The following is a 646,331-nucleotide window of genomic DNA, read 5'->3' as shown; positions in this document are numbered from 1 at the left end:
TTGCCATTGATACGATTTTCGGAAATGGGCTTATTATACTATCTAATAAGTCTGAGGATCTTACAGGCCGAGGTAATATGCTGATGAGAATGATAAATACACAGTCGTGGAAGCAATAATTTTCATGCCTCCGTCCCCGTCGAGTCTCCTTTTCGGGACTCGCCTACAACCAAGGTACTATAGCTGAAGTGTAAACAACCGCCTAAATATGTCCATCAATTGGTTCGATAAACTTCCTGTCTGGGGCACTCAAGATTTCACGAAAACGCCTGTAAAATCAATATTTACAGGCGTTTTTGATTCTTATAAGTAACAATAGATCTACAAAAAGTGCAGTTATACTTGGTATATTACTGCGATTCTCTTTGATGTTTAATCCAAAAGTTCTCAACTTTTATAATGTGACGAGTTATTTCGTCTGATAATCCTTTTAACTCCTCGGTGTATTCATTTACTCCTGTATGAATCTCCAATTCACTTCGTAGAACTAAAGCTGAACGAGATAAGAAGTTAATTTGCTTTTGTAGCTCTTCAATTCTCTTTTTTGGAATTTGCTTGTCTTCGCCATTGATGAAAGAAATATCTGCACTCTCTTCGGTTATGACATAAGTAATATTTCCTTCTGCCTCGGCAACTTTATAAAATCCTGCTCTTAGTGCTACACTTTGCGATGCGTTATATCCTTTTTCTCCAAGTCTGCTTTTGTCTATTGTTATTCGTTGCTCTGATCTGTTGCGTAAAAGATGAGGTATAATTGATTGGGGCAAGGCCAAGGATAAATGACCTTGTTTACGAAAGTTAGGTAATACATAGGCATGTAAGTCGTACGTCATATCAAACACAGCAGCTACGTATATAGCGTCAGCGTTTTTTATAAAATAGAATGAATAGGGTTCAGGATTATCGTTATAACCTTCTAGTAGAAAGCACTACCTGTGAAATATTTGGTATATAAAAGGGTATTTTTCACGGTATGAAAAATTATAATAAATAAATTAACTTTTGTAAGTTTAAATCCTATCCCTTGTAAATATTATTCATTCACTATTTCAAAATCTAATCATATGCAAAAGCTCTTCTTCAAATACTTTGCAGTTATCTTACTATCTTTTGTTAGTTTCTTCGCGGAGGGGGCAGTACATGCAAGTTTCACTATTGATCATGTAGCGGGTTGCTCCCCATTAGTCGTCAGTTTTACCAATACATCTATTGGTGATACAACAGGATTCATTTGGGATCTAGGGGACGGAGCTGGCCTAATTACACAAACCGATGCGGCATGCACTTATACAACACCGGGAAACTATATAATAACTCTAACTGCGTATAATGGCTCATTAGACACGAGCCGCATTACCCATACGATTACAGTTTACCCACCTCCCTCAGTCAACTTTACTGTAACAGATTCAACAGTGTGCCTGGGAACTCCTATAACATTTGGAAATACGTCAACAGGCACGCATCCTCCTTTCACCTGTAAGTGGAGCTTCGGAAATGGTGATACAACTTCAGGTTCTTCACCAACCTACAATTACCCGTCTTCAGGTTCTTTCAATGTAACCCTGACTGTAATTGATACTATGGGATGTTCAAATTTTCTATCCTTATCCAGTAATTCCACCATTTGTCGTGCCGGATCATTTGTGTATTGGTGAGTCTGCCATGCTGAGCGATACACTCACTGGAGGAACATGGAGTAGCAGTGATACATCAATAGCAATAACCACTGGAGATTATGTTATCGGAGTATCAGCGGGAACAGTCGTAATTACTTATTCTTATACTAATCTCTGGGGATGCTCGGCTTTTATTGTCAGCGACCCGATAACTATATTGCCGTTGCCGGATGCCGGGATAATTACAGGATATGATACCATGTGCCTTGGAGGAGCTACACTACTTAGTGAAACGGTCTCCTCAGGTGTGTGGTCAAGCCTTGATCCGACAATAGCTGCGATCGACCCTTTTGGTTTAGTAACGGGGCTGGCATTAGGATCGGCTGTTATCCGTTACCATTTTGTGGATACCGCCTGTGCTAATGATGCTTATGACACCGTATATGTGATAACTGTGCCTTCCAGTCCTCCAATAATCGGGGCAGATACGGGATGTATCGGCACAATGTACACGATGACTGACTCCCTCACCGGTGGAACATGGTATATAATTGACGGAGCAACAGCTGGCACAATTGATCCGGTTACTGGCAAGTTCACGGCCGTACATTCGGGACGGGTAATAATCGGATATACTGTGTCTACTTATTGCGGGGATGTATCTACAACACATGAGATTTGGATTATACCTCCTGCACCACCAATAGATGGCATAAGAGCTGTCTGCTCAGGGTCAACAACTAATTTGTATAATTTTATTCCCGGCGGAGTATGGTCAAGTGAAAATCCGGCGATCGCAGTTGTAGATCCGACCACAGGAGTGGTTACTGGTATTGCTACCGGAACAACCACCATCACCTATACAGCTACCAGTATGTGCGGCACGTTTACCGTTACTGCGCTAGTTATGGTAAATATGGCTCCGTTCATTACGACTAATTTTATCGTCGCCTGCCAGGATCTGGGGAATGGAGAATTTGGCTCTGAACATATCATAACTGATTCCACTGGCTGCATACTTGTCTGTGATAGCAGTGTACTTAGGTACTATGCCCATGGAGTTTCAGGCAGTTCATACACATGGGTAATAACTGGTGGCAATGTAATTACCAATTACGGAGACAGTATCGATGTATTTTGGCCATCGGCCGGAACAACAGGAAGTGTAACCGTATATGATACTTTCAGTCATTGTATCGGTTCGGCTACGGCATGTATAAAAGTGATACATAAACCACATGCATTATTCTCTGCTAGTTCCATTTCAGTATGCCTAAATGGTTCAATTGTCTTTACGAATCTTTCAATCGGAGATTCTCTACTTCCGATAACAACATGCGTATGGGATTTTGGAGATGGAACAGGTTCAACGCTCACAAACCCGTCTCACACTTATACAGATCCGGGAACGCATCAAGTTACTCTTATTGTCAGAAATGCTTGTAATTGTACTGATACATTCAGGGTAAAAATTACTGTCGATAACATAAAGGGGCCAAACATATATTGTCCTTCTATCGTTTGCGAGAATGAAACCATAACTTATAATGTCTCCAATGATTGTGGTCCAATCTGGTCGATAAACGGAGGTACAATCTTGTCCGGCGACAGCACCAGTACGATCACAGTTAAATGGGATAACCTTGGTCCTGATAATTTCGGGTACGTAAGTATGTCTAATACCTGCGGAGCGTGTGCAGACACAACATCTATGAAGGTACCTGTAATAGAGCTAAACGCCCCTATTCATGGGCTTGATGTAGTATGTATCAATGAAATATACGAATATGAATTGCCGCTTTGGGGAGGTACGGAATATATGTGGGGCGTTTTAGGCTCTTCAGCATCTATAGTCGGGTTTAGAAATGACCATACCGTATTGGTGAGATTTACGACAGCTGGGACATATGTGATCCACGGTTGGTATCAGAACATCATTAAGCGATGTGGAGGGAATGTAGATAAAACCATTGTAGCTGTAGAGCCTGACTTTATTATGGGCGACAGTGTACTTTGTAGTGGCACTGAGGGGTATTATTTTGCACTATCAGGTGTCTTTGCCGACTGGACGATAACAGACCCATTAGGAGTAATAACAACAATTACACATGCAGCAACAATTTACCCTACATTCTCAACACCGGGGTACTATACACTTACGGCCAACACCGGTTTCTGCATTCAGCCTTTTACTGTATTTGTAGCAGATATACCGCCGATGATAGATACGGTAATGGGCAAAGATACTGTGTGCCTGAACCGGGTATATACTTACAGGGCGTTTGCCGATGCAGCAGGAACAATATATAACTGGCAGGCTATAGGAGGAGTTGTCTCCCCGGCATCTGGTAGCCCGGTTGTTAATGTAATTTGGTCAAGCAGCGGCACCAAACAGCTGATCGTAAACCGCATCAGCACAGTGCCACCATATTGTGTGGGACCAGCAGACACCATTGATATACTACAAGAGGTAGTTCCTACAGGTATTACGGGTGATACAACCCCATGCGTCAATTCAACCCGCACTTATTCAATCAACTATACGAGAGGTGAAGTATACGACTGGATGATCATGCCCGATAGTGCGGGAAGCGTAGTAAGCGGCAATCACGGAACTACATGCAATGTGATATGGAATAATCTGCTTGGCAACCCGACGGCTAAAGTGGTGTTGACAATCCGCAAATGCGACAGTGTATTTTCAGATACCGCTTTTGTCCACCTGCATGGAACCGCACTAGCACTAAGCTGTACGCCTAATCCTGCCTGCCCCAATACACCTATAGTATTTCATGCTACAGCGGGTGATTCCGCTTATGTATGGAACTTTGGTGACGGTTCACCTATATTGGTCACTGCATCCGATAGTGTTCAGCATTCGTTCCCAGATAACACCACGTCAGGAAATATCAATTACACGATACTGGTAACCTCTATTCCCGGTACATCAGGCAATTGTCCGCCAGTAGGGTCTGCCAGCATTATTGTCCCTGTTATTCCAGGGCCAGTAGCTTATGCCAGTTCGGGACATCCATGTGTCAATCTCCCTCCTGCGGCTGTAGCAGTGGGTACAGTTACCAATAACATAACAGTTACCAGCTACCAGTGGTACGGACCATCAGGTGTATTGGGTACAGCAACGACGCAGTCGGCTATTGATACAGGCTTCTATTATTTCGTAGTAGTGGCCGACAATGGCTGCCAGTCCACTTCCAACAGTGTGCTGTTTAGTAATTGTGGTAGCACAGGATGTGGTAGTAGTTATGATCCTACTATATCGTCCTCGGTATCATGCAATACAATAACAGTTGTTGGCGACGCAGGCGCACCTTCGCCCTACTGGAATGCCCCCGAGCCTCCTGTCAGCTCTACCACATCAGGAGTAAACGCTACTTATACTTACGATGTGCCGGGAATTTACCTGTTCCAGTTCGTTTATACTGGCTGCCATAGAGATATTTATGACACCATACCATTTGTGCCATCATTCGATTACCGATTTAAATGTGCAGTCGGAGGTATTGACAGCGTATTCATCTCAGATCGTACAGCTTATCTACCATGGGTTACACTCAGCACTATTTCATGGACTTTAAATGGCACACCAGTAGGTGTAGGTAATAACATTACCTTGTTATTATCTGCCCCCGGTGCAGATACTGTCGTAGAAACTGTAATCACTTCAGCAGGAACATGCACCCGAACAAAGATCATAACCCTGCCTGCACGACGACATGTATCTTTTACTGATACGGTAGTTCCTATTTGTAGCGGTGTGCCTGTACAGTTTATTGCCACAGATACAGCTGGCATCATTAGCTATCATTGGGATTTCGGAGACCTTTCGAATATTATTATGCGTGATCCACAGCGGACGTTTACTTATGCAGGAATTGGAGTTAGCCAAATTTTCCCTGTAACGCTAACAATTACTGATAGCTTTGGTTGCACTGCTGATACTACTCAAGGGGTACAAATCTTCAAAAACCAACTTAACGGTCGCTTGGATGACAGTGTTATCGTATGTAGCGGTGAGCCTGCGATTCTCGTGTTAAGTACACTATTACCTCCTTTTCCTTCTTCTTTACTTTGGTCTACTGGTACTACAACATATTATCCTGTTGTTACAGAAAGTGTACTGGAATCAGGCTCATATTGGGTAACCCTATTTGACAACCACAAATGTCAAATAACTACCGATGCAGAAATGGCGAAAATTTTACACACACCAACATCAGAGATAACAGGCAGGGAAAGTTATTGCCTTGGTGATGATGTTGTGCTGAATGGTTTTGCAGGGTTAAGCAATTCTTATCAATGGTATATAGATGGTTTCCCGCAGGCTACAACACCTTTTATAAGGCTGACTGGCCTGGCGGAGGGCAGTTATGCTTTTCAGCTTGTTGTAGGTACATTTGATTCGGTAAGCAATGTTCCGTGCTACGATACCTCTACTGTGCATATTATACAGATACATAGAGTGCCGGTACCGGTTATAGATACTATACTGGTAGATTGCAGTCAGTATCATATACAGCTAGAGGCAACAGATTCCATCGCAGGTACATTCAGATGGAGCAATGGCACAATGGGGGCTATAACTGACATTTATAACGGAGGACCATACAGGGTATGGTTTACAGATGAGCAGGGATGCGAGGTTTATGTAGATGCCTTCATTCCTAAGTCTCCTGAATACTATTTCCAGTATCTTCCCGCTGGCTGTTATACCATATGCCAGGAACAGTTGCCTATAACTCTTTACGGCCCTCCACATGTTCCATTCCCATATTGGGAGTGGTGGAAGGATGGATCACCGGTGGCTTCTGGTGGTGGTATGATGGATCCATTCACTATAGCTGGTGATGGTTCGTACCAGTGGCTATTAGATAATGGTTTGTGCGAACAAGTTTCTGATCCTATGGATATAAAAGTGGGCAAATGTGCTGATTGCGATAATTTTGTTAGGTATGTAGGCGTTACATTCACGTGCGATACAAGCGCAGCGTCGTACTCGGGTACAATTGATGTTATTGTTGGCGTGCCTGGTATCACATTTAATATTGGTACAGACAATGGCCCGATCACTCCATTCTCAGATACTTTAGTTCCGGGGTTAAATACACTTTCACTCACATATACCACATTTACTTATGCGCCATCCCCTTCATCTGTTGTTGTAGAAATTGAGTTCACTATGCCTAATGGTGATAAATGTTTTAGAAAGATCAAGGTAAAACTACCCGGTTGTACTTGGATTGAGGAAAAGGGGGTTAATACCGATTCCGTAAAAACAGGAGTTAAAAACCCTGTTGCAACGGCTATGATGGTGTTCCCTAACCCTGCTTCACAGGAAGTAAATATCTCGTATGACTACGGCGCTGCCGGTTATAGCGAGCGCAATATTTCTGTTTACGACCAGTATGGAAGAAAGACGCAGGAAACTGTGCCGGATGTCGATCACGGAAGCTGGAAACTGAACACAAGTAACTGGACACCAGGAATTTATATCATTCGTATGGAAGGTGACGGTAAAACGTTGCAGACGCAACGGCTGATCGTGTCTAATTGATAAGCGTGTAGAGCCGTTTTCTTTTCGGTGAACGGTTCTACATATTTTTTATAACTTTAATGAAAGTTTATCTATGAAGCATTTTTTTACAATAGTTCTGGTATTTATTGCGACATATGCGGGCAGCACGGTTTTGTATGGGCAGCAATACCAGTGGATAAAATCTGGAGGATCAAGTATCGCAACTTCAACAGGGTATACTAATGATGGTTCTTATTTTACGACAACAGACCCCAACGGGAATGTATATTCGGTAAATATTGTAAGCAATAACGGAATTAGTGCCGATACCTTTTATATGAGTACTGCATATGGTGCATATACAAGTGTATTACTGACAAGCTATAACTGCCTGGGAGTGATGCGTTGGGCAAAGTTAATCGGTACATACACCAGCCCTACTGTATTAGGGCTGACAGCAGATAGCCTTGGGCATATATACATAGCCGGTGGATTTCCTCACGGAGTATTACATATAGGCTACGATACCTCTATACCAAGCTCAACAAGTAACCAAGTTGCTGGGATAATTCAATTTGATACTTCAGGGCATCTTAATTGGATACGTTGGATCGGTCCTAACACACCAGCTAACTTACATGCCACCAACCCGACAGCCGGAGCATTAGCCTTGGACGGACAGCAGAATATACATTACCTGAAATTATTTCTGGCTGGTTCACAAATTACGCCAACTGTTATGAGTGTTTCAAGCAACTACGATCTGATGTATGATGCATCAGGGACATTGCTTAGTGCTATACAGATGCAACTAGATACTACATGGAAAATTCTGGGGGCAACTATTGATAAAAATTCTGGGAAACTATATGCCAGCGGGCTTTCTAGCGGTTATATTCCTTTCGCCAGCAGTAATTTTGTTGCTGGATTCGACTTAAACCGAAACAGAATTTGGATGGATTCAATGGTGGACATAACCTCCCTAGGTTCAGGTGGGTTTGTTGGAATTACAGGTGACAATGGTGGGCATTTATACCTGATCGGCACCGGTACAGGAGTTCTTGCATATAGAGGCGACACAGTGCGCAATCCATTGCTATCATTAGGTGCAACTTCTTTTGTCGTCAAAACAGATACCTTTGGAAATCCATCCTGGATAACTGGCTATGCTGCAAATACAGGTGTTAACTGGTTTAATGGAATTACACTTGTTCCTGGCAATAAAATAGCAATTGCCAGTGTAATGGGCGGTATAATAGTGAGCGGTCACGATACCATGACATCATATACAGGCGAAGGTCAAAATCCTTTCTTCACAATACTCGATACAGGCGGCTATATACACTCGATGCAACAGATACATGGCACTGGATTTTATGATGGAGGATGGACAATTTCTTCAGATCGGGTCGGCAACCTGTTTATCGGTGGGTATTTTGCAACCGATGTATGGGGTGGGTCTTTAACCCATGCAACCAGCGTTGGAGGCAATTCAGACTTTTTTATTGCCAAATATGGGGTTAGCTGCGGCTGTACGTCAATGCCATTGGTTACCTTTACTCATAGCGGCAATCCATTTGTTACGTTTACCTATGGGGGTACAGTTGCCGGTATAGACAGTGTTCGATGGTATTTTGGCGATGGAGGTACGGCTACAACATACAGTACTACCCATAACTACACCGTTCCCGGTACTTATGTAGTTAGTGTGAGCATTTACTCTGCATGTGGCAATGATATACGGTTTGCGACTATCGTTGTTCCATGTGTTGCTGCCCCTGTTACTGCCTTTACTTCATCCGGTACATCAGCTATCAGAAACTTTGCCTTTACCGGCACCACAGCAGGCATAGATAGTGTGACTTGGAATTTTGGTGATGGCGGCCATGCTGTAGGTCTTACACCTTCGCATACTTATCTTGCAACTGGAGCATTCAATGTCTGCGCAACGGCATATAATTCATGCGGTAACCACACTGTTTGTCACACAGTCAATATCACTTGCACAGCTGCAATTGCTCCGGCATTTACCTATACTGGTTTCGGCCCTGTTAATTTTACTTATACCGGCACAACCGCAGCTTTAGATAGTGTAGTTTGGCACTACGGAGACGGCGGACATGGTTCAGGACTTACCTCGGCTCATACATACATTACAGCAGGTGTGTACACAGCCTGTGCATTAACCTACAGCCAGTGTGGGGTAGATTCTGTTTGTAATACAATTACTCTTCCATGCGTTTCCGCACCTACAGCCTCATTCACCAGCAGCGGCTCACCTTCTATAACATTTGCCTATACAGGTGCAACTGCTGGAATAGATAGCATTACGTGGGATTTCGGAGATGGACATTCAGATACTGGCATGACACCGTCGCATACGTACACTACTACTGATACCTTTCATGTTTGTGTGATAGTTTATACTCCTTGCGGTTTAGATACGATATGTGCCGATGTTGTGGCTACAGGAGTTGGCGTGCCTTCAGTTAGTCTGGCGAATGTGATAATATATCCTAATCCTGCTGCTGATGAGGTGATAATAAACGGTTTGAACAGTCAGACTCGCTATCGGGTATTGAATGTTTCTGGAGTAGTAATGCTAAACGGAGTATTTGATAAAGGCGATAATGCTGTATCCCTAAGCAAGCTAGCTTCTGGCTTGTACATTTTAGAACTGATTAGCGCAGAAGGGCAAAAAGTCAATTTCAGATTGATAAAAAATTAGTGTGTGAGGTTCTCTTTCAAATATCTTACTGCGATACTTCCCTTGCTTCTTTTGTGTATCGTTTCAAGCCATGCCCAGCAATTTCAATAGGTAAAAGAAGGGGGAGGAACCAAACATCCGCTAATTTAAATACCAACCCAGAGGGCGTTAGATATATGAGTACTGACCCACATTAGGGTGCATATTACTAAAGAATAGGCCATGAAAATTAATTCACTAATTACGAAAGGATATTTTCCCGAAGAACTGCTTCCTCCTTTCACGTCAGAAGACCTAGAAATTGTATCCACGGAAGTCATAAAAAATCTTGACAATCTGGACCCTATTACTGGCAAAAAGAAAAAAGTTTTTAGCAAGTGTATTTCTTATTCAACCCCTAAGATTAAAGCGTATCGCAGAAATTTAAGTATCCCTAACCCCCTGCATTATATCCGTTTGTCAAATTCGATTGTTGAGAATTGGACAGAAATTGCAAATCATTGTAAGCAATCAAAAATTTCCCTATCAAGAATCAAAACAGGTATAAAATCAAATCGAGCACTTGTCAAACCAAGCTTTGAAGAAGCAAACAGGGAGCGCATTATATGGTCCACTGGATACAGATACTTATTGGAAATCGATATTGCCAAATGTTATAACTCAATTTATACTCATAGTATTCCCTGGGCATTACATACAAAAGCAGTTGCGAAAAGTAGCCGAAGCAGAAGTTCTAATTATGGTAATGCGCTTGATGAAGATTGTCGGAAAATGCAAGACGGTCAAACAATTGGAATTCCAATTGGTCCAGATAGTAGCAGAATAATCTCAGAAGTAATATTAAGCTCAATAGACTCAGAAATTGAAAAGCAAGTTAAATATCTAACCGGAATAAGAGTTATTGATGATTACCATTTATATTTTAGAAGTCAAGGTGACTTAGAAATAGGTCGTTCAATTATTCATAAGACTCTGAAAGATTTTGAGCTTGAACTTAATCAGAGTAAAGAACGATTGCTTGATTTGCCAGAAATTATGGAAAGTGAGTGGTTTAGTATACTACGTGATTTCCGATTTCGCAACAAATGGAGATACCAACGTACTGACGTTATTGCTTACTTCGACTTATCGCTAATTTATACCAATCGCTATCCCGATGATTTAGTTTTAACTTACGCTATGTCCAAATTAAAAGCGACAGTTTTTAGTCCTCAAAATTGGAGTATAGTCCAATCTTTAATGCTTAATGCTTTGATCAGAGAATCCAAGTAGTGGTCTCATCCGCATTTTTTCTTTTTCTCAGCTTTACACTCATAGCACTTGTTTTATATAATTGATATAATAACAATGCAAAGGTAAAGGAAATTGCTTTTACAAGTAACAACAGAGTAACAAAAAGTATGAAAAGAACGGAAAATGTATAAACACTAAAGGAATGAAAGTATTGATTTTACTGTATAAAATGGTTTTTTGTTGTCTGAATTTGTAGGGTTGTGTTCCCGTACATGCTACAAGATCCCATCAGACAATGTCTGGTGGGATTTTTTGTTTCAGCACTATTGTTTGGACATAGTGACTGTGTTCATACTAACAACAATATTCGGCAGGTATAGACGTTGTAGTCTAAAACTATTTAATGCGAAGAATACTGTTGCTGCTGCTCTGTTCATTAGCCGTTGGTAGCGTACATGCTCAGAACTGGGGAGCAGACATTGGGCTGGGACTGAGTTATGCACGGCTACTTCGATCTGCTGAGTCTACCAAGCAGACTGAAAACATCAGGTATTCATTTGGCCAGCCGGGCATATGTATCAGTCCGGAAATATTCCTGACCTTGAATGAGCATAGTAGGGTCATCTTCAGTTATCAGCTATCCGAGAATAAGACTGGTATACAGTTTAGAGCGGGTAGGGGAGCAGGTAGTCATGAATATAATTATGAGCAGTTTCAGTTGCACAATTTCAGTGTAGGATATTGTCATTTCCGGAATATTGCCCATGAAAAGGTAAGTATGGGCTTGTTGCTGAAAGTGGGCATAGCTAACGGACTGTTTATTGGTGGTGGCTATGGGGAATCGGGTAGTGGCAGCACGCAGGGATATGTGCAGACTCTGCCGGTATCAAGTGACAAAATCATGTCGTCGTTTTGGATGCCTGATGCAACAATCGGGATAACACTGTCGCCCCGATTTGAGTGGTCGCCACTTATCGAGAGGATAACGTTATCATCATCGCTCACCGCGGGGTTTAAAGATATCTATACGGACTACGCTAAGGTGGAGTACTCTATTTATACCGATAAGGGTATAGACAAGGGTACAGCACAGTACAAAGGATCACCATTGTTACTACAGTTTATGGTGTGCTACAGACTGTTTATGCGAGCGCATGAAAATTAACCAACAAATCCCACCTTTTTATGTGTGCCATCGCAATAGGGTTTGTTGCCCGACTGGCCACAGCGACAAAATGCGGTGACATTGTTTTTCTTCACTTCGCTGCCGTCTTTGTCTTTAATGGTAATGTTGCCAAATACCAATAGCGGTCCATCGGGCATTACTTCTACTATGCTTTCTGCCTCTACCTCGGCCATGCGTGGTTCGTCGGTATTCATTATATAGCTGAGTGCTCCGCTGGGGCATTTATTTACCTGCGCTATCATGTTTTCAGTGGTGTCGCCTTCAGGTTTTATCCAGGGTTTTACACGTGGATCAAACACCTGCGGCAAGCCGGTGGCTTCTTTCCAGCAAATAGTTGAGTGGATGCAAGCGGCGGGTTTCCATATAATGGTTACCTCGCCATTGGTGTATTTTTTGGTGATGTCTTTCATCAGCTTTCTGTATTTATTATGATCTGGTTAGTAAGTATTTTATGTACCGGGCAATTGTTGGCTATCGCCATCATCTTGGCCCGTTCTTCGTCTGTGAGGTTTCCGGTTATCTCAATTTTCCGGTTGATGTTGGTTCTGTTCAGTTCTTTATCCCTTATCATTACCACGTTTACATGTATTTCGTCTACATCATAACCTTTCCTATCGGCATACATACGGAGGGTAATGGAGGTACATGCTGAGAGTGATGCAGCCAGTAATTCTTCAGGGCTCATTCCTTCATCCGTGCCGCCGACGGACAATGGTTCATCGGCAGTAAGGCTATTGGTGGCGGTATTGATATGTGTGCGATAGTGGTCGCGGTGAATGACGGCATTTACTTCGGCCATGGGGTTGATTTAGTGGGAGAAAGTTAGGGATTTTTCATTGGATATTCGTACGAACTTCTGTGACATTAGGTTGCGATCCTGTCTAATGCCGTTTCGACTTTAAAAATACACCAAATGCAGTAACCACCTCCCCCAAAGCTTCGGCAGAAAAAGCCGAATCTTTGGGTACTCCTCCTTCAAAAGGAGGAGAGTGTGTAATTAGTAATGTCCAGGTGACTTGGTAATACAGTCATTTTGAAAGTATTACTCAAAATAATTTGCCCATATTGCCTTTGTCAACGATTGTTCGGGGTTGTCCTTTTCAAATTGCTCCAGTACCGGCTGAATATCGCCGTACTTTAGCCAGTACATAGAACTCCTGCCACGGAAGCTGCCGTCCTCTCCATACTCATCTCTAACCGGTGCTATACCAACAATTTTTATGTGGGTAGTGCCGGTCTCGGCATCGTAGGCCCATTCTTCTACCACCCTTATGAACAGTACATAACTGAAGTCGACCTGTGAAGTGACTACTTTGAAAAAGCGTTGACCGGTTACCGGGTCTTCTACTTCTATACTGTCGACGGGGTAAAAACGCTCTTTCAGTTGTTTGACCGTACGGTTTTCGGTAAACCGGCTATCGTAGGTGCCGTAGGCTTGTAGCTTACCATCAAGCACAAGTTTGTTCAGTACTTCGGCCAGGCAGATCTGTTGTTTCTTGCCAGCGGTAGTGCTGTCGCCCACGTATATAAGGCGCGATACACGGTTAGTGTAGGATGGGGCAGCTATCTGTGCTGTTGCAGCTATGCTACAGAGTAATGCCAAGATTATCAGTTGTATCTGTTTCATAGGAATTATTTTTTAGTGAGTGGTTGGGTGAAGTATTGGCTCCAGACCATGAGGGGCAGGTTGTTATTTGGGTGTTCTGCAGCATACATGGCCAGGTACGTTTTTACATCGGCATATTTTACCCAGAACATAGGCAGCTGGCTATGCGACCCAGTAAATGCCTCGTGCATGGGTGCTATAGCGGTTACTTGTATGTCGGTAGTGCCTTTTTGTTTGTCATATTTCCATTCTTCCAGTACGCTGAAGTAACGGATATCATCGAAACTGAAGTCATAAATGGATACTCTATTAACCTTTACTCCCGTTACTGGGTCGGTTACTTCAATGGTATCTGCATGTTTAAATAGATCTAACAGCTGTGTGATGGTCATTGGTATAAACCAGTTATTGTTCTTCTCATAGGCGGTGAGTTGCCCCCGTCTTATGCGCTGAAACAGAAACTCGGCCAGAGAGGTATCGCTGCCCTCAGGGCGTAGCCTGCGGGTAGAGTAGTTGGTAGTGTCGGCCACAAATACCTGCCGGGTAATGGTGCGTTTGAGGACATTGCCGGCGGGTAGGGGAGCCGGTGCAGGCTTTTTCTGTGCCCATGCCGCACTACACAATAAGCAAGCGGTTGCAGCCATGATAATTTGTTGTTTCATAGTTCCTGTTTTTTTGCTTTGACCAATGTACATATTTCTATTCTCTTTCTGTAAAATATCCCCGCCATAATTCTAACGGCAGGTTGCAGAGAGGGTGTTGCATGGTATAACGGTTAATGATGTTTTTTATGTCGGCGTATTTGAAAGAAAACATACTTTTCCGGCCAATAAAATTTTCAGCGTCATCATAATAATCCCTTTTTGGAGTGATGCCTTTAAGTAGCAGCGAGATAGCACCGGTAGAAGTATTGAATACAACTTCCTGTTGTAGTTGATAGTTAGTAACCCATTCATATTTAAATTCACGGATAATTACCTTCCAAGATCTTATGCCAGTTTCCGTATCTAGATCTATACTATCAGGCTTAACGTAGGTTGTTGTATCTACAACTAGCTTATTTAAAGGGATCAGATAAGATCGTGTATTGGTATCGTATATGCGTATTCCACCTGATCTGGCACCATCTATAAGTGACTGAGATAACAGCCGATCGTTGTATAACACTAATTTTCGATGGTAATAATAATCAGTTGTATCCGGCATAACTACAGTCCGTGATGTCACACCTGTTTGTATATTGCCATTATTAAATGGTACTGCATCACCATTACAGTAACTCCTCCAGATAAGTTTGTTTAAATTGTCTTTGGGGTGTTGGGTATTAAATTGTGCTATAGCGTCCTTTGCATCTTCATATTTCAACCAGTACATCCCCACGGAACCTCTGTAATTACCTTCATCGCCATAGACATCTACGACAGGGGCTATTCCGAGTATCTGTATGTCGATCTTTCCCTCGTCCACATTGTATTGCCATTCTTCTACCAGGCGGTAGGCACGTATGGTATTGTAGTTGAATTCGTGCATCACCACGCGTGTATTGGTACTGCCCGTAACGGGGTCTTCCTGTTGATTGGCGTTGTCGGCGTGGGAGGATATTTTTTCGAGTATTTGTTCGCTGCTTAGTTTTGTTGTAAAGCGGTTATCTATTGTGGAGTAAGGTGTGAGATTTTTATTGAGCACCAGTTTTGTAAGTACTTCGGCGAGGGTGGTATCTGCCATAGTGTGTTTAATGGTGGTGTCGAGGTAAACCGTTCGCTGCACCCGGTTGGTCCAGACTGTGCCTGGGCAGGGTGGTGGGTTCTTTTGTGCATGTGCTGATAGGGAGGTGAAACACAAATAAGCTACCATTATCAGCCTGCGTGCATTCATAGTGTTTGTTTTGTGTATGTAATTTATGGAAAAATGTTGGTTGGTTGGTGTCTGAACCAGGATTTAAAGGATTAATGGATTCTCTTGATGCTACATGCGATTTTTCTCAAAGAGAACCGACCTGATGGTCGTCGTGCTTCGGCGCGGCTCAGCATGACATTCGAAGGCTATGTTTCAATGCCTGATGGAAATTAAAATTTAATCGGGCATAGAGTTGGTGCAATGTGTTGTTTTTCATATGGTTGTGGTTTGGGGTTATGCCCGATTGTGCCCGATGGGTGTTTGGTTGTGCTCAGCTGCTTTGTCCAACCGCTTACTTACTTTTCTTTGTGCTGCCGTCCCGCAATAAGCGGGATAAACTCCGAAAGAAACAAACCTGCCTGCCGGCAGGCAGGGAAAGCGGGCACTTTTGCGAACTGCTCCGCACGCAAAAGGAGCCAGGCTGCGTGTTGTTGTGGTTGGCCAGACCGCTCTTCGCAAGCTCAGCCAGCGCTTGTTGCTCGGCCGCGGTTGTCTTGAAATTTGACGTAATGCCCGATGGAAATTAAATTTGAATCGGGCATGGGGTTGGTGTAATGTGTTGTTTTTCATGTGGTTGTGGTTTTGGGGATGCCCGATTGTGCCCGACGGGTGTTGTCTGAACTGTGATGGCAGTGATTGAATGATGGGCTATGAATTATTGTACTGTATTGTATTAGATTTTTTAAGGGTTGTCTGGTATTTTTGAGGGGTTTTCCGCCAATGGTGGTTTTTTGCGTTTCCGGCAGTTTTTTTTGGTGCGTTTCCTACCTGTTTCTTTGTTGTAGGGTGTTTCATCTGTTTTTAAAAACCGCCAGTTTCCGCAGTTTTCCGCAGTTTTTCTGCACTTTTCCGCCAGTTGTTGCTAAGTTGAGCAAATAGTTTTCAAGTGACGGGAACGGCTTGATGCCGGATGACAAGGATAAAGTGAATGTTAGAGAGCGGATGCAATTTACTATAGCATTTTAGGATGGAAAAGGACATTAACAAAATGTGGATATCTTTTGGTTTGGGAGTTTGCAGTACTGGGCATATTTTAAGCTTGTCTGTTTTCGGGAATCGGGAGATTCCCTACCTGTGGAACGAAGTCGTGAGACTTCGCTCAGCGTGGGCAGGCTGATGTTATCTATGAAAAGACAGGAGACTATCTGGGAAGGATAAGAGGTGCTAATATAATAGCCATAGCATACTATCGTCATATGGCCTATTGAGCGAATATTCTCAATCCATGTTTTAATTTTTAGTTACACATGCCATTTTATTTTTTTTTGTCTTGCAGCATCGGGTGATGTCAATCTCCGTATTATCATTGCGTTAATTATGAGTATATGGGGTGGTTTACTGATCAGAATAGTTGTTGGTTCATATTTCCACTGTCATTTTTTTGTTGTACTATAGTTAATGTTATATTTCGTAATGTATTATGTATTAACTAGTAGTTATTATGAAATTTGTAAGGTGATTTTTGTGAATGTTTTAGTTGATTGAGTTGCAACGGTTTAGGAATTGACAATTGTAAATTTATATTTAATCTTTAATTTAGCATAAATATTCAATATTTTTAGTATTATATATTTTGTTACTATTTTAAATCGTTGGATTATTTTAGCACATAAATTTGTTATAGAATAAGCTCTACGATATAATTCTACAAAAAATAGTAAAAAAATCTGTTTTTAACTATTAGTTAGTTATCAAACCGTCATTTTTATTTATTTTATATACATATCCTGAGTTTATAATTAATATTTTTTAAGTTAAAAAATAGTGTTATGAATAGGATATTGATGACCTTCCTCCTGGTATTCTCCGGGATCGCTGCAAATGCCCAGAGCCAAGTTTTTCTTGATGACTTTAACAGGAGTGTGTTGACAACGGGTGCTCCGGCAACATATACCGTTACAGCAAGGGGTGGGGCAACTACCGCCAACGCATCGATCTTGTCTAGCACCATGCTACAGTTTACCAGCTCAAGTGCAAATTCCAGCATTTACATAACGGGACCATTATCTGCATATTCCTCGCCATCAGCAGTTACGCTGTCCAGTAATACGACTGCCGTAACCTGGACCTTCAACATGCGAATAAGTGACGCGGCTGCCGGTATTGGCGGAGGGACCTATGGCCTGGCGACCGTACTTGCCGGTACCAACGCTACTGTTTATAATAATGGTAACGGTTATGCTGTTAAGATGAATGTAAATGGTTCAGTGTCTCTGGTGGCCTATACTACAGGCTTAAACGGAACGCTGACAACGATAGCGACCAGTTCAAATGCTATGTCATCTCCAACAAATTATGCCAGTGTCAAAGTAACTTACAATCCAACGGGAAATGTTTGGATGATCTGGCTAAGGGATGATGGTTCATCAGGTTTCGTTGATGCGGGGACAGGTATTTATACCGGTGTGTCAACTGCTACCAATTCAACTTATACCAGCTCAGCGACAAATACATTCGGCTTCTACTATAATTCATCAAATGTTACCGGAAGGTCGGGTTTATTTGATAATTACAAAGTTGTAAGGGCAACTACATGCTCCGGCAGCCCGATTCCGGGTGATGCAATCGCATCTGCATACAACAGCTGTGCTACAAGTTATACTACCACATTGTCGTTACCAATGCTGATTCCGGCAACCAACTATACTTACCAGTGGCAGTCAAGCACATCAGGTGCAGGCTTTACTGATATTCCGGGCGCAGTAAATGCTACATATGCAGCAAGTGTAAACTCATCTTCGAATGTATATTACCGTGCAAACGTAACATGTCCATCTGTTGCAACAGTTGCCTCTGGTGCGGTTTTTGTAAATATGTCCGGTGCATCAACACTAACTCCTCCTGCCCTGGAAAATTTCGATGCCGGAACTCCAACTCCGTGTGGATGGTCTATTGTAAATGTAAACGGAGGAAGCACCTGGGCAGTTACTGGTGCAACGCCTGCCAATGGTTCATCTCCCAATGTTATACAATATGGATATACATCAACTTTAACGGGTGATGACTGGGTGTTTACTAAAGGATATAGTTTAACAGCAGGTAAATCGTACGCATTAAACTTCAAGTTTGGTAATAATAGCTCTACTTATATAGAAAAACTGGAAGTGAAATATGGTGCAGCGCAATCTGTAGCGGGTATGACGTCTTCTGCAATTTTCAGCAATGCCAATATCACAACCAACTCGGTACTGTATTCGTCAAACGGTGTTACGATGACTGCTCCTACTTCCGGAGTGTATTATTTTGGCTTCCATGCATTCAGTGCAGCGAACCAATACAACTTGTATGTGGATGATATCAGCATAATACCAACTCAATTAATTACAGCTTCGCCAACTAACTATGATTTCGGATCATTGCCTGTTGGTACTCCATCGGCCCTGCAGAATATTGCCATCTCTGTATCCAACTTATCTTCCGGCGGATCTATCACAATAACAGCGCCTGCAAACTTCCAGGTATATAATGGATCTTCGTGGGTATCAACGTATAACTACACCTATTCGGGTACCAGCATAGTTGACTACAATATTCCTGTTAGATTCACTGCGCCATCAGTTAGTGTTTTTACAGGTACATTAACGATTGCGGGGGGGGGGCATGGCTACCTCAAGTTCTGTGTCGCTATCGGGTACCGGATTGCCTACCTGCTCGGCAATGCCTACACCAGGCACCGTATCTGCAACAGTAAGTAGCGGTTGCAGCAGTTACGGATCTGCATTATCTCTGGTTGGGGCATCAACGGATCTGGGTATTGCATACCAATGGCAGACATCGCCCAATAACAGCGCGCCATGGACCAATGCAACGGGCACCAGCACGAATGCAAGCTATGCAGCGACTATAGGTGCTAATGTATACTACAGGTGTATGCTTACCTGTACTGCGTTGTCGTTAACGGCAAGTACGCCGGGTACATTACTCACGTATGGACCTCAGCCAGCTTCTTTACCTTTCCTTGAAAGCTTTGAATCGACATGGCTATCTTGCGGGTCTACTAATGACATTCCAAATTTTGCCTGGGTAACAACACCGGTGTCGGGCAACAGATCATGGAGGAGAGAAGATGAAACTACTGCCAATAGTGGCTGGTCTAATACCAGTGGTGGCTTTTCGCCATCGGCTGTTTCCGGCGGCGGCTCGCATGCGGCAAGATTCCACTCATGGTCGGCGGCTAGCGGTAATCAAGGATCGCTTGATCTATATGTCAATTTCCCTGCGGGAACAAAATCTATCAGATATAATACCATTAATACAACAGGTACAGATGTGCTGAATTTACTGATCTCACTTGACAATGGCGCTACCTTTACATCACTGGATGGCCCAGTTGGCCTTAATGCGTCAGGTTGGGTGGGTAGAACTGTCACCACAACGGCCGTGCCCTCTGCAGGTACTACAGCTATTTTGAGGTGGCAGGCAACATCTGACAACGGAGCTACAGATATTGGCCTTGATAGCATTTATGTTTCTTTGTTGCCGACCGTTATCGCATCTCCTTCGTCACTGGCTTTTGGTAATGTTAATACAGGTGCCACTACTACATTATCTACAGTTTTATCGGCATCGGGTCTAAACCCGGCATCGGGCAATTTGACCATAACCGCACCAACAGGTTATTATATCTGGACGGGTTCGTCGGCTGTGACTACAACAACTGTAGCCTATTCCGGCTCCGGTGGCGTTATTACTACACCAACACTTGTTGTGCAATTTGCACCTACAGCAGTTGCAACATATAACGCAAGTATTACCATTACGGGCGGTGGGCTTGCCGGTGGGTACAATATACCACTAACCGGAAACGGCGCTAATCCTTGTACAGGTGTGCCGACTGCAGGCACTGCAAGTGCTACTGCTACCAGTGGTTGTACTGCTTATTCTACTACTTTATCTTTACCTACTGCTTCATTGGGTTCAGATCTTACTTATCAATGGTACTCTGGAACAGATGGTGTTACCTATGGCACTACAATTGCCGGTGCTACCAATTCGACCTATATTGGAACGGTAAGTTCAGGTATCTACTATAGGGCAACCGTTACTTGCCCGACCTATGGCACAACAACATCGGGTGGGGTATTTTGCCTGGCACCCGGTACTATTTTGCCACCCTATGCCGAAAATTTTGATGCAAGCAGTTCTTTGCCGTGCGGCTGGCTGATAGTAGATAATAATGGCAATACCACATGGTCGGTAGGTGCTGCGCTGGCAACAGGTGGAACTTTACCGAATGCTGTTTTCTACACTTACAATACGGTAGGACCAGCTGATGACTGGTTGTTTACGAAAGGCCTGAATTTGACAGCGGGTGTAACCTACAATATTGATTTCAAGTATGGTAGTAACTCTTCTACCACCTACTTCGAAAAACTTGAGGTTAAATATGGTACTACTCAATCAATTGCCGGCATGACATCGGCTGCTATTTTCAGCAATACAGCTATCCTGACCAGCTCTGCTATGGTTTCTGCGTCAACGATCTCTATTACACCGGTAGCGTCCGGTACTTATTATCTGGGCTTTCATGCTTTTAGTGCTACAGATCAAAACAAACTTTATGTGGATGATTTTAGTATTGTTAACGCACCAGCTACAGTTGTGCCAACACCTACTTCACTTGCGTTCGGCAATATTCTAACAGGTGCAGTGTCGGGGTCACAGACAATTACAATCAGCGGTGCAAATCTTACCAATAGCGGCAGCTTGACGATTACAGCTTCTTCAGGTTATGAAATTAACAATGGTTCCGGGTGGAGTTCTACCTATAACTATAATTACTCCGGAACATCATTTTCTTCCTATTCTATTCCTGTTCACTTTGCCCCTGTTTCAGGTACTTCATATCCCGGCAGTGTAACAATATCAGGTGGCGGACTAGCTACCCCGATAACCATTACTTTTTCGGGTACAGGTGTTTTGTCTTGTTCAGCATTGCCAGTGGCCGGAGCAGCAAGTGCAACAGCTACTATCGGTTGCGCACCCAATTACGCTACAACATTGTCCTTGTCGGGTGCTACCGCCGCGGCGGGTCTTACCTACCAATGGTATTCCGGGACTGACGGTGTAACCTATGGTACAACTATAGCCGGTGCTACCGATGCCACTTATTCGGTACCCTCAGTATCATCTGCTGTCTATTACAGAGCTGATATTACCTGTCCAACGTATGGCACAGCCACATCGAGCGGGGTGTTGTGTAATACGCCCGGAGCCGCCATTGCCGCTACATTACCATTTACTGAAATTTTTGAATCTACCTGGGTTTGCGGAACTACTCGTAACCTGCCTAATTTTTATTGGTCAGGCACACCTACAACAGGTAATGCATCATGGCGCCGAGAAGATGACGGTGCTTCTGCAGGCTGGTCGAGCACAAGCGGCGCATATAGCCCTGTATTTTCAGCGGGTGCACACTCTGCAAGATTCCATACATGGGATGCCGGTACCGCTACGGGATCAATTAGCTTATACGTAAACTTTCCTGCTGGCAATAAGCAGATAAAATACGATTATGTGAATACTGGCGGTGCAGATCAATTAAAGTTGCAACTTTCGTTAGACAATGGTGCGACATTCACTGATATTGATGTTCCTGCAATTATTGCTGCGTCTTTCACTACAAGAACCGTTACCACGTTTGCAGTACCATCTGTAGGCACCACAGCTATTCTCAGGTGGACAGTGACGGGTGATGCAGGTGCATCAGATGTAGGTTTGGACAATATCCAAATTACACAGCTGCCTTCAATAGTGTCAACTCCGTCGTCTTTGACATTCCCGACAACTGCTACCGGATCAACAACAACACTTAGTACAGTTTTATCTGGTGTTACACTTACCCCTGCAAGTGGTACGCTAACAGTTACTGCCCCTACTGGTTTCTATATATGGACCGGGTCGTCGGCAGTTACTTCTACTACTATCAGCTATTCGGGATCAGGGGCAACTATTACTCCGTCTACTTTTTCCGTGCAGTTTGCACCAACTGCAGCTACAACTTACACTGGTAATGTAACAATCACCGGTGGTGGTATTGCGTCTACTTATAGCATAGCGGTATCGGGTATTGGCAGTACGCCATGCTCTGCAATTCCTACCGCGGGCGCTACGGCGGCTACTACAACAGCCAGTTGCGCAGCCAGTTATCCAACTACATTATCTTTGCCCGGAGCAACAGTTGCTGCGGGGCTTACGTACCAATGGTATTCCGGAACAGATGGCATAACTTATGGTACTACTATTGCAGGTGCTACCAATTCCACTTATTCCGCAACCGTTACTTCAGGCATTTATTATAGAGCTACCGTAACTTGTCCAACCTTTGGTACAGCAACATCAACGGGAGTAGCTTGCAGCGCGGCAGGACATGCGATCGCAACAATTCCATTTAATGAGAGCTTTGAAACCACCTGGATTTCATGCGGTGCAACCAATGATATTCCTAACTATGTATGGACAAACAATCCCGCTACAGGCAATGCATCATGGCGCAGAGATGACGATGGTGCTTCTGCGGGATGGTCGAGCACAAGCGGTGCATATAGCCCGGTATTTTCAGCAGGTGCACACTCTGCGCGTTTTCATACCTGGGATGCCAGCACCAGTACGGCAACATTAAGTATGGGTATTACGTTCCCGGTGGGCCTGAAACAAATAAAATACGACTATGTTAATACAGGCGGGGCTGAGCAATTAAAACTGCAGATTTCACTAGACGGAACAACGTTTACCGATCTTGATGTTCCACCTATTATTGCAGCTACATTTACGACACGTACTGTAACAACAACTGCCATTCCTACAACAGGTACAACTGCCATTTTGAGGTGGACTGTGACCGGTGACGGTGGCGCTACGGATGTTGGTCTTGACAATATTCAAATTTCGTTACTGCCTTCAGTGATCGGTGCACCATCTTCATTGGCTTTTGGGGCTGTGAATACCGGCAGCAGTGTTACGTTGTCAACCTCACTTACAGGTGTTTCTTTAACCCCGGCTTCAGGTACCGTTACAGTAAATGGTCCTGGTGGGTATTTAATGTCGACAGGGGGAGCCTTTTCCAATCCATTGACAATAAATTATACCAGCGGAGCATTTTCGTCTCCACTTATTGTTCAGTTCAATCCTTCAGCTGTATTATCGTACGATGGTACTATCACTATTTCGGGAGGTGGATTAAGTACGCCGTCAGTAATTACATTGACGGGGTCGGGCGTAACACCGTGTGTGGGTACGCCAACACCCGGTACCGTTCTTGCAACGGTGAGTTCCGGCTGCGCACCATACAACACTACACTGTCACTTGGTGGTGGTGTAACTACGGGTTATTCAGGTCTTTCCTACCAGTGGAAATCCTCTGTGGATGGCATCAGCTATGGTAATGTTGGGGGTGCTACGTCGAGTACTTATGCTTTAAATAACAGTACAATAGGTACTACCTACTATAAATGTGAAATAACCTGTGCTTCATCTTCGGCGATACAGGCTAGTGGTCAGGCGCTGAGCTTTACCCCGGTGACTACATTCCCTTATCTTGAGAATTTTGATGCAGTCACTTCACCAGCTTTGCCGTGCGGATGGACTACAGCGGATGTAAACGGCGATGGCGACCCATCGATCTGGACCAACTTCGCAGGAACAGCTACAGGTAGTAGTGCACCCAATATGCTGTCTTACAGATATCATTTAACAAATACCGCTGACGACTGGGCATTTACTCCGGCTATATACTGCACGGCAGGTAATACCTACAAACTAACTTTTAACTACGGAAACAATGGAGGGACAACTTATGTTGAAAAACTGGAAGTGAAATATGGCTCTGCAAATACAGTAGCAGGCATGACTACCAGTTTGTATGCCAACACAGCGATCACTAATACAACGCTTGCGAGTCAGTCGGTAAGTTTTGTAGCCGCGTCTACCGGACTGGTATATTACGGGTTTCATTGTAACAGTGGTGCTGACATGAACAGGTTATTTATAGACGATATTAAGGTGGAACAATTCGTGCCATGTGCAGTGCCTGCCGGTTCGCCAACAGCATTGTCATGTGCACCTGCAGTAGGTATAACTACAGTTATTTCATTTACACCGCCATCACCGGTTGTAGACTCTTACCTTGTAGTTGCATCTACGTCAACTACTTTGTCATCGTCTCCGGTATCGGGTACTAACTATGCTATCGGCGCAGCTCTGGGTGGAGGTGTTGTTATAGCGAAAGTAGCTGCAGGCAGTTCTGTTACATTAACTACAAATCCTACTGCAGGGCTTGCTGCCGCTACTGCCTATAATGTGTTTATGTACTCTTACAATGGTATTTCTTGTATTGGTACGCAGCCGGTGTATAAGACAACCTTGCCAGGTGTAAGTACATTTACAACTTGCGTTACTCCTCCTGCTGCACCTACTACCAGCTCCACTTTACCTGCACAAGGAATAGTAAGTTGGGTAGGTGGTATTGCGGGTGCAACTAACTACACCGTTAATCTTTACACCAACAGCATAGGAACAGGTACCCCGGCATATAGCTGGACCTCGCCTGATGCATCGGCTACCAGCTATCTGTTCACCGGCATAGCTGGCGGGGCATACTTTGCTAATGTGGTAGCTAATACGCCTGCATGCGGTGCAAGCTCCCCACTTACTATTATGAACGTGCCATTTTCAGAACCTTATTTTGAAAGTTTTGAAACAATATCAACACAAAATGCAATTCCATTTGGTTGGGCTGCAACAGCCAATACAGGTACATATGTACCTAAGTACGGTAACGGTGCTTCTATAGTAGGTCCGGTAACCTCGCCTGCAACTATGCCTGCGGCCTATGGTTCATGGGATTATGTATTTGTAGGAAAGCATACCAGTACGCTCAATACCAATGATAACAACTGGCTGGTATCTCCGGGCGTCTATCTTACACCAGGTACTTATACACTCGGTTTTGATTACAGACAAGACTGGAACAGCTCCGGCGGCCCTCAAAGATGGAGTCTGGCGGCCTTTGTAACCAACAGCAATAGTGTTCCTGCGGCAACAACCGCAACTCCTACAGGAACGAGCTCCGGTACTTACACAAGCGGTGGTACACTTGCGGTAACCGGCTGGAACCGGGCAACAACCGGGGTTACTATTACCACAACCGGAATATATTATGTACAGATCGACGCCATACCAAATGCCAATGCATCATTACTGATGGTAGATAACATTTCCATCTGTAAGACACCATCGGCAGGAACCGTTACTGCTAATCCTACTGCGTTATGCGCAGGTAGCAATGTGTCGTTATCTGCATCACCGGTTACGGCTGGATATAATTACTACTCGTGGTCAGGTCCTGGTGGTTATTCGAGTACCGGTATTAATGGTACCAGTGCAGCTTATAACGCAACTGCAACATATACTGCAATACCATTGACCGCCAGCGGAATCTACACTGTAACCATCAAGAGTGATCCGTTGTCGACGCCTGTTTGTGCTATTACATCTACAGTTTCGGTTGCCGTTTTGCCAACCAGTCCTGCTGCAATGACCCCGATTGATACAACTATCTGTACATCGGGCTCTTACACCCTGGGCGGAGGTAACGTTGGTACTGCAAGTATGTGGTCTGTGGCACCGGCTGGATATGCTACGGTGTCGCTATCCGGTGTTGTATCGGGTATTTCAGAATCAGGCATGGCTACGCCGGTTACCATTACCTACAATAGTGGTTGTGGTGGGCCGGCCGTGTCTACTACGGTGAAAACGCTTAATTCGCTAAGTGGCACTTACAATATAGGAGTAGGACAACCGATCAAAACGTTGTCTCAGGCTGCGGCGTTATACAACTGCGCCACATCTCTGACAGGTCCGGTAGTATTCCAGCTTACTGACGCGACTTATCCGAGTGAGACGTTCCCGATAACTATCAGTAGTAATGCTGCGGCCAGTGCAACTAATACACTTACTATCAGGCCTGCATCAGGGATATCGCCGACAATAAGCGGTAGTGCATCATTTGCTATATTTGGTATCAACGGAAAATATATAACCCTTGAAGGATCAAATAACCCGGTAGCCAATACCATTTGTCCGTTGGTAACAGCTAGCAGAAATCTGACAATACAGAATACCAATACGTCAACTTCAAGTGCGGTGATATGGATGGGAGCCGGTTCTAATAATAATATTCAGGATTGTAATATAAACGGTAGCAGCTCAACACAAACGTTGGTTGGTATCGGTTCAGGCGGCGCAGCTATTGCGCTCAATAGCCTGGGAAATTCTAACAATAACAACTCGATTGTAAATAATGCTATATCTGCGGTGCAGAATGGTATTTACTCGATGGGAGCAAGCGCCGGTACTAAAAATACTGGTACAGTTATCAATCAGAATGTTGTGACCAATACCAGCAATAATGGTATAATGGTAGGATTTGAAAGTGGCATCAACATAAAGAAGAATGTTGTTACCGGTGTTTCCAGTGCTACATCAGGCAGAGACGTTGTGGGTATCAATGTTGGTTTTGCAAATAATAGTATTGTTGCGGGTACTACCTCTGTGACCGGCAATGAAGTGGCAGATGCCGTTATAGAGAAGAACATTGTAGGTAGCATTACTTCAACAGCATCAACCGGTGCACAATCAGCCGTGGGTATAGCGGTTGCCGGTAGTGCAAGTGGCACGGCTAATACAATAGTAAACAACTCTGTTTACAAAATGCTGAGCCTTTCAAGTGGCTCCGACATTACAGCAGGTTTATTCCTTAGTGGTATAACATCAGGTGTGAGCAGCAAGGTATGGTATAATACGGTAGCACTCACCGGTACGCCAGGAGTAGGCACCAACCCAAGCTTTGCGTTGGCGGTTTCAGGTATTGCCTCTCCAGTGGATATTAAGAACAATATTCTTGTCAATGCTATGTGGAATGGTACTGCCAATTCTGCAAGAGCTATGGGCTTTGCCTATAATACTTACAGTGGTCTTACCTCTAACTACAACGTACTGCGTGACAGTAGTGCTGCACCGGTATTTGTTGCGGTGGGATCGCTTACTGCGCCAACAAGCACGTATGCATCAATAAGTGCCTGGCAGACCGGGTCGGGTAGTACGCAGGATGCCAACTCTGTTTTGGCGATTCCGGTATTTAACGCGCCAACAGCGGCTATACCAAATCTTGGCCTTTCTTATGCAGTTGCCAATGTTGCTATCAACAATGCCGGTACGCCATTGACCTATACGTCGGATGCAAACTGTATAACGCGTGACGCATCAACACCAGATATAGGTATCAGTGAATTTAATGGTTCAGCACCACCGCCAGCGATAGCATATGTTAGTAATCCGAGCGGAAATTCATGTCCTACAAATCAAACGGTAGTAGCTGATATTACAATTAACGCAGCTGCCCCTGTAGGGTTGGACGATGGTTCTGTAACCGGCAATGGTCCGAAGATCTATTTTTCGAAGAATGGAACAACCTGGTTTTCCGGTGCAGGTACCTATGTGAGCGGTTCTACCGCAATAGGTGGAACAAGCAGGTGGAATTTTATCATTAATGCCACAACGTTGGGACTACTTCCCGGTGAAACAGTTTCTTATTATTTAGTAGCTCAGGATCTTTCAACACCTGTAGTAGTCGGATCTCTCCCTGTTGGCGTACTTGCTTCAAGCGTAGCAGCTATTACTACAGCACCTGTGCCAACTACCTACAGCACATATATTGCATCAGGTACGGTAGCGGTAGGTGTAGGTCAGACATTTACGTCACTCCCTGCTGCAGTTGCTAACTATTCGGCCAGTACTTGCATCACAGGTCCTGTTGTATTAAGTCTTACGGATGCATTGTATAGCATGGGATCTACCAGTCTAACCATTTCTGGTAACGCGAGTGCTACAGCAACTAATACGCTTACTATTCAACCTGCTGCCGGGGTATCTACTACTATTTCCAGCAGTAATTCAACAGGAACAGTATTCATAAATGGCGGTAAGTATATTATAATAGATGGTACCAATACTACTGTTACCAACAGTATCTGCCCTGCGGTTTCTGCTTCCCGAAACCTTACTATTACTAACTCATCAACAGGTGCAGTGGTGTGGATGGCTACAGGTACAAATAACAGTAAGGTACAAAACTGTAATATTACCGGGAATGGAATTGCCTCAACGCTTATAGGTATTGGTTCGGGTGGCGCAACACCGTCATTGACCAGTACCGGTAATGCTAATCATAATAACAGTATCATAAACAATAGAATTACAGCAGTTGGTACAGGTATTTACTCTATGGGATCTACTACCTTATCTAAAAATAGTGGTACGATCATAGATCAGAATGTAATGACTGCCGCCAATGGTATTGGTAGCAACTGCATACTTGTAGGAAATGAAAATGGTATAAATATTCGTGGCAATAATATCGGAGGAATTAATAGCAGTGCAAGTGCAGATGTGGGTGGTATCATTGCAGGTTTCGGTAATAGTGGTATCCTATTCACGAATACTACGGGCAGTGAAGTGTCTAATGCAACTATTACAAATAATATAGTAGACAACATTAACCAATCAAATACATGGTCGGCAGTGGGTATTGCTTTGGCGGCATCGTCTACAGGCACATCTACCATTGCCAATAATATGGTCACCCGCGTATTTGCCAAGGGTACATCATCAGATTTTAGCTCTGGTATATTTATTGGTGGTGGTTTGGCAGGTGCAGTTAATCTGTTCTACAATTCAGTGTATATAACCGGTAGTTACACTGGTGCGGGAGTTCCATCTTACGCCCTTGCTGTAAGTGGTACGAATCCTGTCATTACGATGAAGAATAACATTTTTGTTTACTCTGCTTCAAATGGTGTAACAGGGTATGCAGCAGGCTTCGCGTCCAGCACGTTTAGCAATGTTACTTCGTCTAATAATGACTTTTTCAGTAATGGAAATCTCATAGGTTCAGGCTCACTTTCGACATCAGCAACTTCTTCAAATTCGATTGCAGCCTGGTTTGCCACAAGTGGCAAAGATCAGAATTCACTAAATGTAAATCCTACGTTTACATCGGTATCTGACCTTCACCTTACAAGCGTTGTTGGTAATGCTCTGCTAAATGATACAGGTGCTGTTGTGGCCATAACTTCTGATCTTGATTGTAATACAAGAGATATTTTGTATCCCGACCTTGGTATCAGTGAGTTCACTCCTCCGGGTTGTAACACACTTACACCATTGGCTGGTACGGCTTCTCCGGCTACTCCTGCATTTTGTACTTCGGGTAGCTCTAATATCAGTGTGTCTGGTCAGACTATCGATCCTACATTTGGAACAGTCTATTACAAGTGGGCAAGTAGTTCTAGTCTTACAGGGCCATTTACTAACATAGGTTCTGCAGTAGCGGCTTCCTATTCTACGGCTGTATTGAGCAGTACTACATACTATCAGTTTACAGATTCGTGTGCTAATACAAGGCGTTCAGGCACTACAGTTACATCAGTCAGGATAGATCCATTGCCAACCGGTGGTACAATAGTAGCCACTCCTGCAACGCTTTGCCCGGGTAGTGGGGTTGTGGTAACACTATCTCAGTCTGGTGTGCCATCAGGTCCGGCGGGTGCTATTGCAACTACTTATAATTGGTCAGGCCCTAATGGTTACACTGCAACTACAGCAGCTACCAATGCCAGCTTTATACCTACTACCACTGCGGCAAGCGGTTTGTACAGCCTTACGGTGACGTATAATGAGCCGGGATGTATAAGTCCCGCGGTAACATATTCTGTATCGGTAAATTCTGTACCAACGGTGGCGTCGATTACAGCGCCGTCAGGTTACTGTCTGGGTTCTGGAAGTAGTATTACCTTAACAGGCGTTGGTGCGTCAGGAACAGGCCCTGTCACATCATATAACTGGAGTGGTCCTGCTGCATTCTCAACCACTACGGCATTATCTTCAGTATCATTTACGCCTTCATCCACAACTGCAAGTGGTGTGTACAGTCTTACCGTATCCTACACCGGTGCGGGCTGTGTAAGTGCGCCGGTTACAAGTAGTACAGTAACTGTGGCTGATTATCCTACAGTATTCAATCTTACAGGTGGTAGTGGTTGTTCTGCCGCAGGCATTACCATAGGTGTTGACGGTTCGCAGACGAGTGATTATACTTATGCGTTAAAGAGGGGAGCTACAACTGTAGCTACGCTGGCCGGTACTACAACGTCGCTCTCGTATTCATCTGTTACAGCGGCGGGCACATACTCCGTAGTGGCTACAGGGCCCGGCGGATGCCAGTCTAACATGACGGGTACATCTGTTGTAGCAACCACACCTTCTGCATCTGTAAGTGCGGCTATGCCGAATATCTGCCAGCCTACAACCTCTGCATCTATCGGATTAAGCAGTATTGTGGGAAGTCCTACAACATATTCCGTAAACTGGAACACGACAGCACTTAGCGACGGTGGCTTTAGCAATATCTTAGCTGCTACCTTATCCGGTTCTTCGGTCACGCTTATATACAATCCAACTGGTGGTGCCGGGTCATTTGATGGCACATTAACATTGTCAAATGGTGCTTGTGCCAGTACCCCTTACCCCGTGCATACGATCGTACATGCTGAACCGCACGTTTCTGTTGCAGCGGTAAATGTACCATGTGTAGGATATGCAGGTAGTATAGACTTTACCGGTACAGATAGCGCCACTGTATCTTATAGTAAGGATGGTGCAGTGGTTACCAGCTTCTCGTTTAATGGAACGACTCATAACCTGAGTACCGGTGTAATTACATTTGCACATAACTACCTGATCATTGATGCGCATAATGCAGTGTGTACCACAGCTGTGGGCACAACAATCACTATTGATCCTACGCCTATGGCATGGGTGGGTGGTACTGGTGGCGCTGGTCATGAATCTGAGTGGAACAGGAGTACGAACTGGAGTTGTGGATTTGTGCCTACAGTTTCGGATGATGTAGCTATTCAGGTAGCAGCATTCAATCCTGTAATTCCAAGCGCCTTTACCGCAACTACCAGAAATCTTACAGTAAGTAGTGGTGGCGTATTGGTGATAGATGGCAGCGGCGAGCTAGATGTAAAGGGTTCATTGAATAACAGCAATGTAATTCTTGGTAATGGCAAGGTTGTTTTGAACGGTTCGTCTGCCCAGGTAATTACAGGCATTGGTACTGCCAATAACCTTCAGTTGAACAATAGTATGGGTGCTACCATAAATACCGGCTCACGCCTGGTTATTGGAAATACACTGATTATTACATCAGGTACACTAACTACTAATGACAGCCTTGAGCTGGCATCATCTGATACTAATGCTACAGCACGTATAGCAGCCATACCATCGGTAGGTGCGGCAATATCCGGTAAGGTGAAAGCTGACCAGTATGTAATGGGCGGTTATCGCAGATTCCGCTTCTTCGCTCACCCGTTCAGCGATACTATGTCACTGAGCCAACTGCAACCGTATATTGATATCACAGGCCCAGGTGGTACTGCCAATGGTTTCAGGTACACTGCGTCTAATGCTCCATCTGCATTCAGGTTAGATCCATATACAAGTAACTCATCGCTTGGTTACGATCCGGGTTGGAAGCCATTCACAAAGATTAATGCAGGTGCGGCCGATACCAATAAGGTACATCCGGGTCAGGGTATCCGCGTATTCTTCAGAGGATCGAAGGGTGAAGGGTTAGGTTACTCGGGTTATATCGGTGGGTACACACCTTCTGCAACTACTTTCAAGATGATGGGTAATGTTAACCAGGGCAATGTGTCAGTTAGTCTTGCCCAGGGTACATCAGCTACACTTCAGAGCTACAACATGGTAGGTAATCCATACCCATCGCCAGTCGATATGGGTACCATTATCTGGAATGCAAGAAATTCCGGCCAGGCTATGGGTGGTGCATTCTTTGTCTTCGATCCTGCAATGGGTGCTGGTGGCCAGTTCGTATCAGTTAACCTTGGTGGTTCAGCAGTTCCTTACTATGTACAGGCTAACACTTGTATCCAGGTACAGGCTGATCATGATGGTGCTCATATCGAATTCACCGAAGCAGATAAATCACCAAACACATCAAACTACTTGTATAAGGCACCTGTGCAATACACCAGTTTGAATGTGTATGATGAAAAGTATCACTTGTGGGATATGTTGAAGATCAACTTCAATGAAAACGCTACTGACGAAAACGACAAGATGTTGGATGCGGCAAAACCAATGGGTGTTGCAGATTTCAACTTCTACAGTAAGTCTGCTGATAATCTGAAGCTTGCTGTTGACAGCCGTCCGTTTGCAGCAGAGAAGGTAATACCTCTGGGTCTAACAAGCGGATACCAACAAAACTTCATCATCCGCACAGACAACGTTGTTGTTCCTGCCGGTGGAAAATTGGTACTTCATGATAAGTTGCTGGGGAGGTATGTGGATATGAACCAGGGCACAGAATACGCATTCACTATCGGCAAGGACAAAGCCACACAGGGCGACCGTTTCGAACTGGCATTAAAATCTAATGTTCCAACTGCAATTAAGCCACTTGCAGTAACTATGACACCTAACCCAACAACTGACGATGTTAAGATCAGCTTTACATCAGGTAAGAAAGAAAAGGTTACGGTACGTGTTATGGACATCAGTGGTGTGAGCATCTACAACCAGGATCTGGGCGAGCAGAAGAATGGAACAATAAGCGTTCCGTTGAGCACATTTGCTGCAGGTATCTACATGGTAGAACTTACACAGGGCGAACAAAAAGTAACACAGAGATTGGTTAAGGAATAATCCATCATAAACAAAAAAGAAACAAAGGATACTCTCTATGGGGTATCCTTTGTTTTTTATAATTAGTATGTATATTAGGCCTTGAATATTTTAAACAACTCACTATATATCAATTCATGCCATTTACTTTTTCACATCCGGCAATTGTATTACCTCTGCTTAAAAAGAAATATGATCATCTTTTTTCAGCTACAGGATTGATAGTGGGTAGTATTGCGCCGGATTTTGAAGCATTTATAAGATTTGGTAAAGAGAAGACTTATGGTCATAATTGGGTAGGGGCATTCTGGTTCGATTTACCACTTGCGTTGTTTATTTCATTTGTATTTCATTTGTTTGTTAGGCAATCATTAATAGAAAATTTGCCAAGGGCCTGGCGGGAACGATTTGAGTTTGCCCGCACGTTTGATTGGATCGCTTATTTTCAAAAAAATATTATTGTTGTCATACTTTCATTACTTATTGGTGTCTTTTCTCATCTACTCTGGGATTCATTTACGCACCTTAATTTGCATAATCCCAATTCGTTTAAGTCAAACATCTGGTTTCACGGATTTAGGGTTTTTATATTGCTGCAATACATTTGCTCTGCCCTGGGTTTATTAGCAATCTTTGCTTTTTCTTATGAACTGCCCCGGATGAGAATAAAGCAAATAAAGTACAATAAGATCAAGTTCTGGTGTTATATCCTGCTCATTGCAGGTATCATTTTTTCCTATGTTTATACTGAAGCCAATGAAAATGACGCAATAGACAAGTTGTTCATCGTTAACGTGGCTATGGGTGCGGGGTTATCAGCTGTTCTTTTTGTGTCGATGGTTGAAAGATTATCTATATGGATAAAGGTCAAATAGTGAATTAATAATCTGTAGTTATACAATTATTGTATTATTTTAGCCCTTTAGTCAATAATCTACCAAGTCCAGTATCCTGATGCCGAAAATTGATTTATCCAGGTTCAACAACAAGCATTTTCTGGCTCTTGCCGGTAACGGTATCTTGTCTATGTTCGGACTGGGATTTATATATCTACTTTACGTTTCCTTAACCGTAGCAGATGTGGGTAAATGGTTCTACTTTTTCACTGTGCTGGGATTATGTGAGGCTGTAAGAAATGGGTTTTTGGGCACCGCCACTGTAAAGTTCTATGCGGGTAAAAAAGGAGAGGATGCTGTTTCTATTCTTGGTTCGATATGGTTGCTAGCGTTAGTGATAACTTTATTAATTTGGGCCATCAATCTTGCGTGTCTCCCGTTTATGTGTTATGTCGAAGATCCATCAATGCGTATGGTTATCAATTGGCTGGGTCTTACTTTCCTAAGTTCATTGCCCTTTTCAGTGGTCTTCTGGATACTACAGGCAGAAGAGGATTACGGCAGAATACTGAAGTTGCGCCTAGTGAATAGCGGATCAATGATCATTATCTTCGGCACATTGGTGCTATCTAAGCAGATGACCATAGAAAAAGCTTTTATGTACAACTTTATCACCAACTGCCTTACCAGTGCCGTTGCATTGGTATGGGGTGCAAAGATCTTTACGCTATTCAAATGCAGGAAAGAGAACATATTGGAGATCGTTCATTTCGGTAAGTACAGTTTGGCCACCACTTTAAGCTCGTCATTATTGCGGAGCACTGATACATTTATTATACAGAATATGCTGGGGTCTGCAGCACTGGCCATCTATGGGTTACCCGTAAGGCTAATGGAAATAGTGGAAATTCCGCTGAGAAGCTTTGTGGGAACAGGCATGTCGGGTATGGCAACTGCGTACAATAATAATGACATGGGGCAGGTTGCCCGTATATTAACGAAGTATTCCGGTATGCTTACAGTAGTGTTTATACCCATGGCCTTGCTGGTATTGTTGTTTGCAGATATTCCGATCAGTCTGCTCGGACATCATAAACTGGATGGAACTGCTGCAGCCAACATCTACAGGCTATTTATGGTATTTGCTGTCATGTATCCAATAGATAGGTTCAATGGTATCACGCTCGATGTGATCCATAAGCCACAGATCAATTTTCAGAAGGTACTGGTGATGCTGGCGGTCAATGCAGCTGCCGATTATGTGGGTATCATGTTGCTGGGTAATATTTATGGTGTAGCATTCGGCGCGTTCCTTACTACATTGGCCGGTATTATATTTGGCTACATTCATTTGCGTAAATATGTAGATTATACTATTGGAGGAATTTTACATGAGGGATATATAGAGACTAAGCTATTTATGGCTAAAAACATCCCTTTCTTAAGGCAACGTACATTATAACATCGTACTTTTGAGTATTAATATATCACACAGTTGGAAATAGCATTATACATTGTTTTAGCAATTAGCCAGGTTGGATTACTTGTTTATTATTTTCTTTACAACAGGCGTAAAAAGCAGAAAGAATCTGAAAGAAGATCCGCTCTCACTAAAGAATTTCCATACGAGACACTTAGAGGAATAGCGCTGAACACCAACCCCGGCGCCATGCTGGCTACGATACCACAAGGAGAAACGGCAGTATACAGTGCGGTAATGGATTGGGATATGGGCAATGATATTGTTACGCTCATTACTACAATTACAGGTGAAGCTACCTTGTATGTAAAATCTGGAGGGGGAATAATAGGCTCAGGCAAATACCCAAGTGTAAGTAGTGCTGCTCAACATTTTACATCGGCGACGCAGGCTCATCTCAGTCACGCCACTCCTGTAACAAATGCTCCTTTGCCACAGCGTAATTGCGTGCAATTCTTCTTGCTGACCAACAATGGTAAATTCTCCGGCACGGATCTTCTGACCAACATCGAGAACAAAACCTCGTTGTGGTTGCCGCTTTTTGAAGAGGCAAATAAGGTAATAGCGGAAATGCGGGCGACTGCTACAGTATGACCTTGTAGTTTAGTAACGCTATTTGTTTTACTCGTTTATATGCTTGCATGTGTTGCCTGGCGATAAAATCGACAATTGGTATGATTTTATTTAGGGTAGCTCCGTGATACAACATAGCCGCAAACGCGCTCTTAAAATAGTCAGAATATCCCTGCTTATTATACTGGTGGCATGTACTTGCTGTCTGTTATGGGCAGCGTCGTGTTACAAAGATTACTGTATAGCACATGTGGGAGAAGTGGTCAGGAAGGCCACGAAAGGGGAGTATAGTGCATCGATTCAAGATGTTTATGTGAATATTTTCACACGCAGATTAACCGTATCGGGTCTTGAATTCTGGCCCGATTCTACCAGAAAGGTAGCGCAACAAGAAACGGGTAAACACCATATAATAAGCGTAAAATTATCGGTTCCCCGATTTCAACTGGATGGTGTTGCACTATGGCAATTATGTTTGAGAAAGCGTTTGTCTGTTGATCACGCATCCATTTGGAACGGTAAACTGCTGATAGTTTCTACGGAACGAATTGTTGATTCTTCAAAGATTATTAAATCAGAAAAACAGTCGCCGACTTTGAAACAATTACTGGCGGGAACCATAGACATAGTTAGCCCCGATATTACCTTCAAATATGTGGGACTTGATGAAAAAGATAGGTTTACAACTTCTTTGAAAGGCGGTAAGGCCCAACTTACTGACTGGCTGCTGGATCCTGAAAAGGAAGATACTATGCATCTATTGCTTGCCCAAAAGGTGGTCATCGATTCTGCCTCGGTTGTCTTCGACAAACGGAGCATGCGCTACCTGATAAAGGCTCCTAATATTTGTTTTAATACCGAACAACATACACTAAAGGTAAATGGTCTGGGTGTTCATCCTTATGTAAACAGAGAAACATTCTACAAAGAAGTGGGGCACAGGGCTACTATATGGAACACCGACATTGAATACTTCGAATTACTCAATTTTAACTGGTTGCAAATGTTGCATAATCAGACCTTATGGGCTTCGCATCTTAATATGTCTGCACCGAAAATGGATCTGTTCTTTAGCTACCTTATCCCTTCACATCCTTCTAATATGATCGCAGAAGATCCGCCAAGGGTATTCCTGCAACTACCACTCAAAATTTGCCTCGGAAAAATTAATGTGGATAAAGGACATATAGGTTATACCGAAGTTAATGAAACAAGCCATAGGGAAGGAACAATATACTTTGACGGCATTAAAGCTACGGGAGATAATCTAACGAACATTGATACCGTGATCGAAGGTAAAAAGCAGTTTGTAGCCAGTGCTGAAGGCACTTTGCTTGGTCGCAGCAAAGTAAATGCTACGCTTACGTTGACACTTACCGACTTGCTGGGCAATTTTGAGCTAAAGGGACATGCCGTCAATATTAGCGGACAAGAACTACGGGACCCGGTAGAAGCACTGGCGCAGGTAAGAATAGACTCTTTGAATCTGAAAAGTATGGACCTTTCCATTAAGGGTAATCAGAACTATTCCGAGTCGAAATTGGGAATGAACTATACCGACCTGAAACTGGAGCTGGTGAGGGCTAAGGCACCACCTACCCTTAAAGCAAAGCCGGTGGTTTCAGAAGTAGCCAGTCTGTTGTTTCTGTATAAGCAAAATCCTGAACCGAGTATTGCGCCGCGCACCTCATCCGCATACATGACGCGCGATGAAATGGCGCCCTATCTATCTCTGATCATTAAGAACATGAGAATAGCAATCAAGGAAATGGTCGTCAAACATCCCGATCTCGTAGGCACAGTAACTAACGATAAAGACCTGAAAAGCCAGAAAAGAGGCTTTTTGAGGAGAGTATTTGGTAAGAGGAAAAGCAAGTAAGATTATCATCACAGTGGTATTACAATAACAAAGCAGCCCTAAGGCTGCCTGTTGTAGTTGTCTGTCAGATAATATCATTTAAATCCTTTCTTATGCCTGCCACCGCCGCACAGATAATAGATGAGGTATATAAGGAATACAGGTACCAATAAAGGGAGTGATTCTATAATTCCCAACGCCATACCTATATGAGCCAGTGCAGGCTGCGGGAAAATGCTCTTCTTGTCGATCTCAGCGCAACCTATAGCCGAGAACCCTAGCAAAGACCCTAATACGCCCAGTAAAATGAAACCCAGCAAAGAGGCAGGTAACACCAAAATAGCACCAACTACTGCACCCACGCCCAAAAGACTGAGGAAAAATGCGGTAGCACCGTACCCTTTCTTTTCTGTTTTACTCTCTTTTGATCGGTCAGTACTCAGAGCACTATTACTTTCATCAGCGGCCTTGTAGGTTGCTGCATCTGTACTGATATTGATTATGTTGTTATCTCCTGTTAGGGTTGTCTGCGCAACAGTATTTGCTTTTTTAATTATAAATGCTGCATGCGATGGAGCTGTACCGCACAGTAATAAGGATAGAGCTATTATAGCAGTTAGTTGTTTGTTCATTAGGTCGGATACTTATCGTATTGTATTTATGTTTAAAAAAAATAAATGTAAGGATTGTTTCGTGTAGAGAGCCTGATGCTATTACGGAAAGAAAAAGAGTTTAAGGGCAACCTGCCTTTCGTTACCTATTGCTTTTGTAATGAAATTGTGGTCTTCATCTTCTATATCGCCGTTCCTTTTTACGTAGCCTACAGCATCGCGCCGGGCATTTTCTATTCGGCCGTCTCTGCCTATTGATCCAAGTTTTTTATGGTTTTTGTCTTCTACTGTGCCGTTCACCAATAGGTAGCCTATGACTTCATTTTTGGCATTAATTATGGTTCCATCAGATTTTAAAAATTGGGCGTGAGTGAGTGAAGCTACCATGCAAGCGCACACAACCAAGAATAGTTTTTTCATAGTCATTTTTTATACGGTGCAAGATAATAATTGCCAATGAGTTAGTGATACCTCACAAAATAAAAAATACAGCCCGTTTGAGCTGTATTTCCCTTAATTCATATTCCTGTTATTTAAAGAAAAACTGTTTCAGTATAGCCTCGTTGGGATTACTGCCACTTACTTTGCCAATAGTACTATGGTGGCTATTTTCCATTGTACCGTCTTTTTTTACATACCCAATAGTGCTGTGGTGGCTATCTTCTATGGTGCCATCTTTCTTTATATAGCCAATTGTGCTGTGGTGACTGTCTTCCACTGTGCCATCGCTTTTCAGGTAGCCAATAGTACTATTGTGGCTGTCATTTACGGTGCCATCAGATTTTAAGGTCTGTGCCTGTGCAAATGCTGCTATCATGCAGGCAGTTGTTAATAAAACTAGTTTTTTCATTAGTTTTTGATTTTAAAGTGTGGGGTTAAAGGTAAAGAGATGCTTGCAGATGTCAATATCTACGTTTATTGAAGACCCATTTATCTCATTTTTTTGCTATTCGCTAATTTCTTTGGGCATCGAAATATGATTTCCATTGATTGTAGTAATCCTCTACAGTAGTCTCTGTAAAGGGATAAGTAGTTGGCGGAATATATGTTAAAATATTTTCATATATCTTTTTTACGTCGGCATTTTTATGAGCCTTTTGCAGCGGCCCAATAGCTCTCAACAATTCAATTCTTATGCCGTTGATCTCAAATTCTTCTGATGTACTGTTAGTATTTGCTAGCTTCAATATACCGAACGGAAATGCCAGAGCCGGTTTATATAATGATACATCATCTGCTGGTTTTATCTCTGTTGTGAGCATTTCTGCATAGAAAATACGTTTGAGATGATCGTTCAATCCCAACAGATTTGCAGGGTCCGATCCCAACTGATAACATACCGGGTTTACGAATTTGTTTTTTTGTAAAATATCAAGCATTACTACATCCGAATGATAAATATATCCGGAATCCCGATATGGAATTTTCCATTTTAGTGATTTTCCCTTAGTGATTGTTTCTATGGATACTATTTTGTTTTTATCCCATGTCTTGACCGGACTAGGCTCTAAAGCACTGCCATTTTTTGAAAAAAGGTTAGGGTGTCGTTTATATATAAAGGTGTCGAACCAGGGTAGCTGTAGCATAGATTGACTTAACGGGATAATATCCGGCCTCAAATGCTCTACTTCCTGTAGATACCAGATACTCATTGTGGCAATATCTCCAAATGTAAACAGGATTGTATTTGGCGGACAATTATTTAACATTAATCGGTGATAGGCGAGTGTGAATTCTTTAAAGCCACCGCGCTTTTTGCCTTCTGTAAAAGCCCAGAGAGCGGAGTCTTTCTGGTTATTTGCTGCATACTTGAACGCAAGGCAGGCCCATAAGCTCGATAGTTTTTCGTAAGGATCAATGGCCAGGATCTCGCCGCTGTACTTAGGTGATAATTTTATAACTGTCTCAAATTCTTTACTCACCTTTAACGCGATATCGGCAGTCATATTCAGCATGGTACTTGCATCAGGATTAGTATTGTAGTCAAGTGCACAACCCAGAAAATAGTGCGCTTCGGAATTTTCCGCGTTTAAACGTACTGCTTGGTCTAGTACCTGAATGGCATCAGAATAGTTTGCTGTATCCAGACCCACCTTATTACGTTCCTCCTGAACCATATTTTTGCCTTTTGCCAATATTTGTTCAAAAGACTGGCTGTAGCCATTAAAAAAAAGGACAAGAATAGTAATAGTGAATACAATTTGTTTCATAAACAGGTATTATAAAGTTAAATCTTAATGGAGTAAAACTAATTAATTTGTAAGACTGACACTAGAGAAATAGATTAGTGGGCTGGTTTGAGAATATTCACATTTTAATTAGGCCTTCCTCTCTTAAATTTGCTGTATGAGATATGCAAGGCTAACCCTGGCCATACTATTGTTGATATGTTCTTACAACACCGGCCATGCGCAGGAAGTGATCTATTCACCTTTAGATAAGTTCGACTTTCGTAATGGAGATTATTCGGTAGTGGGGATGACGGGAGGTATGTTGTACACCTATCGCAGTTCAACCGATGGTGCTATGCTGGAGGCATTTGATGACAGCATGAATAAGGCAGCTACCATTATTCTCGATTTCTTCCCTGACAAGATCTACCAGACACGCTTTATTTCCTATAACGACCGCATTGTAATTCTGTACCAGGCATTGGAAAGCAATAAGGTGGTGCAATACGCTGCGCTACTTGATGAAAAAGGAAGGCTAAAAGGCCGTCCTATAGAACTAGCCAAGGCCAAGACAGGCATATTCGGGGCCATGAAAAATTACTTTTATTCAGCGGTGTCGGAAGACAAAAAGAAGATATTTATCTACACACTCAACGATCGTGGAAATGGGGTCGAGGTAGAAGGTAAGTGGCTCGATGATAGCCTGAAAGTATTGAAGAAGGGCAAAGCCAGTTTCGACGATGGCAAAATACTCACCAAGGGTGAGGTGAACATTGCTAATGATGGTACCGTTTACATGGCCACTTATACCACTGTGGGTGCAGAGAACTATGCCGATGAATTTTGGATACTTGCGTTGAAAGAAGGTGACAATAAATTTACCCCCTGCGTTATGCATCTGGAAGACAAGTATGCCGGAGGCGGATATATGAAGATAGACAATGTAAATAACAGGATCTACTTCGGCGGCTTCTATGCCGGGCGGAAGAATGGCAGTTATGATGGGGTCATATTTGCGAAACTGGATGTGGCTACTGCCAGCTTTCAGAACCTGAAATTTATACCTTTTGATGATGAACTGACTGCAGCAGCCTCCATAAGGCAGCGAAAAAATCCGTTTGACAACTACCTGGCCCAGCAGTTGATAGTAAAGAATGATGGTGGTTTTGTGCTGATATCGGAAAATACGTTCATCACCACCCGAACTAACTACATGCCTGGGGTAGGGTACTACTCGGCCTTTTATAGCCCTATGAATACCACTCTGATCCGCGAATATCACTACAATGATATTATGGCACTATCTTATAATAAAGATGGTGTACGTGAGTGGAATTCATTTGTAGCGAAAGACCAGTATTCTCAGGAAGATGGTGGCGCATTTGCATCGTACCTGTTGCTCAATTCAGGTGGTTCACTGGCATTCCTGTTCAATGATTTTAACAATACCCGCTCACGTATTCAACTAGCCACTATGGACCCAGACGGCAAGACAGAAGTAAGCAGCTTTACCCCCGAGGGTAATAACTCCCCCGACTGGCTGCCACGCGCCGGCAAGCAGGTAGCCTCAAGGATACTGATCATTCCGTGCCTGCTGAAAAAGCAGATATGCTTTGCGAAGGTGGTGTTTTAGTGGATAGTGTTTTAGGCTAAAATGTATTTGTAAACAAGTCCTGAAAAGGCGACGACATATAATAGCAAGGGGTTTCAACCACTCGTAACCGAAATCCCTGGGCGTTAGCCCTACGTCGAAAGCACCCCCAAGAACAAAGCTCTGTAGGGGCGCTCTCCTAATGGGCTTAAAACAAAGTGCTTAGTGTAATGACATTGACATTACAGGGCTGTTTCATAGAGTTGAAGCAGCCCTTTTTCATGCTCTATCAGCTGTTTCGGATTACGATACCAACATCAGAATTACAAAATTCGTGATTTCGTTCCCTAAAAGCCATGGACTCATTCCCACCTGTTTCGATCGTGTAGTATAAAGGCAGACATTTACCTTTAAATACACAAATCATGAAACTGATTAATTTCTACTCTGCTACAAAATGCCTCATTCTCACATGGTTGCTGCTTGCTGTCGGAAACGTTAATGCACAGATCATTGTGAATGTTGCCGGTACGGGAACAAATGGCTATACCGGAGATGGTGGCCCTGCAACCGCAGCAACATTTTTTGACTGGGGCGTTACGCTCGATGCAGGAGGTAATGTCTATTTCGCCGACATTTCACATCATGTTATACGAAAAATCACAGCTGCCACCGGTATTATCAGCACTATAGCCGGTACCGGTGTTGGCGGGTTCAGCGGCGATGGCGGAGCCGCAACCGCGGCAAAGTTAAATAATCCTGCATTTTTGGTGGTTGATGGCGCAGGTAATCTGTACATAACTGACGGAGCTAATAATCGTATACGTAAAATAAATACATCTGGTATTATCAGTACAATTGCCGGAACTGGTGCCTACGGTTTTTCCGGTGATGGCGGACCTGCAACTGCGGCTTTGATAAACTATCCAAGAGGGTTGGCTATTGATGCATCTGGTACATTGTATTTTGTAGATGGCAATAATAACCGTGTCCGCAAAATTTCAGCGGCAGGTATTATATCCACAATTGGCGGAAATGGTGGTATAGGCACTTTTACAGGTGATGGTGGCCCTGCCACCGCGGCTGGTATGGATAATCCCTGGGGGTTGGCTATAAATGCCGCAAATGATGTATACTTTTCCGATGGAGGTAATAACAGGGTACGGAAAATAAGTAATGCTACAGGCATTATTACAACTTTTGCTGGAGATGGCTTTTCTGCTGGCGATACTACAGACGGAGGATCTGCTACGGCCGTGCATATATCACCTCAGGGCATTTGTTTTGATCCTGCCGGTAATCTTTACATAGTAGACCGTGGAAGCGCCGTTGTATTAAAAGTAAACACCGCTGGTAACTTTTATAAAATAGCCGGGGTGTTTGGAAGCGGTCCTTATAATGGAGATAGCCTTGCCGCGGGGAGCACCACTTTAAGTGGGCCTAATGGCATAGCATATGCGGCAAATGGATATATATATATTGCAGATGGATGGAACTATCGTATGCGCAAAATACTTTGCAAACCAATTGTGCCGGCCATAGCAGGTGCTTCGTCGGTATGCGTCAATGCTGCTACTACATTCACCAATGCAGCAACCGACGGAGTGGGTACCTGGAGCTCATCAGCGCCCGCGGTGGCTTCAATAAGTTCTACTGGAGTTGTTAGCGGTATAGCTGCCGGCACTGCAACCATAACTTATTCGGTCACTAACAGTTGCAATACAACCGCTGTTACCAAGACTATAACCGTAAATAGTGGCGTATCGGTAGCGCCCATATCTGGCTCGGCATCAATTTGTGTGGCTGCGTCGGCTACCCTTACCGATGCTACCACGGGTGGCACCTGGACCTCTTCAGCACCAACTATAGCAACTGTAAATGCTTCCGGTGTTGTTACTGGTGTGGCTACGGGCACAGCTGTTATCACTTACTCGGTTGTTAACCTTTGCGGTACCTATACTGCAACTAAAGTAATTCGCATTGGTACTCCTTTAGTTGCCGGTGTTGCTGGTACAAACGTTGGTTGTGCGGGGGCAGGGACGTTCACACATACTTGTTCTACTCCGGGTGGCATATGGAGTATCTCAGCGCCATCTGTTGCCACAATCAATGCATCAGGCGTTATTACAGGCTTATCTCAGGGTAATGCATATACTACATACACGGTGTCCAACTCCTGCGGAAGTGCCTACAGCCTGGGTGTAGCCGTTATCAATATACCTGTTTCTCCTATTGTAGGTGCATCTACGGCGTGCTTGGGGAGTACAATAACTTTTACTAATGCTACCAATTCAGGTAGTAGCTATACCTGGAGCTCAACTAACCCCACAGTGGGTACGGTAACTGTTATAGATCAAAACACAAGCAGATTTACAGGTGCAGCGGTGGGCACAACCACAATTTCTTATACAATAAACAATAGTTGCGGCGCAACTACTGCAACTAAAACAGTTACAGTAAGCGGGTCGCCAACCATCGCTGCCATATCCGGCGCCACATCTGTTTGTGTTGCTGCTACTACCACATTTACTAATGCTACTACAGGTGGCATATGGTCTTCCTCCGCGCCAACTATTGCTTCGGTAAGTGCTACTGGTGTAGTAAGGGGTAATGCGGTTGGCACTGCCATCATATCATATGCAGTGACCGGTAGTTGCGGCACAACTGTTGTTACGCAACCCGTTACAATAAACTCTACTGCTACAGTTGCAGCAATTAGCGGTGCTTCAACTGTATGCATCGGTTCTCCAATAAGTCTCACAGATACCACAACAGGTGGCACCTGGACCTCCTCAGCTCCAACTATTGCTACTGTCAGTGCTTCAGGCGTTGTAACAGGTATCACAGCCGGCAGTGCTACCATCACATATTCCGTAGCGGGTGGTTGCGGTGCAGGAACTGCTGTAAAGGCTATAACTGTCAGTGCATTACCGGTTGTAGCTGCTGTAGGTGGTGCGTCTTCAGCCTGCATTGCTGTGGCTACTTTTCTTACAGATGCTACTACAGGCGGTTCATGGACCTCCTCAGCACCTGCCATTGCTACAGTCAATGCTTCTGGGGTTGTAACAGGTAGTGCGCTGGGTAGCACTACAATTTCCTATTCTGTTACCAACACTTGCGGTACTTCATCTGCAACCAGGTCAATGACAATAACCGGCGCGCCGGTAGTTGCGGCCATTGGTGGGGCAGTGTCCGTTTGTCTGGCTGCAACAACATCGCTTTCAGATGCCACAACAGGTGGTACATGGAGTTCATCAACACCTTCCATTGCTTCAGTAAGCAGTACTGGTGCGGTAAGGGGCAATGCAATTGGCACCGCAATTATATCTTATGGTGTAACCAATACTTGCGGAACTACTTATGCAAGTCAGTCAGTTACGGTCAACACTACGCCGGTTGTAGCTGCTATATCAGGCGCTGCTACTGTTTGTGCTGCAGGCAGCACTTCATTGGCCAATGCTACTACAGGTGGCACTTGGACCACCTCTGCCGGCACTATAGCCTCTGTAAGTGCTTCAGGTATCGTTACCGGCATTGCAGCAGGTAGTGCAACTATTTCTTATTCTGTAACCAGTGCTTGCGGCACTGCTGTGGCTACTAAAGCTATCACCGTCACAGCAGCACCTGTTGTAGCACTTATATCAGGCACTACATCATTTTGTGCAGGCACTTCAACCAGCTTTACTGATGCTACCACAGGCGGCACCTGGAGTTCATCTACTCCGGCTGTTGCTACGATCAGTGCCGCGGGTATTGCTACCGGTGTAGCAGCAGGCAGCGCTGTTATTACATATGCTGTAACAAATACGTGCGGCACTACTACTATGGTAAAGGGTATTACAGTAAATGGTTTACCAACCGCAGCGCCTATAGCTGGTGCTACCACTGTGTGCCTTGCCGCCACTACATCTTTAACCGATGCTACTACAGGTGGTACATGGTCATCATCGGCCGCTTCTGTCGCTTCTGTAAGCACAGCAGGTGTCGTAAGGGGCAATACTGCCGGTTCAGCTACCATCAGTTACTCGGTAACAGGTACCTGCGGCACCTCTGTTGTAACCGCTCCAATTACTGTATTAACAACTGTAGTTCCGGCTATAGCAGGTATATCATCTGTAAATGTTGGTGCTGCCGTTACTATGACCAATACTACTACAGGCGGAACCTGGACAACCAGTGCTCCCGCCATCGCTACTATCAACAGTAGCGGCGTTGTTACTGGTATTGCTGCAGGTACGGCTACTATCACTTACACTGTTGCCAATAGCTGTGGTACCGGGTCAGCCACTTTTGCAGTTACCGTAACATCGGCCACCGGCCCCGTATACATCAGTAGTATAGCAGGTTCCGGCACAAGTGGTTACAGCGGAGACGGAGGAGCTGCATCCTCAGCGAATTTAAGTTATCCATACGCCGTAGCAGTAAGCACATCTGGTATTATTTATATTGCAGATCAGGTCAACAACCGTATCCGTAAGGTCACTGCCGCAGGCGTTATTACTACCTTTGCCGGCAATGGTGCCGCAGGTAATACAGGCGATGGCGGAGCAGCAACAACTGCAACCCTCAATAACCCTATTGGTGTAGCTGTAGATGCTTCTGGTAATGTTTATATAGCTGATTACGGTAATTCGCGTATTCGTAAAGTAAATGCTGCCGGTATTATCTCCAATTTTGCAGGCTCAGGTGTTGGCCTTGATGGCGGAGCCGCAACCGCTGCTGATCTTTATCATCCATCAGGTGTGGCAGTCGATCCTTCTGGTAATGTATATATTGCGGAAACAGGTAATAATCGTATCCGCAAGGTAAACACATCGGGTATCATCAGTTCAGTAGCGGGTAATGGTGTCTCAGGCTTCAGCGGAGACGGTGCCGCGGCTACATTGGCCAAATTATCAAGTCCTGTAGGTGTCTGTACAGATGCTTACGGCAACATATGTATAGCCGATATGGGTAATCACCGTATACGTAAAGTAAATGCTTCTGGCATTATCACCACAGTGGCAGGTACGGGTGCTTTAGGTTTCAGTGGAGATGGTGGCCTTGCTACCGCAGCAGCCATCAATACACCTTACGGTATGACAATAGATGGTTTTGGCAACATTTATATTTGCGATTATGGTAATTATCGTGTCCGCAAAGTAAGCACAACAGGCATTATGAGCACATTTGCAGGCAATGGTTCGGTAGGTTTTAGCGGAGATGGCGGTTTGGCTACTGCTGCAATGCTCAACAGACCTACAGGCATTGCTGTTGATGCTTCAGGCAACGTTTATGAGGCTGATATTAACAATCAGCGCATCCGTAAGTTTGCTGCTTGTATTTTGCCTGTTTCAGGTATTATATCCGGCCCTTCTACAGTCATTATAGGTAATAATATAACTCTTGCAACTACTGGCACAGGTGGTACATGGTCCAGCGTATTCACTGCCAAAGCTACAGTTGCCGCGTCGGGTATGGTACATGCCATAGCGTCTGGTATTGATACAATTAAGTACACTGTTACCAATACCTGCGGTACTACCAGCTCTGTATATGTAGTAAGCATAACATCATCTAAACCTGCGGAAAACACCGTTGCTGCCACAACTACACCAACTACGATCAGGGTCTATCCTAACCCTTCAACCGGGGTGCTCAATATTGAAACAGACCAGGATGATGCTATTAGCAATGTACTGGTATTCGACCTCTCAGGCAAAATGATGCAGCAGGTAAGTGCGTCAGGCAATAATTTACAAGTTGATATTAGCAACTATGCCGCCGGTGTCTATATATTCAGGGTGTTGCATACCAATGGCCAGGTAAGTCAGGTAAGGATTGTAAAGGAATAGTATGAAATAGAATTATACTGATAGTAATTGTTCCTGAATGTCAGGCAAAACATTTCAATCATGGAGGGTGTCTAAAAAGTCTTAGACATCCTCTTTTTATTTCTCGCCGTTATTGGTGTGCTCAGAAACAACCACCAGACGTATTCGTTTTCGGATGAATTCCGGCTGCTGGCATAATCTTCCCGACTACGCTCCACACGGTGAGCTGTCTCTGACCACAGTCCAAACCTGCAAAAATAAATGTTCTTATAGCTCACTTCAATTACCCTCACACAACTAATTGATTGTCCATTTATTACAATAAGATATCCACATTTTTGTGGATATCTTTATTTTCAAAACTCATTTTCCCGTATTAATTTACACCCAAATTCTGGTGTAAACTTGTTTGCTCTTTGACATTATGAACCCTTATCACAACCACCTACAGACATCATAGGGGCTGAACATTTTCAGCCCTAAAGAACCCCGGTAAACGAGGCTGTAGGGGCTGAAAATCTTCAGCCCTGCAAAAAGTGGAAGAAACCGGAAAAAAGTGGAAGAAAGTGGAAGTTTTTGGAAATTTGTTAAAACAGCCCCAAACCCTTACCCACACCGCATTTCAACCGACACCCCTCAAAGAAAACTTCCGTAAAAAATAAAAAACTTCCACTTTTGCCAACAGGCATCATGAGAATGTTTTAATCATATGAATCATGGTTCCGATAAATGCGTCGGTAAAGGGAGTTAAATAAATTCACGCATAACAAAGCCTGAGCAACGAAAGAGATCGCTTTACACGTGACTTTATAGTGCTGCAAGGTATATTTAGGATATTGGCTACTTCCAGCGTAGTGTATCCCTGGAAGTATACCATTTTCATAACCGTCTGGTGTTCCGGTTTTAGCTTCAGCAGCAGGCCTGATAGACCTATAGTTTCTGCTGGTTTTGACTGTTGCGAGGGTAATGCAGAAAGATGTTCATTCGACTTGCATTTGCGTTTCATCGTATCGCCCTTAGATCGTAATGTGTCTATGGCTGCATTTACTGCTATATTCATCATCCAGGTATACAAAGTGCCTTTTGACGCTTCGTACTGGTCTATTTTATTCCAGATTTTTACAAAAACATCTTGCAATGTATCTTCAGAAGTATGGTGATCTTTCACCATTTTGTATATGACAGAAAATATTGCAGCTGAGTAATTGTTGTAGAGATAATCAAATACAGCCCTGTCTTTTTGCTTCAAAAAGGTAACAAGCTCGGATTCGGTATATCTTGAATATTCAGTCCTTGGCATACATATTTTGTTAAAATAATCATGCCATAAACTAAACAAAAAGTATATTACTTGGGCGTCAACAGGTTATAGTTAAATAGTCCGTCTAAGTTGTATTAATGGGGTTGAGATCGGGCTATTTATTATAACTTGAACTACTGAATCATAGGGATATCATTGATCACTCCTTCACAAATTTCCTTACTACCATACCATTGATACGGGCAAAGTAAATGCCGGCTGGCAGTGAAGACACATCTATAGTGGCCTTGTTTTTAGCCGGAATTACAGAGACCATGATTTTGCCGATAAAATTGATGATTACTACCTGCTCCAGGCTAAAAGGAGATGTTATGGTAAGTACTCCGGTAACCGGGTTGGGGTATAATTCTAGATCGTTATTTCCGCTGCTTACAGAGGCAACATCAAGTGACGGGTAGTAAGTGCAGCTGGTAGTGTTATTCAGGTTGCCAATGTTGGGTGAAAGCGGAGGTGTAGTACCATTGTTATGGAAACAATATATCATGTCGGTATATGTCGGCATACCTATTGGCCTGAACATAGCGGTAGGGTGGTCTACATTTCCAATACCTTCCACCACCTTGCACCAATGCGCAAATGTGGTGCCGGGTATGAACCTCGCAAACTCCCAGGCTTTATGTCCTATGCCGTTTATCATGGTTATGATGGTATCTGTAACCACATAACTGGCATCATAGAATGGATGAATTATAAATGTGTCGCCCAAATGCAGGTTGTAGTTGAACAATACGATCTCCGAATCGTGAGGCACATACCTCAAAAACACCTTCTTTTGAGCAGTGTCTTCCCTTACCAGGCTGCCGCAATGGGAACAATCACCACCATCGAAATTATACCAATGATAAGTATGGCCGCCAACAACAGAATCTTTGACTACATGATAGTCGGCATAATTATGTACTAGAGTACCACCAATAAGTGAATCGCGGATAACTTTCCACGTATTTGACGTGTCTGTAAAATAGATCTTTTGGGCCTGCGCACCCAATGTGCCGCAAATGAGGACTATGGCAATAATGAGCTTTTTCATAGTTTTCTATGTTGAAAGGTTAACTGATATTTCTGATATTCTCGTACTAATATAGACGTATAATATTACTCTTATCTTAGGTATTTTGAAATGTTAACGTTTATATTTATCGTTAAATGTAAAAAGCCTTCAAACACAAATGTTTGAAGGCTTTGAGATAAAATATATTGTAATTACAGTGTAACCGTAACCGTGATTGTTGTAGACACACCACCATTACATACAGTAACAATAGCTGTGCCCGGACCAACTGGAATGATCTGGCCGTTACCACTATCTACTGTACATACAGCAATATTATCACTGCAAAGGTGAATAGTAGCACCTGAAACCGGGTTGTTGCTGGCATCTACCGCTGTTGCATTTATTGTTACAGGTCCGCCAATAAGTGATACGCTCAGCGTGCTGCCACCGGTAACATTAATGTGGTCTACGCCCGATGTAGTTGTACCGCAGTCACAGTCACTCACCATTATCAATGCCGCACCCGGATCTATTGTTGGTGAGCTTACATGCGCTACTACTACAGATGACAGTCCGATAGTTGCAGACGTATTCATGTTAACCAAGCCGGTACTGTTAACGGTTGCAATATCAAAAATGGCTACACCGGTTGTTGGTACTTCCCATGTAAGTCCGGCTGGCATGCTTATCGTACTGAGGGCATGGCTACTGTGGTTAACTGTGTACGCCTGGGCGGTAAACTGCTTGGTTCCACCCGGTGCTATACTGGCCATGATTGGTGTAACAATTATCAGGGAGTCCGGCAATACATCTACTTCTGCAGTTCCGCTGATGCCGCTGGCGGTAGCAGTAACAAAAGTTTTACCCAGGCTAACGGCCGTAACTCTACCGGTTGCATCAACAGTAGCTACAGTAGCGTCCTGTGATGTCCATGTAAATGTCTGGCCGCTTACTTCTGTGTTGGCAGTATTGAATGCTTTTGCGGTGAAATTGGCAGTTTCTCCACGGAACAGTTCTTTACCCGATGGGTTTACTGCTACACGGGCTACAGGCAATGATACTGTAGGCAGGCCAACAACCAATACAGGTACATAAACCTTATTGTTGTCAGACAGTCCGTTAGCGGTTACAGTGATCACACATTCGCCATTGGCCACGCAAGTTACGTTTCCGCTTGCGTCTACCGATGCGATACCGGAGTTGCTTGAAGAATAGCTGTATCCGCTAACTGTTCCTGTACCCAGGTATACTGGCAACAATGGAATAGCGCCGGCATTGGTAGTCCATACTATAGCAGATGGGAGAACAGTGAATACCGCAGGTAAGTAAACACCTACAGCCACTTTAGCAGTAAGCGTCTTACCATCTTTGGTAACCGATGCGGTGATGGTACCGCTACCACTACCTGATGGGGTGAAGGTACTTCCACTAAAACTACCGAGCGAATTGGTAACGCTCCAGCTAACACCTGTGGCAGGTGTTACATTGCCCTTTGTGTCTACAATAACAGCCTCGTAAGTTTGGGTGCTTCCCGGCTCTATTGTACGTGCACCTGTTTGGATAGACAGCACCATGTCTGAAGATCCGTTGGAATTTTTGTTTTCTTTTTTGCAACTCTGCCACAGCAGGGTAGAAGATGCAGTGAGCAGCATGAGTGCCGCGACGATCAGTTTTTTCATGTTTGTTGTTTTTTTTAAATTTGTTGATTAATGTGTTAGGTACCTGTAGATTCTGTTGCAAATTTACCTCCAGACTGCCCCGGAGCCCATTAAAAGATGTTGCGTAAACAGGTAATTTTGTTGCGTGGTATATATAATCAATTAGTTATAAATAATATTAAACGTTTATATGTTTGGTTTCTGGAAGATTCGTAAAAGTGCTTTTGACTAGCGGCCTAAACGTAATTTGCATACGTATGGGAAACGCAAGGGATTGCCCCAACGTTATATACCTGCGTCATATGTGATTTTATTTTTAGTTTATGCTGCCGGCCTGGCTAGGCGGATAGCCAAAATGGTCGGAGAAACACTTGGTGAAATAAGACTGGGAAGTGAAGCCGGTAGCATAGGCTATTTCTGTAATGTTGCCTTCTTTTTTCAGCAGCATTTTCAATGCCTTTTCCAGCCTTACTGTTTTGATAAGTTCAGAAGGGGAGTACCCCGACAGCGTTTTTATCTTACGCTGGAAATGGCTTCGGTTGATATTCATCAACCCGGCCAGCATTTCTACAGATAGTTGTGCATCATCCAAATGTTCTACTATGATTTCGAAACAACGCCTGGTGAAAGGGTCAGCATCCGCAAAACGCTCCTCAATAGAAATATCTGCTACAGGTGCAGTTGATGTATCGGGGACATGTAGTCTAAGTTTCTGTCGTTGTAACAACTCCAGCTGATTTTTTACCATAGTGGTCAGCTCAGTCGGAATAAATGGTTTAGCCAGATAAGCCTGTGCACCTTCTGTTATCCCATCCATTTTTGCCTGTGTAGAAGATTTGGCACTAAGCAGGATTACAGGTATATGGTCGGTAGCAATATTGTTCCTAAGCTCTTTGAGTAGTGTCAATCCATCTTTTTCAGGCATCATCACATCAGAAATAATGAGATCAGGTAGTTCTTCCAGTAATAATGTACTTGCTTCAATACCATTGCGGGCTGTCAGTACCCTATATCCGCTATTGAGCAATAACGTTTTGTTGAAATCGAGGATGTCGGCATCATCTTCTACCAGGAGAATAGTTGCACTATCTTCATTTGATGGTGTAGCAATCACATTTTCCGGTGTTCTAAGTGGAAGGGTAACAGTAAAAACGGCGCCTTTTCCAGGTTCACTATCCAGCTTTATGTAGCCGTTCATCAATAAAACCAGTTCCTTTACCAGTGCTAGTCCTATACCAATACCCTTGCTGCCATCATGTTGATGTTGCTCTGTACGATAAAAGCGACTGAATACTTTTTCCTGGTCCAATTGGCTAATTCCTGGGCCGGTGTCCCAGATGGTAAACGTCCATTCGGTGTTGCTTTTTTCTATCTCAACACCCACATTGCCGCCTTTGGGTGTGTACTTTATGGCATTGCTTAGTAAGTTGGTGATGATCTTTTCAACGGCGTCTTTGTCAAACAGTGCGTTTTCGTCAGGTCCAATTTCAAAATGAATAGTGATGCCCTTTTCTTTTGCCTGTAATTTGAAACTGTCAACAATACTTGCTACAAATACTGTGGGCGTGCCGAGACTTTCGGAGAGGGTGTATTGTGTAGCATCAATTTTGGATATGGCCAGCATCTGGTTTACCAAGTCATTGAGTCGGGTAGTGTTCCTGTCGGCCATATCCAGTTGGTAGCGCACTTCAGGATCAGTCGTCTTTTCCTGCAGCACTTTTATAGGGCCCTGTATCATACTGAGCGGCGTACGGATCTCATGTACAACGTTCGCAAAGAACTTTCCTTTGGCTTCATCTACCTGTTGTTGTAACCTGCGGCTAAAGGTGAAATACCCGAACAATACAATACTACCCAGCACAACTACAGTAAGTATGATAATAAAGATCAGGATCCTGTTATTCTGGCGCTGTAGCTCCAGCTGTTGTTTATGAATGGTCTCTTTGTTTTTCTCAGACTGGTACTGCTTATCCAATTTTGCCAGGTACGAGTTAAACTCATCGTGGGTTACAGAGTCGTTGACCATCACATAGTCAAACAGATATTTATAAGCGCTATCATACTTGCCAATAGCTGCATATGCTTCGGCTATTGTTCCCGCAACATGCGCTATTTCACTTTTTAACCCGAATTTCTTTACAGACTGTTCGGTGCGATGGTAGTATTCAATAGCCTTTCTATAGTCTTTTTGTTGCTCCGCAATATATCCCAGATTAAAGGTTGTCTTGTATATCTGCGACTCGTATCCAATGGCATACCATGCATCATAGGCTTTGTTATAGTAAATAGCGGCACTATCTAGTTTGTTGGTGTACAGGTATAATGTTCCTCGGTTCAGGTAGTAATAGCCGTGCTGCTGTAAGTTGTTGTTGTGTGCTACAATGCCGGCGACTACATTTAATGATAAAGCAGCACTATCAAATTCGCCAATGCCCTGCTGCATGGTGGCCAGGTTGATATAAGGGTCGGCCAGGCTATCTGATCCGTATAGTGATTTTAATATATCTATCTGCTTGTGGTAATACAGTTTTGATTCCGGGTAGTGTTTCTGGGCATAATAGGCATAACCAATTTCACCGTATAGGTAGGCTATATTCTTATTGTCTCGCGGAGCTTTACACAGCCGCAGTGCGTCGAACAAGATAGTTACAGACTCTGTGTTCTTCCCTTTTTGATATAAGGCTTTCGCCTTTATGTTCATAGCTCTTACCCTGTCATCGCTATATTCTGTACCAACTAACTGTAAGATGGAATCGGCAAGCTGCATTGCACTATCGGGTTCTTTTGCATTTATCTGTCGCCATCCTCTTTTGAGCATGGGTTTTATGTCAGGTCTTTGTGCAGATGTGTCAAGAGCAGATAATAAAAGAAAAGACAGCAATAAATAACAGAAATACTTCATCAGCAGCGGTTAGTGGCGCAAAGATAAAAGCAATAGGTGTGCCAAAAAACGCTTGATAGAATAATGCCTTTGGTTATTCTTTTACGAACTTCCTTACTTCTATCCCGTTGATCCTCGCAAAATAGAGGCCAGGTGGGATATTGGAAAGATCAAATACTAGGTTGCCGCCGTTGCATTTTTCGGATTTGATCACTTTACCCACAGCATCTGATATGATAACGCTCAGTGTATCAAACGGTGTAACTATTGTTAACGAGTTCAAGACCGGGTTCGGAAAGAGATGTATGGTCTGATCATTTGTTACTTGATTAATGCCAACGGGCCAAACGTTATGACCGCATTCTTCGCCTACCGTTTTGCAGTATATTAGCCAATCATCTTCATGCGTTGGGTTGCCATCAGTGTAATAATGAATTATAAGGCCGATTCCCAATTTATAAATATTAAATCCAAAGTGACCGCCAAGACCTTCCCATTGCTATGCCGGACCAACGACTTTATATAATGGTCCTTGCCTGCACCAGCTTGTATCTTTTGGGAAATAGAAAACATAATTATTGTTATAAAAACTGATCTTCGATTCTGGTATCACATTGCTATCTGCGATAATGAAATTCCCATCTGTACACGTGATGTTGCCTGCATGGAAAGTTTCGTAAACAGGTATTGTATAATTAAATGAAGATCCACGAATGGAGTAAATTGTGCTGTGTGGTAGAACTACCTTATTGACAACGGTATCTAATGTGTAATCGATAATATAAGGGGGGTAGGGGGACATCGTACCCGTTTCATTTTCTACTTCAAAAACATCACCAATATTCCAGCTATGTAATTGTTGATCATTTGGGTTCGTAAAGTCTGTAAGGTTAAAAATGGAGATGTTTTTGTTGGGTGCGTTTCCTCCAAAAGCATTAACGTCATAATAAGTATGCGTTGATCTGTCTAAAAAGAAGTCGAGCCCGGACCGATATACTGAATCTGGTTTATGATATGGAAAAGTATACAGATCAAATACCTGTACAAAACCGTGGTTTTTGCTGAGAATGATCTGGAAACTATCTAATGGATCAGACACCACTAATCCCGATGGATCATGCGCAGTGATCAATATTCTTTTCACTGAATCCAAGGCTCCTAATACAGACATAGTATCGGTATTCAACATCTGGGCCTGATAATATCGCGTGCTGGAATCGCTAAAGAACAGCCAGGTGGCGCCAGTTGAACCCCGAGATTTTATGGTGACACTATTGCCCCAATAGCTGTCGAATATAAAAGTCCCATCGGTCAGCCCCAGCACTTTGCCACCAACCCAACTGCCTCCGAGAGTATCTTGTGCTACATAAGGTATGCTGCTTATGTATGGTCCTCTGGGTGTATGAAACGGATAAAAGATGGTAGTGTCTGGGAGGGTAGTTACAGAATCTATCTTAATAGCCCTTAAATAACCATTGCCATTTATGAAGTAGTGTAAAACACCGTTTTGCAGGCATTGATAGTTTTGTGCACTACTAACTAATGAGCCGAATAGAAAAATAAGTAGCAATAGTTTTTTCATAACAAGGGTCTATATGATAAAGATAATGATTTATCATAAAAAAGCCTTCTGATGACTATCAGAAGGCTTTTTTATGATTTTCAATTTTTTAGATCAATGGAGGATCTACTGGCATATCTTCTGCTGCGATAGCGTCTTCATATGTACGTTTACCTATCAGGCGTTCCAGATCATCTTTAAAGAGTACTTCTTTCTTCAAAAGTTCTTCAGAGATAACTGTCACGTACTCCATCTTTTCGGTAAGCAATGCCTTTACTTTATCGTAAGCCTTCTGCACCAGTATGCGTACTTCTTCATCTATCATCTTACCTGTTTCTTCAGAGTAAGGTTTAGAGAAGCTGCCTTCACTTTGTGGATCGTAGAATGATACATTACCTACTTTCTCACTCATACCATACATAGATACCATAGCATACGCCGCACGGGTTACGTGCTGCAGATCGCTCAATGCACCGGTAGATATTTTACCAAATACCAACTCTTCTACCGCACGGCCACCAAGTGACATACACATATCATCCATCAGGTGATCGGTGGTGCGGATGTACATTTCCTTAGGCAGGTATTGTGCGTAACCTAATGCCGCAACACCACGTGGTACGATTGTTACCTTAACCAACGGATGTGCATGTTCCAGGAACCAACCCGATACTGCGTGACCAGCTTCGTGGTAGGCAATGATGCGTTTCTCTTCAGGAAGGATGATCTTGTTCTTCTTTTCCAATCCGCCTATCACACGATCAATGGCATCGTTAAAGTCGCTCATGTCTACTTCGCTCTTGCCTTTACGGGCAGCTATCAAAGCAGCTTCGTTACAAATGTTGGCGATATCTGCACCTGCAAAACCTGGGGTCTGCACTGCCAGCTTACGGATGTTCAGATCCTTGCTGCGCTTGATTGGCTTCAGGTGAACATCAAATATTTTCTCACGGCCTTTCACATCCGGAATATCTATAGATATCTGCCTGTCGAAACGACCCGGGCGGAGCAAAGCTGTATCCAATACATCAGGACGGTTAGTTGCTGCCAGAACGATAATACCGCTATCGCCGCTGAAACCATCCATCTCTACCAGTAACTGGTTCAATGTGTTTTCACGCTCATCGTTGCTCATTACAGCATTCTTACCTCTTGCACGACCTATAGCATCAATTTCATCTATAAATACAATACAAGGAGATTTTTCACGAGCCTGCTTAAACAAGTCACGTACGCGGCTTGCGCCCACACCTACAAAAAGTTCTACGAAATCTGAACCGGACATAGAGAAGAACGGAACCTGAGCCTCACCTGCCATGGCTTTTGCCAGCAAAGTTTTACCTGTTCCCGGAGGACCTACGAGTAGGGCTCCTTTCGGAATCTTACCGCCAAGTGCAGTATACTTTTTAGGATTTTTAAGGAAATCTACGATCTCCATTACTTCTACTTTAGCTTCATCAAGGCCGGCTACATCATTAAATGTAATGTTGACACGTGTACCTTTTTCAAACAACTGAGCTTTAGACTTGCCGATGTTGAAGATACCGCCTGCACCACCCGCACCACCACCTTGTCCCATCTTGCGAAACAAAAGAAACCATAGTGCTACTACAAAAATGATAGGCAGCACAAACTGGAATATCTTAGAATAATCTTGTTGTGTTTCGTAAATGATGTTTACATGATTAGGGCGGGCTTTCTCTGCCTCAGCCATATCGAGACCGAATTGCTCAACGCTACCTATCTTAAACTCGAAGGCCGGTGTTTTTTCGGTGCTTACGCCGGGAGACACTGTTTTGCCCTGGCTTGTAACTGGAGGCAATGGAACACCTTTTTTCAGATAAACCTCTACGTGATCGTTGTTGATGAGCTTAAGTTTCGCTACCTGATCTTTATCGTTGTACGTTTTGAAGTCCTGAAAGCCGTATTCGTTGCTCAATGTATTGAGGCTACCACCAAAGAACTGCACACCGATGATCACCATGATGATGATACCATAGATCCAATATATATTGAACTTCGGGCCTTTCTTTTGGTTAGGGTCGTTATTACCAGGTTTCATACCCGGTATTTGCTTATTATCTTCCATTATATCTAGTTGCTACTTGTATTGTTAAACTTAGTATTCAGTACGTTCAGCATCTGCCCACAAACTCTCCAGGCTATAAAATTCTCTGTGTTCGCGTTGGAAAACATGAACTACAATGTTCACATAGTCTACAAGTGTCCATTTTTCACCATGTTCAATATGATATGGTCTTTCTTCACACTCTTTTTCCACTTCATCTTTTACATTGTCTGCAATTGCTTTCACCTGTATGTGAGAACGGCCATCGCACAACACAAAAAAATCGGCTACGGCCTCTTCGATCTTTCTAAGATCAAGTACCACAATATTTTCTGCCTTCTTATCTTGTATGCTGCTGATGATCGTTTTGAATAACTTGCTGTTCTTCGCAAGTTTTGCCACTGGTTTCTTTCTTTCCTGTAATGTATTCAGTATATTCTCCAAACTTAAATTTCCTCGTTTTAATGATTGATAATATCTTTATCGTCTTACCAAAATTATAAATCTTTTTGCACTAAACCATATGTCATTACCAGAAGCTCCGATAATAGAACTTGATTTTACTGATAGCACCAATAACTATGCCATGCGATTGATAGATGGCAATAAGGCACAGGACGGCCTGACAATTGTTGCCAACGGGCAAACCGATGGTAAGGGGCAGCGGGGTAAGACATGGGTTGATGTGCCGGGCAACAGCCTGCTAATGAGCATAATTGTTACTCCCAGACATTCTTTAGCCGAACAATTTGTCTTTAATACAGCAGTTACTGTGGCAATAGCCAAAGTTTTGCAAAAGCTTGATGATCATTGGCGCGTAGCTGTGAAATGGCCTAATGACATTATTGTCAATGACAAAAAGGCAGGGGGTATTTTGATCGAAAATGTACTGCGTGGCAGTAACTGGACACATAGTGTCATAGGACTGGGGCTGAATGTAAACCAAGCTCGTTTTGCTGACGACCTGCCACATGCGATTTCTTTAAAAGTTGCTTCAGGCAGAGATATAGATAAATCACTTCTCCTTACAGAACTACGAGATGCGATTTTTAAGGCTACAAAATTTCCCGTGCCGGCAGCAATGCAAATGGAGGCATACAATCAGTTGTTGTATAGACAAGGTATGCCGCAGGGATTTATGAATGCCGATGCATCATGGAAAGCCAATATACTCCATGCAAATATTGATGGCACACTCGCAGTGCAGCTTGAAGACGGCAGTATTGTTAACTACCAGCACGGGCAGGTGATATGGGATTATGGGAGCAGCAGATAGACCTTAGAAACTAATTTGAGTGCGCGTTCTACTCAACGTTGACTCCACTCATTTTTTTTATCTTTTCCGCATCCCGTAGTAAAATTGCCGCCTGAAAATCATACTTCTTATTCGTTTCAGGAATTACCTTATTGTCTTTATTGATCCATTTTACCATTCGTCCATCATAGAAGTAATATCGGGTAGTGGTCATTTTAGTCTTTGAGTCATCATACCATACGCTGTCTCCGTCTTTTAGTGCTCTTTCTTCGGTCATATAGGTAGGCCTGTTGTAAACATAATCATCCTGAACTACGCAGATCAGTTCATTGTCGTCGAAAAAATATTGAGTATTACTTCTGTTGCTTTCGTCATAAGTAGCCACTGTTGCCAGCACAATTTTTTTATCCCTGTAATAAAAGTTAACGCCACTACTTTCAGCGCTATGCGCCGACATGCCAAGTGTTTTATGTTCGGTGGTGGGCAGGTTTGCCAATATTTCTTTGCACTTCTTTTGAGTGCCTGATATATCATCTTCACTACAGGAACTGAAAGCGATAACCATAAGTAATAGAAAGGCGGATAGTTTCATTTTTATTGATTCTTGATGTGCAAATTTAGAGTTTTATCTCTTGGAATTTTGTCTGATCATACTCACATGAAAATCTGTTCTGCGCCAGGGAGAAAGTACTTATCCGACGATTAGTTAATGATGCATTTGTTTGTATGAATAACATCTTATTAACGAATGAAAAGCCTACTAGGACTGGTTGTTCTACCGTTCATGAACTTTTTCGACCGTTCGTGAACTTTATTTGGCAGGAGTGGTAGCATGTGGATAGATTGCACTCAGTTTGATACCTAAACGAATGCTGAATAAAAATACAAGGGTGATTTTATTTAGGTGTCAAGTGTAAGTTTCGTTTTTGGCCCTTGTAAATAGATTAAACTCTTATTTATGCCTATGACGAAAAATAATACCCACCTTAATGCTCCGGTTCGCCCGGAGCATTTTTCGTTTTTAGCTTTATTTTTCATCTTAATTTTTGGTTAATGAAGAGTGCTGAGTATTTTACCTTAATAATTTTGAAAGAAGATGATAAACATCAGAGACTGGCATTTTCTTGAAAACAATATACTTGACCTCCCCGGGGAATATAACAATGTGAAAAACGAAATTGTTGCGCATATCAGCAATTCAACGGATGATCAATTGCTACTAGATAACTATGTATATGACAGAATTGAACAGCTAAGGCCTTTATGGAAAAGGAAACATGTCTTTTACCTGCTACGTGACCTGCTGGAGCACCATCGTGATAGCTATGAAAATTTTGATACTACTTTGTTGGAGATAGAGAGCTGTGTGACAGGTTTTTCTAATCCATCTTGCATAGAGCCATATGCAGACGAGGAGGGGCATTTATACGATCTAACCGGGTATGTAAGAACGTTTTCTATGTGGCTTCCAAGTGAATAGCCGTTGTTGATCCTAAGACCAACAACGGCTATGTCAACTTTTAGATTTTCACTTTTGAGTTTTGCCTTATCTCTAATACAACGGGTTCGCCACCAGATTAAACACCGACTTGATATTCATCTGTGCTCCGGGAGCGGGAACGGCATTTACGTGCATGTTGGTCCTGAAGTACATGGTGTCTTGTAAGAAGTAATCTTTAAGGTTTACATCACTATTCGTAGTCATCACAAAAATGGTTTGGCTCTTGGGTATGTTATAGCCATAAGCCACCAACACCTCAGGCTGAGAGGGAGCTGCAATGAATAATTGAACCGTATCCAAAAAGTCGAAATTCTGACTTGCCGGAGCTGTCAGCTGAATGGTGAGTCCTTTCAGGTCTACCTTGCGCACTTTGGCACTGGTAGTATGATATTGATCCAGGTAGCTTTTTGAATTGGTAGGTACAGCAAATGCCGGGAAAGGCAGGTTCACACCACCTGCAGGTAGGGGAAAGCCGAATGTATATCCATCTACCGGTGGTACAGTTACTTGTTGTGTATACGGAATATCCACACTTATATCTGCGAGGTCTTTTACTTTCTTACAACCAGCGGTTAGGGCAACCATTGCTACTGAGCACATTAATATTATCTTTTTCATATCGCTACATTTTATAAGTGTTCTAAGTTTGTTTTGCTGAACACTTGTTTTACACTGTCACAACCTACATAGAGGTAAAACTGTGCCATGGTCGGGGATATTTCGTTAATTTTGCCTTCTTTTTAAATATTTACATGAGCAGATCGGTAGCATTTCATACACTGGGTTGTAAACTCAACTATTCAGAGACCTCTACATTAAGTAGGTCTTTGGAGGCGGATGGGTTTGTGAAGAAAGATTTTAATGATCAGGCAGATGTGTATGTGATCAATACTTGCTCTGTTACCGACAATGCCGATAAAGAGTGTCGCTATATTGTTCGCGGTATTCAGCGTCGTGCGCCTGAGGCCTTTGTGGTCATAACCGGTTGCTACGCACAATTGAAGCCCAAAGAAATAGCGCAGATAGAAGGGGTAGATCTTGTGTTGGGCGCGGCTGAAAAGTTCAACCTGGTGCATCATCTCAGCGAATTGACTAAGAGTACTGCCAATAGCGGAGCGCAAATACGATCATGTGATATTGAAGATGTAGAAGGTTTTCACAGTTCCTATTCACAAAGCGATCGCACTCGTGCCTTTCTTAAGGTGCAGGATGGTTGCGATTATAACTGTAGTTTCTGCACCATACCACTGGCGCGCGGTCATAGCCGCAGCGATAGTATCGAAGGGGTGCTGGCCAACATGACCGAGCTGGCAGCAGGTGGTACAAAAGAAATAGTTTTGACGGGCATTAACCTGGGCGACTTTGGCAAGGGCTATGACGGTGGCAAGAAAAAAGAAACCAACTTCTACGACCTGATACAGGAAATGGATGCCCATGATGGGATAGACAGGATCCGCATATCCAGCATAGAACCGAATCTGCTTACCAATGAAGTAATTGAGTTTGTGGCGCAGTCTAAGAAGTTCATGCCGCATTTTCATGTGCCGCTGCAGAGTGGTAGTGATACTATACTGGCAGCCATGCGCAGGCGCTATCGCCGCGATCTGTATGCCGATAGGGTAGCTACGATAAAGAAGTTGATGCCGCATTGCTGTATAGGTGCCGATGTAATAGTGGGCTTCCCAGGCGAGACAGATGAGCATTTTAAAGAGACCTTCGATTTTCTGCATGATATAGATGTATCGTACCTGCATGTATTCACCTACTCTGAAAGGGATAACACATTGGCTGCTGATATGAAACCTGTCGTGCCGGTGCATATTCGTAACGAACGAAACAAAGCATTGCGCAACTTGTCTTACCAGAAGATGAGTTACTTCACTGAACAGCAACGCGGCGCCAAAAGGAATGTACTTTTTGAGATTGCACCTAAAAATGGAATAATGGAAGGCTATACCGATAACTACGTAAAGGTGCAGACACCTTACCGCCCCGAGTGGGTAAATAGTATTATAGAGTGGGAACTATAGTATAAATCAATTGCTTCACTATTATTGTTCCTCAAAAAAATCTTTATCTTGCCCGTCCTTTTGATGGCATAATTTTTAATACCCATCGAAGTTTATTAACCCCAAGTATACCGTATGAGTGCTATAAAAGAAAAATTATATCTTCTTTGCCACGACTATATTGCCAGCAGAGTGGCCATTATAAAACAAAATGCAGCAGAAGCGCAGGAAGCTGCTAATGATGATACCAAGAGTAGTGCCGGAGACAAGTTTGAAGTGGGACGCGAAATGATGCAGCAGGAAGTAGAGCTAAACCTTGCTCGACTTGGTGATATGTACAAACTAAAGGTGGCCCTCGAAAATGTTAGTCCATCCGTGAAAAGCGATACTGTTGCACCCGGTTCATTAGTGCTGACAAATGGTGGCAGCTATTATATAGCAATCGGTGCGGGTAAAATACCATTGGATGGTACAACCTACTATGCTATTTCTCCAGAAGCGCCCATTGCCATACAGATGATGGGCAAGGCCGCCGGCGATGAGTTTACATTGAATGGTAAAAATCTGAAGATAGAAAAGGTGTTGTAAGGGTCTTACTTCCGTAACAACAATTAGATTTGACGATCTTTCTCAAAAGTTGTCAAATCTCTTAGCGGCGATATGGTCTGCGTTCCGGAGACAAAAAATAGGTGCATCTATGATAAAACATGATGCACCTATTTTATATTTGACCGATACAGACTAGTATTTTGACTTATTGAATGAGCTGTAGTTATCTCCTTTACCCTTCCAGTCCCATGAGAAAGGATTGATGAGCAATGATACTGTGGCTGTGGTGCCGCCTGTTACTTTTATGTCCAGGTTGCCATAACCATCGCTGTGGCCGCTTGTAGCATCAAAGATATCGGCATAGCGGTTGTCGACCAGCACTATGTTACCGAAGTATACGGTGGTGCGTAGTTTCCAGGCAATACCGCCAAACACGCCAAACTCTGCCATTACATATTTGCGTGAACCCGCCATTAAAGAACTGAAGGCGATGATCTTTGAACCCGAAACATAGGGTGCAAAACCACAACCCATGGTAAAGAGGAACTTGCTTTTCTTGTTCAGGTTCACCTCGCCGCCATATTTGTACACCAGGCCAATAGGGAAGTAGAATTGCTCTGTAATACCTTCTTCTACTATACCTGTTGTTGACGAATAATCTATAGCACCTATGTTGTATTGTATAAGGTTTACTGTTGCAGATACATCGAGAGCAATCAATCCCTCTCTGCCTACTTTTTGCAGAGGAAAGAAGGTGCCTTCGGTATAACTGATAGCACTGGCAGCAGAATATTTAGTGTGGATAAATGTATCGGTAGATTTACCGTTGGTGCTATAATTAGTATTCGGATCAGGATCTACATAACGGATATCGGTATAATGTTGCTTTACATCAATGGCCATGAACGCTTTGCCATAACCCAGGTAATCGCGTTGGTAGAGTTTTTTGCCTTTAGAGCTGGCACGCATATAGCGGTTGTATGCTCTGAACATAGATTGACCGTAGCTGTCTGCTGACACAAAATACATAGCGAGGCATAGCAAAAGGATCTTTTTATACATAGGTTTCGGTTTTTTAGAAACACGAAAATAATAAAAAGAACTACAATCGCTAATGTATTTCGATATTTATTTTATATGTATCACTTACAGTGTGTCAGGGCCTAGGCGTTGAAAAGAGGTAGCACCTTTTCGGCGTAGTTGATGCCGATAGGTATTTCGGTAGCATCTATATAAACAGCCTTGTTTTTAGCACTGGTTATCTTTTTTACCGACACAATATAAGACCTGTGTACTCTTATAAAATCCTTTTCAGGCAATTTTTCAACTATGCCTTTCATGCTCATTCTTGCCAGTATAGGTTTCTTACCTGCTATGTGTAGTTTTATATAATTATCCATACCCTCTATATAGATAATATCGTCTATCAATATTTTCTGAGTGCTATAGTCTGCTCTTATGTAAAGGTATTGAGAGGCAGGGTCTACAGTATTTATATAATTTACCTGTTCTCTTGCTTTATCTACTGCCTGCATGAACCTGCTGAATTTGAATGGCTTTAAAAGGTAATCGGTTGCACTTATATTAAACCCTTCCACCGCATACTCGCTGTGGGCGGTAGTGAATATGACAAGGGCATTACCGCCTGCTGCTTTAAAGAAGTCTATACCGGTTATGCCTGGCATATTTATGTCCAGGAAAAGCAGGTCTATGGGGTTATCCTTAAGGTAATTCATTGCTTCGGTAGGCGATGTTGTCGCGTACTTCAGGTCCAGGAAGTCTATTCGTCCGCAATAGGCTTTCATTATTTCTAAAGCCAGTGGTTCGTCATCCAGTGCTAATGCTGTGATCATACGAGATCTATTTTAAGTAAAACACTAAAGTCGGTTTCCCGGTCGTGTATGGTAAGTACATGTTTGCCGGGGTAAAGCATTTGCAGCCTGGTGCGGGTATTAATAATTCCTGTACCGGTGCTGTTTTCCTCACTTTTGTATATTGTCACCTTTCTGTTCCACACCTGCATTTGCATGCTCGCCTCAGCAATTTCGATATTTATATTGATATTTGATTCTTGTTCCGCATTTACCCCATGTTTAAATGCATTTTCTATAAAAGGGATCAATACAAATGGTGCCAGCTTTTTGCCAAAGGCACTGCCCGTAATACTGTAATTAAAAATAATGTTTTTGTCCAGTCTTAGTTTTTGTAATTCTATATAGTTGAGTATGTAATCCAACTCTTTTTCAAGAGAAACATATCTGTTGCCGGTATCACTTACAGCGTAGCGCATCATACCAGATAGTTTCAAAACCGCCTCGGGAGCATCATCAGACTTTGTTATGGTAAGTGAGTAAATGCTGTTTAGCGTATTGAACAGGAAGTGCGGATTGATCTGCGCCTTAAGGAAGGAGATCTCCGCATTCAGTTTTTCCTCATAAACACTGCGCCAATTGGTATAGGTACGCATAGCAAAAGAGGAAATAAGGCAGATGATGAACATGAACAGATTGTACGATGGGCCAAGTATAGAACTCTGGTGATGGTGTGAGTGACTAAATGGCTTGAACAGATAATTGATCATCAAAAAGACGGTGAATGCGGTAAAGACATACACAGCCAGAAAAATGAATTTCCGGTAAACATAGTAGGAAGGTACCGCCTTAAAATAGCTGAAGTAAAACAGCGCTATAAAAAAAGTATTGTTAGCAACACGAGGAGGGTAAATGAAGTCTTCAGCTACACCAACTAAGCCAAACTCCGAAAGATGCTCGTTAAACAGTTCAGGTAAAAACAAAAAAGCAACCCAGCAGATCGTATGTATTCCAACGTTTTTTAAGATTTGCGTTATGTCGTTATTGTTGGTCAATGTTTACTTACAACTATATTAAATTGTGAGAGCAGTTACTCATACGTCAGATTAGACGTATAAGTACTACAAATCTTCTTATTATGAACCTTTAATACAACTAATTGACGTGTAGCGGTAAATAACTGGGGCGAATAAAGAATGAGGAAGATGGTATCTTCGCCTCATGTTTGCCCGTTTTTATACTATTTTCTGTTTTTGTGTTGCTTTGCTGGGTGGCGCTGTTGGCACTTATGGTCAGCCTAACACCGATACAATAAAAGATAAGCGAACGTTGAAAGAAGCGACAGTAAATGGCGAGCAAACCGGCAATAAAGATCTCAAAATAAAAGACTTTTCGCCGGGCCAGAAGCTAACAGCTATTGACACGGTTACATTGCAGCAATACCGTATGCAAAGCATTGGTAGCCTGCTGACACAGCAGGTGCCTGTATTTGTAAAGTCGTATGGGTTTAATGGTTTGGCCACATTGAGTTTCCGTGGGGCATCGGCTGCACAAAGTCAGGTGTTGTGGAATGGGGTGCCGATACAGAATGCCGCATTGGGCATTGCAGATGTATCTACATTGCCTGTTATGTTTATGAATACTGTAGATATCATTTATGGTGGATCATCGGCACTTACAGGTAGTGGCAATGTGGGAGGGGCGCTGCTGCTGGGTGATGAAAGTTTTTCGTACGCTAAGAAACCTTATTGCGTTCTCTCATTAAGCGGCAGTACAGGCAGTTTCGGCCAGTTGGCTACTGGCGGCGATATAGTGGCATCATGGAAAAAATGGAATGTATCTGCTAAAATTTTACTGCAGTCTGCCAGCAACAATTTTGGTTACAAAGATGAGAATGGCAAAAAAGTAACTGCAGACAATAGCCATTTGCAGGGATCGGCAGTAACCGTGCGGGTATCGCATCTGGTAAAGAAGGTGGGCAATATCAATTTTATGGCCTGGTGGCAACAGTATAACAGGGAAATACCACCTGCACTGTTTGAGCAGCATTCTTATAAAAAGCAGATAGATGGCTCGTTGAAGCTGCTAGCCAACTGGGCTACAACTTTTACCAATCGCAACCGGTTGTATGCACGTACTTCTTTTATAAGGGACAATATTGACTACAGCGATCAGGCATTGCTATTGAACAGTAATGCGGTTACTTACCAGTACTTTCATGAGGTAGGATGTGAGTGGCTGTTGGGCAAGCACGGTAGATTATTGCTATTCACTCCTCTGCAGATATCGTGGCTCACGGGCGCGCAAACCACCGGTGCAAAGCAACAGAACAAGATTGCGCTGGCAGGAGCTTATGATTTAAAGCTGCTCGACAACAAACTGAATGCAGCCGTCAATGTGCGGTTAGAGTCGGTTGATTCAACAGGATTCTCGTTGGGCAAAGCACAGCGCTTTTTGTTGCCGGGGGCAAGCGCATCTTACAAGTTAACCCAGTGGCTGTCGCTAAGAGCGAATGTGCAACGTACCTACAGACTGCCAACGCTGAATGAACTCTACTATTACCCTGGTGGCAATGCTGCGCTGAAACCGGAATATGGCTGGAATGAAGATGCGGGCTATACTGCGGCATTTACCTACAAGAACTTTAAAGTATATCATGATCTGTCTGTGTTCAACAGGAACATACATGACTGGATAATATGGTTGGGCGGCGCTATATGGACCCCACACAATATAGCCGAGGTGCATAGCAGGGGAGTGGAAACGGAGAACAGGGTGGAGTATACTACCGGCAAGTGGAAACTACACCTGAAGGTGAATACAGCCTATGTACTATCTACCACCGTAAGCAGCTACATCTATAACGATGGTAGTGTAGGTAAGCAAATACCTTATGCACCCCGTTACAATGGCCAACTGAATGTTGGGTTTACTTACAAGCAACTGTACTTTAATTATAACCATACCTATACCGGCTACAGGTTTACAGTTGCTGATGAATCTGTTTACTTACCACCGTTCCGGACCGGTAACGTACAACTGATGTATAACACGTCTATCAGGCGTCACCAGATACAGCTGACTGCCCAGTGCAATAATATTTGGAGCGAGCGGTATAACGTGGTCTTCTCACGGCCAATGCCGGGCGTGAATTTTTTGGCGGGGTTTAGGGTGGGGGTGCTGTAGCATTTTTGTGATTTCAGCACATGCTTATGGCATTGATTTTATACCATACTCTGTATAAAGCAATCGATCATGAACGAGAACACAAGAGGACTAAAAGCAATGCTGCAAAAACTGAAATGGTGGCAGATAGGTATTATAGCTGTTGGGGTATCTTTCCTTGGGAAACTGTCTGGCGGGAAAATGGATGATGACCAGAAGGTCTACACAAAAGAACTAAAGCAAGCACCATGGGCACCACCAGGATGGGTATTCGCCCCCGCATGGACCATAAATAACTTTTTTCTGCTGATGGGCCTGCAGCGCATGCTGAAAGATGAAGCTAGTTCTGAAAAGAACAAACTATTGGCAATGCAGGGAATGATATGGGCTATCTTCTTCTCCTTCAACTATGTATATTTCAGGAAGAAGAGTACCATTCTTGCAGCAGTATGGACTGTACTAGATGCCACTCTTGCAGTAAGTAGCCTTTGGCTGGCCCGCAAAGACAAAAAGACTGCAGGTACTTATGCGCCCCTTACCGCATGGACCGGCTTTGCAAGCAGTATAGCGATATATCAGGCATTAAAGAACAAGGATCAGGCATTGGGTGTGAAGGCGTTGTTGAATTGATAGCACTGACCCTACTTTGTTGTATCTGCGTAATTTACAATCAGTTTATACTCCTTAATGCCACACCCCGGCAGCAGAAGCGTATCTCCTGATTTGGAAATCACATAATATGATGTATCAGTCTGTCCATTACTTGTTTCATAATCTCTCATCATATTGATTATATCTCGGTGCAATATAGTTTTTGGTAGGGTATAGTATTGCTTGACATACACCTTTTCTTTGCTGATCAATACATAATTGGTTAGATCATAGACGAAAAATAGGAGCGATATACCTACAAGCGGTAAACTGAAACGGTGGTATGCTTTCCTGAAATCTATTTTACTCTCAAAACTAAAGAAATCTATTACTGCGGTGTATTCGTTGCCATATCTAGCTCTTAGAACCAATAGGGGAGCAATTACAAGGTTTATTCCAATTGAAAACATGAAACAGTATACAACCATAAAGACGTTTAGATCTTTTACTATATGGGCCTCACTATAATGGTGGCCGACAATGTATTCGCCCACCTTATTTATGAGGAGGCAAGCTATAAAGACGCAGATCAGCATGGAAAGAATGGAGCATAGCCAGAAAGGTATTACCAGCTTAGGTGCAATGCCTCCATATCTTTTGTATTGTTCTTCGCTATAACGGCCGTTAAGAATGTGGTAGGGGAAATGGAGCTCAATCATTTTCATGATCGAATGGCCATCGGGGGTGACAAACATAGATGTTAGGTTTAGAAAAGGGATTGCGGCTATGCCGCAATCCCTTTATAATAGTTGAATAGTTTTATTTACTCCTTCTCCGCAAAGAACTTATGGAAGTAAGGTATGGTTTCTATGCCTTTGAAATAGTTGGCTACATCATACTTCTCGTTAGGGGAGTGGATGTTGTCGTTGTCCAGTCCGAAGCCGAGGAGAACAGTTTTAAGACCTAATGTTTTTTCAAACAATGCTATGATAGGAATGCTGCCACCACCGCGTGTAGGGATTGGGTCTTTACCAAATGTAGTCTGTATCGCCTTTTCAGCTGCCTTGTATGCATGGCTGTTGGTAGGTGTTACAACAGGTTCGCCACCGTGGTGAGCTGTTACTTTTACCTGCACATTAGCCGGTGCTATTTTCTCAAAATGTGCTTTGAAGAGGTTAGAGATCTCGTCAGATGTCTGGTTAGGTACCAGGCGCATAGATATCTTGGCAAATGCCTTTGATGGCAATACCGTCTTAGCTCCTTCGCCTGTATAGCCGCCCCATATACCATTCACATCAAGCGTAGGACGTGTGCCTGTGCGCTCCAGGGTGCTGTAACCCTTTTCGCCCCATGTTTCTTTTACGCCCAACTCATCGGCATATTCCTTCAGGTCGAACGGTGCATTGTTGAGTGCCTTCTTTTCCGCATCGGTCAGTTCCTGTACTTTTTCGTAGAAGCCAGGGATTGTGATATGGTTATTCTCGTCGTGCATAGATGCGATCATCTTGCACAGTATGTTGATGGGGTTAGCCACCGCGCCACCATATACACCACTGTGCAGGTCGCGGTTAGGGCCTGTTACTTCCACTTCCATGTAAGCCAGTCCACGCAGGCCGCTTTCTATCGACGGGTGCTCCATGCTGATCATAGAAGTATCAGATACCAATACTATATCCGACTTCAGCTTTTCTTTATTGTCTTCCAGGAATTTGCCCAGGTTGCTGCTGCCTACTTCCTCTTCACCTTCTATCATTATCTTCACATTGCAAGGCAAGGTATTGGTCTTAGCCATTACTTCCAGGGCCTTTATGTGCATGAACATCTGTCCCTTGTCATCACATGCACCACGGGCAAATATCTTACCATCCCTTATCACCGGCTCAAACGGACCGCTTGTCCACAAGTTGATGGGATCTGCAGGCTGCACATCGTAGTGGCCATAAACCAATACAGTAGGCAGGCTTGGGTCAACTATCTTCTGACCAAATACAATAGGGTGGCCGGCAGTAGGGCATACCTCAGCACTATCACAACCCGCCTTCATCAAATGCTCTTTTACAGCATCGGCACAGCGCGCTACATCACCTTTGTACTTACTATCTGCACTTACCGATGGTATGCGCAACAGATCCAGCAATTCATCTAAAAAACGGTCTTTATTTTGGTCTTGATATTCTTTCCAGGCTTGCATGTTCGTGTTTCTGATTTAGAACTCAAATGTAGCGTATTAAGTCAAAAGTTAAAAGTGAAAACGTAAAAGTGGTTTGCTGACGTTTAGCAGAGGGCGCAAGCTGGGTATTATTCTGAGACCCGGTTATAGTTGGGTTATTTCAGGTACACATGCAGAGTGTCTGAGAAATGTGTGCTGTCGGCGAGCGTCATGGAGATCACAAAGTCTCTGGGACCGGCAACGTATTGTGTGCTCGACAAAATAAGAAACGCCGCATAGCGAAATGTATCCTGGTTAGATCTCTTATCAGCAAATTTAAAGGAAGCGTTGATGTTATAACCGGTAAAAGCGTTCAGTTGAACAGTCAGTGTATCGCTCAGCAAATTAAAGCAATCGGCAAGTGAAGTTCCTGCCGGGTGGGTTGAATTAAAGTCGGTAGGTGAGTAAACAGCAGTCGAGATAACTCGATTGGTCAAACTGTATTGCGTTTCGCCCTTTACATCAGTACCGCCATTGTCACCGGTTATCACTGCTGCAAAAGATAGCTTAATGGCGTATTTGCTTGCGTTGATACTATCTGCGTTTGTGGTAATGGGTACACGGCTGATCTTTTCGGCATTCTCGAATGTAGCGCTAATGATGGCAGTAGTATATTTACTTTCCTTCGTGCATGCCACAAGCAATAGACAGATTAACCACAATATATGCACGCGGCGATGTATCATTATCTATAGTATGAAGGATTAGTGAATGTAAAATTAAGTGTTTAAGTGTTGAAGTTGGTTTGTGTGCACGAGAGTACACTTTTTTACTAGCTTGGGGTACTTCTCCCTTTACTCACCAAACTTTCTACTCCCCACCTCTATCCCAAACCCCTCGGCACACTGCTTTAATTTGTCCTCATCTACCGTGTGTTTAGGAAAGCTAAACGTATCACCCCATGTGGTTATTTGGTAGTACCTGTTTTCGGTAGATATAGGGTGGGGTGATAGCAGATCTATTGTCCTGATTTGAGTGAAGGGGATCTTTACAGTTTTGGCACGTTTAAATTGAGATGTTGCATAGTACTTTATTGCTATCCCGTTTTTGTTCACTTTCACCTCATCTACATCTGTATGCAGCAGGGTAGTGACTAGTGGCGTTATACCATTATCAACACAGTACTGTGAAATGGTAGCGAATGGTATTTTATAAAATTCCAGTTGCCGTTGCAGGTCGTCGCCTGCTACATGTACCAATATAGCATCAGGTTTTTCTGGTTTCCCTTCTTTCCGGTAGACTACTCAAAGAGGGCAATATCAGCAACAGGTAGCCGTTGCACTTTTACTATCCCCTTTGTATACGAGATCCATTCTATGTATCCTTTACCCAACTCTACTGAGTCTTTCCGTCCTTTTCTGCGTATCTCCCAGAATATGAACGGTGAGCCTGATAGAAAAAACGTCAGCATTAAAAGGTACAACCGTTGCAGCGTAGATGGATCTACACCTGCGGCCGTAAACCCCACCAGCACAAAGTTGACCAATATCAAAGAAGCAATTGTTGCTAAAGTGAAATACAGCGGGTACGGTCGCGGCATGTAATATTTCATAGACAATTCCTTTTGTCGGTCAATTAGCGCTGTACAATAACTATTCAAATGTCAGCCAAACAATGTGCCCGGTAGTTTTTTTGCCATCCACAGAGCGTTCCAGTGTGGCTACGACGCCATCGCTGTTCACGTCGGCTGATCCTATGTAGCAGGTATGTTCTACACCCGGGGTTACGTTGCCAAATACAGGTGCTTTGGCCATATTGCCGTTCTTAAGCGTATAATAGCATGCCTCAATAGTTCCCTGATTAAAGTCTCTTCTCTTCAGGCTTTCTGCGTTGCCGGCCTGCATATACACATCAAGCTGGTTGATAAGGATATAGTTAGCTTTTTTGCCTGAAATAAACAGAAATTTCACCTCCTGGTTGTTAGTTGCATCATGCATACGGTCGGGAGAAATTACCCAGGCGCCCTTGCCATTGTCTTTCAGGAACATGAATGGCACTTCGCCTTCTATTTTCTTTTTACTTTCTATCAGGTATCCGGCGCTTTCTTCGGCATCGGCGTTCAGTTGGGTAATGCCAATATTGCCCAGGTAGCTTTTCGAAATCCCTTTGCCCGGCATTTTAGACACAACCTCGTAAGACATTTCTTCACTTAGTAAAAATGTCTCATTATTATTGGTTAGCACAAACCCATTACAAACCCCATCGAAATCCTTTTCTGCCGCCAATATTGTATGGCCAAATTCATTGATCTTCTTGTTTGTCAGTTCTTTCAGCGAGAGCACATTCAGGTTGTCTGAGTTTAACAGTGCCAGGCAAGACATGTAAAGGCTTTTATTGCTGAACAATTTAGACTTCACGCGGGTAGTGAACAATACCTCTACTTTATTGTCTGAATGGCGGAATTGCATTTGACATGTGCTGCTTTTGAAGTCAACGGCAAATTCCAGTGGTTTATAGTCAATTGTTTTGCTCTCTTTGGTTAATTTAGAGATGTACGTGCTGTTGACATCGCCCATGCCCCCTAATTCACCACTGGTCAAATACAGTGCTTTGTCTCCGTTTACTGCAATAGCCATTGGGCATAGTCCGCCATTGTCCTTTGTACTCTCAGTGACGCTCGAGATCAGGTTGTGGTTTCCGTCAAAATGCTGTACAAGGAAAGTGGCTTTACCAAATGTGGCATCGGCACTTATAACGCCGTAACAATCAGAATTGGGATCTTTCTGTACTATAAATGATTTTACGTATATAGAAAACGGGAACAGCCCCATTTTTCTGCCCGATGCGATCTCATCTTCTTTAATGATCTTGCCGGTTTCCTCATTCACACGTATGCGATGCAGGATGTTCTCTTTGCTATTGTTTTGCTGTAGCAAGAATATTACCAGCTCGTCGTGTATCTCATAAGTAGCACATATGGCAGTGCTTTTATAGTCATCTGCATCCCATTTGGTGCTTCTTATTTTTGTTGAGATGGTCGGTTTGTGCGCTGCATCAAATAGCTTGAACGTAATGCCGCCTTCTCCTACAAAATTGAGGTAGCAGGTTTTGCCGTTTTTAAACTGAACGACTTTCATAAATCCGTCCTCATCTGTTATTTCAAATGGGGCACTACGCTCAATATGAGGTTGTGAAAAAACAGCCGGTGTCTGGCATAGTAATAAGGCTAGCAATAAGCTTATTTTCTTTCGTAGCATAGGTTGTGTCTTTTGTTTTTGACAGTCACAAGGTAAAATTATTTTGCTTTGATAGGTAGCGTTTTAGCGCATTTTTCGAGTGCGATTTTGAGATTTCTCGCCACTTGTCAAAGCACCCGCTTGTTCTCGATCATGCAGGCGTCCCGCTTGCAAAACTACCTTCTCTTGCTCTTCTCCCATGCGGCACTCTGGCTGCCTTTTATATAGCGGAGCTGTCCTGCCAATACGGCATAGTTCATCATGCAGAAGTAGTAGGGTATAAAGAGAATTTTGATCTTTATCTGTCGTGTTTCCAGCAACCAACCCATTAGCGATGCGCCGTAAAACATGGTCTGGCAGCCCAGGAGCGCCAGGTATATTGGTGCACCGCCTTCGGTAACTATAAGCAGGTTCAGTATGTACGCCAGTATCATCAAAAATGGTGTTACTGTCCACCTCAGTACACGGTGACTGATGTATTGAAAGGTAAGTGTGAATTGCTTGAATGGGTTCATTAGCGCTTTTAGTCGCACTATAGATTGTATACCTCCTGCGGCTATTCTTACCTTACGTTTCAGTTCTTCTTTTACATTTTCAGAGCCTGTTTCTGTAGCATAGGCCATAGGCTCATATACTATGCGGTAGCCCTTTTCAGCTATCAGCATAGAGATCATAAAGTCATCAAGAATAGTGTCGGGCTCTACAGGTATATACAGGCTGGTCCGTACGCTGAACAACTCTCCCGCAGCGCCTACTACAGAATACAGTTCACTATCCCATGTCTTCAGTTTCGATTCATACTTCCAGTAAAAACCCTCGCCTGCGGTGGCATCTGCCACATCTTCTATACTCACCCGCTTCTCTCCCGATACCGCACCTACGCTAGGGTCGGCATAATGGCGGGCAATATTGAGCATAGAGTCTTTGTTCAAAAACGTATTGGCATCGGTGAAGATGGCTACTTCGCTTGTTACCTCCTTCATGGCGCGGTGCACTGCGGCTATCTTACCGCTGCGCTCGGGGCGGTGCATCAGCTTTATCTGTGGGTATGTGGCAATAAGATCTGGCGTTTTATCATTGCTGCCGTCAGTAACAAATATGAAGCTGATTCTGTCCTTTGGGTAGTTCAGCTGCAGCGTATTATTTATCTTGTCTATGATGTAGTCCTGCTCATTATATGCAGCTACAATCAGAGTCACGGTAGGCCAGTTGCCGCCATTGTCGGGTATCTTACGCTTTCCTTTTATGGCTACACGCAGCTTTACCAGTACGTACAAGACTATACCATATCCAAAGAAGGTATAGAATACCAGGAAGAGACTTATCCAGAATGCAATGATCATGTGCTATTTTTTAATTTCCCAACCCAGGTCTTTGCTATTTGTGCTATGGGTCATATTCCACCATATAGCTTTCAGCAGCACCTTTGCAAAGGGTTGTTTTTCCCTGATGTAAGATAGTATATTCCTTGGGGTAACAATACCCAAAAAGTAGAACCAGAAAAAAGCACGTACGCCAAACCCGCAGTTCCGCCTGATGAACAGCAGCCTGTTGCGGTTCATAAAGTACTCCTTCAGTGCGCTTTTGCTGCCCACCGATATCGACTCTTTATGATATATAAGCGCCTGCATGTTGATACGGATCGTATAGCCGGCCCGCTTTATCATCTCGCACCAATCCATTTCTTCGTAGTACAGGAAGTAGTTTTCTGGCATCAGTCCGGCCTTATCCATTGCTGAACGAGGCAGCATCATGGCTGCGCCATGTATGTAGCCCGTTTCGCCGGTAAGGTTATCATACTGGCCATAGTCTTTTTCAAACTGGCCAATACAATTGTTGCGTGCTGTGTAATAATTCATGGGTGTGAACCCCGCATACTGCAGCATATCGGGCTGGTCGTAGTAGCGTATCTTAGGCGAAATAATTCCGCATTCAGGGTGCGCTTCCAGTGTGGCTACCAGCGTTTCTATCAGCCCTTCGGTTATTTCCGTATCGTTGTTAATGAAGAACAGGTAGTCGCCTGTTGCCTGTTGTATACCCAGATTATTACCACCTGCAAAACCCAGGTTCTGTTCCGAACGAATGTATTTTACCGATGGGTATTTCTGTTGCCAGGCTGGTATGGGATCAACTGCACTGCCATTGTCAACCACTATTATCTCCAGAGGGTCGTACGTGTTTTTGGCAAACACAGAATCGAGCATGGCATCGGTGACATGGCTGTGATTAAAATTGACAGTAACAATGGAAACCTTCTTGGTCATGCAGAAAACGATGCTCAGGCCGTAAAGTTATCAATGTAATCCAATACTGCACTATCTGCTTCGCTATTAAATTTGCGGGCAAATAGTTTATCAGATGCCTTTAGGGCAGCGGCGTCTTCCATCGTCAGTAACTTCGGACTAGCCTTACCTTCACTCCAGTCTACATACAGCAGATTGTCATTTACCATATGCTCCTTAAACGGTGAATTGAACAGGATAGTCTGAAATATGAGCTCATCAGCTGCCCAGCTCATCTTAAAGAACCTGGACACCCACTGTTCCTTTTTTACATAATCAACTATGTAGGCTATGCTCTCTTTTGATGCGGTGAACCACTGCGATCGGCCCATGGCTACTATGCCTTCCGGCATTTTGCGTTTGGGTAGTATGGCATTTACCATCTGCTCCATTCTGTATGTACCTGCGGGTAGTTTCAGGTTGGCCAGGTGATAACGCTCTATCCTTGGTATTGCTTCCTGCCATTCATTCTTTACCGATAGTGAATGCATGAAGATCTTACCCTTATTCTCTGCGAGGAATTGGTGAATGTGATCTGTGCTCTTAATAGGGTAGTCTTGCCCGCTGAGCAGGTTGATATGGTCAAAGGCAATGCCGGTAGCCAATATCTCTTCAAAACTATTTATCGTGGCCTGCACAATGCTGTAACCTCCCCAATATACTTTTATCCTGTTACTGATAAATGATACACGGTCATTATCGGCAATAGGAAGAAACGGAGTGATTTCGGTCTTCTTATCCAGATGAATATAGATACGGCTGTCACTATGCGCCAATTTATCCACCAATCTTTTCAGTTGGTCGGGGTTGGAATGTGCGAGGATAAGATGTGCCAGTTTCACTTATGCAAATATAATATTAGTTAGTTAGAATTGATAGCCTCTGTGGTGGTATTGAATAAATTCGGGGTAAATGATAATTCACGCTTAATTATACGTTGTTTTGATGTTTTTGGTTTTTGTGGTTGACTGGTTGTTATGGAAATACTTAAAAATAATAAGGGCTGCCCCTGGGCAGCCCTTATTATTATATATTCTTATTTTTATTAGTTGTTCAGCGTAAAATGGATAACGGTTGATTCATTATCTCTTACCACCCTCAGCAAGTAGTTGCCAGGAGGTATATTATCTCCCAATTTGATCTCCTGTCGTATCCCTTCTCCGTTGGTCGATCCGTTATCAGAATAAACGATCCTGCCCATCATATCGATCACCTGGTAAGTAATGTCGCTGTTGGTAGATGAATTGGTCTTGCCTGTTACTATGAAGCTACCCTTGTTAGGATTAGGGTACATCGTCAGGTTGTTGATAGCTATTGCGTCGTTCACGCTCAGTACGCCCAATCTTATGATCCTGATATCGCTGGTATCGAACGGAGATGTTGCGCATTCTACGTCGCTGGTCATCACGCAATAAACGGTGTCATCAGAGTAGATCTCGGTAGCGTAGGTGGAGCTTGTTGCACCCGTCACCGGCACACCATTCAGGTACCACTGGTAGGTAGGAGCGCTACCGCCATAAGTTACGGTAGAGAAGAAGGTCACAATCTGCCCAAGGTATGAAATGATATCACCTGTTACCGATGATACGATAGTAATGGTAGGTGTTACTACCGGGCGTACCAACATACTGATGCCCGCAGATGTATCTGATGGAGGTACAGGGCATGGTGCACTGCTGATCATGATACAGGCCACATTATCAAAGTTGGCCGGAGCGTAAGTATAAGTACTGGCTGTATCTACCGGTGTTCCGAAAATGGTCCAGATGAAGGTAGGCGTAGGTCCGCCGTTCACTGCCGTTGGCGTAAAGGTCACCAATGTACCTGCGCAAACTGTATCATTTGGCGACAATGTAATAGTAACCGATGGCACAACTATCGGGTTGACCGTCATTGGGTGTGTGGTAAAGGCAACACCGCAGAAGTTGGTAACAGTGTATTTAATGCTTGCTGTGCCTGCTGCCACACCGCCAACTATACCGGTTGATGGTGTAACCGTAACGACAGCCGTATTCAGACTGCTCCATGTACCACCCAACACTGTGCTGGCTAGTGATATTGTTGCACCCGGACATACCAGTGAAGGACCCGAAATAGTACCCGCAACAGGGAAAGGTATTACCACGGCAGGGAATGTGGAAACATCTGTTCCGCAGACATTGGTATAAGAATAAGATATGGTAACTGAACCCGGTGATACGCCTCCAACCACGCCACCTGCTGTTACAGTGGCTATAGCTGTATTACCGCTGGACCATACACCACCTGCTGTTGTGCTAGACAGAGATGTCGTCGTGCCAGGACATAAGTTAGGTACGCCCGATAGAGTGCCGGCATGTGGCAGTGGATTAACTGTAAGCGGGAACGTAGCGAAAGCTGTGCCGCATGTGTTGGTTACCGTATATATGATATTCACAGAGCCTGCGGTTGCTCCACCTACGTTGCCCGCCGCATCTACGGTGGCCCTTGTGGTGTTGCTGCTGCTCCATACACCTCCGGGTGCTGCATTACTCAGCGATATCGTAGACGCTTCGCACACCGCAGTTGGACCTGTTATTGTACCTGCAAACGGCAGAGGTTTAACTGTTACCGCATGGGTAGCGGTAAGCGTACCGCAACTGAAGGTATACGATGAGTAAATAATATTGGTAGTTGCCAGTGTTGTGGTTACACCTGTTACCACACCTGCTACATCAACAGTTGCTATAGTGCTGGATGCGCTGCTCCAGGTACCGCCGGTTGCGGTAGGGTTGGTAAGCGTTATCTGTGAGCCTGAGCAAACACTATCCAGCCCAACTATTGCACCTGCAAATGGCAGTGGCTTTACTGTAACCTGGAAGGTGCTGCTGTTTGATCCGCAGCTGAATGTATTTGATGTGTAGTTAATGGTAGTAGTTGTCAGCACAGTTGCCAGACCGGTTACTACACCGCCCGATGTGATAGTAGCAACAGTGGGCGCGACACTTCCCCATACACCGCCCGGTGTACCCGATGTGTTCAGTGTAATCTGCGCTCCTGAACACACGCTATCCAAACCGGCGATAACACCCGAATTAGGCAACGGCTTAACTGTTACCGCGTGGGTGGTTGTTGCATTACCACAACTGAAAGTAGATGATGTATAAATGATGTTGGTAGTGGCCAGTGTAGTAGATACACCCGTTACCACACCGCCTGCAGCCGTTACAGTTGCAATGGGGTTCGAAGCACTGCTCCATGAACCGCTTATGCCTGTAGGGTTGGTCAGTGTTATCTGTGCACCTGAACACACGCTATCTAAACCAACAATAGCACCTGCAAATGGCAGACGTTTTACTGTCACTGCATGCGAGGTATTGTTAGATCCGCAGCTGAATGTATTAGATGTGTAGGTGATGTTAGTGGTTTGCAATGTTGTAGATACACCCGTTACTACACCTGCTGCCGTTACAGTAGCAATAGGGTTAGATGAGCTGCTCCAGGCACCACCCGGAGTACCCGATGTGGTGAGTGTTATCTGTGCACCCGAACAAACACTATCCAATCCTGATATTGTACCGGCATTTGGTAATGGCTTCACGGTTACAGCATGGTTGGTAGTCAATGTACCGCAACTGAATGTAGACGACGTATAGATAATATTGGTAGTTGCCAATGTTGTTGACACACCGGTTACCACACCCGCTGCTGTTACCGTGGCTATCAGGTTAGATGCACTGCTCCATGCACCACCGGTTGCGGTTGGGTTGGTAAGCGTTATTTGTGCACCTGAGCACACACTATCCAGGCCAACTATAGCACCTGCAAAAGGCAATGGTTTAACGGTTACTGATAATGTAGTGGTAGCCGATCCGCAGCTGAATGTTGCCGCTGTATATATAATGTTTGTAGTGGCCAATGTTGTAGATACACCCGTTACCACACCACCTGCGGCTGTAACAGTAGCTATCGGGTTAGAAGCACTGCTCCATGTACCACCCGGCGTGCCCGAGCTGGTCAATGTTATCTGCGCACCTGAGCAAACACTATCCAGGCCTGTTATCGTTCCTGCAAATGGCAATGGCTTCACTGTCACCGCATGGTTGGTAGTCAATGTACCGCAACTGAAAGTAGCAGAGGTATAGATGATATTAGTAGTAGCTAATGTTGTAGATACACCTGTTACCACACCGCCTGCTGCTGTTACAGTAGCTATGGGATTAGCAGCACTGCTCCATGCGCCACCGGTTGCGGTAGGGTTGGTAAGTGTGATCTGTGCACCCGAGCAAACACTATCCAGGCCAACAATAGCACCTGCAAAAGGCAATGGCTTAACAGTTACAGACAATGTAGTGGTAGCTGATCCGCAGCTGAATGTTGCAGCTGTGTATATAATATTAGTAGTGGCCAATGTAGTCGATACACCGGTTACCACACCGCCTGTGGCGGTAACGGTAGCTACAGGGTTTGAAGCGCTGCTCCATGTGCCACCCGGCGTGCCCGAGCTGGTCAGTGTTATCTGCGCGCCAGAGCACACACTATCAAGACCTGTTATTGTGCCTGCAAATGGCAATGGCTTCACGGTCACAGCATGGTTGGTAGTCAATGTACCGCAACTGAAAGTAGCAGAGGTGTAGATGATATTGGTAGTAGCTAATGTTGTAGATACACCTGTTACCACTCCCGCAGCTGTTACCGTAGCAATTGGGTTAGCAGCACTGCTCCATGTACCGCCTATCCCCGTAGGGTTGGTCAGTGTTATTTGTGCCCCCGAGCAAACACTATCCAGGCCTACTATAGTACCTGCATTAGGCAAACGCTTCACTGTTACCGACAGTGTTGTAGTAGCCGATCCACAGCTGAATGTTGCAGCAGTATATATAATATTAGTAGTTGCTAAAGTTGACGATACACCGGTTACCACACCACCTGCGGCTGTAACAGTAGCTATCGGGTTAGAAGCGCTGCTCCATGTGCCACCCGGTGTGCCCGAGCTTGTCAGTGTTATCTGCGCGCCAGAGCACACACTATCAAGACCTGTTATTGTTCCTGCAAATGGCAATGGCTTCACAGTCACAGCATGGTTGGTAGTCAATGTACCGCAACTGAATGAAGAAGAGGTGTAGATAATATTGGTAGTCGCCAATGTAGTAGAAACACCTGTTACCACACCTGCTACAGTTACGGTTGCAACTGCATTTGATGCACTGCTCCATACGCCACCTGCAGCAGCCGTAGGATTTGTGAGCGTGATCTGCGCGCCCGAACAAACACTATCCGCACCAACGATTGCTCCTGCATTAGGCAAAGCTTTCACTGTCACATCTTTGGTTGCTACCACTGGTCCACAGCCGTAGGCTACAGTATAAGTAATAGTTGTAGTACCAGTCGTTACACCAGTTACCACACCCGTTGAGGCGTCTACAGTAGCGATTGCGGTATTGTTGCTTACCCATGTACCACCGGTTGCGCCGTTTGATAACGTAATGGTTGCCGCACGGCATACACTGTCGGGTCCGGTAATAGGTAATGAAACACCTGTTGTCACTACACCAACGGCATGCACCGCTGTGTCATTACCACAAAGTGGGGTAGTAGCTACATATAATATTGTGTCAGCACCTACTACAAGTCCCGTCAATACATTGCTTGTGCCTGAAGGAACTGCAAGAGCAAGAGCTGGGTTTGTATTCACCCATGTTCCACCCGGCAATGAAGCTGTCAGCGTTATTTGAAAACCTGTGCATACGCCGTTAGCGCCGGTTATCACACCAGCATCCGGTAGTGCATTTACAGTTATTGCATGAGATGCACTCAATGGTCCGCAACTTAATGAACTCGTAGTATAGAAGATGGTGGCATTACCCGCCGCAACCCCCGTCACCACACCGGTAGCGCTTACGGTTGCAATGGCATTATTGCTGCTGCTCCATGTGCCGCCGATCACAGTCTCACTAAGACTGATCGTTGCGTTGACGCATACGGCAGATGGACCAGAGATGATACCGGTATCTGCAACAGGTAATATTCTTACCACAAAATGTACGTAGTTGGTATCAAAGAGTGATACCACGGCTAGTGTTACGGTATCAAATCCTGCGGTAACTCCGGTTAATACGGCATTACTATCCAGCGCACCCACACCACCTACAATGGTAGCATTGGCATTAGACACGCTCCAGTATGCGCTGCCATTGGTACAATGCTGGCTGGCTAAGGTCATTGCACTGGCCACGCACAAAGTATCTATACCCCTTATAGAATTGGTGTCGGGCATAGAAGTGTTCTTAAAGATGGAGACATTGTCTGTGCCAATGTTACCCACTACGAGATCAGGTTTGTGGTCGCCATCAATATCTCCGATTGTAACCCCCGCAGGGTTCGAACCAAGGCCTGTAGAAAGGGTAGCGTTTAGTGTGAAGCTCGACGCGGATATAGCGCCACCAGTATAGGCATTTTTATATATGGCTACAGTATTTACAAAGCCTAGGCTTACGGCCATATCAGTTTTGCCATCACCGTCAAAGTCGCCAAAATCAAGTGCTCCGGGGCCGCTGCCTGCTCCTGTGTTTATATTTATACTAGTCCCAAAAGATGTCGCGTTAAGCGGGGTAGTGCTTATATTATTAGGAAAGATGGCTACATTGTCTGATCCCTGGTCAGCAACTACAACTTCGGGTCTATTATCGCCGTTAATATCTATGAGCCTTATCTGGCGTAGCCCGGAACCAACACTGTAATCTACCGTAGGTTCAAACATAAAGTTGCCGGTAGTGGAAATATTTCTCAAAATTGAGAATGTTCCGTCGGTAGCATTACTGGTGATTATATCAGGCATGCCGTCTCCATCCATATCTGCTGCTGCCAAACTAGCTGGAGTATTACCTATTACGAAATCAGTATGGGTGGCACTGAAAGCGTTTGAAGGGAAGACGGTTGCAGGTATACTTGATATTTGGTTATAAAAAATTTCCACAAGACTTTCGAATGCAGCCGCTCCGGCCAGGTCTAATTTGCCATCTCCGTCAAAGTCGGCAATTGCAATGTCGGCAGATCCAGAGCTAAAAGCTCTAGTTGTCGAAGCAGTATAAAGAGCGAACGAAACAGTACCGGGAGTACTGGTATTCCTAATGTAGGCAACACGGCCAGATCCGGAGCTGGCTGTAATGATGTCAAGTCGACCATCGCCATCAAGATCCGCTAATTTTACCTGGTAGGCTCCTTTTGCTGTTGTACATTGTACAGGAGGAGCGTAAGCTATAGTACCCTGTTGCCCGATGTTTCTGTATATCAATACATATCCACTGCCAGGTATAACTTCGTCATACATACACACAACCAAATCTGGTTTTCCGTCTCCGTCAATATCACCAATTGCGGTGTGATATGGGTCTGGATTAGGAACACCGGAAGGTGCAATTGGCAGGTCTAGTCTCGGTTTAAAACTCTGGCTGTTGGCTATAAAGCAGCTGTTATCGTAGTCTGGTGCGAACATTGCCTGCGATTTGGCGCATAGCCTGGTAGTCAGGTTCAGTACAGTTATTTCGCTATATCTGGCACCAATCGGAATTGTTACATTCAGAGTTGTCGCAGTTGCACTATTAACTGTGCCCTGTATATTACCAAACCATACAATATTCCTTGCCGCCGTATCATTAAACCCCGTACCAGTAATTACTACTGTACCCGAAACCGGCAAGCCACTTACCGGAGTTATTGATGTAATGGTAGGCGCAGCGGCAAAGGCAATATTACCAACTACAGCCAGTAACAACGTAAGCGCAAATACAGGCAATAAATTCTTTACTCGGAAAATAAATGTTTTCTTCATGAAACAACTTCATTAATGGTTAGGCACGTAGAATTAATTCTAATGAGGGTAGTATTAGAATAAGGTGCTGTAAGGTAGAAAAAACTATTATGATTTTTTAGTAGAGTATGTGAATCGGTATAAATTTATTATTAAATATAAAGAAATACTGGTATTTCTTATAGGTGTTAACAAATAAGTGAAAAGTTTCAATAGTATGTTTAATATGCGTGTTGGTTTGTATTTATCCAATTTTTATCTCTCCCACCCGTAATATTTATTAGGATCTGAGTTAAAAGATCAATATTAGGATAACTCCTCTCTCCTGTCCTTCCTGAAAAAGAAGATATAATATACCAGTAACGTTGCCAACCCAATTCCGAATAATACAGCTGCGATCGGTCTAAATTCATGTTTGTAAAACTCTCCCAACATCCATATAGAGTTGGCTGTGATCCACATACATACAGCAATATTATGAAACAGATCTACCCTGCTGTTTCGAGATCGCCATAAAATGTACATGGCAACGCCAACCGTTGGTGTGATCATGAAAATAGCACCTGGCTTAAATTCCATAGACCAGCAGGTATCTTTTATCAGCCAGAGCAGGATATGCCCGTTCTCTATCCATCGGTACGACTGATAACTCTCCATTTTGTCTTTTGGATCTGGTTCAAGAGCGGCATTTTCATTTTCCATACCCGAAAAGTAACAAAAAAGTCGGGGAATTGGCATGGGGCCGCCGATGATATGTTGCCAGTGTGCTTATGCCACTCTTGCGCGCAGATATTGTATTATTTGTTTTTTGGTTTGTTCATGATCTATGAGCTTGTGATATTCGCCTGGATCCGGAATGAATCTGCGGGATTCCTCAGGCAGTGTATATTGGAGCAGGTTGTATTCCACACACTGTTTGTTGTAGATCTTTTCTCCTATCTGCACTTCTGAGTCTTTACTGCCATAGCGGTAATCTTCGAGCAGATGCTTGTTTTTTTCAAATTCCGGATAAATGGAGCGCTAAGGTTCAGCTTGAAGCGGTGATGCTTCAAAGGGATTAGTTTCGGCAATTACTGTTTCTTGAGTCGCTATGTCACTGTCTGTGCTGTCGAGGCCCATAAACTGTATAAACTTGCCTGCAATTTTTTGAGCCTGTTCTTTGTCTTCCTTACCCAGAAAGCGGCAAAATGTAGTCATGAATTTTGCAACATGGTCAGTAGCATTGAGCTTTTTGATCTTTATGATGTTTGACAAGAGCTTTGTCTGCATATTGATCTCCTGTTGTGTTGGGATCTGGTCTCCTGCGGGGCGGGCAAAGATAGCGTTCTGGAATGCCAGTAATTGTGTGCAGAAATTGTCGGCAATGATGGTAGGGATACCGGAGGGGTTAATTGATGATGATAGCATATAGATTACGTTTTTGAGTGTGTAAAACTACATTGGTAAAATAACATGTGCAAATTAAGAATCAATTGTTATCCACATTCTAAAGTACAAAAAGTGCCCTGGTACTTTGATATTCAGTGCTTAATGAAAATGCAAAAATTGTGGATAAGTTTTTTTGCCATCATGTTATTTGGCGCTCAGTGGAATTATATTATTGTTATTTTATTTGCGTTATTGTTGTTTTGCCGAAATGAAAGTATGGTTGTATAGGTAATCTCAGACCTATACCTGCATTTTCAGCAATTCTTACATAGGGCTATAATGAGCCATATAAACAAAGCCCTCCTGAAAGAGAGGGCTTTGTAAGTGTCTATTAACAGCTGTTATTAATTTCGGAATTCCTTAGGCTTTACCACTGTAAATACACGGGAGATATTGAAACCGAAGTGTATACCACCATCGCTCCAGCTATCGCCGGTCTGGCCCACAATTACACGCTCAGTGTTTGTAAATGAATTGCTGAACATCAGCTGAAATACGTGTCCGCCTGTTTCTATGTCCACGCCTATTGTAGCCGAGTTATACGTTTTGGCAGTACTGCCTATTATTGGCATGTCCTGATTGGTTAACCTCAGGTAGTATTCGCCTGTTATGGCCACGCGCCTGCTCAGCTTAATACGGCCACCTATGCCCAGGGCCACGGTGTTGTTGCTGTATTTAGAGCTGTCAACAAGGTTGTAGTGTACAAGGGTTGGCGTCAGTTGCAAAGAGAATGCATCTGTTATTTTGCGTGCTATCAACACCTGGTTTATGTAAGCCAGCTGGTTAGAAAAGTGCCATTCTGTACCTGTAGGAATAGGCAATGTACTTTTTCTTACTGCCGATACCGAGCCATAGTAGCTAAGTGTGACAGGCATGCCATGTTTCTGCTGTTTCAACAACTTTACTTTGGCAAAAACATCGTTCTCTTTGTTCAGCGTACTATGCTCCACACCTACCATCAGCCATTTTGTGATACCGTAATCAAGAGCCAACTTGGTGGTAGCATTGTCCAGCCCGAAAAAGTTTTCTGCACCCTGGTTCAGTTTGCCAAAACGGTGGCATATACGGAAGTCCAAAACGCCCGCGCCCAGATTTTCTACGCTGCTGGTATTGCAGATGCGGGTAGCCTTGAATGTAAAGTTGACATCTTCTTTTTTGTTCTTCTGCGTTGTATCATCATTCAGTTCATCCATAAGGCTGTCTGTAGACTGTGCAAAGCTCAATGTACTGCCACAAAGAAGGGCAGAAAGTAATAAAATTTTACGCATGTGTGTGTCGGTTTTTGCCTTCAATAAGGCCCGTTCTGTTTCTTAAATTATCCTTTATTTCTGGGTAAGTGTAGCATCTATGGTAATAGAAGCTTCCTTAGCTAGTTTGTCTGCCACCATTGATGCTACTGTGATCTTGTAGTCAGCAAGTTTCACAGCAAATTTTGCACTTGCAGTGATGGTGTTACCTTTTACAGTTATGGTGCCGGGTACGGTTACCGTTTGTGTTACACCATGTATGGTCATTGTACCTGTTACAGTTGCTTTATATGTACCATCTTTTGTGAAGGTGATATCTGCGGCATTGACGATCTTACCTTTAAATTCAGATTTCGGAAACTTATCACTTTCCATATAGTTCTCATTAAAGTGCTGCTGCATCAGCTCGCGCTCAAATTTGAAACTCTTTATCGGCATCTGGAATACAATGTCGCCGGTTTTAGCATCGATGATCGTAGCCACTTCATTGTTTACCGCTTCTATCTTTTCAGGAGATTTTGGTGCAGTAGCATTGAACGAAACTTTTGCTGTGCGGGTCATGTATTTCTGCGCGAACGATGGACCTGCAATGGCCAGCAGAAGGGTAGCGATGATTATCTTTTTCATATGGTTTGTTGTTTTTATGGTTTTAAAGATTAATTATTTTGTGCTCCGTGGTTTACCCAATAGGTAAGTTGCTTTATTTTACAATCAGACAGTTTTGGCAGGCTCTTGGGCATGCTACCACTATTTGTTGTGATCAGTAGTCTGCCGTTGTCAGCTATTTCTTTAACACCCGCATACGTAGAAAGATTATAACCACCAGCCATTTCATTTGCGTCGTGGCAACCTGCAGTTGCGCAATTCAGGCTAATAATTCCGCTCACATTACCTGAATAGGTAGCTGCATTTGTAGCAGTATCGCAAGGGTCTACGGTAACTACTGGTGCAGGGTAGAGTTTATCGTATTTGTCGTTGTAGCAGCTACCCAGAGAAACGGCAAGAACTGCAATAAGGAGTATCTTTTTCAAAAGTCAAAAATTAAAAGTTAAAACTTTAAAAGTGTTTAGTTCGTTGCTATCTTATTTGTTAATCACGCAGTCTGTCAGCGACACACCTGTAATGCCATTGCCAGAGCAAAATCCTTTGATGGTCAGGTTTTGGCCTTTGTTCACAGTTGCGGTTTTCTCTCTCATTGTACATTGCACACCTGCAGTAGGGTCTTCAGTTTGTAGTATTACCATAAGGCCACCATCCTGGTTCTTTTCTGTTTCGCCTACAGTTCCGGATACTTCTATCACCTTGTTCAGGTACTTAGCATCAGCTGCTTTTTCGTCGGCACCATATTCCTTAGCCAGCGCCACCGTAGTTATCGCAATCCCTTTCTGGTCTTCGGCTTTAGGGTGTGGCTTCGTCCACATCTTATAACCAACGCCTGCGCCAATAGCGCCAACTACAACAATGGCTATAAGTACTCTGATAATCAATTTCTTATTCATTTGTCATAGTTTTGTCTGAAAGCAAATGTACAACTATCTAAATAATAACAAGTTACGTGCCAGTTTAGAAATGTTAAGATTCTACCTTATTCAAGTACATTACGGCTTGTGCGGTAAGAAGTGCTTTTAAAGGTCGCTACTATTTCTTTCTGCTCATTAGTAATGGCAATATCAAAGAATGCGGTTTTATTACCTAAGTGTATCTCTTTACAATCTACATAGAGTGTTTCTCCCTCTTTTGCCGATCTGATAAAACTTATCTGCACATCAAGTGCCACGCTTAGCCGTCCGTGCGAATTGCAGGCAAATGCAAATGCACTGTCTGCGGCGGAAAACACAATTCCTCCGTGTACTATGCCAAAGCCATTCAGCATTTCCTGCCTTATTGTAAAGTGTAGCTTACAGAATCCCAGTCCGTAATCATCAATGATAAGCCCCAGCCACCGGCTGTAGTGGTCCTGATCTATAAGCGCTTTCAGTATTGGTGAGCTATGATCCATAAAACAAAAATAAGTGAATGTAGTGACATCAATTTTTACATTAAGGAAAAAAAGAGTAGATAAGCAGTTTTATATGGTTGGGATGTGCATAACGTTTGTTGTAAGTATAGGGTTTATTTACGTTTTTTGCAGTCTTCTGCCAGATCATATCTGGTTAATTAAATAAACGGTAAATGGATCTTAGCGATAGCGTATTAGTAAGAGTATCGGTGCACTACATTGGTAACAAGGGCAATGGAGACGAAATAGTGGTTTCACAGAAGCCATTGGATCTAAATGATCGGGACAAACTGATCATGAAAAATCCATTCCTGGAAAAGTTTACCGATGAACAAAACAAATACTCGTTCAGTCATAATACTTCCCTTGACTATCATGAGGTGTATAATTTCTGTTTGAATGCATTTGCAGATACAGAGACTTTTCATGTGAACTCTGCCAACATTGCCAAACATCTTTATGAAAATACATTGCACCCTAAAATTAAAGCAGGAGAGCTATATGTATGCCTTTATGATAATTGCCTGATCAATGGTGCATATGTAGAGGCAATAGGGATCTATAAAACAGAGACAAAGAGTAATTTTATAGACCTGGAGATGAATAACAACCAGTTTTCTATGACCATGCGGGAAGGGGTAGAGGTATCTAAGTTTGATAAGGGAGCACTTATCTTCCCAACGAATGCAGAATCGGGGTTTGATGTATTGATCTATGACAGCGCCAATAGGGGCGAAGAAGCGGTTTTCTGGAAAGAAGGCTTTTTGGGCATATTGCCACAGGCCAATGAATACTTTCAGACTAATCAGTTCCTCACCCTCACCAAGCAATTTATTGCTAAGCAGGTACCTCAGGAATTTGAGATGTCTAAGACAGAACAGATAGACCTGCTTAATAAATCGGTTGAATACTTCAGGGCAAATGAGAGTTTCGATAAGAAGTCATTCGAGGAAGAAGTGTTCACAGAACCGGGACTTATCAATTCTTTCCGCAATTTTGGGGAGAGCTATGCCGATAGCAATAATCTGGAGATGCCCGAACAGTTTGATATTTCCACACAAGCAGTTAAGAAACAAGCCCGTGTATTTAAGAGTGTATTAAAGCTGGATAAGAACTTCCATGTATACATACATGGAGATAAAGACCTGATAGAGAAGGGGTATGATGAAGCAACGGGTAAAAGCTTTTACAAGATTTACTTTGACCAGGAGTTTTAATGGCTCGGTGCTCTCTCGCCTGCTCTAAAAGCCTGAGGTCTATGGAAATTAAGGTTTATTCATATATGTATTTTAACTTCGACACAAAGAACTGAGATGAAAAAAACACTGACTCTATTAGCTTTACTGCCTTTTGCATCTGCCGCTTTCGGACAGATTACGATACTTGCTACCGATATGCCTATACCCACGGGTAGCTATAACATATCTGATATGTCAAACCCCTCATTACCTCCCAATCCTATCATTGGCACTAACATTATGTGGGATTATGGCGGTTTTAACGGAGCAACTTATACTGAAGATTATTATCCCGAAACAGATACTTTTTTCACTAATGGCGGGGTAGATGTTAACTATCCGACCGGCAAGACGATGGTGCCCGGCACTTTCTTCTATAACCTGAATAGCGAGATCGATTTTACCACTACTAATGTAAGAGAGACAGGGATCTATATTCCTTATCAGGGCTATGACCTGGCGGCAGCTACCGGCAATCCGGGTGATTCTATGGAGATTCCGGAACAAAGGTATTTCCTGGCAACTCCGGCAACGCTCATCAACTTTCCCCTTACAAATGGCAATGCATGGCACTCTGTATCTCGTTATGCTAATAATTTTACTTTAACATTGTCGCCTTTGTTTGATCACTCGCCATGGCAGCATGTGTATTACACTCATTCAGATGATACAGTTGTTGGATGGGGTAAAATGAGGGTGTATGCAATATCAGGACCAAGCATTTATTATGATGTACTCATGGAAAAGAGCAGCCAATACTCAGTGGATAGCTTTTATGCAAATGGCCTTCCAGCCGATGCTACAGTTTTGGGTTCATTCGGAATGACACAGGGGCAACATACTGATTCTCAGTATTCTTACAACTTCTACAGGAAAGGTTCATTCAACTATCTGGCAGAGTTTGACTACTTTAATGATGCTTCGTTTACTACGCTTGACGGTGCTTATTACCACACTGATAATATTGTCCCTTCCGGCATCAAGTCTTTGAATGGCGCACTTTACTCAACAGTTATTTTCCCTAACCCGGCTAAAAATGAGATCAATCTCAAAGTTGTAGGCGCTGATCTGAAGATGGCGACATATGTCATCAATGATGTTACAGGTAAGGCTGTAAAGACTGGTAATGTGGTAAAAGGTGCTGCGCAGTTACACGTTGATCTCAATGGTACATTGGTTACCGGAGTATATATACTGAATGTATTGAATGAAGCGGGAGAGGGAATAATTAAAGAGTCATTCGTTATTAATTGATTAGATTTTAGTGTTTAATTGATTGATTTTCAGTTGATATCAATTATTATTGTTTGCCAGTAACTCGTGTTGGTCACGCAATCTGCAATTCGTATCTTCGCACCTCTAAATTTTTTAGATGAGGATATATATACAACTAATTTCATTTGTATCACTGTTGGTTTTTGCGTCGTGCCACACCACGCAAAAGGCAACAGCTCATCGTTCGCGCCAGCCCCGCTTTATAGATGATATCTATATGGACGGGCATAATAAGAATTGCACAACTACAGAATGTATTGATAAGTCGGTAAAGTACCCTGATCAAAAGTATACTGCGAAAAGAAAGATTGCCAAGCCTGTTGTTGCCAATACAGGCAAAGCGCCCGCAGCTGGCAATACAAAGTTGAAGTCTAAATCAGAGACCGGCAATAGAGCCGGTGAAAATAGTCCCCTTACTGAAAAGTACGCGGGCATGATGGGCGTATCTAACAAGGATATTGACAACTATTCCCTATTCAAGTTTATTGATTCGTGGTATGGTGTCGATTATCGAATGGGCGGAACTGATAAGGATGGCATAGATTGTTCGGGGTTTGTTCAGAAGTTGTATATGGAAGTGTTTGGCCTTGATCTGGTACGCACATCCTACGAGCAGTTCAGCAATTGCGAACACCTACGCAAGGCGGATGAGGCGCATGAAGGAGATCTGGTATTCTTTAAGACAAGGGGGCGCCGTATCTCACATGTGGGTGTGTACCTTATGAACGACTACTTTGTTCATGCATCTACCACCCAGGGTATAATGATCAGCAGCCTGAAAGAAGAGTACTGGCACAGGCATTTTGCAGGTGTAGGCAGGATATCAAAATCATAGGTTACCAGCAACCGCTATAACTACAAAGATCCGGACGAGCCTGATCTTTTGTTTTTTGTGACTGATTACTTTTTTACTTGCTTCTTTACTTTTGTCCAGGTCTTGTTTGGGTTCCTGCCAAGGTTGTCCATGTCGGTGGCTATGTCTTTAAGGTACTGAGGGCCCCATTCTGCACTGTATATCTTTTGTACGCTGTCTTTGTACTGAATAAAATACTGAATGCCGGGTAGGTCTGGTATGCGGTTGTCATAGATCTTTCTGCAGGTGTCCACCTTATAGGCTATTAGTTGGTTAATGATAGCCATGGTTTTCGTAGTACCTATCTTTTTCTTGTAGGTGCCCAACATTTTCATATTCCTGGTACCTGTGTAGGTAGCATATCCGTTTGCATCTATCTTTATTGTGTACTCGGGGCATTTGCCATAGCAGGCTGTACGCTGTACGGTTACAGATAGAATAGAACTGTTGCTTGCCGATTTCTTTACTTTGCCGGTGGCAAATGCAGGTGCTAACGTTATGGTGGCCAGAATGGCTAATATGATCTTCTTCATGTTTATTGAGGTTAAGTACTACAAATGTGCAATATTTGATGGCTTAAAACAAATGCAGTATAGTGTTATTGGTCGAGTTTCGGGTATTGGTCTGCAATGTGAATAAATAAAGTAAGCCTGTAATCATGATAATTCCCTTTCAACTTTTATTTTTGTTTCCTTACTCATTTACTATCACCATTGGGCTGGTTTTGCTTTGTTATCCTGCCCTGTTATATACTATGCAAATATGCTGCCAAAAGAAGAGCATGAAGAACTATACTATCAACTAGCGTTAACAATGGTGCCCGGTATTGGCGCAAAAATGGGTCGTGCCCTGCTCGATCATTTTGGCTCTGCCAAAGATATATTTAAGTGTCCGCTTAAAGATTTAAAGAACGCAGAAGGAATTGGAGAGGTAAAGGCCAGGGCGGTAAGAGAGGCCGATGTGCAAAGGCAGGCAGAAAAGGAACTGGCATTTGTGTTGAAGAATAATGTACAGGTACTGTTGCTGAATAAGAACGCTCCTAAAAGACTATCTAATTGCAGTGATGCGCCACTGCTACTATTTTATAAAGGTAATGCCAACCTTGATGCAGAGCGGGTAGTAGCTATAGTTGGAACGCGGAAGAATACCGACTATGGGCAGCAATTAACAGAAGAGTTAATTGACGAACTAAGGGCCGTTGATAACTTGCTTGTGGTAAGCGGACTGGCGTTGGGTATAGATGCCATAGCTCATAAAAAGTCTGTAGCGGCGGGTATAGCCAATGTTGGGGTACTGGGGCATGGGTTGGATAGAGTATATCCCTATAGCCACCAGGCATTGGCGCGCCAAATGGTGGAACATGGCGGAGTGCTTACTGAGTTTCCTTCCGGGACGTTACCCGACAGGGGAAATTTCCCGATGAGAAATCGAATAGTTGGGGGCATGAGTGATGTAACTGTGGTTGTGGAAAGCAGCGTGTCCGGTGGGGCATTGATAACCGCTAAAATGGCGGCCAGCTATAACAGAGAGGTTATGGCCTACCCTGGTCGGGTGAATGATAGCCGCAGTGCAGGCTGTAATGACCTTATCCGCTGTAACATGGCGCACATGATCACTAAAGCTGATGATTTATTACAGTTGATGAACTGGACGGATAAAAAGAAAAAGAAGCCTGTTCAGAAGCAGCTATTTATCAATTTTACGCCAGAAGAACAGCAAATAGTAGACCTCTTGCAAACAAAAGATACGGTACATTCCGATGAATTGTTTCACCATACAGGGTTGCCAAGCTCTATGCTGGCAGCAACATTGCTGGGTTTAGAGATGCAGGGATTAATTAAAACCCTGCCGGGTAAGAATTACAGAATGGCGTGAGCTAATGTGAAAGAGTGAAAATGTTGAAAGTGGAAATGTTGAAACGAGAAAGTGTTGAAATGCATGATGCGTCAGAAAGCGGTTTTAAGGGAAGCGAGAAATTGCTGATTTTGTGGGTTGATAAATCATTTTTACAATAAGATATTTGTTATTGTGTGGTTAAGTAGCCGAAAATTTTCTATCTTTCGCCTTGATTTGCTTGATGTTATCCGCCTTCTGTACCCGGGCGGAAACTATCAAAATAAATGTAGCCATTCACGTCGTATAATATTTTTTACGGAGTGTGGATGCCTGATAAATGAGGATGAACTAAGAAAATCTGGGTACAACTATTATCACCGCTTATATGGAACAAGTAATTTCAATTCTTATTGTTGAGGATGAGGATATATGGGTACATAACCTTAGCCTGCTGCTCGAAAATTTTGGGTTCTCTGTTGTTAAGGCCGTCAGCACAGTAAAAGATGCTTTGGCTGCATTTTCTGCCTGCGATTATGACCTTGTATTGATGGATATTAACCTGGATAGCCGTGGCGGTGGTATAGAGCTTGGGAAGGTGCTGCATAAGATGTATAAAAAGCCATTTATTTTCGTAACATCAGGCGATTATCATGATGTTAAAGAGGCTTCGGTTGCCAATCCTTCGGCTTACCTTACTAAGCCTATCAATGCCAGTTCGCTGTTTGTAGCCATACAAAACGCTATTAATAATTTCAGTAATAATACTGGCGCTCCGGAAAAGGTAGCTGAAGAAAACTTTAGTTTCTTTTTTGTAAAGCATGGCAGCAGGTATAAAAAGATCGAATGGAAAGATGTAGTGTATATCACTTCTCAAAAGAATTATGTAAGTGTGTTTAATGCGTCTGATAAAGCCGAATACCTTATTAGAAGCTCATTACAGAAAACTATGCAGCATATTATTCCAAAGAGTATACATAATCAGTTTGTGCAGGTAAACAGAGCTGAGGTGGTTCAACTATCTTTTGTGAACGAAATAACCAGTGATGAAGTAAGGACCAATTACCGCAACTTCCCAATATCAGAGTCGGGTGGGAAGGAGTTGAAGAACATGCTGAAGGGAGTGATGTAGTTCTAATAAACATTAGAAGACATAAGGGCGATCCATTTGGGTTGCCTTTATTTTTTTTGCCCGTTAATAGAATTGATTTACATTTGCAATATACTTGACTAATCAAGTATATTGCAAATGTATGAGCGCACAAAATCGAACATTAAGTATTATACTCGCTTTAGCCAAATTACAGACAGTCGTCACTCGCAAGTTTGACGCTAACCTAAGCGTACATGGCCTCAGCTTTAATGATTTTATTATTCTTCATTACCTGTCTAATGCTCCCGGCAACAAACTGCGTCGCATAGACCTTGCCGAGCAAATGGGCATTACGGCATCGGGTATCACCCGTACATTGGCACCACTTGAAAAACGCGGGTTGGTTGGCCGGGAAGCTAACGAGCACGATGCAAGGGTGAGCTACGTTGTATTGGCCCCTGCCGGAGAGGAGCTATATAACGTATCGATGAAAGCAGCAATGTATGCAGCCAATGCGGTTTTGCCTGTATCTAAAACAAAGAAGATAGTTCAGCTGGAAGAGCTACTATTAGAAATATTATCCGTTTCATAAACAAAGCATGAAAACAAAACAGGAATTAAAAGAGTCATACAAACTACTGAAGTTTAAGATGGGGGTGTTTCAGATAAGAAATATCATAAATGGGAAAATATGGTTAAGCAATAGCGTGAACATTAAGGCTGCATTTAATAGAAACCGCACATCTCTGAAATTTGATAGCCATCAAAACCAATTGTTACAAAATGATTGGAATGAATATGGGGAAGACAAGTTTGTCTTTGAGATACTATCTGAATTAGAAGAGGAAGTGGACAAAGTGATGGATTATAAGAAAGAATTAAAGGTGTTGGAGGGTATGTATCTAGATACATTGGGACCCTCTGGGGAAGCGGGTTATAACATGTAGTGCTCATTCGGTATGCACACACAAAAATTAAGAGATAGCTTTTGCAGCTATCTCTTATAGAAAATAAAATGTGTTCTTATTAGTTATTTGCGGCCTCTGTAGGGGTATCTACCTGCTGTTTGAACTGTTCTTTGATCAAATCGGTAAGGTTAGAGCTAACTATTTTTTCGGCTACTTTTATCATGTTCTGGAAAGCAAGGGCGTGGCTTATGCCATGACCAATGATAACCGGAGCATTGATACCGAGAATAGGAGTACCGCCATATTTTTCGAAGTTAAAGTCTTCAAGGAATGGATCCTTAAAGCCTTTCTGAATAGCCAGGATGTCGTATAATGACTCTGCCATCTTCAGCATAACGTTACCAGCAAAACCTTCGCAAACAATTACTTCTGCTTTGTTGGTGAAAACATCACGACCTTCTGCATTACCTACGAAGTTGATACCCTGGCACTCTTTTAACAGAGGATAGGTGCTTTGCGCCAGCAGGTTGCCCTTGCCTTCTTCCTCGCCAATGTTGAGTAATGCCACACGAGGGTTTTCCATACCCAGTACGTGCTTTGAATACAGGCTACCCAATTGGGCAAACTGTACCAGGTGTTCCGGTTTGCAGTCGGCATTGATGCCTACATCGAGCAGCAAATTAAATTTGCCATCGAGACGAGGAATAGGAGAAGCAATAGTTGGACGTAAAACGCCTTCGATCGCTTTTACTGAATACATAGACCCTACCAGCATAGCACCGGTATTGCCTGCACTCATAAACACATCAACCTTACCCTTCAGGAGCATGCCAAAACCCATAGATATACTAGAGTTTGGTTTTTCCTTTAAAGCTTTGGTGGGGTGCTCATGCATGCCTATGATCTCAGGAGCATCTACCAAAGTAAATCTGCCCTGGAAAGGTTCCAGCTCAGACATAAATGGTTTTGCTGCATCCTTGTTGCCAATCAGCACGAGGTGTACATTAGAATCGTGCGATTGTTCTAAGAACAATCGCACACCCTTAATAGCTTCGGCAGGAGCGTAGTCTCCGCCCATGATATCCAGCCCTATTTTCATCAAGCGAAAATATGTTTATTGATTAGCTTCACCTTCAGCAGCAGCAGCAGGTGCATTGTCAATTACCAATTTTCCTTTGTAGAAAAGTTTACCTTCTACCCAGTGTGCGCGGTGGCGCAGGTGAGTTTCACCTGTTGTTCCGTCTGTGCTCCACGTTTCTGCGAAAGCTTTGTAGTGTGTCCTGCGTTTTGCACCCCTTTGTTGTGAGTGGCGTCTTTTAGGATTAGGCATCTTACTTTATTTATTGTTTGTTATTTATTACTATTTATATCACCCTGTTCAGAACAGGAAATTTACTACTATTTCTTTTCTTTTTTCGTTTTTGACGAAGAAGTTTTTTCAATTTTTATCGACTCCAGACCTTTCCACAACGGATTGGCTTTTGGCTCGTCGATCTCAGAAAGCTGGTCTAACAAATTGAGCGCCTGTGCGTTGCAACCTGATGTGCCGTCTGCATGATCGGGATGTATATGCTGCAAAGGTACACTAAGCAACAAGAATTCATACATCCAATTACTGATATCGATAACGGTTTCACTTCTGGGTATAAATACCACATCGTCTTCGTCTTCGATAGTGCCGGCTTCCTCGCTGGTGAGCTTAATGATGAGGTTAAATTCATCCCAAAGATCAAGTTCAAAATCGTCTCCGCAACGGTCGCACTGAACAGTCAGTTTTCCTCCTATGTCAAAGTGCAACATGAAAAAACTTTCATGTTTATCAAAAGTCAATTTCACCTGGGCTTTCCAGTTGGTGAAGCTATCATCAACTTCTCTTTCCTGCATAAAACGATCATCAATATCGTATATGTAAGTCTGAGGTCCTGGTTTTAACCCCTGCCAAGCTATTTCAAATTCCCGATTGTGTTTCATCACCTCTAATATTGGCAGCTAACAGTTCCCGGTTTGGAGGTTGTTGGCGAGTTAACTATTTTATTCTCAATTAATTGGATCGAACACCAATCCTAACCTCATGAAACTACAATGCACAACTCTTCTTCTCAACTCCCAAAAGGGTTGCAAAGGTAGGTAAAAATCTAATAATTACATTAATTTATTTCTCTTGACCAAAAAAGCATGTAAAACCTCGTCTACGGGTTGAGAAAGATCCACTTTTATCCTGTCTATCTGGTACTGGTGGCACTTGTTCTCTATCACCTGCTGAAATTCTTTCATTCGGTTTACGTACTGTTCCTTTATCTGCTGTGGCTGTAGTTTTATTCTGTCTCCGCTTTCCATATCTACAAACTCATAGGGCCTGTTCTCAAATTCAAAGTCGAGTTCCTGGCTGCCATCCATAACATGGAAAAGTATGACCTCATGTTTATTGTAGCGCAGGTGTTGAAGTGCAGAAAATAGTGCGTCGACATCATCGGCCTCGTCAATCATATCGCTAAAAATGACCACCAGTGATCTGCGGTGCATTTGCTCGGCTATGAGGTGGAGGGCTGCCGCGGTATTCGTCTTCTTATCTGCTGACTGATAAGAAAGGGTATTCTGCAGCTCGGTGGTCAGTTGCCTGTAATGGCTGTGAGCAGAGCGACATTGCGAAAAGTAATTGACCTTATCATCGAACAGTACCAGAGAAGCAGCATCCAATTGTCTCTTTAATAATTGTATAAGGCTGGCGGCAGCTATGCAGGAAAATTGTAGTTTATTTACCTTCTTCTCGTCTTGCGGAAACTGCATAGATGATGAGGTATCAATAACCAGGCAACAACGGAGGTTGGTCTCTTCCTCAAAACGCTTGATGAATAGCTTATCCGTCCGGCCAAAAACACGCCAGTCGATATAGCGCAGCGGGTCGCCAGGGTTATAGAGCCTGTGTTCGGCGAACTCTACCGAGAAACCATGAAATGGGCTTTTATGCAGCCCGATAATAAAGCCTTCCACCACCTGGCGGGCAATCAGTTCTAAATTATCGGCTATAGGGCGTTCCAGAATCATACTGTTTCAAAGTTAGGTGAATTTGCAATTTGACAATTCGGCAATTTGACAATTTGGCAATTAATTGGGTGATACCCGATTGAAACAAAATTTGAATCGGGCATTGGTTTGGTGTAATGTGTTGTTTTTCATGTGGTTGTGGTTTTGGGTTATGCCCGATTGTGACCGATGGGTGGGAGGGCGGCGAGCGAAAGAGCGGAGAGCGGAGAGCGGGTGTCTAAAAGACGACCCGCCCGATGGCTGTTGGTCGGAAGACACAACAGAGGCCAATAAGTTCAACTAATCGCTATCACTACTATCACCGTCGCTGTCAGAACTATCGTCGTCATTGTCGTCTCCCCAGTTGTTGTCGTTTTCTGGGTGATCATTATTATCGTTGCCAGAGCCGGAGTTATCGTCATTTGAATTGTTGAACAATAACATTGCCGCTGCGGCACCTGCAATGAGGGATGCGGTACCGTAATCGCTGCTATTGTCGCTGCCTGTGGTATTGTAGTTGGTGTGGTCTGCATGACCTGCCTGCCAGGTAATGTTGGTCAAAACCCAGTTGGTCTGCTTATCGACTACCGGCGCATCGCAATAGGTACATTTATCGTGGGTGGTGTCGGTAAATGGTGCACCGCAAGCACTGCACTCGTAGCTGAACACGGTTTCGCCAGTGGTGGCTTTGTGCTGTATGTTTTTGTTGCGGGACAGTTCTAATGAGCATCCATCGGTGACAAAATCTGGGTCTAACATTGTAATTGTATTCCCACTTAATCTTACTCTTCTGTACGTATAAGTGATATCAAATGAGAGCCGGATGAGTTCAGCGTCTACTGTATACCCTGCAAGTGTAACCGCATTGAGGTACATTCTGTCCCAAAGAAACAGGCCAAGGCTTTCTCTTTTTGCCAGGATAGCCTGTGCCATCTCGGGTTCTGAGAATCTTGTCAATCGTTTTTTATCCTTGCCTGCCAGTACCTCTGCCACCTGCATAAAGACATTTGAGGCTATATCTTCCATACGCTGAACAGCAAAGAAAGGATCGCCAGCCATGAGCTCCCTCAACTCATAACTATGGCTTAGGCCAGCGCCTCCTGTATAATCATCAGACTGCGTGATCTCGCTCAGCACCCAGTCGTAAGCGGCACTGTTGGTAAGTGTGTTACAATTGCTGCAACGACTTATTTCGCCCATCTTTACTTCGAACACTGCACCACAGTTGGGGCAATTGTTATTGTCATACAGATTCTTTTCTCCGGCACTATCTGCGCGCTTTATGAATGTCCAGTACTCGGTTGCCGTATCTCCCCTGAAAGATTCATTGAACTGAGGGTACTTATTGCTTACAAAGCTATCGTCAATGGAAAATGCGATAGCTACTTCTGCCGTACGATACTGACTATCTGAGCCGGAGTTCCCTGCTGATATGCCGTGGATGCGAATGTTGCTGAGTATATTGCTTTGGCCAAGCAACTCCATCATTCTGAATTGGGTGGTCAACCTTTGGTACATACCATCGGAAAGCCATTTTCTTACCTCTTTCAGATCCTGACGTTGCCATGCGTCCTGAATAGCCATAAAAGAATGGGCAACCTTGTTGGTGTCCAGACCATCGGGGAATGGTTTAGATGGTGGCAGGTCGCGGGTGGCGTTGGCGGCCTTTGGTTTAACATTCTTGATTATTAAAATAATGATCACCACCACAATGATCAAAATAATGAAACCAATGCCTCCGCCGCCACTACCACCATTTCCGTAATAGCTGCCACTTGAATGACCATAACCGCCTGAATAGCCACCGCTATGTCCTCCGCTGCTATGCCCGCCACCTCCGCCACCATGGCCACCAGCCCCGCCTACACGAGCAAGAGCTTGGTTAGTGAATAGAGCGGCCATGCATAATGAACTCAGCCTGGTAACACGGGAAGACAGCTTTGTGGTTAAGGACTTCATGAAACGGAGATAGTGGATGGTGTTAGTATTTAGTATTCTCGTTGTTAACTAGCTAACAGGCGTTGGCCTTTTGTGGAGCCTCACCCCGGCCCTTTCCAAAGGGAGAATGAGGCGTTACGTGATCGGTGCCGATTGGTTAGAGCTAGCCTAAAGGCGGTGGCACATTATTGAAATGGGTGCCTATATCGCTGATGCTTTCTGCTGTTGCCCATGCGGCCATGCCCGTTTTCCAGATCATTGTTTCGCGCCTGATGGTGCCATTCTGTATAATTTGTATGATCTGGTTGAAATCATAAGGACCTGCCTGCTTGCCATCGATACCTGTAAAATACTGCACCGGTGTAGGCAGTGGCGGAGGGGTAGAGCTTGACTGTGGTTGTGTTGCTGAAGATGCCTGACTCAGGGAATTGGCCATCATATTACCTACGCTAAGCCCCGCGCCAAAGCCGGCACCCATTCCTGCTATTCCTTCGTTGGCCGCAGCTATCTCAATGCTCTTGGCAGATTTCAACTGTGCCAATTGCTGCATATCTACCTTATTCAGGCGGGAGTATTCGAAGATCTCCTTCTTCAACTCCTCAGGCATAGACACGTTCTCCACCATAAATTTGGTGATCTTGAGTCCGTAGTCGTCGAAGTCTGCATTTAGTTTTTCAAGGATGATAGCCGAGAGGCTTTCCAGGTTTGACGCGAATTTTTCAATCGGAATATCATTTGCTGCCGCGGCTGTAAATCTGGTAGCGATGATGCTTTTCAGTTGTCCGCCTATTTCTTCGGTGGTGTATTCCTGCTCTATGCCTGCTATTTCTTTAATGAACTTGCCGGCATCGGTGACCCGGAACGCATAGGTTCCAAATGCACGCAGCTCTATCATGCCAAAGCGGTCGTCGGATAGGGTAATGGCATTTTTCGTTCCCCACTTCTGGTCTATAGCCTGGCGGGTGCTTACAAACAGCACATCGGCCTTAAAGGGACTGTCAAAGCCATACTTCCAGCCTTTGAGTGTAGCCAGGATAGGCATATTCTGCGTTTGCAACGTGTACATGCCCGGCTGAAATACATCGGCAATCTTACCTTCGTTAATGAACACGGCCTGCTGGGCTTCCCGCACAGTGAGTTTCGCATTCATCTTTATCTCATTCTGGTAACGGGGAAACTTCCACACAAGGGTCTCAGCATCCTGGTCGGGCCAGTCAATTATATCAATAAATTCATTTCTCAGTTTATCAAATATGCCCATGGCTAGTTGTTTTTTAGTGATGTAAATATATGGAATTTGCAATGCAGCTTTTTGCTATGATTGTGCTAATTTTTCGTGCAGATTTAAAGCAGTTAACATAGGTGAATATGTTTAGTGAGTAATAATAAGAATGAGGTTATGATCGAAAGCGCCGCAAAACATTTCGTACACCCCTTTCCATAGGTCTTTGTTTACTCCTTTTCTTATTTCCATCATATTCCGCGCAATTTCCAGTCCATAAAGAGCAGGGGCAAATTTTACTCTTCCAATTGGCTGCATGTCTATTGTCCATGGCTCTTCTTTGTAAGCGTTAGGTACAAATACCTGCACGCTGTCCAGCTTATCCCACATATCATAGTCTATTGATTGACGCTCATTACGCCATGCATTTATTCTGTTGGTATCGGGTATATTGAACGGAATGGGTCGCTCGTTTATGTTATTGCCGAACAAAGTAAATAATCTTGCATCTGCTATGACATCTCCGGCTTCATTACGGGCATCGATTATTTCATAAAAACCATCATTATAGCCCAACTTAAAAAAGCTTTTTAGAAAATCTGCTTTAATATTAAAAGAAGCGTCATAATCCAGCAATTTGGTAATGCCGTAACCTATAATGGCACTCATAAGTAGTACTGTTTTTGATAAAACTAGCCAATTAGCAGCCGCAACATCTTATATATGTACTGCCGTGCTGAAATAATTAACAGGTGTGTAAAACGAAGCCAGTATTTTAATCTCGTTTCAATACTCTACCTCGGCCAACACAGGGAAATGATCGGAAGGATACTTGCCATGATAGGTGTCTGACAAAATACCCCAACGTTTAATCTTAAAATGTTTGGTCGTGAAGATGTGGTCTATGATATCGCTGCCATCTATCTGCTTGCCAAATCCATTGAATGAGGGGTTATTGGTATAAGGATGATCTGCCTGTTCATAAGTATCTTTTAGTGTGCCTGAGGTGGCTATGATCTTGTAACAATCTGTGCTGTACCCACCATTAAGATCTCCGGTGAGTATGACTATATTATCTCCGGCTATTTCCTTTATCTTTTTTAGTATCAGCTTGCTGCTTTCTTCGCGGGCTATCTGGCCCTGGTGGTCATAGTGGGCATTAAATACCCACAGCATCTTGCCCGATTGTTTGTCTTTTAGCTGTACCCATGAACAGATACGCTTGCAGCATGTGGCATCCCAGCCAAGGGTTGGTTTGTCGGGTGTTTCAGATAGCCAAAAGTCGCCTTTGTCTTTCAATATAAAGCGATCTTTCTTAAAGAAAATGGCTGAGTGTTCACCGGCATCAATACCGTCATCGCGGCCCACACCATAGCGAGCATATATGGGTAGGGCAGTGCTGATGTCGTCGAGTTGGTTCTTTAAGCCTTCCTGTGTGCCGAGTATATCAAAGTCATAAAACTTAATGAGCGATGCGACTGTTGGTGCGCGATCTTTCCAAAGGTTACCAGCATCGGCGGGGTTGTCGTAGCGGAGATTGTAGGTGCCGATGGTTATGTGTTGGGCGCTTACCGCGGCCGACAGGAAAACGAAAATAGCTAAGATGGAGGTAATGCGTTGCATCATTGGTGTATTGGTTACCGCAAGATATAAAAGAGTGCATATGTTTCACTCTTTTACTTTTGCCCCAACACACCTACCTTTACCCTCCCAATTTTGTACTCATGACCAACAAACAAATAGCCGACCAATTTGAGCTTTTATCTAAGCTGATGGACCTGCATGGCGAAAATAGTTTTAAAACCAAAACCTATGCAGTGTCGGCCTATAACATAGATAAGCTAGGTGTGGAATTGTCTACACTTGATGAAGCGGAGCTGTTTAACATGAAGGGCATAGGGGAGTCGACTGGTAAGAAAATACTGGAACTTATACATACCGGCCGCATGACGGTACTGGAAGAGATCATTGCCAATACACCTCCCGGTATACTGGATATAATGGCCATCAAAGGATTGGGGCCCAAGAAGATATCGGTTATATGGAAGGAGCTGGGTATTGAGTCGGTAGGTGAACTGGAATATGCCTGTAATGAGAACAGGTTGGTAGCGCTAAAAGGGTTTGGGGCCAAAACGCAGGAAAGTATATTGCAGAGCATCAGCTACCTGAAGCAGAATGAAGGCTTCTTTCTGTGGTCTGATGCCGTAGCGGTAGGTGAGGGTATTGTGGCCGCATTGCGCACCAACTTCCCCAATAATCTGTTCTCAGTGTCTGGTGCCGCCAGAAGGCAGGTAGAAGTGTTAGATGCGGTGGATATCATAACTGACCTGGATAAAACAATTCTGAGGAAACAATTTGCCGAAAGCGAAGATGTGTTGGTGGAGGTGATAGCAGATGATGTATTGCACATAACTGTAACTATGCGCCCCAAGCTGGCATTCCGTTTTGTGACTAAAGAAACTTTTTATAGCAAGTTATTTACGACAACCGGTAGTGAAGCATTTATAGATGGTTTTATAGATGGTTTTAATGCAAAATATAAAGTGCCGGAAAATGTTGCTTCAGAAGAAGAGATCTTTTCAATGAATGGCTTACAATTCATTCCTCCGCCAATGCGGGAGGAAGCCGGGGTATTGAATAAGGCTGCTGCTAACGCCCTGCCAACGCTCATTACAAAGGCAGATATCAGGAGCATCATACACTCGCATTCTAATTACAGCGACGGGCAGAATACAATAGAGGAGATGGCCAAGGCCGCCATTAAAGATGGCTTTGAATACCTGGTGCTGAGTGACCACTCGCAGGCTGCTTTCTATGCTAATGGACTGACACCTGAACGCATAGCCCAACAGCATGCCGAGATAGATGCTATCAATGCAAAGCTGGCGCCATTTAAGATATTTAAGAGTATCGAAGCTGATATATTGAATGATGGCAGCCTCGATTATTCATCATCTGTACTCAACACTTTTGACCTGGTAATAGCCAGTGTGCATAGCAACCTGAAGATGAACGAAGAGAAGGCCATGACCAGGGTATTGAAAGCCATAGCCAATCCTTTTACTACTATACTGGGGCATCCTACAGGCAGACTGCTGTTGTCACGTAAGGGGTATCCGCTCGATCATAAGGTGATCATTGATGCATGTGCCGAATATAATGTGGTGTTAGAGGTCAATGCCCATCCGCGCAGGCTGGATCTTGACTGGCGCTGGATAGAATATGCTATTGAGAAGGGAGTATTGCTGTCAATTGACCCGGATGCGCACAGTATCAACGGTTACAAAGATGTTTATTATGGCGCTATGATCGGGCAGAAGGGTGGTCTTACTGCTAAGCATAACCTGAGTAGTTTTACGCTGCCACAATTTGAGGAGTTTTTAGTGAATGTGCGGAAAAAGAAAATGGGTTCAGTTATCGTTTGATATTTAGCTTGGGGCGTTGGCACAGTTTTGTTTATACCATAAGCATAACAAAATAAAAACAACGACCATGAAAACGAAATTGATAATGATCGCAGCCTTGATAGGCGTTATGGCCTTTGGGTCTTGCAAAAAAGATTATACATGTACATGTACAACTGTAATAGGTTCTGCTTCTACTACCGATGCACACCAGATCAATGATGTGACATTACCTGATGCTAAGAATACCTGCGACAATTATGAAACTCAGGCCAACAATTCATACCCGGGAGGAACTACCTGCCATCTGTAATTTAGAGCCACAGGTATAGTGTAAAGCCGCTTTTCTGCCAGACAGAAAGCGGCTTTATTATGATAATTGCAGGCTAGTTCTATAAAACACTATTTTTGCCGGTACATAACGAATAATGAACGCTACACGAAGGGCCTTATTGATCTTGCTGTCTGTTGCCACCGGAGGGTTGTTTGTGTATTCTGCCTATAGCAAGGCATTTCCCATCTACACATTTGAGGCGACCATGGTGGAATACCTGCATTTTCCGTGGTTATTATCTGCCATTGCTGCCCGTTTGTTTGTGGGGCTGGAGGCAGGTATGGGTTTGCTGATTGCTGCCAATATCTATGGAATGCGTAAATGGGTATTACAATGCGCATTCTGGTTGCTGATGGTATTTAACTTGTACCTTATTTACCTATGGGTAGCCTTTGGGAATAACGTAAACTGCGGGTGTTTTGGCGATGCTATATGGATGAACCCATCAACGTCTCTTATAAAAAATGTGTTGATACTGGGGGCGATTGGTATCTTATTGAAATTTAATAAAGGTATCAAAGGGCTTTGGGCTGGTATAGCCATAGGGTCTATATCTCTCACAATGCTCATTCTGCCATTTATATTGTTCGTTATTTCTATTGATACACCAACTAAGCTTGACCTGACACCCATGTATGTGGGAGGGAAAACACCAATACCCGCTGTAGAACTTAGAAAAGGTAAGTATGTTATTGCGTTTGTTAGTCCGTCATGCTCTCATTGCAGAAATGCTGCTTTGAAGATGCACCAGATGAAGCAAAAATACCCGGACCTGCCGTTTTTTATGATCATCGGAGGTACTACCAGCGACCTGACGGATTTCTGGAAGGCATCTAATGCACAGGACCTCCCGTATGTGCGCATGGATAAGGATCTTTTTATGAAATATACCGGAGGCGTATTTCCTGTTATACTTTGGGTTAATAATGGTAATGTGGAAACGAAGGTGAGTTACCGGGATATGAATGCACAGTCTATAAATAACTGGATAAAAAAGTAAATTGTGGATATTATTTTACAAATAATCCATCCATTTTTTATATTTTAGCCCCGCGATCGACTTCCTGCTGTTTGTGGGGGTGGATAGATATACCTATAAAACAAAGAAAACATGCAATATCAGCAAACCGGGCTAATAGTCGTTATACCGGTATATAATGAGCAGGAATGTATTGAAGAAGTGCTTACGTCGTGGGGTAATTTCCTGAACGGGTATCTCAAAAATGTTTCATTTAAAATAGTGGTTGTTAATGATGGATCGAGGGATAATACGCCTAAGATACTGGATGAAATAGCTACTAAATACCCCTATCTGCATATAGTACATCAACAAAATGGTGGTCATGGTGAAGCAGTGCTTAATGGTTATTCAATAGCACTTAAATTTGACCCTGACTGGGTATTCCAAGTAGATAGCGATAACCAGTTCCTTCCCGAAGATTTCCCGAAATTGTGGGAGAACCGCACCAAATCTAACTTCCTGCTGGGTTACCGCAAGAAGAGATATGATGAGTTCAACAGGTTGATCATTACCCGAATAGTACGTGTCATTATCTTTATGCTCTACAGGGTATTAGTTACCGATTCTAACATTCCATACAGGTTGATAAAAGGTAAATACCTGAAGATGCTGATCAATGACCTTCCGGGACGTCCGTTTGCACCAAATATCTTTCTTACTGTAATGGCTAAGAAAGATGGTAATGATCTTATGTTCATACCTGTTACCCACAAAGAGCGCGAGACAGGGCAGGTGTCTATCATTAAGCTGAAACTGTTGAAAGTATGTGTACGCTCTGCGAGGGAATTATTCAGCTTTGCATTTACTGTTAAGAAGCGCAATATGTCCGGTCTATAGGGTCCGGCATTTTACTATTAAAAAATTACATTTTACCGAATGTCTCATCATAAATACATCATTATTGGAGCAGGCCCTACGGGTCTGGGTGCAGCTTACAGGCTTAAGGAATTGGGCGTGGAAGATTTTACAGTGCTGGAAAAAGAACCGACAGCCGGTGGATTGTCCACCAGTTTTGTGGATGATATGGGCTTTACCTGGGATATTGGTGGCCATGTGCAGTTCTCGCATTACAAGTACTTTGATGACCTGATGATGAAGGCGCTTGGCGAAGACGGTTGGTTGAATCACCAGCGTGAATCGTGGGTATGGATCCGCGATCGTTTTGTACCCTATCCGTTCCAGAACAATATTCGCTGTCTACCTAAAGAAGAAATGTGGCAGTGCCTGCAGGGATTGATCAAGGAATATAAGAGTGCTAGTTACCCAAAGCCCGCTAACTTTCGTGAATGGATCATAGCTACCCTGGGGCAGGGTATAGCCGATGTGTTCATGATTCCCTACAACTTTAAGGTATGGGCATTTCCTCCGGAAATGATGAGTTATACGTGGATAGGTGAGCGCGTAGCAATAGCTGACCTTGAAAAAGTTTCAAAGAATATACTGTTCGATATCGAGGATGTGTCATGGGGGCCTAACAGTACATTCCAGTTCCCTAAATATGGTGGTACCGGTGCTATATGGTTGAGCGTGGCTAAGATGATCGGCCATGATAAATTCCGCTTCGGTAGTCATGTAGAAACGATCGACGAAAAGACAAAGACCATCTACTGTGCAGATGGCAGTACACATACTTACGATAAGCTGATCAACACTATGCCTATGGACATACTGGTGCATAAGCTGAAGCATGGTAATGATGCGCATAAGGAAGTAGTGAAGCTGCTGAAACATTCTACTACCCATATCATAGGTGTAGGATTGAAGGGCAAGCCAGCGCCAGATCTTGAAACCAAGTGCTGGATGTATTTCCCTGAGGATAATTGTCCATTCTACAGGGTTACGGTGTTCTCTAATTATAGTCCTAATAACGTACCGGATATCAACCAGCATTGGTCGCTGATGGCAGAAGTAAGCCAGAGCGAATGCAAGCCGGTAAATGCAGACACGATAGTTGAAGAGACCATACAGGGTATGCTGAACACCAAGTTGATCGAGAGCCGTGAGGACATTATCTCGGTTTGGTACAAGTCGCTAGATTATGGTTACCCAACACCTTCTACAGATAGGGATAAGGCGATCAATAAGGTTGTGCCTGAGTTGGATAAATTGGACATCTACAGCCGTGGCCGTTTTGGTGGCTGGAAGTATGAGGTAAGCAACCAGGATCATTCATTGATGCAGGGTGTGGAAATAGTAAACAAACTTGAACTAGGTATTAATGAGATCACTTTCCCATTCCCGGCTACTGCTAATGCAATGTGGGGTAAGTAAGGTGAGAGCGAGAAAGAGAGCGGAGTGCGGTGTTTTTCTACGATAAATATTTAATAGCAATGCCCTGCCGGAAGGCGGGGCATTGCTATTAGGTAGTGGACTGAAAGTGTCTTTATCTGGTCACTACGATCTTAGCTGAAAATGAATTACTGTTTGTGATGGCCGTGAGGAAGTAGATGCCCGGAGACTCGTTAAGGATAATTTCTGAGGGCGTGTTGGTGGCCAGGTTGTATGTTGCGATTTTTCTTCCTGTAATGTCGGTAATAGTAACGCTTACTGTTTCTTGCGAGGAAGAAGTTAAATTGAATATAAACAGGCCATTGTTGGGGTTCGGTGTTATTGTCATGGCTGCAGTAACTGCCGACGTTGATGCCACATTTGTATGACTGCAGTCGCTTACAATTATGGTATAGTTTGTAAATGATGAACAAAATGCATTTGACACGCTATAGTTGATAGTAGTTGTCCCTGCACTCATACCTCTCACATTTCCTGCACTATTTACGGTGGCAATACTTATGTTAGTCGAGCTCCAGCCACCGCCGGTCACAGTTTCAGATAATGCGATAATAGAGTCGGTACAAACTGTATGAGGTCCTGATATCATTCCTGCCAGTGGCATCGGGTTTATTGTTATGGTATCTGTGGTAATGCTAATGCCACATGTATTGGTAACTGTATAGCTGATGATTGCTATGCCGGCCGTATTGCCATGTACTACACCGGTGGTATTTACTGATGCTATTGTTGGCGCGCTGCTTGTCCATACTCCACCTGTAGTGGAAGCCGATAAAGTAACAGACTGATTTGCACATAGAGAAGATGCTCCCGTTATTACACCACTAACAGGTACCGTAACTACATTAATGACTTTGGTAACGTAGTCTGCACTACAGCTGTTGGTAATGGTATAGGTAATAGTAGCAGAGCCAAGCGCAAGCCCTGTTATTACACCAGTGCTATTTACAGCAACTATAGCCGGGTTACTGGAAGACCATGAACCATATGCTGCATACGCAGTGTCGTGCAAGGTAGCAGTAGTGCCCAGGCAAACCGTGCTGTTGCCCGTTATATAACCGGCAGCATGTGTGGTTATTTTGCGTACGCATTGTAAGTCCGATAGAATAATGTTATCCATTGCATCTACAGTTAAATCGAAAACGTCCGTAAATGTTGCGCCTGAAGCTGGTCCTCCATCACCTGAATATCCTGAGGCGCTACTACCTGCAATAGTAGATATAATGCCGGTACCCATATCCACCTTCCTTATCCTGAAATTTACATAATCGCTTATAAGTAGATTTCCGTCATGGTCAACAGCGATAGCTTCAGGATCGTTTAGCCTTGCAGCTGTTGCCGGCCCACCATCTCCTGAAAAACCGGTTGCTGCTGTGCCTGCGACTGTGGTTATAATACCAGATGGAGATACCTTGCGTATAACGTTGTGTGCCGGGAAGCTGGGGTTAACGGAGGCAATATAAAGATTTCCCGCCGCATCAATAGTAATATCTGTAACGATGCCCAATTCAGCTGCTGTAGCCATGCCTCCATCGCCTGAATAGCCAACACTACCAATGCCGGCAAAAAGAGATTGCACTCCTGATGGTGATATTTTCATTACATTATGAGCGGAGCCTCCGCCAATATAGCAGTTGCCCGCGGCATCGAAGCATATCCCCTTGTGACTCAATGGGCTACCTGGCCCCCATGTAGTAGCTATACCACCGGTAGTTACTTTCACTGTTGTTGCATTGCTCCTGGTGATGTATAAGTTTCCTGATGCGTCAAATGCCAGAGAGGATGGTTCTTCACCAGTTATAGTTCCTGCATGATAATATTCATCGATTATACCTGCTGTATTTATTTTTCTTATAGAAAAGTTATTCTGGTCTGCCAGGTATACATTTCCCGTATCATCTGTGGTAATGCCTGCTATAACATCAATATCAGCCGCCAGTGCCGGTCCGCCGTCTCCTGGTGAGCTTCCTGCAGTTGACATGTCTCCGGCTATCCTGTTTATTATATTGTTTGTAAATGTGGGTTGTATGGTCACAACTGCAGATACAACAGTGGTGCCACATGCATTGCTGACTGCATAGCTAAATGTATCTATACCGGATAGGATAGCAGAAATAATACCCGCACTGCTGATTGTTGCCAACGTGGTATTACTGCAGGTCCATGTGCCGCCTGGCGTGGCGTCTGTAAGCGTATAGCTGCTTCCCGGGCATACCGCCGATGGTCCCGCAATACCTGCCACTAGCGGTGCTGTTGCAGAAACCGTTATATTATGCATAGCGGTGTCGCTGCCGCAACTGTTAGTCAATGCGTAACTGATGGTTGCTGTTCCGACAGAAAGTGCTGTAACTGTGCCGGTACCATTTACCGATGCTATTGCGGGGGTAGCGCTACTCCATATTCCTCCCGTAATTGTACTGCTCAATGTAATGGATGTGGGTATGCAGATGCTTCCGGGGCCGGTAATTGTTCCTGCGTTGGGTAGTGGATTTACAGTTATTGATGTTGTTGCGGATGCCGGTCCGCAGCTATTTGTAACAGTATAGCTTATGGTAGCTGTGCCGGCACCTACGCCATACACATTGCCATTAATGTCAACGGTAGCAATGGAAGGAGCGTTGCTGCTCCAGGTGCCACCAACAGTAGTTTCGCTTAGAGATAAACCGGTTCCGGGACACAAGCCAGCTGCTCCGGTAATTGGATCAATAGTAGCAGTGCCTCCCGGGCATGGAATTTTCCGGATCACACTATTACCCGCATCTGCTATATAGATATTGTTGTAAGGTGCTATAGCTATGCCTTCAGTACGGCTTACTCTTGCTGCGGTTGCAGGTCCGCCATCACCTGAATAACCATCGATGCCGATGCCGGCTATTGTAGATATTATACCTCCTGATACTTTTCTTATCCTGTAATTGATCCAGTCAGGGATATAGATATTGCCCGATGCATCTACCGCCACTCCCGTTACCATGCTTAAAGGTGTAGCTGTTGCTGCTACACCGTCTGCGCCATAGCCAGTTGATGCATTTCCTGCCACAGTGCTTATAATACCGCTCGTATTTATTTTGCGAATGCGGAAGTTACCATTATCGGCAACATAAATATTGCCTGAAGCATCAACCGCTATTCCATTTGGTGTCTGAAATCTTGCGCTGGTGGCAGCCCCGCCATCACCGGCGAATCCTGTAAGGCCATTACCTGCAATGGTGGAGATGATGCCGGAAGTGTTTATTTTGCGTATACGTTGATTTCCGCCATCAGCAATGTATATGTTCCCGGTTGCGTCTATCGCAACTCCCTCGGGGCGAGCCAATTTTGATAAACCAGCAGCACCGCCATCGCCACTAAAGCCAAATGTGCTGCCTGCTATTGTAGATATGTAGCCCGATGTGTTTACCTTCCTTATTCTGTTGTTGTCGGCGTCGGCTATATAAAGGTTTCCAGCCGCATCGAATGCGATACCTGATGGCGTGTATAAATTGGCGGAAATGGCAAGTCCGCCATCGCCGCTAAACCCATAGGTGCTTGTAGAACCGGCATAGGTAGTTATTATGCCGGAAGAGTTTACCTTCCGTATAACATGGCCACTGATGATGTACACATTGCCTGACGGATCTAAGGCTACACCACGGCAATTAATTAGTCCGGCGGCAGTAGCGGCACCATAATCGCCGGTATTAGTTCCTCCCGAAGAAACGTTGCCCGCAAAGGTGGTCATTACCTGGCTGTTGGAATGAAAGGGCAACAGAAACAGTATCGCAATTAAAAGCGAATAGTGAAAAGGTTTAAACATAATTTGTATTTAAAATTGCTTAAATATATGATAATATAGTTGATGAAGGAATTTCCCCTTAATTTACTATCCCCATCTGCTTCATTAATATGGTGGCATTGTTGGATGTTGATACGCCACGCTTTAACTTGAAGTCAAAAGATAATCTGTTGGGTTCTACCTTGCTTTCGAAATGGTAGTTGCTTACCTTGTCTTTGTAGTGTGTTGCCATATCGCCGAGGCCGGTGTCGTGGGTGGCTACAATGCCTATGGCATGAAAGGTGAGGAGTGTCTCAACTATAGAGCGGGTACCTTGTTGTTTGTCGGTAGAATTGGTGCCGCGGAGGGGTTCGTCTAATAGTACCAGGTAAGGACGATCGGCTGTTCTTACCACGTCCATAATAGATTTAATCCTGTTTAGTTCGGCACGAAAATAAGATACATCGTCCTGCACGGAATCTGTAATACGCATAGATGTGTACATGTCTATAATAGGCATAGATAGCTCTTTAGCCGGCAATGGTACGCCCATATTGCATAGCACATTGGTGACACCTATAGTACGGATAAATGTACTCTTGCCTGTCATATTGGCTCCGGTAAGCAGGTAGAATTGCTCATCTTTGCCAATATTCACATCATTGCCAATTGCGGTAGCTGGTGGCAGTAGCGGGTGGCGCAAGTCTTTTGCGATAATGATGTTACCACTTTCGTGAAGTGTGGGGTAGATGTTGTCGGGATTGTTGAACGTGTATACTGCACAGCTTACATAAACATCAACAGTGGTTACTGTGTCGAGTGCGTTTAGCAAAGTGGCCTTGTGCTTTTTACGCCACATTTCCAGCCGCAGCATGCAGTACAGATCAAACAGGAAGAGGGAATTAAGGACCGGACCAAGGAATACATTGTCGCGACTGTCGAGCAGTCGTAACAAGCTTTTAAATTGTTTGATCCCTTTCAAAGATTGCTTTGCCTGTGCGCCGGCAGTTTGCAGCCACTGGCCTTTAAAGTCATTGGTGGCAAGCTGGGAGAGCAGGCGCTCGAATTTATCTATGAACGCTTCGCTGTTGCCTATCTGTGCTATTGCCTTCTTTATCTTCTTTTGATAGATACCCAGTATTACCCAGTTGAGTATGATGAACAGTGAAACAAATGAGGGTGGAGCGATTGATAAAGCTGTGCAGGCTATAAGTGCGATAGCAGATACTTGTATAGTAACGGTAATGGCTTTTATGCCGGTATTATTGATAAAGCCATCTTCTCCATTCAGCCAATCAGACAGGCGCTTCTGGTCATGATCGCCTTCTTTCTCAATGGCTCCTGCCACACGAAAATCCTGCAACAGATCGGGCAAGGTGCTTAGCTCATTTATGATTTCCTGGCGATCTGCTATGCCGGACTTAGACTGGAAAAGCGTAGCGAAATTTTCGGCTAATTGCCTGGCGCCACCACGGGTTGCTGAGCGACATAGTAATTGATAAACTGAACCTTTACCAAAAATGTCTAGGTCGTAAGTGTAGGGGTGGGCAACATTCGTGTACTCGGCTCCATCAGGAAAGGCGCTATGATCGCCTTGCAATGCTTTAAGCTCATTATCTATGAGTGTGAACTGTATGCGTAGTTCCTCTTGTTTTTCCGTTAGCTGTGTATGATATCTTACCAACGCCAGAAAACCCGCAACTGTTGCAGCAAATAACCACCACTGCCAGCTTTCGCCATTACGGAATGCATAGATAAAAGCACTTACTCCAGCTATCGCCATCCAAAGGCGCCCCATCGCCAGTCGGTCTCCCGTTTTTTTTATGCGGTCAAGAAGTGTATTTAGTTCTTTCTTCTTTTGTTGGTAATAATCGGCGGGTGATTGCATAGGTATGTGTTATCTACAGGCAATAAGGTAAAAAATCTACCACCGGTTGATACGTCGGTTGTAGGTGTTTTCGCAAGCTGGATACTTGTATTGATCAGGTCGAATCGAGCTGCCTCGACCAGTATAATTGCCGTGTTATTTTTTAAGCAGGCAGCTCCCAGTCTCCATTGAGCTTGAGTACCTTTTCTATTACATCGCGCACACAGCCTTTTCCGCCATTAAGTGGAGATATGTATTTTGATACGTGCTTAATCTCTGGTACAGCATCGGCAGGGCAGCAGGGAAGTGCGCATAGCTGCATTACAGCATAGTCGGGTATGTCATCGCCCATGTACAATACATGGCCATAGTCGGTGCCGTAAGTAAGCGCCATCTGGTGCAACACTTCTTTTTTGCTGTCAATACCTATATGTACATCTGTTACGCCCAATCCGTGCAAGCGCAGCTTTACGGCTTCAGACCTGGCACCTGAAATGATCCATACTTTGTAGCCTTTTTTAATGGCCAACTGCATGGCATAGCCATCTTTTATGTTCATACTGCGCAGCATATGCCCGTCTTCAGTAAGCAAAAGGTTGCCTTCTGTGAGCACGCCATCAACATCAAATACAAAAGTCTTTATCGGGGCAAAAAGTTCGAGGATGTTCATTTCGTTCAATTTGGCAATTATTCAATTCGGCAATTTGACAATGAGGTAATTCAGCAATCTGGTAAGTGGACTTTGATATGTCCCAAATTTTGATGTTCGTCTTTAGCGAGATGCATCACATCCCCCTTCATTGTCGAATTGTCAAATTACCGAATTGCCAAATTATTTCTGGTTATCTCTCCATTCGTATACCCAGCCACTCTGTATCATTTCCAGGTAGCTTTCGTTGCAGGCTTCGCGCTTGCCGGCGAAATTGGGTATTTCCATTACCCAGTCAAGCAGTTCTGTAAAGCGTACTCTGTATATTTTGCTTTCGCCGAAATCATCGCCAAAGCGCTCATAGAGTTTCATGGAAATGTCTTCAAAATCGGTCCAGTTTATTGGTGGTTCAAAATGAGCCATATAATTTTTTAAGTTAAAAGTTAGCAGTCAAAACCTAAAAGTGCACGGTCTTGTGAATACCGGCAAAAGTTATAGGTGGTAAAAAATAAATGTTATTTAATCGAAAGGTTTTTAATCCAGATACTAAAATATGTTGCATACAACACTTTGAGCTTTTTACTTTTACCTTTTGACTTGAATTAATCACCGTGAATCATGGACTGATCAGGTAGCGTTACTTCGATAAAGCCTTTTTCACATTCACCAAGAAAACACTGGCAACCCAGCCTTGAATTGATACGGGGATTGCGTGCGCGATCTATAAAGTCTTCTTCTTTATCGGTGATCTCCGGTACAAATTCATCACCTTTTTCCATGTACAGATGGCAGGTACTGCAGGCGCAAACCATACCACAGTTGTGGTGCAATTCTATATTGTTATCCAGTGCTACTTCAAGTAAACTTTGACCCGGGGCTACATTTTCGAGGATCACAGGCGTGAGTCCTTTTTGTTCAAAATTGAATTTTATAGTATACATTCTCTTGTTTTCGACGTGTTTGGCGGCAAAGTTAATGCATGCGGGGTAATCTTCCCTATTATCCGTCTATATAACTATAGGGTAGGGGTAAAAGAACTTAAGAAAAAAATAATTTTAGGGTACAAAATCCATTTTGCAATCTTAACTTTGCCGCCCATATGCAGCATATTGATTCTTCAGTAAAAATATTTTCGGGTACCGGATCTGGATATCTTGCCGAAAAGATAGTTGAGAGCTATGGCACAAGGCTTGGCCACATCAGCATTCAGAAATTCAGCGATGGTGAAATGCAGCCTGTAATACAGGAATCGGTGCGTGGCGCATACGTGTTCCTTATACAGTCGACATTTGCTCCTGCAGATAATCTTATGGAACTTTTGCTGATGATCGACGCTTGTAAAAGAGCATCTGCAGGGTATATCACAGCGGTAATTCCATATTATGGTTTTGCCCGTCAGGATAGAAAAGACAAGCCACGTGTGGCAATTGGCTCTAAACTGGTAGCTAATTTGCTCACCACAGCAGGTGCTAATCGTGTGATCACCATGGATTTACATGCTCCGCAGATACAGGGTTTCTTTGATATTCCGGTGGATCACATGGACTCATCTGCAGTTTTTATTCCCTATATTGAAAAACTAAAGCTGGAAAACTTTATCTTTGCGGCCCCTGACGTAGGAAGTACTAACCGAGTGCGTGAGGTAGCTAAGTACTTTGAGGTGGACATGGTTATCTGCGATAAGCAGCGTAAACGTGCCAATGAGATTGCCAGCATGACTGTAATTGGTGATGTAAAAGGCAAAAATGTAATACTGATAGATGATATCTGCGATACTGCCGGTACACTTTGTAAATCGGCCGCAATGCTTATGGAGAAGGGTGCACTATCTGTAAGGGCATGTTGCACACATCCTGTTTTGAGCGGAAATGCATACGAGAATATAGCTAATTCTGTTTTAGAAGAGTTAGTGGTTTGCGATACAATACCATTGAAGAAACAAACGCCTAAAATAAAAGTATTGTCGACAGCTGAGCTCTTTGCAGTAGCTATCAGGAATACTTTTGAAAATAAATCTATCAGCTCTTTGTTCATTCATAGCAATATGAAGTACTAAGAGAGGATAACATGTTAAAAGGGTAATAGGTTAAAAGGGCTGAGTATTGCCTTATTAACTATTTAACTAATTGACTATTTAACTAAAAAAATTAACGACTGTTTATACAACAAAACCTGTCCCCGCAACGGGAACCTTTATTATTAAAAATGATTTCAACGACCGGATGTTAGACAGGTATCCGACCGGCGGTGAAAGAAACAAAACACTAAAAATGAAGAGTGTAAAGATTGAAGGAACATTAAGAAGCGAATTGGGCAAGAAAGCTACACGCCAGATTCGTTCTGAAGAAAAAGTACCTGGCGTTATCTACGGCGGTAAAGAAACTATCCATTTCAGCGCGCCTGTTATGGCTTTCCGTACATTGGTATACACACCGGAATTCCAGATCGCTGAGATCAGCATTGAAGGAAAGACTTACCGTACTATCGTTAAGGACATCCAGTTCGACGTTGTTACAGACGCGTTGAACCACATGGACTTCCTGGAACTGGTAGAAGGTCAGAAGGTGATCGCTACATTACCTATTAAGTATGTTGGTCAGCCACAGGGTGTAAAAGATGGTGGACGTCTTGAAATGAAGTTGAAGTCATTGAACATCCGTACTTATCCTAAGTACCTGAAGGAAGCTATCGAAGTAAACATCGAGAACCTTCAGTTGCATGGTAACGTGCGTGTTGAAGAAGTAAAGGAAGAACACATGGAAATCCTTAACTCTCCACGTATCCCTATGGCATCTGTAGTTACAACCCGTGCTCTCCGCCAGGCTGAAACTGATGCTGCTGCTGCTGCTGCAAAGGGTGCTAAGAAATAGGTTTTTGATTATTCTAAAGCATATAAAAATGCCGTCTCATTTATTTGGGACGGCATTTTTTTGTGCTTCAATTGAGTGTTGTGGTTAAAGTGCGTCTATAAGTGTTTTGAAAGCTGATGGGGTAGTTGGCTGTAAGACTACATTGTAGGTGCTGCCGGTAACTGGTATGGCTGCGAGTATGCCACCGTAGAATCTTCCATCGACAATGGATGTAACTACAAAGTGTACAGGGATGTCGGGGACGTGATGTTCGTATATAATGCCATCTGATGACCATTTCATTCTCCATATACCGTTTAATCCGTCATACAGGCATCGTGCTTCAACAACATTATCAATATTGTTCCAGTCAGGAAGGGTAGATCCATCTGAAGTTGTAAGACTTAGCTGGAAGGTTTGATAATTAGGATTGGACATAAACTTATCAGCATTGCCATACTCAAGACTGTCGTTAAACATTTTAACAGTATCTCCATTATAAATTATACAGGTGAGAGGAGTAACCGGATATACAGGCCTCCATTTGACTTTTGCATTTAACTCAGTAGTAGCTACAGTATTAATTGTTCTTATTGAGTCGCCAGATACATGGAATACCGACATGCCTGGAATAACGGTACCTTTCTGTGGCAAATTCACAGCATAGGCAACACCATGCTGAAGAAATAATTCCTGCCCGTTCTGCGTTGCATGTACATATACTTCCCCGGCAGAAATCAACGACTCAGAGTCGGTAACAGGCAATAAATCAGAGAAGAACATGTCTGATTTTGTAAGGCATTCCCTCACTTCAATTTTTATAGTCCCGGCAACAGTTGCGCCTGACCTTGTTACAAAAGCATTAGCCGGAAACTCATATCGTGCGCCACTATTACCTCTGAAAGATCCGCCTGTTGCAGCGTCCATATCAACGGTCTTTGATGTTGGCGCAAAAGATGCAAAAGCATCGCTGATAGAGCTGTAGGTAGGATCTTTCCTGTCGTTTTTATAACACGAAGCAAATGCTATAAGAGTGCCGGCTACCGCCAAAGATGTTAGTACTTTTTTATTCATTGTAAAGAGTAATTATCAGTTATTTAATAGTGATCACATTGTAATATACGACTAATATTAAATTTGCTAAATGTTTATTTAAGTTATTTTGTAAGATGTTTTGATCCACAAAAAAAAAGGATACCTCCGTGGCATCCTTTGATAAGTAGGAGTAGTAGTAATAATTTACAACGCCTTCACCAATAGCTTAAAAGCTGCCGGAGTAGTTGGTTTCAACACTACATTGTAGGTCGAGTCGTTGGCTGGCGTTGCACCTTTGATGCCGCCGTAAAACCTGCCATTGATAAGACCAACAACCACAAAATGTACAGCTATATCAGGCACGTGCCCTTCGTTAAATTTTGTTGCGGTAGTCTGATGGTACATTGGCCAAACGCCATTATAATCGTCATATAAAGTATACCCTGACAAGTCACTCGAAACAACAGCACCATCGGATGTGGTTACAGTTACGTAAAAGGACTGATAGTTGGGGCTAGACAGGAAGCGATCTGCATTGCACATATCCATGCTGTCATTAGTGATAACGGTTGTGTCACCATTAAAGGAAATACCACCGCCTGATGCAGGGTCGTTCTGTGTCCATACCACATTGCCATTTGCATCTTTGTGACCTGTGAAAACATCCATTGCGGCTGTGTCGCCATTGTGAACCTGAGGCATGTTCGCCTGAAATGTAACGCCCGGAGCCATGGTCAGCGCCTGCCCGTTCTGTGTCGCATTTACAGATGTTTCACCGCCTGATATCAATGGTTGCGTTGTAGTTACCGGTAACACTCCCGAAAACATCATATCACTCTTATCAACAAATTCTTTTACTTCAATCTGCACATCACCGGTTACTACATCACCCACACTATTTCTGAATGCATTAGCGGGGAACACATAGCGGGTGCCACTGTTGCCTCTGAATGAGCCGCCTGTAGCCGCATTGATGGTTACGACCTTTGCTTTAGGAGCCTGGTCGGCGAACGCTTCTTTAATGGAAGAGTAGGTAGTTGTTGGTGCATTGTTGTAGTTCTTGTTGCACGCAAGAATGCCTGTTAAGGCTACCGCAAGGGCAGCTATCATTTTTTTTGACATCGCATAGAGTTTAGTTGGTTAAATTGTTTGGTAATCGTTAAATAACAATTAGCGTGCCAGAATTTAACTTTCTATTTTGCGATGGGAGTTAAAATATACTGCTAGTGGGTATTTTGGTCAGGGTGTACCAGTTTGGAATTAGGGTAGTGTTGCTGAGGATACAGATCCAGGTCAAGCTTTCTGCACAGGGGGATGGATGTTCTGATGTTGTAGTTGTTTTCAGGAACGATAGGCAGTGAGGGGACAAATGATTCGCGTCCATTGTCATAGAAAATGTAACCTCCTCTTTCGGTGTTGTAATAAGAATACTTGTTGTCTACTATACCTCTTGATGGATTAATAGTTACTGCTTTAACAGCCTTATGAGCAGGATTTTTATGTGCTTTGCCTTTTACTGCATGCTGTGCTGAAGAAGACAATGTCTGTAGTAGTAAGAGCGCGCTAACGACCAGTATCTTTTTCATGGCAGTGTGTTTGAATAATTATATAAAAACAATGCCGCCGAAGCACAAATAAATTACTTGTTGAACAGACCTGCGATAAGGAATGCTGCCGCCGCAGCAACGGAACCTATTATGGCTACCCGCACGGCACCCGCCCACGGATTTTGACCAGTAACTTTTGCCTTGAAGTAGCCGAATACCAGCAGGCAAAGGACGGTAATCACCGCCGAGTATTTCAACCCTTCTAACGGCGTATCTGTAAAGAAGTAAGGTGTAAGGGGGACGAGGCCGCCCACAATATATGAAACGCCAATATTGAAGGCGCTATTGCGTGCTCGCCGTACATCCGGCTTTTCAAGACCTAACTCGTAGCGCATCATAAAGTCTACCCACTTTGCTTTGTCCTTGCTCATCTCTTCTACAATAAGATGTTGAGTGGCCTCACTCATGCCCATATCTGCAAATATTTCTCGTACTTCTTCTTTCTCTTTTTCAGGCAGGTTATCTACTTCCCATACCTCGCGGGCATGTTCAGAGTTGTAGTGGTCTATCTCTGTTTTCCCTGCAAGGTAGCCGCCTAGTCCCATAGCAATAGATCCGGCTACTATCTCTGCAAAGCCTGCTGTAATGACCGTGTGCGTGCCAATACCGGCGCCGCTAAGACCTGCAGCCAGGGCAAAAGGTACCGTCAGTCCATCGCTCATGCCAATAACGATATCTGTGACCATCTCTGAGCTACGGAAGTGGTTTTCGGTATGTGGTATGTGCGGCATGACTAGTTATGTTTAGACAAAAGTAGTATTTAATAGAAAGCGGTTAAATGACTGGCATCATTTAACCGCTTTTTTAAGTTTTCACTTATTACTTTTAAGTTTTTAATGCACTTCATGCATCAGTTTCCTCACCAACGGCGAAATAGCAATAAGTACAATGCCTGCTATTAATGCGTAGAGCGCAAGATGTTTATAGCCCTCTGTGTAAGATGTTAGCTTTTCCATCAGCGGTGCCTTATCATTGGCTGTAGCCATACCAGCACCAAGTAGTCCCGCAGCGTACTGTCCATATGCACTGGCCAGGAACCACATACCCATCATTACACCATGCAAAGGCTTTGGTGATAAAGAGGTCATAATAGAAAGCCCTATTGGAGACAGGCACAATTCACCAATCGTAGTTACCAGGTAGGCGAGTGTAAAGATGTTCAACGATGTCTTGCCATCTGCATCTGCAAAGAAGCGGGTATAGTAAAATATGTAAAAGGAGGCACTTACAAACAGGAAGCCCAAACCAAATTTCACTACTGTATTAGGCTCTATCTTGCGCTTACTCAACCACAACCATAGCAGGCCAACTAGTGGGCTGAAAAGGATAACGAACACTGAGTTAGATGAGTTATTGACCTCGTTAGGGTCGAAAGTCATACCCAATATCTGGTGGTTAAGGTTGTAACGTGCAAACAGGCTCAGCGATCCTCCTGCCTGCTCAAAGAAGGCCCAGAAGAAGATGGAGAAGATTACGAATATCATAGCCGCCATTAATTTCTGGCGCTCTACTGTACCGTATTTGAACATCTCGTACACTATGTACAACAGGGTAAGTGGCCCTACAGTATACATAAAGTAGTCGGTGTACTGAGAGTTAGATACCAGGATCAGAATAAGAGGAATAGAAAGCAATGATCCTGCATACACCATGATGTCCTTTATGGTAACAGCGCCTATTTTTGTAATGCCATTAGCCTGTTGCTTTTCAGAAACCGGTGGCAATCCAATAGGGCTTAGTGTTCTCTTTGTAAACAAGAAGATGATCAGGCTTATAGTCATAACAATACCGGCAAGGGAGAAGGCTGCATTCCATGAATAGGTATTGGCTACGTGAATACAAGCCCAGCCACCTAGTACCGCACCTATGTTGATACCTGAATAGAACAATCCAAATCCGGCATCCTTTCGGGTATCGCCTGTTTTATATAAGCGCCCTACCATTGTGGAGATGTTGGGCTTAAAGAAGCCGGTACCTACAATTGTAAAACTGATACCCAGGTAGAATATGTTATGAGGAGCAACCTGCGGCATACACGCCAGGGTGAAGCTACCAATGATCATCAATATTCCACCCCAAAACACAGACTTCCGGAAGCCCAGAATTTTATCTGCAAACAGGCCGCCCACAAATGCCAGCGTATACACGAATGCCTGTGTAGCGCCATATTGTAGATTTGCATCCTTTTCACTCAGCAATAACTTCTCTACCATAAAAATGGTGAGCATACCGCGCATACCGTAAAACGCAAACCGCTCCCACATCTCAGACAGGAACAGATACCACAGTTGTTTAGGGTACTTGCCTTTAAAATTTTGTATCTCTTCTATGGTTTGGGCATCTGCTACTGATGGTACTACTTCCATGGGTTATTGGTTGTTTTATTTTGAGCTATGAAGGTCTAAAATAATCTTCACTTTTTTATCCCCATTTTCGTCCCCCGTTTTAAAATAAAACAGCAGGAACTTGAGGTTCCTGCTGTTTTGTATAACTGCAATAATAAACAGTACTTAAGAAATGCCATGCATCATCTTCTGCAGCTTGCGGCTCAATAGGAACAGCATTACTGCTGCTATACCTGAGAAACCTACGAACAACATGAAGTAGCTGTGCAGGTCGCTAATCTCAAAACCCAAAACATGCGGATGTACCGGGTTAGTTGGGTCAGGGTACAAAGACGCCATAGTGCCCGCAAGCTTATTGCCTGTAGCAATAGCCAGGAACCAGATACCCATCATCAATGATGTGAACCTTCCCGGAGTCAGTTTGTTAACCATAGAAAGTCCTATAGGGCTCAGGCAAAGTTCACCGATAGTATGGAGGAAGTAAAGACCAGTCAGGAAGAGAATGCTTGCGCCATCAGCAGGTATCACCTTACAGCCAAAAGCGATAAACAGGAAGCCCGCAGCAAGAAATGCAAGACCCAGCGACTGCTTGAAAGGTGCAGCAGGGCTAACTCCTTTTTTAGCAAGATATACCCATACTGCGCTTATTATTGGCGCAAGTATCAATATGAAGCCAGCGTTAAAACTCTGGAAATAAGCAGCCGGCATCAACATGCCAAATACATGCCTGTTGGTTTGCTCATCTGCAAAATAGGTAAGAGATGCACCTGCTTGTTCAAAGCACATCCAGAAGAAGATAACAAATATCATGATCAGGATGATTACCCAAAGTCTGTCTCTTTCAATCTTAGAAAGTGTTTTGTCGGTAATGATAACGATAGGTCCGATCAAGGTCATGCCATAAATAAGGGATCCCCAAACGTCTATTCCTGCTCCGAAGTAGAGCGCAGAGAACGCTACAATGATACCACCTATTAATATAGTAAGCTGCTGGCTGCTGAATGCTGGAGCACTCTTTGCAGGCGCACCACTTGCATCAGGAGGAGCAACATCATTCAGTTTGTTAGCACCAACACCTAACTGACGACCTTCAGGCGATACCAGGTATTTGTTCTTTGTAATGTAGAATATAACAAGACTTACTATCATACCCAAACCAGCACATAGGAAACCCCACTTAAAATCAGTGAAAGTACCGCAGATAAGCGGAGCTATAAGCGCACCCGCATTGATACCCATATAAAAGATTGTATATGCTGAGTCTTTACGCACATCACCTTCCTTATATAACTGGCCAACCATTGTTGAAATGTTTGGTTTGAAGAATCCGTTACCGAAAATTAGTGCTGTAAGACCGGTCCACATCAGTGTGATAGACAATCCCTTGTCTGCACCTGCTGCAAATGTTGCGGACATGAACATCATAAACTGTCCAAGAGCCATCAATGTTCCACCTACAAAAATCGATTTACGGTTACCCCAGTACCTGTCTGCCATGTAACCACCAATGAGTGGAGTAAGGTATACAAGACCCGTGTAGCTACCATAAATGTTTGCAGCCAGTGCTTTGTCAAGCAACAACATTTTGGTCATGTACAGGATAAATATGGCACGCATACCATAATAACTGAATCGTTCCCAGAATTCGGTCACAAACAATACATATAATCCTTTGGGGTGGCCTTTACCGGATGAAGCGTTATCGCCCGGTACGTCCAGCATTGAACCTGATTCCTGATTAGGTAGATTACTCATTTCTATAATTAAGTTTTAACTGAACTGCCAAAATAAAGAAAAATATTCACCGAAGTCCTGCAATTTTTAGTTTTTTTGCAGTGGAATGAAAAATATACTCCTGTTAGGGGGAGGTGGACGAGAGTGCACCCTTGCCTGGAAGATAAGACAGAGCCCTTTGTGCGGCGATTTTTACATTGCTCCGGGTAATGCCGGAACATCTGAATACGGCACTAATCTTCCTGTTGGTGTTACGGATTTTGAGGCTATTAAGAAGATCTGTACTGAAAAGAGTATTGATATAGTAATGGTAGGTCCTGAAGATCCTTTGGTTGCTGGGATCTATGATTTTTTCAAAAATGATGATTCATTAAAGCATATTGTTGTTGTAGGGCCAAGTAAAGATGGTGCACAACTTGAGGGTAGTAAGGCATTCTCCAAAAAGTTTATGGAGCGCCACAATATTCCTACTGCCGCATATCGTGAGTTTACGAAAGATAGTTTTGAAGAGGGTGTTGCTTATATAAGGCAGGCACAGCCTCCAATAGTTTTGAAGGCCGATGGACTGGCAGCAGGTAAGGGAGTAGTTATCACATCTGATATTGAAGAGGCGGTAGACGCGTTCAAGGCCATGGTTATGGATGCTCAGTTTGGCAAGAGTAGTGAAAAGGTGGTTATTGAGCAGTTTTTAGATGGTATAGAGTTGTCGGTATTTGCGCTTTGCGATGGCGATAATTATGTGCTACTGCCTGAAGCAAAGGATTATAAACGAATAGGAGAAGGTGACACAGGATTGAACACAGGCGGTATGGGAGCTATTTCACCCGTGCCGTTTGCCGATAAGACTTTCATGGATAAGGTGATTGCCCGTGTGGTTGAGCCAACCGTGAGAGGATTGAAAGCTGAAAATATTGTATATAAAGGCTTTGTTTTCTTTGGCTTAATAAAGGTAGGTGGTGAACCCTATGTTATAGAATATAATTGTCGCATGGGTGATCCTGAAACTGAGGTAGTGATACCAAGGTTGAAGAATGACATCATAGACTTGTTCCTGAAAATGGCTGAAGGCAAGCTAAGTGAAGTGACCATTGAACACGACAGTAGAGCTGCCGGTGCGGTTATGATGGTAGCCGGTGGTTACCCCGGTGATTATGCTAAAGGCAAAGTAATGACCGGCTTTGATAAAGTACAGGGAAGCATGTTTTTTCATGCAGGTACTACTACCAAAGATGGTGACGTGGTAACCAATGGCGGTAGGGTGTTGGCTATTACCTCCTATGGTTCGGATATTAAAGCCGCATTGGCGAAGTCATATGAGAACGCTGCCTTGTTACAATACGAGGATAAGTATTACAGGAAGGATATTGGGTGGGAGTTTTAAAAACTCAAAATTTAAAACTAAAAAGTAAAAAGTGGTTTATGGCAAGCGGGTTATTCTGTTTGCCATTTTTTATACTGGGTATTTTCCTATGGGATTTCTCTTGTTGTGAAATATAGAAGTGATAATGACCAAATGATTCTTTTCATCGATCTTGTATACTACCGTGAATGGAAAAACTCTAAGATTTGCTTCTCTGAATTTTTTCACTGTATTTCGATATAAGGTTGGATGCAGACATATTTCTCTTATCTTTTCATTCAACTCAAAATCAAAATTTCTGCCTGCTAAAATGCTCTTATCAATATACCAAAGCACGGCTTCCCGGTATTGAGTGGCAGCTCGTGGGGAGATAGTGAAATTATAAGTCATTTCAGTTTAGCCTTAGCAAAGATTTCTCCGATTGATTCTCGTAGTTCTTCAGGTGATACCATTTTACCCCCATTCAAATAATAATTATACTCATTTTCCATTTCAGCTACAAAACTCTCATCCTTCCATTTATCATATTCTTTACTTCCTTCTTCCGAAAAGCCATCAACAAAAGCAAGCACTTCCTGCTTCTGCTCATCATTAAGCTTGTTAATTGCCGCGAATAATTCTTTATCTATTCCCAGTGACATATACTTTAATTTATAAGCGAATTTACAGATTTCTGTCCTAACAAAACACTAACTTTTAACATCACGCCTTAGCTTTTTCCTCATTTTAAGGAATTATCTTTACTGGATATTTCACACACTTACTATTCAATCGTTTCTCATGAAGGTTATTAAGAAAATTCTGATAGGTCTCGGCATTTTTATCGGGTTGTTTCTGTTGGCAGCTATCCTGATCCCCATAATGTTCAAGGGTAAGATCCTGAATCTGGTGAAGACGCAGATGAATGAAAAACTGGTAGCCACAACCGATTTTAAAGATGTGAATATCTCTTTGTTCCATCATTTTCCGCATTTGTCAGTAGGTATAGAGGAAATAAGCATCGTGGGTAAAGAATCGTTTAAGAACGATACGTTGATATCGGCAAAAAGTATCGATGTGTCGCTGGACCTAATGAAGGCTATTGGCGGCACTTACGATGTATTGAATGTAGGACTGATATCTCCGCGTATACATGCCATAGTACATGACGATGGGGCGGCTAACTGGAACATCACCAAGCCGGATACTGCAGTTAAGACAAGTGAACCATCAGCTCCTTTTGCATTTAAGTTGCGTAAGTATGGCATTGAAAACGCTTATATAGAATATCGCGATGAGCAGGCAAAAATGAGTGCTGTATTAGATAACTTCACCCACGAAGGTTCTGGAGATTTCACCAGCGATGCATTTACGCTATCAACCAAAACTACTGCCGACGCCATTACGTTTGTTTATGGCGGTATTCCTTACCTGAGCAAAGTAAAGACTATACTGGATATGGACTTGCAGGTAGATAACAAAACCGGCAAGTATAGCTTTAATACCGAGAAGATACAGTTGAATGGTTTGAAGCTCTCTACCAAAGGATTTGTGCAGATGCCGGATACTACCAATATTGTGATGGATGTGCAGTTCAGCACACCATCAAATGATTTTAAGGATATTCTTTCGCTAGTTCCCGGTATCTATCAAAACAATTTTAAAGACATAAAGACAACAGGTAAGGCTACATTGAATGGTTATGTAAAGGGTACTTATAATGCTAAGCAGATGCCTGCTTATGCAATGAATCTGTTAATAGAAAACGGTTCATTCCAATATCCCGATCTGCCTCAGAAGGTGTCAGACATACAGGTAAAGATGGCTGTGAATAACCCTGATGGCATTACAGACCATACTGTGGTAAATATTGAGCGTGGTCATATTCAGTTTGGTGCCGATCCTTTTGATTTCAAATTGTTATTGAAGACACCTATCACCAACCAGTGGATAGATGCGACTATGAAGGGTAAATTAGACCTTGGCCAGATGCAGAAATTTGTGAAGCTGGAAGCCGGTACAAAATTGTCGGGTCTTGTTTCAGCCGACGCTAATGTAAGGGGTGCTATTGCGGCGGCTCAGAAAGGAAAGTACGATGAGTTGTACGCAGCAGGTACTATCTTCCTGAGCAATATCGCATATGCTTCTAAAGACTATCCCGATGGTGTTAACTTAAATAGTCTCTTGCTTACATTCAATCCTAAGAATGTAACCATGAGTGGATTGAAAGGCCAGTACATGCAGATCAACTTTACGGGCGATGGTATCATAGATAATCTGCTTGGCTACTACCTGCATAACGAACCGCTTGTAGCAGCTATGCATTTTACTGCAGATAAGATCGATGTAAATAGGTTTATGGGTGCTACATCGGCAAAACCTGCTACTCCTGCAGCACCAACTCCGGTGTTCCTTGTGCCGGATAACCTGGACGTTACGGTGAAGGTGGAAGTGGGATCAATAAAATATGATAAGATAGTATTGACTGATGTTAAAGGGGGGCTACAGGTGCGCAACCAGGTGGTGGCATTGCAGAATGTATCGGGTAAAGGCATGGATGGTTTGATAACCATGAATGGGTTTTATGGCACAAAAGCAGATAAAAAGAATCCCGACATCCAGTTTGACTACAGCCTTGAGAATATAGACGTGCAGAAGATCTACACATCTGTAGATATGGTAGAAAAGATGATGCCGGCTGCCAAGTATGTGTCGGGCAAGATGAATTCTCATCTGTCTATGACTGGTAAAATGGGCGCAGATATGTCTCCCGACATGAAGTCATTGACCGGCAAAGGCGACATATTTATGCTGAGCGGTATGCTGAGTGGTTTCCCTGTTACAGATCAGCTGGGTACTAAGTTGAATATGCCACAGCTTAAATCTATGTCTTTAAAAGATATGAAGCTGTTCTATACGTTTGCCAATGGTAGAGTAGTGGTAGAGCCTTATAAGTTTAAGGTAGCGGGTATGGATGCCGAAGTGGCTGGTAGTCATGGCTTCGATCAAACCATTCGGTATGGTGTGAATATGGCGGTGCCGACCTCAATGATGGGGTCACAGGGTACTGCTATGGTCAGCAATCTGGTGAGCCAGGCGGCCAGCAAAGGGGTGAATATAAAGGTGACCGACAAGGTAAATCTTACAGTGAACATAACAGGAACCGTAAAGGCGCCAAAGATCGAAACCAACCTGAAGAATGTAGCCGGTAGTGCTGTTGATGAAGTAAAGAAGCAACTACAAGAAGCTGCACAGAAAAAGATTGACAGCGTAAAACACGTAGTAAAAGACACCGTAAAGGCTATAAAGACACAGGTGATCAACGCTGCTAAAGATGAGTTGAAGAATCAGTTTTTGGGTAATAAGGGCGATACGTCAAAAAAGACCAATACAGGTGATGCTGTAAAGAATGCTGCAGACAAAGCCAAAGATGGTCTGAAAGATCTGTTTGGCAGGAAGAAGAAGTAATAATGAAGACAACTGAAAGCATTACACCGGATCTGAAACCTATATGGGTACTTCAGATCCGGTGTTGCTTTATAGACCAGTTGCGGTCAGGGCTATCAATCTCCCCTCACCGAGCCTGTTACCTTCTTTATTTTATGGGTAAACAACTCCATAAAAGAGTCGTAAAGATATTTATTACAAGCTTTTTTTAGCTTACGGTCATAGTTGGGTATATACCGCCAGTTATTGTTGACGTTAAACATCCACTTCAGCAAGCCAACAATGTTTTTGTTCATTATACACCTGTAAACGTCTTTTTTATACAGGCTTATTGTAATAGCTTTCTTTTTGAACTCGTCGGGTTGTTTAATTAGTGTAAGATCATTTTTGATTATTTTTCTTACTGCCTCTGAGAAATCGTTACCTATAAATTTACCATAGTACATCCATGTGTTTGGGCGCACATCTATTTCTATGAGGAAGTGTTCTTTTTTAACCTCATCATACATAAATACCACGTTCCCAAAACCGTTCAGTCCCAGCGATCGGCCGGCTTTAATAAGTTCCGCTTCAACTTCCGTATTATTGTAAAAAAGGCGCTGGGTTGAAACCCCGAATTCCTTCATTATCACAGTGGTCTTAGAGTAATTATACACGATCAGTTCTCCATTTTTGTAGAGCACCTCGGTATTAACATCATAACCTTTTATCATCTGCTGAATGACCAGGTTTTTCTTATTTTCTATTTGTTCCAGATGAGTAGTTACATCCTGTTCGTTTTCGCATTTGAATATACCATATCCTCCGGCGCTGCTATCTACCTTCATCAGTGCCGGGAATCCCACTTTTTTCCCTATTTCGCTTGCAGACATACCTTCTTCATAAACAAGATAGGCCGGGGTTTTTATGTTATATTTCGCACACAAGTTAGAGAAGCCGGCTTTCGATCCCAGTAACTCCCTGTTCTCTATCTTTGTAAGCGGCAGCATTTTATAAAACAGCTGTTCATCGGTGATTCGCGCATTAAGCAATTCCAGCACCGCGTCTTCGCCTGGTATTACCCAGTCATATTGTTTGTTGCCCGTGGTAACCAGTGTTAAAAGGTCATCAACAAATTCTGTTTCGTTTTCAGGTGCCTTTATCCAATTGTCATAAAAGCTGTTTTGTATGGCCCAGGAATCCGTAGCACAAAAAACATCAACTTCGCATCCACCCCTTTTTAGCAGGGCGGGTATTTCCATTAATGAATCCCAGTTTTTGTAGGAGATAAGTAAAGCTCGGTGCATTGTTTTCTATAGGTGATTTAGGTGAAACATCGGCAAGTTAGTGCCGTTTACTGTATTAACTGTCACTATTATGTATTATTTTTTTAGTGAAAATTCAATTAATTTCTATTTAAAATTAATTCATGTATTGCTGTTTGAACATTAGCATTTGCAGGGCTAAAAATTATTTTTTAGTTATTAGTCTATTGCATTGTTAAATTAAATGACAATGGTGTACATTGTGTAATATTTCAGTTTATTCCCCAAAATATAATTCCAGATAATGAATGCTGTCGACCCGGTTTTGCCTAAGGTTTTGGTAGTTGAGGATGACCCCACGATACAGTTGATCGTGAGAAGGTCTTTAGAAAAGAGATTCAGCGTTTCTGCATATACCAACGGCATTGATGCACTTTCCTTTTTGCAGGAAGGTAATTTACCAGACATTATAATTGCAGATCTTAATACACCAGAAATGGGCGGGTTGGAGCTGATAGAACAGTTGAAAGCCAGTGGTTATTTCAGTGCTATTCCGGTGCTGGTGTTATCTGGTGAGGAGAGCACCGAAAGCAGGATAAAATGTCTTGATTCAGGCGCTGATGACTATGTGGTTAAGCCATTCAATCCTCGTGAGCTGGAAGCGCGTATCAACGCGATCTTGAGAAGAACAGGGAAAATATTGTTAAACTAAAAGTGACTGTGAATAACAATATGCCAGTGAATGAAAACGGTATTATAGCGTTACTTAATGTTGATGAAGCCAACTACGAATTGATCGCTAAATGCGACTTCGGAGGGGCCAAATTGCTTGTGCTGAAGAATGGTATTGAACTCAGCCAGAGATGGGAGCGGGAGCACCTAAATCTTATAGCCATAATATCTCAGAGCGAAGTTATTGCACCGTCCGGTGTATATCTGCTCGAAACGTTGCAAAAGATCGCTAATTTCCCCGATATTCCTTTTTTTCTCTTAGCCAATAAGGTAACTGATAATACTAATAGAGTATGCCTTAAAACCGGTGTGGCTGATGTCTTTCGCTTACCACTACGACCTAACAGGCTGCAGATCAGAGCTAATTTCCTTATTCAGAACTGGAGGAAAATACGGGAAAGAAGTACAATAGAAAAGGTAGGTGAGTATAAAACGCCGCTGATAAAGCGCATATTTGATATTGTTTTTTCAGGCACAGTTTTACTTTGCCTTTCTCCTTTTCTGCTTATTCTTATCATTATCATGAAGCTGGAGTCTAAAGGGCCTATCTTCTATTATTCTTTGAGGGTTGGTACCGGTTATAAGGTGTTCAAGTTCTACAAGATCAGGTCTATGTATGTAAATGCAGACAAGAGATTGAAGGAGTTGAAACACCTCAACCAATACTCCGGCACAGAAGGGGAGACCAAGGCCGAGATAGATGTGAATATGCTTTGCGATCATTGTGTAAAAAATGGCACCAGTTGCCAGCGTTTGTTGTATGCCGATGACGTATCGTGGTGCGAGAAGAACTACATAAAGACCAGGAAGGCTATGAGTGAAAATGCATTCATTAAGCTGAAGAACGATCCGCGTGTAACCAAGGTTGGTAAGGTATTGCGTAACACAAGTATAGACGAATTGCCGCAGTTGTGGAATGTATTTATTGGAGACATGAGCATTGTAGGTAACAGACCACTGCCACTGTATGAAGCAGAAAAACTGACTACTGACAAATACGCTATGCGCTTTATGGCACCGGCCGGTATTACAGGTCTTTGGCAGGTAGAGAAGCGTGGCAAGGGTGAAATGTCATCTGAAGAACGTATGATGCTGGATAATTCCTATGCCGAAACGCATAGCTTTACCAACGACATCAAACTTATACTGAAGACTATCCCCGCCTTGTTCCAGAAAGAAAACGTATAGTATTAGCTTTTCTTTTTGTGTAATACAAACGGGTTTTGTTAGCTCCCTTGTTATTATCCTTTTATCTTACTTAAGCGAATACTTTTAAGTTCTTACTTTTTACTTTTTACTTAACATGAGGCCTGCTTCATTACCGACATATGTTGCCCGCATTCTGCAATACACTAATGCCGAGAAGTCGACATTGGCTACAGCTGCATACAGATCTCTGTTGAAGGGCAAGCCGCTTGTGTCTGTAGTAATACCGGCATACAATGAGGAACTGAATGTCTTGAACTCTATTCTCTCCATCAGTCAGAACATAACTGATTACTCGGTAGAGATAATAGTTGTCAACAACAATTCTACCGATAGCACTCAGCAGGTGGCCTCAGCTACGGGTGTTACTTGTATTCTCGAAACAAAGAAGGGTGTTACCAATGCCCGTACCACGGGACTTATGGCTGCGCAGGGTAAGTACATCATCAATGCCGATGCGGATTCAATATATCCTGTCGGCTGGATCAATGAGATGATTACACCGCTAGAAAATGATTCTAACGTGGCGTTATCGTATAGTCGCTTCGCTTTTATTCCGGGTGAAAGTACCTCTCGTTTTAGTTTCTTCCTATATGAAAATATGGCTGATTGCATGCGCTTTGTTCACCGCAATTTTAAAGAAGAGGCGGTGAATGTTTACGGTTGCAGCTCTGCCTTCAAAAAAGAACAATGTCTGCAGGTTGATGCTTATGACCATCCGCCCGGAACAGGTGAAGATGGTTGGCTTGCGTTGAAATTACGCAATAAAGGCTTTGGTAAGTTGCATTATGTGCCCACCATGAAAGCTTTGGTATGGACGGTGGACCGCCATATACAGGAAGATGGTGGCTTATGGAAAGCACTGTTCATGCGCGTAAAGGGTGCCATCTTCGGCCACGACCCTGAAAAATATCATGTAAAAGGATAGTTACTAATTTGGCAATTCGATAATGATAAAATATGTTGTATAGCGAGGTCTAATTGTTGACTGAATGTTTAGTTTGTCAACTAATGTTCTCCACAAATTCTATTGTTTTTGGCTTTAGAGTTTCGATATTAATTCATTACCGAATTGTCAAATTAATGAATTACCGTCATCTTACTATAATAACTCCTGGCGCCGCTATTCACTACACAAACATAAATGCCGGCAGGGAATGCAGCTACATTTACAGAGGCATGTTGCGCATTGGTGGGTAGGTTATCAGTATACACTATCTGGCCTGCCATATTGATAACCGACACCTGTACACTAGGCTGCATAATGCCGCTCCAGTTGATGTTTACATATCCTGAAACAGGATTAGGGAATACATGTATAATACCATTTTCGGGCACGTTTACTACCTCAGTATGGTCTTGTACTTTCCGCTTGTAAAAGTTCAGTCCGCCATATATTGTACCGGTGATCATTTCATAGTCGCCATCGCCATCTACATCACCTGCGGTTACCGAGCTACGTAGGTTGCCATATACTCCCAATGGGCTGCTGGGGTGGTTATACAGAAGATAAGTTGAATCGATAAATGAGTATTGCGACTCTAGTAAGGGGTAGGTGAGGGTGGTATCTCCGCTCGCTATACTGTCGAATCTATAGATATTACCTGAGTTGCTACCCAGTAGCAGATAATCTCTTCCACTACTGTCTATGCGGCCAATGAACGGTGTGCTGAAGCATCCGAACAGTTGGTTGGGGTCAGCCTTTATGTGCCCAAGCTTTGTATTGATTAGCTTGAGTTTTATTGTGCCAGGTGTGGTAGTTATGTTCTGATAATACTGAACTGTACCATATAGGTTGCCTATCACCAGGTCTTTTTTGCCGTCTTTGTCAATATCGTAAATAAAGGGAGTAGCACGACCGCCCACATTTATAACACCGCCGGTATCATCGGTAAGTGTTGTGACCATTGGTTGCCAGTTGGGTTGTATAGTGTCTGTGGCAGCCATATTCTTATAATAGGTTAGCGTGCCGTTTGTATGGCCAAGTATCATATCTGCTTTACCATCGTTATCTATATCTCCGAATGCAGGTGCAGCACCCTGAAAGTTAAATGTATCGATCTTGAGGAAATCAAGTGACTCCAGAGTAAATGAAGGACTACCCGCAATACTCGTATTGCGGTAGTAGGATATCCTGCTCCTCATCAACCCTGTCGATTGCATGTACCCTTCAGACCCCACGAAAAGATCGGGCTTGCCGTCTTTGTTGTAATCAAACAGCATAGGGTAGGCGGCAGTGCCAGCTTCGATCATCTTGTCTATCAGGAATGTGTCTGATTTAAATTGCCAGTCAGGGACACCCGCTGTCGACATGTTTTTATAAAACCATACGCACTTGTAGTTTTCTGATGTATTGCCGCCATTTGGTGCTATCAGCAGGTCTTTTTTGCCGTCCTGGTCTATGTCTACGTTAAAAGCTGCGGGCCATGTGGATAGAGATATCCTTTTGCCGCCCGTCTGCCACATAGTATCCTGAGAGATCATAGTGTCTACGGGATAGCCGGTTTCAAGTTTGCCGTTTTTGAGGAAGGTCATCTCGTTAAATGACACACTGCCGTCCAGATAATCGTAATCGCCATCCATATCCCAGTCGAACAAGCATGGGGTATTGCCAGAGTGTGTTTGTTTTCCAGCAGTATCTACCGGTTGTTTTAGGCCTGAATTGTTGCAAGACATACCCAGATAGTGCCCTCTGTAAAAGCCTTGATACACCTTTCCCCAGCATTTGTCTTTCAGAGCAGCCTTTATTGTATCGCAGGGCAGGCCCTCTTCAACACGCATATTCTTATATAGATTCATATACCCGCCGTTTATGTCGTAAGATATAAAGTCGAGATCGCCGTCATTATCTACGTCCAGTATTGCCGGTATATCCTGCGGATTGTTGAATGCGTTGACTGCGCCACTGCTGGCCACATTGGTATAGTATATGTCTTTATAGAAGGCAAAACACAACATGTTTGCCGAATTGTAATACCCTCTGTAAACCGAGAATCCTGTGCCTCCTTCGTGAAACAGATCGGGTATATTGTCGCAATTGTAGTCTGCAAGCACCAGGTAATTATATACAGGCGGGAATTTTAAAGCATACTCTGGTGCATAGGTATATATGGGACTACCCGCAACTCCTGAATTCGTAAATGTTTTAACCCCCTTACCCGGTTCGTATACTACAAGGTCTTGCTTACCATCGTTATTCAGATCTCCCATGGTAAACTGTGGGTTATTTAAGCCACCGCACCAAGCGAGCGTCAACTCTCTGGTGCCTGAAAATACTTTAACACTGTTGTCGGGGTAGTACATCCTTGTTTGTGCTATAGAATAGTAGCTTATCAATAGGGTGCAGATAGATAGTATGTACTTCATGTATTGTTATATAGACTATAAAGTTAGGCAATTTCACTATGTATTATTGTGTTGATCGTGGAGGTACGGCATTCTTTCATTATCTTTGTTGCGGTGCCAAACCTCGAGGTTGTAGTGGGAAGTCAAATTCCTTTACTGCAACACAAATCTAGCCCCTTCGTAAGTTGGGGCTATTTTTTTTGCTTTAGTAATTGACAATCAACCATCTATCTCCTTTATTGTATATTGTTATTATTTATAAATGAAAAACTCATTCCCGCCTGCGTTTTTGATAAATTATTAACATCTGTATTTGTTGTTTGTTTGTTATAATAGCTATACCTTTACATTATGATTGATTTGTCTCATCCGGCCAGTTTATTGTCTAAAGACTGGACCGACACCATAAGAACCGAAGCTGTGGGAGCCGAAAAGCATACTAGGCTTACTAAAAAACAATTAAACCTTATATATGAACAGGGCTGGTTTAAGATGCTGATCCCCTCTATGTATGGAGGTAAACAATTAAGTCTGCCTGAAGTTATTGCTATTGAAGAGGCATTGGCATATGCCGATGGTAGCCTTGGTTGGGTAGTTACTTTATGTGCAGGTGCAGGGTGGTTTGGTGGGTTTATGGAGTCATCATTGGCCGCCAATTTACTTTCGGGAGACCATGTTTGCCTCGCCGGAAGTGGTGCGCTGAAAGGAACTGCCGAGCTAACAGCAACCGGATACCTGATAAATGGCAAATGGCCATATGCCAGCGGTACGCCTGAAGCATCTTCTTTTACGGCTAACTGTATTATAACCCAGAATGGAAAGCCTGTTAAAGACGAGAAAGGTAATGATAAGGTAATTGCTATTGTCATGCTTAAAAATGAGGTTACTGTTACTGAAGAGTGGAATAGTTTTGGAATGCGTGCTACAGGTAGCCATGCGTATGAAGTAAAAAATCTGAAGATAAATAGCGACCGGGCTTTTGATATTAACGAACTACCTACAGTAAAGAGCCCATTATATTATTTCCCTTTTTACCAGTTGGCAGAAGCTACTCTTTGTGTAAATATGACAGGTATGGGAGTACATTTTATGGAGCTTTGTGGCAAAATACTTGAGGAGAAAAGTGATACAGGCAGCAATGGTACTGTGAACAGGGAGGCACTGAACGATAAATACAATATGCTGCTGCAAAAGCTGAATGTAGCCAGGCAGAAGTTGTTTTATGCGGTAGATATGAGTTGGCAGGTATGTTTGGCCAATAAAGAGATAAGCCCGTCATTGTTGTATAAAATAAGTGCGGCATCGTTTACTGCGGTTCATGTAGTAAGAGATTGTGTAAACACATTATTCCCTTATTGCGGATTAAAGGCTGCTGATAAAGACAGTGAAATAAACCGTGTGTGGCGCGATATACATACAGCAGGGCAACACGCTATGCTGGCGGGTGATGGTAATTAATGTTACAAAATAAAATGGTATTGGATAAATGGGATGTTTTTTGACATCCCGTTTTTTTGTTTAATATTGTCATATAGCTAAGTTTATAGATCATGCGTTACTCCATTCATTTACTTACGGCATCCATCGTCTTTGCCTCGTGCCACAGCATTGTTCACAAGGCCGAGGAGGTTACTTCTAATACAGCAACCGGAATAGGTGAGCAGGTAGGGAAGCGATCGAGCGAGTTTGTGAGTGGTGTAAAAGATGGGGTAGACAAGGCCTATGGCTGCACAGTAGATCTTTCGCCTGCACTGCAGCAGAAAGGAGTATCGTTGGGTAAGTTTGTTATTGATGCCGACACCGGAGGTCAGAACAAGAATAAACTGTCTGTATATATTATTACTACTAATCCAATCAACCAAACCGTTACTGCAAAAGTTACAGACTCAAAAGGGTTGGAATATGGGCGTATATCGGTAAAAGTGAATACCACCGCGGGTGCGGCTCGCTTCATAGACTTTATCTTCGACAGTCGCACTGATATTGAAGGGCGAAGTAAAATAGTGTTGGAATAGAAAACGCTGACCGGTTGGCAGGTAAATTATAGGGTGTTAACTGTTACTTACACCTGTTCTTTATCTGGTCTACGGCTTCCTCGCAGCCCAGTGCCTGAGCTTTTGCTAACAGCTCGCAGCCGGCAGTGGTCTGCCCCAGTTCTATTTTGGCTGCACCTTTGAAATAGTAGGCATTGGCATATTTGGCGTCTCTATCTATGACATTGTCCATATCAGTAATTGCCGCATCATACTGCTTTAAGTAAAATTTCATTTTACCGCATTCGTATACTGCATCAACATCCTTAGGGGCCAGTTCTTTGGCAATGGTGAAGTCTTTCAAAGCACCTGCTATATCCTCGCTCCAGTATTTGATGCAGGCGCGTTTGTAATAACTATCTGAGCTGTCGGGTGCCATACGAATAGCCTTGTCACAATCAGCCAGAGCTCCGGGAATGTCACTAATACCGTACTTTGCATAACCACGCTCCAGATAATAATTGAGATTTGTTGTGTCCAGTAAAATGGCCATATTATAGTCGATCAGTGCCCCGCTGTAGTCTTCGAGGTCGCGCTTAAGCAAGCCACGGTTATAATAGTACTCAGCATTCTGTGCATCAAGTACTACGGCTTTGTCATAGTCTATAATTGCGCCATTATAAACCTGCAGGTTTTCCTTAATTATAGCACGCTCGTTATAGAATCTTGCCTGTGTTGCATCCAGCTTTATAGCTTTGTCCAGATCGATCAATGCCTTCTTATGATCGTCCAACATTCTCTTCATCATACCTCTGCCATAATAGTAGTCGCCATCTTTACCATTTAGTTTTATAGCTTTTGTATAATCTTCAATAGCCCCTGTATAGTCTTGCAGGTTGTCTTCTTCACCAGCCCTGTTATAGAAGTAGTTGGCCACGGTAGGGTCTAGTTTTATAGCGGCGGTGTAATCGGCACAGGCATTTGCATATTCATGCAGTACGTCGCTTTTGGCAATGCCCCTGTAATTATAATACCGGGCATTTTGGGGTTCAAGCTCTATTGCTTTGGTAAGATCTGCAACAGCAGCCTTGCCATCATTAAGTGCTGTTTGCACCAGTCCGCGGTTGAAATAGTATTCGCCTTTATTGGGGTTAAGGGCAATAGCCTTATTGAACTCTATCAAAGCACCTGCAAAATCGGCCATGTCGTCCTTCTTCAACCCCACTTCGTTGTGCTTTTCAGCACTGTCGGTTTGGGCGTGGCAGATGGTGAATGTGAGTATTGTAATGAGAAACAGGAGTGCTTTTTTCATTGTTGTAGGTTTGCGTGTGTTTGTGTGTAAAGGTAGGGGATGTAAGTGTTTTTTGGAAGTATTCCCGATTGGGGGTGTCTGAACCATGATTCGCATGATGGGAGGATTTAAGGATGTCCATTGATGTTTTTCTCTGTGCCGTCCTAAAATAAGTTGACAGTTTTTAATGGTAGTCCTGCTACCGATTTACAAATTTAGATTAATCCTGAATACGGTTTACATTTGTTGCGTAGTGGTAAAGCGGAAACGGGCTCTGCTGGAGTGCAACCCGTCAGGAATTACCCTGCGGCAAGAAGTAAGTTACCGTAAATAAGCTCTTTTTAGCTAAGGCTGGCAATGGGGCTTATTTACTTTATGCCCAATGCCTAAGAAAACTCATCATGTCATGGTTACCTCCTCTTTTTTATAGTAGTAATTCTTCCAGTGCCGCTTTAGTTCGCCTGTCATGCTGTGGGCTTCATGCGGTGTAAGCATATCAATACTGCTGTGCCTGCGTTCATTATTGTAAATATTTATTGCCTCCTTTATTGCTGTGGCAGCTTGAGCAAAATTGTCGTAGCTGCTTGACAGAAATTCTTGTTTTATGATGCCGTTAACCCTTTCCGCTATAGCATTTTCCCGGGGATCTGAGTTCTGGGTCATGCTGACCGATACCTGGTTTGCCTTCAATATTTCAACATACTCATAGCAGCAATATTGGCTTCCCCTATCGGAATGGTGTATTACCTTGCTGTTTTCCGGCAGCCGCTTAATAGCTATTTTAAGTGCCTTTACGCACCCTTCTGCATGTAGTGTCTTGCTTAGGTAGTAACCTGTTATCAACCTCGAATATGCATCTGTAATCAAGCTCAGGTAAGCAAAATCATCCTTTAATGTGATATAAGTAATATCGCTTACCCACAACTTATCCGGTGCTGAAACAGCCATCCCTATTATCAGATTTGGGTATTTGTGCATCCAATGGTTAGAGAACGTCGTGCGCGGAACCCTGCTTTTCCTGGTACGCACCAACAGGTTATTTGCACCCAACAGGTCAAAAAGGCCATCGCGCCCTATCTGCAATTTGTGCTGCACCAGGAAGGGCTCCAGCATTAGCAGCAACTTACGGGTGCCTACTCTTTTTTGTCGCTCACGTATCCGCAAAACTTCCTGGATTATGAGTTCTTCTACTAAGCCTTTCTGCTCAGATGATTGAATATTCTGGTAAAACGCTTGCCGGCTGTAACCAAGCAGTGAGCAAAGAGCGCTAATCTTCCGGCCTCTCCTTTGCCCTACATTCATGACTGCCTGGGACCAAACTTTTTTCGCAGATCCAACCCTGTCTGAACCTCAGATAGACGCAACATCTCTTCTAAAAGTTCATTTTTCAATTGCGCATCTTCCAGCTGTTTTCTCAACTTCTTTACGTCTTCAATGCTATTCGAGGTCTGACCAACAGCAGGATTCTTATGCCTGAATGCCCTTACCCACGATTGGATCGTACGTGCAGCTACACCGTGCTTTTGCTCAAGTTGAAGGAACGTTGAGTCTCCGCTAAGGTATTCTGAGATGATTTGACTCTTAACAACTGATTTTTTTCTAATGATGATTTACAAAGTTCGTAAACCTATTTTAGGACAAGACACTCAAACAGGACCGGCCGGATGGTCGTCGGTCAGAGACCGACAACTGGCGATCTTAGAGGTGATGCCCGATGGAAGTGAAATTTTAATCAGGCATTGGTTTGGTGTAATGTGTTGTTTTTCATTTGGTTGTGGTTTTCGGTTATGCCCGATTATGCCCGATGGAATGAGTACGGGGAGCGAAAGAGAGGAGAGCGGTTTAGAGTTTCTCAAAGAGGACCGGCCGGATGGTCGTCGGTCAGAGACCGACAACGGGCGATCTTAGAGGCGATGCCCGATGGAAGTGAAATTTTAATCGGGCATTGGTTTGGTGTAAGGTGTTGTTTTTCATTTGGTTGTGATTTTAGGTTATGCCCGATCGTGCCCGATGAAATGAGGGCGAGGAGCGAAAGAGCGGAGAGCGGTTTAGTGGGCTATGAATTAATGTATTGGATTAGATTTTTTTATGGGCTGTATGGTGTTGTTGGGTGGTTTTCCGCCATTGGTGGATTTTTTGCGTTTCCGGCAGTTTTTTTTGGTGCGTTTCCTATCTGTGTCTTTGTGGTAGGGTGTTTCAGCTGTTTTGAAAAACCACCAGTTTCTTCACTTTTCCGCAGTTTTTCTGCACATTTCCGCCAGTTGTTGCTAATTTGAGCAAATAGTTTTCAAGAGAAAGGAACAAGGTGATGCCGGATGATCAACATAAAGTGAATGTGGGGGATCGGGTGCAATTTACAATGGCTTTGTAAGATGGAAAAGAACATTAACAAAATGTGGATATCTTTTGGTTGGGGAGTTTACAGGAGTGGGGCTTATTTTTATACTTGTCTGTTTTCGGGAATCGGGAGGTTCCATACCGGTGGAGCGAAGTCGGGAGACTACTCAGCGTGGGGAGTGCCCGTTCAGCCTGAGGGACTTTTCCTTTGTGTGTTAAAGACATCAATGACAAGTATCTCGTCATTTAGTATCTAGTATACAACTGTGTAGGGGAAGTTAGTTAGGGCAATATCCCGATACACATTTTGAGATTCTATGAAACTGTAATATTGAGGATGCTCAATGATTTTTTGATATGTGATTTCAAGTTCTGATAAAAATCTCAACCCCAAGCCAGATTGTTGCTCTTCGTAGTAGAGTCCCGCATCCAGTGCATGATTTTGTGCAGTTTTGAGTACGGTGAGTTTGTACACTATTTCTCAGCAATTTTTCTTTTTAGGAAATCTATAGATTGTTCCATTGGGATGCCTTGAATTTTGCCGGAACGGAAATCTTCACTGGCAGAACGGAATGAGGATAACGCAACCTCATCATAGACGATAGATCGGTCTTCCAGGTCATTTTCCACTAAAGCATACAATGTTTGTAGCTTTTTTTCGTCTATGTTCTCTATATACTCGTGCAATTTTCCTTTAACAGCTGTAATGGTCATAGCTGAATTTTATTTGTATAAAGGTACGAAATAATGAGATTGTGAAGGGATGTGAGCGGATATAATGGTCTCTGTTTTTTGGGGGAGTCGAGATATTTCTTACCGAAAGAACGATGTCATGATGTTTCCTGTTTCAAATATCTGGGTGGTGTCTCGTTGTCATTTGTTCTATTTGAAATATTGCAAGCAAGGCAAATGGAAGCACGATAGCCACAATTACAATTGCCAATAAGTTCCATAAGTCCATTTTGCCGTTTACGTGCAGGCATAATGCAATAACTGCGCAGATTATAAGCATCGTGTGCCCTATAAATGAGAAAGTTCGTATAAGCTGAATCAATTTGTCGCTTGATCCGAATTCTGATCTAATTATTACGCTTAAAATCAATGGCACAGTAAGTAGGAATGCGATAAGTGCTATTATATTAGTAATTCTGGTGATGAGCATGATTTGTATAACGGAGAAATAGTTGCAATATTTTGTTAGAGGTACATCCATAAATAATCTACTACCTTTACCCCACAAGGAACCGTGTGCAATTCACGGGCTGTCGCGCAACTGTAAGTTATATATTTATGTAACAAGCCAGATACTTGCCAATTTATACCAGACATATGCTTTCGCGAAAAAAGGCAGTAGTCATAAGATAGTGCGTTATCCCGCCCGGGTATAGTATGCATGTTTTATCCTACCTCCAATTTTCTGCAAAGCGTTTGTTGTTGACAATACAATACTGATGGAGAACAAACATTGCCCCCGTTGTAATACTGCATTTGAATGCAAGGCTGATGATATACTGAATTGTCAGTGTAACGGGATCGTGTTTAATGATTCTCAGAAAGAAGGCATTGCGATGGCGTTCAATGATTGTCTGTGTCGCAAGTGTCTGTTGGAATTGCAACATGAACCGGTAAAACCATGCGGCTATTAAATGACGTCACAGTTCTAATTGGGCGCGAACCTAAGGCTCGCGGTTGAACGTAGGGATTGCAATGCTACAAACCTTTTGCACCTATGGCGCAATAACATTTTTTGACAGCAGTATTTTGATGGCTAATACCATTTCGATTTTAAAAATACACCAACTGTAATAACCACCTTCCCCAAATTTTCGGCAGAAAAAGCCGAAAATTTGGGTACAGAGCTACGCTCGTGCCGTTACCGGCACCTTCAAAAGGAGGGGAGTGGTTGATACACTCAAAAGTGTAAAATAGATGTCTACCAGGTATAACCGGAATCAAACAATAACAGTAATTATTAACCCCTAATATACAACCATGACAGTAGCAGAAAGAAAAGCAGCATCTGAAACACGCATTTTTAAAGCGGTATTCCCTAATACTACCAATCATTACGACACCTTATTTGGCGGTACTGCCATGTTGCTGATGGATGAGGTGGCGTTTATAACTGCCACCAGGTTTGCCCGTAAGCGTATGGTGACAGTGAGTTCGGATAAGATAGACTTTAAAAAGCCTATCCCTGCCGGTACCATTATAGAGTTGGTGGGTACTGTAGAGCACGTAGGTAATACCAGCCTGAAGGTGCTGGTCGAGATATACATAGAGGAGATGTATTCTTTTGTAAGACAGAAGGCAATAACCGGTACGTTTACGTTTGTAGCCATTGATGAGCATAAACATCCTATAAAAGTTACTGAATAAAAAGGTTTTAACCGATGTAGTATTACCAGTTGCCACGACTTGAGGGTTTATGTCATTTAGTTAAGGGAAGTTTGCTTGTACAGACATACGATACCTACGGCATCGACCACTATTCTAGTATACTTACTATAGATATGTGATGCCTTCGGCATCGCACAAGACCAAATGTAAAGAGATATAGCATTACTTACTTTTACCTATTCTTACTTTAAATAGTTGATTTTGATTAATTTATAACAAGGGATACTCTCTGACACTGACTACCTTTATACAGGTTTACGCATTGTTAATCGACTAAAAATCGGCAAAATGTTATTACCTCTTAAAGCTGTAGTCAGCACAAAAGTACGGAAAGACGGGAAGTCCGTGATCTATTATCAGTATTGCTTCAGTTCTACCCACAGGGTGTTGCTGAACACCGATATCGCAATACCAAAAGCCTGCTGGAATTCTAAGCGCCAGTGTATCTCGAAGAGCCTGCCTACAGATCTCGGCGGCTTCGAGGACTTGAACGCAGAGTTGGGAAGGATCAGGAAGGTGATAGAGACCATAATAGAACATGGTTTGAGCAAAGGTGATCGCAATATCGGAGCGTACGTTAAGGAAGTGTTCAAGCCCGACTTTAAAGTGGATACGCTACAAAGCACACGCATTGCTACTTATGTAAGGAAAAAGGAGCCTGATTTCTTTAGCGAGATAGACGACTATATACTATCTAAAGAAAAGAAGGTATGCGAAGAAGGCGTAGCCAATTTCCGTACAATGAAGCACCGCCTGATGGCTTTTGAGGAATTCAGGAAGCGGAAGATCGCCTTCTCTTCACTCGACTATAATTTCTACCACCAATTCGTCGATTTTCTCACGCATGATTTCCTGCACAAACGGAAGCTCATACCCGAATACGGCCTCAAGATATCGACCATCGGCAGGACTATCAAGCAGCTGCGGATATTCGTCAAGGACAGGGTTCGCCGGAAAGCCGTTGCCCCTATAGATATGGACGATTTCAAGATCCTGGACGAGGAGACTGATGCTATCTACCTGACCTATGAGGAAATAGGGAAGATATATGCCCTCGACCTTGCAAATGATCCTGTGCTGGCGCTGCATCGGGATATGTTCGTACTGGGCTGTCTGACCGGGTTGCGTTTCTCCGACTATTCGACCTTGCGGGGTTCCGACCTGCGGAACGGGCTACTATACAAGAAGACCAGCAAGACCGACAGCTGGGTGGTGATACCGCTCCGTAGCGAAGCTATAGCAATATTTGAGCGGCACTACGCAACAGGGGTGCCTGCCATATCGAATTCGGTTTTCAATAAGTGCATCAAAGAGATTGGGGAATTAGCCGACATCAAGGATATGATCACCTTTAGCTACAAGAAGGGGAACAAGGATATATCGGTTGCCAAGCCGAAGGCTCAATGGATCACTTCCCATACGTGCCGGAGATCGTTTTGCACAAACGAGTATCTTTCGGGTGAGGTGGATATAAGCCTCATCATGAAGATATCCGGGCATAAGACGCACAAGGAGTTTTTCAAGTACATCAGGGTTACGCAAGAAGAGGCGGCATACAAAATCCAGGCTATCTGGCAGATGCGGAATAACATGGCCGCTTTTCCGTTGCCGAAGACAGCATAGCTATTGGGTGTCTTTTTCTATCAGCTTTTCGATATCGGTCCAGAGAAAAAACACTCTGGACTTTATCTTGTATGCCTTCAGGATGCCCTCCTTGACCCATGTATGGAGCGTCTGCCTCGAAATCTGCAGCATCGCGCACACTTCATGCGCCTTGAAGAGCGGCTTCTGGGTAAAGCCCTGTGTTTGGTACTCAACAGGCTTGTTCTCCCGGTTCATGGTCTGCAGTTCAGCCCGCACCAGTTCGCGCATTTTCTCCCACAGCTCATCGGCGGGGAAGGGGAATAATATCTGTGGCTCATTCGTATTCATAAGTGCTATCTATTTAAAAGGTAAGTCATTGTTCATCTTCTGTGCCGGTATCTTCCTGCTCTGCTTCATCGCTATCGGCATTCAAAGCGTCAGTGTCATCGGTATCTTCAACATCAGCTGCTATGGCTTTGTCAGGCGCTTCCTTCATAAGGTCATTATCGTCTTTCCTGTCATTTTCTTTTTCAACTGCCGCACTCCTGATCTCTGCCAATTCTTTCAGCGTACCTGTTAACTCTGATGTGTTTTCTTTGCTCTTTTGTGCCTCCTTCCCTCTGTTACGGATATTGCCCAATTCCTTAAGGGCGGCATCGCTCTTTGATTTCTTGGCATCCAGCTCCTGCAGCCGATCCAGGTCATACCCCAGCCGCGAGAACCTGAACTTGTAGCCTTCTGCCACTACTCCCGTCATCTTGCCGCCGCGTTCATATGGTTCAATATTCCTCTCCTTCAGCTGTGCAAGGAAATGGTTCAGAGAGGCTGCCTTGTTATACGATTCGTCGAGATACTGTAGCAAGGGACTTCTAACATTGTTTCGTTCGGCGGTTTTAATATTTTTATTTTCACTAATTCTGCTTTTCTTGCCGTGCTCTGGCAAGCTGTTCGATAACTCAGGAAAATGCTTTTCCTGAAACAGGGTCATCTCCTTTTTGATCCTCGCGAATTCCACCTTAGAGACCCGTGAGCTCATTCCATCGAGGCGTGTCCCTGACACCGCAAGGTGAATATGGGTATGCCCTTTATCATGGTGCGCTGTTCCGCAATAGAGCTTGTCCTCTCCATGCAGCCTGATGAACTCCCGTGCCATTGCCTTCAATTTGGCATCGGTCAGTTTTGCAGCATCAGCCTCGTGCCACGACAGGATGATATGCTGGGCTTCTACCATGTCCTTCGATTTATACATCCTCCGCTCGTTGCTCTGCTCGAACTCCCGTATGAATCCCTCGACGGTCTTGGTGCGGAGGTTTTTGGTAACAACAAAGGGCTGGCTCTTTTTATACATGTCGGCTACCGATCCTTTCGCCATCAGGTATTCCTTTATGAACTCCTCCCTGGTTCCTTTGTAGTTTTTGGCTGCCGCGTGTAGCTGCTTGTCATTTAACTCAGCAATGAGGTATTTAACATCCGACTTGCTCAGCAATTTCCCGGCTATGTATACCGGCATGTCCTTTTCTGCCTTGTATTTCAATTGCTCCCTGAACCTGCTGAAAGAACGCATGGGCAATGCCTTCTCCCTAAAAATATACTTGATCAGGTTGCCTGCTGACTTTGTCGATATGCTCTTTATGATCACGGGTCATGGTTTTGGATGAGCTGCTTCAATGTTTCAAAACAGACGGGGTCGCTCGATCTGACCTCTACCACCAGTTGCTCCAACATTTTTGGGTGGTGCAGCTCTGACAATACCTTTTGCTCCAACACCTCTATCCGCTCCAGAATAATCCTGCCGGCTTCTTGCGGGAGAAAGTTATCGTCGAACATGCCCCTCAACAGATCGTAATTCAGAGCCAATTCCTTCCTGATGGCATTGACGGCAAACACATCCGGCACCAGATAGCGCTTGCTTATGTATGCAATGCAAGATTCTTTGAGAAATCGGGTTATGCTTCGCCTGTGCTTTTGTGCAGCATCACCAACCCGTTTAGCCTCATCCAGGGTAAGGGTCACGTCGTACTGCTTGTTCTTCGATCTGTTATCATGCTTCCACTTCAGCTGGTACGCCTTGCGATAGGCTTGTTTTGCCATTTTAATAAGGGCATCGTCCATGGTGTTCAATACCCCGATCGAATCTAAATACTCATATAAGCCAGATCTCTTTTTCACGTGATCTTAGAATTGGAGAAACGATGGTTGTGTCAGTTGAACAGGATTCGGGATAGTATACACCGGCAATTCTGTAATCTCTTTCAATTTCTTATTTTCAAAATAGGGCTTGGCGGCTAACAGCATTGGTTTATTATTGCCATTCAGCAGCAAAATCTCACGTAACTGAAAAATTTCCTGGGCTGTAAGCAGCTCCCGCGTTTTCAACACACTGTTCTTGTCTTCATAGCTGTATTTTCCCAATAACTCTGAAAGCATCCTGCAGGTAGCGAGCGGTTGACCTGATGGCATAAAGACTTTCAGTCTCGAATTAGCCAGAATATTAGCAGCTTCATTTTTACCAAAGATGTGTTCGACCTGCCCGAAGTCCTGCCATAAAGTGGCTACCGATATTAAATACTTACGCCCAAGTTCCAGAATTTTTGGGAGGGATTGCAGGCGCATAGTTGCTGCTTCATCGATTATAAATGTGATTGGCAAGTCCGAGGTGCCTGGCAACCTCTGTAGTATATGGGCAAAAAACGATTCAAAGAAGCACGCACTCACCCCACGGCAGAATTGTACGGTTGAAGGGGAGCCACAGAGATAAAGTATTGTCTTTTGCTTTCTAAATTCATCAAATGCCAGCGTATCTCTTGATGTGATAGCTGCAATATTGGGATTATTATATACGGCAAGTGCATTGGTGGCGGTAGCAATGGATGACTGTAACGTCTTGTCAGGGGTGGCAACAATGCTCTTATAACGGTTTATGATCCGTTCGTTACCATTAGCTGCAATCCACTGATCAATTTTACCAGGAGCAAAACTGAAAACCTGGATCATGTTAAGGACGTTCGGCATATTCACGAATTCAGCCGAGGCATATGCGAAAAGTGAATACGCAAAAAAGCCAATGAGATTTTCCGCGCTTTGCGCCCAATAATCATAAGGAGCACCTTCAAGGGAATTTTTAAGCGTTACCTGCGCAAACTTGTATATATCGCTCTCCGATGTGCATTTGCTCAGCCAGTTAAAGCCTATGGATTGCTTATAGTCATCCAGGTCAAGCTTATAGACCGAATAGCCCGATCGGCTTTTATGGCTTGCCGTTCCGTTATAAAGTTCGCCGCTGCAATCGAAAACAACATAAGAGGAATTGTGCGATTGCAATAGAGTATTAAAGCAGACACAAGAACTTTTTTTGCTTCCAGAACCGCCAAATGTGATCATGTGCGAGTTGCTTTCCAGTAGGCTATTACCCCATTGGAAGCCGATGCGGAAGCCCCCTGGCTCTTTTTGCAACTGTGATCCGGGCGTGCCAAATTCCGCTGAATATTCGGTTGGCCGCTCCCTGAATAGAATCCCTTTAATGAAGTCAAATACACCTTCAATGGTAGCCGTGAGAATATTTTCTATAATGCTCATGTTATATCAATGGTTTTTATCATTACCAATGTACTTTTCAATGATCTCTGAGACCTTAGAGCATATCAGCGAAAAAAGCCGAAATGCAAGGGCGATGACCATCGCAAACGCTTTGAGCAACAAAACGACAAGGATCCTTATCGTTTTGCTGAGTGGATTCTGGTTCGTTTCCTTCATATTCCATATGTTTTTGCCGAGGACTGAATGGATACCTGCGCTCCTAAAGGAGTAAGGATATAACGATACACGTCTACCATCTGTAAGAAAAAACGTTCATCGTCTTCATCTATTGGAGCATAGACGAAGATCACCTTCACTCTGTTCAGCTTACCTATTTTTACCGCCGTTTCAAACCGCGCAGCTACTTCTTTGGGCGATGAATACAATAACCCGAGGTCTTCATCCGACGTGCAAGAAAAGAGGTCGGATTGCTCACGGAGGGAACTATGCACAAGCATTATCTGTTCGGTTGCCGTACCCGTTGAGAAGATATTAAGGTCATTGGCGATAGTGCGGAACACCTCGTTGTACTTATGTGGCTTGGCAGTCCCGGTTGATTCCAGGTGTTCCGCGAGGATGCCCGTTACATTGTTGAAGAAGCCCTCGATCTGCCTGAACCGTAAATCAAATAACCCATGCGCATTCTGCGCTATGCTCTCAGCCCCATTGCCAATTGCAGCTTCTTTCGGGCTTGTTATCCTGCTGCCGGTGATCACATTAAGGCGGAATACTGCCCTTTGCCCGAGGTCAAGATAGAAGCGGTAAAGAGCCAGCAATGCTTCTATATCAGTATGCATAGGTTGCTGCGAACTGTCCTCGATAACCATGATATCGATGAACTTGCCATCTTTTGCTTTATAGTCGCGGAATGCAAGAGCAATTGCTACGATTGCCATCGCCATGGATACTTCCGGCAAATGCAGCGCACGTCGATGAGAGGAAAAGCGACGTGCTGAACGCTTAGACCCACCTGACGTGTTGCGTATTTTCACCGTCACGTACAAGTTATGGATATTAGACAACGCTTTTGCGTTATTAACTGCTGTACGTACAGTGACGGTCTGACTCGCGTGCGGTGTAGATTCGGCCGCTTGTACATGCGGCATGCTCTGTCCTGTAAGACAGAGAACGAGGATAATTATGATCTGTTTCATTTGATTGTTTTTAGTCTGCTTTTTGAGGGTCGGATTATTTTCCGGCAATTGTCTTTTGCAGCGTAGCCGAAGAGCCACTGGTGTATTCCAGCAGTGTACCGCCGCACTTCTTGAAATAGAGCGCCCACAGGCCTTTGATGTATGTAAACTTCTCTGCCGGGATGTTGCCCTGGTTACCTGTAATGACTATTATTTTCATCCCTCTCAGGTCGCAGGTATCCATGCGCGACAGCAGGGACGCATAAGCTGTTGTTACCGCTGCTTTTTCCAGATCCACATGCCTGCTGTCTGTCTGCTGGAGCATGTCGCTGAAAATGACTATCACATTACCTGCGTGTTCGTCGCGGTAGCGGACAGCCTGCTGGAGTGCGCCTGTAATATCGGAGCCGTTTGAAAATTTCCTACGCGCAGCGATGGACTGCCGGTATGACTGAAGGAATGACTGGGCAGCCTTGTTAGCCGAATCCTTATGCAGCTTTACAGCAATTGTTGTTGACTGTAACCCTGCGTATTCATTCAAATACTTGTCGTTGCTGAAATCCCTGCTATAAATATCCTGTTCGTACGTAGTAGATGCATAATCGACAGGCAGAACTTTTATCCTGTCTTTGCTGCCGAGGTTGCTGATAATGTCCCTGGCAATAGCTTCTCCGTACCAGCCTGTTACCGTGCTGTCGCGGCTGGCGGAAAGATCGGTAAGGGCAATAACATTATTAATATTGGGTGGCGTTTTATCAGCGCACGAAGCTAAAAAAAGCGACATGACAGCAAGTGCAGTAACGACTTTTGTTTTAGCCCTGCCATTGCGCGGCTTTGTAACTATAGGGTCTTTCCTAACGATGGATTCCTTTACGCTCGGTGATAGATCGGGGGCATGTTCTGCCAGATGCTTCTTTGCATGTTCCATAGCCTCATTCGCCAGTGACAGCTTGGCGTTGATCTCATTATTGTTATAGAAGCCATACTTGTACAACTCCTCATGGGCGGATTGGATCGGAGAGAATTTGAGGTAAACGGAGTTGTCAACAAGAAAGCCGGCGGAAGATTTAAGGGCTGTATATTCTCCCTCTAGCTGCTCATACTTCGGATCATACCCAGTATCGGACTTAAAAAGTTCATACAACCGCAGATTGAGCTGCCAGTACTTTTCTATAAGCTGAGAAAGGTTAGAGTGGAGTGAACCCGCTTCCTTCAGCAGGCGGCGGTAATACTTGTTGGCCCGGACATTGGAAACATGCCACGCTCTATAGACACTGAAGGTGATACCCAGGTCACCTGACTCCTGCTTCATAACGCCCATAAGCAGCGCAGTAGAAATGGTTACCATCATGGTGAACACCGAGGTGAACTTGCCCGCCATCCTGAGGCTTTCAATGCGTTCGGCGGTAAGCCCGTCGGCAGGTATGTTTTCAAGGAAATAGACCCTGCCGAACCCGCTGGCAACCAGCCCCGCAAAAGTCAAGGTAATGAGGAAATAACCAATATTGGCACGGTCACGGTATTTGCTCACCATTGAGGTGGGTGCTGCCGGTATCTTCGACCGGATATCCTTGTGCTTGAAATGCCAGGTAAGGCCGTAATTAATGCAGCACATGCCCAGCAAGGCAAGCACTGCGGCAGTTACCAGATTCAGCCATTCTTCGGCTCCTGGCATGAGGATCGGAGTAATGAGCCATATCATGGCACCCTCGCCGATGCCGAATATGGCAATCAGCAGAAGGGAAAGGGGATACTTCTTCAGCTCAGCGATCTGATTTTCCGTGAGCACAGGGTTAGGGTTGATCGTGCGCTGGTCAAGGTAATCCGAGTGAATACGGGCACGGCTGTTCTGTATCGTTTTAATGCCGCACTTGTACAGCAAGCGCATGATGCGTGCATGCCTTGCTTGTGTTTCAATGGATGCCTGCAGCAGGCATTCGCTGCGAAGTATCTCTGCCTGCGTCCTGATCTTGATGGCGGTGTCTTGTTTCTTTGTTTGGGCGGCTCTAAGCCAGCTGAAGCCCCAGATGTACTTTGTCATTTTTATTTTGTTTGTTTGATTGGATGGTAAATGAATTTGTGATTTTTCAGATTCTTTGTTAAATCTCTGGCAAATGCATAGTGGGTTTGACCACAGTCTATAAGCCGCTGGTCTAAAATAAATGGAAGGATATTGTGTACTTACGTTCCAACTTGGCATCGGGAGGACCGCTGCCCTCATCTGAGTCAATTTTGGCTAGTTGCCCAGTGTAGCCATTTCATTGACTTAAAATGGATTACTGCCTTCCAATTGGCATTGTCATCATGTTGAATTGTCTCACATGGAATATGCACAGCAGGTTTGGATTGTAAAAATGTCTGTTGCTCTCCTATCGGTCTAAAATGGAACTCTAGCCTGGAATGTTATTTCCTGATACGGATTCGACATACGCATCAATATACTCATCTGCTTTTTCAAGCCATGCCGCATAGTCTGCGATATATACTTCGACAAGGGCGTTCACTTCGGGGTCTGCGAACTTGCCCCTGCAGGTAGAAATGTGACAGAGAATAAGCGCCTTTTCATTACGCTTTTGAAATTGGATACCCAACTGTGATTTTTCTGTAATCGCCACAAGCGGCTCTTTAAGATCGGCAGCCTTTGCGCCGGCCTCAATGAAATAGTCTATAAATAGCTTGTTCATTTTGGTTGCTTTTTAAACAACCGGTAGGAAATAAGGAGGGACACTTGCAATTAATGAAAATGTATGTATAATCCTAATTAACCCATCGGTTCTACGTTAACTGAAAGGGCCACCAAAGTTCAGGAGGTGAGATTCCTGTTCGGAGGGGCATTGTCAATAATTGGCAATGCTTTTTTTATTGTTGTACACCAATAGTTAGCAGAGCCGTTACTTTGAGATGTTCTTTATATAAGAAAAACTTTCTTATATTCATTCTTTCGGAATAAGGGTTAAGGGAATTACTACATCTATTATTACGTAGTTTTATCGCGATTAACTTAACTGTAGTATATCAATTCGAATACCAAAGACGGATGTTCCAAAATGTTTTCTGATGTTCCAAAATGTTTTTACTAATATGCAACAAATAGATGCAAATCAAATTTTTATACATGAGGAATTGCGAAATTCTATTCATTCAAAAATGCTTGAATTGACCAATGTCAAAGGAGGAAATGAATACGATAAAATTGCCTCGTGGATAAACAACCACATTAGTGAAAATAAAGGTGTGTTGAAGCCCGAATGGGGTAGGATTGGTAGAAGCGCCACCCCATACAGGACAGCGATGAAATTCGAGAATAGTTTCAGAAATAAGAACGTAAATTATCAATATCTGGATTTTCTCTGTTTTCTTTGCTTTGACGGCAAGACACTTATAGACTGTTGGGAAGACAAACAAAACCGTCAAGGTGAAATCCTTTATTCCGTTAGTGTTCCGCATCAATACAGGAACAATTTCAGAAAAGTATTGGAGCGAATTCAGCAGGCAGATACCAGGACCAAAAAAGACAGCGTGAAAGAGGATGTCATTGAACCTGTGCCAGAGATTATTGAAAATACATTTGATGACGCTTCTGCGAACCAGAACAAGAAAGAAACCGAAAGTAGACAGAGAAACAGTAGAGACATTAATTATTCTTTGGGAGTGCCTGTAGTAGAGTACAAAGAAAATACACTTTTAACTAAACTATATCAAAGAATAAAAGAAAAAGTGCTTGGAAATCGTATACCTTATTCCCTTAATTGCAGCATCGAATTAGTTACCCCAAATATTTATTCCTTTTCCAGAATTCGCGTAACAAGTGAGGGAAGTGCAGAAATCCACGCAGTGAACTGTTGGTTCAAATTTGATATTTCGAACAGCTCAAAAGAACCAACAACTCTTTATGGGGTTTATTACGGAGAAGTGGGTCTTAAAGAAAAGGGCCTTATCTACGTTCCGATTAAAACTCTTAGTATCGCCGAAGACGAAATAAGTTTGGGAGAACGTCAACCTCTGCCAACGACAGTACAAGGCAACAGTAAGATTTCATTCTATGCGTTCCTTGAGGTAGAGATAATTAAAGACTTACGCAAACCTCTTTTCGAGTTATACGACAATCGAATCAGGAGTATGAGTTCTTTTGCGACCGCATTAGCGACGGTACGGCCCTATCATGGTTTCAAAGAACACTGGGATAAAAGCCTGAATAAGAAATTCGTTAAAGAAACGTTCGGATTGGTTCAATCGTTAAAACACGACCCTCAGGTTGAATTAACCCTGCCTTTAAAGGAGGGAGAGGTGATACTCTCTTATTCAGATTTGCTGGGAGTTTTACCTCAAAACTTCCAGTTGGATTTATACAAATTTTTTAACGATAGCGTAAGGTGGGAGAATATACTAAGTCAGCGTATGCCCAAAAGGGTTTTATTTAGATTTCATTTCGAAAATAGAATAATTAAACAAGTGGTATTTACAAGGGCTGCTTCAGTTTTTTGGTTCTTCACCCAAACTTTGGAGGTGCTAGAAAAGAAAAATGAAATTATCCTAACTGAACGGCAGATAGAAGAGGCAGAAATAACGAAGCTAACGGAAGGACAAAGATACGAGGAGGCTTTTGTTAAGGTTGAGAGTTATAATAAGAAATATGGTTTGGATAGAACGCCGTCTCACCACTGCTGTCTTGGTGAATTAAAAAGAATGACTGGTGATTATAAGTCAGCATTAGGATATTTTCAAATTGCTGATAGACTGGAGTCGAACCAATTTGAAATTATATATCCACTAGCCTTGACTTTAATTAATATGGGCCGACACAAAGAAGCTACTGACAAATTGGAGCAGTATAAATTCCTTGAAAAAGATTATAATGATGTCAGCCGAATAGCATTGTTGAATTTATTAGTCGGGTGCTATTTCCTCTCAGGAAATAGTCTAAAGCAAATTGAGAAACTAGTTGAAGTCGAGCAAATTTTAATTGGCGACAACCCTGAATTTCGTCTTCATAAAATGGGCAACATCGCCAATTTAATAAGATGCTATTTAGAAACAAACCAGTATGAAAAAATAGAAAAATATCTTTCAGTAGAACAAGAAATCTATAACTCTCAAACGGAACTTCTCAAAGAAGAGGTATTAGTTTTTTATTTTCTTGGAGTATATTATTCAAAAATAAAAAGACACGAGTTTGCTATACAACTTTACAACTCATATATCGTCTTGATTGGCAATTTTGAAATGGGAAAGAGCGAACGCTCGCTTTGGTTGCAGTCGAAGATTAATTCTGCTGTCTGTTATGACCTAATAGGTCTGCCCAAAAAAGGTATACAAATTTTGATCGACACCGTTAATTCGTGTGAAAAAGAAAAAGATTCGCTGGCAATTTTGCATCACGCGCTTGCCTTATTTTATGACAGAAGCGATAGAAAGGACGAAACGATAATGCATATCAAAAAAGCATTAACTTACGGAGAAACAGCGTTTGGCAAAAAACACACGCATTATAAGAAGTTTCTTAATGACCATAGTTACATAAATACAAAATACAAAGTACAATGATATTATAAAGATCACTTTTAATGATTCTTGCGTCAGGAAATGTCACTGTTTGGTTGAAAAAACCACAAGGGTTGGAATTAAGCACTCTTGCTATTTCAAAGGTGTGCGCATGCTAATCTATGATGTCTGCTCCGCTTCACGCTCTACAGCCAGCCACGCACAGGTAAATAGGAATTCAGCTGTATCGCTTGGCAAAATTTGCGCCAGTCCTAAGGCAATCACTTGCCCTGAAAGAGCATTACCAAAGGATGCAGGGCAAGAAATAGCATTGTTCCGTAAAGAATGATACCCGCATGCGCCGGGAATCCATTCTTTCAGAACTCGGACTGTCACACTTTTTGCGCTTCACAATAAAGCCTCATGGATGCTCCCTGTCCTGCGCTCTATACCGTATAGTTCATTGCAAGCACACCAGAAGGCGAGCTCTTACTCCTATCCAATGATCGCAGTACATCCGCATCCCTTGTAAGTGCTCGCCTGCATTACCACCGTCTGCGTTTCAGATGTTTGCTGGCACGTGCCTACGCATATGGTTCATCCACACAAACATCCTGCTCTGTGCGCCTATACCACTGCGTTCCTTATATCCGCGCCATCCGGTGGCACTCGCAGGAAACCCGCAAGCTTGTTTCCTTTCTGGCGAGCTAACACAATGATCACAATGGAATATTGCAATCATTTCTGCCAAAGCGTAGCTGAAGGCTCTTTTACCTTGCCTGCATTTCAGGTGATATACGAATAAAATCTCCTTATATTTAAGCGCGTTCACTCAATTTTGGTGAATTTCAATTATACCGTATAATGGCAAAATCAAAAAAAGCAAAAGAGTTACCTGTCATATCGTCCTCACAAATCAAGGAGAATGATTCTAAATTAATATTTGCGACTGTAATGAAGCCGTGGCTTGTGCGCATGGATATACCTCAGGATTTCGGGATAGACGCAATTGTTGAGGTAACTACACCACTTTCAAATTCGGATCGTATTGTAACAGGAAAGCGATTTTCAGTTCAGTTAAAATCGTCTGATAAGGACAATCTCGATAAAAAAAAGTTCTCCTTAGTAATAGAAAAAAATAAGATCACATATTGGAATAATGCGATTGAGCCGGTACTATTAGTCTATATCAATCTTAATACAAAAGAATGTTTCTATAGGTGGATTGATGAGCACTTAGTCAACGAATTATTTGACTGTAATCCGAACTGGATAGCACAAGAAAGTGTTTCTATAAAATTTGCGCCAAAGGATATTATAACACCAGCAAACCTGATTGAAATTGAAAAATACGTACTGCGCTGGAAAATTGGCACAAAATCAATTTTGATGCCTAGGGCATACTTTAAATTTAATGACGAGGTTCGGGAAAGTATTGTTGAGTTTCAAGAGCAAATCAATAAAAACAAAATAGATTTTCTATCAAGTGAAATAAATGAATTAACTGATTCAATTTATAAGTCGATCTACACTATTGCGATAGTCGGACCAACAAAAGCCGGGAAAAGCACGTTAATTAATTGTCTTTTAAAACAAGAAATTTCCCCTGTAGGTGCGCTTCCGACAACTGGCATACCGATTACAATTTATCCAAGTGCTGAAAATAAAACTACAATTCTATTAAAAGACAATTCAGAAATTTATGGAGATATTGGCAGCGATTTTCTAAATCAGTACACAACACAACAATCATGACAACATAAAAAATGTAAAGCTTGTCTCTGTACACCTAGTAAATACGCTTCTTGAAAAAGGTTTTGCCTTCTGTGATGTACCAGGTCTTGACGATGCCGATAGTGAAATTCGAGGGATTACAAGAACGGCATTATATAATGTAAATGCAATAATCTACGTAATTAGTGCAGCTCCTTTTGCATACGGGGATTTTTCTATAACGAAATCAATCATTGAGGACTTGAATTTTCTTGGCGGCAGAATGGAGCGGGTCTTTTTGGCTTTTAATAAGATTGATGCTTTAAGTGAGCTGCAACTTAGTCAGTTAAAAGAATATATATTGAACACATTGAAAAAATACGATGTAGTAAAATATCTACCTACAGAACCAGCATATATAAGTTCAGAAAAATCTTTTGACAATAGAATTAGTAATAACGCAACAGCCGATACAGTAGGGGAACTGGAAAATGTTGTTTGGACTTATTTATTAAGTCAAAATAAAACTGGTTTACATCGGCTTATTGATAGTTGTAGTAAAAGTTTACAGCTATTTGAAAAATTTAGAAATATACTAAATGCAAGAGTGCTGAATGCCGAAAAAAGGCTGCAGACAGAAACTGAAATACAATATGTAAAAAAGGAATTAGACAGCTTCATTGAGATTGTATACGCCCACAGAAACAAAATATATCAAGCTGCAGATCAACATGTCCAAAACTCTTTTAATAACATTATTAAATATTTAGAGAATTCCTTAAGGGAAACCCCAATCGGTAACAAGCTGCCGGAAAATAAAAATATAGCAACCTGGCTTGAAAATAATGCCCAAAAAACAATTTCTGAAATTTACACATATCAGCAACAGGAGATATCAAAATTGCAAATGGAAATTAATCAATGGGTCAATGAAAAGCTTAAGCAAATTGGTCTTAAAATAGATGTTTCGAATAGTAAAATGTCTTTACAAGAAGGGCAAATTACGGCCACTCAATTACTGCAATATTTCGAAAATAACACGTCTCCTTACAGAGGCGTAATGGAAAATGTTTTTTACGGCGTTGGGATTGTAATTGTTTCTTTTTTTAGCGCTATTGAAGAATTATTTACTTCTAATAAGAAATTACGAAATAAGCAAATTGCCAGTATAGTTGCTAGGTCTAGTGACGGTTATAAAAATATTGAGACAAATTTTCTGTTAAACTTTCATCATCATCTTAATACTATTACGGAAGATATTAAGATAAAATCTTTAGACAGAACTGATGTATACCTAGGTGAATTGTCTTCGCAACTGGAGAAATTCGAAACCCCGATTTCAAATATTGAGAAGCTAAATTATGAAAGATTTTTAGCAGAAATTGGTCAGATTGAACTAAAAATAGGTAGCAATTTAAACCACTTAAAGGCCTATACTTACGGAATTGATTAGCAGGAAAAATTGCAATGACCTCAATAATTAGGCTATTAATGACATTTCTAAAACTTAATTTATCTATAGATACGCTATACCGTAGATACTACAGTGTAGAATTTATGTTCGCCTAAAGTATATAATTCTCGAATTTCTTTTTGGCCAGTGCCACAGCAAAGATATGCTCGTCCGTTCACTGCCGGCAAGGTCTGCGCTCCATTGCATTTTGCTGGCCATAGGTGAGCAAAAATAATCTCCACACCCGTACAACTTTTGACTACGATCTCTTTTGGGGTCGTATTTTTTTTGCTCCAACCTTGCCTTGCCATCTCCGTCCGCTCTTACTGTTGCTTATCACCGGTCAATAAGGCTTTTTAAGCCAAAACAGGCTTTGTCAGACGCACAAAAACAGCACAGCATATGGAACAGAACATCACACGGCTATCCCGCCTCATGCGTATCTCATGGCAGATACAGCGCACCAAGCGCAAGACACGCTCCGCAGCCCTCGTGGCTGCCTGGGCGATACTCACAAACGAAGACATTACCGTCCAATACCTCACAAGGAAACTGAACCACGACAGACCGCTCACCAAACGCGCAGAAGGCCAGTTCGTACTCTTCTCCAATTCGTAACCATTTTCTCAAACAATTAAAACCAAAAACGTATGGAAATCACAGGCAGGCTGACCGCAGATGCACAGGTCAGAAAGACAAAGGACAATAGGGAACTCGTAGCATTCACCATAGCCCTCAACAACCGTTACAAAACTAAAGCGGGAGAGGTAAAAGACGATGCAACATTCATCAGCTGTAGCTATTGGGTAAGTACCAAGATAGCTACGATCCTAAAGAAAGGAAGTATCGCCACAGTTGGCGGGTGCATTGGCTTGAATGCCTATAAGACCAATGATGGCGAATACCACGCCCAGCTCACATTCCATTGCGACCACATTAAGCTTATCGGTGCAGCAAAGAATACCATACCTGCAAGCGTAACAGCAGGGTCAGACAATCAGCAGAAGCCGGATGACGACCTGCCATTCTAACTACATCCATTTTGTAACCAAATAACATCAATGATATGTCACACAACATCAATTTCAATGACCAGACACAAAAACACAGCTTCTTTTCAGTTAAAGAAAAGGCATGGCACAAATTAGGTCAGATAGTAGAAAACTATCCGACAAGCAGGGAAGCATTACAATTCGCAGGGCTTGATTTCGAGGTACTGAAACGCCCTAACATTCACTTGCTCGACAATGGCGAAGTAATCACTTCAAACAATTCTTTCTACACGTACCGCCTGATACGAATGCTGTATTAGGCGACAAGCTGGGTGCTGATTATAAGGTTGTACAGAATGCAGATGCGTTTGCTTTCTTTGATGAAATAGTAGGCGGTGATGGTATCATGTATGAGACCGCAGGCGCACTTGGCAAGGGTGAGCGCATATTTATTACTGCCAAACTACCGGACTATATTAAGGTCGGAAAAGATGATCTGATTGAAAAATATTTGTTCCTTACTACTTCCCATGATGGCTATGGCAGTATCACCGCAGCCTTCACACCGATACGTGTGGTTTGTGCCAACACATTGAGCATAGCACTCAAAGATTGCAGCAATATGATAAAGATCCGGCACACGCAGAGCGCACAGGACAGGCTGAAAGAGGCGCATAAGGTCATGGGCATATCCAACAGGCTATCCAACCAGTTAGAGGATATATTCAACCAATGGGTAAAGGTAAATATAACTGATGCCGAAGTAAAGAAGCTAATACAGCTTGCATTGGTTCCGAACAAGGAGGTGCTGAAAAACGTAGTAGAAGGGAATGAGGATGAATTGTCCAGTTGCTTCATTAACATCTGCAACAATGCCTATGAATACGGCTTAAGTAGCCCAACGCAGCAGACAGACACTACAAGAGGTACATTGTTTGGGGCATATAATGCGATAACGGGGTACTTTCAGAACGTACGGAACTACAAAGATGATGAAGCCAAGTTCAAGTCCATTATGTATGGTACAGGATTGATACGGACGCAGTCTGCATTCAACTTGTGTACTGATTTCGCAAAGCACGGAGGACCAACATTGAACTAAGGATATGCATTGCCGGAAGCGAGCCACCCGAAACGGGCGGCTCGCTGTTTTTAATATAATAGTAATTTTTTCTAAAACAAAAAAATATTGTTGCTATTGTATGGCAAATAAATGCGCTATACATTTATCCCATCGTTAACTATTATGATATAAGCATGTAAGACAAAGAGATACACTAGAAAATAATACCCCACCAATGACCTACCTGAAGCTATACCTTATTGCCTTGATTGCAATTGTATTGCACCCTGCCGCAGGTATAGGTCAGCAGCAACATTCTCTGAAAATACATACCGATTACCCCTCTCTCAGCAAAGCGCGCACATTACACCAGTTAGTCTACATCTCTTCCGATTTTTCATTTAAGGGTATGCTACAGCTTCGTAGTGTAAAGTATAACAGTGGCAATGACAGCATAGTTGTACTAACTATAAAGAATCAGAAAGTACAAGTACACAGTGGGCTATCCAAATTCAAAGTGAAATATGAAGACGATGACACCAATGCAACCTTTTCAGTCCCATATCTTGAGATACTGAAGAGAACCGGAGGAATAGCACCGGGTTTATACAGGACAACAGTAACAATAACAGATGCAGTCACCCATAAAGAATACACTGCTGTTTTCCTCCAGGAAGCGGATAGCATATTAGGTGCAGGCTCTGGCCTCCGATCCGATGTGAATAAAAAGCTGACGCCTGCGTCAGGCCCGTTTGCCAGCCTGAAAAAGCGGGCAGAAAAGGTCAAGGCATATGGCTCAGGGAATGCAATACGCAATGCCAAAAAGAAGCTAAAAGATGTGTCAGCGAACAGGGGGCTTACGCATGTGCAATATGAAAAACGAGGAAAAGCGTACATAGATTTTTATTATGAAAATTGGTTCGCAGGAAGGTATGAAGTAAGTGATAAGAAGCCCCTATCAAACCAGTTGCTTGGGCAGCAAGATATAGCAGCGGCCACAAACATGAACAAGTTGGCAGGTAACGAACTCAATTCACCATCGCTATTTTCCCAGTTCAAGGCATTCAAGAAACAGAAAGACGACAACAAAGAAATTGAGGGTGAGACTGCAATGACAACTAACGTTGCCAGTAACCCAGATCCTGGCTCAGGGATAGATAATAACTACTTTGAGGTAAGGGGCATGGTCGAAATTCCGATATCCGGCTTGCCATTTGAATTGGAGGGAATGTACACTTCGCAGGATGCCCGCCGTTCTGTAAAGTCCAGCTACTTCAGGGTTCACTATGACGTGAGCAAGGTTAAGGATGAATTGCAGCAATTCATTGGTGCCTATAACCAGAAGTACGCTGAAACGAAATCAAAAGGCGTGGGGATGCAGCAGGTGTACCAGAAGATGATCAGTTCAATGGAGGGTCAAAAAACAAAGCTGACCAATGAACTGAAGAAAGAGAGCAGCCTCGAAGATGGCAAAAGCCTTACAACAATAGGAGCCGGCGACATTGTTGATACGGCAGCATTAAAGCAGCAAGCGATCAGCACCGTTGATTCAAACAACAAGGCTGGAAAACTGGCAGATGATGCTTCGGAAAAGAAAGCTAAAGCACTAAAGAAGAAGGAGCAGCTGGAGAAGAAATATAAGGAACTGGAAGCGCTGGATAAGAAAATAGAAAAGTACAAGGCATTGTTGGAGCAGAACAAGAATAATAACTATTTCGATTCGGCCGTGGCATACAGCAAGATACGCACGCAGGATTACAACAGCCCGGCATCCTACAAGCAGCTCGTCAAAAAAAGCAGTGATATATTGCCTGATGGAGCAGCGAAAAAATTTGTTTCCGGCCTGACGAATGTAGATGCCGGTATGTTCTCTAAATATTCCTCGAAATACACCATGTCGGGCCAGATGATGAAGGGACTGGACCTTGGATATGACTTAGGTTTTTGTGAAGTTGGAGGAACAGTCGGCAAGACAGAATATGTAGGCCGCGACGGTACACCCGACAAATACACCTGCTATTCGGGCAGGGCAATTTTCAATTTTTTAGAAACACAGAAAATAGGTTTTATCTATTACGGGTATACCATCGATAAGACAGCATTCGCAGGCGATGGCTTTTTCAAGAATGTAAATATCGCGACACCTACGTTTTCCAATCCGGTGCATATACTGTCTGTTAATTATGGCGGCACTGCATCGAAATACGTTACCATTGAGGCAGAGGGAGCGATGAGCATTAAAAAATATATGCCTGTTGAAGGTCGTAGCAGTACCACCTATGGAAAAGATAATATGGCCTGGCATATCAGCAGTGATGGCAATATACCCAACACTTCGGTGAGCCTCCTCGGGTCTTACGACAAGACAGGCAAACAATTTGAGAACAGCACATTGCCCTTGTCCCGAACCGGGACAGAGCAATATAAACTTGCAGGGAAAACCGACCTGTTCCATTCATTTGTAAGTGTTGGGATCGAATATAACTATCTGCTCCAAAGCAGCTTTTCTGGGACGGCTTCAAACACTAAATGGGGATTTGACATTAAGACGCATTCGAAGAGATACCCCACTGTATCTATTTCCTATAAGCCGTTTGCAACGTTCAGGTCTTATTCCGATACGCTCAATATTCCCCAGCGGCCTCTATTGGGCGCTGTATGGACCAGCAAGGCCAGCTACCAGTTAAAAGAAAACGGGCGGATATGGCGTTTCAATCTTTTGTACAACAAATGCATTACCGTGCTCGATACGACAGCATATGGCAATACACTGATGCAGCTGATGTGCATGTATACGAAAAAGCAGGTGTCGGTTGCAGCCATAGCTGGTTATACGAGCCAGACAGGGGGCAATACCACAACTGCAATTGTCACGGCGCCTGACCGTATGAGTTTTCTCAGCTTTACGGAAAGCTATACTATAAGCAAGCAATATAGCATAACAGGTAGCCAGGATATAGGACATGCAAAATTCGGGATGTGCAAGTATGGTTTGTCTGTTGGGGTAATGTGCTCGTTTAAAAAGAGCCCGATAACAGCAAGAATGAATTTAAGGTACAGCGACTACAAGCTGAACGAAGTAGAACAATGGAAACAGCTATATAGCGGCAATATGGAAGTAGCGTACAGATTCAAGGCAAAAAAGAAAGGAAACAATTTTAAATGAACGGACTATGAAACGAACAATCAATTCATTGGGGAACAATCTCCTGTTATTGCTGTGTTGCCTGCTGTTTACAGTATGCGCTAGTGCACAGCAGAACCTGGTCGTTGATCTGTCTCCTGTAGATGGCATCAATCTAACGCCCGAAAACATACTGAATTTCAGATTGCAGGCTTTAGGGACAAACGTAGGTAAAGTGCAGATAACGGGTACTGTCAGGTTCCGGAATTCTCCTCAGAATTTTAGTTATTCATTTAAATACGATCTCCACACCGGGATGAACACCATTGATGCCGGACAGGCGCATCCACAGTGGCAGTTTTCGTCATCTGCGCTGAAAGAGTTGTTCTTCAATTATAAAACCCTGCCCGAAGGAACGTATGAATACTGTGTGTCAGTTGCGCCAATTTCGGCGCATGGAGAAGTGTCAGAGCATCCATTTGACGAGTGCCTTTATCACAAGTCCGACGAAGTGTTCCTGATCAACTTATTAGAGCCCGAAAACAAGGCAAAAATACATGAGTACACGCCTATGTTGTCGTGGGTAGCTAACTACTCCTTTTCGAATGAGCTGACATACCGGCTTAGGGTTGCGGAAATAAAGCAGGGGCAGAATCCTGTTAACGCAGTGATGCGCAACCAACCCGTGTATGACGAAAAGAACCTGATGCAGAACAGCAAAGTCTACCCCATTTATGCCAGGCCATTGGTTAAGAACCAACCCTATGCATGGACAGTAGACGCTTATTACAAAGGCATACTACTAGGTGGCGCAGAAACATGGCAGTTTACCATAGTAGATGAAAGCCCAATCACTGGACCACCGGTAAGCAGGTCATACATTGATATAAGAAAAGAAAACGGTGCTGCTCAGTTATATGCAACTGGCGAAATAAAACTGAAATATGACCTGGATAAAGGCAGAAGGGATACGTTGATTCTAAAACTGGTAGATGAAAAAGGAAAAGAGCATACAATCAAGCCCAACAAGCTTCCTGCGCAGTATGGTGACAACCGCTACACGCTTGACTTAATGGAGAAAGGCAATTTAAAACACCAGCACCAATACAGGCTGCTGGTGGCAACGAAATCAGGTGAGCATTTTGCAATACCCTTTGAATATATAAATCCTGATTTTACACGATAAAACAAAACGATCCTGGGCATGGCTAAAATTTTCATAATCTCTTTTTTGATGAGTGCCCTAACAGGCACAGGTGTTTACTTAATGTTGAAGAATGACAACAAAAAGATAGGCGTAGTGGACGCGGTAAGGTTATTCGACCAATACAATATGAAGAAAGAACTGGAAGATAAGGCTAAGGTCAAGCTACAGATGCTAGGCAAGCAAATGGATAGCGTAGAGAACCTGCTTAACATGGCTAAAGCTGTTAAAAATGACGACGGGATAAAGAAGATGTCCTATGCCTATAGCTACGTACGCAGCTATGTTGAAAATGAATATAAACAAAGCAATAAAGAAATAAACGAGCAGGTATGGAAGCGGCTGAACAGCGCCATTGATGCATATGGCAAATCAAAGGGGCTTCACCTGATAATCGGGGCAAATGGTATGGGGTCAGTATTGTTCAATGACGATTATTACGACCTTACTTCAGAAGCAATAAAATATGTAAACAAAAAGTATGAAGAAGGTAATTAGTCTATATGGCTCACTGTTGGTTATCCTGTTTTTCATTGGCTGTAAAAAGTCTTTGAAAGGCCACGAATATGTGGGCTTTATCAAGGAAGAGAAGAACGGCCTTAAAAAGACTGTAGCTATTGATGGCTGGGAATACACTATACAGTACAGGCCGATTGAATACATTCTGTTGCAGGAAAATGATGATAAAGGAAGAGAAAAGAGAAAGCAAGAATTAAAAGGAACAGCCTGTTTTGCAATAAAAATAAAAAGAGCTGACAATAGCGTTTCTCCACTTCGGTACAATCTGGAATCCCGGGATGAATATGACAAGAGGTTAAATTATTTTCTGAATGGCGCAGCAAAGGATATCAAACTTTTATACAACCAGACAGACACGTTATATCCAATCGCGTATGAGTTTGAGAACAACTATAACCTAACCCCTGAAGAAACAATGTTAGTGGGATTTACGTTGCCTGGCAAAGAAGATGCTCCTAAAGAAGACATGCAATTGTCATTCAGTGATCAGATTTTTAAAAATGGCATTATTAAAGTAAAGATAAAAAAAGACGACCTGAACAATATTCCTAACCTGATCGATTAAAGCTGTCTATGAAAAAATATAAGAAGACCATAAAATGCACCGCATGGATGCTCTTGTTGATTTTGGGCACCGAGCTGATTCAGCCTGCGACTACGTTTGCATTGACTACGGGTCCTACACAACCGGAGGTGCTGTCATTTGAACCTATTGGCACTACCGATATGGTAGATATGTTCAGTGGAGACTTCGTTTATAATATCCCCCTGCTGGATGTTGAAGGGTATCCCATAAACATTGCCTACCACGGTGGCGTGAACATGGAGCAAGAAGCCAGCTGGGTAGGCCTTGGTTGGAACATAAATCCAGGGGAGATAAACAGAACAGTTAGGGGAATGCCAGATGATTTTAATGGTGATACTATTTCCAAGCAAATGCATATCAGGAGCGACACTACTATGAGGATTGGTATAGGTGCTGGACTCGAACTTTTTGGGAAGGGCGATCCTAATCCGTCGATAGCTACAATAGACCTCGGATTAACCTTCTCGGCAAATAATTACAGGGGGGCGAGCGCGGATATAAATCTGGGGGTCAGTCACACATTCAAGAAATTTATTTCAGTAGGGGTAAATATTGGTGTGGGGTCTCAGTCCGGTGCCGACGTAGATTATAGCGTTGGCGCTCAACGCCCCTTCACCGAAAAAGTTCTGCAGCACGACGCGGGTATGGGTATTGGTGTCAACCAGGGATACTCGTCGCGGACGGGTCTCAGCAATATCAATTTGTCCATCAGTGCTACATCGACAAATAATGGCCCCAAACACCCTCCCGCTGAGAAGAATCATCACGGAGGGAAAGGCAATACAAATTCCATACCTATTTCAGGAAGCATCCCGATCGGGCTTCAAAATTATGTTCCGGTCCAAACCAATATTGCAACAATGTATTCCATTATGGGTAGGGTTAAAATGGGGCTCGAATATGGATGGAACCTAGGATATTTAACCGGGAACGCGATGCAGTCTGTTGTGAGTTATGCTACCGATGGTTCCAGGCAGAGCTATGGCTACCTCTACATGCAAAACGCCCAGACACAGCATCCGGGACAGTACTCATCAATACTGGATTTTACAAGGGACAAAGATGGGATGTTCAACGAGACAATGAAGTACCTGCCGATGGCCAATATGACTTATGATATATACAGCGTTAGCGGCCAGGGAACCGGGGGGATGTTCCGCCCATTCAGGAATGATTATGGCTGTGTTTATGATGCTTATGCGCGTAGTGACAATGAATCTAATTCCTTCGGTCTGGAAGCGGGGCTTCCGGAATGGTTTGAAATTGGGGGTGATTATACAAATTCTAAGACAAGGATTACTTCAGGCCCTTGGGGGGATTATTACAGGGAATTTGCACAAAGAAAGTCCGGAAGTATTTATGAAAATGTTTATCTAAGAGAAGGTGGGGAACTGGCTCTTGTTGATCCTGATTACACCAGGCAGATAAATGGTTTTGACCTTATGGAACCCAATAGCGGGATAACCCATTTTCCGGCTGAAAAAATCAACTCAACCAGTAAGCGCGACGCCAGGGGTAACCTTGTTTATTATTTTACTGCGGAGGAGGCATCTATAACCGGAGTAGGTAGCAATCCTGACATTATCAATTATACCTCCACCGATGGCTTTAATTCAGGACCAGAGCCGACAAAAGAAACCATACACAGAATTGGCACGGGCAAATTGGGAAGAAAGAAGGACCAGCTTTCCGAGATAGTGCAATTACAGAAAGATGGGCGCAGGTATGTCTACGGCTTCCCTGCGATGAATAATATTCAAAAGCAAGCCACATTTAGTGTGAATGGTTCTGGCGATTCGCCAGATGGGTTGATAGCTTTCAGCGGAACCGATGATGGGGTAAATAATTCTAAGGGTAATGATCATTTTTATAATGGTAGTATTACGCCATCTTATGCACATAGCTTTTTATTGACGTCCGTACTGTCAACTGATTATGTTGATGTTTCCGGCAACGGGATATCTGACGACGATCTTGGTTCTTATACAAAGCTGAATTACTCGCTCAAAGAAAAAGATTATCGCTGGCGCGCACCCTATTTTAGTGGTGCCGCGCAGTACAATCCAGGCTACCGGATGGATAAAAATGATGACAAGGCCAGCTACATAATTGGCTCAAGAGAAGAGTGGCTCTTACATTCCATTGAAACAAGAAACTTTGTTGCGGAATTTTATACTTCTGTCCGCAATGATGCATGTGGCAGTTCTGATGCGATTACTTCTACGACGCCATATGGAATACATCCATATGATAGTGCTTCAGCCCATGCGCCCTCGTATAAGCTAGATTCAATAAAGCTATTTAATAAACATGACCGCTTTATCAATGCTACAAATGCGATTCCTATTAAAACAGTATTTTTCGTGTATTCCGACACGCTATGCCAAGGGATCGAGAATACTTTAAATGGAAGTGGTGGAAAGCTCACGCTGAATAAAATATATTTCAGGTATGGGAAATCCCAAAAAAGCATGATTAGTCCCTACCAGTTCGCATATGGGTATAATCCAGGCTATGATTTTCCCAATAAGGATAGATGGGGAAACTACAAGCCGCAAAATCATGCTCGCAACTATGAATACCCGTTTGTTGACCAAAATGATACTGCTAACAATTTATATGCGTCGGCATGGTCACTCACCCGCATTGGCCTTCCTTCCGGTGGTGTTATAGAAGCCAATTACGAAGCTGACGACTATGCCTATGTCCAGGACAAAGAAGCAAATGAGATGTTTCTTATTGACGGTATCGGGAATAGCTGGGAATTCGATGGCTCTGACCAACTATACCGCAATAAAAAATCACCTAATCTTTTCCTCTATTTTAAAAGGAGAATAGCTGATGAAATACCATCGCTGGGAATACGGAACTACTTTATTGATACGAACCTGCTTTACTACAATTTCAGAGTAAAGCTACGCGCAGACAAAGATGGATATGAGCAGGTAAAGGGGTATACCAGAGTAGATAGCTCAGGCTTCTGTAGCGATGGCATTCATGGATATATATTGCTAGAACCTGTGGATCCAGAAGGAGGATCCGAAGTACGGTTGAACCCTGTGACTTATACTGCGATAAATACCGGGAGATATAATATCCCACAAGTAATGTACCCGGGATCGGAGCCCGATTGGGATATGCTTCATGCCATTGGTCACATGTTCGGGAATTTTGCAGAATTGGCCAGTCTTGTTCAGAACCCTATAATTCCTTTTTTGAGAAAAAGGGCGGCGCAGGCTGCCTCGCTCAATCTTTCGTTTATCCGGTTGAAAAGTCCCGGCCTACATAAAAAAGGGGGCGGGCAAAGAGTAAAGTCCCTGCTCTTTTATGATTCCTGGAGTAAACTAAGCGGAGGAAATGAGCAGGATGCTACTTACGGTAAAAAATATAGCTATAAAATTGAAGATAACAGTGATGTCAGCAGTGGTGTTGCCAGTTATGAACCATTGATAGGCGGGGACGAAAACCCATTACGGCAGCCGGTGCCCTACCATGGGGCTGAAGGCCGCCATTGGCCGCCCATGGACCCTGTCGACTTATTCCAGGAACTTCCACTAGGGGAGTCGTTATTTCCAATGGGAAGCGTCGGGTATAGCAAGGTTACTGTTTCGAGCATACATTCTGATGTCGGCAAGTCGTCCCAGGGATTGGATATATACCGCTACTATACGGCCAAAGATTTCCCGATATATAGCAAGGCATCTAAGCTTGTGCCTTCCACCGAACGGCTATACCTCATCGTTAAGCAGGAGACCACAGTAAAAGCAGAACAAGGGTTTACACTTGTTATGAATGATATGCATGGTAAGCCAAAATCTATAGAGCATCACATTCGAAAACCAAAGACTGGAGAACTGCAATTGATCAGCTCGCAGGTCTATAACTATAAGCATTCGGCGATTGACAGATTGGAGAATAATGTGTCCTGTCTCATTTTTAATAAAGTCACTAACCAGTTAGAATTTGTAAACCGTCAGTTGGGTGTGGATGCCGATGTCACCATAGATACGAGGGAAAAACACGAACGGACCACCAATATTAGTTTTAATATCAACCTCAATGTGTCAGGCTATGCAACAGCGATCATCCCGATCCTGTTTGCTTATCCATGGTATGCGCGCTACCGTAATCTGTTTAGGTCAGCAACGGTAACGAAAGTGGTACAGCAATATGGCATTTTAGAAAGCGTTGAGACGTTTAATGAAGGTGCCAGCGTGACACAGCGAAATGAAGTGTACGACCCCGAAACGGGCCAGGTAGTCATCACCTCGGTCGACAACGAGTATGGGGAACGGGAATTTACAACGAACGTTCCAGCTTATTGGGCATATTCAGGTATGGCTCCTGCATATGAAAACATCAAGTATGAAGCGGACATAGCCCGTGTAAAGATTGACAGCAACCACATTGGGAAATTCTATTTTTCTGATTCCGGTTTAAGAGTTGGAGATGAGTTGCTCTTTGACTTTACAGATAGTGCTTCTCATACAAGTTACCGCACTACCACCTGGTTTATGGGTACCGTCTATTGCCTGGATTGCAGTCCTTCTCACAAAGAGGCTTGTGTAGGTTCTGTGTTGCCGAGATTTCCACTGAATACGGCAGGATGGGATACCGGCAATGTGCTAAAGGACGTTCATTTTAAGGTTGTCCGTTCAGGCAACAGGAATATGCTTATCAATACAATAGAGAACTACAGCCAGCTGACATTGCCTTTTGGAACAGGGACCTTAGACATCTATAACGGAGGACGTATCAATCTTACAGCGAGTACCTATTGTGATTCAAATACCGTAATGCCACATAACTACCTGGCTAATGCTGATAGCATTAATCCGTATGCAATTGGGCAAAGGGGAATATACAGACTGTTGAGTGACTACGTATATACAAAAGGAAGAAGCAATGGTGGCCCGGGAGAGGAAGGCCTATTTAAAGGATACAACTTGTACAGCCTCAATTTTTATGATGAATGCATACGGTTCCCTTACAACTACTTCCAGCCTGATATCAACTTTACTATTGACCAGAACTGGAAACTGGTACGAACTATTACCAAGTGGTCGCCATTTGGGGTAGAGATTGAAAACAGGGATGCTACTGGCAACTATTCAACCGCTGTTTTTGGTCACAATGAAGACCTGCCTGTAGCTATAGCCACCAATGCCAGGCAGGGGGAAGTTATTGCCGAAGGGTTTGAAGACTATAGCATGCTGCACCTGTTGTACAACCTGATGGGCTATAACCATTCGTTTATCCGTCCGTTATTTGGCACAACGTCGTTGGGTACTTCTACGCAATATGACCTGCTCCAGTTAAGCAACCCAAGCGCGTTGAGCATAAATAATAGCGCGGCGCATACAGGCTTATTTTCTTTAGAAGTCCCGACTACAGGAACAGGGTACTACAAGGTAACAGTACCGGTAAATAATACCTCTTATGCAGGCTTAAGGAGCATGTATAATTTGTATTATCCGCCTGGAGTATACACTTTCAGCGGTAACAATGAATATCTGCCTTTCCAGGTAACGCCCAACAAAAAGTTCATTTTATCATTCTGGGTAAAAGATGTTTCTAATCCTGCTAATGCCACCGACTATACACTTACGTTTAATACAGCGTGCGGAGTTTACACTGATCTTGGGACGTTCCCATTCACCAAGAAAACAAACATCATTGATGGATGGCAGCAGATAGAAGCCACATTTATCTGTTCTGCATCTGCGGATCTGTGGTTACCTGAAGCATTTTATATAGATGACATGAGAATGTTTCCAGCCGACGCTAACATAAAGTCTTTTGTGTACAATCCAATAAATGAAAAACTAATGGCTACGTTGGATGAAAATAATTTCGCTAAGATGTATGAGTATGACCTGGAAGGCAACCTTGTAAGAGTAAAAAAAGAGACGGAAAAAGGTGTAATGACGGTATCTGAATCAAGGAGCAATAATCCTGCAAACTAGCATATGAGACAACAATTGTGTAGAAGGTTTTTATTGGCACTTATCTGTTTGCCCTTGTTTGCATCATCACAAAGCAAGGACGGGAAAGACGTATTGAAAAATATACTAGCGGGATTGAAGGATGTCAGTCGGATCAAATATGACTATACAGTATCCTTCATTTTTCCCGATAACAGCAAGCAAAAACTGAATGGGCATGTGTATGTAGATAACAACAGACATGAATTGTACAACGACAATGACCTGCAGACCATTATTTACACCGACAAGTGGAGCTATCAGGCAGACCATACTGAGAAAGAGATAGCTATTAGAAATAATGAAAAGCATCTGAGCAAAGAGTACAGGCATGAGATGGAAAAACAAATGTTCCAGAACAATGCCCTAAGTGTTTTCCTTGACTCTGTTGTAATGAAGCGGGCTTTGATGAAAAGTTATAAAAAGAGTAATGATACCATAAATATTGAACTTTCATTTCCTGCCAATTATGCTATCAGGAGCATCCAGCTTGGCTATGATGAAGGGCATAAAAAACTATTCAGGTATAGCATGGTGACATTCTTTCCCGAGCAAGGATCAGCCCCGGGCAATAAACAGGGAACAACCAATACCATTGCTTGTTCGCATTTCAGTGATGCTGATGCCTCGGTTGAATATGGCATTGATAATTTCTTTGTTGTGAATAATAGTAAGCTGACATTAAAAAAATACAATAGTTACAAATTGAGTTCAAAACTATAAATATTTTTTATGGGTGCCCGACATATGAAACTGTTTTGTTCAGCAGCGTTCTTGCTGAATATTTTTATTTTGTCTTTTGCAGGGATCTCTGCAAAAGCGCAGACATTTAATTATAAGACCTCGGAGGCCTCGAGTATCGTTACCGGGAGGGACCTGGCTGTGTCAGGGTTACCTGTGACACTCACGACTTGGTGTAATGAGTGGCCGAAGCTTATAGGAGGGCCTACCACATGGGGGGACAGCCTCAAGTTCAAGAGCCTGCACTCTTTCCTAAAGTTCCAGGTCGACAATAAACATCCGATACAGCAGCTGGACTATACCTACCAGCTTACCTATGAGCTGCATGGCTATTATACGATGTCGGATACAACGCTGTATAATACCATCAATGATACTTTGACGATCAGCAATGTCAGCTATATGGATCCACTGAATGCCTACCAGGACATCAACCTGGCCAAGTTCAGCAACTATTATAAGACTGTTGTTATCCTTACTGGTATATATGCCTTTTCGATTGGGGGTACGCCTTCGCCCGCTGTATTAACCGATACGATGCGTTTCAATTATAATATTGAAAGTTCTATACTTAGCCAGAGGTATGACAAGATATCTGCAACATACGGTCCCTATTACGGGAATTCTTTTTCGCTGCAGATCACTCCCGACCCACATCCTGACAAAAATTACCTTTCTGTTTTTTTTAATTTTGCGGCATCTGATACTTCAGTCATACAATACACGCCACTAAATTATGAACTGGAATGGACATTTGTAGATGACTATAGTACTGATGTGCCTACTGAAACAAGATCAACTATTTCCTCTTCTGACCTCAGCTATGATTTTAGCCACAACTGTACGCGCGTCTGGCTCAATGACAACCGATACAAGATTCCGCTTGCATATCCCAGTGGCTATGTTATCTACAGGGTGCGCACGGTAAGGCCCGATTCTATTTTATTCAAGTACCCGATATATAGCGACTGGTCGTATTCCACGACGGATAATGGCACCCTGGCTTCGCTGAATGCAGATGCCCTCTACCATATCGGTACGCCTTACACGGGCGATAGCCTCAACTGGCAGTACACGATCAGTTTTGCGGAAGGGGGAAGGTATAAGCATGTGGTCAGTTTTTACGATGGCTTGTTGAAGAACAGGGAAAGCATCACCCGTTTCAACAGTACCCCTGACAGGCTGATTGTCACAAAGAATATTTATGATTTTGAGGGGCGGCCAGCCATTAAGATATTGCCTACCCCTGTTTCGTCTTACGCCTTTGGCTTTGTTCATGATGTCGACCTGAACTCGGCTACCTCGCTGCCATACAAGGCAGATGATTTTGATACCGCAATGCATACATGCCCTGTCGATGCCAGGCTATCCCCGCTGGCTACCGGCGCGCTGGCAAGCGTATATTATTCCAGCTTAAACAGTGATACCGCTGGCGTGCAAAAATTTGTTCCCGACGCAGAAGGCTATCCATTGGTGCATACACAGTTCAGCCCTGCAATAAATGACAGGGTGGAAAAACAGGGCGGTGCCGGCCCCAGGTTACAGATAGCCGACAGCAACATTATTTCCAACTATTATGTGGGTGCAGGGCAGAAGGAGCTAGACCGGTATTTCGGCGTTAATATTGGCTTCCATAGTTTTTATAATAAGGTACTGACAAGGGATCCTAATATGCAGATGTCCTTGTCTGTAAAGGACTACAAGGGGCACCAGGTCTTGTCGGCAATGTCCGGAAGGGGATGGAAGCCGGAAGACCATGCAATTATACCAGCAGATGCACCGGATTCCGTTTTCTATAATGAAGATGTACTAAGTGGGGCAAGGCAAACATGGACCGACCATACTAAAATATACAATGATTTTTTCCATAACGCCACAACGGGAACGGTCACATTTCAATACCTGTATGATTTTAAACCATTAAAAGTGTGTGACAGCTTATTCCTTGGTATCGGGGCGAAGTATAACTATTATGTTACTAACCAATGCGGAGACACCGTGGCTACTGACGACAGTGTGATCAGCCATTCAGGTATTTCTACCTCATATGCTCCCTATGTAGGTAATGTAATAAGCGCAACTCTTGATGAAGGTGATTATACCCTGCATAAAGAATTAACGGTAGAGGAGGATAGTATTAGATCGGTCATTGACCAGGCACTCAATAGTTCGTTTTCTTGTTTGCTTTCTGAGCCCTATTTTATAAAAAAGAGAGTAAAGGAAATGGATTTTCCATGTAAGGCGCCGGATGATTACTGTACTGTCAGGAGAAAAGAGCTGAAGTACGAATTGCATCCGTATGAAAAATACGGCGGTATGAGCGCACACTGGACCGGCCCTTTGGTGGTTGGCAATGGAAACTCGGTATTTACGATTATGGGCTATGACACGGTAAGCAATAATGGCCATCTGGAATACCATCCGAGGTATCGTTATCAGGATACTTGTACCTCTTTTTCATTGCCGGACACAATCACTGTAGCGGGTATCACTTACACTAACCTGCGCACAATGTCAGCTGATTCCTTTTTGCAGATTTACATTGCGTCTACTTTCGACCCTCTGGATCCTATTGCCGAGGCATTATTACCATTACACCCTGAGTATTGTAAGTTGGAGCGCTGCTTTACAGATACCTTTGGCGCCAGGTTGCTGGCAATTGATGATTTTCATATTGCGGAGCATTACAACTTACTTTACCTAGATAGCATTATCAGCCAGGATCCGGTGGTGCCTTTAATGATTTCCGCAGGTTATCTGCCCGATTCTCTTGCTTATTTTGTCGGCGGACATATCAGGCTTGATTCATTTTTATACTCTTCCGTTTATTGCAGTTGCGGAGACTCGGTCATGAACAAAGAATGTATCAATAACATTTACGGTTACGAGATACAGAACCGGTTGCTTATCAATGATTTCGTGAAAAAAGCATATTTCGATCAGCTGGTCGGAATGTACATGATCAACAGGCAGCGCTTTATTGACCTGGTCATTAATGGCGCTGGCGATAGCTGTGCACATTGCGCTGATGTTCGTATGATTCTTACGCCGACTCCTGTTTTCAACAATGCTGTGACATCAAGCGGCCTTACTCCTCCCATCCTACTTGACTCTTCGTGGACCGGGATGGCACATGCGCCATGGCTCATGTCTGCTTTTGCCACAATGCCGGGCTATGGCACTACCGCTATGGATACTTTCCTGCTGGTTATGCATGACAGTGCCACGGCCATATGTGCTGCTGCCGACTCCGTACTGTGCTTTGGCCGTGTAGATAACATTATGGCGCACCTGGTAAACTGTGCCAATAATGACACCATAACGCTTAGCATAATTAGGAACACGCTCGACAGTATGTGTTCGGCACATGCCGTAGCGTATGGAGGGTTTACGCCCGAGATAATAAGGTATGCCATATTAAGGAGCGGCGCCAGCCTTACCGACTTCTGTAATCCTTATCTCGTTGCTTGCGATTTTGCAGGCCCTTCATTCAGTTCAGGGCAGAATTGCCGTTCTGATTCATTCTACAGATCATTTAATGGATTTCTTAATAAAACTGCTGTCCTCAACTCACTTCGGAACATAAGTAGTATATATCCTCATACGCTTGACATTGCTGCCAGTGAGATGGAACTGGAACTATACAATGTAATAGGCCATGACCATGTAGAAATGTTTGCAGATTGGAGCATAACGGACACATTGTACAAACTCTACGTTTATAAAGACCATACGCTGGGTGTTTCCGATACTGTGAAATTATATTTTAGGGGAGTAGGTGGCTGCGGAAACGTGTTCAGCCTGGGGGATAGCATTTCTGTGTATGACGTATCCTGCATCAATACGCTTACATCGGCACCTGCACTCGGTCTGATAAAGCAATACAGCTTTGTTGCGGATGCTGTTTGGTACCAGCACACCATGAGTGGTATTACTGTAAATGTATGCTCTATGCTGGGTTGGAGCGATACGGTAAAGACGCTGAACACGGGTGACAATGTTATTGCCGAATGTGTGCCCTGCACACAGATGCGCTCCTTGTACAAAGAGTTCAACGATTCCATGCTGGCTATCCACGTATGGGGCCCCGGCCACCCGCTGTATGGCGATATGTTGCGGAACTTTATGAACCGCAAACTGGGCAAAGTATTTGGCACGCACCAGTATGAGAATTTTATAGAAAGTTGCGCATTGGCTGATAGTATTGCTATGCCTTTGTACCTGGGATATTCCGTGATAAGTTTTGCCAATAATGATGATGCGGATACTTTTACCGTGCGTTACAACCGCCTTGATACAAATTACGCATTTGACTACCTGTTGCGTTTTAAGGACGGGACAGGCAGCGTTTCTATTTTCGTTGATTTTGATATTGTCCCCTTTAACCTTTTATGGAAATACAAACTGTTTATTGATACATTCACCGGGCCTAATCTGACTAAACTCACTGATGTTTCAGTAGGGACAAGTGGCGGTTTATTAGGGTATGTTTTTGCTCCGCCGGGCACGGTTATTCCTTCTGCGGCAACGCTGTTTGGCAGCGGGGGTACTGTTTCTATTAATAGCAGTGGCACATATGGTTTATGGGTAGGTAATCACTATCTGGCGCAGGATGTGTATACTCTTCAATCTATACCCGGCACCACTCTCCCCTGGGAGATATCAAGAGATGTTTACGAACTGCAGCGCTATATCTATAACAACCCTAGCGCAGGAATCGCTTATTACAACACATATCAGAGCGCTATCAATGAAGATTTCTTCAGGCCTGAAAAAATTGACTATCTTAATTACGCGTATGGCTACCAGGGATTGCCTCCTTATGAGGTTCTGGATGCATTGCAGGCTGTATATCTTGATGCAAATATTCCTTCATACAGCGGTCGCCTCTCTACTTACAACAATATTCTTAACCCCAACCTGGTCACGAACTTATACATGGTCGATACTACTGTCGAGCGTATTGATATATTTCAGCAGACGATAGTTGGTGTAATGAATGATAACCCTGTTGGCGTTGGGCATTTGTTCTTCGACACCAGCGTGATGGATATTTATGGGGATTCGTCACTACTGGCAATACGTTGTGCCGACAATAGTTACTGGTATATGTATTTTGGCGCGGGCGACACTTTATGGAATACATATATTGCCATGCCTGCTTGGGTGCCGGTCTGGACATATCCGCAATACCTTTTGACAAGTGCTTATTTTGGCATGACAGATACCAATCTCAGGCATTTTACTATTGACCTGCAAAAACCAGGGGACACGCTCACTGTACATGCCAGGGGTATGACAACTTATGTACTCGCAAAATCGCTCCGGCTACGCGACGTGCTGTTGGGTAACCCGCTGACCAGCCATCCGGGGCTGTCAATGCCTGACACCTTTAATAATTGTGAACGGATCTTGCTGAGGGGAGCTGTGGCGCACGGCGAACTCGACTACCAGAGTTATATGGATTCAGCACGCGCAGCGTTATACGACTCTTTACTGGTTCAGCTTCGGGATTCATCTAAAGAGCAATTGTTGCATGGCTATCTTACCCAGCAGTTCGGGGTCACGCTTTATTATTATGACCGGGCGGGCAACCTGATCAAGACAGTATCGCCGGCAGGTGTTGTGCCACTTGATACAAGCCTGCTTAACAGTGTTAACTCTGCCAGGGAACACCGTGATTATTCCAGCGGGTCTGTATATGCCTACCATAACAAAATCAATGAGTATAATTATAATAGCCGTAACCAGCTTGTCCACCAGCATACACCAGATGGTGGAAATGTGGAACATTTTTATGACGCAGCTGGAAGACTTATTTTTTCTTTAAATGATAAGCAAACTTCTGCCTATAGCTCAGACACTCAACGCCTGACATATAATATATACGACAAACAAAACAGGATAATAGAAACAGGTGAAGAAGATACATACTGGCCTGACATGTTTGCACTGTTTGACGCAAATGATTTAGATGGTCTTTTCAATTATTATAAGCACATGGATCGCCGTGATGTGGTAGTGACAGTATATGATACCGAAGCTACCAACCTACAAACCATTGCAGGGCTGGAACAGCAGACTAACCTGCGCAAAAGGGTGGCAGTGGTGAAATACTTCGACAGCCTGTATATGGCCGACAGCGCCCTGCTCAACTATACCTATGCCACCCACTACAGCTATGATATAGAAGGCAGCGTAAAGACGCTTACCCAGGATTTTCCTGTGCTGGATGCCGTAAGGCAGCGCTACAAGCGCATAGACTATGACTATGACCTGATAAGCGGTAAGGTAAACATGCTCAGTTATAACCGCAGCTTTGCCGACCAGTATTACCAGCGGTATAACTATGACGATGATAACCGCCTTACCAAGGTAGAGACTAGCAGTGACGGCTACATATGGCGGCGCGATGCTGAATATATGTATTACCAGCATGGTCCGCTGGGCCGTGCAGAATTTGGGGACCTGAGGGTGCAGGGGCTTGACTATGCCTATACAATACAGGGGTGGCTGAAGGCGGTGAATGGCGATACAACCAATAAGACGCTGGACATGGGCCGCGATGGCGACCTCACCATCAATGCCAATGATGCGGTGGGCTTTACGCTCAACTATTTTAAGGACGACTACAAGGCCATAAACGGATCGGTAATAACAAGTGTAGAGCCGCAGATAAAGAACCTGTATAACGGCAATATAGCCCGGCAGACCATAGCGCATGCCAATGACAGCCTGCGCCACGCGTTCCCGCGTTATACCCGCAATTACCTGTATGACCAGATGAACCGCCTGCGAAATACTGCTTATGGAACTATAGATGCTGCAACCACTACCATAACGCCTACCGATGAATACAGGAACAACTACACCTTTGACCCGGATGGTAACCTGCTTACGCTCAACAGGTATGCCTTTACCAAGCCGCCTGCGCTTGGGCCGCAGCTGATGGATAGCTTTAATTACTACTACTTCTCTAGCGGCATGGACAACAGGTTGTCATCGCTTACCGACAATGCAGCCAATATAGGCTTCCAGGATGTAGTGTACCGTACCGACAGCACCATAGCCATGTACCAGTACGATCCTACGGGCAACACCACCAAAGACCTGGTGGCTGGGCAGGACAGCATAGAGTGGAACCTGTATAACAAGGTGACCCGTGCCCGCAATGTGGACGGAGTGCATACCCTTAGCTACAAATACGATGGCATGGGTAACAGGGTGTCAAAGACTGTGACTGCCGACAATGGCACCACATTAGAAAAGAAGACGGACTATTATGTACACGATGCGCAGGGCAACATACTCGCCACCTACCGCGATGTTATCACGCAAACACCATCTGCCAATACCGACACCCGTATGTTCTCGCTTTCGGGGCACGAAGTGTATGGCTCGGCACGGCTGGGGACAAAGGGCTACTGGCCACTACAGCTGGGCCAGGGATGGGACTACTATACCGGCATCTACGACACTGTTCGGCTCTGGGAGCGCAAGCCATGGTACAGCCTGGAATATCAGGATGTGATAAAGCATGATGAGCTGGAACCTTACGGACATACCCTTACCACCAAGCTGGTAACCGCCCATCTTACCGGGCAAAAGCAGTATGAGGTGACCGACCACCTGGGCAATGTGCTGGCAACAGTAAGCGATGCAAGGCAGAGCAATGGCGATACTACCCATACTGACAGCCTTGCCATACTGGACTACAGCCCTGCCGTCAAGTCTATGAATGACTACTATCCCTATGGCATGCTGATGCCCTCCCGCTACTTCGACGACAACAGCGGGCATACGACCACTGTTACGCAGACAGTGCTGGCACCGCAGCTGCATACTATAATAATACCTTGGGCAGATGGCGGAGCAACCCCCTTTGGAAGTGGGGTAACAGCAAGTTCAGGTTCCCCGCTGCTTTTGAATGACCCAAGCACGGGAGGTGGGCTCACCTATATCATTCATCCGGTAAGCAGCGGCCTTCATACTGGCTTTACTATTACTGTAACTGCAGTTACCTCCGGGGGCAACTGGGGGGCAACGCTAAAACAGGGAAGTAGTACTTTGGCAACATTCTCCATCAACACGGTAGGTGGCCATACCACAAGCTTCTACGCGCCATTATCGGGCACCGCTACCCTCACCATAAGGAATTTTGGCACCCACAGCCAGATATCTATATCTTCCATACAATTAGATACCTTTGCATTTATACCAACAATGGCTGTCTCTCAGATAAGCAGTGATAATGAGTATAAGTATGGCTTTAACGGTAAGATGAAAGATAACGAGTGGGCTGGCGTAGGGAATTATTTGGATTATGGTGCGAGGGGGCTTGATACGAGAATAGCAAGATTTGGAAGCGTCGACCCACTGAGTAAAAAATTCCCATTTTTCACTCCATATCAATTTTCTGGAAATAGTCCAATTAAGTTTACTGATTTAGATGGAAAGGAAATGTATATTTCCGGAACAGGTGCTGATCAATTTATTAATTTATTATCAATATTAACGGGTTTGAATATTACTAAAGATGTTAATGGCACTCTTAGTTATGCATATGAAATTCAATATGTAGATGGTAGTACATCGGCTCAAAAAACACCTGTTGTAAATGTATCTAGTGGTCCTACAAGTACACATCTGAGAAATATAGTAATGGAGACAATTGATGGGGGGGCCAATATTGAACCTGTAACATTAAACGTAAGTGCAACACAACTGCCCGCTGTACCTTATGATGACTATTGGACGAACAGTGTTGATATGGCTGATCTTAACAGCGCAATCTCCTACCCGGAATTCCAAGCCGCGCTGATTGGTCATTTTATTAAAGAAAGGAGTAATCCAGTTCGAACATCCACGATTTTAACGCCGGATCAAATAATGGATGTTGCACATAATCAAGGTAAAGATATTGAGAAAGACATAATGGCAGAAGCACATCCTGGCGCAACGGAGAGAATAGAAAAGGGAGATGCCTCTTTACTTGGGAAACCAGCAGGTAGAGGAATTGCAGGCCATTTGAATGATTATACTACAGCAAAATTTCTAAACATACTTCCAGCGGGAGTTCCTGGAGGGCCAAGCACACAAAGTGGAAATATAATAGATGTTCAACCAGTTAAATAATTTTCAAAATATGAAATGTTTATTCCTGATATTGTTCCCTTTCTCGTTATTTGCGCAAAACAAAGTTGACACGTTTAAAGGTGATTTTAAAATTATTTACATCGACAGTATACGTTTCGGAGAAGACATTCATTACAAGAATAAATATTTAATTCTAGGACTTTCAAATAATGATTCGATAAAAAGAATAGTATTTAATTTGAGAGGCAGAAGCTTATTAAATAAACTAAAGGTTGGGTCGTACAATAAAATAACATATATATCATACCCTGTGCCTAGTTCTGGGAATACATTTATGTTACACAGTGACCAATTTGAATACGCACTTAGAGAGTCTGATTTTATTCGTTACGAGATTATTAAAATTAGTAATTGGTAGGATTAGGTAAGTAAAAATAGTAGATGAGGTGTTTTGCAAACAATAAATATGAAGAGCAAACTGCTATATGGTATATCAGCACTAATAATAGGCATTATTATAGGTGTCATAAGTACGCGCTTTTATGAAAGGCGGGAGATAACAGAAATAAACAGTAGTCGGCTTGCCTTGTCTTCTATAGACAATTTGAAAAGTAAAGTATTGCATGGGGATATAGAAGCCTATACAAAACTCCGAGGCGAATATCGAGATTATCCGCCGGAGAACTTTCTTTTTTGGGCAATGTACATGGCAAACAAGTATGATTACGCTTATGCGTATGAAGACGTGTTTAGAACGATGGAAGAAAGTTACAACATTGATTCTGCCATTTTTAATATGGACGATAAGACCCGAAAATTTGCTTTTACATACTTAAAAATGGCCGCCCAAAAGGGTGACTCAAGTGCAATGGCAACTTTAAATGACATGCTGGCGAAACAAATCGCTACTGATTAATGCGATTGTAAGTGTCTTACTTTCTTAATTTTCTGTGTTTATTATTCATTTCAGAACACAAATATGAAACAACTCCTTTCAATACTGCTGCTGGTAACGATAACGGCTACAGCCTATGCAGAAAAAAACCACAAGGCTACTGCAAAAAGCACAGTCTTAAACCCTAAGCCGCAGCAATCAGCCCAACAAGTTGATACAACAAAACACGTGCAGTATAACGAGCGGGAACGTGACCCGCGTGTTGGTCGGTCTATGTATATTGCTCCCGCCCAGCCTGCAAAGCAGGGTAAGTAAAGCAAGTAACTGTGCCGATAAAACGAACGTTTAATCGGTACAGAAATGTACACTACTGCAATACTAATAATCGTTACAAATACTGTTGCATTTAACCCTGTAAATGGGTATAAGTGCAACAGTTTTATTTTGTAGCCTATCGCACCATGTTGTACGGATATGTCAGGGTATCAACAGACAAGCAAACAGTGGAAAATCAAAAGCTGTCCATCAGCAGTTATATTAAAACCTAAAGCCTGCCGGATAATATAGTGCGGGTATCAGAAACATAGAGCTGAACCAAAAGCTATAAGAGCAGGCAGCTGGGAGCATTGGTCGAGGATCTGCAAACGGGCGATGTTTTATTGATAAGCGAACTAAGCCGCTTAGGGCGTTCGTTGTTTGAGGTGATGGAAATATTGGGGCATCTTATGGCAAAGGATGTGCAGGTTATAAGTATCAAAGAAGGCTTTGAACTGTGAGAAAATATAAGCTCAAAAGTGTTGGCCTTTGCGTTCAGTTTGTCGGCAGAGATAGAACGCCAGCTGATAAGCCAACGCACCAAAGAAGGACTGGCAAGAGCCGGTAAGCAGGTATCTAATCAGTGCTGATAACGTATCTGTCAAAGAAAGTGAAAAGTATAAAACCCCATGTATGACGCATAGGGTTTTATATTTTACAATTGACTGAGTGTGCCTACAAATCTTGCATCAATAAAAATGCAACATCATTTATCACCCGTATTTTGCAGAACACATCCAGCATATTGCAGTATTTTGGTAGCAAATGCATCTTCCATCTCTTCCTCTAATACCGGATGATCTCTGCACCCAGGTTCTGTTATTCTGAATTTAGTTACTGATCCGGTAGATAACTGGGATAGCTCATCGTTGGTAATTTCAAAGAAAGTAAACCGTTCTTCACCGAGAGGTGTCTTTATGGTTTCCCCGTCTTTATAGTTATTCTTGATTATCACTTTCCCATCTTTGAATTTCAGAGCAATTGCTTCTATTGAGCACACGCACTGATCCGAATTCTCAGACATGGAGATGAAAACTTTTCCATTTTGTTCTATAAGCCGAAAATAGATCTTGTAGCGGCAATTGTCACCATAGGACTTAAGCAAACTCGGAGTTCCACCAGAAGTAATTTTCACTTTGTCTGTCCATACAGAGGTCTTGTTGGTAAAGTCATCAGTCTTTTTATGCAGGTCGCATTGGGCATCCGCACTCCATGTCATAAGAAAATACAGTGCAGTAGTTAATAATGTTTTCATTTGTCGGGTTTTAAAGGAGGAAGAGAATGGGAATGGTTGCGAACAGAACAAGCAGTGCGCCAAGTATAATTCCGATGTAACACAAAGCTTTGAGTAGCTTGTCATGCTTGTACATTTTTAAGCCTATTTTCCCGAACACCCCTGCACCCAATCCAAAAAGCATCATAAGGAGGGTCGCCTGTATGGGAAAGAAGAGCAAGCCGAGCACCCCTAGCCCAGCTGCAAAATATGCGGTGAAACCGTGCTTGAATGAACGGTCTTGACCAGTCGGAGAAGCAAGTAGTGCTGCCGGTTTATGCAAATGCCCGACTATGCTTTGATTGAGCGACGTTGAGTTCTGCGCACTGCTTGTTTCTACTATCGAATCCTTAACACTGCCACATGGAAAGGCAGCGTAAGAATTTACCGGTAAAATGCAGAATATAACGGACAAGGAAATAACGTAAATAAATGATGTTTTTGAACACATATGCGTGTTTGTTTAAAAATGAGCAATTGAATAAACTCCGTTACAGCTTTTTGGCGTCCTCTGTGTTAGACATTTTAAGGAAATTTACCAACGATGAGATTGCAAAACCTATCATTGCGAAAAACGCCCCAAACTTCAGTTCTATGCCGGCGATCTTGCTGTGGGCAATACTGTAAGCAATCAATAAGCTTACTAACCCTGCAATTCCGGTAATGGCGGCCACTAAGTACTTTCTGAGAAAGATGAGTACCAACCCCATGAGTACTGCAATGCCTATGAACAGCTTTATCTCACTGCTCACTTGATTTGACTTGAATATTCCCACTCCGGTGATCGTATCTCCTCCACAGCCTATTATCGGCAAGAACAGGATACTTACTATCGCTATTACGCCGCCCATTCCTGAGAAGAACCCTGTATTCACTTGCATTTTATTTGACTGATTGTTTGTTTCCACTTGTTTGAAGTTTTTATGTGAACAATACTAATATGCAAACGTAGATAAAAAATACAAATAATCACCTATAGGTGACTGTATATTTTTTCAGTGGTGCATAGTTTACACTCTAACTATGGTTTCTGAAATTGATCAGTACGTCATTGATAAGGTAAGAATGCTGAGGCAAGAGAGAGGATTTTCGCAGTCTCAGTTGGCTTTTGAGATGGACATGTCTACAGGTTTCATTGCGATGATTGAGAGCGGGAAATACGATAAGAAGTACAACATTTCGCATTTGAACAAGCTGGCAATAATATTACAGTGCAGTCCGCAAATATTACTTCCCGACAAACCGCTTACACAATAAAAGGCCCGACACAGATGTCGGACCTTGCTTGTTTGTTCTCATGGCGATCACTCACAAACGTTATTCTTCAACCTGATCCTTCTCTTCATCTTGAATGTTCATTATGAAGTCGATGGCTTTCTGCGCAAGGTTGCAAGCATTGAAGATGAAGTAACGGTCCTTCCTGAAGATTTCCAGCCATCCGTCTATGTATTCTTCGTCAGGCTCAAAAGGACAGGGGATTCCCGCAATGTTTTCAAGATAGTTGGTCACTATCTCTGCCACTAGTTCTTCGAGTGTATGCCTATCACAACCGTATTCAGACATCTGCACCAAACCCATCCTGTTGAGCCGTGTGTGATGGCCTGTACTATGCGCCAGTTGGTGGAACAACGCTGCATAGTAGCTTCCAGGGTTCGCAAAACTTTTCAGTTTTGGAATGTTGATGTAATCCTCGCACGGGTCATATAGCACATCCTGATCTTTTATGTTGCGAATGGCCGGCATGTGGACTATGCCCTCTACAATTTTTTCGCAGACGCCGAAAGGCTCCTGCTCCTTAACCACAGGAGAGACCATCACTTCAGGAATGCCTACGCACTGGACAATGTTGTACACGTTGTAGTACGCCAATTTCGCGACCTTCTTTTCTCCGCTGGCATCGCCTTGAGGCTCGCCATAAAATGTGAGGATGTGGGGCTTTTCACTCGGCCTGATGCTCCCGTCTATCGCCTCAAGCTGCTTAGGGGTAACGAATAGATTACGATCGTAGCCCAGAGTTGCAAGCAGCAACGTGTTGATGCCCCTGAACGGCCGCTTGGATACAAGGCTGGTAGGCACTCCACCATCTGCCCACATAGTCCGCCACGGAACTCTGCCTTGCTCCAGCTGTTCTATGAACTTGCTGGCAATAATTTCATGTACGTCCTTGCGTGCATCATTTTTAGCAATCGTTTCTTTTGCCATACGTTTACGTTTTTGTTGTTAATGAATATTTGTTCAATGACAGTGTATGACAGCCGTGGATAACAAGGGAGGCAGGAGAAATATATACAAGTGGATACGCTAAGTGTCAAAAGAGAAGGCCCGGCAATGATTGCCAGGCCTTGATCAAAACAGTTTTAATTGAGACCCGTCACCACTATGTCTTTCACTCGTTTGGGATGGCCATACTATTGGCTGCTTAGTGACCACCTTCTTTTCAGGGAAAGAGTTCCTGTACATATGCCATAGCTTGGATTGCTCCTTGTGCTGTATCCTGAATATCCCGAAGGGCAGGAAAGATATCCGATACGACATATGGAAATCGTCGGGAAGCAGCGCATCCGCCCACATCACCTCGGAATGGAACACCCCGTTGAGGAACAGGTTAATCGCAGCCATTTTCACGCAGGTATGGTCTACGTCTATGCCATAGTACTCATGATCTTTTCCCAAGCTCTTGGAGCCTGCCAGCAGCATCCTCCCGCTGCCGCAGGTGGGGTCAAGCACCCGCTGCCTTCGGCTGCTGTCCTTACTTCCGTCACGGAGGGTTTCGGCCATAAATGTGCAGATGTGGAACGGCGTGAAGAACTGGCCTGAGTTCTTGCGGCACAAGTGCTGCTCAAAATACGCTCCTAATATGTCGTTGCCTTGGCTGTCATCGACACGCTCTTCCATCTCGGCCACGAGCTGGGCGAACAGCTTGGGGAACTGGAATCTGAAGTCGCTAGTTTGATATTTGCCGACGGTAGCCATGTATAGGTCTTCATCGTGAAATTTGCCGGTCAGCGGATTGTAGCTCAGGGCGCAGAGCGACATTGTCAGGAGGTCGTCAAAGACGGAGCGGAGATCGTAATGATACGTTGAGGTCGCCATCATCTGCGCAAATGTTTCTTTTTTACTTTTCATGGAGCTTGTTTTATGAAAAGCATAGCAAAGGCATATTCTTCAGGCTGTATCCATAAATGGATACTATAAGGGCAAGAAAAAGCTTGGACGATGCCAGGCTCTCCCGCTCTCTATTCGTCATCCCTGCAACGCTCCGCCATTGCGATAGCCTCAAACATCTTAGTGTAGTATTCCGTGCGGTTGCCACGTTCCCGTAGCAGCTTGTACCTTAGTTTAGGGTGTCTGGCTGCAACCTCTTCGGAGAGCCGCCCTTTGGTTAGCCTGGCATTGCTTCTTTTATCATAATCGAGGTCGGATAACGAGTATTCTGCTATCGGAATGGCATTCCTTTCCGATAGCTTGGATATAGCCACTATCAGCCTATCCAGTTGCGGCGAACTCCTCTGCGCATCTATCTTCTTGATGGCGATCTTATGTATGTTGTAGTTCCCGCAGATATTATCTATGGCATCAAGTATCATTTTGCGTTTCTTGCTTGACCATGCCGCTTTGAAAGTCTTTACCTTCCATTTGACCAGTTCTCCTTCTTCAATCACTGCCAACCCAACTATACGGGTTCCGGGGCTAATCCCGAGAAGAGCCTTTGCCATAGTTCTGGTTGACGAGGTAAGTGAATAATGCGCCACGGGTCTTTCGTATCTGGTCCTCAGGAATGGAGAGCACCTTTTGCAGTGTCTTTCTAAGGAACGCTTCCGAAAACTTTTCACAGAAACCTATATGCACAGCGAGGGAATCATTGTCACCGAGCGCATCCGCAATCTCACGGGCAAGCTTTGTTTCTTTTGTGGTAGCCATAGAATGTATATATAAATGGATATTTCTGTTAATAACTTGCTATCTTTTCCACATCCCTTACTATCGTTCGCTTATCGTTATTTATTATTAAATAAATAAGTCGAGCGTAAGAGCGACGATACAGTAAAGAGGGAATACAGGAAGAAGGTACAAGAAAAAACCGTAAAAATTCGGACAGGTATTAGCTAGGGAGGCTTGTCGCTGCCAGTATGTATACCAAAATGGGTTTGGTGTTTCTGCACCGCCTTGTGCCGAAGTTCTACGCACAACTCGTCTATTAGGACACGATACACAACTGCAAGAATTGATATATTCTCAATGCTTGGCTTTCTCAAATTACGCTCCCATTGTGACAGCCGTATTGGCGCAATCTTTGCTTCCTTTGCTGCTTCACGGATGGAATAGCCCATAAGAGCACGGTGCTTGCGAAGCTGTTCTCCCAAAGATGGTATCCGTGAAGTCATGTATAAACGTTAGCAATTACGGAACGCGACCATAAGGCAGGTAAAATATACACTTATGGATATGTTGGAATCTGCTATAACAAATTGCCGGCAAGAGATAGGCATACACCAATAGTAAACACAAATGCTCTTAAAGGAAATCTCAACTCGAAAACATCGACTTGTGTATTTACTTGTCTATATTTTTCCTGTCTTACCCGCTTAACAGGAAAATGGAAAGATGGTAGTATGAGTGAGCTACACAAAGGATTATCTGGCATTGGTGCAAAAGTCGAACCCAAAGAAGGGGAGCGTTTACAGAAGCCTTTGTGTAGCAACAAAGCCAATGTACGCTCCCCTTCTTTGGATTTTATAAGTAATTCTCCATTGGTCACCGAAGACATGCAGATAGATTATCTGGCAAAGCTTCTCGTAGACATTTTCATGGAACTAAAATGTAATGGAAAACCCATCCCTAAAAAAGGCTGTGATATACTGCCGGGTATCAACTAAGGAACAGGTTGACGAAGGCGGGAGCCTGGCAACCCAAGAAAGAATTTGCAAGGATTACGCAATCAAAAATGGATTTCAGATTTCAGAAATATTTATCGAACAAGGAGAGAGCGCAAAAAATGCAGACAGGACCGAATTGAAGAAACTACTTAGCTACTGCGCAAACAAGAAAAATGGCGTTACGGCTATCATCGCCTATAAAATTGACCGCATTGCACGAAATATTGATGATTACAGACAAATTAGGCTTCTTCTAAAACAGTATAAGATAGAAATTAAGTCTACTACTGAATATTTTGAGGATAATCCCGCAGGGAGGTTTATGGAGAATATCATCGCCAATGTTGCGCAGTTTGATAACGATGTCCGTACCGAGCGCAGCATAAACGGGAGTCGTGACGCCATGCGTGAAGGCAGGTATGTTTGGGGTGCCCCATATGGTTATTCCAACGAAAAGGTGGCAGGGAAGTCAACGATTCTACCGAACGAAAAAGCGCCATTGATCAGGAAGATATTTGAAGAAATCGGTAGAGACGAAATAGCAGTTGACGCCGTTCGTAAGTTATTGTTCAAAGAAGGTCTTACTACCAAAACTGGAAAAAAATTCACTAAATCACATTACTACAGGCTGATCAATAACCCAGTATATGCGGGATGGATTGTAAAATTTGGTGAACGACATAAAGGTACTTTTGAGGCACTTATTTCGCAGCAGTTGTTTGATCAAGTGCAACGTATACTAAAGCGTCGTTCGCACCGTAGTAATGGTATTTACAGGAATGAACATCCTGATTTTCCTCTCAGGCGTTTTGTCTTCCATCCTACAGGCAAAAAAATAACAGGTGCCTGGTCACAGGGCAGACATAGCAAATACGCCTATTACCGCTTTATCGGCGTTGAAAATTCCAACTACCAAAAAGAATGGATGGAAAGTGAATATCTGTCCTTTCTTGATCAATATGTATTCGACAGAAACCAACTGGCTACATTTAAAAAAAGTCTCTCTAACGCATTGGATGGTGCATTGAAAGAGCAGTACAAAATTGCGGCTAAATTGAAAACATACATTTCAGAATTGGAGGAACGTCAGACAACGCTCATTGACAAAAATGTAAAAGGAATAATCAATGACACAGTCCTCCGCCGACAACTAGAAGACATTGAGGTGAAATTGTCGTCAACAACCTCCGAATTGCTTAGGCTTCCTGAAAGGGATACAAACTTAGAGGAAGCGTTTGCATTTGCAGAAGAGTACTTAGAAAACCCAAGTTATGTTTGGTCGCAAGCATCCTTAGAGAAACGGATAAAATTACAGTGGTTCGAATTCCCTAAAGGAATAACATTTGATGGCAAGAGGTTTCGAACCATCGAAGTAGCCAGTATTTTTAAGGCTAAAGAACTTTTTTTACCTCGTTTGTCCCTTACTGTGCCCTCTAAGGGACAGAATTACGAACAAGATAATAAAAGTGGGTGCGAGAATGATATTGTTGAGTGCCAACAATATGCTGAAGAAATAAAGCGATTATCAAATATTCTAAAGAATACAGATTAAAAAAACGGCACCTACATAGTTACAATAGCGACTTTATTGATCCGACAACAGCCCAGCAAACACAGTTGAGTGAAATTAAACCACAAACCATTTGGAGAACATCTCCCTTGTTCTCATTGGAATACAATATCTCATATACCCAGAATGTAAATGCCGATTTAGAAAACGATGAGTATACACTTGTCTATATTTCCCCTGTCTTATCTGACACATTTTAAAGCTATATGCTATCAATATGGACAGCGACGTCACCCCAATCGGGACCACAAACTATCGGAACACAAACCAGCTGTTCGGCATACGGGACAAAGACAGGCTACAGCATTTGTACATCATAGGAAAGAGCGGCACCGGCAAAAGCACATTGCTTAAGAACATGGCCATAAGCGACATTGACCGGGGTAACGGTCTGTGCATCATTGATCCGCATGGAGACATCGCAGCCGACCTGGTGCGGTACATTCCGGAGAGCAGAAAGCATGACCTTATCTATCTCAATGCAACCGACCTCGAACGCCCAATCGCATTCAATCCACTTAAAGCTGTTCATCCAAAATACCAGGACCTCGTAGCATCTGGGCTAATTTCCACATTCCGCAAAATATGGGGAGACAGCTGGGGGCCACGACTCGAATACATACTAAAATATACGCTTCTGACACTCCTTTGTGTCCCTGATGCTACGCTTCTAGATATCCAGCCATTGCTGACAGATGGCGATTTTCGTAAAAACGCATTGAGATATGTTAACGAAGACCACATCCTAAACTTCTGGCATAACGAGTTTGATAAATACACGCTTAGATTGAGGACAGAGGCAATTGCACCGATTCTCAATAAGACCGGCTTATTCGTTACCAGTAATGCACTTAGAAAGATAGTCGGTCAGAAAACCAATGGTTTCCGATTATCGCAGGTGCTCGACAAAGGAAAGATACTCATAGTTAATGTCTCTAAGGGGCAGATTGGAGAAGACGCTTCATCCCTCATTGGTGCCATGTTAATCAACGCCATGCAGCTTGCAGCACTCTACAGGGCATCTCAGCCGGAAGTACAGCGCAGGCCGTTTTACATGTATATTGATGAATGCCATTCCTTCGTGACGCTATCATTCGCCACTATCTTGGCTGAGGCGAGAAAGTATGGATTGTCATTGTTTTTAGCGCACCAATATCTTGAACAGATGGATGTACGGGTGCAGGCTGCGATATTCGGGAATGTAGGAACGATGATCTCATTTCGGATTGGGGCTAATGATGCTGAATACCTCGCCAAAGAGTTCTATCCTACCTTCACCCAGGATGATCTGGTTAACCTTCCGCGCTATGCGATGTATTTGAAATTGATGATAGATGGCACTGTATCGCAGCCATTTAGTGGCGTGTCTGTTAAGCGGATTTAGCATTATGAATCGATGTAACTGAGGGGTAAGGGGATACCTCCCCCATAAGATGTAAATCGCCACATAGTGGGGATTGGCATATGTCGCCGTGGCGACATGCAATCTTGCAAATCGTACAAATTAAAGTACAGTAGCATTTTCTTGTCAAGTTTTTCTCGCAGCAAATATGAGTGTTCCATCCGACGGGTTTGTTCAATATAAACCGCATTTTGCCCACATCCCAAATAAGCGATTAGATTCTAAACTCACGCATTTCTTTTTTTATTCTCTAATGAAAATACTTATATTTGATAATAAAAATAATTAATGATTATTATGGAAAAGAGACTTGAGACAGAGATAGTTTCAGACACAATCGATTTTTATTTAGCCAGATGCATAAAAAGCTTAGATGAAAAATTTGGAAATAATTATGCAAAAGAAAATCCAGCCCTGATAGGAATATATATTCAAAGTTGCGTAAATTTTGTTAGCAATGATAAAATTGATTTAAGAGATGAAGAGCTGATTCCTGCGCTTGAACGTTTGTCCCAATTACTTAGCAAATTAAAACTAGGTACTACTTCGCAGCACTCAACGTTACGAACACATGGAGAATAACCAACGGATTCGTAGCTAATAATATTTAATTCTATTTGCCATAAAAAGGTTTGCAAAAATGTGTTTCTATTGTACTATCTAATTTCATCACCATTTGTTAATTATTTATTTATGCAAGGAACATCGTTAAATTTTTCGCCAGTACTTGAAAGACCAGATTTAGTACCGGCTTCGTTAACAGAAGCCATTAAATCTTGGACAGGACCGCAAAAAGCATCAGACTTTTTAGTTGCTGAGATTGATCCTGAGTTTTCTGGCGGCGCTGAACTATGCGCTAAATACGGAGTTGACCCTAGGCATGGCGCTAATTGTTTAATTGTTGAGGGTAAGCGTGGTGGCATCTCAAGCATAGTAGTATGCCTAGTTCCTGTTGGATATAGATATGATATGTCCGGCGTAGTACGTAAAAAACTAAATGCTAGACAAGTTTCAGTTGCATCACTTGATCTTGTTATATCAAAAACACAAATGGAGTATGGTAGTATTACCCCCATTGGGTTGCCTAAGGATTGGCAGGTTTTTATTGACCCTCTAGTTATGACCTCAGAACGCATCATTATTGGAGGTGGTTTGAAGAAATCTAAATTATCAATTCCAAGTAATGCGCTTATGTATTTACCTGGAGCAGAGATCGTCGAAGGTCTGGCTAAAAAAATTGACCCTTAACCTATATGATAGTGACAGAAAGTAGCCACATTTTTACATATAATTTACATTTTATTATGCTCAAATTTTCAAATATTTATTTGTGAATTGCGATTTTTCGAAAATTCGAGGCCCTAAGCTATCAGCCCAAGAAAACTTTGAACTGCTTATCTGCCAACTGTTAGCTAGAGAAATTAACGCTATTAGCATAAATGGTAAAGGAGGTGATGATGGGATTGACTGCTTTATTGTTAATGAACTTGGTAATTTGGAAATATTCCAGATGAAATATTTTATACCAAGTTTGACTTCATCTCAAAAAAATCAGATAAAACAATCATTTAGAAATGCTCGTTTGCAAAAGAGATTATCAAAATGGATATTGTGTATACCTCATGATCATACTCCAGCAGAAAAACATTGGTTTGACTCAATTGATTTCTCAGATATTAAAGCGGAATGGTGGGGAGAAACAAAATTAAGAAATTTATTAGCTAAGCATCCAGAAATCGGGATGCAATTTTTTATTGAGGATGAAATCATACGAAAACTAGATGACCTTAAAACAGAAATTACAGGACTTTCTATAAAAAGAGAAAGTAATAATAAACGACCGAATACTCTACCAAGGGCCATTCCAAACTTCATTGGAAGAAAAGAACAAATTCTTGAATTAAGAAAGGCTATCGAAGATAATTTTCACAGTCCAACTCCTGCCGTTGTAATCTCTTCTATTGATGGTATGCCTGGAGTAGGGAAAACAGCCTTGGCTGTTCATCTTGCACATACACTTACGCCCGAATTTCCAGATGCTCAACTTTATATTGATTGCTACGGTTACACAGAGGGGCAGGAGCCTTTAACCTCCGAACAAATTCTTGATTCATTGTTGTTTGCACTTGGTGTGCCAATTCACAGTATCCCGAAAAATGTTAGCGAGAAGTCTGCTATATGGAAATCAGAGTTAGCAGGCAAACGAGCAATTATTTTGATTGACAACGTAAAAACACAAAAGCAAGTCGAACCAATTTTGCCAGGAACACCAGGGAAGCTTGTGTTGGTCACAAGTAGAAATAGATTGACTGGCTTGGTAGGTTCATACCCTTTACAATTGGATGTTCTAAATGAAGAAGATTCAATTGAACTTATTCAAAAAGTTCGGGGACATGTTCCCCATAAAGAAGCATTTGGACTATTATCCGATATTGTAAGGCAATGCGGCTATCTTCCTTTAGCGTTGAATATTGTCGCAGGACGTTGGCGCAGGCATAGTAGAGACATAATAAATAACGAGATTGAATTGCACAAAAGATCGGCTAAGTTGGCTGGTCTGCAAAGTTCTCATTTTGCCCTCGTTAATGAAGTTTTTGAATTGTCTTATGGTTCACTTTCGCAAAACGAACAAAAAATGTTTCAAATGATGGGGGTGTATCCGGGTTTGAATTTTACAGTTGGAGCCTGTGCAGCTATGTTATGTTTGCCAATCGAAACGGCGCAAGAATTAGTAGAGTATTTAGTTGAAGAGTCTTTGGTAGTAGAAACCAGTCTTGAACGATATCGACTACATGATTTATTAAGGGAGTTTTCACGTAATAAATATAGAGCTACAGGTGACAACGATGGAGAAAACAAAGCCATTTTACAATTAATAGATTATTATTTGCACCTTCTCCGTAATGCTAATAATATTTTATATCCTAATCAATTTAGAGTGAAAATTGAGCTTGGAGACGATATAAATAATAGAGAAGATCACCCTAGTATAGAGTTGGCATTAGCATGGTTTGAGGATGAAATTGACAATTTATTCGCGATACTTCAATTTGCATTTAAGAGAAAGTGGGACATCAAATATTGGCAGCTTTCACAAATGATGGCAGGCTATCTAAAAAGGAGTATTTCCAGTTTTCGTGTGATTGAAATCCATTCAAATGCGTTTAACTTCTCTGAAACGAGTAATGATTTAGAAATGAAGGCCTCCTCTCTTACAGAACTTGCATTTGCGTATCATGAGTCCGGTAATTTTAATAAAGCAATAGAGTTGTTTGAAAAAGCAGAGGTAATTTGGGGAGGTATTTCCAATGACGACGGACTCGCATACACGTTAAATGGTCATGGGTTTACATTAGAACGGTTAGGGCTATACGAAGATGCTCTCAATATATTGACAAAAGCCATAGCGGTACATGAGTTTTGTGAAAACGAGTACGGTCAAGCATTCACTTTGAATAACACTGGAGCTGTTTATTGGCGGATGGAGAAGTACGAAATAGCTCTTTCATTTTTTGAAAAAGCTCTTAAAATTAGAGAAAAATTAGAAGATTGGGTTGGCATTGGAAGCACAACGAATAACATGGCTTTTTCGCACTTACGTTTGGGAAATATTGAAAATGCATCTTCTGGTTTCTTTAAATCGTTACATCTATTTCGAACATATCATGATAGGCACGGCGAAGCTGTTGTTTTAAATAACCTTGGGTATTTAGAAATTGAATTTGAAAATTACCGCCTAGCAATTAACTACAGTCGGGATGCTAGAGATGTGGCAGCAAAAATTGGTGATGACTATCAAATTGGCCGTTCCTATGATGTAGAAGGAAAATCACTTTTGGAGCTTGGAGATGTTCAGCAATCTATGGACTCTTTTCAAGAGGCACTCAAAATATTTGAACGCCTAAATGTTCCCGAAGTCAGCGATGTAAGAAAACTCCTAATAATTTTAAAAAAAACATAATAGTTATTTCAATGAATTTTCGTATTATTTTAACACAAAATATATTAACCTATGATTCCGAATTCGAAGAGTATTGAGTTGAAATATAAGACCTGGGTACAAATTCAGACCTATTTGACAAAATCTGATTTGGTAATTGTTCCAATTGGAGCAATTGAACAGCACGGTATGTCCTGTCCACTATATACTGATGCATTGCTTGCAGAGTATTTTGCTCTAAAAGTTGGCTTTGATAATAATGTTTTGGTTTCACCAACCATCGCAGTTGGAGATTCTTTAATTCATTTGAATTTCCCTGGAACAATATCGTTAAAGCCTACAACTTTAATAACAGTTATCAAAGACTATATAAATTCTCTATACATTGGCGGTTTTCGTAGATTTTTAGTTGTAAATGGACACGGGGATAACTATGGTTGCATTCTGGCCGCATTTTCTGAACTCGGTAATGAATTGTCCGGCATGAGGTATTTTGTAAAAGATTTTTGGGATTTTCCTTCTTTTCGTGAAATAATGCAGACAGAGTTTGGTGATTCGAACGGCGGCCATGCCGATGCTACAGATGCTTCAATTCTCCTAGCAATAGATGATACTTTGGTAAATAAAGAGCTTCTCTCAAATGAGTTTGCCAAGGTTAGCTATTGGATTAGCCGGGATTTGGTGAATGAATTATATACAAAATCTGGAGTTATAAATGCGAATCAAAAGTTGGCAAGCGCAGTAATTGGCGATAAATTGATAACTGAAGCAGTCAATGGATATTCCAAATTACTTAACGAACTAACTAAATAATTATATGAAGATCGTAACTTTGACCAGCGATTTTGGAGTCCAATCTCAAGGGGTAGGAATCATGGAAGCAATGATAGCTTCAATCTCCCCTCACATTAAGGTTATCCACTTAATGCATGGATTACCATCTTTTGATATTCTAGCTGCTGCAAGGACTCTAGAAACAGTTAGATATGTTCCCCTAGGTTATCACGTGTGTATATGTGATCCGGGGGTAGGTACTTCCCGAAAGGCAATTATTATTAAAGTTAATCGCGGTGATTATTTAATAGGTCCTGATAATGGAGTCTTGATTCCAGCATCTCGGGTTCTTGGTGGTATTAGTTCTGTATATGAAATAACCAATGAAAATTATATGAATCTTCCTGTGTCTCCGATTTTTCACGGGAGAGATATCTTTTCGCCAGCAGCAGCACATCTTGCTAATGGGGTTGACTTGAAGAGTTTTGGCGCAAAATTGAAAAAAAATCATTTAGTAGAATCCCCATATGATGAGGCAGACAGAATAGCTGAAGTAATTACAGCTAAGGTGATTCATATAAATAAATTTGGGTCGGTACACTTAAATATTTTACACAAAGATTGGGATAACTGGGGGATCAAGTCTGCACAGACCGTTGTAATAAGTCTCCCAAATAAAAAAGATATAACCGTAATTGTATGTGATACATTTGGAGAAGTAGCTTTTGGTGAGAATTTAATTTTAAAGGATGACTACGGAAGAGTTGAAATTGCAGTGAATCAAGGTTCATTTGCCAACAGATACTCAATTAACATAGGTTCAATAATTAAGCTGACATTATCAAATTGACACTATGTTTAAAGGCAAATTTGCATATGAGAACATCAGGAATAAGCCTTAGACTCAATTGCTACAAACGACACAATTCATTTGAGAAAAGTAGTTACGCCTAAGTATGAATATACCCTTGTGTACATTATGCACACAATTTTATTCCCAATTTACTATATTTGTAATGATAGCTACATCTGCGTAAAGATAGGTTGAGTGAGAGAGAAAGTTCTTAAATTGATCGACTAAAAAATCGACCCTAAAAATAAGTAATTCATCTACAATCGATTGCAATCCAATGTCTGATGCCTTCGGCATCATGACATGCAATTAGCGCCTAAGTCAGATAGTATTGACCTAAAGGTCGTGGCAATTGAAATTTTTTAAATTACAGGGTAAAGAACAGCTACCACCATGCACGCTTTGCATGAACTGTCTGTAACATTCATTGTCTATTTCCCTGTTTTTAGTATTTTACACCTCACATGATAACAATAGGCAAGAAGGGTAACCTGATCAATATTTTCGAGCTTCGTAAGGCTGATACTTTCAGCAGGTTGCTGCCATACATAATGGCTGTATGCGTGTATACGGCCATTGTCTACTTTATAATGATCACCACGCTTCACTTGCACGATGTTCCTCCATTTAAGAGTATTCTTACTTTGCATACGTTGTTGGGGGCAATTATCAGTTTGTTGATGGTGTTTCGTACCAATACAGCCTATGACAGGTGGTGGGAAGGTCGCAAGTTGTGGGGCGGACTGGTTAATAACAGTCGCAACCTGGCTGTGAAAATGAATGCCATGCTGCCACGTGGCAATGAGAAAGACAGAGCTTTCTTTAAAAAGATCATCCCGATGTTTGCTCATGCCTTGTATCTACACCTGCGGGCTGAAACCACTCGACTGGAACTCGATAGTGATCCACACCCTGAGATTCCGGATCTTGACCATACCAAGCATGTACCTAATCAAATAGCATCTGTAATGGCGTCAAAGCTCAACCTTATGTATAATGAAGGGACGTTAACGGGCGATCAGACCATTATTTTAAATGCCGAGTTCCAGTCGTTTCTGGATGTATGTGGTGCCTGTGAGCGTATCAAGAATACACCAATACCATACTCGTACAGCACGTTCATTAAAAAGTTCATCTTCCTTTACATCATGACGCTCCCTTTCGGTTTGGTCTTTACATTAACTTACTTCAGCATTCCGATAGTGGGTATTGTGTTCTATGTACTAGCCAGTCTGGAGATGATCGCTGAAGAAATAGAAGACCCGTTTGGTACTGAATTTAATGACCTGCCACTGGAAAAGATAGCAGAGAACATTAAGAAGAATGTGGAGCATATATTGATGTAGTTTTTAGTCGTAAGTCATAAGTTGTAAGTTGAAAGAGTCGATTTGGTTACATAGTGATGCGGTGATGCTGTGTAGCTGTATGTTTTCGTCGTTATTTTCGCCGTTATTGGTCATAAGACCAACAACGGCGCTCCGTGCGAATTTCTATAGCTAAGCACTAACTCGCCAGTTTATTCCTGTACATACCAGGAGTAACTCCTTCGCTCTTTTTGAATAGTTTGATAAAGTTGTTGGTGTCTTCAAAGCCTGTTTCTATGCATATTTGCTGTATGCTCATTTTGGTGCCGGCTATGAGAACCTTGGCCATTTTCAGTCGCTCGCTGATGATGTACTGAGTAGGGGAGATGCCGTACTCCCGCTTGAAGTGGCGGAAGAAATTGGGGCGGCTCATATATACCTTGCGGCTAAGGGTATCCACATCTATCCTGTTGTGCAGATTCTCTTTGATGAACTGTGACAGAAACCCGAATGCACTACTGGTGGGTGGAATATGATCATGTATCTCGTAGAGGTTCTGTAGCTGCACCAGACGCACTACTAATTCCTTCATAGTGAGATCGGCCAGGATATCTTTTGTCAGATTTTGCTCGCTGCAGATGTTGACCATTTTATTGATCACGTCGGCCAGTACACTGCTGTTCTTTAGGTGAGTGAACCTGAAATTGATATCCCAAGATGCATTGGTGCCTTCGCGTGGAAAATTATGATTGAGGTAGTTTACAGTTTTGCTTACCGATTCTCTGTCTATCGTTAAAGCTATGCACTGCGTAGGGTTTTGCTCTTCGGCCTCGGGGAAATCGATGGCCATTTTAGTGCCTGCGGGAGCCAAAACCGTCTCGCCGGGTACATATTCAAAAGAGGGATTGGTAGGCAGGTGCATCACCTTTTTGCCGCGCACCATACTGGTAATGACCAGATCGTGAAAGGTCAGTTGCACCAACTCGGATGTGCGGTAAGTTTCAAAAACATTCAGCTCGCATTTGTCCAACGTGTAGATCTTCCTGTTCTCCACATCGGTGAGCAGGTTTTTCTGCGGGGTAAGCTGAATTTGTTGAATAAAACTCATACGGACTTTTTTCTACAGTACTAATTTAACCATTATAGAGTTAGCAGCAAGAAAAAGCAAATAATTGATACAATAGTATGATTGGGCTGATACGTTTTACCCGATTTGTCGGCAGATATAAAAATAGCTTTGGTTCATACTAAATCAAACACTTAATTATATGTCAACGCAAACAGCACCCAAGAGTACTATCCTTGCCGATAGTTTGTCAAAGAACAACTGGCCTGCAATAAAGAGCCGTTATGAAAATTATATAGGTGGAAAGTGGGCCGCACCGGTAGGTGGCGAGTATTTCGATAATATTTCTCCTGTGACCGGTGAAGTATTCACACAGGCTGCACGGTCTAAGAAAGAAGATGTGGAGCTGGCTGTAGATGCCGCACTGGAAGCTTTCAAAACATGGAGCAAAACAGCGGCTACTTACAGAAGCAATATATTACTTAAGATAGCACAGGTGATAGAAGATAATCTTGACTATCTGGCTACAGTAGAGACTATTGATAATGGTAAGCCCATCCGCGAGACCAAGGCTGCCGATCTGCCATTGGTAGTAGATCACTTCCGTTATTTTGCAGGTGTTATAAGGGCGGAAGAAGGCACAATTTCTGAGCACGATGAACATACAGTGAGCATTAACCTGCATGAGCCAATAGGTGTCGTAGGACAGATCATACCATGGAACTTCCCTTTGCTGATGGCTACGTGGAAAATGGCACCGGCATTGGCTGCAGGTTGCACAGTAGTATTGAAACCCGCTGAACAAACGCCAACCAGCATTATCGTGCTGATGGAACTGATAGGTGATCTGTTGCCTGCAGGTGTGCTGAATATTGTTACCGGATTTGGTCCTGAAGCTGGTAAGCCGTTGGCTACATCTTCAAGAATATCTAAGGTGTCATTTACAGGTGAGACCACTACGGGCCGCCTCATCATGCAGTATGCATCTGAGAACCTGATACCGGTTACAATGGAGTTGGGTGGCAAATCGCCAAACATTTTCTTCCCGTCGGTTGCAGAGGCTGATGATGATTTCTTTGATAAGGCTATTGAAGGTGCGGTGATGTTTGCGCTCAACCAGGGTGAAATATGCACATGCCCATCTCGTATCCTCGTTCACGAAAGCATTTACGATAAGTTTATGGAGCGTGTAGTAGCTCGTGTAAAGGCTATTAAAACAGGTAATCCGCTGGATGCTGCTACAATGATCGGTGCGCAGGCATCTAACGATCAGTATGAAAAGATTCTTTCTTACATAGATATAGGACTACAGGAAGGTGCTGAACTGCTGGTGGGTGGTGCGCCGGTAAAACAAGATACCGATATAGAAGGCGGCTACTACGTGCAGCCAACTATATTTAAGGGCAATAACAAGATGCGCATCTTCCAGGAAGAGATATTCGGACCGGTGGTTTGTGTCACAACCTTCAAAACTACGGAAGAGGCAATAGAAATTGCTAATGATTCATTGTACGGATTGGGTTCGGGCGTATGGACACGCGATGCACATGAGTTGTACCAGGTTCCTCGTGCTATACAGGCGGGTCGTGTTTGGGTGAACTGTTACCATGCATACCCTGCACATGCTCCATTTGGTGGTTATAAGAAGTCAGGCTTTGGTCGTGAGACACACAAGATGATGCTGGGCCACTACAGGCAGACCAAGAATATGCTGATCTCTTACAGCAAACAAAAACTAGGGTTCTTTTAATTCATAGGTTAACGGTAGTGATAGTCTATAGGGAGCCATTGCTGGAAATGGCTCCCTTTTTGGTTGTGTTTTGAGTGTGTTTAGTGACCATCGTCTCTTACTTTTCTTTTGCTTCGCCAAAAGAAAAGTAACAAAAGAAAAGGCGATCGGAAAAAACGCGCCACCGCACAAGCCTGCGCGAGCTGCCGTTTTCCGAAGGCTAAGCTTCTCCTCATGCGGTTACTAAGGGTGTAATAACGTGTCAACAAATTCATTAAAATGGGAAAAATTCATAGGGTTATAGCCACAGACAAAGCCAAAGAACTGATAGCGCAGCTAAAAGCCAGTCATGGTGAATTGATGTTTCACCAGAGTGGCGGATGTTGTGACGGGTCACAACCCATGTGCTATGAAAAGGGCGACTTCCGCACCGGCAGCAGTGATGTGCGCCTGGACATGGTAGAAGGCTGCGAATTCTGGATGGCCAAAGATCAGTTCCAATTCTGGCAGTACAGCGAACTGACCCTTGATGTAATTGCTGGGCGCGGCTCCAGTTTTTCTATAGAGATTCCTCTCGGTTTTCGGTTTCTTACCCGCTCACGGATTTTTACGGATGATGAGGTGGGGGATTTGGTGGAGGTGGTGGGTGGGGAGTAATCAACTATTCACTAAATTGCCACAATCATTATGAACCCAACATTAGGCCTACTTCGTAAGCACCTTAAAACTACCATTTTCTTTAGCTTGTACGTTTTAGTCTGGCTGCTTCCTGTGTTTTCTTCATTTAATAGCACAAGCAATCCAACAACATGTGGTGCAGGAAATGGTGGGCTATACGTGCTCTTAATGTTACTTACTTTTATTTATACTGTTGTTTTATTTGTGAAAATAGCATCCAGCCCCAATAAGCAATTCTTTGGGATAGTATTATTGTTTGCGTGGATGGTGCCTGTCTTGTGTCTTTTAGTGTCAGCTGCAATATCTCAATCATAGGGTTTTAACCGTGGTCTGTGTTCTCGCCAACAACCATGGGAAGTATCCGTTTTCGGAAAATTACGATGATTACTGCCATATGGCGGTACTGCGGAGGCTACAAACTTTACCATCAGGTTAGCAATCAACCTTCCTCTTTCTACTTTCTTTTAACTCAAATTTCCCTATCATCTCTTTCAATGCTCCATCTTCATCGTCAGTGATCACTCCTTCCTGTTGGTAGGGTACGATCACATCGGTTACAAAGTCATATTCTGTGCGGTTGTTTATCTTACCCCGCTTCAATATTTTCAATATCTTATTGTCGCGCTTGTAGTTCAGCTCTTGCTCCTTAATCTGCTGCCAGAAGTAGTCTACAGTCTTACCTGAGGCTTCCTGGAAATAAGTAAAGACATCAACAATATTATATTTTAAGCTTTTTAAATTGCGAAATTTGGGAGCAAGCGCATCGCCTTTGAACTTTCTATAAACATTAATGACGTGTGTTAATTGCTTGTCGTCAAAACCATCAGGGCGATATTTTTGAAAAGCATCGATAGCAATATCTATCGCTTTGCTCAATTCTTCAGCATGAATGTCGTAAGTGTCTTTCATAGTTTTAGTGGTCGAAATGCCGGTTTATCTTTTCAGTAGAAATTTATCTTTTATACTGCAATTTAAGAAAAATGTCATTGCGGATAGTAAAATCAACAACGGTGAGTTTGAGGTACTCACCGTTGTTGGGATTGAGGCATGCCATTAATCTTACCAGAGACTTATACCAGTCTCCGGGTTGTTGTCATCGCTGAAGAATGTACCTGTTGGGCCATCCGGGGCTAGGGTAGCGCCCTTCACCAGGCGGGCGGCGGCATCGTGTACAGTACCTGTTCCCCTGAAGTGATTAAACTCAGTTGCGGTATAGCCGGGATCAACTGCATTTACTTTGAAGGGGGTGTCGCGCAATTCATAAGCCAAAGTGATGGTATACATGTTCAATGCTGCTTTTGAGGGGGCGTAGATTGCACCTTTAACCGCAAAGTATTTCCATGATGTGTCGGTGTGCATGGTGAGGGAGCCGAGGCCTGAAGTTACATTTACAATCCGTGGTTCGGCTGATTGTTGTAGCAGATCCATAAACGCCTGTGTAGTGCGCACTACGCCATACAGATTGGTGTCAAATACTTCTTTAAAAGTGTCTATACTTGATGTTTGGGCTGTTTGCGGAAAACCGCCGCTGATGCCGGCATTGTTGATCAATACATCCAGTACATTGGTTTTTGTACCTAATTCCGTGCGGGCATTTTTTACCGACTCATCATTAGTCACATCCAGCGCTATAGCTTCCACTTCAGTCAGCCCTTCTGCTTTTAGTTTGTCTACTGCTTCCTGTCCGTTGGCCAATGTACGGCTGCCCAGGTACACGTAATATCCTTTCTTCAATAATTGGCGGGCTGCTTCAAAGCCTATGCTTCTGTTGGCGCCCGTGATCAGTGCTTTTTTCATGTTCTGTTTGTTTATTGCCATTTGGCACAGCACAAAAGTAGCACGGGGCAGAACGGTACAATTATACTTCTGCGGGTATTAATAGTACATTTCGCGGATGGTGCTGCGGTAGCTGAGTGGAGTGCCGGATGTAAGGCGCTTAAAGAACCTGTTGAAGTAGGATGCCTCTTCAAAACCCAACTGAAAGGCGATCTCTTTCACGGACGCCTCTGTATGAAAAAGCATACGCTTTGCTTCAAGCAGCAGGTGGTCGTGTATGTGCTCAATAGGTGTTCTGCCACTTTGTTTCTTTATCAGTTCGCTGAAATGGCCAGCAGACAGGTTGAGCATATCAGCATAAGCAGCCACATCGTGGTGCTCAGTAAAGTGGTTGCTTACCAAAGCTTTGAAGCGATTGAACAATTCACGTTCGGGCGACTTGTCGGGTGCGGTAAATTGCTCATTATAGAGGCGACTGAGATAAATGAGTAGTACCCGCAGGTAGGCGAGTAACATGTTCTTTTGCCAACCTTGTTTGTTGTGGAATTCTGCTAATAGTTTTAGAGATATATCATCTACGAAGGCAACATCAGCCGGCGAGAGATTGAGCTCATGGCCGTTGTATTGGTTTTGGATAATAGGTAACTTGCTTAGTAGCCCATCATCTTCAATATCCAGAAACTCTTCGGTAAAACAAATTGACGTGGCTTCAAATGGAATACCTGATGATATTTCTTCTTTTAAGATCACCTGATACGGTGAAGAGAAATAAAGCGTGTCCGGCTTTACAATATAGGGCACCATATCCACCCAATGCCGGCTTTTGCCTGACCTAAGGAAAACCAAAAGGTAGAACCTTTTTCTATGAGGCACAAAAAACAGCTCTTTTTGATAGTGCGTTAATCCGGCAGCCCGAACTATTTCAAATTCTTTACTGCCGTGCCTGCTCGTTTGTTCGAGTGTATAGATGGGAACGTTGTTTTCTGTGAGCTGGGGGAGCATGGAGCAAAGGTAGTTATTTGGATCTTCGTGGTTATTGGTTTGGTCACCAAAAAATTCGTTTCCCACAATTACATTAAGTATTTTTCTGCGTGGATAGCATTTGACCAATCAATACATTTAGCGTTTGTCAACCACATTAGCTTCAATTATCTTTACATTATGCCTGCACCTATGATCGCTTTATATCTCCTGGCCCTTTTAGTAATTGGTTTCTTTTTATGGCGGCGGTACAAAAAGCGGGAAAGAGTAAAGCGAAAATCGTGGAATGTAATTGATGATCTACATAATGGATCACTTTCACCTGCAGCATATGCTGCAACACTTTCGCACCTTATATATTATGTAGAGGTAGAACGGGAGCTGACTCCGGATTTTAGCTTGCTAGAGAAGATCAGAGATACAACAGTGAATGAGTATTATGTAGTGAAAGATATATTGGCAGTAGATGATAGGCAGTATATGGTAATTGCAGACACACTTACGTACAAATCATTTCCAGGAGCAGTTCAGCATGAATTGCAACAACAATTCACAAACATGTTATACACCAGCCACATTTTAATACGGCAGGATTCGTCAACCCGTATGTCTTGTTTTGCTGCTAAGCCCGATGATGATGTGCATGAATATCATATGCTCGATTTTAGTAAATATCTCATCAGGTTGGTGAATAATGTGGCGTATGATTTTGCTATTCCTCCGAGGTACTCATTGTAAATTATATTTTTCAATGATAAGCACCTCGTGACTTCCCATTAGATGAAAACACGTGTTTCACTCATACGATAGCATTTGCTCGTTTTCACGTCGCAGCATCATATTAAAAGAAATACCCCGCACAAGGTGCGGGGTGGGTATATTTCTACATTTTTTATTTTCACGCCAGGTACACTTCTCTTGCTTGTTCAGTGCTTTTTACAACAAGTAATATCTTCTCGTCCAGTTTTTGCACCACCTCATCCATCATTATCAGGTACTCTCTTGGCGCTTGATAGTCATCTTCTTTTATAAGATTCATGAATCCTATTAATGATGACAGCGGCCCTCTGAATTCATGTGCCTGGGTAAAGGCAATATCCCGGAGGGTTTTATTTTGTAGCGTTATGTGGTTGTTTTTCTGGTTTAGTAGCTTCAGGCACAGATCCAGTTCCATAAGGTGGATAGCCTGTTTTGCCAGAATGCCCAGCATGTGCTGCTTAGCCAGTGGCAAACTTTTGGGTTGTGCATCCAGCACGCATAGGGTGCCAATATTCTGCCCATCTTCTGTTGCCAAAGGTGCACCGGCGTAGAATCTGATATAAGGTTGGTTCGCAACCAATGGAATTGACGAAAACCGCTCATCCTTTAGCGGATCTTCTACCACCATCACGCCAGTGTCCATTATTGTGTGGGTACAAAATGAAGTATCTCTTGGCATCTGCACTACATCCATGCCTTTGCAAACTTTAAATTGTTGCGCGTCAGCATCTATAAGCGTAATAAATGCAACCGGCGTTTCACAGATCTCGGCTGTAAGGGTAAGTATATCTTCCAGACCCTTATTCAGGTTGAAATTGTAATTGTCAAAGCGCTTTACCGCATTCTGTCTTTGTTCTTCGTTGGTGATCATATTTCAGTTGTTTTTAGGAATTGATTGTACGGGTTGTACATAGTTGTACGTTCCGGTATGCACAATTTCCTGTTTATCAATATGTGGCTATCTTATTTACGGATAATTGGCAAGAACAGTTTTGCTGCTCCATCAAAATGTTTAATTATTTTAAATAAATATTAAACAAAGCATAAGCGGTATTGGAAATAGGTATATAGTTAAGTCGTACAATAGGCTGATTGTGACGTAACTTGCAGGTTCAAACTTGTGTTTTGGGATCTATTATTGAAACGCGGAATTTATCAAAGTCATTTAAGCACTTCAAGGCTGTAACCGATCTGTCATTTACAATAAACCATGGGGATATTTATGGTTTTCTTGGTCAGAATGGTGCTGGGAAAAGTACTACTATGCGTATGTTGCTTGGGCTTATCTTTCCGGATAGTGGCAGTATATATATAGATGGAGAGGAGTTTAATAATGGACGAAGGCATTTACTAAGTAAGATAGGTGCTATCATTGAGCGCCCTGATATGTATGGATATCTCTCGGGTTGGGATAATCTGAAGATGTTTGCTGCACTGAGTGATAGCACTATAAAAGCTGCAAGGTTACATGAGGTTCTGGAAATTGTGGGATTAAAGGGCCGCGAGCAAGATAAAGTAAAAGCTTATTCGCAAGGTATGAAGCAGCGCCTGGGCATAGCCATAGCGCTTGTACACAAGCCTGATCTGCTGATTTTGGATGAGCCTACCAATGGCCTTGACCCGCAGGGAATAGCAGAAATGCGTGCATTGATCCTTTCGCTCAGTCGCGATCATGGTAAGACGATATTGATTTCATCACACCTTTTGTACGAGATAGAGCAGGTAGCCACCAGTATGATCATCATCCATAAGGGTAAGAAGGTGGTTGAAGGCAAGGTGAATTCATTGCTCAACCCGGATGAGACATTTATTGAGATAGACATTTTGCCCGATGATGCAATACAACATAAAATTGAGGGTAGTGAATGGAAATCTATGCTCCGCACTGCAAAACATGGCTCGCTTACCTTTAAGATGAATCCTGAACGAACGCCGCAGTTGAATAGTTGGCTGGTGGGGCAGGGTATAGGTGTTACAGAGATCAGGTCAAAACATTCATTGGAAGCTTACTTTTTATCCCTTACAGATGATACAGTTATTACGAATAGAGCTATATAAAATTTTCAGGAGGCCAAGAACCTATATCAGTTTTGGTATAGTTACTGCTATCACTTTTGTTATTCAGCTGGCTATGCTGACTGATGGTAAGGGGTTTGTGAACTTTGCATTGTCGGGTGTTAACGAGCAGTTCGATATACAGGGGAACATCCTTAACGGGTACCTGATCACCTACATTATCCTGCAATCACTACTTATTCACATTCCACTGTTGGTGGCATTGGTGGCGGGCGATGCGCTGGCAGGTGAGGCTAATCTGGGGACATTAAGGCTGTTATTGACCAAGCCTATTTCCAGACCTAAAATAGTGATGGCCAAGTTCTTAAGTAGCTTTATCTACACTGTATTGTTAATTGTTTGGTTGGCGGTAGTTGCGCTGTTCTTCTCGCTATTGCTTTTTGGAAAGGGAGATATGATCAACCTGAAGAGTGATTCATTTATCATGATCTTGCAGAATGATGTGATGTGGCGCTATGGACTTGCCTTTGCTTTTGCGGTGCTAGCCATGACCACTATTGCATCTATGTCCTTACTCCTATCAGCATTTGCCGATAATTCAATCGGACCTATCATATCAACCATGGGTATAGTGGTGGTGTTAACCATACTCTCTAACTTGGAGTTGCCGCTATTTACCATCATAAAGCCTTATCTGCTTACCACGCACATGATAGGGTGGAAGGGCTTTTTTGATGATCCTGTACCATACGCGGCAATAGGTAAGAGTGCGGTAGTGCTGGTGTTATATACTGTTGGTTTTCTGTTACTTACAGTGTTTTATTTCAACAAGAAAGATATTAAGTCATGAGGAAGTATATATCAATATTGTTCGTTTTGCTTACGTTAGTTTCTTATAAGGTACGTGCAGATGATGCTACAAAACTTTTTTATACTTTACGTACTAAGATAGCAACTGTAAAGGATTACCGTGCCGATGTGAAAATGAAGATAGATGTGAGCTTTATGCGCATACCGCAACTAAAGGGAACATTACTATTTAAGGCACCGGATAAAATGCGGTTGGAAAGGAACGGAGGTTTGTCCATGCTGCCAAAGAAGAATATCAATCTGACGATAAGCAACCTGATACCGGTAGGTAATGTGACTGTGATAGACATAGGCAACGTAACCGTAAAGGGAAAGAAACTGCGATTGGTAAAAGTGATACCCGAAGATGATATGAACAACATTGTGCTGACCAAGCTGTGGATAGATGAGGCTAACCTGGTAGCAGTAAGGGCAGAAACTACCACCCGCAACGATGGTACTGTGATCATGGATCTTGACTTCAATAAATACATGTCATACGGCCTGCCAGATAAAGTGACCATATATATGGATGTAAAGGATTACAAGCTACCCAAGGGCGTGACCATGGACTATAATAATGAAGTGCCAACGGCGGCAAAGGACGCTACACCCAAAGCGCAGAAGGGAACGATAGAGATCAATTACCTGAGTTACGCTATTAATACAGGTCTTACCGATGAACAATTTAATAAGAAATAATATGCTTAAAGATCTTATAAATAACACGTCGTGATGATTGCTAATCTTATCTAAAATTTCGCTTTATGTAAATAGTTTTCAGCAATTTGTAGTATTGCTATGCTTTTAAAAAATTGATGATTATCTTTGTGCCACATTTTTCACTTTCTACACTAAATTCTGCCGGATTCGCATGAGCTGGAAAAATTACTTTAGCACTTCCATTGGGAAAAAGCTACAAATGTCATTAACGGGTTTGTTCCTCATTACGTTTTTGATCGTCCATTGTTACATTAACGCCCAGATCTTTTATAATGATGGTGGCGCTCGTTTTACGGAAGCTGCCCATTTTATGGGTACGAACTTCCTTATCCGCACTGTGGAGATAGGCCTGATGGGCTTCCTGCTGTTGCATGTTATTCAGGGCCTTGCTTTATGGTCTAAAAACAGGAGCCGCCGTACTAACCGTTATGCGGTAAATGCAGGTAGCGCTACTAGCCCCTGGTACAGCCGCAGCATGGCTTTGCTTGGTACGCTGATCTTGTTGTTCCTTATCATGCACCTGTCTAAGTTCTGGGCGCCTAACCGTTTCTCACAGATAACAGGTAATGGTGAAAAGGATCTTTATCACATGATGAAGGAAGAATTCCAGACTGCATGGGTAGTAGGTGTGTACATCTTTGGTTGTATCTCTCTGGGATGGCACCTGGTACATGGTTTCTACAGTGCTTTCCAGACACTGGGCCTGGGTACTTCAAGGTATAAAGGTTTGATCAAGACTACAGGTATCGCATTTTCTATCATCGTTCCGTTGATATTCATTGCTATGCCGGTTGCGTTCTTTATGAACTGGTTAGCCTGATCTATATCCACATAAGTTCTGCTACTGCTTCGGCGGTCAGCATTTAAGGTTTTTACTTTTAACTTTTGACTTCTTTTATATATGCCACTTATTTCTAAAATACCAGCAGGTCCGATAGATTCCAAATGGAAAACATACAAGGCGACTTGTAAGTTGGTTAACCCTGCCAATAAGCGTTCATTAGAGATCATAGTAGTAGGTACCGGTCTCGCCGGCGCTTCTGCAGCCGCATCTCTTGGTGAAATGGGCTATAAGGTAAAAGCATTCTGCTTTCAGGATAGTCCCCGCCGTGCGCACTCGATTGCTGCACAAGGTGGTATCAATGCCGCAAAAAATTACCAGAATGATGGTGATAGTACTTATCGCCTTTTCTACGATACAATTAAAGGTGGTGACTACCGTGCCCGTGAAGGCAATGTGCACCGTCTTGCAGAAGTGAGTGCCAACATCATTGACCAGTGCGTAGCCGCCGGAGTGCCGTTTGCACGTGAATATGGTGGCTTGCTAAGCAACCGTTCATTTGGTGGTACACAGGTACAGCGTACGTTCTATGCTGCAGGCCAGACAGGTCAGCAGTTATTGATAGGTGCTTACCAGGGTCTTGAGCGCCAGGTTTCTTTGGGTAATGTAGAAATGCATTCGCGACATGAAATGCTGGATGTGGTAATGGTAGACGGGGTAGCCCGTGGTATCATAGCCCGTAACCTGGTAACAGGTGAGCTGGAGCGCCATTTTGGTCATGCAGTTTTATTATGCACGGGTGGTTATGGTAACGTATTCTACTTGTCTACAAATGCAATGGGTAGCAATGTTACCGCAGCATGGAAGGCACACAAACAAGGTGCATTCTTTGGTAACCCTTGCTTTACACAGATCCACCCTACATGTATCCCTGTTAGTGGCGATCACCAGTCTAAGCTTACGCTGATGTCTGAGTCGTTGCGTAATGATGGTCGTATCTGGGTGCCAAAACAAAAGAACGATCAGCGCAAACCTTCTGAGATCAAGGAAGAAGAGCGCGACTACTACCTGGAGCGCAGGTATCCTGCCTTCGGTAACCTTGTACCACGTGACGTTGCCAGCCGTGCGGCTAAAGAGCGTTGCGATGCAGGTTATGGTGTAGGTTCATCTAAGATGGCGGTATATCTTGATTTCGGCGCAGCTATTGAGCGTTATGGCAAGATAGAAGCTAACAAACAAGGTAAGCCAAACACCAGCAAAGACGAAATTATTGCATTAGGTAAGGGCGTAGTAAAGGAGAAGTATGGTAACCTTTTCGACATGTACGAAAAGATCACCGGTGAAAATCCTTACGAAATGCCAATGCGTATATATCCTGCAGTACACTATACAATGGGTGGACTTTGGGTAGATTATGAGCTGATGACCACCGTCCCTGGCTTGTATGCTTTGGGCGAGGCTAACTTCAGTGATCATGGTGCTAACCGCCTGGGTGCATCTGCACTTATGCAGGGTCTTGCTGATGGTTACTTCGTTATCCCTTACACTTTGGGTAACCGTCTTGCAGATGATATCCGCACAAAGGCAATACCTACAGATCATCCTGCATTCGTAGCTGCAGAGAAAGAAGTAAGCGATCGTATCAATAAGCTCATGAGCATTAAGGGTACTGAAAGCGTGGAAAGTTTCCACAAACGCCTGGGTAAGATCATGTGGGAGAAGTGCGGTATGGCTCGTAATGAAAAAGGATTGAAAGAAGCTATTGCTGAGATAGGCGCATTGCGTAAAGAGTTCTGGAGTAACGTTCGTATCCCGGGTGATGTAGATGAGTTCAATCCTGAGCTGGATAAGGCCGGCCGCGTTGCTGACTTTATAGAGCTTGGCGAGCTGATGTGTATTGATGCATTGAACCGTAACGAAAGCTGTGGCGGTCACTTCCGCGAGGAGTACCAGACAGAAGATGGTGAAGCGCTTCGTGATGATGAAAAGTTTATGTACGTAGCTGCATGGGAATATAAGGGTGTTGGTCAGTTTGAACTACACAAAGAAGATCTTATTTATGAGGTTGTTCATCCTAGTTCTAGAAGTTACAAGTAATTGAAACTAAAAATTATTGCTACCCACAAACGGTAAATTGGCTCATTGCCAAATTGTCCAATTGTCAAATTGAAAAAGTATGCAACATTATAATATGAACCTCACCTTGAAGGTGTGGAAGCAGAAAAATGGTAAAACTAAGGGTGGTTTTGAAACTTACCCTGTAAGGAACGTTTCTTCTGAAATGTCTTTCCTGGAGATGTTCGACGTATTGAACGAACAACTGGTTTCTGAAGGAAAAGAGCCGATCGCTTTCGATCATGATTGTCGTGAAGGTATCTGCGGTATGTGCAGTATGGTCATCAATGGTCGTGCACACGGACCATGGTCACAGAACACTACTTGTCAGCTGCACATGCGTGCCTATGAAGATGGCGATACAATTACTGTAGAACCTTGGCGTGCCGATGCATTCCCTGTTATTAAAGATCTGGTTGTAGACCGTACCGGTTTCGACCGTATCATACAGGCTGGTGGCTTTATATCTGTAAATACAGGTAATGCACAAGATGCTAATGCCTTGCCAATTGACAAGCAGAAAGCAGATGAATCATTTGCCGCTGCATCTTGCATAGGTTGTGGTGCATGCGTTGCTGCATGTCCTAATGCCTCTGCTATGTTGTTCGTATCAGCTAAGGTTTCTCATCTGGCACTGTTGCCACAGGGCGAGCCTGAGCGTATGACACGTGCTTTCAACATGGTTAATCAGATGGATACTGAAGGTTTTGGTAGCTGTACCAACATTGGTGCATGTGAAGCTGAGTGCCCTAAGGGAATATCTCTGGAGAACATTGCCCGTCTGAACCGTGAGTACATAGGCAGCATGTTGTCTGGCTCTAAGGTAGAAGGAATGGCTTAATTGAGATTGTTGGCTACGAAGTAGCTTAATATATTTAGCGGGTATGAATGATGTATTGTCATTCATACCCGCTAATTGTTTTAGAACGCCATTCTATTGTTTGTAGATGTAATAGAGCACACCGTTCTTGTCGTCAGTAACAAAAAATGAACTAGCGTCATTCATCATTACATCGCATGGACGGCCTTTGCGGTCTTTATCTTCCTTACCTTCAAGAAAGCCGCTTACAATATCTTCGTACTTATTCTTGCCGGTAATTTTTACTACAGCATTACCTCTTTTGCGCCATACAGATGTAGAGCCGTGTAGTGCCACCAGAAAAGAGTTATTAAGTAGTGGGTCATTGAAATTCTGAAAATACTCCAGGCCAAGCGGAGCGGAGTGAGAGAGGAAGCCACAGTAAGCTACCGGTGGTTTGCCAGGTACTTTTATATGCTGTGCTTTGGCGCTGTCCATCATTGCTACATCAGGTAGTATCTGCTGCCTGTATTGCATATAAAACGGCCAGCCATAAAACTTCCCGTTTTCAATGGTTCCAAACAGATCTTCAACCTTTTCCGGCCCCAACAGATCGCGACCCATAAATGTTGCCTATAGGGTATTGTTCACCCATTTTATGCCCACAGCATTGCGTACGCCAGATGCAAATATGCGTTGCCCGGTTCCATCGGGGTTCATTTCCTGAATAGTGGCTCTTACACTTTCCTTTTCAATGCAGGCATTACAACTACTGCCTACGCTTACGTATATCTTGCCATTGTGCTGTGCAAGGCTGCGGGTGAGATGCCACCCGCCATATTTGTAGCTTAGGCCATAGTCGGGGTAATTGGCCAGGACTTGTTGCTTGCCGGTTAGGATCTTATCACCTTTGTGATATTCATACCTGCTTAGCTTATCTGTTTCGGCAATGTAGATGTAGTCTTTGCCTTTATCGGTATAAAATAGAACCTGATTAGGGTTATGCAGGTTTTCTGCAAATGTGCTGACTTTTGTGAATTGTTTGCTTGCATTATCCCATCCTTCAAACAAGTAGATCTTACCTTCCTTATTGTCGTCGAGGTTATGCATATCTGTTCCAAACAATCTGCCATCGGGGCTTTTAGCCAGAAAGCGAAGTCTGTGCAGTCCTTCAGCAGCCACTACTATGTTGTAGCCCTTAGGTACTGTGAGATTCAGCTCTACGCCTTTCTTCAGCGAGATGCGATGTGGATATAGTTTAGTCTGGGCATGGACGTGATACATTCCCGCGAGAAGGCAATACAATAGCACACATACTAATTTGCTTCTTTTCAAAATCAGGAATGACTTACAACTTATGACTTACTACCAATAACTAAACTATGCTTTCATGTTAATGAACTGCAGCGGCAGATCTATATTAGATGAACGGCATAGAGCGATCACATCCTGCAGGTCATCTATTTTCTTGGCGGTAACGCGAATCACGTCATCCATGATGGCAGCCTGTACTTTCAGTCCGCTATCCTTTATGATCTTAACTATTTTCTTTGCATAGTCCTTATCAATACCATTCTTTACCGGTATTGTCTTGCGGATATATTTGCCGTTGGCATTAGGTGTTTTAGTGAGGTCAAAGCAATTGGCTTCAAGGCCCTGACGCATAACTTTTGTCAACAACACATCTTCCAGTTGCTGCAATTTCATGTCACTTTCCACTTCCATAGAAATGTTCATTTCTTTTTTGTTGAGCTCGAAAGAAACGTGCGTACCCTTAAAGTCGAAACGATTGTCTATTTCCTTTTTGGCTATGTTTATGGCGTTGTCAAGTGTCTGAAGATCTACTTTGCTGGCAATGTCGAAAGAAGGCATAATTATGGAATTATTTAATTGTTGCGTTTATTATAGCAAAAGTAAAAAATGTTCGTTGTAAATACCATTAAACTTCTCAATACAACATTGAAATGTAAAAACGTTAAAATCTGACAGTAATAATTAGATTCGTTATGTCGTTTAACATCAATTATTGTAATTTTAATCAAAAGACACTCCACTGCGTATGATAGCTGCCCAACAACAGCCACCAACCATAAATATAAAAGCACTTTCGTGGACCATAGGTATCCATGCGCTTTTACTATTGCTATTTTTCCTGTGGCGTTATACTATACCGGCTGTCACAACCGAAATAGGTAATGGGCTTGAAGTGAACCTGGGGTCGAGCGAGAACGGTAGCGGCAATGATCAGCCAATGTCAAAAGAAGATCCGTCGTCTTACAGTGCATCTGTAGTATATAAAAATTCAGAAGTGAAGAGTCCGCTTCCAAAGGAGATGATGCATTCAGATGCTACAGACGCGCCTGTTGTGACTGATCCTAATAAGAAAGACGTAAAAGGACAACCCGGAACTAAGCCTACACCCGAACCGAAACCAGTACCTAAGTCGGTGTATGGAGGTGATAACAATGGTAAAGGAGGCAATGGCGCTAAAGACAATAGGCCAGGTACAAGCGAAGGTATAACACATGGCACGGGTGATCAGGGAGTAAATGGCGGAACACCGGGTGCATCCAATTATACCGGAGTACCAGGGTCAGGCGGTGGAGGAACATATCATACACTTACAGGAAGAGATATCACGCCGAAGAAGCTGGAAGCTGAATTTAGAGAAGGTGGAAAGGTAGTGATAAGCGTGACTGTAGACCGAGATGGTAATATTGTAAGTAAGTTTGTGAAATCGTCTTCTAACCCTGAGCTAACCCGCATTGCAATGGACAAGATCAGCAAGGCGAAGTTCAGCAAAAGCACCGGATCTGCACCACAACAATTCGGAGATGTAACCATTGTATTTAAAGCGCGTTAATTTCTACTGTGACTACCAGCACCTACCAGGATACACTCAATTATATTTTTGAAAAGCTGCCGATGTTTTCGCGCATTGGGAAAGCAGCATTAAAGCCTGACCTTACCAATACATTGAAGCTATGTGCTGCACTGGGCGATCCTCAGCATAAATTCAAGTCCATACATATAGCTGGTACCAATGGAAAGGGTAGTACCAGCCATTCTTTGGCGGCAATATTCCAGCAGGCAGGTTATAAAACCGGATTATATACATCGCCACATCTTATAGATTTTCGGGAGCGTATTCGCATTAATGGCGTGCCGGTTAGTGAACAATGGGTGGTAGATTTTGTAGGGAAGTGCAGGCATTTGATAGAAGAGATCAATCCGTCGTTTTTTGAAATTACTGTTGCCATGGCATTCCTTGCATTTGCCGAAGAAAGTGTTGATATAGCAATAGTAGAAACAGGGCTGGGTGGAAGATTGGATAGTACTAACATCATTACGCCCGTTTTATCTATTATCACTAACATCAGCTATGATCATAAAGATCTGTTGGGTAATACCCTCGCACAAATAGCATCGGAAAAGGCCGGGATCATTAAAGAAGACATACCTGTAGTAATAGGGGAGCAAGGCGATGAAACCGATAAAGTATTTTTTGAGCGTTCAGTAATACTGCATAGTCCTCTTTATTATGCCGAGTCTCACTGGGATATGGTAAGGGTAAAGCAAGATGCACGCTACCAGTATTATAAGGCTGTAAACAAAGCAAAACAAGAGCTTTGCGATATTCAGACAGACCTTACGGGCAACTACCAGCAGCACAATATTAAGACTGTCCTTACCGCGGTTGAAGTTCTTTCATTCCTGGGATTTAATTTGTCGGTATCAACTGCCATAGATGCGCTCAAAAATGTAAAAAAGTCCACCGGCCTTATGGGGCGTTGGGACTGGCTACAAGATCAACCCGCAGTAATATGCGATGTGGCACATAATACTGCAGGGCTAACAAATGTATTGCAGCAGTGGGCTCAGGTTAATGCCACCAATAAACATATAGTGCTGGGATTTGTAAAAGATAAAGACGTAGCAGAAGCGTTGGCTCTATTTCCTAAAGACGCAACATATTATTTTTGTAATGCACAGATACAAAGGGCATTGCCGGTAGCTGATCTGAGTGCAATGGGGCTTGCTGCGGGTCTCAATGGAGACACTTATGCATCGGTAGCGGATGCCGTAAATGCAGCAATGGCCAAAATGAACGGTGATGATGCTTTACTGATTACGGGCAGTTTCTTTATAGTAGGCGAGGCACTGGAGATGACGCACTGGAGCGAAAGAGCGTAATAAACAACTATACCTTATTATAAAAATATAATTGGTTGAGATAGGGCAAAATATTTGCTGCTGTCTCAACCAATTCCTTTATAATCAGAATGTCCCTGTGTTTAACTTCCACGTGTATACCAATAACGGCCACCGCCACGATTGCTATGTGCATTGAACCTTTTTCTGCGCCATGGTGTACGGCGGGGAGAAACGCAACTTGCGAGAAAAGAAAAGATCAGGAGTAGAGCTATTGCTTTTGCCAGTTTATACTTCATAGGCTTCAAAATTAATCAAATAATTTATTTTTCCTAGCCTTCTGCGAATGTTTGAAAATGAGTTTTTTCATCTTAGTACGCTGGCAGGGGTGATAAGTGCTTTTATATTTTCAGCAGTAAATCCGGATCTTAACTTTGATCGTAGATAATATTGTGAATTTGGTTGAACGATCAAAAGACTACTAAAAATGACAAAACCCTGATAAGTATATCAAGGTTCAATTGCCATTACATAAGGTAGGACTAACTGATAGGTCAGCTCATAGTAGAAGTATATTTTTTTTCATAGCAAAAAGATGGCCAGAGGGGCTGATTAACTGCGTTGTTAATTATGATGTAATTTACTTACGATCAGAGGGCTCCTTGAAAAAATATGACGAAATGCATGTTTTTACTCCCGAAATGCATTGAAAATCCGACGAGTTTATTTTTTGCGAAAATGAATTATGGTAAATTTTACTATAAAATTCACTGCTAAGCACGTGATTTGTCTAAAATTGACAAACCCCGGTAAGGAATTACCAGGGCTCATTTGCCAGACTTGTGGATCTAATTATTAACGGTGACGGGGCTTATAGGAGAGTTAACATCTTAATGAGCAACAAAGTAAATTCATTGTCTGACACAGCAGGAATAAAAATGATGAAATGCATGAATTATGCCTTGAAACGACCTAATTATCCGACAGGGTAATTCAATAAATTTATTTACTTATTGTTCAAGGTTGAACATCCGTAAAAAATCACTTTTGGCTGATCTGGAAATTGGTATTTCTTTTTTGTCAGTCATAATAATGAATCCCTTCGAATCGTAACGTAAAACATCTTTTATATTAATGATAAAAGAGCGGTGTATCTGGAAGAAATCGTGATTATCTATAAGATACTGAAAACGGCCTATATTGCTGGTGCTTAAGTAATCTTCTGTTGGGGTAGTTATTTTAGTACATTTATTGGTACTCTCCAGATATAATATGTCAGATATATTTATGTAGTCAATTCCATGCTTGCCGGGTACGGCAATTTTTCCGCCGGATTGTTGTGGTAGCGGCTTATTGCCGGGTAGTAATGTAGCTTGCTTTTTATGTAATATCCTTTCAATAGCCTTATCCACAGCCTGCGAGAGTTCCTGATCATCTATAGGTTTTAGAATATACCCGGTGGCGGAAAGTTCAAATGCTTCTATCGCATAATTGTCGTGAGCTGTTACAAAAATGATCTCACACTCTATACCAGGTATAAGTTTTAACAGATTGATGCCTGTCTTTCCGGGCATTGATATGTCCATCATCAATAAGTCGCATTGGCTGGTACGAAGTGCACTTAGCGCCTCTTGCCAGTTAGAATAGGTGGCAACAATAGTGATGTTGGTATATAATTTCAATAGCCTTGAGCTGAGTAATTCTATTGCATCCAGTTCGTCATCTACAATTATGCAGGTATGATTGTTTAGCATTATTTGTGATATTTAATGGTAATTATTACTGTTGTTCCGGTAAGCGGGAGTGGCTTGTCGATGTAGTCTATTTCAACATTTACACTTTCATATTTATTGAAAATATTTATAAGATCTTTTACCAGCAAATTGCCATAAGATTCTTCTTTGCTCACATTTTGCCCGCTTATTTTCTTCGATTCTTCCCGTCCTATTCCGTCATCATCAATAGTACATACCAGAGTACTATTGTTTGTCATATTGAATTTTACAAGAAGGTGACCTTTTTCATTTTTATTCAGCAATCCATGCTCTATAGCATTTTCAACAAACGGCTGTAGCAATAATGAAGGAATTTTTACAGATCGGCTTATGAGGTGCAGAGTATCAATTTCATAAGTAAATCTGTCTTTAAAACGTATTTGCTGTAGTTCAATGTAGTTCTGTAGATTAATTATTTCTTCTTCAGCAGTAATGAATTTATTTCTTGATGATTTTATGTAGCTCCTTAATAGTTTTGAGAATTTGGAAATATGGGTGTAGGCTTCATCCATTCTATTTTTACTAACAAGCAGTAAAGCAGAATTAAGGGAATTAAAAATAAAATGGGGGTTGATCTGTGAGTAGATAGCTTTAAGTTCCATTTCCATTCTCACATTGCGCTTCATTGATGCATTCAGTACAAGTCTCCGTGTTATTAATGTTGAAACGACAAATAGCAATATGACTATTAATGAGCCGGATATCCAGATAGCTATTTGCATATTTTTAGTTTGCCACCAGTAAGGAGTGATATAAACGATTAGATCAACCGGTTTACTGCGCCACACTTTGTCATATGCAGAAAGGGTAATTTTATAATAGTGTCCGGGTGATTGCTGTTGGGAAGATAGGCTTAACTCATTTTCATTAAGCTCGGTGGTCATTTTATCTTTCGAAATAAGAAATTTTATTTTCCCATTGCCAAATGGGTTGATCATATCGAATCGTATCCTAAGGTCATTTTGATCAACATTTAAGGTATCTCCATTAGCTATATTCCCTTGAATATTTTTGTAGGAGACTATGTAGTTGCTGATGACGGGTAGAGCAGGGGCTTTATCATATGAACTATCTTCAGTAGGAATATTAAGCGATACCAATCCCAGATCTGTATTCAATGAAAGTACATTCTCGTGGTAACCTATATTGGTGATGGTATTGAAATAGTAATTTTTTATGTTGGGATAATATATGGGCCTTGAAATTTTTTGTTGGCCAAGAATTTTACAGAACAACACACCAAATCTACCATATACTATCAATATGTCTTTGTATAGGTCAATGGATGCTTCCTTGAGGTTAAAGTCAGTGAATAAAAACGTATATGATTCATTGCGGCTATTGTACATTGTAACATTTTTGTCTCCTTTAAAGAAGATATTTTCATATGTATTATCAATGCATATTTTTTCTACTATGGGAACACCAAATTGTTGCAGTTGTTGTTTAATGAAAGTTTTGTTGATCTTTCTGTCATAGATTAAAATCTTATTGTGATTATAAACCCAATATGCATGCCGCGGAGAGTCGAAAGCAATGCCTTTACATCTGTCCTGATCAATATATTCGCCCACCTTGTAGCCTTCGTTTGGCACTGTTCTGAGAAAGCCAAAATTTGAATATCCGTACCAAACTTTAGGGGAGTCTGCTAATTTGAAGTAGTTAATAATGGCAAAATGTTTGTCTGGAAGTTGGTATATGCGGTCCGTTACTGTATCATAAAATAAATTTTTTATGCCCAGGTGAAACATGCTCTCCTTTACCTTGTTTGTTTCTGTAAGATTTGCTTCCTTTTCTACCTTAATAAAACTTGGCTCAAAGTTCCTGTTGACTTTACACAAAACAAGGCTTGTTGCATTCCACCATAAAGATCTACCCGAATTGGTTGTTCCTGAGTATGTATAATTATTCAAATTTACATTTGGATGCTTTGAATATGTATTCGCTGTAGTGTAGTTTATATATAAACCATTGGTTGAAGTGCTCAATAATTTCCCCCAGATTTTATCACTATTCAGCGTAGATACATGTTCTCCTTTTATCATTTCTGAACCTAAGTCACGTATGGTATACTTTTCAATATATTTAATCGAATCATTGATAAAGTACTTCATGATATATTTGTCGCTTATGACGTATATAGAACTGTCTTTGTTATTAGGCTCATGATTGATGGTTAGAATTTTGTCGTTTGATTTTTCAGGTTTATTTATGTATACTTTTTTTACATCACCAGTTGTGAGGTTTAACGTTGTGAAATAATTCCTAATTATGTCAATATGGCAATTTAATATGTAATTATTAACAATGCAGTTGCTCGTTGTAATCAACATTACATTATAGTCAGTATCGCTGATCTTCGCAGGCGACTTCACTTTTATATTGCCTTTTTCAAGAAGGAAATCATAAATACTATTTCGGTAAACGAGGACACACTTTCCATTAGAATTCAGGAACGGGACAATAACGTGCTCATTTTCATTTTTTTTAAAATAAGGAACTATTTTGGCTAACTCTGTGCCCAGGTGATAACTTCTTATTGTATCGTTGTCCGAAACACAATAAGAGGAATTGAGACTGTTTTTAAGATAAGAACTAAAAAAAACAATATGGTCTCCTACTGCACATAAATTTTGAGGATATATTGTATGGTATGAAGTATCGGAAAATATTGCAGAATGGTATTTTTCGTGATAAATGTATCCAATTCTGTCGGCAATACTACCCAACCAAATGCGTCCCCGGCTGTCTTCTGCAAGTTGCCAGACATCATCTGTTGGAAGTCCTTGCTCAGTAGTGAATATTTTCAATTCATATCCATTATACCTTACAACTCCATTATCTGTTGCTATCCATAAATAACCATATTTGTCTATCGCGGTACTATAAACGTGGTTTGTTGGTAGTCCGTTTGAACTATTTAAATTGAATTTGTTTTCACTTTGAGCTGCCAGCTGAGATGAAACTACTATCATCAGGCAAGTCAGTAGAAGCCCGTTTAGAAAGACTTTCATTGTGCAGTTTTTAGGTATCTAATAGTAATTGTCACAAGTGTGCCGGTTAACGGACTTATTTTGTCTTCATATTTTATGTCAACATGTACGTTTTCATATTTGTTGAAAATTGCAACAAGATCTTTTATCAAAAGATCGCCGTAAGATTCTTCTTTACTAATATTGAGTTGGCTTATTTTTCTTGACTCCAGCCTTCCTATTCCATCGTCATCAATAGAGCAGACCAGGGTAGCGTCGTTTGCCATTGAAAAATCAATTCTTAAATGCCCTACACCTTGCTTATTAAGCAATCCATGCTCAATGGCATTTTCAACAAAAGGCTGTAACAACAAAGAGGGTATGACGAGTTCTGAACGTCCCGCGATCTCGTTGTCGTTTATTTCGTATGTAAATTTCTCTTTAAATCTTACCTGTTGCAATTCTATATAGTTTCTTAAATTCAAGATCTCAGATTGAACAGGGATAAACTTGTTTCTTGAAGATTTTATATAGCTCCTTAGCAACCTCGAAAATTTGGATACATGGGTGTAGGCATCTTCCATTTTGTTTTTGCTTATTAAAAGAAGAGCTGAGTTGAGGGAATTGAAAATAAAGTGAGGGTTTATTTGCGAGTAGATAGCCTTTAGCTCCATTTCCATGCGGATGCTTTTTTTGTGGGAGGCATTGAGCACAAGCTTTCTCGTTACCAGTATTATTACTGCTATCAGTAATAACAATAGGATGAATATCCCTGCCCATATTAGTCTCATCATGATCTTTGTCTGATACCAATATGGCTTTACATAGAGTATTATTAATTTATTATTACTTTTCCAAATTTCATCAGTTGCATTTACAGTTAAGGCGTAATATCTATCTGGTTTTAAAGTTGGCAAACCCAATTCATTTGTTGTAAGTTGAGTAGGGAGATTATTTTCGAGTTGAGTAAAATACACAACTGACCCTTTGCCATTTGGATTGATAATATCGAATTGCAACTTAAGATCTTCCTGATCCAAAATCAGGGTGTCTCCGTAATTTATGTTTTGTGCAGCATTTCCATATTTACAAACGAAGCGATAATTGTCAATTACTTTTTTTAGGTTGTACGCAAATTTGTATCCGGTGTCGGAAATATCAACACTCATAAATCCCTTATCGGTGCTAAGAAGAATTTTATTGAAAGCGATCTGCGTATTATAGATATAGTAGTAATTGTTGCTATTTGGAAATATGACGGGTTCTGACAAGGAATCTTTTCCATAAATATCAAGACAAATAATACCGATCTTTCCTGTAATTATCAGTTTGTTTTTGTAGATATGAATGTCGCAATTTTTAATATTTATGTTGCTAACCTGTTTAAGCACCTTTGCGTGTCGGTTGTTAAATAATAGTAGCTGGCTATTGTCGAGTATGTACACATTGTTGAAACTATCTATGCATATTTTTTCTACTTTTTGAATGCCGGCAGCAATTAGTTTTTCTCTGGTATATTTTGTGAGCTGGTGCGTTTTATTGTTGTAGATGTCTATATGCAGGTTGTTGTAAGCCCAATACTCTTCACCTTTTGCATCTGCTACCAGGCCGGGAAGCCTGATATTATCAAGTATGAATACATTGGATGTGTCATGAGTAACAGGGGTGGCTATGTTGAATCCCCCGTTGCATGAATAAATGAATTTATTGTCTGGGGTTCTTGTCCATGAAAATATGCCCACAGACATGCAAGTAAGAGGTACAACAGACGCTTTCTTACTACTTTTCGACATATAGAAGTTATTGTGACCCACTATCAGCAGGGTATCTCTTCTATATGGGTGTATAGCATTAATTACAGATGTATTCTTTAGTTTGCTGTACTTTATTGAGTAATTTTTGTCCACCTCCCCCAAAGTTGATGTGCTTACGTTCCACCAATAACATTTTTCATCCGGAACACCCTGCACATAATTAAAACCTTGAAGTTTTATTGTGGGCTCAGGTTTGAAATAATTTTTGAGCGCTGACCTTATTGCGAGACCCCTGGATGTGGTTGCAAAGATGGTACCCCACATGCTATTGTTGTAGATACTCCTTATTTCATTGCCATCGAGTGTAGAATCGGTAGTAAAGTGTCTATAATTATCTATAAGCACTTTGCTGAAATTACTCAAAGTGCTGAAAAGCAGGATATGATTTGCTGTGAGTACATAAATATTTGAATCAGCATTACCGTTGTTGTGAATGAACTGAATATCTTCTTTGATACCATATTTTGCAAGGCTCACTTCATTGTATATACCGGTTTTTATGTTTACTACAATAAATGTATTTGACGGATAATTTGAATGGCAAATGATGTAGTTATTGACAGCGATTGCTCTGTACTCGTTAATGATCCGCTCCATATCCGGGTATAATATGGTCGTATAATCCTTGTAAACTAATTTATTTCCCCTGGCGACAAAACGAAAGACGTAATTTTTTATAAGAGATGTTACTAAGCTATCGTCAACAATATTTGTACGGGTAGCCCATAGAGAGGTGTCATCTTTTATAAAATTTAATGAATCTGTTTTTGTAAAGTGAAGGTCTTTAATGACTGGTGGTATAGGAATGGATAGGGTGCTGGCAGAAATACTGTCTATCCTATATAACTCTGCACCCTTTTGTCCGTTGATATAGGAAGTGGAGAATGTTATACCATTGCCGAAACGATATAATGAGTGGGGATAAACACTGCTCCTGTTTTGCCCGATGGTAATGCCATAGTACTTATCATTATAAATGTATCCCAATTCATCTGTGATGCAGCATAGCCATATTCTTCCCCTCTTGTCTTCCACAAGCCGCCATACATCTTCCTTTGGCAGGCCATCAGATGAATTAAAGATCCTGAAGGAATAGCCATTATATTTCACAACGCCTTTTGTGGTCGCAATCCACAAGTAACCATTTCTATCTATAATGCCATTGTAAATATGGTTGGTGGGCAAGCCGTTGTATATATTGAATGTCTGCGGTATTGCGTTTTGCCCCGCTGTACGATGGCCGGTGACTAAACACAGAAGCAGTAACAATAGTGATCGGTATAATTTTCCAGGCATTTTTTTGGCTAATTGTTGCTAAGGTATAATTTATCTTCAACCCAGTCAATTAAGATGGTATGATAAGATTATGTTACTACTTTATGATAGCAATATTTCCAGATATTTTTTACAATTATTTTCATACCTTTGCACCTCAATTTTTAAATTTTATCTCTTTAATATAAAATAAAAATGGCAGACTTACGCTTACAGCGCAACTTTGGTATAGCCGCTCACATTGATGCCGGTAAAACCACGATGACAGAACGTATCCTTTACTACACCGGTGTAAACCACAAAATAGGTGAAGTACATGATGGTGGAGCAACAATGGACTGGATGGCCCAGGAACAAGAGCGTGGTATCACGATCACTTCTGCGGCAACTACCTGCTTCTGGAACTTCCCAACTACACAGGGTAAGAAATTACCTGAATCAAAGAACTACAAGTTCAATATCATTGATACTCCGGGTCACGTGGATTTCACGATCGAAGTGGAGCGTTCTTTGCGTGTATTGGATGGTCTTGTTGCTTTGTTCTCTGCTGTAGATGGTGTTGAACCACAGTCTGAAACTGTATGGCGCCAGGCTAACCGTTACAAAGTACCACGTGTAGGTTTTGTAAACAAGATGGACCGTGTTGGTGCTGACTTCCTTATGGTAGTTAAGCAGGTAAAGGAAATGTTGGGTGCAAAGTCTGTTCCATTGCAGTTGCCTATTGGTGCTGAAGATGGCTTTAAGGGTATTGTGGATCTGATCACCATGGAAGCTATCATCTGGGATGATGCAAGCCAGGGTATGACATACACAGTAGTTCCTATCCCTGAGGATATGAAGGAAGACGTTGATTTCTGGAGGGCTCACCTTGTAGAATCAATAGCTGAATATGATGATCAGTTGATGGAGAAGTTCTTCGAAGATCCGAACAGCATCTCTGTTGATGAAATATATACTGCAGTTCGTAAGGCTTGTATCGATCTGAGCATTGTTCCAATGCTTTGCGGTTCAGCGTATAAGAATAAGGGTGTTCAGGTTGCTCTGGATGCGGTTATCCGTTACCTGCCTAGCCCTATGGACGTTGAGTCTATTGTTGGTACAGATCCTAACACAGGTGAAGAAATCGTTCGTCACCCTGATGCTAAGGAGCCATTCGCTGCTTTGGCGTTTAAGATCATGACCGATCCTTTCGTTGGTCGTCTGGCGTTCTTCCGGTGCTATTCAGGTCACCTGGATGCAGGTTCTTATGTATTGAACGTACGTTCAGGTAAGAATGAGCGTATCTCTCGTATCATGCAGATGCATGCTAACAAGCAGAATCCGATCGACTTCATCGAAGCAGGTGATATCGGAGCGGCTGTAGGTTTCAAGGAAATCAAGACGGGTGATACCCTTTGCGATGAAAAGCATCCTATTGTTTTGGAAAACATGTTCATACCAGAACCGGTTATCTCTATATCTGTAGAGCCTAAAACTCAGGCAGACGTTGATAAGATGGGTATGGCTATTGCTAAGCTTGTTGAAGAAGATCCTACGTTGCGTGTTAAGACCGACGAAGATACCGGCCAGACCATCCTGAGCGGTATGGGTGAACTACACCTTGAGATCATCGTTGACCGTATGCGTCGCGAGTTCAAGGTAGAGATCAACCAGGGTGCACCTCAGGTTGCTTATAAGGAAGCATTTACGCTCACAATTGAGCACCGTGAAATATACAAGAAACAGACTGGTGGTCGTGGTAAGTTCGCTGACATCCAGTTTGAGATAGGACCTGCAGACGAAGCTTTCCTTGCAGAAGGTAAAGGACGTTTCCAGTTCATCAACGAAATCTTCGGTGGATCTATTCCTCGTGAGTTTATCGCGCCAATACAGAAGGGTTTTGAAGCTTCAATGACCAACGGTCCTTTGGCTGGTTTCCCTGTAGAAAGTATGAGGGTTCGTATATTTGACGGTTCTTTCCACCAGGTGGATAGTGATGGTATGTCATTCGAACTTTGCGCTAAGTCTGGTTTCCGTGAAGCCGGTAAGAAAGCAAAGACTGTTATCCTTGAGCCGATCATGAAGGTAGAAGTAACTACTCCAGATCAGTACATGGGTGATGTAACAGGTGACCTTAACCGTCGTCGTGCTATGCTGGAAGGTATGGATAGCCGTAATAACCTGCAGGTGATCAAGGCTAAGGTGCCATTGAGCGAAATGTTTGGTTATGTAACTCAGCTGCGTTCATTGTCTTCTGGCCGTGCAACTTCTACAATGGAGTTCAGTCATTACTCTGCTGCTCCTCGTAACATTGAGGAAGAAGTAGTAGCTAAGGTAAAAGGCAGGTCTAACAATAACTAGTAGATCTTAAGTTTATAAAGAAAGCCTCTTCGTTTATTCGGAGAGGCTTTCTGCTTTTAGGTATGTATCTTTAGTGTAATACCCATACTTTATGAAAAAGGTGATAACAATATGCCTGCTATATTTTCATACCTGTTTATATGCCCAACCAACAAGTATCATTCTTGAGAATGGTTCTTACTTTAACGGAAAAGTGTTTGTTCCATTCAAGCAAATGGTGATTAATGGCGGTAAAATTGTCGGTATTAGTAGTGCTGCCACGCAACTGTCGGGCAATAGGATAAATTTGAAAGGTAAGTTCATTATTCCAGGCCTTGTTGATGGTCACGTACATATTGGTGGCAGCCCGGCTTACCCCTATGTGGGTGCCGAGCAGACAGACAACCTTAAAAGCTCTCTGCACTGTGGTGTTACTACTGTTATAGATCTGTTTTCTACTGAAAATAAGGTTATATCCACTAAGACAATTGCTGCTCGACAACCAGCCGTTTATTCAATTCCTATAATGGCCGGACCTATTCTTACATCACCAAAGGGTCATGGGACAGAATTTGGCATACCCACACGCACGCTTACAACGCTTACAGAAGCCCGCAATATTACTAACCAGGTAATCGATAATGGAGCAGATGTCATAAAGTTGGTTTATGATGCGTATAGCGACAAGTTTTATCTTAGCAAGGATATAATGCAGGAAATTGTGACGGCGGCACACGTCAGGCATAAGAAAGTGTTTGCCCACATAAATACTGCTAAGGAAGCTATGGATTGTATAGATGCCGGTGTAGATGTGCTGGCACATATGCCAGTAAACACGTTGACAGATGCACAGATAGAAAAGATAAAGAGGTCGGGAATTTTTATTATTCCGACGGTGACGGTTTATAATGTAATTATGAATGGTTATAGTAAGGAATATATTTCGAATCCTCTGTTGTGGAAAACGGCAAACCCTGATTATCTAAGAGGGGTAAAAAAAGAGGCAAAATATGTAGATACTGCAACAAAGATATGGGGAGTAGAGTATTATGGGTCGCTCGACGTTGAGAACAATCTTAAAAGATGTATTGCGGCTGGTATCCCTATTTTAGCGGGCACGGATGCTGGCTTTTTTGATGTATATTACGGTTATTCGCTACACAACGAACTAGAGCAATATGTGGCTGCAGGTATGACCAATGCCGCGGCAATTAATTCAGCCAGCACTATGTTAGCGAATATATTTCCCGATGTAGAAACGGGTAGAATAAAGGTAGGATATGACGCGGACCTTGTTGTGCTGAATACTGATCCGCTCATAGATATTACCAATACAAAAGACATAGATCTAATTATTCATAAAGGGAAATTAGTAATGGATACAGCTCTTTTTGATACTGTTGTAAGGTCTTTGGCTTTTGATGAATCGCTACTTGAAAATGGTTATTTATGTAATACTGGTGCAGCAAATGTGGGAACATATTCCGACAGCGTTATAGGTGGGAATTCTAAATCGGCGTACAATGTGGAAAAAGATGTTGATGGTAACACCTACCTGCATTTAACCGGTAAAGTGTTGCCTGCCGGTTATATAATGTTTGCAGGTTTGTGGGTTAGTTTGAGTAAGGATGCGAGTACAGAAAGTGTAGTTGACATAAGAGCATATAGCAGTATAAGCTTTGAAGTAAAGGGAAATGGAAAAGATTACTATTTTAGAATGTTGTCTGCCAATGTCAAAGATTATAATTACCATTCAGCAACTTTCAAGGCAAGTAATACATGGGCTACTGTTACCATTCCATTTAGTAAGCTGGAGCAAAGTCAGTTTTATGGTAGCCGTATACCACTAGACCTGAGCACAATAACCTCCCTGAGTTTTGAAGCTAATGTGGAAATGGATTTAGACTTCAGCATAAAGAATATAAGGATGAATAAGTAATTACTATCCCCTATATTCGCCAAATTACACCAATTATCAGCAATGCAAACCTTAGCGCAATTACGTAGCGGAGCACTTTCGGGTGCAACTTCATTGAAACTTTCCGAAGGACTAACTTATTTTCCCGAAGAGATATTTCAATTGGCAGAGACACTCGAGGTGCTTGATCTTTCGCGCAATAACCTAAAAGAATTACCTAAGGATTTTGGTAGGTTGAAGAAACTAAGAATATTATTTTGCTCAGATAACTTGTTTACGGTTATGCCTGAGGTACTTGCCGATTGCCGGGTGCTGGATATGGTAGGCTTTAAAGCTAATAAGATAGAGACTGTTCCTGCAAGATCAGTAAATCCTAATCTCCGGTGGCTAATATTGACCAACAATTGCATAAAAAATTTGCCGGCTGAGATAGGTGACTGCACCCGTATGCAAAAGCTGGCACTTGCAGGTAACCAACTGACAGAGCTACCCGAGGCGTTGAGCAAATGCCGCAACTTAGGACTGCTTCGTATATCCGCTAACAGGCTTACTGAATTACCTGAATGGTTGTTATCTATGCCAAAGTTATCATGGCTTGCTTTTTCCGGCAATCCGTTTTGTATTGAGCCGGTTATTGCCGAAGTACCTGTTATAGATTGGCATTTATTAGAGATCCATCAAATGCTTGGAGAAGGCGCATCGGGAATAATATCTAAAGCGACTTTAAGTACCAACACCGGGGAAAAAGAAGTGGCTGTCAAAGTGTTTAAAGGCGCAGTAACCAGCGATGGGCTTCCCGAAGATGAGATGAACACTTTTATCACTGCGGGTCTTCACCATGGATTGGTGCAATTGATAGGGCAGATAAGCGGGCATCCTGATGGCAAAAAAGGGTTGGTGATGGAATTGATTCCTGATAGTTTCTATAATCTTGGGTTGCCGCCATCATTTGCCAGTTGTACCCGCGATGTTTTTGAAGAGGGTAGTGCGTTGTCGATTAAACAGGTATTGAAGATCACCACTACAATCGCTTCTGTAGCCTGTAAGCTGCATAGTAAGGGTATTATGCATGGGGATATGTATGCTCACAACACGCTAATAGATGATGAGGGAAACACCTTATTTGGTGATTTTGGTGCAGCCTGCTTTTACGACAAATCAAACACAGAGGTTGCGCATGCATTAGAACGGCTGGAGGTAAGTGCATTTGGTTGCCTGCTCGATGATCTGCTTCCTTTGTGTACCGAAACCGATTCAGATGTTTTAAGTAGAATTGGCGAATTGCGGGATGCTTGTATGGCAACCAATGTAGCAATCCGCCCTGATTTTCAGTCAATAGAAAAAGAGTTGAGTGCACACAGCGTGTAGCGTACATCAATGATCTTTTACAATAGAAAAGCGGCGCGTAGATACGCGCCGCTACTACTTATTATACTGCTCCAAACTATTTTGCTGTTGTCTTTGAGTCGTACTCAGCCTGTGTTTTTACAAGCTCTATAAATTCTGCTCTATACTTATTTGTGTCCTTTCCTTTATGAGCGTTGGCCATAGCCAGTATAGTTTCATAGCCGGCGCTGCCTTTGTATTTATCGCTTTTCAGCGTCATGCCAAACATGGCTACTGCTGCAGCAAACCCTGCATTCTCACTTATTTTTTCCAATGGTACAATTGTACCTGTTACAGCATGAGTCATCTCTTTGCTTACGCTGTCTGCGGGCTTCTTATACCTCAGCTTTAAGTTTGCCAGTTCATTGTTGTAAGCCGATGCGGTGAACTGTCCGTTCTGATACTTCAGGTCATTTACCGGTCTTGCCTCGCCTGCCTTAGTATCTGCGGGTATGATCTCGTAAAGCACAGTAACGGTATGCCCTGATCCCATATCTCCTGCATCTTTCTTATCGTCTTTAAAATCCTCTGTGTTCAGCAACCTATTCTCATAGCCTATTAACCTGTAGCCCTGCACCAATGTAGGATTGAACTCTATCTGGCATTTTACGTCTTTGGCAATTGTAAAAATGGTTCCTCCAAACTCGCTTACCAGTGTTTTCTTCCCCTCATCAAGGTTATCTATATAATTATAGTTACCATTGCCCTTGTCTGCCAGCACTTCCATCTTGCTGTCTTTATAGTTACCCATGCCAAAGCCCAGGCAGGTAAGGAATACGCCACTTTCGCGCTCCTTTACAATAAGGTCTTCCAATTCATTATCGCTGCTTACGCCTACGTTAAAGTCGCCATCGGTACAGAGGATAACCCTGTTATTGCCACCTTTAATGAAGTTGCCCAGTGCCACATTATAAGCCAGTTTTATACCCGCACCACCGGCTGTTGACCCGCCCGCCTGAAGTGCGTCAATAGCATGCTTGATCGTATTTTTATTATTACCTGTGGTAGCCGGCAGCACCAGTCCGGCATTACCTGCATACACCACTATCGATACCTTATCGTTCTCTCTCAGTTTGTCTACCAGTAGTTTTAATGATTCCTGCAGCAATGGTAGTTTGTTGGCTTCCATCATTGAGCCTGATACATCTATTAGGAACACGAGGTTTGATGCGGGTAAATTATCCGTACTGATCGTTTTTGCCTGTAGGCCTATGTGTAACAGCAAATGGTCTTTCTGCCACGGACAAGTAGTAAGTTGTGTTTCCATTGCTACAGGGTCATTGCCGGTAGGTTGGGGGTAATTGTAATCAAAGTAATTGATCATCTCTTCAATCCTTACCGCATCTGCCGGTGGTTTTTGTTTGCTTTGAATGAACCTGCGGATATTGGTGTAAGAAGCTCTATCCACATCAACCGACATAGTAGATACAGGCGTGCTCTTTACCGTCATGAAATCATTGGCGGGCATCTTTTTATAGCTCTCGTTACTAGGATTGAAATATATTGGAGGGGGAGGAGGTGCAGAGAAATTTTCGCTTTTTGAATAAGAGGGTGCCGCTGAATAGCCATAGTCAAAAGACCTGACACTACTATGCTTATACTTGTCCACCAGAGGTTTTTTGTATGTTGTTATCATCACTTCTTTGAGTAATGTGGCAGATGTTAAAGTAATATTCAAGCCGGTTTTTTCATTAGGAGAAACGATCACCTTTGTTATTGTACTAGCCTTATAACCAATATAGGTTACCGTTACATCATAGTACCCGGGGTCAAGTGGTTTTATGCTATACTTACCGTCAAAGTCAGTCACCGTTGATCCTTTCAATACACCACCTTGTTTGGCCATTACCGTAGCGTTCACCAGCGGCTCCTTTTTATTGTCCGTTACTGTTCCCAGTATCTCCTGCGCAAAACTGCTGATTGAAAAGGTAACTAACAGCAGAAGCAATGTTATTGTAGTTTTCATATGCATGTGTTTAATAAGAAGACGTAATAACAACTACTCTCCATAGCGAATACTTTGTATTTAACATTTCTATAGCAATGATCCTGAATGCTATATGTTTTCATTAGATGCTGAATTAATAAAATTTCTCTTTTTGATTTTTCACTAACTCCGTGTCAGATGAATAAACACTAAATTGCACACAGGAGAAAACTATGTCAGCAACTAATGCGCCGCTTGCAGAGCGGGTAAGGCCACAAACACTTAATGATTTTATAGGGCAGGACCACCTGGTAGGTAAGGGTAAGGTGCTGGAACAGATTGTGCATGGTGGTAAGGGTCATTCTATTATTTTCTGGGGCCCGCCGGGAGTAGGGAAAACCACGCTGGCGCAGATCATCGCACATTCTCTAAACATGCCTTTCTTTACCCTTAGTGCTATAGATAGTGGTGTAAAAGACGTGCGCGCGGTCATAGAGCTGGCCCGCAAAGCCGGACATGCTTTATTGTTTATAGACGAGATACATCGCTTCAATAAAGCGCAGCAGGATTCACTGCTTGGCGCCGTTGAGAAAGGTATAATAACGCTCATTGGCGCCACTACCGAAAATCCATCCTTTGAGGTCATAGGTGCATTACTCAGTCGCTGCCAGGTATATGTGCTTAAAGCGCTGAACGAAGACAATATGATGGAGCTCGTTAATCAGGCCATGGTCAAAGATAAGTGGCTTGCAGATCAGCATATCAGGATCGATGAATGGGAAGCACTCATACAATTGAGCGGCGGTGATGCTCGCCGTTTGCTGAACCTCACTGAGCTTATTGCGGCGTCATTGCCCGATGGTGCCCGAGTGTTTACCAATGCCCGTGTGCAGGATATTGTGCAAAAGAAAATGGCACTTTACGACAAGTCGGGAGAGCAACATTATGATATTATTTCGGCCTTTATCAAGTCATTACGCGGCAGTGATCCCAATGCCGCGGTCTACTACCTTGCCCGTATGATAGAGGGTGGGGAAGACCCTAAATTCATCGCCCGCCGTATGATCATTTTAGCGAGTGAAGATATAGGCAATGCCAACCCCAATGCATTACTGCTGGCCACCAGTTGCTTTCAGGCTGTTGAGATGATCGGTTATCCTGAGTGTAGAATTATCTTGTCTCAATGCGCTACGTACCTGGCTTCATCGGCCAAGAGCAATGCCTCATACATGGCTATTAACAAGGCCCAGCAACTGGTCAGCCAGACCGGCGACCTGTCGGTGCCCCTGCACATCCGCAATGCACCTACCGGGTTGATGAAGAAACTTGACTACGGCAAGGGTTACGAATATGCTCACGACCATCCGGGCAATTTTGTGCAGCAGGAGTTTCTACCTGCTGAGATAGCCGGCGTAAAACTCTATGATCCTGCCGATAACGCCGCCGAAGCCCGCATGCGCGACTATCTCCGCAACTGCTGGAAGGAAAAGTATGGGTATTGAATGTTTAGAAAAATGCTGTTACATCACGTCGTTTTCCAAATGTCAGGATAAACCACAAGTTTATACTTACTTTATCAATAGTGCCGAACCACGACATTCGGCATCGGGCTGGTTCTCTTTGAGACACTTTTCCTCTATCTACCTACAATTCCCCTCCATCCACCGATAACCCTGATTTGCCGTCTACGTTTATTTCATTCCTTTGTATTCCAATTCTAACACATGTCCATATTACAGCCATCTAAGAAGGTAGGTAATACCTACCAGAATCCCATACCAACCATACAAACAGAAGGTGGTTTTCTGCCTATTCTCTGGAAGTACATTACCGCAAAAGAAGAACGCGTACCAAAGATACCTATAGGGCCTTTTCCGGTAGATGTCAATGATTACAATACAACATCATCAACGGGACTGCGCATTACATGGATGGGGCATTCATCATTGCTGATAGAGATAGACGGCCGCAGCTTTCTTACAGATCCTGTCATTGGGCGTGCATCCTTTTTACAATCGGTAGGGCCAAAGCGTTTCTTTCCATATCCTATAGCGCTACACCAGTTACCTAAGCTCGATGGTATTATCCTTTCTCACGATCATTATGACCACCTGGATGTTTTGGCCATAAAGCAACTGATCAATAATCCTGCACCTATATTTTGCTCATTAGGTGTTGGTGCTATACTGGAAAAGTGGGGTGTGAGCCCAGATAGGATCACAGAGACGGACTGGACACAAACAGTAAGTGTAGCGGTCGATTGCACCATCACTGCCTTACCTGCACGTCACTTCTCCGGTCGTGGTATTACTAATCGTAACCAAACCTTGTGGTCATCATTTGCTATAAAAGGAAGTAAACATAACATCTACTTTGGTGCCGATTCAGGCTGGCATCCGGGCTTTAAAGAGATAGGCGAGCAATATGGTCCATTCGATCTTACCATGCTGGAAGTAGGTGCTTCCAACCCTTCCTGGCCCGATATACATATGGGGCCCGATAAGGCTACAGATGCGCATCTTGCGCTTAATGGCAAGCTAATGATGCCTATTCACTGGGGTACTTTCAACCTTGCTTTGCATGCATGGAGAGAGCCGGTACAGACCACCATCAAGCATTCAGAAGAAAAAGGTATAAAGTTGTTCTTACCAAAGCCGGGTATCGTAACCGAGGTAGCCGAGTATAATAGTAAGTGGTGGATATAAAAGAAAAAGCACTTTTATAATTCTTTAACTTTTGCGAAATGCTTTTGGCATAGCACTTGCAGTGTTGTTCTTCAAAATCAAAAAAACAAGAACAACATGAAAAAAGTAGTACTATCTGCCGCGATCACCATCGCCTCTATCGCTGCCGCAACTGCGCAGCCAACGCTTATTGCAGCAACCAACACTCCTCTTGCCGGAGATGTAAATGTTGCCCATTATCTGGATTCTAACAGCATTGCTGTAGGCGCGTCCGGCGCTACAGTTACATGGAATTTTGGCTCGGTAGTCGATACAACTACTGATACCACAAGGTTCTTGTCTTGCGCGGCCACGCCTTACTGCGACTCATTTTCGGGCGCTAACCTTGCCAGTTTCGATGGTAGTGATTACACATACATTGTAACAAGTGCAGCTAAGATCACAGCCATTGGCGGTCACTCAGGTAGCGATTTTATCCATTTTACCGATCCAAAAGATTTTATTCGCTTCCCTTTTACTTACAACAATTCCTGGGTCGATACATCTTCAGTTCCATTCAGTGGGGCTTCTGTTAACTATGTAGACAGCAATACGGCAGATGCTTACGGGACACTGGTATTACCTTCAGGTACTTATCCAAATGCGCTGCGAATGCATACGGTAACTCATCAGACTGTTATATTCAGCGGTTTCCCGGTGAGTAGCTCCCGCACAGAGTCTTACAGTTGGTATGCACAAGGCATTCGTACGCCGCTTATGATAATTGATCTGGATACATCTGGTACAGGTGTACTTCATCTTGATCAGGCAAGGTATTACACTCATTCAGGTTCTACTACAGCCGTTAATGATGCTAAGCCAGTTGCATCAGGTCTCAACATTTTCCCTAACCCTGCTGCCAATCTGCTGCACATCGCATTCAACCTTGCCAATACAGCTGATGCATGTGTAACTATCTCAGATCTTACAGGCAGAACTATTGCTAACATCGCTGGTAACAGCCTTGTTAAGGGCGCAAATGAACTCTCTTATTCTGTATCTGAATTGCCTGCAGGCGTATATATCGTTCAGTTATATTCAGCAGAGGGCAACGCTACACAGAAATTTGTGGTAGGTAAATAATATAAATTATTATCTATAAAATGTTCCGGCTGCCAATGTAGTCGGAACATTTTTTATTTCATCACAGCTCATTTCTGTTCAGATGTTTTAACGTTTGCCTTTCAAGTTTTTACCTAACTCTCAGTCTCATTTTTATTATTTTTACACAAAATTCCGCAGTTGAGAATACACACCGAAAATTTAGTCAAGCAATACGGCAAGCGCACTGTTGTCAACAATGTGTCTTTCGAGGTAAGCCAGGGCGAAATAGTGGGCCTGTTAGGCCCTAACGGTGCCGGTAAAACAACGTCGTTCTACCAGGTGGTAGGATTGGTAAAGCCCGACAGCGGTCGTGTTTTTCTCGATGATGAGGACATTACCAAGTTGCCCATGTACAAAAGGGCTAATAAGGGTATTGGCTATCTTCCGCAGGAAGCATCTATTTTTCGTAAGCTATCGGTAGAGGACAATATTCTGGCTGTTCTGGAAATGACTAAGCTGTCACGAAAGGAACAGTTGCATAAGCTGGAGGAACTATTGGAAGAGTTCAGACTCGGACATGTGCGCAAGAGCAATGGTGATGTGTTGAGTGGGGGAGAACGCAGGCGTACTGAGATAGCCCGTGCATTAGCTGTTAATCCTAAATTTATATTGCTCGATGAACCATTTGCCGGTATCGATCCTATTGCGGTAGAAGATATTCAGAGCATAGTGGCCACTTTGAAGTTCAAAAATATTGGCATCCTTATTACCGATCACAATGTGCAGGAAACACTGTCTATCACAGATAGGGCCTACCTCTTATTTGAAGGTAAGATACTAAAAGCAGGCACTGCCGAAGAACTGGCAGAGGATGAACAAGTAAGAAAGGTTTACCTTGGGCAGAACTTTGTGCTAAGAAGGAAGAATTATACTAACCAGGGCGGAGGGAAAAGTATTCTGTCTACCGACACGTTAGATAAGCTCGATGATATTTTATAATATCCCTTCAGCCATTAATTAACTAATTTTAAAATAATCCATGAGTATCTTAATCAGTCCTGCATTCAAAGGTTTTATCAAATTGCGACAGAGTGCAATTGATAATTTCATGCATAATCCCATAGATACTCAGCAGCAGGTTTTTAATCATCTCATTGGCTCAGCTCAGTTTACGGAGTACGGTAAGAAGTTCGATTTTGAACATATCGACAGCATTGCCGATTTTCAGAAGAATGTGCCTATCAATGATTACGAAACCTTAAAGCCTTATATACAGCGCATTTTCGAAGGAACGCAAAATATACTCTGGCCTTCACCCATCACCTGGTTTGCAAAATCAAGTGGAACAACAAGTGACAAGAGCAAATTTATACCGGTAAGCAAAGAGTCGCTCGATGATAATCACTTCAGGGGCGGCAAAGATGTACTGGCATTATATCTTAAAGACAATCCTGATTCTAATATTACATCGGGTAAATGTCTTGTTTTGGGTGGTAGCCACCAGATCAATCAATTGAATGCTGCCTCTTTTTTTGGTGATATATCGGCTGTTACATTACAAAATATGCCGTTCGCTGGCAAGATGTTCCGCTTGCCCGAGATGTCTATCGCACTGATGGCTGAGTGGGAAGAGAAGATAGAGCGCATGGCACACAGCACCATTAAAGAAAACGTAACCTACATAGCAGGTGTGCCAACCTGGACCACAGTACTCATCAAGCGAATATTTGAAATAACAGGCACAAAAAATTTATTGGACATATGGCCTAACCTTGAATTGTATATACACGGTGGAGTGAACTTTACTCCATACCGCAGGCAGTTTGAGCAGTTCATCCCCAGTCCAAATATGCACTACAGGGAAACTTACAATGCTTCTGAGGGCTTTTTTGCTGCACAAGATAAAGAGGATGAAGACGGCATGTTGCTGTTCCTCAACCACGGCATATTTTATGAGTTCATGCCGTTGGAAGAGTATGGTAAAGACCACCCGCAAACACTCACATTGAAAGAGGTAGAGACCTACAAGCAGTATGCAATAGTCATTAGCACAAATGGCGGACTGTGGCGTTACCTGGTTGGCGATACCATACAATTTACGTCTCTCGCTCCATTCCGCATTAAAGTTACCGGTCGCTTAAAGCACTTCATCAATGCATTTGGCGAAGAAGTGATAGTAGACAATAGTGATAACGCAATAGCCATTGCATGTGCGGAAACCGGTGCTTCTGTTGTCGACTACTCTGCTGCCCCTCTTTATATGACCGGCGAAAGTAATGGTGGCCATGAGTGGATTATTGAGTTTGAACATTTGCCGGTATCATTAGAGTTATTTACAACGCTGCTTGATAAGTCATTGCAGGCAATAAATTCCGATTACGAAGCCAAGCGCCACAAGGATATTGCTTTGCGTATGCCCATAGTGCATCAGATGCCTAAAGATGGCTTTAAGAAATGGCTGAAAGATAAGGGTAAGTTGGGAGGGCAGCATAAGGTGCCACGCCTGAGCAATGAACGTACTCAACTGGAAGAAATGCTTAAGTATGTTTATCCGTTGGAAGCGTAAAGATTCTTTATGATTCTGTCAAACTCAAAATAGGGTATCCAAATGTTTGGCCCCGGAAGGTATACTTCGGTGGCCTGTTTATCCAGAAATAATTTATAATCAAAGACCGATAATCCTAATGCATAGTAGCCCGGATAATACAGTGGTATGTTCTGCTCAATACAATATTGGTATTTTAAGAGCATGATGTATTTTCCGGGGCTGTACTTTTTATATTCCGGCAAGTAGAAATTTACAATGCCTGCTATACTTGTCGTGCCCTTATCAAATATGCCTGCTGATATGAGTTTATTTCCGTCTCTCACTTCTATTACATAGCTATCAAACCTTCTTGCGGGTACTTCCATCAGCAGGTCTTCGAGCGTAGCTGCAGTGGTGAATGTTACACTGTCAATGTATGATCTGTGAAGTGTTCTAAGTTCATCGGTGATCGCAAACTTCTTTATGGTTACACTAAAGTGTTTATTTAGCTCAATTATCTTTTTGTTTTTGGTAGATAAAGCAACCTTTGATGTGATGTATCGTAGCCAATATACCGGATAAACTGCATCCTGCCCGGGAGATACGATCTTGGTAGTAAACACAAATTTCCCCGACCTATACCAGCCTTTACTCAGGTATTTATCCAGTATCTTACCATTAGCATCTTTCAATAGTAGTATATCGTTGGCCATAGCTTGGCCTGCTAAAGTAAGGATTTATCGGGGCATAGAAATGATGAAGTTGAATGACTAGCCCAAACGCAGAAATGAAAGGAGATCTTCTCGATAGGTTTTGCCGATCGGTATTTCTTTGCCATTGATAAATACGCTTTCTGTATTTATCTGGTCAATATGGCTGGTATTTATAGCAAAGCTTTTATGTACCCGCATAAAGTGCCTGGCGCCTATCAGGTCCAGGTAATTTTGTATACTTTGTCTTACCAGGTATTTAATGCCGCGGGTGTGTACATTTATATAAATGTTATCACTCTCTATATATAGTATATCCTCGGTCTTGATCTTATGAAAATTGGCGCCGTGCTTTATAAACAGGCAGTCTTTTATATGATAATTATCTTTTTCGGAGGTGTCTGTTTTGTTGTCTGCCACAGAAAAATTATGCTGACATATCTCAATGGCCGCAAACAGTTCGCTTTTGTTGAAGGGCTTTACAAGATAGGCTGGTGGGTTTAGTTCTTTTGCCCTGCTTACGGTTGCTGCATCGGCATTGGCGGTAAGAAATATAAAAGGGATATGGTATTCCTCCTTTATCTTCTTAGCAAGCTCTATTCCGTCTTTGTGTCCTTTCAGTTGTATGTCCAGTAATATCACATCAGGCCGTTCGCTCACTATCATGCCCAGTGCTTCAGTATAGCTTATCGCAGGTTCGGTAGTGTCATAGCCAAGTTCATGAAGAGCGTGAGCTATGCCTTGCGCTATGATCATTTCATCTTCAACTATGCCTACCTTTATTTTCGCCATACCCATGCAAAATACGCACTTTGCAGCACATTACTAGGCGTCCTTCTTCATGTCTGCCGCGTCTCTGAAGGTGATCAGGAATGTTTTTGTCTCAGCTGAATATGTAAAAGCCCCGCCTATTTGTTTAGTCAGGCTTTGCATGATCAGTATACCCAGGCTCTTTAATGATCTCAGGTCCATACCATCTGGTAGTCCCGGGCCGCTGTCTTTGTACTTTAGCATATAGCTGTCGCCTTCTTTTTCTATTCTCAGGTCTATGCTGCCGTTACTGCCTTTGAATGCATATTTGTAAGAGTTGGTCATCAGTTCATTCAGTATAAGGCCCAATGGCACTGCGGTGTCAATATCCAACATTATAGGTGGCATTTCATTGCGCAGCGTTACATACTGGCCGCTGTTAATGAAAATTGTACTCACCTGTGTGTGCAGGTCTGTAGTAAATTGCGAACATTCTACTGTAGCCAGGTAGGCATCCCTGTATAACTGCTGATGAATGAGGGATATGGCTTTAAGTCTTGTAGCACTTTCAGTAATGGCATCTCTGGCATAGCTATCTGTTATACTGGCCAGCTGCAACTCCAGCAATGTGCCTATTACCTGTAGATTATTTTTCACTCTGTGGTGTATCTCCCGCATTAGTATTTCCTTCTGAACGATCGATTCTTCTTTCTGTTGCAGTAATTCACTCTTCAGCATGCTGGCTTTACGTTGACTGCGGTAGGCCATTCTCACTACAAGCGCTGCTAACAATATTAGGGCACCTATACCTGTTGTGATCAGGTCTTTTTTGTCCTGCTGCTCTTTTATCTGCGCTTCTTTTTTATCAAAGTCATACTGCATTTGCTGTGTTACCAGGTTGCGGGTATTATCCCTGTTCAATACACTGTCTTGTAGCGTTTTGTATGCCTTATAGTATTGCAATGCTTTAATGTGGTCTCCTTTTTGTTCATAAATATCACTGAGGTTGCGGCTGGCATTGGTCATGCCTGAAAGTTCATTTTGTTTGGTAGTGATCTCAAGGCTTTGCAGGCAGTATTTTTCTGCAGTATCCAATTGCTTTCGCTTTATGTATACCGCTGCTATGTTGTTGTATGACCATGCCTTACCACTCTGGTCATTTAGGTTTTCCTGTATCTTAAGCGCCAATTGATAATATTTGAGTGCCTGGCTATAGTCGCCTTTCAGCATGTATACCTCTCCTATATTGTAGTAGGGCCAGGTCAATGATTTTTGATCTCCAGTTTCCTGTATTATTTTCAGAGCGGAAGTATAGTTACTCAGCGCTTCGTCATAATGTCCTTCATTTTCAAACACATCGCCAATGCTGTTATAGCAGCTTCCCAGTCCGTTTTTGTTATTGGTTTCCTTGAATATTTGAAGTGCTAACAAATCATATTTCAGTGCATCCTTATAGTTACGTTGACCTTTATTTATATCGCCGATTCTATTGTAACAGTATGCAGTAACTGTTTTGTCTCCCAACGCTTCTGATATCTTTAATGCTGCCAGGTAATTCTTTAATGCATGTGTGGGGTTGCTATGGTTAATGGCTATTTGTCCCATGGCCTGGTAACAATTGGCTATTCCTTTTCTATCGCCGTTATTTTGGTAAATAGTTATTGCAGCTCTTAGATACTTTAGTCCATTTAGGTCATCAGCATGCTGCATAAATTGAATCGCGCTATCATATTGCGCACCTGCTGCATACTGACTACTTTTTCCTTCCTGCGAAAATGAGGTGTAAAAATTGATAGTTAGTAAAAGCAGCAGTAATGTATATCTCATAAAATGTACGGGGAAGTAAATATATCACTTATTCATAAGCGGTTGGTATTTGTTCTATTGGTAAGGTTTATTTGAAAAACGGGGGGAGCCGCACCCTGCAGCTCCCCCCGGTTCATTGACGAAATAGGATTAAACATTTTGTTAGTTGATTATCATATGCTCAGGTGCGCTGATCACTCCAAGGTCCTTCATCTTTTGCTGAAGCTCAGGGCTGCTCATAAATGTTCCCAATACGGCTAAGTCTTTTACATCAAAAACCATATACACCATACCCGGGTCGCCATCTTTTTCTCCTACTGCCAGGGTAGTAATACCTGCTCCTTCTCTCATTACGTTATCACTGTCAAACCCTATCTTCCAGGTTGCAAAATTGTTTACTCTGTGATTTACAATTACTGTTGCCATGATTTTTTTGTTTTTTGTTATGACAAACTTATGTAGCATTTGTCCGCACTCGTTCATGAGAGTAGTGAACAGCCTCCGCGGTGATGCAAACAGCACAATATTGTATGTTTCCTTTTGATGAAGGCAGGCAAATATGCAGGCGAAAATCAAAAAAGCGGCCTATCAATAGATAGGCCGCTCTCCATTTATTTTATTCTTACAGATTATTTTGTCAATACTATCTTTTGAATGTACTGATCATGACTGTTGGATGCTGTTATAAAATAGATTCCCGCGGGCTGATCTTCCAAATGTATATTTACACTTGTGTTAGTAAAGGCGCTGAAACGCTTTACTTTCTCACCTACCAGGTTAGTGATCACAAACTGAGTCTCTTCCTTATCACCAGCCGCTACATTAACTGTAAACGAGCCATTATTAGGATTGGGAAATACACTCAGTGCTGCACTATTTTTATAAACATTAGGTGTAAACACTCCTGAGCAAAGTGCCGTATCTATTAGCCTTATCGGGAATATTGCCACTGTAACACCGCATGAGTTAGTAACTGTGTAACGGATGGTGTCTACCGCGCCAACAAACGAAAGGTTTTGTACTAGGCCTGTAGAACTTACTGTTGCCAATGTTGTATTGCTGCTGCTCCATATACCACCACCTATTACATTAGATAGTGTAGTCGTAAAGCCCTGACACAAGCTATCTACGCCGGTTATTACTCCTGCGTTTGGGTACACCACCACAGTAGTAGTATCATAAAATACACCGTCATATACCTGTACAGTGAAAGAGTCAACTCCCTCGTAGCCTGAAGCTGGAGTATAGGTAAGGCCGGATGTGGTCATTGTAGTTCCTGTAGACGGCGCCGAGTATGAAGCAGCTACGGTACCGAAAACCGGTGGAACTAATACAGACCATGTTTCTGTTTGTCCTACATCTATATCGTCAATGGCCAGTACTGTATCAAGGTCTCTTACAGCGCCGTTACAGGTGGTAATTATCTGGTGGCTACCAGCTGCAAAATATGGATAGTTGAAAGTGTTGATAACGCGGATCCTGTTGTTGTCATTGTCACAAATATAAAATTTGCCATGAGCTACATCAAGTGCGAAACCCGTAGGTGAGCTGATAGAAGCTGCAGCCGGGGCACCACCATCACCTGCAAATGCCGCTACTCCATTTCCTGCGTAAGTGTAAATATTGCCAAATATGTTTATTTTTCTGATGCGGTTGTTGTTCACATCCGTAATATAGATATTACCTGGTCCGTCGGCAGCAACGCCACGTGGATAATACAATCTTGCAGCTGTTGATGGCCCTCCATCTCCTGAAGATCCGTAAGTAGCAGACCCTGCAATAGTAGTTATGATGCCTGATGTATTTATCTTGCGGATTCGGTTATTGCCGTCATCAGCTATGTATAAATTGCCCGCATTATCTCTCGCTACACCGGTAGGGTATTGAATAGCCGCCGCAGTTGCCGGACCATTGTCTCCGCCAAATGCAACTACACCAATGCCACCTATTGTAGAGATAATTCCTGCTGCGGTTACCTTACGCACACGGCTGTTTTGGTTGTCTGCAATATAAAGATTGCCTGCCGGGTCATAAGTAACACCCCATGCAAATCCCAGGTGTGCATTAGTAGCTTGTCCGCCATCATCTGTTGCTACATAAGATGGTGAACCACCAACACCAGCGATAGTTGTAATGATGCCCGTTGTAGTATTGATCTTACGGATCCTGTTATTACCGTAATCAGAAAACACAACATTGCCTGACGGGTCAACAGTAATACCTCTTGGAAAATTGATCCTGGCATTAGTCGCCTGGCCGCCATCATCGCCTGCTACATAAGTTCCCACTCCCGTGCCTGCTATAGTAGTTATGATGCCTGTAGTGTATGCAACTTTTCTTATTCTATGATTGCCATAATCTGCTATATATACATTACCTGCAGCGTCGGTAGCTACACCATAAGGGTTGTTCAGTCCCGATGTTGATGCGGCTACGCCATCTGCGGTATAACCTGCAGTGCCTGTGCCGGCAAGGGTAGTTATTGTTTGCGCATTGATGTTCAGCGCACATCCCATGGCAAGCAGGGAAAAGGTAAACGAGTAAAATTTACTGATCATTTTAATTTTAGATATTTAGGACCACTAAGGTATCGAAAAAATGGCAAAAAATATTGTCTGATATAGCGCCCGTTTGATAATTGAAGGTTAGGATTTTATCTGTAAAAAATAATCTCGTGTTGAATTTTTATCGGATGTGTCAATCAAAAGAAAAGCTAAAACCACCGGTTTTAGCTTTTCTTTCAACTACTATATTATTGACTACTCAATAACTATTCTCTTCACTATTGGTGTGTAGTTCTCATTGTTGAAATGCACCTTAACCATGTACATTCCTGAGCTTAATGCATTTGTGTTCAAAACATAATTCTTGTTGTTGATCGCAGTATGTGTCAATACTACACGACCTGTTTGGTCATAAACAATTACGTCGTTAAGTAATTCAGAAGATCTGATGTTCACTTCGCTGCTTGCAGGATTAGGGAACAAACTTACTTCCGTAGCGGTAGAAACGTCATTCACATTAACTGCAGAACAGTTTACATTGTAGAGGAACTCAGTAACCATAGAGTCTACCTGTGCAAACTTCAAAGGATCGCTTGACCAAGGCACATGTCCGTCACCAGGGTACACCTTGCTCATATGATAGATGCTCTTAGCAACATATTCAGGCTCCATTGTACCCAATCCGCAGAGGTTTACATGCACACTTCCGCTCAGTGGATAAGCGCATACATATGGCACTGTATTATCAATGTCGCCTTGAACATTTACAGAGGGTATATCACCGGCGTTGATAAATGATACGTTATTTAATGCGCCAGCCAGGTTGATTACCGCTTTACCGTCAGAAGAGTAACCAGCGTTGCCACTGTTCCCATCTATACCACCATTAGCGGTCAATGCAGTTTGAATATAGCTTGGTGCTTCTCCCATAGTACGCATATAACCCGCATGCATAAACAATACTGCCCCTGCTGAGTTACCGCCATAGTAGATATTGTTCACATCAATTTTATAAGTATTAGTGGTAGCCGCATCTTGTCTGAAGAACCTTACCGCAGCTTTACCATCGCTTATGGCCTTAATTACCACATCTATGGCCACAGTGCTATCTAATACCATAGAGACCAGATTACCCAACCTGTAGTCTATAGATGCGGTAACGTACCCACGTTTAGCCAGATTTTTACAAAGGTCTACTACAGTAGCATCGTCGTGCCTGGTACCACCTACAAAGCTACCGCCATGTGCCAGTATTACCAGCGGCCTTGCCGCCAAAGCATCGCCTGCCGGCTGATAGATGTCCATCTTCAGGTTATACGGGGTAGAATACACTACAGAATCTACCGTGTAGGTAGGAAACATGAATGAATTATACCTGCCTGTAGGGCATTGTGCATTCGCTTTGCCTACAGAAAATGCAGCAATGGCAAGCATTGCTAATGAGTAAATTTTACGCTTCATAACTATCTAGGTTAATTTTAAATGAATAATTTCCTTACAAATTAATTCTTTTATTACAAATGCAATAGCTTATGAATAACTTTTTTTACAAATAAAGAAAAAGGGTAGCAAAAGTAATTCTGCCACCCTTTAACGTATATTATCAGATGCTTGTAAATATAAGATCACTTACAGGCTGTTCTCATTTTTCTAATCCTTTAATTTACTATGTTTCTTACTATAGCCGAAGTATATTACCAGGCCAATCACCAACCATCCACCAAGTCGTGCCCAGTTGGTCCAGCCGAGACCGGCTATCATAGCGCCGCAGACTAGTATACCCAAAACAGATACAACAGGTACGAAAGGTACCTTAAATTGCCTTGGCAATTCAGGATTGGTAATGCGCAATATCCACACACCGGCACAAACCAGCATAAAGGCGAATAGAGTACCGATACTGGTCATGTCACCTACAATATCTCCCGGCACAAATGCTGCAAACGCGCCTACCAGCACAAGGAATATCCAGTTTGATTTGTACGGTGTTTTGAATTTTGGGTGAAGGTCAGAGAATATTTTCGGCACGAGACCATCGCGGCTCATAGAGTAGAATACACGCGATTGGCCCATCAGCATCACTAGTATCACAGAACTAAAACCAAACAGAATGGCCACCGTAACTAGGTTAGCCAACCAGGTATAGCCATGCATATAGGTCTTAATAGCATAGGCAACAGATGCCTCTTTACCCTGAGTACGGAAGTCGTTTACACTGGCAACACCGGTCAGTACATGTGCAAACAGTATGTAAAGTATGGTACAAACAACCAGTGATCCGAGTATACCTATTGGCATATCCTTCTTAGGATTTTTAGCTTCCTGAGCGGCTGTAGATACTGCATCAAAGCCAATAAAGGCAAAGAACACTACTCCCGCAGCCCCTAGTATGCCCCATATGCCGCCATAATTATGTGCTACACCCTGTGTGTCAGTGTATGTGCTTGCTTCAGGAATGTAAGGTGTATGATTGGCCGGTACCATATAGCTCCAACCCAATACAATGAAAAGGATAACGATAGACACCTTTGATATTACTATGATACCATTTACCACTGCCGACTCTTTGGTTCCACGTATCAGCAACATGGTGATCATAAAGATGATGAACAGTGCCGGTATATTCATCATGCCATGGTGCAATACCTGGCCCGATGCGTCTTTGAGTGTTTCAAAAGGTGAGTGCGACCACTCATAGGGGACTCGCAGGCCAAACATCTCCAGTAGTTTATTCAGGTATTCACTCCAGGCTATACCCACAGTAGCAGCACCAACTGCATACTCCAGCACAAGGTCCCAACCTATTATCCACGCTACCAATTCACCCATTGTAGCATATGAGTAAGTATACGCACTACCTGCTATAGGTATCATAGATGCAAACTCGGCATAACACAGTCCAGCCAGTGCACAGCCTATCGCTGCAACTATAAAGCCTATGGTTACAGATGGACCCGCATTATTTGCTGCAGCTGCCGCAGTTCGCACAAACAGACCAGCACCTATAATGGCACCAATTCCCAATGCAACAAGATTAGCAGCACTTAACGTTCGCTTCAATCCCGATTCACCATCGGCAGAATCCAACATTAGCTTGCCGATCGGTTTCTTTGTAAATATTCCCATGTAATAATTTGATTATCCTCAAAGGGCTAAGATAGTAGTTAATTGTGTAAATACAATTGCATGCATTTTATTTTGGCAGCGTTTCAGTTTAGTTAATTTTTCAATTATAAATTTATCCTATTTTCTAATTGTTGAAAATTGCATTAGGTTTGAAAAATGATTTCATCTTCCATTAGGCGCAGGGTATTATTTCTCTTGTGCCTGGTGACCATCTCTTTCGCAGCATACGCACAGCCTACCTTGCCCGACATCATTGGTGATGAGGAGAATGGTATTGTGTTGCTTTCCTGGACCTGCCAGTACGATGGGGTGAAATCTATCTCGGTAATGCGCTCAGCCGATAGTTCATTCAATTATTCCACTATCGGCTATGTGAAGAAGTTATATAAAGGGGTACAGGCATTTGCCGATGGTCATCCTATGCCCGGCAAAAATTATTACAAACTGTCTATCGTCTTCAACTCAGGCCTTACCTGGGGTAGCTTGCATTATGGGGTCTATGTCGATTCTATTGCTGTAAGAAAAGGTAGGGGATTGCCATCGAATGAAGCGCTGCAAAAGTTAATTGTAACGGAGCAACCCAAACCCGAGAAACAAAGTGGCAAAGTAAAGAATGCGGTAAACCCTGCCGATAAAGACAGGTACATGGAAGTGTATAAAAAGGAACCCGCACCACAGCCTGTTGCTCAAACTCCCGCAGACACCCCGCAGCAAAAGTTGAAATTCCCCAAACATAATGATGATGAGGAGGAAGTTACTGTTGAAGATTATATAGAAACTCTGCCTGTTGAGAGCCGCAAGAAGATAGCCGTAACGTATACCGACGATACGGGGGACATAGACGCTGACGCATACATTGATACAAAGAAACCCACGGAGCCACAAAAGAAAGTGAATGTAACCTTTGATGATAAGACCGATGTGGCCGGCTTTGTAGCTACATTGCCTAAATCGGAAACGCGCAAATTTACAGTTTCGTATAATGCAGACTCCACCGAGCCCGATGCAAGTAAGTACATAGAAGATCCTAAAAAGCCCGAACACCATAAGCCTGTAGAAGAACCTAAAAAAGTAACTGTTACCCTTAAAGATGAAGCTGCTGTAAAGGCCTATGTAGATAGCCTGCCCACTTCCGCCAAAAGCAAGATAACAGTTTCATACAATGTAGATTCGACCAGCAATAATGCCCGAATAGTTGCCGAAGCAGTAAAGAAGGAGCCTGCCGCTCCAAGACAGAAAATATCCATCAAGTTCACCGACGATATGAACGTGAATGAGGCTGCTGACGTGAAGTCAAAATACATCTTTAATGATGCCGTTTCCGGCAATGTCACCTTCAATTTGCCCGACGATCTCGGTACGCACCACTATTCAATTAAGTTCTATGACAAAGACAATCACGTGGTCATAGAAATTCCAAGGATCAATACGGCTAAAGTAATATTAGATAAGAGAAACTTCCAGAAGAAAGGTCAGTATAGATTCGTATTACGCCGCGATGTTGTGGAACTAGAATCCGGCTATGTGACTATTTATTAGCCTTACTGCACGTCATCCATCTCATGCGTCTGCAACATCTCCTCCCATTCGGGGCCAAGGCGCAAATAGTTGCCCATATACATCTTCATCATCTGCACCATTTCTTCTGCATGCCATGAATAAACACCAAGGGCAAAATACAATCGTCCGTCATGCGTCTCGAAATACAGATTGCCATTGCGGTGTAATACCTGTATGATCTGTTCTTGTGTTTCAAAACCGAAATAGTCGAAAGTCTTACCCTTCAGCGGATGATCGGTTTTTTTAGCATGGCCCTCGTAATGCAGCGGACCTAGCAATCGCCAATCATACCTGCGTACTTTTTTCGAAAAAATGGTTTGTTTTTCAAAGGCTATATACTGGTCGTCAAGTACTATGCTCTCTTTTAAGAACATGCGCAGCAGGAAACGCCTTACAGCAAGGAAATATAAAAGTGACGCACCGGTAATATTGATCCAGAGGAAATAATGGTGATGTATGGGAAAGGATTTGAAAATAATAAGCGACGCTAAACCGAGTGTAAACAGCAATTCGAATACATACAGCACGCGCATACGTGTGTTTATCCTGCTGCCAAGGTTGATGAGCAAATGGTTGTCTCCCCAGTAATATGTAATTTCCTGCTTTGCCAATGTATATTGACTTTAACGCTAAAAAAATTATACCACTACATTTTCAACAGGCTTCTCTATGATCATTTCCGCCCCAAAAACCTGGCCGAACTCATAGACCAGCTTCTCTTTTACCTCCTGCTCATCTACCGGGCGACCCAGTTCTTTCTGCAGGGAGGTTACACTTTTATCAGTAATACCGCAAGGTACTATATAATTAAAATAATTAAGGTCTGTATTTACATTTAGTGCAAAACCATGTATGGTCACCCAGCGGCTGCACTTCACACCCATAGCACATATCTTGCGTGCTTTGCCCGGCACATCTGCATCCAGCCACACGCCGGTCGATCCAGGTAACCTGCCAGCCACGATCCCGTAAGTAGCTAATACGCGTATCATCACTTCTTCCAGATTACGCATATATCTGCCCAGATCAGTGAAAAAGCGCTCCAGGTCCAGAATAGGGTAGCCCACTATTTGGCCAGGTCCGTGGTAGGTAATATCGCCACCTCTGTTGGTTTTGAAAAAGGAAACATTAAGTTCTTTCAACATGGCATTATTCACCAGCAAGTTCTCCATATGCCCGCTCTTGCCTATAGTATACACATGCGGATGCTCGCAAAACAGTAGGTGATGCACGGTATCTGGCCCCTTTAATCGCTCCAATTCAGGGGTGTTGTACCACTGCGCTTTAGCGTCCAGGCTCACCTTCATCAATTGCTCCTGGTAATCCCAGGCTGTATCATACGCAACATTACCCAGGTCCTGAAATAAAATCGATTCCATAATCAATATGCAAGTTATTGATTAATTACCTCATTTTTAAAAATCGGTTTGCTGTACAAATAAATTAACACTTACGCCAGTTCCGCTTTCCTGTCTTTTCTAAAATAGAAGATATAATATATGAGTAATGTGGTTAATCCGATGGTAAATAAGACTGCGGCTATCGGTCTAAATTCATGTTTGTAAAACTCTCCCAACATCCATATAGAGTTAGCTGTTATCTATTTATCCCTTCGAATGATAGCTCTCCGGTATGTTTCTGGAGAAGGCAGTATCATTTTCCACCCGAAAAGCACCTACATGTTCATGAAATATTCACTATAAAGGAGGTTTATCTAGACAACTGCCGTCAGTCCACTTTCAATTTTTTCAATTGCCGAACCGGTAATTTGTTCATTCTGCGCATTTACTTTCTGCATATATAAGACCAGGAATACCAAGGCAACTGATGCAAATGCCGCAAGTACTATAATTGGGGCAACGCCTATATTTGTGCCATTTTTTATAAAAATGGTTAGTAAGGGCAAGCCTACGCCACCGCCAAAGAAAAAGGAGGTAGACGTAAGACTAGACCCAACACCATAGTGCATGGCCGGTATCTGCTGCATAGACATTACAGAAAATCCGGTAAAGCAAAGCGTAATACCAAATCCGGCTATGGAGGCGGCGCCACACAACAACAGAGAAAGTTGAGTAAAGTAAATAGCTGCCATCAGGAAAATGCTGCCTGTTAACATGCATGCCATTCCGATCATTGCAGTGGCGATAACAGGAATGCGTGGCATAATATGTGGGGCTACAAATCGTGCAACTAGTACCGAGAGCAGGCTAAACGGTACCAAAATGATGCCGGCCTTTGCTGCGGTGATGTGCAGGTTATACTGCAGCACCATAGATACAATGAACAGGTAGCCTGTAAAAAATGCCCCAAGGAGCAGAAATGACACATTGCCCGCCACCAGCGACGGAATGCGGAACAAGCAGAGATCTATCAACGGATTTTCTTTCTTGCCAAGTCTGGTCTTCAAAGTGGCTGCAAATAGAACAATAAGTACCACAAGTGAAGCTATATACCATATGTTGTCTGCCGGTGCCGCCAGTAGTTGGGTACATATTGTCACCATTACCAGCCCGGACACCAAGAAGAAACCGGAAAGCAGGTCTGGCCTCTCTCCTGTCCGGGATGGCGAATCTACATCTAGCAGTGCATAGCCGAACAATATTACTATGGCAAGGATGGGCACATTGATAATGAACACCCACTGCCACCCGCAATAACTGGTTATAACGCCGCCGAGTGATAATCCACTGCCGGAGCCTATGGCTGCAAAAGAACTAAAGATGCCCATGGCTCTGCCACGCTCACTAAGATCTGTAAATGTATGGCTGATGAGGGAGAAGGCTGCCGGCATCACCATTGCTGCTGCCAGTCCCTGTATGGCCCTGAATACAAGCAAGCTGCTGTATGTGGGCGATAAACCTGCACCAAGCGAAGTGAATAAAAATAACCCACTGCCCAGCAGGAACATCTTCTTAGTCCCGTACACATCAGATAACTTGCCACCAATAATTAGGAATCCGCCATAAAACAATATGTATAGCGACTGTAGCCACTGCACGCCGGCACCTGTGAGGGCAAATTCCTGCTGTATAGATGGCAGCGCCAGGTTGATGATCGCTATATCCAGCGCTTCGACCAGTATGCCCATAGAGCCTATGATAAGGATAATATTCTTTTTCTGCATTGTAGATTTGTATCTTTGTTCTTTCAAAGGTACTTTTACCTAATTTTATGAGCGCCATTTTGACTATTTTAAGAACATAGGCAATTTTTTCGGATTGATCAAAGAACAAGTGCGCAAAAAAAGTGGAATAGTAACATGATAACAGAACAAAACGAACGTCCATTTACAGGGATAGATAATAAAGACCTTGAAATACTGTCGCTGCTGCAACAAAACGCTAAGCTGACTGTGAGGGAAATTGCAGCCAGGGTACACCTTAGCCCCACACCTACCCATGATCGAATAAAGCGCATGGAGCAGGAGGGCGTAATAGTTCAATATGGTGCTTTGGTGGATAATAGGAAATTAGGGAAGGGTGTTATGGTCATCTGCCATGTATCGCTAAAAGATCATAATAAAAGTGCTGCTCAGGCATTTATTACCGGCGTAACCCAACTTAAAGAGGTGGTGGAATGCTACAACATATCGGGGGATTTTGATTTTATGCTCAAGATCATTTCCTCGTCTATGGAGAGCTTTTATAAGTTTTTTGTCAACGAACTAAGTGAAGTGCCCAATATTGGCCAGACCAAAAGCACATTTGTAATGGATGTTATTAAGCAAAGTAATTTGACCGTGTGAGTTGATTGGGTATATTCAAAACCTTTTCTTGCAGTGTTGGGCTTATGATCAACGACCTTCAGGCCCGTTTTCTTTCAGACTAACTCCAAAAGGCAGTAATCAAATGCAGGGGTTACCTAACAAACCTGTAGATATATTTAGCGACATGGCAACTGCCACTTTTATCATGCAGGCAGCAAAATCTCATTCACTGCCTTATAGATTTCCTTTACGTTATTCTCCCATGTATGAGTAGAAGCAAATTCGCGACGGGCATTTTGTAAGGGCATTGAGTCTTCTGCAAGGGCCTTAGCTATAAGTGTTACATATTCTTCCTTGTTGCTGGCCAGGTAGGTATGCTCTGCAAATATGCTCATAGCTTCTGTGGCAGTAGCAACCGTGGGTTTACCCATCGCCAGATACTCGTCTATCTTACGTGGATAGTTACCAATGGTAACCTGATTCACGATTTGCGGATTCAAACACACGTCAAATGCATTGATATAGGCAGGCAACACCGATGGGTCTTTCCCCCCCAGGAAGTGTACATTAGGTATGTTATGCAGGTTACTGGCTCTAAACTCATCATCCTCTGGTCCTACCAGCACTATGTTCCATTCAGGCTGTTGTTTGGCAATGTATTCCAATAGGGCAATATCCAGCCTTATGCTCTGCAGGGCGCCCACATAGCCAATTACAGGGTGGGGTAGCGCAGCCATATCGGCAGGTATATTCTTATCCTTGGGGTGGCTGAACATCTCCAGGTCACACCCCTGTCCTACATAGTACGACTTTGGATTGTACTTACGGCAATAATTGGCCAGGTAGGTAGAATTGGCTACGCAGAGGTCACTTTTACCTATCAGCTCAGGTTCCAGCTTTTCCCCATGAAATTTCCAGTAGTCTACGGCCAGCATATAGTCGCGGCTGTAGTAAATACTTACAGATGGTTTCAGCAGTTCTTTCAGATAAAACGACCGAAATATATCATTGTCATTAAACAAAATGATGTTCTTGAAGCCCAGTTCATGTATAGCTTTTTGTATAGATCGTGCGAATTTCTTATTATTTACCTTGTTAAGCGCATTAAAAATCGGCCTGCTCTTTATCCAGTTGATGGATTCTGTTAGCTCATCAGGGTAAAGATTCCACAAGTTATCTTGTATAGACACAATGCCTTTTTCCTTACCTCTTATCACTACCAGGCGTTTCTGCACCTTAGGGTCATCTCTATGTTTAAGTAGGGTTATCCTGTCCAGCGTGCTGTTTACATATAGCACGCGGTTATGTTTACTGAACTCAAGTGCAATGTTCTTACAGTTGCTGCCAATGCCGGTATCCCAGGGTTGCTGTCCAACCACTACAATATCTCTGTTATGTAGAGTGTCATTTACCGGCATCAAGGAGTTTATTTTGTTGTTTATCAAGGCGTAGTGTTACTCCTATTATAGCAATAACGAGATAAAAGTAAACATTGGAAGGGTATTGTACTATTGCCTCTTGTGGATAGTTACCAACATTTAGTGCAAAAACCACAAGCACCGCTGCCAGGCAATAAGAACGCAGCTTGGGGTCCTTAATAATAAAATAACTGTTGATGCCTGTTTTTAGTACGGTAAAAACCAACAGGCAGAAAAGAAACAGCCCTATCCACCCAAGCTCTACCGCAATTCTTACATAACCACTATCGGGTGGGAAATTTGCCAGATAGGAATATGGCGCGAAACGTTTACCCCATTCGCCCGTGGCACCTAATCCGCCGCCAAGCGGATGTGACAATATATAGGGCTGAATCCTCTTTTGGTTCATCTTTCTGAGGTTAAAAGAGGGGTCGTCATTAGGTTTAAAGGCGGTTTGAAAACGGTATAACGTATTATTGCTGGTGGGTACGAATATAATGCCCGTGGCCATAACAGCGCCAATGATCAATGCCAGCAATACTTTTTTATTATACTTTAGCACACATAATAATATTACCCCTGCTGGTAGCAACACGTAAGCGCCTCGTGTGCCGGAAGACAACATGGCCATTAAAAAAATTACTACAAGGCAGCCCAGTATGATACGCTTGGCTCGTGATACCGGTCCCGTCATTAACCCGATGCATACCAGGCTTGCCGTTACCATATTGTAAGAAAAGGCAACAGGATCTGAGAATATAGAAAATTTACGCCATACCCCGCCTATAAATAAGAGCAATTCAATGCCAGGGTCAGAGTGTAAATAAGCATCTTCAAAAGGGAAAAAACCAATATATTCTTGCTTTAACCCATATAGTGCGCCAAAAAGAGCCAGGCATATCCACAGCCTGAAGATTAATTTGATAATTAATTTTGTTGTAATGTAGTATAGGAAAATAAAGTACATGATCATCACCACAGCTACTGTCCTTACCGTATACACCCATGCCAGTCTCGACTCTGCTGTAGGGTTGGCTATCTGAAAAAAATTGTACCCTATCCATATAAGAATGACCGTACTCACCGGCCCCTTGAACATGCTCCAATCCTTATCTCTCTTTTGTTTGATAAACAGACTTAGAATGAACAAGGCCTCCATTCCGTCCATAACGGTACCCAACGGAAAGTTAACACCTATCTTTATGAACCACATAAGCAGGTATGCCATACTCAGGTATACGAAAATACCAAATTTAGGGTATGCAACGATGCCGTATACTATTGGTATGGCTATCATACCAATGATGATCATCATGCCTTCCTTTACCCCTATAAGAGATATAACGGCAGCTATGAGCATGCAAAAAAGTAGCAGCAGCCCAAACCCAAACTTATTGTTCAGTTTCTCCACAAGGAATAGCCTGCGGATTAATTCGCGCAGTGTCTCCTTTTTAGAGGTCAGTGGTATGATCAGCTCTTTATTCATCAAAGAAACAGCAACTTGATAAAGAAAAAGAAGGTGCTCAGAAAGGCCATTACTATTGCAAGGAAGCGTGTTATCTTAATGGTCATTTCCTTTCGGTAAGCCACGGCATCCGCATATTTATCTTCAGGATCTCTTCTCATGATTCTTTTTTTACTTCATCAATATCCTGCGCATGATAGTGTGTAGTGGCAACCGATATTTTATTGGCCTTCCGTATTTTCATTAAAGAAAGTACCTGGTAAAAGATGAATTTGGGAATGCCTACCAATGATGCCCACACTTTAGGGTCGGGTTTAGAATGGACAAGTGCCAGTAAGAACCCAACCACAAAACAAAGGAACGCCCCTGCCCATATTACTACAGCAGTCATACTGATGAAAATGTTTGCAGCTGCAAACATCAATGATAACAGCAGAAAGATAAACAATGGCGGCCTTAGCAATATGATGCCAAATAAAATTCTGTTCCAGCTAAATTTCACTATGCCACTCCCCATTATAGAGAAGCCAAATTTGAAATACCTGAACCATGTATTGATCCAGCGGGCGCGTTGCTTTACCAGTTGGTCTGAGTTAGATGTCTTCTCATCATAGACCACTGCCTTATTAGTAAAGGCTATCCTATATCCACGACCCACAATTTCATTTTGCAATACCTTATCAAATCCTGCACCCGTTATGTCCAGCTTTTCCAAACATTCTTTGTACAATTCAGTTGTAAATGCCATTCCCGATCCCGCAAGTGTTGCCGAAGACCCCAGGTCGAAAAGGGCCTCTCCATCGTAGAAGTGATAGTACATGTCGCGTGCGGCATCCAGGCAGGCTACGGTTGTATCCATGTTCTTAGCCTTGCGCAAACCTTGCACTGCTATGAAGCCCTCATCAAATAGCTTGTTCAGTTCTGTAAGGTATTGTGGATCTACAAGGTTATCGCTATCAATAATTGTTAACCTTTCGTGGTTGCGTTGAAAGCGGTTAATAGCGTAGAAATGCGATCGGGTATTACTGCCCAGTGTTTCTTCCGGCCTTAGAACGATAATGCGTTTATCATCAAATTTCAGGTTGGTTATGTCGCACTTATCAGCAACGATATAAACAAGGTAGTTGTCATACTTAAGCTTAACTATAGAATCAGTAACAGCTTTTAGCATGTAGGTCTGTTCATAGGCAGTTACGATAATCGCATAGTCAGCTTCTTCTTTGCTAACAGCTTTATTCTTAAACTTGTATTGACCGGAGATCAGGTGCAGCACATACAAAACCAACGGCAATACAAGATTGTAGCCGATAAGTACCTGTAGTACTATCCATACGTTCATTAGTATTGTGTGGTTCATTGATCAGCCTTTTTACGGAAGAAACGTCTCTTAGGTTTGGGGGCATCTTCATCTTCTGTCAGTCTGTTCATAACCCACCCTATATACTTGTTATTCAGCGACTTAAGATAGCCAACAAATATCTTCTTCTCTCCGCTTATTATCTTATTGGCCTCAAAAGATGCTATTACTTTATCGGTTACCGTTATCCATTCCTTAGCCTGATTCATGGTATTGAGAGAAGAAGACTCAACAATTATAATGTCAAATGCATCTTTCAACTGCTGTATCTTCTGTCTTATGACCGCTTCAGTATTAATCTCAAACAGAGATATGTCTTGCCCCTTGTTTCCAATAATAGTTATGTCCGTTTCTTCTCCCGGATATGGAATATTGGTGCGGCCGGTAAGAAAGTCTTCTATATAGTAAGCCGGATCTGTAAGAGTAGAGATAGTGTTATTGGTAAAGTTGCCGTCAATAAGCAACACTTTCTTATTGACCATTGTATAGGCGCTTGCCAGACACATAGACAGAAATGTTTTGCCTTCCCCTTCTGCCAGACTGGTGACAGTAAGCATGTGGTTACCTTCCATGCAATTCTCTGTTTCAAATCGCACAGATCGTAGCTGGTTACGGAATTCCTGATCTATCGGACTGTTGTTGTCAGGCGCCCAGAGCTCATTAAGATTTAGTAGCGAAGAATGAACAATGTAGGGGAGTGTACCTAATACCGGAAGGTTTGTTTTGTTAGACAGTTCATCTACATATTTAAGCGAATTGTCGAGGTAGAACAACATGAATATAACTGACAAACAAACCACAAGGCTGCCAATGCCACTCACTAAAACAAGCAGCATTTTTTTCGATGGCTGCTTATTGCCTGGCATGGCCATCTCTATTTGCTTTATTTGCGCGCTTGAGTTAAAAGCCATTGTGGCCTGGTTATACTTTTTCTGTATCTCCACATACTCCTGGCTTGCCACACTTATGTTGCCTTCGTAAGTATTAATTGTTGCCTCTTTCGGTACTAAAGTATCAAAGCGGTTGTTCAATCTCCTAAGCTCTTTTTGTAAAGACTTTATTCCGCTCTGAGCCATATCTCTGTTTACTTCCAGGCTTATACGCTGAGATACAAGATTGTCTTTGGTAGCATTCGGATTGGCAGTATACCTGTTGCTGGCTTGGGTAAGAACCAGTTTTTTGGCATTGACCAATGAGTCTATCTTCTTCAGATATCTGCTTTCAAACCCACTCTTAGTATATTCATCCTGTGCTATATTTATCTGCTCAGTAAGGCTTATAACCGATTGATTCATAGAAGACAATACCTTGTCTATATTACGCTGTTCTTCCGATGTGAATTTTTCATTCAGGTTTTCCAGCGCGCCCGTATTAGCGTCTATGGTCTTTTGTACTTCCTGTATTTTATTCTCAAACTCTGTGATCTGCGCATACAAGCTCTTACCCTGATCAGTAAGATTCAGCAGTCGGTTATCTATCTTAAATCGTTTCAAAGAGCCCATACTTGTGTCGAGGGCATTTCGCTTTTCATTTAATAGATCTCCTAAGAATTTAATGGTCCTTTCTTCACTTTCGTGATTAATGGATGTGTGGTAGGCAATAAACTCCGAAAACAATGTATTAACTGCAAAAGCAGATAATATAGGTGACTCCGATTCAAACTCAGCAGTTATAAAGTCACTATTGTCTATTCGGTAGACACGCATTTTCTTAGACAGTGACTCGTAATCATATCCCATAGATATGATAAGGTCGTTCAGCCCTTTCTGGTCCTGATCCCAAAGCGACAATGGTTGTCTTTTATTATATAGGTCTTTGTATACTGTTATAGCATGTTTACGGGCATTCTCATTCAATTCGCCCATCAGCTTGCTGGCTTTCCTGAATGGGTCTTCGCCTTCAAGATCATGAAGAATTAGCTTGTAAGACACCTGGTCATACACTTTCTTCATCTGCATGAGTTGTATCATGTTACCAAACTCCTGGCTCACTTTCGACTCCTGCAAGGGGTTGGCGTCCAATATAGACATTTGCGCAGAGGCTTTTACAATACCGGCTGCCAGGCTGCCTTTAGATGAATATACATTAGGCAACTTACGGGTAAGTATAAACGCAATGACCATTACCAATACCGGTATGGCCATTAAAGTGTACTTCTGTTTCTTTAATATATTTAAGAATCTCTTTCCTTCCATTAAGTCTAGTTGAATTCTTCCAGTTTTGCACCCAATATTTCTTCAAGCGATGCTTTAGCCCTTAGCACAGCGGCCTCGGCTTCAATTTTATTCTGAGAAGATACGGAATATAATACAAGTACTTTACTGTAGTTATCAAAGGTTTCAATACCCAGTTCATATTTGTATTTGATCTGCGTTTGAGAAATGTCTGCATCACTGGCAGATTTAGACCTCAGGTTAAGAATAGCCAATTTTTCAACATAGGCAAAATACCTGTCTTTTACTGTCTGCTCTATGTTTAAGGTAAACTCTGCTTTGTCTTCCTCCGCCACTTTTTTCTCCTCACGTGCCATTTTAATAGTGGCCGGGCGAGATAGTAAAGCACCAAAATTGAGGAACACTCCTGGAGAATAACCTGTTAAAGACTGGTTCTGTGACACCGGTGCATTGCTAACAGAGGCATTGTAGGTATAACTGAACGTAAGCCCGTCAAACCATCCCCATTTAGCTTTTGTTACTCCTAGCTTGGCTTCCCTTATTTTGTGCTCATACTTCTTCATTCTCGGATACCTTACTTTGGCAGTATCTATCATGCGTTGCAGCAGGTTATAGTCTACACTTGCCATCATAGATTGTTGGGCAGGTGCGGTGAAGGCAATGCAAACAAGAGAAAAAGCAATCAGTAACTTATATCTGGCGGTCATTTAGTATTGTCGGTAGATTTATGAAATCAAAAAACACTTAAAGTTGGTCACAATTAACCAGCTACACAAATAGAGCGAATTAAATTATAATTATAAAATAATCCTCATTGTTATAAATAGCTTCAAATTTAAGAAATAGACCTTAATTTTCACCTACTTATTTAATGTTTGAGCAAATGTATTTAGTTTTACAGGTAAGTAACATACGTTCGCTATCGAATTACGGTTTGTTTCACTAACCCAAAAGAAAATATGTCTATTGCAGATAAGATAAAAGGTAACCCGAAGCTAAAGAATATGGTTCATCGCATGTTGATCCCAAAGGGGGAGGCAAGGCCAAGGCTATGGGTGAAACTGTTTCTTAACCGGTTCATTCATAAGCGGGGGGCAGGTTCTACCATTCGCTTCAATACGCGTATAGACGTGGTACCTTTTAATAAATTCATGCTGGGTAAGGGATCTGTTATTGAAGATTTTTCTACCGTAAATAATGGCGTTGGAGATGTGATAATAGGTAGTAATACGCTTATTGGTATGAGCAACGTGCTGATAGGACCAATATCCATTGGTAACAATGTGATATTTGCCCAAAACATAGTTGCCAGTGGCCTTAACCATGAGTATAAAGATATTAACTTACCTATACACGAACAGAAGGTTACTGTAGCCCAGATAACGGTGGGTGATGACTGCTGGGTAGCAGCTAATGCTATACTGACAGCAGGAGTAACTATAGGAAAGCACTGCGTAATAGCGGCAGGGGCGGTAGTAACTAAAGATGTGCCCGATTATACAGTGGTAGCCGGCAATCCCGCCAAGGCTATCAAGCAGTATGACCATACCATGAAAGAGTGGGTGCGGGTAGACCAGATGGTTAAATCTAAGCCTAAGCCGGTGCAGTAACAAACATATAAATCAGATAATGTAGATTTTCTCGCAGTGGTTTGTGCGTTCTACCAGAGAGACACACAAAAAAATAGGGCACCTCGTTTGAGATGCCTTATTTGCTTATAAAGGAGTTGATAATTACAGTTCCAACAGCGCCTTAACGGGATCTTTACCGATAAGCATCAGCTCAGGGTTTTCCAACAATTCTTTAACTCTTACCAGGAAGCCTACAGACTCACGGCCATCGATGATGCGGTGGTCATAGCTAAGTGCCAGGTACATCATAGGGCGGATCTCTACTTTGCCGTTGATGGCCATTGGGCGATCCTGGATCTTATGCATACCGAGAATAGCAGACTGTGGGATATTGATGATAGGTGTAGACATCAGCGAGCCAAACACACCACCATTGGTGATCGTAAATGTACCACCAGCCATCTCATCGGGAGTTAATTTGTTGTCGCGTGCCTTCTTTGCCAGTTCTACAACTTTCTGCTCTATACCGGCCATACTCAGGCTTTCTGCATTCCTGATAACAGGAACTACGAGGCCCTTTGGCGCTGAAACAGCTATAGAAATATCGCAGTAGTCGTGGTAGATCAATGAATCGCCATCAATGTAGGCATTAACTGCAGGCCACTCTAACAGGGCCATGCTGCACGCTCTTGTGAAGAAAGACATAAAGCCCAGGTTCACACCGTGAGATTCTTTGAAAGAATCTTTATACAACTTACGTACTTCCATGATGCGGGTCATATCCACTTCATTGAAGGTAGTAAGCATTGCAGTGCTGTTCTTAGCTTCTACTAATCTGCGGCTGATGGTCTTGCGCAGGTTGCTCATTTTCTGAACCTTGTCCTCGCGGGTGAAAGCAGCAGCACCACCACGTTTGCCGGCATTGTTTATAGCTTCCAATACATCCTGCTTCATGATCCTGCCTTGTGCGCCTGATCCCTTAACGTCAGCAGCATTTACCTGCTTGTCGCTCATAATAGCATTAGCTACCGGTGAAGCTTTTACATCTGACTGCGGTGCGGCCTTAGGTGCTTCAGCAGCTTTTTCAGCTTTTGGAGCGGCAGGGGCAGCAGCTGGTGCCCCTGCCGCAGGAGCGCCTGCTGGTTTAGCAGCGGTCTCATCTATGGTGCAGGCAAGATCGCCAATTTTTAGAGTAGCGTTTTCTTCTGCAACAATATGCAGGGTGCCTGCTTGTTCTGCGGTCAGTTCGAAAGTAGCTTTCTCAGATTCCAGTTCACATAATACTTCATCTCTGTTTGCATAATCCCCTTCCTTTTTCAGCCATTTGACAAGGGTAACTTCACTTATTGATTCACCTACTGTAGGAACTTTAATTTCTATCATGAGAAAACTATTATTTACGAAATGCAAAATTAGCAAACCATTGCCTATTAATCAACAGGCATCTATCATCGTTTAGCAAGAAAAGCCAAATAATATGGACTATTATTGCATCATACTTTCTTTTTGCCGTATATGTAAGAGCTATTATTACGAAAATGTTATTTATGCTCCAGTATCCGCTGTTTGGCAGCTTCATAGAGGATCATACCCGTAGCTACTGAAACATTCAGAGAATCGAAGGCGGTAACCATGGGGATACGGATCAATACATCGGCACGTTTTAAAACGTCTTTACTGATACCAGTGTCTTCGGCACCCATAACGATACATGATGGTATAGTCATGTCGGCATCATAAACCGGTACACTTCCCTTCATCTGTGTTCCCAGTATCTGAATGCCGTTCAGCTTGAGTACATCAACAGCTTGTGGCACAGAAGGTATGCGGCACAATAGTATTTTGTGCAGTGCTCCTGCTGATGCCTTTACGGCCTCTTCGGTGAGTGATGCTGCATGTGAAGTAGGTAGTATCAACGCCTGTGCACCGCAGCATAATGCACTGCGGGCTATTGCACCCACATTACGTACGTCGGTAATGCCATCAAGCAAGACGAACAGAGGTGTCTGACCCTGCTCCACGATGTGTGATATGCCCGCCTGTAGGTCTATATAGTTAAGCAATGACGCCCATGCTACCACGCCCTGGTGTTGAGATTTAGTAAGGTTATCCAGCTTTTCTACCGGCACCTGGCTAACAGGTATATTGAGGTTACGAGCCAGGGTCTTGATCGTATTGATCTCGGGTCCGGTGGCGCTGCGGAGCATAAATATCTTCTCCATGGCTGCGCCTGATTCCAACGCTTCCATGATGGGTTTACGCCCTATAAGGAGGGGTAATGATTTTACGGCCGGTCTGTTTTTTCTTTCCATCTAATAAGCCAAAAGTGAAAAGCAGTTATCCTATTGTATAGCCGCTTTTCACTTTGGTGTGTTTTATTGTCAAATTAAATATTGTGTTCCTTATACCAACATGGTAACCGGATTCTCTAAATGTGATTTCAATGTCTGCATGAAACGTGCACCTACAGCGCCATCTACTACACGGTGGTCGCAGCTGAGGGTAAGTTTCAATATCTGCCTGATAACAACCTGGTTATTTTCTACAACCGGGGTAGGGGCAATCTTACCTACTGCCAATATACATGCATCAGGTGGATTGATGATGGCCGTGAATTCGTCCATATCCATCATTCCCAGGTTAGATATTGTAAAGGTATTGCCTGTAAATTCCTGCGGCTGTATCTTTTTGGTACGGGCCTTTTCGATTAGTACGTTGGCTTCTTCAGAGATCTGAGATAAAGTCTTCTGGTCTGCAAACTTAATAACCGGAACGATCAAACCTTCTTCTACTGCTACGGCTGTACCGATGTTGATATGGTGGTTCTGGCGGATGAAATCGCCCATCCATGAGCTGTTGACAGCCGGATGTTTGCGCAGTGCCATAGCACATGCTTTAATGATCAGGTCATTGAAAGACACTTTAACCGGAGACACATCGTTGATGGCTTTGCGGGCTTCGATAGCCTTATCCATAGTGATACTCATGCGCAGGTAGAAATGCGGCGCACTGAACTTGCTTTCTGCGAGGCGCTGTGCAATAATGCGGCGCATCTGAGACACCGGAGTGTCGGTATGGCCTTCTGTACCCTGAACTGCAGGAACAAATGGTGCTGCACTTGCTTTAGGCGCTTGCGCTGCCTGGGCGGGTTGAGCCTGGTTCGACGAGCTCGCCACGACAGGCTGGGCTTGCTGTGCAGCAGGTGCTTTAAATGTATCTATATCGCGCTTGATGATGCGGCCATTGTCGCCACTACCTACAAGCTGTTGAATATCTATTCCTTTATCTGATGCCAGTTTCTTAGCCAGCGGAGATGCTATTACACGTCCACCTGCATTATCGTGCTTCGACCCTTCGGCAGACTCAGGGTGAACTCCACTCGCCATGACAGGCTGGGCTGGTGCAGCAGGCTGAACTGCCGGAGCCGCAACGGGTGCAGCCGGCATGGCATTTTGTTGCGCTGGCTGGGCAGGTGTTTGTTGCTGTGGTGCAGCAGAAGGCGCACCACCTGGCTTATCGAGGTAAGGAGTTACATCTGTACCGGCCTTACCTACTATTGCTATAATATCGTTGATCTTAGCGGCGTCGCCTTCTTTTACACCTATGTATAAGAGAACACCATCGGCATAAGGCATTACTTCCATAGTCGCCTTGTCGGTTTCTACATCGGCAATGGCGTCATCGCCTTTTACAACATCGCCTACCTGTTTGTGCCAAGCTACTATCTTACCTTCTTTCATGGTATCACTCAGCAGTGGCATACGAACTACTGTTGCGTTAGCATCGCCTGGGTTTGGAGCTGCAGCAGGCGTAGCTTCTGCTACAGGTGCGGCCGGAGCAACATTGGCCTGTGGTGCAGCAGGTTGTTCCGCTACGGGAGCTGCAGGTGCTGCATTTGCTTGTGCTGGGGCAGCAGCCGGTGCAGGTTGTGCGGGCGCAGCAGCCGGTGTAGCTTTCTTTTCATTGTCAATGATAGACTGAAAATCTTCGCCCGGTTTGCCAATGATAGCCATAATGCCATTAATAGGTACACCCTGTCCTTTGTCTACAGCTATATATAACAGAGTACCGTCAACGTAAGGAGTTACTTCCATGGTGGCCTTGTCGGTCTCCACATTAGCTATTACATCATCGGCTTTTACTTCATCACCCACTTTTTTGTGCCACTCGGCTATAACGCCTTCCTTCATTGTATCACTCAGCAACGGCATACGTATTGCTTCCGCCATAATATTGTATTGTATTTTTAGAAGTCAAAAGTAATTAAACTCGGTCGATTAGTTATGTAATTTTCAGAGTTCGTGAAATCTGTGTATATTTTAATAGGTCGAATGTTTTTATTGTGTTATTTGAGGTGGTTTTGGTGTTATTAACCCAGTCGCAGTGGAGAAGCAAAATCTTGCGTCTCTACGAACATTCATTTTATTGTAATTGTATTGGCTTCTCTACGAACATTCATTTTTATTAGTACTCAATCTGCATATTCAGCGATTCTTTAAGCCGGGCAACGTAGGGGTTTTTCATTGCCATGGCTTCGTACATTTCCTGCTTGCTGAGTACTGTGTTCTTTCTCTGTTCTGCTTTTGCCGCATCGTCTTCCCTAAGTTCTGTAGTAATACGGACCAGAATTTTGGTCTTATCTCTATAGTAGTCGAGCAAGGCGCTGCGCGATTCTTTGGCATACATGTCGGCCAACTGCACCGGAGATACGATCTTGATCTCATCGGGAGGATAGAATTCCAGTTTCATTTGCATGAACTGGGCATGTACCGTTCCTTTACTTTCGGATAATAAGTATTGTTTATATTCTTCAAAAAGCTGGTTGCACTCGTCCAACGTTAGTGGGGTAGTGCGGGTCTCAATTTTGTCCAGCATGTCGTCCATGTCGTCGAGCAAGCTCATGCTCAACCTTTTGCCGCCACCGGAAGAAGGAGGCGAAGTGCGGGGAGCAGGAGCAGAAGGTGAGGGCGGAGTCTGGTGAGCGGGAGCAGAAGATGAGAGCGGAGTCTGGGGAGCGGGTGCGGTGTTTGGAATATTCGCTGACGGTTCCGGTACAATTTCGCTTACAACTTTTGCTGCCGCTGGCTGTTGGTATACTTGTGCAGGCTCGCTTACCATTACCTGCGCTGCATGGTTAGGCTGGCTCTCCATGAAAGGTGCAGGGACAGGTTTTGCAACTACAACAGGTGCCTGGTATGCGATATTGGGTACTGCAACCGAGGTTGCAGCTATTGGACTAGAGTTTTTTTTTACATCAGCGCTATCGGCCACCAGGTTTGCAGTCTGTCCATCTACAGCGTGGAGCACATAGCAGAGCCTTATCAGGCACATTTCTACATGCAGACGCTTGTTATTAGTGGTCTTATACTCCAGTTCGCACTGGTTGAGCACATTGAGTGATGATAATAAGAATGACGCAGGTGCCTGGTTGGCTTTTTCATAAAAGACAGGTTTGTGATCGTTAGGCACATCGAGCAACTTAGCCATGCGCATGTCTTTGCACAAGAGCAGATTGCGGAAATGTTCTGCCGTTCCGTTGATGACCACATCTCCTTCAAAACCTTTTTCCATGGCTCTATCCAGCATCAACAAAGTACCCGCTACATCCTGACTCAGGATATTATCGGTCAGTCCGAAGTAGAAGTCGGCATCGAGCAGGTTGAGGTGCTCCATGGTGCCATTGTAGGTGAGCATGCCATTGGTAAAGCTGGCTATACGATCGAGCATAGACAGGGCATCGCGCATGCAGCCTTCGCTTTTCTGGGCGATGATGTGCAACGCTGCTTCCTGCGCTACCATACTTTCCTTAACGGCTATGCCCTGCAGATGTACAACGATATCGGTAGTAGTGATACGTTTGAAATCGAAGATCTGGCAACGGCTGAGGATGGTAGGTAGTATCTTATGTTTTTCGGTAGTGGCCAGTATGAATATGGCATATGGTGGTGGTTCTTCCAATGTCTTCAGGAAGGCATTGAAGGCCGAAGCACTAAGCATATGTACCTCATCTATGATATAGATCTTATACTTGCCCTGCTGTGGTGCAAAGCGCACCTGATTCACCAATTCTCTTATATCATCGACCGAGTTATTACTGGCGGCATCGAGCTCGAATACATTGAACGTTGTATTGTTGCTGAAGCTGACGCAGGTATTGCACACGCCGCATGCTTCCATGTCGGGTGTGGGATTTTCGCAATTGATGGTTTTCGCCAATATACGCGCACAGGTGGTCTTGCCCACACCACGCGGTCCGCAAAACAGGTAGGCATGTGCCAGATGCTGATTGCGGATGGCATTTTTTAATGTGGTAGTAATATGTTCCTGTCCTACAACCGTATCGAAGGTTTGGGGACGGTATTTTCTGGCTGATACTATATAATCACTCATTCGTTGTCGTCTATGTCAAAGATAGGTTCAATTAGTCAATTTGGCAATTCGGTAATTTGACAATTTTAGAAATCTAAGATTCTCGTGGGGTAGGACACATAAGCAGTATTAGCCAGTTTCATTTGTAAAAGAAGAGGGGCATGCTCTGTTTCTTGTAAATTTTAATCGGGCATGGAATTTGTGTTATTTTTTGGTTTTGAATGGTTTATGAAATAGTTCTATGCCCGATCGTGCCCGAGGAAGTGAGTGTGGAGAGCGAAAGATATGGTCGGAATTTCGTGCGCATGTTTTGTGTCGGGTCAGAGACCCGTCAAATCATATCGTCACGAGAGCGCTACGCTAACTCTCGCGATAGTTGCCTCGGCCTTTCTGGGAAATGTCAAATTGATCTCACCAACTGTGCCCTGTTTGTTGTGAATTTTCATCGGGCATAGAATTTAGATTATTTGTTGATTTTGAGTGACTTATGTAATGAAGGAATGCCCGATTACGCCCGATCATATGATAACGGAGATGGAAATAGAGGTGATCAGGAGGCATAACAAGAGGTGGACGAGTGAAGAATGATGGAGTACTTTTTAAGACCTTTTTCGTGTTAGGGGGAGTCAATTGGGGATGTTCTGTTGTGTCTTGTTTGAGGTGCGTAAGTGTAGTATTGTTGGTTTGGGTTTCGTGGTTTGGTGTAAGCGGGATGATGATGGCTGTATTGGTTTCTGTTTTGTTTGCTTCATGATCTGCCAGAGGCGCTTCTGCCTGCTGTAGTTCTGCCATGTCTCTTTCCTCCTCTTGTTCCAGGGCTTCAAGGTTATCCTTGACATCACATACATTTTTGTATGCTGTGGGGTGGAACGGGCTAACCAGGCCTCTTATGTATTTGTCGGTGAGGGTGACTACAGCCTTGCCTAGCTCGCTGTCATGGTCGTTGATAAAGGAGGTCAGTTCGGTAAAGGCTTCGATATAGGTGCCGATGTTGAGCTTTTGAATATGCTTTGTTGATGAGAATAATTTACGCAGCATTTCCACTTCCTGGTAAGTGGGACAACGATCTTCGCGGGCTTTAATTTTTTTATTGATGGCCTCGATGTGGTCATACACATCCTGAAGCAGAGAAGCGGGTGTTTGGCGTGCTGCGGTCTTCATTTGTTCCCAGCGGCCGTGTTTGATCCAGAGGTAGAGTGTCTTGCTGTTGATGTCGATAAGATCTGCGATCTCGGCACGGGTTCTGTCGGAATGGAGAAAGAGATTGCGTGCGGCTTGTTTTTTGTCGTTGTTGTTTTCCATAGGATCATTGATTAAGTCAAAAGTTAAAACCTACCTGCCGGTAGGCAGGGTCAAAACCAAAAAGTGGCGGGATATGAGATTTGTACATGCCGCGATTTTGGGGAGGTAAAGTTGTCGAACAACGAATAAATGGAGGGAACGAAAATCTATGGTGGTACACTTTCCGTACCATGATGGTACGCTTTTCGTACCACCATAAAACTTTTTTGTGTGGATAACTGATATCAGATCTTTGAAAGTGTGGGTGGTGTGTATTAGTTTTTCGCAGTTATGAAAAAATGATTGCGTCTATGAGAAAATTTTAGGTATGATGGGGGAGATTGTCTGAACCAGGATTTATGGGATTAAAGGAAACATGATGCCCACGCTCCCTCCAACATTTCGGCTGAAAAAGCCGAAATGTTGGGTTACAGAGCTACGCTCGTGCCGTTACCGGCACCTTCAAAACCTGCCTGCCGGTAGGCAGGGGAGGAGAGTGGTTGATGTATTCAAAAGTGTAAAATAGACGTCTATTTTGTATAACTCTCGCAAAAGCGACAAAACAGAGTGTCACAATAAACGCAGCACAAAAGCAAAGGGCACCCCAATGGATGCCCTCTATAAATATCTTTAAATAAACCTGATTACTTTATAACACTCATCTGGCTGGCAATTGTATCGCCATTAGAAGTGATGATCGAGTAAATGTAGGTGCCCGAGATAAGTTCTGCGGTTGACAGATCAACAATATGCTCACCAATACTTTGTGCTTTATATTGTTGGCTCTTTATGGTCCGTCCCTGCATATCCATAACTGTGAGCGTCACATCGGCATTTTTGCTTAGCGAGAACCTTATGTTGGTATGGTCATTTGCAGGATTAGGGTAGTTGCCGAAGAAAGTAAGGCTATTACGGGTAATGCTATTGATGCCGGTTGGCTGGCCTATGATAACAATAGGGTAAATAGCCAGGTTGTTCTTTATAGAGTCATTCTGGGTAAAATTCTCGTGCCAGTTATTATCAGACCAAAGGGTAGCGTTCTGAACATTGATAACTGTATCGTATGTAGTATCATTGGTAAAGTCATCGATGTTCGTCTTAATTTCGTACCATGGACCTGTGCGTGCACCATTCTTTGTGCTGTACAATCCAAAGGTATCAGTCAATGTGCTGAAGCTGTAGTTCATATCATAGCCTACAAAGAATGCACCTTGAATAGTATCGGTAGGGCGGGTGAAGAAAAAAGACTTTACTGTATCTACGGTAGCTCCAATGCCCAATTGGGTAACGGGAACAGTTACAGTATCTAAGCCGGTAAGCGGGAAATTGTTATATGCCAAAGAAGCCGTAATAGCTATCTGCGGACCTAATCCCCAAATCTTAAAGTTGACTGTCTGCGTAGAGGAAGCACTAACACGACCACCAAAATGCGACATAACGCCGATGATCTTAACTGAACTATCATGCCCGTTTATATCGTAGCGCTCTGCGAAACCCCTGTCGCCATATACGTTTGGACCTGTTACATACCCGCTGTCCGCACCGTAAGAATAGATAGTCAACGTATCAGATGCATTGATATTAGTAAGCGATAATGTATCACCAACAGCAGTTGTTTTTGCGGCTATCGGGTTAATGGTATGTTGCGATCGTACAGCATGACGCTGGCCAAAGCCAAACAAATTCAGAGTTGCAGATAGTAAGAGTACAATAGTTTGTTCCATTCCTTAGATTAATATGATTTTCCTTATTGTCGGCAAGTTACAGCGTAAGTTGATGAAGATGCTATAATAGAAGCAAATAAGGTCTTTTTTAGATTATATTTAACTGTTATTGATATATGCAGTATTGTCTATTTGTATTATTAGCCCTTTGCCTGAAGTGTCATATCGGCCAGTACTATAGCTGTTACCGCTTCCACTACTACCGGCACCCGCAGGGCTATACAGAGATCGTGACGGCCTTTGACGGTAAATGGTTCCACCGCTCCTGTATTGTTATTCCAGGTTTGTTGTTCCTTCGGTGTGCTGCTGGTAGGCTTTACGGCCACCCTGAAAACAAGCTCATTACCATTGGTTATTCCTCCGTTTATTCCCCCGGCATTATTAGAAAGGGTAGTACCTAGCTCGTCTACAATAGCGTCATTGTGGGCACTTCCGGTCATCTTTGCAGCAGCAAACCCACTACCGAACTCTATTCCCTTAATGGCGGGTATAGCAAATACAGCATGGCTGATAACCGACTCAATGGAGTTAAAAAACGGCTCACCAAGACCAACAGGTATGCCGCCGGCCCTGCACTCAACAATACCACCTATGCTGTCCTGCTCCTCAACTGCTTTTGTTATTGCAGCTTCAATGTTGGCATTACCACCAGCTTCAACTAACCGAGCCTGCACTGTTATGTTACTAATAACCTTCATCGCCACCACGCCCGCAGCCACCAAAGCCACCGTTAATCGACCAGATGAATGGCCGCCGCCGCGATAATCATTATACCCACTAAACTTTTTATCCAGCACAAAGTCGGCATGGCCGGGGCGCGGAGTGGCTCTCAATGCTTCATAGTCGGCAGAGCGGGTGTTATTATTCTCAAAGATTATGGTCAATGGTGCACCGGTTGTATGGCCGTTAAATACGCCACTGGCAAAAGTGGGCAGGTCATCTTCCTTTCTTGGCGTTGTGCCCACTGCGCCTGCTTTTCTACGCTCCAGGTCCGGCAATAGATCCGTTTCACTAAGGGCAATTCCGGCAGGGCAGCCGTCAATTGTAACGCCCACCCATTTACCATGAGATTCACCAAATATGCTGATACGGAATAGCGTGCCGAACGTGTTCATTATTAATTGTCTTTAATTTCCACTTTAACCCCGCACAAAGATAGATGGTTAAAGAAATGAGGGTATGATTTATTTACCGATCCGGCCTCTGATATATCTACAGGACCATTGGCACACAGTGCGCCTATAGCTCCGGCCATAGCAATTCTGTGATCATTGTAAGAGTCAATAATGGTTCCCTGCAACTGCTGCACACCTTCTATACACAACACATCATCTTCTATTGAAAATGGCACATTAAAGCTTTGTAATAGTTCGGATATACTTTCGGCCCGGTTGCTCTCTTTGTTAAACAGCCTGTGAACCCCTGTTATGGTACTATCGCCCATGCAGCACGAAGCCAATACAGACAAGATAGGGAACAGGTCGGGCGAATGAGTAGCATCGAAACCGAAACCGGTCAGCTTTGCGGTTGCTATTGATACTTCGTTACCATCAGTACTGATCAAAGCACCTGCATCCCGCAGCACATCCAGTATGGCCCTATCTGCCTGGCGCGAGTGAATGTTCAGATTGCTAACAGTTATCGAGCCCGCAATAGCGCCAGCCACCAATAGGTTGGCTGCACCACTCCAGTCGCCTTCAATATTTATTTCCACGGTTTCGGTATGGGAAAACTGAGCCGGATCTATATAAAATTCCTTGTAGTTACTATGTGTTACAACCCTGCCAAATTGTTTCAATACATCCAGCGTAAGATCTATGTATGGCCTGCTGCTCAGGCTTTCCACCTTTATTACAATTGGCTCGGTAGCTGCATAACTTAGTGCAAAAAGCAAACCACTTAAGAACTGCGAACCCGCACCAGCATCTATGCTTATCGGCCGGGGGTGTATAGGCCCCTTAACTGTAATGGGTAGATTGCCTGAGAAATTACTAATAACGATACCTAGTGCCGTTAGCGTTTCTTCAAATCCATGCATCCGCCGGGCTGTTAGACTGCCTGCACCGGTTATGGTCAACTGCTTATCTGATAATACCGCAATTGGCGTAAACAACCTTGCTGCCAGTCCGCTCTCACCACAGTTAACTATATCTTCCGCCGGACATACTCCACTACTCTTTATAATTATGCGATCATCATTTCTTTCCACTATTTCAGCACCCAATGCAAGTGCCATATTTAATGCGGCTTGTTCATCGTCGCTATTGCCTGCATTATGTATAATGGTAGTGCCATTATGCAATAGTGCTGCGGCATAGGCACGCTGGGTCATGCTCTTTGAGGGCGGAGCAGCAACTTTGCCTGATATTTTACCTGGGTATACTATTGCGAGCATTGGGTGATTACTTTTTCAATCAGATCAAAAGGCAGGGGCATTATTACCGCCGTTCCGGGAGCTTTCAATAAAATATAGTCAATTGTATTTTGTTTGCGTTTCTTGTCCATTTTAAGCAACTTCATTGCCTCCGGCGCGTCAATGGCCATTTCAGTGGGCAGCCCGTATCTGGTAAGCATTTCCTTTAATGTCCCGGTGGTTTTTGGATCTAACCCGGTAACCTGTTCAGATAGGGTAGCGGCAATTACCATCCCTATTGCCACAGCTTCGCCGTGATGAATATGATAGAGATTTTCGATAGCATGCGCGGCAGTATGCCCGAAGTTGAGCAGTTTACGATCACCCTTTTCATGCTCATCTGCTGCCACCACCTTATTTTTCCACCCCGCACATCGAATTATCAGGCTGGAAAGGGCCTTACTGTCGGTCATGTAGTAGTTTAGATCATGTTGCTGTAACTCTTCAAACAAAGGCGCATCGAACAAACAAGCATACTTGATCACCTCTGCAAATCCGTTGCTCCACTCCTTTAGTGGTAGTGTCTGTAACAGTGAGGTGTCATAAAGTATAAAGGCAGGCTGCTGAATAGTGCCTGCAATATTCTTGAAGACCTCATCAATATTTACCCCGTTTTTACCACCGATAGCAGCATCCGTCATGCCCAATATGGTCGTGGGGACAAATCCAAAAGTAATACCACGCATGTATATAGAAGCGACAAAGCCTGTAATATCAGTGATCACTCCGCCGCCTACACCTATCAATATAGTAGACCGTGTAGCTTCCATAGCCAGCAGCTGCGATATTACAGAAGCGACTACTGTAAGGCTTTTCGATTCTTCACCGGCATTCAGAACGATTGTCTTTCTGTTTGCAAATAACGCTGAATGAAGTTCAAAGACATTGCTATCTGTTAGTAGCACCAGATCGCGATCAGGATATAAATTCCAAATGTCGCTAAATGCATGATCATAAAGATATTTCACTTGTCCTGATGGGAATGTAACGATCTGCTCCATATTGAATTTAGATGATCAAAATTACTGTTTATCGACCGGAAACTATGTGGCACGGTATTTTAATGACTAATAAAAAGAATCAACCATGAAAAAGCTAATCTTATTAGGCGCTGTAGTGTTGTTATCAACAGCGGTAGCCCTGGCACAGACCAAAACAAAGACCGAGAAAACAACTGTAGTAAAAGACGAGAAGACCACTAAAAAAACGTCTACCATCCCGCAAAAAGTGCATAATACCTTCAGCAAGAAGAAGCATTATAGCGGCAAAAAGACTACCCACGTGAAGGAAGTGAAGAAAGAGACGGAAACCAAGTAGTGGTTTGACTAAAACTTAAAAGACTGCAATGAATCATTGCAGTCTTTTTAAAGTTATAATAAATAACGACTATTTGCTTGAGCCGTACAATTTGCTTTTGATCAAACCCCACTTATGTAGTCTGTGAGTTATTGACACCCTCAATACACCACGACCATATTTCATACTACGCTTGAAATTGATACTAGATGCTTCAGGGAAATACTTGGTTGGACAAGTTACTTCAGCGATCTCGTTACCATTCATAAATATCTGAGAGATCATTTCATTATCGAAAACGAAATCGTCACTATTATGTGTAAAGTCTATAGCCCGGATAACATCAGCTGTAAATGCGCGATAACCGGTATGATATTCGCTCAATTTTGCGCCGATCATTATGTTTTCAAATAAAGTCAGACACCTGTTGAATACATACTTGTACATTGGCATGCCACCCTTTAGCGCGCCCATACCCAATATTCTCGAGGCCAATACAACGGGGTACAATTCATTAGCAATGATCGATGACATGGCCATGATCAACTTAGGAGTGTACTGATAATCGGGGTGCAGCATGATCACAATGTCAGCACCTATTTCAAGCGCCTTCTTGTAACAGCTCTTCTGATTTCCACCATAACCCTTATTGGTTTCATGCTTTATTATGTGCTTGATACCCAACTTCTTACCCATTTCCACAGTACCATCGGGACTGTTATCATCCACTAATACTACATCATCTACTATTTCAAAAGGTATCTCCTTGTAGGTGCGTTCCAGAGTCAGCTCCGCCTTATACGCGGGCAGTACAATAACTATTTTTTTACCGTTGAGCATAATTAAGGGTCAAATATAATCCTTACATGTTAAAACTTCATTTTTTTGTCTCCGATTATTGCATAATAGCCGGTTTTTATGATAATTTAATGATTTAAGCATAAAGATTTAAATCAATATAATCATCATTTTTGTGGAATTACTCTTCGATCAGTTTAACGCCGGTCTGTGTGAATTCTATGCGTCGTTTCTTGTATAATGCACCCAATGTCATCTTGAAGGTTTTTTTACTTACTCCAAAGAATGCATATATGGCTTCAGGATCAGATTTGTCGTTATATGGCAGGTAGCCGCTATTCTCTTTCAAAAGATCTAATATCCTGCTCTCTTCGGCATTTACCTTTTCATATCCTTTTGTACCCAGCGATACATCGATCTTACTATCGGGGCGAATGTGCTTAATATACCCCCTGGCCTTTGCGCCTATCTCCAGATCCTGAAACACTTCATTGAAGTGCAGCACGCCAAGGTGCTTACTATTTATGATTACCTTATAGCCAATGTCTGTTTTCAGGAACACTACCAGGTCTACTGTTTCATTTTCAGCAACAGTGAGGTCGTTATTACTTAAAAAACGATCTATCTTTTCAGTAGCAGTTACGCGCCCTGTCTTCTCATCTATAAATAAATACACAAAGTACTTATTGCCCACCTGCATTCTCGATACCATTTGAGACACAGGAAGGAAAACATCCTTCATAATGCCCCATTTCATGAATGCGCCATTGCTATTGATGTCTACAGTTTCCATCATCAGTATATCCCCAACCTCACCAACGGGTTTGGTGGTAGTAGCAGTAAGTCTTTGCTCATTATCATGATAAACGAATACAGTTATCTCGTCGTCTGGTTTCAGACCATCGGGTACGTATCTTTTAGGTAACAAAATTTCTTCACCTTCGCCACCATCCAGGTACATGCCAAAACTTACTTCTTTAACTACTTTAAGGGTATTATACTTACCTACGTTAACCATATTTACTGCTTATCGGTGCAAAATACGATAATTTGACTTATCGGTGAATATGTGGGATTCTTAATGAAGGCTGGTTTCGCTAACTTGCACTACATGGGTCGATCGTATGCAGATATGCCGTTGCACTATGGCCAGGTACCTGCATGGCTCTATACCCGCATGAGTACTCTGGGTGTTGCCATTACTGAGGCAATAGTAATGGAATATGGACGTGGAGCATTCCTGCAGCGATTAAGTGATCCTTTCTGGTTTCAGGCTTTGGGTTGTGTATTGGGTATGGACTGGCATTCTTCAGGCATCACCACATCTGTAATGGGCGCATTAAAGCGTTCGGTAAACGAGCGATCATCAGACCTGGGCATTTATATATGCGGTGGTAAGGGCAAATATTCGCGGGAAACACCCTCAGAATTAATGAACATAGCCAACAAAACCGGAATGGATGGCGACCTACTAGTACGTAGTAGTAAGCTATCGGCTAAGGTAGATAATACTGCAATTCAGGATGGATTTCAATTATACTTACATTCCTTTATACTTAGTAAAGATGGTGACTGGGCTGTGGTACAGCAGGGTATGAATGGCGCAGCCGGCACTGCGCGCAGGTATCATTGGTGTTCAACCGAATTTAATTCGTTTGTTGAAGAGCCACATACGTTTATCTATGGCCCCAATCAAGGGCAGATCATCAATGTGACTGATAAAAATGCTGCAGGCACACGTAAAGGTATGCTGGAGTTGGTAAAGGAATCGCCTGAGAAATTATTGACGGAGGTGAAGCGGCTTATAATGCCCGGCCACCATGATGTGCGTGCAGAAGATATAGACCTGAAGCGATTAGGTAGTGTGCTGGCAGTAGCGCATGAAAAAGAAAACCTGGATATGGAAAGCCTGCTGCTGTTAGAAGGGGTGGGGCCCCGCACGTTGCAGTCGTTGGTACTGGTTAGCGAGATCATACATGGCACATCATCCAGGTTTACAGACCCTGCCCGTTTCTCTTTTGCTCATGGTGGCAAGGATGGGCATCCGTTCCCTGTTCCCACAATGGTTTATGATGAATCGATAAAAGTGCTGGAGTCGGCAATTACAAAGGCGAAACTGGGCAACAGAGAAAAGAACGAAGCCATTAAAAACCTCTCTAAAGCAACCATGCGACTGGAGCAAGATTTTATTCCCAATGAGAATTTTAATAAGCTGATAGAGAAGGAAACAGATGAATGGTGGAGATATGGTGGTATGACCGTTATGGGGCCTGCAAAGCGACCTGCTGGCAACAAAAAATCAAAAGGAAATGACAACCAACTGTCGCTATTCTAAGTAGAGTAGGGGCATAAAAAAAGACGTGGGTTACACGTCTTACAATGAGTGGTGTGCTGTAAGTTATATTAAGCTAATCTAACGTTTACTGCATTTAAACCCTTCTTACCATTCTGGACTTCGAAAGAGACATTGTCTTTCTCGCGTATTTTGTCTAAAAGACCTGATACGTGTACAAAAATGTCCGGACCTCCGTTTGACGGTGTAATGAAACCAAATCCCTTAGTTTCATTAAAAAATTTTACTGTACCTTCTTGCATTGTAAATATGTATAAAAAATTAGCAATAACCAAAGCTACTAATTTTTTCAAAAAAAGATAACTTTATACACTTTTTTTTCTGACATATGGAATGACTTGTTAACAGACCGTTTAGGAAAGCTTTGTTGTTATCTGCGAATAAATTCTACTGTTATCTAATTTGTTAATTGACTATCTTTATTCAACAAATATGTCATATTTTTGAGGTGCTCCCTCAATGATACTTATTGCAGTTATTAGAAAAATTAGTTGTTGTGGCTTGTTAGATTCTTTCACCATGGAATTTTCAGAGCTTTCGGCTTACGAAAAGGAAATAATTAATAAAATCCTTCCGCTTTTTCATTCGGACGGGACAAGCATGCCGTTACACATTTGCATCGTTAATATTATTTACTCCGATAATGTTTCTTTGCTGGACAATAATAAACTGTCTCATAGGGCAGTTGGTGAAATTGTTGCCAATGTAACTCAAAATGTAATAGATTTCCTGAAAGAAAACCACTTTATCAGCAAGCGAGCAGATGGTAGTTATACAAAAGAGGAAAAAGGAGAAGATCTAGCTAAGGCAGGTAGTATTGAAGACTACCTTGGTTAGTTGTTTAAGCATTATTTACCATCCAGTCATTTACCACTAGGGCATACATATTCATATTCTGGTATTCACCATTCCATAGTACCCATTGCCTTAGAAGTCCCTCATGAGTAAAGCCATACTTTAGCAAAACCCGCTCCGATGGTATATTGCCCGGCCTTATTTCTGCATCGACCCTCCTCAATTCTAACTCTTTAAAACCAAATCTAAGCACCTCCTTCAATGCTTCAGAAACATAGCCCTTGTTCCAATATTCCGGTAGTATCGCATACGCCAACACGCCTCTGTGTTTATCGGTAATGTTATAGAAGCCAATAGTACCTATAATATTTGTTGCACCTTTTAGTTGAATAGCCCATCTTATGCCTGTTTTGTCTGCATACATTTTCCTGAATCGGTCGACTACCTTTTCCATATCGTTTACCTGTGTTGCAGGCATAACATTGAAGAACCTTGATACACGGGTATCGGTTACTAATTGAAAAAGATCGGGGGTGTGCGAAGAGGTTACTTCAATGAGGTCAAGGCGCTCGGTATGTAGTACGGGAAAGCTGTCAAAGGCATGAGGCATGGCATTCGTATTTTCGATAATCATAGAACGGTAATGCTTACTCTTACTCAAACTTTAATTACCCACTTTTTACTTTATTTGCCAGATCATTGAAAATCTCATTTATCCGTTCGGATTTAGGTGGCATTTCAAAAGTTAGAATGATTTCTATCAATACATTTTTTGCAATATTATCTTCTGAAAAGCCGTCAATTAATAGCTGTGGTAATTTATAAAATTCACTAATAATGCTATATGACCAACCTTTCATTAATTCTTTTATTTCCTGAAATTCCTTTGGTACTTTAATTGACTGAAGTTCTACCTCCCAAGATAATAGCTCCTTGCAAAGCACGTAAATCTTATCAACAACAGCTTTTATCTCAAAAATATTGCCCGGAACTCCTGGGTCTCCAAATGATCTCATTAACTCGATTTCATATAATTTGGTAGATATTTCAAAGATTCTTCCGAAATCAGCTAAAGACCTTAAAAACCAATCGTTGGATTCCTTTAAGTTATAAATTGTAATTTTTTTGAAAATATATTCTTTCATTACCTCATCATATCCACGCATAATTTCTTCCATACGAGATTGTAATAATGCTGCGCATAGATGCATTTCCCAACACGCTTTCTTTTCATATGCAATTTGCTTGGCTTTTTTGCTTTCATGTGCAAGGTCAACTAAATTTTGAAAAGTAAAATCTTTTAGCTTTTGACGTACTTGATTGCAAAAAGGTCCCAAAGCTGCAAGGAAATTACCATCTTCTCTATTGTTATCATATCTCCCTGGATTTACTCCGAGTAAATCCGTTGGGAGATGTAAGCTATCTACATCGCTTGGCAAGACAAAGAATACTCTCTCCTTACCTAATCTTCCGATAAATAAGCCTAATTCGAAAATTACATTATCTCTGACTATGTTATATTTTTCTCCTCTTATTTGTGCAAAATCATCTGGCTTAAAAACGAAAACACCAAAATCAAATTGGTCTAAAGAGTTTATCAAATCATGTAAAGAATTACCTGATAACTGAAAAACACCCTGAGTCCAAATTGTTGGTGTCGAATCATGTGAAAGATTTTCTTGTATTGCATGGGCAATATCTAAACCTTCGACAGATGATCCAATAAAAATTCGTGGTTTCATATTACTAATCTTGGTTCGAAGGTATAGTTTTATCATTATTTTCTTAAGGACAAAACCGCAAAGGGAGCTAAAATATAAGATACAAATTATACTAGTTGAATTTACGTGTCATTGTTATTTTTGGTGAATTATTTCTTACCATGAAATCATTTCTGCTATTTTTTATTTGTATAGTCGTTTTTCACCCCGCTCAAAGCCGCAACAACACCCGATTTGCAGATAGTATAAGGGTGGCTTATAATGTACCGGAACTGGCATATGCGGTTATTTCGTCGGATAGTATAATGGAGATGCATGTCTCTGGTGTTACTAAGATCAACACCTCTCGTGCTGCCGGTATCACTGACCGGTTCAGGATAGGGTCTAATACAAAAACTATTACGGCTTTTATTGCAGCGGAGCTGGTGAAGCAGGGAAAGATAAAATGGACAACGAAGTTCTTTGATCTCTATCCTGAGTTAAAGAATGTCAGTAAGAAGGAATATTACAATACGACCTTACTTCAGTTGTTATCATTCCGCTCATCGCTGATGAGCTGGACATACACAAATGATGCGCCGACATTGATCAACCTAGCCGACAATGAAGAACAACAACGCTACCAATTCATACAATGGGCACTACAACAGCCACCGATAAAGAGAGACAAGGGATTTGGATTCAGCAATCCCGGCTATGTGGCCGCGGGCCTTATGCTGGAAAGGGCATCAGGGAAGGGCTACAAACAAATTATCGCGGAACTGGGGAAAAAACTGGATATAGACTTTGGTTTTAGCGCACCGAATATGCTTGATACACTACAGCCATGGGGACACAACGCTCATCTGGAACCTGAAGCGCCGGCAGATAATTATAAACTCAACTGGTTATTGCCTGCTGGCAATATTAATGTTACATTACCGGACTATGCAAAGTTCATTCAGCTGCAATTGAAAGGCCTTAGGGGTCAATCTATATTACTATCAAAGAAGGAATTTGAATATCTGCATTTCGGGCTGCCGGAGTTTGCAGTGGGGTGGTTCTGGCGAGAAGAGGATGGCCATAAGCTGTCTTACCACACCGGTAATCCCGGAACATTTCTGTCGCAAGTGTTCATTGATAGAGATAAGAACAGAGCCTATATATTGTTTGCGAATGCACAAACTGATAAGACCAGTGAGGCATTTGAAATCCTGTTGAGCAGGCTAACCGGATCATGACGAAGCTCTATTGGGTGCCACTTGATAATTTACAACTCCTAACAAATTATAAACAAAAAGTTATGCAGATTGGTGGATAAGTATACTATTTTTTGTTTCATGCTATGTAATAATTTCACCCGAAACATATATCTCATTTTTTTATGAAAGTAATGATCATCATGGGGTCTCAGACCGACGACAGCGTAATGCAGGAATGCAGCAAATGGCTCAACTGGTTTGGTATTGAAAACACAATGGTTGTAGCATCTGCCCACCGTAACCCCGATAAAGTAAGGGAATTAATGGTAACTGCCCGTGAAAACGGTTTTGGTGCAATAGTAGCTGCAGCAGGTATGGCCGCTGCTTTGCCTGGTGTATGCGCAGCTTATACATCTTTACCGGTGTTGGGTGTGCCGTTGGAAGGTGGTTTGCCAGGTGGTATCGATGCTTTGTATAGCATTGTACAGATGCCTGCCGGCTTGCCTGTAGGCACGCTTGCAGTAGGTAAAGCAGGTGCACGTAATGCAGCAGTAATGTGTGCAAGAATGTTCGCACTTTCTAACGATACAATGGCAAAGAAACTGGAGGAATTCAAAGCCAATGAATACCGCATCTAACAGCTTTGTTAAAAGGTAACGTAGTGATAATAAACCCTGTTGGCACACGTTTCGTATATTTATTAACGAACTAAAAAAACTGCACCTTGACTGAAGCTATCATAAACCTCGAGACAGTTAATCCCATTGAATTTTTCGGGATCAACAACAGTAAGTTTGAAATATTGAAACGCAGATTCCCTCTGCTGAAACTCTTATCAAGAGGCACTCAGATCAAGATATCGGGTCAGCCGGATGAGGTTAATGCAGCACAAGCCAAAATAGGGCAGGTGATACAGTTTCTGGAACGCAATGGCCATATGTCAGAAAATTATTTTTCTAAGATACTGGGAGATGAAGAAAGCGAAGGTGGCCCGGCTGAAGAAGTTGTAGCTAATGACATTTTGGTTTTCGGCCCTAACGGTAAGGTAGTACGTGCCAAAACAGCCAATCAGAAGCTAATGGCTGCTGCCAGTGAAAAAAATGATATCATATTCGCTATTGGCCCGGCAGGTACCGGCAAGACATACACAGCGGTGGCATTGGCAGTGCGGGCGTTGAAGAATAAAGCGGTACGTAAGATCATTCTAACCCGTCCTGCGGTTGAGGCCGGTGAAAATCTAGGCTTTCTGCCCGGTGATCTGAAAGAAAAGATCGACCCTTACCTGCGTCCACTTTACGATGCTTTGGATGATATGATACCAAGCGATAAGCTGAACTATTATATGACCAACCGCATTATAGAGATAGCGCCACTGGCTTATATGCGCGGTCGTACGCTGGATAATGCGTTTATCATATTAGATGAAGCGCAGAATACTACCGACCTGCAGATAAAGATGTTCCTTACCCGTATAGGCCCATCGGCCAAGGCAGTAATAACAGGAGATATGACACAGGTGGATCTGCCGAAGAACCAAAAATCAGGTTTAATAAAAGCTTCTAAGATCCTCCGCAATATTGATGGTATAGCCTACATACAACTTGATGAAGCCGATGTGGTGCGTCATCGATTGGTTAAGGCAATTATACGCGCCTATGATAAGGCACAGGAACAGGAAGATGAAGCGGAGGAAAAGAGGAAGAATCACAAATTTGAGCCTACTCCGCAGCAGGATAAGCCATAAAAGGTTAATGTTATTATAACAGAAACAGCCTCTTGATTATCGTCAGGAGGCTGTTTCTATGTCGATTCAGTTCAAACTGGGATCCATATTGTTTTTTCTCCTTTCATTCGTACCTAATTTTCGCTAATAAATTACTTACAATCAATATTTTCGGTACAAGTACAAAACATGCAGATTATTATACGCCTATTTTTTGGGAAATGTGCTAGACCAATACATTCTCTCTAAGTGCATTAAAGCGACGCATATAGTTAATATTTACCTAAAATTAATGTAAAACGCAATTGAATATTAAGCTTTAAAACGCACGACTGTTATCTTACCGATTCATTTTTGACTACTATGGAAAATGTAATATTAGGTGCCAATGCAATTGAACTACATTATTGGTTCGATGATGAGACACATTCAATGGATGCACTGATACAGCATAAATGTGAAGCCCAAATTTTAAGTATTATAAAGACTATAAGCAAAACCTTTGAAGTAGATATAGCAATCGAAACAGAGCCCTTATCAAACGGAGGTTTAAAGTGTTGGTTCAAAGTAGTAAATAAGACAGAAGGGAAAAACGCAACAATAACAGTCGCTATAATTATTAGTTTACTTACTACTATAATAATAACGCCAGTAGGTAGTTCATTGACGAAAATTTTGGAGAAGTTAATAGAGGCAAAATTTGAAGATAAAGAATTGAAGGAATTAGAAAAGGAAAAAAATCGCCAAGAGATTGAAAACCTAAAAGCTGATACTAAGCAAAAAACGGAAAGGTTATCAAACAACACTGTCGTTGTAAAGAAGCGTTCAGATTTTTATGAAACACTGGAAAGCTACCCCAAAGTAATTAAAGTTTCGTTTGAAATACAAAATGATAAAAAAGAAAAAGTAGCACCAGAATATTTTATTACCAGGCAACAATTTTCAGGTTATGTACTTGCATCAGATGCCTTACCTGAAGTTTCTATTGATGATGCGACAATTGAAATTATTTCACCAGTCCTTAAAAAAGGAAATTATAAATGGCGCGGAATTTATAATGGTGAGGTTCATTCATTCAATATGAAATCAAATGAATTTAAATCATTAGTCCAAACGAGGCAGATAGAATTTAAAAATGGATCTGCAATCAAATGTGCCTTGGAACTTCAAATGGCTTTAAATAGCGAAGGTCATAAAGAAGTTAGGGAATATAGCATTATCAGAGTAAACGAATATTTTGAAAATGATGTGCCAGTTGAAACGCCCGAAGGCAGGTCGTATAAACAGAAAGTAGCTGCTGAAAAAAATCAGCTAAAACTATTTTAGGAACCTTTTTTAACTAAAGTCTCGCCTAATGCCCAAATTCTTTCTTTTGTAGCAATACTATGTTTTATTAAATAGTTGAAACGAATACTGAAAATAACAGAGCTACTTTAGAACGTGGTGAACTGCATCCATGGCGCAACTGGGATGTTATTTCTTAAACTTCTCGTCGTAGTAAGGACCGTAGTTGATAAAGATCTCTTCGCCCTTAGCGATAGGCCTTAGTGCGGTAATGCACAGTTCGTTATTGAACTCAGGCATGCCCTCATATTCTGCCAATTCATACATGGCATTAGGTACAATATTGTGGTTATAGATAGAGCCATAACCCAGTGCCAGCATTGACGCCCTGCCGGTGTAGTCAAAGATATAGTGCATGAGGAGGGTCTTGCTTATATGGGCATCATCCTTTTTATCAAAAATGAGAATAGGACAATTCTCTATTACTTCACCTTCTTTAATAGCAGCAGATGCGAATACACCTCTACCGGCACCCGGCAACCCTGATTGTCCTACATAAATTTTCATTGCCATACTAAACTATGATTCGTGTTTTTAAAGATTGTAATGATGCGGTTATAGCACCAAACGGAGCGCAAGATAAAATTTATTAATTTACATCAGCAATATTTTAGTAGAAAGTCTTAAGTAGAAGGTAGAATGCTGTTGTTACTCAATAGCGGATAGCGGATAGTGGATAGTGGATAGTAGATAGTAGATAGTAGATAGTAGATAGTAGATGGAACAGGAACCCGATATCAAACAGCGTAAGATCATCCACATTGATATGGATGCATTTTATGCGTCTGTTGAGCAGAGGGACAATGCTGATCTCAGGGGCAAGCCTATAGTTGTTGGTGGTTCGCCCGAAGGCAGGGGTGGGGTAGTAGCCACGGCAAGCTATGAAGCACGAAAATTCGGCATCCGCTCGGCAATGCCATCTAAGAGAGCTTTACAGTTATGTCCCCATGTGTTGTTTGTCAGGCCGAGGTTTGCAGCATACAAAGAAGTGTCGCAATGTATAAGGGAAATATTCAGCAGATACACTGATCTTATAGAACCGCTGTCGCTGGACGAAGCCTATCTTGACGTTTCTGAAGACAAGCAAAACATAGGATCGGCTATAGAAATAGCAAGAAGGATAAAACAGGCTATCAAAGATGAATTAAACCTCACAGCTTCAGCCGGCGTATCTATCAATAAGTTTGTAGCTAAAATAGCCTCAGACCTTAATAAGCCGGATGGACTAACTTTCATTAGTCCGGCCCAGATAGAACAATTTATGGAGGAGCTACCTGTAGAAAAGTTCTTTGGAGTAGGACAGGTAACCGCAGCCAAGATGAAGAACATGGGCTTGCATACCGGCGCCGATCTGAAGCGACTAACAGAACAGGAATTAACTCATCGGTTTGGGAAAGTGGGAGGGTTCTATTACAAGATAGTAAGAGGTATAGATAACCGGCAGGTGCAGCCGCACAGGGAGACAAAATCTATGGGGGCAGAAGATACATTTCCTTATGATCTTACTACTATAGACGAAATGAGTGCTGAGCTGCAGAAAATAGCCGGAAATTTAGCCAACAGCCTGTTGCGGCATCAGCTGAAAGGTAGAACCATAACGCTTAAAGTAAAGTACAGCGATTTCAAGCAAATAACCCGAAGCCTGTCTTTTGCCAGTCCCGTTGCTGATCACGAAACACTGTTCGATACTGCGGTCGACCTGCTGGTAAAGAGCGACATCACGGATAAGAAAGTAAGATTACTTGGGATATCAATGTCGAACTTTGGTGAGCATAAACCAGTAGTAATGAAGGGCAATAGTGTGCAGTTGGAGTTGTTCCCGTAACGTTAGTTTTTCTTTGCCTTTACAATATTATAACGGGTGCGGGTATGTAGGAGCTTGTACCTGTTATTTTCAAAATGGTACAATTTTGTGATACTAAAACCAAAGCTGTCAGCCGAACCTGTTCTGTGATAAACCTCATCAGGCACATCAACTGCGGTATCGAAACGGGATTCGCTGATAAAAACCTCGCGGCAAAAATTGCCCTCGGTTATTGTCTTCAGGTCGCTGAATGGGAGTTGGTCTTTCTGCCTTTCCACTGCTGTTTCCCAATTATTGCACGGAGAACTCATATATCTAGATGAAGATGTATTGAGTACTTCTTTGAACTGTCCTTCAACGGGCGCATATATGATCAGGTTTCCCCACCCGGGGCCACCGGGGTTGTAACACTCTGTACGAATCTCGACACCATAGTTGTTCACTCCCAGCTTTATAGGAGCAATATCATGTGGGAGGTGCTGATAGGTGCCCAGGCAACCCGCAAACAGGGTAAAGTGGGTAAGCCTCCATTTGTTGTCGTATAGCTTAAATAACGCAAGGCTCATGTCTGCGCCTTTGCAGTTACCCATGTACATTTCGTTCAGGTAGCTGATGTCATTCGTCTGGAAGGCTATCAGCACGTTGCGTCGCCCACTGTCGTCTTTAAAGTACTTAACCTTAAATACTTCAGTAAGGTTACCTTCTTTACGGGGAAATAAGTGTGGGTACTCGTCATCTGCTTTACTAACAGGACAATCTTTACACCGCCAGATAGCTATGCCTTCACCAACGTATGGATGCTTCTCATCGTCATGAACGTCATAGTGATTGCCCGGAAATAGCTTGAATAAAGCTTCCTCGTCATTAAAGGGGTTTTTACACTCCAATCCCAGCACTCCAAATTTATCAGCTGTAGCACGGGGTACAAAATAATTGGGGGCGGTCCATATCGAGTCAACGGTATTAAACTCATTAAAGCTTCGCCTGCTGGAATGGTCAAACTGATATGTCTTTTTCTTTCGTGTCTGCGCGGTAGAGTCTGCCAGAAACAGTAGCAGGGTGGTTAAAACAATTGCACCTATGGGGTACCTCATAAAAGAAGCTTATGCACATAAAGTTATGTGGTTATTCCTTCAAATGTTGAATGAATAACCACACTAAACAATAACATGTACTGTACATACCTAAACGCCCCAAACCTCAATTATCTGCTGAGCATGCTCCTTGCTTTTTACCTTTTCTATTACGTGAGCGATCTTCCCTTTTTCATTGATAAGAAAAGTTGTACGCAATACGCCCATATAAGTAACGCCGAACATTTTTTTCTGTGCCCAAACACCGTAGGCCTCAATTATTTTCTTATCGGCATCTACCAGAAGAGGGAAGGTGAGTGAATGCTTGGTCTCAAACTTTTTATGGCTTTTAGCATCATCAGGACTAACTCCCAGAATTGCAATTCCTTTTTCTTTCAATACTGCAAAATTATCTCTCAGGTTACATGCCTCAACGGTACACGTTGGAGTACTGTCTTGCGGATAAAAGTAAAGTGCTACCTTCTGCCCCTTAAAATCCTTTAGTGAAACCTTATTGCCGTCCTGATCTATTGTAGTGAATGCTGGTGCGGTATCTCCCGGTTGTAGTGTCATAAATTATCTTGTAAATGTTAGTTTGTACGAGCTTGAATTGCCATTCTCATCATCGGCCTTAAGCACAAACGTATGCTTGCCTTTGCTGCAATGCTCATCAAATTTATAGAAGAAAGCGCTACCGTGCTGCTCTACGCATACCCACTTATCGTCTATATAGCCATTAAATGTTTTTACCGATGTTGTTGCATCTTTTACAGTAAATAATATCTGTTTGGCCTTACTCATTATCGCGCCCTCTTTCTGTGCGCTCTTGATTACCGGCGGCACAGTATCTATAGCCAGCCAATAGGTACCAAAGTTGCGCACCGCAGCCTTATACCAGCCGTTATCATCTGTCTTTGCAGCTCTGCCATCTTCATCTTTACCATCTGTATACATGAGCACCACTTTACTCCTAAGCGCAAATGGGATAAGCTTGTTAGGCTTTATCATCAAGTCGAAGTTGTGATGAAGGGGTACGTAAGAATAGTGGATCGCAAACTTGTCAGATAACCCATCTCCTGATTTTCTATTGAGCACAAAATGTATGTCGTCATACAGTTGTCTTTCATCAAGGGTAAATGATATATCGTTGTCCTTGTAGCTGTTTACTTTATTTACCGCAAACAAGGTGCCGGCAGTATTTACAGACTGTGCTGCAGTAGGCCTGGTCGATCTTATATAAAACGGCACTCTTGTTTCATTATTCCTGTCATCAGCCAACACTATTTCAATCTTGTGGGCTTTACCATCACTTATGTCGAGCCTTCCTTTACTCCCGTTCAGGTTACTAAAGATCCCATTCAACTGATTGCCCGGTAATTGAAACAGACTTTGCACCCATTTCTTATAGAGTTCTTTTGTTCTATAGTCGGCATAAGCGTTTATATAACGTGTCTCATCGTAGCCAATATCATCAAGGGTTACCTGCACCTGTAGTTTGTCATCCATATAAAGTTTTGCAGTGTAGAAGGTAAGGCTATTGTCACTGCCATTCATAAAGTCGTCGGCATTGATACCAATACCTATCATGCCGGGCAGCGGACCTGTAAATGTGTCCAGCAAGCCTTTTACAGGCCTGGCCACAATATTGTTGTTGGTAACTTTAATGAAGAGGGGAGTCGACTCATAAATATTGCCGGTGTCTATAGCTATTTCTCTTATTATGGGGGCAATGTTGTCAACTATGGTCAACCCGAACAACTCGGGGTTCAGCGGATGTTCAGTTTTGCTATTCCTTATCTCAAAATGCAGGTGTGGCGCAGTTGATGCACCTGTATTGCCCGACCAGGCTATCTGATCTCCTTTTTTTACCGGGAACTGTGATGGAGTCAATTGCAGGTCCACATCCCACCGTTGCTTTTCATACTGCTTATCTTTTACGTACTTCTGTATGGCAGGACTGAAGTTATTCAGATGCGCGTACAGGGTAGTGTAGCCATTTGGATGTGTAATGTAGAGTCCGTGACCAAACCCACCTTTTTCCATTTTTATTCTTGATACATAACCGTCGCCGGCTGCGTGGACGGGCTCATTTTCTTCACCTTTTGTTTTTATGTCTATTCCGCTATGAAAGTGACCAGGCCTGCATTCGCCAAAATTGCCGGCCAGGAATATTGGGATGTCCAACGGGTTTCTAAAGTAGTCTTGCGGATAATCGGGTTTATTTACCGCACCACTTTTCTGCGCAATGGCAAAGGATGGCAGCAACAACAAAATTGGGGATATTGTTTTGAATATGTTCATGATCTCTAATTGTTGTTATACACAACAGCTTGTACGATTTATTTATTATTGTCTCCTAACTAAACTGATTACCCGAACCGGGAGTATTGACTATCTGCTACTTAAAGCAGCTTTGCCTGTATATTATTAAACCTATTGAGAAAGTCCTCTCTCGCACCACGCGAAAGTGGGATCTCTATTTTATTAGACATAATAATGATGCCCGGTGCTTCATACCTCACTACACAATTAAGATTAATAATGTAGGACCGGTGTACATTGCAAAACGGCAAGCCATCCATCAGGTAGTTGAACTTGCCAATATTGTTTGAACTCAACAGCTCTCCTGCCTTGGTGACCACCTTGGTATAATTAGTAACTGCCTCAAGGTATATGATATCATTAAAATCAAAGTAGTTTACTCCCTTGCCATTTGGTATGCCAATTTTTGAATTTGCCAATTGTACAGGCGCACTGGTATTGTGCCTAGCATTTTTTTTGTTTTTTATGCGATCTATGGCTTTATCCACTGCTGTGCTCAACTCTTTATCGCCAACAGGTTTAATGATATAACCGGTTGCAGAATACTTGAAAGCTTCCAGTGCGTACTCTGTATAGGCGGTAACAAAAATGATCTCCATTTCATGTCCGGGTAGTACTTTAAGTATGTCCATACCATTCTTGCCACCAATAGATATATCCAGGAAGAGGATATCGGCCTTAATTACTCTCAGTGCATCAAGGCCCTCCTTCCAGGAGGTGTATGTGCCAATTATCTCTATGTTGTTGTACAGACCTTTTATGCTCTCGGTGAGCAACCCAATAGCATACTCTTCATCGTCTATGATAATACAGGAAAAAGTCTTAAACATCAGGATAGTGATTTAATTCTCAGTTGAACAATAGTGCCGGTCGATGGAAATTGCTTATCAATATACTCAATTTCTATCTTCATCTTTTCATATTTATTGAATATATCTATCAGATCTTTAATAAGTTCATTGCCATAAGATTCTTCTTTAATAAAGTGATCCTCGTCTTGCTTTTTGGGTTGTAATCTTCCCACGCCATCATCCTCAATACTGCATATGAGCATACCAGTTTCGTCGTTCAACTTAAATTGTATTAAGAGATTGCCTTTCTCCGTTTTGGGCATAAGCCCGTGATTGATGGCGTTTTCAACAATGGGCTGCAACAATAACGATGGAATGTTAGTATTTGTTTTGACCGTTGTGTCAACAATTATACTAAAGTCGAATTTATTTTTAAACCGGGCCTGTTGCAGTTCTATATAATTGGTAAGGTTTTTCACCTCCTCTCCAATAGTCACTAATCTGTTTCTGGATGACTTGATATATGAACGAAGCAGATGGGAGAACTTGTAGATGTGATTATAAGCATCATCCAACTTTCCAGTCTTTATAAAATAGAGGGCTGCGGTCAATGAGTTAAATATAAAATGCGGGTTGATTTGTGAGTAGACCGACTTTAGTTCCAGTTCCAGTTTTGCATTTTTCTGTGCTTCATTTTTGGTGACTATTCGCTTGGTAACTGTAACAATAAAATAGATAGCACCTATTAAAAGAAAGAAACCGCTTAGCCATAATACCCGCTGTATTGTTGTCTTTTCATACCACTCAGGTACTGCGTAAATTACTATATCTATTACATTGCTGCGCCATTGCTTATCATTGGCCACTATGCTAAGGGTATAATATCTACCGGGTATCATCTTGGGCAAGAGCAATTCATCATTGTCCAGTTCTACCCATGCAGTTTGTTCTCCCTTTAATCGATACCGATATTTTACTGTGCCGTACCCGCTTGGGTTTATGACATCAAATACCAGCTTACGATACTTCTTTTGCAGATTTAGTGTGTCATTGATGCCTACGCCACTTACATATCCGTTGTAGGATACAGTCATTTTATGATCAAGAAAAGTCGTTTTAATACTGCTATCGTAATTCCCGAAATCGGGTAGTGGTATACTAAAGATGCCTTTGTCCGTTTTAAGTAGCACCATGTTACCCGACACGTGCAGATTATATACAAACTTGTACTGCATACCCTTTGAATTGGGGTATAGCACCGGCGATGAAAATTTGCCGGGACCTTCAATTTTACTGAACAAAATACCAAACGCGTCACTGGCGATTATCAGATCACGATGCAGGTATATCTTTGCATTATCAAGAATGTAGTTATCAAACAGGCTATGATATGGCTTAAGTAAATCCGTGAGGTATATAAGCCTGTCATTTTCCTGGATAAATATGTTTCCATACTTATTTTCAATGATTATTTTCTTTATATTGTTGATCGTTCTCTTTTCAAGTGCAGCCCTATCTATGGTATATAATATCTTATTGTCTTTAAATAGTAATATTCGCCTATTGTTATATACCGCAAACATCTGTCTTAGAGAATCATAGGCAATACCGTCGTACCTGTTCTGCTCTACGCGATAGGTTGATAATTTGTCGCCATCAATAGTGGTTTTTGTGAACCCTTTGATGTTAGATATTGCCAACATGCTGGTTTTGTCATACACAATTGCATCCCTGCCACCGCCAATGCCCAATTCGGTAGCATCGAGCGAGTTGTTGTCAATTATATAGGTGTGCAGCTTATTTAAAAGTATGGACCGGCTGTCGTCGAAAGGAACAATTTTAGAGGCCTCCATGATGTGTGTGTCTTTTTCTTTCACCACAGCACCATTTACAATCTTGTATAATGTACCTGTTCCCTCATTATACCAAAAACCTACGCTGTCTGAAACACGGCCAAGGAATTTCGCGTCATCCATATCTGCGATCTTCTTATGAAAAAAGGTATCATTATGATTTAAGAAGATCACCCCCTGCGCATTAGTAGCAAATATTCGGTGCCAGAATGAATCATTTAGTTCAAATGTAATTTTATTTCTGTTTGACCTATCTATACCGGTGTCAATTGCTATTTTGTTGACAACACGTGCTGCACTGTCAAAGTAGAAGATATTATGATCGGTGATGGCTGTAATTCTTGTTATTGATCCGCCTATTAATTTAATATTGCCTGTACTATCTAATATTTGCCTTCTGTAGGTCTGATCGGCAGGGTCAAGTATTTCAAGGTAATTTTTATTGTATTCGTATGAAAAAAAACACCTCCCGATAGTTCCATACCTTGCTTCGTGTATATGAGCTAACAGATCTGTTATATTACCGTCATAATTCTTCACCTTTCCAATTACAGTGGCTGTTACTCCCTTTTCAGTTACTTCCAGCGAGTAAAAGTTTCCGTCACTGCCAAAAGTGATCAACCTGTTGTTCTTGTCAAGTGTTATTACTTCACCATATTTTGTTATTTTCTGAGTATAGACAACACTGTCGTTACGGATAAAGCAAAATAGCTGTTCCGGTCGGTTGGTAAACGAGGTAATGAATGCAATACCGCCCTTGTAGTCATAAATACCGTGAGGGTAAAATACACCCATATCGGGTGGCGTTACCACCTTATGCGCTACATTGTTATATATGTAAGTAAGATTATCACTTATGGAGAAGAGCCACATCCTGCCTTTTTTATCTTCAAAAAGATTCCAGGTGTCTTTATTAATGAAGCCTTTATTTAAATCGAAGGTGGTAAGATTATAGCCATTATATTTCACCACACCTTTATCGGTTGCTATCCATAGGTACCCCAGGTGGTCTACACTAAGGTTATAAACATTATTTGACGGAAGATCGTTATATATATTTATTTTGAAACGAGATGATTCTTGTCCCTTGCTGCCAGCAATGAACAAAAAACATAAAGTAAATAATATGTAGGTGGATTTCCAGGCCAAAAACGAAGGTTATAAGTAAGTGTATTCAATACAAATTTACTCATTTAGGCAGGTAAATGGTATATAACGGTCAAAGATTTACTGCTGTAATCACAGCAGTTTATGAAAACTCTGGTGGTATTACCAGAAGTTAAGTTAGGGTTAAAAAGAGCTATAATATTTTTCTAAATAGATTATACGGCTATCTTTGCTTGCATTCAGCATTTACATAAATAAAAACAAATATAAGATCAATGAGGAAATTGTGTCTGTGGGTAGGTTTGTTTATAGTAGCAGCTTTGTCAACTAATGTAGTTGCTGCGGGGGAGAACGGGGGAATTAACGAAGAAGTAAGGGTGCAAGAGTACTTCCACTCGATTTACGATCATATAGATTTTACAAATTCTGCAAAACTCTCTTACGAGGTTTTTGCCAATGCCTATAAGGGTTATCTGAACCTTAAATATGCGGGTCTGCTCAATACCGGCAAAGAGATCATCTCAATCTGCGATTTTAATCTTCCATCATCAGAAAAAAGGTTATGGGTTATAGATATTGTCTCGGGTAAAGTGCTATTCAATACATTGGTGGCGCATGGCATGGGATCGGGTGAGGAGTATGCGCAATCATTTTCCAACGACGAGAATTCGCACCAGAGCAGCCTGGGTTTTTATGTAACCGGCACTACCTACAATGGCGAGCACGGTATTTCTCTTCGCCTTAATGGCATGGATAATGGCTTTAACGATGCCGCACTCAGCAGGGGTATTGTGGTACATGGTGCCGGATATGTAAGCGAAAGATATATTGCAGGTAATTCAAAACTGGGCCGTAGCTGGGGTTGTCCTGCTGTTTCTGATAAGTTGAAATTACCTATCATTAAGGCTATTCAAGGTGGTACTTGTCTGTTTATCTCTCATTCAGACAACTATTATCAGCGCACTGCGTACTGGTTGAATAAGAAGTTGGAGCATCTTCCTGAAAATGCGGTTATGGCTAATATCAACTTCATGGAAGTTTTGAGGCCGTAAGAGAGAATCGCTTAATCAGACATCCGATACCTTCGGCATCGTTTCGAAATTGCTATCCGATTTTGCTATATACATCTGATACCTTCGGCATCAAAATATGACATACTCTTGTAAGTAAGGTACTTGCTGTTAGGTAGGTTGTTATTACTTCACTAAAGTCACATCGCCCCGCATATTGCCTTCTTTGCCATACCTGTCTATATAGCCAATGTGCCAGTAGTATGTCCCCATGTCGGCTTGTTTGTGATCATAGGTGCCATCCCATCCCTCTTTTATATTTTGGCCAAAATATACTTGTTCCCCATATCGGTTGAATACTCTGAAGAAATTAATTGACCTGTAACCAATAGCAATAGGGCGAAAAATGTCATTCAGTCCATCGCCATTTGGTGAGAAGCCGGTGGGCACAAAAAATGCTGCCTGATCAACTACCCACACATCCATGCTGTCTATGCCTATGCAGCCATAGGCGCTTCTTACTTTCACGGTGTAGTGGTATACGCCCGTGTCGGGGAAATAGCCTTCGGCGTTGCCCTGGCTGAATTTTGATAAGTAGATGGGCGGCGTCCATTCGTATTCTACGCCACCAGTGGCATTCAGCACAATTGTTTCACCTTTCACAATTATGGTATCATTACCGGCATTGGGTTTGAATATTTCCACCACTATCTGGTGTACTGTAGTATCCACGCAGTTCTTTTGGTTGCCGGCTACGAGTGTCACGTTGTAAGTGCCGCCGTTCACATAGGTGTGAGTAGGGTTTTGGCGTAATGCTGTATCGCCATCCCCAAAGTTCCAATCCCATGTATTTATATTGCCTGTGGTACTCACTGTTTGGTCGATAAACGAAAGCTCAGTACCCGGACAATGCTTGCCGGTATCATCGAAGGCGGTAAAGAATACAGGAAATATTTTCACCTTTTTCTGTATACTATCCGCACATGGCGTACCGGGATTGGCCACCAGCTTTACGGTATAAATGCCCGTGTCGGGGTAGGTATAGGTAGGCTGAAAGACACTTGATGTGTCAGTAAAAATACCTGCCACTCCAAAATCCCACAGCCAGGTATTGCCGCCCTTGCTCGTATTCACAAAGTCTATGTTGTGGTTGGTACAGTTGATCTTGTATATAGCAGGATCATTAGTAAAGTAGGGCATATCTGCTACCACAGCCTTAGAGCAATCGGTTACCACGAACTGGAACTCCCTGTGAATAGTATTGATGAGCACGCCATGTCGCCACTCACTGCAACATACGGTTACCAAGTAGCGACCCATGCGCAATGGAGTAGCAGTGATAATGCCTGAAACAGGGTCTATAGCCAGTGGCGGACTACCAGTGAGTGGATTGTAATAAGAATAAGGTGGATGCTTGTACGCTACGCTCTTGTATGGAGGAGGATCGGGAACGGCATTATCATCCAGTCCATTGGGCGCATCATAAGAGTCGCAAAGCATGTAGCTAAGGGAATCACCATCCACATCGGTAGCGGAGTTGTTATAGAACAGCGGTGTATTTACGCAAATGATCTCGGGCGGGAAATTGTTGAATACTGCACTGGTGTTAGTTGGTACAGTAAGATCAGAGGGTATCTCACAGAAGTAGGTAGCTCCTGTATAATCTGCATTGAGGATATTGATCACATCACCATTGCGGCAGCAACGCTGGTACGCCACTGTATACTTTTTATGATTGCGCGGCAGCATGAAGGTGATATTAAACGTCTTGGTCTGCACGCACATTGCCGGGGGATTGGTAATACAGGCTATATCATAATTAGGCGGTATCTTAACCGAAGTGGCATATTGCGCGGAGTCGAAATAGATCCTGGTGCTGTCCTCATCATATACCACAAAATAGGCCGGGTTATCCCTGTTTATAGCCTCGGGCGAGCCATGCAGGCAGTCTTCATATATGGTAAGCGAGATGCGGTAATTATTGCCACCGGCAACGCTATTGAGAAACTTATAGGTCATCTCGCCACCTATTATATGAGAGGCAAGCGCAGGGTAACTTACTGCCAGTAACAGCAGCAGAGTAGATATGATGGTGCTACAATGCCTACGCATATATAAGAAGGGTATTATATCAAGTTAAAAGTCAAAAGTTAAAACCCCAAAGTGGTAGAACTATATTCTGTTTAGCTCAACACATGATTACTTTTTAACTTGTAGCCTTTTCACTAAGTTACTACATAAACGAATAACAGGTAATAATATTATGTGGAGGTGGGGACTTGAAAATATAATTTCTCCGGGTGACTTTTGGTAGAGACGCATAATTGCGTCTCTAAAGCGGCTGGGTAAATCAGGCACCAATTGTTAGATTTGTAGACGCAATTATGCGTCTCTACCAGAGATTTATATATCTGTACCTACAGATGGTCTTACGACTTATGACTTACAAATTACGACTGCTATTTCACTAACGTCACATCCCCCTTCAGATAAGCCTCTTTACCGAAGCGATCTATGTAGCCTATCTGCCAGTAGTAGGTGCCGATGTCGCACTGGCGGCGCTCGAAAGTGCCATCCCAACCGTCGGTGATGTCATGCCCGAAATATACCTGCTGGCCCCACCTGTTGTATACTCTGAAGAAACTTATAGAGCGATAACCGACGGCTACCGGCCTGAAAATATCGTTCTTGCCATCTCCATTAGGAGTAAATGCCGTAGGCAAAAAGAAGGCTGCCTGGTTTACCACCCACACCTGAATAGTGTCATACCCCTCACAACCATAGGCGCTGGTTACCCTGAGCGTATAGTTGAATATGCCGGTATCGGGGTATACGCCAAGTGGATTACTGATGGTAGGATTATCTAAATAAATAGGCGGCGACCATAGGTAATTATTGCCTCCCGTGGCATTGAACTGCACACTTTCTCCCTTTACGATGATGGTATCATTTCCCGCCGATGGCTTAAAATTTTCTATCAGCACCTGCCGTACAAATGTGTCTACACAGTTCTTAATGTTCTGCGATATCAGCATTACATTGTAAGTGCCCCCTGAAACAAAGGTATGTATCGGGTTCTGATCAGATGAGAAGCTACCATCACCAAAGTTCCATGTCCAGTTGGTAATGGGTTTTATTGTCGTTGCCGATTTATCGGTGAAATAGATGGGTAGACCGGGGCATTGCGTGCCGCTGTCGGAATACGCCGTGTGAAATTTAGGGAACACTTTTACGAATCTGCTTATACTATCTGGGCAGGTAGAATTAGGATTGACCACCAGTTTCACCGTATACACTCCGGTATCGGGGTAAGTATAGGTGGGTTGCGCCAGGTTGCTTGTATCGTCAGTACGCGTTAGAACGCCAAAATCCCAGTGATAAGAGAATCCGCCCGTACTGCAGTTCACAAAATTCACATCAAAACTATCGCACTCTACTATATACGTGTTTACATCGGTTGAATACTGGGGGATACAGGCCACCACCACCTTAGAACAGTCGGTCACCACAAACTGGAACTCTCTTTTCAGCGTGTTGATCATTTTCCCATTGCGCCACTCATGGCAACAAACAGTAACCAGGTAGCGGCCCAAACGATTAGGAGTACCGGTAATGATACCCGTATGGGGGTCTATCTGCAAAACCGGAAAGGCAGTGAATGGGGTAGTAGCTGAATAGGGTGGCGTACGGTAATTCACATTGGCATATGGCGGTGGCAATGGAATAGGCTTTACTGAATCTGAACTTGCGCCCTCTACCGCAGTGCAAAATTCATAACTCAATGAATCACCGTCCACATCAAAAGCAGAGTTGTCGTAGTACAACGGATTATTGATGCAGATGATCTGCGGAGGAAAATTATTAAACACCGCACTGTTATTGGTTGGGGCAAGATACCGCGGCGGAATGGTGCAAAAATAGGTAGCGCCCTTACTTCCGGGGTCTTCTATATTCGCTATCTGTCCGTTGCGGCAGCACCTTTGGTAAGAGATCACATAACCACTATCATTAAACGGCAGTGTGAATACCTTCCTGAATGTTTTCCTCAGCAGGCATACCTGGGGTATATTGCTTACGCAGGCATTGGTAAAGTTGGCAGGTACATTTACAGAGGTGTCGAATCTTACATCTACATCAAGCGCCACCCTGAAGCCTGTCTGCAGACTATATGCTGCCAGGTATGCCGGGTTGTCCATAGATATGGCATCGGGCTGGCCGTTCTGGCAATCTTCATAAATGGCCAGGGTGATCAGATACCTGTTACCTCCGGCAGTAGCGCCAAGGAATTGATAAGTTACTTCGCCCCCCACAATATGCGATGCCATTGCACGGGTTCCGGGCAACAACAATAAAAGGAGCAATATCTTATAAACCCATCTCTTCATTATTGGCTATAGCAATAGTCTAAAAATTCTTTAATGTCTTTTTGTAGCTGAGCAGGTGCCTCCACCATACTCATGTGGCCACAGTCTTTATAGTAAGACGTAAAATTTACGGCAGACATGTGGGTAAGGGGCATTAATTTTTTCGCGGGGATCAGTGCGTCTTTAGCACCAATAATCCATTGCACCGGAAACGAGGATTTAGCTAACACACTCTTCCGCTCTTTGCGTTCCATCATGGCTGCATAGAAATTAATGACCGCCTCTTTGCTCATTATCAATGCATTATCTACTTGTTCCGCAACGGCTGCCTGATTTGTTTTTACAAATTCCTCAGCGAACAAGCCAGGCACCATTGTTTTTAGAAAGGCATCTTTGCCGCCCTTATTTACTATATCTATTACTTTCTTCCTGGTTTCTTTCTTCTCCTCGTCATCGGCAAATGGCGTAGAGTGGACCAATGTAAGCCCCGCCACATATTGCGGATATAGGTCTGCAAAGGCAAATGCAACATAACCACCCATTGAGTGTCCGATAACCACAGCCTGTTCAACTTGCTCGCTATCCAATATCATTTTTACAGCTTCCGCCATCTGCGCAATACTTATCGGTCCTGTCAGTTGGCTTTCGCCGGCACCGGGCAGATCAGGAATGAGTAGGGTATAAAACGCTGCCAGATGATCCCAGATATTGCGCCAAAGCGTTCCGCTTTCGGGAAAGCCATGCAGCAATACCGCAACTGGTCCGGCACCCATTTTACGATAAAAAACCTTAGAGGAAAAAGATGTCGTGATCTCAGGCATTAGCTGCTGCTGCGTTTATTTTACTATTTCTATAAATCGTGCCATAAATGTACAGCAAAGCCAGCAATAAAGGCATGAACTCCACCATTATCAGCTGTTGTATACGGAAGATATGCAGCAGAATAGTGGCGAAAATGAAGATCATCGCCACTAATGCATATGCACTCCTGCGCTTCATACTGCCAAAGGCTATGATCACATTGGTAGGCAGGCACCAGAGTATATTGAAGTTATTACCACAGCCCTGATGATTGGTAGCAAACCACATTACTAATATAAGGATGCCCAACAAGCCTGTTATCAGCAATAATGACAAACTCATAATCTTACCCAGCACCCGTAATCTCTTTATGGTCAGTCCGCCGATAGTTAGCACAGCAATACTGCACGTAAGCACCAAAGGTCCGCTCAGGTTATTGGGTTTAGCAGGGCCGCCCGGCAGCAATATCGTTGGCTTTTCTGCTATTTTGTTGGTAGACATCGGAGCTCTGTCGGCAGGAGCAACAGTTTCCATCCCTTTTGTGAATTGAGGATAGTAGCTTATGGTTGCACCTTCTATTCCTTTCAGCAGGTAATCTGGCAGGAACATAATGTCCTTATCTGTCATTACCTTATCTATTCTGCTGCCCAGCAAAATGTTGATACCAAAGCGCTCCCACTTGGTAGCATAGAAGTAATCGTTAATGATATCGCGGAAGGTAACCTTTGAATCAGCAGGCAAGATCTTACCAAACTTAAAGTCTTTACCCATTGTCTCGGGAAACAGATCTCTTATTCTGGTCGCGCAGTTATCATAAAAGAAATCATACTTGTAAGCTCTGTTCTCCGGCTCTGCATTCCAGTCGAGGTAAGACACAAATGCTTTCTTCTGCGAATCGGTCATTACTAATACCTGCTCGGTAACACTTCTTTTCCGCTCTATATACTCTGGCAGAAAATCCTTGAAAGGGTAGACTGACAGATAGTACAGGAGCTTACCCTGCATAAACTTCAACTCAAAATTCTCTTCAAAGCCATTGAACGTACCATAATTATACACCATATCGGTATGCTCAGCGCTATCAATTACTCTTATTGCCGTATGCCCGAATACTTCATACACCTCATCATAGCCGGGGCCGCAGGTTACAAGGCTTACCCTCATTCCCAGTTGGCTGGCTTCTGTCTTCCATGGACCATATTGCCCCATATAAACAGAATCGTTTTTTTGCGCGGAGGCCAAAAATGCCCCAATAGAAAACATGGAGAGCAGCAGGCAGAATATGTATTTGTTCATGTATGAAAAAGAATTAAGGCCCCGATATACGGAGCCTTAAAAGTATGAAATGTTTGATTGTTATTAGCCCAGGTACACTTTCAGCGCATTGCTGTAACGCGCTTTCTGCAAACGCTTGATAGCACGTTCCTTGATCTGACGGATACGCTCTTTGGTAAGATCGTACTTTTCGCCTATCTCTTCAATGCTCGGACCATGATCGCCTTCCAGTCCAAAGTAAGCCGAAAGTATTTCAGCTTCCCTTACACTCAATGACTTCAGTATACGACGGATCTCATTACGCAATGAATCCTTCATTACATCATCATCCGTATCGCTGCTACCTTCTAGCAGATCGCCCATAGCCACATCTTCTGCTTCATGCACAGGTGCATCAAGCGATGTGTGACGGGTATTGCTGGTGAAGATATTGGTCACTTCTGTTTCGCTCATGTCAAGGATACCTGCCAATTCTTCAGTTGAAGGTTCGCGCTCGTTTTCCTGTTCAAAAGCTATAAATGCCTTATTGGCCTTATTATAAGTACCTATCTTATTCTGTGGCAGACGTACAAGACGACCCTGCTCAGCCAATGCCTGCAGGATAGACTGACGGATCCACCATACGGCATAAGAGATAAATTTAAAACCCTTGGTCTCATCAAAACGTTGTGCTGCTTTGATCAGACCGAGATTACCTTCATTGATAAGGTCACTTAACGACAACCCCTGGTGCTGGTACTGCTTGGCAACAGAAACCACAAACCTCAGGTTCGATTTAACTAATTTTTCCAGTGCTCTTTGGTCACCCATGTGAATCTTCTGGGCAAGTGTAGTTTCCTCCTCCGGGGTGATCATTGAGATCTTACTGATCTCCTGAAGGTACTTTTCTACTGCTTGTGAATCCCTGTTGGTAATCTGGGTGGCAATTTTCAGCTGCCTCATATTAACTCCTTAGTTTTAGTATACAATTATTATTAACGTAGAACTTCGTAAAAACGTTTGCATTTTCCACAAAATATCTCTCAATATTATACGCACAAAATACGTTCCACGATCCATAAATTATAGTCGCTTTATTCTACAAATCGAAACAAAAGGGCGCAAAAGCAGTATGGTATTGATTTAATACCGATTATAGATAATATTTATGCCCCTATAGTGTGAAGATGTATGATAAAACTGACTTAAATTCTGTCACAAAACTAATCGAATATGCCAAATATGCTACCTTTGCGCCACAAATTGAAATCAACTTTAACAAAACATGGAAAAGGATACTTACCAGGCCCCCGATTATTTTCTCGTAGATGAACTTTTAACAGACGAACACAAACTCATTCGTGACACTGTTCGTGCATTTGTAAAGAAAGAAATTTCTCCTATTATCGAAGATTATGCACAGCGTGCAGAATTCCCTAAGCACCTTATAAAAGGTCTGGGCGAAGTAGGTTGTTTCGGTCCTTTCGTACCAGCAGAATATGGTGGTGCAGGTCTTGACTATATCTCTTATGGTATAATGATGCAGGAATTGGAGCGTTGCGATTCAGGCATCCGTTCTACAGCATCTGTTCAGGGCTCATTGGTAATGTTCCCTATCTATAAGTATGCGAGCGAAGAGCAGAAACACAAATGGCTGCCAAAACTGGCTACAGGTGAATTGATGGGTTGCTTCGGTCTTACCGAGCCAGACCATGGTTCTAACCCTGCTGGCATGACCACCAATTTCAAAGACGCGGGCGACCACGTTATATTGAATGGTGCTAAAATGTGGATCTCTAATTCGCCTTTCGCAGATATAGCTGTGGTTTGGGCTAAAGACGAAGCCGGCGAAATTCGCGGTTTGGTGGTAGAGCGTGGCATGGAAGGTTTCTCAACTCCTGAGACACATGGTAAATGGTCACTACGCGCATCAGCAACAGGTGAACTGGTTTTTGACAATGTAAAAGTACCTAAGGGTAATATCTTCCCTAACATCAAGGGACTGAAAGGTCCTTTGTCTTGCTTGTCAAGCGCACGCTTTGGTATAGCTTGGGGTGCATTGGGTGTGGCTATGGACTGCTACGACACTGCATTGCGCTATTCTAAGCAGCGCATACAGTTCGGTCGTCCTATCGCAGGCTTCCAGCTCACACAGAAGAAATTGGCAGAAATGATCACTGAGATCACCAAGAGCCAGTTGCTGAACTGGAGACTGGGTGTATTGCGCAACGAAGACCGTGCTACTCCTGCACAGATATCTATGGGCAAGCGCAATAGCTGCGACATAGCACTGAAGGTAAGCCGTGAAGCCCGCCAGATCCTCGGCGGTATGGGTATCACCGGCGAATTCAGCATTATGCGCCACATGATGAACATGGAATCAGTAGTTACCTATGAAGGTACTCACGACATCCACCTGTTGATCACCGGTATGGATGTGACTGGGATCAATGCTTTTCAGTAGTCGTAAGTTATAAGTCGTAAGTAGAAAGTCCTGCTTACGTAGAATATATTATGCGGTAGTTCGAAAGAACTGCCGCTTTTTTTATGCTCAGCTGGACGAAGCGGATGCTTCGACTAGTTGGGGTGACGCATTTTAAATTACGCATACAGATGACAATCGCGATTATCATTTTTTAGTATCTTTAACCCAATGAGCAGTTTAAGTTCAACTGCGAACTGAAAATATAAGAGAGCAACTATGATAACTGATACAGATCAAATAACTGAAACTAAAGAATCTCTGACCCTGCAATTGGAAAAATTACAGAAAGAGATCAAGAATCTGAAGATACTGGGCATGACAATTGTGGTTATCGGCATTATTGCTGGCTGTTACTCATTAATAGATGCCTTGGACTCAGGGCATATTAGTAGCCTTACTGCGGCACCCATATTTGCTGCACTTTTATTAGTTCGTGTAGTTGCCGTAAAGCCGCTGAAAGTAAAGAAAGATTTAGCGTGGGAGATAGACAATAAGTTGATGCAGATGTCATAGTTCAATAGGGGAGTCTCTTATAGCGAAGCCCTCGCTTCGACCATTTGAAGATAAGAGAACTAATAACTTTGTCTGATGATTACTAATGACTTGATAGACCTATATAAATCTTATGGCGGCGATATTGACGGGTTTACACGCAATTGTAAACCTCATCAAATTCAAATGGTAAATACTGGAGATTGGGCAATGATTGAAAGCGTAATTCAAGACCTGCGTTTAATAAATGTAGGTATGGTTTCTGCCGAATTAAGAGAGAAAGTAGAAAGAAAATTGCATGAAGGATTCGATCAGAACGCAGTTGCCGCAGTAAGATTGTTAGCTATGAAATAAAATTTCCTCTGCCCCCACTGGTCCTTTGGTCCGCTTCGTGCAGTCGGCCGTTTGTAATAATTTTAATTGCAGTGCTCAGAATCTGATAGTTAATAACGAATCTAAAGAAGCATTATCTAAATCGTATCTCTTAATTCTATTTTTACTCAAAAGGGTTACACCATCAATAAAAACAAATTTCACTGAATCACGATAAAATAAAATATTTTGTAATGATATGTCAGTCATAAAATTTTGTATTCTATTTCTATCTAAACTATCCCAAAATTCAGTTTCGTGTGAAACAAGTGAATCTTGTATAGTAAACTTACAAGAAAATGAAAATCGACCTTTAAGAGTATTTTCTGCTTCCCAGCAATTGCAACCTTTAGAATGTTCAAAGATTTTACTATTGAATTGAGAAAAATAGATGAAATTATTCTTGTTGTTGTATACTGTTTCTCTGTATTCCTTTTCTTTTTTTACGCAAAAATTGGGCGTAAAAATAGAGATAAGAACAGCGACAAGAAACGTCACCAAAATAATTGTCCTTTTATTTGTCATGCTCTTAATATAAGTTCTTCACCTTTACCTTGTCACCAGAGTTAGCACAGCCGCTCCCAATTCTACCAGTTTTACACTTCTCTAAGCCAGAAGTCACATAAGTTATACATTAACCAATTGCCGCATTCCACCACATTGCCGCATTATTTAACCGTATCCCTATTCTGCACCTCCACACTCTGCTGATTTTCAGACAATAAGATCTTCACCTGCTTGTCCACAAAGTCATTTACAGATATACCTGCCGATGGGCTGTTGTAGTAGGAGAGTACCACCGTATCTCCGGCTTTTGCAAATGGTGCACTCTGGAACTGGGAGCAGTTGACATAGAAAGCATGGGGTATAGTATCAATGTAGATATCCAGCTGCAGGCCATTTTGGGTCTGCTCATAATTCAGCCTGCTGATAATGGCAGTTATGGTCTTCATATCGCTGGCATTATCGGTAGCTATCTGTCCGCCAGACTGGCTGAGCAATGATTGGTAAGCATGTAGCGCATTCAGCGGCACAGCATCATAGGCCATTATAGACTTATTGGTCACATCTACAAATGCCACACCACGGTAGGAACCATCACTGCCCAATACAGATATGATGGCGGTCATGCGCCCATAAACATTCTCATAGATCACCCTTACCCCTTCCAGGTGTTGGTAGGCCAGCTTGGTGGTCACCGCCGCCAGCAGATTATCTTCAGTGGTACCGGCTACTATATACCTGGTAGATACCCCTGTTTTAGTATCTGTATAAATGAGATCGGTCATTGATGCATCTGCGGCATTTGATGAGGTCATTGGCGTTACATAATAGCACCTGCCATCTGCGCCATAATTAAGGGTTATGTCTTCTGTAGCTTTCTGGTTCAGGTGCGCCCATACGCTGTTCCACCAACCCAGGGCATAATCGCCCCAGTCACCCAGGTATGTTTTGATGGTTTCCGCGGGGTATACCCTGTCTACCCACTCAGGTACTTCGCTGGTCTTTTTGAAATTGATAACGCCGGTCAATGGGTCTATGATCGCCACGCCCAAAACCTTTTCACCGCTGTACCCAATGGTAGGATCACAAACGGTCACTACCCAATATGGTTTTAGGCTATCATCCAGTTCAAATGAGTAATCTGTTAATACCTTATTATAGTAGCCGTTGGTATAGAGGTGCCTTTCCAGGTTATGGCTGAAGAATGATTCCGGGCTGTACTTCATGAGTTGCTTTTCTACAAACACAGGCTTAGCCTGGGGATTCTCAGCATCTACAATTATAAAGCCGGGTATACCCTCTGTGTTAACGTATGCACCCAGTCCCCTGTAGTCAAGCGGAATGATGTACAACAATCTGTCGTTTACTTTTTGAAGGGTGATGTGTTCTACGTCAATATCAAACTGGCTGCCCACACTTGCCTGGCTGCCATTAGTGGCATTCTGGTTCAGCGATGTTTTGGCCAGTGCTATGGCAGTTTCTTCGGGTACTAACCTTATGTGTTTAGGGTCTATTGGTGCAATATCTTTCGACCAGTGTTTTATGGACTTATCGTCCGACATCTTGCCGATCATAGCCGCATAGGCCTGTCCGTGAAAAATAGGAGAGGTAGAGAACAAAGCATACAAAGCAAAGATCACTACTATCGTCACCGGCACACCTATAGCCATTGCTGACCGGTTAATGAGCGCACTGCCGGTAGTAAATAATATCACCAATACAATCATAGCCCCCAGCAGAGGGTAGGCCATAGATGGCATAGACGACCAGGCGATAAACCATGAAATGCCCAGAAAAGGAACAAACAGCAGTGCAGCAGTTTTGACTTTGTTGTTGTTGGACAACCTGCCGGGCAGAAATATAGGCACTATACCAATTACGGAAACTAACAGGGCAATCAGGAAGAATACCATAACAACGATTTAATTTTCAATAAAATTACAGATATTATTATTATGCATCTGCTTCTGCCTTTTCATTAGGGGTAAGCGACCTGTGGTAATGCCTTAATGAGGGTATAGCAAATAAAATAGATGCTATGACCAGCACAAAACCTAATAGGAATGGCATACCGGGAAACACAATTGGAGCCTCTTTGGCGGTAAATATCGCAAATAGGTTGTTCATGATAAGTGGGCCAATGATGGAGGTAAGGCTAACCAGACTGGTTAGTGCGCCCTGTAGTTCGCCCTGCTCATTTGCGGGAACCTGATTGGAGATAATGCCCTGTAAGGCAGGGCCGCCCAGGCCACCCAAACAATATGGGATCAGGAATACAAACATCATCCACCCTTGGTTGGCAAATGCAAAGAGAACCAGTCCAACTGCATAGAGCGCAAAACCTATATATACCGAGTTCTTTTCACCCAGTTTTGGTATGGTGAAGCGTATTAGTCCGCCCTGTACTATGGCAACAAGTACACCAACTACAGCCAGAGATATACCTACCATCTTAATATCCCAGTTGAACTTGTACATGGTATAGAACGACCAGTTGGACTGCACAGCATGGCTTGCAAGGTAAATACAGAAGTACGATACCACCAGCCCAGATATAATAGGGTAGCGGCGCAAGTGCTTTAGTGAACTAATGGGATTGGCTTTTTTTATGTCTATATCGCGCCTGTTTTCTTTAAGTAGTGACTCAGGCAACACGAAATAGCCATATAAAAGGTTGAGCAGGCTGAATGCAGCAGCAGCCATAAATGGCAATCTTAGTTCCCAGTCAAATGCACCAGTATGACCAATGTGCTTACCCCAAATACTAAATAAAGTACCCATTAACGGACCAATGATAAAGCCTAAGCCGAATGCAGCGCCAACCATACCAAAGTTCTGTGCTCGCTTTTCGGGCGTACTGATATCGGCAATGTAGGCTGTGGCCGTAGTGAAGCTGGCACCTGCAATACCCGCTACTATACGACCTATAAATAACAACAATAATGTTGGCGAAAATGCCATGAATATGTAATCAACTCCCAGTCCGAAGAGAGAGAAAAGCAAGATGGGACGGCGGCCATACTTATCACTTAGCGACCCAATAAGCGGTGAAAACAAAAACTGCATGCTGGCATAGGCGAATAGCAACCAGCTATTATATTTGGCAGCATGGGCCAGGTCGCCACCGGTAAGTTGCTTAATAAGAGAAGGAAGTACTGGTATTATGATACCTAAACCTATAACATCTATAAGAATGGTGATGAATATAAAACTAAGCGCGGCTTTGCGTGGAACTGTCATGGTAACTATTTAATGGGGCGCAAAAATATAGATACTTATTTACACTTGTTGCATTGAACTCTATTAAATAATTGCCTGGGCGCCACTGCTGTTGATTGTCAGCTATTTAATTTTCTTCAATTGCAACAGGTACTTTTCTCTACTCCTGAGAGAGAGGGTGTCGTTGATCATTGAATAGTTGAAAGTATCCATTTGGCCATTGTTGTTGAAGTATATAGAAGTGCCATTTGTGTGATAGGTTCCCTTTGTGTCTTTGTTTGTATAAAAACTGTCGGATGAGAAATCGAAAGTGTCTGAGCCATTTATTGCTACACTAATGGATAGCAGAGCTAAACCGAGATTTCCTGTTGAGTCTTTTGAATTAGTATCGGTAGGCGCTACAGCAAACAATATCCATTTGCCCTTTAGTGAAGCTACTGTGGTGGCGTTCCTACATCCTGCGAAAACTAACGCAATAATGATGATTGGTATAATATACTTCATGAATATAATAATTTAAAATTGAAGGTAATGAATGTTGGGGTATTTATGTATATGTCTTTACCTGCTTATTGCCGCTGCTTACCGATAGCACTTTCTACAAAGTCTGCAAGCGTAATATATTTGCCGGATTGTAATAACGACTGAGAGATGCTGTTGAAGTGAGAAAAACCAAGAGAAGAGCAGGCGATGAAAAAAAGGAAATATTTTTTAGCGCGGCGTGGGGGTATAGCTAATCTGGGTTGTCTATTACTACAACACCGGTGCAACAGCCCCTGTAACTTTAACAACACCATAATTGAAACGCCTCATAAATAACTGATTATAACAATAAATTGCAGCACCAAAGCACACAACATCCATCCATGACATATCAAAGAAGTATTGGTACCACTGTAAGGTACATGTTCACATTAGTGTTCATTTTTTCTTCCATCATTGCCTCAGCACAAAAGTTTACCGTAAGTGGAACCATTAAAGATAAAAAGAGTGGGGAAGCGCTGATAGGTGCCACATTGGTTGTGGTCAATGACCCTACTATAGGCGTGGTGACCAATGAGTATGGCTATTATTCGCTGACCCTACCCAAAGGAGATTATAAACTGCTGTTCCGCTACGTGAGCTATAACATGCAGGAGATACCTGTGACGCTGGATAAAAACACCAAGCTGGATATAATTGCAGAACCTGAGGACAGGCAACTGAAAGAGGTGGTGGTGAGCAGTAAGCTGAGCAATGTAAGAAATGCACAAATGGGTATGACCAAGCTGAATGTGCAGGAGATGAAGGCATTGCCGGTACTATTTGGAGAAAGGGATGTAATGAAGATCGTGCAGCTGCTGCCAGGTGTAGAATCGGCGGGGGATGGTAACAGTGGTTTTTATGTGCGTGGCGGTGCCGTAGATCAGAACCTGATATTGCTGGATGAGGCTATTGTTTATAACCCTTCTCACTTGCTGGGCTTTTTCTCTACGTTCAACTCTGATGCACTGAAAGACGTGACCTTATATAAAGGAACTGCGCCTGCCCAGTTTGGTGGTAGATTGTCGTCGGTTATGGATGTGAAGATGAATGATGGCAACGATAAAGAATATCATGTATCGGGGGGAATTGGGCTTATATCATCTAAGCTGGCAGTAGAAGGACCAATAGTAAAAGACAAAGGTTCGTTCCTTATTAGCGGTCGCCGCACCTATGCAGATATATTCCTTGGTCTCTCGCCCGATACCAATATTAACCGCTCACGTCTTTACTTTTATGATCTGAATACTAAGTTCAATTACAAACTATCAGACAAAGACCGGTTATTTCTGTCGGGTTATTTTGGTAAAGACCAGTTGGGCTTGGGCAGTGTCTTTGGCATCAACTGGGGTAATGCCACCGGAACCCTGCGCTGGAACCACCTGATAAGTCCGAAGTTGTTCTCGAACACTTCTCTTATTTTTAGCGACTATAATTATAATATCAACGTAAATAATTCAGGATTTTCCGCAAAGATCCATTCCGAGATACGCGACTGGAACCTGAAGGAAGAGCTGGACTATTTCTCTAATCCTAAGAATACCATTCGCGTTGGGTTTAGTTCAATTTATCATACTATTACCCCGGGTACTATTACGGGTGCCAATATTACAACGGTTGGCAAGCCTGATAACCACACCTGGGAAAACGGCATTTATATATCCAACGCGTGGAAGCCGAATTCACGGTGGAACATAGACTACGGTATAAGGTTGAGCATATTTACAGTATTTGGCGGATCGGAAATGTATGAGCTGGATGCAAAGGGCGCTATAAAAGATACCTTGAAATATGGTAAAAGTGATGTAGTAAAGAACTACATCAATCCCGAACCACGTTTCTCTGCCAGCTATACGCTCAATGAGAATTCATCTTTAAAGGCTGCTTATACACGTAATACACAATCGCTGCACCTTATATCTAACTCTACCAGCAGCAACCCTACTGACAAGTGGGTAGCCACCAACAACATTATTAAGCCTGAAATTGCCGACCTTGGTTCATTGGGGTATTTCCGCAATTTTAAGAACAATATGTATGAGCTGAGTGTGGAAGGCTATTATAAATACAGTCAGAACCAGATAGATTATAAAGATGGAGCGAATGTGCTGAATAATGACGCTATAGAGCCTAAGTTGCTGTTTGGTCAGGGTAGGGCATATGGATTGGAGTTTTCTGCTCACAAGACACAGGGCAAGTTTACAGGATGGATCTCTTACACTCTGTCAAAAACTGAAACGCAGATAAACGGCATTAATAATAACCAATGGTACAATGCCCGCCAGGACCGCACGCACAACCTATCGGTAGTAGCAGTGTATGAGGTGAATAAGAAATGGACATTGTCATCGTCATTCGTCTATTATACAGGTGACGCGGTTTCCTTCCCAAGCGGCAAGTACAACATTAATAATCAAACGGTGTTTTATTACACCGAAAGGAATGGCTATCGTATGCCATCGTATAACAGGCTGGATTTTGGTGCTACGCGCCAGCTTGCGCACAGAAAGCACTTCACGTCAGAAATATCGTTTAGTGTCTATAATGCATACGGGCAGCAGAATCCATATATCATCACCTTCCAGGACGACCCTAATGACGCGTCTAAGACGCAGGCATTGCAAACAGCACTGTTCCGTTTTGTACCATCAGTATCGTATAATTTCAAATTCTAAGCCCTCTAACAATTCTAATAATGAAACGCAATCATATAATTTATATAGTAGCAATCGCATCATTCATATTTCCTTCTTGCCAGAAGGTGATACATATAGATCTTAACTCAGCCGATCCTAAATACGTTGTTGAAGGCAACATAAGTAACCAGGCCGGGCCACAGACGATAAAGTTATCTAAGACGGTAAGCTTCGAGAGTTCTAATGTCTTCCCGGCTGTGAGTGGTGCCCTTGTCACAGTAACTGACGCCACAGCAGGCATAACCGATACCTTGCAGGAAGGTGCTGCAGGTTATTATACTACTATATCTATGACCGGTGTGCCGGGGCATACGTACCAGCTTTATGTAAAGTCTGATAGTAAAGTATTCACTTCTACCTGCACTATGCCGCTGCCGGTAACATTGGATAGCCTCTATATTTCCAAATCTGTATTTGGCAATACCAGAGGGGCGATCGTTTATACTGATCCCGCTGTCACGGGTAATTACTATTACTTTGCTGAATACAAAAATAGCGTGCTCACTAACAACGTCTATATAAGAAGCGATGAGTTGAGAAATGGCCAGGTGATAGACCAGGTGCTGAGCAGAGGCGGAGGAGAAAGTGAATTGAAAACAGGTGATTACCTTACTATAGCCATGCAGTGTATCGATTCAGCAATGTATCAATACTACTTTACACTACAACAGACCAAGAACCAAAATGCTGCGACTCCGTCCAATCCGCAGTCTAATATAGTTGGTGGGGCACTGGGATACTTTAGTGCACACACTGTGAGCAGTAAGAGTGTGCTGGTGAATTAATAAGGATTGATTTTAAAGAATAAAAAGGTAAGGATTGTTCGGGTTATTGATAAGACATTATGCTATGCGCTTTTGCTATGACCCTTACATGGGAGTAGAGAACAAGTGAAACAATTGGAAGTAAGGCCCGGATAAGATCGTTTATAATGAAAATGCATTAACGGTCAGAAATAGTAAAGGGCGGCAATTTGCCGCCCTTTACTATTGAGAATATCAGTCATTTTACTTGATCGTTTGCTTAAGGATTATCTCCAGTTGTTCGCCGCGAAGATCGCGAGCTACTATCTTGCCGTTAGGATCAATGAGGTAGTTGAAGGGGATAGATTGAACGCCGTACATACGAGCAGCATCGGAGCTCCAGCCTTTCAGATCGCTTACCTGCGTCCATGTAAGTCCGTCATCTTTTACAGCTTGCTCCCACTTGTCTTTCTGGTTATCGAGAGATACGCTGAAGATGGTGAAATTCTTATCCTTGTATTTATTGTATGCAGCAACTACATTAGGATTTTCTGCACGGCAAGGGCGACACCAAGAAGCCCAGAAATCGAGCAATACGAATTTTCCTCTTAGTGAAGACAATGATGCTTCTTTGCCATCAAGTGTTTGCAGCTTAATGTCCGGAGCCATTGCGCCTACATCGATACGACCAGGTTCTGCTTTTTGCTGATGAGATCTGAGATCTAACTTAGCATAGTACTCAGCATAATCTTTGGTCATTTTAGTACCCGGATATTTGCGACCCAGACTCTGTGCAAATGTTTCCAAGTAGTTGAATTCGGTATTTGCGTTGAGCATACGTGCAGCAAACACAGCGTTAGGTTCAGATCTGGTAGTATCTGCATAGATTTCTACATACTCCGTGAAATTGAACTGAACATCCTGAAATTCTTTCTTTGCAACCTGCAGCAAGCTATCATTGCCTTTTGCCTGCAGGGTATCAATAACCATAGTCATGGTATTGATATCGCGGAGATGTTCCCTAATCGATACAATAAATTTTTTCAGACTTTCAGAACTTGCAGAACCAGTTACGTTGTAGTTCTCGATAGTGTTCCAGTCGCCATTTATTTTAATACTTCCTTTATCAACAGACAGTAGGATGAATTTGTTTTTTGCGAAATGCAACCTGTATAAGCCCGGTTCGGGCGATACGCCAGCGATCTCGAAATTGCCCTTGTTATCAGAACGCTGAGAGTCAACAATTGTGATGACGTCGTTAGCGTTGAGCTGTTCCAAAATCACTGTTTGTTCAGGCATTCCAGTAATACTGCCCGCAATAGTAAACTTGCGGCTACCACTACCACATGATGCAAAAAATCCCGAAACAATAAGAAAGAATAGTAAATGTTTATATTTCATCCAGTGACTTTTAGCATTAAATTCTGTCGCGCATATCTTTTCCACTTTTCAAAAATAATAAGTGAAACGTCAACAAATGTTTAAAGTTTGATTCGGAGGCACTTTTCAGGTGTTTAAATTTGTTAATGATCTTTATGCGTTATGGATATAGTTAATGTTTTTTTCTGCTAAAAACTCAAGAATTGTAGAGGGAATACGTGACATTGAGTACTCTGTCTTGATGGTCAGAGGGTTTTGGAAGATTGCCAAATTGTTAAATATATCATAGAGCTAATGGGCTACTAGCTCAATAAACAATTTTTTTATTATCTTTAGTACGATTAGAGAAGGCTGCAAAATAAATATAACCAATTTTCACTAATTCTATTTCATTTCTGCTTTGTAGCACAAGTCTTTAAATAATCCATTATTCGCAGATTTTGCGCCTTGCATTATAGAATAGATAATCACTAAACTTGATGGCAATTAAATCACCATCTACACTAAATTGAATTAATGAATAAAAGAACAAATCCAAAAAAGAACAACAAGGACAACAGTTCAATCAAAAGCTCTTATACAGGAAAACTGGAAATTTCACGAGGAGGTATGGGTTTTGTGGTGGTTGAAGGTCAGGCGAAAGACATCATAGTAAAGCGAGAGCACATGGGTAATGCCCTGAACGGGGATACAGTTACAGTAGAAGTACACGGCTACGCAGACAATAACAAAAGACAAGAAGGGACAATAACTAAGGTCATTCACCGCAAACAATCTGAGTTTAGCGGCAGAGTGCAGGTTCATGAGCATTTTGGCTTTCTGATACCTGACAGCGAAAGAATGCCGGTAGATATATTCATACCACTTTCGGGCCTTAATGGTGCGAAGGAAGGAGATAAGGCTATAGCGAAAGTTACAGACTGGAACGGAAAGGCTAAGAACCCGGTAGGGGAGATAACCAGCATCCTCACTAATGAATCTATGAATGAGATTGCAATGCAATCTATTCTTACTGAAAACGGATTCCCACTTACATTTCCTGATGAGGTACTGGAAGATGCCGCAAGGTATTCTGAAACTATAGATAAGGATGAGATAGCCAAGCGTAGAGATATGCGCGGCATTCTTACAATGACTATAGATCCTGTTGATGCTAAGGACTTTGATGATGCTATATCTTTCAAGCCGCTTGACGATGGATGGTTTGAAGTAGGTGTGCACATTGCCGATGTGAGCCACTTTATAGAAGCCGGATCGGCACTGGATAAGGAAGCTTATAAAAGAGCAACCAGTGTGTATCTGCCGGATAGGGTATTGCCAATGTTGCCGGAGCGATTGAGTAATGAACTGTGCTCGCTTCGTCCGAACGAAGATAAATATACCTTCTCCGCAATATTCCAGATCAATGGCAAGGGAGCAGTAAGAGATACCTGGTTAGGTAAAACGCTTATTCACTCCGATCGCAGATTCAGCTATGAAGATGTGCAGGAGATCATAGAAGGAGCGGAAGGTGATCATAAGGAAGTGATACATATACTTAATGGTATAGCACAGAGTCTGCGTGCAGACCGTTTTAAGGCAGGTGCTATTAACTTCTCGTCTCAGGAAATCAGGTTTAAGCTGGATGAAAACGGCAAACCGATTGGGATTGTTATTAAGGAAAGTAAAGAGGCGCATAAGCTTATTGAAGAGCTTATGCTACTGGCTAATAGGTCGGTAGCGGAGTATGTGTCGGGCATTACATTTAAAGACAAGCCTGTACCATTCCCTTATCGTATACATGATGAGCCTGACCAGGATAAGCTGAAGATGTTTGCATTATATGCAGGTCGATTTGGTATCAAATTCGATTTCAGCACTATTGAGGCGGTGGCTAAGTCTTTCAACAGTATGCTGGAAGCGGTGCAGGGCAAACCCGAGCAGCATGTGCTGGAGCAGTTGGGTATACGTACCATGTCTAAGGCAATATATACAACTGAGAATATTGGTCACTACGGACTTGGTTTTAAAGACTATTGCCACTTTACATCGCCAATACGCCGTTACCCGGATGTGTTGGTGCACCGTATTTTACAGCAGTGCCTGGAAAATAAGATAGAGCCTATAAAGGATCTTGAAGTGCAATGCTCGCATTGCAGTGACCAAGAGCGCAGGGCTATGGATTGTGAACGCAGTGCCAACAAATACAAGCAGGTGGAATACATGCAGGACTATGTGGGTGAGGACTTTGAAGCAGTGATCAGCGGCGTGAGCCAGTATGGTTTCTGGGCAGAGACGGTAGCGCACAAGTGTGAGGGTATGGTATCCTCTAATGACCTTGCCGAGTTTGATGATTTCCTTTTTGTAGAGAATGAATATGCATTGGTGGGGCGCAGTACCAACCTGCGTTTTGCAATGGGTGATAAGGTGATGATAAAGGTGGTATCTGCCAACCTGGATAAACGCCAGATAGATTTCACCATTATGGAGATGCCTGGAATCACCCGGTCTAAGTATGCTGCAGCCAGTCGCCCCGCAAGAGGGGATGCAGGCCGCGGACCATCATCGGGCAGGCCACAATCTGGTCGACCACAACCGAGCCGCCCGGGTGGTGGTGGTGGTAAGAAAGGTGCCGCCGGAAGGATAGACAGGAAGAATAAAAAGAAGTAATCTTATAAATATGTAATAGAAAAAGCCAACAAGGATATAATGTATATCGTTGTTGGCTTTTTCTTAAATGTAATTTTTACTTTTGACGACAAATAACAGTAAAAGGACCACATGCAATCATTTACCGATCTAGTAGCTCAGTTTGAACACCGCTTCACCACAACATTGCCATTTCCTGAATCTCCGGCGACCATATACGATCCATGCCGTTATTTGCTGGCATTGGGTGGAAAGCGCATAAGGCCTGTGGTATGCCTGATGGCCAATGAGCTGTTTATGGAGATCAATGAAGATGCTTGGCATGCGGCAATAGGTGTAGAACTGTTTCACAACTTTACATTGATACATGATGACATTATGGACAAGGCACCGCTACGTCGCGGGCAGCCAACCATACATGCCAAGTACGGACTGACATCTGGTATATTGTGCGGCGACATTATGGGTATCTATGCTTATCATAGCTTAGCCAATATCGACACAGCGTTGCAACCAGTGATGCAGTTATTTAATAAGACAGCTATAGAGGTTTGTGAGGGGCAGCAGCTGGATATGGATTTTGAAACCCGTATGGATGTGACCCTCGATGAATACATACACATGATCACGCTTAAAACGTCGGTATTGCTGGCCTGCAGCCTGAAGATGGGGGCACTGGTAAGTGGCGCATTGGGTGATAGTGCCAATAAACTCTATGAGTTTGGTAAGAACATGGGTATCGCCTTCCAGCTGCAGGACGATTACCTGGATGCTTATGGTGTGGCAGAAGTTATAGGCAAGCAGAATGGTGGCGATATACTTGCCAATAAAAAGACCTTCCTGCTGGTAAAGGCATTGCAAAATGCAGATGCTAGTCAGCGTAAACAAATCGAAGATCTGTTGAACAGCAGTGCTGACGATAAAGTAAAATCTATGCTTGCACTATTTAGTGCTACCGGTGCTGATGTACTTTGCAGAGATCTTGTAGCCCATTATTCGCACCTGGCATTTCAATCTCTGGATGACGTAGCCATACCATCTAAGCGTAAGCAACCGTTGCTGGAACTTGCGCAGTTTTTGTTGCAGAGGGAGAAGTAGGTACGCGGCTATACCTTACGTTTTTGGTTGTCCAAAATTTACTTATCAACCTGCTTAAGCCGGAAGTAATGCTTTATTAGAGTTAACAATTTGTAAGAATTGCTAGTTATTTTAAGTATAATATTTTAATGAAATAATATATATGAGGGTTCAGAGAATACGTTTAAAGCATTTTAAGAGATTTGACGATTTAACAATTGACCTTGGACCGTCACCTGAAAAAGTAATTGCACTAGTGGGACCCAATGGCTCTGGAAAAAGTTCAATATTTGATGCTTTTGAGCAAAAAATGAAATCAGTTCGATGGGTTGGTGAAGAAAATTTGGGATATTATTCAAAATCAGAATATTATGCTGTCCCAATAGAAAATCTTCCTGCGTTTGACAGAAATACAAATATTGAGTTGACATTATCGCCAGTAAAGACTATTGATCGAAAGACTTTTTATATTCGAACCGCATATCGTTTTACTTCAAAAATAGATGTACGGCAAATTGAAAGTCTACCTGATATGTTGAATGATGAGGATCTCGTCGGAAGTACTATTTCCATTGATAGCAGATTAGTAAACAACTACAAGCGTCTAATTGGACGTGCTTATTCGACTTTTGACACAACTGGAACAAAAACTGGCAATGAAATAAAGAGCGAGTTACTAGATAAAATCAATCTTATACTTTCAAATGTTCTTGACATACGAATTTCGAGTTTGGGAAATATCTTGGAAAATAAAGGTCAATTCTATTTTGAAAAAGAGAACGTAAAGAATTTTCCTTACTCAAACTTATCGTCTGGAGAAAAAGAAGTATTAGACATCATAATAGATCTTATAATAAAAGTAGAAGTATTTAACGATACAGTTTTTTGCATAGATGAGCCTGAGTTACATTTAAACACAGCAATACAAAGGAAATTAATAATAGAACTTGAAAAAATAATCCCTGACAATTGCCAACTCTGGGTAGCTACCCACAGTATCGGATTTCTAAGAGCATTACAGGAGGAATTAAAAAACAAATCTCAGGTAATAGACTTTTCAGAAAGAAATTATTTTATTGGAACCCAGACAATTGTTCCAATAAAACGGAGCCGAAAAAATTGGCAAAGAATATTTAGTACCGCTCTTGAAGATTTGACTGGACTGATTGCACCAAAGCGAATTATTTATTGCGAGGGCAAAGCCAGTGTTAGTGATAACATAGAAAAAGGGCTAGATGCTAATATATATAATGAAATTTTTTCTGAACAATTTTCTGAGACGTTGTTTGTTTCATCAGGTGGTAATACAGAATTGGATCATAGATCAGAGATTGCAATAGCAATTCTTGGTAAGGTTTTTACGGACCTAGAGATATGGATTCTAAAGGATCGGGATTTTGACTCAGGGAAATATACTGATGAGACAAGAAGACAATTGTATCTAAAGAGTGGCAGAGGTAATTTACGAATTCTAAATAGATGGGAAATAGAGAATTATTTATATGATAAAGAGATTTTGAAGAAATATTGTTCTAAAAATGCACTTACGTTTAACGAGACAAAGTATGACGGGGAAATTAATGATATTTTAAATGATAACGTAAAAGATAAGACCGGATTTATAAAGGCTTGCTGCGAAATTTCATTTCCCATTAATGTGGAAAAATTCAAGATAGAATTAGGCCTACTTATTAGTGAAGACACAGGTATATATAGAGAACTTGTTGAGTGCATCTTTGGTTTATCGCAGTAACACGGACTAGTGGAGGGTTTTTGAGGGTCGGATGTTTTGCATCCGACCCTTGCATTTTTTCATAATTATCTCTTACACCTTAGGCGGCATCAGCTTATACACAACCGGTGTAACTATTCTGGATAATAGGGTAGAGCTGATTAGCCCGCCTATCAATACTATAGCTAGTGGTGCAATAAGTGGGTTGGTAGATACTGCTATTGGTAATAGCCCTCCTATTGCGGTGAGTGATGTGAGTACTATTGGCAAGAATCTTACTTCACCTGCTTCACGTATGGCTTCATCAAGGCTCTTGCCTTGTTCTCTTAGTTGGTTAGTGAAGTCGACCAGCAGGATGGTGTTTTTTACTTCTATACCTGCAAGTGCTATAAGGCCTATGATGGCTACAAATGATAGGGTATTTCCAGTAAGCCAAAGTGCAGTTGCGGCACCTACGATACCCAGTGGTATTACCGACAATACTATCAGTGTACTTTTAAATGTGCGGAACAAGAGGATAAGCATGGCAATGAACATGAAAACGGTGACGATGATGATATTCATAAATCCGCCGAATGAGTCTTTACGGGTTTCTATTTCACCGCCCATCTCGTAGCTATATCCTTTAGGCAGGCCCATCTTATCCATTTTATCGGTAACGTTATTGATGACATCATCGATCAGGAAACCTTTCTGAATGTTCGCCTTTACAGACACCACTCTCTTTTTCTCCATGTGGTTGATGTTGATGGGGGAGGTCTCAAGTTTAAGGTCTGCCAACTGACTGATGGGTATAGCCACACCCTGGTTGTTGTTGACCAGCAGGTTACTTATCACATCAAGTGTAGGGCGTTCGTCTTTGCTACGAGTAAGTAATATGTTGTAGTCATTTTCATTTACATCGGTGTATTTGCCCATGTTGAAACCTGCTACAGCCAGACGTACTGTTCTGTCAATGTTCACTGTAGGCACACCAAGTAGTTGAGCCTTTTCTTTGTTGATAGCTACTTTAATATCGGTCTTCAATAAGCTTACGGGATTGTTTACATAGATAGTGCCCGGAGTCTTCTGTAACATTACTTCAACGCGTTCTGCTATAGCACGCAGTGTATCCAGATTCTCGCCAAACAGCCTTACTTCTACCGGTGCAACTACCGGAGGGCCCTGCTCAAAGTTCTTCACTTCAATTTTAGCACCGGGGTATGGAGTCCATTTGGCTCTTAGCTTCTCTATTAGCTCCAGTTTTTTGTCGGGGGCAGTATTCTCGTCGAGTTGTACAAAGATCTGGCTGTAGTCGCTGCGTTCATTTTCCTGTATTTCATTATAATAGATACGCGGATTGCCCTTACCAACGTTGGTAGCAAAATACTTTACCATTGGCTCTTTCTTCAGCTCTGCTTCAATGTTCTGTGCAATACCATTGGTATAGCCCATGTTCGATTGTGGTGGTGTGGTAATGTTGATAAAGAACTGTGGTTTTTCAGATGACGGGAACAAACTAAAACCAACAGCTTTGAACAATACCATTGATCCGCCGAATATCACCACTGCTGCTACTATGGTAAGGATAGGACGGGAGAGTGCTTTGTCGAGCAGGCGACTGTAGCTGCCATGTATCATTTTCTTTAGTGCCCTCATGAAGATATTTCCATCGGGGTGGCCGGTATGATTCTTCAATAGCTTACTAGATAAGAAAGGTATGATAGTGAGAGATACCAGCATAGATACAAATACGGATAGTATAACAGCTAAAGGCAATCCACGAATGAAATCACCGGCACCTTCGGGCAGGAACACCAGTGGCATAAAGGCAATGATGAGCATGATGGTACAACCTACTACAGCCTTGCCTATTTGTTTGGTTGCTTTCAATGTTGCTTCCATGCGGGTATGTCCTTCCAACATCCAACGCTCTATATTTTCTACCACCACAATGCTATCATCTACCAGCAGCCCCAATGCTACGACAAGCCCTACGATACTTAACTGGTTAAGGTTGTAGCCAAAGAGGTTAAGCAATACAATACCTATAGATAATGACAACGGTATAGAGATCATAACTATTAAAGCCGGACGGAAGCCAAGTGGCAACAAGGTTACTGCAACTAATAATATAGCGATGATAAAGTCTTCACCTAGTCCGCTCAGACGCCTGTTCACATTGTCGGCCTGATCAAAGTTCTGAACAAGATCTATGTTAGCAGGGAGTGTCTTTTTGAATTGTTCTATTACGGGTTGGTAAGCTAATTTTGTCTTAGTGATGTTCTCACCTTCCTTTTGAGCGGCTACTACAAACAGGCATCTGTGGCCGTTAAGGCGGGTTCTGTATTTTTCATCTTCAAAGCCATAATAGACCTTAGCTACGTCTTTGAGGAAAACAATGTTGCCATTACCTGTAGATACTATGGTGTTCTTTATTTCATCGATAGATTGATAGTTGCCACTGGTCTTTATGTTGAATGTTTTATTGCCTGCGTCTATGCTGCCACCCGGTATATTAGCTATCTCACTTTGCAGGCTACCCATAATTGCAGCAAGTGGGATATGCGACCTGGCCATTTTTTCAAAGTCGAGCTCTATGCGCACCTGTTGTTCAGGCAGACCGTGAACCTCTACCTTTTTTAGCTGAGATAGTTTTTCTAATTCGTCTTGCAGCTTCTCCGCATAGTACTTCATCTTTTCTCTAGGTGCATTCTCAGAGATCAGTCCCACCTGTATAATGTTCACATCAGATGGCTGAAACTTCTGTACCTCCAGGCTAAGAATGTCTGCTGGCAGTTCATTGCGTTTGTTATTCACAACACGGGTCAGCTCCTGGAATTTGTTCTCTACATTGCTGCTGTATTTGTATTCTACACGTAGTACTGCAACACCATCGCCAATAGAGCTGCGGACGCGCTTAATGTTATCGAGTCCTGTTATTTCTTTTTCCAATGGTTTTACTACAAGTTCTTCCATGTCCTTAGGACTGGTGCCTGGGTAGACTATAACCACCGGGTATATTGGTGCATGCATTTCGGGGTCTTCAGACCGCGGCATACTGAGTATTGTGGACAATCCCAATACTATGATCATGATAAAAATGACCAGCGTGAACTGGTAATTTTTGACGGCGTAATCAGATATCTTCATTGTGTTGTTTTTATAAATGAATTGTGATATTTCGTAAGCGAGACGCTTGCCTGCTTTAGGACGAAGCGAGACGCTTCGACAAGTGTTGGTGATAATAATTTACGGCATCGGTTATGTTTATCTTGATGTAAACAGTCACTTTGGAGACGCAATTATGCGTCTCTACCAAAGTTTTTTTACATATAGATGTAGGCTTAAGCATTTTTTTTTCAGGTTTTACGCCCTTATTTCATGCTTTGTTATTACCGGTTTGTAACTACAGCATCACCCACTACCTTGATCGCACTCTTTTCGGTTAGATAGGCACTGCCACTAATAATCAATGCGGTGGCATTTTGCAATCCGTCGCTGATGATCACCTGATCTTTCTCTATGCTGCTGACAGTTACTTTTATTTTCTGTACTGTTTTGTTGTCGTTAGTTATAAATACGTAACCGTTGCTGCCGTCCCCGTCCAGCAATGCATCATAAGGTATTGCCCATGAAGATGCAGTGCCTGTAGTTTTTCTTTCAGGTGAGATCACTGCTTTACCAAACATACCTGCTGCTATGTTCGTCGGCTTGTCTCCGCTGAATTTTATATCCACAGCATAGGCGCCTGTAAGCGGATCTGCACCTTCAGCTTTGCGATTCACTACGCCACTATATGTCTTGCCGTTGAGTGCCGATATTGTAATCTCAGCTTTGTCATTCAGGTTTATGTTCGACCACTCTTTGTCGCTCACGCCAGCTCTCAACATCCAGTTGCCCGATTTTGCACCATTGATCTGAAATACAGCATTGCCTGTAGAAGCCAGTTGTCCTTCATTCATCATTTTGTGCAATACATAACCACTTCTTGGTGCTCTTATTTCAGAATAGGTTCGGTTGAATTCAGCAGATGTTACCTGTTGTTTGGCCAGGTCCATACCGGTCTTTGCATTTTGTGTTTGTTCCAGTGTGGCTACGCTATCTTTATACAGGTTCATTACCCTCTGATAATCGCGGGTGGCTTTTTCATACGCTATATGCGCCTGTTCCACCTGTGCATTTATTTCAGCCATATTGAGTGTTGCGAGCAGCTGACCTTGCTGCACGGCGTCACCTTCCCGCACATATATCTTGTTGATGATGCCACCTGTTTTGAAAGACAGGTATGCTTCATCATCTGTAGTGAACTGGCCGGACACATTTATTGATGCTGTTCCTGTTGTAGGTGCCAGGTTCATTACTTTAACCGGTATTATGTCTGTATCAGCTGTTTTCACAGCTTCTTTTTTTGTAGAGCAAGATGCCATTATAAATGGAATTGCAGCTATGACGAGTATTGTTTTTATGGTCTGCATATATGTGTGTTTAATGATCGTTTTTGAAAATGGTTGAAGTTTAGTTTATGGGATACGCTGCCTGATTACGTTCTATTTCAGCCGCTGCAGTTAGCACATTGGCTTGTGCCAGTGATAATTGCAACTCTGAATTGGTCAGTTGATTAAGAGCATCCAGCAGTTCTATGTAGAGCAGTTGTCCTTCTTTATATACTTTCAACTGGTCATTGTAGTATTTGTTGGCGAGGGCAAGCTGCGTTTTTGCACTGTTGTAGTTGGATAGTGCAGTATTGTAATTGTTGAGTGATTGCTCTGTTTGCAGTTGCAACGCTTGCTCCGTTTGGCTATACTGCGCTTGCAAAGAGGCAACATCTGTTTTGGCCTGCTGGCTTTTGTACCGGTTCTTGCCTGCTGCAAATAGATCCCATTGCAGGTTTACGCCCCATATATAGTATTGTGTCTTTGAATTGTAATCAAAGTTGAAACCTTGTGAGCCCAGGTCGAGGAAGGTATTGAGCTTTGGTACGAGGTAAGACCTTTGCATCTTCTCTGCAAGCTTGTAGGCTGCTATGCCGGTGTTCAATTGCACCAGCTCTTCTCTAGTGTTGGTTGAAGTGGTATTTACACTTTCTTGTTTACTGAAATAAGTTGTGTCGATAATTATGTCTGATGTCAATGAACGGTTGAGCAGGAAGTTGAAATAGGCTTTAGCATTCAATTGATTGTTACTAGCCTGTGTTATGGCGGCCTCTATCTTTTGCTTTTCGGTTTGTGAGCGGGTGAGGGCTGTATTATTCCTGACACCATTTTTCAGCAGGCTTTCATTTACTCTAATGTTCTCCTTTACCAGTAACTGGGCATTGTTGTAAATAGCTACTGCTTTACCTGCCTGGTAATATTGGTAGTAAGCAGACTTAATATTCTTTACCAACTCGCGTTTGTAAACATTCACCGCCGCCTGTTGCTGAGTGATCAGTTCCTTCTTTATTTTCTGGTTGTACCAGATCTCTGCATTGATGAGTGGTAAAGAGGTTCTGAACTTAGCATCATAGAAGTTGTCGGGGTTAAGCAATATTGACTGGTTGTCAATATGCGGAAAGTTGTTGCTGTTGGTCAGTTGATTGAGTGTAGCATACACGGGATTCATGAGGTCGCCAATTGGCAGATCTATGGTTCTACCACCATTGGCTTTTGTGTAGGTACCCAGCAAACTAATGTTGGGTAAGAAAAGCGACTTTGCTTCTTTCAATGCGAGTAGCGATCGCTCTAGCTGGATGCTTTGCTGATGCAGTCCCTGATTGTTCTTAAAACCTTCCTGAATGTAGGCATCTAGCTGACTTTGAGCCTTGCTCTGCCATGAATGTGCAGTGAATAGCAGTAGCAATATTATAGCTACCCTTTTGTTTATCATTGTTAACATAATGAACACTGTTTAGTGTGGTGGCAAAAAAAATATGAATTTTTCTTTTTCTTTTATGCGATAAAAGTCGAATTGTTACGCTTTGATCAGTTTTAGGTATTGGCCAATGGCTTGTTCAATAGCTGCATTAATACTTACCTCATCCATTTGCATAGCTTTGAATCGGCAGCTTACGTCTAGTGAAACCAGTCCATGACCCATAGCCCAAACTGATAGTGCTGCAGTCATCACGTTGTCAAACCGTAATAGGTTCTTTTCCATACAATCGGTCAGGCACTTTACCAGGAAGTCGAAAGAGTCGGTATTATTATTCCATGTTTCATCTTCATCCACACAGTTCATTGGTGCTTTCATCATAAACATAAGGTCATACATTTCCTTATTGTTCTTGCCAAATCTCACGTATGTATAGCAAAGTTGTTCGAGGCGCTCCATCGGGTCGCTGCTCGTGACTTTGGCCTCAAATTCCAACTCCAGTTTTTCGAATGCCTGCTTCTGTACTTCGTATAGTAGTTCGTCTTTATCCTTATAGTACAAGTAAATAGTGGCCGGGCTATATTCTATTTTCTCCGCTATATTTCTAATGGAAGTCTTCTCATAACCCTCAGTGAGAAACATAGATATTGCCGCGTCAATTATCTTGCCGCGCATTTCTTGTCTGTCCCTTTCCTTTCTTTCACTAATTCCCATATCGTTATAATTACAGTGCAAATTTACTAAACAGTGTTCATAATTTAAAACATTTTCAAAAAAATATTTTTGCATGCTACAATTTGGCCATAGAATTTGATTGAACTACGAACATGAAAATTACCTTTGCAGCACTTTTAAAAACGATCATCATGTCATCTTATAGCGGCAAAGTATATGTTATCACAGGCGGTTCATCGGGCATTGGCAAGGCTTTGGCTCAGGATGCCCTGAGTAAGGGAGCATTTGTTGCAGTTTGCGGACGTGACGCGCAGAAACTACAGGCTGGGTTTGGCGCTACAGATAAAAACCTGCTTTGTGTTAAGGCCGATGTAAGTATTGAACAAGATTGCATAGCCTTGATGGAAGCAGTGATAGCGAAGTGGGGTAGGATAGATGTACTGATCAACAATGCTGGGATAAGTATGCGGGCATTGTTTGAAGAATTAGATCTGAAGGTGTTGAAAGAACTAATGGATATCAATTTCTGGGGTACAGTATACTGTAGTAAGTATGCGTTACCTGCTATTAAAAAATCAAAAGGTACTATTGCTGCAGTGTCAAGTATAGCAGGATTCAGAGGATTACCTTGCCGTACTGGCTATTCAGCCTCCAAGTTTGCTATGCAAGGATTTATGGAATCATTGCGTACTGAGTTGTTGCATACCGGTGTAAATGTAATGTGGGTATGCCCGGGCTTTATCGCATCTAACATTCGTAACGTAGCGCGAGGTGCAGACGGCCATGCCCAGAAGGAAACACCCCTGGATGAAAGCAAGTTGATGAGTGCAGAAGAGTGTGCGTCTATTATATTAAAAGGAATAGACAAGAGAAAGCGTACGATCGTGATGACGGGACAAGGTAAATTGACGGTGTTGATCAATAAGCTGTTTCCGTCGTTGGCAGATAATATGGTCTACAAGCATTTCCTTAATGAGCCGGATTCGCCATTGAAGGGTTATAATTAAGTCACCTCTGTTTTTATTAGCTTTGCGCTGCAATGAAAATATTAATGGTTTGCCTTGGCAATATATGCCGGTCGCCAATAGCAGAGGGCGTATTGAGGCACAAAGTGAAGGAGCACGGCTTAGATTGGACGGTGGAGTCTGCAGGAACCAATTCTTATCATACGGGCGAGGCTCCACATAAATATTCACAGAAAGTATGCCTGGAGCATGGCATAGATATATCGGGGCAAAGAGCAAGAACATTTACAAAGAATGATTTTGATACTTATGATGTGATATATGCTTTTGCAGGAGATGTGGTGGCAGATATTAGGAAGATCGCTGGGAATGCCGAGATGAGTAAGGTTAAATATTTCCTTAATGAACTTCATCCGGGTAAAAATGAGTCTGTTCCCGATCCCTGGTACGGCGACGAAAGTGGTTACCTTCCGGTATACCAACTAATAGACGAAACATGTAACGCAATAATAGAAAAGTATAAATAATAACCAATGTCTAAACCATCAATTCCGCAGGGTACAAGAGATTTTTCTCCCGTTGTAGTCCGTAAGCGCCAATATATACTTAATACCCTTCGTGATATTTTCGAATTGTATGGCTTCCAACCATTGGAAACGCCTGCAATGGAAAACCTGGTGACTCTTACCGGAAAGTATGGTGAAGAAGGTGATAGGTTGATATTTAAAATACTAAATAATGGCTTGCACGAGAAAAAGGAACAGGATAAAGTAAAACTAAATGAAGAGTGGGATAAGGTATTAAGTAGGCCATACTCGTCACCTGTAGTTACAGAACGTGCATTGCGCTATGATCTTACTATCCCCTTTGCCCGCTATGTGGTGATGAATCAGAATGAACTGGCTTTCCCTTTCAGAAGATATCAGATGCAGCCTGTTTGGCGGGCCGATCGTCCACAAGCGGGGCGTTACCGCGAGTTCTGGCAGTGTGACGCTGATGTTGTAGGGAGCACTTCTCTGATCAATGAGGCAGAACTATTGTGCATCTATCAGTCTGCATTTCATCAATTACAGATCCCGGTAAAGATCAAGATCAATAGTCGTAAGCTGTTGGCGGCATTGGCTGAATTATGCGGTACGCCTGAGAAGATGATCGACATTACTGTTGCGCTGGATAAGCTGGATAAAATAGGCTGGGATGGTGTAACAAAAGAATTGAGAGAGAGAGGTATTGAAGATGCAGGCATCGAACAGATAAGCAAGGTCATTAGCATAACAGGTGATAACCAGGCTAAGCTGGAACAACTGTCAACCCTTATGGCCAATACGCCAATAGGTCTGGAAGGTATAGGGGAACTGAGTACTTCTTTAAGTTACTATTCTGGTCTCGCTGATGCAGGTTGGGGTGGTACCATAGAAGTAGACATCAGCCTTGCACGTGGGCTAAACTACTATACGGGTGTTATTGTAGAAGTGGTTTGTGACAGCGATAAAGTGAAGATGGGCAGCATAGGTGGCGGTGGGCGCTATGATGATCTTACCGGATTGTTCGGATTGAAAGGATTATCAGGTGTGGGTGTATCATTTGGTATAGACCGCATTTACGATGTTCTGGAGCAGCTGGATGCATTCCCTGCGCAGCTTGCTTCGGGTGCTAAAGTTATGTTGGTCAACTTTGGAGGGGAAAATGAGCGCTATGCCATTAGTGTATTGAAACAGCTGAGAGATGCGGGTGTAGCTGCTGAGTTATACCCTGACGTAGCCAAGTTTGATAAACAAATGAAGTACGCCAATAAACGCGCAATGGCATATGTAATATTGCCGGGTGATGAGGAAAGAGAAAAGCAGTTGGTGAGTCTTAAGAACTTTGCAACAGGAGCGCAGCAAATGATAACGCTTCAGGAATGTGTGGATTTATTGAAATGATTGACAAACTAAGTAATTGTTTGAACTGCAAGAGCTTCTCTTGCAGTTCTTTTATTTGTTAAGAGTATTGATAGTCGCTATGGAAATATGGTATCTATAACAAAACATAATTTCCCTAATAGCCACTTTCGTGTGGAGTTTATGTATACCGCTATGGTGACAACTTATTTAACGGCTAGTTGCCCCTCGCTCAACGCAGGGTACTAAGCAACCGCAACCACACCATGCCGATGCTCCTTCCATATGTTCTCCAGCACCCATTTCTCCTGGTGTTCAAAGGCATGAGAACGTATAGGGCAATTATCTACACCGCATATATGACATTGCTTCGGCTTGCATCCCTCGGTCTGTATAAACACTTCTACTTCCTGCCCGAATTTTGACTTGATCAGCGTATCTATATTCTTTATCTCCTTACCTGCTTCAAGTACTGTGTAATAATTAGGCACAGTAAGGTGTGCATCCACATGCATACGACCGCTATGGTTCAGTACCCTAAGGTGATGAATATCTACCCATGGCGCCTGCCTGTTTTCCTGCAGTACATCTATCACCTGCTGCAACTGGCCCATGTCGGTCTCGTCCATTATACCCGATATAGACCTGCGCACAACCTTATAACCCGTTATTACAATGATCACTGCAAAGCAGAGTGCTACAGCACTATCCAGCCACATATACTTATTCTTGGTCAGTAAGAGTAGGGTAATACCTATTATAATAGCTATCCCCGAATACGCATCGGTCATCAGGTGCTTACCGGCCGATACCAATACCATTGAGTTTTCCTTCTCTCCCTGCTTGGCCGCATAAAAACCCATCAGGTAATTGACCAGTCCCGATGCAGCAACGATCAGCAATCCGATATCCAACTTCTCCAGTTCATGTGGGGTGATCAGGTGGTCTATGGCTTCGTATATAATGAAGATACCTGCCAGTGTTATCAACGTTCCTTCCACGGCAGCCGATATAAATTCCGCCTTTCCATGCCCGAAAGGGTGATTGGGGTCCCGCGGTTTTGCCGCAAGGGTTATACTATACAGTCCCAGGAAGCCGGCTACTACATTCACTATCCCTTCCAGTGCATCAGTGAGCACTGTAACGGAGTGAGTAAGATACCAGGCCAGAATTTTACCAAGGAAGAGGATGATGCCGATAGCGGCTATCAACCTTTGTATGCGTATAGATCGTTTCATTGTTGGGATGACAAAGATAAGGTGTTTAATGAATGGCTCAATGGCAAAATAGCTTAATGGCTCAATTCGGGTTTTATTGACGCAAACATATGAAGCAGAAACAATGTAAGAACCACTTTTGAGTTTTCACTTTTGAGTTTTAATTTAACTACCTACCGACATTTATACCTCAATTACCGAAATCAATTTTCATTCGCATTTCGTATCTGTATCTTCGCAGCACTTTTAATAATATTAGTTTTAATATTCAGATGGCAAGAAGAAGAGAAATACCGGCGGAAGAATCCCCAAAAGTCAAATTCAGTAAAGAAGCTTTTAAGGAATCACTCATCATATTCAAATATTTAAAGCCGTATAGAGGCACTTTCATTGTCGGGCTCATCTTCATCGCTCTGTCGAGTGGTACAACTATGGCCTTCCCATACCTGCTCAAAAAACTCATTGATAGCGCCCATGGAATTGGCACCGGTCCTTTGGCATTTTCGCCGGGCGGAATTGCTCTGGTCATGATATCGGTATTGAGTCTGCAGATGATCTTTTCATTTATGCGCATATACTTATTTACCTATGTGGGCGAAAATGCGGTTGCCGACATGCGTAAGGAAATATATCAGCGCCTTATTATTATGCCTATCGATTTCTTTGGGCAGCGCAGGGTGGGTGAGTTGTCGAGCAGGATCACCGCAGACGTATCGCAAATAGAAGATGCGGTCACCTCTGTACTAGCTGAAATACTGAGAGGGATTCTTACATTAATAATTGGTATTGGCTGTATCTTATATATCAGTCCGCAAATGACCCTATTAATGCTTTCTGTAATACCGTTCATCATTGTCATAGCACTAGTGTTCAGCAAGCGTATCCGCAAATTGTCTAAAGATGCCCAGGACCAACTGGCTGATTCAGGCACTGTGGTACAGGAAACGCTGCAGGGAATTAGTAATGTAAAAGCGTTTTCTAATGAGTGGTATGAGATAAAAAGGTATGATAACAGTATTTCCAACATGGTGAAACTGGCCATACGTAATGGTAAAATGAGGGGTTTCTTTGTCTCGTTTCTCATGTTCAGTGTATTTGGGGCTATAGTTTTGGTAGTATGGTATGGTGCCGGACTCATGCAACGAGGGGTGTTATCCTTCGGCGATCTTACTCAGTTTGTAATATGTACCGCCTTTGTGGGTGGTACAATGGCCGGCTTTGCTGAGCTATACAGCCAATTACAAAAGACATTGGGTGCCACTCAAAGAGTAAGAGAATTATTGAAAGAACAGGTTGAAAATGTGTCAGTTGAACAACACCACATAGAAAATAGGTTTAAGTTAAAAGGTAATGTTTCTATTGATCATATCGCATTCAGCTATCCAAGTCGCAGCAATATGGAAGTGCTGAAGGACATAAGTATAGAAGCCTGGGCAGGGGAACAGATAGCCATTGTGGGACCAAGTGGTGCCGGTAAAAGTACCATCGTTTCGCTCTTACTTCGTTTCTACGATGCTGATAAAGGGCATATCTCATTTGATGGTATCGATGCGACCGATTTTCCTTTATCACAGCTTCGCAGCCAGATGGCCCTGGTGCCGCAGGACATATTACTGTTTGGCGGCACTATATACGAAAACATTGCATACGGCAAACCCGATGCTACCCGTGACGAAGTAATGGCTGCTGCCAAACAAGCCAATGCCTTCGACTTTATCTCCAGCTTCCCCGAAGGTTTTGAAACAGTGGTAGGGGAGAGAGGTATAAAACTATCCGGCGGACAAAGACAGAGGGTAGCCATTGCTCGTGCCATATTGAAAGATCCTGTTATATTATTGCTCGATGAAGCTACCTCTGCCCTCGACTCGGAATCAGAAGCACAGGTACAGGAAGCATTAACGAATCTAATGCGCAACCGCACATCTTTCGTTATTGCCCATAGGTTATCTACCATACGTAATGCAGACAAGATAATTGTAATGGAAGATGGTCGTGTAAAAGAGGCCGGTACCCATGCCGAGTTGGTGGAAATTGAGGATGGCTTATATCGGAGCCTCAACAGATTACAGATGTTCAAAGAAGCATAATTTATCATGCATAAAGCTGCTTAACATTTGCCAAAATTGGTTGATATTGACTGGATTTTCGATAAAATATATTTTGATAAATAGTTGGTTTTCAATTACTATTTAGAATCTATCGATAGTATTTAGTTCAATTAAGAAAATTGAAATAAATACTCGATCCGGTTGGGGGCTTAAGGCAAGGTATAATTAGATGACTGCCAAATTAGTAGTCAATTTCTTTGTCAATTTTATTGGAATTCATCATAAGTTCATCAACAGCCATGTCAATAATACCACATCATACACTTTCCTGCTTTGAAGGAGAAGTAACCAAAGCATCGGCTTTTTCTGCCAACGCTTTGGGGGAAGTGGTTATTTACGTAACACGAACGTTGGGTCTATCAAAGATTATATTTCCGAATATCGGCGTTTTGTTTTCAAATCTGCAAATTACCTCCTATATTTATACCCAAATAAGGTTGCAGGTATGAATTTAAAAAAGTTACTTCTTGGATTGCTTGTTATTACTACGTTGGGTAGTTGTTCCAGGTTTACACAGGTTGTCTACGTATCACCCTCAAGTGAAGACATTCACAGCGTAAACCACTTCTACACCTACGAAAATGAAGATATAAAGGTGGTTTACTGGTTTTGGGCAGAGCATGGCGTAATGTCTTTCCTCTGCTGGAACAAGACCAATCAGCCTATGTATTTAGACTGGAAGAAGAGTGCCATGATCAACAATGGTAAGCGCATGAGCTATTACACCAACAAATATGCCAGCAACTACATTACTTATGGCGACCGTTACGGACTGGATTGGCTGGATGTATTCAATGAGTACTATTCAACCACCAACCACGTAAAGATCAGCCGCGAATCATTGGTAAAAGGCGAGCGTGTGACGTTCATTCCTCCGAAATCATACATCACCCAGGCATTTTATAACCTTACGGCCAATATCTTCTTCGATGTAACGGACCGTAATACAGAGCCGGAAGTGATCAATTTCTGCAATGTATATGTGAGCCGCAGCAAATCTGATATCAGCTTCCGTAACTATCTTACCTATTCATTCTCTGAAGATAATGAGGCTGCTGAGCGCCATGTGGACAATGAGTTTCACCTGAACAAGGTAGTAACTATGGATAACAGATATTTTGAATTCAAAGATCTGGATGGTTACCGCGCTAACGATTGGGAAAGGCCATCGCGCTTTTTCATAAAGGAATTAAGATGGCAGGATGTGTACAAATAGTAGCGGTTCGTTACCCCTGCTTGAAGTATATATTATCGGAGAGTGGATCGGTTTCGGTCCACTCTTCTGCTTTTCAGGGGTTGTCTCGTTTACTATTTGTCTTGTAGTACAAGCGACATTTCATCTTTGATAATACACTGATTAACAGTATATTAATAACATATATATAAAGCTATTTCTAGTTTTCTTCTACTATAGGGAACTCTTCCCGCTTACCATTGCGGGATAGAATATCATAGATCAATTCTTGCATCTCTACCTGGTGCTTCATTTCCTTATTTACGAGTAATCCGAAATCTGGGCAGCAGCAATCTACATAGATCTGGCCATTACGGAATGCTAAGTTATTCGGGTGGGTGTTATGAATAGGGCAGATAAGCTCGGTAACAATGTCCACTATCACTTCTTCATTATATTGCATAAGATGTTGTTTATGATCTGATTGGGAGCTAAGATAATATTTAATAGTTTTAAAATTCGTGCCGCTACAGATGATCGTATAATATTAATATGAAAAAATATTTTCAGTTTTGCTAATATTTTACTACATTCGTTTATATGAGCGATGAATATTTAAGCCGTCTTTACCGTGCCACACTGGAAAAGCACCGGATACCAACCGACCAGACCAAGGCCACATCTGAGTTTATGATCTTGTGTCGCAGGCTGGTAAGGGATAACCCTAATGCCGACTTTGATACGCACCTGGTAACTGCAGGTAATTTATTGAAGAAAATAATCAATCAAAGTAATTACCGCCGCTAATTCAGCGATGAAATAAAAAACAGGGGAGCCAAGCACATTGTGTTTGGCTCCTTTTCTTTTTTAAATGCATAGTCTAAAACATTGTTTTTCAGTCATTTAAGAATGATACCTGAAGCGACTTACCCAATAAATGGTCGATTGTATTTGCTCATACCCTGTATTTCTCTTCCATGTGTATCAATTAAATATTAACTGACTGGCAATACCAAACGCCACGAAGCGTTTTAAACCATAACTTTATACATCTTATATTGTTGATATGGAAAGGAGAGATTTTCTGAAGAATACATTGGCTGTTTGTGGATTGGGCCTATTGCCGGTTGGCATTATACAGAGCTGCACCAAAAGCAGTAATAGCGGACCAACTAACGTCAATTTCACTCTCGACCTCACCAACTCCGCCAACTCTACACTAACTGCTGTAGGTGGTGCCTTAACCGCCAACGGTGTGATCGTTATTAGAAAGAGCGCTACTTTGTTTGTGGCCTTATCTGCTACCTGCACCCACGAGGGTTGTGCGGTAAACTATGATGCCAGCAGTACCAATGTGGTTTGTCCGTGCCATGGCGGTGTTTTTAATAGCTCTACCGGCGCTGTGATCAGTGGGCCACCACCAAGTGCGTTAACTACCTATACGGCTACGCTAAGCGGTAATATTTTGACAGTGAAGTCTTAGAAGTAATGTACCTAAGGAGTAATCAGGTCAAAATCTCCGCTCATATTATGGTCTGCGATAGAATCCTGACATTTAAGAACAAAAGTTCCTTTTATTTCATGCGAATTATACTCCGTAATGGTCAGATAAGAAGAAGTGGTATCTATGGCATTTTTATAACTGTTCTCTTTTCTGGTAAACCCTAGCACTCTTCCCATCCCATAGCTATAAGGAAGTTGCGTGGCGCTATCAATACCATCACCAATTCTATAGCGGCCAGTTAAAACGGCCGTGTCAAACTTTTTTGCATAGATCGTCACCGAAAAACTATCGTTAAAGGCGTTGATCCTGAATTCTCTCATCAATCTATCGGCGGAACCGAAAGTGATACCGGAAATGAAATTGGAACAACCCATATGGTTGTTTGAGTTCTTTAGGCTATTATTATAGGTTGTCCCGTCAAATGTAAAATTAAAAGTACTATATTTCTTATCTGTTGTTGTGGTAGTTGTGTGAGATTGCTTAGTACATGCCCCTACAATCAAGGTTACTCCTAAGGAAAAGATCAGTATTTTGTTGCGCATAGTATGGTAATAAGGGTTAAAGATACAATCTCAGGCTAAACTGTCTAATTTGAAAAGGAACATTTTTTCGTTGAATAAGGTGTTCTATTGCAATGCTGAAAATACATCCAAATGTTCGCGCCAGAGCACCAGTTTCGACTTATTTGACGTAGAGATCAGGACTATGTTCTCCTTTTTCACCTTGCCAGTCATAAGGATGGACAAATTGATACCTCCTGTGTCCTGCTTATCACTTTGTTGAAAAATAACTACCCGATTGTCTTTTTCCATCCATGTGCATTTGGTTTCCCGCCCATCGAGGCAGCCGCTTACATACCAGGTACCGCTTCCATCAGGCCATAAGTTCAACCGATGACCAACCAGGCCATAGCGGGCATAGGTATCACTCACCTTATAATGCCTGCCGGCACAGCTACAAAAAATAGCAGGCAGTACTATACACAATAACAACCTGTACATATGAAAAGTCATTTTTAGGGGATAATAATATCAAAATCGCCGGTAACAGTGTGAGAAACGTTATGAGAATAGTCCTCGCACTTTAATACGAACCATCCTTTCACCTTGTGAAGTTCTGCTTCTGTAACGGTGATGTATGATGAATTAGTATCAGTAACGCTGCTATAATTGTTCTCCCTGTTGTTAAAGCCGGTAATGGTAGCCTGCCCGTATGTAAAGGGATAATGCGTGGCGCTGTCTATACCTTCACCTATCTTATATATACCCGTCGGGCTCCCCACTGAGAATTTTCTCCCGACCAGGTTAAGCGAATACCTGTTGTTATAGAACGATATATTCAGTTCACGGACAGGAACCGGCACACCGCCCATGTAAATATTAGAGATATTGCTTGTGGTCCATACGCTGCTGAGCGAATCTTTGAGGCTATTGTTATAGGCAGTGCCATCGAATATAAAGTTGAAAGTGCTGTATTTCTGGGTATGTACCGTAGTGGAGGTATGGCTAAATTTAGTACAGCCAGGAATGGTTAACAGGATGCCCAAGGTTATAAATATGAGTGCGATACGCATAGGGGAGAAAATATAGACTAAAGGTATAACATTAATTTATTTTGTGGTGCATAGGGTACGGTGTTGTGTTTGTCGATTATGGTACTTATCACTTGTGAATCATTTAAGGCATTATAATATCAAAATCACCGGTAACGGGATATATTGTGGACGAACCGGTCTCAGCGCATTGCAGTACAAATGTTCCTTTTATTTCGTGGGGAGCATATTCGGTAACCGTTATGTATGAAGTGCCATTATCGCCGTAGTTATAATAATAATTTTCTCTATTGGTAAACCCTTGTATGGTTGCACTACCATAAGAGAATGAATATTGGGTGGTACTATCATAGCCCTCACCGATAAGGTATTTGCCCACATGATCTATCGGATCCATCTTTTTGGCCTGCAGGTATAGTGAGTATTTTGGGCCGGCAAAGTACAGAAACAGGGCACGCACAGATACTGCCGAATCTCCGGTGTACAATTCTGTAACATCATTGCCTGCAGATACAGTTGTGGGCGTGTCTACGGCACTGTTGCTATAAGTAGTACCGTTGAAGGTAAAATTGAAGCTGCTGTACCGTTGAGAGTGTTTGGTAGTGGTGGTATGTGAAGCCTTAGTGCAGCCGGTAAAGATTGCCAGGCCCAGTATTGCGGATAGTAAGAGGTTACGCATATAATAGTGATTGTGTAATAAAGATATGCAATTTATTTAGATCAGAATGTGCATCTGAAAGGGTAGTAATACATAAAGTGTTTTGCCTGAGTCGGTTGTTTTATGGTTTCTTGTTTACAGTATCCTTGCGGTCATTTTCCATTCGTTGCTGCAGTTCGGTCCGCTTCATTTCTATATCATCGTGCGCCCGGTTAAGGGAATCGAGCGTATGCCGGTTGGCACTATCAATGCTGTGGTTGCTGCTGTCTACCGCGTTATTTAAGGTGCCAAGGGCAGTATGCACCGTATGCTGCATATACATCAGCACACCTGCCACAAGGGCCGTAAGTAGCAATAATATCCATACGGCGCGCTTGTTCATAATAGTTATGTGTTAAATATGATTGTAAGTAAGCATTATCTCCAGATCGGTGACCAGGGATCTCTTAAATTTCTGAAAGGTGGCCTGACTCTTGGATTTACGGCGCTTTATGTCTTCTTTATGCACTTCGAATGCGGCTGCACGGGTCCATTCCAGCTCATCTTCCTGCTGCCTGATAAGGGTAATAAAGTTGACCACAAAGTTGCTGAGCTTGTAAAACGACTCATCGCCCTTGTAGTTTATGTCGTTTAATGACTTAAGTTGCTCTTCCAGTACTGTTTTATTCATCAGGGTGTAAATTTAGCGAAAGGGAATGGGAATAATTTGGCAATTCGACAACCTGCCTTTTTTCGGCAGGCAAGTTCGGCTATGATCGATTATTGATACACATTTCCGCCATTGGTGGTTTTTTTGCGTTTCCGGCAGTTTTTTTGAGGGCGTTTCCTATGTATGCGCCTGTGGATAAGGATCACAGCCATTTGTTAAAACCGCCAGTTTCCGCAGTTTTCCGCAGTTTTTCTGCAATTTTCCGCCAGTTGTTATTTATAAGAGTGAAACGAACCGGTTAAGTAGGTAATAGCGCTATCAGATTCCCGATACATTTTTATATTGATCGTACCTGTAACTTCCTTGTAGTCGGCTTTTGTAACATGGATCCACGAACTGCCTGAGTCGGGGTAGGCGTTGTATGTGTTTTCCGGATTATAGCTTCCACCTATATTTAGCTGCGCATCACCATATCTACTGATCGTATTGCCCAGACTATCGCTTGTTACACCCACATTATACAACCCAGTGTCTACCACGGCATTGGCCTTGGTGTAAGGGCGTTTTCCATCCATCCCAATCCTGCAATCAGGCAAGTAAAAATCGGGCAGACTAACCTTGTGATATTTGGAGTAATAAGGATCTGAACCGTTAACAACCGTAAATATGGGCGGATTTTTACCCGGAGCACTATCTGTGTAAGTAACACCCAGAAAGTTGATGGTCATTACATTAGCTGGTTTGAGCGCAGGCCACGAACCGAACTTTGAGCACGAGGGTAGCAAGGCCGATGCTAAAAGGAGTAATAAAATACTTTTTTTCATAGTACAGGTGCTAATTAATGAGAAGCCATTGATCTACGCAGGGTAAATGACACTTTCGGCAGCAAATTACAACGGCGGCTCTTACCGGCAAAGTACATTAACAAAATGTGGATATCTTTTAGCGTGGAGGAGTTGACTATCAGGCAAGTCTTACATGGCGGCCATGCTTATCCTGGCTTCCTTTATGGCTTTCATGTACTCTTTTACATCGTCGGAGTTGGAGGTGACCATGACCACGTTAATCGTCTTGAATTTCGCCTTCATAGCCGTGATAGCTTTTTGTTTGGCTTTTTCGTAATACATACCTATGTCTACTACATGATCTTGCCGCACACCTTGGGTGATGTGGCCATAAATATCGGTTACTGTTATTCTATAAAAGGGCATGGCACTAAATTACTTTGCCCCGTTTTCTTAGCAATGGCCATTAACAAAATGTGGATATCTTTATGAAGGGGAGTGACTGAATATCGAATTTATGCAGCCAGCTGAACCGCCAGTTTATACTCCTCCAGCGTGATTTTTAATTCTACAATTACCGCATTATAGGTCTGTACAAGTTCCTCAGGAGTTTCAAATTCTTCACGGATCTTTCTGTGACAGAGCTTAAACGACCTGCGGAATCGTTGCCATTCAGGGTCGGGCAGTCCGTACTCTAAAGCATAGATGATCAGGTCTATCAGCTCCAACAAATTATCTATAGAATTTTCATCCCGGTACACAGCGTATTCATCGCGCTGCAGCCAGCTATGCAATTTATCTGCACGACGGGTGAGCGCCTCAGCTCTTGTTAAATGATCCGGATATGCGTATTCCATTTCCATCTGATAAATGTACAGGATAGGTGGGAGTATTTGAAACGGTGTTTGTCTGTTATCTATGGCTGTGGGTGGTGGGGGTGTTTTTCGTTCAACTTCTACTTAACATAATGTAAACAATAATTGTTTAATGTGTTAAAATACAATACATTGATTATCAACTAATTACGCGATGTTTATGGATTAAAAATATCGCTATGCGCCCTAAAGTGGATTTAAATAAAGCTGATAGAAGGATTCTTCGGGATAAGCTTTTACTTATGAAAAAGCAACATGATCGTTGCCTTGATGTTCCTTACCTTATGCAGTGTCCACAGAAGACAATTAAGGGAGTTGCTCACCGTGTTTATAAAATTTCAAAATACATTGACTTTTTATTACAACACATACCAGAGTAGGGGAGCAATCTACTAAAAAAACGATAACCAGCCACCTTTACAGGTGGTTTTTTTATGTCACTAATTAAATGGTTATATATGTTTGACGCAAGTAAAATGATGATCTCCTTTCTCCAAACTTGGGCGATTTTCTCTGAGGAAGAAAAAATTAATACGCTCGTTGATCTTAAGCATGTCGCTTCAAAGTTTGTTCACCTGGAATTTGGTGAGATGCTAATTCTCTTCATCGATGACCAATTGAATGACCTTCAAAATCTTGGTGGCCATGTCTAAACACTATAAGATACGCATTTCCGACCTCCGAAAAGGAGACAAATTTATGTTGGTTAAATATGGCCGTCTTTATTTCTGTTTGATAAATGACCGCAAATCAGATGGCACTTATTGGACTTTGTTTAGTAAAGGTGACCAACAATTCAGCAAGATGTATTCACCATCTAAACAGGTCATAGTTCGTAATTCTTCACACTCATAAAATCCATTCTATGCGTTTAAAAATCCCGTACCTCGTACGATTTCTATTTCCTCGGTTCACTCATCGTGTTCATATTCAATACGAAGACTGTCGTTATTCCCGCCGCTACGTTTCCAAGCTTGAAAGAAAGCTGCGCAAAACAAAAAGAAAACATTGCCCTCCGGTTTCTGTCGATGCAGTCATAACAATGATGATGGAAAACCAAGATAAGTTAACCGAACTCGTTCGCAAATCTTTTCAATGACAAATCAAGAAAGATTGTGGGCATACAAATATGCTCACTTAGTACTTAGTGCTCAGCTTTTTCTTTTGGAGAAAATTACACCTAAAGAAGAAACTAATGTCCTGCCTGTGTATTCACATCATCAGGCTATGATAGATTCCTTTACAGATGCGTTGGAAACATTAGACGTATTAGCTAACCCATAACGATTATGACACAGACCGAATTTTGCCTTGTTTTCGATAATTATCGCCGTTGGCACCTCAACGATAATTTTTTAATTATGAGCTTGTCAGACGCTTTAAACAAGCGTCAAAACGACATTGACCCTTCTACAGTTGATAATATTATTTATGTAAAAGATTCTTAATAACTTCCCCGTATTGTGTATATGTAACACAACACAATACGGGGAAAGTTTCCCCACCTTACAAAAAACTATATCCACATCAAACCTTTGCCTGCAAAGCAATACAGCGGAAAAACTGTATGTTATTATTAATTAATCAACTATGTTTTATGGAACTTAACGAAATTAACCGACCAGTTGCACCTTTTGATCTTTTTGCATACTCCGATACCGATAGTGCAAACAGCGAACTGCAAAAGGCCGCGTGGCAGCTTTTGAAGCTGTGCACCGAGATTCAATATCAAATTACCAATGATATGAAAAACGGGGAGATACAAGATTTCCCACCCTCCCTTATGGCTATGGTGTCCGGTACTCTTGGAGTCATCGCGTACTACCGCCAATACACATTACCATTTTTACTAAAAACTAAACATGACCTTCAAAATTGGAAATTATGACATACGTAGATAATTTAAATGATATGTTTTCTTTTTATCCTTTCATGAAAGACAATGTAAAAATGCTTCGATACTACCGTTGCATCAAGCGAACAAAAATGTATCTCGGTTCTGTTCTTCGTCCAGAACATCAACATACCAAATGCGAAAAATCAGTAAACCGATTTTGGCGTTTAGCAAACAAACAGTCGAGCGGCCATTACTGGCACTGGCGCTGCAATAACCAAAATATCAAATGGGCAAAGCAACATAGTGCATACGCCCGAAAATACCGCCTTTACTTTCGCTACGACCGCCGTAAAGCAAAAATTTTTCGTCTCGCTCAAAAAATGCAAACAGACGACTTGCCCTTTTAATCACATTCTAAAAAAAAACATGGATACTGTAGTTTATAAACTTCACAGAGCAAGTAAGTATGAATTGATATTAGCCGCTGTTACCGACCTTGAAAAACAGGGTAAGGGAATAGTCCAGGTGCCACAATCAGAAAACAAAGAAATTAAATACGATGAGGCATGGATGAACTTAAAACTCGGCACTATCTTCTTTTTCAACTATAATACAAAAATCAAAATCCCCTCATCCAGTACTGGGATAATGATAACCCACGATAAGCAAAAGGATTTGATAAAATTTGAGTTCTCAATTCCAAAATTTTTATTTGCTAATAACGTGGTAGAAGTTATCCCGGCTTTTACATCGAAACACTATAAGCCATATGATCAGGGAATGATAAATTTATGTGCTCGGTTCTGGTACAAGGTCATAAAGATGATATTCACTCGTGTGATCTTCGAACTGACCGCAGGAACCGCAGGTAAATTCAGATGGGAAGACGTACAAATCAGCCGCTTGGATATTGCTTTTAACCAGATATTTCAAAACAAAGAAGATGCTTTATTTTATCTGGAAAGTATGAAACAAGTTCGTGTACCAAAGGGCGGTAAAGACTTCGTATTATACGATTCTTCCATCACTTACAACAACCCTCGCTACTATTGGAAAATCTACCACAAGGGCGCTGACTTTAGGGCTACTGGCCGCAATGGTATCATAACCACAATGAAGGAATACCACAACCCGCTAACCGGGGTGATAAAAGACAAAGCAGACAAATGGGGTGAACAAATAGGCACGGCCGCTATAAATAAGCCTACCGACCTGAATATGTCCATGTTGGAAATGTCGTACGATAACATTGACGAATTAGAACTGTATGCCGACCGCATACTACGTTACGAACTGGAAGCAAGGGGAGGGCTCATGTCCTATCTTTTTAATCGCCATCTAAAAAAGCACAAGGTAGAAGGATATCAAGCCCTTTGGCGTGCTGTTTTCTACATCATGGAAGATAGCAATTATGCCATAGCCAGAGATGTTGAAACACGGTACGTTGATATCTGGGGTGTACCATCAAAGAAGTATACAAAATCCTTTGTCACAAAAACACATTACCTCCCTGCAGGCCATTTCAAGGATAGTGAAAACCTTCACGGCATGCAGCCGGTGCATGATCCACAACAGATAAAGCGCATAGACAAAATAACCCGCTGCCGCTATTTTCTTGAAAAGAAATACGGGCTAAAAGACATCTATATGATAAAGAAACTGAATAAGTTTCTCGACCGGGAGCAGGGCCGCTATCATCAATTCTTTATAAAAGTCGATTCAGTAGATGCAGCCGATGGTAATAACCAGATGAACTATGACGATGATGGTGTCCAGGTGCATGATTTTATTGACATTTTCGACACTACCGACCAGCGACAAAAATTTTCTCTTTCGCTCCTCAAAATTCTCATTAAAAAACACAACCATCTTTTTACACATTTCCAATTTGACAAGCTGCCGGTACCTTCTGAAATCAGCATGAAAGTAAAGGAAATGAACTACCGTCATGATGCCACTATAAGCACCGAAAAGGAGAAAGCAAAGTACAAAATGAGGGAAAGTCAGGTACAGATGATTTTTCAGCTTTTGAAGACACAAACATGGGATGATATCAAGCGTAGCAAGGTTTTTGACCGAAAAACCGTGTATAATTGGCAACAACGTATTAAAAAAATTCAGGGTTTAGAAAACTCAATAAATTTTACAGAGCGGGAATTTACCGATAGCATAGTCAAGGACTGCGCCAAGCTTTACTTTCGGCATTATGGAGAAATGTTAGCGCTCTATAACCCGGTTTCAAGATTTCTAAATAAACAAACGCTCCTGTTGGAAGTCTAGTGATTTCGCATGAAAATTTGGGTCACCAATACGGTACAAACAAAACCATTTTTTTATGCGAAAACTTAAAAAATTTCTGCCTTGGATTCTCGGGATGGTTGCAGGTATTCTTGCACGTCCTTTCATTGAGGAAAAGTTCCCACACCTTAAGCTGCCAAAATAAAAATTGGCGGCTTTCGGCATTTCAAAAATAATTTAAAAACCATTTTTTTATGGCACAGATCGTAGGTCAAACGACCGGAAAAGAAAAAGTAGCAGGCCGTACCGTCAAGGAACTTGCGGTTACCATGCGCCTTGTAAACAGTACCGGAACGGGTACGGTTACAACATTACCAGTACTGCGGAATATCACAGTGAAGTCTATTCTTCATCGTGTCGGTACGGATCATACAATACTGGAGGGCAATTTGCAGAACTATGCAGTAGATAGCCATTACGAAAGGGGATTGGAAGCAATTGTTTCAGCTACTTATCTGGAGCAAAAAGGCTTGGGCCAAGCCTTGCTGCATATCCGCATAACGCTACCTGACGTGATCAACTGTCACAGCGGTGATATGCTGGAAACAGATGTAAGCGTACTTTCAGGTACCTACACCTCGTATTTCAACGTAGCACAGTGTGTTACTGATATCCAGTGGGTTGATGCCTTCGGTGTAGAGCATGGAATACCATACATCGCCATAAAGGCAGTGCAGGGAGCCGTTGCATCTCACCCTGAAGTAATTGGCGATGGCGTTCAGACTATCACGCTCCTGAACTTCGATCAGGGATTAGCGACTACGGCCGCTACCACTGACGCAAATCAGGTAGTAACGGGAATACAGCTGAATACCAACATTGGCACATTCAATGAGACAGCGGATCACCTCAACAGCCGCTCAATGCGCATGTTTGAAACACAGACAGCTCGCTACATCAGGGGGCAGTGTTACCGCATCCACTCGCACAACGGTGCATTGATGCATGACGTACGCATAACGCTGACCATGAACGCAGCCCTTAACACGGCGGCAAACAACTTCATCGTTGTACGTGGTTACAAGCATGATGGCGAAACGCACATCAGGGCACACGAAACGATGCACAAGCACCAGACCGCACACGTACAGCACGTTGCAAAGCACATCGGCAACGATGCTATAAGCAAGTCGCTGAACGCTGCAAGGAATGGTGCACGTCACCTGCGTTAATTGTTCACAAAGAAGTGTGGCCGTAGGCCGAACCCTGCCGCCACCTTCTTTATAATTTTTTTCTTATGTCATTATTTGGTAGAATATTCGGGAGCAAGCGACAGCTTGAAGAGGACAAAGACCGTAGGCATCACGAAGAAGTGATGGCCGCACAACGTCAGGAAACCCGCAAGCACAATACCGATGACCGTACACAAGCTGACATTGTAGCCTACCAGAACCACATGAACCCGATAAGCCGTGCAGGCGCTACCATCAGCGCTATAGGCGGTGCAGCTGGTCAGATAGGCGGTGCAGTAGGTAACATCATGTCAGGCGGCATGATGGGCGGCGGTGCAAATGCAGGCGGATTCCCCGACATGTTCAAAGGCATGTTTGGCGGTAGTAAGGGTGCTGGCTCTCCCGGCGCATCTGGCTCTGGCGGTCCCGGTGACTTGCTGAAAAATCCGCTTGTACTGGCCGTTATCGCTGTTGTATTACTCATCCTTTTTAAAAAGAAATAGCATGGAAGAGATAACAGACTACGGAGTATCGTACAACCCCAATTATCCTGCCGGTGGTTATCCTGCGCAACCATCAGGCGGAAGCGGTTTTTTGAATTTCATGAACTCCGTTCTTAACGGTGTAAAAGGAATTCAGCTACCGACAGTAAAAACAGATGTTACGCTCAAAGCAGACCAGAAACAAAGCACAATGCTTTTAGTAGTGGGAGCGATAGTAGCAATTATTTTCCTTTTCAAAAAATAGCAACATGACACTTGTAGATTTCCTTTTTATGCTTATTGCCAAGTTCATTGACATGGCACCCGGTAAACATACCGAACTAAAAGACAAAGCGTCTCTGTGGTACACGAACATGAAGACCGATCCTAAATATGCGAAGTACGCTGAGTATATGGATCACTGGATGTTTCAGGTATTCTTATGCTTTGCATTCCTTTTCTCTGTAAAGTCTATCGCTCGTTGGATGGTCGCTGACAATAACCCAGGTGCAACCGATGACGACGATAGTGACGATGAAGAAGAATTCGAAGAATGGCAGCGGCAGAAGAAATCAAAGGCGCAAAAATTCAGCTTATCTTAAAATAACAATGGCATGCCCAGATACAGAAATAAAAAGCGGTTTCGTGGTTTCCGTAGGTTAAAATCCCGCTTCCGTAGGTTTAGACAGAGAAAACGTGCCTACCGTCGAACTCGCAGTTCCCGCCCTTTTAAAAGACGCTTTAGCGGTAGCCGCTTCGGTAATCCTAGAAGGTCATTTCGGAGGAAGGTTAGCAGGCGTGGTAAATCAAAAGGCTTTACACTTTTTGGTTTTTCATGGCCTATTCTGGGTGCAATTGCTGCGGCTATTTACTTCCTCTTCTTCAATAAAAAGAAGCCATTTAACCCTGACGCAATACACGGAAATGTAAACGGTCAGGAAGTAACCATGAATCCGTATAAGAATTATTAGCCTTAACCCGGTTCCGTCAATGGACCGGGTTAAGGTGTCAAAACGTTTATATGAAAAAATTGACACTTGGATTATTCCACTTCATCCACGGACTAGATATTTTACATCGTGGTGGTACACCACCGGCTACACCTGAAGATACGGCGTCACAGTTCGTACCAAAGAAAGAAGGGGATAGCAATCCTACTAACGATTTCCTTACCAGCGATCCTGTTAAGGAACTTTTCGCGGATCTGGAATCCCTCATTATCGATAAGCTTACCGGACAGCCTACAGTTGCCGATATTCAGAAGATAACTGAAGACATAAAGACTGACCTCTTTAAGTACATCGATACAAAGATCGAAGCAGCTTTCAAATAATCTTTCACCTGGGCGGCTAACAACCGCCCACTTTTCATTTTCTCATGATTCTTGCAAAAACACTTTTAGGTAAAAATATCGCTGTCAAGTATGCTATGACAGTCGATCTGTACGATGGTGTAAATGGCAATAAAATAGGTATCCTTTCTTCGCATGCTAAAGGAGACTATGCCACTGTTGTTGAACTTAAGACCTATAATGTTGTTACTGAAAGTGTGTTATGGATGCGCCTTGAAGATCCCGAGCAACAATCATGGGTTATGTACGTTGATGGTGCATATGAATTTCCAGACGGCCGGCCCATTATTGTAGATTACAAGTCTATTGAAGACATGACTGCTAGCGTATTTAGTCAGGCTGTTGACATGGCAAAAAATGCCGCTGAAAGTGTTCTCCCTGAAGGTATGAAAGATTGGTTTTCTAAGCTGTCTGACATGCTTCAAAAAGGTATAGTAGTTGCTGCGATCGGTGCAGGCTGCTTCATTATTTACAAAATATACAAAAAAATTAAGTAATGACTTTCGATACAGACTACATAAGCGATTTACTTCGGACCGCTTACGCTGTAGGCGGTTTACCTACAGTCACACCATATCATGGTAATTTTCGCAATCTTGCTGAGCAATTAAAGCCCTCAAAACATGCTTTTTTTGGTCAGTTGCGCATTAATAACAAGGCTTTATTATCAAAGGTTCCGGGAGTAGTTGAGCCATCAACTTACGGTAGTGTAAATGTGTTATGCTCCAAGTTCAAAGGTATTTTTCAGGAAATACTAGGTACACCTTACAATCCACAGGGTGTATCTGGTATACCTGCCGCATGGTCAGAATCAGACGAAATACTACAGTTTGACAACATCCTTTTTGATGATCTTGGGTTTATCGTTGCCGCTGCTTTCAGTGTCACATACCTCTGTGACTTTGACGCTCCCAGTATGGGACTTAATTTCCGTAGCCTTGCTACACTTTCGGGTAATAGCAATACTGGTGCAGCTGTCCCGTTTCCTGCTGGCACCGCTGCTTTAGGCAGTCTGTTTGCTTACGTCCCACCTTATTTGTCATTTGTCGGTTATATCATCAACTATGGAAATTAAGGGAAAGAACTACGCCACTTGGCTGGTCGTCTTAGCGGTCTTACTGGTTGTCGCACTGGTTGCAATGCTTTGCATTGTTGCTATCTGTGCAATACCATTTGCCGCACTTATCCTTGTGATCAACATGGCCACACACAAAGGACACATCCAATTTTCTAAACCAAAAGTTCGCACACCTCGCCCTGAGCGAAGCGAACGAGTAAAAGCATACTAAGCATGATATCAGGTAACAACCCCGGCAATATAAGGCCCGGAATAGGATATAAAGGAGAGAACGGAACGCACAAGGGTGCATCTGGTCTATTCGTCACATTTGATACGATGGAAAACGGTATCCGTGCCTTTTTCATGAATTTTTATGCAGCTGTCCATAAACATGGCCGCAAAACACTTACCGATTACATTACAGCATACGCCCCACCAGATGATGATAATGATACAGAGTCATACATCAACACTATGGCCGAAAAGATGGGCATAGATGCCGATGAACCTATACCACTGGACACACACACTGCCTTACAGCTTGCAAGGGCTCAATTTGAGATAGAAGACGGTGCAGCGGCACATACTATCACGGAGGAACAGTTAGCGGGAGGATTAGCCGCTTTTCGTGCATCAGTTGCAGGTTTTTTTTTGAAGTGTTAGGAACGGTTAAAGAAAATAAGGGTACTTCTATTGTTGTCGTTTTAATAATCCTCTTTATATGTTTCCGAAAACATTTTTCTTCCTTGATGCGTTTCTAACAACTATACTGCTGTATGCCAACTTCACCGGCTTACTACAAGACATTGATTTAGTAGTCGCTATCATAGCCAAACTGGTTACTATCTTCCTTACCTGCGTCATGCTGTACAAGCATAAGATACACGCTAGGCAGGCGATCACATTCATTCAATCAATTTTTAAATAATTTTTATGTTCGATATAATTACAAGTAGAGGTACCGACGGCACACAGTTCATTGCTATCGAGGAGTATATACCCGAAACTTTTGTTTATGGTGGCAATGGAACGCAAGGTAATTTGCTTGATGGCAATGGTAACCAGGTGTATGCAACCTACGCAGGTAAAAGGAACATTTCTTGGACTATTATGCCGGCTAATTCAGTATTTAAATTTGTTAACCTTGCATCTACACCAGCTACCTATGAATTAGATGGCAACGGCGATGTACTAAACGATATCGATGGTGTACCGGTTTTAAGTACTGATTTTTCTGCTGAACAGGTTAATGTAGTTATAACTAGTTCTAGTTATACATTTATTTGCAATCGAGATGAAATCGGTGTTATAGCAACTAATGTTGCTGATGACCTTGACGCCTTTACGTTATCTAACGGTTTATTGTCATCGCTTTATAAAGCATAGAATTTTCATGTTGTTTGTTTTTTTTGAGCCTGCGTTTCTGCGTGGGCTTTTTTTTTGTAATATTGCAATGTGAAAGGCGAAACAAACAGCGCGGAGTAATTAACCGTCAGCCAATGGAAGCTTAGTAGCCGGTCTCCGAGTTAATTACTGTCAGGGGACGAGATGCGGCCAACAATGTGTACACGTTGTTGGCCGTAGACCATTTAAGCGGTTTTCATTAACAAACATTTTTGAAGATCCTTCGCCGATCGGTGCGATATCACCGGTGGCCGCTTCCGGAGAATTTAGTTTAAATCCTTTACTATAGCTATTATGCTTCAAAATAATAATAACAAATCTTCATTAACATTTAAGCGGCCGCGATAGCGGAAAAACAGCTAACGGCCTCCGTCCTTACGCCTGTGGCCAATGGAAGCTATCACGTGAAACGCCCTGCCGGCGTTAGGCAACATCAAAAAGACTTTCCTTTTCTTATTGGAAATCAAACCTTTATTGTATAATTGTGCTATGGCAAATTCAATATATGGATCAATGACAGCTGCCGAAAAAAGCGTAGCTGACTATTTGAAGGAACTCGGCATTTTCTGGGACTATGAAATACCTGTTTACGTTGAAGAAGGTGGCCGTCCTCGGTTATGGTCTCCCGATTTTTTTCTTCCTGAATTGGGAATTTACATTGAGGTAGCAGCTAGCGGTAATATTCCTTCGTACACATTTAGGGAGAAAATTTATAACGAATGTAAGGTCTCATGTATATTCGTATGGCCTTACAGGGATACGGCCACTTGGAAGAAAAAACTAAATAAAGAATTGATTGAATTACATCAATATCGTTGGAGTATCTTAAAGAAATTGTCTTAACCAAAGAAGGCCTGCATTAATGCAGGCCTTCTTAATCTAATCCAGGTAGCGGCATTTGCGTAACGAAGTTTTCCCAATTTTTGGGCAAACATTCAGGAGTGTTGCAGAAATACCTTGTTTTCTTTTTATGTAAGTGTCCGGGATAAGGCATTAGTAGCGGTATCATGAACTCTGCATACCTGCGCCTTTTGCACGTTCCGCAATTATCCCTTTCTTTTGATAATGCAGCTTTTTTATTTTTATTCCCTGTTGGCCTACTCATGCTCAGTTACTTTAGCGATTTCTAAACAAAACTAATGCCAAATTCTGTAAATTTAAAAACCCTGTCCGATAGGGCAGGGTATATTCATTTCTTTATTTTTATTTCTTATCCACGCTTTAAAGCAAGCTGCATTTTAAGCGCAGACACTATAGGCATCAACTTTGTTAAGTTACAGCCCCTAGTGGGGTCTAAACGTTGGCAAATGCCGCTTTCACTTACATTCAACTCGGGATTTTTTTCAAGAAAATCAACTACAGACGAATATTGCCTATAGATTTCTGCTTTAATCTCGCTTTTGATTCCGAAGTGTTTCATAACAATATTTTTTCAAAAGTAAGGTTTTTCGACAAAAACAATATAGATTTGTCAGAAGTTTACAGAATGCTAAATTTTATGCCTAATAGATTCATTAAAAACAGGTTGTAAAATTTACTAAAAAATAAAGTTCCTTGATTTACTGGTTATCGTTTTTATAGCTAAATTTATTTCATCCATAGGGTGTATAATAGTTGGTTTTTGCAGTGCTCTACAGCGCTGTTTTTCAATGCGCAATTTTCTATTTAACATAATGTAAATTATAGAACAAACGGATATGCGTCGCAGCCACGCTCTCCCATGTTACGTAGTGTTAACCAATGTCGGAGCTATGGAATAAGATTAGCGATGAATAATGGAACTGTCTTGTATCTTAGACAGTCCTTTAATCATTGTTTCATATTTCCCTAAATTGCAACAATGTGCAACCGCGTAGCTACCCCCAACCAGGACCAGGCAAAAGGATATTTCGATAAGGTGGAACCCGATCTGCGCGACCTGATAAAGATGGACAAGTTTGTTTCTTATTTCCATGCTACGGCATTCACCATGCCGCTGCTGCCAAAGGCTGAGGAGATCTTTGACAAACGTACATACAAGGATTACATACTCCCCAAAAGAGGACTGCTGTTACTTACAGGATTTTATGAAGGCCAGGAGCAACCGGATAAAACCAGCCAGCCATTCTATATCTATCCGCAAGATGGCGGACTGCTCACACTGGGTTGCGTGTATTCCGACTGGTACAATAAAGAAGAAGATAAGCAGGTAAAGACATTTTCCATCATTACCACGGCAGCCAATGAGCTGATGGCTGAGATACACAATAAGAAAAAGCGCATGCCGCTGATCATACCACCAGAGCGCCGCGACTGGTGGCTGAGCAAAGATCTGTCGAAGGCCGAACTCGAAAACTATTTCGTTCCCTTCCCCAATGGTTACCTGCAGGCCCACAAGGTGAGCCGCAACTTGTATAAGCGTGGTGTAGACAGTAATGCTATTGAGGCACAGATGGCTTTGTAAATTTTAGCCGTCGCGGTCTTTTCCTTCTATTATATATAGGTACAGTAATGAAACGGTAACAAGTAGTTCAAATCCCCTATTCTTTTACAAACGAAACCGACCGATACATCATACCTGCTCCACTCAATGAAAGAACATATATACCTGCAGGTAGTTGATCAACCGCAATGAAAGATAAAGAACTATCTACTTCCCCATTTGAAACTACGCTGCCGCTAAGGTTTATCATCTGGTATCGCATTGTTGATGATGGTAACTTCTTTATAAATAACTGTGATGTAGCGGGGTTAGGATATACTTCAATAAGGTCTGTATTATTGGCAACATCAATACCGCTTGTTTGCGGGATCTTAGCTGAACGGACGGCTTGTATAGCTACTTTGTTAGCATCCTGCAACATCGCTGTAGCGGTCATCCTGCTTAATACCCAGACCGAACTAGTGGCTATTCGCTTTGCAATTACAATGGAATCACCCACTGCGGCAGGCAGGGTAACAGAGATGGATGCATTACCAACAAATGATTTTCTGAATACATCATAGTTTCGGGGTTCACCATTAGCATTTCCTGACGCCAGCACTACCGTATCTTCTGTGGCAACGGCATACAACATAGCGGAGGTAAGTGAACTGGTATCCGTTTTCCTTATTCTTATTTCAGCCTGTAGTGAATCTGTACCAATGCGACTAAGATCGACCGCCATAACAAATGACGACGTACTGCCTGATACTGACGAGAATATGTTAGGATCAGCAAAGGAGGTCCCCGAACCAAGTACATTGCCCTGGATGACGACTCTTGGGGTACCACCGTAGATACCGTAAAAATTAGTTCTGGCATCGGCCTCACTTGCATTATGCATGCTTAGCGGACAGCCCGGATAAGGCGCACTGGGATGATAAGCCACATGCAGTACCTGCGAAAAATTAGCAAGATTAGCAAAGAACGGCGGGTTTTTGCTGGCACATATGCTACACCAAGTGTTGGTAAAATGTTCTGCGACTACCACTTTAGGCACCTGCTGCGCATGACTATAAAATGAGTTAAGGCCAAGTACTGCTATGGCTATGTGCTTGAATATTGTCTTCATAATTGATATTTAATGCAAAAGTATAACCCTAACAGCTAACTGAATGTCGGCTATATTACAAATATGAAGACACACACAAAGATTTTCAGGTTACCGGTAACGATTTTACTGCGGCAATGTAAACCGCATTATTTGTGTTCTACGATAAGTTAGCCTATATTGTCGGCGTTTTACTATAACAATAAACACTACGAATAAATGAACAACGCACTAAGTAATCCTTTCAGGATCTTTTTGTTTTCCGCTATTTTATTGGCAAACGGATTGTTTGGGAAAGAAAAAGTGGACAGCGATGCGCTGCAGCAGGCAATGGTCAAGCACTATGTTGATTCTTTCGACGCTTCACTAAACTTCCAGCACGGCAAAATAGCAATAAAGGATGTTGCCACACTTAATATCCCCGCCGGATATAAGTTCATACCGGCTGATAAGGCTGAAATGATCGTTCACGAGCTGTGGGGCAATCCCAAAAGCGATGGCATATTGGGGATGATAGTTGCTGAACACTATACTATTATTGATACCAATTCGTGGTCTTTTGTAGTCACCTATGATGAGTCGGGTTATGTAAAGGACGAGGATGCAGATAAGATCAACTACGACGATCTGCTCAAGAACGTACAGGGAGAAGAAGCCGAAAACAACAAGGCAAGGGCAAAGGAAGGCTATCCGTCGATCCACCTGCTGGATTGGGCTGCAAAGCCATACTACGACAAAGAGAATAAGGTGCTGCACTGGGCTAAAAAAGTACAATTCGGGGATGACGCTAATTCAACACTTACCCTGAATTATGATGTAAGGGTACTAGGCAGAAAAGGCGTACTAAGCCTTAATGCGGTGGGCCGCATGGACCAGCTTGCTGATATCAACAAACACATACCTGATGTACTGAAAATAACCACATTCAACGACGGCAATAAATATTCGGATTTTAACCCATCTATAGATAAGGTTGCAGCATATACAATAGGCGGCCTGATAGCAGGAAAGCTGATAGCTAAAACGGGGCTTATAGTATTGTTACTAAAGAACATAAAGCTGATCTTGCTGGCAATGTTTGGTGGGTTTGCAGCCTTCAGGAAGAAAGTGGCGGGATGGTTCAGCCGTAAAAAGGAACCGGAATACGAACCCCAGAATTATCAGTATAATACGCGTCAAGAAACTATACCTGTTGCCGAAAACAATGCGGATACGCATACCGATCAGACCAACACCTATACAGGAAACGCTGAAACACTAATAGACGAAAAAGAATAAGGATGCTTACCATTGGTATTATCGTCATCACCAGCATTGTGTCAATTATAGCTATGCGCAACGAGGCTGTCTTTAATAGCTTGTGCCTGCATCCGTATGAAATGAAAGAAAATAGAAAAGAATCTTTTCGCTTTCTATCGGTAGGCTTTATACATGCCGATTTCGGGCACTTGTTCTTCAATATGCTTACCCTCTATTTCTTTGGCACCCAGTTGGAAGGACATGTATTTTCTGAGACTCAGTTCATCGTTTTCTACACATCAGCCACAGTCTTGTCTTGCCTTAATGACTACGCCAAACAAAAAGACAACCCCAACTACCGGGCTTGTGGTGCAAGTGGTGCCGTATCTGCCGTACTGTTTGCACTGGTGCTATTCCGGCCATGGGGTATAGTATATATCAAGTTCATCATCCCCGTTTATTTTATTTTGTTTGCCATTGGCTACATTATTTATTCATACTTCATGAATAAAAAAAATGAAGATAATATAGCTCACGGAATACATTTGTGGGGCGCCCTATATGGCATAGCCTTTACACTACTTATGAAACCTGAATCATTGAGGGGATTTCTGGAAACAATTAAAGATCCACCGTTCCTTAAATGAGCATATTGTCGACATGTAGTTGCCGAAAACAAAATAGAGCTGCCTCTTGAGCAACTCTATTGAAATGGCACTCTGTTTCGTGTCATTTAAAACAACTGCTTCAGCACATTATAAATGATATGCGGCTTAGATAAAGTATAGAAGTGCAATACGGGAACGTTGTTCTTTAAAAGGTCGCGACACTGGTTAAGCAACCATTCTGTACCTACCAATTCAACGTCGGCGTCGGTCTTGCACTTCATTATTTCGGTATATAATTCTACGGGTATTTCTACATTAAATACGCGAGGTATTATAGTTAGTTGCTTCTTGGTAGACAATGGCTTTAACCCCGGAATGATGGTCTTATTTATACCCGCTGCATTACAACGTGCCACATAGTCGTAGTAGTGATTATTGTCAAAAAACATTTGTGTAGTAATGTAGTCTGCACCCAGATCCACTTTGCGCTTCAGGTTGGCAACATCAATATCCAGATTAGGAGCCTCAAAATGTTTTTCGGGGTAGCCGGCAACACCTATGCAGAAGTCTGTCTTTACACCGTCCAGTATATCGTCTTCCATGTACTGGCCTTTATTGAGGGTGATGATCTGCTTCACCAGCTCTTCGGCATAATTATGACCATGCGGATGCGGCACAAAGAACTTTTCATTGGCGGCAGCATCGCCACGAAGGGCTAACACGTTTTTGATACCCAGGTAGTGAAGGTCAATTAAGGCATTCTCCGTCTCTTCCATACTAAAGCCACCACATATAAGATGTGGTATGGCCTCTATCTGGTACTTATTCATGAGTGCGGCGCAAATACCTACGGTGCCTGGTCTTTTGCGTATCTCTACCCTTTCAAAGCTGCCATCTGTCCGCTTCTTGTATATCTGTTCTGCCCTATGATAGGTAACATTCACAAATGACGGTTTGAACTCCATGAAGGGATCGAGCGTACTAAACAGGGAGTCTATACTTCTGCCTTTAGTAGGGGGTAAAACTTCAAAAGAAATGATAGTTTTTTTAGCTTCTGCTACGTGTTGTGTTAGTTTCATGACTGTAGCAAAAGTAAGTATAATAGGCTTAAAACAAAAAGTGCCGCTATTGAGTTTATCAAAAGCAGCACTTATATTAAGATAAAAGTCAAAACCTAAAGTGTTATAAACACTATCCGTCACTCATTCAACAGGTAGGAGGTTTTTACTTCTCAGTTTTTACTTTTGAGTTTTAAAGTTATTCTCTGTTCAGGTCCATCTTCTTACGCAACTCATCAGGTATGCCATTTTTATGCAGCAAGATAGCTGTGGTCTTGTAACGAACATAAGCCTTGGAAACATAGATATATCCTTTATGATCGTTCTTATCTCCCCAAGAATTCTTAACGATATAGTACTTGCGGCCATTCTGATCTCTTGCCAACCCTACTATATGCATACCATGGTCATCAGTAGTTTCGTAGCTATCAAATGCAGCCTGGCGACTTTCAGGTGTAATGTGGCGCTCGTCCATAGGGCCATCGAACATGTGCTTCTTTGCAGAATCGTCCATGTCTTCGTAATCTTTTTCAGGTACATAAGCTACCCCATTCTTCCAGCTAAAGTACTTTTCACTTACATCGGTAGCCCATGCTACAGTAAAACCGCTGTTCAAAGCATTGTCTATGATGTCTGTCATATCATTCATCTTCACGTTGTACACCTTGTCAAACGACCAGTTATCAGGAACCATAAGGATGGTCTTCTTATAATAAGGTGCAGTGGTAAATGATGACAATTCTACATAATCTTCAGGGTGAATACCTACCACCTCGCGAGCAAAACTCTTAGGAGTATAGGTGCGGTGTTCCCATGTAAAGGTTTCAGGAACAGGGCCGAGGTATGCATCTAATACAGCAGTGTAGGCTGTCTTCCACGATGGAGTGAGCTTACCATTGGGATTAGAAACAACAGCATCCAACATAGCCTTCAGCATAGCCTGAAACTCGGCAAACTTGTTTTTGTTGGTACCATAATGAAGACCAGTGTAAGCTACCTGTGGCATTGCGCCATACTTAGCGTACATATTGATCACATCGTGACAGGCACCGCCATCGCCCCATGCAACAGAACCATGCATACGCACATAATTGTCTGCTTTTTCCTCATAAACACGGCGTGCGCTGTAGAGCTGAGCCAGTTCAACAGGAGATTTGCCCATACGCATCATCTCACTTTCGAGGAAAGAATTAGTAGAGTAACTCCAGCACGTACCAGAACTAGCCTGGTTTTTTATGCTTGTATTTTCAAGGTTGATGATCTTTGTAAATTCATATTTCTTAGCGTTATCGCTCTTGTTGGCATCCAGTTTGGCCACCAGATTGTCCTGAGCGTTAACTACAAGTGGCAAAATAGCCACCGAAAGCATCATGAGTTTTTTCATTAGTTGGAACCCTCTTTTGTAGAAGTGAAACAAAAATACCTAAATCTGTGACATTTAGGTAATACTTGACAAGAATGGCAAAATAAATTGAATGAATAGTCTATTGGCATGATTTTGGAATGGGTATATAAAAACACATCCATGAAAAAATTAGCATTAAGTTCCATCTGCATTTGCCTTTGCATGATATTCCTAAGTTCGTGCGTAGCCAAGAAGAAATACCTGGCCCAAAGAAACAGAGCTGATATGAATCAGAAACAGATCGATATGCTCAACGGCAGAGTGCGCGGCCTGAACGACACAGTAAGTATGCTGTCCGGCAGTATTAGCGATATGAACAACCGCCTAAACCAGTTGGGCGTTGATTACCAGGCGACCAATAATCAACTGAACTCGGCCAAGAGTCAATTGAATATGACCAAGGAGCAGGTAGCTGCACAGAGACTACGTATGCAGCAAATGCAGGCACTATTGGATCAGCAACAAAAGGCTACTGAGGCATTGCGCCAGAAAATAGCGGATGCGCTAACAGGGTTTAACGCCAATGAATTGACCATAAGCATGAAGAATGGCAGAGTATATATATCTATGCAGGAGAATTTACTGTTTCCATCAGGTAGTGCAGTTGTGAATCCTAAGGGAAAAGAAGCATTGTCTAAGGTAGCGCAGGTTCTGAATAACAGTAACGACATAAATATAGATGTAGAAGGCCACACAGACAGTATAGCTATACACAATAAGATGTATGCTGACAACTGGGCTTTGAGCGTGGGACGTGCTACTTCGATTGCACACGTATTGATCGATGACTATAATGTTTCGCCAAAGCGTGTTGTGGCAAGTGGTCGTGCGTATTATGACCCGATCGCAACGAACACTACACCAGCCGGCAGAGGTCTAAACCGCAGAACAGAGATCATACTCGAACCTAAACTAGACGAGTTGATGGATCTGCTGAATACCAATACGACCACGATGAAGAACTAATAAATGATTCCTATTTTAGAAAAAGGGCGGTTCATCCGCTCTTTTTTGATTTTGGTCATACCAACAATGGGAGATATTGAGTAAATTTATAGTCAAATGCAACAAATGAAGTTTAAAACAAAACCTGTCATTTACTTTTTCTGCGGGCTGGCTATTGGAGTAGCCGTGGTTGCAGGCATAGCGTCACGCAAGATCGAACCGGGAGCCACAACAGTAGAAGTGAATAATGAGGGCAGACCACAATATAAGTGGTTCTCCCCTGCCCTGCCAGCCAGCCTCGACTTTAGCGGTGAGGCGGTGCCATTGGACAGGTGGGAAGTAAAAGAACGATTGGACAGGGAAATGATAGTTAACTACTATGTGCATGGTAGTCAGCTGTATATTCTGAAACTAGCAGGCAGATATATGCCGGTTATTGAGGAGCGATTGAAAGCCAACGGTATTCCGGATGACTTTAAATATGTAGCAGTAGCTGAAAGTTCTTTACAGCAGAATGCGGTGTCGGGTGTCGGCGCGTCCAGCTTCTGGCAGTTTATGAAGGATACCGGTCCACGCTATGGCCTTGAAATAAGCGATGAAGTTGATGAACGTTTTAACGTAGCAAGGGCAACAGATGCGGCCTGTAAGTATTTTAAGGAGGCTCATGATAAGTTTGGTACATGGACGGCAGCTGCAGCATCATACAACTGCGGTATGGGTGGCTATAACAGTCAGGCCGATTTTCAAGGAGCAACCAATTACTATGACCTGATCTTTCCGGATGAAACTAATCGGTACGTTTTCAGGATACTGGCTTTGAAATACTTGTTGTCTAACCCTAAGATAGCAGGGAATATGATAGACCCTGCAGAGGCATATAAGCCGCTGAAAGGTAAGGATGTAGAAGTAACAGCAACTATTGCAGATCTGGCAGTATGGGCAAAAGCCAACAACACCACTTACAAGATGCTGAAGATATATAACCCATGGCTAAGGGCGCATAAGCTGACTGTTAAACTAGGGAAGAAATATATTATTCAATTACCTGCCTAGTCGTGGCTAGTTTATATTAGTGCGTCTTTAATATTTTGGCTAAAGCCGTTTTTATTAATGTTATTTATGCCACGACTTGAAAGTTGTGGCAACTATTAAAACAAACTTTTAACCCATATAGATGCGGATAGCGCTGGCAATAATAGTGTTGATTGCAACCTGTGGATTGGTTTACCTGTTAGACAATCCTATTGGCGACCTGCCTGCTATAGGGCGGTTACTGGACCCCGTAAACGGATGCTGGGCAAGTGCCGAACCCACGAACAAGAACTTTGCCGCAGACCTGAAGTTGCCCCAGTTGAAACAGCCTGTGACTGTATGGATGGATGAGCGCCTGGTACCACATGTTCATGCAGATAATGACCATGACATCTATTTTATGGAAGGCTACTTACATGCCACCTTCCGCCTATGGCAAATGGACATGGAGACTAGAGCCGCTGCCGGAAGAATATGTGAAGTGGTTGGGAAGAAGGCATTTGACTATGACAGGGAGCAGCGTAGGAAAGGTATGGTGTATGCAGCTGAAAATTCACTAAAAGCCATGGAAGCAGACCCACGCACGAAAGTGATGATGGATGCCTACAGCGAAGGTATAAATGCCTATATAGCTCAACTTAAATACAGGGACTACCCTCTTGAATATAAACTGATGGGATTTGCACCTGAGCCATGGACCAATATTAAGAGCGCACTCCTGCTTAAATATATGGCTGATGATCTGACTGGTAGCCCCAATGATATTCCGCTTACTTACCTGCGCGAAACAATGTCAGCGGAGATGTTGGAATTGCTGTACCCGGAGCGTTTAGCCGGCTCATCGCCTGTAATACCTGTGGGCACTACGTTTGAGAAGCCGTCGCTAACCGTGCCGAAAGCACCAGCTGATACAATGTATCCCCGGTTTAAGCGTGAGGATTTTACAGAAGAACGCGAGGATGGTATAGGAAGTAATAACTGGGCATTGTCTGGCAGCAAAACACAGAGCGGCGCGGCAATATTGTGTAATGACCCTCACCTTGGCTTGCATCTGCCATCGCTGTGGTATGAGGTGCAACTGCAGGCACCAGGCATGAATGTATATGGGGCATCATTACCAGGAGCACCTGGAGTGATCATAGGGTTTAATGATAGTGTATCGTGGGGCTTTACCAATAATTACAGGGACGTAAAGGATTACTACCTGATAAAGAAAGTGGATGGCGACGGAGGCAAATACTGGCTGGATGGTAAGCAGGTGTCTTATCAACAACGACTGGAAACGATAGTCATAAAGAACGACCTCACTTTTGTAGACACTGTTAAGTATACCATATACGGCCCTATAACTTACGATCAGCAGTTTGAAGCTGAAGGTGGATTGGAAAAACCATTGGCTATGTGCTGGATGGCACATAAAGGAACCAATGAGTTACTTGCGGTGTACATGATGAACCGTGCGACCAGTTATGATACCTGGGTAGATGGTATTCTCAACTTCCAATGCCCCGGACAGAATATGGCTTTTGCAGACCGGAAAGGCAATGTGGCACTGTGGGGACAAGGGCAGTTTGTGAACAAATGGCAAGGACAGGGTAAGTATATAATGGACGGATCGAAGTCATCGACCAAATGGGGAGAGCTGATACCGATGCGTGAAAATCCGCATGTGCTCAATCCGGCGCAAGGCTTTATTGCTTCTGCTAATCAATGCGTTACAGACGCTACCTACCCTTATTGGTACGATGGCGATTTTGTTGAATTGCGCGCATGGAGAGTAAACCAGGTATTGACCGGAATGCAAAAAGCATCTATCAATGATATGTTTGCGTTACAGAATGATACTTATTCGATACTTGCAGCTAACACCCTTCCGATAATGCTGAAGAACCTGCCTGATGATTTTAAAGGTTACGAAAAAACCTACATAGATAACCTGAAGAAGTGGAACTATCAATTGGCAGTAGATAGTAAGGAAGGGACGATCTTCCAGATATGGTGGTATTGCCTTTATAATAAGATCTGGGAGGGAATTGGCAATGTGCCATCGCAGTTCTATCCGTTACCAGAAAGAACGATGCAGTTGCTGGCGCAGGCAGATACAAGCAAAACTAAATTGCCACAACTTGAACATCTTAATGTGCTGATGAAACTGAGCTTTAAGCAAGCGATGGATAGCGTGGCCAAAGCTGAGAAACATGGGTTGGAATGGTATAAAGTAAAGAACACCAGTGTAAAACATCTGACCAATTTACCGGCATTTAGCTATGACCAATTGAAGATAGGCGGTTGGGGCAACACGGTAAATGCAGCTAAGGGCAACCATGGGCCATCGTGGAGAATGGTAGTGCAGATGGGTAAGGAGATAGAAGCTTACGGTGTATATCCAGGCGGACAATCAGGTAACCCCGGCAGTAAGTATTATGCAGACTTCCTGCCGTTCTGGACAGAAGGCAAGTATAACAAATTGTTATTCCTGCCCAATGGTCCGAAACAGAATGATAGCCATCTGAAATATACATTAACCGCCCATCAATAATTTAAGCCAAACATGCGTACGATACTTTTCATAATACTTATCGCTGTTTTATCTGCTGTGGCTGAAGTGTTCCTGCCGTGGTGGATGATAGCTGTAGTACCCTTTCTTCTGGCGATGATCATGAATAAGAAAGGCAGCACGTCATTTCTTGCGGGTTTCGCCGGCATTGCGTTGTTTTGGTTGGTAGCGGTGTTGATCAAAGACATTCCTAATGAGCACATTCTGTCGCGTAGAATGGCTACGTTGTTCAAGCTACCTAACTATGGCTTGCTGATATTAGTAGTGACTGTTTTGGGTGGATTGATAGGTGGATTATCCGCTTGGGCGGGTAGTTTATTGAGACAACCGAAGAATGCATAAAAAAAGGTGCACCTTGCGGTACACCTGATTCTCTATCATTTTACACCTAAAATTTTCTAACTACTCATTGCTGTTTTGAACTCTGACGTAGTATGGAATTCAATGCCGGGGTTGTTTTGTCTTTCGGTATTCAGGAACCATTCGCTCTGGGCCAGGTAAACAAGGTTGCCGTCCTTATCTTCCATGATGTTAGCTTGTTTGAAACGCACGAAATCATCAATTGCTTTTTTATCGCCGGTTATCCAGCAAGCCTTGTAGAATGATAGTGGCGTGAATGAGCATGAAGAACCATACTCCTGCAATAAACGATATTGTATCACTTCAAACTGGAGTTCACCAACGCAACCAATGATCTTGCGCTGCCCGCCATGCTGAGTGAATAACTGTGCTACACCCTCATCTGTAAGCTGGCGAATACCCTTTTCCAACTGCTTGGTTTTCATAGGGTCTTTGTTCACCAGTTCTTTAAATATTTCAGGTGAGAATACCGGTATACCAGTAAACTGCATTACCTCGCCTTCAGTAAGTGTATCACCTATTTTGAAGTTGCCAGTATCGAACAGACCCACCACATCGCCGGGATAAGCTTCTTCAATAATGTCCTTTTCGCGCGCCATAAATGAATACGGATTGCTGAAACGAACATCTTTATTCAGGCGGCAATGTTTGTAATAGGTATTGCGTGCAAACCTTCCGGAACATACCCTGAGGAATGCTACTCTATCTCTGTGACGGGGATCGAGGTTGGCATGTATCTTAAAGATAAAACCGGTGAACTTTGCTTCTGTAGGGGCAACAAAACGAGTATCGGTGTTGCGGCCTTGCGGGCGTGGTGCTACCTGAATAAACGTATCGAGTAATTCCTTTACCCCAAAGTTGTTAACAGCACTACCAAAGAAAACAGGGCAAACCTTTCCTTTCAGATACTCTTCCGTATCCAGTTCGCCATAAACACCTTGCAACAACTCAACGTCTTCCCTTAACTGGGTAGCATTGCGCTCGCCTACCTTTTCATCAAGCAACTTATCATTAAGGTCAGCGATAGGAACTGTATTTTCCTCGGTTGCTTTCTGACTTGCAGTAAACAGATTGAGGCTGCTATTGTGCAGGTTGTATACACCCTTAAATTCCTTACCCATGTTAATAGGCCATGACATAGGGTGCAGTGACAATTTCAATTCCTTTTCTATTTCATCAACGAGGTCGAAAGGATACTTACCATCACGGTCTAACTTGTTGACAAATACAATGACAGGCGTATCACGCATGCGACAAACCTCAACCAGCTTACGAGTCTGATCTTCCACACCATTCACGCTATCAATAACCAGTATTACACTATCTACTGCGGTAAGTGTGCGGTAGGTATCTTCGGCAAAGTCCTTGTGACCGGGCGTATCGAGGAGGTTGATGAGGGTATCGTTATATTCAAAGCTCATTACGGAAGTTGCCACCGAGATACCTCTCTGGCGCTCAATTTCCATAAAGTCGCTGGTTGCATGCTTTTTTATCTTGTTGCTCTTTACAGCACCTGCCACCTGTATGGCGCCACCGAACAACAACAGTTTTTCTGTCAAAGTGGTCTTACCCGCATCGGGGTGCGATATGATGGCAAAGGTTCTGCGCTTGGCTATTTCTTTTTCGAAACTCATTTACTCGTTTGGTTAATTATGGTAGATAGTCGTTAGTACATAGTAGATAGTTCCGACTGATATTTCTTAATTTATGAAATCTATCTACTAACGACTATTTACTATCTACTAAAATGCGCAAAGGTCGGAAAAAGTGGGGAGATTAAAATATGTAGTTTATCTACTCAATACCGGGCTACAACGTTGTCATCAATTTGTTGACCAAATGTACTAGAATCTCTTAGTAAGTATTATATATTTGGTGCTGTTTAAGTCTAACCTGTTTACCTGAATTATATGCCGAAGACACTATCCGTTCTACTTTCAGTCATGATTCTTCTTGAAGCCTTTACAGCGTTGCACTTCACCTTAAGTTTCTTTCATGAGAGTATATTTACATTCCTAGCCAATATGTGTTTGACCTTGCTGAACGCATTTGTCTTTTTGATTTTGTCCGTCGTAGGGTATGTGAAATACCACAGAACAAAGGATAGAACTCAATTCAGACCAATGTATATTTCCTTAATTATAGCGATGTTGTTAGCAATTCCTGTTTTAATTAAGAATCAAATAATATCTTCCCCCTCCGTATTATACTGTAATTCTGATCCTCTGAACAATTTTGAAATTCATATTGATTTCAAAGAAAACGGCACTTATGAGATTATAACACAAGGCTTAGGGGCAGTTTTTAGCCACGGGCATTACTCCATGCACGATAGCATATTTATTTTGGAAAAGAACTGGATAGACTCGTTAATAGTCAATAAAAGATTGCTCAATAGCTACAATGGACTCATGTACCAGGTTGACGAGCAAAACAAAATTATAGCCGGTTCAAGTATCTTCAATGTTTCGAGAAAGAGAGAAGGAAGACACGGCTAATTAAAAAATATAATGGTATAAGGTTAGATGAAATAGAATATCTCAACGTGTAAAATATTTACTTCGGACAGGAGTATAAAATCTCAAAAAACAGAAACAACATGGAGGCGCAAGTCCAATTGCATCATGGGTGTTTGCCATTCATTATTCTCCTTTTAAGATAAAATATGCCTCCGTCACTAAGCCTATACAGCTTTACTGTTGAATCATCAACAAAAGTATATGCCGATTTGCCGGCAATTTTAGATCTATTCGTTGTTAATATTTCTAAGCTTTTTTCCTTTTCATTAAGAATATAATTGATTCCACCAATAGTTTTATTGCTGTCAGTTTCATAATAGCGTTTTTCTGGTTGAAAGTATAGCTTGACCTGCCTAAAAACTTCAACATTGTCTCGAATTCTAGAACCCTCCAAAATCCATTCATTAGGATGGCCGTGCCGCCAGTCGCCGGTAAAAACATTGGTGTCACCTATTTTAGGGCTGGCATGTTTGAAGAGAAATATTAATAAGCAAATAAGCACCGTCGAATTAATAGCAAACTCTAATAATCGACCTTTAAGTTGTTCAGCACCAGGAAATATTGCGTGTATAATAGCAACAACCTTCTTCCACTCAAACGCAAATACCAAGAGGTTAAACGAAAGTAATATACCCGACAATATTTTAGTTTCGACCCATACATTTAATGCATGATTAATTAAAAATATATTAAGCGAAACTGGTAACAAGAGTATCGCACCTAACAAAGCAGTGCGTCTGAAAAACAATAGAATAGACGGCACCAGTTCCAGCAACCCAAGTAATGCCTGGAACCAAAGTGAGTGGCCCAGGAAAGCCCACATGAGCTGGCTACCCGAAAGTTGCTCTAACGGCAATTGCCACACATAAAAGGGCTTCACTATACATTGTACACCCAATATTTTAGGAACTGCATAAGATATCATGGCTACTGCAAGCAAGTAGCGAACAACACCGAGGTAAAGCGCTTTGCTCTTTAATAAATTTGCCATTTCATCTTAGGTTCAGAAGGATGAATAATACACAAAATATAATGATTTTTTGACTTGAAAGAACATTATTTTTCTACCTACTTTCCCACACCATGTGGAAAGCGTGTAAGTTGCAGGGGGTCATCAAACCTTATATTTGCAGCAAACCAATAACGGGCTAGATGGCATTGACTACGTTGAGAGATGATCTCATGCAGGAATTCAGGGAAGAGTGTATAATGATACGGGAGCAGATGGAAATTCTTGACCCATTGGGCACTTCTCTGCGCAAACCCGCTGCTCAAAGGCTTATCAGTACTACCACTCTAATAATTACAGAGATACTTTGCTATGCTATATTTCTTGCGGGCATTGCTTTTATGGTAATGATGCACACCATTTATCCGTTTACAGTTGGCAGTACCATCTATCATACTCCGGAGATCAGCAATAGGCTGGGTGGACCAAATGTCAATAATTTCCTGTTGGCGGGATATGGTATAGTAGCTGTTGGTGTTATTCTATTCCTGGTAATTGCTCGTATGGCACGGGTAATAAGATTGAAAAATGAGATACTACACCAGGCCGGTAAGGATATAAAGGAAATACTGGGTATGCACCTGGAGCGCTCTGCTGCAATTGACACACTGGAACAACGCCATATGCTGAATGTATCGGGAATTAGCCTACCAGTGGAAAAGGCCAAAGTAAAGATAAATGAAGTAGGCAATCCCGGTTATGATGAAGATGAGGACAATGCGTCATCCGGCAATAAAATGACCTGGAAGCTTTAATTACGCGTACCTGATATTATTACATGAAACTACTATTTGCCTTTCTGGTCATTGCTGCAGGTATTACATCATGTAATCAATTACAAAGTGGTGCCAATCAAAATGTGGATTCCGGTAGTACATTAATTCCTGTAGAAAAAGACGTAACCAAATGTATGCCGCATGATACCGCAGACGTGGCAACGGGTGCATTTGTGAAGTATGTGAAGTACGATACAACCTATGGCCTAATTGTTGGCAATGGCACATGGCAAACCAGGTGGAGGGATGATATTGAGTGTAGTTTTCCTAAAGCAGCAATACCCAAATATGAATGGTCTTCTGAAAAGGTAATTGCTCTGCGCAATGGCTGTGGCGGCAATAATTGTAGCAAACATGTCTACTTTATTGTTGGTACAAATAACTTTTACAGGCGCGAAAATGTGTTTGCATTTGACAGGACCAATCACCTGATAGCCTACTTTACCGACAATTATTGCATGACTATAGAGAATGTCCATACTCTTCAGAAAATGGAGTACACATTCACTGAGATACCTGCATGTCCATCGTATATTGCTTGTGTGGGAAAAGGTGAGTTTTCAAAAGGTAGGCTTACTTTTGATATCAGGATGGTGCGAGATAACCGGGACCAAATAGAGACAAAGTCGTTTTCCATTACCGATAATCTATACAAAAACCAAAAAAAGTACAATACAGCTATCATGAACAGGGCGCAGTTAAAAGCAAATATCTTCAGTAAAAAATCAGTGTTGTGTGTAGGGTTGGATACCGATCTTACTAAAATACCAGCTCATTTGCTGAAAGAGGAAGACCCTGTGTTTGCATTCAACAAGGCTATTATAGATGCAACCAAAGATCAGGCGGTTTCTTATAAGATAAACACAGCTTTTTATGAGGCACAGGGTTTGAAGGGTTGGATAAGCATGGAGAAAACACTTAACTATATACCCAAGGATATTTTTACCATAGCGGATGCCAAACGTGGGGATATAGGTAATACATCCGAGCAATACGCCCGAACGTTCTTTCATACCTATCCATTTGATAGCGTTACCGTGGCACCCTACATGGGTAGTGACAGTGTGCAGCCATTCCTGAAGTTTGAAGATAAATGGGCTATTGTGTTGGGGCTGACCTCTAACGCCGGCAGTGCAGATTTTCAGCTACAGCCAAGTGGTGATGAGTTGATGTATCAGAAGGTATTGAAAACTGTAGCATCGTGGGGAACGCCAGAAAACATCATGTTTGTGATAGGTGCTACCCGCAAAGAGCAACTGCAGGAGGTAAGGGCATTACTACCCCATCATTTCTTCCTTGTGCCAGGTGTAGGTACGCAGGGTGGTGATGTTGATACCGTATGCCGCAATACCATGAATGAAGATGGTGGTGTATTGATCAATGTGTCGCGCGGCATTATTTACGTAGCCAATGATGAGTCGTTTGCTGATAAGGCGCATGATGCAGCGGTGCAGTACCAGAAGGAGATGAGTGTGTTTTTTTAGTGGAAACCTGGGTGAGCTATAGGGTCGATACCCAATACATATCAGTAATTTGCCACTTTCAAAAGAAGAGAGTGGTTGATACACGTAAAAAATGTCTTTATACCGATTAGACATCAAAAACAGGCACAGCTATAATTGTTGCGACCCTACAGGGCGCTGCGTAAGAGAGTTGGTCAATATGCTACAAAGCTTTTTGCCGCCTAACGGGGCAATGACATGATTCGTGCCGTACTTTGCTGTATAATTGGTATTATAATGAACATCCAATAGTCTAAAAGTAAAATGGCTACCCTAGTGGTAGCCATTTTACTTTATATCTTATTAGGCAATTGCCTTTTATATTATCATTTAATTTTTATTACCAACTTCCGCCAGCGCCACCGCCATCGGTGCTGCCACCGCCAAAGCCACCGAAACCGCCGCCGCTATCTCCGCCACCAAATCCACCTCCTCCACCGCGTCCGCCATTCAGCATGCTGCCGAGTAACAGGCCAGTGGCCAAGTCGCCGAAACCACCACCACCGCCGCGTCCGCCACCGCCACCGCCACCACGCCTGTTACGCGTAGCAAGGATCATAACACCGAAGATGATAATGACAATGATGAATCCCCTACCCGATTTCTTGCGTTTGTGCGGTTCACTACCATCGGCGCTATATTCACCTTTTGTAACAGCTATTATGGCATCCGCGCCTTTTGCAAGGCCTGTGTAATAGTCATTGACCTTAAAAGCTGGCACCATTTCATTTCTGAATATCTGCCCTGTTTTGGCATCTGTAAGTACGCCTTGAAGTCCTTTACCTACAGTAGTCCACTCGCGTTTTTTGCCGTAGCCGTCATCAAGTGTAAGGAGTATAAGTACACCGTTGTTCTTTCCGGCCTGTCCGAGCCCCCATTCATTAAACAGGTGAACAGAGTATTCAGAGATATCGTGTCCACCAAGATTGGAGATCGTCACGATAGTTATCTGGGTAGATGTTGTATTAGCAAAATCTACCAGCTTACTTTCCAGGTCGTTTATCTGGCCTTCGTTCAATACATGCGCAAAGTCATTGACCAGTCTTTCCGGGTTAGGTTTATCGGGATAAACTTTATCCTCAGCCATAACATTAAACCCTGCAACCAGGAATGCAACTATTAGTACCAGTAAACGGACTACCGATTTGTTGATCATGTTTTTCATTTACCAAATACTATTTCGTCTGACAGCTCATTTCTCTTCGTATCAGGATCTGCAGGGAATTGAGCTGCAAGTGCTGTACCCAGTTCCAGAATACAATTACACAGTCCATCTGTTATTTCATTTTTTCTGAGGTGACCTGTAAGCCTTGCAGCCGCTTTCTCCCAAAAGAGTGAACCACCTGCCAGTTCATATATCACCTTGTCTCCGTAAAGGGCAAACTTCTTATCCTCCATGGCCACATAAACCAATATTGCATTTCGGGCAACTGTTTTATGCATTTCCAATTGAGCAAAGATCTCTTTTGTCCTGTCCATGGGATCGGAGGTGTTGCACTTACCTTCAATGAAGACTCGTATTTCACCACTGGTTTTGCTTTCGGCCTCGCTAATGGTGGCCTCTATTCTTTTCTGCACCTGCTTGTCCAGCAAAGCCTTCTTTCTGAATAATGAAAACATATAACCAATTGATTACTTAGAGAATAATTAGAACTTAACCTTTGGAGCGCTCTGTGCTGCAGGGTCTGCCTGGAACATAGCTCTTTCTTTGAAGCCAAACATGCCTGCCAACAAATTCTTAGGGAATGATGTAACCTGTATGTTATAACCAGTTACCGCCTCGTTGAATGCATCACGTGCTGTTTTGATCCTGTTTTCAGTTCCTTCCAGCTGATCCTGTAACTGCTTGAAGTTTTCGTTGGCCTTCAACTGAGGATATTGCTCAGATACAACCATTAAACGGCCTAAAGCCTGACTCAACTGGCCCTGTGAAGCCTGGAATTCTTTCAGTTTTTCAGGAGTAAGATCTTTAGGATCTACTTTAATTGACGATGCACTTGCTCTTGCTTCAATAACCTGAGTCAACGTTGTTTTTTCAAAATCAGCCACTCCCTTTACTACTTCTACAAGGTTAGGTATAAGGTCAGAACGACGCTGATAGCTACTTTGTACATCAGCCCATTTCTGGTCTACTACTACGCGGCTGCTGTTCATGCCATTATAGCTGCAACCACCCATTAATACTAACATTACTACAATGCCGAGGAAAATATACAATCCTTTCATTTTGTTTATAATTTTTGTCAAAAGTACTAAGGGAATACTACATGTTATGTATGTCTGTCGGCGAATTATCACAATTTATCGGTAATAATTGGCGGGAAGCAGGTAAAGACATAGAAGCGATCACAACTTAGATAGAGGTAAGGATATATAGAATGTAGTGCCGCTGCCGGGAATACTATCAAACCATATCTTTCCTTTCTGATACTCTATAAATTCTTTGCATAATACAAGTCCAAGTCCAATACCCTTCTCGTCATTTGTACCAAATGTAGAACCTGAACGCAGTGTGAATATCTCTTGTTGCTTTTCTTTAGGAATACCTATACCTGTATCCTTAACTGATATAATCGCCATTTCATCTTCTTTAACCACTCTGATAGCAATTTCGCCGCCGACAGGAGTAAACTTAATTGCGTTCATAACCAGATTACGCAAAACTATCTTCAGCATATCTTTATCGGCAATAACCTCAATATCTCTGCCGATGGAATAGGTCATTTTAATTTCCTTCTTAGCCGCGCCGGCGAGTTTAAAGTTTCTGGCATCGTCTACCATGTCGATCAGTTTCAATGCAACCAACTTCACGTTTACGCCCTTCATCTGAGTCTTTGACCAATATAGGAGATTCTGCAAGAGGTCGGAAGTATATTTCACCTGCCCCAATAATTCCACTTCTATTTCTTTCTTTTCGTAGGGATCTAAAATATTATTGGACAGCACTTCAAGGTAGCCTCTTATAGAATCTACCGGTGATCTGAGGTCATGTGATATGATAGAGAACATCTTGTTCTTTTCGTCATTCAAGCGCTCCAGCTCCACATTTTGTTGCAGTATATGTTCATTCTGTTTTAAGATGGCTGAAAGCCTTTCCTGCGATATTCTTCTCTCATTTGTGTAATACCTTTTAAGATAGGCGGTAATAAAGTGTACAAAAAGAATGCAGGCGACAAATGTTGAAAGAATATCAAAATACCTGTCGAACCGGGTTGAGTAGGTATTGGGAGCCAAGTCCGGGTAATAATATTCAGTACATATAAGAATTGTGGCCACCAAAATATGCACAATGATCCACAGCCGGTTGTACTTAGAAGGAGATACAGTAAGCAAAAACTGAAGCGTAAGGAATAAAAGGAACAGCGATGGCCCCAACGTGCCTGAATTATTGAAATAATTCATCAGGACGCCTATATAGCTGACTATTGCAAAAACGATGATCTCCTTTTTGTATTGCTTTTTGAAAAGTGAATTGTAATAAAGAAAAGATTGGACGATTACGAGCCCTGCAATAACGACGCACATGGTCCACTGTTCGATAAACACATCGAATATGAACATGAATATCAGTGTTATAAAAGTGACAACACTTATGAAATTGAACGCCCTATTCTCCATGGAATACTCCGCTCTGTCACCCGTAAGCCTAATCCAGTTTTTCTTTAGCGATTTATTCATATTTCTCTCCCGATCAACACGACGAATTTATAGCCGAAGACTGATAATTATTTAATAAATGATACTCAACACAAAAAATTGATTACATAAAAGCTTTTTGTTTGCCTAACTATCAATTCACGATTAGCATCTATTGACTAAATAAATATTTTGTCCCCTTCAAAAATATATAGTCTTAACCAACGTTTATAATCCAAACCATGCGATGAGACAGTTTACAGCATTTATTCTATGCTATTTCATCTTTTTTAACATTTCATGCACCCATAAAAGTGCAATAGTAGCCCCATTAGAACCTGCGAGAGCCGCTAAACTGTTCAATTCTTATCCCGGACTGGTATATGGTCCGGATTCAAATCAACAAACCTTCGACCTGACTTTACCTGGCAACTCGGATATAAATACTACAGGTGTGGTGATATTCATACATGGTGGTGGATGGTCGGGAGGGAGTAAAGAGGACTTTAATAACCTTGGTATGGATACGTTTTTTACGACCAGGAATTGTGCTGTCATTTCCATGAACTACCGATTAACGGACAAATACCCCTACCCTGCAGCGCTTGATGATATTGGATCGGTGCTCGACTATATCAATAATAATGCAGAAAACTGGCATGTAAATCCGGCAAAGGTCTGCTTGTTTGGTCGCAGCTCAGGTGCACATCTTGCACTAGAATACGCTTATACTCGCAACAGCGACGGAAGAATAAAGGTAGTCGTCGATTGCTTTGGCCCGGTAGACTTTACCCGGGGAGATGTGGTAAACGGTCAATTAGGAGCGTTCATTGAAGCCATGCTGGGACCTTATACCTATAATGACAACCGATGGCATAATGCCAGCCCTATATATCACCTGGCCGGTGCAGTGCCGACACTTATTATGCAAGGCACAGCAGATTCACTTGTGCATGCATCGCAATCTTTAGCGCTTCAGGATTCATTACTAGCAAGAGGCGTACCGTCAATTTATCTTTCGTGGATAGGCAACGGGCATGGGTGGAATCAACAACGCTGGATAGAATCAAGAGGTGTTGTTGCGGCTTGGCTAAAACAATACCTTTAGTTTAGCGTTGTAGGTGTTGCTATAGGTAAATAAATTGCGATGAAAACAATATCTCTATAAAAAAGATAAATGCAGGCACGTTTTTTTGATTGATGTTTTCCATCTAATTTTCCAAAAAATATAACCATGAAAAAAATAGGAATTATAGGTTCCGGACAGGTAGCACGTGTATTGGGTTATGGCTTTTTAAATCATAATTGCGAAGTAATGCTTGGCACCAGAGATGCAGATAAATTGAAAAACTGGAAAGAAGAAGCCGGGGAGCACGGCTATGTTGGCTCATTTGAAGATGCAGCAAAATTTGGTGACATAGTTGTACTGGCGGTGAAAGGAAAGGTTGCTGCTGAAGTACTGGAAGCTGCCGGTCCACAAAACATGCAGCAAAAGACGGTTATAGACACTACTAATCCTATTGCAGATGCTCCACCTGAAAACGGTGTATTGAAGTACTTTACTACAATGGATGAATCGTTGATGGAAAGACTGCAAACACAGTTTCCTGAGATCCATTTTGTAAAAGCTTTTAATAGCGTTGGCAGTGCGTTTATGGTAGACCCTAAGTTTACCGAGAAGCCAAGCATGTTTATTTGCGGCAATAACATGGGCGCTAAAAAAGAGGTGACAGACCTGCTGGACGAGTTTGGCTGGGAAACACTGGATATGGGTAAAGATACCAGCGCCCGTGCTATTGAACCGCTGTGTATGCTGTGGTGTATACCTGGGTTACAGAAAGGAGAATGGACACACGCATTCAAGTTGATGAAAATGTAATTATATATATTAGAGGTAAGCAAATCGCTTACCTTTATTATTTAATAGTGAATCCAATCCAATACTAACTTTTGACTTCAGGTTATGACACCAATAATATCAATTAAGGGCCTCAGTAAGAGATATGGCGACAAAATTGTACTCAATACCATTGATCTTGATGTAAATCCCGGTCAGATAATCGGATACATAGGCCCCAATGGTGCAGGAAAATCTACCACTGTGAAGATATTGTGCGGTATAATACAGGATTACGATGGAACGGTGACCGTGATGGGAAAGGACATTAAGGACCATGTGCTGGAAGTAAAAAGTAAGGTGGGCTATATTCCCGAACTGGCTGAACTTTATGACCTGCTTACCCTGCGCGAGTACCTGACCTTTATTGGTAAATTGTATAAGCTATCGGACGAGGTTATTAATGACCGCACTACCAAGATGCTTAATTCATTTGGACTGCTGGAGAACATTGACCAGCGAATGGATAGCTTTTCAAAAGGGATGTGGCAAAAGGTACTGATCACATCTGGGCTGTTGCACAACCCTACTATTGTGTTTATGGATGAACCGCTTTCAGGGTTGGATGCCAACGCTGTGATATTGGTAAAGGAATTATTGCAGGCCCTGAAAGCAGAAGGTAAAACTATTTTCTATTGCTCGCACATGATGGATGTTGTGGAGAAGGTATCGGACCGTATCATATTGATAGACAAGGGTACTATTATAGCTGACGGCACAATAGAAGAGTTGAAACAGAGTAATAGCGACAACCTGGAACAGATATTCTCAAGACTCACATCGAACGGTGACTTTATGCAAAAGGCAGATGACCTTGCTGCTGCTATGAATGACAGGGATACTCACTCTATAAATACCGAAAACTAAAATGAACAAGCTGTTTCTATGGCTGGCTATGTTGCCGGCTCCGCTATGGCGCATTTTGGGTGCAGACACCGACCAGTTAACCGCCATTCTGAACATGCGGTTAATGATAGACAATCGCAGGCCAATAGGGTTTGGCAGAAGGCAGGCGCAAAAGAAGGATGTTAAGCACGGCACGCTTATCCACACATTTATGTTCACTATGATGGGGTGCTTTTATGCTATACCCGTTTATGTGATCAGTGATAGGGTCATATCCATGGCTTTGTACTTTACGCTGCTGCTGTTGATGATAACACTCACTTTGATCACAGACTTTTCTAATGCCCTGTTTGACAACCGTGATAAGTACACATTGTTCCCACGTCCCATCAATGACCGGACGTTAGTGCTGGCTAAACTGCTACACGTGTTTATTTATGTGTTGCGGATGGTAATACCCATGTCGCTGGCTGCATGGGCATCACTTGCTTATCTTGATGGGTGGCGATCGGCATTGTTATTTCCATTACCATTGATACTGATGGTGTTTATGGGTTTGTTTGCGGTGAATGGTGTTTATCTTATCATTCTAAAATTTGTCAAGGCGGAACGATTTAAGGATGTCATCAGTTATTTCCAGGTCATTTCATCAGTGATATTTTTTGCCATTGTTTATTTGCGCCCACAACAGATGTTTTCTTTTGATACAAATAGCACACTACGAGCAGCTGATTATCAATGGGTTCACTTTGTACCTACTTATTGGCTAGCCACTTATTGGTCGCTTATCGGCTATCCGCTTACACTAGGCGGCAGTATGTTATTGGCGGTGTTGGGTTTGGCTGTACCATTGGTTTGTATCTATATTTTGGTTCGTTGGCTGGCTCCTGAGTTCTCGAGGAAGATAAGGTATTGATGGTGCGGAAGTAAGCGCACCCGCGAAAAAAGCAAATGGGAAAAGCGTAAAAGCAAGCAAACTATACCTGTTACTGGCCAACATTTTCAACAGGGGTGATGCGGCAAAAGCGGGTTTCATACTTGCGTGGTTACAAACGTCGCGCAGCCGTACGTTCCGTATGAGGGTGTACCCTTCCTATGCGTTCATCCCTATTTATTTTATCTATCTACTTACGCAAGGTGGTAAGTCTATACCTGAAGCTATAGCTGCGCTTCCATCTACGTCAAAATATCTGTTGCTGCTATACATGTCTTCTTATGTGTTGATCAGCGGCATGAATTATTTGATCGTATCAGATCAATATAAGGCCACCTGGGTTTTTTATGCCTCTCCGGTAACTACCCCCGGGCACATAATGATAGGCGCATTTAAGGCACTTTGTGTAAAACTATTCCTGCCGTTCTTTACACTCATTACTGTTTTCGTGTTGTGGATATGGGGATGGGGAGTTTTACCCGACATCCTACTTGCTCTACTGAATGTTTTGCTGTTGTCTACCTGCTTGGTTCGAATCAGTTTCAGGCAATTACCATTCTCTTCGATGGAGCAGGCCAAGCAGAACGGCGGTAAAGTACTGAAATCTTTACTCGCAATGCTGATCCCTTTCACACTAGGAATTGGCCACTATTTCGCTTTAGATATATGGTGGCTAAAGCTAACATTTGTGCTTCTTTCCTCTGCAATGCTTTGGTTACTATGGCAGAGTTATATGGATACAAGCTGGGATAACATAAGAAAGGAAGATGCATAAGTAGTATTTGTCTGCAACGCCAATACCCTTATTGAATGAATCAAGTCAAATAAACAAACATACTTCGTAATTTCACGCATCTTAAAACACACATGTTCATGAAACGATTACTACTATCGGCAATGCTAATAGCTGCCACTGTTACCACTTTTGCACAGGGTGGACTTAAACTACCTTCTCTGAGTCCTACCGCTAAGGTATCTCAGGAGTTTGCTACTTCGAGCATTGACATCACTTACAGCCGTCCATCAATGCGTAACCGCAAGATATTTGGAGACCTGGTGCAGTATGGAAATGTATGGCGTACCGGTGCCAACTCTGCAACCAAGGTAAAGTTTGGTGAAGATGTAGAGATCATGGGTAACAAAGTAAAAGCAGGTGAATATGCATTGTATACCATTCCGGGCAAAGAAAGCTGGGAAGTTATTTTGAACACCGGCACAGGTAACTGGGGTGCGGATGGCTATAGTAAAGAAACAGATGTATTGCGTTTCAATGTGAAGGCCATACGTATGGAAGGTATGTGCCAGACATTTACGATCAATATTACCGATCTTACTTACAACACTTGCAAACTGGAACTTATGTGGGAGCGCACAAGGTTACAAATTCCTGTAAAAGCGCTAAATGCAGATGCTATAGCAAGCAGCATTGATAAGGCTATCAATCACACTACCATCCCTTACTTCCAGGTAGCTAACTACTATAATGAGAACAACACCAACCTTAATCTGGCTTCGGAATATGTAACAAAAGCGTTAGAGCAAGATCCAAAGGCTTTTTACATGTGGTGGTTGAAAGCACGTATAGAAAAGAAACTGCACCACAATGAAAAGGCAATTGAAGCAGCAAAAAAATCAATGGAAACTGCAAAGGGTTCTTCATTTGAGGCTGAATACATACACAACAATACCAAGCTGATCAATGAAATTCAGAAGGGTGAATTCGGCACAGATAAGAAGACTTACTAAACACATAGCAATATTATAGAACATCAGATTTGGTGATACTCCCGTTGGGTATCGCCAAATCTTTTGTCTTACTAAAGGGTATACTTTTTTGAACAATATTTGGTTGACATGATACGCTTAGGCGTGACGTTTGACCAATAACACAACACTACCAATGCTCAAAAGGCTTTCCATTCTTACTTGTCTCGCAGCCGGAGTGGCTGTAACGGGCAATGCACAACAAGTTCGTCCTGCCAGTTCGGATAAAATATATCATGAGATAGCGCAAATGCGCCACCTGGTGAATGTTCTGTACGTAGCTGCCCACCCCGATGACGAGAATACCCGCTTGCTGGCATGGCTGGTCAATGATAAGAATATTCGTACCGCTTATTTGTCGCTTACCCGTGGCGACGGCGGGCAGAACATATTGGGTAGTGAGCAAGGAGAGGCATTGGGCCTTATTCGTACTCATGAGCTGATGGAAGCAAGAAAACTAGATGGTGCGGAACAATTTTTCTCACGCGCCATTGACTTTGGCTTTTCCAAAAGCTACCAGGAAACATTTAAACATTGGGACGAAAAGATACTGACGGGAGATGCTGTGTGGGTAATGCGTAAGTTCCGCCCTGATGTGGTCATCTGCCGTTTTCCGCCGGATACACTGGCCGGACACGGACAACACGCGGCATCTGCTATAATTGCAGAAAATGCATTCAAGGCTTCAGGTGACGGTTCTAAATATGCTGATCAATTGATGTATTGCAAACCATGGCAACCAAAACGTATTTTTTGGAATACATACAAGTTTGGCGATAGGAATACTACGTCTGAGAGTCAATTGAAAATAACTGTAGGTGACTATTCATCTACTCTAGGTATGAGTACAGGTGAACTTGCGGGTGCAAGCAGAAGTGTGCATAAGAGCCAGGGCGCTGGTACTCCCAGTGTACCGGGAGTACAGACCGAGTACTTTAAGTTGGTAGATGGTGAACCGGTTACCGAGTCATTATTTGATGGCATAGACATTACCTGGGGCCGTGTGGGAAGGAAAGACATTGGGGATGATCTTAAAGTTATCCTTAAGGCTTTTAACTTCCGCCATCCCGATGCAAGTATACCTGCATTATTGACTCTGCGTAAGAAAATATGCACGGTGAAAGATGCATACTGGAGAATGGAGAAGTTGGCGGAACTGGACAAAGTAATATTGGATTGTACCGGGTTTATGGCAGAATTGTATACCAAACAACCGCAGGCAGTGACGGGAACAACCGTTCCGTTTACCATGCAAGTTATCGCCCGCTCTGCTACCCCGGTTACGTTGCAGAATATAACGTGGGTAGGTGAAGAGAAAACGGTAATTGAGAAGAACATCAATAATGATTCGCTAATCAAATACGAACATAACATCACTATTCCCGAAAGTACACCATTAACAGAGCCATATTGGTTATCAGAAACGCCTAAGAATCCGGGCGCGTTTAGCATTCCTTCTAATGGCGTGTTAGGACAGCCAGAAACACCTAACAAGCTGAATGCAGTATTATCTCTAATGATCGGTGATGAAACATTCAAGGTTAATGTCCCTCTATCTTTTAAAAAGCTTGACCCTGTTAAGGGAGACGTAGTTGAGCAATCGAGAATAGTACCAAAGGTTGACTTGTCGTTTGTTAGTAACCTGATCATTGCTAATGCTGATGGATCTGTAGACGCAATTGTAAAACTACATGCCGAGAAAGAGCTAAAGAATGGCACGCTTTATATTTCGAACAGCAATTCGGTACTTGTGTCGTTTCAACATGTAAATATTGCTGCTAATACAGATACAATGATCTCCGTGCATATCAAAGCTGCAAGTATTCCGTCATCTGTAGATAAAGAGTTTTATATCTACGCAATGGCAAGAGAAGAGGATGGCATCAACGGTTACATCCGCTCACAGCATTTGATCCAATATAATCATATACCTACTCTTCAATATTTTACCACGCCTTACGCCAAAGTATTGCACCGTGATTGGAAAGTGACGGCGAAGAGAATAGGTTATATAGAAGGTGCGGGTGACCTTGTAGTAAGTGTACTGCGTGAAGCAGGCTTGCAGGTGGATATACTTAAGGATGCTGACCTGAAAGATGCCAACAGCCTTAGAAAGTACGATGCCATTGTAACAGGTATACGTGCAGTAAATGTGGAGAAGAAGATAGGTAATTGGTTGCCTGTATTATTTAAATATGCTGAGAATGGAGGAACACTTATCATGCAGTATAATACGCTGCAGGATATGGCCACCACCAAAATCGGCCCTTACCCACTCACGTTATCTACGTTAAGAGTTACGGAAGAAGATGCGAAGATCACATTCACAGACCCGAAGGCGAAACTACTTAATTACCCTAATACCATCACCGATGCAGATTTTGCAGGTTGGGTGCAGGAACGTGGTCTGTATTTCCCTGTAAAATGGGATGAAAAATACAGTACACTTTTCAGCATGAATGATGCCAATGAAAAGCCATTGGCCGGTGGCACACTGTATACAAAGCTTGGAAAGGGGAATTATATATACACTCCACTATCTTTCTCGCGCCAGTTGCCAGCAGGTAATAAAGGAGCTATAAGGTTGTTTATGAACATGCTCAGCGCAAGTAAATAGGAATAAGTATTTGATTTTGAGTGCTTTAAAAAAGGTTGCTTCAATAACGAAGCAACCTTTTTTATTGTAGCGGTAGGGTTTGTTGGCACATTTATTAGAAGAGTTACGAAAATTACTAACCACAAAAAACAAACTTTATGAAAACCAGAATCATTACTCTTTGCCTTTTGCTAGTATCATTTGCAGGTATGAACGTGTCTTATGCGGCTTTCCCAGTAAAACATACTGAAGCAACCGAAAACACACATGCAGTTTCAAGTAGCAATACAGTTACATCAGATGAGAACAACGCAGTAGCAGCTACAGCAACAACAACCGTTGCAAAAGCAAAACACCTCAGTTTCTTCCAGAAGATCAGGTCAGTTATCCACCCCGACGTGGAAGTAGTAGGCGGTGGACCAGCATGGCCGGGCATACTTGCCCTTATATTTGGTATAGCTGCATTTTCAGCATTTCTGGCATTGCCGTTCCTTTTGTTTTCTATAGGTGCCGTAATATTTGGTGCTATAGGCGTAGGACATGGCTATAGCTGTAGGTTGCTGGCACTTATCGGTCTTATACTAGGTATACTTGCATTGTTAGCTCTGTTATAATAATACGATAGTCTATTATAAAAGGGAGGGAAACTGTATAAAAACAGTTTCCCTCCTTTTTTTATTAGTTTGGCTCGCAATTTGCTGTAAGTCAAAGAACAACCTATTGTATAATACTTCATTAGCACGAATGATCATGAAATTTGCATATCTATCGATGTTGATCTTATTGTTATCATGCAGCATTAGCCATGCTGCTTTCGTTGTTCAACCGATTCAAAGAACAGCTGAAGCCTCATCAACTACCATTGCAGCAAAGCGCACAAACCCGTTAATCAGAATGGGTAGCAGCGCCGTGCCGGTCGTCAAGCAATTTTTTCATACTCACGGCGACAGGCATTATCACGAAAATAATGAGACCGATGCCATACTTGCATTAATATTCGGCATAGTAGGTATATTTATATGGCCACTTGGCATTGCAGCGCTTATATTAGGTATAAGAGGATCGTACAGGGGCAACACTTACAGCTCGCTCGGTGTAATTGGACTCATATTAGGAGCATTAGAGATAGCTGCAATGTTGGCGGTAGTAATATTCTTCATCGTACTGCTTGCAATGATCTAGATTAATAAAAACAAAATGTATATGAAACTTCGCTTATTCACCTTATTGATTGTAATGTTGACCTGCTGTAATTATAGCTTTGCGGCTTTCCCGGTAATATCACATATTGAAGCAGCTACAGACAACCATCTAACAGTGGTTACTCAAAATTCGGTAACAACTGAAGACACTCTTTTCAAAAAAACTACTTATAGAAACCAACCGCATAAGCCATATCACAACCGCGAAAAAGAGGCCAAACTAGCATTTACCTTTGGTATCTTAGGTTTACTTGTTTTCCCTGCGTTTGGAGTAGTAGCTCTTATTTTGGGAATTATGAGTGCAGACAGGAGAAATAAATATTTTAGCCGTGCAAAGTGGGGTATAATATTAGGTGCTTACAGTACATTGCAGGTAATTCTTATAGCTGCTATAATTATAGCGTTTACAATTTAAATTGCCGTGTAGAAGTGAACACAAAGAACCCAATCAAATGGAATAATTGGTATATAGCTGTAGTGGCTGTGCTATTTATACAGATCGTGTTCTATCTTTGGTTTACCCGCTACTGGCAATGAGCATCACCGACTGGATAGTACTATTTCTTACATTAATTTCAATGATCGCTTATGGCCTATATAAAGGCCGCCGGCAGAGCAGCGCACACTCATACCTGCTAGCCGATAAGCAAATGCCCTGGTATATAGTATTGCTGGGCATTATGGCAACACAGGCCAGTGCTATTACATTCTTATCGGCACCAGGACAGGCATACACAGATGGTATGCGCTTTGTACAATATTACTTTGGGCTACCTATAGCCATGGTTGTCATCAGTGTTACTTTCATTCCTATTTTCAGGAAGCAGAATGTGTATACTGCATACGAATATCTGGAGCAGAGATTTGATAAAAAGACACGACTTCTTACTTCGTTTCTATTTCTCCTTTCACGGGGACTATCTACAGGAATAAGTATTTATGCCCCCGCTATCATATTGTCGTCGATACTGGGGATGAATATCTATCTGGCCAATATAGTTACAGGTGGACTGTTGCTGATCTACACCTATGCCGGAGGTGCTAAGGCAGTGGCACATACTCAAAAACTGCAGTTTCTCATCATTCTCAGCGCCATGGGCATTGCCGGCTATCTTGTTGTGCATCGCTTACCGCGCGGAATAGATATGAGCGATGCACTTTACATAGCAGGGAAATCCGGTAAACTCAATGTGATCACTACAGACTTTTCCTGGAAAGATAAATACAACATATGGAGCGGTATAATAGGTGGTTTCTTCCTTGCCCTCTCCTACTTTGGTACTGACCAGAGCCAGGTGGGCAGGTACATTAGTGCAAAAGACAATACTGAGGGTAAGCTGGGGCTCTTACTTAACGGACTGGTTAAGATCCCTATGCAGTTCCTGATCTTGCTCATAGGCGCTTTAGTTTTCGCCTTTTACAGTTTTTTTCCTGCTCCGTTATATTTTAACCCCGGTGCCTATGAAAAATTCAATCAGCAGGAACACGTTACAGCATCTGCTCTTCAAAGTAGATATGATCGGTTGCACAGCCGGCAAGAGCAACAATCTCTGGCTATAATAAATGAGCGAAAGGCAATTGGAAAGGCATCGGGCAACACTGTACTTGAATATAAAAATACACAACAACAAATAAGATCATTGAGAGATACCGTAGCACAAAAAATAGCAAGCGGTAATTATTCACCCGACAAAAATGATACTAACTACATCTTTTTATACTTCGTCAAACATTCATTGCCCGTAGGGATAATAGGATTGTTATTCGCCGTAATCATCCTCGCCTCATGGGGCTCCATATCGGCTGCACTTAATTCTCTTGCAGCATCTTCATTGATGGATATTCACATAAGGGGGCGATGCGATATTACAGAGAAGCAAGAACTACACTACGGACGTATGCATACCCTTGCATGGGGACTGTTTTGTATAGGCGTGGCTATGTTTGCGGCTAGGCTAGGGTCACTAATTGAGGCGGTGAATGTCCTCGGGTCTCTTTTTTATGGAACAATATTGGGTATATTCCTTGTAGCTTTCTACATGAAAAAGGTGAAGGGCACCTTTGTTTTTGCAGCTGCACTTATCACAGAAGCAATCGTTATTACAGTTTACATCTGCGATATTGTTTCTTTCCTTTGGCTTAACGTTATTGGTGCGCTGCTGGTGGTTATGATATGCGCATTACACTACACCGATATATTGAAGGAAAAGGGGCCGCCATCTGTCGTTAATGAATAATATGCTTACGCGCATCCCTGTCATACCTCACAAATAAAGCTATCCATATAGATCTTGACAAACGCTGTAATAATGGCTGCAATAACACCAGAACCACAGACACTACAATGAGAGAATAAACTACACTATTGTCATAGATCGAGATCAGCTTCAAAGCAAAGCATGCGGCAAAGAACATACCTATTATACCAACTGAAAGCCCATAACTTACATACCCGGTACCGAAATAGAAGCCGGTTTGTAGTTCAAATGCTTGTCCGCATACCGGGCAATGTTCCGGCATATCCATTGTTGTTTTTAAGTTATACGGGTTCCTGCCTGAAAATAATTTACCCTCTCTGCAACGGGGACACCTGTTGGTAAATACACTGGCCATTAGGCCTCTTTTACTTTCTGAATGCTGAGCACACATATGATTGCTATTTAAAACTTTTTCTGAAATCTTCCGGAGTTACACCGGCATATTTTTTAAAAAATTTGCTGAAATATGAATTATCTGCAAAATTCAGTTGGTAAGCTATTTCACTAATACTAACGTCAACATTTACAAGCAATCTCTTTGCCTCAAGTAGTACCCTATCTCTTATTAATTCTCCGGCCGGTATACCCAGAAGATCATTGCACAACGCATTTAAGTGATTAGGTGTTATGTACAACATCTCCGCGTATTCCTTTGGCAAACGCTTTTCAGCGAAATATGTGTTCAAGAGTTTTCTAAAATTGAACAATATCAACTGGTTTTGTATAGGTACATGCTTATGATTTATTGGACTATTCCGACTTACAGTGATAAATACTTCTATAAGTCTGGCACATAAAATATCTGCATGATAACTATCCGAAACATTGATGTCGGAGATAATGTCAGCAAACAAGCCACTTACAGTAGTTGCTATTTGCTGCGGCAAGTTTATTACACTGTCTTTTGCTATTCCTCCAAAGAAGCTAAATTGTTCCAGATAATCTTGTTTTAGCAAGAAGTTCCGAAAAATGTCTTCTGAGAAATTGATCACATATCCATCTATATCGCCCTCAAAATTCCAGCTATGAACTTGTCCCGGTATCATAAAGTAGACTTGACCCACATTTACAGGGAAACGTTCAAAATCTATTGTGTGATATCCGCCACCTTTTATAAATAAAAGCAGGTGATAAAATGTATGCCTGTGTGATGAATGAAGGTTAGGATGAATTTTCAGATACTCGGCAAATGGTTGTGCAATAACATCTTTATGATTGTTATCTGCATCGTGCAATGAGCAGATATCGTACACTGGAATGGTATTTTTTACTTTTTGTTTCACATGTCAAAGGTACAGCGCTGTTTCACTAAGCAATTGTATTTTTCATCATTTTAATGGTATTATTTACTGATTGTTGTCATTTTTCCTGTATCCAAAAACGCATAAAGTTTGTTTTTTATAGCAGATGCAATTAAATTAACTGCCGTGCGGCATGTTTTTTATCTTTATATCCAAAAGCAAAAAAAATATGGCCTGGGAAGAGAAAGACAATACGTTATACCATTCATACACCTTTAAGAATTTTAGCGAAGCATTCGCATTCATGACACGCGTAGCCTTGCTGGCAGAAAAACACGACCACCACCCGACCTGGAAAAACACCTACAACAAACTGGAGATATGGTTGAATACGCATGACAAAGGAGATATTGTGACCGAAAAGGATAGAAGCCTTGCGGCTAACATTGATAAGCTATGGACTATTTAAACTTCCCTTTAAAAATCACGGTCTGATAGATACCTTTGCGAAAAATAGATTTGGCATTAAATTTGCAACTGCTACTTTCAGATGCGTTTCAGTATCTATCCATTTTCAAACAATTATAAATCGCCGCAAGAACGGCAATAAAAATTAAGTATCATGAAGAAGTTAATGCTCGTATTATTTGCAGGAGTATCATTGTTTGCCGCAAGCTGCACAAAGACCGGACCAGTAGGACCACAAGGCCCTACAGGAAATGCCAATGTAATTGGTGAGGATGCGTTTACAGTTAGCACATGGATCCCCAATACCACAACCAATCCTACTTCTTATTCTGCCACGTTTAGCGACCCCAATCTGACAGCTGACGTTTACAACTATGGTTCGTTCGAACTGTATAAATTTTACAATTCACTAGGCTGGACCAACCTGCCGGATTTGGATGGTAAAACAACCACAGTTTTTAATTTCAGGCAAGGATATTTTGACATATATGTTTACAACACAGATAACTCAGTAGTAGCATATCCAGGAACAGTAACTTTCAGAGCTGTTGTTATACCAAGTTCATTTCGTCAGGCAAACCCTAACACCAACTGGAAGAACTATAATGAAGCAATGAAAGCTCTGCAATCTTCTAAAGCGGCAGGTTTAAAATAATCTGTTTTCTATAAATAGTATGAGCGCATTGACCATGTCGATGCGCTCTTTTTTTGTGGGTATCTATTCTATTATCAAACTACTCTTTAATCAATTTCTGTGCTACTCTTTCATTTCCATGAATAATTTCAACCATATACAATCCCGGAGCAAATTTGTCTAAAGAAACATTCAATGAACCATTCTGTGTTTTTGCCACTGACTGACTGTAGATGTTTACTCCATTCATATCTATAATATTCACACTTGTCGCATCTGCGGTGTTATTTTTGAAATGAATGTTTACATTACTAGTTGCAGGATTGGGATCAATAAAGATCGAAAGTCCTGTGGCACTTGCCGATGGCAATGATTTTAAAGCCAATTCAAATCTATCTCCCTGGTTTGTTTTGTCATTACTGATTGTAAATTTATATTCGGCCCCCTGTGTCATTACAATATACTTCTGTAACAACTTATCATGTAATACTATTGACCCGTCATTCGGAACAGCAACATTATCTGCCCTTATTATAAAGTCCTGCATGTAGTTACTATGTATCTCAAGCGGAATTGTATTTTCAGCTACATAAGGTCGCGCATCTATTGATAATTTCTTACCATCAGCAGACTTACTGGAAAATGAAAAATCGCTGCTCAATAATTTGGTTGCGTCATACTTTTCATCATCATTATCAGTGGCAGCATCAATAAAATTGAACTTCAGCATATCCCACAAATGATAATTGGCATCGTATACATTTAATGCAACGAATTTAGCCGGCTCCCTGAACAAATAGCCTGAAGAAGTTGCAGACTTATTAGACTCATCGAAGCTAATAATTGCACCATCGTGATGGGCACGAACCTGAAAGGCTGTATTAGCTTGAATATAATAAGGCGTAGCAGATGACGTGCCAATGGATACAGTAACAAATTGTCCACCTGCACTCATCGTAGGATCCCACACATAAAATGCCGACCCTACCACCTGGTTAGATACCCAGGCATTATGCATGATTGTACCAATATCTATTGGAGATGGATACGGGTTACCAACCATGTTAAATTCCTGATTACCCGGATCAACAGTCCCTTTGCTAAGTCTCAATGTTAGCGGGCCTTGATTAACGTGTCCCATCATTTTAAATGTTGTGGCAGACGGCACATAGCCACCGCTGTAACCCAGATAGCCGAGCCCTTCGCCTTTAGCTCCTCTAAAGAAAATCCTGAGTCCCTGTCCGGGATGAAATTTGTTTGTGTCAGCGGCGATGTTGTTGATCTTGGTAAAGGGCTTCCAACCCGGATCATAACCTAATGAAGAGTTTCCGGTTGAGGGATCCAGCCGGAAAGCCGATGGCGCATTTGAAGATGTGCTTCTAAACCCATTTGCAGAACCACCCGGGCCTGTGATGTCAATATAAGTTTGTATCTGACCAAGTGAAATAGTGTCTGAAAAAGGATGGCTAACGAATCTGTAACGGCGATAACCAGCTACTACATACTGATCAACTTTCACCTTTCCAGTAATTAGCGCCCCGGAGGCCGGAAGTGCTGCGATGCGGGCCGTGGAAACAGAATCTGTCGATGCCAGTTCAAGACTATCATTCGTATTAAATGTTCCAGCGCTAACTGATAAAGCTCCGGTTATAAGTACATGCGACCCTGTATCTATTGTTGCACCTGAACTATTATTCAGATCAAGATTACTTACAGTGCCTTTACCGGTGATAGTTTGTAGCGTAGTGCCATTTAGAATTACTGTTCCACTTCCATTAACAATGCCTTGGTTCAATAAATTTCCTTTAATATTAATTGAACCTCCGCCATTTATTGATAGTCCTGCTAAGGAGGATACCGTAAGATTCTTACTATAAGCTGTTGCAGAGATCACCGGAACATATACAACATGCGGTATAAGTACATTGTCGGATGTTAGTGGGATCGAACCACATGACCAGTTAGCAGCTGTTGCCCAACTAGTTTCAGCACCAGATGCTCCTCCCAACCACGTCATTTGTTGCGGAATAAGAGTAACTGTAGTGTCTTTTAGAATAGCGCATGCTACATTCCTGACGGTATGCAATAAGTAGGTATGCGTAGATGTAATGATACCCGTAGGTAAGTTAAATGTTCCACCTGTAAGCGTACCATCAATGTTTGCCCCACCATCTACACTATAACTTACAACGTCTCCCGGAGTGCCGGTAAAGATAATGTTTGAACTATACCCATCACAAGGTACAATAGCCGAAGTAATACTAGCATTTGGTGTGCCAAGCACATTTAAGGTCATCAAAGCAGGAGCAGATGAGCCACAACTATTAGAAACGGTATACGATATTTGAGGTGTCCCTACAACAATTCCCGTAGCAATACCTGTTGAAGAATTAATAGTCGCCAACGAAATATTACTTGAAGTCCATAAACCACCAACTGTTGCACTACTTAATGATGTAGCAGAACCAATACAGACAGAAGAATTGCCAGAAATTGCACTCGGAGCTGATGGGACTGTATTAACAATAATACCCAAGGTTGCTGATGAAGATCCGCAAGAATTACTCTTTGTATAGGATATGACAGGCGAACCTACCGCAACACCTGAAACTATACCAGCTGCACTTACTGTAGCTTGCGCAGTATTATTACTGGACCATGTACCGCCTGTCACCGGATTATTGAGAGAAATATCAGCACCGGAGCAAACTGAGGAAGGACCTGTAATTGCACCCGCGTCAGGAAGTGGGAGCACATTTACGGCTTTATAACTGTTGAAAATGCCGCAACCATTTGCAATTTTATAGTTAATAATTGGCGACCCCGTGTTCTGACCTGTTAGAATTCCTGTAAGTGAGTCAACAGACGCAAAAAGGAAATTGTCGGAAAACCATTTTCCACCAATATCACCAGATGTAGTCATGGTAGTACTTGCGCCGGGGCAAATGCTGTCGGCACCCGATATCGTTCCCGGATTGGGAGGAGATATGATTGGCATAGCCTGAGTATCTGCATTACTGCAGCCGGTTACAGGTGAGGTGTAAGTGTAAGAAATAATATCAGTACCTGCAGCCCCCACTCCAGTAACAGCGCCTGTGGAAGTAACAGAGGTAACTGCATTGCTGTGCGCCCATAAGCCACCAGATGGAGCACCAGTCAATGTTGTAGTAACGCCCTGGCAAACACCTCTGTACCCTGTTATATTTACCACTGGGAGTGGCTTTATGACAATTGTCCGGGATACACTTCTCGAGATGCTTCCACGGGTCACTGTCACTGTGTAACTAATATCAACCGTTCCTGCCGCTACACCATATATAATGCCCGATGGACTTACTGTTGCAATAGATGTATTACTACTAGACCATGCACCGGTTTCACCGGTTGGTAATGATAATGAATAATTGAGTGAAGTAGTTGCCCCTATGCAAATTGAGTCACTTGCGGAAGAAATAGTGCCTACAATAGGTAATGGCGTGTTTCTATAAACTGATACTATGGTGCCTACATATGATGTGTCAAATGAGGTATTGCCAACAACAATATCCGGATATCCGTCTTTATCTATATCACCGATATTAATTCCGGTTGGGTAACGGGCTGCGGGTAGATTGTTGATATTTACAAATGATGGTGTGCCAGATGTGGAAGTATTTTTATACAATGCAATAACACCTGTTGTTAAAAAACTGGCCACTGCAATATCTGGCTTACCATCAGCATCTAAATCGCCTACTGCCAAACCCGCAGGTGTTGCCAGATTAGCTATAACTTGCCTTGATGCGAATGACAATGCTGATGCGGGTGATGTACAAGTATTCCTAAAAACGGAAACGGTACTATCAAGCGCTTCAGATACAATCAGATCCTGTTTTAAATCTCCATCTACGTCAACTGCAACAATGTCTATCAAATATGCACCGGTAGGCACTGTGATTGCCGACGCAAATGAAATAGCATTGGGAGTGGAAGCATTTTTGAATACTGATACTGAGGCTGGAACCGGCGCCTCGATCATATTTGTAACTGCAATATCTGGTAAAAGGTCGCCATTAAAATCGCCTATTGCAATAGCACTGGAGGTAGCCCGATAAACTGTTCCGGTATTGTAAGAATAAAAAGTAAAAGCGCCGGAAGATATAGATCCCGGGCTATTGCCGTTTTTTAAAATAACCAATTTCCCAATGCTACCACCTATATCATAACATGCCGCTGCGATATCTAACTTACCATCACCATCCAGATCAGATATAGCTAATACGCCTGTAGACACCGTAGGCACTGTCACATTTACTCTGGTGTCAAAAACTAGTGTACGGGGCGTTACTGATGATGAGTAGTTAGTAAGGTTTCTGAATATCTGTACCGTAGGTGATCCACTTCCGCCCGCCACAACAATATCATTTCTCCCATCTCCATCAATATCCGCTATTTTTACATTCAAAGGACCACTTCCCTGTAAAGTCATTGCATTACTCATGGTAAGTGCAGATACACCGGTACCTTGATTTTGCAATATTTTGAGAGAAGCACCCGTCTTATTTAAAGCCACCATATCGGGTAACCCATCGCCATCAAGATCGCCAATTGCAGCAATTACCGGATTATTGCCTGTCGTGTAGTCAACTCTTGGCAAAAATTTAATTGTGTCAGCTACAAAGAAACTGGCATCGAATGCTGGCAAAAACTGAAAATTAGAACTGCCTGCGCTTTTGGTGATGGTGTCATAAACTGTAAGCTGGCTATATGTTGCTCCAAATGGCACCGTTACACTTAATACCGTGGGTGATACTGACGTTGCAGTTGATTTTACAGCACCAAAATATACAATATTATTAGCCGCGGTAGTATTAAAATTACTACCCGAAATTGTAATGGTGGTACCGGGAAGTACATGATTGTAGGCACTTAATGAAGTAATGTTGGGAACAGGCAGACCTAGAGATATATTGGTGCCATTGTCGGTAGTTGCAATAACATAAGGGCTGGTACTCAGCAGTCTGACTCTATAAAGTGCTCCTACTGCGGTGCCGGATGCAATTGTGGCAGTAATTGTTCCACTTGAAGACCATGCAGCTGTCCCAATGATGTTACTTGTAGTATTTGCAAACGTACCTGTGCTGCTCGACAATTGAATTCTGAAATTGCCGGTAAAAAATGTGGCAGTGGTATTGTACGATACGGAGATAGTATTATCTACATTGTTATAAAACGGTCCGTATGAGGCTGCTACAATGTTCAGCGATATTTTAGGTACAACTTCCCCACCAGTTATTTGAGCCGCCGGTATGATATTGCCATAACTATCCTGAAATTGAAACTGAGCCAGCTGCGGCGATGTGAGCGTGGCGGATGTACCAATGATTATCTTACCCTTAGTTCCGGTTGTACCATCAAACGCCCCTTGCCAACCTGTTATGGTAATAACACCGGTATTTGTATTTAAACTGGCAAACCGCAATGTATGAGCCTGACTTGCGTCAAGCGCTATTGTAGAATTAGATACGTTATTAAGCACACCAAGACTACAAACAGCGGCATTAGTTATACCGGTAGTTGCCAATGTGCCGCCTGATAACGTAAAGGCATTACTTGTGGTTATAGTAGCCGCGGGTGCCAAAATGATAGAACCATTAGCAATAGTCACTCCACCGGTAAAAGTATGAGGCCATCCATTAAAGGTAAGTGATCCTGTTCCCGTTTTAATAATGGAAGATGAAGAGCCTCCTGTGATGATACTACTGAGACTCAAAGAAGTTGTACTTCCATACCCGAAAGTGGTGTTGGCAGATTGGTTGATCGTTAAAGAACAATTTGATCCAAGTGCAAGCGTTTGGGTAATTGTTCCCGAAGTGCCACTAAAAATACTTGACAAACTATTGACTGTTTGTGCGGTAGAGCCACTGAGAGACAAGGAAGTACTGTTCCCGTTGATCTGAGAGAGAACCACATCAATAGGATTGGCTAGAGAGCCATTCTTGGTGATGCTAACAGACCCCTCTGATATCTTTAATCCCCCAGCGAAAGTTAAACTCCCTGCATTACCACTTAATATCAATAGTCCAGTGCCTTCTTTTATTAATTGCCCGCTACCGCTCACTGCAAGCCCCATTGTTAAAGATCCTGTGGCTCCTACATAAATTACTGAATTAGATGAAAGTGTAACCGCTGCGTTCCAAACAGGCGCAATTGCCCCACTTCTTATTGCCCCTCTCCCATAGTTGCTGGTCGTTGCCCCATTTCCAATTCCATTTAAGGTTAGGGGAGCGGCATAGGTCCCAGCGGAAGCTAAGCTTAATTGACTGTAATTATTTATGACAAGGGAACTTGATGCTGAGCCAGAAGCACCAAATTCAAGAATACCGTTACCAGTTGTTGTAACACTAGATCCTACCGCTAATGTGCCGGTAAACGTATTTGCGCCGCTAAACCTTAGTATGCCACCGCAAACACCAGTTGATCCGTCCCAGGTTCCACCACCCAAAAACGTGTTAGCGCCATTTCCTGACACTGCGCCTGAAATACTAATGGTTGGACCAGTAGTAAGGCTTGAAGTACCTCCCGCTGTTAAATAAGTCTTTGCGGAACCATTCGCGAGGGGGCAAGCTATGTTAAATATATTTGACCCTAAATTGGCAACAACTACTGCAGTAGAAGATGAAATTGTAGCGCCGGAAAGAGTGATTAATGTACCAGTGATCGACAAAGATGTGGTTCTAGAAGAGAGGACATAAAGAGCACCCGCGGTAGTAGTTCCACTAGTGGTAACAGTAGGAGTTCCAGTCGGAGCAGTGCTAAATTGCGCAACTGCTGTTCCTGTTGGTGTACCTGAGGGATTCCAATTTGTTGTTGTACTCCAAGCTCCGCCTGATGCTCCGGACCAAGTATATTGTGCAGTAGCACTCCAATTTAATAAGAGAGCTAATGCAGTTAATAAAAATATTTTTAGTGTGTGTGTATACATATTGGCTTTCATGTGAGAGTAGCTTAGTTTGTAACATTCACAACCTAAGGTTGCTATATTACGGTTCACTTATGCTATGAGAAATTATTCTACAAAACAGATGTATTGCAAGATAATTTTATTCCAAATTTATGCCGTCATGGTAAGAGAGTGCAAATAAAGTTCATGAACGGTCAAAAAAGTTCATTAACGGTTTAACGTCATGTTAATTGCCGATATGAAATAAAATTATTTCATATACAATATCCCAATAAGGGAAATCCATTACATTTTGGGGTGTGGATAAATTGACTGCCCATTAATCAAAAGAACAATAAAAATGCTATTTTTGGACAAACAAGATATCAATGCCACATTACCATTCCCTGGGAAATATACCTCATAAAAGGCATACTCAATTTCGCAAGCCCGATGGGACACTATACGCAGAGCAGTTATTCAGCACCGAAGGTTTTTCTTCTAACTATTCGCTGCTTTATCATTTATATGCACCAACAGGAATTATCAGAACTGAAGAACCGGTTGACGTTTCTCCTAAAGCAGCATCAGATAACATACTGAAACACAGGAGTTTTATGGGTTTCAAAATTACCCCTGAAGCTGATTATCTTAAAAGTAGGAAGGTTGTTTTGTTCAACAATGACGTTCATATAACACTGGCAGGACCAAAGAAAGGGTTAACAGGAAATGTGTTTTATAAGAATGCAGATACAGACGAAGTAATATTCGTTCATGAAGGCACAGGCACGCTAAAAACACAGTATGGCCAGTTGACATTTAGCTACGGTGATTATGTAGTTATTCCACGTGGTACTATTTACCAGATAGAATTTGATACCGAAGACAATCGCCTTTTCATTATTGAGTCATTTAGCCCGATCACTTTCCCTAAACGATATCTTAGTAAATACGGTCAGCTATTGGAACATTCCCCAATATGTGAAAGAGATATCCGCCAGCCGGAGAATCTGCAAACGATTGATGAGAAGGGCGAATTTTTGGTACAGGTAAAGAAGAAGGGTTTGCTCTACCCTATATGGTATGGCAGCCACCCATTCGATGTAGTTGGTTGGGATGGTTGTGAATATCCCTATATAGTAAGTATTCACGACTTCGAGCCAATAACAGGCCGTGTACACCAGCCACCACCGGTACACCAGACCTTTGATGCACACAACTTTGTGATCTGCTCATTTGTGCCGCGTTTGTATGATTATCACCCAATGTCGGTTCCTGCACCATATAACCATAGTAACATAGATAGTGACGAAGTGCTGTACTATGTAGATGGTGATTTTATGAGCCGTAAGCATGTGGAGCGTGGCATGATTACTTTACACCCTGCAGGTATTCCTCATGGTCCACACCCTGGTACTGTCGAGAAAAGCATTGGTGCGAAAGAAACAAAGGAACTAGCCGTTATGGTAGATACCTTCCACCCACTGAAAATGTCGGTAGATGCGGTAGGTATTGAAGACGACAGGTATATATCAAGTTGGATCGAATAATTCTAAATAATTGATCTCATATGAAATCAAAATATCTTGTACAACTACGGGCCTTGTTAAGAACATCAGCCATGGCTATGTGGAGCAAAACATTATAAAACTGATTCAATTTACGAATAAGACATTATAATGTAACTAATTAAAAATCAATTAAAATGCAAGCACAAACAGTAAGCCAGAAAATGAAAGAGGCAAAAGATTTTTTGCCTATCAACGGTACAGATCATATAGAATTTTATGTTGGTAATGCCAAGCAGGCTGCTCACTTTTATAAGACGGCTTTTGGTTTTCAGTCACTAGCATACGCGGGACCTGAAACCGGTGTGCGTGACCATGTATCTTATGTATTGCAACAGGGTAAGATACGCCTGGTTTTGACAACTCCTTTAAATTCAAACAGCCCAATTACGGAACACATAGCCAAACATGGTGATGGTGTAAAAATATTGGCGTTGTGGGTTGATGATGCTTACAAGGCATTTGAAGAAACTACATCTCGCGGCGGTAAAGTGTATATGGAGCCCAAGACAATAAAAGACGAAAACGGCGAAGTGCGCATGAGCGGCATCTATACCTATGGCGAGACTGTTCATCTGTTTTTAGAGCGTAAGAACTACAATGGTATTTTCATGCCAGGGTATAAGGAGTGGAAAAGCAGCTATGCTCCAGCTGATGCTGGTTTACTATATGTAGACCATTGCGTGGGCAATGTAGGCTGGAACCGCATGAATCCTACTATACAGTGGTATGAAGAGGTAATGGGCTTTGTAAATATCCTTTCTTTCGACGATACGCAGATCAATACCGAGTACTCTGCTTTGATGAGTAAGGTAATGAGTAATGGCAACGGTTATGTGAAGTTCCCTATCAATGAGCCGGCAGAAGGAAAGAAAAAATCTCAGATAGAAGAATATCTGGACTACTATGAAGGTGAAGGTGTGCAACACATTGCTATAGCTACAGCTGATATTGTAAAGACAGTTCGTGATCTGAAATCACGTGGTGTTGAATTCCTGGATGCACCGCCCAAAGCATACTATGATGACCTTATCAACCGCGTAGGTAAAATAGACGAAGATATTGCACCACTACAGGAACTTGGTATATTAGTTGACTGTGACGAAGAAGGTTATTTACTACAGTTGTTTACAAAGCCTGTAGAAGACCGTCCTACACTTTTCTTTGAGATCATACAGAGAAAAGGTGCACAGAGCTTCGGCGCTGGTAATTTTAAAGCACTGTTTGAATCTATAGAAAGAGAGCAAGCTAAGAGAGGAAATCTTTAAGTAAAAATGTAAATAGTATTTAGATAATACAGCCACCAGAGCATGTTTCTGGTGGCTGTACTATTTTATTAATCATTAGTCATCAACGGGATCATTGACCCATTGGCAAATTGTCCAATTACTTCGTACCTATATACTGTTCCGCTCTTGAGTTCATATTGTTGCCACCATCTTGATTGGTGTAAAGAAAAGCTCTCCAACCATTATTATGTGGTTCGCCGCCAATGTTGGTATGCAGTACACGAAAATCAAAGTCTGACTGGCTGGTTTTATAAAACAGGATCACTGCATTGGCCAGTTCTTTACCGCCGGTTTCTGTAAGCGTATTGTATTGCCATATCTCATAAGGCAAAGCGCCTGATTCGTTTACAGAAGTAACCACCTCTGACGGAGCACCATAACGCAAAAACATAAAACCACGCTCAGTTTCATAACCGGGTTTGCCATGTGCAGTATATAGCCTGTTAGCTTCCTTTACTTTCGCTGAATATTCTTTCCATGCTTTCTCCGGCTTCTCAGCATCTTTGGTTAGGAAGTAATTATAAATAAAATACCGCATGTACAATTCTTCCGGCTTTTTCAGAAAACCTTCTATTGCTCTAGCGGAGGTAACATCGCTAACCGGAAGCAACATTTTTAAAATAGCTGTTATCTGTGGTAGGTCGTATTTCTTTAGAAAGGTTTTGGTCATATCCAGCACGTTGACCACTTCAAGGCTGGTATCAATTGCTGCAGACCGCTTGGCGATCATTTCCTTGGTAATTGGCTTTGTATTCATTCGCTGAAAAAACAAAGTCTTGCTTGTGATGGTCTGGTGAAGTTTATCTCCCAGCGAAATATTCAGGTAATAGTTGCCCGATGGCAGACTGCTGATATCTAAACTGCCGCTGAAGTAGGTGGATTCTTTATTGACAATGGTATCAATTTTTATCAGTGAACCAAATACGCCTTCACCCTGCTTCTTACTTATAAAGACCGATTGAAAGAGCGGCATATCGCTGCTGTTCACTTTTTCTACCTGATACAGTTCGGTATAGTAGTTAAGCTTATCTCTGTAGGTATCAAAAAAGCTTTCACAAAGGGGGATGTTTTGCTTGCCATGCTTTCTGAATGGGGTTCTGATATCAGAAACATATGACGTATCCAGCAATTCTATCCCTCCATAAAAAGGGCCTGAACCTTGTGGCAACACGGTAAAACTATCATTGTAAACGGTAACGTTTGTGGTGTCATTCAGATCCGTCAGTTTAACATTAAGTTTCAGCTTGCCCGGTGCAATAAAATATCTCTTTAATTCAAGTATGTTCAGGTATTGGAGCTGGCCAGCATTATCTACGGGTTTTGTTTCGTAGACATAGAGATCATTTTTTACCACATGCCCGGTATCATTCGTTATGGTCACTTCAGTCTTAATACGAGCTATGGTCTTCTTATCTGCATTAGTGTTGTAACGCAGTTTGGCGGGGTTGATCTGCCAGTAGGCTTCAAGATATGGATTGATCTTACCTTCATAGATAGGGTCGGCAAGATAGAAAACCGCATGAGAAAAAGCGGCTTCAAGTGCATGTACCTGTATAAAAGAAACCACCAACAATAGGGTAAAAGATAGCCTGCGCAACATTTCAGATTTTTTTGCAAATTACAGTAATCCGCAGATAATTATTTTCACAGGCATTATTTTAACCTTTTATCATCGTTCCTTTGTAGTTGATATGCAAGTAGTAAGTTCCTTTTTGCCTTTTGCACCTATAAGTTGGTGGGCACATGTCATAGATGCCACGCTGATCACTTTTGATCGGGCTGAACATTTTGAGAAAATGAGCTACCGCAACAAATACCGGATATCAGGCGCCAACAATCCAATACAGTTAAGCATTCCTTTGGTAAACGGACGCGAGCAACGATCCGCTATGAGCGCGGTTCAGATATTTAACGATGGGAAATGGCAAATACAACACTGGCGTACTCTGGTGTCGGTTTATAAACAAACACCTTATTGGGAATTTTACGAGCAGGGGCTACAAAGTATCTTTGAAAGATCAGATACCAGTCTTACAGATTTTAATAATGACACCTATAAATGGGTGGCCCAACAATTGAAATTAAAAACCACTGTTGAAGAATCCGGGCAATATTTGGCAGCCTACCCTGAGACTATACAGGATATACGCAAGATAAAGCCGCACAAAAGCGGTGAGCAACTAACTGAATTTCCTCGTTACTACCAGGTGTTTGAAGACAGAATTGGTTTCCTTCCCGATCTGAGTATTCTGGACCTGTTGTTTTCTGAAGGCCCACACACTGCATCGTGGATAAGAATTCACCGTAACGAATTGATTGGAATAGTTTAATAAATCAGCTTTGTGCATAATTAACCACAGAATAATCTCTGGAAAATATTACTTTGCACACACTTGTTCAGCAAGCGATAATATTTATTGTTAAAAAAGGTTAGCACTCGCGGAATTATCTGGGAAATAGCCCCTGTTTTTTATATTTTTGAACATTAACCACAACTAATGGCTACAGGCAAAAAATCAAAACCTACCTACTTCAATGCTATACTGGGCGTAGCTCTTGTGCTGTTCTTACTGGGTATATTGGGTTGGCTGGTTATCAATGGCCGTTCGCTTTCCAGAGCTTTTAAAGAAGATCTTGAAATAAGCGTTGACTTTCACGACAATACTACCGACGAAAATGTTGCCAAAATGAAAGCCATTTTAGAAAAACAGGCTTTTGTGCGCAACACCAAAATAATCACTAAAGAAGAAGCTGTAAAAATGGAAAACCAGGTAGAAGGCACCAATGTGGTAGACTTCCTTGGTTATAACCCCCTGTTTACTTCAGTTGCTGTAAAACTGCACGAGGAGTATGTAAATAAGGATAGTCTTGCCAAAATAAAGACCTTCATCATGCAGAGCAACATTGTGCGTGATGTGACATGGCCTAATGTAGTGGTTGACCAGATGAACAGCAACTTCCGTAAGATAGGCATCATATTGGGGGCTATTTCTATTGTGCTACTTATTGTTGTGGTATTCCTCATTGACAATACAGTAAGGTTGGCTATGTTCAGCAACAGGTTCCTTATTAAGACCATGCAGATGGTAGGTGCCACACAGCAGTTCATAACCCGACCATTCGACATGCGTGCGTTATTAAACGGCTTTATAAGTGGCGTGCTTGCTGTGATAGCACTGTGGGTGGTCATGTCCTTCGCTACGAAGCAATTGCCTGTACTTAGCCTGCTTAATGACCCAACCCTGGTACTTTGCCTTATGGGAGGAATGATACTACTTGGTATTATCATATCTCTGGTAAGTACGCACCGATCAGTAGTAAAATATTTAAAATTGCATTTGGACGACCTATATTAATTTAATTCTATAATTTTGCAAGTATGTCTACTATACCAAAAGTACCACAACCACAACCTATTAAAGTTGCTCCAAGAGCTGCTTCTACATCAAGATCAACATCAGGCCAGTCACAGACTAACCAGTCTTTCCTCTTCGATAAGGAAAACTATATGTGGATGCTCGGTGGCGTAGCGCTTATCCTTCTTGGCTTCGTATTGATGGCCGGTGGTAAGAGCGCTAATCCTCATGAATTTCATTATGATGAGATCTATAGCTTCCGTCGTATTACACTTGCACCAATAGTAGTATTATTGGGCTTTGCAGTAGAAGTATATGCAATTATGAAGAAACCAAAAGAAGTAGCTGCGGCAGCACAGACTGTATAATTATACAAAACTGATCATATAGAAAGCCGTTCAGCACCTGCTGAATGGCTTTTTCAATTAATTCCACCATCATGAAGATCCAATATTGTAGCGACCTGCATCTTGAATTTAAAGAAAATGCAAAGTATATAGACTGCCACCCGATAGAGCGGGGCGCGGATATTTTGTTGTTGGCGGGAGATATTACCTTACTCTGGAACATAGAGCAGCACAAAGCATTCTTTGACTATGTGTCTGATAATTTTACATACACTTATTGGATACCCGGCAACCATGAGTACTATAAAAGCGATGTTGCTGACTACCCTTCACCTTTAAAAATAGAGATCAGGGACAACGTTTTTCTGGTCAATCAGCAGGTATTTGATCATGAAGATGTAAGTATAATCTGTTGTACACTCTGGAGCCATGTACAGCTGGAAAACGAGTATGAAATACAGCGTAATCTGTCGGACTTTCACATAATACAAAATGAAGGCAAGCGGCTGACTGTTGCTGACTTCAACAGAATGCACCAGAGTGATCTTACCTTTCTGGAACGGGCTTTAAAAGCCAATGAGGGCAGAAAAAAGATTGTCGTTACCCATCATGTACCCACGTTGATGCATTACCCTAAACAATACATCAATAGCCCTATCAACCAGGCGTTTGCTACTGAGCTGCATGATCTTATTCTTACATCGGGTGCAAGCGCATGGATCTATGGCCACCACCACACCAATACCCCTGAGTTCAAGATAGGCGGCACTACCCTACATACTAACCAACTGGGTTATGTGAGCCATTATGAGCATGGGGATTACAGGAAGCAGGCTATCGTTAAGGTATAGCGATTTGTATTTCAGTTTTAAGTCAATTTTAATAGAACGGGGTATTGTAGAACCTCTGTTGCCACTACTTTTATAATAAAAAAAAATGAGCGACCTAAGCGATACTATACAGGAATCTACGGAACATGCCCGTGAGAGCAAGATCAATGCTAAGGTGGCTGTATGGGTAGCGCTAACAGCTACCTTTATGGCCCTTTGTAATGTCAAAGATGGCAATGTGGTACAGGCTATGTCTCAGGCGCAGGCACATAGCATAGATGCATGGTCTTACTATCAGGCTAAAAGTACCAAGCAGGCAATATTAGAAAATGCGGTAGATCTGCTAAAGGCGCAAAAAACACCGGGTTATGAAGATCTGGTGCAAAAAGATGAACAAAAAATAGCGAGCTATGAAAAAGAGAAAGGAGAAATAAAGAAGCTGGCAGAAGGCTTTGAAAAGGAATATGAGGCCATCAACGTTTTCGATGACCAGTTTGACATGACGGATGCCTTTCTTTCTATTGCCATAGCTATGTTTGGCATCACAGCCCTCACCCAAAAGAAATGGTTGCTCTATTTTGCATCATCAATAGCAGTACTAGGAATGATATTCGGACTAACAGCTTTTCTTCATATTAGCCTGCACTCTGACTTAATATCGAAGATATTGGGGTAGGAAAGGAACTAATTCAACAAAAAAGCCTTTCAGTTTGAACTGAAAGGCTTTTTCGTAGTAGCGAGAAAGGATGAAATATCTAACTTAATACGGGACTATTATAGGGTGGTTGAGCTATACGAATGGCTTACCTAACTATTAAAGGCTTAATTACATTTATTACAGCAATGAGAAAAGTGTATACTTGATAAGGAATAGAAAATAAAGACATGTCTACTCCATTTGAGTGAGTTTATATTGTAATATCATACTTTTTTCGCCTAACCAGTCTTTCGGTTTTTCATAAGAGTAAAAAATACCGCTGTAAATATGGATATGTGCAGCTACGTCCCATGCTTGAGCTACATAAATGGTATCATTAATTACTTGCTCTGAGTCAATCTTGTTACTCCAAATAACATGTTCATCGGTTTTCATTTTTTTTGCAACGTCAAAATCTTTATATATACCTTCAAAAGTATTATAGCCGACATGCCCCCTCAATAAAACATAAACAACATTCTCCATATAATATTAATTAAACACAACAAATGTAATTCGTTAATTAAAGCCAGTCGTAATCAATATTAGCACAGTAAATTTCACGCACGAAATCAAAAAGTAGAATAGCTTTTATTGCGTTTCTTTCTGTTCCAAACTGGAATGACTCGCCATGTAAAATGGCGTGACGATTAAATTCCTGTGGATTAGCGATATTCTTCCTAAATAACTCATAATCATTTCTGTTGCCATAATGTAGTTGTAACGCATTAGAAACAAAAAAAACATATGGGTTAGTAACTGGAAATACCAGCTTATCTGATTTACTATTATAGAAACCCGTCTTGCCGAGTGTGATATCCTTTGCCATACCGTCTATCTGGGTAAGAATTAATGGAATTAATGCTACATAGTTTTTTTTCATCATACAACTTGAAAATAGATTCTATTATATTTTTTCTACTTGGTAATGCTTCAATTGCATACTTGATAATCCAATCACGGTTTTCATTGATAATTGCGCACAGCTTAGCATCAAAATCTACTTTATCTATACTGTCCCAATTTGATAGTGTATTATTAATGTAATCTAAATCAAAATCGAACAAAATGTTTCTACCTAAATAATAACCATCGACGTTGACCACGCTTACTTTTTGCGCTATTTGGGTCATTAAAAAAAATTGTTGGTGTGCTGAAGAATTTTCAGGGACAGTATTGAGTTTAATTTTCATGTTATTGGGTTAATCGTTCAGCAAAGCACCATACATCCTATTAGTAGCTTAAATAATGGCCTATTTTGTTAAAAGCATCAACAAGTTCTCTTCCTGTATTTTCGTCTAAAATTAGATTCTTACCATCAATGGAAAGGTAAATTAAATTTTTACCGTTTAAATAAGATGACCTACCCATTTCAAAATGAACTTCGCCATTTTTACCACCTGCATCTTTTATATTTTCTTCAAAAAAAACTGTTGTATCCATATTGATTTTTAATAATATCAATTTAAAAAACAAAAATTAAAACCCAAATCTAAATGATATTTTCTTTGTCCATTTTCATTGGTAATATAAGAACTTGCAGCAAGCGGTGGGTTTGACCTTATATTAACTAATAATTCAGGTATCTCTATTGCAAAAATGAATCACTTTATTGTGGAGAGGATTATTGGAGGTACATACGAAAGCGCATCTGGTGACTTCGATAGAAAAGAGTTTAAGAAATTGTATGATGGTATTAAAATAAGTAAAATTCGCCCATTTGCAATTGCTATTAAATTTATTAATCGGTTTTCTCGTACTGGTGCAAATGCCATTAGTATCGTTCATGAATTGGTAGAAACTTTGAATGTTCATATAATAGAAACATCAACTGGTTTATCAACAGAAAACGTCAAGGACAAAATCCAAATTTATCATAGATTATTGGATGCTCAGACTGAAAACCAAACCAGATTAGCTGCCACACTTCCTGGGTTAAAGGCTTTTTTGAAACAGGGTAATAGACTGGGTAAAGCGCCATATGGTTACACCACAAAAGGCACAAGGGTAAAAGACTATGATCGTAAATGCGCTGTACAAACAATAGAAATAAATGCGCAAGGAAGGCTGTTTGCATCTGCATGGCAATGGAAGTTACAGGGCGAGACAGATACCGCAATCCTGAAGAGATTAGAGGGATTGGGGATAGTGTTAACTAAGCAGCAGATTAGTAAAAATTGGAGAAACCCATTTTACTGCGGTATTTCAGTAAACAAACTTCTCGATGAACCATGTAAAGGGAACTGGGAACCGATGATAACCGAAGCCCATTTCTGGAAGATACAAGCCATTCTCAACCCTTCTAAAGAAGGTACGTATCAAGTGTCCAGCAATAACGATAATCGCCCTCTTGCAAGGTTCCTGAAGTGCTATCACTGTGGTACGTTGCTTACTGGTTATGAGGTTAAAAAGAAAGGTGTACACTACTACAAATGCAATCACTGTACAGGTGTTAACATGAACGCAAGTACAACACGTTCATCAAGAAACGAGGGCTTGAACGATAGCTTTAAAGAATTACTGAAGGGGGTGAACCTTCAAGAAAATTATGTCGGTGTGTTTAAACTCCAATTGCAGAAACTATTTAAAACACTAAACCTCGATGCTACTAACGAGTTGAAGTTGCAAAAAATCACATTAGAAGAATTAACCAGCAACATGCAGAGTCTTGAAAAGAAATTCCTGTTCGGTAATAGCGTGACTGAAGACGTTTATCTGAAGCATAAGAATGAAATTGACGCTCAAATACTGAAAAAGGAAAGAACCATTGCAGATTTAGAAAGTAAATTATCTAACCACGATGAATTTATAGAAAGAGCCATTACAGTTTGCCGAAACATCAGTAAACAATGGGAGGTCGGGACTTCTCATAATAAACAACGGATTCAAAAGGTACTATTTCCAGATGGTTTGGTCGTTATCCCCGAAAATAGGTCATATCTAACCGATAATATGAACCAAGTCTTCAAGCTAATCCCTTGCCTGACAAGCGTTTCAGAAGGTGCTAAAAAAGAGAAAGCCAGCATAAATGCTGACTTGTCTCTTTCTGTAGCGAGGAGGAGATTTGAACTCCCGACCTCAGGGTTATGAATCCTGTGCTCTAACCAACTGAGCTACCTCGCCAGAAAATTGTTGGTTATAATTTCAGTTAATGAATGTTGTTCGTTTCCTGAAATTTGGGACTGCAAAGGTAAGTAATTCTGTGTTGAATTTCACAATAAAAGTACATATTTTTATTAATCACATTCCTGTATAGATGTTTCCTATTTGCATACCTCCATTTTCTGGTGCATTTTTACACTCACAAACATGCATACTGCCTAATGTCTAGTCCCGGCCATCGAAAAATAAATCCATTCTCCAAACAGAATAATGATACAGGCTTTGCCAGTAACAATACCGACGTAGGCGGCCGCTTCATAAATAAAGATGGCACCTACAACCTGGAAAAGGAAGGTATGCCCTTTTACAACAGAATGAGTCTCTTTCACGATATGCTCTATATACCCGTCTGGAAGTTTATCGGCATTATCGTCGTTTTTTACCTGTCTATAAACCTGGCATTTACCACTATCTATTATATACTTTGTCCCGATCAGTTGATAGGCATAATTCCCGGCAATAAATGGAAGATATTTAAAGAGTTATTTTATTTCAGTGCACAAACGTTTACGACTGTGGGGTATGGTCGTGTAAATCCTGTGGGCGATTCTGCCAACATAGTTGCCATGCTGGAAGCGCTGACTGGCTTTCTTTCATTGGCAATTGCTACCGGTCTTATCTATGGCCGGTTTTCCCGCCCCCGCGGCTATCTTAAGTTCAGTGATCATGCGCTGGTAAGCCCATACAAGGGAATAACTGCATTAATGTTCCGTTTTGTAGCCTATAAAGACAAGCACACACTTACCGACCTTGACATACGTGTAAATGTAGTTATGCAACTATTAGAGAACGATACACCTACCTACAAATACTTCACGCTTGAACTGGAAAGGAACAAGGTAGAGAGCATGCCTATGAGTTGGACGGTGGTACACCCTATTACAGAAACAAGCCCATTTTACGGATTTACAGAAGACGATATGAAAGCTGCTGATGTAGAGTTATACATCAACCTTAGGGCTTTTGACGAGGTATTCTCCAACTATGTGCAACAGCGCACCTCCTATACCTATGATGAGATTCTATTTGACCGCAAGTTTATTCCTATGTTCAGAGAGAGTCCTGATGGACGCAAGACTATTTTGGAACTTCATAAACTGAATATACATAATGAGGTGAAGGCAAAAACCAGCTAAAAGTATCCAAGGTACTCCCTTGAATAAGTGGTGTATTCTATGCTTATCTCATCGCCTTCGCTAAAGAAATCATAATCATTTGCCGAAACCTCTATACTCAGCTTTATGTGTGAATCTATGTAGAAGTGGTAGGTATCGTTGTACGGCACATGAACTTTTCGGGTCACATGATTGGTAGATACCGTTTTGGTACCGTATTTAATATCGTGTTGCAGATGGCGCAGATTATACCGATAGGAAAAATAGGTGGCAAAGCTGGATATAGTGAGTAAGACAGTGGCGGCAGTAAAAAACTTAGGATAAGAGAAGGCATTGGGCGCACCATCATACACCCTATACCAGGCGGCAACATAGGGCACAACAAAGCTAACTACCATAAATATGGTGAACACCTTTACGTATTGCCTGCGTTCCCGGCCTTCTTTCTTAATAAGAAAACCAAGTTCGTTGGCGTTCAGTGCCTCCTTGTAGTGTGTTAACTCAGTTGACATATTCCCAGCTTCTTAGCCATATACGGCAGCATATTTGTCGCTTATATACTGCATAAAGTACTCTGTATCCAGTTTTTTGCCCGTAACCTTTTCGCACAACTCTTCCGATGTATATCTGCGTCCATATTGATGTATCCTATCCCTCAGCCATACCAGCAATGGCTCAAATTGGCCACGAGCCATTTGTTCATCAAGGTCAGTTATTTCTTCATGGGCCTTGGCAAAAAACTGCGCAGCGTAGAAACTTCCCAGACTATATGTAGGGAAATAGCCGAAACTACCATGGCTCCAATGCACATCCTGTAGTATACCCCTCACATCATCGGGCGGAGTGATGCCCAGGTATTTATCATACATGCTATTCCAAACAGTTGGCAGGTCTTTAGGATCGATCTTGTTCTCCATCAGCCCCTTCTCTATTTCATAGCGTATCATTACATGAAAATGATAGGTGACCTCATCGGCTTCTGTTCTTATCAAAGATGGCTCCACCCTATTCATAGCCTTAAAGAAATCTGTAACGCTTACTCCCTTAAGCTGCTCGGGGAAGTATGATTGCAATACCGGGAAGAAATACAGCCAGCTATTTAACCCACAGCCTACACAGTTCTCCCATAGCCTCGACTGCGACTCATGTATACCTAGCGATGCAGCAGCACCCAGAGGTAACCCATATTGATCTCCCTGCAATCCCTGTTCATATAACGCATGTCCACCTTCATGTATTGTGCTCCATAATAGCGACGCGTAGTTATGCTCATCTACCCTTGTTGTTATGCGCACGTCGCTGTTAGAAAAAGATGTTGTGAACGGATGCTCCGCATAATCTTGTCTGCCCGCTTCAAAGTCGTATCCCATCTTTCTCAGCACCTGTTCAGAAAAATCCCACTGCACCTGCTTTGGATATTCTTTGTGGAAACAATCGTTACTTACCTGATGGCCTTCTTTTATTCTTGCCAGTAGTGGCGGCATTTGCTCTCTTATTTTAGCAAATACAGGATCCAGCATAGCCACTGTAGCACCGGGCTCATAATCATCCAGCAATGCGTCGTACGGATGACCATCATAGCCATACAGTTTGGCCTGCTCCTGTTTCAAGGCAATCATTTTAGTAAGTGAGGGTGCGAATATAGAATAGTTGTTTTTTCGTCTGGCTTCTATCCAGGCATTAAAACACTCACTTGTCTGGCGTGATATAGCCTCAACAAATGATGATGGTAGCTTTCTGTTTTTTTCATAATCTTTCCTGCTCAGGCGCACATTGGCCTGTTGGGTGTCAGACATATCAATACGTTCCGCTAATTCATCAAGTAGTTCGCCAAGTCTTTGACTGGTGAGTATATCATGCGCATGAGAAGCAAGTGTTGCAAGTTGGCGGCCCCTGTTTTCTGCACCCTTTGCTGGCATGTATGTTTCCTGATCCCATTCAAGCACAGCAGCAGCATTGCTTATATCGGCCGCTTTCTGCATCAGGACTACGTATTCATTATATAGATCAGCTGTATTTGAAGACATTTGTTTGTTTGACATAATTAGGAAATGGTGTTTTCAAGGCGCTCTATCTTCTGTATACCGTCAAGAGTGGCCAATGCATTACAAAGTTTATTCAGCTCCTCACGATCATGAACATAAACCATTATCGTTCCTTCAAATATCCCGTCATTAGAGTCTATACTCAATGAACGCATATTTATCTTCAGGTCTCCTGATATTATGTTAGTGATCTTCTGTATTACCCCCACATCGTCAAGACCTACTATACGCACACCGGTAAGGAATGATATCTCTTTGTTTTTTGCCCACTTGGTCTTAATGATCCTATGACCATAGTTAGCCAGTAGTTTAGCAGCGTTAGGACAGTCTGTACGATGGATAGTTAATCCTTCTCCAGCAGAAACAAAGCCAAATACATTGTCACCCGGTATTGGCTGACAGCAGTTGGCTAACTTATACAATATCTTATCAGAACTGTCTCCGAATATGACCACTTCACCCTTACCCGGCAGTGTCTTCTTTACATCTTCTTCACTAACAAGGTTGAGCGATTCGTTTTTCTGCTCACGAGCAGGCTGCAATAGTTTTTCTCCATGCGGACTGAAGTCTTTCAGATCCTTCAGATCGATAGCACCTACCGCTATAGCATAGAATAACTCAAAAGGAGTGATCCTTTTATAGTGCGCGCAAATCTCGTTCAGGTTAAAGTGCGACATGGGCACACCTATCTTCTCCAACTTCTTCTTAAGGATCAACTTACCTTCTTCACCTACTTTTCTCCGTTCTTCCTTGAAGTAGCTCTTTATTTTCGATTTAGCCTTTGCTGTGATCAGGAACTGCAACCAGTCTTCCGATGGCTTTTGTTTAGATGAAGTAATTACCTCCACTTGGTCTCCGCTATTGATCTGGTAGCTGAGAGGTACCAGTTTGTAATTTACTTTGGCGCCTATACACTTCATTCCCAGTTCAGAGTGAATATCAAAGGCAAAATCTAGTGCGGTAGCACCCTTGGGCAGCACACGCATGTCTCCCTTAGGGGTATAAATATATATCTCCTCGGTAAACAGATCGAGTTTGAAATCTTGTATAAAGTCTATCGTGTCTGTATCAGGGTTGGCCAGTATCTCGCTCAGATGTACCAGGAAGCTATCCAGCTTGCTTTCCTGTTGTGATGTAGACCCTTCCTTATATTTCCAGTGCGCGGCAAGCCCCTTCTCAGCTATCTCATTCATTCTGTCTGAGCGTATCTGCACTTCTACCCAGCGACCACCAGGGCCCATCACCGTAGTGTGCAAGGCTTCATAGCCATTCCCTTTGGGAACGCTAATCCAGTCGCGCAGGCGCTCTGTACTTGGGTGGTAAATATTGGTGACCACAGAATAGGCCTTCCAACAGTCATCTTTTTCTTTATCAAGCGGCGATTTTAGAATTATGCGAATAGCAAACAGATCATAGACCTCATCAAAAGATACGTGTTTGGTGCGCATCTTCTGGTAGATAGAATTAATAGCTTTAGGTCTGCCATATATTTCAAACTCCAGCCCGTTTGTAATAAGCGTATCCTTTATAGGCTTAATAAATTCATTAATATATCTGGTTCTATCTCTCCTGGTTTCTTTCAGATTCTGGGCAATCTCAGCATAAATATCCGGCTGAGTATACTTCATGGCCAGATCTTCCATTTCAGATTTGATCTCGTAGAGACCCAACCTATGTGCCAAAGGAGAATAGATATAAGTTGTTTCCGAAGCGATCTTCAGTTGCTTCTCCCGGTTCATGCTTTCAAGCGTCCGCATATTATGCAACCGGTCAGCAAGCTTTATCAATATCACTCTTGGGTCATCCACAAGCGTCAGTAATATCTTTCTGAAGTTCTCAGCCTGCAGAGTTGAATCACCTTTTATATCTACAACATTGGATATTTTGGTCAATCCATCAATTATCTTGGCAATCGGCTTGCTGAATTCACGCTCAATATCTTCGAGCGATATTTCGGTGTCTTCAACGGTATCATGAAGCAAGGCACAAATTGCGGATGTCACCCCTAGTCCAATTTCCTCAACCGCTATGCGTGCAACTGCCAGCGGATGTAAAATGTACGGCTCCCCCGATTTTCGACGCATGTGCCTATGCGCCTCTACTGCCATTTCAAATGCCTGGCGCAGTTTATTCTTATCGCCCTTCTTAATGCGCTGCCTTAATGCTCTTAATAGCGCTCTATATTCACGAAGTATGATTTTCTTCTCTTCCTCATCAGTTTTATCATACGTTAATAACACCTGGTTCTGCATAGTATCGAATTTACGCTAAAAAGCTAAAAGTAAGTATACAAAATACAAAAGCCAATATTGGCTATAGATATATTTATCATCTTAACCGACAACTGTTAAATGCTTACAATTTCCACTGATTTGCTTAGTTTTGGCCATTATGCAGCGTTTACTATTCTTCATCATAATAGCAGGAATATTTACTTCTTGTCGGCCAACGGAGTTTACTCCCAAACCTGCAGGTTATTTTAAAATAGATACCCCGGCGGTCCATCAATACAAAGAGTTCATGTATCCGGGATATCCTTATCAGTTTGAATATCCAATCTACAGCAATGTGGAAAGAGATACTGTCTTTATAAAAGATAATCCGAACAATAAATACTGGTTAAATATCAACGTGCCGTCTCTCGGTGCAATGATCAACATTACATACCTCACTGTACCCTCAAAAGATGGATTTATCAGAATGGTCAATGACGCTTACGGATTGTCGTCTTTTCACGAAAAGAAAGCAGATTATATAAGGGAAGAAACCTACAGAAACAAATACGGAGTTACCGGTATAATATACACGGTGGGCGGAAACTCTGCTTCGCGCTTTCAATTTACCGCCACCGATTCACTACACCATTTTCTGCGGGGAGCACTTTACTTTGACGTCACCCCCAATGCCGATTCACTAAAACCGGCAGCTGATTTCCTTGAACAGGATGTAAACCACTTCCTTGAAACTATCAGATTCAGCTAAAAACCGATTGTTTCAGGAGTTGACGTGCTTTTTTACAAACAATCGAAAAAATGAGTTGTTCAATTACACGAAAACGTTACTTTTGCAACCCCTAATGAACCCAACGGTTCTATGGTCTTGTAGTTCAATGGATAGAATAGAAGTTTCCTAAACTTTAGATCCAGGTTCGATTCCTGGCAAGACCACATTAATGTAGCGGAAGCAACATGCCACAAGCATGTCCTTCCGCTATACTTTTTCTAAACACCCTGTAGCAAGTTTAACTTGATTTTTTGATGGGAAAATCCGGGGCGTTTATATTGGGCGAGCGGAGAAAATGTCAGTTTTATTCAGTAAATTGATCTTTAACTTTAGCTTGGCATTATTTTTATACATACTTCTATAATACCATATGACGAAGCAGCCGCTCCATTTATTGCTTGCCGATGATGATGCAGATGATTGTATCTTCTTTGACGAGGCATTGAAAGAGCTTCCGATTGACTCGTCTTTGGAAACGGTTGGTGATGGAGAACAATTAATGAGGTTGTTGATATCCAGGCCTCGTGCGCTTCCGGATATGCTGTTTCTAGACTTAAATATGCCGCGTAAAAATGGCTTTGAATGCCTTGCAGAGATCAAGACAAACCAGCAATTAAAATGCCTGCCGGTTATAATTTATTCAACTTCGTTAGATAGGGACGTAGTAAATTTGCTGTACGAGAAAGGGGCGCTACATTATATTCGCAAGCCCGGTGATTTTTCAAAACTAAAGGAAATTATTTTTCTGGCGCTTACTAGTGCTTCTATCAATAATGGAGATACTATAAGCAAAGATAATTTTATCATCCAGGTTCAATAAATACGCTAATGGGAATTATAAATACTGACAAGATGCGGTTTATTGCAGGAGGTGGGGAAATGGGTAAGTTGACCAGAGAAAAAGACTGGAGTAAGACATCTCTAGGTTTACCTGAGTTCTGGCCTCAGAGCCTACGTACAACACTTAGTATAATACTAAATTCAAAATTCCCAATGTTCCTTTTCTGGGGACAGGATTTGATATGTTTTTATAACGATGCATATCGGCCAAGTCTGGGCAAAGAAGGAAGGCACCCCGCTATGCTGGGAATGAAAGGAAAAGACGCCTGGCCAGATATATGGAATGTAATTAAACCGTTGTTAGACCAGGTACTTGACGGAGGAGAATCCACCTGGAGCGAAGATCAGCTTATCCCTATTTACCGAAATGGAACGATAGAAGACGTATATTTTACTTTTAGCTATAGCCCTGTAAACGATGAATCAGGTTTGCCTGCGGGTGTATTTGTTACCTGCCACGAAACCACCGAAAAAGTTATTGTTCACTCTAAACTGGAGGAAAGCAAAAACGAACTGGAGTTTGCAATAGAAGCCGCAGAGTTGGGAACATGGGACTACAACCCGAGTACAAATACATTTACAGCCAACGAAAGATTGAAAAAATGGTTCGGGATTGCGGCAAATGAAGAGATCGAACTCGCACATGTGATAAATGCCATCCACGACGGTGACCGGCAACGGGTGACAAATGCCATACAAACAGCCCTTGATTACTCATCAGGCGGCAACTATGATGTTGAATATGTGATCCTCCATCCGCACTCAAAAAAAGAAACCATTGTGCATGCAAAAGGCAGGGCATGGTTTAACAATGATAAAATTGCCTGGCGGTTTAATGGCACCATGGAAGATGTAACTGAACGAGTAGCAGCGAGAAAGCAGGTAGAGACAGGCGAAGCACGATTTCGTAGTCTTATCAACCAATCGCCAGTTGCAATGGTGGTGCTGAACGGTCCGGAGCATGTTATTGAGATTGCCAATAGCGCGATGTTGAAAAGATGGGGCAAAACAGGGCAAAACCTGGAGAGCAAAAGACTCATCGATGTTTTTCCGGAAATTATAGGAGGACCTGTTCCGGGGCTACTGGATGGTGTTTTTAATACAGGCATCGTTTATCGAGAAACTGAAGCAGTATCATATATACAACACAATAATCCGGCAATAACAGCTTATAACGATTTTGAATATTCACCGTTGCGGGAAGCAGATGGCAGAATATCAGGAGTTATTGCTACGGTAAGTGATGTAACCGAAAAGGTTAACGCGAGAAAGAAAATTGAGGAAAGTGAAAAACAATTCCGTCTGTTAGCCAATTCAATGCCGCAGCACATTTGGACCGCTGATTCAGAAGGTAACCTCAATTATTTTAACAAGTCTGTATACGAATACTCGGGACTATTGCCAGAACAGCTTTATGTCGATGGTTGGTTACAAATTGTGCACCCCGACGATAGGCAAAAAAACATCAGAGAATGGCTTTATTCAGTTAAAACCGGCAATGATTTCTTATTGGAGCATAGATTCAGAAAGTTTGATGGAGAATATCGCTGGCAACTAAGCCGCGCAACGGCACATAGAGATGAAAACGGTAAGATCCAAATGTGGGTTGGCTCCAGTACCGATATCCAGGATCAGAAGAACTTTTCCGAGGAACTGGAGCAACAAGTAGAGGAACGAACGAAGGAACTGATATTTACCTATGAATCGCTGAAAAGGAGTGAAGAACGATACCATCTTATGGTGGAAGAAGTGCAGGACTACTCGATTATCTATCTCAACCAGAAGGGCATTATAGAAAACTGGAATATTGGCGCAGAAAAAATAAAGGGATATAAAGCAGAAGAGATCATTGGTAAAAGCTTTTCTACCTTTTACACTGCCGAAGATAAAAAGAACAATTTACCGCTGAAGCTGCTCACATTGGCGATCAAAACCGGGCGGGCAGGCCAAGAAGGCTGGCGAGTGCGTAAAAACGGAGAACTCTTCTGGGCTAATGTTGTCATTACTGCTGTACACAATGACAAGAATGAGATCATTGGATTTTCAAAGGTTACCCATGACCTGACAGAAAAAAAAGAAGCCGACGATATAGCAAAAAAGAGTGCCGAAATACTGGAGAAAAATAATATCGAACTGGAGAAAATGAATAAAGAGCTTCAGTCATTCGCCTACATTTCCAGCCACGATCTTCAGGAACCTTTGCGCAAGATCCAGACTTTCGCCTCACGCATATCAGAAACGGAAGCAGTTAATCTGTCTGATAAAGGACTAGATTATTTTAAGAGGATGCAGGATGCTGCGTTTCGGATGCAAACTCTGATCAATGACCTGCTGGTTTACTCACGAACCGCAACGTCTGAAAGGAAATTTCAATATGCAGATCTGAACGAGATCGTAGACGAGGTAAAGGGTGATCTAAGAGAGGAGTTGGAGCAAAAGCATGTTATGATTGATTCGTTGGGCCTGGCAAAAGTAAATATCATCCCCTTTCAGTTTCGCCAGCTGTTGCATAATCTGGTGAGCAATTCGTTAAAGTTTGCCCGGCCTGAAATTGCGCCATGCATAGTTATCAGGAGTGAAATATGTAAGGGCGATCTTTTAAAATGCGATCGACTTTCGGAAGATGTTGAATACTGCCACATTAGCTTTTCGGACAATGGGATTGGATTTGAGCCACATTTTAAGGACAAGATATTTGAATTGTTCCAACGACTGCATGGCCGACAGGAATATAATGGCACAGGCATAGGGCTGGCGATAGTAAAGAAAATTGTGGAAAACCATCATGGCGTAGTTACAGCAACAGGCGAACTGGGTAAAGGGGCTACATTTGACATCTATATTCCTTTTTCACATGCGGTCTAGTATTTTTTTGCAATAATTAACCCTGTAAGTAATTACCTCACCAATGCTTTGTATATATTTGTTGTCATGAAGGTAGTCATATTTGCAGGAGGCAGGGGTACCCGTATATCCGAAGAATCCTCTCTACGCCCGAAACCTATGATAGAGATAGGGGGCAAACCCATTTTATGGCATATAATGAAGATCTATGCAGCTTATGGCCATACTGAATTTATAGTATGCCTGGGCTACAAGGCATGGATGATCAAAGAATATTTTGCTAATTATTTCCTGCACAATGCAGATATAACAGTAGATCTGGCCAATAATTCTATAGAGGTACATCGTAATTCTGCCGAGCCATTTAAGATATCGCTTATTGATACCGGTCTCGATACAATGACCGCCGGTCGTCTTAAAAGGGTGTTGCCGTTTGTAGGTAACGAAACCTTTATGCTTACCTATGGCGATGGCGTATGTAATGTGAACCTAGATGATCTTGTGAAGTTCCACAAGGAAAGTGGCAAGATATGCACTATGACTGCCATACAGGCTACCAGCCGCTTTGGTGTTATAGAAATGCAGGAAGATGGCACTATAGATAGCTTTGAAGAAAAACCTGCTGATTCGGGCACATGGATCAACGGTGGTTTCTTTGTGATAGAGCCTGAGATAGCCAAATACCTGCACGACGACGCCGACGACATTATGTGGGAGCGCCAACCAATGGATGATCTGGCAGCAGATAGACAGATAGGCGCGTTTCGCCATCACGACTTCTGGAAGTGTATGGATACCCTGCGTGATAAAGAAGAATTAGAGAACCTTTGGCAAACTGATCCGATATGGAAAAAGTGGTAACTACCGAATATTTGCGCTCCATATTTCACGGCAAACGTGTATTCCTTACCGGCCATACAGGCTTTAAAGGATCATGGATGCTGCAGATTTTGCACTCACTGGGTGCTCAGGTAAAGGGCTATTCATTAGCTCCTGAAAAATCCGGAGATCTATATAATTTGATCGATGGTGATAGTCTTTGCTACTCTTCAGTAATTGCTGATATATGCGATGATAGCAAGCTAAAGACCGAGATCGTAAGGTTTGAACCACATTTTATATTCCACTTTGCCGCCCAACCATTGGTTAGGCGCGGCTACAGTCAGCCTTCGTATACTTTTATGGTGAATGCGCAGGGTACCGCCCATGTGCTTGATGCTATGCGTAGCCTTGTACCACCGTGTGTTGGTATGATGATCACTACAGATAAAGTGTATGATAATCCTGAACGTGGATTGCCTTTTAAAGAAGATGATAAGTTAGGCGGCTACGACCCCTACTCTGCCAGTAAAGCTGCCGCTGAGATAGTAATTGACTCATACCGTCGTTCTTTCTTTAACCCTGCTGATTACTCCAATCATGAGAAATCGATTGCAGCTGCAAGGGCCGGCAATGTAATTGGTGGCGGAGATTTTTCTGATGATCGTATTGTGCCTGACATTGTTCGTTCTATATCTTTTGGAGAAACAGTAGGGCTTCGCAATCCTCATTCTATCCGTCCGTGGCAGCACGTATTGGAACCATTGGGAGGCTACCTGCTATTGGCAGCAAAAATGAGTGAGTCCCCTACCCGCTTCAGCACAGCATATAATATGGGTCCTAACCCGGGCGACATGCTTACTGTAGAAGAACTGACGAAGATATTTATCGAGTGCTATGGCCATGGCAGCTATAAGTCTTTTGCTGAAGAAGGTGCGCCACATGAGGCTAAACTACTATTGCTAGATAGCAGCAAGGTTGCGGAAGACATAGGCTGGGTACCGGCACTTGATGCCCGCACTGCTATACAGTGGACAGCCCAGTGGTACGCAGACAAAACCAGCACTGCCCATGAAAAATGCATGGCACAGATAAAGAGATATTTTGGAGAATAGTAAGTGCCCGTATTCGGTAAATAGTTAATGGATTTGATGCCAGAGTCTGACCTAGCTAGGATTTGAAGCAATTACACAGCAAGGTAGACAGTCTACCCATAACAATTATAGATGATATTTGACGTAACACCCCTTAAAGACGCGCTTGTTGTTACCTTACCTGCACCAACAGATAATCGCGGACTGTTCGTAAAAACATTTCACGATACAACTCTGAAAGCGGCTGGTATTGATTTTGATCTGAAAGAGAGCTATTTTTCAATTTCAAAGAAAGATGTCATCAGGGGTATGCATTTTCAAACACCACCCTATCACCACAGTAAGATCGTGTTCTGCCCGCAAGGTGCTATTCTTGATGTGATCGTTGACCTTCGTAAAGAGTCTGCTACGTACGGACAGTTCTTTGCACATGAATTATCTCAAAAGAATCATAAAGCACTCTATATTCCTGAGGGGTTTGCACACGGGTTTAAAGCCCTTTCTGAAGATGCCATGACCTATTACCTGGTTTCTTCGGAACATAACAAGGCGCACGATATGGGTATCAAATTCGACAGTATAGGTATGGATTGGGACGTAGAAAATCCAGTTATATCCGAGAGAGACCTTTCATTCATAAAACTGAATGAATTTAAATCTCCCTTTTAACAGCCAGTTCACCACATTTCAAATTTTCAGCAATCGTAAACAGCAAATTACTAATTACTTTTGCCAAAATTTTAAATAATGAAATATCTGGTAAAATTAAGCCTTATCATGACGTTGCTGGTTAGCGCGTTCTCTTCTAAAAGTCAGACTGTAACAGTTACCGCCAATCACGGTGATACCATTTGCGCAGGCACAAACATGTTCTTTCATGCAACAACCACCGATACTTCACTTCGGTTCAGGTGGATACGTAACAGCACTATTGTAGGCGGTATTGGTCCAAATTATGGCAACAATGCACTTGTGACCGGCGATACAGTTTTTTGTTACCTTACTAATGCAGCAGGAGATACTGTACTTGATACATCTAACCTGCACATAATGACCGTCAATGCATCTGTACACCCAAGCATTATTACCGGTGGTGATAGCGTATGCGTAGGTGGCACCCTGGCTCTTTTTGATAGCGTGGCAGGTGGGGTTTGGCATTCTACAAATACAAGCGTATTCACCGTTGATTCACTAACAGGTGTTGTTACAGGTGTTGCCCCGGGTTTTGGTGCAACACGAGTAGTATATACTATCACAACTGGCAATTGCCCTGATAGCGTAAGATTGAGAATAAGAGTGAATGTACCTGCGGGTCCGCTTATGGGACCATCTATTGTTTGCAGAGATTCTATGTTCAGGATCAGAGACACTGCACGTGGTGGAGTATTTACAGTTTCTGATGCTACTATTGCTGATATCGTATTTCCAAATGGAGGGTTCCAAGCTTACCAGGCAGGAACTGTTTCTATCTACTATGCAGTTAGCAACGCATGTGGATCATTCCTCGATACAATGATAGTAAGCATTGTTAATTGCGATTCAGCAACAGGTGTATCTAACACAGCAGTTACTGCAACAGGATTGAATATCTTCCCTAATCCTAACAATGGTTCTTTTTCTGTCAAATTTGAAACTGCTGAAAATTCGACGGCTGTATTGAGTATTACCGACATGATGGGCAGAGCAATTGAAAAGATGGACATCGCAGCAAATAAAGACTACACTATCACTTCAGGATTTGCACCCGGGATCTATTTTATTACCCTCAAAACAGGTACTAAAACATACACACAAAAGGTATTGGTAAACTAATCTGATCTTATATAGTTTATAAATAGTGCAGGGATTCATTTTCCTGCACTATTTTTTTGCGGGTACTTTTCTCAAATTGACTTACCAATTCCCACTAGCCGATATACCCTTATATTCGCAATACAATTGTTGTTGCCACGACAGCAGCAACCAAATTAAAATACAACGAGCCATGAATATCCTTCTTGTGGAAGATGAACCGAGCATAGCGGGAATGATAAATAAAGGCCTTACAGAGGCTGGTTATACGGTTACCATTGCGCCCGATGGCAACACCGGTTTCCAGATGGCAGTAGGTAATACCTATGAACTCTTCATTTTTGACATAATGCTGCCGGGGATCAATGGACTGGAGTTATGTAGGATGATCAGGAAATCGAAAAATAATACGCCTATCCTTCTACTCACGGCACTAGGCACTACAGACAATGTGGTAGCAGGGTTGGATACCGGTGCCGATGATTATCTTATAAAGCCCTTCAAATTTGCTGAATTGCTGGCCAGGATACGGGCATTGGTGAGACGCAAATCAGGAAGCTTTGTTGAGGAAAACAAACTTAAAATTGCAGATCTGGAACTGGACCTTGATGCCCGTATTGTTAGGCGCAACAATACAGAAGTAAGCCTTACATCTACAGAATACCGTATGCTGGAATATTTCCTCAAAAACCAGAAAAAAGTAATATCGCGGATGGATCTGCTGGAAAATGTGTGGGGTGTGGACTTTAATATGGCCACCAATGTGGTGGACGTGTATGTAAACTATCTTAGAAAAAAGATAGATAAAGACTTTGAACCTAAACTGCTGCACACAGTAATAGGCATGGGTTATATACTTAAAGACTGATAGCAATGACCATACAAAAGAAGACGGCACTTATTTTCACAAGTATTACCGGCACCATTCTTATTTTGGTTAGCTGTGTTGCTTACTTTTTTATGAACAGCTTCGCATTTCAGGACTACTACAAGCGGTTGGAAATAAGAGGTATCATAACAGCAAAAGCTGAGTTAGAAAAGCAACATCCTCACCTTGGCGAGGTATACAGCGACATTATAGAAAAGCACCTGGAACCACTACCTGGTGAAAAAGAGTACTTCTTTCCCAAAGACAGTTTGGATGTATTTCTGAAATCACGGGTTATACCAGGTCTCCCTGAATCATTTTATACCGGCATTCTCACACAGCGGTCGGCTACCCTCCGCAAAGAAAGTGTGTTCTATACAGGCTTATTGTATAATGAAAAAGGAAAGCAATACGTAGTAATTGTAGGTGCTCAAAATGAAGACAGTATTGCCTATGCCCGTAAACTGAAATTAATACTGGTTACATGCGTGTTAGCGGGTCTATTAGTGGCGTATACCTTGGGTATATTCTTCTCTCGCCACACATTTAAACCGGTAAGAGATATCATAGAAAAAGTAAAGACCATAGGCATTGGGAACCTGCACCTAAGGCTGGAGGACAGAAGAGATGATGATGAAATAGCCGTTTTAGCATCTACATTCAACGACATGCTCAGCAGGTTGGAAACGTCGTTTGAAACACAGAACAACTTTGTCAGCAATGCATCTCACGAGCTTCGTACACCGCTTACCGCTATATATGGCGAGGCGGAAATTGCGCTCTCGCGACAGCGTAATGAACAGGAATATAAGCAGAGCCTTGAAATAATCGTAAAACAGGCAGAAAAACTACAACACCTCACCAACAGCTTACTAAACCTTGCACAGACCGGCTTTGACGGCAAAAAGCATAACCTGCAGCAAATAAGAATTGAGGATCTATTGATGGATGTAAAAGACACCATCAATAACATTATTCCCGAAAACCAGATACATATTGATCTATCGGAATTACCGGCAAACGAACCAGTTGTCATAAAAGGCAATTATCACTTATTAAAGCTTGGACTGAGCAATGTAATGGAAAATGCATGCAAATATTCCAATAATGACAAAGTATCTGTAAAAGCAACTATCATCAATAAAATGCTACTGTTAACTATACTGGACGAAGGGATCGGCATACCAACTGACGAGCTGAAATATATTTATGACCCGTTCTTCAGGGCTTCTAATACTGGTAAGTATGAGGGATATGGTATTGGGCTACCCCTTACCCGCAATATATTCAGACTGCATAAAGGTGAGATCAATGTGCACTCCAGCGCAGGTAATGGTGTAAAAGTGATGCTCTCCATCCCTTTACTGACGGCCTGATGCGCCTTTTCTTATCTCATTCTAATCTACATTTTAATACAATCTAATGCAGGTCTTATAACCTACTAATACCGCCGACTCATTTTTGCAGTGTAAATAATTCATCAATTCAACACTAAAAAATAGAGTCATGAAAAACGTATTAATTCCAACCGACTTCTCGCCTGCTTCTCTTGATCTTATTGCCAATGTGGCGCAGGCGCTTCCGGGCAAGATCAACATTCTATTATTCCACGCTCTTGAAATGCCCGATAACCTTATAGACGCAATGCGCCGGGCCGGACTTAAAGACCACAACCAGCTCATATCTGAAACGCTGCGTATCAAGTGTAAGAAACTGAAGTCGATGTACAACAACATCAATAATATCAGCTTCAAGATAATGCATGGCAGTACACCGGCGGTATTTGAAAATTATGCAGAAGCAAACGATATAGATCTCATAGTTTATCCCGAAGGCTACACGTTTATGCCCGTGGTAAGGGAGAGCGTGAACCCTGAGCGTATGTTCAAAAAATCGGGCATTGAGATCATGAGGCGCCTTACACCAAGAAAGGTCGTAAAGGAAGAAGTGGCGCAGCCGGTTGTTACCATTAAGAAAGATAGAGACTTGCAGCCTGTTGCCATGTTGCAGCACATGTAATACTAATAAGAGAAGAGACTTTGTGAACCAAATAAATCTAATATCATGTTACTTAAAGATAAGATACCGTTCAAATACATTTTTGGCGAGATAAAGTATGAGGTTGCCTATGTGATGGCCTATTCGGTATTAGTATGGGCACTATATCATAATGTTCATGTCATCCGCATTTCTATTCCCCTTACAGTGCCGGCAATACTGGGCACTGTAATATCGCTGCTGCTTGGCTTCAGATCTAACCAGGCATATGACAGGTGGTGGGAAGCACGCCATATATGGGGAGCAATCGTTAACGACTCCAGAAGCCTTGCCCGGCAGGTGTTCTGTTTTATGCAGGAAGAATTTGAAAGTGAGCAATTGGAGCAGCTGCGTAACCGTTTTGTAAAGCGGCAGATAGCTTGGACACACAGCCTGGGCCAAAACTTACGGGGCCATAGTCCACTTACAGGGCTGGAAAGATTTCTGTCCAGAAAGGATATAGAAACGGTATCACGATACACCAATGTTCCTGCGGCAATTCTTAATCTTCATGCTCATGACATAAGAGATGCGCTAAACAGTGGCTACATCAACAGATTTCAGCAGGTGGAACTGGACAGGACCATAAGCAGGTTATGCGATTCGCAGGGCAAGTGTGAACGAATCAAGAACACTGTGTTCCCTTCTACCTACAGCCTGTATATTCATTTCTCGCTCTTGCTGTTTATCTGCCTGTTGCCATTTGGGTTCATTGAGATATTTGGAATATTAGAAGTACTTGTTGTTACAGCGATTTCAGCCTGCTTTATGCTTATCGAAAAGATGGCGATACATCTACAGGATCCATTCGAGAATAAGCCTACTGATACTCCCGTCACTGCTATTGCTAAAAACATTGAACGTGACTTGAAGCAAATGATGGAGGATGAAAACGGAAGGGCTGAACCTGCGGTTCCGGTACCAGCATCTACTCCCGCTTTTTATCTTATGTAATACTTAAAAAATAGTGGTTGTTTATGAGTGGTGTAAGCTGCGGATTTGTATCCGCAGCTTTTTTTATAAAATTATTTTTGCTGTTTCAATTTTAATACATAGATTTGTGATGCATTACAACGAAATGCAACAACATGCTATGAATCAGAGCGAATTATTAAAGGGAACACTGGGCACTATTATCCTAAGGCTTCTTGAGCAAAGAGACCGGATGTACGGCTACGAGATTACGCAGATGGTGAAAGAGATGAGCGACGGTACCATACTGGTAAAAGAGGGATCGCTCTACCCCGCCCTCCATAAGCTGGAAGCAGAAGGATTGGTCACAGCCGAAGAGGTATTTATTGGTAAGAGAGTTCGCAAGTACTACAGCCTTACCCAACCCGGCAAAAGCGCAGCACAAAAATCGGTTGATGAATTATTGGCATTCCTCAACACCATACATAGTTTAGTCACCTCAGAACCGCTTACTTCTTATGCAGCAGCTAACTGATGAACAGGTAGATACCATCCTGGAACGTATAAACCTGGATGGTAACATTGATCCCGGCCTGCAGCAGGGATTACTTGACCACTATTGTTGTTTCATAGAAGAAGCGATGGATGCCCAACGCATCGATTTCGAAGCTGCCTACCAGCAGGCGTTTATGGCCATAACGCCCAATGGCAGCCACGAGATACAGGAGGAGCTATTTTTTCTCTTAACCTTTAAAAAACAAACTAACATGAAAAGAGTCATCTATGGAACCGGCTTCCTGGCCGCATTCCTCATTTCTATGGGTCTTATGTTCAAGATCTTCCATTGGCCCGGTGCAAGTGGTATGCTATTCTCCGGCTTCGGCGCATTGATCATAACCCTTACAGCCATATTGGCCAACTCTATCAGGTATATGAAGAACTATGCGGCTGACTATAAAGTACGGGTGATAGCCGGCTTTGTTGCAGGGGTTTTGATATCTTCAGGTAGCATGTTCAAGATCATGTATTTACCTTCAGCAAATATCCAGACCATGCTGGGAATGGTAGTACTCAACTTTGTCTTCCTGCCCATATTCTTTTACCAGCTTTACAAGCAATCTATTGCGAAAATGTCATAGTTCAAATATCATTTTCAACCAAAACCACGGCCTCCGGTTCGTGGCTTTTGGCGTTTATTCCGCACAGCAAGAGCATATCGATTCTCTTGCAGACACATCATTTAGTTCGGGTTACATCCTTAATCAAACTAGCCCTTGCGTCACGTTATGCCTCCTTTACATTAACCTTTAGCAGCTGACATACAAAAAAGTCATTTTTTTTTGCTTAATTCGCAGGAAATCACCCCTTCAAATTGGCTACAGGTAAGATCATCGTTATAACAGCTCCATCGGGCTCAGGTAAAACAACACTAGTAAAGCGACTGCTGGCTTCCTGCCCGCAACTCGCCTTCTCCATATCTGCATGCACACGCACACCAAGACCGGGCGAGGTACACGGCAAAGATTATTACTATTACACCGAAGCGGAATTCAAACAGCTGATCCTTGAAGATGCCTTTATAGAGTGGGAAATGGTGTACACAGGCAAATACTATGGCACACTAAAGACCGAATTACAGCGGATATGGGACAATGGCCAGTCGCCACTGGTAGACATTGATGTGCAGGGTGCATTAGCCATCAAGAAGAAATTCCCCGGCATAACCCGTACTATCTTCATTGAAGCACCGTCTATAGAAGAGTTGAGGAAGAGATTGATAGCCCGCGGTACTGAAACTGAACATACACTTGAGGAAAGAATTACAAAGGCAGAAGAAGAACTCAAATTCGCCCCTCAGTTTGAAAGGATCATCATTAACGAAAACCTGGATACAGCAACTACAGAACTGATGCAGGTAATAGAGGATTTTACGGGCTGCTAGGTTCATTGACCTATGATATAAAATAATTACTTTTGAGTAGCATATTACAAACATGGCCAAAAAGCAAAAGATTACCCCTCCGACAGACCTTAACAACAACATTGAGCAGGTAGTAGCCGAAGATCAACTGGTAGTTGACCCGGCAGCCCCAATGACTTTTTCCATATACGATTTTAAGGTGCAGGCTATTATTGTAGCCCTCCTTGCATTCATATTTTATATCAATACCTGGTCCAACGAGTTTGCACACGATGACGGCATTGTAATCGTTAAGAACGAGTTTGTACAGGAAGGTTTTGCCGGCATTCCAAGCATATTTACTGAAGATGCCTATGCTAGCTACTATCGCCAGTTGAATACCGTTAACCAACTTTCAGGTGGCCGTTACAGACCATTGTCTATTGCAACTTTTGCAATAGAACAACAGTTTTTTGGAGCTGTTCCTAAAGACAAAGTAGACAGCGTACTTGCAATGAATATTTCTTATGGTATACGTGGCCCGGCCGAAAAGAAGTTAGTATTCAATATGCACATCAGGCACTTGTTCAATGTATTCTGGTACATGGGTCTTGCAGTATTATTGCTTTACTTCCTGCGCTATATCATATTCAGAAACAACCCTTTAATGGCCTTAGTAGCTACGGTGCTGTTCACCATTCACCCTATTCATACAGAGGTGGTAGCCAACGTAAAGAGCCGCGATGAGATCATGTCGCTCTTCTTTATGTGCCTTACTTTCATACTGGCTTTCAAGTATGAAGAGAACAGGAAACAATATGGTTTTCTTGCCGGCGCATTGGTATGTTTCTTCCTGGCTTTCCTATCTAAAGAGTACGCAATTACAATGGCTATACTCTTGCCTTTGTCGTTTTTCCTATTCAGAGACTACCCTATTAAGAAGAGCATTATCCGCACCATACCCTACATGCTGGTGATATGTCTCTACATATACATTCGCATCAGGATGGCCATACACGTGGCCGGTATTGAAGACAGCGCTAACATGTCTATTCCCGAGATCATGGATGCCATCAAGTCGACAGGTGTTAATGCCGATAAAGAGGTATTGAATAACCCATACTTCTTCGCCTCACATTCGCAGAAGATCGCTACAGAAATATCTACTACACTTAACTACCTTAAACTACTGATATTCCCGCACCCACTATCTGCGGATTACTCTTACAACAGTATCCCATATAAATCATTCGGAGATCTACAGGTGTGGTTGTCTATCATCATCCATCTGGCTATAATGGGGGCAATGTTTGTTTTTGTATTCGTAAAGAAACAGTACAAAATATTTGGCTTTGCCATTGCTTTCTACATGTTGCATTTGTTGTTGGTCAATAACCTGGTCTTTAATATTGGTGCTACCATGGGCGAACGTTTGATATTCCATTCATCTGTTGGTTTCTCCATAGTGATGGCATACCTCCTGGTAAAGGGAATGGACTATATAAAGCCACTGGCAACTGCTCAAATGGCGCTGGTCGGGCTGATGGGCGTTATTATTGTGCTGTGCGGTTTCAAAACCATAACCCGCAACATCGACTGGAAAAATGATAAGTCCCTATTCTTCCAGGATATTAAAACGGTTCCTAACTCTGTACTGGTAAATGGCAACGTGGCTGCCGCAATGATCACCATGAGCGACCTGGAGAAGAACGAAAAAATAAAGAATGAGCTGCTTCATAAATCAATTAGTTTGCTGGGTAAGGCAATTGAAGTACACCCTAAATTCGTGGCAGGATTCCTTAACAGGGGTATTGCTTATTACAAACTCGGACAATTGGATAGTGCAAAAATGTGCCTCGACAGTGTACGGGCCAACTACCCTAACTACCCTAGTCTGAAAACCTTGTATACCCTGCTGGGTGACTACCATATGAAAAATGGTTGGAACAATTATGGCCAGTATGGCAAATACCCTGAAGCTATTAAGGAGTTTCAGTTGGGGATAGAAATTGACTCCACCAACGCCGAACTATGGTACAACCTCGGAGGTGCTTACTTCTCTAACAAACAATATAGCGAGGCTATAAACGCCTGGAATATGACCTTGAAGCTTAATCCGAACCATAACCAGGCAAAGCAAGGCATGGGCGCAGCAATGGGTATGGTGCAACAACAGCCACAAATATTCTATAATAACGCAGGCAGTGCTCCTAAGAAATGACGCATGAAAATAGCCTCACCCGCAACCGCATAGAGATACTGCTCATTTTTGCGCTGTATCTCTTTGTGTTGCCAAGGGCTTCTATGGACTATGACATGAATTACTGGCGCATATGGGCGTTGCATATTCATGAACATGGACTTACCGGTGCTTACGATGGTGGGGTTATCAACTACTTTCCCGTTTACATTTATGGCCTTTATCTCTTTGATCTAATTCAAGGATCAACAGTCAATATCACTGCTCACATCAGCGATATAAAAATGTTGTTTGTCTTTTTCGACTTTCTCCCCCTGTTTGTCCTCTGCTGTTTCAGACAAAAGATCTTGTCATTTAAAATTCCCTACCTATTCCTCCTCATCAACATTGCATATGTGTTCAACTCAATGATGTGGGGGCAGATAGATAGTATGTATACCAACCTGAGTTTTCTGGCCATTGTAATTGGCCTGCTATACCCTGTACCCGCTACACTGCTCTACCTATTGGCGCTTAACACCAAGCCGCAAGCCATAGAGTTTCTACCGGTAATGGGATTGGTATTGATCTACAGCGTCCGTAATATCAAAACAGTGATTTACATCCTTATGTCAGCGGCTGTTTTACAGTTATTGATCTTTCTGCCATGGTTAAGCAATGGCGGTTTACCCAAACTCATATCTTATGCTACTCACTCAGTAGACCTCTATAACAAGCTCACTATCTGCGCTTTCAACATTTGGTATCTTTTGGTGCCGGCCAATCATTACTTCATTAATGATAAAGACACCTTCATACTACTCTCCTATAAAACTACGGGACTGATTATGTTTTGTACATCTTCAGCGCTTATTCTCTGGCCTATGCTGAAGGTGGTCTGGCAGCAACGCAGGAAGGCATTACCACCAGACTCCAAAATGTACCAATACATCTTCCTTGGCACCGGCTTGTTGTGTCTCTATTTCTTCTACTTCAACACTCAGATGCATGAACGCTATGCCAACCCCATCATTATCTTTTTCTTCTTTTATGCGGTAGTATCTAAGAACTATAAGCTATACATACTCGCATCAATACCCTACTTCCTCAGCCTGGATAAGTGTTTCCCCAACTACCTGCCCATAGTCCACTACAAGATCATCTATGCCGATAAGATCCTCGCACTTTGGTACACCGCAACAGTTGTATACGGTAACTATCTCTATTGGCAATTGGTGAAAGGCTCAAAGACATTAATTACAATAAGTTAATCACTTCACTACTTTCTACACTTGCGTCTGTTCCATTCATTACTGGAGTGGGATGCTACTTTAGCCCAACTAAAACACTATGTTAAAACAAATCTAGCACCCAATAAATGGCATGGTTTTACCGTCTATACTAATAATTAAAACGTGTGATTATGAAAAGCTATTTCAGGTTTATGGCGAGTGTTGCGGGAAGAATTTTAAGAGTATTGGTAGGTATTGGTATATTTTTGCTAGGCTTCATGGGCAAGCCCGAATCTGCTAATTATATGCTTATGGCTTTGGGTATCGCTTACGCATTGTTGGCGTTGGGCAACATATCATTGTTTGCAGCAGGCATTGGCCACTCTGTTTCAGGGCACGACCTGGTTACAGAGCTGGAAATGGAAGACTAAAAACAGCTGTACTTAAAATTGGTGGTACTAAATGATGCAATTTACTTCGCTAAGGTGCTATCATGCATTGCAATGCCAATCAAGAACTACCAGCTTGAACATCTGTAATTTTTTCTTGTTCATTATTAATAACGATTGTACGATTCCCTTAGCATAAGTGGAATCGTACAACCATGTTTTGAAGGTTCATCTACGATGGCTTTTTTTGAGTATATACCCGGTTAATTACCCCATTTAATTAACTCCTCACAATACCCTCCATCCCCAATTTCAGGCCATTGAGATACATAATGTCTATGCTCGACCTCATTGAATAATTGTCAACCGATAAGCAGAATAGATTTGTTGTTCACCAAAAAATTAATTTTTTATGGAAAACAAAAAAAGCGCAGCGCCAAAGAATCCCGAATTAGTGGCTAAAGCGAAAAAGAAAATGAATGCTACGATAGCCGAGCTAAGAGCATTACCGAAAGATCACATTAAGTCGGTAAAAAACAAACACATCATGGAGCCGGGTTGGGCTTGGTCAGACTATTACGCCTATGGCACCATTGGTATAGCAGCCGACGGACCCAGTTTCGCTATGCAGGCATCCCTTACTATAATCGGTACTCCTCCCAATGTTATCATTGAAGCTGTAAACTCTGGCATGGGAGCTGGTATAGGTGTGGGCGACATTGCTGGCTGGTTCACAGTTTCTACATCCGGCATTATCGGCCCTTGTCAGGTTACGGTAATCGGGGAAACAGAAGTTGTAGGAGGTGTCTCCTTAACAGTTTACAGCCCTTCTGGTAATACTTACTATGGTGAATTCCTGGGCTCGATAGAGGGCGCCGGTGTGTTTGCTGTGGATTCGGCACCGGGAACAATAATTCGTGACTGATCCGGGATCTGCTAAATTCTTAATACCTGCCCGGTTACTCCGGGCAGGTATTAAATACTTATCCATTTTAATCTACCAACAATGCTCAACACACATACAGAAAACGCTTTGAATGTTTACGGGTTCTCTTCCAACAATGAATTGGCAGCTTTTATCAAACAGCATTTTGCCGAATCTGAATACGATAGGCAGGACGAAATATTTGAAAACCTGCGACTGGTGCAGCCTTATGTGCAGCAGTTATGTGCCGACGAAAAAGATCTGGCCAATACAATAAGTGTAAAAAAAATACCCGCGCGCTACAACAAGCTGTTGGATGTATACCGCAATGACCCCCGTTTTTCCAAAACATTTCAGCCACACAATACAGAGATCGCTCTCGTAGAAATAGATAAACTGGTTGCCCCTCAGAAGATGGTAAATTTTGATTTTTGCCAGAAATTGATAGACGACATGAAAGGTGCTACAGGCATGAAAGACCTGATAAAAGCCTGCCTGTCGCCCGATAGATACCAGGATCCTATCCAACATCTTGAAACCGCGGGTACGCACATTTTCACGTCGCCCAGCAGTGACATGCGCTATCTGGGTTCTTTCGTAAAAGATCTTACAGAAGACGATATGGAGTTTGCGGGTGGTGGGTTGCCTGTAGCAGCGATAATATCTTTTATAGGGTATGGAGTAGCTCCGGTAAACGTATTGCGGACGCCAACAAAGATAGTCCTGCACAATGGTTTTCATCGCGTATTTGCCTGTAGGGCACTCGGCATAAAAGAGATTCCGGTTGTGGTAAGGAACGTGACTAATCCCTTACTTGAGTTTCCGAATCATATCAATGGCTTGCCAAGAGAGTATTTGCTGAATTCCCCAAGGCCTGCACTTGTAAAAGACTTCTTTGATCCGAAACTCACAATGAAATTCAAGATGAAGAGGAAATTGAAAACGGTAAAAATACAGGTAAATGCATCAGCACTTGATGTGCCATACTGAGCCAACAGAATACCCCCGGAAAATAGCGCTCTACCTTTCGGGAATTATTATCTTCGTTCCTGTTATGAAATTGACCTTACTTGTAACGATGCTTAGCATTTCCCTATGTAGTCACGCGCAAACGCTGGAATGGGAGATATTGGAAACACACAATCCCATTGCAGAATTTCACCCTACTGCTTTAGCGGTAGCACCTTCGGGAACTTTCTATGTTACCGGCAAGTACCAACACGGTACCGAGTATTATAAGACCGTAGATGGCGTTACTGTAATTGCAGACTCAACGATGCCCAACATTGGCATGTTTGGCTCTATGTTCGTCTATAAATTTACAAGCGACGGCAAGCTGGCCAACCGCTCCTTCGCCGGCGGATTGGCTTCTGAATATAGAAAATTGAAACCCGAAGATTTTCGTAAAGATCACCTGATGCTACCGAGCGTGGTAGAAGGCAACACCATACAGGTAACCTCAACAGGCAATCTATTCATAACGGGCTTTGCCAATGGATACAGGGAGAAAAACTATGAGACAGACCGCGCACAAGGCATATTTGCAATGATGCTCGATACCAACTTTATGCTGAAGTGGGATAAGATGTACCCATCATTCTATAATTCTACTCCCCAGAAAGCGATTGAAAATGAAGATGGTCAATTCATTATTCTAGGCACGTCTCTCATCAAAACTGTTGAGGTAAGCAAATACCTGTCCGAGAACACAGTGACACCAAGAATCTTAAAGGTTTCAGCTAAGGGAAAACTACTCACTGATACCTTATTGCAGGATCTGCCGTCGAGGGAGGATATGTATTGGGACGACACAGATAAACATACTTACCTGGCAGGCGAAGCAACATCATTTGTAGAAACGCCAACAGGCTATCTTTTCTCCGGCACGGTAAAACAAAGATCTATAGGGTCCTCAGTTAGTAGATATGCTGCCCTGCTAATGGAAACGGACAAAGACTTCTAACCGCTTCGTAAGAAAACCTACACGCTATTCAGAGAACAATACACACAATATGAATTCATTGGTGGCAACATAGCAGTCAGCAAAAAAGCTATCGCTCTTACCGGCGTTGCCCAGATAGGCCATCCACCCTGCTTTACAGCGCTCATTGACCGCGAAACCTTCGATACCATTGCGGTAGTACGTATGGATGGAGACGTATTCAGTTATCCGGGAATAGCAAAGGTCGGCACCGGCAAATACGCGGTAGCGCTCAAAGACCATCACGAAAAAGCAATGCAACTGCACTTCATAGAGAACAACACCATTACAAAGACTATCATACTAAAAAATTATCCCATCATCGATTACGTAGACATGCAACGTCAGGGCAATTATCTATATATCCTGGGCTATGCTGATAAGGGGTGTTATATTGCTAAGGTGAGGTTGTAGGCTACTCCTTCACCACCTTCCCTAACCTCACTTCATTCCCACTAAACACCCGAACGAAATATACCCCTGCTGGCAATGCAGTCATGTCTATACGATGCTGTACTTCCGTAACCGGCGCACTATAAACCACTGCACCAAGCATATTACATACTAACACACTTGCATTAGTACTTACCCTACCGGCATCTATATAACATGCTCCCGCGGTAGGATTAGGATATACAGGAAGATTACCCAACTTCTTTACATCTGTAATGCCCACCGGTGAATGTTGTATTTTCCTTATTGCGGAGTTAGTGCCATCGGCTATATATATATTCTCAGAGTCATCTGTAAACACGGCCAATGGCCCTATCATGGTAGCATCCTGCGCAGGTCCATGATCTCCTGTATATCCATACCCACCCGTACAAGCAATTTTGTTGATCACGCCATCCGACCCTATTATCCGTATCACATTATTCCCGTAGTCCGATATATACAAATTGCCCTGTTTGCTCATAAATACACCAGTGGGTTGTGTCAGTTGTGCGTTTGTAGCAGGCCCGCCATTACCCGAGTTGCCTGCTACTCCTGTGCCGGCAAAGGTTGTAATGATACCAGTTATCGCATCTACCTTCCGAATACGGTGATTGCCGTAATCAGCTATGTATATATTGCCGGCTATATCCAGGCACACTCCCCGCGGATTAGATAATTTTGCTGCTGTAGCCGCACTATCATCGCCATTATAGCCTATAATCCCCATACCTGCCACCGTACTAATGATGCCCGATGCTGCATCTACCTTACGTATACGGTTATTACCCTTATCCGCTATGTACAAATTACCTGCATTGTCTATACACAAACCTGCGGGCTGTTCCATATGCGCAGCCGTAGCAGGGCCGCCATCACCAAAGAATCCTCCTGCACCATTCCCACAAATGGTGGTAATGATACCTGTGGACCGGGTTATTTTCCGCACCACATCATCCCGCTGATCTATAATATACAGGTTACCAAAAGTATCTATGGTTATACCATAAGGTCTGTCCATTGTTGCATTGGTTGCCGGTCCGTTGTCGCCCGTATATCCTGGCACACCGGTCAACCCAATTGTATAGATCGAATCAGATGGCGTTATCTTCCTTATTCTATGACTGGCAAAATCTGTTGAGTATATATTACCCTGCCTGTCCATACACAACCCTGAGGGTGTAGCCAACGATAAATTTGTTGCCGGATACCCATCACCAATATATTGTGTAACTCCGTTACCCGCAATAGTAGTTATATATCCGCCCTGCGCCCTGGATTGCTCAGATATGAAACAAAAGACCAGGAGTGTTATAACCACAGATTTCAAACTCAGTCCTTGCGTTGTGTGCAAACAGGAACTCGTCATATCGCCGTTTGGTGCAAAAGGTTCGTAGCCTCGCATTCTTCCCCCGTCACACGGCGTGGTGTAGGTACGCAACGATGGGTGCATTACCAATTTCAAGTGTTTTTTTAGTGATAACAACTGTTGCAACATCATCATACAATTTAATTCAAAATCGCTTAAAAAACAAATGCTCCCAGGCGGGAGCATTTGAATATCATTTCAACATTCTGATTATTGAATAGTAACCCTTTCAGTATGCATACCTGAAGCAGTTTTAAATGCTACAGTATACAAGCCCGGAGCCTGTTGGCCAAGGTCTATGTTGTTTGAATTACCGCTAAGAACAGTTGAATAAACCTGCTGGCCTACAACATTGTAAACAGTTACATTGGTATTGCTCAACTCTTCGTCTGTGAACAATGTGAATACACCTGAAGTAGGATTAGGATAAACACTTACCTCGCTGATTTCCGTCATTGCACCATTTGCTTTAGGGCCTTTTGGCTTGATCTTACGAATAACATTGTTACCTGCATCAGCGATGTATATGTAGCCTGAATTGTCTACCCATATTCCCTGAGGATTATTCAATTCAGCCAGCTGAGAAGCAGCACCGTCGCCTGAATATCCTGCAACACCTGTTCCTGCTATATTGTATATCTGTCCTGTGGTCAGGTTCACTTTGCGCACTACATTGTAAGTAGCATCTGTGAAGTACAGACCATGGTGATTATCTACAAATATTGCTGTAGGCATACCAATTGTTGCATTGATCGCATAACCTACATTACCTGTATTACCAGCTACACCAGTACCTACTACTACTGTAGTTACACCTGTAGCCACATTTATCTTCAGGATCTGGTGAGTATACATCTGTGATACATAAAGATCGGTAGTTGTAGTTGGATCAAAGAAAACCGCGTTGACACCAGATAAAGTAGCCAATGTGCTTACCAGGCCAGTAGCTCCGTCAACCTTACGGATCTTTCCGCAGCCCTGATCAGCCATATAAGCGTTTCCTGCAGCATCTTCACATGAAGCAGCCGGCAACATCATTCTTGCACCTTCGCCTGATCCGCCATCTCCATCACATCCCTGAGAGTGGCTGCCACAACGAGAGAATAGATGACCTGATGAATGGTCGATCTTGAACGTCATATCAAAAAAGTGATCCGTTACAAGAATATCATTTAAACCGTTGATGTAAACACTGGTTGGCATTTCAAACATTGCCGTTGTAGGATCAATATCATATGCCGTAGATGTACCACCACCTGCATAAGTAGAAATATTACCACTTGCTGCATCAATCTTCCTGAGTCGGTAATTATATTTGTCAACTATGAAAACATTGCCTGACGCATCCAGCGCAACACCGCTCGGACTGCTCAACACACTGCCCACGGCAGGTCCACCATCACCACCAAATCCCGACAATCCGTTACCAGCTATTGTCGATATCGTACCCTGTGCATGCGCAACACTGCCGCATGCTACTGCCAGCATTGCTGCTGTAAACGATTTGCGTAATATGTGTTTCATAAATTGGTTGTTTTATTAACCTAAATTTAATAACCTTTTGTTAAATAACCAAAATTTTTTATGACATGTTTTAAAAAACTAAAATAAAAGCCATGTATTTAAATTCAGCTGCTTAGTGAACTGATTCTAAATCAATTCACTAAAGGAAATTTAAGTCAAAAAACTACACTTATCAATTCACCAGCTTCTTTAACAAACTCGTAGGACTACGCAGCCAGTTTATATTCTGAAACATCATGGTGAATGATATGCCGTGTTTAAATGCATTCCTATTGCCATAAGTGTCATGGAGATAATTCTGGAAATCACCGCTCATTACTATAGGCAAATAGATGTACACTACGTCTTTAATGAGATGCACAGAGAGACCAGCCTCATATAAAAATGTAGTACTGCTATTGTTAGCTATTGTTGCTTTAATGTTTGGGATAAGTCCTGCATCCGCAAATATTCTTATTGGCAACTTGCCCAATGGCAGATCGGTCTCGAGATTGATAGTCGCCATGTAGTTGTCGCTACGACTTACCCTGCCAAACACAGGCACTTTAAAGCCACCCTCCTGTATCGACACCTGCTGTGCTGCTACATTTCCGGTTGCATTCCTACCTATATATGTACCATCATACAAATAATCATTAGTGGCTGAGTAAGATGAATTAAGCTGGTATCTGCTTGTAACAGCCGGGTCGCCATTAATAGCGAAGAACTTACCCAGAAACGCCCTCACATAGAGTGATTTTTTACGGGTATTATAATCTACTCTCGCCTTGCCCTCAAGGGTCACCTTAGCAAAGTCAGCGCCCACTTGCACTTCACTTGTATAGCTGAATGGATTGTAGGTGCGCTCATTAAAATGCTCATACCTCACAACTCCATATAAATGCTGTTTTACATTTATCTTTTCTATCCCTGCGCTGGCCCCTGCAAACTGGTCTTCCCATATGCTATACCCCTTAACCGATAGCATTTTTGTGGCATCACTTAGAGGGTCTTTTTCCTTAAGTGTAAAACTCGGTCCTACCTCCAGTTTTATATAACGCGTATACGCTCTGTCAGTAAGGCCCGCATACGATTCGTTGTAATGGAATGATTTCGCATCTGCCTGCAGCAATATCTCCTGGAACGCTCTTTTAGGATACCACATATACCCCATCGATCCCGCGCCCGTAAAGCTATTAGTAGCGCCGGAATAAAGCGGTGTCAATATAAAGCGGAGCCTATTCTCAGGCATGGTCAGGTTATGTATTACTAAGCCCCCCATTACTCCATTGTATTGGTTATATGCGACAGCTGGCGCAACAAAAAGTTTGTACTTTTCATCGGTATTCACACCAAAAAATCCGCGAATACCAAGGTGGAACCTATGCGACAAACCACCTTTTGTGTAGATATCATTGGCCGATTTTGCATCAGGAAAGAAGTGATCGATCTTCAGCTTGTCCCATTCAGTAACTGGCAAGTCAATTGTTGTAGTACCTGTAAATGGCGCTGTCCACTTCTTGCACACCAGGCTGTCATTGCTGAAGGCATTGATCAGCACAGGCGACAGTACAGAACTATTGTTGCGCAATTTCACTGTCGTCTTATCATTTTCTCTCCGCGCATTTATTATAGTAAAGTCAATCTTTTTATCAGTAAACAACATTCCGGGGAAAAACCAATCCAGGTTTTTCGTAGTGCTCTGCTGCATACAGTCCCTGAAATTTTCCGGATATGGATGTTTGTAGTGCCAGTTGTTGTAGTAATTCTTCATTCCTTTCTCAAAATCGGCCTCACCCATGTACTGCTCCAGCACACGCAGCATAAGCCATGTCTTATAATACACATCCAGTCCGTAGTTCAATTTGGTGAACTTAGATGCGGTCTGGTCGATCGTTTGGTCGGTATGTGATGCTGCCAGTTGATAATACAGCAACTCTTCATTTAGCTTGCTCAGTTTAGACAATATACCGGTATCAGGTGTTAATGCCTCCGTGGTCTTCTTCTCATAAAAAGTGTTCATTCCCTCGTCCATCCATGGGTGGTCTCGCTCGTTGCTGCCCAGCATACCATAAAACCAGTTATGGCCTGCTTCGTGTATCACTACCGTTCTGAAATTTAGTGCTGCAGTTTTATCTATGATCGTAACAGTTGGATACTCCATACCGCCACCCGCATGCATATCACCCAGCACGGCCTTAATAGTATTGTATGGATATGGTCCCACCCACTTGCCATAGTGCTTCACTGTCTCACCAAGGTAAGTAGTAGCATCAGCCCATATTTTCTTATAAGAAGGTAAATAGGCAGCCCAGGTATAGACAAGATGTTCCGTTCCCGGAGACTTTACCGAATCCTTTCTCACTATCCACCGCTTGTCGGCAAACCAGGCAAAATCATGCACATTATCTTCATGAAAGTGGATGGTCTTCAGTTCTGTGCTGCTTGTAGGGGTATTGTCATTTGCAGAATCAGAGACGGGCAACTTAGACAAACCATCCATCCACGTATTTTCCTTTTCATCCATGCAGTTACCCGTTGCCATTACTACATAATTCTTAGGCAGCGTTATGGTAACATCATAAGACCCAAATTCACTAAAAAACTCTCCCTGATCCAAATAAGAGATCGGATGCCAGCCTTTCTGATCATATACCGCTGGCTTGGGAAACCACTGAGATATAAAATAGGCCTGGTCGGTGTGCCCCAACCTCGAAAATACCTTGGGTATCTTCACAAGAAAAGGTGTAGCCACTTTAATACTTTTACCCGGCAACAGCGGATAAGCCAGGTCGATTCGGGCAATATCAGGTGTATTTTCAGCAATATAATGATCCACATTCTTGCCATCAACTGTAAAGTCCAGGCTATCTATATAACCTTTGTCTTTGTTGGGTGAATAATAAAATGAGGTATTACCATTTCTATCTTGCTGTTGTGCAAAGGGGGTATGGTCGTTTTTGTAAGCATTTGGCCACACATGAATATACAGGTTTCTTAAGGTATCGGGTGAATTATTGGTGTAAACAAACTCCTCTCTGGCATGAAGAAAATGAGCTTCGTCATCCAATCGTACATCTATCTTGGTAGCAACATGTTGTTGCCAGTATGTTTGTGCTGAAGTATGTAGCGTTGTAAAAAGTATAAGTGCTGAAAAAAATGGCTTCATTCCGCTAAAATAAGGTTTTATATAAAATGGCATCGGTTTGTCCCCGGTGTTATCTGCTTCAAACGCACATATACGGCCTAAATTGTACTGCATAGCGTATAAAAATCAACTACCCGAAACCAAATAGCTAAAATAATGCAGCAATTATCCCTACAACATTGATTTTCTTAACATTTTCGGTAGAATTCCTTACCTGCTCCATTTTTATATTTATTACTTTTGCAGTGTTTCTAAAAATACATCATGGGGTTATTTGATAAACTCTTTAAACGCAACAAAGAGCAGGAAGAAGAAAAAGTAGCGCTGGACGAAGGACTTAAAAAAACCAAAGAAGGATTTTTCTCTAAATTGACCAAGGCTATTGCCGGTAAAGACACCGTCGATTCCGAAGTATTGGACCAGGTAGAAGATGCATTGATAGGCGCTGATGTAGGTGTAGAAACCACAGTAGCTATCATAAAGCGCATAGAAGAAAGAGTCGCCAAAGACAAATATATTGGTACAGCTCAGCTCAATGGCATTTTACAGGAAGAGATCATGTCTATGCTCACAGATGCACAGTCTGATGAGTTTGCAACTTTCGATACCCCACCCGGCAAACACCCATATGTAATACTAGTAGTTGGTGTCAACGGCGTTGGTAAGACAACCACTATAGGCAAACTATCGTATAACTTTAAGAAAAGAGGCAAAAACGTATTAATGGGCGCCGCAGACACCTTCAGGGCCGCGGCGGTAGATCAGCTGGTAATTTGGAGTGAGCGCGTGGGCGTTCCCATTGTAAAGAAAGAAATGGGCAGTGATCCTAGTGCAGTAGCATTTGAAGCTGTGGAAACCGGCATCTCCCGTGGTAGCGATGTAGTGATCATAGACACAGCAGGCCGCCTGCACAACAAAGCCTATCTTATGGATGAGCTCAGCAAGATTCGCAGGGTCATCTCAAAGAAAATGCCTGATGCTCCTCACGAAGTCCTTTTGGTACTCGATGGCAGTACCGGTCAAAACGCCATAGAACAAGCCAAACACTTTACAGCAGCGACCAAGGTTACTGCCATAGCTATTACTAAACTAGATGGTACAGCCAAAGGCGGCGTAGTACTGGCCATAGCCAACCAGTTCAAAATACCGGTTAAATATATTGGGGTCGGTGAGCGCATGGAAGACCTCCAGATCTTTAAAAAGGAAGAATTTGTAGATAGCCTGTTTAATCTCAATAAGTAATTTTCTATCCCCAATATTTGAAATGCCTCGCTTTAGCGGGGCATTTATCATTATAAACTGTCATCACTTCTGCCCCAACAACCTCCTCAACTCCACCATTCCCTCCGTAGCAGGCATTTCTATGGGTATAACATTCTTATGCCTTGTCACCTCCGGAATCTTCTTGTCTATTATATACTTCTTCACGTTGTCCTTCACATAATCAACAAGGCTGGCAGCAGGATATACTGCTAGTGATGTTCCTATAAGCACAAATATATCGGCTGCATACATTAGTGGTATAGCCTCCTCCATCATTGGCACCGGCTCTTCAAACCAAACTACGTGAGGCCTGTACTGCCCTCCGTCAAATGCGACGTCGCCTAACTGTATATCTTTAAGTACGGGGTATAAACGGTGTTCGGCGCGTTCGCTGCGCATTTTCACTATCTCTCCATGCAGATGCAGCACCTTGGTACTTCCGGCTCGTTCATGCAGGTCATCTATGTTTTGGGTAATTATTTGTACATCATATTGCTGTTCCAATTCGGCAACAGCCTTGTGTGCACTATTCGGATTGGCAAGCATCACATCTCGCCTGCGTTCATTATAAAAATTGAGGACAAGTTGGGGATCTTTTCGCCATGCCCGGGGCGTAGCTACATCCGCCACATTATACCCCTCCCACAGCCCATCACTGTCTCTGAATGTTCTTAAACCACTCTCTGCACTTATCCCGGCACCCGTCAACACTACAATTTTTTGTTTTGCCATACTTAAAAATACTAAAATCAGGCAATAATCAAAACAGGTAACTTTAAAAAATCATTTACAATTAATACGACTTCTTAAGATTGTCCGCAACTTGTAAATGCTTGTTAATTGCAGGCATGTGGTTATCTATCATCGCCTGTAGCTGTGCATCTTTTACCACTGCCTTTGCTTTTTGAAAGTCTGCTAAAGTGGCTGTCTGATCCCTTAATACAAGGTCTACCCAGGTGCTATCCCATGTATACCCGTCCATGGTATTGGCAAAACTCAGATCAATAGTTGTATCATTAGACAATGGAATATTGTTTCGGGTAGCATACTCCCGCAACTGGGCATTAAGGTGAACATAGTCACTCATCATTCCTTTCGATGCGTTTTTGATCTTTTTATCAAACCCATTAACTATTCCAAAATGAATAACTTCCATTTGCTTGCAATTACTTTTTATGCAATTATGTACAAATGCATAATCAGGATTGCTAAGAATTTTTACCGTATCTAGCCTGTAGGTAGTATCGGGCTTATAGTTCACTTTGGCTATACTGTCAGCTATGTTGTTGGCCCTGGCAAGAATTACTGAATCAGAATCCTCTTCATTGGTACCGGCATATTTCTTTCCCCTGCACGAGCAAACAGAGGTTATGAACACTGTAGCAATGAAGAGGTAAATGATGTTTTTAGTAACACTTTTCATGATAATTATATTTAGATCAGATAATATTTGTTTGCACCGATCATTGTAGACTTTTTAAAAACTATGCCATGTATGATCTGCATTATAGTATTAATAAAATTTAGCTATCTAACTTATTGACTCCCTATAATCCAATATTTTCATTTGTGCATAATTTTATCAGAAAATATCGGTGGGTATCAATATTTTTGCACCTCCCAGTGGGAAAAACAATACATGGCAGAACAAGATGAATTTTCCGGGTTAGGCTCGGTGATGATTAACGATATGTACGAGAGCTGGTTCTTAGACTATGCCAGCTATGTAATTCTAGAACGTGCGGTTCCGGCCATTGAAGATGGTCTGAAACCAGTACAGCGCCGCATATTGCACGCTATGAAGGAGATGGACGATGGCCGCTTCAATAAAGTTGCCAATGTCATAGGTCAAACCATGCAGTATCACCCGCATGGCGATGCCTCCATCACCGATGCAATGGTAGGCCTGGGGCAGAAAGACCTGCTTATAGAGACCCAGGGAAACTGGGGCGATATTCGCACAGGCGACCCTGCTGCTGCTGCCCGTTACATAGAAGCACGTCTCTCCAAATTCGCCCTTGAAGTAGCTTTTAATGCCAAGACCACAAACTGGCAGTTGAGCTATGATGGTCGTAAGAACGAGCCTACCACCCTGCCAATGAAGTTCCCTTTGCTGCTTGCTCAGGGTACTGATGGTATTGCAGTTGGTTTGAGTACCAAAATATTACCACACAACTTTTGCGAAATACTGGACTGTGCTATTAAGCACCTTAAAGGCAAGAAGTTTGAATTGTATCCCGACTTCCTGCATGGCGGTATGGTTGATGTAAGCAATTACAACGACGGCGCACGTGGTGGCAAAATAAGGGTAAGAGCAAAAATTGAAGAGGCCGACAAGAAGACGTTATTAATAAAGAGTGTTCCTTATGGTATCACTACATCTACTTTGGTAGATAGCATTCTTAAGGCCAATGAAAGTGGCAAGATCAAAATAAAAAGCGTTACAGACAATACTGCTAAAGATGTTGAACTGTCTATTATCTTACCTCCGGGTGTAGATACCAACCAGACCATCGATGCACTGTACGCATTTACCGATTGTGAGATCAGTATATCTCCTAATGCCTGTGTGATCATCGGCGATAAGCCACACTTTATAACAGTCAGCGATATGCTCCGCCACTCGGTGCAGCATACAAAGGCTTTGTTACTTCGCGAGCTGGAAATAAAATTGGGTGAACTCGAAGATGATTGGCACTACTCTTCTCTGGAGAAGATATTCATCGAAAACCGCATCTACCGAGATATTGAAGAAGAAACAACCTGGGAGGGTGTATTGGCAGCTATCGACAAGGGCTTGACTCCTTTCAAAAAACTCTTGCGCCGTCAGATCACCCAGGACGATATTATCAAATTGACCGAGATCCGCATCAAACGTATCTCTAAGTTCGATGCATTTAAAGCTGATGAACATATACGTGGTGTAGAGAATAACATTGGTGAGGTTAAGAATAATATTGAGAACCTCAACGACTACTCTATCCGCTATTATGAGAACCTGCTGAAGAAATACGGTAAGGGCCGCGAGCGCCAGACAGAGATTCGTCCGTTTGAGACCATCAATGCCAATACGGTTGCCATTGCCAATGCCAAACTTTACGTGAACTGGAAGGAAGGCTTTATAGGCACCAGCCTGAAGAAGGATGAATTCCTTTTCGACTGTTCTGATCTGGACATGATCATCACATTCCGTAAGAACGGCAGAATGATGGTGACCAAGGTTGCAGAAAAGACCTTCGTGGGCAAAGACATCAGCCATGTCGCCATCTTCCAGAAGAACGATGAGCGAACCACCTACAATATGATGTACGTGGATGGCAAGACCGGTATTACCTACGGTAAGCGTTTTAATGTCACAGGTATTACCCGCGACAAAGAGTATGACCTTACCAAAGGCAACCCAGACAGTAAGGTATTACACTTCTCCGCCAATCCCAATGGCGAGGCAGAGGTGATCACCGTAACCCTGAACCCTGGCTGCAAGGCACGTGTAAAGGTGTTCGACTACTACTTTGAAGAATTGGAAATTAAGGCACGTTCAGCTCAGGGCAACCAGGTAACCAAATACCCGGTAAAGAGTACCCGCTTTAAAGAAAAAGGTCGCTCTACCCTTTCGGCTATGAAGATCTGGTATGATGATACAGTAGGTCGACTGAATAAAGAGGAAAAGGGTACCTTGCTCGGCCGATTTGATGAAAAGGACCGCGTGATCGCCTTCTACAAAGACGGCACCTATGAGATCACCGACTATGAGCTTACCAACAGATACGATACCGACAGCCTGGTACTGATAGAAAAGTTCCACCCTAAGCGTGTAGTAACTGCTGTGTACTGGGAAGCTAAGAGCAACCAATTCAATGCTAAAAGGTTTATCATTGAAAGTCAGACACTTAAGACACGTTACCTATTTATTAAAGAAGGCGAAGGTAACTATCTGGAGTTCGTAACAACAATGCCTGAACCAATTGTAATCATAAGAACCGGCAAGAAAAAGAACGAACTGACGGAAGAACAAGTAGCACTTCATGAAACGATAGATGTAACCGGCTGGCGCACTATTGGTACTTTCATTGCCGATGTAAATATGAAGGAAATCTCTCTGGTACCTGCGGTAAGTGAAGACACAGGCGAACCTGAAGCACCTACATTATTCTAAATTATTATTGTAAAAAGCCCTGTAAGCCTGCCTGCCGGTAGGCAGGGGCGATATAAATAGTGAATGGATTTAACACTATATCATTTAGTTAAGGTACAGATAGCATGTCATGATGCCGAAGGTATCAGATGTCTGTAGAAAAATTAGATACTAATTTGGAAACGATGCCGAAGGTATCGGACGTCTAATTAAGCAAATTTCTCTTAACTAAATGACATTGGGTTTTAACTCCTCGGAATATATTAAAAATAGAAAAGCCCTGTAAGGGCGACATAACTGCGGAACACATCCTATATTAATTTCATTGCTACCAGACACAATATGCTATCTTCACAAAAACATATTATTGCTTTATTTCCGGTGGCAGAGTTTTTTTTATAAAATTTGTAACTTCGCCAATTAATACAACTTACGCCCGAAAAGATTAATGAGAAAGATAGAACTTGAAATTGTAGCGTTATCACATAGCATCACCCAGACGCATTCTTATGCAGTAGTGTTGGGCGAAGTAAGCGGCCTCCGCCGACTACCTATTGTGATAGGTGGATTTGAAGCACAGGCTATAGCCGTAGCACTGGAGCGTATGCAACCCAGCCGCCCACTTACACACGATCTGTTTGCCAATTTCATGAATACGTATGGCGTAGAACTCACAGAAGTTGTCATTTACAAACTGGAAGAAGGTATCTTCTTCGCCAAACTCATCTGCAAGAGCCACGATGAGGTAACCGAGATCGACTCCCGCACATCAGATGCGCTGGCAATGGCTGTGCGCGCCGGTTGCCGCATATATACTTACGAAAACATCCTTGAAACAGCAGGCCTATTCCTCGAAAACACCGAAGGTGCAATTGCTGCCGAAGGCGGCACAGGCGGTGGTTCAGTAAACGTAAGTAGCAGCACCGTTGCCGACTCTGAAATGAAAAGCCTAAGCATAGAAGAGCTGAATACGCTCCTGCAGCAGGTCCTTGAAGCCGAAGACTACGTTAAGGCCATCCGAATCCGCGACGAGATAAACAGCAGAAAGTAGAGATATTCCATATTCCACATAATTATCAGTCATTATACATAATTTTATAAGGCCTGCCCATCGGTGGGCCTTTTTCTTATACACCTTTCCAACACAATCGTCCCTTGCCCGTCTATCCACTAGCCATTATCCACTAGCCATTATATTCAATCTACTATCTACTCTATAGATTCTCCCTATGCTGATATATGTCATTCCGGTTCATTTTCTACTTGCACTTGCTGCATTATGCTTACCTTTGTACCCGCAAATATTACCTCAAATATGGTCCACCCATTCAATCTTTCAGAAGTTTTCAAACAATCAAATTTAGATAAAGGTCTGCTGCGTATTGCAGAAAAAGTACAGAACGGAGAGCGTATTACCGAAGAAGAAGGGATTCTGCTTTTTGAAAAAGGTGAGCTTGGTTACCTGGGATCATTGGCTAATTACATAGCCGACAAACTGCATCACGGTAAGGTTTACTTCAACCGCAACTTCCATATCGAGCCTACTAACGTATGTCTGTTTACCTGCAATTTCTGCTCTTATAGCCGCTTATATAAAAACAAGGACGAGGGTTGGGAACTGACCATGGAACAGATGCTGGATATCGTGCGTAAGTATAATGGACAGCCTGTTACTGAAGTACACATAGTAGGTGGCGTTCACCCTAAAATGAACCTTGAGTTCTTCTGTGAATTATTGAGCAAGATCCGCGCACATCGTCCTGATCTGCACATTAAGGGTTTCACTGCCGTAGAGCTGGACTATATGTTCAACAAAGCAAAGCTGACCCGTGCCGAAGGCATGAAGAAAATGAATGATGCCGGCCTTCAATCATTGCCGGGTGGTGGGGCCGAAATTTTCCATCCCGATGTACGTAATATCATTTGTCCCGACAAGGTAGACGGCGAGGGTTGGTTAGATATTCACCGCACTGCACATAATCTGGGTATGCATTCTAATGCAACTATGCTCTACGGGCATGTAGAAAAGTACGAACACCGTGTTGACCACATGAGCCGCCTGCGTCAACTACAGGACGAAACGGGTGGTTTCAATTGCTTTATACCGCTTAAATTCCGCAATCAGGGCAATGATATGAGCCACATTGCAGAATCAACAATAGTAGAAGATATGCGCCTGTATGCTATAGCCCGCATATTTATGGACAACTTCCGCAATCTGAAAGCTTACTGGCCTATGCTGGGCCGTCAGAGCGCTCAACTCACACTCTCTTTTGGCGTTAATGACCTCGACGGCACTATCGACGATTCTACCAAGATCTACTCAATGGCCGGCAGCGAAGAGCAGAATCCTGCCCTATCTACCGAAGAACTCTGCGACATGATCCGCAGCGTAGGCAGAATACCTGTAGAAAGAGGTACACTGTATAATGAGATCCATGTTTATGATAAGGAAATGGCCTAATCGCTAGGTCGATCTGTTAATAATCTTGCTGGCCATCGGGTAAACCGATGGCCAGTTTTTTGCGTTTTGGTACAGTTGACATGGATTGCAAATTATAGCAATTGTTACAATTCCCCACCCTGTGCACGGTTTTTATAGTAGTAATGAAAAACTAAACATATGCGCGTAACAGGAATAATATTAATAGTAATGGGAATTCTGCTAATGGTATTTAGTGGCATCAATTTCAAGACAGAGAAAAAGGTCGCAGACATTGGGCCTATCGAGATCAATAAGGAAGAGAACAACCACATAGGATGGCCTACTTATGCAGGTGGCATCGTTCTGATTGCGGGGGTTGTTGTTTTAGTTGCGGGTAGGAAGAAGTAGTTAGACACTACTTCATCATAGCTTTATAGTAAGATAGCAATCCCTCCATTGGGCTTTGCACTATCTCACCTGCCTCCAGTTCATACTGGTCGCAAAGGCTCTGTATAATATCGCTGAACATGTAGGCTACTGAACCTGAGAAATACAATGGTTTCTTCCAACTTTGACGATATTTAAGAATAGTTGTCTGGAAGAAATCATTAAGGCAATCTTCAATGATGTTTTCCACCATGTAATGTCCCCTGTTTTCTTTGAGCAGCGGCACAAAGGATGCCAGATATCGGTTAGGGTACGGCTGATGGTACAAGCGATCTACGATCTCCGTGATATCACCACCAAAGCGCATTTCGAAATCCATCATCAATTGGGTATCAAAAGTACCGTAGGTAAAGTATTGTAGTACCCGCTTACCCATATGGTTGCCACTACCTTCATCTCCGGCAATATACCCAAGTGATGGTTGGCGCTCTTTTATTTTTTCACCATCGTAATAACAGGAAGAACTTCCAGTACCCAATATGCATACTATTCCCTTATTGTCTCCGCAAAGCGCATGGGCCGCAGCCATCATATCGCTTTGCACTTCTACCTTCTTTACTCCGAAGTGCTTTCTTAAAATGCCTTGCATCAGCACCTGTTTAGGCTTACTAGCTGCACCGGCACCATAGTAATATATGGCATCGGGAACATCTTTAAGAATGGCTGCCGGCAACTCCTCCTGCAGCATGGCTGCAATCGATTCAGGTGTCTGCAAAAAAGGATTGATACCCTGCGTGTGAAAGTGCACAGGTTTCTTGTTTTTTTTCAGTAAACACCAGTCGGTTTTAGTGGAGCCGCTATCAGCTATGAGGTAAGACATATAAACGGATTAGTACACAAATATGCAGTAACTGCATTTAATATCCTAATGAAGATAAGTATTTTTTACAAATAATTATAATAAGTTTCCAATCTCAAAAAGTACTCATTTTATACACTCCTTATACTCAATAAAAAGAGGGGTTGCCGAATGCAACCCCTCAAAATGTAACCTGTAAATCAATAACGACAATGTCTGTGATAATGTCTTCTGTAGTAGCGCGGTGGTGGAGGTGGCGCCGGTTGATAATATTGAGGCGCACTATAATAGGCTACCGGCGGGGCATATACCTGCACAGGTGGCGGGCAATAACGTACTACTGGTCTGCAACGGTTATATCCTTGGTTAAACCCCTGATGGTAACCCCTGTTGTAGCCACCGTGGTGGCCATACCTGCCTTGTGCAATTGCGGCATGGCTACCAATAACCATAAGCACGGCAACTAAAACGATCGAAACAATTGATGTCTTCATAACTTTCTGATTTTAGTTAGCATATTCCAATTTGCGTGCCAAAGTTTTTAGCTTCCTTATACACTATTGCATACTTATCACCGCTACATAGCATATGCTAGGAAAATTGATGGCGTCAATGCTCCACATAAGTATACGTAAAGTACATCATTGGCGTAATACACTCATTGCGCTTGCACCCGCCCACCAGCGGCGGAGTTAAAAACCACTTATCGGGTGCTGAGTTTTCAAATGTGGTGCGCGCATAACGGCGATAAACAACCGGCTTCACATCGTGTAACCAAGTTAACCCAAGCACCTGGCCATTGTAAAAGGTTCTTAAAGAATCATTACCCGAATAATAATTACTAGCTCCATTTATAAGCCACGGATAGCCATCATTCTTATAGCCCACCACCCATTCTACTGAAACAAACAGCCCACCCTTCACTTGTATCTTTTTATTACTCAGGTCAGCGCTCACCCACTCATTTCCTTTTCGCGCACTCAATACCAGCGTACTATCTGTTACCTCTTCACCCGGCGCACCGGTAGAGTCCCGCTCATAAATATGTACAATAAACTTGTTGGTAACTGCCTCGCCATTCTTTGTAACAAATACATTCACCTCATTCAATAAACCATTCCTCAGCGAATCTACTGGTAGAAACAAAGCTGTCTCATCTTTAAAAGTAAGGTAGCATCCGGCATCATGACTCGTTCGGCCGGCACCAGCTACTGCTTCCCGTTTACGGCCTCCATGCGCCCCAATTACGGCCTCCTGCAGCCGGTTCGACTTCTTCTGCAACTCCACAATAATTGAGTCTTCAGGTAATACATCCAGCTCTATCGTCGTCTTATCGTACCCCTGTCCGTAGAAACTAAAAGAATCGTCGGCGGCAATGTCGGCTTTAAAGTAGAATTCCCCCTTAGCATCGCACAAGAAGGTCTGATTAGCCTTTTCCACCTTCACAAACGAATTGATAATCCCCTTATTATCCTTATTAACTATTCGACCAAAAAACGCACGCATCTGCGCATGCGCCGATCCGGAACAGAACACTAATAACAGAAAAAATATCGATCGAATGCTACTATGCATTATTTAAAAGTTGGTTGTCCTAAATGTACTAAAAAACGTGCCGTATTCCCCTCACCCACTCTCATCATCATTACTTTAACATAATACAGAAAATGCCTAAACTCCACAATTGGCTTGGACATCGACTCTCATTTTTTTTAGGTTGAAAGAAGCGTTGGCTGAGCTTGCGAAGAGCGGTCTGGCCAACCACAATAACGTGCAGTTTAGCTCCTTTTGCGCGTGGAGCAATTCGTCCCAACAAATTTCGGGACCGTTTTCTTTTGTTACTTTTCGGAGTTTATCCCGCTCATTGCGGGACGGCATGCTGGTACATCCCGACACTTCGGGAACAAAGAAAAGTAAAGAAGCGGTGGGCTAAAGTATATGAGCAGTCAAGGCAAAAACAAACGAGCCGCAGGTAAAACCTGCGGCTCGTTCAAAAACTATATCATTAACTCAATTACCAAACCCTTGCACGCTCATTTTCAGGGCGATACATTTTATCGGTAGGCTTGATGTTAAATGCCTTGTACCATGCGGCTACATTGCTCACAGGCAGATTGCAACGCTGCTCGCTTGCAGAGTGCGGATCTGTCTTCAGGCGGTTAGCCAATTCTTCCGGTTTAGTATTAGCTCTCCAAACCTGAGCCCAGCTAAGGAAGAAACGCTGATCAGGAGTAAACCCGTTGATCTTAGTTGAATCCTGGCCTTGCTTGGTCTTCTTGAATGCCTCATAAGCTATGTTGATACCACCTAGGTCAGCAAGGTTCTCACCTTCTGTAAGGCTACCATTTGCATGGAACGTATCTATAACAATAACCTGGTTGAACTGCATTACCATAACATCTGCTTTCTTTACAAAGTTGGCAGAATCTACAGATGTCCACCAGTTGTTCAGGTTACCGGTAGCATCATACAAACGGCCCTGATCATCAAAACCGTGAGTGATCTCATGGCCTATTACCGCACCAATACCACCATAGTTCACCGCGTCATCAGCATCGCCATCAAAGAATGGAAATTGAAGTATACCTGCAGGGAAAACGATCTCATTGAAAGCCGGATTATAATATGCATTAACTGTCGGCGGAGTCATACCCCACTCTGCGCGGTCAACCGGTTTGCCCAGTTTGCTCAGCTCATAGTTATATTCCCATGCCGATGCAACCATTACATTCTTTACATAGTCATTGTTCACTATAGTAATTGCGCCATAGTCTTTCCACTTGTCAGGATAGCCTATCTTCTTTACTATTGCGTTCAACTTAGCAGTTGCCAGCTTCTTTGTTTCAGGGCTCATCCACTCCAGATTCTGGATACGTGCGCTATATGCAGCCTGCAGGTTATCCAGCAGTTCCATCATGCGCTTCTTAGCTTCCGGCTTGAAGTACTTGTCTACATACAACTGACCCAAAAGGTCACCTATAGAACCATCTACTTCATTCAATACGCGCTTCCAGCGTGCACTCTGTTCCTTCTGGCCACGCATCTTAGTGCCATAAAGAGCAAAACGTGCATTCACGAAATCGTGAGTCAGGTAAGGAGCCATGCTGTTACCCAGGTGGAACTTCAGATATTTCTTCCAAACTTCTATTGGCGTAGCCTTCATCTGCTTAGCCAGTTCTGTATAGAACTTAGGAATAGATATGATCATAGAATCCTGGCCGGTAACCTTAAGGCCCGCAAGCAACATCTTCCAGTCAAGACCCGGAGTCAGTTTGCTGATACCATCTATATTGAATTTGTTGTACAAACGGATAGGATCACGCATTTCTACGCGGGTCAACCATGCACTTGCCAGAGACTGCTCCAGGTTATATATCTGTGCACCATCTTTCTTAGCAGCGTTGCTGTCAGTACCCATCAGCGTCAGTATTTGCGGTATGTAAGCCTTATATGCTTCGCGGATACCTGCAGTGCGCTCGTCCTTGTCAAAATAGTATTCCTTACCAGGCATACCCAATCCACCCGGACCGAACTGGCAAATTTCCTTAGTTACATTCTTATCATCAGGAGAGATACCGAAACCAAATGCAGAACCTATTCCTTCAGTCTGCTCCAAAGTAAGTTCAGCCATCAGGCCATTTACATCCTTTATTGCATCTATACGCGCCATTACTTCCTTAAGTGGAGTGATACCTGCTTTTTCAATAGCAACGCTGTCCATACCTGTGCGGTAGAAATCGCCCACTTTCTGTACTGCACTACCTTTAGCTGCATCCTTTATACCGGCTGCACTGTCAAGGATAGTATGCAACGCTTTCAGATTGTTTTCTGCAAGAATGTTGAAGCTACCCCAGCGGCTCTGGTCGCCCGGAACCGGATTAGCCTTTAGCCATGCACCATTAGCATACATAAAGAAGTTGTCTCCCGGATGGATAGTAGTATCCATATTAGCGAGATCAATGAACTTATTGTCCTTAACCTCAGTCTTTCCACCGGGCTGCTGACAAGACGCCATAGCAACTACTGCGGCACCTGCAAGAAGTGTGTTCTTGATATACATAATAATAATTGTGGTTTTTACCGCATCAAAAGTACAATAACCATATGGTAACACATAATTTATATAGGTGGATAAATCGGGGGAGATTTTTTCAAATGGCGTAATTGCTTAATGGCGACGTAGCTAAATGCCCACCTGATAATCATAAATATCGCCTAAGATTGTCACGGTGAGGTTCTCGAACCGCGACAATCTTTGGCGCGTCGGGCCGGTTCTCTTCGAATGCACTAAACAAGAACCCGAATGTCATGGTGAGCCAGAGTTTACATTGAGTTTATCGAAGTGCCGAACCACGACATTTCGCATCGCGCCGGTTTTCTTTGAGTACGTAACAACAAACTCCCCTCTTATTTTAAGAGGGGACGATATTCGACCGGCCACAGGCCAGTTGTCGAATGTCGGGGGTGATAAATACAGGATCAGGCCGATTCTCTTTGAATAGCGCAAATAATTGAGCATTCTCCTTATTCTAAAATTCTGGCCATTCTGATTCAGACAATTACTCCACATCAATAGCCAATCCAAACTGCTCCACCACCTCATCAAACCTAATATGCTCAATAGACATATCTTTTGGCAAACCTGAATCAGTCATTGCCTTCCATTTCTTTTCCCTATCCAAAACTACTGGGTCCACCTTCTCGCTAAGTGGATTTACAGCATATCCAATAAGTCCCTGCACTACATCGTCATAAACGTCAAACTCCAGACAAGGGAATATTTCTTCCAGGTTATAATCATAGTCCCACAAGTACAATACATTATCCGTAGCGATCTCTAATACATACATGTTACACTCATCTTCGAATTCAGGCGCTATAGCAACTCGTGTCGCAGCCACCGGTGTCACTTCGACCTCATTAATAGCTATCAAATCCTCAATTTTTGCAGCCTTTACCCTCGATTTTTCTATCTGTCTCCGCTCTTCAAATGGAATAAAGACCACAAAGGCACCACACAGAACAGCAATCAATACCAGGAAAGAGAAAAGAAAATTGGAATGCGAAGCAGAAAGATAGGCTAGGTAAAAGAATAATATCCCCAACAATACCGCCACCAAATAATGATATTGCTTCACCTTAGGCTGCAACTGGCTGAGTGCATCTGCCTGTGCTTGCCTTAGGAGTGCAATCTCATTAGAATATAAAGGCCTGGAGATGGTGGTGAGTTTCATAGAAACAGGTTTTATAACACAAATATAGAAACGGGAAACTAATTATCAATTGTTTTGGCGAATATACCCGATAGACCACCTCGTCCGCGTTTGCAACGCGGATGCCACGGTTGGGCGTTTGTAACGCCCGTCTAATTTTAAAATACATAATTACAATTTCACCTAATCCCATTGATACTGCCTGCATCAACCGTAAGTTGACAGTTCACGCCCCCCTGACAAAAATCACTACCCACCTCCCGAAAATCTTCGTAATTTTCGCCCATGGAAATGAAAGACCGTAAGCCGGTATACTATAGCGAATACCTGCAACTAGATAAAATACTGAATGCCCAGGAGCCTGAAAGCGCCAAAGAAGGAATAAAAGCCGACGATGAAATGCTGTTCATCGTTATTCACCAGGCATATGAGCTTTGGTTCAAGCAGATACTCCATGAACTACGTGTGGTGCGTGAAGTATTCATGCAGCCCAACATCCACAATAACACACCCGATATATATAATAGTGTACACCGCCTTAAGCGTGTGTGCTCTATACTCGAATTGACTGTTACCCAAATGGGCATCATTGAAACAATGACCCCGCTCGACTTCCTCGATTTCCGCGACCTGTTACGCCCAGCATCCGGCTTCCAGAGCATACAGTTCAAGATGATAGAAGCTACGTTGGGCCTGAAGTACGACAACCGCCATGGCAAAGCCTATTACCTGTCTCAACTTACCCAGGCCGATGTAAACCGCGTAAAGCAGGCCGAGAGCGAAGTATCACTGCTTACCTTGCTCAACAGCTGGCTGGAACGTATGCCATTTACCAAAAACGCAGAATACTGGGAAAACAACACCGGTAACTTCTGGACCAACTACCGCGAGGCATATAAGAACAGCCTCAGCGAAATAGAACAGGTAAATATGAAAATGTTCGACACCCTATTCACCAACGATGCCGAGTACCCTGAAGGCCGCTCATTCAGTGCCGATGCCAGCCGAAGCGCACTGTTCATCATGCTCTACAGAGACCATCCGCTATTGCAACTGCCATACAACCTGCTGAGCCTGTTGCTGGAGATTGACCAGAACCTCAGCATGTGGCGCCATAGGCACATACATATGGTACAGCGCACCATTGGCAAGCGCGTAGGTACCGGTGGCAGCACAGGTGCAGAATACCTGAAGGGCGCCGCCGATAGCCACTATATATTCAAAGAACTGGCCGAACTCACCTCATTCCTCCTTCCCCGCAACATGCTGCCAAAGCTTCCCGAAGCGCTGGTAAAGGATTTGGGGTATTGTAATTAGTCGTAAGTCATAAGTCGTGAGTCTTTCGTAAATAGTAAAAGGTAGGGAGCACAGCTCTCTACCTTTTACTATTATAACGGCAGTACTACATCAGTACACTCCCACTCCCACTCCCACTCCCACTCCCACTCCCACTCCCACTCCCACTCCCACTCACACTCACACTCACACTCACACTCACACTCACACTCACACTCACACTCACACTCACACTCATACTCATACTCTCACTCATACTCATACTCTCACTCTCACCCACACCCACACTCCGACGACTTACGACTTATAACTTACGACTTATGACTAAAAGAAGACATCCACATTTTGTTAATGTCCTTTGCCAGACAAAAACCCCGTTGTAAATTGCACCGGAATACCAACCACTTGTGCGGACTCAGGTAGCGACTCATTATCATCCTGAGTTTTTATCGAAGGGTGCGTCTCCAAAGCGTCAGGGCCACACAAAAAGTGGCAGCATGTGGCAGAAAGTGGCAGAAAGTAGCAGTTCGTTAAAATCCGCCAAAAACCTTACCTACAAACACATACCGCCAAAACACCAAGTGCAAACTGCCACTTTTATGAAAAACTGCCACTTTTCCGAACCCCACAATTAACCCGCAACAACCAAAGCTTTTTACCTTCTACTTTAGACTTAATACTCTCTATAAAAATCCTTAACTTTATTACCACTCACCAAACACACCATCATGGAAAAGCAAGTTCACTACGGACCGGTTGCAGAAGCACTCGAAGAATTTAAGAAACAAGGCTTCACCAACAGCTTCAGTTTTCGCGATGAGGGTATTGGCCACACAGGAGGGGTATACATGCCAGAAGAATTAAAGATAGTTGATGTCTATCGCTACGAAGGCGATTCCGACCCCGATGAAGAATCAGCCGTTTATGCACTAATCTCCAGGGAAGGGAAAAAAGGCGTGTTGGTTACCGGTTACGGCGTTTCATCAGAAACCTCCTACCAACAACTACTGGAACGTATTGAGTGGGCGGAGAAATAATGATCCTTACACGGTAGAATTTGCGCCTTAAATGTTTTGACCCCGTTAAGTCAATGTCATTGATATAATCAAACTAACAAGCTCTGAAAGAGCGACATAAATAGCGAGGGGTTTCAACCCCTCAAACCAAAAATACAGCATGTCAGAAGCCCTGTAAGGGCGACATAATTATGCAAGCCGACAAACCAATACTTATAGGTTAAAAAATCTCATCTCACTTATGATTAATATTCCGCTCTGTATTAATATGGTAGGTATAGTTCGTAGTAACGATGATGTCATTACAGTCAAAATGCTTCACCACCCCATTGTCTTGTAGGGTCACCACCCAGCAGGTGTTTTGGTGCATACCATAGTCAATAAGAAAAATGGCATGCCCCCGGCCAAGCGGCGTATCTACAAGTATAGTCGGATTAAGTTGTAGTATCATAATACTGTGACCATAAAAAATACCATGCCACTTCCACAAGTCTCATAATCCCCTTAAAAACCCTCGATCGAATTGTCATTATTGCCTTGCTCATTATTTGCTGCACAGTATCAATTGCACAGCAACCTAAGGTAATGAAGCCCACCACCAAAAGTGGTAAGACCAACGCTATGCAGCTGAACTACGCAGGCGCTCGTTACGATGTATTCGTGGTCAACAATCCTGCACAAAACATTCAGCTTTTCTGGAAAGGAGCCAACGGAGCAATATTGAGAAGCTTGGGTAATCTGAAGGCTTATACCGCATCAAAAGGGAAAAAATTGCTCTTTGCCGCCAACGCCGGCATGTACACAACTGAAAATGGCCCTAAAGGTTTATACATAGAAAATGGAAAAGAACTTAGACGGATAGACCTGAAAAAAGGACCAAAGACCAATTTCTATATGCAGCCCAATGGTGTTTTCTACACCACCGCCCAACATGCTTATATAACAACATCCGAGACATTCAATAAAAAGGAAAAGGTAGTATTCGCCACACAATCCGGCCCCATGCTAGTAGTAGACGGCGTAGTCAATAGCCAGTTCACAAAAGGCTCAGCCAATATCAACATCCGCAATGGAGTGGGCATAGATAAAGACGGCCGGGTTTATTTTGTTATATCAGATGGCTTGGTCAACCTATATGACTTTGCAATGATCTTTAAAGACAAGTTACATTGCCCGCAAGCCCTCTTCCTCGATGGTGGCATCAGCCGTACCTATCTGCCGGAACTGAAACGTATGGACCTGGATGGTGATTTTGGGGTTATGGTGGGGGTGACTGAATAATCCTACAACGGGTTTCTCACCCTATCAGCAATACTACGGGCATATGCCTTTTGCATCTTATCTGACCATATATCTATCTCAAAAAGAAACTTATAATAATCAGAAATTATACGAATACTTACACCCTTATCCCCCTTTTTCCATCCAAATAGTCTCGCCTCATCATACTTCATCTTCATTTGCAAAGTAGAATCCATATCTGTCGGATTACCATACTTGCCGTTAAAAATTTCTACACAGTTTGATATTGTTTCGTACACACTATCATACTCCGACCAACTATACGCATTGCCAATAATTTTCACCTCCATCAATCCGTTTTCAAAATAATAAGGTTCAATATGGTCGTACTGAAAACCGTTAAATGAGTTGTGATCAACGATATCTAAATTACTAATAGCAAACGCTACGTCATCTTCTTTACTTCCAAATAGTGCTCCGGGAATAGCAGATATCTGCTCCACACTATCTGCAACTCTTCTTATTGCGGCTAGGGAATCGAGTGCCAGCTTCCGCTGTTCTTGTTCAACGTTTCTGCAGCCGGTGTGCGTGTATGCCACTACAGTGAGGGCAAACAGGAGGAATTTAAACTTCATGGTGGTGATAATTAGGAATGCTAAATAAGAAAACGAAAATACAAAATTGAATGAAAACCTACCGGCTCTGCTGCATAAATTAATGGATTAATTTGGCCATATGTATCACTATTGTTTTGGTCAGCAATGCCCTGTCTTATGATCACCTTAGCACCCATATCACAATAAAACCTTAACGCGCTCATATCCCACTAATAACACGTACCTTTGCACCCTTAAATTAAATTTTAATTAAATGTCTGGTTTTACAGTTGCAATAGTAGGAAGGCCCAATGTAGGTAAGTCAACTTTATTCAATCGCTTATTAGAACAGCGCAAGGCTATTGTTGATGATGTGAGCGGTGTAACCCGCGATCGCCAGTACGGTATTGCCGACTGGGCAGGAAAGGTATTCAATGTTATCGATACTGGTGGTTTCGTTAGCCGGTCTGAAGATGTATTTGAGCGCGAGATACGCAAGCAGGTACATATAGCCGTTGATGAAGCTGATCTTATATTATTTGTCTGCGATACCACCACAGGTATAACCGGTCAGGATCAGGATATGGCTGACCTCCTCAGGCGCTCTACCAAACCGGTGTTGCTGGTTGTAAACAAAGTAGATAACCCCGAACGAGCTTTATACGCTACAGAATTTTACTCTCTGGGCTTCGACAATACATTCATGATCTCCTCTATCTCAGGAAGCGGCAGTGGTGAATTGCTGGATGAAGTAGTTACGCATATCAAGGACGATGAAGAACCTACCGAGAACCTGGATGCAGAAGGCAACCCGTTGCCTAAATTTGCTATCATAGGTCAGCCAAATGCAGGTAAGTCTACCCTGTTGAATGCTTTGATCAATCAGGAACGTACCATTGTATCAGATATTGCAGGTACTACCCGCGATACTATTCATACGCACTACAAGCTGTTCGGTAAAGAATTCATGCTGATAGATACCGCGGGTATCCGTAAGAAAAAGAACGTACACGAAGATCTGGAGTTCTACTCCGTTATCCGTGCCATCCGCGCTATGGATGAAGCCGATGTTTGTATGATGCTGATAGATGCAAGTGTAGGTGTTACCGCACAGGATGTAAGTATCTTCAGTTTGGCTACAAGAAAAGGTAAAGGCGTTGTGGTATTGGTCAACAAGTGGGACCTGGTTCCAAAAGAAACCAATACCGCCCGCGACTACGAAAAAATGCTCAAGGAACGTATGGCACCATTTACCGACTTCCCCGTAATATTCGTATCCGCGTCTGAGAAGACCCGTATTTTTCAGGGTATGGAAAAAGCACTGGAAGTATTCGAGAACCGCACAAGGCGCATCGCTACATCGGTATTGAATGAGGTTATGCTGAAGGAAATTGAAAACTTCCCGCCGCCAATGACCCGTGGTTATGCAGTTAAGATCAAGTTTGTGCAGCAGGTGCCTACGCACGTGCCGTCATTCGCATTCTATTGCAATCACCCCGATTCTGTTAAGAAACCATACGAGAACTTCCTCGAAAATAAGATCCGCGCACACTTCAGCTTTAGCGGTGTTCCGGTTCGTATCTTTATGAGGCAGAAATAAGACAGTAGATAGTAGTTAGTACATAGTAGATGGATTGATCCGTGCAAAGAATGTGAAATATTAACCGGTATGTATGAAGCGTGAAGACTTACGACTTAATACTTACGACTTACGACTAAACAATGAAGGCAAGAACATTAAAAAAAGATAAGGTAAACATCATTACACTCGGCTGCTCCAAGAATATGGTTGATAGCGAGGTATTTAGCGGACAGTTGCAGGCCAACGGCATAGAATCTGTGCACGAGAACCGTAAGCTGGACCACAACATTGTGGTGGTGAATACCTGTGGCTTTATTGATAAGGCAAAAGAAGAAAGCGTCAATACCATACTGCAGCAGGTAGATCTGAAGCGCAGTGGTAAGCTGGATAAAGTATATGTTACTGGTTGCCTTAGCGAACGCTACCGCAACGACCTGATGAACGAAATACCAGAGGTGGATGCCTGGTTCGGCACAATGGAATTGCCATTGATGATGAAACAGTTCAATGCTGACTACCGTGCGGAATTGATCGGCGAACGTATGCTGGCAACACCAAAGCACTACGCGTACCTCAAAATATCTGAAGGTTGTAACCGTACCTGCTCTTTCTGCGCCATCCCTCTGATGCGTGGCCAGCATGTATCTAAGACAATAGAAGAAGTAGTAGCAGAGGCTAAGCGCCTTGTAAACATGGGTGTAAGAGAGATCATGCTCATAGCGCAGGAGCTTACTTACTACGGTCTTGATATTTACAAAAAACGTGCTTTATCTGAATTATTGAAGCACCTGAGCGATGTGCCGGGCCTTACTTGGATCCGTCTACACTACGCTTACCCGCATAAATTTCCGTTGGAAATACTGGATGTAATGCGTGAAAGGGATAATATCTGCAACTACCTCGATATGCCGTTGCAGCATATTTCCGACAACATGCTTACTGCCATGAAGCGCCAGATCACCCGCAAGGATATTACTGAATTGCTGGCCAATGTTCGTGATCGTGTTCCGGGTATCTGTATCCGCACCACCCTTATCACAGGCTTCCCCGGCGAAACACGTGACGATGTAGAAGATCTGAAAAACTTCCTGGAAGAAGAACGCCTGGATCGCGTAGGTATCTTTACTTACTCCCACGAGGAAAACACATCAGCATACGGATTGGTCGACAACATTTCTGCTGAAGAAAAGGAAGAACGTGCGCAGGAAATAATGGAGGTACAGCAGGAAATTTCGCTTGAAAAGAACCAGGAGAAAGTTGGTAAAGTTTTCAAAGTGATCATCGACAAAAAAGAAGCCGGCCGTTACCTTGCCCGTACCGAATTCGACAGTGTTGAAGTAGATAACGAAGTAGTTATTGAAAGCAAAAAAGCCCTGCCAATTGGCGATTTCGTTAATGTACGTATCACCAAAGCATTCGATTACGATCTGGAAGGTGAAGTAGTCGCATAACAGGTAAAATTCTAAAAAGTACAATCATAAAAATGCCCTGAGCAACTTTGTTACTCAGGGCATTTCCAACTCAGATCACTAATTCCTATTTAAACGGATTATCCAAAACAGGTGCCTGTTCGTCATTCATCCCCATTATGGTATTGATCTGCGCCTTTAAGAACCAATCATCACCACCCGCATATAACAGTATATTCACCTGCGGACAAACCCTTCTCATTATCGCCTTCAACTTTGCCTCACTTTGTTCATTCACACCCGAAATTACCACCAGATCGTGCTGGTGACTTTGAAATAGTTCAATTGCCTTTTCGTCATCACCTGCCCCTTCTGCATGCCAATCTTCTTCTGTTGCAATAATGCCCAGCATCTTTGTCAATAATTCCTCATTATGCGAAACAACAAGAATCTGCAACATATTTAAAGCTTTGTAGTAAAATCAGCTAATGGCTTTCTATCCCTTGGCGTCAATTCCCTTGTTTTGTATGGTTCAGGTAGTTTATCAGCCTCACCAAGGTAGCCGAGGGCTATCATACAAACCAACTCCTTATCCTCACCTAAATTCAATGCCAATGATATAATATGTTGATCGAAACCACCCATACCATGTGCATATATATCCATAGAAGACGCCTGCAGAAACATAGTCGTATTAGCCATACCCAGATCATGTACCGCCCATTTGTTTTCATTGCCGTTTGCCGCCATGTTTTTTCTGGCTACAGCAGCGATCAATACCGATGCATTTTTAGCCCAGGTCTGGTTGAAGACAGCTAATCCGTCATGCAGTTTCTGAAAACCATCTGTACCATTAAATGCATAATAATACTCCCACGGCTGCTCATTGGCAGCACTTGCCGACCAACTGGCCGCTTCAAGTATTGTATCCAGGTCTGTCTGCGAGATCTGTTTATCAGAGAATGAACGTGGGCTCCACCTGTTGCGTATAAGGTCCAAAACGGGACCATTTGTATTTGCTTGTTTTATCATTTTTGTGTCTGAAATTGAATACAAATGCAAGAAACGTATGTACGTACATTTATTTGAAATAGTAATATCGTTATTGCTTTACCGAGGTTGTAGGCGTGTGAAGAAATTGCTAGCCCTTAATCGTGCAATGCCAGAATAGGCATATTGTTCAATTTGGCCAGTTGCTTGGTATGGCTCTGATGGAAGATATTATACCAAACACCATGGCTATGCGGAATAACAACAAGAAAATCGAGGTTGTGCTCCTTTACAAAAGATGCAATACTCTCTATTACATGCGGATTTTCGATACCATAGTACTGCGGCTTCACATCATCCAGCAGATCATGTACAATGGCCTCATTTTCTTTTTCAACCGCTGTAACCTCCAGTTTAGTAGTAGATACATGTACCACATGCAAGCCGGCCTTGGTGTGCCCTACCAGCCATTTAAGAAAACTCACCTGGCGCGATGCAAGGACGGTACGATAATCACATGCAAAACCAATATTAGTGATAGGCGTAAACGCTACGTGAGCAGGTACCAGTAACAATGGTACAGCCAGGCTGGTCAATGAGTTCAACAGTTCGCTATCCCACATCCATAGGTTCTCATAATCGCCAACGGCACCCATCACTATTATCTCCGGTTTTACCTCATCTATCTGGTCTCTTAAGGTCTCTATCAATCCACCGACTACAGTCTTACCCAAGATATTTAAGTGAGGATACTTTTCCCGGGTGCGTTCTACATCATGGTCCAGATTATCCTGGTTTATGTCATAGTCATCTTTCAAGGAAGACAGGGCAACGGCATCAGAAGTATAATTGACCGGCATTGTATAAATATGCAGCAATTGAATGTTTATTTGACTGTCGCCAATCAATTTGCAGGTATAGTCAATTGCATTGTGTGCAGATTCAGAAAAATCGTTGGTAATGATTATGGTTGGTGTCATGTGTGTGGTTTTTAATTGTGTGGTTTTTCGGTACATCCATCGCATGCCGGTCTCAGATTCTCTCTGAATTTCTCCAGTACTTTCATGCAGCCGGTTATCATTTCGGCAGGCATATCAGAGCCGGCAAAGTCATGCATCTCCCAAAGCCAGGGTTGCATCTTTGCTTGCAATGCCTTACCCGTGTCCGTTAAAAATATGATCTTGTTTCTTCTGTCGTTGGTATCTTCCTGGCGGTATACCAGCCTGCGTTTGGTGAGGTTATCTATAAGGTAGGTCATGCTGGCCTTATCCTTCACCGTAATATTGGCTATTTCCTGCTGATTGATGCCATCAGAAGTCCAAAGGCAGCCGAGCACCTGAACCATCTCGAAGGTCAGGTCCATATTTTCAGCCCTCAATTTGGCCTGTATATATTGCCTAAATGCAAGATTGACCCTGAGGATCTCTTTAGTAAATTCAGCAATGATCTCATTCTTTGCATCGCTCATAGCCACACAAAGTTAAATACTTGACTATTAATTGCCAAACTATTTTTTCGCTACTCCTTCTATGATATCGTTTAGGGTCTTATGCTCCAGCACGCCTATAGTTGCGTCTCGTGTTTCAATGAATACCTGGTTGATCTTGCATACATCTTCCTCGCAATCAGCGCATTTCTTATAGAAGTGTAGACTCACACATGGCAGCATAGAGATGGGACCATCCACTATTCGGATGATCTTTGCCAAAGAAACTTTTTCGGGCGATTCAAGCAGGTAGTATCCCCCACCCTTACCTTTTTTACTTTCCAGTACACCGGCTTTTCTAAGCTCCAGCAGAATATTTTCAAGGAATTTTAGTGGGATCTTCTTCCTTTCTGATATCTCTGATATCTGCACAGGGCCTCCGTTAAACCTTGTAGCAAGGTATCCGGTGGCTTTAAGTGCATACTGAGCTTTCTTTGAGAGCATATTTAATTATTTTTTCTCTGACATTGAAATGACAATAATACAAAATCATCCTTAACAATTCATGCTAAGTTAATAATGTACGTAATAATATAAAAAACAGTTCAAAATAAAATAGTCTACTAATTTGGTGGACTAAAATATTTATCATTATCTTTGACCGGTCAAAAAGAAATTACAAGGTACTTAACCATGAAAAACATCAATACATTAAATAGCAAAATTGCTGCACAGAATATCTGTTGTTGTTGTAAAACAATAACCGGATGCTGTTGTAGCTGTTAAGCTTTTATTTAATGAACATTTTATTAAATGGCTTTACGCACACAGCGTGAAGCCATTTTTTCGTTTGGGCAATACCTTCAATCAACAAAAAAAAACACAATGGAATTTACAGAACAACTAAAGAACTATAGCCTACTGACCAAACGTTTTATAGTAGGCAATGAGAATCTGAACAAAGAAGGCGTACTGGCAGTGTGCAAGCTACTTAATGAAATGATAAAGCTGAACGACCAGGCAATTAAAAAGGCTTTCGGCAGTATCAATTACGATCGTATATCTGCATCTCATTATGAGATTGATTTTATTGATCAGGCAGCATTGGGAGATGCCGTTGAAATTGAGTCGCAATACACTACTACCAGAAACGACAGTCTGCTGATAGACATCATTATCCGCAAGCGAACCAATAAAAAAATAACCATTGGTGAGGGGCGATTCGTCTTCCAATCGAAAGACCACGTTACCACGCGAATGCCGGCTTTCGCATAAAATAACCATAAATATTGTCAATCTAAAAAATAACAGCACACATGAATTTTCAATTAAATAGCATACCTGCCCGCACAGCCAAACCGAGAGTAAATGGACTAACCATGATAATGGACAAAGGACTGGGATTAAGAGGGGTAAGAGATTTCCTATCTGTATCTGCCGCATATGCCGACATTGTAAAACTAGGCTTTGGTACTGCATTCGTTACCAATAACCTTATCGGTAAAATGGAGATATACCGCGAGTTTGATATACCGGTGTACTTTGGCGGAACACTGTTCGAAGCTTTTATAGTCCGTGGTCAATTTGAAGATTACCTAAACCTCGTAAAGGAATACAACCTGCAATATGTAGAAGTATCGGACGGATCTATAACCATACCGCATGCCGACAAGTGCCGGTATATAGAGCAGCTAGCCAAACATGTGACCGTATTATCTGAAGTGGGATCTAAAGATGCTGAGCACATCATTCCGCCTTACAAATGGATAGAACTGATGCGGGCAGAGCTACAAGCTGGCTCATCTTATGTGATAGCGGAAGCACGCGAAGCAGGCAATGTAGGTATATACAGGGGCACAGGTGAAGTTCGTGAAGGACTGGTGCAGGAAATACTCACCCAGATTCCTGCGGAGCAGATAATATGGGAGGCTCCACAGAAGGCGCAGCAACTGTACTTCCTCGAACTACTTGGAGCTAATGTGAACCTGGGCAATATAGCGCCTTCAGAACTCATAGCACTGGAAGCCATGCGCATAGGACTGAGGGGTGACACTTTCTACTTATACCTCAATAAAAACAAAGAAGCGAAACAGAAAATTTAGATGTCTACATTCATAATCAGTAAATTATCATCCTCATTTAAAATATAAGTTTATGTCATTAAGACTCGGAGATACCGCTCCCGATTTCAGCGCCATCACATCGGTGGGCGACATCAGGTTTCATGAATACCTGGGCGATAGCTGGGGTATATTATTCTCGCACCCAGCCGACTACACGCCGGTTTGTACGACCGAACTAGGGCGAACAGCGCAACTTAAAGATGAGTTCGCAAAGCGCAATGTGAAAGTACTGGCTGTTAGTGTAGACCCGATAGACAAACACTTTGGCTGGATAGCGGACATCAACGAAACACAACATACAATTGTCGACTTTCCGATAATAGCCGATGAAAACCGCAATGTGGCGGAACTGTATGATATGATACATCCTAATGCATCGGCCACCGCAACTGTTCGCTCACTATTTATTATAGGCCCAGACAAGAAGATAAAGCTGACCCTCACCTACCCTGCCTCTACCGGCCGCAACTTTACGGAAGTGCTTCGCGTTATTGACTCACTACAACTAGCTGCAGAATATAGCGTGGCTACTCCTGCCGACTGGAAGCACGGTGAAGATGTGATCATAGCCCTTTCTGTAAGCACCGAAGATGCTCAGACAAAATTCCCGAAGGGCGTAAAAATCGTAAAGCCGTATCTGAGGTATACCCCGCAGCCGGATAAGGACTAGATTTTTAATGAAGAATACCCACCTGATATGCCCGATGCGAAATCATCGGGCATATATTACTTTCTAAACTCCCTCTCTTAGGGTGATACCCAATATGCAGACATTTTGGGTATTACGCACTACTTTTACGGCAGATAATCAAATCTGCTTATGCGCAAATCATTGTGGCTGGTAATAGCCGTATTGTCTGTACAGGTATCTTATGGCCAGAACGGCTCTAAGAAGATCACCCTAGATGACCTCTACAAAAATTATACTTTCAGGGTAAAGGATGTTCCGGGCTTTAATGCCATGCAAGATGGCAAGCGGTACACCCAGCAGGATGAAGAGAACAAGCATCAGTATATACGCATCTACAATCTGGAAACAGGAAAGGTGAGCAAGACTATATTTGACAACAGTACCCAGACATACAACGGCACTGAAATAAAGGTAAGTGAATACACCTTCAGTAAAGATGAGCACAAACTGTTGCTCAAGACTGACAATGAGAATATATATCGCCGCTCCATACTGCAGCATGTGTATGTTTATGACATAGCATCGGGCGACATAAAGCTACTTGACAAAGACAAGGTGCTGCATGCTACCTTCTCACCCGATGGCACTAAAGTGGCCTTCGTAAAAAACAACAACCTTTTCTATAAAGACTTGAAGACAGACGAATTGGTGCAGGTATCTACTGATGGTGAAAAGAACAGCATCATCAACGGTAATTGTGATTGGGTATATGAAGAAGAATTCTCTTTTACCCGCGCATTTGAATGGAACAGCACCGGTTCCCACCTGGCATGGTTTCGCTTCGATGAAAGCAAGGTACCAGAATATAACATGGCTAAGTACACAGGCCTTTACCCCGAGCAATACACTTACAAATATCCTAAGGCGGGTGAGCGTAACTCTGTAATAGAGATCAAGATCTACGACCTGCAAAGTAAGCAGGTAGTAAAGGCTGACATTGGCCCTGAGACAAATGTTTACATCCCCCGCATCAAATGGACAGAGAGTGCTAAAAGGCTTTGCGTATACCGGATGAACCGCCTGCAGAACAAGCTGGAGCTACTGATGGCCAATGCAAATACCGGAGTTACAAGGGTTATATATAGGGAAAAGAACAAAAGCTATATCTCTATCAATGACGAGATCACCTTCCTACCCGATGGCCACTCTATGATACTGGGCAGTGAACAGAACGGCTGGAACCACCTGTACAAATACAATTGGGACAATGATAAGATCACAGACCTTACCCCCGGCAACTTTGATATTGAATCGCTGACGGGTGTTGATCTGGACAGAAAGCTGGTATATTATACAGCAGCTGAAGTATCGCCAATGCACAGGAATCTGTATGTTGTAAATTGGGACGGCAGCGGCAAACGATGCCTTACTCCTGCTCCCGGCATGCACAACATCACCCCATGCGAAGGGTTTAACTTCTTTCTTGATAAATATTCAAGACTGGATAAGGTGCCGGTATACCGTTTGATCAATGCATCGGGCAACATCATACGCACGCTGGAAGACAACAAGGTACTTGCCGACAAAATGAAAGAATACGCCATGGGCGATATCAGGTTCATGAAATTCAGAGGTGCAAGCAACAGCCTTAATGGCTGGATGATAACCCCACCCGATTTCGACAAGCATAAGAAATATCCGGTTTTGATGTACCAATATAGCGGACCCGGATCACAAGAGGTTGCAGACAAATTCCCCGTAGGTAACTATTGGTGGCACCAGATGCTGGCTCAGAAAGGCTACATTGTTATCTGCGTAGACGGAACTGGTACAGGATACCGTGGCGAGGCATTCCGCAAGAAGACCTACCTGACACTTGGCAAGTACGAAAGCGCCGACCAGATAGCAGTAGCTAAGAATCTTGCTAACCTACCCTATGTAGACAAGAGCCGAATCGGTATATGGGGTTGGAGCTATGGCGGCTTTATGAGCAGCACCTGCATATTGAAAGGTAATGATGTATTCAAAACAGCTATAGCAGTAGCACCCGTTACTAACTGGCGTTATTACGACAATATCTACACTGAGCGTTACATGCGTACCCCTCAGGAAAACCCGACAGGTTACGACGACAACTCACCGGAGAAAATGGCAGATAAGCTGAAAGGTAAGTTCCTCTACATACACGGCACCGCCGATGACAATGTACATTTCCAGAACTCGGTAATGTTCACTACAGCCCTGATAAAAGCCGACAAAGACTTCGACAGTGAGTACTACCCCGACAAAGCCCACGGCATATCGGGAGGCAATACCCGCAATCACTTGTATAGAAGAATGACACAGTTCATACTGGATAATCTCTAATTAATAAAGAAGGGGCGCCGTTGGTACCCCTTCTTTATTATAATTCTGTGCCCTACAATCCTACCTTACAATGACTAGTTTTTCATTGAAATTTGTTGCTGCAGAAGTAATATTTATATAGTAAATGCCTTCCTTTTGCCCTTCAAGATCCAGTTTTAGTGTGCCGTTTTTATCATTTATATTGATAGCACTAGTCAAAACTACTCTCCCCATAATGTCTGTGAGCGTAACAGTCCCTGCGCCTACTGCAAGGTTATCCCATTCCACATTTAAATAACTATTTGCGGGATTGGGGTTGATTTCAAAATGATTCTTATTATTGGTATTAGGCACGCTGGCAGCCCACGCATATGGCGTGATAGTGCCAGAGGTAGTATGTTGCTTAAAGTTAACGGCTGTGGCCGAGATAGACGACGAAGACAATACTACCGGAGCAGACTGAGAAGTATAATAGCTAAATTCCTGAGGATAGATATAATATGTACCACTCGCCAGTCCACTGAAGGTATACACTCCCAGGGCATCTGTATAAGTATAGGTCAGCACCTTTCCTGTAGCATCTTTAAGATATACAAGCATATTGCTGGCAGGTACTTCCGTAGTAGTATTTTTACCCGCGCCTGTATATACATAACCACTTACAAAGCCCGGGCCCGCAGGAACGATACCGTAACGCATGGTAATAGAAGTAGTTAAACCATCTGTGGCACCTGCAGTATGTATAATAGTCTCAGCAGAATCCCAATATGGAGTTGACAAACCGTAAGTAGGAATAAAACCGCTTGTGCCGGGTGCACTTCCGTAAATTAATTTTGCTTTGACAAGATAATTGCCCGGCGGCTGATTATAAAATAAATAATCGGCATAGCCCGCTCCCATCTCACAAGTAGTTATAGAGTCGACCGCAGCAATGCTGCTATCGGTAGGATTATAATGTATTAACCATACTTTCGACTCTGTGTTTGTGGGGGCAGGAGATGGATAAAAAAGTCTCCCTGAGATACGGTCGCCATTAATCACAATGATTCCCGAATCTGCACAGCCAAAGGAAGATGTTTCATGCGCGATTAGGGTATCTGTAACAAACGTGTGTACAATAACCGGATTGCAAACTGAGCAACTCAATCCGGATGAAATTCCCGAGGCTTTTGTCCACATAAACACACCCGAGCCCCCATGCGCCAGCAAAGTATCATTTAAGGAACATAATCCGGTATGGGTAATGGTGATGACCGGACTACTATCAACGATAATGCTGATCTGATCGGAGCAGCCGGTGGGAAGAGAGTAGGAAATGATAGTATTCCCTCCTGCTAGGGAAGTAGCATGACCAGAAAGATCAACTGTTGCAACGGCAGGCACAGAAGTTGACCAGCTTCCACCAATGGGCGAAGCACTCAAAGAAACAGTCGTTCCCACGCCACAAATAGTTGGACTGACACTAGCGATATAGGGCAATGGATTGACAGTAAATGATGTAGTAACAAAAGATGTCCCCACCGTGTAGGTGATCGTAACTGTGCCGCTGGCTGCATAAGGAGTCGATACGACACCTGCCAGATCAATAGCCGCTATAAATGTATCACTGCTTGACCATATGCCGCCAATAGTGGTATCACTTAGTGCAGAAGTAGCTCCATGACACATAGTATTAGTACCGTTTATTGGCCCAATAGTACAAAAAGCACTGTAGGATACAAGACAAAACAAAACAACAAAGTATATCTTTTTCATAATAAAGACTTATAGTTAATGAATTAATAGGTGATAGTCATTGCTCTTTAATGCTAAATTCCTTCATTGCTACTCCCGATATCATTGATCCATTCGTCTTTGTCCGGCATACGTTTCAACATCGTTTTGAGGATCAGATAAGAAACAAAAGCAAGCGGATAAGCGATCAGGAGAATTGGAACTATTTCCAACTGTAGCATTCCACCAACAACCGCTACCGAAAACTCAGTAAGTATCCATGCCAATACCACATAAAACTTCCATAATCCCGGCTTCAAACCTTTATCCTGAGCAAGGTAACCTATGTTTCGGCTCAAAAAAATGAGCACAATAATTTCTATCATAGCAGTTAAGTTTTTATAAATGTACAATAATCATGTTAAAACAGTAAGCCACCGACAAGCGAGGGCTTACTGTTTAGTAAATTACCAATAGAGGTCTTAGCTCTTAGGGTCAAGCGCCTTTGTAATTCGGGCAGCAATGTCCTGAAGATGATATTTGCTCATCTTATCTCCCATACCATTTGCTGCTGCGGCAGATTGTGTTTTAAGTACAACCAGCTGCGCTCGCGCTACAGATACCGCATCATTATTGCGCACGAGTGTTGGCGACTGGCCGGGAGCAGGATTAATGATACCGATCAGGGCATCAACATAAGCCTTCTGCAGGTTACGGCGAAGACCGTCGATCGGTTTATGTGATGTCAGTTCACTCCACACACCTTTCTTCAAGTCTTCCATCATTACGTCTACAGTATAGGTCTTCTTATCACCAAAGCGATTGCTGGTAACTGCCATACGGTTCATTCGGCCTACCGATAGCAGGTTATTCAAAATAGCTACCTGTACATTGCTTACCGACTCAGATGCTACCGGATTGCTTATTTTATTCAGGATCTCCTTATTCAACAACCAGCTTGGTGTTTCAAAGCATTGCTTATTGAGGAAGGTTACAGCCTCTTTTTGGATCGCAGTTGGTGTAGGTTCATATACCTCTTCGTCCTTTTGCTCTATGCTCTTTGGTGTCTCATACACACCACCTACATTCTTCAATACATGACCCATGTAGCGGCCATACTGCCCTACCAATGCACTATACACATCCCTCAGGTTCTCATACCTGTCTGCTTCTTCCTTGGTCCACTCAGGCAGCTGCACAATAATGCGCTTCAGATTACGAAGGCCGTATTCGCTGGCCTTCATGCTGTTGTCACCTAGGTCTTCTGTCTGTGAACGCGGATCAAATGGATTACTTTCTGTACCGAACCACAATCTCGGATTAACCTTCAGGCTGTCTACTATCCACTTGTTGGTTATCTTCTGATCTTCCTTTTCGTTAGCGGCAAATGATGATTTATAGCCCCACTGTATGGCCCACTTATCATAATCACCTATGCGCGGAAACATGTTGGTCTCCGGCATGTTATCTTCCGGCTGTGCCACATAGTTGAAACGGGCATAGTCCATTATAGAAGCAGTATGACCATGAGCAGTTACCCAATCCTTATCACGAAGTTTTTCTACCGGCGTTCGGCTGCTGCTACCCATGTTATGCCTTAATCCCAATGTATGTCCTACTTCATGTGATGATACAAAACGGATCAATTGTCCCATCAGTTCGTCATCAAATTCCATTTTACGGGCCTTCGGATCTACCGCTGCTGCCTGTATCATATACCAGTCATGTACCAGCTTCATTACATTATGGTACCAGCCTATGTGGCTTTCAATGATCTCACCCGAACGCGGATCATGTACATTAGGACCATAAGCATTGGCCACCTCACTCGGCAGGTAACGCAACACAGAGAAACGGGCATCTTCCAGGTTGCTGGTAGAATCTTTTGGATCCCACTCCTTACCCATAATTGCATTTTTAAAGCCCGCCTGCTCAAACGCCTTCTGCCAGTCATTGATACCGGCAATAAGGTATGGTCTCCATTTCTTCGGTGTAGCCGGGTCTATATAATAAACGATTGGTTTCTTTGGCTCTACCAGTTCCCCGTTCTTCCATTTGACCATGTCTTCATCCTTAGCTTCCAATCTCCAGCGGCAGATGAACACATTGTTTTCCGCTTTCTGCTGATTATCTCCAAATTCAACAAAATCATCGGCAAAGAAACCAACGCGGGAGTCGTAAGAACGCCTGGCCATGGGCACTTTAGGTAAAAGGATGAAAGAGTTGTTCATTTCCAATGTTACCGCTCCTGTAGCATAGGCTGCAGGGAAAGTAGTAGATGGAATTGGTGACGGTGCCGATGGGCCGAAAGAAGGTGTAGACCCGAAAGTGCGTACTACCCTTACCTCCGTGTTAATTGGGTAAGAATTGATACTCTGAATGTACGACCTGTCGCCTATCTGGCCACCCAGGTTAAAACGCTTCTTAGTATATGCACCCAGGCTTATAGGCTGGTTGTCGCCCTTAAAGTAATCAGATACATCAATAACTACCGATGAATCTTTACCGTAAGCCTTTATATCGAAAGATTCCGCAATAGGATTAAGGTTGGAATTGGTTACTGCTTTGTAGATGTCACTTGTAGAATCCGCTACACCAATTACTGTCACAACGCGCAGCAAAACATTTTTATTGGGGCCTCTTTCCCACAATATCGTCTGCTGATTTTCCATTTCACCGGCATATACACCGCCACCACCAGCAGTTTTAGTATAGCGGGTAGTAACGATCATTTCTCTTTTCAGCAAAGAATCGGGTATTTCGAAGTACCACTTATCCTCAACTTTGTGCACGTTGAACAGTCCTTTCTTTGTTACAGCTTTATCTGTAATTACCTTGTCATAAGGTTTTGGTCCTTTTTTTGACCCTGCTGCAGATGCGGTGCTATCGGCAGATTTTGCTGCAGGCGGAGGTGTAGCTCCTTTATGTTTCTTCTTGGCGACAGCCGACACAGCTATGCACACAAAAAGTGATGCGATCACATACTTTTTCATTTATAATGCTATTGTTTTAGTCCTTTTATAAAACAAGGACTAGCAATATAGCAAAGGTGTCTAACAATTTGGCACTTATTCAATAAATACCACAGAATTTCACCCAATTTCAATTTGACAATTCTGATGTTACTCTGGGTTGATAGTTAAAAAAAGCGGCCCCGACCAATAGACCGGGACCGCACCACTATGTAAAAAAATTACGTGTATTATTACGTTACACACTTTTTACTTTTAAAATTTAAGTTTTCACTTAAACTAAGCCATCATTCTGTTTACTGCATTTTTGCCTTTCTTAGCCTGCTCAGTTCCTTCTTCCAAGAGGTCCATGATCTTTTCACGGGCTTCGTCGCTCAGGCCTTCAATTTGTTTGCTCATCAACTTCTTGGCATCAGCCAATTCTGTTGCAGCAGTGCCGGCCATCTTATCCATTTTCTTCTTCAATTGCTTCAGGTTGTCAGCAATATCCGCACGCAGGTCTTCACCTTTTTCTGTGTTGTACAAATAAGCGATTCCCGCTCCTATTGCTACTCCGGTCAAAATTTTCCAGGCTTTCATGTTGTTTGATTTTTGTTTTTTGATTGAATATGTTTCGGATAAAGAGATAAATAAAACCATGCCAGTGTAAATCAAGATGGGAGTTACATTATACACTCTCCTCCTTTTGAAGGAGGAGTACCCCATTATTTCGGCTTTTTCTACCGAAATACTGCGGTAGGTGGTTATCTGCATAAAATGGGCACCCTTGCTCCTGCACTTTCAATACAAAATTTTTGGTGCGGAGTGGCTATCGACAGGCAAGCTTAAAGCATAATAAAATTTGATATTGCTGCGATATCAAACCTTACAAAAAACTGTTGTTTCTTTAACGCCTGAAATAGAATGGATTCATTGACCCACATAGCTGTTGGCGCCTGTATAGGCGAGCTGGTTGCAGGTAAGCGGCTAGGTAAAAAAGCTATGGTTATTGGGGCGTTGGCGCAAAGCATTCCCGATATCGATTGTGTTACATCATCCTGGATGACTGTGGCATCTGACTTGTTGGCCCACCGCGGATTTACCCATTCTATACTTTTTATGTTACTTATTTCCCCACTTTTGGCATGGGCTTCAAAAAGGCTATTCAGTAAACAGGCCATTAGTTTCAACAGCTGGATGTTCATATGGGGCGTACAGATATTCATGCATCTGTTTCTCGACATATTTAATGTCTACGGTACCGGCTTGTTCGAGCCTTTCAGCCACTACCGGGTTTCCTTAAATACTTTTTTTGTACTCGACCCTCTTTTCAGCATTTGGCCGGTAATTGCAATGGTCGCATTGATCCTGCTAAAACAAACCAGTCCGGTGCGCAATAAGATAATTATGGCGGCATTGGGAATCAGTTCGCTTTATATCCTCAACTCCGTCTACCACAAATTATATGTAGATCGTAAAATTGAAGCCGGTTTTGTGAAGCAGAATATGCACATAGATCGTTACTTCACCACGCCAACTGCCCTAAACAATATTCTCTGGTACGTGGTCGCACAGAGCGATTCAGGTTTTTATATTGGCTATAGGTCGGTTCTTGACAGGAAGGAAGATATTCAGTACAGGTTTGTTGCTAAGAAGGATGAGCTATTCAATGGAGTTGCCGATACTACCGAATTAGCAAAACTCAAACGGTTTTCACAAGGGTATTATGTAGCGAACAGGTATAATGACACCCTCGTGTTCAATGATCTCCGCTTTGGTGAAATGACAGCAGGTCTGTTACCAGACCCGCGTTTTTCCTTCTATTACTATTTGCAACCAAAAGCGTCAAATGATGTTATTATTCAGCGGGGCAGATTTTGTGGTTGGGATAAGCATGTCATCAGCCTTTTTCTTAACAGAATTATGGGCCGGTGATCTCTTTAGTCGACCATCCGCAATTTTTCTAGTAAGGCATTCAGTTGCATAGCTTCATCTTCTGTAATACCGATCTTACTATTATGTGCTGCTGCCATTGCCACATTTGCCTTTTGCAATAGGTCAATTCCGGTTTCAGTTAATGAGACCATGGTCTCGCGCTTATCTTCTGCTGAGGGGTGTCGTTCTACTAACTTCTTTAAAAGTAATTTATCTATGATACGCGGGACATTAGAACTTTTTTCGATCATTCTGCTGCCAATATCTTTTACACACATATCCTTCGGGTGCATTCCCTTCAGTATACGCAGCACATTAAACTGCTCTGCTGTAATTCCGTTCTCTTTCATAGCCGCACTCATGCGGTCTTTCAGCCAATAGGTGCTGTACAACAAATTCAATGTTGCCTTATGTTTTTCGCTTTCAAACTTTGTCATCTTCAGTGCATCCTCCAATCTCATATACAAATGTATGTAGCAACATGTAATTTTACGGTGATAAAATATAAATGGCACTATTAATAAATATAATTAGTGCAGTCCAACGCCAAATGTATGAAAATGTTGATAATCAGATAAAAAAATGAAAATATTTCCCGAATGCTAACAAATCATTACAATTGAACAACAATCGAGCAAGGAAATAGTGCAGGTGGTATTAAGGCATTAATATAGTATCTTTGCGCCCTCTTAGAAACATATGCAAAACATTCGAAATTTCTGTATAATAGCCCATATTGACCATGGTAAAAGCACCCTGGCCGATCGTCTTTTGGAATTTACAAAAACCATTACCTCGCGCGACATGCAGGCGCAGGTACTGGATGATATGGACCTGGAACGTGAAAAGGGAATTACCATTAAGAGTCATGCCATACAGATGGACTATGAGCTGAATGGTACTAAGTACACGCTTAACCTCATTGATACTCCCGGTCACGTTGACTTTTCTTACGAAGTTTCCCGTGCACTGGCAGCCTGCGAAGGTGCGCTGCTGCTGGTAGATGCATCTCAGGGTATACAGGCACAAACTATATCTAATCTCTACCTGGCGCTCGACAATGATCTGGAGATCATTCCGGTGATCAATAAGATCGATATGGATGGTGCAATGATTCCTGAAGTTACTGACCAGATAGTAGAACTTATAGGCTGCAAGCCTGAAGAAATACTGCTGGCAAGCGGAAAATCTGGTATTGGTATTGAAGAGATTCTGGCTGCTGTAATTGCACGCATACCTGCCCCAAAGGGCGATCCCGCGGCACCATTGCAGGCGGTAATATTTGACTCTGTATTTAATTCGTTCCGTGGTATCATTGCGTACTTCAGGGTATTTAATGGTACGCTCCGTAAGAATGATAAGATCCGTTTCATACACACAGATGCAGAATATAATGCCGATGAAATTGGCGTTATGAAACTGGCCCTTACGCCCAAGCAAGAGGTATCTGTAGGTAATGTGGGTTATATCATTACCGGTATAAAAACCGCCCGCGACGTAAAAGTGGGTGATACGATTACTACTATTGCCAACCCAACAACCGATATCGTTCGTGGTTTCCAGGAAGTAAAGCCAATGGTATTTGCCGGTATATTCCCGGTAGAGACAGACGATTTTGAAGACCTGCGCGACTGTATGGAAAAACTGCAGCTGAATGATGCCTCGCTCACCTACGAACCAGAGACATCGCAGGCACTGGGTTTTGGTTTCCGTTGCGGCTTCCTGGGTATGCTCCATATGGAGATCATACAGGAGCGTTTGGAGCGCGAGTTTAACCAGACGGTTATCACCACAGTTCCCAACGTTAGCTTCTTTGCCTACAAAACAAAAGACAAGTTGAAGCGCCTGACGGTAAACAACCCTACGGAAATGCCCGACCCAAGCAGCATTGACCGTATTGAAGAACCATTTATCCGTGCGCAGATCATTACCCTTCCCGACTATATAGGCAACATCATGAGCCTTTGTCTGGGCAAGCGTGGCGTACTTATCAACCAGAACTACCTCACCCCAACCCGTGTGGAACTGATATTCGACCTGCCACTTACAGAGATCGTATTCGATTTTTATGACAGGCTGAAATCATGTACCCGTGGTTATGCGTCATTCGACTATACCCCACTCGACTATCGCGAGAGCGATATCTGCAAGATGGATATACTGTTGAATGGCGAACCATTGGATGCATTGAGCGCATTGATACACCGCAGCCGCGCCAACGATTTTGGCCGCAAGTTGTGTAACAAACTGAAAGACCTGCTGCCAAAGCAACAGTTTGTGATAGCTATACAGGCTGCCATAGGCGCCAAGATAGTAGCCCGCGAAACCATTTCGGCCATGCGCAAAGACGTTACCGCCAAGTGTTATGGTGGTGATATCTCGCGTAAACGCAAGCTATTGGAAAAGCAGAAAGAAGGTAAGAAGCGTATGCGCCAGTTCGGAAATGTAGAAGTTCCGCAGGAAGCGTTTTTAGCGGTGCTGAAACTGGATGAGTAATATTTAAGTATTGAATTATATGTGTAAAGCCGCTCCTTAAGGAGCGGCTTTTTTAGTATTTTCTCGACTCTTTATGGCTCAACTTAATTTCATAAAATGAAATTAAATTTCTAATTTTGTAATTAACGGCATGAACCGAAAAATAAACACTTCACACTTATGAAAAACTTAATTAGGTATGGTTGTAATTAGCCGGGGAACGTTAAACGAATATAAAATTCAATATCCTGAAGCGTCCGATGCAATTACAAAGTGGTTTCTGGAAGCAAGTACATCAGACTGGGCGAATCTAAATGAGATCCGAAGCACATTTAATTCAGTCGATTACTTTGGTAACGGGCTTTTTATATTCAACATCATGGGGAATCACTACAGATTGATAGTGAGAATAATTTTTAGAACGAGAACAATATTTATCAGGTTTTTCGGCACACATAGCGAATACGATAAAGTAAACATTAGCAAACTATAATAGCAATGGATTATGGAAAAGATATTAAAGATTGTAGACAAAGAGAATTACAATAAAGCGTCGTCTTTACTTGAACAAATTGCCGCCAAAGGTGAAGAGAACCTAACGGAATCAGAACTAAAATGGATTGAGCATACTGCTAGCCTTGTAGCATTGTACGAAGAAAGGAATGGAATGCACCCAATAGACGTAACATCTGTTCACGAAAATGAAACCGATGTACAGAAAATAGCCAATGCATTAGGATACGAACCTCACCTTACAGACCTCATCCGCTTCAAGATGCTGCAAAAAAAACTGAATCAAAAAAGCCTGGCCATTCTTCTCAATATGGGCGAGGCTAAGGTGTCGCAAATTTTGAGTGGCAAGCGTGAACCGGATGTAGAATTTTTGCGGAGTATCCACGCTAAACTGGGCATTGACGGAAATGTTCTTTTGGAAACTGCTTAATCTTAATAAAAACACTTGCCGAGACATGTCTAACATACTTAATAATCAACCTCACCCAATTCAATTTCTCCGACCTTATACCCTAAGATTTCAGTAGCTAAGCGTTTAATATTACTTACCCAAATTCCCCACTCTGCATCTTCCATTAAACCAGTAAATAGAAGACCGCTTGGTTCCACTGAAGCGAGAATATGTTTTTCATTTTCATCAAAACTATACCAAAAAGGCAAGTTACTATCAACGTGGTACCCTAGCCAACCCTCTAAGTGTTGATAAATTACAGGTACTTTATCCCAAATTTCCGGGGGAGCATCATACCTTACATTTAAAACCGTTTCTTGTGTGCTCATTCTATGATCTGTAATTAATAGTTGATTATTGCTGAAACTGCAAACTACTACCATTAAGCCCCCAACTCTACTCAAAGTTATTTGTTCTGTAGATAATTTTTTGGCACAACAATTGCTAATAAATCCCATATAACACACACTTATGTTCAGGAACTTGTTAGCCATTGTATTGCTCTTTATGGCAACTCATGTCAATGCCTTCGGGGGTAACAGCTACCGGTCATATGGTAGTGATGAGGGTGGTTACTATTATTGTGGGTTAGGTGGTCTGGCTGCCGGTAAGGCGATACTAGGTGGTGGCGAGTTTTTGATTTCGGGCAATGTGTATAGAGGAAGGTTATTGGCAGGTGCCAATGCAAGTATTTTTAACGGCACCAGTCCCGACGATTATGGCTTCACCCTAAGCGGAGTAAAGTATAACTACCGGCAATATGCGCTGGGTTTGAACTTGGGCATAAGATTGTTTTCTGGCGACCATATCGACTTTACTGCACATGTACTCTTTGGAGAAGAACTACTGGAGTTTGGCTCAAAAGATACTACAGCAGATTGCCACTGTGGTAAGTTCAACCGACTGCTTTCTAATGATATGTGGTTTGTAAGGCCTGCCATCAGCTTCAATAACAAAAAGAACTTTGCACTGACCGCATCATATAATTTCCTCTTTAATGATGCACTGTTCAGTGGTGATGGGACTGCATTTGGCAGCACCGCCTCAGATTTTAATGGCCCTGTAATGTCTTTGATCTGCATCACTAATCGCCACAACCGGCCATATCACTGGCATCGTCATTGCTAAAGTGAAATTACTCTTCCCCGATTTAATCCAAAAATAACACAGCAGTTATCCCTACACCACAAAAGTGAGTACCTTCATATCGCGATTGAGTAGTTATGGCTATAATCTACTGATTACCAGAAGCCCCGCTACTGTAAGCTAAAATAAGATTCAATACATGTCTCTGATCAAACGGTTGGATAGGTATAATATGGGTGTTCCTGAGCAACTCCACCAATTTAAATGGAAAGCTTTGCAGGAGAGCCCTTTCCGTTTTTACAGGGGTACTTGTCATTTATTTGCAGAGGACTTTGCTAAGCTGTACAAAAACAAACCAAAGATCAGAACATGGACGTGTGGCGATGCGCACTTTGAAAACTTCGGGTCTTATAAAGGAGATAACCGCCAGGTGTATTTCGACATTAATGATTTTGACGAGGCCTTTCTGGGCAGCCCCGAGACAGAACTCACCCGCTTCATTACCAGCATAATTGTTGCCGCCGCGCAAATGAATGTGGCTCATGTGAAAGTACACAAAGCCATACACGATATACTGGACACCTATACCGCAACCATAGCCAAACGCAAGGCCATGATGCTGGAGTCTGAAGTTGCTTACGGAGAATTTAAAAAGTATTTCGGCCAGATGAGCACCATGAACAGGGATGCATTTATTGCCAAAAGAACCGTAAAAGAAAAGGGCGTACTTAAATTAAAGACTGATGGTAAGCGCTACCTGCCCATGGACAAAGACAGGAAGATCGCCTTATTCGAAAGCATCACTCCCCTGCTTACCAAAAGTCCAAAGTACAGTCAGATGGTGTTTGAAGATGCAGCCATCCGCATAGCCGGCACTGGCAGCCTGGGGCAAAACCGCTATTGCATGCTCTTCTTCTCTAAAGCCAAGGGCAAGCAATACCTCATTGACGTAAAAGAGTCAAGGCCCTCTTGCTACCTCGAATCAACAACTATAAAACAACCCCGTTTCAAAAACGACGCTGAGCGCATCATTACTACCGGCAACCTCATGCAGTTTACCCCACCAGCCTTCATAGTGCCACACAAAATGGCCGACAATTGGTACGTTGTAAAGGAGCTGCAACCCTCATCCGATAGAATGTCATTAGAATATTTCGATCAGGATTTTAGCCGATTAAGTGAAGTAGCGAAAGAAATGGCCCGCCTGTTAGCCTACGCACACCTGCGTAGCAGCGGAAACTTCACCGCATCAACTACCGACGAATTAGTAAAATTTGCCAAAAAACAACAATGGCAAAGAGACATTTTAGACCTTAGCGGTACACTGGCTATCAAGAACCAGAAGTACTATAAAATGTTTTGTGACCGGCAGGCGGTCAGTCGTTAATGACTCGAGAACAAAAAACTCAGTAGTAGCACGCTTTGAATAATATAAACTATGAATGGCTAGTCACCAGACACCTCTGGTTGAGACGCATTGTCACCCTGAGTTTTTATCGAAGGGTGCGTCTCCAAAGCGGCTGAGAAAAATCAAAAATCCCCATCAACTGAGCGTATGCGTGATCACAAACAACGATACACTACCAATTAATATCCACAATAACACACCCTGCAAAATTGGCTTAAACCCTACCTGCCTTATAGTAGTCAACGACAATCCCGACCCGATCAGGAAAAGCGTCACCACCAGTCCTTTCTTGCCTATCAGATACAGGTAGTTAAAGAAAGTTTCAGAGTGAGCTGCAAATGGGCCACGCAGATCTATCTTGCTATTCAGCGCAGGAACATAAACCGGCAGATAAGTAGACACTACTATTGCAATGATAAAGTAGAATATGAAATAAGGCAGCTTTAGCTTCTTGCCGGTATTCTTCTGAAAGTATGCCGTGATCAAAGCAATGGGTATGATCCACAAAGCGCGCTCCAGTTTTATGGTTGTTGCTATAGTTAGTGCCTCATTGCCCATGGTATCTTTATAGTTACTGGCAGCTCCAACTACCGAGCTGGTATCATGTATGGCAATAGCACACCACGTTCCAAACTGCTCTGCCGACATATTCAGGTAGTGACCTATAGAAGGAAAGATCAGTAAGGCAATAGAATTAAGAATAAACACAGTCCCAAGCGATACGCTTATTTCCTGGTCGTTTGCATCAACAATTGGCGCTACAGCAGCAATGGCACTGCCACCGCATATAGCAGTACCATTAGAAATAAGGAAAGATGTCTTCTTGTCAATTTTCAACCATTTACCCAAAAAGTAGCCAACAACCAGTGTAAGTATAATAGTGGTAATGGTAAATACAAACCCCTTGCTACCTGCTTTCATGGCATGTTCCAGATCCAGGTGGAAGCCCAATAGCACTACAGATATCTGCAGCAACATAGTAGTGGCTTTCTTATTCTGCTTAATATAGGGGTGGCCTATAATGATGGCCACCATTAATCCCAATAACAAAGCAATAGGAGCACTGACGTAAACAGGCATACCCGGCACTGCATCAAGCGGTAATACAATACAAAGTCCCAATAAAATGATAAAAATTACCTTGCGAAATTGGTCAGGTATTGTAATTAATGTATTTTTCATCGGCGCAAAGATAATATTATGGTTAGCAATTTTCTACCTGCTGTAGATAAGGACAAAATAAATGTCGCATATAAAAATGCGATGTATGACGAACTCTATGAAATGCTGGTAGAACCCCTCCACGAAGAGTTATACAAAAGGCAATCATTCGACTTTATGGATGATCTTTCTCCGGGTCAGCAACTACTGCTCGGTTACGATTATCTCCGCACTCAGGTAGTGCAGGGGGGCTTTATCCAGTTTATACAAAATGGATATATAGGACTAATGCCCTCGCTTATCGAACAACTCAATATGGTTGGCGCTTTTGAAATGGCCATAGTGCTAGATGATGTTTTGAAGGTATATGTGCTCAATATGGAACAGTTGGGCCGTACCACTACAGTAGAAGAGTTTGCCCGCCTGTATGAAGAATTTATAGAGTTTGAGATCATTGATCAGCGATATGCCAACCTTAACCTGGCTACGGAAAAATTGATGCTTGACTATGCAGTTTCACACCTCCAAGAGTTTATTGCGACTTGATACACCTATAAAAATTGTCATTTCACCCCTAATACAGGCCTCATCACGTCATTATTCATGTAGAATATATATATTTACATACTTATTATCACATACACATAATTTTCTCTACCCTGTTATAATACACTATATGCATCGCAAAATATTTTGCTATTTTCGGTATGTCGTTTCTGCATTGTTATTATTGTGCCTTAGCTCAAACGCGTTCGCATCTCATATAGTTGGATTAGATCTTTTTTACACCTGGGTAAATGGCAATACCTATAAGATTACCCTCATCGCTTATGGCGACTGTGGACCGGCTTCATCCAGTGCATTTGCATCATTGCCTTCCGCGGTTCCTAAGATCTGTATTTTCGATGGCAATACTTCAATAAGTTCATTTAACCTTACCATACAGGCACCAACTGCGGGTGTAGAAATAACCCCGGTATGTCCAGCTGATATCAATAATACACAGTGCACCAACACATCCAACGCCATTCCCGGCATTAAGAAGTTTGTCTATACAGGCACTTACACTGTTCCCTATGCCTCTTCAGTTTGGCGTTTTGTTTATTATGGATACATGGGCGGATCTGCAGGCGGTGCAGGTAGGGCTGCAGCAATTACCAACATTCTTAGTGGCACTGTCACTGAATTGGTAGATACCCTGAACAATACTATTACACACAATTCCAGTCCCATACTTACTGTTGTACCCACTCCTTTCTTTTGCCTCAATAACAACGACAATTACAATCCGGGCGCAGTAGATGCCGATGGAGATAGTTTATCATTTGCACTAGTTGCCGGCAGGGGTGGTTCACCCGGCGGTGGCGGCGTTTCTGCCACTTGTGCTACTTCAGGCGATCCGGTCTACATTCCACCTTACACAGCAACCGCTCCACTGGCTGCCACTACCTTTTCATTCGACTCTCACACCGGGCAGATATCCTTTTTCCCTAATGCACTGCAGCGATCGCTGGTCGTATATAATGTACGTGAGTATAGAAATGGCGTATTCGTAGGTTCCAGCCAACGCGAAATGACCTTCCTTGTGCTGACATGCACCAATACCGGCCCTACAGGCGCATTTACAACTACAACAAATGGTGTCATAGATGATTCCATACATTTTCATATTTGCCAGAATTCCGGACCTTTTACCCTGAATATTTTTCCTACCGAAGCCAATCCGCTAAACAATATAACCGTATCCGCATCAGGATTGCCTACCGGAGCGGTTTTTAATGTTATCAATAATGGCACACCTACACCACAGGTAAACATAACATGGACCTCTACAAGTATTGCCCTTGGATCGTACATTTTTTACATTACTTACACCGACGATAACTGTCCGCTATCCAGTACCCAGACACTCGCTTATACCATCACCGTTTCTCCATCGCCAAGTTTGACAGGAACTATAATATCGCCCGCTACGTGTTTAAGAAAGGCGTTTATTTCCGTTACGCCATCTGGTCTCGGCTCCCCATGGACCATACTTGTATCACGCCCTCCCGCAGATACCTTTCAAACATTCCCCGGTTTATTTGGTACAATTACAGATAGTCTTGTTCCCAATACTTACACAATAACAGTGCGTGGTTCAGGCGCTTATGGCTGCATGACATCAATTCCTATCAATATTGCCGCACCTGTTGCACCGGCTATTACTGGTACATTTACCAATCCCACCTATTGCGGATTAGCCAATGGAACAATTACGCTGTCTGGCATTGCTGCCAGCGCTACAGTATCTATAAGCTATACGCTTAACGGAGCTTTACAGCCATCCATTGTAAGAACAGCAACGGCAGGTGGCATAGTTGTGCTCACCGGCTTATTGTCCGGTGTATACAGCGATTTCATTATCACTTACGGCAATTGCCTGTCAACACCTATAGGACCATTCCTGTTGGCCAATCCACCTGTTCCACCAATAACAGTAACCTTCACAAACCCTACTTATTGCGGACACAATGATGGAACCATTAAGATCTATCACCTTCACCCCGGATATGTAGATACCATCAAGTTTACCTACAATGGCATCATACAACCACCACAAATATTCACCGTAGCCGCTGACTCTACCGTTACAATTGTGAACCTATATGCCGGTGTTTACACCAATATATCAGCCACATATGGCCAGTGTGCTTCAAGCCCGGTAGGTCCTGTAACCTTGGTAAATCCACCCATCCCTACGCCTACATTTACTTTCGTTAACCCAAGCTATTGTGGTCATTATGACGGAAGTATAACTGTAAGTAACCTACACCCCGGCGATGCAGATACCATCAGGTATTTCCTCAATGGCGTATTGCAACCTGTATTGATACTCACTGTAAATGCTGCCGGCAGCATTGTCATACCAAACCTTGGCGCAGGATTATACACTAACATTACGGCTACTTTCGGACCATGTGTTACCACACCTTTGGGACCTGTAACATTAGTTAACCCACCAATACCTGTACCAACTGCAACATTCATCAACCCTAGTTATTGCGGGCATAACGATGGCAGCATTACCATTAGCGGACTACATGCGGGCGATGCCGATACTGTAAAATATTACCTGAATGGTGTACTACAGCCATTTGTAGTGCTCACCGTATCAGCATCGGGTACTGTAACAATAACCGGACTTGGTGCGGGTGTTTATACCAACATCATCACTACCTACGGCCCATGTGCTACCCCTGCTATTGGCCCTTATACATTGGTTAATCCACCCATACTGGCTACATCAGGTACATTCACCAACCCAAGTTATTGCGGTCACTTTGACGGAACCATAACGATCAGCAACCTGCATCCGGGTGATCTCGATACCATCAAATTCTATAAGAACGGTATCTTGCAACCCTTCCAGACTTTTGTTGTATCTGCCGCCGGTACTGTAACCTTAACCGGACTTGGCGCAGGTGTGTACACAAACATCACTGCCACCTATGCCAATTGTGTGACCACTCCTATCGGACCGATCACCCTCACCAATCCTCCGCTACTCATTCCAACGGCCACATTCACCAACCCAAGCTATTGCGCTGCACGTGACGGTAAAATAACAATAAGCAATCTTTATCCAGGCGATGCGGACACGATTAAGTACACATTGAACGGAGTGCCTCAACCACCTATAGTATTGTTGGTTTCCGCAGCAGGCACCGTAGTGTTGACCGGTCTGGATCAGGGCGTATACAGTAATATATTTGCAGTATTCAGTACATGCGCTACTGCTACCGTAGGTCCATTCACATTGGTCAATCCGCCATTTACACTACGCAAGGTTACCTATACCGATCCTACTAAGTGCGGATTCTGCGACGGAACCATTACTTTATTGGGTTTACATCCATCACAAATAGACACGATCAAATACTCCTTGAATGGTGTACCTCAGCCGCTTATCAGCGTGAACATCCCATCAGATAGCACTGTAGTTATTCCTAATCTTTGTGAAGGCATCTATTCAAATATTTTCGCCTATACAACTGCTGCCTGCGTATCTGCAACCTTTGGTCACGACACATTAGATGCCCCGCCTATTATTCCCGGCTTTAATTATGTGCTCACGAAAAATTGTAAGGGCGATACCATCGTTTGTACGAACACCTCATGGCCGGCATCAGACCTTACCTATACGTGGTATTGGGGCGATGGCACTACAAGTACAGCAACTAATCCTACTCACGTATACACTACTCCGGGCGTATATGATATAAAGCTGGTCATCACCAACACCAGGTGTATAGATAGCATCACAAAGTCAATTAACCTCGACAACCTTGTCAATGCACACTTCACTGCTAACCCCGACAGTTTCGTTTGTATAGGCAGGCCTGTTACTTTCACCAACACCTCTTTGGGTACATCGCTCAATTACAATTGGGTGTTTGGCGATGGTACTACATCTGGCGCAACTAATTATATACACACCTACACTACCCCTGGCATCTATAATGTAGTGCTTGCCGTTTCTAATTTTGTTCCTTGCTTTGATACTGCCAGTAAGGTACTGGAAGTAGACCCTATAAGCGGTGTTGGTCTGGCATCCAGCGATAGCGTGCTATGTAAAGGAGGCGCTATAACATTTGTAGGTCAGTATGACGCGCAAGGTAACACAGGCGTATTATGGACATTCAGCAATACAGATAGTATCCGCGATGTAAACCCTGTTACACACTCTTACGAGAATGCAGGCGTGTTTACCGTTACCATTAAGGCCATGTATCGCGCATGCCCTGATACTACAGCAAGCATTAAGATCAACGTGATACCGTACCCGCTGATAGACCTTGGCCCCGATACTGCCATATGCCTGGGTGCTAGTATACCGCTGGTATTATATGATTACCGCAATGCCATGAACCCTAATGCTCGTTGGGTGTGGAACACCGGTGAGACCACTCCGCAAATATCAATAGCAGAGCCAGGCACCTATACCGCCACAGTAAATATTGGTGGTTGCGAATCATCTGACGATGTAAATATCGGCAACGATTGCTATCTGAATATCCCGAATGTATTCTCTCCTAATGGCGACGGTATCAATGATTACTTCCTGCCACGTGAACTGCTTTCAAGAGGGTTGACACAATTCAGAATGGGCATCTATAACCGTTGGGGCAACCTGATCTTTGAAACTACCAGCGTAGATGGCCGCGGATGGGATGGCATGTATAACAACGAACCACAACCCGAAGGTGTATTTGTCTACTCCATTGACGCCACATTCAAAGATGGCCAGAAAGAACATCACCAGGGTAATCTGACATTGCTGAGGTAATAGCAACAAGCACGTAGAGATTGCATAATTGCGTCTCCACATAGCACAATTGGTGATGGACGCTTTACTGATGTATATAATGTAGATACAGTTCCCTACCGCTTAGGAGACGCAATTATGCTTCTCTACCAGAGTAGTTTGATTACCGTTGCGGTTGAATTTTGCCCTCAAAATCCCTTCACAAAATCCATATCAAATTCCTCCAGGCTGTTCAGTTTAGCATCAGCTATGGAGAAACGGGGATCATTGAAATGTAGCGCATCGGGAACTACTACAACCTTCATACGTGCGGCCTTACCTGCTATCATACCATTTACAGAATCTTCCAGCACAAGGCACTCATGTGGTTTAGAATCAAGCAATTGCGCACAATGAAGAAACACAGCCGGGTGAGGCTTGCCCAACTCCACCGCATCTGCAGAAGTGATCACATCAAAATAATGAGTAAGCCCGAAATGAGCAATCAGTTCATCTATCATACGCCTGGCCGACGATGATGCCAGGCCTATCTTATAATTATTGGCCCTCAATAATTGTAATGATTGCTCTACTCCCTTCAGCACAATACCGTGCTTTTTAGAAGAGTCTATAATATCTTCTAATATCTCATCAGCAACTTCCCGGGCGGTCTTACCCTCCCAGGGATAATGTATGGCCCAATGGTCGGTAACCTCGTATATGCGCAGCCCGGTAGTTTCTTTAAACTGTTTGGCGGTAATATTAATATTGTTGTTACCTGCTATGCGCAGCATACTCTCTCCCCATAGTGGCTCCGTATCCAGTAACAGGCCATCCATATCATATATAACTGTAGTGATCATTTCGCTGCAAAAATAGGTGGTAATGGTGGTATGGTAAAAGTTAAAAATCTACTTTGTAACCTAACATCATAAAGACAATATTGAATTGCTATGCTGACCGAAGTCAATACTCTTCGCTTAGCATCCGTTTCATTTGTTTTTTGTGAATAGACTACGTCGAGCTGGGGAGGGGTAATTTTCGTGAGCGAAAAGTATGTAGATTCACGTTATGAAAATTGTTCACATTATTGTGTTGTTGTGTCTCGTGTATATTGTAGTCATTGCACAACCAAAGAAGCTCCCTGAAACAAAATTTCACGGTCCCCCAAGACATCACAATGACATAGACAGTTCACTAACGGTTCGGCTATCTGGTTTTGATGTTGAATGCACCAGACAGGACTTCATTAAAGATGTTTTAAACGGCTTAGTCGTACTTTCTCCAGACAACCGAAGCAAAGTTGGCTATTATGAACTTTCGCACTTGGTCGGCCATGGTAATTATGTACCCGGCCAAATCATTGATGGCAACTTGATTCCCAAGCAATTGATAGAGCAAATAAACCTGGCAGAGCGAAGTCATTTGTTCTTCGAAAATATTATGGTACTTAAACCTGGCGATAGTATATGTTATAGAGCGCCCAACTTTAACTTAATCGTAAGGTGACTGTAAAATACAAAACGCGCATCACACCGGTATGCTGAGCAAAGTCTACCGACTTAGCTCGACTGGTAAGAAATCTCGCGATTCCCCTAAACAAGTTACCAATATAATTACAAACCACATGCCCATCAGCCAACTTTCCTAAAGATATCCACATTTTGTTAATGTTCTTTTCCATATTACAATGCCATTGTAAATTGCACCCGATACCAACAATCACTTTATGCGTCTAATAAGGCATCAAGCTGTTCCTTTCACTTGAAAATTATTGTCTCAAACTAGCAAGAACTGGCGGAAAAGTGCAGAAAAACTGCGGAAAACTGCGGAAACTGGCAATTTCTGAAAACAGCGGAAACACCCTACCACAAAGAAACAGGTAGGAAACGCACCAAAAAAAACTGCCGGAAACGCAAAAAACACACATTGGCGGAAAACCACCCAACAACACCAGACAATCAATAAAAAATCTAATGCAACACAATAGTTCATAGCCCACCAAATCGCTCTCCGCACTTTCGCTCCCAGCCCTCATTTTATCGGGCACGATCGGGCATCCCCCAAAATCACAACCACATGAAAAACAACAACTTACACCAAACCGATGCCCGATTAAAATTTCATTTCCATCGGGCATCACCATAAATTTCAAGACAACGGCGGCCGAACTAGAAGCGTTGGCTGAGCTTGCGAAGAGCGGTCTGGCCAACCACAACAATGCGCAGCCTGGCTCCTTTTGCGTGCGGAGCTTGTCATCCTGAGTTTATCGAAAGCCTTCGGGATGCCGCTTTCCCTGCCTGCCGGCAGGCAGGTTTGTTTCTTTTGGAGTTTATCCCGCTTATTGCGGGACGGCTGCACAAAGAAAGAAAATAAGCGGTTGGATAAAGCAACTGAGCACAACCAAACACCCATCGGGCACAATCGGGCATAACCCAAAACCACAACCAAATGACAACCAACAACTTACACAACCCCAATGCCCGATTAGAATTTCATTTCCATCGGGCATCACCCACGAATCACCTCCGCGTTCGCCGCTGTTGTGTCTTCTGACTAACAGCCATCGGACCGGTCCTCTTTAAAAAAGCATCAATCGGGCATCCTTAAATCCTATAAATCATGGTTCAGACAACCCATCGGGCAAGTTACCGGGAAATAAACATCAAATCTTGGCGCGCTCCAAAACCTAATAGCCTTTGCGTTCTTTGCTATACCCCTCATTAATTCATAGCCCATCATTCAATCACTGCCATCACAGTTCAGACAGTTCAACCCACCAAAGTGAAAAATAGGGGGAATTTTTAGGGTGATACCACCTACATATGCCGCCAATGACTATTTTTGACGCAAATTTCAACAAATTATGAAGCGAAATGCTTTTTATAGCCTGCTGTTGGGAGCTTCTATGCTCACCATGAGTGCACAGCAAGCTAAAGCCACCATTAAATTTACCGAATACAATTTGCCCAACGGGCTTCACGTGATCCTACAGGAAGACCACTCTACACCTATAGTAGCGGTTTCGGTTATGTACCATGTAGGTTCTAAAAACGAAGATCCGCAGCGCACGGGTTTCGCTCACTTCTTTGAGCACCTGTTGTTCGAAGGTAGTGATAACATCAAGCGTGGTGAATACATGAAATTCATTCAGGCAGCCGGTGGCCAGTTGAACGCCAACACAACGCAGGATCGTACGTTCTATTTTGAAATATTGCCATCTAACCAGCTGGAAATGGCTTTGTGGATGGAGTCTGAGCGCATGCTGCATGCCAAGATCGATGATATTGGTGTGGAAACACAGCGTAAAGTAGTAAAGGAAGAAAAGAAGCAGAGCTATGACAACCGTCCGTATGGCCAGTTGATCAATGTGATCTTCGAAAACGCTTACACTACCTACCCTTACAAATGGAGCCCTATTGGTAAGGAACAATATATAGACCAGGCTACACTGGGCGAGTTCATGAACTTCTACAAGACGTTCTATGTACCTAACAATGCGGTATTGGTTATCTCAGGTGATTTCACCGAAGAGCAGGCAAAGAACCTGATAGCTAAGTACTATGGCGATATACCTAAGGGTACTATGGCTATACCCCGCCCTACTGTTGTAGAGCCGGAGCAGAAAGCTGAAAAGCGCGTTAACTTCTATGATAACGTTCAGTTGCCTGCAGTTATAGTGGCTTACCACACCCCTAAGCAGGGCACTGACGATTACTATGCTATACAGCTGTTGACTCAGTTGTTATCTCAGGGTAAGAGCTCACGCTTTGAAAAGGAAATAGTAGACAAGCAGCAGAAAGCCGTACAGGCAGCAGCGTTCGATCTGGGCAATGAAGCACCGGGCCTGAACATAATGCTGGGTATTGCTAACGTAGGTATCAAGGCAGCAGACCTGGAGCAGTCTATGCTTGCGGAAATAGAAAAAGTAAAGAAAGACGGTATCACAGAAGAAGAGTACATAAAGTTGCAGAACCAGGCCGAAAGTGATTTCATCAGCCAGAACCAGAAAGATATTGGTGTGGCTACTAACCTGGCTACTTATTATACTTTCCAGGGCGATGCTAACCTGATCAATACAGAGCTGGACCGCTATAAGAAAGTAACTAAGGAAGATATAAAGAGAGTTGCCAACAAGTACCTGACCAAGGAAAACCGCCTGGTAGTTTACTACCTGCCTAAGAGCGAAGAGAACAAGGGCAAGGACACAGGAACTCCTAAAGCCTCAACAAAGGCACCTGTAACAACAGATAAGGCAGCACCAAAAAAGAAATAATCACAACAATTAATCAGCCTGCGGGCTTTAAAATATTCGAAATGAAAAAAGTAACATTAAGCATACTCTCTATAGCACTTTGCGGTGCTACGTGGGCACAGCAGCTTGATCGCAGTATTAAGCCGAAGCCCGGTCCGGCTCCGGAAATAAAACTGGGAAAGACAGAGAGCTTCACACTACCTAATGGCATGAAGGTATATGTGGTTGAAAACCACAAATTGCCGGTTATCTCTTGCAGCATTCAGCTGGATATTAAGCCTGAGCTGGAAGGCGACATGGCCGGATACCGCGATATGATGTCTGAGCTATTATTGTCAGGCACAAAAACACGCACAAAAGATCAGCTGAATGCCGAGATCGACAAGATGGGTGCGAACATCAACGTTAATTCAGAAGGCATATCTGGTAGCGGATTGAAGAAGTACCAGGATAAGATATTTGAATTGATGGCCGACGTGGCTATGAATGCATCTATCCCGCAGAGCGAACTGGATGCCGAAAAGAAGAAAGCACTATCGGGCCTGGAAACACAGAAGAACGATGGTGATGCAATGGTAAATAACGTAAGCGCTGTTGTGAACTTTGGTAAGAATCACCCTTATGGTGAAGTAGCTAATGAAGCAACGATCAGCAAAATATCGCTGGATCGCGTAAACCGCTACTACCAGACTTACTTCCGTCCTAACGTAGCCTATATGGCAATTGTAGGCGACGTAACTGTAGCAGAAATTAAGCCGATCATAGAGAAGTATTTTGGCGGATGGGCCAAGCAGGACGTTCCTGTTAGTGCATATACTATCCCCGAAATTGCTACTACTAAGCTGACGAAGGTATCTTTTGCACCACGTACTGCAGCTGTGCAAAGCGTAGTAAGCGTTACTTACCCTGTAGACCTGAAGCCGGGTTCTGCTGATGCTATCAAGGCTCGTGTAGCTAACACCGTATTGGGTGGCGGTTCACAGGGCCGTCTGTTCCTTGATCTTCGTGAGAAGCACGCATGGACTTATGGTGCGTACTCTTCTTTGCAGGAAGATAACCTGATGGGTACTTTTTCTGCAACTGTAAAGTGCCGCAACATAGTATCTGACAGCTCGGTAGAAGCCTTGCTTGACGAAATGAAGTCTATGCAGACAATGCGTGTACCTGATACTGCTTTGCAGAATTCAATCACTTACCTGTCAGGTGGTTTCGCAATAGGTTTGGAAGATCCTAAGCGTGTTGCACAGTATGCTATCAACATTGAGCGTTACAATATGCCAAAAGATTTCTATCAGAACTACCTGAAGAACCTGAGCGCAGTAACTGCAGATGATGTAATGGCCGTAGCTAAGAAGTACATTCGCCCTGACCATGCTAACATAGTTGTAGCGGGTAGCAAAGACGATGTAGCGCCTAAGTTGGCTCGTTTCTCTGCCGATGGCAAGATCGATTATTATGACAATGTTGGTAACCCGGTTACCCCTTCTGAAACAAAGGCAGTTCCTGCTAATGTCACAGCAGCTGACGTATATAAGAAATATATAGCGGCTATAGGTGGTGAAAAAGCTATCAATGGCATCAAAGATATCAAGCTGACCATGACGGCTGAAATACAGGGTACTCCATTGACTATCGTTGAAGCAAAGAAAGCACCTAACATGTACAAGCAAACTATCTCTATTAGCATGGGCGAAAATAGCATGGTAGTACAGAAGCAAGTATTTGATGGCACTAAGGGATATGGCGAATCACAAGGCAAGAAGAACGACATCACCGGTGATGATCTTGAAGATGTAAAGCAGAGTGCTGATATTGCCGCTGACCTGCACGATGCTAAATATGGCATCAAGCGCACGCTGAAAGGCATGGAAAATGTTAAGGGCAAGGAAACTTATGTGCTGAACATTGTAGATAAGAAAGGTAAGAAATCAACTGAGTATTATGATGCTGCTACCAACCTGTTGGTAAGAAAGATATCAGGCGAAGGTGAAAAGCAGGAAATGACAGATTATGATGATTACAAAGAAGTACCTGGCACCAATGGTTACAAGGTAGCTTACAAGATCAGCCAAACTGCCGGCGGACAAACCTTTGACGCAACTGTAAAGAGCGTAGAAGTAAACAAGAACATACCTGCAACTGAGTTTAAATAGCAGCAGCTATTAAATTTAGTTTGAAAAGAGGCGGGCGGTGCCCGCCTCTTTTTTGTCTTCGCAGTTTGTCTGAATCCGGATGGTCAGGATAAAAGGAAAATAAGGATCGTTTGAGTGAGTAGTAAACAAATACACCCCGGTGCCGTGCGGGGGTAAGCTCAGCCCCTACAAGTATTGCATTAATAGTTGACAATAAAATTAGTGGCAGTTTATTATTAGTTATTAAATTTGGTTCGCGACAAGTAAATCCAGTTCAATGAATGCTCTGTTTAATAAGAAGGCGATAATTATAGCCGTCCTATGTATTGTTACTTTTATCTGCTTTAGTTATACCCGGCATAACCAGTTTACCAATTGGGATGATGATTACTATGTAACCAATGACCCATACATAAAGGCATTGACGTGGGATAACCTGAAGGTGATCTTCACCGAAGACATCACGAAGAACAACTACCACCCGCTTTGTATGCTATCGCTGGCATTCAACTATTACTTCTCGGGCCTCAATCCAGAATCTTACTACCTCACCAGTATATTCATACACATTGCCAACGTAGTATTGGTTTTCTTTCTTTTCTGGGGGCTCTGTTCACTAATAAAGGTATCTGATAAGGGTAAACTCTTCATAGCCGGTTTTGGCGCCTTGTGGTTCGGCATACACCCGATGCACGTGGAGTCTGTAGCCTGGATCGCCGAACGTAAAGACGTACTCTATGCATTCTTTTACGTGTTAGGGTTGCTCGCCTACCTCAGGTTTATTAATGAGGGCCATAAGAAATGGTACTGGTTAACGCTGCTGGCATTTATTGCATCCTGCCTTTCTAAGCCTATGGCGGTAGTGTTCCCTATGTCGCTGCTTTGTATAGATGTGCTGGCCAAAAGGAAATTTTCACAGAAACTGGTGCTTGAAAAGGTCATCTTCTTTGCCATATCTCTTTTATGCGGCGGCTTTGCATTTTATACTCAGAATAAGACAGGGGCCGTGGCTGCGTTCAGCACACTAAGTATACAAGAGCGGTTCATGTATGCCTCTTATGGCTTTGTTATGTACCTGTCCAAGCTGTTTAACCCTACTTACCTGTCTACCTTCTACCCTTATCCCTACAGGTTTACATCGGGGTATCTGCCTTCTATATTTTACCTGGCACCGTTCATATCTATTGCTTTTGTAACGCTTCCATTGGTCATCACCTGGAAGACATACAGGGAATACTTCCCTGTGGTTGCTTTTGGCATAGGGTTCTTTGTGGTGAATGTGATGTTTGTATTGCAATTCATATCAGTTGGCGCAGCTATCATGTCAGACAGGTATTCATATGTAGCGTATATAGGATTGCTTTTCTTATTGGCCTTTTTAATAAACGAAGCCATAAGGATAATCCCATCTAAAAAGTGGATAATTAGTGTTGCGGCCACAGCATATTCTGCAATACTGATCAAGCTGTGCTACGAGCGTTTTTCTCTTTCGTTGAACGAATATTCCAACGCAACTTATATTGGCCTTTTGCTCCTTCTGATAATGTCAATAATTCAGCTCACAAAAAAAGCACCATCATTTAAACAGATAATTATTGCAACAGTATTGGTAGCTTCAGTGCTGCTCGGTAAACTGTGCTATGAGCGCACCTTTGTATGGCACGATGCAGAAACACTGCTGTCCGATGCGATAGCCAAATATCCATACCGTGCATTGCTTTCCTACAAATGGCTGGGCAACTACTATTTCGATAAAGGCGAATTAGACAAAGCCATGGATAACTACAACGTGTTGGTGACCCTGCACATGAATGACAAAAGAGTAAATGCTAAAATCGACCAGATCAACCTATTGAAAAGCGGCACTGCGGGAGGAATGATTCCGGTAAATGCCACCAACAGACCTATTGACCCTCAGTTCCAAGTGCACCTGGACAGTTCATTGAACTTCACCCGAACCGGCGATAGTATCAATGCATTTAAGCAATATATACAAGCGCTACGGTATAACACAACTGTGGAAAAGACCTATGCTGAGACCGCATTTAAGAGTGTGCAGGCAGGCCAAAACGATGCAGCCATACTGCAATACAATGTATTATTGAAGATAAGCACGTCGAACCCCTATTACTATTTCTATCGCGGCGTAGCGGAGTTTAGCAAGAACAAAATGAAACTGGCCATTGAAGACTGGGAAACAGCAGTAAAAATGCCATCGAAAGAAATACAGCAATCGGCATCTTACAACCTATCAGTAGCCTACGATTCTGTAGGCAACGCCGCTGCGGCCTATAAATATGTTCAGATGGCCAGGAGCGTGGGCTATACTGTAAAGGATGAGTTTGCTGAGAAGCTGAGGAAGAAGGCGAAGAAATAATTCAGAAGAGAGAGAGAGAGAGAGAGAGAGAGAGAGAGAACATGCCGAGAAATATTGATATTGTCCCTAATTTCTGAATCGATTGATAGCTAAATTGTCGAATTATCAAATAGCTGAATTGACTACCTTTGGCACAACGTATGCGTAACCTGCTGTTCAACATCATTCTTGCCCTTAGGGCTATAAGCACTAATAAGTTGCGGTCGGGCATAACCATTGCGGTAATTGGATTGGGCATTACCGCACTTGTAGGCATTCTTACGGGCATACAGGTAATGAAAGTAGCCATCAGCTCCAGTTTCAGTAGCATGGGGGTAAACAGCTTCCAGCTGACCAGCGATGTGATAAAGAAAAAGAGACATAATGGCGGTGTAAACATATCTTATACAGAGGGATCGAGCATTACCTATACCGAGGCAAAGCTGTTTAAGGAACGATATAAATTTCCGGCTACAGTAGGAATATCTATGAGTGGTAGCCAGATAGCCACGGTGGTATACGGTAGTGAAAAGACAAATCCGAATACCAATATAACAGGAGCCGATGAAGCATACCTGGCAGTAAATGACACCAAATTATTTGCCGGCAGAAACTTTACTGCAAGCGAGGTGCAGTCGGGCACTTATGTATGCATGCTTGGCGATGGCGTTGCAAAAAAACTGTTTAAGAACCGCATGGCGAGCGCCATAGATAAAGAAGTAACTATTGGTGGTATAAGGTGCAAGGTTATTGGCATAATGGCGTCGAAAGGGTCGAGCATGTTCATGAACAGCGACAACAATGTGATCATACCGTTGAACACCGCAAGGCAGATATATGGCGGAGAGAACTCTTACCTCATCAGCGTATCGGTACCCATGATAGGTATGAAAGCATTTGCCGCGGAAGAAGCCGAAGGTATCTTCAGGGTAATACGCAGACTGCCACTCAATACAGAGAACAACTTCAGCATAGCACAAAACAGCGACCTGGTGAATATGGTGATAGAAAATACTACCTATATACAAGTTGCGGCTATAGTTATTTGCATTATTACCTTGCTTAATTCTATTATTGGATTGATGAATATAATGCTGGAGTCGGTATCTGAACGAACTCGTGAGATCGGCGTTAGTAAGGCATTGGGTGCGCGTTCTTCCTACATTAGGGGACAGTTCCTTACCGAAGCGGTATTGATCAGCCTGATGGGTGGTGCTGCAGGTGTGATAGTGGGTGTGCTGATGGGTAACATAGTCGGGCTCATCTTCCATGTAGGCTTTGTAGTACCCTGGCTATGGATATTGCTTGGCGTAGGCCTGTGTGCTATTGTTGGTGTAATTTCAGGTATATACCCTGCTATAAAAGCATCAAAACTCGATCCTATTGTGGCGCTCAGATATGAATAGCCTTGCTAAGTCAAAACTTAAAAGTAAAAAGTCAAAACCTTTCCTATTCGCGAAATGGCCAAGTGTGTTTTAAAATGTATACAGGAACAACAGAATGAGCAATGATATAAATGCTGTAGAGAAAGAGGGACTGGTATATAAATCTACCGGTAGCTGGTATATTGTGCAAGACGATGAGCAGACATTCTGGAAAGCCCGTATAAAGGGAAAAATGAAGATTGATGAGAACATCTCATCGACTAACCCAATAGCAGTTGGTGACAGGGTAATATTTGACGTGGAGGATGAAGATGTAAAGACAGCCCAGATAAAACTGGTCAAAGACCGCAACAATTACATTGTCCGCGTATCGCCACATAACAAGAACCAGAAGCACATAATAGCGTCCAATCTAGACTTTGCATTGCTCGTTGTAACGATCAATGACCCACGCACGTCTACCGGCTTTATAGACCGATTTTTGATAACTGCTGAAGCCTATCATATACCTGCCATCATAGCTGTAAACAAGACCGACATACTTAAGCCAAAGCACGTAGCTATACTGGAGCAATGGAAAGAAATTTATGTGCGCGCAGGTTATGACATTTACCCTGTAATAGCTACACAACCTGAGACACTAGCCGCGCTGAAAGACAGACTAAAAGACCGGACTACCCTATTCAGCGGCCACTCTGGCGTGGGTAAGAGTACACTTATTAACCAACTTATTCCTGGCAAGTCTATTAAGACACAACAGGTATCGGGCTGGAGTGGTAAGGGGCAACATACTACTACCTTCGCAGAAATTTTTGACCTTCCGGGTGGTGGCCGTATCATTGATACGCCGGGTGTAAAAGAGTTTGGGTTGATAGACTTTGAAAAACAGGAACTATCCCATTATTTCCCCGAAATGCGCGCAAGGATCAATGACTGCAAGTTCAACAACTGCCTGCATGTGAACGAGCCGGGATGTGCTATAATAGAGGCTGTAGAGCAAGGTGAAATATCTGATGACAGATACATAAGCTATAGGGGAATATTGGATAGTATTGAGGATAAATATTAGTGAGAACTTAAAAGTAAAAACTCAAAAGAGCTCACCACATTTCTTCTTATCATAACCAAACCGGACGACTACCTTAAAAAGAGATAACAACAACAATCTTTTAATTTTTTACTTTTTAGTTTTTAATTTTTATGATAATCTATAACGTAACCATCAAAGTAGAACACGATGTAGTTGCCAATTGGGTAACCTGGATGAAAGGTATACATATACCTGAACTGCTGGCCACCGGCCTTTTTACAGATGCCAAACTGTGTCGCCTGCTGGAACAACAGGAAGAAGACGGAGCCACATTTGTTGCCCAGTATTTTTGCAACAGCATGGCCGAATACAACAAGTATATTGATGAATATGCTACTATTATGCGTGAGCGGGCCAACAAGGCTTTCGGAGGAAAATTTGTTGCTTTCCGCACTATTATGGAGGTGATCTGAAAAAAATAATCATCTACAGAAATGGCCATATAACCAACAATTAACTTATAAAATCGCGCACATTTACGACAAACACGCACAAAAACAGCCAAAAACAGCCACTGTGGCCACTTTCAGAGGAATTTGCAAAATTATCCGTTAACAAACGGGGCTGGCAAAAAGTAGTAGAAGCGGCAACAGGCAAGGGTTTAGCTAAAATTTATTTTATTAAATATTTGGTAGTGTTGGAAAGGTGAGTATTTTTGTCATAACACTCAAACAAAATCATTTTATCTCAAAAAGCAAACGTTATGAACAAAGCAGAATTAATTGACAAAATTTCGAAAGATGCTGGCGTAACTAAGACGCAGGCTAACGAATGTCTGGATTCTTTCATGAATGCAGTTGTTACTACTCTTAAGAAAGGAGATCGCGTAACATTGGTAGGCTTCGGTACATTCTCTGTATCTGAGCGCGCTGCACGTAATGGCCGCAATCCTCAGACTGGTGCTGTTATCAAGATCAAGGCACGTAAAGTTCCTAAGTTCAAAGCTGGTAAGGAGTTTTCAACTAAGATCGCTAGCAAAAAGTAATTTTGTATTATCATAGAAAAGGGGAAATCAATTATGTTGATTTCCCCTTTTCTATTTTATCAGCCTCCAATTACCAGATCAGATTTGACAACTTTTTAGAAAGTTGTCAAATCTATGAATAAGATGTTACCAGCAAAATTCCATTGGATAAATTTCCTTGAGCATAAAAAAAGGCGATTGTCATTAAATAACAATCGCCTTCCTCAACTATGATCTGTCGCCTATTATTCAGCATATAGATATGCTACCTGAGCGGCATACTTCTGCATAATTACTTTACGCTTTATCTTCAGCGACGGTGTTAGTTCGCCGGTATCAATGGTCCATTCATTCGCCAGTAGTGCGATCTTCTTCACCTGCTCGGGATGGCTGAACATAGGATTGAATTTGTCCACTTGCTTTTGCATTTGCGCCAGCACTTCTTTCATCTTAATCAGTTCTTCGTTCTTCTCGGGGATAATGATATCTGGGTTGTTATCGCGAAGGAATTTGCGCAGTTGAGCGAACGACGGAACTATAAGCGCGCTCACAAATTTCTGACCATCTCCTACTACCATCATCTGCTCAATGAATGGACTTTCCTTCATCTTATTTTCAACAACCTGTGGCGCTACATACTTACCGCCCGATGTTTTGAATATCTCCTTCTTTCTGTCAGTTATTTTAAGGAATCGGCCATCTACCCACGTACCTATATCACCGGTGTGAAACCAGCCATCACTGTCAAACGCCGCATCATGCAATTCTGGATGCTTGAAGTACCCTGATGTGACGTTGGCACCCTTAGTGAGGATCTCTCCATCTTCAGCCAATATCACTTGTACATTCTGTATAAGCGGGCCAATAGTACCAACCCTTCTATTCTCGCTTTCATACCTGTTTACAGATACCACTGGCGATGTTTCGGTAAGCCCGTATCCTTCCATGATAACGATCTTAGCTGCGGTAAATATGCGTACCAGTCGCTCCTGAGTTGCCGCACTACCCACTACTATAGCCTTTACATTACCACCTAGTGCTTCTCTCCACTTACTGAATACCAGCATATTGGCTATAGCCAGTTGCAGCTGATACCAAGGGTTACCTTTGATGTGGTTATCGTACCGTTTACCCAATCCCAACGCCCAGAAGAACATAGCCTTTTTTATGCCGGTTAACTCCATACCCGTATTCATGATACGTTCGTATACCTTCTCCAATAGTCGGGGAACGGTGGTAAATACCAGTGGCTTTACTTCTTTAAGATTTAAGCCGATCGTATCCATGCTTTCAGCATAATAGATACTCACACCCGCTTGCAGGTAGATGTAGGTAACCATGCGCTCGAAAATGTGATTCAGGGGCAAAAAGCTCAATGCCTTGCTACCATTATCTGCAAAAGTAAATGCCGGCATAGAGTCCTGCACATTGCTGGCAATATTCCTATGCGTTAGCATTACACCCTTAGGGTTACCTGTAGTACCTGAAGTATAGATAATGGTAGCAAGAGTTTCAGGCATTATGCGGCTGATGACACCTTCATCTGGCACAGCATTGGGCACAAGTAGTTCTTTCCAATTGCGCACACCGTGTATCTCATCAAATGAGAAAACATATTTAAGATTAGGTAGAGCTGCAAATGCGCTTTTAAATCGTTCGTATATATCTGCATTGGCTACAAATACTATTTTAGCCTCTGCCTCATTCAGCACATAAGTTATTTCATCGGGGCTGATGGTAGGATAGATGGGTGTTAATACCCCACCCGTAAGCTGGGCACCAATATCGGTCATAACCCATTCAGGCCTATTAGGAGAAACTATGGCTATCTTCTCCTGCTTTTCAGCAGTCAGCTCAAGATTAGCAAGACCTAGCGCCAACAGACCGGCAGATAAACTTACCGAAGTATCCCACACATCTTTGCAGCTATAAGTGCGCCACGCACCATTCTCTTTAGCCGCTAGCATTACTGCATCAGGAGCCTGCTTGCTGCGCAGTTCCACAATATCAAAAAGACGCTGAATCATTAGCTAATTTAAAAAAATTATCCCAATAGCGTACTGATTTCTAAAATGATTCTACAAATGATTTTACCGTGAACATATCGATGAGGCTGTTATTGACTCTAAGTTTTATCTGGGGCGTATTAAATTGTTGATGTTGTACAAATCTATTGTACCATTCACTCAATCTATTTGACGTTGCAGAATGATCAATTTGTCCCATTCTTCAGCTGCCCTTCCATCTTTGAAACAACAACTGTGGCAATACTATTACCTACCACATTCATAGCAGAGCGGCCCATATCTAACAATGGATCTATGCCCAGCAGCAGCGCAAGGCCAGCCTCGGGTATCTTGAACGTAGCCAGAGTACCTGCTATTACTACCAGTGATGCACGTGGAATGCCCGCTATGCCCTTACTGGTCAACATCAACACCAGCAGCATACTTATCTGCGTGCCGGTATCCAGATGTATGCCATAGGTCTGGGCGATGAATAAGGATGCAAAGGTCATGTACATCATTGACCCATCGAGATTAAAAGAGTAACCCAATGGCAATACAAAGCTCACTATCTTCTCATCACATCCGAAACGTTCCAGTTCCATCATTAGCTTAGGAAAAGCGGCCTCACTGCTACTGGTGGAAAAGGCTATAAGCGCAGGTTCTTTTATGTGCCTGAGCATTGTAAAAACACGCTGCCTGATAAACAGATAGGCTACAGACAACAATAATGCTGCCAGTATAAAAAGCCCGAGGTAAAACTCACCAATAAATTTAGAGAAGGTACCCAGTATACCTAATCCTTGCCTGGCAATAACATTGGTCATTGCGCCAAACACCGCTATAGGAGCAAGATTCATGATGTAGCCGGTCATTTTCAATATGATGTGTGCGGCAGAGTCAAGCATCTTTATAACAATATCGGCCTTCTCACCAACGCCGGCGGCGGCCACCCCAAAGAATAGAGAGAACACTACTACCTGTAGTATCTCATTTTTAGCCATCGACTCAAAAATGCTGGTCGGGAATATGTGGTACACAAAGTCTTTCAAATTGAGTGACGCATGGGCGATAGAGCCAGGTAACTCTGTAGGCATTGGCAGGTTCATACCCTCACCCGGCCTGAAAAAATTGACCAGCACCATACCTAGCACCAGGCTTAGCAATGAGCCACATACAAACCAAAGCATTGTCTTGCCCCCTATTCTGCCTACCGCGTTTATATTACCCTGCTTGGCTACACCTACTACAAGAGTGGTAAAAACAAGCGGCGATACGATCATCTTTATCAATCGCAGGAATACATCTGCCGCCAGAGCGAATGGCTCCAGCACCTTATCGGGTGCCGCAATAGCCTTGCTTTCTATATTGGTATTGAGTATAAACCCGAGAGCTATACCCAATGCCATGGCAATGATTATATATAATGTAAAGCGATTGTTTTTAGTAGTAGCTGTCATTGACCTGCAAAATAAGAATTAATGAGCCAATTCGGCAATTTGACAATTCGACAAAGCCTACTGTTTTGTGTGTGACATCAGGCAAGTTCATTCTTAAGTGTCAACAATAAAGTAATAAGCTTACCGTAATGCCATTGAGTGATTGCGCCATTAAACAATTACCTTTGCGCAAAAATTCAAGACATGACACGAGATACCGCCATATTTGACCTCATAAATGAAGAACTGCAACGCCAGCGCCACGGACTGGAATTGATAGCCTCTGAAAACTTCACCAGTCTGCAGGTAATGCAGGCGATGGGTGGTGTTATGACCAACAAATATGCTGAAGGATATCCTGGGAAACGCTATTATGGCGGTTGTGAGGTAGTAGATAAAAGTGAACAGCTGGCAATAGACAGGGTCAAGGAAATATTTGGTGCTACTTATGCCAATGTGCAGCCACATAGTGGCGCACAGGCCAATGCAGCGTTAATGCTTGCACTGTTACAACCGGGTGATACGATCCTTGGCCTTGATCTAAGCATGGGCGGGCATCTTACACATGGTTCACCGGTTAACTTCTCCGGAAAGTTGTATAAAGCAGTTCATTACGGTGTTCATAAAGAAACCGGACTTGTAGATTACGACATGATGGAAAAGCAAGCCAACGAACATAAGCCTAAGCTTATCATCTGTGGCGCATCGGCTTACAGCCGCGATTGGGATTATGCTCGTATCCGAGCTATCGCCGACAAGGTTGGCGCATTGGTAATGGCGGATATTTCTCACCCTGCAGGCCTAATTGCCAAGGGCATTCTTAACGATCCATTCGATCATTGCCATTTTGTAACAACAACTACACACAAAACTTTACGTGGCCCTCGTGGAGGTTTGATAATGATGCGTAATGATTTTGAGAACACATGGGGCGTAAAAGGCCCTAAAGGCGAAACACGTATGCTGAGCCAGATGATAGACCTGGCTGTATTCCCCGGCACACAGGGCGGTCCGCTGGAGCACGTTATTGCAGCCAAGGCAGTAGCATTTCATGAGATATTGTCTGACGGATTTACAACTTATGCAAAGCAGGTGATCAGCAATGCGCAGGCATTGGCAACAGCATTTAACAGCAAGGGATATGACATTGTATCGGGCGGCACTGACAATCACCTTCTGCTTATAGACCTCCGCAATAAGGGCATTAGCGGCAAGAAATCTGAAAATACGTTGGTAAAGGCTGATATCACCATCAATAAGAACATGGTACCGTTTGATGACAAGTCTCCATTCATTACATCGGGCATAAGAGTGGGTGTGCCTGCAGTAACTACCCGTGGCATGAAGGAAACAGACATGCCACAGATCGTAAACTGGATAGACCGCGTATTGATGGATGCCGATAACGAAACTACATTGGCAACTGTTAAGGGCGAAGTGAACGAATACATGAAAAGCTTCCCGCTTTACCCTGAACTGTAAGGAATAATAACATTATCTAAAAATAATTGGGTGTCCTGTAGAAACAGGACACCCTTCACATTTTTAACCACTCTGAATTTATAGCTCATTCACCAATTGCCTGACTGATGGTCTGTTTCTATAATCGGCATCATAGAAAACAGCCGAAATTTTCATATTCTGATCAATGATGTACGTTGCGGGAACAGGCAACATATTTTCATTATTGCCATTGGCTTTACTAAGATCAATACCATAGGCTTTGTATTGCTTTAATGTAGCATCCTCTAGAGTATAACCGGTCTTATACATTTTCAATAACCTGTTGCCTGCATCTGAGATTATCGGAAAAGACACTTTTGTCTTGGCGGCAGTTTTCTCGGCATTATCGGGCATCTCCGGCGAAATTGCTACTACTGTAGCACCCTTGCCCGCTATCAACTGCATACTATCTTGCAACGAACTGAGATATCTGTTGCAGTAAGGACACCATTGTCCGCGATAGAATACCAATATTACTTTCCCCTTTTGCGTCATTGCCTTCAGGTCTACATTTCTACCTCTATAATCTTTTGCTGTAAAGGAGGGAGCTGTGCTACCCACTTTTAGTTGCCCGGATGTCACTGTTTGAGCAAAGGACAGATTGGCAAAACCCACGGCTGCCAGACTTATAAAAAATAACGCTTTAAACTTGTTCATTTTCGTGTTGATTTGGTTGATAATTTAATTACCAATCAAAATTACCTAGGTGCCATTTCTTAGAATGTAATGTGGCCGACAATGTCTAAAAAAAGAAAGTCCCTGTTCCTTTGCAGGAACAGGGACTAGTATCTTTGCAATGTTTAGATTAGAATCCTTTAGTAGCAACGCCATCAGCTATAGCTTGCATAGCTTTAGCTTCGCTCATGATAGCAGCCATTTTGTTTCCTTTACCATCATGTCCACCAGCCATAAAACCACCCTTTGCAGTCTTTGTGATAACCGCATCTTGCATAGGTACATTCTTTTCTTTAGTCTTAAGGCAATATGCCTTGATCATTTTACTTGTGTCCATTTTGTTTGATTTTTAAAGGTTAGCTTTTCTGGTTAACGTATTTTTATACTGCAAAGTACCATTTTTTTGGTAAAACAGTATCTCCTGCATCCAGCCTTTCCAACAATGTGGATAACTCATGCATAAGTTTGTTATATATAATATTTATTTCTGTTTTAATATTTTATCTCTCAACAATAAAAATGGCTTTTCTATTGCACTGTGCAGCAGCCAACCACCAGCAATTCCAACTACGATACAAATCAAAAACATAAGATTTCCCTCGTCATCAATTTTATCACTTAATGCCCTTCTTACAATATGATTTAGCTGTTTGTGGGTGAGATAAATGCAGTAGGCCAACGTAGAAGGCAGGCCGAATAATGGGGTACGAATTCTTGACAATACACTTTCTGTGCTCACTGCGGCCAATACTATCAAACCATATGCAACAGATACCAACGGGTAACCAAACACAGCAACCTTTAGACTAACCTTATCGGCACACATGATATAGGCATACCCAAGAAGGAACAGTCCGCCTGCAAGTATAAGGTTTGCAAAACGATTCAGGCCTTTCCACAATAGCGGACGAAACTTCATGATCGCTGCAATAGTGACACCCGCCAGCAAACCGTCGAGCCTGTTGTAGGTGGGGTAATAGATGTATCGATAGTATTCAATACCTCCGTTTTGTTCGGTATTGATCGCCGGTGCCACAAAGTGCGTCCAGCTGTAATATCTCAGTACAAACCCTGATAAAAATATGCCCAACAACAGCCACGGCACCAGTTTGTTCAGCCTGAGGGTAGATACGAATAATAACAACAACGGGAGAAACAAATAGAACTGCTCTTCTATGCACAAAGACCAGGCATGGGAGAACGTGCCGTTGGTTCTCAGATCAAGGCCAAAGTTCTGCGTAAAGGTGAGGTATCGCCATAAGGGTGCAAGCCCTTCTCTTTCTCTGAACTGTGGTACAAAATAATAAATGCCCAGCACCAGAAGGAACGAGGGCAGGATACGGAATGCTCTTCGAAGGTAAAAATCTTTGAAACGGATGCCGTTTCCTTTTGCGGCTTCCTGCATCAACTGGCTACCAATTAGAAAGCCACTGAGTACAAAGAAGAGATCAACACCACTCCATCCGAACCTGCCCACAGCGGCGACCCATGAAGGGCTGCCATATTGGTGGTAATGCCAGAAAAATACTATGATTATTGCCACACATCTGAGCATATCCAGTGCGGGCAAGCGTTTTATGTTAAGATCTGATCGGGAGGCATCAGTAACTAAAGGCATTGAAAATTATTGTGTATAAATGTAACTGTTGCCACCGGCACAAAAGACATAAGGAGCAATTAAATTTCATCTCCAACTAACTTCAGTTCCACATAAAAAGTAGTGCCCTTTCCTACTGCCGATTCAAACCATATCTTCCCACCATGCGCATCTATGATCTGTTTGGAAATAGACAAGCCCAAGCCAAAGGATTCTTCCCCGGACGTTCCCGCTCTTCCACCCAATGCAAAATGCTGAAAAATTTCACCACTTAGTATTGGAGACATACCCACACCTTCATCTTTCACGCTTAACAAAGCAACATCACCCTTCTTTTGCAGCGTTACTTCTATAGACTTGCCTTCATAGCTGAACTTTATGGCATTCACGATCAGGTTGTTGATCACCCTCCATATTTTTTCACGATCGGCCATTACCGTGACAGGTACTACATGTAGTATTAAAGATTGATTCTTTTCATTGGCCCTGTATTGCATTAAGCCTACACTATAGGTAAGCAGCTCACTCAGCTCCAACCGCTCCATATCCATAGCCGGCTTGGCATGTAATATATCGCCTATCAGTTTCAGTGCATTGGTTCCTGATGTTGCCAGCATCTGGAACATTTCTTGTTGCTCTTCATCATAGTCACCATCGCGTAGCAGGTCTATAAGGCTTACCATTGCAGATACAGGGTTGTGCAGATCATGGGCTACTACCCTCATCATCCGGGTATTGTTCTGCTGACTTTGCTCCAGTGCATTCAATGTTTTCTGCATAGTTACATTGTATGTGCTTATCTGCTTGTTCAGGGTTTTCTGGCGCTCCAGATTCTGTTTAGATTGGCGATAGTTATTCCATACCAGGTATATGATAATTATGGCCATTACAGATAGTACTACAGAAACAAATAGTACTCTGTTGGCGTAGGTCTTTTCTTTTTTCAGTGAGGCTATCTCTACCGCCTGGTCCAGGTGATCAAAGGTCTTATTGAAATCGGCCCCCGGCAGCTCTTTTCTGGTAGCTTCGCCCGAATCTCTTAATGATATAAACTTTTTAAACAACGGATATGCATGTACAACATCATTTGTTGTGTCATAATAATCAGCCGCTAGTTTCAGCCAGGTAATCTCATCGGTTGTTTGTATCGTATCCATCTGGCGGCGCACATCCGTCACTATTTTGAATGCTTCGTTGAACCGTCCCTGTTTCATGTAAAGACGGGAAAGTTTCATTAATGTGAGCCTTGCGTCCTGGCTATTACTTTCGTGTCTGTCGTTCTCAGCAATATTTTCTTTTAGCAATGCTTCGGCCTCTTTGAGATTGCCGTTTTTAACATATACGCCACCAAGGTTTCCTTTTATTACGGCCCTGCAGACCCTTATATCATCTTTCTCTTTTGGAAATCTATGCTCATTACTATCAATAAATCTAAGTGCTTTGTTGTAATAGATAATAGCAGTATCATATATACCCAATATCTCGTAGCATACACCTATGTTATCCAGCTCACCTTGCCGCTCACCAAATGCCCATTTAAAATCTGTTTCCTTGCACTTCCCGGCCTGATCAAATGCTTCCTGCAGATATTTGATGGCCTCCCTTGGCTTATTCTGTATAAAAGATACAGATGCCAGGCAACTGTTGTAACGGGCGTAGGCGCAGGTATCAAGATACTGCTCTACAAACTGTTTGCCTTTATATAACTGCCTGAAAGACTTATCATATTCATTTAGGTTCAACAACAAATTACCCTTTACAAACATCGCCTCAGCATAATCATATTTATAACGTTCAGGATCGCTGTTAATAAAACCAATGGCACTATCTATATTTCGCAATGCAGCGGCATAGTTGAATAACCCGGAATATATTGATGACCGCCATTGATATTTTTTAAACATATCGTGCGGACCCCGATTGGGAAATGCATCCCACGCCGAATCAACAAATGAGCAAATCAGGTCAATATGCTTAACATCATATCTTGAATTTGCGGCATTCAGTACACTGTCGAAATAGCGGGAATTATCTGCTACTTTTTTTGAAAAATTGCAGGAGGTAAATACAACAAGCTGTATTAAAAAAAAGGCAAAAAAATAAACAGATAACCTGCGACATGGTGTGTCTCGGATCATAGAAAGTGATGTGTGTGTTTTCGAAGGCAGCGCAAAAGTACGAATTATCAAATTCAGTTATTTATATAATTAATTAAATTCTTCTTATCATTTCGCAGAATTAATATTATGAATTGATCATTTTTGCGCAAACTACCAAATGTATAAAATAAATATTTATCCACTACAGTACTCACCGACAAATATGGACCGCTTACCGACCCTTATATTTTTTTCGCCTAATTAGACTTTCGCACGGAATTTGCTGTAACTACTTTTGGGTCATAATAAAAGTATATGCGCAAACGTAATTTTAGAGATCGTGATTGGAACGACCCGCAATGGCAGGAACAAATGAAGGAACATATTGAACGCAGACAGAAAGGTAGAGCTTTCTTCGGTATAGGGGTGGCAATACTTGGGTTGCTATGGATAATGAAACTGGCATTACATATCCCGTTCGACTGGATGACGGAATGGCCATTCATAATGATCATAGTAGGTTTATTAATAGGTGTAAAGAACGGATTCCGAAATTCGGCATGGTGGATACTTTGTATCATTGGTGGCGCCAACCTCATAGATGACTATTACCCGCAGTACAACGATTATATATGGCCGGCGGCATTGATCATTGGCGGATTAGCTATAGCGTTGAGACCAAAAAGAAAAGGTTGTGCACCCAACTTCAAAGTAAATAATTCTGTAACTGCCGAAAACAACCTGAATATAGACACCACCTTTGGCGGTAGAAAGGAAATGGTTACTTCCAAAGACTTTAAAGGAGGTACCGTATCCGTAACATTCGGAGGTTGTGAACTGAACTTCATGCAGGCTGATATTGAAGGCACTGCAATATTAGATCTACGGGTGTCATTTGGTGGTGTAGAGATAATTGTACCATCTCACTGGCATATACAAAACGAGATAAGCCCGTCGTTTGGCAATGTAGAAGACGAGCGTACCATACAAACAGCGCAAAATACAGAAGTTAAGAAGACACTCATCCTTCGCGGTTCATGCTCCTTTGGCAATGTAGAGATCAAATCTTATTAAACTGAAAACACACATAACCACTCAAACACACACATATGCAATCATTTACAGCACAGATCATTTACAGAATAGAATGCGAAGGACTGCCTACAGACCAATATGAAGAACAGTGGAGGCTGGTCTATGCCGAAAGCAGAGATACTGCACTTACGGAAGCAAGAAAAGCAGGCATGGGCGAAGAAGCTACTTTTATAGACAGGCATGGCCGCACTATCTGCTGGCGTATGTTGGCTGTAAAAGACCTGCAGCCAATTGAACTTAAAAATGGTGGATTGCTCTTTTCCATGGTACACGAGCCTGAAATGGTAGCCGCTCCTCTCTGGACAGCTTAAAAAGTAAAAACTTAAAGTTAAAAAGTAAAAACCGGTTGATGAGCCTTCCAGTTTTTACTTTTTAATGTATACTTTAGTTCACCTCACAAAGCTGCGCCAGATGACCAAACATTCATTAATTTATGTTTATGTCTTGCAGCAAAGAAAATGAAGATTTTTACTTTTTAGTTTTGACTTTTAATTTTTCAATTTGCGTTTATTCACTAAATATATTCACTTTATTATACCTATCCTTGCACTCATTGGAGCGGTAAAACACGTGTTTATATTGCACGATATCTTTGGTTTCACCTGGAATATCGCCATTAATGATGCTGTATGCAATATGCTGGCCATCAGCCTTTCGGTCTGGAGCATACTGTTATTAATAAAGGCCTACCCTACTAAAGTAACCCTCTTCTCTTACGCTGTACTTATTGCCATTGCGCTGGCCATTATTTCCACCTTTGGTGAAGTTCAGTTACTTACATGGATAGTAAAGAAGGATGCCAACAGTGCACCCTATTTCACATGGTTACGCACAACACTGCCCATCAGGTTCATATTGATCCTCACATTCTATACCTGGATGTCTACCAATGCAGCGCTTCGGAAGAATATGCTGGCAATAAACAACCGGTTTCAACAACATAACGACGCCGCGGAACTGCTTAAAGAGGCGGAATTGTTCAAGCTAAGACAGCAGTTACAACCACACTTTCTGTACAACAGCCTTAATTCTATCAATGCGTTGGTGTTGATATCGCCCGATAGAGCACAGGAAATGATAGGTAAATTATCTGATTTTCTAAGAGGGTCGGTAAAACGTGAAGGAGAAGATATCATATCAGTAAATGAAGAAATTGTATACATCGAATCCTACCTGGCTATCGAATCGGTACGATTCGGAGACCGTCTGAGTATTTCTTTTGACAAAGACTTTAGCGACAAGGCTACCATACCTCCTTTCCTTTTTCAGCCAATACTGGAAAATGCCATAAAATTTGGCCTGTATGGAAAGACCGGAAAAGTACAGATCAATATCGACATCAAGGAAGACGATGCTATGCTGGTGCTAAAAGTAACCAACCCATTCGACAGTAATTTCCAGCCGCCTAAGGGAACAGGATTTGGATTGAAGGGTGTAGGGAGAAGATTATATTTGTTATATGCCCGTACCGACCTGCTGGAAACAACCAACGACGAACAAAATTTTACGACAATACTGAAAATACCACAAAGCCATGTATAAAGTAATACTTATAGACGATGAACAGCTGGCCAGGCAACTGATCCGCTCTTTATTACAACCTTATACCCAAATAGAAATAGTTGCTGAGTGCGCCGACGGGTTTGAAGGATTTAAGGCCATACAAGAGCTAAAGCCTGATCTTATATTCCTGGACATACAAATGCCCCGTGTCAATGGGTTTGAGATGCTGGAGTTATTAGACACTCCCCCATCAGTAATATTCACTACAGCATTTGATGAGTATGCGCTGAAAGCATTTGAAACACATGCCATAGACTATATTCTTAAACCTGTAACCCGCGACAGGTTTGACAAGGCTATGCAGAAATGGCTGCAGCAGGCTACCGACAAGAAGTTGCCATCTGTAGCCCCAATTATAGAAAACAATGTGAATGAAGGTTATCAGCACAGGATAGTAGTAAAGGATAATGGTTTTATCCGCATCATCCCGGCACAGGATATCTTCTATATTGAAGCCAGCGATGACTATGTGAAGATAGTTACCAAAGATGGCACCTACCTTAAAAAGAGCACGCTATCGCATATCGAACAGTCGCTCGATCCGCAGCAGTTTATAAGAGTGCACCGTTCTTACCTCATACCGGTAAGTCAGCTCTCAAGAATTGAACCTTATGAAAAGGAAAGTCATGTAGCACTGCTGCATTGCGGTGCAAAAGCACTGGTAAGTAAAAGCGGAATGGCCAAGCTAAAGACAGTTTTGGGTTGGTAAAAAGCTATGATCTGCGCAGTTTCGTGCTATTTTCTAATAGTTATAACGCCAATCACTTTTCTAATTGTAGTTTATTCCTTTATTTTGAGGCCTGATCTGTAAAAAGATCAGGCTATTTATTTTATTTAACGCGCAAAATGCGTTAAATTTGAAGTAACTCTTTTTTACACTTTTTTACCTAACCATTAGTTTATCTATATAAACGTATGAACATTTTCGTTGGAAATCTTAACCCGGAAACCACCGCAGAAGCACTCCGCATTCTATTTGCAGAGTTTGGTGAGATCATGTCTAGTAAAGTGATCTTTGATAACGCCACAGGCCTGTCCCGTGGCTTCGGATTCGTTGAAATGAGCAGCCTTGGATGCTCGCAGGATGCTATTGACAACCTGGACATGAGCTATTTTGAAGGCAACATTATTTCGGTAAAGGAAGCTAAGCAAAGCACTAACACCCGTGGATCTCAAAAGCCTGCCTATGGTACAAGCCCTGGCGGCCGTCCGTTCAAGCCAAGAATCCCTAGACCAGGTGGCAACAGTGGTGGATACAATAATGCAAATAGCGAAGGCGGCTACAAAAGCAACTTTAATAGGAATTACTAATAGTATTTAAATAGATCAAATACCACCTCCGTATTATTTTATGGAGGTGGTATTTTGTATTTATACACAACTCTTATCCGGGTAGTTCAACCGCTCACGCATGGGTGCTTTTAATTGGATCGTACTTATTGCGCAGTGTCCCAATTGCGGCAACTGCAGCACTATCAGATGCCAGACACACATTGCTTCAAGCTATGATGGACCAGGCTCAGATAGATTTCACGACCACACTTATGAGTTAGGTGACACAATGCCTTGGTTTGACAAAGACACCCCTGTTTATAACGACTGGGCACAAGGAAATGTAATTGTGTCAACCAGTGAGCCGACAGTTTCTGAGTGTTGCTACGGGAAATGCAATAGCTGCAACATTGATTGTTTTGTAGTGATCGTTTTCAACAACCGAAAAGTAGCTTACATTGAAAGTATAGGTCGGATAGAGGATTGGCCGGAGGCATATTATAAATAGCAACTGTTGCTCACCAAGCAGCACCTGTAATCACTACCTTGCGAAGAACCACTACGCACCCTCCACAGGCCTTTTATGCTTCCACCTCCTGTGCGACCATAACCATGTTTCGGGGTGGGCTATGATGTCTTTTTCAAGGCGCTTGGTATGCATTTCAGATATCTGTCCTTCTATAGTTGACCCCGGCTGATCGCAGAGTACTTCGGCATTCATTTCATAATACCCTCTCTTCACCTTGTCTATCGACATATACACCACAGTTCTGTTGAGCTTCTTGGCTATGATCTCCGTACCTCTGAACACTGGTGTGTCCTGGTGCAGGAAGGTGGTCCAGTAAGCATTCTGATTAGATGGTGTCTGGTCGGCAATGAAAGCAGTAGTATTGATCTCACTTTTGTTCGACAACATCTCCTTAAAAGTGTTCTTCATTTCAATGAGCTTCGTACCAAAACGCGACCGCATATCGTACATCAGTTGATCAAACTGCTTATTCGCCAACGGATGATAGATCACATACAATTGCTGCTTGCACAACAGGCTGAAAGTATTACCCGCCCATTCCCAGTTGCCATAGTGGCCCAATACCAGCACCACACTCTTTTGCTCATCTGCTAGTTTATTGAACAACTCCAGCGACCCCGGCCCAAAGTAGCAATGCTTCAGCATAGCCCTCTTGCTTATTGTGAGTGTCTTAAATGTTTCAATGAACATATCGCACAGGTAACGGTAAAAAGCTTTACCTATCTGTTGTATCTCAGCCTCGCTCTTATCGGGGAATGATCGGCGCAGATTACCAAACACCACTTCTTTACGGTACCCTATTATATGAAACAACAAGCCGTAAACCCCATACGATATCACATACAATACAGGAAATGGCAGTATAGATAGCAGATAAATGAACGGAAGGATGAGATAAAACAATAGTGCAGCCAAGTAATATCAGATTTTGGGCAAAATTATAAAAGAAGTTGGAACTTATATTTTATAACAGGTACACATAAAGTTAAATGATCGTCAGACTACATTAATTCTGACTCGCCACTACCTGCTCCTCTAGTGGCACCCTTGTATGGTGGCTGATCTTATCCAGTTCCAGTAGTGTATAGTTACCCTCCGGTGAACGCTCAAACATCGGCTCGAACTTAGCACCATAGACCAATTGTGGATGGCTGTAAGACGTACGCTGTTGCACTGTGTTAGAGAAGTGATCATCAAAAGCTTTGATGCCCAGTATCACTTCCATCCTGGCATCCCTCAATTGTTCATCTGTAAAATTAGCTATCGGGCTATCTTCATTTATCGGGTGTACTATTGTCCAACTCAGCGCCAGTGAGGTGACTTTACTTATCTCCAACGGTAATTGATAAAAGCGCGTGATCATCTTACCATTCTCGTTTACATGAAGCGCTACGGTCAATTGGGCTTCCGCATCTGTAAGGTGGTTATTCTTATAAGTGGCTATACGAGCCATCAGTGCTTTACCACCCTTGTGAGGTGCTACTATCAGATTGTTACTAAACAGTATGTAAGCACGCGGACGCGAAAAACGACCGTAGATAAGACCGGTTACCACGGCAAATGCCAGAATACCTATCAAAGATTCTGTAGAAGCAACAAAATTGGTAAGAATACCCGATGGTGCTACGTGGCCATAACCCACAGTGGTGAGTGTTTGCGAGCTAAAGAAAAAGGCATTGAGAAAACGGATGTACAACGGTGCATGTACATCAATACCCTCCAGGTGATCTACGCCAATAGTAAAGTAAATAACGGCGAAAAACAGGTTAATCGCCGTATAGAAAGCAAAGATGGTAAGTGTAAAGTTCATACGACTCATCCGCAGCAAAGAGTGATAGATGCTGATGCGCTCGTAAAACGGCAACCCTGTTTTACGCAGGTTGTTAGATCCGTCGGCATTTACCAGTCTGCCACCTTCCACACTACTATTGGCACCAAATCCGGTATTGCTTATATCCTTAAATTTCGTTTTGTTGTGCGATGTCGCCATTTTTACTGTTCCTGATCTCTACAAAAAGAGCAACTAGTATTGTTACTATCATGGCTACTATGCCCAATAACAAACTGACCCTGGTTTGAAAAAATGAAGTTACCAAATAATGCAGAAATGCGAACAAAGGAATGAATATTAAAAGCTTAACGGCCCAGTTACTTAAAGGCACAAGGTTATATGCCTTGGTTTTCAACAACCGGCTGATGTGATAGAAATAATAAACAAACTGCGTATAACTGGAGATGATAAAACTCAACGCTAACCCCGGTAGCCCCAGCCATTTGTAGAGCGGGTACATCAGCAGGCAGGCCAACACCAATTCGCCGACAGCCCCCGTAGTACTTAAATGACCCTTATGCAGCTTCTGGAATACTGTAATAAAGCTATAAGTACGAAACGGCAAGATGAACAGCATAACAAAAAACACCGGTACAGCTTCCTGGTAACCGGGCAGTAAAACCGCAAACAACTCATACCTGAAAAACATGAGGAAGAACATAAGCGGGAACACGATATTGGAAAGATACCTAGCCGAATGATTCATTAACTGCATCAGGTTGGTATTTTCATCCTTTGCCTTCACCCTATTCATTTGTATCAACACCGCACTACCCGATGCACTTAAGATGAGTGGCAGGAAAGGTACATTTTGCGTGCCGTTAAAGTATATGGCAGATGCCGCGGCTGTAAGTAATATTGAAACAAGGAACTTGTCTATCCACGAAGAAACACTCTGCAGAATATCATAAAAGCCCATATGCAGCCAAAGCGTTCTTATTTCTTTTACAGTTCTTATCTCTTCAGTATCATCCTTCTCCAATTGTCTTGCACTTACACCTAACATAATAAGTGAGGACACAAGTCGTAAACAATTCAATATCAGCAAGTATAAGAATACACCACGCTGAGTAAATGCATTATCCAGAACCATTTTATGAATGGCGAGATAACCTAGTGCATAGCCCGAATTTATAATGAGCAGGCCTTTAATATTCTTAAAAACGATCAGAAACGACTCAGTAATAATACCCATTGCAAAGGTGATCATAAACAATAGTGGTATAAGCCACCCGGCCTGTAGGGAATCAACCTGAAGCCATGCAAAGCCACCACTAAGCAGGCATAGCCACATGCCATACAGTAAATACTGCTTAATGGAAACTGTCTTAGCCAGCTTTAAAATGGTGCCTGGTGCATAAGTAGTGATAAGCACATGTATACCAAAACAGGCCAATGGATAGATAAAATACAACTGGGTCCAGAAGTTCTGGTAAGTACCATAGGTGGGCTTGTCAAGGTGTCGGGAATAGTATAACAGCACCAACAGGTTAGCCACAGAGGGGAAGAACCTGATAAGGAAGATGAATACTGAATTACTGAATAAGGAGTTACTGTTTAGTTTTGGCAAAGGCATCGCATTCCTCCTTGTTTAGGTATTTGACTATCTTCGCAGGGTTACCAACTATTACGCAATACCCTTCCGGGAAACTCTTGGTAACAATAGCACCGGCTCCTACCACAGTAAAATCACCCAGCTTTACACCCGGAAGAATGACAACATTCATCGCTATCCAGCAAAACTTACCGATCTCCATTGGTGGTCCCGGCAAATGCTTATCATTGTCTATCGGGTCATGATTGGCCGATATCAGCCCGGCATTGGGAGCTATGTTCGTATAATCGCCCAATATGATGCCATTCCGTGCATTAATGTAAATACCGGCTGAATCTCCGGGGTAGCAATTCTTACCCCGGGTTATCCGCTCAGGGCTATGTATGGTAGTAGAATGGTGTATGGCCCATGTGGTCTTAGCATTATTACGCAAGAGCTTCCGGAAAACGAAATCTCTTATGTAAAAGCTGAAACTCATTTCAGGACGCATGCCAAACATGCGCTTAAGACCACCTACTACTTCACTCATGCCTGCTCGTTTTTATTTGAACCTTTGAACACAGGTATAAACGCAGCAACACACAATAATAGTATGAGGATGCTGCTGGCCATAGCCACTGTTTTGCCTTTATAGAAACTATCAGGCTTGAATTGGAACTCTATTTTGTGCGGTCCTGCAGGTATTTTTATCGCTCTCAAAACATAATCCGCCTTCACGATCGGTGTTTCCTTGCCATCTACATAGGCTTTCCAGCCCTTGGCATAATAGATATCAGAGAACACTGCCAGACCATCTTTACTGTTATTTGACGCGAATGACAGTTCATCCAATCCATATTTAGTAAGCTTCACAAATGCGGCACTATCCTTACCTATTGCACCATTACCCAGGTCGTTCTTAAATGTATTACGGATGATGGCAGTCTTCTTTGGCTGGAATGCACCCGGTACTATTGTGGTATCACCCAACTGCGGCGCGGTCAACCCGTTGATCTCTTCATCTGCGGTGTTAACCAGCTTTACCTCATCTACAAACCATGCATTGCCACATGCGTTAGGATTAGGAATTACCTGTGGTGCGCTCTTCTGTCCGCCTACTATAATGTATTTAGTATTCAGCATGTTCAGCACTTCACCATTATAGCCCTTGCTCATATGGCGGTCTATCAGGTCTTGGTACATTTCCATCTTAGCTGGAGAATAACCACCTACACACTTGTGGAAATATGCCTGTACCGCATCGTTATAAGTGTTTCTTGACAGGTCAAGCACCCTGTAATACGGGTCCTTATCTTTCAGTATCTGTTCGTCAACAGGCCTTGGCTGGAAGGTGGCGTCAAACTCTGATGCATCTTCATAGTTGCTTTCATTCAGGTAGTCACGAGACACAGGCAACATATCTATGGCAATAAGCAAGCCCAAACCGCCTATCATCATCACCGGCTTTATCTTCTCAGTTACCAATGCCCAGAGCAATGCGGCTGCGGCCAATATGAATGCCGCACTCTTCAGGCTGCTTGACATGGCCAGAGAAGCACGGTCTTGTTTCAACAGGTTCACTAATTCTGCCTGGTACCCTGCATCTTCCACTCCTGTAAAGCTGAAGAACATACTACCACCAAGGCCCAACACTATGCATAAGCCAGCTGTGATACCTGCTGCTATTTTCAGCGCTTTCAATAATTCTTCCTTGCTTGTCTTTCCTGATATATACTCCTGCACGCCCCAGAAACCCAGCAACGGGAACAGGAACTGCGGTATCACCAGTGCCATTGATGGTGTTCTAAACTTGTTCAGCATAGGCAGGTGATCAAAAAGGAAGTAGTTAACGCCTTCAAAATTCTTACCCCACGACAACATAATACCTAAGAAGCTTGCTGCTATGATCCACCACTTATGTGGCGACTTTACAACTATTGTACCCAATACAAAGAGGAAACAAATGATAGCACCAAAGTAAACCGGACCGCTCAGGAATGGCTGAGGTCCCCAATACAGAGGTAATTTATCAGCACGGTCACCCACTACTTCGCGGGTCTTAGGTGCCATTTCTGCCGGCTCTCCCGATGCACCACCATACAAATAAGGGATCATGATACAGAAGGTCTCCCCTATTCCATTACTCCAGCGGAACGCATATTCTTTATCCAATCCGCCATTGGCTTTCTTTTCCTTACCCGACAGCTCACTCTCTCCACCACGCATGGTTTCCTTAGCATATTCCGCACTGGTCAATATCGAGGGCATTGAAGGACCAACACCCAGTAAGCCAACGACAATTGCGATAACAGATGATATCAAAAACTCCTTGATCTTCCCTTCTTTTATTGCTATGAACAACATAACAATGCCCATACTGAAGAAGATAAACAGGTAGTAGTAAATGACCTGGAAGTGATTATTCATCGTCATCAGGCACACGGCGACACCCCACAAAGCCGCACCCGGCAACCATTTTTGCCTGTAAATAAGGTACAGACCGGCTATTGCAGCAGGTATATAACCCATCGTCAGCATCTTTGTTTCGTGACCTACGCTTATTATAATAGCATTGTAAGAAGAGAACGCGTAAGCAAATGCCCCGACCATACTCAGCCAATGATTCACTTTCAGCACGCGCATCAGTATGTAGAAGCACACCATCGCAATGAAGAAGAAGTACGCTGGCTTACCTACCGCCTGTAAAACGGTCTGTACATAGCTGGAATAATTAAAATTGGCAGTACCTACATATACAGTGTAGCTGGGCATACCGCCAAACATACTATTGCTCCATAGCACATCTTTACCGGTAGAATCGTGATAAGCCATACCCTCATGCGCAGCACCCTGCCATGAGATATTATCATGCTGACTCAATTTTTTGCCTTGCAGCTGAGGCATACAATACAATAATGAAAGGACGGCAAATACTACTATTGCCAAAAGATCTAATCTTATCTTTTTGAAATCAAACTGCATAATATCTTTTTAATCGGAACAAAAATAAACTATCTCTCCACTATTAGTAGCACATTCAGCGAAAATAAAACTGAAATATTAATGAAGCTACTAACGGATTAAAAGTAGTGAAACATATATCACCTCGATCCTTTTTTAACCATTATTAACCCCAGCTATAAATAAAGCCGTCCCGGAATTTTCGGGACGGCTCATTCGTTCTATAAATATCAATTTACCTTATCAGTGTTACTTCACCTTTCTGTACCACTTTCTTTCCGCTGCAATCATAGCTGATAAAGTAGTAATAAACGTCCATATCCTGCTTCACATCATTGTAAGTACCATCCCATGCACCTGCGCCATCTTCAAGCGACTCAAATACATTCTGCCCCCAACGGTTAGCAATTCGGAAGAAATGGATCTTATGATTACCATCGGTTATTGGTCGGAACACATCATTCTTACCATCGCCATTTGGTGTAAAGGCCGTAGGGAATGAAATGGTGCAGCATGGTTGTGCATCTACCAGCGTACTATCTATAGCCACGCAACCAAATGGCGTCTTAACTGTAAGCTTTACATAACCCGCATTGTCTATCACACCGTACTGGCGGGTAGCATTATCCTGAGTAAAATAATGCTCCGGAGACCAGAAGTAAGAATAACGGCTATCGAAATTCAGTGGACTGAATATTAAACTATCGCCCATACAAACCGACGTTTTGCCATTCAGCAATACAAACTGTGCAATTCTTGCATCAGGGCGTGGTTGCACATGAACCGTATCCTTAATGGTACTTGCAGGACAATTTGGATTGGTCACAGCATTAAGTGTAATAACATGCACTCCCGGTGTTGACCATACTACTTTGTAAGGGCCACCGTGGTCTGAAGAGGCAACGACAATATTACCGCCATCAAAATTCCAGATATAATCATTGATGCCGGGGCTGGTGTAAGTCAGTGCTACCAGTATGGAATCACCGGCACATACGTTAGGATTGTGATTAAAGAATGCCGGCGGAGCTGTAAGGAATACAGGAACATTGTAAGGAACAGTTGAATTACATGGCACATAACCATCGCCTACCGTCAGGTATACTGTATTATTTCCCAATGATGTATCAAACCGAACAATAATAGATGGGTCGGTAGCTACAGTCCCGGCGGTGATGGTAGAATAGTTTGGAACCGTCCATGAGAATATCGCTCCGGGAAACATTGGACCATTATAATTCAGGCTGATCGTATCATACTGACACTCATAGGGTTTACCCGGCACTATTGTATAGTTTGGTTTATTGTGTACCAACACATTCAGCGGTGACCTTGGCCCTTCACAACCCAATACTACCTGGCTTACATACCATGTTAAAGGTCCCGGAGTTGTTGTTGACGGAACAGGTGCGGTAGGGTTACCCACTCCTCCGGTGGCAACATTATACCAAAGCAGATTTGTACCCACTGCCGTAAGCGGGAATACAGGAGATGCATTCTGACATAGATCAATATTGGCGGTAAGCGGGGCTAATGGCAGCGGCTTAACGAACAGGTTAAGCGTCACCATAGAGTCGCAGCCGATAATATTGGCAAAGGTGTGATTGTATGTACCTGTTGTAAAGTATACCCCGCCTCCAAATGAATAGGTAGAACCGATACAGATACTGTCATTTACTGTAGTGTGGGTTACCGGTGTTACGGTAAGATTCAATGCCGCAACCGAGTCGCAGCCCGCAATTGATGTAAACAAATGTGGATACACACCAGTAGCGTTATAATAAGTACCTGCAAATGAAACCGACGCGCCAGCACAGATTACAACACTAAAAGATGTGCTGTAAATAGGGTTGACAATTAATGGTCTTGTTATCAGGCAGCCAGTTGGCAATGTATAGGTAATTGTAGTTACTCCTGCTGCTACACCACCTGCTGCACCACTAGTGGAAGCTATAGTTGCAACACCCGGCACAGAACTTGTCCAGGTCCCTGTTGGCGATGAGTTGGTCAATGATACAGTTGCACCAACACATACAGCCGTAGGTCCTCCGATTGCAGCAGGTAAAGGATTGACGGTAAAGGCAATAGTTGTAGAACATCCGCCGCAGGTTGAATAGGTGATTGTTACATTACCTGCAGAAACGCCGGTAACAACACCTGTTGCAGGGTCTACTGTCGCGATAGCAGTATTACTGCTTGACCACGTACCACCCGCCGTAGAATTACCTAACGTTGATGTAGCGTTTACGCAACAGCTATTCGTGCCGGTTATGCCCGACAATAGTGTTACCGTAACCGTGGCAGTTGCAGAACATCCTGTTGCAGTAAGATAGGTAATAGTGGTAACACCGGGACTCACCCCATAAACAACTCCGGATGAGGAACCAACAGTTGCGACCGCAGTGTTGCTGCTACTCCATGTACCGCCACCCGTAGCATTGCTAAGGGTGGTCGTTCCACCAACACATACAGATAATGTACCCGTTATTGGTGTTAGTGGATTCACCGTTACTGTGGTAGTTGCTGTTGCCGTTATGCCACAAGCGTCGGTAACGGTAGCCGTATAAGTTGTTGTGGAAGTTGGCGACACGGTTACAGGGGTGCCTACCAATCCACCCGGCATCCATGAGAATGTATATGGTGGCACACCATATACCGCCGAAGTAGAAAGAGTTGTAGACTGGCCCGCACAGATTGTAGAGGAACCGGCATTAATCACTCCATTACTTTCTACTGTATGACCAATAACAGTAATGGTCAATGGAATTGCTGCGCTGATATAAGTGATTGCACATGCAGCAGTTGACAGATAATTCTGGTAAAAATCCATCGTCATATTCAGATTGTAAGACGGACACTGAGGAGCAGGTATACATGCAGACAGATCTGCAAAAATAGAAATATTAGACCCTGTGCAGGTACCGGTCAGGAATGTGTTACAAAACCAGTAAAAACCGCCGGCACCGGTAGGACCTGTAGGGCTACGGCAAGTACCTCTTCTAAAATCAACAGATCCATCCCACATTGCAGCACCGCCGCTGGTAATGTAATTAAATGTCCATTGAATATCGGTGATAGTACAATTTGCCGGAACAGTTGCTGCGTTTGCATAAACACATGGCACTGTCCATGCCGCACTATAAGTAGACCCGGTAACAGCAGTATTAGTAGCCTGTGTAACAAGGGGATCAATGATCACAGGATAAGATGTAGAAGGCCTGTTCAGGAAATTGCCTGGCAATGCTATGTCAACTGTATTACCATTTATATAGTATTGCAACATCTGCAGGGTAGATTTGATATTATCTTTCTCCATTGCAGTAGCAGCAGAAACATAAAACAAGTTGTACCCCTCAGCATTCTTTATTGCCAGATTACCTGTAAACTTTGATTTACCTTCACTATACAACGACAATCCCTTGTCCATTTGCATGTGATCCCTTACCAACAACTGGCCATCAGCATACTGCGGCATAGCATGGTTGATGTAGAAATTTGTTTTAGTTGCTCCGCGAATAGTATATATTTCTATATCAACTCCCTGCCAGGCATTCTTTACATAGATGCCGTCATCACCTGCTGTATGATCAGACCAGACAGCCTTGCCCAGAGATACTTCTTTGCCACCTGGTTGAACGTAGATCAACTCCAGATCATTGTTAAAAGTAAAACTTTCACCGGCCTTACCAATAGATGTATAGCGATTAGCCGTATTGACAATAATAGGAGAAGGCTGTTCAGTGGCAGAATAGACACCAGCTTTTGAGCCGGGTGCCAACTGTGTCTTAATAGTACGCCAGTTTCCTGCCTCGTCACGATAATGCATGGAGTGTGTAGACGTTTGCTTAAATATATCCCTGCCGCCATCAGCTGCTTTCTCGCCTTTTTTTACATAGGTCTTAGATTGCTCAGTACGCTCTCCTATTAGTTCATAACAATTATCACAAGGCGTTTCCGCATATTTCAGCCCAAGCTCGGGATGGTTTTCATAACCCTTATTGTTCTCTATAACATGGTACCCCTTGTCTTTAGGATAGGATGTGAATTTTGTATAATTCCTTATTGCTGCATTCATGCCATTTTTCGCATGAAACTGCGTTTCCTGGGCTAATGCATATGGATTATGACCTAATACCGCCAAAAACGCTATAAAAGTGATCGAAGTGAAGATTTTCCTCATTGGGTTGAGTGTTATGTGTAATAAGATTAAATAGACGTATTTTAATAGACGTTACTTTCTCAGCATAAGTTGGTAATATAAATAAATACCATTTTAAATATTAAGAAAATTATCTAAACAAAAATAATAAAATTTCATCCGCAAAAAGAATTTTCACTACCAAATAACTGAAAACCAACAAAATTTATCTTGTAGAATTGTTTACGATAATTTAATCTCCACACCAAAACGAGCACCTGGTCGACGCGTCCCGCTTCGTCCAGACAATTCCCAGCTACAGGTATCTTATCAGTTGCAACGACCTTCAGGTCAATGTCATTTAGTTAAGATACAAATTAGATGTCATGATGCCGAAGGTATCAGATGTCTATAGCAAAATCAGACACAAAATGGGAAACGATGCCGAAGGTATCGGATGTTTAATTAAGCAAACTTCCCTTAACTAAATGACATTAACCTTCAGGTCGTGGATCAAGAGTAATTAAAAAAAGGCTTTAGCGGAAATTCCCCTAACGCGACCAATGTTTGGCATAGTCTTCAGTCTCACACTGGACGAAGCGTCCTGCTTCGTCCTCGCACATGCAAGCCTCCCGCTTGCGAAAAATTACCCATGTTTGGCGTAGTCTTCAGACTACGTCATAACGGTTGGCAATCTTCAGATTGCCGTATAAACTAAAAACCCCACGGAGTTACCGCCACGAGGCCAGGCACCTGCTGCAATAGCGCTTTAGCACTACTAAAAACATACTCCTCTGGATGCTCTACCCATCCCGCCCGAACAGGATTATTATGAATATAATTGAGCTTTTGATTGAAAAAATCTTCTGAATAAACACCTTCTGCATGATTATCATGCATCCACACCTGATAATTACTGCTGCGTTCATTGGTCGACGCATTCCATTCAAACCTGTGCAACAACCACTCCCGCCTGCTTTCCGGCTCTTCCTTTATAGCTGTGAGCATCTTATACGCAGTGTACTTTTTGAAATCGCGGAGGATACCCGAAATATTACCATCCTTACCCCTTACAATCATATGCATATGATTGGTCATAACCACATACCCATACACCACCAGACCTTTATCCGCAATGCAATGATTGAGACTATCAATAACTATGTCTCTATATACCTTCCTGGAATAAATATCTACCCAATCAACAATAGTTGGAGTGATGAAGTAAGTAGCGTATTGGTCTGTTATCTGGAAGCCTGTGCTCATGGGATTTAGTTTATAGGCTAATTTAATATTGTTTACGGCAATTTGAAAATTGCCTGCCGCAAGGACGTAGTCTGAAGACTACGCCCAACTGAAGGTAGCAGCCCGCATCAATTTTTTGCATTATCAAAGTGACCACTACACCCTTTGCACGAAACAGGCAAAACACCTCCCACAGGAAAACAAAATAAAACACACCGCTAATTAGCTTAATTTTGTCCCCCGTGATCGCACCAGCCTCCATAAACGAAGTGATGAGCCGCGCCGACATTGTCGACGTGATTGGGCAATTTGTGCGTTTGAAGAAAAGAGGAGCCAATTATATGGCCAATTGTCCTTTTCACAATGAAAAATCACCTTCATTCAATGTATCTCCGGCAAAGGGGATATATAAATGCTTTGGCTGTGGTAAGGCGGGTAATGTGGTCTCATTCATCCAGGAACACGAAAAGCTGACTTACCCCGAATCTATCAGGTGGCTGGCAGACTATTACAAAATAGCCCTGCAAGAAACCGAACGTACTCCCGAGCAGCAGCAACAGCAGCAGGCTGGTGAGGCACTCCGCATACTCAATGAGTATGCAGCCAATTACTTTCATGATTTCCTCTTGAATAGCGAAGAGGGTCAGCTGATAGGCCTGTCGTACTTCAAACAGCGCGGCTTCAGAAAGGAAATAATAGAGCGCTTCCGGCTGGGGTATAATGCTGAGTATAACGATCAGTTCTTCCAGACTTCCGTAGCCAAGGGACATAATAAAGACCTGCTGGAAAAAGCGGGGCTAATCAAGAACCGTAACGGCATCTATCATGATGTGTATCGGGGAAGGGTAATATTCCCTATCCAGAGCATGACCGGTCGTATCCTCGGTTTTGGTGCGCGTATCCTCAAAAGCAATGAGAAGGCGCCTAAGTACATCAACACACCTGAGAACGAGCTTTACCTGAAAAGTAAGATCCTCTATGGTATGTACCAGAGCCGTACTGCCATTGGCAAGCAGGACGAGTGCTTCCTGGTGGAGGGATATACCGACGTTATCTCTTTGCATCAGGGCGGTGTAGAGAATGTAGTAGCCAGTAGCGGCACATCACTTACCGAAGATCAGCTAAGGCTTATTGGTCAGCTTACCCGTAATCTTACCATCCTATATGATGGTGACGCAGCCGGTATCAAGGCAGCACTGCGCGGATTGGATATGGCCCTGGGCCAGAGCTTCAACGTGCAGTTGGTGCTCCTACCCGATGGCGAAGACCCCGATAGCTTCATACAGAAGTCGGGCGTAACCCGCTTCCACGAATTTGTAAAAGAACATAAGCAGGATGTCATCAGCTTCCGCTTACAGATAGGACTTATCGATGTAGGTAGCGATCCTGTAAAGAAATCTAAACTGGTCAATGAGATAGCTGAAAGTATTTCGCGCATCAACAAGGCCGAAGATTTTGCACTACAAGAACATTATATTAAGACCGCATCAGCCAAGCTGCAGGTAGATGAGACCGGCCTGGTTAACCTTGTCAATAAGTATATCCGCGACAGGATAGATAATGACAGTCGCCATAAACAGCGTAAGGAAGAAGCTGCAGCACCGGCCAACATAAGCGAAGAAGACTTGGCCATGGCCGCGGCCTACGGAGAAGGTGAACCTGAGCTGATAATGGCCAAGCCCATTGCCAAAGATGAACCACAGGAATGGGCATTGCTGAGAATATTGATAGAATACGGACATCTGGCATATGATGGATTTGAATCAGTAGCCAAAATGATAGAAGAAAGAGTGGACACCGCCATGATCGAAAATCAGTTGGTTGGCAAGCTCTACAACGAATACTTTGACCACTTCACCCACTTCGGATCTATTCCCGAGATACATTATTTCATCAACCACCCGGAACCTGATATACGCACCAGGATGGCAACATTGCTGCACCTGAATGCCGACATAAGTCCTAACTGGAAAGAGAAGTATGGCATTGATAGTGTATCAGGACCAATGAATTATGTAGTTGATGTAGACAGTACGATGTCTTACTTCGAGCTGAAAAAAATATTGGCGATACAAGATCAGTTGACACAATTACTACATACCGAACAAGACCCTGCCAAGCAGCAGCGCATGATGATGAAGTTTATGGAACTGCGAAAAATGGAACGGGAAATATTAAAAAGGCATCAACAGGTAGTATTCAAATCACTAAAAAGCAAATAACATTTTGGGCAGAATAGTAGCACTCGACTTCGGGAAAAAACGTACAGGCATCGCGGTCTCAGATCCATTACAGATCATTGCCTCGGCGCTTGACACGGTTGATTCCAACGAACTGATAGGCTACCTCAAGAAGTACATTGCCGCCGAACCCGTCGAAAAGATCATCATCGGCTATCCCCTCAACATGGACGACACCCCTACCGATGCCACCCCACTCGTTGAAAAATTCATCAAAAAATTCGCCAACGTCTTCCCCTCTATGCCGGTAATACAAGTAGACGAACGCATGACCTCCAAAATGGCCAGCCGCGAAATATCCGGAATGGGGCTAAAGAAAAAAGACCGCGAAAAGAAGGAACTTATTGATGCCGTTGCTGCTGTAATGATGCTGCAAGAGTACATGGGGATAGGCTACTAAACAAAAAGAAGCGCGCTGAGTATAAACTCTGTTTACGCTGTCAAAGATTGTCACGGTGACGCCCAAGTTTACACAGAGCTTGTCTAAGTGAACCGCGGCATTCGCACAGGAGATATTCGTTTTGTACCTCTCTGCCAGGTAACATGTCAGTGGTAGAGATGCATAATTGCGTCTCTACAGAAGTTGTTTCCGAACGCAAAAAAGCCGTCATTGCGAGCCCTTCGCGAAGCAATCTAGTATCGGGACGTATTCGTTTTGTAATCGTATCCAGACTTGGCAAATTCGAATAGTAAACCAAATACAATGAAACCGACCATACTACTCTGCTGAGCGTTAGTCTCTGACTACGCTCGAGCGGTAGCCGGTCTCCCGACCGGCACATCGGGCCGATTCTCTTTGAGAAAAAAGAAATACAGCACATAAACGCTGTGCTCGTTTATCCCAACATTTTACTTGACAATCTTAAACTGGCAATATATATTTGCAGAGCCTTTACCTAAAGCTATATTATTATGAAAAAATATTACTTACTTCTATTGCTTATACTTGCAGTATGTATGTTCACAGCCTGTTCTAAAAGCAAGAATAGTGGCCCTACCACCAATACCGACACTACGTACACAGGCTATTACTGCGATCTTGATAAAGACTACATCCACTACCATCTAAGGGAATCAACACTATCTAAATACGCCCTGGTAAGCATGAGCGTTAGCCGATATCCCGACGACAGTGGCTGCCGGTTTTACCTTATGACAAGCAATGGCACCTCAGACATTTCCAACATCTCTTTCTATTTTTACAGGATGCCGGATAACTCATTCCGCATAGACTCGCTGAATCAATTTGCTACTATGATGGCTACCGATCCCTACTATTTCAATTCAAATTTTCAGATGTATAGCCATCCAACAGGTACTGTAATAATTACTCACTTGGGTACCGACTATTTTGAAGGATCATTCAATGCTGTATTTAAAAATAGTGGTTCCGCAAATCCCCATAAACGTGTAATAGGCTCCTTTAAAATGAAAAGAAGCGACCACTAATTCAGCAATATCTTTATCAACTAAATCTTATCATTAGCGGAAATTATGAAAAGAGTCCTTTTATATACAAGCATTCTGTTTATTGGAATGCAAACCATTTCTTGTAAAAAATCAAGCACGGTAGTAGTTGCACCCACAAAAGATACAGTGAGTGGCAATCTCCTTATCAACTGGATGGGATTAGACCATAGCTATAAATTGAATGCGAAGGATACCTTACTTGGATTTTCTATTAGCCAGGGAAGTATAGCATCTGATAGTAATACACTCTTCACAAAGCATCTAAGAATTTATCTAACGGATCACGTTAACGTGGGCATAAGCATATTTGCTCACAAACTCGATGAGATACAAGATACAGGCATTTACTATGTGGGCACAATAGGTGGATACTATTATGGTGACTTTTGGTTTAGCGATATGCAATCAGGAAGTTCATATAGCTGGTCGCCTATGTCCGACGTCTCTTATGTGCATGTTACAGAATTTACGAAGGGAAAGCAAAATAATATGAAGGCCAATTTCTTTCTCGTAGGCTACCCTGGTGGCTCTGTTGACAGGCAGGTAATAACGGGTAATTTCGATATTACGCGATAAATGAGAATGGTATCTGACCATCAAATCAATACGCAAATGAAAGCAATCCTCGTACCCCTCGTCTTCCTTCTTTCCCTAACCACCCATGCCCAACAGAAAACAATCATCCGTACCAAAACAGAACTACTCGCATCACTAAAAAACAACCCCAACAAAACCCTCATCAACCTCTCCACCTACATCCCCGGCATCACTCTCGATATCCGCTATGCCACTACCAATAACTTTACCCATCAAATACTCTACACCAACCCAATACCCTATCTCCGAAAACCCGCTGCCGATGCACTCAAAAAAGTACAGGCAGCACTCAACAAACGAGGACTTCGGCTCATCATATATGATGCTTACCGTCCATTATCTGTAACGCAAAAAATCTGGGATCACGTTCACGACAGCCGCTATGCTGCCAACCCCACCAACGGCAGCGGCCACAACAGAGGCTTATCAGTTGATGTATCTATCATCTCAATAATGGGAAAGGAAAATACTGGATTGAACATGGGTACCGATTTTGATAATTTCACCGATACCGCAGCCCATACCTTCAAAAAACTAGACCAACAAGTGCTGATCAACAGAAAACGCCTGAAGGCCACCATGGAAAAACATGGGTTCAAATCACTAAATACAGAATGGTGGCACTATTCATGGCCGAATAATGGCGGTTACGAATTGATAGATATCAGTTTTGAGGAAATTAATAATTAGTTGCCTATGTCTGAAGTTTAATTCTCTACAACCAACTTTTGAACCTGAATACCCGAGGAAGAACGTAATGTCAATATATATGTGCCGGGACTATAATTACAGTCAACCGTTACATTCTGACTATTTACCACTGTGGCTTGCATACACCTGCCCAGCAGGTCAGTTATGGTAAGCGTACATGGTAAGTTGCTTGCCAATACTTCAAGTGTGGTTATTCCAGATGTTGGGTTGGGATATATAAAACACTGAACAGGTTGCTTTTCTTCATTAACGCCAACGGGCCAGTGGTAGTCACATCCGTCGTCATATGCCACAGCGCGAATAGGTAAGACCATTGTGGTAATTGAGTTGACAATCGGGAAATTATTCAATCTGACAGTATCGGTTATTGAAGTGAACATAACACTATCCTGTAAGTGCATGGGAACAGCTACCGACCTGCAGTTATCATCAGCTACACTATCAGTGTGTAAGATCATTGGTGCGAATGGCGTTACGGCTACAGCAGCAAAATAAAGAGAATTATCGCGACCTGTATAAGGCGCACTCATTGCTTTGTAGTACGGCCACGATACTAAATTGGGCTGCATACTCCGACACATAAGCACATTGCCGGAAGTGTCCATTTTCATGAAGTCGTTAATTCCGGGAGCTGACCACATATAAAATCCTGCACCGCCCGAATAAATGCCGATATTCCCATCAGCAAGCAATGCCATTTGCGCCCCACTTTCTTTCCTGTCGCTCACTTTTTGCCAGGCTATATTGCCGGCTGACGACAACTTACAAATGAACATATCACTCGAGTATAAACCCAAAGGGCTAATACTGAAGATATTGCCTGCCATAACAAACCCACTGCTTGTAGCCAGCCCGCCGGTTATGTAATTCCCATTACCCGAAAAAGTAATGTTCCGGCTCCATATAACACTATTATCTGCGTTCAAATGACTTATAAGGTTACTGGCATTGCCACCTATTTTCTTCTGCACAACATAATAATCATTTCCTGTTCCAGAGTAAATATGTACATCGCGGGTGCCATACACAAATGTATCGGCCGAAACCACTGTACCGGTACTATCCAACTCTACCAGCAGGGCATAGGTAGCTATAGAAAACCCTCCACCAAAGCCGGTAGTATCAAAGTGAGTGTGCCGGCAAAGAACTTTTATTCGTCCGCCAACAGTAATTGCCTCATAAGGCACTATTATATCAGATCCCATGTCAAATATACTTGACCAATTAACTGTGGCATCCGCATCCTGCAAATGCACGGCAAATTTACTACTGCCGGTCATTGATGTAGACAATAACTTGCCTTGAAATGTACCAATCACCTGAATAGAATCCTGCCATTGAGGATTGAAATTGCTATCGATTTTAATGTTGGTTATTATTCCACCGGTCAGATCATAATCTCTGGATGCATATCTTTCAAAGCGCAACAAATGCCCTCCATCAGAAAGGGTAAGGATGGGGTGTGAGTAAGCATAATCTGCATGGCGCCCGTAATTTGTATCTTCATAAAAAAATCTGGTAGCCGGCTGCCCATTTGCAACTATGGCACACAAACAACAAGACAGAAAAGCAATGTATTTCATAGCAAAAAAATTAGGTCTACCTATAAGACGTAATTATTTGCCATATACTTGGGTGAGAGGTGATAAATAAATAATTGCCGTATACCTTCATAAGAACCACCATGGAAAAATATGGATTCAAATCACTAACTACGGAGTGGTGGCATTACACCTGGCCAAATGATAAGGGTTATGAACTGATGGATATGGGGTTGGGGGAGATTGAAAAATGACAGTATTATTTACCCGATTTTAGTTCTGCTATCGCTTTCGTATCAAGCAATGAAATCGAATTCAATGAACCAACTCTATGTTCCCTTATTGCTTTATCAACGGAGCTTAGTGGATAATTAATGAGTGTTGAGTTTTCGAACATAATTGCGTAGTCCTCTCCGTATTCATCATTTACTATTTTCCATTTCATTCCATGTGTGTTAACAAGGTATTGACCGAAAGCGAAACCAACGGTATTCATGAATTCATCTTGTGAGCAATTGAATTTTGAATTATCATTATTCCATAGATCAACAAGATCATCTAACGACGAAGCTGTATAGTTATTGATACTTATCCCTTTCAGGTGTTCTTTAAGTAAAGTACCTGCTTTCATCATTTCCCTTTCTACACGACGTTCCTGTTCACTATTTAAATTGGTGATTTGTTGATCAATTTCTTTAACTATTGCCTCTTTAGAATTGACTACTTCGCCATCAATTGTGTCTGTCTTCTTTTTATAATCAGATTCTTTTAGCTGATCATATTTGGGTGGCACACTATTATTGCAGGATAGTTGCGAAAACAAAGAAGACAAAAAAAAGAGTTTTCCCATAAAAAGTCCTAGTGATTTAGAGTGCATGGTCGAAAATTGTAATCGGAAGATATAAAATCTTCCACCAATAACTGTAAAATTTGCTATTGTAATTACAATTTTGCGCTTTCCCTACACCTTCCCCTCCTTCATCACCATACCCTCCAAAAAGAACAGCACATCCTTCATCTTCTTCACCCTATCTACTACCAGCATAAAGTTCTTTCCTACCTGCTTCAGGCGGGCATTGCGGGTTTTGGTTTGTATGTAGTCGAGTATATGGTTGAAGGTGTCAGATTCAAAATAGGGCGATTCAGGATTACTTACAAAGTACAGGCGCATTTGCTCATTCTTCAATATCAGCTTCTCAAAGCCCAGCTCACACGCCACAGTACGGCAGCGGATAGTAGTAAATAGGTCATTTACCTGCGATGGTATCGGCCCGAAACGGTCCTGCATCTCTTTGCCAAACTTCTCCAGTTCCTCATCATTATCTATATCATCCAGCTGGGTATAGATAGACAGGCGCTCGGTGATGTTCTCTATATAGGTATCCGGAATCAGTATCTCCAGGTCTGTATCTATGGTACAGTCGCTTACATAATCCTTCTTACGGTTCAGCTCATCCTTAAATACTTCCTTAAAGTCGCTGCTCTTCAGCTCGCGCATAGCCTCTGCCAGTATCTTCTGATACATCTCGAAACCAATATCGGTAATAAAACCACTCTGCTCACCACCCAGCAGGTTACCCGCGCCACGTATATCCAGGTCGCGCATAGATATCTGGAAACCACTGCCAAGTTCATTGAACTGCTCTAATGTCTGCAATCTTTTACGACTGTCATTAGGCAATAAACTCATTGGCGGTGCCAGCAGGTAGCAGAACGCCTTCTTATTACTACGCCCTACCCTTCCCCTCAACTGGTGCAGATCACTCAACCCAAACTGATGCGCATTATTCACGATCATGGTATTGGCATTAGATATATCTACGCCACTCTCTACAATATTGGTACAGCAAAGCACGTCAAACTTCTTCTCAATGAATTTCATCAGCGCCTCTTCCAGGTGATTACCTTCCATCTGTCCATGTGCCATGCCTATACTCAGGTCAGGGCACAAACCACGCAGCAAGGTCACCATCTCAGGCAGGCTCTGCACGCGGTTATGTACAAAGTACACCTGTCCGCCACGCTCTGTTTCATAGTAGAGTGCATCACGTATAGCATATTCGTCAAACGTCATTACCTCAGTATGCACAGGCTGCCTGTTGGGCGGAGGTGTGTTGATGATGCTCAGGTCACGCGCATTCATCAAAGAGAATTGGAGGGTACGTGGAATCGGGGTTGCTGTCAATGTCAACGTATCCACATTGGCCTTCAGCTCCCTCAATTTCTCCTTAGCACCTACCCCAAACTTCTGCTCTTCATCTATGATCAGGATACCCAGGTCTTTGAACTTCACATCCTTACCCAATATACCGTGCGTGCCTATCAGTATATCTATCTTACCTTCTTCAAGGCGCTTAAATGTCTCTTTCTTATCCTTAGCCGATTTGAATCGGTTCACATAATCCACCGTACAAGGGAAGTCTTTCAATCGCTCCTTGAATGTATTATAGTGCTGGTACGCCAATATGGTAGTAGGCACCAGTATCGCAGCCTGCTTGCTGTCAGCCACGGCCTTGAATGCAGCACGCACCGCTATTTCCGTCTTTCCAAAGCCCACGTCACCACACACCAGCCTGTCCATTGGCGATGCAGATTCCATATCCCGCTTCACATCAGCCGTAGCCTTACCCTGATCAGGTGTATCTTCATAAAAGAATGATGCTTCCAGCTCCGTCTGCATATAACTATCCGGCGAGAACGCAAACCCTTCCGATGCTTTACGCTTGGCGTACAACCTTATCAGGTCAGCCGCAATATCCTTTACCTGCTTCTTGGTCTTGTTCTTCAGCTTCTGCCATGCATCACTGCCCAGCTTATTCACCTTGGGTATAGTTCCTTCCTTTCCGGTAAACTTGGTGATCTTATGCAGCGAATTTACATTCACATACAGCACATCATTATCCTTATACAATATGCGGATGGCCTCCTGCATATTGCCATTCACTTCTATTTTCTGTAGTCCACTATACTTACCTACTCCATGGTCTATATGGGTAACATAGTCGCCGGGCTGCAGTTCGCGCAGCGCACGCATGGTCAATGCCTTACCCTTGCTATACGCTTGCTTTAAATTGTATTTGTGATACCGCTGAAATATCTGGTGATCGGTATAGCATATCGCCTTCTTATCATGATCTATAAACCCCTTGCTGATAGCCGTAGCCACAGGCACAAATTCTATCTTGGCATCCAGGTCATCAAATACACTTCGTAGTCTTTCTAATTGCTTGGGGTTTTCGGCAAACATATATACCACATACTTCTGCGCTATGCGTTTCTGCATATCGGCTATTAGCATGTTGAACTGCCTGTTAAATACCGGCTGCTCTTCCGTTGCAAACAGGAAGGTTGCATCCATGGCATCACCCGTTATCTTTTCAATAGAATGGTTATACCACTCTATCAGGTGCATTTGTTTTATCTTTTCCTGCCATTCTCCCGGCGTTTCAAAATCTGCCCGCGATATTTCCTTCAGCATCTCCTCCTCATGGTCTATAGCCACCTGACCAAGATCCATTCTTTCCGGTAGATCACCGATCATCTTCTCTATCCTGCCAATTACAAACTGCAGGTCTTTGGCCCATACTATAGTATTACTTGGCAGGAAGTCAAGTAGTGATATTTTCTCTTTCGCATCAAAGCGGGTTTCAATATTGGGCAGTATAGATACCTGTAGCAATTTCCGCTCAGACAACTGCGTCTCGGGGTTGAAGATGCGTATGCTATCTACCTCAGTATCAAACAATTCTATACGATACGGATGCTCATTACCAAATGAATAAATATCCAGTATGCCACCTCGCATGGCAAACTGTCCGGGCTCATATACAAAGTCCTCGCGCTTAAAACCTAGTGTCACGAACTGCGCCATCAGGTCATCTACCTTCAGGTCTTCACCCACCTTTATGTGTATCATATTGGTAGATAATGACGATGGATTGACCACCTTCTCAAACAACGCTTCAGGATAAGTGACCAGCACTTTCTTCCTCGGTTTGTTACCTGCAAATTTGGTCAGTGCTTCAGTACGTAACATCACATGGCTGCTGTTCAGCTCGTTAAATGCACCGGTTCGTTTGAACGAATCCGGAAAGAAACAAATATCCAGCGCCTTGGTCAGATGCTCAATATCATTATGAAAGTATGCCGCCTCTTCTTTATCGTTAAGAATAAAGACATGATTGGCATCTGTCAGTTGCCATAAGGCCGTTGCTACAAAATTGATGGATGATCCGCGAAGGTTGTCTAAATATACTCTCAGTTTGTGGCCGGGCATAAGCATCCCGGCAGCTATCTGTTTTAGCCGTATATCATTCTGGTATAATCCCTGTAATGCTTCCAGGTTCATTGGTGCGCAAAATTAGTGAAAAAGCAACCGCAAAACGGGCTCTAAAAAATTTGTATTGTAGAATTCTTTTTCTTAATTTACATTAACCATTAAATGCAACTACTTATGAATAAGCTATTTTTTACAAGAATTGCATTCGCAATTCTACTGCTTTCTCATGTAACTAGCTCCTCATTCGCTGCAGACCAGCGCACAACGCTGAAAAGAGGCATCTTCAGCAAGCAACTCACCGTCAAAGCAGTATCTAAGGGTGGCCACTCAGGCAACTGTATGAAACTGAGTATCACCAACACCACAGCCAACAACTTATCTGTAACCATAGATCCTGCGCTCATATTCGTTCCGGAAGATACTGCCTACCAAAACCTCGTTACTCTGGGTAGTGAAATAATTGCAATAGCACCCTCCGCAACAGTAGATATTGACCTCCGCTCTTTTTGTGGTAAAAGTTATGCCCTCAGCCCGCGCAAGAACCTTAATTACAAATTCTGGCGGCAGGGCGACAGCACTATGGTGCGCACACTGGGCTATATAAAGACTAACAACTTCAGCAATCACCTTGCCCAATCTGCCGTATGGATGTTTACTAACGGCCACTGTCTGAGCACTGTCTACGATCACTCGCAGCCTTCAGCATCAGAAAATCTGATCAAATACATTGCCGACCTTAAAAAGTATAAAATACCTACAATATTTACTGAGCTGGAACAAAACAATCGCCCCGACCAACCGGCCATATTACAGAATGGTGCCACAAAACTTTTCGTCCCGATTAAGTGGAACAATGAGAATGTGCGCCACATGAGAGTAACAATTCTTAAGGAAAACGGAGACGTTTACAGAAAGATTGACGGCCACGAAGAGATCAACAAAGATGGCCACACCGTATGGGTAGAATTCAACTCCGTCAACGACATGAAAGGCAATTACTTCATAGAACTAAAAGATGAAAGCAGCCGCGTGTGGGCCAGCAAGCAGGTAACTATCGGTTACGATCCCTGCAGCATGTCTATGTAATTTTTTTGTTAGATAAACCTGCTGAATCGCGAGAATGATTGCATATCCAGCTTTGCCTGTGTGTTTTGGGTTACGGCATCTTTTATTTGCCGGTCCAACACAAGTGCCCGGTTGGTAACATTCAGTTTATGATAACTGAGTGATTGATAATCTTGCCTTATTGTGCGCTCCAGATCTCTTTTCATTGTAGCTACGTCTGCGGCTACCTGTTGCATTCCCATCGCAAGTTTAGCGGTATCAGGTATATAAACAAAGCCCAACGACATCTGTCTTTGCCAGTCAAGCAATATCTGAATCGTCTTCGGGCCTATCCCTACCAATTTCTGTAGATTTATAGATACATCAGCTGCCGTCATTATTCCTGCATTAAGTAATATAGTTTTCCGGGTTTGCCCGATCGATGCAATGGCGTGGCTGTTGATGTCAAACTGGCGGAGATACATTTGCAGATTGTCATTGTATATAAGCTCCTCCATCTCCCTTCGCAGGCGCTCACCTTCATCCGGTAAAGCGCGAAACCGCTCCACACTTTTCATTAATTTATTTACACCTATCAAATACAATTCTTTATCTGGAGAATCGTTATACGCGGCAATAAGCTTATTCATTTGCCCGTGTATTTGTTCATAGTTATTGAGTAAACGTTGTTTTTCCAGTTTTACCTTTTTAGCAACAGGTCCGCTGTGCATCCACGCCAGTAGTAATGCGCCACCCGCAAGTATCGAGAGAGGATGTACGACAACAAAACAAACAAGTGATAATATAACATAAACCACAGCAACAAGTAACGCCTTTGCCCGCTCTTTATGCCACTCCGCACTAATACTATTGGCTGTTACAGAAGCATCAAACATACTACCGCTCCAGTTCTTGAGTTCCATCTTGTCTATACGGAAACCATTGACAAATTGCTCAATATCATACAGCAGTGCATCAGCCTGAAGATAGGTATCATCCAGAAAATACATGATCCCTTTTGCCTTCCTGAATGCACACCATGGACACTCAGCCATTTTAGCAGGATAGGAGTGAATTCTAGACACACTACAGGTAGTCATTTCCGTTAATAACCCATCCAGCGCCTTTATCCATTCCGCAGGTACAGGTCTGCTTTCTGTCTCAAATGCTTTATGAAATGCGTCCATCAGCGGCTGAGTCAGATTGTTGATATCAAAACTATCGAACGGTGGAAACAGTTTTTTTTTCCTTGAAGTAAGCGAATAGGCAAACTCATGCAGCTTTATGGCCGTCTCTTCATCTATATCCATTGCCGATTTATTCCTACCTGCAAACGGATGCCTGCCCAGGAACAACAATTGAAAGATAAGTATGGCAAGTGAAAAGCTGTCGGTATTGGTGGTGCGTACCACATTGTCGAAACTCTGCCTTGCCAGCAACTCAGGTGGCGTATACCTGGGCACACCTACCTCGCAAAAGAAGTAGCCGGTTTCGTTCTTTACCTGGAAGGAATCGCAATCTATAAAGGATACAAGACCGTTGGCATTAATAAGGATATTGCCCTCATTTACATCACCTACTACCAGCCCTGCTTCATGTAGCTTATGAAATGCTGTTGCCAGGTTGCGGGCTACATGCACCAGGAAGTTGTACCCCTTATCGGGAAACATCTTCTTCCTGTCCAGCGGACTAAAGATCATATGCAGCGGCACAAATCCCGTCAACTTTTTCATAATGAAGCCGCAAACCGTACCCTTATCATCTGCCACCAGTGCCGATGGCCATGCAGCATAAGCCTCTATGGCCGGGTTACGCATACCCACCATGGTCTGCAACTTCTGTATTTGCAGTGGCGACAATGGCTCATTGTATTGCTTCAACACACGGCTGCCATCATTCTGCAGTTCATACACAGTCCCCTCCCCACCACGGCCCAGTTCCCTGCCCGTTATGTATTGTTCGCTATGTGATCCGTGGAATATCATTAAAACTTAAAAGTCAAAAATTAAAACCCAAAAGCAAATTTACTTATACCTTTTTTAGGCTTTAAAATATTCTGGAAATAGTTGCCACGACCTTCAGGTCGTGGTATCATTTAGTTAAGCATTAAACAAGCCCTGAAGGGGCGAAATATAATAGCCAGGGGTGAAGCCCTCGGTCAAACAATTTACAAAAAACAAAGCGCTGTAGGGGCGGAACTACTTTATTAGTAACCAGCAAATCCTTAACTCCATGTCCTTGCCGGGTTAGGTCAAATCATTGATTTAGTGATTTTAATACCCTAAACGTATTGCCCTGAAAGGGCTAACTCAATAGCGTAGGGCGTTAGCCCTACGTAGAAAACACCCCGATCACAAAGCCCTGTAGGGGCGCACTCCTATATATGCTACCAACAAAATCCTTAATTCTATGTCATTGCCCCTTTAAGTCAAACCATTGATTTAATGATTTTAATACGCTAATCGTATTGCCCTGAAAGGGCTAACTCAATAGCGTAGGGCGTTAGCCCTACGTAGAAAACACCCCGATCTCAAAGCCCTGTAGGGGCGCACTCCTATATATGCTACCAACAAAATCCTTAACACCATGTCATTGCCCCGTTAGGTCAAATCATTGATTTAATGATTTTAATACGCTAATCGTATTGCCCTGAAAGGGCTAACTCAATAGCGTAGGGCGTTAGCCCTACGTAGAAAACACCCCGATCACAAAGCCCTGTAGGGGCGTACTCCTATATATGCTACCAACAAAATCCTTAACTCCATGTCATTGCGCCGTAGGTGCAAAAGGTTTGTAGCAACCACCCCCTTCCATCACCGCGAGCCGTAGGTTCGCATCCAATTACAACCAGACCGCATGCCATCAATAACTACTATAAAATGACCTGACAGGTAATGATGCCGGAAGTATAGCATGTCCGATTAAGCAAACTACTTCTGATGAAACAACACCAACTGCATTGCTCTTGATCAATACCTACAACCTCGTTGCCAAAAAAAGCGTCTTATCATCATCCGTCCGCAGGTTAATGCGATCACCACCCAGGTAATCCTCCAATTTTATGTTCAACAAATTGATCTTCTCCTCATGATCGGCCATACGCAAATGCTGAAACAGGTTCATGAAAAATGGCTGATGCACCTGCCTGTGCTCATTATTGAGCGCCAGCATTTGTATACCATCGGTAAACAACGCGATCTCATTGATACGTTCATCAATGATCGTCACATTCAGATTGGCGAAATTCCTGTCGTCAACCAGGAACGCGGTCACATTCTGGTATTCACCATTATGAGGCCACCATATATAGGTATACGCCCCACCCGCATCATCACGCACAATAGCACCATCACCTATCTGGAAAAATACCGACTGGGTCTGGGTAATAAAACACCCCAGCAGCGTACATGAATAGTCATAGATCTCCGCACCATTGGCATTGGCCTGTGTCTGCAATTCGTCATAGATATCTTCCAGCAGACTGTAGATATGCGCTTCTGTAAGCGCCGCACCCGCTGTCGCTAAGGCCGACAAAGATGACAACACCTCCGCCGTACAAAAAGCCGATGCCTCGCCCGCATATTGCGCGCTACCCGCACCATCGCTTACGCAGCAAATGAGCACCTCATTGCCATGCGCGTCTTTCTCTACAATATATTGCAACGCATCTTCACACCCCTTACCTGCTGCTACGTGCGACGTACCTATTACGCTCTTCCCTATTGCTTTCCACCTCATAATTCAGACCAGCCGCTTGGTGGTAACAGGTTTACCTGGCTACCGGGGTTCTTGCTCGACACCATCTTCATAGAGGCCGACAACCATTGGAAAAATTCGCGGAACATCAGTCCCTTTAGCTTTATTGGGGCACGCACAGATATTTCTTTCAATATATCCATATTCGCACCTTCTACGCCTATAGCGAAGAACGCGAACGATTTACCCGCCTCGCCCTCTTTTATCTGCATAGCCGCCTTCTTATATTCATCGGTTGGCGCACCATCAGTTATCAGTATGATCCACGGCTTGTAGTAAGAGATACCATGCTCTTTGTATTCCTTCTTCCTCCTGGCCACCATATCTACACCCATGCTAATGGCTGCACCCAATGGAGTATCACCTGTAGTGTCCAGTTCGCGGGGATGGAAATTGGGTACAGTATGAAAATCGGCTTCTACAGTAACCGGGCCAAAAGTAACGATCGCCACCTCTACCCTTTTGGTAGCCAGATGGTCCTGCATCAACTCCTGCTTAAAGGTTCTTACACCCTCATTCAGCTCGGCAATAGGCCGGCCACCCATAGAAATAGAAGTATCTAATAAGAGTACACAGGGACACCTTGGCTCCGGGTTATCAGCAAAATTATCACTGCCAAAAGGTATCTGTTCAAAGGAAATATATTCGTCCATAACTGGTTATAAAGGTACGATATTTAATGTTTCTGTCGGGAATACGAACGATCGGCTGATAAGTGTCGTTGTTTGGTTTGGCTATCGTCGAATATATAAACCTACTGCAACTAAACTATGATTATGAAAAGGATCAGAATTAAAATAAAGATTCAGCTTACCCTATTTTGGACAGGAAAAAATTACGACTTGTATGGTGGTTGGTTAATTGTGTGCTTCGTAGGTGATTTGTATAACTTTGAACTCAAGGTTTCATTATCAAATCAATCTGCTCAGGTGTCAGCCCGTCAATAGATGCTTTCTGTTTCTTTACGTCGTACTTAACTGAGAAGTTTGTAATGTGCGGGAAAGCCTTCCTTATTTTATTCCTTATCTCTTTCTCAACATTTTCTTTTAATGTCTTTTCAAAGTTAAATTGACTCATAGTATTACATTTTAGTTTCGCAACATAAATGTAAGAAACCCGCACCGTAAGATGTGGGTTTCGTTTTTAATGTCTATGACATTCTGACGAATCAAATAGTTAACTTATGGAAATACTCATTAGATATCTGCATTAACTCATCCTTAGAAACGCCTGATGCTTTCAATGAATTTGCCTTTGAAGTTCCACGGTCGTTAAAATCCTCCATATATTTTTTAAATGCCGTCACTCTTTCAAGCATAGCGGGCACCGTGCCGCCAGATGGCAATGGGCTATGCTCATCAATAATTGATTGCAAAAATTGTTTGTACTCTTTTATTTTATCGTCCATTTCTATATTGATTTTAAATTGTTTAATAATTTATCTTTTTTTGAAAATGTTACTTGTAGATTTAATGAAATCTTCTTCCATTTTCTTTTTAATTTTACCCAATTCCTTTGGATCTGGCTTTGAAGGGTTTTTCGGGTCAGCCTTTATATATATTATTTTATCTTTAGACATTATGTTAAATTTTGAAGTTTAAAAATTGTTTTTAGTTTTGTACAAAAAATGGGAGGCATACAAGGTTACACCCTGTATTCAGTTTAAAATCTGACAAGCTAATTCGCAGTTAGCTGGCATCCGTAAAAGTTCCGAGTAATTATCTGTAGCCACCACAAGGTGGCTACTTGTTTATATAATTCCTAAGGTATACCAACATCATTTTAATAGTTTAGGGAAAATTTGTTTAACCTTATCTAATACTGCAACATTGTCAGCATATTTCGTCTCCAGGTATTTCGGTAAATGTTCTTTCGTGTAAGTGTTTTTTAGCCATCCTTTGAACGCCACAATTTCACTATTGTGGTAGCAAGCACATTCTATGTTGCCTCGTTTGTCTTTAAATGAATGCATACATTTTTTTGGCGGATTAGGTGAGAATGGGTTCTCAATCTCAGCCAACCCAAATGATGAAGTAGTTCGGTGGGATTTCCACCTCTTTCCTATGCTGCCATCTATTAAATCGAACTGACTAAACACCCCAACTGCTTTTTCAACCTTTAACATCACACTGTGGCTCTCGTCAAATACAGACCAATACACTTCTGGCAAATTGTTAGTTGGCTCATCCAATATCCTTTTACTATAATGATTTAATGGATCTTTTATTTGCTTTCTTATTAATTCCTCCATCATAGTGAAGGCATTAATAAAATCAGCTCTAAACTTTGCAGCCTTTGCGCCAGTTAATGACATCATTAACGACATGAAGCCCTCTCTAGTCATTATGTACATTTTGTGATTGCCTGTTTTAGTAGAATAAGTACCTTCCTTAAAATTGAGGAGGGTAAATTCTCTTGGCATATCAAGTTTTTCAATGTCTCCTATGACATTATCGTGTCTCTTTCCGAATTTTTCAGCTACTATAACTGATGTGGTTGTGACCTTGTCACCTGAATTAATTACTAATTCCATTGTTCAAAATTTTAATTATTAAATTAATATTTATAAACAACTGAACCGTAGGGACAATGGAAAGCCAGTAAAAAAGGTGGGATTAAATTTGGCAATACGACTTATTGTCGTATCTTTGTTGTGCAAAAAACAACCAAGATTTAATCTTAAGTTTTTCAAATGCCTGCCCTCATCCGGTGGGCTTTTGTCATTTAGAGCAAATATAAGTAGATATTCTGTAAAGTTTTGTTTTTCAAATATTATTTTGCCATTTTAAGGCACTTTTTTTCAACAATTTTGGTGTGTAATACACACACCCTATAAAAGCCATTAAAAGGAACTACGAGCATATTAAGTATCATTCCTCAAACTTTGCGATACAAAGTGACACAAAAAGTCACAAAAAAACACATTTATATACAACAGTGAACAATAGCGAGCAACAAATGTCAAATACGCGCACAAATATTGCAATTATAATACACTTTAAATGTAGTTTAGTTTTCCATATCGACGCGTTGTAATATTATGATACCTTACATATAAAATACAGCCTACTACCTAGTTATACTATAATATAATTGCTTCCATGTTTGGCGTAGTCTTCCGACTACGTCATAGCGGTTGGCAATTTTCAAATTTCCTTATCTACGATTAATACATTAACCCCAAAAATCTTATCCACATCAAATAACCGCTCCTAACCCATTCATCCACCACCACTTAACCCCGAAAACCCTCATTTTCTGTGAATATCTTCTTTTGGAACATACCAAAACAAGCCCCAACTTTACACCCGGAAATAGCAAATAGCTATGATGGGAACAATAAACCACCCCTGACATACCACGATCATTTTGCCCCATACATAGAAAAACTAAAGAAGTAGTTCGGCGGAAATTGGCGAAAAAACTGCGGAAAACTGCGGAAACTGGCGGTTTTCAAAATCCTCTGAAAACCCTATCCACACAGCTATCTACAGGAAACGCACCAAAAAAAACTGCCGGAAACGCAAAAAACCACTATTGGCGGAAAACCCCTCAAAAACTCAGCTGAGCGAAGTCTCCCGACTACGTTCGACCGGAAGGGAATCTCCCGATTCCCGAAAAACCAGTGTTTGGCGTCGTCTACCCCGATGTGAGATTGCTTCGTTCCTCGCAATGACGGGCAAATTGCAAATCCCCACCAAACTCCCATCGGGCACAATCGGGCATCCCCAAAAACCACAACCAAATGAATAACAACACATTACACCAAACCAATGCCCGATTCAAATTTCATTTCCATCGGGCATTACCTCAAATTTCAAGACAACTGAAGGTGAGCAAGAAGCGTTGGCTGAACTTGCGAAGAGCGGTCTGGCCAACCACAACAACACGCTGCCCGGCTCCTTTTGCGTGCGGAGCAGTTCGCAAAAGTGCCCGCTTTCTTTTGTTACTTTTCTTTGCGGCAGCACAAAGAAAAGTAAGTAAGCGGTTGGACAAAGCAGCTGAGCACTACCAAACACCCATCGGGCACAATCGGGCATACCACAAAATCACAACCACATGAAAAACAACACATTACATCATCCCCATGCCCGATTCAAATTTTCATTTCCATCGGGCATTAACTCAAAATTTACGACAACGGCGGCTGAGCAAGAAGCGTTGGCTGAGCTTGCGAAGAGCGGTCTGGCCAACCACAACAATGCGCAGCCTGGCTCCTTTTGCGTGCGGAGCAGTTCGTCCCGAAAGCTTTCGGGATGCCCGTTTTCTTTGTTTCTTTCGGAGTTTATCCCGCTTATTGCGGGACGGCAGCTGGTACATCCCGATCCTTCGGGGACAAAGAAAAGTAAGTAAGCGGTTGGGTACAGCAACTGAACACAACCAAACACCCACACCACACATACAAGAAATGTTAAATCCCCCATCCATAATCACCCCAAAACACCTGATTTACATCACCAATACCCATAATTTCAAAGAATAGGTTATTTTTGTACTCCCAATAACTAATACAACTAAACAATATTAATGAGCCGGATCTATTTTGACAATGCCGCAACTACTTCTCTTGATCCTGAAGTGTTGACCGTAATGATGCCTTTTCTTACTGAAAAGTTTGGTAACCCGTCTTCTGTATATTCTTACGGAAGGGAAACAAAGCTGGCTATAGAAAATGCGCGTAAGAGCGTGGCAAAGATCCTCAATGCTAATCCGGGTGAGATATTCTTTACCTCGGGCGGTACAGAAAGTACTAATACTGCTGTCAATGCTGCCATCCGCGATCTGGGTTGCAAGCACATCATTACATCATCTATAGAGCACCACGCTACCCTGCATACTGTAGAGTACCTGGCGCATAGCGGACAGGCAAAACTGAGTTATGTAAACCTGACCCCTAATGGTCATGTAGACATGAACAACCTGGAAGAACTGCTGGCAGGTAGCCCCGATCGTACGGTGGTCACCCTCATGCATGCAAACAATGAGATCGGCAATCTGCTGGATATCAAGGCTGTTGGCGAATTGTGCAGAAAGTATGACGCAATCTTCCATTCAGATACTGTACAGACCGTAGGCCACTATCCTTTCGATCTGAAGAACACCTATATCCACTTCCTGAATGGTGCCGGTCATAAATTTCACGGACCTAAGGGTGTAGGTATACTCTACGTAAACGAGAACATACAAATAAAGCCATACATCAACGGTGGTAGCCAGGAGCGTAATATGCGCGCAGGCACCGAAAACCTGTATGGTATCGTAGGATTTGCCAAAGCCCTTGAAATGGCTACCGCTACTTACGAAAAAGACAGTGCACACATCAACGGACTCAAAACCTATATGGGTACACGCTTGCAGGAGTTATTCCCCGGCGTATTATTCAATGGCGACACCAATGGCCGTAGCCTGTATACCGTATTGAACGTTTCTTTCCCGCGTACCGAAAAATCCGACCTGTTATTATTCAGCTTAGATATGGCCGGTATCTGTGTAAGCGGTGGTAGTGCCTGTACAAGCGGTGCTTCTTCTGTAAGCCATGTTATCAAGGCCCTGCACAATGGCAAGTCTGACAGCCTGGTGCCTATCCGTTTCTCTTTCTGCAAGCACAATACTAAAGAAGAGGTAGATGCGGTGATAGAGAAGCTGAAGGAATTAATATAAGGTGAGAGCGGAGGAACAGAGCAGACAACGGTTTGAAAGCAAGTTAGAGATAGGATAGAACGAACTGTATTGATGCCGAAGGCATCATATGTCTATAGCAAAAACAGATAGAAAGGAACACCGATGCCGAAGGTATCGCATGTCTGTATAAGCAGCTTTCTCTTTGCTCAATACTATTGCCCGTTAGGCCGGGCCCTTATAAATTAGGGCAGCCTGGTTTATCCGTAGCAGATCTTACAACCTAATGCACCTTACAATAACTACCTTCGCAAGCTAAAAATAGAGTCCTGAACCCGGGCATGATAAAACAACCTGACATAAATGTTTACAAACTTCGCCCGGTGCGCTATGTGTTCAAAAAGGCACACAGTGTGGTATTGCCTGGTGTAGATGGTGCAACATTGTATGAGGTCAGTAAGTTCTTTGTTCAGGAAATTAGGAAAGTAAGGTTGACGGAAAGAGCTGCGGCAGTTACATATAATTTCATCATGGCCATGCCGCCAACTTTCCTGTTCATCTTTTCACTGGTACCTTATCTACCCCTGAAAAATGTACAGCAGACCATCTTATCCACACTAAAACTGGTTACTCCCAATCAACGTATTTACAGCAGTGTAAGTGGCATAATCAGAGATTTTATGGGCAAGCAGCATCACGATGTGTTGTCTATAGGTATCTTAATGGTGCTCTTCTTCTCCAGCAATGGCATGATGGGGCTAATGAAAAGTTTCGACCGTAGCGAGGTATTATATAAGAAAAGAACCGGCCTGCAGCGCCGGTGGATGGCTATAAAGCTTACCGTCATGCTCATACTGGTGGCGGTATTGACACTGGCGGTATTGGTGCTGCAAAACAAAAGCCTGAACAAGTTGTTACTTAAAATATTCCCTCACCTGGTAGCAGTTAAGATACTCAGTATCACCATTTTAATACTGATCGTGTTCTTTACATTCTGCTTCATTTACAGGTACGGCCCGTCACTCAAACACAAGTTGAAGTTTATTACGGCAGGTTCGGTATTCGCTACATTGGCGTCTATGCTGGCCACTTCGGTATTTTTCTTCCTGGTAAACAACTTCTTAAATTACAACAAGGTTTATGGCTCTATAGGCACATTGATCGCCTTCATGGTGTTGGTGTGGCTCAATACGGTGATCATTCTGCTGGGCTATGAGCTAAACATAAGTATATTATTAGGTAAACTCTCTCAGGATGCCAGTTATGAAGAAGAGGTCTAGTGCTTTATCGTTTGTGTTCATTATCATGGCGGCGCTTATGGGCAGCTGCAATGGTGATAAGAAAGTATCAGCTAATGAAGACAGGAAAGTGCCTGCGCATGTCAACTTTACCGAGCATGTAGCACCAATACTATATGACAACTGCACAGTTTGTCACCGGCCCAACGGAGGTGCTCACTTTGCTTTCATTACCTACCAGGACGCCAAACAATATGCCGGGTCTATGGCATTTGTTACCAAAGAGCGGATGATGCCCCCATGGCCCGCCGACCCGCACTATACCGAATTTAAAGGCCAGCGAGTATTGACCCAATACGAAATAGACGTACTGGCACTATGGGCCAAGGAAGGCGCACCCGAAGGGCCCAAAGACAAAATGCCTGCGCTCCCCCATTACCCATCATCTCTTGCAGGGGCGCCCGATATGACCATAGCTGTAGCACCATTTTTTATGAAGGCATATGCATCAGATAAGTTCCTTTTGGTAAAAGTGCCCTATGAGCTGCCGGCCGATACATTTGCGAGCTTGGTAGAGTTTGTGCCCGGCAGAAACAATGTGGTGCACCATGTGAATGGAGACATGGTGAAGTACGTTTTCGAGAAGAAGAAGATTGTATTTGAGGGCGACCGCAGCATAAGCATGGTAGAAGACACTGCAGGTATTGTAAAAGCATTTCAAAAAATGGGTCTGCCCAATGATGATGGCAGCTACCCTGTATTACAAAAGTCGGTCGTCAACTACCTGCCCGGCGCTATTGGCCAGATATACCCCGCTGGTATAGGCGGCTATATACTGCCACGCAAAGGAGCGTTTCTGCTCAATGATATTCACTATGGCTTTAATGGCAAAAACGACATAACAGACACCTCCTACATCAACATATTCTTTACCAAAGTGCCCCCCAACAGGCCTGTGCAGGAGTTTCAGCTGGGTACCCTTGGTGCGGCCAAAGTAGAACCAGACATGATCATTCTGCCCAATACTGTAAAAAATGTGTCTAGCCACCTGAAAATAGCTCAGGACATATCAGTATTGACCATTAACCCCCATATGCACCTGCTGGGCAAGAGCTTTAAAGCCTATGCCTTAAAACCAAACGGCGATACGATCAGGCTCATCTCTATACCTCGCTGGGATTTTAACTGGCAGTACTTCTACACCTTTAAGAAGATGGTGAAGATACCTGCCGGCAGCACCATTGTAGCCGAGGGTGTATATGACAACACAAAAGACAACCTCAATAACCCATTCAGTCCGCCACAAGTTGTTACCGACCAAAACGGCAGTATGAAAGCAACCGATGAAATGTTCCAGTTCATTGTTACCTACCTGCCCTATAAAGAAGGAGATGAGCAGCTGAGTCTGGAGTAGTGGGTTAAGGTAAAAGTTTATCCCCTAAAGCACTTGGTGTCGGGCAACGAAATACCTTTGTAGCATCCAATTACCTGGCAGATAGAAGCGCTGGCTGAGCTTGCGAAGAGCGGTCTGGCCAACCACAACGGCACGCAGTTTAGCTTCTTTTTCGCGCGGAGCGATACGAAAAAGTGCCGTTTTCTTTTGTTACTTTTCGGAGTTTATCCCGCTGATTGCGGGACGGCAGCACAAAGAAAAGTAATGAAGCGGAAGGACAGACGCAAAACGCATCAACCAATGCAAAAACAGTCTACAAGTTTTTAAGAAAACTTTTAGAAAAAACTATAGAAATGTGTTTAAGTTTCCATTTTAAAAGCTACATTTGCAGTCCAAATTTTATTGTTAACCCCCAAATAATTTCAATTATTTATGTCGGTAAAAATTCGTCTCCAGAGACACGGATCTAAAAAGCGTCCGTTTTACTTTATCGTAGTTGCTAACACTACCGCTCCGCGCGATGGTAAATTCATCGAAAAGTTAGGTACTTACAACCCATTGACTGTTCCTGCTTCTATCCGTATGAACCGCGAACGCGCTTTGTACTGGTTGCAGAAAGGTGCTGAGCCAACTAACACTTGCCGTCGTATCTTGTCTTTCAAGGGTGTATTGTTCCTGAAGCACCTTTATCGTGGTGTATCTCTTGGTTTGTTCAACGAAGCTACTGCAATGGAGAAATTCGAAGCATGGAATGGCGAACATGAAGAACTGGTTGCACGTCGTGAAGAAGCTCACCGTAAGCACAAAGCTGACAAGCGTCATAGCACTATGACCGAATCAGTTCGCCAGGTAGAAGCTAAGAACGCTGAAAAGGCAATAGCTGCTGCTGCTGCTGCTGAAACTGCTGATGATGCTGTTGCAACTGAAACAGAAGCTACAGATACAGAAGCTGCTGAAGCTTAGTATTTAGCCTCCGAGTTAACTCAAATATAACCGATCCCCGCCCTCAAAAGCGGGGATTTTTTTGTGCTTGCTGTTCTATTTGACAGGTCATTCTTTATCTTTACTTCAATAAAAATAACAGACACATGAAACGTAATGCTACAGCCGTATGGAACGGAACAGGTAAAGAAGGTACAGGCCACCTGACCACACAAAGTACTACTCTTGACAAGACACAATATTCATTCCTTAGCCGCTTTGCCGAAGGCGTTGGTACTAACCCTGAAGAACTGGTAGCAGCTGCTCACGCAGGTTGCTTTACCATGAAGCTGACATTCGTATTGAACGAAGCCGGCTTCACTCCAGATGAGTTGACTACCCGTTGCGACATTACCCTCGACAATGGTGCCATCACCCTGAGCGAACTGAATGTAACCGGCAAGATACCGGGCATCACAGCAGAAAAATTCCAGGAGTGTGCTGAAAACGCTAAGGAAAACTGCCCTATCTCTAAGTTGTATAACTGCGAGAAGAAATTGACTGCTGCATTGGCGTAATAATATCAATCGACTAAATACAAAGAAGCCCGTTCAAATCTCATTTGAACGGGCTTCTTTATTGATGTAATAATTTATTCACTCTAGGCTTCTGCCAATTCCACACCCAGCTCTTCAGCAAGGTCTTTTTCTACGCGCAGGTTGTCGATGATGAATACCTGGCGGGCAGGGGTATTTTTGCCCATGTAGTATTCCAGCAACTTCTGTATCTGCGTGTCCTGGCTGATGAGCACGGGATCTTTACGGATGTCATCGCCAATGAAACGGGCAAACTCTTCGGGGCTGATCTCACCTAATCCTTTAAATCGGGTGATCTCGGCTTTAGAGCCTATCTCGTGGATAGCACGCTGACGCTCTTCATCGCTGTAGCAGTAGATGGTCTTCTGTTTGTTGCGCACACGGAATAATGGGGTCTGCAGGATATAGATGTGGTTACCACGTACCAGATCGGGGAAGAACTGCAGGAAGAAGGTCATAATGAGCAGGCGGATGTGCATACCATCCACATCGGCATCGGTAGCGATGACAATGTTGTTATAGCGGAGCCCGTCGAGACCTTCTTCTATATTCAGCGCATGCTGCAACAGGTTGAATTCTTCATTTTCATACACCACTTTCTTGGTAAGACCATAACAGTTCAATGGCTTACCACGCAGACTGAATACCGCCTGGCTTTCCACATTGCGGCTCTTGGTGATACTACCGCTCGCACTATCCCCTTCCGTTATAAATACGGTAGATTCCCACTTCTTCTGCTGAAACTCCTCTTTGTTTTTAGCCGGAACATCGTCATTAAAATGTATGCGGCAATCTCTTAGCTTCTTATTGTGCAGGTTGGCTTTTTTGGCGCGTTCATTGGCCAGTTTGCGGATACCTGATAGTTCTTTGCGTTCTCTTTCGCTCTGCTCTATGCGCTTCTTGAGTGCATCGGCAATTGCGGGGTTCTTATGAAGGAAGTTGTTGAGTTCCTTATTGAGAAAATCGCCGATAAATGACTTCATAGACGGACCTCCTTCAAAAACATACTGAGATCCCAGTTTGGTCTTTGTCTGCGATTCGAATACCGGCTCTTGAACCTTCACAGCTACAGCAGCGCAAATACTCTGGCGGACATCGGAAGCATCATAATCCTTTTTATAGAAATCGCGGATTGCCTTTACATAGGCTTCCCTGAATGCACCATGGTGGGTACCGCCTTGTGTAGTATGCTGTCCGTTTACAAATGAATAAATATCCTCGCCATAGTCGCCATTGTGGGTAACTGCCACTTCAATATCGTCTCCTTTCAGGTGAATGATCGGATACCTGAGTGACTCGGCATTGGTCTTGCGGGTAAGGAGGTCTAACAGGCCGTTTTTAGAGATATAGTTACGTCCGTTGAAGTTGATCTGCAGGCCGGCATTGAGGAAGCAATAGTTCCAGACCTGATTTTCAAGGTATTCGTGCAGGAAGTGATAGTTACGGAACACGGTATCATCGGGGCGGAAAACTACCATTGTACCATTGGCCATGGTGGTATCTGTTTCCTTGTGCTCCTTTGTCAAAATGCCCTGTTCAAACTCGGCTACCTTGGTGCGCCCTTCGCGGAAAGAAGCTACCTTAAAATACTTACTTAGTGCATTTACCGCCTTGGTACCCACACCGTTAAGTCCTACTGACTTTTGAAACGCTTTACTATCGTATTTGGCACCGGTGTTGATCTTACTCACCACATCTACCACCTTACCCAGCGGTATACCACGGCCATAGTCACGCACAGAAACTTCGCCCTCGGCTATCTTCAGCTCTATGCGCTTGCCCTGACCCATTGCAAACTCATCTATGCAATTGTCTACAACCTCCTTTACCAGCACATAGATACCATCATCTACACTACTGCCATCGCCCAGCTTGCCTATATACATACCGGGGCGCAGTCTTATATGCTCTCTCCAGTCGAGCGAGCGGATACTATCTTCATTATATTGATTAAGCAACTCTGCCATTAGTAATTATTATTGAAGCGCAATTTACATTAAATGGGTCAATTGTGATTTGTGATTTACGTGTTTGAATGATGGAGATATTGTGTAGTGTCAGTGACCCGATAAACTAGTCGTCACAGAGTGCTACGCTAACTCCCGCGACCGAGCAGTAATGTTTTGAAAAGTGGCAGTTTTTCATAAAAGTGGCAGTTCTGGTTGAGTGGTTTGGGCTAAGATACTTTTCGGGTGTGGGTTTCAGCCGATTTTAACAAACTGCTACTTTCTGCTACTTTCTGCCACTTTCTGCCACTTTCTGCCAGTTGTTGCCACATTTTTTGTGAAAAGTGGCAAAGTGTTTGTCTGAATCACAGATTTTAAATGATTGCACAGATTTCACAGATTGACCATGTTTGAATGATTAGGGCTTGAGTGTGTGGGTTTAGGGCTGAAGATTTTCAGCCCCTACGATGTTTGCAGGTGGTTGTGATGATGGTTCATAGTGTCAAAGAGCCTACAGGTTTACACCTGGATTTGGGTGTAAATTAATGCGGGAAAATGAGTTTGGGAAATAAAGATATCCACAACAATTCGAATATCTTATTGTAAAGTATGGACCGTCAATGTGTTGAATAGGTGTACTTAAAGTTGATTTTGAGGGAAATTATTTTTGTGGGTTGGTATAGTTTATACCGTTTCGACTTTAAAAATACACCAAATGCAGTAACCACCTCCCCCAAAGTTTCGGCAGAAAAAGCCGAAACTTTGGGTACAGAGCTACGCTCGTGCCGTTGCCGGCACCTTCAAAAGGAGGAGAGTGGTTGATGCATCCAAAAGTGTGAAATAAATGTCTATTTGGTATTATATGCAGACCATGACGACGGTCAGAGACCGCCAGCCGCGTGGGGCGTAGTCAAGAAGACTACGCCGAGCAAAGAGATGTGGGGAACGTATGGTATTCCGGGTAATCTACATTATACCTGGGTTATAATAATCTACCTGCACAGTATACCAGTTGCGGGCGTAGCTGGTGTTGGCAGGGGTAACAACTACCTGGCCTATGCAGAAATTGGAAAAGCCGTCTAGTATGGCACCTCTTATATAATTGTTTACATCAGAGGTTACGTTGGCTATGCCTGTGGCAGGATCGGTATCTATGATCGAAAAAACTTTTGCCTGGTTGGTCATAAAGGATAAGGGGGATAAATGAAATAAGTGAACTAAACAGGATGTACTAACTGCTATCTACTCATAAACTGAAGGGTCGTAATAATCGACCTGCAGTGTGTACCAGTTGCGATCGAAAGCAGGATCATAGGGAGTGACTACTACCTGCCTTATATTAAACGCTGAATACCCATGCCCAATACCCGCACGTATAAAATTATTGGCCAGATCGGTAACATAGGCTACGTGTGTAGCAGCCACGCCGGGTGTAGAGAATATTTTTGTCTGGTTCGTCATAATGGTTGGTTTTATTTTTAATAAAAATATACGGAATCGGCAATTTTCAAAAAAATAGGTTGACATTCTTCATATCTATCTAGTGGGCAACTAAACTCCAATATAAAAACATCATTATTATTAATAAATGCATAGTATATTGTCCTTTCTAAATAGAAGCTATCATTTATTCTAAAATGACCATCGGGATTTCCTAAATCAATTTTATTATCGTGTTTATAAAACGCTTTCCTACTACTTCGGAATTTATTGCTCAAGTAAATACCTTTTTTTTATTTGTTGTAAAACAATTAAAATAGGCATTTGTTTTGTGTGCATTAATAAATAAACTTGGGTTACTATTCTTCCTGATGCTAATAAATACAGCCTTCTCGGGCATTTGTTCGAACACAAAATACCAACCAAAAATAGATGTTGGTAGACTCCTTATTGAATATACACTAGGGACAGCGATATGTAGATGATTATTTGTGTCATAGAAGGGAATAAATTGTTGCGCGTAACAACTCCATACCGTTAACTGTAATAGTATAAACAACAATGACGTTTTCATAACTTACAAATTTGGATTTTTCTTAAAACCACTATCCACTCCTAGTTTAGGTAAATTAAACTTCTCATCATAAACAAGCTGAGCTGCTGTGACATAATTTGGGAAAAGTTGTTTGGATCTTACATACGCTGTCCAAATGAAAATAATAGCGCCTGGTCTTTTTGTATCTCCTGAAACATATGGGTCAAATGGATAGATATTGGGAATTGGATAACTAGATTGATATTTTGTATCGTTAGGGTCAAATTCAAAAAATTGATTTTTTTTCACTGCAATATCGTCAATAGGTATTAAACGCACATCAGCAACTTTGACTTTTTTCTCTAATTATTTTGTTGCCATTTCATTTATTATTGCGCGTTCTCTCTTCACTCCTTTTGGATGAGCTGAAGTTGCATATTGATGATATATGTTATTGTCTGATATGTTTAAATTTTGCCAAACATTATACCAAACATATGCTGACCTTTCACAAACAACATGCCCAATAATGGCCGCTTGTATAATTTCATTAGACAATTTTATCCCATTTATCAAACCATGTTGTGATAAATTCAATAAATTTCTAAAATCAGATACATCTATCATACCTGTTCGAAAATCATCAAAAAAACAACCGTTATTTTTTTCAATATTTTCCCAATTGCGATTAGCCGCACCGTTTGCATCAAGTGGTTTTTCAAAATCAGTTGTTTTCAATTCTATTCTATGATTCATTAATGAAGCCCCATTAAATCCGACTCCCCCTTCAATTGCATTACACACAGTATGGGCAAGTATTTTGGAGACTGTTGGAGATGCTTCTACGGATAGCCAATCTTTTGCTTTGTTTTTCAATATTACTTTTCCGTCATTGTCAGGGCAAAACTTAAATATTCCACCAGATCTGTCATTCATATAATCAAAAAATTCTTGTCTTGCCGCCTTATCATATTTATTGTCATTCAATGGCACAATATACAAATAGCTATCTCCATCGCAGCCACCAGATGATTGATCATCGGCTATTGCAATTGGCTTAATGTTGCCAGCTTCAGTCATCGGTTCATTAGTCGTCGAATTAACCTGATCCCTTGGTACAGATCCATAGTTAGTTACCCCACCCGTTTCTGTTATACCAAACTTACCAGTTGCTGCGGATGAACTTGCAATATGGCCATTTTCATAATTTTTGCCACTACCCGGGTTAGCACGTGGCGTTATATCAACACTATTACTGTTATTCGGCCAATAGATGATCGGTTGCAGCGGCGAAGTAACAGCATTGGTGTTCAGTATATTATTGCCCGAAGGTGTATAATTATAGTTGTTGCCTGCGTTATTGGTATTTGTATTTTCCGTATCGCTATTGCTGCCAGATGCTACGTCATCAAAATAGTAAATATCGCCACTTTTCGATACCCAGAAGTGACCACCGCCATCCTGCCCACCATACCGCAGACCCTTTGAGCGCATCCATGCCGGGCTTTTTTCTTTATTTTCAGCATATGGGCCTACTTCATTGGGTAGTGTTTTATACTTGTCTTTCCAGTATGTTGAGTAAGGATCATGGTATTGTATATGCATAATGTCATTGTTGTATAGAATGAGTAAAAAACTTCCTGTGCTGCGGAGGCGGTATATTCCAACTATAAAGCGAAAAATAATGAAATGTGCTTTTTTTTCAGGAAATCGGTAGATCTCTACCAAACGAACTAAGCCTATTGGCTTCTCTCAGCTACAACTTTTTTAAAACAGAGTACAGCGAGCCGCAGTTATCACTATTTGCTTTTATTATATTTACAATAATAATATTTAACAGAAAACCCTACAGAACAATCAATGTATTTTTTTGTTTTTTTATGTACTAAATAGCAAGGAGTCCATTTGGGCATTTTACTAATAATATTATTTAGATCTGCTACACAGTAGTAAATACCTGACCAAACTCCATATGATGTGTCAATTATATTTCCACTTCTGTCAATCGAAAACAATACCGACTGACGGTAGAAACTATCATCGTAGGAATTTAACGAATCAGGTATGCAAATATTCGTACTATGGTTGGCGACTAAAAAACTATTTAATGAATCTTCTCCGCCAGGAAATGATGCCTTTATTAGCCTAAATTTATATGAATGAAGTAGATATTTGTGAGGCGTATGACAACTCTGGAGGTACAAACACAAAAACATAAAAAAAATATTTTTCATGATATTTCTATTTTTGTTTTTATTTTGCATATTGTTTATTTAGTCTATTATTTAGCTCTACAGAATCTTTCTTAACCTCTTCTGATTGTCTATCATAAGATGATAAATGATAACCGTTGACAGAACTTTCACCGCTTTTATTTGCTTCAATTATCATCGCCACCTTCCCACTTATAAGCAAATTCCCATCTCTATCGGTTAGCGATCCCAAATCTAAATCTTTTCCTTTTTGAAATTTCACAAATCCCATTTTGGGGTGGTTTACATATTGTTTATCATGATATTCATACTTAAAACCCCATGTTATAGCTGGCCTAACGTTTAAAAAATAATGATAATAAAGATCCCCCATATCATTGATTGAGCCATTATTAAATGCTTGACCTATGTAAAGTGTACTTTTTAAATTAACCTTATGTAAATCCTTACCCAGTTCGCGACCATCATATGGCCATCTTTCACGTGCTTCTTCTTTAAAGCAGCCAGTCATGCAGGGTAAAAATACAACCTGGCCGTCCTTGCTGATTTTTTGTAATATTATTCTCAAGCCGCCAGCATCCATCGCCATAGTAGCGTTTTTAGGATTCAAAAAGTTGTCAGAATCCATAAACGACGTACCAACGTTATTCTCAACTTCTCCATTAACAAATATTAGTCCAATAAAACCATGAGTATCTATTATTACTTTATCAAATGATTTTCTTTTAAGCTTCTTTGATACGAAAGCAGAAAATGCTTTTTCGGCGTTAGCCATTGTTTTCTTTACTATGTAATAAGTTTTGCCAACTACTTTGTTGTTATATTTATTGCATCTACTATATTCCTTAATTGTGCAAATGACAATAATAATCATTTCAACACTCTTTAGTTCTTCATCTGTTGGATCTATGATGCTTTCAATACCGGCATAGCTTTCCAAAAAATAATTTTCATTATTGTCTGAATTAAAAAGTGATCCTTCGGCAGAACTAAAGTTAGTAACATCTAATTTACTGCTCAACGCACCAAATTTACCAGTTGTTATCGAAGAATCAGCTATATGACCACGCAAATAATTTCTACCGCTTCCAGGGTTAGCGCGTGGCATATTATCTACCACATTGCTTGTATCCGGAAAATAAAATATTGGTTGCAACGGTGTTGTAACAGCACTCGTATTTAATATATTATTACCAGAAGGTGTATAATAATTGGGTGGTGTGACCGGCATTCCATTATCATATGACACTGATGTGGTAGGCGAATCCGTAGAACTGTCTCCAGTATAACTATCCATACCTTCTTCGGTCATACCGTCGTCTCCATATAGGGGTTGGTCAGGCATATTGTTATTGTTTTTATTTAGGTTTTAAAAACTTCCTGCCCTGCACAATGCAGGACAGGAAGGAAATTGTACTATCGAGTTTGTTGATGCGCTCATATCATCTCCATCTCCCTTGTCATGGTGAGCTCTTGTCGAACCAGGGTTGGGGTGAGGCCTTCTTAAACTCAGCATTTATCATCACATCCGCAGCCGCAGCCACCGGTGTACTGTGGCGTAGGGCAGCAACTGCCAAACACCTTTTTGTAGTTGGCGGCCTGATCTGAAGGAACGTTAACAGAAGTGATAACATCAATCTGCTGCTTGATCACATCCATATCTACCTGCATCTTGTCTATAGTCTTATCACCTATTTCCAGCTGTTGAGCCGCCATGTCAAGGTCTACAGAGCTTTGCTGTATGCTGTTCTGAACGCTCTGTATAGCTGCCATATTATTAATAAGTGATGCCATGCTCTCAGCATCCTGTGCTTTCTGGTTAAAGCAGTCGAGTGCTTCACCACGGCCCAGCAATGCATCGGCTATGAGCGATGAGGTCTGCAGGGTTTGCTTCTCTACCGATAGTATTATGCCTTTTACGGTTATGCTGTTGCCCAGAGGTGGCACATACGTCTGCTCCAGGTTAAAAGGTATGCGCCAGTAGCGCTCTATGGTCTCGGGGCATACCATTGTGGGGAACCACGTTGTCATGCAGCCACCTACTCCTACCTCTACACAGTCCAGGAAGGTTTGTACTTCATCTTTATAGTCCATTACCACGCAATAGTTACGCAGCAGGGCGCACCTTAGGGCATCTCTGTATTCCTCGGGCTTTAGCGGATCTGGACCATCGGCAATAAGATCTTTGATCATATTCTCGAGGTTGTTGAGGTCTACAACCGTGTATGTCTCGGGGTAGCCGTTTGTATAGGCAAACTTAAGGTTAGTCAAAGCCGTTATAACTGTATACTCCTGCAGCAGCTGACGCCACATAAAGTTGAGTACGCGGCTCTTATTGTAGTTCACCAGCTCGCGCACCGTAGTGTCTTCTTCGCCACTGCGGGTGCTGTCTGATGTGGAAGTATTTACATTGATCTGCCTGTTGCTATTGCTGGATATTACATGCTTATTGAGCGCACTATTTATGGTATTTACATTAGAGCTTCTGGCACCGGTATGACCATAACTGTTGTTATTGTTCCAGCCGCTGGCATTGCTAGATGCATCGGTACTGCTCTGCCCGTAGCCACCACCAACGCCTACACCCGGAAATCCCAGACTAAGGCTGAGGTTGAACGACTTTGATGAATTCTGCGCATCGGTATGGGTACTGAAGGCTGCGCTCGAACTTCCCGACGTGTCGGATGAAGAGGTCATATCCCCCTGTTCTTTCTGCATCAGGTTATCCAGCTCGGTAGCACTGCTGTCAGATAGGCTGTCCAGCACGTTCTGTGCACTTTCGCGCGTGCTTACCATGTCTTTATAGGTGCGTACACTTATAGTGGTGCGCTCACCCGGCATCAGCGAGAGGGTTTTTACCACCTTGCCCGCGCCATAATTGCCCAGAAAAGAGGATGTAGTGTATTCCTCTATCACCACTATCCTTGGGTGCGGCTCGGGCGGCTTAGCCACATACCTGGTAACCGGTGCTCTGTTGTTTAACCGTGTCATCATTACCGGGCGCAGCCCGCCCTGCTTAGCTAGCTCGGCCATCTGAGATATGCGTGGCGCCGCAGACACAGCAACAGGCTGTGCGGTAGCAAAATTCATATTGCCAACGTTAAATTGCGGCGCCGTAGCCTGGCCGCCGCCACCACCAAAAGCCGCCGCCTGGCTGGCTACCGGTTGGTCGTTTTTTAGTCTGTTAATGTCGGTAGTAGCATAGTAGTGTTCAGGCTTCCCGGGAAGGGTAGCCAAGTATATGCCCGTTGCCGCCGAGGGTGCTACAACATTGCTGTGGAACAGCGTATTGGCCTGATCGGTGGTCATATTCTGTATGACGTTGTAATAATTGTTTGTCGGTGCCTTCAACGCAAAGGGCTTAAACCACTTTTCGTCTATCGGCACATTAATACGTCCATAAGACACAAAGGCAGTAGACTGCGGCATATTAAAATCGAGTACCGGCGAAGTACCGGTCTTGGCGAAATCTATAAGCGGCTCTTTGTTGGTGCAGATATCGGGCTTAAAAGAGTCCTGCAGCGATTTGAGGTTTTGAATGGTCTCGTCGAAGGAGACGGGGGTAGGCAATATTGGACCCGGCATAATTTTAAAAGTTTTAGGTGAATAATTTTTTACACGGCTAAAGTAGGGGTCACCTAAAATCTTACTATTCCTATTTTCTATAGTTTTTTGTATATTTTCATTAACAATTTATTATTTACCAATAACTTGTATAGCCAAAAGAAAAACAATATCTTAGCTATTCTAAAGCACTAAATCATTTACCTGAAAACAAACTATTACTATGACCATCATTGCTATGGCATGCCAAGCCCTTACGCTTGCGGGCATTGCGGGGCTTTTAGAAGCCTCGGGTATTTACAAAATAGCCATTCGCTCCTCATCGGGCAACGACCTTATTCAACAATTACAGCAAAGCACCACCCTCCCCGACTTGTGTATAATAGGTGCCAGGCCTGAAGGGATAGACGGCTACAACACCATGCAGCAGATAAATACCCGCTGGCCACAGTTGAAAACTATAGTACTTACATCGCTGCAAAGTCCCGTGGGCCCTTATGCTGATGATGTACTATGGCGCGCAAGGATATACCAGCCTATCAAGCAAAAAGGAGACACTTTTAGAAAACCTTGCATTAGTGCATGATGGCTATAGCTGCTATCCGCAAGATCTTAGCAGGGAACTGAACACCATGCTGAAAAGCCGTAAACGCAGACATGGTATATGTATATTTTCGCAAAAAGAATTGGAAGTAATGCATTTACTATGCAGGCATTATGCCATAAAACAAATAGCAGGTGAACTGAATGTGTGCGAATGCACCATAAACATTCACCTGAAATACCTTTATGAAAAACTGAGTGTATCTAATAAGCAAGAGTTACTTGCATGTCTTTATGAAGCGGGATTTGACATGTCGAAAAAGAGAGAACAGCTGCCGACGCATAAAAAGGACCCAACCCCTTACCTTGTAAGCAATAGTACTACACCATGCAAACTTTTTTGTTAAAAATATCCTAACAGATCTTTTTGGGACAATAATTATTTCTACCTTTCGTTTCTGAAATAACCACCACGAAGTATCTCTTTCTTCGGCTCTCCAGAAGTTTCTTGTTCTTTAATTTTTTGTTACCATTTGGCACGATTTTGTAGTAAAGAACAGGAGTAAAACATTGTAATTTCCAGTAAGTTAGACCAATTAAGCATAGACTTATGTAGCAGTTGAAAATTATTTTTTGACCAAAATTGTTTTTTTCGACTTGACCTATATCTTTGCAACGACACACTAATTTTTTTATCAATTTTCTTTAACCAATTTTCAGAACTAAAAACAAAAAAAAACAGCATTATGTCAGATGTAAAAACGGCAGCGCCAAAACCAGCTAGTCAAGGAAATCGCGCAGGCAAACCAAAAAACACCAACAACTTTTTGACTAACCTGTTAGTAGTTGTGGCATGTGTTATCGCCGGTTATGTAATTTGGAAATTCGTTTTAGGAAGTCCTTCGAATTTTGTGGATGGAGAAGCAAGAGAGAAGGCGAAACCAGGAAACATCATGGGCACCATGTACCAGGGTGGTTTTGTAGTACCTATTCTGATGGGAACATTGCTCACGCTGATCAGCTTTATTATAGAGCGCGCGTTGACCATTGTTAAGGCTAAGGGCAAAATTGATGGTGGTGAGTTTGTACGTAAAGTGCAGTATCACCTGGCTAACAAGAATGTACAGGCAGCTATCGCTGAGTGCGACAAGCAGGCTGGATCTGTTGGTAATGTAATGCGTGCAGGATTGGTTAAGTATGAAGAAATGGTTCACGCGGGTGAACTTGATACTGACCAGAAGCTTGCAGGTATCCAGAAAGAAATAGAAGAAGCAACTTCATTGGAATTGCCGATGCTGGAAAAGAATCTTGTGTTCTTGTCAACAATATCTTCTTGCGCTACCCTATTGGGTCTGTTCGGTACGGTATTGGGTATGATCCGTTCATTCCAGGCAATGGGCCAGGCAGGTGCTCCTGATGCAGGTGCGTTGGCAAATGGTATCTCTGAAGCCTTGATCAATACAGCATTAGGTATCAGTACTTCATTCTTCGCTATCATCGCGTATAACTTCTTTACAACTTTGATCGACGGTATTACATACAGCATTGATGAAAGTGGTTTCACTTTGACTCAGAGCTTCGCTTCTAACTACAAATGATTTTTAAATAAAAATATTTAAAAGGGAGTTGTGGATTTTCAAACATCCTGCGTCTTATTTGTTTAACATTAGAAGATAATATATAATGCCTCACGCTAAAATACCACGGAAAAGTACAAACATAGACATGACGGCTATGTGCGATGTGGCCTTTTTGCTTCTTACGTTCTTTATGCTTGCAACAAAGTTCAAGCCCGAAGAACCGGTAGTGGTGAAAACCCCATCTTCGATCTCGTCTATTCCACTTCCGGATAAAGATATCATGTTGCTGACTGTTGATGCTAAGGGCAGGATATTCTTCGCTATTGATAATAAGCTGAAACGTAAAGCACTGATAGAAGATATCGACGCAGCACGCCAGTTGAAATTATCTGAAGCAGAAAAGAAGTCATTCGCGCTTGGTGCATCGGTAGGTGTACCATTGTCACAGATCAAACAATACCTTTCTTCTACTCCCGAGCAGCAGAAAGCTATGGATCTGGTTACACCAGGTATACCGGTTGATTCGGTTATACATGTGCCAACAAATGAATTGGATTCATGGATAGAAAGTGCAAGGAATACCAATCCTATGCTCCGTATCTGTATCAAAGCAGATGGAGACGCTTCTTACCCTAATGTTTCTAAGATCATCAAGACACTGGAAGCAGGAAAAATATTCAAGTTCAACCTTATTACTAATCTGAAGTCCATTCCTGCGGGCACTGCTGCTTATGCAGAGGCTAATGCACCAAGGGCAGACGGTGACAAGTAACAAAGGTTGTTATCGTAAACTAACTTTAAAGATCAAAATAATTTGATATGGCAGAATTAGATACCTCGTCCGGCGGGGGGCATAAAAAGGGCCCCGGCGTCAAAAAGGCGAAAAAACTAAGTACTCGTATCGATCTTACACCAATGGTGGACCTTGGCTTTCTGTTGATAACATTCTTTATGTTCACAACAACGCTTGCCAAGCCTAAAACAATGGAGATCAATATGCCGTATAAGGATCCCCTGATGAAGGATGAGGACAAGAACAAGATCAAAAACAGTGTTGCCCTTACCATTCTACTCAGCAAGAATCACAGACTTTATTATTATGAGGGCATAGGAGATGATCCGAATAAGCCACCAGAATATAAGGTAACAGGGTTCAAGCAGAAAGATGGTATCCGCGATGTGATCATCAACAAGAAGAAAATGGTTGATGACCTGAAGCGCCAGCAGGCACTTACTGCGAAGGACGAAGCTACTATTCTTATAAAGCCGGATAGCACAAGTACTTACAGCGACCTGGTGAACATACTGGATGAAATGACTATAAATGGTGTGAAGGTTTACGCTATCATTGACATCTCTCCTGTGGAACTGGAAAATATAGCAGCGACTGTAGCAGCTAACGGCGGTAAGTAATACGGCTTTTTGCAGCAGACTGTGAAGCCCGCTGTATTTGACATTAAGAAACAAGGACACTCCCGCCTGATGACGGGACAACCAAAAAAAGTTAATAATGGATATCAATAAAATTCTAACCAGCGACTACCTCGATATCATTTATGAGGGCCGTAATAAACAGTACGGAGGGTACGAGTTGCGCAAAAATTATACTAAACGTATAGGTAGGTCTTTATTGGTGTTAGTTGGAGTGGCTGTTGCCTCAGCAGGCTATGGTGTTGTAAGTAGCATGCTGAATAAGATCGAAAAGAAACCTGTTGCGATAATGAAGCAGGTAACGCTTGCCGATCCGCCGCCAATTGACCCTAAGAAGCCGCCACCACCGCCACCGCCGCCACCACCACCACCGGTGAAGCCAACGGTGAAATTTACTCCTCCTGTAATTAAGAAAGATGAGGAAGTAAAGGAAACTGAAGTTCCGCCGCCACAGAAGGAGATCACCGCAGCTGGTCCTAAGGACGAAAAGGGTGATCCGAACGGAATCGATCCGGGTATGGCACCATCTGGAACCGGGGTTGTTGCAGCACCGCCACCACCACAGGTTTATCAGTTTGTGGAGCAGATGCCCACACCAGACTACGATATTCAGAAATATCTGGCTGAAAACACCCGTTATCCTGATAATGCGAGAGAAGCAGGTGTACAGGGCCGTGTAGCCGTTCAGTTTGTAGTAAATGAAGATGGTTCTATTTCGGATGTGAAAATACTTCGCGGTATTGGCGCAGGTTGTGATGAGGAAGCAAAACGCGTTATCATGGCAATGAAAAAATGGAAACCAGGTAAGCAGAATGGTAAGCCGGTAAAGGTTTATTATACTCAGCCTATCGCATTCAAGCTCGATTAATAGATCTGTAAGTTAAAAATTCAAAAGCCGCCCCGTATAATATGGAGCGGCTTTTGAATTTTACAGGTTTTTTAAGGTTATTATCACCTTTATATCGACCTGATATACATGACGGTATTTAACAGAAAGTATTAAATATTATACATTCACAATACACCAACCTTAGCAAGGAAATCATATCTTTGTCTTACGGGTAAGAATGTATTTTTGCTCCCGATCTTTATTGATATATTTCAACCATAAAATAAGCTAAACCTCAAAAATGCTCAGTGGCAAAGAACTGATTTTAGCAACGAAACCATTTGCTAAAGAGATTCGCTGGAAAAGCTGGTACACAACGCTGACCTCCTTTTGTTTGTTGATCGCATCTTTATTGGGTACCATATACTTTCCGGTAATAGGCGGCATACCCCCTATCTACGGCAGGATATTGTGCAGCATATTCAGCGCCCTGATGCTGGCGCGTGTCTTCATCATTTTCCACGATTACCAGCACCACACTATACTGCGTAATTCTTATTTTGCCAATGTATTGTTCACGCTGTTTGGTGTGTATATGATCACCCCGCCCAGCATATGGAAAAGATCGCACGACCATCACCATAACAATAATGCGAAGCTGTATAGTGCCAGTATAGGCTCCTTCCCTATTATGACCCGCCAGAAGTTTATGGAGGCCAATAAAGAAGATAAATTTTACTACCTGGCAGTGCGTCATCCGTTGAATATGTTCCTGGCTTACTTTACTACATTCCTTTATGGTATGTGCATACAGAGCTTTATGAGCAACTTCCGCAAGCACTGGGATTCACTGGTCGTAGTGATAGTGCATGTATCTCTGGCAGTATTCCTGTTCGTGCATTTTGGCTGGTTAACGTGGTTCCTTACCTTCTTCATACCGTTCTTTATTTCGCATATGCTCGGTTCTTACCTGTTTTATGCGCAACATAATTTCCCCGGTGTACGGTTCAGAAATAATGTAGACTGGAACTATGTAAATGCCGCACTGGAATCATCGAGCTATATGCCTATGAATCCGTTTATGCAGTGGGTAACGGCTAACATTGGTTTCCACCATATTCACCACCTTAACTCCAAGATACCATTCTACCGTCTGCCGGAAGCTATGGCCAAGATACCGGAGCTACAGCAAGCCAAGACTACAAGACTAACTCCATCAGAGATCATTGCCTGCCTGAAGTTGAAGGCATGGGATCCGGAACAGGATAAGATGATAGGGTTTGATGAGCTATATGCTGAAGTAAGTTAAAAGTCAAAAGTGAGAACCTAAAAGTAGATAATGCAATTATCTCACTTTTGAGAAGAAAATACTATTTGAAATCCACAACCGAGGTTGTGGATTTTTTGTTTGTGGTGGTGGGTGTTCTGTGGTTATCTTTGCGGGGGCTAATGTCGGGGTTTGTGAAATAACCACCTCCCCCAGATGTTCCTGCTGAAGGAGCAGGGAACATCCAGGTACTCCTCCTTCAAAAGGAGGAGAGTGTGTAAAGCTGGCTCATTTTCTGTAAATATTGTTAGGTTCTCCCTTTTAACTTTTGACTTGAATGTTCATTACTGCTTCCCGAATACATAATGGTACTAACTGGATGCCTGTAGGTACTACCCTGGATATGGCTGACAATGGTACTATACAGGCTATACTACCCCAGCCGACTGCCGATACTGTACATTATGAAGGTGTACTTTGCCCGGGGTTTGTGAATGTGCATTGCCACCTGGAACTATCACACATGAAAGGCGTGATACCGGAGCATACGGGATTGATACCCTTCCTGCAAAATGTAACCAGTCATCGTAACGACCATACCGAGGAAGAGAAGGAAGAGGCAAGGCATAAGGCATACTACGAACTGCTGAACAATGGTGTGGTAGCTGTAGGTGACATTGCCAATACCACCGACACGCTGGATATACGCGGACTGGATGAACTGCACTTTAATACATTCATAGAATCAATAGGGTTTACTGAAGCAAGGGCGGAACTGTCTTTCGGGTTTGCGGTAAAGACCTATGAGGCTTTTTCGGCACAAGCAAGCAAAACAAGGGTGCTGAGGCAGAGTATTACACCTCATGCTCCGTACTCTGTATCATCGGCATTGTTCAGGCTGATAGATGCACACAATGAGGGCGGACTGATAGCGATACATAACCAGGAAAGCGAGGCTGAAGGCCAGTTTTACAGGACCAAAGAAGGTGATGTAAGGGAACTGCTGAAGGGGTTGGGTATTGATGACAGCCTGTTCTCCCCTACCGGGTTATCTTCCATACAATCTTACCTGGAGTGGATGACACCGGGTAGGCCATTTGTATTTGTACACAACACTTACACCACCGAGGAAGATATTATCTATGCTGATTGCAGATCGGCGGACGTATCGTGGTGCTTGTGCCCCAATGCCAACCTGTACATAGAAAACCGCCTGCCCGATATAGACCTGCTGATGCAGCATAGCAATAACCTGTGCATAGGCACTGATAGTCTGGCGTCTAATCATCAGTTGTCTATCACGTCTGAGTTGTATAGCATACGCCAACAATACCCTCATATAGGCTGGGAAACCCTGCTGACATGGGCTACCAGCAATGGTGCACGCGCATTGAAGATGGCCGACATTGTTGGCACAATAGAAGTGGGCAAGGCTCCGGGCATTGTGCAGGTGACGGGCATTGATGGGGATGGGTTGCCGGGTGTGGTGAGGATTGGGTAGGTTGTGGTTTGTCTGAATCAGGATGGTCAGGATAGGAGGAAAAGGAGGATGTTTGTAACGCAATTTTTATTATTGTTTGTATAGATCAAACAGCCCTGAAAGGGCGGCATAAATAGCGAGGGGTTTTAACCCCTCGAGCGCAATCACAACACGGACAAAGCCCTGTAAGGGCGACATAAAAATTCATACATGGGGCAATCATTAGTCAATAATTATATCCACATAATATTCAGCACAAAGAACAGGGAGGCGTTGATACAACCGCCGCATGAGGCAGAGTTACACACATACATAGCGGGTGTTTGTAAGAACATTGATTGAAATCCGGTAAAGGTTGGCGGGCATGTAGATCATGTACACGTTTTGTGCATGTTGTCGAAGAATGTGACGTTGGTGGATCTGGTGAAGAACATCAAAGCTAACTCTTCTAAATGGATGAAGACGCGGGATGAGACATTAAGCAATTTTTATTGGCAGGATGGGTATGGGGCGTTTTCAGTCAATCCATCGCAGGTAGATAAAGTGGTTGAATACATAGAGGATCAACACGAGCATCATAAAACGAAAACATTCCAGGATGAGTACCGAATGTTTTTGAAGAAGTATAACGTGGTGTATGATGAACGGTATGTGTGGGATTAGTGATGTGTGATATTGGTTTTATGAGCGCGTTATGTCGCCCTTACAGGGCTAATGTTGTGGAGCACATTGTTCGAGGGGTTGAAACCCCTCGCTATTTATGTCGCCCTTTCAGGACTATTCGTGTCCATCAATCTTTCGATATCTGTGCATTAAGAAAGCCGACCAATAGGTCGGCTTTCTTGCTTCTCGGGTATACTCAAAAAATCAGATTCTAGCCGCTACAAGTGATGCAGCCTTCTTCCATGGTGCATACGGGGCCGCTGATGATGTCGGCTTCTATGCTGTCCAGGTCGTTTTCGGTAGCAGGGGTGGCGCCGGTGGTGGGTATCATCGGGCTCATGTCGTTGCTGCCTTGTTTCTCTACTGTAAACTGTACTGCCTGTGCTGCTGCCTGTGTGCGCAGGTAGTACATACCTGTCTTCAGTCCTTTCTTCCATGCGTAGAAGTGCATAGAGGTAAGCTTGGCTGTAGTAGGTGCATCAACAAACAGGTTGAGCGACTGGCTCTGGCAGATATACGCGCCACGGTCGGCCGACATATCTATAAGGCTGCGCTGCTTTATTTCCCATACTGTTTTGTACAGTTCCTTAATATCGGCAGGTACCTCTTCTATATGTTGTACAGAACCATTAGCAGTAATGATCTTGTTCTTCATATCGTTGGTCCACAGGCCCAGGTTTACCAGGTCTTTCAGCAGGTGCTTGTTCACTATCACAAACTCACCGCTCAGTACGCGGCGGGTGTAGATGTTGCTTGTGTATGGCTCAAAGCACTCATTGTTGCCCAATATCTGCGATGTAGATGCTGTAGGCATTGGCGCTACCAGCAGAGAGTTGCGGGTACCATGCTCCATTACTTCGGCACGCAGTGTATCCCAATCGTAGCGGTTACTTGGCTGCACCTTCCACATATCGAACTGGAAGATACCCTTTGACAGTGGTGAGCCAGGGAATGTTTCGTAGTGACCATCTCTCTTAGCGAGGTCTTTACTAGCGGTCATAGCAGCAAAGTAGATGGTCTCAAATATGTTCTTGTTCAGTGTCTTGGCCAGCTCACTTTCAAATGGTAAGCGCAGCAGTATAAATGCATCGGCAAGGCCCTGCACACCCAATCCTATAGGGCGGTGGCGCATGTTGCTGCGTTCTGCCTCTACTACCGGGTAGTAGTTATTGTCAATGATCTTGTTCAGGTTTATGGCAGCCTGGTAGGTAACTTCATACAGTTTGTCGAAGTCGAACTTGTTGTCTATCACAAAGCGTGGCAATGCTATAGAAGCCAGGTTACACACAGCTACCTCATCGGGGCTGGTATACTCCATTATCTCTGTACACAGGTTACTGCTCTTTATAGTACCCAGGTTCTGCTGATTGCTCTTGCTGTTAGCGGCATCTTTATAGAGCAGGTATGGCGTACCCGTTTCTATCTGGCTTTCTACTATTGCAAACCACAGATCCTGCGCCTTGATGGTTTTGCGTGCGCGGCCTTCTTTTTCGTAACGCTCATAGAGGGCTACAAACTCGTCGCTATGCACTTCAAACAAGTCAGGTGCTTCGTTAGGGCAGAACAGGCTCCAATCGCCATTCTCCTCTACCCTCTTCATAAACAGATCCGGGATCCACAATGCGTAAAACAGGTCACGTGCACGTGCTTCTTCCTTACCATGGTTCTTACGCAGATCCAGGAAGTCGAATACATCAGCATGCCATGGCTCCAGGTATATTGCGAATGCGCCTTTGCGCTTTCCACCACCCTGATCTACATAACGTGCAGTATCGTTGAATACACGAAGCATAGGAACAAGGCCATTGCTGGTACCATTTGTGCCACCTATGTAGCTCCCGGTAGCACGTACGTTGTGCACAGACAAACCTATACCACCTGCGCTCTGCGATATCTTTGCAGTCTGCTTCAGTGTATCGTAGATACCATCAATGCTGTCGTCCTTCATAGCCAGCAGGAAGCAAGATGACATCTGCGGCTTAGGTGTCCCAGCATTGAACAAGGTAGGTGTAGCATGTGTGAACCAACGCTCACTCATCAGGTTGTACGTCTTGATGGCGCTGTCAATATCGCTTTTATGAATGCCTATAGCCACACGCATATACATATGCTGCGGGCGCTCAGCTACCACACCGTCTATCTTCAGCAGGTAAGATTTTTCCAGTGTTTTGAAACCGAAATAATCAAAACCGAAGTCGCGATCGTAGATGATAGAGCTATCCAGTATTTCTGCATTAGCTTCAATTATCTCCATTACGTCATCTGCTATCATTGGCAATACCTTGCCATTGGTAGGATCTGTGTACGTATGCAGCTTGCGCATAGTATCGGAGAACGACTTGGTGGTATTCTTATGCAGGTTACTCACTGCAATCCTGCTCGCTAAGATGGCGTAGTCGGGGTGCTTGGTGGTCAAAGAAGCAGCGGTTTCCGCGGCAAGATTGTCCAGTTCGGTAGTAGGTACACCGGCGTATATACCTTCAATTACCTTCTTGGCAACGTCAATAACGTTGATGAAAGGGCTGAGGCTATAAGACAGTTTTTCTATACGTGCGGTTATCTTGTCAAACTTCACACTCTCTTGCCGGCCGTTTCTTTTAATAACGTACATATTCATTATATTTTAAGTATTTTACGATGCTTGTTTTGTGGTGTTATTCCAAAATTGTTTCGCCCTTACAGGGCTTGCTCATTTGGGGTCTTTTGTTCCGGGGGCTACACCCCCGGCTGTCGTGTTTCGCCCTTTCAGGGCGTTTCTTTTTTTGTTCCAAGGGTTAAAACCCTTGGCTAACATTGTTGGTCCCTTCAGGCCCTTGTGTTGTCGAAGTGTTTCCGCTTAATAACACACTTTTGGGTTTTCACTTTTAACTTTTGCCTTAATTAAAAGTCTTCGTCCATTGAAAAGGTCTGATCGTCTTTGCTGCCCAATACCCCGGCTTTCTGGTAATCGCCTACTCTCTTTTCGAAGAAGTTGGTCTTACCCTGCAATGAGATCATTTCCATGAAGTCGAAAGGATTTGTAGCGTTGAACATTTTAGGATAACCCAGTTCGCCCAACCACCTGTCTGCCACAAACTCTATGTATTGTTTCATCAGCTTGGCGTTCATCCCTATAAGGTCTACCGGCAATGCTTCTGAGATAAATTCTTTTTCGATTTCTACTGCGTCACCGATTATTGCTGCTACTGCTTCGTGGCTCAGCTTTTCATTGAGCATACCATACAAGAGACAAGCAAACTCGCAGTGCATACCCTCATCGCGGCTTATTAACTCATTGCTGAAAGTAAGGCCGGGGAGCAATCCTCTTTTCTTCAACCAGAAGATAGAGCAGAAGCTACCGCTGAAGAAGATGCCTTCAATAGCTGCGAAGGCAACAAGACGCTCAGCGAACGTGCCCTGCTCTATCCAGCGAAGTGCCCATTCAGCTTTCTTCTTTACGGCAGGTACCGTTTCCATAGCATGGAACAAGCGATCTTTTTCGTAAATGTCTTTGATGTAAGTGTCGATGAGCAAGGCATAAGTTTCGGAGTGAATGTTTTCCATCATTATCTGGAAACCATAGAAACACCTTGCTTCCGGCAGCTGTACTTCACTCATGAAGTTAACAGCCAGGTTCTCATTGACTATACCATCGCTGGCGGCAAAAAATGCAAGTACGTGAGATACAAAGTGACGTTCACCATCATTCAGGTTGTTCCAGTCTTTCATATCGCCGCTGAGGTCTATTTCCTCGGCAGTCCAGAAACTAGCTTCATGCTTCTTATACATCTCCCATATTTTGGGATAGTTAATAGGCAATATCACAAACCTGTCTTTGTTCTCTCTTAACAGTACTTCATTTTCATTCATAACCAACTACATTTTTTAAGCCCTTTCTATCGTTAGCAGCATGTACACGGCGAAAACCATAAGCACAAACAGCAGGATAGGACCATTAAAGAACGATGCCCTGTTTTTTAACGACCTTAGCAAATGTAATCTGAGAATTGAAAGGAAATATTTTTAGTTTTTAACAGCCTGTGCATAACCCAAAGCACATAGATTTGGCTACTCCGAAAATGAAAACAGGAGCAAACAAAGATAAATTACCTACTATAATAAAATATTGATAATCAATCTTTTAAATTAATTTCAGCCTTATTAACAACTTTCCATAAACGATGTTAATAACTGTATAACTAAATGCTATTTGCCCAACCCGACAATTAGTTCTATGAGGTTCAAATGGGCTCAAAAATTTACCGGAAAACACCTGTTATTTTCACCTGAAAACAGCGCCAAAACACACTATGCCGACTTTAAAATGAAGTAAAAAAGAGCCGCAAACACCACAATATAAAATATCAATAAAAACACCGACAATGTAATAGTTACATACTTCATAACCGTAAATTTTAACCGTCGTAAATAAAATCAGAATCCGATACAAGATTAGCTAAACCATATGGTGCTAACGTTAAATTGTTTACAAACGGTCGAAAAAGTTAATGAACGGCAGGAATGTGGTTGCGAAAACACGAAAATGATTATAAAATAACCGTTAAAAATGAGTTCCTACATGAAATAGCAGTGAAAATTCGTTTTATTATCCATTAACTTTGAAACGTAGCTTCAGATTTGATTTACCTGGTAACGGTGAGTGTATATCAACAATAATCATTTAATATTTATGTACAAGATTTTTGCGTTATTAGCTTGCTCCATCATATTGTTTTCCGGTTGTTCGGACGAAGAAACCCCAATTGTCTATACCCCACCCAACAATGAAATAAATGCATCTGACACCGGGAGCCAACCAAATACTATCCGTAGAAATGAAGCAACAATAGAGGGGTTGACCTACAACATTGATTCAATAACATACAAGGCATTGATCCTATATAACAAGGTTAATGTGAACAGTATATGTGCAGGTATCATAGTCGGCATCATTGAAAGAGACAAGAAGATCGCCTTTCAGTCTGAGATACAGACGCTGTATTGTTTCCAGGTCAGTAAGGAAGATATAGATTCCCTTAAACAATATGGCTTTAATGAGAGCGACATCAGCCATACTGACGCTACAAAACCTATTTACATTACCGGGGCGGCCCAATACTCAGCTAAAGGACTATGGGAAACGGTAAGATTAGGTAATGTTGACTACGAAAAGAAATATCCCAAATTGTATAGGGAAGCGTGTGCGATATTCCTGCGCAACAAGGCCCCCCGAATAACCAGCGTTACCGTTACAGACCAGGCTAGTAAATATGTAGACTACAGTGCAGAGTTTCAATATAACGATGACCAGAACGTATACATTTACTTTACGGTAAAAAATGTTAATCAAAAGATAGAAATTATGCTGAACAAAAGTGACAGCTAAGCAATGAATAGGAGGTTTTGTTTTTTGCCTTCTACTTATTAGACAACAACAAATTCACTTTATTGAAATCGGCAGACGCATTGATCACTTTGCGATAGGCTTCGTAATCTGTAACTTCATAATGTAGCTGACTGTAGAACTCTGTAATGGTTACCGTGAGCTTATTACCGTCTATAGCGTATGACGAATGAAAACCAGCAGTAGCAACCCCTTCGCTATTCTTAAAATCAGCATTGATGTTGATCGTCTCCGGGTTCAATACTTTATAACCAGCAGGAATAACCACGGTAATAGTCCGATTCAAAGAGTGCGGATAAGAGATATCCATTGGCAGCTTACGCTCTGTATTTTGATACAACTCTTCCTGCCGGCCTATAACATCACCTATCTTAAGAATATACTTCGGCCCTGCCTTTTCTACCAGCTGCGGCGTGTTAACAGTAGCGACTACCCGCATTGGCACACCTGTGGTATAGTTCTCAAATGCCTCATTGGCAAGTGAATAGGTCAATATGTTTTCGGGTTTACCATCTGCAATACCCACCACGCTCTGCACCAGCTCTTTTATCTTATCCTTAGGCAATAATACAGCTGCTTCCCGCAAGCCGAAAGCAGAATAGCCAGCGAACGAATAAACAATATCTGTCTTAGCTTCCATTTCATTATTGAAAGAAATCGTAGCGTCAATATTGCTTTTGCTATCTGCATAATTCATAGGCACTATGGGCCTTACATCTGCTATCGCATTAGAGATATCACCCAACTTCATCAACTTACAGAATAAACCCTTATTGGTGAGCATAGATGCAGGTACAAACGGATACCGATAGTAGGTGCCGGTGGGATATAGGAATTTCCCTTGTTTAGGGAAATAGAATACATAATTCTCCATCTGGTTCCAGTTCTCGAAATTATTATCGAACTGCGCTTGTGTACGGTCTGATGTTATACCTATTTCTGCAGTTACACCTGCCTGCAAAAAACATGCGGCAAATAGCCGGTTGATGCCGGTTTCGGTAGCCGATTTCTTATTGATGATATTGTCGATCCGCCATGAATTGGCATCGGCGATCTCTTTGTAAAGCGTAATATTATTCTTGATACCGTTCTCTATCTTTTTTATTTTATCCGCCTCAGGATCACTTTCGTTTACACCCAGTGTTTCCAGATATTTAGTAACCGCTTTTGTTTCCTTGTCAACTACCTGGTAAGTGGCATCATAAATTCGTTTCACCAGGTCTTGCCAGGTAAACATGCGCACGCCCATCTTCTCTTCGGGCAGGTAACTGATCTTATAGTCAACCCTCATTCTATTGGCATCATAAAAACTGTATACCTCGTTCTGAAGAGGTGGAATATGATTTTTATTAGCAATCACATATCTCGTGTCATCTGTTACAGAATCGTGGGTATCAGGGAACCCATTGTAGCCCCTGCCCTCATATACCAGCCGTTTGGGGCTGATCAGCATAAAGCCGGCATGCATTACGGGCATTGAGTATTGGTAGGTTTCTATGCCAAATAAGGCTACAGGTTTTCTGTACTCGTAAAGCAACTCTATTTCCGCATTCTTCTCCACCCCCTCCATAGCGAACACCAATTCTGACGACCCGTTATCATTCTTTGACGTCTTCATCTTGTCTTTCGTCACTTCAAATACTTTTCCATCGGGGAGGATAGTCCGCGCTTTAAGGGTAATGATCTCGATCCCTTCTACGGTAGGAAAATTCATTTTATTAAAGCTCTCTATACCCTTCTCGTCCAGCACCTTTACCAACCTGTGCAGCTTACGGTAGGTATACCCTTTCTTTTCAATTTCTTTATACTCCAGTTTTATGTCTTGATCTATGATAACAGCTTCAGCCTTTGCGAATGCGGAATCAATAGTATGCATTACCGGTTTAGCATCCCAGTCATCTGAAATTGAGGTCTGCGCATTTATATGGGTTGTAGCGGCTAATACACAGATAACGCCGGCGGCAATTTTTTTCATATGATTTATTCTAGTTGGCAGTAAGTACTATTGATTCTTTGTATTGTTTTTTCAATTCTTCAACCATTTTATTATTGGCTGAGAATTTATCTACAGGTAGTATAAGGGTTTTGAGCTCATAGTCTTTGGTAAGGATAACCTGACCCGGCACTAATTTATAAGAGAGCTTATAGTTCCACATATCGTCCAGCGAGTTAGTCGCATCGGGCGGTACATAGGTTGCGGTAAATCCTTTCGGTATATCCAACACTACCACCTCCTGCACCTTTGTTTTGAATTTGTAAGAAACACCTACATTCCTGTCTTTGGCATCTACATAGTCATCTTCAAAATTTCGGTTCAGGTTCATGTTGATGTAATACTCCTTACCTGCATTCTGCACGTAATTATCTATTGTAAACTCAAGGCCCAGGCTGGCTTCCTTTTCGTCCTTGTCGTTCTGATAGTATTTGTAACTCTTCTGCACGAACTTATTAGACCCGCGACTGGTTATTGCTCTCACATATTTATCTCTGTCTTCATTCTTATAATAGACCATTGTATTTTCAAGATTCCACGCCGGATACCCTTTGTACCCCATTCTCACAGAACCAGATACATTCTTGCCATCAAGATGAAGATAAGTACTGTCTGATACAGCGTTTACTGCGGCAGGTGTTTCCGGCACTTTGATGATCTTAAAAGTCTTTTCATCTATAGCTATCATAGCTTCCTTACCTTGTATGCCCGATGGATTGTACCCGAATGGGATCAGAGGATCAGTTCCATCCATAAACAACCATTGCTCGCCCAGTTTCAATGCACAGATCATGTGATTATCTACCAGCGGCAGTGGTGTCTCATCATAGGTATAAGGCTTATGTCTGGTGCCTATCCAGGTAAAGTAAGCCTTAAGGCCCACTTCCCGGCACATAGCGGTAAGGATGCTTGCCATGTCTTTGCAGTCACCAAATTTACGCTTACATATGTCTGCTGCCTGCCGGGGCACATACCCACCCAGGCTGTCTTCAAATGCTATGTAGTGCATGTTCCGCTGCACCCACTGGTATATGTGGGCTGCTTTCTCTCTATCAGTTTTGTCACCCTTAGTTACTTCCTGTGCTGTCTTGCTGAGAAGGTCATCTTTGGTTACGTTCACGTTTTTTATATAGTGATAGTAGTACGCATACAGCTGAGAAGGATCACTCAACATTTGCGTTGGTTGATCATCATGCGGCAACTGGTAGGAAGTTATAAAAGGTATTACATGAGGCATGTAATAACTGACAGATGGCAAATCACTGAGCTCTTTAAGTGCAGGAACATTTTCAGCTGTAAATCTATATATTATCGTATTCTTGCTCTCCTCGCGGGTTTGCTTTATCCAGTCAGTATGATCACCCTTCAGCACAAATTTGAACTGTACATATTTCGGTGCGGTTATCTCAAATACCTGTTTGACAGCGGGTATACTCTCCTGGAAATAGAACACAGGCAGCATATGAATATCGGTATGACTGATAGTGTAAGATGTTTTCAGCACTGAGTTTTTCGTTAACCCACTAAAGGAAATTTCGGTCTGTTTGGCATCGTCATAAAAAATATTCTCCTGTTCAGATGTTGTTGTCTTGTCCAGGTAATCTTTCTTTTTCTTATAGCCCTTATCTGTTGGTATCAGTGCCTCAGCATCAAATTGCTGCAGCTTATTGAAGTAGCTATGAAAGATATATTCTTTGTTATACAGCCCCGGAGACATTTCGCTGATCAACAGCTTTTCGTGCGTAATATCACTTACCGCCACCAGTTCGCCTCCTTCATTTTTAATAGTAAGGTGCTCTGTATTATTGGTAATGACAGCGTTCTCTGTTTTGTATTTTTCTATTATTGCCTCATAGCCTTCCTGTGCATTTGCGGTAATGGCAACTATGCTCAACATAGCAAGCAAAGAATATTTCAATAGTCTATTGGGCCTTCCTTTCTCTTTTATCATTCTGTTACCTTTATTAATTCTCCGTAGTGGTAGGTATATTTCGTTGTCTTGTGAGTAGAAGGGTCATTCACAATGGTCAGTCCATGCGGCGTGCCCAGGTAATAATTTCTGCTGATGACCAGTACACCATCCTTGTCGTAGATTTTCTCCGGCCCCATTTCTTCATTGTCCTTGTATTCCAGTTCATTTATCAACTTACCTTCAAAAGTATACCTGCTAAACCTACCATCAAGATTACCCAACTTGTAATTTCTCTCTTCAGATACGTTGCCATTGCTATAATAGATCTTACATGCACCATCAAATCTGTTCTGATCAAGCTTCATTTCTGCAGATTTTGCACCATTACTATATACAGCTTTAATATTCACGGTCCCGTTCTTCACCGGTATCATCGGCAGCAATTGGCCATCCTTACCTTCATGACTATACCCTACAACCGTTCCGCTTTCGTAATACAAAACACAGGCTATCCTGCCATTTTCGCCATAATAGAATGTCTCGCCGTCGCGGTCACCTTCTTTATAATTCCCCGATACATACAGTCTGCCACAAGCATAGCTGGTATGTTTACCATCCCAATCTCCTTTTGCAAAATCGGTTTCAGATGTCAATGACCCTATCTCATCATAATGCAAAAATTTCCCGGTTATGAATCCGTTCTTATAGGGTGCTACACTTTCCACCTTACCATCAGGATAGTAAACAGTGTTAGTACTATCTCTGTTACCGTTGCGATAATAGATTTTTTCCCTTGTATAACCATTCATGTATTTAATGGTCAGCGGGCCGGTTAGGTCACCGTATATCATCTGCCCCTCAGCTTCTGTAAACCGTTTGCCATTTTTATTTGGCAATGAGTACCTGCCGCCTCTCCCTATCGGGAACACCACACTATCTACGCGTTGGTGCAAACTATCAAATACTGCGGCGGCAGTAAGCATATTATAGTCGTACATATATTTATACTGTAGCTCACCGTTCTTGTTATATTCTTTTACATAGCCATTCCAGTAATCATTCATATAGTAGCGCTCGCTTTGTAGCTTGCCATTCACATAATAGTATTTCCAAAGGCCCTGCTTCTTGCCATCTTTATACCATCCTTCGTTTTGCGTTATGCCATTGTCGAAATAATACTTGTAATACCCCTCCAGCAGATCATCTTTATAATTCATTTCCGATTTTACTGTACCACTCTTATAGTATGTTGTTGCCTTTCCTTGCTTGTTCCCTTTACTGTAACTTATCACGCTACCCTTTGCTCCGGTCACAGCGTAAAAAATAGTTTCGCCCGCTATATACCCTTCTCTATCCAATTGATAATCGGCGTATTTGTTGCCGTTAGGGAAATAGGAAGTATACTCATAAATGCCTTTCCTTGCCGCCTTTTCGTAAACTACAACACCTTCAGCATTATAGTATTTTATGGAAGTTGGAATGTCATCATCATACTCAAATTCTGCGTACAGCTTGCCGTTTATACTATAGCGCTTATCTGTTCCATTCTTCTTACTTCTTTCATACGTGCAAACTTCATCAGGCTTTCCATTATCAAAAAACGTTTCGTACAGACCATCATACTTCCCACTACGAAAGGTGGCCTTCTTGCTTATTTTGCCATTTTCGTAATACACGATGTATGAACCTTCAGCCTTTCCGTTTTCGAATGCATATGACTCCTTTAGTTGTCCATTTTCATAATACTGCTTATACGGACCGCTATAGTTGCCATCTTTAAAATTTACTACTTTATCGGGTTTACCATTATCAAAGTAGAACGTGTACTCACCATCCTTTATTTTCTTGTTGCTAAAATAGGCGGTCACTTCTTTTGTTCCCGATTGAGTGAACGTGCTCTCCTCCGTTTCTTTTTCATTTAACTTTTTTACAAGTAAATTTCTCCAACCTTTATAATTATAACTTTCTTCCTGTAGTATCTTTCCCTTATCATCCATCACTGTAACCTTGCTGAGGTATCCATTAATGTAATATTCCTTAAGCGTATCTACTGTAGTGTTCTTCCTGTAGGTTATTTCCTTCATCAGGCTGCCCGATTTAAAATAGTACTTCCACAGCCCTTCCTTCTCACCATTGTCGTTATACTGACCAACCGCCAATAAAGTCTGGTCGTACCGGTAGACAGTCACCGGGCCTTTCATTGATGCATCTTTACCTTTCATCAATGTTTCGCCAACCAGCAATACCTCACTTTCAGGTGCATAGTGATAAAGTTCTCTGGCGTCTTTGCGCTTATTGAAATTCAATGCTCTGGTCGATTGTATCTTATTCAATACAGGGAAGACCTCCTTCTTTGCCTCCAATATGTCGTTTGCGCGTCGCTTGGCCAGTGCATCTATTGTCGACAGTTTAAAGTCTGAGAATACCAGTAACATAAACCCTTCAAACATATCATCTTTAAAGGCAGACGAAAAAATAGGCACATAATATTGCATGGCGAAACTTGTATCTCCGGCATCAAACTGCAGCTTCTCCATCATCGCTTGCGACTGCCGGAATATGTTATCATTCAGTGCTATCTTCAACTTATACGAGGACCCGATAGCCAGTTTGGCATTAATGATCTGGTCTATCTCGTCAAACGAAGGATTGTTGTATTTTTCCTTCCTACCCTTGTAGGCCTTTTGCACACTGTCGGTCTGCTCAGCAATAGCCGAAATAACAGAAATAGCCTGCCGCGCCCAGTCTGCATTTTTAGTTACCAGCAATGCGGTTTCGCACGCCATTATAGCCTCGGTGAGCCTGCCTTGCAATGTGTATGTGGTGCCCAGCATGTAATGCGACCTGAAATGATATGGATTAATGACCAAAGCCCGTTGAAAATAGTAAGCCGCCTTGTCATAATCCTTCATATTAAAATACACAACACCCTTTTCATAATAGGGTTGATGATCCTGCGGATACGTGACCATGAGTTGATCATAGATCATTATAGCACTGTCTCGCATTTTCAGGCGGTCGTAGCAACCGGCAAGCGTTATCATAGCATCTCGCCTATTGCCGTATCGCATGCCTACTGCCGTTGCCGCAAGGTTTTTGGCAGCTACAAATTGACTATCAGCGATCAGCGATAAAATAGTTTCATAAGTGGCCAATGCATAGTTGGTATCGCATTCATGCACCGTTCGGAATATGTCAATGGCTCTTTTATATTCTTCTTTGCCCAACATATCCACTCCCTTCAACAATACATCGTGAGAGTCTTCGAATCTGGTCTGGCTTTTTGCAGCGAAAGAAAATATGGAAAGAGCGGCAACAAAGAGTAATAGGATCCTACGCATAGTAACGTCACTCGGTTTTGTGGTTAGAATAACTGATTATCAAAGATAATGGATAAAATATGTGCTGCATATGTGTACTAAAATAAAAAATGATAGCCATTCACATAAAACATCACTCAAAACTTATCTTTACACCCCGATGAAATTTTTAGAAAAGGTTTTTACAATAATGGCCCTCATAGGCGTGCTCATAAAACTTGCCGGACTTACCGGCGGGTTGCCGCTTATTGCACTGTCATTAATATGCCTTTCTATACATTACCTGCTCTGTGGCTTCTTCCTTTTCAACGATATCCGTCTCCGCGATTGTTTTAAAAGAAGTAGCTACAAAGAGATCACAGCGTTAAAGATCATAGGCTCATTAGTATCGGCAGTAGTATTATCTGTATTGATCGCCGGCATTTTATATCGACTGCTGTATACCGATGGCAATATGATGATCCTGATCTTCACACTTGCCCTTAATGTTGTTTTCACGCTTTCCCTGGCATTTACAGTATCCATACGTCACATAGCCTTCTACAAAAACATCCTTATTCGCTCAGCCATATTATTAATAATCAGCGCATGTCTCACCATTGCCCCGTCAAAATATCTCGATCTGCAGAAGAAAAAGATAATTACTGAACAGGTGACTTGTATTGACAATAGCCTTAAAGCATAGCACTCCGCATCAACTCGGCCGGGTATCACAGTAGCAATTTTCACATTACATTAGTCTTTATTATTTAAAGGTATTATGCCTTTCTCAAAACTGAGTGCCATTTAAAATGCTGAATACCATTTATTTAATGATCAATACCCAGATTATCGCTTAATATAAACGATCCGTAATGGCTATTACCCTTTACAGTGGGATTACTGGAAATAAGCCAATAACTTTGCACCGTATTTATTGAAACTAACAAATGATCACAACTCCTTACATATTATATTCTGACGGGAAGGGAAATATTTTTGAAGACACTACTTTATATGTTGTTGGCCGGAGCGGATGGGATGCTGCACCAATACCTGATGAAGACTGGATAGAGCTGCCCGATGGCGGAACATTATACGAACTACCCGGAAGAAGAGGAATAGGTATCGACGTGAAAACGGGGGATATGCGCCTGTGCGAAAAAGGATGGGCAGTAGCTGCTTTCATTCCTCCTGCACATACCGGTTTGTATCTTGCCGCTTATGAAACAATGCCCGATGCACCTACTCTGCCATTGTTCTCTTACACGGCTGCAGGTTGGCTCAACAATAAGTTTTACGTTCCTGCTGTCCGCATTGAGCGCGACATACGCCAGGAGTGCAGCGGTTATGACGACCGCAAAATAAAGGAAGGCGTGGATCATTTTGTAAAAGCTTACCCGCACAACAGGTTGGTAAAACACCTGGCTGAAAAATGCACACTTACCTACAGCTGCCCGGCATCAAGGAACTTCTTTATGGGCAGATGGGAGTGCCCAATTCCTACTTCGCCTGCATGTAATGCCAACTGCATAGGTTGTATCTCTTTCCAGCCTGAAGATGAAACTATTGTTTCTACTCAGGATAGATTGACCTTCAAACCAACAGCAGAAGAAATAGCTGAATATACTGTACCACACCTTGAAACTGCTCCTTATCCAATCGTAAGCTTCGGCCAGGGTTGCGAAGGCGAGCCCCTGTTGATGTGGGAAACTATCAAGGATTCTATCATTGAGATCCGCAAGCATACTAAGAAAGGAAGTATCAACATCAACACCAACGGCAGCAAACCAGCAGCGGTAGAGCAATTGATGATAGCCGGACTGGACAGCATACGTGTAAGTATGAATTCAGCCCGTCCTGATATATACACCAAATACTATCAGCCAAACAACTACAAATTCGACGACCTGAAGGAAAGCCTGAAGATAGTACGCAAGTACGGTGGTTGGTCATCTATCAACTACTTCGTATTCCCAGGCATGACAGACAGCATTGCAGAGTATGAAGCGCTATGTGAGTTCATTCGCGAGACCGATATCAGCATGATACAGTGGCGTAACTTTAATATCGACCCCGACTGGTACCTCGGCAAGATGGGCGTTACAGACCCGGGCGAGAACATGGGCATGAAGCAAATGATAGAGCTGATACAGGAAGAATTCCCCAACCTTAAGTTCGGCTACTTCAACCCGCCAAAAGAGCGTATGTTGAACTTCGAGACTGATTTTGCACATTGATAATTTCAACACATCATTCAGAGTTGACAGCTTCTAAGAAAGTTGTCAACTCTTTTTTTGTAGCTTCCAAGAGACAATAATTGTAATACCACTTGTATGTCCCAGTAAGTACAATGGTGTCATTTCTTTAACTCGGCAAACACTGCTCTAGCGATTTTGCTTTCTTCTTTTTACCCAACCTGGCATCTTCTATAGCCATTTTTGTCGCGCTATTTGGCTTGTCTAGAATTTTCACAAAAGGGCAGGTTTCCAAGAAGGCAACTAACTTTTGTGCTTGCATGGTTGTTGTATCTATGCGTAAATATGTCATATTATTATATTGCAACGCAATATAATAATATCTTTACTCATCAGTCACGAGAATTAGCATAGCACTCACTTGACGACCAGTTTAACGTGCTTTTGATCCGAACTCTTAGAGATATCACCTCTCATCTCTCACCCACTCATTCTTCCTGGCTATAGTAAACATATCCTCAAAGAGTATCTGTATAGCTAGCGGTGCACAACCACCATAATCTGATATTCTTTTTGACCGGCCATCTCTGAATACGACTTCAATAGTATACGTAGGCATATCAGTTATCTGAATAGTATAGCTATCCCTTAGCTTGGTGACATTCACATAATTCAGGGTATTAAAGAGATCATCAGTCTCCACCGAATCGAGATACGCCCGCTTGAAACCTATCTGGGCATTGCCATTACCCTCATAAGATACAAAACCATTGGGGTTGATCTGCATTTCAAACGACGGACAAGCGCCATAACAAGCAGTTGCCTTAAATGAGACGTATTGAATATCAAAATGATCAGGTGATCTGTTGAGTTCCAGCATCTGCCCATATTTGTATACCAATGTATCAGGTTTGGCATCAGGAACGAAATCGCCTGCATATCTCTGCAAAACGAGCCATGTGCCCGAAGGTTTGTAAATAATATTTACAAGCTTCTTCATCTCATCCATACAGTATGTATCAATAAAATGAGGTACATACTTACCTTCCCCCTCATCAGTTATTGCGAACTTTCTTACTCCACAAACAATAAGGTCTGTAAGTCCATTCCCGTCCAGGTCGGCTTTGTAAAAGAGATCTTCAGTGTCTAACGACGGATCAAATTTATTTGGATCAAAGTCAGATGGTAGTGCTTTACATTCCAATAATATCCCGTTCCATCGGCTACTCAATCTGTCGGTGATAAACTTATTGACATCATGTCTGGTTTTAAGGGAGTCTATTTCATTGGCAAGGCTTGAAAAGGAGGTAAAACACAAAAATAAGCTTGTGATGAAGGCTAATAATCTATCATTCATAGGAGATTCTCAGTTTGTATACATTACTTTTTATACCTCACCACCCCATCATCACCTATTATAACTACCCCCTCATCCATCATACCTCTTACCAATTCTGTTATCTGGTGCTTATCTGGTGCGTCATACGTTTGCGTTAGCTGAGCAAGTGTCTTACTACCCGCCATCAGTGTCCTGAACAATTGCTCTTTTAGCTTACCTGCCCCTGTAGTTACCGCCCTTTCACCTTTACACACATCGCAATGCCCGCAATCCTTTGCATCGACCTCACCAAAATACTGCAATACAACCCGCTCCCGACACACTTCTTTATTGTATAGGAATGCCAGCATTTTCTCCGTCCTCAACTCATGTCGCTTGCGCAGTACATGTATCCGATTCAAGTCTATTAACAAATGTGCACTGTCTACTCGGGTATGATGAAAAAACAGCTGTGGTCCATCGCCGGCTTTATTATATTCTATCAATCCCATCCTGTGCATCTGGCCCAGCATATGCACTACTTCATCGTACTGTAGCCGCAGCTGCCTGGCTATTGCAAACTCACGGATGTGCGTTGGGAAATGAAAAATAGTATTATACATCCGTAGCAATCCCACAGCTATGTATTGCATCTTAGGGTGAGATGTGGCCATATTATCCAGCACATGCCTGTCTGTTATAAAATGCACGGTCGATGGTGAATGTACCGCCTCCGTCATTGCCCACAACCCTTCCCGTTCCAGCAGCTTCATGGCGTATATCACCTGCGTTAGCTGTAATGAAAACTTGTCGCAGAAGTCAGAAATATCAAAAGAGTAATATTTATGAGGCTCACAGCCTATTGGTATCTGCAGGTATTCTGCCACACCCTGGTATACCTTCTTCATAAACGACTCGGGCGGAAACTGCAATGCAGTACTCTCACTAAGTCTTTTTATATCTACACTGTTATATAGTGTCAATGCAAACGATTTTTTACCATCCCTGCCTGCCCTACCCGCTTCCTGGTACCATGCTTCCAAATGCTCCGGCGCATCATAGTGCAGCACCGTCCTCACATCTGGCTTATCTATACCCATCCCAAATGCAGTGGTCGCTACAATTACGGGGGCCTTATCTGCCATCCACTCTTCCTGCGCCTTATCTCTGTCGGGCTTGGTCATACCAGCATGATATACAGCGGTATTGATACCATGTTGCTGCAAGTGCCTGCCCGTCGCTTCTGTTTGCTTACGGCTGCGGCAGTATACAATACTACAATCCTTGATCTCATCTTCAGTATCCCTATTCTTATTTTCAGAATACCTTACTTCATAAAATATATTTTGGCGGGCAAAGCTCTGCTTAAAATAATTGGGCTTTTTTAGTTTTAGTTGCAGGGCTATGTCCTGTTGTATCTCTTCAGTTGCGGTGGCGGTGAGTGCCAGCACAGGCGTTCGTTTATAAATACTCCTTAACTCAGCTATCTTCAAGTAGTCAGGCCTGAAGTCATGGCCCCATTGCGATACACAATGTGCCTCATCCACTGCTATCAGGCTCACATCCAGCTTATACATGTAATCCTGAAACAGGTCGGTTTGCAGGCGCTCGGGCGATACATAAAGCAGCTTGTAATCCCCGCTTATGGCATTTTCCAATGTCTGCCTTACCTCATTATAATACATGCCTGAGTGTATACTGGCGGCTGGTATGTCCAATTGCTGTAGTCTGTTCACCTGGTCCTGCATCAGGGCTATTAAGGGAGAAATGACCAGACAACAACCATCCAGCATCAGCGCCGGCACCTGGTAACATACAGATTTCCCCCCGCCGGTAGGCAGCAAGGCAAATGTGTCATTATCTGTCAACACAGAATCAATAATATCCTTTTGCAACGGCCTGAAACCATCATACCCCCAATACTTTTTTAATATTTCTTCCGCTGATGGCAATTTTCTGTTGTGATTTTGATTGAACGACTGTAGAATGCGAATATAAAGATGATATACGAACTAATACCCTCTTACCAGTTCCGGCAAACTACCAACCATAAATAATAAACCAAAACCAAACTTTTACTACCTTTGCGCCAGTAAAAAAACGAACACTTAAATACTTTCTTATATGGCATACGATATAATCGTAATAGGCAGCGGACCAGGCGGATATGTAGCCGCTATTCGTGCATCACAATTGGGTTTCAAAACTGCAGTAGTAGAAAAAGAAAGCCTTGGCGGTATTTGCCTCAACTGGGGTTGCATTCCTACTAAGGCCCTCCTTAAGAGTGCAAGCGTTATAGAAAGCTTCAACCATGCTGCCGATTACGGTATTCAGGCGTCTGACTTTAAGGTAGATTTCCCTGCAGTGGTTAAGCGTAGCCGTGGTGTTGCCGACAAAATGAGCAAGGGTGTTCAGTTCCTCATGAAGAAGAACAAGATCGATGTGATCATGGGTATGGGCAAGCTGAATGCCAAGAAAGAAGTAGAAGTAACAGGTGCAGATGGTAAAATGACCGTTTATCAGGCTAAACATACCATCCTGGCTACAGGTGCACGCAGCCGTCAGTTGCCTAACCTGCCTATAGACGGCAAAAAGGTAATAGGCTACCGCGAAGCAATGGTACTGCCAGAAACACCAAAGACAATGATAGTTGTAGGTTCCGGCGCTATAGGCGTTGAGTTCGCTTACTTCTACAATGCTATGGGCTGCAAGGTTACAATCGTTGAGTTCATGCCACGTATCGTTCCGGTTGAAGATGAAGATATCTCTAAGGAACTGGAAAAGAGCCTGAAGAAAAAAGGTATCACTATCATGACCAACTCTTCTGTTGAAAAGGTAGATACTGCAGGCGCAGGCGTAAAAGCAACAGTAAAGACTGCTGACGGAGAAGTAACACTGGAAGCAGACATCGTATTGAGTGCTGCAGGTATCGTTGCCAACATCGAGAACATTGGTCTGGATATAGCAGGTGTAGCTACAGATAAGGGCAAAGTAACTGTTGACAAATTCTACAAAACAAGCGCTGCAGGTATCTATGCTATCGGCGATATCACCCCTGGCCAGGCTTTGGCACACGTAGCATCTAAGGGCGCTATCATTTGTGTGGAAGCTATCGCATTTGGCGAAGGAAAGTACAAGCACATGCCTGAGCCATTGGATTATGGCAATGTACCGGGCTGTACTTATTGCTCACCTGAAGTAGCAAGCGTTGGTATGACTGAAAAGCAGGCAAAAGACGCAGGTTACGAGATCAAGGTGGGTAAATTCCCATTCTCAGCGTCTGGTAAAGCAAGTGCATCAGGCGCTACTGAAGGTTTCGTAAAGGTAATCTTCGATGCTAAATACGGCGAGTGGTTGGGCACACACATGATCGGTTCTAACGTTACAGAAATGATCATTGAAACAGTTGTAGCCCGCAAACTGGAAACTACATGGCACGAAGTGCTGGATAGCATCCACCCGCACCCCACAATGAGCGAAAGCGTGAAAGACGCCATAGAAGTAGCTTTGGGCGAAGCAATACATTTGTAATAGATAGTATTTTGCACACGGGATAATCGTCCCTTTCATAACTCAAATATTAATAGAAAAAGCTGCCTGTTCGGTGGCTTTTTCTATTAATATCCCTGTTTATCCACCTGCTAGTAAACTTCAGTACCTTTGCCACAATGCAAAACATAAAATATGCGGTTAGCGACATTCTGTCTAACCTGAAGATAGATGCCCTTAACGATATGCAACTGGCTTCAATAGAAGCAAACAAGTCAAATAATGATGTAATACTGCTCTCTGCTACTGGCTCAGGCAAAACACTTGGGTTTCTGTTGCCAATTTTAGAACAGGTCGACGAAGCAAATAAATTAACACAGGCCCTTATCATTGTACCATCTCGTGAACTGGCTATCCAAATAGAACATGTCTTTAAGCAAATGGGGACAGGGTTGAAGATAACCTGCTGCTACGGTGGACACCTTAGAGAAACTGAAGAGAACAATCTCATACAACCACCTGCTGTAATAGTTGGTACACCAGGCAGACTTGCAGACCACATTCGCCGAGGCAACATTACTGTCGATGCCATAAAAATGTTGGTTCTGGATGAGTTCGACAAATCACTTGAACTCGGTTTCCAGGCAGAAATGTCTTTTATAGTAGAGTCACTGAAGAACCTTAAAAAACATATGCTCACCTCCGCTACCGAAGCAGTAGAGGTGCCGGATTTTGTAAGAATGAAGGGCGAGATAAAACTCAATTTCCTTACCGGTGAAGAAGTGGCTGAAGAAAGGCTGACGACTAAAACGGTAATGTCTGACGGTCGTGACAAACTGGAAACATTGTTCCGCTTGATATGTATGATAGGTAACCGCTCAACTATTATCTTCTGCAATCACCGCGAATCTGTAGAGCGCACCAGCGAGTTTTTGGCAGAAAAAGGTATCATCAATGAGTTTTACCACGGCGCTATGGAGCAACAGGAAAGAGATAGCGCACTCTGCAAATTCAGAAATGGCACATGCAATGTATTGGTGACAACCGATCTCGCATCGCGCGGACTGGACATACCTAACATTAGAAATATCATACACTATCACCTGCCGCATACCGAAGATATCTATACCCACAGAAATGGACGTACGGCCAGAATGGACGCTACCGGCACTACCATCATTATACTATCTCCCGACGAAACCTTGCCGGAATATGTAAACGAAGAGGTAGAACAAATTACCCTGCCCGAACATGCCGAGCTACCTGAAAAACCTAAGTGGACTACCCTATTCATAGCTGCAGGTAAAAAGGATAAGGTAAACAAGGTAGATATAGTAGGTTTCCTTGGTCAGAAAGGCGAACTGAAGAAGGAAGACATTGGACTGATAGAAGTGAAGGACTTCTTCTCTTTTGTAGCTGTAAGGAAAACCAAAGCCGCTGATGCATTAAGCCTGGTGAAACATGAAAAGATCAAAGGCAAAAAAGTGCGTATTGATATCGCAAAATAATTGCCGTTTAAAGTAAAACTTAAGTGAATATCTTAGGTCTGCCTGTCCCTCTTGTAGTGGGACAGGCAGAATAATTTTAACATACATATTAACCTCATTCACCCACTCCCCCATTAGGTCATTGCCCCATTATCATTTACCTTTGCCACCTGTAAAATGGAATTTGAATTACAAGCGCAGGATAGCGCATCATCGGCCCGTGCGGGCAAAATGACTACCGCCCATGGCGAGATAGAGACACCTATATTTATGCCGGTAGGCACCGTGGGCAGCGTAAAGGCGGTTACACACGAGCAGCTAATAAAGGAAGTAAAGGCCGAGATCATCCTCGGAAATACTTATCACCTATACCTGCGCCCCGGCACCGAAGTGCTTAAAGCGGCTGGCGGACTGCACAAATTTGCCGGCTGGCCCCGCCCCATCCTTACCGATAGTGGTGGTTACCAGGTTTTTTCACTGGCAGCCAACCGTAAAATAAAGGAAGAAGGAGTAGTATTTCAGTCGCATATAGACGGTTCACGCCACCTGTTCACGCCGGAGAACGTTGTAGATACACAGCGTGCTATAGGTGCTGACATCATTATGGCTTTTGATGAATGCCCTCCCTACCCTTCGGAATATACTTATGCCAAAAACTCGATGGAGCTTACCCACAGGTGGCTGGCACGTTGCGTAAAGCATATGTCTGATACCGAGCCTTTGTATGGCTATGACCAGGCACTCTTCCCTATCGTTCAGGGCAGTACGTACAGAGACCTGAGAAAAATATCAGCTGAATTTATCGCATCAATGGGTGCCGATGGTAATGCTATCGGCGGTCTTTCAGTAGGCGAACCTGAAGAAATGATGTACGAATTGTGTGCACTTACCTGCGAATACCTGCCGCAAGATAAACCCCGCTACCTGATGGGCGTGGGCACTCCATGGAATATCCTCGAGAATATTTCTTTGGGTGTGGATATGTTCGACTGTGTAATGCCAACTCGTAATGGCCGTAATGGCATGTTGTTCACATCAAAGGGTGTGGTCAATATCCGCAACAAAAAGTGGGCTACCGATTTCAGCGTCATAGACGATGGTATCGACTGCTACACAAGCAACTACTATAGCAAGGGATACCTGCGTCACCTGTTCATAGCAGGCGAGATACTGGCTATGCAGATTGCTAGTATACACAACCTCGCTTTCTACCTGCATCTGGTTAAGCAAGCCCGCGAGCACATCATTGCCGGTGACTTTACCTCGTGGAAAAACGAAATGATACCTTTACTAAAAACGAGACTTTAATAAAATTGCGTTACATCTCCCTCTCCTTTGGAGAGGGCCGGGGTGAGGCTCAATAAACAATATGATCAAAAAACTGGATTGGTACATAATACAGAAGTTCTTAACGACCTTCTTTTTTGCCATCATGATATTGGTGGTGATCTCCTGTGTTATCGACTATTCAGAAAAGGTGGACAATATTGTGCAGAAAAAAGCCCCCTTTATGGTGGTGCTGAACTACTATAAGAATTTCATTCCGCACATCACTGCCCTGCTTTTTCACCTGTTCATATTTATAGCCACCATCTTCTTTACATCTAAGATGGCCTATAAGTCAGAGATCATTGCTATCCTGTCTTCAGGCGTTTCTTTTCAACGGTTCCTCAGGCCATACCTTATAGGTGCCAGTTTCCTGTGCGCCATCTCATTGGCAGCCAATCACTGGATCATTCCTTTGGCCAATAAGCAGCGGGTAGCTTTTGAAGACAAGTACATCAACGATGGCAACTATGCCATACCGGGCGAGAATGTGCACCTCGCCTATGCCAAAGACGCTTACGTATATATCAAAAACTTCAACTTCACCAGTGGCAAAGGCAATGGTTTTACTGCCGAAAAAATGAAGGGCACATTACTGCTGGAGAAAATGATGGCAGATGATGTGTCTTACGATAGCATTAAACAAACCTGGCATCTGCATAATATCATCGTGCGCAGAAACGACACCTTGCATGAAACGGTTACCAAACTGGATGATATCTATATCAACTACCCTTTCAAACCTACCGACCTCAACCGAAACGAGGCATTGAAAGAAGCACTCACAACGCCTGAACTGATAGAATACATTAAAACCGAATCATTGAGAGGAAGAGAAAACCTCAATATGTTTTACGTTGAGAAAGACCGCAGAACTTCCCAGCCGTTTGCCGGACTGATCCTAACTGTTATAGGCGCATGTATAGCCAGCAGGAAGATTCGCGGTGGTAGTGGCTTTCATCTGGCCTTAGGCATCTCCATCAGTGCCATCTATGTTATGTTCATGCAGCTATCTACTACATTCTCTACCAAAGCATCTTTAGATCCGCTCATATCGGTTTGGATCCCCAACTTCATTTTCGCCATCATTGCATACTACTTATATAGGCGACAGGTAAAGTAAATAGAACCATTCTATAATAAATACCCCTATTGAGATATATGATATCGATCAGCATTTTGTTTAACTTTTATTTTTTATTTTTACACAAAATGCCGCTCACGGTATTATTATAATGGAGAACAGGGGCGAAATAAGAGCATATGACGTTGTGATCATAGGGGCAGGACCTGGAGGTGCAAGTTGCGCCCTCGCTCTTAAAGACTCTGGACTCAAAGTAGCCATTATAGATAAAAGTGACTTCCCCCGAGACAAGGTGTGTGGTGAGTTGATGCACAAGAAGACAGTAGAAACATTCAACTCCATCATTCCCGGCTTCAAAGAAGAGTTTACCAAATTCCCAAAAACCCTTGTATTAAAGCATACCAAAATGCACTATAAGGGCAAGGTAGTTACGTATAACTGGGAAGGAGAATCTTACACGTGCCCGCGTATACACTTCGATAATTATCTGCTCAACAAGGTAAAAGAAGCAGGCAATATTGATGTATTCACCAACACTACCCCCGAAAAGTTTATTACCGACGAACAGGGAGTAACCATAACATTAAAGAGTGCAGATCATACTTTCAGGACGAAAATACTCATAGGTGCCGATGGTGTTAACTCGGCAGTAGCTAAGCAGTTAGCGCACAAGGTCATCAATAAAGAACATTACCTCGGCGCCGTAAGAACTTATTTCTCCGGCATAACCGACCTTAGAAGTAACACTTCAGAGATCTATTTCAATTCCAAATATCACCTCAACTGCATGTGGGTATTCCCGGTTGAGGGTGGAAAGGCCAATGTTGGTTTCGGTCTCTTATCCAGCGATATTTCAAAAAAGAAGATCAACCTCAAAGAGTCATTTTATCAATATTTCAAAATTGATAAGGACCTTGGCGAGAAATTCCAAAATGCAAAACAGGAAGGTCCGCTTGAAGGATTTGGTGTAGCTATAGGCTCGGTTATGGGCACCGTATCCGGTGACAGGTTTTTGCTGATCGGAGATGCAGCATCGCTTACCAACCCTATCTCTGGTACAGGCATGGGTAATGCGGTGGTGAGTGGCAAGCTGGCGGCAGATCAGGTAAAAGAGTGTTTCAAGCAACAAAATTTCAGTGCCACTTTCATGCAATCATATAATGCACTACTTGATAAGCAGATATACAAAGACCTGGTTGCCAGCTATAAAGCAACAAGGTTTTTGGCTGGCATCCCATTCATACTCGACATACTTTTTTGGTTGGCCCAGTACAAATGGATAAAGAAAAAAATACAAAGTTTAGTATAATTGTATAATAAATAACTGAAAATACCTCATGACTGAAAGCGCAGATGTAAAGCAATATGATGTACTGATTATTGGTGCCGGCCCCAGTGGTACCAGCTGTGCATTGGCATTACATCAGGCAGGGCTTAAGGTGGCTATCATCGATAAAAGTGAATTCCCGAGAGATAAGGTATGCGGTGAACTGTTGCACAAAAAGGCAGTTGAAACATTGAACGCCATTCTACCCGGCTTCGAAAAAGACTTTATCAACTTTTCCAAGACACTGGTCTTAAAGCATACTACTGTACATTATAAGGGTAAATCACTCACCTTCGATTGGGTAAGTGAATCATATACATGTCCAAGGTTAGAGTTCGACAACTACCTACTCAACACCGTCAGAAAGTATACAAGTACTGATATTTTCACTGCAACTGTCCCCGACAAAATAACGGTGACTGATGACGGTGTAACACTCACTATCAAGAATTCTCCGGTAATATATTCAGCAAAAATTATCATAGGCGCCGATGGCGCTCACTCTACAGTTGCCAAGCAATTGACTGAAAAAACACTGGATAGGGCTCATTATCTTGGGGCTGTAAGAGCTTATTACAAAAATGTAAAAAATACAGATAATGTAACAAGTGAAGTCTTCTTTAGTTCCAAATACAACCTAAATTACCTGTGGGTATTCCCTATAGAAGGCAACCTGTCTAATGTAGGCTTTGGCTTACTTTCCAGCAATATTTCTGAGAATAAGATCAATCTTAAAGAGTCATTTTACGACTACTTCAAGCAAAGCCCTGAGCTTGCAGAGAAGTTCGCAGACGCAGAACAAGTGTCCACACTCGAAGGCTTTGGTGTCCCACTTGGATCGACCATAGGCACAGTATCTGGCAAGCGTTTTATGCTAATAGGTGATGCAGCGTCACTCTCTAACCCATTATCAGGTACAGGCATGGGCAATGCCGTAATGAGCGGCAAAATAGCTGCAGATCAGTTGATCCGCTCATTTAAGGCCAACGACTTCAGCGCTGAGTTTATGAAAGGCTACGACAATGTGCTGCAATCATCTATTGTAGACGGGCTATATAGCAGCTACAAGGCTCAACGCACACTTTCCAAGCTTCCCTTCTTACTCGACATTGTCTTCTTCATCGGAAAGAACAAACGAATAAGAAAGTATATACAGAGTATTGTTTAGCATTTCCGTTTCTTTATTTACACGCATCAGATTTGACAACTTTCTAAAAAGTTGTCAAATCTCTCAATAACAAAATAGCCCGAACCAAAAGATCCGGGCCATCAACAATAAAACTCGAAAAGATTATAAATTACCTATCAATCCCTGTAGATACTTACCATATCCACTCTTCATATATATCTTAGCCTGCTTTTCCATCTGCTCGTCATTGATCCAACCGTTGCGGTAAGCGATCTCTTCTATACAACCGATTTTCAACCCCTGGCGTTTTTCTATCACTTCGATAAATTCGCCTGCCTCTATCAATGAATCAAATGTACCGGTATCTAACCATGCAGTTCCGCGGTCTAATACACCCACCTTTAGCTTACCCTTCTCCAGGTATACCTTGTTGATATCTGTGATCTCCAGTTCGCCCCTATGAGAAGGTTTGATAGACTTTGCAATAGGTACAATATCATTATCATAAAAGTACAAGCCTGGTACAGCGAAGTTTGATTTAGGCTTTTCAGGCTTTTCTTCTATACTCAATACATTATAGTTCTTGTCAAATTCCACTACGCCATAACGCTCAGGATCATGAACCTGGTAAGCGAATACAACCGCACCATCGGGATCAGCATTATTCTTAAGCAATGTACCCATTCCTGAACCGTGGAATATGTTATCACCCAGTACCAACGCGGCAGGATTATTACCCACAAAATCAGCACCTAATATAAATGCCTGTGCCAAACCTTCCGGCTTAGGCTGCACCACATACTCAAAACTGCAACCTATCTGGCTACCATCTCCAAGCAACTTCTTAAATGCAGGCTGATCTTCAGGCGTGGTTATGATCAATATCTCATTGATACCAGCTAATAGCAAAGTAGACAAAGGATAATAGATCATTGGCTTATCATAAACAGGCATCAGCTGCTTACTTACCGCTATTGTCAATGGGTACAGCCTTGTACCTGATCCACCTGCAAGAATAATTCCTTTCATATTAGTCGTAAGTTGTAAGTCGTAAGTAATTAATTATACTGCTTGGTGTAATATTTTTGGTAGTCTCCTGATGTCACGTTGTTCAACCACTCCTCATTAGCCAAATACCAGTCTATTGTTTTGCTCAGTCCTTCTTCAAAAGTCACTGACGGATACCATCCCAACTCTTTATTCAGCTTGGTAGCATCAATAGCATAACGCCTGTCATGACCCGGACGGTCTTTGATGTAAGCAATTAGCTTTTCAGATTCGCCCTTCTCGCGACCCAGCTTTTCGTCCATTTCACGGCACAACAACTTTACCAGTTCTATATTCTGCCATTCGTTGAAACCACCGATATTGTAAGTCTCACCGTTCCTACCCTTCTCAAATACCAGTTCTATAGCCCTTGCATGGTCAATTACATACAACCAGTCGCGGGTATATTTACCATCTCCATAAACAGGCAATGGCTTCTTGTTGCGGATGTTATTAATAAATAGCGGTATCAGTTTCTCAGGGAAATGGTTAGGACCATAATTGTTAGAACAATTGGTCAACACAAATGGCATATGATAAGTATTGCCATATGCACGCACCAAATGATCTGACGCTGCTTTAGATGCAGAATATGGTGATTGTGGATCGTATGGCGTTGTCTCCAGGAAGAAGCCGGTATCACCCAGTGAACCGTATACCTCATCGGTAGAAACGTGGTAGAAACGCTTACCTTCAAAGTTACCCTTCCATGCCGCCAGTGCTGCATTGAGCAGGTTGGCTGTGCCCATTACATTCGTTTGTATAAATGCATTTGGGTCGGTGATAGAACGGTCTACATGACTTTCCGCTGCCAGATGCACCACCCCATCAAACTTATATTTAGCAAATAACTCAGTTATCTTTTCGGCGTCATTTATATTGGCATGTTCGAATGTGTAATTCGGCTCATTCTCAATATCCTTAAGGTTCTCAAGGTTGCCTGCATAAGTAAGTGCATCCAGGTTAACGATATGATATTCAGGATGTTTCTGAACAAATAATCTTACAACATGGGAACCAATAAAGCCTGCCCCACCGGTTATCAACAGAGTTTTTTCCATGAAGGCGAAAATAGTTCAAAATATTGAAGAGTGAAAATTATAGAATTACTAAATCTACATTTTAAACGGATATAACTAAATAGCAAAGGGCAGCACTTTTCAGCACTGCCCATCACATTCACACACACTACTACGCTTAGTTGATCACAATTTCCTTTGCAGGAACTTCTGCATTTTCCTTTTTAGGTAAGGATACATTCAGTATACCATCGCTATACTTTGCAGATATGGCTGTGGTATCTATCTTCTCATTCAGCGTAAAACTTCTCTTGAAAGACTTTACACTGTACTCAGTGCGTAAGAACTTCACCTGATTTTCTTCCTTACCTTCTTCTTTTGTTTCTTCTTTGTGCTCATAAGAAACGGTCAATACGTTCTTATCAACATTGATCTTGAAATCTTCTTTCCTGATGCCTGGAGCCACAACATGCAGATCATAGCCTTTGTCTGTTTCATGAATATTCACCGGTGTAGATCCTGCAGTTGCATCTTCATTGATCCTGCTAATGCCATTGTGCAACATGTTTTCCAATAATCCGCCAAATGTGGCCGGCATCATTCCGTAACTTCTTTTCTGATACATAGTTTTTATTTTTTTAGTTTTTAATGATTGATTTGTTAGTACTAAATCAAACTAAGTACCAATCGATTTTATCAGCCATAATGTCTGAATTCAAAATAACGATCAGCCATATTGTCGTTAACAAATTTTAGAGTGCGACAATTTGACAATTATTTACTTCAATTAACGTTCATATTTAGTTGATAATGAACATATAGTTATATAATAAACTCTACAAGGTCATTACCCCTTACAAAACAATAAAATATAAATACCAACAACCATCCCAGCTATTTCAAAAATAATTTTTCAATTCCGAACCTTTTTCAGATATTTGCTGTGCTGACGATGGGTTAGTAAGTACAGTCCCTTCCCGAGATACCAAGGTATCTCGGGACTTTTTTTTGTAGACTCTTTTCCCGCGCCATGATGAGTGCACAAAACATCCACTCTGAACTTTCTTTGAGCGCCCTAAACAACACATTCATTTTTGGCTGGATTTTTGCTAATTGACAATCATGTAATTACATTGTCAATCACTAACATTTTTCGGACACACCAATGTCAACACTGTCTATAAACAATAAACTCATTTTCGAAACACTTTCTGTTTTTGTGATCATCAGCATCGCAGCAGTAGGTGTACAACATCTACCAATTAGTAGCACTGCGAAATGGATCATCTATACTCCGTTACTTATTTTCCAGGGACTATGGTTTTACAGATTTTATATTGTTGGTCACGAAGCATCTCACAACAAACTTTTTAGAGACAACAAACAACTCAATGATCTGTGGGGATCTGTAGTGTTGCTCCCAATAATGGTTCCTATAACTATCTACAGAAAGATACACATGTTCCACCATGGCTTCAATCGCAAAGACCACCACACATCTTCCCTCGATACATTTGTTATAAAAGGCAATCCTTCTCTAATGAGAAAAATATACTGCTATACGGTATGGTACATCAGTGTGTTCTTTGGTGGGTTCTTCTTTCACTCACTTATCTCCATTTTGTTGTTCCTCTTTGTCCCGGTATCCTTATCAAAAAAGATCTCACCTGCATTCAACAACTGGGGCATTAAGGATCAACTGAAATCTATAGCACTCTTTTCATTGGGTGTAGCATTACATCTGTCAGTATTCTTCTTGCTCTGTAAAGAGATATACCTCTATACGCTTGGCTACCCTATGCTCTCATTTGCATGGATCCTGTCTATGTTGGTCTATATATTTCATTATGACACCACAACCGGAACAGGCGTTCGTTTTAATGTGCGTTCAGTAAAACGAGTGCCTATTTTCTCATGGATACTGATGAACTTTAATGAACACGCCACTCATCATCAATATCCCAATGTCCCCTGGCATGAATTGCCAACCAGGAGCACACCACTCCCACAGAAATACACCGAGCAGAATCAAAACACATGGAATTTCTTCCGTGCCATTATTAACCAGGTAAAAGGCCCAACAATAGTATATGAAGACAAAACTACGTAAGGCCACACCTGCAGATGCCAAAGCTTTTTTATATATAAAGGACCATTTACCATTAGCTATCAATGGTACAAATACAACAACCGGTGGCTTCTTACTAGGTACCGACGAAGCTACCTACCTCGATTACATTAACACATCCTACTGCCTGGTTGCAGAAGAAGACAATAAGGTCATAGGCTTTGGTATAATCTTCCCCGATGGAAAGTTGCGAGAGTCAGATGTATGGGTACGCCGACATAGTGCCTCATGGCACATAGACCTTGCTCAATATGAACAGCAACAGTTATGCTACTTCGAACAATTTGCCTTTCTCACAGGTCACAAGCGCGCTGCCGTAGCATTGGCGTATCACATAACTTCATGGGCATTTGCTATGGGGCACGAAACACTATTTGCAACTACAGTAAATGAACCTGTTCGTAACCTTGCGGCCATACCATTTGTAAATGCGGCTAATGGTATTAAAGCAGGCAACATAGATGAAACCTACCCAATCATAGGCCACATCAATTCAGATATTCACATGGTAGAGGCTTCAAATTTCTATGAGCAGGCCAAAGCACATCCACTATATTCTTTTGTTGAGTCACAAACTATAGACCTGTCATGAAAGAAAAAATAACCCCGTACCTAAGATCAATTGCAGGCAGTGCGTCAGTTGCTAATCAGTATAATGCCGGTGGATCTGAGCCATTTTCAGATGACACTTACAATGACCCATTACATGAAGACGATCATGAAGTAGTAAAAGGACTTGTGCATAAATACAGCAATAGAGCACTTATTAAAGTAAGCTACCAATGCGCTGCCCATTGCCGCTTCTGTACCCGTATCCGCCAGATAGGCAATGCAGAAGGCACGTTGACCGATGATAACATCAACAACATAGTCACTTACCTGCATCAACACCCCGAGATCGATGATGTGATCTTATCTGGTGGCGATCCATTCTACACTGCCAAACTCACTTATCAACTATTACAACAACTAAAAGTAATACACAGCATAAAGGTCTTCCGCATCGGCACTCGTCTACCCTTGCAGTTACCTGAAGCATTTCAGTCGGATGCTATTCAGTTGCTACTGTCATTAATAGATGAAATTGCAAAACAAAGACCGTTCTATATATTATTACACATAAACCACCCCGATGAACTTACTGAGCAGGCACTGGAAGCAATAGCCATGTTACGAATCCACCGCGTTACTCTGTTATCACAAACCGTCTTCCTCAAAGGCATCAACGACAGCTTTGAAACACTACATCAATTATATACCCAACTCCACCACAAGGGAGTTATACCCTACTATCTCTATCACTGCGATGCGGTAAAAGGTATTCAGCATTTTACGGTAGACATAGAAAAGGAGAAAGAAATTGCCACACAATTAACGGCCACCCTTAGCGGCATTGCATACCCCACTTATATTATAGATATAGAAGATGGCCATGGCAAGATACCTGTGCCGCTAAATTTTATTAATGAGGCATCGGGGAAGCTAACAGATTTTAGGAATAAGGAACATGAGATAAAGTAAACTACCGTGTCAGACTTGACAACTTTCTAAAAGTTGTCAAATCTGAAATCAAAATAACTATCACACACGCATAGGCTATTAAGAATGTGCCAGAGTAATCACCTTTAAGTTTTCACTTTTGCCTTTTGACTTAATATTACACCGTACTAAACATCTGCAACATACTCTGTGCCATTACCGGCTGTGTTGCCTTCAATGCATCAATGTCTTCTTTATTGATCCTGAACAGCAATGTATCTGTAAGTGCCTTAGCCGATGCCAGTTCCTGACCCGGAGTATCTATCTTCACTATTATCTCCTTACCACCCTGCCGCATGATCTCAGCCACACCGTTGAACATAGACACGGTACCATAGTAGATAATGAACATGCTGTTACCCGGCTCACCTTCTCCATACAACACACCATTGGCCGAATAGCGTTCTTCCTGCATAATATCACAGATAGCAGAGAACATAGACTGGGTAAAGTTTTCGAAAATAGGAATGGTCTTCAGCACCACTATCTTCTCTATATATAATAGCGCATCGTCATGCTCCTGATCTATGGTAAAGCTCGCGTTCGACTCATCCTCAATCAACCTCAATGCAAATGGCTTGCGGCTCAATGCCAGCTGCACCATTTCAAAGATCATTTTTTCATGATGGTCTTTATACATCTGCAACACATCATCAGAGAGTTCCAGCAGATAAGTATACAATGCAGCTGCCTGTGTCCACAACAGGAAGATGCTCTTCTTCTTACCCATCAGTACCGCTTCACTTATGTCTTCTTTTACCTGTAGCTGGTAGAACTGCGCCAGATGCGCTTTTAAGGCTGCATTATCATTCAACTCAAAAATAGGCAGGAATCTCTTTTTGTGGTTTTCATCAAAAACCGCTTCCATCATTTTAATAACAGGCGCCTTTTTATCTCCCGCCTTATCGTACGCGGCTATTATCTTACTAAATGTCTCTTTGTCATACATAAGCGACAACAGCAGCAACAACCTTCTTTTAGCATTTCTTATTTCAGCAGTAAATGCCTCCTTCAGTAGCACAGCACTGTCGGGCAGTTGGTCTATATAATGCAGACTGGAATGTATCAACGCACCCACGTTAACAAGTTTCAGTTCCAGAACACCTCTGTCCACTTCCACCTTTTCGTTATTCATCTGGTAGAGGACCTGCAGGCAACCGTCCAGCAACTCTGTATCTGCCGGTGGCAGCAGATACATACAAATAACCATAGCAGCTATTTTCTCTTCTATATAGCCGCAAAGTTTTAGAATATCATCCGGGTATCGCTCCAGCAATCCCTTGTTTTCGAGCAGATGATTCACCACATCTTTCTGGTAATTGCTCAGAGATTTTACTACATCATCGCTCTGGTGCCTGTCTGCCAGTAATAAGAACAGCGCCGACATCAGCTTAGGATGCGTGAGTTTGCCCGCTGCAATGATCGCTGCTTTACGTACCGCAATATCCTGATGCTCAAAAAATTTCAGTAAATGCCTGTAGTGACTGTTCAGGTGCATATCACCTATTATCGTTGCACCGATCACATTCTGCGCAGCCTCAGTCGATGCAAGCAGATCGTTTAGCTTATGCCCCGCTATCATTATGATCTCCGGGTTACCGCTTTCCATCAGCCCCTTAATAGCAGCCTGCTTTATTCTCAGGTCGGGGCTCTCCAGGAAACTGTTGTATTGCTCACCAAAGCTATCTTTATACCTTGCTCCACTATGAATGATGGCCAACTCCTTTACCACAATGGTAGGATCGGTAACGGCAAGGTATATTAATACATCCGTGTCGCTGAAAGGCGTCTTAACAGACATTTTCTCCAAGGCATATTTCCTCACCTTTTCAGATTCATGGCGGAGTAGTCGGCCCAGTTCCGTTTCAAAAAAATGAACATTGCTGTCAGAGCAGATCTCATGAGCATAGATCACATCATCAGGCTCCCGGCTCTCTAGCTTCTCCCTCATTATGGCTTGCGAAAAACTATTGAATGAATCTACAGCCCTTGTTACTAATACTCTTCTGGCAATAGCTCCCTTAAACGCAATGATATATTTTCTGAAAGTAACCAATATAAGCACTGTCCATATTACAGATAGCCCGGCTATAATATTGGTGGCCAGATAAGGATCGGGGTGAGATACACGCCCAAAAGCGTAATAGATCAATACACCGGCCAGTGCTAGACCGCCCGACTCTGCAAAAGCATGAACAATTACATAGGCCCTGTTCCTTACAGATGTAGGTAGCGGCTGCGAAAGGCTAACAAAAATAGGCTCATAAAATACTTCTTTAAACATGGCTCCACCGGCCAGGAAAAGAATAAAACAAAAAAGCACCCGCTCCTCACTACCGCCAACCTTGGCAAGAATGACAGCCGCAACTGCTATTATAAATACCGGCAATACCAACATAGATGTTTTGGCACCCAGCCTCGACAATACCTTGTTGGTCATAAATGTTTTACCACCGGCTATAAGAATGTTGGCCACACCATATATGAGTCCTAAATATGCCGCCAGTTCTGAAGCTTTATGAAATTTATCTTCGACCAGAGAAAGAAACGAAAAGTTAACAACAGAGAAAAGGAGCACACCCGTAATACCCAGTGCACACATCAAAACCAACAAGCCAGCCCCTCGGAACCGGAACAATCTGCGTCGCAGGTCACCCACTTGTTTGGCTGGAGCAGGCTTTACATCTCTCGCATAACGAGGGTCGAGCAACTGTCGAATGACAAAGAAGTTAAGGAAAAATGCACCCGCTGAAATCAGCAATAACGATTGCAACTCAAAAACAGGCAGTAGTAATCCAACTGAGAAAAAACCTATAACCTTAGCAGGCACATCGCGCATACTTATCCACCCAAACAGGCTCTTGGAATCCCGGGTATCAAATAGCAGGTTAGACAAACCCCAGAACTCCAGGTCGGTGATCATAAACACCACTCTGCACCATACAAACATTACAAACGGCACCCAGGTAGCAGCCTGCGCTTGCATACCCAGATAAAACAACAGCACGGATGCAGCAATAATAATGAGCAGGAATGCACGCCTGTAGATGACCAACCTGCGCTCTATAATGTTATATATACCGCCTACCACTATCATGCCCACCGCCGCAGATACAAAAGCCAGCGGCAGATCGGCAGCTACAAATGATGATAAGAACAGTGATGTAGCAACCGTAAAAAACAGAGACAATCCTATCCCCTGGAAGAAATAGTATATTAATAAGTGGCGCACCCTGGGTGGTTCTACCTCACGTATATGACCCATTTGCAAATCACTTTTTTTTGCCATTAGTGCGCTCTGTTATTGATTTATGTAATGTAAGCACAATATTACCTCATTACGCAATTTATTAGCAACTAATCGACAAGCTATTATAGTTAGCCATTAGTTAACGGCGGGAATGAATGTTTTTAAGTCGTAAGTCTAACTAAAAGACAGAAAGTTACATTGAGTTATTTCCATTGCCTGAATAATCGTGGAATTAAATAAGGGTAACTCTTGTCGAGTTGGGACAAGGGTATAGGAGGGAAAATGAATTAGTGTAATTTTTAATTTAATTGGCAGGTTTTGAACGACGATGTTTCATCGTCTCATCCGCCTTCGTAACAATCTTTTTCATAACTTCCTCAAACGTCAGGTCAATCGGAGGAAATACAATATCGTACTTGCTCGCCTTCTTCCCCTTTCCCTTATCCGATGTCGTTTTTTTCGATGACATGAAACAAAATTACGGGATAATTAAAATATTCCATGTTTTAACGCTAAAGTCTTAATATCTGAGGGGTTACAAGTAACTAATGACGCAAGAACTTGTTGTAGCTCTTTATATCTCGCCCCACTTGTAAATCCATTAGGGTCATTAAATTTCAATGATTGTATTTCACTTTTTATTTGAGTTAATAGGGTCATTTCATCACATATGTAAGAATCCTTTCGATAGGCATTAATATATCTACATACAGAATAAACATTCGCTTGCTGAGATAAATCTATATGTGATGTCTTGAAATCATGCTCCATATAATTGGAAGTAGTCTTCTTATATTCTTCAATTCTTTGGCTATTGATGGTGTTTACAAGCTGCAACATCATCAATTTGTTATAATAAGATTGTATAGTAGAAACCCCATCCTGATAGCTATTTTCTAGCCTACCAAGCGCATTATCATAGAACTGATAATCGACAAGTTGTACTTGACCTGATGATTTTACTGAAGAGAAAATTAGAAGTGATATTACTAACACCAAGTTTATGATTTTCATAATTTCTGATTTATTAAATAATTACTTATCATGCAAATATAATGTGTGATGCTCTTAAAGAAATATAAACCCTTCACTTTTTAGCTGCATATTTAAAATATTCCTGCAATTCTTTATGCATATCTTTATCTTTTAATACCCATTTATGCGCTCCCATATTTTCTATTTTTGAATGTATATCATAGGTATATCTTAAATGTATTTCCGACGAATCGTTAATATTCATTTCTCTTGTTACGTGGACAATTGAAAGTAATTCATTGTTATCTTCTGGTTTATAATTTAAAAATCTATCTGTGTCTAGCATATTTCGTTTGTGAATGATACTGGATTCAATATTACTTGGTGCAACATTGAATGAGAAAATTCTTTTATCGCTTTGTTGGTTATTGTACAAATAATTGGCTAACTCAATCAGACGTTCGTAATCCATATCTTTTTATTTGCGAATATACTGAACAAAAAACAAGAGAACTAGACCCACTTGTGTTTTACCATTAATAGCTCCCTATCTTATGGGTTGGGGTACTTATTTTTGTCATGTTTTTTGTAATTATTTCTTTACAATTACAAATAAAATAGAATAATTGGCACGAAAGTTGGAATATAGATAGTGTAACACGCACTAAAATGCTCGGTCAGTTTAAAACTTTGCCACAATTATTGGATTATTTCAGGGACGAACAAGTTTGTAAAGACTATCTCGCCGACCATAGATGGAACGGAAACGTCACTTGTCCTTTTTGTGGTCACGACCATATCTACATCACCAACCGTGGCTACAAATGTGCAAGCAAAGCCTGCCATAAAAAGTTCTCCGTAACAGTCGGAACTATCTTCGAAAACACCAAACTACCACTCCGCACTTGGTACGCGGCAATATATCTCGTTACCTCCCACAAAAAAGGAATTAGCAGCCTACAACTTGCCCGTGATTTAGGTGTTGACAAAAAGAACGCTTGGTTCTTACTACACCGTATTCGTGAAACGTTCTTCGACGAAACACCAAAAGTATTGACTGATGTGGTGAGCGTAGATGAAACTTTCGTAGGTGGTAAAAACAAAAATCGCCATGCCGATAAGAAGAAAGAAAACAGTCAGGGTGGGCATAGCGACGACAAGACAATTGTAATGGGAGCAATGCAAATAGGTGGCATTGTGGTTACGCAAATCGTACCAGATAGAACAGCTGACACGCTGTTACCGATACTCGACAAGGTAATCGCAAAAGGCTCAATGGTCGTGACTGACGAGCACTCTGGCTACTTCCGTGTATGTGATAACTTCTTCCACATTGCTGTCAATCACAAGCAAGGAATGTACACCAACAACGCTTTCTCAACCAACAACATCGAAGGTTTCTGGAGCTTGTTCAAACGTGGGTATATAGGTATTTATCACTGGATGTCTCCCATCCATCTTGACCGCTATTTGAAGGAATTTTCTTACCGTTATAATAGCAGAACAGTAGCCGACATGAACAGGTTCTCCGATACGGTTACACGTTCAAACGGCAAAAGATTGACTTGGAATCAATTGACTAGAAAAGTTTCATAAGTCACGTAAATAGTTACTTTTGAATGAATGTGTTATTATATTGCAGGATAATTACACGCTATGCCAATCAAGATTCAGGAATTAAAGGTGATACATTTTGAGTTTGAAAAAGAAATGTATGAACCTAACCTATTTGAATACAACATGACCGTGGATTCAGGGGTTACAAATTACCATGAAGACGGCAAGGTCGGCATCCTGATAAGATGGAAATTTGAAACCAGTGAGATTGGCTCAAAAACAAGATACGGTAGCTATATATCGGAGCAAACATTCATTATAGACTATCCAAACGACGACTTAGATGAATTAAAATGCGACATTAATGATGTACTCAGCCAATCTCTAAATACATCGAGAGATAATTTAGTTTGGCGGAAAGGGAATCTAAAGGATATTGCGGTAAAAGAGTTTAATTACCCAGATTTTCCTGAGATAACCCATATCCAGTATGTCCTATCCCAGATTTTGAGAATATCGTAACCATATCTATTTCTTCAACAACTGGTGGTTTAAAATCAACAGGCTTATCTTTTATCATTCTTTTTTGCGCTGTGGTTTTCTTTGCTTTCTTTTTCATAAATCCATTTTATATTTCTGTTTACCTAATGCTATTTAATAAATGCTTATAGGGGATAATCACCAAAGATTTTAGACTTTTAAGATAACACTTGTCCCAACTCGACAAGAGTATCCTAAATAAGAATGTCATAATCATAGCTTTCGACTCCATTCCCACTTACGACTCATGACTTATGACTTACGACTAATACAACTTCAACTTCGCCAGTCTGTCAGCCTCTTTGTTGATAATAGATTCAAGCGCCTTCTGCTTACCGTCTTTATTGCGGTAGATCAGACGATGGTCGAGTACCGCACGGGCTATATCCTTAACATCATCTTCAATTACATAGGTGCGACCCTGTACCAGCGCATAGGCACGCAGGCATTTAAGGAACGCAATACCACTACGGGTAGAGGCGCCAAGTGATATATCCTGGTGTTCACGGGTCTGGCGCACAATGTTGCTTACAGCACGTACTATCTCATCATGCACAAATACAGCTCCCGCCTGCGCCTGCAGATCCAGTATATCCTTCATACTCAGCACCTGTGTCAGCTCTATAAGATTGCGGGCAATATCCAGGTACTCACGGTAAATATTCAGTTCGGTAGCTTCATCTACATAGCCGAAATAGATCTTCATATAGAAACGATCCAGCTGGGCTGCGGGCAATGGATAAGTACCTTCCATTTCCACAGGGTTCTGCGTGGCTATGGTAAAGAACATGCGCTCCAGTTTCAATGTAGTATCTCCCGATGTGATCTGCTGCTCGGCCATAGCTTCCAGCAAAGCACTCTGCACCTTTGGCGATGCACGGTTTATTTCATCGGCCAGCAGCACATTACAGAACAGCGGACCTTTCTTAAATATAAACTCTTTATTGGCGTCATCAAATATATGAGAGCCTATCAGGTCCATAGGCAACAGATCCGGGGTGAACTGTATACGTTTGAACACCACATGCTCCCCTTCCCTTTCACCACTTATACACTGCGCCAGCGTACGCGCCAGCACCGTCTTACCCGTACCGGGGTTATCTTCCATCAATATATGACCACCCGCCAGCAGGCAGGTAACCACCATTTCTATTTGTTTACGTTTACCGCGGATAACGGTCTCTACATTATCTACCAGCTGCTTTATAGCAACCGTTGCATCTATATTCAAAGCTTCTGAAACAGGGATATCCATTGGGCTTAATTTCTTTTGTACAAGATTAACGATTAATAGCGGACGAAAAAATATATGCTTTCTAATTTTTTGTGAAAAGGTGATGCCAAACATTAGACAATAAGGAACCCACCACAACGCCTTAACTACCAAACAAATAATAGCTTAGTTTCGTGACACCGGAAAAAAAGCCTGATCAATATGAGTCAAACTATTGTATGTAGTTCATGTGGCGCCAAAAATCTGTTGGCCGATAATGAGGATGCTATACTGTGTAGTTATTGCCAAAACCCGCTTACAAGACCAGTACCGGAGGAGGTTATTAGCCATAGCACCCCAACTCAAGACCACACCACCGAAACAACCACCTTACTGGCATATGCCTTACGTGCCAGGTCGGCCAACAACTACGACGAGGCAACAACCACTTACAATAAGGTCCTGGAGATCGATCGTTATTCGGCGGAAGCCTATTTCGGGAGGGCCTACTGTTATGCCTGGTCTGCGTCGCTCGATGAATTGGACGTAGATGCACTCATTAAAGATTTCGGATTAGCGATAAAAGCTTATGAAGATCGCCTCACACCAATGGAGATGACCTCACGAATAGTTGACGAGGTGTGCAAATGGGCATCAGCAAGTTATGACACGTCTTACCAATTAACGATAGATTCCGATCACCCTAACCAATCGCTGCCGCTACACATTGACCGCTGCGAAAAACTCATCAAGGTTTTAGAGTGGGCACACGATATCTATAAAGAGTCGTTTGCAACAATTTACATCGCCGTAAGGATATGCAAAGAGCTGAAAGGGGAAAACTCCTATAAAAACAGTCAAAACAAGAGCGGTGTTTTGTGGCCGGGTGCAGAAATAAAGCTGGCATTTAGCAAAAAACATGACGAACTGCTGGCATCAATACCTTACAACGACCCGCAGAAAGATCAACTGAGGAAAGAAAAGTCGCAACCAAGATTATGGCTCGTGCGATATGCCATTGTCATTATTGCAGTGATCCTGGCATTTAAAGGTTGTCAGTACCTATACAACTCCGGCAGGGAACAGATAAGGCAACGACAGGACCAGGTAAAAGAAGAACGCGCAAGAGACTCTGTTGCTAAAGCAATCGAAGATGCCACACTAGCCGCAAAGCAGGCAGAGATCGCAAAACAAGATTCCACACCGCCACCAAAACCCAAAAAGACCAGGAAGCGAAAGAAATAGAATAGCAGGATAATGCCCGCACTAGTCGAAGCGTCCTGCTCGCGAAATACCCGAACGCAATATCAAAGTGAGCAGAAGCTTAGCTATGGCGAAAAACGGCGGCTCGCGTTGGCTCTGTGCGGTAGCGCGATTTTTTAGCCTGGGACTTTCTTTGTTACTTTCTTTTTCCTATTGAAAAGAAAGTAAAGAGCGGCAGGGGCAGAAACACTCTAATCAAAATGCACCAACACCCGCAATAACACCTAATTTTGCAATGCCCTAAAGGCACTACAACCTCATGCTTCCTCTTTCCGATACCATCGTTGCTATTGCTACCCCACCGGGTGAAGGTGCCATAGGCATCATCCGCCTCAGTGGTGCCAATGCCATTACCATTGCCGCAAAAATCTTCTCTAAAAAAGGACTGGAGCAGCAACCCAGCCATACCCTGCACTTTGGCAAAATAGTAAGCAACCATACCGTGATAGATGAAGTGGTCATCAGCCTCTTCAAAAACCCTAAAAGTTATACAGGAGAAGATGTGGTAGAGATAAGCTGCCATGGCAGCAACTACATACTGCAACAAGTGGTGAGCGTATGCCTGCAGCATGGCGCACGTATGGCGCAGGCAGGTGAATTTACCCTCAGGGCATTCCTCAATGGCAAGCTCGACCTCACCCAGGCCGAGGCCGTTGCCGACCTCATCGCCAGCCAAAGCAATACCGCCCACCGTGCCGCTATGCATACCCTGCGCGGCGGTTTCAGCGAAGACCTGAAGGACATGCGCGAGCAGCTCATCACCTTTAGCGCACTTATGGAACTGGAGCTCGACTTCAGCGAGGAAGATGTGGAATTTGCCGACCGCACCCGCTTCTACCAGTTGATAGGCGCACTCACCACTGTTACTCAAAACCTCGTTAACTCGTTTAGCCTGGGCAATGTTATTAAAAACGGCGTGAGCGTGGCCATAGTGGGCAAGCCCAATGCCGGCAAAAGCACCCTGCTCAATACCCTGCTCAACGAAGAGCGCGCCATAGTAAGCGACATAGCCGGTACCACCCGCGACACCATAGAAGAAACGCTCAACATCAACGGTATCATCTTCCGGCTAATAGACACAGCCGGCATACGTGAGCACAGTAAAGACCTTATAGAACTACAGGGAATAGAGCGCAGCCGCGAGGCGATGAAGAAAGCCGATATAGCCGTTTACCTCTTCGACGCATCGGTAGACCAGCTGGATGAACTCAAAGACCAGCAACGATACTTTGAAGAGAACAACATCAAGTACCTGCTGGCCGGCAATAAAGTAGATGCCCGCGGACTGGAAAAAGCACACGACACCTATCGTGGCATAGACAAGCAGATCATCTTTATATCAGCCAAAAACAAGGAAAACATCAACGAACTAAAAACCGCCCTTTACGACCTCGTAGCCACGGGAGATCTGCAACAGGAAGGCACCATTATAACCAATGTGCGCCACTACGGCGCATTGCAGGAAGTACTCAAATCACTCCACGACATAAAGAGCGGCCTGGACAATTCCGTCCCTGGCGACCTTATCGCCCTCGACATCCGCCACTGCCTCCACTACCTCGGCGAAATAACCGGCGAAATAACCACAGAGGATAAGTTGGATTATATATTTAGTAAGTTTTGTATAGGGAAGTAATTTACATTTCTATTGCATCCTATTCTTTCAAAAGCCTTATCCAGTAAGGATTTATCTTTCATTTAGTTTTATTTAATTTCACATATTATCAACATTTTTGTTGGTGACATGTTGGTTAATACCATAAATTTGCTGTTACCAACAAATTTCACCAACAAACTATTGCGTTATGAGCGTTAACCTTAGACAGCGGGAATCGGGTAAAAAGATTGCATTGTATTTAGACATTTATAGGAGTGGAGAAAGGAAACAAGAGTTCCTCAAAGATCTTTACCTCCACCCCAAACCAGAAAAGGGCAGGTTATCTAAAGAAGAGAACGATCACAACAAACACCATACTGCAATTGCTGAAGAAATAAGATACCAGCGTGAAAAGGAATTAATTAATGGAACTTATAACATAGAAGACCGATCCAAGATCGACGGTAGTTTCATTGAGTATTTTACAAAGCTAATGGAAACTAAACGTGACAGTATCGGTAACTATGGCAACTGGGTTAGTACTAAACTGCACCTCGTAGAATATTGCAAGGACAAGAACGCTACCTTTAAAGCTATCGATAAGGAATGGCTACAAGGATTTAAAGATCACCTCCAAAACGTTGCCAAAACAAAGGCGAAAAAGCAACTTCTACCCAATACCCTTACCTCATACTTTAGCAAAGTTAAATCAGCACTAAAAGAGGCATACAAAGAAGGAATAATCCCGAAGAACATGGCTGACATGATAGAAGGATTTAAACCAGCAGAAACTGAAAGGAATTTTTTAAGTAAAGAAGAACTGGAAGCTGCTGCCAAGACCGAATGTGAAATACCAATTATAAAAAATGCGTTTCTATTTGGCTGTCTGACAGGTCTCAGATACAGCGACATAGAGAAATTAATTTGGAGCGAGATTCAACACTCTAATGAAATGGGTTACTTCATTCGATTTAGGATGAAAAAAACTAAGGCTTTTGAAACGCACTACATTTCAGATCAAGCATTGGAACTTTTGGGGAATAGACAAAATCCAGATGATAAGGTTCTTATTGGATTGAAGTACTCAGCATGGCATAATTTAAAACTCCAGCAGTGGATGTTTAAAGCTGGTATATTCAAGACTATCACCTTTCATTGTTCAAGACACACTTATGCAACTTTACAAATTACATTTGGTACAGACGTATATACCTTACAAAGCATGTTAGGTCATAAAAACATAAAAAATACGCAGATTTATGCGAAGATTATGGATGAAAAGAAAAAAGATGCGGCAAACAAAATAAACATAAAGCTATGGTGAGTTTTGAAAGAATTGAAGCTATAGTATTTGGAGAGGAGGGGTATGATAAAAACAACATTCATCCAAAACAAAAAGAGTACTGGGCTGATAAAGTTGAAAAATTGTCGAAGGTCATAAATCGTTCAGAGTTTTGGGAATTCGAAGTCGAAAACGAATTACTACGCCCATTTAACGATGTGTCTGCGCTAAGCAAGATGCTATATTTTGTTCATGATGCAGAAATTACCAATGTGCTATATGGTGACAGAAACAAATTTTATGAAGGGGATATAAAATATAGTTGCTATGAACTATTAAATCAAATATCCAATGCAGTGAGATACAATAAAATTACTTCTACAGTTGAAATACAAAAAAAGATCCGTTGGTATATCTTCGAGACAAATAAGTTGGCTTACAAGTATTATACCCCGTTTAGTTTCCTCTTAAATTTTGAGCCAGCTAACACTTTAGGCGAAGAAACACGTGCAGCAAATTTCTTACTGAATGTTTATTTGAGAGATTGTCTTATAAATTTAGGTCGCCAAATAAATCTAATTGATTCACCTTCAAATGCATACTATGAGACGGATAAATTTATCATACTGTCACTGGAAGATAAAAGATATGCTGGTTCAAGTTATGGGTTATTTAGATTTCACATAAATAAAGCTTTAGAAAAAGGGACAACAAGTTCTGTACAGGAGATTTACCGTAGACTAAAAACACTTTATTACACTTCATATCCAAACTCAGAAGCAACCTTACTCCTTGACAATGGATTGCTAAACGACATTTGTAAAACGGAAAATGATCTGTGTGTCAAAGTTATTTTACCGCAATTTTTTGAACTTAGCTCAGTTAACAATTTTACTTCAATACAAGCGGATTTGTTCATTAAAACTTACAGCGAACTTCAAAATCTAATTAGTTCATTCGCATTACCCAATGAACGCATGTTCTTATTGCAAAACATAATTAACAGTATAAAAGAACTACTGGCAGATGATCGAACTAAGGATAACAATTTGTTTAACGAATCTACTCCGAGAAAGTTACTCCGTAAACTACAATTAGACTATGATACGATCAAAGCTAATCCAACTATCGATTTAAAAGAATTTGACAGGAATAGTATTAAACCAATACAAACCAATATCACAGTGTCGCATCTTGCACTATTGTTCAAAGTGCTGGAAGAGCATTCAATAATTAAATCAGACCAAAGAAATGAACTATATAAAACGATAACAAAAGCATTTACAAGTAAGTCGGTAACTGGCACTACAATATCCGAAAAATCATTCCAAAACAATTTCAATGATCCTGACAAGGGTTCTTACAAGTATTGGAAAGAGAAATTCCTCGCTTTTTCCAAAGACTTCAAAAATTATAATTAGTCAGTAGAATCAATGGTTTACCACGGGTGCCAGCACCCATAACACCCATTTTCATCATCAAAATGTTGTCTTTTTGCCCTTGCAATCCAGCAGGGGCTATTGGCGTTTCTCAAGTTGGATTGCTAACGCCATCACATTTCACAATTAAAAAATGACACAAGAAAGAATCAACAATACATCGACTTGCCAATGCCAGAGTAAAGGTATATTAAGCGTAAAAGAAGCATGTTCATTCATGGATATAAGCAAGTCTTACTTATATAAGCTAACCCATCATAAACTATTACCTTTTTTTTGTCCGAACGGGAAAAAGATATATTTCAAAAAAGATGACTTAACTGCTTGGATGCTTAAAAATCACCAATTTTCGAAAGATGAAATTAAGATGCAAGCCTCAGACATTATAAAAAAAGCAAAGTCAAGATCTCAATAATACCACTGTAAAAAACTTTGCACAAACACTGACTATTTATTTAGGCAAGTTTCTCAATCCATTTGTCAGTAACAAATACATTCAAAAATAGATGACTAAGTACTTAGTCGATTTTAGAATAAAAAGTAATTGAAAATCACTTATTTATGAAAGTAAAGGCTCTTTGAGTATTGCCCTTGCTATAAATATGTTCGCTAATAATAGCAACAATATAATGAAAATAATATTTGATATGGAAAATGTAAAAGCAATAAATGTAAAAATTGATATAGACGACGTTATCAACCATCAAACTATAATAACAGGAATTACTACTGATATAGGAATTACTTATTTTGACATACCCACGTTTTGTACAAATTTTAAAATAAGTGACAAAACGGTAAGACGAAGATTAGAGGTGGTGAAAAAAAACACTGACAGTTGGAGATATTTTATTACACCAGATTACAAGCATAAAATTTATGTGTCAAGTGGATTAGCAAGTGTAAAATATACTACGAAAACAAAATCAGTAAAAGAAGAGTACATACAGTTTCTGAAGGCTTATTCTTGGCGATTAAAAGGCACACTAAGCCCTGAATTTTGCCACACGGCAGAGTCGTCACGAAAATCAATTGAAGCCCTATTTAGTGCCATTAAAAAGCATTTTGTTAAAAGCCAAATTATTATGTGGTATGTGACTGAGAAAAACCCAAACCAAATGGGATATCACTGCCATTTTGTTTTAGGATCACCAGATCTCAACTACGAAGCGTTAAGTACTTGGCTAAGAAATTACTTCGGCAGTACTAACGGTTTATTCAAAGCTAACAGACGACACACCAATACAAAATTTGAATGCTTTGATTATCAAGATCACATCAAATTGTTCAATTGGATCGATTACATAATTAAGCAAATGCAACTTCACCCAGATTCTTATGGCTGGTGCGATAATATTATGTAACAGTTCTTAAAGACAATAGGAGTTTGCAATAAAAGTCAGACATTCCTATTGCATTTGCATTTGATTATTGTCTTTAGTAAAACATGAATTTTTTGTACTTGCTTATCCGTTTCAATTTTATTATTTTGCTCATATTCCTTCTTCTCATTATCATTCATGCTTGTATTGGCAAAGAGATATGAATATGCTACTAAAAGCCTCCATTTTCCTAAAGCCAATATGTGTATGCTTGGACTACGTTTGTCATAGCCATACACCATCCTTGTCTCTAAGATATCATCATACGGTATTACTAATTGCTCAGGTTGATCATAATTGTATGTATTGGCGTTTTGAAAGATACCCGTTATGCTTTTTTCATCACAGACACGCCTTCTATTACTTTGGCTTAGTATATCATTTAATTCACTGATTTTACTTGAGCATTCCTTTTCTTGTTTTATTTTATTATTCTCAACTTCTTGTTTAGAGGCAGCCTCTTGTTGAGCTTTCAGTGAATCCTTGTCCGCTTGCAACTTTGCTAACGAATCACTTACTTGTTTTACGATTTCTTCTTTCGTTTGCGTTGGTTCTTGGATAGAATTACACCCAAAAGATAAAAGCAAAAACACTGCTATGATAATCTTACCCATGTTGCCACCATTTTTTTATTTGTGTGTAGAAGATGTAAATTAAAACTGAGAATATACCAAATGAGCCGACTCCCATCAACACTGTATTATTTTGATTTATAGCAACCAAACCTATAATGACGAAAATCATCAACACAACCCAACCCATAACTTGCATTTTCTTAACCTCTTTGGAAGTTTTTTCTATAGTCACTTGGCTTAGCCTAATCGGCACACCACAATTGGGACACACTTTAGCCTGATTAGAAATTTGCCGTCCGCATTCAGAACATGAAATTAAAGCCATAGGATTATTTGTAATAAAAGGAGAAATTCTATCAATTGATAATTTGATTATTAAAAAAGCAATTTGTTGTTTACAGGGCCAAAATAAATCTAAAACATACGTTCAGCATAGCATATATAGTACTAATTAAGTACCTTTAGAGTTCTAAGATAGAACTAATGATAACTGTAAAGAAAATCGGTGAAAGTGTTAAAAATGTTAGGGAAAAACGTAATTATTCGCAAGAATACGTTGCTTCAAAATTGGGGATTTCTCAGAAAGCATTTTCAAAAATAGAAACTGGTGAAACTAAATTATCTGTTGATAATTTAATGAAGTTAGCGGAGATACTGGATACAACCGTAAATGAACTACTGGATAGCGTTGGTAATGCGACCTATAATAACATAGGCACACATCACGGAGAGGGCATAGTAATCCATAAAACAAATTCAGATAAAATCGGTGAACTTTACGAAAAGATGCTGAAATCAAAAGATGACGAAATTTACAGGTTAAAAGAACAGAACGAAATGTTTCTTAAAACCATCGAAAAATTGACTAATAAGTAACCGAATTAGCATAAAAATACCGAGATCAAATATTAATCAAAATGAAACAAAAGCACTGATAGGTGCGTGTTTACAGAGATTTGGAGATATTTTTTTTGTAGTAAACATCTAAATTAGTTAGTTTAACATCCATTAGGCTACGTGATAGTCCCCTTAGAATAGAATTTACATGCCTTAACCTAAGTATCCTACTCCTCCCCTACCCCGAGTACGTGAGCATAGGGGGTATAGACCCGTTGATGAAAAAGCGAGAAAATATTTTTTAAAAAAAAAATCATGTATAATATCTAACCCTTTCACAAACTCACATATTTTTTTTAAAATTTAATGAGCCTCTCATTATTATTTATTCGCACCTTTAGGAAAAGCATGCTTTTTTATCTTCGTTACAGTATTTGCATGAACTTTAGCTGCGCTTGCAGCATCTTTAGCACTCAATCCTAATTTAAGTAGATCAATGACTTTTTTATTTTGAGGCTTATTTAGAAATGCATGTACATCTTCAACATTGCCAGCTTTACGCCCTTTATACAAACCTTTGAGTTTTGCTATTCTGATACCTTCTTTTTGACGTTCCTTTATTTGGGTTCGCTCCATTTCTCCAACAATACCAAGAATAGATATAATGAGTTTACTAATAGGGTTTTCTTTTCCACTTTCATCTAAGGTTTTTAAACCTTGATTGATAAAATAGATTGTTATCCCTCGTTCATTAAAATAGTAAATAGTATTCAATACGTCTCGTAAATCCCTTCCCAATCTATCTATTTCCCAAACAGATAAAGAAGTTAATATCCCTTCGTTTAGATACTTTAAAATTTCCTTACCACCCTCCCTTTCAAAAAAAGGTATAGCACCGCTGCATTTGTCCTCAACAACAAGTCTAAAATCTTTTGCATTTACTCTTTGTCTGTCGGTATTCTGATCAATAGTAGAAATTCTGGTGTAAAGTACCTTCATAAAAATCCTATTTTTTAGGTGGTATATGCCACACCCCAAAAATAAGAATAATTAATCAATTTAACTACATTTACCACAAAAAATGAGGAAAAAAAATTCACATCTGAAGGTACACCCTTAAAATAGGAGGAGAATGATAATAAATAATTTGATTTAAACAAGGGTAGTTTTCACGTTTTTTCATATCATTAATATCATTACATTGCACCAATTTATAACTTATGAGTCTATTCACCGAGAGTTCGCTAAGAACAAGAGCACAAACACAGCTGAGAACAACAAATTATGGAGGTCTTTACGAGAGTGTCCAAACAAGGGCTAAAACATTTGTTTCTGGATTGATAACAGAGCAGAGACAATTTTCCGCAACCCAAAAAACATATGACATATTTCTTTCCCATAGCTCAACAGATGCAGAATTGGTTATGGGACTTAAACTGACGATAGAAGACATCGGTTACTCCGTCTATATAGATTGGATAGAAGATCCGTTATTAAACAGAAGTCAGGTTACTAAAGAAACAGCATTGGTATTACAGGAACGAATGAAACAATGCAAGTCTCTTATTTATGCTTTTTCGGAAAATGCTACTAATTCAAAATGGATGCCTTGGGAACTTGGTTATTTTGATGGTCTTAAAGGTACTGTAGCGGTTCTGCCCATTTCAGAATCTACAAAATGGAATTTTATTGGCAGCGAATATTTAGGCATCTATAATTACATACAGATAGATAAAATATCAGGAACAGAAACGGTCACGTTATGGGTGTACGAGAAAAGTGACAAATACATCATATTCCGAGAATGGCTAACTGGCAGAAAACCAATGCAGCGTTAACCTTTCCGACAATTTGGAAATATTTCATCTAATTAAATAATTTAATTGTAGCAAATATGAACTTTAGTAGAGAAGTTGAAGCATTTATAAAAGAATTTGTAAATGATCTAACTGAAAAGAATGCAGCAATATTTGCAGGAGCGGGCATGTCACGAGGAGCGGGATATGTTGATTGGGCAGAATTACTTAATGATATAGCTGAAGAAATTGGATTGAAAATTAAAATTGAAAACGATTTAATTTCTTTGGCTCAGTACCATTTTAACGAGCGAGGTGGTAGCGCTGGATTAATAAAGAAAATATTGCGAGAATTTTCAGAGGAGGTTGAACCAACAGAAACACATAAAATATTGGCTCGCCTTCCGATCTCCACATATTGGACTACAAACTATGACACTTTAATAGAAGATTCTTTAAAACAAGCATTCAAGGTTGTAGATGTAAAGCACGAAATAGATCAACTAACGAGTACCAGGCCCAAAAGAGATGTGGTTGTCTATAAAATGCATGGTGATGTACATCATTCTTCAAAAGCGATTATAACCAAAGCCCAATATGAAACATATTATGCAACGCATGCACCGTTTGTGACAGCATTAAGTGGTGACCTTGTATCTAAAACCTTTCTTTTTATCGGCTTTAGTTTCACTGATCCTAATTTGGATTACGTTTTAAGTAGGTTGAACTACCAATTTGGAGCAATAAAAAAGCAACACTATTGCTTTATAAAAAATGAAAGCAAAAACCCAGATGATGACGATGAATTGTTTAAATACAAGGAAAGGAAACAAAAACTTAGGATTGATGACTTAAAACGTTACGGGATTAAAGCATTACTAATCGATGACTATCAAGATGTAAGTGAGATATTGAAAGAAATTGAAAGGCGGTTTAGAAAGAAAACGATTTTTATATCTGGTAGTGCTGAAGAATACGGAAAGTGGAATAGAAACGATGCTCAATCATTTATACATTCATTAAGCAAAAAACTTGTGAATAATAATTACAGGGTGGTTAACGGATTTGGTTGGGGTGTTGGGAGTGCAATTATCAATGGTGCATTGGAAGCAGTTTATGAAAAACCAGAAAAATATTCAGAGGATCAACTTATTGTTAAACCGTTCCCTCAATTTGAAACTGGTGAAAAAAAGTTAGCTGATCTATGGGAAGAATATAGGCAACGAATGATTTCCTTGGCAGGAGTTGCGATTTTTATTTTTGGTAATAAATCCGATGGCAAAGGAAATATCATTTCTGCTAATGGTGTCAAGCGAGAATTTGAAATTGCAATTCAACAAGGGTTAATACCAATTCCAATTCCTTCAACAGGATATGTTAGTAGCGAAATTTACAATGACATTATAAATGGCGCTCATGAGTACTATAAAGGAGTTGAATCAATAATTCCCATAATAAAACATTTAGGTGCAGAACATATAACCCCAGAGGAAATAATAAAAAATATAATATCAATAATCCAGACAATAAATAAATAAATAAATAAATAAATAAATAAATAAATAAATAAATAAACAAGCTATGGCAAGAAAAACATTTTTTAGTTTCCATTATGGGAACGACGTATGGAGGGCAAACATTGTACGCAATAGTTGGGTTACTCAAGATCGTCAGGCAGCGGGCTTTGTTGATGCTGCGGATTTTGAAGAAGTAAAGAAAGGAGGTGACGCTGCGATAAAAAAGTGGATTAGAGAACAACTAAATGGCACTTCTGTAACTATAGTGCTAATTGGCTCGGAAACAAATACACGAGACTATATCAAATACGAATTACAGCAGAGTTACGAAAAAGGTAATGGGCTATTAGGCATTTATATTCATCAAGTCAAGGATAAAGATGGTAAAACATCAATTAAAGGATCTAATCAGTTTGGGGTAATAGGAAAAGATTCCGCTGGTAAAGATGTTTACTTTAGTACCGATTACCCTTGCTATGATTGGATAAATGATAATGGTTACGCTAATCTTGGATCATGGATAGAAGCGGCTGCAAAAAAAGCTGGAAGGTAATATGGCAAGATATACTTTCTTTAGTTTTGACTATGAAGACGTGAAAAACTTCAAAGTAAATGTGGTTCGCAAGAGCTGGCTGATAAATCACGACACAGATACTTTTATTGACGGGTCTATATGGGAAAAAGAGAAAAGTAAAGGAGCTGCGGTAATAAAAAACCTAATTAACGAAGGATTGAAACAAACTTCTGTTACCGCAGTTCTTATCGGGGACGAAACCGCAAGCCGAAGATGGGTTAAGTATGAAATATAAAGAGTTTCGAACGTGGAAACGGCATATTAGCAATACATATAAATAGAATTAGAGGGACACATCAAGTAATTTCGGCACGAGGTCTTAACCCGCTTGAACGACTAAAATTCCACATTACAGATGATGGTAAGAAGATACAGTTTTTTGAGTTAGTAGGAGGTAAATGGCGTTCTTTTACCGATTTGCCAGAGATTAACAACAAAAAGTCAAATACGCTTTATTTTGAAGACGGTTGGTTCTCCAATGATTTTGGAGAAAGCTACTTATTTTCAGATTTTTTCGAAACATATTGTTGGAAAAACGATGAAGGACATGGAAATTTTTCATCTTGGATAGAAGATGCCGCTGAGCAGGCAGGCAGATGATTTATCGAAAAATATATTGATAAATCGATTATGATTATTTAACATATTGCAGTTATCTTTTTAAAACAGTAAAAAGTAATAAGATTTACTTACTATTACCACATTGTTCATACTATTAATTCGTTCATCATGGGATCAACCATATCTCTTATCGCAGATATTTGCGGCATTTTAGGTTTTGCAATCAGCCTATTCACAGTAAATAAAGTTTACAAAATAACAAAAGAAATAAAGGAAAATAATAAGGTTACAGTTTCTGGTAATACCAAAGTAGGCGGGGATTTCATTGGACGAGATAAAAAATAGTAGCGAATGATTGACGAAAATATAATTACAGTTAATGACACCTCCATTGGTGGAAAATTTACTGGCAGAGACGATAGATCATTTAATATTAATACATTAAACGTCCGTAGCGAATATCTGCAAGAGTTGTACGAAAAATTCCAAAAAGAGAAAGAAAACAATCCTGAATTGGTTGAGTTATGTGACGAACTTGATTATTACAATTCTCGATTAGATGGTGATGTATTGGGATTAGATGAAAAATTAACAGCTGGAAATAGAGAAAAAATTATATTTTATGCAAAAAGCGTTAAAGAAAAATTCCATAAGAAATTAGTAACAACTTCACAATACTCATATATCGCACAGGATATAAATATATGGTTACTGGCAAAAGTTAAGAGGGGTTTTATGATGGAGATATATACATTGATATGCAATGATGAACCAGAAGAAAAAATTAATTACATAATTACGGAAAGAATAATAAATCCTGTAAAAGCTGAATTAGGCATAAATCTTTTTAAATATGATGAGGAAGATATAATGGGTATGATTTTCTTTCTGACGGGCAATTGCCACTTAAAATGGAATTAATATGTTAGTTTACCACCCTGCTTTTGACATCTATAACTGTGTGTTTAGAATGCTACAGTTACTAACCCACATGAAACAAAGTGAAGTTGAACTTGACAGGTTACGTATATGGGATTTCTACTCAACATTTCCTAATGAGGCAAGAAAAATAAGTTATCCGAATTCCTTGTCAGAATTAAAAACCATATTTAAAAAGAAACCAGAAAATCCATATGAGGATTTAATCGATCCTAAACGAATAATTGAGAGGATGAAGCCATATCAGATGTCAGCATTAAAGTGTTTGATTTCTTATGGTTTGATCGACAGTAAATTGTTCGGAAAAAATATCATACGAAGAACACAAAAAGAGATTCCCATTGAACTGTTAGATAGGTTCAATGATTTAACTGTGGAGAAGGAGAATATAATTAAATTAATTGTCGGATTTAATGAGTTGCCGCTATATGGCAAAGCTGGACTGAAATTTAGAACAGGTCTAATAGAATATAAATATGATCAACGATAAACCCACGCTTTTTTTAAAGAGATTAGTTGTAAAAAAACACAACAATGATATAGCCTATGACGAGGAGTTTCATAATGGAGTAAATATAATCCGAGGGAAAAATAGTTCGGGAAAATCCACCATTGCTAACTTTATTTTTTACGTTTTAGGTGGAGATTATAATAATTGGACAACCGAAGCTTTAAAATGCAGGGAGGTTATTGCCGAGGTTAAAATAAATGGGGCTGTTGTTACTATAAAAAGAAATATTGCAGAAGGGGGATTGCAACCAATGAGTATTTTTTGGAACAGCTATGAAGAATCAAAAAAAGACAGCTTTAATTGGCAAACGTACCCATATAAACAAACTGCAAACCAGATTAGCTTTACAAATGTTCTTTTTAGGGCGTTATCTTTTCCCGAAGTAAAAGGTATAAATGATACGAATATAACTATGCACCAAATCCTTCGACTTCTCTACGTCGACCAGGATACACCAACACAAAGCTTATTTAGATACGAAAGATTTGATTTACCGCTAACACGAGAAGCAATATCTGAAATTCTATTAGGAGTGTATGATGACACGCTTTACAACCAAAGATTAAGATATAAACTCGCAATTAAAGATGTAGAAGAAAAGAGAAGGGAATTTGAAAATCTAAATAAGGTATTTGGTCAGACTGGTAATGCATCTACAATCGAAGGCGTACAAAAAGAAATAGAAAGTGCAAAAAAGGAACTGCTTACAGTTGAAAATTCTATTATTGATTTAAGAACTCAAATAATTTTAAAAACAACAAAAAGAACAGAACTAAATTCTGAAAAAATTCAGTCAGAATTAACGCAGTTAAAAAATAGAATCAGACTGCTGCAAACTCATATTAATCAATATAATTTTGAAATATCTGATTCTAATCAGTTCGTTTCAACACTCGAAAAAAGAATTACTGAATTAAACAATTCATTGTTAACCAGACAAATTTTGGGTGAGTTATCATTAACTCATTGTCCACAATGCTTGGATGTATTAGACTCCCAAATTGAGGGTCATTGCCCACTTTGTAAACAGCCATTAACAGAAGAGGAAGAAAAAGCTAATGCAAAGCGATTATTGCAGGAAATGGAATTACAAGTAAAAGAATCCAAAAGTCTGTTAGAAGAAAAGCAAAGACGATTATTAGACTACTCTGGTGAGCTTCCTGAAATAACTGAAAAAGCGAGAAGCTTACAAAAGCAATTAGACCTGTCAATAGAGAACAATCAAACTACCAGAGACGAACGAATTGATAATTTACTCATAACTAAAGGTGGTATCGACAAGAAAATAGAGTACTTAACTCAGCAAATCAAGGCTGTGGAAATGATTGAATTATTAAAAAAAGAAATAGCGCAACTTACGCTTATTATCGAAAGTCTGCGATTAGAAATTTCACAAAAAGAAGAGCTTCAAAAGAACAACTTCTTCAGAGCATTAACCAAAATAAAAGAGGTCACACTTTATATCCTTAAAAATGATTTAGATAGGCAAGACGAATTTAGGACTGGGAAAAAGGTAGATGTCAATTTTCTTAAAGATACTTATTCATTGGATGACGGTAATAACTTTTCTGCGAGTTCTAAAATATATTTCAAAAACGCAATACTTTTTGCAATATTTTTTGCAAGTTTAGATTTAGACTTCTTTAGATATCCACGTTTTATTTTATGCGACAATATGGAGGATAAAGGCATGGAAAAAGCAAGAACCCAAAATTTTCAAAATTTGATAACATCTATGTCAGATAGTAAATCTGTCGAACATCAAATAATCTTCACAACGTCAGAAATTTCCGATGAATTAAATGACACTTCATACTGTGTAGGCCCTTATTATAATAGAGATAACAGAACACTTGCTGTATAAAAAATTCATCTGTTAATTAGGTAATAAATGAAATTAAGTTTCCTATTGTTTACCGAAGAATGTTGGGATATTGTTGGCAAATGTTACCAAATCCTTTGCTGTAGCTGTTGGAAACTTTCTGTATCGGAAAGTAAATTATTAATCCTGGCAATAATACCTGCAAAGAGCGTCGCCCATGACATATAAAATAAAGATCTTCATCGCCTTCTATCTTATCATGTCTTTAAGCAGCATAAGCAATAGCTATGGTCAAATTAACAGGGATGACACAGCTGTTTTACGAACCTTTTTAGAATCGCGACCAATCGTATACGTAGACACAGTTGATGGCTCAATAAATGATTTGACCTACAGATTAAATATTATGCTGGCTAAAGCGGCAATCACAGACATCAGAACAAACAACAGAAATAAACTAATATTAACGAAAACAGAAAAAGCATATCTACGCGCCAACGTAGGTAAAAAAACTGTTTGGGGTAAAGATCTATTCCCTGATGCCAAGTGTATCACATCCGACAGCATGAGGCCTTATCTACGTAATGAAATTATAACAGCGAGGGTAAAGATAGAAAAAGCCCTTGCGAACAAAGACACAGTAACATTAAGAGAGATTAGGGCCAACAGAGCCTATGTATTTTATTTCACAAAGCCCATTTATCTTAGGAACAAAACTCTATGTTTCATTACTTGTGTTGCACTTTGTGGCCCTGAGTGCGGACACAGCCAAACATGTTTCTTAAAAAAAGAAAATAATGAATGGCATACGTTGGTGGTGGTTTCCGCCGGTGAATTCTAAAATCCCTGACCAATTCATTCTTTGCCGAAGATGCCAACATAATTTCCCACGCTGAGCAGTCTCCCGACTTCGCTCAGCCGGTAGGGAATTTCCCGAAGATTCACTAAAACAGACAAGTATAAAAATACGCCCACGCTGAGCGAAGTCTCCCGACTTCGCTCGACCGGTAGGGAATCTCCCGATTCCCGAAAACAAACAACCATATTATCACGCCCCACTCCTACCAACTCGCCAGTCAAAAGATATCCACATTTTGTTAATGTTCTTTTCCATCTTACAATCCCATTGTAAATTGCACCCGACCTCCAACATTCACTTTATGTTGATCATAGGGCATCATGTTGTTCCTTTCTCTTGAAAACTATTTGCTCAAACTAGCAACAACTGGCGGAAAAGTGCAGAAAAACTGCGGAAAACTGCGGAAACTGGCGGTTTTTAAAAACAGCTGAAACACCCTACCACAAAGACATTGGTAGGAAACGAATCAAAAAAAACTGCCGGAAACGCAAAAAATCCACCAATGGCGGAAAACCATACAACAACACCAGACAGCCCATAAAAAAATCTAATCCAATACATTAATTCATAGCCCACAAAACCGCTCTCGGCTCTTTCGCTCCTCGCCCTCATTTCATCGGGCACGATCGGGCATAACCTAAAACCACAAACACTTGAAAAACAACAACTTACACCAATACCATGCCCGATTAGAATTTCATTTCCATCGGGCATCACTCAAAATATATTAAACGACATAAGCAAGAAGCGTTGGCTGAGCTTGCGAAGAGCGGTCTAGCCAACCACAACAACACGCAGCCTGGCTCCTTTTGCGTGCGGAGCAGTTCGCAAAAGTGCCGTTTTCTTTGTTTCTTTCTTTGCGGCAGCACAAAGAAAGAAAATAAGTGGTTGGATACATCAACTCAATACAACCACTCATCGGGCACGATCGGGCATACCCCAAAATCACAACCACATGAAAAACAACACCTTACACCTACCCCGTGCCCGATTAAAAATTCATTTCCATCGGGCACTGTGTTTTTCTCCCATTCGCCGTTATTGTGTCTTATTCACTCGCATAATAATGAATCTATTTTTTGATATTCAAACTACTCAATAACTGATAGTGCATAGAAAAATAATAGCTTTGCCTACAAATACTCCGCAGTGCAGAACATATTATTGGTTGACGATGAAGAGAAACTCAGAGCATTACTTAAGCGTATAATATCACTGGAAGGGTATAAAGTTGTTGATGCCGCTACCATTACAAGCGCAAGGCATTTACTGGAAACGCAAAGTATAGATATCGTTCTTTGCGATGTGAAGCTGCCTGATGGCAATGGCGTAGATTTCTCTCTGGAGGTAAAAACTAAATATCCACAAATAGAGATCATACTACTTACAGCTTATGGTAATATACCTGATGGCGTACAGGCTATCAAAAATGGCGCGTTCGATTATCTTGTTAAAGGAAATGATAACGACAAGATCATTCCCCTACTCAGCAGGGCATCTGAAAAGGTAGCGCTCCAGACCAAAGTAAATCGACTCGAAAAGCAACTGGGCGTACAATTTAGTTTTGATATTATTATTGGTACAAGCGCGGCAGTACAAAATGCTATTCAATTGGCGAGGAAGGTAGCACCAACGGAGGCTGCTGTGCTTTTAACCGGCGAGACAGGAACGGGTAAGGAAGTATTTGCTCAGGCAATTCACTACAACAGTCCAAGAGCCCAACAACCATTTGTAGCACTGAATTGCAGTGCCTTTAGCAAAGATCTGTTAGAAAGTGAACTTTTTGGCCATAAGGCAGGTGCATTTACAGGGGCTAATAAGGACAAGAAAGGATTGATAGAAGAAGCTAAGGGAGGCACTCTTTTTCTTGATGAAATAGGAGAAATGCCTATAGATCTGCAACCCAAGATACTGCGCCTGCTGGAAAATGGCACTTATATACGTGTAGGTGATACCAAAGAACAGAAGGCTAACCTGCGCATCATATCTGCTACCAACAGAAATATGGAGCAAGAGATAGATAAAGGTCACTTTAGAAGCGACCTATATTATAGAATTGCTGTATTTACGATAGATCTTCCCTCACTAAGGGAAAGGAGAAAGGATATTCCACTGCTCGCAAATCATTTTCTGAATGTTTATGGCGATAAAACCAATAAAAAAATAAGATCTATTTCTAAAGAGGCTATTCATGCGCTCACAGAAAATGAATGGAAGGGCAATGTAAGGGAATTAAAGAATGTAATGGAGCGTGCTGTTATTATGGAAGATAGTGAGGCACTTACGCTAAACAGTTTGCCATTTGATATACAGCAGGGTCATTCAGCAGATCAAAATCTACCGGTTTTTCATTTGTCTTCTGTAGAGCGCTGCCACATTCTTAAAATGCTGCAATATACCAATGGCAACAAAACCGAAGCCGCAAGATTAATGAACATTGGTGTGGCCACACTTTACAGAAAATTGGAAGAATACGGCATCAAGTAAATACCTATCAAATTGATAGAGGCATTATCAATTTGATAGGGATTCCCTCTATTTTCTGAAATGTTTAATTTAATGCAACATCAATGCTGATAAGCCTTCCGATATTTTGCTTGCCTGAACATAGTGATTTGGTATGCTTTTAGCCACCTCATAGTCAAAATGACTTGAAATGATCAATCAGCTTGAAATACCAATGTTTATAGAAGAAGCTCTTCCGGAAATGCCCCGTGAATTATTGACCAGTAAACAAAATACTGCTTATGACCTATTGGGGTCATTAACAACATTTACCTGCAAGAACATCAACGACCATAACTATAGATCTGTAAAGCGCGCTTTTCAGATAGCAGATAAATTATACGCGAAAGGCAATGGCGTGGTAAAGAACGCGGTTGAAAATGTGTTTGTCTATTCCTTTACAAGGATGTTTAATACATACCCCAACGAAAAGAAGGAATTACTGGCGATCCTCCCCATTACACTCTATACCATTTATATGGCGCAGGTTTGCCATAAAGGATGTTGAAAGGTAGTATATCAATTTGATAATAAACCCTCTCATAATGAGAGGGTTTATTGTTTACACTGGGTATGCCATAAATTATCGTAAACGCTGAATGCCTTTACAGTAAAGCATTTCATCCATTTTGCTTCACGTATTTGATGACAGGCACACAAATTGACTTTGTTACTGCAAATGGAACGAAAGATGAAAAGGTCATTTAAAACACGTAAGCTGATCTGCTTCGGGTTAAGGTCACTTAGGTTCATGGGGGTTACAGTCGGTCTCATGCTCATTTCCGGTTTTCTTTTGGGATTGCTTTTGAAAACATGAATGAAATAGTTAATTAATCAGGTTGATCATGACCTGGCGACCACCAAAATTGAATACTTTTTTACTAACGGTTAAAATAAATAAAATGAAAAAATCACTTGTTATTGCTGTACTGGTTATAATAGGCACATTGATCGCCCACCATGTAAATGCGAAGAATCAGATTGGAGTGTACCTGACAGCGCAGGACTATAAAGAAAAGAAATTGTCATATGCCGGTGGGTCTAAAATTCGCCTGAATAACTCGGTCCTTGAATTGCCCTATATAACAGTTATTGACAGCAATAAGACAATTAAATTGAAAAAATCAGAGGTGTTTGGCTACGCTGAAGCAGATAGTAAAGATTTCAGATTTTATAACAATACACAATACCGCATACTGGAAGCAGGACCGATCACCATTTATGTTCAATCGGAACATGTAGCACAAAGCAAGGGCTATAAAGTAAAGCAGAATTACTATTTCAGTACCACAGTAAGTGGCAAACTTATGCCACTTACGCTCAACAATATCAGGCAGGCATACCATGCCAATACCCAATTTATTGAACAGGTCGACCAGTATTTCAGTAATGGCGATGTTACGGTCTTCGACTCGGTTCATAACATGTATAAACTTAACTACGTCTTTGCTAAGGCGCAGAATAAGTGAATTGAAAACTCTACAAAAATAAACAAAAATGGTAACGACCATATTGATCATAGGCACATTGCTTTCCTTTTGGCTGCTTTTTAAAGCCATTGACTGGTTTGAAAAAATATAGCCCTTTTTACACAGCCTGATAAAAACTTAAAGTAACTCGTATGGCAGCTTTATTTGTAATAGCCCTGTTAACCTTCGGTTACATGGTCTATGTGCTCATCCACCCGGAGAAATTCTGACAAATACTCTTGAATAAAATTAAATAGATCTACATGAATCCTCAGATTTTGGGAGTTGTTGTGATGTTTGTCGCAACACTATTATTAGCTGTCCCGTTGGGAAAATATATTGCAAAGGTTTATAGCGGCCAAAAAGTATGGACCGATCTGGTCTTTGGCCGGGCAGAACGATTGTTATTCAAAACATCACGCATTGACACTACCCGCGAAATGACCTGGAAGCAAAGTTTGACTGCCCTGCTTACATTAAATGTCATTTGGTTTTTGTGGGCAATGTTCTGCCTGCTCAATCAGGCATGGCTACCAATGAATCCCGACCATAATCCTGGCATGACACCAGACCTGGCATGGAACACGGCTATATCATTTCTGGTCAATTGCAATTTGCAGGACTATAGTGGCGAAACCGGCGTGTCTTACTTCTCGCAGGTCTTTGCGCTTATGTTCCTTCAGTTCGTATCGGCCGCTACAGGTCTTGCCGCAGCTGCCGTAGTATTCAACGCACTTAAGGACAGAACTACTACGCAGCTCGGCAATTTCTACAATTACTTCCTGAAAAGCTGCACACGTATACTGTTGCCACTTTGCTTGTTGATCGCAACAATTCACCTTTTTGAAGGTACACCTATGACCTTTAAAGGAATGGATACTGTTACATCATTGCAGGGAGATACTATGCATGTGAGCCGTGGCCCGGTAGCTGCTTTTGTGGCCATAAAGCATGTGGGGACCAATGGTGGTGGCTTTTTCGGAGCTAATTCTGCTCATCCATTTGAAAATCCTACCTACCTATCCAACATTGTGCAGATGATCGCACAGATACTTTTGCCATTTGCTATGGTCTTCGCCTTCGGCTTCTATGCCAATAAGAAAAGGTTGGCCTGGGTTTTCTGGGGTGTAATGACCACGGGCTTTCTTATACTCGTTGTGCCGACTATTATAGCAGAAGTACACGGCAACCCATATATAGCTCAGATGGGTATAGCGCAGCCTGGCGGTAACATGGAAGGTAAAGAGATACGTTTCGGTGCCGTAGCCTCAGCATTCTGGAGTATAGCCACTACTGTAATATCTACAGGATCTGTAAATGCAATGCATGACAGCTTTATGCCGGTGTCGGGAATGAATATGCTACTTGGAATGATGATCAATTCATTTTACGGTGGCGTAGGCGTAGGCTTTCTTAACTTTTTCATCTATGTAATACTCGCAGTGTTTATTGGTGGATTAATGGTAGGCCGTACTCCCGAATTTGGAGGTAAGAAGATAGAGGCAAAAGAAATGAAAATTGCCATGATCATAGCCCTGTTTCATCCGTTCCTGATATTAGCGGGTACAGCCGTGGCCAGTTACTTAGCCGCACACGATGCCAATATGGGATGGTGGTTTGCCGATGCCGCCGGAAAACATAATGCCTCAGGGTGGTTAAATAATCCTTCACATCATGGCTTTAGCGAGATGCTTTATCAATACACATCCAGCTCGGCAAATAATGGCAGCGGATTTGAAGGGCTGACAGACAATAATCCTTTCTGGAACATCAGCACAGGTATTGTTTTGCTCTTTTCAAGATTCCTGCCAATTATAGGGCCGGTTGCCATAGCAGGGTTGATAGCACAGAAGAAATTTATACCAACAAGCAGCGGCACTCTAAAAACTGATACCGGAACATTTGGACTATTGGTATTTGCCGTAAAAATAATAATTGCCGCGCTTGCATTCTTCCCCGCTCTTGCTTTAGGTCCTATCGCAGAATGGATGAAAATGCACTAAGCCGAATCAAAAAAAGATGTTTAAAAAATATTAATCCAAACCAATGAGAAATAATAAAGAAGGCTTATTTAAAAAGGAGTTGGTAGCAGAAGCTATTAAGCAGTCTTTTATTAAGCTGAATCCAAAATATCAGTTTCGTAACCCGGTAATGTTCACCGTGGAGATCGGCACAATAGTTATGCTGTTTGTGTGTGCGTGGATACTGGCCGGAGAAGCCAACCAGGGATCATTTACCTATAATTTTATCATATTCCTTGTGTTGCTGGCTACCCTGCTATTTGCAAATTTTGCAGAGGCATTGGCTGAAGCCAGGGGCAAGGCGCAGGCTGCATCATTAAGAAAGACAAGAGAAGAAACACCAGCAAAGAAAATAGTACTGATGGGTGAGATCTTTGTTAATGAGGTACAGATCGTAGCCTCTTCCCAACTTATTAAGGGCGACTATTTTGTTTGCGAGACCGGAGACATTATTCCTACTGATGGAGAAATAGTACAGGGCATAGCCACAATAGACGAATCGGCAATAACCGGAGAATCGGCCCCGGTAATACGAGAAGCGGGTGGAGATAAATCATCGGTGACCGGGGGTACGAAAGTACTGTCTGACAAGATCAAAGTGAAAGTAACAACGGAGCCAGGTGAGAGTTTTCTTGATAAAATGATAACATTGGTAGAAGGAGCATCAAGACAAAAGACACCCAACGAGATAGCACTCACAATCTTGCTATCAGGATTTACTATTGTGTTCATTATAGTGTGTGTTACGTTACAACCATTTGCTACATATGCAAAAACACCTATACCCATTTCGGCCTATATAGCTTTGTTTGTTTGCCTGATCCCAACTACAATAGGTGGTCTGCTATCAGCAATTGGGATTTCGGGAATGGACAGGGCTTTGAGAGCCAATGTTATTGCTAAGTCCGGCAAGGCAGTGGAAACAGCCGGCGACCTGGATGTGTTGCTGCTTGATAAAACAGGAACAATAACAATAGGCAACCGCAAGGCAACAAAATTCCATACAGCACAAGGCATAGCTGAAAAAGCCTTTATTAAAAGTGCCGTATTGAGTTCTATGGCCGACGAAACACCTGAAGGTAAATCGATCATTGAACTAGCCAATATCAACCCATTGACATTGCAGGTAAGTAGCCCACGTTTTATCAAATTTACTGCCGAGACCCGCAGCAGCGGGATTGACTATGACGATGTACAAATCCGAAAGGGGGCATACGATTCTATGAAAACAATGGTTGAAAAAGCAGGAAATCCATTCCCAGCATCAACTATAGAGGATGTCAATAACATATCCTCCAATGGCGGTACACCACTGGTAGTAATCGAAAATAACCGTGTGCTGGGGGTAGTAGAATTACAGGACATCATTAAGACAGGCATATTCGAACGGTTTGAGCGCCTAAGAAAAATGGGCGTAAAGACGGTAATGGTGACAGGAGATAATCCGCTAACCGCTAAATATATTGCCGAGAAAGCTGGTGTAGATGACTATATCGCTGAAGCAAAACCTGAAGATAAGATGGCTTATATCCGCAAGGAGCAGGCTACCGGTAAGTTGGTAGCTATGATGGGCGATGGCACCAATGATGCACCCGCTCTTGCGCAGGCCGACGTTGGTGTAGCTATGAATAGTGGCACAGCAGCAGCCAAAGAAGCAGGTAACATGGTAGATCTGGACAATGACCCTACGAAGTTGATAGAGATAGTAGAGATCGGCAAGCAGTTACTAATGACCAGAGGAACGCTAACCACGTTCTCTATTGCCAACGACGTTGCTAAATATTTTGCCATTGTACCGGCATTGTTCATCGCGTCGATACCAGCTTTGCAACGTATCAATATCATGAACCTGCATAGTCCGTCAAGTGCCATTTTATCGGCGATAATTTTCAATGCCATTATTATTCCTATGCTCATACCGCTTGCGCTGAGGGGTGTTGCATACAAGCCAATAGGTGCCAGTGCTTTGCTGAGAAGAAATCTATTGGTATATGGCCTTGGAGGAGTAATAATTCCTTTTATTGGTATCAAAGTGATCGATCTACTGGTTGCACTGTTTATGTAAAAAATTGTTTGATTACCATCAATAAATAAAAATGAAAAAAGAAATAATACCATCCATCTTGCTTTCTTTTATCTGCATCATTCTGCTTTCAGGTATCTATCCGGCAATCGTTTGGGGAATAGCACAAATAACTCCTAATAAGGGAGAAGGGATCGTGATCAAGGAAAAAGGGGGCAGACATTTCTACGAGAATATAGGCCAGAATTTTTCTGATGACAAATACTTCTGGTCGCGTCCATCGGCTGTAAATTACAATGCGGCAGGATCGGGGGGAAGTAATAAGGGACCGGATAACCCCGAGTACTTGTTGCTGGTGCAAGCGAGGATAGACTCTTTTATGACGCATAACCCCGGAGTTAACAGGAAGGATATACCATCAGATATGGTAACAGCAAGTGGTAGCGGCCTAGATCCGCACATAAGTGTAGAAGGTGCAATGGTGCAGGTGAAGAGAATTGCAAAAGTGAGGAGTCTGGACGAAAATAGGGTTTCCGAATTAGTTAGAGCGCATATAGACGCACCTATGTATGGCATGGGCCCCAAAAGGATCAATGTACTAACCCTGAATCTGGCTCTTGATAATATAATCGCGCACTAAAATGATGATACTTAGATCAATAGGGTTCTTTATTCTGGCGGGGGCTTGCGAAATTATTGGTGGCTACCTTGTCTGGAAAGTATTGAAGGACAACCAGCCATTCTACCTAGCGATATTGGGAGCAATATTGCTGGCAGTATATGGCGGGATAGCCACATTACAACCTGCAGGTTTCGGCAGAACATATGCCGCTTATGGCGGAGTATTCATAGTTATGTCATTGTTTTGGGCATGGCTGGCGGAAAAAACAAAACCTGATTTTTATGACATTGCCGGAGCAATAATAGTATTAACCGGTGTGGCCATTATTTTTTATGCCCCAAGAAACTAAATACACACAAATAGAAACGATCATACTTAAAAACAACAAAATGAAAAGAAAACAAATAGCATTTGCGGTGGTAGCTGCCCTAATGCTTACCCAACAAGCAGGCGCCCAAACAGAATCCGAAAAAGACGAAATGCGGGATAAGCCTAAAAAGGAGCGGATCATCAAATCGCAGATCCCGTTTGAAGGACTTGATCAAACCTGGTACAACGGCAATGACAGGAGAGATTCTTCGGTCCTTTCCAATAAATATGTAACCTGGAGTATCATGCTGGATGCCAATGTAAATCATTCTTTTAATGATCCTATTGATCATACCGTAGTAGGGTCTACTGCTATGGCCAGGACTGATGAAATTGAAGTGTCTTGTGCTGCAATAGGCGGTGATTTCGTTTATGGTAATGCAAGAGGAAGAATTATGACACAGTTTGGAACGAGGTCTACAGTTGTGCCCCGCAATGATCTAAGCCCATACCGAGGCCAGTATAACCTCGCAGATGTTTATAGATATATCAGCGAAGCATATGCCGGCTATCATTTTGACGTTATGCATGGCATTAACGTGGATGCAGGTATGTTTATGTCATACATAGGTCTTAATTCTTACTACCAGGTAGAAAACTGGGAATATCAGGCGTCGTTTACATCAGATAATACACCTTGGTTTTTCAATGGTATAAGAGTACAGATATTTCCATCCGAACATTTAAAGATCGAACCGTGGATCATCAATGGATGGCAGAGCTACGGCATGTTCAACCAGTTGCCTGGTGTGGGCGGTAATATAACCTGGATACCCAATTCAAACTTCAAACTGCTTACAAATGATTATTATGGCACTGATGCGCCCGGTTTAGTAGGCAGACATAGATTCCACTCTGACAATAGTGTTTTGTGGAGATATTATAAAAAGCCCAAAACGGCCAGTGGCATCAATCAAATGGCATTGTCTGGCACAGTTGATGTTGGATTTGAAAAAGGTGGTGGTGTAAACGGATTTAAAGATGACATAGGTGGCAAGGGACCTGCTCAGTACTTTGCAAGTGCTATGGTGTACAATCGTATGTGGTTTGGTAAAAGCAAATGGGCATGGTGTATAGGTGGTGGCTATATGAAGAATCCGGGTCGTTACCTGGTGTTGTATCCTACCGGTGATGCCAGTCCGCTGCCCAACCAATACAACCCTACCCAGCTTGCTGGTTCACATCCCTATAGCGCTAATCCGGGTGATCAGTTCAGCGGATGGGATGCATCTACAAACATTAGCTGGATGCCCAACCAGAGTATAGAATTCCGTTTGGAATATGTGCACAGAGAAGCCGACAATCCTTATTGGGCAGGCAAAGGCGGTGTTACCTCACCAAGCGGATATACTACTACACCAGTACCCGCAACAGGTTGGGCTCCGGATCTTGTAAAGTCGGAAGACAGAGTAATTCTAGCATTGCTCTTTAGAATGTAACTATTCAGAAGACAGAGTAATGCACAACTTAGTATGTGTGTGTGAAGTGAAGGTGGCGTAGTCAACGAGGACTCGTCACTTTCACTATTTACTATATAGTGCCTTAGGAGTTGATAATAATTGACAAAATGAAAATATCAGCAAGACTTGTTTTTGTGTTGGTGGCGTGTATTCTCGTTCTATCTGTGTTTGCGTGTGTATACCGATATTTTCACATAAACGACAGACTTATATTGATGGTGGCAATCAACGCAATTACACCATTATTTGCTTTGATTTATTTATTGATGTCCTATACAAAATATAGAAAGAATAAACGAACGATAAACAGGTGTAGCAAAAGTGGTCGATTATGACAAACGAACGAGCATGAATTATAGCCAAAGGAAAATGTTTTTTTAATTTCTATCAATGAAAGGGAAAGCCGCGAGGTCACGCTGACTCCGGTTGGACATAAAAAGGATCAGTTAAGCTTAATTTCAGTCTAAATTTGGTAAAGGCTGATACTACGCGATCTGTCAGCCACCGTCACTTTTTTAAAGTTGAAAGCAGCAACATGATGAATAGCAAAACAGTCGTACCCGAATATCATGCAGTGACACGTTTCACCTGGGGCGGAGTGCTCCTGGCACTAGGAATCGTTTTCGGCGACCTTGGCACCTCTCCGCTTTATACTTTTAAAGCCATAATCGGTGAAAAAGTTATTTCTGAAACACTTGTATTGGGAGGGGTATCAGCGATTTTCTGGACCTTGCTGTTTCAAACAACATTGAAATATGTTTTCATAACCATGCGTGCAGATAACCATGGTGAGGGCGGTATATTTTCATTGTACACACTTATCCGCAGGCATGCTAAATGGGTTTTATGGCCGGCTATAATAGGGGGTAGCTTTATGATAGCCGATAGCCTTATTACTCCACCAATTTCGGTAATGTCTGCAATGGAAGGTCTGAAACAATTAAATCCTGGCATTCCAATACTGCCAATCACTATTTCTATCATTGTGCTTCTTTTCCTCTTTCAACAGTCTGGTACTAAGCGCATTGGTGTATTCTTTGGTCCTGCCATGATCGCGTGGTTTAGCATGATAGCAATTCTTGGCACCGTAAATCTGGCAAAAGATCTTACTGTTTTAAGAGCCATTAATCCTATGTATGCCTATCATCTGGTAGTAAATTACCCTGGAGGATTATGGGTGCTTGGTGGCGTATTTTTATGTACAACGGGCGCCGAAGCACTTTATGCGGACATGGGCCATGTAGGTCGGAAAAATATACAGGTGGCCTGGATATTCATAAAAATATCTTTGTTGCTCTGCTATTTTGGTGAAGCAGTACTTCTATTAAAGCATAATGGCCAAACCTTATCATCGGTAGATGCTTTCTTTGGCCTTGTACCGCAATGGTTCTTAATTCCCAGCATAGTTATTGCAACCTTCGCTACCATTATTGCCAGCCAGGCATTGATAAGCGGAACCTTTACTTTGTTCAACGAGGCAGTGCGCCTAAATATCTGGCCGAAACTCCGCATTGAATTTCCAACAGAAATGCGTGGACAAGTATATGTTCCCGCAGTTAACTGGATGATGATGATAGGTTGTGTAGGTATGGTACTGCATTTCAAAGAATCATCTAATATGGAAGCGGCCTTCGGTTTGTCAGTAACGCTCACAATGCTCATGACTACAATTCTGCTCAGCTACTATTTGTACTCTAAAAGAATATCAATCATTCTTGTTTTTGCATTGGCTATTTTGTTTTTGTGGATCGAAAGTACTTTCCTTGTTGCTAACCTTAGTAAATTTTCTCACGGCGGATGGATCAGTTTGCTCATCGGCCTGGGGCTTATTAGTATCATGTACGTATGGCATGCCGGAAAGAAGCTAAAGAGTAGATACAAAAAGCTAACAAATCTGAGCTCATATAAATCAGCCTTGCGGGAATTAAGTAATGACCAATCAGTACCAAAATATTCCACCCATTTAGTTTACCTGACCGGTTCAGGCAAAGCGGGAAAAATTGAAGAGCGTATCATTGACTCAATTTTATTTCAACAGCCAAAGCGAGCAGATATTTATTGGTTTATACACGTGGATGTAACTGATGAACCATATACTTCAAGCTATTCGGTTGAAATAGTTGAACCGGAAGAGATAATTTTTGTCCGTTTCAAATTGGGATTCCGGATTGTGCCTCGTCTAAATTTACTGTTTAAAAAGGTAGTAAGTGAAATGACAGCAAATAACGAGGTGAATATTGACAGTAAATACTGCGACACTGGCAAGAAATACGTATCAGGAGATTTTCGCTTCATAGTAATGAAAAGTTTCCTTTCGGTTGAGAACGATCTTTCCTTCTGGGATAATATCATTATGAGACTGCACTTTATGTTGGATAAAATAAGCTTACCTGATGACAAGACCTATGGCCTTGACTACAGCAACGTAATAGTTGAACATGTGCCGCTAATGCTAGGCGAATCTGAAGATATACAGTTGACAAGAGAAAAATAAGATAGTTGCGATGAATGATGAAGAATTGAAAGCGAAAAGGGTTAGTCAGTTCCTCGAGCTGAACCAGAAAAGTACGAGGGGACGGCTAAAGATCTACATTGGCATGAGTGCCGGTGTGGGTAAAACATATCGTATGCTGCAGGAAGCCCATAGCCTGCTAAGAAACAATGTCAATATTAAGATCGGGTATGTAGAAACCCACAAACGGAAAGAAACGGAAGCACTGGTAGAAGGATTGCCAATTATACCGCGCAGAGAACTTTTCTATAAAGGTAAAAAGCTGGACGAGCTGGATGTGCAGGCAATTTTATTACTACACCCCGAAACAGTGATTGTTGATGAACTGGCGCACACTAATATACCGGGAAGCAAGAACCAAAAACGCTGGCAGGATGTACTGGACATCCTCGATGCCGGTATTGACGTAATAACCGCTGTGAACATTCAACATATTGAGAGTATTAATGAAGATGTAAAAGAGATCACTGGTATAGAAGTAAAAGAGCGGGTTCCTGATAAGATACTACAACTGGCAGACGAGGTTGTGAATATAGACCTCACGGCTGATGAATTGATAACACGGCTAAAGGAAGGCAAGATATATGATCATTCCAAAATTCAGCAGGCATTGCAGAACTTCTTCCAGCCAGAGCGGATCTTACAGCTTCGTGAATTGGCCTTAAAAGAAGTAGCCGGGCAGGTAGAACGAAAAGTAGATTACCAGCTTGCATCCAGAGCAACATCATTTCGGCATGAACGATTCCTGGCGTGTATCTCTTCTAACCCTGAAATTGCCCAAAGGATAATAAGGAAAACAGCTCGTCTGGCATCTTACTATAACAGCCAGTGGAGCGTACTGTATGTGCAAACTGCCGATGAATCTAATGACAAAATATCTTTGGCTGCACAACGCCATTTAATTAATAACTTTAGAAACGCAACTGAGTTGGGAGCGGAAGTGATACGGAAGAAGAACAATAATGTTGCAGACGCAATATTTGAAACTACGAGAGAAAAGGATATAACTACCATTTGTATTGGCAAACCACACTTAAATTTGTTCCAGGTCATACTTAGAACAGGAATATTCAACCAATTATTGAAGACACTTTCTAAGAACAACATTGACATTATAATATTGTCCTAATGAGTTTATCAGTATCAAAAAAAATAAGGTTAGGAACGCTATTCCTGTTTTCTCTTTTAATTCTAACTGGGGGCGCGGGTATATTTTACACATCAACGCTCAAGGACGAAGCAAAGGCTGTACTAAAGGACAATTATGAGTCGCTGGCCTTTTGCCAGATAATGCAACAGCAATTAGATAGTTTAGAGTTTCATCCGGCACAATCAGTGACCCAATTTGAAACTGCATTAGAAGCTCAGGAAAAGAACATCACAGAGCCTGGGGAAAAGGTGGCAACTGAGAATCTCAGATCGCTCTTCGACCAATTAAAAACCAACTCGATAAGTCTTGCAAATAGCCGGTTACTTGAAAATGAGTTACAAAAAATACTGCATTTGAATATGCTTGCTATTCACAATAAAAATGAGAAGGCGCAGAAGACCGCAGAAGACGCACTGACCTTTATTGTGTCTATTGTAGCAGTAGTATTTATTATCGCCTTCACTTTTTCAATGAATTTTCCGGCAATTGTTACAGATCCTATAAAACACTTGTCAGAGGCTATCAAGGCTATCAGTAATAAGAATTACAAGTATAGAGTGAGGATAGAAAACAAAGATGAGTTTGGTAACCTTGCCGATGCCTTTAATAGTATGGCCGAAAGATTAGAGTATTTTGAGAGCAGTAACCTCAACAAACTAATGTTTGAAAAGAGCCGTGCTGAGGCGGTTATTAATAGCCTTAAGGATGCTAGTATAGGAATAGACAAGAATAATATTGTTCTCTTTGCCAACCATCAGGCACTACAATTACTCGGGTTAAGCACTAGTGAAATTGTTGGCAAAGAAGTTGCAGAAGTTTCCAAATCAAATGATCTGTTCAACTTCCTGATCTCCAGCGAAAGTTCTGCCCCATTTAAGATAGTGGTTGAAAACAGGGAAAACTATTTTATTAAAGAGTTCATAGATGTAGCGCAGGGCGAGGGAAATAGTAAGGTAGTCGTTTTGAGAAACATTACTTCATTCAAGGAACTGGACGTGGCTAAGACCAATTTTATCGCTACCATTTCGCATGAATTAAAGACACCATTAGCGGCATCCGACTTTAGTCTGAAACTATTGGAAGACCAACGGATAGGGTCACTGTCTGAAGAGCAAAAAGAACTTATACAAAATCTAAAACAGGATAATCAGAGGATACTGAAGATCATAAGTGAACTGCTGAATATGTCGCAGGTTGAAACAGGTAAAATTGAGCTCGATGTGCAATTTGTTAACCCTTACCTTATTATCGATCATGCTATAGAAACTGTTGCCACATCTGCCAGAGAAAAGAAAATTGAGATCGGGAAGAGCGCGGAGGAAAACTTACAATTAGTAAGGGCTGATGCCGAAAAAAGCACTTGGGTATTGAATAATTTCCTGACCAATGCCATAAAATATTCCGCTGAGGGTTCCACCATAGTAATATCAGTTAAAACAGTAAATGGCGGTGTGCAATTTTCGGTGAGCGATACCGGGCCTGGTATCGCAAAGGAATATCAATCCAGATTATTTGAACGATACTTCCAGGTACCAGGTTCAAAGGCAAAAGGCACAGGGTTAGGGCTCGGCATTTCTAAAGAGTTTATTTTAGCGCAAAACGGAAAAATATGGGTAGATAGCGAAATAGGAAAAGGTTCAATTTTTTCATTTACGTTGCCGGTAGCATAATCATCTGAAAGTGTAATGTCGCTAATCTATGCAATATATCTGAATAGTACTAACCGCCGCTTTAGTCAAAAGACACAACGTATTGTATTGTTTCGTTTGAGGGTGCTGTAGTTTAGTTGCAGGCAATATTATTGGGAAAAAAAATAAAAAAAATAAATCGCTGTAAGATCGTTACCCCCCCTCACTCACCTTCTGCCGGGCACAATTGGTCATTATTAAAGATACAACAAACAACCTGGGTAATAAGCGCCGGGCAAACTTGCAAAGAGTTTGTGATACGCTATAAATTGTAGACTGGTTCCTTCCTTTTCACACGGCATTTACGGTCTCAGGCTGTCGAAAGGCGAAAAATAAATTGTATCGTCAGGCCATTGCACTAACACCAACAATCTTTAATAAGCGAAAGGCACCAACCAGTGCCTTTCGCTTATTGTCATTTCCAAATTGTTTAGAGCGACTTTAGCCAATGAACCACTTCATCACGTGTCTTACCTAGCTTCTTCTGTATACGTCCCAGCAACTCATCATCTTTACCGTCTTCGTATTCCAGTTCATCATCAGTAAACTCCGCGTGAGCCTGCTTTACTTTGCCCTTCATTTCATTCCATTTACCTTTTAATTCCAGCTTATCCATGTTTTAATATTTTTAAATAGCTAAAGAGCCATAAAAGTTGTGCCACGCACAAGTGCAAATAGGCGCTATGCAGCTGGTAATATCACGGTAAATGTAGATCCGACGCCGGGAGTACTCTCTACCTTTATATCGCCACCGTTAGACCGTACAAACTCGTAACACAGTAGTAACCCAATACCTACTCCCTTTTCACCCTTTGTACCCCACGAAACATTATCTATCGCAGAGGTAAACAACTTTCGCTTCTGATCAGTAGTCATGCCTACCCCGGTATCTGTTACTGAAACATGGATCATATTCCCCACCTTTTCTGATGTTACGGTTACAGACCCGCCAGCATTAGTGAATTTGATGGCATTACTGATGAGATTCCTTATCACCACATCTATTTGCCCGGCGTCTGCTATTGCCGTTGTATGTTCAACAACATCATTCTTTAATGTCATCTGCTTCTTTTCCGCATTGCTTTGTGCTATAACGACATTATCATTGGCGATCTTCCACATATCCACTTGTTCAACTCTTAAACTTTCCGCCCCTTTTATATGGCTTCTCGACCATTTGAGCAGGTTATCAATGAGCATATGAAGCGATCCTAATTGTTTATTCATTGCAGGGCTCAAAGCAAGGAAACTTTCATAAGGCAGATCACCTTCATTCAACATATCCACGGTAGTGATGAACGCATTAAGGGGGGCGCGCAGGTCATGTGAAAGTACGGAGAAGGTCGTGTCCTTAAATAGGTTCAGTTCCTCCAGCTTTTTCGCCTGTAGTTGTATAGCGTCTTTCTGTGCAGATACTAACGCGTTATTCTCTTTCTCCTTTTGCCTGCTACGATAGAGCAAAACTACGATCACTACAAGAAGACAAAGTGCTGACGCCAACCCTGTCATTACTGCGTTTTTCCTGCTATCATTGCTACGCGCAATAACTTTGTCTTTATTAAGTAATTCTATCTGGCTTTGTTTTTTCTGCAGCTGATAGTCAAACTGTAGTTGCTCTATTTCACGCTTGCTTTTTTCGCTTCTCAGGGTATCTCTCAGCCCAACAGATTTTTTATGAAACAGAAGCGCATTCTTATAATCATTGAGTTTTGCATATCCGTCACTTATGGTCTCAGCAGCCTCAGCTGCCTGCTCTTTTATTCCATTTTGCATAAACAGATCATAAGATCGTTGCAGGTATTTGATTCCCTCTGCAGCTTTACCTGTTTCTACCAATATACGCCCCACCCCCAGTTGTCCTGATAAGAAAATGTTTGTTTGCCCGGTCTTTTCGGCACCACTCATACTCTCCTTATACGCCGCGAGTCCCAGATCATATTTTTTTTGCAGCCAGTATATTTCAGCTATATCAACTGTAGCTATATTATGCCAGTACTGATCATGGGCTGAATCAGCCAAAGCAAGGGCTTTATAAAAATAGACAAGGGCACTGTCTTGCTCATTCATCTGCCCAAAAACCCCTCCGATATTGGCATAATTCGATAGTCTGACAGGCGTTTCTTTTATGCCATCCAATGAGGCTACACACCTGCTTATAAATTCCCTCGCCTTATTATAATCATTTAGTAAGGCATAAGTAGCAGCTATCCTGCTGAGCGTAATACCTATATTTTCTTTTTCGTTGATCTTCTCCTGAACCTTCAGTGCTTCAAGAAAATACTTAATAGCCTCCGCATGGTTGCCTTTCTCAGAGTATATTGTACCAATGCTTGAAAGAGCCTTCCCTTTCTGGTCATCATAGGCGTTTGCCATTTTTGTATAGGCTAGTATCTGGTTAAAATATTTTAAAGCCGAATCGTAAGCTACGTTGCGATAATAAACTATGGCGATGATGTTCGCCCCCTTTATCCTGCCAAGGTAGTCTCCGGTCTTTTCATAAATAACATCAGCCTGCCTTACCAGCAACATTGCCTTCTCTGGCTGCGCTTTATAAACACACACATAAGCCATTTGGGTCAGCGCATCGGCCTCCCCTTTCAGAAAGTGTATTTTCTGGGAAAGAACTTTTGCCCTGCTAGTCAGGGCCTCCATCGAATCGAGGCTTTGTCGCTGGTATTCCTTCCCAACACGTAGCATAAGACTTACCTTATTGGTATCATCATGGGCATACTCAGTCAAAGCGCCTTTAAGACTATCCAACTTCTGGGCAGATACATTGGGACTGGTGAGCAGTAAGCACACAGAAAGAATTACAATTAGCCTCCAGGTGGAAGACAGACAATTGAGAGACAACATAGAAAATCGTTTTCAAGGATACGCCACAAGATACAAACGTTATCCATTTTATTTAATTCACACCCCTGTCAAAAGGTAAATCCTTGTGCCCTAATATTATCCCGGAAATTATGCCGATCCCGATGTTTGATCCTAATGCTAAAGTATAAATAGGTCCACTCTACTAACTCGTTTCCGAAAAAGATATCCACATTTTGTTAATGTTCTTTTCCATCTTACAATTCCATAGTAGATTGCATCCGATCTTCCACATTTCCTTTATGCTTATAATCCGGCATCAGGTTGTTCCTTTCTCATAAAAACTTTTTGCTCAACTTAGCAACAACTGGCGGAAAAGTGCAGAAAAACTGCGGAAAACTGCGGAAACTGGCGATTTTTAAAAACAGTTGAAACACCCTACCACAAAGACACAGGCAGGAAACGCACCAAAAAAAAACTGCCGGAAACGCGAAAAAACCACCTTGGCGGAAAACCCTTAAAAAACACCTGACAACCCTTTAAAAATCTAATACAGTACAATAATTCATAGCCCACCAAACCGCTCTCCGCTCTTCCGCTCACCGCACTAATTTCATCGGGCACGATCGGGCATCCCCCAAAAACACAACCACATGAAAAACAACAACTTACGCCAAACCAATGCCCGATTAGAATTCCATTTCCATCGGGCATTCTGATAATTCTTAAATTCTGGCCATTCTGATTCAGACAATAATATAGGGCATTGCCCCTCTCTCTCTCTCGTCCGCCGCTGTTGTGTCTTCTGACCAACAGCCATCCGGCCGGTCCTCTTTGAGATACAGCAGCTTGTCATCCTTCTTTACTTCCATCATGCGAATCAAGGTTCAGACAAACACATCGGGCACGATCGGGCATAACCTGAAATCACAACCAAATGAAAAACAACGCATTACACAGACACAATGCCCGATTAGAATTTCATTTCCATCGGGCGTCACCCCTAACATCGCCCGTTGTCGGTCTCTGACCGACAACGGGCCGGTACTCTTTGAGATACAGTATCCTTCTATCCTTCCATCATGCGAATCAGGGTTCCTACAAACACTTCCATACTCTTTCCCCTTAATTTCATAAATTTGCAGCCATTATATGTCAAGCCAAAAATTCATTCGTTTCATTTTCATACTTGCCGCAGTGGTAATTGGTGCGCTATTAATAGTAGGAGCTACCCAACCACGCAGTATTACAGCCTCCAGATCTATTCTAATAAATGCACCTAAAGATTCGGTGTTTACCCAGATGGTACATTTTAAGAACTGGCCCAACTGGAGTCCGTGGAGCAGGTTAGATACCAGCATGAAGAATGAATTTACCGGCATAGACGGTCAGCCAGGCAGCGTATACCACTGGATGGGCGATGAACGTAAAACAGGCGAAGCAGAGATCACCAATATGAAAGTGAACGGCACGGAAATGCAGTTTTCCTTTAAACTGATAAAACCTGAAGCACCGGGTGCCACGGGTACTTTGAGCGCTGTAGATACCGTTGGCGGCACAAAGGCAACCATAAGCTTTACCAATCATTACGACTACCCATGGAATGCCATTATCATCTTCACCAACCTGGATAAGCTGATGAGCAAAGACCTGGAAAACGCCATGAAGAACCTGAAACAAGTGGCTGAAAAGAAATAAAAGAGAACAAATTCCTCCGTCCTCTTAATTACATACAACATACACACCAATCAATTATTTTTGCAGCATGCAAGCAACACTTAGCGAACAGGAAGTAATACGCCGGGAAAAACTGGTAGAACTCAGAGCTTTGGGAATAGACCCATATCCGGCTCCATCATATAAAATCACGCATACCGCAGTACAAATAAAACAGGGTTATTCTGAGGAAACCAAAGAAGAATATAAAGAGATCTCTTTAGCGGGAAGGATCATGAGCCGCCGCGATATGGGCAAGGCCAACTTTGCTGTGCTGCAGGACGAAACAGGAACTATACAGATATATATAAAGCGCGACGAAATATGCCCGGGTGAAGACAAGAGCATGTTCGATACCGTTTGGAAGAAATTACTGGATCTCGGTGACATTATAGGTATTAAGGGATATGGCTTTATCACCAAAACCGGTGAAACTTCGGTTCACGTAGAGTCGTTTACATTGCTTACCAAGGCGCTCCATCCATTACCATCAGTTAAAGAAAAAGATGGTGAGGTGTTCAATGAAGTAACAGACCTGGAATTCAAATATCGTCAGCGCTATGCTGATCTGATCGTGAATCCTTCTGTTCGCGATACGTTTACGAGGATCACTAAGATGAAGAATGCTATCCGCACCTTCCTTAATGATCGTGGCGGACTGGAAGTAGACACCCCTGTGCTGCAGAGCATACCGGGTGGCGCATTGGCACGTCCATTCATCACTCACCACAATGCACTGGATATTCCATTGTATCTGCGTATTGCTAACGAACTGTACCTGAAAAGGCTGATCGTAGGTGGTTTCCCTTGGGTATATGAGTTCAGCCGCAACTTCCGTAATGAGGGTATGGACCGCACGCACAACCCTGAGTTCACTATTCTGGAGTTTTACGTTGCCTACAAGGATTATCTGTGGATGATGGAGACTACGGAGAAAATGTTGGAAGAAACCGCGATAGCTACGAACGGCGTTTCAACAAGTGTTATAGATGGTGTAGAGATAGACTTTAAAGCACCCTACAAGCGCATAAGCATCTACGATGCCATACATGAGCATACAGGCTTTGACATCAGCCAGATGGATGAAGCCGGCCTTCGCGATGTATGTAAGGCACTGCACATACAAGTAGATGCCACCATGGGTAAGGGTAAGCTGGTAGATGAGATATTCGGCGGCAAGTGCGAGAAGCACTATGTGCAACCAACCTTCATCATAGACTATCCTGTGGAGATGAGCCCGCTGACCAAGAAGCACCGGGAGAAAGAAGGTCTGGTAGAGCGCTTTGAACTGATCATCAACGGTAAAGAAATAGCCAATGCCTATAGCGAGTTGAACGACCCGATAGACCAGCGCGAACGTTTTGAAGAGCAGTTGAAGAACATGGAGCGTGGTGATGATGAAGCAATGTTTATAGACAATGACTTCCTCCGTGCATTGGAGTATGGTATGCCACCAACAGCGGGCATAGGGATAGGCATAGAGCGCCTGGCAATGCTCCTGACTGGTAATGTATCTATACAAGATGTATTGTTCTTCCCGCAGATGAGGCCGGAGAATGTAGCCTGATTCTATAGAAAAATGAGATCGATCATCCTCTCCATATTATTATTAGCAACTATCCCGGTAAGCGCACAAACTTACCGGGATACCATTGTTGCTTACCAGAAGCAGTACACCAAAGAATTGCTGGAGGATGCACGCAGCCCTATTAAAGCTGCAGATGTAAAATTTATGCACTTCTTCCCTGCCGATCGTAGTTATAATGTATGGGCAGATGTTAAGGTAACCGTAGGCAATAAACCATTTCTCATCAATACCCACAGCGGCAAGCAAAAGCCATTTAAAGAATACGGCACCATTACCTTTTCTATCCACGACACCGTTCAAACACTGCACATGTACCAGAGTGTGGACATTGTAAGCGGCCGTCCTACAACCGATGATCTCTTTATACCTTTCACCGATCTCACCAATTACGAAACTACATTTGCAGGCGGTCGTTATATTGAATTATCTATTAAAGACATCGTCAATAACAAGCTGTTGGTAGATTTCAACAAGTGCTACAACCCTTATTGCGCATTTGCTGAGGGCTACTCCTGCCCTATCCCACCCGATGAGAATGCATTGCATATGGCCATTCGAGCAGGAGAGATGATGTTCTCCAAGCATTTGGGCTATTAAAAGCAGAGAAAGTATACATAGCAGCATTTACCGCTATTATTCCGAAACTTTGACGAGATTGCTTACTTTTAAAATGTAACCTCATTTTAACCTCAGCTCCGAATGACTACCCTCTTCAACATATTCCTCATGCTCCACATTGCGGGTGGCAGTCTGGGATTGATCACAGGCACTATAAGCCTTGTAAGGAAGAAGGGTGACAAGCCGCACAGAGCAATTGGAAAATTGTTTAGTTATGGTATGCTTACTGCGGGGAGCTCAGCGTTTGTGCTATCGGTACTGCACCCAAATTATTTCCTTTTTATAGTAGGCGTATTTACCATCTACATGGTAAGTACAGGCTATAGGTATATATACTTAAAGCTTCTGGGTAAAGACCAAAAGCCAGCATTATTAGACTGGACAATAACCACTGCTATGGGATTAACAGGCGCAATTTTCATTGCTTTAGGCATATATAAATTGATTGGTCATGACAATTTCGGCATTGTATTTATTGTCTTTGGAGGTCTCTCGCTTCGGTTTGTAAAAACAGATGTAGATAACTACCGCGGTAAGATCAAGGCAAAAAACTATTGGCTACTTTGCCATTTGCAAAGAATGATAGGGGCGTACATAGCTTCGGCAACTGCTTTCCTGGTAGTGAATTCAAAGTTCGTGCCCTTTCTTCCTCCTGTTGCTATATGGTTAATACCTACAGTTGTACTCGTTCCTTTGATCATCATTTGGTCTAAGAAATACCATGTAAAGTTGCAGGGTAAATAGCTTGCCTAAAAACAAGAAAGACCATCTTCTGATGGCCTTTCCTGTCAATTATATATTCACTACAATATATCTATTCTTGAAGCACTTAGGTTGATTAGTGCATATCACCCATATCCAGCTTTGTTGCTTGCTTCTTGTCCTTTACCATTAATACAAACGGGATGCAGCAAAGGAACATCACACCGATAAACATAAATACATCCATATAAGACTGTACCTGCGCCTGACCGCTGACAGAATAATCGAGTGCTTTATAGGCACTCTGCAATGCTATATCAGGAGACATACCTTTCAATATGTAATTATGCTGCATGGCGCTCACCCTGTTTTGCACAGCAGGATTGGTAGCGTCGAGGTGTGATAACAAATTGCTGCGATGCTGCATATTGGTCCTCGACATATAGGTAGTGATCAACGCGATACCAAATGAACCGCCCAACTGGCGCATCATACCTGTAAACGATGCTCCCTGCCCTATCTGTTGTCCCTTGAGTGTGGATAAGGACAACGAAGTGATAGGGATGAACAACATACCCATACCCAATCCTCGGAATATCAACATCCAGAAGAAGTTATCTCTTGACGTATCAGGCGTTAATATCTTATATCCCCAGAAACTATAAACAAAGAAGATGACCATTCCGAGTGCCACCAGCACGGTTTGCTTAGCACCTTTTTGAATCAACATCCCAATAATTGGCATCATAAAGGCAGTAGTCAACGCTGCAGGAATCATGATCATACCCGCTTGTTGCGAGGTCCAGTGAAGGGAGCTTTGCAGGTAGAGAGGTATAATAAAAGTTGAACCATATAAACCAAATCCAAGTATGAAGGACAAAATTGTACCCACCCTGAGGTTACCATTTTTAAGTACTCTCAACTCAACAATGGGATTACGCGTCGTCAACTCTCTCCATATAAAGAAGAAGAAGCCTAAAATGGTAACTACTATCAATGAAGTGATGGTAGCACTACTAAACCAGTCATCTTCCTGTCCGCGCTCCAACACGTATTGCAAAGAGCCTACTGAAACAGCCAATAGGCCAATACCCAGGAAGTCGATGTCCTTTATTGCTTTCTTCAATGCATACTTAGGGCTACGTACGAACTGCAGTGTGAGCAATGCGGCAATAGTACCGATTGGAATGTTGATGTAGAATATGTAAGGCCATGAATAATGATCTACGATATAACCACCCAATGGGGGGCCTAATGTTGGGCCTATGATCACACCTAAACCATAGATAGCCTGCGCCATTCCTCTCTTTTCGGGAGGGTAACTTTCTGTAATAATGGTCTGTGAAGTAACCAATAAGGCCCCCCCGCCTAGACCTTGTAAGAATCTGAACAATACCAGTTCCCATATACCATCTGCATTACCGCAGAGGAAGGAACAAACTGTAAAGATCATAATGGAGGCCGCAAAATAATTGCGCCGTCCAAACTGAGCAGATAACCAGCTGGTCATAGGCACGATGATAACGTTACCAATGGCGTATGCTGTAATCACCCAACTCACCTCGCTCAATGTAGCACCAAGGTTGCCCTTCATATCATTGAGCGCCACGTTCACAATAGTGGTATCTACTATCTCCAGCAAGGCGCAGAAGATAGCTGTGATCGTAATGATCACCCGCCGTGAGCCGTATTCAACTAAAGACTCTGTTTGTTGCATTAACATAACTTCATAATTCTAAATTTCCACTTAATGCTTTTACTTGCCTGCTTCCATAAATCTTCATTGCTTCAAATCGTCTCATTTGAGACATTGAAAACAAATACGTCCTTACGCGAGATTGCTTCGATAATGCCAATGACAGAGTTCAAATAGCGA

General features: G+C 42.4%; 546 protein-coding genes, 2 tRNA genes, 1 pseudogene and 1 riboswitch. Of the genes and pseudogenes, 291 read left to right on the top strand and 258 right to left on the bottom strand.

Features of this window, described 5'->3' with window-relative positions:
* Positions 1-350 precede the first annotated feature (350 nt).
* Positions 351-833 (bottom strand): hypothetical protein, encoded by a 483-nt coding sequence (locus tag CJD36_RS05125; RefSeq protein ID WP_133162508.1) that lies wholly within the window; start codon positions 831-833, stop codon positions 351-353.
* A 231-nt stretch (positions 834-1,064) separates the two neighbouring features.
* Between CJD36_RS05125 and CJD36_RS05120 the strand changes: the two genes are divergently transcribed.
* The 5 genes from CJD36_RS05120 to CJD36_RS05100 all read left to right on the top strand — a co-directional run bounded on the left by CJD36_RS05120 (position 1,065) and on the right by CJD36_RS05100 (position 12,257).
* Positions 1,065-1,658, top strand: coding sequence for a PKD domain-containing protein (locus CJD36_RS05120; RefSeq protein WP_105038010.1), 594 nt, complete (start codon positions 1,065-1,067; stop codon positions 1,656-1,658).
* Complete coding sequence (locus CJD36_RS05115) at positions 1,633-7,191, top strand: PKD domain-containing protein (RefSeq protein ID WP_133162507.1); 5,559 nt, start codon at positions 1,633-1,635, stop codon at positions 7,189-7,191. The genes CJD36_RS05120 and CJD36_RS05115 overlap by 26 nt, the downstream gene beginning before the upstream one ends.
* Before the next feature lie 73 nt (positions 7,192-7,264).
* On the top strand, positions 7,265-9,880 hold the full coding sequence (locus CJD36_RS05110) for a T9SS type A sorting domain-containing protein (RefSeq protein ID WP_105038008.1): 2,616 nt from the start codon (positions 7,265-7,267) through the stop codon (positions 9,878-9,880).
* Between the two features lie 201 nt (positions 9,881-10,081).
* Positions 10,082-11,131 (top strand): RNA-directed DNA polymerase, encoded by a 1,050-nt coding sequence (locus CJD36_RS05105; protein ID WP_105038007.1) that lies wholly within the window; start codon positions 10,082-10,084, stop codon positions 11,129-11,131.
* A gap of 364 nt (positions 11,132-11,495) precedes the next feature.
* Positions 11,496-12,257: a hypothetical protein gene (locus CJD36_RS05100; RefSeq protein WP_105038006.1), complete on the top strand. Its 762-nt coding sequence runs from the start codon at positions 11,496-11,498 to the stop codon at positions 12,255-12,257.
* On the opposite strand, the gene CJD36_RS05095 is transcribed toward CJD36_RS05100, so the two are convergent.
* The 5 genes from CJD36_RS05095 to CJD36_RS05075 form a co-directional block, all read right to left on the bottom strand.
* On the bottom strand, positions 12,254-12,688 hold the full coding sequence (locus CJD36_RS05095) for a (4Fe-4S)-binding protein (RefSeq protein WP_105038005.1): 435 nt from the start codon (positions 12,686-12,688) through the stop codon (positions 12,254-12,256). The genes CJD36_RS05100 and CJD36_RS05095 overlap by 4 nt on opposite strands.
* A complete protein-coding gene (locus tag CJD36_RS05090) occupies positions 12,688-13,077 on the bottom strand; it encodes an OsmC family protein (RefSeq protein ID WP_105038004.1) in 390 nt (129 codons plus the stop codon). The genes CJD36_RS05095 and CJD36_RS05090 overlap by 1 nt, the downstream gene beginning before the upstream one ends.
* A 243-nt stretch (positions 13,078-13,320) precedes the next feature.
* Entirely contained in the window at positions 13,321-13,905 is a 585-nt protein-coding gene (locus CJD36_RS05085) for a hypothetical protein (protein ID WP_105038003.1), read from the bottom strand.
* A gap of 5 nt (positions 13,906-13,910) precedes the next feature.
* A complete protein-coding gene (locus CJD36_RS05080) occupies positions 13,911-14,546 on the bottom strand; it encodes a hypothetical protein (RefSeq protein WP_133162506.1) in 636 nt (211 codons plus the stop codon).
* Between the two features lie 37 nt (positions 14,547-14,583).
* Complete coding sequence (locus CJD36_RS05075; RefSeq protein WP_105038001.1) at positions 14,584-15,759, bottom strand: hypothetical protein; 1,176 nt, start codon at positions 15,757-15,759, stop codon at positions 14,584-14,586.
* Between the two features lie 1,790 nt (positions 15,760-17,549).
* Between CJD36_RS05075 and CJD36_RS05070 the strand changes: the two genes are divergently transcribed.
* From CJD36_RS05070 to CJD36_RS05045, 6 genes are all read left to right on the top strand, one after another.
* On the top strand, positions 17,550-19,475 hold the full coding sequence (locus CJD36_RS05070; RefSeq protein WP_133162505.1) for a hypothetical protein: 1,926 nt from the start codon (positions 17,550-17,552) through the stop codon (positions 19,473-19,475).
* On the top strand, positions 19,381-33,570 hold the full coding sequence (locus CJD36_RS05065; protein ID WP_133162504.1) for a T9SS-dependent choice-of-anchor J family protein: 14,190 nt from the start codon (positions 19,381-19,383) through the stop codon (positions 33,568-33,570). Before CJD36_RS05070 ends, CJD36_RS05065 begins: the two co-directional genes overlap by 95 nt.
* A 116-nt stretch (positions 33,571-33,686) precedes the next feature.
* Complete coding sequence (locus CJD36_RS05060) at positions 33,687-34,424, top strand: DUF4184 family protein (RefSeq protein ID WP_105037998.1); 738 nt, start codon at positions 33,687-33,689, stop codon at positions 34,422-34,424.
* 79 nt (positions 34,425-34,503) lie between these two features.
* Positions 34,504-35,847 carry a lipopolysaccharide biosynthesis protein gene (locus CJD36_RS05055; RefSeq protein ID WP_105037997.1) on the top strand — a complete coding sequence of 448 codons (1,344 nt, stop codon included), beginning with the start codon at positions 34,504-34,506 and terminating at the stop codon, positions 35,845-35,847.
* A 33-nt stretch (positions 35,848-35,880) separates the two neighbouring features.
* A complete protein-coding gene (locus CJD36_RS05050) occupies positions 35,881-36,459 on the top strand; it encodes a hypothetical protein (RefSeq protein ID WP_105037996.1) in 579 nt (192 codons plus the stop codon).
* 574 nt (positions 36,460-37,033) lie between these two features.
* Positions 37,034-38,317, top strand: coding sequence for a hypothetical protein (locus tag CJD36_RS05045; RefSeq protein WP_133162503.1), 1,284 nt, complete (start codon positions 37,034-37,036; stop codon positions 38,315-38,317).
* Positions 38,318-38,391: 74 nt separating this feature from the next.
* Here CJD36_RS05045 and CJD36_RS05040 read toward each other — a convergent pair whose 3' ends face one another.
* The 4 genes from CJD36_RS05040 to CJD36_RS05025 all read right to left on the bottom strand — a co-directional run bounded on the left by CJD36_RS05040 (position 38,392) and on the right by CJD36_RS05025 (position 41,042).
* Entirely contained in the window at positions 38,392-38,928 is a 537-nt protein-coding gene (locus tag CJD36_RS05040; protein WP_105037994.1) for a hypothetical protein, read from the bottom strand.
* An 81-nt stretch (positions 38,929-39,009) separates the two neighbouring features.
* On the bottom strand, positions 39,010-39,327 hold the full coding sequence (locus CJD36_RS05035; protein ID WP_133162502.1) for a 5-fold beta-flower protein: 318 nt from the start codon (positions 39,325-39,327) through the stop codon (positions 39,010-39,012).
* Positions 39,328-39,436: 109 nt separating this feature from the next.
* The gene (locus CJD36_RS05030; RefSeq protein WP_133162501.1) at positions 39,437-39,757 is read right to left on the bottom strand and encodes a 5-fold beta-flower protein; all 321 of its coding nucleotides are present in this window, start codon (positions 39,755-39,757) and stop codon (positions 39,437-39,439) included.
* A gap of 103 nt (positions 39,758-39,860) precedes the next feature.
* Positions 39,861-41,042, bottom strand: a complete 1,182-nt coding sequence (locus CJD36_RS05025) for a tetratricopeptide repeat protein (RefSeq protein ID WP_133162500.1) — start codon at positions 41,040-41,042, stop codon at positions 39,861-39,863.
* 211 nt (positions 41,043-41,253) lie between these two features.
* Here CJD36_RS05025 and CJD36_RS05020 point away from each other — a divergent pair, with 211 nt between their 5' ends.
* Complete coding sequence (locus tag CJD36_RS05020; RefSeq protein WP_105037990.1) at positions 41,254-42,711, top strand: hypothetical protein; 1,458 nt, start codon at positions 41,254-41,256, stop codon at positions 42,709-42,711.
* A 383-nt stretch (positions 42,712-43,094) separates the two neighbouring features.
* The gene (locus CJD36_RS05015) at positions 43,095-48,503 is read left to right on the top strand and encodes an NHL domain-containing protein (RefSeq protein WP_105037989.1); all 5,409 of its coding nucleotides are present in this window, start codon (positions 43,095-43,097) and stop codon (positions 48,501-48,503) included.
* Positions 48,504-49,239: 736 nt separating this feature from the next.
* Here CJD36_RS05015 and CJD36_RS05010 read toward each other — a convergent pair.
* The 8 genes from CJD36_RS05010 to rsfS form a co-directional block, all read right to left on the bottom strand.
* Positions 49,240-49,782: an RNA polymerase sigma factor gene (locus CJD36_RS05010; RefSeq protein ID WP_105037988.1), complete on the bottom strand. Its 543-nt coding sequence runs from the start codon at positions 49,780-49,782 to the stop codon at positions 49,240-49,242.
* Between the two features lie 160 nt (positions 49,783-49,942).
* On the bottom strand, positions 49,943-50,833 hold the full coding sequence (locus CJD36_RS05005) for a T9SS type A sorting domain-containing protein (protein WP_105037987.1): 891 nt from the start codon (positions 50,831-50,833) through the stop codon (positions 49,943-49,945).
* Positions 50,834-51,006: 173 nt separating this feature from the next.
* On the bottom strand, positions 51,007-52,476 hold the full coding sequence (locus CJD36_RS05000) for an Ig-like domain-containing protein (RefSeq protein ID WP_105037986.1): 1,470 nt from the start codon (positions 52,474-52,476) through the stop codon (positions 51,007-51,009).
* Between the two features lie 295 nt (positions 52,477-52,771).
* On the bottom strand, positions 52,772-55,357 hold the full coding sequence (locus tag CJD36_RS04995) for a hybrid sensor histidine kinase/response regulator transcription factor (protein ID WP_105037985.1): 2,586 nt from the start codon (positions 55,355-55,357) through the stop codon (positions 52,772-52,774).
* A 73-nt stretch (positions 55,358-55,430) separates the two neighbouring features.
* Positions 55,431-55,790: a T9SS type A sorting domain-containing protein gene (locus tag CJD36_RS04990; protein WP_161499211.1), complete on the bottom strand. Its 360-nt coding sequence runs from the start codon at positions 55,788-55,790 to the stop codon at positions 55,431-55,433.
* Positions 55,791-55,835: 45 nt separating this feature from the next.
* On the bottom strand, positions 55,836-56,918 hold the full coding sequence (locus tag CJD36_RS04985; RefSeq protein WP_105037983.1) for a hypothetical protein: 1,083 nt from the start codon (positions 56,916-56,918) through the stop codon (positions 55,836-55,838).
* 88 nt (positions 56,919-57,006) lie between these two features.
* On the bottom strand, positions 57,007-58,986 hold the full coding sequence (gene ftsH, locus CJD36_RS04980; RefSeq protein WP_240609293.1) for an ATP-dependent zinc metalloprotease FtsH: 1,980 nt from the start codon (positions 58,984-58,986) through the stop codon (positions 57,007-57,009).
* Between the two features lie 30 nt (positions 58,987-59,016).
* The gene (gene rsfS, locus CJD36_RS04975; protein WP_240609292.1) at positions 59,017-59,409 is read right to left on the bottom strand and encodes a ribosome silencing factor; all 393 of its coding nucleotides are present in this window, start codon (positions 59,407-59,409) and stop codon (positions 59,017-59,019) included.
* A gap of 79 nt (positions 59,410-59,488) precedes the next feature.
* Between rsfS and CJD36_RS04970 the strand changes: the two genes are divergently transcribed.
* Positions 59,489-60,241 carry a biotin--[acetyl-CoA-carboxylase] ligase gene (locus CJD36_RS04970; RefSeq protein ID WP_105037982.1) on the top strand — a complete coding sequence of 251 codons (753 nt, stop codon included), beginning with the start codon at positions 59,489-59,491 and terminating at the stop codon, positions 60,239-60,241.
* Positions 60,242-60,269: 28 nt separating this feature from the next.
* Here the strand turns inward: CJD36_RS04970 and CJD36_RS04965 are convergent, their stop codons facing one another.
* Positions 60,270-60,812, bottom strand: coding sequence for a hypothetical protein (locus tag CJD36_RS04965; RefSeq protein ID WP_105037981.1), 543 nt, complete (start codon positions 60,810-60,812; stop codon positions 60,270-60,272).
* Between the two features lie 504 nt (positions 60,813-61,316).
* Between CJD36_RS04965 and CJD36_RS04960 the strand changes: the two genes are divergently transcribed.
* Entirely contained in the window at positions 61,317-61,700 is a 384-nt protein-coding gene (locus CJD36_RS04960) for a hypothetical protein (protein ID WP_105037980.1), read from the top strand.
* 72 nt (positions 61,701-61,772) lie between these two features.
* On the opposite strand, the gene CJD36_RS04955 is transcribed toward CJD36_RS04960, so the two are convergent.
* Positions 61,773-62,339: a hypothetical protein gene (locus tag CJD36_RS04955; RefSeq protein WP_105037979.1), complete on the bottom strand. Its 567-nt coding sequence runs from the start codon at positions 62,337-62,339 to the stop codon at positions 61,773-61,775.
* A gap of 134 nt (positions 62,340-62,473) precedes the next feature.
* On the opposite strand from CJD36_RS04955, the gene mtaB reads away from it, so the two are divergent.
* Positions 62,474-63,751 carry a tRNA (N(6)-L-threonylcarbamoyladenosine(37)-C(2))-methylthiotransferase MtaB gene (gene mtaB, locus CJD36_RS04950; RefSeq protein ID WP_170067818.1) on the top strand — a complete coding sequence of 426 codons (1,278 nt, stop codon included), beginning with the start codon at positions 62,474-62,476 and terminating at the stop codon, positions 63,749-63,751.
* 114 nt (positions 63,752-63,865) lie between these two features.
* Positions 63,866-64,318, top strand: coding sequence for a 3-oxoacyl-ACP synthase (locus tag CJD36_RS04945; protein ID WP_105037978.1), 453 nt, complete (start codon positions 63,866-63,868; stop codon positions 64,316-64,318).
* A gap of 153 nt (positions 64,319-64,471) precedes the next feature.
* On the opposite strand, the gene CJD36_RS04940 is transcribed toward CJD36_RS04945, so the two are convergent.
* The 3 genes from CJD36_RS04940 to CJD36_RS04930 form a co-directional block, all read right to left on the bottom strand.
* Positions 64,472-65,341 (bottom strand): hypothetical protein, encoded by an 870-nt coding sequence (locus CJD36_RS04940; protein ID WP_133162499.1) that lies wholly within the window; start codon positions 65,339-65,341, stop codon positions 64,472-64,474.
* Between the two features lie 101 nt (positions 65,342-65,442).
* Positions 65,443-66,132 (bottom strand): LytR/AlgR family response regulator transcription factor, encoded by a 690-nt coding sequence (locus tag CJD36_RS04935; protein WP_105037976.1) that lies wholly within the window; start codon positions 66,130-66,132, stop codon positions 65,443-65,445.
* Positions 66,129-67,145 (bottom strand): sensor histidine kinase, encoded by a 1,017-nt coding sequence (locus CJD36_RS04930; RefSeq protein WP_105037975.1) that lies wholly within the window; start codon positions 67,143-67,145, stop codon positions 66,129-66,131. The genes CJD36_RS04935 and CJD36_RS04930 overlap by 4 nt, the downstream gene beginning before the upstream one ends.
* A gap of 166 nt (positions 67,146-67,311) precedes the next feature.
* Here CJD36_RS04930 and CJD36_RS04925 point away from each other — a divergent pair, with 166 nt between their 5' ends.
* Both CJD36_RS04925 and CJD36_RS04920 read left to right on the top strand, forming a co-directional pair.
* Positions 67,312-69,276: a TonB-dependent receptor gene (locus CJD36_RS04925; RefSeq protein WP_105037974.1), complete on the top strand. Its 1,965-nt coding sequence runs from the start codon at positions 67,312-67,314 to the stop codon at positions 69,274-69,276.
* 69 nt (positions 69,277-69,345) lie between these two features.
* Positions 69,346-69,885, top strand: a complete 540-nt coding sequence (locus tag CJD36_RS04920) for a TspO/MBR family protein (RefSeq protein ID WP_105037973.1) — start codon at positions 69,346-69,348, stop codon at positions 69,883-69,885.
* An 11-nt stretch (positions 69,886-69,896) separates the two neighbouring features.
* Here the strand turns inward: CJD36_RS04920 and CJD36_RS22960 are convergent, their stop codons facing one another.
* From CJD36_RS22960 to CJD36_RS04835, 17 genes are all read right to left on the bottom strand, one after another.
* Positions 69,897-70,601, bottom strand: coding sequence for a hypothetical protein (locus CJD36_RS22960; protein ID WP_133162497.1), 705 nt, complete (start codon positions 70,599-70,601; stop codon positions 69,897-69,899).
* A gap of 68 nt (positions 70,602-70,669) precedes the next feature.
* Positions 70,670-72,037, bottom strand: coding sequence for a dipeptidase (locus CJD36_RS04910; RefSeq protein WP_105037971.1), 1,368 nt, complete (start codon positions 72,035-72,037; stop codon positions 70,670-70,672).
* 134 nt (positions 72,038-72,171) lie between these two features.
* On the bottom strand, positions 72,172-72,741 hold the full coding sequence (locus CJD36_RS04905) for a hypothetical protein (protein WP_105037970.1): 570 nt from the start codon (positions 72,739-72,741) through the stop codon (positions 72,172-72,174).
* 108 nt (positions 72,742-72,849) lie between these two features.
* A complete protein-coding gene (locus CJD36_RS04900; RefSeq protein ID WP_105037969.1) occupies positions 72,850-73,254 on the bottom strand; it encodes a hypothetical protein in 405 nt (134 codons plus the stop codon).
* A gap of 41 nt (positions 73,255-73,295) precedes the next feature.
* The gene (locus CJD36_RS22955) at positions 73,296-73,607 is read right to left on the bottom strand and encodes a hypothetical protein (protein WP_133162496.1); all 312 of its coding nucleotides are present in this window, start codon (positions 73,605-73,607) and stop codon (positions 73,296-73,298) included.
* Between the two features lie 40 nt (positions 73,608-73,647).
* On the bottom strand, positions 73,648-75,252 hold the full coding sequence (locus CJD36_RS04890; RefSeq protein WP_133162495.1) for a hypothetical protein: 1,605 nt from the start codon (positions 75,250-75,252) through the stop codon (positions 73,648-73,650).
* A gap of 155 nt (positions 75,253-75,407) precedes the next feature.
* Entirely contained in the window at positions 75,408-76,574 is a 1,167-nt protein-coding gene (locus tag CJD36_RS04885; protein WP_105037966.1) for a glycosyltransferase family 2 protein, read from the bottom strand.
* 3 nt (positions 76,575-76,577) lie between these two features.
* Complete coding sequence (locus CJD36_RS04880; RefSeq protein WP_105037965.1) at positions 76,578-77,495, bottom strand: glycosyltransferase family 2 protein; 918 nt, start codon at positions 77,493-77,495, stop codon at positions 76,578-76,580.
* A gap of 14 nt (positions 77,496-77,509) precedes the next feature.
* A complete protein-coding gene (locus tag CJD36_RS04875) occupies positions 77,510-78,355 on the bottom strand; it encodes a beta-1,6-N-acetylglucosaminyltransferase (protein ID WP_105037964.1) in 846 nt (281 codons plus the stop codon).
* A gap of 203 nt (positions 78,356-78,558) precedes the next feature.
* The gene (locus CJD36_RS04870; protein ID WP_105037963.1) at positions 78,559-85,302 is read right to left on the bottom strand and encodes an FG-GAP-like repeat-containing protein; all 6,744 of its coding nucleotides are present in this window, start codon (positions 85,300-85,302) and stop codon (positions 78,559-78,561) included.
* A 285-nt stretch (positions 85,303-85,587) separates the two neighbouring features.
* Positions 85,588-85,983 carry a hypothetical protein gene (locus tag CJD36_RS04865; protein WP_105037962.1) on the bottom strand — a complete coding sequence of 132 codons (396 nt, stop codon included), beginning with the start codon at positions 85,981-85,983 and terminating at the stop codon, positions 85,588-85,590.
* A gap of 318 nt (positions 85,984-86,301) precedes the next feature.
* Positions 86,302-86,688, bottom strand: a complete 387-nt coding sequence (locus CJD36_RS04860) for a hypothetical protein (RefSeq protein WP_105037961.1) — start codon at positions 86,686-86,688, stop codon at positions 86,302-86,304.
* A gap of 365 nt (positions 86,689-87,053) precedes the next feature.
* Positions 87,054-87,977 carry a DUF5777 family beta-barrel protein gene (locus tag CJD36_RS04855; protein ID WP_105038066.1) on the bottom strand — a complete coding sequence of 308 codons (924 nt, stop codon included), beginning with the start codon at positions 87,975-87,977 and terminating at the stop codon, positions 87,054-87,056.
* A gap of 54 nt (positions 87,978-88,031) precedes the next feature.
* Positions 88,032-88,583, bottom strand: coding sequence for a YceI family protein (locus CJD36_RS04850; protein ID WP_105037960.1), 552 nt, complete (start codon positions 88,581-88,583; stop codon positions 88,032-88,034).
* A 29-nt stretch (positions 88,584-88,612) separates the two neighbouring features.
* Positions 88,613-88,987 (bottom strand): hypothetical protein, encoded by a 375-nt coding sequence (locus tag CJD36_RS04845; protein ID WP_105037959.1) that lies wholly within the window; start codon positions 88,985-88,987, stop codon positions 88,613-88,615.
* A gap of 51 nt (positions 88,988-89,038) precedes the next feature.
* A complete protein-coding gene (locus CJD36_RS04840) occupies positions 89,039-89,455 on the bottom strand; it encodes an OB-fold protein (RefSeq protein WP_105037958.1) in 417 nt (138 codons plus the stop codon).
* A gap of 86 nt (positions 89,456-89,541) precedes the next feature.
* Complete coding sequence (locus CJD36_RS04835) at positions 89,542-89,955, bottom strand: PaaI family thioesterase (protein WP_105037957.1); 414 nt, start codon at positions 89,953-89,955, stop codon at positions 89,542-89,544.
* A 173-nt stretch (positions 89,956-90,128) separates the two neighbouring features.
* On the opposite strand from CJD36_RS04835, the gene CJD36_RS04830 reads away from it, so the two are divergent.
* The 3 genes from CJD36_RS04830 to CJD36_RS04820 all read left to right on the top strand — a co-directional run bounded on the left by CJD36_RS04830 (position 90,129) and on the right by CJD36_RS04820 (position 93,303).
* Complete coding sequence (locus CJD36_RS04830; protein ID WP_105037956.1) at positions 90,129-91,172, top strand: nucleoid-associated protein; 1,044 nt, start codon at positions 90,129-90,131, stop codon at positions 91,170-91,172.
* 96 nt (positions 91,173-91,268) lie between these two features.
* The gene (locus CJD36_RS04825; RefSeq protein ID WP_105037955.1) at positions 91,269-92,447 is read left to right on the top strand and encodes a T9SS type A sorting domain-containing protein; all 1,179 of its coding nucleotides are present in this window, start codon (positions 91,269-91,271) and stop codon (positions 92,445-92,447) included.
* 118 nt (positions 92,448-92,565) lie between these two features.
* Entirely contained in the window at positions 92,566-93,303 is a 738-nt protein-coding gene (locus CJD36_RS04820) for a C40 family peptidase (protein ID WP_105037954.1), read from the top strand.
* A 65-nt stretch (positions 93,304-93,368) separates the two neighbouring features.
* Here the strand turns inward: CJD36_RS04820 and CJD36_RS04815 are convergent, their stop codons facing one another.
* Positions 93,369-93,854 (bottom strand): DUF6438 domain-containing protein, encoded by a 486-nt coding sequence (locus CJD36_RS04815; RefSeq protein ID WP_105037953.1) that lies wholly within the window; start codon positions 93,852-93,854, stop codon positions 93,369-93,371.
* 229 nt (positions 93,855-94,083) lie between these two features.
* On the opposite strand from CJD36_RS04815, the gene dprA reads away from it, so the two are divergent.
* The 4 genes from dprA to CJD36_RS04795 all read left to right on the top strand — a co-directional run bounded on the left by dprA (position 94,084) and on the right by CJD36_RS04795 (position 97,194).
* Positions 94,084-95,196: a DNA-processing protein DprA gene (dprA, locus tag CJD36_RS04810; RefSeq protein ID WP_105037952.1), complete on the top strand. Its 1,113-nt coding sequence runs from the start codon at positions 94,084-94,086 to the stop codon at positions 95,194-95,196.
* Between the two features lie 346 nt (positions 95,197-95,542).
* A complete protein-coding gene (locus tag CJD36_RS04805; protein WP_105037951.1) occupies positions 95,543-96,286 on the top strand; it encodes a LytR/AlgR family response regulator transcription factor in 744 nt (247 codons plus the stop codon).
* A 121-nt stretch (positions 96,287-96,407) separates the two neighbouring features.
* On the top strand, positions 96,408-96,839 hold the full coding sequence (locus CJD36_RS04800) for a MarR family winged helix-turn-helix transcriptional regulator (RefSeq protein ID WP_105037950.1): 432 nt from the start codon (positions 96,408-96,410) through the stop codon (positions 96,837-96,839).
* A gap of 7 nt (positions 96,840-96,846) precedes the next feature.
* Positions 96,847-97,194, top strand: a complete 348-nt coding sequence (locus CJD36_RS04795; protein ID WP_105037949.1) for a GIY-YIG nuclease family protein — start codon at positions 96,847-96,849, stop codon at positions 97,192-97,194.
* A gap of 79 nt (positions 97,195-97,273) precedes the next feature.
* Here CJD36_RS04795 and plsX read toward each other — a convergent pair whose 3' ends face one another.
* The 8 genes from plsX to CJD36_RS04750 form a co-directional block, all read right to left on the bottom strand.
* The gene (gene plsX / locus CJD36_RS04790; RefSeq protein WP_105037948.1) at positions 97,274-98,254 is read right to left on the bottom strand and encodes a phosphate acyltransferase PlsX; all 981 of its coding nucleotides are present in this window, start codon (positions 98,252-98,254) and stop codon (positions 97,274-97,276) included.
* Between the two features lie 15 nt (positions 98,255-98,269).
* On the bottom strand, positions 98,270-98,485 hold the full coding sequence (gene rpmF, locus CJD36_RS04785) for a 50S ribosomal protein L32 (protein WP_105037947.1): 216 nt from the start codon (positions 98,483-98,485) through the stop codon (positions 98,270-98,272).
* A gap of 68 nt (positions 98,486-98,553) precedes the next feature.
* Positions 98,554-99,126, bottom strand: a complete 573-nt coding sequence (locus CJD36_RS04780) for a YceD family protein (RefSeq protein ID WP_105037946.1) — start codon at positions 99,124-99,126, stop codon at positions 98,554-98,556.
* 171 nt (positions 99,127-99,297) lie between these two features.
* Positions 99,298-100,200: a DUF58 domain-containing protein gene (locus CJD36_RS04775; RefSeq protein WP_105037945.1), complete on the bottom strand. Its 903-nt coding sequence runs from the start codon at positions 100,198-100,200 to the stop codon at positions 99,298-99,300.
* Between the two features lie 279 nt (positions 100,201-100,479).
* A complete protein-coding gene (locus tag CJD36_RS04765) occupies positions 100,480-102,138 on the bottom strand; it encodes a TIM44-like domain-containing protein (protein WP_133162494.1) in 1,659 nt (552 codons plus the stop codon).
* A gap of 142 nt (positions 102,139-102,280) precedes the next feature.
* Positions 102,281-103,378 carry an SPFH domain-containing protein gene (locus CJD36_RS04760; protein ID WP_105037942.1) on the bottom strand — a complete coding sequence of 366 codons (1,098 nt, stop codon included), beginning with the start codon at positions 103,376-103,378 and terminating at the stop codon, positions 102,281-102,283.
* Between the two features lie 111 nt (positions 103,379-103,489).
* Entirely contained in the window at positions 103,490-104,008 is a 519-nt protein-coding gene (locus tag CJD36_RS04755; RefSeq protein ID WP_105037941.1) for a hypothetical protein, read from the bottom strand.
* A gap of 117 nt (positions 104,009-104,125) precedes the next feature.
* Positions 104,126-104,965, bottom strand: a complete 840-nt coding sequence (locus CJD36_RS04750) for an endonuclease/exonuclease/phosphatase family protein (RefSeq protein WP_105037940.1) — start codon at positions 104,963-104,965, stop codon at positions 104,126-104,128.
* Between the two features lie 98 nt (positions 104,966-105,063).
* Here CJD36_RS04750 and CJD36_RS04745 point away from each other — a divergent pair, with 98 nt between their 5' ends.
* From CJD36_RS04745 to CJD36_RS04725, 5 genes are all read left to right on the top strand, one after another.
* Positions 105,064-106,764, top strand: a complete 1,701-nt coding sequence (locus CJD36_RS04745; RefSeq protein ID WP_105037939.1) for a DNA polymerase/3'-5' exonuclease PolX — start codon at positions 105,064-105,066, stop codon at positions 106,762-106,764.
* A 67-nt stretch (positions 106,765-106,831) separates the two neighbouring features.
* On the top strand, positions 106,832-107,056 hold the full coding sequence (locus tag CJD36_RS04740; RefSeq protein ID WP_105037938.1) for a hypothetical protein: 225 nt from the start codon (positions 106,832-106,834) through the stop codon (positions 107,054-107,056).
* Positions 107,057-107,171: 115 nt separating this feature from the next.
* Complete coding sequence (locus tag CJD36_RS04735) at positions 107,172-108,077, top strand: MauE/DoxX family redox-associated membrane protein (protein ID WP_105037937.1); 906 nt, start codon at positions 107,172-107,174, stop codon at positions 108,075-108,077.
* Positions 108,078-108,188: 111 nt separating this feature from the next.
* Complete coding sequence (locus CJD36_RS04730) at positions 108,189-108,935, top strand: glycosyltransferase family 2 protein (protein WP_105037936.1); 747 nt, start codon at positions 108,189-108,191, stop codon at positions 108,933-108,935.
* Between the two features lie 39 nt (positions 108,936-108,974).
* Complete coding sequence (locus tag CJD36_RS04725; RefSeq protein WP_105037935.1) at positions 108,975-110,369, top strand: protoporphyrinogen/coproporphyrinogen oxidase; 1,395 nt, start codon at positions 108,975-108,977, stop codon at positions 110,367-110,369.
* Between the two features lie 112 nt (positions 110,370-110,481).
* On the opposite strand, the gene CJD36_RS04720 is transcribed toward CJD36_RS04725, so the two are convergent.
* The 5 genes from CJD36_RS04720 to CJD36_RS04700 all read right to left on the bottom strand — a co-directional run bounded on the left by CJD36_RS04720 (position 110,482) and on the right by CJD36_RS04700 (position 117,598).
* Complete coding sequence (locus CJD36_RS04720) at positions 110,482-114,183, bottom strand: NHL domain-containing protein (RefSeq protein ID WP_105037934.1); 3,702 nt, start codon at positions 114,181-114,183, stop codon at positions 110,482-110,484.
* A 58-nt stretch (positions 114,184-114,241) separates the two neighbouring features.
* Entirely contained in the window at positions 114,242-116,029 is a 1,788-nt protein-coding gene (locus CJD36_RS04715; RefSeq protein WP_105037933.1) for a MutS-related protein, read from the bottom strand.
* Between the two features lie 142 nt (positions 116,030-116,171).
* On the bottom strand, positions 116,172-116,678 hold the full coding sequence (locus tag CJD36_RS04710; RefSeq protein ID WP_105037932.1) for a KdsC family phosphatase: 507 nt from the start codon (positions 116,676-116,678) through the stop codon (positions 116,172-116,174).
* Positions 116,679-116,840: 162 nt separating this feature from the next.
* Complete coding sequence (iscX, locus tag CJD36_RS04705; protein WP_105037931.1) at positions 116,841-117,080, bottom strand: Fe-S cluster assembly protein IscX; 240 nt, start codon at positions 117,078-117,080, stop codon at positions 116,841-116,843.
* A gap of 179 nt (positions 117,081-117,259) precedes the next feature.
* Entirely contained in the window at positions 117,260-117,598 is a 339-nt protein-coding gene (locus CJD36_RS04700) for a 2Fe-2S iron-sulfur cluster-binding protein (protein WP_105037930.1), read from the bottom strand.
* A gap of 158 nt (positions 117,599-117,756) precedes the next feature.
* Between CJD36_RS04700 and CJD36_RS04695 the strand changes: the two genes are divergently transcribed.
* Both CJD36_RS04695 and CJD36_RS04690 read left to right on the top strand, forming a co-directional pair.
* Positions 117,757-118,713: a ribose-phosphate pyrophosphokinase gene (locus CJD36_RS04695; RefSeq protein ID WP_105037929.1), complete on the top strand. Its 957-nt coding sequence runs from the start codon at positions 117,757-117,759 to the stop codon at positions 118,711-118,713.
* A 214-nt stretch (positions 118,714-118,927) separates the two neighbouring features.
* Positions 118,928-119,527, top strand: coding sequence for a 50S ribosomal protein L25 (locus tag CJD36_RS04690; RefSeq protein ID WP_105038065.1), 600 nt, complete (start codon positions 118,928-118,930; stop codon positions 119,525-119,527).
* 84 nt (positions 119,528-119,611) lie between these two features.
* Here the strand turns inward: CJD36_RS04690 and CJD36_RS04685 are convergent, their stop codons facing one another.
* The 6 genes from CJD36_RS04685 to CJD36_RS04660 all read right to left on the bottom strand — a co-directional run bounded on the left by CJD36_RS04685 (position 119,612) and on the right by CJD36_RS04660 (position 126,248).
* A complete protein-coding gene (locus CJD36_RS04685; RefSeq protein ID WP_105037928.1) occupies positions 119,612-120,580 on the bottom strand; it encodes a hypothetical protein in 969 nt (322 codons plus the stop codon).
* A gap of 165 nt (positions 120,581-120,745) precedes the next feature.
* A complete protein-coding gene (locus CJD36_RS04680) occupies positions 120,746-121,663 on the bottom strand; it encodes a hypothetical protein (RefSeq protein ID WP_105037927.1) in 918 nt (305 codons plus the stop codon).
* 101 nt (positions 121,664-121,764) lie between these two features.
* Positions 121,765-122,127 (bottom strand): hypothetical protein, encoded by a 363-nt coding sequence (locus CJD36_RS04675; RefSeq protein WP_105037926.1) that lies wholly within the window; start codon positions 122,125-122,127, stop codon positions 121,765-121,767.
* 53 nt (positions 122,128-122,180) lie between these two features.
* Entirely contained in the window at positions 122,181-122,879 is a 699-nt protein-coding gene (locus CJD36_RS04670) for a VIT1/CCC1 transporter family protein (RefSeq protein WP_105037925.1), read from the bottom strand.
* A gap of 102 nt (positions 122,880-122,981) precedes the next feature.
* On the bottom strand, positions 122,982-124,514 hold the full coding sequence (locus CJD36_RS04665) for a peptide MFS transporter (RefSeq protein WP_105037924.1): 1,533 nt from the start codon (positions 124,512-124,514) through the stop codon (positions 122,982-122,984).
* 144 nt (positions 124,515-124,658) lie between these two features.
* Positions 124,659-126,248: a peptide MFS transporter gene (locus CJD36_RS04660; protein WP_240609291.1), complete on the bottom strand. Its 1,590-nt coding sequence runs from the start codon at positions 126,246-126,248 to the stop codon at positions 124,659-124,661.
* Between the two features lie 85 nt (positions 126,249-126,333).
* Between CJD36_RS04660 and purD the strand changes: the two genes are divergently transcribed.
* A complete protein-coding gene (purD, locus tag CJD36_RS04655) occupies positions 126,334-127,608 on the top strand; it encodes a phosphoribosylamine--glycine ligase (protein ID WP_105037923.1) in 1,275 nt (424 codons plus the stop codon).
* Positions 127,609-127,677: 69 nt separating this feature from the next.
* Here purD and CJD36_RS23940 read toward each other — a convergent pair whose 3' ends face one another.
* Positions 127,678-127,977 (bottom strand): type II toxin-antitoxin system RelE/ParE family toxin, encoded by a 300-nt coding sequence (locus CJD36_RS23940; RefSeq protein ID WP_105037922.1) that lies wholly within the window; start codon positions 127,975-127,977, stop codon positions 127,678-127,680.
* A complete protein-coding gene (locus CJD36_RS04645) occupies positions 127,974-128,228 on the bottom strand; it encodes a hypothetical protein (protein WP_105037921.1) in 255 nt (84 codons plus the stop codon). The genes CJD36_RS23940 and CJD36_RS04645 overlap by 4 nt, the downstream gene beginning before the upstream one ends.
* A gap of 139 nt (positions 128,229-128,367) precedes the next feature.
* Between CJD36_RS04645 and CJD36_RS04640 the strand changes: the two genes are divergently transcribed.
* The gene (locus tag CJD36_RS04640; RefSeq protein ID WP_105037920.1) at positions 128,368-131,034 is read left to right on the top strand and encodes an AsmA family protein; all 2,667 of its coding nucleotides are present in this window, start codon (positions 128,368-128,370) and stop codon (positions 131,032-131,034) included.
* A 95-nt stretch (positions 131,035-131,129) separates the two neighbouring features.
* On the opposite strand, the gene CJD36_RS04635 is transcribed toward CJD36_RS04640, so the two are convergent.
* A complete protein-coding gene (locus CJD36_RS04635; protein WP_105037919.1) occupies positions 131,130-132,299 on the bottom strand; it encodes an ATP-grasp domain-containing protein in 1,170 nt (389 codons plus the stop codon).
* 262 nt (positions 132,300-132,561) lie between these two features.
* On the opposite strand from CJD36_RS04635, the gene CJD36_RS04630 reads away from it, so the two are divergent.
* From CJD36_RS04630 to CJD36_RS04620, 3 genes are all read left to right on the top strand, one after another.
* Entirely contained in the window at positions 132,562-132,969 is a 408-nt protein-coding gene (locus CJD36_RS04630; RefSeq protein WP_105037918.1) for a response regulator transcription factor, read from the top strand.
* 8 nt (positions 132,970-132,977) lie between these two features.
* A complete protein-coding gene (locus tag CJD36_RS04625; RefSeq protein ID WP_205685550.1) occupies positions 132,978-134,177 on the top strand; it encodes a sugar transferase in 1,200 nt (399 codons plus the stop codon).
* Positions 134,178-134,292: 115 nt separating this feature from the next.
* Complete coding sequence (locus CJD36_RS04620; protein WP_105037917.1) at positions 134,293-135,123, top strand: glycosyltransferase family 2 protein; 831 nt, start codon at positions 134,293-134,295, stop codon at positions 135,121-135,123.
* 152 nt (positions 135,124-135,275) lie between these two features.
* On the opposite strand, the gene CJD36_RS04615 is transcribed toward CJD36_RS04620, so the two are convergent.
* The gene (locus CJD36_RS04615) at positions 135,276-137,561 is read right to left on the bottom strand and encodes a T9SS type A sorting domain-containing protein (protein ID WP_105037916.1); all 2,286 of its coding nucleotides are present in this window, start codon (positions 137,559-137,561) and stop codon (positions 135,276-135,278) included.
* 330 nt (positions 137,562-137,891) lie between these two features.
* Here CJD36_RS04615 and CJD36_RS04610 point away from each other — a divergent pair, with 330 nt between their 5' ends.
* Both CJD36_RS04610 and CJD36_RS04605 read left to right on the top strand, forming a co-directional pair.
* Complete coding sequence (locus tag CJD36_RS04610) at positions 137,892-138,998, top strand: acyl-CoA dehydrogenase family protein (protein ID WP_105037915.1); 1,107 nt, start codon at positions 137,892-137,894, stop codon at positions 138,996-138,998.
* Between the two features lie 92 nt (positions 138,999-139,090).
* The gene (locus CJD36_RS04605) at positions 139,091-139,555 is read left to right on the top strand and encodes a hypothetical protein (protein ID WP_105037914.1); all 465 of its coding nucleotides are present in this window, start codon (positions 139,091-139,093) and stop codon (positions 139,553-139,555) included.
* A 43-nt stretch (positions 139,556-139,598) separates the two neighbouring features.
* On the opposite strand, the gene CJD36_RS04600 is transcribed toward CJD36_RS04605, so the two are convergent.
* Complete coding sequence (locus CJD36_RS04600; RefSeq protein WP_105037913.1) at positions 139,599-140,825, bottom strand: tetratricopeptide repeat protein; 1,227 nt, start codon at positions 140,823-140,825, stop codon at positions 139,599-139,601.
* Between the two features lie 378 nt (positions 140,826-141,203).
* Complete coding sequence (locus tag CJD36_RS04595) at positions 141,204-142,106, bottom strand: IS3 family transposase (RefSeq protein ID WP_105037912.1); 903 nt, start codon at positions 142,104-142,106, stop codon at positions 141,204-141,206.
* A 1,070-nt stretch (positions 142,107-143,176) separates the two neighbouring features.
* On the opposite strand from CJD36_RS04595, the gene CJD36_RS04585 reads away from it, so the two are divergent.
* Positions 143,177-143,398: a hypothetical protein gene (locus tag CJD36_RS04585; protein WP_105037910.1), complete on the top strand. Its 222-nt coding sequence runs from the start codon at positions 143,177-143,179 to the stop codon at positions 143,396-143,398.
* Between the two features lie 217 nt (positions 143,399-143,615).
* Here CJD36_RS04585 and CJD36_RS04575 read toward each other — a convergent pair whose 3' ends face one another.
* Positions 143,616-143,855, bottom strand: a complete 240-nt coding sequence (locus CJD36_RS04575; protein ID WP_105037908.1) for a hypothetical protein — start codon at positions 143,853-143,855, stop codon at positions 143,616-143,618.
* A gap of 464 nt (positions 143,856-144,319) precedes the next feature.
* Positions 144,320-144,471: riboswitch (cobalamin riboswitch) on the top strand.
* Between the two features lie 121 nt (positions 144,472-144,592).
* On the opposite strand from CJD36_RS04575, the gene CJD36_RS04565 reads away from it, so the two are divergent.
* The 3 genes from CJD36_RS04565 (at position 144,593) to CJD36_RS04555 (ending at position 147,164) form a co-directional block, all read left to right on the top strand.
* Positions 144,593-144,787: a cysteine-rich CWC family protein gene (locus CJD36_RS04565; RefSeq protein ID WP_105037906.1), complete on the top strand. Its 195-nt coding sequence runs from the start codon at positions 144,593-144,595 to the stop codon at positions 144,785-144,787.
* A 346-nt stretch (positions 144,788-145,133) separates the two neighbouring features.
* Positions 145,134-145,520, top strand: coding sequence for an acyl-CoA thioesterase (locus CJD36_RS04560; RefSeq protein ID WP_105037905.1), 387 nt, complete (start codon positions 145,134-145,136; stop codon positions 145,518-145,520).
* Positions 145,521-145,829: 309 nt separating this feature from the next.
* The gene (locus tag CJD36_RS04555; protein WP_105037904.1) at positions 145,830-147,164 is read left to right on the top strand and encodes a tyrosine-type recombinase/integrase; all 1,335 of its coding nucleotides are present in this window, start codon (positions 145,830-145,832) and stop codon (positions 147,162-147,164) included.
* Here the strand turns inward: CJD36_RS04555 and CJD36_RS04550 are convergent, their stop codons facing one another.
* The 8 genes from CJD36_RS04550 to CJD36_RS04520 all read right to left on the bottom strand — a co-directional run bounded on the left by CJD36_RS04550 (position 147,165) and on the right by CJD36_RS04520 (position 154,518).
* On the bottom strand, positions 147,165-147,473 hold the full coding sequence (locus CJD36_RS04550) for a helix-turn-helix domain-containing protein (protein WP_105037903.1): 309 nt from the start codon (positions 147,471-147,473) through the stop codon (positions 147,165-147,167).
* A 25-nt stretch (positions 147,474-147,498) separates the two neighbouring features.
* Positions 147,499-148,764, bottom strand: a complete 1,266-nt coding sequence (locus CJD36_RS04545; protein WP_105037902.1) for a relaxase/mobilization nuclease domain-containing protein — start codon at positions 148,762-148,764, stop codon at positions 147,499-147,501.
* On the bottom strand, positions 148,761-149,294 hold the full coding sequence (locus CJD36_RS04540; RefSeq protein WP_133162493.1) for a hypothetical protein: 534 nt from the start codon (positions 149,292-149,294) through the stop codon (positions 148,761-148,763). Before CJD36_RS04540 ends, CJD36_RS04545 begins: the two co-directional genes overlap by 4 nt.
* Positions 149,295-149,300: 6 nt before the next feature.
* Complete coding sequence (locus CJD36_RS04535; RefSeq protein WP_105037900.1) at positions 149,301-150,701, bottom strand: type IV secretory system conjugative DNA transfer family protein; 1,401 nt, start codon at positions 150,699-150,701, stop codon at positions 149,301-149,303.
* Between the two features lie 6 nt (positions 150,702-150,707).
* Positions 150,708-150,878, bottom strand: coding sequence for a hypothetical protein (locus tag CJD36_RS23190; RefSeq protein ID WP_161499210.1), 171 nt, complete (start codon positions 150,876-150,878; stop codon positions 150,708-150,710).
* Positions 150,875-151,855 carry a hypothetical protein gene (locus CJD36_RS04530; RefSeq protein ID WP_133162492.1) on the bottom strand — a complete coding sequence of 327 codons (981 nt, stop codon included), beginning with the start codon at positions 151,853-151,855 and terminating at the stop codon, positions 150,875-150,877. The genes CJD36_RS23190 and CJD36_RS04530 overlap by 4 nt, the downstream gene beginning before the upstream one ends.
* Positions 151,856-151,889: 34 nt before the next feature.
* On the bottom strand, positions 151,890-153,875 hold the full coding sequence (locus tag CJD36_RS04525; RefSeq protein WP_105037898.1) for a hypothetical protein: 1,986 nt from the start codon (positions 153,873-153,875) through the stop codon (positions 151,890-151,892).
* A 349-nt stretch (positions 153,876-154,224) separates the two neighbouring features.
* Positions 154,225-154,518 (bottom strand): hypothetical protein, encoded by a 294-nt coding sequence (locus CJD36_RS04520; RefSeq protein WP_105037897.1) that lies wholly within the window; start codon positions 154,516-154,518, stop codon positions 154,225-154,227.
* 397 nt (positions 154,519-154,915) lie between these two features.
* On the opposite strand from CJD36_RS04520, the gene CJD36_RS04515 reads away from it, so the two are divergent.
* Positions 154,916-157,378: a tetratricopeptide repeat protein gene (locus CJD36_RS04515; protein ID WP_105037896.1), complete on the top strand. Its 2,463-nt coding sequence runs from the start codon at positions 154,916-154,918 to the stop codon at positions 157,376-157,378.
* A gap of 117 nt (positions 157,379-157,495) precedes the next feature.
* Here the strand turns inward: CJD36_RS04515 and CJD36_RS22950 are convergent, their stop codons facing one another.
* Positions 157,496-157,711, bottom strand: coding sequence for a hypothetical protein (locus CJD36_RS22950; protein WP_133162491.1), 216 nt, complete (start codon positions 157,709-157,711; stop codon positions 157,496-157,498).
* A 468-nt stretch (positions 157,712-158,179) separates the two neighbouring features.
* Between CJD36_RS22950 and CJD36_RS04505 the strand changes: the two genes are divergently transcribed.
* The 16 genes from CJD36_RS04505 (at position 158,180) to CJD36_RS23935 (ending at position 185,461) form a co-directional block, all read left to right on the top strand.
* A complete protein-coding gene (locus CJD36_RS04505; protein WP_105037894.1) occupies positions 158,180-159,070 on the top strand; it encodes a DUF4365 domain-containing protein in 891 nt (296 codons plus the stop codon).
* Positions 159,071-159,290: 220 nt separating this feature from the next.
* The gene (locus CJD36_RS04500; RefSeq protein ID WP_133162490.1) at positions 159,291-160,481 is read left to right on the top strand and encodes a hypothetical protein; all 1,191 of its coding nucleotides are present in this window, start codon (positions 159,291-159,293) and stop codon (positions 160,479-160,481) included.
* A gap of 435 nt (positions 160,482-160,916) precedes the next feature.
* Entirely contained in the window at positions 160,917-161,099 is a 183-nt protein-coding gene (locus tag CJD36_RS04490; RefSeq protein WP_133162489.1) for a hypothetical protein, read from the top strand.
* A 32-nt stretch (positions 161,100-161,131) separates the two neighbouring features.
* Positions 161,132-161,512 (top strand): single-stranded DNA-binding protein, encoded by a 381-nt coding sequence (locus CJD36_RS04485; RefSeq protein WP_105037890.1) that lies wholly within the window; start codon positions 161,132-161,134, stop codon positions 161,510-161,512.
* Positions 161,513-161,547: 35 nt separating this feature from the next.
* Positions 161,548-161,793: a hypothetical protein gene (locus CJD36_RS23640; RefSeq protein ID WP_240609290.1), complete on the top strand. Its 246-nt coding sequence runs from the start codon at positions 161,548-161,550 to the stop codon at positions 161,791-161,793.
* Between the two features lie 8 nt (positions 161,794-161,801).
* Positions 161,802-162,575 carry a DUF932 domain-containing protein gene (locus tag CJD36_RS04480; protein WP_240609303.1) on the top strand — a complete coding sequence of 258 codons (774 nt, stop codon included), beginning with the start codon at positions 161,802-161,804 and terminating at the stop codon, positions 162,573-162,575.
* A 196-nt stretch (positions 162,576-162,771) separates the two neighbouring features.
* Entirely contained in the window at positions 162,772-165,702 is a 2,931-nt protein-coding gene (locus tag CJD36_RS04475) for a hypothetical protein (protein ID WP_105037889.1), read from the top strand.
* 7 nt (positions 165,703-165,709) lie between these two features.
* The gene (locus CJD36_RS04470) at positions 165,710-166,846 is read left to right on the top strand and encodes a hypothetical protein (RefSeq protein WP_105037888.1); all 1,137 of its coding nucleotides are present in this window, start codon (positions 165,710-165,712) and stop codon (positions 166,844-166,846) included.
* Between the two features lie 18 nt (positions 166,847-166,864).
* Positions 166,865-167,362: an OmpH family outer membrane protein gene (locus CJD36_RS04465; RefSeq protein ID WP_105037887.1), complete on the top strand. Its 498-nt coding sequence runs from the start codon at positions 166,865-166,867 to the stop codon at positions 167,360-167,362.
* Positions 167,346-167,948 carry a hypothetical protein gene (locus CJD36_RS04460; RefSeq protein WP_105037886.1) on the top strand — a complete coding sequence of 201 codons (603 nt, stop codon included), beginning with the start codon at positions 167,346-167,348 and terminating at the stop codon, positions 167,946-167,948. The genes CJD36_RS04465 and CJD36_RS04460 overlap by 17 nt, the downstream gene beginning before the upstream one ends.
* Positions 167,949-167,956: 8 nt before the next feature.
* Entirely contained in the window at positions 167,957-173,935 is a 5,979-nt protein-coding gene (locus CJD36_RS04455) for a hypothetical protein (RefSeq protein WP_105037885.1), read from the top strand.
* Between the two features lie 3 nt (positions 173,936-173,938).
* Positions 173,939-174,676 (top strand): hypothetical protein, encoded by a 738-nt coding sequence (locus CJD36_RS04450; RefSeq protein ID WP_145959403.1) that lies wholly within the window; start codon positions 173,939-173,941, stop codon positions 174,674-174,676.
* 24 nt (positions 174,677-174,700) lie between these two features.
* On the top strand, positions 174,701-183,829 hold the full coding sequence (locus CJD36_RS04445) for an RHS repeat protein (protein WP_105037883.1): 9,129 nt from the start codon (positions 174,701-174,703) through the stop codon (positions 183,827-183,829).
* A gap of 427 nt (positions 183,830-184,256) precedes the next feature.
* On the top strand, positions 184,257-184,706 hold the full coding sequence (locus CJD36_RS04435) for a hypothetical protein (RefSeq protein WP_105037881.1): 450 nt from the start codon (positions 184,257-184,259) through the stop codon (positions 184,704-184,706).
* Positions 184,707-184,769: 63 nt separating this feature from the next.
* Positions 184,770-185,000, top strand: coding sequence for a hypothetical protein (locus CJD36_RS04430; protein WP_105037880.1), 231 nt, complete (start codon positions 184,770-184,772; stop codon positions 184,998-185,000).
* A 302-nt stretch (positions 185,001-185,302) separates the two neighbouring features.
* On the top strand, positions 185,303-185,461 hold the full coding sequence (locus tag CJD36_RS23935) for a recombinase family protein (protein WP_394337885.1): 159 nt from the start codon (positions 185,303-185,305) through the stop codon (positions 185,459-185,461).
* 245 nt (positions 185,462-185,706) lie between these two features.
* Here CJD36_RS23935 and CJD36_RS04420 read toward each other — a convergent pair whose 3' ends face one another.
* Genes CJD36_RS04420 through CJD36_RS04410 form a run of 3 tightly spaced genes read right to left on the bottom strand, consistent with a single transcriptional unit; the run spans position 185,707 to position 187,181 of the window.
* Entirely contained in the window at positions 185,707-186,255 is a 549-nt protein-coding gene (locus CJD36_RS04420) for a hypothetical protein (protein WP_105037879.1), read from the bottom strand.
* Between the two features lie 10 nt (positions 186,256-186,265).
* Positions 186,266-186,724, bottom strand: a complete 459-nt coding sequence (locus CJD36_RS04415; protein WP_105037878.1) for a hypothetical protein — start codon at positions 186,722-186,724, stop codon at positions 186,266-186,268.
* A gap of 40 nt (positions 186,725-186,764) precedes the next feature.
* Complete coding sequence (locus CJD36_RS04410) at positions 186,765-187,181, bottom strand: hypothetical protein (protein ID WP_105037877.1); 417 nt, start codon at positions 187,179-187,181, stop codon at positions 186,765-186,767.
* A gap of 115 nt (positions 187,182-187,296) precedes the next feature.
* Here CJD36_RS04410 and CJD36_RS04405 point away from each other — a divergent pair, with 115 nt between their 5' ends.
* Positions 187,297-187,530, top strand: a complete 234-nt coding sequence (locus tag CJD36_RS04405) for a helix-turn-helix domain-containing protein (protein WP_105037876.1) — start codon at positions 187,297-187,299, stop codon at positions 187,528-187,530.
* Positions 187,531-187,590: 60 nt separating this feature from the next.
* On the opposite strand, the gene CJD36_RS04400 is transcribed toward CJD36_RS04405, so the two are convergent.
* The 5 genes from CJD36_RS04400 to CJD36_RS04380 form a co-directional block, all read right to left on the bottom strand.
* Positions 187,591-188,475, bottom strand: coding sequence for a zincin-like metallopeptidase domain-containing protein (locus CJD36_RS04400; RefSeq protein WP_105037875.1), 885 nt, complete (start codon positions 188,473-188,475; stop codon positions 187,591-187,593).
* Positions 188,476-188,619: 144 nt separating this feature from the next.
* Positions 188,620-189,399: an N-6 DNA methylase gene (locus CJD36_RS04395; protein ID WP_105037874.1), complete on the bottom strand. Its 780-nt coding sequence runs from the start codon at positions 189,397-189,399 to the stop codon at positions 188,620-188,622.
* A gap of 110 nt (positions 189,400-189,509) precedes the next feature.
* Positions 189,510-189,989, bottom strand: coding sequence for a RuvC family protein (locus CJD36_RS04390; protein WP_105037873.1), 480 nt, complete (start codon positions 189,987-189,989; stop codon positions 189,510-189,512).
* On the bottom strand, positions 189,964-190,194 hold the full coding sequence (locus CJD36_RS04385; protein WP_105037872.1) for a hypothetical protein: 231 nt from the start codon (positions 190,192-190,194) through the stop codon (positions 189,964-189,966). Before CJD36_RS04385 ends, CJD36_RS04390 begins: the two co-directional genes overlap by 26 nt.
* 185 nt (positions 190,195-190,379) lie before the next feature.
* Positions 190,380-190,658 carry a helix-turn-helix domain-containing protein gene (locus CJD36_RS04380; protein ID WP_105037871.1) on the bottom strand — a complete coding sequence of 93 codons (279 nt, stop codon included), beginning with the start codon at positions 190,656-190,658 and terminating at the stop codon, positions 190,380-190,382.
* A gap of 228 nt (positions 190,659-190,886) precedes the next feature.
* On the opposite strand from CJD36_RS04380, the gene CJD36_RS23185 reads away from it, so the two are divergent.
* The 9 genes from CJD36_RS23185 to CJD36_RS04340 all read left to right on the top strand — a co-directional run bounded on the left by CJD36_RS23185 (position 190,887) and on the right by CJD36_RS04340 (position 201,035).
* On the top strand, positions 190,887-191,150 hold the full coding sequence (locus CJD36_RS23185; protein WP_161499209.1) for a hypothetical protein: 264 nt from the start codon (positions 190,887-190,889) through the stop codon (positions 191,148-191,150).
* Entirely contained in the window at positions 191,098-192,702 is a 1,605-nt protein-coding gene (locus CJD36_RS04375) for a recombinase family protein (RefSeq protein WP_105037870.1), read from the top strand. Before CJD36_RS23185 ends, CJD36_RS04375 begins: the two co-directional genes overlap by 53 nt.
* 325 nt (positions 192,703-193,027) lie before the next feature.
* The gene (locus CJD36_RS04370) at positions 193,028-194,104 is read left to right on the top strand and encodes a type IV secretory system conjugative DNA transfer family protein (protein ID WP_161499208.1); all 1,077 of its coding nucleotides are present in this window, start codon (positions 193,028-193,030) and stop codon (positions 194,102-194,104) included.
* Positions 194,105-194,419: 315 nt separating this feature from the next.
* A complete protein-coding gene (locus CJD36_RS04365; protein WP_133162486.1) occupies positions 194,420-194,704 on the top strand; it encodes a hypothetical protein in 285 nt (94 codons plus the stop codon).
* Positions 194,705-194,773: 69 nt separating this feature from the next.
* The gene (locus tag CJD36_RS04360) at positions 194,774-195,370 is read left to right on the top strand and encodes a YbaK/EbsC family protein (protein WP_133162485.1); all 597 of its coding nucleotides are present in this window, start codon (positions 194,774-194,776) and stop codon (positions 195,368-195,370) included.
* 82 nt (positions 195,371-195,452) lie between these two features.
* The gene (locus CJD36_RS04355) at positions 195,453-198,083 is read left to right on the top strand and encodes a tetratricopeptide repeat protein (RefSeq protein ID WP_105037866.1); all 2,631 of its coding nucleotides are present in this window, start codon (positions 195,453-195,455) and stop codon (positions 198,081-198,083) included.
* A 51-nt stretch (positions 198,084-198,134) separates the two neighbouring features.
* Entirely contained in the window at positions 198,135-198,875 is a 741-nt protein-coding gene (locus tag CJD36_RS04350; RefSeq protein WP_105037865.1) for a creatininase family protein, read from the top strand.
* Positions 198,876-198,879: 4 nt separating this feature from the next.
* A complete protein-coding gene (locus CJD36_RS04345) occupies positions 198,880-199,686 on the top strand; it encodes an SAM hydrolase/SAM-dependent halogenase family protein (RefSeq protein WP_105037864.1) in 807 nt (268 codons plus the stop codon).
* Positions 199,687-200,153: 467 nt separating this feature from the next.
* Entirely contained in the window at positions 200,154-201,035 is an 882-nt protein-coding gene (locus CJD36_RS04340; protein WP_105037863.1) for a bestrophin family protein, read from the top strand.
* A gap of 157 nt (positions 201,036-201,192) precedes the next feature.
* On the opposite strand, the gene CJD36_RS04335 is transcribed toward CJD36_RS04340, so the two are convergent.
* Positions 201,193-202,101, bottom strand: a complete 909-nt coding sequence (locus CJD36_RS04335; RefSeq protein ID WP_105037862.1) for an AraC family transcriptional regulator — start codon at positions 202,099-202,101, stop codon at positions 201,193-201,195.
* A 160-nt stretch (positions 202,102-202,261) separates the two neighbouring features.
* Between CJD36_RS04335 and CJD36_RS04330 the strand changes: the two genes are divergently transcribed.
* Both CJD36_RS04330 and CJD36_RS04325 read left to right on the top strand, forming a co-directional pair.
* Positions 202,262-203,809 carry an aldehyde dehydrogenase family protein gene (locus CJD36_RS04330; RefSeq protein WP_105037861.1) on the top strand — a complete coding sequence of 516 codons (1,548 nt, stop codon included), beginning with the start codon at positions 202,262-202,264 and terminating at the stop codon, positions 203,807-203,809.
* 258 nt (positions 203,810-204,067) lie between these two features.
* The gene (locus CJD36_RS04325) at positions 204,068-204,445 is read left to right on the top strand and encodes a DUF779 domain-containing protein (protein ID WP_105037860.1); all 378 of its coding nucleotides are present in this window, start codon (positions 204,068-204,070) and stop codon (positions 204,443-204,445) included.
* Between the two features lie 453 nt (positions 204,446-204,898).
* Here CJD36_RS04325 and CJD36_RS04320 read toward each other — a convergent pair whose 3' ends face one another.
* From CJD36_RS04320 to CJD36_RS04310, 3 genes are all read right to left on the bottom strand, one after another.
* Complete coding sequence (locus CJD36_RS04320) at positions 204,899-205,375, bottom strand: hypothetical protein (protein WP_105037859.1); 477 nt, start codon at positions 205,373-205,375, stop codon at positions 204,899-204,901.
* Positions 205,376-205,525: 150 nt separating this feature from the next.
* Complete coding sequence (locus CJD36_RS04315; RefSeq protein WP_105038062.1) at positions 205,526-206,263, bottom strand: SDR family NAD(P)-dependent oxidoreductase; 738 nt, start codon at positions 206,261-206,263, stop codon at positions 205,526-205,528.
* 78 nt (positions 206,264-206,341) lie between these two features.
* On the bottom strand, positions 206,342-207,310 hold the full coding sequence (locus tag CJD36_RS04310; protein ID WP_205685548.1) for a helix-turn-helix transcriptional regulator: 969 nt from the start codon (positions 207,308-207,310) through the stop codon (positions 206,342-206,344).
* Positions 207,311-207,403: 93 nt separating this feature from the next.
* On the opposite strand from CJD36_RS04310, the gene CJD36_RS04305 reads away from it, so the two are divergent.
* Positions 207,404-207,961 carry a hypothetical protein gene (locus CJD36_RS04305; RefSeq protein ID WP_105037857.1) on the top strand — a complete coding sequence of 186 codons (558 nt, stop codon included), beginning with the start codon at positions 207,404-207,406 and terminating at the stop codon, positions 207,959-207,961.
* A gap of 160 nt (positions 207,962-208,121) precedes the next feature.
* Here CJD36_RS04305 and CJD36_RS04300 read toward each other — a convergent pair whose 3' ends face one another.
* Positions 208,122-208,853 (bottom strand): GAF domain-containing protein, encoded by a 732-nt coding sequence (locus CJD36_RS04300; RefSeq protein WP_105037856.1) that lies wholly within the window; start codon positions 208,851-208,853, stop codon positions 208,122-208,124.
* 254 nt (positions 208,854-209,107) lie between these two features.
* Here CJD36_RS04300 and CJD36_RS04295 point away from each other — a divergent pair, with 254 nt between their 5' ends.
* The 6 genes from CJD36_RS04295 to CJD36_RS04270 all read left to right on the top strand — a co-directional run bounded on the left by CJD36_RS04295 (position 209,108) and on the right by CJD36_RS04270 (position 215,307).
* Complete coding sequence (locus CJD36_RS04295) at positions 209,108-210,040, top strand: ABC transporter ATP-binding protein (protein ID WP_105037855.1); 933 nt, start codon at positions 209,108-209,110, stop codon at positions 210,038-210,040.
* Positions 210,009-210,848 carry an ABC transporter permease gene (locus CJD36_RS04290; RefSeq protein WP_105037854.1) on the top strand — a complete coding sequence of 280 codons (840 nt, stop codon included), beginning with the start codon at positions 210,009-210,011 and terminating at the stop codon, positions 210,846-210,848. Before CJD36_RS04295 ends, CJD36_RS04290 begins: the two co-directional genes overlap by 32 nt.
* Entirely contained in the window at positions 210,845-211,549 is a 705-nt protein-coding gene (locus CJD36_RS04285; RefSeq protein ID WP_105037853.1) for a LolA family protein, read from the top strand. The genes CJD36_RS04290 and CJD36_RS04285 overlap by 4 nt, the downstream gene beginning before the upstream one ends.
* A 172-nt stretch (positions 211,550-211,721) precedes the next feature.
* Positions 211,722-212,390: a succinate dehydrogenase cytochrome b subunit gene (locus CJD36_RS04280; RefSeq protein ID WP_105037852.1), complete on the top strand. Its 669-nt coding sequence runs from the start codon at positions 211,722-211,724 to the stop codon at positions 212,388-212,390.
* A gap of 81 nt (positions 212,391-212,471) precedes the next feature.
* Positions 212,472-214,448: a fumarate reductase/succinate dehydrogenase flavoprotein subunit gene (locus tag CJD36_RS04275; protein WP_105037851.1), complete on the top strand. Its 1,977-nt coding sequence runs from the start codon at positions 212,472-212,474 to the stop codon at positions 214,446-214,448.
* Between the two features lie 79 nt (positions 214,449-214,527).
* Positions 214,528-215,307 carry a succinate dehydrogenase/fumarate reductase iron-sulfur subunit gene (locus tag CJD36_RS04270; protein WP_105037850.1) on the top strand — a complete coding sequence of 260 codons (780 nt, stop codon included), beginning with the start codon at positions 214,528-214,530 and terminating at the stop codon, positions 215,305-215,307.
* A 93-nt stretch (positions 215,308-215,400) separates the two neighbouring features.
* Here CJD36_RS04270 and CJD36_RS04265 read toward each other — a convergent pair whose 3' ends face one another.
* The 3 genes from CJD36_RS04265 to CJD36_RS04255 all read right to left on the bottom strand — a co-directional run bounded on the left by CJD36_RS04265 (position 215,401) and on the right by CJD36_RS04255 (position 217,137).
* Positions 215,401-215,889 carry a hypothetical protein gene (locus CJD36_RS04265; RefSeq protein ID WP_133162484.1) on the bottom strand — a complete coding sequence of 163 codons (489 nt, stop codon included), beginning with the start codon at positions 215,887-215,889 and terminating at the stop codon, positions 215,401-215,403.
* A 9-nt stretch (positions 215,890-215,898) separates the two neighbouring features.
* Entirely contained in the window at positions 215,899-216,549 is a 651-nt protein-coding gene (locus tag CJD36_RS04260; protein ID WP_105037848.1) for a PQQ-dependent sugar dehydrogenase, read from the bottom strand.
* Between the two features lie 96 nt (positions 216,550-216,645).
* Positions 216,646-217,137 carry a YajQ family cyclic di-GMP-binding protein gene (locus CJD36_RS04255; RefSeq protein WP_105037847.1) on the bottom strand — a complete coding sequence of 164 codons (492 nt, stop codon included), beginning with the start codon at positions 217,135-217,137 and terminating at the stop codon, positions 216,646-216,648.
* Positions 217,138-217,324: 187 nt separating this feature from the next.
* On the opposite strand from CJD36_RS04255, the gene CJD36_RS04250 reads away from it, so the two are divergent.
* Positions 217,325-218,128, top strand: a complete 804-nt coding sequence (locus CJD36_RS04250; protein ID WP_105037846.1) for an energy transducer TonB family protein — start codon at positions 217,325-217,327, stop codon at positions 218,126-218,128.
* Between the two features lie 8 nt (positions 218,129-218,136).
* Positions 218,137-219,459 (top strand): bifunctional folylpolyglutamate synthase/dihydrofolate synthase, encoded by a 1,323-nt coding sequence (locus CJD36_RS04245; protein WP_240609289.1) that lies wholly within the window; start codon positions 218,137-218,139, stop codon positions 219,457-219,459.
* A 101-nt stretch (positions 219,460-219,560) separates the two neighbouring features.
* On the opposite strand, the gene CJD36_RS23180 is transcribed toward CJD36_RS04245, so the two are convergent.
* The 5 genes from CJD36_RS23180 to CJD36_RS23175 all read right to left on the bottom strand — a co-directional run bounded on the left by CJD36_RS23180 (position 219,561) and on the right by CJD36_RS23175 (position 227,078).
* Positions 219,561-219,716 (bottom strand): hypothetical protein, encoded by a 156-nt coding sequence (locus CJD36_RS23180; RefSeq protein WP_161499206.1) that lies wholly within the window; start codon positions 219,714-219,716, stop codon positions 219,561-219,563.
* A 711-nt stretch (positions 219,717-220,427) separates the two neighbouring features.
* Positions 220,428-221,171, bottom strand: a complete 744-nt coding sequence (locus CJD36_RS04240) for a LytR/AlgR family response regulator transcription factor (RefSeq protein WP_105037845.1) — start codon at positions 221,169-221,171, stop codon at positions 220,428-220,430.
* Complete coding sequence (locus CJD36_RS04235) at positions 221,171-224,206, bottom strand: sensor histidine kinase (RefSeq protein ID WP_105037844.1); 3,036 nt, start codon at positions 224,204-224,206, stop codon at positions 221,171-221,173. Before CJD36_RS04235 ends, CJD36_RS04240 begins: the two co-directional genes overlap by 1 nt.
* On the bottom strand, positions 224,203-226,455 hold the full coding sequence (locus CJD36_RS04230) for a sensor histidine kinase (protein WP_161499205.1): 2,253 nt from the start codon (positions 226,453-226,455) through the stop codon (positions 224,203-224,205). Before CJD36_RS04230 ends, CJD36_RS04235 begins: the two co-directional genes overlap by 4 nt.
* Before the next feature lie 410 nt (positions 226,456-226,865).
* Entirely contained in the window at positions 226,866-227,078 is a 213-nt protein-coding gene (locus tag CJD36_RS23175; RefSeq protein WP_161499204.1) for a hypothetical protein, read from the bottom strand.
* A gap of 370 nt (positions 227,079-227,448) precedes the next feature.
* Here CJD36_RS23175 and fusA point away from each other — a divergent pair, with 370 nt between their 5' ends.
* From fusA to CJD36_RS04215, 3 genes are all read left to right on the top strand, one after another.
* Entirely contained in the window at positions 227,449-229,593 is a 2,145-nt protein-coding gene (gene fusA / locus CJD36_RS04225; RefSeq protein ID WP_105037842.1) for an elongation factor G, read from the top strand.
* A gap of 91 nt (positions 229,594-229,684) precedes the next feature.
* Positions 229,685-231,511, top strand: coding sequence for a CIA30 family protein (locus CJD36_RS04220; RefSeq protein ID WP_105037841.1), 1,827 nt, complete (start codon positions 229,685-229,687; stop codon positions 231,509-231,511).
* A gap of 42 nt (positions 231,512-231,553) precedes the next feature.
* The gene (locus CJD36_RS04215) at positions 231,554-232,858 is read left to right on the top strand and encodes a leucine-rich repeat-containing protein kinase family protein (protein ID WP_105037840.1); all 1,305 of its coding nucleotides are present in this window, start codon (positions 231,554-231,556) and stop codon (positions 232,856-232,858) included.
* Between the two features lie 76 nt (positions 232,859-232,934).
* On the opposite strand, the gene CJD36_RS04210 is transcribed toward CJD36_RS04215, so the two are convergent.
* Positions 232,935-234,842, bottom strand: coding sequence for a YfbK domain-containing protein (locus tag CJD36_RS04210; protein WP_105037839.1), 1,908 nt, complete (start codon positions 234,840-234,842; stop codon positions 232,935-232,937).
* Positions 234,843-235,036: 194 nt separating this feature from the next.
* Here CJD36_RS04210 and CJD36_RS04205 point away from each other — a divergent pair, with 194 nt between their 5' ends.
* The 5 genes from CJD36_RS04205 (at position 235,037) to CJD36_RS04185 (ending at position 241,136) form a co-directional block, all read left to right on the top strand.
* Complete coding sequence (locus tag CJD36_RS04205) at positions 235,037-236,305, top strand: replication-associated recombination protein A (RefSeq protein ID WP_105037838.1); 1,269 nt, start codon at positions 235,037-235,039, stop codon at positions 236,303-236,305.
* Between the two features lie 222 nt (positions 236,306-236,527).
* Positions 236,528-237,508, top strand: a complete 981-nt coding sequence (locus CJD36_RS04200) for an MBL fold metallo-hydrolase (protein WP_105037837.1) — start codon at positions 236,528-236,530, stop codon at positions 237,506-237,508.
* Between the two features lie 96 nt (positions 237,509-237,604).
* Complete coding sequence (locus CJD36_RS04195) at positions 237,605-238,609, top strand: T9SS type A sorting domain-containing protein (protein WP_105037836.1); 1,005 nt, start codon at positions 237,605-237,607, stop codon at positions 238,607-238,609.
* A gap of 159 nt (positions 238,610-238,768) precedes the next feature.
* On the top strand, positions 238,769-239,569 hold the full coding sequence (gene lptB / locus CJD36_RS04190; protein ID WP_105037835.1) for an LPS export ABC transporter ATP-binding protein: 801 nt from the start codon (positions 238,769-238,771) through the stop codon (positions 239,567-239,569).
* Positions 239,570-239,609: 40 nt separating this feature from the next.
* The gene (locus CJD36_RS04185) at positions 239,610-241,136 is read left to right on the top strand and encodes a GH3 auxin-responsive promoter family protein (protein WP_105037834.1); all 1,527 of its coding nucleotides are present in this window, start codon (positions 239,610-239,612) and stop codon (positions 241,134-241,136) included.
* Here CJD36_RS04185 and CJD36_RS04180 read toward each other — a convergent pair.
* From CJD36_RS04180 to CJD36_RS04150, 7 genes are all read right to left on the bottom strand, one after another.
* Positions 241,118-241,810, bottom strand: coding sequence for an arginine-tRNA-protein transferase (locus CJD36_RS04180; protein WP_105037833.1), 693 nt, complete (start codon positions 241,808-241,810; stop codon positions 241,118-241,120). The two genes, CJD36_RS04185 and CJD36_RS04180, sit on opposite strands and share 19 nt — an antisense overlap.
* 57 nt (positions 241,811-241,867) lie before the next feature.
* Entirely contained in the window at positions 241,868-242,599 is a 732-nt protein-coding gene (locus tag CJD36_RS04175; protein WP_161499203.1) for a LytR/AlgR family response regulator transcription factor, read from the bottom strand.
* 33 nt (positions 242,600-242,632) lie between these two features.
* Entirely contained in the window at positions 242,633-244,384 is a 1,752-nt protein-coding gene (locus CJD36_RS04170; RefSeq protein ID WP_105037831.1) for a tetratricopeptide repeat-containing sensor histidine kinase, read from the bottom strand.
* Positions 244,385-244,525: 141 nt separating this feature from the next.
* Positions 244,526-244,789 carry a DUF3764 family protein gene (locus CJD36_RS04165; protein WP_133162483.1) on the bottom strand — a complete coding sequence of 88 codons (264 nt, stop codon included), beginning with the start codon at positions 244,787-244,789 and terminating at the stop codon, positions 244,526-244,528.
* Positions 244,790-244,992: 203 nt separating this feature from the next.
* Positions 244,993-246,921, bottom strand: a complete 1,929-nt coding sequence (locus CJD36_RS04160) for an NHL domain-containing protein (protein WP_105037829.1) — start codon at positions 246,919-246,921, stop codon at positions 244,993-244,995.
* A 201-nt stretch (positions 246,922-247,122) separates the two neighbouring features.
* The gene (locus CJD36_RS04155) at positions 247,123-248,328 is read right to left on the bottom strand and encodes a T9SS type A sorting domain-containing protein (RefSeq protein ID WP_105037828.1); all 1,206 of its coding nucleotides are present in this window, start codon (positions 248,326-248,328) and stop codon (positions 247,123-247,125) included.
* Positions 248,329-248,517: 189 nt separating this feature from the next.
* Positions 248,518-249,993: an amino acid permease gene (locus tag CJD36_RS04150; protein WP_105037827.1), complete on the bottom strand. Its 1,476-nt coding sequence runs from the start codon at positions 249,991-249,993 to the stop codon at positions 248,518-248,520.
* A gap of 156 nt (positions 249,994-250,149) precedes the next feature.
* Between CJD36_RS04150 and CJD36_RS04145 the strand changes: the two genes are divergently transcribed.
* Complete coding sequence (locus CJD36_RS04145; RefSeq protein WP_105037826.1) at positions 250,150-251,532, top strand: hypothetical protein; 1,383 nt, start codon at positions 250,150-250,152, stop codon at positions 251,530-251,532.
* Positions 251,533-251,534: 2 nt separating this feature from the next.
* Here the strand turns inward: CJD36_RS04145 and CJD36_RS04140 are convergent, their stop codons facing one another.
* The 3 genes from CJD36_RS04140 to CJD36_RS04130 form a co-directional block, all read right to left on the bottom strand.
* On the bottom strand, positions 251,535-252,164 hold the full coding sequence (locus CJD36_RS04140; protein WP_105037825.1) for a hypothetical protein: 630 nt from the start codon (positions 252,162-252,164) through the stop codon (positions 251,535-251,537).
* A 27-nt stretch (positions 252,165-252,191) separates the two neighbouring features.
* Positions 252,192-252,932, bottom strand: coding sequence for a lipoyl(octanoyl) transferase LipB (gene lipB / locus CJD36_RS04135; RefSeq protein ID WP_105037824.1), 741 nt, complete (start codon positions 252,930-252,932; stop codon positions 252,192-252,194).
* A 335-nt stretch (positions 252,933-253,267) separates the two neighbouring features.
* On the bottom strand, positions 253,268-254,677 hold the full coding sequence (locus CJD36_RS04130; protein ID WP_105037823.1) for an MFS transporter: 1,410 nt from the start codon (positions 254,675-254,677) through the stop codon (positions 253,268-253,270).
* A 135-nt stretch (positions 254,678-254,812) separates the two neighbouring features.
* On the opposite strand from CJD36_RS04130, the gene CJD36_RS04125 reads away from it, so the two are divergent.
* The gene (locus CJD36_RS04125; RefSeq protein WP_105037822.1) at positions 254,813-255,298 is read left to right on the top strand and encodes an Lrp/AsnC family transcriptional regulator; all 486 of its coding nucleotides are present in this window, start codon (positions 254,813-254,815) and stop codon (positions 255,296-255,298) included.
* Positions 255,299-255,462: 164 nt separating this feature from the next.
* Here CJD36_RS04125 and CJD36_RS04120 read toward each other — a convergent pair whose 3' ends face one another.
* From CJD36_RS04120 to CJD36_RS04100, 6 genes are read right to left on the bottom strand one after another with little or no spacing between them, the layout of a single operon-like run.
* Entirely contained in the window at positions 255,463-256,677 is a 1,215-nt protein-coding gene (locus tag CJD36_RS04120) for a glycosyltransferase (protein ID WP_105038059.1), read from the bottom strand.
* Entirely contained in the window at positions 256,664-258,163 is a 1,500-nt protein-coding gene (locus tag CJD36_RS04115) for an O-antigen ligase family protein (RefSeq protein ID WP_240609302.1), read from the bottom strand. Before CJD36_RS04115 ends, CJD36_RS04120 begins: the two co-directional genes overlap by 14 nt.
* Entirely contained in the window at positions 258,163-258,303 is a 141-nt protein-coding gene (locus tag CJD36_RS23170; protein ID WP_161499202.1) for a hypothetical protein, read from the bottom strand. Before CJD36_RS23170 ends, CJD36_RS04115 begins: the two co-directional genes overlap by 1 nt.
* Complete coding sequence (locus CJD36_RS04110) at positions 258,300-259,499, bottom strand: glycosyltransferase (RefSeq protein ID WP_240609288.1); 1,200 nt, start codon at positions 259,497-259,499, stop codon at positions 258,300-258,302. The genes CJD36_RS23170 and CJD36_RS04110 overlap by 4 nt, the downstream gene beginning before the upstream one ends.
* Positions 259,496-261,694: an exopolysaccharide transport family protein gene (locus CJD36_RS04105; RefSeq protein ID WP_105037821.1), complete on the bottom strand. Its 2,199-nt coding sequence runs from the start codon at positions 261,692-261,694 to the stop codon at positions 259,496-259,498. Before CJD36_RS04105 ends, CJD36_RS04110 begins: the two co-directional genes overlap by 4 nt.
* Before the next feature lie 5 nt (positions 261,695-261,699).
* Complete coding sequence (locus CJD36_RS04100; RefSeq protein WP_105037820.1) at positions 261,700-262,380, bottom strand: TolC family protein; 681 nt, start codon at positions 262,378-262,380, stop codon at positions 261,700-261,702.
* Between the two features lie 252 nt (positions 262,381-262,632).
* On the opposite strand from CJD36_RS04100, the gene CJD36_RS04095 reads away from it, so the two are divergent.
* A complete protein-coding gene (locus CJD36_RS04095; protein ID WP_105037819.1) occupies positions 262,633-263,283 on the top strand; it encodes an acyltransferase in 651 nt (216 codons plus the stop codon).
* 123 nt (positions 263,284-263,406) lie between these two features.
* Here the strand turns inward: CJD36_RS04095 and odhB are convergent, their stop codons facing one another.
* From odhB to aroB, 9 genes are all read right to left on the bottom strand, one after another.
* Positions 263,407-264,627, bottom strand: a complete 1,221-nt coding sequence (gene odhB, locus CJD36_RS04090; RefSeq protein WP_105037818.1) for a 2-oxoglutarate dehydrogenase complex dihydrolipoyllysine-residue succinyltransferase — start codon at positions 264,625-264,627, stop codon at positions 263,407-263,409.
* Positions 264,628-264,785: 158 nt separating this feature from the next.
* Positions 264,786-265,556: a 23S rRNA (guanosine(2251)-2'-O)-methyltransferase RlmB gene (gene rlmB, locus CJD36_RS04085; RefSeq protein WP_105037817.1), complete on the bottom strand. Its 771-nt coding sequence runs from the start codon at positions 265,554-265,556 to the stop codon at positions 264,786-264,788.
* Positions 265,557-265,646: 90 nt separating this feature from the next.
* Entirely contained in the window at positions 265,647-267,473 is a 1,827-nt protein-coding gene (locus CJD36_RS04080; protein ID WP_105037816.1) for a pyruvate dehydrogenase complex dihydrolipoamide acetyltransferase, read from the bottom strand.
* 235 nt (positions 267,474-267,708) lie between these two features.
* A complete protein-coding gene (locus CJD36_RS04075; RefSeq protein ID WP_105037815.1) occupies positions 267,709-269,634 on the bottom strand; it encodes a DNA polymerase III subunit gamma/tau in 1,926 nt (641 codons plus the stop codon).
* A gap of 390 nt (positions 269,635-270,024) precedes the next feature.
* Positions 270,025-270,915: a terminase gpP N-terminus-related DNA-binding protein gene (locus CJD36_RS04070; protein WP_105037814.1), complete on the bottom strand. Its 891-nt coding sequence runs from the start codon at positions 270,913-270,915 to the stop codon at positions 270,025-270,027.
* A gap of 623 nt (positions 270,916-271,538) precedes the next feature.
* Positions 271,539-272,618, bottom strand: a complete 1,080-nt coding sequence (locus CJD36_RS04065; RefSeq protein ID WP_105037813.1) for a T9SS type A sorting domain-containing protein — start codon at positions 272,616-272,618, stop codon at positions 271,539-271,541.
* 140 nt (positions 272,619-272,758) lie between these two features.
* Entirely contained in the window at positions 272,759-273,733 is a 975-nt protein-coding gene (locus CJD36_RS04060; protein ID WP_105037812.1) for a chorismate synthase, read from the bottom strand.
* A gap of 2 nt (positions 273,734-273,735) precedes the next feature.
* A complete protein-coding gene (gene aroA, locus CJD36_RS04055; protein ID WP_105037811.1) occupies positions 273,736-275,013 on the bottom strand; it encodes a 3-phosphoshikimate 1-carboxyvinyltransferase in 1,278 nt (425 codons plus the stop codon).
* The gene (gene aroB, locus CJD36_RS04050) at positions 275,001-276,032 is read right to left on the bottom strand and encodes a 3-dehydroquinate synthase (RefSeq protein ID WP_105037810.1); all 1,032 of its coding nucleotides are present in this window, start codon (positions 276,030-276,032) and stop codon (positions 275,001-275,003) included. The genes aroA and aroB overlap by 13 nt, the downstream gene beginning before the upstream one ends.
* A gap of 85 nt (positions 276,033-276,117) precedes the next feature.
* Here aroB and CJD36_RS04045 point away from each other — a divergent pair, with 85 nt between their 5' ends.
* A complete protein-coding gene (locus CJD36_RS04045; RefSeq protein ID WP_170067817.1) occupies positions 276,118-276,348 on the top strand; it encodes a hypothetical protein in 231 nt (76 codons plus the stop codon).
* 69 nt (positions 276,349-276,417) lie between these two features.
* On the opposite strand, the gene CJD36_RS04040 is transcribed toward CJD36_RS04045, so the two are convergent.
* Both CJD36_RS04040 and CJD36_RS04035 read right to left on the bottom strand, forming a co-directional pair.
* Positions 276,418-277,167 carry a glycosyltransferase family 2 protein gene (locus tag CJD36_RS04040; RefSeq protein ID WP_105037809.1) on the bottom strand — a complete coding sequence of 250 codons (750 nt, stop codon included), beginning with the start codon at positions 277,165-277,167 and terminating at the stop codon, positions 276,418-276,420.
* 139 nt (positions 277,168-277,306) lie between these two features.
* The gene (locus CJD36_RS04035; RefSeq protein ID WP_105037808.1) at positions 277,307-278,143 is read right to left on the bottom strand and encodes a CvfB family protein; all 837 of its coding nucleotides are present in this window, start codon (positions 278,141-278,143) and stop codon (positions 277,307-277,309) included.
* Positions 278,144-278,236: 93 nt separating this feature from the next.
* Here CJD36_RS04035 and CJD36_RS04030 point away from each other — a divergent pair, with 93 nt between their 5' ends.
* Positions 278,237-279,460 carry a DUF763 domain-containing protein gene (locus CJD36_RS04030; RefSeq protein ID WP_105038056.1) on the top strand — a complete coding sequence of 408 codons (1,224 nt, stop codon included), beginning with the start codon at positions 278,237-278,239 and terminating at the stop codon, positions 279,458-279,460.
* A gap of 68 nt (positions 279,461-279,528) precedes the next feature.
* On the opposite strand, the gene CJD36_RS04025 is transcribed toward CJD36_RS04030, so the two are convergent.
* Positions 279,529-279,771: a cold-shock protein gene (locus tag CJD36_RS04025; RefSeq protein WP_394337880.1), complete on the bottom strand. Its 243-nt coding sequence runs from the start codon at positions 279,769-279,771 to the stop codon at positions 279,529-279,531.
* A gap of 226 nt (positions 279,772-279,997) precedes the next feature.
* On the opposite strand from CJD36_RS04025, the gene CJD36_RS04020 reads away from it, so the two are divergent.
* Positions 279,998-280,315 carry a hypothetical protein gene (locus CJD36_RS04020; RefSeq protein WP_105037806.1) on the top strand — a complete coding sequence of 106 codons (318 nt, stop codon included), beginning with the start codon at positions 279,998-280,000 and terminating at the stop codon, positions 280,313-280,315.
* Positions 280,316-280,319: 4 nt separating this feature from the next.
* Here the strand turns inward: CJD36_RS04020 and CJD36_RS04015 are convergent, their stop codons facing one another.
* Both CJD36_RS04015 and CJD36_RS04010 read right to left on the bottom strand, forming a co-directional pair.
* On the bottom strand, positions 280,320-280,883 hold the full coding sequence (locus tag CJD36_RS04015) for a GNAT family N-acetyltransferase (RefSeq protein ID WP_161499201.1): 564 nt from the start codon (positions 280,881-280,883) through the stop codon (positions 280,320-280,322).
* Positions 280,884-280,941: 58 nt separating this feature from the next.
* A complete protein-coding gene (locus CJD36_RS04010; RefSeq protein ID WP_161499200.1) occupies positions 280,942-282,015 on the bottom strand; it encodes a nucleotide-binding protein in 1,074 nt (357 codons plus the stop codon).
* A gap of 140 nt (positions 282,016-282,155) precedes the next feature.
* Here CJD36_RS04010 and CJD36_RS04005 point away from each other — a divergent pair, with 140 nt between their 5' ends.
* From CJD36_RS04005 to CJD36_RS03990, 4 genes are all read left to right on the top strand, one after another.
* The gene (locus tag CJD36_RS04005; protein ID WP_105037803.1) at positions 282,156-283,214 is read left to right on the top strand and encodes a serine hydrolase domain-containing protein; all 1,059 of its coding nucleotides are present in this window, start codon (positions 282,156-282,158) and stop codon (positions 283,212-283,214) included.
* 143 nt (positions 283,215-283,357) lie between these two features.
* Complete coding sequence (gene purE, locus CJD36_RS04000; RefSeq protein WP_105037802.1) at positions 283,358-283,813, top strand: 5-(carboxyamino)imidazole ribonucleotide mutase; 456 nt, start codon at positions 283,358-283,360, stop codon at positions 283,811-283,813.
* A gap of 86 nt (positions 283,814-283,899) precedes the next feature.
* Entirely contained in the window at positions 283,900-284,919 is a 1,020-nt protein-coding gene (locus tag CJD36_RS03995; RefSeq protein ID WP_105037801.1) for a PhoH family protein, read from the top strand.
* Between the two features lie 342 nt (positions 284,920-285,261).
* Positions 285,262-286,224, top strand: a complete 963-nt coding sequence (locus CJD36_RS03990; RefSeq protein ID WP_105037800.1) for a hypothetical protein — start codon at positions 285,262-285,264, stop codon at positions 286,222-286,224.
* Positions 286,225-286,371: 147 nt separating this feature from the next.
* Here CJD36_RS03990 and CJD36_RS03985 read toward each other — a convergent pair whose 3' ends face one another.
* Entirely contained in the window at positions 286,372-286,755 is a 384-nt protein-coding gene (locus CJD36_RS03985; protein ID WP_105037799.1) for an SET domain-containing protein-lysine N-methyltransferase, read from the bottom strand.
* A gap of 205 nt (positions 286,756-286,960) precedes the next feature.
* Here CJD36_RS03985 and dinB point away from each other — a divergent pair, with 205 nt between their 5' ends.
* Complete coding sequence (gene dinB, locus CJD36_RS03980) at positions 286,961-288,067, top strand: DNA polymerase IV (protein WP_105037798.1); 1,107 nt, start codon at positions 286,961-286,963, stop codon at positions 288,065-288,067.
* Between the two features lie 2 nt (positions 288,068-288,069).
* Here dinB and CJD36_RS03975 read toward each other — a convergent pair whose 3' ends face one another.
* The 5 genes from CJD36_RS03975 to CJD36_RS03955 form a co-directional block, all read right to left on the bottom strand.
* Positions 288,070-289,140 carry a hypothetical protein gene (locus CJD36_RS03975; protein ID WP_105037797.1) on the bottom strand — a complete coding sequence of 357 codons (1,071 nt, stop codon included), beginning with the start codon at positions 289,138-289,140 and terminating at the stop codon, positions 288,070-288,072.
* 90 nt (positions 289,141-289,230) lie between these two features.
* Complete coding sequence (gene bcp, locus CJD36_RS03970) at positions 289,231-289,692, bottom strand: thioredoxin-dependent thiol peroxidase (protein WP_105037796.1); 462 nt, start codon at positions 289,690-289,692, stop codon at positions 289,231-289,233.
* Positions 289,693-289,695: 3 nt separating this feature from the next.
* Complete coding sequence (locus tag CJD36_RS03965) at positions 289,696-291,420, bottom strand: M23 family metallopeptidase (protein WP_105037795.1); 1,725 nt, start codon at positions 291,418-291,420, stop codon at positions 289,696-289,698.
* Positions 291,421-291,521: 101 nt separating this feature from the next.
* A complete protein-coding gene (locus CJD36_RS03960) occupies positions 291,522-292,271 on the bottom strand; it encodes a LytR/AlgR family response regulator transcription factor (RefSeq protein WP_105037794.1) in 750 nt (249 codons plus the stop codon).
* Complete coding sequence (locus CJD36_RS03955) at positions 292,271-295,234, bottom strand: sensor histidine kinase (RefSeq protein WP_117601787.1); 2,964 nt, start codon at positions 295,232-295,234, stop codon at positions 292,271-292,273. Before CJD36_RS03955 ends, CJD36_RS03960 begins: the two co-directional genes overlap by 1 nt.
* A gap of 233 nt (positions 295,235-295,467) precedes the next feature.
* On the opposite strand from CJD36_RS03955, the gene CJD36_RS03950 reads away from it, so the two are divergent.
* Complete coding sequence (locus CJD36_RS03950; RefSeq protein WP_105037792.1) at positions 295,468-296,244, top strand: murein L,D-transpeptidase catalytic domain family protein; 777 nt, start codon at positions 295,468-295,470, stop codon at positions 296,242-296,244.
* Between the two features lie 144 nt (positions 296,245-296,388).
* Here the strand turns inward: CJD36_RS03950 and CJD36_RS03945 are convergent, their stop codons facing one another.
* From CJD36_RS03945 to CJD36_RS03925, 5 genes are all read right to left on the bottom strand, one after another.
* Positions 296,389-298,314, bottom strand: a complete 1,926-nt coding sequence (locus CJD36_RS03945) for a PKD domain-containing protein (RefSeq protein ID WP_105037791.1) — start codon at positions 298,312-298,314, stop codon at positions 296,389-296,391.
* Between the two features lie 347 nt (positions 298,315-298,661).
* Entirely contained in the window at positions 298,662-300,587 is a 1,926-nt protein-coding gene (locus CJD36_RS03940; RefSeq protein ID WP_105037790.1) for a PKD domain-containing protein, read from the bottom strand.
* Complete coding sequence (locus CJD36_RS03935; protein WP_105037789.1) at positions 300,587-301,387, bottom strand: alpha/beta fold hydrolase; 801 nt, start codon at positions 301,385-301,387, stop codon at positions 300,587-300,589. Before CJD36_RS03935 ends, CJD36_RS03940 begins: the two co-directional genes overlap by 1 nt.
* The gene (locus tag CJD36_RS03930; protein ID WP_105037788.1) at positions 301,380-302,663 is read right to left on the bottom strand and encodes an Lnb N-terminal periplasmic domain-containing protein; all 1,284 of its coding nucleotides are present in this window, start codon (positions 302,661-302,663) and stop codon (positions 301,380-301,382) included. Before CJD36_RS03930 ends, CJD36_RS03935 begins: the two co-directional genes overlap by 8 nt.
* Before the next feature lie 63 nt (positions 302,664-302,726).
* On the bottom strand, positions 302,727-303,584 hold the full coding sequence (locus tag CJD36_RS03925) for a sigma-70 family RNA polymerase sigma factor (RefSeq protein ID WP_105037787.1): 858 nt from the start codon (positions 303,582-303,584) through the stop codon (positions 302,727-302,729).
* A 322-nt stretch (positions 303,585-303,906) separates the two neighbouring features.
* Between CJD36_RS03925 and CJD36_RS03920 the strand changes: the two genes are divergently transcribed.
* The 3 genes from CJD36_RS03920 to CJD36_RS03910 all read left to right on the top strand — a co-directional run bounded on the left by CJD36_RS03920 (position 303,907) and on the right by CJD36_RS03910 (position 305,952).
* Positions 303,907-305,085, top strand: a complete 1,179-nt coding sequence (locus tag CJD36_RS03920; RefSeq protein WP_105037786.1) for an acyl-CoA dehydrogenase family protein — start codon at positions 303,907-303,909, stop codon at positions 305,083-305,085.
* 237 nt (positions 305,086-305,322) lie between these two features.
* A complete protein-coding gene (locus CJD36_RS03915; protein ID WP_105037785.1) occupies positions 305,323-305,619 on the top strand; it encodes a hypothetical protein in 297 nt (98 codons plus the stop codon).
* A 75-nt stretch (positions 305,620-305,694) separates the two neighbouring features.
* The gene (locus tag CJD36_RS03910) at positions 305,695-305,952 is read left to right on the top strand and encodes a hypothetical protein (protein ID WP_105037784.1); all 258 of its coding nucleotides are present in this window, start codon (positions 305,695-305,697) and stop codon (positions 305,950-305,952) included.
* Positions 305,953-306,027: 75 nt separating this feature from the next.
* Here the strand turns inward: CJD36_RS03910 and CJD36_RS03905 are convergent, their stop codons facing one another.
* The 4 genes from CJD36_RS03905 to CJD36_RS03890 form a co-directional block, all read right to left on the bottom strand.
* Entirely contained in the window at positions 306,028-306,495 is a 468-nt protein-coding gene (locus tag CJD36_RS03905) for a hypothetical protein (protein WP_105037783.1), read from the bottom strand.
* A 143-nt stretch (positions 306,496-306,638) separates the two neighbouring features.
* A complete protein-coding gene (locus CJD36_RS03900) occupies positions 306,639-308,387 on the bottom strand; it encodes a hypothetical protein (protein WP_105037782.1) in 1,749 nt (582 codons plus the stop codon).
* Positions 308,388-308,427: 40 nt separating this feature from the next.
* On the bottom strand, positions 308,428-309,714 hold the full coding sequence (locus CJD36_RS03895; RefSeq protein WP_105037781.1) for a TCR/Tet family MFS transporter: 1,287 nt from the start codon (positions 309,712-309,714) through the stop codon (positions 308,428-308,430).
* Between the two features lie 102 nt (positions 309,715-309,816).
* Positions 309,817-310,197 carry a hypothetical protein gene (locus CJD36_RS03890; protein WP_105037780.1) on the bottom strand — a complete coding sequence of 127 codons (381 nt, stop codon included), beginning with the start codon at positions 310,195-310,197 and terminating at the stop codon, positions 309,817-309,819.
* A 362-nt stretch (positions 310,198-310,559) separates the two neighbouring features.
* Here CJD36_RS03890 and CJD36_RS03885 point away from each other — a divergent pair, with 362 nt between their 5' ends.
* Complete coding sequence (locus tag CJD36_RS03885; RefSeq protein ID WP_240609287.1) at positions 310,560-312,890, top strand: TonB-dependent receptor; 2,331 nt, start codon at positions 310,560-310,562, stop codon at positions 312,888-312,890.
* Positions 312,891-312,910: 20 nt separating this feature from the next.
* Positions 312,911-313,696 (top strand): DUF4249 domain-containing protein, encoded by a 786-nt coding sequence (locus CJD36_RS03880; protein ID WP_105037779.1) that lies wholly within the window; start codon positions 312,911-312,913, stop codon positions 313,694-313,696.
* 222 nt (positions 313,697-313,918) lie between these two features.
* Here the strand turns inward: CJD36_RS03880 and CJD36_RS03875 are convergent, their stop codons facing one another.
* Positions 313,919-315,055, bottom strand: a complete 1,137-nt coding sequence (locus tag CJD36_RS03875) for a TlpA disulfide reductase family protein (protein WP_105037778.1) — start codon at positions 315,053-315,055, stop codon at positions 313,919-313,921.
* A 495-nt stretch (positions 315,056-315,550) separates the two neighbouring features.
* On the opposite strand from CJD36_RS03875, the gene rnr reads away from it, so the two are divergent.
* The 3 genes from rnr to CJD36_RS03860 all read left to right on the top strand — a co-directional run bounded on the left by rnr (position 315,551) and on the right by CJD36_RS03860 (position 320,492).
* Positions 315,551-317,683 (top strand): ribonuclease R, encoded by a 2,133-nt coding sequence (gene rnr, locus CJD36_RS03870; RefSeq protein WP_105037777.1) that lies wholly within the window; start codon positions 315,551-315,553, stop codon positions 317,681-317,683.
* A 111-nt stretch (positions 317,684-317,794) separates the two neighbouring features.
* Positions 317,795-318,760: a polyprenyl synthetase family protein gene (locus CJD36_RS03865; protein ID WP_105037776.1), complete on the top strand. Its 966-nt coding sequence runs from the start codon at positions 317,795-317,797 to the stop codon at positions 318,758-318,760.
* A gap of 142 nt (positions 318,761-318,902) precedes the next feature.
* Positions 318,903-320,492 (top strand): AAA family ATPase, encoded by a 1,590-nt coding sequence (locus tag CJD36_RS03860; RefSeq protein WP_105037775.1) that lies wholly within the window; start codon positions 318,903-318,905, stop codon positions 320,490-320,492.
* A gap of 72 nt (positions 320,493-320,564) precedes the next feature.
* On the opposite strand, the gene CJD36_RS03855 is transcribed toward CJD36_RS03860, so the two are convergent.
* The 4 genes from CJD36_RS03855 to CJD36_RS03840 form a co-directional block, all read right to left on the bottom strand.
* Entirely contained in the window at positions 320,565-323,603 is a 3,039-nt protein-coding gene (locus CJD36_RS03855) for an efflux RND transporter permease subunit (protein WP_105037774.1), read from the bottom strand.
* Positions 323,604-323,845: 242 nt separating this feature from the next.
* Positions 323,846-324,928, bottom strand: a complete 1,083-nt coding sequence (locus tag CJD36_RS03850; protein ID WP_105037773.1) for an efflux RND transporter periplasmic adaptor subunit — start codon at positions 324,926-324,928, stop codon at positions 323,846-323,848.
* Between the two features lie 40 nt (positions 324,929-324,968).
* Positions 324,969-326,318 (bottom strand): TolC family protein, encoded by a 1,350-nt coding sequence (locus CJD36_RS03845; RefSeq protein WP_161499199.1) that lies wholly within the window; start codon positions 326,316-326,318, stop codon positions 324,969-324,971.
* Positions 326,319-326,402: 84 nt separating this feature from the next.
* Complete coding sequence (locus CJD36_RS03840) at positions 326,403-327,017, bottom strand: TetR/AcrR family transcriptional regulator (RefSeq protein ID WP_161499198.1); 615 nt, start codon at positions 327,015-327,017, stop codon at positions 326,403-326,405.
* 113 nt (positions 327,018-327,130) lie between these two features.
* On the opposite strand from CJD36_RS03840, the gene CJD36_RS03835 reads away from it, so the two are divergent.
* From CJD36_RS03835 to hisS, 3 genes are read left to right on the top strand one after another with little or no spacing between them, the layout of a single operon-like run.
* Positions 327,131-327,985: an SDR family oxidoreductase gene (locus CJD36_RS03835; protein WP_240609286.1), complete on the top strand. Its 855-nt coding sequence runs from the start codon at positions 327,131-327,133 to the stop codon at positions 327,983-327,985.
* A 32-nt stretch (positions 327,986-328,017) separates the two neighbouring features.
* The gene (locus CJD36_RS03830) at positions 328,018-328,470 is read left to right on the top strand and encodes a low molecular weight protein-tyrosine-phosphatase (protein WP_105037769.1); all 453 of its coding nucleotides are present in this window, start codon (positions 328,018-328,020) and stop codon (positions 328,468-328,470) included.
* 6 nt (positions 328,471-328,476) lie between these two features.
* Complete coding sequence (hisS, locus tag CJD36_RS03825) at positions 328,477-329,868, top strand: histidine--tRNA ligase (RefSeq protein WP_105037768.1); 1,392 nt, start codon at positions 328,477-328,479, stop codon at positions 329,866-329,868.
* Positions 329,869-330,071: 203 nt separating this feature from the next.
* Here the strand turns inward: hisS and CJD36_RS03820 are convergent, their stop codons facing one another.
* Positions 330,072-331,064 carry a cation diffusion facilitator family transporter gene (locus tag CJD36_RS03820; protein WP_105037767.1) on the bottom strand — a complete coding sequence of 331 codons (993 nt, stop codon included), beginning with the start codon at positions 331,062-331,064 and terminating at the stop codon, positions 330,072-330,074.
* Positions 331,065-331,315: 251 nt separating this feature from the next.
* On the opposite strand from CJD36_RS03820, the gene CJD36_RS03815 reads away from it, so the two are divergent.
* Both CJD36_RS03815 and CJD36_RS03810 read left to right on the top strand, forming a co-directional pair.
* The gene (locus tag CJD36_RS03815; protein WP_105037766.1) at positions 331,316-333,130 is read left to right on the top strand and encodes an ABC transporter ATP-binding protein; all 1,815 of its coding nucleotides are present in this window, start codon (positions 331,316-331,318) and stop codon (positions 333,128-333,130) included.
* Between the two features lie 466 nt (positions 333,131-333,596).
* Positions 333,597-334,367 (top strand): hypothetical protein, encoded by a 771-nt coding sequence (locus tag CJD36_RS03810; RefSeq protein WP_105037765.1) that lies wholly within the window; start codon positions 333,597-333,599, stop codon positions 334,365-334,367.
* A gap of 178 nt (positions 334,368-334,545) precedes the next feature.
* On the opposite strand, the gene CJD36_RS03805 is transcribed toward CJD36_RS03810, so the two are convergent.
* Entirely contained in the window at positions 334,546-334,788 is a 243-nt protein-coding gene (locus CJD36_RS03805) for a hypothetical protein (protein WP_105037764.1), read from the bottom strand.
* A gap of 137 nt (positions 334,789-334,925) precedes the next feature.
* Here CJD36_RS03805 and CJD36_RS03800 point away from each other — a divergent pair, with 137 nt between their 5' ends.
* Entirely contained in the window at positions 334,926-335,132 is a 207-nt protein-coding gene (locus tag CJD36_RS03800) for a hypothetical protein (RefSeq protein WP_105037763.1), read from the top strand.
* 259 nt (positions 335,133-335,391) lie between these two features.
* Positions 335,392-335,808: a QcrA and Rieske domain-containing protein gene (locus CJD36_RS03795; protein WP_105037762.1), complete on the top strand. Its 417-nt coding sequence runs from the start codon at positions 335,392-335,394 to the stop codon at positions 335,806-335,808.
* A gap of 11 nt (positions 335,809-335,819) precedes the next feature.
* Here CJD36_RS03795 and CJD36_RS03790 read toward each other — a convergent pair whose 3' ends face one another.
* The 9 genes from CJD36_RS03790 to CJD36_RS03750 all read right to left on the bottom strand — a co-directional run bounded on the left by CJD36_RS03790 (position 335,820) and on the right by CJD36_RS03750 (position 340,330).
* The gene (locus tag CJD36_RS03790; protein WP_105037761.1) at positions 335,820-336,371 is read right to left on the bottom strand and encodes a hypothetical protein; all 552 of its coding nucleotides are present in this window, start codon (positions 336,369-336,371) and stop codon (positions 335,820-335,822) included.
* Positions 336,372-336,455: 84 nt separating this feature from the next.
* Positions 336,456-336,830 (bottom strand): hypothetical protein, encoded by a 375-nt coding sequence (locus CJD36_RS03785; RefSeq protein WP_133162482.1) that lies wholly within the window; start codon positions 336,828-336,830, stop codon positions 336,456-336,458.
* 14 nt (positions 336,831-336,844) lie between these two features.
* Positions 336,845-337,402, bottom strand: coding sequence for a hypothetical protein (locus tag CJD36_RS03780; protein ID WP_105037759.1), 558 nt, complete (start codon positions 337,400-337,402; stop codon positions 336,845-336,847).
* A 103-nt stretch (positions 337,403-337,505) separates the two neighbouring features.
* A complete protein-coding gene (locus tag CJD36_RS03775; protein ID WP_105037758.1) occupies positions 337,506-338,060 on the bottom strand; it encodes a hypothetical protein in 555 nt (184 codons plus the stop codon).
* Positions 338,061-338,160: 100 nt separating this feature from the next.
* The gene (locus CJD36_RS03770; protein ID WP_105037757.1) at positions 338,161-338,421 is read right to left on the bottom strand and encodes a hypothetical protein; all 261 of its coding nucleotides are present in this window, start codon (positions 338,419-338,421) and stop codon (positions 338,161-338,163) included.
* A gap of 12 nt (positions 338,422-338,433) precedes the next feature.
* A complete protein-coding gene (locus CJD36_RS03765) occupies positions 338,434-338,709 on the bottom strand; it encodes a hypothetical protein (RefSeq protein ID WP_105037756.1) in 276 nt (91 codons plus the stop codon).
* A gap of 251 nt (positions 338,710-338,960) precedes the next feature.
* Positions 338,961-339,512: a hypothetical protein gene (locus CJD36_RS03760; protein ID WP_133162481.1), complete on the bottom strand. Its 552-nt coding sequence runs from the start codon at positions 339,510-339,512 to the stop codon at positions 338,961-338,963.
* Between the two features lie 150 nt (positions 339,513-339,662).
* Positions 339,663-339,899 (bottom strand): hypothetical protein, encoded by a 237-nt coding sequence (locus CJD36_RS03755; protein WP_105037754.1) that lies wholly within the window; start codon positions 339,897-339,899, stop codon positions 339,663-339,665.
* A gap of 89 nt (positions 339,900-339,988) precedes the next feature.
* Entirely contained in the window at positions 339,989-340,330 is a 342-nt protein-coding gene (locus CJD36_RS03750; RefSeq protein WP_133162480.1) for a hypothetical protein, read from the bottom strand.
* A gap of 476 nt (positions 340,331-340,806) precedes the next feature.
* On the opposite strand from CJD36_RS03750, the gene CJD36_RS03740 reads away from it, so the two are divergent.
* From CJD36_RS03740 to CJD36_RS03660, 15 genes are all read left to right on the top strand, one after another.
* Positions 340,807-341,001, top strand: a complete 195-nt coding sequence (locus CJD36_RS03740; protein WP_133162479.1) for a hypothetical protein — start codon at positions 340,807-340,809, stop codon at positions 340,999-341,001.
* A gap of 442 nt (positions 341,002-341,443) precedes the next feature.
* Positions 341,444-341,632 (top strand): hypothetical protein, encoded by a 189-nt coding sequence (locus CJD36_RS03735; RefSeq protein ID WP_105037750.1) that lies wholly within the window; start codon positions 341,444-341,446, stop codon positions 341,630-341,632.
* Positions 341,633-341,945: 313 nt separating this feature from the next.
* Entirely contained in the window at positions 341,946-342,236 is a 291-nt protein-coding gene (locus CJD36_RS03730; protein ID WP_133162478.1) for a hypothetical protein, read from the top strand.
* Positions 342,237-342,488: 252 nt separating this feature from the next.
* Entirely contained in the window at positions 342,489-344,465 is a 1,977-nt protein-coding gene (locus tag CJD36_RS03720; RefSeq protein WP_133162477.1) for a phage/plasmid replication domain-containing protein, read from the top strand.
* 212 nt (positions 344,466-344,677) lie between these two features.
* Positions 344,678-345,655 (top strand): hypothetical protein, encoded by a 978-nt coding sequence (locus CJD36_RS03715; RefSeq protein ID WP_105037746.1) that lies wholly within the window; start codon positions 344,678-344,680, stop codon positions 345,653-345,655.
* Between the two features lie 65 nt (positions 345,656-345,720).
* Positions 345,721-346,158 carry a hypothetical protein gene (locus CJD36_RS03710; protein ID WP_105037745.1) on the top strand — a complete coding sequence of 146 codons (438 nt, stop codon included), beginning with the start codon at positions 345,721-345,723 and terminating at the stop codon, positions 346,156-346,158.
* Between the two features lies 1 nt (position 346,159).
* Complete coding sequence (locus tag CJD36_RS03705) at positions 346,160-346,402, top strand: hypothetical protein (RefSeq protein WP_105037744.1); 243 nt, start codon at positions 346,160-346,162, stop codon at positions 346,400-346,402.
* Positions 346,403-346,406: 4 nt separating this feature from the next.
* Positions 346,407-346,739 carry a hypothetical protein gene (locus CJD36_RS03700; RefSeq protein ID WP_105037743.1) on the top strand — a complete coding sequence of 111 codons (333 nt, stop codon included), beginning with the start codon at positions 346,407-346,409 and terminating at the stop codon, positions 346,737-346,739.
* A gap of 419 nt (positions 346,740-347,158) precedes the next feature.
* Entirely contained in the window at positions 347,159-347,470 is a 312-nt protein-coding gene (locus CJD36_RS03695) for a hypothetical protein (RefSeq protein ID WP_105037742.1), read from the top strand.
* A gap of 44 nt (positions 347,471-347,514) precedes the next feature.
* Positions 347,515-347,985, top strand: a complete 471-nt coding sequence (locus CJD36_RS03690; protein ID WP_105037741.1) for a hypothetical protein — start codon at positions 347,515-347,517, stop codon at positions 347,983-347,985.
* On the top strand, positions 347,985-348,563 hold the full coding sequence (locus CJD36_RS03685) for a hypothetical protein (RefSeq protein ID WP_105037740.1): 579 nt from the start codon (positions 347,985-347,987) through the stop codon (positions 348,561-348,563). The genes CJD36_RS03690 and CJD36_RS03685 overlap by 1 nt, the downstream gene beginning before the upstream one ends.
* Before the next feature lie 216 nt (positions 348,564-348,779).
* Entirely contained in the window at positions 348,780-349,211 is a 432-nt protein-coding gene (locus CJD36_RS03675; protein ID WP_105037738.1) for a hypothetical protein, read from the top strand.
* A 58-nt stretch (positions 349,212-349,269) separates the two neighbouring features.
* The gene (locus CJD36_RS03670) at positions 349,270-349,476 is read left to right on the top strand and encodes a hypothetical protein (RefSeq protein WP_105037737.1); all 207 of its coding nucleotides are present in this window, start codon (positions 349,270-349,272) and stop codon (positions 349,474-349,476) included.
* A 5-nt stretch (positions 349,477-349,481) separates the two neighbouring features.
* Positions 349,482-349,934, top strand: coding sequence for a hypothetical protein (locus CJD36_RS03665; protein WP_105037736.1), 453 nt, complete (start codon positions 349,482-349,484; stop codon positions 349,932-349,934).
* Positions 349,935-350,441: 507 nt separating this feature from the next.
* Positions 350,442-350,795 (top strand): PDDEXK family nuclease, encoded by a 354-nt coding sequence (locus tag CJD36_RS03660; protein ID WP_105037735.1) that lies wholly within the window; start codon positions 350,442-350,444, stop codon positions 350,793-350,795.
* 31 nt (positions 350,796-350,826) lie between these two features.
* Here the strand turns inward: CJD36_RS03660 and CJD36_RS23165 are convergent, their stop codons facing one another.
* Positions 350,827-351,057 (bottom strand): hypothetical protein, encoded by a 231-nt coding sequence (locus tag CJD36_RS23165; protein ID WP_105037734.1) that lies wholly within the window; start codon positions 351,055-351,057, stop codon positions 350,827-350,829.
* 105 nt (positions 351,058-351,162) lie between these two features.
* Positions 351,163-351,372 carry a hypothetical protein gene (locus CJD36_RS03650; protein WP_105037733.1) on the bottom strand — a complete coding sequence of 70 codons (210 nt, stop codon included), beginning with the start codon at positions 351,370-351,372 and terminating at the stop codon, positions 351,163-351,165.
* Positions 351,373-351,792: 420 nt separating this feature from the next.
* On the opposite strand from CJD36_RS03650, the gene CJD36_RS03645 reads away from it, so the two are divergent.
* Entirely contained in the window at positions 351,793-352,395 is a 603-nt protein-coding gene (locus tag CJD36_RS03645; protein ID WP_105037732.1) for an SOS response-associated peptidase, read from the top strand.
* Positions 352,396-352,471: 76 nt separating this feature from the next.
* On the opposite strand, the gene CJD36_RS03640 is transcribed toward CJD36_RS03645, so the two are convergent.
* On the bottom strand, positions 352,472-353,485 hold the full coding sequence (locus CJD36_RS03640; RefSeq protein ID WP_105037731.1) for a T9SS type A sorting domain-containing protein: 1,014 nt from the start codon (positions 353,483-353,485) through the stop codon (positions 352,472-352,474).
* Positions 353,486-353,683: 198 nt separating this feature from the next.
* Between CJD36_RS03640 and CJD36_RS03635 the strand changes: the two genes are divergently transcribed.
* Together CJD36_RS03635 and CJD36_RS03630 are read left to right on the top strand one after the other, a co-directional pair.
* Entirely contained in the window at positions 353,684-354,742 is a 1,059-nt protein-coding gene (locus CJD36_RS03635) for a DUF2167 domain-containing protein (protein WP_105037730.1), read from the top strand.
* Between the two features lie 2 nt (positions 354,743-354,744).
* Positions 354,745-355,350 carry a rhomboid family intramembrane serine protease gene (locus CJD36_RS03630; protein WP_105037729.1) on the top strand — a complete coding sequence of 202 codons (606 nt, stop codon included), beginning with the start codon at positions 354,745-354,747 and terminating at the stop codon, positions 355,348-355,350.
* A gap of 86 nt (positions 355,351-355,436) precedes the next feature.
* On the opposite strand, the gene metF is transcribed toward CJD36_RS03630, so the two are convergent.
* Positions 355,437-356,390 carry a methylenetetrahydrofolate reductase [NAD(P)H] gene (gene metF / locus CJD36_RS03625; protein WP_105037728.1) on the bottom strand — a complete coding sequence of 318 codons (954 nt, stop codon included), beginning with the start codon at positions 356,388-356,390 and terminating at the stop codon, positions 355,437-355,439.
* 178 nt (positions 356,391-356,568) lie between these two features.
* A complete protein-coding gene (locus tag CJD36_RS03620; RefSeq protein WP_105037727.1) occupies positions 356,569-357,753 on the bottom strand; it encodes a C1 family peptidase in 1,185 nt (394 codons plus the stop codon).
* Between the two features lie 141 nt (positions 357,754-357,894).
* On the opposite strand from CJD36_RS03620, the gene CJD36_RS03615 reads away from it, so the two are divergent.
* From CJD36_RS03615 to CJD36_RS03600, 4 genes are all read left to right on the top strand, one after another.
* Entirely contained in the window at positions 357,895-358,740 is an 846-nt protein-coding gene (locus tag CJD36_RS03615) for an OmpA family protein (RefSeq protein WP_105038054.1), read from the top strand.
* 105 nt (positions 358,741-358,845) lie between these two features.
* Positions 358,846-359,772: a lytic transglycosylase domain-containing protein gene (locus CJD36_RS03610; protein ID WP_161499197.1), complete on the top strand. Its 927-nt coding sequence runs from the start codon at positions 358,846-358,848 to the stop codon at positions 359,770-359,772.
* Positions 359,773-359,893: 121 nt separating this feature from the next.
* A complete protein-coding gene (locus tag CJD36_RS03605; RefSeq protein ID WP_105037725.1) occupies positions 359,894-362,290 on the top strand; it encodes a penicillin acylase family protein in 2,397 nt (798 codons plus the stop codon).
* Positions 362,291-362,302: 12 nt separating this feature from the next.
* A complete protein-coding gene (locus CJD36_RS03600; protein ID WP_105037724.1) occupies positions 362,303-362,650 on the top strand; it encodes a hypothetical protein in 348 nt (115 codons plus the stop codon).
* Between the two features lie 56 nt (positions 362,651-362,706).
* Here the strand turns inward: CJD36_RS03600 and CJD36_RS03595 are convergent, their stop codons facing one another.
* Complete coding sequence (locus CJD36_RS03595) at positions 362,707-364,302, bottom strand: peptide chain release factor 3 (protein ID WP_105037723.1); 1,596 nt, start codon at positions 364,300-364,302, stop codon at positions 362,707-362,709.
* Positions 364,303-364,815: 513 nt separating this feature from the next.
* On the opposite strand from CJD36_RS03595, the gene CJD36_RS23160 reads away from it, so the two are divergent.
* Positions 364,816-365,166, top strand: a complete 351-nt coding sequence (locus CJD36_RS23160) for a hypothetical protein (protein ID WP_161499196.1) — start codon at positions 364,816-364,818, stop codon at positions 365,164-365,166.
* A gap of 124 nt (positions 365,167-365,290) precedes the next feature.
* Here the strand turns inward: CJD36_RS23160 and CJD36_RS03585 are convergent, their stop codons facing one another.
* Positions 365,291-366,178, bottom strand: a complete 888-nt coding sequence (locus tag CJD36_RS03585; RefSeq protein WP_105037721.1) for a hypothetical protein — start codon at positions 366,176-366,178, stop codon at positions 365,291-365,293.
* Between the two features lie 161 nt (positions 366,179-366,339).
* On the opposite strand from CJD36_RS03585, the gene CJD36_RS03580 reads away from it, so the two are divergent.
* The gene (locus tag CJD36_RS03580) at positions 366,340-366,951 is read left to right on the top strand and encodes a hypothetical protein (RefSeq protein WP_105037720.1); all 612 of its coding nucleotides are present in this window, start codon (positions 366,340-366,342) and stop codon (positions 366,949-366,951) included.
* Positions 366,952-366,974: 23 nt separating this feature from the next.
* On the top strand, positions 366,975-368,456 hold the full coding sequence (gene pyrF, locus CJD36_RS23635) for an orotidine-5'-phosphate decarboxylase (RefSeq protein ID WP_240609285.1): 1,482 nt from the start codon (positions 366,975-366,977) through the stop codon (positions 368,454-368,456).
* A 358-nt stretch (positions 368,457-368,814) separates the two neighbouring features.
* Here pyrF and CJD36_RS23820 read toward each other — a convergent pair whose 3' ends face one another.
* The 4 genes from CJD36_RS23820 to CJD36_RS03555 all read right to left on the bottom strand — a co-directional run bounded on the left by CJD36_RS23820 (position 368,815) and on the right by CJD36_RS03555 (position 372,152).
* A complete protein-coding gene (locus tag CJD36_RS23820) occupies positions 368,815-369,630 on the bottom strand; it encodes a TPM domain-containing protein (protein ID WP_170067816.1) in 816 nt (271 codons plus the stop codon).
* Positions 369,631-369,635: 5 nt separating this feature from the next.
* Positions 369,636-370,094, bottom strand: coding sequence for a TPM domain-containing protein (locus CJD36_RS03565; RefSeq protein WP_105037718.1), 459 nt, complete (start codon positions 370,092-370,094; stop codon positions 369,636-369,638).
* A 27-nt stretch (positions 370,095-370,121) separates the two neighbouring features.
* Positions 370,122-370,700 carry a LemA family protein gene (locus tag CJD36_RS03560; protein WP_105037717.1) on the bottom strand — a complete coding sequence of 193 codons (579 nt, stop codon included), beginning with the start codon at positions 370,698-370,700 and terminating at the stop codon, positions 370,122-370,124.
* Positions 370,701-370,820: 120 nt separating this feature from the next.
* Positions 370,821-372,152: a sensor histidine kinase gene (locus tag CJD36_RS03555; RefSeq protein WP_105037716.1), complete on the bottom strand. Its 1,332-nt coding sequence runs from the start codon at positions 372,150-372,152 to the stop codon at positions 370,821-370,823.
* 205 nt (positions 372,153-372,357) lie between these two features.
* Here CJD36_RS03555 and CJD36_RS03550 point away from each other — a divergent pair, with 205 nt between their 5' ends.
* The 11 genes from CJD36_RS03550 (at position 372,358) to CJD36_RS03500 (ending at position 383,586) form a co-directional block, all read left to right on the top strand.
* The gene (locus tag CJD36_RS03550; protein WP_105037715.1) at positions 372,358-373,218 is read left to right on the top strand and encodes an alpha/beta hydrolase; all 861 of its coding nucleotides are present in this window, start codon (positions 372,358-372,360) and stop codon (positions 373,216-373,218) included.
* A gap of 126 nt (positions 373,219-373,344) precedes the next feature.
* On the top strand, positions 373,345-373,989 hold the full coding sequence (locus tag CJD36_RS03545) for an NADPH-dependent F420 reductase (RefSeq protein WP_105037714.1): 645 nt from the start codon (positions 373,345-373,347) through the stop codon (positions 373,987-373,989).
* A gap of 84 nt (positions 373,990-374,073) precedes the next feature.
* Positions 374,074-374,874 carry an ABC transporter ATP-binding protein gene (locus CJD36_RS03540; RefSeq protein ID WP_105037713.1) on the top strand — a complete coding sequence of 267 codons (801 nt, stop codon included), beginning with the start codon at positions 374,074-374,076 and terminating at the stop codon, positions 374,872-374,874.
* A gap of 1 nt (position 374,875) precedes the next feature.
* Positions 374,876-375,769: a hypothetical protein gene (locus CJD36_RS03535; protein WP_105037712.1), complete on the top strand. Its 894-nt coding sequence runs from the start codon at positions 374,876-374,878 to the stop codon at positions 375,767-375,769.
* 160 nt (positions 375,770-375,929) lie between these two features.
* Positions 375,930-376,562, top strand: coding sequence for a hypothetical protein (locus tag CJD36_RS03530; RefSeq protein ID WP_105037711.1), 633 nt, complete (start codon positions 375,930-375,932; stop codon positions 376,560-376,562).
* Positions 376,563-376,660: 98 nt separating this feature from the next.
* A complete protein-coding gene (locus CJD36_RS03525; RefSeq protein WP_161499195.1) occupies positions 376,661-377,533 on the top strand; it encodes a DUF2911 domain-containing protein in 873 nt (290 codons plus the stop codon).
* Between the two features lie 154 nt (positions 377,534-377,687).
* Entirely contained in the window at positions 377,688-380,168 is a 2,481-nt protein-coding gene (locus CJD36_RS03520; RefSeq protein WP_105037709.1) for a PIG-L family deacetylase, read from the top strand.
* A 137-nt stretch (positions 380,169-380,305) separates the two neighbouring features.
* A complete protein-coding gene (locus tag CJD36_RS03515; RefSeq protein WP_133162475.1) occupies positions 380,306-380,761 on the top strand; it encodes a hypothetical protein in 456 nt (151 codons plus the stop codon).
* Positions 380,762-380,897: 136 nt separating this feature from the next.
* Complete coding sequence (locus CJD36_RS03510) at positions 380,898-381,329, top strand: DUF4190 domain-containing protein (RefSeq protein ID WP_133162474.1); 432 nt, start codon at positions 380,898-380,900, stop codon at positions 381,327-381,329.
* A gap of 21 nt (positions 381,330-381,350) precedes the next feature.
* Positions 381,351-381,764: a DUF4190 domain-containing protein gene (locus CJD36_RS03505; RefSeq protein WP_133162473.1), complete on the top strand. Its 414-nt coding sequence runs from the start codon at positions 381,351-381,353 to the stop codon at positions 381,762-381,764.
* Positions 381,765-381,810: 46 nt separating this feature from the next.
* The gene (locus CJD36_RS03500) at positions 381,811-383,586 is read left to right on the top strand and encodes a sodium:solute symporter (protein ID WP_240609284.1); all 1,776 of its coding nucleotides are present in this window, start codon (positions 381,811-381,813) and stop codon (positions 383,584-383,586) included.
* Here CJD36_RS03500 and CJD36_RS03495 read toward each other — a convergent pair.
* Together CJD36_RS03495 and CJD36_RS03490 are read right to left on the bottom strand one after the other, a co-directional pair.
* Positions 383,576-383,962: a DUF983 domain-containing protein gene (locus CJD36_RS03495; RefSeq protein ID WP_105038052.1), complete on the bottom strand. Its 387-nt coding sequence runs from the start codon at positions 383,960-383,962 to the stop codon at positions 383,576-383,578. The genes CJD36_RS03500 and CJD36_RS03495 overlap by 11 nt on opposite strands.
* 43 nt (positions 383,963-384,005) lie before the next feature.
* Positions 384,006-384,890: an AraC family transcriptional regulator gene (locus tag CJD36_RS03490; protein ID WP_105037704.1), complete on the bottom strand. Its 885-nt coding sequence runs from the start codon at positions 384,888-384,890 to the stop codon at positions 384,006-384,008.
* A 187-nt stretch (positions 384,891-385,077) separates the two neighbouring features.
* On the opposite strand from CJD36_RS03490, the gene CJD36_RS03485 reads away from it, so the two are divergent.
* Positions 385,078-385,317, top strand: a complete 240-nt coding sequence (locus CJD36_RS03485; RefSeq protein WP_105038051.1) for a 4a-hydroxytetrahydrobiopterin dehydratase — start codon at positions 385,078-385,080, stop codon at positions 385,315-385,317.
* Positions 385,318-385,470: 153 nt separating this feature from the next.
* Positions 385,471-385,971, top strand: a complete 501-nt coding sequence (locus tag CJD36_RS03480) for a hypothetical protein (protein ID WP_105037703.1) — start codon at positions 385,471-385,473, stop codon at positions 385,969-385,971.
* A gap of 79 nt (positions 385,972-386,050) precedes the next feature.
* On the opposite strand, the gene CJD36_RS03475 is transcribed toward CJD36_RS03480, so the two are convergent.
* Entirely contained in the window at positions 386,051-392,926 is a 6,876-nt protein-coding gene (locus CJD36_RS03475; protein ID WP_105037702.1) for an FG-GAP-like repeat-containing protein, read from the bottom strand.
* A gap of 335 nt (positions 392,927-393,261) precedes the next feature.
* Between CJD36_RS03475 and CJD36_RS03470 the strand changes: the two genes are divergently transcribed.
* Together CJD36_RS03470 and hppD are read left to right on the top strand one after the other, a co-directional pair.
* Complete coding sequence (locus tag CJD36_RS03470; protein WP_105037701.1) at positions 393,262-394,422, top strand: homogentisate 1,2-dioxygenase; 1,161 nt, start codon at positions 393,262-393,264, stop codon at positions 394,420-394,422.
* Positions 394,423-394,577: 155 nt separating this feature from the next.
* Positions 394,578-395,708: a 4-hydroxyphenylpyruvate dioxygenase gene (hppD, locus tag CJD36_RS03465; protein ID WP_105037700.1), complete on the top strand. Its 1,131-nt coding sequence runs from the start codon at positions 394,578-394,580 to the stop codon at positions 395,706-395,708.
* A gap of 118 nt (positions 395,709-395,826) precedes the next feature.
* Here the strand turns inward: hppD and CJD36_RS03460 are convergent, their stop codons facing one another.
* The gene (locus CJD36_RS03460; RefSeq protein ID WP_105037699.1) at positions 395,827-397,329 is read right to left on the bottom strand and encodes a GWxTD domain-containing protein; all 1,503 of its coding nucleotides are present in this window, start codon (positions 397,327-397,329) and stop codon (positions 395,827-395,829) included.
* Between the two features lie 91 nt (positions 397,330-397,420).
* Here CJD36_RS03460 and CJD36_RS03455 point away from each other — a divergent pair, with 91 nt between their 5' ends.
* The 5 genes from CJD36_RS03455 (at position 397,421) to CJD36_RS03435 (ending at position 400,938) form a co-directional block, all read left to right on the top strand.
* Positions 397,421-398,059 carry a WbqC family protein gene (locus CJD36_RS03455; protein WP_105037698.1) on the top strand — a complete coding sequence of 213 codons (639 nt, stop codon included), beginning with the start codon at positions 397,421-397,423 and terminating at the stop codon, positions 398,057-398,059.
* 168 nt (positions 398,060-398,227) lie between these two features.
* Positions 398,228-399,085, top strand: a complete 858-nt coding sequence (locus tag CJD36_RS03450) for a cell division protein FtsX (RefSeq protein WP_105037697.1) — start codon at positions 398,228-398,230, stop codon at positions 399,083-399,085.
* 23 nt (positions 399,086-399,108) lie between these two features.
* The gene (locus CJD36_RS03445; RefSeq protein ID WP_105037696.1) at positions 399,109-399,453 is read left to right on the top strand and encodes a DUF3098 domain-containing protein; all 345 of its coding nucleotides are present in this window, start codon (positions 399,109-399,111) and stop codon (positions 399,451-399,453) included.
* A gap of 71 nt (positions 399,454-399,524) precedes the next feature.
* On the top strand, positions 399,525-400,283 hold the full coding sequence (locus tag CJD36_RS03440; RefSeq protein ID WP_105037695.1) for a metallophosphoesterase: 759 nt from the start codon (positions 399,525-399,527) through the stop codon (positions 400,281-400,283).
* Positions 400,284-400,368: 85 nt separating this feature from the next.
* On the top strand, positions 400,369-400,938 hold the full coding sequence (locus CJD36_RS03435; protein WP_105037694.1) for a DUF4337 domain-containing protein: 570 nt from the start codon (positions 400,369-400,371) through the stop codon (positions 400,936-400,938).
* 213 nt (positions 400,939-401,151) lie between these two features.
* On the opposite strand, the gene CJD36_RS03430 is transcribed toward CJD36_RS03435, so the two are convergent.
* From CJD36_RS03430 to CJD36_RS03410, 5 genes are all read right to left on the bottom strand, one after another.
* A complete protein-coding gene (locus tag CJD36_RS03430; RefSeq protein WP_105037693.1) occupies positions 401,152-401,445 on the bottom strand; it encodes a hypothetical protein in 294 nt (97 codons plus the stop codon).
* Between the two features lie 37 nt (positions 401,446-401,482).
* A complete protein-coding gene (locus tag CJD36_RS23150; RefSeq protein WP_105037692.1) occupies positions 401,483-401,788 on the bottom strand; it encodes a hypothetical protein in 306 nt (101 codons plus the stop codon).
* Positions 401,748-402,152 carry a hypothetical protein gene (locus CJD36_RS03420; protein WP_105037691.1) on the bottom strand — a complete coding sequence of 135 codons (405 nt, stop codon included), beginning with the start codon at positions 402,150-402,152 and terminating at the stop codon, positions 401,748-401,750. Before CJD36_RS03420 ends, CJD36_RS23150 begins: the two co-directional genes overlap by 41 nt.
* Positions 402,153-402,192: 40 nt before the next feature.
* Positions 402,193-402,402, bottom strand: coding sequence for a hypothetical protein (locus CJD36_RS03415; protein WP_105037690.1), 210 nt, complete (start codon positions 402,400-402,402; stop codon positions 402,193-402,195).
* A gap of 1,606 nt (positions 402,403-404,008) precedes the next feature.
* A tRNA-Met gene (locus CJD36_RS03410) sits at positions 404,009-404,082 on the bottom strand.
* Positions 404,083-404,282: 200 nt separating this feature from the next.
* Between CJD36_RS03410 and CJD36_RS03405 the strand changes: the two genes are divergently transcribed.
* Positions 404,283-405,257, top strand: coding sequence for an ion channel (locus CJD36_RS03405; protein ID WP_105037689.1), 975 nt, complete (start codon positions 404,283-404,285; stop codon positions 405,255-405,257).
* Here the strand turns inward: CJD36_RS03405 and CJD36_RS03400 are convergent.
* Genes CJD36_RS03400 through CJD36_RS03390 form a run of 3 tightly spaced genes read right to left on the bottom strand, consistent with a single transcriptional unit; the run spans position 405,254 to position 409,533 of the window.
* Positions 405,254-405,748, bottom strand: a complete 495-nt coding sequence (locus CJD36_RS03400; protein ID WP_105037688.1) for a hypothetical protein — start codon at positions 405,746-405,748, stop codon at positions 405,254-405,256. The two genes, CJD36_RS03405 and CJD36_RS03400, sit on opposite strands and share 4 nt — an antisense overlap.
* 12 nt (positions 405,749-405,760) lie before the next feature.
* On the bottom strand, positions 405,761-407,278 hold the full coding sequence (locus CJD36_RS03395; RefSeq protein WP_240609283.1) for a carboxypeptidase M32: 1,518 nt from the start codon (positions 407,276-407,278) through the stop codon (positions 405,761-405,763).
* A gap of 2 nt (positions 407,279-407,280) precedes the next feature.
* Positions 407,281-409,533, bottom strand: coding sequence for a RelA/SpoT family protein (locus CJD36_RS03390; protein ID WP_105037687.1), 2,253 nt, complete (start codon positions 409,531-409,533; stop codon positions 407,281-407,283).
* 139 nt (positions 409,534-409,672) lie between these two features.
* Between CJD36_RS03390 and gldD the strand changes: the two genes are divergently transcribed.
* From gldD to CJD36_RS03285, 21 genes are all read left to right on the top strand, one after another.
* Complete coding sequence (gene gldD, locus CJD36_RS03385; protein WP_105037686.1) at positions 409,673-410,263, top strand: gliding motility lipoprotein GldD; 591 nt, start codon at positions 409,673-409,675, stop codon at positions 410,261-410,263.
* Between the two features lie 113 nt (positions 410,264-410,376).
* Positions 410,377-410,448 (top strand) — tRNA-Arg (locus CJD36_RS03380).
* A 206-nt stretch (positions 410,449-410,654) separates the two neighbouring features.
* Positions 410,655-411,104, top strand: a complete 450-nt coding sequence (locus tag CJD36_RS03375; RefSeq protein WP_105037685.1) for a response regulator — start codon at positions 410,655-410,657, stop codon at positions 411,102-411,104.
* An 8-nt stretch (positions 411,105-411,112) separates the two neighbouring features.
* A complete protein-coding gene (locus tag CJD36_RS03370; RefSeq protein ID WP_105037684.1) occupies positions 411,113-413,989 on the top strand; it encodes a PAS domain-containing sensor histidine kinase in 2,877 nt (958 codons plus the stop codon).
* A 66-nt stretch (positions 413,990-414,055) separates the two neighbouring features.
* A complete protein-coding gene (gene rfbF, locus CJD36_RS03365) occupies positions 414,056-414,829 on the top strand; it encodes a glucose-1-phosphate cytidylyltransferase (protein ID WP_105037683.1) in 774 nt (257 codons plus the stop codon).
* The gene (gene rfbG, locus CJD36_RS03360; RefSeq protein WP_105037682.1) at positions 414,814-415,902 is read left to right on the top strand and encodes a CDP-glucose 4,6-dehydratase; all 1,089 of its coding nucleotides are present in this window, start codon (positions 414,814-414,816) and stop codon (positions 415,900-415,902) included. Before rfbF ends, rfbG begins: the two co-directional genes overlap by 16 nt.
* A gap of 111 nt (positions 415,903-416,013) precedes the next feature.
* Entirely contained in the window at positions 416,014-416,550 is a 537-nt protein-coding gene (locus tag CJD36_RS03355) for a dTDP-4-dehydrorhamnose 3,5-epimerase family protein (RefSeq protein ID WP_105037681.1), read from the top strand.
* Positions 416,551-416,628: 78 nt separating this feature from the next.
* Positions 416,629-417,693 carry a T9SS type A sorting domain-containing protein gene (locus CJD36_RS03350; protein WP_105037680.1) on the top strand — a complete coding sequence of 355 codons (1,065 nt, stop codon included), beginning with the start codon at positions 416,629-416,631 and terminating at the stop codon, positions 417,691-417,693.
* A 172-nt stretch (positions 417,694-417,865) separates the two neighbouring features.
* Positions 417,866-418,540: a response regulator transcription factor gene (locus tag CJD36_RS03345; protein WP_105037679.1), complete on the top strand. Its 675-nt coding sequence runs from the start codon at positions 417,866-417,868 to the stop codon at positions 418,538-418,540.
* Between the two features lie 5 nt (positions 418,541-418,545).
* On the top strand, positions 418,546-419,916 hold the full coding sequence (locus CJD36_RS03340) for a HAMP domain-containing sensor histidine kinase (RefSeq protein WP_105037678.1): 1,371 nt from the start codon (positions 418,546-418,548) through the stop codon (positions 419,914-419,916).
* A gap of 130 nt (positions 419,917-420,046) precedes the next feature.
* A complete protein-coding gene (locus CJD36_RS03335; protein ID WP_105037677.1) occupies positions 420,047-420,559 on the top strand; it encodes a universal stress protein in 513 nt (170 codons plus the stop codon).
* A 45-nt stretch (positions 420,560-420,604) separates the two neighbouring features.
* Complete coding sequence (locus CJD36_RS03330) at positions 420,605-421,531, top strand: bestrophin family protein (RefSeq protein ID WP_105037676.1); 927 nt, start codon at positions 420,605-420,607, stop codon at positions 421,529-421,531.
* Positions 421,532-421,640: 109 nt separating this feature from the next.
* Entirely contained in the window at positions 421,641-422,024 is a 384-nt protein-coding gene (locus CJD36_RS03325; RefSeq protein WP_205685546.1) for a PadR family transcriptional regulator, read from the top strand.
* Positions 422,008-422,628 carry a hypothetical protein gene (locus CJD36_RS23445; RefSeq protein ID WP_205685545.1) on the top strand — a complete coding sequence of 207 codons (621 nt, stop codon included), beginning with the start codon at positions 422,008-422,010 and terminating at the stop codon, positions 422,626-422,628. Before CJD36_RS03325 ends, CJD36_RS23445 begins: the two co-directional genes overlap by 17 nt.
* Positions 422,629-422,861: 233 nt before the next feature.
* Positions 422,862-423,431, top strand: a complete 570-nt coding sequence (gene gmk / locus CJD36_RS03315) for a guanylate kinase (protein WP_105037675.1) — start codon at positions 422,862-422,864, stop codon at positions 423,429-423,431.
* A gap of 52 nt (positions 423,432-423,483) precedes the next feature.
* Positions 423,484-425,610, top strand: a complete 2,127-nt coding sequence (locus CJD36_RS03310; RefSeq protein WP_105037674.1) for a tetratricopeptide repeat protein — start codon at positions 423,484-423,486, stop codon at positions 425,608-425,610.
* Entirely contained in the window at positions 425,607-426,839 is a 1,233-nt protein-coding gene (locus CJD36_RS03305) for a hypothetical protein (protein ID WP_105037673.1), read from the top strand. Before CJD36_RS03310 ends, CJD36_RS03305 begins: the two co-directional genes overlap by 4 nt.
* A gap of 152 nt (positions 426,840-426,991) precedes the next feature.
* Entirely contained in the window at positions 426,992-427,231 is a 240-nt protein-coding gene (locus CJD36_RS03300; RefSeq protein WP_105037672.1) for a hypothetical protein, read from the top strand.
* Positions 427,232-427,601: 370 nt separating this feature from the next.
* Positions 427,602-428,114, top strand: coding sequence for a hypothetical protein (locus tag CJD36_RS03295; RefSeq protein ID WP_105037671.1), 513 nt, complete (start codon positions 427,602-427,604; stop codon positions 428,112-428,114).
* A gap of 81 nt (positions 428,115-428,195) precedes the next feature.
* Positions 428,196-429,104, top strand: a complete 909-nt coding sequence (locus tag CJD36_RS03290) for a ParB/RepB/Spo0J family partition protein (RefSeq protein WP_105037670.1) — start codon at positions 428,196-428,198, stop codon at positions 429,102-429,104.
* Positions 429,076-430,077: a hypothetical protein gene (locus CJD36_RS03285; protein ID WP_133162472.1), complete on the top strand. Its 1,002-nt coding sequence runs from the start codon at positions 429,076-429,078 to the stop codon at positions 430,075-430,077. Before CJD36_RS03290 ends, CJD36_RS03285 begins: the two co-directional genes overlap by 29 nt.
* Positions 430,078-430,101: 24 nt before the next feature.
* Here the strand turns inward: CJD36_RS03285 and CJD36_RS23145 are convergent, their stop codons facing one another.
* From CJD36_RS23145 to CJD36_RS03265, 4 genes are all read right to left on the bottom strand, one after another.
* A complete protein-coding gene (locus CJD36_RS23145; RefSeq protein WP_161499193.1) occupies positions 430,102-430,341 on the bottom strand; it encodes a hypothetical protein in 240 nt (79 codons plus the stop codon).
* 169 nt (positions 430,342-430,510) lie between these two features.
* Positions 430,511-431,848, bottom strand: coding sequence for an NHL domain-containing protein (locus CJD36_RS03275; RefSeq protein WP_161499192.1), 1,338 nt, complete (start codon positions 431,846-431,848; stop codon positions 430,511-430,513).
* 258 nt (positions 431,849-432,106) lie between these two features.
* Positions 432,107-433,420 (bottom strand): T9SS type A sorting domain-containing protein, encoded by a 1,314-nt coding sequence (locus CJD36_RS03270; RefSeq protein WP_105037666.1) that lies wholly within the window; start codon positions 433,418-433,420, stop codon positions 432,107-432,109.
* A gap of 172 nt (positions 433,421-433,592) precedes the next feature.
* On the bottom strand, positions 433,593-436,568 hold the full coding sequence (locus tag CJD36_RS03265; RefSeq protein ID WP_161499191.1) for a M1 family metallopeptidase: 2,976 nt from the start codon (positions 436,566-436,568) through the stop codon (positions 433,593-433,595).
* A gap of 243 nt (positions 436,569-436,811) precedes the next feature.
* Between CJD36_RS03265 and ftsY the strand changes: the two genes are divergently transcribed.
* Positions 436,812-437,789: a signal recognition particle-docking protein FtsY gene (gene ftsY / locus CJD36_RS03260; RefSeq protein ID WP_105037664.1), complete on the top strand. Its 978-nt coding sequence runs from the start codon at positions 436,812-436,814 to the stop codon at positions 437,787-437,789.
* A gap of 63 nt (positions 437,790-437,852) precedes the next feature.
* Here ftsY and CJD36_RS03255 read toward each other — a convergent pair whose 3' ends face one another.
* Both CJD36_RS03255 and CJD36_RS03250 read right to left on the bottom strand, forming a co-directional pair.
* Positions 437,853-438,542: an SIR2 family NAD-dependent protein deacylase gene (locus CJD36_RS03255; protein WP_105037663.1), complete on the bottom strand. Its 690-nt coding sequence runs from the start codon at positions 438,540-438,542 to the stop codon at positions 437,853-437,855.
* Positions 438,543-438,603: 61 nt separating this feature from the next.
* A complete protein-coding gene (locus tag CJD36_RS03250; RefSeq protein WP_105037662.1) occupies positions 438,604-439,233 on the bottom strand; it encodes a DUF4142 domain-containing protein in 630 nt (209 codons plus the stop codon).
* 216 nt (positions 439,234-439,449) lie between these two features.
* On the opposite strand from CJD36_RS03250, the gene CJD36_RS03245 reads away from it, so the two are divergent.
* The 4 genes from CJD36_RS03245 (at position 439,450) to CJD36_RS03230 (ending at position 444,778) form a co-directional block, all read left to right on the top strand.
* Positions 439,450-441,966 carry a DNA gyrase/topoisomerase IV subunit A gene (locus CJD36_RS03245; RefSeq protein WP_105037661.1) on the top strand — a complete coding sequence of 839 codons (2,517 nt, stop codon included), beginning with the start codon at positions 439,450-439,452 and terminating at the stop codon, positions 441,964-441,966.
* Positions 441,967-442,393: 427 nt separating this feature from the next.
* On the top strand, positions 442,394-442,996 hold the full coding sequence (locus CJD36_RS03240) for a bifunctional nuclease family protein (protein WP_105037660.1): 603 nt from the start codon (positions 442,394-442,396) through the stop codon (positions 442,994-442,996).
* Between the two features lie 264 nt (positions 442,997-443,260).
* Positions 443,261-444,409, top strand: a complete 1,149-nt coding sequence (gene mqnE / locus CJD36_RS03235) for an aminofutalosine synthase MqnE (protein ID WP_105038047.1) — start codon at positions 443,261-443,263, stop codon at positions 444,407-444,409.
* Between the two features lie 159 nt (positions 444,410-444,568).
* Positions 444,569-444,778, top strand: coding sequence for a hypothetical protein (locus CJD36_RS03230; RefSeq protein ID WP_105037659.1), 210 nt, complete (start codon positions 444,569-444,571; stop codon positions 444,776-444,778).
* Between the two features lie 7 nt (positions 444,779-444,785).
* On the opposite strand, the gene CJD36_RS03225 is transcribed toward CJD36_RS03230, so the two are convergent.
* The gene (locus tag CJD36_RS03225; protein WP_105037658.1) at positions 444,786-445,637 is read right to left on the bottom strand and encodes an N-acetylglucosamine kinase; all 852 of its coding nucleotides are present in this window, start codon (positions 445,635-445,637) and stop codon (positions 444,786-444,788) included.
* A 191-nt stretch (positions 445,638-445,828) separates the two neighbouring features.
* Between CJD36_RS03225 and CJD36_RS23140 the strand changes: the two genes are divergently transcribed.
* The gene (locus CJD36_RS23140; protein ID WP_161499190.1) at positions 445,829-446,083 is read left to right on the top strand and encodes a hypothetical protein; all 255 of its coding nucleotides are present in this window, start codon (positions 445,829-445,831) and stop codon (positions 446,081-446,083) included.
* A gap of 142 nt (positions 446,084-446,225) precedes the next feature.
* On the opposite strand, the gene CJD36_RS03215 is transcribed toward CJD36_RS23140, so the two are convergent.
* From CJD36_RS03215 to CJD36_RS03200, 3 genes are all read right to left on the bottom strand, one after another.
* Positions 446,226-447,191 carry a hypothetical protein gene (locus CJD36_RS03215; RefSeq protein WP_133162470.1) on the bottom strand — a complete coding sequence of 322 codons (966 nt, stop codon included), beginning with the start codon at positions 447,189-447,191 and terminating at the stop codon, positions 446,226-446,228.
* Between the two features lie 439 nt (positions 447,192-447,630).
* Positions 447,631-449,676 carry a M13 family metallopeptidase gene (locus CJD36_RS03205; RefSeq protein WP_105037654.1) on the bottom strand — a complete coding sequence of 682 codons (2,046 nt, stop codon included), beginning with the start codon at positions 449,674-449,676 and terminating at the stop codon, positions 447,631-447,633.
* Positions 449,677-450,175: 499 nt separating this feature from the next.
* Positions 450,176-450,850, bottom strand: a complete 675-nt coding sequence (locus CJD36_RS03200) for a hypothetical protein (protein ID WP_105037653.1) — start codon at positions 450,848-450,850, stop codon at positions 450,176-450,178.
* Between the two features lie 270 nt (positions 450,851-451,120).
* On the opposite strand from CJD36_RS03200, the gene CJD36_RS03195 reads away from it, so the two are divergent.
* Both CJD36_RS03195 and CJD36_RS03190 read left to right on the top strand, forming a co-directional pair.
* Positions 451,121-452,146 (top strand): tryptophan 2,3-dioxygenase family protein, encoded by a 1,026-nt coding sequence (locus CJD36_RS03195; RefSeq protein ID WP_105038046.1) that lies wholly within the window; start codon positions 451,121-451,123, stop codon positions 452,144-452,146.
* Positions 452,147-452,853: 707 nt separating this feature from the next.
* Positions 452,854-453,162 carry a hypothetical protein gene (locus CJD36_RS03190; RefSeq protein WP_105037652.1) on the top strand — a complete coding sequence of 103 codons (309 nt, stop codon included), beginning with the start codon at positions 452,854-452,856 and terminating at the stop codon, positions 453,160-453,162.
* 214 nt (positions 453,163-453,376) lie between these two features.
* Here CJD36_RS03190 and CJD36_RS03185 read toward each other — a convergent pair whose 3' ends face one another.
* Positions 453,377-453,592 carry a hypothetical protein gene (locus CJD36_RS03185; RefSeq protein WP_105037651.1) on the bottom strand — a complete coding sequence of 72 codons (216 nt, stop codon included), beginning with the start codon at positions 453,590-453,592 and terminating at the stop codon, positions 453,377-453,379.
* Between the two features lie 134 nt (positions 453,593-453,726).
* Between CJD36_RS03185 and CJD36_RS03180 the strand changes: the two genes are divergently transcribed.
* A complete protein-coding gene (locus CJD36_RS03180; RefSeq protein WP_105037650.1) occupies positions 453,727-454,422 on the top strand; it encodes a phosphodiester glycosidase family protein in 696 nt (231 codons plus the stop codon).
* A gap of 2 nt (positions 454,423-454,424) precedes the next feature.
* On the opposite strand, the gene CJD36_RS03175 is transcribed toward CJD36_RS03180, so the two are convergent.
* Positions 454,425-455,018, bottom strand: a complete 594-nt coding sequence (locus tag CJD36_RS03175; protein WP_105037649.1) for a hypothetical protein — start codon at positions 455,016-455,018, stop codon at positions 454,425-454,427.
* 235 nt (positions 455,019-455,253) lie between these two features.
* Here CJD36_RS03175 and der point away from each other — a divergent pair, with 235 nt between their 5' ends.
* Together der and rimO are read left to right on the top strand one after the other, a co-directional pair.
* Positions 455,254-456,579: a ribosome biogenesis GTPase Der gene (gene der / locus CJD36_RS03170; protein WP_105037648.1), complete on the top strand. Its 1,326-nt coding sequence runs from the start codon at positions 455,254-455,256 to the stop codon at positions 456,577-456,579.
* A 122-nt stretch (positions 456,580-456,701) separates the two neighbouring features.
* Entirely contained in the window at positions 456,702-458,012 is a 1,311-nt protein-coding gene (rimO, locus tag CJD36_RS03165) for a 30S ribosomal protein S12 methylthiotransferase RimO (RefSeq protein WP_105037647.1), read from the top strand.
* 85 nt (positions 458,013-458,097) lie between these two features.
* Here the strand turns inward: rimO and CJD36_RS03160 are convergent, their stop codons facing one another.
* The 5 genes from CJD36_RS03160 to CJD36_RS03140 all read right to left on the bottom strand — a co-directional run bounded on the left by CJD36_RS03160 (position 458,098) and on the right by CJD36_RS03140 (position 460,890).
* Positions 458,098-458,430, bottom strand: coding sequence for a response regulator transcription factor (locus tag CJD36_RS03160; protein WP_105037646.1), 333 nt, complete (start codon positions 458,428-458,430; stop codon positions 458,098-458,100).
* Between the two features lie 2 nt (positions 458,431-458,432).
* Complete coding sequence (locus CJD36_RS03155; RefSeq protein WP_105037645.1) at positions 458,433-459,002, bottom strand: nitroreductase family protein; 570 nt, start codon at positions 459,000-459,002, stop codon at positions 458,433-458,435.
* A gap of 116 nt (positions 459,003-459,118) precedes the next feature.
* On the bottom strand, positions 459,119-459,940 hold the full coding sequence (locus CJD36_RS03150; protein ID WP_161499189.1) for a universal stress protein: 822 nt from the start codon (positions 459,938-459,940) through the stop codon (positions 459,119-459,121).
* An 11-nt stretch (positions 459,941-459,951) separates the two neighbouring features.
* Entirely contained in the window at positions 459,952-460,428 is a 477-nt protein-coding gene (locus CJD36_RS03145; protein ID WP_105037643.1) for a MarR family winged helix-turn-helix transcriptional regulator, read from the bottom strand.
* Between the two features lie 39 nt (positions 460,429-460,467).
* Positions 460,468-460,890 carry an RrF2 family transcriptional regulator gene (locus tag CJD36_RS03140; protein WP_105037642.1) on the bottom strand — a complete coding sequence of 141 codons (423 nt, stop codon included), beginning with the start codon at positions 460,888-460,890 and terminating at the stop codon, positions 460,468-460,470.
* 381 nt (positions 460,891-461,271) lie between these two features.
* On the opposite strand from CJD36_RS03140, the gene CJD36_RS03135 reads away from it, so the two are divergent.
* The 4 genes from CJD36_RS03135 to CJD36_RS03120 all read left to right on the top strand — a co-directional run bounded on the left by CJD36_RS03135 (position 461,272) and on the right by CJD36_RS03120 (position 465,507).
* Positions 461,272-461,661 carry a hotdog family protein gene (locus tag CJD36_RS03135; protein ID WP_133162469.1) on the top strand — a complete coding sequence of 130 codons (390 nt, stop codon included), beginning with the start codon at positions 461,272-461,274 and terminating at the stop codon, positions 461,659-461,661.
* Positions 461,662-461,702: 41 nt separating this feature from the next.
* Positions 461,703-462,488, top strand: a complete 786-nt coding sequence (locus tag CJD36_RS03130; protein WP_105037640.1) for a phosphosulfolactate synthase — start codon at positions 461,703-461,705, stop codon at positions 462,486-462,488.
* Positions 462,489-462,540: 52 nt separating this feature from the next.
* Complete coding sequence (locus tag CJD36_RS03125; RefSeq protein ID WP_105037639.1) at positions 462,541-463,179, top strand: peroxiredoxin; 639 nt, start codon at positions 462,541-462,543, stop codon at positions 463,177-463,179.
* 150 nt (positions 463,180-463,329) lie between these two features.
* Complete coding sequence (locus CJD36_RS03120) at positions 463,330-465,507, top strand: S9 family peptidase (RefSeq protein WP_105037638.1); 2,178 nt, start codon at positions 463,330-463,332, stop codon at positions 465,505-465,507.
* A 60-nt stretch (positions 465,508-465,567) separates the two neighbouring features.
* Here CJD36_RS03120 and CJD36_RS03115 read toward each other — a convergent pair whose 3' ends face one another.
* From CJD36_RS03115 to CJD36_RS23135, 4 genes are all read right to left on the bottom strand, one after another.
* Entirely contained in the window at positions 465,568-467,241 is a 1,674-nt protein-coding gene (locus CJD36_RS03115) for a T9SS type A sorting domain-containing protein (protein ID WP_105037637.1), read from the bottom strand.
* 53 nt (positions 467,242-467,294) lie between these two features.
* Positions 467,295-467,585: a hypothetical protein gene (locus tag CJD36_RS03110; RefSeq protein WP_105037636.1), complete on the bottom strand. Its 291-nt coding sequence runs from the start codon at positions 467,583-467,585 to the stop codon at positions 467,295-467,297.
* Between the two features lie 96 nt (positions 467,586-467,681).
* Positions 467,682-470,192 carry a zinc-dependent metalloprotease gene (locus CJD36_RS03105; RefSeq protein ID WP_105037635.1) on the bottom strand — a complete coding sequence of 837 codons (2,511 nt, stop codon included), beginning with the start codon at positions 470,190-470,192 and terminating at the stop codon, positions 467,682-467,684.
* 258 nt (positions 470,193-470,450) lie between these two features.
* Entirely contained in the window at positions 470,451-470,750 is a 300-nt protein-coding gene (locus CJD36_RS23135) for a YtxH domain-containing protein (RefSeq protein WP_161499188.1), read from the bottom strand.
* Positions 470,751-471,074: 324 nt separating this feature from the next.
* Between CJD36_RS23135 and CJD36_RS03095 the strand changes: the two genes are divergently transcribed.
* Complete coding sequence (locus tag CJD36_RS03095; RefSeq protein ID WP_105037633.1) at positions 471,075-472,085, top strand: metal-dependent hydrolase; 1,011 nt, start codon at positions 471,075-471,077, stop codon at positions 472,083-472,085.
* A gap of 5 nt (positions 472,086-472,090) precedes the next feature.
* Here the strand turns inward: CJD36_RS03095 and CJD36_RS03090 are convergent, their stop codons facing one another.
* Positions 472,091-472,546, bottom strand: a complete 456-nt coding sequence (locus CJD36_RS03090) for a MarR family winged helix-turn-helix transcriptional regulator (protein WP_105037632.1) — start codon at positions 472,544-472,546, stop codon at positions 472,091-472,093.
* Between the two features lie 238 nt (positions 472,547-472,784).
* Here CJD36_RS03090 and lepA point away from each other — a divergent pair, with 238 nt between their 5' ends.
* From lepA to CJD36_RS03075, 3 genes are all read left to right on the top strand, one after another.
* Positions 472,785-474,581: a translation elongation factor 4 gene (gene lepA, locus CJD36_RS03085; RefSeq protein WP_105037631.1), complete on the top strand. Its 1,797-nt coding sequence runs from the start codon at positions 472,785-472,787 to the stop codon at positions 474,579-474,581.
* Positions 474,582-474,759: 178 nt separating this feature from the next.
* On the top strand, positions 474,760-475,053 hold the full coding sequence (locus CJD36_RS23930; protein ID WP_105037630.1) for a type II toxin-antitoxin system HigB family toxin: 294 nt from the start codon (positions 474,760-474,762) through the stop codon (positions 475,051-475,053).
* A gap of 12 nt (positions 475,054-475,065) precedes the next feature.
* Entirely contained in the window at positions 475,066-475,503 is a 438-nt protein-coding gene (locus CJD36_RS03075) for a helix-turn-helix domain-containing protein (protein WP_105037629.1), read from the top strand.
* Positions 475,504-475,541: 38 nt separating this feature from the next.
* Here the strand turns inward: CJD36_RS03075 and CJD36_RS03070 are convergent, their stop codons facing one another.
* Positions 475,542-475,853, bottom strand: coding sequence for a hypothetical protein (locus CJD36_RS03070; RefSeq protein ID WP_133162468.1), 312 nt, complete (start codon positions 475,851-475,853; stop codon positions 475,542-475,544).
* Positions 475,854-475,995: 142 nt separating this feature from the next.
* On the opposite strand from CJD36_RS03070, the gene CJD36_RS03065 reads away from it, so the two are divergent.
* Together CJD36_RS03065 and CJD36_RS03060 are read left to right on the top strand one after the other, a co-directional pair.
* On the top strand, positions 475,996-476,652 hold the full coding sequence (locus CJD36_RS03065; RefSeq protein ID WP_105037627.1) for a hypothetical protein: 657 nt from the start codon (positions 475,996-475,998) through the stop codon (positions 476,650-476,652).
* A gap of 157 nt (positions 476,653-476,809) precedes the next feature.
* On the top strand, positions 476,810-477,997 hold the full coding sequence (locus CJD36_RS03060; RefSeq protein ID WP_105037626.1) for a DUF2252 family protein: 1,188 nt from the start codon (positions 476,810-476,812) through the stop codon (positions 477,995-477,997).
* 156 nt (positions 477,998-478,153) lie between these two features.
* On the opposite strand, the gene CJD36_RS03055 is transcribed toward CJD36_RS03060, so the two are convergent.
* Positions 478,154-479,200 carry a YeiH family protein gene (locus CJD36_RS03055; RefSeq protein ID WP_105037625.1) on the bottom strand — a complete coding sequence of 349 codons (1,047 nt, stop codon included), beginning with the start codon at positions 479,198-479,200 and terminating at the stop codon, positions 478,154-478,156.
* Positions 479,201-479,218: 18 nt separating this feature from the next.
* Between CJD36_RS03055 and CJD36_RS03050 the strand changes: the two genes are divergently transcribed.
* Entirely contained in the window at positions 479,219-479,725 is a 507-nt protein-coding gene (locus CJD36_RS03050) for a DMP19 family protein (protein ID WP_105037624.1), read from the top strand.
* A gap of 130 nt (positions 479,726-479,855) precedes the next feature.
* Positions 479,856-484,508, top strand: a complete 4,653-nt coding sequence (locus CJD36_RS03045; protein ID WP_161499187.1) for a PKD domain-containing protein — start codon at positions 479,856-479,858, stop codon at positions 484,506-484,508.
* A 167-nt stretch (positions 484,509-484,675) separates the two neighbouring features.
* On the opposite strand, the gene hxpB is transcribed toward CJD36_RS03045, so the two are convergent.
* On the bottom strand, positions 484,676-485,329 hold the full coding sequence (gene hxpB, locus CJD36_RS03040) for a hexitol phosphatase HxpB (RefSeq protein WP_105037622.1): 654 nt from the start codon (positions 485,327-485,329) through the stop codon (positions 484,676-484,678).
* A 2,003-nt stretch (positions 485,330-487,332) separates the two neighbouring features.
* Between hxpB and CJD36_RS03030 the strand changes: the two genes are divergently transcribed.
* The 7 genes from CJD36_RS03030 to CJD36_RS03000 all read left to right on the top strand — a co-directional run bounded on the left by CJD36_RS03030 (position 487,333) and on the right by CJD36_RS03000 (position 496,669).
* Positions 487,333-488,742: a M16 family metallopeptidase gene (locus CJD36_RS03030; protein ID WP_105037620.1), complete on the top strand. Its 1,410-nt coding sequence runs from the start codon at positions 487,333-487,335 to the stop codon at positions 488,740-488,742.
* A 41-nt stretch (positions 488,743-488,783) separates the two neighbouring features.
* On the top strand, positions 488,784-490,874 hold the full coding sequence (locus CJD36_RS03025; RefSeq protein WP_105037619.1) for a M16 family metallopeptidase: 2,091 nt from the start codon (positions 488,784-488,786) through the stop codon (positions 490,872-490,874).
* 256 nt (positions 490,875-491,130) lie between these two features.
* Positions 491,131-493,230, top strand: coding sequence for a hypothetical protein (locus CJD36_RS03020; protein ID WP_105037618.1), 2,100 nt, complete (start codon positions 491,131-491,133; stop codon positions 493,228-493,230).
* Between the two features lie 128 nt (positions 493,231-493,358).
* Positions 493,359-494,615 carry an ABC transporter permease gene (locus CJD36_RS03015; protein WP_240609282.1) on the top strand — a complete coding sequence of 419 codons (1,257 nt, stop codon included), beginning with the start codon at positions 493,359-493,361 and terminating at the stop codon, positions 494,613-494,615.
* A gap of 94 nt (positions 494,616-494,709) precedes the next feature.
* The gene (gene rsgA / locus CJD36_RS03010; RefSeq protein ID WP_105037616.1) at positions 494,710-495,663 is read left to right on the top strand and encodes a ribosome small subunit-dependent GTPase A; all 954 of its coding nucleotides are present in this window, start codon (positions 494,710-494,712) and stop codon (positions 495,661-495,663) included.
* Between the two features lie 131 nt (positions 495,664-495,794).
* Entirely contained in the window at positions 495,795-496,097 is a 303-nt protein-coding gene (locus tag CJD36_RS03005) for a DUF4286 family protein (RefSeq protein ID WP_105037615.1), read from the top strand.
* A 290-nt stretch (positions 496,098-496,387) separates the two neighbouring features.
* Positions 496,388-496,669 (top strand): HU family DNA-binding protein, encoded by a 282-nt coding sequence (locus tag CJD36_RS03000; protein WP_105037614.1) that lies wholly within the window; start codon positions 496,388-496,390, stop codon positions 496,667-496,669.
* A 224-nt stretch (positions 496,670-496,893) separates the two neighbouring features.
* Here CJD36_RS03000 and CJD36_RS02995 read toward each other — a convergent pair whose 3' ends face one another.
* Positions 496,894-498,675 carry an AMP-dependent synthetase/ligase gene (locus tag CJD36_RS02995; protein WP_105037613.1) on the bottom strand — a complete coding sequence of 594 codons (1,782 nt, stop codon included), beginning with the start codon at positions 498,673-498,675 and terminating at the stop codon, positions 496,894-496,896.
* A 185-nt stretch (positions 498,676-498,860) separates the two neighbouring features.
* Positions 498,861-500,114, bottom strand: a complete 1,254-nt coding sequence (locus tag CJD36_RS02990; RefSeq protein ID WP_105037612.1) for a dicarboxylate/amino acid:cation symporter — start codon at positions 500,112-500,114, stop codon at positions 498,861-498,863.
* A 183-nt stretch (positions 500,115-500,297) separates the two neighbouring features.
* On the opposite strand from CJD36_RS02990, the gene CJD36_RS02985 reads away from it, so the two are divergent.
* Positions 500,298-501,575 carry a serine hydroxymethyltransferase gene (locus CJD36_RS02985; RefSeq protein WP_105037611.1) on the top strand — a complete coding sequence of 426 codons (1,278 nt, stop codon included), beginning with the start codon at positions 500,298-500,300 and terminating at the stop codon, positions 501,573-501,575.
* A 78-nt stretch (positions 501,576-501,653) separates the two neighbouring features.
* Here the strand turns inward: CJD36_RS02985 and CJD36_RS02980 are convergent, their stop codons facing one another.
* The 4 genes from CJD36_RS02980 to CJD36_RS02965 all read right to left on the bottom strand — a co-directional run bounded on the left by CJD36_RS02980 (position 501,654) and on the right by CJD36_RS02965 (position 506,006).
* Positions 501,654-502,253 (bottom strand): peroxiredoxin-like family protein, encoded by a 600-nt coding sequence (locus CJD36_RS02980; RefSeq protein ID WP_105037610.1) that lies wholly within the window; start codon positions 502,251-502,253, stop codon positions 501,654-501,656.
* A gap of 148 nt (positions 502,254-502,401) precedes the next feature.
* A complete protein-coding gene (locus tag CJD36_RS02975; RefSeq protein ID WP_105037609.1) occupies positions 502,402-502,608 on the bottom strand; it encodes a hypothetical protein in 207 nt (68 codons plus the stop codon).
* Between the two features lie 144 nt (positions 502,609-502,752).
* Positions 502,753-503,889: an acyltransferase family protein gene (locus CJD36_RS02970; protein ID WP_105037608.1), complete on the bottom strand. Its 1,137-nt coding sequence runs from the start codon at positions 503,887-503,889 to the stop codon at positions 502,753-502,755.
* Between the two features lie 59 nt (positions 503,890-503,948).
* Positions 503,949-506,006, bottom strand: a complete 2,058-nt coding sequence (locus CJD36_RS02965) for a tetratricopeptide repeat-containing sensor histidine kinase (protein ID WP_105037607.1) — start codon at positions 506,004-506,006, stop codon at positions 503,949-503,951.
* Positions 506,007-506,282: 276 nt separating this feature from the next.
* Between CJD36_RS02965 and CJD36_RS02960 the strand changes: the two genes are divergently transcribed.
* The 6 genes from CJD36_RS02960 (at position 506,283) to CJD36_RS02935 (ending at position 510,405) form a co-directional block, all read left to right on the top strand.
* Positions 506,283-507,041 carry a LiaF transmembrane domain-containing protein gene (locus CJD36_RS02960; protein ID WP_105037606.1) on the top strand — a complete coding sequence of 253 codons (759 nt, stop codon included), beginning with the start codon at positions 506,283-506,285 and terminating at the stop codon, positions 507,039-507,041.
* 35 nt (positions 507,042-507,076) lie between these two features.
* Positions 507,077-507,373 (top strand): DUF4288 domain-containing protein, encoded by a 297-nt coding sequence (locus CJD36_RS02955; protein ID WP_105037605.1) that lies wholly within the window; start codon positions 507,077-507,079, stop codon positions 507,371-507,373.
* A gap of 190 nt (positions 507,374-507,563) precedes the next feature.
* Complete coding sequence (locus CJD36_RS02950; protein WP_105037604.1) at positions 507,564-508,604, top strand: sensor histidine kinase; 1,041 nt, start codon at positions 507,564-507,566, stop codon at positions 508,602-508,604.
* A complete protein-coding gene (locus CJD36_RS02945; RefSeq protein WP_105037603.1) occupies positions 508,597-509,334 on the top strand; it encodes a LytR/AlgR family response regulator transcription factor in 738 nt (245 codons plus the stop codon). Before CJD36_RS02950 ends, CJD36_RS02945 begins: the two co-directional genes overlap by 8 nt.
* A 206-nt stretch (positions 509,335-509,540) precedes the next feature.
* A complete protein-coding gene (locus CJD36_RS02940; protein WP_105037602.1) occupies positions 509,541-509,936 on the top strand; it encodes an RNA recognition motif domain-containing protein in 396 nt (131 codons plus the stop codon).
* Between the two features lie 100 nt (positions 509,937-510,036).
* Positions 510,037-510,405: a hypothetical protein gene (locus CJD36_RS02935; protein ID WP_105037601.1), complete on the top strand. Its 369-nt coding sequence runs from the start codon at positions 510,037-510,039 to the stop codon at positions 510,403-510,405.
* A gap of 51 nt (positions 510,406-510,456) precedes the next feature.
* On the opposite strand, the gene CJD36_RS02930 is transcribed toward CJD36_RS02935, so the two are convergent.
* The 7 genes from CJD36_RS02930 to CJD36_RS02900 all read right to left on the bottom strand — a co-directional run bounded on the left by CJD36_RS02930 (position 510,457) and on the right by CJD36_RS02900 (position 522,156).
* Positions 510,457-511,341 (bottom strand): lysophospholipid acyltransferase family protein, encoded by an 885-nt coding sequence (locus CJD36_RS02930; RefSeq protein WP_105037600.1) that lies wholly within the window; start codon positions 511,339-511,341, stop codon positions 510,457-510,459.
* A 91-nt stretch (positions 511,342-511,432) separates the two neighbouring features.
* Complete coding sequence (locus CJD36_RS02925; protein ID WP_105037599.1) at positions 511,433-512,416, bottom strand: ion channel; 984 nt, start codon at positions 512,414-512,416, stop codon at positions 511,433-511,435.
* Complete coding sequence (locus CJD36_RS02920; RefSeq protein ID WP_133162467.1) at positions 512,385-513,833, bottom strand: lipopolysaccharide biosynthesis protein; 1,449 nt, start codon at positions 513,831-513,833, stop codon at positions 512,385-512,387. The genes CJD36_RS02925 and CJD36_RS02920 overlap by 32 nt, the downstream gene beginning before the upstream one ends.
* Entirely contained in the window at positions 513,808-514,341 is a 534-nt protein-coding gene (locus tag CJD36_RS23865) for an acyltransferase (protein WP_105037597.1), read from the bottom strand. The genes CJD36_RS02920 and CJD36_RS23865 overlap by 26 nt, the downstream gene beginning before the upstream one ends.
* The gene (locus CJD36_RS02910; RefSeq protein ID WP_105037596.1) at positions 514,338-516,773 is read right to left on the bottom strand and encodes a YfhO family protein; all 2,436 of its coding nucleotides are present in this window, start codon (positions 516,771-516,773) and stop codon (positions 514,338-514,340) included. Before CJD36_RS02910 ends, CJD36_RS23865 begins: the two co-directional genes overlap by 4 nt.
* A 214-nt stretch (positions 516,774-516,987) precedes the next feature.
* Positions 516,988-520,932 carry a T9SS type B sorting domain-containing protein gene (locus CJD36_RS02905; protein WP_105037595.1) on the bottom strand — a complete coding sequence of 1,315 codons (3,945 nt, stop codon included), beginning with the start codon at positions 520,930-520,932 and terminating at the stop codon, positions 516,988-516,990.
* 672 nt (positions 520,933-521,604) lie between these two features.
* On the bottom strand, positions 521,605-522,156 hold the full coding sequence (locus tag CJD36_RS02900; protein ID WP_105037594.1) for an REP-associated tyrosine transposase: 552 nt from the start codon (positions 522,154-522,156) through the stop codon (positions 521,605-521,607).
* 221 nt (positions 522,157-522,377) lie between these two features.
* Between CJD36_RS02900 and dnaG the strand changes: the two genes are divergently transcribed.
* From dnaG to CJD36_RS02870, 5 genes are all read left to right on the top strand, one after another.
* A complete protein-coding gene (gene dnaG / locus CJD36_RS02890; protein WP_133162466.1) occupies positions 522,378-524,357 on the top strand; it encodes a DNA primase in 1,980 nt (659 codons plus the stop codon).
* A 4-nt stretch (positions 524,358-524,361) separates the two neighbouring features.
* Positions 524,362-524,775 (top strand): Holliday junction resolvase RuvX, encoded by a 414-nt coding sequence (gene ruvX, locus CJD36_RS02885; protein WP_105037591.1) that lies wholly within the window; start codon positions 524,362-524,364, stop codon positions 524,773-524,775.
* 512 nt (positions 524,776-525,287) lie between these two features.
* Positions 525,288-525,824 carry a hypothetical protein gene (locus tag CJD36_RS02880; RefSeq protein ID WP_105037590.1) on the top strand — a complete coding sequence of 179 codons (537 nt, stop codon included), beginning with the start codon at positions 525,288-525,290 and terminating at the stop codon, positions 525,822-525,824.
* Between the two features lie 87 nt (positions 525,825-525,911).
* Positions 525,912-526,421 (top strand): hypothetical protein, encoded by a 510-nt coding sequence (locus tag CJD36_RS02875; protein WP_105037589.1) that lies wholly within the window; start codon positions 525,912-525,914, stop codon positions 526,419-526,421.
* Between the two features lie 36 nt (positions 526,422-526,457).
* Positions 526,458-527,132, top strand: a complete 675-nt coding sequence (locus CJD36_RS02870) for a M15 family metallopeptidase (protein ID WP_161499186.1) — start codon at positions 526,458-526,460, stop codon at positions 527,130-527,132.
* Between the two features lie 17 nt (positions 527,133-527,149).
* Here CJD36_RS02870 and CJD36_RS02865 read toward each other — a convergent pair whose 3' ends face one another.
* Positions 527,150-528,736 carry a T9SS type A sorting domain-containing protein gene (locus tag CJD36_RS02865; RefSeq protein ID WP_105037587.1) on the bottom strand — a complete coding sequence of 529 codons (1,587 nt, stop codon included), beginning with the start codon at positions 528,734-528,736 and terminating at the stop codon, positions 527,150-527,152.
* Between the two features lie 101 nt (positions 528,737-528,837).
* Between CJD36_RS02865 and CJD36_RS23815 the strand changes: the two genes are divergently transcribed.
* The gene (locus CJD36_RS23815) at positions 528,838-528,948 is read left to right on the top strand and encodes a M15 family metallopeptidase (protein ID WP_117601786.1); all 111 of its coding nucleotides are present in this window, start codon (positions 528,838-528,840) and stop codon (positions 528,946-528,948) included.
* Positions 528,949-528,953: 5 nt separating this feature from the next.
* Here the strand turns inward: CJD36_RS23815 and CJD36_RS02860 are convergent, their stop codons facing one another.
* A complete protein-coding gene (locus CJD36_RS02860; RefSeq protein WP_161499185.1) occupies positions 528,954-529,544 on the bottom strand; it encodes a DUF3806 domain-containing protein in 591 nt (196 codons plus the stop codon).
* A 111-nt stretch (positions 529,545-529,655) separates the two neighbouring features.
* Positions 529,656-533,042 (bottom strand): transcription-repair coupling factor, encoded by a 3,387-nt coding sequence (mfd, locus tag CJD36_RS02855; protein ID WP_105037585.1) that lies wholly within the window; start codon positions 533,040-533,042, stop codon positions 529,656-529,658.
* 105 nt (positions 533,043-533,147) lie between these two features.
* On the opposite strand from mfd, the gene CJD36_RS02850 reads away from it, so the two are divergent.
* Positions 533,148-534,059, top strand: a complete 912-nt coding sequence (locus tag CJD36_RS02850) for a hypothetical protein (RefSeq protein WP_105037584.1) — start codon at positions 533,148-533,150, stop codon at positions 534,057-534,059.
* 8 nt (positions 534,060-534,067) lie between these two features.
* Here CJD36_RS02850 and CJD36_RS02845 read toward each other — a convergent pair whose 3' ends face one another.
* From CJD36_RS02845 to CJD36_RS02820, 7 genes are all read right to left on the bottom strand, one after another.
* The gene (locus CJD36_RS02845) at positions 534,068-536,002 is read right to left on the bottom strand and encodes a protein kinase domain-containing protein (protein ID WP_105037583.1); all 1,935 of its coding nucleotides are present in this window, start codon (positions 536,000-536,002) and stop codon (positions 534,068-534,070) included.
* 991 nt (positions 536,003-536,993) lie between these two features.
* Entirely contained in the window at positions 536,994-537,755 is a 762-nt protein-coding gene (locus CJD36_RS02840) for a PP2C family serine/threonine-protein phosphatase (protein ID WP_105037582.1), read from the bottom strand.
* The gene (locus CJD36_RS02835; protein WP_105037581.1) at positions 537,752-538,426 is read right to left on the bottom strand and encodes a vWA domain-containing protein; all 675 of its coding nucleotides are present in this window, start codon (positions 538,424-538,426) and stop codon (positions 537,752-537,754) included. Before CJD36_RS02835 ends, CJD36_RS02840 begins: the two co-directional genes overlap by 4 nt.
* A 244-nt stretch (positions 538,427-538,670) precedes the next feature.
* Positions 538,671-538,850: a hypothetical protein gene (locus CJD36_RS02830; protein ID WP_105037580.1), complete on the bottom strand. Its 180-nt coding sequence runs from the start codon at positions 538,848-538,850 to the stop codon at positions 538,671-538,673.
* A gap of 91 nt (positions 538,851-538,941) precedes the next feature.
* Positions 538,942-539,181 carry a hypothetical protein gene (locus CJD36_RS02825; RefSeq protein WP_105037579.1) on the bottom strand — a complete coding sequence of 80 codons (240 nt, stop codon included), beginning with the start codon at positions 539,179-539,181 and terminating at the stop codon, positions 538,942-538,944.
* Positions 539,182-539,211: 30 nt separating this feature from the next.
* Positions 539,212-539,352, bottom strand: a complete 141-nt coding sequence (locus tag CJD36_RS23130; protein ID WP_161499184.1) for a hypothetical protein — start codon at positions 539,350-539,352, stop codon at positions 539,212-539,214.
* Between the two features lie 198 nt (positions 539,353-539,550).
* Positions 539,551-540,306 (bottom strand): Rha family transcriptional regulator, encoded by a 756-nt coding sequence (locus CJD36_RS02820; RefSeq protein ID WP_105037578.1) that lies wholly within the window; start codon positions 540,304-540,306, stop codon positions 539,551-539,553.
* 1,212 nt (positions 540,307-541,518) lie between these two features.
* Here CJD36_RS02820 and CJD36_RS22945 point away from each other — a divergent pair.
* The 7 genes from CJD36_RS22945 (at position 541,519) to CJD36_RS02785 (ending at position 547,522) form a co-directional block, all read left to right on the top strand.
* On the top strand, positions 541,519-541,836 hold the full coding sequence (locus tag CJD36_RS22945; protein WP_133162465.1) for a hypothetical protein: 318 nt from the start codon (positions 541,519-541,521) through the stop codon (positions 541,834-541,836).
* Entirely contained in the window at positions 541,833-542,126 is a 294-nt protein-coding gene (locus CJD36_RS22940; RefSeq protein ID WP_133162464.1) for a hypothetical protein, read from the top strand. The genes CJD36_RS22945 and CJD36_RS22940 overlap by 4 nt, the downstream gene beginning before the upstream one ends.
* A gap of 174 nt (positions 542,127-542,300) precedes the next feature.
* Complete coding sequence (locus CJD36_RS02805; protein ID WP_105037575.1) at positions 542,301-543,434, top strand: cysteine desulfurase family protein; 1,134 nt, start codon at positions 542,301-542,303, stop codon at positions 543,432-543,434.
* Positions 543,435-543,733: 299 nt separating this feature from the next.
* The gene (locus CJD36_RS02800; RefSeq protein WP_105037574.1) at positions 543,734-544,672 is read left to right on the top strand and encodes a YihY/virulence factor BrkB family protein; all 939 of its coding nucleotides are present in this window, start codon (positions 543,734-543,736) and stop codon (positions 544,670-544,672) included.
* Positions 544,656-546,044 carry a monooxygenase gene (locus CJD36_RS02795; RefSeq protein WP_161499183.1) on the top strand — a complete coding sequence of 463 codons (1,389 nt, stop codon included), beginning with the start codon at positions 544,656-544,658 and terminating at the stop codon, positions 546,042-546,044. Before CJD36_RS02800 ends, CJD36_RS02795 begins: the two co-directional genes overlap by 17 nt.
* Positions 546,045-546,455: 411 nt before the next feature.
* Positions 546,456-546,986, top strand: coding sequence for a 30S ribosomal protein S16 (gene rpsP / locus CJD36_RS23860; RefSeq protein WP_105037572.1), 531 nt, complete (start codon positions 546,456-546,458; stop codon positions 546,984-546,986).
* 125 nt (positions 546,987-547,111) lie between these two features.
* Positions 547,112-547,522, top strand: a complete 411-nt coding sequence (locus tag CJD36_RS02785; protein WP_105037571.1) for an OsmC family peroxiredoxin — start codon at positions 547,112-547,114, stop codon at positions 547,520-547,522.
* Between the two features lie 83 nt (positions 547,523-547,605).
* On the opposite strand, the gene CJD36_RS02780 is transcribed toward CJD36_RS02785, so the two are convergent.
* The 7 genes from CJD36_RS02780 to CJD36_RS02745 all read right to left on the bottom strand — a co-directional run bounded on the left by CJD36_RS02780 (position 547,606) and on the right by CJD36_RS02745 (position 557,259).
* A complete protein-coding gene (locus tag CJD36_RS02780; protein WP_105037570.1) occupies positions 547,606-549,507 on the bottom strand; it encodes a DNA topoisomerase IV subunit B in 1,902 nt (633 codons plus the stop codon).
* Positions 549,508-550,452: 945 nt separating this feature from the next.
* On the bottom strand, positions 550,453-550,671 hold the full coding sequence (locus CJD36_RS02775; RefSeq protein ID WP_105037569.1) for a hypothetical protein: 219 nt from the start codon (positions 550,669-550,671) through the stop codon (positions 550,453-550,455).
* A 57-nt stretch (positions 550,672-550,728) separates the two neighbouring features.
* Positions 550,729-550,947 carry a hypothetical protein gene (locus CJD36_RS02770; protein ID WP_105037568.1) on the bottom strand — a complete coding sequence of 73 codons (219 nt, stop codon included), beginning with the start codon at positions 550,945-550,947 and terminating at the stop codon, positions 550,729-550,731.
* Between the two features lie 556 nt (positions 550,948-551,503).
* A complete protein-coding gene (locus CJD36_RS02760; protein ID WP_105037566.1) occupies positions 551,504-551,800 on the bottom strand; it encodes a hypothetical protein in 297 nt (98 codons plus the stop codon).
* A gap of 27 nt (positions 551,801-551,827) precedes the next feature.
* Positions 551,828-553,066, bottom strand: a complete 1,239-nt coding sequence (locus tag CJD36_RS02755) for a hypothetical protein (RefSeq protein ID WP_105037565.1) — start codon at positions 553,064-553,066, stop codon at positions 551,828-551,830.
* A gap of 648 nt (positions 553,067-553,714) precedes the next feature.
* Positions 553,715-555,019: a hypothetical protein gene (locus CJD36_RS02750; protein WP_105037564.1), complete on the bottom strand. Its 1,305-nt coding sequence runs from the start codon at positions 555,017-555,019 to the stop codon at positions 553,715-553,717.
* 164 nt (positions 555,020-555,183) lie between these two features.
* Positions 555,184-557,259, bottom strand: a complete 2,076-nt coding sequence (locus CJD36_RS02745) for a hypothetical protein (RefSeq protein ID WP_105037563.1) — start codon at positions 557,257-557,259, stop codon at positions 555,184-555,186.
* A gap of 202 nt (positions 557,260-557,461) precedes the next feature.
* Between CJD36_RS02745 and CJD36_RS02740 the strand changes: the two genes are divergently transcribed.
* The 10 genes and pseudogenes from CJD36_RS02740 to CJD36_RS23435 form a co-directional block, all read left to right on the top strand.
* On the top strand, positions 557,462-557,824 hold the full coding sequence (locus tag CJD36_RS02740; RefSeq protein WP_105037562.1) for a response regulator: 363 nt from the start codon (positions 557,462-557,464) through the stop codon (positions 557,822-557,824).
* Positions 557,817-558,188, top strand: coding sequence for a helix-turn-helix transcriptional regulator (locus tag CJD36_RS02735; protein WP_161499182.1), 372 nt, complete (start codon positions 557,817-557,819; stop codon positions 558,186-558,188). The genes CJD36_RS02740 and CJD36_RS02735 overlap by 8 nt, the downstream gene beginning before the upstream one ends.
* Positions 558,189-558,527: 339 nt before the next feature.
* Entirely contained in the window at positions 558,528-559,379 is an 852-nt protein-coding gene (locus tag CJD36_RS02725) for a MotA/TolQ/ExbB proton channel family protein (protein ID WP_105037559.1), read from the top strand.
* Positions 559,380-559,464: 85 nt separating this feature from the next.
* On the top strand, positions 559,465-560,133 hold the full coding sequence (locus CJD36_RS02720) for an ExbD/TolR family protein (RefSeq protein WP_105037558.1): 669 nt from the start codon (positions 559,465-559,467) through the stop codon (positions 560,131-560,133).
* 47 nt (positions 560,134-560,180) lie between these two features.
* On the top strand, positions 560,181-560,774 hold the full coding sequence (locus tag CJD36_RS02715) for an ExbD/TolR family protein (RefSeq protein WP_105037557.1): 594 nt from the start codon (positions 560,181-560,183) through the stop codon (positions 560,772-560,774).
* Between the two features lie 97 nt (positions 560,775-560,871).
* On the top strand, positions 560,872-561,660 hold the full coding sequence (locus CJD36_RS02710) for an energy transducer TonB (RefSeq protein ID WP_105037556.1): 789 nt from the start codon (positions 560,872-560,874) through the stop codon (positions 561,658-561,660).
* 262 nt (positions 561,661-561,922) lie between these two features.
* Entirely contained in the window at positions 561,923-562,930 is a 1,008-nt protein-coding gene (locus tag CJD36_RS02705) for a fatty acid desaturase family protein (RefSeq protein WP_105037555.1), read from the top strand.
* A 295-nt stretch (positions 562,931-563,225) separates the two neighbouring features.
* Positions 563,226-564,389 carry an amidohydrolase family protein gene (locus CJD36_RS02700; protein WP_105037554.1) on the top strand — a complete coding sequence of 388 codons (1,164 nt, stop codon included), beginning with the start codon at positions 563,226-563,228 and terminating at the stop codon, positions 564,387-564,389.
* Positions 564,390-564,578: 189 nt separating this feature from the next.
* Entirely contained in the window at positions 564,579-564,710 is a 132-nt protein-coding gene (locus CJD36_RS23440) for a transposase (RefSeq protein ID WP_205685544.1), read from the top strand.
* 21 nt (positions 564,711-564,731) lie between these two features.
* Positions 564,732-565,031, top strand: a pseudogene (locus tag CJD36_RS23435) (transposase); the annotation flags it as partial.
* 211 nt (positions 565,032-565,242) lie between these two features.
* Here the strand turns inward: CJD36_RS23435 and CJD36_RS02690 are convergent.
* Entirely contained in the window at positions 565,243-567,642 is a 2,400-nt protein-coding gene (locus tag CJD36_RS02690; RefSeq protein ID WP_105038045.1) for a ribonucleoside-diphosphate reductase subunit alpha, read from the bottom strand.
* Between the two features lie 269 nt (positions 567,643-567,911).
* A complete protein-coding gene (locus tag CJD36_RS02685; protein ID WP_105037553.1) occupies positions 567,912-568,880 on the bottom strand; it encodes a ribonucleoside-diphosphate reductase small subunit in 969 nt (322 codons plus the stop codon).
* 820 nt (positions 568,881-569,700) lie between these two features.
* Here CJD36_RS02685 and CJD36_RS02680 point away from each other — a divergent pair.
* Entirely contained in the window at positions 569,701-570,396 is a 696-nt protein-coding gene (locus CJD36_RS02680) for a hypothetical protein (protein WP_133162463.1), read from the top strand.
* A gap of 31 nt (positions 570,397-570,427) precedes the next feature.
* On the opposite strand, the gene CJD36_RS02675 is transcribed toward CJD36_RS02680, so the two are convergent.
* From CJD36_RS02675 to CJD36_RS02665, 3 genes are read right to left on the bottom strand one after another with little or no spacing between them, the layout of a single operon-like run.
* Positions 570,428-572,389 (bottom strand): DUF3857 domain-containing protein, encoded by a 1,962-nt coding sequence (locus CJD36_RS02675; RefSeq protein ID WP_105037551.1) that lies wholly within the window; start codon positions 572,387-572,389, stop codon positions 570,428-570,430.
* Between the two features lie 10 nt (positions 572,390-572,399).
* Positions 572,400-574,358: a transglutaminase domain-containing protein gene (locus CJD36_RS02670; protein ID WP_105037550.1), complete on the bottom strand. Its 1,959-nt coding sequence runs from the start codon at positions 574,356-574,358 to the stop codon at positions 572,400-572,402.
* On the bottom strand, positions 574,355-577,660 hold the full coding sequence (locus CJD36_RS02665) for a tetratricopeptide repeat protein (RefSeq protein ID WP_105037549.1): 3,306 nt from the start codon (positions 577,658-577,660) through the stop codon (positions 574,355-574,357). The genes CJD36_RS02670 and CJD36_RS02665 overlap by 4 nt, the downstream gene beginning before the upstream one ends.
* 139 nt (positions 577,661-577,799) lie before the next feature.
* Between CJD36_RS02665 and CJD36_RS02660 the strand changes: the two genes are divergently transcribed.
* Together CJD36_RS02660 and CJD36_RS02655 are read left to right on the top strand one after the other, a co-directional pair.
* Entirely contained in the window at positions 577,800-578,324 is a 525-nt protein-coding gene (locus CJD36_RS02660) for a hypothetical protein (RefSeq protein WP_105037548.1), read from the top strand.
* A 244-nt stretch (positions 578,325-578,568) separates the two neighbouring features.
* Positions 578,569-579,858 carry a radical SAM protein gene (locus CJD36_RS02655; RefSeq protein ID WP_105037547.1) on the top strand — a complete coding sequence of 430 codons (1,290 nt, stop codon included), beginning with the start codon at positions 578,569-578,571 and terminating at the stop codon, positions 579,856-579,858.
* A gap of 424 nt (positions 579,859-580,282) precedes the next feature.
* On the opposite strand, the gene CJD36_RS02650 is transcribed toward CJD36_RS02655, so the two are convergent.
* Both CJD36_RS02650 and CJD36_RS02645 read right to left on the bottom strand, forming a co-directional pair.
* Positions 580,283-581,173, bottom strand: coding sequence for a DUF6438 domain-containing protein (locus CJD36_RS02650; RefSeq protein ID WP_133162462.1), 891 nt, complete (start codon positions 581,171-581,173; stop codon positions 580,283-580,285).
* A 23-nt stretch (positions 581,174-581,196) separates the two neighbouring features.
* Positions 581,197-583,086 (bottom strand): RecQ family ATP-dependent DNA helicase, encoded by a 1,890-nt coding sequence (locus CJD36_RS02645; protein ID WP_105037545.1) that lies wholly within the window; start codon positions 583,084-583,086, stop codon positions 581,197-581,199.
* Between the two features lie 172 nt (positions 583,087-583,258).
* Here CJD36_RS02645 and lpdA point away from each other — a divergent pair, with 172 nt between their 5' ends.
* From lpdA to CJD36_RS02615, 6 genes are all read left to right on the top strand, one after another.
* Positions 583,259-584,665: a dihydrolipoyl dehydrogenase gene (gene lpdA / locus CJD36_RS02640; protein WP_105037544.1), complete on the top strand. Its 1,407-nt coding sequence runs from the start codon at positions 583,259-583,261 to the stop codon at positions 584,663-584,665.
* Between the two features lie 137 nt (positions 584,666-584,802).
* Complete coding sequence (locus CJD36_RS02635) at positions 584,803-586,131, top strand: DEAD/DEAH box helicase (protein ID WP_105037543.1); 1,329 nt, start codon at positions 584,803-584,805, stop codon at positions 586,129-586,131.
* A gap of 156 nt (positions 586,132-586,287) precedes the next feature.
* Entirely contained in the window at positions 586,288-587,418 is a 1,131-nt protein-coding gene (gene tgt, locus CJD36_RS02630; RefSeq protein ID WP_105037542.1) for a tRNA guanosine(34) transglycosylase Tgt, read from the top strand.
* A 61-nt stretch (positions 587,419-587,479) separates the two neighbouring features.
* Positions 587,480-588,559: an LptF/LptG family permease gene (locus CJD36_RS02625; RefSeq protein WP_105037541.1), complete on the top strand. Its 1,080-nt coding sequence runs from the start codon at positions 587,480-587,482 to the stop codon at positions 588,557-588,559.
* A gap of 112 nt (positions 588,560-588,671) precedes the next feature.
* Positions 588,672-589,829 carry an NAD(P)/FAD-dependent oxidoreductase gene (locus tag CJD36_RS02620; RefSeq protein WP_105037540.1) on the top strand — a complete coding sequence of 386 codons (1,158 nt, stop codon included), beginning with the start codon at positions 588,672-588,674 and terminating at the stop codon, positions 589,827-589,829.
* Between the two features lie 28 nt (positions 589,830-589,857).
* Positions 589,858-591,015: an NAD(P)/FAD-dependent oxidoreductase gene (locus tag CJD36_RS02615; RefSeq protein ID WP_105037539.1), complete on the top strand. Its 1,158-nt coding sequence runs from the start codon at positions 589,858-589,860 to the stop codon at positions 591,013-591,015.
* A 123-nt stretch (positions 591,016-591,138) separates the two neighbouring features.
* On the opposite strand, the gene rfbA is transcribed toward CJD36_RS02615, so the two are convergent.
* From rfbA to CJD36_RS02600, 3 genes are all read right to left on the bottom strand, one after another.
* Positions 591,139-592,005, bottom strand: coding sequence for a glucose-1-phosphate thymidylyltransferase RfbA (rfbA, locus tag CJD36_RS02610; RefSeq protein WP_105037538.1), 867 nt, complete (start codon positions 592,003-592,005; stop codon positions 591,139-591,141).
* Between the two features lie 29 nt (positions 592,006-592,034).
* Positions 592,035-593,084: a dTDP-glucose 4,6-dehydratase gene (gene rfbB / locus CJD36_RS02605; protein ID WP_105037537.1), complete on the bottom strand. Its 1,050-nt coding sequence runs from the start codon at positions 593,082-593,084 to the stop codon at positions 592,035-592,037.
* Positions 593,085-593,220: 136 nt separating this feature from the next.
* Positions 593,221-593,667, bottom strand: a complete 447-nt coding sequence (locus CJD36_RS02600) for an Hsp20/alpha crystallin family protein (protein ID WP_105037536.1) — start codon at positions 593,665-593,667, stop codon at positions 593,221-593,223.
* A 540-nt stretch (positions 593,668-594,207) separates the two neighbouring features.
* Between CJD36_RS02600 and CJD36_RS02595 the strand changes: the two genes are divergently transcribed.
* The 3 genes from CJD36_RS02595 to CJD36_RS02585 are packed head-to-tail and all read left to right on the top strand — an operon-like array spanning position 594,208 to position 596,691.
* Positions 594,208-595,152 (top strand): fatty acid desaturase family protein, encoded by a 945-nt coding sequence (locus CJD36_RS02595; RefSeq protein WP_105037535.1) that lies wholly within the window; start codon positions 594,208-594,210, stop codon positions 595,150-595,152.
* The gene (locus tag CJD36_RS02590) at positions 595,133-595,762 is read left to right on the top strand and encodes a GNAT family N-acetyltransferase (RefSeq protein WP_105037534.1); all 630 of its coding nucleotides are present in this window, start codon (positions 595,133-595,135) and stop codon (positions 595,760-595,762) included. The genes CJD36_RS02595 and CJD36_RS02590 overlap by 20 nt, the downstream gene beginning before the upstream one ends.
* On the top strand, positions 595,759-596,691 hold the full coding sequence (locus CJD36_RS02585; RefSeq protein WP_105037533.1) for a KamA family radical SAM protein: 933 nt from the start codon (positions 595,759-595,761) through the stop codon (positions 596,689-596,691). Before CJD36_RS02590 ends, CJD36_RS02585 begins: the two co-directional genes overlap by 4 nt.
* Positions 596,692-596,827: 136 nt before the next feature.
* Here CJD36_RS02585 and CJD36_RS02580 read toward each other — a convergent pair whose 3' ends face one another.
* From CJD36_RS02580 to CJD36_RS02570, 3 genes are all read right to left on the bottom strand, one after another.
* Entirely contained in the window at positions 596,828-599,974 is a 3,147-nt protein-coding gene (locus CJD36_RS02580; RefSeq protein ID WP_105037532.1) for a cyclic nucleotide-binding domain-containing protein, read from the bottom strand.
* Between the two features lie 474 nt (positions 599,975-600,448).
* A complete protein-coding gene (locus CJD36_RS02575; protein WP_105037531.1) occupies positions 600,449-600,973 on the bottom strand; it encodes a hypothetical protein in 525 nt (174 codons plus the stop codon).
* A 73-nt stretch (positions 600,974-601,046) separates the two neighbouring features.
* A complete protein-coding gene (locus tag CJD36_RS02570) occupies positions 601,047-601,406 on the bottom strand; it encodes a hypothetical protein (protein WP_105037530.1) in 360 nt (119 codons plus the stop codon).
* A gap of 197 nt (positions 601,407-601,603) precedes the next feature.
* On the opposite strand from CJD36_RS02570, the gene CJD36_RS02565 reads away from it, so the two are divergent.
* Positions 601,604-602,530, top strand: a complete 927-nt coding sequence (locus CJD36_RS02565; RefSeq protein WP_105037529.1) for an IS1595 family transposase — start codon at positions 601,604-601,606, stop codon at positions 602,528-602,530.
* 412 nt (positions 602,531-602,942) lie between these two features.
* On the opposite strand, the gene CJD36_RS23125 is transcribed toward CJD36_RS02565, so the two are convergent.
* Both CJD36_RS23125 and CJD36_RS02555 read right to left on the bottom strand, forming a co-directional pair.
* Positions 602,943-603,110 (bottom strand): hypothetical protein, encoded by a 168-nt coding sequence (locus CJD36_RS23125; protein WP_161499181.1) that lies wholly within the window; start codon positions 603,108-603,110, stop codon positions 602,943-602,945.
* Between the two features lie 186 nt (positions 603,111-603,296).
* On the bottom strand, positions 603,297-604,286 hold the full coding sequence (locus CJD36_RS02555; protein ID WP_161499180.1) for an AAA family ATPase: 990 nt from the start codon (positions 604,284-604,286) through the stop codon (positions 603,297-603,299).
* A gap of 180 nt (positions 604,287-604,466) precedes the next feature.
* On the opposite strand from CJD36_RS02555, the gene CJD36_RS02550 reads away from it, so the two are divergent.
* The 6 genes from CJD36_RS02550 (at position 604,467) to CJD36_RS02525 (ending at position 611,189) form a co-directional block, all read left to right on the top strand.
* A complete protein-coding gene (locus CJD36_RS02550; RefSeq protein WP_105037526.1) occupies positions 604,467-605,489 on the top strand; it encodes a hypothetical protein in 1,023 nt (340 codons plus the stop codon).
* 277 nt (positions 605,490-605,766) lie between these two features.
* Positions 605,767-607,143, top strand: a complete 1,377-nt coding sequence (gene mnmE, locus CJD36_RS02545) for a tRNA uridine-5-carboxymethylaminomethyl(34) synthesis GTPase MnmE (RefSeq protein WP_105037525.1) — start codon at positions 605,767-605,769, stop codon at positions 607,141-607,143.
* Between the two features lie 169 nt (positions 607,144-607,312).
* Entirely contained in the window at positions 607,313-608,428 is a 1,116-nt protein-coding gene (locus CJD36_RS02540) for a tyrosine-type recombinase/integrase (protein ID WP_105037524.1), read from the top strand.
* Positions 608,422-609,807 (top strand): hypothetical protein, encoded by a 1,386-nt coding sequence (locus CJD36_RS02535; protein ID WP_105037523.1) that lies wholly within the window; start codon positions 608,422-608,424, stop codon positions 609,805-609,807. The genes CJD36_RS02540 and CJD36_RS02535 overlap by 7 nt, the downstream gene beginning before the upstream one ends.
* Positions 609,808-609,958: 151 nt before the next feature.
* The gene (locus tag CJD36_RS23925; RefSeq protein WP_105037522.1) at positions 609,959-610,240 is read left to right on the top strand and encodes a helix-turn-helix domain-containing protein; all 282 of its coding nucleotides are present in this window, start codon (positions 609,959-609,961) and stop codon (positions 610,238-610,240) included.
* Positions 610,241-610,472: 232 nt separating this feature from the next.
* Positions 610,473-611,189 (top strand): hypothetical protein, encoded by a 717-nt coding sequence (locus CJD36_RS02525; RefSeq protein WP_133162460.1) that lies wholly within the window; start codon positions 610,473-610,475, stop codon positions 611,187-611,189.
* A gap of 35 nt (positions 611,190-611,224) precedes the next feature.
* Here the strand turns inward: CJD36_RS02525 and CJD36_RS02520 are convergent, their stop codons facing one another.
* Together CJD36_RS02520 and CJD36_RS02515 are read right to left on the bottom strand one after the other, a co-directional pair.
* Complete coding sequence (locus tag CJD36_RS02520) at positions 611,225-611,821, bottom strand: hypothetical protein (RefSeq protein ID WP_105037520.1); 597 nt, start codon at positions 611,819-611,821, stop codon at positions 611,225-611,227.
* On the bottom strand, positions 611,814-612,107 hold the full coding sequence (locus CJD36_RS02515; RefSeq protein WP_105037519.1) for a zinc ribbon domain-containing protein: 294 nt from the start codon (positions 612,105-612,107) through the stop codon (positions 611,814-611,816). Before CJD36_RS02515 ends, CJD36_RS02520 begins: the two co-directional genes overlap by 8 nt.
* A gap of 158 nt (positions 612,108-612,265) precedes the next feature.
* On the opposite strand from CJD36_RS02515, the gene CJD36_RS02510 reads away from it, so the two are divergent.
* A complete protein-coding gene (locus CJD36_RS02510) occupies positions 612,266-612,658 on the top strand; it encodes a helix-turn-helix domain-containing protein (protein ID WP_105037518.1) in 393 nt (130 codons plus the stop codon).
* A 342-nt stretch (positions 612,659-613,000) separates the two neighbouring features.
* Here CJD36_RS02510 and CJD36_RS02505 read toward each other — a convergent pair whose 3' ends face one another.
* Positions 613,001-613,618 carry a recombinase family protein gene (locus tag CJD36_RS02505; protein ID WP_105037517.1) on the bottom strand — a complete coding sequence of 206 codons (618 nt, stop codon included), beginning with the start codon at positions 613,616-613,618 and terminating at the stop codon, positions 613,001-613,003.
* Between the two features lie 221 nt (positions 613,619-613,839).
* On the opposite strand from CJD36_RS02505, the gene CJD36_RS02500 reads away from it, so the two are divergent.
* The 22 genes from CJD36_RS02500 (at position 613,840) to CJD36_RS02395 (ending at position 636,999) form a co-directional block, all read left to right on the top strand.
* The gene (locus CJD36_RS02500) at positions 613,840-614,457 is read left to right on the top strand and encodes a TIR domain-containing protein (RefSeq protein ID WP_105037516.1); all 618 of its coding nucleotides are present in this window, start codon (positions 613,840-613,842) and stop codon (positions 614,455-614,457) included.
* 56 nt (positions 614,458-614,513) lie between these two features.
* Positions 614,514-615,953: an SIR2 family protein gene (locus CJD36_RS02495; protein WP_105037515.1), complete on the top strand. Its 1,440-nt coding sequence runs from the start codon at positions 614,514-614,516 to the stop codon at positions 615,951-615,953.
* Between the two features lie 43 nt (positions 615,954-615,996).
* The gene (locus tag CJD36_RS02490) at positions 615,997-616,485 is read left to right on the top strand and encodes a TIR domain-containing protein (RefSeq protein WP_105037514.1); all 489 of its coding nucleotides are present in this window, start codon (positions 615,997-615,999) and stop codon (positions 616,483-616,485) included.
* Position 616,486: 1 nt separating this feature from the next.
* Positions 616,487-616,741, top strand: coding sequence for a TIR domain-containing protein (locus CJD36_RS02485; protein WP_105037513.1), 255 nt, complete (start codon positions 616,487-616,489; stop codon positions 616,739-616,741).
* Between the two features lie 182 nt (positions 616,742-616,923).
* Positions 616,924-617,106, top strand: a complete 183-nt coding sequence (locus CJD36_RS02480; protein ID WP_105037512.1) for a hypothetical protein — start codon at positions 616,924-616,926, stop codon at positions 617,104-617,106.
* Between the two features lie 129 nt (positions 617,107-617,235).
* Positions 617,236-617,412, top strand: a complete 177-nt coding sequence (locus CJD36_RS23120) for a hypothetical protein (protein WP_161499179.1) — start codon at positions 617,236-617,238, stop codon at positions 617,410-617,412.
* A gap of 6 nt (positions 617,413-617,418) precedes the next feature.
* The gene (locus CJD36_RS02475) at positions 617,419-617,988 is read left to right on the top strand and encodes an ABC-three component system protein (RefSeq protein ID WP_105037511.1); all 570 of its coding nucleotides are present in this window, start codon (positions 617,419-617,421) and stop codon (positions 617,986-617,988) included.
* A 1-nt stretch (position 617,989) separates the two neighbouring features.
* Positions 617,990-618,496, top strand: a complete 507-nt coding sequence (locus CJD36_RS02470) for an ABC-three component system middle component 5 (protein WP_105037510.1) — start codon at positions 617,990-617,992, stop codon at positions 618,494-618,496.
* Positions 618,483-620,381, top strand: a complete 1,899-nt coding sequence (locus CJD36_RS02465; RefSeq protein ID WP_105037509.1) for an AAA family ATPase — start codon at positions 618,483-618,485, stop codon at positions 620,379-620,381. Before CJD36_RS02470 ends, CJD36_RS02465 begins: the two co-directional genes overlap by 14 nt.
* A gap of 175 nt (positions 620,382-620,556) precedes the next feature.
* Positions 620,557-621,180, top strand: a complete 624-nt coding sequence (locus CJD36_RS02460; RefSeq protein ID WP_105037508.1) for a hypothetical protein — start codon at positions 620,557-620,559, stop codon at positions 621,178-621,180.
* A gap of 1,167 nt (positions 621,181-622,347) precedes the next feature.
* Positions 622,348-623,685, top strand: coding sequence for a sigma-54-dependent transcriptional regulator (locus CJD36_RS02450; protein WP_105037506.1), 1,338 nt, complete (start codon positions 622,348-622,350; stop codon positions 623,683-623,685).
* Between the two features lie 169 nt (positions 623,686-623,854).
* The gene (locus CJD36_RS02445) at positions 623,855-624,211 is read left to right on the top strand and encodes a DUF7674 family protein (RefSeq protein ID WP_105037505.1); all 357 of its coding nucleotides are present in this window, start codon (positions 623,855-623,857) and stop codon (positions 624,209-624,211) included.
* Between the two features lie 394 nt (positions 624,212-624,605).
* Positions 624,606-625,172 carry a hypothetical protein gene (locus CJD36_RS02440; protein ID WP_105037504.1) on the top strand — a complete coding sequence of 189 codons (567 nt, stop codon included), beginning with the start codon at positions 624,606-624,608 and terminating at the stop codon, positions 625,170-625,172.
* A gap of 152 nt (positions 625,173-625,324) precedes the next feature.
* Positions 625,325-625,402 carry a potassium-transporting ATPase subunit F gene (locus CJD36_RS23920; protein ID WP_105038044.1) on the top strand — a complete coding sequence of 26 codons (78 nt, stop codon included), beginning with the start codon at positions 625,325-625,327 and terminating at the stop codon, positions 625,400-625,402.
* A 33-nt stretch (positions 625,403-625,435) separates the two neighbouring features.
* Complete coding sequence (gene kdpA, locus CJD36_RS02430; RefSeq protein ID WP_105037503.1) at positions 625,436-627,175, top strand: potassium-transporting ATPase subunit KdpA; 1,740 nt, start codon at positions 625,436-625,438, stop codon at positions 627,173-627,175.
* 43 nt (positions 627,176-627,218) lie between these two features.
* Complete coding sequence (gene kdpB / locus CJD36_RS02425; RefSeq protein ID WP_105037502.1) at positions 627,219-629,258, top strand: potassium-transporting ATPase subunit KdpB; 2,040 nt, start codon at positions 627,219-627,221, stop codon at positions 629,256-629,258.
* A 31-nt stretch (positions 629,259-629,289) separates the two neighbouring features.
* Entirely contained in the window at positions 629,290-629,856 is a 567-nt protein-coding gene (locus CJD36_RS02420; protein ID WP_105037501.1) for a K(+)-transporting ATPase subunit C, read from the top strand.
* A gap of 1 nt (position 629,857) precedes the next feature.
* Positions 629,858-630,187 carry a YnfA family protein gene (locus CJD36_RS02415; RefSeq protein ID WP_240609281.1) on the top strand — a complete coding sequence of 110 codons (330 nt, stop codon included), beginning with the start codon at positions 629,858-629,860 and terminating at the stop codon, positions 630,185-630,187.
* Between the two features lie 40 nt (positions 630,188-630,227).
* A complete protein-coding gene (locus tag CJD36_RS02410; protein ID WP_240609280.1) occupies positions 630,228-631,646 on the top strand; it encodes an outer membrane beta-barrel protein in 1,419 nt (472 codons plus the stop codon).
* 556 nt (positions 631,647-632,202) lie between these two features.
* Positions 632,203-634,161 carry a KUP/HAK/KT family potassium transporter gene (locus CJD36_RS02405; RefSeq protein ID WP_317047158.1) on the top strand — a complete coding sequence of 653 codons (1,959 nt, stop codon included), beginning with the start codon at positions 632,203-632,205 and terminating at the stop codon, positions 634,159-634,161.
* A 10-nt stretch (positions 634,162-634,171) separates the two neighbouring features.
* Positions 634,172-635,308, top strand: a complete 1,137-nt coding sequence (locus tag CJD36_RS02400; protein WP_105037500.1) for a histidine kinase — start codon at positions 634,172-634,174, stop codon at positions 635,306-635,308.
* Complete coding sequence (locus CJD36_RS02395; RefSeq protein ID WP_105037499.1) at positions 635,308-636,999, top strand: sensor histidine kinase; 1,692 nt, start codon at positions 635,308-635,310, stop codon at positions 636,997-636,999. The genes CJD36_RS02400 and CJD36_RS02395 overlap by 1 nt, the downstream gene beginning before the upstream one ends.
* Before the next feature lie 448 nt (positions 637,000-637,447).
* On the opposite strand, the gene CJD36_RS02390 is transcribed toward CJD36_RS02395, so the two are convergent.
* Entirely contained in the window at positions 637,448-637,633 is a 186-nt protein-coding gene (locus CJD36_RS02390; protein WP_105037498.1) for a CsbD family protein, read from the bottom strand.
* A 65-nt stretch (positions 637,634-637,698) separates the two neighbouring features.
* The gene (locus CJD36_RS02385) at positions 637,699-639,873 is read right to left on the bottom strand and encodes a tetratricopeptide repeat-containing sensor histidine kinase (RefSeq protein ID WP_105037497.1); all 2,175 of its coding nucleotides are present in this window, start codon (positions 639,871-639,873) and stop codon (positions 637,699-637,701) included.
* Positions 639,874-640,983: 1,110 nt separating this feature from the next.
* On the opposite strand from CJD36_RS02385, the gene CJD36_RS02380 reads away from it, so the two are divergent.
* The 4 genes from CJD36_RS02380 (at position 640,984) to CJD36_RS02365 (ending at position 644,497) form a co-directional block, all read left to right on the top strand.
* Positions 640,984-641,529, top strand: coding sequence for an SRPBCC family protein (locus CJD36_RS02380; RefSeq protein ID WP_105037496.1), 546 nt, complete (start codon positions 640,984-640,986; stop codon positions 641,527-641,529).
* 67 nt (positions 641,530-641,596) lie between these two features.
* Entirely contained in the window at positions 641,597-643,114 is a 1,518-nt protein-coding gene (gene lysS / locus CJD36_RS02375) for a lysine--tRNA ligase (RefSeq protein ID WP_105037495.1), read from the top strand.
* A 12-nt stretch (positions 643,115-643,126) separates the two neighbouring features.
* The gene (locus tag CJD36_RS02370; protein ID WP_105037494.1) at positions 643,127-643,732 is read left to right on the top strand and encodes a DUF1684 domain-containing protein; all 606 of its coding nucleotides are present in this window, start codon (positions 643,127-643,129) and stop codon (positions 643,730-643,732) included.
* A 102-nt stretch (positions 643,733-643,834) separates the two neighbouring features.
* A complete protein-coding gene (locus CJD36_RS02365; RefSeq protein ID WP_105037493.1) occupies positions 643,835-644,497 on the top strand; it encodes a DUF2306 domain-containing protein in 663 nt (220 codons plus the stop codon).
* A gap of 94 nt (positions 644,498-644,591) precedes the next feature.
* On the opposite strand, the gene CJD36_RS02360 is transcribed toward CJD36_RS02365, so the two are convergent.
* On the bottom strand, positions 644,592-646,172 hold the full coding sequence (locus CJD36_RS02360; protein WP_105037492.1) for a DHA2 family efflux MFS transporter permease subunit: 1,581 nt from the start codon (positions 646,170-646,172) through the stop codon (positions 644,592-644,594).
* Between the last annotated feature and the right edge of the window lie 159 nt (positions 646,173-646,331).

Origin of the sequence: Flavipsychrobacter stenotrophus (assembly GCF_002954265.1) — a bacterium.
Taxonomy (GTDB): domain Bacteria; phylum Bacteroidota; class Bacteroidia; order Chitinophagales; family Chitinophagaceae; genus Flavipsychrobacter; species Flavipsychrobacter stenotrophus.
Note: the sequence above shows the minus strand (reverse complement) of the source record. Positions and strands in the feature narration are given on the sequence as shown.

Excerpts from the sequence above, each read along its gene's own strand:
- CJD36_RS22960 (WP_133162497.1), bottom strand. The coding sequence starts at position 70,601 with ATGTTTGTCACCCCCGATGGCCATTCGATCATGAAAATGATTGAGCTC.
- CJD36_RS03355 (WP_105037681.1), top strand. The coding sequence starts at position 416,014 with ATGATATTTGACGTAACACCCCTTAAAGACGCGCTTGTTGTTACCTTA.
- CJD36_RS03890 (WP_105037780.1), bottom strand. The coding sequence starts at position 310,197 with ATGAAGTATATTATACCAATCATCATTATTGCGTTAGTTTTCGCAGGA.
- CJD36_RS05020 (WP_105037990.1), top strand. The coding sequence starts at position 41,254 with ATGAGATATGCAAGGCTAACCCTGGCCATACTATTGTTGATATGTTCT.
- CJD36_RS04985 (WP_105037983.1), bottom strand. The coding sequence starts at position 56,918 with ATGAAAAAACTATTGCTACTTATTTTTCTATTCGGCTCATTAGTTAGT.
- ftsY (WP_105037664.1), top strand. The coding sequence starts at position 436,812 with ATGGGGTTATTTGATAAACTCTTTAAACGCAACAAAGAGCAGGAAGAA.
- CJD36_RS04335 (WP_105037862.1), bottom strand. The coding sequence starts at position 202,101 with ATGAGTTTTATTCAACAAATTCAGCTTACCCCGCAGAAAAACCTGCTC.
- CJD36_RS03855 (WP_105037774.1), bottom strand. The coding sequence starts at position 323,603 with ATGAAGATATCTGATTACGCCGTCAAAAATTACCAGTTCACGCTGGTC.
- CJD36_RS03535 (WP_105037712.1), top strand. The coding sequence starts at position 374,876 with ATGAACAAGCTGTTTCTATGGCTGGCTATGTTGCCGGCTCCGCTATGG.
- CJD36_RS04750 (WP_105037940.1), bottom strand. The coding sequence starts at position 104,965 with ATGATGCAACGCATTACCTCCATCTTAGCTATTTTCGTTTTCCTGTCG.
- rfbB (WP_105037537.1), bottom strand. The coding sequence starts at position 593,084 with ATGGAAAAAACTCTGTTGATAACCGGTGGGGCAGGCTTTATTGGTTCC.
- CJD36_RS03860 (WP_105037775.1), top strand. The coding sequence starts at position 318,903 with ATGAGGGTTCAGAGAATACGTTTAAAGCATTTTAAGAGATTTGACGAT.
- CJD36_RS02825 (WP_105037579.1), bottom strand. The coding sequence starts at position 539,181 with ATGGACGATAAAATAAAAGAGTACAAACAATTTTTGCAATCAATTATT.
- CJD36_RS22945 (WP_133162465.1), top strand. The coding sequence starts at position 541,519 with ATGAATAACAACACATTACACCAAACCAATGCCCGATTCAAATTTCAT.
- CJD36_RS04610 (WP_105037915.1), top strand. The coding sequence starts at position 137,892 with ATGATTGATTTGTCTCATCCGGCCAGTTTATTGTCTAAAGACTGGACC.
- CJD36_RS03400 (WP_105037688.1), bottom strand. The coding sequence starts at position 405,748 with ATGTCAACTGAGTTAACACACTACAAGGAGGCACTGAACGCCAACGAA.
- CJD36_RS04345 (WP_105037864.1), top strand. The coding sequence starts at position 198,880 with ATGAAGATCGTAACTTTGACCAGCGATTTTGGAGTCCAATCTCAAGGG.
- CJD36_RS02485 (WP_105037513.1), top strand. The coding sequence starts at position 616,487 with ATGGCAAGATATACTTTCTTTAGTTTTGACTATGAAGACGTGAAAAAC.
- CJD36_RS03865 (WP_105037776.1), top strand. The coding sequence starts at position 317,795 with ATGCAATCATTTACCGATCTAGTAGCTCAGTTTGAACACCGCTTCACC.
- CJD36_RS04695 (WP_105037929.1), top strand. The coding sequence starts at position 117,757 with ATGCAGCATATTGATTCTTCAGTAAAAATATTTTCGGGTACCGGATCT.
- CJD36_RS02615 (WP_105037539.1), top strand. The coding sequence starts at position 589,858 with ATGACTGAAAGCGCAGATGTAAAGCAATATGATGTACTGATTATTGGT.
- CJD36_RS03265 (WP_161499191.1), bottom strand. The coding sequence starts at position 436,568 with ATGAAGCCATTTTTTTCAGCACTTATACTTTTTACAACGCTACATACT.
- CJD36_RS02550 (WP_105037526.1), top strand. The coding sequence starts at position 604,467 with ATGAGTCAAACTATTGTATGTAGTTCATGTGGCGCCAAAAATCTGTTG.
- metF (WP_105037728.1), bottom strand. The coding sequence starts at position 356,390 with ATGAAACTAACACAACACGTAGCAGAAGCTAAAAAAACTATCATTTCT.
- CJD36_RS04615 (WP_105037916.1), bottom strand. The coding sequence starts at position 137,561 with ATGAAGTACATACTATCTATCTGCACCCTATTGATAAGCTACTATTCT.
- CJD36_RS03760 (WP_133162481.1), bottom strand. The coding sequence starts at position 339,512 with ATGAAAAAAAGTATTTTATTACTCCTTTTAGCATCGGCCTTGCTACCC.
- CJD36_RS03405 (WP_105037689.1), top strand. The coding sequence starts at position 404,283 with ATGTCTAGTCCCGGCCATCGAAAAATAAATCCATTCTCCAAACAGAAT.
- CJD36_RS04385 (WP_105037872.1), bottom strand. The coding sequence starts at position 190,194 with ATGGCTACCACAAAAGAAACAAAGCTTGCCCGTGAGATTGCGGATGCG.
- CJD36_RS05030 (WP_133162501.1), bottom strand. The coding sequence starts at position 39,757 with ATGAAAAAACTAGTTTTATTAACAACTGCCTGCATGATAGCAGCATTT.
- CJD36_RS05090 (WP_105038004.1), bottom strand. The coding sequence starts at position 13,077 with ATGGCCGAAGTAAATGCCGTCATTCACCGCGACCACTATCGCACACAT.
- CJD36_RS02620 (WP_105037540.1), top strand. The coding sequence starts at position 588,672 with ATGGAGAACAGGGGCGAAATAAGAGCATATGACGTTGTGATCATAGGG.
- CJD36_RS02960 (WP_105037606.1), top strand. The coding sequence starts at position 506,283 with ATGCGCAAACGTAATTTTAGAGATCGTGATTGGAACGACCCGCAATGG.
- CJD36_RS03645 (WP_105037732.1), top strand. The coding sequence starts at position 351,793 with ATGTGCAACCGCGTAGCTACCCCCAACCAGGACCAGGCAAAAGGATAT.
- CJD36_RS04170 (WP_105037831.1), bottom strand. The coding sequence starts at position 244,384 with ATGAGATATACATTACTGCTGCTTTTACTAACTATCAATTTTTACACC.
- CJD36_RS03965 (WP_105037795.1), bottom strand. The coding sequence starts at position 291,420 with ATGAACATATTCAAAACAATATCCCCAATTTTGTTGTTGCTGCCATCC.
- CJD36_RS03785 (WP_133162482.1), bottom strand. The coding sequence starts at position 336,830 with ATGTACAGGTTGTTATTGTGTATAGTACTGCCTGCTATTTTTTGTAGC.
- CJD36_RS04180 (WP_105037833.1), bottom strand. The coding sequence starts at position 241,810 with ATGGCCAACGATATACTACTATTGAAAGATGCTAATGGTAAGATACTG.
- CJD36_RS04700 (WP_105037930.1), bottom strand. The coding sequence starts at position 117,598 with ATGTATACTATAAAATTCAATTTTGAACAAAAAGGACTCACGCCTGTG.
- CJD36_RS04805 (WP_105037951.1), top strand. The coding sequence starts at position 95,543 with ATGGAACAAGTAATTTCAATTCTTATTGTTGAGGATGAGGATATATGG.
- CJD36_RS02555 (WP_161499180.1), bottom strand. The coding sequence starts at position 604,286 with ATGGATATCCCTGTTTCAGAAGCTTTGAATATAGATGCAACGGTTGCT.
- CJD36_RS04560 (WP_105037905.1), top strand. The coding sequence starts at position 145,134 with ATGACAGTAGCAGAAAGAAAAGCAGCATCTGAAACACGCATTTTTAAA.
- CJD36_RS03915 (WP_105037785.1), top strand. The coding sequence starts at position 305,323 with ATGATAACTGATACAGATCAAATAACTGAAACTAAAGAATCTCTGACC.
- CJD36_RS02440 (WP_105037504.1), top strand. The coding sequence starts at position 624,606 with ATGAAAAAATCACTTGTTATTGCTGTACTGGTTATAATAGGCACATTG.
- CJD36_RS23440 (WP_205685544.1), top strand. The coding sequence starts at position 564,579 with ATGGGGCAATCATTAGTCAATAATTATATCCACATAATATTCAGCACA.
- CJD36_RS04835 (WP_105037957.1), bottom strand. The coding sequence starts at position 89,955 with ATGGATCATAGCTCACCAATACTGAAAGCGCTTATAGATCAGGACCAC.
- CJD36_RS03960 (WP_105037794.1), bottom strand. The coding sequence starts at position 292,271 with ATGTTTAAGACTTTTTCCTGTATTATCATAGACGATGAAGAGTATGCT.
- CJD36_RS23150 (WP_105037692.1), bottom strand. The coding sequence starts at position 401,788 with ATGGCAAAGGATATCACACTCGGCAAGACGGGTTTCTATAATAGTAAA.
- CJD36_RS04795 (WP_105037949.1), top strand. The coding sequence starts at position 96,847 with ATGAAAACAAAACAGGAATTAAAAGAGTCATACAAACTACTGAAGTTT.
- CJD36_RS04215 (WP_105037840.1), top strand. The coding sequence starts at position 231,554 with ATGCAAACCTTAGCGCAATTACGTAGCGGAGCACTTTCGGGTGCAACT.
- CJD36_RS03640 (WP_105037731.1), bottom strand. The coding sequence starts at position 353,485 with ATGAAGACAATATTCAAGCACATAGCCATAGCAGTACTTGGCCTTAAC.
- CJD36_RS02365 (WP_105037493.1), top strand. The coding sequence starts at position 643,835 with ATGACTACCCTCTTCAACATATTCCTCATGCTCCACATTGCGGGTGGC.
- CJD36_RS03335 (WP_105037677.1), top strand. The coding sequence starts at position 420,047 with ATGAAAAACGTATTAATTCCAACCGACTTCTCGCCTGCTTCTCTTGAT.
- CJD36_RS04600 (WP_105037913.1), bottom strand. The coding sequence starts at position 140,825 with ATGAAAAAAGCACTCCTGTTTCTCATTACAATACTCACATTCACCATC.
- mtaB (WP_170067818.1), top strand. The coding sequence starts at position 62,474 with ATGAGCAGATCGGTAGCATTTCATACACTGGGTTGTAAACTCAACTAT.
- CJD36_RS04455 (WP_105037885.1), top strand. The coding sequence starts at position 167,957 with ATGAAAAAATATAAGAAGACCATAAAATGCACCGCATGGATGCTCTTG.
- CJD36_RS03885 (WP_240609287.1), top strand. The coding sequence starts at position 310,560 with ATGACATATCAAAGAAGTATTGGTACCACTGTAAGGTACATGTTCACA.
- CJD36_RS02495 (WP_105037515.1), top strand. The coding sequence starts at position 614,514 with ATGAACTTTAGTAGAGAAGTTGAAGCATTTATAAAAGAATTTGTAAAT.
- rfbF (WP_105037683.1), top strand. The coding sequence starts at position 414,056 with ATGAAGGTAGTCATATTTGCAGGAGGCAGGGGTACCCGTATATCCGAA.
- CJD36_RS04445 (WP_105037883.1), top strand. The coding sequence starts at position 174,701 with ATGAAACTGTTTTGTTCAGCAGCGTTCTTGCTGAATATTTTTATTTTG.
- CJD36_RS03250 (WP_105037662.1), bottom strand. The coding sequence starts at position 439,233 with ATGAAAAGTGTTACTAAAAACATCATTTACCTCTTCATTGCTACAGTG.
- CJD36_RS03635 (WP_105037730.1), top strand. The coding sequence starts at position 353,684 with ATGAACAACGCACTAAGTAATCCTTTCAGGATCTTTTTGTTTTCCGCT.
- CJD36_RS04965 (WP_105037981.1), bottom strand. The coding sequence starts at position 60,812 with ATGAAACTATCCGCCTTTCTATTACTTATGGTTATCGCTTTCAGTTCC.
- CJD36_RS23865 (WP_105037597.1), bottom strand. The coding sequence starts at position 514,341 with ATGAGTGAAGTAGTAGGTGGTCTTAAGCGCATGTTTGGCATGCGTCCT.
- CJD36_RS03800 (WP_105037763.1), top strand. The coding sequence starts at position 334,926 with ATGAGCGATGAATATTTAAGCCGTCTTTACCGTGCCACACTGGAAAAG.
- CJD36_RS02570 (WP_105037530.1), bottom strand. The coding sequence starts at position 601,406 with ATGGATTACGAACGTCTGATTGAGTTAGCCAATTATTTGTACAATAAC.
- mnmE (WP_105037525.1), top strand. The coding sequence starts at position 605,767 with ATGCTTCCTCTTTCCGATACCATCGTTGCTATTGCTACCCCACCGGGT.
- CJD36_RS02510 (WP_105037518.1), top strand. The coding sequence starts at position 612,266 with ATGATAACTGTAAAGAAAATCGGTGAAAGTGTTAAAAATGTTAGGGAA.
- iscX (WP_105037931.1), bottom strand. The coding sequence starts at position 117,080 with ATGGCTCATTTTGAACCACCAATAAACTGGACCGATTTTGAAGACATT.
- CJD36_RS03940 (WP_105037790.1), bottom strand. The coding sequence starts at position 300,587 with ATGAAGAGATGGGTTTATAAGATATTGCTCCTTTTATTGTTGTTGCCC.
- CJD36_RS02785 (WP_105037571.1), top strand. The coding sequence starts at position 547,112 with ATGAAACGTAATGCTACAGCCGTATGGAACGGAACAGGTAAAGAAGGT.
- CJD36_RS02445 (WP_105037505.1), top strand. The coding sequence starts at position 623,855 with ATGATCAATCAGCTTGAAATACCAATGTTTATAGAAGAAGCTCTTCCG.
- CJD36_RS04825 (WP_105037955.1), top strand. The coding sequence starts at position 91,269 with ATGAAAAAAACACTGACTCTATTAGCTTTACTGCCTTTTGCATCTGCC.
- rpsP (WP_105037572.1), top strand. The coding sequence starts at position 546,456 with ATGTCGGTAAAAATTCGTCTCCAGAGACACGGATCTAAAAAGCGTCCG.
- CJD36_RS03750 (WP_133162480.1), bottom strand. The coding sequence starts at position 340,330 with ATGGAATACGCATATCCGGATCATTTAACAAGAGCTGAGGCGCTCACC.
- hppD (WP_105037700.1), top strand. The coding sequence starts at position 394,578 with ATGCAAGCACAAACAGTAAGCCAGAAAATGAAAGAGGCAAAAGATTTT.
- CJD36_RS05075 (WP_105038001.1), bottom strand. The coding sequence starts at position 15,759 with ATGAATGCACGCAGGCTGATAATGGTAGCTTATTTGTGTTTCACCTCC.
- CJD36_RS03820 (WP_105037767.1), bottom strand. The coding sequence starts at position 331,064 with ATGAAACGATCTATACGCATACAAAGGTTGATAGCCGCTATCGGCATC.
- CJD36_RS03140 (WP_105037642.1), bottom strand. The coding sequence starts at position 460,890 with ATGCTCTCAAAGAAAGCTCAGTATGCACTTAAAGCCACCGGATACCTT.
- CJD36_RS04740 (WP_105037938.1), top strand. The coding sequence starts at position 106,832 with ATGAAAACGAAATTGATAATGATCGCAGCCTTGATAGGCGTTATGGCC.
- CJD36_RS03330 (WP_105037676.1), top strand. The coding sequence starts at position 420,605 with ATGTTACTTAAAGATAAGATACCGTTCAAATACATTTTTGGCGAGATA.
- CJD36_RS04925 (WP_105037974.1), top strand. The coding sequence starts at position 67,312 with ATGTTTGCCCGTTTTTATACTATTTTCTGTTTTTGTGTTGCTTTGCTG.
- CJD36_RS03780 (WP_105037759.1), bottom strand. The coding sequence starts at position 337,402 with ATGCGTATCGCACTCATATTTATAACCTTGGGCATCCTGTTAACCATT.
- CJD36_RS03420 (WP_105037691.1), bottom strand. The coding sequence starts at position 402,152 with ATGAAAATTAAACTCAATACTGTCCCTGAAAATTCTTCAGCACACCAA.
- CJD36_RS03155 (WP_105037645.1), bottom strand. The coding sequence starts at position 459,002 with ATGATAAAACAAGCAAATACAAATGGTCCCGTTTTGGACCTTATACGC.
- CJD36_RS02400 (WP_105037500.1), top strand. The coding sequence starts at position 634,172 with ATGAATGATGAAGAATTGAAAGCGAAAAGGGTTAGTCAGTTCCTCGAG.
- CJD36_RS02840 (WP_105037582.1), bottom strand. The coding sequence starts at position 537,755 with ATGAGGTGGAAAGCAATAGGGAAGAGCGTAATAGGTACGTCGCACGTA.
- CJD36_RS04070 (WP_105037814.1), bottom strand. The coding sequence starts at position 270,915 with ATGGAAAACAACAACGACAAAAAACAAGCCGCACGCAATCTCTTTCTC.
- CJD36_RS03920 (WP_105037786.1), top strand. The coding sequence starts at position 303,907 with ATGGAAAAGGATACTTACCAGGCCCCCGATTATTTTCTCGTAGATGAA.
- CJD36_RS05070 (WP_133162505.1), top strand. The coding sequence starts at position 17,550 with ATGAATAGGATATTGATGACCTTCCTCCTGGTATTCTCCGGGATCGCT.
- CJD36_RS05065 (WP_133162504.1), top strand. The coding sequence starts at position 19,381 with ATGGCTACCTCAAGTTCTGTGTCGCTATCGGGTACCGGATTGCCTACC.
- CJD36_RS23185 (WP_161499209.1), top strand. The coding sequence starts at position 190,887 with ATGAGTGAGCTACACAAAGGATTATCTGGCATTGGTGCAAAAGTCGAA.
- CJD36_RS03715 (WP_105037746.1), top strand. The coding sequence starts at position 344,678 with ATGGCACAGATCGTAGGTCAAACGACCGGAAAAGAAAAAGTAGCAGGC.
- plsX (WP_105037948.1), bottom strand. The coding sequence starts at position 98,254 with ATGAAAATAGGGCTGGATATCATGGGCGGAGACTACGCTCCTGCCGAA.
- CJD36_RS03600 (WP_105037724.1), top strand. The coding sequence starts at position 362,303 with ATGCGTACGATACTTTTCATAATACTTATCGCTGTTTTATCTGCTGTG.
- CJD36_RS04620 (WP_105037917.1), top strand. The coding sequence starts at position 134,293 with ATGAGGCCTGCTTCATTACCGACATATGTTGCCCGCATTCTGCAATAC.
- CJD36_RS02925 (WP_105037599.1), bottom strand. The coding sequence starts at position 512,416 with ATGGCGACATCGCACAACAAAACGAAATTTAAGGATATAAGCAATACC.
- CJD36_RS03700 (WP_105037743.1), top strand. The coding sequence starts at position 346,407 with ATGACACTTGTAGATTTCCTTTTTATGCTTATTGCCAAGTTCATTGAC.
- CJD36_RS02660 (WP_105037548.1), top strand. The coding sequence starts at position 577,800 with ATGAAATTTTTAGAAAAGGTTTTTACAATAATGGCCCTCATAGGCGTG.
- CJD36_RS03485 (WP_105038051.1), top strand. The coding sequence starts at position 385,078 with ATGGCCTGGGAAGAGAAAGACAATACGTTATACCATTCATACACCTTT.
- CJD36_RS04210 (WP_105037839.1), bottom strand. The coding sequence starts at position 234,842 with ATGAAAACTACAATAACATTGCTTCTGCTGTTAGTTACCTTTTCAATC.
- CJD36_RS04885 (WP_105037966.1), bottom strand. The coding sequence starts at position 76,574 with ATGATCATTGCATTCTGGATAAGTCTCTTCCTGGTATTCTATACCTTC.
- CJD36_RS03555 (WP_105037716.1), bottom strand. The coding sequence starts at position 372,152 with ATGAATAAATCGCTAAAGAAAAACTGGATTAGGCTTACGGGTGACAGA.
- CJD36_RS02385 (WP_105037497.1), bottom strand. The coding sequence starts at position 639,873 with ATGTTGTCTCTCAATTGTCTGTCTTCCACCTGGAGGCTAATTGTAATT.
- CJD36_RS03875 (WP_105037778.1), bottom strand. The coding sequence starts at position 315,055 with ATGAAATATAAACATTTACTATTCTTTCTTATTGTTTCGGGATTTTTT.
- CJD36_RS04760 (WP_105037942.1), bottom strand. The coding sequence starts at position 103,378 with ATGGGCATATTTGATAAACTGAGAAATGAATTTATTGATATAATTGAC.
- CJD36_RS04735 (WP_105037937.1), top strand. The coding sequence starts at position 107,172 with ATGAACGCTACACGAAGGGCCTTATTGATCTTGCTGTCTGTTGCCACC.
- CJD36_RS03175 (WP_105037649.1), bottom strand. The coding sequence starts at position 455,018 with ATGAAGTTTAAATTCCTCCTGTTTGCCCTCACTGTAGTGGCATACACG.
- CJD36_RS02770 (WP_105037568.1), bottom strand. The coding sequence starts at position 550,947 with ATGACGAACCAGACAAAAATATTCTCTACACCCGGCGTGGCTGCTACA.
- CJD36_RS03415 (WP_105037690.1), bottom strand. The coding sequence starts at position 402,402 with ATGGATACAACAGTTTTTTTTGAAGAAAATATAAAAGATGCAGGTGGT.
- CJD36_RS04450 (WP_145959403.1), top strand. The coding sequence starts at position 173,939 with ATGAGACAACAATTGTGTAGAAGGTTTTTATTGGCACTTATCTGTTTG.
- CJD36_RS04320 (WP_105037859.1), bottom strand. The coding sequence starts at position 205,375 with ATGAAAGACACTTACGACATTCATGCTGAAGAATTGAGCAAAGCGATA.
- CJD36_RS04035 (WP_105037808.1), bottom strand. The coding sequence starts at position 278,143 with ATGGTTAACGTAGGTAAGTATAATACCCTTAAAGTAGTTAAAGAAGTA.
- CJD36_RS03450 (WP_105037697.1), top strand. The coding sequence starts at position 398,228 with ATGGCTACAGGCAAAAAATCAAAACCTACCTACTTCAATGCTATACTG.
- lpdA (WP_105037544.1), top strand. The coding sequence starts at position 583,259 with ATGGCATACGATATAATCGTAATAGGCAGCGGACCAGGCGGATATGTA.
- CJD36_RS04585 (WP_105037910.1), top strand. The coding sequence starts at position 143,177 with ATGGAAAAGAACATTAACAAAATGTGGATATCTTTTGGTTGGGGAGTT.
- CJD36_RS02465 (WP_105037509.1), top strand. The coding sequence starts at position 618,483 with ATGATCAACGATAAACCCACGCTTTTTTTAAAGAGATTAGTTGTAAAA.
- CJD36_RS02410 (WP_240609280.1), top strand. The coding sequence starts at position 630,228 with ATGAAAAGAAAACAAATAGCATTTGCGGTGGTAGCTGCCCTAATGCTT.
- CJD36_RS03285 (WP_133162472.1), top strand. The coding sequence starts at position 429,076 with ATGCATCAGCACTTGATGTGCCATACTGAGCCAACAGAATACCCCCGG.
- CJD36_RS03950 (WP_105037792.1), top strand. The coding sequence starts at position 295,468 with ATGAGGAAATTGTGTCTGTGGGTAGGTTTGTTTATAGTAGCAGCTTTG.
- CJD36_RS04850 (WP_105037960.1), bottom strand. The coding sequence starts at position 88,583 with ATGAAAAAGATAATCATCGCTACCCTTCTGCTGGCCATTGCAGGTCCA.
- CJD36_RS03060 (WP_105037626.1), top strand. The coding sequence starts at position 476,810 with ATGTCTCTGATCAAACGGTTGGATAGGTATAATATGGGTGTTCCTGAG.
- CJD36_RS03370 (WP_105037684.1), top strand. The coding sequence starts at position 411,113 with ATGGGAATTATAAATACTGACAAGATGCGGTTTATTGCAGGAGGTGGG.
- CJD36_RS04435 (WP_105037881.1), top strand. The coding sequence starts at position 184,257 with ATGAAGAGCAAACTGCTATATGGTATATCAGCACTAATAATAGGCATT.
- CJD36_RS02970 (WP_105037608.1), bottom strand. The coding sequence starts at position 503,889 with ATGCCTTTAGTTACTGATGCCTCCCGATCAGATCTTAACATAAAACGC.
- CJD36_RS03815 (WP_105037766.1), top strand. The coding sequence starts at position 331,316 with ATGGCAAGAAGAAGAGAAATACCGGCGGAAGAATCCCCAAAAGTCAAA.
- CJD36_RS03685 (WP_105037740.1), top strand. The coding sequence starts at position 347,985 with ATGACTTTCGATACAGACTACATAAGCGATTTACTTCGGACCGCTTAC.
- CJD36_RS03295 (WP_105037671.1), top strand. The coding sequence starts at position 427,602 with ATGGAAAACAAAAAAAGCGCAGCGCCAAAGAATCCCGAATTAGTGGCT.
- CJD36_RS02710 (WP_105037556.1), top strand. The coding sequence starts at position 560,872 with ATGGATATCAATAAAATTCTAACCAGCGACTACCTCGATATCATTTAT.
- rfbA (WP_105037538.1), bottom strand. The coding sequence starts at position 592,005 with ATGAAAGGAATTATTCTTGCAGGTGGATCAGGTACAAGGCTGTACCCA.
- CJD36_RS03690 (WP_105037741.1), top strand. The coding sequence starts at position 347,515 with ATGATTCTTGCAAAAACACTTTTAGGTAAAAATATCGCTGTCAAGTAT.
- CJD36_RS05095 (WP_105038005.1), bottom strand. The coding sequence starts at position 12,688 with ATGAAAGACATCACCAAAAAATACACCAATGGCGAGGTAACCATTATA.
- CJD36_RS03070 (WP_133162468.1), bottom strand. The coding sequence starts at position 475,853 with ATGAGCACACAAGAAACGGTTTTAAATGTAAGGTATGATGCTCCCCCG.
- CJD36_RS03675 (WP_105037738.1), top strand. The coding sequence starts at position 348,780 with ATGATATCAGGTAACAACCCCGGCAATATAAGGCCCGGAATAGGATAT.
- CJD36_RS03480 (WP_105037703.1), top strand. The coding sequence starts at position 385,471 with ATGAAGAAGTTAATGCTCGTATTATTTGCAGGAGTATCATTGTTTGCC.
- CJD36_RS03795 (WP_105037762.1), top strand. The coding sequence starts at position 335,392 with ATGGAAAGGAGAGATTTTCTGAAGAATACATTGGCTGTTTGTGGATTG.
- CJD36_RS02740 (WP_105037562.1), top strand. The coding sequence starts at position 557,462 with ATGACCATCATTGCTATGGCATGCCAAGCCCTTACGCTTGCGGGCATT.
- CJD36_RS23120 (WP_161499179.1), top strand. The coding sequence starts at position 617,236 with ATGGGATCAACCATATCTCTTATCGCAGATATTTGCGGCATTTTAGGT.
- CJD36_RS22940 (WP_133162464.1), top strand. The coding sequence starts at position 541,833 with ATGAAAAACAACACATTACATCATCCCCATGCCCGATTCAAATTTTCA.
- CJD36_RS03830 (WP_105037769.1), top strand. The coding sequence starts at position 328,018 with ATGAAAATATTAATGGTTTGCCTTGGCAATATATGCCGGTCGCCAATA.
- CJD36_RS03740 (WP_133162479.1), top strand. The coding sequence starts at position 340,807 with ATGTTTGACGCAAGTAAAATGATGATCTCCTTTCTCCAAACTTGGGCG.
- CJD36_RS02940 (WP_105037602.1), top strand. The coding sequence starts at position 509,541 with ATGAACATTTTCGTTGGAAATCTTAACCCGGAAACCACCGCAGAAGCA.
- CJD36_RS03540 (WP_105037713.1), top strand. The coding sequence starts at position 374,074 with ATGACACCAATAATATCAATTAAGGGCCTCAGTAAGAGATATGGCGAC.
- CJD36_RS02830 (WP_105037580.1), bottom strand. The coding sequence starts at position 538,850 with ATGAGTCAATTTAACTTTGAAAAGACATTAAAAGAAAATGTTGAGAAA.
- CJD36_RS04800 (WP_105037950.1), top strand. The coding sequence starts at position 96,408 with ATGAGCGCACAAAATCGAACATTAAGTATTATACTCGCTTTAGCCAAA.
- CJD36_RS03130 (WP_105037640.1), top strand. The coding sequence starts at position 461,703 with ATGAATTTTCAATTAAATAGCATACCTGCCCGCACAGCCAAACCGAGA.
- CJD36_RS03230 (WP_105037659.1), top strand. The coding sequence starts at position 444,569 with ATGCGCGTAACAGGAATAATATTAATAGTAATGGGAATTCTGCTAATG.
- CJD36_RS03525 (WP_161499195.1), top strand. The coding sequence starts at position 376,661 with ATGAAACGATTACTACTATCGGCAATGCTAATAGCTGCCACTGTTACC.
- CJD36_RS02575 (WP_105037531.1), bottom strand. The coding sequence starts at position 600,973 with ATGAAAATCATAAACTTGGTGTTAGTAATATCACTTCTAATTTTCTCT.
- CJD36_RS02720 (WP_105037558.1), top strand. The coding sequence starts at position 559,465 with ATGCCTCACGCTAAAATACCACGGAAAAGTACAAACATAGACATGACG.
- CJD36_RS23920 (WP_105038044.1), top strand. The coding sequence starts at position 625,325 with ATGGCAGCTTTATTTGTAATAGCCCTGTTAACCTTCGGTTACATGGTC.
- CJD36_RS02875 (WP_105037589.1), top strand. The coding sequence starts at position 525,912 with ATGCAAACCATTTCTTGTAAAAAATCAAGCACGGTAGTAGTTGCACCC.
- CJD36_RS04465 (WP_105037887.1), top strand. The coding sequence starts at position 166,865 with ATGGCTAAAATTTTCATAATCTCTTTTTTGATGAGTGCCCTAACAGGC.
- CJD36_RS03475 (WP_105037702.1), bottom strand. The coding sequence starts at position 392,926 with ATGAAAGCCAATATGTATACACACACACTAAAAATATTTTTATTAACT.
- CJD36_RS03850 (WP_105037773.1), bottom strand. The coding sequence starts at position 324,928 with ATGCAGACCATAAAAACAATACTCGTCATAGCTGCAATTCCATTTATA.
- CJD36_RS03670 (WP_105037737.1), top strand. The coding sequence starts at position 349,270 with ATGTTTCCGAAAACATTTTTCTTCCTTGATGCGTTTCTAACAACTATA.
- CJD36_RS04235 (WP_105037844.1), bottom strand. The coding sequence starts at position 224,206 with ATGAAAGTCTTTCTAAACGGGCTTCTACTGACTTGCCTGATGATAGTA.
- CJD36_RS03695 (WP_105037742.1), top strand. The coding sequence starts at position 347,159 with ATGAAAAAATTGACACTTGGATTATTCCACTTCATCCACGGACTAGAT.
- CJD36_RS04710 (WP_105037932.1), bottom strand. The coding sequence starts at position 116,678 with ATGAACATCCTCGAACTTTTTGCCCCGATAAAGACTTTTGTATTTGAT.
- CJD36_RS03790 (WP_105037761.1), bottom strand. The coding sequence starts at position 336,371 with ATGCGCAACAAAATACTGATCTTTTCCTTAGGAGTAACCTTGATTGTA.
- CJD36_RS03345 (WP_105037679.1), top strand. The coding sequence starts at position 417,866 with ATGAATATCCTTCTTGTGGAAGATGAACCGAGCATAGCGGGAATGATA.
- CJD36_RS02700 (WP_105037554.1), top strand. The coding sequence starts at position 563,226 with ATGTTCATTACTGCTTCCCGAATACATAATGGTACTAACTGGATGCCT.
- CJD36_RS03205 (WP_105037654.1), bottom strand. The coding sequence starts at position 449,676 with ATGTATATCAAGAACACACTTCTTGCAGGTGCCGCAGTAGTTGCTATG.
- CJD36_RS02390 (WP_105037498.1), bottom strand. The coding sequence starts at position 637,633 with ATGGATAAGCTGGAATTAAAAGGTAAATGGAATGAAATGAAGGGCAAA.
- CJD36_RS03300 (WP_105037672.1), top strand. The coding sequence starts at position 426,992 with ATGAAAAGCTATTTCAGGTTTATGGCGAGTGTTGCGGGAAGAATTTTA.
- CJD36_RS04515 (WP_105037896.1), top strand. The coding sequence starts at position 154,916 with ATGCAACAAATAGATGCAAATCAAATTTTTATACATGAGGAATTGCGA.
- CJD36_RS03110 (WP_105037636.1), bottom strand. The coding sequence starts at position 467,585 with ATGATAGAAATTATTGTGCTCATTTTTTTGAGCCGAAACATAGGTTAC.
- CJD36_RS02475 (WP_105037511.1), top strand. The coding sequence starts at position 617,419 with ATGATTGACGAAAATATAATTACAGTTAATGACACCTCCATTGGTGGA.
- CJD36_RS03650 (WP_105037733.1), bottom strand. The coding sequence starts at position 351,372 with ATGAAACACTTCGGAATCAAAAGCGAGATTAAAGCAGAAATCTATAGG.
- CJD36_RS02515 (WP_105037519.1), bottom strand. The coding sequence starts at position 612,107 with ATGGCTTTAATTTCATGTTCTGAATGCGGACGGCAAATTTCTAATCAG.
- CJD36_RS03350 (WP_105037680.1), top strand. The coding sequence starts at position 416,629 with ATGAAATATCTGGTAAAATTAAGCCTTATCATGACGTTGCTGGTTAGC.
- CJD36_RS02860 (WP_161499185.1), bottom strand. The coding sequence starts at position 529,544 with ATGGGAAAACTCTTTTTTTTGTCTTCTTTGTTTTCGCAACTATCCTGC.
- CJD36_RS03190 (WP_105037652.1), top strand. The coding sequence starts at position 452,854 with ATGGAAAAGCAAGTTCACTACGGACCGGTTGCAGAAGCACTCGAAGAA.
- CJD36_RS03470 (WP_105037701.1), top strand. The coding sequence starts at position 393,262 with ATGCCACATTACCATTCCCTGGGAAATATACCTCATAAAAGGCATACT.
- CJD36_RS04460 (WP_105037886.1), top strand. The coding sequence starts at position 167,346 with ATGAAGAAGGTAATTAGTCTATATGGCTCACTGTTGGTTATCCTGTTT.
- CJD36_RS04275 (WP_105037851.1), top strand. The coding sequence starts at position 212,472 with ATGCCACTTATTTCTAAAATACCAGCAGGTCCGATAGATTCCAAATGG.
- CJD36_RS02670 (WP_105037550.1), bottom strand. The coding sequence starts at position 574,358 with ATGATAAAAGAGAAAGGAAGGCCCAATAGACTATTGAAATATTCTTTG.
- CJD36_RS03075 (WP_105037629.1), top strand. The coding sequence starts at position 475,066 with ATGGAAAAGATATTAAAGATTGTAGACAAAGAGAATTACAATAAAGCG.
- CJD36_RS03455 (WP_105037698.1), top strand. The coding sequence starts at position 397,421 with ATGCAAGTAGTAAGTTCCTTTTTGCCTTTTGCACCTATAAGTTGGTGG.
- CJD36_RS03925 (WP_105037787.1), bottom strand. The coding sequence starts at position 303,584 with ATGAGGCAGCTGAAAATTGCCACCCAGATTACCAACAGGGATTCACAA.
- CJD36_RS04780 (WP_105037946.1), bottom strand. The coding sequence starts at position 99,126 with ATGAAACACAATCGGGAATTTGAAATAGCTTGGCAGGGGTTAAAACCA.
- dprA (WP_105037952.1), top strand. The coding sequence starts at position 94,084 with ATGCTGCCAAAAGAAGAGCATGAAGAACTATACTATCAACTAGCGTTA.
- CJD36_RS04330 (WP_105037861.1), top strand. The coding sequence starts at position 202,262 with ATGTCAACGCAAACAGCACCCAAGAGTACTATCCTTGCCGATAGTTTG.
- CJD36_RS03835 (WP_240609286.1), top strand. The coding sequence starts at position 327,131 with ATGAAAATTACCTTTGCAGCACTTTTAAAAACGATCATCATGTCATCT.
- CJD36_RS03375 (WP_105037685.1), top strand. The coding sequence starts at position 410,655 with ATGACGAAGCAGCCGCTCCATTTATTGCTTGCCGATGATGATGCAGAT.
- CJD36_RS03935 (WP_105037789.1), bottom strand. The coding sequence starts at position 301,387 with ATGCCTGAGATCACGACATCTTTTTCCTCTAAGGTTTTTTATCGTAAA.
- CJD36_RS04940 (WP_133162499.1), bottom strand. The coding sequence starts at position 65,341 with ATGTATAAAAAGATCCTTTTGCTATGCCTCGCTATGTATTTTGTGTCA.
- CJD36_RS03945 (WP_105037791.1), bottom strand. The coding sequence starts at position 298,314 with ATGCGTAGGCATTGTAGCACCATCATATCTACTCTGCTGCTGTTACTG.
- CJD36_RS04285 (WP_105037853.1), top strand. The coding sequence starts at position 210,845 with ATGAGGAAGTATATATCAATATTGTTCGTTTTGCTTACGTTAGTTTCT.
- CJD36_RS04670 (WP_105037925.1), bottom strand. The coding sequence starts at position 122,879 with ATGCCGCACATACCACATACCGAAAACCACTTCCGTAGCTCAGAGATG.
- CJD36_RS04060 (WP_105037812.1), bottom strand. The coding sequence starts at position 273,733 with ATGAACACGTTCGGCACGCTATTCCGTATCAGCATATTTGGTGAATCT.
- CJD36_RS04505 (WP_105037894.1), top strand. The coding sequence starts at position 158,180 with ATGGCAAAATCAAAAAAAGCAAAAGAGTTACCTGTCATATCGTCCTCA.
- CJD36_RS04110 (WP_240609288.1), bottom strand. The coding sequence starts at position 259,499 with ATGAACCACACAATACTAATGAACGTATGGATAGTACTACAGGTACTT.
- CJD36_RS23940 (WP_105037922.1), bottom strand. The coding sequence starts at position 127,977 with ATGACTTATAATTTCACTATCTCCCCACGAGCTGCCACTCAATACCGG.
- CJD36_RS04125 (WP_105037822.1), top strand. The coding sequence starts at position 254,813 with ATGATAACAGAACAAAACGAACGTCCATTTACAGGGATAGATAATAAA.
- rfbG (WP_105037682.1), top strand. The coding sequence starts at position 414,814 with ATGGAAAAAGTGGTAACTACCGAATATTTGCGCTCCATATTTCACGGC.
- CJD36_RS04390 (WP_105037873.1), bottom strand. The coding sequence starts at position 189,989 with ATGGCAAAGGCTCTTCTCGGGATTAGCCCCGGAACCCGTATAGTTGGG.
- CJD36_RS04365 (WP_133162486.1), top strand. The coding sequence starts at position 194,420 with ATGGAAAAGAGACTTGAGACAGAGATAGTTTCAGACACAATCGATTTT.
- CJD36_RS02460 (WP_105037508.1), top strand. The coding sequence starts at position 620,557 with ATGACATATAAAATAAAGATCTTCATCGCCTTCTATCTTATCATGTCT.
- CJD36_RS04290 (WP_105037854.1), top strand. The coding sequence starts at position 210,009 with ATGATACAGTTATTACGAATAGAGCTATATAAAATTTTCAGGAGGCCA.
- ftsH (WP_240609293.1), bottom strand. The coding sequence starts at position 58,986 with ATGGAAGATAATAAGCAAATACCGGGTATGAAACCTGGTAATAACGAC.
- CJD36_RS04920 (WP_105037973.1), top strand. The coding sequence starts at position 69,346 with ATGAACGAGAACACAAGAGGACTAAAAGCAATGCTGCAAAAACTGAAA.
- CJD36_RS03810 (WP_105037765.1), top strand. The coding sequence starts at position 333,597 with ATGAATTTAAAAAAGTTACTTCTTGGATTGCTTGTTATTACTACGTTG.
- CJD36_RS04485 (WP_105037890.1), top strand. The coding sequence starts at position 161,132 with ATGGAAATCACAGGCAGGCTGACCGCAGATGCACAGGTCAGAAAGACA.
- CJD36_RS02540 (WP_105037524.1), top strand. The coding sequence starts at position 607,313 with ATGAGCGTTAACCTTAGACAGCGGGAATCGGGTAAAAAGATTGCATTG.
- CJD36_RS02985 (WP_105037611.1), top strand. The coding sequence starts at position 500,298 with ATGACACGAGATACCGCCATATTTGACCTCATAAATGAAGAACTGCAA.
- CJD36_RS03105 (WP_105037635.1), bottom strand. The coding sequence starts at position 470,192 with ATGAAAAAGTATGTGATCGCATCACTTTTTGTGTGCATAGCTGTGTCG.
- mfd (WP_105037585.1), bottom strand. The coding sequence starts at position 533,042 with ATGAACCTGGAAGCATTACAGGGATTATACCAGAATGATATACGGCTA.
- CJD36_RS04010 (WP_161499200.1), bottom strand. The coding sequence starts at position 282,015 with ATGAAACCACGAATTTTTATTGGATCATCTGTCGAAGGTTTAGATATT.
- CJD36_RS02725 (WP_105037559.1), top strand. The coding sequence starts at position 558,528 with ATGTCAGATGTAAAAACGGCAGCGCCAAAACCAGCTAGTCAAGGAAAT.
- CJD36_RS05035 (WP_133162502.1), bottom strand. The coding sequence starts at position 39,327 with ATGAAAAAACTATTCTTGGTTGTGTGCGCTTGCATGGTAGCTTCACTC.
- CJD36_RS04725 (WP_105037935.1), top strand. The coding sequence starts at position 108,975 with ATGTCTCATCATAAATACATCATTATTGGAGCAGGCCCTACGGGTCTG.
- CJD36_RS04535 (WP_105037900.1), bottom strand. The coding sequence starts at position 150,701 with ATGAGCATTATAGAAAATATTCTCACGGCTACCATTGAAGGTGTATTT.
- CJD36_RS03225 (WP_105037658.1), bottom strand. The coding sequence starts at position 445,637 with ATGTCTTACCTCATAGCTGATAGCGGCTCCACTAAAACCGACTGGTGT.
- rnr (WP_105037777.1), top strand. The coding sequence starts at position 315,551 with ATGAATAAAAGAACAAATCCAAAAAAGAACAACAAGGACAACAGTTCA.
- CJD36_RS04130 (WP_105037823.1), bottom strand. The coding sequence starts at position 254,677 with ATGCAGAAAAAGAATATTATCCTTATCATAGGCTCTATGGGCATACTG.
- CJD36_RS02420 (WP_105037501.1), top strand. The coding sequence starts at position 629,290 with ATGAAAAAAGAAATAATACCATCCATCTTGCTTTCTTTTATCTGCATC.
- CJD36_RS03305 (WP_105037673.1), top strand. The coding sequence starts at position 425,607 with ATGACGCATGAAAATAGCCTCACCCGCAACCGCATAGAGATACTGCTC.
- CJD36_RS03430 (WP_105037693.1), bottom strand. The coding sequence starts at position 401,445 with ATGGAGAATGTTGTTTATGTTTTATTGAGGGGGCATGTCGGCTATAAT.
- CJD36_RS03045 (WP_161499187.1), top strand. The coding sequence starts at position 479,856 with ATGCATCGCAAAATATTTTGCTATTTTCGGTATGTCGTTTCTGCATTG.
- CJD36_RS23445 (WP_205685545.1), top strand. The coding sequence starts at position 422,008 with ATGCAGCAGCTAACTGATGAACAGGTAGATACCATCCTGGAACGTATA.
- CJD36_RS04155 (WP_105037828.1), bottom strand. The coding sequence starts at position 248,328 with ATGAAGCGTAAAATTTACTCATTAGCAATGCTTGCCATTGCTGCATTT.
- CJD36_RS04675 (WP_105037926.1), bottom strand. The coding sequence starts at position 122,127 with ATGAAAAAGATACTGGTCGTTAGCGCGCTCTTACTACTACAGACATTG.
- CJD36_RS04840 (WP_105037958.1), bottom strand. The coding sequence starts at position 89,455 with ATGAATAAGAAATTGATTATCAGAGTACTTATAGCCATTGTTGTAGTT.
- tgt (WP_105037542.1), top strand. The coding sequence starts at position 586,288 with ATGGAATTTGAATTACAAGCGCAGGATAGCGCATCATCGGCCCGTGCG.
- CJD36_RS02715 (WP_105037557.1), top strand. The coding sequence starts at position 560,181 with ATGGCAGAATTAGATACCTCGTCCGGCGGGGGGCATAAAAAGGGCCCC.
- CJD36_RS04855 (WP_105038066.1), bottom strand. The coding sequence starts at position 87,977 with ATGCGTAAAATTTTATTACTTTCTGCCCTTCTTTGTGGCAGTACATTG.
- CJD36_RS03615 (WP_105038054.1), top strand. The coding sequence starts at position 357,895 with ATGAAAAAATTAGCATTAAGTTCCATCTGCATTTGCCTTTGCATGATA.
- CJD36_RS02490 (WP_105037514.1), top strand. The coding sequence starts at position 615,997 with ATGGCAAGAAAAACATTTTTTAGTTTCCATTATGGGAACGACGTATGG.
- CJD36_RS02990 (WP_105037612.1), bottom strand. The coding sequence starts at position 500,114 with ATGACAGCTACTACTAAAAACAATCGCTTTACATTATATATAATCATT.
- dinB (WP_105037798.1), top strand. The coding sequence starts at position 286,961 with ATGGAACAGGAACCCGATATCAAACAGCGTAAGATCATCCACATTGAT.
- CJD36_RS02780 (WP_105037570.1), bottom strand. The coding sequence starts at position 549,507 with ATGGCAGAGTTGCTTAATCAATATAATGAAGATAGTATCCGCTCGCTC.
- CJD36_RS04350 (WP_105037865.1), top strand. The coding sequence starts at position 198,135 with ATGATTCCGAATTCGAAGAGTATTGAGTTGAAATATAAGACCTGGGTA.
- CJD36_RS02835 (WP_105037581.1), bottom strand. The coding sequence starts at position 538,426 with ATGGACGAATATATTTCCTTTGAACAGATACCTTTTGGCAGTGATAAT.
- CJD36_RS04890 (WP_133162495.1), bottom strand. The coding sequence starts at position 75,252 with ATGCTACGAAAGAAAATAAGCTTATTGCTAGCCTTATTACTATGCCAG.
- CJD36_RS04100 (WP_105037820.1), bottom strand. The coding sequence starts at position 262,380 with ATGACCGCCAGATATAAGTTACTGATTGCTTTTTCTCTTGTTTGCATT.
- CJD36_RS02850 (WP_105037584.1), top strand. The coding sequence starts at position 533,148 with ATGAATAAGCTATTTTTTACAAGAATTGCATTCGCAATTCTACTGCTT.
- CJD36_RS04550 (WP_105037903.1), bottom strand. The coding sequence starts at position 147,473 with ATGAATACGAATGAGCCACAGATATTATTCCCCTTCCCCGCCGATGAG.
- CJD36_RS02880 (WP_105037590.1), top strand. The coding sequence starts at position 525,288 with ATGAAAAAATATTACTTACTTCTATTGCTTATACTTGCAGTATGTATG.
- CJD36_RS03880 (WP_105037779.1), top strand. The coding sequence starts at position 312,911 with ATGAAACGCAATCATATAATTTATATAGTAGCAATCGCATCATTCATA.
- lysS (WP_105037495.1), top strand. The coding sequence starts at position 641,597 with ATGCAAGCAACACTTAGCGAACAGGAAGTAATACGCCGGGAAAAACTG.
- CJD36_RS04960 (WP_105037980.1), top strand. The coding sequence starts at position 61,317 with ATGATAAACATCAGAGACTGGCATTTTCTTGAAAACAATATACTTGAC.
- CJD36_RS04380 (WP_105037871.1), bottom strand. The coding sequence starts at position 190,658 with ATGACTTCACGGATACCATCTTTGGGAGAACAGCTTCGCAAGCACCGT.
- CJD36_RS04420 (WP_105037879.1), bottom strand. The coding sequence starts at position 186,255 with ATGAAAACATTATTAACTACTGCACTGTATTTTCTTATGACATGGAGT.
- CJD36_RS23135 (WP_161499188.1), bottom strand. The coding sequence starts at position 470,750 with ATGAAAGCCTGGAAAATTTTGACCGGAGTAGCAATAGGAGCGGGAATC.
- CJD36_RS04870 (WP_105037963.1), bottom strand. The coding sequence starts at position 85,302 with ATGAAGAAAACATTTATTTTCCGAGTAAAGAATTTATTGCCTGTATTT.
- CJD36_RS02690 (WP_105038045.1), bottom strand. The coding sequence starts at position 567,642 with ATGTACGTTATTAAAAGAAACGGCCGGCAAGAGAGTGTGAAGTTTGAC.
- CJD36_RS03025 (WP_105037619.1), top strand. The coding sequence starts at position 488,784 with ATGAAAAAAGTAACATTAAGCATACTCTCTATAGCACTTTGCGGTGCT.
- CJD36_RS04595 (WP_105037912.1), bottom strand. The coding sequence starts at position 142,106 with ATGAATGTAGGGCAAAGGAGAGGCCGGAAGATTAGCGCTCTTTGCTCA.
- CJD36_RS04165 (WP_133162483.1), bottom strand. The coding sequence starts at position 244,789 with ATGGCAACAGTAATTGTAAATCACAGAGTAAACAATTTTGCAACCTGG.
- CJD36_RS23130 (WP_161499184.1), bottom strand. The coding sequence starts at position 539,352 with ATGTCTAAAGATAAAATAATATATATAAAGGCTGACCCGAAAAACCCT.
- CJD36_RS04145 (WP_105037826.1), top strand. The coding sequence starts at position 250,150 with ATGATTTCATCTTCCATTAGGCGCAGGGTATTATTTCTCTTGTGCCTG.
- CJD36_RS03730 (WP_133162478.1), top strand. The coding sequence starts at position 341,946 with ATGGAACTTAACGAAATTAACCGACCAGTTGCACCTTTTGATCTTTTT.
- CJD36_RS03510 (WP_133162474.1), top strand. The coding sequence starts at position 380,898 with ATGAAATTTGCATATCTATCGATGTTGATCTTATTGTTATCATGCAGC.
- CJD36_RS04635 (WP_105037919.1), bottom strand. The coding sequence starts at position 132,299 with ATGCACCGAGCTTTACTTATCTCCTACAAAAACTGGGATTCATTAATG.
- CJD36_RS03895 (WP_105037781.1), bottom strand. The coding sequence starts at position 309,714 with ATGACAGTTCCACGCAAAGCCGCGCTTAGTTTTATATTCATCACCATT.
- CJD36_RS04715 (WP_105037933.1), bottom strand. The coding sequence starts at position 116,029 with ATGCAATCACCCGCCGATTATTACCAACAAAAGAAGAAAGAACTAAAT.
- CJD36_RS03505 (WP_133162473.1), top strand. The coding sequence starts at position 381,351 with ATGAAACTTCGCTTATTCACCTTATTGATTGTAATGTTGACCTGCTGT.
- CJD36_RS03550 (WP_105037715.1), top strand. The coding sequence starts at position 372,358 with ATGAGACAGTTTACAGCATTTATTCTATGCTATTTCATCTTTTTTAAC.
- lepA (WP_105037631.1), top strand. The coding sequence starts at position 472,785 with ATGCAAAACATTCGAAATTTCTGTATAATAGCCCATATTGACCATGGT.
- CJD36_RS03255 (WP_105037663.1), bottom strand. The coding sequence starts at position 438,542 with ATGGCAAAACAAAAAATTGTAGTGTTGACGGGTGCCGGGATAAGTGCA.
- CJD36_RS03985 (WP_105037799.1), bottom strand. The coding sequence starts at position 286,755 with ATGGCAATGAAAATTTATGTAGGACAATCAGGGTTGCCGGGTGCCGGT.
- CJD36_RS02665 (WP_105037549.1), bottom strand. The coding sequence starts at position 577,660 with ATGCGTAGGATCCTATTACTCTTTGTTGCCGCTCTTTCCATATTTTCT.
- CJD36_RS02685 (WP_105037553.1), bottom strand. The coding sequence starts at position 568,880 with ATGAATGAAAATGAAGTACTGTTAAGAGAGAACAAAGACAGGTTTGTG.
- CJD36_RS05120 (WP_105038010.1), top strand. The coding sequence starts at position 1,065 with ATGCAAAAGCTCTTCTTCAAATACTTTGCAGTTATCTTACTATCTTTT.
- CJD36_RS02870 (WP_161499186.1), top strand. The coding sequence starts at position 526,458 with ATGAAAGCAATCCTCGTACCCCTCGTCTTCCTTCTTTCCCTAACCACC.
- CJD36_RS23180 (WP_161499206.1), bottom strand. The coding sequence starts at position 219,716 with ATGAAGTATAAACTGGCAAAAGCAATAGCTCTACTCCTGATCTTTTCT.
- CJD36_RS02600 (WP_105037536.1), bottom strand. The coding sequence starts at position 593,667 with ATGTATCAGAAAAGAAGTTACGGAATGATGCCGGCCACATTTGGCGGA.
- CJD36_RS03660 (WP_105037735.1), top strand. The coding sequence starts at position 350,442 with ATGGCAAATTCAATATATGGATCAATGACAGCTGCCGAAAAAAGCGTA.
- CJD36_RS04415 (WP_105037878.1), bottom strand. The coding sequence starts at position 186,724 with ATGTGTTCAAAAACATCATTTATTTACGTTATTTCCTTGTCCGTTATA.
- CJD36_RS04865 (WP_105037962.1), bottom strand. The coding sequence starts at position 85,983 with ATGGAAAATGAAAATGCCGCTCTTGAACCAGATCCAAAAGACAAAATG.
- CJD36_RS02505 (WP_105037517.1), bottom strand. The coding sequence starts at position 613,618 with ATGAAGGTACTTTACACCAGAATTTCTACTATTGATCAGAATACCGAC.
- CJD36_RS04720 (WP_105037934.1), bottom strand. The coding sequence starts at position 114,183 with ATGTTTAAACCTTTTCACTATTCGCTTTTAATTGCGATACTGTTTCTG.
- CJD36_RS23925 (WP_105037522.1), top strand. The coding sequence starts at position 609,959 with ATGACACAAGAAAGAATCAACAATACATCGACTTGCCAATGCCAGAGT.
- CJD36_RS05105 (WP_105038007.1), top strand. The coding sequence starts at position 10,082 with ATGAAAATTAATTCACTAATTACGAAAGGATATTTTCCCGAAGAACTG.
- CJD36_RS04220 (WP_105037841.1), top strand. The coding sequence starts at position 229,685 with ATGAAAAAGGTGATAACAATATGCCTGCTATATTTTCATACCTGTTTA.
- rsgA (WP_105037616.1), top strand. The coding sequence starts at position 494,710 with ATGAGCAATGATATAAATGCTGTAGAGAAAGAGGGACTGGTATATAAA.
- CJD36_RS02745 (WP_105037563.1), bottom strand. The coding sequence starts at position 557,259 with ATGCCGGGTCCAATATTGCCTACCCCCGTCTCCTTCGACGAGACCATT.
- CJD36_RS04520 (WP_105037897.1), bottom strand. The coding sequence starts at position 154,518 with ATGAACAAGCTATTTATAGACTATTTCATTGAGGCCGGCGCAAAGGCT.
- CJD36_RS02360 (WP_105037492.1), bottom strand. The coding sequence starts at position 646,172 with ATGCAACAAACAGAGTCTTTAGTTGAATACGGCTCACGGCGGGTGATC.
- CJD36_RS03805 (WP_105037764.1), bottom strand. The coding sequence starts at position 334,788 with ATGCAATATAATGAAGAAGTGATAGTGGACATTGTTACCGAGCTTATC.
- CJD36_RS04265 (WP_133162484.1), bottom strand. The coding sequence starts at position 215,889 with ATGGGTCGCGATCTGTTGGGGCCGGAAAAGGTTGAAGATCTGTTTGGA.
- CJD36_RS03610 (WP_161499197.1), top strand. The coding sequence starts at position 358,846 with ATGAAGTTTAAAACAAAACCTGTCATTTACTTTTTCTGCGGGCTGGCT.
- hxpB (WP_105037622.1), bottom strand. The coding sequence starts at position 485,329 with ATGATCACTACAGTTATATATGATATGGATGGCCTGTTACTGGATACG.
- CJD36_RS03900 (WP_105037782.1), bottom strand. The coding sequence starts at position 308,387 with ATGGTATTCTTCCTGATTGCCCTGTTAGTTTCCGTAATTGGTATAGTG.
- CJD36_RS03710 (WP_105037745.1), top strand. The coding sequence starts at position 345,721 with ATGTCATTATTTGGTAGAATATTCGGGAGCAAGCGACAGCTTGAAGAG.
- CJD36_RS04955 (WP_105037979.1), bottom strand. The coding sequence starts at position 62,339 with ATGAAAAAGATAATATTAATGTGCTCAGTAGCAATGGTTGCCCTAACC.
- CJD36_RS05125 (WP_133162508.1), bottom strand. The coding sequence starts at position 833 with ATGACGTACGACTTACATGCCTATGTATTACCTAACTTTCGTAAACAA.
- CJD36_RS03270 (WP_105037666.1), bottom strand. The coding sequence starts at position 433,420 with ATGAAACACATATTACGCAAATCGTTTACAGCAGCAATGCTGGCAGTA.
- CJD36_RS04115 (WP_240609302.1), bottom strand. The coding sequence starts at position 258,163 with ATGAATAAAGAGCTGATCATACCACTGACCTCTAAAAAGGAGACACTG.
- CJD36_RS03135 (WP_133162469.1), top strand. The coding sequence starts at position 461,272 with ATGGAATTTACAGAACAACTAAAGAACTATAGCCTACTGACCAAACGT.
- CJD36_RS04030 (WP_105038056.1), top strand. The coding sequence starts at position 278,237 with ATGGGTCGATCGTATGCAGATATGCCGTTGCACTATGGCCAGGTACCT.
- CJD36_RS02565 (WP_105037529.1), top strand. The coding sequence starts at position 601,604 with ATGCTCGGTCAGTTTAAAACTTTGCCACAATTATTGGATTATTTCAGG.
- CJD36_RS23175 (WP_161499204.1), bottom strand. The coding sequence starts at position 227,078 with ATGGCTATTCCTTCAGGATCTTTAATTCATCTGATGGCCTGCCAAAGG.
- CJD36_RS02405 (WP_317047158.1), top strand. The coding sequence starts at position 632,203 with ATGATGAATAGCAAAACAGTCGTACCCGAATATCATGCAGTGACACGT.
- CJD36_RS04185 (WP_105037834.1), top strand. The coding sequence starts at position 239,610 with ATGAGTATCTTAATCAGTCCTGCATTCAAAGGTTTTATCAAATTGCGA.
- gldD (WP_105037686.1), top strand. The coding sequence starts at position 409,673 with ATGCAGCGTTTACTATTCTTCATCATAATAGCAGGAATATTTACTTCT.
- CJD36_RS03905 (WP_105037783.1), bottom strand. The coding sequence starts at position 306,495 with ATGACAAATAAAAGGACAATTATTTTGGTGACGTTTCTTGTCGCTGTT.
- CJD36_RS03065 (WP_105037627.1), top strand. The coding sequence starts at position 475,996 with ATGTTCAGGAACTTGTTAGCCATTGTATTGCTCTTTATGGCAACTCAT.
- lipB (WP_105037824.1), bottom strand. The coding sequence starts at position 252,932 with ATGGAATCGATTTTATTTCAGGACCTGGGTAATGTTGCGTATGATACA.
- CJD36_RS03240 (WP_105037660.1), top strand. The coding sequence starts at position 442,394 with ATGAGAAAGATAGAACTTGAAATTGTAGCGTTATCACATAGCATCACC.
- CJD36_RS03030 (WP_105037620.1), top strand. The coding sequence starts at position 487,333 with ATGAAGCGAAATGCTTTTTATAGCCTGCTGTTGGGAGCTTCTATGCTC.
- CJD36_RS23930 (WP_105037630.1), top strand. The coding sequence starts at position 474,760 with ATGGTTGTAATTAGCCGGGGAACGTTAAACGAATATAAAATTCAATAT.
- CJD36_RS04315 (WP_105038062.1), bottom strand. The coding sequence starts at position 206,263 with ATGAAAAAAGCACTGATCACGGGCGCCAACAGAAGCATAGGCTTTGAA.
- CJD36_RS04640 (WP_105037920.1), top strand. The coding sequence starts at position 128,368 with ATGAAGGTTATTAAGAAAATTCTGATAGGTCTCGGCATTTTTATCGGG.
- CJD36_RS02800 (WP_105037574.1), top strand. The coding sequence starts at position 543,734 with ATGATAAAACAACCTGACATAAATGTTTACAAACTTCGCCCGGTGCGC.
- CJD36_RS03845 (WP_161499199.1), bottom strand. The coding sequence starts at position 326,318 with ATGATAAACAAAAGGGTAGCTATAATATTGCTACTGCTATTCACTGCA.
- CJD36_RS02910 (WP_105037596.1), bottom strand. The coding sequence starts at position 516,773 with ATGCAGTTTGATTTCAAAAAGATAAGATTAGATCTTTTGGCAATAGTA.
- CJD36_RS03000 (WP_105037614.1), top strand. The coding sequence starts at position 496,388 with ATGAACAAAGCAGAATTAATTGACAAAATTTCGAAAGATGCTGGCGTA.
- CJD36_RS04340 (WP_105037863.1), top strand. The coding sequence starts at position 200,154 with ATGATAACAATAGGCAAGAAGGGTAACCTGATCAATATTTTCGAGCTT.
- CJD36_RS03520 (WP_105037709.1), top strand. The coding sequence starts at position 377,688 with ATGCTCAAAAGGCTTTCCATTCTTACTTGTCTCGCAGCCGGAGTGGCT.
- CJD36_RS03545 (WP_105037714.1), top strand. The coding sequence starts at position 373,345 with ATGAAAAAAATAGGAATTATAGGTTCCGGACAGGTAGCACGTGTATTG.
- CJD36_RS04405 (WP_105037876.1), top strand. The coding sequence starts at position 187,297 with ATGGTTTCTGAAATTGATCAGTACGTCATTGATAAGGTAAGAATGCTG.
- CJD36_RS03620 (WP_105037727.1), bottom strand. The coding sequence starts at position 357,753 with ATGAAAAAACTCATGATGCTTTCGGTGGCTATTTTGCCACTTGTAGTT.
- CJD36_RS03435 (WP_105037694.1), top strand. The coding sequence starts at position 400,369 with ATGAGCGACCTAAGCGATACTATACAGGAATCTACGGAACATGCCCGT.
- CJD36_RS05110 (WP_105038008.1), top strand. The coding sequence starts at position 7,265 with ATGAAGCATTTTTTTACAATAGTTCTGGTATTTATTGCGACATATGCG.
- CJD36_RS04375 (WP_105037870.1), top strand. The coding sequence starts at position 191,098 with ATGGAAAACCCATCCCTAAAAAAGGCTGTGATATACTGCCGGGTATCA.
- CJD36_RS03310 (WP_105037674.1), top strand. The coding sequence starts at position 423,484 with ATGGCCAAAAAGCAAAAGATTACCCCTCCGACAGACCTTAACAACAAC.
- CJD36_RS04430 (WP_105037880.1), top strand. The coding sequence starts at position 184,770 with ATGAAACAACTCCTTTCAATACTGCTGCTGGTAACGATAACGGCTACA.
- CJD36_RS03630 (WP_105037729.1), top strand. The coding sequence starts at position 354,745 with ATGCTTACCATTGGTATTATCGTCATCACCAGCATTGTGTCAATTATA.
- CJD36_RS04160 (WP_105037829.1), bottom strand. The coding sequence starts at position 246,921 with ATGATCAGTAAATTTTACTCGTTTACCTTTTCCCTGCTTGCCATGGGA.
- CJD36_RS03005 (WP_105037615.1), top strand. The coding sequence starts at position 495,795 with ATGATAATCTATAACGTAACCATCAAAGTAGAACACGATGTAGTTGCC.
- CJD36_RS05060 (WP_105037998.1), top strand. The coding sequence starts at position 33,687 with ATGCCATTTACTTTTTCACATCCGGCAATTGTATTACCTCTGCTTAAA.
- CJD36_RS02395 (WP_105037499.1), top strand. The coding sequence starts at position 635,308 with ATGAGTTTATCAGTATCAAAAAAAATAAGGTTAGGAACGCTATTCCTG.
- CJD36_RS04525 (WP_105037898.1), bottom strand. The coding sequence starts at position 153,875 with ATGACAAAGTACATCTGGGGCTTCAGCTGGCTTAGAGCCGCCCAAACA.
- CJD36_RS04270 (WP_105037850.1), top strand. The coding sequence starts at position 214,528 with ATGCAACATTATAATATGAACCTCACCTTGAAGGTGTGGAAGCAGAAA.
- CJD36_RS02820 (WP_105037578.1), bottom strand. The coding sequence starts at position 540,306 with ATGGAATTAGTAATTAATTCAGGTGACAAGGTCACAACCACATCAGTT.
- CJD36_RS02900 (WP_105037594.1), bottom strand. The coding sequence starts at position 522,156 with ATGAGCACAGGCTTCCAGATAACAGACCAATACGCTACTTACTTCATC.
- CJD36_RS23640 (WP_240609290.1), top strand. The coding sequence starts at position 161,548 with ATGTCACACAACATCAATTTCAATGACCAGACACAAAAACACAGCTTC.
- kdpB (WP_105037502.1), top strand. The coding sequence starts at position 627,219 with ATGAGAAATAATAAAGAAGGCTTATTTAAAAAGGAGTTGGTAGCAGAA.
- CJD36_RS03665 (WP_105037736.1), top strand. The coding sequence starts at position 349,482 with ATGTTCGATATAATTACAAGTAGAGGTACCGACGGCACACAGTTCATT.
- aroA (WP_105037811.1), bottom strand. The coding sequence starts at position 275,013 with ATGCTCGCAATAGTATACCCAGGTAAAATATCAGGCAAAGTTGCTGCT.
- CJD36_RS03095 (WP_105037633.1), top strand. The coding sequence starts at position 471,075 with ATGGATTCATTGACCCACATAGCTGTTGGCGCCTGTATAGGCGAGCTG.
- CJD36_RS02845 (WP_105037583.1), bottom strand. The coding sequence starts at position 536,002 with ATGATATTCCACGGATCACATAGCGAACAATACATAACGGGCAGGGAA.
- CJD36_RS03125 (WP_105037639.1), top strand. The coding sequence starts at position 462,541 with ATGTCATTAAGACTCGGAGATACCGCTCCCGATTTCAGCGCCATCACA.
- CJD36_RS04065 (WP_105037813.1), bottom strand. The coding sequence starts at position 272,618 with ATGGAACAAACTATTGTACTCTTACTATCTGCAACTCTGAATTTGTTT.
- CJD36_RS04475 (WP_105037889.1), top strand. The coding sequence starts at position 162,772 with ATGACCTACCTGAAGCTATACCTTATTGCCTTGATTGCAATTGTATTG.
- CJD36_RS03195 (WP_105038046.1), top strand. The coding sequence starts at position 451,121 with ATGAAAGACCGTAAGCCGGTATACTATAGCGAATACCTGCAACTAGAT.
- CJD36_RS04240 (WP_105037845.1), bottom strand. The coding sequence starts at position 221,171 with ATGCTAAACAATCATACCTGCATAATTGTAGATGACGAACTGGATGCA.
- mqnE (WP_105038047.1), top strand. The coding sequence starts at position 443,261 with ATGGTCCACCCATTCAATCTTTCAGAAGTTTTCAAACAATCAAATTTA.
- CJD36_RS03115 (WP_105037637.1), bottom strand. The coding sequence starts at position 467,241 with ATGAAAAAGATATACTTTGTTGTTTTGTTTTGTCTTGTATCCTACAGT.
- CJD36_RS03120 (WP_105037638.1), top strand. The coding sequence starts at position 463,330 with ATGCGCAAATCATTGTGGCTGGTAATAGCCGTATTGTCTGTACAGGTA.
- CJD36_RS04555 (WP_105037904.1), top strand. The coding sequence starts at position 145,830 with ATGTTATTACCTCTTAAAGCTGTAGTCAGCACAAAAGTACGGAAAGAC.
- CJD36_RS02705 (WP_105037555.1), top strand. The coding sequence starts at position 561,923 with ATGCTCAGTGGCAAAGAACTGATTTTAGCAACGAAACCATTTGCTAAA.
- CJD36_RS04045 (WP_170067817.1), top strand. The coding sequence starts at position 276,118 with ATGAAAAAGCTAATCTTATTAGGCGCTGTAGTGTTGTTATCAACAGCG.
- CJD36_RS03605 (WP_105037725.1), top strand. The coding sequence starts at position 359,894 with ATGCGGATAGCGCTGGCAATAATAGTGTTGATTGCAACCTGTGGATTG.
- CJD36_RS02520 (WP_105037520.1), bottom strand. The coding sequence starts at position 611,821 with ATGGGTAAGATTATCATAGCAGTGTTTTTGCTTTTATCTTTTGGGTGT.
- CJD36_RS04395 (WP_105037874.1), bottom strand. The coding sequence starts at position 189,399 with ATGAAAAGTAAAAAAGAAACATTTGCGCAGATGATGGCGACCTCAACG.
- CJD36_RS03755 (WP_105037754.1), bottom strand. The coding sequence starts at position 339,899 with ATGCCCTTTTATAGAATAACAGTAACCGATATTTATGGCCACATCACC.
- CJD36_RS03390 (WP_105037687.1), bottom strand. The coding sequence starts at position 409,533 with ATGCAGAACCAGGTGTTATTAACGTATGATAAAACTGATGAGGAAGAG.
- CJD36_RS03565 (WP_105037718.1), bottom strand. The coding sequence starts at position 370,094 with ATGTTTTCATTATTCAGAAAGAAGGCTTTGCTGGACAAGCAGGTGCAG.
- CJD36_RS02535 (WP_105037523.1), top strand. The coding sequence starts at position 608,422 with ATGGTGAGTTTTGAAAGAATTGAAGCTATAGTATTTGGAGAGGAGGGG.
- CJD36_RS04470 (WP_105037888.1), top strand. The coding sequence starts at position 165,710 with ATGAAACGAACAATCAATTCATTGGGGAACAATCTCCTGTTATTGCTG.
- CJD36_RS02625 (WP_105037541.1), top strand. The coding sequence starts at position 587,480 with ATGATCAAAAAACTGGATTGGTACATAATACAGAAGTTCTTAACGACC.
- CJD36_RS02370 (WP_105037494.1), top strand. The coding sequence starts at position 643,127 with ATGAGATCGATCATCCTCTCCATATTATTATTAGCAACTATCCCGGTA.
- CJD36_RS02750 (WP_105037564.1), bottom strand. The coding sequence starts at position 555,019 with ATGCCTGACCAACCCCTATATGGAGACGACGGTATGACCGAAGAAGGT.
- CJD36_RS04150 (WP_105037827.1), bottom strand. The coding sequence starts at position 249,993 with ATGGGAATATTTACAAAGAAACCGATCGGCAAGCTAATGTTGGATTCT.
- CJD36_RS03585 (WP_105037721.1), bottom strand. The coding sequence starts at position 366,178 with ATGGCAAATTTATTAAAGAGCAAAGCGCTTTACCTCGGTGTTGTTCGC.
- CJD36_RS03020 (WP_105037618.1), top strand. The coding sequence starts at position 491,131 with ATGAATGCTCTGTTTAATAAGAAGGCGATAATTATAGCCGTCCTATGT.
- CJD36_RS04120 (WP_105038059.1), bottom strand. The coding sequence starts at position 256,677 with ATGCCGGTAAATGACACTCTACATAACAGAGATATTGTAGTGGTTGGA.
- CJD36_RS02675 (WP_105037551.1), bottom strand. The coding sequence starts at position 572,389 with ATGAAAAAAATTGCCGCCGGCGTTATCTGTGTATTAGCCGCTACAACC.
- CJD36_RS04730 (WP_105037936.1), top strand. The coding sequence starts at position 108,189 with ATGCAATATCAGCAAACCGGGCTAATAGTCGTTATACCGGTATATAAT.
- CJD36_RS03180 (WP_105037650.1), top strand. The coding sequence starts at position 453,727 with ATGAAGCCCACCACCAAAAGTGGTAAGACCAACGCTATGCAGCTGAAC.
- CJD36_RS23160 (WP_161499196.1), top strand. The coding sequence starts at position 364,816 with ATGTTGTTAGCAATTCCTGTTTTAATTAAGAATCAAATAATATCTTCC.
- CJD36_RS04755 (WP_105037941.1), bottom strand. The coding sequence starts at position 104,008 with ATGAGTGCCATTATAGGTTACGGCATTACCAAATTGCTGGATTATGAC.
- CJD36_RS05100 (WP_105038006.1), top strand. The coding sequence starts at position 11,496 with ATGCGAAGAATACTGTTGCTGCTGCTCTGTTCATTAGCCGTTGGTAGC.
- CJD36_RS02775 (WP_105037569.1), bottom strand. The coding sequence starts at position 550,671 with ATGACCAACCAGGCAAAAGTTTTTTCGATCATAGATACCGATCCTGCC.
- rimO (WP_105037647.1), top strand. The coding sequence starts at position 456,702 with ATGAAGGCAAGAACATTAAAAAAAGATAAGGTAAACATCATTACACTC.
- CJD36_RS02635 (WP_105037543.1), top strand. The coding sequence starts at position 584,803 with ATGCAAAACATAAAATATGCGGTTAGCGACATTCTGTCTAACCTGAAG.
- CJD36_RS04765 (WP_133162494.1), bottom strand. The coding sequence starts at position 102,138 with ATGAAGTCCTTAACCACAAAGCTGTCTTCCCGTGTTACCAGGCTGAGT.
- CJD36_RS04080 (WP_105037816.1), bottom strand. The coding sequence starts at position 267,473 with ATGGCGGAAGCAATACGTATGCCGTTGCTGAGTGATACAATGAAGGAA.
- CJD36_RS23820 (WP_170067816.1), bottom strand. The coding sequence starts at position 369,630 with ATGATCAACAAATCGGTAGTCCGTTTACTGGTACTAATAGTTGCATTC.
- CJD36_RS23170 (WP_161499202.1), bottom strand. The coding sequence starts at position 258,303 with ATGAGAAGAGATCCTGAAGATAAATATGCGGATGCCGTGGCTTACCGA.
- CJD36_RS04255 (WP_105037847.1), bottom strand. The coding sequence starts at position 217,137 with ATGCCTTCTTTCGACATTGCCAGCAAAGTAGATCTTCAGACACTTGAC.
- CJD36_RS03770 (WP_105037757.1), bottom strand. The coding sequence starts at position 338,421 with ATGAACAAGCGCGCCGTATGGATATTATTGCTACTTACGGCCCTTGTG.
- CJD36_RS03150 (WP_161499189.1), bottom strand. The coding sequence starts at position 459,940 with ATGACACCAACCATAATCATTACCAACGATTTTTCTGAATCTGCACAC.
- hisS (WP_105037768.1), top strand. The coding sequence starts at position 328,477 with ATGTCTAAACCATCAATTCCGCAGGGTACAAGAGATTTTTCTCCCGTT.
- CJD36_RS03705 (WP_105037744.1), top strand. The coding sequence starts at position 346,160 with ATGGAAGAGATAACAGACTACGGAGTATCGTACAACCCCAATTATCCT.
- CJD36_RS03765 (WP_105037756.1), bottom strand. The coding sequence starts at position 338,709 with ATGAATAAAACAGTACTGGAAGAGCAACTTAAGTCATTAAACGACATA.
- CJD36_RS02965 (WP_105037607.1), bottom strand. The coding sequence starts at position 506,006 with ATGATCCGAGACACACCATGTCGCAGGTTATCTGTTTATTTTTTTGCC.
- odhB (WP_105037818.1), bottom strand. The coding sequence starts at position 264,627 with ATGATAGAAATTAAAGTTCCTACAGTAGGTGAATCAATAAGTGAAGTT.
- CJD36_RS04820 (WP_105037954.1), top strand. The coding sequence starts at position 92,566 with ATGAGGATATATATACAACTAATTTCATTTGTATCACTGTTGGTTTTT.
- CJD36_RS03515 (WP_133162475.1), top strand. The coding sequence starts at position 380,306 with ATGAAAACCAGAATCATTACTCTTTGCCTTTTGCTAGTATCATTTGCA.
- CJD36_RS02650 (WP_133162462.1), bottom strand. The coding sequence starts at position 581,173 with ATGAATGATAGATTATTAGCCTTCATCACAAGCTTATTTTTGTGTTTT.
- CJD36_RS02755 (WP_105037565.1), bottom strand. The coding sequence starts at position 553,066 with ATGCATATACAATACCATGATCCTTACTCAACATACTGGAAAGACAAG.
- CJD36_RS04945 (WP_105037978.1), top strand. The coding sequence starts at position 63,866 with ATGAGTGCTATAAAAGAAAAATTATATCTTCTTTGCCACGACTATATT.
- CJD36_RS04880 (WP_105037965.1), bottom strand. The coding sequence starts at position 77,495 with ATGACCAAGAAGGTTTCCATTGTTACTGTCAATTTTAATCACAGCCAT.
- CJD36_RS03290 (WP_105037670.1), top strand. The coding sequence starts at position 428,196 with ATGCTCAACACACATACAGAAAACGCTTTGAATGTTTACGGGTTCTCT.
- CJD36_RS03440 (WP_105037695.1), top strand. The coding sequence starts at position 399,525 with ATGAAGATCCAATATTGTAGCGACCTGCATCTTGAATTTAAAGAAAAT.
- CJD36_RS03990 (WP_105037800.1), top strand. The coding sequence starts at position 285,262 with ATGGAAAATGTAATATTAGGTGCCAATGCAATTGAACTACATTATTGG.
- CJD36_RS02865 (WP_105037587.1), bottom strand. The coding sequence starts at position 528,736 with ATGAAATACATTGCTTTTCTGTCTTGTTGTTTGTGTGCCATAGTTGCA.
- CJD36_RS04095 (WP_105037819.1), top strand. The coding sequence starts at position 262,633 with ATGTCTATTGCAGATAAGATAAAAGGTAACCCGAAGCTAAAGAATATG.
- fusA (WP_105037842.1), top strand. The coding sequence starts at position 227,449 with ATGGCAGACTTACGCTTACAGCGCAACTTTGGTATAGCCGCTCACATT.
- CJD36_RS04860 (WP_105037961.1), bottom strand. The coding sequence starts at position 86,688 with ATGCTATCATCATCAATTAACCCCTCCGGTATCCCTACCATCATTGCC.
- CJD36_RS02470 (WP_105037510.1), top strand. The coding sequence starts at position 617,990 with ATGTTAGTTTACCACCCTGCTTTTGACATCTATAACTGTGTGTTTAGA.
- purE (WP_105037802.1), top strand. The coding sequence starts at position 283,358 with ATGAAAGTAATGATCATCATGGGGTCTCAGACCGACGACAGCGTAATG.
- aroB (WP_105037810.1), bottom strand. The coding sequence starts at position 276,032 with ATGGAGCAGATCGTTACATTCCCATCAGGACAAGTGAAATATCTTTAT.
- CJD36_RS04685 (WP_105037928.1), bottom strand. The coding sequence starts at position 120,580 with ATGAATAAAAAAGTACTAACATCTTTGGCGGTAGCCGGCACTCTTATA.
- CJD36_RS04605 (WP_105037914.1), top strand. The coding sequence starts at position 139,091 with ATGCGTTACTCCATTCATTTACTTACGGCATCCATCGTCTTTGCCTCG.
- CJD36_RS02580 (WP_105037532.1), bottom strand. The coding sequence starts at position 599,974 with ATGGGTCATATACGTGAGGTAGAACCACCCAGGGTGCGCCACTTATTA.
- CJD36_RS04645 (WP_105037921.1), bottom strand. The coding sequence starts at position 128,228 with ATGTCACTGGGAATAGATAAAGAATTATTCGCGGCAATTAACAAGCTT.
- kdpA (WP_105037503.1), top strand. The coding sequence starts at position 625,436 with ATGAATCCTCAGATTTTGGGAGTTGTTGTGATGTTTGTCGCAACACTA.
- CJD36_RS04995 (WP_105037985.1), bottom strand. The coding sequence starts at position 55,357 with ATGAAGTATTTCTGTTATTTATTGCTGTCTTTTCTTTTATTATCTGCT.
- CJD36_RS02590 (WP_105037534.1), top strand. The coding sequence starts at position 595,133 with ATGAAGACAAAACTACGTAAGGCCACACCTGCAGATGCCAAAGCTTTT.
- CJD36_RS02500 (WP_105037516.1), top strand. The coding sequence starts at position 613,840 with ATGAGTCTATTCACCGAGAGTTCGCTAAGAACAAGAGCACAAACACAG.
- CJD36_RS02525 (WP_133162460.1), top strand. The coding sequence starts at position 610,473 with ATGGAAAATGTAAAAGCAATAAATGTAAAAATTGATATAGACGACGTT.
- pyrF (WP_240609285.1), top strand. The coding sequence starts at position 366,975 with ATGAAACTACTATTTGCCTTTCTGGTCATTGCTGCAGGTATTACATCA.
- CJD36_RS04630 (WP_105037918.1), top strand. The coding sequence starts at position 132,562 with ATGAATGCTGTCGACCCGGTTTTGCCTAAGGTTTTGGTAGTTGAGGAT.
- CJD36_RS03325 (WP_205685546.1), top strand. The coding sequence starts at position 421,641 with ATGCATTACAACGAAATGCAACAACATGCTATGAATCAGAGCGAATTA.
- CJD36_RS05000 (WP_105037986.1), bottom strand. The coding sequence starts at position 52,476 with ATGAAAAAACTGATCGTCGCGGCACTCATGCTGCTCACTGCATCTTCT.
- CJD36_RS04830 (WP_105037956.1), top strand. The coding sequence starts at position 90,129 with ATGGATCTTAGCGATAGCGTATTAGTAAGAGTATCGGTGCACTACATT.
- CJD36_RS02995 (WP_105037613.1), bottom strand. The coding sequence starts at position 498,675 with ATGATTCAGCGTCTTTTTGATATTGTGGAACTGCGCAGCAAGCAGGCT.
- CJD36_RS02380 (WP_105037496.1), top strand. The coding sequence starts at position 640,984 with ATGTCAAGCCAAAAATTCATTCGTTTCATTTTCATACTTGCCGCAGTG.
- CJD36_RS03445 (WP_105037696.1), top strand. The coding sequence starts at position 399,109 with ATGTCTACTATACCAAAAGTACCACAACCACAACCTATTAAAGTTGCT.
- CJD36_RS02935 (WP_105037601.1), top strand. The coding sequence starts at position 510,037 with ATGGGTGCTTTTAATTGGATCGTACTTATTGCGCAGTGTCCCAATTGC.
- CJD36_RS02680 (WP_133162463.1), top strand. The coding sequence starts at position 569,701 with ATGTACAAGATTTTTGCGTTATTAGCTTGCTCCATCATATTGTTTTCC.
- CJD36_RS04305 (WP_105037857.1), top strand. The coding sequence starts at position 207,404 with ATGCCTGCACCTATGATCGCTTTATATCTCCTGGCCCTTTTAGTAATT.
- CJD36_RS04205 (WP_105037838.1), top strand. The coding sequence starts at position 235,037 with ATGTCAGCAACTAATGCGCCGCTTGCAGAGCGGGTAAGGCCACAAACA.
- CJD36_RS04200 (WP_105037837.1), top strand. The coding sequence starts at position 236,528 with ATGTCCATATTACAGCCATCTAAGAAGGTAGGTAATACCTACCAGAAT.
- CJD36_RS03580 (WP_105037720.1), top strand. The coding sequence starts at position 366,340 with ATGGCATTGACTACGTTGAGAGATGATCTCATGCAGGAATTCAGGGAA.
- CJD36_RS02595 (WP_105037535.1), top strand. The coding sequence starts at position 594,208 with ATGTCAACACTGTCTATAAACAATAAACTCATTTTCGAAACACTTTCT.
- CJD36_RS05010 (WP_105037988.1), bottom strand. The coding sequence starts at position 49,782 with ATGCCAAGGACTGAATATTCAAGATATACCGAATCCGAGCTTGTTACC.
- CJD36_RS04400 (WP_105037875.1), bottom strand. The coding sequence starts at position 188,475 with ATGGCAAAAGAAACGATTGCTAAAAATGATGCACGCAAGGACGTACAT.
- CJD36_RS04105 (WP_105037821.1), bottom strand. The coding sequence starts at position 261,694 with ATGGAAGGAAAGAGATTCTTAAATATATTAAAGAAACAGAAGTACACT.
- CJD36_RS03460 (WP_105037699.1), bottom strand. The coding sequence starts at position 397,329 with ATGTTGCGCAGGCTATCTTTTACCCTATTGTTGGTGGTTTCTTTTATA.
- CJD36_RS22955 (WP_133162496.1), bottom strand. The coding sequence starts at position 73,607 with ATGAAATATTACATGCCGCGACCGTACCCGCTGTATTTCACTTTAGCA.
- CJD36_RS04250 (WP_105037846.1), top strand. The coding sequence starts at position 217,325 with ATGATAGCTGCCCAACAACAGCCACCAACCATAAATATAAAAGCACTT.
- CJD36_RS03185 (WP_105037651.1), bottom strand. The coding sequence starts at position 453,592 with ATGATACTACAACTTAATCCGACTATACTTGTAGATACGCCGCTTGGC.
- CJD36_RS04660 (WP_240609291.1), bottom strand. The coding sequence starts at position 126,248 with ATGAGTAATCTACCTAATCAGGAATCAGGTTCAATGCTGGACGTACCG.
- CJD36_RS04680 (WP_105037927.1), bottom strand. The coding sequence starts at position 121,663 with ATGTCAAAAAAAATGATAGCTGCCCTTGCGGTAGCCTTAACAGGCATT.
- CJD36_RS04905 (WP_105037970.1), bottom strand. The coding sequence starts at position 72,741 with ATGATACATCGCCGCGTGCATATATTGTGGTTAATCTGTCTATTGCTT.
- CJD36_RS05015 (WP_105037989.1), top strand. The coding sequence starts at position 43,095 with ATGAAACTGATTAATTTCTACTCTGCTACAAAATGCCTCATTCTCACA.
- rpmF (WP_105037947.1), bottom strand. The coding sequence starts at position 98,485 with ATGCCTAATCCTAAAAGACGCCACTCACAACAAAGGGGTGCAAAACGC.
- CJD36_RS02655 (WP_105037547.1), top strand. The coding sequence starts at position 578,569 with ATGATCACAACTCCTTACATATTATATTCTGACGGGAAGGGAAATATT.
- CJD36_RS02805 (WP_105037575.1), top strand. The coding sequence starts at position 542,301 with ATGAGCCGGATCTATTTTGACAATGCCGCAACTACTTCTCTTGATCCT.
- CJD36_RS03775 (WP_105037758.1), bottom strand. The coding sequence starts at position 338,060 with ATGCGTAACCTCTTACTATCCGCAATACTGGGCCTGGCAATCTTTACC.
- CJD36_RS03055 (WP_105037625.1), bottom strand. The coding sequence starts at position 479,200 with ATGAAAAATACATTAATTACAATACCTGACCAATTTCGCAAGGTAATT.
- CJD36_RS03595 (WP_105037723.1), bottom strand. The coding sequence starts at position 364,302 with ATGAGTTTCGAAAAAGAAATAGCCAAGCGCAGAACCTTTGCCATCATA.
- CJD36_RS02975 (WP_105037609.1), bottom strand. The coding sequence starts at position 502,608 with ATGGACACAAGTAAAATGATCAAGGCATATTGCCTTAAGACTAAAGAA.
- CJD36_RS02905 (WP_105037595.1), bottom strand. The coding sequence starts at position 520,932 with ATGAGGAAAATCTTCACTTCGATCACTTTTATAGCGTTTTTGGCGGTA.
- CJD36_RS03245 (WP_105037661.1), top strand. The coding sequence starts at position 439,450 with ATGGCAGAACAAGATGAATTTTCCGGGTTAGGCTCGGTGATGATTAAC.
- CJD36_RS03145 (WP_105037643.1), bottom strand. The coding sequence starts at position 460,428 with ATGAGCGATGCAAAGAATGAGATCATTGCTGAATTTACTAAAGAGATC.
- CJD36_RS04575 (WP_105037908.1), bottom strand. The coding sequence starts at position 143,855 with ATGACCATTACAGCTGTTAAAGGAAAATTGCACGAGTATATAGAGAAC.
- CJD36_RS04175 (WP_161499203.1), bottom strand. The coding sequence starts at position 242,599 with ATGGCGAAAATAAAGGTAGGCATAGTTGAAGATGAAATGATCATAGCG.
- CJD36_RS03160 (WP_105037646.1), bottom strand. The coding sequence starts at position 458,430 with ATGTTGCAGATTCTTGTTGTTTCGCATAATGAGGAATTATTGACAAAG.
- CJD36_RS02955 (WP_105037605.1), top strand. The coding sequence starts at position 507,077 with ATGCAATCATTTACAGCACAGATCATTTACAGAATAGAATGCGAAGGA.
- CJD36_RS04910 (WP_105037971.1), bottom strand. The coding sequence starts at position 72,037 with ATGCAAGCCTGGAAAGAATATCAAGACCAAAATAAAGACCGTTTTTTA.
- CJD36_RS05040 (WP_105037994.1), bottom strand. The coding sequence starts at position 38,928 with ATGAACAAACAACTAACTGCTATAATAGCTCTATCCTTATTACTGTGC.
- CJD36_RS03930 (WP_105037788.1), bottom strand. The coding sequence starts at position 302,663 with ATGAACAAATACATATTCTGCCTGCTGCTCTCCATGTTTTCTATTGGG.
- CJD36_RS04490 (WP_133162489.1), top strand. The coding sequence starts at position 160,917 with ATGCGTATCTCATGGCAGATACAGCGCACCAAGCGCAAGACACGCTCC.
- CJD36_RS03395 (WP_240609283.1), bottom strand. The coding sequence starts at position 407,278 with ATGTCAAACAAACAAATGTCTTCAAATACAGCTGATCTATATAATGAA.
- CJD36_RS03495 (WP_105038052.1), bottom strand. The coding sequence starts at position 383,962 with ATGGCCAGTGTATTTACCAACAGGTGTCCCCGTTGCAGAGAGGGTAAA.
- CJD36_RS04665 (WP_105037924.1), bottom strand. The coding sequence starts at position 124,514 with ATGGAAGTAGTACCATCAGTAGCAGATGCCCAAACCATAGAAGAGATA.
- CJD36_RS02585 (WP_105037533.1), top strand. The coding sequence starts at position 595,759 with ATGAAAGAAAAAATAACCCCGTACCTAAGATCAATTGCAGGCAGTGCG.
- CJD36_RS03975 (WP_105037797.1), bottom strand. The coding sequence starts at position 289,140 with ATGAGGTACCCCATAGGTGCAATTGTTTTAACCACCCTGCTACTGTTT.
- CJD36_RS03735 (WP_105037750.1), top strand. The coding sequence starts at position 341,444 with ATGACAAATCAAGAAAGATTGTGGGCATACAAATATGCTCACTTAGTA.
- CJD36_RS04300 (WP_105037856.1), bottom strand. The coding sequence starts at position 208,853 with ATGATCACCAACGAAGAACAAAGACAGAATGCGGTAAAGCGCTTTGAC.
- CJD36_RS04280 (WP_105037852.1), top strand. The coding sequence starts at position 211,722 with ATGAGCTGGAAAAATTACTTTAGCACTTCCATTGGGAAAAAGCTACAA.
- CJD36_RS05085 (WP_105038003.1), bottom strand. The coding sequence starts at position 13,905 with ATGAAACAGATACAACTGATAATCTTGGCATTACTCTGTAGCATAGCT.
- CJD36_RS23815 (WP_117601786.1), top strand. The coding sequence starts at position 528,838 with ATGGAAAAATATGGATTCAAATCACTAACTACGGAGTGGTGGCATTAC.
- CJD36_RS03560 (WP_105037717.1), bottom strand. The coding sequence starts at position 370,700 with ATGAAAGGATTGTATATTTTCCTCGGCATTGTAGTAATGTTAGTATTA.
- CJD36_RS04935 (WP_105037976.1), bottom strand. The coding sequence starts at position 66,132 with ATGATCACAGCATTAGCACTGGATGACGAACCACTGGCTTTAGAAATA.
- CJD36_RS02980 (WP_105037610.1), bottom strand. The coding sequence starts at position 502,253 with ATGAACAAGTTTAAAGCGTTATTTTTTATAAGTCTGGCAGCCGTGGGT.
- CJD36_RS04775 (WP_105037945.1), bottom strand. The coding sequence starts at position 100,200 with ATGATTCTGGAACGCCCTATAGCCGATAATTTAGAACTGATTGCCCGC.
- CJD36_RS04530 (WP_133162492.1), bottom strand. The coding sequence starts at position 151,855 with ATGAAACAGATCATAATTATCCTCGTTCTCTGTCTTACAGGACAGAGC.
- CJD36_RS04690 (WP_105038065.1), top strand. The coding sequence starts at position 118,928 with ATGAAGAGTGTAAAGATTGAAGGAACATTAAGAAGCGAATTGGGCAAG.
- CJD36_RS04970 (WP_105037982.1), top strand. The coding sequence starts at position 59,489 with ATGTCATTACCAGAAGCTCCGATAATAGAACTTGATTTTACTGATAGC.
- CJD36_RS23165 (WP_105037734.1), bottom strand. The coding sequence starts at position 351,057 with ATGAGTAGGCCAACAGGGAATAAAAATAAAAAAGCTGCATTATCAAAA.
- CJD36_RS03200 (WP_105037653.1), bottom strand. The coding sequence starts at position 450,850 with ATGAAACTCACCACCATCTCCAGGCCTTTATATTCTAATGAGATTGCA.
- CJD36_RS02415 (WP_240609281.1), top strand. The coding sequence starts at position 629,858 with ATGATGATACTTAGATCAATAGGGTTCTTTATTCTGGCGGGGGCTTGC.
- CJD36_RS04745 (WP_105037939.1), top strand. The coding sequence starts at position 105,064 with ATGACCAACAAACAAATAGCCGACCAATTTGAGCTTTTATCTAAGCTG.
- CJD36_RS04815 (WP_105037953.1), bottom strand. The coding sequence starts at position 93,854 with ATGAAGAAGATCATATTAGCCATTCTGGCCACCATAACGTTAGCACCT.
- CJD36_RS03530 (WP_105037711.1), top strand. The coding sequence starts at position 375,930 with ATGAGGGTGTACCCTTCCTATGCGTTCATCCCTATTTATTTTATCTAT.
- rlmB (WP_105037817.1), bottom strand. The coding sequence starts at position 265,556 with ATGGAAAGAAAAAACAGACCGGCCGTAAAATCATTACCCCTCCTTATA.
- bcp (WP_105037796.1), bottom strand. The coding sequence starts at position 289,692 with ATGACACTACAACCGGGAGATACCGCACCAGCATTCACTACAATAGAT.
- CJD36_RS05055 (WP_105037997.1), top strand. The coding sequence starts at position 34,504 with ATGCCGAAAATTGATTTATCCAGGTTCAACAACAAGCATTTTCTGGCT.
- CJD36_RS23125 (WP_161499181.1), bottom strand. The coding sequence starts at position 603,110 with ATGAAAAAGAAAGCAAAGAAAACCACAGCGCAAAAAAGAATGATAAAA.
- CJD36_RS04565 (WP_105037906.1), top strand. The coding sequence starts at position 144,593 with ATGGAGAACAAACATTGCCCCCGTTGTAATACTGCATTTGAATGCAAG.
- CJD36_RS03840 (WP_161499198.1), bottom strand. The coding sequence starts at position 327,017 with ATGGGAATTAGTGAAAGAAAGGAAAGGGACAGACAAGAAATGCGCGGC.
- CJD36_RS04260 (WP_105037848.1), bottom strand. The coding sequence starts at position 216,549 with ATGTATCACGTCCATGCCCAGACTAAACTATATCCACATCGCATCTCG.
- CJD36_RS02920 (WP_133162467.1), bottom strand. The coding sequence starts at position 513,833 with ATGCCTTTGCCAAAACTAAACAGTAACTCCTTATTCAGTAATTCAGTA.
- CJD36_RS04005 (WP_105037803.1), top strand. The coding sequence starts at position 282,156 with ATGAAATCATTTCTGCTATTTTTTATTTGTATAGTCGTTTTTCACCCC.
- CJD36_RS04075 (WP_105037815.1), bottom strand. The coding sequence starts at position 269,634 with ATGAGTGATTATATAGTATCAGCCAGAAAATACCGTCCCCAAACCTTC.
- CJD36_RS02795 (WP_161499183.1), top strand. The coding sequence starts at position 544,656 with ATGAAGAAGAGGTCTAGTGCTTTATCGTTTGTGTTCATTATCATGGCG.
- CJD36_RS04015 (WP_161499201.1), bottom strand. The coding sequence starts at position 280,883 with ATGCCTCATGCCTTTGACAGCTTTCCCGTACTACATACCGAGCGCCTT.
- CJD36_RS02945 (WP_105037603.1), top strand. The coding sequence starts at position 508,597 with ATGTATAAAGTAATACTTATAGACGATGAACAGCTGGCCAGGCAACTG.
- purD (WP_105037923.1), top strand. The coding sequence starts at position 126,334 with ATGAAAAATATACTCCTGTTAGGGGGAGGTGGACGAGAGTGCACCCTT.
- CJD36_RS03340 (WP_105037678.1), top strand. The coding sequence starts at position 418,546 with ATGACCATACAAAAGAAGACGGCACTTATTTTCACAAGTATTACCGGC.
- CJD36_RS23140 (WP_161499190.1), top strand. The coding sequence starts at position 445,829 with ATGTCTGTGATAATGTCTTCTGTAGTAGCGCGGTGGTGGAGGTGGCGC.
- CJD36_RS05080 (WP_133162506.1), bottom strand. The coding sequence starts at position 14,546 with ATGAAACAACAAATTATCATGGCTGCAACCGCTTGCTTATTGTGTAGT.
- CJD36_RS03050 (WP_105037624.1), top strand. The coding sequence starts at position 479,219 with ATGGTTAGCAATTTTCTACCTGCTGTAGATAAGGACAAAATAAATGTC.
- CJD36_RS04040 (WP_105037809.1), bottom strand. The coding sequence starts at position 277,167 with ATGCTCAACGGTAAAAAAATAGTTATTGTACTGCCCGCGTATAAGGCG.
- CJD36_RS04020 (WP_105037806.1), top strand. The coding sequence starts at position 279,998 with ATGGAATTTTCAGAGCTTTCGGCTTACGAAAAGGAAATAATTAATAAA.
- CJD36_RS04325 (WP_105037860.1), top strand. The coding sequence starts at position 204,068 with ATGGGAAAAATTCATAGGGTTATAGCCACAGACAAAGCCAAAGAACTG.
- CJD36_RS03910 (WP_105037784.1), top strand. The coding sequence starts at position 305,695 with ATGATTACTAATGACTTGATAGACCTATATAAATCTTATGGCGGCGAT.
- CJD36_RS05005 (WP_105037987.1), bottom strand. The coding sequence starts at position 50,833 with ATGAAAAAGCTCATTATTGCCATAGTCCTCATTTGCGGCACATTGGGT.
- CJD36_RS03215 (WP_133162470.1), bottom strand. The coding sequence starts at position 447,191 with ATGCATAGTAGCATTCGATCGATATTTTTTCTGTTATTAGTGTTCTGT.
- CJD36_RS23190 (WP_161499210.1), bottom strand. The coding sequence starts at position 150,878 with ATGAAGGAAACGAACCAGAATCCACTCAGCAAAACGATAAGGATCCTT.
- CJD36_RS04195 (WP_105037836.1), top strand. The coding sequence starts at position 237,605 with ATGAAAAAAGTAGTACTATCTGCCGCGATCACCATCGCCTCTATCGCT.
- CJD36_RS03090 (WP_105037632.1), bottom strand. The coding sequence starts at position 472,546 with ATGAGATTGGAGGATGCACTGAAGATGACAAAGTTTGAAAGCGAAAAA.
- der (WP_105037648.1), top strand. The coding sequence starts at position 455,254 with ATGTCTGGTTTTACAGTTGCAATAGTAGGAAGGCCCAATGTAGGTAAG.